This window comes from Enterocloster clostridioformis, from assembly GCF_020297485.1.
GTDB classification, from domain to species: domain Bacteria; phylum Bacillota; class Clostridia; order Lachnospirales; family Lachnospiraceae; genus Enterocloster; species Enterocloster clostridioformis.
The window spans coordinates 634157-1556902 of the sequence record NZ_JAIWZC010000001.1 but is presented as its reverse complement, the minus strand read 5'-3'; the positions used below and the strand labels follow the sequence as shown (position 1 = coordinate 1556902).

Genomic DNA, 922746 nt, shown 5'->3' with positions numbered 1-922746 from the left:
GAGAGAGGAACGAAAGGAAACACTTCAAAAGCTGTGCCTTGTATTCCGCAGCAAGCTGATTGATCTGCTGTACAGTATCCAGACAGGACATCCCGGGGGTTCCCTGTCCTGCACGGAGATATTGACAGCGCTTTACTATGAGCTGATGGATGTGGACCCCATGAATCCGGAAAAGGAGGACCGGGACCATCTGATTCTGTCAAAGGGTCATGGGGCTCCCATGCTTTATCTTGTACTGGCCCACAAAGGATTCTTTCCTCTGGCTGAATTGAAGAACCTGCGCCAAACGGGGAGTATGCTCCAGGGCCATCCCTGCGTGCATAAGACACCCGGGGTGGAGCTTTCCACCGGCCCGCTGGGCCTGGGATTGTCCGCGGGGCTGGGAATGGCGCTGGGAGCCAGGCTTAAGGGCTATGATTCCTATACATATGTAATTATGGGGGACGGGGAAATACAGGAAGGATGCATATGGGAGGCAGCCATGTCGGCGTCCAAATTCAAGGCGGACCATCTGATAGGCATTCTGGATAACAACGGGGTACAGTTGGACGGCACCCTGGAGGACATCATGCCCATGGGCGATATAAGGGCCAAATGGGAAGCGTTCGGATGGAATGTGATTCCCTGCGATGGCCATGATGTGGAGGATATATGCAGGGCCGTGGAGGAGGCCAAGATGACGGCGGACAAACCTTCCCTGATACTGGCAAAGACAGTAAAGGGAAAGGGCGTCTCTTTCATGGAGGGCAGGAATATCTGGCATGGAAAGGCCATTGGAGACCAGGACTACGCACAGGCAAAAGCTGAGCTGGGAGGTGAAAGGTAATGGGAGAAATGACAGCAGTCCGCGATGCCTACGGAGCAGCGCTGAAGGAATTAGGAGAACAGGATTTAAGGATCGTGGGACTGGAGGCTGATGTGGCTTCCTCCACGAAAGGCGGTATATTTGGGAATGCGTTTCCTGAGCGGTATTTTAATGTGGGAATCAGCGAGCTGAATATGGTGTCCATGGCAGCCGGACTTGCCAGAACCGGTTTCATTCCCTTTGTAAATACCTTTGCCGTGTTCCTGACCGCAAGGGGGGCGGACCCTATTCAGAGTCTCATTGCCTATGACAAGCTGAACGTAAAGCTGTGCGGCGCTTACTGCGGCCTGTCTGATTCCTATGACGGGGCCAGCCACCAGGCCATAACAGATATGGCATTTGTGAGATCCATCCCCAACATGACGGTCATTTCCACGGCAGACGGGCCGGAGACAAGAAAGGCTGTGTTTGCCATTGCAGAGCATCAGGGGCCGGTTTACCTGCGTCTGAGCCGCGCTCCGGCCCCTGTATTTTACGGGGACGATATGAGGTTTGAGATTGGGAAGGGCATCCGTGTCAGGGAGGGATCCGACGTGGCCATAATCACCACGGGAACCCTTCTGCACAATGCAATCCAGGCAGCCGCTATCCTGGAGGCAGAGGGCGTCCGGGCAGCGGTGGTGGACATGCATACGGTAAAGCCCATTGACCAAAATCTGATTCTGGAATGCGCAGAACAGACAGGAGCCATCGTGACAGTGGAGGAACACAGCATATACGGCGGCCTGGGCAGCGCGGTGGCAGAGGTGCTGGCAGAGCGCTGTCCGGTCCCCATGGAACGGGTCGGAGCAGTGGATTTTGCCGAGTCCGGGGATTACGGCCAACTGATGGAAAAGTACGGATACGGCCCGGAATCCATTGCGTTAAGATGCAGGGCCGTGATGGGGCGCAGGCAGGACAATGAGACGTGAACAGGAGGAATAAGAGAATGAAAGAACCAATCCAGAAATATTTCCAGGTGGGCACCATTCAGTGGATGACCCACCCGCCGGTCAGCTATCCGGTGTGTGCAGCCATGCCGCCCAAAAGGGCATGATGGTGGAGCTGGAGGTATTTGACTATGATATGGATAAGGCGGCGCTGATTGGGCCGGTGTCCCTGGCGGCCCGGTTTGCGGCTGATATGGGAATGACCCATCATAACTTTGGCCTGATGGCGGATCTGTCCCATTTTCCCACCACCTATGAGACATCCCGCCGCGTGGTGCGGACCCTGCGTCCCTATATCACACATTTCCACATAGGAAACGCAGTGGTTAAGGAGGGCTGCGAGGCCTACGGGGATCAGCATCCCAGATTCGGATTCCCGGAGAGCGCCAATGACACGGAGCAGCTGGCGGAATTCTTCCGGGTGCTGAAGGAGGAAGGCTTTTTTTATGAAAAAGAGCCTTATGTGCTGTCCCTGGAGGTCAAACCCTGGGGGGACGAGGACGGGGAAATCATACTGGCTAATACGAAGCGCGTGATTAACCGGGCATGGGCATTGGTGGAGGACTGATGATATGAAGATTGTTGTATTGGACGGATATACGGAAAATCCCGGGGATCTGAGCTGGAAGGGCCGGGGAAGCCGGGGTCGCGGTGTCCAACATTCCTTCCTACGGCACGGATGCAGTGGCCCAGTACGCCATTGCCCTGCTGCTGGAGCTGTGCCATCACGCGGGCTTCCATGCTGACTGTGTAAAGGCCGGAGAATGGACTCGCTGTAAAGACTGGTGTTTCTGGAAGTATCCTCTGACAGAGCTTGCGGGAAAGACCATGGGAATCATCGGATTCGGGCGCATCGGAAGGCGCACCGCTGTTATCGCAGAAGCTCTGGGCATGAAAGTGCTGGCCTATGACCGGTATCAGGATAAAGACCTGGAGACAGACAGCTGCCGGTACGTGGACCTGGAAGAGCTGCTGGCTTGTTCAGATGTGATCAGCCTTCACTGTCCGCTGTTCCCTGAAACAGAGAAAATTATCAATCGTCAAACCATTGCGAAGATGAAGAAAGGGGTCCTGATTATCAACACTTCCAGAGGGAAGCTGGTGGAGGAAGCCGATCTGAGGGAAGGGCTTGACAGCGGTAAGATAGGAGGCGCTGCCGTGGATGTGGTTTCGACAGAGCCCATACAGGAGGATAATCCTCTTTTAGGGGCGAAAAATATACTGATTACACCCCACATTGCCTGGGCGCCCAGGGAGTCCAGACAGAGACTGATGGATATTGCGGTGGAAAACCTGGTACAGTTTATGGCAGGCACGCCTCAGCATGTGGTGAATAAACCATGAGGCAGGCCATTTAAAAACAAGACAATCGAACAGAAACGGGGCAGCCGGAAAGCTGCCGTCATACCTGATACGGGTGTGGCGGCGGCTTTCCGGCTTTTTTGGAAAAAACGCCATATTCAGTATGGGACTCGAATTTTGTCGATAAATATTGTACCTGTTCACGGTTATTTCGACAACATCCGCGCTTTGAAACAGCTATAATGGCTTTCAGAAAGTTTGCTGGGGAGGTGAGGCCGGACTGAGTGGTTTATACAGTATACATAGATGTGGTATTCGCGGTCAATACCATTATGGACATGATGGTTCTGACCATCTTAAACAGGGTTTTATTATACAGGACCACAAAGCGGCGTATTCTGACCGGAGCCGTCATCGGCGGTATATGGTCCTGTGTGGTGAGCCTGGCACCCGGTATTCCGGCCGCAGTGGAGATATTGGGGACGTATGTTGCGGTGAGCAGCCTGATGGCCGTAGCCGCTTATCATTTGAAAAGCCCTAAAGAGGTAATTAAATCCGTGGCGGGCATTTACCTTGTATCCGTGGTTCTGGGAGGCGTGATGCTGGTGCTCTATGAGCACACCAGGGCAGGGTATTACGCGTGGCTTTTGGTGGAGGCCGGACATGGAAGAAGGATTCCCGCCGTTGTCTGGATTTTAATGATTGCAGGGGCAGCCGCGGCTTGCTATGGATTTTCAGGGGGGATTAAGGAATTAATCCGTACCATGGCCCACAGGAAGGATTTATGCAGGGTTACCATGATTTACGGCGAAAAGAAAGAGACAGTCACAGGGCTTATAGACACGGGCAACCGGCTGAGGGAGCCTGTGAGCAGCCAGCCGGTCCATGTGGCGGCAGCCGGTCTTATGAAGCAGCTGTGTCCGACGGTAAAGGGTGTGGTCTATGTGCCGTACCAGTCCGTGGGAACCACCAGCGGAATTCTGCCGGCCGTGTTCATTGACCGGATGGAGATAGAACAGGAGGGCGGCAGGTACAGCCTTGAGAAGCCTCTCATTGCCATTACGAAGCAGGAGCTTTCTCCCTCAGGGGAGTATCAAATCCTGATACAGAAAAGCGACTAAGGAACTTGAATAACACACAACGTACAGGAGGACATTTCCATGATTATAAAAGTATCCATACCAAACCGTTTCCAGTTAAAGACCATCCCCAGCTTCAGGACCGTACTGATGCCCAAGCAGGGGGAGGTGCATTATATAGGAGGCGCTGATATACTGCCTGCTCCTCTGGAATCGGAGGAGGAGAGCCGGATGATAGGACTTTTGGGAGGCGAGGATGACAAGGAGGCAAGGGCTGCCCTGATTGAGCACAACCTGAGGCTGGTAGTCTACATAGCGAAGAAATTCGACAACACCAGCGTTGGGGTAGAGGATTTAATTTCCATCGGCACCATCGGCCTCATCAAAGCCATCAATACCTTTAAGCCGGATAAGAACATCAAGCTGGCCACCTATGCTTCCAGATGCATTGAGAATGAGATTCTCATGTATCTCAGGCGGAATAATAAGACGCGTCTGGAAGTGTCCATAGATGAGCCTCTGAATGTGGATTGGGATGGAAATGAACTCCTGTTGTCGGATATTCTTGGAACGGATGAGGATGTGATTTATCACGATATTGAGGATGAGATAGAAAAAAGCCTGCTCAGCAACGCCATCAGCCGTTTAAATCCCAGGGAACGTAAAATCGTGGAGCTGCGGTACGGCCTTACAAACGAGGACGGGGAGGAAATGACCCAGAAGGAAGTGGCCGATCTGCTGGGAATCTCTCAGTCCTATATATCCAGACTGGAAAAGAAAATTATGAAACGGCTTAAAAAGGAAATTGTCAGATTTGAATAAGCATGGTTTGAATGTTACGGAAAAGAGCAGGAGTTTCCTGAGGACATACTTAAATATATGGACCTGACCAAAGAAAAGGCGGAGGCCATATGGACAGAGCCGGATGAGGAAGGCAGCCTGTCCGCCGGCTGGGTTCAGGAAGATGGGCAGTGGAAATACAGGATGAGAAACGGCGCCTATAAGTCAGACGGATGGCTGGTGGACGGAGGAAAGTGGTATTATCTGGGAACAGATGGAGCCATGGTAAAAGAGGCGTATACTCCAGGCGGGTACTGGGTCAATGCCCAGGGAGCGTGGGAGCCGTATCACAGGTAAAACATAGACAGAGCAATACCGTCAAAAGGAGATTGGCAAATAGATACGCCCGGAAAGGGCTTCATCCACAGGCTGGATGTCCCTTTCCGGGCGTTGTCTGCGTTATTTGAGCTGAACCATGTTATCCTTGATGCGGAATGTTCCGAAGCTGCGGATAAAGCTGGAGATGCGGCTGAAACCATACTGCTTCACATCAAAGGAAGGGTATGCCTTTTTCAGCTCATCGTGTATGATGCTCAGATTATCCACATGACCATTATATCCCTTGATGATGCGGATGATTTCCTTTTCAATCTCAGTCTTAGAGATGCTGGCGCTCTTTTCCTGGACAAAATAACCGCCGTGGAGCTTGACCACCTGGAAGTCGTTGTTGTTCAGGCTCTCCAAAAAGGTGGAGAGCTTGGAGTAGCCGTAGTTTCTGACATCAAAGTCTGAAAAGCGCTTTGTAAGGAAGTTTCCCACCTTTGCAAGGATGATCGGCTGGTTCTGGCTGTTATTTTCAATGAGGAGCTTAGTGATGGCTTTCTGGATTTCATCAATGTTGGTAATGGTCTTCTGGTTCTCGATGACCGATGTCTCCGGCGTATCGTCAGAGGATATGATCTCCAGCAATTTAAACGTATCGCAGGCTGCACGAAAGGGTTTTGGGGTTTTCTGCTCCCCGATTCCCATGACAAACATCCCGGCCTCCCTCAGGCGCTGGGCCAGCTTGGTAAAGTCCGAATCGCTGGATACCAGGCAGAACCCATCCACATTACCGGAGTAGAGGATGTCCATTGCATCGATAATCATGGCCGAATCGGTGGCGTTCTTTCCTGCGGTGTAGCTGTACTGCTGGATGGGATTTACGGACCAGTCTAAAAGCACATTTTTCCAGCTGCGCTTTTCGTTATCTGTCCAATCGCCGTAAATGCGCTTGTAGGTGGCGATTCCCACATCCGACACTTCATCCAAAATGTACTTGATATACTTGGGGGAGACATTGTCTGCATCAATCAATACTGCAAATCTGCGTTCATTTTGTTCCATAGATATGTTCACTTTCTGTTGGCATATGTTTCAAACAAGCACTAACATGAATAGTTTAACACATCTGCTGAAAGGCTTCAAGGGTCAGCTTAAATAGGATTTCATACTTTTCAGCGCATTTTTTTCAAGGCGGCTCACCTGAGCCTGGCTGATATGGATTTCCTGGGCAACCTCGGTCTGGGTTTTCCCCTCAAAGAAACGCATGTCGATGATATGGCGCTCCCGCTCCGGCAGCCGTTTCATGGCCTCCACCAGAGATAAATCCTCCACCCAGTTTTCCTCCAGATTCTTTTTATCACTAATTTGGTCCATCACAAAAAGAGGGTCCCCGCCGTCCGTATAAACAGGCTCATACAGGCTGACAGGGGTCTGTATGGCGTCCAGCGCATAGGTGATGTCTTCCTTTGAAACACCTATTTCCTGCGCGATCTCCATGAGAGTGGGTTCCTTGGAATTGGTTCTGGTAAGCTGCTCTCTGGCATAGAGGGCCTTATAGGCAGTATCCCTCAGGGAACGGCTGACCCGGATGGAATTATTGTCCCTCAGATATCTGCGCACTTCTCCCAGTATCATAGGCACTGCATAAGTGGAAAATTTGACATTCTGAGTGATGTCAAAGTTGTCGATGGCCTTGATTAGGCCGATGCATCCAATCTGGAACAGGTCGTCGATGTTTTCTTGGCTGTTTGAAAAGCGCTGGATTACGCTGAGTACCAGGCGCAGGTTCCCTTTGATGTACTGCTCCCTGGCCTCCATGTCACCGTCCAGTATTTTTTGAAACAGTTCCTCTTTCTCTTCATTGCTCAGTAAAGGCAGTTTGGCGGTATTGACTCCGCATATCTCAACTTTGTAGCCCGACATAATCCTTACCTCCGTTATAATGCCATACGCCCTGAATTGGAAAAATACAGGGCTGTACTGGATGAATCTGCTATAACGAAATGATGTACGGATTCCAGATGTTTTATACGGTTTGGAGGGAGAAAAAGATTTCCATTTTTTTCTGGTTTGTGTGGATTCTGGCATTTTTGCTGACAGCGGCCATGAGATAACAGCAGATGATCTAGGCTTTACCAATGGCAGGATCGCTGAGTTTGCAAAGGTATTTTTCGGTACCAAGGGTGCCGTATATGAGGTATATCCCATGCGGGCCATATGAGGTCATCTATCCATGGTCACAAGGGTCCACCGGTCATTCTGCTGCATGATGAAGCATGGCTTTTTCACTCGGTATCTGTAATAGGCTTCCGCCAGGGTCTGGAATATCCTGTATTTCATCATGGCGGCACAGATTGGATAGATCGTCATATATGTAAATTCTCCTTTCAAGGGTGATATTATATTTTATTCAGCATGTCCTGAAATATGACTGGTGATTTGAAGGTCTGGTGCGTATCCTCATATTTACGCCGGACACAACACTACAAGCCTTCTCCCGGTATGCAAAATGAGATGCAGGTGCCCATTCCCTTCTTGCTGAGTATCTTAAGTCCGGCTCCTTCCCCGTAGCGCATGATTAGGCGGCTGTTTACATTGGTAAGCCCGATATTCTCGCTGCCCGGATTGGCTATCTTTTCATACAATTTTCTGATATCTGTTTTTTTCATTCCCACTCCTGAGTCAATGACGGAAAGAATCAGTTGTCCGCCTCTTTTAACAATGCGCAGCTTGATGAAGCCTGAGCCGTTCAGGGGCTTGATGCCGTGGTACAGGCTGTTTTCAATCAGGGGCTGGAGAATCAGGCGCATGATGGGAACACTCTCTAGTTCCATTTCGTATTCATAGTAGAGGATATACTTGTCCTCATAGCGGTACCGCTGAATGCTGTCATATTTTTTCAGATAATCGATTTCATCCTTTAAGGTTACCATGGAGTGGGGATTCTGGAGGGAATATTTAAGGATATCGGACAGCGCCTCAATCATCTGGTTTACCGCGGTGGGCTTATGGGTATATTCCATGGCCTTGAAATCCAGGGTCTGCAGGGTATTGAACAGAAAATGGGGATTAATCTGCAGCTGCAGAGCCGTCATTTCAGCCACCTTCTGTTCCTGCTCCCGCAGGGCCAGCTGGCTGCGCAGGAAGGTCTGGTTCAGAAAGAGCTGGACAATGTTATTGAGGATTATATCGTATTCATCCTTGATGAACGCGGGCTTTTCCGGGTTAAATACGCCCCGCTCTGCATCCGAGAACACTTCAACGAAATAATCAATCTGCTGATAATTCTTTTTGGTGATGGTATAAGCAATCCAAAGAGAGGTCGAAATCACCGCAGCCAGGACCATTAAAAACTGCAGGAGCAGGGTGTAAAGGGCCTGATAGTAGTTGGAGTGGCTGATGCAGGCCGCGATATAAGTCCCGCAGTCAGCCGGGATGATTCTCACATAGTATTTTCCGCGGCTTAAGTCCGCCCACCCGCGGCAGGCGTCGTCCGGCGACTGCTCAAGACGGCTGACCAGCAGCTCCTTGTCCTCCAGGGACAGCTGGGCGGTTTGAGCGCCTCCCTGGAGCAGGAAATTGCCGCCCCCGTCCAGGATAAAGAACCGGTCCAGCTGGGAACTTGTATTGATGAGCTGTTTTAACTGTTCCTCATATATGTTGACCATGACCACGCCCTTAAACATGCTCAGCTTCTTAAAGTAGGTAAGGACCGGGACGGGCTGTGTGTAGGAGTACTGGTGCATTTCCCTTCGTTCCAGCCATTCGTCCTGGTCAGAGTGGTCATAGGAATCCTTCCAGCTCAGGTCTGAAAACCGGGACAGCCGTGTGGTCCCTCCGGTGTCAGAGGTGAGAATGGAATCATAGCCATCCAGGTAATAGTACACAGAGGCAATATAGGGAGCGTTGTTGGTCAGTGAATTAAAGTTGGACAGGATGGTGTTGGTCAGGATTACGTCCAGGTAGCCAATCTGCTTATGGGAGATAAATCCCCGCAAGGAGATGGACAGCCTGGGGTTCCGGGCCAGGATATCGTACTGGGTGGCGGCGCTGTCCAGGACCAGGGAGTAGTTATCCCTCACAGCCTGGGCCGCTGTCTCGGCATCCTCACGGATTTCGCTCTGTTTTCCCTGAAAGACAAAGGCCAGGAATACCAGGAATACGGTGAGGATGGGAATGGATATGATGGCTGAATAATATAAAAAGCTTTTTATAAAATTACGTTTTCTCATGGTTTTCAGTTCCTTTTGGCATTTTTCCGGGTGGGGGAAGCCGGGCCGCGTCACGGGTGTGATTCCGGACGGCTGCCGCAATTACGGTACTGCGTGGGCGTCATGTTGAAATACTGGTGGAATGCCCTGGAGAAATTCTTGGGATTGTCATAGCCTACCCGGTAGGCAATTTCATATTGCTTGCAGCCGATATCCCTTAGCATCCGGGCTGCGTTTACCATCCGGGTCTTTAACAGATAATCGGAGAAGCTGGTATCCGAGTGCTCCTTCATGATTTTGGACAGGTAATTAGGGCTTAAGGACACCAGCCTGGCAGCCTGTTCCAGGGTGGCGTCCTGGTAGTCAGTGTCCAGATAGTTTTTTACCGTGGTGATGATTTTTTCATAGTAGCTCAAGCTTTCACAGATATCCGGCATGTCCCGGCCCTTTTCGCTGTCCAGCAGCTCCTTTACCCGGGTCAGACAGTCTGCCAGGTCCTCATATTTAACTGGTTTTAGCAGATAATCAAAGACGCCGTTGCGCAGGGCTTTCCGCACATACTCAAAATCCTGGAAACCGCTGAAAAATATGATTTTTACCTTTTTTTGGGACAGCAGACGTTCCGAGAGCTCCAGTCCGTCCATGAGGGGCATGCGGATGTCGGAGAGAATCAGGTCCACAGGGGTTGACAGGGCAAAGTCATAGGCATCTCTGCCGTTGGAAAATGAGCCGGTAATCTCAAAACCCAGCTGGTTCCATGGAAAGAGATTGGCCAGTCCGCTCCGTATCTTGGCTTCATCGTCTGCAATGATTACTTGGTACATAGGTGGGCCCCTTTCTTAAAAAATCCTGCTTTTATTATATATAAAAGAGAGAGAAAAATCATCTGAAAACTGGATCCGGGACAAAGGATTCCCAATAATGAATAAATATTGTAAAAAATGATACTTTCCCCGGAATTTTGATTAAGGAAAGATACCATTTTCGTAAGTACGGTTTCTTAACAAGATGGCAAAAGTACTGTACAATAGGGACAGTTGAAAAACAGGACAGAAACAATGATGCAGCAAAAGAACAACAGGAAAATGTAAAAGGGAGGTAATTAGTAATGAGAAAAGCAAAACAAATCACAGGCCTTTTAATGGCTGGTATTATGGCTTCCACCGTATTGGCGGGATGCACCAATGAACCGGCTCCTTCATCCACATCCCAGGCTGAAGCCGGAAAGGACAGTGGGGCAGGCAGCAGCGCGCCGGCCGCATCAGGCGACCAGATTACGCTCCGCTTCATGTGGTGGGGCGGAGATGAGAGGAATGAGGCAACCCTGGCTGTTATTGACCAGTATCAGAAGCTTCATCCCGAGGTGCGGATCGAGGCGGAGATGAACTCTGACCAGGGATATATTGACAAGGTATCCACCATGCTGGCCAACGGCACGGCTCCTGACATTCTTCAGCAGAACGTGGACTCCCTGCCGGATTTTGTGTCCAGAGGAGATTTTTTCGTGGATTTCTATGAGTACAAGGATACATTTGACACCTCCGGCTTTGACGAGACATTTATCAGCCAGTTCGGCACCTTTGACGGAAAGCTTTTGGCCCTGCCTACCGGTATGTCATGTCTGGCTGCAGTGGCCAACAAAAACGCGGCTGAGACCTGCAATGTGGATCTGACAAAGCAGATTACATGGGATTCCATGCTGGAGGACGGAAAGAAGCTTCACGCGGAGAATCCGGATTATTACTACATGAATACTGACACCAAGATACTCTGCGAGTACGTGCTCAGGCCATATCTGCGTCAGATGACAGGAGAATCCTTTATCATTGACAGTGAAAAGAAGATGAGCTTTACCAGGGACCAGCTGGTAGAAGTGCTTACATACATCAAGGACTGCTATGACGGCGGCGTCTTTGAACCGGCAGAGGACAGCGCTACCTTCAAGGGGCAGATTCACACCAATCCAAAGTGGATGGATGGAAAATTTGTATTTGCCTACGGCCCCTCCTCCAGCATCAACCTGCTGATGGATGCTGTTCCTGAAGCGGAGTGTACCGTTGTGCAGATGCCGATGGCAAAAGACCGGATCAACGACGGGTTCTTTGCAGATACGCCACAGTATATGACTGTGAATAAGAATTCTGAACATGTGGAGGAAGCAGTGGATTTCCTGAACTATTTCTATAACAGCGCAGAGGCCCAGGAGACACTTAAGGACGTAAGAAGCATCCCTCCCACATCCACGGCAAGGCAGCTGTGTGCGGATAAGGGACTCTTAAACCAGACCGTGGTGGATGCAGTGGATTTAGCGGCAGGGCTTAACGGCAGGAGCGATAAAGGATATACCACCAGCGCAGAGGTTTATGCGATTCAGGAAGATATGATAGAAAGCATTGCCTATGGACAGAGCACCCCTGAAGAGGCGGCCGACAATGCCATTGAACTGATTAATGACTATCTGAGCGGCCTGAACTAGAAGGCTCCAGAATCAAACATAAAAGAGATTGGCAGGCGGCCCGGACATCCTTTCCCGGGCCGCTTGAAGGATAGGAGGAAGATAGGATGGCAAAGCCAAGGCACGGCGGCTGGACCAAACGGAACAAGATTGGATTCATGTATGTGTGTATCTGGGGATTCGGTTTTCTGGTGTTCCAGCTGTACCCCTTTATCAGTTCGCTGCTGTATTCATTTACAAACTATGATATATTTCATGCGCCGGAATTTGTTGGGCTTGATAATTATGTCAAGTTATTTACAAAGGACAGGGAGTTTTGGAATTCAATGGCAGTCACATTGAAGTATACCTTTATCACAGTGCCGGGCAAGGTGGTGCTGGCCCTTATTATTGCCGTGATACTGAACCGGAACCTGAAGGGAATCAACTTCATACGAACCGTATACTACATACCGTCCCTGCTCAGCGGTTCCGTGGCAGTGGCAATCCTGTGGAAGGTGCTGTTCATGAATGACGGTTTCATCAACAGCCTTCTGGGCCTGGTCCGCATCGGTCCGGTCAAATGGCTGGGAACCCCGGATATGGCTGTCATCACAATCTGTATGCTGGAAATATGGCAGTTCGGTTCCTCCATGGTGCTGTTCCTGTCCGCCCTTAAGCAGGTGCCCCAGTCCCTGTATGAGGCGGCCCGGATTGACGGGGCGTCAAAACCCAGGATGTTCTTCAAGATAACCCTGCCCATGATTACATCCATCGCGTTTTTCAACATCATTATGCAGCTTATCACGGCCCTTCAAAACTTTACATCCGCATTTGTGGTGACGAGCGGCGGTCCCAATAAGGCCACCTATGTGCTGGGAATGAAGCTGTACACGGATGCATTTAAGTACTTTAAGATGGGATATGCCTGCGCTACCTCATGGATTCTGTTCATGGTTATCCTGGTCATGACCATTGTCCTGTTTGTGACCTCGAAGAAATGGGTTTATTACGATAATTAGGAGGACGGCATGAAAGAGAAAAAGATTAAAAACGGTATTACCTATGTAATTCTCGGAATCGTAGGTGTGGTGATGCTGTTTCCTGTCATATGGATGTTTTTTGCCTGTTTTAAAACCAATAACGAGATATTCGGCAGTCTGAGCCTTCTGCCCCAGGGATGGAGCCCGGAGGCATTCATCAAGGGGTGGAAGACCACGGGAACCTATACATATGCCCGGTATTTCATAAACACCTTTGCGCTGGTGGTTCCCACCACACTGCTGACGCTGGTGTCCTGCTCCATCGTGGCCTATGGTTTTGCCAGATTTGATTTTCCCGGCAGCCAGTTCCTTTTCATGGTTCTCATAGCCACGCTGATGCTGCCCAATGCAATCATTATTATACCCAGATACGCATTGTTCAACAAGCTGGGCTGGCTGGACTCCTATATGACCTTTTACGCGCCGGCTGCCGTGGGATGCTACCCCTTCTTCGTGTTCATGATGGTGCAGTTCTTAAGGGGACTTCCAAGGGATTTGGATGAATCCGCCTGCATTGACGGCTGCGGCCCCTTCCAGTGTTTTATACAGATCCTGCTTCCTCTGCTTAAGCCAGCCCTGTTTTCCGCCGGTCTGTTCCAGTTTTTATGGACCTGGAACGACTTTTTCAACACCAACATTTACATTAACACGGTTTCAAAATTTCCGCTGTCACTGGCCCTCAGGGTGAGTATTGACGTGACGTCCAATATACAGTGGAACCAGGTCATGTCCATGGCGCTGGTGTCCGTGATTCCGCTGATTCTGCTTTTCTTTGCAGCCCAGAAATATTTTGTGGAGGGCATTGCCACATCGGGCCTGAAGGGATGATTGGGTAAAGGAATAAAAGGCGAAGAAATAAAAAAGCGGGGAAACAAAAATCAGATATTGAGGGGAGACGCAACAGTGAGATACGGTTCGTGATGGAGGGGGACAGGGCTGTCCTTCGTCTCAGGCGTATGCCGGCGGAGGGCGCCGTCCGTTCCCAGGGAGTGCTGGAGGTGTTCCAGGGGATTACCAGGGAAGCTGCGAAATAAGCCCCTGGCCCGTAACAGTGGACGGAACTGAAATCACAATCCGCAGGGACGACTGGGATATGGACCAGCTCTATGGAAAAGCTCTTGCTTTCGGGGCGCCATACAGCGCTGCGCGGAAGCTCCTTCCAGGCATTACAGGGGCAGGCTTCATTATATAAACGGGCTTAAGGCCATGGATACTCCGGGCGGGCTGTCATCGGACGGCCTCCATCCATCGGATCAGGGTCATGAAATGATAGCGGAAAGGCCTGCCGGATATATGGCAGAAAAAAGGAGGATTGATTGAGAATATGAGTACGTACAAAAATCCGATTCTGTATGCGGATTATTCCGACCCGGATGTGGCGCGGGTGGGGGAGGATTATTATATGGTGTCCTCCTCCTTTACCTATATTCCGGGGGTTCCGCTTTTACATTCCAGAGATCTGGTTCACTGGGAGCTGATTAATCACTGCGTTAAAGAGCTTCCCTTTGAGAAATATGCCCTTCCATGCCACGGCTCCGGCACATGGGCTCCATCCATCCGGTATCATGAGGGGACATTCTTTGTGTTTATCCCGCTGGTGGATGAGGGAATCCTGGTTGCCAGATCCAGGGACCCCTACGGTGAGTTTGAATGTAATATGCTGTGCGAATCAAAGGGATGGATTGACCCCTGTCCTTTCTGGGACGATGACGGCAGGGCTTACATGGTCTTTGCCTATGCAAAGAGCCGATCCGGTATAAAACACCGGCTTTCGCTGGCGGAAATGGATCCCCAGTGCCGCTGTCTTCTGGCAGAGCCAGGGCTTATATTTGACGGTGAACAGATTGCGCCTACATCGGAAGGGCCAAAGATGTACAAAAAGAATGAATATTACTATATTCTGATGCCCTCAGGGGGCGTGGAGACCGGATGGCAGTCCTGCCTCAGATCCAGGTCTGTCTATGGGCCCTACGACTATAAAGTGGTGATGCACCAGGGAAATTCCCGGGTAAACGGTCCGCACCAGGGGGGCTGGGTGACATCGCCCGACGGGAGGCACTGGTTCATCCATTTCCAGGATGTGGTGGAGCTGGGCAGAATCATCCATTTGCAGCCCATGTGTTTTCTGGATGACTGGCCATTTATTGGCCAGGACCAGAATGGAGACGGCATTGGGGAGCCGGTGGAGGAGTGGCCCGTGCCGGCAGAAGGAATGCCGGAATACGCCATCCGCCAGTCCGATGATTTTGCGGAGAAGACACTGGGGCTCCAGTGGCAGTGGCAGGCCAATCCCAATACAGACTTTTATTCCCTGGAGGAACATCCGGGATACCTGCGGCTGTATTGTTACCGGAATCCGGGCAGGGAAAACCTGCTCTGGTATGCGCCCAATGTGCTGACCCAGATTCCGCAGAAACAAAAGCTGTCCATGACCGTGAAGCTGTCTCTTTCAGGCGGTGAGGACGGTGATTTTGGCGGAATCGGCATGGCGGGCCATGATTACGGATATGCGGGTTTGTACTACACGGGAAAGGGAATTCAGGTAAGATGTTACCGGGGAACGGTCACGGATCCCATGTTTGAAGGGGAAGCCGGTGAGAAGCTGGTCTTTTCACAGGAGGCAGAGGGGGAACAGGCTTGGTTCAGGCTGACCCTGGAGGAAGATAAGACGTATGGCTTTTCCTATTCTTCTGACGGCAGGAACTTTACCCGGATCGAATATTCATTTCCACTGAAACGTGCCACATGGACCGGCGCAAAACTCTGCCTGTGGTCCTGCTCACGGGAAAACCGGGAGTCTGGGGGATATTGTGATTATGAGTATGTGGAAATAAAATAAAAGACAAGGCTGTCTGCGTAAGACAGCCTTTGTTTATGATGAGGATTCAGGAACATGTTCTAATGAACCTCCGTATTCTTCCGGTATAAAATCAACAGTCCCTTCAGGAGCAGGGCGTCGTCCACCAGTATCTTATGGCGGCACAGCGGCGTGATGAACCTGGCCAGTCCGCCGGTGGCGATGATGGTGGGAGGCTCTCCCAGCTCCTTTTCCATGCGGTCCAGAATCCCGTCTATCATGTCCACGTTGCCGTAAATGATGCCGGAGCGCATACAGTCAATGGTATTCTTCCCAATGACATGGCTGGGAACCTCCAGGCTGATGTAGGGCAGCTGGGCCGTCTTGCTGCTGAGCGAGTTAAGGGAGACCTTGAGACCGGGAAGGATGGCACCGCCGATATAATTTCCCTTTTTGTCCACGGTGCACAGCGTGGTGGCCGTGCCCATATCTATGACCACCAGGGGAAGGGGATGTTCGTGGCTGGCTGCCACTGCGTCCACAATCTGGTCGCTGCCAACGGTCTTGGGGTTGTCCATGATGATATTCATGCCGGTTTTCATGCCGGAACCCACCAGCAGCGGACGGTTTCCCGTCACCTTTTCCACGGCGTTCAGGATGGTGGAATTAACAGGGGGAACCACGGAAGAGAGAATGGCTCCTTCTATGCTTGCAATATCAATCTGATGCATCTCCAGGATGTTCTTAAAGCTCACCGCGTATTCCGTATCCGTGCGTCCCTGGTCCGTGGTGACCCGTTCTATGAAATAGGTTTTTGTCTCGTCTATGCCGCCGATGACCGTATTGGTATTGCCCATGTCGATTGCTAAAATCATTGGGGGAACTCCTTTCAATCATTTAGGATGTATGTTATACTTTAACATGGATTGTAACATAGAAAAAGAGGAAAGACAACCGGAGGAATCATATGTTAAAAGGAAAGACAGTCCTTCTTGGCGTGACAGGAAGCATCGCGGCTTATAAGACAGCCGGCCTGGCCAGCATGCTGGTAAAAAAGGGCGTGAAGGTCCATGTTCTGATGACGGAGAACGCCACTCACTTCATTAATCCCATAACCTTTGAGAGCCTGACAGGCAACAAATGTCTGGTGGATACATTTGACAGGAATTTTGAATTCAGCGTGGAGCATGTGGCCCTGGCAAAGCAGGCGGATGTGGTGATGATTGCTCCTGCGTCGGCAAATGTCATCGGGAAGATTGCCCACGGCATTGCGGATGATATGCTGACCACTACGGTCATGGCGTGCAGGTGCAAAAAAATACTGGCGCCGGCCATGAACACCAACATGTACGAGAATCCCATTTTACAGGACAACCTTGATATTTGCAGGCGCTATGGTATGGAGGTCATAACACCGGCCTGTGGCTACCTGGCCTGCGGGGATACCGGGGCCGGAAAGATGCCGGAGCCGGAGGTATTGTATGAATATATACTGCGGGAGGCCGGCTATCCCGGGGATTTGGCAGGCAGACGGATTCTTGTGACAGCCGGGCCTACCAGGGAGTCCATTGACCCGGTGCGCTATATCACCAATCATTCCACAGGCAAGATGGGGTATGCCATTGCCAGGGTGGCGGCCTACAGGGGAGCCGACGTTACCCTGGTAAGCGGTCCGGTGGATCTGGCCCGCCCTTTGTTTGTGGAGACGGTTCCGGTGGAGAGCGCCAGGGAAATGTTTGAGGCGGTTACCGCAAGGAGCGGAGAGCAGGACATCATTGTCAAGGCGGCGGCGGTGGCGGATTACCGGCCTTCCACGGTGGGAACAGAAAAAATCAAGAAATCCGACGGTGATCTGTCCATTGCCCTGGAGCGGACCGACGACATCCTGAGGTGGCTGGGGCAGAACCGGAGGGACGGGCAGTTTCTTTGCGGATTTTCCATGGAGACCCAGAATATGCTGGAGAATTCCAGGGCCAAGCTGGCAAAAAAGCAGATTGACATGATTGTAGCCAACAACCTGAAGGTGGAGGGCGCGGGGTTCGGCACGGACACCAATGTGGTGACGCTCATCACCAGGGAGAGCGAGACAGAGCTTCCCATCATGTCCAAGGAAGAGGTGGCTGACCGCCTGCTGACCGAGATTTTGAAACGGACAAAAGGACAGGGAGGATTGAATCCTGCATGAAACAGGGTTCAGTCCTTTTTTCTTTCCTGCTCCCCGTGCTTTGCCGGAAGACAGACTGACAATGTCTTAACAAAGTCGTTGTGAAATGTATCTAAAAAAGCGTGGAATTCACGGCTAATACCCTGCCTTCATTGTGGCTTTTGACTAAAATGGCAAAACAGAAATATGGATATTGACTTTGAAACTGTCAAAATGTATAATTAAATCATGCTTGAAACGGGTTTCAAGAATAAAACACACAAAGGGCGGAAGGGCCGGAAGGCTGTAATCTGCAGACAGGCAGGATGGTGGACTTATGACGAGCATACGTGATGTGGCGAAGCTGGCGGGCGTATCCCCCTCAACCGTATCCAGGGTAATGAACGGTACGGCCAGGGTGGATGATGAGAAGAGGCAGAAGGTGGAACGGGCTATATCAGAAACCGGTTTCAAACCGAATGAGGTAGCCAGGTCGCTTTACAAGCGTTCATCCAAAATCATCGGCATACTGGTGCCAAACATTATCAATCCCTTTTTTAATGAGCTGGCGGGGGCTGTGGAAGAAGAATGTGACCGCAGGGGATACCGCCTGACGCTCTGCAACTCCAACGATGATTTGGAAAAGGAGAAGCGGAACTTAAGCCTGCTGGAGCGGATGAACGCAGACGGAGTCATCCTGATGACTAACATGGATGAGATACATAAGGAAGTGGGAAACTGCCGGATTCCGGTCGTGATGATTGACCGGCAGATTGAGGGGGGCAAGGAAATTGCCTGTATCCAGTCCAACCATTACCAGGGCGGGCGGATGTCCATGGAGCATCTTTTGGAATGCGGCTGCAGGCATATTGTGCAGATGAGCGGTCCGCTCCATCTGTCCAGTGCCAGAAAGCGCCACCAGGGATATCTGGATGTGTGCGGGGAGCGGGGAATCGAGCCTGCCTGCATAGAGGGAAATTACAGTTTTGAATCGGGAACCGAGATGGCAGCGCGGCTGTTGGAGAAGTATCCGGATACGGATGGAATCATAGCGGCTAACGACATGGTGGCCATATCGGTTTATAAGGAGCTTCACAGGAAAGGCATAAGGGTGCCGGAGGATATACAGTTAATCGGGTTTGACAACATATCCCTAAGCAGCCTGTTCACGCCGGAGATTACCACCATTGCCCAGCCCATAAAAAAGATGGGGCAGGATGCGGTTCGGATGCTGACAGAATACGTTGCCGGAGCTCAGATTAACAGGAATAAGGTATTCGATGTCAAGCTGATTAAAAGGGACACAACTCTTTAGGGAATGTCCGCAGCGCAGTACCAGGACATTCCCAGGCATCAAAGGGATAAAATAAAATGTAAAGTAGAAAAGGAGGAACTATGAAGACAGCAGTGGTAGGCAGCATCAACATGGACATGACAGTGACAGCCGAGAGGATTCCCTTAAAGGGGGAAACGCTGAAAGGAGAGGACATCCGCTACATACCCGGAGGAAAGGGTGCCAATCAGGCCGTTGCCATGGCAAAGCTGGGGGCGGATGTGGAGATGTTCGGCTGTGTGGGCGACGATGAGGCCGGAAGAAGCCTCATAAAAAACATGGAGGACATGGGAGTGGGAACCACCCACATTAAAGTGGCTCCAGGAGTGAACACAGGGCTGGCGGTCATCACCGTAGGGGATCACGACAATACGATTGTGGTGGTGGCGGGAGCCAATGACAGGGTGGACCGGGAATACGTGGACAGCATAAAGGATGCTCTGCTGTCATGCGGCATCGTATTGCTGCAGCATGAAATTCCCCAGGATACCATCGAGTATGTAATTGATATCTGCCATGAAAATGGCGTAAAGGTAGTACTGAATCCCGGACCGGCCAGACCGGTGAAGCCGGAAGTACTGGCAAAAGTGGATTATCTTACGCCAAATGAACACGAGGCAGCCATCCTGTTCGGGGATATGCCTGTGGAGGAGATGCTTAAGGCACATCCCGGCAAGCTGGTGATTACCCAGGGGTCTAAAGGCGTATCCACATGCCTTCCATCAGGAGAAATTCTTACCGTACCTGCCAGAAAAGCCAATGTGGTGGACACCACAGGAGCAGGAGACACATTAAACGGGGCATTTACCGTACAGATTGCGGGGGGCAGCACCATGGAGGAAGCGCTCCGGTTTGCCAACACGGCGGCCAGCCTGTCCACGGAGCGGTTCGGAGCCCAGGGCGGAATGCCTGTCCGCAGCCAGGTACTGGAAGCCATGCATCAGGAGAGAATGTAACGCATTGACAAACACGCTTTCGGCGTAAAGAAGACGGAGGAACAGAACATGAAGAGACACGGCATACTCAACAGCAATATTTCCAGGGTACTGTCAGCCATGGGGCATACGGACAGAATCGCAATCGCTGACTGCGGACTGCCCGTGCCAGAGGGGACAGAGCGCATTGATTTGGCTGTGACATTTGGAAATCCCCGGTTTATGGACGTATTGAAAGCGGTTTCAAACGATATGAAAATAGAAGCGGTGGTTCTGGCAGAGGAAATCAAAGAACAGAATCCACAAATCCTGGAGGAAATCCAGGAGCTTTTTGCCAGCTTTGAAACCGGTTTCAAACCGGAAAAAGTGGAATTTGTCCCGCATACCCGCTTTAAGGAGATGACAAAGGAATGCAGGGCCGTTATCCGGACCGGAGAGACAAAGCCCTATGCCAACATCATCCTGCAGTCCGGCTGTATCTTTTAGAGCAGAATTTATCTGGAGGAAAACAACATGAAAATAGAAATGAAAGGAATCAACAAATCCTTTGGTCAGAACCAGGTCCTAAGGGATGCCGGCTTTGTGCTGGACGACGGAGAGGTACACGCCCTGATGGGAGAAAACGGCGCAGGTGACCGTGTTATAATAAGACCAAGTTAGCAAGGAACCCAATGAAATCAAGGGTTTGCGGCTACTTAGGTCTTAATTTATTTTACCACAATCGAACTGCTTTTTCAATAAATCCAGTGTCGTTTTCCAAAGGGTGGGATATTTTTAGGACCAGGGCCGCAGCCGGGTGGTTTGGGACCTGCTTATACTTAGTCCTATTCCAAATATCCTTTTCTTTTACTTCTTCTTGAAGTGAAGCCCTCTTTCGGGGGAACAGCGCTGTTAAAATATAAATACAAAGAGGACTGAGTAAAGCGATTTTGTTAGCTGACCTTAGTCCTCTTTTGCATTTTAGGAGGAAAAGGGTATGCAGGTGCTATTTATTATTTTTATCATCATGTTGATTTTAACAGGAATTGTCATCGTTGCATTAGCTGTAACGGCGAAGCAATCTGACGAAAGATTACGCATTATATGTAGTACCTCTCTTGAACGGAAGGAGAGGTGAAGGTAATGCGGGACTATACAACTGGAAATCCGATTGTGGATGCAAGTGCCGAAATCAATATTACCGGCAATATTACACCGCAGACGTGGTATAAGACAATCATAAAGGAAACAGGTAAACCGCATTTGACTGCCATTGTCATACTTGCAGATATCGTTTACTGGTATCGTCCAACTGAATTGAGGGACGAAAGTACCGGGCAGATTATAGCGATTCGTAAAAAGTTTAAAGCTGATCTACTTCAGCGGAGTTACCAACAGATTGCGGAGCAATTCGGATTGAGTAAAAAAGAAGCTACTAATGCAATTATATTTTTAGAGAAATTAGGTGTAATAAAAAGAGTTTTCCGGACAATCAATATGAATGGTCTTGTTGTAAACAACGTCCTATACATAGAGTTGATTGTTGAGAAGCTGAAAGAATTAACATATCCCCACTGTTTTGATACCCGTGTCCCTTCTACGGGAGACAGGGGAGAAGATATGGCAGATGAAAAGAGGGACGAACAGTGCTTTATCTTGAAAAATAGTGAGATAACTGGTTTTCAGCAGGGAGGTGTCCCCCAAAAAAGAGACAGGGTATCCCTTGAAAAAGAGGGACCTGCTACACTAGAAAAAGGTAGATGCCACTTTTCTGAAAGCACAGCACTATCCAGTAACAGGCAGACAAATACAGATATTACTACAGAGACTTCAACCATAGATTATACCAATCCTATCCAATCCCATCAGAATACACAGCAGGTATTTAAAGCAAAGATTGGATATGATGCGATTTGTATAGACCGTCCTTACGATGTAGACAGGCTGGACGAAATTGTGGGAATAGCAGTGGATGTGCTTACATCAACAAAAGATACAGTCAGAATCAATCAGGAGGAAAAGCCTGCAGCTATTGTTAAATCCGTATTCTGGAAATTAGATATGTTTTGTATCCAGTTTGTTTTAAACAGTCTGTCAGAGACGAAAACCAAAATTAGAAATATGCGGGCAGCTTTGCTAACTGTTCTGTATAATTCGGCATTTACATCAAGTAATGTGGTGATGAACCAGGCAGCAGTGAATGGTGACATCTACTCCGGATGCTTATAAGCAAAGGGGGTGATGGACAGTAATTAGGGTTAGACAACTACGCCAGGGTAAAGAGTTGACGCAGTGGGAATTGGCGGACAAGCTGAAAATCAGCTTGCGTACATATCAGCGAATTGAGTATGGGCAGCAAAAGCCGTCCTACAAAGTAATTCTGGAACTGCAAAAGATATTTCAGGAAAATATTGAATTTATCCTGCAGGAAATATAGCTGCTGAATAAGGAATGGAGGAGATATATGTTTGATATCAATCAATTAGAGACAATGGACATTGTATTTGCCAATGAAGCGCATGAGAGATTTTTCCGTGAAAAGGTTCGTGAACTTCCAAATTCGCGTAAAGACAATAAAGAAGTTGCCATGATTTATACTCTTGGAATATGTGACATGACAAGGGCTGCATTTACACAGATTGTGGATCAGAGAACAGAGCAGATCAATCCAATGGCATTATTTGCAGGATGGCAAACATCGGCCTCGATGAAAGTGACACGGCTGGCAATCAATCTTTATACAGGCTTTTCACAGACAGTGAACAGGGATGATTCAAAAGAGGGTTACAACTTCGGGGAAGTCAGCTCGGAATATACAGTCGAAGAAGTATTTGACTGCCCCTATGCAAGATATTTTATTGAATCGGTTAGACTGCGTTATGGTATATCGTGAAGAGGGGGAGACATTGAAGAATGAGAATGTACAAGACGGACGATATCATTGAGATACTGCAGGACAGCAAGGAATACGATAACAAATATGTAGGGTTTGAAGTGAATGAAAAAGGCAACCTTATCATCACATTAAAGGAACATGCTCCGGGCTGGAGGGATTCGGACGGATTCGGTGAAGCCGTTGAGGAACTTGAACTTTTGGAGAGCGCCGGCGAATATTAACGACAGAGAGGAAAAGTCAAAATGGATAGAGAAATTCTTGGAATTGATCATGGAAACAGGCAAATGAAAACAGCCAATACGGCATTTTTATCCACAGTAACACCACAGAGGGTAAAACCCAGTAATTTGAGTCAGATTCTGGAGTTCAATGGGGAGTATTACGCAATTGGCGGCAGCATGGAAGAGGTGAATACGAAAATTGACAAAACTGTGGACGATGATTACTATATCCTTACCCTGGCGGCGTTGGCTACTGAATTAAAATTCAGAGGTAAGACCCAGGCAGCAGTCCGATTGGCAACAGGATTACCACCGCGGTGGTATGAAACACAGATGAAAGCATTTCGTAAATATTTGGGCAGGGAAAGGGAAATGAACTATCGGTATCAGGGAGAAGAATTCCATGTTTATCTGGAAGGCGTGAGTGTATACATGCAGGGCTTTGCCGCTATCACCGATATACTGGCAGAGACGGAAGGAAAATCCTGTCTATTGGTAGATATTGGCGGAGGAACCGTTGACGGAGTTCCGATTGAGAATATGCGTCCCAGTGGTGCACAGCCTATTATAGATAATAATGGCACCATAAAATGTATCTCCAGCGTGAATGAGGTACTGATGGCCGAGTTCGGGGAGAAGGCAAAACCATATATCATCGAAAAGATCATGCAGACCGGTACATATGCCGGTGACGAGGCGTACCTGCAGGTAATCCGAAGGGAACTGGGCAGATATACAGAATATATTTATAACCTCATTAAGAAGCATGGATATAACCTCCATCTGGAAAAAATAATCTTTATGGGCGGTGGGGCTTCAATCATGCAGAATTTCGGGGATAACAAGGGGAAGGACGTGATAAGTATTCCCGATATCCATGCAAATGCGAGAGGGTATGAAGAAACCCTGAAAAGCATATGGAAGGCCAGACAGAGCATGGCCGGATAAGGAGGCTATACATGGATGATAAATATGCCACTACACTTCGGCTTTATAAAAATAATCCGGTACATTTCCAGGCACTCACCTGTCTGGAAGCGTATAACCGGGAACTGTTCAGTTCACAGAACGATTTTATAGCCGAGGCAGTGATCTATTATTCGGAACACCTAAAAAGGAAAACGGACTTTAAAGAACTGGAGGGTACGTTATCCAGTATAAAAGAACATGAGGATTACTTCCGTGAATTGACCAGACATGCTTTAGAGGAGGCATTGGAAACAATACAGACCGTATCAATGTACATGCAAACTGGTAATGATGTCAGTACGAAAGAGAAACAGGAACCCGAAACAAGGAATGAACAGCCAGCCGTTAAGGTGGATCAGGCAACAAAAAAAGATTTAAAACTGCTTGAATTTTATGGTTCATTTGGTGACTTTGAGGACGAAGGAGAAGATTGTTTATGACGATATTATGTGCTATTATTAAATTTGTAGGAAAATTGTTGCTTGCTTTTATATATGTGGCATTGAAAATAGCTTCATTCAGCATCAAGCTGGTGGGCTGCATGTTTCTGTTTATGTTCCACCTTTTTATGATTTTAGTGGACATGGGAACCCCATCTTAAAAGACAGGAGAAAAATATGGCTGTATGTAAAATTTGTGGTGGTGAAATGCTGGAACACGTAGGATGTAAAGTGGAAACGTGTATCTGCAAAGGAAAAAGCCATGTGCGTATCAAATTTGGCTACGAGAAAGACATGGAAACATATTATGATGATGGTGATATATGTCCGGATTGTTTTGCTCCATTTGGGAACTTCCACCATTATGGCTGTGATATGGAGGAATGCCCGGTATGTGGTGAGGCAATCTATGGCGATTGCTCATGTGATTTAGTATTTTATGATTTGGAGGATATGAATCATGGACACAATGGGGTCTGATAGTATGAGCACAGTCATATGGTTCATGATCGTTGCAGTTATCCTGTGCATATTTTTTCAGTGTGGTTTAAGAAAAAAAGTAATTTGAAACAAACAGAATAAAATAATGATTGGAGATCCGGTACATGAGTGAAATGGAGCCTATCCATATAAATGAATTTGAAAAGGTCCGGCAGATTATCAATTAGGCCAGACAGGAAGTAAATTATAAGGTTAATGAAACAATCATTAATCTTTATTGGGAAATCGGGAAATTTGTTTCGGTGAAGACAAAGCAGGAGGGGTGGGGCCGTTCTACTGTAAAGAAACTTTCGCAGTATATTCTATCAAAGGAACCAGGAATACATGGCTATTCGGGACAAAATATTTGGCGAATGAAACAATTCTTTGAAACTTACCAGAATAAGCCGGAACTCTCAACACTGTTGAGAGCAAATACTTGGTCAAATAACTTACATATTATGTCAAAGACGAAAAGTGATGAAGAGAAAGTATTCTATTTAAAGCTGGCTTCAAAAGAAAAGTATAAAGCCCGTGAATTGGAACGGCAGATTGACAGTGGGTATTTTGAACGAGTTTTGCTTTCTGACGGCAAAGCACCATCGGCAGTGGACTATACGGAAACAACTGGCATGATACGGGATTTATATATGCTGGAATTTCTGAATCTGCAGGAACCCTATAAAGAATTTGATCTAAAGCAGGCCATCTTAAAAAACATGAAACAGTTTCTTCTTGAATTTGGCCGGGATTTTATCTTTATGGGTGAGGAATATCATTTACAGGTTGGAAAAAATGATTATTTTGTGGATCTCCTCTTTTTCCATAGGGAATTGCAGTGCCTTGTTGCGATTGACTTGAAAATTGATGATTTTAAGCCGGAGTATTTAGGCAAAATGGAATTTTATCTGGAAGCCTTAGACCGCGATGTAAAAAAGCAGCATGAGAACCCGAGTGTTGGTATTATCCTTTGCAAGAGCAAAGACAAAGATGTTGTTGAATACGCATTGAGCCGTAATATGACTTCCACAATGATTTCAGAATACAGAACGAAGCTGATTAGCAAAGAAATATTGCAGAAAAAACTGGAAGAATTATATGATACGGTGGATAACAGCCAAAACTCTCAACATTGTTGAGAGTTTTAAAAATCTAAATTAAATAATGATATACCAATTTTGTGGGCTGATTCGTCAGCCTGCTTTTTTTGTCTATAAATTGAAAAATAGAGCGGGGTGGTGTAAAGAACATTCCTGGATGCTTTACCAGGAGACTACAGGGCAGTATTGTACCCCGCAATAACAGGGATAACATTTCATTTCCAGACCATACAAAGATAAGAAATAAAGGAGGCATACAAAGCGAATATAAGAGTTTTTATAAGCAAGTAAAAGGGAACGAGGGGGATAAATGCAAATATAGTACCAGACTTGATACATACGGATGTGGTTGCCAACATAACTGTGACTACTGCTATGCACGCTCGCTTCTTTCCTTTAGGGGATTTTGGAACCCTACAGAGCCAAGCATTGCGGATATTGCCAAAATAAAGAGAAAGATTCAGAAGATGCCACCGGGAACCATCATACGCATGGGGGGAATGACGGACTGTTTTCAGCCTTGCGAGGCTCAACATCATGTAACATACGAAACCATCCGTGAAATGAACCGGTGCGGTATTGGATATCTTATTGTAACTAAATCCCATTTGGTTGCACAGCCCGAATATCTGGATATTTTGGACAAGGAGCTGGCCCATATCCAGATCACAGTCACAACTTTAGATGATAATAGAGCATTGACATATGAAAAAGCAAGCATTCCGTCAAAACGGATAGAAGCATTACAGAAATTACAGTCTGATGGATACGATGTAGCAATTCGGCTGAGTCCTTTGATAGAGGATTTCATGGATTTTAATACGCTGAATACGCTGAAAATCAACCGTTGTGTAGTGGAATTTTTGCGGGTGAATAGTTGGATTAAAGGTTGGCTGCACGATGTCGATTTCAGCAAGTATAACCTGAAACAAGGTGGATACAGTCATTTGCCATTGGCTGAAAAGCAGAAGATCCTTAAAAAAATAAAGATACAGGAGATAACAGTCTGTGAGGATGTCACAGAGCATTATGAATATTGGCGGGATAATTTTAATCCTAATAGGAATGACTGCTGTAATTTGAGATTACTGAGCAAATCATAAAATCAGGGTTTGGAAATGAAATATCCTCTGTATATAGCCGCCAAATGGCAGAAAGGACATGTAAATGAACCGGATTCGTGATGAACCTAATTGATGGAGTGTGAGTTGATAAGGTGTTTTGAGCTGCATCAAGTTGCTTTCAATATTTTGTAGGAAAAGAGTGTGGGACTTTGGAGAGAAAAAGTTTTGAATATGGAGGGTTCCATTTTTACCCATTACGGACATTTAATGAGGCGGATGGAGACTTTTATGCGCGCGTCTTTAAGTCACGCGAGGATCGTGAACTTGGTTTTATATCATCTGACGAGCCATGGAGCAAGTACCCATATAATTATGAAGATTTTTATAAAGCTGCAGGTGGAAAGGTGTTTGATATTTTCTTTTGTGAGGAAAATGGGAAGCAATATGTACCATGTGCGGATGAATTACGGGTGTATTTGAATCCACCAATTAAGAATAAAAACAATAGGACAACACGCTAAGTGGTATAAATTAGTGAAAAAGGATACATAGGAACATGAAATGGGCTGACCAGACATCAGCCTGTTTTTATTTATGAAAACAATTGCAATAATTAATTCAAACCAGGAGGTAAGTGAATGAAAACAAAAATGAAGGATTATCTGATCACAAGGGGAATGAAAGTAAAAGCAGCCCTGAGCAATAACAAGGCGGAAGGATTTGTCGATACTGCCAGTGCGTCCGTAAGTGAGTAACAACAGCACAATGATGTTGCGAACGAGGACAGTTAGAAAATCTGCTTTAGCAAAGCGGGGATTGAGAAATATCCGGGGTTTATACCCACAATCCTCTCCAACCAACTGATCTGAAAGGGAAACCGGACAGGGAGTGTAGCATGTTGGCAACGCCATAAGTCAGCCGAACTATCACGGTTGTGACTGAAGGGCAAGGAGAAAGGCCAGATATGAGGATAAAGGCTTGATTGCTTTATGAATAGTCCGAGGGGGCATAGTCGGGCCTCTGGCACACGATAGTTTAGGTGCCAGGCGGTGCAGGAGCTGTGTAGATAGCAGGCACAGCAGTCCGTGATATTTGCACTGACCAGCCATAATAAATGGAAAAGGACGAATGTTCTATCCGACAATCTGGCAAGCTGTGTTTCTAATTGTCTAAACGGAGATTGCCTAAACCGGAACGCTTTTTTAAGCTATGCGTAATGCCGCAAGGTGAAATTTCAAGAACTGAAAACGCAAGGAAGATGACGCTGAATATCCGGCATGGCAACGGAGCCGCCATAGTAGTCTGAGCAGGGGAAAGCCATGTACATGGCGAAGGGCGGCAGTTTATCTCTTAATGCAAAGAAAGGAAAGGTGCGTGAGGCATTGAGAAATCCGATTGATGTATTAAACAGTCTAAGATCAAAAGCATGTAATGGAAATTATTGTTATGAACGTTTGTACCGTAACTTGTATAATGAGGGATTTTATCTTCTGGCGTATCAATATATTTATGCCAGTGAGGGACTTATGACCACAGGCGCAGATGGAAAAACCATAAACGGCATGGGTATGGACAGGATACAGAAGCTTATGGAGAGCATGAAAAACCACAGCTATCAGCCAGTCCCCGCACGCCGCACTTACATTGAAAAAAAAGGTGGAAGAAGATGCCTGTCGGGTATTCCGTCTCTTGACGATAAGATGGTGCAGGAAATCGTGCGCCTAATATTAGAAAGCATTTATGAACCAATATTTTCTGACGCTTCTCATGGATTTCGCCCAAACAGAAGCTGTCATACTGCCTTGCTTCAGATGCAAAGCACTTTCACAGGCGTAAAGTGGTTTATAAAGGGCGATGGCAGAGACTATTTTAAGAAGATTGACCACGCTGTACTGATAACCATTTTACGCAGACGTATCCATGATGAATATTTTATTGCATTGATATGGAAATTTTTGAAAGCAGGATATGTGGAGGACTGGACATTTCACAAGACCTATTCCGGCACCGCGCAAGGCACCTTGATCGGTCCAATTCTTTTATCTATTTATCTGAATGAACTGGACAGGTTTATGGAGAATTACATGCAGGAAGAACAAAAAATGCTGTATGACCCAATTCAGGGAAACCAGAAGGGATTGCTGAAGTATCATTACCATGAGCAGAGGGACAGCGGTTACAGGAGTCTGTTTTATGTGCGTTATGCGAATGAATGGTTATGTGGAGTAATCGGCAGCAAGAGGGACGCAGAAGAAATCCGGGCAGATATTGGGCGGTTCCTGGAAGAAACGTTGAAGCTGGAACTGTCAGAAGGAAAAGCCTTGATAACCAATGCCCATGATAAGGTTCATTTCCTTGGCTATGAAATTGTTGCGTCGGATGATGAAAGAGTGTGTGGAAATAGGAACGGCTACATGGGACTTGCCAGAAGAGGCAGAGTTAAATTGTATGTTCCCCGTGGGAAATGGCAGAAAAGACTCATAGATTACAAGGCTTTGGAAATCAAGTATCAGGACGGAAAAGAAATATTTAACCCTGTCCACCGAAGTTATCTCATCAACAAAGATGACTTAGAGATCGTGCGGCAATACAATGCTGAAGTCAGAGGGCTTTATAATTATTACAGGATCGCAGACAACGTGAGTGTCCTCGGCCACTTTAATTATGTGATGAAATTCAGCATGTTTAAAACCTTTGGGGCAAAATATAAGCTCCATATCAGCGAAGTCCGAAAGAAATACGGTTATAAGCAATTTGGGGTAAAGTACCGGACAAAACAAGGTGAAAAGATTCTGTATTACTATGAGGACGGCTTCAAGAATGTAAAAAAAGGGATTGCCAAACCAGAGATTGATCTTGTTCCAAAACGTGAGGCACTTGTATTGTGCGTACAGTGCCAGGAACGTTTACATGCTGGAGAATGAGACTGATAGATAAATGGAGAGCCGGATACATCGAGAGGTGTAAGTCCGGTTCGGGGGCGGGCATTTGGAAACCTGCCGCTGTGAAGCGGTAAGGCGCCAGGGGCCTAGCCTACTCAAAATTTTAATGGCTGTTGTAATTGGCGCTTTATTGCTGGCTGGACTGTATGCTTTGTTTGGTGATACGGTGTTACCTACTTTAACGCGCCGCATCACTGAAATGTTTAACTATGCCGGATAATGGCAGGGAAGTTCAGGCTATTGTATTTATACTTTTACTTTTAGCAGCATCGGCCATGGACATTAAAAAAAGAATGGTGCCTGATGCTTTATGTGTGATGATTGCACTGACCGCTGCGCTTTCTTTTCAGCCACGGAATTTATGGGGGATTTTAGTTTCACTTCCATTTTTACTGGCGGCGGTCTTTTGTGGAGGCATGGGAGGCGGAGATATCAAATTGATGGCGGCCGCAGGGATTGTTCTGGGGCTTCCCGCAGGGATAGCTGCAACTGTTTTAGGGCTGTCATTGGTCCTTGCATATTCCGCTGTAATGAAAATTTGTAAAAAGCTGCAGGTGACTGCAGTGCCGCTGGTGCCCTTTTTATCAGTAGGGTGTGCGGCGGGATATTTGATCAGATAGGAGGATTGAATGAAAAGAAAAGCATTTTACTGTATTTGCATAGCGGCTCCCATTACCTTTGTGGGCGCTGTCCTGGCACTTTGGAAGTGCCGCAGGAAAAGGAGATACATTGTGAGATAACCCCACGGCGGCAGGAATCCCCTGCCGCATGATAAGAGATATGGATTATTACGAAGGTATATTGTCTGTTTTTACCCAGAGATGTAAGGTCAAGGCACATATTAAATAAAGCGAGGTACTGATGCAATGAACGATAAACAACAATATTATAACGATTTTTATTCGGAATTAGAAAAGGCCATGGAGCCAAGTGGTGGAAAACTACAAGAAATGGATATGCCAAACAACAATGGTTTTAGGAAAGGCATCATAATCAAGTTTGACAATATTTCATTGGCACCAATCGTCTATCCGGACTTTTATTATCAAGACTGGAAAGGCGGGAAGCCTGTGAGCAGTATTGTCTTTGGTATAAGGTTTGAACTCATGAAGACATCACCCGGACTAACCCATTTTAATATAGGAAGCATGGACCGAAATACTGCTGTCACCCATCTGTATGCCGGAATTGTTAGTTACGAGAGCAATAAAGAGTGGCTGGAAGAGATTCCACACGAGCGTGTGGGGGACCTTGCGGTTTTTGCAAAATGGAGGTTTGACAATGCGGGACAGGATTTAGTGGCCTCTGCAAAGGTAACGGAACCACTACTTGCACATCTGCAGCTCACAAAAGAAGAGGCATTAAAAATTGCAAAAGCAAACACAGGTAGAAAAGCAAAGCTTGAGAGTGTGGGCGGTATCATAGCAAAAATGTTGTCGGACAGAGGAATAGACAAAGAAGTAGCTGAAGCCATCTCAATGAGGGGTCAGGCGGAACCATTTCAGGTGCTGACGACTGACAACGGCATTGATGGAGCGGCAGTAATTGCGTGCCCGGAAGTTTTAAAAGAAGTTCAAAAGCAAATGATGGAAGAGTATTATATTCTTCCATGTTCTATTAATGAAGTGCTGATTTTGCCAAAGTCTCAAACAGAAGATGTGGAAGGATTAAAAGAGATGGTGTCCAGCATTAACAAAGAGGAAATTGAACCGAAGGAAAGACTTTCGGATAACATTTATGAGTTTGACGGCCATAGCTTAAAACTCGCCGGAGCAGAATTAACACAGGAGTATAGCGTTTCAAAATCAAAACCACATCATAGAAGCAGATAGCTTTCGGAGGTAAAACAGAGTGAACTTACAAGACAAATCAGATTTAACCGGACAGTACAGGAACACTATAAAATTTCTCTCTCACCCAATCTGTGGGATTGCATACACAGCCATGCCTGGTTCAAAAGCTAAACTCGGTCCGGTTGAGTTAGAGGTGAATCATAGCAGAGAAGAAAGGGCGTAGCAATAAAATCAAAGAACACACGGAGATGTTGGAGGCCGGCATGAAAGCGGTGTTCACCTCTGACAGATACCGTAAGTATCTGTCAACTATGTAGAATTTCTATATTTACAGTTACTGCATAGCTGACAGGTACGCAAATTTAATTTATATGGAGGAATATATAGAATTATGAAAATATTAAAAAGCCGTACCGTACTCGGAGCGATATGCATTGTGGTGTCTCTGCTTTTCTGCTTCGGGGTAACCCCACTGTTTAATAAAGAAATCAGTAAAAAGGTGGAAATCGTGCGGGTGGTAAAGGATATTAAAATCGGGGATAAAATCACGGGTGATATGGTACGGACGGTGGAGGTGGGGAGCTTAAACCTGCCGCCCGAAGTCATGAAAAATAAGGACAGCGTTATTGGAAAATATGCATCTGCGGATATGGTTGCAGGTGATTACATCATTAACAGCAAGGTCGCGGACGAACCGGCTGCAGAAAATGCCTACTTATATAACTTGTCAGGTGAGAAACAGGCTATTTCTGTATCGGTGAAATCATTTGCAACCGGGTTATCTGGAAAACTTAAATCAGGTGATATTGTATCCGTGATCGCGCCGGATTATCAGAAGCAGGGTGATACCGTAATCCCGCCGGAATTAAAATATGTTGAAGTGATTGCCGTAACTGCAGGAAGCGGCTATGACGCCAATACAGGCGAATCAGAGGAATCAGAGGAAAAGGAGCTGCCCAGCACGGTGACGCTTCTTGCAACCCCGGAACAGAGCAGGATACTAGCCATGATGGAGAAGGACGGAAACCTGCATATATCTCTGGTATACAGGGGGACAAAAGAGAATGCAGCGAAGTTTATTGCAGAGCAGGACCAGGCGCTGCAGGAACTTTATCTACCGGAAGCGGAGACGGCGGAACCGGAAACTGGACAGCCCGAAGGAGAGACAGAAGGGAGTGCAGAATAAATGCTGAATTTCAAGGGCAAAAGGTGTGAGGATAAATCTGAAAGCAAAGAGGAACACGAAACAGGAAAGCGGCGGGCCCAGGTCTTGGCTGTCTGGGGGAGCCCCGGCTGCGGAAAAACAACGATATCTGTGAAACTTGCAAAGTACCTGGCAGAAAAAAGGAAGAATGTGATCTTGGTGATCACTGATATGACCGTGCCAATGATCCCCTGTATCTGTCCGATGGACGAGTTGGAGAATACATGGTCCCTTGGTAATATTCTGGCTGCGCCACATGTCACAAAAGGTTTAATTGAAGAGAACTGTATTGTCCATAAAAAAATAAAGTACCTGGCAATGCTCGGTATGCTAAAGGCGGAAAACGAATATTCCTATGCTCCCTACGAATCAGAGCAGGCTTTGGAATTTCTTGCCAGGCTGCGGGAATTATCTTCCTATATCATCATTGACTGCAGCAGCTATATCGCCAATGATATTCTTTCCGCAGTTGCTTTAATGGAAGCAGACGCCGTCCTTCAGATGGTAAACTGTGACCTTAAATCAATCAGCTATCTGGCGAGCCAGTTACCATTACTGCAGGAAGCAAAGTGGAAAACAGAGAGACACTTAAAGACAATCAATAATATTAAAGGGCAGGAGGCTGTCAGCCATATGGAACAGGTCCTTGGAACAGTCAGCTTCCGGATTCCGTCTGCAATTGAAGTTACAGAACAGGGAATGGCGGGAAACCTGCTGGCTGGCCTGGAGGGGAAAAAGAGCCGTGGTTTTAATCAGGAAATAGTAAAGATTGCTAAGGAGGTATACGGATGTTAGGGGAAAGGAAGACACGAGGAGTATTTAACGAGGGGAAAAATTCTGAATGGGGCGCAAGGATGCAGGAACTGATGCCGGTACAGGCAGCTCCGGTGGAACCCGCCATGATAGAACCGACAGATGCAGGGAATAAGGGTGCTGATGATCTATTCTTTGCGGCCGTAGAGGGGAAGGACTTCGCTACGGTGCTGCAGGAAGTCCAGGAGCATATTGCCAGCCGTTACAGCTCCCTTTTGACCGATGGGAACAGCGAGGATGTGAAACGGCAGATGAAGCGCTATATTACAAAATATGTCCAGGAAAACCGGGTCGCCGTCCAGGGCATGTCAAACCAAGAACTTGTTGATAACCTGTATACGGAAATGGCAGAGTTTTCATTCCTGACAAAATACATCTTTGGAGAAGGGATTGAAGAGATAGACATCAATAGCTGGAAGGATATTGAGGTCCAGTACAGCGGCGGCGGGACAGAGAAGCTGGAGGAGCACTTTGATAGCCCGGCACATGCGATCAATGTGATCCGCAGGATGCTCCATGTGTCCGGGACAATCCTTGATGACGCAAGCCCTGTTGTTACTGGAACCCTGGCAAAAAATATCCGTATCGCTGTATTAAAAACCCCGGTTGTGGACGAAGAGGTGGGGCTTGCTGCTTCCATCAGAATTGTAAACCCGCAGAGCATGCGGAAAGAGGATTTCATTTCTGGCGGGACTGCCACAGGGGAGATGCTGGACTTTTTAAGCGAATGTATCCGGTATGGAATTTCCGTGTGTGTTGCCGGCGCCACAAGTTCCGGGAAAACAACGGTGGCCGGCTGGCTGCTTACCACAATCCCGGACCGGAAAAGGATTTTCACGATTGAAAACGGCAGCCGTGAGTTAGACCTGGTGAGGGAGGATGATGGAAGGGTAGTAAATTCTGTGGTACATACACTTACGCGTGACAGCGAGAATGACCGCCAGAGGATTGACCAGATTGCCCTTCTGGATGTCGCCCTGCGCTTTAATCCTGATATCCTGGTGGTTGGTGAAATGCGGGGGGCGGAGGCCAATGCAGCACAGGAAGCCGCCAGGACCGGCGTGGCAGTTGTCACAACAATCCATTCCAATTCCTGTGAGGCTACCTACCGCCGTATGGTGTCCCTTTGTAAGCGTGCCGTGGATATGTCAGATGAAACATTGATGGGATATGTGACAGAAGCATATCCAATCATCGTTTTCTGCAAGCAGTTGGAAAACCGCCAAAGGGTAATCATGGAAATCATGGAGTGTGAGATCAAGCCGGACGGGACGCGGAAATACCGCCCCCTGTATCAGTATGAGATTTTGGAAAACCAGATGGAAGGAGACTATTTTGTAGTGAACGGAAAGCACAGGGTAATGAACAGTATTTCAGACGGGCTATATAAGCGTCTGCTGGAAAACGGGATGCCGATGGAAACCCTTAACCGATTCCACGCAAAGGGTGAGGGAGGGGAGGAATCTTGACAAGTATACAGCTTTTTGCCTGCCTGGGGCTGATTGTAGGTGGTTTTTTGCTATTCGGAATCCGGCCAATGGAATTTACAGACGGACTATTTGGTTTTCTGGCAAAGGAGCCATCTAATATCCGTAATGAAATCCATACCGCGACAAAGAGGAAAAAAGTGAAGTTTTTGAAAAAGGCAATCATGGAGGCCCAGCAGGTACTGAAAATGACAGGGAGGGAAAAGCATTTTTCCCTTATCTGTGCGGCGGCCCTGGTGCTGTTTACAATCGGCGCTTCCATCGCTATCATGATTGGAAATTTTTTTTTAGCGCCGGTGATGGCCGTTGGCTTTATGTTTTTTCCCTTCTGGTATGTAATCCTGTCTGCCAGCAGTTATAAGAAGAATGTTGCTGCGGAATTGGAGACAGCCTTGAGCGTTATCACAACGGGTTATCTTCGGACGGAAGACATTCTGACCGCAATCGAGGAGAACATTCAATATTTGAACCCTCCGGTCCAGCGTGTATTTCAGGACTTCATTGTGCGCATAAACCTTGTAAATCCGGATGTCCATGAGGCATTGAAAGAACTGAAGGAAAAAATCGACAACGATGTATTCCAGGAATGGTGCGACGCCTTATGTGACTGCCAGTATGACAGGAGCTTAAAGACTACTCTGACACCGATTGTATCCAAATTGAGCGATATCAGGATAGTCAACGCGGAATTGGAATACCTGATTGTGGAACCGAGAAAAGAATTTATCACAATGGCGATATTTGTGATCGGCAATATTCCCCTGCTCTACTTCCTTAATAAAAGCTGGTATGATACTTTGATGCATACCCCGATGGGGCAGATAATTCTTGCGGTCACTGCGGCAATCATCTTTGTTTCCACAGCGGTAGTGGTCAGGCTGACGAAACCGATAGAATACAGGAGGTAGAGAAATGTCTTTATTTTTACTGATATTATTCGGAGGGTTCCTGTTTGCGGGGACGTTCTTTCTGGCGGCAGACCTGTTAAAAATGCCATATATGAAAACAGAAAAGGCACTAATGGACACGGGAAGGAACAATAAAAAGGGTTCAGCGGCGGTAGATGCTTTTGTGCTGCAGGGGGCTATGCGGCTGGCTCATGTAATCCATATAGACGAGTACAGGAAGAGCAGGATGACGAATGTGCTGAAAGCAACCGGGATTAAAATGACACCGGAAGTATACCAAGCTTATGCACTGACAAAAGCCGGATTACTGATGACCGGAATTATTCCATGCCTGCTGTTGTTTCCATTACTGATGCCTATCCTTGTATTTTTGGCAGTCATGGTCTATTTCAAAGAGATCCAGCGCGCGGACGAGAAACTTAAATCAAAAAGAAAGTCAATCGAGGACGAACTGCCAAGATTTGTTGCCAATCTGGAACAGGAACTGCAGAATAACCGAGATGTTCTGTCCATGATAGAGAATTTTCGGAAAAATGCTGGAATGGAGTTTGGGGAAGAACTGGGGGTACTAGCAGCGGACATGAGATCGTCCAGTTATGAAGCCGCGCTCACTCGGTTCGAGGCGCGTCTGAACTCTCCCATGCTGTCTGATGTGGTACGGGGGCTGATTGGGGTTCTGCGGGGAGATAACAGTGTGGTATATTTCCAAATGCTTGCCCATGACTTTAAACAGTTGGAACTTCAAAAATTAAAGAGCGAGGCACAGAAGATACCGCCGAAAATCAGAGTGTTTTCTTTTCTTATGTTGATGTGTTTCCTGCTCACCTATCTTGCCATCATTGTATTTGAAATCATCAAGTCGCTGGGAGGGATGTTTTAGACAGCATGAAGGAGGTAAGGAACATGAAAAAAATTCCGGTTACGAAAGGGATATTAAGGACAAACCGTGGGGAGGGATATATTGACATCTGTGTGCTGGTATTATGCGCCATGTTGGTGATTGCGCTGGCTGTCAGCGTGTTTCCGGTATTCCTTGCTAAAAATCAGTTAGATACATTTGCAGAAGAATTATGCCGGGAAGCTGAAATCAGTGGGAGGGTAGGGACCGAAACAGCCAGGAGAGAACAGGTGCTGCGTGAACGTACCGGATTGGAGCCGGAGGTTGAATGGTCAGAAACGGGTGATATCCAGTTAAACCATGAAATCACGGTAGAATTAACGTTGTCGCGGAATCTTGGACTGTTTGGAAATTTTGGTTCTTTTCCAATTACTTTGAGGGCAAGCGCCACTGGGAAGAGCGAGGTATATCATAAATGAAACGTTTGATTCAGTGTGTAAAGGATAGGCAGGGGTCTTCGTTTCCATTTGTGGTTGCGGTCACTTTGGTGCTGCTCCTAATCATGTGTGGGTTCCTGGAATTTTACCGGCTAAAGATTATTGCAAATGGGGTAAGGGACGCCGCCCAGGAGGCGGTCATGATAACCGTAAATGATAATTATGCCAATGTGTATCACGGTGTTCGGGAAGGCTACAGCGGAGGGTATCAGCCGGATCATGGGAGTTTCCGGGATAGCATAGAGGAAGGGGAGGTTTTGGCTGAAATGGATAAAATCCTTGGTACAAGGGTGGAATCAGGAAAACATATAAAATATACGGGAGGGGTGCTGGAATACAGCGTGACGGATTTAAGTGTGACTGCTCGTAATGCGCCGCTTGCACCGGGGAACCCGGAAGGTGAACAGAGATTTGAGATTGATGCAGTCGTCACATTAAGAGTACCGGTTCAGTTTGCGGGAAAACGTCTGCCAGAAATGAAGATTAAATTAAAGGTGCAGGCCGGCTATATCGAAGTATTTTAAAAACTGGTAGACAGAATTGGAAAAATATAGTATGTTTGATGCGACAAAATGATTGAGACAGGAAGGAGAACCATATGAGTGATAAAGTGAAAAAAGGTATGATTGTTACGGTCTGTGTGGTAGTCGGTATTGTACTTGCGGTTATGATTGCAGGGAATTTCAAACAGCCCCCGAAAGCAAAAGATAAGCTGGCAGAGAGCCAGTCTACAGAAAAAGGGATTGTAAAGCCGGAAATTGATAAAAAAGAATTGGATCAACCAAAAGAGACAGAGAGTAAGAAAGAGGAAACGGAAAAGGCTGCGCCGGGTACAGAGGAAGAGACAGAACCCAGTTCGGAATCTTCAACAGAGGCCGTCCAGGATGCAGGACAGCAGGCCCAGAATATACAGCCCAGGGTAACGAAACCGGAGACACCTGTAAAGGAGGTCCTTGAAAATCCGGCACAGAAACCAGATGGAGAAACTGTTACAGGTGCGCCTGTTCCGGAAAAACATGACGAAGTACAGCAGCCAGAAACAGATGCCGTTCCAGGAGCCGCACCGGAAGGAGAATCACAGGAAGGTAAAATCTATGCGCCGGGTTTTGGTTGGATTGATGATATTGGAGAAGGACAGGTAATAGAAGATAGTGATATCTATGAAAATGGTAACAAGATCGGAAGCATGGACTGAAACATGAAATAAGGAAAGAAAGTCAGAAAGCATCGCAGAGTCAGGCGGTGCTTTTTGTTTGGAGGAATGAATGAAAATCAGAAAGAGAGTCAGACAGTTGTGTATGTTTGTTTTGCTTCTGAGCCTGTTCCTGTTCCAGAGCATTCCTGCCTATGCTGTGGGAGATGGAAATCTGGATGGCGGTGCTGCGTCCGTAAGTGCGTAGAAATACTATGCATGTGGACTATTAAGAAATCTGTCTTTGGCAAGACAGTCGTGTAAAAGTATCAAAGGTTATTAAATTAACCGCACGATTACCAACAGACTTATCTGCAATGGAAACAACGCAGGGAGTGTAGCATGTCTGTAACGCCGTAAATGAGCCTAACTATCATGGCTTAGATGTAATGGCAAGGTAAAAGGTTAGATATGAGGATAAAAGTTTTATTACTTGAATGACAGTCTGAGGTGGCATAGTCGAGCCGCTGATGTAAGGATAGTTGAAAAGTCAGAGTGATGTTGAAGTTGCATACCCGCCCGCGTGCAAGAGTTCGTGATACTAGCATCAACCACCCATTGTAAATGGGAAAAGGCGAACGTCATATCCGACAATCTAACAAGCTGTGTTCTTAATGGTCTAAGCGGAGATTGCCTAAATCGGAACGCTATGTAAATAGCTATGTGTAATGCCGAAAGGGGATAAATTCCAAGATGTAAAAAGTCAAGGAAGATGACACTGAATATCCGACATGGTAACAGAGTCCCCATAGTAGTCTGCGATTGGGTAATGCCAATTACATGAGGTGAAATTCCTCGCGGCGAAGGGGGACAGTTTATCTTTTAATACAAATTGAAGAAAGGTGCGTGAGGCATTGAGAAATCCGATTGATGTATTAAACAGTTTGAAGTCAAAATCCTGCAATGAAAACTACAAATTTGAACGGCTGTACCGCAATCTGTACAACCCTGACTTTTACCTGTTGGCATACCAAAATATCTACGCCAACGAGGGGAATATGACAGAAGGAGCAGACGGCAAAACCATTGACGGAATGGGAATGAACAGGATTAACGGCTTGATAGCGCAGATGAAAAACCACAGCTATCAGCCAAAACCAGCACGCAGAACCTACATCAAAAAGAAAAACGGTAAATTGCGCCCATTGGGCATACCGTCAGTTGATGACAAGCTGGTACAGGAAATCGTCAGAATGATTTTGGAAAGTATTTATGATGACAGTTTTAGTGAACGCTCCCACGGTTTTAGGCCAAATCGCAGCTGTCACACAGCCCTAAAGCAAATCAAGTGTGAATTTACAGCGGTGAAATGGTTCATTGAGGGGGATATTAAAGGTTTCTTTGACAACATTGACCATCAAATCATGGTGGCATTACTGCGTAAGAGAATACAGGACGAATATTTTTTGGCATTGGTGTGGAAATTCCTAAAAGCAGGGTATCTTGAGGACTGGGTATATCACAAAACGTATTCTGGCACCCCGCAAGGCTCTATCATTAGTCCGATACTGTCAAACATCTATTTAGATGAGTTTGATAAGTACATGGAAAACTACAAAAATGGCTTTGACCAAGGTAACGGTAAGGAAAACAACCCGGAATACAGGCAATGGGAATACAAACTAAAATACATTCGTCACAAGAAATATCCCAAAGCCAAATGGGAATGTATGACCGCCGAAGAAAAGAAACCTGTTATCAAATATGCAAAAAGTCTAAAGAAACAAATGCACTCCCTGCCCTACTCAAATCCAATGGACGAGGGCTACAAGCGACTTGTGTATGTACGCTATGCAGATGATTGGTTGTGCGGAGTAATCGGAAGCAAAGAAGATGCGGAAAATATCAAGGCGGATATTAAAAAGTATCTGGCTGAAACGCTGAAATTGGAGTTATCCGAAGAAAAAACGCTCATTACGCATAGTAGTGACAGCAAAGCTAAGTTTTTGGGATATGAAATCTACACCACCAAAGACGAAAGCATTAAGCGTCACAAAAACGGTCAGACCAGACGTACACGCATGGGCAGAATACAGCTTTACGTTCCAAAAGAAAAGTGGTTGGGTAAACTGTTGGACTACGGTGCTTTGCAAATCAAATATGACAAGAATAACAATAACCAAGAAATCTACAAACCTGTTCACAGAAACTATTTAGTCAACAATGATGACCTTGAAATACTCATGCAGTATAATTCTGAAATCCGTGGATTCTACAATTATTATCGGATTGCGGACAATGTGAGCGTGCTGAACAATTTCTTTTATGTGATGAAGTTTAGCCTGTTTAAGACCTATGGCAGAAAGTATCAAAAGCGCATAGGTCAAATCAGAAAGCAGTTTGGGTATGATAAGAAATTTGGCATAGAGTACGAAACGAAACAGGGAAAACAAAAAATGTTTTTGTACAACGAGGGGTTCACCAAGCAAAATATTAAGGTGATAACCAGTGCCAGTGTTGACAATGTTCCGTCAATTAGTAGAAGATATGGACGTTCGGGGTTAATTGCAAGATTAAAAGCGAATATGTGTGAATACTGTGGGGCAACAAATGTACCCATGGAAATTCATCATGTCAAAAAGCTGAAAAACCTCAAAGGCAAGAAAAATTGGGAGCGTCACATGATTGCTATGAAAAGAAAAACGATGGTACTCTGCTTGGACTGCCATCAAAAATTGCACGCAGGTAAATTAGACTAAAACTGATAGATAAACGGAGAGCCGTATACATCGAGAGATGTCCGTACGGTTCGGAGGGGAGTGTCTGAAAACCTACCATAGCAATATGGCAAGGCGTTGGGCGCTTACCCTGTGTGGGGGCATGGGGCAAGGTTCTTCAACCAATTTCTGGTCCCCTGGGGACGAGGGGGTGAGAGTGTCTGTAATCAGCACGAGTGACAACAAAGTAGTGGGAACACCCGTTGACTTGACAAATAAACGCCCATCTGATATAAGGCTCCATTTTGGAAAAGTCAGTAAAATGTCTTACACATCGGGCACTGGTATTGGAATTTCCGGTTCCACCTACCAATGTATCCGACCGGCGCAGAGATTACCTAAAATTATCAGTTCGCAAAGTCTGGGACCGGCCAGCATAGAAGAAATAAAGAGATATTTTACGGATGAACAGGTAGTCAGGGGAATCGCAGGTTATGCGGGCCTGGACTTTGATGTTTTGATCAGCGGCGAGTATCGGATTATGATTGAACCTATTGCTTATGTGACGCTACAGGGTGTCAGGGTTGCCATGACAGCAACAGAAGCGGTGTTGTATGATGAAGTAGCAGGCGGAGTGGTGCGTTCCTGGATGCCTACGGTCGCATTTCAGAACCTGCCACTTGCCATGTTCCTGGAAACACCTGACCTTGGCTATCCCGCATGGGGCGGTCCAACTTCCGGAATCCGCTCACATCAGGAAATCAAGACCTCACTTGGACTTGGTATTGTCCGGTTTAACGGGGAACTGCCGAAACCGGCCCCAGAGGTAGAAACGTTTGATTATGAATACCGTACCAATACAGAAGTTATTACCAGTATCCGTGTGGACGGCGGGCAAAGCGATCCGGATCATCCGGTATCTGTGACATTCAAGATAAAAGGGAGAAGCTATCGGGTGGATAATGTGTACTATCCGGAAGGAGGCAGTCAGCTTGCCTGGGTACGTTGGACAACACCATCAACAGCACAGACAATGGAAATACCAGTTACAGTAAGGGGAGGAGGGCATACAGACAGGGGAACTATCCGGGTGAAAGTTGTGGATTTAGATAAGAACCCACCGCCGAATCCGGTAGCTGATGACCGAAACGATAGTTACAGGCGGCCGGCAGTACCATCAAAAAGACAGAGTACGTCCGCTGATTGGAGTATATGGCGGCCTTACTGGTATTCTTACTGGGTATGGCACAGCGGGGATGACGACGATGATGGCTATTGGTGTGACCATGGCTGGTGGAAGTTCAATATTGATAGATATTATGCGAATTTGAACGCGACAATGCGTATCCAGCCAGATGATAAATCCCCTACCGCCCGTGGAAAAACGCTAAAAAGCGGATATGGGTTCAACGAATATGTGAACAGCACAGTAAGCACGAGCCAGTCCAGTGCCGTGACCGGCGCTCAAAATGCCGTGACGTATTTTCCGGAGTTTCAGTACAAAGATTATTGGCGTTTACTGGAACGGATGTCTGGCGGGTTCCATTCAGAATTTGAGTTTAAAAAGAATCAATACAGTACATTTAAGCGGAGGACACATTTCACTCCGATATGGATGCCAGATGGCAGATATACACCCTATACATGGTTGATAGATGCCTGGACGCCAGCAGGAATGTTATCATTAAACCTGACAGATAATCTGACAATCAAAGGTAATTTGTGGACGGACTGGCATATCGCACCGCAGAGACCTGATTAATATGCAACATAAAAAGTAAATAAATAGTGAGTAAAGAGGGAGATGCTGATATCTTCCTCTTTTGTTGTTCAAGGAGGAGAAGCATGTACGATAAAAACAAAACTTTGGACACCCTGAAAAATGAAATCTTCTTGTCAAAAGACAGCCTGTATCTAGCGGAGGAGGCTTTATATGCTGACCGGATTCCCTATGAAACGGTAAAGAAGATCATGGAGGTTGGAGGATATAGAAATAAGATAAATGCTTTGCGCAAAGCGTATTTGATGGGTATAAATTTTGACAGTCTTATCGGTCTTATACATGATTCAGACGGCCCGGAGGAAATCCGGTCAATAGCAGGGGCACTGGAACGGAAACTGGATATTCAGAAGATTCAGACCGTGGCAGATGGAAAACACGATTACAGGCAGATGGATTTAGTGTTTTATGGGTTTTATATTGGCAGAAGCATACAGGAAATGGAACTGGCAACAGATAATCGGTTTGATGAAGAACAGATTGAAGAAATCCTGTCAGGTTTCCGCTATGGGCTTGCCTATGAAGAGGTGGCATTTTATGCGAGAGAGGAATTTGACTGTTACCAGATGCGGACCATAAAGAGGGCATTCCTATATGATAAGCTGACAATAGAAGAAGCAGCAGTATGCGCCATACCCAGTCATAACACAAAGAAAATGCGCCAGAAGATTAGAAAGATAGCGGCGCAGCGCTGTGAATCAAAGAAACCAGAAAATTGTAACTGTGAGAAAGGATAAACACATGGATAAAGAAGCAAAGGATTATATCCTGCACTTGGCAGAGGATGTAAACAGCCTTGTGATGGACCTTGGACCATTTGGTCTTACGGACGAAGAAGAGGTGGGAAAAACACCACAGGACCGTGTGCACGAGACTTACAAATGGCTGTCCGAGCTAAAGGGGTGCGAAGAGGCTTCCGGGTATTTTAAGGAGCTGCTTGCAATCTTGGATAAGTCGGATTCAGATTATCAAAGAATTGCTGATTTATGTGAAAGAATCCATAAGGTCCAGGAAATAGAACCATGGAAAGAAAAAGTGACCGTCAGAAATAATACCGGCTGCCGCAGGTGACCGGGATTTTACCATGATACAGGACAGATAAAGGAAACACAATCCCTTCAAATTAAGAGGTTTCATAGATTCCTCTGGTAAAAATCTAAATTGAAATGCAAAAAGGAGGGATAAGAAGTTGTGGCCATGTAAAACGATAGTCTCTTCGGCGCTTATTGGATTTAGAGGCGAAGAGCATTGAACGGATCAAATTAGCAAGTGAAATGTCAAAGAGGTACTATGATGCCCCCATAATCTGTACTTACAGCGGCGGGAAGGATTCGGACGTACTTCTGAATTTATTTATCCGGTCAGGAGTTGAATTTGAGGCCCACAATTCTCACACAACAGTCGATGCTCCCGATACTGTGTACTACATCAGGGAGAAATTTCGAAGTTTAAAAGAAAAAGGAATTCCATGTTATATCCATATGCCACCACTGAGCATGTGGCAGTTAATTGTCAAAAAGAAGATGCCGCCCACCAGGATGCAGCGCTATTGTTGTGAAATCCTAAAAGAAAACACAACGCCGGACAGGCTGGTCTCAACGGGCGTGCGCTGGGACGAAAGCACTAAACGCTCTAAGAGAGGGCAACTGGAAGCCACTGCCCCGAAGGTCGAGAACAGGATTACCCTGATGAACGACAACGATGATAAGCGGCTGGTTATCGAGCGGTGCGCGATCCATGGCAGAGTCGTGTCAAACCCTATCATTGACTGGACACATAAAGACATCTGGGATTATATCCGTTCCAACCATATGCCTTATAACCCGCTGTATGATATGGGTTATAAAAGAGTTGGCTGTGTTGGGTGTCCGATGGCTGGCAAGAACCGCTACAAAGAATTTGCGGACTTCCCAAAGTACAAGGCTGCTTATATCCGGGCGTTTGATAAAATGCTGGTGGCAATCCATGCGGCAGGGAAAACTACTAAGTGGAAGTACGGAGAGGACGTGTTCCGGTGGTGGATGGAGGATAAAAATGTTGAGGGGCAGCTATGCCTCTCGGATTTTATGGACATGGGAGCAGACTAAAACAATAAATCAACAACAGGAGGTTTACGTTCCAACCGGGACTAAATTATATAGTAAAAGTGAATGAAAGCAGTACCGATTGAGTTAAAGGCGGCAAATGAATATGTCGCGCAAAATCACAGGCACCATAGTCCCGTATACCGGGATAAATTCCGTGTTGCATGTACCGAGCATGACAGAATGTGTGGTGTGATACAGTGCGGCAGGCCGGTATCCAGGCATTTAGATGATGGAAAAACGCTGGAAGTTACACGCTGCTGCACAGACGGTACAGACAACGCCTGCAGTTTCCTATACGGGCGGGCGGCTCGGATTGCAAAAGAGATGGGGTATGAGCGAATCATCACTTATATCCTTATCTCTGAATCCGGCGCTTCCTTAAAAGCGGCGGGGTGGGAATGTGAGAAAGTGATTGCAGGAGGCGGTTCCTGGGATACACCTGCCAGGCGCAGACATACAACAGCACCGCAATGTAAAAAGCAAAGATGGATAAAAAAATTGGTGTAAAGAAGGTGATGGGAATCGAAAATTGGAATTATAGATGCTGATTTATTAGATAAGAACAGGCACCGCATGCCGAATCTGGCATGCATGAAAATCAGCGGATTCCATAAGCAGATGGGGGATCAGGTACATTTGCTAATGGAATATTCAGGTTTCAATGAGTTTGACAAGATATATCTGTCAAAGGTCTTTACGGCTACGAGGTATCCGCCGGAAGTATTAAAGATGGAGAATGTAGAATATGGAGGGACTGGATTTTATTTAGACCAGGCTCCTGAGCTGCCCTATGAAACAGAACATGCCATGCCGGATTACAGCCTGTATACGGATTGGCTTGAAGGAAAGGGAGAAGAAGGAAAAAAGAGTAAGAAGTATAAGTATTACCGGGATTATTCTATTGGTTTTTTAACAAGGGGCTGCTTCAGGCAATGCCCCTTTTGTGTGAACAGAAATAAAACAGCATCCGTTCCTGCAAACCCAGTGGACGAATTTTACAATCCGCAGAAAAAGAAGATCTGTCTGCTTGATGATAATTTCCTTGCATGTGGGGAGTGGAGAACATTATTAGGACAACTACGTGAAACCGGCCGTCCGGTCCAGTTCCGGCAAGGACTGGATATCAGGCTGATTACCATGCAAAAAGCCAGGGAACTGGCATCCTGCAGGCTGGATGGTGACTTATTATTTGCTTTTGACAATATCAAGGATAAAGAAACAGTCATAGAAAAGATGAAGATCATAAACCCAATATTCCAGGAATCAAAAAGGATTAAGTTCTATATATTGACTGGGTTTGATGCAGATGGAAGATATGACCGGACTTTCTGGAAACAGGATATCTTACAGGCATTTGAGCGTATCCGGATTCTAATGGGAGTGCGTGCGTATCCATATATCATGCGGTATGAGAAATATCAGGAATCACTTTACCGGGGAATGTATGTAAACCTGTCCAGGTGGTGTAACCAGCCCCATATGTATAAGCAGATGAGCTTCCGTGAATTTTGCCACTTGTCAAAAGAAGGGAGCGCTTGCAGAACGTATCTGGAGGAGTATGAAAGAGACTTTCCGGAAATCAGCAGTTATTTTGACATGAAATTTTAAACTCTGATTCAGGAGGTGGTGCTATGAAGTTTACAGATGAAGAATTAGAGATAGCCAGAAGCGTAGACCTGGTATCTATTGCTGAAAGGCAGGGCTTCACGGTGAAGCGGGTAGGCAGTTACTATACATTGAAAGAACATGATTCTATAAGGATTAAAAATCGTAGGAGCTGGCTGCGTTTTTCCGTACCCGAGGGCCAAGACGGTCACAGCGGGGACAACATTGAATTCCTGAGACAATTTTGCTATATGGATTTTCGTGAGGCTGTTATCTATTTGTTGAACGAGGCCGGTTATCGGTATGAGGATAAGTCATTTAAAGATGATACAAGCAGGAAAAACCACGAGAGAAGAAAGGAAGAGCAAAAGAAAGAACCAGAAGGAAAAGGGGTTTTTGTGCTTCCCGAACCAAACGACAATTATCGGAGGTTATATGCCTATCTGTTAAAAACGCGCTGCCTGAGCAAAGAAATGGTTGACTGGTTCGTTAAAAAAAAGCTGATCTATGAAACACGCAGATATCATAACGTGGTTTTTATTGGCAGGGATTCCTTTGGTACAGCACGGTTTGCCAGTATGAGGGGAACGGTGGATAATTATGGGAATCCGTTTAAAGGGGACGTGGAGAACAACGATAAAACCTATGGATTCAATGTAAGAAACAAGAAAAATAAAGAAGTCAAGGTATTTGAGGCAGCCATTGACCTGATGTCTTATATGGATTATAAGCGTGACGGGCAGTCAAACAAGCTGGCATTGGGATCAACCTGGGACGGGGCATTGGACCGGTTCCTGCTGGAAAATCCACAGATTAAACGGATAAGCCTGTATCTTGATAATGATAAGGCAGGCCGGAAAGCAGCGGCATTAATCCGCAAGAAATATATAGAGATAGGATATCACGTTAAAGTCCGGTTCCCGCCACATGGGAAAGATTGGAATGAATTTCTTGTTGCAGAGAGAAAAAAGGCAGTAATCCAATATTTGAACAGGAATGGCAATCTGGATCGGAAACAGGCAATCGGATAATTTCATTAGGTAATTGCGAAACAAGTAGGAAATCTTGATTCCAACAAGACAAAAATCTGGCATAGCCGGATTTTCGGGAGGTGTGTGTAAAAAACAGGATTTTCGGGTGCGAAAATAAAACAGATACGGGTATCTGACAGTAAAGGAATATGAACCACGGATACTTATGCGATCAAAGGTTTCAAGCTGCGGATATATTGATGTTTATGGATTTTATCCGCAACCATTACGGTAATCAGCTGGGCAATTCCGGCAAGGAGCAAATCCGCATGGAGTGTTTTCTCATTCTGTGTTTTACGCCCGGCAACACAAAAGCTGTCCTTAAAGTGGTTAATGGATTTTTCTACATTCACCCGGATTTTATATGTGGAGTCCCATTCTGATGTGCCGCGGATAGTCCCTGGATAAGCACGGAGGTTCTGTTCCGGATAGATGTAGATCATTCTTCCGCAGGAAGATGCTGTACACGGGTTGTCACAATGGCATACGCGTTTGGTTTTCTTTGTAATGTTGTCTCGTTCCCATTTCATTTTGGGACAGACAAATTTCATGGTTGGAAGACCACAGCGCAAATGAGATTTACTTCCTTCCCGTTTCATTGGGAGTGAAGCATCATGCGGGCAACAGGGAATGCCATCAGCATTTACGGTGTAATCGACTCCTTCGATTTTGAGTTTGTTTTTCAGGGGAATATACGCTTTTTCAAAGGATGTTTCCTGCAGTAGGTATTTATAAATCTCGATGGAATCGAAAGCGGCATCCCCCAGAAACGTTTTGGGGTTGATAAGCGGATGTTTCCGGAAGAAATCCTTCAGAGTCGGGATTAGCGCTTTGGAATCTGCAAGGCTTTTGTCCTCATCCGGAGAGTCAGATTTCTTTTCCACGATGATCTCAGGATGGGATACGAGAAAATCTTTGTTGTAAAAGGAAATATGTCTGACGATACCCAGCCCGTTTGTAACGATGCCGAATTTAAAGGCATAACAGAAATGCCCGTTAATGTACATCTGCTGAATCGCAGGATTAGCGGCAGCATGAGGCGGCATGGAACCATAGGCGGCTTTATAAGGGTCAAAGGAATCATCCAGCCCGTTCGCTTTTTTTAAAGATTTTAGCTGTTTGATGATACGGTTGGCGTATTTGGGATTATTTTCTGTTACCCATGCTTCAATACCGGAGGTATCAAAGAGAAGCATAGATGCTTTTTCCTTATCAATCCGTTGGCATATCGGTTCGGTCAGGTCAACCAGCCTGTCAAACATCGATTGTAAGTCCAATAAGAAATCCTGTTTGAAGCGTGTGAATTTAGACGCGTCAGGAACAACATCAAAGCCACAGAAATCCCGTAATTCCTGAGAGTATTTCAAAAATACAATCAGGAGGGAAGTAGTAGGAATCGAGAAAATAAGCTGTAATAACAGAGCCTTGAGCATTGGATAAAGAAGGTGCTTTCTAGGTCTGCCGGTGGCGGCGTGGAAATGGGAAACAAAAGACGTCGGGACAATTTCATCGAGGTTGATGGTTTCATCAAGCAAAGAAAGGAACTCATATTTATCGTTATCAAATTTATTTTGGCAATCGGTAAAAATATCTGCCAAAGAAAGCTGTTTGTATGTTATCATATAGGTACAACTCCTTTCTTGGTGGATTGGTAGATAGTTTCTGGACAATTCTATTTTACCATAAACCAGTGAGGAGTTGTTTTATTTTGTAAGAAAAAGAATCCCGTATTTATATGGGTTCTGGCGTTTCGCAAACGCCTAAAATAATTTCATTAGGTAATTGCGAAACAAGTAGGAAATCTTGATTCCAACAAGACAAAAATCTGGCATAGCCGGATTTTCGGGAGGTGTGTGTAAAAAACAGGATTTTCGGGTGCGAAAATAAAACAGATACGGGTATCTGACAGTAAAGGAATATGAACCACGGATACTTATGCGATCAAAGGTTTCAAGCTGCGGATATATTGATGTTTATGGATTTTATCCGCAACCATTACGGTAATCAGCTGGGCAATTCCGGCAAGGAGCAAATCCGCATGGAGTGTTTTCTCATTCTGTGTTTTACGCCCGGCAACACAAAAGCTGTCCTTAAAGTGGTTAATGGATTTTTCTACATTCACCCGGATTTTATATGTGGAGTCCCATTCTGATGTGCCGCGGATAGTCCCTGGATAAGCACGGAGGTTCTGTTCCGGATAGATGTAGATCATTCTTCCGCAGGAAGATGCTGTACACGGGTTGTCACAATGGCATACGCGTTTGGTTTTCTTTGTAATGTTGTCTCGTTCCCATTTCATTTTGGGACAGACAAATTTCATGGTTGGAAGACCACAGCGCAAATGAGATTTACTTCCTTCCCGTTTCATTGGGAGTGAAGCATCATGCGGGCAACAGGGAATGCCATCAGCATTTACGGTGTAATCGACTCCTTCGATTTTGAGTTTGTTTTTCAGGGGAATATACGCTTTTTCAAAGGATGTTTCCTGCAGTAGGTATTTATAAATCTCGATGGAATCGAAAGCGGCATCCCCCAGAAACGTTTTGGGGTTGATAAGCGGATGTTTCCGGAAGAAATCCTTCAGAGTCGGGATTAGCGCTTTGGAATCTGCAAGGCTTTTGTCCTCATCCGGAGAGTCAGATTTCTTTTCCACGATGATCTCAGGATGGGATACGAGAAAATCTTTGTTGTAAAAGGAAATATGTCTGACGATACCCAGCCCGTTTGTAACGATGCCGAATTTAAAGGCATAACAGAAATGCCCGTTAATGTACATCTGCTGAATCGCAGGATTAGCGGCAGCATGAGGCGGCATGGAACCATAGGCGGCTTTATAAGGGTCAAAGGAATCATCCAGCCCGTTCGCTTTTTTTAAAGATTTTAGCTGTTTGATGATACGGTTGGCGTATTTGGGATTATTTTCTGTTACCCATGCTTCAATACCGGAGGTATCAAAGAGAAGCATAGATGCTTTTTCCTTATCAATCCGTTGGCATATCGGTTCGGTCAGGTCAACCAGCCTGTCAAACATCGATTGTAAGTCCAATAAGAAATCCTGTTTGAAGCGTGTGAATTTAGACGCGTCAGGAACAACATCAAAGCCACAGAAATCCCGTAATTCCTGAGAGTATTTCAAAAATACAATCAGGAGGGAAGTAGTAGGAATCGAGAAAATAAGCTGTAATAACAGAGCCTTGAGCATTGGATAAAGAAGGTGCTTTCTAGGTCTGCCGGTGGCGGCGTGGAAATGGGAAACAAAAGACGTCGGGACAATTTCATCGAGGTTGATGGTTTCATCAAGCAAAGAAAGGAACTCATATTTATCGTTATCAAATTTATTTTGGCAATCGGTAAAAATATCTGCCAAAGAAAGCTGTTTGTATGTTATCATATAGGTACAACTCCTTTCTTGGTGGATTGGTAGATAGTTTCTGGACAATTCTATTTTACCATAAACCAGTGAGGAGTTGTTTTATTTTGTAAGAAAAAGAATCCCGTATTTATATGGGTTCTGGCGTTTCGCAAACGCCTAAAATAATTTCATTAGGTAATTGCGAAACAAGTAGGAAATCTTGATTCCAACAAGACAAAAATCTGGCATAGCCGGATTTTCGGGAGGTGTGTGTAAAAAACAGGATTTTCGGGTGCGAAAATAAAACAGATACGGGTATCTGACAGTAAAGGAATATGAACCACGGATACTTATGCGATCAAAGGTTTCAAGCTGCGGATATATTGATGTTTATGGATTTTATCCGCAACCATTACGGTAATCAGCTGGGCAATTCCGGCAAGGAGCAAATCCGCATGGAGTGTTTTCTCATTCTGTGTTTTACGCCCGGCAACACAAAAGCTGTCCTTAAAGTGGTTAATGGATTTTTCTACATTCACCCGGATTTTATATGTGGAGTCCCATTCTGATGTGCCGCGGATAGTCCCTGGATAAGCACGGAGGTTCTGTTCCGGATAGATGTAGATCATTCTTCCGCAGGAAGATGCTGTACACGGGTTGTCACAATGGCATACGCGTTTGGTTTTCTTTGTAATGTTGTCTCGTTCCCATTTCATTTTGGGACAGACAAATTTCATGGTTGGAAGACCACAGCGCAAATGAGATTTACTTCCTTCCCGTTTCATTGGGAGTGAAGCATCATGCGGGCAACAGGGAATGCCATCAGCATTTACGGTGTAATCGACTCCTTCGATTTTGAGTTTGTTTTTCAGGGGAATATACGCTTTTTCAAAGGATGTTTCCTGCAGTAGGTATTTATAAATCTCGATGGAATCGAAAGCGGCATCCCCCAGAAACGTTTTGGGGTTGATAAGCGGATGTTTCCGGAAGAAATCCTTCAGAGTCGGGATTAGCGCTTTGGAATCTGCAAGGCTTTTGTCCTCATCCGGAGAGTCAGATTTCTTTTCCACGATGATCTCAGGATGGGATACGAGAAAATCTTTGTTGTAAAAGGAAATATGTCTGACGATACCCAGCCCGTTTGTAACGATGCCGAATTTAAAGGCATAACAGAAATGCCCGTTAATGTACATCTGCTGAATCGCAGGATTAGCGGCAGCATGAGGCGGCATGGAACCATAGGCGGCTTTATAAGGGTCAAAGGAATCATCCAGCCCGTTCGCTTTTTTTAAAGATTTTAGCTGTTTGATGATACGGTTGGCGTATTTGGGATTATTTTCTGTTACCCATGCTTCAATACCGGAGGTATCAAAGAGAAGCATAGATGCTTTTTCCTTATCAATCCGTTGGCATATCGGTTCGGTCAGGTCAACCAGCCTGTCAAACATCGATTGTAAGTCCAATAAGAAATCCTGTTTGAAGCGTGTGAATTTAGACGCGTCAGGAACAACATCAAAGCCACAGAAATCCCGTAATTCCTGAGAGTATTTCAAAAATACAATCAGGAGGGAAGTAGTAGGAATCGAGAAAATAAGCTGTAATAACAGAGCCTTGAGCATTGGATAAAGAAGGTGCTTTCTAGGTCTGCCGGTGGCGGCGTGGAAATGGGAAACAAAAGACGTCGGGACAATTTCATCGAGGTTGATGGTTTCATCAAGCAAAGAAAGGAACTCATATTTATCGTTATCAAATTTATTTTGGCAATCGGTAAAAATATCTGCCAAAGAAAGCTGTTTGTATGTTATCATATAGGTACAACTCCTTTCTTGGTGGATTGGTAGATAGTTTCTGGACAATTCTATTTTACCATAAACCAGTGAGGAGTTGTTTTATTTTGTAAGAAAAAGAATCCCGTATTTATATGGGTTCTGGCGTTTCGCAAACGCCTAAAATAATTTCATTAGGTAATTGCGAAACAAGTAGGAAATCTTGATTCCAACAAGACAAAAATCTGGCATAGCCGGATTTTCGGGAGGTGTGTGTAAAAAACAGGATTTTCGGGTGCGAAAATAAAACAGATACGGGTATCTGACAGTAAAGGAATATGAACCACGGATACTTATGCGATCAAAGGTTTCAAGCTGCGGATATATTGATGTTTATGGATTTTATCCGCAACCATTACGGTAATCAGCTGGGCAATTCCGGCAAGGAGCAAATCCGCATGGAGTGTTTTCTCATTCTGTGTTTTACGCCCGGCAACACAAAAGCTGTCCTTAAAGTGGTTAATGGATTTTTCTACATTCACCCGGATTTTATATGTGGAGTCCCATTCTGATGTGCCGCGGATAGTCCCTGGATAAGCACGGAGGTTCTGTTCCGGATAGATGTAGATCATTCTTCCGCAGGAAGATGCTGTACACGGGTTGTCACAATGGCATACGCGTTTGGTTTTCTTTGTAATGTTGTCTCGTTCCCATTTCATTTTGGGACAGACAAATTTCATGGTTGGAAGACCACAGCGCAAATGAGATTTACTTCCTTCCCGTTTCATTGGGAGTGAAGCATCATGCGGGCAACAGGGAATGCCATCAGCATTTACGGTGTAATCGACTCCTTCGATTTTGAGTTTGTTTTTCAGGGGAATATACGCTTTTTCAAAGGATGTTTCCTGCAGTAGGTATTTATAAATCTCGATGGAATCGAAAGCGGCATCCCCCAGAAACGTTTTGGGGTTGATAAGCGGATGTTTCCGGAAGAAATCCTTCAGAGTCGGGATTAGCGCTTTGGAATCTGCAAGGCTTTTGTCCTCATCCGGAGAGTCAGATTTCTTTTCCACGATGATCTCAGGATGGGATACGAGAAAATCTTTGTTGTAAAAGGAAATATGTCTGACGATACCCAGCCCGTTTGTAACGATGCCGAATTTAAAGGCATAACAGAAATGCCCGTTAATGTACATCTGCTGAATCGCAGGATTAGCGGCAGCATGAGGCGGCATGGAACCATAGGCGGCTTTATAAGGGTCAAAGGAATCATCCAGCCCGTTCGCTTTTTTTAAAGATTTTAGCTGTTTGATGATACGGTTGGCGTATTTGGGATTATTTTCTGTTACCCATGCTTCAATACCGGAGGTATCAAAGAGAAGCATAGATGCTTTTTCCTTATCAATCCGTTGGCATATCGGTTCGGTCAGGTCAACCAGCCTGTCAAACATCGATTGTAAGTCCAATAAGAAATCCTGTTTGAAGCGTGTGAATTTAGACGCGTCAGGAACAACATCAAAGCCACAGAAATCCCGTAATTCCTGAGAGTATTTCAAAAATACAATCAGGAGGGAAGTAGTAGGAATCGAGAAAATAAGCTGTAATAACAGAGCCTTGAGCATTGGATAAAGAAGGTGCTTTCTAGGTCTGCCGGTGGCGGCGTGGAAATGGGAAACAAAAGACGTCGGGACAATTTCATCGAGGTTGATGGTTTCATCAAGCAAAGAAAGGAACTCATATTTATCGTTATCAAATTTATTTTGGCAATCGGTAAAAATATCTGCCAAAGAAAGCTGTTTGTATGTTATCATATAGGTACAACTCCTTTCTTGGTGGATTGGTAGATAGTTTCTGGACAATTCTATTTTACCATAAACCAGTGAGGAGTTGTTTTATTTTGTAAGAAAAAGAATCCCGTATTTATATGGGTTCTGGCGTTTCGCAAACGCCTAAATAATTTCATAAAAGTAAGGAGACAGAATGGATTATTTTAATTTCAAGGAAGAATTTCTCTATCAGTTCATTGACCTGATGGAGAAAAGTAAAATGTCAGGGGCGTTGAACTTGGTTATGGAAGGTCTGCCAGGTGAATCAATCACAATGACTTTCAAGGAGTATGACAGGTACTGCCCTGTGGTCAGCATAGAGGAACTGTTTTTGAGAAGTCAGTACGAAATGCTGCCAGTCAGGATATTGGCTTCGGAGACACTGGAGGAATTTCAGACGGCGGAAACTGGAGGAATCCGACTGAAGATGGATGCTGTCAAGAATCCGTTGTTTGTAGAGTTCCATGCGGTGAATGCAAACAAATACCAGAAAAGGCTGGAAGAATTGGAACTGCCATATACCAGAATGGGAGATATGTGTATCTATTACCGGTTCCGTGTGAAAGAGGAAAATGAAAAACTTGTATACACAATGCCCGTAGATGAAGAGGACTTACAGCGGTGGGGAATGCATGTAGATCAACTGCATGCGTGCGTGTCTGACAATTCTTTCTCCCAGTATAGTGTGAAAATTGAACCGGTCGCAGCCGTTATACGGGAAGGTTTGGAGGAAGGTTTTACGCTTGGGAGAGGAAAGATTACAAATGAACGCGCAAGTGCCTGGCGGCTGACAGGTCTGGGAGGCGCGGCCGGCATGCTTTATAGGAATATTCTGGATGAATTTGCAGAAGAGGTCAACACAGACTTGTATCTGCTTCCGGTAACAGCAGAGGAAACCGCTATCTATGCCGCAGACCAGTACACACCTGCTGACCTTCAGATGCGTCTTGAAAGAAAAAAATCTTTAAAAGGATTTGTGAGCCATCCGTTGTCAGAGTCGGTTCTGTATTATAGCCTCAAGAGTAAAACCCTGACGGTGCATCAGTCCTCATTGGTGAAAAAAACTCTGGTCTAAGAGCCGGTATGGGAATCTACTGATGCAGTAAACGGTAAATAGACGGAGAGGAGAACCAAAATGCGTGAATATGATGAAAACCAGGCATATGAGGAAGTCAGGGACGATTTCCTTAGTGAATATAAGGCATAGTTAGAACGCGGAGGAAATGGGGAGAAGCTGGTAATGGTGGCGGAGGGTACTCCTTTTGAATCCTTTACATTCAAAGAAAATGGTCCTTTACTATGTACCAGCATATTTATGGAACTGGTGTACAGAAATTGCTATATTTTTGCCATACGGGAAATTGATGAGGCAGTATCGGATATCCTGGAGATTCAGGTTGAGGCAGAGCGGATATCCCAGGAGCGGCTGGCAAAATTAGAAAATGTAATCGTGTTTCCAGTGAATCTATCACATTGCAGGGATAAGCTGGAAGAGAATGGTATTGCATATTTACCCTTTGAGGATATGGCGGTCACTTTTCAATTCTGCATTGAGGACGACAACAGGTCGTATCGCGGGGATGTTACAAGAGAATGGCTGGATAGGCAGGGGTTAAATGCAAAGGAACTCTTTGAAAAAGTAAGGTATAAAGATTTGGAGCAAATTGGGGGTGAAATTAAAAACATAGAGCAGGTAGGGGAAAAATCAGGGGAATCACAGCAGGCTGCTTTGTATGGCATCAATGGCTTTGGTGCTGCCCTTTATCCAAATGTTATGGAACAAGTGGTTAAAAAAATGGGCAGTGAGGTGCTTATCATCCCTGAAGAATCCTATACGGCCTATATCCAGACACCGGATATCAAGAGTGCTGCAAAACTGCAAGAAGAATTACAGGAGGACAATCGCGTGAATGCGTTGACTGGCGATAGGCATCTTGTACTCTCTGGAAAAATATTTAAATATGATACCAACAAGAAAAACCTAGTCCCGGCAATGGAACATATCGTTGAAAAGCATAAAGTGAAATAAAAACGCTTTAACCGGGTGAAATGCAAATGGCCAGAAAGGAAAGATGAGAGATGAATTATTATAGTGAGAGCGAGGCATATGACGAATTACGAGAGGATTTTATTGATGAATTCAAAGACCAGCTACAAGTAAGAGACAAAGGGGAGGAACTGAAACTGGTAGCTGAAGGAACGCCATTTGAAGCCATTACGCTGAAAGACGGCGGGGAGTTAGTTTGCCCCAGCATTCCGATGGAACTGGTTTATCTCAATTGTTATGTCACTGAAAGCATCGAGATAGACGAGGCTGCCACGTATATTCTGGGCATATTTGATGAAGTTGAGTGGATACCGCGCAATCAACTGGAGCAGATCGCGCATGTACTTATTTATCCTATGAATTTAGCAGAATATCAGGATAAACTGGTGGAAGGAAACATTGCATACATGCCATATCAGGATATGGCAGTTACTTTCCGGTTCTGGATTGAAAAAGAGGAGAAATCGTACTGCGGAGACGTTACAGAAGAGCATTTGGAAACATGGGGAATCGGTGTGGAAGAACTTTTTGAGAAAGTCAGATACAGGGATTTGAAAGAAATAGGCGTGGATATTGTAAATATGTACGATTCGCTGACCAGCAGATTTGAGAATGATCAATCAATCTTTTTAAGACCGACGGATGGTGTGCCAATAGCATTGAAGGAAATGTATCAAGTTTATGGTATGAATGGATTTGGCGCTGTTTGGTATCCAAGGGTTATGGAGCAATTACATGAGATATTAGGAAACGAGATGTTGATTGTTCCTCATGATGTCTACTGTGCTTATATCCAGACACCGAAACTTGGTAGCGTATCAGAACTTCAGGAAGAACTGCAAGTTGACAATGAGGTGAAAGCGGCATATGGGGAAGGGCGTCATATAATGTCTGAGCAGATTTTTAAATATGATTTGGATAAAAGAAATCTGGTTCCAGCAGTTGAAGCTAAAATCGAAAAAAAGAAAATAAGATAAGAAGGTGAGCAAATGGAACCGCTAACATATGAGCAGTTTAAGCAGATTTATTTACAGGAAATAGAAAGGCTTTTAAAACAGCGTGGATATACAATCAAGCCTGTGATTATAGGAGAAGGGCTATCTTTTGAAAACATAACTTTGGACTTAGGCGAAAAAATTTGCCACAGTATAGATATCCAGGAAGTTTACGCAGCTCATTTCAAAAATAATTATCCTAAGTTCCATATTGCAGAACAAACATTAAAATGTTTTCGTGACTTTGGGGTGGTGCAAAGGGAGCAGGTCGAAAGTAAGGAAAACATACTGGCCTTTGCGACAAATTTGAATAAAAGCAAAGAGACACTGGAAAAAGCCAGGATACCATATCTTGTAATTGATGACATGGCAGTATATTTTAAGTTTATACATGAAATACCTTTCGGCAAAACTATGGAAAGTGTTGTATATGACAGTCATTTACAAAAGTGGGGCTGTTCTGTAGAGTTAGTATTTAATATTGCAAAACAAAACAAGGCTCAGGAAATTGGTGCCTGTGCAGTTAACTGGGTAGAATTACCAGAGGATAAATTATTCGGGCGCGTGCAAACGATTGTAGATGCTAAACACCTGTGTTATGAGCCGTATGATCTATTCGGATTAAATGGAACCGGAGCAATGTTTTATCCAGAAGTGTTACACGAATTTGAGGAGGTAATTCATGAACATTTAATTATCGTACCTTATTCGGAGAGGGAAGCAGCCGTAATACCAGAAAGTTGTATGCGAGAAGCGTGGGTGCAAAAAGAACTTCATCAGAACATAGAAAAAACAGAGCCACGGTTAAAATTGTCCAACCATGTTTATTCGTATGAAAACGGCAAATTAAATAGGCTCAAGGAAACACTGGAGGAGGTGCTATCAGCCATGAGCCGTGAGGCGGACGCTGTAGCTGTAAGTTATGAAAATGTAACAAAACATAAGAGAGAGGGGAGGTAGGACTATGTTTACAAAAGCAGATTTGGAATATGAAGATTTTATCAAACTCTTTACTCATGAAATCAGTTACAATTTAAAAATGCTGGGAGTATCTTGGAGAGCTAGGTATGAAATTGTCAATGAAAGCGGAACGGCCTTGACGGTGATTCGCGGAAATCATGGTGACTTTCCGCCCATTTCCATCTTTGACTATTATGAAAAATTTTTACAGGGAACGCCGTGGGGAGTTGCCGCACGCAAAGCAACAGAGGAATTTTTCAATGAAAGAATTACAAAATACGCGTTGAAAGACATAGGAGTATTCCAACCGGATATGGTGATTCCGTCATTTGTTAATGCGGAAGAAAATGCCGAAATGCTAGATAAGATACCGCATTTAAAGTTTGAAGATCTGGCAATTATTTTACGAGTTGTATATCAATCACTTGGTGGTATTAATCTTGATTTGATGGTTACAGGAGAATTACTTGAGGAATGGAACCTGGATTTTGGACAACTTTATCAGATAACTTTGGATAATTCCAAAAATATTGAATCAGTGCAGGTAATAGAACTATACAAGATAATGGCTGAAATGATACATTTTAAAGCGTCCTCGAAGGATATGCCGATCTTCTTAGTGGTAACAAATACCAATCAACATTGGGGGGCTGCTTCCATTCTGTATAAAGATAAAATGAATGAACTAGCAGAAATTATGGGGACGACTGATGTTCTGTTGGTTCCAATGAGTGCTGATAACATACTTGCAATGCCACACCTGGACGATGACGGAATACGCAACCTGGTAAATGCGCTGCATGACAGCAATAAGTTGATTACTGGGAGTGCAAAATCGCTTTCGGAAAATATTTATTGTTATAGTAGTGTCAACAATCAGTTTCATATGATTTCTTCACATGAGCATAAACTGAAAGACGCAAGGAGATATGGCAGATAAGCAGTCTATAATTACCGAAATGGAGGAATTATTACATTGACAAAACAAGAATACTATATATCTTTTACAGAACAAATGAATAGTTATTTAGAAAAGTTGGGTTTAGGGTGGAAGGCTGTGCTGCCTTATCATAACTCGGATGGGAATACGATAATTATGCAGGGAGGGCCGCTGAACGAGGCAACAGGTATTTTTCCATTTGTGGATTATAACCGGTTTACGTATATGGACGAGTCTTTGGAACTGGGGGTTAAAAATTCGTTAGAAATATATTTGCGGGACGAAAAAGTAACCAAAGCCGCATTAAAGGATATGGGGGTATTTTTACCAGATTTTGTTGTCCCTACTTTTCTCAATGTAAAAAGAAATAAAGCAACGCTGGAAAGTGTCCCACATGAGTTATATGTAGATGGAGACCTTGCAATCACATTGAGAATTACCTATCACCCGACAGATACTTTGTTGGAAGATCTAAAAATCAATCTAAACGTGACAGATGATATTCTTAAAGAATTTGGAATGGATTTTGATACCCTTTACCAGTATTCGCTTATGAATCCGGTAAATCAAAAAAATATTACGATGAAACCATTTAGCAACGACCCAGAAACGAGAGAAATATATATAATGTCCACAGAAGCCCATTATTTAGGCGCTTCTGCTATGCTGTATGAAAGCAAAATACATGAAATGTCAGATAAATTAGGTGGAGATATGATACTAATACCCAATAGCATCAATCACTGTCTTGCGTTATCAAATAAAAACAAAGCAGGAAAAAGCTGGGTTCAGGAAACTCTTTATAATGCCAAACAAGACGGATATCAGAAACGAGAGATGGATTTATCTGATTATCTATATGCTTATAATAGGGAAACAGATGAAATACGTAAAACCAGCCAGAGGGTGAGGCAGAAGCCTAAAATGAATAAAAACGTTAGCAGGTAACTTTTCATGTGATTCAGAAAAGAGCCTGCTTTTTCATTAAAATAAAGGAGGATAAGAATATGAACCTTAAATTATATAAACAGTTTTCAGATGCTTACCAGCAATGTATCCGTTCCGCTTTTGAGGATTCTGCGATTCGTGGGGAAGTAAGAACGGTGGCTAAGGGTCTACCGACCGAGGGAACCACAATTTTATTTGAACGGGAGGGGAGGTACTGCCCTGTCATTCCGGTAAGAGAAGCATTTTTGAGAGCGGAGATGTTTGACACCTGGGAGGAGGAATTGGCGGACCGGGCCATGGAAGTGTTCTCTGATGCGGAAGCGGAGGATCTGCGTATTGCAGTCGGCCAGTTGGAACAGCCGGAATATGTGGCAGTATACGCCGCTAACCATAGAAGTGACCTGGACGCCCTGAAAAAGAATGATATGCCTTATCAGGTTATGGGTGACATGGTGCTTTACTATATGTTTCATGCACCGCTGGGAGACGGGCGTTATTATCAGGCGGAAGTGACCAATAAACATTTGGAATCCTGGAAAATGAGAAAGAGTGAACTTCATAATTTTGTGCTGGAGCATTCGCTGGTTTCCATGGAGAGTAAAATCTATCCGTTGTGTGAAAAAATTGAAAACGTGCTGGAAGGTATTTCATGCTGCCTGAATCATGGAGAGGCAGAGGACAGCCTTGGTTATGTGGTCACGGGACCAGGAGGCGCGGCAAGCGTATTGTACTGGGATATCTTACAGGAACTTAGCCGCTTGATGCCGGACAGCTTTTATATCCTGCCGTATTCGGAACGGGAGGCTTATATCTTTCCTGATACTATGGGAGCACTGGCACCGGCGTTTTCAATTGATGATGTCCACAAGAATGGAAATCGTCAGGTTCGCCATAGCCTGGCCGGGTACGCTATATCAAGCCATGGTTTCCACTATTCACCATCAGAAAATAAATTGCAGACCACACGCGAATGGTTGAAGGATTAAAGAATGACATACGAAGAATATAAACAGGAACTGTTCACAGAACTTGGGCGTCACATTGATGAAGAGCAGCAGAGATTGATAGTAATAGCAGAAGGTACGGACAATGAGGAAATAGCCCTTGAGCTTATGCAGCCACCTGTGTGCAGCCAGTCATTGTCAATCCAGAGCTTATATAGACAGCGGAATGACGAAGAATTGACGGCACAGGCAAGCGGTATCTGCGATTACTTTGAAAAAAAGCGTCCCATTGAAACGATTGAGCAGTTAGAAAATGTTACGATATGGGCTGCAAATTTTGAAAAGTCAGCCGAAAAATTGGAAGGGAACGATATGCCATATCTGCCTGTTGGGGACATGGCTGTGTATTTTCAGTTTTTTGATGAGGTCTATGACGAGGAAGAGCAGTGGCCTCAGGATTATAAAAGACCTGTCCAAAATGAGCATTTAAAGCAGTGGGGACTTACGGCACAGGAATTATTTGATAAGGTCAAATATTTCGATATGAATGAACGCCTTCAGACGGTCTTAGATACGAGCAGAGCTGTTCTGGCTCATACCTTAGGGGCGTTAAGCGGGGCGCTTCCAGACACAAAAGACTACTATGGAGTGTACAGCGAGAATGGGATCGCAATCATGTTCTATCCCGATGGTTTGAGTGAAATCGCAAGGCGTTTGGGCGATGACCTGTATATCATGCCATTATCAAATGATAAAATCCTTGTCTGTCCAAAATCAGGACACAGATTGGAAACTTTGCAGGAAGTAGTAAAAAAGAGCAGTGAGATGGATAAGAGAGCAGAAGTGTTCCCTGTCCAGGTCTCTAATAGGGTGTTCCAGTTTGATGCCGGGAGCCTTGCAATCCAACCGGCAGTGGCGCAGACAGAGAAAAAAACGCGACATCAGGCAAGGTAGGATTCGGCATTAGAATTTGAAAGGGGGTGGTGAAGCCCAATCCAATCAAGAATCCAGCAGTCATAGAAATTTAATTTGTACCAGTAGCTCGTAACTTATTCGGAAACTGATTACATTCAAACATTTGAAAGGAGGTAAGAGGTAATCCCGGGTAAAATGTGTAGCTACACCCTCTAAGAAGGGAATTGGATTATAAATTAATAAATTTTTGTGAGTTCGACAAATATGCAGTAAAAAGTTATTGCGCCATACATGGGGTTGACGAGAGTGCCAACCTTGGGGATATTACGAAAGTTGATGAGAAAAAGCTACCTTATTTCAGTTTTATTTGCGGTGGGAGTCCGTGTCAGGATTTCTCCCTAAGTGGGAAGCTGGCCGGTTCCGTCTGGAGGTGCAGAGATTGTGGGCATGAGGTGAACCCGCTGCAGATACATTGGAGCAAACGGAATTTTTGTGAGGAATGCGGCTCAAAGAACCTGGATAAAACAAGGTCCTCTCTCCTTGTAGAGTGGCTCCGGGTTATCCGGGAAGTGAAGCCAGTATTTGGAATTTATGAAAATGTAAAAAATATTGTTCAGGCAAGGTTTCTAAACAGCACGTTCCGTCTATTTGAGCAGGAATTGCAAGAATATGGCTACAACACCTATTGGAAGGTACTGAACGCGAAAAATTATGGGATTCCTCAAAACCGGGAACGGGTATACCTCGTCCTGATTAAGAAGGAATGTGATAATGGAGAATTCGTGTTCCCAGAGCCAGTGGAAGATGGGAGGCGGCTGATGGATCTCCTTGAAGATGAGGTAGATGAAAAATATTATCTGTCAGATGATAAAGTGCAGAATTTGATTACAGACATGAAGGAGCGGAAAGCACTTCTGTATATGCCAGGGGAAGAGGAACTGAAACAGTGGGAAAATAAACTGTATAAGGTCGGACAGACAGAGGGGTACCTGGGTGATCCGCAGACCGGCAGGGTATATTCCGCAATCGGTTCCAATCCGACTTTGACGGCGAGTGGATCTGGCAGGAGTAAAATTGTAGTGGTCGGAAGTATTGGAAATTCCCAGCAGAGTGTTATACTATCAGGGATAGGAATTGCCAATACCCAACTTGCGAGCCATGACCAGACAAAGATTCTGGAATTGGGGGCAATCCGTGGAAGATATAATGAAGAGGGAAGAGTTGAACAGCACCTGGAAATAAAAGATCAACCATGGTGCAGTTATGCGATTACCTCCGTTCAGAAAGATAATATCATTCTGGTACGGCAGGACACTGTGAAGGGCTACGAGGAATGTCTGGCAGACGGAGTTGCAAATATCGCCTATCCAAACGCTGCCGGAAAACGAGGCCGGGTACAGGGTCATGGAACCATCTGCCCGACAATCACTGCGCAGGGAAGTTCCCTGTGCAGGCTGGAATCAATCCTTCGTATCAGACGGCTTACACCATTAGAGTGTTTCCGGCTGATGGGGTTTGATGATGAAGATTACCAGAAGGTCCTGGAAGCGGGCATTAGTAACAGCCAGGCATATAAGCAGGCAGGAAACTCGATTGTAGTGAATGTCTTAACCAGCATTTTTGAAGCGTTATATACGGCTATGCCTTACCTGTTTGAAGATGTAAAGATAGGAAGCTTTTTCTCCGGGATAGGCGCCTTCGAGAAAGCACTGGAACGATTTTATGGGAGCCATCAGTGACAGAGATATAAAATCTTAATATAAAGAACATCAATGCAGATTGGATTGGGAAAACAGAACTATTTTAAACAGCGGGTCAGGGGCTACTATCAAATTTGGCAACCTGGTATCACAAACAAAAGTGGAATCCTGCTATCAGTTTACATTGACTGATAGCAGATAACCGTGGAATGCGATATCACAAAGCCTTTGATGATATCACATTCCATACTGCCTGCTATCAGATATATGAAGCTGATAGCAGGGCAATATGTGATTTGAGGGGAAACTGCTGTCAGTTTCCCCTTTCTGCTATCAGATTTCCGCGTAATATCAGCGGAATTGATAGCAAAAAACTGTGAATGATATCAGTATTTTGAGGCTGATACGGGGGTATTAGGGGATCTCCCCTAACAAGATGGATTTTGTACGGCAAAATCCGTATCTTGCAGAGGACTGGCAAAGCCAGTCCGGACCGGCCCCTTAGATTTTCAGAAGTAAAGAGGGCAAAAAGAAAAGGGAAGGAGCTGGAACTGTAATAGAACCGATTGTGAAAGAGCAGATATTGGTGGTCAGGGATACTGGTGAAACCAATATGTTTGACGTGACTGCAGTTACGAAAATTGCATTAAAAATGGGATTTCTCGAACTGGCGGAATATTTGCAGAACCATAAAAGTGAATATTGCCATTTTATTATATGGGGGAAAACTTCCGAACAAGAACAGCAGAAAAAGGAGGACATTCCCAAACAGGACAGACAGAAAAATAGATAATACAGAATGTAAAGGAGACAGAGTATTGAGGTATGAACCAGAGGAATTTGAACGATTAAAAGATTACGTGGACGAATTCATGAAGAGAGGACCATTGGGAGACATTTTTACCCCATTTTTCTATAAGCCGTATCCTTACAACCAAACCGAAAATGTTCTGGATACGCTCCGGTTTGCGGATGCCAGAAAGCTGCTTATTGATTACTTATATAAGGTCAGCCGTGCAAAAAGCATTGAGGTTACAAGGCAGACAGAAGGCTTGATCGGAGAACTGTGGGAATATGGATATCCTGACAAAAATAGAGAGCCGGACTTTTTGAAAAATCTGGCCTGGGATATCTGTAGAATGACAAAATCTGTTGATTACTGGCAATGGGAAGCGATGCGTTTACCAGGAGAATCGGAGTCGGACGTAGTGAGACGTACCTATCAGGAAATAAAGAATCCGGAGAAGCGGCGTGAGTTCATGCAATTCTGGATTGACTATTTGGAACGTATGAGACCAAAATATGAACTGGAAATACAGGCTGCGGAAGTTTTAACAAGACTGAACAAAGGTTTTACGCACATGGAAACTCCTTTTATGGAGAGAATCACTGTACTCGTAGAAAATAAAAACTTTTTGGATTCTCAAAAGTATCATGATGCCAGTATTTACTATATCCTAAAAAAAGAACAGGATGGGACCATCAGTTACAAAGGGGTTGCTGAATATGAGCAGGAAATGGCAGTCTATTTTTCTGTTTCTGAGGAAGAAGTTACTGAAATTTATATAGGTGATACATCTGTTCATGAGGATCTGTTTAAACCGTTGGAAGAAGGCTATGAAATAGCGGTGGTTACGATGGACGGTCACTTTAATGTCTGGGACGAACTTGACAGGGAGGGCCTCGACACGTTGCCCTATAGAGAAGGGTTCGAGGATTACCTTATTTACTGTAAAGAAAGAAATATCACAGCGGCATCTATTACAGCGTCTATCGGATGGAGTGTGGGAGATTTGATTGGTGAGGCAGAATCACAGATGCAGGATTATAAGAATCATGTGAACCAGACAGACAGAAAAAGAACTAGTACAGCATTGCTTAAATATCAGTGATTAAATTACTAATGGTATCCCGGCATATGTCCACTTAAATGGGTGTGCTGTAAGATTGTATTGTTCAATAAAGCGCAGGATGCTTGCTTCCAGTTCTTCTATTGATAGGTAGCTTTTCCGCTTCAGCAGCTTCCGGTTAATGATGCCAAACCATATCTCAATCTGGTTCATCCAGGAACTGTGTTTCGGAGTATAGACAAAGCGGATCCGGTGGGAAGGGTCATGCAGGAAATCCGCTCGGCTTTCCATACTTTTAAGGATCCCTGTTTTCCCTTTTTTGCCCAGTTCCACGCCAAGGGCACAGGCTTCTGCCACAAAGCGGACAAGGGCTTCCGATTTATGGGTGTTTAGGCCATCGCATATAAATGTCCATGGGGCTTGCGGGTCTGTCCCTACCAATGCTTTCACGGCTTCCACAAAATCCTCTTCTGTGCGTGTGGAGTTTAAATACGGCATTTCCATACGGCCCGTTGCAACATCAAAGAACCCGATGAGGCTGGTCGTGCCATGGCGGATATACTCAAACTCCATTTTGGCGCACTGGCCGGGTAATGGGAGCTTGTCAGGATATTTATGTTCCAGCGCTTGTACCCCGGTCATTTCATCCGTGGAAACAATGTGTGCACCTTCCCGGCTTTGTTCCTGGGCACTCTGGTACAGGCCGCAGATTTCGTTTACTTTCCGCGCAAAAGATTCCGGGGCTTCCGTCTTTTCCGAAGAATGAAGCCAGTAACGGATTTTGTGGGGATGTAAATCTACCTCATTTTTAAAAAACGGCTGACAGATTTCTCAGAAATCTGTTCAGCGATCCCCTGCTTTTTAATTTCTGCCACTAACAGCGGGAGACTCCACTGGCTTACTTCGTACCCAAAATCATTTGGGTTGCTGCAGGCAAGGTCGATGATCCGCATGATCTGGTCCGGCGTAAAAACAGACGGGGCACCGGGGCGTTTTTTATCGGACAGGACTGCCCGTATCTCATCTTCAAGCTTTTTCGGGTCGTCCATTTCAATCCTCCGCAAGGCTGGGAGCGCCGCGAGGAACCGACTGCGCCAGGTGGCAACATTATTATAATGAAGCCCGACCTGTGGTGCAATATTCTGGTTGAGTTCCCCCTGTGACGCAAGCAGGACAATGCTGGCTCTTTTGACCAGTCCTGACGGAAGGGAGCGGCTTTTTGAAAAAGCAGATAATATGTTTTTCATGGCATCAGATAAAACCGGGATAGTATCAATTGTTTTCCTTCGCATAATAACACATCCATTCTTTAGTGATAGAATTATTATGCACCGACTACAATAAAAAAGCAACGTCTATTCATTATTATTTTGGCAATGCTGTACTAGATAGTGAAAAAACTGGAATGGCAGATAAACCGCCATTTAAAGAGCAGGGTAAGGAAACTCACCATAACGGTTTTTAGAAAAGAGGAGACAAGATATTGAAATATGAACCGGAAAAGTTTGAATCATCAGGGGAACGTGTGGAGAGAGAACTGGGAATGGAGAAGGATTTATCCAGGGATATCTGTAATATGCTGAACGCTGTTGGGGGTGGGGAATGGAATGTAGCGCGCTTACCAGGAGAATCAGAAGCACATGCGGTGGAAAGAATGTGCAGGGAAATAAATAATCCAGAGAAGAAACAGGAATTTATGCAGTTCTGGCTTGACTATCTGAAACGCAAGCAGCCAGAATATGGGCTGGAAATACAGATTGCAAGAGTCCTGACGGAATTAAATAGTCTGCCCCCAAAGATACAAAACCCCCAGATGGATGAACTCAAAGTGCTTTGTGAAAACAAAGAGTTTTTGGATTCGCAAAAGTACCAGGGAGCCATTATCTATCATATTTTAAAAATGGAGGCGCACGGAAAGGACACTTATCAGGGATTGGCAGAATATGGACCTGACAGGGCAGTTAGTTTTTTTCCATCTGCGCATAAGACTGTTGAGTTTAATATTGGGTACGCATATACAGATAAATATCTGTTTGGGATGCTGGAGGAGGGGTATGAAATTGCTGCAATGACAATAAATGGACATTTAGACGCCTGGGAGGAACTGAGCAGGTGGGGCATTGGAGCAATTCCCCATAAGAAGGGGGTAGCGGATTACCTGGAATACTGTAAAGAGAACAACATTTCAGCAGCGGCTATTAAGGCTGCTACTGGGTGGGAGGTATTAGATTTATTTAAGATGGCAGAACTGGAAAAACAGGATTCTGCCTATAAGCCGCACCTGGAGAGCAGACACAACAGCCGTTGATAAAGAAATAGGTGAGGTGGAATATGGAAGCAAAACAGACAGAAATTGAGAGATTGATCTATGACAGTAAGGAGTATCTGAAACGAAACCACTTTGGAGAATACACCCTGCTGTATATCTTGAACAAGGACAGGGTGAAGGGCAGCCCATATCAATATGCAGCAGTTGCGAGCACCGATGAAGCCAGGTTATTTTTCAATGTGTACGCTAAGGAAGACCAGCCTGATATTTACCGGATTGGAATGTGCAGTACAGATGATGACCTGTTCTATGACTTGGAATTTGATGATTGCACGATAGCAGCCATGACAATGGAAGGCCATTATGAAACATGGGAGGAACTGGCTGACACCCCATTGGAGGAAATTACATATTTAGGGGGACTGGAAACCTATCTGGAATATTGCAGGGAAAATAACATTACAAAGGAATCCATACAAAAAGCTGTTGGCTTGGAGGTGTGCGACATTATGGAGAGACTGGATAAAAATAAGAGTATTCCTTTACAGGGAATGGATGAGGAGTACCAGCAGCTACAGAAGGTTGTAGATACAATCCTAAATGGAACAGATGAGCGTGATTTGAGATTGGCGCAGGACATGCTGAATAGTATATGGTCTATTGATCAAAAGGAACCTATTTTAAAGCGCACGGATCTACAACAGGCTGCCTGCGATATCTGTATTTTAGTCCGGGATTATATGCCAGAGGTTTGGGCGGAAAAGCTGCAGTCTGGAAATACCGAAGCTGACCTAGCAAAAGAGACATACGGCGGGCTGGCAACATTATATGGAAGGAAGACCGAAACGCAGTTTCTGCGAAATGCTGAGATGGGGGAACTTCCGGAGACGGCCCGTAAAAAAATAAGTGAGATTCTGGCGGTATTAAAAAAGTATGAAAACAAGGATAAGAAGCCGCCATCAGGACATAGCCGGTAGGATACCGGGCAAGGAGGCATTATTTGAAACAATTGAATACGGCCACGGAACTGCTGGCCTATCTCGATGACTTTTCTATACCATTTTCACTGAATGAGGAACATGCCCAGGTTCTGTTGGGTTACATGGAAGGAAGTGCCTACGGGCTGTATGCAGATGAAAAAGGGCAGCTCTATTGGGTGGATTTAGAGGGAGATCAAATAGAAGAAATCACCATGGACGAGGTTACATTCCTTGCCTGTGAATGGAACAATGAATTCATCTTAGATTCCAGACAGAGACTGGAAGAGAAAGCTGGAACCAGTGAAGCGAGGGAAATCATAGACAGGATAAAGCAGCTGAAAAAAGATGAGAGGCTGTTAGACGAGATATTTGAACAGACCTCCTTATGGAAACAGGTAAATCAAAAAGCGACACCGGCGAAGAAAAATTCCCGTTGATAGTATGAATTATGGAAAGAAGGGGATGATTTTGGGACGAATTGAAACATCTGGAAAATTAATGGAATATCTTGATGAGTTTGATATACTTTTTCCTCTTACCCGCGCGGAGGCTGAACAGGTAGTGGGGTATACAACTAAAAGTGGCTATACATTGGAAACAGACGGCCACGGGCAATTGTATAAGGTGGACATGGAAACTGGTGATTCTCTGGAGACTGATATTGACCAGGTGATTGATGCTGCGTGTGAGCAGAACTACAAGATGATATCTGATACCAGGGACTATTTTAAGTTAAGCAGACACTCTGAATGGCAAGTTCTTCATAAAACCCTGGAAGGATTGAAAGCGGACGAGAAAATACTAAATGCCGCTTTCCAGAGGACCTATTATCAAAAGGAGCTGCGTGGAAAGATACAGGAAATCCGGCCTCCCGTGGATATCACGGCTGGGCGGAGATTAGTAAGATGATAAGTAAAGTATCAAGAGGGAAGGAATATAGCTGATTGCTGTGGTTCCTTCCTTTTCTTTTGCTGTTTATTCGATGAAAGGATGTGAGTAGAGACTGAGAAGCGTAAAAAAGATGAACTGCCGGAAGGAAATTCGGCTGTCATGCGAAGAATTGGAGGAGCTGAACAGAAAGGCAAAAGAGAGAGGGCTATCCGATTCGCAGTATTTGAGGATGCTGATAACCAACCGCCCCAGAGATTATCCGGAACTTCTTGAAGCATTGCAGAATCTCACGAATGAGATAAACCATATTGGGATAAACATCAACCAGATTGTCAAAAACAACAACAGCGGCTTATACCATGAATCCGATAAAAAACGTCTGTATGTTTATATGAAGCAGATCAAGGAGGCAGTCATGCAGGTAGTCAGCCATTTGGACATAGCGGGTAATTAAGTATGGCTATCAGTAAAATATTGCATATGGGATGTGCAAAATCGGGATTTCAGGCAAAGCATCTCGCAAATACGATTAATTATATTACGAAGGACAGCAAAACTGAAAATGGGCTGTATGTATCAGGCCATAACTGTCTGCCGGAGACTGCACTGAAACAAATGCTGAACACTAAGCGAAGGTACGATAAGATGGGGGGACGCCAGGGATACCATATCATTATCTCATTTGAAGAGGCAGCAGATACCGTTGATAAAGATGTTGCCATGAAGATTATAGGGAAATTTGTAGAGGAGTACCTTGGAAAAGAGTTTGAGGCAGTCTATGCGCTTCATGATGATACCGATCATATCCACGGCCATATTGCATTTAATAGTGTCCGCTGTATTGGAGAAGGGAAGAAATATGATTACCGAAATGGTGATTGGGACAAAATCATACAGCCGCTTGTCAACAAAATCTGTGAAGAGTACCATATGGCAACACTGGATATGGATAAAGTACGCCAGAACAGAAAGAAAAAAAAGGAACGCATCTGGGATCAGGGTAAAGATGGTAAATTTAGTTGGAATGATATGATCCGCCGTGACATCGACCAGGTGGCGGCCGAGGCGGAAAACTGGGATGAGTTCCTTATTGGAGTAGAAGAACGGGGATATGAGATAAAACAGGGAGCGCATATTCTGTTAAAGCCGCCAGGTATGGATAAGGGGCGCAGGCTGGATACCCTTGGTGGCGATTACACAGAAGAAAAAATACGGGAACGGCTAAGTATCCCCATATCTGCAAGGGAAAAGGAACTGCCGGAGCCAGTATTGGAACTGCCGCCCAGAGTCAAAAAAGTGACTGGTTATATTCCCAGAAGAAAGTCCCTATTGACTGGATACCAGAAGATGTATTTTACAAAGTTATACCGGCTGGGCGTCCTAAAAAAACAGCCTTATTCCGATGCATGGAAATATAAAGAAGATATCCGGAAACTTCATGAGATACAGGAGAAATATAATTTCATTTCGGCTTATCAGATACATACAGACAAGGACTTGGAAAATATCAGGAAAGCATTGGCTGAACAGGCAAAATCGCTTAGGCAGGAGAAAAAGAACCAAAAAGAGAACCGTGAAGCCAATACAGAGATATTTGAACTTTGGGAAAAACTCCAGGAACTGAAGGTTGAGGTTTCTTTATATGAGGAGGGATATGAGGAATTTAAGGAAGAATACCTGCAGGCAGAGCAGCTAAAAACGCAGTTGTTGGATATGGGGTACACATTTGATTCAGCAGAGCAGTTGTACCTGAATTTCCAGGAGAAAAATCGCCGGCTCAATGAGGTTCTTGCGGAGGTAAGGCGACAGCAGAGGATAGGGAAGAAAATTATGCAGGAGCAAAAGGAGAGAATGCAGAGCAGAGACAAGCAGAAAAGCAGGGAAAGAGGAGGAGAAAGTCGTGATCTATGAGCAGGATAAACTGGAAAAACTGGCTTCTGAAATAAAAAAATATCTTTTGGAATGTAAGCTGGGAGACGCATATATTGAGAGTTTCCGTGATTTAGTACCAGCAGGGGAAAAAATACCTGGGATTAGAGCGGTCTTAGACAATCATAGATTGAGGGACCATCTAACCTGCTTTTTGATGTACCGTTCTTCGCTCTTACCTGACCGGGACAGGAAGCAGGGAGTGAACCTGGCAGATAAATTAGATGAGGTCGGAGCTGTCAGGAAAGCAGATAAGAAGGAAGAAATGGCGGAAGTGGCATGGGAACTGAACGATGTGATGAAGGAAACAGACTTTATCCAGTATCTTGATGCGGGATACATGAGAGCCGGGGACAACCAGTCCGATCCGGTAAGACGCCTCTACAGGGATATTGGAGACCGGGAAAAGCGCCAGGACATCATAGACTATTTAGAGACTGTTTTGGAAAAAGGTCACAGTGAAAAGATTATGGCTCTTATTTCTTCTTTAGAGAATATAACGGATAAGGTTCCGGCCCGATCAGGAAAGGTACGGTAGGGGATTGCTTGATATATAGGAGGAATAATTTGAAGTATCAGTTTTTCGACAATGATGGGAAAGTGACTGAATCAGAACAAAAAAGTTATACAGACGCACTAAAATTTGCAGAGGAGCGAGGCATTACATGCCTATCCATGCCATATGAGCTATTCATTGCGTCTTTTCGGGAAAAAATCAAATTGCTGGAAAGCCACACCCAGTATAGTAAGATTTCGGAATATGCAGAAAAAATGATTATCTTGAACCAGGGTGCAGGATATCAGGCCATAGCTGCGAATGATTTCATGAAAAAAATTATTGTAACACCGATTGACGATATTATGGGATGGCTTGAGGAACATGGAAAAAGCGAGTTTGAACCAGTATCCCAGGTTCAGCAGGAAGGTAAGGCGGAAAAACAGAAAAATAAAGCAAATTCCCCAAAAGTAAGATAAGAAATGAATCGAGAGGCAGCCGATTGGTTTGTCTTTTTTTATTGCAGGAGGCAGATATGACAATAGAAGAGCAGAAATATTTAGAAGAGTGCCGTAAAAAGCTGGGGGCGGACCAGATTGAAGTAATACAGATGGCTTTCCAATACGGGCTGGGCATTAAAGACGTGCGGCGGGTTGCAATCCCAAAGCTTAATGCGGAGCAGATGCGTCAGACCGTTTTTGCAATGCTTGAAGATGTAGACGGGGAACTGGTTGATTTGTGCTGTCAGGGCACATTTGACCAGTACCAGATACCGGAAATTGTTTCCGGTTCCGTCTCTGGGCTTACGAAGGAAGAAATCATGTCCTATGCGACACCGGATCTGCCGGCGAGCCGGATGAAAAAAATGAGAACGCAATTGATTGAGGCCAAAAAAAATGCAGGTGATTCAGCAGAAGGCGCGGCGTTTAAGGAGTATACAGAAAATCTGATAAAAATGATGGAGACGTCCCTGCAGCAGTTTAAAGAGAATAACGAGAAGTTTGAGGTGCTCTCAACACTGGTGAAAGAACACGTCCTGGACGAGAAAAACCAGGAGATTAAGGACTTATATGAGAACCTAAAAGATAAAGACGGTTTGATCAAAAAACTGCAGGAAGAAGCTGCGGCGCGGGAAACACAGATAAAGAAGCTGGAGGAGGAACTTACAGCGGCAAGAACACGATCAAATGCCGAAGTGGTTGAGGGAAAGACAGAGAAGGTAACTGCATCTACCGTTCCTCCATCTTATTGGAGACCGCAGCCGCCGCAGACAAAAAAAACTATTCTTGAGAAGCTGTTCCCGCAGAAGACATCGGATATATTGGATAAAATCGCTGCGGAAGGATTATCGTCAGAACAGCTTGAAGAAGTCAGGTCTGCCTTTGATTCAGGACTGGCCGATGATGAAGTAAAGCGGATTATCAAAAAGGAATTGACTGCTGATAAAATGCGGAAAATGCGTGAGATTATGCTGCTGGTACGGGAAAGGAGGCATACAGATGCGTGAGGCTGGTGTTGTGTCATTAAATATCAGAATGGTTCGCGAGTGCTATCAAATGATAGATTTAATGGAAAAGCAGGACTTTGTATTTACCCAGGAGGATAAAAGGATACTTTTAAGTTATGCGTTCCATCAGCAGGACTTAGACTGTGTGCATGATGCGGTCATTCACATCGCTGCGGTCAGGGAAAAGGAAAAATCCCAGGGGAACCTGGAGGCTGGGATTATAGAGCAGTATGCCATCCGGGGCGGAAGCGAACTGCAGGAGAGAATCAAAGAGTATATCATACAGTTAGAGGTGGCAAATATCAATCAGGAAATAGCAAATCGGTTACTTGTGAAAATCCTGCAGGATAAGAATGTGGACTATGAATTGGACCGGATGCTGGAGGAGCTGCGGAAACGCGAAGATGAAAAGAAAAAAGAGAATGAAGCAGTCAGGAGGTGAGTTCTATGGGAGAAATACAGGAAGCTACCCAAATCCTGCGGGTATCATTTGAGGGAATTGAGATATTCATGAAAATTGTCGGAGGCGGGCTTCATACGGCTAAGGATATTGGAAAATTCGTTGGCAGGTTGGTGGAGATGGAACGTTTATCCGGAAGGACAACCGTAAAAGACCTTCTTAAAACAGGAGGCGATTTGCAGGTTTTCCGTTTTGATACGACTGATATTAATAAGGTGAAAAAGCTGGCTGATAAATATAAAATCCGCTATGCACTCCTCCCAGATATCAATAAAGCGGATTGCAAAAGTGAAATCCTTTTTCATTCTGATGCTACACCCAGAGTGAATCAAATCATGGGGGACATCGAGGGGAGCAAGATTGAATCAATCCAGGATTATCTGGATAACGGGGAGGAGAAGGAACTGAAAGAGACTTACGGGATAGACAAGAAGGATATGTCGGACCCAAACAAGCAGAGCGCCCCTAAAGAACAGTCCATCTCTCCATGGGGATTTAAGGCAGTTGGGACATATCTGGCACAGACACCAGGGGCGGGTGTTGGGGAAATCAGTAATGCCATAGATATGCCATGGGCGGAAGTAGAGCCTGTACTGAAACATATGGAAAGCCTGGGAATCCTGGAGATCAATGACGATGGCAGCATGGCCTTTAAAATGGACAAACAGGAGTTTGATGCGTATGAGAAACAGGGGAAATGGCAGCATGCGGAGGACATGGAGCCTATTGTGCGGGGGATGGAGCAGCCGCATAAGGCAGAGGCTGCACAGAAGCAGATGTCTGAGATGAATAGCCGCCAGAGGAAGGTACTGCAGCATGCAAAGGAAGCTGTCAGAGACGATCCAAATATCCATCAGATTTTTATTGCCAGGAGCCTTGCGGTGGAAGAGACTGAAAAGAGAATTCTCACACGGATTCCGTTCAAAAAGAATGAGTACCTGTGGATAGATAAAAATTCCATATCCCATATCAGTGAGGAGAAGAGAACAATATTTACTAATCTTCGAAAGGATAAAGAATACAGCGTGGTGAATAATGAGGGGCAGGTAATTGGAAAACGTACCGGGGAAGAGTTATACAACCAGAGCTATGATCCAGTCTTGAAAGAAACCAGAGACATGCTGCACAAGAAAAAAGAAGAAAACCGGAAACTGCAGATGGCAGGCCAACTAAAAAAGCGGGGAGGAAGGTAATGGAAAATAAGAAAAAAACTTCTGTCTGGCTGATTGTACTTGGTGGTGTGCTGGCGGCATATGGCGGGTATCTTCTTAATGGCATCTGGGAACAGGGGATTGATATCAATACCTTTATGGAGCGTCTTAACATGGTTATGGCCCGCCCATTTGGAAATTACTTCAATGATACAACTTTTAAGGGGATATTACTAGCAGAATTCGTATATATGATTGCGATTGCCATGTATCTGACCAGCAGAAAAAACTATATGCCGGGAAAAGAATATGGTACAGCCAAATTTGCAGATATCAAACAGGTGAATCAGGTGTTAGCCGAGAAGGACGAGACAGAGAACCGCATACTAAGCCAAAATGTCCGTATGAGGATGGATTCGCGTAAAACGAAGCTGAACTTGAATACTTTGGTCATCGGGGGAAGTGGAGCGGGAAAGAGTTTCTTCTTTTGTAAGCCTAATTTGTTACAGCTTAACCGTTCTTCTTATATAATCACTGACCCGAAAGGGGAAATTTTAAAAGCCTGCGGGGGATTCTTACAGAAACACGGTTATGTTGTCAAAGTCCTGAATCTGCTGAACATGGAAGAGTCTGACTGCTATAATCCATTTATGTATATCCGGAAGGAATCAGATGTCGTAAAATTAATTACAAACCTGATCGCCAATACAACCCCGAAAAACTCCCAGAGCAGCGATCCCTTCTGGGAGAAAGCAGAGTCGCTATACCTGCAGGCGCTGTTCTACTATGTTTGGCTGGAATGCCCCAAAAGTGAACAGAACTTTTCCACGGTACTGAAATTACTGGGAGAAGCAGAGGTACGTGATGATGGCTCGCCATCGGACTTAGACCGCAGGATTAAGCGCCTGGAGCGTAAAAAGGGCAGCAATCATCCAGCAGTCAAACAGTATTATAAAGTAATCAGAGGAGCGGCTGATACGGTCCGGAGTATTGTTATCAGTGCAAATTCCAGACTGGCTTTTTTGGAAAATCCACAAATCCTCCGTATCCTGGACCATGATGATATCAATATCCCGGAGATAGGGGTGGGAAGAAATGGTGACGGAAAGACAAAAACAGCTCTTTTTTGTGTGATTCCGGATTCCGATAAATCGTTCAACAGCATTGTAGGGCTGCTTTACAGCCAGATATTCCAGGAACTGTACTTCCAGGCTGACTTTATTTACGAAGGAAGATTACCAATCCATGTGACCTTTATGCTTGATGAGTTTGCTAATGGTGTGACACGTTCTGCGTCCAAAACGGTGGAAATAACCGACAAAACCGCAGCCTAAAGCCATGAATGGCTTTGGAGAACTGCATAACTGAAATCTCAAATGATGGGGTAACGCCCGGAAGGGGATTCACTGATACTCCACGTAGCGTCAGCCAGATACAGATGGTTGGGGTTATAAGCGCGGGGAAGTCGTGCGAAGCACACCCTAACGCTGAAAGGCGAGGAAAGATTCATAGAGGTATGAGTTGTGTGTGACAGTGCGGGTGGGGCTGCCATATGGCTAGAATGACCCAAAGGAGGTCTGACAAAGTTCCGAATGTACGGCTCTAAACAAATAGCCTGTAGAAATGCAGGTGTACCAGGGGTACGCAGGCGGGGCAAAGTAAAATTTGTTAGTATGAAATGCCTTCTGTGCTTATAGGGTATAGGTATCTTGAGGATTTACCTTGAAGATAATGCTTGCAGGGCTAAAGGAGCGGCCTAAGTGGTAGCAATCCTAAGTTATGTGGAACGTGGAAAGCAGCCAATACGGGAGCTGACTGTATCAGCGACAAAGTACCGTAGTTGCAGCGAAAAGGAAGGGGGAGAAAAACTTCTATAATAAGTGCATTAGTGGTTGTGAGAGTAGAGGCACAGTACCAGGGAAACCGTGATAATAAGCGGTGGAGGGATAGCCTCAAGCCGATACTAAGAGATTATGTTCTTAGTCGGGGGAGCGCCGTGTGATGGGAAACTATCATGCACGGTGCGGGGCAGGGGAAAAACCCGAGGCGGCAGTGCCAGAGGTTTACCTATTGCCATTTGCATTACCGGATGATTATTGCGGTTTACTTAGTACCATGAGGTCACGAGAAATTTCATCGATCATTATTATACAGAACCTTGCGCAGATTAAAGCATTGTTTGAAAAGACATGGGAGGTCATCCCAGGGAACTGTGACACTTTGGTCTACCTTGGCGGGAATGAACAGAGTACACACGATTATATTTCTAAGATTCTCGGGAAGGCTACGGTAGATAAGCGGAGTTCTGGTGAAACAAGAGGAAAAAATGGCAGCAGCAGCCGAAACTTTGATGTGCTGGGAAGGGAACTACTGACACCGGATGAGGCCAGAAAGCTGGATAATAAAAAGTGCCTGATCTTTATCCGGGGATTTGACCCGATTGTAGATTCAAAATACAATACCCCGGCGCATCCTCTTTTCAAGGAGACGTTTGATGGAGGCGCACCACCATATCATCATACACCAATCCGTGAGAAAAGTACAGTGCCAACCTGCGAATTACTGAACCGGCAGTCTTTTGAATATTATGAACGCCAGAGGGACCAGGGGCTGAATGTTCAGATAGATGAAATAACACTGGACGAATTGCTGTCATTGCAGGAACCTGATATGCCGGCAAAGATATTTTCAGAAGATGAACTGAAAAAGAACCGCAAAATAACTGAAATCGAGAATATAGAAAAGCAGGATTTGGGACAGATTACAGAAGAGCAGTTTAATGAAATGCTAATAAATAATGATTATACATTAGAGCAGTTAGAAGAAATACGTCTTGGATTGGTAGGAGGTCTTTCCTACCAGGATATATTGACTTACTTTAAATCAGATAAAAGTGCCGGACAAATGCGTGAAATACGCGAACAACTGACCGGCCATCAAGAATCTTAATTTTCCCTATATTTCTTATGCCTAAGATGGCAGATATATGGGAATCTGTTGCAAAAAATAGAGGGCGCACGCAGCAGGTTCTTTTATACCTGCTATTTTTGCGCCCTTTTTTAAAGAAAAGGAGATTTTAAGTGAAGAATTTGACTGAAAAAAAGCAAAAAGCAAAAAAAATGATTAACAGAATCAGCAGTATAACCGCTGGGGCAGCCATGGCAACCATGTTATATACAACAAATGTATATGCGTCAGGCGCGGAAGTGGTGACGGCACCTTTGAATAATCTGAAGAATCTCGTAATTGCCATCATAGGTGCCGTTGGCGTGATTATCCTTGCAAAAAACGTAATGGAGTTTGCCCAGTCTTACCAGCAGCAGGATTCGAGTTCCATGAATTCTGCGATAAAGGGCATCGTTGCCGGCTTGATTATGGCGGGGATTAGTACAGTCCTCACGTTCCTGGGCATCAGTTGATTGTGCTGTTTTAATGAAAACGTGGAGGGAACACTATGCTGGAGTTAAGGCGCGTAGTTTTTTTTGTTGATATAGGAGACAATTTACTTGAAATGGCAAAAGCCAGTCAGGAATGTAGAGAAGAGTGTAAAAATTTATTCATAAGCCTGGGATTCCAGGTGGATACCGATTACAGAGATAAAACCCCAAATTTCTATACTCAATTAGGATATCATGCAAACGAGTTTTATGTTGCAAAGGGAGAGGAACATTTGCGGATAAGGGATTTGGAGATATCGGGTAATATATATCCTGACTCACTGGCTGATATAGCGAAAAAATTGCGGAACGGTAAAACCTTTCACTATAAAGGGGCCATTGATTTGCAAGCAGCCTATATTCTTACTGAACTTGAAGCGAAAGATTATTATGAGAAAAACCTGGAAGCATACGAGGAAAAGGTAATCGAAGCCATGAAATTAAATCACGAAAAGTGTGAAAAAACATGGTTTTACAATCCTATGGCTGAATTTAAGGAGGATATTCTTATCTGTGTTGGTTATGATGCCATTAGTTTTTTTCATTTGAAAACGGCTGAAGTTATCAATGATATGTTGGATAAAGGATTAATTAAATCGGACAATTCACTGCTCGCACCGGGGTATGCACTTCCGGAGTTTTACACGGAGACGGGTAAATATAAGCTGCCGCATCTAAGGAGGTAGTGATGCAAACAAATTTCAAGGCTTTTGTTCTTTTAAAAGAATTATTTTAAATGATACTCTAGTAATCATAATATCCAAATACGGAAATGAGGTGATGGTAAATGGATATTTTTAATTTGGGCGAGGCAATCCTTTCGCTTCTTGAGGTCGTGTTCGGCTTTTGGAACGGGCAGGTGAACATGGTGTTTGAACTGCTGGGACAGTCCCCGACTTCTTTCAAAGGAGGCGGCCCATGGGGAGTTATAACCGGGATTGAACCGATTTTCGTTGCTGTTGGTTCAAGCCTGGTTGTTTTATTTTTTGTGATTGGTTTTTGTTCGGAAAGTGTAGATGTGCGGGAAGAGATGCGGTTTGAAGTGATTCTCCGTATGTTGATCAGGATTGGAATCGCGCAGTGGCTGGTGGTATACAACGTCGATATTATGAAAGCCATATTTACAAGTGTTGGAAATCTTGTCGGACTGATTGGAGGGAGTGAGGCCACACAGGTTACGATAGACCCGGCGCAGGCAGATATTATCAAGAATCTGGGATTTGTGGAAAGCCTTGTATTTTTAATCCTGGCGGTATTTTTAAGCCTGATTATTTTGATCTGCGGATTTTTCCTTATTTATAATGTTTATTTCCGATTTTTAAAAATACTTGTAATCGTACCGTTTGGCAGTATCGCTTATGCAACGGTTGCAGGAAATCGGGGAGTGAGTGCCACAAGCGTACAGTTTACGAAGTATTTCATAAGCGTAGTTTTTGAGGCGGTGACTATGGCTTTGGCGATTATTCTTTGTAATACGTTTATCAGTTCAGGATTACCACAATTTGCAGGAGACTATGCAGATTGGACAAAGACTTTGATATATTTAGGAGAAATGACATTCACGGTTGCCCTGACCGTGGGAAGTGTAAAGGGCGCCCAGAGCCTGACGAGCAAGGCCCTGGGGCTGTAAGCAAAGGAGGCTTTGGGTTTGGAAACAGCGGTGCAGGATAAAATCATACAAATGACGCTATTTGAGTATTTCGCAGATGTGGACCAATTTTCTCTGAAAGATGCAAAGGAATGTGTATACCAGTATGCGGAAAAAGAGGTGAAGGAACCCAGCATCCGGGCGCGGATCTATGAAGGGATTAATAAGGGCCTTTTTAAACGGGTTGCCAAAGGCGTCTATACGGTTACGAAGAAAAATGCAGAGAATGAGGATATTACCTGTATGCTCATACAGGGAAATGGACGTGATCTGAGTTTCCTTGAGGATAACAGCATTGACGCAATTATCACTGACCACCCATATCTGCTGAAAAAAAGTTTAAAAGGGGGAAACCGGGACTTTGCCTCCTATGATTTGTTCCAGTACACACAGCAGGATTTGGACGAAAAATTCCGTGTTCTAAAGAAGGGGCACTTCCTCGTGGAGTTTCTGCCGGAGGAAAACGGTGATAATTACGAATATCTTTACCAGGTGAAGGCCATGGCGAAGGAAAGCGGCTTTGAATATTACGCGAAGGTGGCTTGGCGGAAGGGGACATTCGTTGCCAATACGGGGCGGAAGGCAAAAAATACAGAGGATATCCTGTTCTTTTCAAAAGGACGTGCGCGTGATATGCGGCCGGACGCAAAGAAGGACAAGGCAGAACCGGAGATGAAACACTATATGTCCGGAGCGAAAGGGATGCTTCCTACGGCTTTTGACATTCAGCCAATCTCAAAAGCTGATAGGGTTCATCAATCGGAGAAGCCGGTGGAACTGCTAAAACAGATACTGGAATTTGTTTCAGATAAAAAAGAACTGGTATTGGACCAATATGCTGGTTCCTTTGCCCTTGCGGAAGCTGCCCTTGAATCAGAACGGGATTCCATCTCAATTGAGATCAGTCAGGATTATTTTGAAGAGGGGAAAAAGAGGATTGAAAATGTAAAGAAAGGTAAGGTGAGATAAATGGATATCGAAATCAGCAGGGATTTACAGCACTATAAGGAGAGCTTCCTGATGGGACTGACCGTGAAGCAATTTACATTCAGTGTACTGTCCCTGGGGGCGGGAGCGGGAATTGTACTCGGTCTGTACGATAAAATCGGCATGACATTAGCGTGCTATCTGGCAACGCCAGTTGCGGTGCCGATTGCACTCACGGGATTTTATAATCACAATGGGCTTAGTTTCTGGCAGACGGTGAGGAGAATGGTCCAGATGTCTTTTTTCAATAAGCCCTGTTTATACCAGTCCACGGAAAATGTGGATTGGATAAAGGACGCTTATGGAGAAGAGCAGAAAATTGCTACACAGCAGCAGAAAAAAGAAAAAAAAGGACTGTCTGACGGACAGGAGGATTTTAATATGGTAAAGAAAAAAGCAAAGCGCATGATCCTACTGACAGTGGGGGCTTTAGTTGTGGCCGTGGCAGGGATACTTGCCTTTAGGTTCATGAAATAAAAGATATGAAATAATCCCACATATGTGGGAAGTAGTTTAGCGACCAGCAGGTTACGGGATTCGCTAAACTACTTCCCGTAGCCTGCCTTGGATTAAAGGAGGTTTACGGAAGTGGGAATTTTTACAGATCGTTTCATACAGTTAAAAAAAGCGGACAAACCATTGTTTGCAGTCCCGAAGAGTGTTCAGCAGCAGATTGAGATTCTGAGGATTGCAAAGGATGGTATTTTTGAGAATACAAAGAACCGGTACAGCAGGGTATACCGTTTTGCTGACATAAATTATGTCACGGTGTCGGAGGGAGACAAGTATGAAATCTTAAAGCAGTATTGCAAGCTGGTTAATGCGATTGATGTTGCTTTTAAGATTACAATATACAACAAAAACAGGAACATGAGCCAGTTTAGGGAGAATGTCCTGATACCAGATAAAGATGATGGCTATGACCATCTTCGGGACGTTTACAATGATATCGTAGAGGAACGGATTGTAGCGGGAAAACAGGGGATTGAACAGGAACGCTTTCTTACGGTTACTGTGGAACGGAAAGATTATGAACAGGCAAAAGCATTTTATAACACTTTTGAAGGAGGGATGCAGCAGGAATTCCATGCGATAGGCTCAAAGTTGGAGCCGCTTGACGCGGCAGAACGGCTCCGGGTTCTGTATAATTTTTACCGCATTGGTGACGAAGAAACATTTTCTTTTGATTTTGATGCGTATGTACAAAGTAAAACAGATTACAAAAATGATATCTGCGGTTCCATGATTAAGTATTCCCCGAATGATTTTGAAACAGAACGGAAAATCTGCAGGGCTGTATTCATCAGAAGATATCCGACAAGCCTGCCGGACACCTTTATCAATGAACTTACCAATGTTCCTGTACACAGTATTACCTCTATAGATATTGTGCCTGTGCCAAAGGATCTGACAACAAGAACATTGCAGAAAAAATATCTGGGTGTGGAGTCGGATATTTTACGCCAGCAGCGTGTCCGTAATAAAAACAATGACTTTGCAAGTGACATCAGTTATGGAAAGAAAGTGGAAAAGAAAACCCTGGAAGCGCTGATGGACGATGTACGGGAGAATGACCAGAACCTGTTCTTTGCAGGTGTAAATATGGTACTGATTGCGGATACCAGGGAAGAACTTAACAGTATCACAGAGACAATCCAGACGATAGGAAACAAATATCTCTGTAATATGGAGGTACATCATCTCCAACAGCGAGAGGCATTAAATACTGCTCTGCCCGTAGGGGTGCGACAAGTCGAAACCATGCGCACTATGCTTACACGGGATATCGCGGCTTTAATGCCTTTTAACGTACAAGAAATTTATGAGCCGACTGGTTTATGCTATGGGACGAACCGGATCTCTAAAAACCTGTGTGTGGCGGACCGAAAAAGACTGACCAATGGAAACGCCATGGTGTTTGGCGTACCTGGCAGTGGCAAGTCCTTTTTCTGTAAGTCAGAGATGCTGGGGGTATATTTACAGACGGGTGATGATATTATCGTCATCGACCCGACATTGGAGTATTTTGACATCGCCCAGAACTTAGGGGGCGTATGCATCAACCTGTCAAATTACACGCAGAACTATATCAATCCACTCTGGCTTGATGTGGACGAGTTGGATCTTGCCGACAGCAAAGGGCTGATCCGAGATAAAGGAGAATTTATGCTTGGCCTGTGTGAGCAGGCGATGTCGGAAATGCTAAACAGCCGGCATAAATCCATCATTGACCGTTGTATCCGTAAGCTGTATCTGGATATTGCCATGAGCAAGGAAAAATATGTGCCGGTCATGTCGGATTTTTATGACCTGCTGATGAAGCAGCCAGAGGAGGAAGCCAGGGATATTGCCCTGGGGCTTGAGCTGTTTGTAAGCGGTTCCTTGAATATTTTCAACCATCAAACCAATTTAGACGTAGACAACCGGTTCATTGTTTACGGAATCCGTGACCTTGGAAAAGAGCTGAGTGCGATTGCGATGCTGGTCATGCTGGAAAATGTCCGGGCACGGATTGCCAGAAATGCAGAAAAAGGAAGAGCTACATGGCTATACATAGATGAGTGCCATGTGTTGCTGGGAACCGGGGAACATTCTGGACGCAGTGAATATTCGGGGAAATTTCTCTATTCCCTGTGGAAGAAAGTAAGGAAACAAGGCGGCTTGTGCACCGCCATCACCCAGAATATTTCTGATATGTTACAGAACTATACAGCCGTAACCATGCTGGCGAACTCTGAATTTATTGCTTTGTTAAAACAGGCAAATGTGGACAGCCAGGAACTTTCACGGGTAGCTGGGATTCCGGAAGCACAGTTGAAATACGTGAACGGCTGTAATTCCGGTATGGGAATCCTGAAACACGGTGAAGTCATTATTCCTTTTGATGCCAGGGTAAAGAAGAATAACATCATATATGATTTGTTCAATACAAATCTTCATGAAAAAAACAAACAGGGAATAAAGACGGATGACCAGTATTCATAATTATGAGAGGTAAGGAAATGGAAGAAGAGAAAAAAACACTGGGTTATGATTGGGAATTTGGGCATGAGGAGTTGATGCTTGAAGTTGATGCCTATCGTTATGATAACAGACTGTATATCGGTCTTACCCATATGGAGGAGGGGTATGAGGAATCTTTTGCTGATCTGACCATCAATCTGGCTCATATGCCTGTCGAAAGAAATGAGGCATACATTGACGCCTTTGCCAGTAAAAGCAAACTGGACTTTATTAAAAAGCACAAACTTGGAAAGGTGCTTCCGGAAATGGGTTATTCGGGCATGGAAAGTTATTATAAGGTGGCGTTTGACCTTAAACGCCTGGAGGAATTTGACAAGGCAGGAGTAGAGAGATACTGTGCCATCAATGAGATAGCAAAACCAGAGCAGACAAAGGCAAATAAAAAACCACCAAAGACGAGGTAGAAAGATTGGAGGAACATCGTTGAATAGAGATATCTTTGTGTTAGTAGTAAAACATCTGCTGGAACTGCCAACAGAGGGGGAACTTAGGACCTGGGTGAAATGGGCGGAGGACTGTGTGGCAATGGGACAGTATGCTGGTTTTAGGGAGCTGCCGCAAAATAAAGCGGTAGAGAAGTGGCTGGATTCCTATTATCATGTTTTTTCTGCTATTCAGTATGAGTTCGGCAAGGAAACGGCCATTAAGGTCATGAATTTATCACAAGAGAAATTGTGCTTGTATCCGTATGAGATGCGGGCAGCGGCACGGGTCCTTAAGGCTGGAGGGACAGGAAAGGATATTTTGCAGATGATTGTCGAAGGAACATTGGAAGCTCCAGAACCCGTTGTGCCAGAACATTGCGAGAAGGGAAAGATAGAAGAAGCGGATACATGGTCCTGCAATACAGAAACATTGGACTGTATCCTGCGGAGTGTGCGGACCTGGCAGGATAATCCGGAAATCCCTCTTTTGTATAAGCGTGGGGATTCCCTGGTAGAACAGCTTTTCAACGCCTGTTTGGAGCTGTTACAGTATGAATTTGAGATAACATCAATTCCAAAATCCGATTATGATTTGATATCCGAACATGCTTTTTTCCTCGTAAACTCTTACCAGGTCCTTGAACCGGAAGATATTGACCTGGATGCAATCTTTGAGTGTTTTAACGATGCAAAAATAAATGAACGTATGATTGAAGCAGAGAATCGGGATAAAAAGGAAAAGGTAAGCAGTATTTCAGGAAAATCAGAAAAAAAGAGATAACAGGAGGCAGCTATGATGGAGGTATCGTTGAATGTTCCGTTGGGGGAACAGGCGCATTTAAAAGAAATGTTTGCCATGATGGAGGAAAACCGCATGGACGCGCAGGCGCAGAACCTGGAGGATTTTTTACAGTATTTTAACCAGATGGAAAAGTATTTTGAGGATATGCAGGACGAACTGCTGTATCTGCGCGGGCAGTTAGACGAATTAAATGATAAAACCCTGAAAGCTAAAATAGACAATTTTGTGAAGGCGTCCGGAGATAGAGTGCACGCAGCGAAAGTATGGCTGGGAGCTTTAAGAAATGAGGTATCGGAAGGTATTAAACAGGCAGTGGGGCATGTAAAGTATTATGGAGATCAGGCACTATACACGTTTATTGATAAATCAAAAGCAGGCAGGGCGCTGTCGGTAATTCATGAGCACCTGGAACATTCTGCCAAGAACCTGGAAGATGGAGCACGGACCATGGGGGATATTGGGATGGAACTTAGCGCAGCGAAGGGACACCGGAAAAATGCTAAAAATCTTCTTATGGGGAAAGATGCAGCGGATGTTTTTGAGTATGACTACGATAAGGGTATTGTGGCAAAAATCAGGCAAGCCATAGAATTTTGTGGGAAAATCGTGAAAAGTATGGCAGGGCACACAGAAAATATGCAGAAATCATTGGACGGTTTTACGCAGAGGGCTTTGGATAACAGAGCCGGACGGGATAGTAAAGTTCCTGACAGTATGGAAGAAAAGATAAAATTGGCTGGACATGGGAAAGGAAGATAAACATCATGCCTGAAATGAAAGTAAACGGGGTACAAAAGTTAATCCCTCCAATAGAGTGTAGGGTTTTGAAGACAGGAAACAGAAGCAGATGGATATCGGTTAATCTGGATGATATGAAACATGATCGTTTTGAGGAAGTCAAAGCGAGTGTTGTTGCAACGGTTGAACTTACAGATCGGGATTTTGTCAGATTGTGTTACCGCGGCCTTAATTCGCACGACTATCCCTTCGTAAGCCAGGTTTATGGCAGGAAACGAAAAATACTGAAGAATGAGGCTGGAAGGGATGAATTTGAAGTGATACGCATAGAAAATGAAAAGATGGACTGGCTGTACATGGCAGTAAGACAGCGTGGCAGTATTCCACTTTTCTCTAAGCAGCTTCTCAATATAGAAACTTTACGGGCGTGGGAACAAAAGTTTGATGCTATGGAGAAATTTGTGAGTGATAACCAAATAGGCTATTTGGAGGATAAGCTTTACTCTGATCCGGATGTATCCCCCAGCAACGCAGACCTGATATTGGCAGCCGTCCGTGAGGAACGCGATTGGAGACCTTCCTTTGAGGGTGGTTTAAGTTTGTATGATATTGTGTCTCACTATATTTCGTCTGCCATAGATGATGCGGCAGAAAATTATCTGGACAGTATATACGGAAGCACACAGATACAAACACATAAGGAGGTAAAAAGATAGATGGATAGTCAGGGCAACAATGAAGTGGAAATACTGACACGGGGTGAACTCGCTGTGCGTGTAAACTGTATCGAGGATGGTGAGTTACTGGTGATAGATTGGAGGGGAGCGGATGAAGACAAATGGGCTGAAAATGGTAAGTATCCGGTTGGTTGATGATCCGCCCATCTATAGTGAGGAAAAGGTTCAAAATCCGAAAGATGCAGTCCAACTTTTATTAAAGGAATTTGATTCTGTTGACAGGGAATTATTTTTCGTCCTTAACTTGCAGACCAATGGGCAGGTGATCAATGTAAATATTGCCAGTATGGGGACTTTAAATAACTGCATACTCTCCCCGAGGGAAATCTTTAAAGCTAGTACAGTGTTGCTTAAATATCAGTGATTAAATTACTAATGGTATCCCGGCATATGTCCACTTAAATGGGTGTGCTGTAAGATTGTATTGTTCAATAAAGCGCAGGATGCTTGCTTCCAGTTCTTCTATTGATAGGCAGCTTTTCCGCTTCAGCAGCTTCCGGTTAATGATGCCAAACCATATCTCAATCTGGTTCATCCAGGAACTGTGTTTCGGAGTATAGACAAAGCGGATCCGGTGGGAAGGGTCATGCAGGAAATCCGCCCGGCTTTCCATACTTTTAAGGATCCCTGTTTTCCCTTTTTTGCCCAGTTCCACGCCAAGGGCACAGGCTTCTGCCACATAGCGGACAAGGGTTTCCGACTTATGGGTGTTTAGGCCATCGCATATAAATGTCCATGGGGCTTGCGGGTCTGTCCTTACCAATGCTTTCACGGCTTCCACAAAATCCTCTTCTGTGCGTGTGGAGTTTAAATACGGCATTTCCATACGGCCCGTTGCAACATCAAAGAACCCGATGAGGCTGGTCGTGCCATGGCGGATATACTCAAACTCCATTTTGGCGCACTGGCCGGGTAATGGGAGCTTGTCAGGATATTTATGTTCCAGCGCCTGTACCCCGGTCATTTCATCCGTGGAAACAATGTGTGCACCTTCCCGGCTTTGTTCCTGGGCACTCTGGTACAGGCCGCAGATTTCGTTTACTTTCCGCGCAAAAGATTCCGGGGCTTCCGTCTTTTCCGAAGAATGAAGCCAGTAACGGATTCTGTGGGGATGTAAATCTACCTCATTTTTAAAAAACGGCTGACAGATTTCTCAGAAATCTGTTCAGCGATCCCCTGCTTTTTAATTTCTGCCACTAACAGCGGGAGGCTCCACTGGCTTACTTCGTACCCAAAATCATTTGGGCTGCTGCAGGCAAGGCCGATGATCCGCCTGATCTGGTCCGGCGTAAAAACAGACGGGGCACCGGGGCGTTTTTTATCGGAGAGGACTGCCCGTATCTCATCTTCAAGCTTTTCCGGGTCGTCCATTTCAATCCTCCGCAAGGCTGGGAGCGCCGCGAGGAACCGACTGCGCCAGGTGGCAACATTATTATAATGAAGCCCGACCTGTGGTGCAATATTCTGGTTGAGTTCCCCCTGTGACGCAAGCAGGACAATGCTGGCTCTTTTGACCAGTCCTGACGGAAGGGAGCGGCTTTTTGAAAAAGCAGATAATATGTTTTTCATGGCATCAGATAAAACCGGGATAGTATCAATTGTTTTCCTTCGCATAATAACCCATCCATTCTTTAGTGATAGAATTATTATGCACCGACTACAATAAAAAAGCAACGTCTATTCATTATTATTTTGGCAATGCTGTACTAGTATCCTTTCCAATGCAGCCAGTGTTGTATTAATGCATAATCATCCATCAGGGGACTGTACACCTTCCAAACAGGATGTTTTAGTGACTGAAAGGCTTGTGGCTTGTGGAGAACTGATTGGTATCACTGTGTTGGATCACATTATATTAGGAAGGGGGACCTATTTAAGTATGAAGGAGGCGAATATGATGCCCGATGGGAAGAAAATATATAATGAAATAGCTGCAGAAAACAGAGCCGAGTATGGAAAGAAGTCGATACCCACAATATCATTTTACGTGGCGGAATGTATGGAGTTTCCCTCGTTAGGGAAAGTGTATCAGTGCAGGAGCTTGGAACAAGCTGTGAAGCGATACAGGAATCTGCCGGAAGAATTGGCGTGCATGGGGAATGGGATTGGATTCACAATCAAGGACGATGATTCTATCTATACCGGTGATTTTGATCTGGTGTCAGCAAACCGGCTGGATGTGGATATTATCAACTCTATCCCATATTATCGTGACAGCCCATTGGTACAGAAAGCAATTGAGGATATCAAACGACTGATGCCAGAAGTGAAGATTCTTGAACCGGTACAGCACGGGGTACAAAATCCAAAGGAACGAAAGCAGGCCAGATAACAGGCTTTCATATATGCATTGAATAAAAGCAAAAAATACGGTACAATATCCATATAAAAGATAAGACAGGAGGGAATCGGCGTGGATAAGAATAAGGAAATGTTTGACAGGCTGGTAAAGGGCCTGCGTGATATTTACGGTGATAAATTGGTAAGTATTTTACTATATGGTTCATTTGCCCGTAAAACCAATACAAAGGAATCGGATATTGATATAGCAGTTTTATTGAACGGAAAAGAAACAAAAGAAATGCATGACCGTATGGTGGACCTGGCGGTGGATATGGATTTGGAATATGATCAGGTCTTTTCCATTCTGTATATTGACTATAAAAACTTTTTGGAGTGGGAGGATACTTTACCATTCTATAAGAATGTGAAGGAAGAAGGGGTGGTACTGTGGGCAGCTTAGAGACATTAGCAAAGTACCGTTACCAGCGTGCGTTGGAGGATTTAGCTGCGGCAAAAGAAATGTTGTCAGGCGGTATGTATAAACCATCGCTGAACCGTTCCTACTATTCTATTTTTCATGCCATGCGTGCCATTACAGCACTGGAAGGATTTGATTCCAGTAAACATAGCGGCGTGATTGCGTATTTTAACCAGAATTTTGTGAAAACTGGGATTTTTGCGAAGGAGACTTCTAAAATAATCAAAAATGCCTCTATCATGCGTGAACAATCGGATTACTCTGATTTTTTCATCGCCTCAAAGCAGGATGCAGAGGAACAGATTGAAAAGGCAAAGGAGTTTATCGGTGAGATTGAAAGATATTTAAAGGATAAAAATGTTCTATAGGAGATAAAATACAGGCACGCCAGTACGTTGTGGTTGTCTGGAAAACGGTCTGTGGATAAATAAAAATTGAAGAATGTGTTACAAGAAAAAGTGGTTGCTTCTAGTGGCCACTTTTTTTATTGGAAATACGGCTGCGAAAATTTGCAGCCGTTTTTTGCAGAAAGGTGGGTTGAGAATATGAGATTTGGATTCAGTTTTGGATTTCAACTGAATGAGTGGGAGGTTGAAATCGAAATACCGAGAGAATACCGATTCCGTTCCGAAAGGGAAGCGCGGACAGCCTGCAGGGAAATGAATGTGGAGGCTATTGTGTTTCCAAATCAGATTGCCGTCCTGTTTGAACGGGATTATATGATGCTGGAAGACAGGGAGTTATACCATTTTCGGAAACTCAAGGATGAAGTATATGAGAAGTGTGGAGCTTTACTTGCTCCGGAGGAGGTTAGTGAACTGATTGAAAAAGGAACTTTAGAAGAAGTCCTTTTCAGTGATAAGTATACGCCTGACGGAACGGAATACATGGAACTGGATGTGTCGGCAGAGGGAAGCATACAAAATGTTGAAAGAAAAGTATGCTCCACATTATCAGCTTCCTTTTGGTTTCTGCTGTCCTGCACTAAAGGGTGTAAAAGGATTCCACTTTGAAAGCCTCTATTATCAGGTGAAAAAGATATGAGTAATAGCTGAAGGGAGGAATACGAATCATTGACAACCGATTTAAAAGTAAAAAAGAAGCACAGATAAAGCTGAAGGCAGACGCGGAAGTAAAATTACAAACGCATAATTACCTGGGAACTGAAAAAAGTTCTGCATCTGGACTTCTCGGAAAAAAGATTGTTTCCGGGGGTATGGATGAAAAAGCCTCATTATCGGATAAAAAGATCCACATGAAGTCCACGGAGATTCATCCTGTATCAGAGCCGAAGGAACAAGAAGATAAGAAAAGTGCGGTGCTTGCAGCGAATTCTGTATCAGGGTTTAGAAAGCAGCCAGGAAAGAAAGAGAGTTCCCTGGATTATAAAAATTCAGACAGGCAAACCAGACAAGAGAAAATGAAATCAGGTCAGGAATCACGCCAGGAATCAAGGAAAGAAACGTATCCCAGATATTCGGCTGGAAGTGAGAAGAACGCAGATTTTGAAGATGATGGAGGGCGGAAGAGGAAGGAGAAACCAAAAGAGAACTTTGTTCGGGAAAAGCAGAAGCAAAAAGCCAGCAAAGATCCTAAGTTTCACTTAGACAATGTTTCCGGGCCGGATATTAAACGGAAAGATTATGATTTTGGATTTAAAGATACCGTGACCCTCACACGAACGGAGCGGGGGTCTGAAGCAGTGGACCAGAAGTCGGAGGACAGATTTCAGAGTCAACAAATGCCGGGAGAGGACCGGGATACATTAAAGACCAGAAAAAAAGATGAGAAGATATCCTCAAAGAATGAAGTAAGGCGAGGAAGGGTAAAAAAGGAACAGGAAAATACCCGGATGAAAAAAGCTATCCGGAGGCGTATGTATGCTTTTATGGTGAACAAGCTAAGTGGTGAGGAACAAAAGGACAGTTTTGCAAAAGCCGCAAAAGATATCGCCGTCATGAGGGCTGGATTGGTTGTCAATCAGCTTGTCTTGTATCTTTTGGGGCTGTTGGGGCCGTTATTGGGAGGGCTGGTTACGATTGCTTTGCCATTTGTCCTGATTATTGTAATCCTGTATAACACCCCTTTGGCTCTCTTTCTACCACCATTGCAGGAAGGGGATACGGTACAAAGCGTATTAGCGGAGTATTACCGGGAATTTAACGAGGAAGTAAGGGCGGCGAAAGAGGACAGTGATGAGGATGTAACCTACAAAAATATGCAGAATGGCGTGGCTCGTAGCAATTTTACCGATGTGATGATGGTATATATGGTGCGTTATGGAACCGGGCAGGGAAATTTCTCAACCGTCATGAGTGATAAGAATAAAAAGCACTTAAAGGAGATTTTTGATGAAATGAACCATTTTGCTTCTGAGACAGTGACAGATACTATCCGGGCCGGTGAAAGCCTTGGAATCATGACATTCAGCGGTTATTGCAACTGTTCCATCTGCTGTGGCCAATGGTCGGGAGGTCCTACGGCAAGCGGCGTCATGCCGAAAGCAGACCACACCCTGGCCGTTGATGCTTATAATCCCACGCTTCCTATGGGGACACATATCATAGCAGGCGGAAAGGAATATGTGGTGGAGGATACCGGAGATTTTGACCGTTATGGTGTAGACTTTGATATGTATTTTGGGGATCATGGGACAGCCCAGAATTTTGGACATCAGGATATGGAGGTATTTTTGGCTGATTCCAATGGCAGCAATACTGTGGAAGTAACACACACCTCATTATACGTGTACAACCTTACCTATGAAGATTATATTGAACTTGGCAAACTGACACCCAGTCAGGAGAAGTTGCTGCGTGAGGTCATGAGTGACGAATTCCTGCACAGTATGCCTGCAAGCGGCATTGGCGAGCAGGTGGCGCTTGCGGCGTTAGATAAGGTTGGCTGCCAATATAGCCAGGATTTGCGGTATGAGGAAGGGTATTATGACTGCAGTTCTCTGGTACAGAGATTATATGCAGAGTTTGGTATAAACCTACCATCCGTTGCTTCAACACAGGGCCAGTATATTGTAGACAATGGCCTACAGGTCAGTGAAAATGAACTACGGCCAGGAGATTTAATCTTCCATTCCCGTGATACAAATGCGGGGGAATTTATGTCTATTGGGCATGTGGCGATTTATGTAGGAAATGGGATGCAGGTGGACGCACGAGGGACAGCATATGGCGTGGTTTACCGGCCATTGGTTCCGTCTAACATCGGTTTGTACGGAAGGCCATGTCGGTAGCATCAGCATACAAATTTGCTTTGAAGTTTTAACCGTAATGTAGTTCAAAGGTAATGATACTGAGGAGGGATAAACATGCTGTAAATGAAAAGAAGAAATCAATAAGAAATGAAGAAAAAAATTGAGGGCAGTCGGCAAGGCTGCCTTTTGGAAAGGAGAATGCCAATGTCTGACTATATGGAGGACAATTTTTATTATCTTGAAAAGGTCAGGATGAAAGGGGAATACCATGTAATACTGTATAAAGCCTGGATGGGGCTGTGGGAGGCACGGGAGGCATTTCTGGATGGTCTGCAGGAAGGTATTATAAACAGGCAACTGGTCTTGGGAGTAGAAAAAGATGGAGAGAAAATCCCATTTTTCCAGTGCGATGATGGTAAATTCTATATACCAGAAATAAAATCCAGAGATAAACTGGGAAAGCTTGCAGATACATTACTGAAAGAATTAAGCGGGCGATTTGGGATAGAAGAATGTGGGGAAAGACAGGCTGTTTATATGAGTGATGCCGAAAATCAGAATTATGATATCCGCATAACTGAAACGTTAAGTAAAATAATCACAGTCAAAGCACCGAGCATGGAATTAGCCTTATCAGAGGCACATGACAATTATTCGGATGCAAAAAGCGGTTATGTATTGGATTACAGTGACCTGCGGGGGGTAACTTTGTCCGTGGCGGGTATCCACCGAGAAAGACCGCGAAATGTAGGTGGGAGATGAGTAAGGAAACATTAAAAGAAAGACTGGAAGACTCTTTTTGCCGCTGGGACAAGGAACTATTAAGTGGAGGCAGTGATCCTTATTATACTGACGGGCAAAATATGAACCTGTTAAGAAACCATATCATTAGTGCGAAGTATGATATGAAGGAGGCAGGGGAATTTCCAGAAATTTACCACCGAAAGACACCGGAGGAGTTGCCGGAACATTTTATGGTACAGGCGGAAAAGATTTATTGGACAGCCGTTGGTATCTTCCGTCAGTGTAGAGACGATGTGGACTATCAGTATTTATGCGGACTGGAACTAAGTCCTAAAATGGAAAATGGGCTTGAAATCAGAAATGCATTAAGGAATGTAAGAGAATTGGAAGATGCAATCAAGAACCAGGATTTTGTCATTATGAGAAGGCACCGTGAGATACCTGATTTTAAAAATTACAGGCAGATTATTGAAAGCAGCCCCGAGAAAATAGAACCCAAAATGGAACAGATGAGTTTATTTACTATGACGGATCGGGAAAGAAGGTGAACCTATGGATCAGCACACCATGAAGGTATCGGATTTGTATGATATTGCAATTTTTGATATCTCGCGTGACGGTGAACAGTGGAGAAAATATCTGGAGTTTTCTGCCAGGGGGAACTTATATCGCTTTGACTTTTTGAATACATGCATTATTTACGAACAATACCCGGAGGCAGAAATCCTCTTGGGATTTTCAGACTGGAAGAAAGCAAAGCGTTATGTCAGGGGCGGTGAGATTGGAATCGCAACATTTCCTATTGAAATGCTGGGAGGTGCGCAGTATGTCTATGATATCAAAAGCACTGGCGGCAGGGTTATGCCCTGGATATGGGAAATTAATGAAGAAAATGCTCCTGCTTTCGCAAAGAAACTGTTTCCAGAACAATATCAGGAAGAAAATAATTTCAGGATAGCAATAAAAAACTTTACTAGAACATATGTGCGTGCTATAATGGAAGAGGAAAACGACAGGATTCATGAAATAGCAGTTCTTACCGGCAAGGATGAATTGGATGACAATCAAATGTCACCAGTTGAAGAATTCATCCTGCAGAGCACCGCATACCTGGTATTAAGGCGATGCGGGATTGATACTTTTGATACAGGACTGTCTGCAATAACAAACTACCGGGAAGAAGTGATACTATCCCAAATAGGTATCCTCATATCGGATATTGCAGAGAGGACGTTGCGGAGATTTGCAGAGATTGCGAAAGAGATCCGGGAAGATGAAAGGAGAAATCAAGATGGTAGAACTGAATTACAGGAAAGAAAAGGACGGGCTGCTATACCCGATGCTGGAGACAGGGAGCCAACAGGCGGAAGGGCTGGAGACGCTGGGCAGATACGCGAAGCTGGCACAGGAATACCTGCTGGAGAAGGACGAAAGCCGGCACAGCCTGTTGTTGCGGACGGGCAAATTGCTGGAGCTGCTGAAACAGATAGAGGCGGAAGCGTGGGAGCTGCACGACCAGATCGTGGAGGGCTACGTGAGGATGAAAGCGGCGGAGAGGAACATCAAATCGGCGGATACGATGGAGATGACCAGACTTCGGAACGAAGCGGCTATGATAACCCAGGAAACCGTGATGCAGGAAGTAATCTGCAAGCCGAGGTAATAGAAACTGATATAGAGGAAGGAACTGCTGTTGCGGTTCCTTCTTTTTCTGTTGAACCAGTGTCTGTGCCTGTAGAAGTGACAGATGAATTATGCAGAGAAGTGGTTTTAGCAGGTGCGCTGGAACCTATCCTAAAGAAAAAAATCTATGATTTCTTTGAGTTTAATGAAGGGATAGGGGAGCGTGTCGAATTTCTTTATCAGATTTACGAAGGTGGGGACACCATTATAACTGGTGAGGGACTTGAATTTGAATATGAAACAGATGATACGGGAATCCAGTTATACTGGCATGAGCAGGGGCAGTATCTAAGTGGGTATCTTCCATTTAAGATAGTGGCAGAAGAAATCCTATTATTAATCGAAAGCGGGGAATACTATCAGCCAATAAAAAAGGATGCGGAAATACCGGAATCATTGGCCGAAACAGTAGAAAATTTCCTGAAAACGGCAGATGGCAGGATAGTATTTGACATGATTTATGATGTAATGACCATAAACTTACTGCCCCAGCAGGAAACCGAATTTATACGGCAGAGTTTTCTTTCCCTGCTTGGTTCAGATATGGATTGGATATTTACCTCAACACTGACCTTCCATGATGGTGAGGTTACTTGTTCTTTTGATGGTAACGAGGTGCAGACCTATCCGTGGCGTGTGATCCGGGACATTCTGGCCCGGATAATCGAATTAGATCAATATCCTGAATCCAGCCAGGATTTCTCTGTAGAGGAAATTAAAAGAATTCCCTGGTTTCCAAATCTGGCGTCCCAATACCAGGGGTTATTAGAACAGGCTGGCGAGACACCGGCAGTAACAATACCATATTTAAGTGCCGATACCGTAATTGAGAAAGATGACAAAGGAACAGAGGATACAGGAGAAGAAATACAGGAGACACAGGCTGATGGAAGAAGTGAACGGTTAAAGGCAGTATTTGAAGAGGCTGCAAATACATATGCCCTTCATTCCATGGCATTGATTCCCTCCAAACCATTGATTCAAAGGTTCTTTGAACAGGCAGGGGAAAAGGAAAAGCAGGAATTTCTTTCGAAAATTTTGAAAGTTCAGTCTAAGCGGGACTATGGAAAGTCTGCGCTGAATACAAGCTGGGGATTGATCCATTACACGTATGGTGAAAGTGGAGCCGTTGAATTCCGCCTTGTGAATGGAGAAAATGAAGGACATGGGGCTTTTACCATGCAGGAAGTATCGCGTGCAATCCAGGCGGCCATTAATGTGGGAGAGTACCTCCCACCGGGGGAATATGAAGCGGCACGCAAAGAAGAATTTGCCTTATGCCCGGAGGAAACCTTCCTATTATACAAGGAAATGAGTAACCGAAACCAAAACGTCATTCAGGTTTCGGATTTTTTTTACCCTGAAAGATGGGAATTTCCTTCCGGTGATAAGACAAAGTATAAGAGTAATGTCGCGGCAATCCGTTTGTTAAAGGAACTGGAACAGTCCTCCCGTCCGGCTACACCAGAGGAGCAGGATATCCTGGCCAAATACATAGGCTGGGGAGGTCTTGCTAATGTATTCAATCCTAAAAGTCCAAACTGGACAAACGAGTATCAGGAACTGCAGACGCTGTTGACAGAGGAAGAATATGAGCAGGCCAGGGAAAGTATTAATTCCGCATTTTACACGCCGCCCGTTGTCGCTAAGTCAATTTATAAAGCATTGGAACAGTTTGGGTTCACAAATGGTTCCATCTTGGAACCCAGTATGGGCGTCGGGAACTTTTATAGTGTCCTGCCAGAAAATATGCGGGATTCCCGTCTTTATGGCGTTGAACTGGACAGTATCAGCGGAAGGATCGCAAAACAGCTTCACCCTCATGCTGCGATTGAAGTCAAGGGATTTGAAAAGACGAAGTTTGAAAAGGACAGCTTTGATGTTATCGTGGGAAATGTTCCTTTCGGCGCGTACAAAATTTTTGATCCCGAATATAAAAAATATGGTTTCCGCATTCACGACTATTTTTTGGCAAAATCCTTAGACCTGCTTCGCCCTGGCGGAATCATCGCGGTTGTCACGGCAAAATTCACCATGGATAAAGCTAATTCCACGATACGAAAATACTTGGCGGAGCGTGCAAACTTTATCGGCGCGGTACGTCTACCTGGAATTGCCTTTAAAAAGGATGCGGGTGCCGAAATTACGTCCGACATTATCTTCCTTCAAAAGAAGGGACGGGTATTGTCCCCAAATACATCTGAGGATTGGATGAATATCACCTATACTGATGATGGGGTGCCGGTGAATGAGTATTTTATGCACCATCCGGAAATGATGCTGGGAAAAATGGCTTTTGACAGACATACTCATGGGCCAAACTCCAATTATACAGAACTAATTGTAGAAGATGAAGAACATTTTGATTTTGAAGAACAATTGAATCATGCTATTTCTTTTCTGTCAGCCAATTATCTTCCGGCAGAGGAAAAATCGGTGTTCCCTGATGTAAACAGCAAGGAAGAACTTCCCAATACTATGCCGGCCCTCTTAGATGTAGCAAATAACACATATACAGTCATAGAGGGAGAAATTTATTATCGGGATAATGATATCATGGTCAGATGGTTGGGAAACGAGACGCAGCGGAATCGTATCCTGGGAATGCATGCTATCCGGCAGTCGGTCAGATACCTGATTGATATTCAGACACATGGGTGCAGTACGGTTCAACTTGTTGAGGCACAGGAAAAGCTGAATAAGATTTATGATCCTTATGTAAAGAAGTACGGATATCTGTCCAGCCGTGCCAACAAATTAGCATTCCGGGAGGACAATGACTACTATCTGTTATGCAGTCTGGAGACAGAAGATGAAAACAAGAATATAAAGAAGGCGGATATCTTTTATAAACAGACTATTGCGCCAGTTTCCATAGTTGAGAAGGTGGATACAGCCATGGACGCGCTGCAAGTCAGCCTGGCGGAATATGGGAAGGTACATATCCCCTATATTCTGAGTGTCTATCCGGTAGAACGGGAACGGCTCCTGCAGGAATTAAAAGGGCAGATATTTTTGAACCCAGTCAAAGCGGCTGATGGAAACCCTAATCAGGGATGGGAGACTGCAAGTGAGTATCTGAGTGGTCCAGTACGGAAAAAACTAAAAGCTGCAGAAGTGTATGCAAAAGCTAATCCCATCTATTTGGTAAATGTAGAAGCCTTGAAAGCGGTACAGCCAGAGGATCTGACGGCAACGGAGATCACCGTGAAGTTGGGAACCTCTTGGATTGCCCAGGAGGATTACGAAGCATTTATCTATGAAACGTTGAATACGCCGGGGCTGTATCGAGACGGGACTTATGCAATCAAGGTGCAGTTAAACCGGTATACCATGTCATATAAGATCACGAATAAGTCCAGTGACTATTCTTCTGTTGCCGCGAGCCAGACATATGGAACGAAAAGGATTGATGCATATTCCATTATTGAGGCGTTATTGAACCAGAATATAATTACCGTGAAAGATAAGATTGAAGTCGGGGACAGTGAACGGTATGTAGTAAATCAGAAAGAAACAACCCTGGCGAGGGAAAAGGCAACCATCATAAAAGATGCTTTTAAGGAGTGGATATGGAAAGATCCGCAGCGTAGAAAAAAATATGTGGATTTTTACAATCAGAACTTCAATGATAACCGTATGCGGGTTTATGACGGTTCTTATTTATCGTTCCCCGGTATGAATCCGGAAATAAATATGCGGGACCATCAACGGAATGTTGTAGACCGGGCACTGCATGGAAGCACTTTGCTGGCCCATGCGGTTGGGGCTGGAAAAACCTATGAAATTGCGGCTATCTGTATGGAGTTGAAACGGCTGAAGCTGATGCATAAAGCAATGATTGTCGTACCGAATCATCTTGTGGGGCAGATGGCGGCAGAATTCCTGCACTTATATCCCAGTGCCAATCTACTTGTGACATCGAAAGAAGATTTTAAAAGTGAAAATAGAAGAAAACTGACGTGTAGGATTGCTGCAAATAATTATGATGCCGTGATTTTGGGACACTCTCAATTTGAGAGAATTCCCCTGTCTGCGGAAAGGCGTGCGGAAATTCTTGAAAATCAGGTGGAACGAATTTCAGGGGCTATTGCGGAGATGAAGGAGCAGCAGGGGGCTAAATGGGGGATAAAAGATATGGAGCGTCAACGGAAAAATCTGGAATCCCAAATTTTAAGTCTGAGAAATGATGCAAAAAAGGATGATGTGCTGGATTTTGAGCAGTTAGGGATAGATGCATTGTTTGTAGATGAGGCGCATGTGTTTAAAAACCTGTCTATCTTTTCAAAAATCCGTAATGTGGCAGGTATTTCCACCAATGGTTCCCAGCGGGCTATGGATATGTTCCAAAAGATTCAGTATATCCAGGAACTGACCGGAGGAAGAAATGTTATCCTTGCAACCGGGACGCCTATCTCCAATACCATGTGTGAAATGTATGTCATGCAGTTGTATCTGCAGTCACAGAAACTACATGAGAAGGGGATTGACCATTTTGACAGTTGGGCGGCCAATTTTGGCGAAGTTACCACTTCGCTGGAAATGTCACCGGAGGGTGGATACCGGATGCGGAGCCGATTTAATAAATTTTGTAATCTCCCAGAACTTATGAATATGTTCCGGGAGGTGGCTGATATCCAACTGCCTTCCATGCTAAACCTGAATGTACCTAAGTTAAAAGGTGGGAAATACAAAATTGTGGAGAGCGTGGCGTCCGAGAGTGTTGAGTACATGATGCAAGAACTGGCTGGACGCGCGGAAGCAATACGAGCAGGGAATGTAGATCCAACGGTCGATAACATGCTCAAGATTACCAACGAAGCAAGGTTGCTCGGCACAGATCCCCGGCTGATTGACCCAGATGCGGAAGTAGATGGTGACGGCAAACTCTTTCAGGCGGCAGCGAATATTTATCAGGAATACATTGGTTCCCAGGAGTTTAAGGGGACACAAGCTGTCTTTTGCGATATTGGCACGCCCACAGGAAACAAGAAATTTAATGTATATGACTTTCTGAAACAGGAGCTGATCAGGAAAGGAATATCAGAAGATGAAATTGCATTTATTCATGATGCCCATAGTGATAAGCAGAAAGAGGAATTATTTGCAGACATGAGGAGCGGCAGGAAACGAATCCTCCTGGGAAGCACGTCCATGATGGGAACAGGAACCAATATCCAAAAACGCCTTGTCGCGGCTCATCACATTGATTGCCCGTGGAAACCCTCGGATATTGAGCAGAGGGAGGGTCGTATCATACGCCAGGGAAATGATAATGAAGAAGTCAATATATATCGCTATATCACGAAAAAGACATTTGACAGTTACCTTTGGGGAATTGTAGAAAATAAGCAGAGGTTTATCAGCCAGATAATGACAGACAAAACGGTTGAAAGGGAATGCCAGGACGTAGACGAAACCATTTTATCTTTTGCGGAAATCAAGGCAATTGCGTCTGGGAATCCTATGATTATGGAAAAAACCGAGGTGGACACGGAAGTTTCGCGTCTGCAGGTCTTAAAGGCAAGCTATGAGAGCCAGCGCTATGTCCATCAGGATAATTTCCTTTTCAAATATCCAGAATTGATTAAGAAGACTGAGAACCGATTGTACGCTATGGAAAAAGATATCAGGAAACGTGACCAGGCACTCTGTATGGAGCCGGACTTTTTCGTTACGCTGAACGGCCTTAGATATGATGAACGTGAGGCGGCGGGCAGCGTTATCTTAGAGATGGCCCATTCCCTTGAAAGTATGGAAAGCAGGACAGTGGGCAACTATAAGGGGTTTGATGTAGTGGTAGAAAAAAAGTATTCTGACTGTTCCATAAAGCTGAGTGGAGAGCTGACTTATTCGGCAGATATGAGCAGCAGTGCTTCCGGAAATATGGTCCGTATGGAGAACCTGTTGGGGAGTTTGGAAAAGAGAGTTGCTGCACATAAAGAAAAACTGGAAGAGTACAAAAGAAATATGGAGGAATCTAAAAGGGAGTTTAATAAAGAATTCCCCTATGAATCGGAGTTGAAACAAAAACTAATCCGCCAGCAGGAAATCAATAACGAGCTGGAGATAAAAGATGAGGGAGAAGAACTGGTAGTAACAGAAGAACTCCCGGAACCAGCTTTGTCCAGATAGAATTCATTAAAAAAGGAGACTAAGTTATGAAATATACAGTAAATATTTATGAGGTATCAACAGAGAAAGATAAAAAACTGAGAGCATTTGCTGCGGTAACGTTCGGTGACAGTTTTAAAGTAACCGGTATCACTATCAGGGAGGGAAGATTAGGGAATCTTTATGTGAGTATGCCGCAGTATCCAACGGGGGAAAAAGATGAACAGAATAAGCCGATATACAGTGATGTGTTTTTTCCAAAAACTACGGATTTCAGTACCGCATTAAGGGGAGAAATTCTGGAGGCGTACCAGGAACGTGTGGAAGGGAAAAACGAAGTTGACCTCACCTATGGGGAGGAAGATTTTGACTACTATGTTCAAGTAGTAAACAACAGAGATTTGTCCAATACCACTAAGGCATATGCCAGACTGGTGATTGGTGATGTATTTGTAGTCAATCAGATTTCTGTCAAACGATCTTTTGCAGGAAATAACTTTGTAGCCATGCCTTCCCAGCGACGCATGGTTGAAGGAAAGGCGGAATATCAGGATATATGCTATCCAGTGACAAAGGATTTTCATGACAGGCTGCAGGGAGATATTATGAGCCAGTTTGAGCAGAATAGGGAAAAACTGCGCTCTGCAAAGGAAAAAGCGAGGTAGCTTATGGAGAAGAAAATCAATACTACAATAGGTCATCTGGAGGAATTGGAAGAGGAAGAATGGGATGGCGAGAACTTCCTTTTTGAAACGGATGAGGAACATCAGGTCTGGCTGGACAAAAAACACTTGGTTATCCAGGAACTTGGCTTGCAGATACATAGCGGCGTCTGGTATGAAAAATATGAAGATGATGAGGAGGACAGCTTTGAACCGGATTTTGATTTTTATATGTTTTTTGATGCCGGTACAAAGGAGTATCTGTACATGGAACAGGGAAGTTCCCTAATTACCTGCATCCATAATTTTACCGGGTTGAGCTGGGAAGAGATTGAAGGACGGGCGTGTGAGGTTATCCAGACAGATCGTGATATTCAAGTCGAAGAACAGACATTAATCTATCAATAGGAGGTGGAGAGCATAGAAATAAACATGGAACATGTAGGCTGGACATTGAAAGGAAGATGCCGGGAAGTGGCAGTTTCATTTGAACACGAATTTGCCGGTGCAGTCATATATGGAGAAACCATAAAAGAAGGGCGCTGGTTTTATACTCTGCCTTACCGCAAATCTGGCGGTGCAATTGAAGAACCAAACGCAGGCAACATTGATTACAATGGAAAAATAATTGGAAACGACCTTGGTAGTGCGGAATTGGGTGAGATATTTTCAAGATCTATATCTGAAGATTACGAGATGCTAAAGACTATCCAGAATATTGTCCAACAAATGGAATTGATAGAGGATATCTCGATAAATAAGATGGGATCAGGAGAAATTTATGGTTTTGAGGATGATGGCTGCCACTCTCTTATTATCTCTGCCTTATCAGAGGATATAATCTATTTTCTGCGGCTTGATCAGGACGGCAAAGACTATATTTTTGCAGATGATGAGGATGAAAAGGTTGAATGCTGGCCATTGAATTGTCTGCAAAGTATGGCGGAATATAAGCCGGAGGATTTCGGATATGATACTGGAACCTTGCGGGGATTATATTATTATGCTGATACAGAAATTTATAATCTGCCAGAAAAACTTGTAGACTATGAAAAGACGGAGTTTGTTAGTGCAATCGAGTTTGCGGAGCGGTTGAAACTACAGATACCAGATATTATCCGGCCATGAGAAAAGAAAATCCGATAATGCGCAGAAATGATTTAGAATAAGCAGATGGAATATGGAGGAATAAGTGGTGGATAACAAAAAAGTAATCAATCAAACCAGATATGAGGCACTGAAACAGGAGGGATTCCCAGAAGGGATATTGGGCGTATAGCGGAATTAATCAAGTATATACCAGCTATCTTGCAGGCGTTAATTCAAAACCCCCTTTTTATGCAAATAGTTACAATTATGACCTGATAGACACCAGAAGGACATGTGCCCTGCGTCTCTATGGTTATACACTGGGAGATTATGGAACCATAATAGACAGTAATGCATACAGATATGTGGAATTTTGGGCAGGCAGCGGAATGTAACAATAAAATTCGCTGAAAACAGGGCTGATAGTTTGTGCTTTCAGATTGTTCTTTTACTGCTGTTTGTAACTAAAAGTTAATACATGTAATAAAATGGTGGTCTGTATATTTGAAGAATCGGATTGTATACTAAATTATAACAAATGTAACTATTAGTGAATGGTGGGATTAAATGAATACCAAGAGATTAGGTAGGAAAATCAGGGAAAAACGTAAACAGTGTGGATTGACAAGCCAGCAATTGGCTGATCTATGTCATGTACATGACGGCTATATCCGACAATTGGAAAGCGGGAAAAAGGTTCCCAGTATGCCATTGTTATTGAGCCTGTGTGATGAGTTGGAAACGTCCCCCAATTACCTCTTGGAATATGCAGAAGCAGGCGATGATAAGCAACTATTAAATCGCCTGTATAAGCTTAGTCCAGAACAAAAAAACACAATGATATGTATGCTGGACGCTTATATAACTTATGAAGAAAAGAAAAAGGGTGAGGAGGCATAATCTGTGTCTCTGTATATTTAGAATATTCTCAAGTAATTGGTTGATGATTATTAAAGGGAGCGCGTTATTACGGCTCCCTTTTGCATTTTGTTTTGTTAATGGCACGAGCCAAAGTTTGACAAATTACGAAATAACAAGTAACATAAAAGTCTAAATAATAGCTTTTTTGTGGAGGGTTAATTTGATAGATGAGATAAAAAAATATGTTAAGGAAATATTGATGATAGTCGAATTTGAAATATGGGAAAGAAACAGGGAGAAGCACATGATTCTCCAGACAAGAAATATACAGAATAACATGACAATGTTACCATATGAAAGCGACTTCCTGTGTTTAATCCACGATTATTGTAAAATGAATAGAATTTATATAAATGAAATAAAAATATATAATAATGTAAGACTTTATGTTTTTAAAATATATTTAAAGAATAATATGGATATAATAGCCTTTCCAGTGGAAATAACAAAACATGAACTTATTTTAAGGCGTGAACAGCAAGAACCAGATGGTTTTCATTCTGTGGTGGATAAAGAAATTAAGATACGATTATGTGATATTAAAATAATAAAAGTGATTCATGAGTGTGATGATGTTGATGTTGGAAATCTGGAATTATCAAAACCAATGTATGGATATAAGGCTATACCTGAAATAAATGGGCGTTTGAAAACAAAAGGCTGTGAATATCGACTCAATATACCATGTATAGTAAAAGTAAGAAATCCATATGTTACAGATTTTCAGGATTGCTATTTACATTTTTGTACAACAATAGAGGGCGTAGCATTGTGTCCAGGCAGAACGGATTATTTAGAATCCATAAAAAACTATAAAAGAGGATCATTATCTGCAATAAGACTTTTTCAAGTGAAAGCAGAGGGACATTGTGCTCAATATAGCGGTGATTGGTGGGTCACAAATAAATTAACTGTAATAAACGAAGTTACTAAAGAAGACATTTATTCATATTTTATGAACAATTCTTTGATAAAAGCAAAGGTTATGAAACACTTAAAGTTAAATCGTGATTTTTGGGACGGTTTTCTTAAATCAGAAATCCCTCCATTTATCGAATCGGAAACGGATATGATGTGAAAAAATACAACAATCTTTTAATGCAATAAATTAAAATAAATATTAGGGTGGGTGTCCGGACAAAATGATGTAAATTGTTACTTTGGCAAACGCCGCATGAACACTTCACCATGTTCATGTGGCGTTTTCTTTTGTGTATGTATCTTACGTAAAAAGCTCGTATTTTATTTCGTTTTCTCAAAGGTAATGCGGATGCCTTCTGTACTTTTGGAAGACGCAGTGACTGTATATGGTGGCAAAGCAAGTTCCATACTATCAGATATAGGAAAAGGTGTACCTGATGCGTCCATGAGAAGTACATCGTATTTGTTCTCACTGCATATCTTTACACAATCCGTACATAGATATTTTGATATAAGAGATTCGTCTGGCTGGGAGTCAGCCTGCATATATATATCTGCACGAAAGCTCTCGGAGGTAATGGGTGAGGTTATAATCATAGTTCCGTTCTCGGAAGAGGTGATTGTGACACTATGATCTCCCTCCCAACTTCCTTTTGGAATAGTACTAACGGATCGTGAGTTTAAGTTTATTACACCAAATGCAGACTCATACGAGATATACGATTGGAGTTTACCCGAACAAATCCAGCATTCGGATTTGGATACTGGACGGTGTACAATAAGCAATACAAAAGTAATAATAAAAAGAATACTAACAAGAGAAGCAATACAGAGCCGTTTTAGTTTGCGCTTTTTTCGGCAGCGCGCTATAGCCTGAGTGAATTGTTCCCATTCTTTTATATGCCGATAGTATGCAGGTTCAAGCCGGGCCCAAAGTTGCTCATACTGTTTGTCTTCAGTAAGATAGGGTAAAGGAAAGAATTCTTTACAAACATCCAGTAAATCAGAGATATCTTCATCACTTACATCACTTTGCGATAGAAAAAGTTGATTTGTTTCAAAGAACGCCTTCTCGACCTGGGAAGAATCGAAATTACCTTCTAGTGCTGTTAAAAATTTTGAAGCCAGCCTCATAGTATTTTCCTCCAAAATGTTATCTAAAAGTTTGTTTTTGTATCTATAAGATAACATTTATTCATATGGATGTCTAGTAAAACTAATCTACAAATGTTCCCTGAAATAGACAATCTTTTTATATACAAATGAAACTGAGATATAACGTATGTCATATTTTGGTGGACTGTTGCAGAGGGAAAAATGGAATTATACTAGAAGATAACAAAAGTAGCTAATGGTAATATGCATATAGATGGTGAGGTGTGATGTGGACCCAAAAGAATTCGGTGCTAAGTTGAGAGGTAAAAGAAAAGAATGCAAATTGTCATACCAGGAATTGGCTGAAAGGTGTCATGTAAACCATGGATATATCAGGCAGTTGGAAGCTGGCAATAAGCTTCCCAGCGTTTCGCTTTTATTCATTATATGTGATGTTTTAGGTACATCCCCCAATTATCTGTTTGGATATACGGAGGATAATGCTGATAAGGAATTGCTAGAACGTATATATCAATTAACGCCAGAGCAAAAGCGGGTGATGCTTTGTATCTTGGACGCTTATTTAAGCTTAGAAAAGATGGAAACAGAAAGTTAAAGTTGGACAAGAGGCATCTCTGATCTTTGAGATGTCTCTTGTTTTTCGATGGGATATGGTTCGAGTAAACGAGAAAAAATGTCTATTAAATCAAAAAATGTTGACATAGAAAAAGGCATGCTCTATAATAGCACATATTTTTATGGTAAACCGTTGAGTGGAGGAGTCGCGCTGATTATAGAGAGCTACCGGTGGTGTGATGGCAGCATTTTAAATCAATGTGAATGGGCTTGCGAGGGTAACTCTGACTTCTGTTCGCAGTGGCAGGAGCCTTTTTGCTATTTAAGAAGCTGTTGTATTGATAATATAATCTTAAAGGTTGGAAAGAGAGGGTGGAAGCTGCAAAGTTTAATCTGATGATATTTTGCCATTATCAATGATGAAAGTGAAAAAATGATAGGTAATAATTTAAACGTGTATTGCGATGAAAAATCGTAGTACGGGGACACTCGATAAACGGTAAACAGGAGACAAACATATGAAGGATCATACATGTTCAATAACAGAGAACATTAGAAGGGCACGCGAAGAAAGAGGTCTGACCCAGGAAGCCCTGGCCGAATTGGCCGGAATATCACATAGCCATCTGAGTAAGGTAGAATCTGGCTCCAGGACAATCGGCATGAAAACATATATAAAAATACTGGAAGCCTTAGAGGTTGTTCCTGTTTTGGTATCTGAAGCAGATGGGACGGAAAAGAGCATAGAACTATTGTCACGTTTCTTATGTATCTTAAAGGAATGTCCGGAGTTGGAACTTCAGTTTTACTTAGACACAATTGAGTCGATGAAAGGCAGTTTAAGCAAAATAGCCTTTTCAAATAATGACAATGATGATAAAGTTGCGTGAGTATAAATTTACGGCATTAGTTGAAAATAGAATATGTATTGTAAGAGAGCTGCCATCTACAAGCAGTTCTTTTTTTTCTGGATTTATGTCGGAAAATCTGAAATGGCAAATTATACGCTAGAATTGGATGATATTGGTCTTTACAGTCCGTTCTCAAACAGGAAATCATCATGTAAAATACATTTAAACTTAAAAAGGAGTATGGTACGAAGATGGTTAACAATTTTAATATTGCTCAAAACATTCGTACTTTAAGAGAAGAAAGAGGATATACAATAGAGAAGCTTGCAGAACGGGCAGGGGTGTCTGCAAATCATATGAGTAAAGTTGAAAACGGTTTGAGAAATTTAAGTATGGAATCCTACTTGAATGTATTGGAGGCATTGAACGTATACCCTGTATTGATAGAATCTTCAGATATCGGTGACACGAAGGAACAGTACATATTGGCCTTTATAAATATCATAAAAGGCTGTTCAGGGAGAGAAGCGAGTTTTTTACTGGAGATTGCTGCTTGTATTAAAGAAAACATGAATAAAGCCGGATTTACCCTTCGTGATGGAACCGGGAGATGATAGATACAACCATTTCATAATGTCTGTATTGAGTATGACACTTTTGGCGTTTGTGAAGTATCGTTAAGAAGATGTAAAGAAAATCATTGTCCCGGGAGGTATAGAGAAATGCTTACGATTGAAGAGCTGGATGCTTTCCAACAGATAAAGTTGGATGAGGTTGATATTGATACGCTGGTGGATTTGAATAGTGTAAAAATAGATACCTCTTTACCATGTGAGAAGAGAATGAGAAAAATGCTGGACGAAGGAGTAAATCCCTACCTGTTCCGCGTGGGGGACATGAAGATAAAGGTATCTTATTCAAGTACGGGCAGGACCTTATCCGACATAATTGAAAATTTGATAGAAAAAGCAGAGTGTTGACTGAGATTCGCAAAAGAGAAAAAAAGAAGGTGATAAATGGTTAGATAGGTGTGGACAACTGGAATGAATCATGGTAAAATAAAAGCGGAATAGAACTAAACATTTAAGCAGGTTCCTGCTACTTATTTGATGTATGACCCAGGGTTCATGCGCTAACTAATAAGTTGTTAGGAGCTGTTTTTATGCGTAAAAATCATATCTATCGTGCTTATGCTTATCTGCGCTTATCCGTGGAGGATGGCGATCAGATTGAAAGCGACAGCATTAAAAATCAAAGAGTCATAGTACAGAGTTATTGTGGCGGACAACATGAAATCCAAATCATCGGTGAAGCAGTCGATGATGGGTATACTGGTACAAACTTCAATCGCCCCGGTTTCAAGAAAATCCTGAATCTGATTAAAAGTGGGGAGATTGACTGTATTATCGTAAAAGATCTGAGTCGTTTGGGCAGAGATTTTACGGAAGTATTGCGGTATGTACAGCGTAGATTCCCGGAGTGGGGCGTCCGTTTTATTGCGATTGATGATAACTATGACAGTGAAGCCGAATCCTGCAAAGAGGATTTTCTAACATTACCCATTAAAAGTCTGTTAAATGAAAGCTATCCGGCAAATACAAGTATCAGTATCCGAAACACATTAAAGGCTATGCGTGAGCAGGGACTTTTTGTCGGCGCATACGCGTATTATGGCTATCAAAAAGATCCAAAGGATCATCACAGGTTGATTCTTGACCCTATCGCATCGGAGGTGGTGCGGGATATCTTTCGCTGGAAACTCTGTGGTTTAAGTCAGGATGCCATCGCAACACGGCTTGACAGCCTTGGTATTTTGCCGCCGGCAGACTATAAAGTATCACAGGGGGTCCGGTACAGGACAACATTTAAAAAATATGAACGTAGCCATTGGACTGCCGTAGCTGTAGGAAGAATTCTTAATAATACCGCTTACCTGGGAATACTGATACAAGGAAAAACCACTACTCCGAACTTTAAAGTAAAGAAAATAATCTACAAAAGCGAAGAGGAGTGGGCTGTCGTAGAGGGGGCAATGCCTCCCCTTGTGAGCTGGATTGATTTTATGATTGTCAATCACTTGTTAGAGCATGATACGCGGACAGCGCCTGGTCAGGAAACCGTATATCTTTTTTCTGGGCTACTGGAATGTATAGACTGCCATCAATCACTTGTACGCAAATCCACGAAAGCAGGTGGAAAGGAATATGGATATTATGTGTGCTCTACCAACAGAGAGAATAGCAGGACATGTTCGCCTCACAGGGTTTCAGAATCAAAGTTGAAAAAAAACATTCTTCTGCTGATACAATACCATATTTCTGTTCTTACTGATTTAAAATCAATCTTGTCATATGTTGATACAATACCATTTTCGGACCGCAGGGTACAGAAGGAAAGCTCTCGGATGGAAATGTTAAAAAAGGATTACCAGAGGAATATGAAATTAGCTGCTTCATTATACGGTGACTATCAGGACGAGCTGCTGACAAGAGAGGAATACCTTCAGCTGAAAAAACAGTATTCAAGCCGTTGTACTGAACTGGAAAAGCTGATTGAGCAGCAAAAGGTAGAAAATGATAATATATTTCGGAATATCTGTGGCAAGAATGCATGGATTGATCATTTTTTGCAATTCGGTCAGGTAAAGGAACTTGACCGGAGGCTGGTAGTTAGTTGTATAAAGAGTATTCAAGTCTCCGAAAAGGGAAATCTGGAAATTACGTTCTGGTTTGAAGATGAATTTAGAAAGGTCATAGCAAAAATCAGACAGATTTGTACAGAATTGCCTAACCAGAAAATGAAAACATTCCTGGAAAGCATAGGGGAAGGCGGTGTCATGTGTGGCTAGAAAAAGCAGAAGGAATCTGGTTGAAGAACAAGTTATTTTCTCACTTAGAGAATACAGATTTGGATCTTATGCACGCTTATCGGTTAGAAGCAATAAAATTAAAAACGATGATTCCATCAGTCATCAGTTGCAGAGAAACAGGGAATTTATAAGCAGGAATCTGTCAGGAAGTATTCTGACCGGTGAATACTGCGATAATGGTGTTTCGGGCACTACATTTAATCGTCCGGGCTTTTCTGAACTGCTCAAAGATATTAAGTCTGGAAAAATCAATGCAGTAATCGTTAAGGATTTTAGCAGATTTGGAAGAAACTATTTGGAAGCGCTGGAGCTGTTAGATGTAGTATTCCCGGAATTAGATGTTCGTTTCATCAGCATAGACGATGGATATGACAGTGCAGATCCACAATGCAGCAAAGAACGAATGGTTTATGTGATTAAACATCTGGCAAATGAATATTACGCCCGTATCTCTTCCAAAAAACTTACCCAGGCCCATGAACTGGCCAGAGGCAATGGGGAGTTCTGGGGAGCGAGGCCGCCATATGGATTTGAGCGTTCAAAAGCCAATAGTAAAATACTCGTGATTGACCCGGAAGCTGCCTCTGTTGTTGTCCGTATATTTAACATGTTTGTGCTGGAAGGATATTCATACTATAAGATTGCCCAAATATTGAATAGGGAGAATATTCCCTCGCCGAAATCCTATCACTTGATAAAACATGGAAAAGCAGAAAAGGTAGAAAAGAACCCGGAAAAGTATCTGTGGCTGGGCAATTTCATTTCTAGTATAACTCAATTTTAATAAGTTTACATTATTATCCTGAAAACCAAGGGAAACGTGCGCCCAAAGCACGGACACGTAAGCCAAGAAATCAGATTACTACCAATGCTTAAATTGTAAGCTTATTTAAATCGAGTTATACTAGTATCATTCAGAACCCCGTTTATATTGGCTGTTTGGTTACCCATAAAACAGAACAAAGCTATTATAAAGGAAAAAAATTAAAAAGGGTGCCGCGGCAGGAATGGAATATTGAAGAGGATGCTCTACCCCGTATCATAAAGCAGGCAATTTATGACAGGGCCCAAAAGAACGCACAGAAAATCTGGGTGAATAGCTTTACCAGAGAAATTGATAAGAGATATGGATTATTCGCAGGGAAGCTCGTATGTGGAGTTTGCGGAAGGCATATGTCACAAAGCAGGTATCATACAAAGCAGGGGATCGGTATTGAATATCATTGCCCTGGACATGATGTAGCACCTAATCATTGCAAGAACAAATTTATCAATGAAAAAGCAGTATTAAAAGCTGTTACGGTCCTCTTAGATAAGTGGGTCAGTATAGCAATGAAGGAGAAAAAAGCATATAAAAAGGACTCTTTTATAACCAAATTGAAACGGGAATACCAGAATCAGATTGCTGACATTGACCGGGAAATCCAGAGCCTTTTAGTGAGGCAGCAACAATTATACGAAGATTATGTAGATCAGATTCTGGATAAAAGAGAGTACATAGAATTTAAAAGGCAGAATATGGAGAAGGTTGATGAACTGAGGGCACTAAAAGGGAGTTTGATTATAGAGTCAAATGATATGGTCAGGAGATATTCTTTAAAGAACAAATGGCTTTCTGCATTGATGGACAAGCAGGGAAATCTCTGCGTGACAGCGGAAATTATTGATGAATTGATTTCGGAAATCAAAATTATAGACAAAACCTCCATGGAAGTTATCTTCAAATCTGAAGATATATTCAGCATGGATTTGATTGCAAAGGCGGTGTGAGGATGAAGAAAAAATTTCTGTTTTTTTATGAACGTCTTTCTAGGGAAGATGGAGACGATGAAAGCTGCAGCATTACAAACCAAAGAAGATTGCTTAACCGATTCAAGGAGGAACACAGTGAATTTCATGATTATCAAGTAGAAGAATTTATTGATGATGGCTACACTGGCAGTAATTTTAACCGGCCTAATTTTCAGAATATGATGAGCAGAGTCCGTTCTTTATATGGAAATATGATAGTAATAGCAACGAAGGATTTCTCCAGACTTGGCAGGGACACCATAGATACCGTCAATTATTTAGAAAAGATATTTCCTTTTTTGGAAGTACGCTATATTGCGATTAATGATGATTATGACAGTAAAGATTATCAATACGGTATAGATTTTGAAGCCAAATTCAAGAATTTGATTAATGGGTTAGTTCCAATTCAGGCGTCTACCATCCAGAAGAGAATTAAGATGGAGGAGGCTCTTCAAGGAAAGCATAACGGCCCAGTACCTCTTTATGGATATCGGTATACAGTTGACCGTGAATATGAGGTGGATTGGGAGGCAGCATCTGTACTGCAAATAATTATGGATCTATTAGACCAGAAAAAAAGTTATAAGTTTATAATTAAGTTCCTGGCTGAAAAAGGAATTGATCCGCCGAGCGTTTATTTGGCTAAAAAATACAATGCCAAATTATGTAAGACCAGCTCTGCCTGGAATAAAACAACACTGAAAAAGATTGCAAGGAACAAAGCTTATTTGGGATATTCAGTACGTCACAAAGAAGAGGCTTGTGTATTGGGGACAAAAGGAACACGGGCAGTGAATAAGGCGGACCAAATTCTTGTTCCAAACAGACAGCCGAAAATTATCAGAGAAGAGCAGTTTAACAGGGTGAATGAGTGGCTGGATGAGAGGGCTGCTAAAAGTGGTTGCAAAAGTGGACCGAGGCGCAGAGTATCAGCATTATATAAAAATGTGTATTGTGTACATTGCGGTTCAGCATTAAGCAGGCGCAGATATCATGAAGATAATGACTTTTACTATTGTTTGGCTAAGCGTGAAAATCCATTGTCGGATTGTACTTTTCCGCCTATTGAAACAGCGGTATTAGAAAAAGCAGTGTTTTCGGTTATACAATTCAATTTAAGATTATTTACCGACAGCAAAAAGAAAATCTCAAAGGCTTTGAATCATAATATGGCAGATTCCCATGCAATCATGGAAAGATTTCAGGAGAGGGCAGAAGAAATAGAGCAGAAGAAAATGAACTTGTATGAAGATTACAGAGCAGGGCATGTAAGCAGAGAAGAATATCTGATAAAAAAACAGAAATTGTCAGAACAGCTTGTTCCATTGGAGGTAGGAATTCAAAAGGTGGAAGAAGGAATCCGAAAATATGATGAGGCAAATATCATATTCTATTCAGATTTTGCCCGATTGGTCGATGAGTTCAGAAATGAGGAGGCGTTGTCTCCGGAGTTGGCTAATGCCTTTATTGAAAAAGTGTTGGTAGACAAGAATCATAATATTGAAGTTGTTTTTAAATTTCAGGACGAAATTAATATGCTGTGTATGAGAAAAGCAGGTTAATTACTTTCAAATTAAAAGGAGTGGACAATCTGTATGAAGAATATTAAGGATTGTATGAAAAGTCGTATGAAAAAGAGGGCCGAGTTCGAAAAGGCACCCTATGGTTATCGTATTAAGGACAGGCAGTTAGTTGTAGAGGAAATGGAAGCTTTTCGCGTGAGGTCTGCTTTAAAGTATGTTATGGATTATCTGAACAATCCGCCGGAATACATGGTATTGGAGTTCATAGATTATAAAAAAGATACACAGCATCTTGTCTTGAATTACGAGGAGGCGGCAAATGGATTTGCCGGTAGGTGGGAAAAGAAATAGAACTTCGGGAACAATACTTTCAGGCGGGAGAATATATCATTGCTTGCTTTACAGAATGTGATGGAGCTGCCATTTACAGAAGTGGAATCACATTGGAGTAATCATGGGAATCTAATGAGAAGTGCAGGCATATGGGCAAAGAGATTGAGAAAAATGCCTGCCTCCGTATACTATGCAGGGGTTGTTACGGCGAGAACAAAATCATCTTCAGAAGAGTTGAGATATATAGGCAATTATGAGCCAATAATATCAAAGGAGCAATTTGTTGCATTGAATAAACGGGTGAATGAAACTGTATTTGTGGACTAAATATTACTGAATAAACACCTGAAAACGTAGAACCGATAATTTATGAGCATATTTCTCATGGTTATCGGTTTTTTTTTCTGATGTTGATGAAAACTGTGACTTAGAAGTAGTACAGGAATGTTATAAAAAGCTACATGAATTACTGGCCTGGGGATATCCAGTCACATTGATCCGCATTAATAAAAGCTGTATGCATGTAGAATATCTGGACTATATCAGTCAGATGGTGAAGAAGCTGTCGAAAGACGATTTGGAAGGCTTTGTAGATGTATGGGAAGAACTTATGTTAAGGGAGGAAAAACTGGCATCTGCAAATACTTTGATTAGATAGGAAAAATAAATCAAAGAGGAATGTGTAGGTTCAGGCAATTGTTTAGTAAAAACAGGTCTATGCAAAAGCGAAAGGTGAGGTATATGCCTGACGACTGCCCGGTGCTGGAAGGTTAAGAGGAGAAAAATGAGTGTCTTGGCACAAAAAGAAAATCAGGGAAGGAATCTATTGAATCCTTGAGGGCGTAAAAAATTCTGTGTCTATGGGAGATTAGTTCCTCTGATAAGAGATAGATATGTAAAATTTTGTTGTCGATTTTGTGACTTTTTTATTGTCGATTGTACTTTCTAATTTTACTGGACAGTAAAAAGTTCTAACAAAAAAATAACTCTTTCATGTAAATTTATGGTATCTTTAAGTTGCTAAACTCACGAAAGATACAAACCACCTGAAAGAGTTATCTTGTATGAGAGTATGAAAGTTTTTCTGTAAATAGCTATTAAGCATTAGGTCTTCTATGATAAAATCTATTATCATAAGGAGGCCTATTATTATGGCAAGAAGAGAAAAACAGCCCGTACACAAAGTAGTCATGACGGAGGGGAAAAGGAACATCGTCCATCAGCTCCTGGAAGAGTATGACATCCAGACTGCGGAGGATATCCAGGAAGCCCTCAAAGACCTGCTGGGGAGCACCCTGAAGGAGATGATGGAAGCGGAGATGGATGAGCATCTCGGCTATGGGAGGTCAGAACGGTCGGATTCGGATGATTACCGCAATGGCTACAAGCCCAAGCGGATCAACAGCAGCTTCGGGAGCATGGACATCCAGGTGCCCCAGGACAGGAAGTCCACGTTTGAACCCCAGGTGGTAAGAAAGCGCCAGAAGGACATTTCCGGCATTGACCAGAAGATCATATCCATGTATGCAAAAGGCATGACAACCCGCCAAATCTCGGATACCTTGATGGACATTTATGGTTTTGAGGCTTCGGAAGGGTTCATCTCGGACGTGACGGACAAGATACTGCCGCAGATTGAAGACTGGCAGAACCGCCCGCTGGAGGAAGTCTATCCCGTGGTCTACATCGACGCAATCCATTATTCCGTGCGGGAGGACGGGGTAATCCGCAAGCTTGCCGCCTATGTCATCCTCGGCCTTACGCTGGAAGGTAAAAAGGAAGTCCTGAGCATACAGATCGGGGAGAATGAAAGCTCCAAGTACTGGCTCTGCGTTCTGAACGAGTTGAAGAACCGCGGTGTGAAGGATATCCTCATTCTCTGCTCGGACGGGCTCACGGGCATTAAGGAAGCCATAACGGCGGCATTCCCGAAGACGGAGCAGCAGCGCTGCATCGTACATATGGTACGGAACACGCTGAAATACGTCTCCGACAAGGACCGGAAAGCATTTGCCACGGACCTGAAAACCATCTACCATGCCGCAAACGAGGAAAAGGCGCTGGAGGCGCTGGAGAAGGTGACGGAAAAGTGGACGCCAAAGTACCCCAACTCAATGAAACGCTGGCATGACAACTGGGATGTGGTATCCCCCATCTTCAAGTTTTCCATGGAGGTCAGGAAGGTGATCTATACTACTTATACCGCCAAAAAAACTATACCGACATTTTGGGGAAAGCCAGCAGTTCCAGGCATTTCCTGAAAAAATGTCGGTATAGTTTTTACAGACGATATAAGGCTTCCGATATTTTTTTATCCTTCCAGTTCTTTTCCGCATTTCCTCCTTCTGGATTTGTCCGCTCCAGAGCTTTCGCTAACGTATCCAGAGTTACAAAAGCGTAAAACCCAGAGGTGGTCGAGATATTTTCATGCCCAAGCATCTGTTGGATATAGGATAAAGGACACCCCTCCTGGTATAAACTCATTGCCCTAGTCTTTCTCAGCATGTGGAAATGGATATCTTCCGGCATTGGAACTCCTTCTTTTCGGCATTTCTCCGCATACTTTTTCAGGACTTTCTGGATGCAGTCATCGGATAACCCATGCCTCATGCCATGGGTAACTGCATAAAAAAGAGGGGATACCGGATCAGGGATATTCCCATGAAACTCTCTGAGATATCCTCTCAGGTGTCTTACCGTCCTTTTCATTATCGGGACACTCCGATACTTCCCGCCTTTCCCAAGTATCCGGATATAAGGTATCTCTGCATCAAGATGCAGGTCACAGACTTTCAGCCCCGTCAGTTCCCCAACCCGCATGGCAGCATCATACCCAAGGATAAGCATCATCTTGTTGCGGCGCTCGGACCGTTTCTCCTTACCGGGGGCATTAAGAAGCGCTTTCATCTGGCAGTCTTCAAAATACCTGATTTCACTGCCGGGGATATCCAGGCCATGTACCGTCCGGCTCGAAACAAAGACAGGGGTGATGTCCATACATTCTTCCGATGCATAGGACAACAGGGCCTTTACTGCGGTCAGACGCAGGTTACAGGTCTTCGGGCTCCATGCTTTTACATCCGCCATCCACACAAGATAATCTTTCAGGTTTTCCCTGTCCAGGTCATGAAAACAGACACGTTCACGGCGGATCCCTTTCACTTCCTCCAGAAAACCAATGCAGATGTTAAGCGAGGTGCGGTAGGAGGAAATGGTATGCCGGCTTTTTTTCCTGATCCTGGGAAGTTCGTGGTCCAGAAAACGTCTGGCTGTATCCCAGAAAAAAACGCTGTCAAATTTTTTTCCCTTGCTGTTATCATTCCTCCCTGTCATCGTCCACCTCCGGTATCAGTTTTTCCGAGTACCTGGATCTGTCCAATATCCCTCCATAGATATCCGGCACAAGATGGAGGTAGTACAGGGTATTTTTAACATCGGAATGCCCCATATACCGCATAAGGTAAGGAAGCATGGCGTTCACGTCTTTCCCTTCCCTCAGCCAGCGGTTCATGTTGGCATATACAAAGTGATGGCGGAAATCATATGGGCGGATGCTGATGCCGGATCCCTTTTTCTCCGGGAAGGCGGCATACCAGAAGCGCAGAAAGTTTTCTTCCAGCCAGCTGGCACTGTATGGATGGTCCTCCCTGTTCGGAAAGAAAGTTACACGTTCCGGAAACAGACGGCTGATCCGGCGGTCATAGGTGACCATATATTCTACAAGCTCTCCTGAGATATGAATCCTCCGGCCTTTTGGTCCCTTGGACTGGAGGATATCAAGAAAGCCTTCGTCCAGATGTGCATTTTCCCTGGCAAGCATACGTGCTTCTTTGCAGCGGAGCCCACAGCAGTAGATGAGCCGGAAGATTGCCGGGAGAACCAGATTTCTTCCTTTCAAACGGGGAGCCTCCACGGTCCTGTCGCATTCCCTGAAGAACGCAAGGATTTCTTGTTCCGTAAAAAAATACGGCTGAACCGGCGTGGGAAGATGAAGCCTTCCAGAAGGGATAAGATACGCCCTGATGCCGCGGGCAGAAAGATACCTGCTAAACTCACGCAGAAATGCAGCTCGTTATAAAGGCTTCCCGGGGTATCCTGGAACGTTTCAAGAAATCTCTCAACGGTCGCTTTATCCGGTACCGTGGTTTCAGGAGCTGTTTCCATGACAAACCCGGCATATTTCTTTAGATAATAAGCTCCGGTCTGGTATTGATAACCATTCGCTCTTTTATAGGAAACAAACCGGTTGATCAGTTCCGGCAGGGACTCACTGTGCATCTGAAACACCTCCTTCCACAACGGGAGGGAGCGGAAGCGTACACGCTGCCAGATTTATGGCATCCGTTGAAAGATATACGGATACAACGTTTGGGTCCCTGTGACCGAGAGCTGCCGAGATATCCGACATGGGGATACCTGCCCGGAGCATGGAAGACGCGGCATGGTGCCTTGTCATCCGGCTCCCCACTGGTCGGTCTTCTTTTTTAATCCCGGCAAGTTCCTCCAGTTTTTTCAGGATTTCATAAATGCTTGCCGTACCCAGATGTCCAAACGGCGCAAAAGTCTTTAAAAAGACATGGTCTGACCCGCTCAAGGGGCGTTCATTCAGGATATAATCTGCGATATCATTTCCGTAAGAAGCCCTTAAAGGAAGGATAAGCGCCTTCTTTGTCTTATTCTGAATGATGGAGATGCAGTCCCTTTCCCAGTCGATGTTTTTCAGCTTCAAAGAACAGACATCAATTCCCCGGAGCCCCGTTTCCAGAAGAAGCCTGCAGATAGCGGTATCCCTCTTAGTCAGCATTCCTGACGAAAGTGTGGATCTGAGAGCCGCAAGTTCCTTTTCATTATAGATTTCCATGATCTTTACTTCTTGTGGCAGATGGACGGGTATTTCCAGGAGAAACTGTGCCGTGTGGTTATTGGAGGAAAGGAATCTGCGCAGCCCTGCCAGACAGCTTCCGATTGTAGATGGCCGGTACCGTCCGTCTTTGTAAAGAGACAGGATAAATGTACTCACATCATTTGTTCGGATATCGAATAACTCCCCATACCCTTTTTTCTCACAAAACAGCAAAAAATAAGTAACGATCCTTTTATACCCGGACATCGTATTAGGGCTGAACCCCTCTTGTTCCAGATATCTGACAAAGTGTTCCAGTTCCTGCCGGAATGCCTGATTCATAAGTTTCCCGGATATGCCGCCAGTGTCCTGGCGTCTCCAGTCGATGGTTCCTGTCTGTGCAAGGGACAGGAGCAGTCTGATGCAGCGTTTCCGATGGGTCAGTTCTTTTTTAACCCATGTTTCACTGCAAATGACAGGCATGTCCAGAAAAGTTTTAATAAGTTTTTCTGAAAGTTCGCCGTCTCCTATATCATGTGATACGGATATAAGAAGCTGGTAACTGGAATGGTAATGTGTAAGTATCTTTTTTCCATACTTTCTTTCATCCATCTGATCCATTACTTTCCGAATCAATTGTTCAAGTTCCTTTTGGTTTTCCTTCATGACTGAAAGCCTCCTTCTTTTTGTACCATCATGAAGGATATTTAAGAAAAGGTCAAAAAGAGTAAAAGAATTTGACAAAACTTTCACAACTTGTTTGTGTCTTAGAAAGGAATGGCGAGAACTATACCGACATTTTTTCAGGAAATGCCTGGAACTGCTGGCTTTCCCCAAAATGTCGGTATAGTTTTTTTGGCGGTATAAGTAGTACTATACCGATTTAGTGATAGTACTACCAACGCGATCGAGAGCCTCAACTCTACCTACCGGAAGCTCAACCGCCAGCGGAGCGTGTTCCCGGGCAGCACGGCGCTCTTAAAGGCTCTGTACCTGGCCACGTTCGAGGCGACGAAGAAGTGGACCATGCCCATCCGCAACTGGGGGCAGGTCTATGGGGAACTGTCCATTATGTACGAAGGCAGACTGCCGGAATAAGAGCGCACAGGCATAGGTATACACCTATCCGGAAAGGAGCTTTCCATGTATGGATTTTCAAAATACGATGCTCAGGACAGGTACGACAGCTATAATACTGTACAGGTGAAGTTAAAACTGAATATGAAGACAGATGCAGATATCCTGGCCTGGGTCAGACAGCACAAATATGGCAGGGACACTTCCGTCCAAGGGGCCATCAAGGCCCTGATACGGGAAGACATCGCCAGAGGCCAGGCCGATGGGACACAAGGTTAATCCCTCTGCATTTTACATTCGTTGGCTGTCTGCAGCTCTGACAGGGATTCCATGATAGACAGGTAATCGATCCCCTCCACAACAGTCCCTGTGCCAGGGTCAAACAGTTCATCGTCTGCGGTGGCTTTCGGGTCATAGGATTTCAGTTCACTGTCATACCAGCTATAGATATCACTGTATAAGTCGGCTGCATGATCCAGCAGGGACTGCAGTCCATTGATCTTTGCCCTGATATCTTCAGGTACAAAGGGATCGTCTGTTTTTAGCTTCATGGCACACCTCCTGATGTTTTCCTGTAAGAAGTGTACCATAATTTGATGGGATTTCCCAATACATCTTGACAGAATCCAAAAGCATCCGTATAGTAAAGGTAGGTGGTCACGACATCCACCTACCTTTCTCATTAACTTATCATAGAAGATCTCAATTTACAGACTTTTTTTCATACTCTCAAAGGGCTTCAGCCCTGCTGTGAGTTCAGTCGCAAAAGCAGGGGCTTTAGCCCCCACTGCGACTTTCAGTCGCTTAACAGCGGCCTTTAGGCCGCATCAAGCCACCGGCTTTAGCCGGTGGTAGTTGAGTCGTCCCCCGCTTCCTTGATTCTGATTTACCTGTCAATGGCTCCCTCGATAATCGGCAAATACGGTTCGGGACGTAGCTTTAATTTGTGGCCGCTCCTCTGGAGTTATTTGCTCGCCAGCTTATAAAGTACCGGAATAATGGGAAGATCGCCGCTGTTTTCAATATTTGCAAGCCAATTTGAACAGTAAAATACTTGCACTGTAACCATTATTGCATACTGGAGAGTGGATTGGAAGCCACCCTTAAATTAAGCGCTTACACTTTTTCAACGATACCGACACGCTCATCACTTTCCGTCCAATACTGCGTACCTAACGCATGAACCGCCGTACTCGGTAAAGCGGTAACGACAGTCGCAAAGGTAAGGAAGCCCGTACACAATCGTTTTAATATCTCTTTCATAATTCTAAATGCTCCTCTCATTTTGGTAGTAAAATAGCCGTCCACTAGGAACGGCTGGAAATAGAAAGGGAACGCTGATATTGTGCGTTCCGTAGTCTATGAAGTATTCAATTCTTCTTGTTTCAATACTGATGTGCGGTACCGTATCTTTGCATATCTGGGAAATAGGACGTATCAAGGCTCATTCAATCGTAGTAAATTAGTAGTATTTTGATGTGTTTAGCTCCTTGATAATGCCGATAGATACAGCGTTTTAGCGGATAATCAATTTTTTAGTGTATTTTTTTATTTAAAAAGTTGTAAAGTCGTGGTATATTTTCGAAGAATAACAAATAAAGCATAATTGTCCATGTAAACCATATGATTAGATATAGGAATGCAGAACTGTACGTTCCATACTGGTGTCGCTAAATAAGCATAATCATTTATGATTACAAAACATTTGAATGTAGAATAAGCCATTGAAAAACTAATTCTACAGTGTATAATTGGCATGAAGGAAGAATGAAAGCGAGAATGGTCTATGAATACTATTTTAAATATCAGAAATTTGTTGCATGGAGGAGATTATAATCCCGAACAATGGCTGTCGAGTCCGGAAATATTAGAACAGGATATTACGTATTTTGAGAAGGCACATATCAATGAAGTAAGCGTAGGTATATTTTCCTGGTCAATGCTGGAACCAGAGGAAGGGATATTTCAGTTTGGATGGTTAGAGAATATTATTGAAAAGTTTTATCAGCATGGAATCTCCGTGATTTTGGCTACACCCTCCGGGGCAAAACCTAAATGGATGGCAGATAAATACCCAGAAGTGTTAAGAGTTGATGAGAGTAGACATAGAAATTTGTATGGCATGAGACATAATCATTGCTACACCTCTCCTGTTTATAGAGAAAAGACACGAAAGATTAATATGGAACTGGCTAAACGATTTGGAAACCATCCGGGAGTGATTGCCTGGCATATATCCAACGAATATGGAGGAGAGTGCCACTGTGAGCTTTGTCAGCAGGAGTTTCGCCGTTGGGTAAAACAGAAATACAAAACCATTGATGCATTAAATCAGGCATGGGCCACTACTTTCTGGAGCCATACATACAATGATTTTTCACAGATAGAGAGCCCTTCCTGGCGCGGAGAGCCATTCCTGCATGGTTTGAATTTGGACTGGAAACGATTTGTGACAGACCGAACGGTTGATTTTGCAAAACATGAGATTAAGGCAATACGGGATGGAGGTTCGGACAAGCCAACAACCATAAATATGATGTACGATTTTAAAGGACTGAACTATCACAAATTTGCAGATATCATAGATATTGTGTCATGGGACAGTTATCCTCTATGGCATAAAAAAGAGGAATTTCTAACAGCCATGGATAATGGAATGCAGCATGATATTATGAGAAGTATCCAAAAAAGGCCTTTTTTATTAATGGAAAGCTGCCCTTCGGCGACAAACTGGCAGCCAATAAGTAAATTAAAAAAGCCTGGTATACTGCAAGCATCTTCCATGCAGGCAATTGCGCATGGTTCTGACAGTGTCTTATATTTTCAGCTCCGCCAGAGCCGAGGGTCATCGGAAAAGTTTCATGGTGCAGTTATCGACCACTATGGCAAAGATGATACAAGAGTGTACCGCGAAGTGACAGCGGTGGGAAGTAGTTTGGAACAACTGTCAGAAATTACCGGGTCTGTAACAAAGGCAAAAGTAGCTGTTATATTCGACTGGGAGAACCGATGGGCGCTGGAAGATGCACAGGGACCGAGAAATTCCGGATTATACTACAAAGAGACTGTAGAAAAGTCATATTATGCATTTAGAAAGTTAGGATTCGATGTGGATGTGATAGATATGGAGCAGGAATTGGAACCATATGCTGTTGTAGCGGCTCCTATGTTGTATATGTTTCGGAATGAATATGCGGAAAAGATTCATAACTTCGTGGCTTTGGGAGGGCATTTGATTCTTACATACTGGTCAGGAATTGTAGACGAAAATGATTTGTGTTTTCTTGGGGGAACACCGCATGCTCTGATGGATGTGATGGGGCTCAGGAGTACTGAAATTGACGCATTATATGATGGAGAACAGAATGTGGGGATACCGGTTTCCGGTAATAAACTGCAGATGGAGAAGGCCTGGTGCTGCGATAAATTATGTGATTTGGTACAAGTGTCCACAGCAGAAGTATTAATGACCTATGGGCAGGATTTCTATGAGAATTGGCCGGCATTTACGAGGAATATCTATGGAAAAGGGACAGCTTATTATATCTGTGCAGATTTTGAACAGGGTTTTTACGATGAAGTATATAGTAAAATCACTCAAAACGCTGGATTGAAACGTGTTCTTCCCAGTATTCCCAATGGAGTGGAGGTAACATCTAGATATGGAGAAGGATGCAGGTACATCTTTATTCAAAATTTTAATCAGTTTTCTGTTGAGATTGAGCTGCCCATCGAAAGAATGAAACTTCTGGCGGGTAGTTACGATGGAACAATTAGTAGTTTCGAAACGATTGTTTTAAAAGAATATTTAACAGAGAGCACCTAGCCTTGAAAAAGCTGCATTACGCATTGTAAGCAGACCGATAAGGGGAATTGCGGACAACTCCCTACGGGCCGGATGTCGATAAGAATGCATTAGGAGCCATTTTCTTTATCCTGCAGCTTTAATAGCTGGTCCATCTGGTTCAGGACATATTCTTGGTACTCTGGTTTCAGCTCTTTGAATGTGTTTAAGGCTATTTCAGCCAACCGATTAGACGATTGCTCAAACATATCGCCTTCGCCATTTTTTAACCAGTTTTCGCTTACATTGAAAGTGGCACATATCAATTTAATGATACGGTCATTAACCTTGCGGTTTTCCAGCTCAATACCGGCTATGTATCCATTAGAAATGGAGATAGCCTTCGCAAATTTGGCTTGCGATAGATTTAAAGCTTGACGCACCTGTTTTATGCGTTGATTAGTGGACATCTATTCACCTCCCTCATTCGTATCTATTACATACAATAGCATAATCTTACTCACAATGCAAGCGAAGAATACGAAATATAACATTGACTCGCTCACATAGCTATGATATAATGCTTACATAGAAAGCGAAAGTCCAGCTAAGAAATGTCAATAGGTAAAATGAAAAATGTTTAAAAAGTTTTTTTCAAGCAGCTGATGTAAAAAAGGGTAACCTTAATAAACCTATTGCCATGGGATTTTAAAATTTAATTCAAATCTCCATCAGGCAGCGGTGTTCACAGATTCCGGGTGCTCTGCTGCATAACGTTCACGGTGTTCTTCCGGCGTAATGAGCTCAAAAGGCTTATTATCCCGGAGCATAGCGAAAATGATGTTGCAGATTTTGTGCATGACGGCCCCGACAGCAACGCTCTTTTTTTTGCTGGCACATTTACGGGTGTAATAATCGTAAATGACCGGGTTCACGGGCGTTTTTGTTGCTTTATCCACTTTCAGGTTGTTGATGGCGACCATATGCAGGATACGCCTGGCAAGGCTGGAACCCCGCTTGGACATGTGGACCCTGTCTCCATGGAACTTGCCGGAATCGTTTACACCGGGATCCAGCCCAAAGTAAGCATAGAGCTTCTTAGGCGAGGAGAACAGGTCAAAGGATCCCATTTCCGCGATCAGGACGACGGCACTTAAAAAGCCGACACCGTGCAGGGTCTGGATAAAGGAGATGCGGTCATAGTCTGGCGTTCCTTCCAGTTTGCCGACAGCCTGATGCAGTTCTTCCAGTATGCTGTCCAGATGAGCCTGGTATTCCCTGTACATTTTTATGTACAGCCTGATCCGCAGAGCGTTGCTTGGAAGGGCACGTCCGAAAACAGCGGCATCCTTTGCAGCGGTGCATATGGCATCATACCTGGCGAGGGCATACGTTTCCCCAAAGCGCGCCGTGCTGCGGATGGTTTCCACAAGCTCGTCTTTTGGGGCGGCAAGCATGTCCGCTGCAAGGGGGTAAGCTTCCAGAAGCTTTAAGGAAGTCTGCGTTGTGACCTTGCTGAACACATTCAGGTATGCGGGGAAGGACACTTTGAGTTCCGCATGAAGCTTCAATACGATGGCGGATTGCAGGTCCTTGAAATAATAGTAGTCACGCACGAGATTGCGCAGGTCAATGATTGCGTCATCCGGGACAATGGAAGCCTTAAGGGAGGCATCCAGGCCGACTTTAGCAGCTTTTTTTGAATCAAATTTATCATTATGCAGTTTCCTGACGTTCATATTTGTGCTATTCTTAGTAATGATAGGATTAATGACGGCGCAGTCAAAACCCTTATCACGAAGGAAGCACAGGAGTGGGATGTGGTAGATCCCGGTGGATTCAAGGAAGCAGCGGCTTTCAAGAGAATACATCTCCTGGGCTTCCTTTATTTTTGAGATGGCAAGCTCACGGGACTGCGGATCAGAATGAATGATCTTAAAAGGCTTACTGATGAGGATGCCATTGGGGAGCATGATAGACATCCAGGTGAAGTCTGCGCCGACATCAAACCCGACAGAGAGATAGGGGATGCTTTCAGGCATCTTGAGTACTTTTTGATAGTGCATAGTAATATCCTTTCCGGCAGGCATCCAATTCCAAAGGGTGGATACACAACCTAGCGGCTTATACAGGTATAGCCTGAGGCTTCCCAACCAGCCAAAACATAAATCACCACCGAATGGATTGACAGACTTTCTAAGAGGTATCGCCAGCCAGAAGGCCGGCTCCCAAGGAGGAAACGTCAATGATCCTGCCTTCAGTGATTATACCTCTATATTTTGTCTGGTGCATTAAGGAAACCTCAGACACGGTAAATATGTCCTATAACTTCTGATGGAGGGGGAACTCCTCCTTCCGTTATATCTATATAGATTTATTAGATTGGACTTTGTAACTATTAACCAGTAGTCGTTCTTGACTACACCATTATTATACTAGGAGGGATAAATATGAGTGGGGATGAAGCAGTAGATGACTTCATTCTTAAATTCAATCAGTTGAACGACAGCAACCAGAAGTACATAATGGCTGTGCAACAAGCATTGATATTTGCTCAATCACAGCCCAATTCCTCTCCTTCTGTAAAAGAAAGAACGTTACATGAAGAGACTACATAATTATTTAATTGATGGAAAGGTTTATGAATATCATAGCCCTCCGATATAAGTTAAAGTATGAATAAAAATAGCCTCGATTAACATGAGGTTAGGAAAAGGAGAAGTGATAAAACGTGGCATTTTCATTTGAAAAATTGAAATCTCCGTCATATTTTGCCGAGAACCGCTGCAGCGCGCATTCAGATCACAGATGGTTTCCATCAGAGCAGGATAAAGCCTTGGGAACTAATTCACTTAAGCTGTCACTGAATGGAATCTGGAAATTTGCTTATGCGGAAAATAACAGTATGGTACCGGTGGGATGTGAAGCGGAAGACTATGACTGCCATTGCTGGGGGGAAATCACTGTACCGGCTCATATTCAAATGGAAGGCTATGGGGTTCCGCAATATGCGAATGTCCAGTATCCATGGGATGGCATGGAGGAAGTTGCTATCGGGGAAATTCCGGAGAAGATTAACCCGGTAGCATGCTATACTAAGTATTTCTCGCTGCCGGCTGAGATGCAGGGGAGGAAAACAATACTCTCCTTCCAGGGAGTGGAAAGCTGCGTTGCAGTGTGGCTGAATGGAGTTTATATTGGTTTCTCTTCTAATTCCTTTTCGCCATGCGAATTTGATTTGACCGCAGCTTTGAAACCAGGGGAGAACAAACTGGCCTGCCGTGTATACAAATGGTGCTCCGGCAGCTGGATGGAAGACCAGGATTTTTATCGCTTTTCCGGAATTTACCGGGACGTGTTCATTTATGCGCTTCCGGAAGTGCATGTCCGGGATTTGAAGGTGGAATCGGAACTCTCAGATGATTACAGAATTGCAAAAATACATATTCAAGGAAGTATGGTGAAGGCTGACGAGACTGCGGGCTGGAAGGCAGAAGTTATGCTGGATGGTTCGACTGCCCGGATTATAATGGGTACTGGAGAACTGCTGGAAACGGAGATTGAAATTGAAAACCCAAAACTCTGGAGCGCGGAGAATCCCTGTCTTTATACACTAATGATAAAGCTGTATGATATGGAAGACAGAAAGCTGGAAATTATCGACCAGAAGCTTGGCATTAGGCGCTTTGAATTAATTAACGGTATTATGTGCATTAACGGCAGCCGGATTGTGTTTAATGGCGTAAACCGCCATGATTTCTCGGCAGACACAGGACGTGCCGTGACAACGGAAATGATACGACGGGATTTGGTTACCATGAAGCGCAACAATATTAATGCACTACGTACCAGCCATTATCCAAATCATGGACTTCTTTATGAACTGTGTGATGAATTGGGAATCTATATGATTGCCGAGAACAATATGGAGACCCACGGAACGTGGATGGTGGTTGAATCTGGTGATAAACCGGCTGAAAATGTGCTTCCTGGAGACTGTATGGAATGGGAGCCGATGATGATTGACCGTGTTGATACACTCTATCATACCTGTAAGAATCATCCGTCAATCCTAATCTGGTCTTTGGGCAATGAGAGTTATGGCGGCAGCGTAATCGCACATATGGCTGACGAGTTCCGGAAACTTGATTCTTCCCGTTTGATTCATTATGAGGGGGTTTTTCACGATAGGCGCTATAGTAACACAACATCAGATATGGAAAGCCAGATGTATACTACAGTAGCGGATATTAAGAAATTTTTGTCTGAACATAGAGAAAAACCGTTTATCTGTTGCGAATATGCTCATGCGATGGGCAATTCCTGCGGGGGCATGCAGCTTTATACTGAATTAACGGAGGCAGAGCCTTTATATCAGGGTGGATTTATCTGGGACTTTATCGACCAAGCAATCAGGGGAAAAGACCGTTATGGCAATACCTGCTATTATTATGGAGGCGATTTGGGCGACCGACCGACAGATTACGCTTTTTCCGGCAATGGAATCTGTACCTCTGATGGAAAAGAGAGCATTAAGATGCCGGCTGTGAAATACAATTACCAGCCGGTTGGGATTTTCGTCAGCGAGAACCAGGTCACCCTGCGCAACCGTCACTTGTTTACGAATACGCAGGTATATGATACGGTTGTAACTGTTGAAAGAAACGGACATGCAATACACAAAACAGTTCTATCTTTGGCTGTAGAACCTCTAACGGAGAAAAGCTTTGACCTTCCAATTCCAGAGGAGACGATTGCAGGTGAGTATGCAGTTACAGTATCCCTGGTTCTGAAAGCGGATACGGAATGGGCGCGGGCAGGTTACGAGGTTGCATTTGGCCAGTATGTTTACCGTAAGGAAGGTAGAAAGAAAGCCGTTGCCGGGTGTAAGCCGCATGTAGTGCATGGATGGTACAATACTGGTGTGACAGGTGATGGTTTTAGCGTCTTGTTTTCTAATCTTGACGGAGGTCTTACATCCTATCGGTACGGCGGCAGAGAGATGATTAAGACGATACCTATGCCTAATTTCTGGCGTCCTATGGTAGAAAATGATTTCGGGGGCTTGATTCAGCTTCGCTGTGCGCAGTGGAAAGTTGGCTCACAGTTTGTATCCCCGCGTCAGGTTGGAGATAACTACAATACGAAGGGCTGCATTCCAACGGTTGAGGAAAAGGATGATACGGTCAAGGTTGCTTATACCTACCACATGCCGACAGTGCCGGTATCTTCCTGCAAGGTTGTATATACTGTCCATGGGGATGGAACAGTTGACTGCCGGATGGACTATAATCCGGTAAAGGGGCTTGCACCTATGCCCGAGTTTGGTATGATTTTCAAAATTGATGCAGATTATGACCGACTTGAGTGGTATGGTATGGGACCCGGCGAGTCCTATGCTGACCGTACGCAGGGAACACGGCTGGGCATTTGGAAGGATGAGGTGAAAAACCGCATGGCAAATCATCTTCGTCCGCAAGAATCTGGCGAGATGATGGGAGTGCGTTGGGTAAAGGTCACGGATTATCTGGGTCGTGGTTTGATGTTCACCGGCGACGGCATGAATTTCTCGGCGCTGCCGTGGACACCGCATGAGATTGATTGTGCACAGCATCCGTATGAATTGCCGCCGATACATTACACTGTTCTGCGTCCGGCCCTGGCACAGATGGGGATAGGAGGAGACGACACATGGGGAAGCGTTCCTCATCCGGAATATTGGCTGGATGAAACAAAAGAACGTTCCTTTACATTTTCTTTTAAAGGTTGTACGAGAGCGTGATAGGGGAAAGGAGATTATCATGAAAGTTAATAAAGTTTTAGCCGTGGTTCTTTCGGCTGCCATAGTTGTGATGACAGCATGTGGAGGCAACAGTTCTACTTCTGGGACATCCGGAACATCATCCGAGGACGATTCCAATAAGCTGACTGTGTGGGCGTGGGACCAGAGTTTTAATATATATGCGATGAAAGAGGCTGAAAAAATTTACCAAAAGGAACATCCGGACTTCAGCATCGATATTTCTGAGGTTGGATGGGATGATATGCAGACTAAGCTGGCAACCATAGTAGGCTCTGGTGATTATAGTTCTCTTCCGGATATCTTGTTGATGCAGGACTTTGCATATCAAAAGTATGTTACCACTTATCCTGATTTGTTTCAGGATTTGACAGATAGTGGTATTGATTTCTCACAGTTCGCATCATCAAAGTTGGAAAACTCTGTTGTTGATGAAAGAAATTATGGTGTCCCGTTTGATAATGGCACAGAGATTGCAGCATATAGAACGGATATACTTGAGAAAGCCGGATATACATTGAAAGATTTGACTGATATTGATTGGAATCGTTTTATTGAGATTGGTAAGGATGTTTTGGCAAAGACCGGCTATTCACTGGTGTCCCTTCAGGCCAACGCCTCCGACTTGATTTACCAGATGATGCAGTCCGCAGGCCTTGAGACCTGGAACGATGATGGCTCTCCTTATCTCGCCGGTAATGAGGGGCTGAAGAAATGTATCGAAATTTATAAAGAAGGTGTTGACGCGGGTGTTATTCGGGTTGTAAACAGCTGGGATGAATATATCGCCACATTTACCAGTGGGACTACCTGTGGTGTGATTAATGGATGTTGGATTATGGCGTCCATTCAGTCGTCAGATTCCCAGTCCGGATTATGGGGGATTACCAATATGCCTTCAATTCCTGGAATTTCTACAGCAACCAACTACTCCAACCAGGGAGGTTCGACATGGGCAATCACAAAGAACTGTAAAAAGACTGCTCTTGCTACAGACTTCCTTGCCTCTACATTTGCTGGCAGCATAGAGCTATATGAGACGATTCTTCCGAACAGCGGAGCCTTGACGACCTATATCCCCGCAGGCGAGAGCAACGTCTATTCAGAGCCTCAGGAGTTTTATGGAGGACAGCCAGTATTTAGCCTTATTACGGATTTTGCGTCAAAAACACCTTCTGTAAAACTGGGCGTTTATTATACGGAAGAAAACAGAGCATTGGCAACTGTCCTGTCTAATGTGGTAGCGGGTGCAGATATTGACTCTGAGTTGGCAAACGCTGAGAATACAGTGATTTTTGATATGGGACAGTAATTCTCCAAGTAGAAGGTGAATAGTATGACAAATAAAAAGAAAATGTCTATGGAGCAGAGACGGAGACTGGTTGGATGGGGATTTCTTACACCTGCATTGCTCTTAATTTGCGGATTAAGCATATTTCCAACGTTTAAGGCATTCATTACATCTTTTAAGACAGGTTCCGGCATAAACTTGACTTGGACTGGCTTGTCAAACTACATACGAATATTTCAGGATACCGTTTTTATACAGTCCATGAAAAACTGCATCATCTATTTGATTGTTCAGGTGCCCATCATGTTAGTGCTTGCACTCATTCTGGCATCCATATTGAATGACAGGAAGATTAAGGCACGCGGACTGTTCAGAACGGCAATCTTCCTGCCATGTGCAACGTCTCTGGTGGCCTATGCAATTATTTTCCGTTCCTTATTTGCAACAGATGGCTTCATTAACCTTGTTCTTATTAAACTTGGTATCATCGATACTGCATATAATTTCCTTTCGAATGCCACTGCTGCAAAAGTTATTATCATTATTGCATTAATCTGGCGTTGGACTGGATACAATATGGTATTCTATCTGGCAGGCCTGCAGAATATCGAATATTCCGTATATGAAGCAGCCAAAATTGACGGGGCCAATGCGTTTCAGACCTTCAAGAGTATTACGGTGCCGCTTTTGAAGCCAACCATCTTGATGACAGCAATTATGTCTATTAATGGTACGCTGCAGTTGTTTGATGAGTCCATGAATCTGACGAAAGGCGGACCTGGCAACGCAACCATTACGATGTCGCATTATATTTACAATAAGGCATTCCTTGGCGTTCCAAACTTTGGCTATACATCAGCCATGGCATTTATTATCCTTGTTCTCGTTGCAGCGCTGTCTCTTATTCAGATGAAAGTAGGTGGAGATTCTGACTAGTAAATTTAAATATGGATTAATATACATTTTTTTGATTGTTTGTAGTATCGTTTCCGTATTCCCTCTTGTATGGATGCTTTTGGCAGCAACGAACAAGAGCGTTGACGTTCTCGCCGGGAAACTGACTCCAGGTACTTTTTTGAGTGAAAATTACAAGAATTTGATCGCTGCACAGCCGTTGTGGCGTAATTTTTGGAATTCCTGTAAATACACGGTCTTAATTACGGTTGCGGCGTTAATTATCAGCTCGCTTGCCGGATATGCTTTTGTTATTTACAAGGATAAGATGAAGACGATTGTGTATAAAGTGATTATCTGCACCATGATGATTCCCTTCGTAGCTCTGATGGTACCGCTGTTTCAGATATATTCAAAGGTGGGGTTGTTAAATTCCACGATTGGATTCATGCTTCCGTCACTGGCAACACCGTTACTAATCATGATGTTCAGAACCGGTGCAATGGCATTTCCGGATGAGATTGTAAAGGCGGCCCGCATCGATGGCTTGAGTGAGTTCCAGATTTTCTACCGGATGTTCATTCCGACAATGAAATCTACTTATGCTGCAACGGCTGTTGTTACCTTTATGAATGCTTGGAACAACTACTTATGGGCAAAGGTTATTATGTCTGACGGTGCCACACAGACCATGCCTATGCTGATTTCAAATCTGATTGCCGGCTATGTAACGGATTATGGTATGCTGATGCTTGCGGTATTGATTACAACAATCCCTACCGCTATCGTATTCTTTGCCTTGCAGAAGAACTTTGTTGAAGGAATTACTGGGGCAGTTAAATAAAGAACATTTTTATGAAGCGGTCGTACTCTATAATAAAATGCCAGCAAATTTACAGTCAGCAGTAGTGGTAAATATAAAGGGGGTGAAAAAAGCCCCTTAACAAAAAAGAACATTTTCAGGTATAACCTGGAAACGTTCTTTTTTGGTGCGCCCGGCGGGCGCACGTTCTAACGGGTGAAAGTCCCTGACCCGCCCGGCAGTGGGAAGGGTGCAGCCAATGGCAAGGGCGTCATCGTGAGGTGGGGTCTGAAGGAAGCCGGAGGCAAACCACTGGCCTGTAAAAGTTGTCCGGATAGGCTGTGAAGCGTGGATGAGGTTGCCTAACAAACTAAAGTCCAATAACTGCACGGAACGCCAGCAGTAAACGGGGCAGGTATAAGTGGGAAAGAACGTGTGAGTACCCGGGGAGGTCTCACGGACGTGAAAGTGGCGATAAAACATTCGCTGTCACGGAGTAAAGCTTGCCGTGAGAAGTCAGCAGAGGTCATAGTACCGGGCGGTCGCAAACGCACCGGGAAGGACTGAACAGTAGGAGGTGTCGTTACCAAATGGAAACCGGACATGGAATTAAGTACAGACAACTTCATATTGAGGACTACCTGCGAGAGATACCTGCGGAACAGGGAAGGGAAACAGGAGAGTACGCCCATGAAAGGATTACCGGGAACCCCGACACCAACACGGACTTTCGGACGGACAACCTGCTAGATACGATTCTTAGAAGCGACAATCTAAATGCCGCCTATAAGAAGGTCAAAACGAACAAAGGCGTTGGTGGGATTGCCGGAATGCAGGTGGATGAACTTCTACCCTACCTGAGAGAACACCAGTCCGAATTGGTCGAGCAGGTGAGGGAAGGCAAATACAAGCCAAACCCAGTCCGAAGGGTAGAAATACCCAAAGAGGAGAAAGGAAAAACAAGGAAACTGGGGATACCCACAGTGGTAGACAGGGTAATCCAACAGGCAATCGCACAGGAACTGACGCCCTTATATGAAGAACAGTTCTCTGACAACAGCATCGGATTCCGTCCCGGCAGAGGGGCGCATGACGCACTGGAAAGATGTAGGAAATATATCAACGAAGGATATGTCTACGTGGTCAGCATGGATTTACAATCCTACTTTGACACGGTGAACCACAGCAAGCTGATAGAGGTGCTGTCGAGGACGGTGAAGGACGGGAGGGTAATCTCGCTGATACACAAGTACCTGAAAGCCGGAGTAATGGAGGACGGAGGATTTCACGCAACGACCGAGGGCGTGCCGCAGGGAGGCCCGCTAAGTCCCTTATGTGGAAATGTCATGCTGAATGAGTTGGACAAGGAACTGGAGCGCAGGGGACACAAGTATGTGAGGTATGCGGATGACTGCCTGATTCTGTGCAAAAGCAGGAAAAGCGCAGAGAGGACGATGGAAAACATTGTGCCATTCATCACAGGAAAACTGTATCTGAAAGTCAATCTTCAGAAAACGACAGTGAGCCACGTCAGCAAGATAAAATACCTGGGCTACGGCTTTTACCGGCATAAAGGGAAATGCCGCATGAGGATACACCCGAAGTCGGTGGCAAAAATGAAGAACCGGATACGGGAGCTGACAACCAGAGGGAACAAATGGAGCAATCAGGAGAGGGAAGAAAAACTCCGAAGCTATGCAAGGGGATGGATTAACTATTATCGATATGCAGACATGAAAAGCCTGATGGAACAGACGGATGAGTGGCTGCGCCACAGAATCCGAGCGGTGTACTGGAAACAATGGAAGAAGGTACGCACAAGATATAAAATGTTGCGGGCGTTACATTTACCAGAGTGGAAGGTGCATGAGATGGCGAACTGCCGAAAGGGAGTGTGGAGAGCGGCGGGAATGCTCAACTCGGCACTCACCAAAAGAATCATAGTGGACAGACTTGGTTATCCCGATATGACTGCCCACTATCTGAAAGTCCGAGTAAACTATTGAACCGCGTAGTACCGAACGGTACGCTACGTGGTGTGGAAGGGGAGGTTAAAATCTCCCCTATCCGATTGTGCGCCTGGCAGCGCATGTTTCTAACGGGTGTAAGGTAAGCGTCAAATAAGATGGTGGATAGAAAAATAACCACTAACCCTCTATACTAAAAGGGCAGTGGTTATCGGCAACGTTCCTGTACCATGGGATCCCATGGCAGATAGTCATCCAGATATTCCGGATTTTCGAGAAATCTACTCCCCGGCATATCTGCCAGGATATACTTGATGTATTTCATTGCATCCAGGCCGTTGGCTTTGGCTGTTTCTACCAGGGTGTAGATTCCCGCACTTGCGGCAGCACCCTTCGGACTTCCCGCAAACAGCCAGTTCTTCCGGCCGATCACAAAGGGGCGGATACAGTTCTCCGCAAGGGAATTGCTGATGGAGCAGTTTCCATCCCCAAGATAGTTGAAGAACTCCTTCCGGTTGTTCAGGGCATACTGGAAAGCGGTATGGAGCTTCGACTTTGGCAATTCCCCGGCAGAGCTTATCTCTGCCCACGACCAGAAAGCCTCGAGAAGCGGCTTCTCGCGGTCAAGTCGTTCTTTTTTCTTTTGTTCAGGGGGAAGGCCGTCCAGTTCCTTTTCTATCTCAAACAGTTTATTCAGACGAACGACCGCTTCCGCGGGTTTTGAAGCTTCCGGGCCATGGATGTCTTTTGGCAGCGCGTCCAAAAAAGCGCGGCGCAGATGTGTGTAACACAGACATCTCGTAACCCCTTTCACCCCATTATACCCGGAATAAGCATCCGTATGGATATATCCGGTATAGCCTTTTAAAAATGTTTCCGGATATTTCCCACCCCTCCCCGGCTGGTACTCAAAATACCGGACCGGCCGTTTGCTGTCCCTGGTGCTGCAGTACACCCACATATAGGAATCCGAAGTGTTCTTCCTCCCTGGTTCCTTCAGCACCTGCACATGGGTCTCGTCGATATACAGATATCCCTGCTTTAGAAGTTCCCGTCTGAGATGGGAGACCACATGGGAAAGCCAGTCCCGGCAGACGGCCAGGAGCCAGTTTGACATCGTTGCCCTGCTTAAAGACAGCCCCATGGCTTCCCATTCCTTTTCCTGACGGTATAAGGGGATGCCCAGTTCAAACTTCTGATGGACAAGCCATGCGATCGTGGAAGCAGATGCAAGGGAGTGCATGACCGGAGGATGGGGCACCGGGGATTTCTCCATATAAGGCGTCCCGTTTTTGCGGCATGCCCTGCATTCATAGGTTTCCCGGTAATGGTCAACCACTTTGAGGCTGGCAGGGATGAACTGTACCTCGGTACGCACAAACTCCTCACCAACTTTTACCATGGTACCTCCGCATCTCTCACAGATCTGTTCACTTTCATCGATCGTGTGGAGCACTTTGCTGCGGGGAATGTCTTTTATCAGTTTTTCCCGCTGGCCGGCATATTTCCTTTTACGCAGATGTTTTTCGACCTCCACCAGATCCGGCTCATGGGCATCCGGCTCAGCACAGGATTCCATTTCATTAAAAAGAGACATCTGTCCCTCTATTTCAAGGGCGGACGTCTTCTCTGATTTTGTTCCATAAAGTTTACGGGTAAGGAAATCAACCTGCTCCCTAAGGAGCCGGACCTGCTGTTCCAGTTCTTTGATCTGCTTTTGGTACTCCTGCGCTGTATCCTGCATGGGCTGAAAACCTTCCTGTTCTGATAAATTCATTATACCATAAAACAGCAGGATTTTCCAGCATTTATAAGGAATTCCCGGGGTTTTCAGGCTTCGGGGGAACCCAGCTGCGGACCGCTTTTGGCTGCTCCGGGTTCAGGCCCTCCAGCAGCCAGCGGAGCTGCTGGTGGGAGATCTGTCTGGCTTCTTCGCCCGTCCGCGGCCATTGGAGGCGGCCGTTTTCGTAGCGCTTATAGAACAGGCAGAAGCCGTCCCCTTCATAATGGACTGCCTCGATCCGGTCCGCCCGTTTCCCGCAGAAAAGGAACAGGGAATTGCTGTAAGGGTCAAGCTGAAAGCTGTACTGGATGATATCCACCAGACCGTCCAGCTGTTTTCTCATATCTGTGTACCCGGTGCGCAGATAGATCTTTTCCACCCGGGAGAGGTCACCTAACATGATCTCACCGCTTTCAGAATGGTCTCCAGCAACTCGCGGGGCGTATCTTCAAAGAGGTCAACAGTCACCGTACCGGCACGGAGTACTGCTGCAGGAGCGGCACAGGGATCCTGCCTGCCGTGAAGGGATACCTCCGTAAATTCCGGAGCCGCATCCGGAATCAACGCAGTCTGCTCCATGACCGGCCTGCATCCATGACTCTTTCGGGGCAGTTCTTCAAGCGCCAGTTTCCGGATCTTTGCGATCCAGTAGTAATAGCTTTTTAGGGAGATATGATGTTGTTCGCACCATGCCTGGTTTGTTAGACCGGAGGCTCTGCATTGCCGGATCACGTCCAGCCAGTACTGAAGTTTTACCTGTTTATCCGGAGTTAAAGCGGAAATGTCCATTGGTATTCTCCTTTATTTGGATTTAGAGTTTTGGGAGGGAACTCTAAAAACTCTAACCCCAAGTTTACAAGAGAACGCCAAATATTTCACTACACGTTCTTATTTGACGCTTACTTTTATTAGTTTAGGATTAATGGCACTTACGAATAAACCAGCGTCTGACAACCACTGTGCCATGGGTTCATAGTATCGGCCTGTATGTTCCATAACAATTCGAGTATCGCCATTTAAGCTTTTCTACTGGCTAATTAGATATGTTATGTCAGAAGATGTAATCTGTCCAGGAAAGCTAGGTTGAAAGAAAAAATCAAAAAAAGTCGTAACTTAACAAGAGCACCAGTAAACTGCCGCCCCAAAGGATCCTATGGAATAAAGGGTATCAGGCCATAGCAGGAGGAGTAATCACATAGCCTCGTTTCTCTAAACGTTTGATGGCATTTCTGTCATACTGTTCCTGAAATTTCCGGTACATTTCTTCAGGAATAGCGGAATAATCCGTATCGGCAGGATTAAATACCTCCTGCTTTTGGAACATGTGGTAAATGCAAGTCAACACCATGCGTGCAATGGCAATGATTGCCCGTTTATGACCACGACGTTTTTTTATACGGTCATATTTGTATCTGAAGTAAGGGTTTTTACTCTTGATGGCAGCATTTGCACACTGAACCAGCAGAGGCTTTAAGTACACCCCGGCTCTTGAAACATGGACGCTCTTCTTTTTACCGGCACTTTCGTTATTTTCAGGAGCCAGCCCAGCCCAGGAGCACAAACGTTTTGAGGATTTGAATACCGCCATATCCACCCCGTTTTCAGCAATGATAAAGGTGGCAGACTGCTCTGTAATTCCAGGAATTGTAGTAGCCAATTCGATAAATTTATGGTAAGGTTTAGCCAGGTCGGAAATCGTTTCTTCGAGAGTGGAGACGCACTCATTGATTTCATCGAAATGCTTTCTGCAGACCTTAATCTTAACGGATTGGTCACGGCGCAGTTCATAACCGATTATGGAGGTTACAACATCATCTGCCTTGTCCTTTGCTTTTTTAAGAAGCAGGGATTTACAGTATTCGGGGTCAAATACCTCACAGGTCAGGATATAGTCAACGATGGCGGTCGCTGATTTTCCAAAGGAATCTGAGAGGACGGATGCAAGGGCAATGTTGGAAACCGTAAGAGCATTCTGTAACCGGTTTTTCTCACTGCTGCGGTGGCCAATCAGTTTCTGCCGGTATCGGAACAATTCCCGAAGCATGCGAATTTGCTTACAGGGGATATAACTGGAAGGAACAATATCAAATTTAAACAGATCCGCAATCCAGGCGGAGTCTTTGTCATCGGTTTTCTGTCCTTTGATAGCCCTGACATACTTGGGGTTAGCAACGACAACGTGACAGGAATCCTCCAGGATATTAAAAATTGGAATCCGTAGGCTAAGCACACAACGCCTTGCCCAAAGGCAGGTTTTTGCGTGCTTGCCCCCGAACCGTACGTGCACCTTTCAATGCATACGGCTCTCCATTTGTGTTGACTTAAAATCCACTTACTATTTTGCTATAACAAGTTTCGCATACAACCAGGGTTTTCCGGTTCATTTCAAGCATTTTTCGTTCCCAGTCGGTGACTCCGGATAGTTCTGACAGCTTTCTTACATGGTGGACTATTGTTCCAGGTTTTGTTTCACCGCAAAGTTCACAACAGTCTTTTGAAAAGCGTGTGAGCAACTCCTTGGATTGTTTTTTACTAGCATGGTTTGTGATGATGGGTTGTTTTTTGAAACCATAGTCATATAAGTATACTGTTTTGAAGCCATTATGGGTTTGGTAACGTGTCTGCATGCGTCCTTCCCTGAAATATTTCCTCATTATTTTGTGCACTGAACTTTTGTGTTTTCCTGCGAGTGTTTTAGCAAGGCTGTATTTCATGATGTAATAATAATCATTGAGCACCGATGCATTGTCCGCAAACCTGTAGTATTGGTATAAACCGACGATTTCCCAGTTGTATATACGGAAGATTTCATGGTCGGGGAGATAGAGCAGGTTATTTCTTGTTTTCGGTTTCCAGATTTCCTTTCCATCAGCGTTGTGTTCGATTTTTATTGTCTCAGACTGTATTAATTTCTTTAACCACGCTTGCTTGGGGAGGTAAAGCCTGACTCTTCCATGGTGACGGTCTGACAGTTTTCCCAGCTTATCCCTGGACGGGACGCCTTTTCGGCCAATGGTTATTTCGTAACCGAGGAATTGTGCTTTTTCATATCCATGGGTAACCAGTGTTTTTTCTTCGGACAGCTCCAGATGTAATTCCTTAAGCAGGAATGACCGGATTACCTGTTTGGTTGCTATAGCGTCCTGTTTGCTGCCGATTATTCCGATAAGGATGTCGTCCGCGTACCTTTGGTAGAAAATCCTTCTGAATGAAGAATCCATTGGCTGGGAGCAGGACATAGATACCCGTTGGTTGCGCAACGCTTTGAGTTCTTTTAGTTTTTGGGTTCTCTCTCTGGAATTCCCAGCAAGCCCGGAGATGGACTTCCTCAACCGTTGTTCTTTATTTTGGACAGAAATGTATTCTTTGGACAGCTGTCGTTTTGTCCCCTTATCAAAGGAGGTTTTGTATGTCGCCATAAAACAGTCAAGTTCGTTCAGGTAAATATTGGCAAGGATAGGACTGATAATTGAACCCTGGTGCAGTCCTCTGTCCGGTCTGTGTAATTGTCCGTTTTCCAGGTGCCCGGCTCTTAGAAATTTCCAGATTAGGCTGATAAAGGCTTCGTCCTTTATCCTTCTGCGGAGAATGCTTATCAGCACGTGATGGTCTACCATATCAAAGTAGGAATGGATATCACCTTCGATAAACCATCTGACCCCGGTGAAGTTGATTTTAATCTGGCTAAGGGCTGAATGACAGCTTCGGGACTTCTCATGATGTCTCGCACATCCTTCCTTTAGGTATTGAAATCACAAACTGTCCCCCTTCGCCATGTACAGCGCTTTCCGCTGCCCGGACTACTATGGGGACTCCGTTGCCATGGCGGTATAACCGCTTTAGGCAATCCACATTTCATGCGCATAACATAGCGTGTACCGTTTCAGACAGGATTTTCGCCCGTTTCCGCTTACAGCGGATGGCTGGCAGTGGGTATATATACCGGAACAATACTGGGATTCCGTTATCACTGCCACCCAGCGTTACAATTGCCATTCGCTGGTGACCCGGCTAAGACTCCTTGGGCTATCCTTCAGGCAGTGTAGCTTTTGTCTTTGTCGATACGTTCATCTTGCCGTTCAGCCGCAACTTGGCAATTTCATTGGCTTACGGCGTTGCCGGCATGCGTTTGTCCCTGTTGTGGTTTCCCTTGCAGGTCAGCCGGTTGATGGCGGCATTTTTATACCAATGCCTTCCTCCTGCTTGCGGAGGATTTGTTATGTGCACCATATGTGCGCGCAGTATTTACCAGTGGATTCGAGGCAGATCTCAGTGCAATTGAAAGAAAGAAGCCATTTTTTCAAAGAATTAAGATCGGAATTGAAGGTGGCGAACCGCTTTTTAACATAAGAAGTAACGCCCCTGTAGTCTGTCAGAGCAATGGTAGCGACAACAAATTTCTTGTGAACGTCCATGCCACAGCAGACAAAGTGTTTGATAGATAACATAAAACAGCCCTCCTAAGTAAAATAGACAGACATTGACTGGCTGTCCAGCAAAGAAAGACCTAAGGAATTGCTTTGACAATGATTAGGTTACGAGCTCAAGGCGTCACTGGTTTGTGCTTGAGAAGACAGCCGACACATGTTTTTATGCGGACTTGATCCCAAATGGAGGAACCGATTCTACTTCCTCCTCCGTGCTCTGTAGTGTATCTGTCTGAGGAGAGTTTAACATCAAAAATAAAATAGCGGAAGCACAAACTTGCTATTTCATAACTGTTTTGTGCCTAAGCGAAGCGAAAGGAATGAGAGTTTTTATGAGTTTTTCTGAAAGCCTGTCATCTCCTATATCATGTGATAGGGTCATAAGAAGTTGAAAACTGGATCGATAACGTGTAACTATCTTTTTTCCATACCTTCTTTCCCTCATCTGCTCCATTACTTCCTGGATCAATTCATCAAGTTCCTTTTGGTTTTCCTTCATTAATGGAAGCCTCCTTCTTTTTGTTCCATCATGAAGGCTATTTAGGAAAAGGTCAAAAACTATACCGACATTTTTTTAGGAAATGGCTGTAACTGGCGGCTTTCCCAAAAATGTCGGTATAGTTTTTTGGTCGGTATAAGTCGTATACATGATGCGGCGGATGTCATCTGAAAACTGGAAGAAAGAGCTTACATCCTCCCAGTTGTTTTCCCAGTTGCTGATCGCATAGGGATACTTCCCTCCTCATGTTTCTTTCACTTTTTCCAGTTCCGACAATGCCGCTGTTTCATTGTAAGCGTCAAATAAGAACGTGTAGTGAAATATTTGGCGTTCTCTTGTAAACTTGGGGTTAGAGTTTTTAGAGTTCCCTCCCAAAACTCTAAATCCAGATAAAGGAGAATACCAATGGACATTTCCGCTTTAACTCCGGATAAACAGGTAAAACTTCAGTACTGGCTGGACGTGATCCGGCAATGCAGAGCCTCCGGTCTAACAAACCAGGCATGGTGCGAACAACATCATATCTCCCTAAAAAGCTATTACTACTGGATCGCAAAGATCCGGAAACTGGCGCTTGAAGAACTGCCCCGAAAGAGTCATGGATGCAGGCCGGTCATGGAGCAGACTGCGTTGATTCCGGATGCGGCTCCGGAATTTACGGAGGTATCCCTTCACGGCAGGCAGGATCCCTGTGCCGCTCCTGCAGCAGTACTCCGTGCCGGTACGGTGACTGTTGACCTCTTTGAAGATACGCCCCGCGAGTTGCTGGAGACCATTCTGAAAGCGGTGAGATCATGTTAGGTGACCTCTCCCGGGTGGAAAAGATCTATCTGCGCACCGGGTACAAGATATGAGAAAACAGCTGGACGGTCTGGTGGATATCATCCAGTACAGCTTTCAGCTTGACCCTTACAGCAATTCCCTGTTCCTTTTCTGCGGGAAACGGGCGGACCGGATCGAGGCAGTCCATTATGAAGGGGACGGCTTCTGCCTGTTCTATAAGCGCTACGAAAACGGCCGCCTCCAATGGCCGCGGACGGGCGAAGAAGCCAGACAGATCTCCCACCAGCAGCTCCGCTGGCTGCTGGTGGGCCTGAACCCGGAGCAGCCAAAAGCGGTCCGCAGCTGGGTTCCCCCGAAGCACTGGTTTTCATTGATACAGAGGGGTGAAATGGTAATATTTATAATTGCCATCCGGTGGCTTCCACTCGTAATTTAAGGAAATTCCGGTAAATTCCGTCCTTTTTACTGAGTTGGTCATGGGTGCCCTTTTGTCTGACTTGCCCATTATCAATCACAATAATCTGATCAGCTTTTTGTACGGTACTCAATCGGTGGGCTATAGAAATTAAAGTCTTATTTTTAGTCAGCTCCTCAATCGCAGATAAAAGTGCCTGTTCATTTTCAGGGTCAACACTGGAGGTCGCTTCATCTAAAATGACAATGGGTGCGTCTTTTAAAATTGCCCGTGCAATGGAGATTCTTTGTTTCTCGCCGCCCGATAATGTAGATCCACTTTCGCCAATTACAGTCTGATATCCATTTGGCAAGGCCATAATGAAGTCATGACAGCAGGCTCTTTTTGCTGCCTCCATTACTTCTTGAAGTGACGCATCAGGATTCCCAAACTTAATATTATTTTCAATTGTGTCATGGAATAGATAAACCTTTTGGAAAACCATACTGATACAGTCAAGCACACTGTCAGCGGTATAGTCTTTCACATTTTGGCCGCCAATACAAACAGAGCCTTCCTGAACGTCCCAGAAACGAGCGATTAAGTTGCATAATGTCGTCTTACCGCTTCCTGACGGACCTACAATCGCACATGTAGTATGTTCTGGTATGTTTAAGGATATGTGGTCAATAATTCTGCGGGAACCATAGCCAAACGATACATCTTTTAATGAAATCTCATATATGGAAGGATGGAGTTTATCCGTGGTGGTGTCCATTTGGGGAATATTTGTCACTTCCTCTAAACGGTCTAATTCGGTATTTATTTTCTTGCTCAAGAATGCACTGTTTCCCATAGTTTCCAAATCAGAATAGACAGTAAATGCACAAAACAAAAATGTCATACAGAATGGCAGGGAAATTTTTCCGTCCATGTATAAGATACCAGCAGCAGCGATTAAGACACAACTCATCAATTTATAAACAAGGCCATATAGCCGGAGAACACCTGCGGTTGCCTTTTCTTGCGTATAATCAGCATCCCATTTCCTTTGAAATGCGGTGTGTACCTCTTGCTGACCGCTTTTGCCGTTCGAAAATGAACGGAGAACAGCAATTCCACGTATGTACTCTAAACATTTGTTAACCAGATTTTCCTGGGCAGCCTGATAAATTGGCGAATGTTCCGCGGCCCGCTGTCTGACCAGGCGTAATACTGACAGGCCAATTACTAAGCCTATCATACTTAGTGTCCCTATTATTGGGTTGAAAAAGAACATCATGAAAGACATAAGGAACGCCATAGCAACACCACTGGTCATCTGTTCGATAGCCATCATTGAGTAACCTTCCAGATCCGCTATGGTAGTGGTTAAAATTGTTTGGATGGTTCCAAGATTCTGCTCTGAAAAATAACCCATAGGTGCTTGTTTTAATCGCTCACCGATTTCTAAACGGTAATCACGGAAAATATCATAACCGGTTCCGCTCATGGTACGGTCACTCATCCATTGGAAAAAGAAACGTCCAAGAATACTAATAAGAATGATAGTTACAGCTTTTAAAATTATTGAGGAAGTTAGTGCATCAAGGTTCAACATGATTAAAAATACACTGAGCATCATAAAACTTTGAAAAAAAGATTTTAAAATATTACACAGTATTCCAAGTGTTATTTTTTTTCGGCTGGAGCCGGCGATTTTATAAATACGAGAAATCATTTCAAACATCTAAGATTCTCCTTTCGTTTTGGAAGTTACCGCATCTGAATAATTCTCCCACATTTTCTTATAAAGAGGGCAGTTCTCTAACAGTTCATCTTGCGTTCCGCATCCAGCTATTGTTCCATCAGCTACAACAAGGATTTGATCGGCATTGCGGATTGTATTCAGGCGATGTGCAACAACAATTAGGGTTTTCCCAGAAATTAACTTACTGAGTGCTTCTTGTATCAGTGCTTCATTTTCCGGGTCTGCATAGGCAGTTGCTTCATCAAGAATAACCACGGAAGCTTTTTTGAGCATGGCACGCGCTATGGTGATACGTTGGCGTTCTCCGCCGGATAGGCGGTCTCCGGCATCTCCGGCCATAGTGTCGTAGCCTTTTTCTAATTGCATGATAAAATCATGGCAGTTTGCAGCTTTTGCAACGGTTTCTATTTGTTCGTCCGTTGCGGCTGGATTACCCATGCGGATATTATCACGGATGGTTTTATCAAAAAGAAAGTTATCCTGTGCAACATAACTGATTTCTCCCATCAGCTGCTCAAAGGGGATGTTGCGAATATCCTGTGAACCAAAAAGCACAGTCCCGGAGGTGGCATCCCAAAATCCCGCCATTAATTTGGCTATGGTAGATTTACCAGATCCGGAGGGACCGACAATCGCTGTCATTGATTTCGGTGACGTCTTAAATGAGATATCGTGCAGCACTTCACTTTTGTTATAACCAAAGCAAACGTGGCTAAATTCAAATGTCGGTTCTGTGAGAGTAACCGGGTCCGCAGGCCGCTGCAGTTCAGGAGTTTTTAAGAAGGCAGTAACTTGTTCAAGGTTTCCTTTGATCATACTTACCTGCTCCATGGCTTCCGATACTTTCATCAGCGGCCCTGTAAAGCCAAGGGGGACAATAAGACATATCATCAGAACCGGTAAAGTAATCGAACCATTCATAAAAAGCAAAGCGCCTATAGGAAGCGTGCCAAGTAAGGTGGAGGGAAGGACTGCACGAGCGGCCGCATTCCATAGCCAGCACTCACTCCACCATTCTATGGTGCAGTCGTGGAAGTGATTGACAGCTTTTGAATATTGCCCATAGGACGAGCTGGACCGGTTAAAAGCTTTAATGACCTGAATACCATTTACATATTCCACAAGAGAACTGTTCATTTCATTCGCAGAACACATATAGTTTTCCATACGGGAGGCATATCCGCGCATCATGGCAGCGAAAAACAAACCTCCCAACGGGACAGTAATTAAAGAGGCCAACCCCAAGCGCCAATCCAAAATAAAGATTAATAGAATACTGCATAGAGGTGCTGTGATGTGTGACGGAAGTTCAGGCATAAAATGGGCCATAGAATCCTCTAGCTTTGCCACATTATCTACAATTAGGTTTTTAAAACTGCCGGAAGGGGTTTCCAACATGACGCCCATGGGAACCTTCGCCATTTTATCGGCAATTTTTTCACGTATATTTTGTAAAATAGTAAAGGAAATACGGTGGGACAGAAGGGACGACCTCCATGTAAGGAATGTCTTAATGCACTGGCAAAGTGCCGCGATTCCCGCCAGTATCACCGTATCTTTAGTAGTAGCTGTTCCGGAATAGAGTGAGTCTGCCAACATAGCCAGCATAAGGAATGGAACCATACCAAATAGTTCCCCTAAAACGGCCATAAGAATGGAAAATTTCATTTTCCCCTTGCTACTGCCAACAAACATAAAAAGCTGCCGGATTGCCCCCGGTTCTTTTGATTTCATATAAACATCTTCCTTTCTGCCAATCAGAATTTGTAATTGGGTATTGATTTTTTAGGAAAAGGGTGGTAAAATCTATATTACGGTGTAATATTACAGTGTAATCATAGTATAGAATGGAGGGGAGGAAATGTCAAGGGATTTCCAGCAAACTCATGAAAATCTTTTGGCCTGTGCAAAGAAACACTTCTTAGAATTTGGCTTTGAAAGAGCCAGTATTAGGGAAATCTGTAAAGACGCAAATGTAACCAATGGTGCCTTTTACAATCATTTTGCTGATAAGGAAGCTTTATTTGGTTCTTTAGTGGAATCAGTTGTTCAGACAATCCAAAAGATATATTCAGAATCAATAGATAAGCATTTTGATTTAGTAAAAACAGATGAGCTTAAGAATTTGTGGAAGCTGTCAGAAAGCACGATCATCCAGATAATTGAATATATTTATGAGAATTTTGATGTATTCAGGCTGCTTCTGATGTGCTCGTCAGGAACAAAGTATGCAGGCTTTTTAGACGACTTGGTACGCGCAGATGTGCAGGAGACAATAAAACTCATTGCAGAATTAAAAGCACGCGGTGTACCTGTCAATGATTTAGATGAGGACGAGTGGCATATGTTGGTCCATTCTTACTATGCTTCAATTGCGGAAATTGTTATGCACAATTATCCAAAGCCAGCTGCATTGAAGTATGCTCATACACTATCGGTATTTTTCAGCTCGGGCTGGCAAACTGTTTTGGGGATTTAATCCCCAAAAAACTTCCCTGACAGTTAGCTGTATCTAACCATAAAACATGAAATTAGTCATAACGAAAGGACGATTAAAATGCAAAAATCTAATAAACTAAATGGAAAAGATCTTATCAATGTAGGAATTTATACTGCCATGACTCTTGTAATATTTTTTGTTTTCGGATTACTGACTTCACTGCCTGTAATATATCCATTCCTTCTGTTTATCTGGCCGTTTGTATGTGGCATTCCTATGATGCTGTACTACACAAAAATCCAGAAATTCGGGATGCTGACAATTACAGGTGTCATCTGCGGTCTGTTTTTCTTTCTTATAGGCTATACATGGATTGGGCTGGTGGGGTGGACACTGGGCGGAATTCTTGCTGATATTGTGTTAAAGGCCGGTCAGTATAAAAGCTTTAAAGTTACCCTCCTAAGCTATGCGTGTTTTTGCCTTGGCATGATGGGATGCCCTGCGAATCTTTGGATTGCCGGTCAGTCCTACTGGGAAAATATTCACAGCTCCATGGGGGACCAGTACGCAGAAACATTACAAGCTATGATGCCATCATGGATGATGTATGCAGGATTTGTGATTTTGTTTGTCGGCGGGATTTGCGGTGCTTTGCTCGGTCATAAAATGCTTAAGAAGCACTTTGAGAGGGCGGGTATTGTTTGATGCACATGCTTGCTGTTACAGAGACGAAAGGATTCCATTTAGACCCACGGACAAAATTACTGCTGATGGCCGTTGTAGCTACCGCCGAGTTTTTATACGGCCATACCGCTTTTATGCTTGCAGTGGCTTTGATACCTTTTATTCTATTACTTACAAACAGGCAGTATAAGGCAGCGGCCATTTTTATAGTTCTGTTTGTAGCTGCTTTGGTGGTTAAGGAGATCCAAAACTCAATTCGTTTTCATATGGTTGTCAATATGATTGTAGTTTTATTGGTGGGATTGGTTTTAAGGCTTTTTCCTGCTTTTGCAATGGGGAATTACATAATTAAGTCTACTACTGCCAGTGAGTGTATTACATCACTGAGCAGAATGCATATCGGTAGGAATATTACCATTCCTCTTTCTGTATTATTTCGCTTTTTACCTACCATGCAGGAAGAGTCAGCAGCTATTAAAGACGCTATGAGAATGAGGGAAATCCAGTTTGGTACGAAAAAATTTTGGCAGAATCCAATGGCACTGCTTGAATATCGTTTCATACCGCTTATGATTTCGGTTGTAAAGATTGGTGATGAACTGTCTGCGGCAGCATTGACCCGTGGGCTGGATAATCCAGCAAAGCGGTCAAGCATAACGAGAGTTGGATTTACCTGTTACGATGCCATTGCGGTAGTAATTTCAGGCGTTATGCTGTTTGTCACCTTATTTATTATTAAATGGTAGAAGGGGAAGTGAAATGATAGAAATTAAAGATGTGTCCTTTACCTATGAAAGCGGAGAATCAGAGAATAGCCTGCGTAATATCAATTTGAAAATCGAAGATGGAGAGACTGTTTTACTATGTGGTGAATCTGGTTGCGGTAAAACAACTTTGACGCGCCTGATTAACGGATTGATTCCACATTATTATAATGGACAGTTAACGGGACAGATTTATTTGGATGGGAAAGAGGTAAAGGATTATCAGTTATATCAGATTGCTCCCATGGTTGGCTCTGTATTTCAAAATCCGAGAACACAGTTCTACAATGTAGATACGACAAGCGAGATTGTGTTTGGATGCGAAAATATGGGTTTGCCGGTGCAGGAAATGCTGGCAAGGCTTGAGAATACAACAAAGTGCCTTAAATTAGAGAATCTGCTTGGACGGAGCCTGTTTGCTTTATCTGGCGGAGAAAAGCAGAAGATAGCCTGTGCATCGGCAGATGCTATCTGCCCTAATACTTTTGTTTTGGATGAACCGTCCTCTAATTTGGATATTTCTTCGATAAAAGATTTAACAGAAGTAATTCGCCAATGGCAATCTGAAAATAAGACGGTAATCGTTGCCGAACACCGCCTTTATTACCTGGCTCCATATGCGGATCGAATCATATATATGAAGCGCGGAGAGATATGTAATGAATATACAAGAGAGGAATTTTTGGAACTAGACCCAAAAGAGTTAAAGAAAATGGGATTACGTGCATTAAATCCATTTGACTTGATGCCTGAAAAAAAACCTGAAGCAAATGAAAAAAGCCTGCAGATTGATAATTTTTGGTTTTCATATGAAAAACGGGGATATCCGATTGTAAACATACCGAATTTAACATTGCCGCAGGGAGAAATCATTGGAATCATTGGTGACAATGGAGCTGGTAAATCCTCTTTTGCCAGATGTCTATGCGGACTAGATAAATCTTCAAAGGGCACTTTGAAATTAAATGGCAATGCCCTTAATGCGAAGAAGCGCCGGCATATTTCCTATATGGTAATGCAGGATGTAAATCACCAGCTTTTTACAGAAGATGTACTTGATGAACTTTTGCTGAGTATGGATGGAGAAAATGAGGAAGAGGACAAGGTTCGGGCACAAAAAATTTTGGCTGGGCTTGATTTGTCGGATAAACTGAAACTGCACCCAATGTCATTATCCGGTGGAGAGAAGCAGCGAGTCGCTATTGGCAGTGCTGTTGCATCTGGAAAAGAAATAATCATATTTGATGAACCCACCAGCGGATTGGATTATAGACATATGCTTGAGGTTTCAGAAAAATTAATACAGCTAAAAGAAATGAAAAAAACGTTGTTTCTGATAACGCATGATCCTGAACTGATATACAAATGCTGTACACATCTTATGTTTATTGAGCATGGCCGTATATTATGGCATCGGCCTATGGATAACGAGGCTGTAAGACTTTTACAGGAATTTTTCTCCCGCGAAAAGGGTGATTCAGCAATGGCTATATAAAAGCGAAAGAGTACTTTGAAGTGGGCTGAGAGAAATGTTATTTGTCATAAGGACTAAAGAGAACTTATTTCGGATATAGAAATATGTAAGAGTAAGCTGGAAGTTAATATAATGATTCAGGCCGCAGTACTTTTTATAATAGATGACAATGTCGATTTATCAAAAGTCTGCGGCAATTATTTTATAAATTTGTTAAAAAGTTATTTTGGGAGGAAACGTATGACCATGAAAAATCGGTATTTTCCATTTGTGTCCGAAAATGTAGCTGACAGTAATAAGGGGACTATCTTGTTTTGCTTTCATCATGCAGGAGGAACAGCAACAACATATCGGCCGTGGACTTTGAAATCTAATGATTCAGTGCTCATTATGTGTGTCGAGCTGCCTGGAAAGGGAACCAGGCGGACTGAAAGAATGGCTGTTGATTTCAATGAGATTCTGCCGGAACTGTCATTGCAAATTGCTGATGTTAGCTGCGGCAGAAAGATTGTCCTGTATGGGCACAGTATGGGGGCAGCAATGGCGTTTTATACGGCACATTATTTGTGGAATCAATTAGACAGAAAATGTGAAAAAATAATTGTTGCCGGGCGTCAGGCTCCGGATCAGGAAAATCCCTATGAATTTAAGACCTATATGAATGATGATGCTTTAATTGAGGAGTTAGTTCGGTATAATGCCACACCAAAGGAAGTGCTAGAAAATAAAGAGTTGCTGAATTTTATTCTTCCGGGTCTGCGTCAGGATTATATATTAAATGAAAGTCTGGTTTATCATGGAGAAGTGTTGGATATACCGATAGTGGCGCATGCCGGAAGCCAGGATTACGAGGCAAATGCAGAGATAATGAATTTGTGGAAACATATGACAACCAATATCTTTCAGTTGAATTTGTTCGAGGGTTCCCATTTCTTTGTTACAGATTTAGGCAATAGGTATAGGGACATTGTGATACAGGAAGCAATTAATAAACGGGAGGATTAAGCCTATGAAGGAAAACATTTCGATTATAAAAGGAATGGGCACGTTAAGAACAATTGCAGAGGAACGGAAGCTATCGGTTAATGTACTGCTAAAGGGAATCGCAGTGGAAATATATTATCGTTGGTTTGCAAATGAAACAGCAATAGAATATGTGACGCTGAATGATTTGATTAGTGAGGTAATCGACAGGTCTAAGGATAAAGATACCATAGTTATCAATGATTACGTGTGCAGTGTAATGTGCAACAATGATAAGGCTGTTCTGTGCATTGAGTGTGAGCAGTTGGAATGTGATATGATGGAAGGCTTGAGCGCTTTTACTGAGGAAATTATTTTGGAGTGGGCAGATTTAGCTGATAATGCTCCAATTGTCCACCAAATTCCGAGAAATCAGATGGCTGTCAGGAAGAACAGGAATAGGACGAAAAAAACATTTTCAGATGAATGCCTACATCATGGATTTTTTGAAAATGCGGCAAATGCGCCTGGGAAAGCAGCGCTTATATATTACAAGAATGGAAATAAAGAAGAAATTAGTTATTTCTGCTTACAGGATATGATTTTAAAGTTAGCTGGATATTTAAAGGAAAATGGTGTAAAAAGCGGAACGCTGGTCGGTGTAAGTATACCCAAAGGCACTAATCAGGTTATTGCCGTTTATGGTATTTTGGCTGCAGGAGCAACATATGTGCCTATTGGCGTTCACCAGCCTGTAGAAAGAAAAAAGAAAATTATAGATACTGGAAGAATAAGGTATATCGTAACAAGCAATGAAATGAGGTCAGAAGAAGATTTAGGAGTATCTGTGATCTGCCTTGAAGCGGTTCTTCAGAAAGCGTTACCGGCAAAAGAACCTGGCTTTCCCGAAACGAACCAACCGGCTTATATTATTTTTACATCGGGTACAACTGGTATACCTAAAGGTGTGGTTATCTCCCATAGTGAGGCCCATAATACAATAGCCGATATAAATCAACGATTTAATATAGGTAGGAATCATACTGGGATCGCTATTTCAGACTTGGATTTTGATTTATCTGTTTATGATATTTTTGGATTGTTATCAGCTGGGGGAACCTTGGTGGTATTGAGTGAGGAAACAAAAAGGGAGCCTGTATTTTGGAGAAAAGCAATTATTGATGCGGGCGTAAATGTTTGGAACTCGGTTCCGGCATTGTTTGATATGTTATTAACCACCTGTGAAACTGATAAACAAATGCTGCCGCTTCAACTGGTTTTATTATCCGGGGATTGGATTAAGATGGATTTATATGACAGGCTGAAAGCAATCAGTGAATGCTGTAAGTTTGTTTCTCTGGGAGGAGCAACGGAAGCGGCCATATGGTCTAATTATTTTGTTGTAAACGATATTGACAGCGGCTGGAAGTCAATACCATATGGTGAACCACTGAGCAATCAGTATCTGAGAGTTGTTGATGGTAATGGATATGATTGTCCGGATTATGTGAATGGGGAACTGTGGATTGGCGGAGACGGTGTAGCAGAAGGCTACTTAAATGACCCTGAATTAACAGATGCGAAGTTTGTTGCAATAGATGGGGTAAGGTGGTATAAAACCGGCGATTTGGTCCGGTATAATTCTGCAGGGATTGTAGAATTTCTGGGTAGAATCGACAATCAGGTTAAGATTAATGGCTATCGAATCGAATTGGGAGAAGTAGAAAATGTTATTAAGCGTTCTCCGGACGTTTCTAATGTAGTGGTAGGTGTGGTTGATGAGAAAGGAAAAAAGGAATTAGGAGCTGTGATTGTTCCGAAGATAAATGCTGCTGTCAATGTACATATTACTTGTTGTGAGGATAACAACAAGTATTCGGATTTCCATATGAAGGAACGTGAAAGAATTGTCAGGCAGTTGATTCTTGAATTCTGTCATATGCAATCAAGGGTATCAGCAGAGTATAGGCCGATTATGGAATTTTGGGAGGGCTGGCTTGAATCCCATATGGAATATTCAGCAGATATATTTTCCGCCAGAGAGGAAATGGAACCATTGCAAAAGGTTATGAATGCAAGGAATCTTTTTGCGGAGATACTCACGGGTGAGCAACGTGTGGAGGAGCTGCTTCGGAGGGAGGAGGTTTCACCAGAGTTCTGGTCTTTAAAGGGGGAGGATACGAAGTACTTTTTAGACAAGATACTGGCAGGCGATATAAGTAACAGGAAAATCGCAGTTTTGGGTGCAAGAACAGGAGAAATTATAAAGCAATACTGGGACGGATTCTGCCAGGCAGAGGAGATAACGTTATTTGATACTTCAGCGGGAATATTGAAGTTGGCACAGGAAAAACTGGGAGGAATGAATGCAAATATCCGCTATTGCAGTACATACAATGAGGGTGTGGAAGAATCAGAACTGAATAAATATGATATTGTTTTGGCGGTAAATCTATTGCATACCTATGAGGAACCTTTAAAGGAAGTGAAGTGGGCAGCGCTTCTGCTGAAGAGGAAAGGGGATTTTTATGCAATCGAGTATGAGGAGTTAGACCCTATGGGTATTCTTATTTCTGGCTTGCTGGAGAATGGATTTGTTAATAGAAAGCGGGGAAGACGAGAGCATACGCCTTTACTATTATTGGATGATTGGAAAAATATTTATGGACAGGCTCCTTTTGGTGAGGTTGCAATAAACAGAAGAGGAAGATTGGGAGCTCTGTTAATCCACGCTAAAAACGTAACACCAGAAGTAATAGAAATGAGATCTCGTATATTAGAATACATGAATGAAAATCTGACGGCCTACATGATTCCGACTAAACGCATGATTGTAAAGCAAGTAGTGTTGAGCAAAAATGGAAAAGTGGATAGACAGCAGTCATTAGCGTTATTGGCTGTAAAGCAAACAGCGGAAAAGGAGAGTATCATACTTCAGGGAATTGAAGCTGATATTGCAGAGCTTTGGACAAACATTCTGAGTTGCAAAATATTTGATAGGAGCCAGAGCTTTTTTGAATCGGGCGGAGATAGTCTATCAGCAACTCGGTTCCTGGCGGAAATCAAGAAGAAATACTCTGTGGATATACCATTAAAGGATATCTTTAGCACGCCATCTCTCAAGTCTGTTGCGGATCTGCTTCAGGCCAGGCTTACGGAGAATGAAGGTATGGTTGAAGGCGAGATATAAAACTCTGGAAGGAGCGTTGACTCTATGGATAAAACAAAAGAGTTCATATGGCTGGCAGATAATGAGTTGAGAATAAATTTAAATAAATTAGCCAGTGATGGAATCAATGTATGGTTAGAGGATGAAAAGCTAAAGTTTAAAGGCGAACAGGGCAAGGTTACGGAAGAGGCATTAAAATGGATGCGGCAGAATAAAACAGCAATTATATCATATCTCTTGGAGAAGGAGGAGGTTCAGGATAAGGGATTTGATTTAACCCCGATACAAAAGGCGTATTTCTTGGGTAGGGATAACCTCTATGAATTGGGAGGTATCAGTGCTAATTACTATTTTGAAATAGATATGGATAAGCTGGATGTTAAGAAATTTGAATCAATATTTAACCAGGTGATTCATGATAATGAGGCACTGAGAGGCATTATCTTGAAGTGTGGGAGGCAGGCTGTTTTAAGTAACGTACCGTGGTTCTCCATTGAAGTGAAAAGAGTAAATGATGAAGCAGAGCAAAAAGCGCTGCGGTCGGAGTGGGAAAGCAAAATATATCCGTTGGAGTCCTGGCCTATGTTTCATGTGGGTCTGACAACAAAGGATAATTGCTGTTACAGGCTGCATGTGGGGTTTGACTGTATTTTGCTGGATGCCTGGAGTGTCACACTTATGCTGAAGCAGATATATAAACTTTATGAAAATGATAAGATTATGGTTCCTGCATACACCTTTAGAGAATATTGCAATGAACATGGGAAGCTTCTGAATGAAAAAATTCAGGAGCAGGCTGAGCGGTATTGGAGCCAGCGGTGTGAAATGCTTCCGAAGGCACCGGCCTTGCCATATGCAAAAAAACTATCGGATATTAATATACCGCATTTTAGAAGATTGAATTATGAGTTGCCGAAATCCGATACAGAAACGATATATATGAAGGCAAAGGAATACAAAGTAACCCCAGCAGCAGTTCTGTGTACTGTTTATATGAAAGTATTGGCAGAATATGCGGAGTCTCCTGAGTTTTCCATAAATCTAACTGTGTTTAATCGTTTATCAGCAAATAGGGAAGTGCAGGAAGTTCTTGGAGACTTTACGAATATCAGTATCGCGGTATATGAAGCGAAGAAAGGACGGTCATTTAAGGAGGAGGTTCTGGAAACACAGAAAGAATTTTGGAATTTGGTTAAATATAGAGGGTATGAGGGCGTAAAGATAATCAGAAAAATGCCAAAGAATAATCCAGTTCAGGCGTCTTTGCCGGTAGTTTTTACGGGAATCCTTCAGGGACTTAAACAGGCCGATTACTATCTCCCCAATTGGGCAAGAGAAATTTATGCCTACAGCCAGACACCTCAAGTTTCTTTGGATTATCAGGCAACGGATTTTAAAGGTAATCTGTCTGTTAATTGGGATTATGTGGTACAGGCATTTGAGAATTTTGTGATACAGGAGATGTTTGACAAAAATATAGCTCTGCTGAGGAAAATCATTCAATTGGGTTGGGAACAGGAAATTGAAATATAGGAAGAATCCCATGTGGAATGATGGTGTTTATATATTTAAGGAGTTAGACCGGATTAGTGAATCAGATTTAGAACGGGTATCTATGATTTTGCCGGAATATCGGTTGGAAAAGGTTAAAAAATTTAAACGGGATCTTGATCGTAAGAATTGCATCATCGCTTATCTCTTATTAACGATTGCCCTGAAACGGGAGTTTAATATAGAGGGAAGGATTGCTATGGACTATGGCATTCACGGAAAACCGTATTTAAAAGAACATCAAGACGTTTACTTTAATTTTAGCCACTGTTCCCAGGGCGTTGTCTGTGCTGTTTCTATAAATGATATAGGTGTTGATATAGAAACAATCGATGAAAAGAGAATGTTCTTTTCATCGGATATTTTTTCACCAAAGGAACTGGAATTTATTGTAAATTCGCAGAAAGAAGATTTCTTCCGCTTGTGGGTTTTAAAGGAAGCTACTGTAAAATGTACAGGCATAGGTTTGGTCTACGGGAGTAATTATATTGAGTTTTTAACTCCGAAAGACGGGACTTTCTGCAAAGATGAATTTGTGTATCATCTGAAAAAGATAGGAAGTATGTATTTAGCGGTATGTAGCAAATACCCGGTCCGATATCAAATGGTTACACGAAAGGAGTTACTGAATATATGAGACAAAATGGAAGTATTATGGAAATCTTTCATAATTTTTTTAATAATAGCGAAAATGAAATTATATTTTATGATTTGAGTGAGGAACGGTTCAGTGCAGATAATTTATGGAATATGGTTGAAAAAACCATGGCGAAGCTGAGCTCTGTTGAAAGGCGAGAGTATGTTATTTTACAGATTGGTGATAAAAAGGAGTTTCTAATTTCCCTGATTTCCTTATTCTGTTTAGATGCCATTCCGGTTATATTGCCAATGTGTACCAGCCAAAGTGGTTATGAGCAGTTAATGAAGATTTTGAAGGCGCATCCAGGGACATTGGTGATTGCTGATAATCAGGGAAGCCAGAATTTGGCTCATTTTACAGATGGATGTATTGATATACAAAATATTGAAGCGGACGCAATGAGCCTTTGCCGCAGGGGCAGAGCATATGGGGAGCAGGACGAGGCAATTATCATGTATTCCTCCGGCAGTACCTCGGAACCAAAGGGAACAATATTGACTGTCGAAAATATTATAGAGTCGGTAAAAGAGAAAAGCATAGAGTATAGCGTAGCACAAAATGATGTGTTTATGACATGGATGTCCCTGGAGCATATAGTGGGGATGGTGGACTTTATGTTCTTACCATTTTTTAAAGGCTGTACATGCGTTTACTCGGAAATCAGCTCATTTTTATCTAATCCCAGGGAATGGTTCGATCTGATGGAAAAATACAATGTGACGGTTTCTGTAGCACCTAATTTTGCATATAAATATATGTCTGATTGTATAACTGATTCAGATAATTGGAATCTATCATCCCTTCGTATTTTAATGAGTATTGGGGAACCGATTTCACGGCAGGTGATTCAGAGATTTTTTTCTAAGGTAAACAGGTTTCATATTGATGAGGAAAAGTTTGTTGCTGCGTATGGGTTGAGTGAGACTTGTTCCGGTGTGGTTGTAAATAAAGGAAATGTGTTAAAAGCTACAGTGGCACCAGAAGTGAATATAACATCAGGAATTGATTTTGACAGCAGACATTTTGATTATAAAAAAGCTGATTTAATTTGTCAGGGAGAACCTATTGCAGATACAAAAGTCAGAATCATGGACGACCATCGTGAGGAACTAAAAGAAAATTGTATCGGAAATATAGAGATAAAGGGAAGTGCTGTTTGTAAGGGATATTTTGAGTATGATGGCCGTCAGCCTGTGGAAGATGGGTGGTTAAGTACAGGCGATATAGGATTTTACTCTGGTGGGGCATTATATGTTATAGGGAGAAGAAAGGACGTAATTTTTTCCTACGGAAAAAATATATACCTGAGTGATCTTGAATATGCGGTAGCTAAATATTTTCAGCTTAGAAGCGTAGCCTGCGGTGATAATGTGTCCAGCGAGGGTAAATTTTATATCTATTTATTTGTTGAAATAAATGAGGCTGAAGGTCAGCAACTTAAAAGTAAAATCAGGCATACTATTTTAAGAGAGCTGGGTATAAAGCTGGATAATATTATCTTTATGGACAAACTTAGTAATACAAAAGCAGGAAAAATCAGTAAAGCAGAAATCATGAGGAAATATACAATGAGTAGAGATTCAGAGAGAAGAGATAATATAGAAGGTTTTATGAAGGGTTACTTTGCGGGAGAAGTTACGGAAGATACCAGTATTCTGGACGTTGCAGAAGACTCCCTGAGTATGTTTCGGTTGATTGGTGCAATCCATAAGCAATTTGGAGTTAAAATGGGGATTCTTGATTTAACGAGGTGTGAAACCATTCATGATTTATGTGATTACATTAATAAGCTTTCTGGAAGAGAAATATCGGTAGAAAAGATAACATGTGAAAACCAGATGTTTTGCACCTCTATACAGGAGGCATACATACTGGGACGCCAGCAGGAGTTCTATGGGAATACCAATATGTCCCACTTTTATTTGGAAGTGAAGCATAATCTTTCTTCACAAAAAATAGAAGAGGCAATACGTAAACTAATCAGACGCCATTCTATGCTGCGCAGTATTTTTGAAAATAGCAGACGGGTGATATTGGGGGAAGACATTGCCGATACGTTTTTCTTAAAGACATTAGAAGAAAAGTCACTTGAAGGCCATAGAAAAGCTGCCAATCAGAAAGTAAATGAACCAGACAAATGGCCACTGTTTGAAATCTGCAATATCAAGGCGGGGGATTCTTATATTGCGGCCATTGATATAGATATGCTTATTGTGGACGGATTTAGTTTAAGTGTGTTAGTCAGAGACTTTAAGAGTTTATGCAGAGGACTGGAATTAGAACCCATATCGGATGGATTTGGCAAGTATCTGGAAGCATATTCCATCAGAAAATCCGGAAACAGATACTTACAGGATAAACAATATTGGCTGGAAAGAGTGAAGACGCTTCCGGGCTCCCCACAAATACCGATTCTTGCAGCTGTCAATCGTGGCCCTAATGTATTTTTACGCAAGGAGAAGGCATTTACAGAGGAAGCCTGGGAAGAGTTAGAAAATTTTGCAGAAAGAAATGGTGTGACAATAAGCGTATTGCTGTTGACTCTTTATATACATACGCTTAAGAGATGGAGCGAGGAACCGGAATTTACACTCAATGTAACAGTGATGGACCGTCCGACACAGATGAAAGACACAGAGCGTTTTGTTGGAGACTTTACGACCAATACACTTTTCAATTACGAAAATGAATCAGGCAGTCCACGGAATCTGTCCAAGGATTTATCTTATGTAAAGGGTAGATTATATGAGTATTTGGATCATAACAATTTCGATGGTGTAGAAGTAATAAGGGAGTATGCTAAAGTTCATCAGGGCGAGATGGCTTTAATGCCGGTGGTTTTCACCAGTATGTTGTTTAAGGAAGACAATGCGCTTATATATGAGGATATCAATTACTTTGTTACTCAAACATCACAGGTATATCTGGACTGCCAGATATATCATTATGATACAACTTACGTAATCGCTTGGGATTATCTGGAGAAGATTTTTCCGGACAATATGATTCACAATATGTTTAATTACTACATGAACCTTGTTGAAGGAATAATCTGCGGCCGTGAAATCAATGATGTCCCCGTAGGAAATGAGATAGCAGTTGCCCGGTACAATGAAACTGATTGTTCGGAAGAACTAATGACTATTCCGGAAATGTTAAAACAGTCACTCGATTTTTTTGGTCCAAAACAAGCCATAACGGATGGTGAAACTGTATTAACATATGAACAGTTAGAGAGACGTATGGAAGATATGATTGAGGATTATATAAAACAGGGTATGAAATGTGGAGATACGGTCATGGTACTGGCGGGAAAGGATATTGATTCCGTAGTAGCAATATTAGCTGTTGCTAAAATAGGAGCCACCTTTATACCCGTTCCGGAAGATTATCCGAAGGAACGTATTGAAACTATAAGAGAATATTCCAGTGCAGAGTGGATTGTACATGTGCAGAATAATAAGATTGAAAGATGTGTTTCTGCTAAGGGACAGAGGAATCACACTACTTCTAAGTTGGAGGACACAGCCTATATAATTTTCACATCGGGTAGCACAGGCAATCCCAAAGGGGTGGCCATTTCTCACGAGGGTGTCATGAATACGCTGGTTGATATGAAAAAAAGATTTGCCCTGGACGAAAATGAAGGGGTATTGGGATTGTCAGCGCTGAATTTTGATCTATCCATTTTTGATATTTTCGGCAGTATCTATATGGGCGGATTTTTATCTTTGGTAAAGGACCCGAGGAATGCAGAAGAGATAAGCCATATGCTGGAGCAATTCCCTATAACGATATGGAATTCGGTTCCAGCAATCATGAAACTGTTTTTGGAAAGTCTTCCAGTGGATTATAGAAATACAGAAATAACTCATATTTTCTTAAGCGGGGACTGGATTGGTAAGGAGCTGCCTGAAAAAATAAAAAAGGTATTTACGAATGCAGAAATTATAAGTTTGGGAGGTGCTACAGAGGCTTCAATCTGGTCAATCTATTTTCCAATCCGTGAGGTCCGGAAAGGATGGAGCAGTATACCTTATGGCTATCCATTAGGAAATCAAAAGATTTATATATTGAATAAAGAAGGCGAGGTGTGCCCAACAAATGTTGTGGGTGAAATCTGTATTGGTGGAAAGGGAGTAGCTTTAGGATATGTTGGTGACGAGGAAAAAACAAGTCGGTCATTTGTAGATATACCTTCAATTGGGAGAGTGTATAAAACAGGGGACTATGGTAAATTTTCCGAAGAAGGATATGTAATAATATTGGGGCGAAAAGATGGTCAGGTTAAAATAAATGGTTTTCGTATTGAATTAGGTGAGATTGAAACTGTTGCCCGTAAACTCTATACAGTAGATAATGCAATTGCAATTATGGATTCTAAGAAGAAATTGGCTCTGTTTTATACTGGGAAGGAAATAGAAGATAGGGAATTGCAGGTTCACTTTGAAAAATATCTGCCTACCTACATGATCCCATACCGCTTTGTTTATATGGAACAGTTCCCGTTAAGTAAAAATGGAAAAATAGACAGGGCTGCGTTATTGCAGATACCGGAATTAAAAGAGGAATCCGAGATATCAGCTCCGGCTAATGAGATAGAAATGAAAATATCTGTAATATGGGGGAAGTATTTAGAGAGCGATCAGGTATCGGTTGATGAAAACTTCTTTGCCTTGGGCGGAGATTCTATCATTGCACAAAGGATAGCACAGGAATTAACAAAACAATTTGCTGTGAAAATTCCCTTTGTAAAAATTGTGGAAACCGGCACCATAAAAGAATTGGCCCGGTTTATACAAGCTGAAACGGAATCAAAGGAGGAGCCGAAGGACACTTTATTATCGGAAAACCGCAGGGAGAAAACAGTGGAAGCATATCAAACGGAACTTCCAATGACGAATATTCAAAAAGCATATTTTAATGGAAGAAATGATTCGTTTGAATTGGCGAACTATAATGCCCATTACTATTTTGAGGTGGAGTTCCCATATGAAATCAGTGATATTGAAAGAAGTATTGCACAGTTGCTGGAGCGTCATGAGGTTTTACGCAGCATATTTTTAAAAAATGGCACACAGAAGATACTGGCAGACGTGCCGGAGTATAAGGTTGACATTACGATAGCCGAGACGGAACAGGAGTTTGCGGAAAAGAATGAACAGATGCGCCGCGAATTATCTCACAAAAATTATGATTTTTCAAAGTGGCCGTTATTTACGTTTGAAGTTTTAAAACGGGAGAGTGACAATTTTAAGATTCTGTGTGCAAGTATCAACCTCATGGTTTGTGATGGGGACAGCTTAAGAATCTTTCTAAAGGAATTTACAGAAGGTTTAAATAATAAAAAACTGCCGCCGATTCATTATTCATATCACGAATATGTAAATTCATTAAACAATAGTAAGAATGAAAGGGAGTATCAGGAGGCGAAAGCTTACTGGTTAAATAAAATCCCTTGTTTTCCGGAATTCCCTCGCTTGCCTATGCTGAAGAACCTGACACAATGTAAAAATTATAGAATCAGCAGAGTTTCCGAAACGATTGATGCTGAAACCTGGAGGACATTTAAAAACACTGTAAGAAAGCATGCTGTTTCTCCATCTACAGTACTTTGCACAATTTATGCCAGGGTGCTTGCGAAATGGAGTAATCAGAAGGATTTGCTGCTTAATATGACTGCATTTGAAAGAAAAGAGTTTGATCAGAATGTCAGTGGGATTTTAGGGGACTTTACAAAAATTCTTCCATTGGAAGTACATATTGATGGGGCGGATTTTTGGGATAATGCGATGCAGATTCAGACAAGGATTTTGAATAATCTGGATTACAAAGCATTTGATGGTACAGAGATTATAAGAGAATTATCAAGGCTGAGCAATGGAATCGGTAAGGCCCTGATGCCTGTGGTATTTACCTGTGTGTTATTTGATTCTGATGAGAACTGGTTTGAACAGATTGGAAAACTGAGATACGCCGTTACGCAGACACCCCAGGTGTTTTTGGATAACCAAATTCTTGAAATGAAGCATGAGCTTTATATATCGTGGGATTATGTGGAGGATTTATTCGATCCTGCGATAATAGCTGCAGTATTTGAGGATTTTATAAGTGGAATTAAGAATATAGCAGTAAATGGGGTATTTGAAACACGGTCTAAAATAGAAACAGATAAAGTTTGGGACGGATATAACATACCGGTGGAATGTGCTGCCCCCAATTCATTGCAGGCATTTTTTGAAAAGCAAGTCCGGGAAACACCGGACGGAACAGCCTTATATTACGGAGACAAACAATACACATATGCTGCGATTGAGGCTAAAGCGAATCAAGTTGCACGTTATTTATGCAGCCATGGAATCTGCGGCGCCAATAATCGGGTCGGTGTGCTGGGAGAAAGAAAACCGGAAACCATTATCTCTATTATAGGAGTATTAAAAACGGGTGCTGCCTATGTTCCTGTGGATGCAAAGTTCCCGAAGGAAAGACGGGATTTCATACTGGAGAATAGTGGTTCAAGGCTATTGCTGAGTGAGGAACTGTATCGTTCGGGAGAATTAGAACAATATGATGAAAGCCCCATAGGAATACAATCCCTGCCTGATTCTTTGGCATATATAATTTATACGTCAGGCAGTACAGGAAAACCAAAGGGCGTTATGATAAATCATATGGCAGCCTGCAATACAATCAGCGATCTGAACAACAAGATAAAATTAAATAAGACGGACAGATTGATTGGGATATCATCAGTTTGCTTTGATTTATCCGTATATGATATTTTTGGAGCATTTAGTACAGGAGCTGCACTGGTAATGGTCTGTGATGCAAGAGATTGCAGCGAGATTGTTTCCCTTCTTGCGGAAAAAAAGATTACGGTATGGAACTCGGTACCGGTTATCTGCTCGATTGTTGTTCAACATATGTTGGAAAGAGGGATGAAAGATAGCCTTTCATTACGGCAGATTATGCTGAGTGGAGATTGGATTCCACTTGATTTGCCAGATAAGGCGAAAAGCATCTTTAACAAAGCTAAGATAATGAGTTTAGGCGGAGCAACAGAAGCTTCTATTTGGTCAATCTATTATGAAATAGGAGAAGTAAAACCAGCATGGAAGAGTATACCTTATGGCATGCCTTTAAAAAATCAGACAATGTATGTTTTGAACTTCGCCGGCGAGTTATGCCCTATGGACGTAGTGGGTGAAATATATATTGGAGGAGTTGGGGGCGCACAGGGATATTGTGGAGATACAGAGAAAACGGAAGCTGCATTTATTCAACATGACCATCTGGGCAGGATTTATAAGACCGGGGATATGGGAGTGCTGCGGAAAGAGGGATATATTGAATTTTTAGGCAGAATAGATAATCAGGTTAAAATTCGTGGCTATAGAATCGAATTAGGAGAAATTGAATCTGCCATTAATAATGTACCGGGAATTGAAAAAAGTGTGGTTTCATATGTGGTAAATAGAACTGGAAATAAACAGCTGATAGCATACTATATTCCAACATCGAACGACCTTGCTTCAGAGTCTATCAAGGAAAGTATAAGTGCTTTTCTGCCTGAATACATGGTGCCGCAGCATTATATTTCCATAAAAGAATTACCGCTGTCTGCCAATGGAAAAATTGACAGAAGTAAGCTTCCTGAGCTGAATTTAGATAAGAAGGAGCGGGAATTATCAAAAGATATAATCAGTCCGTTGCAGAAAACACTGCTGGGAATTTGGCAAAAGGTATTTGAAAATACTGAAATTAATATTACCGATGATTTTTATGACTTGGGTGGAGATTCTATTGTTCTGATGAAGCTATTAGACGAAATTGCTTTGGCAGGTTTGGAAAACATTAGTATAGAAGATATTTTGGAATATGAGACAATAGAGGCGTTATCAGCTTATATGGAAGAAAACAAATAAGAGGAGTTATTACATGATAGGAATTATTGGAGGCAGTGGTAATGTTGGCCAATGGGCAACCCAGGCTTTAACGCGTTTTTCCGGTGCATACATCAAAGTGGGGGGAAGGAATAAGGAACAATTTGAAAAATTGGCAAAGTCATTGCCTGATAACGCCGCAGTGGAATACAGGCAGGTGGATTTCAAAAACATTCATAGTGTAGAGCAATTTGCAGAGGATTGCACAATTATTTTAAATTGCGCCGGCCCTACCTATAATCATGCATTTGAACTGGCGGAAGCGGTATTGAATATGGGAATTGGGTATGTGGACGTTGGATATGGTAAGGCTATGGATCAAATATTTAAAAGATATGGAGATAAAAGGATTCTTTGTAAAGCCGGTGCAATCCCTGGATTATCAGGCGTGTTGCCAAAATATCTGGCACAACAATTTGAAGAGATACACCAGATAGAAGTATATTATTGCGCTTTGGGAAAGTTCACTAAGACCGCTGCGGCAGACTACTTAGATGGAGTATTTGACAGCAGAATGGAATTACCATCAAAGAGGAGAGAGGCAAGAAGGAAACTTTTTCCTCTTTCCATAAACGAAGCTTATTTATACCCATATTATGATGAGGAATGTGAGTATGTAGAACGGATTACAAAGTGTAATGTTTCAAAATGGTTCATGGCATTGGAGGGGGAGTGCACGCATAATTTTATGAACACGGCGGCTGACAGTTATAAAATGGATTCTGATAAAGCAGTTGAAGATTTGTGCTTGGCTACTTATGTGGATACATTAGGAAGAACGGAATATGCAGGTTTTGTAATTCAGATATCCGGAGAGACAGCGGGTAAACATATAATTCGCACCATGCAGGTAAAAGCACCAACAGCAGAGTATATGACAGGTACAGTAGCAGCGGCATCTGCCCTTTTGCTGGATAATACAAAGGAGTTGGAAATCGGAGGGGAATTAGGAAAGATAAAAGAAGTGAATGAATTCTTTTCTATATTGGATAGGATTGGACAAAGGTTGCTGATAAGCATTGCAGATAAATCAATAGAGGATTTAACAGCTGTTGAAGAAGGAGAAATATAAATATGCAGAAAATACGAACTGTGGTATGCGGCACTACATTTGGGCTCTTTTATCTTGAGGCTTTGAGACGATTGAATGATAAATTTGAGATTGTCGGTATTTTAGCAAATGGGAGCGAACGTTCCAAAAGATGCGCGGCAAATTTCAATACCACTTTATATACTGATATACGGCAGGTTCCAAAGAATATTGACTTAGCCTGCGTAGTTCTAAGAACCAGGGCGTTGGGCGGAAAAGGGACTGAGATAGCGCTACATTTCCTGGAAAATGGAATAAATGTCATTCAGGAGCAGCCAATCCATCCTAAAGATCTGGAAGAGTGCTATCGTATTGCGTTAAAGAATGGGGTATATTTTCAAACCGGAGATGTTTACCCCCATCTTGACAGTATTGTAACGTTTATACGAAGTGCACGTAAATTAAATGAAATTCATGACCATCCGCTATATATGAATTTATCTTTTGCACCGCAGGTATCTTATCCGTTAATGGATATTTTAATGAATTCCTTACCAGATATCCGCTCATGGGAATTCAGCGGTAATGTTAAAGCTGGACCATTTAGGGTTATAACAGGTACTTTAAATAAGATACCGGTATGCATGGAAATTCATAATGAGGTATTCCCGAAGGACCCGGATAACAACATGCATTTGCTTCATAGTATAACGTATATGTATGAGAGCGGACATTTGTCACTGCAGGACACATTTGGGCCGGCAATTTGGAATCCGCGGCTTGACATTCCTGTGGAGTTATACAATTATGGCGATGTGAAAAGTAAAGTTCCTGAATACATGTATGAAAAAACGGGACATGTTTTAGGCGGATATCACAGCCGGAATTTTAAACAGATTATCACAGATATATGGCCGGAGGCTGTAAAGAAGGATCTCCTGCTGGTTTTAAAGGGAATTAGCGATAAACGGCTGCTCAACGCCAAAGGACAGAAAGAGATGATTTGCTCAAGGCAGTGGAATGAGATGACAAAATATCTGGGATATGCGGATATAATGGACAAGAAATTGAGTAAGGCCACCCTTACCGATATATTGGAAAAGAGTGTTTCAAGAACAGAGGAGGCATGAATATGAATCATGTTGAGAACATGAAAACAATTTTAGAGTTATTTAAAAATAAGGGAATCACCCTATTTATGGATGGAGAAAAATTAAAGTACAGAGCCTCTCATGGAATAAATCATGATGATATTTTGTTGCTGAAAGAGAATAAAGAAGCTCTGATTCAGTATTTAAAAGAGCACGCTGAGGATATAAGAATCATATCTGCCCCAGAGGATATGTACAAACCATTTGCGCTTACAGATGTACAGGCTGCCTATGCATTGGGAAGAAAAGATACTTTTGAATATGGTGGGGTAGCATGCCATGTTTATATGGAATTAACATATAGTGAGTTACATGTGGATAAGGTACAGGCAGCATGGCAGCGTTTGATTGCCAGACATGAGATGCTGAGAGCCATTGTTAATGAAAATGGAACACAGCAGGTATTACCGGAAGTAAATGAATTCAAAATACAGGAGTATGACCTTTTACATATTTCTGAGGCTGGTAAGGCTCTTGAAAAAATTAGAAATCGTATGGGAAATGCTATATATGAACTTGGAAGCTGGCCCATGTTTGAAATTGCAGTGAGCCATACAGATAAGGAATCCATCCTTCACTTTTCAATGGAATTTTTAATTGCAGATTGGAAAAGTATTTGGATGCTATTATACGAGTTTGAAACACTTTATTTCACACCGGAACAATTGTTGCCTGAAGTGGGAGTGACATTTAGGGACTATTTGATAGCCGAGAGAAAATTGAAAGAAACAGAACAGTATAAGGTTGATAAGGAGTACTGGTTAAATAGAATAGAGAGTTTGCCAAAGGCCCCGGAGCTTCCAATACTTAGAAATCCAATTAAAAACAGGAGTGATTTTTCAAGATATTTTATGGAGATTGATCAGGAAAAATGGAATAGATTAAAAAGATACTCCAATCATTTTGGAATAACGCCAACGGCAGTGGTATTGACAGCCTATGCAGAAGTAATAGAACGGTGGAGTCAGACATCAGAATTTTGTATTAATCTCACCGTTCTCAACAGAGCACCCATTCACCAGAAGGTAGAGGAGATTGTCGGAGATTTTACATCTGTAAGCCTTTTAGAAACACGTATGGAAAAATCGAAGCCTTTTATTGAAAAGGCCCGAGAGATTTCAGGCCAATTGTTTGAAGATTTGGATCATCGTTTGTTTAATGGTGTTGAGGTCATCAGGGAAATATCGAGAAAAAAGGGAAGGGAATATGCCTTAATGCCAATTGTTTTTACCAGCGCTATTGGCCTTTCTGATAAGAAGCTGCAAGGTGAGTTTCACGGAAATGGAATCAGCCAGACACCACAAGTATTCATAGACTGCCAGGTCATGGACGGAGAATATGGATTACAGGCGGATTGGGATGTTAGAAACGGTGTATTTCCTGATGGGTTGATTAAGGATATGTTTGAAACCTTCCGTAGCAGGCTTTTGGAGTTGGCAGAAACTGATGTGAACTGGACAAAGATTTCTGAACTGGAACTGCCTTCATGGCAGCTGGAGCGGATAGCCGGCATAAACAGTACTGAAAAAGAGATAACTCCTCAAATGCTGTATGACGAGTTTCTGGAACAGGTTAAGAAGCAACCTGCAAAAACAGCAGTGATTGATTCTGCAGATAAATTTACATATTTGGAACTTCATCATATGGCTTTAGGGATTGCGGACCGCCTGAGTGAAATGGGGATTAAACCAGGCAGCAATATTGCAGTTTTGCTCCCCAAAAGTCGATTTCAGGTAGCTGCTGTATTAGGTATTTTATATGCTTCTTGCGTTTATGTGCCTGTTGACATAGAGCAGCCGGAACAGCGTTGGAACACAATCGTAGCCAATGCTGATATAAAAGCAGTTCTTATTCATTCGGGTCATAGTGCAGTTTTTGAACATGTGCCGGTGTTACCGGTAGACCAGATCGAGGCAACAAGTAATGACAGTATTATACTGCGAGGAACCCCCGATGATTTGGCATATATTATTTTTACTTCAGGAACTACTGGTGTTCCTAAAGGTGTGGCTATCACACATGAAGCTGCTTGGAATACAATTAAAGATATTAACCAGAAATTTTTTATCAGTAGTCAGGATTCGGTGTTAGGGCTGTCAAAACTTAATTTTGATTTGTCTGTCTATGATATTTTTGGATTATTATCATGCGGAGGAACCTTGGTTTATCCAATACTCTCAAGATACATGGACCCGTCTCATTGGGTAGAGCTTATACAGGAATATGAAATCACCATCTGGAATTCCGTACCCGCGTTTATGCAGATTTTAACCGGTTATTTTACCGGTAAGAATGAGAAGCTGCCACTTCGCATCGTGCTGTTATCAGGAGACTGGATTCCGGTAGGCATGCCTGGGGATATACAAAAATGTGCTTCTGGTGATGCCAGGGTTATCAGCTTAGGCGGTGCAACGGAAGCTTCTATCTGGTCCATATATCATGAATGTGTTGATAATGAGATACGTGAGGTGAGTATACCTTATGGCAAACCTTTATCGAATCAGGGATTCTCTATTTATGATGCAAAAGGACGCCCATGCCCGGTATACGTGACAGGAGAACTTTGTATTTGGGGAACAGGTCTTGCCGAAGGGTATTATAATGACCATAAGCTGACAGCGGCAAAGTTTGTTACGGGCAGAGAAAATGGCAGAATGTATAAAACAGGGGATATTGGCTGTTATCTGCCTAATGGTGAGATTGAGTTTAAGGGGCGAAATGATAATCAGATAAAGCTGAGAGGACACCGTATTGAATTAGGAGAGATCCAGTCTACTCTGGAACAGCATAAATCTGTTTCACAGGCTATGGTGGTGCTGAATGAGGTAAAAACGGATATTTATGCTTTTGTAAAGACTGTTCAAGGGAATGTGAAGAATTCTGATTTAAAACAATATTTAGAAGCGTATTTACCAAAGTATATGATTCCTGCGGATATTATTTCGGTAGAAGAGTTTCCGCTGACTGCCAATGGGAAAATAGACCGGGATAAAATTAAAAAGTTAATCATTAAACAGGAAAACGCAGAAGGAAAAGAACTGCGGGAAGAAAATCCTGATGAACTACAGAATAAACTGATAGAGCTTTGGAACAGCGTTGTTCCCCAAAGCGCAGCTGGGGTATTTGACAATTTCTATGACTTGGGAGCGGATTCACTAATACTCGCCCAGATGGCTACAAAAGTTAGAGAACAAATTTCTAAGGATATTGCTTTTGATGCTTTACTGAGAGAAATGATTTATAATCCGACCATTCAAAAACTGTCGGAGTTCATTAGGAATAATACAGAAACGGCAGTCGAAGAGAAGAAAATGGAGGACACAAACTCTGAACTTGTATTTGTGAGGGAATATGGCGGAGATCTGGAGAAAGGACTTAGTATAATATTCCATGGTGCATTAGGTTCATTTAACCGTTTTGACTATCTTGCAGATTCTTTAATTGCAAGTAAGGGAGAAAAAGTGATTGGGATAGGTATTAAAGATACGAATAAGTATTGTTCAATACCGTCAACTAATTTGATTTGGATGTTATCAGATATATATTCCCAAATAATCTGTAGTTATCAGGCAAAGGCCGTAAGTTTGATAGGGTATTGTTTTGGTGGTGTTATAGCATTAGAGACGGCAAACCGTCTTAATGAAAATTCGATAACCGTGAAGTCACTCTCAATATTAGACAGCCTTTTATTGCCTCCTTCATTTAAGGTAGAAGATGAACTGCTAATGGAAATGATGTTTTTGGACAATATTCCAGTTTCTTACGCAGATATTGAGATGCCGAATCCTGCGCTGTACGAGCAGATTATAGTCCAGGAATCAATGAAAAAAGGAGTAATTAATAAGGGCTTTCTGACAAGTATATCTGGAACAACCCAACGGGAGCAGTTAGGTGACTTTTTCAGAGAATTGGCAACGATGCAAAAAGAAGAACGGTTCGGATTATATGCAGTACAGTGTAAAAAGAATACGAATGTAGAGATGCCGATGGAGCTTATCAAGAGTTTATATCAGGTTTGCGTTGCGACATTTGAAGCCATGCATTATGAAATATGCCCGTATTTAAATAAATAAATTATTTCTTTGCCCCGGAGGGCGAAGTGGGATTTAAGAAAATGGTGTTGGAGACATGGGAGGGATTGGCATTAGGAGCTTTTAACGTTATCGAAACCCCTGGAAACCATTATACTTGTGTGGAACAGAAAGAGAACGCAGAATATTTGGCAGGCTTATTATGTGATTTAAAAGAATGATGGACATTGTACATCAAGATTACTGCTTCTACAAAATAAAACATTTTTGGTAACTTAAAAGACTGACAGTTAAAAGAAAAGGATGTGATATAATGTCAAATAAAAATGATACTCGGTCTATGCTGCTTCATGACAGCCCGCAAAGTTTAGTATTAAAACTTAGCGTACCTGCGATTATCGGCATGGTGGTTGTTGGGCTTTACAATTTTATGGATGGAGTTTATGTCGGACAAATGGTAGGAGATAACGCTATGGCAGCGGTATCTGTGTCCTATCCATTTACGCTTGCCAATAGTGGGATTTCCACACTCATTGGTATCGGCTCCGCTTCAATCCTATCCAGGGCGATTGGAAAAAGGGATCAGTCTACAATTGACAAGATAATGGGAAATCTGATCGCCATGAATTTGATTTTTTCTCTTATCATCATGGCGATAGGCATGATTTTTACGAAACAGATTTTAATGCTTTCTGGTGCAAGCGGAGAAATTCTGGAGCTGGCGCTCCGGTATTTACGCATCATCTTTGCAGGCAGTCTGTTTGTCAATTTTGCACAGTCCTCAAATATGATTATGCGTGGTGAGGGATTATTGAAACAGGCAATGCTCTTTAGCGCCGGTTCCGCTATCATGAATATTATACTTGACCCGATTTTCATTTTACTTCTAAAACCTTATGGTATGGGTATTGATGGAGCTGCATATGCAACCGTGGCTTCGCAGGTCGCGTATGCAATGGCTTCTCTTTTGTATTTTAAGCGAAAGAGTAAGACTGTGAGAATCAATGCAATTCGCATTGAAAGAACGCTTTTCTCGGAAATCATCGGAGTAGGTTTTTCTGCGATGCTGATGCAGGTGATGATGCTGGTACAGCAAACTGCACTTTATAATCTTGCGGCGCAGCATGGAGGAGACACATGGCAGATTATACTCGGCGCAACATACCGGGTAGTGTCTTTTGCATTTATTCCTTTATGGGGACTTTCCCAGGGATATCAGCCGGCGGTCGGAACCAATTACGGTGCAAAACAATACGACCGGGTAAAGCACATCACGAAAGTGTTTGCAATCACAGCAACTTTATTAGCGCTTATTTTCTATTTGCCGATTATGTTAGTACCGAAGACAATTCTCTCTATGTTCATTACAACGCCGTCCGTAGTGGAACTGGGAGTAGGGGATTTCCGTCTGTTCTTCCTGTCATATATTTTATTAGGAGTCTGGATTGTGGTTCTGACCCTGATGCAGTCCCTCGGAAGAGCTACAAAAGCGAGTGTTCTGGTTATCTTACGCCAGATAGCCATTTACATACCAGCAGCCATCATCATGCCTTATATTGCCGTATTTGGTGTACATGGCGTATTTGCTGCTCCGCTTATTACGGATGTGACAGTATTTATTGTTGCGGTTGGTATGATGATAAATGAGTTTAGAAGAATGGATGCGTTAAAAGCTTCAGGGAAGTAAGAAATCTGTTTTTCTAAACAGTATCGAAACACAGGAGGTGATGCAGCGCTGAAACTTCATGAATCAGGAGAGAATTACCTGGAAGCGGTGTTAATTCTGCAAAAGCAAAAAGGTATGGTACGCTCGGTTGCTCTCGCCCGACACATGGGGTATGCCAAACCCAGCATCAGCCATGCAGTGACGGTTCTACGTAATGGCGGTTATTTGACAACGGACACTGACGGCTATCTTCATTTAACCGTTACGGGCCGTGAAATAGCTGAAACAATATTTGAGCGTCACCAATTCTTTACGAATCAGCTTATTGATGCCGGAATCGACCCTGCCATTGCGGAAGAAGAGGCTTGCCGGCTGGAACATGCAATCAGTGATGAGACATTCCAGAAACTAAAAAGACATCTGTTAAGAAAAGAGGAAGATGAAAACACACATTGATTAGAGGAGAACAGAACGTATGATACACCAGGTTTATTCCATAGCAGAAGAAATTAAAAGGCTGCGCGAGGAAAGAGATATGACACAGGAAGAATTAGCTGAGTCAGCTGAAATTTCGTTAAGCCACTTAAGCAAAGTGGAGAGTGGCTCCAGAATGATTGGCATGAAAACATATAGCAAAATTTTGTACGCGTTAAATGCAGTCCCCATTATGATAACGGAAACAGAAAAGAGCGAAAGACATTCCGATTTAGTGTTGCGTCTATTATCAATATTAAAAGAATGCTCGGAAGTGGAGATGGAATTTTTATTAAATACTGTAGAAACAATAAAAAACAATATGGATATCATAAGAAACCACGAAAAGAGTAGTGCTGGGAATCATAAGAGAAATACACATCATAATTATCCAGCATATGAAGCCAGAAGAACCGTTTAAATTGCAAGTTGATGGGGCTGTTGCAAAATAGTTGAGAAATCAGTTATGGAACTGCAGCTCCCCTTATTCATGCATAAAAGAAGCAAAACGGTCTCCGTACGCTCCCTCTATGTAAATTTATGTATTACTGCCCCCTGTATTAATTTGCGATATCACCTTTCATATGTTAAAATACAAACTAGATTCGATGCTGGCTCTATGCTGGGACAGTTTGGACTGGTTTTGTAATTTTATTTCCGTATCAACATATAATTACCATGAACTAGTAAAACATAGAAAAAGTCACATGAAACGTGAAAATATTTACGTAATACAAACCATGGAGGGGCTGCTAACCACTAACCAAAATGAAATTGCAAAATAAGAGAAGTATGCAGGAATATCCCTGATTGACAATACAAGATCAATCAGGGATATTTATATTTTAGTTTATGATTATCATTTTAATCGTGTATAAAAGTCTTTCGTCAAGCAATACAACAGCCGCATTTTTCAGCATGGCTCTTCCAATAGAAATATGTTGCTTTTCACCACCGGATAAAGTAGAACCACCCCTCGCTGCTCCATAATAAAATTGTAGCAGTTTGCCAATTTTGTTGCCTGTTCAATTTCTTCATGAGTGGCATTTTTTCCATAGCGTATATTGTTTGCAATCGTATCCTGAAATAAATAAACCTCCTGAAATACCACAGAAATTTTCTTCATAAATTTTTCGGGGTCAATGGACTGTCAGTCAATGGATAAAAAGAGAAAATCATCGTAGAATAGATTCATACACATCAAATGATTTAGTTATGTATAACTGATGTGGTTACTGAATTGGATAATTCAGGTTTGTACCTTGACAATAGAATATCAGCATGGTAGATGCATTCTGACTTTTTTATGACATAAATGACATGTTGGAATTCATCTTTTGAGATACTAAACATTTTGGACATGCTTAAAAGCATGAAGAGAAGGCAATGAGCTACGCCACGATATACCTGCCTTGAATATAACTACAAGGTAAATGTCAGGAATCGTAATAGAAGAAGTAAAGGTATGAGCGGCACTTTTTCTTGGACCATATAACCAGCGGTCTAAAACCCAGAATGATAATGATACCTCCGTAATATTAGAATCGCGGTCCAGGTAGCGCTGGAGGCATGAACAGTGAGTAGGGGTGCTGTAAAGTGTCAGGAAGGTTGCGGTTATACCTAATCTACATGCTCCCATGGTACAAGGGGTGAGATAATATGCAGCCGCACCAGTCTATGGTGCGGTGTACCATTAAAAAAATAGAACTAATCAGCAATAGAGCTTGCTTATTAGCTGTGTTTTTTTAGGAATATTGTTATAATTTTTTTGGTTCTTACTTGACACAGACAGGCAAGTCCACGCTGATGAAAATTCTGACCGGCGTCTACACCCGCGACGGGGGCACCGTCATTGTGGACGGAAAAGAAGTGACCTACAAAAATCCCCAGGAAGCGGAAAAGGCAGGCATTGTCTTTATCCAGCAGGAGCTGAACGTACTGTTCGACCTGACGGTTGAGGAAAACCTTTTCCTGGGCAAGGAAATCAAAAAGGGATTTGGAATATGTGACCGGAAGGCCATGAGGGCAAAGGCAGAGGAAACCTTAAAACGTCTGGGAGTCAGCATCCCCACGGACAAGGTAATGTCTGGGCTTTCCGTGGGCCAGCAGCAGATGATAGAAATTTGTAAGGCATTGATGGTGGATGCAAAGGTCATCATCATGGATGAACCCACGGCAGCTCTTACCCAGAGCGAGACAGAGGTGTTGTTTGAGGTGATGCAGTCCCTGAGGAAAAAGGGAGTGTCCATCGTCTATATATCCCACCGCATGGAGGAGATTTTTGAGCTTTGCGACCGCATCTCCGTTCTCAGGGACGGCACATACATAGGCACAAAGAAGATTCCGGAAACTAATATGAATGAAATCGTCAAAATGATGATTGGCCGTGAAATCGGCGAGCGGTATCCAAAACGTGACTGCGCCATCGGCAGCGAGGTGTTCCGGGTGGAGGACCTCACAAAGGAGGGGGTGTTCCACGATGTGAATTTCTCCGTAAAGGCCGGTGAGGTCCTGGGAGTATCCGGACTGATGGGAGCGGGGCGCACGGAAATCATGCAGGCTATTTTCGGAAACCTGTCCTATGACAGGGGCAGCATTTTCATCGGCGGAAAGCAGGCGGTGATTAAGAATCCGCTGCAGGCCATTGAGCATGGAATCGGATTTATAACAGAGGACCGCAAGACAGAGGGACTTCTGCTGGAGGAGAGCATTGAGAAAAATGTATCCCTGACCAATCTGGGGCGTATCTCAGGCAAGGGCAGGGTGGTAATCAGCAGGGAGAAGGAAAAAGGGCTGGTCACAAAGGCCATAGAGGAGCTTCATATCAGGTGTTTCGGGCCCGGACACGAGTGCGTGAACTTAAGCGGCGGCAACCAGCAGAAGGTGGTATTCGCAAAATGGATTTACACAGAACCCAGAATACTGATTCTGGATGAGCCCACAAGAGGCGTGGACATCGGCGCCAAGAAGGAGATATACAGCATCATAAACCAGCTGGCCGAAAAGGGGGTCGCCATTATCATGGTGTCCTCTGAGCTGCCGGAGGTATTGGGAATGAGCGACCGGATTATGGTGGTGCGCGAAGGTATGGTCAGGGGAATCATCAATCAGGGTGAGGCTGACCAGGAGAAGATAATGACATTGGCTACGGGAGGTACCATATAATGAATGAAAATAAGAATAAAGTCATCAATTACACCCAGGATTTCGGGGCGCTCATCGCCCTTATCCTGCTGATGGCAGGCATCAGCATTGCCAGCCCAAGTTTCCGCACCGGGGCCAATTTCCTGTCCCTGCTGCGCCAGTCCTCCATCAACGGACTCATTGCCTTCGGCATGACCTTTGTCATCCTGACGGATGCCATTGACTTATCCGTGGGCTCTGTGCTGGCCCTCAGCACGGCTCTGTGCGCCGGGATGATTACGGCCGGAGTGCCGGCCGGCCTGGCCATGATTCTGGCGTTGGTCCTTGGATGCGCCATGGGCGTGATCAGCGGCGTTATGGTCACCAAGGGACGTCTTCAGCCCTTTATCGCAACCCTGATTACCATGACGGTATACCGCGGCCTGACCATGATATACACCAACGGTAAGCCAATCTCCAATCTGGGAGACAGCTTTATCCTGAAGGTGGTTGGAAAGGGAAAGTTCTACGGCGTCCCGATTCCGGTTATCCTTCTGATACTCCTGTTCCTGCTCTTTTATTTCCTGTTAAATAAGACCACCTTCGGGCGCAGGATTTACGCGACCGGAAGCAACTGGAAATCAGCCAAGCTGGCCGGCGTGAACATACACAGGACAAAAATCATCGCCTATGCCATTTCCGGTACCATGGCAGCATTATCCGGCCTGATTCTGCTCTCCAGACTGGGATCCGCGCAGCCCACCCTGGGAAGCGGCTATGAGCTGGACGCCATCGCCGCGGTGGCCCTGGGAGGCACCAGCATGAGCGGCGGCAGAGGAAAAATCTACGGAACCCTGATTGGCGTACTGATTATCGCGGTGCTGAACAACGGCCTTAACATCCTGGGCGTATCTTCCTACTATCAGGACGTAATCAAAGGTCTGGTTATCCTGATTGCGGTACTCTCAGACCGCAAGAGATAGGAATACGTTAAACTGCACACATGAATCTGTTATGAATGTAAGAATATGAATTTTGGGAGGGAAAGATCGTGAAGATTAAGAAAATACTGGCTCTTATGGTAACTGGCACAATGCTTATGACAATGGGCGGCTGCAACGCCATCACCATTGACGGGGAGGAAAACGTCAGGGAAGGAAGCAGCGGAAACGTGATTGGTTTCTCTGTCTCCACCCTGAACAACCCATTTTTCGTGACCTTGACGGAAGGAGCCAAGAAGGCCGCGTCGGAAAAGAATGTGGAGCTGGTGGTGGTGGACGCGGGAGACGACGCTGCCAAGCAGACCAGCGACATCGAGGATTTGGTGTCCAGAAATGTGGGCGTGCTGATTGTCAACCCGGTGGATTCAGACGCGGTGGCCCCGGCGGTAAAGAGCGCCATGTCCCAGGGAATCAAGGTGATTGCGGTGGACCGCGGCGTCAACGGAGTGGATGTGGACTGCCAGATTGCCTCGGACAATGTGGCGGGAGCCAGGATGGCAACAGAGTATCTCATGGAGCTTGTGGGCGAGGGCGCCAAGGTGGCTGAGCTGCAGGGCGTGCCGGGGGCCTCGGCCACCATTGACAGAGGCGAGGGATTCCATCAGGTGGCAGACAAATCCCTTCAGGTGGCTGTCAGCCAGACCGCTAATTTCAACCGCGCGGAGGGCATGACGGTCATGGAGAACATCCTTCAGTCCGACGGCGCCATCAAGGGTGTGTTTGCCCACAATGACGAGATGGCCCTTGGGGCAGTGGAGGCAGTTGCCGCTTCCGGAAAGGACATAAAGATTGTGGGATTTGACGCCACGGACGACGCCCAGAAGGCGGTGAAGGACGGCAAAATGGCGGCCACGGTTGCCCAGAAGCCGGATAAGATGGGGGAGACAGCTATTGAGACCGCTGTCAAAATCATGGCAGGGGAGACTGTGGACAAATCCATACCCGTGGAAGTGGAGCTGATTAAATAGGTGAAACAGATTGACAGATGAGAAATGGACCCGCCAGAACCGGAATTTTCGGATTGGGGCGGGTCCGCTGCTGTTTTTATATTACGATTCATGGCGCGCCAGCAGTCCTTGCCAGCAACGGCAATTTACAGAGATTTCCATAGAATGGACGGAAAAACTGAGGGGAAATCGCAGGAGGGAAATTCAAAAGCCAAAGGCCTTGACTTATGATTCCAATCATAATAGAATAAAAATTGGATGATTTTGGGCGTACTTCCAAAGTACGTCCATCTTTTACTCAATGGAAAACGGAGGACGAATAACTTGTCACAGATAGATAACCAGATGACAGAAGAGATAAAAAAGCGGAGGACATTTGCAATCATATCCCACCCCGATGCCGGCAAGACCACGCTGACAGAAAAATTCCTGCTGTACGGCGGCGCCATCAACCTGGCCGGAACCGTCAAGGGGCGCAAGGCTGCCAAGCATGCTGTGTCCGACTGGATGGAGATTGAGAAGGAGAGAGGTATCTCGGTGACCTCCTCTGCCATGCAGTTTAATTACGACGGATTCTGTATCAATATCCTGGACACACCGGGACACCAGGATTTCTCGGAGGATACTTACCGTACCCTGATGGCGGCAGACTCCGCGGTCATGGTCATAGACGGTTCAAAGGGTGTGGAGGCGCAGACCATCAAGCTGTTTAAGGTATGCGTCATGCGTCATATCCCTATCTTTACTTTTATCAATAAGTTTGACCGGGAGGCCAGGGACCCTTACGAGCTTCTGGACGAGATTGAGGAAGTGCTGGGAATCCGCACATGCCCTGTAAACTGGCCCATTGGTTGCGGCAAGAGCTTTAAGGGCGTATACGACCGGTTCTCGAAGAAGATAACCACCTTCACGGCTGCCATGGGCGGTGCGAAGGAGGTGGACAGCCAGGAGTTTGACGTGGACTGTGCGGATGTGGATTCCTTAATCGGACAGGACTATCACCAGCAGCTGAGGGATGACATCGAACTCCTTGACGGGGCCAGTGATGAGCTGGATATGGAGCGTGTCAGGATTGGGGATTTATCCCCTGTGTTTTTTGGTTCGGCCCTGACCAATTTTGGCGTGGAGACCTTTCTGGAGCATTTCCTTAAAATGACCACGCCGCCTCTTTCCAGAAAGACACTGGACGGGAAGATAGACCCATTCCGCCCTGATTTCTCCGCTTTTGTATTTAAAATCCAGGCCAACATGAACAAGGCTCACAGGGACAGAATTGCTTTCATGCGCATCTGCTCCGGCAAGTTCGAGGCAGGCATGGAGGTAAACCATGTGCAGGGAGGAAAGAAGATCCGTCTGACCCAGCCCCAGCAGCTCATGGCCCAGGACCGGAAAATCGTGGAGGAGGCATATGCCGGCGATATCATCGGCATATTCGACCCGGGAATTTTCGCCATCGGCGATACCCTGTGCGCTTCCAATGAGAAGTTCCAGTTTGAGGGAATACCCACCTTTGCGCCGGAGCATTTTGCCAGGGTGCGCCAGGTGGATACCATGAAGCGCAAACAGTTCATAAAGGGTGTGAACCAGATTGCCCAGGAGGGTGCAATCCAGATATTCCAGGAGTTTAATTCCGGTATGGAGGAAATCATAGTAGGTGTAGTGGGCGTACTGCAGTTTGAAGTGCTGACCTACCGTCTGCGAAACGAATATAATGTGGAAGTCATACTGGAAAAGCTGCCCTTTGAGCACATACGCTGGGTGGAGAATCCGGGCGAGGTGGATGTGGCCAGGATTCAGGGCACGTCTGATATGAAACGAATTAAGGACTTAAAGAACAATCCGCTGCTGCTGTTTATCAACAGCTGGAGCGTGGGCATGGTATTGGACCGCAATCCGGCACTGAAGCTCTCAGAATTCGGAAGAGCCTGATCCCATGCAAGGAACAGGACCACGGGACCAGACTACGGTCCCTGAATGCTCATAACGAGGAGGTAAAAATCATGAGTAAGATTGATGATGTAAGGGCTGCCATGGTGGAGGCCATGAAGGCTAAGGACAAGGCCAGGAAGGATTCCCTTTCCATGCTGCTGTCCGCCCTCAAGAATGCGGAAATCAACAAGAGGGAGCCTTTGACGGAAGAAGAGGAGAACGCGGTCGTCAAGAAGGAAATCAAGCAGACCCAGGAGACATACGAGATGGCACCGGCGGACCGTGAGGACATCCGGTCAGAGGCAGCCGCCAGGATGGCTGTATATAAGGAGTTTGCGCCGGTAGACATGAGCGTGGAGCAGATTCGGGAAGTCATAGCCTCTGTTCTGTCTGAGCTGGGAATCGGGACTCCCACGGCCAAGGATAAGGGAACCATTATGAAGGTCCTGATGCCCAGGGTCAGGGGAAAGGCGGACGGCAAGGTGGTCAATGAGACGCTGGCTTCCATGTTCCGGTAAGGTAAGATAGGCACCGGGGGTTTTTCAGCCCCAGACCTTCCGGTTTGGCGTGCTGAGCGGCAGGCCGGGTGGGGCAGCATAATAAAAGGATGCGGGGCTTAAGCTTCGCAGGAAAAGGAGACGGTTACGATGTATAGGAAAGAGATTGAAGGTTTTATTGATTCCCATAGGGACGAAATGATAGAGGATATCTGCACGCTGTGCCGGATTAACAGTGAGAAGATGCCTTATGTGGAGGGCAAGCCTTACGGGGAAGGTCCGTTCCAGGCGCTTCAGGCAGCTCTTAACATGGCAGAGGGGTATGGTTTTACCATCCGCAACTACGACAACTATGTGGGAACAGCCGACCTCAATGACAAGGAGAGACAGCTGGACATATTGGCCCACCTGGACGTGGTTCCTGCCGGCGAGGGATGGACTGAGACAAAGCCCTTTGAGCCGGTGGTAAAGGACGGAAAGCTCTTTGGCCGCGGTACCGCTGATGACAAGGGGCCGGCCGTGGCTGCGCTCTATGCAATGAGGGCAGTGAAGGAGCTGGATATCCCGTTAAATAAGAACGTCAGGCTGATTCTGGGCACGGACGAAGAGTGCGGAAGCTCTGATATCGTAAATTATTACGACAAGGAGGATGAAGCGCCCATGACCTTTTCACCGGATGCGGAATTCCCGGTTATCAACATTGAAAAGGGCCGTCTGGAAGGCCATTTCCATGCATCCTTCCAGGCTTCTGAGGCAATGCCCAGACTGGTGAAGGCGGAAGCCGGAATAAAGGCCAATGTGGTTCCGGGCAAGGCCAGAGCCGTGGTGGAAGGCGTTGACCTTAAGACATTGGAGGCAGCGGCAGAGGCTGTGGAAAAGGAAACAGGGATCTCCTTTGTGCTGGAGGGGGATTTGCCGGTTATGACAGTCACTGCACAGGGAGAGGGCGCCCACGCATCCACGCCCCAGGAGGGAAAGAATGCCCTTACAGGCCTGCTGGTATACCTGACACGCCTGCCGCTGGCAGAGTGCCCTCAGATGAATATGGTAAAGAACCTGCTAAAGCTGTTCCCTCACGGCGATACCTGCGGAAAGGCAGCCGGTATCAGCATGGAAGACCAGTTGTCCGGTAATCTGACCCTTGCCTTCAGTATGCTGACTGTTGGAGCCGATGGCCTGGAAGGCGTATTTGACAGCCGGTGTCCTATCTGCGCCACGGAAGAATCCGTGCTGGGAGTGATAAAACAGGCCATGGCGGACCATGGGCTTACACTGGAAAATGATTCCATGATACCGCCTCACCATGTGGACGGAAATTCTCATTTCGTAAAGACACTGTTGTCTGTATACGAGGACTATACAGGCCTTGAGGGAAGCTGCCAGGCTACAGGCGGCGGCACCTATGTCCACAGCCTTAAGAACGGTGTTGCTTATGGCGCGGCCCTGCCGGGAACAGACAACCGCATGCATGGAGCCGACGAGTTCGCGGTGGTGGACGAGCTTGTCTTAAGCGCAAAAATATTTGCACAGGTCATTGTGGAGCTGTGCAGCTGATAGTAGAAATTAAAATATTTCGTCGGCGTTTCCGGAAAAAGTGCTTGACAAATAGGTTCATGTGATGTATTTTCTTAACTAAGATAAATCCCAGCGATTTGATAGGAATCAATATAGGAGGAACTTATGAATCAGTTAAGAGCCATGCAGATGAATATGGATATGATGAACAGCATGTATATGATGATGTGCTGTGTATCCGCATGGGCAAAAAACTGAATGTAAGTTTTATCTGTATGGATTGTGATTAATCAGGAGATATCCCGGTAGCAGGGAAAGATTCAGGGCCGCAAGTCCGTGCAGGACATGCGGCCTTTTTGCGGTGATTTTGCCATGGGCGCTGCGGTCCGGCGTAATGTGGCTGAGTACGGATGAGGCGTGAGCATGTGCGGGACCGCGGATATGAGCTGCGGGAACAAAAGAAAGGAATTAAACCTATGGAAGCAAATAACGAAAATCCCATCATCCAGCTGGTGGGGCTGGGGAAACAATTTCAGACCATGAATGGTCCGGTGACTGCCCTGGAAGATATCAATTTGGAAATCCGGTATGGAGAGGTGTTCGGTATCATCGGCCTGTCCGGCGCGGGCAAGAGTACCCTGGTGCGGTGTATCAATTACCTGGAAGTGCCCACCTCTGGAAAGGTTATATTTGAGGGAAAGAACCTGTCTGTGATGAAGGACAGGGAGAAGCGTCTGGCCAGGCAGTCCATGGGCATGATTTTCCAGCAGTTTAACCTGCTGTCCCAGAGAAACGTGCTTCAGAATGTATGCTTCCCGCTGGAGATTGCGAGGGTATCCAAGGCCGAGGCCAATAAGCGGGCGGAGGAGCTTTTGACACTGGTGGGTCTGGAGGACCGGATGAAGGCATATCCGGCGCAGCTCTCCGGCGGGCAGAAGCAGAGGGTTGCCATTGCCAGGGCCATGGCAACCAATCCCAAGGTTCTTCTGTGTGACGAGGCCACCAGCGCCCTGGATCCCAATACAACCAAGTCCATTTTGGAACTGCTCAAGAAGATAAACCGGGAGATGGGAATTACCGTCATTGCCATTACCCATGAGATGGCGGTCATTGAGGCCATATGCGACAGAGTGGCTATCATAGACCACAGCCACATCGCGGAGGCGGGAAATGTGTCCGATATCTTTTCCGGTCCCAAATCCGATATCGGCCGCCAGCTGATTCTGGGGGATGTGGCTGAGCAGAACCTGAGTTTTGGCAATTCCCGCCAGATTCGCATTATTTTTGACGGAAGGGAGTCTTCAGAGCCTGTGATTGCCAATATGGTGCTGGCCTGCAAGGTTCCGGTGAATATCATGCATGCGGATACCAGGGATATTGAAGGCAAGGCCATGGGGCAGATGATCATACAGCTTCCGGAGGACGATACGGATGCCGGCCGGATTTGTAATTATCTGAAGACAGCCAATGTAAAGTTCGAGGAGGTGCGGTGAGATGCAATTTGATTCTACGACCATAAATATGCTTGTAAAAGGAATATGGGAGACCATCTACATGGTGTTCCTGTCCTCTGCCTTATCCTATGTAATCGGCATTCCCCTGGGAATCGCCATGGTGGTGACGGACAAGGAGGGCATCAGCCCGGTGCCTCTGTTTAACAAGGTTCTGGGGCTCATCATCAATCTGCTGCGCTCCGTGCCGTTTATTATCCTCTTAATCATGGTATTGCCCATTACCAAGTTTATTGTGGGAAAGACCATTGGCTCCAATGCCACGGTGGTGCCTCTGATTATTGCCGCATCCCCATACATCGGGCGTATGGTGGAGTCTTCCCTGAAGGAAGTGGACGCGGGCGTCATCGAAGCAGCCAAGTCCATGGGCGCATCCACCTGGCAGATTATCGTCAAGGTGCTGCTGCCGGAGGCCAAGCCGTCCCTGCTGGTGGGTGCGGCCATATCCGTGACCACGATTCTCGGATACTCTGCCATGGCAGGATTTACCGGAGGAGGCGGACTGGGCGATATCGCCATCCGTTACGGATACCACCGTTACCAGACCGATATGATGATGGTGACCGTGGTGCTTCTGGTCATTATTGTGCAGCTGATCCAGGAGGTCGCCATGCGTATGTCCAGAAAGAGCGATAAGAGAATCCGGTAGGAAGGTCCGGGAAGTGAAGCCGGGAAGAGAATCCGCTGAGGCTGTCCGTTTCCTGACAATGGCGGAAGAATGTATATGACCGTCATATGAAGAAGGGTGTGCAGCCTGAGCTGATGATAAATGCCTGAATATGGCGAAAATAACAGGGGCAGAGCCCCAAAGCGAGGAGGACACAATTATGAAGAAAAACATCTTAGGGGCAGCCGTACTGGCAGCCATACTGGCATCGGGAGCGCTTAGCGCATGCTCCGGCAGCCCAAAGGAGACCACGGCAGCAGCTACTGAGACGCGGGCTGCTGATTCCAGGGCAGAGGATACCACGGCCGCAGAGGCGGAGACCACGCAGGCCAGTGCAGAACTGAAGGAAATCGTGGTAGGAGCAAGCCCTGCGCCGCATGCGGAAATCCTCAATGCGGCTAAGGAAGTTCTGGCATCCAAGGGCTACGAGCTGAAGATTGTGGAATACACAGATTACGTGCAGCCCAACAATGCGCTGGATTCCGGCGACCTGGACGCCAACTATTTCCAGCACAAGCCATATCTGGATTCCTTTAATGAGCAGAACGGAACAAATCTGGTCAGCGCAGGCGCCATCCACTATGAGCCATTCGGTATTTATGCAGGCAAGACAGCATCCCTGGAAGAACTACCGGACAAGGCGACCGTACTGGTGCCAAACGATGTGAGCAATGAGGCAAGAGCCCTTCTTCTGCTGGAGGCACAGGGGCTGATTAAACTGAAAGACGGTGTTGGTCTGGAGGCTACTAAGAATGACATTGTGGAGAACACCAAGAACCTGGATATCGTAGAGTTGGAGGCAGCACAGCTTCCACGTTCCATTTCTGACGGCGATATCGCGGTTATCAACGGCAACTATGCAATTGAAGCAGGGCTCAAAGTCAGCGACGCCCTGGCTACTGAGGATTCCCAATCCCTGGCGGCTACCACCTACGGCAATGTAGTGGCAGTGAGAGAGGGAGAAGAATCCAGCGATGCCACCAAGGCTCTGGTGGAAGCATTGACCAGCCCTGAGGTAAAGCAATTCATGGAGGAGACATATGAAGGCGCTGTAGTGCCGCTGTTCTAACGCGTGTTTGCAGGCAGCTTTCAATCAAACTCTTTCAAGATAAAATACAGTTATTCATAAAATCGTAAGAGGCTGTCCGCCGGGGATATACCCTGGCGGATTGTTTTATTTTACAAAATATGTTATACTTTCCCAAAAGTGTGTCCTGTATTCGGATACATTGACGCAGCCGCAGGGGCTTGAGAGAGGAGATAGTCCATGGAAAACGAAAAAGAAAACGGATATGGAGCCGGAGAAGGCCAGGGTCCGGATTATCATACAGATAACAGGGAACCAGTGATTGTGGCGGAACAGCCGGCCCGGGAGGTGACAGATGGGGATGTCAGCCAGGCGTCTGGCGGCCAGGATGCAGCGGATCTGGGAGAACCGGGGCAAAGCGGGCCGGAGCGGGGAACCGCGGGCTGGGGAACCGCGGGGCAAAATAGCGCCATCCAGGATGGATCCGATGGATGGAGCAGCCCCATGGATGCACCCCCACGGGAGGACAGATGGAGCGATACAGGGGATAAACCTTATCTGGGAAGTCCCTGGGAACCAACCCAATCCGGGCCGGAATATGCCCCGGGAAAGAATAATGGCGCCAGCGCAAATGACAGCCGGCCGTTATATAAGCCGGCCCCGCCTTCTTACGGCCAAAGCCAGCCGGAGGCGGGGCAGACGCAGCCGGAAACAGGCCAGGGCCAGCCGGGTGCAGGCCAGGGCCAGCCGGAAACAGGACAGAGGCTGCCAGTGACAAATCAGAACCAGCCGGGCGGGAGCAGCCAATACCAGACCCAATACCAGTCTTACCCGCCTGTGTACCAGGAAAAGAATAATATGGCAACGGCAGCTCTGGTCATGGGGATTCTTTCTCTGTGCAGTATCTGCTGCTGTATGCTGTTCGGCATTGTGTTCGGCGTACTCGGCATCATATTTGCCATTATGTCAAAAAAAGGAGACAAAATGGACGGTCAGGCAAGGGCCGGACTGATACTCTCCATTATCGGTATTGCTGTCACCGTGCTTGTCATCATCTTCTTTGCTGCGATTGAGGTGCTCGCTGTCATACCGGAACTGAATTGATTGGTTGTTTAATGGATGGAAACCGAATTGATATAAAATCAGGTTTTAATGGGACGGTGTCCGGCATATAGTAGGTAGCAAGAGAGGCCGGGAGGCTGTGGACCGTGAGGATTTACGACCTTAAACAAAAAGAAGTGATTAATGTAAAGACCTGCAAGCGCCTTGGATTTGTGGGAGATGTGGATTTCGACATGGAAACGGGCTGTCTGCTGGCCCTGATTGTGCCCGGACCAGGCTGCATATGCGGTTTTTTGGGACGGGAGAAGGAATATGTGATACCGTTCTGTGACATCTGCCAGGTGGGAAACGATATTATACTGGTGGACATTAAAGAAAAAGATGTGACGGAAAGCATTAAATGCTGAAAAGAAACATACAGCGCGGATTCCAGCGGGATTCGCGCTTTTTTCAGCGCGCGGGACAGAGGAGTGGCCGCCAGGGTTTCCCCTGCCGGCCGGTTTGTGAGAAAAAGTTGTATAAAAAGCATTTGCTTTTTGCAAGTCTAACTATACAAATGAATTGTGAAGGTTTTATGGTGGAAATGTGAAAAATCTGTGAAGGGTACCATAAAATGGTCACAGGTTTTCGTGGATGGCTGTCAGGATGTCCTTCAGCTTTCCCGCTTCAATCTGGCCCGGTGCAGAGGCTTCTTTTACAGAGCCAAAGGTGAGGCAGGAGCCGAATACCTCCCCTGAAAGACGGCTTATGAGCCCGGTGCCCTTCATGGACATGGTTACGACCGGGCAGGACAGGGACTGGCTGGCCTTGTCTGTGGCTGAAAGAAGGGTCAGCACATCGCGGGCTGACCGGGGCATGACCGCAATCTTGGCTATGTCTGCCCCCAATTCCTCCATGTGATGCAGGCGGCGGAGAATATCATCCTCTTTTGGAGTGGCCGCAAAATCATGATTGGACAGGATGACGCGTACCTGGTGTCTGCGGGCCAGTTCCACTGTCTCACGTACCATATCGTCACCGGAAAAAAGTTCCAAATCCACCAGATGTACATGGCCGGAGCAGATGGCCTGTTCCACCAGGGAGCGGTACGCCGGGAGCGGAGCGGGCACATGGCCGCCCTCCCTTTGGGTGCGGAAGGTAAAGAGCAGGGGAATGTCTTTCAGGGCAGACTCCAGACCGGGAAGGACCTGGTCCAGGATGTCCGGCTCCAGTATGGAGTCAAACCAGTCCGCTCTCCATTCAGCCACATCCACAGGCTGCTCCGTGAAGGATTCTGCCTGGTGAATCAGGGATTCGTAATCCTTTTCCACCAGCGGGGCGCATATTTTCGGCATTCCCTGTCCAAGTACAGTTTGTTTTATAATAACATTTTTCATGATAAAGAGCACCTTTCCTGTAATCTTTTTGGATTTGTCTGGATTCATTATAAAGCGGAGAGGGGATTTCGTCCATACCGTAATGAAAAAAGAACAAAGTCCTTGCGATTCATACTTTCTTCGGTTAAAATATATGAAGCGTTTAAGACGATGCGTGAAAAAAGAAAGGAAGGGTAACCCAGATGAAATGCCCCTATTGTAATGAAGCAGACACCAAGGTCATAGATTCCCGTCCGGCAGATGACAACAGCTCCATACGCAGGCGCCGCCAGTGTGAGCGCTGCGGTAAGCGCTTTACCACCTATGAGAAGCTGGAGACCATGCCGTTAATGGTAATAAAGAAGGATAATTCCAGGGAGACGTATGACCGTTCCAAGATTGAAGCGGGAATCATCCACTCCTGCCATAAACGCCCGGTATCACCCCAGCAGATTAATTCCATGATTGATGAGATTGAAAACCAGATTTTTAACATGGAGGAGAAGGAAGTGCCCACCTCCGCCATCGGAGAGCTGGTGATGGGAAAGCTTAAGGACCTGGACGAGGTGGCGTATGTGCGTTTTGCCTCTGTCTACCGTGAATTCAAGGATGTGAATACGTTCATAGACGAGATTGGAAAATTGCTGAAAAAGTAAAGTTGCTGAAGAAAATAGATTTGGAAGGAATACTTATAAACATGCTGGAAATGTTTTATCCCCGCCGTTACGAGGTATCCACCTATGTGATACCGTTTGATTATTATCATGCACAGGGAATGCAGGGCGTGATTTTTGACATTGATAATACCCTGGTGCCCCATGACGCGCCGGCAGACGGACAGGCAGTGGAACTCTTTGAGCGGCTTCGCGCCATGGGAATGAAGACATGTCTTCTATCCAACAATAAGGAGCCCAGGGTAAAGCCCTTTGCGGATTTGGTGGGTTCCTGCTATATCCATAAGGCAGGCAAGCCGGAAGTCAGGGGATATGAGAAGGCCATGGAGCTTATGGGGACGGACAGGAATCATACCCTCTTTGTGGGGGACCAGCTGTTTACGGATGTGTACGGTGCCAACAGGGCCGGCATCTACAGTATCCTGGTAAGGCCCATGGACCCCAGGGAAGAGATACAGATAGTGCTGAAGCGTTACCTGGAAAAGCCGGTGCTGTATTTTTATAAAAAACATGCCAGAGACATAAACCAAGACAGGGAGTAAAGTGAGATAATGGACGGAAAGACAAGAGTATGCGGGCTGATTGCAAATCCGGTGGAACATTCCATGTCACCCATGATGCATAATTTTTTTGCGCAGAGAACAGGGGTGAACTTAGCCTACGTTCCTTTTAAAGTGGAGGAAGACAGGGTTGGGGACGCGGTAAAGGGGGCCTATGCCCTGAATATACTGGGGATGAATGTAACGGTTCCCTATAAACAGCGGGTTATGGAGTTTCTGTCTGAACTGGATGAGGATGCCAGGGCCATCGGGGCAGTCAATACACTGGTCAGGACAGCTGCGGGCTATAAGGGCTATAATACGGATGGCGCGGGCCTTAAGCGGGCCCTTGCGCAAGCCGGTATCCGGACAGAAGGAGAACATTGTTTACTCATTGGGGCCGGAGGTGCGGCCAAGGCTGCAGCCTATGTGCTGGCAAAGGGCGGGGCTGCAGACATCCACATCCTCAACCGGAATGAAACCAGGGCCAGGGAGCTGGCAGACTGCATCAACACACTGACAGGCAGCGGTCTGGCGGAGGCCCTGCCTCTGAAGGGATACAGGAAGCTTCCTGCCAGAAAAGGCGGATATCTGGCCGTACAGTCCACCAGCGTTGGCATGCATCCCCATGTGGAGGATGCCGTTATTGATGATCCCCGGTTTTATGAGATGATTCATACCGGTGTGGACATTGTCTATACTCCCGCCAGGACCAGGTTCATGAAAATGGTACAGGAAGCAGGAGGAAGGGCGGTGAACGGTCTGGACATGCTTTTATATCAGGGCGTGATTGCCTATGAACTGTGGAATCCCCAGGTGAGGGTGGACAGCGGGACCATAAAGGCGGCAAAGCAGATGATAGAAGATTATCTGATAAAAAAACAGGCCGGGGAGGGCCGGGGAGAGAACCTGATCCTCATTGGCTTCATGGGAGCGGGAAAGACCAGTGTGGGAGAACATTTCGCAGCACGCTACCGGATGCCGATGATTGACACGGACAAGGAGATTGAGGCGGCAGCCGGTATGGCCATATCCGATATATTTGCCACCCGGGGAGAGGAAGCCTTCCGGCGCCTGGAGACAGGCGTGCTGGAAAAGCTGCTGAAGCAGGGCGGCAGGTCTGTGATTTCCGTGGGCGGCGGACTGCCTCTCAGGGCGGAAAACAGGGCGCTTTTGAAACAGCTGGGAACCGTGGTATATCTGGATGTCCTGCCAGAGACTGTCATGGAACGAATCGGAGCCGATGTGTCGGACCGTCCCATGCTTCACGGCAGTGATGTGATGGGCCGCATTATAAGCCTTCTGGAGTCGAGAAAACCCTATTACCTGAAAGCTTCTCATATAATTGTGGATGTGAACGGTCGGGACGTGGATGATATCGTGGAAGAGATTCACCGCAGGGCAGTGGATAAAACATGCTGAAAAGGGAGAAATTTATACTGCCGTTAAAAAAAAACTTGAAAATGCTCCCTACATAGTATAGAATATAAAAGATTAAAGACTTATGGGGCGCTTAGGCAAGCGTCATGAACGAACTCAAGGAGGAATATCTTTATGATATCAGCAGGTGATTTTAGAAATGGCATTACACTGGAGATTGACGGACAGGTTGTCCAGATTATGGAATTCCAGCATGTTAAGCCAGGCAAGGGTGCGGCTTTCGTGCGTACAAAATTAAAAAATGTAATCAACGGCGGCGTGGTAGAGCGCACCTTCCGTCCTACAGAGAAGTTCCCTCAGGCCAGAATTGACAGAGTGGACATGCAGTATCTGTATGCCGACGGAGAATTATATAACTTTATGAACCAGGAGACCTATGACCAGGTTGCCCTGAACCAGGATATCATCGGCGATGCCCTGAAGTTTGTAAAAGAGAACGAAGTATGTAAGGTCTGCTCTTACAATGGCAGCGTATTCTCCGTGGAGCCTCCGCTGTTTGTTGAGCTGGAGATTACAGAGACAGAGCCAGGTTTCAAGGGCGATACCGCAACCGGCGCCAATAAGCCGGCAACCGTGGAGACAGGTGCAACCGTATACGTACCATTGTTTGTAGAAATCGGCGATAAGATTAAGATTGACACCAGAACCGGCGAATATCTGTCACGAGTATAATACAACTTGTCGGATACGCCCTGGGAGGCGGTTTGTAAGAATTGCTCCGGTATATGCCGGGGCAGTTTTTAACTTTCCGGGAAAAGGAAAGACCTATTGTCACAGTAAAGGAGAGTATACATTGTGAATAAGATTCTGGATATGATGGAGCGGGAATTAAAGCAGGCATTTACAGCCAGCGGATATGAGGATTCGTTCGCAAAGGTGGTTTTATCCAACCGTCCCGACCTGTGTGAGTACCAGTGCAACGGTGCCATGGCAGCGGCTAAGGCATATAAGAAGAAGCCCATCGATATAGCGAACCAGGTGGTGGAACATCTGGCTTCAGGCGGCTCCCACCCTGTTTTTTCTGAGGCAGAGGCTGTGATGCCGGGATTCATTAACCTGAAGCTGTCAGATGCGTTTCTGGCAGAGTATGCGGGGGCCATGGCTTCGGCAGATAAGCTGGGACTGGAAGCGCCTGAGAAGCCGGAGACAGTTATCGTGGATTACGGCGGGGCCAATGTGGCAAAGCCCCTTCATGTGGGCCATCTGCGGGCGGCCATTATCGGGGAGAGCATAAAGCGCATGGGCCGTTTCCTGGGCCACCATATGATTGGTGATGTGCATCTGGGGGACTGGGGACTGCAGATGGGTCTTATTATTGAGGAACTAAAGGACAGGAAGCCGGAGCTGGTGTATTTTGACGAATCCTTTGAGGGACCGTTTCCGCAGGAGGCGCCGTTTACAATCAGTGAGCTGGAGGAGATATATCCCGCGGCCAGCGCCAAGTCCAAGGTGGACGAGGTGTTTAAGGAGAGGGCCCATCAGGCGACCCTGAAGCTCCAGAGAGGATATGCCCCGTTCCGGGCAATCTGGCAGCATATCATGGCTGTCTCTGTGTCTGACCTTAAGAAGAATTACGCAAACCTGAACGTGGAGTTCGATTTGTGGAAGGGTGAAAGCGACGCGGAGCCCTACATCGGGGACATGATTCAGATGCTGGTGGATAAGGGGCTGGCCTATGAGAGCCAGGGAGCTCTGGTGGTGGATGTGGCTCAGGATACGGACACCAAGGAGATTCCGCCCTGCCTGATCCGTAAGTCCGACGGAGCGTCTCTTTATGCAACTTCCGATTTGGCCACCATTGTGGAACGGGAACAGGATTTTAAGCCGGACCGCTATATTTATGTGGTGGATAAACGCCAGGGAATGCACTTTGAGCAGGTGTTCAGAGTGGCTAAGAGGGCAGGTATTGTGAAGGAAGACACCCCCATGATTTTCCTGGGATTCGGCACCATGAACGGAAAGGACGGAAAGCCCTTTAAGACACGTGAGGGCGGAGTCATGCGTCTGGAAAAGCTCATTGAGGAAATCAATGAAGCCGTATACCAGAGAATCATGGAGAACAGGACCGTATCAGAGGACGAGGCCAGGAGCACGGCGGCAGTGGTAGGGCTGGCTGCCCTCAAGTACGGCGATCTCTCCAACCAGGCTGCCAAGGATTATGTCTTTGATATTGAGCGCTTTACCTCATTTGAAGGTAATACAGGTCCGTATATCCTCTATACCATTGTCAGAATCAAGTCCATTATCGCCAAGTACAGGGAGAACGGAGGCCAGGTAAGCCAGGATGCCGTTGAAAAGAAGATTCTTGCCTGCACCGGAAGTTCGGAGAAGGCTCTGATGCTCTTGCTGGCCAGATATAATGAGGTTCTGGAAAACAGCTTTGCGGAGACAGCGCCTCATAAGATATGCCAGTACATTTACGAGCTGGCCAATGCCTTCAACAGCTTTTATCATGATACCAAGATTCTGGCAGAGGAGGATGAAGCCAGGAAGGAGAGCTATATCGGTCTTATTTCTCTTACCAGACGGGTGCTGGAGTCCTGCATCGGACTGTTGGGAATCGAGGCTCCGGAGCGCATGTAACCGCGGGGATGTCCCGGGATGGCCTGATACGTTCCGCCCTCCGGGGCAGGGGTATCAGGAATCCCGCTGAAAGGATGCATGAAGCAGATGAAGATTGTCAGGATGAACACCAGCAGCTTCTGGAAGGGGGAGGCTGGTGTGAAAGGCCTGGTTGAAGACCAGGGGGAAACATTTGAGGTAAATTTATATCTGGGAAGCGGAAGAGTAAGGGATTACTCCTGTTCCTGCAGCAAAGGGAATTCTTACAGGGGAATGTGCGCCCATGGGGAGGCCCTTTTTGCGTATTATAATCAGCAGAGGGAGGAGGCGTCCAAACCAACAATTCATACATCCTCCCAGGTTCACACCATGATTCGGGAATATACCAACCGGGAGGTGGCCCTGATTCTGGCGGAGGAGGCGGACGCCCAGGTAAGGCTGGAGCCGGTGCTGATTCTGGACGGAAAGGACACGCGTCTGGAGTTCAAGGTGGGAATCACCCGTTTTTATGCCGTGCGCGATTTGAGGGCCTTTAAGGAGGCTGTTGAGAATGGGGCCCATGTGGCTTATGGAAAGGACCTGTCCTTTCATCACAACAAATCGGCTTTTACAGACAGCAGCAAGGAGCTTCTGGCCCTGCTTATGGGAGGAGTACAAAACCAGAAAGCGGTCCGCAGCCTGACGCTAAACCGTATGAACCGGGACCGCTTTTTTGAAATAATGGCCGGCCGGACCGTGGAGGTCCAGCTTCCCGGCGGGAACCGGGTCATGATGGACATGGAGGATTCTGATCCGGTGGCATCACTTAAGGTGGAGAAGACGGGGAGGGACGGCCTGAAAGCCAGCCTTATGGGTGTGGCTCCAATGATAGGAGGCGAGGCCCCAAGGCCGGTGGCCGGCTGCTTTCGCGGGGAGCGGTTCCTGTATGTGGTATCCGGCCAGAGGCTCTACCGGTGCAGCGAGTCGTGTACCCAGGTCATGGGACTGTTCATGGAGCAGATGTGCATGGAGCGGGATGAAAGCGTGATGGTGGGACAGAGGGATATTCCGCTGTTCTATGAGCGCGTTGTCAAGCATATTCTTCCCTACTGCCGCCTGATGCCGGAGGACGTGGATTTTAAGGATTATGAGCCGGAGCCGTTAAAGGCGTCCTTCCGGTTCGACACAGGGGAGGATGGAGCTCTGGTGATGGAGCCCTCACTTGCTTACGGAAGTTATGAATTCCATCCCCTGGAGGACGAGAATCTTCCCAGGACTATATGCCGTGATGTACCGGGGGAATTCAGGGTAAGCCAGCTGATTCATAAATATTTCAAGTACAAGGACCCGGATGGAAGACGGCTGGTCATAAGGAATAACGAGGATGAGATTTACCGTCTTATGACAGAGGGAATGGACGAATTCCGCTCCATGGGAGATGTATATGTGTCTGAGAACCTGCGCCAGTGGGAGGTGCTGGCGCCGCCCAGGGTTACTGTGGGTGCTTCTGCTGCCGGCGGCTGGCTGGAACTGGATGTGGACATGGGCGGCATGAACAGCCAGGAACTGAACCGTATACTGGCAGCCTACAGCCAGAAAAAGAAGTACTACAGGCTGAAAAACGGACAATTTCTGGGGCTGGATGAAGGCGGCCTAACGGTCATCAGCCGCATGGCGTCGGAAATGGGAGTAACCAGAAAGGAGCTTCAGAGCGGAAAGGTACGTCTGCCGGCTTACCGCGCCTTTTATCTGGATTATCTTCTTAAGGAGAGCACCGGTGTAACCTATTACAGGGACCAGATGCTAAAAGCCATGGTAAGGTCGGTAAAGTCCGTGGAGGACAGCGATTTTACCGCGCCGGAGAGACTGAGGGGCGTGCTGAGGGAGTATCAGAGAATCGGATATGTCTGGCTGCGGACCCTGGACAGTTACGGATTCGGGGGAATCCTGGCCGATGACATGGGGCTGGGAAAAACCATACAGATCATTGCACTTTTGGAGTCCGCCTATGGCTCAGGCGAACAGTCGCCGTCCCTGATTATATGTCCGGCTTCTCTTGTGTACAACTGGGAGCATGAGATACGGCGTTTTGCGCCGGACCTTAAGGTGCTGTCGGTGGTGGGAAGCGGTTCGGAGCGGGAGGACCTGTTAAAAGAAGTTGGAAAAAATTCCCAGGTCTATCAGGTTATTATAACGTCCTACGATTTGCTGAGAAGAGACATAGGCTTATATGAAGGCGTCCATTTCCGGTATCAGGTCATAGACGAGGCGCAGTATATCAAAAACGCATCCACACAGAGCGCCAGGGCAGTGAAGTCCCTGGATGTGCAGACCAGGTTTGCCCTGACAGGGACGCCTGTTGAAAACCGTTTGGGTGAGCTGTGGAGCATTTTTGATTATCTCATGCCGGGCTTTCTCTTCGGAAGCAAGTTCTTCAAGAAGGAATATGAAGTCCCCATTATAAGAGACGGCGACGCGGCAGCCCTTGAACGTCTGAAACGGATGATAGGCCCCTTTGTGCTGAGACGGATAAAGAAGGATGTATTAAAGGAGCTTCCGGATAAAATGGAGGAGGTTGTATATTCCAACTTTGAACCGGAACAGAAAAAATTATATGCGGCCAATGCGGCCAAGTTTAAGGAAAAGCTCAGTACAGGCTGTTTTGGCCGGGCAGGGGAAGGAAAGCTCCAGATTTTGGCGGAGCTCATGCGCCTGAGACAGATTTGCTGCGACCCGCGGCTGTGTTACGACAATTACAGAGGCGGTTCCGCCAAGCTGGAGACCTGTATGGATTTGGTGAGGAGAGGTGTGGCGGGAGGACATAAGATACTGTTGTTTTCCCAGTTTACCTCCATGCTGGATATCATTCATATAAGGTTTGAGAAGGAGGGAATCAAGAGCCACTTACTGACAGGGGCCACCTCCAAGGAGGAACGAATCCGGCTGGTGGGGGATTTTGGGAAGGATGAGGTGCCGGTATTTTTGATTAGCCTGAAGGCGGGGGGAACCGGCCTTAACCTGACTGCGGCGGATATTGTCATCCATTATGACCCGTGGTGGAACGTGGCTGCCCAGAACCAGGCCACGGACAGAACCCACCGGATCGGCCAGGATAAGCAGGTAACGGTCTATAAACTGATTACCAGAAATACCATAGAAGAGAACATCTTAAAGCTTCAGGAAGCCAAGAGCCATCTGGCGGATGCAGTGGTGCCTGAGGGCACGGTATCATTTGGAAGCCTGACAAGAGATGATATACTGAATATCATAAAGGAGGAATAAGAAATGAAAGTATTAATGTTAAACGGGAGTCCTCACGAGAAGGGATGTACTTACACCGCCCTTGCAGAGGTGGCAGGAGAGCTCAATCAGGCTGGCATTGAAACAGAGATCATGCATGTGGGCGGCGGGACTGTCCATGGATGTATGGGCTGCGGCGCATGCGGTAAGCTTGGAAAATGCATTTACAGCGACGATAAGGTCAACGAAGCAGTGGAAAAGATGAGGCAGAGCGACGGACTGATTGTCGGTTCACCGGTACACTATGCCTCGGCCAGCGGGGCTGTCACCTCCTTCCTGGACCGCTTCTTCTATTCCGGAAGCAGCGCTGCTGCCCATAAGCCGGGAGCTGCCATTGCCTCTGCCAGAAGGGCTGGAACAACTGCCACCCTGGACCAGCTGAATAAATATTTTATGATTACGCAGATGCCGGTAGTTTCCTCCCAGTACTGGAATATGGTGCACGGGCAATGTCCTGAGGATGTGAAGAAGGATGAGGAGGGCATGCAGATCATGCGCGTCCTGGGCAGGAACATGGCCTGGATGCTCAAATCCATTGAGGCAGGAAAAGCTGCCGGGGTTACGCTTCCTGAGACAGAGGAGAAGAAGAGAACGAATTTTATACGGTAGGAAAATGGCTGATTCGCGGATGAGGTTAATGTATGGAATCAATACGAGGAATCAATACATGGAATCAGGATGACCTGGTTTAAGATATGGGGCCCGGCACAGTGGTGTGCCGGGTTTTTAACATGCTCGTATGTACGGCTCTATACCAAAGCGGTATGCATGGTCTGATTATGAATGTGCTGGTCCAGTATCAAATGGACCCGTTCCACTTCGCCGAGAATCAGGGTTTCGGATTTCATGATTTGGCTTCTTAAGATGCGTTCAGTGGACTTGAGCTGGAATTCCAGATTGTCCATGCGGGTGTTCAGGGATTTTATGTCGGACTGCATGTTTTGGATGTCGGACTGCATGTTTTGGATGTCGGTTTTCATGTTCTGAATATCGGTTTTCATGCTCTGAATATCAGTTTTCATACCTTGAAGCTCAGTCTTCATACCTTGAAACTCAGTTTTCATACCTTGGAACTCAGTCTTCATACCGACTATTTCAATCAACAAAAAATCAAGTTTTTCAGAATATGTCAAGCTGTCACCTCCTAAAAACAGTGTGCTGTGTCACGGTTATTGTTTCAGCTGGAACCAGGGTGTAATTAAGTATAGCATATCAGGACATGGAAAACCAGGCTGGTTTTTGCACTTTTGGTAACATATTTCACCGGATTACGCCGCCAATTTCCCGGAAAAATAGTACTTGCCACAAATCCCGTATTCTGTTATACTCTGATATAGTTAACTAGCTAATTATAAGCGGGCTAATGGTTAATCAGTTAAATATACAGATACAGGAAGGAGGCAATTTACATGGACAATGCATCATGCAGTTGTTTTGTTCAATCCTCGGAGCACTGTCTTATCGAGAAGTACATTCGAGTGGCCAGGCTGCACCGGAGTATGATGGAGCACCGTCTGGACGGCACGGGGGTGTACCGCAGCCAGCATCAGATTCTGATGTTCGTGTCGGATAATCCCAACGTATCCCAGAAGGAGCTGGCAAGGATGTATGGCGTGTCAGGGGCCACCATAGCTGTTTCTCTTAAGAAACTGGAAAAGGGAGGCTATATAAGGCGCCTGGTAGACCAGGAGGACAACCGGTGCAACCAGATTTGCATAACGGATAAGGGCAGAAAAGTGGTGGAGGACAGTGTTAAGATTTTCAGGCGCATTGAGTGCCGTATGTTTGAAGGATTCTCTGAGAATGATATGAAGGTGCTGGGAGAACTTCTGGACCGGATTTATGGAAATCTGAACCAGGAGTTTACGGACAGGGCGCAAGGGGAGGAATCGTAAGTGAAACGATACGGAAAATATATAAAACCATATTTTGGAGCCTTTATTCTGGGCCCTCTTCTGATGCTGACTGAGGTGGCTGGAGAAATCATGCTGCCTAAGCTGATGTCCATGATTATCAACAACGGAGTGGCGCAGAGAAATGTGCAGTATATCCTGTCTGTGGGAGGCCTGATGATACTGGCCACCCTGGTCATGGCCATAGGAGGAATCGGAGGAGCTTATTTTTCGGTGAAAGCGGCCGTCAGCTTTACCAGTGATTTGAGGGCCGACCTTTTTTCCAAGGTGCAGGAATTTTCCTTTAAGAACATAGATGCCTACAGCACAGGCTCGCTGGTAACCCGTCTGACCAATGATATCCAGCAGGTCCAAAATGTGCTTATGATGGGACTGCGGATGGCCATGCGCGCTCCGGGCATGTTCATAGGTGCCCTGCTCATGGCTTTCATGATGAATGCCAGGCTGGCAGTGGTCATACTGGTGGTCATCCCCCTGCTGACAGCAGCCATAGCCGTCATACTGAAGACCGCGTTCCCCAGATTTACCGCCATGCAGAAAAAGCTGGACCAGTTAAACTCCGGCATCCAGGAAGCTCTGACCAATGTGCGGGTTATCAAGTCCTTTGTGCGGGAAGAATTTGAGGAAGATAAATTCAGGGTCATGAACCAGGATTTAAAGAACAGCAGCCTGGATGCCATGAAAATCGTCATTGTCGCCATGCCTGTGATGACCCTTGCCATGAACATAACCACGCTGGCTGTTGTGTGGTACGGGGGAAATATCATTATTGCAGGGGATATGCCGGTAGGGGATTTGACTGCATTTACCACCTATATCGTACAGATACTCATGTCACTAATGATGCTTTCCATGGTATTCCTGCAGCTTTCCAGAGCAGTGGCATCCATCCGCAGGGTGAGTGAGGTCATGGATACGGAGATCGACCTGACAGACCAGGGGGCCGCCAGGAAGGACCTGGCTGTATTGACGGGAAAGGTGGAGTTTAAGCATGTGAGCTTCAGCTATACGGACAACCAGGATGAGATGGTGCTGGAGGATATAAGCTTTACGGCAGAGCCGGGGCAGGTGATAGGCATTATCGGAGCCACAGGCAGCGGTAAGACCACCCTGGTGCAGATGATACCGCGGCTCTACGATGCCACAAGGGGCCAGGTACTTGTGGACGGAGTGGATGTCAGGGACTATTCTCTGAAAAACCTTCGGGAAGGTGTGGGCATGGTGCTCCAGAAAAATGTGCTTTTCTCAGGCACCATAGAAGAGAACCTGCGCTGGGGGAAGGAGGACGCCTCCATGGATGAAATCAGGGAAATGGCACAGAGCGCCCAGGCGGACAGCTTTGTCACCTCCTTTACCAACGGCTATGATACGGACATGGGACAGGGCGGGGTCAACGTATCGGGGGGCCAGAAGCAGAGACTCTGTATTGCCAGGGCTCTGCTTAAGAGGCCAAAAATCCTGATACTGGATGACAGCACCAGCGCCGTGGATACTGCCACTGAGGCCAGGATACGGCAGTGTTTCAGCACCAGCCTTAAGGATACCACCAAAATCATCATAGCACAGCGCATCGGATCCGTGGAAGAGGCTGACCGGATCTTGGTGCTGGATGAAGGCAGGCTCATCGGACAGGGGACCCATGAACAGCTTATGGAGGAATGCCAGGCATACCAGGAGATTTATTATTCCCAGAGGGACCGAAAGGAGACGGCTGCATCATGACGAGACAACAGAAAGCGGAGAGCCTGAAACGGCGCTATGGAAGACATGGGGCTCCTGAGTCCATAGGTCCCATGGGAGGGAGAGGGCATGGACCGGGACGGAATATGGGCATGGGCCCGAAACGGCTGCCCAGGAACGCAGGCACCACCACCAGGCGTCTTCTGCATTACTTAAATGAGGATAAACCCAAGATGGTGCTGGCATTTTTCTGCGTCATCCTCAATACCGCCGCAACGCTGGCGGGTTCCTACATGCTGCGTCCTGTTATCAATACATTCATTGCCCCTTTAACAGGAGAGCCTGGTGATCCGGCAGGACTTGCAAGGGCCCTGGCCGTTCTGGCGGCTGTTTTCGCGGTGGGGGTGTTTGCCAATTATGCCCAGGCAAAGGTCATGCTGACCGTGGCACAGAATGCCCTTCAGAAAATCCGCAATGACCTGTTTGCCAGAATGCAGAAGCTGCCGGTACGGTTTTATGATACCAACTCCAACGGTGATTTGATGAGCCGTTTTACAAATGATGTGGACACCATCGGACAGATGCTCAGCTCCACGCTGGTACAGTTGTTTTCCGGGGCATTAAGCATCATCGGCACCCTGTTCCTCATGCTGTACACCAACCTGATTCTGACCCTTGTCACCCTGGTGATGATTCCTGTTATGATGAAGGCGGGAGGGGCTGTGGCCGGATGGAGCCAGAAATACTTCACTGCCCAACAGACATCCCTGGGAGCCGTGAACGGTTATATAGAGGAGACCATCACCGGACAGAAGGTGGTTAAGGTATTCTGCCACGAGGACACGGCCAGGGAGGAATTCGGCATACTGAACCATGACCTGAGGTACAACCAGATTCGGGCCCAGTTTTTCGGCGGTATTATGGGGCCTGTGATGAACAGTCTGAGCCAGATCAACTATTCCCTTACCGCCTGTGTGGGCGGCCTGCTCTGCGTGCTCAGGGGCTTTGATGTGGGAGGGCTGACCGTGTTCTTAAACTTTTCCAGACAGTTTAGCCGTCCCATCAACGAGATATCCATGCAGGTCAGCAATGTATTCTCAGCTCTGGCCGGAGCGGAGCGCGTATTCTCGGTGATGGATGAGGAGCCGGAACCGGCGGACACCATGGACTGTGTGGTGCCAAGTCCCATGGTTGGCCATGTGGTGTTTCATCATGTCACCTTTGGCTACGACCCGGATAAAACCATTCTTAAGGACATAAATCTCTATGCCAAACCTGGGCAGAAGATTGCCTTTGTAGGTTCTACCGGCGCTGGAAAGACCACCATTACAAACCTGCTGAACCGGTTCTATGACATCCGGTCAGGAACCATCACCATTGACGGGGCGGATATACGCCGCATTTCCAGGGACGCCCTGCGAAACAACATTGCCATGGTTCTCCAGGATACCCACCTGTTTACAGGCACGGTGCGGGAGAATATCCGGTACGGCAGGCTGGACGCCACGGACGACGAGGTCGTCCAGGCGGCCAAAACAGCCTCCGCCCATTCCTTCATCACGCGTCTTCCCCACGGATATGATACCATGCTGGAGGGGGATGGGGCCAATTTAAGCCAGGGACAGAGACAGCTTCTCAACATTGCCAGAGCAGCCATATCCAAGGCCCCTGTGCTGATTCTGGACGAGGCTACCAGCTCTGTGGATACCAGGACGGAAAAACACATTGAGCACGGTATGGACCGGCTGATGGCGGACCGCACCACCTTCATCATTGCCCACCGGCTTTCCACGGTGCGCAGCGCCAACGCCATCATGGTTCTGGAACACGGGGAAATCATAGAGAGAGGGACCCACGAGGAGCTTTTGGAGATGAAAGGACGATACTATGAATTGTATACAGGCATGAAAGAACTGGATTGATTGCCATGAAATTAACATATAAATTAAAATAATAACGAATAAAATCTGTATTGTATACAATCTTTATTTATGCTATACTTAGTTGGTGTATTCCGGCGGGGGCAGGCAGCCCCACCGGTCATACCGGACGCTGGAACTGGTCCGGCCGCACAAAGGAATAAAAAGAAAGAAAAGAGGGAGAGAATCCATGGGTTTGGCGACTTTTATAGGCGGCATCCATCCATATGAGGGGAAAGAGCTGTCAGAGAACAAACCGGTACAGGTCCTGATGCCAAAGGGCGACCTGGTGTATCCGATGTCACAGCACATTGGTGCGCCCGCGAAGCCTCTGGTGGCAAAGGGCGACCATGTACTGGCAGGCCAGAAGATTGGAGAAGCAGGCGGTTTCATCTCTGCAAATGTAATTGCTTCTGTTTCAGGAACGGTGAAGGCCATTGAACCAAGGCGTATGGCTAACGGAGCAATGGTGCCCTCCATTGTCGTTGAAAATGATGGAGAATATAAGACAGTTGAGGGCGTGGGAGAGGACAGGGACCCATCCGGCCTGTCAAAAGAGGAAATCCGTAACATTGTAAAGGAAGCCGGTATCGTGGGCCTCGGCGGAGCAGGATTCCCCACTCATGTAAAGCTGACTCCAAAGGATGAGAGCGCCATTGAGTACATACTGGTTAACGGCGCGGAGTGTGAACCGTACCTTACCAGCGACTACCGGATGATGTTGGAAGAGCCGGAGAAAATCGTGGGCGGCTTAAAGGTCATCCTTCAGCTTTTTGACAATGCAAAGGGCGTTATCGGCATTGAAAATAATAAGCCGGAGGCCATCAAGAAGCTTACCGAGATGGTGAAGGACGAGCCGCGCATCACGGTCTGTCCGCTTATGACAAAGTATCCTCAGGGAGGTGAGCGTTCCCTGATTTATGCCGTTACAGGCAGGAAGGTCAACTCATCCATGCTTCCCGCAGACGCAGGATGCATCGTGGATAATGTTGACACCGTGATTTCCATTTATATGGCAGTGTGCAAGTGCACGCCTCTGATGAGAAAGATCATCACGGTCACCGGAGACGCGGTGGCGGACCCCAGGAATTTCAGCGTAAAGCTTGGAACCAATTACCAGGAACTGTTGGATGCAGCCGGCGGTTTTAAGACGGAGCCGGAAAAAGTTCTGTCAGGCGGCCCCATGATGGGCCAGGCCATATTTGACCTGAATATCCCGGTAAGCAAGACTTCATCTGCCCTGACCTGTTTCACAAAGGACCAGGTGGCGGAGATGGAGCCTTCCGCATGCATACGGTGCGGTAAATGTGTCAGTGTATGTCCAAGCCACATCATCCCTGTGATGATGATGCAGGCCGCCCTCAGGGACGACTGCGAGACATTTGAGAAGCTGAACGGTATGGAATGTATGGAGTGCGGAAGCTGTACCTACATATGTCCGGCCAAGAGGCCTCTGACTCAGGCATTTAAGGAAATGCGCAAAACAGTCGCGGCTAACCGCAGGAAGAAAGGGTAGGAGGGGACATAAGTCATGAGTAAATTATTAAACGTATCATCATCCCCGCATGTGAGAAGCCATGAGACCACCCACAGCATCATGCTGGATGTGGCCATTGCCATGTTGCCTGCAACTGCTTTCGGTGTGTATCATTTCGGCATGCATGCGCTGCTGGTGCTTATAGTTACGGTTGCGGCCTGTGTTTTAAGTGAGTATGTATATGAGAAGCTGATGAAGAAGCAAAGTACCGTCAGCGACTACAGCGCCCTGGTCACGGGCATGATTCTGGCACTGAACATGCCTCCGGAGATTCCGGTGTGGATTCCGGCCCTGGGCGGAATCTTTGCCATCATCGTGGTGAAGCAGCTCTACGGCGGCCTGGGACAGAACTTTATGAACCCGGCTCTGGCAGCCAGGTGTTTCCTGCTGATTTCCTTTGCGGGAAAGATGACCAATTTCAGCTACAGCGGATTTGACGGCGTGTCCGGCGCAACACCCCTGGCAGTGCTTAAGAGCGGCGGGGCAGTGGATGTTCCGGCCATGTTTGTGGGAAACATCCCGGGTACCATCGGAGAGGTTTCCGTGATTGCCCTTTTAATCGGCGCTGCTTATCTTCTGGCAAAGAAGGTAATCTCCATCCGGATTCCGGGTACCTACATACTGACGGTTGTTGTATTTGCCATCCTGTTCGGAGGCCATGGATTTGATTTAAACTACATTGCGGCCCACCTGTGCGGCGGCGGCCTGATTTTCGGTGCCTTCTTCATGGCAACCGACTATGTGACCAGCCCCATTACTCCAAAGGGCCAGATTGTGTTCGGCATCCTGTTGGGCGTGCTCACAGGGCTGTTCAGGATTTTCGGCGGCTCCGCAGAGGGCGTGTCCTACGCAATCATCATCAGCAACATCCTTGTTCCGCTGATTGAGAAAGTAACCCTTCCCAAAGCATTTGGAAAGGAGGGCAAGTAAACATGAGCAAATCAGGATTTATGAAAGACGCGGTGATTCTCTTTGCAATCACCCTGGTGTCAGGATGCCTTTTAGGCGGTGTATACCAGCTGACCAAGAAGCCCATTGAGCTGGCTACCATAGCGGCCAACAACAAGGCATACAAGGCAGTGTTCCCAGAAGCCGAGACCTTTGATTTGGACGAAGCCCTTACAGCAGCCATCCCGGCCTGCAACGAAGCCCTGGCCGGCATGAATTTCGGCGGTGTGGAAGTGGAAAACGTGTTAAAGGCAGTGGACGCAGGCGGCAGCCAGTTAGGCTATGTCATCACCTCCCTGTCCAATGACAGCTACGGCGGCGTGGTGAAGCTGTCGGTGGGACTGAAGGACGACGGGACCATCACAGGCATCGAGTTCCTGGAAATCAGCGATACTCCCGGTCTGGGATTAAAGGCAAAGGAACCGGCGTTCAAGGACCAGTATGTGGGAAAGAATGCACCTGAGCTTTCCGTCACCAAGTCAGGCAGCGCGGATGATACCCAGATTAATGCCATCAGCGGCGCTACCATTACTTCAAGTGCAACAACCAATGCAGTCAATGCAGCTTTATATTACCTGCATAACTGCATCCAATAAATAGGAGGTGGGAACATGAATAAATGTACAGAACGTTTATATAACGGTATTGTGAAAGAAAACCCTACCTTCGTCCTGATGCTTGGTATGTGTCCGACACTGGCTGTCACCACATCCGCCATCAACGGTCTGGGTATGGGACTTTCCACAACCGTGGTTTTACTGTTTTCCAATATGATTATCTCTGCCCTGCGTAAGATCATACCTGACAGGGTACGTATTCCGGCGTATATCGTCATCGTCGCATCCCTGGTCACCATGGTGCAGCTGCTGCTCCAGGCTTATGTGCCAAGCCTGTACTCTGCGCTTGGCATCTATATCCCGCTGATTGTGGTTAACTGTATCATCCTTGGCCGTGCGGAATCCTACGCATCCAAGAACGGTCCGGTGGTATCCACCTTTGACGGCCTTGGCATGGGCCTTGGATTCACCCTGGCTTTGACCTGCATCGGTCTGGTCCGTGAGATTCTCGGTTCCGGAGCCATATTCGGGAACGTGGTGGTCCCGGAAGATTACCATATTGCTATCTTTGTGCTGGCTCCCGGCGCGTTCTTCGTGCTGGCGCTCCTGACCGCGCTTCAGAACAAGTTCAAAGCGCCGTCCGCAACCAACGGTTCCGTGCCTCAGTCCAAGCTGGCCTGCGGCGGAAACTGTATGTCATGTACCGGCTCTGCCTGCATGGCTAACCATGAGGCGCTGGAGACGAGGATGCGTCAGGCCGAGGAAAAGGCTCTGGCGGCAAAGAAGGCAGCTGTAGCAAAGAAGGAAGCAGAGCTTAAATCAGCTGCTTCCAAAAAAGAAAATTAGGAGGGTGGATAGATGAAAGAGTTATTATTAATTGCCATTGGTTCCGCTCTGGTTAATAACGTTGTTTTGAGCCAGTTCTTAGGACTCTGTCCATTCCTCGGTGTTTCAAAGAAGGTTGAGACCTCAGCCGGCATGGGTGCGGCCGTTATCTTCGTTATAACCATAGCATCGGCAGTGACAAGCCTGGTTTATACCGGAATTCTTGTGAACCTGCACCTGGAATACCTGCAGACCATCGTGTTCATTCTGGTCATTGCGGCCCTGGTTCAGTTCGTGGAGATGTTCCTCAAGAAATCCATGCCGTCACTGTATGAGGCCCTGGGCGTGTACCTGCCTCTGATTACGACCAACTGTGCGGTGCTGGGTGTAGCCCTTACCAATGTACAGAAGTCATACAGCTTTATCCAGAGCGTTGTGAACGGCATTGGTATTTCCGTTGGCTTTACCATCGCTATCATCATGCTGGCCGGTATCCGTGAGAAGATTGAGCACAATGATGTACCGTATTCATTCCAGGGCTCACCCATTGTTTTAATTACCTCAGGTCTCATGGCAATCGCATTTTTCGGATTTTCCGGATTAATTTAGAAGGAGGAGAAGGAAAATGGTTACAGGTATCATATTAGCGGCAGCGGTTGTAGGTATCCTTGGTATTCTTATAGGAATCTTCCTTGGCGTTGCCAGCGAGAAGTTTAAAGTACAGGTAGATGAAAAAGAGATTTTGGTCCGCAACGAGCTGCCGGGAAACAACTGCGGCGGCTGCGGTTACGCGGGCTGTGACGCCCTGGCAAAGGCCATTGCGGCCGGTCAGGCGGATGTAGGGGCCTGTCCTGTGGGCGGTGCTCCCGTAGCTGAGAAAATCGGCGAGATCATGGGAGTGGCCGGCGGAGCTGCCGAAAAGAAGGTGGCTTTCGTCAAGTGCGCGGGAACCTGCGACAAGACAAAGGTGCAGTACAACTACTACGGCGTGGACGACTGCAAAAAGGTGTCAGTGGTTCCGGGTGCGGGAGAAAAGGCCTGTGCCTATGGATGTATGGGCTACGGCTCCTGCGTGAAGGCCTGTGCCTTTGACGCCATCCATGTGGTGGACGGCGTGGCAGTGGTGGATAAGGAAAAATGTGTGGCCTGCGGCATGTGCGTGGCCTCCTGTCCGAATCATCTGATAGAGCTGGTTCCTTATAAGGCAGAGCATCTGGTAAGGTGCAGCTCCCACGACAAGGGCAAGGATGTGAAGGCTGTCTGCGCGGCCGGATGTATCGGATGTACCCTGTGTACAAAGCAGTGTGAGTTCGATGCCATCCATATGGAGAATAACCTGGCTGTCATTGACTACGAGAAGTGTACCAACTGCGGCAAGTGCGCAGAAAAGTGTCCTGTCAAGGCGATTGTTTAGAAAAGATAACGATGTTTACATGAATAAAAAGCTGTCCCTCCTGCGCTTGTAATGCGCGGAAGGGACAGCTTTTTGCTGCTTCAATATGTTATTTTCAATATATTATATTTTCTTCCTCTTTTTAAATGCCGGCGAATCAAAGAACTGGTCGTCAGGCAGGACCTTCTTAGTGGTGGCCTCAACCAGATTGTCGTAGCAGGAGAAGATGGCGTTTATGTCGCGGCTGTCCATCCTGGGTGTCAGCAAGGACACCAGAGGAACGATAATGAGTCCCACAATCATGGAGACGGCACCCGCATTGATGGGGGATGCGATATAGTGCAGGAACATATTTGAAACAGTGATTCCGATGCCGGTGGCAAAGCTGGCCCACACAGCAGCGGGGGTGGTCCTTTTCCAGTACAGGCCGTAGAGGAAGGGGGCCAGGAAGGCTCCGGCCAGGGCGCCCCAGGAGATACCCATGAGTTGGGCAATGAAGTCAGGCGGATCCAGGGCCAGCACAACGCTTAGGACGATGAACGCCACAATCAGGCACTGCATCAGTACCAGCTGGGTCTTATCCTTCATGTTCTTCACAAGACAGCCCTTGATGAAGTCCAGGGTCAGGGTGGAGCTGGAGGTCAGCACCAGAGAGGAAAGGGTGGACATGGATGCGGACAGCACCAGCATGACAACAATTCCAATCAGCAGGTCCGGAAGGCCGGACAGCATGGCCGGGATAATGGTATCATAGGCCACGGACCCATTTCCATTATAAATGGCAGGACTGTCAAAGAGCCGGCCGAAACCGCCCAGGAAATAGCTGCCACCGGAGATGACAACGGCGAACAGGGTGGAAATCACCGTACCAGTGGCAATGGCTTTCTCGCTTCGGATGGTATAGAACTTGTGAATCATCTGCGGCAGGCCCCAGGTTCCAAGGGAGGTGAGAATCACCACGCCCAGCAGGTTCAGGGGATCCGGTCCAAAGAAGGAGGTATAGGCTCCTGGCTGGCCCAGGGTAACCGGGACCTCACTGGGAATCTGCGCCAGCCTGCCCACAGCGGCGCTAAAGCCTCCCTGGCCGTTCAGGACGCTGAGGATGACGGCGGCAATGCCGGCCAGCATGATGATACCCTGAATGAAATCATTGATGGCAGTGGCCATATAACCGCCCAGGATGACATAGACGGCAGTCAGGACAGCCATGCCCATTACACAGACACTGTAGGGAATATCAAAGGCCATGCCGAATAACCGGGACAGACCGTTGTAGACAGAGGCCGTGTAGGGAATGAGAAACACGAATATAATCAGGGAGGCAGCAATCTTCATGCCCTGGCTGTGGAAACGGCTGCCGAAGAATTCCGGCATGGTGGCCGAGGAGAGATGCTTGCTCATGACCCTGGTCCGCCGGCCGAGGATGACCCAGGCCAGCAGGCTGCCAATCAGGGCGTTGCCGATGCCAATCCAGGTGGAGGCCAGGCCGTATTTCCATCCGAACTGTCCGGCGTAACCGATGAATACAACGGCGGAAAAGTAGGAGGTGCCGTAGGCAAAGGCAGTGAGCCAGGGGCCAACGCCCCTTCCTCCCAGTACAAAGTCATTGACATTGGTGGCATGACGCCGGGAATAGAATCCTACCCCCAGCATGATGGAAAAAAAGACGACCAGCATCAGCAGTTTTACAGTCATTTGAATATCCTCCGCATACACTTTAATAATTAAAACTTCTGAACTTTAATGTATCAAAGCGAAGGGGAATTGTCAAAGGGAATTTCTTGTTTTTGTCTACTTTGGCTATTTTGACGGAAACCAGTGGAAGAGGTTGGTATGATGAATGCCATTTTTTCGATAAAGTGGGGATTGAATGCCAAATTTCGACATAAAATGTAAAAACCAGATATGGATATAAAGTGTAAAAAATGAATAATTAAGGTAATAAATGATTGACATAATATAAATTACAAAAATAGGAAATCAGATAACATGTTTAAAAATTAATAATAATGTAATATAAATGTAAAGGCGGGTCCGGCAAAGCGTACAATATATAGATAGGTTTATCTGGAAAACTATAGTAAATATATAAAAAACATTACAAATGTTTCAAAAGTAAGAAAAAATGTAACAAAAATATTAAATCTCCATTGACGTGAAAAGTCAAATCCCATATAATTAGCCATACATCCCGGAAAAACATGCACAAAGTGGGAGATGCCCACTGCATAAAATTTTGAGAATGGTACCCGTGCAGAGTTGTGCGGGACCAGGAAAGAGGAGTATGTATGCTTACATTACATTCATTCCTTCGTTCGGTGGTTCTCTTTGTTAAGTCACTGACTGTGAAAGTGACAAAGCAGATGTACCGTTCCTCATCTGTGGTAATGGCCGGTATGATGGTAGTGGCCATCATAGCATTTTCAGCCAATGGGTTTGGCGGAGGGGGAAGAAACGCCCTTGCGGCGCCCATGACAGAGGAAAGTGATGCCATTGACAAGCAGGAAGAGGAAAACGAAGGAAGCGGTCTGGTTACTGAAGCAAAAATACAATTCGGACTTTTAAATACAGACAGCGAAGGCCAGCATCTGGCCGGTGCGCTGCTGGAAGCGGATGTCCGAGAAAAACAGAGAAAGCAGGCAGCGGCACAGACCCAGATTGAGACACTTCAGAAACAGATATTAAAGGAGAGACAGGAAGAGGAAGCCAGGAAAAAGGCGGAGGAAGAACGCCGGGCAGCCAGAAGGATTAAATATACGGATGAAGATTACCAGGTGCTCCTGCGCATTGTCCAGGCGGAAGCAGGCATCTGCGACCCCAAGGGAAAAATTTTGGTTGCGGATGTAATTATTAACCGTGTTTTGTCGGGAAAATTTCCGGACAGCGTAAAGGCGGTTGTATACCAGCCATCCCAGTTTCAGCCGGTATCCAACGGCACCATCAACACGGTAAAGGTCACGGCGGAAACCATAGAATGCGTGGACCGTGCCCTGGCCGGTGAGGATTATTCCAATGGAGCCCTGTATTTTATGAACAGAAGGGCGTCCGGCAGCGCCGCTTCCTGGTTTGACAGGCGTCTGACCTACCTGTTTGCCCATGACGGTCATGAATTCTTCAGATAATCACCCAGAACTGATCTGCAGGATACAAAGAGACGTGAAAAGGCGCCGGGGCGGCTGTAAAAAACAGCTGTAATAAAAAAAAGGATTGAGTTTCCTGTGGCTTTAGGTGTATACTGGAAATTGGAAAATCGAAACGCCACAAAGGAGAATGGAATATGATTTTTGATGAGAAGAAGAATTTGGACTTTTACAGGAATTTAGGGATTGAGGGCAGATATGCCAAGGCCGTGGATTTCCTTAAGAATACGGACCTTGAGGCATTGGAGCCGGGAAAGTATGAGATTGACGGCAAGAACGTATATGCCAACGTAACAGCCTACACCACCATCCCGTGGGAGGAGGCTAAATATGAGGCGCATGAGCATTACACCGATATCCAGTATGTGATTGAGGGGAGCGAAATTATGAGCTATGCGCCGGTACATGAGATGACAGTAAAGGTTCCTTATAATCCGGATAAGGATGTGGTACTATTTGAGAACACCACCCCCGGACTTCAGGTTGTGACCGGCGCCGGACAGTATCTGATTTTCAACCCGTGGGATGCTCACAAGCCAAAGGCTGCCAACGGAGAGCCGGCACCTATTAAAAAGGTGATTGTAAAAATTAAAGAGGATTAAAACGCATCATAAAACGCGCGGTCAAGAAAGCGCGGGAGGAAAGTCCGGCTTGCTGTATTCCGAATCAGCGGGCCGGACTTTTTTCTGCCCTCAGAGCTTCCTTTCATGTTTGCTAATATTTTGTTAATTGGAATATTGACTTTTAATTCACAAAATGAGATAATGAAAAAGATTTCGATAAAATGAAAGAGAGGTAAATGAATGATGGCAAATGTAGATTTGAGTCAGTATGGTATTACCGGAACCACAGAAATTGTTTATAATCCTTCCTATGAGATGTTATTTGAAGAAGAAACGAAACCAACTCTGGAGGGGTATGAAAAAGGCCAGGTAAGCGAGCTTGGTGCAGTAAATGTCATGACTGGTATTTATACAGGCCGTTCCCCCAAGGACAAGTTCATTGTCATGGATGAGAACTCAAAGGACACTGTATGGTGGACAACGGATGCGTACAAGAATGACAATCATCCGGCCAGCCAGGAAGCATGGGATACGGTAAAGAAGATTGCCCTGGAAGAACTTTCTAACAAGAGACTGTTTGTTGTAGACGCATTCTGTGGAGCAAACAAGGATACCCGCATGGCAATCCGCTTCATTGTTGAGGTTGCATGGCAGGCTCATTTCGTAAAAAACATGTTTATCCAGCCAAGCGCAGAGGAACTGGAGAACTTCAAGCCGGATTTCGTTGTATATAATGCATCCAAGGCAAAGGTAGAGAATTACAAGGAGTTAGGTCTGAATTCCGAGACAGCCGCAATGTTCAATATCACCAGCCGCGAGCAGGTAATCGTGAACACATGGTACGGCGGGGAGATGAAGAAGGGTATGTTCTCAATGATGAACTACTATCTGCCTCTGAAGGGCATTGCTTCCATGCATTGTTCTGCCAACACAGATATGAACGGTGAGAATACCGCAATCTTTTTCGGACTTTCCGGAACAGGAAAAACCACTCTTTCAACAGACCCCAAGCGTCTTCTTATCGGTGATGACGAGCACGGCTGGGATGACAACGGCGTATTTAACTTCGAGGGCGGATGCTATGCAAAGGTCATCAACCTGGATAAGGATTCTGAGCCGGACATCTACAATGCAATCAGGCGTGACGCTCTTTTAGAGAATGTTACACTTGACGCTGACGGCAAGATTGATTTTGATGACAAGAGCGTGACTGAGAACACACGTGTATCTTATCCGATTGAGCATATTGAGAAGATTGTCCGTCCGGTATCAGCTGCTCCTGCTGCAAAGAATGTTATCTTCCTGTCAGCAGATGCTTTCGGCGTACTTCCTCCAGTATCCATCCTGACTCCGGAGCAGACACAGTATTACTTCCTGTCCGGATTTACAGCAAAGCTTGCCGGTACAGAGCGCGGCATCACAGAGCCTACACCTACATTCTCAGCCTGCTTCGGACAGGCATTCCTGGAACTGCATCCAACCAAGTATGCAGAGGAGCTTGTTAAGAGAATGGAGAAGAGCGGCGCAAAGGCATACCTGGTTAACACCGGCTGGAATGGAACAGGCAAGCGTATCTCGATTCGCGACACCCGCGGCATCATTGATGCGATTCTTGACGGATCCATTGCAAAGGCTCCAACCAAGCAGCTTCCATTCTTTAACTTTGAGATTCCTACCCAGCTTCCAGGCGTAGATCCTAAGATTCTTGATCCTCGGGATACATACGCGGAAGTATCCCAGTGGGAGGAAAAGGCAAGGGATCTGGCACAGCGCTTTGTCAAGAACTTTGCAAAATACGAGGGCAATGAGGCTGGAAAGGCACTGGTTTCCGCCGGTCCTCAGTTATAATAAAAAGAACCGCCTTTCTGCCCGATCGGCAGGAGGACAGCATCATATAGGGAGAACCGGATATCGGACCGCAAGGTCCGGCTGTCCGGTTCTCCTTTTTATATGGCCAGGCGCGGTGTGATACCCATAGAGCTGGCATTTCTTAATATTTTAATCTTTTTCTTAAGTCTTATTTATGTCCATTGAAAGGCTGTTTTTTTCATGGTACCATGAAGCTATAAAGATAGGAGGATGGGGTTATGAAAAAATGGAAAACGGGGCGCATATGGACGCTGGTCACGGCTATGGTTCTTCTGGCGGCGCTCTCTCTGTCTGCCTGCGGCAGCAAATCGTACAATACGGCTGCCATGGCAGAGACCACGGCTGCCGCCGCATATGTTATGGATGCGGAGGAAGGACAGACAGACGCGGCCTTTTTGGGAGAAAACCTTAATACATTAAAGGCAGAGTCCGGAAGCGGTCTGTCTCCCTCATCAGATATTGGCAGTCCGGCAGATACCGGCAGGAAGCTGATACGGGATGTGAACATGAGCGTGGAGGCCAGGGACTTTGACGGCGTACTCTCGCAGATTACAGACAAAGTAAGGGAGCTGGGCGGTTATGTGGAATCCTCTGATGTGTCGGGAATCAGCGTCAATTCCTATGGCGGCAGCCAGCAGCGCTATGCGGACATCAGGGCCAGGATTCCGGCTGACCGGCTGGACCGCTTTGTGGAGACTGTGGAGAGCGCGGGGAATGTGACCAGCAAGCAGGAGCAGGTGACGGATGTGACCCTGCAGTATTCGGATGTGCAGAGCCGCAAGAAATCGATGGAGATAGAGCAGGAGCGGCTTTGGGCCCTGTTGGAGAAGGCGGAGTCCCTGGACGCGGTGGTGGCGCTGGAAGCCCGGCTCTCAGAGATCCGCTACGAGCTGGAGTCCTACACATCCCAGCTGCGTCTCTATGACAATCAGGTGGATTACAGCACGGTATCCATCAATATGAGGGAGGTAAAGGACCTTACTCCCACCGCGCCGGACAGCATTGGAACCAGGATACAGAAGGGCTTTAACCGGAGCCTGAACAACCTGGGGGAGGCGGGAACCGATCTGATTGTATGGATTGCCTCCAACAGTCCCATCCTGCTGGTGCTGGCCGTCATCATCGCGGCAGTTGTCCTCATTGTCAGAGGGTTAAGCCGAAGGACGCAGGGCAGGCTCCGCTTCCTGAGCCGTTCCTCTAATTCTCGCGGTAAGCAGATTGGAGAGAAAAAAGGCAGAAGAGACCGGAAGGCGCAGGCGGCGGAAGAACAGACGGAAAAAGCGGTGGAAGAGCAGACAGAGAATCGGAAGACGCAGGAGGAACAAACTGAGAAGATGCAGAAAGAGAAAGAATAGCCGGGCTTGTGTCCTGTCTTTTTATAGCGTATACTTATAGTAATAATCCATTCAAAGCCATACAAGCCCAGTGAAAGGAGGCACCCATGCAGCTCACCTATCTGCACATCCATAATTTTAAGTCGATACGGAGCATGGAAATACGCGATATTGACCGGGCGCTGATTTTTGTAGGAAAAAATAATACGGGGAAAACCTCGATTCTGGATGCGGTCTGCGCGGTGTGCGGCTGTTATGAGATCCAGGCCAGAGATTTCAATGAGAACCGTCAGGCCATCCGGATTGACGCCTGCTTTTCCATAGAAGAGGAGGACCTGCACCTGTTTCATCATATGGGTATTGTCAGCCAGTACAGGCGTTACGATGTGTGGCGCAGGGTGTTTTCTGAGCGGCTGCCGTCCTTTAAAGACGGGGAGCTGTCCTTTACTCTGCATGTGAACCAGGACGGCAAGGTGCGGTATGAGGATTTGTACCGGAAGAATAATCCATATATCCATATGGTAATGCCCCGCATTTACCGAATTAACGCGGAGCGGGAGCTGAACCAGCTGCAGAACGACCTTCTGATGTTCCAGGAGGATGAGGAGCTGCGAAGGCTGCGCTCCGGCAGCTGTATTTTTGAGAGGGCTAAGAAATGCAACCATTGCTTCCAGTGCATCGGCCTGATTAATCAGAAGAAGCCGGAAGAACTTTCTGCCTTTGAAACAGCCCGTCTTCTGGAGTTTAAGATATACCAGCTGAACCTGATCGGATTTTCCAGGAAGGTCAATGAAAACTTCTTTAAAAATGGAGGATATGAGGAGATTCAGTACACGCTGAACTTTGATGCGGACCAGCTTTTTACGGTGGAGGTAACGGCCCACAACCGCCAGAGAGGCAGCGTGAAGCCGGTGGAGCTGATGGGAAAGGGCATGCGCAGTATTTATATGCTGTCCCTGTTAGAGACCTATATCAGTGAACAGGGCAGGATTCCCAGCATTATCGTGGTGGAAGACCCGGAGATATTCCTCCATCCCCAGCTCCAGAAATCCTGCAGTGAGATACTGTACCGTCTGTCCAAGAAGAATCAGGTGATTTTCAAGACCCACAGCCCGGACCTTTTGTTTAATTTCAGTATACGCCAGATACGGCAGGTGGTGCTGGATGATGAGCGGTATTCGGTCATACGCCCCAGGACCAACATGAGCGAGATACTGGACGATCTGGGGTATGGGGCCAATGATCTGTTAAATGTAAGTTTCGTGTTCATTGTGGAGGGGAAGCAGGATAAGAGCCGCCTGCCTCTTCTCCTGGAAAAGTATTATTCCGAGATTTACGATGAGGCGGGGAATCTGTACCGCATATCCATCATTACCACCAACAGCTGCACCAACATCAAGACATATGCCAACTTAAAGTATATGAACCAGGTCTATCTTCGGGACCAATTCCTGATGATACGCGATGGGGACGGCAAGGATCCGGAGGAACTGGCGTCACAGCTGTGCAGGTATTACGATGAGCGGAATCTGGAGGATGTGGACCGCCTGCCTAAGGTGACAAAGCGGAATGTACTGATTTTAAAGTATTATTCTTTTGAAAACTATTTCTTTAACCCGGCGGTTATGGTCCGCCTGGGAATCGTGGAAAGCGAGGATGCCTTCTACCAAACGCTCTACGGCAAATGGAGGGAATATCTGTACCGGATTCGCAGCGGACAGCAGCTGACGGAAGTCCTGGGACGGGATTTCTCATCCCCGGAAGATATGAAGGAGCACATGGAAGAGGTGCGCACCTATCTCAGGGGCCATAATCTGTATGACATATTTTACGGCCCATTCAGGGAAAGGGAAAAAGAGATTCTGAAGGCATACATTGACCTGGCGCCCAAAGAGGATTTTAAGGATATTCTAGATGCCATTGACCGGTTCGTGTATTTTGACAGCAGGAAAAGACCTGGGAATTAAAGGCTGGCAGAACGGGAGATCGGCGCGGGGGGACCGCACAAAAGGATATGACAGAAAAGGGCGCTGCCCATGGCCGGTCAGGACTGGCTGTGGACAGCGCCTTTTTATATGAAGCATGATTTGACGGTTGGGTTAAACCGCATAAGGTTCTTCAACTGCAGGACGGTCTGCGTTCTTTCCCTTGCCCATCACGCAGGTGAACACAAAGGTTCCCAGACATACCGCGGCAAATATGATGCCGATCGGATAGGCGATGGCGGTGGAGAGCTGGAAGCCTTCCTTTGCCATGAGAATATAAGTGCAGGATACAGCCGACATGAAGGTGGCCGGAAGGGCGGTGAGCCAGTAGATGCGTTTTCTGCGGAACAGATATACGCTTGCGGCCCACAGGGCAATCATAGCCAGCGTCTGGTTGCTCCAGGAGAAATATCTCCATACCACCTGCACATCCACCTGGGTCAGGACAGCGCCCACAGCCAGCAGCGGAATGGTTAAGATGAGACGGTTCTTGATAAGTTTCTGGTCAATCTTGAACCAGTCCGCCAGGGTCAGCCTTGCGCTGCGGTAAGCGGTATCCGCTGAGGAAATGGGGCAGGCAATAACACCAATCATGGCGATGACAGCACCCACCGGTCCCAGAAGCTTGAAGCAGATTTCATACACAACGCTGGACTGTCCATTGCCCAGAGCCTCCAACAGACCTCCTGTGCCGTTGTAGAACGCTACGCCTGCGGCAGCCCAGATAAGGGCGATGACGCCTTCTGCCACCATGGCTCCGTAGAACACCTTGCGGCCGTCTTTTTCATTGGTAAGACACCGTGCCATCAGAGGAGACTGGGTTGCATGGAAGCCGGAGATGGCGCCGCAGGCAACGGAGATGAACATGGTGGGCCATATAGGGGTGCCTGAAGGATGCAGGTTGGACAGTGTAATTTCAGGAATGTGATAACCGCCCAGGATGATGGCTCCTCCCACGCCCAGGGCCATGACGATGAGGCAGATACCGAATATGGGATAAATCTTGCCGATGACCTTGTCGATGGGAACAAAGGTTGCGATGAAATAATAAATCAATACCACTGCCAGCCAGAATTTGGCATCCAATACATTAGGAGTCAGCATGGCAAGCAGGTTGGCCGGTCCTGTGGAGAAGCTTACGCCTACCAGCACCAGAAGGACCACGGAGAATACACGCATGACCTGTTTCATGGCATTGCCCAGATATGTACCTGTAAGCTCGGACACGCTGGCGCCCTTGTGGCGCATGGACATCATGCCCACCATGTAGTCATGGACGCCTCCGCCTAATAAGGTACCGAAGGTAATCCACAGGAATACGCTGGGGCCCCAGCAGGCACCGGCCAATGCTCCGAAGATGGGGCCCAGACCGGCAATGTTCAGCAGCTGAATCAGGAATATACGGGGCGTGCCCATCGGCACATAGTCGCTTCCGTCTGTCATGGACAGTGCCGGGGGTTTTCTGTCATCAGGGCCAAATACTTTCTCGGCAACCTTACTGTAGAGCATGAATCCGATAATCAAAATTGCCAGACATACAAAAAAACTAATCATATACCTACCTCCTATGTATTTCTTGTATTTGTGGTAATTATACAATATTAGGAGCATAAGTAAATATTTTTTGTGTCAACTGTATGAAGGAATGAACAAACAGTAAAAAAAGGTTCATAAACGGAAGGCATTATGCTCAGAGACACATGTGATGGGACTAAAACCCGATAATCTGGCGCAGCATTTTTGATTTTTCCCTGCTTACAGGAAGGATGTTTTTCTCAAACCCCTGCATTTTCACGGCCAGGCTGTTGTTGGCCCAGGGGAACAGTTCGGTGATGAAGTTGAGATTTACCAGGTAGCTTTTGTGTATGCGGCAGAATCCATGGGAGGCCAGGCGCTTTTCATACTCCCCCAAAAGAAGGTTTTCCGTGTAATCACGCGTGGTGGTATGGATGATGCAGCTCCTTCCTGAAGTTTCTATGTAAACGATCTGCTGTATATCCACCAGAATAATGGTCCGGTTCATATTAATGGCCATACGGCTGGACGGAAAGGCGGCTGTCACGGATTCTCCCGCCTCCTGCGGGAAGGCGGGAGAAGACGGTCTGTACGGCTCGCCGCAGGGCTGGTGATCGTCACAGGATGGGACTGTAGCAGCGGTAAGAGCCTGGTTTTTTTGCAGGTCCTTTTGGCATTTTTCCAACACTCGGCGCACACGGTCCGGGTCAAATGGTTTCAGTATGTAGTTGTTCACACCCAGCTCAAAGGCCTTGACTCCATACTGGGAGTAGGCGGTGGCAAACACAATCTGGGCGTCCGGCAGGATGCGCCTGGCGGCAGCTGCCAGGGTGGTGCCTTCCATATCCCCCAGGCTGATATCCACAAACAGCAGGTCAAAGGTCCGGCGGCTGATGAGTTCAATGGCAGAAGCGCCGCTGTCAGCCTCCTCAATCTGGCTGTCCGGCATGGCCTCCATAATCTGATGGACAAGTTCCTTTCTGGCAGGACGTTCGTCGTCAATCACAGCTATCTTCATTGTTAGATTCCTCCAGTTTGATTTCATTAGATGGTACAGGAATTTCCTCCGGTTCCAGAGGAATTCTGAACCGGACTCTGGAACCGGCTTCTGAAGCTTCGATTTTCAGACCGTTATCTTCCCCATATATGCTTTTCAGGCGTTTGTGTACATTGGACAGGCCCACGCCCTTTCCCTGGCCTGTGTAAAGACTCAGGACCACTTCTTTGGGGATTCCCTGCCCGCGGTCAGCCACCGCGATTTCCGCCATGCCATCCACGCTGTGGGCGCTGATGGAGACATGGCGGGCGCCGGTCCTGTCCCCGCCGTGGCGGACTGCATTTTCCACCAGGGGCTGGAGAATAAAGGAAGGAACTTTGCAGTTGAGGTCGTCCTCCACATCCAGCTCCACAACCAGTTTTTCCTCAAAACGCGCCTGCTCCAGTTCCAGGTAACTGGCCACATGGTACAGCTCTGTGTGGAGACTCAGCATGTACTGGTCATTTTCCAGGGCCTGGCGGTAGTAGGAGGAGAGGGTTAGAATCAGTTCCCTGGCCCGGTCCGGATTCTCCCGGCATACGCACGAAATGGTGTTCAGCGCATTGTAAAGGAAGTGGGGATTCACCTGGGACTGAAGAGCCCTGAACTCCGCTTTGCGGCGAAGCTGCTTCTGATAATCCAGGTCAGACAGCTCCAGCTGGGTGGAAAAAAGGCGGGCCAGCTCCGAGGCAAAGTCCAGGTTGGACTGGGAGGTATGCCAGTGTTTCTTTACCATCATGGTCAGACTCCCCACTGGTTTGTCCATCTCGATGAGAGGGGCGGCGACAATGATGTGGTTCTTCAGAATATGGTACAGGGGATCTGTCTTTTCCGCATAGGAAAAGGTGGTGGGCTTTCTGTCGTGGATGGAGCTTAGAATGGGTGTCAATACGGCTTCATCCCGGAGGACATCGTACCAGTTTTCACCCTTCATGGCCAGGATTTTCTGGGCGTCCGTGAACATCACGGCCGCACAGGAGGTGGACTGGTAGATGATGTCTGCGGTGGCCTCCATGTCCGTTTTGCTGTACAGTCCCTTTCTCAGGTGAGGCAGGCTCTGGTCCACTATTCCCATGGCCAGGCGCATCTTCTCCGCGAACTGGCTGTCCTCCTCCATGAATACCCTGTTAAAGGTGCCGAGAAATACAACCATGCCCAGGGCATTCATGATTATCATGGGAAAGGCAATAAGGCATACCAGGTCCAGGGCAGCCGGAAAGGGGCGGGAGATGAGAAGGATAATAGCCATCTGTCCAATCTCAGCCAGAGCCGTAATAAGGAACACTCCTGCGCCGTCAATCTTGCCGGCTTTAAACCGTTTGGAGAAGGCGGAGCCGATCAGGCCCTCCACAAAGGTGGAGACAGCGCAGCTCACGGCAGTAAAGCCTCCGATATCAAAGAGATACCGGTGAAGTCCTCCTATGACGGCGGCTCCGATTCCCACATAGGGACCGCCTAAAAGACCGGCTGCCAGCACGCCGATAACCCTGGTGTTCACGATGGCGCCCTGGGCACGGACCCCGGTGTAGGTGGAGAAAATGCTGACCAGTCCGAAGATGACCGCCAGGGCGGCCCTGCTTCCCATGGCATGGCTGTCCTCCAGCAGCATGGAACGCACCATGGGAAGCTTGGTGAGCATGGTGGCTATGAGCACCAGAAGACCAATATTTAAAAGCAGGTTAAAAAACATGGTATTGGACATGATGACCTCCTTGAGTCGTTCTCACATCAGTATACCAAAAAATTAATCTTAAGAAAATCTTTAATTGTAAATCATGGAAGACTATGGTAATCTAATGGGGAAGATAACTGTATTAATATACTTAATACAGATAGAACGCCGGGAGGCTCAGGATATACCTGGCCCATGAGCCGGCAAAAGCACTGCTAAGGCTGCTGCCAGGTATCCTGGCAGCGAGAACGGAGAGGGGGAAGGACGGGATGATTGTACTGGATTACAGGGACAGCAGGCCGCTGTATGAGCAGGTGGCGGAGCGGCTTAGGGAGCTGATGTTTAAGGGCGCCCTGCCGCAGGACGCGCAGCTTCCGTCTGTGCGCAGCCTTGCCACGGAGCTGTCCATCAATCCCAATACCATCCAGAGGGCGTATACGGAGCTGGAACGCCAGGGATATATTTATTCCATCAAAGGCAAGGGCAGCTTTGTTGCGGATAACAGCCGGATGAAGGCTGGAATTCTGCAGGAATGGAAGGGACTTTTTAAATCCGCTGTGGAGGAAGGCATAAAGGTAGGCGCCACAGCGGGAGAGATGAAGGAAATGATTGATGCGGCCTGCCGGAATCATGTCATTGAAAGGGGAGAGAGTAATGATTGAAGCAGTGAACCTGACAAAGCGGTTTGACGATATCGTGGCAGTGGACCACATAAGTGCCGCCATACGGGACGGCAGCGTGTTCGGGCTCATCGGTACCAACGGAGCCGGAAAGTCCACTTTTTTAAGGCTGGCCAGCGGCGTGCTGAAGCCTGACGAGGGATGCATAACCATTGACGGGCATGAGGTATTTGAGAATATCCCGGCAAAGAAGCGCTTTTTCTATATATCGGATGAACAGTACTTCTTTAATAATACCACTCCCGAGGAGATGATGCATTATTACAGGAAGGTGTACCAGGGATTTGACGAGGCGCGTTTCCACAAGCTGATGGAAAATTTCGGCCTTGACGAGAAGCGGAAGATACACACATTTTCCAAGGGCATGAAGAAACAGGTCTCCGTTATCTGCGGCGTGTGCGCAGGCACGGACTACCTGTTCTGCGACGAGACCTTTGACGGGCTGGACCCGGTGATGCGCCAGGCGGTAAAGAGCATATTTGCGGCGGATATGGAGGACAGGAACCTGACTCCAATCATTGCTTCCCATAACCTGAGGGAGCTGGAGGACATATGCGACCATGTGGGACTGCTTCACAAGGGCGGTATCCTCCTGTCAAAGGATTTGGATGACATGAAGCTCAACATCCACAAAATACAGTGTGTCCTTAAACCGGATATGAAGCCGGAGGACCTGACGTCCCTTGACAAGGTAAATGTGGAACAGAGGGGAAGTCTCTGCACCATTACGGCGCGGGGAAGCAGGGGCGAGGTGGAGGCTGTCATGGCTTCCTATGAGCCGGTATTCTTTGAGTGTATCCCCCTGTCCCTGGAGGAAATATTCATCAGTGAAACGGAGGTGGCTGGTTATGACATCAGGAAGCTTATACTTTAAGCTGCTAAAGGAGGATTTCAGGAGAAGGCTGTGGGCTGTTGCCCTGGTTTTTCTGGCATTTTTCTTCACCCTTCCCATTGGGCTGGCTCTGAACATGGAGAACGCAGCCAACTCCAATTACTACAGGTACAATGATTACGAGCCCTTTATCCAGGATGGTACCATGACCGACCTCCAGTACAAGGCCAGGCTTCTGGAACTGAAGACAGAGGTTGTGTTAAACGGTGTGGAATACGGGAACGGCATGATTGCATTTTTGATGATAACCGCGGCAGTGGTTATCGGCGTATCCAGCTTTGCTTATCTGCACAATAAGAAAAAGGTGGATTTTTACCACAGCATACCGGTGAGGCGGGAGGCCCTGTTTGGAGCTCAGTTCTCCGGAGGCATATTTATGGTTGGCGCTGCCTATGGGTTTAATCTGCTTCTTCTCACAGGGGTGGCTCTGTCCTACGGCGTGCCTGCGGGAAGGATACTGGGAGCCATGGCCGGGGGATGGGCCCTTAACATGCTGTATTACGCCCTCATGTATTCAGTGGCTGTGGCGGCCATGATGATGACTGGAAATATCGTGGTAGGCGTTTTGGGAACGGGCGTGTTCTTTTTCTTCCTGCCCGGAGTCATGATGCTTCTGGGATGGTACTGTGAAACATTTTTCGTCACCACGGCCAGATATATGTGGAGTTCAGACCAATCGCCCTTTACATGGGGCGTCAGGTACCTGTCCCCGTTCAGCGTATATATTAATTCCTTTGGATGGAAGATGAATGAACTGGTCAAACATGTTCCGGAGCTCATCTGCACGATCCTGGCATTTCTGGCCGTCGCCACACTGGATCTGGAGCTGTACCGCAAACGTCCTTCGGAGGCAGCGGGCAAGGCTATGGCATTTAAGAAATCCATGCCGCCTGTCCGGATATTGCTGGTGCTTGGAATCGGTTTAGCCGGAGGCATGTTCTTCTGGTCGCTGCAGAGCAGGCTGCGCTGGGGACTGTTCGGAACCATGGTGTCGGTGGTGCTGACCCACTGTATCGTGGAAATCATCTATCATTTTGATTTTAAGAAGATGTTCTGCCACAGACTGCAGCTGGGACTGTGCCTTGCAGCCGGGATCCTGGCATTCTTAAGCTTCCGGTATGACTGGTACGGTTATGACTCCTATATTCCGTCCAAGGAAGAAATCGTGTCCGCCAGCCTGGATATCGGCGTGGACAGCAGCTGGCTCTCGGATAAGACATTTGAGACAGGCAGTGACGGAAAGCTGCAGAGAAGATATGCAGACCCCTATGAATATATAGAAGAAAACATGGTGCTAACCGATAAAGAGGCTGTCATGTCCATGGTGGAAGAGGGAAGGAAACGCGCCCTTGAGGGACGGGATGAGCGGCTGGGCATACGCAAGGCAGTGGCCCGTATTGACGGCTACCATTCCAATGCAGCCAGATCTATCGGCGGGGCGGACGGTCCCACCTCCATCTTTCTGGCCATGAAGACGGGCAGCAAAGAGGATTCGGAACAGGAAAAATTTGAGACCAATATGACAGTATGCTACCGTCTGGCAAACGGCCGTGAGGTGAGGCGTTCCTATTCCCTGCCCCTGTCTGCCGTGATGGATTCCTATGAGGCCCTGTACAGACAGGATGCTTACAAGGAAGGCATGTACAGGATTTTAAGCCAGGAACCAGGACAGGTAAAACAGGTTCTGTACAGGGAGGCGGACCAGGTCATGGATGTGAGTCAGGACAGCCGTGTCCAGGAGGCCGTACTTAAGGCGTACCAGCAGGATATGAGGGAGCTGACCGTGGAGGAACGGCTGGTGGAGATGCCTGTGGGCAGTCTTGTGTTTATGACTGACCAGGAGAATACCTATCTCCAGCAGCAGCGCCAGACAACCAGGTCCGCCTTTGGCGGCATGGAGCGCTATCAGGTGGAGGATGTGAGCCAGTACTGGCCGGTGTACCTATCCTTTGAGCGTACCATTGAGCTTCTGAAGGAGCAGGGGATTGAACCCGGCACCTGTCTGGCGCCTGAGAAAGTGGAGCGCATCACATTTGACGTTCAGAATTATTTTTATGAACAGCAGGGAGAACTGCCGGAAGGAGAGGCGCTGGCAGAGCTTCAGAAAATCAATCCCAACTACCGGGAGAGCGGTTCCCTGGTAATTGAGGAGCCCGCTGCCATCCGTCTGCTGATGGGAGCCATTGCGGAGGATGACAGCTGCCGTATGAATTATCTTTGCGAGACAGTGGAGGGAGGCCCCTATTGTACCATAAGGACAGAGAATGAAGCGGGAGTGGGAGGAATGCTCATAAAGAACAGAATCACTCCTGAGATAGCGGAACTCTTTGCCGGCATTCCTTTGAATAACGGAAAGTAGACGGATAGGAGAGGACTGAACATAAAAGCAGGGAATCAATCACGTTTCAGTGATTTGTTCCCTGCTTTTGTTGCTGCCGTCTATCTGACATTGTTTGATATCGTTGAAACACATCTGCTTCAGGAGGAACATCCCCCGCATCCGCTGCACCCGCTATGGGCTTCCCGGGCAGTCCCGAAAACATGTTCATGAAGACGCCTTCCCGTAGGGGTAGCGGCCAGGCCGCTCTCGGCTGTCTCCTTTAAGGTGGAGGACATGGCGTCGCCCACCTTCTTCATGGTCCAGATGACTTCGTCGGCAGGGATTGCGCTTTCAATGCCGGCCAGGGCCAGCTCCGCCGCCACAAAGGCGCCGGCCACGCCGGAGGCGTTGCGCTTGATACAGGGAATCTCCACCAGTCCGGCTACCGGATCGCATACAAGTCCCAGTATGTTTTTGATGGCAATGGCGATGGCATGTTCCGCCATCTTCGGGGTACCGCCTGCCAGTTCCACGATGGCAGCGGCAGCCATGGCGGCGGCAGAACCGCACTCGGCCTGACATCCGCCCTGGGCGCCTGCCAGGGAGGCATTGTTGGCAATGACCATGCCTACGGCGGATGCGGTGAACAGGGACATGACACAGTCCCTTTCCGGAATCTGCTTTTCTTCCTGCATGGTCAGCAGGGCGGCGGGAAGGATGCCGCAGCTTCCTGCTGTGGGGGCTGCCACAATCCGTCCCATGGCCGCATTGAGCTCCGAGACAGCCAGGGCCCGGTACAGGGCGCCGGAGAGAAAGGAACCGGTCAGGCTTTTTCCACTTTCAGATATTTGGCGCATCTTAAAGGCGCTGCCGCCGGTCAGTCCGCTGGTGCTTTTGAGGTCTTTATTACAGCCGGGCTCAATGCACTCTGCCATGACCTGGTAATTTTTCCGCATGTGTTCATATATAGATTCCTCAGTCTGTTCCATCTGTTCTGCCTGCTGCCTTAAGACGATGGCAGAGATGGGAAGGCCGCTTTTTTCGGCGGCGGTTACGATGGATGCCACTGAGGAGTAATTGAATTCAGGTTCCATAAATATAAATCCTCCTGTAATTGTAGGTTTCATCAGCTATATGGGCTGAAGCATGGTGCTGGAGAAAATGTTGGGAAGCACTTTGATTTTTTCGTTCAGCTCCGGTCCGAAACTGCCGTCAATCTCAATGGTCATCACGGCCTCGCCGCCCCGGCTCTGCCTGGACAGACGGAAGTTGCAGATATTCACCCCTGCGTCGGCCATGACCTCCGTGACAGCCGCAATGGTGCCGGGCGCGTCGCGGTGGAGCACAATCAGGGTGGTGTGCTGTCCTGTGATGGATACCTCCATGCCGTTGACTTCCTTTACAAGTATATTTCCGCCGCCGATGCTGCTTCCCAAAAGGGAGACCGTGCTGCCCGCAGCGTCGGTCAGGGTGACTCTGGCCGTATTGGGATGGGCCCCGTCGATGTCGCCTGTGGCAATGTTTACTTCCAACCCCTGCTCTCTTGCCAGCTCCGGCGCCCTGCGTATACGGCTGTCGTCCGTGGCCATTCCCATGATACCGGCAATGAGGGCCTTGTCCGTGCCGTGGCCCTTATAGGTCTTTGCGAAAGAGCCGTGGAGGAAAATGTCCGCCTTTACGGCCGGCGCTCCCAGCAGAGCCAGGGTTATCCTGCCGATTCTGGCAGCCCCTGCCGTGTGGGAACTGGAAGGGCCAATCATCACCGGCCCCAGGATATCAAATACATTCATGATGTTCCGCCTTTCTGTTAATCTTTTGTCTATATTATTTGTCAGGCAATGATGGTAATACCGGGATTTTCAGCCGGCATCAAGGCGTTCCGGAATCCGCAGGGACAGCGTCCCCCGTGTTTGCCGGCATATGTTTTAACTCTCCCTTCTGATGCTTTTCTTACATGGTTAATCATAGCTTATTATATCCCAAAATCCCAAAATGGAAAAGTAAAAAATGCAATAAATACCCAGTTAATCCCAATAACGCCTTGGTGCGCCATGGGACTCACCAACACCCAAATCGGCGGCTCCCTGCTTTGACGGCTGGCTGTTGTTTGTGCTTCTTGGTGTGGGTCATCCGGGATGCAGTCCTGGGATTTCTCACCATACCTATTACAGCCAAATCCCCCTATTGACAATCCTCCCCCATAAAGCTACAATCATATCAACAGATGGACCATCCAGTTTATGTAAAACAAAGTAAGGTCTGCCATCAGGGAGAAAGAGAGGACATAAGTATGATATCGGAGAAAATGAAACCATTGGTCAATAATAATTCCGCCATCCGGGCCATGTTTGAGGAGGGTAAGCGTCTGGCTTCCATCCACGGTGCGGAGAATGTGTATGATTTCAGTCTGGGCAATCCCAATGTGCCGGCTCCGGCGGAGGTGAACCTGGCAATCTGTGATATCCTGAAGGAAGAAGAGTCCACCTTTGTCCATGGTTATATGAGCAACGCGGGCTATGAGGATGTAAGACAGGCTGTGGCTGAATCATTAAATAAGCGCTTCGGCACGCGGTTTCACAAGAACAATATCCTGATGACCGTGGGGGCGGCCAGCGGCCTGAATGTGATTTTAAAGACCCTGCTGAATCCGGGGGATGAGGTCATTGCATTTGCCCCCTATTTTGTGGAGTACGGCAACTATGTCCGTAATTACGATGGAAACCTGGTGGTCATTTCACCGGATACAACGGATTTTGAGCCCAACCTGGCAGAGCTTGAGCAGAAGATTAATGCTAGGACCAAGGCGGTCATTATCAATACCCCCAATAATCCCACCGGAGTGGTGTACTCCCTGGAAACCCTTACAAAGATGGCTGACATCATGCGGGCCAAGGAAAAGGAACTGGGGACAACCATCGTGCTGCTGTCCGACGAGCCTTACAGGGAACTGGCTTACGACGGCGTGGAGGTACCCTATGTGACGAATGTTTATGACAACACCGTTATCTGCTACTCCTACAGCAAGTCTCTGTCCCTGCCGGGAGAGCGTATTGGCTATCTCGTGATTCCCGATGCCTTAAAGGACAGCGGGGAAGTGTTCGATGCGGCCACCATCGCGAACCGGGTGCTGGGCTGTGTCAATGCCCCGTCCCTGATGCAGAGAGTCATCATGCGCTGCCTGGATGCCAAGGTGAATCTGGAGGCGTATGACAGGAACAGGAACCTGCTCTACAACGGGCTTAAGGGTCTGGGATTTGAGTGTATTAAGCCCCAGGGCGCATTTTATCTTTTCGTAAAGTCTCCGGAGGCCGATGAAAAGAAATTCTGTGAGAATTGTAAGAAATACAATATCCTGGTGGTTCCCGGAACCTCCTTCGCTTGCCCCGGCTATGTGCGGATATCCTACTGTGTGTCCTATGAGCAGATCGAACGCTCCCTTCCTGCCTTCGCAAAGGCGGCCGCGGACTACGGCCTCAAAAAATAAACAGCCGGAGAGCGGGAAAATTCTGGAGGAGAGCAGATATGAGACCATGGGAAATGAATATACGCCGGGTAGTTCCCTATGTACCGGGGGACCAGCCGGCAGGCGATAAACTGATTAAACTGAATACCAACGAAAACCCCTATCCGCCTGCGCCGGGCGTGGAAAGGGCTCTGAAGGAAATGGACGTGGACCGGCTGCGCAAGTACCCTGATCCGTCATCCGCAGAGCTTGTAAAGGCCCTGGCGGAATACTACGGGGTGGGGGAGGACCAGGTGTTTGTGGGGGTTGGATCTGACGATGTCATAGCCATGTCCTTCCTGACCTTTTTTAACTCCCAAAAGCCGGTGCTGTTTCCGGATATCACCTATTCCTTTTACAAGGTTTGGGCGGATTTATACCGGATTTCCTATGAGACGCCGGCGCTGGACGAAAATATGGCTATCCGTCCCCTGGATTATAAAGGGGAAAATGGGGGAATCATATTTCCAAACCCTAATGCGCCCACAGGCGTCTATATGCCTCTGGACCAGGTAGAGGAAATTGTAAAAGCCAACCAGGATGTTATTGTAATCGTGGATGAGGCATACATCGACTTTGCAGGCCCCTCTGCCAGGGAGCTTTTGTCCGGGTATGACAACCTGCTGGTAGTCCAGACCTTCAGCAAGTCACGTTCCATGGCAGGGGTGCGTATTGGCTTTGCACTGGGAAGCCCTGTATTGATTAAAGCGCTGAATGATGTTAAATATTCCTATAACTCCTATACCATGAACCTGCCGTCCCAGCTCGCGGGTACCCAGGCTGTAAAGGACAGGGCATATTTTGAGGAGATCAGGGCGAAAATCATGGATACCAGGGAGCGCGCCAAGAAACGGTTTGCAGAACTTGGATTTACATTCCCGGATTCCATGACAAATTTTATTCTGGCCACCCATGAACGGGTTCCGGCCAGGGCCATATTCGACGCGCTGAAGAAGGAGCGGATTTATGTGCGCTATTTCAATGCGCCCAGGCTGGACAACAGCCTTCGGGTCAGCATTGGAACGGATGAGGAGATGGATGTTTTGTTCCGGTTCCTGGAACAGTATCTGAAGGAGTGGAAGCCTGCCGGGGATTCAGAGTAACGGAAAAAGCAGTCAGGAGAGATGGATATGATGGAAGAAACAGGCTGGAAGCATTATCTTCGTCTTATACTTAATATTATAATCCCGTTGACGGGCTGGCTGTTAATCTGCCTGCTGGGACCTAAGCTTTTGAGGTTTTTCATGCCCTTTGTCATAGGCTGGGTTATCGCCATGATAGCCAATCCCCTGGTGCGTTTTCTGGAGCGCCGGGTGAAGCTGGTGCGAAGGCACAGCTCCATTGTCATTGTGGCGGCTGCCCTGGCTCTTGTCATCGGACTCTTATACCTGCTGGTGTCAAGGACCTTTGTCCTGCTGCGCCAGTTCATTCTGGACCTTCCCGGACTTTATGCCGGTATTGAGGGGGATGTGGCACGCAGCATGGAGCAGCTGGAGCATCTGTTTGATTTCATGCCCGACAGCATACAGCAGAGCTGGGCCCAGTTTGGAAACAATCTGGGAAGCTATATGGGGACGGTTGTGGAAAAGATTGCCTCCCCTACCGTGGAGGCGGCGGGAACCGTGGCAAAAAGCCTTCCGGCCATGCTGGTCTACACCGTGGTCACCATCCTGTCTGCCTATTTCTTTATCGTGGACAGGGACCGCATCCTGGCAGCCATAAAAGCCCATATGCCCCAATGGGCAGGCCATTACGGACTGTACCTGAAGGGGGAGGTGCGCCATCTTATAGGCGGTTATTTCATGGCCCAGTTTAAGATTATGGCAGTGGTATGGCTGATACTTACGGCGGGGTTTATAATGCTGGGAGTTGGTTACGGCCCGCTGTGGGCGTTTCTCATCGCGTTCCTGGATTTTCTGCCGGTATTCGGAACAGGTACAGCCCTTCTTCCATGGGGGCTTATTAAGCTTTTGGGAGGCGAATACGCCTTTGCCGCGGGCCTGCTGCTGATTTATGTATTGACACAGGTGACAAGGCAGATTGTGCAGCCAAAGCTGGTGGGTGACAGTATGGGTCTGCCTCCCCTTCTCACGCTGTTTTTATTGTATCTGGGATTTAAGACGGACGGAATCGCGGGAATGATTCTGGCCGTGCCCATCGGCCTGCTGTTTGTGAATCTGTATCATTACGGAGCCTTTAAAGGCATTACGGACAGTCTTGCTGTCCTTGCGGGGGACATAGAGCGGTTCCGCCGTAAAGAGGTATGAGGTTCCGGCTATTGAGGTAAAAGGAAATAAAATCTAATCAGGAGAAGACGGAGTTGAAAGTGGAGAATAATCTGGATACAGATAAAGTCAGAGGGCTGGTGTGGAGGCTGGCATTTCCTTCCATGCTGGCTCAATTTGTGAATGTGATGTACAGCATCGTGGACCGTATGTACATCGGAAATATTCCGGAAATCGGCGCCCTGGCCCTGGCCGGCGTGGGAATATGCGGCCCCGTGGTCACCCTGATATCATCGTTTGCCAGTTGGATTGGAGTGGGAGGAGCGCCTCTCATGAGTATCCGTCTGGGACAGAAAAATGAGAGGGCTGCCGCCCAGATGGTGGCCAACTGCTTCGCCCTTCTGACAGGTATGGCCCTTATTATTATGACGGTGTCCTATCTGTTTAAGGATCAGCTTCTGGTATTCTTCGGTGCGGGACCGGCTATATTTCCCTATGCCAACCAGTACATGAGCTGGTATCTGACAGGCACTGCATTTGCTTTGCTCTCAGCAGGCATGAACCAGTTCATCATATGCCAGGGATTTGCCACGGTGGGCATGAAGTCAGTGGTGCTGGGCGCTGTGAGCAACATCGTGCTGGACCCGGTGTTCATCTTTGGCATGAACATGGGGGTCAGGGGAGCTGCCATTGCAACCGTGCTGTCACAGATGGCCTCCTGTATCTATGTGCTGCTGTTTCTGTTCGGAAAGCGTCCCCTGGTGCGGATTACTTTTGGCGGGTACAGGTGGAAAACCATGAAGCAGGTGCTTTTGGTGGGCTTGTCCCCGTTTTTGATCATTGCCTCGGACAGCCTGCTCATCATTATCATGAACATGGTTATAAGCAGCTATGGGGGACCAGAGAGAAGCGGCATGCTCCTTACCTGCAATACCATTGTGCAGAGCTTTATGCTGATTATTACCATGCCGCTGGGAGGAATTACCGGTGGAACACAGACCGTAATGGGGTATAATTATGGTGCGGGCCGTGCTGACAGGATACGGAAGGCGGAAAAGCATGTACTGCTTTTATCGGTTGCCTTTACAACTGTCATGTTCATTATTGCACAGGCGGGACCGGGATATTTTGTCAGGATATTTACAAGGGAAATGTCCTATGTCCAGGTGACGGAGTGGGCAATCCGGATATTTACATTGTGTATCATCCCTCTGGCTGTGGAATATACGGTGGTAGACGGATTTACAGGTATGGGAATCGCAAAGGTGGCCATCAGCCTGTCCATGTTCAGGAAGTCGGTCTATTTCCTGGGAATGATTTTGCTGCCACGTTATTTTGGGGTGGAGGCTGTGTTTTATTCTGAGCCCATATCGGATATTACGGCCTGCGCAGCCGCGTCCACAACGTTTATCCTGTTAAGCGGAAAGGTGCTGAAGGATAACCGCAGGCTGTTTTGATTGGGCAGTTTGCGGCAGTCAGCCGAAAACATACATAAAAGGAAGGAAGAGGAATATGAATATACTGGTAAGCGCCTGTTTGCTGGGGGTGGAATGCAGATATAACGGCCGCGGCGTGCTCATTCCCCAGGCAGAGGAACTTTTAAGCAGACATCACCTGATTCCGGTATGTCCTGAAATCCTGGGCGGCCTGGCCACGCCCAGGATACCGGCGGAACGGGTGGGGACAGGAGTCATTACAAGGGATGGCGGGGATGTCACGGCAGCATATGAAAAAGGCGCCGGGGAAGTGCTTAAGCTGGCACAGCTGTACGGCTGCCAGGCAGCTATACTAAAGGAGAGGAGCCCTTCCTGCGGAAGCGGGCAGGTCTATGACGGCACATTTACCGGCACCCTTACTGAGGGGGACGGTGTCTGCGCCGCATGTCTGAAGGAACATGGGATTAGAGTATATGGGGAGAGTCAGGTGGGGAGACTGTTGGAAGACATAGAAAGGTAAAGGTGCATGAGGGAAGAAAAAAATAAGGCAGAATCTGTACCTGCCCGCAGCGAGGCAAGGCGTCCCCGCCGAAGCCGAAGCAGGGAGGCTTTCAAACAGCGCCAGAAGGAGCTGGCAGATAGCAGGGCGCAGGAGCGCAGGGTACATGAGAATAGGATACAGGAAACCGGAGGGGCAGGCGAAAACAGAACGGGTGACGGACATCCGCAAAATGACGGTCAGGGAACCTTGGATACACAGGGAAAAGGTCCTTTTGATAAAATCCTGAGCTGGAAGGCAGCTGCCCTGATTCTGATTCTGGCCGGTATTGTACTGGTTGGAGTCTATGTGTACAAAGCCCAGGGTTACAGGAATACATATTTTCCCCATACAGTTATTAACGGGACGGACGTGTCAGGGAAGACCGCGGAGGAAGTGAAGGAACTCATAGCCTCCGGAGTAAACGGTTACGGTCTTGTACTTAAGCTGCGTGAAGAGAAACAGGAGACGGTCACCGGTGAGAAAATCGGCCTTCACACTGTGTTTGACGGAAGTCTGGAGGAAATCATACGCCAGCAGAGTCCTTTCCGCTGGCCCAGATACCTGCTTAAGGGCCCATCCTACGATATAAAGACCATGATTGCCTATGATGATGACGCTCTGGCACAGACACTTAATGGCCTGTCCTGTTTTGACAGCGGCAAGGCCGTTCTGCCCTCGGACGCTTACCTGTCAGACTATGTGAGCGGCCAGGGATATTCCATTGTGCCGGAGACAGAAGGAACCACACTTGATATGGATAAGGTCAGGGCCCAGGTAGAGCAGGCCATATCCAGTCTTGCCCCGGAATTAGACCTGGACGCGCTGGGCTGCTACAAGGCTCCGTCCATCCGCAGCGACAATACCTCTCTGGCAGCGGCCAGGGATGCCAGGAACCGCTATGTGAACATGACTGTGACCTACACCTTCGGCAGTAAGACAGAGGTACTGGACGGGGATGAGATACATGAGTGGCTTGTGTCTGACGGGGAACAGGTTTCCATTGACCCGGACCGGGCCGCAGCCTATGTAAAGAGCCTGGCTTCCAGGCATAACACGGCATACAAGAGGCGGTCCTTTGCCACCAGCTACGGGCAGAATGTGGAGGTATCCGGTTTTTACGGCTGGAGGATCAACCAGTCCGAGGAGACCAAAGAACTATTGGGGATTCTGGAGGCAGGAGAGAGCGTTACCAGGGAACCTGTGTATTTGCAGACAGCCGCGAGCCATGACGGGCCGGATTACGGCAGTACGTATGCGGAGGTAAACCTGACAGCCCAGCACCTGATTTTTTACAAAGACGGGCAAAAGGTGCTGGAGTCTGACTTTGTCTCCGGCAATGTTTCCAGGGGCCATACCACGCCTCCGGGGATTTTCTCCATTACATACAAGCAGAGGGACGCGGTGCTGAAGGGGGAGGGATATGCCAGCCCGGTGAAGTTCTGGATGCCCTTTAACGGAGGCATTGGTTTCCACGACGCCAGCTGGCGGTCCAGCTTCGGCGGCTCCATCTATAAGAGCGGCGGGTCCCACGGCTGCGTGAACATGCCCTATGACAAGGCCAAAGAGCTTTTTGAAAATGTATATACGGGCATGCCTGTTATCTGTTATGACCTTCCGGGAACAGAGAGTAAGAAATCCAGCCAGTCCTCCGGCAGGGCGCCCCAGGAGACAACGGCGCCTGCACAGACGGCGCCTGCGCCCACACAGGCACCTCCGGCGAATCCGCCCGTTCCGCCGGAGTCACTGCCGCCGGAGACATTGCCCTCAGAGGCGGTACCACCTGAAACATCACCGCAGCCATCACAGCCTCAGGTTATTATACAGCCTGCGGATCAGACAACGGCAGCACCCGCCCAGACACAGCCGTCGTCCGGAACCACAGAAGGGTACGGCCCGGCCTTTCAGACCCCACAGTCCGGCTCATCAGCCGGACCGGGCGTCAGCTGACAAAACTTGCCGTGTAAGGGCCAAACCATAAGGATTTTTGCAGGAGGCAGTCGATTTTTCAAGTGAATTTATTGACAAATGGAAAAAACCATTTTATAATGCCCTTAATGCATCTGGGGATTACTCGTAAAGCCATTATTCAAAATTAGGGAGGATATGGACTATGGTAGAAAAGAAAGATGTTAAGGCAACTGTAAAGGCAGCAGCACAGGCAGCACAGCCGGCAGAGGCCAAGGCAGAAGCAAAACCAGCAGTTCCGGAGAAAGTAGAAGCAAAGGCAGAGGCAGCAGTTCCGGTGAAGGCAGAAGCAGCTCCTGTTGAGAAGGAAGCAAAGGCAGCTCCGGCTAAAAAGACGACAGCCAGGAAAACAGCTTCTAAGACAACAGCCAAGAAGGCAGCGGCTCCAAAGGAGACAGTGAAGAAGGAGGCGGCTCCAAAGGCGGAAGCTAAGAAGGAGACAGCCCCCAAAGCAGCAGCTAAGAAAGAGACCGTGAAGAAGGCACCTGCCAGAAAGGCAGCAGAGCCAAAGGCAGCCGTACATTTCCAGTTTGACGGCAAGGACCTTGTGGCAAAGGATGTGCTGGACCAGGCTGTGAAGGCATTCAAGAAAGCACACAGGGGCGTTGAGATAAAGACCATTGATCTGTATATTGTGGCAAACGAAGGCGCAGCCTACTATGTGGTGAACGGCGAAGGCGGAGATGATTACAAGATAATACTGTAATCCGGTATAAAGGATTGAAGGATGAAGTGGGTTGCTGTATCATGGATGCAGCAGCTCATTTATTTTATGTGCCGCGGGCAGGCAGAATATCAATAAGGATGGGAAACAGGACAGTATGACAGATTTACCGGTACGATTTGAAGAGCGGATGAGAGCATTATTGGGAGAAGAATATCCGGCCTTTGCGGCCAGCTATGACAAGGAAAGGGTCCAGGGATTGAGGTTTAACAGTCTCAAGTTCCCGGATGGAAGGGGGGACGCAGCCGGAAGCGGAAAAGACGGGAAAGACAAAGGGACCTGGGAAGAGACCGGCGCCGCAGAAGCAGCGGAACGGGTCAGGCAGGAAACCGGATTTACCCTTGAGCGGATTCCGTGGGTGAAGGAAGGATATTATTATTCCGGGGATAACAGGCCCGGAAAGCATCCATATCATGAGGCGGGACTTTACTATATCCAGGAGCCCAGCGCCATGGCCGTGGTGGAATTATTGAACCCCGGGCCGGGAGAGCGTGTGCTGGATTTGTGCGCTGCGCCGGGAGGAAAGTCCAGCCACATCGCTTCCAGGATGAAGGGAACCGGCTTTCTTCTGTCCAATGAGATTCATCCGGCCAGGGCCAGGATACTTTCCCAGAATATGGAGCGGATGGGTGTGCGAAACGCAGTGGTGTCCAATGAAGACGCCCAAAGCCTGTCCGGGACATTCGACCGTTTTTTCCACAAAATCGTGGTGGATGCCCCCTGTTCAGGTGAAGGAATGTTCCGCAAGGATGAGGAAGCCAGAAGCCAGTGGAGTGAGGAACATGTGAAGATGTGCGCCGCCCGTCAGGGCGAGATACTGGACCACGCAGCCGCCATGCTGGCACCCGGGGGCAGAATGGTATATTCCACCTGTACCTTTGCCCCGGAGGAGAATGAGGGTACGGTTCTGGCCTTTCTGAGACGCCATCCTGAATTCTGCGTGGAACAGGTGCCTGCCTATCCTGGCTTTACGAAAGGAAAGCCTCAGTGGGCAGGGCCGGAGGCGGAAGGCTGGGGCCTGGAGAGGACCCTTCGCATCATGCCCCACATCCTGGAGGGAGAGGGTCATTTCATGGCTGTCTTGAGAAAGGAGGGGGATCCGGAAAATGCGGCAAAGACAGAAAGCCGGGACAGGCTGTATCTGGACAGCAGAAAGAGAAAAGAAGCGTTCAGGGATTATGAACCCTTTATCCGGGACACTCTGACAGAACCGGACACCTTCCTGGAGAGGAAGGAATATGTTCTGTTCGGGGAACAGTTGTATCTGATGCCGGCCGATATGCCGGACATGAAGGGACTTAAGATACTCCGGCCGGGGCTTCATATGGGCACCCTTAAAAAGAACCGTTTTGAGCCCTCCCATGCCCTGGCCCTGGCGCTCAGGAAAGAGGAGGCGCAATGCTCCTGGGAACTGTCCCCCTCCGGAGACAGCGTAATCCGGTACCTGAAAGGTGAAGCTCTCAGCGAGGAGGCGGGAATATTTAAGGGACGCCTGAAAGGCTGGGTGTTAGTCTGCACCGGCGGTTTCAGCCTGGGCTGGGCCAAGTATGCGGGAGGCATGCTCAAAAACCATTATCCCAAGGGGCTGCGGCGGAATTAAAATCCGTCAGGTGCCTGGCGGCAGGAGCCGTTCCATATCTTCGGGCAGCCCGGCTGTGAATTCCATCTCCTTCCCTGAAATAGGATGTTCAAACCTGAGGAGATAAGAGTGGAGGGGCTGACGGCCGATATACCGGTAATCCGGGCAGTATAGGAAGTCTCCGGGAAGGGGATGCCCTATGGACCTCATGTGGACCCGTATCTGATGCGTCCTGCCTGTTTCCAGGCTGAGACTTACCAGAGACAGGTCCTTTTTTTCATTGTAGAGCAGGGTACGGTAATGGGTGACCGCCCTTTCGCCTGCCTCCGGGTCCACCCGGCGCTCAATGGTGGAGCCCTCTGCCCTGGCAATGGGGCTGTCAACCGTGCCTTCCTCCGGTGTATGCCCAAGTACAATGGCTCTGTACTCCCGCCTGATTCTGCGTCCGGCCATTTGTTCCGATAAGATACAGGCGCTGAGCATATGTCTGGCCAGGATAAGCAGCCCGGTGGTATCCCTGTCCAGCCGGTTGATGACCCGGTAAGTAAAAGCCTCCCCCTTTTCACGGAAATACCAGGAGACAGCATTGGCCAGGGTATTGTCATAGTGACCCTGGGAAGGGTGGATGGGCACGCCAGCATCTTTATTGATTACCAGTATATCCTCGTCCTCATACACAATGGAAAGAGGAAGCTTTACCGGCACGATATTCCCGGAATCCTCCTCCTCAGGCAGCGCCACCTCCACTGTCTCCCCGGCCTTAAGCCGGTAACCTGCGTGCGCCGGCATTCCGTCCACCGCAAGTCCCCGGCCGGCCTTAATGCGCGCCGCCAGCCTGTGGGAAAATCCCTTTGCCTTTAAAAACTGTCCAAGGACAATTCCATCCTCCCTGTCTCTAATGGTATAGCATAGCTCTCTCCGTCTCATGTCCGTCCCTCAACTCTGTTTTCTGTATAGAATCCCGTCAACTGCCCGGAAAATTTGTTAATTCAAATGTTTTTTCTTGCTGGCAGCGTGGTCCACGATGGCGTCCTTTCGCAGGAAGCTGGCCCGTTTTACGCTGTCTATTCCATATTTGCTGCGTATGGCATCCACTGCCTTTTCAAAATCCTTTTTCTTCTGAAGTCCGGGGTCGTCAAAAAGGCTCATCTGTGAGAAGCCGTCATCGGAAATCTTACCGGCCCGCACACCCATGAGCCGCAGCGGCGTCATGTGCCAGGATTCCTTCAGCAGACGGCAGGAATATTCATAAATCACGGAGGTGGAATCCGTTGGTTCCGGTATGACCATCTGGTGCGACTGATTCTTAAACTCCCAGTCACGCAGCTCCACACAGACATTATTGCACAGCACATGGTCCGCCCTCAGCCTGGCGCCTACGGTTTCACAGAGGGAGAGCAGGACCTGGCAGGCGCTTTCATAGTCAGATATATCCCTGGAAAGGGTGATGCTGTTGCCATACGCCTTATTGACAGGTTCCTTTTCAGCCACAGGATCATCATCAATGCCATTGGCGTACTGTCGGATGAGGACAGCATATTTCTCGCCCAGGTGGGACTTAAGCACCCCCAGGTTGCAGCATGCCAGCTGTCCGATGGTATGCAGCCCCAGGTTTTCCATTTTCCTCTGTGCAGCACCTCCCACAAAAAATAACTCCCGTATAGGCAGGGGCCACATCTTATCAGCCACCTCCCGGGGAAACAGGGTATGGCATTTATCCGGTTTCTCAAAGTCAGAGGCCATCTTAGCCAGAAGCTTATTGGTGGAGATTCCGATATTCACCGTAAATCCCAGATCCTTCCTGATCCGTTCCCGAATCTCATTGGCTACCTCCAGGGGGCTGCCAAAGAGATGGATGGTGCTGGTCATGTCCAGAAAAATCTCATCGATACTGAATTTTTCATGGTCCGGCGTGTATTCCTCCAAAAGCTCCATCATGCGCCGGGAGCATTTAATGTAAAAATCAAATCGGGACGGGACAACCACCAGATCCGGGCATTTGCGCATGGCCTGAACCAGGGGCTCCCCGGTGGTGACCCCATACCTCTTAGCCAAAGGAGACTTAGCCAGCACGATTCCATGGCGGGACTTGGCGTCCCCTCCGACCGCAGCAGCAACCGTTCTCAAATCCAGGGCCTCCGGGTCCTGAGAAAGCCGGTACACACATTCCCAGCTTAAAAATGCTGAATTCACATCAATATGAAAAATAAGACGATCCCCCTGTCCCATCATAAAACACCGGCCTTTCTGTCGTATTGTCCGCTTACAGATATCATAGCAGAATATGTGTTCGGGGGCAAGAGGGAGATGGGAAGATGGGGGAGAGGGGACGCGGATGGCTTGGGGGATCGGCGTCCGTGGGAGGAAGGGAGGAGGCAGGTGGGGATACGGCTGCCTCCTCCCTTCCTCCCACGGACAGAAGCATCTCCCTCCTCGCGCCCCCCAACCCACATTCCCAGTAATAATCATTTTCACCCGGGAATACTATTAAAATAAAGCCAACTAGGCGGCGTCGCTTATGAAGCAATGGATTTTTTTGATAACACTGACAATTTCACTGGCCTGCACTCAGATAAATGCGGCTGCAGACAGTTGGACTTCGGTACCTGTGACGGAAGAGGCCCGGGGGGAAGGGGATTTCCTGAAGCTGTATGCCCAGTCTGCTGTCCTTATGGATGGGGATACCGGCAGAATTTTGTATGGGAAGGGACAGGATATTATCCGGCCCATGGCCAGTACCACGAAAATTATGACCTGTATCCTGGCTCTGGAGAACGGAAGGGGGGAGGATACGGTGAAGGCGTCCTCCAATGCCGCCTCCCAGCCCAAGGTGCACCTGGGGGTACGGGAGGGAGAGGAGTACAGGCTGGAGGACCTTTTGTATGCCCTGATGCTGGAATCCTATAATGATGCGGCTGTGATGATAGCGGAGCACATAGGAGGCAGCGTGGAAGGGTTTGCCGCAATGATGAATGAGAAGGCTGTGGGGCTTGGCTGCGGGGATACCTATTTTATTACGCCCAACGGGCTGGATGGGGTAAGGACAGATGAACAGGGAAAGGAACATATCCATTCCACCACAGCCTCTGATTTGGCCCGAATCATGCGGTATTGTGTGACAAAGTCCCCTGCCAGGGATGAATTTTTAAAGATAACGCAGACCCAGAACCACTATTTTACGGATACGGCAGGGAAACGCTCTTTTAACTGTTATAATCACAACGCGTTTCTGACTATGATGGAAGGGGTCCTGTCCGGGAAAACGGGATTTACAGGGGGAGCCGGGTATTCTTATGTGGGAGCCATGGAGAACCAGGGAAGGACCTACGTCATTGCCCTTCTGGGCTGCGGCTGGCCGCCTCATAAGACATATAAATGGTCGGATGCAAGAAAGCTCTACTCCTATGGGCTGGAGCATTTTAAGATGAAGGATGTGTTCCGGGAGGAAGCCTTTGCCAGGGTTCCCGTGGCAGGAGGACTGTGCTGGAAGGAAGGGGAAGGCGCCACTGACCAGGTGGAGCTGTCCATGATGCTTAAGCCCGATGATATGCATCTGACACTGCTGATGGGAGAGGGGGAGCAGGCGCGGGTGGTGAAGAAGGTTCCTTCTATATTAATGGCCCCGGTCAGAGAGGGACAGCAGGTGGGAACCGTGGATTATTACCTGGGAGAGGTGCTGGTAAAAAGGTTCCCTGTCTATGCCGTGCAGGGAGTGGAGAAGATGAATCTGAGACGGGCCGCGGACCGGGTGCTGGATTTGTTTCTGGTGAGATAGGAAGGGGGACAGGGGACTTTTACCAGGGCATGGGAAGGGGATTTTAAGGGGCTTTGGCCGGGATATGCCAGGATATGCCACATTATTTAATCTTTTCTTACAAATCTTTGTATTATGTGAAGTTTCCGCCGTTCTTGTTGACATATGAACGCTTTTGTCATTATAATAGGATTAATGTCATAAAATAGAAATTCATACGAATTTTGGATATGAATGAAGATACAGGAGATTTATACATAATGAAGGGAAAAAAGTTAAAAAGGGGCCTGGCGCTTGTGCTGGGACTGATGCTGGCCGCTGAGGTTCCGGCATCTGTGGCTACGCCTTTTAAAATGTTTGATTCCTATGCATATACAGGGGCGGCCACGGTTAAGGCCACCTCTTTGAATGTACGCAGCGGAGCCGGCACCGGATATTCATCGGTGGGCAGGCTGGCAGCGGGAGCGGCCGTTACCGTTATCGGGGAACAGCGCGGAACAGACGGCAATACATGGTATCAGATTCAATATACAGGAACGGGCGGAGCCGTTAACACCGGCTATGTCTCATCGCTCTATATCAGGCTTCCGGTGGCCTATACCACGGATTCTAATTTTGAAGCATATCTCACCTCACAGGGATTTCCGGAGAGCTATAAAAACGGGCTCAGGCAGCTTCATGCCCAATATCCGAATTGGGTATTCAAAGCCAAAAACACAGGTCTGGACTGGAACACGGTTATTGAAAATGAGTCTGTGCTGGGGCGCAACCTTGTGGCCACGGGCAGTGTTTCCTCCTGGAAATCCGTTGCCAACGGAGCTTATAACTGGGACAACAGTACGTGGACCGGATTCGACGGCAGCAACTGGGTGGCTGCCTCCGAGGATATCATACGGTATTACATGGACCCCAGAAATTTTCTGGATGAGACGTATGTGTTCCAGTTCCTCAACCATGAATATGATGCCAATACACAGACAAAGGAGGGGTTAAACAGCCTCATAAACGGCTCCTTCCTTTCAGGGACAACGAATTCCACAGGAACAGGGGGAAGTGATTTCTCCAGCGGGCCAGGATCTTCTTCGGAAGGTCCCGGTTCAGGCGGTCCCGGCTCCTCAGGCAGTTCCTCAGGTTCTTCCAAGGGGCCCGGGCGCAGCAGTACCTATGAAGATACACAGCATGGACCAGGGGTTTCCGGCAGTTCAAACGGCTCCGGGTCAGCAGCGGTCTCTCCGGGAGGCAGCTCCTCAGGCGGATCCTCAGGGAGCAGCAGTCCTTCTGGCAGCGGGGAGGTGAGTCTGGAGTCCCCACACGCATCCATTGAGCCCAGAGAGCGCAATATAGTGTCTACCAGCGTAAGCCTGGTGGCTCCGGGACAGGACGGTTCCGGCAGCAGCAGTGGTCCCGTGTCCCCGGGCCAGAGTGGCAGCGGCACTTCAAACGGTCCGGTGGCGTCACCCGCATCGGAAAATGTGGTGGACCAGACCGGCACGTCGCCGGGAGGCGGCTCCACCGGTGCAGCGGCTCCTTATGCAGACATCATCATGGCCGCGGCCAGTCAGTCAGGGGTAAGCCCTTATGTGCTGGCAGCCATGATACTCCAGGAGCAGGGCAATAATGGTACAAGCCCTCTTATTTCCGGTTCCTATTCCGGTTACGAGGGATACTACAACTTCTTTAATGTGGAGGCATACCAGTCCGGCGCAGTGTCCGCCATTGAGATGGGACTCAGGTTTGCGTCCCAGTCCGGTTCCTACGGACGTCCCTGGAACACGGTGGAGAAGGCCATCCGGGGCGGCGCCCAGAATTATGGGGATAATTATGTGAAAGCCGGGCAGAATACATTTTATCTGAAGAAATTCAATGTCCAGGGGTCAAACCTTTATAAGCACCAGTATATGAGCAATATCCAGGGAGCTGCCTCAGAGGCGGCCAAGCTGTCCCAGGCATACACGTCTGATTTGAAGAAGACAGCCCTGGAGTTTCATATCCCTGTATTTAACAATATGCCGGAGCAGCCCTGCGTGGCGCCTACCGGAGACGGAAGCCCCAACAACAAGCTGTCCGGTCTCGGAGTGGACGGTTTCAATCTGACTCCAAGCTTTAACAGGGATACCCAGGAATATAATCTGATTGTGGATTCTTCTGTGTCCAATATTACAGTCAGCGCATATGCGTCGGATTCCAATGCGCGTGTGGACGGCGCAGGCAATGTCTCCCTGCAGAATGGCGGAAACGACATTTCCATCGCTGTGACTGCCCAGAACGGAAGCGTGAGGACCTATACCATCCATGTGGTGAAGCAGGACGGCGGTCCTACCCAGGGAAGCGCAGGCTCACCTGTATATGGAGGCGGCAGTTTTGGCGGTACGGTCAGTCCGGACGGCAGTTCAGGCGGCAGCGGCGGACCAGGCGGACCGGGAAGTCCTTCCGGAAGCGGCAGCGGACCAGGCGGAAGCAATGTAACCATTGTAGAAGTGCAGTCCTGATAAAGGGAAAATATTATAATCAGAAAGTGGGAAATGATGATGATTAGACGTATGAGACATGTGGCTGCAGTTCTGGCAATGGCGTGCATGATGACAGTCATGATGCCGGCGCAGATGATAACGGCCTTTGCGGCAAATGCGAGAATCGCCTTTTCCGACCCATCCGCAACCGTGGGCGGCAAGATCAAGGTGAATATGAAGATAACCAGCAGCGACAACCTGGCCAATGCGGATGTGATGCTGTCCTATGATTCCAACATATTGGAATTTGTGGACGGCACCAACGCGGACGGAGGGGCGGGAGCTGTCCGGGTCCATGGGGACGCAGGCACGCCCAATACGGGAACCCTTGCATTCACCCTTAATTTCAATGCCATAGCGGCCGGGACCAGCAAGATTGAGGTTACCAGCCAGGAAATTTATGATTCCAACTCACAGATTGTGACGGTTAACCAGCAGGGAAGCTCCACTGTGACGGTCAGTGCCCTGCAGTCAGCTTCCAAGGATGCCACTCTTAAATCACTCCAGATTTCACCAGGAAGCCTGACGCCGGCATTTTCACCGGATGTGGACACCTACGCGGTGACCGTTGGAACGGATGTGGATAAGGTTATTGTCAGCGCGGATTGCACGGACGGGAACGCCACCAAGGTGGTCAGCGGAAACGAAGGACTCCAGATGGGCGAAAACCGCGTGACATGCCGCGTGACAGCCCAGGATGGCGAGACCATCAAGGAATACGTCATTGTGGTGACCAAGGCAGAGGGCGGCGCCAGCGCTGCGGATGCCGATGCTTCTTCCCAGGTAAGGATGCGGATAGCCGAGCGCGTCATCACCATTCTTCCGCCTGATCCTGAGGTGAAGGTTCCGGAAGGATTCAAGGAGAGCACCATTAATATCGACGGCCACAAGGTTCAGGGCTGGGTATGGGGCTCTGAGGCAGAGCACCAGTACTGTGTCGTGTACGGTATGAATGAGTCCGGAGAGAAGAGCTTCTACCGTTATGATATGAAGGACGATGAGAGGACCATACAGCGTTACTTTGAGGACCCGGCCATCAGCGGTTCCGTGACAAAGGAAGTGTACGATGAACTGGCCCTTACATACGACAAGATTTACGATGATTACAATCTCCTTAAGATACTGCTGATTGTGACCATTGTCATCGCAATCATTCTGCTGGTCATCCTTCTGGTGGTTGTATTTACCAGGGGCTCCGGAAGAAAGGGCGGCAGCCGGGATGAACTGGGTGACAAGAAGGACGGTCCGCGGGGCGGCCGGGGCAGGAACAGCAGGAAGGAAAAGGCAGAGGAGCCTGAGCTTTTGGAGCATTCAGAGGATTATCAGGAATACGCCGATGAGGAGGGCTGCCAGGATTCTGACTGGTACGATGAATCTGAGGAATATGAGGATGATTCTGCCTACGGCGATGATGAGGGCTACAGAGACCTTCCGGAGGAGGATTATCCGCTGGATGAAGAGGATGAGGACATCTACGAAGAGGATGAAGATGTCTATGAAACGGAAGAAGAGCCTCAGGTGGAGATTCCGGTGAAAAAGCCGGTGAAGCCTGGGAGGCCGGTTCAGACACCGGACCGTGCGCCGGCCCAGGCGCCGGCATCCAGGCAGAAGCCGCCTGTGAAACAGGAACGGCCGGTTGTCAGGAGGGAAACAGAGCAGGGTTCTGCAAAACAGGACGCACAGGATGATGATTTTGAGATTTTTGATTTGTAATAAAGAATAACAGAACCCACAGGCAGACCATAAAGGCAGCAGCCATCCGGGATATTCCCATGGCTGCTGCCTTTTGCGTGCTGCCGGAGACTGTACGCGTCCTCAATGGTTACAGTTAATTCTTAATGATAAAAATTTATTATCAGACCATCACAACATATAATTATACTTTATTTTTAGGGGTTGTTATAATAATAACATAAGCCTTTTAATGAAGAAGTATATATAAGGGATAAAAGAATAAAGGAGGAGGCATTTCATGGGATACAGAATGGATTTGAAGGATGCCGACAGGATGTTTGCAAAGCTTCAGGAAGAGTATGAGATATGGGCGCCAAAACGTTTTGTGGGTAAGGGCAGGTATTCCGACACAGACCTGATTAAGTACGCCAGGGTGGACCGGGCGGAGGAAATCGAGTACAGGGAAAAATCGGATTTTCCGGCCAAGGAGGTATTAAGCCCCATTACCCAGTCCCTGTTCTATTTCACAGAAGATGAATTCATTGAAAGCAAGGCTGTTTCCAAGAAGCTGCTTATATTCATGCGGCCCTGCGATATCCACGCGCAGCATCATCAGGAAAAGATATATCTGACCAACGGCGGTTATGAGGATATATATTACAAGCGCATGAACGAGAAGGTCAAGATAGTGATGATGGAGTGCGGCAAAGGCTGGGATACCTGCTTCTGTGTCAGCATGGGAACCAACAGGACCGATGACTATTCCATGGCAGTCCGTTTCGGAGAAGACGTACTGGAGTTCCAGGTAAAGGACGATGCATTTGCCTCCTATTTCGAGGGCATGGAGGAATGTCCCTTTGAGCCGCAGTTTGTGGAAAAGAATGAGCTGACCCTCACGGTGCCGGAGATTCCGGATAAGGAGGTTCTGACAAAGCTTAAGGAGCATCCCATGTGGAGGCAGTTTGACGGCAGATGCATTTCCTGCGGCGCCTGTACCGTGGCGTGCAGCACCTGCACCTGTTTTACAACAACGGATATCATATACAATGAGAACCGCAACGTGGGAGAGCGCAAGAGGACTTCCGCCTCCTGCCAGGTAAAGGATTTCACCGATATGGCCGGCGGCATGAGCTTCAGAAACAGGGCCGGGGATAGGATGCGCTATAAGGTGCTCCACAAATTCCACGACTACAAGGCCAGGTTTAAGGACTACCATATGTGTGTGGGCTGCGGACGGTGCATGGACCGGTGTCCTGAGTACATATCCATCGTGGCTACAGTGAATAAAATGGCAGACGCTGTTGAGGAAATAAAAGCCGGCAGGCAGGCATAGGAGAGGGGACGCAGTCATGAATAATATAGTGAAGCCAGTGGCATGTAAGATACGCGAGGTAAGGCGGGAGAGCCTTCATGAATATACATTCAGAGTGGAGACGGATATCCGTCCGTCCCACGGACAGTTCCTGCAGCTTTCCATTCCAAAGGTAGGGGAAGCACCCATATCCGTCAGCTCCTTCGGGGACGGCTGGATGGATTTTACCATACGTTCCGTGGGAAAGGTGACGGACGAGATATTTGAGAAGCAGCCGGGCGACATCCTTTTCTTAAGGGGAGCCTACGGCAAAGGATGGCCGGTGGAGCAGTTTCAGGGTAAGCATATGGTGGTCATCACCGGCGGCACCGGGCTGGCGCCTGTAAAGAGCATGCTGAATATGTTCTGGAATCAGGAGGATTTTGTAAAGAGCGTGCACCTGATCAGCGGATTTAAGAATGAGGACGGGATTATTTTTAGGAATGACCTGGAGCGCTGGAAGGAGAAGTTCACCACCACCTATGCCCTGGATACGGACCACAAGGATGGCTGGGAGACAGGTTTTGTCACAGAGTTTGTGCCGGGGATTCCCTTTAAGGACTTTGGGGAGGATTACAGCGTTGTGGTGGTAGGACCGCCGCCTATGATGAAGTTTACGGGCCTGGAAGTCCTTAACCAGGGCGTGCCGGAAGAAAAGATATGGATGTCCTTTGAGCGCAGGATGTCATGTGCCGTGGGCAAATGCGGACACTGCCGCATTGATGAGGTGTATGTCTGTCTGGACGGACCTGTGTTTAATTATACCCAGGCCAAGTATCTGGTTGATTAAGAGAGGGGTGGCGAAGGAATGAATCATGATATTGATATAAAAAAGGTAAGAATCAACTGTTTCAGACAGTCCAAGGTGGCGGGGGAGTTCATGCTGCAGATGCGTGTGCCGGGAGCCATGATTGAGGCAAAACACTTAAAGCTGGTGCAGGATCTCTGTGAGCGCTTTGGCAACGGCACCTTTCATCTGGGCACCAGGCAGACCTTTGACATACCCGGTGTAAAGTATGAGAATATAGAGGAAGTAAATAAGTACATCAAGTCATATATCCATGACGTGGACGTGGAGATGTGCGGCGTGGACATGGATGTGACGGATTACGGCTACCCCACCATCGGCGCCAGGAATATCATGTCCTGTATCGGAAACGCCCACTGCATCAAGGGCAATGCGAATACATACGAGCTGGCCAGGAAGATTGAACGCCTGGTGTTCCCGTCCCATTACCATATCAAGGTGGCTGTGGCCGGATGTCCCAACGACTGTGTTAAGGCTAACTTCAATGATTTCGGCATCATGGGCATCAACAAGCAGGTATATGACATTGATCGCTGCATTGGCTGCGGTTCCTGCGTGGACGCCTGCAGGCATCATGCCACAGGCGTGCTGAGCCTGAACCGGAACGGCAAGATTGACAAGGACACCTGCTGCTGCGTGGGCTGCGGCGAATGTTCCCTGATTTGTCCCACCGGAGCATGGACCAGGGGCGATAAGAAGCTGTACCGCGTAACCCTGGGAGGACGTACGGGCAAGCAGAATCCAAGAGCAGGCAAGCTGTTCCTTAACTGGGTTACGGAGGATGTGATCCTGGGCATGTTTGCCAACTGGCAGAAGTTTTCCGCCTGGGCTCTGGATTACAAGCCGGAGTATCTCCACGGCGGCCATCTGATTGACCGTGTGGGCTATAAGGAATTCGTAAAACATATCTTTGAAGGAGTGGAGTTTAATCCTGAGGCAAAGATGGCGGATGATATTTTCTGGGCTGAGAATGAGCAGAGAGGAAACATGCATGTGATGCCGCTGTCTGAGCATAAGCACGCAGGCCCCCAGGAGCCGGCAAAAAAGCAGGCATAGAGGAATTTGGATTATAAATAGCGGCAAAAGAATTCAAACAGCGGGGATGTGAATGCATACCCTGCTGTTTTTCTGCGGTTTCCGCGCAAAGATTGCCGGCCCTGTAATATTTTGGGTCCGGACAGGGATACTAAACAAGGTAAGTACGGACAGCGCGGAGAAAGATGCGGACAGCCGGAAATTATTAGTGTACACTAATTTATACAGTGACATTTTGGGAAAAATGTAGTATACTTCTAAGCGAAATAAATTGACGGATTTTTAACATATTATGGACGAAAGGAAGAATGAATATGTACTGTGTAAAGCGCATCAATGATGATTTGTTCTGGGTTGGCGGTACAGACCGGAGGCTGGCCTTATTTGAGAACGCGTATCCTATTCCGCGGGGGGTTTCCTACAATGCTTATCTTCTGCTGGATGAGAAGACTGTGCTGTTTGACACGGTGGACCGGGCAATCACGGAGCAGTTTTTTGAGAACATAGACGCACTGTTAAAGGGACGAGCCTTAGATTACGTGGTGGTAAACCACATGGAGCCGGACCACTGCGCCACCCTTGGAGAGATTGTGCTGCGGTATCCGGGGGTACAGGTTGTGTGCAACCCCAAAACCATTCCGATTATCAAACAGTTCTATAATTTTGACATTGATTCCAGAGCCATTGTGGTCAAGGAAAATGATACTCTTTGCACGGGGCGGCATACATTTACCTTCCTCATGGCGCCCATGGTACACTGGCCGGAGGTTATGGTAACCTATGATACCACGGACAAGACCCTGTTCTCCGCGGATGCCTTTGGCACCTTCGGGGCCATGAACGGCAACCTGTTTGCGGATGAGGTGAATTTTGAGAGAGACTGGCTGGACGATGCCAGACGGTATTATACCAATATCGTGGGCAAGTACGGGCCTTCCGTGCAGACCCTGTTAAAGAAAGCGTCAGGCCTGGACATCCGTACCCTGTGCCCGCTTCACGGCCCGGTATGGCGCGAGGATATAAGCTGGTACGTGGACAAGTATCTGACCTGGAGCAGCTATGAGCCGGAGGAAAAGGCCGTGATGATTGCCTATGGTTCCATCTACGGCAACACGGAGAACGCAGCCAATATCCTGGCCTGCAAACTGGCGGAGAGGGGAATCAGGAACATTGCCATGTATGACGCCTCCTCCACCCATCCTTCCACTATTATCTCGGAGGCATTCCGCTGCAGCCATCTGGTGTTTGCGTCAGCCACCTATAACGGAGGCATCTTCAGCAGCATGGAGCATGTGCTCATGGATCTGAAGGCCCATAACCTGCAGAACAGGACCGTGGCCCTGATGGAAAACGGCTCCTGGGGCGTGCTGTCAGGAAAGCAGATGAAGGAAATCATCGGCTCCATGAAGAATATGACCATTCTGGAACAGATGGTGACAGTAAAATCATCTCTTAAGGAATCCCAGATGGAAGAACTGGATTCCATGGCGGATGCCATTGCGGAATCCATGAAATAGCAGCACTGAATCAGTGACAGTCATAGTTTTAAACGATTTGCCGGATGGCTTTATTGGAGCTGTCCGGTATTTTATTGCGTTTTTTGTACCTTTTTTGTACTTTTTGTGTATTTTTGGTTGTTAATATTGCACTTATTTGTGAAATTTAGTAGTATAGAACATGCATTCCATAATTTAAAGCGCTGAAATATGGGAGGCGCAGAAAAATACAAATGATGTGGGAGGATATGATAACATGGGGATTATGAGACTGATTGAGGGGATAAGGGCACGGAAGACAGTCAGTGTGTTTTCCGGAAGTCATGAATATCTGTTTACTGCAGGGAAATCCGGTCCCGCCTGTCCGGACGGTTTTTGGGAAATCGGCGTCAGATGCAGGCCGGAGGCGTTTTCTGACCGAACCGGTCCGGACAATGGTCCCTTTTTATTTTTCGACAGCAGAACTAACCAGTTTCTGGATTTTACCGGGGGCCTTCTGGAAACATTATTTCCCATGTCCTCTGAACATTTTTACGATATGGCTGTCCTGGAACAGGAAGTGAATCTGAGGGTGAGCCGGTATATTGCTCATAATCTGATAAATAAGATACAGGAGGGTGCGGCAAAGTACGGGCGGGAGGAGTTTGACGAAGGGGAGATACGGGAGCAGGCGTATGTATGTTATATGACAGGGGCCTGCGGCCGCCTTCATGTGCCGGCCCGGGCTTTTGACATGGAACAGTTCTGCCGTATGGACGGGAAGCTGTCCAGGACAGGAGAGGGACCGTTTGTTGAGGCGTATGCCCGTCTCATGATGCTTCATTTAAGTGAACAGTTTCCATCCGGCGAAGTGGCAAGAAGCTTTCTGGAGGATAGATGCAGAAGGGACGCGGGGCGCCAGCGCAATTACGATGTCATCTGCCGGGAATACGCAAAGGACAGCTTTGTGGAGCAGGAGCTGGAATATCTGATGAAAGAGCCAACCGACAGCATGAAGCGGGCCAAGAGCCTGTGCCGGCTCTTAAAGGCCAAGGGCAGCGTGAAGCCGCAGGTGGAGGTGGAGCCGGAGATGCTGACGGTCTCTCTGGCCTCAGATTGTCCCGGACCCGTTATCGGAAGAAAGCGGGAGATGTATTACTCGTGACGGTAGCTGTAAAGCATGTTGGCAAAGCAGTGTAAAACGTATCTGTAAAGGGTGGTTCCGGACGTTGACGGACCGGGGACAGGATGGTACAATGATGGATAGCCATATGGAATGACAGGAGGACAGGAATCATGATTAGAAGAAAAGACGAGATGGAGGCCGTTGCCAAGCACGAGGTGCAGAAGGGGATGGGAGATGTGACCTTCCACACCTTCATGACAAAGGAGGAGGCTTACGGTTCGGGAAGGACCTTCGCCAGGGTCGTGTTTGAGCCGGGCACATCCATTGGGATACATGAGCATCAAGGAGAGTTTGAGGGATATTATGTGCTGAAGGGACAGGCCCTGGTAACGGATAACGGCGTGGAATCCGTGCTGAATCCCGGAGATTACCACATGTGCAAGGATGGGGACAGCCACGGCATTGCCTGTTACGGGGACGGGACCATGGAAATCATTGCACTTATCATCAATGTTCCGGCATAGAGATGCCGGGGAGGATATTTTGACCGGGACATTGGACCGGGCTGCCTGTTTTGGAAGGATTGTTTGAATCTGGTTCCTGGCGGACAGCTCTGTATTTTTGTCTGAAACATGTATCGCAATACGTAAAAAATCTGTAATGCAATGAATAATATATTGTATTTTTAGAATCCCTGTAGTAAAATAATATCGGATTATGGGTTCTCTGACCCGTGTTTGCGCATAATTTCAGCCAGACAGCGTATGACGGGAAGAAGCTCCAGGGCTTCCTTTTCACTCAGACTGTGGAGTTCCCAGAACAACTGCTGCTTGCTGTTGCCCATGGAGTCGGTTTCAGGGTAAAAGATACGGTCAGCGGGAATTCTCAAAGTGGTTACCAGAGGATAAAGCACCTCAAATTTGGGGTTTCCACGGAAATTTTCTATATTAATAATGGTACGGACATCTATGCCCAGCTTCTCAGCCAGGGAAGCCTGGGACATTCCCTGCTCTTCGCGGGCCTTTCGGATGACCGTACCTAAAGTTTTAACGTAGTCATGCATTGCGATTCACCTCAATACTAGTGTACACTACACTTCTCATATTATGAATTACTATGCAATGCATATAAATAATGAATTGAAATACACTGAACTCCTGGATGTAATGCCGGGAGGGGGAAAGGAAGTTTTGCATGGGTGAAGGGACAGAAGACAGAAGGCAGGTGTGCGGGAAACGCGTGGTGCAGGAACCGGGGCTTGAAAAGGAATATGCACAGCCGCTTCTGACATTATTTGACGAACTGCTGGCCTGGGACCCGGCATCAGGGGACAGCCGGATTATATTTTACACAGAGGGCAGAAGCCGGCTGCGGGAGAACCGTACAGAGCGGGAATTCAGGGCATTTGCCTGGAGCCGTGTACATCCCCGGGAGTGCAGGCAGTTCCTGGCATTTTTCAGCTCCGTGCACATGAAAGAGCTTTCAGCGAGCAGACATCCCGATAAGCTGGTCTACCGGCAGAGGACGGCGGAGGGTGACTATGTGTGGGTGGAGGCGGTGGCCATAGCAGCCGGTAACGGCGGCACCATCCTGTGCTATGTCCGTGATATGGAAAAGGAAGAACAGAAGCGGTACATGCAGGAACAGATTATCGACCGGTACGTGTACAGAAACTGCGATTTTTTCCTGTGTCTGGACGGGGGCACGGGTTATTATGAAATGTTGCAGAAAAATGACAGCCGTATACAGGGGCAGATGCCTTCTTCAGGAAATTATAATCAGGAACTGGAAGCCTGCGTCAGGAAGTATGCGGTGCCTGAGGACAGGGACCTGCTTTTGGAGAAAGCGTCCATGGGAAATGTCCTGGATGCCTTGGAACGGGAAGGCGAGCTGATGATATCTTATGGGGAAAAAAGCACGGACGGCCGGTATGCCCGCAAATTGCTGCACTATGCATACTTTGACAGGCAGGAGCGCAGGATTCTTCTTATGCGGCAGGATATCACGGCAGAGTACCTGGAGCAGCGCAGGCAGAAGAAGCGCCTCAGCGACGCGCTCCTTCATGCAAGGATTGATTCTCTTACAGGCCTGTATAACCGCCAGGCAGTGAATGCCAAGATCAACACAGCCCTGAGGGAGGCCGCGGTGATGCCGCCTTCTGTGCTGCTTTTTATCGATTTGGATAATTTTAAGACAGTGAACGATACCCTTGGCCACCGGTACGGGGATAAGGTGCTGTGCTCTGTGGCGGAGTGTTTCCGCCAGGTCCTCCGGACTTCCGACATAATCGGAAGGGTGGGAGGCGACGAGTTCGTGGCCTTTTTATCGGGCGTCACGTCCGTTGGTGAGGCAGGCGAATGCGCGGGACGCCTGTGCCAGGCAGTGAGCCGCATACCGGATTTAGAACTGAAGGGCTGCGGGCTCTCCTGCAGCATCGGAGGGGCTGTGTGCCCGAGGGACGGAAGGGATTACGATTCCCTTCTCATTAAGGCGGATATAGCTGTCTATGAAGCCAAGCGCCGGGGTAAGAATCAGTTCGCGTTTTACGAGCCTGATATGAAGCCTCACTCCTAGCCCACCACTTCAATGTCATAGGTTTTCAGCCAGAAGTTGACCTGGAGGATATAGGCCAGCATCTGGGGACCGGCCATGAGCTGGCCGTACCAGGGTTTTCCGTAATCAGAGGGGCTGGTGAGGAAGCGGACCAGTTTTTTCCGGTCCAGGAAATCCATTACAGGTGAATGGCTGTCGTCCATCATTTCCCTTACACGGTCTGCAAGCAGTTTCTCATAGGCGGTATCATAGGTTTTAGGATAGGGGGACTTTTTCCGGAACAGTATTTCATCCGGGAGAAGTCCTTTTCCCGACTGGCGGAGCAGGTTCTTTACCAGTCCGTCCCTTGTTTTCATGTCCCAGGGCACGTTCCAGACGTATTCAATGATTCGGTGGTCCGCAAAGGGAACTCTTGCTTCCAGGCCGGAATACATGCTGGTGCGGTCCATGCGGTTGAGAAGGGTCTGCATGAACCAGCGCAGGTTCAGCCAGGCAATTTCCCGGCGTCTGGCTTCCTCCGGGGAATCCTCTGCCAGCACAGGGGTCTCTGCCACAGAGCGCTCATAGGTATCCAGCACATACCGGTCCATGTCCAGATACTCTAAGAAGCTGTCATCCAGCAGGGATTTTCTGGGGGACAGGTCCATGGTCCACGGGAACGTGTGGGCCTCAAAGCATTCCTTTTTATGGAACCAGGGGTAGCCGCCGAATATTTCGTCGGCGCATTCGCCGGTCAGGGCTACCTTGTTGTGTTCCCTGACCATGGAGCAGAACTGGAGCATGGAGGAATCAATGTCCCCCATGGCCGGCAGATCATGGGCCAGGACGGAATCAAAGAGACGGTCGGCCTGGGTCAGGTTGCCGCATTCAAGGTAATGATGGTCGGAATCCAGGAATCTTACCATCTGGTCCACGTAGGGGCGGTCCCGGGAGGGCTGGAAGGGGTTGGCCCGGAAGAATTTATCGTTGTCCACAAAGTCAAAGGAGAAGGTGGTAAGGCGCTTTCCCTGTTTTTTCAGTTCTTTTGCGCAGATGGCAGATACCAGGCTGGAGTCCACGCCGCCTGAAAGGAAGGTACAGATGGGCACATCTGAAACCATCTGCCTGCGCACGGAATCCTCCACCAGAAAAGACGTTTTCTCAATGGTCCTTTCATAGCTGTCCTCATGGGGACGGCTGACCAGCTTCCAATAACTATGCTGGCGGATTCCATCCGGGCCGCATATGAGGTAATGTCCCGGGAGCAGCTCCTCCATGTCCTTTAGAACGCCGCAGCCGTAGGTCCTGGCAGGTCCGATGGAGAACACTTCATTTAATCCCCTGCGGTCCAACCGGGCTTTGATGCCCGGATAGGCCAGGATTCCTTTGAGCTCGGATGAAAATATGAGTTCTTCGTCCCTCGCCGTATAGAACAGCGGTTTTACCCCGGCCCGGTCCCGGAACAGGCACAGACGGTTATGGGCCGTGTCCATGACGGCAAAGGCAAAGATGCCGTTCAGGCGCTTTACAAAGTCAGGGCCGTATTCCATGTAGCCTGCCAGTATGACCTCCGTGTCGCTGGAGCTCTGGAAGGAGCAGCCCGCGGCCATGAGCTCCCGGCGCAGTTCATCGGTATTGTACAGTTCCCCGTTGTAGACAATGGCAAAGGTCTGTCTGGAGCCTGATTTCACCATGGGCTGGTGACCTCCGGCCAGATCAATGATGGACAGGCGGGCATGGGACAGGCCGCCGTGTTCCCAAAGCCATTGTCCGGCGTCATCGGGGCCCCGGTGCCGCAAGCGTTCTGCCATGGCCCGCAGGACAGATTCATAGTGTTCTTTTTCTTTCAGGTAATGGTCATGAGGGTTATAAAAACCGGCAATTCCGCACATAATTCATTCCTCCTGTCATGATGTGGAAAGGTGTTTGGCTGTAAAATGGGTAATGTCCGGCGGAGACAATCCGCCTGTATACTGCGTTCCCCGGGAATCCGGCCGTCAGAGCATGAAACATGCCAGGGCAAAGGTGCAGGCAAAGCCAATGCAGACCGGTATCAGGTTCCTTCTGGCCAGTTCCAGAGGGCTTACATTGCAGATGGCGGCAACCGGGATGAGTCCCCATGGCACAATGGTGCCGCCTCCAACGAAGATAGCCGTAATCTGGCCCAGGGCCGCCATGACCGGTACAGATGATTCGGTGGCGGTCCCTAAGGTCCTGGCCAGGGCGCCGGTAAGGGGAAGACCGGAAAAGCCGGAACCGTCCAGACCCGTCAGTCCGCCCACCACCATCTGTATAAAGGCCGCCATATATTGGGTGAGGGGGGCGTTCTGTGCCAGCCACAGGGCCCAGTCATTCATGATGCCGCGGGTGACCCCCTCCCCCATGATGGAGGTGATTCCTTCTCCGCCTAAAAAGAAAAAGGCACCGATTATAATAACCGGAGCAAAGATGCGGATGGCAAAGAGAAAACCTTCGGTGACATAGCCGGTGACTTTTTCCAGGGACTGTTTCCCAAAGCCCAGCAGAGCGCCCAGGCAGGTGAGAAGGAGAGCGGTGCCGGAGACCATACTGGTGGCATCCCCGCCCTTCAGGCCGTACAGAAGCATAAGGATAATATCCCCGGCAAAGGCAAGGGGAGTAATGACAGCCAGGAACAGGGCGGTCTTCCTGGGTCCCCGCGGCCCGGAAGGTTCGGCCTGTATGGAGAGCCTGGGTCCCCTGGCATCCAGCTGGCCTCTGTTTAACACATATGCGCTGAGGACAGTGACAATGCCCATCGCCCAGAACAAAGGCCATGCCTGCCGGAGGATGGAGGAGGTGTCAAGGCCGGCTGCGCCGGCTGAGATGGCGGGAGCGCCCTGAATCACCACATCGTAGCTCAGGGCAAAGCCGTGTCCGAACAGGTTCATGGCCATGGCCGCGGCTAATGGATTCAGACCTGCCTTCACTGCAAAGGGAAGCATGATGGCTCCTACCAGCGCGACCGAGGGGCTGGGCCACAGGAACAGGGAAAACAGAAACATGGTGAGTCCAAGAATCCACCAGGTCAGGGAAGGGGTTTTCATAATGCCGGCCATGGGAACCATCATCAGATAGTCGCTTCCCAGATCCTTCAGGCATTTGGACAGGGAGGTAACCAGGGCAATGGTGGCCAGCACCTCCATGAATTCCCTGCCTGCATATAGAACAGCGGAAAACACGGTTATGATGCCGCCGGTGACGGATTTAAGGCCGATGAGGCCCAGGATGAACAGGAAGGCGATGCAGACGGCAGGCGTATCCTTTTTGAGGACCATCACTGCCAGGATAACGATGACGCCTATGAGATAAGCGTAGTGGAGAGGAGTCAGCACTACTGCGGATTCTATCATAATAAGTCACTCCTGTATTTATGGAATATAATCTATGATATGGGGAAATGCTTTCCCGCGTGAAAAGGAAATCAGGAAATTAGGGGTTGATTTTATGGCCGGGTGCTGGTATGCTAGATAAGGATTAAATTTTAAAATGAAAGGAAGTGAACCGGAGTGGAAGGTCGAAGTCATAAGTTGGAAGCAGACAATTATCATAAGCGTATGGTAGTGGGAGCTGGGCCGGCGGCTTTGATCCCGCTTTGCTTTCACTGCCGTTGATGATAGGATTCATATACGTTTATGATGATAGCCATGTATTACAGGAGGAGTCTGTAATTATGGCTGTTTTGTTGCTGCAGCCCGGTCATCCAGGGCAGGACTGCGGCATTTTGCGTACTGCTTTCATGATGTCACCATTCATGGAAGGAATAAGATGCAGGAGAATTTTGATTTAAAAGAGCTGATGGAGCTGTTAGATACAATGCAGCTCAGGTTACTGAAGGAAAAGCTGATTGAGATGAACGAGGTGGATATTGCCGCGTTCATCGAGGAACTGGATTCCGAGAAGACCGTAGTGGTCTACCGCATGCTTCCAAAGGAGCTGGCAAGCGATGTGTTTGCGTGCCTGCCTGTGGAGAAGCAGGAGCATATCATCAACAGCATCACGGATTACGAGCTCAGCGCCATTGTCAACGACCTGTTTGTGGACGATGCCGTGGATATGCTGGAGGAGCTGCCGGCCAATGTGGTCAAGCGTGTGCTTAAGAACTCCACGCCGGACACCAGGAAGCTGATTAACCAGTTTTTAAAGTACCCGGAAGGCAGCGCCGGAAGCATTATGACAGCAGAGTATGTGGGCCTTAAGAAGCGCATGACCGTGGATGAGGCATTTGCCTATATCCGCAGGCACGGCGTGGATAAGGAGACGATTTACACCTGTTATGTCATGGACGCAAAAAGGACCCTGGAGGGTGTGGTGACGGTCAAGGATCTGCTGATGCATCCCTATGAGGAAGTTATCGGCAACATCATGGATACCCATGTGATCAAGGCCGTGACCACAGACGACCAGGAGGAGGTGGCGGAGAGCTTCCGCAAGTACGACCTCCTGAGCCTTCCGGTGGTGGACCACGAGAACCGTCTGGTGGGCATTGTCACCGTGGACGATGTGGTGGATGTTATGGAGCAGGAGGCCACAGAGGACTTTGAAAAGATGGCGGCCATGCTTCCCAGCGAGAAGCCCTATCTTAAGACAGGCGTGTTTGCTTTGGCAAAGAACCGTCTGGCCTGGCTTCTGATTCTCATGGTCAGCAGCATGATTACAGGCAGCATCCTGGCAAAGTACGAGGCGGCCTTTGCGGTGATACCGCTGCTTGTGACCTTCATTCCCATGCTGACCGACACCGGCGGCAACGCGGGCAGCCAGAGCAGTACCATGATTATCCGAGGCATGGCAGTGGGAGAGATTGAAGCCAGGGATATCCTGCGGGTTCTCTGGAAGGAACTGCGGGTAGGCGTCATTGTGGGCGTCCTGCTGGGACTGGTCAATTATGTACAGCTGGTAGTCCGTTTTCCGGGCCAGGAAATGCTCTGCCTTACAGTGGTACTGAGCCTTCTGGCCACTGTCATGCTGGCCAAGACCATTGGCTGCGTCCTGCCCATCGTGGCGCAGGTCCTCCATCTGGACCCTGCCATCATGGCTGCGCCGCTTATCACCACCATCGTGGATGCGGTGAGCTTGATTATTTATTTTCAGCTGGCCTGCAGCCTGCTTAAAATTTAGGGAATGTCCAGGGCCGGAATCTTGCTTATATACAGGATTCCGGCCTTTTGTTTGCCCAGCATGGGCGTTTTCTAATGGGTGAAAGTCCCAAGTGCGCGTAGGCAACAACGAAGCACATAGCCGAACAGCAAGGGTGTCCGCCGTGAGACGGAATCTGAAAGAAGCTGTAAGCAAACCTCTGACCTGACGGACAGGAACCGCATATAAGGCTCGGAAATACGGATAAGGTGGCAAAAGGCACTGAAGTCCAAAAGGTTGCCGGAAGTACGAGTAAATGCGGCAGGTACATGGAGGAAAAGAACACGCACCTTAACTGGGGAGGTCTCACAGGCGGTCTCATTAGCCGTAGTAACAACGAATTGTGAGAAGTCAGCAGAAGCCATAGTAGTGAGGAAGTTCCTGTAATGGGGACGGAGCGAAGGGCTGAACAATCAATCAGTTGAAGTACGTTCCACTTCGTAGCCGGAGCATACGCCTGTCGATGACTTCAAAGGCGGCAAAGGCAAAAGGGGCAGAAAGGAAACAACGCATGGACACAAGCAGTCTCATGGAGCAGATATTAAGCAGGGATAATCTAAATGCGGCGTATCTGCAAGTCGTAAGGAATAAAGGAGCGGCAGGCGTGGACGGGATGACCGTTGAAGAACTTGGCGCATATCTTTCGGAAAACGGCGAAAACATTAAGGAACAGTTGCGGACGAGGAAGTATAAGCCGAAGCCAGTCCGCAGGGTGGAGATACCCAAACCCGATGGTGGTACAAGAAATCTTGGAGTGCCAACAGCAGTAGACCGCTTTGTACAGCAGGCGGTGGCACAGGTGCTTACCCCGATATTTGAGGAGCAGTTTCACGACCACAGCTATGGATTCAGACCCAAGCGGTGTGCACAGCAGGCAGTCCTTAAAGCATTGGAAATGATGAATGACGGACACAACTGGATAGTGGATATCGACCTAGCGAAATTCTTTGACACAGTAGACCATGACAAGCTGATGACGATTTTCGGACGGACAATAAAGGACGGAGATGTCATATCGGTGGTAAGAAAGATTCTGGTCAGCGGCGTAATGATTGATGATGAGTATGAAGATACGGTAGTCGGCACACCGCAGGGTGGAAATATCTCGCCGCTGTTAGCAAATATCATGTTAAATGAGCTGGACAAAGAACTGGAAGCAAGGAGGCTGGATTTCGTCCGGTATGCAGATGACCTTATTATAATGGTCGGGAGCAGACAGGCGGCAGAGCGGGTAATGAAGAGCGTGGCTCGGTTTATAGAGGAAAAGCTTGGACTGAAAGTGAACGCGGAAAAGAGCAGGGTTGATAAACCAAAGGGCATTAAGTATCTGGGGTTTGGATTTTACTATGACTCATTTGCCAAAGGGTACAAAGCCAGACCACACCCGAAAGCGGCAGCAAAGTTCAAGGCGCAGATGAAGAAATATACAAGCAGGAGCTGGGGAGTGGGCAATGGTTATAAAATTGGGAAACTCAACCGGCTTATCCGAGGGTGGATAAATTATTTCAAAATCGGAAGCATGAAAAGGCTGTGCGCAAAAATGGACGGACAGATTCGGTATCGACTGCGCATGTGCATATGGAAACACTGGAAAACGCCAAAGAACAGGGAAAAGAATCTTATCAAACTTGGTCTGCCGCCAAATGCGGCACATGGCATTTCATATGCCAAAGGATATGCCAGAGTGTGCAGAAGCTGGAATCTCCACATTTGTATCAGTAAAGAGAGACTAGCTAAGTTTGGTCTTGTATCCATGGAAGACTACTACGCCGAAAAGGCTGTTACATGTTAAGTTGATTGAACCGCCGTATACCGAACGGTACGTACGGTGGTGTGAGAGGTCGGAAGGCGAAATAATCGCCTTCCTCCTACTCGATTTGGTTGATTCCGGCCCTTTGATTCCCGCTGATTTTGGCCCCACAATTCGTAAATCCCCGGAACCCTCTATTGACAATGGGGAACAGATTTTACTATAATAGAAGTAAGTTTAAAACATGTTTCAAGTCTTTGATATCTGCCCCGCGTCCGGCTTCAGAAGAACTTATAGTATGGAGGCGTCCTGTTTCCTTTAGATGCTTCCGGTCTTTACCATATATTCCATCAAGAAAGAGAGGTAGTTATATGAACCAGGAACAGTTAAAAATCATGAGCGGGAAAAAAGGGTTTATCGCGGCGTTAGACCAGAGCGGCGGCAGTACGCCAAAGGCGCTCAAGAATTACGGAATCGGAGAGGACCAGTACAGCAATGACGAGGAGATGTTTAATCTGGTCCATGAGATGCGCACCAGGATTATAACCAGTCCCTCCTTTACCTCAGACCATATCCTGGCAGCCATCCTTTTTGAGAATACCATGGAGCGGAAGATAGGGGATAAGCTGACTGCGGATTACCTGTGGGAGGAGAAGGGAATTATTCCCATTCTGAAGGTGGATAAGGGCCTGGCGGAGGAAACGGACGGAGTCAGGCTGATGAAGCCCATTCCGGGACTGGACGAACTCCTTGGGCGTGCGGTGGAGCGCCATATTTTCGGCACCAAGATGCGTTCCGTGATTAAGCAGGCAAATCCTGCGGGAATCAAAAAGATTGTGGACCAGCAGTTTGAAATCGGGCTTCGCATTGCCGCTTCGGGACTGGTTCCCATACTGGAGCCGGAGATTGATATTTACAGCCCGGATAAGGCTGAGTCTGAGCAAATCATGAAGGATGAAACCAAGAAACATCTGGCAGAGCTTCCGGAGGATACCAAGCTGATGTTTAAACTGTCCATTCCGGATAAGCATGGATTCTACAGCGACCTCATGAAAGATTCCCATGTGGTGCGCGTGGTGGCGCTGTCAGGCGGATATTCCCGCCAGGAGGCCAATGAGCGTTTAAGCCGCAGTCCGGGACTGATTGCCAGCTTTTCCAGGGCATTGTCCGAAGGCCTTAACGCAAATCAGACCCAGGGTGAGTTTGACCGTATGCTGGCCCGGTCCATTAAGGAGATTTATGAGGCATCCATAACCTGAGAATAATCATCCTAACCTGGGAACAGCACACATAATCTGAGACAGGGAGGCTCCGCTATTACTGCGGAGCCGTTTTTGCGGGCTGGCAACAGATAGCAGGTCACTGGACTGATTTGGCGGCCTGCCTTATGTTTACAAGGACTGTTATAAATGATATCATATAAAAAGATGTGATGAACGTGTATCCTGATAAAAGGGTGCAGAAGCTTTGAGTTATGACAAGAGGAAGCTATGAAACGAAAGTTAATTGGAACATGGCATGCCGCGGCCTTTTTAACGTTCTGCTTTGTGCTCGCACTGACGGCCAGCGGTGTTTTTTACAATCAGCGGGGGAAGCTGGCAGGGGAATTCGGAAACATGGTGGCGGCTAACCTGACCTCTTATACCCAGGCCCAGAAACGTTATCTGAACAGCTCCATCACGGATGCCTGGAATACACTGAAAGGGATTTCAGGACTGGTTGAACAGATTGTCCCGGAATATACGGAGGATTCCCTGAACGAGTATCTGGACCAGCTTAATTTGCAGAACAGGGACTATATGATAGAATACCTGTCCCTGAAAGAGCTGGAGAGAAGACTGAGGAACCAGCAGGCGGCGGAACGTGACTGGACCCTGTTCCGTAAGATTGAGCAGGGAACAGGCGTGGTGTCCGATATATGGGACTGGAAGAAGGCGGGAAACCAGTCTGTGTTCACGGTTGCGGAACCGGTCTGGAAGAATGGGAAAGTGATTGGAGTGCTGCAGACCAGACTGGAGCCCCTGACCATCACGGAACAGGTGCCTGAAGCCAGTGCGTTTACGCGCAGCAGCACCCTCATTGTGAGACGTGACGGGACCATCCTTGCCAGTGAGAACCACAACCGGGGCGATATATCCACCGGGAACCTGTTTGTCTCCGTAAAGACATCCGGCATTACGGATGAGGTAGTGAGGCAGATGGAAGAATGCTTCTACGGGGACGGGTCAGACAGCTTTATGTTTGAGGGGAAGGGGGATTCCTATTATTTTTCCTGGGATTACCTGGGGTATAATGAATGGTATATCGTGAATTTTGTACGCTCGCCGGATGTGGCCATTCATTATGAAAATATTTTAAAGGAGCTTATCTATGCCAGCCTGTTTCTGATTGGCCTTACGGCTGTCCTGGGCGGCGGAATCGTAGTCTTGTTTCTACATTACCGGAGAAGCCTTGATTTTGAGACTAAGAAGTACGGTCTACTGGCGGAATTTTCTGACACGGCCCTCTTTGAATACGACAGGAGAAAGGATATACTGGAATTTACCAACAATGCCAGGCGCATACTGATGCTGGATGAGCTGAGAATCAGCCATGTCATGGGAAAAAAGATCAGGACAGACCTGTTCCTCCAGGAGGACAGGAAGGTTATGGAGGATATGTTAAGAAGCAGGACCGGCAGCTGGGAGGACAATATCCAGTATGCGGAGCTGAGGCTTAAGAGTATTTCCGGTGAGTATCACTGGTTTGGCTGCCATTATAAGACCATTACTTCTGATACGGGAACCGTTGTCAAGGTGGTGGGAAAGCTGGCGGACATTTCACGGCAGAGAAGCAGGGAGCAGGAGCTTCGGGAACAGGCCATGCGGGACGTGCTTACTGGAATCTACAACAAAGCAGGTGAAAGGCTGATTGACCGGATGGTTAAGGAAAAAGGACAGGGACTGTTTCTGATGCTGGATTTAAATGATTTTAAAAGCATCAACGACACCATGGGCCATGCGGCGGGGGACGCCATACTCACTGAGCTGGGAAGGGTCTTAAAAGGAAACTGCAGGGAAAATGATATAGTGGCCCGCATTGGCGGGGATGAATTTGTCATGTTCCTGCCAGGGGTATTTGACAGGCAGACAGGAAAACGGAAGATAGGGGAAATACAGGAAAGTCTCAGGACAGTCAGGATATCTACCTGGGGCATTAGGGGAATCAAGGCCAGCATAGGCGCCGCCCTGTGCCCGGAGGACGGGATGGATTACGGGACTCTGTATAAGGCTGCGGACGAGGCCATGTATCAGGCCAAGGAGCAGTCCAAAAACCGGAATGAGAGCGGGGAGGCAGGAGAAGAAAACCATGACAGGACAATATCATGACAGGAGGAGCATGACATGAGGCATGGGTGGGGAAGTGTGATTTTGTCGGGAGGACAGGGACGCCGTATGGGCGGTATCGACAAAGGAGGACTGGACTTTAAGGGAGAGTCTTTCCGCGGGCATATCCAGAAGCAGCTTCAGGCCCTGGAAATCCCATGTTACCTGTCGCGGGTCTGCTATGGGGGCAGGGGGGACAGGGAAGGCGGACTGGAAGTGATTGAGGATGCCGTAAAGGGGGCCAAGGGACAGTGGATTGGCCCCATGGGCGGCATATGGTCCTGCTTTCAGAGCACAGGACTTGAGGGGCTGTTCTTTGTCTCATGTGATATGCCTTTATTCAGGAAAGAGATGGCGGTAATTCTGATGGAGCGTTGGGAACCGGGGGCGGACGCGGTGCTGTGGAGGACCAGGGACGGCCGTATACAGCCCATGTGCGGCTTTTACGCGGCCACCTGTATGGAGGCTCTGGGAGACACGATCCGTGGGGGAAATTACCGGCTGATGAAGTTCCTGGACGCTGTCCGCTGTATTGTGGTGGATACGTCAGAGGCCCACATACCGGATATATGGTTTGCCAATGTGAATTCTCCCTCCGCGTACAGGAGCCTGGGAGAGCTTCGCACGCCTGTGATGGCCGTAAGCGGCAGGAAGGATACCGGTAAGACAGCCCTTTTAGAGATGCTGGTCAGGGAACTGGCCAGAGTGGGAATCCGGTCCGCGGTAATCAAACATGACGGCCATGAGTTTGAGGCGGATGTTCCGGGAACCGACAGCCGGAGGATAAAGGATGCGGGGGCATACGGCACGGTGGTGTACTCCGGCACCAAATTTTCCATGACAAAGGAGCAGCCTTCCATGGAGGCAGAGGATTTCTTCGGTTTCTTCCCGGAGGCAGACATTATTTTCCTGGAAGGGCAGAAATATTCGGATGTTCCAAAGCTGGAGGTGTTGAGAAAGGAAGTCTCCAATGTCCCGGTGTGCAGGCCGGAAACAGTGCTGGCTTATATATGGAGCGGGGAGAACGGCTGGAGCGAAAATGCCGGTCCGGCCGGGGAAAGCCGCCGGAATGGGAAATGTCCCGTGCTCACAGCGGATCAGAAGGACCGCATCCTGGAAATTGTGATTGAGCACATGGACAGGTACAGCCGGGGAGACGAAAGGGATGAGCTATGACAGCAAAGGAAGCTTTGGAGAAGGCAGACTTTTTCAGCGCGGCCAGTGCAGGCAGCCGGGATGAAATCGCGGGTTTTGCCTATATACGCAGGTATGGCAAGGGAGCGCACGTGTTTTATGACAGGGAGGAGAGTACATGCCTGTATTTTCTGGTGGAGGGCGTGGCGTCCCTGTATAAGATCAATTCCCTGGTAATGGTGCTGCCGGCAGACCGGTTTATTCAGGTTATGGATAAGGACGGCAGGCTGGCCAGGGAAGTCATGGGGGCCATGGCTCTTAAAATCCGCCGGCTGTACCGCCAGCTTAAGAATACCACCAATGCCCCCAGCGGTGAGAAGCGCCTGGCGGCAAAGCTTTTTAAACTGGGCAAAGATTACGGGGTATGTTCAGGGGACGGAACTCTGATTGAAATGAACTCTTCGATTCTTCTCCGCCCAAAGCAGGCCTTGCGGTAATTGGAGAATATTCTTAACAACATTTAATCCAAATATAGTGCAGGGTATCACTTGATTTTTCGATTACTCCATGATTATCTAAGGCTGTCTTAATGGATGCCGTATTGTTTTTGTGAATGGTCAGCAGTGCTTTTTCAATGCCCATGTCAGAACATTCTTTTATTAACTCCGAGAGAAGTATCTTACCAAATCCTTTATTCCTTTGACCAGGACGTATGGAATAGCCTATTGTTCCCCCGTCAGCAAGGAGTTTATCGGTCAAAATATGACGTATTTTTCCATATCCAACTGGTTTGCCGTCTATGAACAGCCAGTAAATGGTCTGCGGAACCTTCCATCCGTCAACGAGACCTGTTTGATTGCCGGATGCAGCATTGTCAGCCAACCAGGACTTATACGCATCAATTGACGTGAGGGCAGGGGTGATGAATCCATTTTCATTTTCAGGAAATTCCTGTAACATTTCATATATGTCATCACCGTCGCTGGGGCACAGTTTTTTTAGATGAATTTTCATAGTCGTTCTGCCTCCTGTAATGGAATTGCCGTATCTGTTATATGAAGCCCATGACTTATATACATAATTCTAATAGTTGGGGACGTATCTGTCAAATGCAGAAGCACTTTCTTTTACTCCTTTTTTCCGAACAAGGAGGAGCTGATTGTGGAGGCCCTTTATCCGCAGCAGCTCAAACTCATAGAATATGCCCGGAAACTGATGAACGATTCGGTCCTGAGATGGAGGGATAAGGTGAAAATGTTTCTCCATGTTATGGTGAAAAATATGGGCTCGCGGTTTTGACGATGGAAGAGCGACCCCTGATCTTCAAACGTTTATCCGGGGAAAGTTATAAGGTGTTCAGAGATAAACAATTCAGTCTTTTACGTGTCATATTAAAAAGTTTTGAGATTGAAACCAATACAGAACAGCTTAAATAAATTGGTGCTCAATTTGCCGTTACTGGTTCCTGAGGCTTCTGATGCGGCTGCGGAACTTTAAATGGAGGCGCTTGCGGATTACCTGGAAAAACAAAAAAGTAAACGAATCTTACAAACAGAAAAAGCAGCTGCATACGCCTGAACAGTATGTCCCGACTCCATATCCGGGCGGATTTTATCCAGACATAATAAGTGCGAAATAAGAAAACACTCTTTATTTTCTGCCTTTGTTATGAAGCGTCCACCGTACCATTTGAATAGTTACCTACGGATAAATGAGAGGATTAAAAGAGGGAATTCACATAACGAACAGCTGCGGACATAAACTGTCTCAGTTTAATCAAAAAGAGGGTTTAATTCCCCGCAGCTTGCTGCGTAACAAACTTTTTCAAGACATGGAGGAAGTGATATACTAGAGGAAAAAGGAAAGGAGAAATTGTGTGATGAGTGAAACAATACGCAAGTCACACAATGTATCAGTACTCATGTATCATTTCGTATGTCCAGCAAAATATAGAAGAGTAGTAATAGATGAAGATGTAGATAGGGTAATCAAAGAAACGTGTGAGGGAATTCAGGAAAGGTATGAAATAAGATTTTTGGAAGTAGGTACAGATAAAGACCATATACATTTTCTTATCCAGTCAGTGCCTACATATAGTCCAAAAAAAATCATCCAAATAGTGAAGAGCATCATAGCCCGGGAGGTGTTCGCGAAATGTCCACAAGTGAAGAAAAAATTGTGGGGAGGAGAATTCTGGACAGATGGCTATTACGTAGCAACGGTGAGTGAACATGGGAATGAGCAAATCATAAGTAGATATGTGAAAGAACAGGGACAGGAAAAAAATTATAAAACAATCTATAAAAACGTAGAGAAAACAAAGCAGTATAGCATATGGGATTATATGTAGAGGTTGCAACCTTCGATACCCCGCAGCTTGCTGCGGGGTAGTTCATTTGTTGTTTTTCACCGGATAGCTCATTTTTTCATTTTTGCCGACACTTCTATTCGAACAAAAGGAAATTAAATTTTTCATAAATCATCAAAAATAACGCAGAACCAAAAAATCTTTTATTTTCCTCATATAACCTTGCGATTGGGTAAAAAATAAGACATCCTGAATACAAAATCCAGAATGTCATGGTTTTCTCGGACCAATATGATAATAGATCATTTTTCCAGACAAAAACGCTTCGTTCCATTTTCCGTACACACCACGCGAAAATTAAATAACTTCCCATCTGTCCAGAATTCCATTGTATCAAGGATCCTCATCACAGTGGTACGATTAATCAAATGCTCTTTCTCAGCTGCGAATGGTGCAAACTCTCGATTGATCCAATCCGTGATCTCGGTTATCGTAAGTGGTCTCTCTTTTGTTGCATGGTTCTCCAATATATTTAATATTAAAAGTGGAAACATCGTCGGCTGCATAGTATTTTCCTCTCTTTCAGCACGAAAAAAAGACCCCGCCAGGGCCTCTTTTGTTTCCATCCTTATCGTCTCAATCAGGCATCTGGCAGTTCCGGTTTGAAGTTACGCCAAAAAGTCCGCTGCCATAGCATGAACTGTATAATGAATACGAGCTCATACTGACACCGGACTGCCCATAACTTGACTGATGTGCAAATCGTCTGACTGCCATGATCATTTCCTCCTGCTGATATTTTCTAAAGCCAGTATATCCAACTTCTGGATATCTGTCAAGCGCAGACGGAAGGATTCGAACCTTCGTGCCGGAAAAGCCGACAAACTCCTTAGCGGGGAGCCGCATTAAGCCTCTCTGCCACGCCTGCATATAAGTGCGCCGGGCTGGATTTGAACCTGCATTGTTTACCACGTGGGTCACGGTTTTACAGACCGCTCGCTTCAGCCTTTTACATACCTGCGCATGATTGGATTCTCTTTCGAGATCACGGTGTGGGTGGGATTCGAACCCACGAGCCGGAAGACCGGATGACGGTTTTCAGGACCGCCTGCTTATAGCCTCTTGCATACCACACCAGATACGGAGATGCTGGGATTCGAACCCAGGCGTCTATTTAAGACCTGTCAGTTTTCGAAACTGAACTCTTCAACCACTTGAGTACATCTCCTTAGTCTACCCGAATTCGATAAACTAAATCGCTGATCGAATACAGAGCGAAGCGACAAGACCCGGATTCGAACCGGGAATGCGACAGACCCGCAACGGCACGCTTCCAACGTGCTGCCTTACCGTTAGGCTACCTTGTCAGAATGGGCAGAGATGGACTCGGACCATCGATGTTTCCTGCGTGGCTGATTTACAGTCAGCTGCCTTCGCCGCTAGGCTACCTGCCCTTCATCTTATGACTGTATTGTAGCAGATGAGGATATGCAAATTTGCACTGATTCTTCTTTTTTTTGATTGTTAATAAAAAAAATACGACTTTATAACTTTTTAATAAAAAAATATCGTACAGGACACTTTGGTGTATAATTAGTTTGCCAACAAAATATACAAAGGAAAGTGACCCTGTACGACAAACTCATTATACAACGAAAAGAACCTGATTGGTAGACTTCATCAATATTTTTCCATCTATTTTAAAACCTTTTCTTCCCTGCCGCGGAGACTTTATTCCTACTGGCTTTATCCATACTTGCCATGGAGTCGGCGGATTCCATCCGTTCCCTCTACCGACATTTTTTGTCTGCCATCACCCAAAGGTCACTGACTGCTTTTTATTATGCCTGTTCCTACTCCAAAGCAGACTATTCCAGATTCATGAATGTAACGGCATCCCTGGCTTTAAAACTCATTCCTGACTCCCTGAAGTCACAGCCGGTCTTCTTCTGCATTGATGATACCATGATTTCTAAATTTGGAAGGAAATTTGAAGATGTTTCAAAACTTTTTGACCATGCAGCACACAATGGCTCCAACTATCTGAACGGCCATTGCTTTGTCAGTCTCATGCTTTGTGTCCCCATATGGAGCAACCGCCGGATTGCTTATCTGGCTGTCCCTCTCGGTTACCGCATGTGGCAGAAAAAAGAATCGAAACTGAAGCTTGCCGCAGCCATGGTGCGTCAGGTCATGCCCTCTTTTGCTTCTCAGAAGAATGTCATAATCCTTTGTGACAGTTGGTACGCCAAGAAAAATCTCGCCTGTATTGTTGATGAATATCCAAATCTGGATTTGATCTGTAATGCCAGGGCTGACTCTGTTATTTATGACCTTACCCCACAGCCAACCGGCAGAAGAGGCAGGCCCGCAAAGCATGGGGAACGCCTTTCTATTAAAGAGGACTTCACTCTTTCTGCTGAAAAGATAGGGGATTACTACATGGGTGTACGCCGGGTCCTTACCAATATCTTCGGGCAAAGGGAGGTTCCCGCCTATGTAACTTCTATAGAGAAAACCGGCGGCTCCAGACGCCTGTTTTTCAGTACGATTATTCCAGAGCAGATGCAGATATTCTGCGCATGGCAGGAAAAGGCGCCGCTAAACCAGACCGGGAGTGAGCGTATGCAGTTCATCCCATTATTGTTACACATTTCGCTGGAATATCGAGGTGAGTTATTATGAACAGAAAACGTTCTGGTCGTTATGCAGCTATATGTTACGCAGTCGGAAGGGAATCGAAATGTTGGTTAATCTGATCAACATCTCGTATTGTGCCATGAAGATACTGCCATATCAGGAAGAATCATTTTCAAAGTACCGTACAGAAAGTGTGCAGGAATTTCGGTTTGCCCTTAGTGAGCAAATCCGGCAGCAGGTATTTTATGCCACTTTCGTGAGAAATATCGAAACCAGCATAAAATCCAGTGTTGGGCCCCGGCGCTCTTTTTTCGCCGGCTCTTTGTATTGGCGTTTGACGCCGGCCTTTTGGCATTGGCTTTTTCGCATTAGCTTTTTGGCATCGGCCCTTTGTCAAAGGGGGAAATGTCACAGCGGGAGGGGGAAATGTCACAGATTTCCGCTTGACGAAATCAGGTTCCCTTGCTATGATAATATCAACAAGTGTTATATTGCTTGTAGAACAAATATAACTTTCCTTGTTACACAAAACGAAAGATGGTGGTTTTATGTTCTTGAAGATTGATTTCAACAGTGATGAAGCAATCTATATACAGCTGCGCAACCAGATTATCATGGGGATTGCCACGGACATGATACGGGAGGGGGATACTCTGCCCTCTGTCCGTCAAATGGCTGATTATATCGGCATCAACATGCATACAGTTAATAAGGCATATTCTGTGTTACGCCAGGAAGGTTTTGTAAAGCTGGACCGGCGCAAGGGCGCTGTGGTCAGCCTGGACGTGGATAAGATGCAGGCCATTGACGACATGCGGGGAGACCTGGATGTGGTTCTGGCCTGGGGTATCTGCAAGAATATCAGCCGGGATGAAATCCATCATCTGGTGGATGAGATTTATGATAAATACACCCGCGGGTGTATGGGGACGGAAGACGGCCAGGAGACCGGGGAAGGTTAGAAACTGCCGGAACATGGGCGGCGGTTGTCCGCCCGTATATTCAGGCATGTTCTGAAAAAAGGCCAGGACCGTGCTGTGCAGAAAGCGCGGGTACGGTTTTGGATATTAATGGAGGATTCGTATGTTATGTGAAAGATGTAAAATCCGGGAAGCCACGATCAAATACACTGAGATAATCAACGGCATAAAAACGGAACATAACCTTTGCTCTCACTGTGCGAAGGAGATGGATTTCGGCCAGTACTCCGCCCTCCTGGATGGGGAGTTTCCCCTGGGAAAGCTTCTTTCCGGCCTTCTGGGTCTGGAGGATGACGAGGAGGAAACCGATGTGAGGGGAAGCGTAGTCTGCCCCACCTGCGGAACCAGCTTCGACGACTTTGTGGAGAACAGCCGGTTCGGATGCGCTGACTGTTATGGCGTATTTGATTTGTTTATCAATGATAAGATGAAGCAACTTCAGGGAAGTGAGAGCCATAAGGGCAAACATCCCAAATACAGAAGTACATTTGAAAAGGAACACCCGGAGGCAGCCGGGGGCTCCGGGGAGGAAACCCAGGGGAACACAGACTGTTTGACAGAGGCCGGTTCCCGGGATTCCCAGACCGCTGTGGCCAGAAAGCAGATTAAGGAGTTAGACGCCAAGCTAAAGGAAGCAGTGCGCCAGGAGGATTATGAACTGGCGGCCAGCTACCGGGACCAGATTAAAGAACTGAAAAAGGAGGCTGGAATCCATGAGTAAATGGTTTGAGGAAATAGACTGCAAAAACTCTAATGTGATATACAGCCGTATCCGTCTGGCCAGGAACTGGGATGAATATGTGTTTCCCTCCAGGATGACCGCCACGCAGTGCGGCGAGATGGTGGAACGTCTCGGGGAGGGCCTTAAAGGGCTTAAGGACCAGGAAGGCCGGGATTTAAGCTACAGTCAGCTGGACCAGATGCAGGAGCTGGAGAAGATGGCCCTCAGGGAGCGCAGAATCCTCAACATGGCCTGCGTCAACAGGAAGGAGCCGTCAGGACTGCTGCTGTCAGCCGATGAGTCGGGCAGCATAGTCCTGGGCGGGGATGATCACATCCGCATGCAGATACTGTCGCCCGGACTCAAACTGGATGAGCTGTGGCAGAAGGCGGATGTTCTGGACGATTACGTCAATGAACGGTTTTCCTATGCCTTTGACGAAAAATACGGATATCTCACCTCCTTTCCCACCAATGTGGGAACAGGACTGCGGGCCTGTGTGGTGCTTCATCTGCCAACCTTATCCCAGGTGCGCAAGTTCCAGAGCATTGTGGCGGATATGAGCCGGTTCGGAACCGCTATCCGCGGCCTGTACGGAGAGGGAAGCGACAACTATGGAAGTCTTTATGAGGTATCCAACCAGAGGACCCTGGGACAGTCCGAGAAGGAAATCGTGGAATTGGTTACAAAGGCAGCGGCCCAGCTCAACAACCAGGAAATGCGGGTCAGGAGCGCCACTCTTAACACCCAGCGTCTGGAGCGGGAGGATGAGGCATATAAGTCCTACGGCGTCTTAAAGTACGCCAGGAAGATGTCGGAGAAGGATGCCAGGATATTCATTTCCCAGCTCATGGCAGGGGAAGAGGACGGCCTGATGAAATTTAATGAGGAATGCTCCCTTTACAGCCTGATTATAGGAATTAAGCCTGCCAATTTAAATCTTTGGGCCAAACGGCCTCTGGATAAGGATGAGCTGGACGCTGTGAGGGCAGCTTATATAAGGCAGAATCTGCCTGAGATAGTCTAGCTCTGCCATGGGCAGAGCCAGGTTTAACACACTTGCAAGGAGGACATGACATTATGATGGAACGATATACACCACAGGCCCAGGAAGCGCTTGGGCTGGCAGTGGGCGTGGCAGAGACGCTGAACCATGGTTACGTGGGCACAGAGCATCTGCTCATCGGCCTGCTGCAGGAAGGGACCGGAGTGGCGGCCAAGGTACTGGAGGAAAACGGAGTGGAGGAAGACCGCGTCATTGAACTGGTGAGCCAGCTTATCGCCCCCAACCCAACGGTACAGACCGCGGACAGGACGGCCTATACCCCCAGGGCCCGCCGTGTCATAGAGAACAGCTACAGGGAGGCTGTCCGTTTTAAGGCAGCCCAGATAGGAACAGAGCACATTCTGATTGCCATGCTGAGGGAAGGGGATTGTGTAGCCAGCCGCCTTCTCAACACCATCGGGGTCAATATACAGAAGCTCTATATTGATCTGTTGGCAGCCATGGGTGAGGACGCCCCTGCCGCAAAGGATGACCTTCAGGGAGCCAGGGCCGGAAAGCGCGGCAATGCCACGCCTACCCTGGACAGCTACAGCAGGAACCTGACCCAGCTGGCTACAGCGGGAAAACTGGACCCTGTCATAGGGAGGGAGCAGGAGATCCAGCGCGTGATACAGATTCTGAGCCGCCGCACTAAGAATAACCCGTGTCTGATTGGCGAACCCGGCGTGGGCAAGACAGCCGTGGTAGAGGGTCTGGCCCAGATGATTGCGTCCGGCGATGTGCCTGAAACCATAGCAGACAAAAGGGTAGTGACCCTGGACCTGTCCGGTATGGTGGCAGGCTCCAAATACAGGGGTGAGTTCGAGGAGCGTATTAAGAAGGTCATCTCCGAGGTGGTGGAGTCCGGCGATGTGCTGCTGTTTATTGATGAGATACACACCATCATCGGGGCAGGCGGGGCCGAGGGCGCTCTGGATGCGTCCAATATATTAAAACCGTCCCTGGCCAGAGGTGAGATTCAGCTCATTGGAGCCACCACGATCAATGAGTACCGCAAATATATAGAGAAGGATTCTGCCCTGGAACGCCGTTTTCAGCCGGTGACCGTGGATGAGCCTTCAGAGGAGGAGTCCGTTGCCATACTTAAGGGGCTCAGAAGCCGTTATGAGGAGCATCACAAAGTAGAGATAACGGACGATGCCCTGGAGGCGGCAGTGAAGCTGTCCAGCCGTTATATTAACGACAGGTTTCTGCCGGATAAGGCCATCGACCTCATTGACGAGGCCGCTTCCAAGGTGCGTCTCCAGAACTACACAAAGCCGGATAAGATTAAGGTATACGAGGCTGAGATTGACGGTCTGGAGGAAGCCAAGGAGGAGGCCATCAAGAAGGAAGCCTACGAGAAGGCCGGAGAGATAAAGAAAAAACAGGAAAAGATACGGGAAAAGATAGCTCAGACCATGGAAAAATGGCAGAAGGACAAGGAGAGCAAAAAGCTGATTGTCAGCGACAATGAGATTGCGGATGTGGTATCCGGCTGGACCAGGATTCCGGTAAGGAAGCTGGCTGAGGAGGAATCAGAGCGTCTGAGAAATCTGGAAGGCATCCTGCACCAGAGGGTGGTGGGCCAGGAGGAGGCGGTAACAGCCATTTCCAAGGCCATCCGCAGAGGCAGGGTAGGTCTTAAGGACCCCAAGCGTCCCATTGGCTCCTTCCTGTTTCTGGGTCCCACAGGCGTGGGAAAGACGGAGCTGTCCAAGGCATTGTCAGAGGCCATGTTCGGTACGGAAAATGCCCTGATTCGCGTGGATATGTCTGAATATATGGAGAAACACAGCGTATCCAAGATGATAGGATCGCCGCCAGGATATGTGGGATATGATGAAGGAGGGCAGCTCAGCGAAAAGGTCCGCCGCAATCCCTACAGCGTCATCCTTTTTGACGAGATTGAAAAGGCCCATCCGGACGTGTTCAACATTCTGCTGCAGGTTTTGGATGACGGCCATATCACGGATGCCCAGGGACGAAAGATTGACTTTAAGAATACCATTATCATCATGACCTCCAATGCGGGGGCGGAGAATATCATTTCCCCCAAACGTCTGGGATTCGGCATGGTAAGCGATGCCAAGGCAGATTATACGTTCATGAAGGACCGAGTTATGGATGAGGTGAAACGCCTCTTTAAGCCTGAGTTTTTAAACCGTATTGATGAAATTATCGTGTTCCATCAGCTTACAAGAGAGCATATCAAGGGAATCGCGGATATCATGCTGGGCACCATCAGCAAACGCTGCAAGGAACAGCTGGGCATAGGGCTGGAGGCAACGGACAGCGCCAAAGAGCACCTGATCGATAAGGGTTATGACGACAAATACGGCGCAAGACCCCTGAGACGCACCATACAGAATCTGGTGGAGGACCGGATGGCTGAGGAGATGCTGGATGGCAGCATCAAAGCCGGCTCCCTGGTGGAAGTGGGATTTGACGGGGAAAAGCTTACCTTTACCGTGAAGGCAAAGACAGCCAGGCCGAAGGCAGCCTCCAAACCGGCCTCCAAACCGGCCGCTGCCAGGGAAGGTTCTGAAGATGAGGGAAAGACTGTGCGGGGCAAAAGCAGCGCCGGACGCGCTACAGGCAGGAAAAAGGAGACCCCGGCGCCTAAGGTTTAACAGCATCTGTAGCAGTTTATACAAATTAAGAATATTTTCACTAGTTATTTTTCGGTAATTGTTGTATAATTTTTATGAAGAGGTTATACTTAAGCACAATTAGCAGGAGGATAAGAAGATGCCGGTCATTGAAGAGTTAATCTGCATAGAGCAGGATGGCACCATTAGTTTTGGCAATTACAAGTTAGGACAGAAGGCTAAGAAGTCCGATTTTGAATATCAGGGAGACATGTATAAGGTCAAGACCTACAACGAGATTACCAAACTGGAGCGCAATGACATGTTTGTTTATGAATCTGTACCCGGAACAGCGGCAGAGCATTTCAAGGTTACGGATGAGGACGTGGAATTCGCGGTGGAAGGCAGCAGGGATGCACAGATTACCATACAGCTTGAGAACGATACAGATTACGAGGTTTACGTTGACGGTGCAGCCGTAGGCAGCATGAAAACCAACATGAGCGGCAAGCTCAGCGTGAGCGTGGAGCTGGAAGAAGGGGTATCGGTTCAGGTTAAGGCTGTAAAGAGAGCATAAAACTTAAGTATCATACAGGCTGGAAGCGATTCCAGCCTTTTTCTGTCAGTTTTTACATTTTATTCCATGAATATTAGGAGGCTATCATGGCAAAAGCGAAAACCACCGCATTTTTCTGTAAGGAATGCGGATATGAATCATCCAAATGGATGGGGCAGTGTCCTGCCTGCAAAGCCTGGAATTCCATGGTGGAGGAACCGGTGTCAAAGTCAGCTGTCAGTCAGGGCGGTTTAGGGCGCCTGTCTTCGGGAAGCCAGAAATCCCCGATTCCGGCAGCCAAACCATCCCTTCTGTCAGAGATTGACATAGAGGAGCAGGACCGTATATCCACGGGCTTTGGAGAATTGGACCGGGTGCTGGGAGATGGAATCGTGGCCGGCTCCCTGGTGCTGGTGGGCGGAGATCCGGGTATCGGAAAATCCACCCTTCTGCTTCAGGTATGCCGGAATCTGGCAGGCGCGGGACAGCGGGTCCTGTACATATCAGGGGAGGAATCCCTGAAACAGATTAAAATAAGGGCCAACCGCATTGGCCCGGTAACCGGAGAGCTGAAATTCCTGTGTGAGACAAGCCTGGAGCATATTGAGAGGGCCATTGACACTGAGAATCCCCAGATTGCAGTCATTGACTCCATACAGACCATGTACAGGGAGGAGATATCCTCGGCTCCCGGAAGCGTCAGCCAGGTAAGGGAGTCCACGGGAATCCTGATGCAGATAGCAAAGAGCCGCGGAATTGCCATTTTCGTGGTGGGGCATGTGACAAAGGAAGGCGTGGTGGCAGGCCCAAGGGTATTGGAACATATGGTGGATACGGTACTTTATTTTGAGGGAGACAGGAATGCGTCCTACCGCATTCTGCGGAGTGTGAAGAACCGGTTTGGCTCTACCAATGAGATAGGTGTATTTGAGATGCAGGAACAGGGGCTGGCGGAGGTGGAGAATCCCTCCGAATATATGCTGGACGGCCGGCCTGAGGAAGCCTCCGGCGCAGTGGTGTCCTGTTCCTTTGAGGGCACCAGGCCCATCCTTTTAGAGGTACAGGCCCTGGTGACGGAAACCAATTTCGGTATGCCCAGGCGAACAGCGGCCGGTACGGATTACAACCGTGTCAACCTGCTGATGGCCGTGCTGGAGAAGCGCTGCCGCTATGAGATGTCGCGGCTGGACGCCTATGTGAACATCGCGGGAGGCATGAAGATGAACGAGCCCGCCCTGGACCTGGCCATTATCATGGCCCTTATGTCCAGCTACAAGGACAGGCCCGTGGATTCAAAGATGCTTATATTCGGGGAGGTGGGCCTGTCAGGAGAGGTCAGGGCCGTATCCCAGGCCGGCCAGCGTGTGAATGAGGCTGCCAAGCTGGGTTTTACCACCTGTGTGCTGCCAAAGGTATGCGCGGATAAGATGAAGCAGGTGGAGGGCATACGCCTGATTGGAGTTTCCAATGTGCGGGAGGCCATTGGAATCATATAAATGGAAGCATATAAACGGCAGAATAGAAATGGAAGCGGCAGGCGGGGGTGCGGCCTGCCGCTGTCCCGGCTCTAATCCTTCTCCGTTGTCCGGTTTTCAATATGATATGGCTGCTGCGGTGATTTCATGGTTTTCATATTTTTGCAAATATCAGGAAAAACACTTTTTTTGAAAAAACAGTTGACACTTTCTCAAACCTGTGGTATCCTAATTGAGGTTCGGAAGGGTTCCAAACCAAAGAGATAAACCATAGGGGAATAGTTCAATGGTAGAGCAGCGGTCTCCAAAACCGTAGATGGGGGTTCGAGCCCCTCTTCCCCTGCTGACTATTTTAACGAATAGCCCAACCCGAAGAGAGTCGAGAAATCCTTATTTTATGAGGGCACTGAAAAACTCCCGTTTTTTTGTGGGAGTTTTTCTTTCTTCTATAATATAGTGTCAGAGATTATGATTCACTAAAAAATATGGGCTGTTTTATCATCCGGCCAGAGAGTATGAAAAAAAGTCTGTAAATTGAGATCTTCTATGATAAGTTAATGAGAAAGGTAGGTGGATGTCGTGACCACCTACCTTTACTATACGGATGCTTTTGGATTCTGTCAAGATGTATTGGAAAATCCCATCAAATTATGGTACACTTCTTACAGGAAAACATCAGGAGGTGTGCCATGAAGCTAAAAACAGACGATCCCTTTGTACCTGAAGATATCAGGGCAAAGATCAATGGACTGCAGTCCCTGCTGGATCATGCAGCCGACTTATACAGTGATATCTATAGCTGGTATGACAGTGAACTGAAATCCTATGACCCGAAAGCCACCGCAGACGATGAACTGTTTGACCCTGGCACAGGGACTGTTGTGGAGGGGATCGATTACCTGTCTATCATGGAATCCCTGTCAGAGCTGCAGACAGCCAACGAATGTAAAATGCAGAGGGATTAACCTTGTGTCCCATCGGCCTGGCCTCTGGCGATGTCTTCCCGTATCAGGGCCTTGATGGCCCCTTGGACGGAAGTGTCCCTGCCATATTTGTGCTGTCTGACCCAGGCCAGGATATCTGCATCTGTCTTCATATTCAGTTTTAACTTCACCTGTACAGTATTATAGCTGTCGTACCTGTCCTGAGCATCGTATTTTGAAAATCCATACATGGAAAGCTCCTTTCCGGATAGGTGTACACCTATGCCTGTGCGCTCTTATTCCGGCAGTCTGCCTTCGTACATAATGGACAGTTCCCCATAGACCTGCCCCCAGTTGCGGATGGGCATGGTCCACTTCTTCGTCGCCTCGAACGTGGCCAGGTACAGAGCCTTTAAGAGCGCCGTGCTGCCCGGGAACACGCTCCGCTGGCGGTTGAGCTTCCGGTAGGTAGAGTTGAGGCTCTCGATCGCGTTGGTAGTATAGATCACCTTCCTGACCTCCATGGAAAACTTGAAGATGGGGGATACCACATCCCAGTTGTCATGCCAGCGTTTCATTGAGTTGGGGTACTTTGGCGTCCACTTTTCCGTCACCTTCTCCAGCGCCTCCAGCGCCTTTTCCTCGTTTGCGGCATGGTAGATGGTTTTCAGGTCCGTGGCAAATGCTTTCCGGTCCTTGTCGGAGACGTATTTCAGCGTGTTCCGTACCATATGTACGATGCAGCGCTGCTGCTCCGTCTTCGGGAATGCCGCCGTTATGGCTTCCTTAATGCCCGTGAGCCCGTCCGAGCAGAGAATGAGGATATCCTTCACACCGCGGTTCTTCAACTCGTTCAGAACGCAGAGCCAGTACTTGGAGCTTTCATTCTCCCCGATCTGTATGCTCAGGACTTCCTTTTTACCTTCCAGCGTAAGGCCGAGGATGACATAGGCGGCAAGCTTGCGGATTACCCCGTCCTCCCGCACGGAATAATGGATTGCGTCGATGTAGACCACGGGATAGACTTCCTCCAGCGGGCGGTTCTGCCAGTCTTCAATCTGCGGCAGTATCTTGTCCGTCACGTCCGAGATGAACCCTTCCGAAGCCTCAAAACCATAAATGTCCATCAAGGTATCCGAGATTTGGCGGGTTGTCATGCCTTTTGCATACATGGATATGATCTTCTGGTCAATGCCGGAAATGTCCTTCTGGCGCTTTCTTACCACCTGGGGTTCAAACGTGGACTTCCTGTCCTAGGGCACCTGGATGTCCATGCTCCCGAAGCTGCTGTTGATCCGCTTGGGCTTGTAGCCATTGCGGTAATCATCCGAATCCGACCGTTCTGACCTCCCATAGCCGAGATGCTCATCCATCTCCGCTTCCATCATCTCCTTCAGGGTGCTCCCCAGCAGGTCTTTGAGGGCTTCCTGGATATCCTCCGCAGTCTGGATGTCATACTCTTCCAGGAGCTGATGGACGATGTTCCTTTTCCCCTCCGTCATGACTACTTTGTGTACGGGCTGTTTTTCTCTTCTTGCCATAATAATAGGCCTCCTTATGATAATAGATTTTATCATAGAAGACCTAATGCTTAATAGCTATTTACAGAAAAACTTTCATACTCTCTCCGGCCAGTGCAATCAACTTCGTTATTCTCTTAATATTTGCTACGAATGCCGTAAAATTCATTTGCAATTCCATAGCAAACAATCCCACTGAATCTGCTCTGCCTAATCCGTGGGCTTCCTTTAATTCCCCATTCTTTTCTTCAATCCGGTGCCGTATCTTCAGGCGTTCTTGAAATTCTTCGCTTGCTTCAAATTCCAGCCTGCTCCGGTTCTTTTCTCTTGCTTGGGTAATACTATAGCTGTGGGTTTTCCACTTCCCTACTTTACACTGTCCTTTTAGAGGGCACTTTTCGCATTTTTTCTTGCTGAATACGTAATTCCGGTACTGGTTCCCGTTCTTTGCCTCCCGCTTCTCAACCCGCATGGCCAGTTCACCTGCCGGACATTGCAGCATCTTTGCATCTTTGTTAAAACTGAATCCTTCCTCAAGTTTCGCTTCCGCAGCAGCCGCGGCCGCAGGATTTATTTTCGTAAGCGTCAAATAAGAACGTGTAGTGAAATATTTGGCGTTCTCTTGTAAACTTGGGGTTAGAGTTTTTAGAGTTCCCTCCCAAAACTCTAAATCCAGATAAAGGAGAATACCAATGGACATTTCCGCTTTAACTCCGGATAAACAGGTAAAACTTCAGTACTGGCTGGACGTGATCCGGCAATGCAGAGCCTCCGGTCTAACAAACCAGGCATGGTGCGAACAACATCATATCTCCCTAAAAAGCTATTACTACTGGATCGCAAAGATCCGGAAACTGGCGCTTGAAGAACTGCCCCGAAAGAGTCATGGATGCAGGCCGGTCATGGAGCAGACTGCGTTGATTCCGGATGCGGCTCCGGAATTTACGGAGGTATCCCTTCACGGCAGGCAGGATCCCTGTGCCGCTCCTGCAGCAGTACTCCGTGCCGGTACGGTGACTGTTGACCTCTTTGAAGATACGCCCCGCGAGTTGCTGGAGACCATTCTGAAAGCGGTGAGATCATGTTAGGTGACCTCTCCCGGGTGGAAAAGATCTATCTGCGCACCGGGTACACAGATATGAGAAAACAGCTGGACGGTCTGGTGGATATCATCCAGTACAGCTTTCAGCTTGACCCTTACAGCAATTCCCTGTTCCTTTTCTGCGGGAAACGGGCGGACCGGATCAAGGCAGTCCATTATGAAGGGGACGGCTTCTGCCTGTTCTATAAGCGCTACGAAAACGGCCGCCTCCAATGGCCGCGGACGGGCGAAGAAGCCAGACAGATCTCCCACCAGCAGCTCCGCTGGCTGCTGGAGGGCCTGAACCCGGAGCAGCCAAAAGCGGTCCGCAGCTGGGTTCCCCCGAAGCCTGAACCCCCCGGGAATTCCTTATAAATGCTGGAAAATCCTGCTGTTTTATGGTATAATGAATTTATCAGAACAGGAAGGTTTTCAGCCCATGCAGGATACAGAGCAGGAGTACCAAAAGCAGATCAAAGAACTGGAACAGCAGGTCCGGCTCCTTAGGGAGCAGGTTGATTTCCTTACCCGTAAACTTTATGGAACAAAATCAGAGAAGACGTCTGCCCTTGAAATAGAGGGACAGATGTCTCTTTTTAATGAAATGGAATCCTGTGCTGAGCCGGATGCCCATGAGCCGGATCTGGTGGAGGTCGAAAAACATCTGCGTAAAAGGAAATATGCCGGCCAGCGGGAAAAACTGATAAAAGACATTCCCCGCAGCAAAGTGCTCCACACGAGCGATGAAAGTGAACAGATCTGTGAGAGATGCGGAGGTACCATGGTAAAAGTTGGTGAGGAGTTTGTGCGTACCGAGGTACAGTTCATCCCTGCCAGCCTCAAAGTGGTTGACCATTACCGGGAAACCTATGAATGCAGGGCATGCCGCAAAAACGGGACGCCTTATATGGAGAAATCCCCGGTGCCCCATCCTCCGGTCATGCACTCCCTTGCATCTGCTTCCACGATCGCATGGCTTGTCCATCAGAAGTTTGAACTGGGCATCCCCTTATACCGTCAGGAAAAGGAATGGGAAGCCATGGGGCTGTCTTTAAGCAGGGCAACGATGTCAAACTGGCTCCTGGCCGTCTGCCGGGACTGGCTTTCCCATGTGGTCTCCCATCTCAGACGGGAACTTCTAAAGCAGGGATATCTGCATATCGACGAGACCCACGTGCAGGTGCTGAAGGAACCAGGGAGGAAGAACACTTCGGATTCCTATATGTGGGTGTACTGCAGCACCAGGGACAGCAAACGGCCGGTCCGGTATTTTGAGTACCAGCCGGGGAGGGGTGGGAAATATCCGGAAACATTTTTAAAAGGCTATACCGGATATATCCATACGGATGCTTATTCCGGGTATAATGGGGTGAAAGGGGTTACGAGATGTCTGTGTTACACACATCTGCGCCGCGCTTTTGTGGACGCGCTGCCAAAAGACATCCATGGCCCGGAAGCCTCAAAACCTGCGGAAGCAGTCATTCGTCTGAATAAACTGTTTGAGATAGAAAAGGAACTGGACGGCCTTCCCCCGGAACAAAAGAAAAAAGAACGACTTGACCGCGAGAAGCCGCTTCTCGAGGCTTTCTGGTCGTGGGCAGAGATAAGCTCTGCCGGGGAATTGCCAAAGTCGAAGCTCCATACCGCTTTCCAGTATGCCCTGAACAACCGGCAGGAGTTCTTCAACTATCTTGGGGATGGAAACTGCTCCATCAGCAATTCCCTTGCGGAGAACTGTATCCGCCCCTTTGTGATCGGCCGGAAGAACTGGCTGTTTGCCGGAAGTCCGAAGGGTGCTGCCGCAAGTGCGGGAATCTACACCCTGGTAGAAACAGCCAAAGCCAACGGCCTGGATGCAATGAAATACATCAAGTATATCCTGGCAGATATGCCGGGGAGTAGATTTCTCGAAAATCCGGAATATCTGGATGACTATCTGCCATGGGATCCCATGGTGCAGGAACGTTGCCGATAACCACTGCCCTTTTAGTATAGAGGGTTAGTGGTTATTTTTCTATCCACCATCTTATTTGACGCTTACATTCTTAGATTTAGAGTTTTTAGAATTCACTCTTGAAACTCTAACCCTAAGTTTATAGGAAAATATCGAAAAAATCACTACACGTTCTTATTTGACGCTTACTTTCTTTATCAGAGAAATTTCCTCCTACTCGATTAGCGTTAGTGTGGCTCCGCTCTGTGTGCGCCGGCATTGTCGTGCCTGGGTAAACAAATGTATTTATAAAAATATGTTAACATAAAAAAAATAATGTTGGCAAATTAAGAAAGATGTTGACAAAAATAATACTATATACTATAATCATAATCGAAAGGAGTAAATAATTATGAGCTCATTATCGGCCCCTTTACAAAGGTCCTTAGTTGCAAAAGACGTTCTTTCCACGCTTCGCTATGAGATACTCACTGGCGAACTGAAGGAAGGCGAATATCTCCGCGAGGTTGCTATCAGTAAGCGCATGGATGTCAGCCGCGGCCCGGTGCGCAGGGCTCTTCAGCAGCTGGAGGCGGAGGGATTGGTTGCCTGCGAGGAAAACGGCAGAACGAGAGTGATTGGCATCTCAGACAAGGATATCGACGATATCTATGAACTGCGTCTTATTCTGGAAAAGAAGGCGATCTCCATCCTGCAGAATAAGGACATCATGGATTACGCTCCGATTCTGGACAGCCTTAATCAGTTAAAGCTGGAGAGAGACAAGGGAGAAGAATGTGCTCCTGTGAAAATGGCGGCGCTGGGTTACGACGTACATGTGGCGATTATGAAATGTTCTGGAAATAAGGCGATATTTAACGCCTGGAAATCTCTGTCCTCCATATTACAGCTTATTATGGAGATAAACGGTAATTATGTGGATGAAGAATGGGCCTTTAACAGCCATAAAACGCTGGTTGACGCGATCGTACAGAAACGGCCGGACCTGGAGCAGGTAATTGAACAGCATATGCTGGAGGATTCAAAAAATATTTATTTAAACGAGTTACAAGTAAACGGGGCACATGATGGATAACCGTGCAATACATATATAAGCGAATCCATGTGCACCCTGGATCATTGGGAGGTACATTATGAGGCTAAAGAACTTAAAACGTTGGGCGGCATGCGCTGCGGCAATATGCGTAGCGGCAACGACAGTAGGGTGTGGCAGCCTTTCAGTGCCGGAGAGCACGGCTTCTCAGGCGGAGGCTGCAGAGGAGGCAGGAAAAGAAAGCGAGACTTCCGCTGAACTGACAGAAGCGGAGAAGACAGTCCGGGTTGTGGGAAATTTGAACGGCCTCTCTCTGGATATGGGAAACGCATTTTGCGATTCCTTAGAAGAGCAGTCCGGTGGTAAGATCGCAGTGGAGCGGTACTTAACCGGCCAGGTGGGGACCAACGACGAGGATCTATGTATCGGTCTGTCCGAGGGAAACTTTGACGTGTATCTGACTTCCGATATGCTGGCGACCTGGGTGCTTCCGGAGTGGCTTGGCTACGCCAATGTGGCTTTCTGCTTCCGAGACGCGGACCATGTGAAAAAGTATTGGAAGATGCTTAAGGAAGAGCAGGGTTTAAATGATAAAATGATCGAGCAGTACGGCGTGCACGCAATCATCACCGATTCCGTGGCTGTCCGCACTCCCAGATATATCACCGCAAATAAAGAGATCAAGAGCCCGGACGACATGGTAGGCTTAAAGTTCCGTACCCCCAGTGTGGAGGGCGTAGTTGCTTCTTGGCAGGCCTGCGGTGCTTCTATTGTACCGATTCCCTTTGGCGAGCTGTTCAGTGCTCTGCAGACAGGGGCGGCGGACGCACAGGAAAACCCCACCGACATGATCATGCAAGGCGGTTTCTACAGCGTTCAGAAATACATGATGCTCACCAGCCATCAGTACGGCGCGTATTTGTTCCACGTAAATGAGAAATGGTATGAAACGCTGACAGACGAAGAAAAAGAGCTTGTGATAAATGCGGCTCAGAGCGGTTACGACCTGTTCAATGAAAAGGGAGCCGAGCAGGACGTGCAGTATATTAAGGAGCTGGAAGAGAAGGGAATGACCGTTATACCGGCGGACCAGATCGATATTGAGGCGTTTAAAGGAAAGATCATCGAACAGGTATTGGAAAAATTCAAAGATTCCTGGGCAGAAGGCGGCTGGGAAGTCATTCAGGGATTATAAAAGCAGAGTTTACAGGGGCGCCGCGGCTATAGCGTCCCTTTTTACATCTATAAGGAGAATACACAGTGAAATATATTACAAATTTTTTGGATAAATTTTTTTTTGCGCTGGCTTGTGTCTTGACGGCGGTGTTGCTTAGCATGGTTCTGGTTCAAATGCTGTGCCGCAATCTGTTCAATTTCTCTTTTACACAGGTGGAAGAATACTGCGTTCTGATGATGGCGTGGCTCACATTCCTTGCGGCGGCTTATGCGGTGCGTCACTGCGGCCATGTGGCGGTAGACTTTCTCTTTCAGAAAATGGCGCGCCCAGTAAAATATGTTCTGAATCTGGTCACGATTATGGGTCTTTTGTTCCTTACCCTCTACATGACCTGCTACGGTTATGGGCTTTCCATGCGCCAGATGAAGACGCCCCTTCCTATCACTCACATTCCCAGAGGCTGCATGTATCTGGCGGTACCGGTGTGCAGCGTTATCATGGCCCTGTTTTTTCTGGACGCGCTTATTAACTGCATACGGAAAAAGAGTATCGAGGGCGTGGTGGTTGACACCGACGAACAGATTGATCAGGAACTGGAAAGCGGCAAGAAGCTGATGGAAGAGGTTCTTGGAAATGACGGGAAGGGAGGAAGGCAGTGATGCAGGTAGGAATTCTTATTATCGTGCTGTTTCTCGTACTGCTGCTGCTCCGCGTGCCGGCGGCCTTTTGTATGCTGATCACTACGCTGGTCTACGCTTTGGTGGAGCAGTCCGTTCCGCAGTCCTTTATCCCGCAAGCCATGGTAAGCGGCTCCGCTTCCTATACTATTATGGCGGCTCCGTTCTTCATCCTAGTGGGAGAGCTGATGAACAGTTCGGGAATCACGAAAAGGCTGTTTAAATTTGCCAACGTACTTGTTGGCCATATCACCGGCGGCTTGGGGCATGTAAATGTACTAGCCAGCGTATTTTTTTCCGGAGTAAGCGGATCGGCGATCGCGGACGCGGCTGGTCTGGGCAATGTTGAGATTAAGGCCATGGTAGACGAGGGCTACGACCCCGATTTTTCAGTGGGCATTACTGCGGCTTCCTCTACGATCGGGCCTATCATTCCGCCCAGCAGTCCCATGGTACTGTATGGAATTATGAGCGGAACGTCCATCGGCGCACTGTTTATGGCAGGGATTCCCACGGGTATTCTAATGGCCGGATTTATGATGTTGGTGGTCTATATTATTTCCAAAAAGCGCAATTACCCTAAGAGCAGGAGGGCTACGCTGCCGGAGATCTGGAAGGCCTTTAAAGAAGCCTTCTGGGCGCTGTTGTCCCCGCTGATTCTTATCGTAGGTATGCTATCTGGCTTCGCTACGCCGACGGAAACTGCTGCTGTAGCGGCCGCATACTCCTTGTTTTTGGGTGTTGTGATCTACAAGGAGATGACCTGGCAAAGCCTCATGGACATCATGCGAAATTCTATCAAGAGTATCGGCATGGTCATGCTGCTTATTGCTACCGGAACCGTGTTTGCCTGGATGATTGGCACGGAGAAGGTGGCGGAAAAGAGCGCAGAGCTTTTATTTAGCCTGACGAGCAACCCGTATCTGATTCTGCTCCTTATCAACCTGTTCCTGCTGTTTGTGGGAACCTTCATGGAGACCACTTCGGCGCTGCTGGTGACGTTGCCGGTGCTGCTTCCTATTGTAAAGATTATCGGTATGAGTACCGTGCAGTTTGGAGTTATTATGGTGCTGCTCTTGATGATTGGAATGCTGACGCCGCCCATGGCGCTGTGTCTGTTTGTGACGTCGAAAATAGGAGGCATTTCCTTTGACAGGGCGTTTAAGGCTGTGCTGCCCTACTATGTGGCACTGTTAACGGTTTTGATTATCATTAATCTGTTCCCTGGCGTGACGTTAGCGCTCACAGGGCTGTAAGGAGGGAAATACGCTGCTATGGCTTCAAATATTAAATTACTGGGCTGCCAGTTAAATACCATTGACCCGGAGACGTTGATCTATTTCCAGCAGCTTGGAATCACGGATATTCAGTACAACACGCCGGACATTCCCGGAGAGAAGACCTGGGCGTTTGAGGATATCAAAGCATATAAGGAGAAAACGGAATCCTACGGGGTCAAACTGGTCTGCATTGAAAATGTGCCAATCCGGTTTTATGACAAGGTAATGCTGGGACTTCCGGGGCGCGACGAGCAGATAGAGAATTACATCGGGCTGATCCGCAGCTTCGGAAAGCTAGGAATCACTTATTTCGGATATCATTTTACTCCGACCTTCGTGTGGCGCACCTCCTATGAGGCGAAAACCAGAGGAGGGGCGAGGGTTTCCGCTTATAATGATGAGGCGGCGAGGCGGGACGGAAACCGCGTGGCTTACGCCGCCCGGCTGGACGTGGAGATTCCCGATCCTGAAGATATGTGGAAGAACCATGAATATTTTATGAAGGCGATCCTGCCGGAGGCTGAAAAGGCCGGCGTGAAGATGGCGCTTCATCCTGACGATCCGCCGGTGGCCTGTGTATCGGGTGTGGCCAGGATCTTTAACAGCTTCGAGAGCTATGTCCGCGCAGACAGGGAGACCAACAGTCCGGCCTGGGGCGTTGATTTGTGTCTAGGCTGCTGCTCGGAGATGGGCGGCGCCCCGGTGGTAGAGCGATTTATCGACTATTTCGGCCATAGGGGAAAGATTTTCTACGTTCATTTCCGGGATGTGCTGGGCGTGCCGGATGATTTTAGGGAATGCTATCTGGGCGAAGGAAACTATAACCCGGCGAGGGTGATGAGAAAGTTGAAGGAATCCGGCTTTAAGGGCTATGTCTGCGAGGATCACGTTCCCATCATGGAAAGTGATTCCAAATTCGGCCACCGCGCGCGGGCCTATGAGATCGGCAAGCTGCAGGGACTTATCAGCATGATGGATTACGATGACGAAAAATAAATACGGGGATAAGCGAGAGAGGCATTTCGAGTGCGATGTCTCTCTTTGTTTGTGCGCCATGGGCGCACTCTAACAGGTGAAAGTCGTGTGTTCTGCAAGCTGTCAACAGCTTGCCAGTGAACAGGATTCAGTGAGGAGGAAAGCCATGCTGGAAAGATTGAAAAAACAGTTGTTTTCAGAGGATGGGATGAAAGTGGTCAATATCCTGTTTATTCTTTTGTATCTGGTCAGAAATCCCCTTTTTACCATATGTGCTTACACGGTATGGTTTGTTTATTTGGTATATTCTGTCAGGAATACAAAAAGTAAGGGGATGAAGATATTTTATTCAGTATTAAGTGTGTTCGCGATGATATTAGTACTGCTTAATGCTTATTTTACATTCATATAGTTGGGAGCTATGAGTAAGGCGGCGAAATACAGGAATTTAGGCGTTTAAAGCACACTCGAAAATCGAAAGTCTGAGAGGAATATTTTGTTAAAACGTATAAGATTTACCAAGTGGATTCATTTACAAAGGACAGATTTCATGGCAATCCTGCCGGCGTAATTCCTGATGCAAAGGGACTGACAGAGGAGCAGATGCAGAGAATCGCCAGAGAATTAAATAATTCGGAAACAGCTTTTATTTTTGAAGCAGATTCTACGGATTATGATGTAGAAGTACGGTTTTTTGCACCCACAACAGAAGTTCCTATATGCAGTCATGCCACGATAGCGGCCCATTATGTCCGGGCCAAAGAGAAAAATTTAGAATGCGGAACAGTTGTCCAAAAAACAAAAGCAGACTTATTGCCCGTGGATGTTGTCCGAGACGAAAACGACTACTCAATCATAATGACGCAGGGAACACCTGCGGTATCTGCGCCTGCTGGGGATACTGTAAGAAATCGGATTGCGGACGCTTTGGGAATCGCTCGTGAGGAGATTTGCAGGGAATATCCCGTTGCGATTGCTTCCACCGGGCATTCCAAGGTTATGGTTCCTCTTTATTCAAATGAGCTGCTTCACGGACTTCAGCCGGATTTGCAAAAGCTGACGGAGATTAGCAAACAAATTGAGTGTAACGGGTATTATGCCTTTACACTCAATCCGCAGAAAATAATTTTGGTCCACGGAAGGATGTTTGCCCCGGCGATTGGGATTGCGGAGGACCCTGTAACAGGAAATTCAAACGGCCCGCTGGGCGCTTATTTAGTACATTATAATATTTTGCAGGATGCCGATGAACCGTGCCTCGACTTTGATATTTTGCAGGGGGAAGCTGTCAAACGCGATGGCACAATACATGTTCATGTTGAAAAAGAGCACGGAGCGCCGAAGTTGGTTCAAATTACGGGGAATGCTGTAACTGCCTTTTCAACGGAGATTACCATTTAAATATATGATAAAGAACTGAATTTCCTATTATTGGATAATTCAGCTTCGCCCTATTGGGATGTTATTATGACAATTGAAGGCAATAGTTGGTAAATAAAATATGGAGGTAATCATTTTAGATAAAGCAACTTTTCTTTTCCGGATATTTGAGTTATGATAAAAGCAAGATTCTTAAAGGGAGAGGAAAAAGCGTTGCTATGGGTTCTGATAAAAAAAGTATTATAATAATAGGATGCGGTGTACTAGGGTCAATTATTGCAGATGGTATTAATGATAAACTGGTGAAGCACTATGAGATATCCGCGGTTTATGACAGGCAGCAGTTCCAGGCAGAGAAGCTGGCAGAACGGCTGGGGGTCAAAAGGGCGTTGTATCTTGAAGAAATCATTGCATATAAACCTGCTTATGTCATAGAAGCAGCCTCAAAAGAGGTTGTGGAAAGCATGGCCTGTGATATTCTTAAGGCAGGCATTGATATGATCATTCTTTCTGTGGGGCATTGGCGGATGGCAGACTGATGGAAAGAATAAATCAGGCGGGTTCTGAATCAGAGGCAAAGCTTTATGTGGCCAGTGGAGCCATAGGCGGCTTTGATCTTATGAGGGCAGTGCGTTTTGGCGGACTTGGAGATGCCGAAATACATACCACAAAGAATCCTCATTCTCTTAATGGAGCTCCCTATCTTGATGGAAAGGAATTACCGGAACATCAGGAACAATTGGTCTTTAAGGGCAGTTCAAGGGAAGCAATCGCAGGATTTCCTAAGAATGTAAATGTTGCGGTCTCCATGGCATTAGCAACCCTTGGAGTCGATGAGACAAGAGTCAAAATCAGCAGTTGTCCAGGGTTGGAAACAAATATTCATGATATCAGGCTTAATGGAGATTTTGGAACAATTGAGATTAAGGTGGCTGTAAAACCTAGTGAGAAGAATGCTAAATCGTCAACCTTAGCTGCGTGGAGCGTTTTGGCTTTACTGGAGAAAATGTCGCAGACGATTATGCTGTGATGAATTAAAGTATGAATATTAAAATTGGATGGCAGAGGATTGCAGAGATCCTCTGCTATATTTTATTGCATAAACATTTGTTTTAAACAAACATAAAATATTTGTTGAAATATTAAAATAATATTGTAATTATATAGATAATAGTGTATAATAAAATCAGAAACAAGAGGTGTAATGATTTTAAGTAAAAGGGGGTTTATGATGGAACAGAAAATTCAACTGCTTACAAAGCAGGCACCGCCACCGGCTGGACCTTATTCCCAGGGAATAGAAACCGAACAATTCGTCTTTGTATCAGGACAGAGACCGGTTGATCCAGTTACTGGAGAAATGAAAAATGGAATCAAGTCTCAGACAGAACAGGTTATTAAGAATGTAGAGTGTGTTCTAAAGGAAGCGGGATGTACACTGGCCGATATAGTCAGGTCAACGGTATATTTGTCCGATATATCTTATTTTGATGATATGAACGAGGTGTATCGTGCCATGATATCGGAACCGTTCCCTGCCAGATCTACATTTGGTGTTCAGCTCAGGGGGATATTAGTGGAGATTGATGTGATAGCAAAAAAGACAGAAAATTGAAAGTAGGATGATACGTTGAAGGAAATCAGTGAATTATTACCGGCATTGGATGTTTTAATCCGAGGATTAGGAAAGCATTTTGGGGAATCAGTAGAGTTTGTAGTACATGATTATAAAAAGGATTTCGCCCGCACGATCGTGGCCATCTCCAATGGCAATGTTACAAAAAGAGAGGTGGGCGACAGCGGCACGTCCATTGGATTAAAAATCATGCATGGTGAGGAGGCGGATGAGGGAAAGTTTGGGTATATCTCCCAGACAAAGGATGGGCGTTATTTAAAATCCAGTACCATATATATTAAAGACGAGCAGGGTAAAATATTAGGTTCTCTCTGTGTGAACTGCGATATTACAGATGCTATGATAGCCAGAAATTTCCTTAATAGCTATGTGGGATCAGGAGAGGACGAGAAGGTGGAGGCTACTGTCTACAATAATGTGGATGATTTGCTGATATCGTTGATAAATGAATCCATTAATTATGTTGGGGCTCCGGTTGCTGTAATGAACCGGGAGCAGAAGATTGATGGTATTCGATATTTGAATAATAAGGGGGCATTTAAAATAAAAAATGCCAGCACGATTGTGTCAAAATACTATGATGTGTCAAGGTATACAATTTATAACTATATCAATGATGGGCAAAACCTGAATGATACCAGTGAATGATTAAGGAGGAAGGCAGATGCTGAATAGGAAACTGATAGAGAGTGAGTTTTCTTTCCTGGGCGAGGATATTTTTTTAAATGTTTCTTCGGTTGTAATGCCGCCAATAAGGGTTCAGAAAGCATATGAATCTTTTATGCAGGATTATATCGCCAATTATGGCGATGATATTGTTCCGAAAGCATGGGACATGGTTTCGGATACGCGTAAAAAGGTGGCGCAACTGATTCATGCGGTGGATTCCCTTGAGGTTGCTTTTGTAAAGAACACCTGTGAAGGTGTATCCATATTGGCAGAAGGCTATCCGTTTAAAGAAGGGGATAATGTGATAGTCGCAGACCAGGAGCATCAAGCGAATTTGTTTCCGTGGATCAACCTGCACCAACGTAAAAACGTGGACCTCCATGTGGTGAAGAGCAGAGACGGGGAAATCAACGCAGATGATATGATTGCAGCGATTGATGAAAACACAAAAATACTTACAGTGTCTGCAGTGCAGTTCAGCACAGGATTTTTTGCAGATTTACATAAGCTGGGTGCAGCATGCAAGGAGAAGAACGTGATATTTATGGTAGATGGTATTCAGGCTTTGGGGAGATTGGATATAGATGTACAGGCCATGAATATTGACTGGTTGGTTGCAGGCACCAATAAAGGCCTTCTGGGAACACTGGGAGCCGGAATCGTTTATTGCACTAACCGGATTGTAAAAGACATCATACCTCCCTATGCATCATACCAAAGCGTTATAAGCCATGTGGCTCCGCCGGCCATAACTACCAATTTTGACTTTCTGGAATGGCACCCCAATGCCAGACGCTTTGAATCCGGGAATTTAAGTTATAACTGTATTAACGCAATTAACAAGGGGATTGAGCTGATACTGGAGCTGGGAATCAAGAACATTGATGAATATGTCAGGCAGCTGGAGATGTATTTGCGAAAGCAACTGGAAGATTTGGACCTTCACGTTGTGCAGGCAGAAGATAAAAAGAATTGGGGAGGGGTGGTATGTGTCTATTATCCATCCCACGCTGACGAGGAAGTGATTTCCATATTAAGGAGACATAAGATTCACTGCACTATGAGAGGAGGGTATATTCGGTTAGGTATTGACTTTTACAACACACAGGAACAGATGGATAAAGTATCTGCAGCGTTGCATGAGGTTGACAGAATCAACAGATAGGAGGGGATCTGTATGAGTATGATGGAAAAGTATAGGAAGATTCCGCTTTTGACGAAACTGTTAGTTGCTATGGTAATAGGTATTATTTTGGGGGCTGTTTTTGGAGAGAAAATTAATGTCATAAAGCCCTTGGGCACAGTATTTTTAAATCTTTTAAAAATGGCTGCATTACCCCTGATTGTGGTAAATCTTATTTCCGGTATTTCATCCCTGGACGATCCGAAGATTTTTGGTAGAGTAGGGATTAAAATAATGTTTTATTACTGTATCACCACGGTTGTTGCTATTGTTTTAGGTCTGCTTCTGGGAACTGTACTGCAGCCGGGCAAGGGCTTTGTGCTGCAAGGAACATATGACCAGGCAATTGAGACCATACCTTCTTTCGGAGATACCATAGTGGGGCTGATTCCGTCTAATATTTTTGCATCTCTTACAAATGGTAAGTTTGACCAGATTGTGGTGTTCAGTGCCTTTGTGGGTGTGGCCATGCTGTTCGTAAAAAAGGAGGACAGAGTGGTTCTGAAAAGCGGTGTAGACAGTCTTGCGAATCTGTTTAATAAACTGGTTGGAATAATTATGGGCTATGCGCCTATCGGTATCTGCGCTTTAATGGCCTGTACAGTTGGTACCTATGGCGCACAGCTGGGAGGATTCCTTGCCAAATACCTCGGTGCATCCTATGTGTGTGTTGATTCAAATAGCAGTATATGGCGTTTTACTTACAGTTTTTGGAAAGTGTAATCCATTTTGGTTTCTTAAAAAGGCATCCCCTTTAATGATAACAGCTCTCGGAACCAGCTCCAGCCTTGCATGTGTACCGGTTGGAATAGAATGTGCGGACAGCATGAATGTTCCTAAATCCATATCGGGCTTTACCATTCCTCTTGGTTCCCAGGTGAATAAAGACGGAAATGGTATGATGCTGGCAATCACATTTCTGTTTGCGGCGCAGGCCATTGGCGCACCTGTGACCATGGATATGCTGATAAAGGCAATACTGATATCCCTCATCCTCACAACCGGAGCCGGCGGTGTACCGGGAGGAGGGATTGTAACAATAGCTATTGTTATAGACGCATTTGGACTTCCTCTTGAGGTGGTAGGTATTATTTCCGGTATTTTTGCTTTGATTGACATGGTGTATACCATGATGAACTGTTTGGGCGATTTGGTAGGAACCTACATAGTGGCTCATCTTGAGAGTAAGGATTAAAGCAAACATATAAACCTGAGTAAAAAGGGCGGGAGAGCAAGACTCAACCGTCCTTTTTGCCGGGTTAAGGTAAGAGCGTTTGTTATGATGGCAGGCATTTATGATGTCTGCTTATCCCCGTTCTCCGGAGGGCAGCACAGCGCCTGGTGTGCTGCAATGGTGGTTAACGTATCCCCCAATTGCATGAATATGGAACTGATAAGGGCGATTTCTTCAGGGCTTTTACCTTCTGCAATGCAGCAGGCAAGAGTGGATATGGAAAGGGCAAGTTCGCAGGATTGCAAGACAAATTACCTCCTTGTAGTCATTTGATTGTATGGCCGCGGAAAGGAAAATTCCGGTACGCCCGTTGCATAGGGAGCAATTTCATATTGCTGATAATATATGACAATTTGTCCGGGCCGCAGAAAGAACTGACTTTGATTAAAATTATTTCTCAGAAGATAGGGGTAATCTTCAAAGTAAGCTCCCGGGGATTCCTTTAAGCGTTCTGCAATTTGCTGTTCTATGGCTGTTTGAAGCCCGGTCAGGGCGGCGGGAGTAAGGGGAGAAATATCATCCAGGTGTAACTGTCTGCCGGAGCTGAAATCCCAGGTGTCCGATGTCCGTTTCAGCTCCTGGTGGGCGCCGCCCATGTAGGTGTAGGTATCCATATAAAGACTGGTAATGCAGCCGGAATTATAGGTTATATGATAAGTCATATCCAGGGTGTAGCGGTTAAAGGGCGGATAATTGGCCGGGATATATCTGGCACTCTCAACCGCCTGGGGGTAGAGGACGGTACGGCAATACTGTTCTGTAGTCTTTGCAAGCTGCATATAATAGGTGTTTGCTGTTTGGGCAGCAGCTAAAACACAGGTGGTGGAGAAAGATGGATAAGTAATGTGATAGGTAAAAACCGGTATGTTCCTATAAAACATGGAGTCGTTTAAGGTTAGTTCTGTGATTGTCTGCATATTGGTTCCTGATTTAAGGAGTTATAATAGTATATTCATAAAGCTTCCCTGCATGACAGTGTGAAACAGAAAACGCGGTATGCGTAATGGAATGGTTATTTTGCATAAAACAGGGGACATGTGGGCAATAAAATCTATAGTGGCTTTACGGACTGAATTTTGGTATAATATAGAAGGTTTATATATAAAAATCTTATGCTCTATAAAACAATGAGAGTTTGGAAACATATGGAGGTAGTACGATTGTCTACAAGTTATTATATTTTTAACCGGAAAAAGCGGGAAGAAATCCAGGAATTTAACAGATTCTGGGAGGAGACATTCATTCCAGGATTAAAACAGCAGATAGAGGCTTATTGCGGTGAACGAAATGGAACCTATGTCAACCCGGATTTTGGAAATGAAATAATCAATGAAAAGATATCCGGGATTTCGGACGCGCCAGGTAAATCCGAGAGCTATGAAATGGTAATAGGTGTGTCGCACTGGAACGGCAAACGGAACCTGTTCCAATGGGAGGGATCCTATGTTGAGGAACATATTATCCGTGACGAGGCCAGCCTGGTGGAATTTTTTAACAGTAAAATGAACCAGCAGCAATACAGCATCGCGGATGAATTTGATAAAGAGTATACACTTGATGCGTTCCTGAATGCCATAAAATATGGAGGGGATGAATCTGCTTCCTGATGATATAAATATACAGATATGTTTTACATTTATGCGGATACGTGAAAGGCGGATCCGCATTTTATGATTATTTTAAACACGGAAATCAGAAGGAAAATCTGATTGAGGAAAGAATACGGGGGAAACAAATGTTCGGGTTTCGTTTGACAACATTAGTTGTGTTTGATATACTTTGTGTATCGAACAAATGTTTGGAGGCGGCGCGATGTCAAGTGTTACTGACCTCCTGATATGACGCTGACCAGATTTGTTCATTTTTCAGCAGGCTGCTCTAACTCATGTCAGTCATTGCGGTGGCTTCTGGGTGGATTTCTCCACCCTTAAAACCATCGTTTTGATAGAGAGTGCTCCTGCATAGGCTTTTCAGTCAAATGGAAGCACGCCTTGATCTTTGACAACTTCATACTGCTTTGCATGCGGCGATTTGAACCTGCGCAGTTTACTGCTGACGTTATCCATATGCTCCTGAAGATCTTCAAGCTGTCCGCTGATGTCATCCATGGCGATCCTGATATCCCCATGGAGCAGTTCTATGGAATTGAGGGCTTCCTCCAGTTCGTCCCGGATGTCCATGTATTCCTCCAGCAGATCCAATACGCCGGACTGGCGCATGCGGTCAGCAAAGGTCTCTGCCGGGCGATGTTCTTTGTTCTGAACCATCAGGCCTCACCTCCCAGCATCTCATGTTCGAGGACAAACCTTACCTGATGTTCGTCCGTGAGACGCTTTCCCTGCTGGCTGGCGTACATCAGGCAGCCGTTACAGATCCGGTTGATGCGCCTTGGGATCCCCGTGGACTCGCGGAAGATCTCGTCCATGGCCTTATCGGTAAAGATATCCTGCCTGCCTCCGGCATACGCAAGGTGGGAACGGATATATCTTTCCGTCTGCGCACGGTCAAGATGGGGCAGGATGCAGCTTAAATCAATCCGCTGCCTGACGGCCGCATACCGCTGGAGCCGGAGTTTATCCCACAGCTCCGTCTGCCCGACGAGCACGAGTGCCATAGGGCTCATAGAATCGAATTTATAATTCAGCAGGAAGCGGAATTCCTCAATGGTCTCTTTTTCCAGAAGGTGTGCTTCATCCAGGATGCAGACGACTTTCCTGCCCTGCACGCCGCGGATGATCTCCACCTCCTTCTGAAGCTGCCTCTTGGCATCGCCGCGGTAGAACTTTGATTCCACGCCCAGCTGGTCGAGCATGCCTTTGTAGAACCATCTTGGGGTCAGTTTGGAGTCCGACAGGTAGAGGAAGATATATTCCTCTTTGGGGAGCGTCTCCACAAAACGGCGCACCAGCGTTGACTTGCCGCACCCGGCATCCGCCGTCACCACGGCGAACAGCTGGCGGTCTGCCACATAAGACAGGCGCCCAAGGGTGTCCGCCATCGCCGGTGACTCATACAGCATCCCCGACGGGATATCGCGCACGAAAGGGAGACGCTGCAATTCGTAAAAAGCTTTATACATTGCTGCCACCATCCTTCCTGTACTGTCCGAAAGAGATGGCATCTGCCATGTGCTTTTTGGATGCTGCGCTCTTCTTTTCCAGCGCCTCCAGCATACGGGAATTATCCGGCTCCGTTTCCTGCATGGAAATCGGCAGGGGGTCTTTTTTATCACAAAACGGCCTCATTTCGAGCGGCTTTGCGGTAAACGGTTCAATCCCTTTATGGCGGATCGTGATGGTTTCCGGCGAAGCAGGGTCATAGGAAATCTCCACCCGGAAACCGATAAGGGACGGTTTTGTCTCATATTTGCGGCCCTGAAAGCTGATACAGCCGCCCTTGTCAACAAGGCGTTCTTCATGATGGAGGAACGCTTCCGCCACTACGGATGTATCCAGGAACTTTAAAGGCCGGCAGTCCCGGTTCCACTCCTGGAGAGGGGTGATCCCTTCTGGTGGGACGGGCATGCCAAGGCTCTCATAATACTCCCGGATGCCCTCGTGCGGCTGCTTATGGTAGTATTCCTCCAGGTAGTTTTTCCAGTGCCGGTTAAGCTCTTCCAGTGTTTTGACCTTATGGATCCGGGCCTCCCTGAGAAAAGCATCGACCACCTGATGGAATTTTTCTATTTTCCCCTTTGATTTTCCGCTGCGGACTTTTGCGTGCCGAACCGTAATCCCAAGTCTGGCAAGGGAGAATTTCAGCTGTTTTGCCACATACTGCGAACCGTTGTCAAAGTATACGGCATCACAAGCCCCGGCCTTCAAGAGGACGTTCCGGAAGGTATCCTCCACGATGCTTTCCTCCTGGTTGTCATAAAACCGGGAATGGACCAGGTATCTGGAGTGGTCATCGATGGCGGAGGACAGATATGTCTGCACCATCGCCCCGTTTTTCCCTATGGGGAGCTTACACCCATACTTGATATCAGCCTGCAGCATCATCATCCTGTTGGGCTTGCAGAAACGTTTGGACGAGCTTTCGCGTGCGCTTGCGTATGTCTGCATCTGTCTCGTGCCGAAACCGGCTTTATAAAGGTGACGCTGCAGGGTAGGGCGCTTGAGTACGCCCGGCTCCGCCCAGCCCTCCTGCTCCAGGATGAAGATGATCTGCTCCACGCTCCGCCTGGGTACTTCCTTCCTCAGTTGGATTGCCTGCTCCACAATCTTCCGGTAATTATCCGGCAGCCTCCCGGAGACAACCGCCTGAGCCGGCACGACGGGTTTGAGACCCTCGAAGCCTTTTTCTTCATAGGCGGCAAGGTACCGGAAGATGGTACGCTCGGATAAGCCTGACTTTGAGGCTGCTTCTTCCCGCAGCTGGCTGCGTTTGGCGGGATCCAGGCTCTCATCAAGCAGTGGCGCGATCAAGGTGTAGCGTGAGAGCGCCTCGTTATCCCTCCCGTTTAAATCTTTTTTGATTGTCTGCATGGTATGCACCTCCTTTTTGGACAGCATACCGCAGAAAGCGCTGACAGCCAAAACAAAGTGGGTGCATATAAGATGTCCTCAGACGGATACCAGGAAACCGCCTGAGTTATAGACCATGCGCAGGACAGCGGGAAGCCACCTGTCACAGGATTTCCTAATTGTTTCCAAAATGGCCGCGCCGGCCAGTCCGGGATTCCTTAAGAGGCTCATAGCCTGCCGACAGTAACCTTCTGTCCGGGAGAAGTTTGCCATAAGCCAGTGGTGCCACCGCCGTATGGTTTCATCACAAGGATAATCCTCGTTCATGGTATCCTCCGGCATGATATCACCATCCAGCACGGCAGCGATAAGGTCGGAGCCATAATGCTTATAAGGGACGAGCTTATCAGGGAGAAGACTGTGAAGCCTCCGGCAGCCCTCATTGTCACACCGTCTCCGCTCAATCATCAGCCACACCACCTGTCCGCCATCCAGCTTCATGATTCGTGGTTTCCAGTCACGGTGGCTGACAGGGGACCGGCATATGGGGCATATACAATTTTCGTTACAATGGATAGTAATTACGCCATCCCCCTTGTCAGATTCCGTGTACTCTGATACAATAATCATGGTTTTATCATGAGTCTCAGAGGACACAACTTAGCGGGAGGGTCTTCTGGGACTTTCTCTTTCTGTAGAATGTTCATTGACATTATACAGAGCAAGTCTCTGACATTCAAGCAGAGCAGTATGGATGACAAATTAGCTTAGCAACAACAGTCAAGAAGCAGAGACTATGCAGTCAGATGTCCTAAATGTGGTTCTATTATGCCATTTGAATTATTTGACAGTATTACATCATCCTTGAATCCGGAGCTTAGGCAGCAGATTCTGGACGACCGGTTTGAAACAGTAGTATGCCCTGATTGTAAGGCTGTGTCATACATACAGTATGATATTTTGTATCACGATCCTGCCAGAAGGTTTATGGTATGTGTGGGGACTGATTATTCGGATGTATTTCAGCAGTCTGATTGTCCGGCAGGATATAAGCTAAGATATGTGGATGATTATAAGCAGCTGGCGGAGAAGATACGGATTTTTGAGGCAGGGCTGAATGATGGAATCATGGAGATAACAAAGGAGGCCATGCGCCACATGGCAAAGAGGAATCTGGAGTTATATTATGCGGGCAGCCGGAGAAAGCTGATGTTTTTTACCGTTCCGGGGCAGGAGAAGCATGTAGCTGTATCACAGGGCCTGTATACGCTGGCCGGGAAATATTATGACAGGATTCCCATGGAGGAAGACCGAGGATTTCTGCGGATTAATCAGAAGTATGCGGAGGCGTTGAAGAAGATAGAGGTATGATGATATAATCAGAGTATCAGGATGGTTTGAGTAGAAAGGAGGGCGTGGGATCCAGCGGCATCATGAATATATATGGAAGCAGCTCCCTGTACGGGGAGGACATATGTTGCGGATAAGGATGAGCAGAAGGCAATGGAAGTATTAGTGGGGATGAGTCTGATGCAGGACAGATGAGTGTAGGAAAGAGCGGCTGATACCGTCCATCCATCTATTGCCAGAGACATAGATTTGTGATAGAATCCTTATGGGATAAAATCAAGATATGCACTGCGGCAGGCAGGGCGGAATGGAGAAGACGAATGAAAGCATTTGATTGCGTTAACAAGCAGGAAGTTGAAGTTACTAAGGAAGGTTTGATTGACTTCATGAAAAAGGACCGCCAGATTGATATGAAGTTTGCGGAGAAGAGAACAGATGATATGGGATATCTTACCTGGGACGCAGAAAACTGGACCTGCGTGGACGGACAGAACAAGTTCATGCGCTGTTATTCACTGGAGGGCCGTGTGCTGAGGGACTCCACCAGCCACAATATTTACGATATGGAAAATGACTTTTTTCCGGAGCAGGCCATGGAGATTCAGATCAACTAAGTATTTAAAAAGACAGCCGAACGCTGTCTTTTTTTAAACCTCTATTATGAACCGCATTGAGCGGCCAATCTTCAACCGGGGATGGGATGTACGTGTTATTGCCCCTGTAAAGAGGAGCGGCCAGCGGGCTGTTCCCGCTGGCTGAGTATTATGAAAAAAAGTTATTAGCATTGCCCTTCTACAATGATTAGTATATTCAAAAAATGTGAGCAGTCTGTTGCAAAAATATGAACGGTTTGTAATAAGTTTATGAATGAAATAAGAATGTACATATTGCACAAAAACCGGAAAGGATTATTGAATAAAAAAGCCAATAGACTAAAAAAGTTTTAGGATATATAATTAATTTTGTATTAAATATTGGTGCTATTCACTATGTATATCCTGAGAATTGGCTCAGAGTTTCTACCAACTACCGTAAAGAGTTGACTACATGGCTTTTTGTAGTTGGCTCTTTTTTTGCAGTTAAAGATCGGCTGGCGGAGGGGGGTAAGTGTGGTAAAGCAGCTGGAGACCGGCTACAAGGGATAGCGACGTGAGGAATCTAATCACATTACACAGATTAAAACATGACATGGAGGACATAGCATTGAAACAAGAAACAGGACGTATAGACCGATTTTTCCAGGTATCTCAGAACCATTCAAGCGTCAGGACTGAAGTGCTTGCAGGAATCACCACTTTTATAACCATTGCCTATATTCTGATTTTGAATCCGCAGATTTTAGCAGACCCCTACGTCATCATGGGGGATGCTGCCATGGCAGGGAAAATTGCAAATGGCGTATTTATCGGCACATGTATTGGAGCTTTCATCGGAACGATCCTCTGTGCTTTGTATGCCAGAGTGCCCTTTGCGCAGGCGCCCGGAATGGGATTAAACGCATTTTTTGCATACACGGTTGTGCTGGGAATGGGCTACACATATGGCCAGGCCCTGGTGGTTGTGTTTATCTCAGGCGTATTCTTCATTGTGATAACGGCCATCGGACTGCGCGAGGCTATCATAAGGTCCATACCCGACGCGGTAAAGACAGCCATCACCCCCGGAATCGGATTGTTCATCACCATCATCGGTCTGAAAAATGCAGGTATTGTCATTTCAAATCCAGCCACCCTTGTAAGCCTGGTGGACTTTTCTCAATGGAAAATAGAAGGGGCTGACCTGGCTCTTATGAGCAGCGCTCTGGTCGCGCTGGCCGGACTGGTCATCATGGGAACGCTTCATGCCAGAAAAATTAAGGGTTCCATTCTTCTGGGTATCGTGGCTGCCACGCTCATAGGAATACCTCTGGGAGTGACCCATATTTCAAACCTGGATATGAATATCGGAATGAAATTCAGGGATTTCGCAGAGGTATCATTTGTGAAAATGGACTTTGCCGGATTATTTTCTGGGGCCAATATGGTGGAGACCATCTTTACAGTAACCATGCTGGTCATCAGCTTTTCACTTGTGAACATGTTTGATTCCATCGGCACACTTCTGGGCGCTGCCAAGCAGTCGGGCATGATTGATGAAAATGGCGAGGTAATCAGGATGAAGCAGGCTCTGATGTCGGATGCCATTTCTACGGCTGCCGGTGCCATGGTGGGAACATCCACGGTAACCACTGTGGTGGAATCCAGCGCCGGCATTGCGGCCGGAGGAAGGACTGGACTTACAAGCCTGGTAACAGCCCTTTTGTTTTTGGGAGCCATTCTGTTTGCGCCTATTGTAAGTATTGTTCCTGCGGCAGCCACTGCGCCGGCGTTGATTTTTGTGGGCATCTTAATGCTGGGAAATATCAGGGATGTGGATTTTAGTGATATGAGCAACGCCCTTCCCGCTTTCTGCACCATTGTATTCATGCCGTTTACATATTCAATCGCCAATGGCGTTGCGTTCGGATTGATTACGTATTGCCTGATGAAGCTTACCACTGGCAGGAGACAGGATGTGAAGGTGCTGACACTGGCTATTTCAGTAGTGTTCGTGGTGAGGTATGCATTTATGACGCTGGGATAAACAGCGGCTTGATGGGAAGGGGAGGAAAAACCGGACTACAAAATCAGAGAAAGTTGTGGTAAAATACAGATAACCCTTGGACCATATGGTGAAATGGTCCTGAAAAGGGAGGAGCCAGTGGGATATATCCCACTGGCCGAGTATTATGAAAAAAAGTCTTATAAGCATTAGCTGTTTACAATATAAAGTATATCCACTAATTATGAGCGGTTTGTTGCCTAAATATGAACAGTTTGTAAGTAGTTTATGACGAAAATCATGCAAAATTCTTACAGGAAAAAAACACGAAAACATGCGGGGCAGGAGGAATATAGATGTGGAGCAGATTGAAACAATTTCTGGGAGTCATTCCGGATTTCCCGGATTTTGACGAGGTAATCCGTGCCTTGCATGGTGACGTGGTCAAAAGGAATTTCCTTTTTCACATACTTATTATTATGTTTGAATGTGTGATGGTTATTTCCATATCCATGCGGCCGGGCGGGCCCTTTGCCAAACCCCGCAGAGTGACATATTTTGTTCTGTACCTGGTCCTTATACTGGCAGCAGCAGGCGTCACATGGCTGGAAACATGGATTGACAGGAAGAAGCAGGCGGATTACCGCCTGTATTTTAGGGCAGAGGCTGTATTTCTTGGGTTTTTCAGCCTGTGGGGGGTGGCCGTTACTCTCAATGACCAGCTGGGAGGGAATGGACTTACTGTTTATAATTATGTTGTTTTGATTCTAGCAATCATGTCCATGATGAAGCCTTGGCAGGCGGCGCTTTTGTTTCTGGCGGACTTTATATTGCTCAATGGCCTGCTTCCCTGTTTTCCGGATCCGGCCGGTTTGGATAACAGCTTCAATAACCTGATGAACAGCCTGTTTCCAACCCTGGCCGCGGCGGCCGTTGCAGCCAGCCTGTATAACTCTAAATTGCAGGCCAAACGAAATGAAATCATTATCCGCAGACAGTACCGGCAGATTGAAGCCGCCAATCAGATGCTGAGCCGTGAGGCTCTATCAGATGCCCTGACAAATCTTGGAAACAGAAACCGTTTTAAAAAGACAATTCAGGCTTTTGAATTTGATAAGCAGGGGTGCGGGACTCTTGGCTGTATTTATATTGATGTAAACGGACTGCATGAGATTAACAATCACCTGGGGCATCAGGCAGGAGACCAGATGCTTAAAACCATATCGGACATCTTCCAGGAGTATTTTGATTCCCAGGATATTTTTCGTATTGGAGGAGATGAGTTTGTTATTCTGTGTAAAAATGTGGGACGCGGGGACCTGGAGCACAGGACAGAGCAGGTCCGCAGGCGGACGGAGGAGGCTGGCTTTTTCCTCTCCACAGGACTGGAATGGCGGGAGTCTGCTCTTGACATTGAGGACGTGATCCAAAAGGCAGAGAGAGCCATGCAGGAGAATAAGAGGGGCTTTTACTCTTCTAAGGGGGGAGAACGGCAGAAGCGTGAACTGAACCAGTATATGGAACGGCTTATATCAGAGAAAAAGGACGCGGACCGGTTTCTCAGCATTCTGGCTCCTGTGTTTGAGGGTGTGTTCTTTGTGAATCTGGAGACGGATACAGTGCGGCAGATCTTTATACCTTCCTATTTTCAGGAAATGCTGGAGGAATGTGGTGACAAATATAGCGGGGCCCTGCTGCTGTATGCAGACAGAATGGTGGAACCCCAATATGCTTCGTTATTTGAGCTCTGCTGTGATTACAGCCGCCTTGAAGCTATGCTGGAGGGAGATGAGATACCTGATTTTACATACCGGAAAAAGGATGGGAGCCGGCTGAGGCTGAGAATCCTCAAATTTTATCACTATGACAGCGCAGGCAAGGAAACCTTATGGATTTTTTCCGATATAGAAATCAATTACATTGAACTATGATGGCTGTGCCATAATGCAGGGGCGCTGCAATGAAACAAATAATATTCATTGCAGCGCTCCTGAGCAATGCTCAGTCCATGGTTAGAAAGAGAATGTCTGAAGCTGGAAATTGGAGCCTGAGCCAACCAGGGCAACTGTGTAGTCCTGATTCTGCTGGAAGCTCATCCAGGTATCCACCAGAGGCGAGCGCATGTCGTTGCCCCGGTAGACCGTAATGCGGTAGCGCCCGGGAATAACATTGTATATGCGGGAGTAATTCAAAAAGTTTAGATTGGACACCACCAGGCGGTTGTTCACGTAGATCTGAATCGGTCCGCGGACCGCAGCATTGTAGAATCTGACGCGGGCGGGAGAGAGAGGAAGAACAATGCCTGGCAGGATTGTACCCCAGTTCCAGGACCAGTCTGGGCGTACGGGCGGAACGGGTCTTGGCGGGGTGGGTCTGGGCGGAACGGGCCTGTTAGGCCGTCCGGGTCTGTCGGGCATAGGAGGAACCGGCCTGTCAGGCCGTCCGGGTCTGTCAGGAAGCGGGGCAACCGGCCTGTCGGGCATAGGGCGCCTGGGCATTGCCTGCATGGGACTGGCAGCCCTGTCCTGCATGTCAAAATCATTCTCCTGGTCTGACCAGTCGCTTCCATCTTCCGGAAGAGGAAGAATGGGGGTGGTTTCCTGGGAGTTTAGCCATTCATCGGGGGTGTAAGGCTCAGAATCATATTCGGAATATGCAGCGGCTGAAGTGATGTCATCCTCTGCCATGGACGGATAGTAATTATCGTTATACATAAGGTAACCTTTCATAATATGCTTTGCCATATCATATGCGTGGAAAAAGATTATGTGCGGAGAGGCTTGATTTTCGGAATACAAGGACATGTTTCATCATCATCTGGCAGGAGGAACACAAAATGCACAAAATAAAGTTTCCTTCTGACAAAACTTTGGGCAGACTTTTTTGTTCCCCTATGCTATTATAATAGACGTAACCCCCCAATACATTATATAGTTTTTGCTACACCCCATAAGAAACGAAATACCTTCTCCTAAAATGACCAGTTCCCCGACTGGTCATTTTAATTGTATCTGACGCTGCATATTCATGCAGTTTTATCCGATTGTCACGGAAATGAATCCCGCTTTCAAATAAATTAAAAAGTGCACAAAAAAGAGAAACGTATCAAAGTTTATTTTTTAGGAAAAAATGGTGTGTGTTTTGCTGGCAGTGACAATGATGGCGGGATGCGTCTTGAGGGGAAGCGGCAATGCGCAGAGGGGAAGCGGCAGCTCTGGGGCCGCGGGCAAAGAGGCGGAAGAGCCAATGCGCCTGCTGCCGGAAATGGCGAAAGAAGCCAGGCCATTATCTGCCAGGCAGTGGATGCCAAGCAGACAGAGCCGATTGTGAAGGCATGCAAGGAGGCGTGGGTGCCTCTTATTGCCTTTAACCGTGTGTTTGAAAACAGTGACGGCTTTGTGGTACGGCAGCTTAAAGGTCTTTGCCCTGGCTCTCTGCGAGGCCATGGAGCAGGGAAAACGGTACCTGCTTCGCACAGCGGCCTCCCTGGTAAAGGTAATGGGAGGAATCTCAATATGTGATATTTCCGGGAAATGTAGGGGAGGATGCCGCCCTTAGGGAGACAGTGGAGATATTGCTGGGGCGGTAAGCGAATAAGATGTATAGAATATAATGGAAAATGGGATGTACCGTATGTCTGTGGCTGCGGTACCAGCCCTTTTTTCGTCTGCCAGCGGACGCGGGTGTCTGCCTGCCGGATACGGGACTATTGACTTCCGGGGAAATCTGGTCTACTATTTAAATGGAATTTCAGATTAGACTTGAGATTAGGAGAGACTGGTTCATGAATAAGAAAGAAGCAAATGAAATCAAGAAATTGTTTACGCCTGCGGGCTGCGCCATCACCCGTATCTGCGGCTGCTATGTGGACTCGGAGAAAAATAAAAAGACGGAGCTTAAGGAGGCATTCCTCTCTCTTCAGGAAGAAGAGGCCTTTAAATATTTTACCATTTTCAGAAACGCCCTTTCCGGGACCGTCGGAAAGAACCTGATTAATATGGAGTTTCCTTTACATACGGAGGCAGAGGGCGGTACCCAGAATTTTCTCTTAAAGCTCAGGGACAGCCAGTTAAAGGATGACGCCATACTGGAGGAGTTCTATGACAAGGTCATCGCGGCCTATGACTATGGCGAAAATTATTATATCATCCTTATCCACTGTGCCTACGATATCCCGGCCAAGGCAACGGACGGCACTGAGATGTTTGACGCGTCGGATTATGTATACGAATTTATACAGTGCACCATCTGTCCCGTCAAGCTTTCTAAAGCCGGACTGTGCTACAACAGCCTTACAAATACCATTGAAAACCGCGACAGGGACTGGCTGGTGGAAGCGCCTGTCCAGGGCTTTCTGTTTCCTGCCTTTAACGACAGGAATACGGATATACACAGCCTTTTGTACTATGCCAAGAACCCGGAGGAGCTGCCGGATACCCTGATCGACGAGCTGTTGGGCTGCGTGATTCCCATGTCTGCCAAGAGCCAGAAGGAGACATTTCAGGCCATTGTGGAGGAGACACTGGGTGAAAACTGCGATTTTGAGACAGTGAAGAACATCCATGAGAACCTGAGCGAGCTGGTGGAGGAGACAAAGGACGAGCCGGTCCCGCTGACCCTGGACAAGTATCAGGTGAAGAAGCTGTTAGAGACCAACGGCGCCTCCCCTGAGAAGCTGGAGGAGTTTGAACAGAGATATGCAGAAGTGGAGGAGGGCCCCGGCACCAGCTTTGTGGCAGCCAATGTGGTCAACACCAGGAGCTTTGAAATCAAGACCCCGGACGTGAGCATTAAGGTATCCCCGGACAAGACATATCTGGTGGAGAACCGCATGATTGATGGACGGCCCTGTATTGTCATAGCCATCAATGAACATGTGGAGATCAATGGAATCACGGTACGTCCCGTAGCTGCGCCGAAAACGGATGACGGCGAAGATGAAAATGCCCAGGTGCCCTTTTAGAACGTGTCCGGATATATATGGACAGAGACAGGAAAAGCAGTGAAGAAGCAATGAAAAAGCAATGAAAAAGCCGTCCCGTATACCCAGTCATTGTATGGGGCGGCTTTTGGATGCTGCGGCCATCAGATGCGCTCTGCATTATCACGCATGAATTTGAATTCCGCCACGGAGCGGTCAAAGGTCTGGATGTGGTAGTACAGCCAGTCCCTGACTTTTTCGGAAACCTTTTCCACGAATGCGTCTGTGGGGCCTTCTTCCTCTGTCAGCATCTCGTGAAGCTCCTGGACAGTTCTTTTCAGTTCCTCGTGCTTTTCCTTATGTTCTTTGATACCTGGATAATTTATGGATTGCTGGAGGGCTTCCTCTTCATTAAAATGGTACTCGGTATAATCCGCAAGGAAGTTTAACATCCTGGCCGCGCCGCTCTGGTTGGAGCGCTCCTCGCAGCTCTTTAATAGATCGTTGATCTTGCTAATCAGTTCCCTGTGCTGGGTATCAATCATCTCATTTCCTGTTACCAGATCGTCTGTAAATTCTGCGTACATATTCCAATACCTCCTGAATGTTTGATATATATAATGAGTGTTCGATATATATAATTTATCACAGATAGTGAGAAAATACTATGACTTTTGCAACAAAAAGGACAAATTACTGAATTCGTAGGAGAATTTATTATAATTGAAACCAGTTCGGCTATATCTTCGACTCTCCGAATACACTTAATGTAGGGGTGGGTATACATGTAAGAAGTTGTCTGGACAAAAAAGTCAATAGTTGATATAATGACTATATACGCGTGGCAATCATAAGATAATGGGAGGATGAAGATACAGATGAGTCGGACAATTAGTGCAGGTTATGTATATCGTCAATATTCTACAGAAGGTGTTTATATTGCAGATTATAAAAGCTCCAGGGCCGCCCATGAGGCGACAGGGGTTTCCATTGGTTCCATCGCAAGAGCTGCCCACGGTGAACGCAGGACAGGCGGCGGTTATGTCTGGAGAAAGGTACTGGCAGATTCGCCGAAGGATAGTATTGAAATAGATTTAATCAGCAAAATAGGAAACCATGATAAGCGTCCGCTGGTCCAGAAGAATCTGGACGGGGAAATCGTTGGGGAATTCCTCTCCATTGCCCATGCCAGCCGGAGTCTTAAAATCAGCCGCAGAAGCCTGTCATGTGCCCTCAGCGGAGCTCAGAAGACAGCGGGAGGCTACATATGGGAAGAGAAGATGGAGGATGATATTCAGGTTCAGGAACAGTAGGGCATTAGACCGCGGTTTTTAATAGAAGAAATTGACACAGGAAACAGGATAAAAAGCAGTCCGGGTATTTGGGCTGTTTTTTGTTTTTGCCGGTATTGCTCCGGTATGTTCGGAAAGTCTGTAAATAAAAGAAAAAACCGCAGAAATTTGATTATATTTGCAAGATATTTCTGGAAATTTGCATGAGTTTATAGTACAATAATGAATAAGAGGAGTTGTATCCCTAAGACAGAGGCTCCTGGGATTGGGTACCATCCATGCGGACAGCAGCGACAAGACTATGAAGGTCTTTGACATCAGCAATATAAGAAACTGTGAGGATGTGAAGGAGCAGCTGTCCGGTCTGGTGGAGCAGGAAAGGGATAATAAGAGGGTATCATCCAGAGAGTTCATAGGAGGATACGGGGACGGTGAGAACGATGGATTTGACGAGCGGGACAGTCATTATTAGAGCGTAATCCATGTTATATTATTATTAAGAAAGGGGACTTTGTATGGGGAAAAAACGGAATATCATAGTGGGACAGTCGGGGGGACCTACCTCAGTCATTAATTCCAGCCTGGCAGGGGTCTATAAGACGGCGAAGGAGAGGGGATTCCACAAAGTATACGGCATGCTTCACGGCATTGAGGGACTGTTGGATGAGATGTATGTGGACCTGTCCACCCAGATCCATTCGGATATGGATATTGAGCTCCTAAAGAGGACTCCGTCTGCATTCTTAGGTTCCTGCCGGTATAAGCTGCCGGATATTCATGAGAACCCGGCATTTTATGAGAAGATATTTGCCATACTGGATAAGCTGGATATTGAGGTCTTTATCTATATCGGAGGCAATGACTCCATGGATACCATCAAGAAGCTGTCCGATTATGCCATTGTCAAGGGACATGGCCAGAAGTTCTTAGGCGTTCCAAAAACCATTGACAATGACCTGGCTCTCACGGACCATACGCCTGGTTTCGGAAGCGCGGCAAAGTACATAGCCACCTCCACCAAGGAGGTGATCCGGGATGCCATGGGCTTATCCTACCGCCGCAAGACCATCACCATCATGGAGTGCATGGGAAGGAACGCCGGATGGCTCACCGGCTCCACGGCCCTGGCTAAGACAGAGGACTGCTGCGGACCGGATTTGATTTATCTGCCTGAGATACCCTTTGACATCGAGAAATTCCTCAAGAAATGTAAGGAACTGATTCAGAAGAAGCCGTCCATTGTCATTGCGGTATCTGAGGGAATCAGGGTGCCGGACGGGCGGTATGTGTGCCAGCTGTCCGGGGGAAGCGATTATGTGGACGCCTTTGGACACAAGCAGCTGGCCGGGACAGCGGATTATCTGGCCGGTTTCCTGGCTGGTGAGCTGGGGTGCAAGACCAGGTCCGTGGAACTCTCCACCCTGCAGAGGAGCGCTTCCCATGTGGCCTCAAGGGTGGATATCAACGAGGCATTCATGGTAGGAGGCGCGGCCGTCAAGGCGGCGGATGAGGGAGATACGGGCAAGATGGTGGTCATTGACCGGGTTTCCGACGACCCCTATATGAGCGCGGCCGGCATATATGACGTGCACAAAATTGCCAATAATGAAAAGACGGTGCCCAGGAGCTGGGTCAACAAGGACGGAAGCTATGTGACCCAGGAATTTGTCAGTTATGTGGAGCCTTTAATCCAGGGAGATTACCAGCCATTTATGGTAAACGGCCTTCCGCAGCACCTTGTTCTTAAGCGGTAGGAAGCGGAGGGGGCCTATATTTTCTATGAAACAGTTAAAAATCACATAAAAAATACCTGCCACAACGGAAAAGAATCAGGGCGGTTCCCAGAAAAATGGGGAACCGCCCTTAAGTTTTGATAAAGGAAAAGCGTCCGAAAGGCAAATAATGGAATAATTGCACAACGAAAGCTTGTATTTTTTCATGTACAAGGCATGAAAGGAAATTTGACAATTGAATATAATAGTGATATATATATTTCAACCACTTTTAATTGGTATCTGTTGGACGGTTCCTTCCTGTAACCTGACAGGACAGGGATGTCTCAAAAAAGGAGTTTTGACTATGAAAGAAAAGAAAATCATGTTACCGACAATGGCTGAGGCAAAAAGGTTCGTTGATGAGGCTACAAAGTGTGACTTTGATATTGATGTATTCTATAACCGTGTAACCATTGATGCAAAGTCCATTCTTGGAGTGCTGAGCTTAGACCTGACCCGGATTCTAACCGTTCAGTTTAACGGCGAAAACCAGGGATTTGAGGAGTATCTGGAAACCGTTTCTCCTGAAGCCAATGCAAGCGCTGCCTGATGAGGCGCGGATTAAGAGGCGGATTGCGAACACCTGTTTGCAATCCGCCTCTTTTGTTTGCCCAGCATGGGCGTTTTCTAATGGGTGAAAGTCCCAAGTGCGCGTAGGCAACAACGAAGCACATAGCCGAACAGCAAGGGTGTCCGCCGTGAGACGGAATCTGAAAGAAGCTGTAAGCAAACCTCTGACCTGACGGACAGGAACCGCATATAAGGCTCGGAAATACGGATAAGGTGGCAAAAGGCACTGAAGTCCAAAAGGTTGCCGGAAGTACGAGTAAATGCGGCAGGTACATGGAGGAAAAGAACACGCACCTTAACTGGGGAGGTCTCACAGGCGGTCTCATTAGCCGTAGTAACAACGAATTGTGAGAAGTCAGCAGAAGCCATAGTAGTGAGGAAGTTCCTGTAATGGGGACGGAGCGAAGGGCTGAACAATCAATCAGTTGAAGTACGTTCCACTTCGTAGCCGGAGCATACGCCTGTCGATGACTTCAAAGGCGGCAAAGGCAAAAGGGGCAGAAAGGAAACAACGCATGGACACAAGCAGTCTCATGGAGCAGATATTAAGCAGGGATAATCTAAATGCGGCGTATCTGCAAGTCGTAAGGAATAAAGGAGCGGCAGGCGTGGACGGGATGACCGTTGAAGAACTTGGCGCATATCTTTCGGAAAACGGCGAAAACATTAAGGAACAGTTGCGGACGAGGAAGTATAAGCCGAAGCCAGTCCGCAGGGTGGAGATACCCAAACCCGATGGTGGTACAAGAAATCTTGGAGTGCCAACAGCAGTAGACCGCTTTGTACAGCAGGCGGTGGCACAGGTGCTTACCCCGATATTTGAGGAGCAGTTTCACGACCACAGCTATGGATTCAGACCCAAGCGGTGTGCACAGCAGGCAGTCCTTAAAGCATTGGAAATGATGAATGACGGACACAACTGGATAGTGGATATCGACCTAGCGAAATTCTTTGACACAGTAGACCATGACAAGCTGATGACGATTTTCGGACGGACAATAAAGGACGGAGATGTCATATCGGTGGTAAGAAAGATTCTGGTCAGCGGCGTAATGATTGATGATGAGTATGAAGATACGGTAGTCGGCACACCGCAGGGTGGAAATATCTCGCCGCTGTTAGCAAATATCATGTTAAATGAGCTGGACAAAGAACTGGAAGCAAGGAGGCTGGATTTCGTCCGGTATGCAGATGACCTTATTATAATGGTCGGGAGCAGACAGGCGGCAGAGCGGGTAATGAAGAGCGTGGCTCGGTTTATAGAGGAAAAGCTTGGACTGAAAGTGAACGCGGAAAAGAGCAGGGTTGATAAACCAAAGGGCATTAAGTATCTGGGGTTTGGATTTTACTATGACTCATTTGCCAAAGGGTACAAAGCCAGACCACACCCGAAAGCGGCAGCAAAGTTCAAGGCGCAGATGAAGAAATATACAAGCAGGAGCTGGGGAGTGGGCAATGGTTATAAAATTGGGAAACTCAACCGGCTTATCCGAGGGTGGATAAATTATTTCAAAATCGGAAGCATGAAAAGGCTGTGCGCAAAAATGGACGGACAGATTCGGTATCGACTGCGCATGTGCATATGGAAACACTGGAAAACGCCAAAGAACAGGGAAAAGAATCTTATCAAACTTGGTCTGCCGCCAAATGCGGCACATGGCATTTCATATGCCAAAGGATATGCCAGAGTGTGCAGAAGCTGGAATCTCCACATTTGTATCAGTAAAGAGAGACTAGCTAAGTTTGGTCTTGTATCCATGGAAGACTACTACGCCGAAAAGGCTGTTACATGTTAAGTTGATTGAACCGCCGTATACCGAACGGTACGTACGGTGGTGTGAGAGGTCGGAAGGCGAAATAATCGCCTTCCTCCTACTCGATTATGTTATGATACCCTATATTATATATGGAATGGACAGGGGAGGAAGAAAGAGTTGGGGAATCATTCACAGCCTCAGATACGCATTTCGGTGCGGAATCTGGTGGAGTTTGTAATGAGAAGCGGGGATCTGGACAACCGGAGGACGGCAGGGGCCAAGAAGGAGGCCATGCAGGCCGGCAGCAGGCTGCACCGGAAGATTCAGAAACGTATGGGAGCCTCCTACCGTTCCGAGGTGATGCTGCGGTATCAGGTGCAGGAGGACATGTTCGATATCCTGGTGGAGGGAAGGGCGGACGGAATCATCACCGAGCCTGCCGGAGTTACCATTGATGAGATTAAGTGTATCTATATGGATGTATCCAGGCTGGAAGAACCGGAACCGGTCCATTTGGCCCAGGCCCTGTGCTACGGCTGGTTTTACAGCATCCAAAATGAACTGGATTCCGTCGGCATCCAGATTACCTACTGTAATATAGAGACAGAGGAAATCCGTCGTTTTAAGGAGGTCAGAAGCTTTGAGGAGCTGAAATCATGGTTTGAGGGGCTGATTCATGAGTATGTCAAATGGGCCAGATACCTGTATCACCACGGGATACGCCGCCAGGAGTGCTTAAAGGAGCTGCCCTTTCCTTATCCCTACAGGGAAGGACAGAAGGAGCTGGCTGGGAATGTGTACCGATCCATTGCCAGAAAGCGCAACCTGTTCATCCAGGCGCCTACCGGAGTGGGGAAAACCCTGTCCACCATCTACCCCAGTCTGAAGGCCATGGGTGAGGGCCATGGCGAGAAGCTGTTTTACCTGACCGCCAAGACCATTACCAGGAGCGTGGCGGAGGAAGCATTCTCCATTTTAAGGCGGGAGGGACATCTCTATTTTAATACAGTTACCATCACAGCCAAGGAAAAGCTCTGCGTCATGGAAAAGCCGGACTGCAATCCCCAGGCATGTCCCAGGGCCAAGGGCCATTACGACCGGGTCAATGACGCTGTCTATGAAATCATCCAGGAGGTGGACGGCATCACCAGGGACAAGGTGCTGGAATATGCCCAGAGATATCAGATATGTCCCTTTGAATTCTGTCTGGATATCAGCAACTGGGTGGACGGCATCATATGCGATTACAATTATGTATTTGACCCCAATGTAAGACTGAAACGGTATTTTGACCAGGGGGAGCCGGGCCAGGGCTACCTGTTTCTGGTGGATGAGGCCCATAACCTGGTGCCCAGGGCCAGGGAGATGTACAGCGCCAGCCTCATAAAGGAGGATGTGCTACTGACAAAACGTATTTTAAAGACACAGACCGGATCGGGAAAGGTCATTGCCCAGCTGGATAAGTGCAACCAGAGGTTCCTGGAATTAAAGCGTTCCTACGGCGTGGATGAGGGCGGGCGCAGGACTGTTCTGGGAAGCACCTACGAGCTGCTGCCGGATGTGAATGCCCTGGCCCTGAATCTGATGACCATGTTCGGGGAACTGGAAACCTTTATGAATGAGAATATAGAGTTTCCGGACAGGGAACTGGTGCTGGAGTTCTACTTTGCGGTCCGGGATTTCCTGTATGTGTATGACAGGCTGGACGAACATTACAGGATATATGACCAGATTCTCACGGACGGCAGCTTTATGGTAAAGCTTCTGTGCATCAACCCGGCCGCGAATCTGAAGGAATGCCTGGACAAGGGCGTCAGCACCCTGTTTTTCTCAGCCACCCTTCTTCCCATCCAGTACTATAAGGAACTTTTAAGCGGTAACCAGGAGGAATACGCTGTCTACGCAAAGTCACCCTTTCCCCAGGAAAACCGCATGGTGCTGGCTGCCAGTGATGTCAGCAGCCGCTACAGCCGCAGGGGGCCTTCCGAGTATGAGAAGATTGTGGACTATATATGCCGGGTCGTGGAAGGAAAAAAGGGGAATTATATGGTATTCTGTCCCTCTTACCAGTATCTCCACGCCATAGAGGATATTCTGGCTGCCAGGGAGGCGTCAGGGGCCCTTTCTTTTATCTGGAATGCCCAGACAAACCATATGACGGAGGAGGACAGGGAGGCGTTGCTGCAAAGCTTTGAGGAGGAACGGGATTGTTCCATGGCAGCGCTGTGCGTCATGGGAGGGATTTTTTCAGAGGGAATCGACTTAAAAGAAGAGCGCCTTATCGGCGCTGTGATCATTGGAACCGGACTGCCCCAGGTGAACACGGAGCAGGAGATTCTAAAGGAATATTTCGATGAGCAAGGGGAACATGGCTTTGACTATGCGTACCAGTATCCGGGAATGAACAAGGTGATGCAGGCAGCCGGGCGGGTTATCAGGACCATCCGCGACAGGGGAATCATCGCTCTGTTAGACGACCGGTTCCTTCGCCCGGAATACGTGGCCCTGTTTCCGAGGGAATGGGGGACCTACACCGTGGTCAACCGCTACAACGTGGACCAGGCCGTGAGGGCGTTTTGGGACGGAACAAAATAGCGGTCTTTTAAACGTCCGCTTCCTATAACATATCCATGAACTGTCTGGCTGCCTGGGATACGGGAAGGCTTTCATTGTATGCCACCATCATCTGGCGGGAGGGAAGCTGTTCCTTCAAATCCAGGATAAACAGCTCCTCATCATTTTGGGGGATACAGAAATCAGGGACAAAGGCGATTCCAAGGCCGATGCGGGCCAGGTCGATGAGCAGGTCGTTGCTGGACAATTCGATTTCCGGCACCAGGTCCAGCTGGCTTTTCTGGAATACCTGATGAAGAAACTCGCTGGTGGTGCTCTTGCGGTCCAGCATCATGATGGGATAACGCAGCAGCTCCTCCAGGGACATTCTGGAACCCTCCAGGGGAAAGGCGCTGCGGCTGGCCACGAACACATCGTGGAATTCATTGATAACTCTGGTATTCATGCTGCCGGCCAGGGCGGAATTGGGATAGTTTGCAACGATAAAGTCGGCCTGTCCGTTTTCCAGGAACTTTGCACATTCAATGGAAGTCTGGTTGATGACCTTGATATGGATGTTTGGGAATTCCTTGTGGAAACGGTTCAGATAGGGGACCAGATAGTAGCGGCAGATGGTGTCGCTGGCTCCGATGCGCAGCTGTCCGCCGTTTAGGGTATGGGCCTCCAGCAGCTGGTTTTCTCCTTTTTTAATGAGATTCATGGCAGGTTCAATATGTTTTAAGAGAATCTCCCCTTCCGGGGTGAGCTGTACTTTCTTGGTGCTCCGGATAAACAGGGGCTGGTTAAGCTTTTTCTCCAGGACTTTAATGGACTGGCTTACGGCAGACTGGGAGATAAAGAGCTGCTTGGAAGCCTCGGAAAAGCTCAGCGTTACCGCCACATGATAAAATACCTTATAAAGTTCATAGTTAATATCCATTATTAAGTCCTCCTTATAAACTAAGCATATCTTATCACGATTGCCGGGGCTTTGTAAAGAGGGAAACTTGACTTATGGTTTGCTTTGGATTATCCTATTAAGGATTATGAATGGAACATGAAATTCTGGAAAATTGAAAGGATAGAGACAAGATGGAACACGATTTTTTTGATATGTATCTGGAAGAGATGGGAGACATTACACCGCTTGACAGGGATGAAATGAATTCCGTCCTTGAGGGAACAGCCAGGGGCGACGCAGGGGCCCGCAGCCGCCTGGTGGAGGGGTGCCTGAGGGAGGTGCTTGAGATGGTACGGGAATACGGGGACAGCGAGCTGCCCTTATCCGATTTGGTCCAGGAGGCCAATACGGCCCTGATGCTGGCCGCCATAGAGTACGATGGCAGCGAACCCTGGAATGAACTCATGACCCGCCGCGTGAAGGAAAGTGTGGAACTGGCCCTGGAGGAGCAGAGGACAGAGAACCAGATTGAGGAGACCATGGCAGCCAGGGTCAATGTGCTCCAGACCGTGTCCCAGGTTCTGGCGAAGGAGTTAGGCAGGGAGGCGACCCTGGAGGAGCTTTCCGCTAAAATGAAGATGACTGAGGATGAGGTGAAGGACATCATGAAGCTGGCCCTGGATGCCCTGACCGTCAATGGGGAAGGCCAGGCAGCGGCTTCGGGCCGGGATGAGGAAGAACGCCCCAATCCTGTGAGGAATGGCTGGAATCTGGAGGAAGGCCTGTAGGGCGCAGGACGCAGGAGGTAAAAACAGATGAAACTCTATATCATACGCCATGGACAGACTGACTGGAACGTAGAGGGAAAGATACAGGGCAGGCAGGATATCCCCTTAAACGCAGCCGGCCGCAGCCAGGCTGAGATGCTGGCAAAGGGAATGGAAAAACGTCCGGTGACCGCCATATACTCCAGCCCCCAGATACGGGCCATGGAGACGGCAGAGACCCTTGCCAGGGCCCAGGGGATGGCGGTTATACCCGTGCCGGAACTGGCGGAGATCGGATACGGCGACTGGGAGGGAAGGACTGCATCGGATATATTGGCAAAGGAACGAAAGCTGTACGAAGAATGGTGGCAGCATCCGGCCACAGTGGCGCCTCCGGGCGGGGAGACGCTGAACCAGGTGGATGTCAGGTGTAAAAAAGCATGGGAGCGGATAAAGGGGGAGATGAAAGGGGACACGGCTGTGGTGGCCCACGGGGGAACGCTGGCCCATTTTATTGTCCATCTCCTGGAAGGACAGCCGGACGCGGCGGAAATCCTGGTGGGAAATGCCAGCATCACCACCATAGAATATGACCCGGTTACCGGACAGTGCAGTCTGGAGGGGTTAAATGACTGCAGCCATTTAATGTGAAAATATTGACATAATTTTTAGAGGAACACTTTCCGAAACACTTGCGTTCCATGGGGGAATATATTAAAATAAGAGCAGCTATGTAAGCGCTTACAATCTTAAAAGGAGGTATTTCTATGACAGAGGTAAGAGGTAATGTAATCGTAGGGCAGTCCGGGGGCCCCACCGCGGTGATTAATTCCAGCCTGGCCGGCGTGTTTAAAACAGCCAAGGACAGGGGAGCTAAGAAGGTATACGGCATGCTCCATGGCATACAGGGACTTCTGCAGGAGCGGTATGTGGATTTGGAGGAGCATATCAAGTCAGATCTGGATATTGAGCTTTTGAAGAGAACTCCCTCCGCGTATCTGGGTTCCTGCCGCTTCAAGCTGCCGGAGATATGTGACGACCGGGATATATATGATAAGATATTCTCCATCCTGGACAAGCTGGAGGTTGAGTATTTCTTCTATATCGGCGGCAACGATTCCATGGATACCATCAAGAAGCTTTCTGACTATTCCCTGCTAAACGGCAGTAAGATTCGCTTCATGGGCGTACCTAAGACCATTGACAATGACCTGGCGGCAACGGACCATACCCCCGGATACGGCAGCGCGGCCAAATATATCGGCGCCATCACAAAGGAGGTCATCCGGGACGGCCTGGTATATGACCAGCAGAACGTGACCATCCTGGAAATCATGGGACGGAACGCCGGATGGCTGACAGGGGCAGCTGCCCTGGCAAAGGGAGAGGACTGTGAGGGGCCGGACATGCTGTTTCTTCCGGAGGTGACCTTTGACGTGGATTCCTTCATGAAGAAGGTGGAGGAGCTCCATAAGAAGAAAGCATCGGTGGTGGCGGCCGTATCCGAGGGAGTGAAGCTGGCGGACGGCCGGTATGTGTGCGAGCTGACAGACGGCATTGAGTTCGTGGACGCCTTCGGGCATAAGCAGCTCACCGGCACGGCCAGATTTCTGGCAGAGAAAATCAACCGGGAAGTGGGATGCAAGACAAGGGCCATTGAGTTTAATTCCCTTCAGCGCTGCGCCTCCCATATCGTGTCAAGGGTGGATATTACGGAAGCCTTCCAGGTAGGAGGAGCTGCCGTGAAGGAGGCCTTTGAGGGCGAGACAGGTAAGATGATCATTCTTAAGAGGGTGTCCGACGACCCTTACGTCTGCGTAACGGATATTTACGATGTACATAAGGTGGCCAATGTGGAGAAAAAGGTTCCCAGAGAGTGGATCAATGAGGCGGGGGATTATGTGACCGAGGAATTCGTGAACTATATCCGGCCCCTGATTCAGGCGGAACTGACACCGATTATGACGGATGGGCTGCCCCGGCATTTGTATTATACGGATGTGGAGAAGAAGTAAAGATTCAGGCTTTTGACACAATTAATACCTTACTGTGATGGTAAATTTTACATTCCCTTCTTATACTTAATTTGTCGGCAAGTGAATCGGACAAATTAAATGCAGGAAGGGATTTAGGTTGAAAGAAAAAATCAAAAAAAATCGTAACTTAACAAGAGCACCAGTAAACTGCCGCCCCAAAGGATCCTATGGAATAAAGGGTATCAGGCCATAGCAGGAGGAGTAATCATATAGCCTCGTTTCTCTAAACGTTTGATGGCATTTCTGTCATACTGTTCCTGAAATTTCCGGTACATTTCTTCAGGAATAGCGGAATAATCCGTATCGGCAGGATTAAATACCTCCTGCTTTTGGAACATGTGGTAAATGCAAGTCAACACCATGCGTGCAATGGCAATGATTGCCCGTTTATGACCACGACGTTTTTTTATACGGTCATATTTGTATCTGAAGTAAGGGTTTTTACTCTTGATGGCAGCATTTGCACACTGAACCAGCAGAGGCTTTAAGTACACCCCGGCTCTTGAAACATGGACGCTCTTCTTTTTACCGGCACTTTCGTTATTTTCAGGAGCCAGCCCAGCCCAGGAGCACAAACGTTTTGAGGATTTGAATACCGCCATATCCACCCCGATTTCAGCAATGATAAAGGTGGCAGACTGCTCTGTAATTCCAGGAATTGTAGTAGCCAATTCGATAAATTTATGGTAAGGTTTAGCCAGGTCGGAAATCGTTTCTTCGAGAGTGGAGACGCACTCATTGATTTCATCGAAATGCTTTCTGCAGACCTTAATCTTAACGGATTGGTCACGGCGCAGTTCATAACCGATTATGGAGGTTACAACATCATCTGCCTTGTCCTTTGCTTTTTTAAGAAGCAGGGATTTACAGTATTCGGGGTCAAATACCTCACAGGTCAGGATATAGTCAACGATGGCGGTCGCTGATTTTCCAAAGGTATCTGAGAGGACGGATGCAAGGGCAATGTTGGAAACCGTAAGAGCATTCTGTAACCGGTTTTTCTCACTGCTGCGGTGGCCAATCAGTTTCTGCCGGTATCGGAACAATTCCCGAAGCATGCGAATTTCCTTACAGGGGATATAACTGGAAGGAACAATATCAAATTTAAACAGATCCGCAATCCAGGCGGAGTCTTTGTCATCGGTTTTCTGTCCTTTGATAGCCCTGACATACTTGGGGTTAGCAACGACAACGTGACAGGAATCCTCCAGGATATTAAAAATTGGAATCCAGTATTTACCAGTGGATTCGAGGCAGATCTCAGTGCAATTGAAAGAAAGAAGCCATTTTTTCAAAGAATTAAGATCGGAATTGAAGGTGGCGAACCGCTTTTTAACATAAGAAGTAACGCCCCTGTAGTCTGTCAGAGCAATGGTAGCGACAACAAATTTCTTGTGAACGTCCATGCCACAGCAGACAAAGTGTTTGATAGATAACATAAAACAGCCCTCCTAAGTAAAATAGACAGACATTGACTGGCTGTCCAGCAAAGAAAGACCTAAGGAATTGCTTTGACAATGATTAGGTTACGAGCTCAAGGCGTCACTGGTTTGTGCTTGAGAAGACAGCCGACACATGTTTTTATGCGGACTTGATCCCAAATGGAGGAACCGATTCTACTTCCTCCTCCGTGCTCTGTAGTGTATCTGTCTGAGGAGAGTTTAACATCAAAAATAAAATAGTGGAAGCACAAACTTGCTATTTCATAACTGTTTTGTGCCTAAGCGAAGCGAAAGGAATGAGAGTTTTTATGAAAAAGAAAAAAGTGATTTCATGTATCTTGGCTGCAGTCCTGGCAGCAGGCGGACAGCAGGTGTGGGCAGCCACCACCCATTACAATGACTCCAGCGCAACCGGCGGCTCTGCGGAGTGGAATGCCTATGTGGAGGGGTGGAACAGTCTGGCAAATGATTATACCCATGTATCTATAACACCGGGTGCAGCGGATTCCCAGCTGAACTTTGCGTGGTACACCGAGGGCGCTGCCGCCACGCCGGTGGTTTACTTTGGAACTGACGCCGGAAACCTGAAGCCTTTTACCGGAAGCTCAGGCAGCGTGGATACAGAGCTGACAGGGGGTAAGGCATATTCCTTTAGTTATGTGACGGTTACCGGCCTGGAGGAGAATACCACCTACTATTATTCTGTAAATAAAAACGGGGTGATTACCCAGCCTGAGATGTACAGGACCGGAAGCTTTGAAAATGTAAACATCCTCTATGTAGGGGATCCTCAGATTGGCGCCTCCAAGGGACAGCCCCAGGGAGAAGGGAAGCTGGCAGCGGATTCGGGAGCAGCCAACACGGCGGCCCGCAATGACGGATTTGCCTGGGACCGCACCCTGGACATTGCCATTGCGCAGCACCCTGATTTGAATTTCGTTATTTCCGCAGGGGATCAGGTGAACAAGACAGGAAAACCAAAAGAGGAGGAGTACGCAGCCTATCTCTCTGCCAGTGCTCTTAAAAACCTGTCTGTGGCAACCACCATCGGCAACCACGATTCCCTGAATCCGGATTATGCCTACCATTTTAACAATCCCAACCCAACGAGACTGGGAGCTACCCAGGCAGGAGGAGATTACTACTATACCTATGGTTCCGGCCTCTTTATCGTATTAAATACCAATAATTACAATGTAGCTGAACATGAGCAGAGCATTAAAAAGGCGGTTGAGAATTTCCCGGATGCAGTGTGGCGCGTGGTAACAATTCATCAGGACATTTACGGCTCCGGTCTGGACCATTCCGACACAGACGGTATGATTCTGCGCACACAGCTTACGCCTGTGTTTGACAGGTATGACATTGATGTTGTGCTTCAGGGGCATGACCATACATACAGCCGTTCCAAGATTCTGTATGGTGACGGACAGACCCACAATGCCTATGAATTCAGGTTAAACGGGGCCGGGGACGATTATGACTGGGACAATGCTTACAACACGGGAAGCGGAGAAAAGATTCCTTTATATCCCGGAGCAGAGGATGCTGCCGGAACAGCTGCCCTGGAACAGTTTACAGGCGACAATCACTGTTACACGATCGAGAGCTCAGGCGGGAACTCTGTAACCAATCCCAAAGGAACTCTTTACATGACAGCCAACTCAGCCTCAGGCTCCAAGTACTATGAGCTCATCAGTTCCCAGCAGGATTATATAGCCAACAGAAGCCAGAACTGGCTGCCCAGCTATTCTGTTATCAATATGACTCCAAGTGATTTTAAGATTACCACCTATCAGATTACGGACGATGGAAAGGTAGAGACAATCGACAACACATTTACAATCCATAAGACGGTATCAGGAAGATAGGAAAAAAGAATGGTACAGCTTAAAAAACAGTATGTGAGATATATCATTGCAGCCGTAATCCTGGCGGCTGCGGTGCTCTGGGTATTCCGTTTGAACAGTATCACCAGGACACAGCTTATTAACCGCACCGGCCAGAGTTTTGAGACCGGTGTGGTTGTCCGCATATTACAGGACAATATACAGGAGGACGGAATGCGCATTGGCCAGCAGACGGTTGTGGTGCGCATGACGAGCGGTGAGAAAAAGGGAGAGGAGCTGACCACTACCAGCAGTGCGGGTTATCTGTTTGGAGCCGCGTGTACTGTGGGTATGAGGGTAGTGGTGATGCAGAGCATAGCCGGCGATTCTGTGATTACCAGTGTCTATTCCATGGACCGCAAGGAAGTGATAATAGGATTTGCCGTGCTGTATCTGGGGACTCTCTGTGTCATAGGAGGAAAAAAAGGAATCAGGGGCGCCCTGGGGCTGGTGTTTACATTTGTGGCGATTATCTATGTGTACCTGCCTCTCGTATATCAGGGACACTCGCCTTTTATGTCGGCAGTCTTTATATGTGCGGTAACAGCGGCGGTCACTCTGTACCTGATAGGAGGGGCTGGGAAAAAGACGGTGTGCGCCACGGCCGGGACTTTGGCGGGCGTTGTGATAGCAGGGGTGGCTGCCGCCATATTTTCCAGACTTTCCGGCATTACGGGATGGAATGTGTCGGATATTGAGAGCCTGCTTACCCTGTGGCAGACCAATAATATTCAGGTGGGAGGACTGTTGTTTTCCGGTCTTCTCATCAGCTCTCTGGGCGCGGTGATGGATGTGGCCATGTCCATTTCCAGCTCCATGCAGGAGCTCTGCAGCCAGAATCCGGAGATATCCCGCCTGGAGCTTATGAGAGCAGGAATGCGGGTGGGCCGCGATATGATGGGAACAGATTCCAATACCCTGATACTTGCGTTTGCGGGAACCAGTCTGTCCATGCTGGTGCTGGACTACGCCTATGAGCTTCCCTATCTCCAGATCATAAACTCCAATAACATAGGGATTGCGGTGATGCAGGGGCTGTCCGGCAGCTTTGGCGTGGTTTTGACCGTGCCGGCCACGGTACTGATGGCTGCATACATTTATAAAGGTGAAAATGGATAATGAAAAGCGGACTCCGAAGAGTCCGCTGCCTGTTGTTAGTGGTAAAGCTTCTTATGCTCATATACCGGCTCAGAGGTGAGCTGCACACCCAGCTTGCTGAATACCTTAATATCTACGTCGGACAACATGACGGAGGTGTGGACCTGGCAGCCCCGAAGTTTAGGAAGCTGTGCCAGGGCTTTTTTTGCGGTTTCATCGGTGGCTGCGCTCATGCTCAGGGCGATAAGTACCTCGTCGGTGTGGAGACGGGGGTTTTTGCTGCCCATGTATTTGGTCTTTAAGGTCTGGATGGGCTCGATGGCCGACGGCGCAATGAGGTGTACATTGTGCGGGATGTCTCCCAGGACCTTGATAGCGTTTAACAGGAGAGCGGCAGAGGCTCCTAACAGGCTGCTGGTCTTGCCTGTGACGATGGTGCCGTCATCTAATTCCATGGCCGCGGCAGGGCCGCCGGATACCTTGGCCCGCTCCAGACAGGGAGCGATGACAGGGCGCATGGTGGAGTCGATTTTTGCCTTGTTCATCAGAAGGTTGATTTTGTAGACTTCGTCGGAAGTCCCTTCTTCTTTTGCCAGACGGTTGAGGGCATGGTAGTAGCGTCGGATGATTTCCTGCTTCGATGCCCCGCAGCAGGCTTCGTCGTCCATGATGCAGAATCCGGCCATGTTTACACCCATGTCCGTGGGAGACTTGTAGGGGCTTTCTCCGTATATGCCTTCAAAGATGGCGTTTAATACAGGGAAAATGTCTACATCCCGATTGTAGTTCACCGTGGTTACGCCGTAGGCTTCCAGGTGGTAGGGGTCTATCATATTCACATCGTTTAAATCAGCGGTGGCCGCCTCGTAGGCCAGGTTTACCGGATGCTTTAAAGGAAGGTTCCAGATGGGGAAGGTCTCGAATTTGGCGTATCCGGCCTTGATGCCGCGCTTGTTCTCGTGGTAGAGCTGGGAGAGACAGGTGGCCATCTTGCCGCTGCCCGGGCCGGGAGCCGTGATGATTACCAGGGGACGGGTCGTCTCGATGTAATCGTTCTTGCCGTAGCCTTCGTCGCTGACAATGAGAGGCACATTGCTGGGATAGCCTTCGATGCAGTAATGGCGGTACACCTTGATATTGCGGTGCTCCAGCTTGACCTTGAACTGGTCGGCGCCGCTCTGGCCGCTGTACTGGGTGATGACAACGCTTCCCACATAGAGACCCTTGTCCCTGAATTCCTGAATCAGACGGAGGACATCCTCGTCGTAGGTGATGCCCAGGTCATGGCGGACCTTGTTCTTTTCGATGTCAGCCGCATTGATGGCAATGAGGATTTCGGCCTGGTCAGCCATTTGAAGGAGCATACGAAGCTTGCTGTCCGGCGCAAAGCCGGGCAGGACTCTGGAGGCATGGTAGTCGTCAAAAAGCTTGCCTCCGAATTCCAGATACAGCTTATCTCCGAATTCCCCAATACGCTGTTTGATGTGCTCTGACTGCATGGTTAGATACTTTTCATTATCAAATCCGATTTTCATTTCTTCTGTAATCTCCCGGTTTTTTATAATCACATACTTTTTTAGTATAGCACAACTTTCTGGCCTCCGCTACAAGGAGTTTTGAAGGGATTGTTGAAATATTTATAAGTACTGCATATAACGATGATTAAATATATTAATTTTACTAATTTATTATGTTTGTGTTATGATAGGAGCAGATAAAAGGACAAAGGTTCTTTTTGCGTTGTGTTCTAATAAAAAGGTCATGATGAGAGCAGGAGGTTGCTAAATGAGCGTAAGACGAATATTTGTGGAGAAGAAGCCAGCTTATGCAGTAAAGGCAGGGGAGCTTCGTGAAGAACTGGAACATTATCTGGGCATCAGCAATGTGAAGAATGTGCGGGTTTTAATCCGCTATGATATTGAGAACCTGTCAGAGGAAACCTATCGGAAGGCGCTGGTGACTATTTTCTCAGAGCCGCCGGTGGACCTGGTTTACGAGGAAGAATTTACCAGGAATCCGGGAGACCTGGTATTTTCCGTGGAATACCTGCCGGGACAGTTTGACCAGAGGGCGGATTCGGCAGAGCAGTGCGTGAAGCTTCTTAAGGAGGATGAGGAGCCGGTTATCCGGTCCGCCACCACCTATGTGGTCACCGCGCCCTTGACAGCAGAACAGGAGGAGGCGATCAAGAGCTTCTGCATCAATCCGGTGGACAGCCGTCAGGCGGACGAGGAGAAGCCGGAGACACTGGTGACGGAATTCGAGGCTCCGGCGGACATACTGTATTTTGACGGATTCGCGGATTCTTCAGAGGAGGAGTTAAAGGCTCTTTACGGCACCCTGAACCTGGCCATGACCTTTAAGGATTTCCTCCACATACAGAACTATTATAAGAAGGAAGAGCGCAGGGATCCGTCTGTGACGGAAATCCGTGTGCTGGATACCTATTGGTCAGACCACTGCCGCCATACCACCTTTTCCACAGAGCTTAAGAATGTAAACTTCACGGACGGCGATTACAGGGAGCCCATGGAGGAGACCTATAAGCAGTATCTGGCTGACCGGGAAGTGATTTATAAGGGAAGGGACGATAAGTACGTGTGCCTCATGGACCTGGCTCTTATGGCTATGAAGAAGCTGAGAAGCGAGGGTAAGCTGGCGGATATGGAAGTTTCCGATGAAATCAACGCCTGCAGCATCGTGGTGCCTGTAGAGATTGACGGGGTGACAGAAGAGTGGCTGGTGAATTTCAAGAATGAGACCCACAACCATCCCACAGAGATTGAGCCTTTCGGCGGCGCCGCCACCTGTCTGGGCGGAGCCATCCGCGACCCGCTGTCAGGGCGTACCTATGTGTACCAGGCCATGCGCGTCACCGGCGCGGCTGACCCCACCAGGCCCCTTGGGGAGACGCTTAAGGGCAAGCTGCCCCAGAGAAAGATAGTAAACAGCGCGGCACAGGGATACTCCTCCTACGGCAACCAGATCGGTCTGGCAACCGGCTATGTGAAGGAAATCTATCATCCCGGTTATGTTGCAAAGAGAATGGAAATCGGTGCTGTCATGGGCGCTGCTCCCAGGAAGGATGTTATCCGCGAGACCTCTGATCCGGGAGATATCATCATCCTTTTGGGCGGGCGTACGGGCCGGGACGGAATCGGCGGAGCCACCGGTTCATCCAAGGTTCATACCACTTCCTCCATTGAGGTGTGCGGAGCCGAGGTGCAGAAGGGAAACGCGCCCACAGAGCGCAAGATTCAGAGAATGTTCCGCAGGCCTGAGGTCAGCAGAATCATCAAGAAGTGCAATGATTTCGGCGCAGGCGGCGTATCGGTAGCCATCGGAGAGCTGGCCGCGGGCCTTAAGATTGATTTGGACAAGGTTCCCAAGAAATATGCGGGCCTGGACGGCACGGAGATTGCCATTTCCGAGTCCCAGGAGCGTATGGCAGTGGTGGTGGATCCAAAGGATGTGGACCAGTTCCTTGCATATGCCGCAGAGGAAAACCTGGAGGCAGTGACCGTGGCAGTGGTCACAGAGGAGCCCAGGCTTAAGATGGACTGGCGCGGCAAGACCATTGTGGACCTGAGCAGGGCCTTCCTGGACACCAACGGGGCGCATCAGGAGGCGGACGTGACCCTGGAGGTTCCTAACCGGGCGGGAAACCTCTTTGATAAGGCTGATGTGGCTGACGTCAGGGGAAAATGGCTGGGCATGCTTTCCGACCTGAACGTGTGCTCACAGAAGGGGCTGGTGGAGCGTTTTGACGGATCCATCGGTGCAGGTTCCGTGTTCATGCCTTACGGCGGCAGATACCAGCTGACCGAGACCCAGGCCATGGTGGCAAAGCTTCCCGTGCTGAAAGGCCATACCGATACCGTTACCATGATGAGCTACGGCTTTGATCCCAGGCTTTCCAGCTGGAGCCCGTACCACGGCGCGGTGTATGCAGTGGTTTCCTCCGTTGCAAAGATTGTGGCGGCCGGCGGCGATTACAGCGGGATTCGCTTCACCTTCCAGGAGTATTTCCGCAGGATGAACGAAAATCCATCCAGGTGGAGCCAGCCCTTCTCCGCCCTTCTGGGCGCCTACAGTGCGCAGCTGGGCTTTGGCCTGCCCTCCATCGGCGGAAAGGACAGCATGTCCGGAACCTTTGACACGGAGAACGGTGAAATCAATGTTCCGCCCACCCTGGTTTCCTTTGCCGTGGATGTGAACAGTTATAAGAATGTGATTACCCCTGAGTTCAAGCGTCCGGGCAGCAAGATTGCCTTGTTCCGGATTGCGAAGAACCAGTATGACCTGCCGGACTACAGCCAGGTTATGGACGGGTATGGAAAGATATTTGAGGACATAAAGGCAGGGCGCATTATATCCGCCTATGCCGTGGAGGGCAATGGCCTTGCGGAGGCAGTGAGCAAGATGGCATTCGGCAACAAGCTGGGTGTGAAGATTGAACACAATGTGGATCCAAGGGATTTCTTTGCTGCTGCATGGGGCGATATCGTATGCGAGGTGCCGGAGGTCATGGTGGGACAGCTGTCCATATCCTATACCGTTATCGGTGAAGTGACTGACAGGGGTGCATTTGAGTACGGCAATGTGTCCATTACCATGGATGAGGCATTAGACGCGTGGATGACTCCTCTGGAGGATGTGTTCCCAACTGCCGCCGGCAGGGAGGCAAAGGGGGAAGAGGCTGCGCTGGAAGAAAAGCTGTATCACAGCGGCGCGGTGTATGTGTGCGACCATAAAATCGGGCAGCCGACCGTATTTATTCCGGTATTCCCGGGAACCAACTGCGAGTATGACAGCGCCAGGGCCTTTGAGCGGGCAGGCGCCAAAGTGGTTACCAGGGTGCTGCGCAACATGAGCGCCGAGGATATCCGCCAGTCCGTGGAGGAATACAAAAAGGAGATTGCAAAGGCCCAGATCGTTATGTTCCCGGGCGGTTTCTCAGCAGGCGATGAGCCGGAGGGCTCTGCCAAGTTCTTTGCCACTGTGTTCCGCAATGCGGTGATGAAGGAGGAGATCGAGAAGCTCTTAGGAGAGAGAGACGGACTGATGCTGGGCATCTGCAACGGCTTCCAGGCCCTGATTAAGCTGGGCCTTCTGCCGGAGGGTGAAATCAAGGAGCAGGGGCCGGAATCCCCCACCCTTGCCATGAACACCATTGGCCGCCATGTCTCCAAGATGGTATATACCAAGGTGGTATCGGATAAATCCCCATGGCTGGCCGGCGCCGGACTGGGCAGTGTATACTGCAATCCTGCATCCCACGGCGAGGGTCGTTTTGTGGCCAATGAATCATGGCTGCACAGACTTTTTGCCAACGGACAGGTGGCAACCCAGTATGTGGATGACCAGGGCAGATGCACCATGGATGAGTACTGGAATCCCAATGGATCCTATATGGCCATAGAGGGCATCACCAGCCCGGACGGACGGATTCTGGGCAAGATGGCCCATTCCGAGCGCCGGGGCGAGGCGGTAGCCATGAATATTTATGGGGAGCAGGATATGAAGATATTTGAGTCGGGTGTGAGGTATTTTGAGGTGTAGATGTAACGCGGACGCGCGTGGGGAGCCGCGTCCGTAAGAGTCGGGGACGCAGTCCGGGAGGTGGCAGTTTCCGCAGCGGGAAATCATCAAATTAGTTGATTGAGCGATGCCCTCGCTTTATCTACACAAAAATCCGGAGGGAATCTCTTGGCTATAAGATTCTTTCCGGATTTTTGGCATACTCATCTTCAAGCTTTTCCGGGTCGTCCATTTCAATCTTCCGCAAGGCTGGGAGCGCCGCGAGGAACCGACTGCGCCAGGTGGCAACATTATTATAATGAAGCCCGGCCTGTGGCGCAATATTCTGGTTGAGTTCTCCCTGTGACGCAGGCAGGACAATGCTGGCTCTTTTGACCAGTCCTGACGGAAGGGAGCGGCTTTTTGAAAAAGCAGATAATATGTTTTTCATGGCATCAGATAAAACCGGGATAGTATCAATTGTTTTCCTTCGCATAATAACCCATCCATTCTTTAGTGATAGAATTATTATGCACCGACTACTACTATAATACATTGAAAAATGGTCTAATAGCACTGGACACACTTTTCCGAAAAGGGAGTTGTTTTTCTGTGGCTGATGGAGCCGTATACTGGTTCCTTTAATATGATCATAACAAAACTGGGATTTGGAAAATACCCATTCCTCTCCAGCCTGACCACAGCCATGATCTCTCTTGTTCTGGTTCTGGTATGGAAAAGCGATGAGTATTATGTACTTCTTGTAATGGCGGATCTTCAGACTGTACCGGTCAGCATTTATGAAGCTAAAGAGCCGATTCTTCAAAATTCAGAAAGTATTCCAAATTACCGGACATGACAATCTCCAGTTTGGAGTAATATTTTTTCTGAGAGATTGGTTTACCATAGCACATATATTCAAACAGCAGACTGCAGGCCAGATAAGATTGCGCCTGCAGGTCCTGAAAGATGACGGCATTGATCGTGCGGTCTTTCAAATAGGGTACAATTGCCGGGAAAAGATCCATGCCCACCAATGTTATATCGGTTCGGTTTTCACGATGAAGGACACGGGAAATCGTGTCCAGACGGTAGGTAAGATCATAAATGGCAGTAGGCTGCTCTTCTATGAGAATCCGCGTCAAATGTTCATCGACCATGCAGGAATCTTTCAGATGTCTGACGATCGGAAGAATCCGGACAGATGGGAAAAAATGATTCATCTGATCCAGAAATCCACATAGGTTATTCTGAGTAACCGTCATATTGGAACTGGATTCTTCTGCAACAAGGATCTGGACACTTCCATTTACAGGCTGCATCTTTCCCAGAACTTCAGCAGCTAACTGGCCAGCCTTATAGGCGTCGACACCGATGAATGGATAAAAGGGAATATCAGGAACATCTTTGCTGAGCAGAATCACGGTGCAACCTGCCTCTGCCAGTTTTATCAGAGCAGTATGCATCTGTGCAGGATCTGCTGCAGAAATGACAAAATGCCGGATGCCGGATTGAAATGCTTTTTTCAGATCCAGAAGCTGCTGTTTGGGCTGATGGATTGGAGCTGTATAATGATGGACTTCCAGTCCGTGATCTCCGTATTCCTGAATGGCCTGCCGGATCCCCTGCTCGATCACGGGGGCAAAATAGGCAGCATCCGGAGATTCAAAGTCAATAAAACCTATAATGTAGTTTTTATTCAATGCAAGATTTCTTGCATTGTTATTCGGTACATAATCATAACGCTTCAGTGCATCCAGAACAGTCTGTCTGGTTTGTTCACTGACGGTTCCTTTCTGATTCAGAACCTTGTAAATTGTAGTTCTTGATATGTGGATCTCTTTTGCGATATCTTCTAGAGTCAGTCTGGAATGTGTTTTTTTCATGGTAGTTCTTCCTCTAAATTTCTCGTAATTTCAATTTATTATAACACAGATGTTGTGAAAAATTTATAAGCAATTGACAGATTGATAAAAAGTTGATATTTTATAGTTAACACGTGTTAATAAAAGAAGAAGGAGAGGTAATGGTCAATTGCTTTATCAGGAGGGAAAAAAACTTTTTCGTCGGTTTGACAAAGAGCTTTTGTGTATTGAGGCTTATGGAGCAGATGGATTCCGGATCAGAGCAACACAGTTAAGACGTGATTCGGAGCAAAATCCCGCGGTTTGATGGCATTCATTTTCCTGCTGTCCCGCGGTCTGCAGACGGCAGTTGTTCTGTATGCGCCGGCACTTGCCCTGTCCCTGATCACAGGTACAGATCCTAAGGCGGCAATTTTGATTATGGGTGTGTTCTCTATTGTTTATACCGTGTTTGGCGGAATTGCAGCAGTTATCTGGACCGATGTAGCACAGATGTTTGTGATCTGGCTGGGTGTGATACTGGCAATACTGATTCCGATATTTACCGTGGATGGTGGCCTTGGAAGCATTATTTCATATGCAGTTTCCAATAATATGATCGTTGGACTGGACTTTACGCCTGGTATCAGTAATCCATATTCGTTCTGGGGCGGTCTTCTGGGTTCTGGTTTCCTGTATCTGACGTATCTGGGAACCGATCAGAGTCAGGTGCAGAGAGTTCTGACCGCAAAATCTCTGAGGGAAACAAAACTTTCTTTGTCGCTGGCCGGTTTTGTAGTACCGATTCAGACGCTGCTGTTCCTGATCTCAGGTATCTGTCTGTTTACTGCATTTGGCGGTCAGGCATTTGAAAATTCTGATTATGTCATGCTGACTTTCATTACCCAGTATCTTCCGGTTGGAATGGGAGGTCTGGTAACCGCCGGTGTGTTTGCTGCAGGTATGTCCAGTGTGGATTCTGCTTTGAATGCTCTGGCAACGGTAACTGTAAACGATTTCTATAAAAAATGTAAGCCGGAAGCCAGTGATGATCAGTGTTTAAAGGTATCAAAGCTTATGACCCTGTTCTGGGGCGTATTCGCTACGGTGTTTGCATTGTTTCTCGGCGGACTTGGTACGGTTCTGGATCTGATCAATGTAATCGGACCGATGTTCTATCCATGTATGCTCAGTGCATTTGCCCTGGCTGTTTTTTGTAAAAAAGGTAATGAAAAAGGCTGTATTGCAGCTATTATTACCGGCCTGGCAGTTGATCTGTATATGTGGAAATGTACTTCCATCGGTTCTCTGTGGTGGAGCTTTTTCGGGTTCCTTGTGGCTTTTGCAGTTGGATATGTGGTCAGTGTGTTGACAAACAAAGAAAAAGATCGGGAAATCAACGAAGATTTCTGCTATGAAACTGCCACAGGCAGTGATCTGACAATCAGCAATGTAGTGAAGCTGGCAGTTGCAGGCAAGATTGCAGAGAAAGATGAGGATGGCTATTATGTAGTTCCGGGTAAAATTGATAAGATCGGATATGCATTGCTCATATTCTTTGTGGTTCAGTGTGTGATCTTGGCATTTATTTAGAGAAAGGCGGATTCTTATGAACATGGAATGTCTGATTCAGACCAATGGAATTGCTCCGATGGAAATTCTGGCAAATTTTCTGAAAACTTTTGGGGCAGTGATGAAATACGGGCATACGACTCTCTATGAAGGAGACTGTTATTACATTCCCTATTATATGATGACTTATCAGGTAGAGGAAACTGGAGAAAGCTATGCTTTCCTGAACAGTCAGCTGAGTGAAGATATTTCCATGTTTCCCATGGGAGGAAGCGTGTCATTGAAGTTGGAACAGAAAGAGGTAGATGCATGTTTTCTGCTGAATGGGGAGAAAGAAGAATCCGAAGCCAGACAGCAGATCCGAAAGAAGCTGCAGATGAACAGGCAGCTTCGGAAGCTGTATTCCAGATATCACCTGATGGAGCAGTCCTGGAAGAAGGTTTATATCCAGGAACAGAGTTTCTACGCGAAAGGAAAGAGTGAATATCTGTTTCTGGTAGATGGATTTCTAGGAAAAGTGGATTTTAAACATCTGGGGGCAGTAGAACGAAGATTTGCTGAAAATTATATAAAAAATAAATGATGGAAAAACGAGAGGGGCTGTTGCAAAATAAATGAGTAATCTATGGAGCAGCAGCTTCTTTTTTGCCTAAAAACAGAAAAGCAGGCTCCGAAGAACCTGCCATTCATGGTATAATTTCTAAGGAAAGTATCACTTTCTAAGCAGTGAAAAAGAGCAGTTCTCGAATAAGCCAGAGCTGCTTTGAAAGTGATTCTTTCCAATTGTACCAAGTTGCGGAAGTTTAGCCAGTGTTTATATGGAGATAGTACTGTTTCGGTATTGCCGAAAATCGTATATTCATTCTAAAATCAGGTGAAAACCATGGAGATTTTGTTTACTTAAATGTTTTCGGGCATACTTCTAAGACCTCCCACTGACAGGTCTTGAAAAAACAATATAAAAATCAACAGAATTAGATTGGTGCATAACACCTTCCAAGCTGTCTCATGGAACTGCGTCCGCATTCCAGTTTTCCTTCCTCGTATAGAGAATTCAGGAGAGAATGATATATTCCTTTGAACTTATCGCGCAAGACATACCCAGGGATAAAAAAGTTTTTGGACGATTTTCTTATCTTTTGTACCTTTGTTAGACCGCCGCCAGATACGATGCAGTGGATGCACATGGTAGTCCAGTTCCTGATTCCAGGTATGAAGAACCTGAATAATCCCCGGTGTTGCTCCGAGATACTTCTTATCCGAAGATAACTTTTAGCCTGTCCATGTTTGCTTTGCTCCGGGCGCCCTGCGCCCTGCGCAACCCCGGCTTTTCCCGCCCCCATCCCACTCACGGACGGAACCACCTATGCCCCTCACCATATTCAAATCACCTTTTGATACCCCACCCTCAAATCGCCTGCTTCGCTTCCCTCTGTGAGGACAAGCGTGCCGCAGCAGATGTAGCCGCTTTTTGCCAGGGCGCGCTGCATGGCCTGATTGTCAGGATGGGTGTCGATGCGGATATTGCGGACGCCTGTTTTCAGGACATACTGTTCTGCTTCCGAGAACAGCCTGGCAGCCAGTCCGCGGCCTTTCATGGATTCTTCCACACATATCCGGTGGAATGCAAAGTAAGGCTCCTGGTTCAGCCAGGCTCCGTCTATGGAGGCATAGCTGGCTTCCGGTCCGGGGACAATGGTAATCATCCCAACGACCTGTCCCGTGTCCTCAAGCACATGAAGCTGGGACCGGAGGATGGAAGCCTCCATTACCTGGCGGTTGGGCTCCCCCTTCTGCCACTGGTCAATGTTCTTTGCTTTAAATGATTCCTTGGCCTGGTCCGACATGGCCACGAGCCTGTCCAGGTCTTCTGCGGTTGCTAAACCAGGGGCCGGGCCGCTATTGCATTTTAAACTCCGGCTGTTTATAATTGTGATATCATATGATTTCATACAGAGGAAAGGAGATTAAGCAAGATGAAAACAGCAATGACAAGGGAGACGGCCTTAGAGGCCCTGAAAAAATATAATAAGGAACCGTTCCACATCCTTCACGCCCTTACCGTGGAAGGCGTGATGCGTTGGTTTGCCCAGGACCAGGGATATGGGGAGGAGGAGGATTTTTGGGGAATCGCCGGCCTGCTGCACGATATTGACTTTGAGATGTATCCGGAGCAGCACTGCGGCAAGGCGCCGGAGCTTCTGAGGGAAGCAGGGGCGGAGGATGAGCTCATCCATGCCGTGTGCAGCCATGGATATGGTCTTGTCTCGGATGTGAAGCCGGAGCACCAGATGGAAAAGATACTGTTTGCGTCGGACGAGCTTACGGGCCTGATTGGGGCCGCGGCCAGGATGCGTCCGTCTGGGAGCGTCATGGACATGGAGGTGTCCAGTCTTAAGAAGAAGTTTAAGGACAAGCGCTTTGCTGCCGGATGTTCCAGGGATGTAATCAGAGAAGGGGCCGAGGGACTGGGCTGGAACCTGGAGGAGCTTATGGACAAGACTATCCGGGCCATGCGATCCTGCGAAGCCGCTGTCGGTGAAGAGATGAAAGCATACGAGGCATAACACCTGACTCACTGGCACCTGCACCTTCTGCGAAACCATGAGCCGGTGTATGGACATTCCCTGAGAAAAGGTCCGCCATAGAAAAACAAATGTCTCCTGTACGCAAATTTTTTCCTTTAAAAGTATTGACATACATAACAAAGTAGGGTATTATTTGCACTTGTAACGCCATACATATAAAGTGGCATTTATTTTATGAAATACGTTCCATATCCGGCGCATAGAATGAAACAAGGGAGATAGACAAGATGAAAAAAGTGGTGAAGTTCGGCGGAAGTTCATTGGCCAGTGCAAGACAGTTCAAGAAAGTAGCGGATATCATTAAATCTGATAAGTCCAGAAGGTATGTGGTCCCTTCCGCACCAGGCAAGCGAAGCGATAAGGATGAGAAGGTGACGGACCTGCTCTATGCCTGTTACGACGCAGTGGCAGAAGGAAGGTCCTATAAGAAAATCCTGGAAAAGATTAAGAGCAGATATATGGATATCATCGACGGCCTGGATTTAAACCTGAACCTGGACCACGAGTTTGACAGGATAGAGGAGAATTTTCTGGCAAAGGCGGGACGGGATTACGCAGCTTCCCGCGGGGAATACTTAAACGGCATCGTGGCAGCCAACTTCCTGGGATTTGAATTTGTGGATGCGGCGGAAGTCATCTTCTTTGACGAAAACGGAAATTTTGAGTCAGAGCACACCAACCGGGAGCTGTCTGAGCGCTTGGAGCATGTGGAGAAGGCTGTCATCCCTGGTTTTTATGGTTCCAAGCCGGACGGGACCATCAAAACATTTTCCAGAGGCGGTTCAGATGTCACCGGCTCCATCGTGGCCAAGGCCATCCACGCAGATATGTACGAGAACTGGACGGATGTGTCTGGTGTTCTGGTGACAGACCCCAGAATCGTGGAGAATCCGGAAGTCATTGAGACCATTACATACAAGGAACTGAGGGAACTTTCCTACATGGGAGCCAGCGTTCTTCACGAGGACGCCATTTTCCCGGTGCGCAAGGAAGGTATCCCCATCAATATCAGGAATACCAACCGGCCTGAGGACAAGGGAACTCTCATTGTGGAGAGTACCTGCCGCAAGCCGCGTTACACCATCACCGGAATTGCGGGCAAAAAGGGATTCTGCTCCATTAACATAGAGAAGGCCATGATGAATGCCGAGGTTGGGTTTGGGAGAAAGGTGCTCAGTGTGTTTGAGCAGTACGGCATCTCCTTTGAGCACATGCCCTCCGGCATCGACACCATGACCGTCTATGTGCACCAGTCGGAATTCGAGGAGTTTGAACAGTCCGTCATAGCCGGCATCCACAGGGCTGTGGAGCCGGACACCGTGGAACTGGAGTCAGATCTGGCTCTGATTGCAGTGGTGGGACGGGGCATGCGCTCCACCAGAGGAACAGCCGGACGCATCTTTTCAGCCCTGGCCCATGCAAGGGTCAATGTGAAGATGATCGACCAGGGCTCCAGTGAGTGGAACATCATTATCGGAGTGGAGAACGATGATTTTGAGACGGCAATCAGGGCCATCTATGATATATTTGTAACCACGGAACTGTAGGCAGTCTGGCTATTATACCGTTTGCAGGAAGCTTCGCGGGGGGATGATTCCCCGCGGGGCTTTTTCTGAGGTGAGGCAGAGCGGGCCGTCTGTGTCCCGGCCGTCTGTGCCCGGGCTTTCAGTGTTCAGGCTTCTCCGCCCAGCCTTCCCCGGCCTAATTTTTCATTTTATTATAGTTGAAAGTGTGATATACTGGATAAAATAGTAAACAGGAAGAGAAGGAGGGGAACATATGCTTGAAAAGATTGATTTAAGTAAAAAAGTTGACAAGAAAACTTACCGCAGGGTCATGGACGAGGCGGAGGAGAAGCTGGGGCTTTTGCAGAGGGAGTGTAAGGATGCGGGAATTCCGGTCATTCTGGTGTTCGAGGGAATGGGAGCTGCCGGCAAGGGAGTGCAGATTAACCGGCTCATACAGGCACTGGATCCCAGGGGCTTTGATGTCTATGCCTGCGACCGCCCCACGGAGGACGAGCAGATGCGGCCCTTCCTGTGGCGCTACTGGACAAAGACGCCTGCAAAGGGCAGGATCGCTGTCTTTGACCGTTCCTGGTACCGCAGTGTCCAGGTGGACCGTTTTGACGGCCTTACCCCGGAGGATAAGCTTGGGGATGCGTACCAGGATATCCTGTCCTTCGAGAAACAGCTGTGTGATGACGGCACTGTCATCATGAAGTTTTTCCTGTATATAGACAAGGATGAGCAGAAGAAGCGCTTTAAGAAGCTGGAGGGGTCCAAGGAGACCTCCTGGCGGGTGACAGACGAGGACTGGAACAGGAATAAGGATTTCGGCCGGTATCTGAAGATGAATGAGGAGATGCTGGAGAAAACAGATACAGACTATGCGCCCTGGGTCATCATAGAAGCAGTGGACAAGGATTATGCAGCCCTTAAAATTGCCAGCACGGTTATGGACCGCCTGGAATATGAGCTGGAGCATAGCAGGCCGGAAGAAGAAAGAACGGCGCAGGGGCAGGAAGCCAAGATCCGGGAGCGGTTTAAGAACGGCGTGCTCTCCGGCATCGACCTCTCAAAGAGCCTTACGGAGGAGGAGTATAAGACCCGTCTGAAAAAGCTTCAGAAGCGTCTGGCGGAGCTTCACAGCGAACTTTACCGTCTCAGGATTCCGGTAGTCATCGGTTTTGAGGGATGGGATGCCGGAGGCAAGGGCGGAGCCATCAAACGTCTGACCAGCAATCTGGACCCAAGAGGATACAGGGTAAATCCGACGGCGGCCCCCAATGACATTGAAAAGGTACACCACTATCTGTGGCGGTTTTGGAACAATGTGCCAAAGGCAGGCCATATCGCCGTCTTTGACCGCACCTGGTATGGAAGGGTCATGGTGGAGCGGATTGAAGGATTCTGTTCGGAAGCCCAGTGGAGGCGGGCCTACCAGGAAATCAACGAGATGGAATCCCATATGGCCAATGCCGGAGCAGTGGTTCTTAAATTCTGGCTCCACATTGACAAGGATGAGCAGGAGCGCAGGTTCAGGGAGCGCCAGGCCAATCCTGCCAAGCAGTGGAAGATTACGGACGAGGACTGGCGCAACCGTGAGAAATGGGACCAGTATGAGGAAGCGGTCAACGAGATGCTCATACGCACTTCCACCACCTACGCACCATGGATTGTGGTGGAGGGAAATGACAAACGATATGCCAGGGTAAAGGTCCTCCAGACCGTGGTGGATGCCCTGGAAAAGAAAATAAAGGAAGTAAAGACAGACAAATGAGTGAGACGAACCATGTAATTGTAATTGGCGCAGGGGCGGCCGGCATGCTGGCCGCCATAGCTGCAGCCGGTGAAGGCGCTGAGGTGGAGCTGTGGGAGCAGAACGAAAAGCCGGGCAAAAAGCTGTTTATCACAGGCAAGGGCCGGTGTAATGTGACCAATGCCTGCGATATGGAGGAGCTGCTCGGCTCCGTGGTAAGCAATTCCAAATTCCTGTACAGCAGTTTTTACGGTTTTACAAACCAGGACATGATGGATTTGCTGGAACAGGCAGGGCTTCGCCTGAAGGTGGAGCGGGGCAACCGGGTATTTCCTCAGTCCGACAAGTCGTCAGACGTCATCAGCACCCTGTCCGGCCTTATGAGACAGGCGGGAGTCAAGGTGCGCCTGAATCAGAAGGCGGACGGACTGGCGGTGGAGGACGGCGTGTGTAAAGGCGTACGGTACGGCGGCAGGATACAGGCAGCCGACCGCGTCATCGTGGCTACCGGCGGCCTGTCCTATCCCACCACCGGATCCACCGGGGACGGCCTAAAATGGGCCCTGGACAGCGGCCACAGACTTACGGAGCTGTCGCCCGCTCTGGTTCCCTTTGAGGTGAAGGAGACAGAGACCGTTAAGGAGCTGCAGGGCCTCTCGCTTAAAAATGTGGAGGCTGCTGTATATGACGGAAAAAGAGAGCTGTACCGGGAGTTTGGAGAAATGCTGTTCACCCATTTCGGGGTAAGCGGACCCGTACTCTTAAGCGCCAGCTCCTTCTGCGCCAGGGCCATAAGGAAGAAGCACCTGCGCCTGGTGATTGATTTGAAGCCGGCCTTGTCATGGGAACAGCTGGACGAGCGCATCCTCAGGGACTTTTCAGACAGCAGGAACAGGCAGTTTAAGAATGCCCTGAACCACCTCTATCCGGCAAAGCTGATTCCGGTTATCATTGCCCGCAGCGGCGTGGACCCGGATAAGAAGGTGAATGAGGTCACCAGGGAGGAACGGCGCGGACTGGCAGAGGCAACCAAGTCCCTGGAGTTTACCCTAACCGGACTCCGAGGCTATAAGGAAGCCATCATAACCCAGGGCGGTATATCCGTAAAGGATGTAAATCCCTCCACCATGGAGTCAAAGAAAGTCCGGGGCCTGTATTTTGCGGGGGAGATATTGGATCTGGACGCGGTGACAGGCGGCTTTAATCTTCAGATTGCATGGTCCACGGGCTGGGCGGCCGGAAAGGCTGCGGCGTCATAGCGCCGGAAACACAAGGGCTTCCTGGCACGGCAGAATACATGAGTACAATAAAATTACATGAACACAGGACAGGAGAGAATGCAACACATGGAGTATTTCAATATTGCCATTGATGGTCCGGCAGGCGCCGGTAAAAGCACCATCGCGAAGCTGGCTGCTGAAAAGCTGGGATTTGTATATGTGGATACGGGAGCCATGTACCGTTCCATGGCCCTGTATTTTATCAGGCAGGGCATATCGCCGGAGGATGAGGAGGCTATAGCCAGGGCCTGCTCTCAGGTGGAGGTCGCCATCCGCTATGCGGACGGAGCCCAGCAGGTCATTTTAAACGGGGAGGATGTATCAGGACTGATTCGTTCAGAGGAAGTGGGACGCATGGCGTCCGCCACGTCTGTGTACGGGCCTGTCAGGCAGAAACTGGTTCAGCTCCAGAAGCAGCTGGCCAGGGAAGCAGATGTAATCATGGACGGACGGGATATCGGCACCTGCGTGCTGCCGGACGCTCCGGCTAAGATTTACCTGACCGCCTCTGTGGAAACCCGCGCCAGACGTCGCTTCAGGGAACTGGAGGAAAGGGGGGAGGTCTGCGATATCAGGGAAATCGAGAAGGATATAGAGGAAAGGGACTACCGGGACATGCACCGGGAGAACTCGCCTTTAAGGCAGGCGGAAGACGCGGTGCTCCTGGATTCCTCCCACATGACCATCGGCCAGGTAGTGGATTCCATCATACGCATAGCCAGGGAGCGGGGGTATGAGAGATAGCCATGGACAGGAAAGTCACAGTAGCAAAGAGCGCCGGCTTCTGCTTTGGCGTGGAACGGGCAGTGGACCAGGTCTATGAACAGATCGAGGCCCTGAAGAGCAAAAAGACATCCGGTCCCATCTACACCTACGGCCCCATTATCCACAATGAGGAAGTGGTAAAGGATTTGTCGGATAAGGGTGTCATGGTTCTGGAGACAGAGGATGAGCTGAGGGCGCTTCCCAAAAACCAGGGAACGGTCATCATCCGGTCCCACGGCGTCAGCAGGCATGTGTATGAGATCCTGAAGGAGCGGAACGTGGCCGTGGTGGATGCCACCTGCCCCTTTGTGAAGAAAATACACCGAATTGTGGCGGAGCACTCCGCGGCCGGGGAGGCAGTGGTAATCATCGGAAGCCCGGACCATCCTGAGGTGGAAGGAATTAAGGGATGGGGGAATGAACATACTACGGTTATAAAGGATGGGGAGGGGGCGGATTACTACCGTCTGCCCGAGGGCCGAAAGTTATGTATCGTGTCCCAAACGACATTTAATCACAACAAATTTAAAGAATTAGTTGAAAAAATTTTAAAAAAGGGTTATGATAGTAGTGTTTTAAATACGATTTGCAATGCAACACAGGAAAGACAAGTGGAGGCAGCAAGAATTGCTTCGCAGGTGGACGCTATGATTGTGATTGGCGGCAGGCATTCTTCCAACACCCAGAAGCTTTACGAGATATGCCTCAAGGAGTGTAAAGACACCTTTTACATTCAGACACTCGGCGATTTAGATCCTGACAGTGTATCTTCTGTGCGCAGCGTAGGTATTACAGCTGGGGCATCCACCCCAAGAAAAATTATTGAGGAGGTTCATACCAGAATGGCAGAGCAGAGTTTTGCAGAGTTATTAAAGGAAGAGGAAGAATCAACCAAACCAATACGTACAGGAGAGATAGTCACCGGTCAGGTCATCGAAGTCAGCAAAGATGAGATAATACTGAGTATTGCAGGTAATAAGTCCGAGGGAGTTATCACACGTGACGAATACAGCAACGACAGCAACGTGGATTTGACCACAAAAGTACAGATTGGCGAAGAGATGGAGGCCAAGGTCATTAAGCTTAATGACGGCGTAGGCATGGTTTCCTTATCCTATAAGCGTATGGCAGCTGACAGAGGCAATAAGCGTCTGGAAGAGGCATTTGAGAACCAGGAGGTTCTGACAGCAAAGGTAGCACAGGTATTAGACGGCGGCTTAAGCGTTGAGGTTGAGGGCGCAAGGGTATTTATCCCGGCCAGCCTTGTATCTGACAGCTACGAGAAGGATCTGTCCAGGTATGCGGGACAGGATATTGATTTTGTTATCACAGAATTCAATCCTAAGAGAAGAAGAATCATCGGCGACAGGAAACAGCTTCTGGTTGCACAGAAGGCGAAGCTGAAAGAAGAACTGTTCGCAAGAATCCAGCCAGGCGATACGGTTGACGGAACAGTTAAGAACGTAACTGACTTTGGCGCGTTTATTGATTTGGGCGGCGCAGACGGACTTCTTCATATTTCCGAGATGAGCTGGGGCCGTGTTGAGAATCCTAAGAAGGTATTCAGGGCAGGGGATCAGGTAAGGGTACTGATTAAGGATATCCAGGGAGAGAAGATTGCCCTGAGCCTTAAGTTCCCTGAGGCTAATCCATGGGTTAACGCAGCTGACAAGTATGCGGTTGGCAACGTGGTATACGGCCGTGTGGCACGCATGACTGATTTCGGCGCGTTTGTTGAGCTGGAGCCAGGTGTGGACGCACTGCTTCACGTATCCCAGATTTCCAGGGAGCATGTTGAAAAGCCTGCTGATGTTTTAAGGATTGGCCAGGAGATCGAGGCTAAGGTAGTGGACTTTAACGAGGCTGACCACAAAATCAGCTTAAGCATCAAGGCTATGCTGGCGCCTGCAGCACAGGACGCTGACGTGGCTGACGTGGACATCGATGCCATGTCACAGTACACAGAAGAATAATAAGAATTGGATTCATGAGGACTGGTTATGGGCTTTGGCCCATAGCCAGTTTTTAGGTTTGCCGGGAGAAGCTACTTCATGGCAGGGTTCAGAAGCAGGGATGCCTCGAAAATCCCGTTACTGTAATCGAATTTCAATATGCCGTGATACCGTTCCACCAGATACCGCACAGAGGTGGTGCCGGTTCCCATATCCTCCCGTTTGGATGAGAGGAAACGTCCGTCCTTCATCCGTATGTGATGGGAATAGGTGTTCTGTATGGAAAGGGCGATCATGGATTCGCCGGCCTGACCGATGTTGATGGTGATGGAGGGCGTTCCCTGAGTCTGCCTTTGACATGCCTCCACCGCGTTGGAGAGAAGGTTGCCCAGGATGGTGCAGAAGTCTATCTCCGGGACAGGAAGGCTCTGAGGCAGGGAGATGGAGGAGTTCACCGCGATTCCCTGGGTCTGGGCAGTCTGTATGTAGTAATTGAGCAGCGCATTGGAGGAAGGGTTCTGACAGTACCGGGTGGTTTTCAGAGTCGCGTAGGAGCCCAGATAGTCATTGATATACTCCAGGGCAAAGTCTGTCTCCTCCTGCTCCAACAGTCCCTTGATTGTGATGAGATGATGGCGGTAATCATGGCGGGCCTTCTTGAATTGTTCCAGATTATACTGGAGCGTGGCCATCTGGGATTTCTGTACGCTGGCCAGCAGCCGGATGGTCCGGTACTGCTCCTTGACCGCGTAGCTTTCAGCCAGCCGGGACAGAATCCTCAGACTCACATAGTGGACCGTGTAGATACAGGCAAACCAGCAGACAGCAAAAAAAGCCATGTCAGGATGGTGCTGGAGCATGCGGGAAGGGGACAGGGAGCGGATTGCCAGCCGGAACATGATGAAAAAGAGCACCGGAATGGCAGCCAGATAGTTCCAGACCGGAAGAAGCCTTGTGTATTCCACTGCCTTGTTCAGATATTTGTGCAGAATATAATAGGCTGCCCAGACCATGAGAAACAGAAAAATAAGATTGCCCAGCAATTCATCCCTGGTTATAAGGAAACTGCTCTCATAAAGGGAGACCGAAGCATTGGACAGGTCCGCGCAGTACGCGGCGGTATCCGTGAAGTTCTTAAAAAGGAAAAGGGAATAGATGTTCACAGGCCAGTCCGTCCGCACCATCCATTTACAGACCAATATGTTGGTCGTCATGGTGGTACAGGCCCACGCCATCTCCAGCCAGGGCCGGTTCAGGAAATGCCGGAAGCATGTCAAGCCCAATAGGCATACAAAAAACAGGTATCCCATAAGAATACCTGCGGTTTTTGACATGGTATACCGCCACTCCCCGCGGAATACCGCCAAAAAGGGAACGATGATGAATATGATTTTAGCCAAAATCACACATATCAGCTGTATCTGTGCAAAGTTCATCAGATGCCTCCATTTAGTTTGGAGAACTGGTAATCTGCATACTGCTGATGAATCTGCGACCGCATGGTCCTGGTAATAGGCAGATGTTCTCCGGTTGTCAAAATGAACTCTGATTTCTCCATGGAGAATACCTTGTCCATGTTGATGATGCAATTCCGGTAGCAGCATATAAACTGGGAGTAGATAAGGAGCATGCCGGAAAACTCTTCAAACCGCATATAAGTGCGGACCGTCTTGTCCGGAAGATGGATTTGTATGTAGTGGTTTGAATAATCTGTGTAAAGGATGGAGTCAATGGGAATCTTAAGCATAATGCGGCTTTCCTTTACCTCTATATAATGACTCTGCTTCCTGCGGGACACAGACATAAAATACTCCATGGTCTGACAGAGCTTCTCATAGCGGATGGGCTTTATCATGTAATCCAGGGCCCGGACCTCATAACCCTTCAGGGCAAAATCCGTACTGCTGGTGGTGAACACGATGGTACAGAAATCATCATCCTTACGGACCCTTTCAGCGATTCGGATGCCGGAAGTCTCATTGCGGAGAAAAATATCTATGAATATAAGGTCAAAGCTGCCTCTTTGCCAGCAGCGAAGGAAGTCGGCGGCGGTATTGAAGATGGTCGTCTGCTGGCAGGTATGTGTGTCAGAACAATAGGCGGATATAAAGCCGGCTAACTGACGAGCCTCATCTATCGAGTCGTCGATGACTGCAATGTTCACGGTGCCCTTCCTTTCTTTCGTATATCAACAGGGTAACAAAAGCCATACAAATTATCCTGTGACGGTACGCTATGAAACAATCCATATAGGTTCAGTATAATATACAACAATTTAAATTGCAAGGGCAATTGGAATAAGTTGTAAGAACGGTATAGGCAGGCCCCTGCCTGGGTATAATCCATTTGTACTTATTTTGTATCAGCAAGAAAGGAGCAAGAACCTGCATGGGAAAGTCTAAAAAGAATGAGGCATTTGATCCCCATAACCTGAGTGCCCAGGACCAGCTTAAGTTTGAGATTGCCCAGGAACTGGGGCTGGACGCAAAGGTCATGGAGGGCGGATGGAGAAGCCTGACAGCCAAGGAAAGCGGCAAGATAGGGGGGCTTATCACAAAGCGCAAACGGGAACTTAAGAAAGAGGCATTGCAGCAGGAATGATTTTCCGATATACTGTTTTATATCTTTAATCAGGAATGATACAAAGGAGACGGGAATGAAGATAGGAATGATCTGTTTTACGGCGAGAGGCGCCGGAATATGCCGCCTGCTGTGCGGCCGGTTCAGGGATACGGGAACTGAGTGCCGGGGATATGTGCCGCGGCGCTTCTGGAAGCCGGAATGGGAGGCGGAGGGAATCCTGCCTCAGGACAGGTCCCTTTCGGAATGGACCGGATCCATGTTTGGACAGAAGAGGGCGCTGGTATTCATCGGTGCAGCCGGTATTGCGGTCAGGGCCATTGCGCCCTATGTCCGGGATAAGATGACAGACCCTCCTGTGGTGGCGGCTGATGAGGCGGGACATTTCTGCATTCCCCTGTTGTCAGGCCATGTGGGGGGAGCCAATGAGCTGGCTGAAAGAATGGCGGGCTGGCTTAATGGCATACCGGTCATAACCACGGCAACAGATGTCAACGGTGTGTTTGCAGTGGATGTCTTCGCGGCCCGAAACGGTCTTTGCATCACAGACAGAAAAGAGGCCAAAGAGATTTCCGCCTGGCTGCTGGATGGCGGGGAGGTGGGCTTTTTCTGCGATTCGGAGTGCCATGGGGCGGAGGGCGCCAGGGACATATGCAGGCATAATATATGCATGAATAGGGTGTGCGGGCATAACATATGGATTACATTCCGAAACAGTGAAAGACCCTCCTTCCTCCGCCTGGTTCCAAAGATGGTTGTGGTGGGCGTGGGCTGCAGGAAGGGAACACAGCCGGATGTCCTGGAACGCCGCGTTCTGGAAGCGCTGGAGGACAGCGGTATTGACCCGGCGGCGGTAAAGGCACTGTCCACCATTGATATTAAGGCCGGGGAGGCAGCTGTGTCGCAATTGGCCGGCAGGTACGGGTGGGAGCTCCGCACATTTACAGCCGGGGAACTGCTGGCTGTAAAAGGAGAGTTTGAGGAATCCGAGTTTGTAAGAACCGCGGTGGGCGTGGGCAATGTCTGCGAAAGGTCCTGCACAGCCGGGGGAGGAATCCTTCTGATACATAAGCGGGCCGGAGAAGGAGTGACGGTGGCGGCGGCCATAGAGCCGGTCGCAAGAGCCGGTCACAGCCAGTAACAGCCAATCACAGCCAGTAACAGCCAGTCACAGGTAAATTAGACATTGAGAAATGCAGTCGGATATGATATACTTTTCCATAGTTTAAGTCAGATGTTGGACAGCGGGTGAGACTATGGGAGATTCGTACATCTATAAGAATCAGAAAAAATTGAGATGGGGATACACCACAGGTACTTGTGCGGCAGCGGCTTCCTTGGCAGCTGCCGTTATGTTGTTGCAGGGCAGGAGAATGGAGCAGGTATCCCTGACAACGCCAAAGGGAATCCGTTTGGACCTGGAGGTGGAGGAGATGGATCCGGGTGAAAACAGCGTATCCTGCGGCGTCAGAAAGGATGCAGGCGACGACCCGGATGTGACGGACGGGCTTATGGTGTATTCACAGATCCGGCTGCCGGATGCGGACAGCGGCGATGCTGGCTGTGCCGGTGGGGATTATGTGTATGAAAAAGACGGATTACGGCTGTATTTATCCGGAGGTGTGGGAGTGGGAAGGGTAACTCAGTGCGGTTTGAGCTGTGAAGTGGGAAAGGCTGCCATTAACCCGGTTCCCAGGAAGATGATATTTGAACAGGTGGCCGGTGTGTGCCGGGAATCCGGTTTTAAAGGTGTGCTTTCCATTGAAATCCGTGTACCGGGAGCGTTTGAGGTAGCGCATAGGACATTTAACAGCCGTCTGGGAATCCGGGGAGGCATATCCATACTGGGGACCAGCGGAATAGTGGAGCCCATGAGCGAGACAGCGCTTCTTGACACCATACGGCTGGAGCTGAGGCAGAGGATCCGCAAGGGGGAGAAGAACCTTTTGGTGACACCGGGAAATTACGGTGAGAGCTTTGTGGGCAATGTACTTGGACTTGGCCTGGGACAGGCTGTGAAATGCAGCAACTTCATAGGCAGTACCATTGACATGGCGGTGGAAGAAGGGGCGGAGTCCATACTGCTCATAGGCCATGGCGGTAAGCTGATCAAACTGGCAGCAGGTATCATGAATACCCATTCCTCCTGGGCGGACGGGAGAATGGAAATCCTGGCAGCCCACGGAGCTGCCTGCGGCGCAAAAAGGGAGCTGGTGGAACAGATTCTGGAAGCAGTGACCGTGGACGAGGGGCTGCGCCTCCTGGAGACAGAGGATGGCCTGCGTGAACAGGTGATGAAGCGGGTGATGGGGCGGCTGGAACAGCATGTGAAACGGCGGGCCGGTGAAGGTCTGAGGGCAGAGGCCATTGTATTTACCAATGAACGCGGAATACTGGGCGCGACCACCGGAGCAGATGATTTGCTTATGTACTTTACGGACAGAATGAGGAACAGATGAAAGGCGGAATAAGATGATACATATAGTAGGAGCAGGTCCAGGTGCGGTTGATTTGATTACGGTCAGGGGGCAGAGACTCTTGTCGGAGGCAGATGTGGTTATATACGCGGGTTCCCTGGTCAGCCGGGAGCTTTTGGACTGGGCCAGGCAGGATGCCAGGATTTATGACAGCGCCACCATGGACCTGGAGCAGGTCCTGGAAGTGATGGAACAGGCGGAACGGGACGGTCTTACCACGGTGCGCCTTCACACCGGAGATCCCTGCCTCTACGGTGCCATACGGGAACAGATGGACGGTCTGGACGCCAGGGGGATAGGATATGATATATGTCCCGGAGTCAGCTCCTTCTGCGGAGCCGCGGCGGCGCTTGGGATGGAATATACCCTGCCCGGCATCAGCCAGAGCGTAGTCATAACCAGGATGGCCGGAAGGACTCCTGTGCCGGACCGGGAATCCATAGGGAAATTTGCCGCCCACGGCAGCACCATGGTGATATTCCTCAGCGCCGGAATGACGGGGGAACTGTCAGAGGAGCTGATGAAGGGCGGATATCCGGGGGATACGCCCGCAGCCATTGTATATAAGGCAACCTGGCCGGACGAGAAGGTGGTCCGGTGTACGCTAGCCGCCTTAAAGGAGACGGCAGACAGGGAAGGAATCCATAAAACCGCGCTTATTGTGGTGGGAAATACCGTGTCCCAGACCGGCTATGAGCGATCAAAGCTTTACGACCCTGCCTTTACCACCGGATTCCGTGTGGGCCGTGAAGATGCCCGGGGGAAACACAAGCCCGGAACACTCTATGTGGTGGGAATGGGACCAGGAGAAAAAAAGCAGATGACGGGACAGGCCCTGGAAGTGATGGAGCAGTGCCAGGTCATAGCCGGTTACACGGTCTATGTGGACCTGGTAAGGGGATTGTTCCCCCATAAGGAATTCCTGACCACTGCCATGACCAGGGAAGAGGAACGGTGCCGGAAGGCCTTTGATTGCTGTATGGAGGGAAAGAATACAGCCATGATATGCAGCGGGGACGCAGGGGTTTATGGAATGGCGGGCCTCATACTGGAACTGGCAGAGCAGTATCCAGGTGTCAGCGTCAGGACCGTGCCGGGAATCACCGCTGCCTGCGCGGGGGCGGCGGTTCTGGGAGCCCCGCTGATGCACGATTTTGCCGTCATAAGCTTAAGCGACCGGCTTACGCCCCTGGAAGTCATATGGAACCGGGTGGAGGCCGCGGCCCAGGCGGATTTTGTCATATGTCTGTACAACCCGGCCAGCAGGGGACGGCCTGACTATTTCCGGCAGGCATGCAGCCGTATTCTCAAGTACAGGCCGGGGCATACCGTGTGCGGGCTGGCTGTGAACATCGGCAGGGAAGGGGAAGGGATGGAGGTCCTTGCCCTGGAGGACCTGAAGGAACGCCGGGTGGACATGTTCACCACGGTTTACATCGGCAATTCCCATACCAGGCAGATTGGCCCCTATATGGTCACGCCGAGAGGTTACCGGTATGAAGGAAATTAAGAAGAATATCGTACTGTTTGCCGGGACCACGGAGGGGAGGCTGCTGGCCGAATACCTTCAGGAGCTTAACCAGCCCTTTGTAATCTGTGTGGCTACCGGGTATGGAAGGGATTTGCTGGAGGATATATGCAGGCCGGACCATGCCGGATGCATGGAGATACGCCAGGGGCGTCTGGATGTCACGGAAATGGAGCAGATGTTTGATGAGCTGCGGCCGGGATTTGTCATTGACGCCACCCATCCATATGCGGTGGAAGTAACCCGAAACATAAGGATTGCCTGTTCCGGAAGAAAGGGACTGCGGCTTATAAGGTGCCTGCGCGAGCCGGGGATCGGGGACAGCCGGCCGGGGGCGGGGGTAGTCCATATGCCGGATGTGGAGACGGCAGTCACATGGCTGTCCTCTGTGACGGGAAATATTCTGGTGACAACAGGCAGCAAGGAGCTGAGCTCGTACACAAGGATAAGGGATTATGAGCAGAGAATTTATGCCAGGGTCCTGCCCTCGGAGGAGGCCGTGGCCCGGTGCAGGAGTCTGGGATTTGAGGGCCGCCATATCATCGCCATGCAGGGACCTTTTTCAGAGGAAATGAATCTGGCACAGCTCAGGGAATACGGATGCGCTTATCTGGTGACCAAGGACGGCGGCGCGGCCGGAGGCTTTTCGGAAAAGATAAAGGCAGCGCGCAGGGCCGGCGCTGCGGCAGTGGTGATTGACCGGCCGGGCAGCGGGGAAGGCATATCCTTAGATGAGATAAAGGGACAGCTGAAGGAGTGGATGGACCATGAAAAGAAAGGAAGCATATATGGATGATTTAAGGCCAATCGTATATCTGGTGGGCATAGGAATGGGGGGAGAGGACCAGCTGACGGGCCGGGCAATGGATTGCCTGGAGGCGGCCCAGGTGGTGATGGGTGCGGACCGGATGCTGGACAGCGTCAGCGCGTACACCGATAAGAAGCGGATATTTTCAGCCTATAAGCCAAGTGAGATGGTTCAGTGGCTGGGCAGCTTCCGGTGGGATGAGGCAGCTCTGGTGCTGTCGGGAGACACCGGCTTTTACAGCGGGGCTGAGGCGGCGGCCAAGGCATTTGTGCGTGAAGGATGGGACGTGGAATTTGTGCCGGGTGTGTCCAGCCTGTCCTATTTCTGCGCCAGGCTGGGAAAGAGCTGGCAGAATGTCCATCCGGTCAGCAGCCATGGACGGGACTGCGATGTGGTTGCCCATATCCGCAGCTTTAGGAGCTGTTTTATCCTGCTGGGCGGAGCCGGCAGCGTGCCGGATTTGTGCCGTCAGCTGGTCAGCAGCGGAATGAGCAACGTGACCATATGGGCCGGAGAAAATTTTTCATATGAGGATGAACGCATTGCCTGGGAAATGACTCCTGCCGAGCTTCTGATGGAGGATGAGCGCCTTCCCTTTGGCAGCCTGGCCTGTGTTCTGGTGGAGAATACAGAGGCGGCGGAAGGACAGCTTTATCCCCAGCCCGGTCCCGGGGATGACGACTATATCCGTGGGCAGGTGCCTATGACAAAAAAGGAGGTACGGAGGATATCCCTGGAGAAGCTGTGTATCGGCGCCCAGGCCGTGTGCTATGATATCGGGGCCGGCACCGGCTCCGTGGCGGTAGAAATGGGAATGGAGATTCGCAAGCGGGGCGGAAGCGGCCAGGTGTATGCCATTGAGCGGAACCGGCAAGCCCTGCAGCTGATTGAATCCAACTGCCAGAAGTTCCACGGAAGCTGGATGGGATTTCACATTGTGGAAGGCGAAGCGCCTGAGGCCATGGAGGGACTGGAGCCGCCCACCCACGCGTTCATCGGCGGAAGCGGAGGCCATATGCGTGAAATCGTGGCAGCCCTTCTTGACGCCAATCCCCATGTGAGAATCGTGGCCAATGCCATTACACTGGAGACAGTGGGCGAGATTCTGGCATGTATGAAGGAATTTGAATTCGCCACAGGAGAGATAACCCAGATATGGGCGGCTCCTGTGGATACGGTGGGAAGCTATCATATGCCAAAGGCGCAGAACCCGGTATATGTGGCCGTCATGCAGGACCCAAAGGACGACGGGGGAGAGATACAATGGCAGGAGTTATGATAGCGGCTCCTGGAAGCGGAAGCGGCAAGACCATGGTAACCTGCGGCCTGCTGACCCTTCTTAAGAGAAAGGGATATAATCCGGCTGCATTTAAGTGCGGACCGGACTATATTGACGGCCTGTTCCACCGCAGGGTGCTGGGAGTGGAAAATGAAAACCTGGACAGTTTCTTTGAGACCGGGACACATATGAGACAGAAGCTGTCCCGGAGGATGAAAGACCATTTTGTGGTGGCGGAAGGGGTCATGGGATATTTTGACGGTCTGGGGGGCGTGTCCCTTCGGGGGAGTTCCTTTGAGATTGGAAATATTCTTGGACTTCCGGCTATTCTGGTGGTGGATGGAAGAGGAGCCAGCTTATCGCTGATGGCTTTGATTCAGGGATTTTTGGAGTATGATGTGACGGCGGATGCAAAAAATGAGAAAAAAACTCGTGAGAAAAAAACTTGCGAGAAAAAAACTCGCAACATAAGGGGCATCTTTTTCAACCGTATGTCCTCCATGATATATAACCGTCTAAAACCCATGGTGGAGGAACGGTTTCAGATTCCGGTCATAGGATATCTGCCTGAACTGAAATTCCTTCAGGTGGGAAGCCGTCATCTGGGACTGGTGCTTCCGGACGAGATAGATGAAATCAGGGGACAGCTGGAACAGCTGGCAGACCAGATGGATGACAATTTGGAGTGGGAATCGCTTTTGAGGATTGCCGCTGCCGCGGACGGCTGTGACAGGGAGGCGCCGGTCCGGCCGGAGGCAGGAATGGCACCACATTTTCGTCTGGGGATTGCCAGGGATGAGGCTTTTTGTTTTTATTATGAGGATAATCTAAGGGCTATGGAACAGGCCGGAGCCGAGCTTGTATATTTTAGTCCGCTCCATCAGAAGGAACTGCCTAAGAGACTGGACGGGCTGATTCTGGGGGGAGGTTATCCTGAAAACCATGGGGAGGCCCTGGCAGCCAACGGAACCATGCGGGATTCGGTGGCTGCAGCAGCCGGTTCCGGGATGCCCATTCTGGCAGAGTGCGGCGGATACCTCTATCTGCTGGACCGTCTGGAGGGGGCTGACGGAACGGATTATCCCATGGCAGGTGTTTTGAGGGGCCATGGATACAGGGCCGGAAAAACCGGCAGGTTTGGATACATAACCCTGCGGCCCAATCGCAGCCTTCCCTTTCTTCAGGAGGGGGCAGAGATAAAAGGCCATGAATTTCATTACTGGGACTGCGGGTGCGGGGAGGATGAATTTTGCATGACGGCGGTCAAGCCAAACGGCGGCCGTTACTGGTCCTGCATGAGAACGGTGAAACGGGTGATGGCCGGATTCCCCCACCTCTATTATCCTTCCTGCCCCGAACTGGTTCAAAGCTTTGCCGGACAGTGCGTGGTATATGGAAAGGAACGAGACAAGGAATAAGGCAAGGAATAAGATGAAGAACAAGACGGAAAGGAACATGAGCTATGACATTGAAGGAAGCAATGAAGAGCATTAAGCCCGCCAGCCAGGCCCTCAGGCGTCAGGCAGAGCGGCGCTGGGACCAGGTGGCCAAGCCTTTGGGAAGCCTGGGAGTCCTGGAGGAGGATATCATACGCATAGCCGCCGCATCCGGCAGCCTGGCAGTCAGCCTGCACCCCAGGGCTATTGTGGTCATGTGCGGGGATAACGGCATTGTAAAGGAAGGCGTGACCCAGACCGGACAGGAGGTTACCGCCATTGTGGCAGGGAACATGGCTCAGGGAAATTCATGTGTATGCCTTATGGCCCGTCAGGCAGGGGCTGACGTAATTCCTGTGGATGTGGGCATGGCCTGCCGTGACGCGGTTCCCGGCGTGGTGAACCGGAAAGTGGCATATGGGACAAAGGATTTCCTGGAGGCTCCTGCCATGACCAGGGAGGAAACGGTGAAGGCCATGGAGGCAGGAGCAGATATGGCCGTGGAGCTGAAAGAAAGGGGCTATGTGCTGGCCGGCTCCGGAGAAATGGGAATTGGCAATACCACTACCAGCAGCGCCCTTCTTTCCGTACTTTTGGATGTGGACCCCGAACGGGTGACGGGCCGGGGGGCCGGTCTGACCACGGCTGGTTACAACCGCAAGGTGCAGGTCATAAGGGAAGGAATCCGCATTCACAGGCCGTCCGGAGAGGATCCGGTGGACGCGCTGTCCAAAGTGGGCGGTTTGGATTTGGCGGCCCTGACCGGCTTTTACATTGGATGCGCGGCCTGCGGCCTGCCGGTGGTGCTGGACGGACTCATAACAGGGGTGGCCGCTCTGGCAGCCGTCCGAATCAGCCCGGATGTAAAAGAGTATCTGCTGGCCTCCCACGTTTCAGCCGAGCCTGCCGGGACAATGGTCCTGGATGCCCTTGGCCTTAAGCCCGCTATTTCCGCGGGAATGTGTCTGGGGGAGGGCACCGGCGCAGCGGCCCTGCTTCCGCTTTTAGATATGGCGGCGTCTGTGTACACCCGGATGAGCAGCTTTGATGAGATCCATGTGGATGCCTATGAGCATCTGGTGTGATTGGGATTAACAGGATATCATGAAGATAGGAGACCAAGGATGATTACTCTGGTGACAGGCGGAAGCGGCAGCGGAAAATCAGAATATGCAGAAGGGCTTATTCTGGACTCCTCCTGTTCCCGCCGTTTTTATGTAGCTACCATGATTGCATATGGAAAAGAGGGAAGGGATAAGGTGGAGCGCCACCGTATGCTCCGACAGGGAAAGGGCTTCATCACCATCGAAAAGCCCCGGGATGTGGGAAGGGTGATGTTTGAAGAACATGAGGCCGGTTCAGGCGCTTCATCCCGGGCAGACCGGGCTCTTTTGCTGGAGTGCGTATCCAACCTGGCGGCCAATGAGATGTTTAAGGATGAGGAGACAGGGGAAGCGGAGGCAGGAGAGCAGCAGGGCAGTCCGATCCAATGCCTGTCCCATAAGATTGCGGGGGACATCATTTCCCTGGCCGGACAGGTTCGGGATATGGTGATTGTTACCAATGAAGTGGACCGGGATGGAATCTGTTACGGACCTGAAACAATGGAGTATATCCGTCTCATGGGCTGTCTGAATCAGAAGCTGGCATCTGCCGCGGACCGGGTGGTGGAGTTGGTTCACGGCATTCCCGTGCTCTGGAAGCCCATCTCAGGACAGGCAGCGGTTGGGGCTGACTTGACAAGAAGGGAGTGTCAGGGAGAATGAACGGACTTTATTCCTGTATCATAGCAGTTTCCATGTATTCCAAGATACCCATGCCCAACGTGGAGTGGACCGGGGAGCGCATGCGCTATGTCATGTGCTTTTTTCCTCTGGTGGGGCTTGCTCAGGGGGCGGTCCTGGGCCTTTGGCTCCATCTTGCCCTGGATGTGCTGAATCTGTCCGCGGCCGTTTCGGCTCTCGTGGGGGCAGCCGTTCCCCTGCTGGTAACCGGAGGAATTCATATGGACGGTTTTCTGGATACCATGGATGCCGTTCATTCCTATGGTGACAGAAGCAGAAAGCTGGAGATCCTGAAAGACCCCCATCTGGGAGCTTTTGCGGTCATTTCCTTTGGCGTTTACATGATGCTCTATCTGGGGGTTTTTCATGAATACCTGTCCCTTGTCCTGAGGGAGGAAATGAGGGACAGATATTTTCTTTATGCGGTTCCCTGCCTTGTGTTTGTGATGGAGCGGGCCTTCAGCGGCCTTTCCGTGGTCACATTTCCCCAGGCCAAAAAGCAGGGCCTGGCAGCCGGATTTGGCGGGGCAGCGAAAAAAAGGACGGATAGCCTGGTTCTGCTTCTGTGGATGCTTATTTGCCTGGTAACAGGCGCTGCAGCCGCTCGGATGGGCTGTCGCGGGGCGGTGGTACTGGCAGTAGTCCTGCTTATGACCCACCTGGCCGTGTTTATATGGTATTACAGGATGTCTGTGAAACAGTTTGGCGGAGTGACGGGGGATTTGGCCGGATGCTTTCTGCAGGTTTGCGAACTGGCCGGTCTGACGGCGGCCACAGTCCTTTTTAAAGCAGGCTTGATGGGAGGAATGTAGGAATGATTTTAGTAACAGGGGGAAGCTCCCAGGGAAAGAGGGAGTTCGTCAGGCAGTACCTGGGGGGACAGGATACAGAACCCGTTGTTTGGACAGAGGGCGCGGAGGCTTCCTGGGAGGAATTTATGGACGGCAGGTTCTGCCGTGATTTCCAGCTCTTTGTCAGGCGGGTGATGGAGGGCAGCGTGGTCCCCTACGGCCATGAACCTGAGGGGCCGGTCACGGAACAGCTTCTGGAGGAGCTGTTTGCCGGACCAGAGGACCGTGTTCTGGTGACAGACGAGACAGGCTGCGGCATCGTGCCCGCAGATGCCTTTGAACGCCTGTACCGGGAGGAGACGGGGCGGTTGTGCTGCCGGATTGCAGGGGAGGCGGAGGAAGTGTGGCGGGTGTGCTGCGGGATAGGGATGCGGATTAAATGACGAGGTAGGTAGACATGGATATGACGTGGCTGGATTTATGGAAATTTCACGGTGCGGCCCTGCTGGCGGGATGTGTGATTGACTGGATCATAGGGGATCCTCTGTGGCTTCCCCATCCGGTGCGCCTTATGGGAACCATGATTGCCGGGATGGAACAGCGGCTCGGAAGATGGACAGAGGGAACGGGAAGGAAAGGGCAGTCCCGGGCAGGGGCCATCCTTGCCGCCTCCATGTGTATGATATGGTGGTGTATTCCATGGGCAATCGTTCACGCGGCGGAACTTCTGTGGCCTGCCTGGGCCTGGGCCGCACTTCTGCTGGCAGAGGGGTTCCTGTGCAGTTTCATGCTGGCTGCCAGGGGACTGTATACAGAAAGCATGAAGGTGTGCCGCAGCCTGGAGGCAGGCCGCACAGAGGAGGCCAGATACAACGTATCCATGATTGTGGGAAGGGATACCTCGGTGCTGGATGAGGGCGGAATTGCCAGGGCAGCAGTGGAGACAGTGGCTGAAAATGCCTCTGACGGTGTCATTGCCCCCCTTTTGTTTATGGCTCTTCTGGGACCGGCAGGAGGCACGCTGTACAAGGCTGTCAACACCATGGATTCCATGGTGGGATACAAAAATGAAAGGTACCTGTATTTCGGGCGCTGTGCAGCCAGGCTGGACGACCTGCTTAATCTGGCGCCGGCCAGGCTGACCGGTATACTGATGGTTTTGGGTGCATGGGTTTTGCCGGGCATGGACGGGGCTCATGCCTGCAAGGTGTTCTTTCGGGACAGGAAACGCCATGCCAGCCCTAATTCTGCCCACGGTGAGGCTGCCTGCGCAGGCGCCCTTCATCTGCGTCTGGCCGGGGATGCCTGGTATTTCGGAACCCTTCATAAAAAGCCGTATATCGGGGATGACCACAGGAAAATTGAACCGTCGGACATAAGGCGTGCAAACCATCTCATGTTTTTTGCGGAGGGGATGATGGTCTTTGGGCTGGCTGTGATGATTTTGCTTTTGTGATATCGGCCGGTGCGTGTTTGGAATGACAGATGTAAAAAGGACATACGGAGGTTATTATGGAATATCAACACGGCGGGGACATATACAGCCAGGACATACAGATGGATTATTCTGCCAATATCAATCCCCTTGGCATGCCGGAGGCGGTCAGGCAGGCTCTGAGGGACTGCCTGGAGAGGGAAGTCTGCAGCCTGTACCCGGACAGCCGGTGCAAAAAGCTGAGACAGGCCCTGGGCAGGCATCATGGGGTGGAGGAACAATGGATTATCTGCGGAAACGGGGCAGCTGATTTGATATTCGGCCTGGCAGCCGCGCTGCGCCCTGTGCGCGGGCTGGTGACAGCCCCGGCCTTTTCCGAGTATGAGCAGGCGCTGAGGTCGGTGGGATGCAGGACCGACTATTATTATCTCAGGTGGGATGCGGGATTTGCCCTGGATGCGGCGGGGATGTGCGGCTGTGTCCGGGAGGCGGCAGAGAGAGGCGAGCCCTACGATGTGGTGTTCCTGTGCAATCCCAACAATCCCACAGGAATACCCGTGAAAAAGGAAGAGGTTGAGCAGCTGGCAGATACCTGTGAGCGTCTGGGGGCTTATCTGGCAGTGGACGAATGCTTCTGCGATTTCCTGGATGCTTCGGAATCATATTCCGTCATACCCGGCCTGGCCCGGTTTAAGCATCTGTTTGTGCTGAAGGCATTTACAAAGCTGTACGCCATGGCAGGGCTGCGGCTGGGCTACGGCCTGTGCAGCGACGAAAGCCTGCTGGAGCGGCTCCGGGCAGTGCGCCAGCCCTGGTCCGTGTCGGGGCCGGCCCAGTGCGCCGGCGTGGCGGCCCTTGGAGAGACGGATTTTGTGGAGCACACGAAAGAGGTGATTAAGGGGGAACGGGAGAGGCTTTCAGGCGCCCTCCATGACCTGGGCTTTCAGGTATATCCCTCACAGGCCAATTATCTGTTTTTTCGGGACCGGAAAGAGGACGGGACTCTGGAGAAAGGCCGTCTTTACCAGGAACTGCTGCGCCGCCGCATACTGATTCGCAGCTGTGCCAATTATCCGGGGCTGGACTCATCCTTTTACCGTATCTGTGTTAAACTGAGACAGGACAATGAACAGCTTATCCGGGAAATGGCCCGGGTGCTTGAGAGGAGGAAACCATGTCTGAACATACGAAGCCAATAATGATTCAGGGAACCATGTCCAATGCGGGAAAGAGCATCCTGGCAGCCGGTCTGTGCCGTATTTTTCACCAGGACGGCTACAGGACAGCGCCCTTTAAATCCCAGAACATGGCCCTTAATTCCTACATAACCCCGGAAGGGCTGGAGATGGGACGGGCCCAGGCCGTACAGGCGGAGGCGGCTGGAATTGTTCCCCATGCGGACATGAATCCCATTCTTTTAAAACCTACCACAGATGTGGGAAGCCAGGTTATCGTCCATGGGATTTCCAGGGGCAATATGAAGGCCAGGGATTATTTCGCCTGTAAGAAATCCCTGGTGCCGGATATCATGGCCTCCTACCGGCGGCTGGAGGAACAGTACGATGTCATCGTCATAGAGGGCGCCGGAAGCCCGGCCGAGATTAACCTGAAATCCGATGATATCGTGAACATGGGCATGGCGGACATGGCGGACGCCCCGGTGCTTCTGGTGGGGGACATTGACAGAGGCGGTGTCTTTGCCCAGCTCTATGGCACGGTGTCCCTGCTGACAGAGGAGGAGAGGAAGCGGGTAAAAGGATTGATCATCAACAAATTCAGAGGCGACAGGTCCATACTGGAGCCCGGAATTTCCATGCTGGAGGAGCTGTGCCATATACCGGTGGTGGGAGTGATACCCTACATGGACGTGGACATCGAGGATGAGGACAGCCTGAGCAGCCGGCTGGAGACAGGTAAGAGCAAAGCCCCTGCCGCGGTGGATTTGGCAGTGATTCGTTTTCCGCGTATATCAAATTTTACGGATTTTAATGTGTTTTCAGGAATCCCGGGGGTGTCGCTGCGCTATGTCACAAAGGCCTGTGACCTTGGCAGCCCCGACATGGTTATCCTTCCCGGCACCAAGAATACCATCCATGACTTGCTTTGGATGCGCCAGAACGGTCTGGAGGCTGCAATCCTTAAACTGGCGGACCGTCAGGTGCCTGTGTGGGGAATCTGCGGCGGCTACCAGATGATGGGAGAGGTGCTGGAGGATGCAATGGGGGTGGAGTCAGACCTCCCTTCCCGGACAGCCGGAATGGGCCTTCTTCCCCTTAAGACGGAGTTTGAGGAAGAAAAGATAAGGACCCGGGTGGAAGGCGCGTTCGGCGAGTTGGACGGCTGTCTTTGCGGACTGTCCGGAAAATCCATTGAGGGATATGAGATTCATATGGGCCGCACGTACATTGACCGGGAAGAGGGGGCCGCGGACACGGCCAGAATCGTTTCCTGGCGCAGGGAACCGGAAATATGCCGCCCTTTGGGCTATGTGATGGAGACGGGAAAGGACAGGATTTTATCCAGACAGGCCAGGATGGATGGGTGGAACAGGGGAAATATCTACGGTACCTATATCCACGGAATCTTTGACAGCCCCCAAATAGCCAGGACAGTGGCAGAAGCCCTGGCCGCGGCAGAGGGCCTATGCCTGGAACAGGCGGCGGATATGGATTACCGCGCTTACAGGGAACAGCAGTATGATAAGCTGGCGGAATCGCTCAGGGAACATCTGGACATGGATGCCGTGTACAGAATCATGGGCATCAGCCCAAAAGAAAAAGGAGAGGAGAAGCCGGATGACGGATATACAGTTGGAACAGGTATTGCCGGGAGATATTGAGAGGCGCAGTTTTGAGCTCATACAGGAGGAACTGTCCTTACAGGGCATACATCTGAAGCCTGAAAATGAAATGGTTATCAAGAGGGCCATCCACACCACGGCGGATTTTGACTATGCACAAAACCTGATATTTTCCGGTCAGGCAGTGAAAAAGGGGATAGATGCCTTAAAAGCCGGCGCTGTCATTGTCACGGATACCAATATGGGGCTGTCCGGGATCAATAAAAAAAGGCTGTCCGCCCTGGGCGGGGAAGCCTTCTGTTTCATGGCAGATGAGGATGTGGCGTTACAGGCAAAGGAACAGGGCACCACCAGGGCTGTGGCCAGCATGGAAAAGGCGGCCAGGCTCTATGGTTTGCAGGAGCGTCCGCTGATTTTTGCCGTGGGCAATGCGCCCACGGCCCTGGTCCGCATTTATGAGCTCATAGAGGAAGGTCTGGCCGCCCCCGCCCTTGTCATCGGCGTTCCGGTGGGATTCGTGAATGTGGTCCAGTCAAAGGAACTGATTCTGACCCTGGAGGATACGCCGTATATTGTGGCAGGGGGAAGAAAAGGCGGCAGCAATGTTGCCGCCGCCATCTGTAACGCTCTGTTATACCAGATTCCCGTGTAAAGTCTTTCTATTTCCGGCCGCTCCAGCAGTAGGTGCAGAGCTTGCAGGGGGAGATACCGATGGATTTCACCAGGTCATCCAGCCTGTGGTAACGCAGGGTGGTGAATCCCAGGCGCTTGCGGATTTCCTCAATCATCTCTTTGTAATTGGCGCTGTCCGGGTCCGTGTAGGTGTTCAGCACATCCCGGGACACATCGTCGCCCTCCCTGTCCCGTATGATGCGTCTGGTAATCAGGTCCAGCTCTGAGGTGGAACGGGAGAAGTTAAGATAGGGGCATCCGAACATAAGGGGAGGGCAGGCCGGACGTATGTGGACTTCCTTTGCACCGCTCTGGTACAGGAATTCCGTTGTCTCACCCAGCTGGGTGCCCCGCACGATGGAGTCGTCGATGAGCAGCAGCTTCTTTCCGCGGATCAGAGCGTCCACAGGAATCAGCTTCATGCGGGCGATCAGGTTTCTCTGTCCCTGGTTCTGGGGCATGAAGGAGCGCGGCCAGGTGGGGGTGTATTTGATGAAGGGACGGGCAAATGGAATGCCGGATTCATTGGCATACCCGATGGCGTGGGCGATGCCTGAGTCAGGAACGCCCGCAACCACTTCGGGCTGCGCGTCATCCCTCTTTGCCAGCAGCTTTCCGCACTCGTAGCGCATGCTCTCCACATTAATGCCCTCGTAGCTGGATGTGGGATAGCCGTAGTATACCCACAGGAAGGAGCATATCTTCATTTCTTCCCTGGGAGGGCTGACCGTCTCCGCGCTCTCAGGCGTCATATATACGATCTCGCCGGGCCCCAGTTCTTTGTAGTCCGTATATCCCAGATTGATGTAAGCAAAGCTTTCAAAGGAGGCGCAGTAGGCGTCCTCCTTGCGCCCGATGACAATGGGGGTCCTTCCGAATTTATCCCTGGACGCATAGATTCCTTCCGGGGTCAGTAACAGGATGGACATGGAGCCCTCTATTTTTTCCTGGGCATAAAGAAGCCCCTCCACCAAGGTGGATTTCTGGTTGATAAGGGCAGCCACCAGCTCTGTTGCGTTGATGCGACCGTGACTCATTTCCATAAAATGAATGTGGCCGTTTTCGTAGGCTGATGCCACCAGCTCCGCCTCGTTGTTGATTTTTCCCACTGTGGTTATGGCAAAGCTGCCCAGGTGGGACTGTATCAGAAGGGGCTGGGGTTCGGTGTCGGAAATACATCCGATTCCCAATGTTCCCTCAAGCTCGTCCAAATCCCCGTCAAACTTCGTACGGAAGGGAGTGTTTTCAATATTGTGGATGGATCTTGTAAAGCCCTGGCTGCCGTATACGGCCATTCCGCCTCTTTTTGTCCCCAGATGGGAGTGATAATCCACTCCGAAAAACAAGTCCAGGGTACAGCTGTTTTTTGATGCAACACCAAATATTCCGCCCATATGTCATACCTCTTTTATCTATGTGTTTGCTTTACGTCTTCACGATTGATTACGGCTCTGTCTGCCGGTTACGGACTTATCATAACATATATTAGTGGTACAGGACAATATTATTGATATATTATTTATACTTATGAAAAACTATAAGCATGCCAGGAAGAGTTTTCCGGTGAATATTCACTTGCGCACCGGGATGACAATTCCATGCATTTGAGGTATACTTGTGATAAATCTTCAGGAGCTTTCAGATGTACTTCGGAGAGGAGGCTTGTAAATGACAGAATCAGATGGACAGAATGAACAGGAGATACGGGCCATCCGCCTGACAGTGGCGCAGGATGGCAGCGGTGACTATGATACGGTAGGCGCGGCCCTGGCGGCCTTGGGAGACAAGGAGGGACCGCCGGCCCGTATTTATATAAAAAAGGGCGTGTACAGAGAACGGCTGGAAATTAAAAGGCCGGGAATCACATTGGAGGGCCAGACAGCCGGCGGCACCGTCATTACCTGCGGACTGTCTGCCGGGATGACCATGGAGGACGGCAGCAAGCGGGGAACCTTCCGCACCTACAGTGTGCTGGTGGACACCCACGATTTTACCGCAAGGAACCTGACCATTGAAAACAGCGCCGGTCCGGGCGAAGCGGCGGGACAGGCGCTGGCCCTGTATGCGGACGGAGACCGGATACTGTTTAAGGGATGCAGGCTGCTGGGAGGCCAGGACACACTTTTCACGGGCCCTCTTCCCCCGAAAGAGATAGAAAAGAACGGATTCATCGGACCAAAACAGTTTTCACCCAGGATAAACGGGCGCCACTGCTACCGGGACTGCTTTATACGCGGGGATATAGACTTTATATTTGGAAGCGCCACAGCCTATTTTGACAGGTGTGAGCTGTACTCTGCCGGCCGGGATACAGAGAGAAAGGGGTATGTGACCGCCGCGTCCACCCCCAGGGGCCAGAAATACGGGTATGTGTTCCGAAACTGCCGGTTTACAGGAAACAGCTCCCGTGAAAGCGTCTACCTGGGCAGGCCCTGGAGGGATTACGCCAGGACGGTACTCATTGACTGCTATCTGGGGCCCCACATATGCCGTGAGGGATGGCATGACTGGGATAAAAAGGACGCGCGGTCCACATTGTTTTACGGGGAATACGGAAACTATGGACCGGGGGCGGCGGGCCGGGAGGCATCGGAACAGGGTAAAAGGGACCGGGGGACATCAAGGCCGGACTGGGTTTCCATGCTTACCCGTGATCAGATACAGGACTACACCATGGAACAGGTTCTGGGCGGAACGGACGGGTGGAATCCCGGGCATATATTGTAAGAAGGAAGGGATAAACGTATGGATTTATACCGTATCATACTGGTGGACGACGAGGAAGAGGTCAGGCAGAGTATCATCAGGAAAATTGACTGGAGGGGAGCCGGTTTCTGCGTGGTTGGGGATGCGGAAAACGGGGAGGAGGCCCTGGAGAAAGTGGAGGCCCTGGAGCCGGACCTGATACTGACGGACATCAGGATGCCCTTTATGGACGGCCTTTCCCTGGCTGAACGGGTGAGGCAGAAATATCCCTCGGTTAAAATCGTGATTTTTTCAGGCTACGATGATTTTGAGTATGCCAAGCAGGCCATAAAGCTGAATGTGACGGAGTACATCCTGAAGCCTGTGAATGTGGAGGAGCTGACTGCCATCTTAAAGCGCATCAAATCCAACCTGGACGATGAGATCGAGCAGAAAAGGAATGTGAGCCTGCTGCGTGAAAATTATATTCGCAGCCTTCCCATTCTCAGGGACCAGTTTTTAAACGAGCTGGTGGGAAGCACTGTGCCCGGAAATGTACTTAAGGAAAAGCTGGCTGAGTATGATATCCCGCTGGCAGGAGCCAAGAAGTGGGTGGCCGCGGCCATTGACATAGAGCCGGAGGAGATCCGGGAGGGGAATATGCTGCCTCTCCACAAGGAGAGGGACCTGATTCCCATTTCCGTCATGCAGATAGTGGAGGAGAAGCTGGGGAACTATTGCCGTTCTTCCGTATTCACTTCCTCCAGGACCTCCTGGTCTGAGCTGGCCCTTATTGCTGCCATTGATGAGGATAACAGCCAGACAGGACTGATTGACGTTCTGGGGGATATCTGCAAGGAGACAAAGAAGATTCTGGAGGTGCCCATCACCATTGGCATCGGCCACAGCTGCCAGGACCTGGGGGAGATCAGCGGCTCCTATAAGGCGGCCGTGGACGCCCTTGGCTATAAGGCCATCGTGGGAGCGGGAAGCACCATCTACATCAATGACGTGGAGCCTGTAAGCGGGGGAAAGCTGAGTTTTGACAGCAAGGACGAAGCGGAACTCATTGCGGCCATCAAGTTCGGCCCCAGGGAGAAGATAGAGGAAGCAGTACAGGCGGTCATGGATAAAATGAGCGATGCAAAGGTGCATTTCAGGCAGTGCCAGGCATATATGCTCAGCGTGTCCAGCTCCATTGTCCAGCTGATTCAGCAGTATGACCTGGACCTGGAACAGCTGACGGAGGAGGGGGAGGAGCAGGGGGATACCTTTGCCGTCATACCCAGGATGATGAAAAAGGAGGACTTTGCCCACTGGCTTCTCTCGGCCGCCCTCAGGATGAACCAGGCCATGAACCGGGAGCGGGATAATACCATGAAGCAGGTCATCCAGAAGGCCAGGGAATATATTATTGACAATTACCAGGACCCGGATTTATCCGTGGAGAAGATATGCCGCCAGCTGCACATGAGCCCGGCCTATTTCTCCACCATGTTCAAGAAGGAGACAGGGCAGGCATATACCGCCTACCTGACCCAGGTCCGCCTGGACAAGGCAGTGGAGCTTCTCAACAAGACCGATGACAAGACCTATGTCATAGCGGCCAAGGTGGGATACCAGGAGCAGAATTATTTCAGCTATGTGTTTAAGAAGCGTTTCGGGGTCTCGCCCACCAAGTTCAGAGGGGCAAAATAGATACAACAGGCCTGCGGTGCCGCTTATGGCGGGAAGGGGCAGGCAGCGTAAAGGAGCAGGGGACATGTTGTTTGAAAAGCAGAGGGTTAAGCTGCAGAAGGCCAGTATACGGTATATCATATTCATCTACTTTACGCTGACGGCCCTGGCCGCCAGTATATTCATAGGCATTTCCCTGTATTCCAGGCTGTCGGGCCAGATGTCCGCCACCATCCGGGAGGAGAACCAGATACTGATTAATCAGATCACCCGGTCCATGGAGGATTACCTGCGGACCGTAATGAAGCTGTCTGATTCCCTGTACTACGGGGTGGTCAAGAACGCGGACCTGGCCAGCGGATCCATCGGAAGCGAGATGACCCTTCTCTATGACAACAACAAGGACAATGTGGAGAATATTGCCCTTTTGTCCAAGGAAGGAAAGCTGCTGGAAGCCGTGCCTGCTGCCCGCCTTAAGACTAATGTGGATGTCACCGGGGAAAACTGGTTTACCTCCACCCTGGAGAAAACGGAGAATATGCATTTCTCCACGCCCCATGTCCAGTACATCTTTGACGGCAGCGAGAACCAATACCGGTGGGTCATTTCCCTGTCAAGGGCAGTGGAAATCACCCAGGGACCTTCCACGGACCAGGGAGTCCTGCTGATTGACATACGCTACAGCAGTCTGGAGCAGCTCTTTGACGGGGTAAATCTGGGAAACGGAGGCTATGTCTACTTAATCAGCAGCAGCGGGGAAATCATATACCACCCCCAGGCCCAGCTTATTGACTCGGGAATCGTCCGGGAGAACAACCTGGAGGTATCCGGACTCAGGGACGGCAATTACCGTCAGACCGTGGACGGGGAGGAACGGACCGTCACGGTTAAGACCGTGGGATACACAGGCTGGAAGGTGGTGGGGGTGACGCCTCTTGACGGCGTGTCCCTCAACAATATCAAGACAAAGCTTCTGGTAATTTTCATGATTGCCTTTGTCCTTTTTATCATGACCATCATCAATTCCTATATCTCCTCCAGGATAACGGACCCCATCAAGGAGCTGGAGAAATCCGTCAATGAAATTGAGGCAGGCAATCTGGAGACAGAGGTCAGGAGCGGAGGTTCCTACGAGATACAGCATCTGGGCAATTCCATACAAAACATGGCCCGGCAGATAGGGCGGCTTATGGACGATATTGTGGCGGAGCATGAATCCAAGCGAAAGAGCGAGTTCGACACCCTCCAGGCGCAGATTAACCCCCATTTCCTATATAACACCCTGGATATTATTGTGTGGATGATTGAAAATGAGAACCTGACCGACGCGGTGCGGGTCGTGACGGCCCTGGCCAGGTTTTTCCGAATCAGCCTCAGCAGGGGAAAAAGCATTATAGCTGTCAGGGATGAGCTGGAGCATGTGCGCAACTACCTTATGATTCAGCACATGCGCTATAAAAATAAGTTTACCTATACCGTGGAAGCAGAGGATGAGGTCCTTGACCTGGCCAGTCTCAAGCTTATCCTCCAGCCTCTGGTGGAAAATGCCATCTATCACGGCATGGAATTCATGGACGGCGACGGGGAAATCCGTATCCGGGCATGGCGTCAGGACAAGGATTTATTCATGAGTGTCTCGGACAACGGCCTGGGGATGACACGGGAGCAGGTGAAACGGCTGTTCGGGGACACGGACCATGTGCCGTCGGGCAGGGGATCCGGTATCGGAGTGAAGAATGTCCACCAGCGTATCCGTCTGTATTTTGGAAATGGCTACGGACTGGAAATCCAGTCGGAGCCGGATGAGGGGACCACGGTCACGGCCCGTCTGCCGGCCATCCCCTACGGGGAAGTAAAGAAAGAGGGAGCCTATGTTAAATAAAGGAAAAATACTCTGGTGCATATGGGCCGGCATCCTGATCCTGCTGTTTTTGATGTCCTCCACGGATCTGATTATCAAGGAAAAGAAAATCGAGGTATATCCGATTTCCGTCATCATAGAGGGGGACAACGACGACTATTATGTGAATTTCAAAAAGGGTATGGACCAGGCCGCGGTGGAGTTCCATGGGGATGTCAGCTTCATCACCCTTTATGCCGACCATGACCAGGCCCAGCAGATGGAGCTGGTAAAACGGGAAATCAGGGACGGTACCAGGGCTGTGATCCTGGCTCCGGTAAAGCCTGAGGAGGCGGTAAGAAAATTGGAGGATATGAACCCCGGCTGCCCCGTCATCCTTCTGGGCCAGTCTCCGGATGAGGGCACAGCTTTGGATACCATCGGCGCGGACGGCAGGGAGATTGGAAGGCTGCTGGGAGAGGCGGCGGCTTCCCAGGCACCCAGGGATGTGCCGGTCTATCTCTTTTGCGGGGGGCTGGACTATGGGGACAGTGCCTGGGTCTACGAGGGGGTCAGGACTGTGCTGGATGAGCAGGGGTATCATTACCGGCTCATTGAGAGGAAAAACCAGGACACATACCGTCAGGCCATACAGGAAACAGACGCTCCCGGAGGCGGCAGGATTACCATTATAGCACTGGATGTGCAGTCGCTGGACCAGGCCACCCGGATACTGGAGGAAAACACCATATACCAGGGCAGGGTGGCGGGACTCTACGGCGCCGGAAGCACCACATCACTGCTCAGGGCCCTGGACAAGGGAATTGTCACAGGGCTGACTGCCTATGACCAGTTTGACGAGGGATATTTAAGCGTGAAGCAGGCAGTGGAAGCTATCCAGGGCACGCGCCAAAAGCAGAACACCGTGCTGGAGGCCATCTATGTGGATGAGGATAAGCTGAGGGATAAGGCATACGAGAAAATGCTCTATCCCATTGAGTAAGGGCAGTTGTGATGAAAAGAAACGTAATAAGGTAAGGAAAGGGGCATTGCGGTGAAACGGAATTGGATGTATCTATTGGCAGCCTGTATGGGAGCGGCTGTCCTCATAGGGGTGTGGCAGTACATGGGAAGGGAAAACGGGCGGCAGATGGATAAGAACTCCATCCGCATCGGGGTTCTGCTCTACCGGGGGGACGACACCTTCATCGGTACCCTGCGCTCCGGCCTGGAGGACAGGGCAAAGGAATATGAACAGGAAACAGGGATCAAGGTGAAGTTGGATATCATGGACGCCAAGGGGAGCCAGAATACCCAGAACAGCCAGGTGGAGCGTCTGATCTCCCTGGGCTGCGATGCCCTGTGCATCAACAGCGTGGACCGTTCGTCGGCATCCATCATCATAGACAAGGCCATGGATGCAGGAACTCCGGTGGTGTTCTTTAACCGGGAGCCGGTGGAGGAGGACATGAACCGCTGGGAAAAGCTGTACTACGTGGGAGCGGACGCCAAGGAATCCGCCGTGCTCCAGGGAGACATCCTGGTGGATGCCTATAATCAGGATACACGAACCCTGGACGCCAACGGCAACGGACTGGTAAGCTATGTGCTTCTGGAAGGGGAAACCAGCCATCAGGACTCCCTGATCCGCACGGAGTGGTCCATCCAGACCTTAAAGGACGGGGGCGTACCTTTGGAGAAGATTACGGGAGGAATCGCCAACTGGGACAGAAGCCAGGCATCAGCCCTGATGGAGCAGTGGCTGAAGGAGTATACGGGCCAGATTGAACTGGTGGTCAGCAACAACGACGACATGGCCCTGGGAGCCATTGACGCCATAAACCGGGCCGGAATCGGGGCCAATTCCATCAAGGTGGTGGGGATTGACGGCACCCCTGTGGGCATAAAGGCCCTGGAGGAAGGATATCTTTTCGGCACAGTGGAATCAGATAAGGAACGCTATTCCCGGGTCATATTTGACATTGCCTGGAGCCTGTCCCTGAACCAGGCTCCAAAGGACAGGGTGCCTCAGCTGGATGGAAATTATTACTGGTGCCCACAGAGGGCTTTGACCCAGGCTGAGGCAAAATTGCTTAAAAACCAGTGATGTATCATAAAAACACCGACGGAAAAAGATAAAATCGAAGAAATTTTATAATCATTCTATAAAAATCATATGGAAAAATGCACAACCGGGTCGTATAATAATCTTGTTGTTAAGCAAAAACAACCAAAGACAACAAAACTATAAGGGAGGAATTAAAAATGAAGAAAGCATTAAGTGTTGCTCTTGCGTGTTCCATGGCATTATCACTGGTTGCCTGCGGAGGCGGCAGCAAGCCAACGGAAGCACCAACCACAGCAGCTGCAGGGGATACCACAACCGAGGCAGCAGCAGACACAACCGCGGCAGACACGGCAGCGGCACCGGAAGCAGGCGCAGAGGTGGCAAACAAGGATAAGCCTTTAGTATGGTTCAACCGCCAGCCATCCAGCAGTGCTACAGGACAGCTTGATATGACAGCCCTGAATTTCAATAAGGATACATATTATGTAGGGTTCGACGCAAACCAGGGTGCTGAGCTTCAGGGAATCATGGTTAAGGACTACATCGAGAAGAACATCGACTCAATTGACCGTAACGGCGACGGAATCATCGGCTACGTTCTGGCAATCGGAGACATCGGACATAACGACTCTATCGCACGTACAAGAGGTATCCGCAAGGCTCTCGGCACCGCGGTAGAGAAAGACGGCAGCGTCAACAGCGATCCTGTTGGTACAAACGCAGACGGTACAGCAACGGTTGTACAGGACGGCTCCATCGAAGTTGGCGGAAAGACATACGTTGTCCGTGAGCTTGCTTCCCAGGAGATGAAGAACTCCGCAGGAGCTACATGGGATGCTGCCACAGCAGGCAATGCAATCGGCACATGGTCTTCCTCTTTTGGCGATCAGATTGATGTTGTTGCATCCAATAACGACGGTATGGGCATGTCCATGTTCAACGCATGGTCCAAGGACAACAAGGTTCCTACATTTGGCTATGACGCAAACAGCGACGCAGTAGCAGCTATCGCAGAGGGCTACGGCGGCACTATCAGCCAGCATGCAGACGTACAGGCTTACCTGACTCTTCGCGTACTGCGCAACGCACTGGACGGAGTTGATATTGATACAGGTATCGGCACAGCAGACGATGCAGGCAATGTCCTGAGTTCTGATGTATATGTTTACAAGGCAGATGAGCGTTCCTACTACGCACTGAACGTTGCTGTTACCGCTGAAAATTATACAGATTTCACAGATTCCACAATGGTATACGCACCTGTATCCAATCAGCTGGATGAGGCTGCCCATGCCACAAAGAATGTATGGCTGAATATCTACAACTCAGCTGATAACTTCCTTGGATCGACCTATCAGCCTCTGCTTCAGAAATACGATAAGCTTCTCAACCTTAAGGTTGACTACATCGGCGGCGACGGGCAGACAGAGTCCAATATTACAAACCGTCTTGGAAATCCAAGCCAGTATGACGCATTTGCCATCAACATGGTTAAGACAGACAATGCAGCTTCATACACATCTCTGCTTGAGCAGTAATATTCATTGAAATAAAGATGTACTGTTATTAGGGAGAAGAAATTCTCCCTAATATTAAAATTGAAACCTATCAATCTACATATACAGGAGTAAAATAATGGCAGATAAGAAAGATGATATCGTCTTATCAATACGCGGTATGAGCAAGTCCTTCGGCCGGAACAGAGTTCTGGACCATATCAGCCTGGATGTGAAGCGCGGAACCGTTATGGGGCTTATGGGTGAGAACGGAGCTGGTAAGTCAACCATGATGAAGTGCCTTTTCGGCACCTACCAGAAAGACGAGGGAAATATCTTCCTGAACGGCAGGGAAGTAAGCTTTTCCGGACCAAAGGATGCTCTTGAAAACGGCATTGCAATGGTTCACCAGGAATTGAATCAGTGTCTGGAACGGAATGTAATTGACAATTTATTCCTCGGACGTTATCCGGTCAATTCCATGGGTGTAATTGATGAAGGCAGGATGAAAAAGGAAGCAGCCGAGCTCTTTAGAAAATTGGGAATGACCGTTAACCTCACTCAGCCCATGAGCCGCATGTCCGTATCACAGAGGCAGATGTGCGAAATCGCCAAGGCCATCTCCTACAATTCAAGGGTGATTGTTCTGGATGAGCCTACATCCTCCCTGACCGTGCAGGAGGTTAATAAGCTCTTCGAGATGATGAGGATGTTAAAGGAGCAGGGAATCGCCCTGATTTATATTTCCCACAAGATGGATGAGATTTTTGAAATCTGCGATGAGATATCAGTGCTTCGGGACGGCAATCTGGTTATGACAAAGAGCACCAAGGATGCAAACATGAATGAGCTGATTGCGGCAATGGTCGGCCGTTCCCTTGATAACCGGTTCCCGCCTGTTGACAATACCCCCGGTGATGTGATTCTGTCCATCCAGAATCTGTCCACAAAGTTTGAGCCTCACTTGCAGGATGTTTCATTTGACGTAAAAGAAGGAGAAATATTCGGGCTGTACGGTCTGGTAGGAGCAGGGCGCACGGAACTTCTGGAAACAATCTTTGGTGTCCGCACCAGAGCGGCGGGACGTGTTTATTTTAATAACCGTCTTATGAATTTCAGCAGCGCAAAGGAAGCCATGGAGCATGGTTTTGCCATGATTACCGAGGAGCGGAAGGCAAATGGCCTGTTTTTAAAAGGGGACCTTACCTTTAATACCACCATTGCCAATCTGCAGCAGTATATGTCGGGCATAGCGCTTTCCGATGCAAAGATGATAAAGGCCACGTCAAACGAAATCAAGATCATGCACACCAAGTGCATGGGCCCCGACGATATGATTTCCAGCCTTTCCGGCGGAAATCAACAGAAGGTCATTTTCGGAAAGTGGCTGGAGCGCAGTCCGCAGGTGTTTATGATGGACGAACCTACACGAGGAATCGACGTGGGCGCAAAGTATGAAATATATGAGCTTATCATCAATATGGCGAAGCAGGGGAAGACAATCATCGTTGTTTCTTCTGAGATGCCGGAGATTCTCGGAATTACAAACCGTATTGGTGTTATGTCAAATGGACGTCTTTCCGGAATTGTTAATACAAAAGAGACAAATCAGGAAGAACTTTTAAGGCTCAGTGCAAAATACCTATAAGGGGGATTCATGGATATGGCGAAAGGAAACAATGAGACTCTTACGGCTGAACAGGAAATGCAGCTGCGCCAGCCAATTGAGGATTATGTTGGCGAAATTCAGAAAAAAATCGACAGTCTCAGAGAGGACGGCACAAACAGGGTAGTCACTCTGCAAAATAGTATTGATGCAACAAAGAGAGACCGTTCCCTTACAAAGGAAGAAAGGGAAAACAGAATTGCGGCTAACAGCGCGGAGATGGAAAAAGCAAAGGCTGTTGAGGCAAAGAACAAGGATGAGATTGCAAAATTAATCTCCGATGCGGAGAGTTACCTTAAGGCACATTTTGATAAGGATTATTATCTGCCGTTAAAGGAAAGCTGTGAGCGGGAAAAAGCGCTTGCAAAGGAAAAATACGACATTAAAGTTGCGGAACTGAACAAAGAACATGAAAATACCCTCTCAAAGCTTACGGACCATCAGGAGATAAAGGATGAGAAGTATGTTCATAAGAACCGCCTGTTTGACGCAAAGATGGACCTGGACAAGGAGCTTCAGCGGATCAAGGACAGAAGGCATGCGGCATTTGTCTGGCAGTATCACCTGATTGACATGCTCCGCCTGTCTAAATTCACCTTCATGGAGACCAGGGCGCAGAAATGGGAGAACTATAAATATACATTCAACCGCAGGACATTCTTACTGCAGAATGGACTGTATATCGCTATTATCCTGATTTTCATCGGACTGTGTATCGCTGCGCCGGTGATAAAGAATGTTCAGCTGCTTACCTATAATAACGTTTTAAATATCTTGCAGCAGGCTTCTCCGAGAATGTTCCTGGCTCTGGGCGTTGCCGGACTCATCCTCCTTACCGGTACGGACCTTTCCATAGGACGTATGGTTGGTATGGGCATGACCACCGCGACAATCATCATGCATCAGGGCATCAACACAGGCGCTGTGTTCGGACACGTGTTTGACTTCACAGGCATGCCCATTGGAGTAAGAGTGGTATTTGCCCTGGTAATGTGTATCATCTTATGTACATGCTTTACGGCCATCGGAGGTTTCTTTACCGCTAAATTCAAGATGCATCCGTTCATTTCAACCATGGCCAACATGCTGGTCATTTTTGGACTTGTAACATATGCCACAAAGGGTGTATCCTTTGGCGCCATTGAACCGGCTATTCCAAAGATGATTATTCCAAAAATAAACGGGTTCCCAACCATTATCCTGTGGGCAGTGGCTGCCATCGTAATCGTATGGTTCATCTGGAACAAGACCACCTTCGGCAAGAATTTATACGCAGTAGGCGGCAATCCGGAAGCAGCAGCTGTTTCAGGTATCTCCGTATTCGGAGTAACCATGGGAGCATTCATTCTGGCAGGCATCCTTTACGGATTCGGATCCTGGCTGGAATGCGCAAGAATGGTAGGTTCCGGCTCCGCTGCTTACGGGCAGGGCTGGGAGATGGATGCAATCGCAGCCTGCGTGGTCGGCGGCGTATCCTTTACAGGCGGTATCGGTAAGATTTCAGGCGTAGTAGTCGGCGTGCTTATATTCACCGTGCTCATCTACTCCCTTACCATTCTCGGTATCGACACAAACCTTCAGTTCGTATTTGAAGGTATCATCATCATAACCGCTGTAACACTTGACTGCTTGAAGTACGTACAGAAGAAGTAGTGGGAAGTTAGGTGCTTCCGTCCGTGATTGAAATAAGTCTGGGGGCTGTGGATACGGCTGCGGGACTAGTATTTCTAGGACGCTGAAAATCGGCTAAATACAAGAGGCTGGCTGCCAAAACTCGCGGCCAAGCCTCTTTTTATATTTAGGTACTGAACTCAAACAGTTGTCAGCCAGCCTCTTAACGCCGCTTTCCACCGTCCAAGAACTACACGCTTAGCATATAAAATACTAGCCCCGCAGCTGTATCCCAATCCCCCTCTCCCTTTCCCTCACGGACGGAGGAACCTCCCCCTCCCCTGCATCTACTACCATCCACAAGCCAACCTGCTATTTTGATACTCCCTGGTAAACGTAACATCCCTCCCAAACCACTCCGGGGGCTGGAAGGACATGGCTTCTTCTTCGGTGGTAAATTCCACCTCGGCCAGGACGAGGCCGGCGTAGCGGCCTTCAAAGACGTCCAGCTCAATGGTCAGATGATCTGAGTTATCCAGAGGGATGAGATAACGCTTTTTGGTGAGTACGGAGCCGTCGGCCTTGGGAAGCAGGTGGGCGTAGGCTTCGCGGGTCAGCGGAAGGTTGTATTCTTCCCTGGACAGGAGTCCCTTGCCCTTATAGGTGAGGCAGAAGTCCTCATCCTCCTGGCGGATGCGGACTACCGGGTCAGTGCAGAGATAGGCCTGTTCAATCTGGTGGAAGGGATGGGTGTCATAGCCCTCCGGAAGACAGGGAACCAGGAATTTACGTTCGATTTCCATATGGGAAAACCTCCTTGCTGTGATTGTCGATTAGTGGATTTTACTAACTATTTTTATTTTTTCCATTTTACAATCATATCATTTAACTCTTTTCCTGAAAAGTGATAAATGATAAAATAAAATTACTATGCGATAAATGGCGGAAAGGGAGATTATCATGGCAAAGGTTTATGCATTTCTTGCGGATGGACTGGAAGAGGTTGAATGTCTTGCGGTTGTGGACGTGCTCCGGCGTTCCGGTGTGGAGGTGACACTGGTGTCTGTTACAGGAGACAGGAAAGTAATTGGTTCTCATGGAATTGAGTTGGTGACTGACGCCCTGTTTGATGATGTGGATCCGGATGTGTCAGATGTGCTGTTTTTGCCCGGAGGAATGCCGGGAACAAACAATCTGAAAGCACATAAGGGTCTGAGGGCGGCTGTGGAGTGCGCCAACAAGCAGGGCAGAAGGATTGCGGCCATCTGCGCGGCGCCAAGCATCCTGGGGAGCATGGGGCTCTTAAAGGGCAGGACGGCCACCTGCTATCCGGGATTTGAGGACCAGCTTACAGGCGTGTCCTACACCAGCCAGGGTGTTGTGACGGACGGCAACATCACCACCGGCAGGGGCCTGGGATTTGCCCTTGACATGGGACTGGAACTGATTCGCCTGCTTCAGGGTCCCCAGCAGGCCCAGAAGATTGCAGCGGCAATCCAGTATAACTGGAAATAGTATCCGGATGAGAAAAACTCCTGTTCTGTTCTATATCATATGGATGTGGGATGGAATGGAAGTTTTTTTTGTAAAAAACGCTGGTGTTTTTAAAATGAGCATGCTATAATGGTACATTGAAGTGTAGCGCCCTCATGGATTATGGGCGAACCACATATATTTTAAGGAGGAACCCGTAAAAATGAGTGTACAAGTAGAAAAATTAGAAAAAAACATGGCCAAACTGACAATAGAGTTAAGCGCGGAGCAGTTTGAGGATGCAATGAAAAAAGCCTTCAATAAGAGCAAGAACAAGTTTAATATTCCAGGCTTCCGTAAGGGCAAAGCACCTCGCGCCGTGATTGAAAAGATGTATGGCGAAGGCATTTTTTATGAGGATGCCGCTGATGAAGCCATCAACGCAACCTGCATGGAGGCAATGAATGAAAGCGGACTGGAGATCGTTTCCAGACCGGAAGTTGCCGTAGATCAGATTGGCAAGGACAAGCCGTTCATCTATACCGCAACCGTAGCCGTAAGGCCGGAAGTGACCCTGGGCGAGTACAAGGGCATCGAGGTAGAGAAGGTGGATGCAGCTGTTAAGCCGGAGGATGTGGAAGCAGAGCTCAAGAAGGTTCAGGAGCAGAACGCAAGACTTCTGACCGTAGAGGACAGACCGGTTGCTGACGGCGACCAGACCGTCATCGACTTTGAGGGATTTGTTGACGGCAAGACATTTGATGGCGGCAAGGCAGCTGATTACCCATTGACCATTGGTTCCCATTCCTTTATCGATACATTTGAGGAGCAGCTGGTTGGCAAGAACATCGGAGAAGAGTGCGAGATTAACGTAACCTTCCCGGAAGAGTATCATGCGGCTGAACTGGCCGGAAAGCCGGCAACCTTTAAGGTGACTGTAAAGGAAATCAAGGTAAAGGAACTTCCGGAACTGGATGATGAGTTTGCAGGAGAGGTTTCTGAATTTGACACTCTGGATGAATACAAGAAGGATATTGAGTCAAAGATTCTTGAGAGAAAGCAGAAAGAAGCTGCTTCCGAAAACGAGAACCGTGTAGTTGACAAAGTAGTGGCAGGCGCTTCCATGGAGATTCCTGACAGGATGGTGGAAGGCCAGATTGACAACATGGTTCAGGATACAGCCCGCCGTATGGAGAGCCAGGGTCTGTCCATGGATCTGTACATGAAGTATACAGGTATGACCATGGAGCAGATGAGAGAGCAGATGAAGCCACAGGCCTTAAAGAGAATCCAGACCAGACTGGTGCTTGAGGAAGTTGTAAAGGCTGAGAACCTGCAGGTTTCCGACGAAAGACTGGATGAGGAGATTGCCAAGATGGCGGCCGCTTACCAGATGGAGGCTGACAAGTTAAAAGGTTATATGTCAGACCGTGATAAGGACCAGATGAAGGAAGATATTGCTGTTCAGGAAGCGGTTGATTTCCTGGTGGCAGAAGCAAAACTGGTATAATTCACATATGATACGGGGGGTTCACAGCGCTTATTTACCTGGCTTTGAATCTCCCTGGTTTCTTATAAGTGAACGTCATTTTGTCCGGGCGGTGAGATGCCGCTCCTGGCAGGGATGACATGAATTGCACACAGGTGTCTGAATGACAGGCGCCAAGTGCCTATAACTAGGAGGATGGTTAAATGAGTTTAGTACCTTATGTCATTGAGCAGACCAGCCGCGGCGAGCGTTCTTATGACATTTATTCAAGATTACTGAAGGAGAGGATCATATTCCTGGGCGAGGAAGTAAGCGATGTGTCCGCAAGCCTTGTGGTGGCACAGCTCTTATTCCTGGAGTCAGAGGACCCGGGCAAGGATATCCATCTGTATATCAACAGCCCGGGCGGTTCCGTATCCGCGGGATTTGCCATCTATGACACCATGAATTATATTAAGTGCGATGTGTCTACCATCTGTATCGGCATGGCAGCCAGCATGGGCGCGTTCCTTCTTTCCGGAGGGGCCAAGGGCAAGCGTTTCGCTCTGCCTAATGCGGAAATCATGATTCATCAGCCTTCGGGCGGGGCCAAGGGCCAGGCCACCGAGATTAAAATTGTGGCTGAGAATATCTTAAAGACAAGAAAGAAATTAAACGAAATCCTGGCAGCAAACACAGGGAAGCCCCTGGAAGTGATTGAGCGCGATACGGAGCGTGACAATTATATGTCTGCATTGGAGGCCAAGGAATACGGCCTTATTGATGAAATCATCGCACATCATTAGTGCTCAGCCCAGCGCTGAGGCATCAGGCCGGTAACGTAAAACAGCAAGTAAAGGATATGAAAGGTTAGGTATCGTATGCCAATGAGACCAGATGACACGATTCGGTGCTCCTTCTGCGGAAGGACACAGGATCAGGTACGAAAGATGATTGCCGGAGCAGGCAACAACAATGTGTATATCTGTGACGAGTGCATAGAATTGTGCTCTGAGATTCTGGAAGAGGAGCTGGAAGGCCAGGATGAAGGGGAGAGCCCCGCGCTGGCCGATATACGTCTCCTGAAGCCAAAGGAAATCAAAGCATTTTTAGACGAATATGTCATCGGACAGGATGACGCCAAGAAGGTGTTGTCCGTTGCGGTTTACAATCACTACAAGAGGGTGACGGCATGCCAGAACATGGACGTGGATGTGCAGAAGAGCAACATCCTCATGTTAGGGCCCACGGGTTCAGGCAAGACTTATCTGGCCCAGACCCTGGCTAAGATTCTCAATGTTCCCTTTGCCATTGCGGATGCCACTGCACTGACAGAGGCTGGATATGTGGGCGAGGATGTGGAAAACATTCTGTTAAAGCTTATCCAGGCAGCCGACTATGACATCTCCCGTGCCGAATACGGCATTATATATATTGACGAAATTGATAAAATTACCAAGAAGTCCGAAAATGTATCCATCACCAGGGATGTTTCAGGCGAGGGCGTCCAGCAGGCGCTTCTCAAGATTCTGGAGGGTACAGTTGCCAGTGTTCCGCCTCAGGGCGGCAGGAAGCATCCGCACCAGGAGCTTCTTCAGATTGATACCACCAACATCCTGTTTATCTGCGGCGGTGCCTTTGATGGCCTGGAGAAGATTGTGGAGCAGCGTCTCAGCGCCGGTTCCATTGGTTTCAACGCCGAGGTGACAAACAAGAACGACCTGAACATCGATGAGCTGCTCAAGAAGGTGGAGCCAAAGGATTTGACCAAGTTCGGGCTGATTCCCGAGTTCATAGGCCGCGTGCCTGTGATGGTTTCTCTGGAACAGCTGACAAAGGAAGCTATGGTGCGCATCCTGTCAGAACCGAAAAATGCCCTGATGAGGCAGTACCAGAAGCTGTTTGAGCTGGACAATGTGAAGCTGGAATTTACTCAGGAGGCTCTGGAGGAAATTGCACAGCTGGCAGTAGACCGCAAGATTGGCGCCAGAGGACTGCGCTCTATCCTTGAATCGGTGATGATGGACCTTATGTATGAGATTCCGTCCGATGATTCTATCGGAATCTGTACCATTACCAGAGACGTAGTGAGAAAGGCAGGACAGCCGGAATTAGTATACCGCGACATGCCTCCTGCATCTGCCCGAAAACCGTTGTCAGAACGGCTTAGGGGGGACAGTAAGACAGGAGAAATTGCGTAGGCTGTCATGCTCCTGTGACAATTTAGAAGAGAGAAAGGGCCGCTGCAAATCAGATATGACCCGGACCAGAAGGCTTGTTTTCCGGCCGGTCCGGCACCTGCATTGCAGCGGCTTTTCAAATGGTTAAGATACAAGAGGGGAAGATTGAGAATGGGAGAACAAGTGATTACGATGCCCGTGGTGGCCCTCAGGGGGCTGGCCATACTTCCGGGTATGGTATTGCATTTCGATATAAACAGGCCGAAATCAGTGGCCGCCGTAGAGCGGGCCATGGTGGGAGACCAGAAACTGTTCCTTGTGGCCCAGAGACATCCTGAAATCGTGGAGCCGGAGCAGGGGGATTTGTTCCAGGTGGGTACTGTGGCGGTGGTGAAGCAGCTGGTGAAACTGCCGGGCAAGGTGGTACGCGTGCTGGTGGAAGGACTGGAGCGCGCTGAGCTTCTGTGTCTGGAAGCCGAGGAACCGGCCATGATGGGCGAGATAGCAGCCATAGAAGCGGAGGAGGATGATTTGGACAGCCTGACTCAGGAGGCTATGCTGCGCATCCTGAAGGACAGGCTGGAAGAATATGGAAGAGTTAATTCCAAGATTACGAAGGAGATTCTGCCCAATCTGCTGATTATTACAGATCTGAATGAGATGCTGGACCAGATTGCCATTCAGCTGCCATGGGATTATACCATCCGCCAGACGGTGCTGGAGAACAGCTCTTTGTCAGCCAGGTATGAGGTAGTGATGCATACTCTGCTGACTGAGATGGAGATATACAGGATTAAGCAGGAGTTCCAGGAAAAGGTAAAGGCTGATATCGACCAGAACCAGAAGGAATACATCCTCCGGGAGCAGATGAAGGTTATCCGCCAGGAGCTGGGAGAGGATGCTGTGTCGGATGCAGACGAATACCAGAAGAAACTGGACGCACTGAAGGCTGACAAGGAAGTAAAGGAAAAGCTCCACAAAGAGATTGAGCGTTTCCGCAATATGCCGGCCGGAAGCCAAGAGGCAAATGTGCTGCGCACCTATGTGGAAACCCTGCTGGACCTGCCATGGAAGAAGATGTCCAAGGACAATGACGACATCAAACATGCCGAGAAGATACTCAACGAGGACCACTACGGACTGGAACAGGTAAAGGAGAGGATCCTGGAATACCTGGCCGTCCGCGCCCTGACTAAGAAGGGCACCAGCCCCATCATCTGTCTGGTGGGACCTCCCGGAACCGGCAAGACATCCATTGCCCGGTCTGTGGCAAGAGCCCTGAATAAGAAATACGTGCGCATCAGCCTGGGAGGTGTCCGGGACGAGGCGGAAATCAGGGGACACAGGAAAACCTACGTGGGCGCCATGCCCGGCCGTATTGTGGAAGGCATGCGCCAGGCCGGTGTGAGCAATCCTCTGATGCTTCTGGATGAGATTGACAAGGTCAGCAGCGATTACAAGGGCGATACCTCCTCCGCGCTTTTGGAGGTACTGGACGGGGAACAGAATGTGAAATTCAGGGACCATTATGTGGAACTTCCCATTGACCTGTCCCAGGTACTGTTTATTGCCACGGCCAACACCACCCAGACCATACCGGGTCCCCTGCTGGACCGCATGGAGCTGATTGAGGTCAACAGCTACACGGAAAATGAGAAGTTTCACATAGCCAGGGACTACCTGGTGTCAAAGCAGATGGAGCGCAACGGGCTGAAGGACAGCCAGATTACATTTTCCGATAAGAGCCTGGAAAAAATCATACACAACTACACCAGGGAAGCGGGCGTCAGGAATCTGGAGCGCCGCATTGGGGATGTTTGCCGCAAGGCAGCCAGACAGTTCCTGGAGGATAAGAAGAAGTCCATCAAGATTTCGGAGAGCAATCTGGAAAAATATCTGGGCAAGGAAAAGGTGACCTTTGAAAATGCCAATGAGGAAGATGAAATCGGTATTGTCCGCGGCCTGGCCTGGACCAGTGTGGGAGGCGATACCCTTCAGATAGAAGTCAATGTGATGCCGGGCAAGGGAAGCCTTCTGATGACCGGACAGCTGGGTGATGTGATGAAGGAATCCGCCCAGACAGCCTTGACCTATGTGCGGTCCGTGTGCCCGGAATACGGGATTGCCGACGATTATTTTGAGAAGCATGATCTCCACATCCATATCCCGGAGGGCGCTGTGCCAAAGGACGGACCATCCGCGGGAATCACCATGGCCACAGCCATGCTGTCCGCGGTGACAGGTAAAAGCGTCCAGGCCAAGGTGGCCATGACCGGGGAGATAACCCTCCGGGGACGGGTCCTGCCCATCGGAGGACTGAAAGAAAAGATATTGGCAGCCAAGATGGCCCATATAGAGAAGGTACTGGTACCTGACAAGAACCGGCCGGATATGGCGGAGCTGTCCAAAGAAATCACCAAAGGACTGGACATTGTGTATGTAAAGGCCATGGAGGATGTGGTGTCGGAGGCATTTGTTTAGAGTGCGGATAGGAATTAGGAGAAACAGATATGATAATAAGAGACGTGAATCTGGAAACAGTTTGCGGCGTGACCAGCAAGCTGCCGGAGAATACACTGCCGGAGTTTGCATTTGCGGGCAAGTCCAATGTGGGAAAATCATCCCTCATCAACGCGCTGATGAACCGCAAAGCCTATGCAAGGACCTCCTCGCAGCCGGGAAAGACCCAGACCATCAATTTTTACAACATCAACGGGGCATTGTACTACGTGGACCTGCCGGGTTACGGCTATGCCAAGATAGCGGTTGAGGTCAAGGAAAAATGGGGCAAGATGATAGAACGGTATCTCAGGAATTCCCAGATGCTCAAGATGGTATTCCTGCTCATTGATATCCGCCACGAGCCCTCAGCTAACGACAAGCTGATGTATGAATGGATTATCTTTAACGGATATCATCCCGTCATCATTGCCACCAAGCTGGACAAGATTAACCGCAGCCAGGTACAAAAGCACGTGAAGATGGTGCGGGAAGGCCTGGGAATGGAAAAGGACGGCATCATCATTCCTTTTTCGGCAGAGACAAAGCAGGGCAGGGATGATATATGGGATCTTATTGAGGGGAGCCTGTAGGCTGCCCCTATTCCTGTTAAAAAAATTGATTTAATAAAGAGAAGAAAGGCCCGGTTTCCTGACAGACGGGTATTGCCCGCAGGAAATCAGGCCTTTACGCTACCGGTAAGTCTCCTTCACCGGCTCGATAAAATACCTTCCGTAAGACGGAATATACCGGCCCTGCGGATATCCGGCCCGTGGTCTGGTCCCGGGGGTGCAGAATGTAGGGTTCATGCTCTGTATATGTGATATCCGCCCAGGGATAGCGAAAGCCTTCCCTGACCATGGCTTTTTCCGCCAGGGGATGGCCCGGGGCCGCCACCAGGCAGGAGCCACGCATCAGGGCCAACGCTATGGTCAGCTGTCCCTTTTCCTCACCTAATAAATCCTCACATTCCGAATTCCGGTCAGAGCATATCTGGCAGATTTACAGGTGAATCCTGTCAGATTCAGCTCGACATATCCGGCATTTAGCGTATAATAGATAAAGGTATGAAATAAAATAAGACAGCCCGGGGTGATGGGATTGCAGACGCGCAGGGCTGTATCTGGAGGTATTATGTAATGGAAACGGGACCAATACGGGTGGCTGTCATGGCGGACACCCATGGAGTGCTCCGGCCGGAGGTGGAGAGGATTCTCGAAACCTGCGATGTGATTGTCCATGCAGGGGATTTCGACAATCAGATGCTGTATCATAAGCTGAATGTGGACCAGCCACTGTACGCGGTAAGGGGAAATAACGACAGGGGATGGTCCGGGGGCCTTGGACAGGTGAACCGGTTTGAAATCGGAGGGGTAAAATTTATCATGGCTCACGAAAGAGTGGATATTCCCAGCGTGCTCAAGGATATTCAGGTGGTCATATTCGGCCATTCCCATATGTATTATCAGCAGGAAATCAGCGGAAGGCTTTGGCTGAATCCGGGAAGCTGCGGTTATAAGCGTTTTACCCTGCCCCTTTCCATGGCCGTGATGACCATTGAGGAAGGAACGTATGAGGTGGAGACCATCTGGCTGGAACATGGGTACGGGACGCCGGGAGCAGCCACCAGCCAGAGGGAAAAGGCCAAAGCCAGCAAGTATGAAAAGCATCAGAAACGCTATAAGCAGAAGCAGGCAAAGGGCGCGGGCCAGACGGATAAGGCAAAGGGCGCGGTCATGGCAGCCAGATACGGGGGACAGCCGGCAGCCAAGCAGGAAGCCGTCAAACCCGTCCCGGACCAGGAAAAGGAATACCTGTTCCTCATAGCGAAAATCTTACGCCTGAGAAAGGCCGGTGAATCCAGGGAATGGGTCATCCGGAACCTGGGGGAGAATTTCAGGCTGGCAGCAACCATCTATGATATATGCGAAAAAAAGCTGGACGCAAATGCCCGGCAGATTTTAGAACTGTTATTGGAACAAATCTCTTTTTAGTGAAAACGCTTCCCGGTGGAAGCAGGTATACCGGCACAGCAAGTCAGGATAAAAGTGACCGCATGACATGGGCATAGATTTCCTGGCTTTTTGTTTTCCATGTATTGCACATGGATTCTGCCTGCTCCCTGTCGGGAACAGACAAATCCAGACGAATCAGGGTGGTCTTATTCTCGCGGACCTCACAGTGGACAATGTAGTCCTGATTAGTTCCCTTGTAGAAGTCGGCCGTGGTTCCCACCTCCTCCCGGAGACGGAACTTATTCTCCTTGAGGTACTGGTTCATGTCTTCAATGATGGCGGAGGATATGTTCTTGCCAAAGAAGTTGAGGGTTTCCTCGCCTTCCCTGGTGATGTCATAACGGGTGCTGTTGTGGCTGGCCTCCTTGTGGACCAGGCCGGCGTCTTCCAGCTCATTTAATGCCTGCTGGAGGGTGAAATAGGTGGTGTATTCATGCTCTGTGAAAAAGTTGGTGAGCTGGGCGTTCGTCAGGGGGAAGTTCACCTGCTTCAACATATAGAGATTCATCAGTTTGTACAAGGTCATAGGTTCAGTAAGCATATCACACACGCTCCATCAGGGTTTTCTTATTATTTTCTAATGTGGTCCTTTACCGCGCTGCTGACCACATCTGCCACGCGGGGGTCAAAGGCTTCGGGAAGTATGTTCTCGTCGTTTAAATCCCTCCCGTCCACCAGTCCTGCAATGGCTTCGGCGGCAGCCAGTTTCATTTCCTCGGTGATGGCAGAAGCACGGCCTTCCAGCGCGCCCTTAAAGATTCCGGGGAAAACCACCACGTTGTTTACCTGGTTGGGAAAGTCGGAACGGCCGGTCCCGACCACACGCGCCCCGGCAGCCTTTGCCAGATCAGGCATGATTTCCGGTACGGGGTTTGCCATGGCAAAGAGGATGGCGTCCTTATTCATGGATGCCACCATGTCCTGGGTCACGATTCCGGGAGCAGACACGCCCACGAAGATGTCAGCGCCCTTCATGGCATCTGCCAGGGTACCGGTCCTGTGATCCAAGTTGGTCACGTCCATCATCTTTTCCTGCATCCAGTTCAGGCCCTCTGCGCCCCTGCTCAGGATGCCGCTCTTATCGCACATGGTAATATGGGCGAATCCATAGGTCAGCAGCAGCTTTGTGATGGCAATGCCCGCGGAGCCGGCGCCGTTTACTACCACGCGGCAATCTTCTTTCTTTTTGCCGGTCAGCTTAAGGGAGTTGATAACGCCGGCCAGGACCACAATGGCAGTGCCGTGCTGGTCGTCGTGGAACACCGGGATGTCCAGTCTCTCTTTTAATGCCTCCTCTATCTCAAAGCATCTGGGGGCCGAGATGTCCTCCAGGTTAATGCCGCCAAAGGCGGGAGCGATGCGCACAACGGTCTCAATGATTTCCTGGGTGTCCTGGGTGTCCAGGCAGATGGGGAAGGCGTTGACACCGCCGAATTCCTTAAAGAGCACAGCCTTTCCCTCCATGACAGGCATGGCTGCCAGAGGACCTATGTTGCCCAGGCCCAGTACGGCGCTTCCGTCGGATACAACGGCAATGGTGTTGGATTTGATGGTATACCGGTAAGCCGCCTCCGGGTCGGCGGCAATCACCTTGCAGGGCTCGGCAACGCCCGGGGTATAGGCAAGGGCCAGGTCTTCCCTGGAGGCGACCTTTGCTTTTGATGTGGTTTCAAGTTTTCCCTTCCATTCCTCGTGGAGCAGCAGTGCTTTCTCATTGGTTGTCATAATCCGTTCCGTCCTTTTCATTATCATAGTAGAAACACAAAAATGCATTTTTATATATCATAACAATTTTGTAAGTGTTTATCAAGTTCCTTTTGAAATTGGTGCGGTTTGACAAACCTGCATTTTTGAAATCATCTGGGTATGGCGGCGCTTGTGCGGCGGTGCGAACCGGGGAGGGGGAGAACAAAGGGGAAATGGAAGAACATGGAACCCATGGTTTGTACAAAAGATGTAATTAAAACTTTTAAAACCACCCAAAATGTGATATCATGTTACGTAAGTGCGGACATTTTACACAGAAGGATAAAGATACAGGTGGTACTATGAGGGAACGTATTAACCGTCTGGCCAGGGGAATCATTGACAATGGTTCGCCGGAGCTGGTGCTGACACCGGAACGGGTGGAGGCTTCGGTTCCCGCGGGTGAGGTCATCCGTGGCGAGATATTGGTGAGCAGCGGCAATAACCTGCATATAAAAGGGCTGGTGTATTCCAGCCACGAAAGGGTCCGGGTGGTGAACAGCGCCTTTGGCGGGCTTCGCAACCGGATTATATATGAAGTCAACGTGGATTTTTCAGAGCATGGGGACGAAATCAAGGGATCTTTTTACCTGGTCACCAATGGCGGTGAGAGGGAGATTCCTTATTCTTTGCGCGTACAGGCCGGTGATTCAGGGGAGGTTCTGGGAAACTTAAAGACTCCCAGGGACTTTGGGCTGCTGGCTAAGAAGGACCTGGAAAAGGCGCTGAGGATGTTTGAATATCAGGATTTTACAGAGGCCCCCTTCATGCAGGATTCCCGGGTCCGTACCATCTATGACGGGTTAAAGGGAAGGGCCGGCAGAAGGAATCTGCTGGAGGAATTCCTGGTGGCCCTGCAGGTGAAGGAACCGGTAAAGCTTACGCTGGAGACCGGAACCAGGACCTATGAGAATCTGACCGGAATCGCGGAAGATTATATAGATATTTCGGCAGGAACCTGGGGGTATGTGTCGGCGGACATAACCGCGGATGCTCCCTTCATTGAACTGGGGGCCTCCCGGATTACAGACCAGGATTTTGTCCAGGGCCGGTGCAGGGCGGGATACCGCATTATACCGTCCAGGCTTCACAGGGGAAGGAATTTTGGGTGCATCCGCATTAAATCCATGGGGGAGGAATTCCTTCTTTCCGTGGAGGCGGAGGGGCAGCGCGGAGCCGGCAGCGCGGAGCGGGAATCCGGGGCGGACCGGTTCATGGACCATGGGAGCTTATATAAATACCTGGCTCTGCGTCTGGACTATGAGGCAGGGGTTTATGAGCCGGCCCTTCTCCTGAACCAGATGATGAAGGAGACAGAGCATCTCAGAGCTGATTTTCCGGGGGACGAGAGGGCCAAACTGATACAGGCAGAGCTTCTTATATTAAACGGCAGGGAGGACAATGCCTCCCTGGCTTTAGACGACGCCAGGGACCATGTGCTGGCCCACAGGGAAGAGCAGGTTGAATTATACTGCTTCTACCAGTATCTGCGCCTGGAAATCAAGCCGTCTGTCCAGCAGAAGGAATCCCTGGTCCGCTATATACGCAAGCTTTTATGGGAGGATGGGGAGATACGGCCTTATCTCTTCCTGATGCTGATGAAGTTGGACGAAACCATGGCCCAGAATCCTCTGGAGCTGTACCGGTCCATGGCATCACTTTTCAATCAGGGCTGCAGCAGCCCGTTCCTCTATGCATCGGCCTGCCGTCTGATGGAAGCCCATCCGGATTTGTTTGTGCGACTGGGCGATTTTGAGATACAGGCGCTGTATCTGGGTGTACAGAAAGGAATCGTCAGCCGTTTGACCGCCCTGAGGGCAGCGGGACTGGCACTGGAGCTTAAGCATTACAGAAAGCTGGTGGAACGCTTATTTGCAAAGCTGTACCAGACATATGAGGAGCAGGAGATTCTGGAGGCAGTGTGCAGCCTGCTCATCAAAGGGGACCGCAAGGAAAGGGACGCATTTGCCTGGTACGAGAAGGCCCTGGAACAGGGGGTAAACCTGACCAGGCTCTACGAGTATTTCCTCTATTCACTGCCGGAGGATTACGGACACCTGCTGCCTAAGGAGGTGCTGCTGTATTTCTCCTATGATAAGGATTTGAACAGGCACAGCCGCCAGGTGCTGTACCGGAATATATTGGAATACATGAATCCTTCCGCGGAGCTGTACCAGAGCTACACCAGGCATATGGAGCAGTTTGCCATGGAACAGCTGTTCCAGTCCAGAATCAACCGATCCCTGGCCGTTATTTACGAACACATGATTTATAAGGATATGATAGACAGCCGGGTGGCCAGGGTTCTTCCCGGCATCCTTAAGTCCTGCCGCATCCGGTGCGGGGATTCCAGAATGAAGTATGTCATTGTCCGCTATGAGGAGCTGGAGGACGAGGAGGCATTTCTCCTGGAAAACCAGTCTGCTTATGTGCCCCTGTTTTCCGACCGCAGCGTCCTTCTGTTTCAGGACGCATACGGCAACCGGTATCTGGACGTGAAGCACTGGAAGGTATCTGTCATGGACCGCCCGGAACTGCTGGCCCAGTGCTATGAGGTATATCCGGACCATCCCATGCTTAAGCTTTCCGAATGCAGGGATATTGTGAACCGCGGGGTGGAAACGGACGAGGAGGCAGCGCTGCTGGAAGAGATCGTGACTCAGATGCATTTGAGCCCTGTCTTTGAGGGCAGGCTGATGCAGGCGGTGACGGATTATTACTGCCAGAAGGCGTCTGAGGATAAGGACGGCGACGGTGTATTTAACTGCGCCTATCTGGTGCAGATTGATAAAAGGCCCATGGCTGCCAGGCAGAGGCAGCAGATATGCGAGACCCTAATCAGCCAGAATTATATGCGGGAAGCTTATAACATGATTCGGGATTACGGAAGCCAGTATATATCCACGCCACGGCTGATGAAGCTGTGCACCAAGACCATACTGATGAACCTGTTTGACCAGGACGAGCTGCTTCTGGGCCTGTCCCATCAGGTGTTTTGCCAGGGGTGCTATGACAGCGTGATCCTGGACTATCTGTGTGAGCATTTCAACGGAACCGTATCCCAGATGTATGAGGTGCTGATTCAGGGCGTCAGGGAGCATGTGGAGACATATGACCTGGAGGAGCGGCTGCTGGGGCAGATGCTGTTTACCGGCTGCTGCGACCAGATGGATTCCGTGTTTGAACTGTACATGAAACGCAAGACCACCAGGGAAATGGTGGTAAAGGCGTATTTTACCCAGAAGAGCGTCCAGTACTTCCTGGAAGAAAAGGATATGGACCAGAGGGTGTTTGAATATCTGAAGCAGGCAGTGGGCAATACCTTTGACAAGGACAGGATGCCCACCATCTACCTGCTGGCCCTGACGCGGTATTTTTCCACGCTGGACAAGGTGGAGGAGGGGGATGTGGAACTGTTAAAGACCATGACATCCCTGCTTTTGGAGGAAGGACTGGTATTTCCATATACCAGGGAGCTGTCAAAGCATATTCCGGTGCCGGAGGATATCATGGACAAGGCCATGGTGGAGTACCGGGGCAGGAAAGACGCTCATCCGGAGCTTCAGGTGAGAATCCTGCCCGAGGAAACAGGATTTCACAGTGAGGACATCCGCCGTGTATACCAGGGGATTTTTGTGAAACAAAAGGTACTCTTTGAGGGAGAGATCATGGAGTACAGGATATATGACTATCTGGACGGACACCGCAGGCTTGCGGCAGAGGGACAGGTGGAGTGCGACCATAAGCTGGAGGGAAAGGAGAACAGCCGTTTTGCCTGCCTGAACGAGATGGGAGCGGCAATCAAAGACAGGGATGACAGCAGGCTTTTAAACGCGATGGAAGACTATCTCAAAAAGTCGGCGGCGCTTGGCAGGCTGTTTCCCATGGAGTAATGGAGGAACTGTCTATGGACGGTCTAGTGATTGGTCTGGATTTAAATGACGACTATACCCAGATATGCTGTTATGATAAAGAAAAGTCGTGGACCATTCCTACGGTCATCTGCCGGAGGAAGGAAGAGGAAGTCTGGCTCTCAGGGGAGGAGGCCTATGCGGCCACTCTGCTGGGAGAGGGAGTCATCGTGGATAAGCTTCTTAAGATGGCGGCCAAGGATGGGACATCCACCATCGGAGGCATCTGCTACGGCGGAGGTACGCTGCTTAAGCTGTTCATAGAGAAGATGTTAGGTTATCCCAGAAAGGAATTCGGTACAGATGAGGTGGCGCAGCTGGTCATTACCCTTCAGAGCGTGGACTGCAGGCTGCTTGACACTCTGATGTACTGTGCCGACTATCTGGAGATACCAAGGGACAGGGTCCATGTTATCAGCCATACCGAGGGCTTCATATACTATGTTCTGAGCCAGAAAAAAGAGCTGTGGACCAATCAGGTGGGACTGTTTGAGCTGTCCGGCGAACGCCTGTGCTATTATGAGATGAAGGTGCAGAGGGGTATGCGGCGCAACATGGTCCAGGCAGAGGCCCAGAACCAGGAGGAGGCATTTAACCTGGATATACTGGACTCGCCCTCAGGCAGCCGTCTGGCAGATAAGATACTGACGGCCTGCGGCGAAAAGCTTTTAAACAGGAAACTGTTTTCCACGGTGTTTCTGACGGGTAAGGGCTTTGAGCGCCAGGACTGGGCCGGCGGATTTATGCGGTTAATCTGCAACCGGAGAAAGGTATTTGTGGAGTCCTGTCTCTTTGCCAGGGGGGCGGCTTATAAGGGAGCTGATTATACCCACCAGGAGACCTCCTACCCCTATGTATTTATCTGCGAGGGAAGGCTTAAGGCGGAGGTGTCCTTAAAGGTCATGCGCAGAGGGCGGGAAAACCAGCTGGTGGTTGCTTCCTACGGCGACAACTGGTATGAATCCAAAAGCTCCATGGATTTGATTGTGGACGGACAGAAGGAGATAGAGTTTACCATCAGTCCGCTGGACTCCAAAAAGAAAAAGCTGGTCAGGATTCCGCTGACCGGATTTCCGGAACGCCCTCCAAAGACCACCCGGGTTGAGCTTAAGGTGGCATTTACAGATGAGGGTACCATGACAATGTCTATCCGTGACAAGGGATTCGGGGAGCTGTTCCCATCCTCCGGCGCGGTGGTGAAACAAGAGGTGAAGTTATGAGCCTGATACTTTGCAGACAGGAACCTGTGAAACATCCGTATTATATCGATGTGCTGGGAATCCATATCCACTCATCACAGGAGCTGTGTTATATCGTATACAACCATCCGGTTCTGGTGATGGATGAGTTCCTGGATGATCTGTTGATTGATTTTATCCGTAAGGATTTGGATATGGATTATCTGGCAGGCCGAATGGAGAAGCTGGTGGAAACCGGCACCAGACCGGAGGAGGTCCTGGCCCTGTTCCTGTCGGAATGCGATTATTACAGTGACAAGGAAATACAGAAATTCAAGCAGACCACAGCGGCCCTGCGTGCCCTGCATCCGGCCCAGTATGAAAAGCAGAGGGCGGATTATATGTTCGTACAGCAGCAGTACGGCAAGGCGGCGGCCAGATATGGGAAGATTCTGGAATATCCCAGGGATAAGGTGGTGGAGGATCTGTTTCTGGCAAAGGTTTACAACAACCTGGGCGCCTGCTACGCCATGATGTTCCAGTTTCACAAGGCCCTGAGCTGCTATGACAAGGCCTATGAGCTGGGAAAGGATGATGCTCTGCTAAAACGCATTTATTTCCTCACTGTCTTTGCGCCGGAGCTGGATGTGAAGGACAAGTACCAGTCCGTATTCACGGATGAGCGTAAGAGAAAGTGGAGCGGGGAAATAGACCTTGCTGCGCTGGAGGCAGGCCAGGCAGAGGAAGTCAGGGCCCTGCGGGCATTATTTAAAAAGGATCCCATCAAACGGATGAGCGGCGCGGCCGAGATGGTGCGCAGGTGGAAGCAGGAGTACCGGATGATGGTCTGAGTATATATGGCGTGAGAAGGTTCGGAGATTAAGAATACGATAATAACGGAGGTATTACATCATGGCGTTTGACATGGCAAAAGAACATCTGAGAAAGGCCGGCCTGGAGGATCGGATTTATGAGTTCGAGGTATCCAGCGCCACGGTGGAGCTGGCAGCCCAGGCAGTGGGATGTGAGCCGGCCCGCATCGCCAAGACGTTATCTTTTATGGTGGACCAGAAGGCCGTGCTGATCGTGGCGGCGGGGGACGCCAAGGTGGACAACCATAAATATAAGGAGCAGTTTCATACAAAGGCCAGGATGCTGTCGCCGGACGAGGTGACGGAGATGGTGGGCCACAGCGTGGGAGGCGTGTGCCCCTTTGGCGTGAAGGAAGGAGTATCGGTGTATCTGGACGAGTCCCTTAAACGGTTTGATGTGGTGTACCCGGCCTGCGGCAGCGCCAGCAGCGCAGTGAAGCTTACGATACCTGAGTTGGAGACAGCCTCCGGGTATCTGGGGTGGATTGATGTCTGTAAAGGGTGGGGGGAAGAACGTATATAGATATATCTAAAAATCGGAGAAAGTGATATCATATCCTACTTACAGATGGGAAAGCTATTAGAGGATACGGGTCCATTTTCATAAGGAAAAGAGGGGTGATGCAGGTGGCTTTTCCGGCTTTGAGAGTGAGGAGGCCAGCATAAGCCTCACCAAAAAACACTTGACAAATCCCACAATAATTATTATGCTTGATAATTATAAATCAAAGCAAATAAACCAAACATGCAAATCATGCAAACAAAGCAATCCAATCAAACACAACGGTTATGAAGAAGAGGAGTACATCATATAAACCATCAGAGAGGGCGGTCCACTGGCTGAAAGGCGGCCCGGGCAGAGTATGATAGAAGGTAGCTTCTGAACTGGAGCGGTGAAGGATAAAACTGAACGACTGGCAGACGGACATTTCCGTTTTGCCGCCATGTAACGTTTTCTTTTGTGTAGCTGCTTCCGACCGGCCTGCGTTAAAGGCCCAATGAGACTGCCGGGCATCCGGCAAAACAAAGGTGGTACCGCGGACACTCCGCCCTTTGCCTTCCCTTAACCGGGATTGGCAAAGGGCTTTTTATTTTCAGGTTATCAAAACCTATTAAAAAACCCATCTAAAAAAAGGAGAACAAACCATGAAAGAACTGGAGAAAACCTACAACCCGGCGGACATCGAGGACCGCCTGTACCAGAAGTGGCTGGACGGAAAGTATTTTCACGCAGAGGTAAACCGCAGTAAGAAACCGTTTACAATCGTGATGCCGCCGCCAAACATCACTGGCCAGCTGCACATGGGCCATGCCCTGGACAATACCATGCAGGACATTTTGATCCGCTATAAGAGGATGCAGGGCTATGAGGCGCTGTGGCAGCCGGGGACGGACCATGCCGCCATTGCCACCGAGGTCAAGGTTATTGATAAGCTTAAGAAGGAAGGCGTTGACAAGGCAGACTTAGGGCGGGACGGATTCCTTAAGGAATGCTGGAAGTGGAGAGATGAGTACGGCACCAGAATCGTAAAGCAGCTTCATAAGCTGGGGTCATCCGCTGACTGGGACAGGGAACGCTTTACCATGGACCAGGGATGTTCCGGCGCGGTCCTGGAGGTCTTTGTCAAGCTGTATGAGAAAGGCTACATCTATAAAGGGTCCAGAATCATCAACTGGTGTCCTGTATGCCAGACCTCTATCTCTGATGCAGAGGTGGAGCATGTGGAGCAGAACGGCTTCTTCTGGCACATCAATTACCCTGTAGTGGGAGAGCCTGGCCGTTTCGTAGAGATAGCCACCACCAGGCCGGAGACCATGCTGGGAGACACCGCTGTGGCGGTGAACCCGGAGGACGAGCGCTATCAGGACATCGTGGGCAAGATGCTTAAGCTGCCTTTGACAGACAGGGAGATTCCTGTTATCGCTGACCCGTATGTGGACAAGGAGTTTGGAACCGGATGCGTGAAAATCACCCCGGCCCATGACCCCAACGACTTTGAGGTGGGCAAGCGCCACAACCTGGAGGAAATCGTCATTTTAAACGACGATGCCACGGTAAATGTTCCGGGACCATATTTTGGTATGGACCGCTACGAGGCCAGGAAGGCCATTGTGGCTGATTTGGAGGCACAGGGCCTGCTGGTCAAGGTGGTTCCCCACTCCCACAATGTGGGAACCCATGACCGCTGCAAGACCACGGTGGAACCCATGGTGAAGCAGCAGTGGTTTGTAAAGATGGAAGAGATGGCGAAGCCGGCCATTGAAGCCCTTAAGAACGGAAGTCTTACCTTTATTCCTGAGAGCTTCGGAAAGACATATCTCCACTGGCTGGAAGGAATCCGCGACTGGTGCATCTCCAGACAGCTGTGGTGGGGACACAGGATTCCTGCTTATTACTGCCGGGAGTGCGGAAAACTCGTGGTTTCCAAGGAAGCGCCCCACGCCTGCCCTAAGTGCGGCTGCACCTCATTTAAGCAGGATGGGGATACCCTGGATACCTGGTTTTCATCCGCCCTTTGGCCATTCTCTACCCTGGGCTGGCCTGAAAAGACAGAGGATCTGGATTATTTCTATCCCACGGATGTTTTAGTAACCGCATATGACATTATTTTCTTCTGGGTCATCCGTATGGTGTTCTCCGGCCTGGAACAGACCGGAAAGCTTCCGTTCCACACCGTGCTGATTCACGGTCTGGTAAGGGACAGCGAGGGCCGCAAGATGAGCAAGTCCCTGGGCAACGGCATCGATCCCCTGGAGGTCATCGACAAGTACGGCGCAGACGCCCTGCGCATGGCCCTGATTACGGGCAATGCGCCCGGCAATGACATGCGCTTTTACTGGGAGCGAGTGGAGAACAGCCGTAACTTTGCTAATAAGGTCTGGAATGCTTCCCGATTCATCATGATGAACATTGAGAAGGCTGCCCAGTCAGGCGAAGTGGCTTTGGACCGTCTTACCATGGCTGATAAATGGATTGTGTCCAAGGTAAATACCCTTACCAGAGAAGTGACGGAAAATCTGGATAAATACGAGCTGGGAATCGCTCTTCAGAAGGTTTATGACTTTATTTGGGAAGAATTTTGCGATTGGTATATTGAAATGGTGAAGCCAAGGCTGTACAATGAAGAGGATGATACAAAGGCGGCCGCCATCTGGACTCTTAGGCATGTGCTGATTCAGGCGCTGAAACTGCTTCATCCGTTTATGCCGTTTATCTCAGAAGAAATATTCTGCAATCTTCAGGAGGAAGAGGAAACCATCATGGTATCCCAGTGGCCGGTTTACAGGGACGACTGGAGCTTTGCAAAGGAAGAACAGTCCACAGAGACTATCAAGGAGGCCGTAAGGGCTATCCGTGTCGTGCGTTCATCCATGAACGTTCCTCCCAGCAAGAAGGCCACTGTTTATGTGGTATCGGAGGATGAAGGGCTGCTGAGGATATTTGAGCACAGCAAAAGCTTTTTTGCCACCCTGGGTTATGCGGGAGAGGTAATTCTCCAGAAGAATAAGGACGGAATTGCAGATGATGCTGTTTCCGCGGTGGTTCACAGGGCTGTAATTTATATGCCGTTTGCGGATCTGGTGGATATTGAGAAGGAGATAGAGCGGTTAAAGGGCGAGGAAAAACGTCTGGCAGGAGAGCTGGCCCGTTCCAGAGGCATGCTGGGCAATGAGAAATTTGTCAGCAGGGCTCCGGAAGCAAAGATTGCCGAGGAGCGCGCAAAGCTCGAAAAATATGAGCAGATGATGGAGCAGGTGAAGTTACGTCTGGCACAGCTTCAGTGATAAACCAGGAGAAGGATTAGGACAAGGGGACAGGCGGTTTCTTCCGCCTGTCCGCAGGGAAGGGAAAACAGCGGCAAGTCAGATACGGGGATAGAGAGGAAGAGCATAGCATGAATCAATCATCAGGAAATAAGCCGGTTATCCATGTCAGGATGTTCGGCGGTTTCATCATCACAATGGATGAAAAGGCCATGAGCGACAGCGATAACCGGTCCAGGAAAGCCTGGAGCCTGCTGAGCTATCTGATAATCAAGCGCAGGGGGGATGTGAGTATTAATGAGCTGTTCCATGCCATCTGGCAGGACAGTGTTCAGGATAATCCCTACGGCGCCCTTAAAACCCTGGTTTTCCGGGTGAGGAAGATGCTGGAGGCAGCCGGGTTCCCGTCCCATGATTTGATTTTGAGCCAGAAGGGGGCCTATATGTGGAACCCGGCCTGGGAAACAGAAGTGGACACTGACCGGTTTGAGAGCCTGTGCCGGAGAATTCTGGATCCGGAAGGGGATGGGAAGAATATGCGGGGGGCCTGCCTGGAGGCATTTGAACTATACAGGGGCATTTTCCTGCCTAAGTCAGCCGAGGATAGCTGGGTAGGCCCGATGGCTGCCTATTACCGCACATTATACCAGAAGCTGGTTGTTTATATGGCGGAAAAACTGATTCAGGATGAGGAGTACGGCCAGGCGGAGGAAATCTGCCAAAGGGCCATTGACATTGACCGGTTTGTGGAGGATTTCCACTATTACTGGATCTATGCCGCTTATGGACAGGGAGAACAGGAGACTGCTCTGAAGCGGTATAAGGATACCACGGATATGTTCTACCGGGAACGCCTGATGACGCCCTCAGAGCATTTTAAGGAATTATATAGGGTGATCAGCAGCAGCGAGCAGGAGGTAGTGACGGACCTGGATGAGATCCAGAAGAATCTGGGCACGGGCGGCGCCGGAGAGGGGCATGGTGCATACCAGTGTGAATATGCCGTGTTCAAGAGTCTGGTACAGCTGGAACGCAGAGGCGTGGAGCGCAGCGGTGATTCCGTGTACCTGTGCCTTTTGACCGTGGGAGACAGGAAGGGACGCACCCTGAAGCCGGAAATTCAGGCAAGGGCCATGGAACGCCTGAGGGCATCCATCCAGAAAAACCTTCGTTCCAGTGACGTATACGCACGTTACAGTGTCAGCCAGTTTATCCTGCTTCTGTCTTCCGCCACCTTTGAGAACAGCGAGATGGTCATGAACCGGATTCTGTCCGCTTTTAATAAATCGTACGTGCGCAAGGATGTGGCGGTAAACTACAGCCTTGACGTGCTGAAACCCTAAATATCAGAGGTTTCCTGACGGTAAGGCGGCTGTTCAAAACAGCTGCACATTAATTACATACAGCGAGGTCAGACTATGAAGATAAAAAATGCGCTTTTGCTGCTGCTTACAGCCTCCATATGGGGGGTGGCCTTTGTGGCGCAGAGCGTTGGAATGGATTATGTGGGTCCTTTTACATTTAACTGCGTCAGATGCCTTATGGGCGGTGTCGTCCTTCTTCCCTGCATATGGTTTTTTGACAGGAAGAATAAAAGAAGGAAACAGGTTCCGGCCATACCCGGAGCCAGAAAGACACTGGTTATGGGGGGGATCTGCTGCGGCGTGGCCCTTTGCCTGGCCAGCAACTTCCAGCAGTTTGGAATCCAGTACACCACAGTGGGAAAGGCTGGGTTCATAACCGCCTGCTACATTGTAATTGTCCCCGTACTGGGGCTTTTATTAGGAAAGAAATGCAGTCCTGTGGTTGCGGGGGCAGTGGTTCTGTCCCTGGCGGGCCTGTATATGCTGTGCATGAACGGCGGGGAACTGTCGGTGAACAAAGGGGACCTTCTGATGCTGGTATGCGCGTTTCTTTTTGCGGTGCATATCATGGTTATTGACTTCTTTTCCCCTGTTGTGGATGGTGTAAAGATGTCCTGTATCCAGTTTTTTGTCAGCGGCATACTGTCAGGAGGGGCCATGCTGGTTTATGAAACACCTGAAATGAGCCAGATTATGGCTGCATGGGCGCCCGTCCTCTACGCGGGCATTATGTCCTGCGGCGTGGCGTATACTCTGCAGATTGTGGGACAGAAGGGGATGAATCCAACGGTGGCTTCCCTGATACTGAGCCTGGAATCCAGTATTTCAGTTTTGGCCGGATGGGTGATTTTAGGACAGAGGCTTTCGTCCAGGGAAGTACTGGGCTGCGTCCTCATGTTTGGCGCCATCATACTGGCGCAGATTCCGGTGGGACGAAACAGGGAAGCTTCCTTGAATACAGAAGGAAACTAGAAGTCCCGATACAAAAAAACGGCAAATGGGTTTCCTGTCGCATCCTGACGAAGGGCGGCGAGAATATCCGGTTGCCAATTGAATAAAATTAGGTTAAGATTATAAAAGCCTGTCCGGCAGACAGGCTTTTAAGAAAGAATGGATTTTAGTTATGGGACAAGCAGAGGAGTATTTGGACCGCATTCCCATGTGGACCAGGAAAAAGAATTCATTGGAGGATGTCAGGCGGTTTCTGGATTATCTGGGAAATCCCGACCGGGACAGACCGGCGATTCATGTGGCAGGGACCAATGGCAAGGGTTCTGTGTGCGCATTCCTCACCTCTATTTTAGAGGAGGCCGGATACAGCACCGGTACCTTCATCTCGCCTCATTTGGTGGAGGTGCGTGAACGTTTCCTGATTAATGGAAGGATGGTGGACCAGGAAAGCTTTGAAGGGGCTTTTGAGACTGTCCTTGAGGCCAGCAGGAAGCTTGCGGACCAGGGACTCTGCCATCCCACTTTTTTTGAATTTCTGTTTTATATGGCTATGGTTCTGTTCAGAATGCGTGATGTGGATGTGATGATTCTGGAAACCGGTATGGGCGGCAGGCTGGATACCACCAATGTGCTGGAACGGCCGGCGGCCTGTGTGATTACCTCCATCAGCATGGACCATACCAAGTTTCTGGGCGACACCCTGGCCAAGATTGCGGGGGAGAAGGCCGGCATCATCAAGACCGGCGTTCCGCTTATATTTGACGACGGGCAGCCGGAGGTTTCCACCATACTGGAGGGCTTTGCTTTCCGCAGGGGAGCAGCCAGATACCCGGTGGGACGGGATGATTTTCATGTGGAGGAGATAGGCGAAAAGGGCCTGTCCATTAGCGCAAGGATGAAGGACGGCAGATGTCTGGAACTGGAGATTCCCTTTGAAGCTTTTTATCAGGCGGAGAACGCCATGCTGGCTGTGCGCACCCTGGACGTTCTGCGCCAACCCGGGGAGTGTCCAAGGACAGGATGCCGGATGCCGGGCCACGGTCCCTGCATCTGTCCGGACGGAATGGAATGGGGAATATCGGACCAGCACATTGTAAAGGGCCTGAAGAATACATTCTGGCCCGGCCGTATGGAGCAGGTGAGGCCGGGAATCTATCTGGACGGCGCCCATAATCCCGGAGGTATCGAGGCGTTCATACAGACAGCCGGGGAAATCTCGCACAGACAGGGAAAGAAGCCGTGGCTGCTGTTTGCGGCTGTTTCGGATAAGGATTATGAGCGTATGGCAGAGCAGCTGTGTAAGGAAATGATTTGGGAAGCAGTGGGCGTGGTTCATATGAACAGTGACAGAGGACTGGCGGCCGAAGCGCTGGCCAGGGTATTCAGAACATATACGTCCAGACCTGTTTACTCATATGGGGACACGAAGAGCGCGGTTTGGGACATGGCGGAAAAAAGCCGGGAAGGACTGTTGTTCTGTGCCGGTTCCCTGTATCTCATAGGCGAGATTAAGGCTGTACTGGAGCAGAAGACCTGAGCAGTCCTGATAAGATAGGAGTGATATACATGATTGATTTTGAAGAGGAGATTGAGCGTTTTAAACCAAGCCTGGATGTGGAAGAGGTGGAGGACGCCATTGTTAAGAGTGATTTAACGGATATGACGGACATCATGATGGAACTGATAAAAGAAAGAGGCGAGCGGGACCTGTGAATACAGACTATGCAAGAAAAAACCAGCAGATAGCCAACAGCTTCTACAACCTGGGCCTGGAAAAGGCCAGGATACGGGATCTGTCCGGCGCGGCCCAGTGCCTGAAGAAGAGCCTGCATTTTAATAAGTATCAGACAAATGCCAGGAATCTGCTGGGACTGATATACTATGAGAACGGGGAAGTGGCAGATGCCCTGGTACAGTGGGTCATCAGCCTGAACCTGCAGCCGGAGGATAATCTGGCGGACCATTATCTGGATGAGATTCAAAGGAAGCCGGGACAGCTGGAGATAGAGAGCCAGAATGTGAAAACATTTAACCAGGCCCTCTGGCATGCGCAAAACGGCAGCGATGATTTGGCCATTCTCCAGCTGGCCAGGGTGGTGGAGTCCAATCCCCATTTTGTGAAGGCCCATCTTCTTCTGGCCCTGTTATATATGGCCAGGGAGGATTTTAATAAGGCCGGGCGCTGCCTGTACAAGATTCTCCAGATTGACAAGAGCAATCAGAAAGCCCTGCACTACATGTCCATTGTAAAGCAGAATACAGGCAGGGCAGACGCGGAGAAGCGCAAGATGGTAAAGGCATTTTCCCATCGGAAGATGGAGGATGACGATGTCATCATCCCCAATACTTATAAGGAAAATACGGGCATTTCCACTGTGCTCCACATCATCATAGGACTGGTACTGGGCATTATGGCATTTTATTTTCTCATTCTGCCGGCCAGAACAAGGGACCTTAACAGCATTCATGATAACAACCTGAAATCCTACATGCAGAAGCTCAACAACGCGAATCAGCAGTACGATATTCTGAAATCGGATTATGACGAGCTGGATGCCCACACAAAGGAGATTCAGGCCCGTCTGGACGAGATGACCACAGGCAACACCAGCGTCATTGCCCAGTACCAGGGACTGATTTGGATTCTTCAGGATTACAGGAGCGGTGATTTGGTGGCTGCGGCCAAGGCGTTTGCCGGAGCCGGTTTTGATTTGATTGAGGACGAAAATATACAGGCCATTGTGGAAAATATACGCCAGGATATGACGGCAAATATCTATCAGAGCCTGGTGGACAGGGGACTTCAGCTGTGGAACGCAGGCAATAAGACAGAGGCCATGGATTATTTCCAGGCCAGTCTGACCATAAAACCGGATAATCCGGAAGCTCTGTTCTATGTGGGGCGTCTGTACCAGGATGCCGGCGACACGGACAATGCCAATTCCATGTTTGACAAAGTGGTCAATGAATTCCCGGATTCCGAATATGTGGACCGGGCAAAGAATGCCAGGGGTTATTAATTTAAACGGTTTTTCAGGAAAGATACTACAGATGATAAGAAATATATCTTTTGTGGTATCTTTTTTATAATTTATAGGCACTGAGAAAGGAGTATGGAGGGATGGAACAGACAACGTTTACGTATGAGGCCAGGGAGCAGATGCTGGTGATTCACCTTCCGAAGGAGCTGGACCACCATAACTGCAGGAACCTGAAACGGGATACGGACCTGCTGCTGGCAGAGAATTACATCAATCGGATTGTATTTGATTTTACCCACACATCATTTATGGATTCATCCGGCATCGGGGTGCTTTTAAACCGCTATAAGCAGATGGCGGCCAGCCGGGGAACCGTGGCCTATTACGGGGCAGGACCCCAGGTCAGGCGGATACTGGAGATGGGCGGGGTAAGCCGCCTTATCAAAGGATATGAAGACAGGGAATCAGCAATAAAGGGATGAAAAAGATGGAGGATAAGAAGATGGAGACAAACAGAGAGCATATGAGGCTGGAAATGGAGAGCCTTTCCCGGAATGAGGAGTTTGCCAGGGTGGTGACGGCCGTGTTCATGAGCAGGCTGGACCCCACCCTGGAGGAAGTGGATGATGTAAAGACAGCCGTATCCGAGGCAGTGACTAATGCAGTCATACATGGCTACAGGGGCGGCCGGGGAACCATATATCTGGACTTGACCGCAGATTTGGAGGAACGGGTCCTGACTGTGGCAGTGGAGGACCGCGGTGTGGGCATAGCGGATGTGAAACAGGCCATGGAGCCCATGTTCACCACGGATCCAGAGGGAGAGCGCTCCGGCATGGGCTTTTCCTTCATGGAGGCATTTATGGACCAGGTAGAGGTGGAGTCCCAACCAAATCATGGCACATTGGTGACAATGAAGAAATCCATCGGCAGGTGACGGCGATGGATGAGACCATGAAATTAATCAATATGGCTCACGCGGGGGATAAAGCGGCAAGGGACCAGCTGGTCATGGACAATGTGGGACTCATATGGAGCATTGTCAGGCGGTTCTCAGGCCGGGGATATGAGATGGAGGATCTGTTCCAGATTGGAAGCATCGGACTGATTAAGGCCATTGACAAATTCGACACAGGGTTTGACGTGAAATTTTCCACCTATGCAGTGCCCATGATTGCAGGGGAAATCAAACGCTTTCTCAGGGATGACGGTATGATCAAGGTCAGCCGCTCCATCAAGGAACTGGGGGTTAAGGTCAGGGCCGCCAGGGAGGAAATGACATACAGCCTGGGCAGGGAGCCCACCATTGAGGAGATAGCAGGCAGACTGGGCACCAGCCGTGAGGAGGTGGCGGCGTCCCTGGAGGCGGCAGCTGAGGTGGAGTCACTGTACCGTCCGGCTGACAGCGGAGATGAAAATTCCACCTATCTTATGGATCGGCTGGCCCAGGACAACAATGACCATGAGGATTTGTTAAACCGAATGGTTTTAAAGGATTTGATGGAGGGACTTGAGGAAGATCAGAGGGAAATTATACTGCGCAGATATTTTTACAATGAGACCCAGACCCAGATTGCCGGCGAGCTGGGCATTTCACAGGTACAGGTTTCACGGCTGGAAAAACGTATATTGAAAGAAATGAGGAAAAAACTGTAAACAAAATCCGTAAGGTATAAAAAGTTCCATGGAAGTCATACTAGATACCAGAAACCAATTAACTTTTCTTGAAAAGGATGTGATTCTTATGGGTTTTGGTAAACGAGTATGTGAACTGCTTGCAGTCATAGCCTCCCTTCTCCTGATAGGGGCCCTGGTATGGTATCTGTCCTCAGGTTTCGGAGACAGGGGATATGAAAAGGAAGGGACGCTGGTGTGGGAGGAGACGGACGAGTCTTCCATGGAAGAGGAAGCATGTCCGGCCTTTGTGACTGACCCTGTGTCCATGATGTTCGGACAGCAGGAAATCCAAAGGAGCGGAAGAGGACTATGAACCATACAGTCTATTTAAAACTAAATCAAATCACGGAGCTGACTCACAAGGATGTTGTCTTAAAGGACGTGGCCCAGGTTTACTGCGACGACCAGAATGTGATGAACAAATGCAACTCCATGAAGGTCATGACCGTGAAGGTGGATGCCAAGCGGCGCTATATCATGAGCGCCCTGGATGTAATCAATAAGTTAAAACAGCTGGACTCCACCATTGATGTAAACAACGTGGGGGAGACGGATTTCATCATTGCCTACAAACCGCCTTCCCCGCCTGCTTACATCTGGCAGTGGACCAAGACCATATTTGTCTGCCTGGTGTGCTTTTTCGGCGCAGCATTTGCCATCATGACCTTTAACAATGACGTCAGCGTCACCGATGTGTTCAGCGAGGTGTTCAAGCTGGTCATGGGCTATGAGTCCGGAGGTTTTACCGTGCTGGAGGTAAGCTACTCCGTGGGTCTGGCCGTGGGTATCGTCGGTTTCTTCAACCATTTCGCAGCCATAAAACTGAATACGGACCCCACGCCGTTAGAGGTGGAAATGCGCCTTTATGAGGACAATATCAGTAAGACCCTGATTGCCAATGACAGCAGAAAGGAGTCTAAAATTGATATTACTTAAAAAATGTTTGCTGGCGTTCTTCGGTCTGTGCGCCGGCGGCATCATTGCGGCCGGCGTATACGCGTTCCTTGCTATTATCGGCGTGTTTGTGCGTCTCATGGGAAAGACCGGTACAAGGAAGCATATTTTTCTGTATGAGACAGTGATTATTCTGGGCGGAGTCCTGGGAAATATACTGGATATTTATGAGTTCCCCATTTATATGGGGCCCTATCTGGGCACCCTGTTCATATGTGCGTACGGACTGTCCGTTGGGATTTTCGTGGGCTGTCTGGTCATGTCTCTGGCAGAGACACTGAAAGCCCTTCCGGTTATCAGCCGGAGGATTCATCTGGCCGTGGGGCTTCAATATCTGATATTTGCCCTGGCCGCGGGGAAAATGGCGGGATCTCTGGTATATTTTTGGAATCATATGGCTTCCCTTGGATGACGGGGCCAAAGATGATGAGCCAAAAAGGGTTTGGGCTGTCCGCATCCGGATTTTGAGAGGAGTAAACAAATGGAAATTGATAAGAAAAAGTATGAGGAGTACGTGAAACAGGTGACTCCCACCCACAGCCTGGCAAAGAACATGGCTGCGGCCTTCCTGGTAGGCGGAATCATCTGCGCGCTGGGACAGTTTGCCCTGAATTTCATGATGAACAACATGGGCATGGACCAGGAGACAGCCGCGGCCTGGACCCTGCTGGAGCTGATTCTTTTAAGTATCCTGCTGACCGGATTTAATATCTATCCAAAGATTGTGAAGTTCGGGGGAGCAGGCGCCCTTGTGCCGATAACAGGGTTTGCCAATTCCGTGGTGGCTCCGGCCATTGAGTTTCACTCGGAGGGCGAGGTGTTCGGCGTTGGCTGTAAGATATTCACCATTGCCGGGCCGGTGATTTTGTATGGGGTTTTGACCAGCTGGGTGCTGGGGCTGATTTACTGGATTGGGAGATTGATGGGGATTTTTTAAACGCGCATGGACTGGGAAATATTTCCTGGTCCATATTTTTCTTTTCGGAAACATGCAGTTGACATTTTATGGTTTCTCTGATATATTATACTAGTTAGTCATGACTAACGAAAAGCAAAGGAGAAAGCGGCATTGGCGTGTTTCCTGAAAAAGCACGGACTCATACAGGTGCGGTGCAATAAGGACTGGGGAGCTGTTGTTAAGGAGAAGTACAGAGCTCTGGCCGGGGCGGGGCTGGATACAGTGGCTGATATGCGGTGCCCCGTGGCAGGCGGGATGGCAGCGGATTACCGGCATAGGTATGAAGAACAAGGCCCCGGAGAGCGAAGCCAGGGGGAACAGGGTCCTCACCTTGTAATACCGGACATTGAACCGATTCTGATTCATTGTGCCAGGGAAATCAGCGGGAGAAGGGATTTATGTGACGGACAGAAACTGATTACCACGCCCTGCCAGGCCCTGGCAGATGCAGGCAATGCCTTAAAACTTAAGGACACCAGGTTCCTGGCATGGAACGGGCTTTTGAAGGAATTGGGAGACACGGTGGAGGGCGCCTGCGCGGAATATGCGGTACAGGAAGGTACCTTGAGGGGGAATCGTGGAAACAGGCCAGGCTGGTGGAGATGCTCTGCTGTCATATGGGATGCCACAATGGGGATGGAGTGACCACAGATGAAAAGTAGGCGGAAAAAGATAATTGTGCCCATGATAGGGATTGGGGCGATTCTGCTTATATGGTATGGGGTCTGCCGGGCGGAGCTGTTTAGCGCCTACGTGCTGCCGCATGGCCGTTTCGTGGAAGCCCAGAAGCGCGTTGCGGCATTTATGAAGGATAACCAGGATGAGGCCCTTCAGATTGTGGCAGAGGAGCTGGATTTGGACGAAGAAGCGGTAAGGGAAATGTATGCCTGCTATGATTTTTCCATGGATGTTACCGATGAGGATAAGAAAGGCTTTCAGAAAACAGCTGATTTCATGCTGGAATCCGGCATGATAGAGGAAGAACTGAATGTAAATAGTTTGTTTTTGTAAATATCCGTGATAAGCAGGCTGCCTTTTGGTTCTTTTATTTTTGAGTATTTTTCCGGAAACGAGGGATACTGTAATTATTATATCCTGTCACAGGAAGGAGAGTACATGAAATGGGACAGATGAAAGGCAAGGCAAGTATTGAATTTGAACATCCCCCGGTCATCATAAGTGCTGGCTCCGTCGTAGGAAAAAAAGAGGGGGAAGGCCCTCTTGGAAGCCTGTTCGACGAGATAGAACTGGACGATATGTTTGGAATGGATAATTGGGAACAGGCGGAGAGCACCATGCAGAAGAAAACCGCGGATCTGGTCATTGAAAAGGGCGGCATACGAAAGGGTGATCTGCGCTATCTGTTTGCGGGCGATCTGCTGGGGCAGCTCATAGCCACATCCTTTGGCACCGTGGATTTGGAGATACCTCTTTTTGGGCTTTACGGGGCCTGCTCCACCATGGGGGAGGCATTGGGATTGGGTGCAATGGCGGTCAACGCGGGATATGCGGACCAGGTCATGTCCATGGCGTCCAGCCATTTTGCCACCGCGGAAAAGCAGTTTCGTTTTCCACTGGCCTATGGGAACCAGAGGCCGCCCTCTGCCACATGGACTGTTACAGGCTGCGGCGCCGTGGTTCTGGCCGGAAACCGGAAGGATGGTATGGCCCGCATCGCAGGCATCACAACCGGACGCATGGTGGACATGGGCGCCAAGGATTCTATGAATATGGGAGCAGCCATGGCCCCGGCAGCGTTCCACACCATTGAACAGAACCTGGAGGATTTCCAGGTCAATGAGACCTGGTATGATAAAATCATCACAGGGGATCTGGGAGAAGTGGGAAGGACCATCCTGCTTGAGTTTATGAAGAATAAGGGAAGGGACTTAAGCCAGCTTCACATGGACTGCGGTATGGAGATATACGATAAGGAACAGCAGGACACCCATGCTGGCGGAAGCGGATGCGGCTGTTCCGCCGTAACCCTGTGTTCCTACATCCTCCCAAAGGTACAGGACGGCACCTGGAAGCGGGTTCTGTTTGTACCCACCGGGGCCCTGCTGTCCTCTGTCAGCTTCAATGAAGGACAGAGCATACCGGGCATTGCCCACGCAGTCGTCATTGAACATATAGACAGTTAAGGAGGAAATGACATGGACTATTTAAAAGCATTCATCGTGGGAGGAATTATCTGCGCCCTGGTGCAGATTCTGCTGGAAAAGACAAAGATGATGCCGGGACGGGTTATGGTCACCCTGGTAGTCAGCGGCGCCATACTGGGAGCCATAGGGCTTTATGAACCCTTTGCGAAATGGGCGGGGGCAGGGGCTACCGTACCTCTTCTGGGCTTTGGAAACACCCTCTGGAAGGGCGTAAAGGAGGGAATTGGAGAGGATGGGCTTCTGGGCATCTTTAAGGGCGGATTCACAGCCAGTTCTGCGGGAATATGCGGCGCATTGGTATTCGGCTATCTGGCGTCCCTTGTGTTTAAGCCGAAAATGAAATGATGAAAATGAATATGGAAAGCATGAAAGTAATAAAGGCGTCATAACAAAAAACCGGGACACAGCTGTCATCTGACGGCTTTCGTTCCGGTTTTTAACATGACTTTATATCTGTCAGTACTGGATTTTTAAATAGTCTGCTAGTAAGGCCGGTTCCCCGGACCAAACCCTTCCGTGGTTTCCGGCGAGGTCTGGTAACCCGGACCGATAGGTGTCACGGTAGGACCTGTATTTCCGGGCTCATTGATGTTGGGCGGAATGATGGTGGAAACGTCGGAGTGGACGGTGCAGTAGCCCGGGATAGCAAATACGGAATCATCCGTAGCTCCCTCCTCGCCCTCCGGCAGTGTCATGCATACCCTGGTAGTCTTTGTGGGACAGTAGGGAGTGGGGCGCATGCCTGATTCCGCGCATACGGTAACCTCCACATGCTTGTCGCAGACTTCCGTGGGGGCGGTTCCCTTAGCAAAATACTCGGTGTAGACGGCATTTCCCCTGGGGTCGTGGTTGCAGACACCGGAGACAGCCCTCTTGCCGGATTTGCGGCAGATTTCCGCAGTCTCGATACTGTCCGGCACCGCAAAGCCCGGGTCTGACATGCCCTCGTGGACACGGTTCATGATGTTGCGCCAGATGTCCTTGTGGAAGCTGGTTCCGCCGTTGTTCACGCCGCCGTGCTTAAGCTTCTGGTTGTTGTCACATCCGCCCCATATGCCGGCGGTGTAATAAGGCGTATAGCCCACGAACCATACATCGTTGTTGGAGGTGGTTGTGCCGCTCTTGCCGGCCGCAGTCATGCCTGTCAGGGCAGCGCGGGTACTGGTGGAGTTGATGGACACGCCCGGCCGGGTGAATTTGCGGTTGCTCTTCATGGATTCCGACATGGCATCCGTTAAAAGGAAGGCAGTGGAATCCTTTAACACCTGCTTTGTCTCCGGTTCATTGTCTATGAGGACCTTTCCGTTGTGGTCCAGTATCTTGGTGAAGAAACGGGGCTTTGTGTACACGCCGCCGTTGGCAATAGCGGCATAGGCTGTGGTCAGCTCCAGGTTGGAAACGCCCTTTGTGATGCCGCCCAGGGCGGTGGCTGCTCCCAGGTCATCCTTTGTAAGGGAGGTAATGCCCATGTTTTCTGCGTACTCCACGCCAAGCTGTGGCGTGACTGTCTCCATAAGGCAGCGCACAGCCACAATGTTCATGGAGTAGATGATGCCGTCCCGGATGCTGGAGTAACCGGTAAAGCCATAGCCGGAATTCCACCAGTTCCTGAAGGTCTTGGTTCCTATGGTGTAGGGCGCGTCGTAGTAGACCGTGCCCAGGGTGGCGCCGCAGGCATCCAGGGCGGGCGCGAAGGCCGTGATGACCTTAAAGGCGGAGCCTGGCTGGCGGTATACGTTGCTGGCGCGGTTCAGGGTAAGACTGGCTGTCTTTTCGCCGCGGCCGCCGCACAGCGCCTTGACCTCGCCTGTGTGCTGATCTAATAGAACGAAGGAGGCCTGGGGCTGTAAAATCAGATTCTGGCGCTCTCCGATGATTTCATCGCCATCCTTTAATAGCCATGCCTTATACTGGTCAATGTCGTCCTGGACCGCTTCCTTGGAGGCGTAGAGTCCCTCAAAGGAGGAATCTCCCAGCACGCTTTTGCGGAAGGTGCGCAGGTTCTCCTCTGAATAGTGCTCCGTGGTGCCGTCCGCGTGAGTAATGGAGAGCCTGTACTCCACGGAATACTTGGCAACGGAATAGTTGTCCGGGTTATTGATCTCCTCGTCCACAATGGCCTGTAAGGCGGGATCCTGAGTGGTATAAATCTGCAGTCCACCGGAATACAGGAGATTGCTGGCCTGGCTTTCCGTGTAATCCAGCTTTTCCATCAGGGCGTTTATGACCTGTTCAATGAGCTCGTCCGTAAAATAGCTGTAGTGGCTGTTGATTCCCTTGGTGGCTGTATCCACGTTCTGTATCCTGTCGTATACATCATCAGCCAGGGCTTCTTCCTGCTGGGCCTTGGTGATATAATCCTGCTCATACATATACTGGAGTACGATTCTCCGGCGCTCCGCATTGTTTTCGCGTCCTGATATGGGATTGAGTCTGGAGGGATTCTTGGTGATGGATGCAAGCACGGTACACTCGGAGAGAGTCAGGTCGGAAACGTCCTTGTTGAAATAGCGTTTGGCCGCCACCTTTACTCCCAGGGTGTTGTTGCCCAGGTTGATGGTGTTGAGATAGTTGGTGATAATCAGCTTCTTGGTATCTTCCTTGCTCATGCCTGAATTCTTTTCCAGCTGCACGGCAAGGTACTGCTCCTGCAGTTTACGCTCAATCCTGGCACCCCAGCCGGATTCCATTCCTCCGGAGAACACGTTGTTCTTGATGAGCTGCTGTGTTATGGTGCTTCCGCCGCCCGCATAGTCGTCGCTGACAATGCCCTTAACGGCCCTGGCAATGGAACGGATGTCGATGCCGTTGTGGGTCCAGAAACGGGAATCCTCAATGGCTACGAATGCGTTTACCAAATCCTTTGGAAGTTCATCGTAGGTGGCTTCCTCGCGGTTGGAACCGCTGGTGACCAGGGTATCCGTCAGGTTCCCGGCGGAGTCGTATACTGCGGTGGCAAAACGGCTGGGCTGAATATTTAGAATATCAACGGAAGGGGCATTATCTATAATGCCTTTAACCATACCGAAACCGATGGAGGCGCCCACTACTGCCAGAAACAAAAACAGGACAAAAAGCGCCTTAAATATATTAAGGAGCAGCCTTGAAGCGTATTTGCCCGATTTAGAGTGGAGAGACTTAAGCCTGCGCTCAGCCTCGTACTTTCCATAGTTCATAGATTCTCCTTTTCGTACATAATCTGAATGGGATCCGCCCCCCTGCGGACCCTTATACCTATCTTGTAGATTATACACCAGTTTTGTAAAATTGAAAAGGTTTAAATATGCCCTTGCCATCGCCTGATATCTATATTATGATAAAAAATAGGTAAAAAATGTCGAAAGGTGGGGATGGTAACCCACAAATAACCGTAAAGGAGCCGTAAAAGTGGTAGATAGTTACAAAATTCTGTACAAGGGAGGATCAGGAGAGCTGGTGGAGAAGAAGTCGCGCTTCATAGCGGACCTGCGCCCGGTGGCTTCAGAGGAGGAAGCCCTGGAATTTATAGAGGAAATCAGAAAGAAATACTGGGATGCAAGACATCACTGTTTTGCCTATATTATAGGAGACAGGGGACAGTCCGCACGGTGCAGCGACGACGGGGAGCCGTCCCAGACAGCCGGGAAACCCATGATGGATGTGCTGGCAGGGGAGGAGCTCCACGATGTGTGTGCCGTTGTAACCCGGTATTTCGGAGGCACCCTGCTGGGTACGGGGGGACTGGTGCGGGCGTATTCCGGTGCTGTCAAGGAAGGAATTAAGAACTGTGTCATCCTGGAGAAAAAGCTGGCTGTCCGTCTGAACATCACCACTGATTACAGCGGGGTGGGCAAGATTCAATACATTGCGGCCCAGGGAGGGATCGACACCCTGGATACCCAGTATACGGATAAGGCCGTGTTTACCTTCCTGGTTCCCATAGCGGAGGAGGGAAGATTTACGGCCCAGATTACGGAGGGAACGGCAGGAAAGGCTGTCATACAGAAAGTGGATGAGGTTTACTACGGCCTTGGCGACAGCGGTCTGGTGGTGTTTTAGGAGGAGGAATGTGATAATGGAGATGGAAATGAAAAAACTGGGATTTGGAACCATGAGGCTTCCCGTGTTAAATCAGGAGGACCCGGCGGCGGTGGATTTGGAGCAGCTGCAGCTGAATTACATAGACTGGGACAGCCCCAATATCCAGTCCCGCCAGTGCTGCGAGGTGTGCCGCAGATACGGGAAGGATGTCATAGTCATGGAGCCGGTCAAGGGAGGGACCCTGGCTGATGTGCCCCGGTAGGCCAGGGACCTGATGGAGGCCCATGCTCCGGGCATGACGCCTGCGTCCTGGGCTGTCCGCTTTGCCGCCAGCCGTGAGGGCGTCATTATGGTGCTGTCAGGCATGTCGGATTACAGCCAGCTCCTGGACAACACAGCCTATATGCAGGACTTTGTTCCCCTGACTGAAAAGCCGGGGACTGCATCGGCTGCCGCAGATGCGAGGCCATATGCCCGCAGCACCTGCCCGTGGTACAGCACATGAAGGAAATAGCAGAGGTGTTTGAGCCGGCCAAATAGGGCGCCGGGATAGGGAAAAACAGCGGCAATCAGCGGAAATGGTGTAAAATCCCTTGCAATCTCAACACACCAATGCTATACTATAAAACCGTGGCTGTAGACGTATATAATAAGGAAGAGTAATCACTATGAAGATGAAAAGAGAAGATGTAAGAAATATCGCTATCATTGCCCATGTAGACCATGGTAAGACCACATTAGTAGACCAGCTGCTGAGGCAGAGCGGCGTGTTCCGCGCGAACCAGGAGGTACAGGAGCGTGTTATGGACTCCAATGACCTGGAGCGTGAGAGAGGAATCACCATCCTGTCCAAGAACACGGCTGTATTTTATAAAGACACAAAAATCAACATCATCGACACGCCAGGGCACGCTGATTTCGGCGGGGAGGTGGAGCGCGTGCTAAAGATGGTGGACGGCGTTGTGCTGGTAGTGGATGCCTATGAGGGACCCATGCCCCAGACAAAGTTCGTGCTTCAGAAGGCGCTGGATCTGAACCTGTCCGCCATTGTATGCATCAACAAGATTGACAGGCCTGAGGCCAGACCCGCGGATGTCATTGACGAGACGCTGGAGCTGATGATGGACCTGGATGCAACGGACGAGCAGTTAGACTGCCCCTTTATCTACGCATCTGCCAGGGGCGGATTCGCAAAATACAAGATTGAAGACCCGGAAGTGGACATGAGCCCTCTGTTTGAGACCATCATAAACCATATCCCGGCTCCGGAGGGAGATCCGGACGCGGAGACTCAGGTACTCATAAGCACCATTGACTACAATGAATTCGTAGGCCGGATCGGCATCGGACGTGTGGACAACGGGGGACTTAAGGTGAACCAGGAGTGTGTTCTGGTGAATCATCACGAGCCGGATAAGTTTAAGAAAATCAAGATAGGAAAGCTCTATGAGTTTGACGGACTTAAGAGGGTGGAGGTGCAGGAGGCCGGTATTGGTTCCATTGTTGCCATCTCCGGTATTGCGGATATCCATATCGGCGATACCATCTGTACCCCTAATAATCCGGAGTCCATTCCGTTCCAGAAGATATCTGAGCCCACTATTGCCATGTATTTCATGGTAAATGACAGCCCGCTGGCAGGCCAGGAGGGTAAATTTATCACCTCCCGCCATCTGCGTGACCGTCTGTTCAGGGAGCTGAACACGGATGTAAGCCTGCGGGTGGAGGAGACGGATTCCGCAGACTGCTTCAAGGTGTCCGGCCGCGGTGAGCTGCACCTGTCCGTTCTGATTGAAAACATGCGCCGCGAGGGCTTTGAGTTTGCTGTCAGCAAGGCGGAGGTGCTCTACAAATACGATGAGAGAAACCGCAGGCTGGAGCCCATGGAGCTGGCTTATGTGGATGTGCCTGAGGAATACACAGGCGTCGTCATCCAGAAGCTGACCAGCCGCAAGGGCGCCCTTCAGGGTATGAGCCAGGCGGCAGGCGGCTATTCCAGGCTGGAATTCTCCATTCCATCCAGAGGACTCATCGGCTACCGCGGTGATTTCCTGACAGATACAAAGGGAAATGGTATACTGAACACTATTTTTGACGGATACGCAGAGTACAAGGGCGATTTGTTCTACCGTCAGACCGGCTCCCTTATTGCCTTTGAGGCAGGCGAGGCCATTACCTACGGTCTTTTCAATGCCCAGGAAAGAGGTACCCTGTTCATAGGACCGGGCGTCAAGGTGTACTCCGGAATGGTAGTGGGCCAGAGCCCTAAGGCAGAGGACATTGAAATCAATGTCTGCAAGACAAAGAAGCTGACCAACACCCGTTCCTCCAGCGCTGACGAGGCACTTAAGCTGACACCTCCTAAAATTATGAGCCTGGAGCAGGCTCTGGACTTCATTGATACGGATGAGCTTCTGGAGGTGACTCCGGAGAGTCTGCGCATCCGCAAGAAGATTCTGGACCCAACCCTGAGAAAGAGGGCTTCTTTTAAGAACAAATAGATAAAAATCGACATTTTGTAAGCGAAATGGCGAATCCTGTCGAACGATTCTGGCGGGATTCGCCTTATTTTTTGTTCTATTATGGCATTTCCCCTCATAAACTATCAATGTGCCGTACAAAAGCAAGAGAATAAAAGGATGAAACAAGTAAAACGGCAGAATGAGAAATATTTTAGAAGCGAAGAGGAGATGTACTATGTCAGAAAAAATGATTGAAAACAACAGGGTAAGCGTCATCGGAGAAATCGTGTCGGGATTTACCTTCAGCCATGAAGTCTTCGGAGAAGGATTTTATATGGTGGATGTGGCTGTCAACAGACTCAGCGAGCAGGCGGACATCATTCCCCTGATGATATCCGAGCGCCTCATAGACGTACATAAAGACTATTCAGGCTGCACCGTGGAATCCATAGGCCAGTTCCGTTCCTACAACCGGCATGAGGGAGTCAAGAACCGGCTGATGCTGTCCATCTTTGTGAGGGAAATCCATTTCATTGAGGAATTCACGGATTACACCAAGACCAATCAGATATTCCTGGACGGCTATATCTGCAAGCCGCCTATTTACAGAAAAACTCCTCTTGGACGGGAGATCGCAGATATTCTTCTGGCTGTGAACCGTCCTTACGGCAAATCAGATTACATACCCTGCATCAGCTGGGGACGCAACGCGCGCTTTGCTTCCAGCTTCGAGGTGGGCACCAGGGTAAGGGTTTGGGGCCGTGTGCAGAGCCGCGAGTACACCAAGAAGCTCAGCGAGACAGAGTGCGAGAAGCGCATTGCATATGAAGTCTCAATCAGCAAGCTGGAATGTGACGAGGCTTGAACAGAAGATGCTACGGACGCTGTCATCTGACGATTCCTTTTGAATATCTTTTGAAAAATGTAAGAAATATTTGCAATATTGGCTAAACTATGCTATTATGAGCAAGTCCAATTGTTCTTAAGAAAAAGCAAGTAAAGCATGAGGTGCAAGATGATGAAAGAGAGCATGATACAGGTTATCTGTGGACCGGGACGCGGTAAGACCACCAGTGCCATTGGAAGGGGGCTCACCGCGCTGACCAAGGGAAAGTGTGTCTATATGGTACAGTTCCTTAAGGGCGCCCTGGATGCGGATAACATGGAAATCATACAGCGTCTGGAACCGGAATTTAAAATGTTCAGATTTGAGAAGACGCCTGTTTTCTTTGACCGGCTGACGGAAGAGGAGAAGGCAGAGGCAAGAATCTGTATCCTGAACGGCCTGAATTTTGCCAGGAAGGTTCTGGTGACAGGGGAGTGTGATGTGCTTATCCTGGATGAGATTCTGGGAATCCTGGACGAGGGAGTGATATCTGGCGAGGAGCTGTGCGCCATCATAGCCCAGGCCAGGAATGCGCAGATACAGCTGATCCTCACAGGGACCATATATCCTGAGTGCCTGAACGGCCATGTAGATGAGGTCACAAGGATTCAGACAAGATATGAGTGATTTCCTGTTGACAGACTGTTGGCAGGGTGATAATATAATACCAACAATCATAGAGTAGAGGTTGCGTTAATCATGAGTAGATAAGCCGGATGTGGCAGGCACAGGCGATGGCTTAGGGAAAGGGAGAAACGCCGAAGAGGAAGCGTTCCTTGTTCACGCCCCCTCTGGGCATATGGTTAAGAGCCGTATGACTGTCATCCGGGTGGATGGAGAGCTACCAAAGAACGTGGATTAGACACTGGAATCATACGTATATGGAAGGGCTGACATTTACCTCAGCCCTTTTTTGTTTCCAAGAAAAGTACGTCCGGGTTTCATTTTCTATGGGGAAAAGCACACTGTGATTGAATCAAGAAAAAAGGAGAGAATATAGCATGGCACTTTTTGAAGGAGCAGGTGTAGCACTGGTGACCCCGTTTAAGGAAAACGGTGAAGTGAATTACGAAAAACTGGAGGAGATTGTAGAAGAGCAGATTGCGGGCGGCACGGACTCCATTATTGCCTGCGGTACCACAGGCGAAGCCTCCACCATGACCCATGAGGAGCATCTGGATGTGATTGAGTACATCTGCAGGGTGACAAAAAAACGGATTCCTGTGGTTGCAGGGACCGGCTCAAACTGTACGGAGACAGCCGTCTATCTCTCCGCGGAGGCAGAGAAGAGAGGGGCGGACGGACTTCTTCTGGTGTCACCATATTATAATAAGGCTACCCAGAAGGGGCTTATGGCCCATTTTACGGCTGTTGCGGACGCGGTGAAGACTCCCGTTATCCTCTATAACATTCCGGGCAGGACAGGCGTCACCATTAAGCCTGAGACCATTGCGGCCCTGTGTAAGGACGTGGATAATATTGTGGGGGTTAAGGAGGCCAGCGGCAACTTTTCAGCCATTGCCACTCTTATGAGTCTGTCAGACGGCAAGGTGGATTTGTACTCAGGCAACGATGACCAGATTGTGCCCCTTCTCTCCCTGGGAGGCAAGGGGGTTATCTCCGTGCTGTCCAATGTGGCTCCGCGCCAGACCCATGACATCTGCGCTTCCTACTTTGCGGGGAATGTAAAAACCAGCGCCAGCCTTCAGTTAAAGGCCATACCGCTGATTACGGAGCTCTTTAGCGAGGTAAACCCCATCCCTGTAAAGGCTGCCATGAACATGATGGGCAAGGGCGTGGGACCGTTACGCATGCCTTTGACTGAGATGGAGCCCCAGAATCAGGAGAAGCTTAAGAGGGCCATGGCGGATTACGGTATCCTGTAGGGAAGATTCCGGGAAAGGACGGTATACCAATGGTAAAGATGATAATGCACGGCTGCCGCGGGGCCATGGGACATGTAATTACAGGTCTGGCGGCAGAAGACGAAGATATCCGGATTGTTGCAGGCATCGATGTGCGGGAGGGAACGGATTTGGGATATCCTGTGTTCCCTTCCCTGGACCAGTGCAGCGTGAAGGCGGACGTGATTGTGGATTTCGCATCCCCAAAGGCAGTGGACGGCCTCCTGGCCTACAGCTGCAGAGAGCAGGTTCCCGTGGTCCTCTGTACCACAGGGCTCTCGAAGGAGCAGCTTAAGTCAGTGGAAAAGGCCAGCGAAAAGACGGCTATCCTGCGCTCCGCCAACATGTCCCTGGGAGTAAACCTGCTGCTCAAGCTGGTGGGCGACGCGGCCAGGGTACTGGCAGGATCCGGCTTTGACATGGAAATCGTGGAAAAGCACCATAACCAGAAGGTGGATGCACCCAGCGGCACAGCCCTGGCCCTGGCAGATTCCATGAACCAGGCCATGGACGGGCAGTACGCCTATACCTGTGACAGAAGCACCAGACGGGAAAAGAGAAATCCGAAGGAAATAGGAATTTCGTCCGTCAGAGGCGGTTCCATAGTGGGTGAACACGACGTGATATTTGCGGGTAGGGACGAGGTGGTCACCTTCAGCCACACGGCTTATTCCAAGGCTATTTTCGCCAAAGGCGCCCTGGAGGCAGCCAAATTCCTGGCCGGTAAGGCGCCCGGCATGTATTCCATGACGGACGTAGTGAGATTATAACAAATATTTCCAGAAAAGGCAGGATGTTCCACCATAATCCATTCTCCTAAAGCACATAATATAGGTAGAAAACGAAAGGAGAATGTCATTATGAAAAAAATCAGACCTGCAATTTTTGCAATGCTGCTGCTCATCATGGTTATGTCTGTTACGGCCTGTGGAAGCAATAACTCCAATACACAGTCCTCAACAGGCGCCAGCCAGAATTCATCTTCAGCAGCCACATCCACCAGTACCTCATCCCAGGAAACCACAGGGATGGAGACATCTTCCATGGAAACGGAAGGGGACGGCATCATTGACGGACTTATGAATGACGTGGATAAGGGCGCACGTGACGTTAAGGACGGCGTGAACGATATCACAGGCGAATCCAACACAGTCAATGAGAGCGGCACCAACAATACAACAGAGTCCAGATAGTAAATTGCTGTCCGGGCCTGGATATGGACCCTTTCTATGCCGGGTACGGCTGGAGAGGGTCTATCTGTGTAAAAACCAGAAGATGCCCCTTGAAGAGCTCCCTTCAAAGGATTATAATCAGTTCATGGACAAACGGGGAAGGAGATGGATTGGGGTACATAATCAGACGTTTCAGACTGGTGGATATGGGGAAGATAAGCCTGAGAAAGATGTGTTTCAGGAAGATGTTCCTGAGGGTGATGTGTCTGAGGAAGAATGGGCAGAGAAAGAAGGGATTGAGAAAGATGCGCCGGAGGGCGGTGAAATCCTGGAAAGCGCGCTGTCCGTCCATCAGACGAAGGAGGCGCTGCGTCAGAGGCGCCCTGTTTCTTTTGGCCGCAGGTACCATGGCCTGGGCGGGAACGGGCCGGGGCATTGTCCGCTGGGTCCGGGAGCAGATACCGCATATGGTACGGATTGAGGAGAGCAGTCCGGCCCGGGCGGCAGACCGGGATGGGATGACATCGGTGAAGCGGGGCTTTACCATTCGCCTGGATGAAAGGAAAATCCACATATACCAGGTGGAGGAAGGATATGAGGACCGTGAAAGGTCCGGCGATTCAGGGAGTGATTAGCGGGGCGGAGTACATTCATTAGGAATTTTAATGATTGCCACGCTTGTATTCAAAGACATTGTGTATTATAATTTCTTCTGAAATGGTATTCTTTTATAGCGTCAGCTTATAAATCCATATCGCAACCATACGAATATTAGAAAAGGACAGGTGGATACCCATGGAAAAGAAAGAGATGCTCTACGAAGGAAAGGCTAAGAAGGTTTACACAACGGAGGACCCGGACGTGTTAATCGTGTCCTACAAGGATGATGCAACCGCATTCAACGGTCTGAAAAAGGGAACCATTGTTGGAAAGGGCGCCATCAACAACCGTATGACCAATTTCATTTTCAAAAAGCTGGAGGATAAGGGTGTACCTACCCACCTGGTAGAAGAATTAAATGACAGGGAAACCGCTGTGAAGAAGGTGGAGATTGTTCCCCTGGAGGTAATCATCCGCAATTATTCCGCAGGCAGCTTTGCCAAGAAGATGGGAATGGAGGAAGGCGTCAAGTTTAAATGCCCGACTCTGGAATTCAGCTATAAGAACGACGAACTGGGCGACCCGTTTATCAACAGCTATTACGCACTGGCACTGGGACTTGCCACCCAGGAGGAGATTGACCATATCACTGAGTATGCGTTTAAGGTAAACGAAGTGCTGCAGGAATATTTTGACGGACTGAACATTGACCTGATTGATTTCAAGATTGAGTTCGGCCGTTATCACGGCAAGGTTATCCTGGCTGACGAGATTTCTCCTGATACATGCCGGCTCTGGGATAAGGATACCCATGAGAAGCTGGATAAGGACAGATTCAGAAGAGATCTGGGCAATGTAGAGGATGCATACGAAGAAGTATTCCGCAGGCTGGGTATCCAGTAAGCAGGACCGGGAGGTTTGACGCGGACAAATTAAGATACAACGCCTGGGCATGAATACCCGGGCGTTCCCTTCTTTGAGAAGGGAATATGGAATCAGTACCGCATTGTTATCGTTGCAGCGCGGTATGAAACTGGCAGCTTGACACACAGAAAGGACATGACTTCATGGATCAGAACCGGATGGATTTTGATATTGGGGCAGATAAACTGCGTGAGGAGTGCGGGGTTTTTGGGATGTATGATTTTGATGGGAACGACGTGGCCCGGGCCATATACTACGGGCTTTTTGCCCTGCAGCACCGGGGACAGGAAAGCTGCGGTATAGCGGTGAGCGACACAGAAGGACCCAAGGGGAGGGTAGCGGCCCATAAGGGGATGGGCCTTTGCAACGAGGTATTTACGCCGGAGGCGCTGGAGAGTCTGAAGGGCAATATCGGCGTGGGCCATGTGCGGTATTCCACGGCCGGCAGCAGTACCCGGGAAAACGCGCAGCCTTTGGTGCTCAATTATGTAAAAGGAACCCTGGGTCTGGCCCACAACGGCAACCTGGTCAATGCGCCTGAGCTGCGCCATGAGCTGGAGTACACAGGGGCTATTTTCCAGACTACCATTGACTCGGAGGTCATTGCCTACCATATAGCCAGGGCCAGGATTCATACCCCAAATGTGGAGAGCGCAGTGGCCGCAGCCATGAAGAAGCTGAAGGGAGCCTACTCCCTGGTAATCATGAGTCCCCGCAAGCTGATTGGAGCGAGAGACCCCATGGGCTTCAAGCCTTTGTGTATCGGGAAACGGGATAATGCCTACATCCTGGCGTCAGAGACATGCGCCCTGGAGACCATAGGGGCTGAGTTTGTCCGGGATGTGGAGCCGGGGGAAATCGTGACCATCACGGCGGACGGCATATCCTCTGATAAGGAGATGTGCCTGGCTGACCCTTCCGGAGAAGCCAGATGTATCTTTGAGTATATTTATTTTGCCAGACCGGACAGTGTTTTTGACGGAGTGAGCGTTTATAAGGCCAGGATTCAGGCCGGCCGGTTCCTGGCTGTGGATTCACCGGTGGAGGCAGACCTGGTGGTGGGCGTGCCTGAATCCGGCAATGCGGCGGCTCTGGGCTATGCCATGGAATCCGGGATTCCATACGGAACAGCTTTTGTGAAGAATTCCTACGTGGGAAGGACCTTCATCAAGCCAAAGCAGAGCAGCAGGGAATCTGCGGTGCGAATCAAACTCAATGTGTTAAAGGAGGCTGTGGCCGGAAAAAGGGTCATCATGATTGACGACTCCATTGTCCGGGGAACCACCAGCGCTCTGATTGTGAAGATGCTGCGCGACGCGGGCGCCAGGGAGGTCCATGTGAGAATCAGCGCACCGCCATTTTTACACCCCTGCTATTTTGGCACGGACATTCCATCGGAGGACCAGCTCATTGCCCATGGAAGGACTGTGGATGAAGTGAGGGAAATCATCGGGGCAGACACCCTTTCCTTTTTAAGGCAGGAGCGGCTGTCACAGATGGCATCTGAAAGGCCTGTCTGCACCGCGTGCTTTACAGGGAATTATCCTATGGAGCCGCCTTCCCAGGACATCCGGGGCAGCTATGAGAAATAGGCCGCGGGCATTTAAAAAAGTTATTGTATATGATATGATAGAAAACATGAAATCAACGAATACGGAGGATATGACATGAGTGACCACGACAGATATGTAAGCCCTCTTTCTGAGCGCTATGCCAGCAGGGAGATGCAGTACATCTTTTCACCTGACATGAAGTTCTGCACCTGGAGAAAGCTCTGGATTGCGCTGGCTGAGACAGAGAAGGAGCTGGGGCTTTCCATCACGGACGAGCAGATTGAGGAACTGAAGGCCCATTCAGAGGAAATCAATTATGATGTGGCTAAGGCCAGGGAGAAGGAAGTCCGCCATGATGTCATGAGCCATGTCTATGCTTACGGCGTACAATGCCCTAAGGCAAAGGGAATTATCCATTTGGGGGCCACCTCCTGTTACGTGGGAGATAATACGGACATTATCATCATGACCGAGGCCCTGAAGCTGGTGAGGAAGAAACTGATCAACGTACTTGCGGAGCTGTCCGGTTTCGCTGAAACATACAAGGACCTTCCCACCCTTGCGTTTACCCACTTCCAGCCGGCCCAGCCAACCACGGTTGGTAAGCGCGCCACCCTGTGGATGATGGAGCTTAAGCTGGATTTGGATGACCTGGATTACCTGATCGGTTCCATGCGCCTTCTGGGTTCCAAGGGAACCACCGGCACCCAGGCCAGCTTCCTGGAGCTTTTTGACGGGGACCATGAGAAATGCCGCCGTCTGGATGCAAGAATTGCGGAGAAGATGGGATTTGTGGGCTGCTATCCGGTATCCGGCCAGACCTATTCACGAAAAGTGGACAGCCGTGTCATAAGCGTCCTGGCAGGCATTGCCCAGAGCGCTCACAAGTTTTCCAATGACATCCGTCTTCTGCAGCATCTGAAGGAAGTGGAGGAGCCATTTGAGAAGAAGCAAATCGGTTCATCCGCCATGGCCTATAAGAGGAATCCCATGCGCAGCGAGCGCATTGCCTCCCTGGCCAATTATGTGATGAGCGATATGATGAATCCCATGCTGGTGGCGTCCACCCAGTGGTTTGAGAGAACCCTGGACGACTCTGCCAACAAGAGACTGTCCGTGCCGGAAGGCTTCCTGGCAGTGGACGGCATCTTAGACCTGTACCTGAACGTGGTGGACGGCCTGGTGGTATATCCTAAGGTCATTGAAAAGCACCTGATGGCAGAGCTTCCCTTCATGGCCACAGAGAATATCATGATGGACGCGGTAAAGGCAGGGGGCGATCGTCAGGAACTCCATGAGCGGATTCGCGAGCTGTCCATGGAGGCAGGAAAGAACGTAAAGGAAAAGGGCCTGGATAACAACCTCCTGGAACTGATAGCAGCTGACCCGGTCTTTAATCTTTCCCTGGATGAACTGAAAAAGACCATGGATCCGTCCCGCTATGTCGGGCGTTCTCCTAAGCAGGTGGAGGAATTCCTGGAAGAGGTCATTAAGCCGCTGCTTGAGGAAAACGCGGGAGAGCTGGGAGTGACGGCGGAGATTTCTATATAATAAACATATTCCATAACCTTGCCATGGCAAGAATCCTGCCTTGCAATCCCCCTATTTTATGTTATGATATATCCATAAGAATTGATTTTGATTATATCATCTTTTGATAAGGGGAAATTATGGATGAATGTGAACTTTGAGTACTATAAAGTATTTTACCATGTATGCGCCCACGGCAGCCTGACCGCTGCCGCCCAGGAACTGTGTATCTCCCAGCCGGCTGTAAGCCAGGCTGTGCGGCAGTTGGAAAAGGAAGCCGGGACAAAGCTGTTCCTCCGTACTTCCAAAGGGGTGCAGCTGACCCGGGAAGGAGAGCTTCTATACCACTATGTAAAGCCTGGAGTGGAGGAGCTGCTGGAAGGCGGGAAGATGCTGGAGCGGATGCTGAATATGGATGTGGGGGAAGTACGGATTGGGGCCAGCGATATGACGCTGCAGTTTTATCTTCTTCCTTATCTGGAACAGTTTCACCGGGAATATCCTAAGATTAAGGTGAATGTTACCAATGCGCCTACCCCGGAAACCATCAAAAGCCTGGAAGAGGGCAGGATCGATTTTGGGGTTGTGACCTCTCCCTTTACCAGCAGGGGGACTGTCAGGCAGTTTCAGGTCAAGGCCATTCGCAATGTTTTCATAGCAGGCAGCAGCTTCCGGGAATTGGAAGGGCGGGAGCTGGAGTACAAGGAGCTGGAGGCTTTTCCGTGTATAGCGCTGGAAAAGAATACAAGTACCAGAACCTTTATGGACGCCTTTCTGGCGCAGCAGGGGACTCTGCTTAAGCCGGAATTTGAGCTGGCCATCAGCGATATGATTGTGCAGTTTGCCAGGCGCAACATGGGGATTGGGTGCGTCATGGAGGGATTTGCCGAGGATGCCATAATGAGAGGCGAGGTATTCCGGCTGAAATTCAAACAAGAGATGCCTCTTAGGCATATGTGCGTGGTGACGGGAGAGTCCAGCCTGATTTCCATGCCGGGGCGCAGGCTGTTAGATATGATGGCCTGCGGTCAGGCGGCGGTTGAGCAGCCGACAGGCGGCAGATGATAGATTATGGGCTTTCTTCGGAGGAAAGACATAAACAATGCTTATGGAGAACATAATAAAGAACGTCTTTACTTATGGTATAGGTTGTAGTAAATTAGGTAAGGATAAGATACACAGGAATGCGTGTCCATCCTTTCATGAACTGCAAATGAGCATTGAACGGGAGATACCCGAAGGAGGATTTTAGTATGGTCAGAGCAATTGTAGGTGCTAACTGGGGTGACGAGGGAAAGGGTAAGATTACGGATATGCTTGCCAAGGAGTCTGACATTATCATCCGTTTCCAGGGCGGAAGTAATGCGGGCCACACCATTATCAATGATTATGGCAAGTTTGCCCTTCACCTTCTTCCATCAGGCGTGTTTTATCAGCATACAACCAGCATCATTGGCAATGGAGTGGCTCTCAATATCCCTTATCTGATTCAGGAAATTGAGTCGCTGGTGGAGCGGGGCGTGCCAAAGCCCAGAATCCTGGTTTCCGACAGGGCTCAGATTCTCATGCCGTACCATGTGCTGTTTGACACCTACGAGGAAGCGCGTCTGGCCGGAAAATCCTTTGGTTCCACCAAGTCCGGTATTGCTCCCTTTTATTCAGATAAATATGCCAAGATTGGTTTCCAGATCAGCGAACTTTTTGACGAGGATCTGCTGAGGGAAAAGGCATGCAGGGTTTGCGAGCTGAAAAATGTGCTTCTGGAACACCTGTACCATAAACCTCTTCTGGATCCTGAGGAAATCATTAAGGAGCTTCTCAGCTGCCGTGATATGATTGCGCCGTATGTATGCGATACATCCGCTTATCTTCATGAGGCCATCAAGGAAGGAAAGAATATCCTCTTAGAGGGTCAGCTGGGCTCCCTTAAGGACCCTGATCATGGAATTTATCCCATGGTCACATCTTCTTCCACGCTGGCTGCCTATGGAGCCATCGGCGCAGGCATTCCTCCGTATGAGATTAAGGATATCACGACGGTTGTAAAAGCTTATTCCAGTGCAGTGGGCGCCGGTGCCTTTGTCAGTGAGATATTTGGGGACGAGGCGGATGAACTGAGAAACCGGGGAGGCGACGGCGGAGAGTACGGCGCCACCACGGGAAGGCCCAGACGCGTGGGCTGGTTCGATGCGGTGGCTACCAGATACGGATGCCGGATTCAGGGGACCACGGAAGTGGCATTTACAGTGCTGGATGTGCTGGGCTATCTGGACGAGATACCGGTATGCGTTGGTTATGAGATTGACGGACAGGTCACCAGGGAATTCCCGACTACGTCTAAGCTTGAGAAGGCCAGACCGGTCCTTACCAGACTGCCCGGCTGGAAATGCGGTATCCGCGGCATTAAGCGGTACCAGGATCTTCCGGAGAATTGCCGCAAATACATTGAATTCGTGGAGAAGGAAATTGAAGCTCCTATTTCAATGGTATCCAACGGACCGGGAAGAGACGACATTATCATGCGCAAGTAAATATGGAATATTAAAAACAGGACCATACGGCAGCAGCCGGCGGGTCCTGTTTTGCGTCATCTTATCCTCACATCGTCGTCATATCTCTGCGTTCTGTGTGTTGAATGCGTTCCGCCGCATTCTGCATGGGCGGATTTTCGGTCAGCACACGGTATATTTCCCTCTGGTTCATGCTGGAGCGGTGCTTTTCCATAGCGCTCCTGCTTTCCCTCGTCACAATTCATCTTTCAAATCCGCGTCAGTTGTATCCGAAAGGGTCTGTTTTGCGTCATCATCCATGCCCTCAAAGGGATCGGATGGTTTCAGCACTCTGGTCATAAGCCCCATGGCGTACAGTATGATGGGGATAAACACCAGGGAGAAGATAACCGCCATGAGATAATTCTTTGGCGCGCCCATGGCGGCCAGCACGATGGCCAGAATAAAAAGTCCTGATAACAGGACGGCTCCTAAGAGGGCAAATATACGTTTCAGTTTCATTGAACAGCTCCTTTCTGAGGCATCAGGCCTTCTCCGCCAATTCTTCCCATCTCTGGTAAAGCTTTTCCAGCAGTCCGGCTATTTCCTCTTTTTCCTTATTCAGCTCCATGAGCCGGGGCACATCGGTGTATACTTCTTCCCGTGTGAGCAGGGCGTCAATCTCGCTGTCCCTGGTCTCTAGGGAGTGAATGGAATCCTCTGTTTTTTTGAGCTCGTTCTGAATCCTGCGTATGCGGGCCTGTTCCTCCTTCTGAGCCTTCCATTCCAGTTTCAGGTCGTTTTGGGAACCCTGGGAGGGCCGGCCTGAGGCTTGGGAGAGATTGGGTACAGAGGACGTACGCTTGTTCCTGGCCGCAAATGCGGCTTCCACAGCATCCTTTTTCTCCAGATAATAGTCGTAGCTGCCGATGTAATTAATCAGGGACTGTCCGGTCAAATCCAAAATTCTGGTGGCTGTGCGGTTGATGAAATACCGGTCGTGGGACACATAGAGTACGGTTCCGGTGTAGCGGCACAGGGCGCTTTCCAGGATTTCCTTGGAGGTGATGTCCAGGTGGTTGGTTGGCTCGTCTAACAACAGGAAATTGGCGTCGGAAAGCATCAGCTTGGCCAGGGAAACGCGTCCGCGCTCACCGCCGCTTAGATCGCGGATTAATTTGAACACATCATCCCCTGTAAAGAGAAAGGACGCCAGGGTGTTGCGGATCTGGGTATTGTTCATGTTGGGATAGGTGTCCTGGATTTCGTCAAACAGGGTCTTATCCATATGAAGAACCTGGTGTTCCTGGTCGTAGTAGCCGATGTGCACCTTGGAGCCCAGACGTATCTCGCCGGCATCGGCGGACAGCAGCTGATTGATGATTTTAAGGAGAGTGGTCTTGCCGGTGCCATTGCTGCCGATGATGGCCACCCGCTCCCCGCGTTTGATTTCAAAATTTACGTCCGTAAACAAAGTCTGGCTGTCAAAGGACTTGCTCAGACCGGTGACGGTAAGCACATCCTTGCCGCTTTCCACATCCGGCTCCAGCCGGATGTCCATGGAGTCGTCGATATCCATGGGCTTTTCCAGCCGGTCAATCTTTTCCAGCATCTTTTCCCGGCTCTCGGCCCTGCGGATGGATTTTTCCCGGTTAAAGGATTTAAGTTTGGCAATAACCGCCTCCTGGTGCCTGATTTCCTGCTGCTGATTTAAGTATGCCCGGATTCTGGCGTCACGGAGCATGGCTTTTTTGTCGCTGTAGGCAGTGTAATTGCCGCTGAATACGGTTCCGGTTCCATTGTCCAGCTCCACGATTTTTGTCACCACCCGGTCCAGAAAATAACGGTCATGGGCAACGATGATTACGCTGCCGCTGTAAGTCTTAAGGTATGTCTCCAGCCAGGCAATGGATTCCATGTCCAGGTGGTTGGTAGGCTCGTCAAGGAGCAGGATATCAGGTTTGGTCAGCAGGAGCTTGCCCAGGGACACGCGGGTTTTCTGGCCGCCGGACAGGGCGTTGATGGGCTTTGAAAATTCCTCCTCGGCAAAGCCAAGACCCTTTAAAACGCCGGTAATTTCGCTGCGGCAGGCATAGCCGCCCTCCAACTCAAACTGGTGGGTCAGGCGGCTGTATTCCTCCAGCATGGCTTCCAGGCTCTCGCCGGACGCGCTTTTCATGTCCAGTTCCAGGGTACGGATGCGTTCTTCCATCTGAAGGATGGGCCGCTTGACCTCCAGCAGGGCGTCGTGGATGGTGCTCTCGCTGTTCAGGTCCTGGTGCTGGGCCAGGTAGCCGATGGAGGCTCCCCTCCCCAGCGCCACGCACCCCTCGTCGGAGGCCAGTTCCCCGATGATGATTTTAAGGAGGGTGGACTTGCCGGCGCCGTTGATTCCGACGATGGCTGCCTTTTCATGGTCTTCCAGGTGGAAGGAAACCTGCTTTAATATATGTTTCTCTCCAAATGATTTGCTTATATTGCTGCATGATAAAATCATGGTAAACTCCTTTAAAAACGACATATTTAGCTCTCCCAAGTATAATATACGAGGACGATTTTTTCAAGAACATATGTAAACGTGTTTGACATTTTTTTGACGTCTGTTTATAATGGAACTATTAGAGTTTTGACAGAACTGCACAATGGGAAGGTGGATACATCATGGAACGCAAGGAGATTTCGAAGGCAGTGATTTCTAGGCTGCCCCGTTATTACCGTTATTTAGGTGAATTAATAGAGGAAGGTGTGGAGCGTATATCTTCCAATGAGCTGAGCTCCAGAATGAAAGTGACCGCATCTCAGATCCGTCAGGATCTGAATAATTTCGGCGGATTCGGCCAGCAGGGATACGGCTATAATGTAAAGTACCTCTATTCGGAAATCGCCAAGATACTTGGGATTGACAGACAGCACAATGTGATCATCATCGGAGCAGGAAACCTGGGACAGGCGATTGCCAATTATACGAATTTTGAGCGCAGGGGCTTTGTTATCAGGGGAATGTTTGATATTAACCCCAAACTGATCGGGCTGGTCATCAGGGGAATTGAGATTCGCTCCGTGGATGATTTGGAGACGTTTATCAGGGAGAATGAGATTCAGATTGCTGCTCTGACCATCCCGAAGACAAAGGCGCCGGAGATTGCGGACCGCCTGGTAAACGCGGGAATCAGGGCTATCTGGAATTTTGCTCACACGGATTTGGTGGTACCGGAGGACGTGGTGGTGGAGAACGTACACCTGTCCGAGAGCCTGATGCGTCTTTCCTACCGGGTCAGCAGCATGTACGACCTGCAGGAGGAGAAAAAGAATGCGTTAAAGTAAATGTTTAGGAAGACAGCACCATGATACTTGGAGTTGGAACAGATTTAGTTGAAATCAGACGCATGGAAAGAGCCTGTAAAAAGGATTATTTTGTGGTGCGCACATTTACGGATATGGAAAGCCGGCAAGCAAAGGGGTCCGCCTCTAAGCTGGCCGGCTCTTTTGCTGTGAAGGAAGCGGTTGCAAAGGCCCTGGGAACGGGGTTTCGGACCTTCATGCCCATCGACGTGGAGGTGCTCAGGGACGATGTGGGAAAACCCTATGTCCGCCTTTACAGAGGCGCCCTGGCCCGGTTTCAGGAGATGGGGATGGAACGCCTGGAGGTGTCCATCACCAATACAAGGGAGTATGCCATGGCGTTTGCGGTGGGAGAAGGAAGGATAAAGGAGGTACAGTCATATGAGGATGCTGGTAACGGGAAAACAGATGAAAGCCATTGATGCATACACCATCCATACCATAGGTGTTCCGTCCCTGGTCCTGATGGAGCGGGCAGCTCTTAAGGTGGCCCAGGCAGCGGAGCGTCTGTGGAAAAAAGGGGATACAATCTGGGCAGTGTGCGGCACCGGCAATAACGGGGCCGACGGCGTGGCGGCAGCCAGGATGCTTCATTTAAAAGGATATCCGGTGCGGGTATTTCTGGTGGGAAATCCGGATAAGGGAACAGAGGAATTCAGGACGCAGCTTACCATTGCAGGCAATGTGGGTCTTTCCTCCCTGCCCTGGCAGGAAGGGGAGAAGGAGGAATGCGGCCTTCTCATAGACGCGGTGTTCGGCGTGGGACTGAGCCGCCCTGTTGAGGGGGAGTACAGGCAGTGTATTAAGATGCTGGGGGCCAAGTCCATCCGCAGTACCGTTGCGGTGGATGTGCCGTCAGGCATCCACGGGGATACGGGGACTGTCATGGGTATTGCCCTGAGGGCGGATTTGACCGTTACCTTTGGATGGGAGAAAACCGGGACAGCCCTGTATCCGGGCCGGGAGTACGCGGGCCGGGTGGAAGTGGCTGATATCGGATTTCCCGGACAGGCTCTGGATGCGGTGAAGGAAGCGGAAGGGACGGCGGCAGGTGATTTTGCCGTCACCTACGGGGATGATGATTTGAAACGGATTCCCAGGCGGCCTGCCTATTCCAACAAGGGAACCTTTGGTAAGGTGCTGATTGTGGCAGGGTCCAGGAATATGTGCGGGGCCGCTTACCTGAGCGCCTTATCCGCATACAGGACAGGGGCGGGACTGGTAAAACTGCTTACGGTGGAGGAAAACCGGCAGATTCTCCAGGAACGCCTGCCTGAGGCCATTGTAGCCACCTACACTCCGGACCAGCTCATGGAGGGCAGGGATGAATTCAGGAAGATGATAGAAGCCCAGATGGAATGGGCTGACGTGGTGGTACTGGGACCGGGACTGGGAAACGGACCCTATGTGGAATACCTGGTGGAGGATATACTGACCAGCGCGTTCGTGCCTGTCATCATTGACGCGGACGGCCTGAACGCCATAGCGGGTCATCCGTACCTTACCTCTTACTATACGGAGAATATTATCGTGACGCCCCATCTGGGGGAAATGGCCCGGCTCACAGGGGAGTCCGTGGATCAGATTAAGGAGAACCTGGCAGCCACGGCCCTGGAGTATGCAGGCCGTTACGGCCTCACCTGTGTGTTAAAGGACGCGGCCACTGTCACCGCCGGACGGGACGGGAACCTGTACATCAATTCCAGCGGCAACAGCGCCATGGCAAAGGCAGGCTCCGGCGACGTGCTCACGGGGATCATAGCAGGCCTGATAGCCATTGGCATGGATGAGGAGGAGGCTGCCTGTCTGGGTGTATATCTTCACGGCCGGGCAGGGGACGCGGCTGCCTCTAAAAGCGGCGCCCACAGCCTGCTGGCTTCGGAACTGGCGGATGCCGTCGGCAGTGTGATGACCATGGTGTAAGGGCTGTCCCGCCGCGCCAATCACATAAAATACAATTGAGACCGGGCCGTGATAAGGGCCCGTGACACAGGAGGCAACAACAATGAATTCTTACAGCAGAGTTTACGCAGCCATTGACCTGGATGCGGTGGAATCCAATATGAGGGCAATGAAGGACAGCCTTCCTCCTTCCACTTCCATGATAGGGGTGGTAAAGGCCGACGGGTACGGACACGGGGCGGTTCCGGTGGCCAGAACCATTGAGCCTTATGTGGAAGGGTATGCGGTGGCAGCCATTGACGAGGCGGTTATTCTGCGCCGCCACGGCATCCAGAAAATGATTCTGGTACTGGGGGTGACCCATGAGAGCCGTTTTGGGGATTTGGTCCGGTACGATATACGCCCCGCCATGTTCCGCTATGAGGAGGCCGGAAAATTATCAGAAGCAGCTGTAAAAAACGGCGCCAGGGCAAACATCCATCTGGCGGTGGATACGGGCATGAGCCGGATTGGAATGACGCCGGATGAGGCGTCGGCGGACGAGGCGGCCAGGATAGCCAGGCTTCCCGGAATCCGCATCGAGGGTATGTTTACCCATTTTGCCAGGGCAGACGAGGCGGATAAGGCATTTTATGAGGCGCAGTATAAGAAATACAGGGATTTCTGTGAAATGCTCCACAGCAGGGGCGTGGATATCCCGATCCGCCACTGCTCCAACAGCGCCGGCATCGTGGAGGGGCTGGACTCCAACGGACTGGATATGGTGCGTGCCGGAATCTCCATTTACGGCCTGTACCCCTCAGACGAGGTGGTCCGGGACAGGGTGAAGCTGGTTCCTGCCATGGAGCTTAAGAGCTTTATCACATACATAAAGACCATTGAACCAGGTACGTCCGTGAGCTATGGCGGCACCTTTGTGGCGGACCGTCCCACGCGTGTGGCCACCATTCCTGTGGGATACGGGGACGGTTATCCGCGAAACCTCTCCAACAAGGGCGCGGTGCTCATACGGGGAAAACGGGCCGGGATCCTTGGAAGGATATGCATGGACCAGTTTATGGCAGATGTCACGGACATCCCGGAGGCGGCGGAAGGCGACCAGGTGACCCTGATTGGAAAGGATGGGGAGGAATGTATCACGGTGGAGGAACTGGCCCGTGTGGGCGGCGGTTTCCACTATGAAATCATCTGCGGAATCGGAAAACGGGTTCCCAGAGTCTACCTGCGGGACGGGAAGGCCATTGGGCAAAAGGATTACTTTAACGATATTTACGAGGGCTTTGGATATATGTAAAAGCCTACCAGGCTCAAAGAGAACGTCTGAATCATATGTTAGTAGTGTGGCGTAAAGCCGGCCGGATGCCCCGGTGTATCCGGGTTATGTATACACAGGTCAAAAATGTCAATACTAAGGTTGAATAAATTGACGGAGTGTGAACGATGTGATTATCAGACGTGGAGATATTTATTATGCGGATTTGCGGCCGGTGGTGGGATCGGAACAGGGGGGAGTGCGCCCTGTGCTGATTATTCAGAATGACGTGGGAAACAAGCACAGCCCCACGGTCATATGTGCGGCTATTACTTCCAGGATGAACAAAGCCAAGCTGCCCACCCATGTGGAGCTGCCCACCAGACGCTGTGCCATGATTAAGGATTCGGTCATTCTCCTGGAACAGCTGCGGACCATTGACAAACAGAGACTGAAGGAGAAAATCTGTCATATTGATGAGGAACTGCAGCAGAAGGTGGATGAGGCCCTTATGATTAGCCTGGAACTGCGTACATAAGCAGGCGGGGGCACCATGGGCAGGAATCATGGGCAGGAGCAACAGGCACCATTGACGAAATATGAGAAAAATGATATGATAAGCAGAGTTATGCCGTATTTTAGGGGGATAGCTCTGTTTTTTTTGGCAGGGCCCGACGGTTATGGTGTTTCATGAGTATGAAAGGAGTCTTTTTGTCATTATGGACGATGGTTATCCACCTGTCAGTATCCTCATATTGATAGGATTTATTCTTCTGGAGGCAATGTTTTACGGTTTTGGTTCGGCAATACAGAATGTGAATGAGGGGAAGCTGGAAGAAGAGGCGGCCGGGGGGAATAAAAAGGCCGCGCGCCTGTTAGAGATAGTGAACCGTCCCGTGCGGTTTGTCCATACCATCCAGGTCACTACCCATCTGATGGGTATGATTATAGGAGCGGCAATCCTTCCTGCCATGATTGGTATGGTGGAGCGCAGGTTCCTTCTGGGAAAGGTGCTGGCCTGGGCAGAACCGGCCCAGTTGATGGCGATGTCGGGTACGCCGTGGTACAGGAATCCGTCCTGGTGGCAGTGGGCGGGGGTTCTGGCCCTGGTCACCGTATTTGTCCTGGTGCTGGTCATCAGCTTCGGCATCATCATACCGAAACGTCTGGCGGCCAAGGAGCCTGAAAAGTGGGGATACCATATGCTTCCGGTTGTGCTCTTTTTCGCGGGGGTATTTCTGCCCCTGACACGCCTGATTACGTTGATTTCTTCCCTGGTGCTTAAGCCCTTTGGGGTGGACCTGGCGGATGACGACGGCAACGTCACAGAGGAGGATATCATGTCTATGGTCAATGAGGGCCATGAACAGGGCGTCCTGGAAGCGGATGAGACAGAGATGATAACCAATATCTTTGAGCTGGGGGACAAGGAAGCCGCGGATATCATGACGCACCGCACCAACATGACGGCCCTGGACGGCAGCATGAGCCTTAAGGAAGCAGTGGATTTCATCCTGAATGAGGGCGTAAATACCCGGTATCCTGTATACGGGGAGGACATAGATGATATCATCGGCATACTCCACATGCGCGATGCCATGGCCTTTGCGGAAAAGGAAGAGAACAGGGACAGGATGATTAAGGACATACCCGGCCTTTTGAGGGAAGCCAATTTCATACCTGAGACAAGGAACATAGACACCCTTTTCAAGGAGATGCAGTCCCGCAAGATCCACATGGAAATCGTGGTGGACGAGTACGGACAGACTGCCGGTCTTCTCACCATGGAGGATATACTGGAAGAAATCGTGGGCAACATCATGGATGAATACGATGAGGAAGAGGATTTCATACAGGCCATGGAGGATGGCACCTTTGTCATGAGCGGTCTTACGCCGTTGGAAGATGTGATGGAGACCCTGGATATTGAACTGCCGGAGGAGGACAGTGACACCTATGACACCCTGAACGGATATCTGGTCTCGCGGCTGGATCGCATCCCTCAGGAAGGGGAGAATCCCCAGGTGGAATTCGGCGGCTGGCTCTTTGAAGTGGAGCGGGCCGGTAATAAGATGATAGAGAGCGTCCGGGTCGTTCCTGTGCCGGAAGGCGGGAAGGCTGCGGACAGCGGGAAAGAATCGGTGGAAGAGAAGTATGATGCAGTTAATAGAGAGTACGAAGGAGATGTTTCGTGACAGCAGATTTTTAAGGAAGGCGCTTATGATTGCCTGTCCCGTGGCTCTGCAGGGAATGCTTAACACAGTGGTAAACCTGGCGGATACCCTGATGATTGGCACCATGGGGGCCACAGCCATAGCGGCAGTGGGACTGGCCAATAAGTTCTTCTTTGTTTTTTCGCTTCTGGTATTCGGAATTGTCAGCGGAAGCGGCGTACTGGCGGCCCAGTTCTGGGGAAACGGCGATTTAAGGAGCATACGGAAGGTCCTGGGGCTTTCCATCCTTCTGGCCCTGACAGGGGCCTTGTTCTTCGTTGTGCCGGCCCTTATGTCACCCCAATCCGTCATGCGCATATTTACCACCAGCCATGACAGCGTGGAGCTGGGGGCAAAGTATTTAAAGATAGCGGTTTTAACCTACCCCTTTCTTGCCATGACCAATGTATATGTGGCCATACTCAGGGCGGTGAACAAGGTTATATTCCCTGTCATAAGCAGCTGTATAGCCATTTTGATTAATATCTGCCTGAATTATGTGCTGATTTTCGGAAAGTTCGGCGCACCGGCCATGGGAGTGTCCGGCGCGGCCGTGGCCACCCTTATAGCAAGGACGATTGAGATTGTGCTGATTCTGGGGTACGTGTACGGAAAAAAGCTTCCGGTGGCCTGCGGACTCAGGGAGCTGTTTGGCTGGAGCGGCCTGTTCATCAGCCAGTTTTTCAGGACGTCAGCACCTGTCATTGCCAATGAGTTTATGTGGGGGCTGGGCACTACCATGTATTCCCTGGCCTACGGGCGCATGGGAGACGAGGCCGTGGCGGCCATCACCATCGCCACCACCATTCAGGATATCCTGGTGGTGCTGTTTCAGGGCCTGAGCGCGGCCACTGCCGTTATCCTGGGCAATGAGCTGGGGGCGGGCCATCTCAAACGGGCGGAGAAGTATGCGGTGCATTTCTTTATCCTCCAGTTCATTGCCACGGTAGGCGTGGCTGTGGTGCTGATTGGAATTCGGCGGCCCATCATCAGCCTTTACAACATCACGCCTGAGGTGGCCCGGAACGTAAGCCTGTGCATCCTGATTTTTGCGGCCTACATGCCGGCGAAGATGTTTAATTATGTCAATGTGGTGGGCGTGTTGAGAAGCGGAGGCGATACCAAGATGTGTCTGTTCCTTGATACCAGCGGCGTGTGGTTTATCGGCGTACCCCTGGCGTTTTTGGGAGCCCTGGTGTGGAGGCTGCCTATTTATACAGTGTATGCGCTGGTGATGACGGAAGAGGTATATAAGGCTGTGCTGGGATATATACGGTACAGGCAGAAAAAGTGGCTCAGAAACCTGGCGGCGGAGGTGGGGTGAGCCGGGCAGGGGGCTGAACCAAAGGGTTTGCGGGCGGCATTCGAGCCAGTGTCTAAGCCCGGCATCTCCTGCGGGCAATTAAGGGAGAGAATTTATCTTGCCATATAAAAAAAATCGTGTTAATATAGAAAAGATGTGTATAAAATACAGCAGAGGGCTGTATTTGAACGTATAAACCATAAAAGAAGAAACAGGAAAGGGTGTTTACCAATGTCAGGACATTCAAAGTTTGCCAACATTAAGCATAAGAAAGAGCGCAACGACGCTGCCAAGGGCAAGATTTTCACTGTCATCGGCCGTGAGATTGCAGTCGCTGTAAAAGAGGGCGGAGCAGATCCTGCCAACAACAGTAAGCTGAGGGACGTTATCGCCAAGGCAAAGGCCAACAACATGCCCAATGATACCATTGACCGCGGCATCAAAAAGGCGGCAGGCGATGCCAATTCCGTGAACTACGAGACCCTTACATACGAGGGATACGGCCCCAACGGCGTGGCTATTATCGTGGATACACTGACCGACAACAAGAACCGCACGGCTGCCAATGTGAGGAGCGCCTTCACCAAGGGCGGCGGCAACGTAGGCACACCGGGAAGCGTGTCCTATATGTTTGATAAAAAGGGACAGATTATCATCGACAAGGAAGAATGCGGCATGGATCCGGACGAACTGATGATGCTTGCCCTGGACGCGGGAGCAGAGGATTTCTCCGAGGAGGAGGACAGCTACGAGGTCGTTACGGCGCCTGAGGATTTCAGCGTTGTGCGCGAGGCACTGGAGGCCCAGAGCATTCCCATGATGCAGGCGGATGTGACCATGATTCCCCAGACATGGGTGGAGCTGACCGATGAGGATGATATTAAGAAGTTAAACCGTACACTGGATTTGCTGGATGAGGATGACGATGTCCAGGCCGTGTACCATAACTGGGATGAATAAACACGGGCATTGCCCAAATGGAGCGCAGCTAAGTTAGAGGTTTTGCTGCGTTGGTACTATGAAATGGAAAGTCCCCTGCGGCAGGTCATCATGATCTGCTGCAGAGGACTTTTTGTTTGATGGTTTCTGACAAAAACAGAAATATGGCCTTTAACTGCTCTCCGTCTAGTTGGACACCACCAAAGTCTTCAACCCTTCCGTTGCGTTTGGCGCATTGAAGATATACAGAGTATAGGATGTGTTGGCGCTCATGTTGGCGGAGGTGGCTGCCACGGAAGTGTTGGGGTAGGAGCCGGTCCTGGAGATATAGAGCTGATACCATCCCGGGTAGAAGCTGGTGTAAGGGGTCACTTCCCTGTAGCGTACATTGCTGAAAGCAGTGTAGGAGGAGTTCTGATTGCCGATGGATACGTCGAAGGGCCCCAGGTTCAGTGACAGGTTGCAGGCCCGCAGACAGCTGGAGCCTGAAGGCGCGTTGCAGGAAATGTCGGATATTTCCATGATGTCCAGGCCGCTTGCCGTATTGATGATGGCAATGGTCATGGAGGCGGAGGAGCGCACCTGTACTGTCTTCTGAATGTACACATAGCCGTTGGCTCCTGACACGGTGACGGTCTGGGTGCCGGAGGCAGACTGGACGTAGCCTGTTATATCCCCGTTCCCCAGGCTGCTTGCCACCATCCAGTTGCCAAGGTACACGTAAAACGGCTGGTACCCGGTGGAAGCATTGAGGATGCGTACCCTGCCGAAGCTGGTGGCGGTACAGTTGTAGCATGGGAAGGTGATGCCGGGTATCACGGTGACAGAGCCGCTGTTTCCGGGGAAAATAGGCCGGAAGATAGGAGGAAAGCCGGGACGGCTGCCGCTGTACACAGGACCGCCTTCACCTGGATTGGGAAGGGGGATGACAGGGACATTGGCACCGTTATTCTGATTGCCGCCGCTGTACACAGGGCCGCCCTCACCCGGATTGGGAAGGGGGATGACAGGGACATTGGCACCGTTATTCTGATTGTCGCCGCTGTCCACAGGACCGCCCTCGCCCGGATTGGGAAGGGGAGTCACGGGAACATCGGCTTCCCCCAGCTCTGCCGCGGTCAGGAGAGTGTCCGGATACTCACTCATTCTGTCTGTATGATAGGACTGATTGTTCATAGAGACCTCGCAAAAGATTGATTCACTATAGTCTATTCATATGGAATAAGGAATGTGTATGTTTTTGAAAAAAAGGGGACTGCATTTTTGGCGGGCTGATGCATATAATAAAAAGAACCAGTGTATCAGGAGCGTGGGCGTATGTCATGGGAACCAAAGAAAACAGCCGTATCCGCACTGGGGCTGCCCCGGGACGTGATTCTGGGAGATGTGCTTATAAGCTTTGTGGGCAGGAGCCAGGTGAATGTGGAAAATTACAGGAGCATCCTGATTTACACGGATACCCTGATTAAGCTCCAGGCCAGGAACTGCAGGGTGGTGATTCACGGAGCCCGCTTAAAGATTGATTATTATACGGCGGAGGAGATGAAGATAACCGGCCAGATCGGTTCTTTGGAATTTGAAACGTAAATCAAAGGAGGGGGCTTGTTTGATTGAATGGCTGTTACATAATTGGGAAGGATATGTAAGACTCCGTCTTCACGGCTATTCACCGGAACGTTTCCTGAATCTCTGCAATGCCAGGGGTCTGGAGGTATGGGGACTGATATGCAACCGGGACGGGGATTATGAGTTTTTTATGACTGTGGAAGGATACCGCCGGGTGAAGCCCCTGGTGCGCAAGGCGCAGGTAAGGCTGCACATTACCGGCCGTTACGGCCTCCCATTTTTTATTTACAGGTACAGGAAGCGCTGGTATTACGGTGCCGGAATCATGGCCTTTTTCATGGTGCTTTATGTTATGTCCCTGTTTATCTGGGATATCCAGTTTGAGGGCAATTACAGGTATACCTACGATACTCTGGTCCGTTTTCTGGACACACAGGACATTGATTACGGCATGCTAAAGGCCAGGATTAACTGCGAGGATCTGGAAGCCTCCATGCGCACAAGCTTTCCCGAGATCACCTGGGTATCTGCCCGTGTTTCCGGCACGAGACTGCTCATCCACATCAAGGAAAACGAGGTGCTGTCCACTATCCCTGAGAAGGACGAGACACCCTGCGACATTGTGGCGTCCCAGCCGGGAGTCATCACCTCCATGGTGGTACGCCAGGGCGTTGCCCAGGTTTGCGTAGGGGACGAGGTGGAGGAGGGACAGGTACTGGTCAGCGGACGGGTGCCCATTATCGGCGACAACGAGGAGGAAATCAATGCCTACATGGTTCACGCGGATGCGGATATTGTGGCCAGGACTGTCAAGCAATATGAGAAAACATTTCCCCTGCTGCATCAGGAACGGGTCCACACAGGACGCAGGCGGAGAGGATGGTACATGAAAGCCGGGGCATGGTCCTTTACCTTTCTGACCCCGGTGAGGGGACAGGGGGAGTGGGATTATTCCATGGAGGAAAAACAGCTCAGGCTGTTTTCCAATTTCTATCTGCCTGTCTATATGGGCGCCATACAGGGCCGGGAAATGGCAGCCTATGAGAGAAATTACAGGGAGGATGAGCTAAAAGAGCTGTCTAAAGCCATAAATTACCAGTTTGTCAAAAATTTAGAGGAAAAGGGGGTACAAATTCTTGAAAATAATGATAGAATAGAAACAAGTGTTTCTGAATGCCGTCTGACAGGTGAACTCGTGACGGAGGAATCCATTGTTAAGACACAGCCGGCAGCGGAGCCTGATATGAATTCCGGCGGAGAGCCGGGAGAAAAACCAGAGGAGACAATAACTGCTGAATGAGTGTAATTGAGACAATGATTGACATTCCCGCAGAGCATGAGCGGAATGTCTGCGGACAATTTGACACCTACTTAAAGAAGATAGAGCGCACCCTGCATGTGACCATGATTGCCAGGGACGGCGAAATAAAAATCATCGGGCCCGAGAAAACCATAGGCCAGGCAAAAAGCGTGTTCAACAACCTGATTGAACTGTCCAAGCGGGGCAATACCATCACGGAACAGAACGTGGACTATGCCCTGTCCCTGTCTTTCACGGAGAATGACGGGCAGATTTTGGAGATTGACAAGGACATCATATGCCGGACCATATCCGGCAAGCCGGTGAAGCCAAAGACGCTGGGGCAGAAGCATTATGTGGATGCTATCCGCAAGAAGATGATTGTGTTCGGCATCGGACCGGCCGGCACAGGAAAGACGTATCTTGCCATGGCCATGGCTATCCAGGCGTTTAAGAACGGCGAGGTGGGGCGCATTATCCTTACCAGGCCGGCCATTGAGGCCGGTGAAAAGCTGGGATTTTTGCCGGGCGATCTCCAGAGCAAGATTGACCCGTATCTTCGCCCTCTTTATGACGCCCTGTACCAGATTATGGGGGCGGAAAGCTATCTTAACAATTCGGAGAAGGGGCTGATTGAGGTGGCGCCCCTGGCCTACATGAGAGGAAGAACACTGGACAATGCTTATATCATCCTGGATGAGGCCCAGAACACCACCCCGGCCCAGATGAAGATGTTCCTTACCAGAATCGGTTTTGGTTCCAAGGTTATCATAACAGGAGACCAGACCCAGAAGGACCTTCCGGGAGGCGCGGTTTCCGGTCTGGATACGGCCCTTAAGGTGCTGAAACGAATTGACGACATTGGGTTCTGTTACCTGACCAGTTCCGATGTGGTGCGTCATCCGTTGGTGCAGAAAATTGTACAGGCCTATGAGACATATGAACAAAAGAATACCCCGCCTGCAGGACGGCGCAGGATACGGGAGCGGAATTAATCCGCCAAGGAGAAGTGAGCATGACCATTTCAATTGAATACGAAGCAGATAGAGTACTGGATTTGCCCTACCGGGAGATCATCGAGAACACCGTGCTGGCTGCCCTGGATTATGAGGGCTGTCCCTATGAGGCAGAGGTCAATGTTATTCTTACGGACAATGACGCCATACAGGAAATCAACCGGGAACACCGCCGGATTGACGCTCCTACGGACGTGCTGTCCTTTCCCATGGTGGATTATGAGTCGCCATCAGATTTTGACCATGTGGAGGAGGCTGTGGAGGATTACTTCAATCCTGAAACCGGAGAGCTGATGCTGGGGGATATTGTGATTTCTGTGGATAAGGTGGAGGAACAGGCTGAGAAGTACGGCCATTCCCGGACCAGGGAGCTGGCCTTCCTGACGGCCCATAGCATGCTCCATCTGTTTGGTTACGACCACATGGAGGACGGCGAACGGCTGGTGATGGAAGAAAAGCAGAAAGAGATACTGGAAACCAGGGGGTATACAAGATGAGAATCGGGTTCAGATGGATGGCAATGGGTTTAATGGCAGGACTGACGGCAGCCGCGCTTTTGACGGGCTGCGCGAAGGAAGCCAGCGTGGAAGCGACCACGGTTCAGGAGCCTCCTGCCGCTTCTGAGGCCGCTGAACCCGATATCATTATCTGGTCAGACCCTGAGACCACCGGGGCGGATACGGGAAATTCTCAGGACTATTATCTTCCGGAGGAACGGACTGAGGAGAACGGGATGATACGCAGCTATCTGACCGGACAGATGGTGGAAACCGCCAAGGGAAACCGCCGGCCGGCGGCCGTGATGATGAGCAATGACAAGGAGGCCAGGCCCCAGTACGGCATCAACCGGGCGGGGGTGGTCTATGAGGCGCCGGTGGAGGGAAGCATGAACCGGTACATGGCCCTGATAGAGGATTATGACGGCCTGGAGCGCATCGGATCGGTGCGCAGCTGCCGGACCTACTACACTTATTTTGCCAGGGAGTTTGACGCTGTCTATGTCCACTATGGCCAGAGCACCTTTGCCAAGCCTTATCTGAAAAATGTGGATAATATCAACGGTCTGGATGCCGTCGGCGATCTGGCCTTTTACCGCACAAAGGACAAGAAATCACCCCATAACGCCTATACAAGCGGGGGCAGGATTACCGCCTCCATTGAGAAGCTGGGGTACACGCAGTCCTATGCGTCATCCTACAAGGGCCATTATCTCTTTGCCAGGGACGGCAGGGAGGCATCCTTAACGGAGCGTCCGGGAGTCATGGACGCGGGCACGGTTAAGACCGGCTACATCATGAACCAGGCATACTTTGTGTACGACCCTTCGGACGGGCTTTACCACCGTTACCAATACGGCAAAATCCATCAGGGGAATGAAGGGCCCATTGCGGTGAAAAACGTGATTTTCCAGTACTGCCAGACTGGCCGTTACGCTACCACGGATTATCTGGATATCAACGTACATACTACGGAATGCGGGTATTTTATGACAGACGGCAAAGCGATTCCTATTAACTGGGAGAAGGACGGTGAGTTCGGTCCCACCCGTTACTATGATACCAACCACGATGAAGTTGTGCTGAATCAGGGAAAGACCTGGGTCTGCATCATTCCCACCAGGGACTTTGCCAAGTCGGAAATTATCGGAAATGAGGATACACAGTAATAGACATGAATCCAAGGACAAGCAGGAAAAAAAACAGGAAACAGAAAGCAGCTGATTTTGTCATACAGGGGAGCATCCTGGCCATGGCCGGTATCGTGGTGCGCATCATTGGCATGCTCTACCGCATGCCCCTTAACGACATTATCGGAAAACAGGGAAACGGATATTATACGTCGGCCTTCAATGTGTATAATATCCTCCTTATATTATCCTCCTACAGCATGCCGGTGGCAGTGTCGAAGATGATATCTGCCCGGCTGGCAAGGGGGGAGCACAGAAATTGCAGCCGCATTTTAAAAGCGGCTCTTATTTATGCTACGGCAGTGGGAGGCATAGCGGCAGTGGTTTTGTGGTTTGGCGCGGATTTGTTCGCGGAACTCATCAAGACGCCTTTCAGCCGGTACGCGTTAAAGACCCTGGCGCCCACCATCTGGATTATGGCTTATCTGGGCGTGCTCAGAGGATATTTCCAGGGAACGGGCACCATGGTGCCCACGGCAGTATCCCAGATTTTAGAACAGATTGTCAACGCGGTGGTCAGCGTGGTCGCAGCCGGAGTTCTCTTTGGCGTGGGCACGTCCATTAACGCTGCCCAGGGGGCAAGGGATTATTCCTATGCACTGGGGGCCGCGGGCGGCACCATAGGCACCGGGGCAGGCGCGCTCACGGCCTTTCTGTTTTTCATATGCCTTACCGCGTCCAAAGGGCGGGAGAGAAGGCAGATGGTCCGTGAGGATGTGTCGGGGAGAACGGAGAGCTACCGCAGGATATTTTATGTACTCACCATCACTGTGCTTCCCATTGTCATCAGCAGCGGCATCTACAACTGTTCCAATGTGGTGGACAATTACCTGTTCGGCCAGGGCATGGATAAGCTGGGCTATCTGGAGGATTCTATCGCCACCTACTGGGGCGTGCTGGGGCAGTATCAGCTGCTCTTTAACATACCGGTGGCTGTTTCCAATGCCCTTTCATCCTCTCTGATACCATCCCTAACAAGGGCTGTTGCAAACAGGAACAGGAGGGAGAAGCTGGAGCGGATTGCCACCTCCATCCGTTTTTCCCTGCTGATTGCCATTCCGGCTGCAGTGGGAATCACGGTGCTGGCTAAGCCAGTCTGCAACCTGCTGTTTATCAGCGAGGACAATACCATGCTGATACGGCTCTCCATGGCAGGTTCCCTGGCCGTGGTGTTCTATTCCCTGTCAACTGTTACAAACGCCATCCTTCAGGGCCTGAACCACATGGACGTGCCCATACGCCACGCGGTCATTGCCCTGGTCATCCACGTGGCGGCGCTGGAGGTGTTCCTTATGGTATTTAAGATGGAAATTTACAGCGTGGTGTTTGCCAATATCATATTTGCCCTTGTGATGTGCCTGTTAAACGGACATGCCATTGCCAGGTTTGCCAGATACAGGCAGGAATATAAGAGAACTCTCATCCTGCCCACAATATGCGCCGGATTCATGGGAGCGGCTGCTTATGGGGTATACAGAGGCATTTACGCCCTGCTTCCCCACCGGCTGATGAGAGGCAGGATAGGTATGGCTATTGTGGTGTTCCCTTCCGTGGCAGTGGCCATTCTGGTCTATGCCGTGCTTCTTGTAAGGTTCAGGGCAGTGGAAGAGGAGGAGCTTAAGGGCATGCCGGGAGGAAGGAGGCTGGTCCGTCTTTTGAACCGTTTCAGGCTCCTGGGATAAGAGACATATAAGTTTATCTGTTTGTTGTGATAGATTGGGAAAAATTTGAGAATGCATGATTAAAACTGAATAAGAAAGCAGATACTAACCATAAAGCGGCGTCCGGCGCCATGCTGACCGGCATGGCGGGGCCGGGGCCAGCGAGGAGGTTAGTGCATGAAGAAGTTATTATACTGCTTTGCCCTGTTTGCAGTCACATCCATTGTGTGTCTGATTGTTGCATATGGAATTACCCGGTATAGCGTCAGGCAGGAACAGGCAGTTCCCAATACGGTTATTGAGACGGAGACAGTCAACGATGTGGATGACAGGGCCGCCATGAACCAGGAGCAGGTAAAGCCAATACTGGAAAGCGTTTCTCCGGCAGAAGAATACTATCTTGTGTCGGAGTCCGGCTTTCTCCTGGTATTTTGCAGCGACCGCAGCACCATCTGCCTCTATACCCATATTCCTGTCACGGATTTTCCGGAAAAGGAGAGGGAGAGGCTGATGGAGGGCATATGGTTTCCGTCCATGATGGATGTATACCATTATTTAGAATCGTATACAAGCTGATGAAATCCGGCTATGCGGCATTCGCCAGCCTGGGCGGCAGGCTGCGGTCTACGCGGTGGCCAGATGTCCCTTTTTATCGTTTTTCTGGATGAAGTCCAATGGTTGTCTTGCCGCAGCCAAAGGGACCTAACAGGGAGACGAATTCCCCGTCCCTGACTTCAAAACTGATGTCTGACAAAACAACGGTCCGTTCCCTGGCGCCACGTTTACGTTTCATAAGGATACGCAGATTCATTCATCCTGCTGTGTGTGTGGAAATGATGTCCGCTTGGAAATGAAAGGCGGGGAGTGTGTGAAACATTGGCCAAAGGGCTTATACGCGCTCTCCTTCTGCCTGGAAGAAATTTCTAACTGGGCGGGATCGTGCTGAAACGCCATGAATTTCTTCTGTACGGAGAACGAGTTTGACCAATATGCACGGGATATGGGGCTTGATATGGAAATGGTAATCAAAGCAGATATCAGCCTTGCGGTAAAGGAAGCAAGGGAAACGTTTCTTGTAGGTGGAGGCTGATTCAAAATCCCCCAGGGGGAGGGTCTGTCCCAGGGAAAAAAATCCAAAGACGGATTCCGGCCCGCTGTCCGCCTACAGGGCAATCCTGGAGGCGAAAAAGCGGGGCGCGAAGCTGGTTGTCATAGATCCGTGCAGGGCGGGAATGGGAGAAATGGCGGATATGTGGGTGCCAATCATACCAGGATTCGACGGAGCCCTTGCGATGGCCATGACAAAGCTGATACTGGAGAGACATCTGTACGACGATGGGTTTGTGAAGAATTATACCAGGGGATTTGAGGCATATGAATCGTATCTTAAAACCCTGTCGGCAGACCGGCTTTCAAGGTACTGCGGTATACCGGTTCAGATGATAGAAGAGCTTACCCGCCTGTTCGTTTCAACGGAAAACATATCTCTTGTTTCCTGCACAGGGCTGGAGTATCAGCTCAGCGGGGCGCAGAATAACCGTGCTATCCAGATTCTGTGGGCCATAACAGGCAAGGTGGATGTGGAAGGCGGCATTTATATAAGCGGCACTGAAATACCCACCAGGAAGCTTGCGCCCAAGCTGGAAATCATGCCTGTGGGAGCGGAGAAATATCCTGTATTTTACGGACTGACCGGATGGGGACAGTTTATGGAATTCCCCAACGCGGTGCTTCACGATGTACCTTATCCGGTAAGAGGACTTCTGATTCGGGCGGCCTCGCCTGCCATTTCCTATCCGGAACAGAAACTGTGGCGTCAGGTATATAAAAAGCTGGATTTCATGGTGGTCCTGGACCGGTTCATGACGGAGGACGCAAAGTATGCGGATGTGGTACTGCCTGCCGCCACGCTGTGGGAAAATGATTCATTTTGTGAATATCCGGGCGGTATCCGGCTGAGAGAACAGATAATCGGGCCTGTAGGAGAAGCAAAGGCGGGTTTGAGTTTGTTATGACCTGCGGCAACAGGAGCCCTGTCAGATACAGCTCCTTTGGACCAAATATAGAGGCGCTGGCAGCCCTTGACCCATATCCCACAGCAGATATTGACCCCGCGGATGCAGGGCGGCTGGAAATAGAAGAAGGGTGCGGGGTGGATGTGGAGACTGCCTTTGGAACAAAGCGGTTCCGGGCCAGAATCACACCCATGCATCCCGGAACCATACATGTGTTTTCGGGAGGCGGAAGCAGCTATCATTCAAAGGAGTGGAGGGAGGGCAACATCAACGATGTAAACAGCATGAAAATCAGGGATGATGTTTCCGGGTTTCCTGCGTTTAAGGCCATTCCATGCAGAATCAAAAAGGCATAAGGCATTGTTGAAAAGGGACTGGATTTCCGTACTGGGAATCCGGTCCCTTCTGCGAAAACCAGGATTTTAGACAACTGTTTGGGCGGTCTGGTTCCGCAAATGGCGCCGTAAATAACAGGAAACAGTTGAAATGTGACAGAAAAACATATAAAATGGGGTGTAAACTTAAGCGCATTAAGAGCAGGATAAGGAGCTTTGGATCAATCATGAGAAAACGAATCGTCATCATAGGAGGCGGGGCCTCGGGACTGACTGCGGCCATTGGCGGGGCCAGGAACGGGGCTCATGTGACCATTGTGGAGCACATGGACCGGGTGGGAAAGAAAATCCTGTCCACGGGCAACGGCAGGTGCAACCTGACCAATCTGAGGATGGAGGAGGATTGTTACCGCTGCGGCCAGAAGGGGTTTCCCATGGAAGTTATCCGGGGCTTTGGGGTGGATGAGACCCTGGCCTTTTTTAAAGGTCTTGGAATAGAGCCAAAGGACAGAAACGGATATATCTATCCCAATTCGGACCAGGCGTCAGCCGTGCTGGACGTGCTCCGCAGTGAGGTGGAGCGTTTGGGCGTGGCGGTGTTGCTTTCGTGCCGTGTGGAGAAGATAGAGCCGGCGGTCGGCGGAGGCGGCGTCCGCTATAAAGTGTACACGGACCAGGGCATACTGGATGCGGAAGCGGTTATTCTGGCAGCCGGTTCCAAGGCTGCCCCGTCCACCGGTTCGGACGGAAGCGGATATGAGCTGGCAAGAAGGCTGGGACACCGGATAATCAAACCGCTTCCCGCCCTGGTTCAGCTGCGGTGCCAGGGAAGCATGTACCGGCAGATGGCGGGTATCCGTACGGAGGCCGGGGTAAAGCTCATGGCGGCCGGTGAACTGCTGGCCCGGGACAGGGGAGAGCTGCAGCTGACAGACTACGGCCTGTCGGGTATCCCGGTATTCCAGGTCAGCCGGTTTGCTGCCAGGGCCCTGGACCAGGGGAAGAGGGTCACCGCTCTGGTGGATTTCATGCCGTCCTGGGATGACAGCGAGGCATTTGACCTGCTTAAAAAGCGTGCGTCCCTTCTGGGCCATAAGACGGCGGAGGAGCTGTTTACAGGTCTGCTGAACAAGAAGCTGGCCCTGGTGTTCATTAAGCTGGCAGGCATCAAACCGTCCCAGAAAGCGGGAGATTTGTCACCCAAACAGCTGAAGCTGCTTCTGGGACAGATGAAGTCCTACGAAGCCATTGTCATGTCAGTGAATCCATTTGCCAATGCCCAGGTGTGCTGCGGCGGCGTGGATACCAGGGAAGTGGATGCCGCCACCATGGAATCCGGGATTCACGCCAACCTGTATCTGGCGGGAGAACTGCTGGATGTGGATGGAATCTGCGGCGGATACAACCTGCAGTTTGCCTGGTCCAGCGGTATGATAGCGGGGGTACATGCGGCGGGAGGATATTTTGCGGAGACACATGAGGCGGACAGAAACAGGGCGGAGGCACATGGAGCATATGGCCCTGCCCCAGGGGGAAAGAGGAACAGAAAATGATTCGTATCAATCAGTTAAAGATGCCGCTGGGACACGACAGGGCTGGACTTTTGGAGAAGGCTGCCAGGGTGCTGCGTGTTCCGTCCGGAGAGATAGAGAAGCTTACCATCGTCAAGCAGTCTGTGGACGCCAGAAAAAAGCCGGATATATGGTACAGTTATGTGGTGGACATAGGAATCAGGCAGGCCGGACTCCAGAAGGAGGAAAAGCTGGTGCGCAGGCTGAAGGACCGGAATGTGTCGGTCCGCAAGAAAACACCCTACCGGCTTCCTGAGCCGGGGACCAATCTTATGGCCAGCCGTCCCGTCATTATCGGTACCGGCCCGGCAGGGCTGTTCTGCGGCCTTATGCTGGCCAGAAAGGGGTACATGCCCATACTCCTGGAACGCGGGGAGGACGTGGACGCAAGGACAGACCGGGTAGCCCGGTTCTGGGAAACAGGGCAGCTTAACCCGTCCTCCAATGTGCAGTTCGGGGAGGGCGGAGCAGGAACATTTTCCGACGGAAAGCTTAATACCCTTGTAAAGGATACGTCTGGAAGAAACCGGGAAGTGCTTCGTATACTGACAGAGTTCGGCGGGGACCCGTCTATCCTGTATGTGAATAAACCCCACATCGGAACCGATGTATTAAGCCGCATTGTCAAATCCATACGAACGGAGATTGAAAATCTGGGCGGAGAGGTCCGCTTCCTGAGCCAGGTCACGGATTTTGTGACGGACGGGGAACAGGGGGAATCCAGGCGTATAAAAGCCCTTGTTATCAACGGCAGCCAGGTTCTTGCTGCTGAGACGGTGGTCCTGGCCATCGGGCACAGCGCCAGGGATACCTTTGAGACCCTGCTGGCCAGGGGGATCCCCATGGAGCCAAAGGCATTTGCGGTGGGACTGAGGGTACAGCATCCCCAGACGCTGATTAATGAGAGCCAGTACGGCATAAAGGAATGCGGGGAATTGGGGCCGGCCAGCTACAAGCTTACATGGAAGTCCTCTGACGAAAGAGGAGTCTATTCCTTCTGCATGTGCCCCGGAGGCTATGTGGTCAATGCGTCCTCTGAGCCGGGCCGCCTGGCGGTCAACGGCATGAGCTATCATGACAGGGCGGGGGAAAATGCCAACAGCGCCATTATTGTCACGGTCACGCCGGAAGATTTCGGCGGGATAGAGGCAGAGTCCGGGATGGAGGCAGAGTCAGGGACGGAGCGGGGCTGCGAAGCGCCGGGGGACGCCATGGCAGGAATCCGGTTTCAGAGGCGTCTGGAGGAGGCTGCCTTCTGCCTGGGAAAGGGAAGCATACCGGTGCAGCTCTACGGGGATTTTAAGGCAGGCCGGGTTTCAGACGGCTTTGGCGGTGTAAATCCCGCCTTCCAGGGCGGGTATGCCTTTGCCAATCTCAGGGAGCTGTTTCCGGAACCATTGTCCCGGGCTTTCATGGAAGGAATGGAAGGATTTGGAACCATGATTCGCGGCTTTGACCGGCCGGATGCCATCCTGGCCGGCATTGAGAGCCGTACCTCATCCCCTGTCCGTATTCCCCGGGACCAGGGAATGGAAAGCCCTGTGAAGGGAATCTTTCCCTGTGGTGAGGGCGCGGGCTATGCAGGCGGAATCACCTCGGCGGCCATGGACGGAATCAAGACAGCAGAGGAAATTATCCGCAGGTACAGCCCCTTAAGCCCTTCTTAGAGCATGGCCGGGGGAGGAACATTTACAACATAGAAATTGACGTGACCTGTAAATTGGTGTAAGATAAACAGGAATCGTTTGATGAGATAAAGGAGTATATCATGGGAACCCAGGAACGTCAGAATCTTGCGGATAAGCAGAGGATTGTGATTAAAATTGGTTCGTCTTCCCTTACCCATGTGGAGACAGGGGAAGTGAACCTGATGAAGATAGAAAAGCTGGTGCGGGTTATCAGTGACCTGCGGGGACAGGGAAAGGACGTGGTTCTGGTGTCCTCCGGGGCCATTGCGGCAGGGCGGCAGGCCCTGGGCCATCACAGGAAGCCGGACACCCTTGCTGAGAAGCAGGCCTTTGCGGCTGTGGGCCAGGCCAGGCTCATGATGGTCTACCAGAAGCTGTTTGCGGAATACAACCAGACAGCTGCCCAGGTCCTTCTCACAAAGGACACCATGGTCAATGATTCTTCCAGGTACAATGCCCAGAATACCTTTGACGAGCTGCTAAACCTGGGAACCATACCCATTGTCAATGAAAACGATACGGTATCCACCTCAGAGATTCCGTATGTGGACAGCTTCGGTGATAATGACCGGCTGTCAGCCATTGTGGCGGCCCTGATCGGAGCAGATCTGCTCATTCTGCTGTCTGACATAGACGGCCTTTATACGGATGACCCCAGGGAGAACCCGGAGGCCGGATTTATCAGCCTGGTGCCTGAAATTACGCCTGAATTCCTGCGTATGGGCAAGGATACGTCGGGCAGTGACGTGGGTACCGGCGGAATGTCAGCCAAGCTGGCCGCGGCCCGGATTGCCACGGACAGCGGAGCCGATATGGTCATAGCCAACGGAGACCAGGTGGATGTCATACTGGACATCATGTCAGGCAAGGAAAAGGGAACCCTGTTCCTGGCCCATACCAATCTGGATTTTGACCTGATGCATTATCTGAATAATGAATACTAGGGAAGGCGCCCGGCCGGGCGCCAGGTCCTGAAAGAGGTGAATGTATGGACGCGTCAAGGATTGACCGCATCAACGAACTGTATCACAAGTCCCAGGCAGTGGGACTGACAGAGGAGGAGAAGGAGGAACAGGCCCGGCTGCGCCAGGAGTACGTTGCAGCGATTCGGGGAAGCCTCCGCAATAACCTGAACAATATATCCATCAAGGAGCCGGACGGCTCCATCACGGATTTGGGAAAGAAACATGGCGGAATCAGGGAAGTCTGATGCATTGTGAAGGGGAGATTATGATGACATTGAATGAAATAGGCAGCCGTGCCAAAGAAGTATCGCGAGTACTGGGTACCCTGGGATCCAGAGAGAAGAATATGGGACTGGAGGAAGCGGCCAGGGCTTTGCTGGAAGGTGAGGAGGAAATCCTGGAGGCCAATTCCAGGGATTATGAGAAGGCCAGATCCGACGGCATGAGCCAGGGACTGCTGGACCGTCTTAAGCTGACGCCGGCCAGGGTTCAGGCCATGGCGGACGGCCTGCTGCAGGTGGCTGCCCTGGAGGACCCCGTGGGGGAGGTGCTGTCCATGAAGCTCCGCCCCAACGGCCTTCAGATTGGGCGGAAGCGTGTGCCTCTGGGGGTTATCGGCATGATTTATGAGGCCCGCCCCAATGTGACGGCAGACGCCTTCGGCCTTTGCTTCAAATCAGGCAATGCGGTTATCTTAAAGGGCGGAAGCGACGCCCTTCACTCCAACATGGCCATCACCCGGTGCCTGCGCGCAGGACTCTCAAGCGCCGGCCTGCCCGAGGACTCGGTCCAGATGATTGAGGATACCAGCAGGGATACCACCAGGGAGCTGATGCGCCTGAACAGGTATATTGACGTGCTCATCCCCAGGGGAGGGGCAGGACTCATAAAGACCGTGGTGGAGAACAGCACCATCCCCGTCATAGAGACGGGCACCGGCAACTGCCATGTGTATGTGGATGCTTCCGCGGATCAGAATATGGCCCTGGATATTATTTTCAATGCCAAGACCCAGAGAATCGGCGTGTGCAATGCATGCGAGTCCCTTCTGGTGCACAGGAGCATTGCGGAGGAATTCCTGCCCCTTCTCAGGAAGAAGCTGGAGGAGAAGCAGGTGGAGATTCGGGGAGACGAGGACGCCTGTGCCATTGAGCCGTCCTTTGTCCGGGCCACGGAGGAGGACTGGGGCAGGGAGTACCTGGATTATATCCTGTCCTTAAAGCTGGTGGACTCGGTGGATGAGGCCATCCGCCATATCAACACCTACAATACAGGCCACTCGGAAACCATTGTGACCTCTGATTATTTTAACGCCCAAAGGTTTTTAAACGAGGTGGACGCCGCGGCTGTCTACGTCAACGCTTCCACCCGCTTTACAGATGGTGAGGAATTCGGTTTCGGAGCGGAAATCGGCATCAGCACCCAGAAGCTTCACGCCAGAGGCCCCATGGGCCTTAAGGAACTGACCACCACCAAGTATATTATTTACGGAGATGGGCAGATCCGCTGATGACAGCTACAGACGGGCCGGGACATTTTAAATTTGTTCCCGGCTTCGTCAGACAGAATGCAGGAAAAGAGGAAATATATATGCTTGAAGAGGAAAGCAGCAGGAAAAGGAGCAGGAAACAGCAGGAGGAAGAACCCTTCAGCTGGAAAAAGGAGATTATCAGCTGGATACAGATTATCGTGGCAGCGGTTATCATCGCCCTGGTCCTTAACAACTTTATCATAGCCAACAGCCGTGTGCCAACCGGCTCCATGGAGAACACCATCATGTCCAAGAGCCGCGTCATCGGTTCCAGACTGGCCTATCTGACCAGCGACCCTGAGAGGGGAGACGTGGTGATTTTCCATTTCCCGGACGATCCCACGGGAAAAATCTACTACGTGAAGCGTGTCATAGGGCTTCCCGGCGAGACTGTGAATGTGGTGGACGGAAAAGTCTATATCAATGATTCAGATACGCCCCTTGACGAGCCTTACCTTCCGGAACCAATGGAAGGATCCTATGGTCCCTATACCGTGCCGGAGGGATGTTACTTCATGATGGGTGACAACAGGAACAATTCCCTGGATGCCCGGTTCTGGAAGAACCGGTTCGTGGAGAAGGACAAGATTATAGCCAAGGTGCTGTTTACGTATTTTCCAAAGATAGAGAAAGTGGAGTAAGAGAAAAGTGGAGTAAGAGACAGGATGAAGATAATCATATCACCTGCCAAGAAAATGAATATCAGGGAAGACGAGCTGGAATGGGCGAATCTTCCCTGTTTCCTTTCCAGGGCAGAAGAACTGAAGAAATACATACAGGGCCTGGATTTAGAACAGGCCAGAAAGCTGTGGCAGTGCAATGAAACCATAGCCCGGCTTAATTACGGGCGCTTTCAGGACATGGACCTTGAAAGGCGCCTGACACCGGCCCTCTTATCCTACGAGGGAATCCAGTATCAGTACATGGCTCCGGGGGTGTTTGAGCAGGGACAGTGGGATTATGTGCAGGAGCACCTGCGCATCCTGTCCGGGTTTTACGGTATCCTTAAGCCGCTAGACGGCATTGTGCCGTACCGCCTGGAGATGCAGGCAAAGGTGGAGCTGCCGTCAGGTATCAAAAGCCTTTATGACTACTGGGGAAGCTCCATCTGCCGGGAACTGGCCGCAGATGAGACATTGATTGTGAATCTGGCCTCAAAAGAATACAGCAGGGCGGTGGAGCCGTATCTGGAAGCCCATATTGACTATGTGACCTGTGTGTTCGGCACCCTTTCAGAGGACGGAAAGGGCGGTTTTAAGGTAAAGGTGAAAGCCACCGAGGCCAAGATGGCCAGAGGGGAGATGGTCCGGTTCATGGCGGAGCGGGGCGTCCGGGACGCGGAGGGGCTTAAGGAGTTTGACCGTCTGGGATATGGCTACTGCCAGGAGAAATCCGGGGATAAGGAATACGTGTTTATCAAATTCAGAGAGCAGTAAAGCAGGGACCTGTATGCCGGCGCGGCGTACAGGTCTCTTTTCACGGTCAGGCTTTCAGGCTAATATCATAGCCAAATCCTTTTCAGGCGTGGAGATGGGATGGATTTCAAACTGTTCCACCAGATATCCCAGTATGGCCGGAGAGAGGAAGGCGGGAAGGGTGGGGCCAAGATAGATATTCTTAATGCCCAGGTGCAGCAGGCTTAAAAGGATACAGACCGCCTTCTGCTCATACCAGGACAGAACCAGGGTGAGGGGAAGGTCATTGACTGAGCAGCCGAATGCTTCGGCCAGGGCTATGGCCACCTGGATGGCGCCAAACGCATCGTTGCACTGGCCCATGTCCAGAAGGCGGGGAATGCCGGCCAGGGATCCAAGCTCCAGGTCGTTAAACCGGTATTTGCCGCAGGCCAGGGTCAGAATGAGGGTGTCCTCAGGCGTCTGCTTCACAAAGTCCGTGTAGTAATTCCTGCCGGGACGGGCTCCGTCGCAGCCTCCTACCAGAAAGATATGGCGCAGCTCCTTTGTTCTGACTGCCTCCGCCACCGTGCCCGCGGCAGCCAGGACAGCTTCCCGCCCAAAGCCGGTGGTGACCATTGTTCCGCCGTTGATTCCGGGGAGGGTCATCTCCTCCCGAAAGCCGCCAAGCTCCAGGGCCTTTTGGATGACAGGAGAGAAGTCTTTGCGGCCGTCAATATGGACCATGCCGGGATAGGACACCAGGGCGGTGGTAAATACCCGGTCAGAGTAAGAGGATTTGGGCGGCATCAGGCAGTTGGTGGTAAAGAGCACGGGGGCGGGAAGGTCTGCGAATTCCTTCTGCTGGTTCTGCCACGCGGTTCCGAAATTGCCCTTCAGATGGCTGTATTTCCTGAGCTCCGGGTAAGCGTGGGCGGGAAGCATTTCCCCGTGGGTGTATACGTTGATTCCCTTTCCCCGGGTCTGTTCCAGCAGAAGCTTCAGGTCGTGCAGGTCATGGCCTGAAATAACGATGAAGGGACCGGGTTCCACGGTAAGACTTACCTGTGCCGGGGAGGGGATGCCGAAGGCCTGGCGGTTGGCCCTGTCCAACATCGCCATGCAGTCCAGGTTCACGGCGCCCAGTTCCATGACAATGGGAAGCAGGTCCTGAACCGTATAGCCGTCATAGCCAACGGCAAACAGCCCCTTATAGAAATAATCCATGACTCCCCTGTCCTCATGGCCCAGCACCATGGCGTGGTACGCATAGGCTGCCATTCCTCTCATGCCGAACAGTATCAGGGATTTGAGGGAGCGTATATCCTCGTCCTCCGACCAGAGCCTGTTCATGTCAAAATCCTCTGTCCTGCCGCAGTCTGCCGTGCAGGAACCGCACATGGGGGACAGGGAATCCTTTAAGCGCCCGGCTTCCTCGAGAAGCTCATTCAGGGCGTTGTCGTCAAAGCTTACATTGGTAAGGGTGGCAAACAGTCCCTTTACGATAATGCGGTCCGCTTCCGGGGAGCGGTCCTTTCCTTCCGACGCCCTGGCAAGGCCGATAAGGGCGCCTGTGAGTCTGTCCTGAATCCCGGCAGTGACGGCTGTCTTGCCGCATACACCTGCTTTTCCCACACATCCGCTGCATCCCGCGGTCTGTTCACATTGAAAACAAAACATATTGTGTTCCATGATGTATCCTCCTTTAAATACTTTAAATATATAAGTGGGCGGGCGGTATGTTCCGCCTGCCCTTGACGGTATGAGGAAAGTATAATATAATTCTGACAACAAGTAAGTTGTTGGAACAACATTAAAGGAGAAAAATATGGATATTCATTTGCTGGCAGGAACAAGGCTGTTTCACGGAATCAGGGAGCATGAGATAGAGGCCATGCTTACATGCCTTTCGGCGGAAGAGAGGACCTATGGAAAGGAGGCCTATATATACAGGGCCGGGGATGTGACAGGCCGTCTGGGGGTGGTGATGGAGGGGGCTGTGAACATCATTAAGGACGATGTGTGGGGAAACAGGAAAATCATAGAAAATATAGGCAGGGGACAGATATTCGGGGAGACGTACGCATGTCTTAAGGGAGAACCCCTGATGGTGGATGTGCAGGCATCGGAACGCTCCAGAATCCTGTTTATGGACGTAAACCGTATCCTGACCACCTGTTCATCCAGCTGCGATTTCCACAACCGTCTGATACGGAGCCTGATGTATGTGCTGGCCGGGAAAAACCTGATGCTTACGAAAAAAATGGATATCATCACCCCCAAGTCCCTGCGGGAAAGGGTCATGGTGTACCTGTCCCAGGAATCCGTAAAGCAGGGCAGCCGTACCATCACAGTGCCCTTTAACCGCCAGCAGATGGCGGACTATCTGTCCGTGGACAGGAGCGCGCTGTCGGCAGAGCTGTCCAGGATGCAGAGGGACGGGGTGATTTCATATGAGAAGAACCGTTTCACAATTCAGTCGCTTTCCACGCAATAAAAATCACACCAGCCGCAGCGTGTTCCCGGGATATTCATGTGTGAGACCGGACACCTGCGATACGGGCAGAACCGCACTCCTCCCGGAACTGGTGTGATGGGATTATTGTAGCATTGCAGGGGGAAGAAAGCAAGATGTATCCGCTGCCTGCGCGCAGTAACCAGCAATTCCCACTTGAATAAGAACATATGTTCTGATATATTGAAGCCAGGAGGTGAAAGCAGTGGCGGCTTTAAATATACCCATACAGATGTTTGGCGCCTGCAGTACCCTGGGAGATATGACGCCCCTCTGGTTCCGGTATGAGAATAAGGATCACGGAATCATCACGGTGAAGATTGAGAGCATTGTCTCTTCCAGGGAAGAGAAGTTCTGCGGCATGGAGCATATCAGCTTTGTGTGCTGGGCCGTGGCAGAGGGACAACGGCGCCTGATTGAGCTGAGATACCGCATATCCACCCATAAGTGGTCATTTTTCAGGACACTGTCATGAGAAGCCAGGAAGATCAGGTATGGTACCATGTGGATGTGAACAGCGCCTATTTAAGCTGGACAGCCGCATACAGGGTTTGTATCCTGGGGGAGGATCTGGATCTGCGGGATATTCCCTCTGTCATCGGGGGAAGCGAGGCGGAACGGCATGGCATTGTGCTGGCTAAGTCCGGCTCTGCAAAGAGGTATGGAATCAGGACCGGGGAGACATTGGCGGAGGCCAGATGCAAATGTCCGGGACTTGTAATCGTACCCCCGGATTACAGCCTGTATGTGAGCTGTTCAAAAGCCCTTGTGGAGCTGCTTAAGAAGTATTTTCCCCACGTCCACCAGTACAGTATTGACGAGGCATTCTGCCGGGTGGAGGGAACAAAGGGATTGTGGGGAACACACACAGCCTTTGCGCACCAGCTGAAGGAAGAAATACGCCGGGAGCTGGGCTTTACCGTGAACATCGGTGTGTCGGACTGCAAGCTTCTGGCTAAGATGGCTTCTGAGTTCCAAAAGCCGGACCAGGTCCACACACTGTTTACCTGGGAGATAGAGAGGAAGATGTGGCCGCTGCCTGTAAGCGATCTGTTCTGGGTTGGGCCCGCCACGGTGAGAAAGCTGGGAGCGCTGGGAATAAGGACCATAGGGGAGCTGGCTGTCATGGATTTGGAGCTGCTAAAGAGGCATCTTAAAAAGCAGGGGGAGTTTATCTGGAATTATGCCAACGGAAGGGATGTGTCCCCATTTTTGAGGGAACTTCCACGGAATAAGGGGTACGGCAATTCTATGACCACGCCGTTTGATGTGACGGACCGGGAGACGGCCTGGCAGGTCATATTGTCCCTTACGGAGACCGTGTGCGCCAGACTCCGGGCCGATGGGATGGAAGCTGCCTGCGTGGGCATTTCCATCACAGACAGGGAATTTCGCCATGGTTCCGTCCAGACCACCCTGATTTCCGCTACGGATACCACCCTGGAAATCTATGAGGCGGCCCGGAGCCTGTTTGACCGTCTGTGGAATCATTCGCCCATCCGCCAGATGGGGGTCCATACAAGCAAGGTCAGTCCCAAAGGCCATTATCAGTATCAGCTTTTTGACAGGGGTCTCCATGACAAATACTCCAGGCTGGACGCGGCTGTGGATGAGATAAGAAAACGGTACGGAGAGGACTGTGTGCAGAGGGCTGTTTTCGTGGAAAACCGGATTCCCCACATGTCGGGCGGCATTGACAAGGTGAAACGGACCGGAGTCACGAAGGCCGTGTAGAGGACCGGGTTTTCCGGTAGACTCTCGGGGAGCAGCCCTTTATCTTATGGAATACCTTGGAGAAGTAATTGGGGTCGGTGAAGCCGGCCCTCAGGGCTGTCTCGGTCATGGTCAGCTTTCCCTCCAGCACATCGGGGATACTCTTTTCAATGCGGTATTTTAACAGGTATTCAAACAGGGATTCCTTCATATAACCCTTAAAGACCCGGCAGCACTCGCTTTTGCAGATATGGATGTGGCGGGAAATGTCATCCAGGGTGATATCGGACTGATAGTTTTCATGGATGAAGGAGAGCATCTGCCGAATCCGTTCCTGATTCTTCCGGACTGCTGCATGTGCCGGTTCCGGGTCAGGGCGGCAGTGTAGGTATAACAGCTTCCAGAAACGGCACAGGTCCATCTGGATGTCCATTTCATAGGTTTCGTAGCGCTGGCCGTCAATGCGTATGATATCCTCCAGAAGCCCGACTGCTTCCCTGTGCCATTCCTCCGACAGGTCGAAGCAGACTGCCGGCAGAGCGGTATGTTCCGTCAGAGGGTCCGTATACCGGCTGGCAATCCTGCTTCCCTGGTAGCCGTACAGCAGCCGGGGGTGGAAGGTGATGGAGATGTACTTGCAGTCATGGCCGTCTGCCATGTGTCCGGTGTGCATGGTATTGGAGTTGCCGAAAAGCGCCTGCCCGGCCCTGGGATGGAATATCCGGTCATTGATTTGATATACCATAGTCCCCTCTGTGATGAGGGTGAGTTCGATTTCCGTATGCCAGTGCCACTGGAAGGAGCTGGTGTAGAACCTGGACAGGGCCTCGTCGCTGACAAGGACGGGAAATTCATAGGTTCCGTGTTCCTTTAGTTCTTCCTGGTGTTCGTTGGTCATGATTTGGATTTTAGAAGGCATGGCAGAGGGCTCCTTTTGCATGTTTTACGGCTGGGATATGTTTTCCGGTTTGGAAAAGCTGTTCCGTTAAAAGCTGTTCCATTAAAATCTATTCCATTTTATCTGTTCTGTTTGTTCTCAATATTGTCGGGTTATATCCCATGAATTATAACATTTCTTAATAAAAAACTCAATATATTCCCTTTTCTGCGCATGATTTTCAAGGATAAATCATGTTGTTTTTTTATAATAGAAATCAGAGGGAATCAAAAACAAAGAAAAGAGGAGATTGCTTTGGAGAGAAGACGCAGGCCAGCAAAGAGCCAATACCTGAACCGTGTGATAACCTATATGAGGGAGCATCTGCAGGAGAACCTGACGCTGACCCAGATTGCAAGGGAAGCAGGGCTGTCGGAGAGCTATCTCAACGCGGTTTTTAAGGAATGCATCAAGTGCGCGCCTATGGATTACTACATCAACATGAAGATGGAGCAGGCCTGTTATCTTCTCTGCAATACGGACCTGCATATATATCAGGTGGCCCAGCATTTGGGATACGAGAACCAATATTATTTTTCAAGGGCCTTTAAGAAGGTACTGGGAGTGCCTCCCAAGAAGTATAAGGAAATGCCCGGGATACCGGCAGTTTCCATGCAGGTTTCCTGCTGAGGACCGTTGCTGAGGACAGGGCGGGAAAATGCTGCTGCATTTGAACGCAATACCTGCAGGGAGGGATGGCAGTGAAGAACCTGAAAATGAAAGCAGTCAGGGCCGGCATGGATTTATCCCAGGAAAAACTGGCTGAGCTGGTGGGGGTGACCTGCCAGACCATTGGGATGATAGAGGCGGGGAAGTACAACCCGACGCTGAATCTCTGCGTGGCAATCCGCAAAGCGCTTCACAAGACACTGGATGAGCTGTTCTGGGAAGAACAGCAGGAAATATGAAAATCAGAGAGAACGGAAGGGGAATACGGATATGATGGATGAGAGAACAACACAGGTATTTTGCTTGATTTTTTAGGCATTGCAGGAAAATCTATAAAACTGAAAATTCCATCGAAAAAAACAATTGGAATGAGCTAGGCAAACCTTGTAGAATGAGAAGGAAAAAATGTCGGAAAATGGGGTATCGGGGAATGCTATGCTGGAAGCAAGGGGATTGTCAAAATGGTTTGACGGAAACTGTGTTTTAAAGAATGTAAGCCTGACAATCAGGGACGGGGAAGTCTATGGAATCATCGGCGCCAATGGTTCGGGAAAGAGCACCTTCATGAACATCCTCAATGGAAATGATGCCATTATAAAAACCGGAGGTTATGAGGGAGAAATTCTGATTGACGGCAGAAGGGTGCGGATTGAAAGCCACCGCCAGTCAGTATCCGAAGGAATTGCAATGGTACACCAGGAGCTTGCCCTGTTTGCCGGAATGAGCGCGGCTGAAAATATAAAAATAAACAGGGAACATGTAAAGATAAAGGGGCCCATACTGCCGGAGCTGGGGTATGTGGACCATAAGAAGAATGAGGAGGATGCCAGAAAGACACTGATACGGATTGGGGCGGACCTGGACCCGGCCCGGCTTATAGACAGCCTGTCCCTTAACCAGAAACAGTTTGTGGAGCTGGCCAGGGAACTGGATAACCAGGATGTCAGGCTGCTGATGCTGGATGAACCTACCAGTTCCCTTAATATTACGGAGACAAAGAGTCTGCTTACGTGCATCCGGGAGATTGCGGCTTCGGGAATCTCCGTACTGTTTATCTCCCACAGGCTGGAGGAGATCATGGAAGTGTGCGATACCGTGTCCGTCCTCAGGGATGGTGAGCTGATATCCACCTACAGCAAAGAAGAATTTGACTGTCACCGTTTTACCGATGACATGGTGGGGCAGGAAATCGTGAAGGTATGCAGCCACAGGAAGCGGGAAAAGGGGAAGACCATATTCCGTTACGGCAATATACAGGGGATGGGAGACAATCTGGATATATATGAAGGGGAGATTCTGGGCATAACCGGACTGGCCGGCCAGGGCCAGGAACAGCTCCTGGAGGGGCTGTTTGGCCTTAGGGCGGCAGACTACCAGGCATATTTCAGGGGGAGGCAGATTACAAAGGGAGATAACAGGAACCTGATTAAAAACGGGATCTATTACCTCCCGGAGGACAGGTCCTCGCACAGTCTGTTCCCGGAGAGCCCTATATGGAAGAACATGGTATTCGGCACAGAGGACCGCCATCCGGAATTTCTGTCCTTAAGGCGCTGGAAAGCCCTATCCTTCTTTAAGAAAAGGGCGGTAAGGTCCTACGCAGGGGAGATGATTGAAAAACTGAATATCGTATGCCGGGGACCGGACCAGAAGGTGCGTGAGTTAAGCGGAGGAAACCAGCAGAAGGTATGCGTGGGCCGTGCCCTGACCTTCCGGCCGGATCTTTTGTACATAGGGGAACCGACCAGGGGCATCGATATTTATTCCAAGGAGCTGATTCTCAAGTGGATTCTCAAGATAAACCAGGAGTACAACACCACCGTGGTGGTGGCCTCCGGGGAACTGGAGGAACTGGTCCGTATCTGTGACAGAATCGTGGTAATGTATCAGGGAAAGGTATATAAAGTGTTCGAGAATGACATAGGGCCGGAAGAACTTACCCTGGCCCTTTACGGGAGGGAACCGGATGAAGCGTAACTATTTGAATCCTCCCCGGATCATCATGTTTTTATTTATGGCAGTCCTGCTGGCAGCGGCGTCAGCCATTGATATGAGCATGACGGGAATTATGAACGATGCCCTGATTAAATGGGCCATGAACGGAGTAATCGTGTTATCCCTGATTCCAATGATCAATGTGGGGGCAGGGAGGAATTTCGGCATGTCCATCGGCCTGTCAGCAGGACTTGTGGGCATGATATTTTCTGTGAACGCCAGATATACGTCCTGGGCCGGGTTCTTTTACTCTGTGTTCCTGGGAATGGCCGTGGCGCTGCTGTTGGGTTATCTCTATGCAAAGATTCTGAATCATTTGAAGTTAAATGAAGAAATCGTGGGCACATTCGCAGGGTATTCATTTATCCCTGTCATGAATCTGTTTTACACCTTTGCGCCTGTCACCAACCGTCAGATGCTGTATCCAATCGGAGGCCAGGGGCTGAGGCCCAAGGTGAACCTGGAACCGTATTTCGGCCAGGTCCTGGACCGGCTCTGGCAGGTGAGGATAGGGGAACTGGTAATCCCGGCAGGGCTGCTGCTGTCTTTTTTCGGAACCGGCTTTCTCTTATGGCTGTTTTCAAAGACAAGGGCAGGAATGATATTTTCTGCTATAGCTGAGAACGAACGGTTTGTGCGGCTGGCCGGTATTAATGTGAATGGATACCGCACCGCCGCAATCATCATGTCCACGGTCATCGCGGCCGCGGGAGTGGTGGTCTATTCCCAGAGCTACGGGATACTCCATCTGTACGACGGCCCCTTCATGATGAGCTTTCCCGCTGTTTCCGCCATTGTAATTGGCGGCGCCAGCCCCAGAAAGGCCACGGTGGCCAATGCCCTGATAGGAACCTTTCTCTACCAGACAACATACCTTTTGTCCATTCCTGTGGCCAATGCCCTGCTGATTCCGGAGATGGCGGAAATCATGAGGACAATCATTACAAGCGGAATCATTCTATATGCATTTATATTTGAGAGGAAGGACATGAGAAATGAAGCACATTAAAAACAACCTGGTACCTGTTTCCATCTTTGTGCTGGCTGTCATATCCTTTCGGCTGGCCGGAGTCAGCGGCAGGTATCTGGCAGCAGAGGTATATACACGGTTTGCAAGAAATACCCTTTTTACCCTGGCCCTGATCCTGCCGGTTACATGCGGCATGGGTATCAACTTTGCCATTGTGGTGGGAGCCATATCCGCTCAGATGGCAATGGTATTTTCCGTGGACCTGAGATTGGAGGGGGCCGTGGCCCTGATGTTTGTCACAGGGGCCAGTATCGTGCTGTCCATTCTTTTCGGCATGATGGTGGCGGCTCTTTTAAACAGGGCCAGGGGGCGTGAGATGATTGTATCAATCATGATCGGGCAGCTTAGTTCAGTCATATACCAGTTTATCTTTATGGTGGCGTACGGATTTCTGATTCAGCCAAGGAACAGGGATATCCTGCTGGACAGGGGAATCGGGGTCAGAAGTATGGTGGATGCCAGGAACATAAGCAGTGTATTTAAGGGGATACTGCCCTTTCGGTTCGACGGAAAAACATATTCGCTTTTTCCTCTGGTCATCATCCTGTTTTTCAGCCTGGTGCTTTTCTACATACAGAAGACACGGCTGGGAACCCTGGCAAGGGCTGTGGGGACGGACGGGGGGACAGCCGGTACCCTGGGGATAGCCGGAAACCGGGTGCGCAGCATCTGCATTGTCATTTCCACCATATTTGCGGCCATGAGCCAGATTCTGTTTGTGGCTGATTTTGGGACCATCAATGTATATACAGGTCATCTTGGCCTGGATACCTTTGCGGCGGCAGCCATATTGGTGGGCGGAGCGTCCATCAAAAAAGCCAGGATGAGGAACTGCTTCATAGGCGTCATCCTGTTCCACGCCCTGTTCATCACTTCGCCCATGGCCGGGCAGAACCTCTTTCATAACCCGTCGGTGGGAGAGTATTTCCGCTCCTTCCTGGCATATGGGGTGATTGTGACAGCTATTATCATGAACCTGAGGAACGAAAGGACAAAGGTCCAGAGCATTTGATGCGGTGTTGGGGCAATATGCCTTCATACATAAAAAATAAAACGGAGGAACTTATGAGAAAGAGAATTTTATGCACGGTCCTGGCAGCTTCCATGGCATTAGCGGCATGCAGCAGCCCGGCATCCACACAGCCCCCGGCAGCCCCCTGGACGGAGGAAGCGTCTTCCACCGAGAGTCAGACCCGGACAACCGGGGAGCAGGAGAACCAGGACACCACAGAGGCTGAGACCGAAGCTTCCGGCGAGCCGTACAAAATCGGTATCGTAACACCAACCCTTACAGTGAGCGAGGATGAATTCAGAGGCGCTCAGGAGATGGTCCAAAGGTATCCGGACCTGGTGGTACATAAGACGCTTCCGGAGAATTTTGCCACGGATAAGGAGGGCTGCATCTCTGTTGTAACAAGCCTGGCAGATGACCCTGAGATGAAGTACATTTTATTCAATAATGGGATGGAGGGAATCGTACCGGCATTCCAGACCATCAGGGAGAAGCGGCCCGACATTGTAACCATGGTAACCAGCAATGACGACCCGAAGCTCCTGAATGATTATGTGGATATCTCCATCAATACAGACTGGATCAGAAGGGGTGAAACCATCCCCACCAAGGCTCATGACATGGGGGCAAAGACATTTATCCACTATTCCTTCCCCACCCATATGGCGGCTGAGAGCAAGTCCAAGAGAAGGGATGTGATGAAGGAGACCTGTGAGAAGTTAGGCATGACATGGGTGGAGGAGACCACGCCGGATCCCCAGACCGGCAACGGGACAGCAGCCATGCTTCAGTTCCTCAGGGAAGATATTCCGAGGAAGATTGAACAGTACGGACCAGACACCAATATCTTCGGAACCAACTGCCCTATGTACGATGTGATACTGGACGAGGCATTCAAGGAGAAATTCATCGTTGCGGAACAGTGCTGCCCTACACCTACCCAGGCTTATCCAACGGTGCTCAATCTGGAAATCACAGAGGAGGATTTGGGCGATTACAGCAAGATTAACAACCTGATTGCAGAGAAGGCCCGGGAGGCGGGAATGTCAGGAAGGCTGTCCGGATGGGCCATGCCGTCATCCGTATATATACCTCAGCTTCAGGTAGAGCTGGCTAAATATATGCATGACAATAACCTGAGCCCTGAGGATGTGTTAGACAGGGAGTTCCTGAATCAGTTTACCAGTGGACATATGCCGGTGGCCGCTGACTTCCAGGTGGCAGGCGAAGGATTGGATCACTATTATATGTTGATTCTGGAGGATATATATTATTAGGATGTGAGAAGGCTATAACCAAAACCTACAGGACAACCTGCCCCGCGGTTGGTGTAGGCCGGCCGCGGGGCAGGTCCTTTGTTGCGGGCCGCGGCACAGGGCGTTTTTTATGTTGACTTCCCAACCATTTTAAAGTAAAATTCATACTGTTAATCGTAATTGGCTGGACCGTGCAATAGGCCCGGCCTGCTATTCGTTTCGGGAAAGCGTGCAGTAACCAGACTGAACGATTTAAATTAATAGAAGCTAAGGAGCAGATAAATGGAAGAATCCAGAGATACCATGGACAACATAGAAAATGCAGAAACAGCCATAAACCAGGGCCCTCCTGCCGGGGAGCCGGAGCGTCAGCAGTACTTCATGGAGCGGGCTAAGAGACAGCTGGCCGAGCTTTCCGCCAGGCTGGGACGCCCCCTTACCTGCTGCATCAACACCTTCGGATGCCAGATGAATGCCAGGGATTCGGAAAAGCTTCTGGGGATTTTGGAGACAATCGGCTACAAGGCCGCAGAATCAGAGAAAGCGGATTTTGTGCTCTACAACACCTGCACGGTGCGGGAAAATGCCAATCTGCGGGTTTACGGCCGTCTGGGTCAGCTGGGGGCCTACAAGAAAAAACATCCTGATATGATGATTGCCCTGTGCGGCTGTATGATGCAGGAGGAGGAAGTGGTGGCGAAAATCAAAAAAAGCTACCGCTATGTGGATTTGATTTTCGGAACCCACAACATATTCAAGCTGGCCGAACTGGTATCCCAATGCCTGGAGGGGCGGACTCCGGACGGGCAGAAGCAGGGAAAAACGAAGATGGTGGTGGATGTGTGGAAGGATACGGATCAGATCGTGGAGGATTTGCCGGTGGAGCGCAGGTTTCCTTTCAAATCAGGAGTCAACATCATGTTTGGCTGCAATAATTTCTGCAGCTACTGTATAGTGCCCTATGTAAGAGGGCGTGAGCGCAGCCGCAGGCCGGAAGAAATCATCAAGGAAATACAGAAGCTGGCAGCGGACGGAGTGGTGGAAGTCATGCTCCTTGGACAAAATGTAAATTCCTATGGAAAGAACCTGGATAATCCCATGACCTTTGCGCAGCTTTTGGAGAAAGTGGAGAAGATAGACGGGATTGAGCGGATCCGTTTCATGACATCCCATCCAAAGGACTTATCCGATGAACTCATAGAGGTCATGGCAGGGTCTAAAAAGATATGCCGCCATCTGCACCTTCCCCTCCAGTCCGGCAGTAGCCGGATTTTGAAGGTCATGAACCGGTGCTATACAAAGGAGCAGTATCTGGATTTGGCGGAGCGGATTAAAAAGGCAGTGCCTGGCATATCCCTGACAACGGATATCATTGTGGGATTTCCGGGCGAGACAGACGAGGACTTTGAGGAAACCATGGATGTGGTGAGAAAGGTGCGGTTTGACAGCGCCTTTACCTTCATCTATTCCAAGCGTACCGGCACACCGGCGGCAGCCATGGAGGACCAGGTACCTGAGGAGATTGTAAAGGAGCGTTTTGACAGGCTTTTGAAGGAAGTACAGGATATCTCGGCCGAGGTGTGCGGGCGGGATGTTAAGACGGTCCAGGAGGTCCTGGTGGAAGAGGTGAACGTCCATACGCCGGGGCTTATGACAGGCCGCCTGTCCAACAACACAGTGGTGCATTTCCCGGGAGACCCATCCATGATTGGACAGCTGGTGCCTGTGTATCTGCAGGAGAGCAAGGGATTTTATTATATGGGACATATGGCTGATAAGGAAAATGGATAAAACCGGACCAACAAAAACTAACAGATTAAGATAAAGCAAGAATAACCAAGCATACTAGAGAAGAGAGGTCAGCATTTTGATAGATTTGTCACAATTATCTCCCATGATGCAGCATTATATGGAGACAAAGAAGGAGTATCCGGACTGTATCCTGTTTTACCGTCTGGGAGACTTCTATGAGATGTTTTTCGATGATGCCCTGACAGTGTCAAAGGAGCTGGAGATAACCCTTACAGGAAAGGACTGCGGCCTTTCTGAGCGGGCTCCCATGTGCGGGGTGCCGTTCCACGCAGTGGACTCCTACCTGTACCGTCTGGTCCAGAAGGGGTATAAGGTCGCCATCGCGGAGCAGATGGAGGATCCCAAGCAGGCCAAGGGCCTGGTGAAGCGGGAGGTAATCCGGGTGGTGACTCCGGGAACCATCACCAGCTCCCAGGTTCTGGATGAGACAAAGAACAATTACCTGATGGGGATTGTATACATGGATGGAATCTACGGCATATCCACGGCAGATATCAGCACCGGGGATTTCATGGTGACTGAGGTGGACTCAGAACGGGAACTGTTTGACGAAATCAACAAATTTTCCCCATCTGAAATCATCTGCAACAATGCCCTTTACATGTCAGGCGTGGATATGGACGAGCTTAAAAACCGCTATCAGGTGGTCATTACCGCCCTGGACAGCCGCTTTTTCGGCGAGGAATCCTGCCGCCGCATCCTGATGGAGCATTTTAAGGTGGGAGCCCTGGTGGGGCTGGGGCTGGAGGACTATGCCACCGGCATCATTGCCGCCGGCGCCGTAATGCAGTATATCTATGAGACCCAGAAAAGTACCTTGGAGCACATTACCACCGTCACCCCCTATTCCACCGGACAGTACATGGTCATTGACACATCCACCAGAAGGAACCTGGAGCTGGTGGAGACCATGCGTGAAAAACAGAAGAGAGGCACTCTTTTGTGGGTTCTGGATAAGACGAAGACAGCCATGGGAGCCAGGCTGCTTCGCGCCTGCATCGAACAGCCGCTGATTCACAGGGACGAAATTATCAGGCGCCAGAACGCGGTGGAAGAGCTGAACATGAACTATATCTCCAGGGAAGAGATATGCGAGTACTTAAATCCCATCTATGATCTGGAGCGTCTGATTGGGCGTATCAGTTATAAGACAGCCAATCCAAGGGATCTGATTGCCTTCAGAAGCTCTCTGGAAATGCTTCCCTATATCAAACAGATATTGGGAGAGTTTAACAGCGAACTTCTGGCAGAGTTTGGCCGGGAACTGGACCCGCTGCAGGATATCTTCCGGCTCATAGGGGACGCCATTGTGGAGGAGCCTCCCATAACGGTCAGGGAAGGCGGCATCATAAAGGACGGCTACAACCAGGAGGCGGACAAGCTGCGCCAGGCCAAGACAGAGGGCAAGAACTGGCTGGCGGAGCTGGAGGCAAAGGAAAAAGAAAAGACAGGCATCAAGACCCTGAAGGTAAAATTCAACAAGGTATTCGGTTACTATTTTGAGGTGACCAACTCCTTTAAGGACCAGGTGCCGGATTACTATATCCGTAAGCAGACCCTGACCAACGCGGAGCGGTTCACCACCGATGAATTAAAACAGCTGGAAGATATTATCATGGGCGCGGAGGAAAAGCTGGTGTCACTGGAGTATGACCTGTTCTGTGAGGTCAGGGACAAAATCGGGGCAGAGGTCATACGCATTCAAAAGACTGCCAAGTCCATAGCTGGAATCGACGTATTCTGCTCCCTGTCCGTGGTGGCTACCCGCCGCAATTATGTGAAGCCCTCCATCAACGACAAGGGCGTAATTCAAATTAAGAACGGCCGCCATCCCGTGGTGGAGCAGATGATGCGGGACGACATGTTTGTGGCCAACGACACCTTCCTGGACAATGGGAAGAACCGGCTGTCCGTTATCACCGGTCCCAACATGGCAGGCAAATCCACCTACATGCGCCAGGTGGCCCTGATTGTACTCATGGCCCAGCTGGGCAGCTTTGTGCCGGCCCAGGAGGCGGATATCGGCATATGCGACCGCATTTTCACCAGGGTGGGGGCTTCCGATGACCTGGCCAGCGGGCAGAGCACCTTCATGGTAGAAATGACAGAGGTGGCCAATATCCTGCGCAACGCCACCAGAAACAGCCTTCTGGTACTGGATGAAATCGGAAGGGGAACCAGCACCTTTGACGGATTATCCATTGCCTGGGCTGTTATTGAACACATAAGCAATTCCAAGCTTTTGGGAGCCAAGACCCTGTTTGCCACCCATTACCATGAGCTGACAGAGCTGGAGGGCACCATAGCGGGGGTAAAGAATTATTGTATCGCGGTAAAGGAGCAGGGGGACGACATCGTATTCCTGCGCAAGATTGTCCGCGGCGGGGCAGATAAGAGTTACGGCATCCAGGTTGCAAAGCTGGCCGGCGTACCGGATTCCGTCATAGCCAGGGCAAAGGAAATCGCGGAAGAATTAAGCGATGCGGACATCACGGCCAGGGCAAAGGAAATCGCGGAAATCAGTTCCAACATAACCCAACACAAGGCGGTGCCGAAGCCGGACGAGGTGGACATGCAGCAGCTGTCCTTCTTTGATACGGTAAAGGATGACGATATCATCCGGGAGCTGGACAGCCTGGAGCTGTCCACCATGACGCCCCTTGACGCAATGAACACTTTGTACCGCCTTCAGACAAAGCTTAAGAACCGCTGGAAGGAGACCGGATGAATTTTCACATACTGACACTGTTCCCTGACATGGTCATGGGAGGCCTGGGAACCAGCATAACGGGGCGGGCCATGGAGAGGGGAACCATATCCGTGGAAGCCATAGACATCAGGGATTATTCAAAAGATAAGCACAGGCATGTGGACGACGCCCCTTACGGCGGCGGCGCGGGCATGGTTATGCAGCCCGGACCTGTGTGCGAGGCTTACGAGGCCCTGTGCGGGCGCATCGGCAGGAAGCCCAGGCTTATCTACATGACGCCCCAGGGCAGGGTGTTCAACCAGACCATAGCAGAGGAGCTGGCAAAGGAGGAGGACCTGGTCTTTCTCTGCGGGCATTACGAAGGAATTGACGAACGCGCCCTGGAGCTGATTGCCACGGACTATCTTTCCGTGGGGGATTATGTCCTCACAGGCGGGGAACTTCCCGCCATGGTCATGATTGACTGTATCTCCCGCCTGGTGCCGGGGGTACTGAACAATGACGCCTCAGCAAAGGAGGAATCCTTCCGTGACAGCCTGTTAGAATACCCCCAGTACACCCGTCCTGAAGTATTCCGCAAAATGGAGGTTCCTGAGGTGCTTTTAAGCGGCCACCATAAAAACATCGAAGAGTGGCGCAGGCAGCAATCCATAAAACGCACCCTGGAACGCCGCCCGGACCTTCTGAAACAGGCCAGCCTGACCATGAAGGAAGTAAAATACCTGGATTCCCTCCGTCAGGAAAAAGGCGACCTGGAAATCCTGGAGGAGCTCCTGGACCAATACGTAAAAGCCCTGGGCGACGAGGCCGCCGCCGGCCGCATCAAACGAAAGGCAATGGCCGGGGCAAAGAAATTGCTGGCAGAGAAGGCTTGTACGGTGGGGGAGCTGGAGGGGTACTATAAAGTGATGGGGTTGCTTGCGGGGGGATGAGGTGGGGGTGAGGCGCATCCGGCCGTGAGAGGAACGGGGGCGGTGCCGGAGGTGACCCTTTCCGCGATGGGACCAAGTCCCTCCGAATCGCTCCAAAGTCACCTCCACCACCGCCCCCGTTCCTCCCCGCCCAGCAACATCCCCCCGCTTCGCCGGAATAAAGAACAGGCCAAGGGTACGGGCAGCCTGTTATCCCAAGCCAGCGCAGCTGGAACAGCTCCGGCCTGCAATTTTTTTAATGAGCGGGGGAGAGTCAGCGGGGAAAAGAAAGAGTGGCCGGAAAAGCGGCGGGAGGAGGCGGGGAGGCTGAGCGAATTTTACTGAGGGCCGCTGTCTCTTAGCCGGGACCGGGAGCGGAGCAGGGGGTGAGGGAGGGCGTACAACGCCCAAGCGAAAGGGAACGCGGAGGCGAACTCATCAAGAGTTCGGCGGAGCTTTCCCGATCCCCCTGCGCAGCTCCCGGTCCCGGCTTAGAGACAGCCCCCGAAGGAACCATGAGTCCAGACTCCCCGCCTCCTCCCGCTGCTTTTCCTCGATCCCCTTCCCCGCGTCCCCACCCCCACGAATATCGTCATCTTGACAATCCCCCAATAATATTGTACAATTCTCTGAAACTATCCACACAAATACATCCATTACAGGCCCCGGCCCATGCTTTCCGGGCTTTTGGGACCGTAAAATATGAAATAATAGGAGTTGATTTTTTTGGCCCCATCGGGTGACAGTATTGCCATACGTGTCGTTATCATTATTATTTTACTGGGACTTTCCGCTTTTTTCTCGTCGTCGGAGACCGCCCTCACAACCGTCAATAAAATCCGTATCAGGACATTGGCAGAAGGGGGAAACAAATCTGCGCAGTGGGTTATGAAACTGTCTGAGAATCAGGGAAGGATGCTCAGCGCCATCTTAATTGGCAACAATGTGGTAAATCTTTCGGCATCTTCCATGCTTACCGTGCTGGTAACGGAAATATTTGGAAATAAAGCCGCTGGAGCCGCGACCGGCGTACTGACGCTTTTAATTTTGATTTTTGGTGAGATAACACCTAAGACAATGGCCACCCTGGAGGCGGAGCGGTATTCCCTGCGGGTCGGCCATATGATTCACATTCTGATGACAGTGCTGACCCCTCTCATTATCCTTATTAACTGGATGTCTCTGATTGTCCTTAAAGCCCTTCATGTGGACCCTGATAAGAAGAACGACGACATTACGGAGGACGAGCTCAGGACCATTGTGGACGTGGGCCATGAAAAGGGCGTCATCGAGTCGGAAGAACGTGAGATGATTAACAATGTGTTTGACCTGGGAGACTCCGTGGCAAAGGATGTCATGGTTCCCAGAATCGATATGGTGTTTGCTGACATTGAGGCTGATTATGACGACCTGATTCAGATATTTAAGGAGGAGCATTATACCAGGCTTCCGGTCTATAAGGAGACAACGGATAATGTGGTGGGCATCATCAATATTAAGGATCTGCTGCTGGTGGAGGACAAGGCGTCCTTCTGTGTGTCGGATTACCTGCGCCAGCCATTTTATACCTTTGAGTCTAAAAAGCTGTCCGAGCTGATGATGGAGATTAAGAAGTCTCCCAACAATATTATCATTGTTCTGGATGAGTACGGCGCCACGGCAGGGCTCATTACCCTGGAGGATATCCTGGAAGAAATCGTGGGCGATATCCGCGATGAGTATGACGAGGATGAGGAAGAGGAACTGGTGGATTTGGGAGACGGCCAGTATCTGGTGGAAGGTTCCATGAAGCTGGATGATCTCAACGGCATTTTGGATTTAGATCTGTCCTCTGAGGACTATGATTCTGTGGGAGGTCTTGTCATTGACCGCCTGGAACACCTGCCTTCCCAGGGCGAAGAGGTGGTGTGCGGCAACGTGCGTCTGGTGGTGGAGCAGGTGGAAAAGAACCGCATTGACAAGGTCCATCTGTATGTCCTTCCTGAGGAGAAAGAGGAGAATATAGAAGGAAGGCGAAACAGCTCATAAAATGCTTGCATTTTGGGACAATATATGCTAGAATAAGTCGTTGTGACAAGAAATAGATGGTCCTCTGTTACTGTGAGTAGTGAATCTGATTTACTGCCGGCGTATTAAGAACATCCAATAGATGAAGGAGGTTCACACGATGAACGATATTATTAAGAACATTGAAGCAGCCCAGTTGAAGGAAAGCGTACCCAGCTTTAACGTTGGCGATACCGTTAAGGTATACAACAAAATTAGAGAGGGAAACCGCGAGAGAATCCAGATTTTCGAGGGAACTGTCATTAAGAGACAGAACGGCGGAGCCAGAGAGACCTTTACCGTAAGGAAGAACTCCAATGGTATCGGCGTTGAGAAGACCTGGCCATTACATTCCCCAAGCGTTGACAACGTAGAGGTTGTACGTAAGGGTAAAGTAAGAAGAGCAAAGCTGAACTACTTAAGAGACAGGGTTGGTAAGGCTGCCAAGGTTAGAGAATTAGTTAAATAATCAGGTAGTGGAAGTGAGAATAGAGTTTGCAGATGCAAACTCTATTTTGTTAAGCAGGCGACATACCCGGAAGCAGTCCGGGAAGTGCCTTAAGAGATAGGTGTGGGTACATGGATTTTTATGTGAATGAGGATACGGCGTGGCTGAGAAAAGCAGTCCGCTGGGCGGTCAATGTGGTGTTGGTCCTGGCCTGTGCCTGGTTCCTGGTCTACAGTTTCTGTACTCAGGTGCCTGTGTCGGGCGGTTCCATGCAGCCAGTTTTAGATGCGGACGACGTGGTCCTGGTGAATCGCCTGATTTATGATGTGGGAAAGCCGGAACGGTTTGATATCGTGGTATTTGAGCGTGAGGACCACAAGAAGAATGTAAAGCGGATCATCGGTCTTCCCGGCGAGACCGTGCAGATTAAGGGCGGTTATATATTCATTGACGGCGAGCTTTTAAATGCCGAGGACGGCCTGGAACAGGTGTCCCTGGCAGGAAGGGCGGACACTCCCATTAAGCTGGAGGACAACGAGTATTTCCTGCTGGGAGATAACAGGGACAGCAGTGAGGACAGCCGTTTCCCCAATATTGGAAATGTAAAAAGAGAACAGATACAGGGCAAGGTCTGGTTCAGGATGTTCCCCCTTCTGAAGCTGGACTTCATTCATTCAAGATAGAACAGGAGTTTACAAATATGAACATTCAGTGGTATCCTGGTCATATGACCAAGGCAAAGCGGGCCATGAAGGAAGATATGAAGCTTATTGACCTGGTAATAGAGCTGGTAGACGCCAGGGTTCCCCTTTCCAGCCGGAACCCGGACATTGATGACCTGGGCGCGGGCAAGGCCAGGATGGTGCTTCTCAACAAATCGGACCTGGCGGACGAGGGGCAGACTGCCCGCTGGGCAGCCTGGTTTGAGGACAAGGGCATTCATGTGGTGAAGATTGATGCCAGGAACAAGGGAACACTTAAGCAGGTGCAGTCCGTAATCCAGGATGCCTGTAAGGAAAAGATAGAGAGGGACCGGCGCAGGGGCATACTCAACCGTCCCATCCGTACCATGGTGGTGGGGATTCCCAATGTGGGTAAGTCCACCTTCATCAATTCCTTCGCGGGAAAGGCCTGCGCCAAGACTGGCAACAAGCCCGGCGTCACCAAGGGAAACCAGTGGATACGCCTGAATAAGACGCTGGAGCTTTTGGACACCCCCGGTATCCTGTGGCCCAGATTTGAGGACCAGCAGGTGGGCCTTAAGCTGGCTCTCATCGGCTCCATCAATGACCAGATTCTCAACAAAGACGAGCTGGCCTGGGAGCTCATACGCTTTTTGAAAAAGCGTTATCCTCAGGTGCTGTCTGAACGGTTTGGCCTGGAGACGGAGGGAAAGGAAGCGGCATTTATCCTGGAGGAAATTGCCAGGGTCCGGGCCTGCCTGTTAAAAGGCGGGGATCTGGATGTGTCCAGGGCGGCAGCCCTGCTTCTGGATGATTTCAGGGCGGGAAAGCTGGGACGGATCACGTTAGAGGAGCCGGAGAATCAAAAGGACAAGGTGGGATGACAATGGCTGCAAGGGTGCTAAAGGGAGAAAAGCTGGAGCAGGAAATGGCCCGTCTGGAGGCCATGGCGGAATACGAGAAGGAATATGACGCATACACTTATATCTGCGGCATTGATGAAGCCGGACGGGGACCTTTGGCAGGACCGGTGGCAGCAGGAGCCGTGGTGCTGCCAAAGGGATGCCGCATCCTGTATCTCAACGATTCCAAGAAGCTGTCGGAGAAACGCCGGGAGGAGCTGTTCCTAGAGATAAAGGAAAAGGCTGTTGCATGGAATGTGGGCCTGGCAACTCCTGCCAGGATTGACGAAATCAATATTCTTCAGGCTACCTATGAGGCCATGAGGGAGGCTGTGAAGGGCCTTGCCGTGAAGCCGGAAATACTTCTCAACGACGCTGTCACCATTCCCGGGCTGGATGCGGTGCAGGTGCCTATTATTAAGGGGGACGCAAAGAGCCTGTCCATAGCGGCGGCCAGCGTCCTGGCAAAGGTCACCAGGGACCATATGATGGCCGGGTATGAGGAACTGTTTCCGGGATATGGATTCGCCAAACACAAGGGATACGGGACGGCGGCCCACATAGCTGCCATCAGGGAGCTTGGTCCCTGCCCCATTCACAGGAGAAGCTTTATCAGAAATATTGTTCAGGCGGATACATAGGAACAGGCGGATACATAGGAACAGGCGGATACATATGAATAAGAGACAGACAGGCAGCCGTTATGAGGAAACAGCGGCTGTTTTTTTAACAAGTAAGGGTTACCGCGTGCTGGAACGGAATTTCCGTTGCCGCCAGGGAGAAATTGATTTGATTTGCCGCCATGGCATATATCTTGTTTTCGCGGAGGTTAAATACCGTTCCGGGCTGTCCATGGGAAGCCCGGCAGAGGCTGTTGACGCAAGGAAGCAGGAGAGGATACGGCGGGCAGCGGCCTTTTATCTGTACAGCCATGGAATGGGCGCAGATGTTCCCTGCCGGTTTGACGTGGTAGGAATTCTGGGCAGTGACATTGAGCTGATACAGGATGCATTTTGAATATAAGGAGGCAATGGTGTTATGGATATAAACTGGAGCTATAAGAACAAGTCTCACGTATTTGACATAAAAGACAGTACGGGCGTTCCCTATCTCTCATTTAAGGCGCTGGATGATACCGGACTGGCGGTCAATGGTTTTTCCACCCGCATGGGCGGAGCCAGCAGGGGAAAGTTCTCCACCATGAATTTCTCTTACAGCAGGGGAGACGCGGCGGAAGATGTGCTGGAAAACTTTACGCGTATGGCAGCTGCCCTGGGAGTGGAGCGGGACCGAATGGTGGTGTCCCACCAGACACATACGGTCAACCTGCGCCGGGTGACACAGGAGGATGCGGGAAAGGGCGTTGTAAGGGAAAGGGATTACAGGGACATCGACGGCCTGATTACCGATGTGCCGGGGCTTACCCTGGTGACCTTTTATGCGGACTGTGTGCCCCTGTACCTTCTGGACCCGGTGAACAGGGCCATCGGGCTCAGCCACTCCGGATGGAGAGGGACGGTTAAACGTATGGGCCAGGTGACGGTGGATGCCATGAAGGAAGCCTTTGGCACAAAGCCGGGGGATCTGATTGCATGTGTGGGCCCCAGCATCTGCCGGGAATGCTTTGAAGTGGGCGGTGAAGTGGTGGAGGAATTCAGGAAAGCCTTTGAGCCGGAATACTGGGAAGAACTCTATTGCCAGGGAAAAAGACCCGGAAAGTACCAGCTGGATTTGTGGAAGGCCAATGAAATCATTTTCCGTGAGGCGGGCATACGTCGGGAGAATATTCATATTACTAATATTTGTACCATGTGCAACAGCGATTACCTCTTTTCTCACAGGAAGGTGGGGGAGGAGCGGGGAAACCTGGCGGCGTTTCTGTGCCTTAGGTAGCATGGCCTGTTCTGGAACAGCGGATGGAGCGCAGCCGGATGTACTGGGACATTATGGGAGGCGGATATTTTGAGACCATGCAGCAGGAACAGCTGGCTGCCATGGAAGTACCGCCGCATGGAACCTGGTGTGACAATCGAGAGAAACAAAAAAATGCACAGTCCCTTTCGGTGGGCATTTCGCTGCCGCGGACCGTGCATTTTTGAATATTGATTTTCCTGTATTAATTCCTCGGTATTGATTCTTCTACATGGATGACAGGGTTTTATACAAGCTTCTGGAAATACTCGTATCCGCCGTTCTGATGCTTCTGGACCAGCTTCTGAATCTTCTCCGTGGGAGAAAGGGAGGCGCTGATGGAGCGGTCATGGTTCATGGAGTTGATGACAGCGGCCAGGTATTTGCTCATGTCGGCTTCCAGATACCACTCTCTGTCAATCAGTTCCTGGGTGCGGTAATTCAGGTTGGTGGTGATGACATAATCCAGATATCCCTGGTGGTAGTACTCGTCAAATTTCTCAAGGCCGTTGGTGAAGAGACCGAAGGTACAGCATACAATGACCTTGTCAGCCTTGTGTTCCTTTAACTCCTTGCAGGTATCCAGCATGCTTTCGCCGGAGGATATCATATCGTCGATGATAAGTACGGTCTTTCCTTCTACGGAAGAACCCAGGAATTCATGGGCCACGATTGGGTTGCGTCCGCCGATTACCTGGGAATAATCCCTGCGCTTATAGAACATACCCATGTCCACACCCAGGTTGTTGGCAAGGTATACGGCGCGGTTCATGGCGCCCTCGTCCGGGCTGATGACCATTAAGTGTTCTTTATCAATACGGATGTTGGAATCATGGAAAAAGAGGGCCTTTACAAACTGATACGTGGGCATGAAATTGTCAAAGCCAATCAGCGGGATGGCGTTCTGTACCCGCGGGTCGTGGGCGTCAAAGGTGATGATGTTTTCCACACCCAAGGCTGCCAGCTCCTCTAAAGCCATGGCGCAGTCCAGGGACTCGCGTTTGCTGCGCTTGTGCTGGCGGCTTTCATATAGGAAGGGCATGACCACATTGACCCTGTGGGCAGTGGCGGAGCAGGCCCCGATAATCCGCTTCAAATCCTGAAAATGGTCGTCCGGCGACATATGGTTGGTATAACCGCTTACCGTATAGGGAATGCTGTAATTCATCACATCCACCATGACAAAAACATCTGTGCCTCTTACGGATTCATTGATGACGGCCTTGCCCTCGCCTGTTCCGAATCTGGGACAGCTGCAGTGAAGCAGATAGGAATCCACGTCATAACCGCGGTAGTGAAGGTCCTCCTTGCGGCGCATCAGTTCCTCTATATCATTGCGCCTGAATTGTACAATATGGTCGTTCACCTTGGCTGCAAGATTCTTACAGCTTTCCAGTGCGGCGATTTTTAAAGGCGCTACGGGAAGGGAATCTTTGAATACAAAATTGTTAGCCATGATAGCTTTGCTCCTTTGAAATCATCATTTGTTTGAAAATATCACATATGATTTATACCATTTCCGTCTGACCGGGTCAAGGGGTTGATATAATTTCGTCAAAAAAAACAAGAAATTTTCAGAAACATTTTTAGAAAATTAACTTTGCATTTACAAAAATAAGTTATATTGCTATGATAGAGGTTAATAAGAAAGTGCTTTACAAGTCAGGTCCGGTATAGTAAAATCAAGCGGATGCGAAGAATTTGTGTTAAAGGATATGGATTCATATGAAACCGGAAAAGAACAGAAAGACCAGCTGCGAGTGCTGCGGCAATTACGTATATGATGAGGAAAATGATTACTATGTCTGTGAAGTGAATCTGGATGAGGATGAGATGGGGCGCTTTTTGAGAGGTACCGTAAACGCATGTCCTTATTACCAGTCCGATGATGAGTACCGGATTGTGCGCAGGCAGATGTGACGTAAGGTCATTAATGAGGAGGTTATAAACATGAGCAAACCAATAGTTGCAATCGTAGGCAGGCCCAATGTGGGAAAGTCTACGTTGTTTAATGTCATAGCAGGAGATACCATTTCCATTGTAAAGGACACGCCGGGCGTGACCAGGGACCGGATTTACGCGGACTGCGAATGGCTGAATATGAATTTCACGCTGATTGACACCGGCGGCATTGAGCCGGATTCCAAGGATATCATCCTGTCCCAGATGCGCGAGCAGGCGGAGATTGCCATTTCCACCGCGGATGTGATTGTTTTTATCGTGGATGTGCGCCAGGGACTGGTGGACGCGGATTCAAAGGTGGCTGATTTGCTGCGCAAGTCCCACAAGCCGGTGGTGCTGGCTGTGAACAAGGTGGACAGCGTTGCCAAGTACGGCAATGACGTCTACGAGTTTTACAATCTGGGAATCGGAGATCCCATCGCTGTGTCGGCTGCTTCACGGCTGGGAATCGGTGATCTGCTGGACGAGGTGGTGAAGCACTTTGACTCGGAGCAGATGGAGGAAGAGGAGGACGAGCGGCCAAGGATTGCCGTGGTAGGCAAGCCGAATGTGGGAAAGTCTTCCATTATAAATAAGCTTCTGGGTGAGAACCGTGTCATTGTGTCGGATATAGCGGGCACCACCAGGGATGCGGTGGATACGGAGGTTATCCATGAAGGCACGCCTTATGTATTCATAGATACGGCCGGCCTGCGCCGCAAGAGCAAGATAAAGGAAGAACTGGAGCGCTACAGCATCATCCGCACCGTGTCCGCTGTGGAACGGGCCGATGTGGTGGTTGTGGTCATAGACGCAACAGAAGGCGTCACGGAGCAGGATGCCAAGATTGCCGGAATCGCCCATGAGAGGGGCAAGGGAATCATTGTGGCCGTAAATAAGTGGGATGCCATCGAGAAAACGGACAAGACCATATATGAATATACCAGGAAAATCAAGGAGATCCTCTCCTTCATCCCTTACGCGGAATTCCTTTTTATATCCGCGGCAACGGGACAGCGTCTCACCAAGCTTTTTGAGATGATTGACGTGGTGCGCCAGAACCAGAACCTGAGGGTGGCCACCGGCGTTCTCAATGAAATCATGACAGAGGCAGTGGCCATGCAGCAGCCGCCTTCAGACAAGGGAAAACGGCTTAAGATTTACTATATGACCCAAGTGGCGGTAAAGCCTCCTACCTTTGTGATCTTTGTCAATGACAAGGAGCTGATGCATTTTTCTTATACCAGGTATCTGGAGAACCAGATCAGAAATGCCTTCGGCTTTAAGGGCACATCCTTAAAATTTCTTGTCAGGGAACGAAGAGGAAAAGAGCAATAAGTGTAAGAAAAGGGGGATTAAGGAGTGGAACAGATTATATGTTTGGTCATGGGATATGTTTTTGGTTTATTCCAGACCGGTTTCATTTACGGCAAGTCCAAGGGAATTGATATACGCCAGCACGGCAGCGGCAATTCGGGGAGTACCAACGCGCTGCGCGTCATGGGAGTAAAGGCAGGTCTCATTGTATTCATGGGTGATTTCCTGAAAACGGTGATACCCTGCTTCCTGGTAAGGATTCTTTTCCGGTCCCAGCCGGGGTATATCTATGTGCTGATACTCTGTACGGGCTTCGGCGTCATATTGGGCCATAATTTTCCTTTTTATCTTAAGTTTAAGGGCGGTAAGGGAATTGCGGCGACAGCAGGGATCATGTTTTCACTGGACTGGCGGCTGACGGCTGTCTGCCTGCTGGTCTTTGTGCTCATCGTGGCAGTGACCAGGTATGTGTCCCTGGGCTCCCTGGTGGTGTCCGCTATTTTCCTGTGCTGGAACATCTATTTCGGCCATTTGGGGGCTTACGGGCTCGTACCCGAGGCCAGACCCCAGTTCTACGCTGTTTCCGCGGTGATAGCGGCCATGGCTTTCTGGAGGCACAGGGCGAATATCGTCAGGCTGGCACAGGGCAGGGAGAACAAGGTAGGCGCTAAGAAAAAGACAGAGTAGTATACAAAGGACAGTAAAAAACAATTAATGGACGGTGAGGTTATGGCATCAATCGGTGTAATCGGATCAGGTACTTGGGGTACGGCCCTGTCAGTTTTACTTAACGGCAATGGACATACGGTACAGATATGGTCCGCCATCCCGCAGGAGATAGCGGAACTAAAGGATACGCGTATCCATCGCAACCTTTCTGAGGTAAGGATCCCGGAAGCAATCGGGCTTACGGATGACCTTGAGGAGGCTATGAGGGACAAGGACCTTCTGGTACTTGCTGTTCCCTCGGTTTTTGTGAGGCAGACATCACAAAGGATGAGGGCCTACATAAAGCAGGGCCAGGTGATAACCAATGTGGCAAAGGGAATCGAGGAAAAGAGCCTCATGACCCTGTCCCAGATAATTGAGGAGGAGCTGCCGGAGGCGGAGGTGACAGTCCTTTCCGGACCCAGCCATGCGGAGGAAGTGAGCAGGGGACTTCCCACCACATGTGTGGCGGGCGCTCATAAACGCAGCGTGGCTGAATTTGTCCAGGGAATCTTTATGAGCGAAGTGTTCCGCGTGTATACCAGCCCGGATGTGCTGGGAATCGAGCTGGGAGGAGCCCTTAAGAATGTGATTGCCCTGGCCGCCGGTATGGCCGACGGCCTGGGATACGGTGACAACACCAAGGCAGCCCTCATTACCAGAGGAATCGCGGAGATATCCCGCCTGGGCATTGACATGGGCGGACGGATGGAGACATTTGCCGGGCTTACAGGCATCGGGGACTTGATTGTGACCTGCGCCAGCATGCACAGCCGCAACCGCAGGGCCGGCATACTGATTGGCCAGGGCCGTACCATGGAGGAAGCCATGGCAGAGGTGAAGATGGTGGTGGAAGGCGTATATTCCGCCAGGGCGGCTCTGGCGCTGTCACAGCAGTACGAGGTGTCCATGCCAATCGTGGAACAGGTCAATGCCATCCTGTTCGGAGGCATGCCCGCAAAGGAAGCGGTCCTGGAGCTGATGCTTAGGGATAAGCGTATCGAAAACTCGGATTTAGAGTGGGCAGAGGAATAAAAAATAGGGGAAAGGAACCAGAAATGGTGCCCTTCCCCTAAAAAATAGCCTGTTTTTGGCGGATTATACCTGCTTTTGCTCTAATTTTTCGGCAAATCATCAAAAATAAACCATAATTTTCATGAAACGATTGACAAACCCACCCGGACTACCTATAATATAGAAAGCTTTATATTTTAAAGGCAAGAGGAGGAGCTAATTATGAAGAAGAGATTTTTAAGTCTGGGCCTGGCGGCCGTTATGGCTATGTCATTGACAGCATGCGGCGGTTCCAATACGGCAGAGACCACAAAGGCAGCGGAAACTACTGCGGCAGACGCAAAAGCAGAGGGAAGTGAGGCAGCAGATACCACTGCGGCAGGCGGCGTGTTCAAAATTGGCGGCATCGGCCCTGTGACCGGCGGCGCGGCTGTGTACGGCGTGGCTGTACAGCACGGCGCAGAACTGGCAGTAAAGGAAATCAATGAGGCCGGAGGAATAAACGGCGCACAGATTGAATTCAATTTCCAGGATGACGAGCATGATGCAGAGAAGTCTGTCAATGCTTATAATACATTAAAGGATTGGGGTATGCAGGTGCTGATGGGCACGGTAACCTCCGCTCCATGTATCGCAGTTGCGGACAAGACCGCAGCTGACAACATGTTCCAGATTACACCATCCGGTTCCGCTGTCGAGTGTGCGGCTAACCCCAACGTATTCCGTATCTGCTTCTCCGATCCGGACCAGGGCGCTGCATCCGCTAAATACATAGGCGAGAACAAGCTGGCTTCCAAGGTCGCTGTTATCTATGACAGCTCCGACGTATATTCCAGCGGTATCTATGAGAAGTTCGTGGAAGAGTCCGCAAACCAGGGAATAGAGATTGTTGCAGCCGAGGCCTTTACCGCTGACAGCAACAAGGATTTTTCCACCCAGTTACAGAAGTCCAAGGATGCGGGCGCCGAGCTGGTATTCCTGCCAATCTACTATACCGAGGCTTCCCTGATTCTTCAGCAGGCCAGCACCATGGGATTTGCTCCCCAGTTCTTTGGATGCGACGGTATGGACGGTATCCTTCAGGTTGAGAATTTTGACACCAAGCTGGCAGAGGGACTTATGCTCCTGACACCATTCGCAGCAGATGCAACCGACGACCTGACCGTTAAGTTCGTAGACAGCTACAAGGCTGCTTACAACGAGGTTCCGGTCCAGTTCGCGGCAGACGCGTACGATGCGATCTACGCTATCAAGGCTGCCATTGAAGATGCCAATGTAACTCCTGATGCAGACGCCGGCACGATTTGCGATGCGTTAAAGGCATCTATGCTGAACATCAAATTAGACGGCCTGACCGGCGAGGGCATGACCTGGACAGAGGACGGTGAGCCTCACAAGGCACCAAAGGCTGTTAAGGTAGCGGACGGAGCTTACACTGCAATGTAATCAGCAGTCCTTTGAATCCGGACAGAACCAACCAGAAAACCCAACAGAGGGTTGTCACTATGACAACCCTCTTGTTTATAGGTGCGCCCGGCGGGCGCACGTTCTAACGGGTGAAAGTCCCTGACCCGCCCGGCAGTGGGAAGGGTGCAGCCAATGGCAAGGGCGTCATCGTGAGGTGGGGTCTGAAGGAAGCCGGAGGCAAACCACTGGCCTGTAAAAGTTGTCCGGATAGGCTGTGAAGCGTGGATGAGGTTGCCTAACAAACTAAAGTCCAATAACTGCACGGAACGCCAGCAGTAAACGGGGCAGGTATAAGTGGGAAAGAACGTGTGAGTACCCGGGGAGGTCTCACGGACGTGAAAGTGGCGATAAAACATTCGCTGTCACGGAGTAAAGCCTGCCGTGAGAAGTCAGCAGAGGTCATAGTACCGGGCGGTCGCAAACGCACCGGGAAGGACTGAACAGTAGGAGGTGTCGTTACCAAATGGAAACCGGACATGGAATTAAGTACAGACAACTTCATATTGAGGACTACCTGCGAGAGATACCTGCGGAACAGGGAAGGGAAACAGGAGAGTACGCCCATGAAAGGATTACCGGGAACCCCGACACCAACACGGACTTTCGGACGGACAACCTGCTAGATACGATTCTTAGAAGCGACAATCTAAATGCCGCCTATAAGAAGGTCAAAACGAACAAAGGCGTTGGTGGGATTGACGGAATGCAGGTGGATGAACTTCTACCCTACCTGAGAGAACACCAGTCCGAATTGGTCGAGCAGGTGAGGGAAGGCAAATACAAGCCAAACCCAGTCCGAAGGGTAGAAATACCCAAAGAGGAGAAAGGAAAAACAAGGAAACTGGGGATACCCACAGTGGTAGACAGGGTAATCCAACAGGCAATCGCACAGGAACTGACGCCCTTATATGAAGAACAGTTCTCTGACAACAGCATCGGATTCCGTCCCGGCAGAGGGGCGCATGACGCACTGGAAAGATGTAGGAAATATATCAACGAGGGATATGTCTACGTGGTCAGCATGGATTTACAATCCTACTTTGACACGGTGAACCACAGCAAGCTGATAGAGGTGCTGTCGAGGACGGTGAAGGACGGGAGGGTAATCTCGCTGATACACAAGTACCTGAAAGCCGGAGTAATGGAGGACGGAGGATTTCACGCAACGACCGAGGGCGTGCCGCAGGGAGGCCCGCTAAGTCCCTTATGTGGAAATGTCATGCTGAATGAGTTGGACAAGGAACTGGAGCGCAGGGGACACAAGTATGTGAGGTATGCGGATGACTGCCTGATTCTGTGCAAAAGCAGGAAAAGCGCAGAGAGGACGATGGAAAACATTGTGCCATTCATCACAGGAAAACTGTTTCTGAAAGTCAATCTTCAGAAAACGACAGTGAGCCACGTCAGCAAGATAAAATACCTGGGCTACGGCTTTTACCGGCATAAAGGGAAATGCCGCATGAGGATACACCCGAAGTCGGTGGCAAAAATGAAGAACCGGATACGGGAGCTGACAACCAGAGGGAACAAATGGAGCAATCAGGAGAGGGAAGAAAAACTCCGAAGCTATGCAAGGGGATGGATTAACTATTATCGATATGCAGACATGAAAAGCCTGATGGAACAGACGGATGAGTGGCTGCGCCACAGAATCCGAGCGGTGTACTGGAAACAATGGAAGAAGGTACGCACAAGATATAAAATGTTGCGGGCGTTACATTTACCAGAGTGGAAGGTGCATGAGATGGCGAACTGCCGAAAGGGAGTGTGGAGAGCGGCGGGAATGCTCAACTCGGCACTCACCAAAAGAATCATAGTGGACAGACTTGGTTATCCCGATATGACTGCCCACTATCTGAAAGTCCGAGTAAACTATTGAACCGCGTAGTACCGAACGGTACGCTACGTGGTGTGGAAGGGGAGGTTAAAATCTCCCCTATCCGATTAACGATATATGATATAATTTTGAATAATCTGTCGCTTTATAGCGATAAACTAAAAAAGACTTCAGACGAAGAGGTGTAGGTATGGGCTTTATTAACTATTTGATTAACGGCATCAGCCTGGGCAGTGTATATGCCATCATCGCGCTTGGATATACAATGGTTTACGGCATTGCCAAGATGCTGAATTTCGCTCATGGCGATGTTATTATGATAGGCAGCTACGTGGTGTTTGTCACGGTCAGCACAATGGGATTGCCGCCCATGGCGGGGGTTCTCCTTGCGGTGGCCGTATGTACGCTGTTGGGCATGACCATTGAACGGATTGCTTATAAGCCCCTGCGCGGCGCCTCTCCTCTCGCGGTTCTCATTACGGCAATCGGTGTCAGCTACCTGCTGCAGAATGTTGCCCTTCTTATCTTTGGGGCAGATACCAAGTCCTTCACCTCTGTGGTGACTCTGCCTGCCATTAAGCTGGCAGGAGGAGAGATGACCATTACAGGGGAGACCGTTGTCACCATCCTTTCCTGTGTCATCATCATGATTGGACTCACTGCGTTTATCAACAAGTCCAAGGCCGGGCAGGCCATGCTGGCGGTTTCTGAGGACAGGGGTGCTGCCACCCTTATGGGAATCAATGTAAACGGCACAATTGCCCTTACATTTGCCATTGGCTCCGCACTGGCCGCCATAGCGGGCGTGCTGCTCTGCTCCGCGTATCCGTCCCTTACTCCCTATACTGGTTCCATGCCGGGTATCAAAGCCTTTGTTGCGGCTGTATTCGGAGGAATCGGCTCCATTCCCGGCGCCTTTATCGGCGGTATCCTGCTGGGCGTCATTGAGATTCTGTCCAAGGCATACATATCCTCACAGATGTCAGATGCCATTGTGTTTTCCGTCCTGATTATCGTGCTTCTGGTGAAGCCTACCGGTATTCTGGGCAAGAAGATTAATGAGAAAGTGTAGGTGCCGGTATGAAGAGCAACGCGAAACGAAAGATATTCATAAATAATATGATTACATACGGCATGGTGGTGGCTGCCTATATCATCATGCAGGTTCTGGTGGGAACAGGACATATATCCAGCCTTATGAAAGGACTGCTGGTTCCTTTCTGTATCTACGTCATCATGGCTGTTTCCCTGAACCTGACCGTGGGCATCCTGGGAGAGCTGAGTCTGGGCCACGCAGGCTTTATGTGCGTGGGAGCCTTTGCCGGAGCCCTGTTTTCAAAGTGCATGAAGGGAGCCGTTGACCCGACCCTGGGAATGGTCATCGCCATCCTCATCGGAGCCGTTACAGCGGCCCTGTTCGGCGTCATCATCGGAATCCCCGTGCTGCGTCTGAGAGGCGATTATCTGGCCATTGTGACCCTGGCCTTTGGCGAAATCATCAAGAACCTGGTCAATGCTGTTTATCTGGGACGGGACGCTGCCGGCTTCCATATCTCCTTTAAGGATTCCATGTCTTTAAAGATGGGAGAGGGTGGGGAAATACTGATAAAGGGCGCCCAGGGCATCACGGGGACGCCCCAGGCAGCCACCTTTACCATAGGCGTCATTCTGGTGCTGGTCACTTTGTTTATTGTCATGAACCTGGTGAACTCCCGCACGGGCCGCGCCATCATGGCCATCCGCGACAACCGCATTGCAGCGGAGTCCATCGGCATCAACATCACCAAGTACAAACTGCTGGCATTCTCTATTTCCGCCGGACTTGCCGGTGCTGCCGGTGTGTTGTACGCCCACAACCTGACCACTTTGACAGCCCTGCCAAAGAACTTCGGTTACAACATGTCCATCATGATTCTGGTATATGTTGTACTGGGCGGCATCGGAAATATCCGCGGTTCCGTCATTGCAACGGTCATCCTGTATCTCCTTCCGGAGATGCTGCGCGGACTCAGCAATTACCGTATGCTCATGTACGCAATCGTGCTGATTCTGGCCATGCTTTTCAACTCCGCGCCCCAGTTTGTGGTGTTGCGTGAGCGTGTGGCGGAGAAATTCAGCAGAAAAGATAAGAAACCCGCAAAGGAGGCAGCATAAGATGGCATTACTTGAAGTTAAGAATTTAAGCATATCTTTTGGCGGCCTTAAGGCAGTTGACAACTTTCAAATCAGTATAGAAAAGGGGCAGCTTTACGGCCTTATCGGACCAAACGGAGCCGGTAAGACCACCATTTTCAACCTGCTGACAGGCGTATATAAGCCGGACGCGGGAAGCATTGAGCTGGCGGGAGTCAACATTACCGGTAAGAAAACCACGGAAATAAACCAGGCCGGAATCGCCAGGACTTTCCAGAACATCCGTTTGTTTAAGGATTTGTCCGTTCTGGACAATGTCAAAGCGGGCTTTCACAATCATTACAGGTATTCCACTACGGCCGGAATTTTCCGTTTTCCCAACTATTTTAAGGTGGAGAAGCAGATGGATGAGAGGGCCATGGAGCTGCTCAAGGTATTCGGACTGGATGAGGAGTGCGACTACAAGGCGTCCAACCTTCCATACGGAAAGCAGAGAAAGCTGGAGATAGCCAGGGCGCTGGCTACAGAGCCAAAGCTCCTTCTCCTGGATGAGCCGGCGGCGGGAATGAATCCAAACGAGACAGCCGAGCTTATGGATACCATCCGTTTTGTGAGGGATAATTTCGATATGACCATCCTTCTGATTGAACATGATATGAAGCTTGTCAGCGGTATCTGCGAAGAACTGACTGTTCTCAACTTCGGACAGGTCCTGTGCCAGGGCGAGACCGGCGCGGTGCTTCACAATCCGGAAGTTGTCAAAGCATATCTTGGTGAATAGGAGGAGCGTATAATATGGCAATGCTTGAAGTCAGGGATCTGGAAGTATACTACGGTGTAATCCAGGCCATAAAAGGAATCTCCTTTGATGTTAACCAGGGAGAAATTGTGGCTCTGATTGGTGCCAACGGTGCGGGGAAGACCACGACCCTGCATACCATCACAGGACTTATCAGCGCGAAAACAGGTAAAATCGTATATGAGGGAACCGACATAACCAGGGTTTCCGGTTATAAACTGGTGGGCATGGGAATCGCCCATGTGCCGGAGGGAAGGCGCGTGTTCGCTACCCTTACGGTGCTTCAGAACCTGAAGATGGGAGCTTATACAAGAAAAGACAAGGAAGAGACAGAGTCCACGCTGAAGATGATATACCAGCGTTTCCCGCGTCTAAAGGAGCGCAAGAACCAGCTTGCAGGAACCCTGTCCGGAGGCGAGCAGCAGATGCTTGCCATGGGAAGGGCCCTTATGAGCCACCCCAGAATGATTGTAATGGATGAGCCCTCCATGGGACTTTCACCTATCTATGTAAATGAGATATTTGATATTATCCAGAAGATAAACGCAGATGGCACCACCGTGCTTCTTGTGGAACAGAACGCTAAGAAGGCTCTTTCCATTGCCCATAAGGCATATGTTCTGGAGACAGGAAATATTGCTCTCAGCGGAGACGCAAAGGAGCTTATGAACAATGATCAGGTAAAAAAAGCATATCTCAGCGAATAAAGATAAAGATGGTTCATTGTCAGGAATATATTTTATGGAAAAAAGAATCACGGATATGAGAAAGGAGCAGGGGAGGATAACCCCTGCTTCTTCCCTTGACACCCCAGGTAAGATATGCTATATATAGTGTACGGCTGAGACGGTACTGGAATCTGAACGACGTTTTTTACCTGAGTGCTGAAACACTCAGGCCATAGGATAAGGGGTGGATAAATGCTTGAACGACAGGACTTGGAGATGATACGAGCAATCATGAAAGAAGAGATTGCGGAATCGCAGGAGCATATCCTGACAGAGGTGAATAAGAAACTGGATACGCGCCTTACCGGTACGCAGGAGCATATCCTGACGGAGGTGGATAAGAAACTGGATACGCGCCTTACCGGTACGCAGGAGCATATCCTGACGGAGGTGGATAAGAAACTGGATACGCGCCTTACCGGTACGCAGGAGCATATCCTGACAGAAATAGACAGAAGACTGGATACCCGTTTCACAGAATCAGAGAATCTGATTCTTGGGGAATTGGACCGGGTACAGGATAATCTGACAGAACGGCTGGACACGATGAAACGCAGATTAGATGAGATGACAGAGTATTACAGGATTAAGAAGCTGGATGATATCAATGGCGCCATGCTCCTTAAGATGATACAGGAAGTGGAAAAAAGAGTGGAAGCCCTGGAGGCGAAGACAGCCTGATTTTATCCATTGACTTTGCGTGAATAAAGCTGATACAGCGTGATTCTGCACCAGTCATATACTCATACCCCCCTGCATATACTATAAAAGCATAGCAAGGGGGTATATTTATGGACAATTTTAATGTATACAAGGATATTCAGGCGAGAACAGGCGGAGAGATTTACATAGGCGTAGTAGGGCCGGTCCGCACAGGCAAATCTACCTTCATAAAGCGGTTCATGGAACTGCTGGTGCTCCCTGCAATGGAGGATGAGAACCTGCGCAATCTGAGCCGGGATGAGCTGCCCCAGAGCGCGGCCGGCAAGACCATCATGACCACGGAGCCCAAGTTTATTCCCAAGGAAGCGGCCAGAATCAATCTGGCAGACGGCATTGAAGCCAAGGTAAGGGTCATTGACTGCGTGGGATTCATGGTAGACGGTGCAGCCGGCCATGTGGAGAACGGCGAGGAGCGTCTGGTGAAAACGCCGTGGTTTGATTATGACATTCCCTTTACCCAGGCAGCGGAAATCGGAACCAGGAAAGTCATCAATGACCATTCCACCATTGGAATCGTTGTGACCACGGACGGAACCATAGGGGAAATCAAACGTCCCGGATACATAGCAGCTGAAAAACAGACCATTGACGAACTGAAAAAACTGGGAAAACCATTTGTGGTTCTTTTGAATTCCACCAAACCCTACTCAGACGAGACTGCCAGGCTGGCCAGGGAAATGTCTGAATCATACGGAGTATCGGTGCTGCCCGTAAACTGCGAGCAGCTTAAGAAGGAGGATATCTTCCATATTCTGGAATGTGTCCTAAAGGAGTTCCCTGTGACTGAGATGGATTTTCATATTCCCAAATGGCTGGAGATCCTGCCGTCCACTCACTGGCTTAAGGCCCAGGTCATCCAGGCAGCCAGGAATGTAATTCAGAAGGTGACCCATATGAAGGATGTGTCCGGGGAACTGAAACAGCAGCATACGGATACCATCCGCTCCATGAATGTGAAAAACATGCAGATGGCGGACGGCAGGGTGGGCGTCCAGGTGGATATGGACGACAGCTACTATTACCAGATTCTCAGCGACTATGTGGGACTGCCCATTGAAGGCGAATACCAGCTCATGCAGACCCTGAGCAGCCTGGCCAATATGCAGAAGGAATATGAAAAAGTGCAGAACGCTCTGACCCAGGTGCGGTTAAAGGGGTACGGGGTGGTGACGCCGGAACGCTCAGAAATCGTTCTGGATGAACCGCAGGTCATAAAGCACGGCAACAAGTACGGTGTAAAGATGAAGGCGGAAGCACCGTCCATCAACCTGATTAAGGCCCATATTGAGACAGAGATTGCTCCGATTGTGGGAAGCGAGCAGCAGGCCCAGGATCTGATTGCCTATATCAAGGAAAATGCCAGGGAGAGCGACGACGGAATTTGGAATACCAACATCTTTGGAAAATCCATTGAACAGATTGTGGAGGACGGTATCCAGGCCAAGGTGTCCCAGATGACGGAAGACTGCCAGCTGAAGCTGCAGGATACCCTGCAGAAAATTATCAATGACAGCAACGGCGGTATGATATGCATTATTATTTAAAATCGTCAACAATGGTTTGCATGTTGAGAAAAGGACTGTTTACAGAAAATTGTGCAAATATTACAATGCGATTTGCATTCTTATGGGGATTATGATATACTGTAGCCATAATTGACAGAATATTCTGTGAGGCAAGACTATATTATACTCGGAGGGGAGAATGCAGATGAGACTTACATTTATCGGTGCCGACCATGAGGTAACGGGCAGCTGTCATTTTCTGGAGGTGGGAAATACCAAGGTGCTTATAGACTGCGGTATGGAACAGGGAAATAACATATACCAGAATGCGGAGCTGCCCGTGGGGTATCATGAGATTGACTATGTGCTTCTGACGCATGCGCATATTGACCATGCGGGTATGCTTCCGTGGATTCACGCCAGGGGATTCAGGGGCCAGGTTATAACCACCTATGCCACCGCTGACCTGTGCAACATCATGCTTAAGGACAGCGCCCACATACAGGAGATGGAAGCTGAGTGGAAAAACCGGAAGGCGCGCCGTGCCGGCAGGGGTGAGGTGGAAGCCCTCTATACCATGCAGGACGCTGAGGATGTGCTTAAGCATTTTGAGGGTGTGGCGTATGGGCAGGTATTTAAGCTCAATGACAACCTGACCCTGCGCTTTACGGATGTGGGACATCTACTGGGGTCTGCTTCCATAGAGATATGGGCCACTGAGGGCGCCGGCAAGAAAAAAATCGTATTTTCCGGCGACATTGGAAACAAGAATAAGCCCCTGATCCGTGATCCCCAGTATATTACGGAGGCAGATTACGTGGTGATGGAGGCCACCTACGGAAACCGCTACCACAAAAAGGATGTAAACCATGTGGACAGTCTGGCCAGAATCATTCAGGAGACCCTGGACCGGCAGGGAAATGTGGTCATACCGGCCTTTGCAGTGGGACGTACCCAGGAGCTTCTGTATCTGATACGCCATATTAAGGAAGAAAGGCTTGTGACCGGCCATGACAGCTTTGAGGTTTACGTAGACAGCCCTCTGGCCGTGGAAGCCACCCACGTGTTTAAGGACAATATGCTGGAGTGCTATGACGGGGAGACAAAAGCTCTGGTGGAACGTGGAATCAACCCCATTGATTTTCCGGGACTGAAGCTCTCCATTACCAGTGAGGAATCCAAGAACATAAACTTTGACATGACGCCCAAGGTCATCATATCAGCGGCAGGCATGTGTGATGCGGGCCGTATACGCCACCACCTGAAACATAATCTGTGGAGGCCGGAGTGTTCCGTTGTGTTCGCGGGATACCAGGCAGAGGGAACCCTAGGGCGGATTCTTCAGGACGGGGCTCAGACCGTGAAGATATTTGGAGAGGAAATTGATGTGCGGGCCCATATAGAAACCATGGAGGGTATCAGCGGCCATGCGGACAGGGACGGGCTTATCACCTGGATATCCGCATTTGAGAAAAAGCCGGACTATGTGTTTGTGGTCCATGGAAGCGAGGAATCCTGCGTATCCTTTACGGATGTGCTGAATACCCAGCTGAAACTGGCAGCCAAGGCGCCTTTTTCCGGTTCCCAGTTTGACCTCATAAAAGGCTTCTGGATTAAAGAGACAGAGGGTGTTCTAATTAAGAAGGAGACTGCCGCCAAACGCAGGGCCAGCGGTGTTTACACCAGGCTGGTGGATGCGGGCAAGATGCTGCTTGATGTGATTCACCGCAATGAGGGCGGCGCTAATAAGGACTTGACCCGTTTTACGGAACAGATTCTTGCCCTGTGCGATAAATGGGACAGATAGAATGTTACTGACAGGAGATTTTGACACATGACGAAAGTACAGATTTACACAGACGGTTCTGCCAGGGGAAATCCTGACGGTCCGGGCGGTTACGGGACAGTGCTTCATTTTATGGACAGCAGCGGCCAGCTTCATGAGAAGACTATGTCCGGCGGGTATGTACGCACCACCAACAACCGGATGGAGCTGATGGCTGCTATTGTAGGGCTGGAGGCGTTAAACAGGCCGTGCCAGGTGGAATTATATTCGGATTCCAAATACCTGACAGATGCGTTTAACCAGCATTGGATTGACAGCTGGGTGACAAAGGGGTGGAACAGGGGAAAAAGCGGGCCGGTTAAGAATATCGACCTCTGGAAACGCCTGCTAAAGGCAAAGGAACCCCACCAGGTAAAATTCATCTGGGTAAAAGGACATGCAGGCCATCCTGAAAATGAGAAATGCGATGCCCTGGCCACCTCTGCGGCAGATGGTGAGAATCTGATGACAGACCAGGGGCTGGAGGCATAAATAAGCTTCACCCTGATACAGTTTAAAAGCGGGAAGGCGCTGCTTAACCCTGGCTTACGTTCGGAGCAGGGGATGCGGCGCTTTTTTTGCATTTGTATCTGTTCCTGATTTTCTTACATATCTCTTACAATCTATTACTCCTTTTATCTTCGTGTTTCTTTTCTTCCTTTTTTGTGATAAGGTTAATACATGATTATGGCAGGGATGTGTTGCGATGAAAGAAAAAAGGATATGGATTGTAATTGGCTGTATCCTGGTCATAGGAACTGGTGTTACCCACTATACCAAATACTATGTGAACAGCCAGGGAGCAGCCATGATGGCTGAGATTACAGCAGGGGCAGAAGAGACGGCGGCGTCATCCTTTGCCCCGGCTTTGGGACAGCTGGATACAGAAACGGGCGGGGCGGATGCAGGTATGGCGGCTGGCAGGGCAGCGCCCGCAACACCTGCGGAGCGCAGGATGACGGGAGATGCGGGACCTGGGAATGCAGCTTCAGGAAACGCTGCATCGGGAGATGCAGGTCCCGGAAGTGCAGATCCTGGAAACGCAGCTTACGCAGCGGCTTCGGCAGCAGAGGCAGCGGGGGCCTTTCCTTCGGACCATGCAGCTCCGGCAATGGCGGATGCCGCTGAGGAGACGATGGCTTCGGATACTGCCGGATCCGCCGGTGCAGGTGAGGGAGCCGCTGTTTCGGAAACTGCTTCGGAAAAGGATATGCCTATTTCCCCTCTCACAGGAGCCAGGACCAGGGAGTACAAGGCAAGTCTTATTGTAGACTACCGTAAACGCCTGGAGGATTTGGACACCCAGATCCTTAAGATGCGGGAGGAGGAAACGGATTCCAATGTATATTCCATCAAAACCTCAGCGGAGACAGAGCTTAAGCTGTGGGAAGGAGAGCTGAATTCCATTTACAATGCGCTGATGGAGATGCTGTCCCAGGAGGATGCGGCAAAGCTGGCTTCCGAACAGCAGGAATGGCTTAAGAACAGGGATGCCAGGGCGGCGGAGAGTTCGGGCAGAAACAGCGGATCCATGGAGGGAATCAGTTATGCGGCCGCATTGGTCAGTCTGACTAGGGACAGGGCTTACGAGCTGGCAGGCCGCTATGAGGAGGCCAACGGGGTGTTCTACGAGGATGAGGATTCTTCCCAAACGGCATTGCCGTAGCAGGCGAAGGCATGGAAAGAACAGTCCGTATGACGGGGACTGAAAATTGCGGGTAAGAGGGAAAAACAATGGAAAATCATTGGTTTTCCCTTTCTTTTTTGTTAAGACAGTCTTGATAATTATATAGCGTTATGGTAAAATGACGGTTATGTAATGAGAGCAATGATATGGAGGAAAATAAAGTGAAAGAACCACAGTACCGCGGCGTGAACGAGCTTCGCCGGATGTTCCTTGAATTTTTTGAGAGCAAGGGCCATCTGGCAATGAAGAGCTTTTCACTGGTGCCGCATAATGATAACAGCCTGCTTTTAATCAATTCCGGTATGGCTCCCCTGAAGCCATATTTCACAGGACAGGAGATTCCGCCCAGGAAGAGGGTTACCACCTGCCAGAAGTGTATCCGCACCGGTGACATTGAGAATATAGGAAAGACAGCCCGTCACGGCACCTTTTTCGAGATGCTGGGTAATTTCTCTTTTGGGGATTATTTTAAAACAGAAGCCATCCACTGGACCTGGGAATTTCTGACCGATGTGGTGGGACTGGACCCGGACAGGCTGTATCCCAGCGTGTACCTGGATGACGATGAGGCATTCGGCATCTGGAACAGGGAAATCGGGATTCCGGCTGAGCGCATCTTCAAGTTCGGCAAGGAGGACAACTTCTGGGAGCACGGCTCAGGCCCCTGCGGTCCTTGCTCAGAGGTATATTACGACAGAGGCGAGGCATTTGGCTGCGGAAAACCCGGATGTACGGTGGGCTGTGACTGCGACCGCTATATTGAGGTATGGAACAATGTATTTACCCAGTTCGACAATGACGGACATGGTCATTATACAGAGCTGGAGCATAAGAATATTGATACGGGCATGGGCCTGGAGCGTCTGGCTGTGGTGGTTCAGGGCGTTGACTCCCTGTTCACCGTTGACACCAACAAGGCGCTTTTGGACAGGGTCTGCGAGCTTGCGCATACAGAATATCAGAAGGACCACGAGACAGATGTGTCCCTGCGCATTGTTACAGACCATGTTAAGTCCTGTACCTTCATGATTTCAGACGGAATCATGCCGTCCAACGAGGGAAGGGGCTATGTGCTGCGCCGCCTCCTGCGCCGTGCTGCCCGCCATGGGAGAAAGCTGGGGATTGAAGGCAGGTTCCTGGCCGGTCTTTCCGAGACAGTCATCGAATTGTCCAAGGACGGCTATCCTGAGCTGGAAGAAAAGCAGGCCATGATTTTTAAGGTACTGTCCGAGGAAGAGGAAAAGTTCAACAAGACCATTGACCAGGGACTTAGCATCCTGGGTGAGATGGAGGATGAGATGCAGAAAACCGGAAATAAGTGTCTTTCCGGAGCCAATGCTTTCAAGCTGTATGACACCTATGGATTCCCTCTGGATCTCACCAAGGAAATTTTGGAAGAGAGAGGCTGCACCGTGGATGAGGACGGCTTTGCCGCAGCCATGAAGGAGCAGAAGGAAAAGGCCAGAAAGGCCCGCAAGACTACCAATTACATGGGGGCCGACGTGACTGTATACCAGTCCATCGATCCATCTGTTACCACTGAATTCATTGGTTATGACAGACTGACGGCTGATTCCAGGGTGACTGTACTGACCACGGAAGACGAGCTGGTACAGGCCCTTACAGACGGACAGAAGGGTACCATCATCGTGGAGCAGACCCCGTTTTACGGAACCATGGGCGGCCAGCAGGGAGATACAGGTGTTATTTCCAATGAAAACGGCTCCTTTAAGGTAGAGGATACCATACATCTTCAGGGCGGCAAGGTAGGCCATGTGGGAGTCATGACAAAAGGCATGTTCCAGGTAGGGGAAACCGTGACCCTGTCTGTCTGCGCCCACAACCGCGCTCTTACATGCAAGAACCACAGCGCCACCCATCTGCTTCAGAAGGCTCTGCGCAAGGTATTGGGAGACCATGTGGAGCAGGCAGGTTCCTATGTGGATGCGGGCAGGCTGCGTTTTGACTTTACCCATTTTTCAGCCATGACACCGGATGAGATTAAGAAGGTGGAGGAGCTGGTGAACCAGGAAATCCAGGCATCCCTTCCGGTAGTCACCCAGGTTATGACACTGGAGGAGGCCAAGAAAACAGGAGCCATGGCTCTGTTCGGTGAAAAATACGGAGATAAGGTCCGCGTGGTGCGCATGGGAGATTTCTCCACAGAGCTCTGCGGCGGCACCCATGTGCTAAATACAGGCACCATTGCATATTTTAAGATTATTTCCGAGGCTGGTATTGCCGCCGGTGTAAGGCGTATTGAGGCGCTTACATCCGAGGGGCTTATGAAACATTATCAGGAGGTGGAAGAGGAGCTTCAGGAGGCGGCCAGGACAGCCAAGACAACACCGTCCGCGCTGACTTCCAAGATACAGTCCCTTCTGGAAGAAATTAAGACCCTTCACTCCGAAAATGAGAAGCTTAAGAGCAAGCTTGCCAATGACTCCTTGGGAGATGTTATGAGCCAGGTCAAGGAAGTAAACGGACTTAAGGTTCTGGCAGCCAAAGTAACCGGAGTGGACATGAACGGCATGAGAAACTTAGGCGACCAGTTAAAGGACAAGCTGGGAGAAGGCGTCATTGTACTGGCCTGCGAGCAGGACGGCAAGGTGAACCTGATGGCAACAGCCACAGACTCAGCCCAGAAAAAGGGAGCTCATGCAGGAAACCTGATTAAGGCCATAGCTGGTCTTGTGGGCGGCGGCGGCGGCGGCCGTCCCAACATGGCCCAGGCCGGCGGCAAGAATCCGGCAGGTATCGACGATGCTCTTAAAAAAGCGGTTGAGACAGTGGAAGAACAGACAAAATAGTACATGTGCAGATAAAATTTAAAAATAAATGTAAGAATTATAAAAAAATTCTTGACGTACGGTATTTTTATGCTATAATCATAGCAGTGCTAAAAATACCCAAACAGTTGTATTATGCACAATTACACAACTGGAGGGAGGTTAGGTGTGAGCGATGTCAAACGTAATTGTTAAAGATAACGAGAGCTTAGACAGTGCTTTACGCAGATTCAAAAGAAACTGTGCAAAGGCTGGCATTCAGCAGGAAATTCGTAAGAGAGAGCATTACGAGAAGCCAAGCGTAAGACGTAAGAAAAAGTCTGAAGCTGCTCGTAAGCGTAAGTACAACTAATTCACTGGTTGGATTAGGTGTTAATGTAATGGAAAATCAACTGGCTGTCGTAAGAAATTATGGCAGGCAGTTGTTTTTTGTTTTTTAATGTTATGGCTGTGGGGTACGTCCGTGGGGAGGGGCAGGGCTGTGTCCTCCGGCCGCCACATGAGAAAAAAGCAAAGGAAGAATTGAATTGTTTGCAGAGATAGGATGGTCGTAATGATTCGTGAAATTGCGGGATTTGCTTACGATTGAAGGATGCGGATGCGTTAGCGGATTTTTATGTGGAGCTGCTTGGATGGGAGAAGGTGCTCTCCGGTAATGGATGGGCGGGGTTGCGCTCGCATCAGGGATGGATTCTGGCTTTTCAGGAAGTGGAAGATTATATCCCGCCTGTCTGGCCCTGAAAAAAGGGCAGACAACAGCAGATGGCCCATATGGATTTTTATGTCCAGGACCTGAATCAAGCCGTTTCCCACGCCCTGAACTGCGGCGCCACCAAGTCGGAAGTCCAATATTTTGACACCTCAACCGTAATGTTCGACCCCGAAGGCCACCCATTCTGTTTGAGTACAATAAAACAATAAAGTGACACCTCAAGTTGAGAAACCTAAACTCAAGCATCTGTCTATACCCGGCTGATTGGGATTTATAAACTTGGCGGGAGAGATACACGGTCCGCCTCTCCCTCTCCGCGGACGTACCCTCACCCACCAAAATTCAAATCCAAATCACCCCACCTCGTTCAACGCACACCCCGGCGACGCCACCAAAGAGTAATTGGTATGGTAGATCACGAATCCAGGCGCGGCTCCGGCTGCCTTTTTGATGTTCTTTTTCTGGATGTAGTCGATTTCCACCTTGTCGTTGTCACGTCCTTTGGAATAGTAGGCGGCCAGGGAGCCGGCTTCTTCAAAGAGACGGTCGGGAAGGTCGGTGCGGCCCTCTGCCTTTACGATGACATGGGAGCCGGGGATGCCTTTGGCGTGGAACCACCAGTCATTGCCTGTTGCCAGCTTGAAGGTGAGTTCCTCATTCTGGTAGTTGTTCTTTCCCACGTAAATGTGGAAGCCGTCGGAGGAAATGTAGTGGAAGGGCTTGCTGGTGATTTTCGGCTTCTTATCGCTTGAACGGCGTTTTTTGATATATCCGTACTCCGTCAGCTCTTCCTTAATCTGCACCAGGTCGTTTTCAGCCAGGGCTATGTCGAGAGCGGAGCTGATGGATTCCAGATGGTCGATTTCCGCCTTGGTCTCCTTTGTCAGGTCTGTCAGCGCTTCATAGGTGCGCTTTAATTTGTTGTATTTGTCAAAGTGCTTTTTGGCATTGTCCTTTGCTGACAGCTGTGTGTCCAGGGGAATGGTGATTTCCTCGTTGGTGTAGTAGTTCAGACAGGTAAAGGATTTCTCGCCGCCGGTGAGCTCATAGCCGTAGGTGTTCAGGAGTTCGCCGTATATGCGGTATTTTTCACGCTTTTCAGTGTCTTTCAGCTGCTTCAGCTGCAAATCGTATTTTTTGTAGTTGCGTTCCAGGGATGTCTGGACTATCCGGCGCAGGTCTGAGGACTTTTGGCGGATCCTGGTAATGGTGTCCCGGGAAGCATAGTACTCCTCCAGCAGACGGCTCATGGACCGGAAGGACTGGCTGTGGTAAGCGCCGCCCTCGTAACAGGTCAGGGGAAGGGCAGCGTATTCTACCGGGCCTCCTTCATCGAAGACAATGGCCGGCGCAAAATTTCCTTCCTTCACGTCCTCCATCACCAGGGAAAAGGTGTGGTAAAGATGCAGAAGTTCTGTTTCAGACAATTCTGAGGCGCCGTAATCTGAGTCAATGCTTGCCAGGTGGCATATTTCCTCGGCCATAATGGGACTGATGCCTGTGAGATGGTTGTACAGGGCTTTCTGGACGGACATGGAGGAGGAGCCTACTGCCTGGTGGAAGGTCTCCTGAGTGACCGTAAGCGGATTTTCTTTGGCAACGGTCTGGGGGATGAAGTAGGCTCGTCCCGGAAGTACCTCGCGGACAGAGCTGACCTGGGCGGACACATGCTTGATGCTGTCGATGATAGTGCCGTCCTCTCTGCAGAAAATGATGTTGCTGTGCTTGCCCATGATTTCCACAATCAGTTTCTTGCGGCACAGGTCCCCCATCTCGTCCAAGTGCTCCAGATCGAACTGGATGATGCGCTCTAAGCCGGGCTGGCTGATGTCCACGATTCTGGCGCTTCCGATGTGCTTGCGCAGCAGCATGCAGAAATTAGGCGCTGTCATGGGACTGGGTTTGTTCTTGTCCGTCAGGTAGATAAGGGGAAGACTTGCGCTGGCCGATATCTGAAGACGGTAATTTTCCTTGTTATTTTTAATGGCTATGAGAAGCTCGTCCTTTTCAGGCTGGGCGATTTTAGAAATGCGTCCGCCTCCAAGGGCTTCCTTGAACTCATGAACCAGGTTTGCTATGGTAATGCCGTCAAATGCCATATGATATACACTCCTGTCGGGCCTGTATTAACGCGGGAAATGCCCTTTGGATAGGGGACGGGGAGGAACCGGAAGGATCTTCTCTTCGGGGCATGTCCGGGCGCCGGGGCCGCTGAATATAAGAATACCATAATTTGAAGGAATAGAAAAGGCCTTGCATTATCGGATGTCCATCCAATTTTCCCGCCGGCTGAACTGTAACCCCGAAAATTGCTTTGTTGAACAATTTGTTGACTTGATTCCCCAGATGAATTATAATACTAACTAACTATGGATAAAAGCGAAAGAGAGGCATTCGTTATGTTAAAAAGCATGACTGGTTTCGGCAGATGCGAGAATGTGACGGACGAGTACAAGATTTCTGTCGAGATGAAGGCCGTTAATCACAGATATCTGGATTTAAGTATTAAGATGCCCAAGAAGTTCAATTATTTTGAAGCTTCCATTCGGACACTCCTTAAGAAATATATCCAGAGGGGAAAAGTGGATCTATTCATCAACTACGAGGATTACAGGTCAGGCAACATGTGCCTTAAATACAATCGGGCGCTGGCTGCTGAATATATGGAGTACTTTTATAAAATGTCGGATGAGTTCGGTATCCAGAACGATGTGAAGGTGTCGGCCCTGGCCAAGTTTCCCGAGGTGCTTACCATGGAGCAGGTGCCGGACGACGAGGAGCATCTGTGGGAAATCCTTTCGGAAGCCCTTAAGGAGGCCGCTGTCAGATTTGTGGAGTCCAGGGAGATTGAGGGAGAACATCTTAAGAAGGACCTTTTAGGCAAGCTGGATTATATGGAAACGCTGGTGGATTTTATCGAGGAGCGTTCCCCGCAGATTTTAACAGAGTACAGGAACAGGCTGGAGGACAAGGTAAAGGAGCTCTTAAATAACACAGCCATGGAGGAGAGCCGTATTGCGGCGGAAGTTACCATCTATGCGGATAAGATATGTGTGGATGAGGAGACGGTGCGTCTCAGAAGCCACATACACAACACCAGGAACGGGCTTTTAAGCGGAGAGAGCGTTGGACGCAAGCTGGATTTCATTGCCCAGGAGATGAACCGGGAGGCCAATACCATCCTCTCCAAGTCCACGGACCTTTCCATCTCGGACAAGGCCATTGCCCTTAAAACCGAGATAGAGAAGGTCAGGGAGCAGATACAGAATATTGAATGAATAAGAATATCCAAATAAGTACATTGAAAAGTCAGGGAGAGCATACCATGAACCAGCAGGGAATTTTAGTGGTAGTATCCGGATTCTCCGGAGCAGGAAAGGGAACACTCATGAAAGAGCTGCTAAAGCGGTATGACAATTACGCATTGTCCGTATCCGCCACCACAAGGCAGCCCAGGGAAGGAGAAAAGGACGGGGAGGATTATTTCTTCGTCAGCAGGGAATATTTTCAGCAGATGATAGAGGACGGGCGTCTGGTGGAGTACGCTCAGTACGTGAACCATTACTATGGTACGCCCAGGGATTATGTGGAGAAGAAGATGGCAGAGGGAAAGGACGTGATTCTGGAGATTGAAATTCAGGGCGCCCTTAAGGTGAAGAAGCGTTTTCCCGACGCGCTGCTGATTTTTGTGACACCGCCCAGTGCCGGGGAGCTTCGCCGCCGTCTGGTAGGCAGGGGAACAGAGACCATAGAGGTCATAAATGCCAGGCTCCGCCGTGCGGCTGAGGAGGCGTCGGGCATGGAAGCCTATGATTACCTGCTGATTAACGACGAGATTGATGCATGCGTGGAGCAGATGCACCAGCTTATCACACTGCAGCACAGTAAGACCTGCTATCATTTGGACTTCCTGAGCAGGATGCGGGAAGAGCTTTATCACCTGGATGACAGACAGTAAACCATTTACAAAAATCATATAACAATTTGAAAGGGGAATGTAATATGTTACATCCATCATACACCGATTTAATCAACGTAGTAAACAGCGATATTGAGCCCGGAGAACAGCCGGTGGTACAGAGCCGTTATTCCATCGTCATTGCAGCGTCCAGGCGCGCCAGACAGCTCATCGCGGGGGAGGACCCCATGGTTGCCGGAGCGGCAGGAAAGAAGCCGCTGTCCATTGCCATTGATGAACTGTATCACCAGAAGGTGAAAATCCTTCCGGAGGAAGAGACAACGGAAGAGGAAGAGCAGAACGCATAAATCATAAGCCGTCTCCTGTACAGGGAAGCATTCTGGGTCATTCCCGGTGCTGCTCGGACAGAGATGGCTTAAATGTTCATTAGGAGTTATTTTCATATGGAGAATATAAAGCTATTTTGCGTATCCCTGGGATGTGACAAGAATCTGGTGGATACAGAGAAGATGCTGGGACTGTTAAACGGACAGGGCATCATTTTTACGGACGACGAGACAGAGGCAGATGTAATACTGATCAACACCTGCTGTTTTATCGGGGATGCCAAGGAGGAGAGCGTCAACACCATCCTGGAAATGGCCCGGTATAAGGAGGAGGGGAACTTAAAGGCCCTTCTGGTGGCTGGATGTCTGGCCCAGAGATATAAGCAGGAAATTCTGGATGAGATACCTGAGGTGGATGCTATCCTTGGGACCACTTCCTATGAAGAGGTGGCAAAGGTGCTGGAGCAGGTGCTCATGGGAAGTTCAGGCATCCACCTCTCCTGTTTCCGCGATTTGAGCGAGCTTCCCCAGGTGGAAGCCAGGCGGGTGGTCACCACCGGCGGCCATTACGCCTTTCTGAAAATCGCGGAAGGCTGTGACAAGCGATGTACTTATTGTATCATCCCCTATTTAAGGGGCCCCTACCGCAGCGTCCCCATAGAGCAGCTGGTGGCGGAGGCCGGGCAGCTGGCGGAGGCAGGGGTGAAAGAGCTGATTCTGGTGGCGCAGGAAACCACTCTTTACGGCAAGGATCTTTATGGGGAGAAATGTCTTCCGAGACTTCTTAAGGAGCTGGCAAAGATTCCGGGTATCTGCTGGATTCGTATTCAGTACTGTTATCCGGAGGAAATCACGGATGAGCTCATAGAGACCATCCGGACAGAGGAAAAGGTGTGCAACTACCTGGATATACCCATCCAGCATGCCAGTGACCGGATCCTTAAGCGTATGGGACGCAGGACCAACAAGGAAGAACTGATGGAGCGCATCGGAAAACTCAGGCGGGAGATTCCGGACATTGCCATCCGGACCACTCTGATTTCAGGCTTTCCGGGAGAGACTGAGAGTGATCATGAGGAACTGATGGACTTTGTCAATGAGATGGAGTTTGAGCGTCTGGGAGTATTTGCTTATTCCGCTGAGGAGGACACACCGGCCTTCTCTTATCCCGACCAGGTGCCGGAGGAGGTGAAGGAGGAGCGCAGGGACGAGATCATGGAGCTGCAGCAGGACATCGCGTTTGAACACTGTGAGAGCATGGTAGGCAGGGTGCTTACGGTCCTCATAGAAGGAAAGGTGGTGGACGAGCCGGCCTATGTGGGACGGACTTACATGGACGCGCCGAATGTGGACGGTCTGATATTTGTGAACGGGGATGTGGAACTGATGTCAGGCGACTTTGTGAGGGTCAAGGTAACAGGAGCCGCTGAATATGATTTGATAGGAGAGGTGTATGATGAATCTGCCCAATAAACTGACGATTATAAGAGTGTGTTTGATTCCGTTTTTTGCTGCGGCCCTGCTGATCGACCATGGCAATAACTATACCATGCGTATTGTGGCAAATGTGCTGTTCATTGCGGCCAGTCTCACGGATCTGTTTGACGGCAAGATTGCCAGGAAGTATAATCTGGTGACCAACTTTGGTAAATTCATGGACCCCCTGGCAGACAAGCTGCTGGTTTGTTCCGCGCTGATTTGCCTGATTGAGCTGGGACAGCTCCCTGCCTGGGTTGTCATCATCATCATCAGCCGCGAATTCATCATCAGCGGATTCCGTCTGGTGGCGGCGGACAACGGCGTGGTCATTGCAGCCAGCTACTGGGGCAAATTTAAGACCACCTTCCAGATGACGGCTGTCATCCTGCTGATATTCAATATTCCGGCTCTGACGCTGGTGACCAACATGGTGGTTGTCATTGCAGTTGCCCTGACCATTATATCCCTGGTGGATTATGTGGCAAAGAATATCAAAATCCTGACAGAGGGAGGCATGTAGCATGACAGTGGAACTTATATCCGTGGGAACTGAAATTCTTATGGGAAATATTGTAAACAGCAACACTCAATTCCTGGCGGAAAAATGCGCCATGCTTGGATTCGATCTGTTTTTCCAGGTCACGGTGGGGGATAATTATGACAGGATGATGTCCGTGGTGCGCCAGGGACTTTCACGCTCTGACATTCTCATACTGACAGGAGGCCTGGGTCCAACAGAGGATGATTTGACAAAGGAGGTCTGTGCCGATGCCTTCGGCGTGCCTTTGGAGGAGGACGCCCATACCAGAGAGCATCTGACCGAATTCTTCAGGAATAATATTTACAGGCACATTCCGGAAAACAACTGGAAGATGGCCACGGTCCCCCGGGGAGCGGTGGTGTTGGACAATGCCAACGGCATAGCTCCGGGCCTGATTCTGGAAAAGGACGGCAAGACCGTTATCCTGCTTCCGGGACCTCCCAATGAACTGTACCCCATGTTTAACGGACAGGTGTTCCCCTATCTTCAGCAAAAGCAGAACGCGGTGCTGGTATCCAGTATGGTGAAAATCTGCGGATACGGCGAAAGCCAGGTAGAGGATATGCTTCTGGACCTGATTGACGCCCAGACAAATCCCACCATTGCCACCTACGCAAAGACGGCGGAGGTGCATTTAAGGATTACTGCCAGGGCGGGAAGCCGAAAGGAGGGGCTGGCCCTCATTGCGCCTGTGGAGAAGGAGATAAAAGACCGTTTTAAGGAAGCTGTATTCACCACGGATGAGCAGGTGAGTCTTGAGATGGCAGTGGCGGATTTGTTGAAACAGAATCATCTGACCATGTGTACTGCCGAGTCCTGTACCGGAGGCATGATAGCGGCCAGAATGGTGAATGTGCCCGGAGTATCCGACGTGTTTATGGAAGGCATGGTAACATATTCAAATGAAGCCAAAATGCGCCTTCTGGGAGTACGTGAGGACACCTTAAAAGCCTGGGGCGCTGTCAGTGAAGAGACTGCCAGGGAGATGGCGGAGGGCGGAGTGAAGGCCAGCGGTACTGACCTCTGTGTGGCCACCACCGGCATAGCGGGCCCTGACGGCGGTACGGATGAAAAGCCTGTTGGTCTGGTGTACATGGCCTGCTGCCTGAGGGGAAAGACCTGCGTCAGGAGATACCAGTTTAAGGGCAACCGTGAAAAGGTGCGGGAACAGGCCATGATGAAGTCTCTGGACCTGGCGCGCCTTTGCATACTGGGTAAGAGTTAAATATCAGGCGGATATAGCAGCCTTGTTTATTACGTGAAAATAAGTTCCGGGAGGAATGGATTTTGAAATCAAGACGAAGGAAGAAACAGATTTCAGCGGCCTGCCACTATGCATATACGCGGCTGGCCCTGAATTACTATATGTACTATGAGGTAATCCTGGAAGGGGACCTTTTAAGCAGCAGGCTGGAGAGACTGAGCAAACGGTATCACGGTCTGTTAAAGGATTTTCTGGAGGGAAGCCTGGAGCTGGAGGAGTTGAATGGCCTGAGGGATGATACTGCCTCGGCTATGGAGGCCAATACCGCTTATACGGATGTTTTTCAGGCGTATGAGTACGTTCTGAACCGTCTGGAAGGGCGTTTTGAGCCCCAGCTCATGGGAAACAGAAATGTCCGGCCGGATGAGGAAGAATGGACAGCGGAAATCATGGCTTATATTATGGACACAGATGAGCCAATGGTTGTCAACGAACGGGTACAGTCCGTGGTAGGCCAGCTTCCCATACGGCTTACCAGGAATAAATTCTTTGCCATGGTGGAGGAGGGGATGTCTGTCTATAAGGGCGGACCAGTCTCCAGCCTGGATGATATGCTGTATATCCTGCGGTCCGAGGCCATGCTGGTGCGGCCGGAGGATATGGAGACAGGATACGAGGACCTTCACTCCATTGTCAGGGAATTTGAAAAGACGGATTTTAAGGTTATCACGGCAGAGGAATACCGGCATCTGACAGCCGAGATGGAGCGGGCAGGACAGATTCTCATGGATACCACAGGGGAACTGATGCTGTTCATGGATTTGATAAATGACCTTTATGTGCTTATGCTTTCCAGAAAATGGGCCATGATGGAGGTATCGGAGGAAAGCCTGTTAAAAGAACTCCTGTCAGAGGTTCAGTCTCTTTTTGAGGAAGGGGCCGTAAAGGCCATTCCCCGGGAGCTGACAGATAAGCTGTCCATGCTGGAGGGAAAGCAGGAGACTTATTTTGAGCAGTGGATGCGTCTGGAGACAGAGGTTAAGAACGCGGCAGACGGCGGGGATGAGGACGGGGAAATTCTCAGGAAGATAGAACTGCTCATGTCGGACAGCTCCTTCATGTCCCTGGAGCGTCCCGGAGACAGGGCGGACCAGAAGGTGGATGAAGAACTGATGGCCGGAAAGCTGGAGCGCTTCTTTGGAGAACTGTCAGCTGCCTGGGAGGGAAAACCAAAGGTCCTTGTCAGGGCTGTGATGTCCAAGATTCTGTCCAGGCTGCCAGTCTTTTTCGATTCCCTGGAGGAAGTGCGTCTGTATGTGGAAGGAAGCCTCAGAAGCTGTTCCGACAGTAAGGAAAAAGAGATTTCCATGCGTCTTATACGCATGTTGATAGAACAGGATATATTTGACCTGGAAGATTATTAGGACGCGTTATGGCGGAAATGGGTTTCAGACATGGCCTGGCGCGCAGACAGAGGGAGATGAATGAATGCGCTGGTGGGAGCACCTATATATGGGAGACAGGGCCGGGCGGCACCGGGCCAGGGTCCTCATGGGAATCCGCGAAAGGAAGCTCATGCCGGACACCTATGTGATTACTCTTCCTCAGAGTGGGAATCATATACTTGACATACGGCCTGTGATGCTGCTGACGGAGGAAGAACGGAAGGCAGAGGATTTCCTGGTTTTAGGCGTGGCCCAGGGATACGGGGAAGCATGTGAGGTAGTCCGCACCATGGTGGATGATATGTACCGGCATACGGATGGTTTTAACTGGAAATCATATATGTCGTACCTGGGGGAGGCAAGATGATTCATATTCTGCTTGTAATATTGAAGATAATGGGTATTGTTCTTCTGGTCATCCTGGGGCTGCTGCTTGGCATTCTCCTGGCAGTGCTGTTCATACCTGTAAGGTATAAGGCAGAGGGAAATTACCACGGACAGCTGCTGCTGTCGGTCTGCGCCACCTGGTTTTTCCATATTCTGGTATTCGGGGCTGTCTATGAAGGCGAAGGCATGGCGTGCAGTCTCAAGGTTCTGGGCTTCCGGCTGTGGCACAATGGGGAAAAGGATCCTGCCCGGGATTTGGAGGACGGTCTGGAGACCATACTGGGAGATGAAGAACAGTCTCTGTATGAGGAACTCCAGCAGGATGAAGAGCATTACAGGAAGGCTCAGGAGGAACACAGGAAGACCGATACGGATGGACGGGCCGATGACGGCCGGTCACGGGAGAAACAATCGAATGACGGCCAGTCCGGCGGGAAACAGGCTCATGGCACACAATTCCATGGGGAACACGTGGGAGGGCAGGACACCAACCGGAGGGAAAGCCGGGCAGAGGAAGATAAAACAGGGCCTGAGCCTGACAAACAGGGGTCCGGCGTCATGGAAAAAATAAAAGGCATCGCAGCCCGTATCAGCCGGTCAATCAGACATATACTGGGAAAACTTAAGTTTTCTTTTGAGAAAATTTGTGATAAGCTTAAAGGAATCAGGGAATTTGTTCTGGAGAAGAAAGTCTGGCTGGAGGATGAAAAGAACCAGGCATCCTTAAGGCTCCTTTACAGGCAGACAAAACTTCTCCTCAAACATCTGTGGCCCAGAAAAGGCAGGTGCACCGTCACCTTCGGGTTTGACGACCCCTATACCACGGGGCAGGTGCTTCAGGCCGCAAGCCTTATCTACCCATTTTACCACAGGCAGCTTTTTTTGTACCCGGTATTTGATGAGAAAATACTGGACGCAGAGGGGAGTCTGAGGGGGAGAATACGGTTATCCGTAATCCTTTGGCTGGTACTCCAGGTCCTGTTTGACGGACATACCCGCAGGATGCTGAAGGGTTTCTTAAAGTGATATGACACTCGCGGCGGCTGCCGGGGGATGGGAAATCCTGTCCCGCCGGCAGCCCGCGGGAATAAATAGAGAAGAGGGCATACTATGGCAGAGAATCAATTTACATCTACGATAGACACGTTATTTAGAGGCATGGACCAGTTCGTCAGCACCAAGACCGTGGTGGGGGAACCGGTACAGGTGGGAGATACAATCATCGTCCCTCTGATTGATGTGACATGTGGTATGGCGGCCGGAAGCTTTGCAGAGGGTGTCAAGCAGAAACACCGGGGCGGCGGAGGCATGAGCGCCAAGATGAGTCCCAGCGCCGTTCTGGTAATTCAGGGAGGCGTGACAAAGCTTGTCAACGTAAAGAATCAGGATGCCATCACTAAGGTCATCGATATGGCGCCGGATTTCATCAATAAATTCCTGGGGGGGAAGCCGGCCGTGTCTGAGGAAACGGTCCGGACCGCAAAGGATACAGCGGCAGTCTATGACACGGGTAAGGCAGAACATATGGATGTGAAATAGGAATCCTGGGCCGCCTTTCTGCATATGATGGAATATAGCTTGTTGCAGAATGGGGGAGACAATTAAGATATGAGAAGAATATGCGGGCTTATGCTGTTCTGCTTTGGACTGGGGATGGCAGTGCTGCTCTTTATTCCGGAGACAATCTTTACCTTCCTGTTCGTTATCGGCTGCCTTGTATTAGGATATAATCTGTTCTGTTGTTAATATAAACGTATGGCGTATCGAAGAGGAAGAAGGTTACAATAGCAATTGAATTAAAATACAGGTTATGCGTCCATCCCATGGGCATGGCCTGTTTTTTGCTACCTGCTTTATCCCGTCAGGAAAAAAGATTGAAAATCCCCAAAGTATTCCACAAAAAAAGACACCGCCCGTCTTATGACAGAGGCAATGCCTTTTTCCGTGATATGTTCTGTTTCATTAAGCTCTTTCTACAAGGCCTGAACGTAAGCAGGAAGTACATACGTACATTCTCTGGGTTCCACCATTAACCTTGACTCTGACAGATTTAACGTTCGCTTTCCACATCTTGTTGGATCTTCTATGGGAATGGCTCACTTGAATTCCGAAATGAGCTGCCTTTTCACAGATTGCACACTTAGCCATACTATTGCACCTCCTTAACACGTAACTTGGATTCTTTCTTTAAGAAAAATCCACAACAAATGTATGATACCAGAAGTTTGCAAATTTTGCAAGTGAAAAAATTAAAATTTCTTTCTTTTTTTCAGAAAATAGTGTATACTGTCTCTAGTAAAGAAACGGAGGCATGTGTATGAAGGGACGAATCAGCAATAAAATGGGCGAAATCCAGATTAACCCGGACGTGATTGCTTTATATGCAGGAACCATCGCAGTTGAATGTTTTGGCATTGTGGGTATGGCAGCAGTCAGCATGAAGGACGGGCTGGTTAAACTTTTAAAGAGAGAGAGCCTGACCCATGGAATCAACGTGGATATAAATGATAATAAGATATCCATTGATTTTCACGTAATCGTATCTTATGGGGTCAGTATTTCGGCTGTATCTGACAACTTGATTGAAAGCGTGAAATACAGAGTAGAAGAATTCACCGGCATGGAGGTTGAGAAAATCAACATCTATGTGGAAGGTGTTAGAGTGATTGACTAGGAGGAAGTAACTTGTGGGTATAAGTACGATTGACGCCGGTATGCTTAAGAATGCCTTCCTGGCAGGAGCAAAGGGGTTAGAGGCAAAAAAGGACTGGATTAATGAACTGAATGTATTTCCCGTGCCGGACGGGGATACGGGAACCAATATGACGCTTACCATTATGGCGGCGGCGAGGGAAGTGGCGGAGCTTGAGAACCCTACCATGGACCAGCTGGCAAAAGCCATTTCATCCGGTTCCCTGCGCGGGGCAAGAGGAAATTCAGGAGTTATATTATCACAGCTTCTCAGAGGCTTTACAAAAGAAATAAAAGCAGTGGAGGAGATTGATACCACCATCCTGGCAAACGCCATGGTGAGGGGAACTGAAACAGCATACAAGGCTGTCATGAAACCAAAGGAAGGAACCATTCTGACTGTGGCCAAGGCCATGGCGGATAAGGGCCTGGAGATGGCTTCACAGACAGATGACATGGAGGAATTTGTAAAGGAAGTCATAGAATACGGCGATTACGTGCTGGGCCAGACGCCGGAGATGCTTCCCGTGTTAAAACAGGCGGGTGTGGTGGATTCCGGCGGACAGGGGCTGATGCAGGTGGTCAAAGGAGCCGTGGACGGCCTTCTGGGCAAGACAGTGGACTTTTCCCTGGACACGGTACTGGACAGCCGGAAAACGCCTGCAGCCGGCGCAGGAGCCGCTAAGGGCGCCGCAAGGACGGACATAGATACGGCAGATATCAAATTTGGGTACTGCACCGAATTCATCATAAATCTGGAGAAAGATTACACGGATAAGGATGAGGCGGAGTTAAAGTCATATTTGGAATCCATTGGTGATTCCCTGGTAGTGGTATCGGACGATGAGATTGTGAAGGTGCATGTGCACACCAACCATCCAGGCCTGGCCTTTGAGAAGGCGCTGGCCTACGGTTCTTTATCCCGCATGAAGATAGACAACATGAGGGAAGAACACCAGGAGAGGGTCATTCAGGATTCGGAGCGTCTGGCCAAGGAACAGGCCGCCGGGGAGCAGGCCGGCAAAGATCAGGAATCCGGGGATGAGGCTTCATCAGAACGCAGGGAGTATGGTTTCATAGCCGTATCCAGCGGGGAAGGACTGAGCGATATTTTCAGGGGAATCGGAGCCGACTGCCTTATTGAGGGAGGGCAGACCATGAATCCCAGCACAGAGGATATGCTAAAGGCCATTGACCGGGTAAATGCAGAGAACATTTTCATCCTGCCCAACAACAAGAATATTATCATGGCCGCACAGCAGGCCAGGGATTTAACGGAAGATAAGAACATAATCGTCATACCTTCCAGAACCGTTCCCCAGGGAATCACGGCATTGGTCAATTTCATGCCGGATTTGGGACCGGAGGAAAATACCCAGACCATGACCGAGGAAATGGGAAATGTAAGGACTGCCCAGATTACCTATGCGGTCCGAACCACCAATATTGACGGTATTGACATTGAAGAAGGGGATATCATGGCTCTGGGAGACCATGGTATGCTGGCAGTGGGAAAATCCGTGGATGCGGTTGCCCTGGATGCCATGAAAGAGATGCTGGATGAGGAATGTGAGCTTGTGACCATATACTACGGTGCAGATGTGTCTGAGCACGAGGCAGATACTCTCAGGGCTCAGGCCCAGGAGCAGTATCCTGATAAGGAAATCGAGCTTCAGTACGGGGGCCAGCCCATATACTACTATCTGATTTCTGCTGAGTAGAAGGAAGATGTTCCGGGAGAGCCTGGAGGAGCTGATACGCCTTCTCCACCGGCCCCTGCCTCAGGGACAGGAAGGCACGGGAAGCGGCGTCATTACCATATATGTGCCTGACCACGGGGCATGCCAGGAAGGGCGGCTGTGATACTGGGGTCCATTGCCATGGCGGCAGCCATCATCGGATATATCGTCAATCTGATTTTTGTATTTACATTTATATTCTAAAATAAAAGGAGCGGATGACTATGAATGAAAACATGATGAACAGATCTTATGAAGTTCAGGTAGAGGGAGACTCCCTGGGACGCTACACGGCAAAGACCTTTGGCTGGATGTTTGCAGGACTTTTGATTACTTTTATTGTCGCAGTCGGCTTTGCGATGACAGGTACGATTTTCTATGTATATTCCTTCCGGTACTGGCCTCTGGCTCTTCTGGCAGCTGAGCTGGGAGTGGTGATTTATCTCTCAGCCAGGATTGAGAAGATGTCTGTGGGGATGGCCAGGAGCTTATTCTTCCTGTACGCTGCCCTTAACGGTATTGTATTCAGCGCATATTTATTTGCCTTCAGCCTGGAGATACTGTGGATGGTATTCGGCATCACGGCCCTGTTCTTTGGAATCATGGCCCTGATTGGATGGTTTGGCAATATTAATTTTACCAAACTCCGTCCCTTCATGATTGGAGGGCTTGTATTCCTGTTTTTCTACTGGATTTTTGCAATGTTCATTGATTTAAGCGCATTTGATACCATTGTATCCACTGTGGGAATTTTCCTGTTCCTGATACTGACCGCTTATGATGTGAAGAAGATACAGGCATTCCACGCATACTACGGCCAGATGCCTGAGATGGCAGCCAAGGCATCCATCTTCTCTGCACTGCAGCTTTATCTGGATTTTATCAACCTCTTTGTCTATATTATGAGGATTTTGGGGCGGAGGAAGTAAGCAGGGATACCCACATATACTTAAAGAAGATTATGATTATCCAAGGGGTGCATTGACGTGACTGGATTATGGTTGCGGCGATGCGCCTTTTTCATGATGTGTTTTGCATACAGACAGGAGGTAAAAATGAAATATGTATTGGGCTTTGACATAGGCGGAACGAAATCAGCTGTCCTTCTGGCCAGTCCGGATAAAGAACATGTGGTATTTCTGGAGAGAAAATCCATTCCCACTCACGGGACATGGAAGGAAGTGCTGGGCTGCCTTGCGGATATGGGGAAAGCCTTTCTGGAAACGCACCGGATATCCAGGGAAAAATGCTGCCTCGGCATTTCCTGCGGAGGGCCGTTAGACAGCGGCAGAGGCGTGATTCTGTCGCCGCCTAATCTGCCGGGGTGGGACCAGGTGCCGGTTGTGTCCTATCTGGCACAGCGCTTGGGCATGGACGCAAGACTTAAGAACGACGCGGATGCCTGTGCCCTGGCAGAATGGCGGTATGGGGCTGGCAAGAGCTGCCGACACATGATTTTCCTTACCTTTGGAACAGGACTGGGGGCAGGATTGATTTTAAACGGAAGGCTATACGAAGGAGCATGCGGCATGGCAGGGGAAGCAGGGCATGTACGGCTGGCAGAGGACGGACCTGTGGGCTACGCAAAGGCAGGAAGCTTTGAGGGATTTTGCAGCGGGGGAGGAATCGCGCGGCTGGCCAGGTCCATGGCAGAGGATGCCCTTATGGCAGGCCGCGCGGTTTCTTACATGAAGGATGGAGGGCTGGAAGGTATTACAGCCAGAGATGTGGCGGAAGCTGCGGATATGGGGTATGCAGATGCCAGAAACGTTCTGGCAGTGTCCGGCCGGTATTTTGGCCGGGGTCTTGCCATGCTGGTGGACATTTTGAATCCCGAGAGGATTGTAGCAGGAGGAATCTATGCAAGGGCCGGCAGATTCCTCAAGGAAGAGATGGAAAAGGAGCTTCGGAGAGAGGCACTCCCAGCCAATGTAAATGCCTGCTGTATCCTGCCTTCCGGCCTGGGGGAACAGATTGGGGATTACGGGGCTGTGATGGCGGCCATGGAGATATGGGAGGAGTAAGGAAGCCATAAGGCATTTGCAAATTTAGTTGCCTAAGAAGTCAAAGACTGTTATAATTTTCATGTCAGATACATTGTTTCAAAAGTATATATTGAAATAATATATTTCAGAAAGGGGAGCATATATGTTAATTGGAGCATTGGAAGCAGGCGGCACAAAGATGGTGTGTGCCGTTGGAAAGGAAGACGGCACCATATTGGAGCAGGTATCCATACCTACCACCACGCCGGAGGAGACCATACCTAAGCTTATCGAATATTTTCAGGATAAGGAGATTGAAGCCCTGGGTGTGGCGGCTTTTGGCCCTGTGGATGTAAAGCCGGAGTCAGAGACTTACGGATATATTCTGGACACGCCTAAGCTGGCATGGAGGCACAAGGATTTTCTGGGCAGGCTTAAGGATGAGCTCAAGGTTCCCATGGGACTGGATACGGATGTAAACGGCTCCTGTCTGGGAGAGGTGACATACGGATGTGCCAAGGGACTGGACAGCGTTATCTATATCACCATAGGAACCGGTGTGGGTGTGGGCGTATGCATCAATGGAACGCTGCTGCACGGAATGCTTCACCCCGAAGGAGGCCACATTCTTCTGACGCGCCATGAGGATGACCCAACGGGCGGTATCTGTCCTTATCACAAAAACTGTCTGGAGGGCTTTGCAAGCGGTCCCTCTATCGAGGCCAGATGGGGCAAAAAGGCCGTGGAACTGGTGGACAGGCCCGAGGTATGGGAGATGGAGAGCTATTACATTGCCCAGGCCCTTGTGGACTATATTGTGCTTCTTTCCCCCCAGAAAATCATTCTGGGCGGCGGAGTTATGCATCAGGAGCAGCTGTTCCCCATGATTCGCCAAAAGGTAAAGGAGATGTTAAACGGCTATATTAAGACAAAGGAACTGGAAGACATGGACAACTACATTGTCCCGGCAAGCCTTCACGATGACCAGGGAATCATGGGATGCATAAAGCTGGGACTCAATGCATTACGGGCATGACTTCCTTTGGAGGATTTTGATACATGTTGAACAGACAGCCGGTAAACTCGTTAAAAGGAATTGGCGAGAAGACAGGCAAACTATTTGAAAAACTGGGGGTCGTCACCATAGATGACCTTCTGGCCTATTATCCCAGGGCATACGATGCATACGAGGCTCCGGTGCCCATAGGGCAGTTAAAGGAGCAGACCATCATGGCTGTGGAGTCGGCGCTGGTGAGGGGAGCTGACCTGGTGCGCCTGGGCCATATGCAGATTGTCTCGGTACAGCTTAAGGACCTGACTGGATCCCTCCAGGTATCCTGGTATAACATGCCCTACATGAGGGCAAATTTAAAGACCGGCGTGAAGTATGTATTCCGGGGCAGGGTGGTAAGGAAAAGGGGCCGGATGGTCATGGAACAGCCGGAGGTATTTACTCCGGAAAGCTACGAGGTCCTGGCAGGCTCCATGCAGCCTGTATACGGACAGACCAGGGGTCTGAGCAATAAGACCATTGTACGGGCGCAGCAGATGGCCCTGGAAGTGCGGAAGATGGAGAAGGAGTACATGCCGCCGGATTTAAGGCGCAGGTATGAGCTGGCGGAAATCAATTACGCCATGGAACATATCCATTTTCCGGCTGACCAGACAGAGCTGCTCTTTGCCAGGAAACGTCTGGTATTTGACGAGTTCTTCATGTTCCTGGTTGGTGTCAGGCGTCTGAAGGAGCACAGGGAGGACAGGCATTCTGCCTTTATGATAAAGGAGGCAGAAGAGGTGACCGCCTTTCAATCCAGTCTGCCATACGCCCTTACAGGGGCGCAGGAAAGGGCTCTGAGGGAAGTATATGACGATATGGGAAGCGGCCTGGTGATGAACCGCCTGATTCAGGGTGACGTGGGATCCGGCAAGACCATCATTGCTATTCTGGCCCTGCTGCAGGCTGCATATAATGGATACCAGGGCGCGCTTATGGTACCCACGGAGGTGCTGGCCAGACAGCACTTTGAGTCCATGACCAGCCTTTTTGAAAAGCAGGGAATTGAAAAGGTTCCCGTGCTGGTCACCGGCTCCATGACGGCCAAGGAAAAGCGTCTGGCATATGCAAAGATTGCCAGCCACGAGGCGGACATTATAATCGGCACACATGCCCTGATTCAGGAAAAGGTGGTGTACGACAACCTTGCCCTGGTTATCACCGACGAGCAGCACCGTTTTGGTGTGGGACAGAGGGAGCTTCTCAGCAGCAAGGGACAGGAACCCCATGTGCTGGTAATGAGCGCCACGCCCATTCCGCGTACACTGGCCATCATCCTGTACGGAGATTTGGATATATCCGTCATAGATGAACTGCCTGCGGGACGCCAGACCATAAAAAACTGTGTGGTGGATCCTGGCTATCGTCCAAAGGCATATACATTCATTGAGCGCCAGGTGGCGGAGGGCCATCAGGCTTACGTTATCTGTCCCATGGTGGAGGAGAGCGAGATGATTGAGGCTGAGAATGTGCTGGATTACACCAAGGCCCTGAAGAAAGCGCTGCCGCCGTCCGTTATAGTGGAATATCTCCACGGCAAGATGAAGGGCAAGGAGAAAAATGCCCTTATGGAGCGCTTTGCGGCGGGAGAAATTCATGTACTGGTATCCACCACTGTCATTGAGGTGGGAGTCAATGTGCCAAATGCCACGGTGATGATGATTGAAAATGCGGAGCGGTTCGGCCTGGCCCAGCTCCATCAGCTCCGCGGACGGGTAGGAAGGGGAAAGGACCAGTCCTACTGCATTATGGTCAACTGTTCCCGGGATGAAGGGGCAGGAGAACGCCTGGATATACTAAACCGTTCCAATGACGGGTTTTATATCGCCTCAGAGGATTTGAAGCTGCGGGGACCAGGGGATATCTTCGGCCTGCGTCAGAGTGGGGACATGGAATTTAAGCTGGCAGATATATTTACAGATGCCAATATTTTAAAAAAGGTTTCTGAGGAAGTGAACCGGCTTCTGGATGAGGATCCCGGGCTGGAAAAGGATGAGCACAGGGAGTTGAAGCGGAAGGTGGAGGAGTATCTGGGAACCAATTATGAAAAGCTGAACCTGTAGGGGATTTTATATGAGCAGTCATATTAAGAATTGCTGTATAAGAACAGAAAGGAGTGTTTTACCATGAATGAGACACTGAATACGATTTTGACCAGGAGAAGTACCAGAAAGTTTTCAGACAAGCCCATTCCTGAGGATGAGATGGAGCTGATTGTACAGGCAGCCCTTCATGCGCCCAGCGGAATGGGACTCCAGACATGGCAGTTTACGGTTGTGAGAAACAGGGAGAAAATCCAGATGCTGGCAGCGGCCATTGAAAAGACGCTGGACCGTCAGGGATATGATATGTACCAGCCCCAGGTTCTGGTTATTCCATCCAATGAAAAGGAGAGCCGCTTCGGCAGGGAGGACGATGCGTGTGCCATGGAAAACATTTTCCTTGCCGCCCATTCCCTTGGAATTGGTTCTGTGTGGATTAACCAGCTCCAGGGAATCTGCGATGAGCCGGCCATCCGTCAGATACTGACATCCTTTGGAGTGCCTTCTGACCATGTGGTATACGGTATGGCGGCTCTTGGATACGCGGCAGACACTAAGGCGGATAAGGCCCGTACAGGTAAAGTGGTATATGTGGATTAGTCTGCATATGCGCAAATTATATATGCATGACAAAATAGGTATGATAAAATCCCCAGACTGTGTTTAACACATAGTCTGGGGATTTTCTGCTGTCTCCAGCAATGTTACAATCTTACTTTAGAAATCCTTCAGAAAGGGAGGATTTATTTACCTGCCATCTGACGCTCCTGGGCTTCAATCATCTTCTTAACCATATAGCCACCTACGGAACCATTCTGTGCAGAAGTCAGGTTACCATTGTATCCGTTGGTTAACGGTACACCAATCTCGTTAGCAACCTCCATCTTAAATCTGTCCATTGCTTCCTTTGCTTCAGGTACATTTGTTCTGTTAGAATTGTTAGACATAATAAAACGCCTCCTTGTATTATATTTGCCATGAAATTGTTTAGTGGTTCATGGCTTGTTTTGTGTTACAATCCTATTATGTGATGATTCAAAAATTATAAACTAGAAGGTTCTTCGTATTTTGGTTAAAACAGGAAATGGCCTTTTTTGTTCTTATAGACATTTGAAATTGTTTGAAATAGTATAGTAGAAGCTAATATTTATTTTTAAGGAGGCATCGTTGGATTGTTACTGACCTCCTGATATGACGCTGACCAGATTTGTTCATTTTTCAGCAGGCTGCTCTAACTCATGTCAGTCATTGCGGTGGCTTCTGGGTGGATTTCTCCACCCTTAAAACCATCGTTTTGATAGAGAGTGCTCCTGCATAGGCTTTTCAGTCAAATGGAAGCACGCCTTGATCTTTGACAACTTCATACTGCTTTGCATGCGGCGATTTGAACCTGCGCAGTTTACTGCTGACGTTATCCATATGCTCCTGAAGATCTTCAAGCTGTCCGCTGATGTCATCCATGGCGATCCTGATATCCCCATGGAGCAGTTCTATGGAATTGAGGGCTTCCTCCAGTTCGTCCCGGATGTCCATGTATTCCTCCAGCAGATCCAATACGCCGGACTGGCGCATGCGGTCAGCAAAGGTCTCTGCCGGGCGATGTTCTTTGTTCTGAACCATCAGGCCTCACCTCCCAGCATCTCATGTTCGAGGACAAACCTTACCTGATGTTCGTCCGTGAGACGCTTTCCCTGCTGGCTGGCGTACATCAGGCAGCCGTTACAGATCCGGTTGATGCGCCTTGGGATCCCCGTGGACTCGCGGAAGATCTCGTCCATGGCCTTATCGGTAAAGATATCCTGCCTGCCTCCGGCATACGCAAGGTGGGAACGGATATATCTTTCCGTCTGCGCACGGTCAAGATGGGGCAGGATGCAGCTTAAATCAATCCGCTGCCCGACGGCCGCATACCGCTGGAGCCGGAGTTTATCCCACAGCTCCGTCTGCCCGACGAGCACGAGTGCCATAGGGCTCATAGAATCGAATTTATAATTCAGCAGGAAGCGGAATTCCTCAATGGTCTCTTTTTCCAGAAGGTGTGCTTCATCCAGGATGCAGACGACTTTCCTGCCCTGCACGCCGCGGATGATCTCCACCTCCTTCTGAAGCTGCCTCTTGGCATCGCCGCGGTAGAACTTTGATTCCACGCCCAGCTGGTCGAGCATGCCTTTGTAGAACCATCTTGGGGTCAGTTTGGAGTCCGACAGGTAGAGGAAGATATATTCCTCTTTGGGGAGCGTCTCCACAAAACGGCGCACCAGCGTTGACTTGCCGCACCCGGCATCCGCCGTCACCACGGCGAACAGCTGGCGGTCTGCCACATAAGACAGGCGCCCAAGGGTGTCCGCCATCGCCGGTGACTCATACAGCATCCCCGACGGGATATCGCGCACGAAAGGGAGACGCTGCATTTCGTAAAAAGCTTTATACATTGCTGCCACCATCCTTCCTGTACTGTCCGAAAGAGATGGCATCTGCCATGTGCTTTTTGGATGCTGCGCTCTTCTTTTCCAGCGCCTCCAGCATACGGGAATTATCCGGCTCCGTTTCCTGCATGGAAATCGGCAGGGGGTCTTTTTTATCACAAAACGGCCTCATTTCGAGCGGCTTTGCGGTAAACGGTTCAATCCCTTTATGGCGGATCGTGATGGTTTCCGGCGAAGCAGGGTCATAGGAAATCTCCACCCGGAAACCGATAAGGGACGGTTTTGTCTCATATTTGCGGCCCTGAAAGCTGATACAGCCGCCCTTGTCAACAAGGCGTTCTTCATGATGGAGGAACGCTTCCGCCACTACGGATGTATCCAGGAACTTTAAAGGCCGGCAGTCCCGGTTCCACTCCTGGAGAGGGGTGATCCCTTCTGGTGGGACGGGCATGCCAAGGCTCTCATAATACTCCCGGATGCCCTCGTGCGGCTGCTTATGGTAGTATTCCTCCAGGTAGTTTTTCCAGTGCCGGTTAAGCTCTTCCAGTGTTTTGACCTTATGGATCCGGGCCTCCCTGAGAAAAGCATCGACCACCTGATGGAATTTTTCTATTTTCCCCTTTGATTTTCCGCTGCGGACTTTTGCGTGCCGAACCGTAATCCCAAGTCTGGCAAGGGAGAATTTCAGCTGTTTTGCCACATACTGCGAACCGTTGTCAAAGTATACGGCATCACAAGCCCCGGCCTTCAAGAGGACGTTCCGGAAGGTATCCTCCACGATGCTTTCCTCCTGGTTGTCATAAAACCGGGAATGGACCAGGTATCTGGAGTGGTCATCGATGGCGGAGGACAGATATGTCTGCACCATCGCCCCGTTTTTCCCTATGGGGAGCTTACACCCATACTTGATATCAGCCTGCAGCATCATCATCCTGTTGGGCTTGCAGAAACGTTTGGACGAGCTTTCGCGTGCGCTTGCGTATGTCTGCATCTGTCTCGTGCCGAAACCGGCTTTATAAAGGTGACGCTGCAGGGTAGGGCGCTTGAGTACGCCCGGCTCCGCCCAGCCCTCCTGCTCCAGGATGAAGATGAGCTGCTCCACGCTCCGCCTGGGTACTTCCTTCCTCAGTTGGATTGCCTGCTCCACAATCTTCCGGTAATTATCCGGCAGCCTCCCGGAGACAACCGCCTGAGCCGGCACGACGGGTTTGAGACCCTCGAAGCCTTTTTCTTCATAGGCGGCAAGGTACCGGAAGATGGTACGCTCGGATAAGCCTGACTTTGAGGCTGCTTCTTCCCGCAGCTGGCTGCGTTTGGCGGGATCCAGGCTCTCATCAAGCAGTGGCGCGATCAAGGTGTAGCGTGAGAGCGCCTCGTTATCCCTCCAGTTTAAATCTTTTTTGATTGTCTGCATGGTATGCACCTCCTTTTTGGACAGCATACCGCAAAAAGCGCTGACAGCCAAAACAAAGTGGGTGCATATAAGATGTCCTCAGACGGATACCAGGAAACCGCCTGAGTTATAGACCATGCGCAGGACAGCGGGAAGCCACCTGTCACAGGATTTCCTAATTGTTTCCAAAATGGCCGCGCCGGCCAGTCCGGGATTCCTTAAGAGGCTCATAGCCTGCCGACAGTAACCTTCTGTCCGGGAGAAGTTTGCCATAAGCCAGTGGTGCCACCGCCGTATGGTTTCATCACAAGGATAATCCTCGTTCATGGTATCCTCCGGCATGATATCACCATCCAGCACGGCAGCGATAAGGTCGGAGCCATAATGCTTATAAGGGACGAGCTTATCAGGGAGAAGACTGTGAAGCCTCCGGCAGCCCTCATTGTCACACCGTCTCCGCTCAATCATCAGCCACACCACCTGTCCGCCATCCAGCTTCATGATTCGTGGTTTCCAGTCACGGTGGCTGACAGGGGACCGGCATATGGGGCATATACAATTTTCGTTACAATGGATAGTAATTACGCCATCCCCCTTGTCAGATTCCGTGTACTCTGATACAATAATCATGGTTTTATCATGAGTCTCAGAGGACACAACTTAGCGGGAGGGTCTTCTGGGACTTTCTCTTTCTGTAGAATGTTCATTGACATTATACAGAGCAAGTCTCTGACATTCAAGCAGAGCAGTATGGATGACAAATTAGCTTAGCAACAACAGTTGGATGAAGAAAACTATGACAGCTACGGCGGCTGGAACTGCCGCAGGAATAGCCGGACTGCTGGCAGAGAATATTTTTTTCATATTGCCCTGGATGCGGCAGCGTATAAATCAGCCCTGTTAAAACCAGCGCCCGGCACAGAGAAGGCAGAAAAAAGGACTGGAGAGGGAAAGAAATGCCGAAAGAAACAGTAAAAATACTGAAAGCACGGTATGAGGAACGGGAAATCGTGTCCTTTGACCATTTAAGACTTCATGGTTATCTGTGTGTGCAGAGTGAACCAAATAGAAAATGGGCTGTATTGGTCCATGAATATGATGATTCCGGTTTGTGGTTTGGAAGAGAAGCGCTGGCTTTTTATCAGGCGGGATTTAACCTTCTTCTGCCGGATGCGAGAGGTCATGAAAAAGCCAGGGCGCATAAGTACAGTGGAGACAGAAACACAGTAAAGGCGGCAACACACGGTGAAACAACGCAAATCCGTTGATTTTTAACAAAAATATTAAGAGTATTTAAAAAAATGAGGTTACTAGTACAGCATTGCCAAAATAATAATGAATAGACGTTGCTTTTTTATTGTAGTCGGTGCATAATAATTCTATCACTAAAGAATGGATGTGTTATTATGCGAAGGAAAACAATTGATACTATCCCGGTTTTATCTGATGCCATGAAAAACATATTATCTGCTTTTTCAAAAAGCCGCTCCCTTCCGTCAGGACTGGTCAAAAGAGCCAGCATTGTCCTGCTTGCGTCACAGGGGGAACTCAACCAGAATATTGCACCACAGGTCGGGCTTCATTATAATAATGCTGCCACCTGGCGCAGTCGGTTCCTCGCGGCGCTCCCAGCCTTGCGGAGGATTGAAATGGACGACCCGAAAAAGCTTGAAGATGAGATACGGGCAGTCCTGTCCGATAAAAAACGCCCCGGTGCCCCGTCTGTTTTTACGCCGGACCAGATCATGCGGATCATCGACCTTGCCTGCAGCAACCCAAATGATTTTGGGTACGAAGTAAGCCAGTGGAGTCTCCCGCTGTTAGTGGCAGAAATTAAAAAGCAGGGGATCGCTGAACAGATTTCTGAGAAATCTGTCAGCCGTTTTTTAAAAATGAGGTAGATTTACATCCCCACAAAATCCGTTACTGGCTTCATTCTTCGGAAAAGACGGAAGCCCCGGAATCTTTTGCGCGGAAAGTAAACGAAATCTGCGGCCTGTACCAGAGTGCCCAGGAACAAAGCCGGGAAGGTGCACACATTGTTTCCACGGATGAAATGACCGGGGTACAAGCGCTGGAACATAAATATCCTGACAAGCTCCCATTACCCGGCCAGTGCGCCAAAATGGAGTTTGAGTATATCCGCCATGGCACGACCAGCCTCATCGGGTTCTTTGATGTTGCAACGGGCCGTATGGAAATGCCGTATTTAAACTCCACACGCACAGAAGAGGATTTTGTGGAAGCCGTGAAAGCATTGGCAGGGACAGACCCGCAAGCCCCATGGACATTTATATGCGATGGCCTAAACACCCATAAATCGGAAGCCCTTGTCCGCTTTGTGGCAGAAGCCTGTGCCCTTGGCGTGGAACTGGGCAAAAAAGGGAAAACAGGGATCCTTAAAAGTATGGAAAGCCGAGCGGATTTCCTGCATGACCCTTCCCACCGGATCCGCTTTGTCTATACTCCGAAACACAGTTCCTGGATGAACCAGATTGAGATATGGTTTGGCATCATTAACCGGAAGCTGCTGAAGCGGAAAAGCTACCTATCAATAGAAGAACTGGAAGCAAGCATCCTGCGCTTTATTGAACAATACAATCTTACAGCACACCCATTTAAGTGGACATATGCCGGGATACCATTAGTAATTTAATCACTGATATTTAAGCAATGCTGTACTAGAAGGGCAGGTTTTGGAACTAAAATAGTTGAAAATAGTAGGTTTTTATGCGGGTTCACGGGCTTTTGAAGCCTTCCGCAACCTTGTATTTTTCACAGAGTCGGGAAAAGGTATGACGGCATTCATGAGGTGTATGTTTTGGCTCATTTAGTATGTTGAGCTGTAGGTTTTATGCGGCTTGCAGAGTTTCGCAATTACCTAAAGAAAACAGAAAGACTGTAAGGAGCTGCCGAAGCAGCTCCTTACATATTATCTCCAGGGCCAAAAGATGTTGCGGTCACGTCTGTCCCTGTAGTCATCACGCCTATCGTGGTCACGGCGGCATGGAGGACAGGGGGGACAAGGTGGGCAACTAGGTCTACGGCGTTGGCATTGAATAAATTGTTCAAAATTATCACGCATTGGGTTACCTCCTTTAACATCTATCAATAGGATTGTTAATCAAAGAGGACACTCTGAATTCGTGGGTATGTCCATCCTGAAAAGTCGTGCGGGCCTTCGCAAAGTGAATATGCCTTCCATCGCCCACAGGTATAGCAGGAGAAGATGTCCCGCTAAATTCGTGAAAATGCCCGTCGTAAGAATCAGTAAGAAATGTTACCCTGTGAACATGGCTTCCCATATAGGGTATTGCCTCACCGGATACAGTTGCAAAACGGTGATTATGAGGGTCATCACAGCGTTCGGCTATGAGGGTGCTTCCCAAGATTTCGTGCACATGCTGCATGCTGCAAGCATTCGTTTCATTCATTTTTGTTTGCTCCTTTCTTTTAGTGTAATATATCATATGCAAAAAGAGATGAACGTGTGACAAGCCAAAAGAACGGGTGGAAATGACAAAATTGAGTCCATACAGAGCATGGCGGACCAATTGAGGGGAAAGAAGAACGGGAGGAGACAAAAAATATTCCGGGTTTCATAAAGAATCGGGCATGGACAGGGAAGCAGTTCTTTCCCTACGTCAAGGACATCGTGTTTGATGGGGACAATGCGCAGGCAAAGACCGTACAGGCCGTAGGACCCCACGGCTTATTCGAGACCTGGCGGAAGGAGTGTATGGAATATAGGAAGAACCTCTTCGTGCGGCTGCTGATGGACGCAAGTCTGGCTTCCGTTCTGAGGAACGGATATCCGCCTATGTACGGCAACACTGAACAGTACCACACGAAGGAATCCATTAAGAGGCGGATTGAGGCTATGGAGGATGAGAGGGAAATGGAAAGTTGGACAGATATTAATCGACTAAATGATGCTTTAAAGAGCCACCTCCTGGCGGCTCTCTGGCAGAAGGCATTGAAGCTCTGCGACATCGATTACACCCCTGTCTCGGCAGCATACACCCAGGGCTTCCAGTTGGCGGCGGACGGGCAACGCTGGTGGTGCCAGTTTGCGGATGGCAGCTATGCGGCCAATGGCTGGTACTGGCTCCGAGAGGCCACAGACGGCACATGCGGCTGGTACCTATTCGATGCTGAGGGCTACATGCTGACCGGCTACCAGACGGATGTAGCCGGGGACGCATTTTTGTTGTGTCCGGGAATTTTCAGTCATAAATATTAAGAGTATTTTAAAGGATTTTGCTTGTACATATGATATACTGGTACATAAGTGAAATTATCTAAGGAGGAAACACTACATGGATTACAGAATGTTGGGAGATATACTGCCGGCCGTTGAAGTTAGGCTGCAGGCGGGAGAAGCTATGTATACGCAGTCCGGAGGAATGGCCTGGATGAGCGACGGTTTTACATTGGACTCCAATGTGAAAGGAGGGCTTATGAAGGGACTGGGAAGGATGTTTTCCGGCGAATCCCTGTTCATGGCTACCTATACGGCGTCCAGACCGGACAGCGTTATTGCGTTTGCATCCACTGTGCCGGGGAAGATATTGGCAATAGATACGGCAAAGACCAGCCTGATTTGCCAGAAGGGAGCATTCCTGTGCGCACAGACAACGGTCGAAATCAACACCGTACTGACTAAGAAGTTTACGGCCGGCTTCTTTGGCGGAGAAGGCTTCATCCTTCAGCAGATACAGGGAAGCGGCATGGCATTCCTGGAGGTGGACGGAGATGTGGTGGAGAGGGTTCTGGCACCAGGAGAAGTGATTAAGGTGGATACGGGAAATGTATTCGCCTTTGAACCCAGCGTATCCTACGAAATCGAGACAATGAAAGGCGTGAAGAATATCCTGTTCGGGGGTGAAGGGCTGTTCCTCACAAAACTGACAGGTCCCGGCAAGGTATACATGCAGACCATGAACATTGCTGAATTTACCGGACGGATTGCCCAGGGACTTCCCACTTCCAAATAATGAGGGAAATGTTGCAAAAATCCTAAAAAAACCCTTGTATATCTGGAATTTTCATATTATACTTGTTTGGTATGAAAAATGCTGTAAATGTGCAGCGTATGGAAGCGGGAGTAATGAATGAGAGTAATCGCAGGCAGCGCCAAAAGGCTGCTTTTAAAGACACTGGATGGGCTGGATACCAGGCCCACCACTGATAGAATTAAGGAGACGCTGTTTAATATGCTTCAGCCGGATTTGCCGGACTGCATGTTTCTGGATCTTTTTTCCGGCAGCGGAGCCATCGGGATTGAAGCGCTGAGCCGGGGAGCCGGTTTGGCCGTGATGATTGAGAACAATCCAAGGGCATTGGAGTGTATCCGCGAGAACCTGGCGAGGACAAAGCTGGAGGGCAGGGCCATGGTGATGGGCTGCGATGTGATAACCGGACTGAAACGCCTGGAGGGCAGGAATTACAGGTTCGATATTGTTTTCATGGATCCGCCCTATCATCACGAGTATGAACGGCTGGTTCTGGATTACCTGAGCCACTCCCCCATGGTTACGGAGGATACCCTGATTGTAATTGAGGCATCCAGGGAAACTGATTTTGGATGGCTGGAAGAATCCGGCTGGCATTTGATAAAAAGCAAAGAGTACAAGACCAATAAGCACGTGTTCGTTGGCAGAGGAGAGTAGATGAGGACAGCAGTATATCCGGGAAGCTTTGACCCAGTTACATTAGGCCATTATGACATCATAGAGCGCACAGCAAAGATGGTGGATAAATTAATCATCGGGGTTCTTAACAATAAGGCAAAATGCCCGTTGTTTTCTGCCCAGGAACGTGTTAATATGTTAAAGGAAGTGACTGCGTCCCTGCCAAATGTGGAGATTCAGTCTTTTGAAGGTCTGCTCATTGACTTTGTGCGCGGGAGCCATGCGGATATCGTAGTCAGGGGACTGCGGGCCATTACGGATTTTGAATACGAGCTTCAGATGGCGCAGACCAACAGGGTCATTGCGCCGGAGATTGATACTATATTTTTGACTACTAATTTAAAATATTCATATTTGAGTTCCAGCATCGTGAAAGAGATTGCGGAGTACGAGGGGGATATCAGTGAGTTCCTCCATCCGGTCATTGCAGCCAGGGTAAGAGAGAAGCTGGAGGAGAGGAGACGGTTGACATGATGAGTAGGATAGAGCAGTTAATCAGTGAAATCGAGGAATATATAGACAGTTGTAAATTCCAGGCATTATCCAACAGCAAGATTATTGTTAATAAGGAAGAGCTGGAGGAGTTGCTGGTAGAGCTGCGACTCAGGATACCGGATGAAATCAAGAAATATCAGAAAATCATCAGTCAGCAGGAGACCATTTTAAATGAAGCCCAGGCCCAGGCAGACGCCATGCTGGATGATGCCAAGAAGCAGGCTGATTCCATGGTAGCCCAGGCCAGCGAACAGACTTCGGAGATGATTAATGAGCATGAAATTATGCAGCGCGCATATGCCCATGCCAATGAAGTGGTGGAGCAGGCCAGCATACAGGCCCAGGCCATCGTGGACTCCGCCGTGAACGATGCCAATGGAATCCGCCAGAGTTCCATCCAGTATACGGACGACATGCTGCGCAGCCTCCAGACCATCATCAACCATACCATGGAAGGTGCAAAGGGACGTTTCGACGCCTTCATGACTTCCATGCAGTCCAGCTATGACATTGTTTCCTCCAACCGGAACGAACTGTCAGGCGGCATTGTGAGGCCGGAGGAGGGCGAGGGCCAGGCTTCTCAGGAGATGGATGACGGCCAGCAGAAGGCGTAGGTTACCGGTACAGGGATACATAAAATATGAGACAGGACAGCGCGCTGTGGAGAATTTTCCACAGCATATAATGCCGGATGGACAATCCGGCATTTTTTAATACGCTTTTTGTCTGAAATATGCCGGAGAATCCGCCGAAGGCAGCGGAACCAATGATAAGGAGGGCTCCCATCTTTCCGGGCACAGAGGATGCGATAATCTGGATGCCGGTGGTGATTTCCACACTTCCCAGCAGGGCCGGGCGGAGCAGGGGAGGCATCTGAAAGGGAAACACGGTCAGATACAGGGCCAGGATGGAGAACAGCATAATATAGCCTCCTATTTTCACCATGGTCTCAAAGCAGCTCATCATGTGGGTGTCAAAGGAAAAGCAGGCTGTCGTCTCCGGTTCTGAGCAGGCCGTTGTCCCCGGTTCGGACTGTGCTGTTACCGGGTATGTTTCCTCAAGGGGCTGTCTTTTGTAATGATAGCAGTATCTCGCTAACATGGAGATGGGAAGTATGGGCAGATACAGGGCCGCCAGGACAGCCATCAGCGGGCAGGGAGGCATCATGGAGGGAATCAGGGCAATCTGGGCCATTACATATCCCAGCACAAACATGGGACTGGGATGATTGCTGATGGCCAGCAGGTATTTGCCCTCCCGGGCAGAGAGCCTTCCCTGGTCCAAAAAGTCGCTGGTGGTCTTGGCGCCCATGGGATAACCGCATAAAAGCCCGCTCATGAGGCAGAAGCTGCCCTGATCTGACAGGGACAGGATACCTGAGAGGATGGGTTTAAAAGGGCCTGTGAGGATGCGGATGGCATCCATGGCCACGATGACGCCGGAGCATATCATGAAGGGAAGGAGGGTTGGAAGAACTACATTTCCCCAAAGTACAAGACCCTGCCTGGCACCTTCCAGTGCAAGTCCGGGGTTGAACAGCAGCATGAGCAGACAGAGGACAGACAGAATGCCTCCTATGGATTTTTTCATACGCACCTGAATACAATGGTTTATACAAATATATTGTAAAGGGTGGCGGGCTATGCCTTTGATTCTTATTTTGCTGTTGGCGGTATTCCAGTGTTCCATTACCAATTATCTGATTACGAATCCGGATTATTACCAGCTGGGGCCGTATTCCTGGGAGAGTAATGATTTCAGGGCCATGCGTCTGGGGGATGCCGTGGCAGGGCTTGACAGCCTGGATACGGATATGGTCACTACCCTGATGGTGGAACACGATTATGACCTTACAGGTCTCAAGGACACCAGATATAACAACAGGCTGCTGGCTGCTGCCAGGCCAGCGGATTACAGAAAGCTGAAACACGCATATGAGACCGTCCTGGGGGATTTAAAGTATTTTCCAATACCCAAAAGCCGGAATAAGGACACGCCGGAGGTGGTTTTTGAGGACGGCTGGATGGATGGGCGGGGGTATGTAAGCGGCGGCGGTGATGGCGGCGGACGGGGAGATGGTCAGGCAGAAAGCGGCCAGGAGGGCGGAGGTCAAACGGACAACGGCCAGGAAGACAGCGGCCGGCAAAACAGTCCAAAACGCCGCCATGAAGGCTGCGATATCATGGGAGCAAAAATGCCGCCCGGATATTATCCTGTTGTCAGCATGACGGACGGAGTCATCGAAAAAATCGGATGGCTGGAGATGGGGGGATGGCGCATAGGCGTGCGGGCTCCCGGGGGAGCCTATCTGTACTATGCGCATCTCTATAGCTATGCCGGGGATTTGAAGGAGGGGGACAGGGTTAAGGCCGGGGAACTCATCGGATATATGGGGGATACAGGATACGGAAAGACAGAGGGGACCAGAGGGAATTTTGATGTACATCTCCATGTGGGAATCTATATTAAGACGGACCACAATGAGGAGATGAGCGTGAATCCTTACTGGATTCTCAAGTGGCTGGAAAAGAGACGGTTGGTGTTTACATATTAGGGGGCCGCTTCCTCACACGCCCCAAAGCACCAAAAAGAATCTCACAGGCCCTGTCCATACACAGGACTACCGTATTGTCGTACAGGAAGGCGAGGGCCAGGCTGATGATCAGGGTAAGCAGAAAGGATGCCGGTATGCCGCCTGCAATCCCAAAGGACAATCCATTAATGCCAAACACGTCATCCACGATCCGGTGCAGCACCAGCCAGTGAACCAGGAGAATGGAGAAGCTGTACCTGCCTATGGCGGAAAGCAGGGTGGGAATCCTTGCAAACAGAGAGTCCCCATGCTTTCGGAAGAAGAGAAACACGGCGCAGGTAAAGAGCATCTGGGGAGGCGCGTTGTTGTAAACCAATGGGCCCAGGCTCTCCGAGGCCATGATGGCAGCCGCTATTGCCAGCCCTGACAGCAGGCCTGCTGTCATGAACAGCCGGTAATGTTTCATGGCAGACTGGGTGGTGCAGTAATATCCCAGCAGGAAAATGGAATCCCATGATGCCAGGAAGGCTGAGGCCGCAAACTCTACACGAACCAGGGGGCCATAGGTGTAGATGAAATGCAGGATAATAATAACTGCGGTCAGCGCCTCCAGAATGGGTTCTGTCATGTGTTTTAACATGATTCGGAAAAAGGGGGCTGCAACGTAAAACATCAGAATTATATACACCAGCCAGAAATGGGGGGTCTGGCCGCTGTCATTGGACAGGAAGCTTTGAATCAGGCTTCCCCAGTTTCCGGGACTAAGGGCGGAAATGCCTTCCACATAAAAGAAGTAAAACAGGTAATAGGCAAAACAGGGTATCAGCACTCTGACAAAGCGCCTGGAATAAAATTCAAGGACGGATTCCTCCTTTCCTCCCAGCAGAAGCGCCCCGCTGAGCATCATGAACAGCAGGTTGCAGCTTAAGCCAAGACCAGCCGAGGCCGCCATCACATTTCTGGTAAAGGTATGGGGAGGGAGCAGGGCGTAAGCCGGTTCCAATACATGAACGAGGATGACCAGAAGGGCAGCCAGTACCCTCAGATAGTCCATATATACAATGCGTCCGGGCTTATTCTGGTATCCTAAGAACAGCTCCCTTGCATAACCGGAGGAAGCCCCGGCCCGCCTGCTGTGAATCAGGCAGGAGTATACGGCGAGTACAGCGGCGGCGGCATAATGCTTTGGGCGCAGCGCCCGGATGGGAAGGCCGTAACGAAGCTCCATGAGCATATATATAAGTGTGGTCAAAACAAAAAACACCAATCCGTAGCGAAGTTTCTTTCCATTCATATAGAGTGCCTCCCTGCCAATCATGTAAAAATGCCTTGCAAATGTCCATCCAAGTCTGATTTTTCCAGTATACCATTAAGCGGATAAAAAACAACTGGAATATTCCATGATTTTGTATTATAATGATGCCTGCTATTTTTGGAAAGGTAGAATATAATGCACCGGATGGAATCATACATGACACAGCCGGCTATATGGCAGTCATTTACGCAGGGCTTTTTGCGACGGCTGCCTACAATGGACTGGCTGCTGTCCATCGGGATTCCCATGGGCCTTCAGTTTTCCATAACAGCCATAGGCACTATCATCGTACAGGGGGCCGTCAATGCCTTTGGGTCCGTGTACATTGCCGGTTTCTCGGCAGCGGGTAAGATTCAAAACATTGTGTCCACTGTTTTTGTGGCCTTCGGGGCTGCGGCAGCGACCTATGTGGGGCAGAACCGGGGCGCGGGCCGCATGGACCGGGTCCATCAGGGAGTCAAGTCCATCCAGATCATGATTCTGGTCTGGAGCGCTGTGATGATTCTGGTGATCCATTTATTCGGAGACATGCTGATTCGCATATTTATTGATGCATCGGAGACAGAGGTAATGGATGCGGCCAGTACGTATTTCAGGAGGCATGTTTGAACTGGTTGCCAGGGCAGCCATTGTGGCGGTTGTGGCAGGAAGCCTCGGATATATGGGAGTGTGCCTGGCGGATCCTGCGGCCTGGCTGGCGGCCCTGATCCCCATTGTGCCTTATTACTTTTATAAAATCTCCAGGATTTCCCGGGAAGAAACCTGTGGTGGCACAATCACGGCGGATGTGATATGATAAAAACGATTGTGGCAGTTCGGTCCTGTACTGTCATAAAGAAATGAGGACGGATGATATGACGGATGTGAGACGGCTTCCGGAGGACTTTCTGCTGAAAATGCAGAAGCTTCTGGGGGAGGAATACGGGCAGTACCTTAAAAGCTTCAAAGAGGAGTGGAAGCCAGGTCTCAGGGTGAACACATGGAAGATAGATCCGCGGGATCTGGCAAAGCTGGTGCCGTGGGACCTGGAGCCGGTGCCGTGGACTGACAATGGTTTTTATTACGACGGGTCGCTGGAGGGAGAGGCCTTAAGGCCCTCCAAGCATCCGGCTTATTACGCGGGACTCTATTACCTCCAGGAACCCAGCGCCATGACTCCGGCAGCCATGCTGCCCGTGGTTCCCGGAGACAGGGTGCTGGACCTTTGCGCTGCCCCGGGAGGCAAGAGCACGGAGCTGGCTTCAAAGCTTAAAGGCCGCGGAATGCTTGTGTCCAACGACATCAGCTATTCCAGGGCCAGGGCCCTTCTCAAAAACTTGGAGCTGGCCGGCGCGGCCAATATCTGCGTCACCAGTGAAGCGCCTGAAAAGCTGGCCTGCGTGTGGCCGGAATACTTTGATAAGATACTGGTGGATGCCCCCTGTTCCGGGGAAGGTATGTTCCGCCGCGATGAGGATATGGTGAAGGATTGGAAGGAAAAGGGGCCGGAATACTATGTGCCCGTCCAGCGGCAGATACTGTCCCAGGCGGCAGCCATGCTTAAACCGGGGGGATATATGATGTATTCCACCTGTACGTTTTCCGTGGAGGAGGATGAGGGGAACGTCTCCTATATACTGGAGGAATTTCCCCAGATGGAATTATGCTGTCTGGGCCTGGATAAAGTGCCGGGAGCCTGCGGCGGATTCGGGCTTTCCGGCTGCATGCGGCTCTTTCCGCACCGCCTAAGAGGAGAAGGGCATTTTCTGGCCCTGATGCGAAAAAAGGGCGGGGATGATGGGGAGGCCCGGACTGAGCACGGCGGGGTGAGAGGAACTGCGGACAAGGGGATTTTCCGGTCCACGGACAAGGGGATACTGCCGCCCATAGACCCCGGAACAGTCAGGAAGCGGGCCCGGGCCGTGGAGAAGGAAAAGGAGCTGGATGTATTTTTAGGGCAGAGCGGCGTGGAATGGGACTATGGGAGGATTGTCATACACCAGGACAACGTCTACTATCTGCCGGAGGGACTTGCATGGAACCTGCCCCTGAGATTTCTGCGCACGGGACTGCTTTTGGGCGAGCTTAAAAAGGGACGGTTTGAGCCGTCCCAGGCCCTGGCCATGTCCATGAAAGCCGGGCAATTTCCAAATACAGTCAGCTTCCCTGCCGGTGACAGCCGGGTTCTCCGCTACCTGAAGGGAGAGACTATTTCCCTGGAAGTAGACGAGGGGCCGGTCAGGGGATGGTGTCTGGCAGCCATGGAGGGATTTCCTCTTGGCTGGGCCAAAGGTACGGGAATGAGCCTGAAGAATAAGTACTATCCCGGCTGGAGATGGCAGTAGCAATCCGGCTGGAGATGGCAGCAGTAAAACAAGCAGTGGGAGGGAACAAACCGATGGCTGATAAGGGCAGGAAAAACGGACCGATGCGTCTTGACCGGTTTCTGGCTGAGATGGGATACGGAACCCGTACCCAGGTAAAGGATATGGTGAAGAAGGGACGGGTCCGGGTAAACGCAGAGGCGGTAAAGGACGCGGACCGGAAGGTGAACCCGGAATCGGACCTGATAGAAGTGGACAGGAGCCAGGTGGCTTACGCCAGAATGGAGTATTATATGCTCAATAAGCCCCAGGGCGTGGTGTCCGCCACCGAGGACAGGAAATACCCTACGGTGGTGGGGCTTATCAGGGAAGCCTTGAGAAAAGACCTGTTTCCGGTGGGCAGGCTGGATATTGACACGGAGGGGCTCCTTCTCATCACCAATGACGGGGATCTGGCCCATAATCTGCTGTCGCCTAAAAAGCATGTGGATAAGGTATATCTGGCCCATGTGTCAGGCGGGCTGCCGGAGGATGCCGTAAGGCGGTTTGAGGAAGGAATCAAACTGGAGGACGGCACCATGACGCTTCCGGCAAAGCTTAAGATACAGGAAGCGGCAGGGAGGGAGAAAGAATGGCAGGAAGTGCTGGTCACCATAAGGGAGGGGAAGTTCCACCAGATTAAGCGGATGTTTGAGGCCCTGGGGTGCAGGGTGGAGTATCTGAAACGGATATCCGTGGGTCCCCTTATGCTGGATCCGGAACTGAAACCAGGGGAATACCGCCCCCTGACACCTGAGGAGGAGTATTCCATAAAGGATTGCGGGAACCGCAGAAACCGTGTATAACTATATAAGAGTCACAGAAAACTTGTCAACATGTTTATAGACAGAGGAAAATAGGGAAAGATGAAGTTAAACAGGAAAAAAGCAGTTATATTTGATTTGGACGGCACCCTGGTGGATTCCATGTGGATGTGGAAGGCCATTGACATAGAATACCTGGCCAGGTTTGGCCTTACCTGCCCGGATGACCTGCAGAAGGAAATCGAGGGCATGAGTTTTTCTGAGACTGCGGTGTATTTTAAGGAACGGTTCCAGTTAAAGGAGACACTGGATGAGATAAAGAATGCCTGGATTCAGATGTCCATAGAGAAGTACAGAAAGGAAGTACCCCTAAAGCCGGGAGCAGGGGCTTTCCTGGAATTTATCTCAGGGAAGGGACTGGTGGCCGGCATTGCCACCAGCAACGGAAGGGCCATGGTGGATGCGGTTCTGGATTCCCTGGATATCCGCAGGTACTTTAAGGTGGTGGCAACGGCCTGTGAGGTGGCTGCCGGCAAGCCTGCCCCGGATATATATCTGAATGTGGCGGAGCGCCTTCAGGTGGCGCCGGAGGACTGTGTTGTGTTCGAGGATGTGCCTGCCGGCATCCAGGCCGGAAAGAATGCGGGCATGACTGTCTTTGCTGTGGAGGATGCATTTTCACTGGAGATGAAGGAAGAGAAGGAAAAGCTGGCAGATTACTATATCAGGGATTATTACGAATTATTGGATGGAGCGGCAGGATGAAAAACGATTATTTACCTATGAACCGGAATGATATGAGCATCAGGGGATGGAAGCAGTGCGACTTTGTGTATGTGTCCGGGGACGCCTATGTGGACCATCCTTCCTTCGGCACAGCCATCATATCCCGGCTGCTGGAGGCCCATGGATATAAGGTGGGAATCATTGCCCAGCCGGACTGGAAGGATAAAAAGAGCATTGAAGTGCTGGGAAGGCCCAGACTGGGCTTTCTGGTATCGGCGGGAAACATGGATTCCATGGTGAACCATTATTCCGTGTCCAGGAAGCGCCGGAAGGAGGACTCCTATACACCGGGCGGCGTCATGGGAAAACGGCCTGACTATGCCGTGACGGTGTACTGCAACCTGATACGGTCCGCGTATAAGAATGTGCCTGTCATCATAGGCGGAATCGAGGCCAGCCTTCGCCGCCTTGCCCATTATGACTATTGGTCGGATAAGCTGAAGCGCTCCGTGCTGCTTGATTCCCAGGCGGACCTGATATCCTATGGCATGGGAGAGCGGTCCGTTGTGGAGATTGCCGATGCTCTGGACAGCGGGCTGGATGTGAAGGATATTACCTTTATTGACGGGACGGTATATAAGACAAAAAGCCTGGAATCTGTTTATGATTATAAAATGCTTCCTGATTATGAGGAGCTTTTAAAGGACAAAAGGGAGTATGCCAGAAGCTTTTATGTCCAATACAGCAATACGGACCCATTTTCCGGGAAGCGTCTGGTGGAGCCCTATGGGAATCAGCTTTTTGTGGTGCAAAATCCTCCCTCCAAGCCCCTGAGCCAGGAGGAGATGGATGCGGTATATGATCTTCCTTACATGAGGAACTACCATCCGTCCTATGAGGAGTTTGGAGGCGTGCCCGCCATAAGAGAAATCAAGTTCAGCCTGATCAGCAACCGGGGATGCTTCGGCGCATGCAGCTTCTGCGCCCTGACCTTCCACCAGGGACGCATCATCCAGGCCAGAAGCCACGAATCCCTGGTGGAGGAGGCAAAGCTTCTGACAGAGGAGCCGGATTTCAAGGGTTATATCCATGATGTGGGCGGACCCACCGCGGATTTCCGTTTCCCTGCCTGTGAAAAGCAGCTGACAAGCGGCGCGTGTCCGGGCCGCCAGTGTCTTTTTCCTGAACCTTGTAAGAATCTGCGGGCGGACCACGGCGATTACATTGCCCTGCTGAGAAAGCTGAGGGCTCTTCCAAAGGTAAAGAAGGTGTTCATCCGTTCCGGTATCCGGTTTGACTATGTGCTGGCGGATTCCAACCGGAAATTCTTAAGGGAACTGTGTGAGTTCCATGTCAGCGGTCAGCTTAAGGTGGCGCCGGAGCATGTGGCGGATAAGGTGCTGAGCCGTATGGGAAAGCCCAAAAACAGCGTTTACCGCCAGTTTGTGAAGGAGTATAAGGAGATGAACCAGAGGCTGGGCAAGGAGCAGTATCTGGTGCCCTATCTCATGTCCTCCCATCCCGGTTCTTCCATGAAGGAGGCGGTGGAGCTGGCTGAGTATCTCAGGGATTTGGGATATATGCCGGAACAGGTACAGGACTTTTACCCCACCCCCTCCACTGTTTCCACCTGTATGTATTACACGGGATATGACTGCCGGACCATGGAGCAGGTCTATGTGCCGGTCAATCCCCATGAGAAGGCCATGCAGAGGGCCCTGATTCAGTACAGGAATCCCAAGAATTATGATTTGGTGGCGGAAGCCCTGAAGATTGCGGGGCGCACGGATTTAATCGGATATGACAGAAAATGCCTGATTCGCCCAAGGGACGGATACAGGGGCGGCGGGACGGTCCCGGCGGCAGGAAAGGCAAAGGGAACCGGATATAAGGCGGCCGGCCAGGGAAGCCGCGGCCAGAAGCCTAAGAAGACCATACGCAACATCCACAAAAAGAAAGGAACGTGACAGGTATGAAGATTGCTGTAGTGACCGGAGCGTCCTCCGGTATGGGCAGGGAAACCATCATCCAGCTGTGGGAACATTTTAAGGGCTTTGATGAGATTTGGATTATAGCCAGGAGAAGAGAGCGTCTGGACGAACTGGACCGCCAGGCGGGGGTACCCCTGCGCAAATTCGCGCTGGACCTGACAAGGGAACGTGACAGGGATGTGCTGTCACAGGCCCTTGTCACCGTGAAACCTCAGGTAAAGTTTCTGGTCAATGCAGCAGGCTTTGGTAAGATTGGGCGGGTGGAGGAACTGGGCTTAAAGAGCGAGACGGACATGGTGGTTTTAAACTGTGAGGCTCTGTGCGCCGTAACCCGCATGGTGCTGCCCTATATGGAATGCAACAGCCGGATTATCCAGTATGCATCTTCCGCAGCGTTCCTGCCCCAGCCCGGATTTGCCATCTATGCGGCCACAAAATCCTTTGTCCTCAGCTACAGCAGAGCCCTGAACCAGGAGCTGAGAAGCCGGAGAATCTATGTGACGGCTGTGTGTCCGGGACCGGTAAATACGGAGTTCTTTGACATTGCCGAGTCCACAGGTGTGATTCCTCTCTATAAGAGGTTAGTCATGGCAAATCCAAAGCGTGTGGTTCAAAAGGCCATCCGGGACAGCATTGCGGGCAGAGAGATATCAGTCTACGGCATTACCATGAAAGTCTTCCGGCTGCTGTGCAAGGTGCTTCCCCACCGCATGCTGCTGGCAGTCATGAGCTTCATGAATGAATAATTACCTATGAAGGAGTGCCGCCATATGCAGACACTGACAATTACCCGTAATGAAGCCGGACAGCGGCTGGATAAGCTTCTTACAAAATATCTGAACCAGGCCGGCAAGGGTTTTCTCTATAAAATGATGCGCAAAAAGAACATAACTCTGAATGGAAAGAGATGCGATGGTTCCGAACGTCTGGAGGAGGGAGATCAGGTAAAGCTGTTCCTCTCGGATGAGACCATAGAAAAGTTTTCTGTACCGGACATCAGAAGGTATGCCGGCAGGACCGGAGACAGCGGGAGTGCAGGCACATCCGCCGGAGAAACGGAGAGAGCAGTCCGGGAAAAAGGTGTGGAATCCCGGGAACACATGAGCTGGAATGGAAGGAAACGTCTGGACATTGTCTATGAGGACCAGCATATCCTGGTGGTGAATAAACCATCCGGCATGCTGTCACAGAAGGCAAAGGACAGCGACATGTCCCTAAATGAATACATCCTTAATTATCTTATTGATTCAGGAAAGCTTCCCATATCCCAGCTGCGCACCTTTAAGCCGTCTATCTGCAACCGGCTGGACAGAAACACCAGCGGACTGGTGGTGGCCGGAAAATCCCTGGCGGGCCTCCAGGTTATGAATGAGGTGTTTAAGGACAGAAGCATACACAAGTACTACCAGTGTCTGGTTGCCGGTGAAATAAAGGAGAAACAGCTGATTGCGGGCTTCCTGAAAAAGGATGAGAGCACGAATACCGTAAGCATTTATCCTCTGGAAGTGGAGAACAGCGTCCCTATCATGACCGAATATCTGCCGCTGTCCGGCAACGGAACATTCACACTGCTGCAGGTGACCCTGATTACAGGAAGAAGCCATCAGATTCGTGCCCATCTGGCGTCCATTGGTCATCCGATTGTGGGAGACTATAAGTATGGAAGCCGCAGCTTAAACGATGCATTAAAAAAGAAGTACGCGGTCCGGTCCCAGCTCCTTCATTCCTGGAGGCTGGTCATGCCCGAAACACTTCCCGCGCCCCTGGAGCATCTGAGGGGAGAGGAGTTTACCGCCGGTCTGCCGGTGATTTTCAGCACGGTTATGGAAGGTGAGGGGATAGGGCTGCCTTCCGGAAACCAGGGCGATTATCCCGGACCGGGACAGGGATGATTATTTCTGACATTATCCCGGACCTGGGCAGGGAATTCTTGACAGGAATTCATCTTTGGGTTATGCTAGATAATGTTTGAAATTGCCGTTTTTTGCTGCTGTTTTCTCCGTGTGGAGAATGGTTGGCAGAAGGGAATTTTCAGGCGTGTTCTGTACAAGTAAAAAACAGCTTTCCGGCCAATGATGGCCTGATGCTGAGGAAATGAGAGGGATATATCAGATGGGAAAGATTATACTGACCGGTGACCGCCCCACAGGACGGCTTCACGTAGGACATTATGTGGGCTCTTTAAAGCGCAGGGTGGAGCTGCAGAATTCAGGAGAGTTTGATGAGATTTATATTATGATAGCCGATGCCCAGGCGTTGACAGACAATGCGGACAACCCGGAAAAGGTGCGTCAGAACATAATAGAGGTGGCTCTGGACTATCTGGCATGCGGATTGGACCCGGGGAAATCCGTTCTGTTCATCCAGTCACAGGTGCCTGAGCTGTGCGAGATGACGTTTTATTATATGGATTTAGTGACCGTATCCAGGCTTCAGCGCAATCCTACCGTAAAATCTGAGATTCAGATGCGCAACTTTGAGGCCAGCATTCCGGTGGGCTTCTTCACATATCCGATCAGCCAGGCAGCGGACATCACTGCCTTTAAGGCAACCACTGTTCCGGTAGGAGAGGACCAGGCGCCCATGATTGAGCAGACCAGGGAAATCGTCCATAAGTTCAACAGTGTCTACGGGGAGACCCTGGTGGAGCCGGACATCCTTCTGCCGGACAATAAGGCGTGTCTGCGCCTGCCCGGTATAGACGGCAAGGCTAAGATGAGTAAATCCCTTGGAAACTGCATTTACCTGTCTGATTCCGAGGACGAGATAAAGAAGAAAATCATGTCCATGTTCACGGATCCGAATCACCTGAAGGTGGAGGATCCGGGACAGGTGGAAGGAAATCCAGTGTTCATTTATCTGGATGCGTTCTGCCGGGATGAGCATTTTGAAAAATATCTGCCGGATTATAAGAACCTGGATGAGCTGAAAGCTCATTACACCAGAGGCGGTTTGGGTGATGTGAAGGTGAAGCGGTTCCTCAACAGCGTGCTTCAGGATGAACTGAGGCCCATCCGTGAGCGCCGCAGGGAAATCGCCAAGGACATTCCTGCTGTTTACCGCATCCTGGAGGAGGGCAGCCGCAAGGCAGAGCAGAAGGCAGCCCAGACCCTGGCTGAGATGAAGAGGGCCATGAAAATCAATTACTTCGAGGATAAGGAATTGATTGCGGAACAGGCTGAGCGGTTCAGGACTGAGATGGAGTAGGTTTTATACGGCTTTATTTGGCTTTTGCGGTATGCGGCTTCGTAAGACAATGATTAAGCATGAGACATAAATGAATGGAAAGCTCCGGCAGAAAATGCTGGGGTTTTTTTTCGTTACATGGTACAATGGAGGAGTAATTGAAAACCAAGGGCAGGACATAGGGAAGAAGGGGAGATATGGAACGACAAAATAATGAAATACAGTTGGAATTCCAGATGACAAAAGGCGAATTGGCGGAATACTGTGTGAACGTTACTGTAAAAGAAATATGGTCACAGAAGCTGGTAGTAGCAGTATTTGTAATGTTCCTTTTGGCAGGAGTTGGAAAAGGACTGCTTATGGCAGCATTGGGAATGGGAGTTGAATATCTGGAGGGAGTAGTGGTTTGCTGGTGCCTTTTTATGGGCGGAATACTGGCTGTTTCGTGTATCCTGCTGTATTGGCAGTGCGGCAGGCAGGGATTCCTGAAACCCAGGGTATACAAAGTGGAACAGGGATACCTGTGTTGTGAAAACGATAAGAGCAGGATACCGTGTTCCTGGTATTCATACCAGGCCGAAACGCACAGGGTTCTGATTTTGAGAAGGTCTGTGGCAAGAAAAAACCATGTGTTTCTGGCTGTTCCTAAACGTATTTTCCCGGACAGGGTAACTATGGACCGCTTCCTGGAGCAATTTCAAAATCCGCAGGCAGTGGAGGATGATGGGCATGTTGTGGAGGGCTTATTTAACTTTTATTTCTTTATGGACCAGAAGGCTTGGTCCCATGCCTGGATTCAGGGAATACAGGTGGGACTTCGGGTAAAGAAATTATACGGTGTAAAGAGAGATAAATGGTTCCGGGTAATGGAAATCATGGCAGCGTTATGCGGATTGTGCATTGGTATCATACTGAACAATACTACCCTGACTGCGGTTTTTCTGACCTTGCTTCTTTTGAGCTATATGAGGGAGCATGGGATGTCAGAGTCATTTTACATGAAACAAATAAGGAGTGGATGGATGCCGTCAAAAGGGATTGGAAGGTGGGAACTTTCCATTGGGGAACATGGAATCTGCATGAAGAGGGGGCTGGAATTTGCAGGGTACGGTTGGAAGGATTATAATTGTCTGGCTGAAACTGAGGACACATTTTATTTCGTGAATACAGGGGCAGGACGCGGGATAGAGTGTATCCCGGTTCCCAAGTGGGTGTTTAAGGACCATGGGGAAATGGATGCATTTCTCAATTTCTGCCGTGACAGAGGTGTGAAGTGGAGCGGAGTGGATAAAACAGAGGTCCTTCTTAAGAATGACAGGATGCTTTATATCCTGATAGCCCTGGTATTATTGGCTGTGCTGATTTCCAGTATCATCCGGGCCGTGTGTTTGTGAGAGCCAGGAAAAGACAGGGACGAGCTTTGGGACGTTTTTTAGAAAAACCTGTTGACTCTGCCCTTAGGTCAGAGCTTATACTTGGAACAGATTCGAATCAGGCAAACAGAAAATGAATGGAGGAGCGGAACCATGCTGGCCATAGGACAGATGTCAAAGGTATGTGGGGTGAGCGTTAAGACACTGCGTCACTATGATAAGATAGGCCTTCTAAAGCCCCAGAGAACAGATGAGATAAACGGATACCGGTACTACGAGGACTCTCAGATTGGCACCATGCTTTTGATTGGAAGGCTGAAACGGTATGGTTTTTCCCTTACGGAAATTCAGGCTCTGCTTACCATCCCGGACAGCAGGGAGTTGCTGCGGCAGCTGTACAAACAAAGATTCCGCCTGGAGCGGCAGATGGAGTATATTTCCATAACTATCAGGGAAATGGGGTATCATCTGGAAGAATTTGAAAGGACAGGTGACATTATGAGTTATCAGAACAATTATGAGATTCAGATAAAGGAAGCGGAGGAACAGGCTCTTGTTACCCAGAGACACAAGATGTCAGTGGAGGAATTCGGCACATACTATGGAAAGATATACGAAAAAATTGCCAGGGAACACATGACCATAAACGGGGTGATCATGGCTGTCTATCACGACCAGGAATTTGACCCGGCATACAGCGATATCGAACTGGGAGTGGGTATCACGGAGCGGGATAAGGCTGACTTTATCATGCCGGGCTGTCTGTGTGCGGCGACTATCCACAGGGGCCCCTATTCAGGACTGCCGGATGCCTACGGCGCCATCGTGGCCTGGATTAACGCCAATGGCTATCATATGAATGGGATGCCTTATGAGATTTACCGCAAGAACCAGTTTGACAAGCTTCCGCCGGATGAGTGGGAGACAGAGATTTTCTTTCCAGTGAAAAAGTAAAGAACAGGCAGGCGGTGAAGAGGTTCCCAAAAGGCTGCCGTAGTCCCAGAACATAGGGGCTGCGACAGCCTGCAGATATAAGTTTCAAATCATTTCCAAATAAAATTTTCCCTTCCGGCGCCAACCTCAAAATGGTATTTCACAATGCCAATATCAATTTGGGACATAGGGCGATTATCCTTTGGGCGGATGGATACGGTATTCCCACTAGCTTCGATAAAAAAATTCTGTTTGTTGAATAATTTTTCCATGCTCTTTGACTTATGCTGCGTACCGTCAGTAGTGCCATAACCAATCGCGATGACACCAACCAGCTCCTCATGGGGAGCTAACGAAACAGGACATTTTTTCGCATTGTATGTATTTGTGACCCAACACGAGTTAAGACCTGCTTGTTGAGCCTTAACCATGAGACGCGCTCCATAGTAGCCACACTCCGCATAAAAACCGTCTTGCTTTTTGGCTGCCAAAGCAATATAGTTTTTTACATTTTTGAATCTCCCGAAAAGGGGAATCATGCTTTTAAATGCCTCCCCATTTTCCGTTACTAACTGGATATGCAGCTGTCCCAGCCGGTTACACTGGTCAATTTCTTCTTTCAGTCCATCAATAACCGCAGGTGAGAGTGGTTTCGTTGTATAATTCCTGACTGCGTGTCTTGCTCTGATTGCTTCTGATTCCGTCATAATAAGTTCCTCCTGGTTTTCAACTCATGTTACAGTATTACCTTGTTAAGCAGTATTCTTTCTGTAAGAGCGCCCCAATCACCATTGTCATACTGTACGCCTTTCATGTTAGCCATAGCTGCCAGACCGTGTACGGCTGCCCACATTACCAAAAGGTCGTCTCTTAACTCTTTTTCATCAATGTTTAGTTCCCTCATTCCTCTTTTTGCACCATTTACAAAAATTTCAAATGGAGTAAAGGAGCTGTTCCATGTGATTTCAGTTTCCTTTATTTGAATGCCCAGATATTCACTGTCAAATAAGAAATTAAAATAGTGCGGATACTTTGCAAAAAATTCCACATAGGCCACGCCCATAGAAATTGTAACATTATGACAGGGATTATCTTCAACTGCCTGTTTTAGAGCGGCTGCGAATCTGTCGATCACATAAGAGTACATTCCCCGGAGCAGCTCATCAATATTTCCAAAGTGATTGTAGCAGGCAGTTGCTGATACACCTACTTGTTTCGCCACCTTTCGTAAAGAAAATTTTTCAATCCCCCGCTCATGAATTAGCTCAATTCCCTGTTCGATGAGCGTTTCTTTTAAATTACCAAAATGATATGGCTTTTTTTCTCTTGTATGTGTATTCATATTACATCCCCTCAAATTAACAGATGTTAACATATAGTATATTCCTGATGTTAACATATGTCAATATAAACATTTACATGAATGCGTCAAGCTTCCATACCGTTTCCCGTATAACTTGTTTTTCGATTTTATGAAGATATCCTTAATATCCCAAAACCTTCATTGACTTGCCCTCTTTGGTCCAATATACTGGATAATATAGTATATTTCGTTTGGGCACAGGGGGAATGGAGGCAGTATTATGAAACATTTCGGTTGGGGAAGGAGATGGGCAGAAATGGCAGGGGTCAAGGCGGGAATCATGGCAGGGATTTTTCTGGTTATTCTGGGGTGTGCCGGGTGCGGTGAGGGACGGCAAAACGCGCAGGAAGCATCCAGCTTTGTACCTGCATATCAGTTTGCCCCAGGATTTGGAATCATAGCCCATTCACCGTATCAGGTGTATGTTCTGGAAAATGAAAGCGGATATTCTGTCAGCAGGAATGGGGTGACAGTGGAATTGGTGCGTGGAATGCTGCAGAATAATGAGATGGTCGCTGAACTGCGTATATTGGACTACAGGAAAAACCGAATGGAGAATGACATGGAGGCGGGTTCCCGGAGCTTTGATATGCGCTGTTTTGGACCGGGAATACCGGATATGGGGTATACGGCAGAGCGGATGGGAACGCACAGCGAAAACCATGATGCCGGGGACGCCGGATACCGTGAGATTTTGGCAGAGTTCTGTACCACATCCAAGAAGATTGACACGGAGAAAGGGCTGGCCGGATATTATTTCCAGATAGACGGCCTGGATGAAAACCTGGAATTTTCCTGGACTCAGGCCAAAGGCTACGAGCAGATTTCGGATATGGAAGGGGCTGTCCGGCATGAGGACAGATGGATGGTGCCAAGAGCGGTTCCGGCAGGAGAAAAGGGGCTGGCAGTGGAGCTTTATGCGTTCAGCGAAAACATCAGTGAACAGTTGATACCAGGAAGAATCAACCCTTTGAGCAGCCAAAAGGAGGAAATCACCCTTTTGGGTGAAGATAAAAAGATTTACAGGCAGACAAGGGAATCACTGCCCATGGTGATGAACCGGGATCCAGAAGTGGAATACAGGATAAATGGCTCGGACGGACGTATATGGTACTTTGACGTTCCGGCTGAATTGCAGAGCGGAAGCTTTCAGCTTTCCGTGCCTTCCGTCACCCTCATATCTTCAGAAGAATCAGGGGTGATTATCCTGCCTTTGACTGGGGAGAAATCTGGAAAAGAAGGTGTATCGGACCGGGAAATCCTGTTTAAGGACCACGGATTGGAAATCGTGTCAATGGAAGCCACGGGCGGTAAGGGGACATTCGGACCGGAAATGGGAGCAAGTGATGGTGAGGGGACAGGGGAATCCCTGTTTTGCCGTCTGGAGCTCAGAGCGCAGGCGGCAAAAGGCAGCGGGCAGATGGAAATGGTCCTGTGCAGGGTTAAAACAAAGGGGACATCGGACCAGGATGAGTGGCTGGATGTAATGCCGGATAAGGAGTCCGTATCAGACCCTGACCTGGGCGGCCGCTTTATATTTTATCTGCCGTATGAGGAGGGGGATGACTCCATTACATTTCAGCTCTGGCATCCGTATTATGTCTGGGAGCAGCCTTTCAGTCTGGAGATATCTGTGTCCTGAAGCCATGTATAAGAGGATGGGCTTTTCCGAAAAAAAGGAGTATCTGGTTTACTATTTCTAGTTTCCGGTAGCTTATCCTGAGATTCATCCTGAGATCCTTCCGGTGATTCTCCCCACATTTCCCCCTGCATTCTCTGCTGACGGTGTTCACAGTGTTCCGTGTGGCCCTTTATCTCTTTCATGGTCTTATCCTTGAATTCGTCCAGCGTGGCCTGGGGGTCAGCTGTGAGAAGCTCCTGTATGGCGTAATACTTTCCTAAGGACATCCCGTGCTGGTGGGCTTCCTCACACATGTGGCTGTCCACGGTGGCATACTCTGCTTTTACGCCATGGCACTGCATTAAGGCTGTGTCCACGCACTCCTGAAGGCTTGAGAGCATCTTAAGGTCCCTGTCTTTTGTTTCCAGCGTGATGGAGACAAGGGCGTCTTTTTTCAGATACTGCTGCATGGCATCGCTGCCCAGCAGAAGCGCCAGTGCCTCCTCATATTCCAGGTGTTTCAGCGAAAGGGTCTGGAGGACGGTCTCGCTTTCTTCCCCGTAGGTGGTCTGGCCCACCACCTTTCCCCAGCGGTTGATGTCCAGTTCAATGCCGGGGTTCACGTCTATGCTGATGACGGCTGCTTTCGTGTAGTACAGGCTGTAACTGCCCAGGCCGCTGGTGGCAAAGAGCAGGAGACAGGCAAGGGATACCGCCCATTTCATTCTGCGCGGCACCGGCTTTCGCTCTTGACAGATGTGTATATATGGTATTGACATTTTTATGTAAAATACCCGCAATCTCCACGGCTGAGTAACCCTCATAATAATGCAGATAAACGATGATTCTGTATTTATCAGGAAGCTTCATCACGGATTCCAGCACATGGGACAGATCCGGGCTTTTTGTATCAGCCATGCTCATGGCCTCCTACATCTGATTCCTGCCGCATAGCCGCTCCATATGTCCGGTACTGCCAGGTGCAGTACCGTTTTTCTATCTGTAATGTGAACCGCAGCCGCGTCTGCCATGAGGGCTGTTTCCGCCATGGCATCCATACCCTGAAGTGCCTGGTGAGGACGTCTGTCCATGGTTTTTCCGTCCGGGCATATCCAATCCCCGTCCTCAGACCAGCGGCCTTCGCAGTCTCCGTGTTCGTGGCTCCTGCAGTATTCATAGTCCGTACAGCCAGCATATCCTCTGGGACAGGTCCGGCCGGCACCCCATGCAAGACTGCTTCCCGCTGCGGTTAATAGAATGCCTGTGGCTGCTGCTGTCATTATAGTTCTGATTTTCATGTTTCAATTTCCTTTTTTGATTCGTTCACTATTAATACGATAATACGATTGAGGCTCCGGAATCCTTTCCGTTACTTTATATTTTTTTGAAATTGCGGTGCTTGTGAAATATCCTTGATTTTGATATACTTATCTGATGCACGGGATAGAGACACATGGGAAACACTATCCTGCAAATACAGAATACATAAAAGGAATGAACTGATATGGGTACCTGGAATTCCAGAGGATTAAGGGGCTCTACCCTTGAAGATTTGATTAACCATACCAACGATTTGTACAGGGAAAAGAAGCTGGCTCTGATACAGAAGATACCGACGCCCATCACTCCCATTGAAATTGCCAAGTCCAGCCGCCACATCACCCTGGCCTATTTTGACCAGAAGAGTACCGTGGACTATATCGGGGCCGTGCAGGGGATTCCGGTGTGTTTTGATGCCAAGGAATGCGCGGTAAAGACATTTCCCCTTCAAAATATCCATCCCCACCAGATCGAATTCATGGGGGAATTTGAGAAACAGGGCGGAATTGCATTTATCATTCTCTATTTTACCGGCCTGGACGAGATATATTACCTGCCTTTTGAACAGATAGAGGGATACTGGAAACGGATGGAGGAGGGAGGGCGCAAAAGCTTTACCTACGACGAGGTGGACAAAAACTGGCGGGTCCGTTCCCATGCCGGCTTTCTGGTCCACTATCTGGAAGAAATACAAAAAGACCTGGACAGAAGGTCATAGGAGGCTGCGCGTGAAGCGCCCCACCTTCCATACCTCCCCGCATGCCTCCCTGCGGGTACATTTTCATTGACCAGTCCTGTAAATAAAAGTATAATAAGGTATATTGTACTATGAGCAGAATAGAATCCCGAAACTGCTTCGGGCACGCGAAAATAGGATTGACAGCCGCATGGTTTTCCTCTATAATGAAACAATCACGTTAATGAATTAGCACTTTACCACAGGAAAGCAAAAAAAAGGATGAAAGTGCGGAAAAATATAAAGGCAGGGAACAGGATGGCAGGAAATAATCGGTTGATTCATACGCCGGAGGGCGTAAAGGACAGTTATAACGGAGAATGCAGGAAGAAGCTGGCAGTACAGGACAAGATTCTGGATACCTTTTACCTGTACGGATATGAGCATATCCAGACTCCGAGTTTTGAATATTTTGATATTTTCAGCAAGGACAGGGGAAGCGTGCCGGACAGGGAGATGTTTAAGTTCTTTGACCGGGACAACAATACACTGGTGCTGAGGCCGGATATGACGCCGGCGGTTGCGCGGTGCGTGGCCAAGTACTTTATGGACGACCACATGCCTCTTCGGCTCTGCTACCTGGAGCGCACCTTTAAGAATAACAGCAGCTATCAGGGCCGCCTTAAGGAGCGGGCTGAGACAGGGGCTGAGCTGATTGGGGATGATTCCGAGGATGCGGATGCCGAGATGATTGCCATGGTCATTGACAGCCTGAGGCAGGCTGGCCTTAAGGAGTTCCAGGTGGAGCTGGGTCAGGTGGCATTTTACAGAAGCCTTCTCAAGGAGGCCGGGCTGGAAGAGGAAGTAGAGCAAGAGCTGAATCAGTACATTGAAAACAAGAACTATTTTGCCGTGGAGGGTCTGCTGAAGAACCAGTCCATGGACGAAGGGCTTAAGACGGCTTTTCTGAAACTTCCGGAGCTGTTCGGCTCCCTGGAGCAGATGCAGGAGGCGAAAAAGCTTACCGCCAATCCGGGGGCCCTGGCTGCCATTGAGCGGCTGGAGAAGGTCCACTCCATTCTGGAGAGCAGAGGCCTGGAAGCCTATGTATCCTACGACCTGGGGATGCTCAGCAGGTATCAGTACTATACGGGAATCATTTTCAAGGCATATACCTATGGAACCGGGGATTATATTGTCACCGGAGGCCGGTATGACAAGCTGCTGGTGCAGTTTGGAAAGGATACGCCTGCAGTGGGATTCGTGATTGTGGTAGACCAGCTGATGGCCGCCCTTTCCAGGCAGCAGATTGATGTTCCGGTGACGCTGGTGAATACGGTGATACTCTATGAGACGTCAGCCAGATCCCGGGCCCTGTGGCTGGGCAGCTATTTCAGGGATAAGGGGCTGGCCGTCCAGTCCATGAAGAAGAAGGAGCAGGTGCCGCTAGAGGATTACAAGGCCAGGGCGGCACAGAGGGGCATGCGCAATGTCCTGTACCTGAAGGGTGACGGGACCACAGTGACAGCCATGGACACGGTGAACGGGAATATAGACCAGATACCCATTACCGCTTACGAGTAAACACAGGGAGGCCGTGAAAACGATGAGATATTTGACCATAGCGTTAGCCAAAGGAAGGCTTGCGGACAAAGCCATGGAGATGTTTGAGGCAATCGGCATTTCCTGTGATGAGATGAAGGATAAGGCTTCCAGGAAGCTTATCTTTGTTAATGAGGACCTGGGAGTGCGTTTTTTTCTTGCAAAGGCCAATGATGTGCCTACATACGTGGAGTACGGGGCGGCTGACATTGGCATTGTGGGAAGGGATACCATATTGGAGGAGGGCCGCAAGCTCTATGAAGTCATGGACCTTGGGGTGGGAAAATGCAGGATGTGCGTCTGCGGACCTGAATCAGCCAGGGAAAGGCTGGAGCACCACGAGTTGATTCGGGTGGCCACCAAGTATCCCAACATAGCAAAGGACTATTTCTATAACCAGAAGTATCAGACCGTGGAAATCATTAAGCTGAACGGTTCCATCGAGCTGGCCCCCATCGTGGGACTGTCCGAGGTAATCGTTGATATCGTGGAGACAGGTTCCACCCTGCGGGAGAACGGACTCATGGTGTTAGAGGAAGTGTGCAGCCTGTCCGCCAGGATGGTGGTGAACCAGGTGAGCATGAAGACGGAAAATGAACGCATCACGGCCATCATCAAGAAGTTTCAGGCATATCTTAAGGAGAAGGCCGGAAAGTAGGAGCACAGGAGCAAAGTCAGGAAAGCGGAGGAATGTTAGGCATGAGAATCGTGACATTAGACAATAAGTCCATGGAAAATATTCTGGCGGACATGTTGAAAAGGGACCCCAATAATTATGACAGCTATACCCAGACCGTACAGGCCATTGTGGATGATGTAAAGACCAGGGGAGACGAGGCGCTGTTTGAGTATACAAAGCGGTTTGACGGGGCGTCCCTGGATGGGGACAGCATACGCGTGACCCGGGAGGAAATTGATGAGGCCATGAAACAGGTGGAACCGGGCCTTTTAAAGGTCATGGAGAAGTCCATGGACAATATCCGCCGTTATCATGAGAAGCAGAGACAGAACAGTTGGTTTGACGCCCAGCCTGACGGCACCATCCTGGGCCAGAAGGTGACTGCCTTAGAGAGTGTGGGAGTGTATGTGCCCGGCGGCAAGGCGGCGTATCCTTCCTCTGTCCTGATGAATATTATTCCGGCCGAGGTGGCGGGAGTGAAGCGCATTGCCATGGTGACGCCGCCCGGAAAGGACGGAAAGGTAAATCCGGTGACTCTGACAGCGGCCCACATGGCAGGAGCCACAGAGGTCTATAAGGCAGGCGGGGCACAGGCAGTGGCGGCCCTGGCTTTCGGCACGGCATCCATCCCCAGGGTAAATAAAATCGTGGGACCCGGCAACATCTTTGTGGCTCTGGCCAAAAAGGCTGTCTATGGCCACGTGAGCATTGACAGTATAGCAGGCCCCAGCGAAATCCTGGTGATTGCCGATGACAGCGCCAATCCGCGTTTTGTGGCCGCAGACCTGTTAAGCCAGGCAGAACACGATGAGCTGGCGTCCTCCATTCTGGTGACCACCAGCATGGAGCTGGCCAGGAAGGTATCCGTTGAGGTGGATGGCTTCCTGAAGGTGCTGTCACGCAGAGACATCATAAGAAAGTCCCTGGATAATTACGGTTATATCCTGGTGGCGGAATCCATGGAAAAGGCAGTGGAGACAGCCAACAGCATTGCGCCGGAGCACATGGAAATCGTCACCAGGAATCCTTTTGAGGTCATGACCAAGATTCAGAACGCAGGCGCTATCTTTATAGGGGAGTACAGCTCAGAGCCTTTGGGAGATTATTTTGCCGGCCCCAACCACATCCTGCCCACCAATGGGACGGCTAAGTTCTTTTCACCCCTTGGCGTGGATGATTTCATTAAGAAATCCAGCATTATTTATTATTCCAGAGAGGCTCTTGAGACAGCCCATAAGGACATAGAGGCATTTGCCGAGTCAGAACACCTGACAGCCCACGCTAATTCAGTCAGAGTGCGCTTTGAACAATAGGGAGGTATAACGAATATGGAACGGACTGCATCCATCACCCGAGACACCAACGAAACGCATATATCCATGACCCTTAACCTGGATGGATCCGGCAGAGGGAACATCAGCACAGGCATCGGATTCTTTGACCATATGTTAAACAGCTTCGCGCGCCATGGCTTTTTTGACCTGGACCTTACGGTGAAGGGAGATTTGGAGGTGGATACCCACCACACCATAGAGGATACGGGAATCGTGCTGGGACAGGCCATCCGAAAGGCAGTGGGAGACAAAAAGGGGATTATGCGTTACGGCTCCCAAATACTGCCCATGGACGAATCCCTGGTGCTCTGCGCCCTGGACCTTTGCGGAAGGCCCTATCTGGTCTGCGACCTGGTCTTGGACCGGGAAAAGGTAGGGGATTTGGAGACTGAGATGGTGCGGGAATTCTTTTACGCCGTCTCCTATGGGGCGGAGATGAACCTTCATTTAAAACAGCTTTCAGGGACAAACAATCACCATATCATCGAGGCTGCCTTTAAGGCTTTCGCCAAGGCCCTGGACGGCGCGGTGGCGGCGGAACCGCGTCTGTCAGGCGTACTTTCCACCAAGGGGAGCCTTTAGGATGGGAGAGATGCCCGCCCTGTCCCGGAAGATGACAATGCTCCGTTACACGGACATACGGCTGTACGGCGCGGTCCTGTGCCTGGTTCTGGGACTGGCTGCGGCATTGTCCGGCCTTTTACTGGAGAGGGTGGCCGCACAAAATTATGAGGAGGAGCTGGCCTCCCCGGTTCTTTTTGATATATCAGAACCGGAGAGGTACAGCTATGTCAGACTCCAGTATCTGACAGACAGCTTCGTGGAGCATGTAAAAAGCAAAAACCAGTACTATTTTGGCTTTGATTTTATGTTCCGTCCTTATATCATTTCCATGAAGGGGGAACTGCCTGAAAATCTGAAGGATCTGATGGAGTATACATACAGCGATGGTCTTGAGAAGCCGCCGGCTCCTGTGGACGTCTGTGGTTTTGGGGAGCCCATCCAGTCAGAGCTTATGGGATATGCAAGGGAGTCATACAGCCTGATGTGGGAGGAGACTCAGATACCCATGACCATGGAGGAAATGTCAGATATAGTCGGAAACTATTATCTGGATGCGGTGCCCAGGACATTTTTGGAGCAGTATCCCCTGGGACTGCTGTTTTACGTGGTGCCGGCAGTCCTTCTGGCTGGTGCCGCAGTCTGCGGAATTTCTTACGGCAGGCGGCTGAAGGCCCAGAACAGACGGCTGGCAGGACGTCATGGGGAACTGGCGCAGGCGGACAGGGAACTGGCGGCTGCCGGTTTGAGGCAGTGCCGTATACCCGTCTGAGGCAGGCAGAATACAGCTCAGGCATGGTTATCGGGGTGACTGAGGATGGATTCGCCCATATCCTGGCAGCGGGACCAAGGAGCAGACCCTATGGAGCCATGCTGGCCGGCGAGATTAACCGGCGGATGGAAATGTGCGGATGTCCCGGAGAACCGGCGTCTGAGTACAGAGAGAAAATAATAGAATAAAAGGAGATTCATATGCAGCTATATCCGGCAATTGATATGAAGAACGGACAGTGTGTCCGGTTGAGGCAGGGAGCGTTTAAGGATATCACCATATACTCGGACGCCCCGGAAAAGGTGGTTGCCCACTGGCAGGAAAAAGGGGCGTCCTTCCTGCATCTGGTGGACTTAGACGGTGCCCTGGCAGGGTATTCTGTCAATGAGGAGGTCATACGCAGGATTGCGGACACGGTTTCCATACCGATTGAGATTGGCGGCGGCATCCGTTCCGGAGAGGCGGTGGAGCGTATGCTGGGGCTGGGGGTCAGGCGTGTCATCATCGGAACCAAGGCAGTGGAACATCCGGAATTCCTCAGGGATATGGTAAGAACGTTCGGCGAGGAGGCCATTGTGGCAGGCGTGGACGCGAAGGACGGCATGGTGGCAGTGGAGGGATGGGAGAAAGTCAGCTCCCTTACCGCCCGGGACCTGTGTCTTACCATGAAGGAATATGGTGTCAGGCACATTGTCTATACCGACATATCCAGGGACGGAATGCTGTCCGGCCCTAATGTGGAGGCCACAAGGAAGCTTACAGAGGAGACAGGACTTGACATCATAGCCTCCGGCGGGGTATCCTGTATGGAGGATTTAAAATGCCTGCATGAGGCGGGTATCAGGGGAGCTGTCATCGGTAAGGCCCTTTATGAGAACAGGATTGACCTTGCCGAGGCTGTGAGGCTTTATGAGGCTTAAGTACCAGAGAAAATGGAGAGATTCAAATGACTGATTGCAAGAAGCTGATTATGGGATTTGGTTACAGGAACGGAAAGGCATTTTCCTGGAACGGAAAGCTTGAGTATGAGGGCAGGCTTAAGGACCTTGCCAGGACAGCCTGTGACAACGGGGCGGATGAAATATTTATCTGCGACCGTTCTTTTTCAGATGAGGACCACGAGGCTGTCATAGGCGCTATCAAGGAAACAGCCCGCACCGTGGATGAGCCCATACTGGCGGGAGGACGGATCAGGCGCCTGGAGGATGTGAAAAAGTACCTGTATGCAGGAGCCAGCGCCGTATTCTTGGATGTGAGCTATGAAGACAATGTGGATATGATGAAGGAGGCGGCAGACCGGTTTGGCAGTGAAAAGATATATGCCTACATGCCGGACCTGTCCTATCTGAACCGTGTGGAGGAGTATATTCAGCTGGGGGCGTCCATGATGATATGCAGGGCATCCGGTCCTGTCCCGACCCTGGCTGAGCTGGGGGAGATCGGTGAGATATCCTGCACAAGCCTTATATTCTGCGGAGGTCATGAAAGCGTCCAGGAAATGGCCGGGGATTTAAAGCTGAGCCTGGGGTGTCCCCAGGTGGAAGGCGCTGTCCTGACTCTGGCGGAGGATGACCTGGACAAGGTGATGGAGCTGAAGCAGATTTTAAAAGGCGCGGGTATTGTCACGGATACCTTTGAGAGCTCTTTGGAATGGAAGAATTTCAAGCTGGGAGGTGACGGTCTTATCCCTGTCATTGTCCAGGATTATAAGACGATGGAGGTGCTGATGATGGCCTACATGAATGAGGAATCATTCCAGGCCACACTGGCGTCCGGCAGGATGACCTATTTCAGCAGGAGCAGGCAGAAGCTGTGGCTTAAGGGTGAGACCAGCGGTCACTTCCAGTATGTAAAATCCCTGAAGATTGACTGTGACAATGACACCATATTGGCGGCGGTGAAGCAGGTGGGAGCTGCCTGCCATACAGGAAACAGGTCCTGTTTCTTTACCACGCTGGCGGAGAAGGAATACAAGGAAACAAATCCCCTGAAGGTATTTGAGGAGGTGTTTGGGGTCATACTGGACCGTAAGGAGCATCCAAAGGAAGGCTCTTACACCAACTATCTGTTTGACAAGGGAATTGACAAGATACTCAAGAAGCTGGGAGAGGAGGCCACTGAAATCGTCATAGCGGCCAAGAATCCCAACCCGGAGGAAATCAAATATGAGATTTCGGATTTTCTCTACCACATGATGGTGCTCATGGCGGACCGCGGCATTACATGGGAGGAAATCACGGAGGAGCTGGCAAACCGGTAGCGTCGGGGAACAAGGGAAGTTCCAGACACGCTCTGGTAATATAAGGCCGGCAATATAATTCATAATAAAAAATGCAGGAGGAAATAGAGAGGTGGCAGAAATATCGGAGGTTACAGCGAGATTGCTGGATTACGTTTCATACGATACTCAGTCAGAGGATGACAGGGAGTCCGTTCCCAGCACAAAGAAGCAGTTTGAACTGGCGCATAAGCTGGTCGGGGAGCTTAAGGAGCTGGGGGCATCCCAGGTGAGGATGAGTGAACAGGGGTATGTATATGCATGTATTCCGTCCAATCTGGAGGAGGGAAAGACATCTCCGGCCCTGGGCTTTATCGCCCATATGGACACGGCTCCCTCCTTTTCCGGAAAGGATGTAAAGCCGCAGTTCATCCGGGACTACGACGGACAGGACATCTGCCTGAACAGGGAACAGGACATATGGATGAGGACAGCGGATTTTCCTGTTTTAAAGGAATATGAGGGCAAGACCCTGATTACCACGGATGGGACCACTCTGCTGGGAGCGGATGATAAGGCAGGTATCGCTGAAATCATGACCATGGCAGCTTATTTTCTCAGGCATCCGGAAGTAAAGCACGGGACGATCTGTATCGGCTTCACGCCGGACGAGGAGGTGGGCCGGGGAGCCGACGGCTTTGATGTGGAAGGCTTTGGGGCTGATGTGGCTTACACTGTGGACGGCGGAGCGCTGGGAGAGCTGGAGTACGAAAACTTTAATGCTGCGTCCGGCAGGGTGACGGTCCATGGTGCCAATATCCATCCGGGCACGGCCAAGGGGCGTATGAGAAATGCCCTTCTCATGGCAATGGAATTCCAGTCGCTGCTTCCGGCAGATGAGAATCCTATGTATACGGAAGGGTATGAGGGCTTTTACCATCTGGACAGGATGACCGGCTGTGTGGAGGAGACCAGGATGGATTATATCATCAGGGACCATGACAGGGTGAAGTTTGAGCACAAGAAGGAACTGTTTGCCCAGGCAGCCGGATTCCTGAACCGGAAATATGGTTCCGGAACCGTGGAGGCTGTGGTAAAGGACTCCTATTATAACATGAAAGAGAAGATTGAGCCCCACATGGACCTGATTGATAAGGCCAGGGCATCCATGGAGAAGCTGGGTATCCGGCCAATCGTGGTACCGATCCGGGGAGGCACGGACGGCGCCAGACTGTCATATATGGGGCTGCCCTGTCCGAACCTGTGTACAGGAGGACATAATTTCCATGGAAAGTATGAATTCATTCCGGTACAGTCCATGGAGAAGATAACAGAACTCCTTATAGAGATTTCCAGGTCTTTTGCGGAAACAATTACCGAAGACGCAGCAGGTCCCTGTCTTTCGGATGCACCAGCACTTTAATCTGTGTGATGCCGGCGGACCTATAGGAATGAAGCTGCCGTGCCTTTAGATCCTTTAAAAACAGGTCTTTGTTTCTCATAAAAAGTTCAAAGTCATCAAATATATGATTCAGGCAGACGGTTTATCCGGATAATATCCGGACCCATGAACATCATGAGGGTCTGGCAGGAGCTTTTGCCGGTCCTGGCTGGGGGCGGCGTGAAACAGCTGCTTATGGCTGCGTGCCAGGCCGCCCTTGGATTCCACATCCTGCTTTAGCAGGGCCACATAGCCGTCCACGGTTCCTGCCGGCTCATACCCATGTTCCTGGCAGTCGGCCAAAATCTGTTCCAGGTCCTTTTCATAACCCTTTCTCAGGTCCACCACCATATAGTCAGCCGGATGACTGCTTGTGAGCAGGTAGACTTCATCCCGCATGGAAAGCTGGGGAAGGAAGAAGGTGGAGGACTTTACAGAGGCATCCTGGGGAATCTGATCCAGAATGCTCCTGGCCTGGGCGGCCTCCTCGTGATGGCGCTGAAACAGGCTGGCATAATTTGACTTGCTGTACATCACGCCTCCTATGAGGACGAGGCCGCATAGCAGGCCGCAGGCGCAGGCGGAGCCCGGAAGCCGGCCGTCATATCCTGTACGGTTTTTGCGCCTGTGGCCGAAGGTATGCTTCATATCCCGGAAATTCACCAATGCCAGATAAATGAGCAGGGCTCCGGAACCGTAGGTATACTGAAAGTAGATGGAGTGCTGGTATTTATAATTGGACATCAGGTTGATGAGTACAAAGGGGATGAGCAGGGTCCATTTCTGCCAGTCTTTTGTCATGAGTGGAAGGAAACCCAGCGGAAGGAGCATTTCAAGGAAAAACAGGATTTTGTCCTTCACCGCAATCTGGGACAGCACATAGGCCGGATTGACCAGGATGGTCTTAAACATGCTGACTAAGCCAAGGCGCTTGTCCGATATGAAATTGTCAAACCTGTTAATCATGGCTCCCTCCCCAAAACGGTTGATATACCAGATAGCAATACAGAAATATGCGCATGACGCCAGAAAGACAACGGCTCCCAGGCGGTACTGTTTTTTCCACAGGAACAGGTAAAGTCCGATACAGGCCGCATAGACAGGCGCGTCCTCCTTCACCATAAGGAGAAGGGCGGCAGAGGCCAGCATGGATTTAAAATGACCTGTTTCCAGAAAGTACATGCACCAGAGAATGATGACGGCCAGGAATTTGTTTTCGTGGAAATCATAAAAACATCCGCCCATAAAAGCCGGATAAAGGCAGTACATAAGACCGAAACACAAGGTTTGCGGGCGGGTGAATCCAAATGCCCTGGTCAAAAGACATAAGGGAACCATTCCGCTTATGACAACGAGGGACTGGAGCACCAACAGGGTTTCCGGCCGGGGGACTAATTTGTAAAAGGGCAGCAGTACGTAAAAGACAGGTGAGAGATGGACCGCAAAATGGGATAAAAGCCCGTCGCGCTCACAGGTGGTCAGAGGAGACAGGCATTTATCCATATAGTAATACATCTGTGAAAAAATTCCGAAATCATAAGCCGGCGCGTAATTCAGCCGGTACCGCAGCACTGTCATGACGGCGGTGAACGAAAACCAGACAGCCGCCGCGATGGTGAGGATTATCAGCAGTCTTTTTCCGGTCAGCCATTGTTCCATGGTTTTTATCATAGTATGAACGTTTCCTTTATCATCAGGGTGGCAATATACATGAGCACGCTGGGAATCAGGGAAAAATGAATCCGGGAGCGGGCAGAGGGAAGTACATAGGGAATAACCATGCAGAGAAAGATTCCAAGCCAGATGCCCAAGAAGCTTTCCAGTGAAATCTGTCTCACAAAGTCCAGTGTCACAAAGGGAACATGACTGGCCAAAAGGAACATGGTATTTGTCAGCAGCCAGCTGGCAATGGTCAGTTTTCCAAGGCCGCAGCAGAATGGAGACAGCCGGAAATCGTGTTTCATCGTTTGAATCATAGGGTTCTCCTCCTTTAAACTGTATAGTAAGCATACGATTGGAAAATGTAAAGATGCTGGAAGCAACTGTAAGAAAAATTAGAAAAACCTTAATAAAATCCGCCGTCTCCGGGAGGTAAGATATATGTGGGAAAAAGAAAACAAGGTGAGGCAATATATACTCCCTATTGGATATACAGTGGTGATGACCCTGTGTGTACCTTTTCATATGATGCTGTTGGAGTGCGCTTTATTGGCAGGCAGCGGTAACGCGGAAAGCAGCTCCTGGCTGGTCATGGTACCGGGCGCATTTTACGGTGTGCAGGTAATTCGCCTCAGCTATGGAGAGAAAAAAATGGGGATGGGGGCGCCGGGGCAGGGCTGATTTGGATCATTGCAGGCGCGGTAAACTGACTGGCATGTCGTTATTTTTGCGGGTTTCTGACCGGAAGGAGAGAAAATGAGAAAAAGGACCAGTATCATCCAAGACAAAAGAAGCACAAGCAGATGCATGCAGCCGGCAGCGCTTGCCGCATGCGCGGCCCCTGCGGGCAGCGGATGCCAGGCTGTTGCAGGAGGACCAGACCCATTTGTGACCCGCCGGGAAGAGCATATAGAGAGGATGGTACGCTCTATGAAATGGGGCTCAGGTCCACCAGCACCAATTCCGGAGGATTATAAATACGGGGAAGCCTGTTGATGCACAGTCCCCGGCTGACAATCAGGGAGGTGGTTCCCAGGGCATACTGTCCCCCTGCGTACCGGGGAAAGAAGCCCTGGTGAGGCGCCAGAAGCCCGCCAGAGCAGCCGGGCATACGGACCTGCCCTCCATGGGCATGGCCGGCCACAATCAGATCAAATCCGCTGTCCCTGTAATATTTGGTGAGCTCCGGCCGATGTGACAGCAGGATGGAGTAGACGGCGGGGGAGGTGCGGGAACAGCAGCGCCAGAACTGTTCCTTCCATCTGGAATCCAGTTTAATGGAGTGGTGGGAGTCTGTAAAGGCATGGGGGTCATCCACCCCGCCTATGATCAGGGGCTGCCCCTTGATTGTTGTACGGATGGTCTGGCCCCCAAGGACAGTAACCCCATATCCGGTGAACATTTTCTTGATGTCGGGTATCTGGTGAATCCAATGCTCATGGTTTCCCGTAACATAATAACAGGGGTATTGTCCCTTCAGGCCCTCTAAAAGCAGTAAAGTCCCCTTATGTGGGACTTTGTGGTCGGCAATATCGCCTGCCATGAGAACCAGGTCGGCCCTGTGACTTTGCAGGGCCTTAAGAATCGGCTCCTGTGCGCTGCCGTATATGGTGCTGTGCAGGTCTGTAATCAGCGCTGCCCGCAGGCGTTTTGTAAGCTTTTTTGAGTATTCCGTATAACGGTGTACTGTAAGACCGCAGTAAAATGGGTTTACAGCATGTGTTTTTTTCTGCATATCAGGCTCCTGTTTACTCATTATCGGACATCTCATAGGGCAGCAGCTCTGCCAGATAGTGTTTTTTTCTCAGGGCTTCCTCTATCTCATCCAGTATCTCCTCCTGCTCGGCGCAGACATGGTGGAAGTGGTAGCCGGAGGTGACATTCATGAGAGGGGTGGATTTTCCGGTCTGTATATTGTTCATGAACAACTGCACGTCGCGGCGGTTCTTGATATTTAAGGGGGCTGACATTTTCCCGTATACCCGGTGATTGACCATGACATCCGCCACGGTTCCGCCCAGGTCCACGATGGTGACCAGTTCATCCTCGGTCTGCTCATTGGTGTGGCAGACCTTGAAGAGACGGGATGCGTGTTTGGATTCATTGAGGACATACCCGCGGGCGGTGGAGAGAATGGGATAGCCCATGGTGCGCAGGAGAGCAATATCCTGGACCACCACCTGGCGGCTGACGCCGGTTGCCCTGCCAAGGGCTCCTCCGGATAAAGGGGCGGAAGCCTGCCTCATCATATCCAGAAGCTTTCTGCGTCTCTGCGTTCCGTTCATTGCACATTCCATTTCTCATTCCCTCCTGCAAAACATAGTTACGGTTTAATCCGTCAACACCTTCAGGTGCTTCAGGCTGATATCCAGAATCGGGGCAGAGTGGGTCAGTGCGCCGCTGGATACATAATCCACACCCAGCTCTGCAATGGTCCGGATGTTTTCTTTTGTCATGTTGCCGGAACACTCGGTCTCGGCCCGGCCGTCAATATAGCGTATGGCTTCAGCCATCTGCTCCAGCGTCATGTTGTCCAGCATGATGATGTCGGCGCCGGCGTCCACTGCCTCCTTCACCATATCCAGGTTCTCTGTCTCAACTTCAATCCTGCGGACAAAGGGAGCGTATGCCTTTGCAGCGGTCACCGCCTCCCTGACGCCTCCGGCTGCATCGATGTGGTTATCCTTTAAGAGCACGCCGTCGGACAGGTTATAGCGGTGATTCTGCCCGCCTCCAATCCGCACCGCATATTTTTCAAAAATACGCATGCAGGGAGTGGTTTTCCGGGTGTCCAGAAGTCTTGTCCCGGTACCCTCAAGCATCCCCGCAACGGTATGTGTATAAGTGGCAATGCCGCTTAACCGCTGCAGATAATTCAGGGCCGTCCGTTCGCCGGACAGGAGGACGCGCACATCCCCTGTGACCGCAGCCAGATGCTGGCCTTTCTTTACTTCCTCCCCGTCCCTGACATCAAAGACAACCCTGGTTTCCGGGTCCAGAAGGGTAAATACGCGCTCAAAAATCTGTAATCCGGCAATGATGCCGTCCTCCCTGCAGATAAGCTGTACCTCGCCTTTTTTGTATTCGGGCATGACTGAGTTGGTGGACACGTCCTCACTGCTGATGTCCTCCTCCAGGGCAAGACGTATGTATTTGTCAGCAACAAGCTGCATGGTAATTGGATTCATAATTAATTCTCCCTTTCTGGCTGTTCTCTATTCTTTTTGCGGCTTTCCCGGCAAACACCAGGCTCTCCAGCAGGCTGTTGCTGGCCAGGCGGTTCTTTCCGTGAACCCCGTTGCAGCTGGTTTCACCCACTGCGTACAGATGCTCCATGGTGGTTCTGGAATCCAGGTCCACCCACACGCCGCCCATAAAATAATGCTGGGCAGGCACCACCGGGATGGGCTCCCTTGTGATGTCATAACCTTCCTCAAGGCAGGTTTCATATATATGTGGAAAATGTTCCCGTATGGTTTCACGGGGCATGGGCGCAAAGGACAGCCAAACATGCCTGCTTCCCTCTTTTTCCATCTCAGCTTCAATGGCCTGGGATACCGCGTCCCTGGGCAGCAGCTCATTGACAAAGCGTTCTCCTTTGCCGTTAAGGAGCACAGCTCCTTCGCCCCGGGCTGATTCCGAGATGAGAAAGGACCTGCCGGGCTTTTCCGTGTAAAGGCTGGTGGGATGTATCTGGACGTAATCCAGGTGCTCCAGTTTTACGCCATGCTTGCGGGCAACGGTCAGCGCGTCACCTGTAAGACAGGGAAAATTAGTGGAATGCTGGTAGAGTCCTCCGATGCCCCCGGTGGCCATGACCGTGTCCCGGGCGTGTATGGAGAGGGTACTGCCGTCCCCTGTCCTGGCCAGGATGCCGGCGCAGGCTCCGTTTGCGGTCAGAATATCCGTCATAACAGTGTATTCCATGATATTCACATTGGGGAGCGCGGCTGTTTGTTCCTGGAGAACCGTGGTGATGGCTTTACCGGTGATGTCCTCATGAAAACAGATTCTGGGCCTGGAATGGGCGCCTTCCTTCGTATATTTTAAACTACCATCCGGGTTCTTGTCAAACCCTACTCCTAGCTCCAGAAGATGCCGGATGATGCCGGGGCTGGTGCGTATCATCAAATCCACGCTCTCCTTCCGGTTTTCATAATGACCGGCCCTCATGGTGTCCTCAAAGTATGACTCATAGTCGTCCTCGCCCCGGAGCACGCAGATGCCCCCCTGGGCCAGCATGGAATCACAGGTGTCCATATCCTCCTTGCATATCATCAGAACATGCAGGTCCTTTGGCAGATTCAGGGCAGTGTAAAGCCCTGCCGCCCCGCACCCCGCGATCACCACATCACAGTATATATGTTTTGTCATTTCCTAATGCCTCCTTATGAAATCGACTGTCTGAAATCGACCGCCTGAAATCTGCTTTCAGGCGGCTACCGGGCCAGATTAAGCATTTGCTCCAGAGCCCTGCCGGCCGACGGGACATAGGCTTTGGGTACGGATGCCTGATTCTGTCCTGTGCGCAGGACATGGATGATTTTGTCCAGTGTTATCTTTTTCATATCCCGGCAAATTGGTTCTGTATCAGGAAAATAAAAGTGTTTGCCCGGATTCTGCCGTTCCAGTTCATGGCGCACGCCGTTTTCCGTGCAGATGATGAATTCCCGGGAAGTGCTGCCGGCGGCGAATTTGAGAATTCCGGTGGTGGAACCGATATAATCAGCCAGCTCAAGTACCTGGGCATTGCATTCCGGGTGAGCCAGTACCTGGGCGTTTGGATGGATTTCCTTTAAGGCGGATACCTCCTTGGGAGACATCTGGTCGTGGACAGGGCAGCAGCCGTTTACCGGCATCACATGCTTTTCAGGCACCTGGCTGGCCACGTACCGTCCCAGGTTCTTATCCGGTATGAAAAGGATGTCCCGGTTTGGCAGGTTTCTTACAATCTGGACCGCATTGGCAGATGTGACGCACACATCGGACCAGGACTTGATTTCGGCAGTGGAATTGATGTAACAGACCACTGCAAGGTCAGGATATTCCCTTCTGTATTGTTCCACTTCCTCCTTTGTTACCATGTGGGCCATGGGACAGTCTGCCTGTGCGTCGGGCATCAGGACCACCTTGTCCGGACTCAGGAGCTTTCCGCTTTCTCCCATGAAGGAGACACCGCAGAACACCATGGTTCTGCGGTCAAGGCCGGCCGCAATCTTGCTCAAATAGAAAGAATCTCCTATGTAATCCGCCACTTCCTGTACCTGGGGATCCACATAGTAATGGGCCAGGATGACCGCGTCCTGCTTTGCTTTTAACTGCTCTATTTCTTCCTGCTTTGTCATAATTTCCCCTGTTCTGCCGGCAGAGTGACACCGGCTTTTCATTTGGCTTTCTGTTTATGTCTGCAACAGTATAGCACATATATTTACATATGACAAGACACATTGGGCGTTAAATTTATCCCGGAATAAAGCGGTCCGCGTAATTGTAAGGATTATTAAAGAAAAGTTCAGCACTGAAAAAAGATGATATGGTAAAATTAGGATAGGAATTATGCCGGACGTTTTCTGACGCGGCGCAGCGTTCTAAACGAGGAGGATTAATATGAAAAAAATCCACGGAATATCAGCTTACAGAAAAAAACTCTGCATAATACGAATTCACAGGATAACAGTCCTGGGACTTGCGGCATGTCTTTTGTTCATGGCTGTAGGTCTGGCGGCCTGCCAATCAGCGGCCAGCGGGACCGGGGAACAGAAGGAGAGCAGCGCGGATGTCCGGGGACAGGGCGGCACAGGACAGAAGGACAGGGAGAATGGTGCCCCGGAAGGAGAGAACGTCCAGGAAGCAGAGGCGTCTCAAAGGCAGAGGGACGCGCCGGGAACACCGGCTATGGGAGATGGACAGGAGGCGGCTAAGGCGGAGAAGGGGGCAGACGGTCCGGGGACAGTGGACCGGTGGCAGATGGTTCCCGAATACGGCATATGTAAAAAGGGGGAACCGGCCCTGTATGTATTGGACATGGACGCAAGCCAGATGAAAACAGATGCGGATGGAGTCAGCGCCAGGCTTCTTTCGGCGGTGTATCAGGATAACGTGATCAGCGTCAGAGTGAAGCTGAGGGATGATACCGTGACCCTGATACCGGATGAGAAGGTAAAGGAGATTTTGAAACAGGAGGAGGAAAAACAGAAAAAACAGGAACAGGGGATTTACACAATTTGGGATGACAGCTATTTCTGTATTGACAGTGATAAAAACATTTACGGCCACAGTGCGTTTCGGGACAGAATGCGGGCGGAAAAGAAAGCGCAGAAGGAGGAAGGCGCAAGGACGGTCACCTTTGACCGTATTAACGGCAAGGGAATGACCGGACTGGGCTTTGCCCAGCAGCAAAACAGCATCTCTTACAAAGATAATGGAAAGGGCGGCTACTACATATCCGAAGTGTCGGAGAAAACCATAGGAAAGGGCCGGTTTACATTGGAAGAGCCGGAGGGTGTCTATGAACTCTGGCTGGACGGTTTTAAAGAACCTATGAAAATCGTTTTTAAGAAGGCGCCTGCCTATGATTCGCTGGAGGATATAAAGGGAATGGTGGACCACGAAGGATTTTACGGGATGGCAGAGGGGAGAGTGGAGGAGGACGGTCTCAGGCTTACCACCTATACCTACTCACAGGATGGATACAGGATCGGATTCAGCCGCGGAAAACTGATGGCTACGCTGTCAGATGGAAGGACCACCGAACTGGTGCCTGTGCTGGGGGAACAGCTGACTACATCATTGGACCAGCTGTCCGGCATTCGGCCCAGAAGCATTCAGGAGACACTGTACAGGATACCAGAGGGAGCTGTGGTTACGGAAGCGTCCCTGCATGCGGAGAAACCCATCGTCATATCGCCGGAGCAGGGAACAGTGCTGGAGATACCTGTTTCCGGGGAGCGGCAGCCTCTGGATATGGTGGTGGAATTCAGGGACTGCAGGATATATCTGAACGGAGTCAGTCCCATGGATGAACTTTATCAATATGGCACGGATGAAAACGGAAACCCTCTTACCAAGCATATGGCATACATCGATGCCAGGGCAGAGATGAGGGACGCGGATAAGAACCTGTACTACGTAAATGCGGTGCAGCCGGAGAAAGGCCGGGAGGGCAGTTCCAAAGACCCCTTAAAAACCGTATACGCAATGGCGGATATGGCAGGGGCAGACAAATATAATGCGGGTGAGCTGGCCGGATTCAAGGCAGTATACCAGGAGGGGGAATCTGTAATCCGGCTGCAGCTTCAAAGACCCTCCTATGGATGGAACCAGGAATTTGTACTGCCGGTACAGATGTGACCGGCTGACCGGACTGAGAATGCGTCTGCTGCTTTGCCGGACTGTTCCAGTGTGTAAAAACAGGGGAAGGGCGGAAGATAGACAGGACCCTGGACCTGAACATCCTGGGAGCCGGAGCAACCCAGGGAGACTATCCGGGTTTTCTTCTTTTTTCTTAATTATCCGGCTGCGCTATTGTTTTTGCCTGCCGCATGTGCAATAATTTACTGATGGATTCAGCGCAGGTATGTCTGGACCGGTATCATCATGGATATTTGAAAGGAATTTAAAATGAGAAGCAGAAGAAAACGAAGAAGATCAAGGGCGGTTATTATCATTCCCCTGGTTTTGGTGTGTATTGGGGCCGCTGCTGCGGGCATGGCATTTTTATGGTTTGCAAAGGGGCAGGCCGGTGTACGGCGAGCCACGCCGGATGAACGGTTCATGGAGTATATAGGATACCTGACTGAGGGAAATTACGAGGCCATGTACCGGATGCTGGATTCCGGAAGCCGTATGGACATCAGCCAGGAGGATTTTATCACCAGAAATAAGAATATATACGAGGGCATCGGCGCTTCCTCCATCCGGGTGGATATTACCGGAGTGGAGGAGAAGGAGGACCAGGGGATTCAGACGGTCAGCTATGAGACCAGCATGGAGAGCTCCGCAGGCCCCATCCATTTTTTGAACCGGGTGGATTTTAAGCTGGAGGCATCCTCTGAGGCAGCCGGGACAGAAGGCTATGAGAGTGAAGAGGCCGGAAAGAAAAAGAATGGAAAGAAAGACGAAGAATACAGGCTGATCTGGAACGACCGCGTCATATTTCCCAACCTGAGCTGGAACGACAAGGTAAGGGTCACCACGGATAAGGCCGTAAGGGGAAGCGTCCTGGACCGAAACGGTATTATGCTGGCCGGAAAGGGCAGCGCATCCATGGTGGGGCTTGTGCCGGGAAAGATGAGCCGGGAGGCGGATAAATATTCAGAGGACGACTTAAACCGGCTTTCAGAGCTTTTAGGCGTTTCTGCTGACAGCATCCGCAAAAAGCTGTCGGCCGGCTGGGTTAAGGATGATTCCCTTGTTCCCATTAAGACGCTAAAGAAGGTGGATGAGCTCAATCTCCAGTCCCAACTTCCGGAGGATGAGAATGTACAGAACAGGGCGCTTCAGGACGAACTTCTGACCATTCCGGGCGTCATGATCACAGATACGCCTGTCAGGTATTATCCCCTGGGCGAGAAAGCGGCCCATCTGGTGGGCTATGTACAGAATGTGACGGCAGAGGATCTTGAGGAGCACAAGGGGGAAGGATATCTGTCAGACAGCGTCATAGGCAGGAGCGGCATGGAAGGTCTGTTTGAGAAGGAGTTAAAGGGACAGAATGGCCGCATTATATCCATTGTCACGTCCCAGGGAGAAGAAAAGCAGGTTTTGGCAGCCATTCCCAGAATTGACGGCCAGGATATTACCCTCACCATAGACAGCAGCCTGCAGGAGATGGTGTATGATGCATTTGAGGACAGCAAAAGCTGTACAGTGGCCATGAATCCCTACACAGGAGAGGTTCTGGCTCTGGTGAACACCCCCAGCTATGATGACAATGACTTCATCCTGGGCATGTCGGAGGAAACCTGGGCCGGGCTGAATGAGGATGAGAGAAAGCCCATGCTAAACCGTTTCAGGCAGCGCTTTGCCCCCGGCTCCTCCTTTAAGCCCATCACAGGCGTCATCGGCCTTACCACAGGCGCCCTTACGCCGGATGAGAATTTCGGGGAGGACGCGGCAGGACTAAGCTGGCAGAAGGATGCGGGCTGGGGCGGATATTACGTTACCACCCTTCACGGCTACAGCCCGGTCAACCTTAAAAATGCCTATATTTACTCGGATAACATATACTTTGCAAGGGCAGCCCTGAAAATCGGCAAAGACGATTTTATGGCAGGGCTGGACCGGCTGGGATTTAACCAGAAGCTTCCCTTTGAAATCTCGGTGGCGGAATCCCAGTACTCCAATACGGACCAGATTGAAACGGAAATCCAGCTGGCGGACAGCGGATACGGTCAGGGCCAGGTGCTGGTAAATCCCGTCCATCTGGCATCCCTTTATACCATGTACCCCAACCGGGGAAAGGTCCTGAAGCCCTATCTTGTATACAAGGATACACCGGAGCCGGAGGTCTGGATTGAGGATGCCTGCACACCGGAAACAGCAGAGATCGTGGAGGACGGAATGAAGGCTGTAATCAGTTCGGAACACGGCACAGGACACGCTGCCATGCGTTCAGACATCACCCTGGCAGGAAAGACAGGAACAGCTGAGATAAAAGCATCCAAGGAAGATACAAGCGGCACGGAACTGGGATGGTTTGCCGTGTACACGGCTGATGCGGATATGCAGAAGCCGGTTCTTATGGTCAGTATGGTGGAGGATGTGAAAAACGCCGGAGGAAGCGGTCTGGTGGTCAGAAAGTCCAGGGATGTGCTGGGAGCCTATATACCGTCAGGACAGTAGGACAATCCGGAGATATAAACATATACTATTAGTGAGGAGGTAATAAACGGAAACTGTGTATGGGGGGATTGGAGGGGAAATCAATGCCTATGGATTCATTTTCATCAGAGGGGATTTTACGGAGGCTCATCAGGCTTCCCTATCTCCCGCTGTATGTCGGTGTACTGAATGCGGCGGTGGAACTGGATGTCTTTTCGGGCCTTACCCAGCGTAAGAGCGTCAGGGAGCTTTCAGAGGAGAGAGGGTGGAATGAAGATAACACGCGGTATTTCCTGGACGCCCTTTACTGTCTGGGATTTATCTGGAAAAGGGATGGGATGTACTGTAACTGCAGGGAAACGGACCGCTACCTTGTAAAAGGCAGGCCGGAATACATCGGCGGCCATCTGGCCTTCAACTGCGCAGAGGAATGCATGGGATGCAGGGATATTAAGAGGCTGGTTGAAGACGGCCCCGGCGGGGGCCATGGACTGGGAGGGCAGCTGACCTTTGAGCAGTACGTACAGAACATGCGGGAGTCCCAAATGGGCTTCCGCCAGACTGAGATACAGAGAATGGTAAGAGAACTTCCGGAATATCCGGTAATCAGGAAAATTCTGGATTTAGGCTGCGCAACGGGGCTGCTGGGCCTGGGAGTGATTGGGGAACGGGAGGATATATCCGGGATTCTCTATGACCGCCCTGCTATGGAACCGGCAATCCGGGAGTCCATCCGTCTCACCGGCCTGGAAGGGCGGGCGGTTCCTATGACAGGGGATTACCTGGCGGATGATATAGGGGAGGGCTATGACCTGATTATGGCCATAGCCACCTTAAGCTTTGTGGAACAGGAGCTGGCCAGCCTTATGAAGAAGCTTTATAAGGCCATGAATCCGGGCGGCGTGCTGCTTTGCTATTCAGAGGGAATCGAACGGGATGGCTCGGGCCCGTGGGACATGATGCTGGGCTGGCTTCCGTACAACATGCAGGGCTATGACCTTGGATTGAAAAAGAATGAAATAGCAGAGGCTGCCATGGCAGCCGGCTTCAGGAGCGCTGAGAAACGGACCGGGATCTATTCCACGGGCAATGTGGATGTGGATATATTCAGAAAATAACTTGGTAAAAAGCCGTAGCCCGGACAGCGAAGCAGGGAGGTCTCGCTTGGCAATGGGTTTATGATATGGTAAAATAAAAAAGCTGTGTATCATTTGAAAAGAGGGAAAAACCATAAAGGAGAAACAAACAAATGAAACCGAATGAAACTACAGGAAAACAGGAAATTATGTACCGTCTTAAGAACGCAGGGGAGCTTTACGTTCTGCTTTCCATGTGTACGGGAGAGCCCTATGTGGTCTGCGACCAGGAAACCTATGATGACGAAATCATTGTTTTCTTTGACGGTCAGGCAGCCATAAAGGAGTCAAAAGAACAGACCGAGGCAGGAATACCTGTCAGGCCCATGAAGCTGGAGAACAGGCAGTTCCTGATGTTCTACACCAGCCTTTATACTCTTGGGGTCAATGCGCTGCTGGTAAAAGACGGCGGGAGAGACTGCCTGATTCAGCTGCAGGACTTTGTGAAGCGCAATAATCAGCAGGGACAGGAGTCGGGGGAGAAGATATGGGTGGAGAATCCGTCCCTTCATCTGACCATGCTGTATTACATGCAGGAACTGAGAAGGAAACCGGGGCAGGAGAACCTGCCGCAGATTAAGGAATGGCAGGATGAGATTTCCAATGATTTCGGCAAGGGCAGTTTCATTGTTCCTGTGGAGAAGGAGGGTAAGGGGCTGGCAGCTGTAAAGGTGAACGAACAGTTATTCCAGGCCATCTTTACAGACATATTAGAGTTCCAGAGGTTTAACCGGGAGGGAAAGCTGCGCCCCCTTGTGGTGACGGCTGACAAGATACCACAAATCATGACAGAAGAGGCAAAGGGCGTGATCCTCAATCCCATGGGAGTCAGGATGCCTCTGCAGATTAAGAGAACGGCCGGCCAGACGAAACAGAATGCTTAAAATGTGAGAAAAAGGCTGCGATGAGGCAAAACTCACCGCAGCTTGGCTACGTTTTAAGCTCAAGGGAAAGTTGGCCGAAATCATCGGGTTTGTCTTTTTGTTTGTCAAGTGACGTCACTTTTTTTGATATTTCGTTTTGGGTTTTGTTGTATTCTTCCTTGGCCCGTTTAAGGATGGCTGCCTGGCCTTCGCGGTATGTATTCTGGAACCAGTAAATGAGCAGGGATTCGTCTGAAGTCAGAAGCTTGGTGACAGATGCTCCTGCTTCATCCGGGCGAAGCGCAGCAGCAAGGGGCGTTTCCAACGGAATGTCGAAAATGGAATGGACGGAAGTGCCAAGTGCCTTTGAAATGGACTCCATGTGCACCATCTTATCCTTCTGGTTTTCCCCGTTTATAATTCTTTTCAAGGTGCTGGCAGGTATGTGTGTCTCCTTTGATAAGGTTGCCTGGGTCATACCCTTTAAATTCATAAGTGCAATCAGTTTCTCGTTTCTCACAGTAAGTCCCCATTTCCTGGTAATCCCATATTTTATCTATATCAAACTCCGATATGAACCATCAAATTCCTTTCATGGATAATTCTACCATATAAACTAAGATTCTTCAAGAAACGGCATTGATTTGAGGATATTTTTTCTCGTGATATTTTTTCTCATATTTCTTTTGAGAGATTTTGTGCGGCACTATTTTTTCTCACGTCATTTCGCGCGGTTGTGACGGCTGATATCTTTTTGATAGTGGTATCTGTTCCTATACGTTTATTGAGTTATTGTGACATATTCTTTCAATTTCTTTAAATCCATGGACAGCACTACTTAATTTGTTTACAATAAACAGGCTGGTCAAAGGCTGGCTGCATTTAAAATACACAGGAGACCAGAATTTATGTCAAAGGATACCAAAATGAAGAAACGAATCAGTAAGACCAGACAGGCAAAGATGCGGGAGAAGGAATTAAAGTCTACCCTGAAGTTTGGTGTGAAGCTGGTTTTGATTCTGGCAGTTGTGATTGGGTGTGCACAGCTGTTTTTTTATGGAAAGAATGTGGTGGCGGGCAGGAGCAATGGTCCCGCTGTCCGGATAGCAGCAAAAAACAGCGAAGCAAGGGATAATCAGTCGGATTCAATCAAAACAGGAGAACAGGGAAATGTCTTGGGGCCGTCTCTGTCTGATTCTGAAAAAGGCCGGCAGCAGACACCGGAGACCATTGCGCCTTTTGCAGAATCCAGTGATGGGCCGGGAAACGTGGTGCAGGCCGCCCCGCCCTCCGGTGATGCGTCCTTAGACCCGGCAGGCGGCAAAAATGAGCTGTTCCCTGTTTCCGGGCCTGCTGACGCCTCTAAGCCCATGATAGCATTTACCTTTGACGACGGCCCTTATTACAGCGTGGATATAAGAATCCTGGACACACTTCAGGCTTACGGGGGCAGGGCTACCTTTTTTATAGTAGGAAGCCGCGTCGATGACTACAAGGATACCCTTAAGAGAATCCGGGATTCCGGGTCCGAGATAGGAAACCATACATTCAACCATAAGAATCTGGAAAAGATTTCTCCGGAAGAAGTGGCTTCTCAGATTGAGATGACCAACGATGCGGTGGAGGCTGTAACAGGTTTTCGGCCAAAACTGGTGCGTGTGCCCTATGGCGCCTTTAAGAGCCAGGTGCCTGGTCTGGTATCCTACCCCATGATTCAGTGGAATATCGATACCCAGGACTGGTCCAGTAAAGACAAGGATGCCATTGCCGCATCTGTGCTCTCTCAGGCAAGGGATGGAAGTATTGTGCTGATGCACGACCTTTATCCAGCCACGGCCGAGGCCTTTGAGACGGTCATCCCCCTGCTGGCTGCCCAGGGATACCAGTTTGTTACGGTCAGCGAGATGTATGCGGCCAAAGGGGTGCCGTTGGAGGCAGGGCAGGTTTATTTTAGTATCCCTAATTAACAGGGCAGGCAAATATATTTCAGTTATCTGGCAATCTGCTTCATACAAATCCAGTAATTCCTCTCAGCGATTGTCTTTGACAACTGGATTTTTACAGTACAGTATGCCCTGCCCATGAGCCAGTCCGGCCCGACGATGCCGCGTTCAAAACAGCCTGCTGCCTCGGACAAAAGCGAGACGTCCGGTTTCGCCCGCCTGAATCGCTGCATGGCAGTTCGGACCTGCCTTTCGTAGGCAGGGTGTGAAAACGTATCATTTTCCCAATGGTAGGACAGCTCACAGACCGCGGATGTCTGGGATTCTACGGGAAAATAGGAGGCCTCCTCGGAGGACTCCGCAATATATAGATAGTATAGACTGGCAATCTCTTTCCCCTCGTGCCGCCGCAGGATACGGCCCAGGCGCTGAATCCGCTGCCGGTTGACCGACGCTGAGGACATGACGATTCCGACGCTGGCGGACGGCACATCAAAGCCCTCGTCCAGAGCGCGGCAGCTGATGAGAATACGCACTTCGCCGTCACGAAAACGTTCCAGAGCAAGCTTTCTTGCACTGGGATCCATAGCGGAATGGCAGCGCGCGGCCTGGTTGGGATAGAGACGGTCCAGCTTCTCATACAGGATATCGGCCTGCTTAATCCGCTCACCGAAAATAATAATCTTTGCGCTTTTATCTAAAAGTCCTATGAGCTTTATGACACACTGAAGACGGGACATGGCTTCGCTGGTAAGATTTTTGCGTTTGCGGGACGAATTTAAGTATGACCGGGCTAAATATGCGTAGTCCCCTTTTTCATTGGCAATCTGGCAGAGCCTGCGGAAAAAGGCGGAGCGGTTCAGCCCTTTTAAGCTTGGGTAATGGGAGATTAGCTTAAGGAACATTTTCCTCATATTGCCGCTCAGCTCCTCATACTCCGCTTTTTCCTGAGGGGTAAAAGAAAGCGCGATATGAAAGGCGGCGTAAGGGCAAAGCGTCTCATCTTCTTCTGCCTCTTTAAGTCCATACCGGAAGATCTCCGGGCCCAGGGCGGGAATGAGAACGGACGCGTTTTCTGGCCGGTTTAGCCCGGGCGTGGCAGACAGCCCCAGGGATGCATACTGCTCAGGGCAATTTTTAGTAAAGGGAAGGAAGTCAAATATCTTTCGATTTTCGTCTCCGGTATAGCGGTGGCATTCATCTGCGATTAAAAAAACCGTGAATCCCTCTTCAAGATCCCTGACAATATGGCGGGCAAGAGAATAACGGGCGGAATTGATTACGTAAATCATAAACAGACGGTCCGGTGTGTCTCTTTGGCCGCTGTAATAGAAACCAATGTCCCGGCGGGATACGGTCCCGTCAAAAAAATTCCGTATGGCAGCACCCCACTGCGCCAGCAAAGATGCAGTGGGAACCACTATTTTAATCCTGAGATCAGACACGGCTGTCCGCTCTCTAAGCAGCTCTCCGGCGGCTAAGGCCAGATACGTCTTTCCCGCTCCTGTAACAACATTGACGATTCCATGGCAGTGCTTTTTCTTCCATTCTTTTAAGCACTTCTCCTGCCAGAGATATAACTGATATTCCATAAAAACTCTCATTCCTTTCGCTTCGCTTAGGCACAAAACAGTTATGAAATAGCAAGTTTGTGCTTCCACTATTTTATTTTTGATGTTAAACTCTCCTCAGACAGATACACTACAGAGCACGGAGGAGGAAGTAGAATCGGTTCCTCCATTTGGGATCAAGTCCGCATAAAAACATGTGTCGGCTGTCTTCTCAAGCACAAACCAGTGACGCCTTGAGCTCGTAACCTAATCATTGTCAAAGCAATTCCTTAGGTCTTTCTTTGCTGGACAGCCAGTCAATGTCTGTCTATTTTACTTAGGAGGGCTGTTTTATGTTATCTATCAAACACTTTGTCTGCTGTGGCATGGACGTTCACAAGAAATTTGTTGTCGCTACCATTGCTCTGACAGACTACAGGGGCGTTACTTCTTATGTTAAAAAGCGGTTCGCCACCTTCAATTCCGATCTTAATTCTTTGAAAAAATGGCTTCTTTCTTTCAATTGCACTGAGATCTGCCTCGAATCCACTGGTAAATACTGGATTCCAATTTTTAATATCCTGGAGGATTCCTGTCACGTTGTCGTTGCTAACCCCAAGTATGTCAGGGCTATCAAAGGACAGAAAACCGATGACAAAGACTCCGCCTGGATTGCGGATCTGTTTAAATTTGATATTGTTCCTTCCAGTTATATCCCCTGTAAGGAAATTCGCATGCTTCGGGAATTGTTCCGATACCGGCAGAAACTGATTGGCCACCGCAGCAGTGAGAAAAACCGGTTACAGAATGCTCTTACGGTTTCCAACATTGCCCTTGCATCCGTCCTCTCAGATACCTTTGGAAAATCAGCGACCGCCATCGTTGACTATATCCTGACCTGTGAGGTATTTGACCCCGAATACTGTAAATCCCTGCTTCTTAAAAAAGCAAAGGACAAGGCAAATGATGTTGTAACCTCCATAATCGGTTATGAACTGCGCCGTGACCAATCCGTTAAGATTAAGGTCTGCAGAAAGCATTTCGATGAAATCAATGAGTGCGTCTCCACTCTCGAAGAAACGATTTCCGACCTGGCTAAACCTTACCATAAATTTATCGAATTGGCTACTACAATTCCTGGAATTACAGAGCAGTCTGCCACCTTTATCATTGCTGAAATCGGGGTGGATATGGCGGTATTCAAATCCTCAAAACGTTTGTGCTCCTGGGCTGGGCTGGCTCCTGAAAATAACGAAAGTGCCGGTAAAAAGAAGAGCGTCCATGTTTCAAGAGCCGGGGTGTACTTAAAGCCTCTGCTGGTTCAGTGTGCAAATGCTGCCATCAAGAGTAAAAACCCTTACTTCAGATACAAATATGACCGTATAAAAAAACGTCGTGGTCATAAACGGGCAATCATTGCCATTGCACGCATGGTGTTGACTTGCATTTACCACATGTTCCAAAAGCAGGAGGTATTTAATCCTGCCGATACGGATTATTCCGCTATTCCTGAAGAAATGTACCGGAAATTTCAGGAACAGTATGACAGAAATGCCATCAAACGTTTAGAGAAACGAGGCTATATGATTACTCCTCCTGCTATGGCCTGATACCCTTTATTCCATAGGATCCTTTGGGGCGGCAGTTTACTGGTGCTCTTGTTAAGTTACGATTTTTTTTGATTTTTTCTTTCAACCTAAATCCTCCATGAAATCAAAGCAGTAAGCAGGTATCAGCTCTACTTTTAGGACTTGCCCGCCACTGCTTTTTTAACGGAAAATACTGCGCCACAGCCTCGACAGGCCATCGCGCAGCGATTTTGTTCAATTAAAATTGCCAGTACAGCAAAAATATGAGCTATCTGTAATTGTAGAATTGTTTTAGTTAAGCTATAATAATTTTGTGATAGGGAGGCGGTAGAATGTTCTCGTATGAAGAAATTCAAAAATTTAACGAAACAGAAATTTTGATTTATAAATTTATCATTTCTAATATCGAAAAAATTCCGTATATGACAATTCGAGAATTAGCAAGTGATATACACATTTCAACTTCAACATTATTGCGTTTTTGTAATAAAAATGGTTTTGAAGGATATTCCGAATTTAAGAAAGCTATAAATGATGAAATACATCTCCTTAAAACACAACCGCCTTTAGAAGATTTGCAGGAGCTTAATCTTTTCTTCCAAAGGACAAATTCAAGTGCATTTGAGAGGAAACTTTCGTCGGCTATAGAAATAATAAAAAATTCTGATTATCTGATTTTTATTGGAAACGGCTCATCAGGCACTTTGGCAAAATACGGGGCGCGGCTTTTTTCCAATATGGGGAAGTTTTCTGTTGGATTGGAAGATACCTTTTATCCAATTGAAACATATTCTTATAAAAATGCAGTGATTATTGCATTATCAGAAAGCGGGGAAACCAAAGGTGTAGTTGATATGGTTCGGCAATTTCAGCAAAAAAAATGTATGGTTTTATGTATTACCAATGCACCAAACAGCACTTTAGCCCAAATATCTGATTGGAGTTTTTCATATAATATAAAGGAACAACGTGTGAATGGAGATTATAATGCAACCACACAGGTTCCAACCCTATTTATTTTAGAATGTCTTGCGAGAAGAATATAAAGAAACAGCCTGTTACTTTGTTTGTAACAGGTTGTTTTGTACCATTAAAGCAGGAGGTGTAATAATAAGCGAATAATAAATCACTGATATTATTCAAGAAACTATACTTAAAACAATTTCACAGGAGGTTTAGAATGAAAGTAAACGCAGCATTTATTTTTGTCGCACCAGAAGTAGACTACAAGAAACATAGAACAGTTATAAATACGCCAACAGTCAACTTGACAGTTGTTGGGGTTAAAAACTATTCTGAAGCCGAAACTGTTGCGCGGGAACTATCAGAACATGGAGTAAAAGCAATAGAACTATGTGCAGGGTTTGGAAATGAAGGTATTGCGCGTATTAGTAAAGCTGTAAAAGGAATGGCAAACGTTGGTGCAGTAAAATTTGACCTTCACCCTGGATTTGATTTTAAAAGTGGAGATGAATTATTTTAATAAGCGCGTAGCGATAATGCCTACCATCGTGCTTCTTTCCCGATTTATGGCAACAGCTTCAGATGGGGCAACCCATACGCTTCTTAATTTTTCTGCAAACGTCATCTGGAACAATCTGGTTTTAATCTATCCTGCAACAATCGTTCTGATTGCTGGATATATGATTGATCGGGAACGGACGGACCACACTCTGAAAAACATTCTGACAATCCCTATTTCCTTTCGGAAGATGCTGATAGGAAAGTTGGTTGTCATTTCCCGGATTTTCTCTGGGTGGTATGGTACAGATGCTTTTTCAGATGGCTGGTATCAATCTGATTTCTTACATACATCGGGACTTACCTTAATCGGTTATCAGGATGGAAGCAGTGCCCCCACTGGAAACGTCTTGTTAAGTATAGTGTCCATCCTGTTTCCGCATACATCGTATAGTTGAATTATGGATTTACTTAATATGTATTGACGTATAGTTTATAATTCACATTTTCTGCCTTGTCCTGTCCCAGGGGCTGTCCTATAATAAGTGAAAGGCATTTTTTGAGAAAATCCATCCGCTGTAACATTTCGCGGACATTTGCCTGTTATACTATCTGCAAAAAGCAAAGGAAGTGACAAGATGAAGCAGATTTTAATTGTCGAGGACGACAGTTTTTTGAATAAGATGTTGGCGTATAATCTGACCGCAGATGGCTACTTTGTGACCGCCGCCTTAAATGCCAGAACCGCCGTCGAAGCCCTCCGCCAGCGGGAATTTGACATGGTGCTGCTGGACATCAACCTGCCGGACGGGAACGGGTTTGAATTGTGTAATCTGGTAAAGCCCCAGCACCCGGACACCATAGTCATTTTCTTAACCGCCAACGATCAGGAGAGAGACCAGATACGGGGCTATGAGGTGGGCGCGGTGGATTATATTACAAAGCCCTTTGTAATCGGGGCCTTGCAGCGAAAAATCAAAGCCATGTTCGCCATGCTGGAACACCACAAGCCCGCAAAGGACATTTACGATGATGGGCGGCTGTTTCTGGACTTCTCCGAGCAGGCCGCTTCCCTCAACGGCAAGCCCCTGTTGCTTACCCCGATGGAATATAAAACACTGAACCTGTTTTGCAAACACCCGAAGCAGGTCTTGACCCGCGGACAGCTTTTGGAAAAGCTGTGGGATATAGACGAGAAATTTGTGGACGAGCATACCCTGACAACCTCCATCAGCCGGATTCGCGGCAAGATTGAATCCGATGGCGGCGCGCCCTACATCAAGACTGTTTACGGCATGGGCTATCAATGGACGGGAGGCGAGGCAAAATGAAGCTTAAAACCCTCTCGGTAAGGCGGCTGTTCCGATGGGTGGCAATCGGGCTGACCCTCTCCATGACCGCCATCACTGTACTTTTATTTCTTGTGACAAAGCATGTGGCGGCGCTGTTTGCAGGCGGGGGGCTGCTTCTCTGCGCCCTTATCTGGCTCTTTGTGCTGACACAGGCATTTGGGAAGCGGCTTTCCCTCTTTACATCTGATCTGTGTCAGACCCTTGACCACATGATCGCCGGGAATGAAGCGCCAAAGCGCCCGGAGGATAGTGAAACCCAGCTTGCCAGAATCGGCCACCGGCTGACCCGGCTTTATCAGATCATGCAGGAGAACCGCCGCAGGGTGGACGAAGAACGGCAGGAGTTACAGACCCTTGTATCAGATATATCCCATCAGGTGAAAACGCCGGTGAGCAATTTGAAAATGGCAACGGACACCCTGCTTGCAAAGCCCGTGACCGAAGCGGAGCGCACCGACTTTATCCGGGGAATCCGCGCCCAGACGGATAAGCTGGACTTTCTCTTTCAGGCGCTTGTGAAAACCTCCCGGCTGGAAACGGGCGTTATCCAGTTGGAGAAGAAACCGGGCCGCCTCTTTGACACCGTGGCACAGGCCATGAGCGGCATTGTCTACGGGGCGGAGAAAAAAGAAATCACCGTGTCGGTGGACTGCCCGGAAGATTTGACCCTTTCCCATGACAGCAAATGGACAGCCGAAGCATTGTTTAATCTGTTGGACAATGCGGTGAAGTACACCCCGGCAGGCGGAAAAATCTCTGTGTCCGTGATTCAATGGGAAATGTATGTGGAGATCAAAGTAGCCGACACCGGCAAGGGCATTTCCGAAAGTAATCAGGCTGCCATCTTCCGGCGCCTTTACCGGGAGGAAGAGGTACACGAACAACAGGGCGTGGGGATTGGTCTGTATCTGGCCCGTGAGATTGTGACACGGCAGGGCGGCTACATCAAAGTGGTTTCGGAGCCGGGGCGGGGGTCGGTATTTTCCATTATGCTTCCCCAAGATAGAAAGCGGCGGATGGCCTTATAAGCTGCCCGCCGTAAATTTTTGAAAAAGTTTGTCCGTTGTAACATTTCGCGGACATTTGGGTTTTACAATGTCCTTATCAACAGGCAGGAAGCCTTGAAAGGAGTTTTTTGAATATGAGCGTTTTACAAACGATTGACCTGAAAAAGTATTACGGCACAAAGACGAACATCACCCGAGCCCTTGACGGCGTGAACTTCTCCGTGGATGAGGGCGAGTTTGTGGCCATTGTCGGAACTTCCGGCAGCGGAAAATCCACCCTGCTTCACATGATGGGCGGGCTGGACACTCCTACCAGTGGAAGCGTGATCGTCCGGGGTGAAGAACTGGCAAAGAAAAATGATGAAGAACTTACGATTTTCCGACGCCGCAACATCGGTTTTATCTTCCAGAACTATAACCTTGTTCCCATTCTGAATGTGTATGAGAATATTGTCCTGCCAGTGGAACTGGACGGGGACATGGCAGATGAGCACTTTTTGGAGGAGATTGTTTACCTGCTGGGGCTGGAAGATAAACTCAAAAATATGCCGAACAATCTCTCCGGCGGCCAGCAGCAGCGTGTGGCAATCGCCCGCGCCCTGATTACTAAACCGGCTATCGTACTGGCTGACGAGCCCACAGGTGCTGTGTAGTTAGTATAAAAATGGCTATAAAAAAGAAATGCCAGTGATCTGCTGGTCATTGTTTATGCGTATTTCAGAGATGACAGAGCGCCACAAGGTCCGTTTTTCTTCACGTCCCAGGCTGTCATATATAGTCTGGAAGTCCTGGGACAGCAGACGTTCTATTTTCTCAAAGTCTGGCCGCTGATCAGCAGCAGGTTCCGGCTTTTCTTCCAGAAGGGCGTTTAACTGGTCATAGTCCTGCCTGTATTCTTCAAGGTCAATCAATTCATTCACATACAGTTCCTTTAGCCTGGTGAGTTTGCGCCGGACTGCCGCCCGGTCAATGCTGGCCGCCGCCTTCCGCCGCTTTTCTTCCTTAATTTCCCAGTCAAGCCGATATTTCTTCAATTCTTCCCCCAGGTTTTCAAAAAGCCATTTTTCCACAACTTCTTCCCGTATTTCCTTTTTATGAGGGCAGCGCCCCCGCTGAAAATGTTGGTTGCACCTGTAATAATAATTACCGCCAGTCCGTATTCCGGCCAGATTGTGGCGGCACTCGTCACAGACAAGAATTGACGTAAAAATATAGACACGGCCAGATGGTGAACTTTTGGCGTTATTGGCCAGCAGCTTCTGGACCCGCTCAAACTGCGCCCGGTCTATGGCTGGTTCACAAAAATTCTCATTAACCCTGCCGTTTTTATCATATACACCTATAGCCAGCTTGTCCCGGAGCATACGCCGGAAAGTGGCGTCACACCAGTTCAAACCGTAAGTTTCCCGGATATATTTAACGGTGCCACGTTGGGACACGGTGGCTTCATAGTGGTTGAAAGCGTCCTGCAATATGGCTGCCTTTTCCGGGATAATCTCAAAACGCTTCTGATCATTCACCCGGAGCCAGAAGGGGCAGGAGCCGGAAACAACGGTGCCATGATTTATTTTACTATCAAAGACAACCGCTATTCTTTCGCTGTCCAGATCAGCTTCATTCTGGGCAATAGAAAGTTTTAGGTTGATATACAGCCGCCCGCTGGCGGTGGTTGTGTCATATCCTTCCCCGTCATCAATGGTTTTCCAACCGCAGTTATGGGCTTCCAGCACTTCCATGACTTTGTAATAATCGGGCACAGAGCGGAACCAACGGTCCAGACGTGTGAAAAGCAGCATATCAACTTCATTCCGCCGTACAAGGTCTAACATACGGTGAAATCCCGTCCGTTTGTGCAGCTTCTTCCTGGCTGTCTTTGCGGCGTCAACGAACACGCCCACGATGACCCAACCCTGTTCCCGTGCATAGGCTTCCAGGCGTTCCTGCTGGGCTTCAAGCGATAGGCCCTTTATTTTCTGTTCTTCCCCGGAAACCCGGATATATAGAGCCACACGCAGAGCGGTGGCAATGTCTTTTTTCTTCATTCCATCACCTTAATTGCCTTCAATTTCCCGCTTGCGTGTGCTATAATAAAGCCGCAGCGGTATGTTGTATCTGGTAGATCATATACTTATGCACCGCCCGTGGAGTGTTCGCAGCGCCCCACGGGTATTTCTATTTATTTCAGCAGTTCCGCAAGTTCCAGCCTGGAAAAACTGATCTGGTCACGCAGCCAGGCAGCGAACCATTCTTCTGCCAGCGCCAGGGCGGAGGCAGGTGGAAGTTTTGCACTGAATGACGCCACCCGCTGGGCATGGCACAATTTATTTTCTTTGCAGCCGTCTTCCTTCCACACCCGAACAGAGAGAAAAAGACCGTACTTGCGCCCGCTGTCCGTCTGATATAATGAAAGACGGATATAATTTCCTATATCAGCACTAAAGACGGCAGAGCAGATATAATTCCCAGCAGGGGTTTTCTGGTATTCATTTTCTGGGTTCCAGGCCTTCCAGCTATAACGTAAATCATCCATATGGCACCCCCTTACAGGCAAATATATTTTTTGCCGTATGCCCAGGGGAAGAAATAGAAGGTTTCCCCGTTTTCCCATTCCCCGGTTATGCTGTCAACGAAAGCACATTCAAAGGATTTGGTCAAATAATCGGCATCCTGGTGGTTCTTAACGTGACACTGCCACGCCTGGGTGATGGACTGACAAAACCACTCTTTTTCTGCCTGGTCCGGCTGATCAGTCATGTGGTATAGTTCATTCCAACGCTTATCTGCTTTAATATATTCAAAGATAGCGTCATTCCCTACGTCTGCCGTGGGCATAGGCACCGGGTAGCCGTGGGAAAGGTTCTGGCAGAAACCTGCCAGCAGCGGTTCAAAATCATTATCTTTTATTGTGATCTTTATTATCATAAAACAATCCCTTTCTGTATCTGGTAGATCGAAACCATGTAAGTGTTCGCAGCACCCATGGGTATTTTATTTATTCACTGTAATTATAATTCCCGTCATTATCACGAACCCAAGTGCCGATTGTATCAACAAGTGAGCCATCTTTTCCTAGATTGCCATAAATAGCAGATGAAATATCGGAGCCAGGGAAGCAAATGCCTGTGCCATCCGTGGCCATAATAGAAACCCAGTTATAATTTGCCCCATTCACACGGCTTTCAGCAAATTCGCGAAGGTGGGCAGATGTCATATCTTCCAGTTGTTTTGCAGTAATACTGATATAGGCGCATTGACCTATTACGGTATCGCCAGAACCATTCATAACGTCTTTCACAATCAATTCATAATCCATTAAGTCATTATGTGGAACATTTTCCGGGTATAACTGATCTTTCCCAATATAGACGAATGAAACAACGCCATTTTCCAGCGATACAGTATACTCAACACCCTTTGACCAAGTGCTGAAAGAACCGTCTTTATTTTTATAGATAATATTGATTAGATCAGAAACCCCACAGCCTGTAAGCACAAGGAAAATCTCATCTGCCTGGTCTGATGTGACTTCCATATATTTTTGGATGTTTTCAGCGGACTTCTGATAATATTCATACTGCGTTGATAAATCAGCAGATTTCTGGGAGGCGGAGGAGCTACCACCACCGCAGCCGTTAAGTAACAATACAGAGGACAACAACAAAATCAAGAATCTCTTTTTCATAATTAAGTCCTTTCTTTTGATAGAAGCCCGGTAGAGGTTCACCCCTGCCAGGCTTGCGCTATTGGTTAGAAACTTTGTTGGTCTGCCCGCCTGTCACGGCGGTGCCTTCTGTGGTACTCGAAGCAGTAAAGCCCGTTTTCTGCGCAGAACCCAAGACACTTTTTTTATATTCCGCTTCCAGGTCTTCCACGGAAGGTTCACTGGCAGCGGTTTCCGCTTGTGCAGCAGCGGAAAACCTGGCCTTGAAGTGGTCCAGAACAGTTTTTCGGATGTCCGGGTCCAATTCAAAGTAAGCCTTCATTATCTCAATTTCAAGATCAGTGCCCTGGTGGTACCGGACAAACTGGTCAAGGCTGAATGTAGGCTGCTGTATGTACATAGGTTCCGTGCCGTACCGCACCCAGTCTTCACTCAAATTAAATGCAAGACATAGCGCCTTAATGGTAGGGTCTGTTACAGTTCCGCCGGGTCGTTCAAAAGTGCTGACGCTGGTTTGCTTCATGCCTAGTTTGTCGGCAAATTCCCGCTGACTCATCTGCACAATGCTTTTTCTGAAATCTTTGATACGTTCATTGATAGTCATTTTCTCACCTCGCCTTCCTCAATGTATATTTATGATAACGTAGTACGTTGGAAAAGTCAATAGAAATATCAAAATAAGTATTGACAAACAACGTAGACCGTTATAAAATGTAATCACAAACAACGTACTACATTGAGGAAATATCAATGGACGTTGACATGGGAAGCCAAACCCCCAAAATACGCACTGCGTCAAGAATGGCAGCGGGCGGACACGCTATAGGGTCCGTAGTCGGTCAACAGGTTTTCGGGCAGGCGGCTTTTAAGGTGAAAGCGGCAGCGGCAGTGCAGAAAGGATGGTGAAGCGGAAGTGGCAATACCAAAGAGATACACTGGGGAAATGCTTAAAGGTAAGAAAGCCCGGGTAGTAAGGACGTTTCGGAATGGAGCGGGAAACGTGGCCCATGCGGGCACAAGCGTGACAATCAAAAGCGTGGACGGGAAAGGTCTGACCGTCCAGACGGCGGAATGTCCCCTGTGCCATCAAAGCAGCTATTTTACCCTGGTGTCCAAGGAAGACTTGGAACTGATCATTGAAGCGCCCCCGGTGGTGCTGGATGAAACAGAGGTGGAGCAGGCGGGGGCGGAAACCCTGGCGGGCAAATTTCTGTATGGCATGGAGCGGGACCAGGAAACGGGCTGGGTAAAAATTTACCCCATGAACAGTGAAGGCAAGATCACCATTCATGGGGTAGAGGAAGCCAGAATGTTTATAGATCATCTGCTGGATTGTTTCCGATGATGGTATAAACCTTTCCGCTTCCCTGGGCGGGCAGGCGCTTCAAGCGGTTTTGCCGCATGTACATGGAAACGGCCTGCTTACATTCTACCTGGGTAAGGCGGCGGTAAGCATACACATACAGCGTAAACCCGCCAACCCTTACCGTGGTTACAACGTCCGGCCCGGGAATGAAGTCTGACATATTACACCCCCTTCCTACTGGACTAGCAGCCCGGCACGGCTGCTGGCTTTAGTATAGCAGAGGGATAGCGGAAAAGGAACAATCAATAAAAGATAACAGGAAAGGAAGTTGAAGCAAAATGCTGGAAACGTTTCAGAAAAAAGTTGAACAGGTGGCGGAAAGTTATGCAGACCTGGTGCTTTCAAAAATTAAAGACACCCAGACGGCGCAGAAAATGACGCCGGAAATCATGGGCCAGGTCAATGAAGGTATCAGAATGTTAAATCAGGTAGCCAACACACTGGAAAGAATAAACCGCATACAAGCGGAGCCGCCTGTATGCGGTGAGGCAAAGGACTAACATTTTTCCCAGCCGCTTAAATCGGTGGGACAGTCCAGGACGGTTCCGCCCAGCCGGTCCCACTCATAGCACCCGGTACAGTGCATATACACATTGTCGGCCTCTGCCTGGGGAGTGTTGCAGGCTTCCCAGCAAACGCCGTCATAATACATTCCGTAACGCCTTTCTGATGGAATGTATTTAATGTAAATCGTACCTATGGGACTATCATATTTCCACATAATAAACCCCCTTCCTACTGGATTGGCAGCCCGGCACGGCTGCTGGTTCCAGTATAGCAGAGGGAAAACAAATTTGAAATTAGGAGGTAGCCAAAATGATGAATAAGGAAAAGCAGATGGAAACCATTATGCCCCAGGACAGCAAGCAGGAGGCGGCAGAGGTCATGGACTTTCTGGGCACCCTGGACCATGGGGAGGAAAAAGAAATGCTGGCTTTCCTGCGTGGCGTACAGTTCGGAAAGCGCCTGGGCGTTGACGCCACCAGGGTGATGGCAGGTTAAGGAGGGCGGAAGATATGGGAGCAGTAGAAGTGCAGGGCACATTTAATGCCCAGGCGTTCTTCAACGCCCTGGCCGCCATTCTGTCAAAAAAGGAGCAGGTCAATATCACCGTTACCGTGACAGAGAAGGGCCAGCCCGCAGAACCTGTGCGGGCTGCCGGATAGGAGGACAGCGGAATGAGAGAAACAGCAAAAACAATGCTGGTCTTCCTCTGCACCGGAATAATTCTGATTGCTGCCATTGTAGCCAACTCCAAGTATGAAGAATGGAGGGCAGAAAAGGTGGCGGCAGAGGTATTGCGGCAGCAGGAGGCACAGACTCTGCCGGAAGGCACACAGGGGAGCGTCACTATTTACATGAATGACGGCACCGCCTGGGGCTACTACGGGGAAATTACTGTGACATATGACAGCGCAGGCTGTCCGGACGTCACCATGAAAAATGCCTGGCTGGTTGGTAGCACCCACCCGGACTTCCAGGTGGATGGGCTGAAAGGTGCAGAGGAATGAAGAAAAAAGCATGGAAGCCAAAACAAAAGCGGAGTGACACCCCAACACTGACGGGCACCCCGCCGCTGGGCTATCTGAATAGTTGCTATTGCCCAAAATGCGGAAGGCACCTGTTTTCGTACTATGACGCAGACATTTCGCCAGATCGGAAAGACGGGTATCATTTCCACATTGCCGAAAATTGGAACTATTGCAGTGAGTGCGGCACACTGCTGGACCTGGACGAATGGAAAGAGAGGCAGGAAACGGCGGCGGATGAAGAAATACAGTGGGAGGAATAGCAGAAATGAAAGTGGGACTGATTGACGTTGACGGTCATAATTACCCCAACCTGCCGCTGATGAAAATTTCCGCCTGGCACAAGTCCCAGGGTGATCATGTGGAATGGTATAGCCCCTTGCTTTCCGGCCATATGGACCGGGTTTATTTAAGCAAGGTGTTTTCCTTCACGCCGGACTATACGGACCCGATAGACGCAGACGAAGTGATCAGAGGCGGTTCCGGGTATTGCATAGAACTGGAAGGCGGGAAAGAGGTATACAGAGCGGAGCGGGACACCGCACTGCCGCCAGAGATTGAACATATTTACCCAGATTATGGGCTTTATCCAGAGAAAACCAAAAACACCGCATACGGTTTTCTGACAAGAGGCTGCCCCAGAGGGTGCGCCTTTTGCCATGTAGCGGCAAAGGAAGGGCGTTGCAGTGTGAAAGTGGCCGATCTGGCGGAATTTTGGATGGGACAGGAAAAGATTGTACTGCTCGACCCTAATATTTTGGCCTGCCGGGACTGGGAAGACCTGCTGGGGCAATTGATCAGTTCCAGGGCGCTGGTAGATTTTAACCAGGGACTGGACGTGAGGCTGGCAACCCCGGAAAAGATCGCCATGCTGAACCGCATACGCATGAAATACGTTCACTTGGCATGGGACAGGCCGGAAGAAAACCTGGAAAGCGATTTTGAAAGGTTTTCCCGCCTATATAGCAGAAAACACCCGGCAAACAAGGTGGTTTATGTGCTGGTCAATTTCAGCAGTACGCTTGACCAGGATTTTTACCGCATTTACACCCTGCGGCGGCTGAGTTTCGACCCGTTCATAATGATTTATGACAAAGAACACGCCGCCCCGATATACAAGAAAATACAGCGCTGGGTCAACTGCCGCCCGATCTGGCGGAATTGCCCACGATTTGAAGACTACAACGCAAGTACAAACAACGGGAGGAAGTGACCATGCGGGCGGTGCCGATGGAATTAAAAGAAGCACAGGAATACATACACAAATACCATAGGCACCACGAACCAGCGCACCGGGATAAATTCCGTATAGGTTGCGAAGATGGCGGGCAATTACTGGGCGTTGTACAGGTGGGAAGGCCAGTAAACAGGCACATGGATGACGGAAAAACATTAGAGGTTCTGCGTTTGTGTAGCCAGGGCGGCCAGAATGTATGCAGTTTTCTATATTCAAGGGCGGCCAGAATAGCCAAAGAAATGGGCTATGCAAAAATTATTACCTACATTCTGGAAAGTGAAAGCGGGACCAGCTTGAAAGCCAGTGGCTGGAAGCTGGAAGAAGAAGGCGTGGGCGGTGGTAGTTGGAACTGCCCTAGCAGACCCAGAGAACTGGAAGCAACACAACTTTCTTTATTCCCGGAAAAGAAGAAATATCCCACCGAAAAGAAACAAAGGTGGGTAAAAGATTTGAGTTAGGAGAAAAACATGCAGTCAAAACAGTGCAAGTGGTGCCATTGCTGGAACTGCCGCTGGTGCGGGACGGATAACTGCTACCATGACACCCAGAAACCGTGCTGGGATTGCAACGGGCACCGCCATGAACGAAAATGGGTACAGGATAAAATAGACCTTTGCCCAGGCTGGGAAAAAGCCCCGGCAATTATCATGGATATGCGTAGATAATGCAGAGAATGACACCCGCAAGGGTTCATATAAAAAATTTAATGGAGGGCTGAACAATGATTGTTAAGCAGCAGAAAATTATTAAGGATGAACAGGGATTGCCCAACTACATGACGGCATTTTACTGGACCGGGAGCAAAGATCCGGCGGAAGCGCCGCCCATGTTCGTGGTTTGTGGTGAGGTTGTGGATGTCATTCTGGTTTCACAGTTCTTCAACACGAACATTAACGGCACACCCTGTTCTTTGCCGTTCCGGGAGCCGTGGACCAGAATTTCCATGGATAAGGCGGCGGAAGCCTGCCGGAAGAAGGGTGCAGGCTGGCACCTTCTGACCAATGCAGAATACGCCTACCTGTTGAAAGAAAGCAGGGAACTGGGCACGGAGCCGCACGGAAACACGGCTGCTGGACAGGACTATGATCACCAGGAAGAAAAAGGCGTTACATATGACGGCTACAGGACATTAACAGGGCTTGACCCGGAAACATGGAGCCATGACCACACAGAAGGCGGCGTATATGGCTTAAAGGGCAATATCTGGGAAATAGTCCAGGGCCTGCGCCTTCACCATGGCACTGTGGAATATATCAAGAACAATGACGCAGCGGCGGCAGAAACGGACACCGGGGAGGATAGCGCCGCATGGCAGCAGGCACTGGCAGAAAACGGCAAGGCTGTGAGACTTTCCGCCAGCAACGGCGTAAAAATCACCACAGGAGCCGTGGAAGCAGACTGGAACGGCGCACATATGCGGGATGTGGAACTGGAAGGGCTGGACGAAGTACCGCAGATTTTGTTTGATCTGGAAATCCTGCCGCCGGACTGGAAAGAGCGCCAGGACGGAATTTATGTAGATAGCGAACTGAAAGAAGCCGTTCCGTTCCGTGGTTCGAGTTTCCACAACACTTCCGGCGGTGGGGCGTCCGCTGTCGGTTTGCACCACCCCCGTTCCCACGTCAGCACGTCCCTCGGCTTCCGTTCCGCTTTATATCTGAAATACAGCAAACCGACAACTGAATAACTGGTCGGGGCGTGGCAACGCCCCGCAGTAAACCAAAAGAAAAAGGTCTTGACCGTGCCGGGAAACACGGTCAAAACCTTTTGCCAACTGATATATACACTACATTTATATTGTACCATGTTGGCAGGCAAAATGCAAGCAAAATTCCGGGAAAGTGCCCCGGAAAGCGGGCTTGTATGGGGTATTAACATTCCTACCAAACCAGATATTTATATACCTGTCAATGGAGTACATAAAGATCGGGAGGGTGCCACCTTATGCCCTGGTTAGGATACCCCTGCCCCTGGTACAAGGGAAGGCGGGCAGACAATGTTCATACGGGAAAAGAAGGTGGACTGCCGGAACTACCGGGAAGTGGATGTTATACCCCGGACAGACAACGCAGAAAGGGCGGTCAAAGGAAAGAGAGGTAAAAGGCAGAAGGTCACAGAACCGAAGCAGAAAGACATAAACGATAAAAATGCAAGGCGGTATCTGGTGCAGTTGGGAAATGGGAATTTTGGCATAGGTGATCTTCATGTGACTTGCACCTATACGGATGACAACCTGCCGGATACAGAGGAAGAGGCGGAACGGATTGTGGGGAATTACCTGCGCCGGATTGCGTACCGCAGAAAAAAGCTGAACCTTCCGCCGCTGAAATACATTCTTGTCACAGAATACGGGTGCAGCAAGGACGGGGAGAAGATAACCAGAATACACCACCACATTATTATGAACGGTGGACAGAGCCGGGATGAGGTGGAAATGATGTGGACGGTGGAGCGTATCAACTGGCGGAAATATAACACAGAGCCGGAATATATGGACCAGGTGAAGAAACTGGGCTGGGTCAACGCAGACCGCTTGCAGTTGGACAAAAACGGCATTGAAGCCCTGTGCATGTATGTGACCAAAAACCCGCACGGGAAGAAACGCTGGTCTTCTTCCCGGAACCTGGAACGGCCAGTACAGCAGCCAAACGCAGACCATAAGTACAGCAAAAAGCAGGTGGAAACCCTGGCGCAGTCCAATGACCAGGGACGGGAATTTTTTGAAAAGCAGTTCCCGGATTATACGATCAGTGAGATTAAGCCGGAATATTACGAAGAAACCGGGTGGCACATTTATCTAAAAATGTGGAAAAAGCCAAAGAAGAAGGAAAAGGCGAAGCAAAAAGGGAGGAAGAAGAAACAATGACAGAAGGAAGCGCACCCCAGATCACCCTGGCGCAGTTGGTTGAACATATGATACCCAGTGACAGGTTGATCATAAAGGACGGGGCGGAAAATGTACTATACCGGGGGTATGTGGCAACCGTGGAACACCACAATATTGATATGACGCAGACTGTAAAGCGGTTCGGTCTGGCAACGGAGATTTTCCGCAAAGAGATAAGAACGCAGTTCACCAGCAACCAGAAGGAACTGCCCCAGGAAGTGCCTGTGGAAAGTATCAGTGATTATGGTTTTTCTGACCTGGAAATGCTGATCTATACCAGGGTGATTGTAAAAGGACAGTAAAGCATGGAAAAGGTAAAAATGAACAAAGAAGACCGGGAGAAGTTCGCCACAGGGATGAAAACCGCAAGCCCCATGGAACTACTGGAAGTAGCGGCTTTTATTGACGCCTTCAAAGAGAAAATGGACCCGGCAGACTTAAAATTCATGCACTCACACATGGGACGCAGGGCGGAACGGTTATTGCGGAACGTGGTTGAAAATTACAGTTTTGCTGACAAGCCGGAACGAAGGGAGGTTGAAGAAAGTGGAAGCAATAATTCTATCTTTGCATGAACGCTGGTGGCGGAAGATGGTTTCCGGGGAAAAGGTGCTGGAAATCAGAAAAACATATCCCAAAACATTACAGCCGCCTTTCCGGGTTCTGGTATATGTCACGGGCGGCGTGGGCGTATGCGGTGAATTTAATTGCACGGGTATTCACAAAATCAGAACACTGCCGGAACCGCAAAGATCGTGCGGACACGCTGGGCAGTATAACACCCAGAAGGCCAGTTGTCTGACGGAAGAACAACTAAAAGCATATGCAGGAGAGAGCGGGAAAGCCCTGTGGGGCTGGTCTGTGTCTTCTGCGAAGGAATACACCCGCCCCATACCGCTGGAACTGTACGGCATATTCAGACCGCCGCAGTCATGGCAGTATTTTAAGGGGCGGGAACCAGAAATGACCTGTGCGATTTGTGGAAAAGTTGTGGATAAAGTGGAGCCGTGCCCATATAACCGACAAGGGCGGCCAGTATGCGACAAGTGCTGTAAACACTGCCTGGAAACAGAACCGTTTCCGTGTACCGAAGGAGAAAAGAGGGCAAGGGAATGAATACAAAAACATTATTCAGTAGCAAAACAGACAAGTGGGCAACCCCACAGACGTTCTTTGATGAATTGAACCGGGAATTTGACTTCAACCTGGACCCTTGCGCCGATGAAACAAACCATAAATGCGAAAAATATTTCACGGAAGAAGAAAACGGGCTTTTGCAGGATTGGGGGGGGGGGGGGGGTGCCGGGTATTCTGCAACCCACCATATGGCAGCAGTATAAAAGACTGGGTGGCTAAATGCTATCACGAAGGGCACAAGGAAGAAACTCTGGTGGTACTGCTGATACCAGCCAGGACAGACACCACCTATTTTCACGATTATATTGAACACCGGGCGGAAATCCGTTTCGTGCGTGGGCGTTTGAAGTTTGGTGATAGCAAAACGGGTGCCCCGTTCCCGTCAATGGTGGTAATCTTCCGGGGTCCCAAAATGTAAAGAAAGAGAGGAAACGAACATGGGAAAATATAGCCCAGAGGAAATGAAAAAAGCGTTTATTATGATCTTGGCGGCAGTAGAACGCCCAGGCATAACGGATTTACTGGGATGGCTGGAAACAACGGACTTCTACACCGCCCCGGCCAGCACAAAGTATCACGGAGCCTATAAAGGCGGCCTGCTGGAACATTCCTTGAACGTGTATGAACGGCTTTTGAAGCTGGCGGCGGGTTATGATCTGGACAGTATCGCCATTGTGGGACTTTTGCATGATTTGTGCAAGGCGGAATTTTACAAGGAGTCCACCAGAAATCAGAAGGATGAACAGGGCAAATGGCAGCAGGTTCCCTGCTATACCTTCAATGACCAGTTCCCGGCGGGGCATGGTGAAAAGTCCGTTATGCTGATCATGCGCTTTATAAGGCTGACTGATGAAGAAATAATGGCAATTAACTGGCATATGGGCGGTTTTGATATAAGGGCGCATGGATATGGGTTACAGGAAGCCTGGGGAAAATATCCGCTGGCGGTCATGGCCCACATAGCAGACCTGGAAGCCACCTGGCTGGATGAAACGGGGGTGAAGAAATGAACCCGAAGGCACGGACAAACCGAAGTTGGCAGGCCATGAGGAACAACGCCCAGGGACATTTCTTTGAAGGATACATAAACGCCGCCTGCGGCTATTACAGGGACAAAGGGGTGGCAATCGTGGAGAAAATCCCGGAGCCGTTCAAAACCACCAGCACAGGCCGGGACGGAACATTCACGGGGCGTTTTACAGCAAACGCCCAGCCGGACTTCATGGGGACCCTGCGGGGTGGCCGGGCGGTCTGTTTTGAAGCAAAGTACACCAGCACGGAAAAGATTTTGCAGTCTGTGATAACAAAGACACAGTGGGACAGCCTGGAACGTCACTGGGCAGCAGGAGCAAAAGCGGGCGTCTGCGTGGGAATAGGTGATGTTTTTGGTTTCGTCCCGTGGGGAGTGTGGCGGAATATGAAAAACCTGTATGGCCGCAAATATATGACGGCGGAAGACCTGGAAGCATACCGGGTGAAATTTAACGGCTGCTGCCTATTTCTGGACTATGTAAACAATATGGCAAGGGCAGAGGTTCAGAAACAGGTAGAACGGCAGGAAAATGAAATAAAACTGGAAACTATTCTGGGAAAAGAACTGGCAGACCATATTCTGGAAATCATCATGGAGCAGGACGAAGACAAGCAGGACGCCTTCCTGGAAACCACCATAGAAGCGGCAATGGCCGGGGCTGATTATTCACGGTGCCAGACCATGGATGACGTGGCGGACGTATACGCACGGTGGCTGATCGGGCGGTACTGTTAGAAAGGCGGAAGCAATATGGGACTGACTTTAGGAAGTTTATTTGACGGTATCGCAGGTTTTCCCCTAGCGGCGGCCAGACATGGCATAGAAACCATATGGACCAGTGAGATTGAAGCGAATTGCATTGACATTTCAGAAAGACACTTCCCGCAGGCCAAAAGGCTGGGAGATATAACAAAAATCAACGGGGCGGAAATTGACCCGGTGGATATTATCAGTTTCGGAAGCCCCTGCCAGGATTTAAGCGTGGCGGGGAAGCAGAAGGGACTGGACGGTGCCCGGTCTGGGCTATTCCTGGAAGCGGTACGAATTATACGGGAAATGAGGTTGAAAACGGATGGACAATACCCAAAATACATTATCTGGGAAAACGTGGCAGGGGCTTTTTCAAGCAATAAAGGAGAAGATTTTCGCCGGGTCCTGGAAGAAATCACAGAAAGTAATATTCCAATGCCTGCAAGTGGAAGATGGGCAGCAGCCGGAATGGTTGGAATTAAGGGAGCGGGGGGGGGGTCTTGCATAGTACAGCTTGGCGGCAACTTGACGCTCAATTTTGGGGAGTCCCCCAACGTAGAAAACGTATCTATCTTGTCCATGATTTTGGAAGTGGACGTGCCGGACAAATATTATTTGAGTGCGAAAGCCTGCTGGGGTATCATCCGGCGGGCGGAGGAACGGCAGAAGGAAATACCGCTGATCTTGAAAATAGCACTGCTGGAACGGATTGTGGAGGACTGGCAGAGGACGCAGGCGGCCAGTTGACGCTGGATTTTGGCAGAACGGCTGACAGGATTTACATAAACGCAAAGCAAAGCGTCACACTGATGGGCAGAGCGGGCGGCGGAGGCGGCAAAACAGGGCTTTACCTTCTGCCTGTATATACAATCATCGGGAATATTATAGGACGAACCGCAAAAAGCGGAGGGAACGACAAAGGGTTTGATACGGATATATCACCCACATTGACCACGGCAGACCGCCACGCCATTGCATACCCGGAAAACCTGGCAGCCTTCACACAAAGCGGATACGCAGAGTTCAAAGAAGGCGTGGGGACGCTGAAAAAGAGCCGCGGGGCAGCAGGCGGCGGAAGTGAAACCCTGGTGGTGCAAACGATAAAAAAGATCGCCCAGGCAGTCAAATACCGGGTTAGAAGGTTGACACCACTTGAATGTGAACGGCTGGACGGCTTCCCGGATGGGTGGACACAGTACGGAGCCAGCGGCAAAGAAATGTCTGATAACGCCCGATATATGGCACTTGGAAACAGTATTGCCGTTCCGTGCGCTGAACGGGTATTCATAGGAATTTGCAAAGCAGAGAGGCAGGGAGAAAATGAAAGCGATTGACCACACCATGAAAAGCGTTATCCCGGAATACGGGCACATTAAAAGAGCCATGCCGCCAGTTACACAGGGGCGGCAGCGGGAAAAGAAAACCCAGGGTAGCAGGAAGAAAAAAGAATATCTGCTGACAGAACGCAGCCAGAATGAAAATAAAGCAGTTCTGCGTAAGGGGGTAACTGTAAACCAGGCAGCCAGAAAACTGAACGCCTATGAAGCCACAGGGCTGACCCCGCAAGAGGTATTAAACCTTATGGAGCGGGAAAGAAACTTGACCCGGCGGGTGGAGAAGTTGGAAGGCTGGGAGTAGGAGGGAAGAGCGTGGGACCAGAACGGTGCTTACTGTGCGGGGCAATCATCCCGGAAGGTTCCCAGGTATGCCCGGTCTGTATGAGTGAATACGGCCCGGCGGAGCTGGAACCAGAACAGGAACTGCGGGACATAGCAGAGGTTTTGAAGATAACTGCAAACACAGACAGAAATATACAAAATTCAATGGAAGCCATTCTGCGGATAGCGGACCGGCTGGAAAGGAAAAAGAGAAATGCGGCAGCAGGAAAAGAAGTATAAGCCCAAAGTGGTGCGGGCAAGAATAAAAATTCCGGCCAGAGGGTGGCAGGAATACCGGGAAGAGTTGAAGGGGCAGGGGTTTACCGTAAATGACTTTAAAGCCATGCAGAAGGCTGATCAGTTTTTTAATGGGCTGGAACTGTATTTGTCAATGTGGAATTATGACAATCATTCTTCCTGGCACCTGTGGAACTGGGATAAGGAGCAGGACGAGCGGGTCAAATTGGCGCTGTATCATGCGGAGCAGTACCACCCGTTCCCTTCATACAAAAACGATTTTGAGGGCTTCTGTAAAGCCTGGGAGGCGGGAGAATATGACCCAGGCGCTTCATACACGTTCAGACTTGACCAGGTGGAAGTATTAGAGGTCTTACAGGAAGAGGAAAACAACATTGAGCCGGACACAGTAAAGAAGGCGGTAAGCCAGGCCAGAGAAGCCGGGTTCCAGAAACGCCGCCGGGAACGTGCCACGAAGAAAAAATACCGCTACAGAAAGAGAAGGTAAACGAATGGCGAAGAAAAAGAGAAAAAGGAAGCACAGGAGGCAGCAGGAGACACCACGGCAGGCCAGCAGGCAGCAGACCAACTGGATGACCTGGCAACTGGAATTACTCAATAAAATACAGCCGAAAGTGGCAGAGGCTGTGGAAAGGCGGAATAACAATGGCATTGATTGAAGCAATCTTGTGGGCGCTGAAAGTTCTGGACGGCGCTATCGTCATAGGCGTGGCGATGGGTATCATCATACTGGTACTGATCGTAGTGAGGGAAGCGGCCTGGGTAGTACGGACAGAGAACCGCAGAAAACATGAAAAGAAAGAGCAGGAGGAAAAGAGAGAATGAAAAAGGCGGGTTTTGTAGCGGTATCCCCTTTTGAGATCGGGGACCGTATCCAATGCGGAGAAAAACAGGCAGTGATCACAGATATTCTGGCGATACATAGCATTAAGACTGGCCGGGTTTCTTTCCAGTATGAATTTGATAACAGCGGAAAGTACCAGCAGATCAGCGGCCAGTTTCGGCGGGCAGGCAATCTTTTTATCCCGGTTGTGTAGTGTTACGGAAGTATAAACATTGCACAAATATACTTCCGTAACTTTGTGCATGGTGCCATATTGACTTTATACTTCCGTAAGTATATAATGAGGGCATAACAAAGAACAAAACACGGAGGAAATAAAAATGGAAATGATCAATAAAGAGGAAAGAAAAGCGGTAGTAAAGAGGCTGTACAGCCTGGCGTATTGGTTCACCAATGAAATGTTTAACGATGAAGAGAAGGGAGCCAGAAACAAGGCACGATTTGAAAAGGAGTGCAAAGAGAAGCCGGGCGAAGTAATTATGATGGTGGATTGTAGCGAGAACAACGCCAGAGTAATGAAAAGCTGTCTAAAAGAAACCAGGGACGCTATAAACTTCCTCAAAAACGCAGAATATGACGTAGAACTGTGGCAACTGGCAGGAATTAACGCCATGCTGGACCAGTGCAATACGGAAAATATCATACCGTTTGACCTTCCTTCCGCCATTAAAGGGCTTTTGTGTATGCACATTATTTGCGAAGAGCAGCCAGAGGAATAACCCCTGGCAGGAGGCGGGAAGCAAGATTGAAAGAAAACTTTATAAGCTGGGCTATCGGCACAACGGGCAGAAAGGTGGCAACACATGAACGAAAAGAAAATGCGGGTTTTATCGGTAATCAACTTAAAAGGCGGAGTGGCAAAGACCATTTCCAGTGTGGCTATTGCCTACATTCTGGCAGAGGTTTACAGCTTCCGTGTCCTGCTGGTAGACAATGACAAACAGGGGGACGCTTCCAGGGGATTGAACCGCAGGAGCGAAGACCGCAAAGGCATTGAAGAAATTATGACCGCCCGGCGGCCAGACATGAAACACCTGGTACAGCACACGGACTTCCAGAACCTGGATATTATCACGGCGAACATGAAGTTATTAAAAGCCAACCTGGAAGTGCTGCTGGACCAGTCAAGACCACAGCAGACCAGGCTGGAAAAAGCGCTGGCAGCAGTAGCGGGTCAATATGACTTTTGCGTGATTGACAATGCCCCGGATATTAACATATCCACCATTAACGCCCTGGTGGCCAGTGATGACGTGATCGTCCCCCTGGAAGTGGATGACAACACCACGGAAGGGCTGGCAGAACTGGTGGAGCAGATCGAAAGCACCAGGGAAGACCTAAACCCCGGCTTGACGTTCAGAGGCTGCTTTATTACAAAATATGACGGGCGGAATGAAGCACACGCCCAGGGGGCAGAAAAATTGAAAAATGATGGGAAATACCCCATTTTCAATACAAAAATAAGAACGTCAAAAAAGGTCAGTGAAAGCACCTTTGCACGGCTTCCTATTTTTCTGTATTCCCGCAGGTCCGCAGCTTCCATGGACTATTTACTGCTGGTCAAAGAATACCTGGAAATGCTGGGAATGTGACCGAATTGGACACATGAAGGGAGGAAAAGAAGATGGCAAAATTTGATTTACACCAGTTATTAAATGAACGGTCAAAGGCGGCAGCAGTTGAGCGTACCCAGGAGCCACACCCGGCGGAAAGCATGGAGCAGTTGACCCTGGACGTTTACGATCTTATCCCGTCAAAGGAAAATTTCTACAGCGTGGAATATATTAACGATCTGAAACAGTCCATTTCCCTGGTGGGCGTGTTACAGCCTCTTCTGGTAAAGCGTGACGGTGATAAATACCGCATTAAGGCGGGGCACCGCCGCCGCCTGGCCTGCATGGCGCTGGCGGATGAAGGCCAGGAAAAGTTCCGTTTCGTCCCGTGTGTTATCCGGCAGGAGGCGGAGGAAGAGAAAACCGGGAATGTAAATACTATCCTGGACCGTTTGACGCTGATCTTTGCTAACGGCTTCCGGGAAAAGACAGACTGGGAGAAGATGGAAGAAGCGTTGCAAACGGAAGCGCTGGTGCTGGAACTACGGAAAGAAATAAGCCTGGAAGGGCGCACCCGTTCCATACTGGCGGAGTTTACAGGCATTAAAGAAGCACAACTGGGGAGGTATAAGGCAATCAAGAATAACCTTTGCCCCCAGCTTATGGCGGAATTTAAGGCAAACAATATAAACATTTCAACGGTTTATGAATTATCTGGTTTATCATCCGAATACCAGCAAAGAGCCTGTGAAATGTACATGGAAAACGGTATTCTGTCAATCAGTGACGCAAAGACGCTGAAAAAACAGGAAGAGGCCGCCCAGCAGATACCGGGACAGATGGAATGGCCGGAAAGGGAAACGCCTGCCCGGCAGCAGGAAGAAACGGAAGAAGAGGAATACCAGGAAGAAGAGGAAACAGAGCAGGAAGAGGTGGAAGAAACTGCCCAGGAAGCCCAGGAACGCCCCCAGGAGCGGGAAAAAGAGGTAAGGGAAGACGATAACACCCAGGAGGCAGAAAACCGCCAGGAAACGCCCCAGGAGCAGCCACAGGTGGTATATGTGGAGCGCCAGACAGAAAAACAGCACGGGTGCGCTTTCTGCCACCCGCAGCACCACCGGGAAGTCAGCACGGCGGAAGGCGGTTTTCTGCTGGCGTATGAGCCGGAAGGCCACACGGTACAGGTGATAAACAAAGAAACCGGGATTGTGGAAAGCATTGTATTTCACTGCTGCCCGATGTGCGGCAGAAAACTGGTATAAGGGGGAACGGATATGGTACAGGTAAATTTGGATAATTTCAGCGTGAAGCAGATTGCCCAGTCCGGGCAATGCTTCCGCATGAATGAAATCAAACCGGGAGTTTTCCAGGTGATTGCATACGGAAAGCGCCTGGTTGTGGAGCAGGAAGGGCAGCGAGTAACATTTCACTGCGAAGAGAAGGAATATAAGGACCTGTGGCGGCGGTATTTTGACCTGGAAACCAATTACCGCTATTACATAGACCATATAGACCCGGAAGACCCGTATTTGACCGCAGCGGTAAAGGTTGGCGGCGGAATACGGATTTTGCGGCAAGAATTGTGGGAAACAATGGTCAACTTCATTATTTCCCAGAATAACAGCATACCACGGATACAAAAGAGCATTGAAACCTTGTGTTTATTCTGCGGAAAAGGCCATGAAGAGGCTGACGGGGTATGGTATGAATTTCCACGCCCGGAAGCGTTACTGGTGGAAGAAGACCTGGCCTCGGCAAAATTGGGGTATAGGGCAAAATATATCACCGAACTGGCAAAGAATGTTACGGACGGCGTGATCAGCCTGGAAGCCCTGGCCGCCATGGAGCAGGAAGAGGCCGGGAACTATCTGAAAAGCATTTACGGAGTAGGCGCAAAGGTTGCGGATTGTATTCAACTTTTCAGTCTTCACCAGTTGGACAGTTTCCCTATTGACACATGGATAAAGCAGATCATAAGCGCCAAATATGGCGGAAAGTTTCCCGTTGAAATGTACAGCGGGTTTGCGGGGGTTATTCAGCAGTATATTTTCTATTACGCCCGGCAAAGGGCAGAAAAGAAGGCGTAACCGCTGGGGGCGGCAGTTACGCTGGCATGACTTCAAAGACAGTCCGCCGTAAATTGAAAAGACGGAGGAAATAGCATGGCAACTATGAAAAAAAGCAAAGTGGTGGAAATATTGACCTTCTACCGAAACATTGACGGGGAAATCCGGCTGTACAAGTCCACGGTGGCGGACCTGGAAGCCTATTACGAACCGTTAAGCGCACAGCCGCTGGACGGTATGCCGAGGGGAAAAAACAGCGTATCACAACCAACTGAAACCATAGCATTGAATTTGCCGGACAACCTGCGGGAAGATATAGAATTTTATAATTCTAAAATCAGTGCCCTGTATAAACTGAAAACAGAAATTCTGAAAGAGGTTTCCGGGTTGGAACTGAAATTCAAGTGCATAATTACAGACTATTATTTGCATGGTTTGAAATGGGAGCAGGTTTCGGTACGGAACCATTATTCTGAACGGCAGTGTAAAAATATCAGAAACACAGCCGTTGAAACGCTGGCGGCCAGGTTTGAAAACAACCCGGCTATTGCGGATTTTAAGATCACAGCATAAAGATTGCCCGCTATTGCCCGTTTTTTCTGATATAATGGCAAGTGAAACAAAGGTGGAAAGCCTTTGAAGTCAGCCCCCCAAGAAATGACAGGCTTTTGAATTTATTTTCACAGCCTGTCATTTTTTATTATTTCCGCAGAAATGGGGGTATTGAAAGAATGAAAACAAACGAAAGGCGGTGAAGCCATGGGAAGACCACGGAACCCAAAACGGGATGAAGCAAAGAAAAAGTACCTGGATGGTGGCGGCCAGATCAGCACCAAGGAACTGGCGGCGGCAGCAGGTGTGCCGGAAAGCCGCATAAGGAAATGGAAATCAGAAGACCGATGGGATGAAGCCCTAAAGAGCATACCCAAAAAGAGAGGGGGACAACCTGGCAATAAAAACGCCGCCGGAAAAACCCCTGCAAAAAATGGCAATAAAAATGCTGTCACGCATGGGGCTTTTGCACAAGCAGGAATTGAAGATATACCAGAGGACCAGGCGGCGGCTATTATGAGCATGAAGCCTGGTGAAACCATGTTACGAATGAATGAGGAATTGCAGGGGCTTCTGGTACGCAAGGCGTATTTGACTGGATTATTAAGCCAGTATACAGACCCAGAGAAGCAGGGGGAATATTATACGGACAAGATAGTCCATATGATAGTCCCTATGACTGCGGAGGATAAAGCCCAGGCAGAGGGCATGGGGCTGGACATGGGGCAGGCAGCAGACCCAGAGGGCGGCACAGAGAGCATGAAAACGGCCATGAAGACAGTCATTAAAGCAAGCCCTTTTGACCGTGCCATGAAGGTGGAAACAGAACTAAACAAACTGAATGGGCGTATCATTAAACTGTTGGACAGCATGAGAGCGCAGGAGATGGAAACCCAGCGCATAGAGTTGGAAAAACTTAAATACAACCTGGCGAAGCAGAAGGCCCTGGGTGAGTTCGATGTTGACCCAGAAGAGGGAGAGGGCGAAGAGTAGGCAGCACCCGGCGGGATTGCGGGTAGGTTCTTTCGGCGCCCGGCGGGACTGCGGGTACAGAGACGCCCAGGCCCTGCCTATCTACAATTCAAAAAAAATCGCTTCCGGGAAAGGCGGTGAAAAAATAAAGGGGGTGTGCAAAAAAATGAAGCTATACACAGCCGCCGTGGTTGCAAAGTGGCTTGACATATCGGAAAGAAGGGTGCGGCAGTTGCGTGATGAAAAGGTCCTGGAAGAAGCCAGACCGGGGCTGTACAGCTTAAAAGATTGCATACACCGTTATATTGAGTATCTGCGTAAAGACGGAACGGAGGACGCCGCCGTGGACTATAACCAGGAGCGGGCAAAGCTGGTGCGGACGAAGAGAGAACGCCAGGAACTGGAATTGCAACTGGAACGCCGGGAAGCCCTGGCCGCCAGTGAGGTGGAAGAAGTTATGACCGATATGCTTTTACGCTTCCGCCAAAGGGTGCGGGCTATCCCGGTAAAATTAAGTCCGACTCTGGCAACGGAAACGGACCAGACGGAAATATTCCTGGCACTGAAACGGGCAACAGATGAAGCCCTGGAAGAGTTAGCAGACTTTGACAGTGCATTTTCAACACAGGAAGGACAGGAGGGGACAGACGATGGAACAATACGCCAAGACGATATATAGGCGGATTTTTTCAAAACTGAAACCACCGCCGGAAATGAAAATGTCTGACTGGGCGGACCAGTACAGAAGACTTTCCCAGGGCGCTTCCGCAGAACCGGGGCGCTGGCGCACGGAAAAAGTGCCGCACCAAAAAGAAATCATGGACACTATCGCAGACGTAAAAGTCAAAAAAGTGGTAGTCATGTCTTCTGCCCAGATCGGAAAGACGGAAGGTGCTGTGCTGAATACAATCGGTTACTATATGCACTATGACCCGGCCCCGGTACTGATCATGCAGCCTACAATCCAGATGGCAGAAGCATTTTCAAAGGACCGTCTTTCAAAAATGTTGCAAGATACCCCGGTACTGTCCGGCCTGGTAAATGACAAGGGGCGGAACACTGGAAACACTATACTGCAAAAAATCTTTCCGGGCGGCCATATTACTATGGTAGGAGCGAACAGCCCTTCTTCTCTGGCTTCCCGTCCCATCCAGATACTGCTGGCGGATGAGGTGGACAGATACCCGGCCACCGCAGGAAAAGAGGGGGACCCGCTTTTTCTGGCGTCTGAACGTCTGACTACATTTTGGAATAGCAAGGAAGTGTATGTGTCAACGCCGACAATTAAAGACGCTTCCCGGATTGAAATTGAATACCAGCACAGTTCACAGGGGGAATGGAACGTGCCGTGCCCAGAGTGCGGAGAGTTGCAACCCCTGGAATGGTCCGGCGTGGTGTTTGACCGGGACAATTTGGATAGTATCCAGTATGCCTGTGCAAAATGTGGGTGCATATCGCCGGAAGCGGCATGGAAAAAGCATTTCAAGGAAGGACGGTACATACACGCAGACCCGGAAAACCCGGTAAAAGGGTTCCACCTTAATGCCCTGGGGTCTACACTGGCCCAGTGGAAAGACATTGCGGAAAAGTTCATCCTGGCAAACGAAGAAAAGAAAAAAGGTAATATAGAACCATTGAAGTCATGGACCAATACAAAAATGGGTCAAACCTGGGAAGAAGAAGGAACCCAGGTGGATGACGAAGAACTTTTGAAACGCCGGGAGCGGTACAACTGCGAAGTTCCGCCGGAAGTGCTGTATTTAACTGCCGGAGTGGATACCCAGGATGACCGTTTTGAAATTGAAGTAGTGGGCTGGGGCGCAGAATATGAAAGCTGGGGCATACAGTATTCTGTCCTGTACGGAGATACAAGCAACCTACAGCACCAGGTATGGGCTGATCTGGACGCATTTCTGGCGCAGACTTTCCAGAAGCCGGACGGCACCCGCATGAAAATTATTTGTACCTGCGTGGACAGCGGCGGCCACCGCACAAACCAGGTATACAAGTTTTGTAAAGCCCGATTCAACCGCCGGATTTTTGCTATAAAGGGAAGTAATGACAGCGCAGCGGCATATATCCAAAAACCTACGAAAAGCAACCGTGAACAGGCGTATTTGTTTACCCTGGGCGTAGACACAGGAAAAAGCCTTCTGTTACAGCGCCTACAGGTGGAGGAAGAGGGACCGGGATATTGTCATTTTCCGAAGGAAGAAAACAAGGGATACGGTGAAAGTTATTTCATAGGCTTAACCGCAGAAAAACAGGTGCTGGTCTACAAAAAAGGCCGCCCGTTTTTTGAGTGGCGTATAAAAGACGCCGCCCACAAGAGAAATGAAGCCCTGGACTGCCGGAACTATGCTTCCGCAGCCATAGAAATTTCCGGGGTTCCGCTAAAGAAACCAGACACACCGCAAAAAACAACACCGCCCCCGAAAAAGAAAAGGGGCAGAAGAACGAATGGAGGTATTTTATAATGGCAGGAATTACATTAAAGACGGCAAAAACCCACCTTGACGCATGGCTTGACGCAGAACTGGCCTGCACCACAAACCAGTCATACACAATCGGCAGCAGGACACTGACACGGGCGGACCTGGCAGAAATCCGGGAAACTATCCGATATTGGCAGGGAATGGTCACAAAGTTGGAAAGCCAGGAAAAATACGGCAGTAGGAACGCAGTCCGCAGGGTTGTGCCCCGTGATCTGTAAAGATTGCCCGCCATTGCCTGTTTTTCCGTGGTAAAATAGTACCGTCAAAATAGGTTAAGAGGAAAAGCACCCGTAAAAAGGTGCTTTTTTCATGCCCTGGGAGGTGAGAAAATGGGCATTTTGGGGAAGACGCTTGACAATATCATTACTTCAATAGACCCGGAAAAGGGGCTGAAAAGAATGGCCGCAAGACAGAAAATGGATATTCTGAACAGCGGATATGGAAATTATGGTGCCAGTAGCTATAAAAAATCTCTGGCCGGATGGCTGTATAGCGGCGGGTCATCCCGTGAGGATATAGAAGACAATCTAAATGTATTGCGGCAGCGGTCCCGTGACCTGTACATGGGCGTACCGCTGGCAACAGGGGCAATTAAAACCATGCGAACCAATGTAGTGGGGCGTGGGTTGAGATTAAAGCCAACGATTGACCGGGAAGTCCTGGGGATTGAAGCAGAGGACGCACACGCCCTGGAAAGGCAGATCGAAAGAGAATGGGCACTGTGGGCAGATAGTCCAGACTGTGACGCTGCCCGCCTGGATAATTTCTATGAGTTGCAGCAGTTGGCTTTCTTGTCCTGGCTTATGTCCGGGGACTGCCTGGTCTTAATGCCGATGAAACCCAGGAAAAACCAACCGTATGATCTGCGGGTCCGGCTGATCGAAGCAGACCGACTTTCCAGCCCCGGCGGATATGACACTATTGACGATCATATCATAGGCGGCGTGGAAACAGACAGCACAGGGGAAGTGGTTGCGTATCACTTTTCAAAGCACCACCCGCTTTCATATAGCGGAACGGACATGGAATGGGTGCGGGTGCCCGCATACGGAGAAAAAACCGGGCGGCGTAACGTCATCCATATTATGGCACGGGAACGCATAGACCAGCGCCGGGGAGTTCCTTTCCTTGCCCCAGTAATTGAAGCGCTGAAACAGTTGGGGCGTTATACGGACGCAGAACTTGTGGCGGCAGTGGTAAGCGGCATGTTTACCGTATTTATTGAAAAAGAGTCCCCGGAAGATGGGCCGCCGATTGGTTCCAGCATACCAGAGGAAATGCAGGTGGACGCAGAGGACGAAACCACCATAGAACTGGCACCGGGTGCAGTAATCGACCTAAACGAAGGCGAGAAAGCAAACGCAACCAGCCCAGGAAGGCCAAACGCTAATTTTTCGGGGTTTGTGGAAGCGATTTGCCGCCAGATCGGTGCCGCCCTGGAAATTCCATACGAACTGCTTTTGAAGACCTTTACAGCCAGCTATTCCGCCAGCCGTGGAGCGCTGGAAGAGGCGTGGAAAATGTTCAAAATGTACCGCACATGGTTGGCAACGGATTTTTGCCAGGTAATCTATGAAGAGTGGCTGGCAGAGGCTGTGGCAAAGGGGCGTATTTCCGCACCAGGGTTTTTTACAGACCCGCTGTACAGGAAAGCGTACAGCAAAGCAGAGTGGAACGGCCCGGCCAGGGGAATTTTGAACCCGGCACAGGAAGTAAGCGCCGCAGAAAAACGGGTGCAGAATGGATTTTCCACCAGACAGTCTGAAACCATGGAAATGACAGGTTCGGACTTCTACGCAAACGTAGAGCAGTTAAAGCAAGAGGAAAGCAAGCTAAAGGAGGTAAAGAACATTGCCAGCACAGAGCAGACCACAGCCCCGGCAGCAGGGGCAGAACCCGCTGGGGGTAACGGAAAATAAATTCTGGAATTTCATTCCGGGAACCGATACAAAACCCCCAGAACTTCTTCTGTATGGTCCTATATCCAGTCAGAAGAGTTGGTGGCAGGACACTGTAACCCCGGCACAATTCAACCAGGAATTGACCGCCCTGGGCGCAGTGGATGAAATCATAGTACGCATTAACTCTGGCGGCGGTGACGTGTTCGCCGCAAACGCCATTTACACCCGCCTGCGGGATATGGACGCTAAAGTCACTGTGAAAATTGACGGATGGGCGGCCAGCGCAGCCACAATTATTGCCATGGCCGGGGATGTTATCAAAATTGCCAGAAATGGCGTTTTTATGGTCCATGATCCTGCCATGACGGTATATGACACCTACAGAGCGGAAGATTTTGAAAAAATGGCCCAGGAATTACGGGTGATCAAACAGTCCATTATGAACACCTACGCCATGAAAACCGGGAAAAAGCCGGAAGACATTGCCGATATTATGACGGCAGAAACATGGTGGACAGGTGATGACGCTGTAAAAAACGGCTTTTGTGATGAGCTTATGTTTGAAGAGGCACAGACGGTTATTGAAAACGCCAACAAGGTGGTGGTCAATTCCGTGCCGATGGACTTAACAGGGTTTCACACCCTGCCGGAAAAGTTGTTAAACGGTCCGCACAATCCGGGCGGTTTACAAAATAAAAACAAGCAAAAAGGAGGAACACAGATGGAACCGAAAGACACCATTAAAACCGTTTCTGACCTGGAAGCTGCCTACCCGGATTTGGTAAGCCAGATTAGAAACAGCGCCACAGAAAACGAGCGCAGCAGAATTAAAGCCATTATGGACAGCGCCCCCAAGGGATTTGAAAAGATCGTGGAAGACGCCATGTTTACCAACCCGGTGGACGCAGGCCAGGCGGCACTGAATATTATTAAGGCACAGAAGCAGGCCGGGAGCCAGTACCAGGCAGGCGCAGCGGCAGACGCCCAGGCGTCTGGAATTGACGATGTGCAGCCGGGCGGAACCCAGACTGGCGGCGGTGATGACGGAAAGAGCGTCTTTGATCGTGCCATTGAAGAAGTGCTGTAAGAAGGGAGGAAAAAAACGTGGCAAACCTGGTTGAAAAGAGAGAATTTACGCCCAAGAAATTTTACGCCGGAGAATTTCCCGTGGTAACAGATACGGGAACCGCAGGCAAGGAAATTGCCCAGTATGACATGATCATGTCGGTAACTGACAGCACCAGCGGCGCTGTAACGCTGGAACCTGCGACCACCGCAGGTATCGCCAATGTGGTGGGAATTGCAGTAAACGCAGCGAAAGCAGAAGAACCCGTGGTATACATTATGACCGGGGAAGTATTTGCAGACGCCGTGAACATCGGTGCCGTTGACGCAGCAGCAGCAAAGGCAGCGCTTAGAAAGCTGTCTATCTTTTTGAAGTAAGGAAAAGGAGGAATAGAAAATGCCTAACACTGTAAGCATTTATGAACCCAGAACGATGATGGGCGTTATCAGAAAAATGCCGCCTGTTCATACGTTCTTCAGAAGCACCTTTTTTTCTCACGAAAAAACTTTCGTGACGGAAAAAGTGGACGTTGACTATAAGAAAGGCGCACGGAAGATGGCCCCCTTTGTTAGCCGCATGATCGGCGGGAAAATCGTACCGAACACAGGCTATCAGACGCAGACCTACACCCCGCCCCTGGTAGCGCCGGACAAGGTGACTACCATTGATGATATTTTGAGCCGCCAGCCTGGTGAAACCCTGTATTCTGAACGCACCCCGGCACAGCGGGCAGTCATTAAAATGCGGGATGACTTCACGGAACTGCGGGAAATGATTACACGCAGGGAAGAGTGGATGTGCGCCCAGATCATGCTGACTGGCAAGGTCATTGTCCTGGGTGAAGGCGTTTCGGACGTCCTGGATTTTGGTTTCACCAATATGGTGGATTTATCCAAGGACGCCAAGAAAAAATGGAAAGGCGGCACTGCCCAGACCAAGTATGAAGACTTGAAACAGTGGCATGAAAAAGTACAGCAGACGGGCTTCACCAACTGCAATGTGTGCATTATGGCTTCTGATGTGGCAACGGAGTTTATCAAGGATGAAAGTATCCAGAAAATGCTGGATACGAAAAATTATAATCTGGCCGTGATCAAGCCTACCCAGAAGGAAAATAATGTCACCTATATGGGAACTATCCATGAACTGGGCCTGGACCTGTACAAGTACAATGAATGGTATGTGGATGACTGGACAGACCCGGAAAACCCCGTAGAACTGCCCATGGTTCCTTCTAGCACCTTGCTGATGGCAAGCACGGGGGCACAGTATTCCATGTATTACGGCGCCATTACCATGTTGGACCAGAAAAGCGGTCTTTTCCAGACTGTGGAAGGAAAGTACGTCCCGGATACGTTTACCAAGAAACGCCCGGACCGCCGTTTCCTGTCTTTGCAGAGCGCACCACTTCCCGTTCCGCATGAGGTTGACAGTTGGCTGGTGGCAAAGGTGTTTTAATGGACTTCAAGGCCCAGTGTGACGCTGATATGGCGGTATTCCACAACGCCGCCGAATTTGCCACGGTTACGGGCTTTTATTATGACAGGGAGTGGAAGGAAGCCCCCGCCGTGCTGGACCATGAAGCCGCAGTGGAGCGGCAACGCAAAAGCGGTGATAATGCCCCAGGCGTTTCAGAAATCGCCGCCCTGGTATATGTGGCCCACAAAGACCTGGGATTTATCCCGGAAAGAAACCATGAATTTGCTGTAAAGGTTGCAGGAGTAATGCAGGAATACAACATTGAAAAGGTGGATTATGAAGACGGGGAAATCATCATGGAACTGGGGGCGTATGTTGAATGAGTGGTATAGGGATTGAAATTAGTTCGGAAACCATGGAACGGGTACAGGCGCTCCTGGCAAACATTCCGAAAGGAGCGGAAAGGGCGTATTCAAACGCTATAAACAGGGGGCTTTCCCGTGTGAAGTCTGCGGCCTGGCGGAATGTGAAGCAGGTATACACTGTACAAAGTAGCGCACTAAAAGACGCAACCAATACCAGCATAGAGAAAGCCAGCACGGGAAACCTTGCTGGCTTTGTACGTTTTGCTGGCTATAAAATCCCGTTGTACAAATTCAAGGTATCACCCAAACAACCAGGCAACAAAAAGCTGGTTCATGCCGCCGTAAAAAAGGGCGGCGGTGCCGTCTTTGAAAGCGCCTTTATTGCGGCCATGAAAAATGGTCATACTGGTGTATTTGAAAGAACCGGAGAACAGGGCATACAGAAACGACTTGCAAAGACAAAAACCAAAGGCGGAACACAGCATACGGAAAAGGTAAGTGAACTTATGGGACTTTCTGCCGCCCAGATGGTGGGGGAAGAAACCGTATCCACGCAGGTACAGGAAGAAGCGCAGAAGCTGGTAAATGAACGCCTGGAACATGAGATAGACAGGTTATTGAACGGTTACGGAGGTTAAGGGATGACACCCATTGTTTTACTGGATAACCTGGCCGAATTTGTGAAAGAACAGACGGCAAATATTATTTTACAGGTTCGCACAGAACCGGGAGCCGATAAAAAGGAACGGGCGGCGGAGGTCCACAAAATGCGGCTTCCCAAAAAGGAAGACAGCACACGCCGTATTCCGTACATACTTTTACAGATTTTGACCGGGAAAGACGGAATGAATGATCGTGGGCAGCAGGAAAGCACCTGCCAGATCAGAATAGTTGTGGGAACGTATTCAGAGGATGAAGACGTGGGCAGTTATGACGTTCTCAATATTATCATGCGGTTACGCACGGAATTACAGAGAAGCAGAATACTGGCCGAACAATTTGTTTTGCAGGACCCGCTGGAATATATCATATACCCGGATGACTACCACCCGTATTATTTTGGGGAAATGATAACTAACTGGTCACTGCCGGAAATTAAACAGGAGGTAGAACAGATATGGCTGTAAAGAACGCAGAAAAGGCGCAGCAGGCAGCAGAAACCGCAGAGGTAAAGAATACCACCCAGGCGGCAGAAAAGGCCCAGGAAGCGCCCCAGGAAGCCCAGGAGCAGGTGACGCTAGTATATGTTGGCCCGTCACTGCCTAAAGGGCGGCTGAAACAGAACAGCATTTTTGTTGGCACCAGGCAGGAGATTGAAAAAGAACTGGAAACAGTCCTGGAAAGTTTCCCGCTGGTTAAAAATATGCTGGTTCCTGTGTCAAAGTTGGCAGAGGCAAAAAACAAGGTGAAGAGCAGCGGCAGCGTACTGCATAAATACTATGCGGATATGGTTTCTCTGATCAGTGCCGCAGTAAATAAAGAGGAAATGGAGGACTAAAACATGGCAGTAACGCATGGAATGAACACAAGTAAGAAAGCCACCAGCGTTTCCACGCCCGTGACCGTTGCGTCTGGCGTCCATTTTGCTGTGGGCGCTGCGCCTGTGCAGATGGTAGGCGGGAAAATCAATGAAGTGATCATGCTGAACAGCTATGAAGAGGCTGTGCGGCTGTTGGGATATTCCGATGACTGGGAAAAGTATGATCTTTGCATGGAAATGTATACCGCTTTTGTGCTGTACAAGATCGCCCCGGTATTTATGGTCAATGTGCTGGACCCGGCGAAACACAAAGTAGAAAACAAGAGCGCAAGTTATACCCCGGTAGACAACCAGGTGACACTGCCGCTTGACGTGATCGCAGACACAGTGGAAGTGACAGGCAAGACCAAGGGAACCGATTATGAGGTATTTTATACAGACGCAGCGTGCGTGGTGGAATTTACCGAAGACACCACGGCAGCGGTAACAATCACCAGCAGTTCCGTTGACCCGTCACAGGTCACAAAGGCTGATGTGATTGGCGGCTATAGCGTGGCGAACCACAAGACCACAGGGCTGGAACTGATTGACAGTGTATTCCCTAAATACACCATAGCCCCGGATTTGATTTTGTGTCCGAATTGGTCACATGACCCGGAGGTGGCAGCAGTCATGGCAGCCAAAGGGGAAAATATTAACGGAGTTTTTGAGGCTGACGCAGTGATTGACCTGGCAAGCGCAGACAACGGCGGCGCAACCTATTATACGGAGGTTCCGGCGCTGAAAAAGAAGAACAATATCAGCGGCGTAAACCAATTGGCCTGCTGGCCCAAAGTAAAACTGGGTGATCGTGTATTTAACTATGCCGTACAGTTGGCTGGTTCCATTTCTGCTACAGATAATAATGATGATCTGGGCGGCGGAACGCCATGTGAAAGCGCTTCAAACAAGACCTTGCAGGCTGACAGCATGGTTCTGGCAAGCGGCGAAGAAGTAACCCTGGACGTACAGAAGGCCAATTATCTGAATGATAATGGCATTATTACTGCATTAAACTTTTATGGCGGTTTTGTATCCTGGGGCAATTACACGGCAGCTTTCCCGGCCACCACGGACCCTGTAGACTACTTCTATTGCATTAACCGCATGTTTAAGTGGGTAGCCAAAACTGTGGTTCTGTCCTATTGGAATTACATTGACCGCCGCCTTACCCGCCGCCTTTTGGACGCTATTTTGCAGGGAGTCAATAACTGGCTGAACAGCTTAACGGCAGAAGAAAAAATTCTGGGCGGCAGAGTGGAAATGCTGGAAAGTGAAAATAGCCTTACTGCCCTTATGGCGGGACGTGTGAAGTTCCACATTTATATCACGCCGCCTTCCCCGTTACAGCAGATGGACTGGGTTGTGGAATACGATATTTCCTATCTTTCCGCCGCCCTGGCAGCATAATGAAAGGAGGAAAAGACCATGCCTAAATCTGATCAGTTGGTCACAAACTTTGCGATCTATGAAGACGCTGTGGAGTATCTGGGAACTGGTGAAGTTGAGTTCCCGGAAATCGCATTTCTGGCCGAAGAAATCAAGGGCGCTGGAATTGCCGGAAACATTGAGGCTATTGTGATCGGCCACCTGGAAGCCATGACCGCAACATTTAACTTCAATACTGTTACGGACGCAGCAATCAAGCTGACGGAACCCCGTATTCACAATATTGACTGCCGGGTTGCCCAGCAGGTGCATGACACCCGGACGGGCAAAACCACCCAGGAAGCAGTTAAACATATCCTGCGGACCATGCCGAAAAAGTTTGCCCCTGGCAAAGCGGCGGTGGCGTCCCCGGCAGAGGCAAGCGGTGAACACGCTTGCTATTATTATGCCATGTACAAGGATGGCAAGAAGAAGATCGAACTTGACCCGATGAACTTTATCTGCTATGTCAATGGCACAGATTATTTGAAGGAAGTTAGAAAAGCACTGGGCAAGTAAAGCAAGCAGGAGCCAGCGGCAAAGCGCCGCTGGCTCTTCACTATATCACAAGAAAATGGAGGAAAAAAACATGGAAAATATGCAGTATGGACAGGAAGCACAGGTACAGGAGAACCAGGAGCAGAGCGCCCCGGCAGTGCAGAACACCCAGACCCAGGAAATTACCCAGGCCCAGGCGGCAGGCGTGGTGGATTTTACCCAGGCCAAAAAGCCGGAAGACAAGTCTTTAAATTATACCCATAAGTTTGCCAAGCCTGTGGAAATTATGGGCCAGAAGTACAGCAGCTTAACCTTTTACTTTGAAAAACTGACGGGTGACGATGTGGAGGCAGTGGAACTGGAATTGCAGCAGCGCAATATTGTGGTTCTGTCTGCGGAAGTTTCTTCCGCCTTCCAGTCTTCTATTGCCGCCAGGGCAGCAGGCATGGCGTCAGATGAAATCCGCCGCCTTCCCCTGCGTGATTATATGAAGATCAAGAACGCCGCAAGAAATTTTTTAGTAGCTGTGGGTTATTAAAAACTGAACGGCCCGCAAATTTTTTACGGAAACAATCGTACAGATTAGCCAGGCTTTCTCACACGCCTGTAAATTACTGGATGGGTCTACCGCTTAACCGCCTTTTCAACTGGATACGCAGCGTGAATGAGGTGGAGAAAGAGGATGAAGCCGCCCGTAACAACCAGAAGTAGGGAGGTGGAAAGAAAGTGGCAGGGTCACAAAGGGAATATGAACTGCTTTTCAAGTTAAAAGCAACCCTGGGCGGCAATTTCAGCAGTACGTTTAAGACTGCGGTTGACACCCAAAAGCGGCTTGCGGAAAGCGTGAAAGAGGTTAATTCCCTACAATCGAAGATTGACGGATACACGAAAGCCAGCGGCGCTATTGAAAAGAACCGGGGCAAACTCTCCCAGTTGACCGCAGAGCATGACCGCCTACAGTCTGAACTACAGGAAACCGCCCAAAAGAAAAAAGCGTTGCAGAAAGCCATGGAAACCGCAGAGGCTGACGGAAACATTGAAGACTATAAACGGCTTCAAAGCGAACTGACGGCTACAGAGCGGGAGTATGGCAGGCTGAAAGAGAAGTTAAACGGGAATAAAAGCCAGATACAACAGACCACTGCCACCATAGAACAACAAGAAAAGGCACTGGAAGAGTTGGGCCGGGAACTGCGGAACGCCGGAGTAAACACGGACAACCTAGAAGGTGCAAACAAACGCTTGCAAAGTTCCTATGACAAGTTGAAAACGTCACAGGAAAATTTGCAGAAGATCAATAAAGAACAGGCCAAAATAAAACAGAATATTTCCAGCACCAGGCTGCAGTTGGCAGGTACAATAGGGGCCATTTCAACGGTAGCAACGGCCTTTTATGCCGGTCCGGTCCGTGCGGCGCAGGGATACGAAACGGCACTTGCGAAGGTTTCCACGATTGCGGACACCCAGGCGGTGCCGCTTGAGAAGTTTTCCCAGGAGATCATGGCGCTGTCCAATACCACGGGCGTGGCGGCCACAGCGATTGCGGAAGACGTTTACAATGCCATTTCGGCAGGGCAGAAGTCTGGGGACGCCGTGAATTTTGTGGCAAATTCCACCAAGTTGGCAAAAGCCGGATTTGCGGAAACGTCACAGACGCTGGACGTATTAACCACCATTTTGAACGCCTATGGTATGTCGGCGGATAAAGTGGGAACGGTTAGTGATATGCTGGTCCAGATACAGAACAAAGGTAAAGTAACCGTTGGGGAATTATCCAGCGTTATGGGTAAAATCATTCCTACGGCAAATTCCTACAATGTATCGCTGGAACAGTTGGGCGCAACCTACGCCATTATGACGTCCAAAGGTATTGCAGCCGCAGAAACTACTACCTACGCCAACTCTATGCTGAACGAACTGGGCAAGAGCGGCACCACCGCAGACAAGACACTGCGAAAGGTAGCAGGCAGCGGCTTTTCTGATCTGATGGCAAGCGGCATGAGCCTGGGCGAAGTCCTTGCAATATTGCAGACAGAGGCCGAAAAAAGCGGTAAGACGCTGGCGGATATGTTCGGAAGCGCAGAGGCCGGGAAGGCAGCAGTTTCCTTGCTGTCAAACGGCGTGGACGGGTTCAATGCCAGCGTGGCCGATATGGTCAACAGCGGCGGAATGACTGACAGCGCATTTGCGCTTATGTCCGACACTACGGAAGCCAAGATGGCAAAGGCAAAGAACAGTATCACAAACCTGGGTATTGTTTTAGGCCAGAACCTTCTGCCTATTGTGGGCAACGTGGCTGACAAAGTGGCCGTTCTGGTCACTAAAGTGTCCGAATTTGCACAGGAAAACCCCAAGCTGGTGCAGACCGTCCTAAAAGTAGCGGCAGGACTGGCGGCCTTTAAGGTTGCAGGTCTGGGAGCAAAATTGGGCTTTTTGCATATTCATAGCGGCATCAAAACCGTACAGAATGTTCTGGAATTATTCAAGAGCCGGGTGGCACTTGCGGAAGTAGCAAGCATTGGCCTGGGCGGCAAGTTAAAAGCTGCCGGGGGCGGTGTGCTTTCGTATTTTGGGAATGTAAAAACTGCACTGGGCGGCGTTGGTTCAGCCCTGGGAAATATTTTACTAAATAACCCGCTTGCAAAATCCGCAGGCGGTTTTTTTGCGAAGATCGGCGGAGTAATCACAAGTGGCGCACAGGGTCTGGCAGGTAAACTGCTGGGGCCATTATCCGGTGTAGGCAGCAGCATTTTAAGCGTAATCATAAAGCCGTTTTCCCTTTTGGGCGGAAAACTGGGCGGTATTTTGTCCGGACTGGGTGGAGTTATCGCCAGAAGCCCCCTGGGGACTATCGGAAAATTTGTTGCGTCCGGTATCGGAAAAATCGGTGGCGTTATTGCACCGATTGGAAATTTACTTAAAACCGCACTGGGGCCGCTGGGCAAATTGGGAACCACGTTGCTGGGACCCCTGGGCGGAATAGCTGGAAAACTTTTCCCGGTAATCGGCATAGTAACCGCTGTCATTACAGCAGTCCAACTATTGCGGAACCATTTTGACGAAGTGCGAAACGCAGTAGGCCGGATATTTGGAGAAGGCGGACTGGCAGTATTTGACAAGATCGTTTCCGCAGTCACAGCGGCGGGCGAAGCGATTAAAAACGTCTTTTCGGACGGAAACCTGGGAGCAGCCAGGGGTAAAATAGAGGAAATTTTCGGAGCCAAGGGAACGGCGGTTTTTGACGGTTTTATAAGCGTTATTCAGACCGTGCAGGGCATTATTGGAAACCTGGTGGGCTTTATCACGGAACATATAGTGCCAGTTGCAGAACAGGTGCTGTCTGTGATCGTGGATAGCGTTATCCCTGGCATTTTGAACGGCATACAGATGGCCGCCCCGGTCATCATGCAAATTGTCCAGTCTATAGCGGACTTTATCGCAGGAATAATTCCTGTGATCGGTGAGTTTATCGCCGGAATAATGCCGATCATAAGCGAGATTATAACCTTTATTCAGACTTATGTTTTCCCGATTGTACAGGAGATTTTCAATTTCATAGTGGCGGAGGTCCTTCCGTTTATATCGCAAGGAGTCCAGACACTGGCAACCACGATTACCACCGTTCTTTCTGCGGTGCTTCCTGTGGTCCAGGAGGTATTTTCCACAATCTGGAATATCATTTCCCCGATATTGCAGCAGATTTTAACCACTGTGCAGGCTGTCTTACCGAACGTGCTTTCGGTTTTTCGCACTGTTTTTTCTACCATAGGTTCCATAATTCAAGCAGTGACACAGATTTTTTCCGGCCTTATCCAGTTTATAACTGGTGTCTTTTCCGGCAACTGGTCACAAGCCTGGAACGGAATAAAAACTATATTCCAGGGAGCCTGGGACGGACTGACAAGCATAGTAAAGGGCGTCATTAACGGAATTATCGGTATCATAAACGGCGCTATTTCCGCACTGAACAGTATTAAGATACCAGACTGGGTGCCCGGCGTGGGCGGCAAAGGAATAAATATTCCTACACTGCCAACATTTGCCAAAGGTACACGCAGTACGCCGGATACGTTCATAGCTGGCGAAGAAGGGCCGGAGCTGATCACCAACGCACCGGGGCGGGTAGTATACACCGCAGCACAGACCCAGCAGATTATGGAACGCAGCCAGCAGGCGGCGGCTTCCGTAGCGGCCATGCCGGAAACGCAAAAAGTAACCATGAACACAGCGGCACAGGTGCCGCAGGTACAGAAATTCTATTCAGAAACCCCGGAAACGGTGGAAACCAACAAAGCGCCGGAAGTTGTTCAGACAGCCGGAAGCGGCGGAGGCTACAACGTGACCGTGAACAATAACCCCACCATTGTGGTGAACGGTGACACGCCGGGCGATCTGGAAGAAAAGTTAGAGCAGAACAACCAGAAACTTCTGCGGGAGTTTGAAGAAATTACCCGCCAGAAGAATGAAGACGAAAGGCGGTCTGAATATGAGTAAAAAGACCTACACAACCATACAAGGCGATATGTGGGATAAAATCGCATACGAACAGATGGGGAGCGTCTTATACACAGACAAACTGGTCAAGGCGAATATCAGACACGCTGCTATCATCATTTTCCCTGCCGGGGTGGTACTGACCATCCCGGCGGTGGAGGATGAACCAGATATGCAGTTACCGCCGTGGCAAAGGGGGATTTTGGAATGAGTGAAGCCCGCCGGGTGGAATTAAGGCTGGAATTTCTCAATATTGACGTGCCGGATGATCTGGCACGTCATTTGCTGACGGCCAATTACACCGATAACGAAGAGGATAGCGCAGACGATTTTCAGCTATCCTACGATGACCGGGAAAGAAATTTAAACGGGTCCTGGCTTGAAGTGAAGCCGACTATCATTAAAAGCACCAAACAGGTAAAGAAACAGGTTGCCAAAACCGAAGTGATCAACTATGTGGTGAAGCGTGGTGACACGCTATGGGCCATAGCAAGAAAATACCTGGGGAGCGGGACAAAATACCCGCAGATCGCCCAGGAAAACGGGATAAAAAACCCGAATTTGATTTACCCCGGTCAAGTATTCCGCATTACTACCGGGGGCGCTGTTACCACCACGGTGACAGAAACAAAGGAAGAAATCAAAGTGGGCGCAGAACCACGAATGGTAAAAGTCACCCTGGTACAGAAAAATTGGAATGATACCGGGAAAAACGCCGTTCTGGATTGCGGCACATTTGAAATAGACAGCGTGGATTTATCCGGGCCACCCCTTAAAACCACGCTGAAAAGTACGTCAATTCCGTACACGTCCACCCTGCGGATGATGAAGAAATCACGCAACTGGGAGAAGATCAGCCTAAAAGCAATTACCCAACAGATTGCCAATGAAGCGGGATTGAAAATGCTATACGAAAGCAGCGATAACCCGGAGTATGACAAGAAAGAGCAGGTGCAGCAGTCTGATATTAGATTTTTGCAGGATTTATGCCACGCAGAAGGAAAGGCGCTGAAAGTTACTAAACTGTCCATAGTTATTTTTGATAAGCAGGAGTATGACGGAAAGCCAGCGGTTAAAACAATCACTTATGGAAGCAGTGATATTCTTTCCTTCCGTATGGCAACAAAGTTGACGGACGCAGCGTACACAAGCTGTCACGTTTCGTATACCAACACGGACAAGAAACAGACCATTGAATATACATATACCCCGGACAGCACCGTGGGGACAGGCCAGGTTCTGGAAGTCAATGAACGGGTGGCAAATACCCAGGAAGCCATGAGGCTGGCAAAGAAGCGCCTGCGGGAGAAAAACGCCCAGGAGTTTACAGCCAGTTTCAAAATGGTGGGGGATGTTCAACTGGTGGCAGGTATCGTGGTGCAGTTGCGTGGCTTCCAGGAATTCGACAAAAAGTACCGGGTTAAAAGCGCAAAACACAGCCTAACAGGCGGCTACACCACGGACATCGAACTGGTACAGATATTGGAGGGCTACTAAATGACGGGAGATAAGAAAAAAGAGGTTTTGGAGGTATTAAAAGAGATCGTAAGGATAGGAACCGTCCATGCCTATGACCCGGCCAAACGGATGGCAAGGGTTAAATTTGACAATTTGGGCGGTATCATATCCCCGCCCATTAAAGTGCTATCTCGCCCCAGGGTCATTGTGCCTGCGGATGGAACCATGGAAGGCAGCAAGGTTGCCGGAACTACGTTGAAATATGACAAAAACGATTCACTGTCCACGGAAAGTCATACCCACGCTGCCTATGTGACGGACTGGAACCCGAAAGTAAATACCATGGTTCTGTGCTTATATTACCCAGACGGAGGCGGTGACGGGTACGTTTTGGGGGAGGTGTAGCACATGGCAAAAATAGGCACGTTTGGGAAACTGTCCTTCATAGTGTCATCGAATACGGTAAAAACATTTGATGAACTGAAATGGGACACTTCCGCAAAATACGCAACCCATGACAGGCACTTAAAGGATGATCTTCTGGAATTTCTAGGACCGGAGCCGGAGCAGATCACCTTCAAAATGAAATTCAGCGTATTCCTGGGAGTAAATCCACTAAAGGCGGTCAATGACCTGCGGGGCATGGTCAGAAACGGCACGGCGGAACGCCTGGTAATTGGCGGCAGAGTGTACGGGGCATACAAGTGGGCGATCATTAAACAATCTGCCAGCATGGGCACCTATGATAATAAAGGGAACTGCTGGGCGGCAGAAGTAAGCGTGACGCTGAAAGAATACGGGAAGAGGTGATGGGATGGACGTTATAAGAGGTGACGGGCAGCTTTTGGCAGACATTAACCTGGACCCGCCTAATATGCACCAGGCGGTTTTACAGAATATCGCCATTATTCTGGACAGCATACAGGGGTCCGCCCCTATGCTGCGTGGACTGGGTATAAGTAGTGAATATTACGGACGCCCGCTAAATGTGATTGAAAATGAAATGGTGGCGAATGTATATGACCAGATCGAGAAATACGAACCAAGGGCGATTATTTCAAGTGTATCAATCGAAACAAACCACATAACGGGACAGCTTATTCCCATAGTGGAACTGGAAGGGGTGAAAGAAGATGGAGAATAAAGAATACCCAGATATTGAGTTTGTGGAAACCGATGTGGAAACCATAGAAAATTCTTTGATTGCCTTATATGAATTGATGTATGAGGAAATGACCGGGAAAAAGAAAAAAGTGTACCCTGCTTCCCCGGAACGCCTTTTTATAGCCTGGGCGGCGGCTGTCATTGTACAGCAGAGGGTCTTAATCAATGAAACCGCCAAAAAGAACGTGCCCAGATACGCAAAAGGGGAATACCTGGACAGCCTGGCAGAATTATTCAAGGATACACCCCGCCTTCCTGCTTCCCCGGCCATAGCGGTTTTTCGCTGTCATATTTCAGAGGCGCAGCCGCAAAGCGTTATTGTAAAAGCCGGAACCCGGATAAACTTTGACGGCAATATCATTTTTTCCACGGTGAAAGATTTGGAAATTAAGGCAGGGGATACTTACGGGGATGTGAACGCCCAGTGTCTGACTCCGGGCCTTGCCGGGAATGATCTTGCCGTGGGGCAGGTCAAGGAAATTATAGACGCCTACGATTATTTCTTGAAAATCGAAAACATTACCCGGACGGCTGGCGGTGCGGACGAAGAGGATGACGCCAGCTATTATGAACGTATGCGGGAAAGTATGGAGAGTTTCAGCACTGCGGGGCCAATTAACGGGTACATTTACCATGTCAAGACAGTTACCCCGGCCATAGCGGATGTGACAGCAACAAGCCCAGAACCTGGCGTGGTAGATATTAGAATACTGCTACAGAATGGGGACTTGCCCACGGACGCCGTGATCAATGAGATACAGGAAGCGCTGAACACAAGCGATATACGCCCTTTAACCGATATGGTGACGGTATCAAAACCCCAGGAAAGCCCGTTTGACATTGATGTGACCTATTATATACCCAGATACAGCCAGGCCGGCAGCAATATTATTGACGCCGCCGCAAAAGAGGCGGTGACACAGTATATAAAATGGCAGACAGGAAAAATGGGGCGTGACATTAACCCTTCCCGCCTTAACAGTATGCTAATGGCAGCAGGCGTGAAACGGGTGGAGATCAGAAAACCGCTTTTCGCCGTGGTGCCGGAAACGCATGTAGCAAGGCTGGGCAGCCAGCAGGTTCTGAATGGAGGAATAGAGGATGAATAACATTTACGATTTTGATTTTTCCCGCTTTCTTCCCGGAGCGCTGACCCATGACCCTAAAATGGTGACACTGGCAAAAATGCTGGCAGCAGAACTTCTGACCACCAGCGGACAACTGGATAATGTACTGATTTATTCCAGGTTCGATGAACTGCCGGAAGAACTGGTGGATGTTCTGGCATACGATATGCACGTTGACTGGTACGACTACAGTTACCCGTTAAAGGTCAAACGTGACTTGGTAAAAAACAGCGTCAAGGTCCATAAGAAGATGGGCACAAAATATGCCGTTGAAACGGCACTGGGGAGCCTGTGGCCTCAAAGTGAAATAGAAGAATGGTTCGACTATGGCGGAGAGCCGCACCACTTCCGGGCGGTTTGTGATGTAACAGAAGACCGAATAACGGCCAGCTTTAGCCAGTTGGTCAATGCCGTTAAAATGTACAAGCGGCTTTCTTCCCATCTGGAAAGCGTGGTCTACCAGACCAGAATTTCCTGTATCATCCAGACTCATGCAGACTATGTGGTCTATAAAACGCCCATGACGGGGCGGCTAAAAACTGGCACATATCCATACAGAAACATGAGAGGCGGCACAGCAGAGGCCGCCATTATTGTGGGCACAGAGGCAGCAGGCTTTATTTTTAATGTGCCACAGGCTGGAACTGTACCGCAGCGAAACGTCATTTTCCAAGGCCGCAAAAGCCATATCACGGCAGAAACCGCCCTGGAAATGTTCAAGTATAGAAATATACCTGCGGGCGTCACAGAAGCCGGGAAAACGCCGCAGAGAAGCGCCAGGGGCGGCGTTGCAACCGCTGACATTACGGCGCAGACAGAAGCAGAGGGAAGCACCTACGCCGTGCCCGTTGCGGGGACAGTGCCAGGCAGAAACACCCACCAGCAGACCGCAGGCGGGAGCGTAACAAGCCAGGCGGAGGGCACGGGGTTTAAGTACAATACAAGACTGTGCGGCAGTCCCCGGAAATTATAAAGAAAGGAGGAACCTGCCATGCTGGAACCGCAGGCATTTACAGATTTACAGACCTTCCTGGATGACATTATTTCTTATGCCATGGTCACGGTGAGCGGCAAAACGAGCAAATATCCGATTTACCGCCGGGAACATATGAAGGATGGGCGCACCGCCGTTTATATCCAGATTACCCCGGAGAGCAGCACAGACGTGACCATCCAGAAGGTACAGCTTTACAACAAAAATAACCAGCCATGGGCAACCAAGGGGGAAGGTATTTTGTTGCAGGGTGTACAGGAAGGGGTATTGTACCGCTTCACATTCAAATTTTTAGAAGAGGAGGTGTAAACGATGTATGAAGAAAAACTGTGGCTTGACCATGTAACGGAATTTGAAGACCGATACAGGGAGCAGACCAACGCAGACGGGACGATCACCCACATTCCCGTTGAAGGTGAGGTATTGCAGCAGGGCACACCACAGAACGCCCAGAATTTCAACCACATGGAAACAGGCATTTCAGAAGCCCACGCACTTGCGGGGCTTTTAGTTATTTCGGCAATTCACCAGGGACAGAAATTGGATGACCTGGCAGGCGAAACCATCCAGGTGACGTTAAACAATTCTGAAAGTTACCCGTTCAACAACAGCCAGAAGACCATAGCACTGGGAACTAACCGCAACAACTTGAATTACACTGTACAGCCGGAGATTGTTTCGGCGTCTGGCGGTTTCGTAAATGGTGTTGAGATCACGGACAAGCTGGTAAATGGCTTTAAGGTGAAATTTACAGGAAGTGCCACCCAGGTAGTTCTGAAATTATTCGTGAAAGGAGGCTTTTACAGTGGCTAACGTACAGATTAAGAGTGAAGAGCGCAGACAGCAGGAAGCGGCGGTGCTGCGTTCCTATGGCGTGTCTGGCCGGGAAACCCCGGAGCAGAGAGAAGCTGCCGCCGTCATTGTGGCGAGAAGCCAGGAAGCTATGAAGGAGGGAAAAAAATATGGCTACTAAAATCAATGTAGTAGAAAAGACACCAGGCCAGCACTTGGGTTATTCCGTAACTACTGAAAGAATTACATTTACCTACGGGGAAGACGAACTGACCGTGAAGGTATCGGCCAAGGAAAGGGACGAAGAAAACACCATTGACATTTGCCTGGATGACGACGGCGGGCTGATCAACGGCGTGGCGGAGAAGTCCCGCAGATATGCTGCCCAGGTGGTTATCCCTGCCCGCAGATATGTGGACCAGGAAAGTGACCAGAAGGGCGAAAACGGGGAAACCGTTATGGTCCCGGTAGCAGTGCCGTTTGATATGACACTTTGCACACTGATTTTATGGGGAATGGAGGAATAAAGGATATGCAGAATTTTGATGATCTGGCCCTGGCGGTTGCGTCTTTTGGGTCCACAAATAAAGTGATTTTTGATGACATTGGCCTGCCTTCCATTATGGTAGGGGTTCCAAAAATGAAATATTCCGATGTTATCACCGATGGAACCCAGGAGGTGCTGCCTTGGTGGGTTGTGGATGGCGTGGAAAAGGAAGTTATCTGGGTTTCCAAGTATCCGAACATTATCAAGCATGACCGGGCATATTCACTGCCCATGGTAGACCCGAAAGCAAGCCTTAATTTTGATACGGCGCTGGCCGCCTGCCGGAAGAAAGGCAACGGCTGGCACCTTAACCAAAACGGCGTCTTTGCAGCGCTGAACCTGTGGAGCCAGAAAAATGGCACTGTGCCCCGTGGGAATACCAACTGGGGAAAGAGTTACACCCACGCCCATGAAAAGGGTATCACCTCATACATTGACGAGGAGCATGACGGCGGCAGAACTGCCACAGGAAGCGGCCCTGTGACCTGGTATCACGATCACAGCCCGGCGGGTATTGCTGATCTGTGCGGCAACGTGTGGGAGTGGGTTTCTGGTATGCGCCTGGTGGATGGAGAAATCCAGATCATTCCGTATGGCAACGCCATGAAGTCCACCTGCTCCATGGCGGCTGACTCTACAGAATGGAAAGCGATTAAGCCGGACGGCACCCTGGTGGCACCCGGTACGGCTGGCACCTTAAAAGTGGACTTAAAGACAGCAGGAGCAACGCCGCAGATCGGCACCACGCTGACCAACATTTCAAGCGGCGAACAGTGGCCGTCTTTGCCGTTTAAGGACCTGGCAGCAGTTTCCGGCGGGACCATTCCCAAGATTTTGATTGCTATGGGAATGTTCCCGGAGAGCAGCGCCATTTATGGCGGTGATCGGTTCTATGCGAGAAATGACGGGGAGCGGCTTCCGTTCCGTGGTTCGAGTTTCCACAACACTTCCCACGGTGGGGCGTCCGCTGTCAGTTTGCACGGCCCCCGTTCCCACGTCAACACGAACTTCGGCTTCCGTTCCGCTTATGTAGAACTGTAAACCGGGAACCGTAAAACTGTGGGGGCTTGCGACAGCAAGTCCCCCCATATTTTTCACAAACTACAACAAAGGAATGAAGAAACATGGAGCAACAAAACGTAACGCTGGAAGACCTGGCGGCGCAGCCGCTGGACGGTATGGGGGACAATGCCAAAACGGAAGACTTCCGCATGAAAAACAAGGTATATGAAATTATCAAATACGGAAATATTGCGCTGAAAGATTTTCCGAAGTATGAGCGGGCAACCCTTGCCCATGAAATCCGGCAGTCAATGTATACCATTTTACGCCTGGTGATCACGCTGGAAAATAAGCACTATAAGAAAACCACGCTGGGAGAACTAGACACGGAAGTGGACGTGTTGCGGCATTTCATCCGCCTTGCGGCTGACCCGGATATGTACCCAGGAAAGAAACCTTGCCTTCCGTTCCGCAAGTATGAAAACTGGGCAAAGTTGGTGAACCAACTGGGCGGCCAGATCGGCAACTATGAAAAGTTTGTGAATGGAGTTTCAAACAAAGGTAAGAAGAGCGGCCAATAAAATGGCCGCCTTTTTATAGGGAAAAGGCCATTTAATCTGTGTCTGGGCTTCCGTTCCGTGGTTCGAGTTTCAACAACACTTCCAACGGTGGGGCGTCCGCTGTCAATTTGAACAACCCCCGTTCCAACGTCAACACGAACATCGGCTTCCGTTCCGCTTAACCCCAAACAAGGCCAGAAGGCACACGCTTACGAGCCTGTGTCCCGTGCATTTGGGTATAAGGGGCCTTTTTCCTTTCCAATGGCCGAACAGGCCGCAGGAAAAATATATATTGCCGGGAAGGCAGTTAGTAAGGCACAAGGTCTGAAAGCCAGGCGGGAAACTGGCAATTTGCCACGTTCTGCGCCGGGAAGAACCCGGCGTGGATTTGCCCGGCACCCTTTTTATTATGATTTTGGAGGTATCCCCCATTGAACAAAATCAAAAATCTATTCCCGAAAATTTATGATTTTGAAAATCTTTTCGGTGCTTACAAAGATGGCATAAAACAAAAGCGTGACCGCCCGGACGTGATGGCGTACACGGAAAAGCTGGAAGAAAATCTGATCAATTTACAGAATGAATTTATTTGGCTTACTTATAAGGTGGGCCGGTATCGAATGTTTTTCGTGTATGAGCCGAAAAAGCGGCTGATCATGGCCCTAGACTTTAAAGACAGGGTGGCGCAACACGCTATTTACAGGCAGCTTAACCCGCTACTAGACAAGCAATTTATTTTCGACAGTTACGCCTGCCGGAAAGATAAAGGCACCCATAAGGCTGTGCAACGCTTACAATACTGGTTCCGCCAGACAGAGCAGAAGCCGGAACAATACTATTATCTGAAATTGGATATAAGCAAATACTTTTACCGCATTGACCATGAAGTTTTAATGGATATTCTGCGGGAGAAGATCGCAGACAAAGACCTGCTTTTCATTCTGGAAGGTATTGTGAATTGTGAAGATACTCATTTCGGTCTGCCGCTGGGTGCGGATATAGGGGACGTGCCTTTTGATGATCTTCTGGCAGAAGTTGGGCTGCCTATAGGAAATCTGACAAGCCAGATGTTTGCTAACCTGTATCTGGACCAGTTAGACCAGTTCTGTAAACACAAATTACGCCTGCGGTATTATATCCGCTATATGGACGATGTGATCATACTTCACCACAGCAAAAAGCACCTGGAGCGGGTGAAAAATGAAATGGCAGACTTCCTGGCAAAGCGTTTGCACTTACAACTGAATAACAAGACCTGTATACGCCCCACTTATATGGGTGCTGAATTTGTTGGCTTCCGTGTATGGTCTACCCATGTAAAACTGCGTAAGAAGACAGCCAAAAAGATGGTAAAACGCCTTCAATATGTCTTTGCGGCCTATCGCATGGGAGAAATAGACAAAGAGGGCATGGAACGCACGGTGGCTTCATACCGGGGCATTTTACAGCATTTCAACAGTCACGGCATGGCCCAGAAACTGAACGATATTTACAGACGGGAGGTGATGGAACATGACACAAATTGACTGGAATTTACTGTGGGAGCAGGTCAAAAGCCTGCTGGGGGTGCTGGCAGCGGCGGGCATTGTTATTGACATGACGCCGGAAATTAAGGTTCAGCCAGTCCGCTGGCTTCTGGGCTGGGTGGGGAAGCAGCTAAACCGGGATATGCAGTCAAAACTGGACAGCCTGGCGAAAGATTTTGAAGCGCACAAGGTTGACAGTTGGCGGTCTGAAATCCTGGACTTTGCTAATTCCTGTATGAACCGCAGGAAGCACACAAAGGAAGAGTTTGACCACATTATTTCCGTACACGATGACTACGCCAAGTATGTGGAGGAAAAGAAAATTGAAAACGGCCAGGTAAAACTGGCCTATGAGTACATAGCGGAATTATACCGCCATTGCTGTGAAAAAAACAGTTTTCTTGTGGTACGTCCAAGCGATGAAGAAGAGGAGGAATAGAAGGTGGTTATTTTATCGTTTATGGCAGGCTACCTGGCCTGCTTTATAACTATACTGGTACTTAATTCCAAGGCTGTTTCAAACGCCCGCAGGAAGCGCAGGAAAGAACGCCAGGAACACCCGGAAAAGAAGGTACAGGCCACAAAGGTGATTGTATTTTCTATCCTGGTGACTTACCACCTGGCCTTTTTGCTGGGCGTGTGGGTGGTGATCGTTAAAGACTTCTGCCAGCTTTCTGTATTACTAACCTTTGTAGGGTCTGTGTCCGTGCTGGCAGTGGCTTTCTATTGCTGGAAGTCCAAGGCGGAAAACCTTTTGAAAATCAAACAGGCGCTGCCGGATACCCCGGCCAGCTTGTCTGATTTTAGCAATATGAGTTCTCAATAAAAGAAAAGGAGGAAAACAAGTGGATGAAAAACTGAAAAAAGAGGTTGTACAGTCTGCCCAGGTCATTATTTTTGGGCAGGAAGGCAACTACGGTTCCGTAAATACAAACGATAACGGAGCCGTGAGCATTGGGAAAGTCCAGTGGCACGGCGGGCGGGCACTGAACCTTCTGAAAACAATCTGTGCGGCAGAAAGCAGGGCGGCTTCCATTCTGGGGGCTGCCCTTTATCGTGAGATCACAACGGCTACAAACTGGAACACCCGTACAGTAAACGCCCAGGAAAAAGCAGCGATCAGTAGTCTACTGGTGACAGACGCAGGCAAGAAAGCCCAGGACGATCTGGCGAAAAAGGACGTGACAGCCTATGTGGAACACGGGCTGAAAGTTGGCGTTTCTGACCCGGCAGCGCTGGTATACTTTGCTGATCTGGAAAACCAGGGCGGTGCTGGTGCGTCTGCCAGAGTGGCAGCGGCGGCAGTAAAACCCGTAACGCTGGATACGTTGCACAGCGCTGGCCTAGCTGATCGTGTCATGGGGAAATACAGTACCCGCAGAAAAAGCGTATACAACGCCGCCAGGGCGCTGAATTTTGCCAGCCAGCAGACAGGAGGTAAAACAATGACAGAACAGGAACTGCGCCAGCTTGTGGCGGACACCATTAACGCCTGGAAAGGCGGTACGAAGGGGAGCGCAAAGCACCTGGAAATCCTGGAAATTTATAACGGCCATACCCCGCTGGCCCGTGGCTACAAAGTACAGGTAAATGACGCTTACTGTGCAACTACAGTGAGCGCCGCATATATCAAAGCGGGAATTGCAGCATATACCGGGACGGAGTGCGGCGTACAGAAATTCATTGAACTGGCAATGACACTGGGGATTTGGACGGAAAATGACGCCCACCACCCTGGGCTGGGTGACGCCTGCGCCTATGACTGGCAGGATAATGGAGTGGGTGACAATACAGGCGCTGGCGATCACATCGGCATTGTGACGGAAGTATATGCAAGTTATTTCGTGGTCACGGAAGGCAATATGTCCGGCGGAAAAGTAGGCACCCGCAAGCTGGAATACAACGCCCGTTATATTCGTGGTTTTATTACCCCGGATTTTGCGGCTATCGCCAAGAAAATGGGCGGTACATCCGGCGGCACCACGGGCACCCAGAAGCCCACAGCACAGCAGGGGAATACCTACACTGTGAAGGCTGGGGACACGCTTTCCGGGATTGCGGCGAAGTACGGCACCACATACCAGGTTCTGGCGGCCTACAACGGCATTTCTGACCCGAACCGTATTTCCGTAGGGCAGGTTATTAAAATCCCCGGAAACGGCACCACAGCGGCGCAGAAACCCGCACAGCGCACCCATACTGTGCAGAAGGGTGAAAGCCTGTGGAATATCGCAGAAAAGCACCTGGGGAACGGAAACAGGTACAGAGAAATTAAATCACTGAACGGTCTGGGAAATGATACAATTTATCCCGGCCAGGTTCTGAAATTACCACAGTAAGAAAGAGAGGAAAAGAAGATGGATAAAATTATCATGCAGGCAATTACCCTGGGTGTTATGGTGGCGGCGTTTTTGGCCGGAAAGTATGTTTTCCCCAACATTCCCAAGAATGTGACCGATAAACTGAATGATCTGACCGCATGGGCGGGCAAGTTCGTGATCTGGGCCAGGGAGTTTATGAAGACTTCTACGGGTGAAGAGAAAATGACCGCCGTGGTGGAGAAGTTACAGGAGATCGCCAAGGAAGCCGGGCTGGAAGTGACAGAAGAGCAGTTAAGGGCAATCGCCCAGGCGGCATATGAAGCCATGAAGGCCGGGGAAGCCGCTGTGCCGGTCCAGGAAGCGCTGGTGCCGGAAACTGCCACCACGCCTGCCGCAACGGTTATTATTAACACTGCTGCCGCAAAGGTGACAGCCCCGGAGAGGGTGGCGGTTGCCACGGATGACGTGCCGGAAGACGCACTGGATGAGAACCAGGACGGCACGGTCAATGTATACGATGAAAACGGACAGAAGGCTGGCACTATGCCGAAAGAAGAGGCAGAAGCCATGGCCGTGGGTGTGGAAGTCATCGTGGAAGAAAAATAAGGCCGCCAGAACGCACCAGGCAGCCGCAGAGCAAAGGAAAAGCCCGTGGGTGGTATTTCTTACCGCCTGCGGGCTTTTTGCCGTTCCTAGGGGGCATGAACCCCGGCGGAACCGTGGAAAGATTAAGCAATACCATAAAGGCGGGAAGATTTACGGAAGGTCTTTAAGACCCCGCCGGGCGTCCCATCCGGCTGGGTGGTCCAGTGCTGCCGAAAACTGGAAAAGTCACTGCACAGACGCACCGTGATGGTTTTAGGGGTCTGCTTTACGATCTTCGCCACGTCCCACAGAAAGCCGTTCGCCTCTGCCAACTGGGTGCCTACTTTAATTTCTGCCGCTGTAATGATATTCATTGTAATACCTCCATAATTTTGATAAGTGGGGCAGCAGGAGCGCCGCCCCGGTGGTTGTTATGCTGTCAAACTGGGTGCCATGGAATACTGCCCCAGTGGGTAAACAGTTTCAGCGCCCCTGTATTCAGAAGCCTTCTGACTGATACGGCATTTTTGAACCTGCTTTCCATCTGTGATAGTAACAGTCTTTGCCGTCCTGGCGGTTACGATGTAAGTCCATACACATTCGTGATCACAAATACTTCTCATGCTATACTCTTTGCCAACTTCAAATTTTTTCATTTTCTATTCCCTCCATGTGGTTGTTTATTTCCTTTACCTTATGTCTATATTGTATACTTACGGAAGTATAAAGTCAAGGCGGAAATGTGCTGAAAAGTACATAAAGTTACGGAAGTATATTTGTGCAATATTTATACTTCCGTAAGTGAAAAAGATATGCTATACTGTAGGAAAAGAAATGGAGGGCTGACATTATGCCGGAAGAAGAAAAGAAGAAATACCCAATACCCAGGGGCGCAGCCGCCACCAGGGCAAAGAATAAGCACCGAAACGCCAACTATGACCGGGGAGAACTTGCACTGCCCAAAGGCATGAAAGCAGAAGTGCGGAAAGCGGCGAAGCAGGCGGGACAATCCTTTAACGCCTATGTTGAGCAGGCAATCAAAGAACGGTATAACCGGGACACCGGGGAAGAAATGACCTGGGAAAAGGCGGAAGATTTTGCCAAAACGGAGGATAACGAAAATGATTTGAACGCATAAAAGTTCCCGGAGGGCGTTGGCCTTCCGGGATTTCTTTTTATACTAACATAATAGCACCTACCGGTAACCTTGACAGTAAGACCAGCGCCGAGGTATTGGGGCTTATCAAGCGCACCAGCGCGGAGTTCCACCAAACCGTTGTGATGATTACCCACAATAACGACATTGCCCGCCTTGCAGACCGGATTATCCGTATTGAGGACGGCAAGATTGTGGATTAAGGAGGTGGCACGCTATGACATGGCCTTTTGAGAATGATACAAGCGCTATTACAAAAAAGCTGGCTAAAAACAGTTTGAAGTCCGGAAAAATGAGAAACCTTTTGATTATCCTAACGATCTCGCTTTCCATCGCATTAATGTCTGGACTGGCTCTCTATATAGCCTCCATGCAAACCGCAAATAGTCGGCAACTGGAAAATTTGCAGCAAGTATTTTTTTACGACATTACAGAACAGCAATGTGATACGCTTCGGCTGGACAGCCGCATTTCGGAAATGAGGGTTACAAAGTACGGCAAGCGTTCTGAAATTGAAAACTATGTAATCTGGCCGATGTATATTGAGCAATCCGAGGGAAAAATTCAAAGCGCAGAAATTTCCGAGGGACAATACCCATCGGCTGAAAACGAGATTGCCGTTGATGTGTCTTACTTAGAACGGATTGGAGAAAACCTTGAGATTGGTGATACAATTTCGTTTTCTTTTTATGACGGAACACAAGAATCCTTTGTACTTTCTGGTCTTACAGATACCGGCTCTACTTCTGATGTGTACCCGGTTTATTTCTCTGAACAATATGCGGAAACCGGAGGCCAACTGAAAGATACTTTGTTTGTAGCCGCTGCACAGATACAAGAAGCAAAAAGTATGACGGCAAATGAATTTCTTGATACCATTCATGCGATTGGAGCGGATTGCGGTATTGAACGACCGAGCATTGGTGAAAACAGTGCTTTTGTCCAGTCTTTGACCTTTAATCCGAAAAATATGCTTATTGCCGTTTGCATTGGCCTTGTAGTTCTATTTGCCGGCGTGGTGGTGATATACAGTATTTTCTATATCTCCATCATTAACCGTATTCAGTATTTTGGACAGTTAAGAACCATCGGAACCACTGGAAAACAGATTAAAAGAATCGTAAAACGGGAGGGTACTTTACTATTTTGTATAGGCGCGCCATCGGGGTTAGCCATGGGCTCAATTTTTGCGTGGATTCTCAATTCAGAGGGATGGTCATGGATAAACTTTCTCATTTGGGGTGCATTGATTATCTTAGCAGAGTATATCGCCGTTTTATATTCTATTAGTAAGCCTGCTAAAATTGCAAGTAAGGTATCACCTATTGAAGCATATAAAACAAAAGGAGTTTTGCAAAAATTCAAGACGCCTAAGCACCTGTTCAGGAGGATTACTCCTCTTTCGATGGCAAAAATGAACACTTCCCGCAACAGAAAAAAGTTCCTTATGACTTCTTTCTCTTTGGCAATCAGTGGAATTATCTTTATGGTTGGTTCTGCCTTTTTGACTTCCTTTAATCAGGAGGCTTATGCCAGAAATGGAATTATGGAACATGGCGAAGTTAGGATTTATTTATCAGAAAACGCTGCACAAGTGAATGAACAGGGATATGCAGGAATACAAGTCAACAATCCGCTCAATGATACTTTTGTGCGGGAAATTTCCCGGGTGAACGGAGTAAAAGAAATCATACCTTTTGAGAAGCTGTACTGCACATTTGAATATAATGGCCGTCGTGACGATGATTTTATTGTTCCCTTTACGGAAGAAGAATTTACTCATTTATCAAAGTATATTGAAACGCAAGACCGGAGCTATTTGGATATTGTAGAAAACAAGGAAATCTTTGTCTTAAAGAATGACGCTGTGGAAGAGATATACGGCTGGAAATTCCAGCCCGGCGACACTATAAAATTTGAATGGTTTGACGGCACAGAATACCGCGAAGATGTATTCTCCATTGGCGGTGAAATTACAAGTGAAAAAGCATACAGCAATCCAGAATGTTTTACTGCCCTCGGTGTATCTGGCTGGTTTATAATGCCTGACGAGCTCGTTCATACAATGCTGCCGGAAAGCTGCAATATCAATTCGGAAGTGCTTCTCTCGACAGAATGGGATTCCAAAGAGTCGGAAATCACGCAACAGTTGAAGGCAATTATTGCCAACGCAGATGATTTGCAAATGCGCACCTTGAGAGATTCTATCAATAGCAAGGCAGGAATGTATAACACGCTTTTTACTTCAATCATTGGCATTAGCATTTTTATCATGATGTTCAGCCTGATCAGCCTTATCAATACTCTGGTGACAAATATTATGACCCGCAAGCGGGAATTGTCGGTTTTACAGTCTATTGGCATGACAAAGCGGCAGCTCAATAACATGGTTCAGTATGAAGCCGGATTGATTGCTGTATGGAATATCATTATCACTCTGTTAGTAGGTGGATTTTTAGGGTTTATGCTTATTTGGGGACTGAACAGTATTGGCATGAATTATTTGCACTGGGCGTATCCGATATGGTTTGCACTCTTGTATGCGGTTGTTGTTCTTGTGATGCCAGTGATTATTACAAAGGCAGCAATCTATTTTCTCCAAAAGAAATCCATTGTGGAGAGATTGCGCGAAATTGAATAAACGATTGGAAATGTCCAAACAAGGTGGCACGCTATGACATGGCCTTTTGAGCATGATAGGGATATAGCGTAAGCAGCACTGATTTTATATTTTTTAATAAATCCGGTAAAGGCGCTAAATATGTGTCATTCAGCGCCTTTCTATACTTAAAGTTTATTTTCTCAGTACACCCTTCAAATACTTCGCAATTTCCTTCACCTGGCAGTTTTTGAAGAAATATTCCTGAAATTTCTCGCCGCTGATTGCGGCTTTTAAAACTTCCTGGTCAATGGTCTTTAAAATTGTCATAATATCTTTGTGGGTAATTTCCTTTATATTGTCTAAAATCTTCTTGTTTCTCTGTTAAATATTATTTTACCAGAAGGTTGGGTAGCCATATAACGATATCCGGGATATAGGTACACATTAGTAATACAATGATTAACGGTGCCAGGAACGGTATAATGGATCTATACAGCTTATCAAGCTTGATCTTAGCTACGTCGGATATGACGAACAGACATACACCAAAGGGCGGGGTTACCTGGCCAATCATCAGATTCAGTACCATGACAACTCCAAAGTGTACCAGATCAATATTCAGATCCTTGACAATAGGCAGCAGTACCGGAAGCATCAGGGTTAGGATTGCCCCTGGTTCCATGAACATACCCAGTATCAGAAGTACCACATTAATGATAAGCAGAATCACTTCAGGATTGCTGCTGATTCCCAGAATAAAGTCTGCAATAGCCTTGGAAGCCCCCTCCTTCACCAGTACATAAGTGAACAATGTGGAGGTTCCGATGATAAAAAGGGTGTTGGCAGAGGTGATAGCTGATTCCAGCAAACAGTTTTTGAATGCTTTCCAATCTATGGTGTGATATACCACCACTGCAATCACCAGGGAGTAGGCCACAGCGATGCTGGAAGCTTCCGTAGGAGTGAAGCTTCCAGAGGTGAATCCGGCCAGGATAATCAGTGGAGTGATCAGGGACAGGATGGAGCCAAAAAACTGCTTGATTAGCGCTATTATATCGAAAGGATGACGCTCAAACCTATATTTCACTGCAAAGATAAAAACCAGAACCATCAGGGCAACCCCCATGAGAAGGCCAGGCAGTACGCCGCCCATAAACAGCTTTGCCACACTGACACTGGCAGTAGCACCGTATATAATCAGCGGAATACTGGGAGGAAATATAGGCCCGATTACTGAGGAGGCTGCCGTTACCGCGCCGGAAAAATTATCCCGGTATCCATTCTTGGTCATAGCTTCCATCTCAATGGTGCCGAGGCCGCCAGCATCCGCAGCAGCGCTTCCTGACATGCCTGCGAAAATGATACTGGCCACAATATTGGCATGACCCAGGCCGCCTGGAATCCAGCCCACCAGTTCCTTGGCGAAACTGAAAATCTTGTCAGTAATCTTACCGGCGTTCATCAGGTTTCCTGCCAGGATAAACAGAGGGATGGCAATCAGCAGATAGGAGTCAACACCTGTTACCATCTTCTGGCCAATGACCATCAAAGGGTAATCCAGTACCAGACACCCCAGGACCGCACTGGCTCCGATGGAGATGCTGATGGGTACTCCTATCAGCAGTAATATTATAAAAGTGATGAAAAATATTGTCATTTTACCATCCCTCCTTTGCTGTTGTCCTCTGGTGTTTTAACCATAATCCGCTCCAGAAGCTGATAGATGGTTTTTACTGCAATGAATCCGCCTGCGATTGCCATAGGAAGAAAATGCCAGGCCTTCGATAAGAACTGCATAGTTGAAAAATGGCTGGTACTGTTGATCTTATACATGCCTGCGTAGGCCACGATCATGACAAGGCCCAGGCCCAGGCTGAAAATCTTGTTGATGAACCAGAATATGTTCTGCACATTCCTGGGAGCCCGTACATAGAGCATGTCCAGAGTGATCAGACGATCCTTGTCATAAAGTACAATGATGCCCAGAAATGCCATCCACATAAACAGGAATCCGCAGGCTTCCGTTGAAGCGCGGAAAGACTTGTTCAAGAAGTTGCGCAGACACAGCTCGTAGAGCATGATTCCTACAATGCCTGCCACCAGAAGCATTAGGACAGCGGAAACAATTTTCACGAAAATGTCTGTGATTTTCTTATATATATTCACTGTAATCACTCCCTTGAATTTAAGAGGGGCTGCATCCCGGGCGGGAGTGGAGCCCCTGTTTTATCAGTCAGTCTTATTATTTAGCTAAGATTTCATCCAGGATCTCCTGGTTGAACCAAGGCTCGTTGGCATAACGCGCATAGTATTCCTCGCCGCCCAGCTTATCCTTGAAACTTTGGATATCAGGATTTTCGTCAAACTCCACGCCCGCCTCTTTTAAAGTTTTGGTTGCAGTTTCATTATCAGAAGCGATGGTATCAAAGGAGTATTTGGCGGCAGCTTTAGCCTGTTCTTTTAAGATCTTCTGATATTCGGCTGGAAGCTTGTCGAATGAATCAGAGTTGACAGCCATAGTGCAGCCCATCCACATATAGTTGATAAAGCTGAAATACTTGATATCATCGTAGGTGGCATTGGCTACCAGATGATAGGTGGCATTGTCCTGGCCTTCTGCGGTGCCGTTGGAAAGTGCAATTGCCAGTTCGTTTAAAGCCAGGGCTACTGGGTTGGCGCCCAGGGTCTCCCAGCAGTCCAGATACATCTGGCTGGTGGGAACACGCAGCTTCAGTCCTTCTACATCAGCAGCAGTATGTACGGCTCGATTGGTGGTGGATACCTGACGCATTCCGTTGTCGCCCTCTGCCAAATAAACCAGGCCGGTGGAAGGAAGGTCTGCGAAGATCTTTTCACCGATTTTCCCGTTTACAACCTCGTAAGCCTGCTTTGCACTGTCAAAGATAAAGGGCAGATCCAGGATTTTGGCCTTGTCATAGAACTCTGTAAAACCGGAGGTCCCTGCAAAAATGATATCAATAGTACCCATACGCGTGGACTGAAGAGCTTCAGCATCGTTGCCCAGCTCACCGGAGTGGTACGCATCCAGGGTGATTTTGCCGCCGGAAGCCTCCTCGACCAGCTTTTTGTATTCGAGTATGGTCTTAGTAGGAACGGAATTTTCGTTACCGGGAGAATATAATGTCAGTGTAACAGGTTCTAATGCATCTGGATTGGATGCAGCTTCGCTGGATCCATCGGCAGGTTTGTCAGCTTCTGTAGCGGTAGTGGTGGAATCAGTAGTGCTCGCGTTTTTGTTTGATCCGCCGCAGCCTGCTAAGGACAGCACCATGGCAGTGGATAGAGCAATAGATAACATTTTTTTCATTGTAACCCTCCTGTAAGTAGTAAATTGTATGATTGTATGATGTCTGATGTACTAACAATATTATAACATGATAAGATTGGTTGTCTATGCATAAAAGATATAAAAATACCTGTATATTTTATGCGATATGCACAAAAACGTGTCAGCATAAAGACTCACATCCAACAGGCTAAAGCCCATAACAAAAAATCCCAGCGATATTGGCATCATTGCCATATCACTGGGATTCATTATTTTGTAGTGGATTTTTCCAGATCAGTTGCAATCAGGCTCAAATGTTCCTGCATATTTCGCTCGCCTGCCGCTGCATCTTTCGTCTTAAAGGCATCCAGAATCATCTGATGGGGAAGGATTGCATTTTCCGCATTCTGAGGGATATAGAAGGTTCTGCTTCGGAAATTCTTCATATTCTTTTCAACTTGCTTGCTGATGCTAATCAGCAGTTGGTTGCGGCTGTATTCCACAATATCAGCATGAAACTTCTCATCATAAATCACGATGTTGGGAACGTCCTTGTTATTCACTGCGGTGATGAACTTCTGGTGAAGACGTTCAAGATGGGCTACGTCCTCGTCGGAGCAGCGCTCTATGGCAAGACGCACGGACAGAGGTTCAATGGCCATACGGACTTCCAGAAAATCTTTAGTCTCTACCTCATGTTCTGTGAACCACTGCATAATGTCGTCCAGTTCCACTTCAGAAGTCCTTGCGGCAAATGTACCCTTGCCGGGTCTTAATTCCACATAGCCAGTGGCTTCCAGCATCCGGAAGGCTTCTCTCACAGTACCACGGCCCACTTCCAATTGTTCGCACAATTCTTTTTCCACAGGTAATTTATCTCCTACGGATACTTCACCGGAAAACAGATATTCTTTTATCTTTTCAACTACCTGCTGAACAACAGGAACCCGTTTTACTGACTCCATAAGAATCCCCCTTTATGTTATGTACTTTAATTGTCTTAGAGTAATACATCATACAATTTAATGTCTTTATATCCTAATACCAAAGCATGGTTTTGTCAATATGGAATCATTTAATAATGTTTGTAACTATTGACATATTTGAATGCGTCTGCTATTCTTTGGCTATATTGTATGATTGTATGATGTCGGTAAAACTATAACTTACTGATTGTATGGAGGAAAAACAAATGGATATTGCAAGTATGGAAAAAACTTGCCGGGCAGTACGCCGTGATATTATTAACATGACAGCCGATGCAGCATCTGGCCATCCGGGTGGGTCATTATCTGCTGTGGAAATTATTACGACCCTGTTTTTTGGAAAGATGAATATTGACCCAGCTAATCCAAAGAAGGCGGACAGAGACCGTTTTGTGCTGTCTAAAGGACATGCAGCGCCCTGTTACTATGCGGTACTGGGGGAGAAGGGCTTTTTTGACAAGGCGGAGTTTAAAAACTTTAGGCAGCTTCACAGTTTCCTTCAGGGCCACCCGGATGCTAAGAAATGTCCTGGTGTGGAGGCATCCACCGGATCTCTGGGACAGGGGATTTCCATTGCTGTCGGCATGGCTTTGGGTGCTAAGAAACTGGATCACAGCGGCGTTAAGGTCTATACGCTGCTGGGAGACGGGGAACTTCAGGAGGGGCAGGTGTGGGAGGCTTCCATGGCAGCTTCACATTATAAGCTGGACAATCTGACAGTTATTATTGACAACAATGGCCTTCAAATCGATGGTACGAATGACCAGGTAATGGGGCTGGGAGATTTAAATGCCAAGTTTACATCTTTTGGATTCTATGTTCTGGAGATAGATGGAAACGATGTGGAGGCTGTATCCAAGGCTCTTGACACAGAAACTGATGGCAGGCCAAAATGCATCATCGCACGGACAGTGAAAGGCAAAGGCGTGTCATTTATGGAGAACCAGGTGGGCTGGCATGGCAAAGCGCCTAGCGAATGGGAGCGTCAGCAGGCATTAAAGGAATTGGAGGATTAATCATGAGCGAGTTAAAAGCAATTCGCGCCGCCTATGGAGAGGCGCTGGCTGAATTAGGAGAGAAGAATAAAAAGGCAGTAGTGTTGGATTCGGATCTGGCTCATGCCACTATGACTGCTACATTTGCAGATAAATTCCCGGAACGTTTTTTCAATGCGGGAATTGCTGAGGCCAATATGGTAGATATGGCAGCGGGCCTTTCTACCATGGGATACATACCGTTTGCCAGCACATTTGCATTATTTGGCGCAGGCCGCGCCTACGATCAGGTGAGAAACGGCTGTGCATACCCCGATTTTAATGTGAAGCTGTGCATGACCCATGCCGGAATCACCCTGGGCGAAGACGGCGGCAGTCATCAGGCAATTGAGGACCTGGCTCTCATGCGGGTAATCCCCGGAATGACAGTGGTGGTTCCCTGTGATGCAGAGGAAACTCGCCGGGCCGTGATGGCGCTGGCAGATATGCAGGGACCTGCCTATCTGCGTCTGGCACGCCTGCCATCTCCTGTATTTGAGGAGAAGATGCCCTTTACAATCGGCAAGGCCAATGTGCTGAGAGAGGGCAAAGACGTAGTGGTATTTGCCTGCGGGATTATGGTTGCCACTGTACTTGAATGCGCTGAGAAGCTGGAAGCTGAGGGCATCTTCATAACAGTAGTCAATATGCATACCATCAAACCCATTGACAGGGATTGTATCATAAAATACGCAGGAAAATGCAGCAAGGTGGTGACTGTGGAGGAACATAGTGTCATTGGCGGTCTTGGGGACGCGGTGGGAGAAGTGCTGCTGGCAGAGGGCCGCGGTGTGAAATTTAAAAAGATAGGTGTAAATGATATCTTCGGTCAGTCTGGTAAACCTGAGGAATTGCTGGAGGAATATGGATTAAGTGAAAACCAGATTTACCGCCGTCTGAAAGAAGTGGCAGAGACTTGAGCTCTTGATTTTTTTTGAGAGCTTCGGCTTTTTTTATCAGTGTGGAACTATCATGAATGCTCAGGGCCTTAGCAGGAATCCTAATTCGGGAATTTGGGGAGACCTGCGGTGTAATTAATGTACTTTCTTTTCCTCTGATTCAGGAATTTATAGAGGAAAATTCAGCGTTCTCTGGGTGACGATGCGCGGGTTTATCCGGCGGCAGACGTATTAACCGGAGCAAAGGACTGCGGACAGACTACCGTGGTTGTAGGCGGTGGACTGGCGGGATGACAAACCGCGTTTTTTATTATGGTGTTCCAAGCCAAGTCGTTATCAGTACCGATTGACTGACTAAAGGACAGAAAAAAAATATTGAATTTCAGCATTTTCTCCAATGTTATTATTAACAATTTGAGTATATATTATATTGAATTTTTCTGTTCTCCATATTATTATTTTAGTAAAGTACATGATAAATGAGACAAGACAAAAATGATGGTGGCAGTCATGGTCCGGGAAAATTAGAAGGATATTCGGCTGTCCAACAGACGCCATTGTAAGTTTTTTACTTGAAAGATAAGGAGTTTATTAGAGACATGAAAAAAGAATACATTAATATGAATGTATTCGATGCATTGCAGAAGAGATTTGCGTTTTTGTTTCAGGAATTTAAAAATATTTATATCTCATTCAGTGGCGGCAAGGATAGTGGTGTTCTTTTGAATTTGCTGCTGGATTACCGGAATAAGTATGCTTCAGATCGTGTGATTGGCGTATTCCATCAGGATTTTGAGGCGCAGTATACCGTGACCACGGACTATATTACCCGCACTTTTAAGCGATTGGAAAACGAATCTGGCATAGACCTTTACTGGGTCTGCCTTCCCATGGCAACCAGGACAGCACTGAGTAGCTATGAGATGTATTGGTATCCTTGGGATGATACCAAACAGGATATATGGGTGCGTCCGATACCGGAGTATCCCTATGTCATTAATCTGACGAAGCCTTTTACCCACTATCGTTACAGGATGCATCAGGAAGATTTGGCAAAGCAGTTTGGCCGATTCTACAAGGAGGAGCATGGGAATGGCAGGACGGTCTGCCTGCTTGGTATGCGGGCGGATGAATCTCTGCAGCGGTACAGCGGATTTGTCAATAAGAAATACGGATATCAAAACGAGTGCTGGATTTCCAGGCAGTTTAAAGACGTATGGTGTGCTTCACCTTTATACGACTGGTCAAATTCTGACGTATGGTGCGCGAATTATCGCTTCGATTATGATTACAACAATTTATATGATCTGTATTATAAGGCAGGATTAAAAATAGACCAGATGCGGGTAGCATCGCCTTTTAATGATTACTCCAAAGACGCTTTGAATCTGTACCGGGTCATCGACCCGGAAATATGGACAAAACTGGTGGGGCGGGTGCGCGGAGCAAATTTTGGCGCTATTTATGGCAAGACAAAAGCGATGGGTTACCGCAGTATTACGTTACCGGAAGGTCATACCTGGAAATCCTACACTCAATTTTTGCTGGATACATTGCCTGCCCGGCTGCGGAATAATTATGTGAAAAAGTTTAACACCTCCATCCATTTCTGGCGTGAGACCGGAGGAGGGCTGCCGGAGGAAACAATCCGTGAGCTTGTGGAAAAGGGATATCATATACGGAGGAATGGTATCTCTAACTATACAATCAATAAAAATTCCCGTATTATTTTTCTTGGACCGATTCCCGATCATACCGATGATATCAAAAGCACGAAAGATATACCAAGCTGGAAACGGATGTGCTACTGTATTCTGAAAAATGACCATACCTGTCGGTTTATGGGGTTTGGGCTTACGCGGCAGCAACAAAAACGTGTGGATATTATTAGACGCAAGTACGGAGGGATGATAGATGGTAAATAAGGAATTCAGAAGCCCGGTATACCATATCATTGCGGTACCATTTGAAAACATTGTACCCAATACATATAACCCGAACAACGTGGCCCCACCGGAAATGCGGTTGTTGTACGACAGCATCAAGGAGGACGGTTATACTATGCCGATTGTCTGTTATTATGCAAAAGGCAGTGATAAGTATGTGATTGTAGATGGCTTTCATCGTTGGCGGGTGATGCGGGATTACCCGGATATTTATGAGCGTGAGAAGGGGATGATGCCGGTTTCGATAATCGATAAGCCGCTGTCCGACCGTATGGCCAGTACCATCCGGCATAACCGCGCCCGTGGAATACATGATGTGGACTTAATGAGTAATATCATTAAGGAACTGCACGAGTTAGGACGTTCTGACGCGTGGATTTCCAAACACCTGGGGATGGACCGGGATGAGATTTTGAGGCTCAAGCAGATTACTGGCCTGGCTGCCCTGTTCCGCGATGTGAAGTTTGGGCAGGCATGGCTGCCTGGGGAGGATGCGGTTCCGGCCGAAGAGGCTTCCGGTAGTGGGAAAACGCATACACCTTAGGAAATAATTAATAAATTCTTTAGCATTAAATAATACAATAATTCTACAGACCCAATATAATGTTAGAGGGGATAAATATCATGGAACATGTGTGGATTGAATTGCGGGCTTTGTCCCATGTTTTTGAATAAAAACTGCCCCGGCTGCGGCCGCGGTGAAGGAAACCAGGCATGGGAAGAATACTGGACATGCTCCTGTCCGTTATTTGTCAGAGACAAACAGCAATAAAAAGGATTGAGAAAAGCAAAACTGAAAGGAATATTTATATGAAGTACACGTGTATGCTTATTTCGGTGGCCGACATTAATGCTGCAAAAAAATTTTATGAGGATTTGTTTGGATTGGAAGTATTTCAGGATTACGGAAGAAACATCGCTTTTACCTGCGGCCTGGCATTGCAGCAGGATTTTGACTGGCTTGTGAATCTGCCGAAAGAAAAGGTATTAAAGAAATCCAACAATGCGGAAATTGTCTTTGAGGAACAGGACTTTGACGGCTTTCTGAACAAATTGAAAAAATACCCGGACATTGAATATCTGGGAGAAGTTATCGAGCATAGTTGGGGCCAGCGGGTTATTCGGTTTTACGATTTAGACGGACATATCATAGAGGTTGGGGAGGATATGAAAATGGTGATAAAGCGTTTTCTTGCCTCTGGCATGACTATGGAAGAAGTCTCTGTGAAAATGGATGCTTCCATGGAGGATTTGACAAAACTTCTGAATCGTTAATACGCTGTGGATGAATAAGCAAATATGGATTTGTAAGTCACATTATAACTCAGATTTTTTGCAAATAAATTTTGGTTTCCCTTTTCAAAAGCTTTGTAACCAGATGATTGAAACCGATGGAGGAAACGTATATGGATATTCAGAAAATTATCAGCTTAGTAACAAAGACGCAGGGGTTAATAAAGAACCGTGAAATGGCCGCTCATGTGAAGGAGAAGGGTCTTGCAGACTATGTAACGCAGGTAGATATTGCCGTGCAAAATTTCTTAAAGAAGGAACTGTTTGCCCTTGCACCGAATATTCAATTTCTTGGAGAGGAAACCGGATTACAGGAAATAAAAGGGGATAGCTTTTGGATTTTAGACCCGGTTGACGGGACTACAAACCTTATGCACGACTATCAGCACAGCGTTGTATCTTTAGCCCTCTGCCGCCAGGGGGAAATTGTTATGGGAATTGTATACGATCCCTTCCGTGAAGAAGTGTTTTCAGCGATTAAGGGAAAGGGCAGTTTTCTAAATGGACACCCCATACATGTATCAAACGCAGAAAAACTATCCGATACAATGATTGGGCTGGGAACAGCAAAAAGAGAGCTGGCCGATGAAAACTTTGCCCGGTTCCGCAGGGTGTTTGGTCAGTGCCAGGATGTCCGCAGGATTGGATCTGCCGCTCTGGAACTGGCATATACCGCCTGCGGCAGACAGGGAGGCTATTTCGAGATATACCTTAATCCCTGGGATTATGCTGCCGGTATGCTTTTAATTCAGGAGGCTGGCGGTCAGGTAACTGATTTTATGGGGAAACCGCTTGATCCGAAAAAGGGCAGCAGCGTAGCGGGAACAAACGGATGTATTCATGTTGAGCTGTTAAAGCTGCTGTAAGCCATATGTTCCCTTTTCAGAAATTGTAGAGAAAATTTAAATCCGGAATTGAAAAGCGGAAAATTATAGAAGTTAAAAAGGGAAGGATAGAATGAAAAAAATTAGTCGGGAAGCAGAACAGATAATGATTGAGCGTTTCGGAAAAGACACAATAATAGCATTGGCAACAACGGAAAATGAAACGCCTTATGTGCGATATGTAAATGCCTATTACGAAAATGGTGCATTTTATATCATTACATACGCACTCTCAAATAAAATGAAACATATAAAGGATAACCCTGTTGTTGCAATCGCCGGCGAGTGGTTTACAGCGCATGGGAAAGGCGTCAGCCTGGGGTATTTCGGAAAAAAAGAGAATTGTATAATTGCTGAAAAGCTGAAAAATGTCTTTGCGGAGTGGATTGATAATGGACATAATAATTTCGATGATGAAAATACCGTTATTCTATGTGTAGAATTAACAGATGGCCTGTTACTCTCGCATGGTGCTAGATATGAGTTTTAGCCATTTAAATTCAACTGGTGGTTTTGAAATTGATTTTCAAGCCGCCTTTTTATTTTCATTGATTTTGATAAATTCTGCCGTTTAAGTAATGCGGTATTAAGCGAAACAGGAGGCTCCGGCCTCGGGCTTGCTTACCATACAAAGGTGGTGATTATCTTGAAAATTCGCAGCGAATTTACTTGTCCGTTAGAATTGGTTCACGATATGGTAAAGGGCAAATGGAAACTTATTATAATTTTTAATTTGAGGAAAGGCTCTTGCTCATTTTCTGGTTTGTTACATAGCATTGAGGGAATAAGTCAAAAAATGCTTTTGGAGCAACTGAATGAATTAAAACAGTTTGGCTTGGTCGAGAAAAAATCCTACGCTGGTTATCCTCTCAAAGTAACATATTTTCTAACCGCTATGGGCCTAAAAATGCTATCAGCGATTGAGATAATGCAAGGCATTGGTATAGAATATATGGTAAAACACGGAATGTCAGAAATTCTTGATGAAAAAGGAATTTGTTATTGACGCTATACACAAAAAAGTAAGTAATTTACTTGCTGGCGGCTTTCGTGTATTATTTTATCAAACAGAAATGTAGAAGGGATTTGATAAAATGAATACTGCATTAGTAATAATTGACATTCAAAATGACTATTTTCCACAAGGGAAATGTGAGCTTTTTCAATCAGAACAGGCACTAAAGGTCACAAAAAGATTGCTGGAACATTTTAGAGAAAGGAAACTCCCCATTTTTTATGTACAACACATATCATCAGAGGGCGCAGCTTTTTTTCTTCCAAATACGAAAGGCGTTCAACTTCACAAGGAGATAGAACCTTTAAGTTCAGAATATATTATTGTAAAGCATACGCCTAATAGCTTTCATGAAACAACATTGCAAGAAAAATTAACCTCATTGTCAATAAAAAATTTGGTAATGTGTGGTATGATGACACATATGTGTGTAGATACGACTGTGAGAGCAGCAAAAGACCTTGGTCATTTGGTTACTCTCATATCTGACGCTTGTGCAACAAAAGACCTAGAATGGAACGGCCGAAAGCTGCCTGCAAGTCTTATCAATGATGTATACATGGCTTCACTGAATGGTAAATTTGCAACGGTTATGTCAAGTACAGATTATTTGCTGTAAATGCCACGTCAATCCAGACTGTCACGATTGTACCTTTTCCATCAAAAACAGCGTCCTATCGAGTGACAGGACGCAGGAAACAGCACCCGCTGCTGTGACACAAAACGGAAAGCAGCGTCTTTGATTTCTCAAAACAGCCGTTTTATGTTGCTGCACAAATAGCATTTTCTTTTTTGTTAATCCTCACTAATCTCCATCATTATGTGGACGCTTTTTGGGATTCTTTTTATCATTGTATTTTTTCATAATAACCATTTTTAGTAAGCCAACGACAATCAAAACCGCGGCAATGATAATCCACCAGTATTGCTCCATAACCTACTTCACCCCCTTTCAGTTGTCTTAAATCATCTGCCCCGTCCTATGCAGAATGGAGAAGTTCATTATCCTGCCAGCTTCTGAAACAGACGTTTTGTAAGGAAATAATACCAGATTAAAGCTGCCGCCAAAGCCATGGGAAAATAAAGAACCGCCTCATTCTGTACGGCTTTAGCTGCCCAAAATGATGGAAGGAAGCCAACCGCAAACTGGCAGTAACTATCAATCAAGAATGGGGCTGGTATTCCTAGTAATGTAAGTGCAGCCAGTTTTGTAACTGCCATTCCCTCCAGTTTATTAGCTGAAAGGGTAATGATCATCAGGGCTACCATAATAGCCTGGACCGCCCCTAAAACGGACAAGCCTAAAACCATGATGACGGACCGTTTTTCCAATGAAAAGATTAACATCACAATAAATGTAACAACCGTTGACAGAATTGCAGGTATTCCAAGCCTTGAAAAAATATATCCTGATTTTCCAAGCGGAGTTATTGAAAAATACCTGGAAACTTTATCATCAATTTCTTCTAAGGTAATCATGGCAAAAGCAAAACAAAGAAGCACTGGCGCCATGATAGAAAGAAATAAGTCAAACATCGGATAATAGGGCTGTAAAGAAAATTTTGCCGCTTTTTCTATCAATGGGATTCCAAATTTAATAAGGGCGCCAACCAGAAACGGGGTGAAACAAGCTGCAAGCATCATGGGATCCTTTTTTATCTGTTGGAATACCTGCCCTATGCTGTTAAATACCTTTTTCATATCTTCACACCTCCAATACTCCGCCACATTTTTGATACCATTTTATGTGCTGCCGGATATAATACAAAATTTGCTGCAAGAACCAGAACCAAATCCAAAAACGGGTTCTGGCTGTACCCTGTTATTAAATTCATGCAGGCCATAAATGGAAAGAACCGTAAAATTTCCGGCAGGTCTGTAAATAATCCTGCAATGGGCGGAGCAAAGCATAAAATCTCAATGGGCATAATTACAATTAAAAACTGATTCAGGTTCGCAATCTTCGTGGCAGCCATGATACCGAGCATAGTAAAAATCGATGATGTTAATGCTGTCCCGATTATGATACCTGATAGGTTCTTATTTCCTGCCGCAATTCCCAGTATCAATGCGACTACACAGGATATAAACATCAGTGAAAATACCTTGGCAAGGATGTACTCGGATACTTTTGCCGGCGATATGGCAATCGCATGGAGTACCTTTTGACTTTTTTCAAGTAAAACAATCGCTCCCATGAAGAACAGCCCCATGGCCGCCGGATCGGAATAAATCATAATGGCGGCTGCATTGTGTTTCCAGTTATCCGGTAAAGCTGTAATGCCGAAGATATAAATCACGGTCAAAACAAAATAAATAAAGTAAAAGCCATATTTCCATTGGAAGTGAATATCGCCGCGGACTAATCTTCTTAATTTCATTGCAGCGTCCTCCCTGTTATATCCACGAAAATATCATTTAATGTCGGCTCACTGCTGTGGACAGAGCGAAGACTATTGCTTCGGATAAGTTCATTTAGCCGTTTATCATCCGCAGTTTGTGTAAGCATGCATTCACCCGTCTTTTCTCCATTTTCAAAATAGGCGTACCGGATTTTAGCGGCACCTCTTGACATGATAAGATTATGAGGGGTATCCAGGGCGCTGACCTTTCCTGATACGATAAAAGCAACCTGATCGCACAGTTCAGTTGCGTCAAACATATTGTGCGTGGTAATAATAATCGTCTTCCCGCGTTTTTTCTCGGCAAGGATAATATCTTTCATGAGCCTGCTGTTGGTAGGATCAAGGCCGCTGGTGGGTTCATCAAGAAAAAGAATATCCGGATTGTGGACCAGGGCTTTTATAAAGTTCAGCCTGGAACGCATACCTTTTGAAAAATCGGAAACCTTTTTATCACCGTCATTTTCCAGCCCCACCATTCTTAAAAGTTCTTCAGTGGAACGGAGCGGCCGGTCATACAGGGAACCAAAGTATTTCAGATTTTCGCGTGCGGTGAATTTCTCATAACAGGTGGAAAACTCAAAATCAACGCCGATACGCTCGTAAAATCTGTTAGTCCTTTCGCGGATTTCCGTTCCAGCTACTTTGACACTCCCTTTATATCTTGTGTTAAGACCGGTCAGGACTTTTTGTATGGTTGATTTACCGGCGCCTGATGGCCCCAGAAAACCGAAGATTTCCCCCCGTCCTACGTGAAAACTCACATTTTCGACAAAAGGCTTGTTTGTGTAGCTGAAACATAATTTGTTGACTTCAATCATTTTTACTTCCTCCTTTTTGGATATATGACGATTTATAAAATATAGTCACATGACGATTAAAAAAATGTTTGGCTACCTGTCAGCCAAATAACCAAACAAGTGCTGCTATTTTTTAACAACCTGTTCCACGATACCATCAACTAAAAGTGTTTGTATCTGTTCTAATTCTTCATCTTCCCTGAACTGCTCCAGGCAGGTCAACACAGAATATAGAGATTTAATCAATACAGTATGAGGAACGGTAAACTGTACTCCCATTTGCTGCAACATTTCCAATATGCGGATATCATTGTACATATGATTACTGAAAATATCAGGGGACAACTTCCGTTGCAGATAATCCATTATGGATAAATCAATCTGCGACAGGATGGGAGAAGTAATGATTCCGGTAAGACTCATCATAATGACGTCTTTGGTTAAAGCCTTTTGCGTAGGATAATGCTTCTTCTTCACCACTGTTTCAATATTTTCAAAAAGTTTCTGCTGTAATTGAAAGTTGATTTCGATATACAGGTGTTCCTTGCTGGGATAAAACGCATAAAAGGAGCCTTTGGAAATATTGGCGGCAACAGCTAAATCATCAACAGTCACTTTCTTTAATCCATGCAGGGAAAAAAGTTTTTCGCCTTCGGCCAGTAGTTTATCACTAATAAATGCTTTTTCTTTTTCAGTAAAGCGCGGCACTTTTATCACCTCCTAGTGACTAAATGTTCAATATAGTCATATAGAATATATCACTTATGGTCCGCATTGTCAATTATTATCTAAAGTAATTAAAAAAAATGCCACAGTGCCCTAGCGATTTCCTGAAAAAAAGCGCATTGTGTGATAAGCCCGGCAAAAAATAAGATGATATAATGTGAACATCAAATACAGGAGGTACAACAATGTACGCATGGGAAGCAATCGAACAATCCTTAACTTTTATCGAGGAACACTTAACAGAAGAAATTTATACGGAAGAACTGGCTAATATAGTTGGCCTGTCCCCTTTCTACTTTCAGCGTTTGTTCAAGCGGCTGGTAAATAAACCGATTCAGGAATATGTGAAGCTCCGCCGCCTGGCAAAGGTGATTGAAAATCTGGGTAATACCGAACAGAGAATACTTGACGTTGCCCTGGACTATGGCTTTACAAGCCATGCAAATTTTACGCGGGCCTTCAAGGAAACGTATGGAATCACACCCGAAGAGTACAGGAGAGATTTACCAATGCTCAACACATTCGACAAGCCGGAAGTCTCCATGAATTATGTCTTAGTAGATGAAGGGGTTCCGCTGGTGGTAGGAAATATCGTCTTGGAAATCCAGAGAAAAACGTTGGCGGAACCGGAAATTTACCTCGGCTTGGAAACGGAAGTTCGTATTTCTGAACAAATTCCGGTTGGTGAAAGCACAGGTGTAGACGTGCCGGGACAGCTTTGGAGACGCTATCATATGGAGAAGGCGTCAATCGCAGCAAATATCAATACAAACGTAGAAATGGGAATGTCCCATACCCAAGATACGGCACAGGGTCTTTTCACGTATTTTGCGGGTGGTCTTATTCAAAATATCCCGCATCATCAGCAGGAATACTTTGTAAAGAGGAAACTCGCGGCAGGAGATTACATCGTTTGCAGAATCGAGGCAGAAAATTTTGAGGATTTGGTAACGGATGCCTTGAATCAGGGTGGAAAATACCTTTTCGGTACATGGCTGCCGCATCACAACTTAACAACGGAGCCTTTCTCAGCAGAAAAGTATTATCGTGACCTAAAAGATATGGCCTGTATGGAAATTTGGGTCAAGCCCTTACCGTTGGAAAATAAAAGATAGGAGGGATATTGGGATGGATTGGAATATGCTTTATACAGCGGGAAATCTCTATACCGGAAGATTGAGTTAATAAAAACAAATAAATAATATCCAGATTAGCGGGGCGGCTTTTGGCGGCTCCGCTGGCTTTTTATACTATGTTCAATTTTGGAAGTCCGCGTCCGGTCTGTCACGTCTGTAATAATGCTCTTTTCTGTTTCCAGATTATGCGTTCCTAAGTATTGATACGGTACTTTTCGGCTTTTTGACAAGCGGATATATGTCACTCAGAGAACTCGAAGACAGCTGCAAAGTAAATATCCGATTCATGTATTTAATGGACAATGAACGTCCCTCAAATACAAAAAAGTAGGTGACGCGGTTGGTAACACTAATACAGAATACACCCTGACACACAAGCTTTTCAGCGATTAGAAATAGCATCTGCTCTGAGAGATGATAATAAAAAAATTGCCAGAACAATTGAATACATTTTTTATTGATAAACAGAGCATTTTTATAGATAATCAGATAAAGGAGAAGCGTTATGATTACTGTTTCAAAAAGACAAAAGGAGATTGTAGAATACCTGATAAAACAGACCGATTATGTAACGATCTGCGATATTGCCATGAAATTTTCTATAAGCGACCGCACATGTAGAAATGATCTGTCCTCCATCGGAACATTTTTAAAAGAATCAGGACTTTCTCTCTCAAGAAAGACTGGGAAAGGCGTTTTTCTGAACTGTACACCCGAAGAAAAGCGAAAAATATCTGAGCTTTTAAAAACAGCTGACACCAGGTTTTACAACAGAAGAGAACGAGAAAATCTGGTCATTGCCCTGCTGCTCATCAGTGAGACCACGACCTTCCAGGAATTAGCAGAAGTATGCCTTGTGAGCAAGCAGACTGTAATCAATCAATTTGATTCCCTGGAACAGCGGCTTCGCAGGAATACGCTGGCGATTGAGAAGGTGCCCGGCAGAGGACTGCATTTAAAAGGTGAGGAAAAAAGTATCCGCTTTCAGTTTTTAGAGCTTCTTGGAATGGAGCTTTGCAAAGAAGAAATATACAGCCTCTTCTCAGAGGACAAATCCATCCAGGCAAATTTCCCGACTGCTACGGCAATTGTCAATGACATACAGGAGCTAAAAAAGATACAGTTCGTGGACTTTAAAAGAATACAGCTCATACTCTCATACATTTTAAGCCGTATTGAAAACGGTCACTCCCTGAGGAAAAATTGGGTATACAAAGATGATTCCGATCTCAAAAAGGTCATTGAAAAATATATTTCAACTGACTCTGAGCAGTATTTTATATGCTCTCTTATTCAGGCTGAGAGAACAAACCAGCCTATATTAAACATGAGTACGCGGGATGAAGCACAAATGATATCCCAGGAGCTGATCTCATCACTCGCTCAAGTATACCCCATTGAGCGTGATTCTCTCCGTGAGATCATAGACGGATTGACGGTCCACCTAAGAGCTGCCATTTACCGCAGTCGCAGTAAAATCCATATCCGCAACGAATTGCTAAATGAGGTCAAGATGTCTGTCTCTTTAATGTTTGAATTTACTCTGCATGAAATGTGTAAAGTAGAAGAAAAATACGGCATTGTTTTTGATGAAAACGAAATCGCATACATTGCCATGTATCTGACTTCAATCTACGAGACAAGCATTAAGGAAACTGTATCGCTTGATATACTTATTATCTGCTCCTATGGAGTGGCCACAAGTGCAGTGTTAAAGCTGCGTCTTGAACGTGCTCTCCCTGATTGCAATATATGGGGGCCATGCTCACTGATTGATGCGGATGAGTATCTACAGGCAAACAAAATTGATCTGATTGTATCAGCCAACGATTACACTCACGACCACATCCCAGTAATCGTTGTAGAGCCTTTATTGACTCAAAAAGATTTGGAGCAAATACGTCAAAAATTATATCACGATTCTTATTCTTTGATGTGCTCCACTTTTTTGAAGTCTTACTCACTCCAAGTAGACAGACATTGCATCGGAAACTACATCTCACCTCAGGATATACAGATACTTGATGCGTGTGATTCTTGGAATGAAGCCATACGGATCGCCTCGTCTCCACTGCTAAAAAAGGGAGATATTGAGCAGAGATATATCGAGGAAATGATAAATGCAGTAAGCAATTATGGTACTTACATGGTACTCACCCCGGAAATTGCCTATGTGCACGCTGGTGTGAACGATGGTATCCACAGAAACTGCTCTGCGCTGCTTCTCTTAAAAAAGCCGGTGATCTTCGGCAACTTTAATAAAAAGAAGATCTGTGCAGTAGTTGTCCTTGGAATAAACAATCGCAAAGAAGACAGTGACCTGCTCAATCTTGCCTATATTCTTGGGAAAGAGGAAAACCTAAAACGCCTAAAAGAAAAAGATATCACAATTAAAGATATTTTAGAACTACACGATTAACATTCATCTGAAAGGAGAAACTTATGTCAGCCAATATATCTTTAAACAATATCCTAATCGGGCAGACAGCCTCCACCTGGCAGGAAGCCATCCAGACAGCAGCAGCCCCGCTTGTCACGAACAAGTCAATCACAGAAGAGTATATTCATCAGATGATCGAGAGCGTTGATAAGCTCGGTCCATACATTGTATTAATGCCCGGCTTTGCATTGGCTCACGCTTCACCCGGAAACTTTGTTCTCCACACAGACATATCAATCGCAACATTCAGAGAACCGATTGATTTCCACAGTGAAAACGGACCTGTCTCCGTCGTGATGTGTCTGGCCTGCACTGACCGCACATCCCACATCGAACAGCTTCAGGTAATCGCTGAAAAGCTGATGGAAAGCAGCAGTATTGATAAAATAGCAGCCTGTAAAAATAAAGAAGAATTATTTTCTTTATTTCGGGAATAAAAAAATGATGAAACAAAATGGAGGTGACACATTATGAAAAAGCCAAAGATTCAGACAGTATGCGGCTACGGCTGCGGTTCTTCCCTCATGCTGCGCATGAACGTTGAGACCATTGCAAAACAGCACAACGTAGAGATTGAAGCCTTCTGCGGAGACGTGGCAACCTGTTGCGCAAATGATTGCGATGTTATCTTTATCTCAAAAGAGCTCGCACAGCGCATTGAAGGGCGCGCAAAAGTTCCTATCGTCGTTTTCAACAACTTCATGAACAAACAAGAAGTGGAAGAGAAAACACTCACTTATTTCGAGACATTAAAATAGTTAAACAGGAGGATGTTATGGGAGTCTTCAATTTTATCATCAATGAGATTTTTGGCCAGGGGGCAATTTTTATCGCATTGATTGCATGTATCGGACTGATCCTTCAGAAAAAATCCTTTTCTGAGATTATCCGCGGAACCGTCATGACAGCAGTTGGCTTTTTTATTCTGTCCACTGGGACAGGCCTTATCACCGGAAGTTCTATTGACGGTATATCTACTGCTTTTAACACGATTGTGCCGCGGGCAGTAGAATCAAAAACAGTTGACATCGGCACAATGTATGGCACTGAGATCGGAATCGTTATGATCGCAGCCTTTGCCATCAACCTGTTCATCGCGCGCTTCACACGCTGGAAATCCATTTTCCTGACAGGGCATATGTTATATTGGTTCCCATACGTTTTTATCGCAGCTGGAGTTGATGCAGGTCTCACAGGCGGAAAGCTGATCATTCTTGCCGCCGCTTTCACAGCGCTTTATATGGTAGTTTCACCAAATCTTATGAGACCATTTGTAAAAAAGGTAACAGGGGATGATTCCTTCACAATCGGACACCCGACAACCTGCTTGTCCGTACTTTCCGGTCTTCTCGGAAGAGCTGTGGGGAACAAGGAAAAATCTACTGAGGACCTTAAAATACCCTCATCACTTGGATTTTTGCGGGAAATTGCTATCACTGGTTCCTTCGCGATTGCGGTTACATATATTGTCATGTACTGCATCCTGATTGCCAACGGCTACGATCCAGCACAGGTATGGGAATATGCTGAGGGGAAAACCGGCATCTTTACATACATTTTCACCCACGCTATCTACTTCGGAGTTGGTATCACGATCATGCTCCAGGGTGTACGTATGTTAATAGCAGAGATTGTTCCTGCCTTCAAAGGAATAGCAGATAAATTCGTTCCAAATGCAATCCCTGCGCTCGACGTACCTGTAATTTTCCCATACGCGCCAAATGCCCTTGTGATCGGCTTCTTAGTGGCAATGGTGACTTCAATAATCACAATTCTGCTTACTGCTGGCATGTTTCCGACAGTTGTTATTCCGCTTGTCTCCACATGCTTCTTTGAGATTGGATGTGCCGCTATCATTGGAAATGCCACCGGAGGAGTTCGAGGCTGCGTGATCGGTGCTGCGGTTTCCGGTATTATCATGGTATTCCTCGTGGGCTTTGGTTCTTATTTCTTCAACAACACGATTCAACAGTGGATGCTGGTTTATGGAGGACAGGATTTCTCCTTGTGGGGAATTATTGAAGGACTGATCGCCCGTTTGATCGGATAAGCCATAACATAAACTGCAATTGACGTAACGGTTCAGTACCTTCATAGTTCCGGGCAAAAGTCCGTCCTAAAATCTGCATTCCGTTTCGGTCCGCGCCGACTTCATCGATGGACTTCTGCCTGTCTGTACTACGTTTTCTTACGGTCAGCGCAGCAAGTGCGCAGACCTACTGAACAGTTACCAATTGACAATAAAAAGGTGGATATTTTATGAGTTTCAAATATATAGATCGTATTTACGAGCTTCTCAAGACGATTGAGACCGAAGAATGTGAAAATATTAAAAAGGCAGTTGATATGCTCTATGAATGTGTGAAAAACAAATCTACCATTTACACTTTTGGCGCAAGTCATGCCGGTATTTTAAGTGAAGAACTGTATTACCGCGCTGGCGGACTTATGCTTTTTAATCCCATATTCGGAAGAGAGCTTATGCTCGACTCAAGCCCCATCACCCTGACGAGTAAAATGGAGCGCTGTACTGGCTATGGAAAAATGCTGGCAGAAAGCAGAGCTGATTTTCAATCCGGCGACGTGCTGATTGTGCACTCCGTGTCCGGACGCAATCCCGTAGCAATAGAAATTGCTGCTGAGGCAAAAGAAAAGAAATCCCATGTGATTGCTGTCACAAACCTTTCCTATTCAAAATCAGTAACCTCCAGGCACCCTTCCGGGAAGCGGGTATTTGAGCTTGCAGATATCATACTTGACAACCACGGTGATATCGGTGACGCCTGTGTTAAAATCAGCGGATTAGAACAGAAAGTATCGCCCACATCCACCGTGATCGGAGCAGCTATGCTCAACACTATTGTAGCAGAACTCGCCCAGAAAATGGTAGATTCAGGGATCGAAAAGCCCCCAATTTTTTACAGTGCCAATCTGGACGGGGGAGATGAGCTAAATCAGAGAATGTACCAAGAGTATAGAGAAGTGATACGGTATAAATTTTGATGGAATCAGTCTGTCACATTCAAAGTCAGCAGACAGCACAAGAGAGGCACCCCGTTTAGAGAGGGCGCCTCTCTTGATAATAATTCATATAAGAATCTGCCAGATAAAAAGCTCTTGCTTGGAAATACGGACTATGGGACATACTGTAGGCAGAAACGCCGACGGGACGAAGGCGCAGGGATTAGATAAATAAGTTACCATTCTGAGCTGCGGGAAGTAAATAAGGAGGAAGAATTAAAAAAAGTGGCATAGACTTTCAACTTTTTTTGTCCAAAGTATTGACATATGTGCATCCTGCATGAGAAAATTGTCCAGAAAGGCTGGTCTGACAGAGATGAAAAAGGCGGGAAAACAGAGGCTGTTTATTGCTGCAGGTATCCTTATTCTAGCAGTGAACGGATGCGGCAGAAAAACACAGGAAAATCATGATATGCCGCAACAAGCAGCGGTCAGCGAAGAACATTTGGAAAGAGAACAACCGAAAGAGAACCTTGATTCCGATGCAGAACATATTGCTGCCCTTTATCGTGATATTTACAATCAGGCAGCTGGGATGGGAACCTTAAGTAACAAGGAGGTGGTGAGAAGTATCGTTGAAAGGATTGGGGAACATGGTTACGTTGTGGCAGACGAAGAAAATCAGATTGATATGGCTGGCCCGGAACAGGTTTTACGTTTTTGCAGGTCGGTAGACGGGAAACAGGAGGCCGAGCTGACAATGATAGTGGTCACCAGTTCCGGTGGATTCATTAAATATAACCTCCATACAGTAGATGGTACAGTGGATGTGGTCAGAGGATATTATCAGTATGTAAATGGGAGACTGGAAAACATGAGCACAGTGAGCTATCCTGTAGATTCATGGGAATATACAAAAGAAGGCTATCTGCTGTTTGAGGGAAGTCATTATTCCGAAATCTATTATGCACTTTCACTTAGTGATGAGCCGGAACATACGGCTCTAAGGGTGCTGCCGCTGGATGAAACATGCAGGAAATTAAACAGAGCTTATCTGTTGCCAGTGGGGTATGGAGGAAATAATCTTTTCCTTGTTGACTGGAGCGAACAGAATTTTGGAAATTTGGATTTTTACGATTTGTTCGACAGGTTCTATCCTGATATTTATGAACTGCCGGTTCCTTTTGAGGCCAATGATGATTCAGGTGTCGGGGCCGTTTACAGGATATCGGCAGAGATATTTGAACATGTCGTTGAGGTCCATTTCAGAATAGACCATGAGGAGCTGCGGAAAAAGACAACCTATATTCCGGAAGATCAAAACTATGAATACAGGCCGAGAGGATTTTATGAGGCTGAGTATCCAGATATTCCATATCCGGAAGTGGTAAGCTATGAAGAAAAAAACGATGGAACCATAACCCTTACCGTGAACGCCGTATACCCGGAAGAGAACACCTCCAGAGCATTCACCCATAAAACGGTGGTCCGTCCCCTTGACGATGGTGGTTTTCAATATGTATCAAATCAGATCATTTTTCCAGAGGTCGGCTTTGAACCATGGTGGCATTCGGAACGGCTGTCAGAAGACCAGTGGAAAGAGGTATATGGAGGGAATGATTAGTTGAAGATTTAAGATGGTTATTCAGAAAGGGGACTCGTTTATCCTGTTATTTTTAGTAGTGGCAGTCGGAAGTTTATTTGCAGGCCGGCAGAAGCAAGCAGACAGGAAGCACCGCGGGCAATCTCCCGGTCACTGAGCATTTCCCGCAGGGCCCGCCATACCAGAGGATTGAACCAATACAGGATACCGGCAAGGTCCATCAGACAGCCTGCCAGCGGGTCTTTATCTGTATGGTTTGAAGACTCCGGGCGGTGGTCTTCAACAGGCCCTTGTTGGCATCTTCCGTCATACCCTCCTATTCGATAAGAATTGTCATATCTGGATTCTTACCAAAAAGGAGACATTTTTTCAAACCCACACCCCTCCTTGTTTCTTGTAGCTGAATTACAAGTGCTGTTTAATTCGCATTTCGTACAATCAATTCCGCAGATAGAAATTCATTCTATTTTCCTCCGTAAACTCTTATTTTTACAATTTTTTAATCGGGAAAAACATATATCCCTTCCCGGTCTGTGGACAGGTAAACTCGTGAACTGCCCCGACCAATGTAATATTATTATCCGCCAGATATTGTATTACTTCTGGAAAAATACCACCGTTTTCACGTTCTACATAGATATATTCATAGCCGGGAATTACCCACTTTGTCCAACCATCAGGGGCTTCTGCGTCATCATTGCACTCCACTCCCGCAAGGTAAAGTCCTTTATTAAAGTCTTCCCAAGGTTGAAAGGAACGGGAAAAATCAGACATTGCACCCCATATTCCGCTAATGTTCCCATTTTCATCTTTCTGTGCCAAATTCTGAATTTCTCCAAAATGGGAATTCGCTTCATCCCATAGCTTCTGAATAAAGCCAGCTCCGTCTGTTGTTGCCCCCTCTTTTCTTATTACAATAAAGGACTCTTTTTTGCATCTTTCGATTTTCATTGATTTGTCATTCCTTTCGCTTTATGTTCAACACTCAATCAATTTATCCGAGTAATTCTTTGTCCTGCCATAGTACCATAAACGCTGGCAGAGTAATCCGGCGATTCTGTTATAAAGATGCAGACCGTTCCTGGGATAACTGCCTTTCCTGATTTCCTCTGCACATTTTTCAATCTTTCTGTCTGCTTCCCGGATGATTTCCTGATTCTCTTCGGGGGACTTTTTCATCAGCTTTACGTCATTTTTTTAATAACCGTGCCGAGCAGCCCGCGCCGTCTCCGCTAAACAATCCCATAGTAGCAACACAAAGTACTTTTTTATCCTTCCAAAGATCCGGATTGGCTTTGATAAAATCTTTTACCATGACGGGAACGTTTGAAAATTGAACGGGATATGCGAAAATCAAAAACTGGTTTCATCTGTATTCCTTTATCCTCTACTGTCAATTTTACCGCCATTGACCGATTTCGGAAAGACCTGAAAACAAAAGCCTTCTTAAAATCGGTCAATGAAAAAATAAAGAAGTTCATTCTTTTTTAAGATTTTTTAGAGGTTTTTTAGAGACTACTCTGATAGAATGGATAAAAAATTCGCAGAAAATTTGGATAAACTGTGGATTTGTATTTTATATGAGAGGAGAACGAAATGAAAAAGAAAGCAGGAAAAATGATCTTATTGACAGGGGTGCTGTGCATCCTGAGCCTTGCCGTATGCGCCTGTGGAAAGACGGAGGAAGCGCCGGATGCAGAGGAACCGCGGATGTTTCAAGGAGAACCGATTCAGGAGGATGATATAAAAGATGATGTTTCTACTCCGGAACCATCTGCGGAACAGCTGGAAGCGCAAACTACAACCGGTACATCTGCGGAGTGGGTTGACAGCACTCCTAATCTGGAAGGAGATGCCAAAGACCTGAAGGACGGACAGTTAACGGTGGTTGAATCTGTTACGGAAAAATCAGATAACGGCGGGGATATCATGGTATCGCCTGGCAGCGGGGATGATTCTGATTTTAATAAGGTTGCAGTTACATACGATGAAAATACGCTGTTTGCCATACAAACGATCTACGATGGAGGGGCCAGAGCTGAAATGTCAGCAGCAACAGCGGCAGACCTGGCATCCGGCCAGCACATTCAGGTATGGGGAAGTCCTTCAGGCAGCGGCCTGAAAGCAACCCGGATCTGTATTGTAAAAGTGGCATAAATGTCCTCTTTTTCGTGAAACATTTATGAACCCTGCATTTCTTTCACCAAAAAACCGGCATGTCTGAAAAATATTCCAAAAAGGTCACCTTTTCGCATCTCCAATGCGTGTCATAGGTATAACAGCATCCAACCGAAGAAGGTGTATGTAACAAACAGGATTTTAGGGCATGAAGTTAAAGCAGATAGAAATAACAGAAGTATCCGTTAATGTACATCTGTTGGATAGCCGGATTGGCGGAAGCACGGTTGGCATACTTGGGATTGTTTGTAACCCATGCCTAAATGCCGGAGGTGTCAAAGAGCAGCATGGACGCTGGATGTCGTTGGAATTTCATCAAGGTTGATGGTTTCATCGAGCATGGAAAGGAACAACGCCTTATAAAGGAAATCACCGGAAAGGAGAACGTCAGTGAAAACATATAAACAGCTTTGGATGAAAACATATACACCAGTTCTGATTATCGTTCTGCTTGTTTTGACAGCGATTCTGTATGGAATACGAAACGGCAGAAGTAATGGCAAAGGTGGTAACATCCTTGCCGGTGCAAGCCCGGATACAAGCGCCTTCCAGATGTATTATTTTGATGGGGAAACGGTTGCGGTCAGGACGTTGTATGACAGAGGTAAAGAAAAGGAACTGATTAAAAAAATCAATGCTATTCCTCTTCTGGAGGCAGAGGAAAGCGCCCTCTCCCAGATGGATATTCCTTTTTACGGGTTCTGGAGCAGCGATAAGGACGGCCATGATATTTCCGTGGCAGCATCCGGCGGTGTCTGGCTTAAGAATGACGGGACGGTTTATAATGGGGATACGGAGTTGTCTCTTTTGTGGGAACAGATGGAAGGCAATGATGAGGACGATACCCTGAATGTCCTGGATTTTCCCAATGCAGGGCGCTTGTCTGCATATCACAGTATCTTCCTTCTGAAAGCGGATGAGCAGACGGAAGAAGGCCCGGAGGGTCTGACTATGACAGTCGAGGACATCGGGACAAGTGAAATCACGGTACGGATTACGAATAGAAGCGGGGAGGATTTTTCCTATGGGGAATACTTCTCCCTCCAGAAGCAGATAGACGGACAGTGGTATACGATACCGGTAAGGGCGGATAACGTTGGTTTCCAGGATATTGCCAATATCCTTCCGGATGGGGAGAGTGCCAGCGAGACATACAATCTTGATATATATGGCACGCTGGAACCGGGGGTATACAGGCTGGTGGTGGAAACACTGGGGGCCGAGTTTCTTGTGGGCCACGGAAGGATGGCAGGAATAGAGGGGGAACTGGCCATTGAACCCCGAAAGGCGCCTTTCATTTAAAGCAGATAATGCAGGAGGATTTGCTGAAATTGTTCCGGAAAAGATGTCGGAGGGCTTTATAGAAAGGGAACTTTCGACCGGGGAATATATTGTCTGCGGAATTGAGGCAGAGAGTTTTGAAGAACTGGTGACGGTGCATGGCCATTTCAAAAGCCTTGAAGTATAAAAAACATCCGGTATAATCATATACAGGTGGTGATAGAGGATGTTTCGGATTGGCGAATTTTCAAAATTGACACAGGTATCTGTCCGGATGCTGCGATATTATGACGAAGCAGGGCTTTTGAAGCCGGCAGAGGTTGACAGGTGGACGGGGCACCGTCTGTATTCGGTAGAGCAGATACCACGGCTTGACAGAATCCGGTATCTGCGTGACAGCGGCTTTCAGGTTTCTGAAATTGCCCTGGCGCTGGAAATGGATGACCATGCACTTCTGGTATCTCTTAATAAAAAATGTCTGGAGATTGAGCAGGCCATACAAAAAGAGCAGGAGAGGCTTCTGAAAATCGCAGTTGCGAAAGAAGAAATACAGGGGAGTAAAAGCGAGCTGCATTACCATATTTCCATGAAATCAATACCGGCCTGCCAGGTACTCTCCCTGCGCAGGACTGTACCGACCTATTACTCAGAGGGCGATTTATGGAAGGAGCTTTCTGCTTTTGCAGAAAAAGAGGAGATAGAAATATCCAGTGATACCTTTACCATTTATCATGATACGGAGTATCGGGAGCAGGATGTTGACATGGAATTATGCGCCCCTGTAAAAAAAGCGGGTGAAAACAGAGAGCCGTTCTGTTTTCGCATGACGGAGGCGGTACCGGCCATGGCCAGCACCATGGTATATGGGGAATTTTCAAATATCAAAAAAGCGTATCTGGCTTTTGCCAAATGGCTGCAGAAAAACAGCAATTATCAAATGTCTGCCCCGGTACGTCAGATTGTACACAGGGGCCCCTGGAATGAAAACGACCCGGCAAAGTATCTGACCGAGCTCCAGATTCCGGTTGAGCCTTTACAAAATGTCCTGTGAAACATACAGGGCATTTTTGAATAAATGGGTAGTTTGCAGAGCTGCAGCTTATTTTTCCTCTTGTATCTTACATGGTGTGAGGTATTATACTGCTATTGTAAACAGAAATGGCAAATGTTCTAACATGCACGGAGCAGTTTGCGGATGCATGGGCAGCTGTAAATTCTTCCAGATGGAGTGCATGTAAGAATGTCTGCGGGATTTAAAAGCAGGAGGTACGGTATGGAACAATATCAGTTGAAACCGATTGGAACGGTAAGAAATGACGAAAGCGGGACATGGATTGTGTTAGAGCCGGAGTATATTCCGGGTCTGGAAGCGTTGGAAGGATTCAGCCATATCAACGTGATCTGGTGGTTCAGCGGCCATGACAGAGAAAAAGACCGAAGTGTGCTGCTGACAGAGAAGCCTTACAGGGATGGGCCGGAGGTAATGGGCGTTTTTGCCACAAGATCGCCGCTGCGTCCTAATCCCATTGCCCTGACAGCAGCGGAAATCATTCATACTGATCAGGAGAAAGGGCTTATCCGGGTTACTTTCCTTGACGCAGACAATGGTACGCCGGTACTTGATATCAAGCCTTATACCCCCAGTCTGGACAGGGTGGAAACGCTGGGTGTTCCCGTATGGTGTAGTAAGTGGCCGAAAAGTACTGAGGAATCGGGCTATTTTGACTGGGGGCAGGTTTTCAATTTTTCATAGGAGGCTTTATGAAACTGCAGGATTACATGGATAAAAAGCCTGTTCTGGAAACCGGTCAGCTGATACTGCGTCCATTGCAAGTCAGTGATGTTGCGGATTTGAAGGAATGGATGGGTGCTCCTTCGCTGTATCAATACTGGGGAAAGCGTCCTGGTAAAGGTGACCTGAACCCGGAGCTGTTGTTCCAGAAAAAAGAGAAACCAACAAAAAGCCTGCACTGGGGTATCGTCCATAAAAAAGACGATAAAGTGGTGGGGGAGATGTGGGTCTATCTCATTGAAAAGGACCGTATGGCAAAAGTGGCATTCCGCCTGTCCCCGGCTTATCAGGGAAAAGGCCTTATGGCAGAGGCGCTGGCAAAAGTGGTGGTCTTCTGTTTTGAGGAAACGCAACTGCAAAGGCTCTGGTCGGATGTCCACATTCAGAATATTGCGTCATATAAAACACTGGAAAAGGCCGGATTCAGGCGGGAGGGCCATATCCATGAGGGGAAAATGGTTAATACCTGGTGTGATTACTATTTATACGGCATGACGAAAGCAGATTACCGGGAATTTATAAACAGTGTCTTTGACGGCTCTGTTCCCATGCTGTTTTCAGCCTTGTTATCCCAGAAATCCTTGTCAAAAGAGGAGTTGGAGGAGTTAAAGCGAATGATTAACGAGGTGGAGTGAGTCTATGAAAGTATTGCAGATGAGCCTTGCGGCTTCTTTCCTGATTCTAGTTATCATGCTTTTTCGGAAGCTTTTTTCTGCAAGAATGCCCAGGCAAGTTTTTTCCTTTCTCTGGATACTTGCCTGGTGTAAGCTGATGATTCCCATATCAGCTGGGATTCCCATTCCTGTGGCGGATGGATTAGCCGAATTTATACCGGATATACCCCCCTCCCACCCGCATGTCCCTCCCGGCAGGGACCTGGCAGGCAGCCAAGGCATGGCCGGATTTTGACCGGAATATATTAAAAATTTAGTGGTCTACCGGCGCTTTGATTTTCGGCCTGTATTTAGGCCATGTTCATTTTGCAGGCATGAAGAAATACCGCACCGCAGTTCTTATAGAGAAATCTTCCTGGATCCACAGTTGGCTAGAATATAAGAACTTTTTTCGCAGAATCACAGTCCGGATTTCGGACGAGATTGATTCCCCCTTAACCTACAACATCTTATTCCCGGTTATTCTGCTTCCAAAACAGACAGACTGGAGGGACAGGGAAAGCTTGGAGCTGATTTTGGAACATGAACTGGCTCATATCCGGCACCTGGACGCCCTGAAAAAGCTGTGTCTGGCTGCTGCCTGCGTCTGCCACTGGTTCAATCCCCTGGTGTGGATTATGTATGCATTGGCTAGCAGGGATATGGAACTGGCCTGCGATGAAGCGGTGGTTCGGGCAGTGGGGAGGGATAAACGAAAAACTTATGCCAATTTGCTGGTAGAGCTGGAAGCAAAGAGGGCAGGGATTAATCTTCTGACTTCCGGCCTGGGTCAAAGTCTTATGAAGGAACGTATTCTTCATATCATGCATATAAAAGAAAAAATCTCCCTTTTGGGAATCATGCTGTCCATTGCAATGACCATAAGCTGCATAGCAGTCTACGGTGTGGTGCCATCCAGTGCTTTTACTCTGGAATCTTGGGATGATGACCCGACCCTTGGAGGGATTTTTGAGATGTATTCGGTGGAAGAGTATCAGAGGATTGTAGAAGTTGTTAAAGAGGACAGAGGAGAGGGGGATCCGGATGTCATAGCCATGGAACGGGATTTGGCCCGTCTGAAGGCTGACAGAGAAAAAGGGGAGTTTGTCATCTATAAAGGAGCGTTTCCGATAGAAACAGAAACGGTCATGGTAGCCTTCAACCCAACTATTGTCATGCGGCCGGAACTTGTGAACCGGAATACGCCTTTGACTGCTGAAACATACAGAAATGATATGGAAGAAGTGCCAGAGATTTTGGAAGATGCAGCGGCAGATGGATTTTTGACAGAAGCGCAGAAGAAAAGAGTACTGGACAAAATGGAAGAGAATCTGGCCAGGCTGGAATACTTGTGTAAAAAGGAGTGAATTTAAATTGAAAATATCAGGGACCAGGCTTGGGGTAATTTCAATCATGGTAGCCATATGCCTGTCGGGATGTACGAGAAATAATGATTTTGTTGATAACTGTATGACCTGAAGAATTGCGAGGTTGTCGTTACAGAAGAAAGCAAAGAAGACGGGGATGTAGTCAGGAGAATGACATTTCAGGCAGACTGGAAGCGGATCAGGGAACCAGAGGATGACCCATTGATAAAAGGAATGCTTCAGGCCATGGATGAGCTGGAATTGTCTGAGGAGAAAGAGGCAGCAAGGAATATCATAGATGGATATATCGTGGAAATGAATAGTGAGCCGGAATCGGAAAGAATAGAAACAAAGTTCGTTGCAAAAATTTCTCTGGAAAACGAAACGTTTGAGCTGTTTTACCCCTTTGTACAGGAGGGGGAGGAAACCTTGCTTCCATTCTGGGAATATGTGGAAGAAAACTGGCTTGAAAATACTGAGAAGCGGATGCAGGAAGGACACAAGCGTTTGAGGAGACTGATTAATACCGAAAAGGGTTTGAATCAGAGCTTGTAAAAAACTTGAAACTAAAGAGGTCTACTATGAAAGAGAAATGGGATCTGTATGATGTGAAAAGAAATAAAGCAGGACTTACGTGGATGCGGGGAATGGCCATACCCAAGGGGTACTATCATCTTGTTGTAAGCGTATGGATACAAAATGACCGGGGAGAGTATCTCCTATCCCGAAGGCATCCGAATAAACAGTATCCTCTCTGCTGGGAATGTACTGGTGGTTCCGTCCTGGCAGGAGAAAACAGCTTGATTGGCGCCGTTCGGGAAGTAAAAGAAGAGCTGGGGATAAAACTGAATCCGGCAAAAGGACGGAGGATTTCTCAGATATGCCGTGAGGAGACTCAGGATCTATATGATGTGTGGATATTCTATAAAAATATTGATATTTCGGATATCATACTTCAGGAAACAGAAGTTATAGATGTTAAATGGGTGACAAAACGTGAGCTGTTCCGTATGGCCCAAAACGGGGAACTGCATCCATTGCTTGATGTCAGTAATATGGTAAAGGAAGCTATTTGAACAATAAAATAACCTAACAGGAAATGCACAATATAAATCGTTTAAGCCTGCAGCGTTACCACCAGACCCTGTCTTAGAAATAGGCAGTGATATGGTAAAAAAACTAGTATAACTCGATTTTAATAAGTTTACATTATTATCCTGAAAACCAAGGGAAACGTGCGCCCAAAGCACGGACACGTAAGCCAAGAAATCAGATTACTACCAATGCTTAAATTGTAAGCTTATTTAAATCGAGTTATACTAGTAGAAGCGAATCGAGAACTGGTGAAATTGGACACAGCTTCAAAACTGATACCAAACGTTGAACTATTTATTTCTATGTACGTTCGAAAAGAAGCCTTGATTTCTTCCCAGATTGAAGGAACACAGTGTACCTTGGATGATGTGCTAGATCCAGAGCTAGACAATACAGCGAATCTGGATGTTATCGATGTCATCAATTATGTGGATGCATGTTCCTATGCATTGGAGAGAATTAAGAAATTACCTTTGTGCGGACGATTATTTAGAGAAATACACGAGAAATTGTTATCGGGTGTTCGTGGACAGGAAAAAAATCCAGGGGAATTCAGAAGATCCCAAAACTGGATTGGAGCTGCGAATTGCTCCTTATTGGAAGCCAGGTATATTCCACCGAATGTAGAAGATATGAATCAGGCAATGTCAGAACTGGAAAAGTATATGAACGAAGGGGATGATTATGATCCGCTGATCTGGATTGCATTGATTCATTATCAATTTGAAACAATCCATCCTTTTTTGGACGGAAATGGCCGCGTTGGGAGAATGATGATTTTATTATATTTGATGGAACAAGATTTGTTGGACAAGCCAGTCATATATATTTCTTATTTTCTGAAGAAAAATCAGATTGAGTATTATGACAGGATTTCAGAAGTAAGACGAAGCGGTAATTATGAACAATGGGTAACGTTCTTTTTAGAAGCAGTATCAGCGGCAGCGAAAGACTCCTTGATAACAATTGAAGCACTGTCAAAACTTCATGAGAAAAATCTTGGAATATTACCAAAAACAACTCGTAAAAAAGATAATGTGAGATCACTTTTTGATTATATCGAACAGTACCCAATCATTGATATCAAAAAAACAGCGAGTGCTTTGGAGTTAAGTTATAATACGGTGTCAAATGCGGTAAATAAATTAGTGGAGATTGGAATTTTAAAAGAAACAACCAATGCTTCCAGAAACCGAGTATTTGCATATGAAGAGTATTAAAAATCTTAAGAAAAGATACTTGAGTTTTAAAAAGAAAAGTCATAGCCTCCGATACTGGAGAACTATGACTTATGGGCTCAAATTCAGATTACTTAGCCCGCTATGCGCCCTTCATTTGAGCCAAATCTCCCACAAAGCGGAACGCACAGCTGGCGGAAAGCAATTTTCGGACACGCCCTGGTCATCGGCTCAACTATGTGGTGTGATTGTCAGCGTCGCTTCTTCTCTTTTTCCAGCACTCTTTTTGCAATCATAATAAAATTTAATTTAAAATTGTCTTCCGTATCATTGACATCCAGGCCGGTTTTTTCTTTCACTCTGCATAATGCATTCCGGACTTCAGCCTCACTGATGTGTAATGCCGCAGCGACAGCAGGAACCTGTTCCTTACACTTATAGTATTTTCCAAGAATCGTCTGTTCCTCATCGGTTAACTGCAGTAAAATGGTACTGATTAAAGACTGTCCGTGAGCCAGAACCATGGCATTAATTGCGCTGTATATCTCCATTCCGATAAAATCCAGAACACGGCGTTCTTTTTTGAATTTTTCTCCGGCATTAACGGCTCGCAGGCTGTTTTGGTATGTGCGCTCAATGCCGGTCAAACCGTTTTCTAAAGTGCCGATGCCGATACGGATAAAGACGTCTGGCAGGCTCTTCTTTAAAAGTTCCAGAGCTTTATCACATGCCATGGTGCTGGCATTTAATAATTCTTCCTTTGTGTGTGCCGCCAAAAAGAGTGCGGTTCCCTTATCGCATGTAATGAACTGCGGGGAATCAACGGACTTATTTAAAGGACCATATGCCACAATTGGGGTTAACAGTTCCATTAATGCATGCTTATCTTCGTAGGCGACAATCATGTCAGAGGGATAGAGAAACGACATCGCAAGAAAGTAGTCCTTGTTAACATCAATGCCGAATTTTTTTCCGACAGATTCCATGAAAGCAATGTCCTCATAGAAATGAATTGTAATATCATTAAAGTATGAGGAAAATGTAATATTGGTATCATTTTTGTTCATAAAGCATATCCTCCTTTAAATTGTGAGAAAATACTAAAATATGGTAAAGTAAAACTGAACCTAAATGGGAAAATCTTATAATATATCTTCACATTGAGAAAGTCAAGAGAAAATAGGAAGTTTATTAAAAACAACAAATTATTAATTACAAATTTGTTAAAAATAACAAAGAAAACGGATTGCATTTTATAAAAGATATTATTATAATAAATTTTTTACTCTACTTAACAAAAGGATAGGGGGAAGGAATTATGGCGAAGGTGAGCGACTTATTACGTCTTCCGGCATTTAGGGGAATCCATGTATTGTCTGGGGAAAATGGACTTCAAAGGAAGGTAGAGCACGTGACTGTCATGGAAGTGCCGGATATTAAACGATGGCTGAAAGGAAATGACTTTCTGATTACAAGCTTTTACTCTGTACGCAAAAGCGAGGAAGCTCAGTGCCGGCTGATTGAGGATTTGGCAGATACGTGCTGCTGTGTTGCTGTCAAAACAGGGCAATATGTTAATGTTATTTCAGAAAGAGTAAAAGAGACCGCGGACAGATGCAGCCTTCCTCTGCTTGAAATTCCCTTTGAAACGCCATATATTGATTTGCTGATGAATGTAATGAACCTGATTTTTGAAGAGGAAAACACCTCATCTATCCTGGAAAAATATGTAAAGGATATTATCTATGAAAACTATACCGATGAAATTCTTATGGCTGAGAGAGGACGCCTCTTTGGCTTTGAAGCGGATGAGGACTATTTTTCAGCAGTTAATATCTGCTTCAGGAAAAAATACATACCTTCGGAACAGGAAAAGAAAGCAATCCGTTTTTTATGCCAAACCTTACAGCGCTACCTGCTGGACAGCGGTTCAATCCAAGGATGTCCCATGATCCGTCTGGAGAAGGGCTTCTTATTACTGGCGGAGGCGAAGGAAGCAAAAAGGCTGGAGCAGTATCTGGAAAATTATTTGGATGAGGATTATTTAAAAAAAATATGGAAGGCAGAGGGTAAGGGGATTGTGTGCGGCGTTGGTCCTGTAAAAAAAGGCTTAAAAGGAATCCGGGATTCTTACAGCCTGTCGTTTAAGGCAATGAAGGTGGGGTATACCCTTTCCAGAAACCAGTTTCTGCATTTTTATAAGAAGCTGGAACCATACTGTGAGTTGGAAAAGATATTGGTTTCGCCGTCCGAACATGTATTTACCAGTGTCTTAGGGGCTGTCAAAAATCAGGAGCTGCTGGATACATTGGTTATGTATTACGAGTGCGGGGCCAACATGGAACGTGTATCAGACCGGATGTATACCCACAAAAATACGGTGAAATACAGGCTGAACCGGCTTCAGGAACTGACGGGACTTGACCTTAGAAATCCCGATGATAACTTCAGACTATATTTGGCGGTGCTGGCGTTGAAGATGAATTTTAAAATAAGTTTTTGAAAAAATGAATAGAACAGAGTGGTTTGATAGCATGCGGCATAGTTGGTATTGTCTATGCCGTTTTTTGATCCTTTTGTTTATTTGGACAAATTATACAGAAAAACCTTGACTCCCAGGATATAGAAACAGGATTCTAACGCAATTATAATGAATATATCAAGGCGAGGGAGGTGTTTCAATGGAGCATTGTATTGCTGACATCCGATATTGTGAAAAGCTGTTTGACAGTTTCTATGATATAGGCAGTACGGAAAATGGCGGAGTCACAAGGTTGGGCTATACGGAGCAGGAAGACAGGATGCATGCTGTGCTCACAAAGCTGGGGAGAGAACTGCAGTGCCAGGTTGAAGAGGATGAGGCAGGGAATACATATGTGATGAACAATCAGGACTCGGATTACTATTTGATTGGCTCACATCTGGATTCCGTAATTGAAGGCGGAAGGTATGACGGGGTGGCGGGAATCATTGCAGGGCTTATGGTTATGAAATGGGCCAAAGAAGAAGGAATGAAAGTGCCGATCCGGGTGGGTGCGTTCCGGTGTGAGGAGTCCAGTAATTTTGGCTGCTGCACCATAGGAAGCGGGCTTATCACGAGGGAGATATACAAGCAGGATATCGGGGGGCTGGTTTCCAAAGAAGGGGAAACGCTGGAAGCGATCTTTTGCAGACGGAAGCTGAACCTGCATCCGGCAAAAATCACGGGGATACGCCAATATCTGGAACTGCACATTGAGCAGGGGAAGGTTCTGGAAGAATCGGGGACTACCGTTGGAATTGTTCAGACCATAGCCGGGCCGAGACGGTTTAAGATGTATCTTAGGGGAATGGCAGAGCATTCCGGTGCGACACCTATGTGTATGCGCAATGATGCAATGTGCGCAGCCGCGGAAATCATACTGGAATTAGAGCGGATCGGCAATAAGGAAGCAGTATACCAGTCAGTTGCTACGGTAGGAGTGGTGAATAATCATCCCAACGTGCTGAACGTAATTCCCGGCGAGGTGGAGCTGGGGGTTGATATACGCGGAATTGAAAGCGCCAGTCTTGACCGAATCGAGAAAAGCATGCGGGAGGTGGCGAGACGAATTTGTGAGAAACGTGGAATTGAATATCTGGAGGAAAAGACCAGCGACATTCCCCCTGTTGATATGAGCTCTGAGGTACAGACCGGTTTGGAGCAGGCCGCCAGGCGGCTGGGAATCGGCAGCAGGAAGATTATAAGCGGGGCAGGTCATGATGCCATGTCTTTCGCGGGTATCTGTGATACCGGGATGGTGTTCATCCCCTGTATGAAAGGGGTATCTCATAACCGGGCGGAATTTGCGTCTATCTTTCATATTTGCGATGGGGCAAGGGTAATCTATGAATACCTGAAAGGGGGAGCAGCATGATTCTGATAAAAGACGGCCGTGTAATTGATCCGAAATCAGGTATGGATGAGCCTCTGGATATTATTATCCGTGACGGGATCATTGCGGGCATGGGAAAATTCCAGAAGAGTGATGATTATGACACTGTGATTGACGCAAGAGGAAAGGTTGTTGCTCCAGGACTGATTGATGCCCATGTTCATTTCCGCGATCCGGGTTTTACCTATAAAGAAGACCTGGAAAGCGGAGCCCGTGCTGCGGCAGCGGGAGGATATACTACCGTAGTCTGTATGGCGAATACCAATCCGGTGGTTGACTGCAAAGAGGTCCTTTGGGATTTAAGAAAGAGAGCGGCATCCCTGCCAATCCGGGTGCTCAATGCGGCGGCGGTAACAGTGGGGCTAAAAAGCCAGAGACTGACAGATATGGAAGCGCTTAAGCAGGCTGGAGCAGTGGGCTTTACGGATGATGGAATACCAATCAAAAATGTACAGCTGGTTCTGGAGGCCATGAGGAAGTCGAAACAGCTTGGAGTGCCTTTAAGCTTCCATGAAGAGGACCCGGATCTGGTGGGAAGCCCCGGCATTAACGCAGGGAAGATTGCGCAGGCGATGGGAGTTGAGGGAGCTTCCTCCCTGGCTGAGGAGACATTGATTGCGAGGGACTGTCTTCTGGCCCTTAAGACAGGGGCTATCATCAATATTCAGCACATAAGCAGCAAGGTATCTGTAGAGCTGATTCGGATGATGAAAGGACTGGGAGCAAGGGTATATGCGGAAGTGACCCCGCAGCATTTTTCTCTTAACGAAGAGGCTGTTCTGGAAAAAGGAACCCTGGCAAAGGTGAACCCGCCTTTGAGAACCGAGGAGGATCGATACGCCTTGATTCAAGGCTTAAAGGACGATGTGATTGATATGATTGCCACGGATCATGCGCCTCACAGCAGAGAGGAAAAGGCGAAGGGGATTGAGGAAGCGCCCAGCGGTATGATTGGACTTGAAACTGCATTGGCTTTGGGGATTACCTATCTTGTCAGGAAAGGTCATATGACTCTGCCGCATCTGCTGGAGAAGATGACGGTGAAACCAGCAGAGCTGTACCAGCTGGACGGTGGAAGCTTAAAAGTTGGAGCCAGGGCAGACTTAATTGTGTTTGATGAACGGGAAAAATGGGTGGCAGAACGGTTTCATTCAAAATCAGAAAATTCCCCATTTATTGGAGCTGAGCTGGTTGGAAAGATAAAATATACCATATGCAGCGGACAGGTGGTGTATATGGATGAGGAGGAAAACCATGAACCATAAATTAATTGGAGGTATCTTTGCGGTACTGTATCTTTTGTGTGTGATACCATTCCCCTTTACAAAGGGGGCGCCGGTATACTTATTTGGGTGGCTGCCTTCATCACTGGCATACTGGTGGATATTAATGGTTGTGAACCTGCTGTTTGTTTTATGGGTTTGTAAATGCTTTGTAGATTCCAATAAAAGGAAGGGGGAAGAGGAAGAATGAATACAGGACAAATCAGTCTTGGAATCATACTGGCTTATCTGTGTTTCATGCTGGCTATTACCGTCTTAAATGGCAGAAAGAAAAAACAGAAGAATGCGGAGGGGTTCTTTCTTGCTAACCGCGGCGTCAGCTCCGTGCTTCTTCCACTGACCATGATTGCGGCCATGCAGAGCACATTCGCTTTTTTAGGAGCGCCGGGAATGTACTATACACATGGAATATCTTATATTTCCATTGTTTTAAGTCAGGTATGGGTTGCCCTCATGGTAGTTTATTTTGGAAACAAGATTCGTAAACTGGCAAACAAAAATGGCTACATGTCTCTGGGAGATTATCTACAGGACCGGTTTGACAGTAAGTATTTAAAGGTGCTGGCATCCTGCATCTCCGTTCTTATGACCATGGTGTTTTTAGCTATGCAATATGTGGGAAATGCCAGAGCAATGAATATAGTGAGCGGGGATGCGATTTCCTACCCGGCGGCTATTCTGATATCGGTAGTCTTTTCTCTGCTATATGTACTGATTGGAGGAGCTGGTGGTGTGGTATTGCTGGATGCCGTGCAGGCAGTGATCCTCCTGGTGGGAATTGTAGTAGCTGCATGGATTGCCATTGCGCCTGTGGGAGGTATACAGGCTCTATTCACCCAGATCATTGACAAGATGCCGGAATTGCTTTCAAGGCCGGGGCCACAGGGAACATATACGGATAAATACTGGATTATGCAGTTTATTGTACTGCCTTTTGGAATCTGGTTCTGCCCTCATATATGGATGAAATCTTTGATGGCAAAGGATGAAGACGCTTTGGCAAAATCAGCCATCAGTATTCCGGTATCCCAGATACTGATTTATGGCTTTGCCACTCTGTTCATCGGCCTTGCAGGACATTTGCTGTTACAGCCCCAACAGGTGGGGGCGGCTGATAATGTTCTGCCTCTGCTTATGACTACCCGATCCAAATGGTTTATTGCAGCCCTGGTTATGGCAGCGGCCATAGCAGCCGGTATTTCCACCATCAATGCCATGCTGCTGGTATCTTCCCAGATTGTTTCCCAGGATTTGATTCTGATTAACGGAAAGGGCAGGATATCAGAAAAGAAAAATATGATTTTATCCAGAACGATTGTATTCACCATTGCGGCAATCTGTGGAATTATGGCGCTTAACCCGCCGGAGACCCTGGTTCAGATTGTTCAGGACGTAGCGTATACAGGATTGGCTCAGCTGGCGCCGGCATTCCTGCTTGGTATGTACTGGAAAGGCTGTACAAAAACAGGAGCTGCCTGTGGTATGACGGCTGGAATCGCAATTCTGTTCGGAACAAGAATCATGAATGTAGCGCCTCTTGGATGGCCGGGATTCATGTGGGGATTTTTCACCAATATCCTGCTGACGGTTTTAGTTTCACTAATGACGAGGCAAAGAAAACTTTGCGTTGAATAAGGAGGACAAGATGTCGGAGATTTTACATAATGAAAGGATTTCAAAGGATTTTTATTTGATGAAAGTAAAGGCTGAAAATACGGCTGCCATGGGGCAGTTCTATATGCTCCGGGCATGGGGAGAATATCCGCTGCTCTCCAGACCAATCAGCGTGTTCGATGCGGATGGACAGACTGTCAGCTTCCTCTATAAGGTAGTGGGAAAAGGCACGGAGATTTTTGCAACGCTTAAGCCTGGTGATGAAATTACTCTGGATGGGCCTCATGGAAACGGATTTCCGGAAGCAAAAGGAACGGTTGCCCTTGTAGGCGGCGGCGTGGGAATTGCACCACTGTATCTTACTGCAAAGAAACTGAAAGAGTTAAATCCCGATACAATCGTGGATATCTATCTTGGATTCAGTGATGAGGCTCTTCTGGTTGACCTCTATGAGAAGGTGGCGGATAAGGTTACTGTAAATATAGGAGGATTTGTCACGGATGATATTGACCCTCTGAAATATGACTGCATCATGACCTGCGGACCGGAAATTATGATGAAGGTTCTGTGTAAGAAATGCAAATCCCTTGGGGTTCAGGCGCCGGTTTATGTATCCATGGAAAACCGTATGGCCTGTGGAATTGGAGCATGTCTGGTGTGTACTTGCAAGACTTCCGCCGGTAATAAGAGAGCGTGCAAAGATGGTCCGGTCATGTTGGGAAGTGAGGTGTTTGGAAATGAGTAAGAGATTAGAAGTGAACTATGCAGGCGTGCATTTTAAGAATCCGGTTGCGCTGGCATCCGGCACCTGTGGATTCGGAAAAGAGATGAGTGAATATTTTGATATTCAGAGATTGGGAGGACTCTGTTCCAAAGGGCTGACATTACATCCGAGAGGCGGCAACGATGGGATCCGTGTCTGGGAGACGCCAAGTGGTGTAATGAACAGCGTAGGGCTTGAAAATCCGGGAGTAAAACATTTCATCGAATGTGATGCCAAGCGGATGAACGCACTTGATTTAGTTAACATAGTAAACCTTGGGGGACATTCTATGGAAGACTACTTAGAGGCAGTGGAACTGCTGAACGGATGTGAGTTGGATCTTCTCGAACTGAATATCTCCTGTCCTAATGTAAAGGCCGGAGGGATGAATTTTGGGGTGAAGACAGAGCTTGCCCGCCAGGTGGTCCGGGAAATCCGGAAGGTATGTAAACATAAGCTTGTAATCAAGCTTTCACCTAACGCAGAGGATATCGTGGCACTGGCCAGGGCCTGTGAGGAAGAGGGCGCGGACGGCGTATCTCTTACCAACACGTTTCTTGCGATGGCGATTGATATCAAACGGGGCAAGCCTGTGTTTGACAATGTGTATGCCGGGCTTTCCGGTCCTGCAATCAAGCCTATCGCCCTGCGCATGGTACACCAGGTTGCACATGCTGTTAAGATTCCGGTTATGGGAATCGGTGGTATTGCAACATGGCAGGATGCAATCGAATTTATTATGGCGGGAGCGACAACACTTCAGGTAGGGGCAGCTTCTTTCATGAATCCATCCATATCCATGGATATCATAGATGGAATGGAAGATTATCTTGAAAAGAATCGTATTTCCAATATTTCAGAAATCAGAGGGATTCTGTGACAGGGAGGGAGAACAAAATGTCAAAAGAGACAGAGTATCGTATCGAACATGATTCTATTGGTGAAAAGCAGATACCAAAGGACGCGTATTATGGGGTGCAGACCCTTCGCGCTGCAGAGAATTTTTTCATCACCGGTCTGAAGATGCATCCGGAGTTTATCAATAGCTTTGCCCAAATCAAAAAGGCGGCGGCCATCACTAATTTTGAGGTGGGGAGACTGGACAAAAAGCGTGCTGACGCCATTGTGCAGGCATGTGATGAAATCATGTCGGGCAAGCTGCATGATGAGTTTATTGTTGACCCCATCCAGGGCGGCGCTGGAACTTCCCTCAATATGAATGCCAATGAGGTGATTGCCAACCGGGCTATCGAAATTCTGGGAGGGGAAAAGGGCGATTATTCCGTGGTGAATCCAAATGATCATGTAAATTATGGGCAGTCCACCAATGATGTGTTCCCCTCCTGTGGAAAGCTTACCACACTGAAGCTGCTTTACAAGGCTCAGGCAGAGCTGGAACGGCTGTACCATGCGCTGATGGAGAAGTCGGAAGAATTTAACCATGTCATTAAGATGGGACGGACTCAGCTCCAGGATGCGGTTCCCATCCGGCTGGGACAGGAGTTCCATGCCTATGCTACAGCCATACGCAGGGATATTAACCGCTTTGACAGGGCCAAGGAGGAGATGAGGCATCTGAATCTGGGCGGGACTGCCATTGGGACCGGATTAAATGCGGATGTAAAGTATTTACAGCGGGTTGTTAAGAATATTTCTTTGATTTCCGGTTTGGAGCTGATTCAGGCATATGACTTAATTGACGCAACCCAGAATCTGGACGGTTATGTAGCCTGTTCAGGAATCGCCAAGTCTTGCGCGGTGAATTTATCTAAGATGTGCAATGATTTAAGGCTTATGTCGTCAGGCCCCAGAACCGGGCTGGGAGAAATTAACCTGCCTGCAAAGCAGAACGGCTCCTCCATTATGCCAGGGAAGGTCAATCCGGTCATTCCGGAGGTGGTGAACCAGGTAGCGTTCCATGTCATTGGCAATGACATGACCGTAGCCATGGCAGCAGAGGCGGGGCAGCTGGAGCTGAACGCATTTGAACCGATCATTTTTTATAAATTGTTCCAGTCGGTTGAGACCATTGCCTGTGCGGTACATACGCTGGTTGACAACTGTATCTCCGGAATTACGGCAAATGAACAGCATTGCAAAGATATGGTGGAAAACAGTGTGGGAATCATCACGGCAATCTGTCCTTATGTGGGTTATGAAAAGGCTGCCAATGTGGCAAAGGAGGCCATTCGGACAGGCAAGTCCGTAAGGGAACTGGTAATCAGGGACAAGCTTCTGACAAAGGAGCAGCTGGACATTATACTGAACCCTGTTTCCATGACGGAACCGGGAATTTCAGGGATTGAAGCGATGAATAAGATGGGAGGGCTTTAAGATGGATTACAGGCTGGAGCATGATTCCATGGGAGAGATTGAAGTTCCGTCCGACCGGTACTGGGGCGCTCAGACACAGCGAAGCTTCCAGAATTTTAAGATAGGTATTGAAAAAATCCCAATGGAGGTCATACGGGCATTCGCAATTCTTAAAAAATCCGCGGCTGTTGCCAATAACCGGCTGGGAAAACTGGATGAACAGCGCCTGAAATCGATCAGCCAGGTATGTGACGAGATTCTGTCCGGGAAACTGGACGATCATTTCCCTCTGTCTGTCTGGCAGACAGGAAGCGGCACCCAATCCAACATGAATGTGAATGAGGTGATTGCTAACCGGGGCAATGAGATTGCAGGTGAGAAGCTTTTACATCCCAACGATCATGTAAACATGTCCCAGAGCTCCAATGACACATTTCCAACAGCTATGCATATAGCGGCGGTAATGGAGGTTCAGGAAAAGCTGCTGCCCTCCATCGATCAGCTTATCAGGACTTTCCTGCGTCTGGAGAAGGAAAATGAAGGGATTATAAAGAGTGGGAGGACCCATCTGCAGGATGCGACTCCCATACAGTTCTCACAGGAGATAAGCGGCTGGAGGAGCATGCTGGAAAAAAACAGAGAAATGGTGGTTTCTTCTCTGACAGGATTAAAGGAGCTTGCCTTAGGAGGCACAGCCGTAGGGACTGGCTTAAATGCCCCTAAAGGATTTGACACGGCGGCGGCAGCGGCAGTGTCTGAGCTGACCGGAATTGATTTTAGGACTGCGGATAATAAGTTCCATTCCCTGACCAGCAAGGACGCGACCGTATTTGCCCACGGCGCGTTAAAGGCCCTGGCGGCCAATATGATGAAAATTGCCAATGATGTGCGCTGGCTGTCCAGCGGGCCACGGTGCGGACTGGGGGAGATTCAGATACCTGAAAATGAGCCAGGCAGTTCCATTATGCCTGGTAAGGTAAATCCCACCCAATGTGAGTCCGTTACTATGGTAGCAGTGCAGGTCATGGGCAATGACTGCGCCATCGGTTTTGCGGCCTCCCAGGGAAATTTTGAACTGAATGTATTCATGCCTGTAATCATTTATAATTTTTTACAGTCCGTGCGTCTGCTGTCTGATTCCCTGCGTTCCTTTGAGCTGCATTGTGCCAGAGGAATCAAGGCAAACCGCAGGAAAATGAATGAGAACCTTAACCGTTCCCTTATGCTGGTGACAGCATTAGCCCCCTATATAGGCTATGATCACGCGGCGCAGACAGCTAAGAAGGCTTATAAAGAGGATATTTCTTTAAAGGAAGCATGTATTTCCCTGGGCTTTCTGACAGGGGAGGAGTTTGACAGGGTATTTCATCCGGAGCAGATGGTTTCATCACAATAGCAGATGATTATACCATGTGGAGGAATACGACATACCAGAAGGGAGAAAAAGATGGACATTAATCAGGAATCATTGAATCTTCACTATAAGCTTCAGGGCAAGATCGAGGTGATATCCCGGAAAAAGATAGAGACAAAGGAAGACTTATCCCTGTTATACACACCGGGAGTTGCACAACCGTGCCGGGAGATTGCCGCAGACTATAATAAGTCCTTTGAGCTTACCAGAAGAAATAACCTGGTAGCTGTCATTACAGATGGAAGCGCAGTCCTGGGACTGGGAGATATCGGTCCGGCGGCAGGCATGCCGGTGATGGAGGGAAAATGCGCTCTGTTTAAGGAGTTTGCTGATGTAGATGCATTTCCCATCTGTATTAATTCAAAGGATGTAGATACCATTGTGCAGACCATTTATCTGATTTCACAGAGCTTTGGCGGAATCAATCTTGAAGATATAGCCGCGCCCAGATGCTTTGAAGTAGAAAAGCGGTTAAAGGAATTGTGTGATATTCCGGTGTTCCATGATGATCAGCATGGAACAGCCATTGTGGCTGCCGCTGCTATGCTGAATGCCCTGAAAATAACCGGGAAGGAAATGGGGCAGATGCGGATTGTGGTTAATGGAGCCGGCGCAGCAGGCATTGCGATTGGAAAGCTGTTAATCAGTATGGGATTCGGCAATATCATCATGTGCGATATCAACGGGATTATCTGCGAGGGGGATGCGGGACTGAATCCGGGGCAGGAGGAGATTTCTCATGTAAGCAACAGGAATAAGGAGCATGGAAGCCTGGCAGATGCAATGAAAGGGGCGGATGCATTTGTAGGCGTTTCGCGACCCGGCCTGGTAACAAAGGAAATGGTAGGTACTATGAATAAGGGAATCGTCTTTGCTATGGCTAATCCTGTGCCGGAAATCATGCCGGAGGAGGCGCTAAAGGGAGGCGCGGCAGTGGTAGGCACCGGTCGCTCGGATTTTCCGAACCAGATTAACAATGTGCTTGTATTTCCGGGAATTTTCAAAGGCGCGCTGTCTGTCAGAGCAAGGGAGATTACAGAGGCGATGAAGCGTGAGGCTGCTTATGCAATCGCAAAAATGATACCGGAGGAAGAGTTGAGAGCTGATTATATCATTCCCTCGCCCCTTAACAGGCAGGTGGCAGATGTGGTGGCCAGGGCCGTGGCGGAAACAGCGAAGAGGGAAGGAATAGCAAGGTCTGCGCTATTGACAATTTCTTTATAGAGCGGTGCTGGAAACGGCCCACGCATTGAGGCAGCATGGGCGCCCAGCAGGGCGGTGGCGGCCATATCAGGTTATCAGCGCCTTTCGCACGCGCCGCTACGCCACCCGCGCTTCTTTGTTTTGCGGATGACCAAAACGCATTTCACGGCCTCATCCTCCGGCATTATATCACGAATACTGATACAGGAGCCGCCGGTTTTCCGATAGATGCACCACGAATACTGGTGTTTGTATCCTGTGCAGGATGGCCCTCTTCCTTTACCTCGTTACAGTTCACAGGTCAATGTCATTTAGTTAACGCTTTGCAATATTATGGTTAGATTCTTAATGAAGGGTGTCTAACCATATTTTTCCCTTTTTTCATAAAAACAGTTGACATACACCACAAAATGTGCGGCCGCTCTCGCTACTGATTGACTTTAATAGGTAGCGAGAGCGGCCCTTGGATTAGAATCATAAATTCATTCTAATTCAAGGAGGTACACACAATGTTCCATCAAAAAATTAAACAATGCTTTTCCCATTCCGTCCATCTTGTTTCATCCGTAATCTCCGAATTTACCTATTCGGACACCGATCTGACAAGGAACAGGAAGTTCCCCGCCGATAAGCTTATCACTTTCCTTGTTTCCCAAGGCTCCTCCAGCACAAAAAATGAATTGCTGGACTTCTTCGACATGGATCCACAGTCGCCAACTGCTTCGGCACTCAACCAGCAACGCGCAAAGCTTAGCCCGGATGCCCTGGAAGCTGTATTTCGGCATTTTAACCATTTTGCTTCCTTTTATGACCAAAAAAAGCTACGCTACCGCTTTCTTGCTGCAGATGGCTCCACCTTTACCTTTTTCAGTAAACCTGCTTTCGCCCCAGAAGAGTATCATGTCTCTGATGGACATTCAATAAAGGGCTTTTACAGTATGCATCTGAATGCTTTTTACGACTTACAGAAGCACACTTATTCCGATGCGCTGATCCAGCCGATCCATCAGAAAGATGAATTTAGTGCTTTCTGTGAAATGGTCGACCGCCACGATTTACTGACTGGTACAAAAGATGTTTTTATCGGTGACAGAGGCTATTGTTCTTACAACAACATGGTACATGTGAAGGAAAAAGGCCAGTATTTTTTATTTCGCACCAAAGATATCCATTCCAAAGGACTTGTTGGAAATTTTGAGTTTCCAGATGCAGACTCCTTTGATATTCAGGTGAATGTAACTCTGGTCCGCAGTCATAAAAAGAAGATATCGATTAAAGAAGGTTATTACAAACGCTTTGTGGATGCGGCTGCATCGTTTGATTACGTTGCATATGGTTCCTTGGATACCTACGATTTATCTTTTAGAATCGTACGGTTTCCGATATCGGATGATTCTTATGAATGCATCGTCACTAATCTGCCTTCAGATGAATTCCCGTCGGAACAAATAAAACTTCTATACTATGCCAGATGGGCCATTGAGGGGTCTTTCCGTAAGCTGAAATATACGGTCGGATTGAGTAACTTCCATGCCTACAAACATAGAAAAGGGAAACACGAAATATGAATACAAAGTAAATTTCAGTATGGCTGCTCATATTTGTAGAGTCTTTCTCCGTCCGAACACAGGGAAAGACTCCATAGATGTGATGTCCCTGCTGACAAAAGAGCTGATTCCGATACGGAATGATCGACAGTATCCACGACTCCAAACGGCACACTTCCGAAAACCTCGATATTTTATCGAGCAGCATAAGTAACAGTTTCATCAATATCTATAATACCCTTTTTGAAGCAGATGTAAATCTGTTTGTTTGCCTTGCGGTAAAATATTTACAAAACTACTTCTGATAAATAATCCCTATATCCTTCTCTTCAATCTATCCGTTTGGAACGTCAGATCTCTATTTTAAAAAAACATTCTTTCTTTTACAAAAAGTTAACTAAATGACATTGACCTGTGAACTGTAACTTTACCTCACCGTTTTAAAATAATTGGAAAGCGCATCCTTGACACGGTATATATCATAGTATATACTAAGGATATAAAGGAGGTGTCTCACTATGATGACTGCAAAATTATTCGAAAATGGCCGGAGCCAGGCTGTAAGGCTGCCAAAGGAATACCGCTTCCAGGGGGATGAGGTCATGGTCAATAAAATAGGCGACGTGGTCCTCTTAATGCCGAAAGGGGATAAATGGTCCGGATTCCTAAGCGCTTTGAACCTGTTTTCCGATGATTTCATGGAAGAAGGACGTGGAGAGACGGCCGGGCAGGAGCGGGAAGAACTATGAAATATATGATGGATACGAATATCTGCATTTATGCCATTAAAAACAAACCGGAATCAGTAATCAGAAAAATCCTGTCACAGAATCCCGAAGACCTGTGCATTTCTGTGGTGACTTATGCAGAACTCATGCATGGCGTGGAGAAAAGCCAGGCTGTAGAAAAGAACCGCATTGCGATGTCGCTGTTTCTCTCCGCAATTACAGTTTTGGATTTTGATGGCGAGGCAGCGGAAGTCTATGGACAGATAAGAGCGGAACTGGAGAGGAAAGGTACGCCAATCGGTCCCATGGACCTGTTAATCGCAGGGCACGCTAGGTCACAAGGCCTGATACTTGTGACAAACAATACCAGGGAGTTTGCCCGCGTCACGGGGCTGCGGATAGAAGACTGGACATAATTTCCCGGCAATTCATCCCTAATATCCGTCTACCGCCTCACATAATTTCTACGACACATATAGAAAAACGAGCAAAGGAAGGATATAAAATGGATATTAAACAATTTAAGAAAGGGCAGAGCGCCTATATGCTCAAGGAAAACCACGTATATAGCAAACCGCCTGATAGCCATGACAAAACTCCAAATATTTAGTATTTATGCGGGTTTGTGAGGCATGGCAAACCTCTTTATCACTCCAAATTTATAGAAACAACCAGCTCCCTTTGATATAATGAAGTTGTCAAAATCAATTCACACAAAAGGAGCTGATTGTTATCTACCGTTAAGAAATTTTGAAAGACATCCGTCTTTTTACCTCTCAGCCTGTTGCCAAATTTTATGACTCGTTATTCCTCCGGCTTGATTTATCTTTTGTTCAGGAGTTCCCTCATACGGGAAGAAAAGGCTTTTCTAATCATGCCATGATTTGTTCCTTCATTGTTATGAAATGTGAAGGTTTTTCCATGGTTTCCGACCTTGTCGATTATCTGAACAACAACCTTCTCATTGCTCATTACTGCGGTTTTGATATATCCCGTCCACTGCCTTCCTATTGGACTTTTGACCGCTTCCTTAAAAACTTTGACAATGGCCTGCTTCCCATTTGCGGCTTTCTGGCGGGCGGCGGCACGTCAAGATATATATATATGGAGTTTTTTAAGAACCTCCCCGGAGCGGGGGAGCGGTCAGCCTGTGACCTGCTCCACCTCCGGGATGGGTTTGAGATTGAAATGAATTTCGATAGAAATTTGTCTTGTTTTGTCGCTGTCTATGGTTTCATGGACAACGATTTCTTTAATCAGGCGGTTTAGGGTGGCTGCGTCCAGCTCCTTCCGGCTTTCCTCCACCTTCGCCTTTAACTCTGCCTGTTCCTTCTGCGTCTTTTCCATCAGCAGATTGAAGTTCGCTTCGCTGATGCGTCCGTCAACCGTGTCCTCATACAGCCGCAAAACCGTCTTTTCCAGAACGTCAATCCGTTCCCCGTCTTTCGCAAGGGAACGCTCCAACGCTTCCCGCTGGCCTTTCTGCTCGGCTTCGCAAGTGTCGGACAGCTTACCGGCAACGGCTTCCCCGTCTATCAGGGCGGCTCTGGCGCACTCCCGGATTTTGTTCAGCACAAAGCGGTAAAGGGTTTCGTATTCAATGCGGTGCTGTGTGCAATGGTTCTTGCCGTAGGCGTTGTACGTCTTACAGGAATAAATCTGCTTCGGGTGTTTGTCGTTGGTGTAGCGGATAGTCAAGGATTTCCCGCACTCGCCGCATTTTAACAGCCCCGCAAACAGGCTGCATTCCCCGGTCTGCCTTGGACGCTGCCGGGATTTCAGCTTGCGCCCTAGGGTGTCAAAACTCTTGCGGTCGATAAGCGGCTCATGCTGGTTTTCCACAACAATCCATTCCTCCGGCTTCTTTTCCCGATAGTGCCGATTTTGAAGCGGTATTCCTTCTTTTGGGAAGCGATTGCGCCGGTGTAGACGGGATTCAGTCTGTCTGGCGGTTGGGTTATTTTATACTTTTTTAATTTTCTGTTGTTTTGGTTGTCAAAGGGGAGAAAAGCCCGCAGTTACGGGATTTTCCCCGGCAACTGGCTCGGCAACGGGATAGCAACGGGGGCGGCAACGGACTGTGGTTTCGTCCATCGGATAGCAGTATATTTCGCATGAACCGGCTTGTTTGCTTCAAAGTTCCCGATATGGAAAAGCAGCCGGTCAATCTCTTTTGCACGTTTTTCCATCGGTCTGATTTCCTCACGGATGGAAACAGCCTGTGCGCTGGTTTCATCCAGATAGGCGTCAAGGCTCTCCACGGTGGAAATCTCTTTCTGCCGCAGGAAGTCAAGGGCTTCCATAACCTTGTTGAAATCCCCAACAGTTCCTTTTAACTTCCCTTTGGAAGTCCAGCCGGTGCGTTCCTCGCTCCGCATATCCAGATACCGGGAAAGAAGTTCCGGGATGGTCGGTTCCTTGGCCTGTTTCCGGCAGCGCCGCCTTTTTCTTCAGGTCAGACAGACAGCTCTTTAGGTTCCGTACCATCTGCCGGATAGACTGCATAAGTCCATTAGCAGCTTTGATGTCCCGGTTCAGGTTGCCGATGTTGGTCTGTATGCCTTGTTTCTCCAACTGGCTGACCGCAGGCCCCATGTGAACGGTGGGGATTTTATCAATCCCCTGTCGGGCAAAGGAACGAAGGTCAAGGCGTTCCGGGCTGCCGATGGCTTCCAGATAGCGGTTGGTTGTGTCCGCCCATCCCTGCCGCCAGATTTCCCCGTACTTCTGGGCGTTCCAGTCCACGGTGTCCTCCTTGTGGCTTTTCCATCTGCCTGACGCAAGCCGGATACGCTCGCCGTTCTCATCAAGGTCGTACACCTTCCGGCTCTTGGGGAGCCACTTGCTCTGTTCGTCCATCGCCCGCATAGTAAGCAGGATATGGGCGTGTGGGTTCCCGTCCACCTTGTCATGGATGGCAAAATCGGCAAGCATGCCTTTGGAAACGAAAAACTCCCGGCAGTAGTCCCGGATAAGGTCGGCGTACTGTTCCTTAGGGAGTTCCCTCGGAATGGCAAGCACGAACCTCCGGGCAAGTTGGGAGTTCCATTGTTTCTCTATGGCTTCGGCGGCGTTCCACAAGGTATTGCGGTCGGCGTACTCTGGCGGGGCATGGGGCGGCAGCATGATTTCAGTGTGGACAATCTCGCTTTTATGGGAATGGTATTTCTGCTTCTGGTCGTATTCGGAGAACAGCCGTTCCCCGCTTTGGTAGGCGGCGGAAGCAACGGCTGACTGGCGTTTGCTTCGCTGAATGATTTTCACATCAAAGTGTGGGCATTGCAAGAAAAAAACCTCCTTTCTCCCGGCATTGGGGCAAAGAAAAAGCAGGAAACCGTTTTTCTGATTTCCTGCTCGGTGGTGCCGCCGGTGGGCGGCTGGTATTCAGTTTTGAAAGTTCGGGGCAAGATGGCCCGATGATGGACAACTCGATAAACTGGGATTGAACAAAATCGCTGCGCGATGGCCTGCCAAGGCTGTGGCATAGCGATTTTCTGTTTTCTATAACAAAACAGTGGAAAGCAAGTCCTAAAAGTAGTATTGTTAAGTCACCACAACCAAACAATCAAACAGGATCGACCTTCCCACTGCCTATGAAAAGAATACCACCCTTCCGCTTGGTTGGCAAGCGGTTTTATGACCCAAATGCACCTCCATATAAAGCAGTGTTTTTGATGACTACTGATTTTATATGGAGGATTTTATTATGTATGAAAAATATTTAGAACAGCTTGAGGAAGCCGGAAAAATCCGTAACCTCAAAGAACGTTCCATCAACTGTTATAAAAACTATGTCTCTTACTTTCTGAAATATCAGGGCAAGTGTCCTGAAGAACTTACCTGTCAGGATGTCAGGACTTTTCTGCTTGCAAAAAAAGAAGAAGGATTAAAAGCCACAACTCTGAACCTTTATAATTCAGCTATCCGTTTTTTCTATCGGAATGTCCTGCATATCCTTTGGGATGATATCACAGTTCCACGTATGATCCAAGAACACAGGCTTCCGACTGTACTGACTGCTGATGAAATTGACCGTTTGTTAGACGCTGTTGACGATATCAAATATAAGGCTATGCTTGCAGTCATGTATTCTTCCGGCATGCGGGTTTCTGAAGTAATTCATCTTCATTATGATGACATTTCCCGCTCAAATATGCAGATCCATGTCCGGGATACGAAGAACAGGATGGACCGCTATACCATTCTGTCTAAGCGTTGTCTGGATATCCTTACACAATACTGGTTTGAAAAAGGACGTCCACGTGGCATCCTGTTTCCTAATAAATTTACCGGCAATTACCTGACAGTCAGTACTCTGGAGCAAGTAATGCGGCGGGCAGTAGCTGATGCTGAACTTCCAAAGGAAGCGTCCCCGCACTGTCTCCGCCATAGCTTTGCAACTCATCTGATGGAGCAGGGCGTAGAACGGCAAAATATTCAGGCACTGCTTGGGCACCGTGACCCAAAATCCACGGAAGTTTATCTTCATGTCAGCAACAAATCTATCATGGGAATCCAAAGCCCCTTTGACAGGAAAGAAGGTGCTGATTATGAATAAGCCCACCGTCCAGGATATTTTCCGGTGTTTTTATCCGGCATACCTCGAAAAGTATTTCCCTTCTCCGGAACAGACAAAAGTTGCCCGGAACATCCTGAACTGCAAAACGGGAGCTTATGGTGCAAACGTCAGCGTATGTGAAGACTGTGGTGCAGTTCATATCCACTACAACTCCTGCCGTAATCGTTGCTGTCCCATGTGTCAGGCTGTTCCAAAGGAAATGTGGATGGATGCACGCAGGGAGGATGTGCTTGATGCACCTTATTTCCACCTGGTGTTTACAGTTCCTGATATTCTGAACCCAGTCATTTACAATAATCAGAAACTGTTATATGACACCCTGTATCATGCGGCTTCTGCTACAATCCGTGAACTGACTGCTGACTCAAAGCACCTTGGCGCTTCTGTTGGTTACATCTGCATCCTGCATACATGGGGAACTGAAATGAACTTTCATCCACATATCCATACAATACTGCTTGGCGGTGGTCTGACACCGAAAAACGAGTGGAAAGACAATGGTACGGGGTTTTTTCTTCCCATATGGGCTATCTCTAAAGTCTTCCGCGGGAAATATATGGATGAGCTGAAAAATCTCTGGAATACAGATCAGCTTGAGTTCCATGGAAGTGCAGAAAAATATCGTAATCATTATGCTTTCAAAGAGCTGATGGATTCCTGTTATGATACAGAATGGATTCCTTGCTGCAAGAAAACTTTTAACGGTGCACAGTCTGTGATTGATTACCTTGGAAAATATACCCATAGGATTGCCATCAGCAATCACCGTATCATCCGTATGGACGATGAAAATGTTACTTTTTCTGTCAAGGATTACCGGAATAAAGGACAATGGAAAGAACTGACACTTTCCGGTGTTGAATTTATACGGCGTTTTCTGATGCATGTACCACCCAAACGTTTTGTCAGGATTCGGCATTACGGACTTCTTTGTACCCGCAGCAAACACAGGAAGCTCACTTTATGCCGGAATCTCCTTGGATGCCAAAAGTATCTTTCGAAGCTCCGGAATAAGGAGATGCCGGAAATACTGAAACAGCTTTATGGGATAAACATTTGTGTATGTAAATCCTGCGGTGGTCATCTTGGAAAACCACAGCTTCGAATACCACAAAGATGTTAAAATCTTATTCTTTCATACGTTTTCTGAAGCCTCAAAGTTTGAGGTTTTGTTGTCGTACCTATTTATCTGGAAACACTTGATTTCTGTAGCTTCTGCATGGGAAATCCTGTATAATCATGGGTAAGAAAAAAGATTGAAAGTCCATAAGCAACAGCTACCCAGACGCTCACTTTGTTCAATTAGGTCAAATCGAAAATGGTGTAAACGAAGGGGCAGTTCACTGGAATGCCAAAACTGCTTTTTCGTTTACCCCATCATCGATTCTAACCTAAAGAATTTATCGCTGACACTATTATACAGCTTTAACTTGCTAAATGGAATACGCTTTCTGAAAGATTTTCGGGCGGCAAAGCCACAATGGGGTAGCTGGCGAAGCCAGCGCAGGGGAAGGGCAGCTTCCCCTGTGATGATTGGAACAGATTGAAAATCTGCGGAAATCATCTGCTGTCCGCAGGACGCCCCCGGCAGGGCGCAATGCACCACTTCCCTAAGTGGTGTATAATTGCGCCCTATCCGAGTTCTGGGATAGGGCGCATTATCCGAGATTTTCAATTATCCGAGGAAATTCATAAAAAGTCCCATTCGTAAAGGCTTTTAAGAAGATTTCCTCGGATAATGTTTTACCCGCATGGTACATTAAAGTCATCAAACAAAAAGGAGGCTTTAACCATAACCATGAATCAACAGACAAATGAAAACACACCTACACTGTGCAGGTATCAGGAACTGAATCCGGAGATGGATGCTTTCCTGAGAACGTATCTTGAAGATGGGTGGCGCAGGGGGCTTCGGGAAAGCTCTATCCATCTGCATGATAAGATTGGGCACTACTTCTTATCCGCCATGGCTGAAACAGGCTGTATGAAACCGCAGGAAATGAATGCCCGGAATATAGGGACTGCCTGCCTGACCATCAGTAGCAAGTGGTATCTTTCACACATCCGGACATTCCTCCGGTATGCTTACCAGTCCGGCTATACCGACAGGGATTACAGCGGTATCGTCCCTCGGTTTAAAAGGCCGCAGCCATACCCCTCGGTTTACACCACAGAGGAAATCCTGAAAATTGAGAGCAGCATAAACCAGGATTCTCCACATGGGAAGCGTGATTATGCAGCCCTGCTCCTTGCGACACGGCTGGGGATCCGGAGCGGTGATATTTCATCCATGACACTTGAATGTCTGTACTTTGACAGGAACCTGATTCGGATTACACAGCATAAAACCGGAATCGCCATGGAATTTCCCATGGTTCCCGATGTAAAAACCGCATTGGAGCGGTATCTGCGGGAAGAACGTGCCGGTCATGGCAGTCCATATGTGTTCCTCCGCATTGTCCCTCCATACAGCCATATCTCCGTGCAGGCAATCACTAAGATTGTAAGGACTGCCATAGCGGCAGCCGGGATTGACCCGGACGGGCGCAAACAGGGAGCACATGCTTTTCGTTCATCCCTTGCAAGCTCCATGGTCAATGACAACATCCCTTATGAAGCAGTAAGAAAAACCCTTGGGCATACAGACCAGAACGCCATCCGCTCCTATGCCAGACTTGATCTGGAACAGCTCCGTGGGTATGCACTCCCGGTCATGGAGGCGACGGGCATCTTTGCCGCATTCCTGGAGGGGAGGTGGGGCCTGTCATGAAAGAATTTCAATCCATTTTCAAAAATGAGCTTGCAGAATATATTGAAATCAGCCAAGGGACAATCAGCAAGGATACCTTGCGGAATACGCACAGAGTATTGCTTTCATTCGATTCACTGCTGGCAGGAGAAAATGCCAAAGAGATATCGGAAACGTTTATCAACCAATGGATCAGGGCGCTCCATCAGGCAAACGCCCCAAAAACGGTCAGCGACAAGGTGAGTTATCTCCGCAAATTCCTGCGGTATCTCCGGTATGAGGGATACTGTGTTTTCATGCCTGACTGCCCCAAAACATCAGACAGCTATGTCCCGTACATCTTTTCAGACGATGAGATACAGACGCTTCTGGAAGGTGCTGACAAATGGGCTGACAGGCATCCAGACCCGAAAACCCGCCAGACGGACATGGAGTTCTGTATGCTGCTGCGGATGCTCCTTGGGTGCGGGTTCCGGTTGGGCGAGCCGCTTGCCGCCAAAGTAAAGGATGTGAATTTCCATGCCGGGACCATCCTGATCCGCCATGCAAAAAATGACAAGCAGCGTGCCGTCCCGATGGACCAGACCCTGACGCAGATTCTGGAAAGGTACTGCATTGCAATGGGCATCAGGACAGACCCGGAAAGCTACCTGTTCCCGGCATCCAGAAACGAGGGGGCTGCCGTCAGCAAAGGGACTTTTGATTTACGGTTCAGGAACCTTTTGCGGGAAACCGGCCTGTATGTACCTGGGAAACCCCATTCCAGAGGCCAGTGCCTCCACTGCTTCCGCCATTATTTCGCCATTCATTCCTTTGCGCGGGCTGAGAAGAATGGGCGTCCGGCAGACGATTCCGTGCCATTTTTATCTGTCTATCTTGGGCACCATGACATGGACGAGACGGAGAAATACCTGAAATTCAGCGGGGACATGTTCCCTGAATATTCGGGGCTGTTTGAGGAGTATGCCGTCGGCGTATTCACGGAGGTGGCCTGTGAGGAAAAATAAACTCCCTGAATTCATGCTTCTCCTGGAGCAGTTTTTTACGGAATACATGCCGCTCTCATCAGGGCTTTCCCAGAACACCGTCAGGTCATACAAACATTCTTTCCGGCTTCTGTTCCAGTATGTTTACCAGACGAAAAAGAAAGAGGCTGGTGAGATCCGGTTCCGGGATCTGGATTTTGAGACAGTTGATGGGTTCCTGAAATGGATTGAGACAGAACGGGGCTGCTCCGTGTCTACAAGGAACCTCCGGCTGTCGGCACTTTCCTCTTTTGCCGCTTATGCACAGAACAGAAATTTTGAAGCTGCGACGGTGTTTGCCAACGCAGTCAGGAGAATTCCTGCAAAAAAGCAATCCGTACAGCCAAGGATTGCCTTTTACCTTGATGAGGTGTCAGCCCTGCTCCGGCTCCCTGATCCCGAAAAACGTCTGGGACTGCGTGACCAGGTTCTTTTAAACCTGATGTATGCCAGCGGTGCGAGGGCGCAGGAAATCTGCGACCTGAAAGTCAGGGACTTTTTTGTGGAGAAAAACCTTTATAAGCTGACGGTCACAGGAAAAGGGAACAAGGCACGCCGGATTGTGCTTGCCAAACCCAGTGGAATTCTCCTGAAACGGTATCTGGAGGAAACAGGCCATGCCGGACAGTTGGAAGCCTATATCTTTTCCAGCCAGACACATCCACAGATGACTATTTCCTGCATTGAGGAGATTTACAAAAAATATATCGCCATCGCAAGGGCAGAGCATCCGGGAATGTTTTTGGAGAAAAGCTATACCCCGCATACCATGAGGCACACAACCGCCACACATATGTTAGAGGCCGGTGTTCCGATTGTGGCAATCAAAAATTTCCTCGGACATTCCTCGATTTCCACAACGGAACGGTACGCTGAACTTTCACAGGGAGCAGTGAACAGGCATATCCGGGATTGGAACGAGAAATGGTTTTCCCATCAAAAGGAAACTCATGCTAATCAGAAAAAGGAGAATCCGTTGCCCGACTTCCTGAAATAGCGCTTACATTATCCGAGGAAATCTTCTTGAAAGCCTTTACGAATGGGACTTTTTATGAATTTCCTCGGATAATTGAAAATCTCGGATAATGCGCCCTCTTTCAGAGGGGTAGTTCCACGGGCTGCGGCTCTGGAAGCAATCATGGCCGTTCCCGGCCTGCGTCCTGTCCTCCAAAATAGCCGTTTCCGGCGAACACTTTTTCCATAAGCTGACGGGTACTGTCCTGATGGAACAGCAGCTTCAATCCGGGTAAGCGCCTTTGCCTGATGGATAAGGCGTTTTTCCTCTTGCTCCGTCCAACGCAGCTTTTTCTCCGTTTTCTCTATCTCCTGAAAGAGTAAGAAAAAAGGAATGACGCTGCAGCAGAAGCAAAGGTTTACAGGCTGGCTTTTTCTGGCTCCAGGGGTTCTGCTGATTGTGGTCTTAAGTTTTGTACCTGCCATTCAGGCACTTTTGATATCGTTTAAAACAGGGACGGGAACCAACATGAGATGGTGCGGGTTTGGCAACTATATCAGGATCTTTCAGGATCAGGTGTTTATCCAGTCCATCAAGAACTGTTTTTTATATCTGATTATCCAGGTTCCTATTATGCTGGTTCTTGGAATGGCTTTTGCCTCCCTGTTAAATAATCCGAAACTGCGGTTTATAGGATTTTTCAGAACAGCCATTTTCCTGCCTTGTGCCACATCCCTGGTAGCATATGCCATTATATTCCGATCCCTGTTTGCCAATGACGGGTTTGTGAACATGGTGCTGGTAAAGCAGGGAATTTTGGAGACCGGTTATAACTTTTTGTCTCACCCCGCCAGCGCCAGGATTGTGATTATTATTGCGCTGATTTGGCGGTGGACCGGGTACAATATGGTGTTTTATCTTGCCGGGCTTCAGAACATTGAGTATTCTGTTTATGAAGCGGCCAAGATTGACGGAGCCAACATGTTTCAGACATTTTTTAAGATTAACGCGCCTCTGTTAAAGCCTACCATACTTCTGACTTTAATTACTTCCACCAATGGTACGCTTCAGCTGTTTGACGAGTCGGTGAATCTGACCATGGGAGGACCGGCTAATGCCAGCATTACCATGTCTCATTACATTTTTAACAGAGCTTTTCAGGGCGTTCCAAACTTTGGTTATACATCGGCAATGTCTTTTGTGATACTGATTATGGTGGCATTTCTTGCCTTGGTTCAAATGAAAGCAGGTGACGGCCGTGACTAAAAAGAGTACAATATTTTTTATGTATGGATTTCTGAACATTGCTTCTCTGATCTCGATTTTTCCGTTGGTGTGGATGGTGATCGCGGCTACCAATCGGAGCGTGGATGTGGTTGCGGGAAAGCTGACTATAGGAGGAAATTTGTTTCGGAATTATTTAAACCTTACTTCTTCTCAGAATGTGTGGAAGTTTTTCTTCAACTCCGCAAAATACGCGGTTTTAACTACAGTACTGTCCCTTTTCGTGTGTTCTTTGGCCGGATATGCTTTTGAGATCTACCATGACAAGTGGAAAGACAGGCTTTTTACGGTGATTCTTATGACCATGATGCTGCCGTTTGTGGCCCTTATGGTGCCGCTGTTTCAAATGTTTTCCAAGGCGAGGCTTTTGAATTCCACGTTGGGATTTCTTCTGCCTTCTCTGTCTGCGCCTTTGCTGATTATGATGTTTCGGCAGGCAGCTAAGTCTTTTCCCGGGGAGATTATTGAGGCGGCCAGAATTGACGGTTTAAGTGAGATTCAGATTTTTTTCCGCATGTTTGTTCCTATGATGAAGTCAACCTATGCGGCGGCGGTTACGATTTCGTTTATGAATGCCTGGAATAATTATCTGTGGCCCAAGGTGATTATGACCAAGGGAAGTTCCCAGACCATGCCCATGATGATTTCCAGCCTGACTGCAGGGTATACTACGGATTATGGGATGTTGATGCTGGCGGTGTTAATCACCACGTTACCTACGGCTGTTGTGTTCTTTGTACTGCAGAAAAACTTTGCAGAAGGAATTACTGGCGCTATTAAGTAATAAGGGAGTTTTTATTATGATGAAACAGGGAAAAGTCCTCTATGGAGGGGATTATAATCCAGAGCAGTGGCTGGAACGTCCGGATATTCTGGAGAAGGATATTGAATACATGAAAGCGGCGGGAATCAACACGGTGACTGTCGGCATGTTTGCCTGGTCAGTGCTGGAGCCTGAGGAGGGGAGGTATGAGTTCGGCTGGCTGGAGAGGATTGTGGACAATCTGTACCAAAATGGGATTTCCGTGATTATGGGAACTCCTTCCGGGGCAAGACCTAAGTGGCTGGCGGACGCTTATGAGGAGGTGCTGCGGGTGCGAGAGGACGGGGTGCGGTTTTTGTTTGGAAAACGGCATAATCATTGTTATACCTCGCCTGTGTACCGGGAAAAGGTAAGAGCTATCGATAAAGCCCTGGCAGAGCGTTTTCATAAGCATCCGGCTGTAATCTTATGGCATATTTCCAATGAGTATGAGGGACAACCGGCCTGTTATTGTGCACTGTGCAAGGCAGCCTTTCAAGAGTGGCTTCAGAGAAGATATAAGACCATTGAGGAGTTAAATGAGAAATGGTGTACAACGTTCTGGAGCCACAGATATCAGTCTTTCCAACAGGTGGAACCGCCGTCTTCTATAGGAGAACAGGAGCTTCACGGCCTGACGCTGGACTGGAAACGGTTTATCACGGAGCAGACGGCGGATTTCGCGGAGAATGAAATCAGGGCTTTAAAGGAAGGGGGAATTACCCAACCCATTACCACCAATCTAATGTATGATTACCAGAATCTTATTGGTCCGGTGTGGTTGATGAGAATGACCGGTGTTTCCTGGGTAAGACTCCTTATGGGCTTACAGATATGCTTGGGCTTAGGCGCAAAGAGATTGACGGGCTTTATGATGGGGAATCGAATGTTATGGTGCCGGAGAACAAGTGGAAAAAGGATTCCGGGAAAAATGGTGAACCAGGAAGTAAGGGACAAAAGGGATATGCGTGTGCAAACCTCTACGAGATTCTGGATGTGTGGAACGCCCGGACGCTACTTGTGTACGGGGAGGACTTTTATGGCGGAACGCCGGCTGTGACAAAGAACTGCTATGGACGGGGGACGGTTTGCTATGTGGCGGCGGACGGAGAACAGAGGTTGTATGACGATTTGCTTAAGGAACTGGCTGATACGGCCGGGGTGGTTCCCATTGTGGCTGGGGAGATTCCTGAGAGTGTGGAAGTGTGTTCCAGGGAGTCCGGGGATACGGAGTATGTGTTTGTTCAGAATTTTCACAGTGAGGCAGTGGAGATAAAGGAAATGAAGCTTTATGGAGAGGAGATTTTGGGTGAGAAGGGGGAAATGCTGGAGCCTTTTGGAACTTTGATTTTGAAAAGAAAAATTGAGGATAGGAAGATGTAAAACAGATGTTAAAAGGCCTGAAAATATGTTGCGGGAAACATGTTTTCAGGTTTTTTATTGGATAATCTAATTTGGAAAATGGGTAAACGGTCAGAGAGAAGCGGTAGGAGAGAACGAAAAACACCTTGCCACGCACACGAAAATACCGTATAATTATTCAGAATGATGTTTTATACGGAATATGGAAACAGTTTCGTTTCATCTATCAAAAAAGCCCGTAAAATCAAAGAAAAAAGAGGCAGTCATGAGAAAATTAGCGTTAAGTGATGAGATATTATTATCGGTACAGCAGCCGGCCCGCTACATTGGCGGCGAGGTCAACATGCGTGTAAAGGATCCAAAGAAAGCGGATATCCGCTTCGCCATGTGCTTTCCCGACGTCTACGAAATCGGAATGTCCCATCTGGGCATTCAGATTCTGTATTCCATGTTCAACAACAGGGAGGACATCTACTGCGAGCGCGTTTATTCCCCGTGGACGGACCTGGACCCCATACTCAGGGAGAATAAGATACCGCTCTTTACCCTGGAAACCCAGGAGCCGGTAAAGAATTTTGATTTTCTGGGAATTACTCTTCAGTACGAGATGTGCTATACCAACGTACTTCAGATTCTGGATCTTTCACAGATTCCGCTTCATACCTGTGACAGAACGGAGAATGACCCCATTGTCATTGGAGGAGGGCCCTGCGCTTACAATCCGGAGCCGCTGGCCGATTTTTTTGATCTGTTTTATATCGGAGAGGGTGAAACCGTATATTTTGAGCTGATGGACCGCTACAAGGAAAATAAAAAGGCCGGCGGCACCAGAAAGCAGTTCTTGGAAAGGGCGGCAGAGATACCGGGCATCTATGTGCCGGCTTTTTATGATGTGACCTATAAGAAAGACGGGACCATTGAATGTTTTCGGCCAAATAATGAACATGCCATGCCGGTGGTTACAAAACAAATCGTAACGGACATTGACAGTGTGGGCTATATCGAAAAACCGCTGGTGCCATTCATCAAAGTGACCCAGGACAGGGTGGTGCTGGAGATTCAGCGCGGCTGTATCCGCGGCTGCCGGTTCTGCCAGGCCGGGGATGTGTACAGGCCCCTCAGAGAGCACAGCCTGGAATATCTGAAGCACTATGCTTACGGCATGCTGAGGAGCACGGGGCATGAGGAGATATCCCTAAGCTCCTTAAGCTCCAGCGATTACAGCCAGTTAGAGGGCCTGGTCAATTTCCTTATTGACGAATTCAAGGGAAAGGGCGTGAACATATCCCTGCCTTCCCTGCGTATCGACGCATTTTCACTGGACGTCATGAGCAAGGTGCAGGATGTGAAAAAGAGCAGCCTGACCTTTGCGCCGGAGGCGGGATCCCAGAGGCTGCGGGACGTCATCAACAAGGGACTGACCGAAGAAGTGATTCTGAAGGGAGCCGCCGATGCCTTTGAGTCAGGGTGGAACCGGGTGAAGCTGTATTTTATGCTGGGTCTTCCCACGGAGACCGTGGAGGATATGGAGGGAATCGCGCTGCTTTCTGAAAAGATTGCGGAAGCATATTATGATATTCCCAAGGACCAGAGAAATGGAAAAGTACAGATTGTGGCCAGCTCCTCCTTCTTTGTGCCGAAGCCCTTCACGCCGTTTCAGTGGGCCAGGATGTGTACAAAGGAAGAATTCATTGAGAGAGCCAATATTGTCCGCGGCAAGTTCCGTGAGATGAAGAATTTCAAGAGCCTTAAATATAACTGGCATGAGGCAGAGCTTACCGTGCTGGAAGGAGTGCTGGCCAGAGGCGACCGCAGGGTCGGCGCGGTGATAGAAGAGGCCTACCGCACAGGGGCCATCTATGACTCCTGGTCTGAGTATTTTAAAAATGATGTGTGGATGCGGGCGTTTGAGACCTGCGGCGTGGATATCGGGTTTTATACCACCAGGGAGAGAAGTCTGGACGAGGTGTTCCCTTGGGACTTTATTGATGCAGGCGTGTCAAAGGAATTCCTGATTCGTGAGTGGAACCATGCCGTGAAGGAAGAAGTGACGCCTAACTGCCGTCAGAGATGTTCAGGCTGCGGAGCCAGTGATTTTGGCTGCGGCGTCTGTTATGAAACCGTAAAGGAATAGGACAAATGAAAATTCGAATTAAATTCAGAAAATATGGAACAATGAAATTCATCGGTCATCTGGACGTTATGCGTTACTTCCAGAAGGCCATACGCAGGGCGGATGTGGATGTCTGTTACAGCGGGGGATTTTCCCCACACCAGATCATGTCCTTTGCGGCGCCCCTGGGAGTGGGAATTACCAGCAACGGGGAATATGTGGACATAGAGGCGGCCTCTACCAAAGATTCGGAAACCATGAAGAGATGTCTGAATGAGGTGATGTCAGAGGGCTTTGAGATCGTAAGCTACCGGATTCTGCCGGATGATGCGGCCAATGCCATGTCCATAGTCGGGGCCGGGGATTATACCCTGGCCTTTAGGCCGGGATACGAGCCTGAGGACATGGATAAGGAACAGTGGTTTCAGGGGCTTATTGCCTTTTTTGAGCGTCCCAGCGTCATGGTGACAAAGAAAACCAAGCGCGGGGAAAAGAAGATGGACTTAAAGCCCCTGGTTTATGGGCTGAGCATCTGTCCCGAGGGGGATGGTGAAATGGAAGGGCCCCGCCTGTTTATGAAAATATCCACGGGCAGCGCTGCCAATGTGAAACCGGAACAGGTGTTGGATGCGTATTACGGGTTCCTGGGGAAGGAGCGCCCGCCCTTTGCCTTTATGGTGCAGCGGGAAGAAGTATATACAGACAGGGCCTCTGAGGCTGAGAAGGAAGCCGGTATACACTCCTTTATCTCTCTGGAACAGCTGGGTGAGGAAATCAGATAATGGACAAATTAGTAGTGACCCGGCGGGGGGATAAGGTCTGTACGGCCGTGGTATCAGATGGAAAGGTAAGCCAGCTTATGCTGGAGCCGGATACCGCGGACTCCCTGTTGGGCAATATCTATATTGGCAAAGTACAGAAGGTGGTAAGCAATATCAATGCCGCCTTTATTGACATAGGACCGGGATGCACCGGATACTACAGCCTGCAGGAGCGCTGGAAGCCGGAACGGCTTAAGACCGGCGATGAGCTGGTGGTGCAGGTCAGCAAGGATGCTGTAAAGACAAAGGCCCCGGTGGTTACGGAACGTCTTTCCTTTACAGGGCGGTACTGTGTGCTGACTGTGGGAAAGACCGGAATCGGTTTTTCTGCGAAAATCCGTGATGCCTCCTATAAGGCAAGGCTTCACTCCCTTCTGGAATGTGACCTGGCCGGGACGGAGGACCTGGGCGTTATTGTACGGACCAACGCGGTTACGGTGGAAGACCGCATTGTGCGGGAGGAACTGGCTGAGCTGATGGGGACATGGCAAAGACTTTCGGCGGACGCTGCATGCCGGGTCTGCTACAGCTGCCTTTACAGGGCGCTGCCGGGATATATAGCGGCCATACGGGATTCCTTTTGCGGGACCCTGGAAGAAATTATTACAGATGTTCCTGAGTATCACAGGGAGCTGGGGGCGTACCTGGAAATGTACCAGAAGGAAGACGCGGACCGTCTGACCCTTTATGAAGATAGCCTGCTGCCACTTAGCAAGCTTTACAGTCTGGAGACTGCTTTTGAAAAGGCGCTGGGGAAGAATGTATGGCTTAAGTCCGGGGGATATCTGGTCATAGAGCCCACAGAAGCCATGACGGTCATTGATGTGAATACAGGAAAGTATTCAGGCAGGAAAAACATGCAGGACACCATATGCAGGATAAATATGGAAGCCGCGGATGAGATTGGACGGCAGCTGAGGCTGCGGAACCTTTCCGGCATCATCATTGTGGATTTTATTGATATGGAAAGGGAAGAGGACAGGAAGGCCCTTCTTGCCCATTTGGGAGATGTTGTTTCAAAAGACCCGGTAAAGACCACGGTGGTGGACATGACGGCTTTGAACCTGGTGGAGCTCACCAGAAAGAAAATGAGAAGGCCGCTCCACGAACAGGTCTGAATATGACAATACACAGGGGATAAAGGGGAAGAAATATGAAAATCATTATTGTAGGCTGCGGTAAGGTGGGAACCACACTGGCAGAGCAGCTGAACAGGGAAAACCACGATATTACACTGATTGACTGCGACAGCGAAGCGCTCCAATCCATTTCAGACAGCACGGATGTCATGAGCGTTACCGGAAACGGGGCCGTGTACCAGGTGCAGATGGAGGCGGGAATCAAGGAAGCGGATTTGCTGATTGCCACCACCAATTCAGACGAGCTTAACATGCTCTGCTGTTTGATTGCAAAGAAAGCAGGCAATTGCCATACCATTGCCCGTATCCGCAATCCCGAGTACTCAGCGGAAATCAACTATATCAGGGAAGAACTGAACCTTTCTCTGGCCATCAATCCGGAGCTGGCCGCAGCCAGGGAGATTGCCAGGCTGCTTCGTTTTCCCAATGCCATCAAGATTGAGCTGTTTGCCAAGGGTAGGATTGAGCTTCTCAAATTCCTGATTCCCAAGGATTCCATTCTGGACCGGATGAAGGTAATGGATGTGGTGAGCCGGTTAAAGAGCAATGTACTGATTTGCGCCGTGGAGCGCGGGGATAATGTAGTGATACCTGACGGCAACTTTGAGATGAGAGGCGGAGATAAGATATCCTTTATTGCGCCCCATGCAGACTGTGCTGATTTCTTCCGCAAAGCAGGAATTGAGAACAACACGGTTAATTCCGCCATGTTTGTGGGCGGAGGAAAGCTGACCGTGTATCTGGCCAAGGCTCTGGCTGATACCAAGATAAAAATTAAGATTATTGAACAGGATGAGGAGCGGTGCAGGATCTTAAGTGAGATTCTTCCTCATGCAATGATCATACACGGGGATGGTTCGGACCAGAAGCTGCTTTTAGAAGAAGGCATCCGTCAGACAGAAGCATTTGCCTCCCTCACTGGTTTTGATGAGGAAAATATTCTGCTGTCCTTATATGCGGCCAGCCAGTCCGGGGCCAAGCTGATCACCAAGGTTAACAAAATAGCCTTTGAAAATGTTATCAACTCCCTGAACCTGGGGAGCGTCATATATCCCAAGATGCTGACGGCCGACATCATCCTGCAGTATGTGAGGGCCATGCAGAACTCCATGGGCAGCAACATAGAGACACTGTATAAAATCGTGGCCGACAAGGCCGAGGCGCTGGAATTCAGAGTGAGGGGGGATTCGCCTGTGCTGGGGATTCCGCTGGAGAAGCTGAGGACCAGGAATAACCTGCTGGTGGCATGCATCAACCGCAACGGCCGCATTATCATGCCACGAGGCAAGGATACCCTGGAGGCTGGGGACACGGTCATCATTGTGACCACCCATACAGGGCTTAATGATTTGAAGGATATCTTAATATAAAGGCGGGCGGGATATGAATCGAAGTATAATCATTTATATGCTGGGCTGGATCATGAATATGGAAGCCATTTTCATGACTCTGCCTGTCATTACGGCTGTTGTCTACAGGGAAAGCATCGGCTTCATCTATCTGGGCGTTGCGGTTGTCTGCGGTCTGTTGGGTTTTTTGTGCACCAGGAAGAAGCCATGCACAAAGATGTTTTTTGCAAGGGAAGGATTTGTGACGGTTTCCCTGGGATGGATTGTATTGAGCTTTTTCGGGTGTATACCCTTTGTCATAAGCGGAGAGATTCCCCATATCATTGATGCCATGTTTGAAATCGTATCGGGCTTTACCACCACAGGCTCCAGTATTATCCCTAAGGTGGAGGATATGTCCCATGCCACCCTGATGTGGAGAAGCTTTTCCCACTGGATTGGCGGTATGGGAATTCTGGTGTTCATCCTGGCGATTCTGCCCATGGCAGGGGATTACAACATGCATATTATGAGGGCGGAGAGCCCGGGCCCTTCCGTGGGAAAGCTGGTGCCTAAAATCCGAATTACTGCAAAACTGCTGTACTCCATATATTTTTGCATGACCATTGTCATGATGATCCTTTTGCTGCTTGGAAAAATGCCTTTATTCGACAGCATATGCATGAGCTTTGGAGCAGCCGGTACAGGAGGCTTTGCCTGCCGTAATTCAGGACAGGCGGATTACACGGTGTACCAGCAGGCTGTCATCACCATTTTTATGCTGCTTTTTGGCGTGAATTTCAATGTGTACTACCTGCTGCTCATACGCAGGCCCAAGGATGCGGGACGGTGTGAGGAGCTGAGGGGATATCTGGCCGTGGTGGCCATTGCTATCCTGCTCATCACCATCAATATCCGGAATCTGTTTCCGTCCCTGTTTATGGCATTCCATCAGGCGGCGTTCCAGGTTTCCTCCATCATTACCACAACAGGATACTCCACCATTGACTACAACAGCTGGCCGGAGTTTTCCAAGACAATCCTGCTGCTCATCATGTTTATCGGCGCGTGCGCCGGCAGTACGGGCGGTGGCATGAAGGTTTCCCGTGTCATGATTGCGTTTAAGGAAATAAAAAAGGAGATGGCATCGGTTATTCATCCCCGCAGCGTGAAGGTGCTGAAGTTTGAGGGAAAGCCCCTGGAGCATAATATCCTCAGGTCCCTTAATGCTTATATTATTGTTTATTTCATAATATTCGGCATATCCATCCTGATTGTGAGTCTGGACAATTATGATTTCATGACATCCTTCTCGGCTGTGGCCGCCAACTTAAACAACATCGGTCCCGGCATGTCCGTGGTGGGTCCGTCCTCTAACTATTCCATGATGTCCTATTTGTCCAAGACCGTGCTCATATTCGATATGCTGGCCGGAAGGCTGGAGCTTTTCCCCATGCTGGTGCTCCTGTCTCCGGGAACATGGAAACGCAGTTGAGATTTGTGAAATGCAAGTGAAAAAACAGTGACTTTTATTGACGAATCCGGGCCTCTGGGGTATGATTTCCATAAGAAATCCATGGGTTACGCTTTTTGCGCATATGGAAATCATCGTGAAGGAGGGGACGGATTGGTAAGATTCAAAAAAGGCACAAAGGGCGTCGGCGCCCTGATACTGGCACTCTCCCTGGCTTCGTCATATCCGGCCGTATCATGGGCCGGTGAGACGGAGGATACAGAGAGGATAATGGAGACAGGGGAGAGAAAGCGGGCTGAGTCTTCGGAAGATGCGGTCGTCTATGGACCGGGAAGCTATGTTATCGGTGAGGACATTTTGCCGGGAGAATATGCGGTTTTTACGGAGGACACATCGGAGCAGAACGCCTATTCCACCTGCACCATTACCTTATATAAGGATGATACGGATGCTCGGCGCATCGGAACCTTCCAGTTTCAGCACCACGGACTGATTTCCCTATATAAGGGACAGCATCTGGTAATCACGAAAGGATACGCGGTGGAGGCGGACCGGGCGGGCATCACCCCGGGGACCACCGGCATGTACAAGGCGGGCCGGGATATGGAACCGGGGACATACCGCATCACGCCCCTTACCTCCGGCAGCGGGTATTACGCCCTGTATAATGATGTGAGATATTATTATGACTATATAGATGAATACGCTGCATTGTTTGAGCCGGTTACGGTCAATATCGCAAACGGGCAGTATCTGGAGCTTTTTGATGCCGGGTCAATAGAGCGGGTGCCGGACTGAATCCGGCCTATAAACCACGACCGTTTTTTCGTTTGGGGACGCCTCCTCTGAACTGTTACATAAGTCCATCATAAAAAAGTCCATCATAAAAGCCTGCAAAGATGATAAAATATAAATAAAAAAATATGGAAATTCCGGTTGACATCGGAAAAGGAAAATGATATGATATACCAGTATGCCGCACAGCGGGGTTGTAAGAGTCTGCCAGTATTCCCAGGAAAAAAGCAGGCCACCGAAGCTGGCGAGTAATGATAATAGGAGGTGCCTTTCATGTACGCGATTATAGCAACAGGCGGAAAGCAGTACAAGGTAGCAGAAGGCGATGTCATTAAGGTAGAGAGACTGGGCGCAGGCGCAGGCGAGACCGTAACATTTGACCAGGTGCTGGCAGTAAATAACGGCGAGCTGCAGATTGGATGCCCAACCGTTTCCGGTGCAACTGTTACAGCAACAGTTGAGAAGGAAGGTAAGGCTAAAAAGGTGATCGTTTACAAGTATAAGAGAAAAACCGGCTATCACAAGAAGAACGGCCACAGACAGCTCTATACCCAGGTAAAGATTGAAAAAATCAACGCTTAATTGTAAATGATATGATTAAAGCAACCGTATTCAAGAATTCCACGGATTCAGGCAATGCTGTATACACAGGGATTGTGATGGAGGGACATGCCGGGTATGCCGGGGAGGGTGAGGATATCATCTGCGCGGCGGTTTCAGCCCTGGCTCTTAACTTTTTTAATTCAGTGGAGGCATTTACGGAAGATGGATTTGAAGGCGGGGCGGGAGAGAGCGGTTCATTTGAATTCCGTTTCACTTCAGAGATAAGTCCTGAATCAAAACTCCTGATGAACTCTCTTATTCTAGGACTTCAGAATATTGAGAGGGATTATGGGAAATCATATATTAACGTGAAGTTTAAGGAGGTGTAACACATGTTAAAGATGAACCTTCAGTTATTCGCTCATAAGAAAGGTGTTGGTTCTACCAAGAACGGTAGAGACTCCGAGGCCAAGAGACTTGGCGCTAAGAGAGCCGACGGACAGTTCGTACTGGCTGGCAACATTCTGTACAGACAGCGCGGAACCCACATTCATCCTGGCAACAACGTAGGCAGGGGTGGCGATGATACCTTATTTGCTTTAGTAGACGGAGTTGTTAAGTTTGAAAGAAAGGGCAGAGACAGAAAGCAGGTTTCTGTATACCCAAGGGCAATCAACGAATAATTTCGAAGGGCTCCATACTTAGCGTATGGGGCTCTTTTTCACACCACAGGAGGTACTGTGTATGTTTGCCGATAGCGCAAAAATATTTATTAAATCCGGTAAGGGCGGAGACGGCCACGTGTCCTTCAGACGCGAACTGTATGTTCCCAACGGCGGTCCTGACGGAGGTGACGGCGGCCGTGGAGGCGACGTCATTTTCCAGGTAGACAAAGGAAAAAACACCCTGGTAGATTTCCGGCATGTGCGTAAGTATGTTGCAAAGGATGGCCGGGAAGGCGGAAAGAAACGCTGCCATGGAGCGGATGCGGATGACCTGATTGTGAAGGTGCCGGAGGGAACCGTGCTTAAAGATTTCGAGACGGGAAAGGTCATTGCCGACATGTCGGGTGACAACCAGAGGGAAGTCATCTTAAGGGGAGGCAGGGGCGGTCTTGGGAATATGCATTTTGCAACATCGACCATGCAGGTGCCCAAGTACGCGCAGCCGGGGCAGCCCGGCGCGGAGCTGTGGGTGCAGTTGGAGCTTAAGGTCATTGCGGACGTGGGCCTGGTGGGCTTTCCCAATGTGGGAAAATCCACGCTGCTGTCTGTTGTCAGCAACGCAAAGCCTGAGATAGCAAATTACCATTTCACCACCCTGAATCCCCATCTGGGCGTAGTGGACCTGGGAGACGGGGCCGGCTTTGTCATGGCTGATATCCCCGGTCTGATTGAGGGAGCTTCCGAGGGCATTGGCCTGGGACATGCGTTTTTAAAGCATATTGAGCGCACAAAGGTTCTGGTCCATGTGGTGGACGGCGCTTCTGTGGAGGGCAGGGATCCTCTGGAGGACATTAAGACCATTAACCGGGAACTGGAAGCCTATAATCCGGAGCTTTTAAAGCGTCCTCAGGTGATTGCCGCCAACAAGATGGACGCGGTGTATGCAGAAGAAGACACGGAGATCATACTTGACGAGCTGAGAAACGAATTCGAGCCAAAGGGAATCAAGGTGTTCCCCATATCCGCTGTCAGCAGACAGGGAGTGAAAGAGCTCCTGTACCATATCAATGACCTGCTTAAGGCGGTGGATAACGCGCCGGTTGTGTTTGCGAAGGAGTTCGAGGTCCGGTATCAGGGCGACAGGAACCTGCCTTACACGGTGACCAGGGCGGATGACGGCGCTTATGTGGTGGAAGGTCCCAGAATCGATAAGATGCTCGGGTACACCAATCTGGATTCTGAGAAGGGATTTGATTTCTTCCAGAAGTTCCTTAAGAATACGGGAGTTCTGGACGACCTGGAGAAGGCCGGCATAGAGGAAGGCGATACGGTCCGCATGTATGGGCTGGAGTTTGATTATTACAAATAGAAGGAGTTATTATGACAAGCAAGCAAAGAGCCTATTTAAAGGGCCTGGCCATGAACATCGATCCTGTATTCCAGATTGGTAAATCCAGCCTTACGCCGGAGCTTACCCAGGCCGTGGACGAGGCCCTGGAAGCAAGGGAGCTGATTAAGGTGACGGTGCTCAAGAATTGTCTGGACGAGGGCGGTTCCATCGCGGATGTCCTTGCAGAGCGCACACACTCACAGGTGGTCCAGGTCATCGGCAGGAAAATCGTTCTTTACCGTCCTGCCAAAGAGGAAAAGAAACGTAAGATCGTGCTGCCGGAGAAATAGACGGACAGGCATCCGGTAAAGGTATGTGAAGAAGGGATTTGTTTGGCAAAAATAGGAATATTGGGCGGGACCTTTGACCCCATCCACAATGGCCACCTGCGGCTGGGCAGGGAAGCTTATGAGCAGTTTGGGCTGGATGCAGTCTGGTTCATGCCCACAGGAAATCCACCCCACAAAAAAGATCATAAAATCACTGAGGGAGAGATGCGTGAGCATATGGTTAAACTGGCCATTGCAGATACTCCCTATTTCCTGTATTCGGATTTTGAACTGAGGCGCAGGGGGAATACCTACACCGCCCAGACCCTGTCTCTCCTGCGTGAGGAATACAGGGAGGATACGTTCTACTTCATCATAGGGGCGGATTCCCTGTATCAGATTGAACAGTGGTTCCGCCCGGAGCTGGTCATGAAGCTGGCGGTGCTTCTGGTGGCCGGACGTGCCTATCATGATGACCACCAGCCCTTTGACAGGCAGATTGAATATCTGACTGCCAGATATGGGGCAAAGATTTACCCCATCCGCTGCCGTGAGATGGATGTGTCCTCGGAAGAGATAAGGGCATCCGTGTCCGACGGACATTCCATCCATGGATTTGTGCCGGATGCAGTGGAAGAATATATTAAGGACCATGGACTGTACGGGGGCTGCGTCAAGAACCCGGTCCTGGCCGGCAAAGGAGAATGAATGTATGGAAAACCAATGCAGCCAGATTATGTTATACAGGAAAAACCTTAAGAGAAAGCTGGCGCCCATGCGCTATGAGCATTCTCTCAGCGTGTCATACACCTGCATGAATCTTGCCATGCGTTACGGCTGCGACCTGGACAAAGCGGAACTGGCCGGACTGCTGCATGACTGCGGGAAGCGGTATTCGGATGATATCATATTGAAAAAATGCTTGAAACATGGTCTGGAAGTAACGGACGCGGAGTACAGGGCCCTGCCTGTGCTTCACGCAAAATACGGGGCATGGCTGGCAGAGCACAAGTATCAGATTACGGACCGGGAAATCCTGGATGCCATCGGCTGCCACACCACAGGCAGGCCGGAGATGACCACTCTGGATAAAATCCTCTATATAGCGGATTATATAGAACCCAGGCGCTACAAGGCCGAGAATCTGCCAAAGATAAGGCGGTTGGCCTATGAGGACCTGGATGAGACCATGTATGCCATATTGGCAGGAACCTTGGATTATCTGGAAAAAAAGGGAGGAAGCATTGACCCCTTGACGGCTCAGGCATATGAATATTTTAAAAAAGTGAAAGGAGAACGCGATGAACTCAAAGGAAATGGTGAAACTGGCATATCAGGCTCTCAGCGATAAAAAAGGAGAGGACATTAAAATCATTGACATCCAGTCTGTATCAGTTCTGGCAGATTATTTTATAATCGCTGACGGCAGCAACCCCAATCAGGTGCAGGCCATGGCTGATAATGTGGAAGAAATCCTGGAAAAGGCCGGCTGTGAGTGCAAGCAGATTGAGGGATACCAGAATGCAAACTGGATTCTGATGGATTACAGGGATGTGATTGTACACATCTTCTGCAGGGAGGACAGGTTGTTCTATGATTTGGAACGAATCTGGAGAGACGGAAAGACATTTGTGGATGTAAACGAGCTGTAACGTGTAAGAACAGGTAATAAATGAAATGGAATGAGAGACGGATATACGAGGTCTGGAATGATGGGACTTTCGTATATCCGAAGGACATAGAGATGAATCCTAAAAACAGGAACTGCGGTGTCAGGATAACAATACACCAGCGGTTCCTGTTTGCGCAGTTGCGGTAGTATGTGTAATAGCGGTATATAACAGTGACAGATCCGGCATATATTATGCCGATACATCGTTATGCCTGGTATATCATGATGCAAAAGACTCATCATCCCCGTCGCTGCATCATACGCACCAGGCCTATGACCTTGCCCAGAATCTCTACGGTCTCCGTTATGATGGGCTCCATGGCATCGTTCTCTGGCTGGAGGCGGTAATGTCCGTTCTCCTTATAAAAACGCTTAACCGTGGCTGAATCATCCACCAGCGCCACAACAATCTCCCCGTTGGCCGCAGTGGGACACTGCTCCACAATCAGCTTGTCGCCGGGCAGGATTCCGGCGCCAATCATGCTTTCTCCCTTAACCTTTAACATGAACGTCTCCGCGTTGGGAAGAATCTCTGCCGGGAATGGGAAATAGTCCTCAATCCGCTCCTCTGCAAGAATAGGTTCTCCGGCTGCTACGGTTCCGACGAGAGGGATATTCACCATCTCTCTGCGGTTAAAATTAAAGGTGTCATCTAAAATCTCAATGGTCCTGGGTTTGGTGGGGTCACGCCGTATGTAGCCCTTTTCCTCCAGGGCGGACAGATGGGAGTGAACGGAAGAGGTGGACTTTAAATGTACTGCCTCGCAAATCTCCCGCACAGCCGGCGGATATCCCTTCTGTAAAATAGTCTCTTTGATGTATTCTAAAATCTCCTGCTGCTTAGAAGTAATTTTATCCTGTGCCATAATCAACCTCCTGCGTTTTCTATATTTATAGTAACATATGTTCGGTAAAAATGCAAACCTTTGTTCGATTTTTTGCCAGGAACACTTGACAAACATTTGTTCTGGTAGTATAGTATGAATATACAAAAGAACAGACGTTCTGTATTGCGCGCAAGAAGGAACCGCCCCAGGGAGGTTACCATATGAGAAAGAGAAGGTTAGCAGCTACATGTTTTACGGTTTTACTGTTTGTATCCATTATAATGGGACGTACTATGTTTACTTCCATGGCCAAGGAGGAGGGGAGCAGGACCACCCCTTATTATAAGAGCGTCCGTATTCAGGAAGGAGACAGTCTTTGGGGGATTGCCCGTCAATACAGGGAAGGCAGTTCCATGAGTATGGAAGAGTATGTGAATCAGCTCAGGCAGATGAACGGCCTTAAGAAGGACACCATCCATACAGGACAGTATCTGACTGTAGTATATTTTGAGTAAACCGGATTAGTTTCCGTACATATAATATGATAGTATGAAATACACTTAAAGCCTTTGGGGATATCCGGCCAGCTCCAAAGGTTTTTATCTTTTCATGGATTTACTTAATATTCCGGTTACATTTATGTCTGAAAATTTCAAAAAGTTCCAAATTATATAATTTTTCAACGTTTTATTGTACAAAATAATACAAATTTCTTTCTTGATGTTAAGATACCATGAAAATGAGCATCATACGCCGTGATATAATATACAAATTGCAGAATGAGATCTTCTTGGATTTGTAACATTTTCTTTTTTATAACATTTATATTATCAATTTATAAATAATATGTATTTGAAATTATTAAATAAGGTGACTATAATAGGCAAAAGCAAACAAGAAGAGAAAGGGGGTTGTTGAGTATGAACGGTTTAGTGGAATCACTGATGGAAGAGCTTAACTGCAAAGTGGTGTTCACCATACCGCTGTTTGGCGGTATTGATGTGATGGAATCCGTGGCTGTGACATGGATCATCATGGCGATTATGATGGTAGCCTCCCTGATACTGGTCCATGGCCTGAAGGTGAGGAACATAAGCAAGAAACAGGCTGCCCTGGAAAGCGGCATGTCCTTTATCTATGATTTCTTTGAAGGGCTTCTGGGAAAGGAAGGAAAGGATTATATACCATATCTGATTACAGTGGTGATATACATAGGAATTGCCAATATGATTGGTCTACTTGGCTTCAAGTCACCAACCAAGGATTTGAATGTGACCGTTTCCCTGGCTGTTATGAGTATCGTACTGGTGGAAGTGGCCGGCATCCGTAAGAAGGGTGTCAAGGGATGGATAAAAAGCTTTGCAGAGCCTATTGCCATCATAGCGCCAATCAATGTGCTGGAGCTGTTTATACGGCCATTGTCCCTGTGCATGCGGTTGTTCGGCAACGTGCTGGGCGCCATTGTTGTCATGGCACTCATCAAGCATTTGCTGCCGTTAATTGTGCCGCTGCCATTCAGCTTCTATTTTGATATATTTGATGGAGTGATACAGGCATATGTGTTTGTGTTCCTCACATCATTATATATAAAAGAAGCCATTGAGGATTAAGTTTGCGGCCTTATGGAAAAAGAAAATATTGAGAGAAAAAGGAGAGTCTTATTATGACAGGATTAATCGCATTAGGAGCAGGTGTTGCAGTTGTTACAGGTATTGGAGCAGGTATTGGTATCGGCTTGGCTACTTCCAAGGCAGTGGACGCTATTGCAAGACAGCCTGAGGCAGACGGCAAGATTACAAAGGCACTTCTGTTAGGATGCGCCCTCGCTGAGGCAACCGCCATTTACGGCTTTGTTATCGGCCTTTTAATCATTCTGTTCTTAAAATAATTTATAGCAGGAAGGCGACTTAATATGTTAAATTTGAACATTTGGAATGTAGCCTTGACGGTTATCAACCTTCTGGTTTTATATCTGTTCATGAAGCACTTCCTGATTGGTCCGGTGCGCAGGATACTGGATGAGAGGAAGCAGATGATTGAGCACGACCTGGACGAGGCAAAGAACAGGGAAACAGAAGCGCGTCAGATGAAGGAGCAGTATCAGGCTTCCATCGGCAGTGCAGACGAAGAAGCTTCAAAAATCATCGAGGAGGCCAGAAACAGGGCTGCCGCAGAGTATGAAAAGGTTCTGGCCCAGGCCAGGGCAGACGCTGCCAGGAAGATGGAAGAGGCAGACAGGACCATTGCCCTGGAACGCGAGAAGGCCATGAATGACTTGAAGGCCGGCGTGGCCGGTTTGGCCATGACAGCTGCTGCCAAGCTGATCAGCGAGCAGAGCGCACCGGATGGGGACAGGAACCTATACAACCGCTTTTTAGCAGAATCAGGTGAAGGAAATGACTGAGACAGCCAGGACTTATGCCATTGTTCTATATGAGCTGGGCATACCGGAAGATATGGTCAGGGAAGCCGTAAAGCTGCTTAAGGAGAATCCGGAACTTCCGGAGGTCCTTAATAGCCCGGTGGTTCCCCTGAAAAGTAAGCATGCCGTTATTGAGAAGGTGTTCAGGGAACCGGAATTTTCCGCACTGATGGTACGTTTCTTAAAAAAGGCTTGTGATGCGGGATGCATCGGACAGACAGAGGAGATTGCAGCGGCCCGTGACGCCTATGCCAGGAAGGCGGCAGGTGTTATGGATGCCGAGCTTCACTATGTTACCATGCCGGGTGCGGCCCAGATTACAGGAATGAAACAGTTTCTGTGCAGGAAATATAAGAAAAAAGATGTGAACATCCGATTGGTGAACCAGCCGGACCTGGTGGGCGGTTTTGTCCTTAAGGCCGGGGATACAGAATATGACTACAGCCTGAAGGGGCAGCTGGTAAGGCTGCGCCGGGCTGTGGTAAGATAGGAGTCTTGATATGAGCACAATCAGTTCCCAGGAAATCATCTCCATTATTAAGAGTGAGATTGAGAATTTTGACATGCATGCCGGACAGGAACAGGAAACTGGTTCTGTCATCTGGGTAGGAGACGGCATAGCAATCGTATACGGCATTGAACATGCCGTGTACGGGGAAATCGTTATATTTGAAAATGGTGTTAAGGGAATGGTCCAGGATATCCGCAAGAATGAGATTGGCTGTATCCTTTTCGGAAAGGATACAGGAGTGGGCCAGGGCACCAAGGTAGTCCGCACCAGGAAAAGAGCAGGCGTGCCTGTGGGAAGCGGATTCTTAGGAAGGGTGGTCAACGCTCTGGGAGAGCCCATTGACGGACTGGGCCCTGTAAAGGAAGAAGATTACCTCCCGGTGGAGGAGGAAGCTCCCGGCATTGTGGACAGAAAGTCCGTGGGAGTTCCCATGGAGACAGGCATCCTTGCCATTGATTCCATGTTCCCCATTGGCCGCGGCCAGAGGGAATTAATCATAGGAGACCGGCAGACAGGTAAGACCTCCATTGCCATGGATACTATACTGAACCAGAAGGGCAAGGATGTGGTCTGCATCTATGTCGCCATTGGCCAGAAGGCATCCACCGTGGCAAAGCTGGTTTCCACCCTTAAGAAGAACGATGCCATGGACTACACCATCGTCATGTCGTCCACGGCCAGTGAGGCAGCGCCTCTTCAGTACATAGCTCCCTATGCCGGGACTGCCATGGCTGAATATTTCATGCATCAGGGAAAGGACGTTCTGATTGTCTACGATGACCTGTCCAAGCATGCGGTGGCTTACAGGGCGTTGTCCCTGCTGTTAGAGCGTTCTCCGGGCCGCGAGGCTTATCCGGGCGACGTATTCTATCTTCATTCGCGTCTTCTGGAACGCTCCAGCAGACTTTGTGATGAAAAGGGAGGCGGCTCCATTACAGCCCTTCCCATCATTGAGACACAGGCCGGGGATGTGTCGGCATATATTCCCACCAATGTTATCTCTATTACAGACGGACAGATTTTCCTGGAAAGCGACCTGTTCTTTTCCGGCATGAGACCGGCTGTGAACGTGGGACTTTCCGTGTCACGTGTAGGCGGCGCAGCCCAGACAAAGGCCATGAAGAAGGCATCAGGAAGCATCCGTATCGACCTGGCGCAGTACCGGGAGATGGAGGTGTTCACCCAGTTCAGTTCTGACCTGGATGAGGCCACCAAGGAGCAGCTGGCTTACGGCAAACGGCTTATGGAGCTGCTTAAGCAGCCTCTGGGAAGGCCCCTCAGCCTGCATGAACAGGTCATTACCCTCTGCGCGGCGACCCACAAGGTCATGCTTTCCGTTGAGGTTTCGGATATTAAGGAATTCCAGATGAACATGCTGGCCTGGTTTGATGAAAAGCATCCGGAGATTGGGAAAGAAATCGAGGAAACCAAGGTCCTGAACGATGACCTGATAAAACGCATCGTGGATGCGGCAAACCAGTATAAGACAAAACAGTATAAGGCATCCGTCTGACCAGGAAGAAGGAGTTAATATGGCAAATGCAAGAGAAATCCTCAGCCGTATGAAAAGCGTCCAGGATACCCGGAAGATTACCAATGCCATGTACCTGATTTCCTCCACCAAGCTTAAGAAGAGTAAGAAACTGTTGGAGGAAACAGAGCCTTACTTCTATACCCTTCAGGATTTGATACGCCGTATCCTGCGTCATATGCCGGATGTAGAGCATTTTTACTTCAATCCCAGGAAGGAAATTAAGGAGGAGGACAGGATAAAGGGACTGATAGTCATAACCGGCGATAAGGGACTGGCAGGCGCTTACAACCATAACGTGCTGAAGATGGCCCAGGAGTGGATGGAACAGAGTAAGAACCACCGGCTTTATGTGGTGGGGGAACTGGGACGCCATTATTTTGAGGCCAGACACATCCAGGTGGAGGAGCAGTTCCATTACACGGTACAGAACCCCACCATGCACCGCGCCCGTCTGATTTCCTCCACTATATTGGAGGATTACGAGGAAGGACGTCTGGATGAGGTCTGGATTATATATACGCAGATGATTAACAGCATGCAGATGGAGGCGGAGATGACAGCGCTCCTTCCCCTTAAACGGGAGGATTTCAGCAATATCGTCATCCCTGCGGATATCATCCAGGAGGAGATTCAGATGGTACCTTCCCCCAGCGCTGTCATGGACCATGTGGTCCCCAACTATGTGACCGGATTCATATTCGGCGCCCTGGTGGAGTCCTTCTGCAGTGAGCAGAACGCCAGGATGATGGCGATGCAGTCTGCCAGCGATAATGCCAACGCAATCCTGAACGACTTATCCATAGAGTATAACCGTGTAAGGCAGGCGGCCATTACCCAGGAAATTACAGAAGTAATCAGCGGTGCCAAGGCACAGAAAAAGAAACATTCGTAAATTCGTAAATATAAAAGGAGGCAGCCATGAGCAAGGGAAAAATCATACAGGTCATGGGACCTGTAGTTGACGTGGCTTTTGAGGATGACGGACTTCCCCATATCAAGGATGCCCTGGTGGTGGATAATCAGGGTAAGAAGTGCGTCATGGAAGTGGCCCAGCATGTAGGCGGCAATGTGGTGCGCTGCATCATGCTGGCATCCAGCGACGGCCTGTGCAAGGATATGGAAGTGGAGCCCACAGGCGCCGGCATTCAGGTGCCTGTAGGCGAGAAGACCCTGGGACGTCTCTTCAACGTATTGGGCGAGACCATTGACGGAGGAGAGAGCCTGGAAGGCGAGGATAAATGGGTAATCCACAGGGACCCGCCTTCTTTTGAGGACCAGAGCCCTGTTGTGGAGATGTTAGAGACCGGTATTAAGGTAATTGATTTGCTGGCCCCCTATGCCAAGGGAGGAAAGATAGGCCTCTTTGGCGGTGCAGGCGTGGGCAAGACCGTGCTGATACAGGAGCTGATAACCAATATAGCAACGGAACACGGCGGATATTCCATTTTCACGGGTGTGGGAGAGCGTTCCCGTGAGGGAAATGACCTGTGGACCGAGATGAGGGAGTCCGGGGTGCTGGAAAAGACAGCCCTGGTATTTGGACAGATGAATGAACCACCGGGGGCCCGTATGCGCGTGGCCGAGACAGGACTGACCATGGCCGAGTATTTCAGGGATGTGGAGCATCAGAACGTGCTTCTGTTCATCGATAATATATTCCGTTTTGTCCAGGCAGGTTCCGAGGTATCCGCCCTGCTGGGACGTATGCCTTCGGCGGTGGGATATCAGCCCACCCTGGCCACTGAGGTAGGCGAATTACAGGAGAGGATTGCTTCCACCAAGAACGGTTCCGTAACATCGGTCCAGGCTGTGTACGTGCCTGCTGATGATTTGACGGACCCGGCGCCCGCCACCACATTTGCGCATCTGGATGCCACCACGGTATTGTCCAGAAAGATTGTGGAGCAGGGCATTTATCCGGCTGTAGACCCTCTGGAATCCACCTCCCGTATCCTGGAAGAGGATGTGGTGGGTAAGGAGCACTATGAGGTGGCTAACAAAGTACAGCAGATGCTTCAGAAGTATAAGGAGCTGCAGGATATCATTGCCATTCTGGGCATGGAGGAGCTGTCTGAGGAGGATAAGCTGACCGTAAACCGGGCCAGAAAAATTCAGAGGTTCTTATCCCAGCCATTCCATGTGGCGGAAAACTTTACCGGTGTGCCTGGAAAATATGTGCCTGTAAAAGAAACCATCCGCGGATTCAAGGCCATCATTGACGGCGAGATGGACGGGTACCCTGAGGCGGCATTTTTCAATGTAGGTACCATTGACGAGGTTGCGGAGAAGGCCAAGACCCTGGAGCATCATGAGGCTTAACCAGGACTGTCTGCCGCGGAAAGGAGCCGGGATATGTCTGCATTTTGGCTGAAAATTGTAGCCAGCGACCACGTATTTTATAATGGGCATTGCTCGTATCTGGTGGTGCCAGCACCAGACGGTGAGATGGGCATTATGCCTCACCATGAGGCCATGATTCTGGCTGTCCAGGAGGGTAACCTCCGCTTTAAGGTGCCGGAGGAAACAAAATGGCATCAGGCCATTGTGGGTCGCGGAATCCTGCAGGTGGCCAATAACCGTGTGACCATGATTGTGGATACCGCGGAAAGGCCTGAGGATATTGACGAGGTCAGGGCCAGGGAGGCGCTGGAGCGCGCACAAGAGCAGCTGCGCCAGAAACAGAGCCTGAGGGAATTTAAGATGTCCCAGGCGTCCATGGCAAGGGCGCTTACCAGGCTGAAGGGAAGCCATCTGAAGGAATTGAAGTGATGGAAACCAAGTGAAGGAAGCTATGATAGAAGAGAATTATAAAAGTTTGGCTGCGGGATGGAAACATCCTACAGCCATTTTGAGTTTTGTATGAGAAAATTACAGAAGTCCATGACAATGGGATTGTCCTTGCCAAGAGGAGAACACATGAGGATAATCTGACGGCGGCATACCTGATCCTTGATGGGAAGCAGCTTTACCGGGGAGTGGGGAGACATGGGCCCCCATTCGCCGCCCAACGGTCCCCAGGAGTACTGGGGCCAGAATCCGATGCCGAGCCCGGCCGCGATCAGGTTCCTGACAGACTCTGTGGTATCACTTTCAAAAATCACGTTGGGGACAAAATCCGCCTCTGAAAAGTAACTGTTGCATATCTGGCGGATGGGCCTGGAACCGGCCAGGCATATGTATCCCGCGTTTCTTGTATCAGCCAGGTTAATGGAATCCTTATCACCATAAGGAGAATGGGTGGGAACGGCCAGATACAGGTCTTCCTCCAGCATAACCATGTAATCCTCATAATCGGTATTTTTTAAGTCGGACCGCACCGCAGACACGCATAAATCATAGTCGGCATGGTTCTCGGCCTGGTACAGCTGGAAGTTCACATCCGGCCGCAGGGCCCTGTAAGCAATAATCCGGTTGGTAATCAGAGTGGAGGCAGCCAGAAGCTTTAAGTGGATAGTGTGGCTGGACATGTATTGGTCGGCTCTCAGTTCACCGGGAATCCGGTCCAGGGCGCTTACAATGGGAATCAGCCGCTTTTGAAGAAGACGTCCGGCTTCATTTAGTTCCACACTTCTGCTTTTCCTCTCAAAGAGCGGTACACCCAGCTCTGCTTCCAGCCGGTGGATGGCCTGAGAGAGGGCTGGCTGGGCTATCTGAAGATGTTCGGCCGCCTTTGTCATGTGCTGGTATTCAGCGGCTGTCAAAAAATATCGTAATTGCAGTAATTCCATACGTCACCTCGGAGATACGATTTTGCGAACAGGGGATTCCTGTCCGGGTATCCGATTATTATATAACAGAATTAAAAAAAATGCATCCAAAATTTAAATGAGGAAAAAACTCGCAATAAATTTGGACAGAGAAAAAAACTCAATATTGCAGGAACGAAAAAAACTCAAGACAAACAGGAAATTTTCTCTGTTTCAGCTCTTGTAATTTCGTGTTCGGTCTGATAATATTATATATAAGTTAGTTTTAACTAACTAAAAATATTTCGGAAGAATATTTTGAAAATAATAATTCTGAGACAGCCGGAGGTAATACGTGAGCAAAGAAACCTTACATCTAATGTTGAAGCTGAATCCGGAAGAGTTGGATACCCAGGTGGCATTGCAGTGCGCGCCCTTACTTACAGGTATGAAGATATCAAATTTGCTGACAGTGGGGCGTTCCAAAAGGGCGGCGGTTCTGGAATTGTTTAAGGACACGGCCGTGTCCTGCTGTATTTTATATGAATCATCTGAGAAAACCACATTTCTTCTTTATATCAGGCAGGCGCTGGAAGCGTATCTGGCCCGGCCGGAGGTGAAGGGTCTTATGGAACGGTTTGGTTACAGGGGATGGGATTTGGAGGAGATTTTGAGTCTTGTATCCATCAAATATGAGGAGCACATGGAAGACCGTGCCGGATTTCCGCATGAGATAGGTTTGCTGCTGGGCTATCCTGCAAAGGATGTGACAGGATTTATCGAAAATAACGGAAAGAATTTCCTCTATATAGGATACTGGAAGGTTTATTCGGATCTTCCTGAGTGCAAGCGTATATTTCAGGCATACAGCCACGCTCGTGAGCACATAATCCATATGATTTCCCGCGGTATGAAGATTGATGCAATCTTAAGGATACACAATCTGAAGCAATATAAATCAATGACAATATAAGGAGGACATACGACATGAATCAGATTATGGTAGTTTTCTGGTCGCAGACAGGCAACACGGAGGCTATGGCCAGCGCGGTGGCGGAAGGCATCAGGGAGGCAGGAAAGGATGCTCTGGTAACAGAGGTCTCCCATATATCGGCAGATGCACTTAAGGATGCAGGCGTTTTTGCCCTGGGATGCCCGGCTATGGGAGCAGAGGTTCTGGAAGAGAGCGAGATGGAGCCGTTTGTGACAGAGGTGGAGGCATTTGCTTCCGGTAAGCATATAGGTCTCTTTGGTTCCTGCGGATGGGGTGATGGAGAGTGGATGCGCGACTGGCAGGCACGTATGGCTCATGCGGGAGCTGATGTGGTGGGTGGCGAAGGCGTTATTGCCCAGGAGAGTCCGGATGAAGATGCATTGAATCAGTGCAGGAAGCTGGGAAAGGCCCTGGCAGCCGCGGAAGCATAAGAAGCATACCATGTCTTTTGGCAGACCTTTCGGTTTGCCTTTTTTTTTGCGCTATGGTATAATGATGGAATGGTATCAGGAATTGGGGGGATGCGTTTTGTATCCCGGACCTGCTTTTTCCATATTGGAGGATGAGCTGACGGATGCCGAAAAAGCGGAAATCGCCCGGAATGCATACCAGGCGGACCAATAAAAGGGTGGTGGGGGATGATTAGGCGGTTACATTCCGGCTGGAACCATGATATAATTTAAATACCTAAAATTTTCTAAAAGGATTGGCACAGGAGCCTGAAACAGGACTGTGCTCCGGGACGGAGGAATTAAATGAATCAATTTGTCACGGAACAGCTCATCTACGTATTACGGCTGGTGGCCGCTGCTCTTTGCGGAGGTTTGATTGGATGCGAGAGACAAAGTAAAAAGAAGACGGCAGGCACCAGGACCCATGTAATTATTGCAGTGGCCTCTGCCATGATGATGATTATCTCAAAGTATGGGTTCGGGGATGTGCTGAACGAGTATGTAAAACTGGACCCTTCCCGTGTGGCGGCGGGTGTGGTTACGGCAATTGGCTTTATTGGTTCAGGCATCATTATTTTCCGGAACAACAGTGTGAACGGAATCACTACCTCGGCCGGAATATGGGCGACTGTGGGCGTGGGTATGTCCATGGGAGCGGGAATGTATATTCTGGGGGCTGTATCCACAGCCATCGTTATGCTCTCGGAACTGTTCCTGGGCAGGAAAGGTTATTTTTCCAGAAGGAACGGGGAGGACAAAGAGGTGGAGATTGAATACTGCGAAAGCCTGGATGAGGACATCTTCCAGTTCATCAACCGGACATTGCAGGGCCAGAACTGCAAGATGGTAAATATCCAGCTTACAGAGGAGGCGTCCGCCTATGTGCTGACCGCCCAGTTAAAGACGCCTGCGGACTACGATATGTCCGACCTGGTGGGGCAGCTTAAGAAAAAGAGCCAGCTGAAGCGCATATCCGTGCAGTAAGCCAGGTGAGTGAATTGCTGGAGGGCTGTCCCTATTGCCATACGCGTTTTTTGATGTCGGATCTCTATCCAAAGGTAACGAATTATTATTTTCTCCGGGATTACGGATTGGGAGAGCAGGCGGCCGGAAACAGCGTCAGAAAGTGGATGCCCGCAGGCGGCGCGGCATGTCTGGTGCTGCGGCTTCCGGGAATCCTTTCAGAGCTGTTGTAAAGATTCTCATTTTTGCTGATGACAGAGAGAATCTGGTGTTTATGAGGGACGGCCGGAGGAATGCAGCTTTGACGCTATTGCGAACGCCCAGTTTGAGGGAGCTGTCAGCTTGAATGCCTGCCGGGTGGGGGGGGGTAGGATTACTGTTATTTGGATTTGGGAGTATACATGACAGATGTGTACTGCCAGGGCTAGGGGCTGCACCGGCAGCCGGACCGGTTCCGAATCGGACTGTGTCGGAATATAAGCCATCCCGAGGACTATGGTTTCTCCATCAGATTGTGATGAGGGCGGTAAGCTGCAAACTGGGGAGCCAGCTTTGACGCCACCAGGGAACGTCTGTGCCCGTATTGCAGGATCCGCCATGATTTGAAGGAGGAGGACTGGATCATTACATATATGCGGAAACAGCCCTGAATGTATGGTCTATTTCTCCCGAAGTCTGACCTTATTCCTGGCGCTGCGCCTTCTCTCGTCCTCCAGTGCGGCATAGTGGCGCTTAGTGGTATTGACGTCGGAGTGGCCCAGCACATCGGCTACCAGATAGATATCGCCTGTCTCGCGGTACAGGTTGGTGCCATAGGTGCTGCGCAGCTTGTGTGGGGTAATGGGTTTTAATGGAGCCACGGTGCGGGCATACTTTTTAACCAGATTTTCCACGCTGCGCACGGCCATCCGCCTGCGCTGCAGGGAGAGAAAAAGGGCGTCCTCGTGTCCCTGTTCCGGGATGATACGGTCGCGTTCCTCCAGGTAGTCTAAGAGGGCGTCCTCCACCTCTGTTCCGAAGTATACGGTCACCTCCTTGCCGCCCTTGCGGTAGATGCGGATGCCGCCGTTCTTAAAATCAATGTCGGAGATATTTAGCCCCACACATTCGGACACACGGATTCCGGTTCCCAGAAGGAGGGTAAGGAGGGCCAGGTCCCGCGTCTTTGTTTTCGCATGGTAACTTTTCTGCTTATCGGTCAGCTTGTCACCTTGTTCCACCTCGTCCAGAAGTAGGGCCACCTCATCCACGTCCAGCCGGATGATTTCCTTTTCATGGAGTTTGGGCAATTGTACCAGGGCGGCAGGATTGTTTTTAATTCGTTCATTCCTGTAATAGTAATTATAAAAACTTTTCAGGGAGGATATTTTGCGCATGATTCCCCGTTCCTTGTTCATGACCTCCTGGTTCCTGTCATTGAAACGGTATTTCAGGTATTCCATATATTCCTCAAAATCCGTGACAGACAGCTGGTCCAGCTGATCCAATGTGATATCCTTGACAGTAATCTTGGCAATAGCCGGATTTTCCTTATGGAGGAAATCAAAGAACACATGCAGGTCATAGGCATAGGCAATCCTGGTCCTGGAAGATGTCCTGGGCTCGATTCCGCGGAAAAAGTCACCGCAGAATGGCGGCAGGTCTTTTATCAGATTGCGCAGCCGCAGAATGTTTTCCCGGTCTACCTGTTCATGGTATGATAATTGACTCATGTAAGTGGATGCCTCATTTCATAAAATAGTCTTGTCGCGTCAGACGCGCTATAAGATATATTTTAGCGTCAATTGCAAATGATTGTCAATTGATTGTTTTTTACTTATTGATAATGACTTTACGGAATACAAGAAAATCCAGTCAGTCTATTTTAACAGATCCAGATAAGCCCCGTATCCTTCCTCATCCATCCTGCTGCGGGGGATGAAGCGGAGGGCAGCGCTGTTGATGCAGTAGCGCATTCCGCCGGTCCCGGCAGGACCGTCTTCAAACACATGGCCTAAATGGGAATCTCCCTCGCTGCTGCGCACTTCCACGCGGTGCATGCCGTGGCTGCTGTCAGGGTGTTCCGTGACGGCGCGGGACATGACCGGCTTTGTAAAGCTGGGCCATCCGCAGCCGGAATCAAATTTGTCAGCAGAGGTAAAAAGCGGTTCTCCTGTAACGATATCCACATAGATGCCTGGTTCATGGTGATTCCAATATTGTCCTGTAAAGGGCCTTTCGGTGGAGGCATTCTGTGTCACGTCATATTGTTCCCTGGTCAGCCGTTTTTGAAGCTCTGTCTGGTCCTGCTTTATGCCCGTTCTCCCGTCCGGACGCACAATGAGGTCCTTAAGACTGCTGAAATCAATATGGCAGTAGCCATGGGGGTGATTTTGCAGATAGTCCTGGTGGTAATCCTCTGCCGGATAAAAATTCCTCAGAGGTTCAAATTCCACGGCCAGCGGCTGGCTGTAATCCTTCTGAATTTCATACATGACAGTCTGGATGGGGCCGCGATCCTCATCACTGGTATAGTAGATGCCGGTCCGGTACTGACTTCCTCGGTCGTTTCCCTGCCGGTTTACGCTGACAGGGTCGATGATTTTGAAAAACTGTCTGACCAGTATGCGCAGTGCAACAATGTCCGGATTGTACATAATACGGACTGTTTCAGCAAACCCGGTGGTGTCTGAGCAGACCTCCTCGTAAGTTGGATTGCTCCTGGTTCCGTTGGCATAGCCGCACTCAGTATCGCAGACACCTGGTATACGGGAAAAATATTCTTCCACTCCCCAGAAGCATCCTCCAGCAAAATATATATTCTGCATGATCATTTCACATCCTTTCCTTTGTTTCCTTCTGAATTGGATTCATGATACTATTATGCCCTTGTAAGGGACTAAAATCAATGAATTTCTGAACCAATACTTTTTCATGGAACTGGAGGAAGATGACTGTAAACACATGGCCTGCAATTGGAAAGGAATCATGCCCGGAAAAACAGGACGGGTATGGGTGACAGAAGCGCTGAATCAGGATGGTTCCTCCCAGGGCCTAAAAATCAAGAACGGATTGACAGAAAATTTTGGTGAAGTCTGTCCGCATTCATGGCGATGTGGCACGGTTTGAGAAAATATGCGGCTTTACAATAGAGAGGGAATCCCGATTCGGGATGCACTGACTCCAAAGGAATACCGGCAGATTCTGAGGAATGTCCGCTGGCACCCAAAAGAATGGTACCTGAGGCTACGCAGTCCTCAGGTACCCGGCATTATGGTATCGGCTGATAAGATTATAGTTTTTCATACGATACCAGCTGGTTTACATCAATTCTCTACCGTCCGAATCGGCTGGTATCAGCAGTTCCGGCATCGGAATATCCAATTACCAGACTTGCTTTGGGCGACAATCAGGCGGACCGGCTGAAGATTGGCTGCTGTGGGGGCAACATGGGCGGCTTCAAGAATTTTCTCCAACTTTTCCGGCTCGACCTTCTGAATTCCTTTCTGTTTTTATTATGGCTTCAAATCAACCATTGACTTTATTTTATCATCTGTCATATAATTCACAAGAATGCACTTTTAAGGTAGATACTTTCCAAAACCATAGCATACCAATAGGAGAGCAAATAGGAGGAAACCATGATACAGCAGGAAGCTTCACTATATGGAGTTACAGCGTCTCATACCCAATGCAACACCCAAAATGGTATCACAGCAGCTTCGTGACCTGGAAAAATCCGGTTTGATTTCCAGAGAAGTTATACCAGAAAAACCGCCCAGAACCATCTATTCCCTGACTGAATTTGGAAAAAGCATTATTCCGGTTCTGGATGTGATGTGCACCTGGGGGAATGGATTACTTAAACTGACTGAATGTGAAAACGCCTTGTCAAAAGCAGGAGAGGGTATGAATGGCGTAAAAAGGATACTGTCATTTCCGTATTTGATGTGATTCGGTTTACGTAAAAATATTATGTAAACAAATTGGCGGCTGATTAAAATAATATACACCTTTAATATATAAAATTGCAGACGAGGTTGGGATTAATCAATACTTAGTCAAATTATGTTCAGCTTCAGCAAAAGAATAATATTAATAATATTTATTCAATTGTTAGCAAATGGGGAAATCATAAGAAAACATAGAATACGCAGGGATTACAAAGACTACCCCTGTCAACTATTCGTTAAACTATCCGCCTCTTTCACGAAAGCGTCCTACGCCAGTAGGTGAAGCCAAGCGGTAGTTGCTAGGAGGCGACATAAATTATACCAAACCGGAGCCTCCTGCCTAGCAACTATTTGTGAAAGAGTAGTTTAACGAAAGTGGAACGGTAGTTGGAGTAAGGTGCAGCAACAAACTTAATAAAATTGTAAGGCGACAATTTGGTTAACATCAACTTATAATATATGAGAGTAGCTTCGAATCTGCGAGCAGTCCGAAGCTACTCTCATATATTATAAGTAAGCCTATTTGATTCAATGACTATACCTCATTATAACATTAGAGTAATTCAATGAAAAGACCTGAAATGGGTCTTTTTTGTTTGGCACTCATCATAAAGTCTGATGATATCAAGCCTCGCAGAGCACCTAAAGCGGAACGGAGTGTAGCGGTACTTTGCAAAGCAAAGTATTGGGTGCAATACTTTAGAAAAGTTATTATGCCATGGCTTCCAACATAATTAAATTGAAACAATACTTTTGTGCAATACTTTGAGGAGGCGATATAATGGCAAGTATTGATTTCAAGAAAATTAAAAGTGCTGGTGAGCTGAAAGCAATGCTCCGGCATTGTGATAATGATGAACGTCTGAAGCATGAACATAGTAATGAGGATATAGACAAAGAGAAAACCCACGAAAATATAAACTATACAAAACTGACTTATGGGCAGTCATGTGCCAGATTTGATAAACGCATCGAAATCTTAGATTCTTCAACAAATAAGAATAAGCGTAAAGATCGAGTTGTGGCATTTGGGTTAACAGTTCCATCATGCGAGGGAATGACAAGAGAAGAATCTGCATCTTTTTTTATGGACTGCTGTAAATTATTTCAATCCGAATTTAATGCTAGAAATATCATTTCTGCTATAGCTCATTATGATGAAATACATTCATATATAGTTGCTGGTGAAATGAAAGAGAGCAGAGAGCATTTACATTTTTATGTAATACCTGAAATAGATGGACAATTAAATGGGAAAAATTTTTCGTCTAAAAAGCGAATGATAGAACTTAATAAGAAGCTGGAGAAACTAGCCATAGAAAAGTACCATAAGAATTTTCTTACAAAAGAGCCAGCTCGTAAACGTTCCGTTGAAGAATTAAAGAGCATAAGCAATTCAGAGCAAGAACGGAGAATTAAGGTTCGTGATGAACTTATGCTTGAGATAGAGAATAAGAGCAATTCACTAAAAAAAACCTTAATGGAATTAAGAGAATTGGAAGCAAAACGCGATTCAGAGGAACAAGCCTATATGAACTATCAAGAAGAGCCGTTTGACTATCCGGCTGAAATAAAGCGCAAAAAGCCTTTACTTGGAAAAGAAACTATTGAAATAGAAGCTAGTACAGCATTGCTTAAATATCAGTGATTAAATTACTAATGGTATCCCGGCATATGTCCACTTAAATGGGTGTGCTGTAAGATTGTATTGTTCAATAAAGCGCAGGATGCTTGCTTCCAGTTCTTCTATTGATAGGTAGCTTTTCCGCTTCAGCAGCTTCCGGTTAATGATGCCAAACCATATCTCAATCTGGTTCATCCAGGAACTGTGTTTCGGAGTATAGACAAAGCGGATCCGGTGGGAAGGGTCATGCAGGAAATCCGCTCGGCTTTCCATACTTTTAAGGATCCCTGTTTTCCCTTTTTTGCCCAGTTCCACGCCAAGGGCACAGGCTTCTGCCACAAAGCGGACAAGGGCTTCCGATTTATGGGTGTTTAGGCCATCGCATATAAATGTCCATGGGGCTTGCGGGTCTGTCCCTACCAATGCTTTCACGGCTTCCACAAAATCCTCTTCTGTGCGTGTGGAGTTTAAATACGGCATTTCCATACGGCCCGTTGCAACATCAAAGAACCCGATGAGGCTGGTCGTGCCATGGCGGATATACTCAAACTCCATTTTGGCGCACTGGCCGGGTAATGGGAGCTTGTCAGGATATTTATGTTCCAGCGCTTGTACCCCGGTCATTTCATCCGTGGAAACAATGTGTGCACCTTCCCGGCTTTGTTCCTGGGCACTCTGGTACAGGCCGCAGATTTCGTTTACTTTCCGCGCAAAAGATTCCGGGGCTTCCGTCTTTTCCGAAGAATGAAGCCAGTAACGGATTTTGTGGGGATGTAAATCTACCTCATTTTTAAAAAACGGCTGACAGATTTCTCAGAAATCTGTTCAGCGATCCCCTGCTTTTTAATTTCTGCCACTAACAGCGGGAGACTCCACTGGCTTACTTCGTACCCAAAATCATTTGGGCTGCTGCAGGCAAGGTCGATGATCCGCATGATCTGGTCCGGCGTAAAAACAGACGGGGCACCGGGGCGTTTTTTATCGGACAGGACTGCCCGTATCTCATCTTCAAGCTTTTTCGGGTCGTCCATTTCAATCCTCCGCAAGGCTGGGAGCGCCGCGAGGAACCGACTGCGCCAGGTGGCAACATTATTATAATGAAGCCCGACCTGTGGTGCAATATTCTGGTTGAGTTCCCCCTGTGACGCAAGCAGGACAATGCTGGCTCTTTTGACCAGTCCTGACGGAAGGGAGCGGCTTTTTGAAAAAGCAGATAATATGTTTTTCATGGCATCAGATAAAACCGGGATAGTATCAATTGTTTTCCTTCGCATAATAACCCATCCATTCTTTAGTGATAGAATTATTATGCACCGACTACAATAAAAAAGCAACGTCTATTCATTATTATTTTGGCAATGCTGTACTAGTGAATACGACAGATTCGTTTCTAAAGTTGCAGAGTGTGAAGATGTGTTATTATATTCAAAAAAACGTGAAGGTACTATTTCAGAAATAGAGACTCAATTTAAAGAAAGCATATTAGAAGCTAATAAAGTACTAGATGAGGCTGAACAAATGCGTAATAGAACGGAATCTTTATCCAAACAAGCTAAGCACTATAAAAAAAGTCTAGAGAGCATACGAGTATATGCCATAAAACATGATGATGAGAAGCTTAAAGAATTTGCTACGAAAGCTCTTTTGCTTGATGTAGATAAGCCACTACAAAAAACTGCCGAAAAAACATTAAAGAATGTTATGCACCATGATGATTATGAGCGTTAACAAGTGGTGATGGGGCTATCGCCCATCACCACCAGCATCAGAATAAAGTTTATCTATCAATCCATTCCCAACACCTAAACCATAGATATATAACAATTTGGTTATCAACAATTTTCAGTTCAGAATAATTGGCAATTCCTAAAAGAAAGTTGAGTGAATGCGCTTCATCACAAGTTAATAAAGAATCTGCTGTAATAGTAATATGGATAGAGTTTTCTTCTTCCCATAAAGAAAACTCTGCCTCATTTTCAAGTTCAAAAGTGAGGTTCTCATAATTCTTCACAATCAATTCTTTGCGTTCTAAAAGAATCAATTTCCTATGATTTTGCTCGTATTCCTTCAATTTTGCTATTATGCGTTCAAATCCATTCTCCATATAACACACCTCCTTATTAAATACCTCACTATATTATACCTCACTATATTGTGAATTACTAGAAGTGGATTAACTGGATATAATAAAAATATTCAGAGAGGTGGTGAGAGCGTGGGTTATTTGCATATGAGAATTAATGAAATGTTAGAAATCCAAGGTAAAAGCAAAAATACAGTCTGCAAAGAATTAGACATTCCACGTTCGAACTTCAATCGGTACTGTCGAGACGAATTTCAAAGAATAGATGCAAACCTCGTCTGTAAATTATGCGAATACTTTAACTGTGGAGTAGGAGATTTAATCGAATATATGAAAGACTAAGAAGCTGGAAACAGCTTCTTTTTATATGATGCCAAATCCATCATTGAGGCAAAGTTTTATTACTTTGCCATCATTGAGTAAAACCTCATATGAGGTTTTACCACATAGAGGTGGAACCACCTCACATGAGGCTCCGCCACTCCCTGTTTTTTTATTTTATCGAATTGCCGTAGGCTCACATGAGGCGCAGGCCTGCTCATATATGCCTGTCAGCAGACTCATATGTGCCCGTCGGCAGACTCATATGTGCTTGCCAGCAGGCTCATTGAGTGCTTGGAAGCCTTCTCTATGATTCTATATATTCTATAGACATAAAAATTCCAATAAAATCAATAGTTCCCAGACTTTTTTGTCACGTATTTAGTACTGGATTGTCACGTATTTAGTACTAAAATCGAATTTTTGTCACGTATTTAGTACTAAAATATAAAAAAGTTTTTTTAAAATACTATAAAAGTATAAAAAACAGAACTTTTTTAGTACCAATCTAACATTATATATTATGAGAAACAAATAACGTTTATTAAGGTGATGCCCATCACCACAGGGAGGTAAAACCAAAATGAAAAATAAAAATGAGTACGTGATTCAGTGGAAGATTGCTGATGATAAAATCCATAATCAGAATCTTAAAATAAAAAAATTGATGGATAGCAGTACACTATTAAAAGACGAAGATGGTAATGAAATTATTGCTTCAACGCTAATGGTAAGTGCAAACCAGTTTCATAAAATTTTTCTTGAAGATTTTATGAAAATAATGGGATTGATTGGAAATTCAGAAAGCAAGGTCTTTTCATATATATTGGCAAATGCTAATTATAATAATATCCCAATTTCAACAGCAAATACCTTTGTAGGAACATATGATGAAATTGCAAAATCTGTTCACACAAGTAAACAAACAGTTGTTCGAGTCATGAAAAAGCTACAGGCAACTAATTGTATAATCAAAATTAGCGCAAAAACATACCGTATAAATCCCAATCTTATCAGTATTGGAAAATTAAGCCAACAGCAAGAGGTTATGCAACAATTCAACGAAGATTTAATACATAATTTAGAGGAGGAAAACAATGAAAGTAAGCAATAAACAAAAAGAGCAAGCACGCAATGCAGACTTAATTAGCTTCATGCAGGACAATTATCCAACTAGATTAATGCAGGATGGTAAGGCGTGGCGAGATACAAAATATCCTGATATAACAATATGGCGGTCGAGTAGGGATGGAATGTATAAATTTAAAGCTCATGCAGTAAACACACAAGCAATCAAAGAAGATATTAAAGGTTCTGATACAATAGCATATCTGCGAAGATTTTTGGATTATGATTACTCGGGTGCTGTAATTGCATTAAGTCAGTACTAAAAAGCCAGAAATGGCTTTTTATTGCATTTAAGCCTAGTTTAACGAAAGCGAAGCGATAGTTGGATTATAGAATCAAACAAGCCTTAATAGAGATAACGTAATGAAATGCGAACCATACCCTAAAAGAACAAGACAACTATTCGTTAAACTAGACTTATCCCGAATAGTTAGCTTATTTTATTAAGTATGTAGGGATACAGCTTGTCATATGTTACAGTCAGAGAGGGCATCCGCAATTTTATCGTGGACCCCTTTCATGACCTTGATTTCAGATTCAGCAATGCTAAAACGTTCACTGGCAATGATATCCTCAAGAGAGCGAATCCGGCGTATCCGGGCACAGCGTTCCATCAATTCATCCAGACGGACATTGACGACCCGGTTAAGATAGCGCAGTTCCCGTTCCGTAAGTTCTATGTTCATCCAACCACTACTTTCTATTGATTTCTTATGTTCGCGACCCCGTAGGCGCATCCATGGCATGATGAATCGCTACCGCCAGGGACCTGGCACTTTCTGTAGTCAAGGGGAAGGGGTATCCCCGGCCTAGGCTACACCGCCAGCCGGGGACATACGCACCCACTAGTTATTAGAGGAATCAACAAGAACAAAATCCTCCAAAGCAGCCTTCTTGCCAACACGCCGGAACGTAACATCAAGAAAATCATCGGGATTTATGGAATTGACATCCGTAGTGAATTCATTCCGGTAAACATTGATAGTTTCAACCAACTGACCACGAACATCATTTGAACGAGTGCCCACAACACAATGAAGCCGGAAATAATCATACGGAGTACCTGTCTTATAATCATTGCCTGTTAAATGCTGAATCCCAACCACTTTGTATAACATAATAAAAATCCTCCTTAAATTTTGATATGGTTATGTGTTATTTATATGCATCAGGGCGAAGCCACAATGGGACGCCCTGAGGGCTAGCTAAATTAATGGTGGAATGGAATCTGTCTTTTCATCAATATAAGACAAAATCTGTTCCAAACGGGCGAAATAGAAAGTCATAAGTCTAATTTGCTGTTCCGTAAATTTGTCAGGATAAAGAAAGGAACGGGAAATTACCAACCCAGCTTCATCTCGCTCCTGCTCTAAGAAAGCCTTGGAAATTCTACGCATTCTGGACCCCTCCTATCAGCTTTAAAAGCACAATTGACAATATTACGCAAAGCATCACGCTCCTCAATCGTAATTGCATCAATCGTGCACGCAAAACTCAATTGTGCACAAATCCAAGCATAATCAAAGGTCAAGTCAATAACATCATCATTACCACGAACATAAGCTTCCACAGCATCATTGATTGTCTTACGGATACGCTTTACATCCATCATGTTAAATCCTCCCCCTTACCGTAATATAAACCAAACCGTCATCATCCCAAGAAAATGCTTTTACATCAAGTGCCCAACAACGCCTTATTGCAGGATAATGACGAAAAGCACACGCACGCAATGTAAATTCTTCATCCCGGATATAGATAAGTGATTCATTAGAAACAAACGGGAGATTACAAACCTGTCCAACTGTCATTTTAGCCCTCCTTAATCAACTAACTAAATCATCCTTGTAGACTAACTAAATTTGTGGTAAAATAGATACTAACTAAGCGCTTAATTGTTACTTATCGTTACATTAATAGTATAACAGAGTGTTTAGGCCTAAACAATTGACAAAATCAACAAAGTTTAGGCCTAAACATTATATAATTTGTATAGGCCTAAACAGGAGATTAAGAAATGAAAGAAAATAGCAGAAATGAATATGTAAGAGAATATATAAAAGATACATATAAGACAGTCAAAGTATATATTCGAGAAGAAGATTATCCGACTATAGTAGAACATATGAAAAATAAAGGCTATACAAAAATAAGTGGATATATCAAAGACCTAATAGAAAAAGACATGAGCGGCACACCTGGAATCCAGGTAAATCACAACAAGGGTATTGTGGCCGGGAATATACATGGGGACATCAATATGAAATAGGGCCACAAACGCACCAGAATGAACGAGAAGCGATTTTAAGAGCCTAAGACAAAAATTCATCAAGGAGGATATAAAAATGGACAGAGAAACGATTGAAGCAATGAGAACACTATTAGAACCAATTACAAACAAGCTAGAGGACATAAATCTACAAATATCAGAACTAAAAATCCAAATGGATACACTAAGGCTAGACATGAAAACCTCAGAAAGGTCCATCAGGAAAGAAATACACCATATCAACGATGGAATGGACACCTTAGTAGAAGTATTGGAAGCCAAAGGAATCCTACCGAAGGTAGAATAACAGCAATATCCCCGGCTCTATGCCGGGGATATGCGAAAGGAGTAAACATGGAAAATATAATCAATGGAATCATTGGACTAACTACAAATAAAGCTTTTTGGTGTTGTGGAGCTATAGCATTAACCATGTTCCTGTTTAGAAAATTCAAAGATTAGCAATGTACTTAAAGTAAAAGGAAAATAGAATAAATGCAATCATGTAAACATAACATACAATCATGTCCAAGTCGGTATACTTCCTTCCACGCGAACGCTTGCGGACAAAATAGTTATGGATAGCAAAGTATAAAAGCGGCAAAACAACAAAGAAAACCGAACAGAAATAAATTTCATCCTCAGACGTCATATTAATCCTCCTCAATCGCCCCACGCTTGATTGCCTCGGCCAGGCCGACCTGGACAAGCCGTGTTGCCATTTCCGCCGGGGTGGAGTAGCATTCACAGAACTCCATGTACCTGCAAAGGCGGTCATACTGTTTCGTGGTCAGGTAAACATTGACTTTGATTTTTCCAACTGGCTTATTCATAAAAATTTCCCTCCTGATATCTTAATAACTGATTGCGCAACTTGTTAAATATGGGACCCTCAATCTCAAAGGGACGGTCCAGGAGCAGGGCCTTATACTTACGTTTCGTGTTAGGTGATAACTGACGGAGATAGAAATCCATGCTGTCAACAGGTTCCTTACACATAAGCTGTATCAAGACCTTGTTATCACCCAAATCCAATACACTACGAGTATAAACATTGGGCCAGCACCGACAACAATCTATGTAGTCCAGGCTATCCAGCGTAACCTCTATCCGGGTGAGGGGATAATCAAGGCCAGCCTCTATCTGTTTGTTGTAGACCTTTACCCGGCCGGGAGCGGACATACATCCTAAATATTCTGTAAAGTCCTGCGCTGATTTGTAAAATTGGCTGTATTTCCTGTTATCCTTGATAAGCTGTACACAGTCACGGCCATATGGCACGTCCACTGCTAAATCCCATCTTTTTATCTTTATTGTTTCTACCATGGGGAACAGTTCGTTTAGGACCGTTCTTAGGAGCTGTCCTATCTGGCTTTGCAGGTCTTTGAACCCTGTTTCCTCCTGGTCGAAGGGGGAGACACTTGTACGCATGAACCCATCATCATAGGCAAGCTCACCAAGTATCTTGTTTGGGTTAAAGTCCAGGAAACCCTGTAAAACTGTTTCTTTCTTTACACCATTCATACAAAGACCAATGGAAAATGATAATCCTTTGATACCAAACACAAAAAGGTATCGGTAATCAAAATCCTTTAAAGAATGATAATGCGTACAGCCTGGAAGATGGGAGAGGAAGGAAAGGAAGGATTCAACTGTATCTGTATCCGGGAACTCAAAGGAGTAACGGAGGGAATCACAGGAATAAAAGATACCATCCTCAATCAATGGGTTGAAATAATAAAGCATGGGCAAAACCTCCTAACATGAATTGTGTAAATTGTGTGAAAAAGTCAGAAATTGATAGGACTTCGGACCTAATTGGACTTCGGACCTAATTAGACAGGGGTCCGAAGTCGGTCACCGTTTCTTACGGTTCCATTTCCTCACGACCTCATGAAGCTGTACGCGCCCGCCGGCCATCGCGCGGCGGAGCGCTCCCAGCTTCCCCTGTTTCACCAGTTCCGGGAACGGCATGTATTCAAACTCCTTCTCCGGGAGCAGAGGAGGATTGTAGGAATTGAAATACTTTACATACTTCGGGATGTAGGTAAAACGCACGGAACCGAAGGGGGCCAGGAGCAGGGAATCAATGTTGTAATCATCCACTATCTTTGATTCACCACTGGCAGATTTATCCGCATGGACAACGGCAACTGTCTTTGTGATACGCCTGGCAATGGAAAAGCAGTTCAGGAAGTTGTGGATGATGTACAGATGGTCAGTAAGGTCACGTATCTTCTTGTCAACATCAAAGGACTGGGAGAACAGATACACGATATGTTTATACTGCCGCTGATATTTGAAATAGACCTTCACGTGTTCCGGGAAGGACTTGAAATTACGGTTATCCCATACAAGGCCTACCTCATCGATAAGCAGGATAGAATTTTCAGGAAAATGGGCAACACCAATATCAACGGTATCGAAGTGATAAGTTCCAGGTATATGCACGTTGCTATAGACGTGCCACCCCTTCTTACGGTATTTAAGTGCCATTTTACACATGAGCGTAGTCTTGCCACTACCTTTCTTGCCAAAGACCATAAAGAGCTTATATGGATTGCGATACTTAAAGAAATGATAAGCAAAAAAGACAATCCAAAACAGGCCAAAGCCAAAGAGTAGAACAGAAAGCGCATACATTAAAACACCCCCTTAACAAGCTGTTTCGTGATACGGATAAGGCCAACGGGCAACAGGATTAAAAGCATGAACTGCCACATGACATTGGTATCAAGGGTAAAGACTTCCGGGGAAATGGGGAACAGGACCAAATCTATAAAAAGGTTGAATAAATCAATCATGAAATCACCTCAATGGGGGAAGGGGACCGAGGTCCCCTCCTGAATCATACCTGATGGTAAATGCGCATGAAGAACGCAACCACGGCGCCGGCGAAGAACAGACACATGGCGGCCAAAAGGATGGGCTGGGATAAAATCCAGGTGAGCAGGAGCCCACACTCCTTCCAGAGCCAGGCCGTGACCACGGAAAACGTGGCTAACAGACCATTAAGGCCCGTGGCCGGGGTACCTTCCTCAGCAAAGGCCGGGAAAGCCATAGCAACAGACGCAACACCCGTGGCGACAGGGACACAGCGATACTTCCTAACCGCATTCTTAATCTTCAATATAAAAAACACCTCCTTATCAATTCATAAAAGTCGCCTGAATATATCTACAACCTTCCGAAGAAGGGGCAGACCAATGACAGCAATACCGACCCAGTAGGAATGCTCCCACAGGAACGTGAAAAGTTTATAAACCTCATTAAAGAGCCAGCTGATAATAGGATAAAGACTATCAAATGCCATGGAATCACCGCCTATCAATCAGCGATACGAAGATATGGAAGAACTTATCCACAATCCATAAAAAGGCAATGAAGCCAAAGGCATAACAAACCGGATAGAACTGGACAGGGACATCCCCCATCAACGCGAGGATTTTCTCCATAAACATATCAAACAACCTCCTATCAGAACGACAACGATATATGTAAGCGTGTCAGAAACCTTGAATATATGATGGTAATGATTCACCTGGATATTGACATATGTATCACGGTATTGGAGACGGCCCAGGCTCCAATAATATTCCCTGACATAGTTGGGGGAGCCATACTCCCTGATAGAGTAAAAGTTATTGCCAAGACAAGGAGTAAGATACACAACCTTACCCGTATCTGCATAGGGATTAAAATTACCGTCCACCAGGCGGCCCTGGATGGGACTGGTTGAGACATTGAACAGACGCCCATCACTGTCTACATAAAGGGAATCCGCATACTCAGGAGGGAGAAGCAAGGTGTAATCCCTGCCTGAGATAGACACATCATAACGAAGTACATTAACATAATCATCAGAAACAGAAACCGAACGCGCCGAGCGGACAGGGGCGTCCATAGGAATAATATCTGTAGGGCCTTCCTCCAGGTCAGGACTATCCTCCTCACCTTCCAGGGAAGAAAGCGGAGCATCCGGGGAGGAAGCAAGACCGGGGCCGCCAAAAGAATCACGAATGGTAATAAGTTCGCATAAAATGTATCGAAGTAAGTCATCACGTTTTAAACCCTCAAAATCATCAATGTCCATCAAGGTCCTGTCATCAATCAATAAATCCACATCCGTATAGGCGGCATTGGAAGAAGATGCAATACGGATATCATCCGAATCCATGTCCGCATCCCTGCCCGACCTGGCCGCATTGGAAGGTGTAGCCGTATCCGCATAGGCCAGGAGAGGGCAGGAGAGCAGGATAAAGCTACTTGAGACGATGAGACTTAGAAGAACCTGCCTTATGTTTCTTACCTGAATGAAGCGGACGGAACGCATAGGAAGGATGGTCACCGGCCCACCGGAAGGAGATGACCAACGTACCCACAAAAACAGAAATGACAATGACAGCCACAAGAAAATCACCATATGAATAACCTCCCAAAGAGCAACGGAACAACGTCTGGACCAGATAAGACAATATATTGATACAAAAATCCATCAAATCACGCATGATATCACGACCCCTTATTTAATATCTGAAACACAATTGATAATGAAATCGGGACGACCACAAAGGCAATCAGCCATCCAGGAAGATACTGGATGCAGACGAACAGCCAGCCAAACGCACGCACCACATTGACAATCACAAAAACAATCATAGTAATGAGGTTAACAATGTAATTAACAACCGTCTGGAAAATGGCCGCCACAGCGTCAAAGAACTGGAACATTTAAGACCCCCCTTTAAACCTGTAATAACCGATACAGAGCATGGCAATGGTAAGTGTCAGGGAAAAGCCGATAGGGATGTTAAGACCCGCAAGGGCTGAATAAACACCATTCATGAAATAGGAAACATCCGCAATGGGAGAGGTAAAACGGCTGAAGAACCCATCATCATACTGAAAAGCATCAATAGCCGTCCGGGCATACTCCATGGCCTGGCCTTCCTTTTCCTCCATCTTGGAAAGGGAATCCTTAAGGGTATCATTGGAGGAGGTAAGGCCGGAATTATCATAACCATTGACAACTTTTTCTGTATTCTCATCCTGATTATTGATAATGGTAGTCGTATTGGATTCCTGGGAATCAATGATATCCTCTGTATTATTGCGGTTAGCCGCCAAATCCTCCGCATGATGTTCATTCATCTTGTTATACATGTTCGTGAACTCACCCGCTAACTGGTCCCAAAAGGAGTGGAGCTGGTTACTGATGGTCTGAGTGGTATCTACAATCTGGTCAATGATGGTATCCTGCTTTTCTACCAGGGCCGCCGTATTATTGGCCGTATCCTGAGCGGAATTAACCAGGGACTGATTCTGCTCATCCGCAGTGGGAGGGGGTGCAATTGGCGCCACAATATGACCTGCCTCATAATCCGTAAAATTACAGACAGAGGAAAAGTTAAGTTTCTGCTTACCATAAAGAGGAAAGGCAAACGGGAAATAAAAATAGACCGAAGTAAGGGCCTGAGTATCAACGTTATAGGTAGCCGTATAAAAATCAGGCGGGATGTAATCAGAGGAAAGTTCACTAAGCTGCCCCCAAAGACTGGTAGCATTCGGCCGTTCCACATATCCACGGGCAAAAAACCTATCAGGATTCAATTTGCTACTTGTCTGGACGGAAATCTGGCATTTCCATTTCCCATTCCTTGGGAGAGCAGAGCGGGGGAACTTAAGGAGTAGACCATGGATGGCCCTGCCGTCAGGAGCAGTAAATTCCTTGCCAAAGGCACCCTGCCCACCAGCATTCTGAACCTTACCAAGGTATTTATCATAATTATCAGAACCGTAAACATAAACCTCAACCGTTGACCAGTTAACCGTGTTGGAAGCATCCTTAGCAAATACAGTCAGGGGACATAAGGAAAGGATGGAAAGGATTAAAAGGACGCTTAAAAGTTTCTTAACCATAAAAAAATACACCCCCTAACAAACGTGTTAAAAGATGTATCCTTATATACTTAAATCAGCCTTAACTATTCGTTAAACTAGACTTATCCCGAATAGTTAGCTTATTTTATTAAGTATGTAGGGATACAGCTTGTCATATGTTACAGTCAGAGAGGGCATCCGCTATTTTATCGTGGACCCCTTTCATGACCTTGATTTCAGATTCAGCAATGCTAAAACGTTCACTGGCAATGATATCCTCAAGAGAGCGAATCCGGCGTATCCGGGCACAGCGTTCCATCAATTCATCCAGACGGACATTGACGACCCGGTTAAGATAGCGCAGTTCCCGTTCCGTAAGTTCTATGTTCATCCAACCACTACTTTCTATTGATTTCTTATGTTCGCGACCCCGTAGGCGCATCCATGGCATGATGAATCGCTACCGCCAGGGACCTGGCACTTTCTGTAGTCAAGGGGAAGGGGTATCCCCGGCCCCTAGGCTACACCGGAGGCCGGGGACTTCGCTTCCGCTAGTTTGGAGAATCAACCAACCGGCATTCCTCAACAAAACCACCACGGCCATAGGAGATATCCACAAAATCATCTGGATGAATACCAGAAATATCCGGGGCATATTCACCGTTCCAGATGTCAACCTGTTCGACACGGCGGCCACGGACTTTATCGGGCTGTCTGGATGGAACTGCATAGAAACGGGTGAAGTCATAAGGCTTACCAGTCTTTTTAGAGATACCCTCGAATCTCTCAATGCCTAAAATCTCATATACCATAATCAAAACCTCTCTTTCTCAACTAACTAATTGATTGTTATATGTAATCCAGGGCAGAGCCGGAAAAGAATACCCCGGAGAACAAGCTATGTTGTCTGGACCTCACTGGATATGGACGGGATGGAATCTGTCTTTTCATCCAGGTAAGCCAAAATATGTTCCAGGCGGGCGAAATGATATTGAAGAACATCCACACGGCACTGGTCATGCAAGGCCATGGCCCGGCATATCGCCACACTGGTTTCATTTTGTTCCTGCTCTATGAGAGCCTTGGAAAGTCTACGCATTCTGGACCCCTCCTGTCAGTTTTATAAGCGTGAAGGACAACGGAAGACAAAGCATCAAACTCATCAATCGTAATTGCATCAATGCTGAATGCAAAACTCAACTGTGAACGAATCCAAATATAGTTAAAACGGAAATCACCATCAACATCACCAAGAAGATACCGTTCTACAGCATCATTAAGTGTTTTACGGATACGCTTTTTATCCATCATGATTACACTTCCTTACATACCGTGATATTCAAATGGTTACCAGTCCACCAAGAAAAAGATTTCACATCATAAGAATAAAATTTGGTTGCAAAGGGATGAATACGGACAAAACCGCCGAGAAGATTAAAAGCTTCATCACGGATTAAAATAACCGTATGGTCATCAACAAACGAAAGATTCATAACCTGATAAACCGTCATACCTTAAGCCCTCCTTAATCAACTAATTAAATGAACCTTGTGAACTAACTAAATTTGTGGTAGAATAGATACTAACTAAGCGCTTAATTGTTATTTATCGTTACACCAATATCTTACCAAAAACATAGTACTATGTCCATAGGCATATGTCACAAAACATAGTACTATGTTTTGGCGAAATTAAACATAGTACTATGGAGGGGCAAAATGAGCAATGCAAAATATAACAAAGAATATAATGAAAATAATTATTCACCACAAAAAGTATACATACAAAAGGACGAGTTACCAACAATTAAAGAACACATGAAAAGCAAAGGCTATAAAAGCTTTTCAGGATACGTAAAAGACCTAATAGAAAAAGATATGCAAGGCACATCTGGAATCAATGTTAAAACCAATAAAGGAATTGTAGCGAACAATATACATGGAGATATCAGCATAAAATAAACATCATATAATTTTTAAGATAAAAGAAAGGAAAAACATGAATGAAATATCCATAGTAATAATTGTACTTATAATTTTTATGATAATTAAAGCAATCAATCAAAAAAGAAAATCAACAGTACAAACGACACAGACATTTAAAAAGACAGAAGAAAACACAGAAAAAAATAATAATATTAATAAAAATCAATATAAAAAAAAGAACTTTCTTACCTGTACAGAAAAAAAATTCCTATCAGCGTTACATGAACTTAAAAAATATGATTTAATTATCATACCCCAAGTAAATTTAGCTACAATTATACAAAAAACAGGTGAATTTAAATATCAAAATGAATTATATCGAAATATTGATTTTGGTATATTTGATAAAAATTATAATATTCTACTTTTAATTGAATTAAATGATATATCACATCAACAATACAAACGGCGAGAAAGAGACATGAAAGTAAAAGAAATTGTCAAACAAGCCGATATAAAACTTATTAATTTTTATACAGATAAACCTAATAAACCAGAATATGTAACAAAAAGAATCATAAATGAACTTGCGATATCTATACCAAATTATGAAATAAATCAAATTAAAGAAGATGAAAAAGACAAACAGCCATCCACAACACACCAGGATGGACGAGAAGCGATTTTAAAGGATTTTAAGGAGGATAACCCATATGAATGAAAATGAAATGCTAGAAGCTATTAGAGGAATGCTACAAGAAGAACTTAAACCAATTCATGATAGTGTAGAAACTCTAAAAGTACAAAACAAGGCTATAAAAAACAAATTGGAAGAAATAGACATAAGACTAACCAACCTGGAATACCAGGTGAAGAAAGGAACCAACGAAACCAGACAAGACATAGACACACTGGTGGAAGTCCTGGAAGCAAAAGGCATATTGCCAAAAGCACTATAACAGTAAAATCCCCGGCTCTATGCCGGGGATGAAATAAATAAACAGTTAATGGAAAAGAAAAGAATAGCAAAATATAAAAACAATATAAGCAAGATAGGAAATATATAAATAATCATCACCTAACTTTTTACCATGAAACCGCTTTACCCAGAAGCGGTTATTAAATTGCATAAAAAGATGCGGAAGAAAAACAACAACAAAACTACAAAATAAAGAGCCATCTTCACTCATGAGATTAATCCTCCTCAATCGCTCCACGCTTGATTGCTTCGGCCAGGCCGACCTGGACAAGCCTTGTTGCCATTTCAGCCGGGGTGGAGTAGCATTCACAGAACTCCATGTACCTGCAAAGGCGGTCATACTGTTTCGTGGTCAGATAAACATTGACTTTGATTTTTCCAACTGGCTTATTCATAAAAATTTCCCTCCTGATATCTTAATAACTGACGGCGCAACTTGTTAAATATGGGACCCTCAATCTCAAAGGGACGGTCCAGGAGCAGGGCCTTATACTTTAACTTTGTAGGCCGGGAAAGCTGACGGAGGTAATAGTCCATCCGGTCTACCGGCTGTTCCGCAAGAAGCTGCACCATGACCTTTGATTCCGCCAGGTCTATCACTTTACGGGTATAGACATTGGGCCAGCACCGACAGCAGTCTATGTAGTCCAGGCTATCCAGCGTAACCTCTATCCGGGTGAGGGGATAATCAAGGTTAGCCTCTATCTGTTTGTTGTAGACCTTTACCCGGCCGGGAGAGGACATGCATCCTAAATATTCTGTAAAGTCCTGTGCTGATTTGTAAAACTGGCTGTATTTCCTGTTATCCTTGATAAGCTGTACACAGTCACGGCCATATGGCACGTCCACTGCTAAATCCCATCTTTTTATCTTTATTGTTTCTACTATGGGGAACAACTCATTTAGGACCATCCTTAAGACTTCTCCTATCTGACTTTGCAGGTCTTTGAACCCTGTTTCCTCCTGGTCGAAGGGGGAGACACTTGTACGCATGAACCCATCATCATAAGCAATCTCACCAAGTATCTTGTTTGGGTTAAAGTCCAGGAAACCCTGTAAAACTGTTTCTTTCTTTACACCATTCATACAAAGTCCAATGGAAAATGATAATCCTTTGATACCAAACACAAAAAGGTATCGGTAATCAAAATCCTTTAAAGAATGATAGTGCGTACAGCCTGGAAGATGGGAGAGAAAGGAAAGGAAGGATTCAACTGTATCTACGTCCGGAAACTCAAAAGAGTACCGGAGGGAATCACAGGAATAAAAGATGCCATCCTCAAGGAACGGATTGAAGTAGTAAAGCATAAGCAGGACCTCCTAAAAGAAAGTTAAGTTACTAAACAAGTGTAAAAAATTTTTACGGACTTCGGACCTAATTAGACAGGGGTCCGAAGTCGGTCACCGTTTCTTACGGTTCCATTTCCTCACGACCTCATGAAGCTGTACGCGCCCGCCGGCCATCGCGCGGCGGAGCGCTCCCAGCTTCCCCTGTTTCACCAGTTCCGGGAACGGCATGTATTCAAACTCCTTCTCCGGGAGCTGGGGAGGATTGTAGGAATTGAAATACTTTACATACTTCGGGATGTAGGTAAAACGCACGGAACCGAAGGGGGCCAGGAGCAGGGAATCAATGTTGTAATCATCCACTATCTTTGATTCACCGCTGGCCGACTTATCCGCATGGACAACGGCAACTGTCTTTGTGATACGCCTGGCAATGGAAAAGCAGTTCAGGAAGTTGTGGATGATGTACAGATGGTCAGTAAGGTCACGTATCTTCTTGTCAACATCAAAGGACTGGGAGAACAGATACACGATATGTTTATACTGCCGCTGATATTTGAAATAAACCTTTACGTGTTCCGGGAAGGACTTGAAATTACGGTTATCCCATACAAGGCCCACCTCATCTATAAGCAGGATAGAATTTTCAGGAAAATGGGCAACACCAATATCAACGGTATCGAAGTGATAAGTTCCAGGTATATGCACGTTGCTATAGACGTGCCACCCCTTCTTACGGTATTTAAGTGCCATTTTACACATGAGCGTAGTCTTGCCACTACCTTTCTTGCCAAAGACCATAAAGAGCTTATATGGATTGCGATACTTAAAGAAATGATAAGCAAAAAAGACAATCCAAAACAGGCCAAAGCCAAAGAGTAGAACAGAAAGCGCATACATTAAAACACCCCCTTAACAAGCTGTTTCGTGATACGGATAAGGCCAACGGGTAACAGGATTAAAAGCATGAACTGCCACATAATATTCGTATCAAGGGTAAAGGCATCCGGGGACATGGGGAACAGAATCACATCTATAAAAAGGTTGAATAAATCAATCATAAAATCACCTCAATGGGGGAAGGGGACCGGGGTCCCCTTCTGAATCATACCTGATGGTAAATGCGCATGAAGAACGCAACCACGGCGCCAGCGAAGAACAGACACATGGCGGCCAAAAGGATAGGCTGGCTTAAAATCCAGGTGAGCAGAAGCCCACATTCCTTCCAGAGCCAGGCCGTAACCACGGAAAACGTGGCTAACAGGCTGTCAAGGCCCGTAGCCGGAGTAGCCCCCTCAGCAAAAGCCGGGAAAGCCATAGCAACAGACGCAACACCAGTGGCGACAGGGACACAGCGATACTTCTTAACCGCATTCTTAATCTTCAACATAAACAAACACCTCCTTATTAATTTATAAAAGTCGCCTAAATATATCTACAACCTTCTTAAGAAGGGGCAGACCAATCACAAACATCCCCACCCAGTAGGAATGTCTCCAAAGGATATCAAACAGAAGTGATAACTCATGAAACATCCATTCAACAACCTTCATAACAATACTAAGGTTCATATAATCACCGCCTGTCTATCAGCGATACAAAGATATGGAAGAACTTATCCACAATCCATAAAAAAGCAATGAAGCCAAAGGCATAACAAACCGGATAGAACTGGACAGGGACATCCCCCATCAACGCGAGGATTTTCTCCATAAACATATCAAACAACCTCCTATCAGAACGACAACGATATATGTAAGCGTGTCAGAAACCTTGAATATATGATGATATTGATTCACCTGAATATTGACGTATGTATCACGGTATTGGAGACGGCCCGCACTCCAATAATATTCCCTGACATAGTTGGGGGAGCCATACTCCCTGATAGAGTAAAAGTTATTGCCAAGACAAGGAGTAAGATACACAAGCTTACCTGTCTGCGCATATGGATTAAAATTCCCATCCACCAGACGGCCTTGAATGGCATTAGCCGAAACATTGAACAGACGGCCCCGGCTGTCTACATAAAGGGAATCCGCATACTCAGGAGGAAAGAGAAGGGTATATTCCTGGCCCGAGATAGAAACATCATAACGAAGTACATTAACATAATCGTCAGAAGCAGAAACCGAACGCGCCGAACGGACAGGGGCATCCATAGGAATAATATCTGTAGGGCCTTCCTCCAGGTCAGAAACATCCTGCGCATCCTCCAGGGAAGAAAGCGCAGCATCCGAGGAGGAAGCAAGACCGGGACCGCCAAAAGAATCACGAATAGCAACAAGTTCGCATAAAATGTATCGGAGTAAATCATCACGTTTTAAATCCTCAAAATCATCAATATCCATCAAGGTTCTATCATCAATCAATAAATCCACATCCGTGTAGGCTGCATCCGAAGGAGAAGCAACCCATATATCATCCACATCCATGTCCAAATCCGTATCTGCATCCACCCTAGACGCATTGGAGGGTGTAGCCGTATCAGCATAGGCCAGGAGAGGGCAGGAGAGCAGGAAAAAACTACTTAGAGCCACCACTACGTTTAGATGCCCTAGGCGGACGGACCACGGAAGATGGACTACCTCCCGCACCACGGAAGGAAATGACAAGCGTAGTAACAAACACAGAAACAACAAGGACAGCGACCAGAAAATCACCATATGAATATCCTCCTAAATCACTGCCAAATAAAAGGACAGCAATCTGCGAAACAATAAAGATACAAAAATCAATTAAATCACGCATCATAATCATCACGACCCCTTATTAAGAATCTGGAACACAACCGCAAGGCTGATAGGGACAACCACAAAACCAACCATCCAGGGCGGGAGATAGGAAAGGCACATCACCAGCCAGCCAACGGAACGGACAATATTAACAATCACAAGAACAAGCGTTGCAATCATGTTGACAATGAAGCTAACCACAGTTTCAACAAACCCGGCAACCGCATCAAAAAACTGAAACATTTATGTCCCCCCTTTGAACCGATAATAACCAATGCAGAGCATGGCAATCGTGAGAGTAAGGGAAAAGCCAATAGGGATATTCAACCCTTTCATGTTATTGTAAATATGATTCAGAAAATAGGATATATCCGATAAAGGTCCCTTAATACGGGTAAAATAATCATCATAACGGAATGAATTAATGTTATTGCTTACATCCTCCATTAACTGTTTTTCATTTTCCTGCATGTTGTGAATAGAATCATTCAGCTGAGCATTACTGTTATCCAGACGGGATTTATCATAACCATTTGCAAGCTTATCTGTATTTGCATTATTATTGTTAATGATATTCGTGGTATTGGATTCCTGGGAATCAATGATATCCTCTGTATTGCGCCGGTTTGCGGCTAAATCCTCAGAGTGATGTTGATTCATCTTGTTATACATGTTCGTGAACTCACCCGCCAACTGGTCCCAAAAGGAATGGAGCTGATTACTGATAGTCTGAGTGGTATCCACAATCTGTTCAATGATAGTATCCTGTTTCTGCACCAAAGCCGCCGTATTGTTAGCCGTATCCTGGACCGAATTGGCAATTGCCTGGTTCTGTTCCGATGCATCCGGAAGAGGGGCAACCGGATTGTTAATGTTACCGGATTCATAATCCCGGAAGGAAATGACCGAGGAAAAGTTAAGTTTCTGCGTACCATAAAGAGGAAACGCATAAGGGAAAAAGAACTCAACCGAGGTGAGGGCCTGGCTATTCACGTTATATGTAACCGTATAGAAGTCAGGGGGAATAGTATCCGAAGCAATCTTCGGAAGCTGGCCGGATAAATCCGAAGCGTTAGGTCTTTTAACACGGCCACGGGCATACATCCTATCAAGCAATAATGAAGTGCTACTTGTCTGGATGGAAACCTGAGCCTTCCACTTGCCAGTTGTTGGAAAAGAAGAGCGGGGGAGAACCAAAACAAAACCTTGAATGCCCATACCGTCAGAAGGTGTAAATTCCTTACCAAAAGCACCTTGCCCGCCAGCCTCCTGAACCTTACCAAGGGATTTCTTATAGGTTCCAGAACCATAAGCAAAAACCTCAACCGTTGACCAATTAATCGTATTGGTAGATGTAGGAAGGTCCCCGGCCAAAACAGTCAGGGGAAATAACGAAAGGATAAAAAGCGCCAACAGGGCACTTAAAAACTTCTTAACCATAAAAAAAAATACACCCCCTAACAAAAGTGTTAAAAGATGTATCCTTATATACTTAAATCAGCCTTAACTATTCGTTAAACTAGACTTATCGCGAATAGTTAGCTTATTTTATTAAGTATGCAAGGATACAGCTTGTTACATGTTACAGTCAGAGAGGGCGTCAGCAATCTTATCATGGACCCCTTTCATGACCTTAATTTCTGATTCAGCAATGCTAAAACGCTCACTGGTAATAATATCCTCAAGAGAACGTATCCGGCGAATCCGGGCACAGCGTTCTATCAATTCATCCAGACGGACATTAACCACCCGGTTAAGATAGCGCAGTTCCCGTTCCGTAAGTTCTATGTTCATCCAACCACTACTTTCTATTGATTTCTTATGTTCGCGACCCCGTAGGCACATCCATGGCATGATGAATCGCTACCGCCAGGGACCTGGCACTTTCTGTAGTCAAGGGGAAGGGGGTATTCCCGGCCCCTAGGCTACACCGGGGGCCGGGGACTTCGCTTCCACTAGTTTGGAGAATCGACCAGACGGCATTCCTCGACAAAACCACCGCGGCCATAGGAGATATCCACAAAATCCTCTGGATGAATACCAGAAATATCCGGGGCATATTCACCGTTCCAGACGTCAACCTGTTCCACACGGCGGCCACGGACTTTATCGGGCTGTCTGGATGGAACTGCATAGAAACGGGTGAAGTCATAAGGCTTACCAGTCTTTTTAGAGATACCCTCGAATCTCTCAATGCCTAAAATCTCATATACCATAATCAAAACCTCTCTTTCTCAACTAACTAATTGATTGTTATATGTAATCCAGGGCAGAGCCGAAAAAGGATACCCCGGAGAACAAGCTATGTTGTCTGGACCTCACTGGATATGGACGGGATGGAATCCGTCTTTTCGTCCAGGTAAGCCAAAATATGTTCCAGGCGGGCGAAATGATATTGAAGAACATCCACACGGCACTGGTCATGCAAGGCCATGGCCCGGCATATCGCCACACTGGTTTCATTTTGTTCCTGCTCTATGAGAGCCTTGGAAAGTCTACGCATTCTGGACCCCTCCTGTCAGTTTTATAAGCGTGAAGGACAACGGAAGACAAAGCATCAAACTCATCAATCGTAATTGCATCAATGCTGAATGCAAAACTCAACTGTGAACGAATCCAAATATAGTTAAAACGGAAATCACCATCAACATCACCAAGAAGATACCGTTCTACAAAATCATTAAGTGTCTGGCGAATACGCTTTTTATCCATCATATTAAATCCTCCTTATGCACTAACTAAATCATTCTTGTGAACTAACTAAATTTGTGGTAAAATAGATACTAACTAAGCGCTTAATTGTTACTTATCGTTACACCTATATCTTATCACATCTTGCACAAGAATAATATTGACATCTTACACAAGATTAAAGATATATAATCTTGCATCTTGCACAAGAATAACAGGAGAGGAATATGTCTAGCTTTAATGCAACAAAATACAAAAACGAATTTACGAAAGAAAAATATGACCGCCTAAACATACAAGTACCCAAAGGCCAAAAAGCAGTAATAGAAGAATACTGGAAGGCCAAAGGCTATAAAAGCTTGAATGCGTATGTAAATGACCTAATACAACGGGATATGAATAATACACCTGGAATCCAAATAAATCATAACAAAGGAATTGTAGCCGGAAATATACATGGGGATATCAACATGAAATAGGGCCACAAACGCACCAGAATGAACGAGAAGCGATTTTAAAGACCTAAGGCAACATTTTATCAAGGAGGACAACAAAATGGAAAATAAAGAGTTAATAGAAGCCATCAGAGGAATGCTAAAAGAAGAATTGGAACCCATACATGAGGAAATCAGCAAAGTGAAAGACCGGCTAACCGTATTAGAAATCAAAGAACAGGCCACACATAAAAAACTTGATAATCTGACCCTTGATGTAAAAATAGCCGAAAGAGATACCAGGAGAGACATAGCACAAGCAAATGACGCTATTGAAACACTTATTGCAGTCCTGGAAGCAAAAGGCATATTACCAAAAGCACTATGACAGCAAAATCCCCGGCTCTATGCCGGGGATATGCGAAAGGAGCACATATGAGAAATATAATTAATGGAATCATTGGACTAGCTACAAATAAAGCTTTTTGGAGCATAGGAGCCGCAGTATTAGCCATGTTCCTATTTAAAAAATTCAAAGATTAGCAATGTACTTAAAGTAAAAGGAAAACAGAATAAATGCAATCATGTAAACATAACATACAATCATGTCCAAGTCGGTATACTTCCTGCCACGCGAACGCTTGCGGACAAAATAGTTATGGATAGCAAAGTATAAAAGCGGCAAAACAACAAAGAAAACCGAACAGAAATAAATTTTATCCTCAGACGTCATATTAATCCTCCTCAATCGCCCCACGCTTGATTGCCTCGGCCAGGCCGACCTGGACAAGCCTTGTTGCCATTTCAGCCGGGGTGGAGTAGCATTCACAGAACTCCATGTACCTGCAAAGGCGGTCATACTGCTTCGTGGTCAGGTAAACATTGACTTTGATTTTTCCAACTGGCTTATTCATAAAAATTTCCCTCCTGATATCTCAATAACTGACTGCGCAACTTGTTAAATATGGGACCCTCAATCTCAAAGGGACGGTCCAGGAGCAGGGCCTTATACCTACGTTTCGTAGGCGCTGACATCTGACGGAGATAATAATCCATTCTGTCAACAGGCTGTTCCGCGAGAAGCTGCACCATGACCTTTGATTCCGCCAGGTCTATCACTTTACGGGTATAGACATTGGGCCAGCAGCGACAGCAATCTATGTAGTCCAGGCTATCCAGCGTGACCTCTATCCGGGTGAGGGGATAATCAAGGCCAGCCTCTATCTGTTTGTTGTAGACCTTTACCCGGCCGGGAGCGGACATACATCCTAAATATTCTGTAAAGTCCTGCGCTGATTTGTAAAATTGGCTGTATTTCCTGTTATCCTTGATAAGCTGTACACAGTCACGGCCATATGGCACGTCCACTGCTAAATCCCATCTTTTTATCTTTATTGTTTCTACCATGGGGAACAGTTCGTTTAGGACCGTTCTTAGGAGCTGTCCTATCTGGCTTTGCAGGCCTCTGTATTCCACTTCCTCCTGGTCAAAAGGAGATACACTTGTACGCATGAACCCATCATCATAAGCAATCTCACCAAGTATCTTGTTTGGGTTAAAGTCCAGGAAACCCTGTAAAACTGTTTCTTTCTTTACACCATTCATACAAAGTCCAATGGAAAATGATAATCCTTTGATACCAAATACAAAAAGGTATCGGTAATCAAAATCCTTTAAAGAATGATAATGCGTACAGCCTGGAAGATGGGAGAGGAAGGAAAGGAAGGATTCAACTGTATCTACGTCTGGAAACTCAAAAGAGTACCGGAGGGAATCACAGGAATAAAATATGCCATCCTCAAGGAGCGGATTGAAGTAGTAAAGCATGAGCAGGACCTCCTAAAAGATTGTTAAAAAACTATACAAAGTGAAAGAATTTTTCAGGACTTCGGACCTAATTAGACAGGGGTCCGAAGTCGGTCACCGTTTCTTACGGTTCCATTTCCTCACGACCTCATGAAGCTGTACGCGTCCGCCGGCCATCGCGCGGCGGAGCGCTCCCAGCTTCCCCTGTTTCACCAGTTCCGGGAACGGCATGTATTCAAACTCCTTCTCCGGGAGCAGGGGAGGATTGTAGGAATTGAAATACTTTACATACTTCGGGATGTAGGTAAAACGCACGGAACCGAAGGGGGCCAGGAACAGGGAATCAATGTTGTAATCATCCACTATCTTTGATTCACCGCTGGCCGACTTATCCGCATGGACAACGGCAACTGTCTTTGTGATACGCCTGGCAATGGAAAAGCAGTTCAGGAAGTTGTGGATGATGTACAGATGGTCAGTAAGGTCACGTATCTTCTTGTCAACATCAAAGGACTGGGAGAACAGATACACGATATGTTTATACTGCCGCTGATATTTGAAATAAACCTTTACGTGTTCCGGGAAGGACTTGAAATTACGGTTATCCCATACAAGGCCCACCTCATCTATAAGCAGGATAGAATTTTCAGGAAAATGGGCAACACCAATATCAACGGTATCGAAGTGATAAGTTCCAGGTATATGCACGTTGCTATAGACGTACCACCCCTTCTTACGGTATTTAAGTGCCATCTTACACATGAGCGTAGTCTTGCCACTACCTTTCTTGCCAAAGACCATAAAGAGCTTATATGGATTGCGATACTTAAAGAAATGATAAGCAAAAAAGACAATCCAAAACAGGCCAAAGCCAAAGAGTAGAACAGAAAGCGCATACATTAAAACACCCCCTTAACAAGCTGTTTCGTGATACGGATAAGGCCAACGGGTAACAGGATTAAAAGCATGAACTGCCACATAATATTCGTATCAAGGGTAAAGGCATCCGGGGACATGGGGAACAGAATCACATCTATAAAAAGGTTGAATAAATCAATCATAAAATCACCTCAATGGGGGAAGGGGACCGGGGTCCCCTTCTGAATCATACCTGATGGTAAATGCGCATGAAGAACGCAACCACGGCGCCAGCGAAGAACAGACACATGGCGGCCAAAAGGATAGGCTGGCTTAAAATCCAGGTGAGCAGAAGCCCACATTCCTTCCAGAGCCAGGCCGTAACCACGGAAAACGTGGCTAACAGGCTGTCAAGGCCCGTAGCCGGAGTAGCCCCCTCAGCAAAAGCCGGGAAAGCCATAGCAACAGACGCAACACCAGTGGCGACAGGGACACAGCGATACTTCTTAACCGCATTCTTAATCTTCAACATAAACAAACACCTCCTTATTAATTTATAAAAGTCGCCTAAATATATCTACAACCTTCTTAAGAAGGGGCAGACCAATCACAAACATCCCCACCCAGTAGGAATGTCTCCAAAGGATATCAAACAGAAGTGATAACTCATGAAACATCCATTCAACAACCTTCATAACAATACTAAGGTTCATATAATCACCGCCTGTCTATCAGCGATACAAAGATATGGAAGAACTTATCCACAATCCATAAAAAAGCAATGAAGCCAAAGGCATAACAAACCGGATAGAACTGGACAGGGACATCCCCCATCAACGCGAGGATTTTCTCCATAAACATATCAAACAACCTCCTATCAGAACGACAACGATATATGTAAGCGTGTCAGAAACCTTGAATATATGATGATATTGATTCACCTGAATATTGACGTATGTATCACGGTATTGGAGACGGCCCGCACTCCAATAATATTCCCTGACATAGTTGGGGGAGCCATACTCCCTGATAGAATAAAAGTTATTGCCAAGACAAGGAGTAAGATACACAAGCTTACCTGTCTGCGCATATGGATTAAAATTCCCATCCACCAGACGGCCTTGAATGGCATTAGCCGAAACATTGAACAGACGGCCCCGGCTGTCTACATAAAGGGAATCCGCATACTCAGGAGGAAAGAGAAGGGTATATTCCTGGCCCGAGATAGAAACATCATAACGAAGTACATTAACATAATCGTCAGAAGCAGAAACCGAACGCGCCGAACGGACAGGGGCGTCCATAGGAATAATATCTGTAGGGCCTTCCTCCAGGTCAGAAACATCCTGCGCATCCTCCAGGGAAGAAAGCGCAGCATCCGAGGAGGAAGCAAGACCGGGACCGCCAAAAGAATCACGAATGGTAATAAGTTCGCATAAAATGTATCGGAGTAAGTCATCACGTTTTAAATCCTCAAAATCATCAATATCCATCAATGTCCTGTCATCAATCAATAAATCCACATCCGTATAGGCCGCATCCGAGGGAGACGCAACCCATATATCATCCACATCCATATCCCAATCCGTATCTGCATCCACCCTGGACGCATTGGAAGGTGTAGCTGTATCCGCATAGGCCAGAAGAGGGCAGGAGAGCAGGATAAAGCTACTTAGAGCCACCACTACGTTTAGATGCCCTGGGCGGACGAACCACGGAAGATGGACTGCCTCCCGCACCACGGAAGGAAATAACAAGCGTAGTAACAAACACAGAAACAACAAGGACAGCGACCAAAAAATCACCATATGAATATCCTCCTAAATCACTGCCAAACAAAAGGACAGCAATCTTTGAAACAATAAAGATACAAAAATCAATTAAATCACGCATCATAATAATCACGACCCCTTATTAAGAATCTGGAACACAACTGCAAGGCTGATAGGGACAACCACAAAACCAACCATCCAGGGCGGGAGATAGGAAAGGCACATCACCAGCCAGCCGACAGAACGGACAATGTTAACAATCACAAGGATAAGCGTTGCAATCATGTTAACAATGAAGCCAACCACAGTTTCAACAAACCCGGCAACCGCATCAAAAAATTGAAACATCTATGTACCCCCTTTGAACCGATAATAGCCAATGCAGAGCATGGCAATCGTGAGAGTAAGGGAAAAGCCAATAGGGATATTCAAGCCCTTCATGTTATTGTAAATATGATTCAGGAAATAGGATATATCCGATAAAGGCCCCCTAATACGGGTAAAATAATCATCATAACGGAACGAATTAATGTTATTGCTTACATCCTCCATTAGCTGTTTTTCATTTTCCTGCATATTGTGAATCGAATCATTCAACTGAGCATTGCTATTATCCAGACGGGATTTATCATAACCATTTGCAAGTTTATCCGTATTTGCATTATTGTTATTAATGATATTCGTGGTGTTAGATTCCTGGGAATCAATGATATCCTCTGTATTGCGCCGGTTTGCGGCTAAATCCTCAGAGTGATGTTGATTCATTTTGTTATACATGTTCGTGAACTCACCCGCCAACTGGTCCCAAAAGGAATGGAGCTGGTTACTGATAGTCTGAGTGGTATCCACAATTTGCTCAATGATAGTATCCTGTTTCTGCACCAAGACCGCCGTATTATTAGCCGTATCCTGGACTGAATTGGCAATCGCCTGATTTTGTTCTGATGCATCCGGGAGAGGAGCAACCGGATTGTTAATGTTACCGGATTCATAATCGCGGAAGGAAATGACCGAGGAAAAGTTAAGCCTTTGCGTACCATAAAGAGGAAACGCATAAGGGAAAAAGAACTCAACCGAGGTAAGGGACTGGCTATTTACGTTGTATGTAACCGTGTAGAAGTCAGGAGGGATGGTGTCCGAAGCAATCTTCGGAAGCTGGCCGGATAAATCCGAAGCGTTAGGTCTTTTAACACGGCCACGGGCATACATCCTATCAAGCAATAATGAAGTGCTACTTGTCTGGATGGAAACCTGAGCCTTCCACTTGCCAGTTGTCGGAAAAGAGGAGCGGGGGAGAACCAAAACAAAACCTTGAATACCCATACCGTCAGAAGGTGTAAATTCCTTACCAAAAGCACCTTGCCCGCCAGCCTCCTGAACCTTACCAAGGGATTTCTTATAGGTTCCAGAACCATAAGCAAAAACTTCAACCGTTGACCAGTTAATCGTATTGGTAGATGTAGGAAGGTCCCCGGCCAAAACAGTCAGGGGGAATGACGAAAGGATAAAAAGCGCCAACAGAGCACTTAAAAGTTTCTTAACCATAAAAAAATACACCCCCTAACAAAAGTGTTAAAAGATGTATCCTTATATACTTAAATCAGTCTTAATTATTCGTTAAACTAGACTTTCGCGAATAGTTGACAGGGTGTTTTTATGTGTTGCAAACAACCCGGTTACTGCTTCTGTGTGGCTGGTTTGTAATATAAATAAGGAGGTTTTGTATGAAACTTTTAAACTCTGTGAGGAAGTATGGTGCGTTGCCGATTGCTTCCGGCCTGGTGTCTGTGGGGCTTGCGGTTCCTGCCTTTGCGGCTGAGGGAAGTCCTGCGGGTCCGACCGATTGGTCCGGTGTTATATCTGCCCTCACGGCCCAGGTATCCATTAGCACTATCATGGGTGCTCTTGCTACATTTGTCGCCGCCGGTATCGGTATCGTGTTTACCTGGTGGGGTGTTCGTAAGGGGATTCGTTCTCTTATGGCGGCATTCCGTAAGGGCCGTATGTCAATTTAGTCTCTTGGGGTCTGGCCTTCCATGGTTAGGCCCCTTTTTTGAAAGGAAAGTTTATGGAAACTAACTTATTGGATGGTAGCTTAAACCCGGTCAATGTTGCAAGGGTGATTAAGCATAACCATGATTTTTATAAGTCACATCCGGGTTACTTTCGGCCTGAGGGATTGTTGGTCTTTTGTGGAGAACAAGGGTCTGGAAAAACCTTGTCCGCTGTGCAGTATGTTAAGCGGTTATGTGAGGAATATCCCCGGGCTATCCTGTGCACCAATGTCCAGATTAGTGGCCTCTCTCCTGCTACTGAGGTGGTCGAATACGACGGCCTGGATTGTCTTAAAAACCTGGAAAATGGTTATTATGGTGTGATTTATTTGATTGATGAAATTCACCTGGAATTTAACAGCCTGGAATCAAAGAACATTGACATTGAGGTTATGATTGAGGTCAGCCAGCAGAGAAAACAAAGAAAGCATATCATAGGTACATCCCAGGTATACGGGCGGCTTGCAAAACCGTTCCGGGAGCAAATTAGAAATGTGGTGCTTTGTTCCAATTTCTGCAAAATCCTTCAGATTAATACCCTGATTGATGGTGCAAAATCGGTTGAAAAGGATGGAAAGCTAATCACGGAATCAGTAAAGCGGTTCTTTTGGTTCCATAAGCCTGAATTGTATGATAGCTATGATACATACGCAAAAATGAAACGTTATAAAAAAGAATGGCAAGGAAGGAGGTTGTCTTGATGGTACAGGAAGCAATTAATCTGTTTGCAGATGTGGTTGCGGCGGCTATTCCTTATGCGGTGGTGTTTGCATTGGGCCAGCGTCTGGTTACTATGTTCTTAGGGATGGCCTTTAAGGGTTACGTTGAAATATGATGATGAGGTGGAAACATGTTATATTATGTACTTTGGCTCTTTCTGCTCTTGGGTGTGGCAACGTTTTTGCGGATGAATACACGCTTACTGAGGAAAATCAGGCGGCTGATTCGGCTCAGGATGAAAATGCGGTTCCTGATTTAAACGGCTGGCTATCTTCCGTCCCGGATGGGGGCATAGACTTTGACCAGTACCAGGAAATCATGTCAATCATGTATCCGGAATTGGTTGAAACAGACGAGGAAGATTTGGAGGATGAATTGGATGTTGCATCTTCTTCTAATGCTTCTCGTTCTAATGCTAGACAGACGGTTCAGAACATTCTTACGTTTAACAGTGTGGCTCCTGCTTCGGTCTATCCATCCCCGGATGATGGTACTATATCAACCACGTATCTACAGTACTTTAAGGATATGCTTGTGAAGCTTCCGTATGATACGCAATATGTTTTCTTTCGGGTGGATGATTATGAATATCGTATGGTATATGGTGATGCAATTAATTTTTCTGGCAATGTATTTTCTGGGGATGCTTTGAATTATATACGTTACTATCGGACGAATAATTATAGTGTTTGGAAATTGGAATCCGGTTATGAGGGAAGCTTCCGTTTGACAACAAATGGTTATCTTGTATATAGCAATGTCGGTGATTTATACCCGTCAATGAATGGGGGTGTTTATACATATGCGGTTTATGCGTGCCTGTTTGTGCTGGTGCTTACTTTTCTGTTTAACGTTGTCCATGCCTTTTTCTTCGTGGGCAGATACCGCTTCTAGAATTGATTCAATAAGTGTTGCTACTTCCAGTAATGCGTTACCATCCCAGGACTACATGGAAACGGATGATTTTGACACATTGGATGTTCTTTCCGTTGCGTCCTCTGGTGATGATACTGTATCTAATTCAGTTGATTATTCTGGTGTACAGATGTGTCTTGCTTATTATGATATGTCTGGTGTAAGGCATCATGTTTTTTCACAGGTCGATAAAAATGGTTATGCTTCTATTCCTCTCCCGTCTAATTATGCATCTGGTGATTGGTTTGGTTTTATATTGTTAAAGCGGTCATTGCCTCCTGCTGGTAAGTATAATGTGCAGGTTCATTTTGCCAGTAATACATTCATTTCTTATGGTGGTTCTTCTTTGTGGTTTTCTTCGCATTATAATAATGTACATGACCCTGAATCATCGTTTGGTGTAACGGGTACTTATAGTTCGGGTGACTTTTATCTTAGTTCTAACGTTTCTATTGGTGCGTCTGCCCAACAGTTTAATATTTCTAATTGGCTTAAATCGGATACAGGTACACCTCCTTGGGGTGGGTACGTTAGTATAAGTTTTACTAAATTATCTAATGATGCGCCTGTTCAGGGTGGCTCGCCTGGAACTGATAATGTTGACCAGGATATTAACCAAAGTATATCTAATAATACGGCTCAACAGGTAGAGCAAGGGGATACGATTATTGAGCTTATTAAAAATACGATACAAACTATATCTTCTCAGCTTACGGCATTTTGGAATCAGCTTGCCGGGGAATTTACTAATCTTTATGCGAAAATGACGCAACAACATTCTGAACAGTTGCAGGCTGACCGGGATAATACGGATGATATCATAGCCGCTGATAATGCTAACACGGATAAAGTCACAGGTGCGATTGAAAAGCATGGGAATTTCATCATTGAGGGGTTGAAGTCGCTTTTCATCCCCTCGGATGAATATTTCAAGTCCTGGTTTGATGGCATGTATCAGTTCTTTAATGACAGGTTGGGCTTCCTCATGCTCCCGGTTGATTTACTGGTGCGCATGGTTGATATATACACGTCTGCTGGTTCTTCTTCTGTTGGTATCCCCTTCCCGGAATTTAAATGGATGGACGGTACAGTTATTATCCCGGGCCAGACGGTTCAGTTTGATTTTCTAAATACAGACTGGGGTAAGGGCATTCAGGATAAGCTTTATTTTGTCGGCAATCTAATCATGATTGGCGCCTTACTCTCCCTCATGCATAGGAAATTTGAGGAGGTGTTGCGCAATTGATTTTACAAGCTGTATTTGACCTTGTAGCGGCCCTGTTAAAACTGGTCTTTGGTTGGATTAATCTGCCTGATATGCCGTCTGCTGTAACATCCGTGATTGATGAATTATTTACCTGTATACAGGGCGGCATGGGTATCATTAGTGTGTTCGTTGATATATCCATGGTGAAGATACTTCTGCCTGTCCTGCTGATAGTTGTGAACTTTGAACACGTTTGGAAGTTCACCATGTTTATATTGCGCAAGATACCGTTCCTTGGTATTGAGTGATTGGATGTGTGTATCCGGCCTGCTAGGCTTCGCCGCAGGCCGGGGCTTTCCTGATTGGAGGTTTTTATGTCTACGTTTTTAACATGTTCATGTTCTGCCTGTCCGTATTTTCATTGGTTTATCTGGTTTGGCATGGGTTGCGCATGGGGGATAATCTGGGCTGGTATTTTTAATCCCCTTGTTACTTCCTTTTTGTTATTCCTAGCACGATTGCTAAAACGAATGCTAAAACGATTATGGTTATAATTGTGTTCGTTCTGCTGGACGGCTGGCTCTCTTTACATGTTGATTGTGCCAATATTATCCCGCCCTATGTTAACCGTTTTATTGCTTTTCTCTCCTGTTCGCTCCATATCTTGGGCGATTAGGTCTTTAATATATCCGCTTAATTTGGTGTACCCCCTGGCCTTCATGTGTTCGATTACTTCCGGGTATTCTTCCTCACGGATATAGACTTTCACTGTTTTATATGTGTCTTTATTGTACTCTCTTTTGTATTCTGTCCGTTCATTTTTGTTCATATTGTATATCTCCTGTCTAGGCCTAGACACTATGCACAATTTACTAGGCCTAGATTCGTCACTATGTCTATTGTCTAGGCCTAGGCATTATGTTATACTATAGTTACAAAGTTAATAAAGCTCCATAGCAACGAGAACATGATACAGTGTAGCAGTGAGAATGGGGCCACTAATTCAACATAAGTATATCAGATTCATAGCAAAAAAGGAAGGGGAAAGAGAAATGACAAAAAAGGAGAAAGAAATTTTTCGGCGTTACCTTGATTATTCATGTGCTGAAATGGTTCGTTGTATATCTGGTGAGGGGCGCGCTGAATGCGCTGTTGCTTCTGCTGTATTTGTTCAGTTGCAAGGTTTATGGAACGAACTTAATAAGGTTGATACGGAGCAAGGGGCCTAGCCCCTTCCCCTTTAAAGCTACTCTCTCCATAGAGAACGGTCACAAGTCCGTGTAAAAGCTGAGTGGAGGTTTTAGGCGAGGTTTTGTATAAATGTAACGATTGTTCCGATTAAGTAAATCATTGCATTGATTGTCATTCCGATACCTAAAATAAAGTATTTTATTAAATCCATGTTTTCACCTCCTTGGTGTGATATGGCATATATGGTGGGTGGGGTTTCTTTTTGGTGGTACATTTAGTATACCCCCTCCCATATCTGTAATCAATTACATATTTGTTACGGTTGATTACATTTTGTTTAAGCGGTTTGTTTGTCAATTGCTATCGAGAAATTGACGGTTGGATTTAGGCAGAAATACTGCCCTCCCAGGTTGATGTAAATGCCCTGGGTGGTACGTTGATAATAGAATATTGAAAGGAAGGTAAAATCATGAAAGTTAAAGTTTTAGGTATTCAGTCCGTTGACTATGTGAGCCGTAAGACTGGCAACCCTGTCAAGGGGGTTACATTGCATTCTGCGTTTAAGGATGCACAGGTGGAAGGTGAATCTGTATCTTCTATCTTTGTCAGTGATAATCTGAATCTTAAATGTATTTCTGATATTCGGCCCGGTATGCTGGTTGATGTTGAATACAATAACCGTGGTTATGTCTGCGATTTGGCTATCTGTAAGTAGTAGTCGGCTTTTCGCACTTCTCCTTATGCTGGCTGTTCTGTCCTGGTTCAGCCAGCCCCCTTGCGGGTGATTCCCGCATTTCCTTGTTCGCTCTCCGTGCCAGGCCAGACAGCGGTTTAGATTCGTCATTACGTGTAATACCTACGTTCTGCCATTTTCCTGCTGGGGATGGCTTGTAAAACCCCCGTAGGGTAATACGGGGGTACTAAATACAGTGGAGGTCGGAATGGAAGGAAACTTAATAACCCTGTCTAATGGGTTGGTTGTGTCGGTTGACTGGCTGTCGTTCACGGTCATGTCAACGGCTGATGTTGTGGATGTGCTGGATATGTTTGGTTATGTGATGGATGATTTCACACGGATGCCAAAAGGTGCCCGTGGTTACAGGACCATGTTTCGGCTTAACGGCTATTCACTCAGCGTTTTGTGTGATGGTAACCCGGACATGGGTATACATATTGATGTGGCCGGTTCTGCCATAGGTGAACTGGTCCGAAGTTTTTCGGAAACATTGAAAGTAAATACCCCCTTCGGTGAGGGGTACGACATAGATTTTGATAGTACCTTTATGGTGGCTCTCTTGGAGCGCATACGGGACAATGGTCATGTTACCAGGATTGATATTGCGATAGACGATATCGGCTGTAAGTACTTCTCAACGGATGATGTTTGCAGACTTTACTCAAACACTCAGATTGTCTCAAAGTTCCGTAACATGCGTAACGTGGTTGAATCCGAAGTATCCGGCCGTAAAACAGGCCATACGGTATACTTTGGCAGTCGTACAAGTGATATCTTTTTGAGGGTTTATGATAAGCAGTTAGAGCGCAATCGCAAGCTTTCTGCAACTGGTACTCACATTGATAACCCATGGGTCCGCTGGGAGCTTGAACTTAAGAATGACCGGGCGGTTAGTGTATCTAAAATGCTTACATCTGGTATTCCCCTGGGTGCTGTTGCTGTTGGTGTCCTGGGGCATTACATGCGGATGATTGAGCTTGACGATATCAATCGTTCTCGTTGTTCTACATATCCCGTCTGGGCTGATTTTATGGATGGAGTATCATCACTTAAGATAACCGTCCCAAAGTATGAAAAGACCATGGACGAGAAAAAGACCTGGATAAAAAGGCAGGTCATGCCTACTCTCGCCGCTGTCATTTTGGCTGATGGTGGGAGCCTTGAATTTGTAGAGGATAACCTGGAAAATGGTTTAAATCGTATGAATAAGTCATTGTATAAAATGGCAATGGATGAACTTTGTAATTGATATAGATTATAACTAATTCGCGAAAGTCTGGCTTTCACAAATAGTTGACAAACAAGCGCGCTCCTACGGGAATATTCCATGTCGCGCGCTGTCAACTACCATTTCCCTGACTGGCTTCGCCAGACATTTTCGTGAAAGTCCTTACCGTGCTTTCGCGAATAGTTATAAACCGCTCTATTCAAACCAAGTTATACAAATTCACTCGTAAAATCAACATTTAACGCAATCTTCATTTCACAGTTTATAGCAGCATCCATACCTGGGGTTTCATACTCCGCGCATGAATGCTGCCTTCTTTTTTTAACATTCCTTCCTTTTTAAACTTTAAGCCTTAAAAACATATATCTTTAAGCGGCATATCCGCCATGGGTACTTTTGCCAGTTTCATTGCAGAGCTGTTCAAATTCTTTTAATTTCTGCTTTGCCTCTGGCGTCAGGTTCTTTGGAACCTGCACCTCTACTGTCACATACTGGTCGCCATGTACAGCTGGATTTCCTGAGACCACAATGCCCTCACCCTTCAGACGGATCTGGCTTCCGGACTGTGTACCTGCCTTTATCTTGCATATAACATCACCATAAATCGTGGAAATCTTGACTTCGCCGCCAAGCACTGCTGTTGTAAACGGAATTGTAACGGTTGTATAAACATTCTGGCCGTCTCTGCGGAATCCCGGTTTGTCATGAACTGTTATGTTCAGGAGCAGGTTTCCAGGCTCCCCGCCATTGGTTCCGGCCATACCTTTTCCTTTTAAACGCATTACTTTGCCGTCCGCAATGCCTGCCGGAATAGTTACCTCCATTGACTGCACCTGTCCGTTTTCGTCCTGCAGACGGATTATTTTTTTGCAGCCAAAGGCCGCTTCATCGAAACTGACTTCTATGCTTCTCTGGATGTCTGCCCCCTTTTCCGGGAATCCATGTCTGGAATAGGTTTTGTTGAATCCGTTACCCCGGAATCCATTGGCGGTTCCTCTATGAAAAGCACCGGAACCTCCGAAAATATGTTTCAGAATATCGTCCATATCCTCTCCGCCTTCAAAATAGCCATTATTCATATCTCTGTAGGCATAATGGGGGCCATTCCCAAAACCATTGCTTTCTGTGCTTCCATAAGCTCCGGCTGTCTCATCAAATGCTGCATGCCCATACTGGTCGTATAATTCCCGCTTTTTCTTGTCACCCAGTATATCATAGGCCTCATTTAGTTCTTTGAAACGCTCTTCTGCCTGGACATTTCCCACATTGCTGTCCGGATGATACTTTTTTGCCAGTTTCCTGTATGCTTTTTTGATTGCCGCGGCATCTGCTGTCCTGCTGACACCTAAAACATCATAATAATCTTTTTTCATCATTCATGCTCCCCTTCTTTCCTTTGGATATTTAGGTAAGAGAAAAACGGGAGAACACCCAAATGCTCCCCCGCATACCTTCGCTACTATATTATCTCTTGGTTGTATTACATTTTTTTCGCTGCTGGTTCGGGTTCTCTCTTATGGGACAAACATTATCAAAACGACGGTTTCATAGTTTTTTTGTTCCATAACCCTATCTGTTATATATGTGTTATAACACATGACAAGTATAGCGTCAAGAGTAATTTGCAATTATTTGCAATTATTTGATGAAAATTTTTAAACACGTCAGAGGTCCGGCCTCCTTTTGAAGATGTCGGCGTAATCAATATCATACAAACGTAGTCTGATTCCGGATTTTCCAATCCATGCTGCTCTCTGTATCCGAAAGTCCAAACTCTGTCAATTGATTCCCAAAAGCTTCAGTATTTCATTGTGAGGCCTGTCCGCATCCGCCTGAAACACATCAATGTGATTCAGATCCCCGCTCCTGTCCGTAAAGGCAGGGAACAAAAATCCGCATACGGGTTTATCCGGCTCATACTTTCCGCTCAGGGGGCAGACGGCGCAAATCATATATTCAAATACTTCCTCTGATTCCCACTGGCGTTCCCTGTCAGAACCTTTTGCCGGGATATCATAACGGTCATGGAACACAAGGATGGCATACTCCCTGTCCGCACGGTAATGCTCCATGACAACATCATAAAAGGTATCCATCAGGGCATCATTTTTCAGGCCGCATTCGTTCATGGCCATGAGCAGCTGCCACATACTTCCCGGCTTCCGTGCGCTTTGAGTATATTCGTATTTTCTCAGGTTTACATTTGTGGCTGCAAAGGGGATTTCCTTAGCCAGTTTCAGTTTCTTTGTCCGTTCTGATGCTGATAATTTCAGAAAATTAATATTAAAACTTCCGTCAAAATCCCCGTCCCTGTCCACATAACATCCCGCAATCCTGGTAAAGGAGGTGCGGGAAAGGGTCATCCGTCTTGTAAGCTCCAGCATGTCTTCTCTGTTTATCATAATCTGTCAATTACCTTCCTGTCATTTTCTGTCATTCATAAACAGATTGTATCATATACTTCATGGACCAACAACTTATTTTCCTGCTGTAAAGGAAAGGGCCGTATCTCCGTCAGACGCAGAAGCATTTATATTCCGTCCTGTCAGGTTTACGTTTCCATAGGATGATGTGATTTGGCACGTAGACTCTCACAACGCCCTGCTCTCGGGTGCCGTTTGTGTTACATACCATGAAACCCGCCACATTCATCTGGGTTTGGGGATTCTGGATACAACGGAAGGTCAGGGTATCCTGGCTGACATGATACTGCGGCTCAGAGCCATATGTATACAGACGGTACTCCAGATAATACCGTCCATCCTCAGAGGGCAGGATTTCTATATTATTGTAATCCTTCTCAATATCCATGGAGTGAAATCTGTCTGGTATAGCTGGGAAGATGGATGGTTAAACCGCAACACTTCTCACACAGGACAAATACCCGTATCCTCCCGCCCATACCCCCGTAATCGTATTATCTTCGGTGTCCAGATTAACGTATATTCTGGAAATGCTGTTAAGATTATGTCCCTGTTCAAAGATATACTGATCTTGCCTGGATGCGTACTCGTATAAATAGCAGGCCAGCGCACAATTGGAGGTGCCGGTGGCGGATTCCTCATCTATGCCGTAAAGCGGGGCGAAATTCCTGCATATGGCGGCCAATCCCCTCTCTTTTGCAGGGGAAAACGCATGGATGCCGATGCATTTTTTCTTCCGGCTCAGCCTGGTGATGGCGGCAAAATCTGGCGTCATCCTGCCCAGAATCTCAGGCTCCCTTACCGGAACCAGGATATCCCTTAAACCTGTGGATACGATTTGCACAGGTAAGGTATCGGTGATGACGTCTGAATCAAAGCATGCCTGCACATCCCCCTTATCCAGCCTTTCGTAGAATTTCGGGATATTCTGCTCCATGAAAATCAGGCCGCTTTCATCCGCACGTATTCTCAATATACCGGATTTTGTCTCAATGGTGTACTCCGGTTTTTTGAGCATCCCTAAATGCCGCGTCACAGTAAAAGTCCCGATTGTGGCATGACCGCACAGAGGTACTTCCCCTGCAGAGGTAAAGTATTCTAATTTAAAATCAGCCAGCTCTGAGTCAAAGACAAAGGCTGTCTCTGAATACCCCAGCAGAAAGGCTGTTTTTGTTTTTTCTGCTTCATTCAGGCAGGCCTGCTGCAAGACCACTCCCGCCTTATTTCCGCCCTTGTTATCTTTGCTGAACGCATTTGCCACATAAACATCCATGTTTATTCGCTGTCTCTCCTGTCATCATGCAAATGGAACATAATCCTGTTTTTAAACTCCTGTGCCTTGCCGTCGTTCCAGTCATGGACCGGCCTGTAATAGCCCGCAATCCTGCTGTAAACATCCGCAGCTCCTTTGCATTTCGGACAAGTCTCCTGCCTGCCGGGCAGGTAGCCGCAGGTCTGGCAGATGGTGTAAACGGGAGACAGTGTGAAACAGGGAATATGGTGCTCTGTAATCATTCCCCAGAGCAGGTCCCTTGCCTGTTTCCAGTCCTCCAGTTCCTGCTCCATGTACACATGGAATACAGTGCCTGTGGTATAAAGCGGCTGCAGGGAATCCTGGTTTATGAGCGCATCCCGCAATGTACCGTCATAATCTGCGGGCAGCTTGGTGCTGTTTGTATAATAAGGCTTGTCCCCATCATGACCGGCTGTCCGGATCCCGGAGAAATGCTCCCGGTCCAGTCTGGCGAAACGGAAGGTAGCTGATTCTGCGGGCGTTGCTTCCAGGCCGTAGAGATTACCGTACTCCATCTGGTATCCAATCAGCTTTTCACGCATATGGTTCAGGACAGAGACAGCGAACTTCTCTGTCTCTTCGGATTCCAGGCCGGCCTTCAGCCACGGTGCATTGAGTCCTGCTTCATTCATGCCGATGACGCCGATGGATGAAAAGTGATTGTCAAAATCAGTGAGGTAACAGGCCGTATAGGGATAAAGTCCATTTTTTAACAGGGTGGAGATCACCTTCCGCTTAATGCTCAGGGAACGGGCAGCCAGGTCCATCATCTGGTCCAGCCGGGCAAAAAACTCCTTTTCGTTCTTTGACTGGTACGCAATCCTGGGAAGATTGACCGTGACCACGCCCACGGAACCCGTATGCTCTCCGTACCCGAAAAAGCCGCCTGATTTTTTCCGCAGCACACGGAAGTCCGGCCGGATTCCTTCATAAGAAGTCCTTACATCTTCCGGTTTCATGCCGTTTCCCATGTAATTGACGAAATACGGGGTGCCGTAATGGGATGCCAGGGAAAACAATAACCGGTTTTGTTCCGTATCCGACCAGTCATAATCCGGTCCTATCCCATAAGCCGGAATGGGATACTGGAATCCCAGGCCATTGGCATCGCCTTCCAGCATGGTTTCCAGGAACGCCCGGTTCACCATGTCCATTTCCTTCTGGCAGTCCCCGTATGTAAATTCCATTCTCCTGCCGCCCACAATGGCCTTTTCATCAGCCATATCCCCTGGCACCTTCAGGTCCATGAAAATGTGGGAAAATGGGGCCTGGGTACCCCAGCGGCTGGGGGTGTTGACTCCAAAGACAAACGCCTCCATGCATTTCTTGACCTTATCGTAGGACAGGTTATCCGCCTTCACAAAGGGAGCCAGGTAGGTGTCAAAGGACGAAAATGACTGGGAGGCAGCCCACTCATTCTGCATGATTCCCAGAAAGTTTACCATCTGGTTGCAGAGGGTGGCCAGGTGCCTGGCCGGGGATGCGGTAATTTTCCCGGTAATGCCGCCCAGGCCGTCCAGCAGAAGCTTCCTGAGGGACCATCCGCAGCTGTAGCTGGTCAGCATGGACAAATCGTGGATATGGATGTCCCCGTTTACATGGGCATCGGAAATCTCCCTGTCATACACTTCCGTAAGCCAGTAATTGGCAGTCACTGCGCCGGAATTGTTCAGAATCAGCCCGCCAACAGAATATGTGATGGTGGAATTTTCCTTGACGCGCCAGTCCTCCACCTTTACGTAGTTATCCACCACATCCTTATAGTCAAGGATGGTCTTATCTAAATTCCTGATTTTCTCTCTCTGTTTCCGGTACAGTATGTATGCCTTGGCCACATCAGTGTATCCGGATTCCTCCAGAACCTTTTCCACGCTGTCCTGAATATCCTCCACGCTAATCCGGCTGTCTTTTATCTTCTCCTGGAAATCAGAGGTGACCCGGAGCGACAATAGCTCAATAATATCAGCCGTGTATGATTTACCTGTTGCTTTAAAGGCCTTCTTGATAGCCATCGTTATCTTATCCAATTGGAATTCCACGGTTTCCCCGTCTCTTTTAGCCACTAAAAGCATGTTCTTGTCTCCTCCTCGTTAGGTGTGAATCACTGTCAGTATAAGCAGATTTATTCCATTATATCAAAGACATGGGCATAAATACAGCATCAATTCATCAGAATGGGATGTCTCCAATGGCCTGAATCACCGCTTCCAAGGACTTCTCATATCGTTGGCAATATTATAGACAAAAGGAGCTGTCCAGATGACTGCTGTCTCTTCCTTTTGATAGCATGATAGAAATACGTCCCCGCCTTCCATCCTGTAAACAGACAGTACTGCATCAGGAGGGCCTGTCGGCGGTACCTGACCTGGAAGAAGGGTCCAGTTCCTGCCGGACATATCTGTAAATAACTGGTCCATCATCCGATCGGACGTGGTATAAAAGTGATTTCGGTTTTTTAATTGTACATTCACCGTATCCACGGATAGGCGGGAAATGCAAAGCCGGGAAATGCTTTCTGTCTCCATCCAGTTTTTTTGTGACATATACCTAATGGTTTCCGGCCCGTCCCATTTTCCTGTTGCATTATCCCATATATCATCCTTTCCCTGTGCTGTTCCAGTTTATACTAAAAGTATACAATAAGTGCGGGAAGATAACTCTTAATTTTCCCTTGCAAAATTCCTAATATCGATGACTCTGCTTTTGCTGCCGGGCTTTATGCCCGCAAACTGCACATAATCAGGAGAATGAAGAAAATACCGGACATAAAAAAGGAGCCCCGCGGCCCCAATGATGTGATGCCACAATCACCGGAACTGCGGGGTTCTGTTTTGTTATGTCAGGGTTATCCCTCAATGGATATATACTTCTTCTCCTCTGCCAGTGACTTTGCATCCTTCTTGGGAATGGACAGTCTCAGGATGCCGTGTTTGAATTCACCCTTTATATCCTCGTCAGTCACGTCCCCGCCCACATAGAAGCTTCTCTCACAGTTGCCGGCATAACGCTCCTGGCGGATATATCTGCCGCTGTTCTTCTCCTGCTCATCCTTATCCAAGCCTTTGGCAGCGCAGATGGTCAGATATCCGTCCTTGAGGGATACCTTGATTTCGTCTTTCTTAAATCCCGGCAAATCCATTTCCAGCTCATATTCTGTATCTGTTTCACGGATGTCGGTTTTCATCAGGTTTTTGCCTCTGCGTCCATATATTTTTTTCTCCAGCTTTTTCATATCTCTGTCGTCAAAAAATGGATCCCTGAAAAATTCATCAAACATGTTTTCACCAAAAATACTGGGCATTAACATACATCATTCCTCCTTTGTTTTCTGTGCGGCTCCCAAAACTGTTTCCGGGAGCCATGTATGTTTCGGTCTGTCACCTATCATGTTAACCTTCGATTGCAATATACTTTTTCTCCTCCACGGCCGGTTTTGCTTCTTTCTTGGGAACCAGCATCTTCAGGGTGCCGTCCTCAAATTTAGCCTTGATGTCCTCCCGGGTCACTGCGTCACCTACATAGAAGCTTCTGCTGCAGGAACCGGTATAACGCTCTCTGCGGATGTAGGTTCCGTTGGAATCCTTCTCATCCTTGCTGGAATCTGTTGTGGCCTGTATGGTCAGATATCCGTCCTTGAGCTCTGCCTTTACATCTTCTTTTTTGACACCGGGCATGTTCATGGTTATCTCATAGCCATTTTCAGTATCCTTGATATCGGTATTCATCATATCGAATGTCTTGTGGCTGCCGAATGAGTAATCAAAAAAGTCATCCAATAAGTTTTCTCCAAAAATACTAGGCATCAACATATGTCATCTCTCCTTTATTTAATAATCTATGAGGCTGTTATAGATTGTACTGGAACCGGATGGAAAGGAATTTATGAAATACATCTCATTTCATCTTTTTCTTTCCTCCTCCTTTGTTCTATGTGTAATATAACACGTATTATTAGCAAAGTCAAGGGTTGAGTGCTAAATTCACATTTTTTTCACATTTTGGCATTTGCAGTCTCTGTCAATGATTTAAACATTTCCTCATGGAATCTTTATATATAGCCCATGATTTGGATATGGAATCTTTAAACCCTATGGTGCCGCTATAATGTCATCCAAAGAAGTGATAAGGCATATGAAGGAGGCGTATTGATATGAAGAAAGAGTTGTGGAGTGACATGGCTGGTTTGGGAATCATGTTTTTAGTTATGATGGGAGCGGTTGCAGTCCGTGCATATATCTGGCTGTAATCATGGTGCTGCCGGTTGACGGGATACGGATTTAACATTTTATTTCCTGATCTTCCTTAAATCAGGCGAAAAACGTGAAATATTACAGGAAATCCAAAGATCTTACCATGGAAAAATCCATGCAGGGCTCCTATACTTATAACAACACCATATGACAAGTCCGGCGGGAAACAGAAGCCGGTGATATGCAAAGGAGTGTAAGATTATGACAAGTATGTTAGTTAAGTTTGAACAGCCGGAACAGGTGGTAGATTTTGTGAATACACTGAGCCATTATGACTGTGATGCAGATATTAAGTATGGCAGCTGTATGGTAGACGCCAAGTCCGTTCTGGGAGTTCTTTACCTGGCGGTATCCCGCACAGTGGAGCTGATTCTTCACATTGATGAGGATGGCTCCAGGGATATAAAAAACAGACTTGCGAAATTTGCGGTATAAACGGAACAGGATTCGGAAAAAAGCAGCCGGCTGCGATTCAGCCGGCTGCTTTTGACTATCTGATTATGATTGTGATGGCGGCGGCGAACACGGCTGTATAGGCCAGTCCGAGAATTGCCAGACGCCAATATTCCTTTATGATTTTAAATGATTTCATACCGCACGCCTCCTGAATTTCATATTGTGATTTCATTATATAAAATCTCTGTAAATTCTGAGAGGCATATTTTGTAAAATCTTTGCAAAAATATTTACATAAAAATTTTATGTAAATCAGTGATACCTTTCCGGCCCTATCAATCTGCCGCGCGGCAGCATTATTCAATGGGCGCCTGATAAAATCCGCCGTAAAAGTTTTCCGTTTTAATCATATTGACAATGACATGAGGATCCTGTTCCCGCATGAGATGCACAATGTCGTTCACCTCATAGGAGGATACCACGGTGTGAAGCAGATACATCTTCTTATGACTGTAACCGCCCACCGCGTCCACACAGGATATGCCGTGTCTGTATTGTTTTACATACTGGTTTATGATGTCCTGTGCCTTAGTGGTGGTAATCTGCAGCGTAACCCGTTCATATCTGTGATGAAAGGCAGAGATGGCTTTGGTGGATACGAACTGGAACAGGATGGAATATCCCGCATACAGCCATCCGAACATGTATCCGAAGATGCAGAGAATCACGCAGTTGCCTGCAAACACATATTCCCATATGGTCCGTCCTGTCTTATTGGAAACATACAGAGCAATGAAGTCCGTGCCGCCTGTGGAGGCGTTTCCCCTTAAGGCAATGGCAATGGACAGTCCGTACAGGAAACCGCCGAAGACCACATCCAGAAGCACATCGTTGAACAGAGGTTCAAAGCTGCATATTTTGAGAAAGAAGCTGGCCAGGAACACCTGCAGCATGGAATAAAAGGTAAAACGCATGCTGATGCTCCGGCTGCAGAGAACGGCCACCGGTATATTGAGGACCAGCATTCCCAGGGAGGTGGAAATATTGTGCCCGTAGAGGGAGGCAATCCTGTCAATGAGGATGGCCACACCGGTAAATCCGCTGGACAGAAGGTTGGCCGGCCGTATGAATGCCTGAATCACATAGGTCTGCAGCAGGGCCGACGCCACTACTGCCAGGATGGTTATGAGCCTTCTCACCAGTATGTTCTTTTTGTATTTTGCTATCATGGTCCTATCTCCCCAACTCCCCAAGGCTGTCTAAGAGCTGGCGGACCAGTGTCTCTGACACCACGTCATAGCAGTTTGCATGAGGAGGTTCTGCAAAGCCGTAGGTCACTCCATTGGATGTGGTGGTGGAGTCCGTCATCCAGTCCTTGCAGGAGCTGTGAACCTGCCTTATTCCGGTTTCTTCCATGAGCATTCTGGCATTGGAGGCATTGATGCCGCTTCCGGCAAGGATTTCAATACTGTTTCCGTAAGCTGACTGAAGGGCTCCCAACAAAGCCTTTCCTTCCACTGCCTTTGGTTTCAGACCGCTGGTCAGAAGACGGTCAGCTCCCAGCTCAATCAGAGTCTCTATGGATTCATAGGGGTTGGAGGTGCAGTCAAAGGCCCGGTGGAATACGGCTTCCTTTCCATGGCTGTGGATAATGGAAATCATCCGGGCATTCCGTTCCCTGTCAATGGAGGCGTCCTCCCTCAGACAGCCGAATGCAATGCCGTCCGCTCCGTGGCGGACCAGATGTTCGCATTCCCTGAGCATAACATTGAAATCCTCTTCACTGTAACAGAATCCGCCGCCTCTGGGCCGGACCATGGCAATCACTTTCACATTGCAGTGTTCCTTCACAAGTTCCAGGGATGCCAGGGAGGGCGTAAGCCCGCCCAAGTGCAGGGCACAGTTCAGTTCAATCCGTCCGGCTCCTCCGGACGCGGCCTGCAGGGCATCGTAATAGCTGCCGCAGCATATCTCCAACATATAAAAACCTCTCCTTCTTCCTGTACGTCATTCCAGTGCCGCTCAAGGGCCTAAAGCTGTGCGAGACGGTACAGGGCCAGTGCATATATTTTTGCGTTGGTTACCAGGTCGTCCACGGTCATCCACTCATTTGGATTGTGGCTGATTCCCTTTTGGCCCGGAAAACTGGGACCAAATGGGACGATTCCGGGCATGGCCTTGGCATAGGTGCCGCCGGTGGTGGTCACGGGAGTCCCGTCCATGCCGGTGACCCGCTCATAGCTGTCCTGCATGGCTTTTACCATGGGCGAATCCTTGGCAAAAACCACCGGATCATAGTTTTGCACCAGCTTTGCCTTCAGGCCGCAGCCCTCTGCCTTTTCCGTTATGGGCTTCATGATATCCTGGATGACAATGCCGCCTGGGTAGCTTAAGGTGGCGTCAAAGGATACCAGGTTTTCCGTGTCCGTGTAGTTCCCATGGCCGGTGTTCCCGCCAGGCTCTAATCCCAGTCTGTAACCGCGCATCTCCATCATACCATATTCTTCATGGTAGTAGTCAATACCTAATCGGTCGCCTGTGTTTCCGGCGCCGATAAAATATTTGTTTACAAAGTCGAAAAATGTACCCAGGCATTCCCTTGTGCCGATGATACGCACCACTGCCCTTCCCCGCTCACTGTATACCACAGGATATTTGCAGTCCGGCGTAAATCCGTATACAGGAGGATTTTCTTTTGACAGATAGTACCTGAGGTCCTCGAATCCCGTTTCTTCGTCACATCCGAAGATAATGCGCACCGGATGCCTGAGGGTTAGCCCCAGCGATTTGACGGCGGCCAGTCCGTACAGGCAGGCCATGACAGGCCCTTTATTGTCCAATACTCCCCTGCCGTATATGACGCCGTCTTCCATATGGCCGCCAAAGGGCGGCTCTCTCCAGCCCTCGCCCGCCGGCACAACGTCCACATGCCCCATGGCGCAGACATAGTCTTCTCCCCTGCCATGGAATGCATATCCGATGTATCCGTCCAGATTAACGGTTTCAAAGCCCATCTCCCTGCTGATGGAGAGGGCCAGGTCCAGGGATTCCTTTACACCGGGGCCAAAGGGAGCCCCATCCCGGGCCTCCCTTTCCACGCTGTCAATGCGCACCATCTGACGGACATGTTCAACCAGCCGGTCCCGGTTTTCGTCGATATAGTCCAGAAGCTTTCTGTCTATCTGATTCTGCTCATCCATATTCCTATTCCTCAATGGGCGCCATGCGCGTCTTCATATAGTTTTCCATCCACTCATCCGATGCCTTTTCGTAGGTACAGCGGCCGTTCTCCTGGCGGGTCACCAGATACACGGTTGGCTCCAGGGCCTCCGTGACAACGGCAAAGGAAAATCCCTCTATGTTGGTGGCCACGCCCCACTCGCCCTTTGGGTTCATGGCTATAAGGGATAAATCACCTGCCTCGCCCCTGCGCTCCCTAAGCTCCGCGTCCAGGCGGGACACTGCGGTCTCACAGGCTTCCTGTGGATGCATACCCTCTCCCATGAGGCGAACGATTTCATAGGAAATGCAGCCCTTCATCAGGTCCTCACCCAGGCCGGTGGCGCTGGCAGCGCCCTTTTTGCTGTCAGCATAGAACCCGGAGCCGGATATGGGCGAGTCCCCTACCCTTCCCTTCTTCTTCATAAAGAGTCCGCTGGTGGAGGTAGCGGCTGTCATTTTGCCGGTCATGTCCAGGCAGGCCATGCCCACGGTATCGTGGCCGGAATAAGGCTTAAGCTTCTGGGAGGCGGCCTGGAGGGCGGCCTGGGCGGACATCTCCTTTATGCGTTTTCTGTAATGGGCCTTTGCCCGGTCTGTCAGCATATTTTTGCGCTCAAATCCTTCCTTATGGGCGAATTTTTCAGCGCCCTCCGCCACCAGCAGGCTGTTGACCTTTTCATGGCTCAAGCGCCTGGCAATGGACACCGGATTGGCAAAGTCCCTGATGGCCGCAACAGCGCCTATGTCCAGGGTATTGCCGTCCATAAAGGCAGCGTCCATTTCCACTTCCATCTCCTCGTTGGGAAGTCCGCCGTAACCAACGGATTTATAGTAAGGAAAATCCTCCACTTCCCGGATGGCAGACTCGATGGCATCACCTGCGTCACCGCCGTTTTTCAGCATTTGGGCGCCCTTTGTGATTCCCTCCACTGCCATGCGCCAGGTTGCAATCATACCCCACATCCTGTATATCCTCCTCTATTTGAAACAGAATTTATGTTCCAGTTCCGCCGTATCGCTGCCGTCAGCCAGTGCCTTTGCCAACGTGCACATGTTCTTAAGCGCGTCATTCAGTCCCATGCCGCCCTTTTTCGGAGTTTTCACAATGGCCACCTTGTCCTTGTAGGCAGCTATGGTATCTTCGTTCTCAGCGGACATGGCTGCAAATGCCTTTGCCTTTGTGGTGGCGTTGATGTCGCATGCCACCTTGGCGCACATACCCGCATAGTCAGCGAAATTAAAGGCAGGACCGCACATGACCACATCCGGCTGCAGCTTGTTTACCATGGCGCAGAGCTTGCGGCTGACCTCCTCCGGGTCAGCCAGGAAGGTTCCGTTGCCGCAGCACAGGCAGGCTGTCACATGGCCGTCCACCTGCTTTAAGAAGGGCTCCATCATGACCGCGGGACCGATGGGCTCTCTTTTGCCTGTAAGGGGAACCATTGTGTCATCTTTTGTTCCGAGACCGGACTGAATCTGGTCGTATATCATAATAATTTTCATTATCATCACCTCATATTATTGTATCCCCATTGGGACTGTCAAAGGAAGGCCGGGCCGTCAAGGGCAGCCGTCCTACAGGTCGTCAAAGGAAAGGTCATCAAAGTCAAAGTCATCGTCATCTGATTTCTCGGAGGCCTTGGCCTCATCTTCCAGGTACTGCTTATCCATCATCTTGATGAACGGCATGTAGATAAATACTCCCAGTATAAGCAGCAGCAGCTGCAGTACGGCTCCCTGCCATCCTGTTGCCAGGAATCCGGACAGCACCACAGGCATGGTCCATGGAATGGCAACGCCCGTACAGATGGGAACCAGACCAATGCTCATGCAGAAATATGAAATCACGATGTTTATGGTCGGCACCAGCATGAAAGGAATGAGAATCATTGGGTTCAGCACAATGGGAAGGCCGAACACGATGGGCTCGTTGATGCCGAACACGCCCGGGATTAAGGCCAGTTTGCCTAATTCCTTGATACGCTTGGAATGGCAGAACAAAAGCATTGCGATGAGCAGTGACAGTGTGGAACCGCATCCGCCGAAGGTTGCGAACAAATCCTGGAACTGCTGGGAAATGATGTTGGGCAATGCCTGGCCCGCCTGGAATGCAGCCAGGTTGTCGGCAGACAGAGTCTGTAGGATGGGATTGAACACAGCGCCTACCACGGAACCGCCGTTCACTCCAAAGAACCAGAAGAGGTGAAGGAATATATAGGCGATTACCATGGCCGGAAGCGTATTGCCCAGCCTTAAAAGCGGTGTCTGCAAAATAGTAAAGATAAAGTTAAATGCATTTTTATAAGGTGTCATTGCAAACACGATATTCATGATAAAGAATACCAGTATGGATATACCTGCCGGAATCAGGGCCGAGAATGACTTTGCTACCGTAGGAGGAACGCCGTCGGGCATTTTGATGACCCAGCCCTTTTTATTTACCCACGCATAGATGTGGACTGACAGAAAGGCCACGATGATTCCCACGAAGATACCCTTGGATCCCACCCAGTTTAACGGAATTCCGGTGACGCTGGAACCGCCGTCCACAAGAATCTCATAGGGCATAATGAGGAACCAGCTCACCAGGGCAATGGCAGCGCCGAAAAGCTTATCAACGTTCATCTGCTCCGCGAAGGAATAGCCAATGCCTATGACGGCCAGCACCGCCATGATGGAGAAGGTGGCATCAGTGGGCTTTGAAAAATAGGATGCCCAGTTGTCCCCGAAAAACCGGGCCCAGAAATCCGTCCATCCCGGTATCGGGAAGTTGGCAATCAGCAGGAAAAAGGACCCTACGATTAACAGCGGCATGGACAGCAGGAAGCCGTCGCGGATGGCAATGAGATATTTATTCTTTCCGATTTTCTCTGCCAATGGCATGAGTACGGATTCTAACTTGTTTAGCATGATTCATGTTCCCCCATTTCAACTATGATTGTTTTAACGCGGGCCGGCTGCGATGCCGGGCCGGACTGTTATTTTGCTGATTTCATGAGCTTGATGGCTGATTTCAGCACCTTCTCGCCGTTCATCATACCGTAATCCGTCTGATCGATGACCTGAATCGGGATACCCTTGTCGCCGTACTTTTCAACGATCTCGCCGTAGCGGTATTTGACCTGGGGGCCTAAGAGAATCACATCCGGATGCTTCTCGTCAATAATCTGGCCAATCTTTCCGTCCGGGAAAGCCTCCACTTCGATGGGAAGGTCATGGGAATTGGCTATGCCCTGCATCTTGCTTGCCAGCATGCTGGTGGACATTCCCGCGCTGCAAAATAAATATACTCGTTTCATGATTAAATCCTCCTTGATATCTATATAGTTTCCTTTTATTGCTCCTGTTTTATATCGGCGGGTAAAACACGGCGTCCGTCCTTACCGGTTTTCCAGCCTTTTCTCCAGTTCAGCGATTCGCTCGTAGCTGGCAAGCATCTCTTCAGCGATGATTTTAAAGCCTTCCGCGCTCATGAGCTGGTCTTCCGCATGAACCAGAATCATGGAACCGCCTACCTGCTCTCCCTGTGCTTCCTTCTGAATCAGTTCAAAATGGGCCTCATGTCCAGCCAGGAACATCTCCTGGCCGGCCCTTATACATTCCCTGGCGCCTTCAAAGTCGCCCTGCTTTGCTTTCTGGATTGCTTCGATGTAGCTGGAACGCGCTCCTCCTACATTGGAGATAATCCTGAAGCAAATCATTTCTAATCCCTCTACCATTTTTGCTGCCTCCTTACTGTCTTTGAAACGAGAAAATGCAACAAAACCATTCTGTTTGCTGCATTTCTTATTAAGTTGCCTTAATTATAAGGCAGTTATTCACTTTTTTCCTTAAAAGCATTTCCTAGCTGCTAGGAAATTCAACCCATTATTCTGTCAATAAATTCCTCATAGCTGCATGGAGCCACTAATTTTGCCAGCTCCTCCGGCTGGTTTGCCACGTTGGATACCCAGTCAAAGAAAATTTTAATCATTCTGGCATCCCCTTCGTTGATGGCAAAAAGCATGACCAGACGTACCTCAAAGGCGCCCCATTTCACCGGATTCTTAAGCTGGGCCACAGCAATGGTGGAATTTCTGGCAAAGGCGCCAAAGGCATGGGGAATGGCAAAGGTGTTCACAAAGGAAGTGGGCGACATCTGCTCTCTTTTTAAGACCACTTTCGTGAATTCCGGCTCCACGATGCCCTCCTTTTCCAGGCCCGCGCACAGCATGCGGATGATTTCTCCGGGCTGGTCCATGTCTACCTGGGAGTGGTAGTGCTCCTTTCGTATCAGGTTTCCGATATGGGATGTGAATTCCAGCCGGAACCCCTTTTTGTCCAGGCGGTTGATGGCCTGGAGGATTTTTGACTCTGTTTCCGAGTCCACAAACAGGTTGATGGAGACTGTCTCCACATCCAGTCCGTGCTCCAGGGGAAAGGTGCTGAGAAGCAAATCCGGGTCCAGGGCCGACACCTCGTCCTCCTCAAACCAGCCGAATACCTTTACCACCTCCATCCGTTCACGAAACATGTCGGATATCTTTTTCACACACATGTCGGAGAAGGACTGGTTATGAGGCAGAATCATCACAGCCCTGTATTTTCTGATGGAATTCATGCGTTCACTGGCAGCTCCCAGGTGAAGGGCAATATAACAGCTTTCCACATCTGATATGGGCCGTCCCAGTCTCTGTTCCAGAAACTCCAGCACATAGATTCCCATTTCAAAAACAAGGGGATATTTGCGCTTGATTTCCTCCACAAACACATCCTCCATCCGCACCTGGTTCTTAACACGTTCGATGAGTCCGTGAAAATGCATCTTAAGCCCCGCCATCAGGTCGGCGTCCTGCCTGAAATCCAGGCCGAACAGAGCATAGACCTGTTCCAGGGCTTCCGCTACCAGCTTCTTGGTATTCATCCACTTTCCATTGTAATTGACAAAATCGCTGGTGTAATTGGAAGCCCGTCTGCCCATGATTACCAGGGCAAACATGCCCACCTCGCCGTCGTGGACCGTTATGTGCAGCCGCTTGGAAATGCGTTCAAAGAAGGTCTGGGATATCTGGTACTCGATGGTTTCCTCCAGCCCCTGCATCCCCTCCTCCATATTGATGTAATTGGCGCAGTTCATCCGTTCAATGCTGGTCCCAGCGTGGAGAATCAGCATGGGAAACATGGACTCATGGATGGAATAGTCATATTCTTCCAGTACATCCACAAAAATATCCTTGACCTCAATCAGGTTAAAGCTTCTGTAGAGATGAGCCAGGGTGTTCAGGTTAAGGAAGTTCTCCTGCACCTCAGCCACCAGTAAATCCCGGTAGAAACGACGCTTGCTGGCCTCGTCTCCCTTTAAGGAAATGCATTCCTTATTCCGCACCAGCTTAAGGCCGCCGTAAGGCTCCAGCATCTTGCGTATACGCTTTAAATCATTGTCAATAGAATAACCGCTGACATAGATCTGGCTCTGGAGCATGGTAAGGTTCAGCTCCTTTACCTCAAAAAGCAGTTTTTGTATCATGTATGCACAGCGGGCTCCGGGAGTCTGGGGAATGTCTGCCTCCCTTGTCTTTGCCCCGGACGCCAAGGCAGGCCGCGCGTCCCCGCACAGCCTGTATCCCTGACGCACATTGGACTCGATAGGCGGCGGGTCCGTGTGCTTATTGATGGCCTCCACATCGGATCGGATGGTCCGGTCCGACACCTGCAGAAGGCCGGCCAGCTGCCGGCTGGTCATCCAGTCTCCCCGCTCTAATAATATGGCAAGCAGCTGCTCCTGTCTTTTATTCTGCATGGTTAAACTTCCTCTCTTACAGTCTTATACAATACGGAATGCGAACACCTTCCATGGCTCGATATAGTCTAACAGCACATGTTCATATTCCGGAAGATGGCCAATCACATTTTTGCGGCCGTCATTGGGCATATCCTTTGTGACGATGTGGAGCTCCCCTTTATATTTCAGGTAACCGTCATTGAGAATGACCACATCGCCCTGCTTTAAGTCCCTGGTGTTGGCAGCCGGAATGGACTGATCCGCAAATGTCACCCTGGGCCAGGTGGATCGGATCATGTATTCGCTTATATCCCCTCTCACCACATGCTTAGGCTCATAGTCCAGGATCTGCCGCTCGGTGTCCGTCAGCTCCTTTTCCAGTTCAATGCCGAAGGTAAGGATGCTGGGATTGACGGCCGCGCAGGCATTGAGCTCCTCGTCCGTGGCATAGGCATTGGCAATCAGCACATCATCTATCATGCCGGTGGCAAACATATGGCGTACCTGGAAATCCAGAGGAAGGCCGCGGTGCATTTCCAGGGTACAGAGCCCTTCGTTTAAAGGCCATGGCCCGTAAGCTCCGGGCGCATTGCTGGATACAAACGCAGCCACCCTTAGGCCCAGTGATTTCATCTTGTCATTGCACCTGTTAAAATGCTTCAGGCTCAGTCCCGTATATGCCTGCGGATAAAAGTTATGGCAGGTAATCAGTTTCTCACGGTCCGGATGGTGATCCATGATGTTCTCCACATAAACAAGCTTGGTGCTGGCATTCAGCTCCACCTTCAGCCCCTGCGGATTATAGGTCATAAGGCTTTCCTTCATGCCGTCAAATCCCTCGTCCAGCCGGATGCCGTCCACATGCATTTCACGGAACACGGACAGGTCCTCAAAGGAGATTCCCAGCCTTGAAAATACAGCAGGACTGACATCCGGAATGATTTCCATGCCGCAGGCATGAGCCTCGTCAGCCAGGCGGCAAAACTGTCCGATGATTTCCTCCCTGCTCTTTTCACCAATACTTAAAAGACAGGTAAAAATCCTCTTATAACCCAGTTTACCTGCCTTTCTCATATACGCTATGTCCTGTTCTTCTGTGGAATGCTCCGGATAAATAGAAATACCTAATCTTGCCATAATATTAACCCCTCTTTCCAAATTTGAACTGCAGAGCAGTTCTTTGACATTAACTATAGCCTGTCAAGAGGGGATTTTACGGTAAATCCGTTTCCTAACAGCTAGGAAACGGGTTGATTTTATCATGGGCGCCTGTCAGAGCGTGTTTATAAAATGGTGCGCATGAGCCCCTTTAAGAAACCGGAGGCCTGGCTCTCGTCAGGTCCTTCCACCGTAAGCTCCAGGCTTTCTCCCTGCCCCGCGCCCAAACTCATGAGAGCAAGGACATTCTTACAGTCCGCTGTACCCTTTGTGCCTGTAAGGGTTATCCGGCTCTCATATTCTGCGGCTGCCCTGCTCAGACTCATGGCATTGGTAGCATGGAGCCCCTGCTTGTCAGACACTATATATTTATAACTTATCATTTCATCATCACCCTTAATTTATTCTCCCTCCATTTTAACATAATTAACTTTTCTTGACAACCAGGTGTGTGGACAGGTAGAATAGAAAAAGCCGTGCAGCATTCCGGCAAAGAGCAAAGACGAAAGACCGGAGGCATTGAACCGGCAAATAATGACCAGAAAGGATTAGTTGGAACCCACATGAAATTGCAACGTCTTTTGAGCCTGACGCGCCAGGCTCTTGATACATACGGGCTGATTCAGGACGGCGACCGCATCGCCGTAGGAGTGTCAGGAGGAAAGGACAGTTTAACCCTGCTCCATGCCCTTCATCATCTGAGGAGGTTCTACCCTGAAAAATATGAGCTGTGCGCCATTACCGTGGATTTGGGACTGGGCAGCATGAATTTGGAGCCGGTGGCGGCCTTGTGCCGGGAATTTGAAATTCCATATGAAGTCATCCGCACGGAAATCGGCGCGGTGCTCTTTGATATCCGCAAGGAAACCAATCCCTGTTCCCTGTGTGCCAAGATGCGAAAAGGCGCTCTCAATGAAATGGCCAAGGAGATGGGATGCAATAAGATTGCCTATGCCCATCACAGGGATGATGTGATAGAGACTATGATGATGTCATTGTTCTATGAGGGAAGGTTCCACTCCTTCTCACCCTATACCTATCTGGATCGCATGGACCTGACCGTCATCCGCCCCATGATTTTTGTCGCAGAGGCAGATGTGATAGGGTTCTGCAATAAGTACCAGCTTCCTGTATGCAAGAATCCATGCCCCATGGACGGATACACAAAGCGGCAGTACATTAAGGATCTGATACATAAGCTGCAGGAGGACAATCCTCATATAAAGGACTGCATGTTCCGGGCTATATTGGACGGCAATATAAAAGGATGGCCCCAGGCGTTGAAATAATGCCTGAGGCCATCCTTTTGACTTTGCTCTTTTACTTCTATGCCGGGGCGCGCTTTACATACCAGGGCCGCCCTCGTCCGCGTCTGACTGGGCCTGACCAGGGCCGTTGCCCTGGCTTCCCGGGCCCTGACTTGTGCTGTCAGAACCGGAGCCGGAACCAGAGTCAGGTTTCTCTGTTTCAGGAGCCTTTGTGGGATGGCTGGCGGAAGGCTCTCCGGCGCCGCTGCCGCCCGGTCCGCCGGCTCCCGGGCCCTGTTCCTCATCCGGATTTTTCGTGCTCTCAGGAGCCTTTGTGGGTTTGTCTGAGACGCCCGGACCCACTTCTTCTGTTTCCTCTGTTTCCACGGTGCTCTCCTGGGTGGTCTCCTCCGTCTCCTCTGTACTTTCCGGGGTGGTTTCCTCAGGCGCTGCTGTTTCTGGCGGAGGTGTCTCCGCCGGCACATTCTGGGCAGGCGTCTTACCGCCTGATGAACCGCCTCCTGATGAACCGCCTCCGGAAGGAGCCATCTTGCCCTCCTCATAAAGACCTGTTTCTTCCGATATATGGGCGCTGATTTTCCTGACAGAGGAAGAGGGGCTGTAGGATGTCTCCTCTCCGTACAGAAACTGATGGAGAAGGACTACATTGCTTTCCAGGGTGGTGGGCACCACGCAGTCCATTTTTCCGATTTTCTTGGTCTGCCTTGAGAATGGGAAACCGGCAGTCTCCCCGATGTGATATTTTCCAATATCCTTTGCCAGAGGCAGCACATCGCCTACTCCTACGCTGGTGGAAATCTCCTGTACCATGTAGCCTGCCAGTGAGGTCAGCGTTGAGACATCAGCCTGCTTTGCTTTTGCCAGGGCAAGCTCCACTACCTTTCTCTGGCGCTCCGTCCTCTGGAAATCCGTATCCATGAGACGCAGCCGGCTGTAGGCCACGGCCTGGACGCCGTCTAAATGGTTCATCCCGGCCTGTTCCAGCTGATAGGAACCAATGCCGGTTGAATTGACGGTCTCTGTAATGAATCCATTGATATACTTAAATTCCGCAGGCGTGATTTCCAGGTCTATGCCGCCCAGAATATTGATAGCCTCGGCCACTGATTTCCAGTTAAAGGTGGCATAGTCGTCAATTTTGATATCCAGGTTTTCCTCCAGGGCAGACACAGCCTGTTTATGTCCCCCTTTAAAGTATGCTTCATTGATTTTATGATAGCTTCCCTCTGAATTGATTTTCAGGTAGGTATCCCTGTAAACGCTGACAAGGCGGATTTCTCCCGTGGACCTGTCAATGCTGCATATCATCTGAACATCTGCCAGGGCGTTCTTGGTATTGCCATCCCTGCTGTCCACTCCAAATACAGCTATATTCCAGTATCCTGTGGGTCTGTGAAGAAACATCCATGCCCCATATCCTATGAATACAGCCAGAAGGAGCAAAAGGAGCCCCTTCCATCTGCCTTTTTTACGTCGTTTTGTCATCTGTCCCTGCTGCCATCCGGCGGATGCTCTGCCCCTTTCCATCGTATCCTGCCGCCTGTTTCCTGCGCGTCTCTGATTCCTTGAAACAGTCTGTGCCGCCCTGGCCCTGTCCGGATTGGAGGCGGCGCTTCCCGCCTGGCGGGATTTCCCGCTCTGTACCTGCCTGCTTCCCGAGGACTGTGCCTGGCGCCCTCTTGCAGAACCGGACGAACCATGGGAGGACCTCAGACGGCGGGAGGGCACCGGAGGTTCGTCATCCAGATAATCCTCCATGGAGAAATCAACCTGCCTGTCCCCCTCCACGCCGTATTCCTCGCCGTAATAGTACTCCTCGTCATACTCATCACGGCCATCATAGGATTGCCTGGTACTTCTGCGCTCCCTGACAGACTGCGCAGGCCTCTGGTATGCCCCGCCGCCCTGCCGGACGCCGCCCCTTCTGGCACGCGCCCTCATACGTTCCAGTTCATCGTCATTTTCTCTGTTATTCATGATTATACTCCTCTTTATCTATTTGGTTCCTAATACGAAATCATTCCAGTATACGCCGGTAACTCTCCCAGTCACTTGTAACGGTTCCCACTTCCACATTATTGGAATTTCCCGTGGTCTTCTGGATACAGAGCATATTCCCCTCTGCTGTCCAACCCAGGAATATCACCACATGCGCCATGGGATTGAAACGTATGCAGATATCCCCCGGCAGCAGTTCATCCCTGGACACAGGCGTACCGCTGCCCAAAAGCGTGCGGGTGCTCTGGGCCCCCAGCCCTCTTCCCGTGGCGGACCAGTATACCCAGTTTATCCAGCCCGAACAGTCCAGTCCCTTTAAAATCCTGCCGTCCTCATCCGGTACGGTCAGAGAGCCGAAGCTGTTGCCGGTATAACCAGGTGCCGATGGTTTGCCTCCCCAGTAGTAGGGAATCTTACCTACGGATGTAAGGGCATACCGCACGAAATCCTTCCGCTGCTGGCTGGCGTCTTCCGGAACCAGCCCCATGTATTGTTCAATCTCCCGGGAGTTTAAAAGTCCTTTCACCGGATAGTCAACTGTATAAAGTCCGTATTCCTGAGACCCAGTCCTGGGCCAGCAAAACGCCTGTCATGTTCATGGTGTGGGTATTCCAGCCAGTCCAGCCGGAGGTCTTTACAGCCTCCAGGGAATCTGCTGCCCGGAAAAGGCTGTCCGCCTCCGCAGTGCCTTTGATCACAGCCAGCACCGTGCAGTCCACATGGCCCGGACATGTCCGGGAGTTGGCTGACAGAGCTGTATCAGAAGTTGCGGATTCGGGGTATGATGTATCAGAGGCAGAGGCAATGGCCGCTGCCTCCCCGGCGCCTTTAGCACCGGATTCGTCTGCGGCTGGCTGTCCGGCTGTTGCTTCGTACAGGCAGCTGCCGTCACAGTAATAAATATCACCCATGCTCACAGAGTACTTGTGGGAGGCGTTCCACAGCTTGTCCGCACAGTCCTCCATGGTTTTCATATCTTTAAGCACGCCGCAGTAATGAAGGGTATTGATGATGGAAATGATTTCCCTTGCGTTGGAAGTGCTTCCGGTTTCCTGTAAGCCGCTGTTTACAAAGCGCACGGATAGGTTGCGGAACTCCGGTATGATGCCGGACGGTGAAGTGACGGCTGTATCCGGAAGTCCCAACAGGGAGGCGAGCTGCTGGGGTGTATAATTGTACAGGTCATATAGTCCCGATATCCATGAAGCATCCTTTAGGGCCAGCATATCATAGAGCCGGCCCGCATAGCTGTCGGCCGGATCCGTGGAGTCTGCCCCGTCCTCATAGAGATATGCCAGATTAAGCACCTGGGAATCCATAATGTCCACATTGGAGGGTGTTGCTTCCCGGAAGGCCGTGCCTGGCGGAAAGAGAAAGGAAGGTGAGCCGGGAGGCAGGTCTGTGTATTGTGAGGTGGTTTCTTCAGTTCCGCCCTCGGAGCCGGCAGCAGCGGGTGCCTTCTGTCTCCCGCTGTATCGTCCTGCCATATAGGAAATCCCGCAGGCGCACATTACTGTCACGGCCAGGGCTGAACACTGCAGAATCTGCCGTTTATATTTTTTTACCAGCAGTATGTAATCGTCTTTTTTCATGTTGTGCGTCCTGTTGTCAGTCATAAATTATATAATTGCACCGTTCCCCATTATATCACACAGGCAGGAGAATGAATAGAACAAAAGTCTTAAAGAATCTTTAAAATAACGCGTAAAACAGGGATTATGCAGGGGGCCGGCAGGACTGCTCACCCAAATTATGATTGACGCATAAAATAGAGTGAGCTATAATATTCACAATCTATCACAGGAGGGATGGAGACTCATAGCAAAGCTAAGCGCCATGCACCTTTTACCGGGGACGTGAACAGCAGGAAGGTCTGCTGCCGGTGGAAAGGTTAACGAGGTGGAGAGAGAATCGAGAAATTCGGCGGGTGCTCTCCCATGCTGTCCGGGCGTGTTACATACTGGAAAATATGCGGGTAACTGCAAAACAAAGCCAGCGTGACCGGATGAATGAAATCAGATAAAAAAGGTTAAAAAATGGTATGCTGAAAACTGCCTGTATAAGACAGCTTGGTTTTTTGTTGTCTTTTTCAGGAACGTCAACCGCAGTTAAAATAACTGCAACCAGCAAAGAAAGGCAGAACAAATTATGTGTGGAATAATTGGATATACAGGCCCCTTGGAGGCCAAGGATGTATTGTTAAAGGGACTTGCGGGACTGGAGTACAGAGGATATGACAGTGCCGGAATAGCTTACTTCAATCAGGATTCCCTGGTCAGGACCATTAAAAAGGTGGGAAAGGTGGCCGCCCTAAGAGAATGTGTAAAATCAGCCGGCGAGATATCCCACTGCGGAATCGGCCATACCCGCTGGGCTACCCACGGAGGTGTGACAGACGCCAATGCGCATCCCCACAGCTTCGGACAGGTAACCCTGATTCACAACGGAATCATCGAGAATTACCGCCAGCTTACACAGGAATATGAACTGGAAGGCCGTCTTGCCTCCCAGACCGACAGTGAGGTGGCCGCGGCTGTGCTGGATTCTGCTTACAGGGAATGCGGCCAGGATCCGCTGAAAGCAATCGCGGCTTTTACAGGCATGCTGGGAGGCTCCTATGGTTTCTGCATCCTTTTTGCGGATCGTCCCGGTGAGATATATGCCGTAAGAAAGGTAAGCCCCCTTGTTGCTTCCCACACCCACTCAGGAGCTCTTGTAGCCTCAGATCTTACTGCCCTGATTTCCTATACCAGGGAGTATTTCGTGGTCCCGGAAGGCTGCATCGTGCGCCTGACGCCATACAAAGTCCGTGTATATGATATGGACTTTAACCGCGTGGAGCCGGAAACACTGGAGGTCAGCTGGAACATGGATGCGGCCATGAAGAACGGATACCCTCATTTCATGCTTAAGGAAATCCACGAACAGCCGGATGCCCTTAAGAATACCATTCTTCCGAGGATGGTGGACCGTCTGCCGGATTTCCGGGATGACGGCATCCCGGACTCCATATTCGCAGAGTGTACCCAGGTACGCATCATTGCCTGCGGTACAGCCATGCATGCGGGAATGGTGGCAAAAGCGCTGATGGAGCCAATGCTCCGGATACCCGTCACTGTGTCCATTGCATCTGAATTCCGGTATGAGGATCCGCTGATTGATTCCAAAACCCTGGTCATGGTCATCTCTCAGTCAGGGGAGACCATTGACACGCTGGCCGCCATGAATCTGGCCAAAAGCCTTGGCTCTCCCACGCTTTCCATTATCAATGTAAAGGGATCCACCATTGCCAGGGAAAGCGATTACGTATTATATACCCATGCAGGTCCGGAGATTGCGGTTGCCAGTACAAAGGCATATTCCGTCCAACTGGCTGCCCTCTACATGATTGGCTGCCGCATGGCTCTGGTCCGGGGAGCATTCAGCCGCGATGAGGCCAGGGAATTCATGAAGGACCTGATGGACGTCATACCCGCCATGGAAATCATGATTGGACAGTCTGAATTTATTCAGTCCTTTGTGCGCCACCTGATTCGTGAGAGGGACACCTTTTTTATCGGAAGGGGCCTGGATTATGCCTTTTCCCTGGAGGGAGCCCTGAAGCTTAAGGAAATCTCCTACATCCACGCGGAGGCGTATGCCGCCGGTGAATTAAAGCACGGAACCATTGCCCTGATTTACGACAATGTGCCTGTGATCGCCATAGCCACCCAGGACCATGTCTTTGCCAAGACCATTTCCAATATCCGGGAGGTAAAGGCCAGAGGCGCTTACGTTATCCTGCTGGCAAAGAAACAGTCTGTGGTGGAGGACGGAGTGGCTGACATGGAACTTCGGATTCCGGATTTGGAAGACCGCTTCACCGTGTTCCCCATTGCAGTGGCCCTGCAGCTGATTGCCTACTATGCTTCCATCGGCAAGCATCTGGATGTGGACCAGCCGCGAAACCTGGCCAAATCCGTTACGGTGGAGTAACAGTTTTATGGCTCATCTTTTACCGGACATCCTTTTGGACATCAATAAGAATGTGACATTGACGTAAATCGAGTAGGAGGAAGGCGATTATTTCGCCTTCCGACCTCTCACACCACCGTACGTACCGTTCGGTATACGGCGGTTCAATCAACTTAACATGTAACAGCCTTTTCGGCGTAGTAGTCTTCCATGGATACAAGACCAAACTTAGCTAGTCTCTCTTTACTGATACAAATGTGGAGATTCCAGCTTCTGCACACTCTGGCATATCCTTTGGCATATGAAATGCCATGTGCCGCATTTGGCGGCAGACCAAGTTTGATAAGATTCTTTTCCCTGTTCTTTGGCGTTTTCCAGTGTTTCCATATGCACATGCGCAGTCGATACCGAATCTGTCCGTCCATTTTTGCGCACAGCCTTTTCATGCTTCCGATTTTGAAATAATTTATCCACCCTCGGATAAGCCGGTTGAGTTTCCCAATTTTATAACCATTGCCCACTCCCCAGCTCCTGCTTGTATATTTCTTCATCTGCGCCTTGAACTTTGCTGCCGCTTTCGGGTGTGGTCTGGCTTTGTACCCTTTGGCAAATGAGTCATAGTAAAATCCAAACCCCAGATACTTAATGCCCTTTGGTTTATCAACCCTGCTCTTTTCCGCGTTCACTTTCAGTCCAAGCTTTTCCTCTATAAACCGAGCCACGCTCTTCATTACCCGCTCTGCCGCCTGTCTGCTCCCGACCATTATAATAAGGTCATCTGCATACCGGACGAAATCCAGCCTCCTTGCTTCCAGTTCTTTGTCCAGCTCATTTAACATGATATTTGCTAACAGCGGCGAGATATTTCCACCCTGCGGTGTGCCGACTACCGTATCTTCATACTCATCATCAATCATTACGCCGCTGACCAGAATCTTTCTTACCACCGATATGACATCTCCGTCCTTTATTGTCCGTCCGAAAATCGTCATCAGCTTGTCATGGTCTACTGTGTCAAAGAATTTCGCTAGGTCGATATCCACTATCCAGTTGTGTCCGTCATTCATCATTTCCAATGCTTTAAGGACTGCCTGCTGTGCACACCGCTTGGGTCTGAATCCATAGCTGTGGTCGTGAAACTGCTCCTCAAATATCGGGGTAAGCACCTGTGCCACCGCCTGCTGTACAAAGCGGTCTACTGCTGTTGGCACTCCAAGATTTCTTGTACCACCATCGGGTTTGGGTATCTCCACCCTGCGGACTGGCTTCGGCTTATACTTCCTCGTCCGCAACTGTTCCTTAATGTTTTCGCCGTTTTCCGAAAGATATGCGCCAAGTTCTTCAACGGTCATCCCGTCCACGCCTGCCGCTCCTTTATTCCTTACGACTTGCAGATACGCCGCATTTAGATTATCCCTGCTTAATATCTGCTCCATGAGACTGCTTGTGTCCATGCGTTGTTTCCTTTCTGCCCCTTTTGCCTTTGCCGCCTTTGAAGTCATCGACAGGCGTATGCTCCGGCTACGAAGTGGAACGTACTTCAACTGATTGATTGTTCAGCCCTTCGCTCCGTCCCCATTACAGGAACTTCCTCACTACTATGGCTTCTGCTGACTTCTCACAATTCGTTGTTACTACGGCTAATGAGACCGCCTGTGAGACCTCCCCAGTTAAGGTGCGTGTTCTTTTCCTCCATGTACCTGCCGCATTTACTCGTACTTCCGGCAACCTTTTGGACTTCAGTGCCTTTTGCCACCTTATCCGTATTTCCGAGCCTTATATGCGGTTCCTGTCCGTCAGGTCAGAGGTTTGCTTACAGCTTCTTTCAGATTCCGTCTCACGGCGGACACCCTTGCTGTTCGGCTATGTGCTTCGTTGTTGCCTACGCGCACTTGGGACTTTCACCCATTAGAAAACGCCCATGCTGGGCAAACAAAACAGATGCGGCAATACCGGCTTTCCGCCGGCGTTGCCGCATCTGCTGTTTTCGTTACTTATACTGCCCTGTCCCTATGCATTTCGCCGGAACTACTTCTGTTTTCTCCACTCCTGCTTCACTTTTGCGAAATTCAGGATGACGTCCACTGCGCCCTCCGGTCCTGTGCTGCTGCTGTTGAGGCACAAATCATAGCTGCGGGGATCGCTCCACTTCTTGTTGGAGTAATAGTTATAGTAGCTGGCGCGCTGTTTGTCTGTCTTAATCATGATGTCCTTTGCCTTGGACGCATCCACTTTGTACAGGTCCTGAAGGCGTTTCAGCTTGTCATCGTCGTTGGCCGTGATGAATACGCTGACTACATTGGGGTAGTCCTCCAGGGCGTAATCCGCGCACCGTCCTACCATAACGCAGGAAGCCTCGTCAGCCAGCTTTTTGATGGTGTCAAACTGTGCCAGGAATATCTTATGGTTAATAGGCATATCGGAATATCCCGATGCCGTATAGCCCATGGAATAGGAATCCATAACCAGTGAGTAGAGGAAACTGCTGGTGGGCCGTTCGTCGTGTTTTTCAAACAGCTCCTCGCAAAGTCCGCTGTGTTTTGCAGCCATGGATAACAATTCCTTGTCGTAGCACTTAACTCCCATCTTTTCTGCCAGTAATTCGCCAATCATCTTGCCGCCGCTGCCACACTGCCTGCCAATGGTGATAATAAGATTATTTGTCATTCTACATTCCCCTTTCTGCACTGTCTGTCCTGTAGGTTATAAGTCATATTTTATCTATTAAGTATTATAACTCAAAAATTCTGAAAAGTATATAGAAATGTATAAAAAAGTAAAAAATAGTATAAAGCTTTGCGACAAAAGTGACAACTTTTCCATTAAAGTATGTTTTTATCGCGCTTTTGCGTCCTGGTTCAGTTCAATGTACGGAGGAGTTTATCAAAGTATTCCGGCAGGGGTGCTGTGAATTCCATGTATTCTCCTGTCCTGGGATGGATGAACCCCAGTACGCCGGCATGAAGGGTCTGGCCGCAGAGTCCGCTTATGGGACACCTGGCAGGCCCGTACACAGCGTCCCCCAGCAGGGGATGGCGTATGCTGGCCATATGGACGCGAATCTGGTGGGTACGGCCTGTTTCCAGCCTGCACTCCACATGGGTGTACTGCCTGAACCGGTTCAGGACCCTGTAATGGGTTACGGCATCCTTGCCGTTCTGGTAGTTGATGCTCATTTTCTTGCGCTCCACCGGATGGCGGCCAATGGGAGCGTCCACAGTCCCCTCATCCTCCGCAATAACGCCATGTACAATGGCCTGGTACCTGCGGGTAATGGAATGCTCTTTGAGCTGGGCGGCAATGGAGCTGTGTGCCATATCATTCTTACATGCAATGATGACCCCTGTGGTATCCATATCGATTCGGTGCACAATACCCGGACGCATGACTCCGCTGATGCCGGACAGCTGGTCCCTGCAATGGTACATAAGGCCGTTTACAAGGGTATGGCTGTAATGTCCTGCTGCCGGGTGCACCACCATGCCTTTGGGTTTGTTGATGAGGATGACATCCTGGTCCTCGTAGAGGATGTCCAGGTCCATGGGCTCCGCATCAATCTCCGGCTCCACGGCTTCCGGCACCTCCAGCTCAATCCGGTCCTCTTCCACCACAATATAGCTTGCCTTCACGCCCTGGCCGTTAACCAGGACCTGCCCTGATTTAAGGAGCTTCTGAATGTAGGAGCGGCTTAAATCAGGGCAGGCTTCAGCAAGGTATTTATCGATACGCACATGGTCCTCCATATCCGTGGGATAAAATTCCTGTTTCAAAGGGATATGTCCTCCTGTCTGATTATATTCATGGTTTGTCCGGCAATGTTGCTGCTGATACGTCTGTTAATGTTTTTTGAATGAGAAACATGCCATGTCCTCATCCTTGTAATAAAACATAATTAAAAACACAAGACAGGCAGCGCCCACCGTGACATAGCAGTCAGCCACATTGAAAATGGGGAAATTAATCAGTTTAAAATACAGGAAATCCACCACATATCCCTGGCTGACACGGTCAATCATATTCCCCACAGCGCCAGCGCTTATCATCATCAGGCACACAGCCAGGGGACGGTATCTGCCCTCCGGCGGCATCTTCCATATGAGATAAGCCACTGCGCCCAGCACAAGGACTGCAATGAGAAAGAAGAAAAGCTGCTTCTCCTGCATCATCCCGAATGCAGCGCCCCTGTTCTCCGAATAGTAGAACTCGAATACACCATTCCAGATAACAAAAGGCTTCTGCCCCTTTAAGGATTGGACGGCCAGTCCCTTGGTCCACTGGTCCAGGCCGGCCAGAATGGCGAAGCCAATCAGGAAGCTGATAATCAGGGATTGCTTCTGTTTTGTCATTATGCCTGTCCTCCTATCACATCAAAACCGGCCTTCATCTCATCTGCCGTGACAGTCTTGTCCACATAAGCCTGACCAATGGAATTAAGCAGGACAAAACGGATGACGCCGGCTTCCGTCTTTTTATCACTCTGGGTGGTCATAAGGACCTGGTCCCAGGCAAGGCCCGGCGCTGCGGCAGGAATTCCGAAGGAAAGAAAGGTGTTCCTGATATCCGCTGCCTCTTCCGCCGTAAGCATGCCCCTGAGCTGGGATATGCGCGCTGCCGCAATACAGCCCAGTCCCACGCAGTGGCCGTGGTGCATGGTGAAATTCTCCAGCTTCTCAACCGCATGGCCCAGGGTATGGCCGAAATTCAGAAGCGCTCTCTCCCCCTGCTCCGTGGGATCCTGCTCCACAACACGCTTTTTAATCATACAGCTTTCGTAAACCATGGCCTGGCACAGAGCCGGCTCCCTGGAAACTATGCCCTCACGGTTATCCTTCAGCCACTGGTAATACTCCTTGTTCTTGATCAGGCCGTGCTTCACCACCTCGCCCATGCCGGAGGAGAATTGTTCCTCAGGAAGGGTTAAAAGGGTGCTCAGGTTCGCATAAACCAGCCTGGGCATATGAAAAGCGCCTACCATGTTTTTATAGGCATCAAAATCCACGCCGGTCTTACCGCCGATGCTGGAATCCACCTGTGAAAGGAGGGTGGTCGGGATCTGAATAAAGTCAATTCCCCTGAGGTAAGTGGCGGCTGCAAAACCGCATAAATCACCTACCACACCGCCGCCCAGGGCAGCCAGCATGTCCTTTCTGTCAAAATGCTCCAGAATCAGGTGTTCATACAGGTTCCGCACCGTATCCAGATGTTTATTCTCCTCCCCTGCCGGGAAGGTAAAGACCGAAACAGCCTTGCAGCATCCGGACAGAATGGAGCGCACTTCCTCCAGATAAAGGGGCGCCACATTGGAATCCGTCACGATGCAAATTTTGTGTTCCTTAACAGGAAGGCAGGATACTGCCTCCTTTAAACCGTCAAAGGATTGGGCCAGTACAATATCGTAGATAGCCTCCCCATCCCTGCATACATTTATCCTGTCAGCCATGCCAGTGTCCTCCTGATATTATACAACAAATCGGCAGACACACCAGGTCTGCCGCATACCTATCCCCTGTACAGGGACTTCTTTTTCCTTGTCAATTACAAATGGATATTGAGTCCTGAAACGTCCATGCCCATGGCGCCGCCTGCGGCCAGAATGTCCTGGAAATCTCCGGACAGTTCCACGGAATCAGGTGTTGCGATGAAGATATAATTAGATATCTTCTGCAGATTGCCGTTCATGGAATAGGTGGCTCCTGAGGTGAAATCTATGATTCTCTGAGCCACTTCTGTATGTATACCCTCCATATTCAGTACCACTGCCTTGCCAGCCAGAAGGTAATCACAGATGTCTCTGGAATCCTCCATGGATGTGGGTTTAATCATTGTCACTTCCATGCTGCGTCTCATAGGTACTACTTTGGGATTGGATCTTCCTAAAAACCGGGGCTTGTCCTGCTCCTCCTCCTCATCATATTCCGTATTCTTCTTTGAGAACAGTCCCTTGCGCGGGGCCTCCTCTTCAAAGTCATCGTCCAGGTAGTAATCATCCTCTTCCTCATCAGGATTTAATCTCATGGTATCCATTAACTTACCTAACAGACTCATCTTACACTCTCCAATCTCTATATGAAGTGCTTACCGGGGGAAACACCTTATCGTGCACCGAAAATACCGGTACCGACCCTGACCATGGTTGCTCCTTCTTCAATGGCAACCTCATAATCCCCAGTCATTCCCATTGAGAGCACACTCATAGTAACATTATCAATGTTTTTGTCACCTATGTCAACAGCAAATTCAAATAATTTTTTAAAAATTCCACGATTTTCTTCTGGATTATCTACAAAAGGCGCAATTGTCATAAGCCCCTTAATGTGCACATGGGAGAAATCCTTAATCTGCATGATGGCATCCTCCACCTCTTCCATGAGGAACCCGTATTTGCTCTCCTCACGGGCCACATTGACCTCCAGAAGGATGTCCACATCCAGCCCCAGCTTTGCCGCGTCTGTCTCAATCTGCTGCGCCAGGCGCAGAGAGTCCACGGAGTGAATCAGTACGGCCTTGTCAATGACCTGATGGACCTTGTTGCGCTGCAGATGTCCAATCATGTGCCAGCGGATATCTTCCGGAAGCTCCGGTTTCTTGTTCAGGATTTCCTGTACCTTGTTCTCACCGAAATCCCTGGCCCCCGCGTCATAAGCCTCCATAAGCATGGAAACGGGTTTTGTCTTGCTGACTGCGATGAGTGTCACTTCCTCAGGATTTCTTCCCGCCCTGCGGCAGGCATCTTCAATATGTTTTTTTACTTCTTCCAGCTGATTTTTTATCATATTGTTTTCCTCCCTTACTGGTACAGCAGCTGTCCTTCCTCCACCATGGAGGCATCCAGTACGATATGATCGTACACGGACAAGCCGTATTTCATGTTCTTACGCACAGTATAATATTCGCTGTTGGAATCCAGTATATCAATTTGTTTAAAAATAGTATAGCCTTTATTAATATTGTAAACACCCTTCAGGGAAGCAGTCCTTCCAATCTGGTATCGGTCTGATGACTCAGGCCTGACCACGTAATCCCCTGCTTTAAAACCGTTCTCCTTCCCCATGTCCACGTAATAAAATTCATCGTCCGAATAGTAGACCGTTGTGGGGACGAATACAATGGATGTGCCGTTTTCCGTATAAACTTCCTTATAAAAACCATCCTCTGAGGAATCGCCGCCCTGGGTCATGTATTCCAGGGGGATAAGATAAAAGTTCTTGTCCGTTACCGCGCTGACAGGAATCTTGAGGCCGTCGGCCTTATCTACTTTTATCTCAAAATCCACAAAGCGGTCCGAGATAAACTGTTCCATATATTTTGAGAAATCCAGTTTTCCATAGGCAGCCCCGTCCTTTCCCGTAAAGGTGGAATAGGCGGCCGGTGTGCTGAGGGAATAGTCGCGGAACACGACCCGTAAGGCGGTCTTGTCATTATAAAGGGCCGCATCCTCGTCGCTCAGCGGAAACACAATGGACCATTTTTCCGAGGTAACAATTTTATAGGCGGGGGAGCCGCTGTCAATCAGGTCCCCTGATTTATGTACTGTCTTTACGTAGGTGCTCCGGTCAAAATCAGCGGCATCCACGTCTGACGTTGTCATGGATTCAAAGGAATCAATGCCGTAGGATACCACGCCGGATACATCGGAGCGGACCTGCTCAAATACAGCCCCTGACTGCTCCGCCAGCTTGTCCAGCTGGTCCAGCGTGCTGAAACTGGAATACTCCATCACTGAGGCATCCAGGGAAATCCTGGCGTCATAGATGGTTCCAAAATCCTGGTTCTGGAAGGACAGAACAAAGGATGTAAGCTGTTTTTTCAGGTCCAATAAGCTGTCGTCGGAAAGGGATGTGCCTTCCTCGGCGTTCTCCTTTAACAGTGCCTCCAGGTTTCCTGTCTCGTCCAGGGAATAAATACGGCTTCCCACAGAAGCACGTTTTCCCTCCCGCAGATAATAGTTGATATAGCCGGAGCGGTCTGCTGTTCGCACCTGCTCCTCACGGAGAATCAGCCCGTTGTAGATTCGGTTATTGACGATGCCGCCGTCCACCACCTCATAAAACTGGATCTTCTCCCGCTTCAGATACGTATAAACGCTGAATACCAGATAGATGAATATGATAAAGAAGATAATCATACCCACATTGATGTTGAGAGGCCTGCGGTAACGTATGACTTTTTTGCTTTTCTTTTTGGCCATAAATCCGGCCTCCTTTTACAAAATACACATCACTTCACAAAAAGCTGCCCTCCATACCAGGCATTTTAATCCCAGCAGGTTGGCAGCCTATAAGTCCTGTCTGTATTTTATCACAGAAAATGTATCATTACAATGAAATAATCACATCGCCCTTAGCACACTCAGGAAGCTCCGCAGCGTCCATGGAAATACTTAACACAAAGGTTATATGGTATTTTTCACCGATATTTTTCAATGTCATATATGTATCAGAAATGTCTGCTCCCTCCAGACATGACAGCTTTAAAAAGCTATCCAGGTACATGGTCTCCAAATCGTGATCCTGAGAGATAATACCACAGATAAATCCTAAAAATCCATCGCTGTTTGTAAGTGGGAATTCATTGACATTAATGAGACGAATCTTGTTGTTTAATTCATACATATGCTGGGCACTCTTATCCAGATATACGACAGTGCCGTTGGCCCCCTTGATTGCTGCATTGGCCATATCTAACAGATGTTTGGTCTTGCCTTTACCTTTTTTTCCTGCAATAATCTGAACCATACCAATCTCCTCCTTGAGTTATATATGTTGTATAAAAAATCAATTAAGATTACTTTAATTATAGTATAAATTCATAGAAAGCGCAATCACTATTTGACGATTTTAGAAATTATATTTGTCATGTTATCATATAGGCCGGGTCGGCTGTCAGATTTTAATACAACAGATATATATTCCTTATCATCCTGGTCCCTGGTAGCCATGATGAGACAATAGCCGGCTGCGTTTGTAGTGCCTGTCTTTCCACCGAATACAGTCAGGCCTTCCGGCGTCTCCCGCTCCCGTGTCATAAACCAGTTCCCGCCTTTCCATGTCTTGGTGACGGCCTGGCTGTCCTTGTCGTGGTAGTTGGCCGTATAGGATGTGGTGCCCACAATCTGCCGGAATACCGGATATTTGAGTGCCTCATTGAAAATGAGGTACAGGTCATAGGCCGTGGTATAATGGTCCGGATCGTTGAGTCCGTGAGGGTTCACAAAATGAGTTCCGGTGGCCCCCAGACTGGCAGCCTCCTGATTCATCATGTCAGCGAACTTATCAATGCTGCCCGCAATGTGCACCGCGATTGCAGCGCCCGCATCATTGCCTGAAGGCAGCATGAGCCCATATAAAAGCTGTTCCAATGTCAGGGTATCTCCCGGCTTTATGCCGCACAGGGTGGCCCCGGATTCCGTGATGACGGCATCATCCGTCACAACTACCCTGGCGTTTAAATCACCGTTTTTAATGGCTACAAGGGCTGTCATCACCTTGGTGATGCTGGCCGGATACAGCCGTTCAAAGGCTTCCTTGCTGTAGAGTGTTTCCCTGTCGCTGACATCAAAAAGGGCAGCTGCCTCCGATGTCACGTAACTTTCGTCAAAGCTGCCTTCATCCTCCACTACGCATAAATCCGAAGCAAAACCGTCTGCATAGCGCACGGTCCGGGACAGGCTGTCCTCCATGACCGGGATTCGCTCTTCCAGGCTGTAGGGTTCCTTGACGCCTGAAAGACAGCCCGCAGTGGAAAGAGCCACAGCCCCCAGAAGAAGCGCACACAGAAAGCTGCGCGTCCGCACTGCCTTCATTACCTGACTACCTCGCGCCATTCCATATCCCCTCTGTCAAGAGCCTTGATAAGCAGTTCGGCAGATGCCAGATTGGTGGCAAGGGGAATATTGTAGATGTCACACAGGCGGACCACGTCGTTTACATCCGGCTCGTGTGATTTGGGATTCTGCGGGTCACGTAAAAAGATGACCAAATCCATCTCATTGTGCTCAATCTGAGCTGCCATCTGCTGCATACCGCCCAGATGCCCTGCCAGATATTTGTGAATATTAAGGTTAGCCACCTCTTCAATCAGGCGGCCTGTGGTGCCTGTTGCATACAGTGTGTTCTTGCTGAGTATTCCCCTGTATGCGATGCAGAAGTTCTGCATCAGTTTCTTTTTTGCGTCATGTGCAATCAAACCAATTGTCATATTAAATTAACCCTCCTTGGATTAGATATGTCTTGTTTCTCTCTGAAGCCCCACATTGAGCACCAGCCCGATTCCCATGAAAATACTGATTAGGGAACTGCTTCCGAAACTGATGAACGGAAGGGGAAGCCCTGTATTGGGAAAGATGCCTGTGGCAACCGCGATGTTGGCAAATGCCTGGAACGCAATCAGTGTTGCCATGCCCACACAGATAAGGCGGCCGGATAAATCCCTGGCCCGTGCAGCCATCATAAGACATTCATAAATTATCAATAAAAATAAGGCGATAACCACCACACAGCCGATGAACCCCAGCTCCTCGCCGATCACGGCAAAGATAAAGTCCGTCTGCTCCTCTGACAGGAAATTACCGTTCTTGACAGACGCTATGGTGGTATTGAAAAGCCCTTTGCCCTTTAGCTGGCCTGAACCGATGGCAATGATGGAGTTATTCTGCTGATAACGGGCCTCTCCGTACTGGTCCGGATAAAACCAGGCCAGGATACGCCCTGCCTGATAATCCTTTATGAATGGAATCATACCGTGAAGCAGCAGGTAGACAAAGGTGGACATTACGGGAATGGTAACAGCCAGTGTTCCCGCAATCCACTTATAGCTTATGCCGCTTGCAAATACGATTCCCAGTACCATTACCATAATCACAAGACAGGTAGACAGATTCGGCTGTTCAAAGATCAATGCCGCCGGAATGGCAAAAAGTACGGCTGCTATGGCCACGGTGCTGACCTGATTAACCTTTTCCTGGTATTTCATGAAATACCAGGAAAAGGTTACGATAAGGCCTATCTTAACAAATTCCGATGGCTGAAGCTGTCCGATGGCCGGAACCTCAATCCACCGCCTGGCGTTGTTCACCACATTGCCCCAAATCAGTACGGCCACAAGGCTTGCAATACACAGGCCGTATATGAGAGTACTGAAATTCAGGATTTTGTGGTAATCCACCATGGAAAGACCAATGGCCACAGCCAGTCCTATGAACACTCCTAAAAGCTGCTTGTTGACTGCATCCGCGTTCATGTTTGTGGCGCTGCGGATAACCAGCACGCCGATGACGTTGAGTACAATCATATAAAATATCAGCCGAAAATTAAAATGTCTGAAATCATAATCCAAAAACATATTTAATATAGCCCCTTGTTCGATATGGAACGAATCGGTATGTTGGCATGAAGCACAGGCAGTGTCCGGCAGCCGCCTTTTTGGGGACTGCCCTCTGTATCCATCTGTATCTGGACTTTGTCCTTTTCTATCTCCATATATTTGGAAATGGCGTGTATCACGTCATCTTTTATCATCAGTATCATCTCCGGTGAGCAGCCTGCCTTATCGGATACCAGCAAAAGCTTTAGCCGCATCTTAGCTGTCTCTCCGGAACGCCTGGTTTGAAACCCCTGGAACCATCTCACCTTGACACCATCCCTTCTATGCTCTCTTAAGTATTCCGCGAAGCCTGGCAAAAAAGGTTTCCGTCTCACCGGGATTTGTCATAGGTATGCTCTCCCCCAGTATCCTGCGGCAGATATCAAGATAAGCTTGTCCGGCCGTAGAGCCCAGTCCCACCAGAGGCTCTCCCTGGTTGGTGGAAATGACGATGTTCTCGTCATCGGGCACTGCTCCGATGATGTGTACTGCCAGAATGTCCGTCACATCGCTTAAGGACATCATGTCTCCCCTGCGGACCATGTCGGCCCGGATCCGGTTGACAATCAAGTCAATCTCGTCTATCTCCGCATGTTCCAGCAGACCGATGATACGGTCCGCGTCGCGGATGGCCGAGACTTCCGGCGTCGTGACCACCAGTGCCCTGTCAGCACCGGCTATGGCATTGTAGAATCCCTGTTCAATGCCTGCGGGACAATCTAACAGTATGTAGTCAAATTCTTCCCTCAGGTCATCAACCAGCTTTATCATCTGCTCCGGATTCACGGACGTCTTGTCCCGTGTCTGGGCCGAAGGCAGAAGGTATAGGTTCGGGTATCTTTTGTCTCTTATCAGGGCCTGCTTCATACGGCAGTTGCCTTCCACCACGTCTACAAGATTGTAGACAATGCGGTTCTCCAGTCCCATGACCACGTCCAGGTTGCGCAGGCCGATATCTGTATCAATCAGCACTACCCGCTTACCCAGGATAGCCAGTCCTGTTCCCACATTGGCAGAAGTAGTCGTCTTGCCTACCCCGCCTTTTCCAGAAGTAATCACAATGACCTCGCTCATGATGAAATCCTCCTGAAAATTACTTTACCTTCCTATTGTACATTAAATTTCGTAAATTTACCAGTATTTTTTTGGCATTAAGCAAAATTTAACATATTGTTTAGGAATGACTTTTTTAAAGACCGCATAACAATGGCCCCATCTTCCACCAGGGCTATCATGGGACCCCGCCCCAGACGCTTGTTTCTCTCGTTGAAACGGCTGCTCAGATCCCCGATGCGGATTTGCAGGGGAGCCATGTCAAGGGCCAGGACAACGGCCTGTGGATTGCCGGACACGCCGGCTGTCACCGTACCCTTCAGCTCTCCCAGCACAATGACATTGCCCTTGGCCGTCACCCGGGCTCCGTGGTCCACATTTCCTATGATCACGATGCTGGCCTCGGATTCCAGGCAGTCTCCCCTCTTTAGTGTACCCCGGTAGAACTGTCCTGTCTGGGAGTTCAGCTCCATCAGCTTATCATTCAGTGCTTTCTCACAGCGTTCAATCCGTTCCGCATCCGTGTCCAGAAGACAGAGGACTTCAATCTGCGAGTTCTTCGTAATCGTATCGACAATTGCAAATTCCTGGGCCGCGGTCAGTTCCCGGCCCTCCAGGGTCAGGGTCATCTGGACAGAGCCCCAGAAACGGGCGCTTTCCCTGAACTTTTTCCCGATGGCCTCCAAAAGCTCGCCAAAGGGCAGGTCAGGGTCCAGAATGACAGTCATTCCTGCCTTGCTGCTCTTAATTACAACTGCATTGTGCATACAATCACCTCTTTTGCTGGTTTAGTCACCAATATTTACATTTGACACACCTAATGCACCGGAGCTTTCTATCTGCTCCAGGGTGGTATATTCATAATAATACTCGTACACCTTTTTGCCAAGGGTTGCGGCGTTGGTTCCCGCATAACCGTAAGGAATATTTACAGTCACGGCAATTTCCGGATGGCTGTAAGGCGCAAAGGATACGAAGAAGGCATGGTTGGAACGGCTCTTGTCCTCCTGGGCTGTTCCGGTTTTGCCCGCCACCTCCACCGGGAGATCGGAGAAAATGCTCTTGGCGGAGCTGTCCGTGATTACCCGGCGCATACCGGTCTGGACTGCGTCCCAGGTGCTGTCAGACGCGTCCACGCGGGAGCTTACGGCAGGGGTATAGTCCTTAATCAGGTTCCCGTCAGAGTCGGTAAGTTTATCCAAAAGACTCAGCTCAAATACATTTCCCCGGTTGGCAAGGGCTGCCACATAGCGGGAAAGCTGGACATTGGTGTAGGAATGGGTGCCCTGTCCCATGGCGGAACGCTCCGGGTCCTCCGATGATATCTGGGGCTCATTCTCGGAAATCTCCACACCTGATGTGTGGTCCAGACCGAAAAGGGCAGCGTATTTGCGCAGGGTGGCAAGGCCCTGGTCCGGCGAATAGGTGCCGTCCGGCTTCATACAGAGCCTGTGGGCCAGTTCAGCGAAGAAGTAGTTGCAGGAGTTCTGTATGCCCTCCTCGATGTTCTCGCTGTTATGACGGCCGGGCCAGATCCAGCACTTGATAGGCTTGGAAATCTGATCGTATATACCGGTACACTCGATGGTGTCCTGGAGCCCTATCACGCCCTCTTCCAGGGCCGCCACAGCCGTGATGGGCTTAAAGGTGGAGCCCGGTGCCTTCTGGGCCTGGGTCGCGTTGTTGTACAGCGGTCTGGACATATCGTCCTGGAGCTGGCTGAAATAAGCCGCGTCCACGCTGCCTGACATCAGGTTATTGTCATAGCTGGGGTATGTGACCAGGGCCCGCACCTCTCCCGTCTTTACGTCCGTTACCACCACTCCGGCCGTACACGGGTCCAGGGCCAGCTGCGCCGGCGTCAGCTCCAGGTCGGATATCTTCTCCTTGATAAACTGGTAGGTGTAGGTGGAATCCCCCATCTGGAGGGCTGCTATGGCCTGGGCGTCATAAGTCAGGACGCCCTGTGCATAGAGGGCCAGACAGAGCTCACGGCCCGTTATGACCTCGTCATTAATCAGGTAACGGAACATGCGCTTTGTGAATTTATTGTCGCTGCGCAGGGATTCGATGACATGGTCCACCAGCTGGGTGAATATGTCATCGGCATCGGAATATTTGCTGGTCACGTCCAGACGGGTGGTGTCCACCCAGTTTCCCGCGATCCCGCTGTAGATATAATCCCTCAGGCTGATGGTGCCCTCTCTCCACGCCTGGTATTCCGGCGAGGACTGATCAATCTTATCCTTCTGTATGATTCCTACGGAGCCGTCAGACAGATAAGCATAGATATAATTCATATAAGTAGCCATGTCCTTGGGAAGATCGTTCATGGCCAGGGCATGGGAGCTGAGAAGCTCGTTCCGTATCGCCGCAAGTATCTGCTCCCTGGATACCTCGTATTTGCTGTAAATCTGTTTTTCAATGTCAGACGCCCCCTCCTGGGACATATCCATCAGAGACAGCACATTGTTGTTAATCAGCTGGTAATAGGCGTCCTTCACAGGAATGGGTATCTTGGAAGGGTCATAGGTCTTGTTGGGATCCAAATCATCATACTGGAGATGGTAGCTGATGATACCGGCCAGCTGCTGCTCAATCAGCTTGTAAATGGCAATCTGCAGGTCCCGGTCAATGGTCAGGTATACATCGTCCCCGGCCTTGGCGTCCGTCTTTTCAATGATTTCACGGGGACGTCCCATGTTGTCCACATACATCCTGGAGTAGCCTTTTTCACCCTGAAGCTCCAGCTCCATGGATTTTTCGATTCCGATACGGCCAACGATATCATTGAGATCGTATTTGTCCGTGGCGTCTTCCGGCAGGCCGGCAGCCTCGTCGGACTGATGCCACTGCTCGTTCAGGGTGGACAGCTGATCCTCCTGAACCTTGCCGGTATAACCGATAATAGGGGCAAAATAGATGCTGTCCTCATACTTGCGCACATAGGACTGCTCCACTTTGACGCCCTTTAAGTCCGCGGCGTTTTCATTGATTTCCACCATGGTCTCATTGCTGATATTGGTGGCCACGGTGGTGGTCTCGTACTTCTGGTATTCGGTCAGCTTCATGGTGTAGATAATGTTTATCATGTCAAGGGCAATGTTGTCCGGTATGACCAGGGGATTGCCTTTTTCGTCCTTCATCTTATCCAGCTCGTAGTCCACCTTTTTGCGCTCAAATGCCTCTCTGGCTGTGATGTTGGTGGGATACCTGCCCTTTGGGTCGTTGAGGCCGGTGGTGGAAGAAAGACCGTAAAAATACAGGAAGAAACGGGTCCTGGCGGAATCAGAGCTGGATGTAAAGAACATCTCGCCGTTCTGGTCAAGGGCAATCTCGAATTTTCCTTCCACGGTCTCCCCGCGCCGGTCCAGTATCCGTACCAGGCGGTACAGCATCTGGTTGCGGGAACTGGGACGGGGATAATCCCCCAAATCCTGTATGGTGACGGAATAAGCCAGCTCATTATAAGCCAGCCGGTTGCCGTTCCTGTCAAAGATGTTGCCCCTGGACCCCGGTGTGGTGACGCTTTTTTCCGTCCTCTGCATATAGGTTTCCTGGTATTCGCTTCCGTCCAGAATCTGCATCTGGAACAGCTTGCCTAACAGCCCGGCAAACATGACGGTAAATATCACGGAAAGTGCAAAGAGCCGTGAGCTGAACAGCTTCTTGAAAAATTCTTTTACTATTTCTAACAGTTCGTCAAACAAGTTTTGTGTCTCTCCTTTTTCCTATATCCTCCACGCGTCTGCTGGCGGAAAGGAACAGCCTGTAAATCAAAAGGGTGGTAACTGCGGTAAATATAATCTCCGGAAGCATGATGTTCCTGAAATAATAAGGAAGATTCAGACGTCCGCGGATTAAGAAACGGAAGACGTATATATACATGCTGTACCAGATTCCGTTGAAAATGCTGAGTATCAGCGGAAGGGTGATGTAGTCTTCATAATAGTATTTGGTAAAGATGCCGTTGGCATAGCCGATATAAATATATATCAGGGTATAAAAACCAAAAGGCCCGCTGTAGAAAAGATCCAGTAAAAGGCCTGAAAGGACGCCGTAAAACACCCCCGCGTTTTTCCCGTGGATAAAACCAAAGGAAAACGTAAGGATCAAAAGCAGATTGGGCGATGCCGACAAAAACGGAAGCAGGGGAAATACACAGTTCTGCACCGTAAATGCCAGCACGATGAACAATATATTGATAAGTACCTGTTTTATCTTTGCTTGAATCACTGGACAGCCGCCTCTCCTGTATCTTTGATATCCGTAATGATCAGCACTTCCTGCAGATTATTAAAATCAGCCGCCGGAATCAGATAGCCTGACTGGGTCAGGTGATCCGGGTCAATGGAGACATCCGCAGCGTATCCAACCAGGATTCCCGGAAGGAACTTGGTGCTGATGTTGGAGGTAACTATCTGATCGCCGTCCCTGAGGACGGCATCCTTTGAAAAATCCGTAAGCTTGAGACGCCCCTCCTCATAGAGAGTCAGATCTCCTGCCACAATACAGTTATAGGAGGAATCCAGCTTCATGGCTCCCACCCGGCTGGAATCGTCTATGATGGAACGCACCGTGGCGTAATTGGCGCCCACATCCGTCACAATGCCCACCAGACCGCCGTCGGCCACCACGTTCATGTCCACGGCCACTCCATCGGCGGAACCCTTGTTGATACGGAACACCTGAAACCATTTTTCCGAGTCGCGGGCAATGACCCTGGCCCCGATTTTATCATACTGCATGTAATTCTGGTCCAGCTCGTAGAGCTTCCTTAAGCGGTCCAGTTCAAACTGTTCCGCCTGCAGACGGTTATTGTCCTCTGTGAGCTGTACAATCTGTGTTTTCAGCTCCTCATTTTCCCGCAGCGCGTCTTTTAAGCTGCCGTAATCCTTTAACTCGTTATAGATGCCGGTACCCACTGCGTTGACTCCTGTCTGAATGGGAATCAAAAAATAACCCACACCGGTGCGCAGGGGTTCCATGATGCCGTCCTTCAGGGATGTGATGCAGATGAGCAGCACGCACAGCACCGTAAGTCCTGCCAGAATATATTTACTGCGTTTGGTTTCCATGGATAAACTTCCTCTTACATTAAATTCTCTTCGCGGAAACTGAGATAGCGCCTGTCTCCGATGACAACATGATCGATCAGTGTGATTCCCACCAATTCTCCCGCTTCCTTCAGACGTTTGGTGAGCAGCATGTCCGCTCTGCTGGGGGTGGGATCTCCGCTGGGATGATTGTGAACCAACACCATGGACACGGCCCGGCACCTGAGCCCCTCTATGAGTACTTCCCGGGGCGTCATGACAGATGCGTTTACCGTCCCTCTGGCCATGATTTGATCACGAATCATGGCCTGCTTTGTATTCAGGAACATGACGCGGATTTCCTCCTGCTCCAGATGGCGCATATCTTCCATATAATAGTCAGATATTTCCTCCGGATGCCCAAAGTAAAGGGCATGCTCGCTGGCCTTCCGCTTCCAGACTCGTTTTGACAGCTCTCCTATACAAAGCAGCTGGACCCCCTTTACCTTCCCCACGCCCTTGATTCCCATAAAGTCATCCAGGGAGTGGTGCAAAAGGCCCAGAAGGCCGTCTCCGGGGCTTCCAAGAGCCAGCAGGCTGTCTGCCAGGTCCAGGGAGTTTCCCTCCCTGCTTCCGGTGCGCAGGATGACTGCCAGAAGCTCTGTGTCGGACAGGCTGTCCGGACCCAGACTCAGACATTTTTCATAGGGGCGGTCCTTGTGGGGCAAATCCTTAATTCTTATTCTTTCCATCTCTCTCCTAACTACGCACCTCTCCAAGCACAAAGTCAGGAAAATTATATATACCGGTAAATGATGAGTGCCACTGCCACGCCGATGATGCTGGCCATGGTAATCTTGATGGTCAGTCCGAAGGTGATGACCAGGATGCCGAAATTAATTACCAGAGGCGAATCCAGCCCAAAGGATTGTCCGAAATTCAGCCAGTTCAGCCAGGAAATCCCTTCTGCCAGCTGTCCCATGAAGCCACCCAGGACAATGCCTGCCAGCAGCATGATTAAAAGTATCCAGAAATTCTTGTAATGCATGTGTCTTACCCTCCGGTCAGCCAGGCCAAGCCCCTGGTCCGCAGGACCCGGGTTCGGCCTAATTAGTATATATTACCATAAGTTTCCCGGGGTGTCATCTTAAGATTTTCAAAACCCCGTCATCCGACAGCTGCTGTAATGACTTGAGTATTCCCAGCTTGGCGTGGTACCAGGTCAGTCCCCCCTGGAAATACACGGTATAAGGCGGCTTAATGGGGCCGTCAGCTGAGAGCTCAATGGAGGAGCCCTGGACAAAAGCGCCTGCCGCCATAATAACAGGGCTGTCGTATCCCGGCATGTCCCATGGTTCAGGCGTCACATAGCTGTCCACCGGCGCGGCTGCCTGGATTCCCCTGCAGAAGGATATGACTCCCTCAGGGGTGCCAAAGGTGATGGCCTGGATGATGTCATGACGGGATTCACTGCCGTTCGGCACCACTGCGCAGCCCAGGCGCTCATAAATGCTGGCTGCGAATATGGCGCCCTTCAGTGCTCCCGACACCACAACCGGTGAAAGAAAAAGTCCCTGGTAGAGCTGCTGGTTTAACCCCAGGCTGGCTCCCACCTCCTTACCCAGTCCGGGAGCGCTTAAGCGATAGGAGGCCCGTTCTATACAGTCCTTCCTGCCCACAATATAACCGCCGATGGGAGCCAGTCCGCCGCCGGGATTTTTAATCAGGGAACCCACAATCATATCCGCCCCCACATCGGTTGGCTCAATGGTTTCCACAAACTCTCCGTAGCAGTTGTCCACCATGCAGATGACGTCCGGTTTTATGTTCTTGATGAAGGAAATCAATTCTCCAATCCGCTTCACAGACAAAGTGGGACGGGCGGCGTAGCCCTTAGAACGCTGTATGGTCACCAGCTTTGTCTTTTCATTTAAGGCTGCCGCAATGCCTTCATAGTCAAAGGAACCGTCCTCAAACAGATCCACCTGGCGGTAGGACACCCCGTATTCCTTAAGGGATCCAACAGAATCCCTGATTCCGATGACTTCTTCCAGGGTGTCATATGGCTTGCCCACAGGCGACAAAAGCTCGTCCCCGGGACGCAGGTTGCCTGACAGGGCCACATGAAGGGCGTGGGTGCCGCTCATGAGCTGAGGGCGCACAAGGGCGCTCTCACCGTGGAATACGCTGGCGTACACATCCTCCAGGGTATCACGTCCCAGGTCATTGTAACCGTAGCCGGTGGTGGCTGCAAAGTGGATGTCGCTGACACGGTTGTCCTGCATTCCCTTGATGACCTTCATCTGATTGTATTCCGCCACCGCATCAATGGCCTCAAAGCGTTCCTTCAGCGCTTGTTCCGTTTCTGCCGCAAATTCCCTGACTTCCCGTCTGATGCCAAGGCTTTCGTACATCTGGTTCATTTCATTTATATCCATTGGTTTTTAATCCTCCGTTTTCCGGTTTGTTATTGTAGCACGATTCCCTGCTTTGCGCAATCCTCTAATATCCGCTCCAGGACCTTTGAAACATCCCCTCCGAACTCAGGAAGATTCAAAAAACGCACCTCTCTCTCCCGTTTGAACCAGGTAAGCTGGCGTTTTGCAAAATGTCTTGTATCGCGCTTCAGTATATATACAGCCTCCTCCAGGCTGCATCTGCCCTCCAGATAGTCCAGAATCTCCTTATATCCCAGTCCCTGCATGGAGGTATGGCCTCTCCGGCAGCCCATATCCCTCAATGCCTTAACTTCCTCCACCAGTCCCTGCTCCACCATCAGGTCTACCCTGCGGTCAATTCTCTCATAGAGCAGGGCCCGGTCCGTGTTCAGAACATAGTAGAGGAAATTGTAGGGGGATTCCTTCTCCCGCTCCTGCTGGTTATGGAGGGAAATCTTCTCCCCTGTCTGGCGGTAGTATTCAATGGCCCGGATGACACGCTTTATATTGTTGGCATGGATTTGAGCGGCTGCCTCCGGGTCCGCCTGGCGGAGCATGGCGTGAAGGACCTGGGGCGCCCTCTCTCCCTCCCGCTCAGCCAGGGCTTCCAGTTCCCTGCGGACAGGGCTGCTGTCCTCATTTTCCTTAAAATCAATATCGTACAGCAGGGCCTGTATATAAAAACCGGTTCCTCCGGCAATGACAGGGATGCGGCCGTGGCTGTAAATCTCCCTCAGGGCCTCCTTGGCCATCTGCTGGAAGGTGACCACGTTAAAGGACTCCTGTGGCTCCAGCACGTCAATGAGATAATGGGGAACGCCGTCCATTTCCATGGGAGTCACCTTGGCTGAGCCGATATCCATGTGTCTGTATACCTGCATGGAATCCGCGCTGATGATTTCCCCGCCAACGGCCTTTGCCAGCCGGATGGAAAGGGCGGTCTTTCCCACTGCCGTGGGTCCTGTGAGGACAATGAGCGGCTGCTTCATATGATAAAGGCTCCTTTCAGACAATGCGTTTAAATTTTTTCTCCAGCTCATACTTGCTCATGGAGATGATGGTAGGCCTGCCGTGGGGGCAGGCATAGGGATTTTCCAGGTCCAGAAGCTGGTCAATGAGCACATTGGCCTCCTGGAAGGACATGGTATGATGTCCTTTAACTGCTGCCTTGCAGGACATGGAGGCCACCTTTTCATAGATAATGTCCGGGTTATGTACAGACATATCCTCCGAAAGCCCGTCGATCATCTCTGTCAGCAGTTCCTTCTTGGCAATGGAAAACAGGTTGGCAGGCACACCGCGCACCGCGTATTCCCTGCCGCCAAAGGGTTCTATCTCAAAACCGATTCCTGTGAAATAATCCATGTATTTCTTCAGGAGAAGTTCTTCATTCATGTTCAGTGTGAGGATAATGGGCGGGTCCACCATCTGCATGTCATACTGCCGCGTCTTTAAGGACTTTACGGTATTCTCGTAGAGCACCTTTTCATGAGCGGCATGCTGGTCAATAATGAACAGCTGTTCGTTGTACTCCACCATCCAGTAGGTGTCAAACAGCTGGCCGATAAGCTTGTGCTTCAATCTGGCCTTGGGGTCCAAAAGCTTTCCGTCAAACAGGTCCAGCTGTTCCGGCTCAGCGGAGCTGCCGGCGGATTGGCCGGAAGCGGTATCAGGTGTGTCAGAATTTACGGTACCAGCACCTTTTTTTACACCGGCACCTTTTTCTGTATCCGTATCCATACGGTCCTCCCGGACCGGAAGCTCTGTCTTGCAGGTTCCCTTCAGAGAATTAAGGGCGGCCGGTGAGACTGGACGGTTTTCCTGTTCTTTTTTTCTCTCCTTCAGCCAGTCAGGCATCAGCTCATTGACAAAGGAGGGCCTGGGCGGGGCTGACTGGGCGTAAACAGAACCGGAGGAGGATGGGCCGCCGGGGCGCACCTGGCCGGAGTTTGCAGCGGTTTTCCGGCTTAAGTTCTCCCGTCTGCGCACCTCGAAGGGCTCCGGGCGGGGAGCCAGCTTCTCTGCCAGCTGCCTGGCCTCCTTTTCCTGCCTGGCCTCCAGGCTTACCTGGGGAATCAGCTCCTTGTGGGCCAGGGCATTGCTGACAGCCCTTAACACTGCATTATACACCTTCTCCCCATCGGCAAAACGCAGTTCCATTTTTGTGGGATGCACATTCACGTCCAGGGTATCCGGCTCAATATGGAAATGCAGCATGGTAAAGGGGTACTTGTGCTGCATCATATAGGGTTTATATGCCTCCTCAATGGCCTTGGATATGATGGTGCTCTTGATATAACGGCCATTGATGAAATAATTCTCGTAATTCCGGTTGGACCTGGCTATGACCGGCTTGCCTGTAAATCCGGTGACTGTAATCCAGTCCTCGTTGATTTCCACCGGGAGAAGGTTTCCCGCAATCTCCCGTCCGAATACAGTATATATCAGGTCCTTCAGGTTGTGGTTTCCTGAGGTATAGAGCTTATTTTGATTGTTCTGTATGAATCGGATGGAAATATCCGGGTGGGAAAGGGCAATCTTTTCCACCAGGGCCGCCACATGGGCTCCCTCCGTCATGGGAGTCTTAAGGAATTTCTTCCGGGCAGGCGTGTTGTAAAACAGGCTGCGGGCAATGATGGTGGTTCCCTCAGGGGCGCCTATTTCATCCAGTCCCTTCTCAACCCCGCCTTCAATCTGGTACCGGGAACCGGTAAGGCTGTCCCCTGTCTTTGTAATCAGCTCCACCTGGGCCACGGCCGCTATACTGGCCAGGGCCTCGCCGCGAAAGCCCAGGGAGGATATGGTGAACAAATCCTCCACTGTTTTGATTTTACTTGTGGCGTGGCGCAGGAATGCCAGGGGAATCTCTTCCTTCGGGATGCCCCATCCGTTGTCAGTGACGCGAATCATGGAACAGCCGCCGTCCTTGATTTCCACGGTTACGGCGGTGGCATGGGCGTCGATGGCGTTTTCCAGCAGCTCCTTCACTACGGAAGCCGGCCGTTCAATGACCTCGCCGGCCGCAATTTTATTGATAGTGCTTTGGTCTAAAACAGTTATGTTGGCCATATTAAAGTTCCTTTCTGTCTGTTCTCAGCCAAAAAGTATCTCTAAAAGCCGGCCCCAATCTTAGATGCCAGGGCCGGCTTTATCAGTTGCTTTTTACAGGTATATAATCCCTGACCTGTATCCATTTCACCGACTTGCCGGAACGCTCTGAGAGAAACGTCCGCAGGCCGTTTATGCAGACAGCGCCCATCTGTCTCTTATCCAGCAGATAGCCGCCGTGGTCCATGGTATACAACACCAGGCAGCGCGGTGTCTCGCATATGTGGGATATCTGGCTGTATGCGTGGACTGCCCTGCCTCCGGAAGTTCTGAAATAATTCCGGTAAAATTCATAGGTCACTGTAAGGGGTTCTCCATTTTTGACAAGAAAACGCTTCCATGCAGTGTCCAGCTGCATCCGGTTGGAACGGTCTGAATTAAAGAGGCCGCTGCGGATGAAGCCCGGTCCCCCGGTGCGGACCAGATACGCCAGAATCAGGAAGATAATGGCAGCGGTAAGGGAGTGAAAAATGCCAAATATGCGCAGGAGAATGGAAATTACGCAGCCGGCGCGGCATGTCCATAAGAGAGCCGTTAAGGTAAGCCACACCCAAAGGGGTGCAGACGGATTCAAATGTTTTTCCACGGAAACCATATGGTACAATGATTCCTGGTTCATCTTCATGTCAACCGTATAGCAGACGGACTGCGTCTCAGTCTGCCGGTCTTCTGTTATCATATCAGATTCCTTTTCCTTGCTGCACCGGCGGCCTTCCGCCCCAATACTGCATTACATAATGCAGTACGGTTTATCCCCTCTCTTTATATACAACAAAACCAGATAAAACACAAGCCCTTTTTACAGAACCATGGGCCTTGCCGGGTCAAGGGCATTACAAATCCATAAGCCCCTCCAGAACATGGACCTCCATGCGCATCTGTTCCAGGTCCACATTCAGGATACAGTCACCGATGGCGGGAAGCATCAGTTCCTTTCCGTCCTTCATGGCAACCACATACACATCATTAGCCCCTGTTTCCAGCACATCCTTAAGGGTTCCCAGTTCCACGCCCTGGTCTGATACCACGGCGAGTCCAATCAGATCCGTGATGAAGTACTCATCGGGCGCAAGGTCCACGGCCTGCTCCCTGGTAATCAGCAGGTCCCTGGACTTATATTTTTCTATTTCATTTATATTGTCATATCCCTTGAATTTGAGGATGACCATGTTCTTGAAGAATTTCACATGTTCGATTTCCATGGGAATATGCTCTTTTCCAGTGTCAAGGATGACTTCCTTCAGCTCTTTGAAACGTTTGGCGTCATCCGTGGTGGGGAATACCTTTACTTCCCCTTTGATTCCGTGGGGGGAGGTTATGACTCCCACTCTCAGCATGTTTTCCATACACCTGTCACCTTTCTGTGGCAATAAATGAACCGCCAGCCCTGCGGCCAGCGGTCCTCAACTTGTCTGCTTACTGAATCTCAACGATTACTTTCTTGTCTTCCTTGGACGCAGCGGCCTTGACAACGGAACGGATTGCCTTTGCAATCCTGCCCTGCTTGCCGATGACCTTGCCCATGTCGGCGGGGGACACCTTAAGCTCAATCAGGGTATCCTCGCCCTTCATTGATTCGGTAACAACAACTTCTTCTGGGTTATCGACCAGTGCTTTCGCAATCACTTCGACTAATTCCTTCATCTTAACACCTCATTTTCAACTACTGAATGCCGGCGATTTTTAAGAGCTTTCCTACGGTCTCAGTTGGCTGTGCACCTGTTGCTAACCACTTCTTAGCTGCTTCCTCGTCAAATTTGATGACACTTGGTTCCCTGGTTGGGTCATAAGTGCCGATTTCCTCGATGAACTTGCCATCCCTTGGGGATCTGGAATCAGCAACTACGATTCTATAGAAAGGAGCCTTCTTCTGTCCCATTCTTCTTAATCTCATCTTTACTGCCATGTGATTTCACCTCCTTGTGAATTGTTCTTATATTAGACATACAGGAGTATTCCTGTTTGACTAGCCTGGTCTGCGGATTGTATTGTCAGCATTCAGTGTCCTAAAAGGGCATCTTCATCTTGCCGCCCAGCAGTCCTCCCAGACCGCCGAATCCGCCTTTTCGCTTGCCGCCGCCCATAAGGCCCGGCATCTGCTTCATTATTTTCTTCATCTGGTCGAACTGTTTTACCAGACGGTTGACCTCGCTGACCTCCACGCCGGCGCCTTTTGCAATGCGCTGTTTTCTGGAAGGGTTTATGAGGTTTGGATTGGCCCTCTCCTCTTTTGTCATGGAGAGAATGATGGACTCTACTCTGTGCATGGATTTCTCACCTTCATCCATATCCGCACCGGACAGCTGGTTTCCCATGCCCGGCATCATGGAAAGGATACTTCCCATACCGCCCATCTTTTTAATCTGCTGCATCTGGGTCAGGAAGTCATTGTAATCGAATTCCGCCTTGCGCAGCTTCTGGCTCAGCTCCTTGGCCTGTTCCTCATCCACCTCGGCAGCCGCCTTCTCAATCAGGGACTGGATATCGCCCATTCCCAGGATTCTGGAAGCCATTCTGTCCGGGTAGAACTGTTCCAGGTCGGACAGCTTCTCGCCCATACCAACATATAGAATCGGTTTACCTGTGACTGCGCGGATGGAAAGGGCCGCACCGCCTCTGGTATCGCCATCCAGCTTTGTGAGGATGACACCGTCAATACCTATCTTATCGTTAAATGTACCGGCCACATTCACCGCGTCCTGGCCGGTCATGGCGTCCACCACCAGTATGGTCTGGCAGACATCCAGATTGTCCTTTATCTCCACCAGCTCATCCATCATGGTTTCATCGATGTGGAGACGTCCCGCCGTATCCAGAATGACCACGTTAAGGCCGTTTTTGGATGCGTGTTCCACGGCTGCCTTGGCAATGTCCACAGGCTTGTTTTTGTTTCCCATGGAAAATACCGGAATGCCTACCCGGTCGCCGTTAATCTGCAGCTGCTCTATGGCAGCCGGCCGGTAGATGTCGCAGGCAGCTAACAGGGGCTTACGTCCCTTTGCCTTCATCTTGGCTGCAATCTTGGCCGTGGTCGTGGTCTTGCCTGCGCCCTGGAGACCAGCCATCATGATGATGCTGATTTCGCTGGAGGGCTTTAAGGAAATCTCAGTCGTCTCGGAACCCATGAGCTTTACCAGCTCCTCGGTCACGATTTTGATGACGGTCTGTCCCGGTGTCAGGCTTCCGAATACGTCCTCGCCCACTGCCCGTTCCTGAACGGACCCGATGAACTGCTTTACCACGCGGAAGCTTACATCTGCTTCCAGAAGCGCCATCTTTACTTCCTTTAATGCGGCTTTTACATCGGCTTCTGAAAGACGGCCTTTACCGCGAAGGTTTTTGAATACATTTTGTAATTTATCGGATAAGCTTTCAAAAGCCATGAAATAATCCTCCTAAGGCTGCACTGCGTTTAATGAATCACTCATCAAAGTGTGCTGGTGATTTCCGCGGACAATCGCCGAATCTGGTCAATGAGGGCCATATCCCTGGTGCGTATGCATTCATCAGAGAGACGTTCCAGCTCACCGGCCATCTCCTTGACTTTCATGAACTTGGCTACCAGATGAAGCTTGGCCTCATAATCCTTTAGTATCTTGTCGCATCTTTTTATCAAATCGTGGACACCCTGACGGCTGATTCCCTGCTCTCCCGCTATCTCGCTGGGGGAAAGGTCACCGAACACCACGTCCTCGTATACCCTGCGCTGATGTTCTGTCAGCAGTTCTCCATAAAAATCATATAACAAACCCTGCTCCACAATCTTTTCCATTTCAACCACCTGTGCTATCATACACGATAGAAAAAGGATTGTCAAGCATTTTTACTTGACAATCCAAAAAAATCAGCAGCAAGATACATCAACAAAATATGACAGCGGCAGTGGTACACATTTTCCTGTCACTGGTAATAGACATTTTTGTTTACGGATATCAGCAGTATGGCAGCGATAAAGCATCCTATAATAAGCGTTCGGTATATCCCTGAAAAACGGGCGCCAACCTGGCTGTCAATGAGGCAGAACAGGATACTGCCAAACATCAGGATGGTGGGAAGCAGTACAAAAAACAGGTATTTTCCCTTGGAAACACTGTGGGGAGGCGGCGTGCACCGCACCAGCTTCACAAGGGGAAGCCTGGCAAGGCGGAAGCTGGGACCGAATGTAAAGGAAGCCTGATAAGCGATTCCCTCCAGCCGGACCAGGGCACAGGTGGATTCCAGCCGGATCGTCTCATAATTCAGATTCCTTCTGGCCGCGTAAAGGGCTGTCTCCCGCGCAAAGTCTTCCGGCGTCAGGATTTCCCCCTCAGGTTCAAAATAGATGTACTGGGAGTGGAGTTCCTTCTGAAACATCTTCCAGTCTTTCCTGATATCCTCCAGCCAGGTGTTTTCGCCATCTTCACGGCTGATTTCCTCCAGACATTGTTCCACGACCGAGGGTTTCAGCGTCTGCTGTTCTTCCAGTCTGGCACACATCTGTTCCAGCTTCTTTAACTGAGACATTTCCCCATCAATCCGGTCCAGGCGCATGCGCATCAGTTCGCTTAAGGTCAGCCTACCCTCAAAAAATCCGCGGATATCCCGGATGGGGATTCCCAGCTGCCGCAGAAAACGGATTTCCAGCAGACGCTCTATATCTTCCTCGCTGTAATCCCTGTAACGGTTTCCCTCCGTGCGCCGGGGAGCCAGAAGTTCCTCGCTCTCATAGTAACGTATATTCTTCCGGTCCAGGCCTGAACGTATTTCAGCTTCTTTCATCTTCATAAGCCCATCTCCTTTCTGTTTATGATTTGATTATAAGGTATCCAGCAGCTGTACAGTCAAGGGAAATTGTATATAAAAAGGGAAAACTGTTTAGTTTTCCCTTTCAAAGTCAATCATCCGTCCTGATAATATCTTTACACCTATAGATTCAGGAATGATTCCTATTATCGGTCGCAGAGAGGCTTGTAATTCTCTTCCTTCATAATGCTTGTATAGGCAGGACGGATAATCTTATCCATATTAATCAATTCCTCAATGCGGTGTGCGCTCCATCCCACAATTCTGGCAATTGCAAAGATTGGCGTGAACATTTCTTCCGGGATATCCAGCATGCTGTATACAAATCCGCTGTAGAAGTCCACATTGGCACTGACGCCCTTGTAGATTCTGCGTTCCTCGGTAATAACCTTGGGGCCCAGCTCCTCAATCATGGAATAGAGGGCAAATTCTTCCATACGGCCTTTTTCCTCTGAAAGCTGGCGCACAAAGCGTTTGAAAATCTCGGCACGGGGGTCTGACTTGGAATACACTGCATGGCCCATTCCATAGATAAGGCCCTTGCGGTCAAATGCCTCTTTGTGAAGCAGTTTCTTCAGATAGGATTCCACCTCATCCCTGTCCGTTACATCCTTTACCTCGTTCCTTAAATTCTGCATCATTTCCACTACCTTGATGTTGGCTCCGCCGTGCTTGGGTCCCTTTAAGGAGGCCAGGGCCGCGGAGATGACGGAATATGTATCTGTGCCTGAGGATGTAACCACATGGGTGGTGAAGGTGGAGTTGTTGCCGCCGCCATGCTCCATATGCAGGATTAACGCCAAATCCAGCACATGGGCTTCCACCTGTGAGTATTTCATGTCGGGCCTCAGAAGGCGGAGCAGATTCTCCGCTGTAGAGAGATTTTCGTCCGGGCGGTGAATGTACATGCTGCCGTCCCTCTCATAATGATTATAGGCATGGTAGCCATACACAGCCAGCATGGGCATTACGCTGATAAGCATCATGCACTGTCTGAGTACATTGGGAACGGTAATATCCCAGGCCTTCTCGTCATAGGAAGCCAGGGTAAGAATACTTTTGCTTAAGGATATCATCATATCTTTTGTCGGTGCTTTCATTACTACATCACGGACAAAATTTGTGGGAAGTGTACGGCTGAATGCCAGGCTTTCTTTAAATTTTGTAAGCTGATCTGCATTAGGAAGTTCTCCGAACAGAAGCAGGTATGCAATTTCTTCAAAACCATATCGGTTTTCTCTCACTACCCCGCCAATCAAATCATAGATATTATAACCTCTGTAAAATAGTTTTCCTTCGCAGGGAACCTTTACTCCATCCACTACTTTGTTGGCTTCGATTTTGGACACCTTCGTCAGACCCGCTACCACACCGTTTCCGTTTTTATCACGGAGCCCCCGCTTCACGTCGTACTTTTCATACAGCTCCAAATCAATCCTCTCATCACTCAGACAAATGTCTGACCACTGGCTCAAGTTGTCCATAAATTCCTTTGTTTCAATCATGCAGAACCTCTCCTTTCGACTGTTTGATTTTCTCTTATAAAATTCCTCCTGTAAAAGTGGTATTCTTACTATTTTATTCCATTTTAAGATATTTTGCAAACTTTTTTTGTATAAATATAAGTTCAAAACAGGAAAGATTCCTGCTCTATCACCTGTTTTTCAGCACAGATTTTGTCTATGAGGGGCTGAAGGAGCGGTTCGGTGGTCCGCTGCAATTTTTCCAGTTTACTGGTTTCTATGGGTTCACCGTATGCCTTATACTGTTCATGCGTTTGTGTATCCATGAGATACGGCTGCAGATTTGGGAAGATGCGTTTCTTAATATATTGAAATATCTTGACTCCTCCATAATCCAAGTCGCCGGTGTGGAGATAGGTCGTCCCGCAGGAAGTCCGGATGCTGGACAGAACCCGTTCCAGATGAATCTCGCATTTTCGGATAATACATTCCAGCGGTGCGTTCATAAAAGGCTTCCCATCCCTTTCTCATAATGACGTTCTCTGTCATGTATCCGCAAACTCATTCCTATCTTCTTCATCCTGCATCAGCTCCACAAAGCGCTCCCGTTCAAATTCCTGGATGGATATGGACTTCTTGTTGGGGTTTGCAAAGACAAAGGTCTTGTCCACGTTTTCCACGTAATTCTGGATTTTGTCATTGGTGGCACTGATGATGGCCTGGAACCCAAGTCCGCGGATCAATTCAATACAGCTGGCCACCTTCTCCCCGTCCATCTTGGAAAACGCTTCGTCCAGTACTACCAGCCGTATGGTTGGATTGCGCTCCACCTTAGAGGGAAGATTGATGCGGTAGGCCTGGGCAAAACTGGCCAGAAGGGCCACATACAGCGGGTTTTGGCCTTCTCCGCCTGAATTCTTCTTAATCATCTTGCTCAGCCGGATTTTGATAACCTCATCCTGATTCTGTATGAGCTGCTGCATGTCAAAGGACAGGTAGGTGCGGTAATCTGAATACTTATCCATGTTCCGCCTGGCCTCGTCCATCTGATCCGGGGCGGCGTTTTCCGGGGGGATAAAAATGCTGATGAGTTCATTCATCAAATCCCCATACTGCTTTTCATGCTCAATGGTAAACAGGTCCATCTGGTTTTCATAGGAATAATTGAGGTCCGCCGGATTGATATCCAGTGAATCATCCATAAACATATCGTAGAATCGGCCGTCAGGTCCTTTGTTGCGGCCAATAATAAACTGGTACTTGTCCTTTCCGAAATCCAGGCGGCTGATGATGCGGTTCAGCTCATCCTTGCGGATAAGAGCCTCCCGGATTGCGCTGCGGATTTTATACATGAAGTCATCCCGGAAATGCTCTACCGCGGATTTGGCCTGTTCCGTGGCTTTCTGCTTGTATTCTTCCAGATTGTCGCATTTCAGGGCGCTTAAAAGGTGATCATAGACAGCGTTGTCTCTGGCGTTTACCGGGAAATTGCGGTTGGGATACGTCCGGATATAGCTGGTCCTGACCGTCAGAAGCTCCTGAAAGGCTGCTTCCCTGGCCTCAGACAGCTTGCTGCACCTGACAGTATAGGTTTCCTTTTCCCTGTCATAGCGCACCGTATCCCTGGAGGACAGATAGGCTGTCAGTTCATTGTCATAGTCAGGATTTTGCGTTAACTCCCGTTCCTTTGACGTGAGAACGGACTGGCTGTCAATGGACTTATTCCGGTATCCTTCTATCTCCCGCTCTTTATCGCGGATGAGTACATTCAGGCTGTCCCTCTCCCTCTTTTTGCCGTCGCAGAGCGTGATGACCGCCTGGCGGTCCCGTTCTAACCGGTCTACATTTTGCTCCTTTAAAAGCTCCAGCTTCTGTATCAGCTTTTTCTTTTCACGCTCCTTGGCCTTATAGCTGTTTATGTCCTTCAGCCAGTCCATGTATTCCGGGGGCTCAGCCGAGAGCCAGGGAAGCGCCAGGATTCTATGGGCTTCCCTGACCGTCTCCTCCAATGGATTTTTCTTTTCATCCAGGGCCGCCAGCTCCTGCTCCAAAAGACGGATACGTCTCCGGACGCTGTCCTTGCCGATATAGGCGAATTTAGTATAGTTATCCGGGTTGATGTGCTGCAGGCGGAAGGTGTGGTAGAGCATGCAGCCGCTGGTGATGCCGATACGGCATTCCCTTAATTCATCTATGGTATCGCACTTGATGACCCTGCCAAGGAGCAGGTCCATATAGGGCCTTAAGTAGGATTCCCTCACAGTCACTTCCTCTGAGAGGGCGCCTTTTTGTACCTGGGGCTGGTTCTGGGATGCCTTTTCCGTGTCCAGCACAGCCACGTTGAAGTATTCCTTTTTATCCAGTTCCCCGTAGATTTCCAGGGCGGTCCTGGCGTATTTTGGAGCTACCACCAGATTTAATTTGTTATTTCCCAGATAGCCCTCCACTGCGCTGCGCCACTCATCTCTCTTTACATCCAGCAGATCGGCCAGCACATGCACATCCACGCTCTTACCCGTTTCCTCCAGGAGGCGGCGCTGGATGTAGCTCCGGGCATTCTCCAGGTATTTGGGATAGGCTTTGCTGCCGGAACGAAGCTTTTCCAGTTCATCCCTTGTCTGCTTTTCCTGCTTTTTGAGCTCCCTGAGTGCGGAAGACGCCTCCTGATGCTGCTTTTCCGTGTCTGAGCGCATGGATGCCATGGATTTTTTCAGGCGTTCCAATGTCTCCAGATCAATGGTGCGGTTTTCAAATTCCTCTATATCCCAAAGAGTCTGGTTGGAGGTGATGTCCTCTTCTTCCCAGCGCTTTAAGGCATCTGTGGCCTGCTGCCACCTGGCCTCGCTTTTTCCCAGCTGTTCCAGCAGTTCATTCAGGCTCTTAAGCTGGTTTTTAAGTTCCTCGTACCCAGTGGAGGCAATACGGCGCAGCAGCTCGTCGCTCTGCCGGGTCAGTTCTCCAATCTGTTCGTCCACGGAGCTTCTGGCCTGGATCTGCTTTTCCAGATCCTCTCCCGCCAGCTTTGCCTTGTGGGCCAGGGTGCGGACCTCTGACTGAAGCTGCAGAATCTCCAGTTTCTGCACAAAATAGGAAGATTTTTTGAGCTGCTGTTCCTTGTCAGCATAGCTTTGGAATCGGTCCTCAATCTGTTTTAAGGATTGGATTTCCGCACATGTATCCTCAATTTTCTTTCTCATGCGGCCGTACTGCATGACGCTTTCCTGCATGTCCTCGATATGGATGTCCTGTTCCATGCAGATGTATTCCTTAACAAAATCCTCCAGCTTGATGTTCATTCTGAACGGGATGGCCCGCTTGAAGAGAAGGGGGAATTTTTCGGAGTCCAGGCCGCCCAGGTAGGAATCATAGAGTATCCGGCGGAAACGCTCGTTGTGGGAGGTCAGGAAATACTCCTCCCTGTTGTAATTGGCCTGAAGATAGTCCTCTATTTCCACGATGGACATGGTCCGCTTCCCGCCCCTGTAGCCATTGTCCCACATGGGGCCTTTGTGCCAGAAGAAGCGGCGGGATATCTCATTGGTGGCGGTCTCCACATCAAAGACAATTCCCACGCACTGGCACTGGCCCGTATCGCTTCGTTTCAGCTCCAACACAATGGTGGAGGAGAAGTTCTGGTTGCGCAGATAGGAAAATTCGTTGTTGTCGCCGATATTTACCATACCTCTTAGGTATTCAATCAGGCTGCGGTCAGAGTCATCGGCAGCAGCCTTGTTGAAGAAGCCCCGGCCGTCCGTATTGGCGTAGAGCACAATCTGCATGGCGTCTATGACAGTGGACTTGCCGCTGCCGGAATGTCCGGTGAAAAAGTTGATTTCATCATTAAAGGACAGAGTCCTTTTCGTTATATAGTGCCAGTTATTCAAACATATCCTGGAAAGGGCGAGAAAACGATCATTTGCTATTTTCTGTTCCATGGTTCTCCTTCCTCTGCTGTCATATCATCCGCGTCTTCTTCCTCCAGTTCGGCCTTCAGCTGGACTCCGCTGTCATCCGTATCCTCATCAAAGGAGGAAAGAAGCTGGCGCACATCGTCTCCCATGAGCACCACGTTGATGCAGGGATATATTATCATGCGGCTTTCACTTTTTAAGTCCTCTAACAGATCCAAAGGTTCAATGACCTGGTATTTTTTCAGAAGGGTAACTGCCCGGCGTATATCCGTGAGGGCGGGCTGCTTCTTAAACAGCCTGTAATTTCCCAGCTTTTCGTGGATTTCACGCAGGGATGTATAGACGTTGACACTGGTGGAAACGCTTTCCATCTGTTCATCGTATATCAGCTTCAGCACCAGCAGGTACAGGGTGGCGAGACGGGGCAGCTTGTCACCCACCACATTTTCACCCTGGATGTACATGACGCCCATCTGGCTGTTTTCACGCAGCTCCACTCCGCTGATGGCAAAATAATTCTTGATGAATTCCAGGTGTTTGCTGCATACCCGGTAGTCTCTGTTGTACTGGAATCTTCCGGTACGCTTGTCATATTTATGTTCCAGTATGAACGTCTGGCGCCATAGGAGGCGGATGATTTCCGTCACTTCCGACTGCTCCGAGTGCATCAGATTGTCGTAGTAAGGGATGCTGTTTCCGGTGTATCCGGCCGCGGGCGCGATGTCTGCCACGCTGTTTTCCAATTCCATGTTTTCCACTATCTTGTCCTCCTGACAAATACCAGCCGCGGATAGGTATAGCCGCCGCTGTGTACCATTTCCGAATCTTCCTCTTCCACCTTATAAGGGCTCTTTCTCCTGGTGGAATAGTCATAGGCCAGTATCAGTTTTTCAAAGTCCTGGTCTGAATGTATGGTTTGTTCGTCCACCACCATTTTCCCGTCTGCCATGCTGCCTTCTATAAATGCTTCAATCTCCTTCTGGCTGTAACGGTTCCTGACCTTGTTCAGGTTCAGGACTTCCTCCATGGACAGTTCCTCGGATTCTTCCTCATCCTTTAACTGTTCCGTGAAATCCGCCTTGGTCTTACGGCGTTTGTACAGGGATTTTTCTGACAGTATGGTCATCTGGGACAGATTCATCCCGGCGCTTACAGCTGTCAGTTCATCTTCCGGACAGCCGTATTCCGACATATGGTTCAGAAGTTTGATTACAAGCCCCTTCATGTTGTCCTCCTGGTTTAACAGGTAATTGAGGCGTGTGACCGTTGCCTTGACATAACGGGTGTGCTCCTTGTCCATGTTGGAGATGCGGTGTTCGATATCGTCAAACCCACGCTCCAGGTGGTCCAGCTTCTCTACAATATCGTATTCTGTCAGGGGCGTCTTCTTCTGCCCCCTGGTTGAAGCCGCGCTTTTGGCGCACATTTTATTGATCCAGGAACTGTCCTCCCGCATGGCGGCTATCCAGGATTTAATGTCTGTCTTGTAGAGATAAAAATTGTCTGAGGTCTTTAATATATGATATTTTTTATTGACAATTTCCGTCACGTATCCTTCCAGGTGCTCCTTTAACAGGGTACCGTAATTCTTCTGTTCCAGCAGGCTGCTAAAAAACTTATCCATATTGTGAAGCATGTCCTGAAGGGACTTGTTCAGTTTTTTCGTGTTTACCAGAGCCGTATTTAACAGGCTGACGCTGGAGCGGGGGTCGTTTTTCAGAGAAAATAGAATGGCATAGACATTCTGGATATAAACCTGGGTCTCGTCCTCATCGTCGTTAGACAAACGGGAAAATGCCTCAATCATCACCGCGGCGTAATCCGGGATGACGATGTTGACCGTCATGCTGGCGTAATCATCCACCTTGCGGAGCCAGCCGGTCCGCAGCAGCCAGTTAAGAACCCTGGTGGCAGGCGGTTCCAGTTCATCCCAGTCATCCTCGGTCTCATCCTGCCATATGACATATTTTTTCCGGGAGAAATATTCACTTAAAAGCTGGATGCAGACTTCCCTGCTGAGGAAATAATTGCTGTACTCGTACTCCTCGTTGATTTTAAGAAGGGCTTCTATGTAAGTAGACCGGTTAACAGAGCGGAACAGGCTCCAGAACCGGTCTGGTATTTCATTCATCAGTATCATTTACAAACCTCCGTATTTCCATATCATTATAGCAGGAATTACCGGAAGTGACAATCAGAAATCATTTCGCCCTTACCTTACCCTGACTCCAGAAGCCGGGCTTTCAGATACTCCAGAAGAACCGGCTGGATGTCCGGATAGGTCCAGTTATCGGGCGGTTCCCTAAACAGCGCTATGCGGGCTATCTCATACCCTTCAGGCATGGGTCCCAGTTCTGTGATATTGCCGTAATAGAGCATTCCGTAGTTTATGACAGGAGTGTCCGTGTCTTCCAAGGTCTCACGGACCGAATATGCGCTTAACGGCGTCAGGGTGAAGCAGGCTGCCCCGGTCTCTTCGTATAATTCCCTGCGGGCCGTGTGTTCTATCGTTTCACCTGCTTCCCTGCGGCCTCCGGGACACTCGTAGGTATCCCGTTCCCTGTGCTGGCAGAACAGCCATTTGCCCCGGTATCTGGACAGGATGACTGCAAACTTCAGCAGGGAATCATCCACTGTGTTGTGAAATTCGACGTTTATCATGTAGTCGTCTCCTCGGTTTTACAATAAACGTGCATACAGCTCTCTGAATTCTTTCTCCGAAAGTCTTAACTCTGTTTCGTTATAATAAGGAGTACCATCTCTGATTCCGAATTCAAGAGCAGTAGGTCCGTCTAAGTAGTAAGCTTTATATGCGTAGTTAATCGGTTCTGCCTGTCGGACATAATCTACTAAAGCCTTTGCTGCCTTTCTGGATTTTTCGTCCGACATACCACCAACTGCGGGGCCTGAGCCTGCACAGTAAATATTTAAGTAAACTTCTTCCACTTCTTCCGATGCCGCCAGAATGCAGTATGAAAAAAGATTCTCCAGATTTTCCGTCTTATAGATTGGTTGACCAAATAACGCTTTGATTTTACCGCATATGAGAGAAAACTGATTTCCATAATCTGAAAAGCTTTCAATAAAATTACATAGTTTACTGCTATCTGTTAATTTTTCCATGTTTTTCACTGATTGAAATGTGTACGGCATTTTATTTAGTCATTTCTTTTCTGCTTTACGGATAATATTTTTTATCCCATGCCTTATCAAGAGTGCTAACGCATTGCTACACAACAAGCTCTTGACAAATCCTGTTCTAAAAAATGCAGAATAAGTTTCATATTACCTGCCTTTGGTTCCGGTGTCACGCAACAATCTGTTGCACCCTTATAATATAAGGCGTTTTCCATGTCGGAGCAAAGCTATTTCAAATGTTCCTCGCATCTAAGCATCCGTTCCTCGTAGCCGTCCAGTTTCCAGTCCAGCCTTGCCAGGACCTGGTTCAGCTCATTGATTCGGGCCACAATCCGCTCCCGCTGTTCCAGAAGAAGGTTTTTTCTGGCCTGGATGGTGGAGGTTCCCTGACGGAACAATGTCACATATTCCAGCAATGTCTCCACAGAAACCCCTGCACTGCGCATGCACTTGATATACTCCACCCAATGGCAGTCATCCTCGGAATAATTGCGGATGCCGCCGGACGTGCGGCCCACATGGGGAAGAAGGCCGATTCGCTCATAGTAGCGCAGTGTATCGGCCGATATGTCATATTGTCTGCTTACCTCTGCTATGGTCAAACCTTCATCAGCTCCTTTACACTGTAATCTAGTATAACCCACACTAAACACCTTACTGTTTCGCTGGTCTGATTTTCCGATAGCACAGGTGCAAAATACTCAGCGTAGAACCCACTACGCCTCCGTTTTTGCACCTGCACTCTCAAAAAATCATCCTCACCGAACCAGCAAGGCATTTAACGTGGGTCATACTAGTATGAATCGATACATCTGAGTTCATATCCGCGGCTGCCAAGGCCAAGAGAATGGGCGGCCTCCACGGTGTGTATCCCGTTCCGGGATTCTATTCGCTCTATCAGAGCAGCCTTTCCGCCATCCTCAGAAGCGTATACCGCATCCACGCACGCCTGGTCCAGGGCCACAGGGTCAGTGGAGGCGAAAATGCCGATGTCCCCCATTTCCGGATCATGTGGATGGGCGTCGCAGTCGCAGTCCACGGATAAACGGTTGGCCACATTGATGTACACTATATTTTCCCGGCCCATATAGTCCATGACGGAGCGGTCAGCGTCCGCCATGGATTCCAGGAATGAATCGTGGTCAGCTGTGAATACATCCTCAAACCTGGTGCTGGTGCCGGAAGAATGAATCCATATCTTGCCGTAAGAAGATGCCAGGCCAATGGACATGTTCTTTAAGGCTCCGCCAAAGCCTCCCATGGCATGGCCCTTGAAATGAGAAAGCATGAGCATGGAATCATAGCTTTGAAGATGGGAGCCCACATAGTTTTCCGTCAGATGAAAACCGCCTGTTACCGGAAGGGGCATGTGGTCCTCCTCGTCCAGGATATCACAGGGTGCAATGGCTGTGAACCCATGGTCCCGCATGGTTTCCCAGTGAGCCTTGGAAGTGTTCCTTCTTCCCTCATAGGCAGTGTTGCACTCAACAATGGTACCCTTAAGTTCCTGTACAAGGTTCCTGATAAGTTCTGGTTGCAGAAAGTTACGGCCACCCGGTTCACCTGTGGAGATCTTCACCGCAACGCTGCCGGGTAACGAGATACCCAATGCATGGTACATCCGGACCAGGCTTTCCGGTGTGATTTCCTTTGTCATGTAAACAATAGACATAATGATTGTCCTCCTTGAAATGTTGTCAGGCTGTAGTCCGCATATCGGCAGTCTGCATTTCAGCAGTTCTTACAGACTGTGGTGCAGAATGTCCAGGACAGGTAAAACCCCTGACAGATGGCCTGTTGGGGTGATAAATCCTGGATATAATGAGAGTCTACAACTTAAAGTCAACTCCAAGTCAAGAGGGATTGTGTAGAATGTTTGTAAATTGTTCTTAAAATGTCCAAAAACCTAAAATGTCGTAAAGCGCAATTTAATCCCGAAATCAGTCCCCGCCTTTTCAATATCCCGGATAACGGTCTGGTTCGGCTTAAAGGCCACGAAATCAGTGTAAATGACATCCTGAATGCGGCTTCTGTCCAGGTCCTCTAACGGTAAGGATACGATTTTTCTGATTCATCGTAGAATGTGACCGTGTTTTTCTCCTCATCAAGCTTATAGGCAAGCGCCGTTAGTTTCCAGTGTTTCCACGCTGCCGGTCACTACCCTGACCCCATAGATACGGTTATCATAATCACTCATGTGAACAAACCCGTCAATGGGATCCATGGCCGTGATATCGTGAGTATCCTTTTCCGTACCCGTGAGCATAATCCAGTGCACTGCTCCGCTTTTCCGCCTTACCTTTACAATGGGATACATTTTTTCTTCCAGCAGGCGGTCGATGCTCTCACTGGCTGTACCGCAGTCCAGCCGGACCCTGGCATAGGGCAATGCCTGTTCCAGTTCCTTCCACACAATGGAGCCCTGGCCGTTGTAAACATTATTTTCATTGAAAACCTGATTTAGTTCCCCCGGTGAAAAACTGTGTATTCCCTGAGCGGTCAGGGATGCGGCGATACAGCTGGTCAGGCATCCGGAACTTCCCATGGTGTCCTTGGAAATGCCCAGAGGACTGCTGCTCCAGCGCGTATCACGCTGGGAATATGAGGTATAGATTTTATTAATTCATCTGTTGTTGGTTCCATATAAAATCGTTGCTCCTCCTTACGATTTATTACGATTCCCGTACCAGGTTTCCCACTGTTCACGGCTTCCGTAATACACGTTCATGTCAATGAAGGTCTCTTCTCCTTCATATCCCGCCAGACGCTGGCGGTTGGTATACTGCCACAGCAGCCATGGTTTTCCGTCTGTGCGGGGCTTTGTCTTTACGTTGCGAATCCAGAGGGGATATTGGTCAAATCTTCCGCGGATGTACAGGTTCCAGGATTCCTCCGTGGCATAGATGACAGGAACCATCCCGTACTGTCTTTCCAGACCTTCAAGCAGGACCGCAAGCTCCAGCCCCACATCCGCCGGGTTTGGAGGATTGGTAGCCTTGTCTCCGTAAAACTCCACGTCAACTGCCGGCGGAAGCATCCCGTCCCCGGGGGGCAGACACTGAATGAAATGCGCCAGCTGGTCTTTTCCGCTGCTGTCAAAGCTGAAAAAATGGTATGCTCCCACAGCCAGTCCTGACAGGGCCGCCCCGGACCAGTTCTGAGAAAATTTCTCATCTATATGGAAGCTGCCCTCCGTGGCTTTGATGTAAGCAAAATCAATATCCTGCTGCCCCAGTACTACCCAGTCAATTTCTCCCTGATAATGGGACACATCCACACCGCGCACCGGATAACGGGTTCTGGAAGGATTATTTAAGAGAATCCGTCCGTTCCATATCAGATAAGCCATGATGCCGGCAGCAAAGGCTGCCAAAACTACCAGCGCGGCCAATATGCGGAGCCATTTGTATCTGCGTTTCATTTTCCATCCTGCTTTCCGGAACCTGTATCCGTATATTTTATCAAAAAACAATGCGCTATTTATTATCATGTTTCAGCAAGGCGGGATTATTCCCACTTCCGGCTTTCTGCGCGTCACACGCCTTTTACGCAGTCACGCCCTTGTCTGAAGCCGCCTTATCAGCCTCCGTATCCTTAGCCAAAAGCTTGCGGATGCCTTCAAAGGCAACAATCACGCCCAGAATCAGAAGAAGAATTGCGAACACCAGCTGAAGGGCATTGCCGAATACAAACTGGTTTGACAGGGCTGATACGAGGTCCTTTATTTTGAGAGTCAGGGCCGTAAAGGTGACGCCCAGCATGATGACCATGGGCCCCCAGAGCATAACGCCCTGTCTGTGGGTCTTTTTCAAGAATACGGCGCAGGCAATCAGGGCCAGTGCGGAAAGCAGCTGGTTGGCAGAGCCGAACAGCGGCCAGATGCTTGCATAACCTGCCCTGGATAACGCATAGCAGAGAGCCAGTGTCAGTATGGTGGAGAAGTATTTGTTTGTCAGCACCTTGTTCAGGGAACTCTGCTTTGCCGGATCAATATCATCATTGGTGAAAAATTCCTGGAAAGCAATACGGCCCACACGTGCCACTGAATCCAGGCTGGTCAATGCAAATGCGGAAATGGACAGCGTTATCAGCGTATAGCTGATGGAATCCGGCATTCCCAGTGCGGTAAGGAACATGGCGATGGCCTTAGCAAATACCTGGGGAGGCGTACCGGTGGGAAGGCCTTCGCTGGTAGCCAGCGCACCCACAGCAATCAGCGCGGTGATGGCCAGAAGGCTCTCTAACAGCATGGCGCCAAAGGATACCGGCAGCATGTTCTTTTCATTTTTAATCTGCTTGCTGGCTGTTCCGGAGGATACCAGAGCATGGAAGCCGGATACGGCGCCGCAGGCAATTGTCACGAACAGGGTTGGAAACAGATAGGAAATATTTCCCTTTGCATCTGTAAATACAAATGATGTAAAGGAGGGAAGGTTGATGGCCGGATTATAAACACATATTCCCAGAACCGCACCGATAATCATGGCCAGCAGCAGGTAACTGTTCAGATAATCCCTGGGCTGAAGCAGGGCCCATACCGGAGTCACGCAGGCAACAATCACATACAGGAATACGAAAATGAGCCATGCGCTCTGGGGCACATAGACGGGAAACGCCAGTCCAAGCGCAACAGCCAGCACAAGAAGGCCGATGGCAACCAGGGTGTTTACCAGTTTGCTGCATTTTCCATACTTCAGGAAGCATCCCAATACAACCGCAAATGCAATGAATAAAAGAGATGTGGTGGCAACGGCTCCGTTAGCAGCGATTCTCTCGCCGGTGGCGGCATCAAAACCATTGAATGTGCCTGCCACAATGTCAGCAAAGGCAGCCACTACCAGGATGGAGAACAGCCAGGTAAATAAAAGGAACAGCCTTTTACCAAGCTTGCCGATATAGACCTCGATTATGTAGCCTATGGAACGGCCCTTGTTCTTGACGGAAGCATACATGGCGGCAAAATCCTGAACCGCGCCAAAGAATACGCCTCCCAGAAGAATCCACAGCATGACGGGCAGCCAGCCGAACATGGCGGCCTGGATGGGTCCGTTGATGGGGCCTGCTCCCGCAATGGAGGCAAACTGGTGGCCGAATACCACATTGGTATCAGCCGGCACATAGTCCACACCGTCCTCCATCTCATAGGCCGGTGTCTTTGCATCGGGGTCAACGCCCCATTTCTTTGCCAGATATCTGCCGTAAAGCAAATAGGCACCGCCTAATACCACTACGGCTAAAAGCATCATCACTAAACCATTCATCATCAAGTCTCCTCACATATATAAAGTAGGTTTCAAAGAGTTTGTTCAGGCAATGCCTCAACATCATGCCGCAGCATCCTGCCCTGAAAAGAATAATGACCGGGCCCGTAAAAAGAAAAGGTCCCTGCACCTTGCGATGCAGAGACGAATCAATCCGCGTTACCACTCTGTTTGCCGCCCCGTTAAAAGAACAGCCCCTTAAGTTCCTGCTGCTCTCAGTCAGCCGGAATCTTTGTTAACGGAAAGAAACCCGTCCATCCCTACTATCCTCCCTCTCAGGAAAGGGGTTCAAAACAGAAGCTGTTGGGTGAGGCCATGATTCCTCGCGCGCGCCCTTCCACCAGCCGGGCTGCTCTCTGTGCCGGAATCTGAAACCATGACATGTCCCAGTCATTGCTTTTCTCAAGTATCAAACTCTTGATGTCAAGAAGTTTACCACTTTAACACAGAAAAATCAATGATATTTTAACACTTTTTTTATACTTTATTTATATATTGTTCATAACTACAGGTTATACAGATGCCGGTCCCTCCGTCTTACGGGATATGGCGTCTTTCACAATGGCCTGCACCAATCCCTGTATATGGTATGTTCCGGCAGTGATATCTGCTTTTGTTCCATGCTTTTTTAGCTCTTCTGCCGTTATATCCCCGATGCATACAAGCTTTGTATGCCCTGACCTTTGTCCTGGTTTTATAACCAGGCCACTTGAAAGGTAAGCCCTTACCCCGGATGCGCTGGCAAAGGTAATGTAATCAAATCCCTCTTCCTCCGGAGATTTGGCATCCGCCGGACCTTCTGTATCCTCCGTACTCTGCTCATTCACCGGCCGGCCTTCCACCTGGTAAAGAGCAATATCATCATAAACCAGTCCGGCTTCTTCCAGTATTCTGGTAAGAACCGGGGAGCCGCCCCTGGAACGGGCAATCAGGATACGGTCGCTGCCGGTAAGGACGGATGCCAGCCCCTGCGCCAGTGCCTCTGCGCAGAAGGAATCCGGCATATAGTCTGCGTGGAAACCGAAATTCGCCAGTTCCCTGCCGGTGCCGTCGCCGATAACGGCAAATTTCACATGACCGAGTGAGCGGTAATCCCTGCCGGCCTGCTGCATTCCCTGAAAGAACAGGCGCACGCCGTTGGCGCTGGTAAATATCAGCCATGTATACGCGGACAGGTTCCTGTAAGCTTCCTGCATGGCAGGATCTGCTGCATGGGAAATCACTTCCATTTCCAGGATTGGGCGGGCCTCTCCTCCCTCCTGTTCCAGGGCATGCCCAAGGCTGTCTGTAAAATGCCGTGTGCCAATCATGCCGATTCTGTATCCGGCCAGAGGACCGGTAAAACTGCATTTCATATCGCAGTTCATATGAAAGGAGGCGGTTTCGCCCACAACAATTACGGCCGGGGTGCCGATCCCCTCCTCCATGACCTTGGCGTGAATCCCTGAAAGCGGCGCCCGGACTACCTTCTGGTCCGGCAGCGTGCCCTTTTCAATGACAGCCGCAGGCGTGTCCGGGGCCAATCCTCCCCCAATCAGCCTGGCTGTAATGGCCGGAAGCTGTCCCAGGCCCATTAAGAACACCAGAGTGCCCGGCAGGGACCCGTATGTTTCAAACTCAGGGGGGAGACAGTCCTTTCCGTCCAGGGTGTGGCCTGTAATCACATGGAAGCTTCTGCTTACCCCCCGGTGGGTTACGGGTATCCCGGCGCATTCCGGGACCGCTATGGCGGATGTCACGCCGGGAACGGTTTCGTAGGGAATACCGTGGGCTTCAAGTGCCTGGATTTCCTCGCCGCCCCGCCCGAACACAAAGGGATCCCCGCCCTTTAAACGAACCACTGTAAGCCCTGAAAGGGCCAGTTCCACCAGAACCGCGTTTATCTCATCCTGTTTCATGGAGTGATGCCCGGCCTGCTTGCCCACATAGATTTTGCGGCATGCGGAGGGCACCCATTCCAGGAACCGTCTGGATGCCAGATGGTCATAGACCAGGGCGCCGCAGGCGCTAAGAAGCGCCCGGCCCTTCAGGGTCATCAGAGACGGGTCTCCCGGACCTGCGCCTACCAGATATACCATTCCCGTATTCTCCATATCACATCAATCCTTTCCATGCTTCTAACGCCAGTTTTTCCATATCCTCCCGGGACGTACCGCCGGTCATATGAATCCTCTTTACCTCTCCCCTGCGGCTGCTGATGCCCCATACCTCCAACTGCCCATTATCAGGGACAGAGTAGATGCCGATAGGCTCATGACATCCGGCATCCAGCAGTTTAAGGACTCTCCGCTCCAGTTCCAGGCACAGGCGTCCGTGGGCATGGTCCATGGCCTGGGTGAGGCTGTGAGCCATGGTTCCTGCTTTTGCCTCCACCGCCATCAGGCCCTGGCCTCCGGCAGGTATGAATTCTTCCGGATTGAGAAAGGTATATTCGTAGGTATCCTGTTCAAGCAGTCCCAGTCTCTTTAATCCGGCAGCCGCCAGGATGATGCAGTCAAAGTTCCCCTCTTCCAGTTTTCTGAGCCGGGTATGCACATTGCCCCTGAGGGTGCTGCATTCTGTCCCGGCAGCCCCCGGCCACAGTGTTTTACACATCAACCCGGCCTGAAGCTGCCGCCTTGGGCTGGAGGTGCCGATGCGGACCATGCTCTCCGGCTGAATCTCATGGCCTCTCATGGTGACCAGCACATCTCTCGGGTCTTCCCGCCCGGATACCGCTGCAATGGTCAGTCCTTCGGCCAGCTCCATGGGAAGGTCCTTGGCGCTGTGGACCGCCAGGTCTATGACCCCTTCCTGTATGGCCTGCTCGAACTCAGATACAAAGACACCCTTGCCCCCGAATTCCTGTAAAGGCTTATCCAGTATCCGATCGCCCAGGGTATCCTTTGTCACGATTTCCACCTGTATGCCAGGACAGACCTGCCTTAATTCATCAGCTACAAGCTGTGTCTGAATCAGCGCCAGCGCGCTTTTTCTTGTTCCAATGCGGATGATATCATTCATGTTTCTGTTCCAGCTTTCTGTTTATTATGATTTGCGCCTGTTCCTGTGTGAGACAGCCGTTATGGCTGAGCCCTTCCTCCGCCAGCTCGTAAAACAGGGCTGAACGGACCTGGGGCGAGTCAGGGAACATGTCTTTGACCGTCTTTCTGTAAGCCCCCAGCCGGGCTGTCAGCTCTCCCAGGCTGTCCGGCATTGCGGACCGGATTCTGGCCTTCAGATACCTGGCTATGACAGGGCTCATGCCGCCGGTAGAAATTCCCACCACCACAGGACCGTCCCGCACAATGGACGGGAAGATAAAGGAACATTCCTCCTTCACATCCACCACATTTACAGGAATCCTTTTCGAACGGCACAGGGCGGATATCCTGCTGTTAAGGCCAGGCTCAGACGTGGCCGCAATGACAAAGTCGGCCCCGTCCAGGTCCCTGTCCCCGAATTCTTTTCTTGTCAGCTTAAGGACGTCCGTGTATGCATTGTCTTGGGCCAGCGCATCCAGACCAGGGCACATGTCCGGGGATACCACCTCGATGACCGCTCCATAGGGAAGCAGATCCCGCACCTTTCTCAAGGCCACGCCGCCTCCGCCCGCAATCAGCCATTTCATTCCCTCAATATCTGCAAAAAACGGAAAATATGCCATGAAGTTTGCTCCTCCCATTATATCCCCGGGCATATCCGTCCGGGCGAAAGTACCGAAAAAGACGCAGACAGCCATTCACGAAACCTCCTGTCTGCGTCTCTTTCCTGCTATTTTTATCTGTCACATAATGCGGATCAGCGCATGTCATGCTGCTTTCTTCGTTCATCTAACAGGCGCTCGAAATCCTCTTCCGTATAACCTATATCCGCCAGACGCTGTCTGCGCTTTTCCCTGAGGATGCGCTGGCGTTCCCGCTCCGCTGCCTGCCGTCTTTTAAACCAGAATACTCCGCCGCCTGCAAGCAGTGCCAGAACCAGGACCGCGCCGCCGCCTATGAGCACTGCCCTTGGAAGCGTAAAGCCGGTATTTCCCTCCTGTCCGTCCTCTGCAGGCCGGCTCTCCGGTGGAGTGTCCCCGCCGGGCTCAGAGGGAGTTGCGTTTACTGCCTGCGCACTGGAGCTGTAAATCCACGCGTCCCCAACCCTGCGCTCGTTATAGGTGTAGACCAGTCTGGCCACGGCTTCCTGGGGATGGCCCTCAGGCAAATCCGTCTCAAGTGTCTTGTTCGCATCTGTAAACTGCGCGTCATTGGGGATGGTGATGACTGCTCCGCTGTCAATGGAGAGTTCCGAAGGATTATATGTCTCCGCCCCAATGGTTACAGGCGCGCTGCCTGTGACGTATTCGGTTTCATTGTCAGCTATGTTCACATTCTTGAATTTTGCAAAGCAGAAATCCAGAATGGTCTTTGTATCCGAATAGTGGGTTTTCTGGGTACTCTTAAGAGTGACTGCAATCTGGCCTCTGCCCTCCCGTCTGGCGTAGGTGACAAGGGTCTGTCCGGCCTGGGATGTCCAGCCGGTCTTACCTGCAATGGCGTCGGGATAATAGTTGGAATCGTCTGACAGCAGCATCTTGTGCTCGATGGAAAATGTCCGCCCATTGGGATTGTTGGCAGTGGCCGGTATGGAAGAAGTCCTGGCTGAGGCAATCTCCAGCACGGTGGGGTTCTGGAAACAGGCCCTGGCTATGATGGCCATGTCGTAGGCCGTGGTGCGCTGGGTGTCGTCGTTCAAACCGGAGGGATTGGCAAAATGGCTTTCATTACAGCCAAGCTCCTCAATCCTCTGGTTCATCATGTCCACAAAAGCCTGTCTGCTGCCCGCCACATACTCCGCCAGGGCGTTGGCCGACTGGTTGGATGACTGGAGCAGCATGGCGTAGAGACATTGGCGGACGCTTAATACATCCCCTTCCTCCAGGTTGAACTTGTTGCCGGCCCCGGATTCCACGTTGTATATGGCGTCATGGGAAAATGTAACCGGCGCGTCCAGGTCATTGGTATTTTCAATAACCACAAGAGCTGTCAGCAGTTTGGTGATACTGGCCGGAATCTTTTGCTCGTGTATGTTCTGGGCAAACAGCACGGCCCCGGAATCCATATCCATGACAATGCCTGCCTCTGACTGAACCCCTGTATCTATGGGCCAGTCCGGTTTTGCAAAGGCAGTGATGGCGGTCATTGAAAAGACCATGATTAGACTTGTGATTATGTAGGATATACGACGCATAATTACCTCTTCTTTTTCATCAAAATAAAACAGCCTATCCATGATTATATTTTAATAAAGGGCCGCTGTCAATGAATTAAAATTTCTAATTGTATCTCGTTGAAAAACTAATTAGCCATGCCATGGGAATTGCGGTATACTTTAACTGGCACACCCTGGAAACAGTGCCATTATTTTATACATCATTGGAGGAACCGAACTTATGGAAAGCTTTTCGAGAATGCTCAATGCCCAGATGGTACTTCTGGCTTACCTGGCTGTGGGGATGTACTGCATGAAGGAGGGGCTCATTGACCGGGACACCAAGAAAAAACTGGTGGACATCATACTTAAAATCACCCTGCCGTGCATGATTTTTAATTCCTTCAACAAGCCCCTGACTCCGGAGGTGCTGATACAGACAGCCTTAATCATGGTGGTGGCTGTTGCCATCTCCATCCTCTCCTTTCTGTTGGGAAAAGTTATATATAATAAATACCCGCAAAAGAAAAAGAGTATCCTTCAATACTGTACTTTGGTCAATAATTCAGGGTTTTTAGGAATGCCTATGGTGTCGGCGGTATATGGAAGCGACGGTCTTTTTGCCGCATCCATCTTTATCATTCCCAACCGCATCTTCATGTGGACCGCGGGCCTGGCCATGTTCACTACCGCTGATTTCAGGACAAAATGCAGGAATATCCTTCTGAATCCCTGTATCGTCACCGTATTTCTGGGCATTGTCCGCAGGATGACCGGATATCCGGTTCCGGGCTTTTTAGACGAGGCCGTTGCCAATATAGGAGCCGTCACCACACCGCTTTCCATGATGGTGATTGGCACCATGCTCATCGGTGTTCCGTGGAAAAAACTTCTGGATCCAAGTATTTTTTATCTGGCTTTTGTGCGTCTCATAGCGCTGCCCTTAGTGGCCCTGTTTATATTGAACCTCATTCACGCGGAGCCCATGCTGGCAGGTGTCTCCCTTATCCTTACAGGTATGCCTGCGGGAAGCACCAGTGCTCTTCTGGCAGCCAAATACGGGGCGGATGAGGATTACGCCTCCCGCTGTATTGTCACCACCACCATCATGTCCCTGGCAACCATACCGGTTCTGATGCTGCTTTTATGAGAATACAGATGAAACGAACAGGGCGGGACAACAATATAAATCCGTTCCCTGTTTGCAACGGCCAGTCCCGTGTTATCGTGAACATATTTGCTGAGCTGGGGCGTGGGGGTCGTGGGCTCCTCGAAGTAAAAGATATCATATTTTTTTGCTGTCAGGCCAATCTGAGTGGATGACTGTGCGTCTGTAAAGGAGTGATTTTCAATAATAATGTCCACATCAGGCCCAATCGCTTCACGGACAGCCTTCAGCCTGGACGATTAAAAGAATCGGGAAATTAGAAACCACGCTGCTCCTTGTCTCAAAGCTGCATCCCTATGCTGCCCGCAAGACAATTGCCTGGAAAAACAACGCGGTACATTCAAATGCCTGTGTCAAGTTTTTAAATACTGTACTGGATTATTATAAAAATGTGTGATTTACAGAAAACAGTATGAGCAGACAGCGGGGAAATTCTGTCTGCTCAAGTATATGCGATATACAGCTTGCCGTCTTACATTTCAGCTGGTCCTTCAAGTCCTGTCAGACCGAACATTCCGCTGAATACTCAGAATCCGCTGTCGTTGAAACAGCTGAATGCAATGGCGTTTCAGACAGGCTCTAGCGTACCAGGCAGGGTTTCTTGGAATTAAACTTCCAACCCGGAATCAGATACTGCATGACAACGGAGTCATCCCTGCCGCCCAGACAGTTGTCCAGATACAGCTGATGGGCTTTCTTTACCTGTTCCAGGTCCACATCAATGCCAAGTCCCGGTTTCCTGGGAACTTCCACACAGCCGTTTACAATCTGCAGGGGTTCCTTGGTCAGGCGCTCCAGTCCCTCCTGCCAAATCCAGTGGGTATCCAGCGCATTATATTCACCCGGCACGGCTGCTCCCACCTGGGTAAACATGGCCAGCGAAATATCAAAATGGTTGTTGGAATGGCTGCCCCATGTATATCCGAAATCATGGCACATCTGGGCAACCCTTACAGAACCGTTCATGGTCCAGAAATGGGGGTCGGCCAGAATAATATCCACTGCCTGGGATTCCAGGGAATGACCCACCTCTCTCCAGTCTGTCGCTATCATGTTGGTAGCTGTGGGGAATCCGGTACGGCGGCGGAACTCGCTCATAATTTCACGGCCCGAATAAACGCCCTCGGCCCCGCACGGGTCCTCACAATAGGTCAGGATGCCCTGCATACCTTTTACATACTCCACGGCTTCCTCCAGGAGCCATCCTCCGTTGGGATCCAGGTCTATTCTTGCATCCGGAAACTCCTTCTTTAAGGCGCGGATTACTTCCATTTCTTCATTCCCCGCAAGGACTCCGCCCTTTAACTTGAAATCCTGGAACCCGTATTTCTCCTTTGTGGCTCTGGCAAAAGCCACAATCTTGTCTGCGGTGAGCGCCTCCTCATGGCGGATTCTGTACCACTGGCAGTCCGCGTCCGGTTCGGCATCGTATGCCAGGTCCGTCTTATTGCGGTCCCCCACAAAGAACAGGTAGCCCAGCATTCTTACCTTGTCCCTCTGCTGTCCATCGCCCAGCAGCTCACATACAGGAACATCCAGATGTTTTCCCAGCAAATCCAGACAGGGCGCCTCAATGGCTGTGATAACATGAACTCCGGTCCTCAGGTCAAAGGTCTGATTTCCTCTCACGTCCTCCTCTCCTTTTGAATCCAGGTATCTCTTTATCTTTAACAGAGTGCTTTTATACTCGCCAATCCTGGTTCCTTCCACCATCGGAATGCATTCCTCCAGGGCTTTGGTAATCTTTTGGCCGCCAGGAACCTCACCCACGCCCATCTCGCCGTTATCCGCGTAAAGAACCACCACATTCCTTGTGAAATAAGGTGCGTGGGCGCCGCTCAGGTTCAGCTCCATGCAATCCTTTCCTGCTACCGGATACACTTCCATCTTTGTGATTACAGGTGTTGTCATAATCATTGCTCTCCTTTTATTTGATAGGATTTGATTGAATTTCGTTGTTGTTATCTTTATTTTATAAGAGAATGTACACTTAGTCAAATTACTTAAATTTATTTTCATTCTTAGAAAAACTTATTGTTTTCGGCTGCCCGGCTTTTGGGAAAACCGTGTTTATATGAAGGCCAATACGGAAAAATGTTCAAAAAAAGCGGCAGTAAAAACTGCCGCTTCCGATTTGTTTACCCCAACATTATATTGATTATAACATGCAGCTACGGAGGGTTCCAGTGGTTGGGATTAAATTAATGAATGGATTTTTCATCAGGTTATCGGCGCAGGATTAAAGATGCACAAATCATTGTGCAGTTTATACTTCTCCGCATAACTCTGCTTCCTGCCGCTGGCCACATCCACAATCTCATGGAACAGCTGGGTTCCAATGTCCTGGATGGTGGCGTCTCCGGTGGCAATGGGGCCTGCGTTTACATCAATCAGGTCCTGCCACTGCATCTTCATGTCATTTCTGGAACACACCTTGATGACCGGGGCAATGGCCAGGCCGTAAGGAGTTCCTCTTCCTGTCATGAACACCTGAAGTCCGATGCCGCTGGCCAGCTGGCAGGGTCCGCAGACTATGTCGCTAGCCGGTGTGGCAGCGTAAATCAGCCCCTTTTTGGAAGGTTTTTCCGCCGGAGACAGTACTTCCACGATGGGGGAGGTGCCGGACTTGGCAATGGAGCCCATGGCCTTCTCCACGATGTTGGAGAGCCCGCCCTTTTTGTTGCCCGGAGTGGGGTTGGCGCTGCGGTCCACCTGGCCGTTTTCCAGGTAATGGTCATACCATTTCATCTCGGCTGCCAGCTTCTTCCCCACTTCCTCGCTGACGCAGCGCTCTCCCAGAAGGTACACGCCGTCCCTTACCTCCGTCACCTCGGAAAACAGGACCGTGGCGCCGCCCTTTACCAGCATGTCCGCGGCATAGCCTGCGCTGGGGTTGGCCGTGACGCCGGAAAAGGCATCGCTGCCCCCGCACTGCATGCCAATCAGAAGTTCGGAAAGGGGCAGTGTCTGGCGCCTTCTCCGGTTAAGCCTGGCCAGCTTCCTGTCCGCCATCTCCATCAGGGAATTTACCATATCGTCAAAGCCCTTTTTCTCCTGCAGTATGATGACATTGTCAGGGGAAATATCCGCCTGGTCAAGGAGCATTTCCACGGTGAACTTTTCACAGCCCAGCCCCACGGCCATCAGCTCCCCGCCAAAATTGGGATGCTTGGCCAGGTTTCTCAGGGCGCGGATGGGTACCTTTGCCTCGGGGGCATTGATGGCCACACCGCAGCCGTAAGCATGGTTGATGGGGACGATGTCGTCCACATTGGGATATTTCGGAAGCAGCTCGCTCTTCATCCTGGCCACGGCTACATTCAGAACGCCTGTGACACACTGGACCGTGGTGCTGATACCCAGTATGTTGCGGGTTCCGGCATATCCTCCATTTGGATTTACATACCCCTCCCAGGTGTCCACAGGCGGTTTTGGCAGATCTGTCACCAGATTGGCGGCAAATTTCATCTCGTCCACTGAGGGCGGGGTGGGAAGCTCCAGCATCTTTTCGTTAATCCACTGCCCTTTTCCGATGGGGTTAATGGCATATCCCAAGACCACGCCGTACCGGATAATCTTACCGCCTTCCGGTATGTCGCACAGGGCTATCTTATGGGCCTGCGGGATGTCCTGCTTCGCGCGCACGCCGTCCATGACCAGGGTTCCGGCCGGAATGTCATTGACCGCAATGGCCACGTTGTCTTTATCGCTGATTTTAATGTATAAAGGACTGCTCATTTTTGTCTCCTCCTGCTGTGATTGGATTCAAAATCTATGGTATTTTTCATTGGCTTAATTATATCAATGGGGTACTCATAAGTAAAATTATTAAATTTAAGCTTTCTCTTAGAACTATTAATAGTTCTGTTTTGCTTTCAAGGGCTGTGTTTCTTTGCTATAATAACGTTAAAGAACCGGCAAAAAACTGGTTCAGCGCAAGGAGGCCAGCCAATTGGACACAAAATACCTGAGTTATATATTGACCATAGCCAAAAAGGAGAACATGACAAAAGCCGCGGAGGAACTGTTTGTATCCCAGTCCACTCTGAGCCAGTATCTGTCCAAGCTGGAGAGCGAACTGGGCACCCCGCTCTTTTACCGGAGCAAGGGCAGGCTTACTCCCACAGCAGCAGGCAGGCTCTATATTGACGCGGCGGAAAAGGTCATGGCCATTAAGGACAATCTTTATCAGAACATACAAAACCTGGACAACCGGGGACACATCACCATTGGAGTCACCTCCCAGTTTGCCCTCAGGATGCTGACAGAGCTGATTCCGCCTTTCAAATCCAGATTCCCGGATGTGACCATCGAGATATCCGAAACCAATGTTCCCTCCCTTACCCAGCTTATTCTGGAGGAAAACATTGACTGCGGCATCATGGCTCTCAATACCGTGGAGCCCTTTTCGCGGGACCAGGCCCATGTGCTCAGACGGGAGGAAATATTCTTTGCCATCCCCAGAACCCATCCCTACTGCAGGATTAATCCGGGGCGGCCCGTTACCATACCTGAGTTTGCCAGGTATTTCAGCGAGGATAATATACTGATGTCCAAGAGGGGCTCCACTCTCCGCTGTCTGACCGACCAGATTATCGAGGCCGCCGGCTGGATTCCCAGTACCATGTGCGAGACCAACAGCATCATAGCCACCCGCAGCATGGTGGCTATGGGAATCGGCGTCACCTTCATAGGAGCCTCCTGTGCCATAGACAGGGAGCATGTATCTTACTATCCGCTGGAGCCCAGGCTGTACCGTTTGAACGCCTTTGTGACCAGAAAGAACTGGGTCATGAACCGGCCGGAAAGCACTCTCTGCCACGATATCCTCCACTACTTCTCCAATCAGGGGTAAACGTCATGGCCCCGGAACAGATGGATTCTGTCCGGGGCCATGTTTTCCGTCCCTGCTGCCTGAAAGCCTGGATTAGATGGTTATTTTGCTAAATCGTCTGCAATCTCCTTGATTTCAGTGTAGATTCTCTCGTCGTTTTTCTCGGAGTCGGCTGCGCTTAAGTAATATGGCTCCATTTCCACCTTCTTGATGGCTTCCTGGGCCTCCGGATCGGATGTCATCTCTTTTACCAGGTTGTCATACCATGCGATTACGCTGTCAGGTGTTTCCTTTGGAAAGTAGAAGGAGAACTCGCAGTTGGGATATACCAGGTCCACGCCCTGCTCTTTCAGGGTTGGGATATCCTTGATCAGGTCATATCTATCCTCTGTGGGAGCGCCCAGACAAACAAACTGTCCTGCTTCCAGATAATCCTTGCAGTTGATGTACGCACCCGGCATCAGGTCCACCTGTCCGGACAGCATGGCTGCCACCTTGTCGGAGTTGGATCCCACGTCCACCAAGTCCAGATCGATTCCCGCTGCCTTCTCAAATGCCAGCAGCTCGTAGTAAGTGTAGGCGCCCACCTCGGTACATGCCTTCAGCTGTCCGGGAGCTGCCTTGGCTGCCTCGATGAAGTCGTCCAGGGTCTTGTATTTATCCGGGTTTGCATACATCTGCTGTGCAGGATCAAGTGCAAATGTGGGTCCTAATTTAAATGCGGTGTAATTATAATCCGTTACACCGGAAATGTTGGCTACGTTTACCAGATTGTGGCCGTACAGGAAGGTATGGCCGTCCGGCGCAGCGGAAAGCACCTGGTTGGCAGCCACGGAGCCGGCAGCGCCGTTTGCGTTTACGACGATGAAATCAGCGCCTGTCATCTTCTTGGCAAACTCCGCGAATACACGGGCGGAAAGGTCAGTATTGCCGCCTGCGCCAGCCGGGACCACAATGGAAACCGTTGTGCCGGGGGCCCAGTCAGATGCCTGCGCCTCTGTATCTGCCGCGGCTGCCGGGGCGCCTGTCTGGGCAGCGGTGGTATCAGCTGCCGCAGCAGCAGTGGTATTTGAAGTTCCTCCTCCACATGCAGTCATGCTCAGTGCCATAGCTGCTGCCATCATTCCTGCTAACCATCTTTTTTTCATAAGTTATTACTCTCCTTTTCTGATAACCCATCCGGGTCTTTTGTTTAGTTGATAATACCCCTCTATATGTATCCCGCCCCGGATTCGGCTGATTTTCCGGAAATCCCGGTTCAGCCGATTGGGGCCGGAATCATATATAAATTTTCTTACTCATCCCGCTTTGAAACATGCTGCATTTTCCTTGCCCTGGTCATCCTCCATTCTTTATAAATGGACCAGACCACAACGGCTATGGCAACGAAGAAGAATACATCGAATATAGGCCGCTTGAAGAACGCGCCAAAAGATTTATACTGCATAATACCGCGCCGCAGATAGGTTTCCACCATCTCGCCTATCAGGAAACAAAGCACAAAGGGCGTGGTGGGAAGTTTGAACTTGTGATATAAGTAACCCACGGCTCCGAATAAGATGATGGACTGTACATCGAAGATACGGTTGTTGGTGGCATAGGCGCCCACACAGCACAGAACCAGAATAAGAGGCATCAGGATGTGCTTGGGTATCTTGAGCAGCTGGACAAATCCCTTGATTCCAAAGAACTCGATTATCAGCATGAAAAGACTGCACAGCATGCAGGCCGCAAATATACCGTACACCACATCTGCGTTTTTGACAAAAAGCAATGGGCCTGCTGAAAGACCGTGAATCAGGAAACCGCCTAACATCATGGCTGTAACACCGTCTCCCGGTATGCCCAGTACCAGCAGGGGAATCATAGCCCCGCCGATGGTGGCGTTATTGGCGGTCTCTGTGGCAACGATACCGTCAGGGCAGCCTTTGCCGAATTCATCGGGATGTTTGGACATGTTCTTGGCGGTCACATAGGAAAGCATGCCGGACGTGCTGCCGCCAATGCCGGGCAGGATGCCGATTCCTGTTCCTATCAGTGCGGAACGGATGGCGTTGGGAATCTGATATACAAACTCCTTCCATGTAAATCCAAAGCCTTTGATGGGCTTCATCTTCATGGCTTCCACCTTGCCGTTTCCCATGCTCTCAGCCGTTATCAGGATCTCGGAGATAGCGAAAATACCAATAAGGGTTGGAAGGGTGTCAAATCCGGCCATCAGTGAGCTGCTTCCAAAGGTAAACCTGGGAGTTCCGTCAATGGGCGCCATGCCGACCAGGGCAAATATAAGCCCCAGCATACCGGCCAGCACTCCCTTTACCATGGAACCGGAGGCCAGTACCGCCACCATTGTCAGCGCAAAGAATGAAATGCCGAAGTTCTCAGCCGGTGTGAACTTCAGGGCAATGTCTGCCAGCAGCGGCGCGCAGAAGGTGAGCACCAGGAAGGAGAACACGGAACCCAGGAAAGAGAATACAATGCCGTATCCAAGGGCCTTGCCGGCTTCCCCCTTCTTTGCCATGGGGTGTCCGTCAAAACAGGTTGCGATGGATGACGCGGTTCCCGGCATGTTGAGCAGAATGGCTGAAATCAGACCCCCTGAGATACCGCCTATGTACACGGCCACCAGCAGGTTCATGCCCATGGAAGGCGTCATGCTGAAGGTCAGAGGCAGGAACAATGCCACTGCCATGGCTGCTGAGAGTCCCGGAATGGAACCGAATATTATTCCCACTGCCACGCCTGCCGCCATGAGCAGTAAGGATGTGGGGCGGCAGATGCTTACAAAGGCACCGCCCAAAGATGCTAATGCGTTCATGGTCTACCTCCTATAAGTTGATGGTAAAGATACCTGCAGGCAGCACAATCTTGAATCCGTAGCGGAACAAGAAAAATACCACGAAGGTAAACAATACGTCAGTGATCAGCAGCTGAATGACATCCTTTTTTCCTCTCCGTTCTTCCGGCGCCAGGATAAACATCTGGACGGGAAGATAGACCAGAGTGCTGATGATGAAGCCCACGGACTTGAGCACGAACACATAGACCAGGATAATGATAAAGCTTGTGAGCACCCTCTTGTAGTCGGCCTTTTCCGGTCCCTCGGCCTCAGCCTGGGCCACATATATTTTCATGTTTTTGATATTGAGGAATACCAGGGCTGCTGCCAGCACAAAGGTCATGACACCAATGCACATGGGCATAAAATCAGGTCCGATATCCATGACCGTTGACTTGGGAAGCATCTTGGCCATAACCAACATGGCTGCGGATAATAACATGAAGAATACTCCGACAATGATATCCCCATACTTTTTAATAAACATTCTCTCTACCCCTTTTTTTCTATGATTTGCCTGGATTTATCTGACCAGCGCAGGCTTTTTGCAGTCGTATTTCCAGCCGGGAATCAGATACTGCATGGCCATGGCATCATCTCTTTCATGGGAAGGAAGGCGGTTGTAACGCCCATTGGCCTCCATGACCTTGTCCATGTCGATGGTAACACCCATACCCGGCTTATCCGGTACCTGAAGATACCCGTTTACAATCTTCGGCGTATCCTTTAACAGATTCTGTCCGTCCTGCCAAATCCAGTGTGTGTCAAGTGCAGTGGGAGTTCCGGGAGCAGCCGCTGCCACATGGGCAAATGCGGTGAGGGTGATGTCAAAGTGGTTATTGGAATGGCTGCCCCAGGTAAGACCCCAGTCGTTTAAAATCTGGGCCATACGGACGCTTCCCCCGAATCCCCAGAAGTGAGGATCTGCCAGGACAATATCCACGGATTTAAGGGCCGCGGCATGATAGAACTGACGCCAGTCCGTTGCTATCATGTTGGTGGCCACAGGCAGATTTACCGCATTTTTGAATTCCGCCATCACCTCCCGGCTGGAATAGCCTGCTTCCGGGCCGCATGGGTCCTCCACATAAGTAAGCACTCCCTCCATGGGCTGGCAGATGCGGATGGCCTCCTCCAGGCTCCAGGCCCCGTTGGGGTCAATGTTAATCCGCCCCTCAGGAAATACTTTTTTCAATGCGCGCATAGCTTCCATCTCTTCCTCTCCCCTGAGGACCCCGCCTTTTAACTTGAAGTTTCTGAAGCCGTATTTTTCGTTTAATACCTGCGCCTGCTCCACGATGCGCTCAGGCGTCAGCATTTCCTGCCGTCTGAGACGAAACCAGGCATCGCTGCTTCCTGTTTCGTCGATATAGGGAAGGGCCGGCGCAGCCTTTTCCTTATCACTTACATAGAACAGATACCCCAGGGTCTCCACCTGGTCCCTCTGTTTTCCGTCGCCCAGAAGTTCACACATGGGCAAATCCAGATACTGGCCCAGAAGGTCCAGAAGGGCGCATTCGACTGCCCATTCAGCTTTGACAACGAATTTCAGCTTGCTGATATCCAATGTCTGGATACCCTCCCCATCGTCCTCCGCCGCCCGTGTACTGCTCTTGTGGATGGTATCCAGGATATTCCTGTATCTGCCCACTGGCTGTCCCACTACCAGAGGGATGCAGCTGTTCAGCGCCTCGCATGTGTAATCCCCGCCGTGAATCTCGCCAATGCCCGTGTGACCGGAGCTGTCCCTTAAGATGACCAGGTTCCTGGTGAACCAGGGCGCATGGGCTCCGCTCAATGTCATCAGCATGCTGTCATATCCGGCTACGGGAATGACCTGCATATCAGTAACAACAGGTGTGCCTTTGTGTTCCATCATATCGTTTGTCCCCTTTTTCTTGTTTTATGCATAATGCCTACACGCAAATTGAGTTCACCCGTATTCGGATGTTATTATGTATGTTTTTTGCTGTATAATTGTAATTTATGTACGCATTATAACAGGAACGACTTTCGGATTCCAATTGTTAATATTAATCGTGTCAATAAGAATCTTTAATTGTTGTTCTTACGTTTTCTTAATGTGATTCGCCCCGGCTCCCTTGCTTCCTAATGTTCTCTTAACACATGCCAAGTATAAACGACAGGGTTAATCAAGTAAAGTTTATAAAACTTATCTTTACTCTTAATAAATCTTATAGTTAATCTTGCACTCTTTCCCTTTATGGGTTAAAATAAATACATCGGGATGGAAAAAGGAGAATACCATGGACACACGGCAGATTGAATATATTTTAAAAATTGCGGAAGAAAACAACATTACCCATGCGGCTAATAAGCTGTTCATCACCCAGTCCGCTTTGAACCAGCAGCTCATTAAACTGGAACAGGAGTTAGGCACTCCCCTGTTCCACCGTTCCCGCACCAACTGGCATCTGACGGAGGCCGGGGAAATTTACATCCGGAATGCCAAGGAAATTATGAGGCTGAAGCGGGAAACCTACCAGACCATCCACGACCTGTCTGACGGCAAATGCGGCCATCTCTCCGTGGGCTTTACGGCAGGTCGCGGCATCAATATGTTTACAAAGGTATACGGCACCTTCCACCAGCTCTATCCCAACGTCATCATCGAGCCCCAGGAGGGCATTGTAAAGCATCTTCAGAAGATGATATCCATTGGCGGCCTGGACATTGCCTTCCTGACGCTTACGGACAAGGACAGGACCGACGATATCTATGAACCCATATACGAGGAAGAACTGTATCTGGTTATTCCCGCCGGACATCCGCTGGCAAGCGTGGCGCCTGAGGAGGGGGAGGACTATGCCACCCTGGATATCCGAAGGCTCCAGTACGAGCCCTTTGTGCTCATGGACCGCCATTCCACCATGAACACCATGCTGAACCGTATTTTCTCGGAGGCAGGCTTTACACCCCAGGTCCTCTTTGAGACAGGCAATAACCATACCATTATCTCCATGATACGGGCCAACATGTGCTGCGGAATCCTGCCCTACTACTATGTGAAGGACATGGATCAGGACTTCTGCTGTTTCCATCTTCCCTCCCGCCCCACATGGCAGTTTACGGCCAGCTACAAAAAAGGCCGCTATCTCAGCCGCCCCGCACGCAGCTTCATCGATCTGATGAAGGAACAATGGGGAGACCGGACAACGGCCTTACATACAGATTAAGACTTTATAAGGCTGGAGCCATACATAGGCAGGCGCCATACATAGACAGGCGCTTTAAATCAGCCCTGCCTGTTTCATCTCTGACTTGATTCTGTCCAGTACAGGGCCTTCAGGCGTGGCCAGGTTTGGCTTATAGGGAAGTCCGACGGAGCGTCCCCTTAAGTTAGCCATATCCTTTGCGGCCACAGGGAAGCTGGCTCCATCCATGGAAAGCCGGACCGGATTCAGCTTGAACTGGGCTTCCAGGGACCTTTTCAGGTCTCCGGCCACATATTTATTGTATACATCCACTATAAGCTCAGGCATGAAATTGGCTGCCGTGCACACGCCTCCCACTGCCCCATGGCACATGGAAGCGTATAGCAGGGTGTCCTTACCGCCAAACACCTTGAATCCCACATCCCTTGTCCTGCGGATAAATTCAGCTGTCTGGGTTATATCGCCGCTGGTATCCTTCATTCCCACGATATTGGGAACCTCATGAGCCAGGCGCTCCACCAGCTTTCCGGACATGGTATAGTTCACCCTTCCCGGATTGTTGTACAGAAGCACAGGGGTCTCCGGCACACATTCCGCTATGGTCTTAAAATGAAGATAAAGCTCATCCTCTGTTGGTTTCAGAAACATGGGCTGCAGCACGGATATGCCTGCTGCCCCGTTGTCCGCTGCCATCTTAGCCAGACGGCAGCATTTTTTTGTGCTGATTGCGCCAATGCCGAAATAAACGGGCACACGCCCCGCTGCCTGGTCAATCATGATTTTAAGTCCGCGCTCCATCTCATCCTCTTCAATGACATAGAATTCGCCGTTGCTTCCAAAGGCCAGGATGCCTGACACCCCTCCTTCAATCACATAGTTCACCTGTTCCCGCAGCTTCGCCTCGTCAATAAACTCATTTTCATTAATGGGGGTGAGAATGGGTACAATAACACCCTTGATAAAATCTGTATTCATAACGCTTCTCCTTTATATCCGGGTCCAGGTCCGATTATGATTCAACTGTAGTATTGGCAATCTTTTCGTAATACTTGACAATGCTTGCGTGGTCTTCCTTCTCATAACCGTCAGCCTTCAATCCCTGCATGATTTCCATAAGCTGTCCTGTTAAGGGAACCGGAGAGCTGATTGCATGCGCGGCGTTCAGCGCATTGTTCAAATCCTTGATGTGAAGCTCAATGCGGAATCCCGGCTTAAAGTTCCTGCCCAGCATCATGGGTGCCTTCGCGTCCATGACAGTGGATCCGGCAAGTCCGCCGCGGATGGCCTGATATACCAGCTCAGGGTCGGTTCCCGCCTTCTTTGCGAAGGTAAGGGCCTCAGATACGGCAGCAATGTTCACAGCAACCACAATCTGGTTTGCCAGCTTTGCCACGTTGCCGGAACCCAGCTCGCCTACGTATACCACGGAACCGGCCATTACCATGAGCATGTCATAATACTTGTCAAACAGCTCTTTTTTGCCGCCTACCATGACAGACAGTGTCCCGTCGATGGCCTTTGGCTCTCCGCCGGAAACAGGAGCATCCAGCATGTCAATGCCCTTTTTCGCCAGCTCAGCGCCGATGGCCTTGCTCTCGGTCGGGTCAATGGAGCTCATGTCAATCAGTACTGTTCCCGGTTTTGCGCCGTCTGCAACACCGTTTTCGCCCAGCACGGCAGCGCGTACATGGGGAGAGTTGGGAACCATGGTGATGACTACCCCGCACTGCTCTGCTACTTCCCTGCCGCTTGCGGCAGATACAGCTCCGCATTCCGTCACTTCCTTCACCGCGTCCTTGTTAAAATCAAAAACAACCAGCTCATAACCTGCTTTTAATAAATTCTTGCTCATTGGCTTACCCATGATTCCTAATCCGATAAAACCTACTTTCATATCATTTCCTCGCCTTTCTTAGAAACATTTTTAGTTACATCTTTTTACAAACATCTTTTCCCGTCAGCTTGTTTTTCTGACCTATGCCCACATTATAGCTGTACCCTTCCTTCCTTACAATTGGCATTGTAAATGAAAAAGGCAGCTTGTTTTATACAAGCCGCCTATGATTTCAAATCGCATTTCACATTTGAAACAATCGTTTCATTTATAGTTCATTTATAGTTCGATATTGTATTTTTTCATCTTTCTCCACAGGGTTGCCTTGCTGATTCCCAGGCAGGCAGCGGCGCGCTCTCTGCTGCCGCCCTGGGCTGCCAGGGCCAGGCGTATCTGCCGTTCCTCCTCACAGGCAACCGGCCCCCCTATCCCCTGTCCGTCCGGCATCATCCGGACCGGAGCAGAAGAAGGAAACAGTTCCCGCAGCAGCTTCCTCACCAGAATCTCGTCAATGCTCCGCTTTTCAGCTGTCAGTATCAGCCGCTTTAAGAATGTCTCCAGCTGGAGAAGGTTTCCCTGCCACGGATATGCTTTCAGGCACTGCATCCCACCCTGGGTCACCACATGGTAACGGGAATATTGGTCGCAGGCTTCCCTGACCGTGTCCCTGATTGCCTGTTCCAGATCCTCCGGCCGTTCCCGAAGGGGCGGCACCCGAAGGACCAGTCCCGTGAAGAGATAATACAGGTCCTGCCGGAACCCTCCTGAAAAAGCAAGATGCCCCAGGTCCTCCGGTGTGAGGATGCTGGAGGCGATAACGCGGATATGAAAGCCCATGGTCCTGGCAAAATCCCTGCTGCCTGTCTTATAGCGAATGAGCTGGTACAGGCCGTATTGGCTTTTTAAGGACAGTGTCTCCACATCCTCCAGATACAGGGTACCGCCTTCTGCCAAAAACACGGCTCCCTTGTTTCCAAAGAGCATTTCCTCCTGCTCCTCCCGGGCAAGGCCTGCGCAGGAAAGGGCCAGGAAGGGGCCTTCACTGCAAAGCCCTGTATTGTGGATGCTCTCAGCCAGCGCTCTCCGCTCCGTGCCGGTTTCACCCAAAAGCAGCACAGGCTGTTCCGACTGGGAGTAAAGCCTGGCCAGGTGGACGCACTCCTTCATGGCCCCTGACTCCTGGCGTATACTTGAAAAATTTCTCCTGGCAATCAGGCCCTGAACCCTGTTTGCTCCATCCCGTTGCGGGCGCCGTTCACCGCGGCTCTGCTGCTTTACCTTGTGGCAGGTAAGAATGGCCCCCTCTGTCTCATTTCCCACGCGGACAGGGGCCAGAATGGCGAAGATGGAGGTCTTTCCGGCCTGCATGAAGGAGGAATAGCTCTCCTCCTTTCCCTCCAGGACCTGTGAAAGCTTATCCCTGTCTATGTCGGAGAATACCTGGGTAATGTGCCGGCCTGCCACCTGTTCACCGTCAGCTCCCAGTATGTCCCGCATTACCGGATTCACCGTGGTGATGACTCCTTTCCGGTCCATGTTCACCACCCCGTTGAAGGAATAGTCCAGAAGTGTCTCAATCTGGGCATTGCTCCTCTTCTCTGCGCCCATGGCAAAATCCAGGCTCTCAGCCATGGAAAAGGCAGTGCGCAGGGAATCCTCGGTGATCGACAGGAACAGGGACGGGATATCCGCCTCCTTGGCAGTCTCAACCGCTATGTCCCCTCCAATCATAAGGTCAGCGCCATCCTCCACGGCTTCCATGGCTTTTTCCTTTAACCCGGAACCATTGGCGGCAAAATAAGTGCGCAGCTTTATGTCATAGATCGTCTCAAAGTATGACATGTCGCAGAACATATTCTGAAAGCCCACCACAGCAATGATTGGCCTGGCCTTTTTTACTATCTGCCTGGCCTTTACCACCAGGAGAGCCATCTCCTGGGCCGTGGCCACGATTTCCACCACAGGCACATCCGTATACTGCTTGATGAGGGATGCCTGAAGGCCCCTGGCAATGATGATGTCCGCCCCGGCGGCAATGGAATTCCTGGCCTCCACCACCGTATTCTCTGTCTGGATGACACGCATCTGCGCAATGGCATACTTCTTTTCCTGAAGAATGTTGTGGGCCAGGTAGAGCATTTCCTCCCTTGGCACCAGAAGAACGATTTTCCCCATGCCGCTTTCCCCTTTTTACATGACTACTTGTCCAGACGTGCCTTTAAAAGCTCCAGCCCTGCCAGTATCACGCCGCCCAGTATGAAAAACAGGATACTGAAGGTGGAGGGACTCATGGGCGCCTTGGGCACATCCAGGGTGGTGGGCCCCATGGTGATGGCATAGAGGGAGCCTGTCATCAGGCCGATGATGGTGTAAATGGTCTGGGAGCGGAACCGCTCCAGGCACATCTTGATGATTTTAATAATTCCCACAATACCTGTGACGATGCCCAGACCAAATACCATCAGGATGGGGAAATAGTCCATATTCATGTGCAGGAATTCCTTCACAGCACCTATGATGGGCACATAGAGCCCGAATATGAGAAGGAGCGTGGAACCTGAGATGCCCGGAAGCACCATGGCGGTAATGGCGATCATGGCAGTGAAGAACACGTACACCACCAGTCCCAGTGACAGATGCTCCACTGATACACGGATTCCCTCGCCGCCTGAGGGATTAAAATAGGTGATGCAAAATACCAGCAGGACTCCCATAAGGGTGAATACCGTATTTCCGTACCTGCCTTTAAGCACTTCCCTTTCCTCACGGATCACCATGGGAATGGCGAATAAGGTCAGTCCAAGAAAAAGGGAGCTGATCCGGTAGATGTGAGCCTCAAAGAGGCTGGACAGAATCAGCACCGACATGCAGAAGCCGATGACCCATCCCACTCCCAGCTTTACCAGAAACAAAAAGGCAGTTTTCCTTCTGCCGTTGTCCCGGCCCATCAGGTCGTTCAGGGATTCAATAAATGTATCGTAAAAACCCAGTAAAAAGGCAATGGTTCCTCCGGATACCCCCGGAACGCTGTCCGCCAGGGCCATGCAGAAACCTCTTATTCCATTTAAAAGCACGTAATCTTCCTCCTGTCATTTTGCCGCCGCCCGGCTGTTCCGGATGGCAGTATGATTTTCTCTGAATAATTATACAGGAATTGACAGAAAATTCAAGCACGGTTTTTCACTGCCGTTTCTTTTGCCCTTTCCCTGTTCCGCCATTTTCTTCCTTTCCTTTCATCTTTTCCTATGGTATCATAGTAGTAATTTTTCTGTCTGATTGACAGCGGCAATGATAAGGACGCCGGACGCAAGGTGCGCCAGATTCCGGACCAGGGTGCTCTTTCCCGTGCTTTCGCTCCCCAGGACCAGCACACGCCGGGCATAGTAATCCCGGCACACAGAGGGAATGTAATCCCAGTGTCCCAGCGCCCAGCACTGTCTCGTACTGGCGAATGTGGGAAAGATTCCCGGAGCCGCGGATTACGGTTGCAAGCCCCACATCAGGGTGAATACGATTATGACAGGTCCGATGGCGGATACAATTCGGATCATTTTCTCAAATCCAGCCAGATATGCACACAGGACCATGGCCGCCTTCCTACCGCAGAAAAAGGTAAAGTGATTGAAATTTGCCTCATCCCTGCGTCCCCCGTGTGTCTGTACCTGATTCTGTTATATTATAGCAGAAGGCACATAAAAAATATAGCATTGAATACCATACTTATTCCCCCTGGAGCGCGTCATATCCCTGCTCTCCGGTGCGGACCTTCACCACATTTTCCACATCGTACACGAAAATCTTTCCGTCTCCGATATTGCCTGTGTAAAGAGCCTTTCTGGCTGTCTCTATTACATCCTCCACCGGTACCTTGCTCACCACCACTTCCAGCTTCATCTTTGGAAGAAGGGCCGCCTCCTCCACCTTGATGCCGCGATAGTAATTTACATGGCCCTTTTGCGTACCGCAGCCCATGACCTGGGTGATGGTCATGCCGGTGACGCCCAGGTCCGTAAGCGCATCCTTAAGAGCGGTGAACCTGGCCTGGTTAAATATCATCACTACCTTGGACAGCTTGACATTGGCGGACACCGGCTTTGCCGATGGATAATGCTCCACCGGAACAGCTTTTTCAACAGAGACACCGGCGTCCGCCGCCCCCTCCTTTGCCTTTCCCATAAATACCATTGGCATGAAATCCGCATAGGAGCTGGCCAGATTGTGTTCCGTCACATCCAGTCCCTTTGTCTCCTCCTCCTCACTGGCCCTAAGGCCGATGGTATGCTTCAGCACATTGAAGGTGATGATCATGGTTACGCTTACCCACAGGATAACGCAGACAACACCTAAAAGCTGTATTCCCAGGAAGGAGAAACCGCCTCCGTATACAAGGCCTCCGTCCACCGCAAAGACGCCGGTGAGAAGGGTGCCCGCGGCCCCGCACATGCCGTGGACTCCGATGGCGCCTACCGGATCGTCTATCTTACACACCTTGTCAATGAATTCAATTCCGAATACCACCACAAAGGCTGCTATGAGTCCGATAAAAAACGCGCCTGCCGGGCTGACCATATCGCAGCCGGCCGTGATTGCCACCAGGCCAGCCAGGGAACCGTTCAATGTCATGGAGATATCCGGCTTTCCATAGCGGAGCCAGGTGATAACCATGGTGGCCGCGGTGGCTGTGGCAGCCGCCAGGTTGGTGGTCACAAAGATATTGCCGGCGGAATATACAGCCGCGTCGCTGTCCATGGCAACAGTGGAACAGCCGTTAAAACCAAACCAGCAGAACCACAGGATGAACACGCCAAGGGCGCCCAGGGTGAGGCTGTGACCCAGAATCGCGTTGGGCTTTCCGTCCTCTGTGTACTTTCCGATACGCGGTCCCAGTACCTTGGCCCCAATCAGGGCCGCAACCCCGCCGCACATATGGACGGCAGTGGAGCCCGCGAAATCGTGAAATCCCATCCGGGCCAGCCATCCGCCGCCCCAAATCCAGTGTCCCGACACGGGATAGACCACTGCGCTGATTACGGCGCTGTAGATACAGTAGGAAATGAACTTGGTGCGCTCTGCCATGGCTCCCGACACAATGGTTGCCGCCGTGGCACAGAACACAGTCTGGAAAATCAGGTAGGCGGGAAGGGGAACGCCTGCCGGAAGGATTCCGGAATAATCCCCCCGCACCAGCGGATCAAATCCTCCAATGAAGGCCCCTGCACCCCCGAACATGATGCCGAAGCCTGTAAGCCAGAACAAAGGGGTACCAATGGCAAAATCCATCAGGTTCTTCATGATAATGTTTCCTGCGTTCTTCGCTCTTGTAAAACCTGTCTCCACCATGGCAAAGCCTGCCTGCATGAAGAAAACCAGGGCCGCGCCTAACAGGACCCAAATTGTGTTTACCGCTGAAAATTCCATAATGCATTCCTCCTTGAGGGTTTATATTTGATGGGGATGCGCATTCATGGGGGAATACGCAGAAAGAGGTGCATTGCCCGCCCGGTACCTGGCCGCGGCAATACACCTCTTTGTGTATCTGTTATCTACGCAGAAAACAGAGAAAGCGCCGGATGTCTAAGCACCGGCGCTTTTCTTTATGTGGCTTATTATAGTGTCCGCTTTCCGAAAAGTCAATGACAAATTAAGATTTTGTAAATAAACTATAAAAAAGCAATAAAATAATGGAAAGTTTCGGCAGATTTCCGCTGCCCTCCTAATCCGTTTAACTGCGGCTCGCAGCCTTCCATCTGGCTTTCTGGCCTTCAAACTGCTCGTTCAGCCAGTCCACGCCTTTTGCTATGCCGTCCGCGTCAAAGGACAGGATTTGTTGTTCCTTTTCTTCCTCAGGAGTGGCATCATAACCATATGGCTCAGGCCAAATGGTAACACCCAGGCGCGGTCCGTCCTCACCTTCCAAATCCAGCTTTTCCATACGAAAACGCATACCGTTGTGACTTCCTGTAAATTTCTCTTTTTTCAGGAAATTAATGGGCATGAAATTCTTCAGCTCCAGCATATGCTAACCTCTTTTAAACTACTTTTCATACTGGCTCAGCTCCACCAGGTGCATGGTCAAATCCGTGATGGTGTCATCGTCCACCTGGGCCGCCGTATAAAGTGTGTACTTGGTACTTCCCCACTCCCAGGAGGCCAGACGGCCGCCGCTGTCCGTGGTTTTAATCAGGACTTCCAGGCTGGTTTCACCGTAATCATAGTTCCGGGAAATGGCCTCATCCTTAAAGCGCTCGAAAATCCCCGCAAAGTCCTCTGCCGTATCCGAGGCCCTGTAGGTGTATGGCACACCGTCCAGAGAGAACCGGGCATCCGCCACCTCCTGGTTGATGATGAAAAAGCTGGTATCCTCAGCCCCCTCTGGCAGCACCATATGGACTCCTATGGCCTCAAAGGCCAGGACATCCTTTACCTCCGCCATGGGATTTGGCAGTTCCCGGGTTGCAGTTCCTGACTCAGCCCTTGTCCCTGTCTCCGCCGGAGCGGATGTCTCTGCCTCAGAAGTCTTAACAGGCTCCTTTTTGCCGCCGCAGCCCGCGGCCAGAAGGGCCGTAAGCGCTACGGCCAGCAGAATACCCTTTCTGCCCAAAAGCCTTTTGGTTCGATTCATGTAATTCCTCCTTCCATCTGCCCATGCACAGGCATCACTGCCCTTTCTGCATGGGTGCTACCGTCTCACAATATTCCTGCAGCGCCCTGTGCAGCTGTCCCTGTGAAGCCTCGTCGCACAGCACTACTATCTTGTCCCCTGCCCTGAGCACTGTATCCCCTCTGGGCACAAACTCGGCCTCCCCGCGCATAAGGGACACCACCAGAGAGGTCCTTGGCCAGGCGATAGCTGAAATCTTCTTTCCCTCGGCTGCGCTTCCATGGTAAATCATGCCTTCCACCAGCATCTTTTCCCCTGTAAGCGTGACCTTCTTGTCCGGGTTCTGCTTTGCCAGAAGGCGGTGAAGAAGCTGGTCGTACACCGGTGCGCAGTGAACCATGTCCGGAACCAGATAGGCTGCCAGTGAAACCATGGACAGGGTCAGCAGATGAGAAAAGGATCCTGTCATTTCACTAATCAGTATGATGCCTGTAATCGGCGCCCGCACAATGGCTGAGAAATAGCCCGCCATGCCCAGGATGATGAAATTCCCCACCAGGCCGCTCAGAGAGGGACTGACAAGGAGGGCCACATTGTAATATATGGTTCCTATGATGGCTCCCATCACCAGCAGAGGCAGGAAGATACCTCCCGGCGCCCCGGAGCCGAAGCTTATCATACTGAAGGCAAATTTGACCGCCAGCAGCAGGCACAGGGCGCCAAGCGCCATCTCACCCGTGGACAGTTCCTCCACCAGGGCATGACCTCCGCCCAGCACGCTGCGGTATGTAAATCCAAATACGCCTGCCAGCAGAAAGGGAATCAGAAGCTTCACCGTGCCCCAGGGAATTTTTCCGTATAAATCCTGGGTTTTGGACAGAGTGGTATTATAAACCACACCCATGGCTCCCATGATCACGCCCAGAACCAGCACATGACCGTAGGTGCCCAGGGGCATCATATGGGTGATGTGAAAGGAAAATACCGGCGTCAGGCCGAATACATTCCTGGATACAAAATCCGAAGTAATGGATGCCGCCATGGAGGAAAGGAGAAGCTCCGGTGAAAAATGCTTATGTACCTCCTCCAGGGAAAACAGTATACCTGCGATGGGCGCATTGAAGGCGGCCGACAATCCGGCGCTGGCTCCGCAGGTAATGAGAAGCTTTTCCTCTGTTTTTACCCGTTTGGCGGCCCTGGAGAACCCCTTTGCCGTCATGGCTCCCAGCTGAATGCTGGGGCCTTCGCGTCCCAGGGACAATCCGCATCCCAGGGATATAATGCCGCCTCCCAGCTTGGCAAGCAGCACACGCCACCACTTCTCATCAATTTCCCCAATGATTTCCCCTTCAATCTGGGGAATGCCGCTGCCTGATATCAGGGAATCCCATTTAAGGAGAAGGGACACCACACATGCGGCGGCGGCCAGAATCAGAATCCATACCGGCACAAACCAGGTATGGCTCCTGCCATAGTCCAGTATCATGTTCAGCAGTATATCCGCGGAACCTATGAGATAGCGGAAGGCCACCACCACGGCGCCTGCCAGGGCGCCCACCACTACCCCCTCTAAAATTAACTCATAACGAAAACTCCGGTAACGGTTAATGGTATGAGTAACCGTATGTTCTTCCGGCTGCATAACGTTTCCCCCTGTATCTTGTCTGGTCTGATGCCTACATCTCACTGTAGGTGCCCTTGAACTTTACAAGCTTGGGACGGTATCCCGCGCTGGTAAGGGCAGATACAATCTGATTCTTATGGTCTGTTCCAAATGCCTCCATGGTGATGCGCAGCTCCACGGCAGCATTGCGGTTGATACTGATAAACTGATTGTGCTCCAGCTTGATGATATTGCCCTGCTCCTTGGCGAGAAGGGCGGATACCCTGGCCAGCTCTCCCGGCTTGTCGGGAAGGAGCACGGACACGGTAAATACACGATCCCTCTCAATCAGGCCGTGCTGTACAATGGAGGACATGGTGATGACATCCATATTGCCGCCGCTTAAGATGGATACAATCTTCTTTTTCTGTACGTTCAGATGCTTTAGGGCAGCCACGGTCAGGAGGCCGGAATTCTCCACAATCATCTTATGGTTTTCTACCATGTCAAGGAAAGCCACAATCAGCTCGCTGTCCTCTATGGTGATGATACCGTCCACATTTTCCTGTATGTAAGGGAACAGCTTTTCGCCGGGACGCTTCACTGCCGTACCGTCCGCAATGGTGTTCACCTGGGGAAGTCCCACCACCTTTCCCTCCTTAAGGGATGCCTGCATACAGTTGGCGCCTGCGGGCTCCACGCCAATGACCTTAATTTTCGGATTCAGAAGCTTGGCCAGAGTGGAAACGCCGGTACAGAGACCGCCTCCGCCGATGGGAACCAGGATATAGTCCACGGTGGGAAGCTCCTTGATAATTTCCATTGCAATGGTGCCCTGCCCCGTAGCCACGTCCAGATCGTCAAAGGGATGTACAAAGGTATATCCGAACTCGTCCGCCAGCTTATATGCGTGATCGCAGGCCTCGTCAAACACATCCCCCTCCAGCACCACGTCGGCGCCGTAGCTCTTGGTGCGGTTCACCTTCATAAGAGGCGTGGTGGTGGGCATGACCACGGTGGCCTTCACACCGGCCAGCTTGGCCGCGTAGGCCACACCCTGGGCATGGTTGCCGGCCGACGCTGTAATCAGACCCTTGGACTTTTCCTCCTCGGTCAGGGTGTGTATCTTATAGTAGGCGCCCCTCACCTTATAGGCTCCCGTGTACTGCATGTTCTCCGGCTTGAAAAATACCTTGTTTCCTGTCCGGGCAGAGAAATACTCACTGTATACCAGTTTTGTCTCTGTGGTCACATCCTTCACAAGCTCGGAGGCCTCCTCAAATTTTTCCAATGTCAGTTCTTCCATATCTTTGTCCTTCTTTCCCTTGCTTTTATTCTATACTATAGCACGTCAATGTATTGTTTCAATCCACGTTCGGTTATTTCTGCACATGGAACAGGGCATTGACAAAATCATCCGCATTGAATTTCTGCAGGTCGTCTATCTTCTCCCCGATTCCAATGTATTTTACAGGAATTCCCAGCTCGGACTGAATGGCCACGGCAATGCCGCCTTTGGCTGTGCCGTCCAGTTTAGTCAGGATAATGCCTGTGATGTCGGCCACCTCCATAAACTGGCGGGCCTGGGCCAGGGCATTCTGTCCCGTGGTGCCGTCTAACACCACCAGAGTCTCCCTGTAGGCATCCGGATATTCCTTGTCAATGATCCGGTTGATTTTCTTAAGCTCTTCCATCAGATTCTTCTTATTGTGAAGCCTTCCGGCCGTATCACAGATAAGCACGTCCGCCTTCCTGGACTTGGCTGCCGCCACCGCGTCATAGATAACAGCCGCCGGGTCAGACCCCTCCTGCTGCGCTATAAGCTCCACTCCGGCCCGTGAGGCCCATTCAGTCAGCTGCTCAATGGCAGCCGCCCGAAAGGTATCCGCCGCCGCCAGTATGACCCTGCGTCCGTCGTCCTTAAGCTGTCCGGCCAGCTTGCCCACGGATGTGGTCTTGCCCACTCCGTTGACACCGATGACCAGAACCACGGACTTCCTGTGCTCGAATTCGTATGCGTTTTCGCCCAGGTCCATCTGCTCCTTTATGCTGTTGATTAAAAGCTCCTTGCACTCCTCCGGTTCCCGGATGTGCTGCTCCTTCACCTTCTTACGCAAATCCTCCACAATGGACATGGTGGTCTGGATTCCCAAATCTCCCATGATAAGGGTCTCCTCTATCTCCTCATAGAAATCATCGTCAATGGCGGAAAAACCACTGAAAATGGAATCTATCCCTGACACGATATTGCTGCGGGTTTTGGCCAGGCCCTCTACCAGGCGCCCGAAAAAGCCCTTCTTTCCCTCTGCCATAAATCATTCTCCTTTTTGTGTCTTACATATTAGGTCTTATATACAATCAATATATATGAATCATCATATCACAACTTGCACTATTTATCCAGGTCATCTGCAATGAGGTTCACGCTGACCAGCGTGGACACGCCCTTCTCCTGCATGGTGATGCCGTAGAGGCGGTCCGCTGAGACCATGGTGCCTCTTCTGTGGGTGATAACGATGAACTGGGTATTCCTGGTCAGCTTGTGAAGGTATCCTGCGAAACGGTCCACATTGGAATCGTCCAGGGCTGCCTCAATCTCATCCAGAAGACAGAATGGGGACGGCTTTAGGTTCTGGATGGCAAACAGCAGGGAAATGGCTGTGAGAGCCTTTTCACCGCCTGAGAGCTGCATCATGTTCTGCAGCTTCTTGCCCGGGGGCTGGGCAATGATCTGTATGCCTGCCTCCAGGATGTCCTCGTCCTCCATCAGTTCCAGTGTGCCCCGTCCGCCTCCGAACAATTCCTTAAAGACCTTGTCGAATTCAGCCCGTATTTCACCAAACTTCTCTTCAAACTGACGCCGCATCCCGGTATCCAGTTCCTCAATGATTTTCTCCAGCTCGGCCTGGGCAGTGACCAGGTCCTCGTGCTGGGTCCGCATAAACTCGTAGCGCTCCGATACCTCTTTATAATCCTCAATGGCGTTGACATTGATGTTGCCCAGTCCCTTTATTCTGGATTTCAATTCATCTATAAGCTTCTTTACCTCAGGGACGGACTGGTATTCCTCCCTTTTAAGCTCCAGTGCCGTGGAGTAGGTCATCTCATATTCCGACCACATATAGGCGGTGGAAGCCTCCAGCTTTTCCTCCAGCTTTTCCTTCTGGGCCTGGACGCGGAACATATCCTTGTCCAGCTCTGCCAGGCGGGCGGTCAGTTCCTCCCGCTTTGCCAGAAACGCCTTCTGCCTTAAGGACATCTCCTCCTTTTCAGCCTCATGGCCCGCCATCACCTGTTCCAGTTCCTTCATGTGCACCATGGCATTCTGAATCAGTTCTCCCAGATGCGCAATCTCCTGGCGCTTGCCCTCAATCACCTGCCCGGAATTTTCCGTGCCTTCGGCCAGCGAGTCAAACTCCTCTGTAAGCTTCTTTATTTCTCCGGACACACGGTCTGAGTTTTCACGGATAAAGTCCTGTTTCTGGCGCAGGTTGGCTGCCTCCATCTGAAGGGCCGACAGGTCCGCAGCACAGGTCTCCCGCTCTTTCCTGGAGTTCTCCAGGAGAACCGTCTTGTCCTCTATCTCCTGGTTGGCCTGGGTACTCACCTGCTCCAGTTCCCTGGAGTCCTGGGTGAGAGCCGTACGGCTCTCGTTGATTTCCTTTACCTGCTCCTCCAGCTGTCCGTGCTCGCGCACCAGGTCCGTGGATGACTCCGCAATCTCCGCCTTTTTATCCTCCAGCTGGGATATGTTCATACGGATGGTATTCTCCCGGATGGCCATGGACTGGATGTCGGCGCGCAGCTTCTCCAGTTCCCCCTTTTTCTCCTGAGCCAGGGATTCTTCCAGGTTCAGTTCCTTTTGAATCTTCTCCACCTGGACCAGCGCCTTGCTGCAGGTGTTCTCTAACTCATCAATCTCCCTGCGCCGTCCCAGCAGGTTGCTGGAATTCTTAAAGGCGCCGCCCGTCATGGAACCGCCGGCGCTTAAGAGCTCGCCCTCCAGGGTGACGATGCGCAGACTGTACTTATACTTTCTGGCCAGCGCAATGGCGTTGTCGATGGTGTCTGCCACTACCACACGGCCTAACAGGTACCTGGCCAGGCCTTCATACCGGGAGTCCACCTGGACCAGATCGCTGGCCAGTCCCAGAACTCCCTTTTCCTTCAGGGCCGCGGGCTGGGAAAATACCTGTTTGCCGTTAATGCTGGTCAGCGGAAGGAAGGTGGCCCTGCCGTATTTATTCTTCTTCAGATACTCAATCAGCTGTTTGGCCGTTGCCTCTGAATCCGTTACAATGTTCTGGATGCTTCCGCCCAGGGCTGTCTCGATGGCTGTCTCATACTTCTGGCTGGTGGTGATGATATCAGCCACCACCCCATGAATGCCGTGTACCCGGTCACGCACCTCCATGACCCTGCGGATGCTGTTGCCGTAGCCGTCATAGCGTTCCGCCAGGTTCTTAAGGGACTCCAGCTTGGTGTAGGCCATATGGTACTCCTGCTGGGTGTCGTTTAAATTCCGGTTCAGGCGGCGGGATTCCTGCTCTGCCTTAAGAAGGGCGTCCTCAGTCTCCTGAGCCGCGAACTGCTTCTGCTCCAGCTCCTCATTCAGCTGGTCTAACAAAGCCCGTTCCCTGCCGATGTGCTCATCCTGCACCGACTCGTCGCTCTTAAATCTGAGAAGCTTCTGCGATACCTCGCTGCGCCGTAAATTCACCTGCTCCAGCATGGTCTCATAGCGCTGCTGTCTGGCCGTCAGGGAGGCTCTCTCGTTAAGGGCCTGTATGATGCTCCCCTTTGCCCCCTCAATGGCTTCCTCCAGACGGCGGATGGCCTCATCCTGTCCCTCCAGGCGGGCTCCGGCTTCCTCCTGGCGCTTTAGGGCATCCCTCACCTGGCCGCCCATGGCCTTTAGTTCTTCTCTATAGGAGTCCAGCTGCTGATTCTTGGCGGCCAGCTCCTCTTTAATCACATCCCGCCTGTGCTCCAGATGCTCCTGGTTCATCTCCTCCGTATGTATCTGTTCCTTCAAGACATTGATCTGGCCCTCCAGATTTCCCTTCAGCACCGTGCCCTGGCTCAGCTCATCCCGGTCAGCTGCCATGCGGCGCTCCAGATCTGCCAGGGACTGCTCCAGCTCCTCATATCCGGCCTTCAGGCGCTCAGATTCCCTGCCTGTGTCTTCCATATCGCCGGAGAGGATCTGCTGGCGCTTCTCCACTTCCTCCAGCTGCTTTCCCGTTCCCTCTGTCTCCATGAGAAACAGGTTGGCATCGCATATCTTAAGGCTGTCCTTTAACTGAAGATATTCCCTGGCCGCCCTGGACTGACGCTCCAGGGGGCCCACCTGCTTCTCCAGCTCGGAGAGGATATCGCTTACGCGGACCAGGTTGGCCTGCTCGTCCTCCAGCTTCTTCTGGGCAATGGCCTTGCGGCGCTTAAATTTAACGATACCGGCAGCTTCATCAAAAAGCTCCCGGCGTTCTTCCGGCTTACCGCTTAGTATTCTGTCAATCTGTCCCTGTCCGATAATGGAGTATCCCTCTTTGCCTATACCCGTATCATAGAACAGCTCGTTGATATCCTTTAGTCTGCAGGCGCTGCCGTTTATCATATACTCGCTCTCACCGGAACGGTAGAGACGGCGGGATACCGTCACCTGGTCATAGTCAATGGCCAGCTGATGGTCGCTGTTGTCCAGGGTGATAGCCACGTAGGCAAATCCCTGGGGCTTTCTCATCTCGGTTCCCGCAAAGATGACATCCTGCATGCTGGCGCCGCGCAACTGCTTGATGCGCTGCTCGCCCAGTACCCAGCGCACTGCGTCGGCCACATTGCTCTTGCCGCTGCCGTTGGGGCCAACGATACCGGTAATGCCGTTATGGAATTCAAATACCAGCTTGTTGGCAAAGGATTTAAACCCCTGAATCTCAATACTTTTTAAATACATAGTCCACCTGCTTATTCTTCTGCTGCGGCTTCCTGCGCCTTAAGCTTCAGGATGCCGTTATAGGCAGCCACCTGTTCTGCCGCCTTCTTGGTACGTCCCGCGCCCCGGCCGACCTCCTCATCCCCGATTTTGGCACAGACCTCAAAGGATTTATTGTGGTCCGGCCCTTCCTCACGGATAATCTCATAGGACAGGGGCGCCTCCTGGCGGCTCTGCACCATCTCCTGTAAGATAGTCTTGCTATCATAAAAGAGCTGCTTGTGTTCGATGTCGTTTAAGATAAAACGATGAATGAACTCTTTTGCATTAGCAAAACCACCGTCCAGGTAAATCGCGCCAATCAGTGCCTCCATGGCGTCTGACACCACGGAATTGCGGTTCCGGCCGCCGGTGGCATCCTCGCCCTTGCCCAGGTACAGGTATTGGCCCAGCTTAATATCCCCAGCGCAGTAAGCCAGGGTGGGTTCGCACACAATGCTGGCCCTGATTTTTGTCAAATCTCCTTCCGGCAGTGTCTCATACTTGCGGTAGAGGAATTCGCTGGTCACGATTTCCAGGACAGCATCCCCCAAAAACTCCAGGCGCTCATTGCACCTGCTGTGGTCCAGACGGTGCTCGTTGGCATAGGAGCTGTGGGTCAGGGCCTGGGTAAACAGGTTCTTGTTTTTAAACTCGTATGAAATCCTCTCTTCCAGTTCTTTTAAATGACTGTTCATAATGATCCTTCCTTCTTCAAATACCCGTGGGGCAGGTCTTAAAACATGCCTCCCAAACGCACAAAAAGGGCTGTGCTTACAGCCCCTGTGCCTGTCCGTTAGTTTAAAGCGTTCTTAATCTGCTCTACTGCATCGCCTACTGTCACAATCTGTTCTGCAGCCTCATTTGGAATCTCAATGTCGAATTCCTCTTCAATTCCCATGATAATCTGGAAAATGTCCAGTGAATCCGCACCCAGGTCATCTACGAATGTAGCTGCCATTGTCACTTCCTCCGGTTCAATGTTCAAAACTTCTGCGATAATACCCTGTAATTTCTCAAATTCCATCTCTTAGCTCCTCTTTCTTAAATCTTGATTTTTAACTTCGTCCCTCGGACTTATTTTTCGTTTTGGACGTCCAGGCACTGACGGATTTTACCATTGATATCCTGTTCCTTAAACGTCACACATTGAATAATGGAATTACGCACCTCCGTGCGCTTTGAATTGCCGTGGGTCTTGACTACAAGGCCTTTCAGACCCAGCAGGGGGGCTCCGCCGTACTGGCTGCCGTCAAAGGATTTAAGTGTTTCCCTGAGAGCCGGCTTTACCAAAAGGGCGCCAATCTTACTGCGCAGGGTAGACATCATACCGCCCTTCACCATGCTGATTAAGGTGGCCCCAACCCCTTCATACAGCTTCAGGATTACATTGCCCACAAATGCCTCACAGACAATGACATCCGCTCCGCCATGGGGAATTTCCCTGGCTTCAATGCTTCCGATGAAGTTAATCCCCTTACATTCCTTTAACAGGGGAAATGTCTCCTTCACCAGCGCATTGCCTTTTTCTTCCTCCGCACCGATATTGACAATGGCTACCCGCGGGTTCTTAATTCCCATCACATGCTCCATATAGATGGAACCCATCTGGGCAAACTGCGCCAGGTGAGACGCTCTGGCATCCACATTGGCTCCACAGTCAATCAAAAGTGATACGCCTTTCTCCGTAGGAATAAGCGGTGCCAGCGGCGGACGTTCCACACCCTTATTGCGTCCCACTATCACCTGTCCGCTTACCAGGATTGCCCCGGAACTTCCGGCGGATACAAAGGCATCGGCTTCTCCCTGTTTTACAAGGTTTAAGCCCACCACAATGGAAGAGTCCTTCTTCTTACGGATAGCGTTTACCGGCGGCTCCTCAGTGGCAATTACTTCTGTGGCGTTCACCACCTGAATCTGGTCCTTGTTATAGGTGTGCTTTGACAGTTCTGAAACAACTGCCTGCTCCTGCCCCACAAGAAATACCTGGATGCCAGGTTTTGCGTTCACAGCCTCCACTGCTCCGGCTACCATCTCGCCCGGCGCATAATCTCCGCCCATAGCGTCTACCGCTACTTTAATCATAATGACTCTCCTTTCGGTCCTGCATACAACTTATAATATACTAGATATCATTCTATAAATCAATATGTTTTTTCACTGGTTTTTGGGGAATTGAAGGCCCCTGTTTGTGTCTGTTCCAGGCGTACATACGTCAGGAATATGCATACTTCTGCAACGTTTGGATTGTCAACCGGCCTCCGGAGTGGTAAAATAAAAGCAGATAAAGCCAGTGATACTTTTATGATATTTAGGAGGGATTTCTATGAATTATGAAGGACAAATCTGCCGCGGTCCCATGGAACGCTCATCCTATATGCTTCCGGTTGCCGTTGGCTGTTCCTACAACCGGTGCAAATTCTGCACTCTGTTCCGACACCTGAAATACAGGGAGCTTCCCATGGAGCAGATAGAGGGGGAGCTGGAACGGGTCCGTAATCTGGGAGGGAATCCAAAGCACGTCTTTCTCGGTGACGGCAATGCCTTTGGACTGGACACAGGCCGTCTTCTTAAGATAACAGACCTGATCCACCGGTATTTTCCGGATTGCTGCGCCATCAACATGGATGCCACTGTCACCAATATCCGGGCCAAATCCCAAGAGGAGCTGCAGGCCCTCCGGGCTGCCGGTATACGCCATCTGTATTTAGGCATTGAAAGCGGCCTGGACGATGTCCTTGTCCGTATGGAAAAGGACCATAACCTGGACCAGGCATACCGCCAGATTGACCGGATTCAAAATGCGGGATTTATTTATGATGCCCATATCATGACCGGAATTGCAGGGCACGGAAGGGGAAGGGAAAATGCATATGCCACCGCAGAATTCTTCAACCGCACCAGGCCCCGGCGTGTCATAAACTTCTCATTGTTCCTGTCTCACAGCGCCCCTCTGTACCGCGAGGCCCAGGCCAAAACCTTTGTTCCTGCCACGGAGCTGGAAAACCTGCAGGAGGAACGGCTGCTTCTGGAACTTCTGACCACCCCGGGGCCCCTGGTATACGACGGATTCCACGACCGCATTGAGTTCCGGGTCCGGGGAACCCTGCCCGGCGAAAGGGAGAAGATGCTGGATAAACTGGACCGGGCCATTGAACGGTACAAGAATCAGGAGCCGGTTATTACGTACTAATCCATTAAGCAAGGCCAGCCATTACAGTTCTTCCCCATTGCTTTCAATCACCTTCTTATACCAGTCAAAGGAATCCTTTTTTCTCCTGGATAAATCCCCTGTTCCGTCGTCGTATTTTTCCACATAGATGAAGCCGTACCGCTTTGCCATCTCTCCTGTGGAAGCGCTGACTAAGTCAATGCAGCCCCATGGAGTATAACCCATCAAGTCCACGCCATCCCTGACCGCTTCCTTCAACTGCTCAATATGCTTTTTCAAATAATCAATGCGGTACTCATCATGGATTTTTCCGTCCTCTTCAATCTTGTCATAAGCGCCCAGACCGTTTTCCACCACCATTAAGGGGATGCGGTAGCGGCCATAAAGCTCATTTAAGGTGTACCGTAAGCCCTTAGGGTCGATCTGCCAGCCCCAGTCGCTGGATTCCAGATATGGATTTTTGGCCCCTCCGGCTAAATTGCCGCCTGTCCGGACCTTGTCTTTGTCAGCGCTCTCGCAGTTTGACATGTAGTAGCTGAAGGTATAGAAGTCCACGCAGCCCTGCTTTAAAATTTCTGCATCCCCTGGCTCCATGTTAACAGTGATTTGATTTTCCTCAAAATACCGTTTCATAAAGTGAGGATATTCTCCCCTAACCTGTACATCCCCGCAGAACTGGTTCATGATCTGGTTTTTCTTCTGAGCCTTCAATATATCATTAGGATTGCAGGTGAGGGGATAGGTGGTGATATGGCAGATCATACAGCCGATTTGGCAGTCAGGGTCAATCTCATGTCCTTCCATGACAGCCAGGGCGCTTGCCACAAACTGATGGTGAATCCCTTGAAAACGCAGGGCCGGAATATCCTTCTGGTTCATAAAATCCGTGGTGCCTTCATTTAAAATTCCCAGAGACAAATAGCCTCCCATGGGCATGGTGCCTGCGTTGATTTCATTGAAGGTCAGCCAGTATTTCACCTTTCCTTTATACCGCTTAAATAAGACCTTTGCGTATTTCACAAAAAGCTCCACACATTCTCTGGAAGCCCAGCCATTGTATTTTTCCGTCATGGCAAAGGGCATTTCATAATGGGAAATGGTTACCAAAGGTTCAATATCATGCTTTAAGCATTCCTCTATGACATCATCATAGAATTTTAATCCGGCTTCATTTGGCTCCTCTTCCATTCCAGTGGGGAAAATCCTGGTCCAGGCAATAGAAAACCGGAAGCACTTAAAACCCATTTCTGCAAAGAGGGCGATGTCCTCTTTATAATGATGGTAGAAATCAATGGCCTCATGGCTGGGATAAAAGGTCCCCTCCTCCACAGCTCTCGTAATCCTCTTGGAGGTTGCGCGGGAACCTCCTGTGCACAAATCAGCGCAGGACACCCCCTTTCCGTCCACATTCCAGGCTCCCTCGCACTGGTTGGCGGCCACTGCGCCGCCCCATAAAAAGTTTTCTTTTAATACTGACATTGTTTCAATCTCCTTTCCATATTTTAATCCACCCAAAGGCTTTTATTTTCATAGCGCTGATCCAGGTGGCCGCTGAACCATCTGCCGTTCATCACATTTGCGATTACCTTTTCTTTTATTTCTTTGGATATGGTTTCATCCTGGTCCATTTCATCCATAATTACACCGTAAGACGTTTTTACAGACTTACATTCTGCCAGGGCTTTGCCCTCTGCGGCGTCAAGCACCATGGTAAGATGCGTTTTTTCGTCCCATGGGCTCCAGGCTTCAAGGCCCTGGCCGTTTGGATCTCCTGTGTAAAGGAAGTTTTTAAGGTACTGCAAAAACAGATTCCCCATGTCCACATATCCAGGCTGGTTAAAGGTATCAGGCAGCATGGGGGCATAATTGTTCTCTGTGGAAAGCATGGGTATAAAAATACCATGGAAAGACCCGTAAACAGGAATTGGATAGGCGGAGCTGGAATCCCCATAATTGACGCTGCATAAATAAATGGGAGATTCATAGGAAGAGCTCATCTTCTCAGCGGAAGCCTCTGTGTTAAAATATCCATACATTCTGCTTCCATATTTTATGGCAAAATTTTTTGCGGCAAGGAGCTCCTCCTCTGAAAGACCTTCCATGCCGCTTCCGGAATAATAACTATCTCCATAGGCAAACATGCTGAATTCTGTAGTTCCGGTGAGCATCAGAACAGGCACATCTATATACGCATCTGTTTCAAAGCCTTCCTTTGGAATCACAACACCATCGGCGTAAAGGTGGGGGAACACGCTCATCCGTATTCCCGCGTTTCCCATAAGGGCGCTTAAGCGTTCTGAAGAAATGCTGTATAAATAATCCCGCACCTCCTTCCCTGTTCCTAAAAGCCATTCCTCTGCCTCTGTTTCATCCCCTGCTTTCCCATCCTCTACGGCCAAAGGCGCAATGGCAGCTGCAATTTTTTTTGCGCTCAATTCCTGGTCGGACACGGTCATACCGCCGCTGAAAACCACGGCTTTTTGGAATTTTCCTTTAAACAGAGGGCTTATGAGCATGGCCATCACATCGCGCCCTCCCGCGCTGAACCCCGAAACCGTTATGTTTTCCGGATCGCCGCCAAACTGCTCAATATTTTCCCTTACCCAGTCAAGAGCCTTTGCTATATCCAGCATGGCAAAGTTGCCGGTGGCATGTTCCTCTTCCATAAGGGCGGGCAGACAGTTAAAGCCCAGAAGTCCCAAACGGTAATTCACTGATACAAAAACCATATCATTTTTCACTGCCATTTCAGTTCCTATTAATTCCCTGGTATTTCCGGTTTGATTGTTGCCTCCATGGATAAAAACAATAACAGGAAGCTTTTTGGCCCCTTTCCTGCTGTAAACATCTAAGTTTAAGCAATCCTCCGTTCCGATAACCGCTTCATTTTCAAGCTGAAGGGCAGGCTCCTTAAAATCCGTGGCGGAAAGCCTTTCCGTCCAGACATCCGGATCCAATGGTGCCTTCCAGCGGAGACTGCCAGAAGGTTCCTTTCCATAAGGAATGCCGTACCATACCAGCGCCTTCCCCTTTTCAATCCCTTCAACCGGACCAAAAGCAGTATCCTTTCTCTTTTCCTCTGCAGCCTCCTGTGGCTGGACTGATGTCTCCGGCGCAGCAGCCGGCGCTTCCGGAACCGGATTCTCCCCGGCCGCAGTCTCCTGCGTCATAACCGCTTGTCCTCTTCCCATGTTTTCCCCCTTACAGCCGGATGCCAGCACAGCTCCCGCTATTAAGAGCAATAGCCATTTTTTCTTCATAACCACACCTTCTTTTCTTTTATACAATGGTAAGCAATACCTCTCCTGCTGCAATTTCTTTTGTTTCCGCCGCCTTGATGCTGATAAAATCAGCGGGGTTGGAAATCAGCACAGGAGTGATCACATCATAGCCCTTTTCCTTTAATAAGCTTAGGTCAAATTCCAGAAGCAGATCTCCCGCCTTCACCCTGTCGCCCATTTTACAATGAAGATTAAAGCCTTCTCCTTTTAAATTTACCGTGTCCAGGCCCACATGAATTAAAATCTCGGCCTGGTTATCTGCAGTGATTCCCACCGCATGTTTGGAATCCATAACCGCGCTGATCATTCCATCTGCAGGAGCATATACCTTTCCGTCAGAAGGAATAACGGCTGCTCCCTCTCCTAAAACGCCGCCGGAAAATACCGGGTCCGATACCTCCTTCAAAGAAATTACAGCGCCGTTTAAAGGGCTTTTGATTTCAATGCGCTCCACCAAAGGCTTTATTTCCTGCGGCGGGGTCTTTGTCTCCTCTGCGCTGGCGGCTTCCTTCTCTCCCGCTTCTGCCGGGTCGGGTTTATAAAGCGCAAGGCTGACCAGGAAAGAAACGCCCAGGGATATAGCCAGGGCGATAACGCCGTTAAGAAGATTTGCCAATCCCTCTCCGCCGATCATCTGAATGAGCGTCAGAGCGGAGGGGGAACCTCCCATGGTATACCCCACCAGATGGGTGATTCCGGAATAAAGCCCGGAGGCTCCCGCACCGCAGACTGCCGCAATCATGGGTGTTTTGTATTTTAAAGTAATTCCATACATGGCAGGCTCAGTGACGCCCGCCACAATGGCAGAAATCCCAGCGGCTGATGCTGTGGATTTTACAATATTATCTTTGGTCTTGACGGCTACAGCCATGGAGGCTCCGCCCTGAGCTAAATTGGAGCAGAACATGGTGGTAATTAATACCGCGTCGTAACCAAAGCTGGCCAGACTGATGGTACAGATGGGGATCAGAGCATAGTGCATTCCGGTCATAACAATAAAAGGCATGATTGCGGAAAGCACGGCAATGATTAGCCAGTCAATCTTATTATAAAGGAAATTAACTCCATCCGCCAGATAATTTCCCACTATGGCTCCAATAGGGCCAATCACTACCAGAACCACGGGAACAGAAACAAATATGACAATTAAAGGCTTTAAAAACACCTTCACCATATCTGGGCAGATCTTATCCGCAAACCTTTCAATCCACCTCATAAACGGGACCATCAAAAGCACCGGAAGGACAGAAGAACTATACGAAGCCGAGGTTACGGGAAGCCCGAAATAAGAGGTGTTTCCCTGTAAAAGCAAGGCCCCAAGATCGGGATGAAGCAGTACGGCGGCCATCACCATTGCTAAAAAGGGGTTGCTGTTCAGCCTCTTAGCCGTTGTGTATGCCAGCATGATCGGCATAAAATAAAAGAAAGCGTCTCCCACTGTGTTCAGGATGATATAGGTGCTGCCCGTGGTGTCCACCAGATTGAAGGCGGTGAGCAAGGTCAGAATCACCTTAATCATACCGCATCCCAGCATGGCCGGAAGAAGGGGCGTCATGCAGCCCGCCACAAAAGCGCAGAGCCTGGAAAACAGGTTTTCCTTTGGACCGCCGTTTTCCGCCCTCCCTCCGTCTGAGAAATCACCCAGCTTTTGAAGCTCGGCAAACACATGAGTGACCTCATTGCCAATAACCACCTGGTACTGACCTCCCTGTTTGATGACCCGTAAAACTCCGGGAATTTTCTCCACCTCTGAATCCTTTGGAAGCCCCATGTCCTTTAACATAAAGCGCAGCCTTGTGATGCAGTGGGTCAGACCCTCCACATTTGCCTTTCCGCCGACCATTTCTAAGATTTGTCCGGCTGTTTTCGCATAATCGAATGCCATTTTTTCTACCTCCTCTTTATTTTTTGATAGCCATAGCTTTCAGCTGCAAAAAAACCCTGACAAAGCCTGCCTTCTTCCGCCGGGCTGAAAATTACAGCCTCTGGCGGACAGCAGAGAATTGTCAGGGTCATGCCCCTCCCGGAAAGCCAGTCAGGTAACACGCCTGTATTCTATTTTAGAATTATTGTCTGGTTATTTTTTCAATATGAATCATCAGGTAAAGCATCTCTTCCCTGTTCAATTCATAATGATACACATCGTGAATAAAATCTGCTATCTTTACAATACATTTGTAGGATTGGGGATACTTTTCCTTGATCAGATGAAACCATTCATCCTCTGAGCCGGCGCATTGCTTTCCCTCAAACATCCTCTTGGCAAAGAATTTTAAATGAGTGATAAACCTCTGGTAATCCCAGCTTTCCTCATCCATCCGGATCTGGTAGCAGGCCTCCACAATCTGTGTGATCTCCTTAATGAGCCTTGTGATGGCTTCCAGATTCTCTACCTGGCTGTCTCCAAGCTGGGAGCATACATAATGAAAGGCTAAGAACGCCGCCTCATCCGGCTCCATCTGGATATGAAACCTCTTTTTCACCAGCTCAAGCCCCCGGCAGCCCACCTGATATTCCTTGGGATATAAATGCTTTACCTCCCAAAGCATGGGATTTTTTAAGACTGCTCCTGATTGATAGCGTTCCACTGCTCCTGCCAAATGATCACAGATAGGAATCAGCACCCGTTCCGAAACCTTAAGCTCACAGACTTCTCTGGCGTAATGGGTCATCTGCTCCGCGATCTCCCAATATTCCTCCGGCAGCTTTGCAAAAAAGTCCTGAAACCTCTTAATTTCATTCTTGTCATTGGGTGTAAAAATGCGCTCTACCTGGGTGCTTACTATGGAATCCCTTTTTCTTTTGTTAAATCCGATTCCCTTTCCCTGGAGAATAATTTCCTTCCCCTCCGGGTTGCGGGATACAACCATGTTATTATTCAGCACCTTTTCAATTACCATACCGGACCTTCCCCCATGTGTTTTGTAAGTCAAATCTCCCATCCCAAACAGCGGGCGTTCTATTTGCAGCTCCCCAAGCGGCGAGATATTTGACTCTCGCAGCAACAGCCATACAGACATGCAAACATGTCAACGCAGCTCGTTGTTGGCAGAAATAAAAAAACAAGTTCCACAAAATAAAACTCCGCCATCCACCATGGAGTCATTTTCTTGTAGACCTTGCCCGCATTACCGGTCACAAACTACCGTCTATTCACTATGCGTAGTATAACATTCTTGTTTTTTATTGTCCAGATGTAAAAATGCACACTTCTCAACTATTTTTTTGTGCATTTTTACATCTGATAAAATTGTTTTCTTTGAACATTAATTTCTTCGGAAAGCTCCGAAAAATCCTTTCGGAAATGGGTATTATGTAAACAAGGGTTCTCGGTCAATATAGCCGAAAACCCTTGTTTTTCCTAGCTTTTTTCACTTTTTACAAAAATGCTTGTTCTTAATCTTCAACGCTTACGATTTCTCTCTTGTTGTAAGAACCGCAAGCCTTGCAAACTCTATGAGGCATCATCAGGGCACCGCACTTGCTGCACTTTACCAGATTTGGAGCGCTCATCTTCCAGTTTGCTCTACGGCTGTCTCTTCTAGCTTTAGAAGATTTATTCTTTGGACAGATAGACATGGTTTACACCTCCTTCGACTGTTTAAAAATATCCTGGATAACTGACATCCTTGGGTCAAGTGGCCTATTATCGCAGTCACAAGTCTCGTGGTTGAGATTTGTGCCACATCTATCACAGATTCCCTTGCATTCATCACTGCAGAGAACCGCCATAGGCAGGTTCAAGGTTAACTCATTACCAACCAACTGGTCGATATCCAGTTTATAACCATTTACGTAGGGCTGCTCGTCCAAATCTTCCACCCGCTCTTCATCACTCTGGTTCATGTCCAGTTCCTGGTCAATTTCCAGATGGAAAGGAACTCTCACGGGGTCAAGGCATCTGGCGCATGGCATAATCAGAACCAAATCAGCGGTTCCAGCTAAGGTCAGCTTCTTATTTCCCCTATTTGTTATCACCAATGACAATGGTCCCTTTTCTGCAATGTCGTATACAGTGTCGGCCATCCTGAACTGGGTCATCTCAAGCTCAGGCGTATATGTTTTGGACTTTCCCTCAACAGGAAACAGCTCAGATAAGTTAATTAGCATATTAACCTCCTAATACGCATCTCTTGCATTATACATACCATTGCACATTTTGTCAACTATATTTCCGTTTTTTTTCCAGAAGAGTCGAGCCGAATTTTTTTCTTATATTGCTTTACCGTCATATTTTCAAACTTTTTGAAAACCTTACTGAAATAACTGCTTTCATTGTAGCCCAAACGGAATGCAACCTCCGCAATACTGTCCTCCGTAAAGTAAAAATAGCCTTTAGCCAGATGCAGTTTTCTCATATGAAGATACTCCGTAACACTGACCTTAAACTGCTCCCTGAATATACGGCTCAGGTATCCCTGACTGATTGCACAGTTCTCAATAATACTGTTGAGAGTAATATCTTCTTTTATATGTTTCTCTATATAAATAAAAATATTCTCCAGCAGCGGATAACGGCCAATACTGTTCTGCCGGAACAGATAATCCATGACTCTGAAAAGCCAGAGTTCTGATGTTTTTCTGTCCGGAATCAGTACCTCATTAATCGGGAACAGTTCTGATATGTTTCCGCTGTCGCCATACACACTCCTGGTGTCCAGCAGGTTCTGTCCCAAATAGGTAAAAAGTTTAATCAGCCGAACGGGATCCTCACCGCCAATTGCGTAAATTTCATCAATTACACCGGCAATTCCGTCATAAAAATCCCCGAAATCTTTATTCCGAAGATAGGAGGCAAGGATTTCCAGTTGGTTCTGCACGGAATCCTCATGTTCTGTTTTGTAATTTTCCATGATTTTCTTCAGACAACTGTATGTAATCGGTTTTTCCAGAACGTCCTTTACCTGGCTTTGGGCAGCACTCCGAATCAGAACGTTGGCGGCATGGGCAGAAAGGATATATATACTAATCTCCGGATTGGACTGGTGAATAATCCTGCTGGCCTCCAGACCGGTGATTCCCGGCATCTGCATATCCATGAATACAATATCAATCACATCCTCTTTACAGACACGGACCGCGCGCTCACCGGTATCTGTCATGGAAACCACTTTGAAAGCACTATCCTTTGCAATCATCACATGCAGCGCTTCGCGCATCAGTATATCATCATCTGCTATCAAAACCCTGTACATGATTACTCAGTCCTTTCTTCATAATGCTCCGGCCACAATAAGATACTTTTCGATCCTTTGTTTCTGTAATTCTCCGTAATAATGCCGTATTCCTTTCCAAACAGTCTTTTCATCTTCTCCTTTGCATATTCCATACCCATTTTTATATAATAGCCTTCATGTTTGTCCTTATAAGCTTCATACTTGATATCCAGCTCTTCTTCCGTCAGTCCCGGGCCTGTGTCATTTATCTCCAGAAACATATTACCACTGTGCATATACCCTGTCACCGTAATTTCTCCGCCTTCCTTCTCCAGCATAATACCATTATAAAAGGCGTTTTGTATAAACGGCATTAAAATATCAGAAGGCATCTTCTGCATATGCAGTTCCTTTGGAACCTGGATGGAATACTCCAGCCGGTCCCCTGTTTTCTTTTTCTGGAATATCAGGTACCGCTCCGCATGCTCCAGCTCTCCGGAAATATGAACAAAGGTGCTCTTTTCCGTATATTTATATTTTATGTAATCAATATAGGTGCTCAGCAGCTCATTTGTCCTGTCTGCTTCTTCTATAATTGTCAGATTCAACAGCGATGTCAGCATGTCCAGAAGCTCATATTGATTGCTCTGCATCTCCAGTTCCATAATCCGCCTGTTAATTTGTGTGATTTCCTTGGCATAGCTGTGGTTCAATACCTGCAGCTTTTTCATCCGTTTCTTCAGAATATCTTCCTGAAGGTGCTGGCTGACCTCGTTCTCACTCAGCTGGTTAATTACCAGAAAAACCAGGTTCGCAATATCCAGAAATTTTTCATATGAATAAAAAGGAATTTCCTCCAGCAACGGCCTGTATTCTGCAACCGCCTCATCCGCCTTGGCAGAATGCATAACCGATGACAGCCTGCTGACAGATTCCGGGGCATCATTGCATTGAATCTGCCCCCCAATAAAACCTCCCAGATAATGGCCGCGGACAATAATTGGAATGGCCACCTCCAAAAGTCCGCAGGGACAAAAGTATACGTTTGTCTTTTGTGTAACTGCTGCCTGGATGGAACCGAAGGCATCCGAAGATTTACATCTCTCCATTGCCTCCGGGTTATTGCGAACCTTCCCACAATAGCGTGAAAAGGAGGTTGCCGATGTAATGGGATCCCCCTTGAAATCAACTGTAATGAAAGCCAGTCCGGTTGCCTTGGATAGGCTCTCCTGTATTGTCTCCAGCTTTTCTTTTCCGAACAGGTGGATGATATCCAGTTGATTAATACTGTTTTCTTCATTGATGCTGAGATATTCATCCAATGCATCTGGTTCTATCCCTTCCATATGCATCATCTTATGATATTCTGCCATCTGATTAATCCCTCTCTTTATGCCTGTAATTGTTATTTTAGCATCTTTTCACCATTTAAACAATCCTATTCCGACCAGGAGACGGTACAACGGCGTATGGAAAAAGGCCGTGCCAGCTCCTTTAGGGTAACACGGTCTTATGTCCAGCTTGTCACAAGTCATCTTTACTGTCAGTTAGTAAATACTTAATAATATTTTTTTAATAGCCTCTGTTCCGGCTTCCCTTGGATTGCCAGCAAGGCAGTTATCCATCAGGGCGTTATCCGTCATGTTCTGTAGCTGCTCTTCATATGCCTCTATATTAATTCCCAGCTCCCTGATTGAGGATGGCATTTCCATGCACCGCATCAGGGTACGAATCAGCTCCTTTAAGGTGTTGACAGCCATTACCGGTGATTCGTTCATGTCAACCAACTGGACCTTGCAGGCAAGACTTGCATATTTGTTCATGATATCATGGTTTACACTATTATAATCAATGATCTGATTTAACAGTAGGGCATTGGCCAATCCATGGGGTATGTGGAACGTACCTCCCAGCTGATGGGCAATGCTGTGGTTTAATCCCAGGCCTGCCGTATTAAAAGCCATTCCCGCCAGTGTGGACGCCTCATGCATCAGGGTTCTGGCCTCCAAATTCTTTCCATCCCTGTAGCATTGTAAAAGCGCCTTAATCAATAATTCAATTGCCTTTTCTGACAGCGCGTCCGAGAATACATTGCTCCCGTTTGCAACATAGGCCTCCAGGGCATGTGTCAGCACATCCATCCCTGTATTTGCCGTAATGGAAGGCGGTACAGACAATGTAAGCCTTGGGTCAAGGATGGCCACGTCTGCCAGAATATCATCCGATGATATCAGATGCTTGCTCTTACTCTCTGAATCCGTTATGACAGCGGCTGAGGTGACCTCTGAGCCGGTTCCGCTGGTTGTGGGTATGGTGATGAATTTCGGCTTCGGAACCAGATTCCTCACTCCGGCAAAGTAAATCATTCCCTTGGCCGTATCAATGGCAGAGCCGCCTCCAAAACCAATGACAATCTCAGGACGTACCTTACAGATTACGCTAAGCCCCTTTCCCACCACCTCGATGGTGGGATCCGGTATGGCCTGGTCAAAAATGTCCACGGTATTGCTGGAATCCAGCGCATCTAATATGTAGCTGATTGCCCCGCTCTCTGCAAGGAACTTATCACAAACCACCAAGATCCTTTTTTTTCGGATTTTCCGCAGATATTCCATTGCGTAGCTTCCGCTGCGTATCTTTGTCTTTATATATACATTAGACATTTGCACTTCTCCTTCATATTCAGTCCATATACTGCCGCGTACAGGGATTAACGGATACTAAAAGCATCGGTCATAACACATTTGCGCTTCCTGCAAAATGCCCTGGGGGAGGTAAGTCCCTCTCCGGTAGGTCCGGCAATAGTGAAGGTGGTATAACCTTCTCCCCCCACGCCGATTCCGGCGTAGGACGGAGCATTTTTGACAAAGATAGTGGTCTCCATAATTTTAGCCATCTTGCTGAGCTTTTCTACATTCCTGGAGTGCATCATGGCTGTGTGACGGTTCCCGTGCTCTGCCTGATGGGCATATTCAATTGCCGTATCCACATCACAGACCCGCACCACCGGAAGAATGGGCATCATCATTTCCTCCTGAACAAGCAGATGCTCCTTCGGAACCTCCATGATGATGACCCTGACACTGGCGTCCGCTGTGATTCCCAGCTTATCCAGGATATAACGGGCGCTCTTTCCCACAAAGGATGTCTTCGGACCTCCCTTTTCATTGGTTACAAGCGTTACCAGCTTCTCCAACAGTGCCGGGTCCGTAATTTGATACGCCCCGTTTTCCTTCATGTTGTGAATCAGGTAATCACAAATTGAATCCACAGCAAAGACTTCCTTTTCTGCGATACATGGAACGTTGTTATCAAAACTGCATCCATCCACGATATCTTTTGCAGCCTTTACAATATCGGCTGTCTCGTCAACCACAACCGGAGGATTGCCGGCACCTGCGCCGATTGCCTTTTTTCCGGAAGACAGTACCTTCTTGACAATGGAGGGACCTCCGGTGGCCACCAGCAGACGGACACTTGGGTTCTCAATCATTTTATTGGTATTTTCTATGGACGGCTCTTCCACCATGGTAATCAGGTTCTCCGGGGCGCCGCTCTCTGTCAGGGCTTTGTTCAACAGCTTTACTGTCATCTGCGAAACCTTTTTTGCCCTGGGATGAGGACTGAACACCACTGTATTCCCTCCGGCAATCATGGAAATGGAGTTATTGATGATTGTCTCGGTGGGATTAGTGGTCGGCGTAATGGCCCCAATGACGCCAAAGGGACAATATTCCACCAAAGTCAGTCCGTTGTCACCGGTCACGGCCTCTGTCAGCAAATCCTCCGTACCCGGAGTCTTCTCAGCCGCCAGCCGGTTTTTAATTAATTTATGCTCATAGTCGCCAATCTCCGTCTCTTCCACAGACAGCCTGGATATCATCTCCAGATTCTCTCTTTTAAGAATCGTCCGGCGGATCACATCCACATATTTCTGCCTGTCAGAAATTTTAGAGAATAACAGCTTTTTCTGGGCTTCTTCTGAAGCTGTAATCGCCTCATCCATTGTTTTAAATACGCCATACAGCTCTGCCTTTGGCATTATGAACTTCTGGGGCTGTTCTGCCTTTATCTCCTTTAAAGCCTGTTCTACCATCTGTTCAATTACTTTTATATCCATATCCAAGCGTATCACACCTTCCTTCATTTATACGGGGCCAGCAGAGGCACTCCATGCGATGCCGAGAGGAGTAACCAAGAGCGCATCATTCGTCTTGACCGTTTTGATGCCCAATGCCTTCTCAAATGTATGTTCAAACTCGCTGAAGCAGCTGGCTCCGCCTACTACATAAACACAGTCCACCTCATACCCGGAAAGGAATCCCTTGACGATAGATGCCATCTTTTCAACCACTGGTTTTATGATTGGAAAGACATCCCTCTCTCTATCCTTATCTGTTTTCAGTTTTTCAGCTTCCTCAATTGAGATTCCATAATATCCCGCAAGGACCAGAGTCATATGGGTTCCGCCGGTAGGCTCATCTGCGGTAAAAATCACCCTTCCGTCTTTCAGTATGCTGATTCCGGTGGTTCCGCCACCGACATCCACAACTGCCCCGTCTCTGATTCCCAGTACCGAGGCTGCAGCGGTGGGTTCATCAATCACATGAATCACTTCAAATCCGGCCCCCTCCACCACATTAGCAATACACCTTACGTTCCCCTCAATGATTCCCGGGGGAACCGCGGTGGCCGCTGTTTCCAGGGGCACTCCAAGCATTTCCTCCAGCTGGGCCTTCAGGCGGCGTACGGTCTGCATCGCGCCCACAAAATCCACCACAATGCCGTCCTTTACTGCTTTGGAAACAGCGGTCGCGCCTGCAACAGGATGGTTATTCTCATCCGTGACAGCGATTACTATGTTGGCAGTTCCCAAATCCACACCTGTCTTTAACATCCCTGAAAAGGGATTGCATTTGTTCTCCCTTATCAGCTCCGAAAATTCAGACAGCACTTCTTTGGTCATGAGCATATAACCCCTCTTTTCTAAGCTTGATTTATCGCCGGATTATGACATAATCATTGTTCTTAAGCGCACATGCATTGGCTTCATCCACATCCACATGCATCTCCAGTTCAAATTGTTCTGACACCCGGATTAATACATCTCCAAACACTCCGTGTCTTTCACCGAATGTTTCCACCTCCACGATATCCTTATCCCATACGCCCATGGCCTCCGCCTGCTGCGGCGTCATATGGATATGGCGGAGCGCTACAATCGCTCCCCGGGGCAGCCAAACCGTGCCCTTGGGTCCCACCATTTCCAGTCCGGGCGTTCCTGTCAGATCCCCCGACTCCCTGATGGGAGCTTTGACGCCCAGGCGGAAGCTGTCTGTTTTGGATATCTCTATCTGGCTTTGCTTTCTGACCGGCCCCAGTATACGCACCCGTTCAAACTCTCCTTTTGGTCCGCGGATTGTCACAGTCTCATTGCAGGCATATTGCCCCGGCTGTTTTAAATCGCTTTTTTTGGTGAGCTGATACCCTTTTCCAAACAAGGTTTCCAAATCTTCCGAGGTCACATGAACGTGCCGGTTGGAAACTCCTACAGGGATTTTAAACGCATTATATTTTGTAATCTTATCTATTACCCGTCCGGTAATCAGTTTCAGCAGTTCTTCATTTACCATCATGTTCAACCCCTTCCGGAAGTTTGGATACCGGCCACGGAAGCCGGTATACACTTACTGGCATCCTATAACGATTTGGGTAAAATTTTCTCTACATCCGTATGCGGTCTTGGGATTACATGCTGGGATACTACCTGGCCCACATTTGCCGCAGCGGCAGCGCCTGCATCAACCGATGCCTTCACTGCGCCCACATCCCCGCGGACCATAACCGTAACCAGGCCGGAACCAATTTTCTCATAACCGATAAGAGCCACATTTGCTGCTTTTGTCATTGCATCCGCTGCCTCAATTGCTCCTACCAAACCTTTTGTCTCAACCATTCCCAATGCTTCATTTGACATATTATTTTCCTCCTGAATGTTATTTTTTATTTATTATAAAAACTTTAAAAAGCCAACTGTTTCAGCAGCCAGGCCTTGTCGGTTTCTTCCCACCTGAAACCCTGGTCATCCCTTCCGAAATGCCCGTATGCCGCTGTCTTTAAATACTGGGGTGTCCGAAGATTCAGTTCTTCTATGTAATCAGACAACCCAAATGAAAATACGGATTTGACCAGCTCCTCGATGTGGCTGTCCGGAATCCTGCCGGTACCAAAGGTATTAATGGTAATTGCCTCCGGTTCAATGCCTCCGATTACATATGCCAGGGCAACCTCACATCGGTCTGCCAAATCCGCCGCCACAATATTCTTAGCCACATAGCGGGCCATATAAGCAGCCGATCGGTCTACCTTTGTGGGGTCCTTTCCCGAGAAGGCGCCGCCTCCATGTTTTCCAACGGTACCATAGGTGTCAACCATGATTTTTCTTCCGGTGACGCCCGTATCCCCGGCAGGCCCTCCTATGACAAAGCGTCCTGTGGGATTTACATGAATCCTGGTTTCCGGCGTAATCCAGCGGGAATCAATGACCGGCTCTATGACCGTACAGCGTATAAACGCGTCCAGCAGCTCATGGGAAACTGCCTCTCCGTGCTGTGCGGACACAACAACACTGTGAATGCTCACCGGTTTCCCTGCCTCGTCGTACTTCATCGTAATCTGGGTTTTGCCGTCAGGATATAAAAAATCTGTTTTCAGAACCTTTCTCACATAGGCCAGACGTTGGGCCAGGCGGTTTGCCAGATGGCAGGACAGCGGCATCAGGCTTTCTGTCTCATTGACAGCATAGCCATACATGATTCCCTGGTCTCCTCCGCCCAGAACCTCCTTCCCGGTTTCGCTGCTTCTGGTGACACCCATGGAAATATCCGGTGACTGGTTATGGATATTGGTAAATATCATACATGTATCAGCGTCAAATCCTTTTCCATGTTCCGTGTAGCCTATTCTTCTGATAATCTCCCTGGCCTTTGCCGCTGCATCCACATGGCCCTCTGATGTGACCTCGCCTGCCAGCATCAGCGTGTTCGCAGATGCCATGGCCTCTATTGCCACCCTGGATTTCGAATCCTGCTCCAAATATGCATCCAGAATGCCGTCTGCAATCTGGTCACACACCTTATCAGGATGGCCTTCGGTTACAGATTCCGAAGTTACGTAATAAAATCTGTCATCCCGTCCTTCCATCATTCCATCAACCTGCTTTCCTAATTACAATCAGCGAATCGAAAATCCACTTGTCAACGTGCATCTTCTCCTGCGGGCAAAATGCCTTGCCGTGGTAGTTCCCTCTCCTGTGGTGGTTGCGATTGTAAAGCTGGTATGACCTTCTTTATCAAAGCCGATTCCCATAAGGGAAGGACCGTTTTTAACAAACACTGAGGTCTGTAATTCCCTGGCAGCCCGGTTCAGATGCTCGATGGACTCAGAATGAATGGTTGCCGTATGTTTATATCCCTGCTCCACTTCCAAGGCGATTTCCAGAGCCTCGTCAAAATCAGCCGCCTTTACCAACGGCACAAGAGGCATCATAAGTTCTGTGATAACAAAGGGATGCATCCGCCCTGTCTCTGCCACAATCAGTTTTATGGCTTTGCTGGCGGGAATGCCGGCATATTCAAGAATCTCCTTGGCGCTCCGGCCTTCCAGTTTCTTATTAATCACAAAATCCTCTGTGACTGCGGCATTCAGAAGTTTCTGGATTTCCGCCTCATTCCGGATATAGTACACACCGTTTTTCAGAAGTTCATATATAAAACGGTCTGATACGCTCTCCTCCACAACCATACACTTTTCTGATGTACACATCAGATTGTTGTCAAACGAAGCGCCTCTTACAATATCTCTGGCCGCCTTTTCCAGATTCGCTGTGGCATCCACAATCGTGACAGGATTGGCCGGTCCGGCTCCAATCACCTTTTTACCGGACGTCATGGCCTGGCGCAGGGAACCGCTGCCCCCGGTGCAGACAACCAAGTCAACATCAGGATGGCTCATGACCTCTGTGGTAAATCCCATCAGACTTTCATGAAGGGTGACTACCAGATTGTCAATGCCGCTGATACTGCGGATTGACTCGCTGATAATCGTGGTCAGGAATTGTGAAACCTTAACTGCTCTCGGATGTGGGCAATGGATGATTGCATTCCCCGCAGCCAGCATACCGATAGTGTTGCTGATAAGAGTCGCGCAGGGATTGGTGCATGGCTGTACCGCACATACGATACCAAAAGAGGAAAGTTCATAGAGTGTCATTCCATGGTCGCCTGTATTGACTTCTGTAATCAGGTCCTCCACGCCGGGCGTTTTCTCGATGGCAAGTTTTATTTTCTGTGCCTTATCCTGGACAATTCCCATGCCGGTTTCCGCAACTGTCATGGCGGCGAGTTCATTTGCAAGGGGACGAAGTGCTTTTTTCACTCCTTCCAGAATTTCCTGCCGTTCATTCAGGGTCAGCTTTATATATCTGCCGTAGGCTCCCTTTGCAGATGCTACTGCATCAGTCACGCTGGAGTAAATACTGCTTTTCATGTCATTCATTACCTCCTTTCCCACTAAAAATGATTACACTATATATCCATTGTATCTACGATTCCGATAATTGCCATATCAATGACGGCCTCCCGCTTGGACTGGTCCACACGTACAGAAGAGCCCGAACCAATCAGGACTGTCTCACCAATTCCGGCCCCTACATAATCCACAGCCACTTCCTCTGAATCAATGAAATTACCATGTCCATCAATCCGTCTGATAATCATCAGTTTATAACCCACCAGAGAATTATCTTTTCTGGTAGCCACAACTGTTCCTATTATCTTAGCTAATCTCATGCCTTTCACATTCCTTTCACGGAGAAACCGGCCGTCCCTTGCCATTACCGGTATTCCTGATTTCAATTAACTGTTTTTGGTCCTTGCGGTACCTGTGTCTTTGGCAGCTGATGTGCGCCTGGAAACTTTCTTTGGTTTTTCCGCCAGCTTAAAGTCCTCTTCCTCTGACGGCTGTTCGGCTTCTGCCTGCGGCTCATCCTTTGAATCCGTCTCTTCCCTCACAGAATCTGCCTGCCCGCCGTCCGGCTCCGGTTCTCCGGCTGTTTCCGGGCTTTCCCGCATTGTCTCCCCTGTTTTTCCGGTTCCTGTCTCCTCCTGCGCCTCTTTCATCGGAGGGGAGGGCGGTACTGGCGGTTCGGGACAACAGAATGCCTGTTCCACATAATCGGACGGTCTTGGAATGACCTTCCATGAGACCAGTTTATTGTTTGCCGCTCCAATCTGCTTTCCCGCATTGACGGCAGCGTTAACAGCTCCCACGTCCCCGGCAATCTTTATAGTCATATATCCCAGACCCTTTGTATTTTCAATCTCCAGAATGCGGATATTGGCTGCTTTGGCCATGGTATCGGCGGCCAAAACTGCTGTGGACAGTCCGCTGATTTCAATTAATCCCAATGCCTGTTTCATCCTATCACCTCACTCTCCTTTTTATTTGAATACTATCTTTAGAAATTTCGCCCTGTCTTTTGCCAAATCCGTCACGATATCTCCGGGCTGGAGATATATGACGCCGTCAGAAACAAATTGTTCCACGTTGGATGACGATATTACTCTTTTTTTCTTTTTATCCGGCTCCAATGTACATGTGCTGTTTTCTGTCCGGCAGGCCATTGTCCGGTCCGTCCCTTCACACGGTATTTCATAAGGGACTCTGCCCGAAAGCTCCTCTGTGCTGCATATCTCGACTCCAAATTCCAGCACCTGTCTGTAATACTCCATGATACGTTTCCGGTATGCAGGTTTTTCGTTTCCGGAAAATTTTTCCAGGCCCGTTAGAAGCAATACAACCCGGCTGCCCTGTTTCATGCATTCTGCTATCCATGAAGTCTCGTATGTATCGCTGATGCATAATGCTGTTTTCACCAGTACGTCCCTGGGAACTACCGGAAGCAGCGTCACTGCTCTGTCCAGATTATCCGGCATTTCGCCGGAGCGGTACAGAATTTTGCCAAAGGATACGGACTGCCTGAGTCTGGCCTCATATCCCATATTCTTCCAGGATGGGGGGATGACGGGAACAATATCATATGCATCCGACCCTTCCATTTTCTTTAGAAATTCCATATACCGTTCACTCCACGGGGATACGCACAGCATATACAGAGTCTGTTTGGAATCCTTCATGCATTCCGCTCTTTTTTCCGCCTCCAGGTCACTTAACACACGCAGTACCAGTTCTTTCAGCTGTTCTTCACTGATATTCAATTCCTTCACCTCGTTTCAAGGAATGCCCCTATCCGTTGGATAGGGGCATTCCCCGCTGCAACCGCTGACAGATAAGTGTTTTTATCTGCTGCCTTTATTCAAGATGTGGAAGAATCTTTTCAACATCTGTATGAGGACGCGGTATAACGTGGGTAGATACAACCTCTCCAACTGCTGCCGCAGAAGCCGCACCAGCGTCGGTGGCTGCCTTAACCGCGCCAACGTCGCCTCTTACCATGACGGTAACAAGTCCTGAACCAATCTTCTCATATCCTACCAGAGAAACATTGGCTGCTTTGACCATGGCATCCGCTGCTTCAATCGCACCCACTAAGCCTTTTGTTTCGACCATACCTAATGCATCTGCATTCATATTAGAACCTCCTTAATTGATTCACATTCTCCGGAACTGTCTTACTAGATGTACGGAGTTGTTGTAGATTTCGGTTCATCCCCCAATGCCCCCAGCATCTTCTTTCCGGCTTCAATGGAAGCTTTCACTGCCTGGCGTACAGCTCCTGAATCACCTGTAAATGTAAGGATAACCTCATTGGAATAGCTGGTGCCGCTGGACGGTGAGCAGTACCCTACCACCTCCACATTAGCTGCCTTCACTGCAATATCTGCCAGAACTGTACCGATTGCAGCCGGCCCTGCACATGTCATGCCGAATGCCCTTCCAACCGGTGCGCCCAGCGCCTTTTCCAGACAGTAGCTGGCTCTTGCGGTATACTGGAACTCCAGATGACCTGCATCGTTTCCATATACATCGCCAAAATATTTCGGAAGGACCTGAAGGGCGATCTCAACTGCTCTTCGTGCGTCCGACACATCGTCTGCACCAATATATATCAGACTGCCGTGTCCGGCCCCGCCCTTTGTATCTCTGGGAAGCTCCACAGAGATAATCTCGGTATTAGTTGCCTTTACAGCCTCGTCAACCGCCCAAATCTGAGGACCGGCGCCGACTCTTCCGCCTACAATACCGATAGAACGGTATTTGCCTAATTTCATCACGTCTACCAGAAGGGGGTCCACACTGGCAATCACAAGTCCGATTGTATCTCCGATTGCTGTTCCTACAAACTCGGTCAGTCCGATATTGCTGCCGCAGCATTTTTCCTTTGTCGCCTCTGACCTGCATTCCTCCTGCTTGATACCAAGCTCGTCAGAAACCTGCTTCATTACCTTCTCAATTAACTGCTGATCCATTCTTCTTCCTCCATTCTAAAATCGTGTCTAACCGCCGATGATACATTGAAAACCATAACTCTCCACCACTGTCCTGCATTCCTCCAAATCCTCCGGCGCCAGCGGCTTAACCTGCTTCATAGTATAATCCTGGCCTAACAATCCATATTTGTTCTCGCCAAAGGAATGGTACGGCAGCAGATGTATGGTCCGTATGCCCGCCAGAGTTCTGGCAAACTCCGAAATTGCCTTAATGGCCTCCACCGAGTAATTAAAGCCCGGGATCACAGGAACACGGATTACGGTTTTGGATATTTTACAGATTTCGGGAGCATTTTTAATGACCGGTTCATTGCCAATGCCTGTAAACTTTTTATGCTGCCCGCTGTCCATGTGCTTTAAATCCAGAAGCACCGTATCCACATAAGGAATCACCTTTTCAATGGCTTCCCTGCTTCCCACGCCTGTGGTTTCAATAGCAGTGTGCCATCCCTGCCCCTTGCATGCCTGCAGTAGTTCAGAGGCAAATTCATACTGTACCAGCGGTTCACCGCCTGACAGGGTGATGCCCCCGCCGGAACGCCTGTAGGTAGTGGCATCCTTTTTCAGCTCCCGGATTACCTGTTGGATTGACATTGTTTTTCCTTTAAGCACAAGAGCACCTGCAGGACATGCGTTGGCACACTCGCCACATCCGCTGCACAGATCCCTGTTGACCCAATTTTTATGTTCCGGGCTGATTGCCCCCTTCCTGCAGGCCGTCATACAACGGCCGCAATGGAGGCAATCAGCTGCTTTATACATGATAACTGGCTTGATACTTTGAGATTCAGGATTACTGCACCACTTGCAGGAGAGAGGACAGCCCTTTAAAAACACGATTGTCCGGATTCCCGGACCGTCATGCAGGGAAAACCTTTGTATGTCGAACACGGTTCCTGTTAAATTATAATTGATTGAATCCATGCCGAACTCCCTTCACTGTATTATGCTGAAACCTCACTATAAGGTCTGTTCTGTACGGCTGATAATATCATCCTGAACTTCTTTTGCCAGAACGGTAAACTGGGCACTGTATCCTGCGACGCGGACCACCAGGTCCTTGTAATCCTCAGGACGCTCCTGGGCGGCAAGCAACGTTTCCCTGTCAATTACGTTAAACTGCACATGCATGCCTTTGTGGTCAAAATAGGAACGCACAATGGATGCGAAACGCTTCAGTCCCTCGTCTCCTGCAAGTGCGGAGGGAAGGAACTTCTGGTTGTACAGAGTACCGTTGGAATAGTTTGCATGGTCCAGTTTAGCTACGGACATGGCTGCTGCCGTCGGCCCGTTGATATCCTTGCCCTGTCTCGGAGATACGCCGTCGGCCAAAGGAGCCTTGGCAAGTCTGCCGTCCGGAAGGGCGCCTACGTCCTTTCCAAATAATACATTGGCTGATACAGGATAGCAGCCTGCCTGGAACTGTCCGCCGCGCGGATTCTTATACTTCTCTACCTCATAGGAATAAATCTGTCCGCAGCGTCTTGCAATCATATCCACTTCATCATCATCGTTTCCGAACCAGGGCGTGTTCTCCATCAGCCTCTTAATATGTGCATAATCGGCATTCACACAGGCCGCTTCTGTCTTAGCCGCCTCTGCTGCTGACGGCCAGCGGCATGCCTGTGCTGGCGCGGACAGCTGTGACTGAAGGTCTGCCAGATTGATGGAACCGTTATTACTCAGAATCCGTTTCACTGCCTCGTAAATCTTCGCCTCATCCGTGCACACATCAGCCGCAGGAGCGGAAACACTGCATGCATAGCCGAAGTTATTGGCCAAGGCTTCCTTTAACTGGGCCATGGTCACTTCTTTGCTCTCAAATACATGCTTCTTGATAGCACACAGGGAATCGCCGGAATCAGCTACGCCAAATGCCTGAGGTCCTGTAAAGTTGTAGATTGCTCCGCCCTCCTGAACGCTTTTTCCTCTTCCTATACAGTCATCAACCAATGCTGACAGAAATGGAAGAGGGGCTCTCTCTGCATGTGCGAAGTCAACACAATTGTCAGCTTCGGCCAGATGATATACGAAGTATTCCATCTGTTTTTTGTATGCAGCAAAGATATCCTCCAGGCTGTTAAAGGAGGTGATATCGCCTGTCTGCGGTCCCAGCTGCTTGTCGCCTACCTTGCCGTTATTCAGGGTGACTTCCAGGACCTTGGCAATATTAAAGAATGCAGCGTCATGCCAGCCCTCTGTCTTATGCGGACACTGAGGCTCCACGCACCCGATGATACAATAGCTTCTGGCATCCGCCAGGGATACGCCTCTGTTACACAATGCGGGAATGATGACTTCGTCGTTATACATGGCTGGCACACCCAGTCCCAGGCGGGTCACTTCGCACGCCCTGTAGAGGAATTCATCCGGTGTGTTCTGGTGAACACGGATGGAGAAGGACGGTGCGGGCAGCGCCACATGGGCAACTGCTTCCATACACATGTAGGAAATATCGTTGGTTGCGTCCAGTCCGTCTTCTGTCTGACCGCCTACGATCAGATTCTGGAACACTGCGTATCCTGCAAATGCCTGGGCGGAAACCTCGTCTCGTGTCTTATTGACGTCATTTAGCTTAACCCAGATGCAGTCTACCAGTTCCTGTGCAAATTCTTTGGAAATATTTCTGTCTGCCGCCAAATGCGGATACATGTACTGGTCAAAACGTCCCGGTGAAATAGAATGTCCGTTGGCTTCAATCTGAAGGAGTATCTGAACAAACCAGAATGCCTGGCATGCCTCGTAGAAATTAGTTGCCCCTCTTTCAGGGACTCTGTCACAGTTAGCCGCAATCTGAAGCAGCTCAGATTTTCTTACCGGTTCCGGACAGGACGCCGCCATTTCCCTTGCCTTTGCAGCATAGCGATGCGCAAAGTTGATGGCTGCCGTATATGTAATCACAAGAGCCTCGTAAAAGTTTTTCTTCTTAATATATTCCGGGTCGCTGGTGTTAAGCTTATCCATTGCTTCAATCACCTGTTTGATGATTCCTGTAAAACCAATGGTCAGGACCTTGCCATAGTCTACGCACACATGGCCTACGCCGCCGTAGAAATAATTGCCTACTGTAAATACTCCGTTGGCAATACAGTCCTTTGTCTCCTGAGACATATAGGAATCGGCTAAAGCACTGGTGGTCTTTCCCTCCCAGTATTTGAATGCTTCATGCAGTTCTGCCGCGGTCTCTTTTGGTATCTGGAAGGGATCCGCCATTCTGGTGCCCATTGTTTCAAATTCCTTCTCAACCCAGTCATAAGAAAATTCAGGACAAATCTCTGTTGAACGCAGATTCTTTGTAATTGCGCCTACAATCAGCTCATCATCATGAATGGTAATGGGAAGATTGTTAAAAATCTTTTCAGCCGCCTTGGCACGGCGCATAATAGGAGACAGCCCCTCTGTCTCTTTGTAGGACTCTGTTACGAGAACCGCCCTCTCAGACTCAACATACGGAATTGCATCCACTATTGCTCTCTTAAGACGTTTCACTCTTTCGGTTGGCTCTGTAAACCCCTTTGCTATCATACAAATATCCTCCTTTATTTTGTTTTCTATTTATGGTTTCCGGTTTCCAAGAATGCCCTGCCCATTTCCCCCAGGACATTCCTCCTCCTCATAATATCCTATAGAGCCGTAAAACGAGGCATATTATTAAAACGTAAAAAAAGTAAAATACAAACTTTTTATGTATTTGGCATCTGCCATTTTCACTACAAGGCCGTTACGCCCAACAGTTTCAGAAACCCTCTCAGAATCTCTACATTTCCCGGCCATGCAGGGGAAGTTACCAGATTATCACAAATCACCGCCTCATATGGCTCCTTTTCCATGAAAATGCCTCCCGCAGCCAGCACCTCCGGACGTACTGCCGGATACGCCGTGACCTGTTTTCCCTTCAGCACTCTTGCCGCGGTTAAAATCTGTACTCCATGACAGATAGCTGCAACCGGTTTTTTCAGATCCATAAAATAATGTACCATGTCCAGGACCCTGGGATTCAGCCGGAGATACTCCGGCGCCCTTCCGCCCGTAAGGAACAGTCCGTCATACTGCTCCAGCCTCAGGTACTGGAATGAAGCGTTGAGCACAAAATTATGGCCCGGTTTTTCAGAATAGGTCTGGTCGCCTTCAAAATCATGGATAGCCGTCCTTATAGCATCGCCTGCCGCTTTGTCCGGGCATACCACATCCACCCCCACTCCAGCCACCTGCAAGGCCTGGTACGGAACCATTACTTCATAGTCCTCCGTGTAGTCACCTGCCAGCATCAACACTCGTTTCATCTGTTTTCTCCTCTCTCTCCCACGGCATCACATCTCCCTCTTCCCTCAGATAATCCAGAATATCCCCCACTCCTTCGCCGGTAACGGAGCTGACATAGAATATTTTTTTGCAGCCCGTAAGCTCCAGCCACATGGCAGCCAGGTCCGGCCTGGCATCCGGCTGGTCAATCTGAGTTACGATTCCTATGACCTCCCTGGTTGCCATAGACACAATATGGGGGCTGTATAATGAATAATCCTCAATGGCGCTCATCAGCAGTCCCACGACATCCGCCTCATAAGAGTACAGGACCAGCGCTCTTGCCAATGTTTTGTTCTCCGCATATTCCCCCGGTGTGTCAATAATCACATCATAATTATTAATGTACTGGGTCTTATGGTATGTTATCCTCCGTCCCTTCATGGCCTGTGTCAGCGTTGTCTTTCCCGCGCCGCTGCGTCCTACCAGCATGATTTTCTTCATGTTCCACCTCTCCCTGCTTACAGTCATGGTATCAGGCCTTTGTTACCCTGCACACAGTAAAACCCAGTTCAGACGATGTATACTCCAGAATCCGCTCAAACGCAATATTGACATCAGAAATGGTTCCCGTAATGATGAGCGTTCCGCTGAACCGGTCGATAAAACCAATCTGTATGGCAGATGCCTTGATGGCCAGGTCCGCGGTTATGATCGCTGTCTCACTGGGAGTAAGGGTCAGCACTCCGATGGCTGCCCGGTGATAGTCAACCCTTGGGTCCAGCCCCAATTTTTTGTAAATAATCTCATCCGGGCTGGCTATAATATGAGCCATGGTAATCTGTTTTCCTGGTACCGATTCCTGTATGATCCGCATTAAATCTCCCTGGCTGACCTTCCAGTCTTCTATTTCCATTTATCTCCATCACCTTTCCGACTTTATTTTTATATTGTAACATCACGCAAAGTTTTTCCCTTAGTAATAGACAAACTGATTTATTGTATTATCCAGACCTTTCTCTCCTGGAACAGTCAGGTTTGGATAATACCGTTTTTTAGACTGGCCATTCATTGTACGGGATGTCTTTTTTCTTTATAATGAATGAGAACGGGTGTTTAATGATATACGAAGGGAGATATATATGACGCTGTTAGAACAAATAAAAGAAGCGGGGATCGTCGGGTGCGGCGGAGCCGGTTTCCCTGCCCATGTCAAGCTGAACTGTACCGTGGAATATCTCATTGTCAATGCCGCCGAATGTGAGCCGCTTCTGCGTACCGACCGCTGGCTCATGATTCACAAAGCTAAAGAGATTGTTGCCGCCGCCGGCATGATTGGCGACATGGTGCAGGCAGGAAAACGATATATTGCACTGAAGGAAACATATTCAGAGGAAATTGCTTCCCTGGAGGCCGCTATCAAAGATCTTGGCAGTTCTGTCAGGCTTTACCGGATAAAAAACTTTTATCCGGCCGGCGATGAGCAGATCATGGTCTGCGATATCACGGGCCGTACGGTTCCTCCCTCCGGAATCCCCCTTGATGTGGGAGCCGTTGTCTCCAATCTGGCCACAGTCTACTCCATTTTCAATGCTGCCCAGGGGCAGCCCTTTACTGATAAATACCTGACTGTCACAGGCGCCGTCGGAGGCCCATGCATTGTCCGCGCCCCCCTGGGAACACCCTTTACAGAGTGCCTTTCCCTGGCAGGAGGAAGTCCGCTTTCTTCCTATCACGTAATTGCCGGAGGACCCATGATGGGAAAATGTTATGATATGAAAGAAGCCGCCGGTCTGACTGTCACCAAAACAACATCCGGTTATATCATTGTGGCTGATGATACTCCCCTGGTAAAACAGCATTATATTCCGGTATCTGTTACCCTGAAGCGGGCCAAAATGTGCTGCATCCAATGCTCCTGCTGCACCCAGATGTGTCCGCGCTACCTTACGGGCCACCCCATAAAGCCCCACATGATCATGCGAAGGCTGGCATATGCCCAGTCTCCCCAGGATGTGTTGGAGGATGAGCATGTAAAACAGGCCATGATATGCAGTGAATGCGGCTTATGTGAAACCTATGCCTGTCCCATGGGCCTTCAGCCCCGCCAGGTCAATATCTATATCAAAAATCTGCTCCGGCAGAATATGTACCGCTACCAAAAGCCTTCCGGAACCTTTACGCAGCTGGAAGAGCGAAACTGGAGGAAAGCGCCATCTAAGCGTATGGCAATCCGTCTGGGCGTTGACCCGTATTACGACTATCACATTGACCGTTTGGTGACCGCAGAGCCCGATTTTGTGCGTATATCCCTCAGGCAGCACATCGGGGCGCCAAACGTGCCCAAGGTACAGCCGGGCGCCAAAGTTGCACGCGGTCAGCTGATTGGAGGAATCCCGGAACAGGCGCTGGGTGCCAACATCCACGCAAGCATATCCGGAACCGTTACCCAGGTCACCGAAACTGAAATTGTCATCTCTGCTGACAGGCAGTAGTATAGGAGGAATATCTTATGATTACCATCGGTTTTTTAGAGTTAAACAGCATTGCCAAAGGTATCCTGGCAGCAGACATGATGCTTAAAGCGGCGGAAATCAGGCTTGTCTCTGCAAGACCCAGCTGTCCGGGCAAGTATCAGATATTAATAACAGGGGAGGTTTCGGCCGTGGAATCGGCTTTAAGGACTGGCGAGGAAAGTGCTAAGGCCAATGTGGTGGACCGTCTTCTCATTCCCAGGGTACATCCCCAGGTGATTGAGGCCATCAGCATGTCCGCCATGCCTTCCAGCCTGAAAGCCTTGGGTATCCTGGAATTCTTCTCTGTCACAGGCGCCATCATTGCAGCCGATGCAGCTGCCAAGGCAGCCAGCGTCTCACTGATTGAGATTCGGCTGGGTACAGGCATCGGAGGAAAATCCTTTGTCACTTTTACCGGGGATGTGGGTGCAGTGGAAGAAAGTGTGGAGGCAGGGGCAAAAACAGCGGAAAGCAGCGGAGCTCTGGTGGAGAAGGTCGTGATTGCACACCCGGACAGGGAACTGTACCGCAGTCTGTTCTGATAAGGAGGTAAAACCATGAATGATACATACGCAGCAAAGGAAATAACAGCTGCCCTGTTAGACGTTCTGAAGCCTCAGGGCTTATGTCTGAAGGAAGCTCTGCGGCTGATTGAAAAAGCCGAGAAAATGGCTGAAAGCATCCATGTCCCCATGGTCATCACAGTGGTGGACCAGGGAGGAAATATGGTTGCTATGCATCGGATGGATGATTCCCTCCTGGCCAGCATTTCCATATCATATTCAAAGGCATATACGGCAGCAGCCCTCCGCGCACCGACCGAGGACGCTGCCAGGGATATCCTGCCGGGACAGCCTTTATACGGCCTCCAGCAGACTCATCCTGGCAGGTTCTGTATCTTCGGCGGAGGACTCCCCATTATGAAGAACGGAAGCTTAATCGGCGGCCTGGGAGTATCCGGCGGTACCGTGGAGCAGGATATGGCCGTGGCCAGATATGCATTATCAGCGGACTAATCCATTATAATTAACCATATAAAAAGACAGGAAACACTGAAGCCTTCAGATGTCTCCTGTCTTTCCCGTTTCCGGTCTTACATAAGGCTTTGTATACGGCCTTTTATGCGGCCATTGGAAGCCTTATATCCAGTTATTCCTGCCCTTCCTTCTTCTCCTTATTGGGAATGTAATAACAGTTGGGGCATTCATCCGGATCCTTCTTTGCCTTCTTATTTTGATAGATGCAGCTTGGACAATCGTCCGGAGTCTCTTCTATCTTATCCGTCTTGTAAAAATTACCGGAATATTTTTTATCGCTCATACCGTTGCCTCCTTAAAAACGTGGTGTATTTCTCCTCTATTTATGATATCATTATAACGGAAATCATCATGCATATAAAGGAGGAATCAAGATTGAACCGAATCATTGGAAAAAAAGCTCCTGATTTTCATTTAAAAGCGGTCTCCGGGGATGGAGAAGATTTTATTGACGTAAGCCTTGATACCTATAAAGGCCATTGGCTGGTCCTGTTCTTCTATCCTATGGACTTTACATTTGTCTGCCCTACTGAGCTCACTTCCTTCAGCAATGACCTGCGTCTGTTTGAAGATGCGGATGCCAGACTGCTTGCCGTAAGCACAGACAGTGAGTATACCCATCAGGCATGGATTAGAAACGGCCTGGGCCGGATTGGATATCCACTGGGCGCTGATAAGACCCTGTCCATGTCTGCTGGCTACGGCGTTCTTCTGGAGGACCAGGGTGTTGCGCTGCGGGGCCTGTTCATCATTGACCCGGACCAGATAATCCGCTACAGCGTAATTCATGACAATAATATTGGCAGAAACACCCAGGAGGTTCTGCGCGTTTTAAAGGCGCTGCAGACAGGTTCGCTCTGCGGGGCTAACTGGACCATTGGAAGCCAGCCTCTGAAAGAGGACAGTAACGCTCTCCCTGACGCCTTCTCTACTGACCAAACAGTGAGGATCTATACCCTTCCCGGCTGTTCCTACTGCCGCCAGGTCAAGGAATTCTTATCCGGCAACGGAATTTCCTTCGAGGAAATCAATCTGGAAAACGACGCAAAAGGACAGGCTTTCATGGACAGCCGAGGCTACACGGCCCTTCCCGTAACCGTCATTGGCAGCAATGAGATATCCGGGTTCCGTCTGGATAAAATCAAGGAGCTTCTGCTTTAAACGCTGAAGAATCCGCTTCCAAACATTATGTTTACAATAAAAGTAAAAACAAAGATAGTAAAGGCCGGAGGGTCTATATGGGTGTCGCAGCAGCTATTAAATGTCTTTCCCACAAAATCACCGAACAGTGAGGTCAGTATTCCAAATACAATACCCATAACAGGATTTTGTGAGGAAACCGCTGCCAATGCAGAAATCAGAGCAATGTGATGTGTTGCCGGCATGGCAAATCCTGTCTGGGCAAAAATCAGTGAAACAGCTGCTATTCCGAAGCAGAGTACCGGATAACTGCCTATGACTACTGCTGATGCCCCGCCATCCAGAAGCGCCTGATACACAAAGCCGGTTGTGGTTCCCAGCCCCAGACCAAGGATTACATTACAGAGCATTCCCCTGCCGCTGGTAAAATACTCTCTGGACTCACCAGGCGCAGCCTTTCCTATAAGGCCGCCGGAGCCAAACACCAGGCGGGCAATGACGGCTGACAAAATGACGGTAAATCCGGGAAGATCTGTATTCAGGTGAAGAACCGTCCCAATCAGATAATGAATGAGAAAACCTATTACACCAAACACACCGCCTACCAGCAGTGTAGCAGGGTCTGCCAGTCCATTCAGACAAGACAGAATGTCAGTTCCGCTGCCCAGCTTCTTTGTCCTGCCTGCGTAGGCGGAAGCCGCCACACCACCGGCAAAGGCGATATGGGGACCAAGATAGGAGCCAAAAGCAATAAATCCCACTGTCATGTCTGCGCCTCCCGCCATGGCTGCCACCGACCCTGCTATAGCAATGACGCCGGTTAAAATAAATGCAGGAAGTGCTCCCATATACGCTCCTATAATTCCTCCCCCAAATGATGCTACTAATGCAAACAAATTCATATGTTTGTATTCTCCCTTCTCTTTTTTAATCTGCCTTCAGGCAGTCCCCTTGTATGTCTCCTTCCCTCCTTTCCCTGCAATTTTGTTATAATGATTTTAACATCCAAAGTACTGTTTTTCCTTATCTTATCCATACGAAAAACAGGTATTATCAAGACATCTTCCTTCCTTTTTCAAGATAAAAACGGACAGCAAAAAGCCGGTGTACATGTCTCGAAATTACATGTACACCGGCTTCTCACCATTCCCTTATACTATTTCACTAACGCAAGTGTTTCCCTTGCAATTGCCAGCTCCTCATTGGTAGGAATAACCAGTACGCTTACCTTGGAACCGGGAGCCGAAATCACGATTTCCTGTCCCCTCTTTGAATTGGCCTCGTCGTCAATCTCAATTCCCAGGAATGCCAGATATCCGCATACTTTCTTCCTGGTAATCTTGTCGTTCTCGCCTACGCCTGCAGTGAACGCAATGGCGTCCACGCCGCTCATTGCTGCTGCGTATGCTCCCACGTATTTAGCTACACGGTAGGCAAATGATTCCAGTGCGGCTTCTGCCTTCTTATTGCCTTCATTTGCAGCGTTCTCCACATCGCGGAAGTCGCTGGAAACACCGGACATACCGTATACGCCTGACTTCTTGTTCAGTACGTTTAACATCTGGTCAATGTCCATATTCTCTTTGTGCATGATGAACTGCAGGGCGCCCGGATCCACATCGCCGCTTCTGGTTCCCATCACAAGTCCCTCTAATGGAGTCAGTCCCATGCTGGTGTCCACGGATTTTCCGTTGAGGACAGCTGAGATGCTGGAGCCGTTGCCCAGGTGGCAAACCACTGTTTTAAGGGAATCATAAGGACGTCCAAGGATCTCTGCCGTTCTCTTTGACACATAGCTGTGGCTTGTCCCGTGGAAACCGTATCTTCTCACCTTGTATTTCTCATAATACTCGTAGGGAAGTCCATACAGGTATGCTTTCTCCGGCATGGTCTGATGGAAGGCTGTATCAAACACACCTACCATTGGAGTGTTGGGCATCAGTTCCTGGCAGGCACGGATGCCGATCAGGTTGGCAGGATTGTGAAGAGGCGCCAAATCGCTGCACTCCTCAATCGCCTTAACTGCATCTTCCGTAATCAGGGTAGAGGCGGTAAATGCTTCTCCTCCATGAACGATTCTGTGACCCACTGCCCCTACTTCGTCCAGGCTCTTAATCACGCCTGTCTTATCATTGGTCAGGGCATCTAATACCATCTGGATAGCCTGAGTATGGGTAGGCATGGGAGAAACGGTTACCTCCTTTTCTCCTCCTGCCGGCTGATAAGTAATCTGGCTTCCCTCAATACCGATTCTTTCGCAAAGTCCCTTTGCAAGCACAGCCTCTGATGCCGAATCAATCAGCTGATACTTTAATGATGAGCTCCCACAGTTAATAACTAATATATTCATTGATATCTCCTCCTTTATTCCGGCCTATTCAGCCTGTGCCTGAACGGCTGTAATTGCTACTACACCCACAATATCATCTGCACAACAACCCCTGGATAAATCGTTAACCGGCTTTGCGATTCCCTGGGTAACAGGGCCGTAAGCCTCTGCCTTAGCCAGTCTCTGAACCAGCTTGTATCCGATATTACCGGCATCCAGATCCGGGAACATCAGTACATTTGCCTTGCCTGCCACTTCGCTGCCCGGCGCCTTTGAGGAAGCAACCTCCGGTACAAGGGCTGCATCTAACTGGAGTTCCCCGTCCAGCTTCAGCTCCGGATAAAGCTCTTTTGCGATTCTGGTGGCTTCCACTACCTTGTCCACATCGGGATGCTTAGCAGATCCCTTGGTTGAATGGGACAGCATGGCAACCCTTGCCTCCTTCTGCACCAGCAGTTCAAATGAATCAGCCGATGATTTGGCGATTGCTGCCAGCTCTTCCGGATTCGGGTTCTGGTTCAGTCCTGAATCGGCAAAAATAAAGGTTCCATCTGCTCCGTACTCGCAGTCCGGAACTACCATGAGGAAGAATGCGGATACCAGTTTTGTGCCTGGTTTTGTCTTGACAATCTGCAGGCATGGCCTTAATGTGTCGGCCGTGGAGTGGCAGGCGCCGGAAACCAATCCGTCCGCGTCTCCGTTTTTAATCATAAGACAGCCGTAGTAGGCATAATCGGACATGATGATTTCCTTTGCCTTTTCCGGTGTCATTCCCTTCGATTTCCTCAGCTCTACAAATAAATCAATATACTCCTGAGTCTTCTCATAGGTCTGAGGATTGATCACTGTTGCTCCTGATACATCCAGTCCCTTGCTGTGGTCTGCAATATCCTCCGGTGTTCCTATGATAATCAGATTGGCGATGTCCTCTTTTAATATCGTTTCGGCCGCCTCCCAGGTTCTCCTGTCCATAGACTCTGGCAGTACTATGGTCTTTTTGTCAGCCCTGGCACGAGCTTTAACTAAATCGATAAATCCCATGATAATTTACCCCTTTCCTTGGTGTATTTAAGCATACGTCTTTATTATATACTGACAGAATTGGAGATACAAGCCGATTTTATCCAAATATTGCACTTTTTCGTATACCTAAGATCGTTCTGTGTTTATTTTCCGCCTTTTCTGCTGTGATAACAGGTGTGAAGCAGTGTCTGTGCCAGCTCGCCCATGGGTTCTCCCAGGAATCTTTCATACAGACGCTTTATTTCCCGGTTATCAAGGGAACTCCTGACCATTCTCTGTTCATCCGCCCGATAGAGAGATTTAATTCTTTCCATTCTCAGCCGGTCCGGAACCGGCAGAACGCCGTTGTCCGGCTGTCCGCCGCCGCTGATACACCCTCCGGGACAGGTCATTACCTCCACAAAATCATAGGAGTCAATGTTCCCTGTCTCAATCAGCTGCTCCGCTGCCCTGGTACCGTAGATAACCGCGGCGCGCACATCCCGTCCTCCAAGGGACACCACGGTCTCCTTTACCTGATCCAGCCCCCTGACAGGCCGGTACTTAAGCAGCAGGTCCATTGGCTCCTTTCCGCTTACAACGGAATACGCCATGCGCAGGGCGGCTTCCATGACGCCTCCCGTATTGCCGAAAATCACGCCTGCCCCGCTTCCTTCTCCCATCAGGGAGTCAAAGGAAGATGGGTCCAGGCCGTAAAATTCAATGCCTGATTCCGTAATCCATTCTGCCAGTTCCCTGGTTGTCAGCACATAATCATTATCCATAAGCCCTGGTATGCCCTGGTATATTCCGGAAGAACACAGTTCCTCCCTGGATATCTCAAACTTCTTGGCTGTACAGGGGGCAACCGCGACATTCACAATCCGTCCGGGGTCAATCCCCTGCTCCCGGGCAAAATATGTTTTTATCAGTGCTCCCTGCATGCTGATGGGACTTTTTGCACTGGACAGGCATCCAATCCGTTCAGGATGAAATGTTTCCACATACTTTACCCAGGCCGGACAACAGCTTGTAAACTGGGGCAGCGGATGGCTCCCGGTCAGAAAACGCCTGAGAAATTCCGTTCCTTCTTCCATGATTGTCAAATCTGCCGAAAATGCCACGTCCAGTACATAATCCGCCCCCAGCTCCCTGAGGGCCGATACCATACGGCCTTCCACAAAGTCTCCGGGCCGTCCTCCGAAGCACTCCCCCAATCCCACACGAACAGATGGAGCCGTAGAAAAAACAACAATCTTCTGCGGGTCATTGATTGCCCTGACCACCTCTCTCCAGTGGCTTTTACCGCGGATTGCCCGCTCCGGACAGACTGCCGCGCACTGCCCGCAGTGGATGCAGGAAAAAGCGTCTGCACTTTTATCTGCCCATTGCCGGGCAACGCCGATTTCTTCCGAGCACACGGCCAGGCAATGGCCGCAGTCTGCACAGAGATCCTGATTTTTTTCAATTGAAGGATTATTCAGGGATACGGGAACGCTTTTCATGCACCTGTCACTCATTAAATCCCAGCCCCCTTCTCTTGTCCATTATGACTGCCTCAATCTGATTTGCTGCTTGATCAATCTCAGTTTCCACAAAAAGCTTTCCGCCGGTCATCTCTTCCATTTTATTACAAAGCACATCCATGATAACCGGACTGCCTGTCACAAAGGGCGCCAGGCCCAGATGCAGGTGAAAGCCAAGGGCCAGGGCAAAGGCCCCGTCCGCCAGGGCCTGTTCCTCCAGCCATTGAGGTGCGGAAACCACAACCGGCAGCTGGGGCAAATCCACGCCCAGGATTCCTGCCAGTTCCCCTGCAACAGCCTCAATCCTGCCGATGGCAAGACAGGGACCGAAATTGAGTACAGGAGGAATGCCAAGATTCTGACACACACCGGATAAGCCCGGGCCGGCCATTCCGGCAGCTTTGCGGCTCATAAGGCCGCAGTTTTCCAGACCTCCGCAGGTACATCCCGCCGAAAGCACCAGTATGTCTTTAGCAATCAGCTTTTTTACCAGTTCCACCGTAAATACGTCATGGCCCCTGGCCCTCAGATTGGAGCAGCCCACAACCGCCGCCACTCCCTTTATTCTGCCGGCGGCAATTAAATCCGCCAGAGGAACGAAGCTTCCTCCCAATGCTCCTTTTAAGGTCATTTCCGTAACCCCTGTAATCGCCTCGCCGCATCCGTGCCCTTCCATGGGATTCTGCCGTTTTCCTGTTTTTACACGCCCCGCATAGGATGCAATGGCGGCCGCAATCACATTTATGCTTACATCCTCCCGCTCCGCCGCGCTATATGGCAGGTACCGGGCGCCTTTTTTCTTTGCCACATCATCCAGACAAAGCATGGGGATGGAACGCTTTTCACAGACAGGCTCAATTCCAGGAAGGGAACAGTTGAATTCCGATACCACAAGGTCAATGCAGCCGGTCATCAGTACTGCCTCGCTGCTGTAGTTATTGCCCGCATGTCCGCAGAACACATCTTCATAGCGGCGGCCTCTGGCCTGGAAATCCTGCCCCACACAGGTACATCCGACAATCCGGATTCCCCTGGCTCCCGCTTTTTCTGCCATTGCCTTTATCTCAGGACGTTCCAGCAGTTCCGTCAGGCCTGCGAACATGGAGTGCTGATGCCCTGTAACCATGATGTTGATGCATTCCGGGTCAATCACCCGCATCCCCACCGGGTCAAAGCCTAATTCAGGTTCCCCCATCAGGATGTCGTTCAGGCGGTTGACCAGCACAAGTCCATATACTCCTGTGGAAATCCCCAGCCGCAGGCATTGGGCCAGCATGTCCATGGGATCTGAATTCAGATTGGTGGAAGTCTTCAGGACTGCATTAAATATCTCATCCTTGGCTCCCCCGGGAAGAATGCCTGCCTTTTCCCATAACCCGGTCCGCTTTCCATAGGCAAGCTTTTTTGTAAGCCGCATTTTCTCATCACAGGGCCTATGCAAATCCTCCAATACTGCCTCGGCCAGGCAAAGCGCCTTTTCAGAATCATCCGCACCGTCAATGCCCAGCTCACTGCACAGGCTGCGAAGCGCGGAAATCCCCCTCAATGTTCTTCCTGTCAGTGCTGCTGATTTTAATTCTTTGGCTGCCTGTTCCGCCACGTGGATGTAGCAGCCTGAACCGGCTGCCACGGAGCGCAGGAAATTCCTTGCCGCTATGGTATCCCTGTCCGCGCCGCATACTCCTTTGGGTCTTGCCTTTGATATGCGGCACGGACCATTTGAACAGAGCCTGCAGCACACTCCGTCCAGGCCGAAACCGCATTTTACCTCCTGTTGGACCATTCTGCGGTGGGAATGGTCCTCCTGCACTGATTCCAGAAACTCCTGCAGCTTTTTATCCGCACTGCTGCACATTGTTCTCTCCATATGCCCCTCCTTATGTATTTATATCATATGGATTCATTATAACATCTGGCCAATCAGGGTTATGTGTACAATCCAGACGTAAAACAGGCAATATCCATACCCCACCGTCTAAAAACAGCCTTATCCGGAAACACTTTCTTGTTGCCTAGGCGTATTCGGGACTTTCACCCGTTAGAGCGCGCCCATGACGCGCAAAATCGGATAGGGGAGATTTTAACCTCCCCTTCCACACCACGTAGCGTACCGTTCGGTACTACGCGGTTCAATAGTTTACTCGGACTTTCAGATAGTGGGCAGTCATATCGGGATAACCAAGTCTGTCCACTATGATTCTTTTGGTGAGTGCCGAGTTGAGCATTCCCGCCGCTCTCCACACTCCCTTTCGGCAGTTCGCCATCTCATGCACCTTCCACTCTGGTAAATGTAACGCCCGCAACATTTTATATCTTGTGCGTACCTTCTTCCATTGTTTCCAGTACACCGCTCGGATTCTGTGGCGCAGCCACTCATCCGTCTGTTCCATCAGGCTTTTCATGTCTGCATATCGATAATAGTTAATCCATCCCCTTGCATAGCTTCGGAGTTTTTCTTCCCTCTCCTGATTGCTCCATTTGTTCCCTCTGGTTGTCAGCTCCCGTATCCGGTTCTTCATTTTTGCCACCGACTTCGGGTGTATCCTCATGCGGCATTTCCCTTTATGCCGGTAAAAGCCGTAGCCCAGGTATTTTATCTTGCTGACGTGGCTCACTGTCGTTTTCTGAAGATTGACTTTCAGAAACAGTTTTCCTGTGATGAATGGCACAATGTTTTCCATTGTCCTCTCTGCGCTTTTCCTGCTTTTGCACAGAATCAGGCAGTCATCCGCATACCTCACATACTTGTGTCCCCTGCGCTCCAGTTCCTTGTCCAACTCATTCAGCATGACATTTCCACATAAGGGACTTAGCGGGCCTCCCTGCGGCACGCCCTCGGTCGTTGCGTGAAATCCTCCGTCCTCCATTACTCCGGCTTTCAGGTACTTGTGTATCAGCGAGATTACCCTCCCGTCCTTCACCGTCCTCGACAGCACCTCTATCAGCTTGCTGTGGTTCACCGTGTCAAAGTAGGATTGTAAATCCATGCTGACCACGTAGACATATCCTTCGTTGATATATTTCCTACATCTTTCCAGTGCGTCATGCGCCCCTCTGCCGGGACGGAATCCGATGCTGTTGTCAGAGAACTGTTCTTCATATAAGGGCGTCAGTTCCTGTGCGATTGCCTGTTGGATTACCCTGTCTACCACTGTGGGTATCCCCAGTTTCCTTGTTTTTCCTTTCTCCTCTTTGGGTATTTCTACCCTTCGGACTGGGTTTGGCTTGTATTTGCCTTCCCTCACCTGCTCGACCAATTCGGACTGGTGTTCTCTCAGGTAGGGTAGAAGTTCATCCACCTGCATTCCGGCAATCCCACCAACGCCTTTGTTCGTTTTGACCTTCTTATAGGCGGCATTTAGATTGTCGCTTCTAAGAATCGTATCTAGCAGGTTGTCCGTCCGAAAGTCCGTGTTGGTGTCGGGGTTCCCGGTAATCCTTTCATGGGCGTACTCTCCTGTTTCCCTTCCCTGTTCCGCAGGTATCTCTCGCAGGTAGTCCTCAATATGAAGTTGTCTGTACTTAATTCCATGTCCGGTTTCCATTTGGTAACGACACCTCCTACTGTTCAGTCCTTCCCGGTGCGTTTGCGACCGCCCGGTACTATGACCTCTGCTGACTTCTCACGGCAAGCTTTACTCCGTGACAGCGAATGTTTTATCGCCACTTTCACGTCCGTGAGACCTCCCCGGGTACTCACACGTTCTTTCCCACTTATACCTGCCCCGTTTACTGCTGGCGTTCCGTGCAGTTATTGGACTTTAGTTTGTTAGGCAACCTCATCCACGCTTCACAGCCTATCCGGACAACTTTTACAGGCCAGTGGTTTGCCTCCGGCTTCCTTCAGACCCCACCTCACGATGACGCCCTTGCCATTGGCTGCACCCTTCCCACTGCCGGGCGGGTCAGGGACTTTCACCCGTTAGAACGTGCGCCCGCCGGGCGCACCAAAAATCCGCAGGGCCGTATCTTCCGGCCTGCGGATTCAGGTATCTGGTGATTAAATTTTCTCGTAACGGTCCACGTTAATCACAAAAATAGTGGCGCCGCCCACATCAACTGTCATGGGCATAGTTGCATAATTTACCATGGTGGTGCCTGATATATAAGGCATGTTGACAGTCAGCCTCTGATGCTGGCCGCACTCCTGCTTAATCACATCAATCACTTCCTGTACCTTATCATCTTCCGCACCAATCATCAATGTTGTATTTCCTTTTTTCAGGAAACCCCCTGTGGTGGAAAGTCTTGTAACACTGTAATGATGCTGGGTCAGCTGGCTTACAACATCATCTTCATTATCATTTCTCACAATTGCATACACTAATTTCATAAGCTGTACCTCCTTGGCGAGTTTATATACGTTAGTATAGCACATTTTCCAGTTAAGATCTGTAGTTTTTTAGCTAATGTTATTAATTCGCTTTATGAACAATCGAAACCATAAAACAGGAATATCCATTAGAGTTTCATCAGCTCTGGGCTGCGGGCCTGGTTCCCAGGGTCACCTGCACATCGTGCTCCACATATGCCCCGTCCACCAGGGACTGCACCGTAAGGGTAACGGCTGCTCCGCCCTCATAGTAGGTGAGCATCTGCTTCAGATCTTCCATGCTGGTGACGGACTGTCCGTCAAACTTGGTGATGATATCCTTTTCCTTTAAATCAGAGGTTGAGGCTGCTTGGCCCTCCACGATTTTATAGACATAGATTCCTACCGGCATACCGTACATCTGTGAGGTGGCAGCGTCAATGTTGGTTCCCTGAATTCCCAGATAACCCTGAGCGTCCTCGGATACAGCCACTCGCGTTTTCTTAGTCATCAGGCTGTTTAAGATGTCCTGGGCCTTGGAAATCGGAATGGCAAAGCCCATTCCCTCCACTTCCGTGGAAGCCGTCTTGGCGGCATTGATGCCGATGACCTTTCCGCTTAAATCAATGAGCGCGCCGCCGCTGTTGCCCGGGTTGATGGCCGCGTCTGTCTGGATGAAGGTCCTGTTAATTCCCTTTTCATCTGTGATCTCACGATCCAGGGCGCTTACATATCCCACGGTGACGGACTGGCCGTATCCAAGGGCGTTTCCTATGGCGATGACCTGCTGTCCCACCTTGATATCATCTGAATTACCCAGGGCAGCCACCTTAATCTTGCTCATGGTGTCGGAGGGGATATCCTTTAACTGCACGGCGATGATTGCCAGGTCAGATGCTGAATCCGTTCCCTTCACAGCGGCGCTCACATCCTTGTTGTCAACAAATGTAACCTTTAAATCGGAAGCCCCGTCCACCACATGGTTATTGGTGGCAATGAGAAGTTCCGTGTCGGTCTGGTTCACGATGATGCCGGAACCGCTGCTCTGCGCCGTGTAGGTCTGCGGCATTCCGAAGAAATCACGCTGCTCCACGGTCATGGTGTCATTGATGGCTACAATGGACGGCATGGCGTTTTCCACGATGCCCGACACGTCGGTGACAGCGGATACTGCCGTGGCGCCCTGGTTTCCGGATGCCTGTGCATTGACCGGGGCTGCCTGCCCTATCTGGTTCTGTGCCTGTGTCTCAGCCGATGTGCCTGCGGTTCCATACGCACCCGTTAGCCTGTTTCCCAGGTAATTCACACCTGTCATGACTCCGCCTGATACGGTTCCGAATAGGACCGCTGCTGCCGTGATTCCCGCCACCCTTTTTGCAAAGCGTTCTTTGTTGGAATGATTCCGGTGCTTATCGCCGCCGCCCTGGTATCCCTGATAGGAATTCCCGCCATAGCAGTCCTGGCTGTTGGCCCGGCCGCCATATGGGCTGAATCCGGTGTCTGGTCCCTGGGCATGCTGTTCGCGGGGCCCCTGGCTTCCCTGTCCCTGTGAGTACTGTCCCTCTGTATTCTGGCTCTGCGTATTCTGTCTCTGCCGGCTCCTCCCGTCACCCGGGATAGTCCAGTTTACGGCTGTCTCGGGTACATCCCTGTGTTCCATATTTTCATTTCCCAAACCATTCATATTCTTATTTTCATTCTCGTACATAGCAAAGTCTCCTTTCATACGTTTCTCTATTTTTATTAAACTGTATGGGCTGTTTCTTAATTGCTCTTGCTTTTTATAATTAGTAATATAGCCGTCATTTATGGTGGAATTGTGAAACGATTGTGGAGAATCTGTGTTCTAATTATTATAGATTTATAAACTGAAGATTAACAAATGCCGTCTGGACGGAATGGATGTTTGAAGATATAATGGACATGATAAAATAAACCGGGAAAGAATCAGGACAGGAGTAAAGGAACTTGGGACAGTCAGAAAAGTTGGAACAGCCAGAAAAGTTGGAACAGCCGGCAAAGGTAATCGGCATCATTGCCGAGTATAACCCGTTTCACGGAGGACATAAATTTCAAATAGAAGAAGCAAAAAAACGGACCGGCGCAAGCTGGTGCGTCGCTGCCATGAGCGGTGATTTTGTGCAGAGAGGAGAGCCTGCGGTCTACAGCAAATATCTGCGCGCCAGAATGGCCCTTTCCTGCGGCGCGGATCTGGTGGTGGAGCTTCCCTCCGCCTTTGCGGTCAGCAGTGCGGAGGATTTTGCTGCCTGCGGCGTGGCCCTGCTCACAGGACTGGGAGCAGTGGAGGTACTGTGCTTTGGCAGTGAGGCCGGGGATATCAGCAGGATTCAGAAGGCTGCCGGTATCCTGGCACAGGAAGGCGGGGACTTCTCCTCTCTGCTGAACCTTGGACTGCGAAGCGGTCTAAGCTGGCCCCTTGCCCGCAATCAGGCTCTGCTTGTGATGGCGGACAGGGATAAGGATTTTCCATTAAAAAAAGAAGAAATGGACAAGCTTCTGGGCTCCCCCAACAATCTTCTGGGTATCGAGTACTGCAAGGCCATTCTGCGCCAGGACAGTCCGCTTATTCCGCTGACTATCCGCCGCCGGGGGCAGGGCTACCACGATGAAGGCCTGGAGGGCGGACAGGCTTCCGCCTCAGCCATCCGGCGGACGCTTAAAACATGGGAACTGTACGCAGATACGGATCTGCCTCCATATACAAAACTGACACCTGAGTCCAGGACACACATCCCACCGGCAATCTGGCCCCTGTACGGCCAGGAACCCTCCCTGGAGGCCAATGATCTGTCTGAGATACTGAACTTCCGTCTCCTGTCACTGAGGCGGGAGGGAACGGATTATACACAATACGGAGATATGTCGGCGGAGATGGCGCGCCGGCTGGACAGCTGCCTTCTCCAACAGGTCAGCTGGGAAGGCCGGATAGAACAGCTTAAGACACGCCAGTACACCTATACCCGGATCAGCCGCGCCCTTCTTCACATGGTGCTGGGCCTGACCGCCGCCAGGGTGCAGTCATACAAAGAGGCCGGCCGGGCCCCCTACGCCAGAATCCTGGGATTCAGGAAGGAATCCCGGGAACTGCTGGCTCTGGTAAAGCAAAAAACCGCTATTCCCCTGATTACCAAGACAGCCGACGCCCCCCGCATTCTCACAGGAACAGCCCTGGATATGTTCTCTCAGGACATCTACGCCTCCCATATCCGCCAGGTCCTGCTTTCAAAAAAACTGGGGAAGCCGGTTAGGAATGAATATAACCAGCCCATCTGTATATTAGAATAAAAGGCAAAATGACAGGCCCGCGGATGCAACGCATGGCCGCGGACCTGTCATTTTATTTTCATATATCAGTTGTCTTTTCACGGGGCTCCCAAAGCTCCGGGGCCAGCAGTTCTACCACCGTGGGCTTTACATGCAGGAACTCCGCCAGCTCACGTATTTGGAGGCCGTTGTCCCGTTTCCTGCCCTGACGCACAGCCCGAATCAATATATTCTTCGGCGTATGCTCCATATCAATAAATTCCAGAATCTGGGTCCGGTATCCTCTGTATTCCAGGACCTGGGCTCTGATGGCATCTGTGTAAAGGGCCGCCATGCGCTCTTTGATCAGGCCGTATTGCAGTACCGGCCTGAGAAGGCTGTTTTCCATCTGTCCGTTGAGCTCATGCTGGCAGCAGGGAACCGACAAAATGACTCTGGCTCCCCAGTTCACCGCCTTCTCCAGGGCGTAATCCGTGGCCAGGTCGCAGGCGTGGAGGGTGACCACCATGTCCACCTTCTCCACGCCCTCAAAGGAGGCAATGTCCCCGTGGCAGAAGGAAAGTCCATCATATCCATACTGCCGTCCGAGACGGCTGCAGTGTTCTATGACATCCTCCTTAAGGTCCAGGCCGATGATCCGCACCGGATACCCCTTCAGTTCCTTCAGATAATAATACATGGCAAAGGTGAGGTAGGATTTGCCGCATCCGAAATCAATAATGGCGGACTCCCGGCCCTGGTCCAGGTTGGGAAGGATATCCTCAATGAACTCCAGGAAACGGTTTATCTGCCTGTATTTGTCATAGCGGCTGTTCACCACCCTGCCCTCTTTTGTCATGACGCCCAAATCCACCAGAAAGGGAACCGGGATTCCCTCTTCCAGGATATAATGCTTCTTCCGGTTATGGGACAGGGGGCCGGGAGAGCCTGGTTCACCGGCCGGCTGTATCCTGACAGACTCGGGATACCGCTTCACCTTCACTGTCACCTTGCCCTTTTTGCTTACCAGTATAAGGGCCTTTCCAAGTCCGGATGTAATCTCCGCCTGGCGGAAGGAACCCTCCAGCAGCCCTGTGACATAGTCTGCCGCCTCATCTTTGTCCAGATTGCGGTGAAATGCCTGCTTTCCCGCCTGTTCCTCCGCCTGGAATACCAGCCTGCCCTTCATGAGCAGTGGACGGATTCTGGACCTGGAGATTTTGCCGCTGTCTGCGGGGTTGCTCATAAGAACCCGCTCCAGAGACTCATTTAAGAACAGCTCCAGCGCCTGTTTGATTTCTTTACATTCTTCCTGATTCATGTCCTGCTCCTAATCCAGAAGTCTCTTTGCAAGGGCGGGGAGCTGGCTTAATGACTCGATGGTGCCAACCGGCCTCTCTGCCCTGCCAAAGCCATATGATGCGTGTACAAAGGGAATCCCGGCCACACCGGCCGCTTCCTCATCCATATGGGTATCGCCCACATAAAAACACCGTTCCAGATGGTTTCTCCGGACCACCATACGGATGTTATCTCCCTTTGGAAGGCCGGTGTTGCCGTAGCACTCAATATCCCGGACATATTCCCGGAGGCTGCAGCTCTTTAACAGCACCTCAATATATCCGCTCTGGCAGTTACTGACAATGTACAGTCCATACTGGCGGCTGAGGCGCGCCATGATTTCCCCTGCCTCCGGATACAGGACTCCGGGATGGGTCAGCAGGTAATGGTTCTCATAGGTCATGCATTCCTCCATTACCTTCCTGCACTCCTCCTGGGCCAGCCCCGGAAACAATGTCTTACCAATATCCATCATGGTCTTTCCCATATTGTCATACATATCCTGAGCCGTAATCCTGACTCCCAAATGCGGATAACGGGCCAGCACCTCATTCCAGGATTCAGCCACCTGGGCGGCCGAATCCCAGAGCGTACCGTCCACGTCAAACAATATCCCTTTATTCATACCCACAACCATCCCTTTCCCATTCATATTCACAGGCATTGCCCCTGAAACCATACAGAAGTCCTGATACATCCCTAATTTTCAGCACTGACCCATCCCTTTCGCAGCAAATCCGGATAGGGCTCCAGATGGGCATAATCGTTGAAGCGCTCCAGTGTAAAACGTCCGGATGCTCCATCCCAGTTAAGCTCCGTGATGCTGCAGTTTTCCAGGCTCTTTCCGAGAATTCTCCATTTATTCATGGGAATTCCCAGATAATGGGCTGTCATGGAACGGATGACGCCTCCGTGGGTCACCACAGCAACGCGCTCATAGCCGCTTTCTGTCATTTCCCTGAACACAGGCCGTGCACGCCGGACCACATCCCCGGCACATTCCCCGCCCGGATAAGGCAGGTCCTCCTCCATAAGGGCCTGCTGCGCCTTGAAGTCCCTGTACTTCACCGCAATATCCCGGTCATCCATGCCTTCCATATGGCCAAAGGATATCTCCCTCAGCTCCGGCCGTATGATATGCTCCACATTCCAGTAGAGATTGGCTGCCTGAGCCGTTTCCACGGCCCGCAGCAGATTGCTGGAATACACCACCTGTATATTTTCATGAAACAGGCGCTCTCCTAAGAGAGACGCCTGCCTGTATCCTTCTTCACTTAAATCCACATCCACGTTGCACAGCTTGCTGCACTGCCTGCCGTGGCGTATCAAAAATAGTTTCATCTGTCTGCCCTCCGTCCGGTTTCTTTCACCCCGGACAGTATTAATTTTTAAAGCTGTGGATTGGCGCCGGAATTCTTCCGCCCCTGGTTACAAACCGTCTGCAGGAGAATGTGTTTACAGGCATAACAGGCGCATAACCCAGCAGCCCGCCGAACTCAGCAGTCTCCCCTACCTTCTTTCCCACCACGGGAATCAGACGTACGGCAGTCGTTTTCTGGTTCACCATTCCGATGGCTGCCTCGTCCGCAATGATGCCTGCAATGGTGCTGGAGGGCGTGTCGCCCGGGATGGCGATCATATCCAGACCAACGGAACAAACACAGGTCATGGCCTCCAGCTTCTCGATGGTGAGGGCTCCCATGCTGACCGCGTCAATCATTCCCTGGTCCTCGCTGACCGGGATGAATGCGCCGCTTAAACCGCCCACATAGGAGGAAGCCATGACGCCGCCCTTCTTAACCTGGTCATTGAGCATGGCAAGAGCTGCCGTTGTTCCGGGCGCGCCCACGCGCTCCAGTCCAATCTCTTCCAGTATCTCAGCAACACTGTCTCCCACCGAAGGCGTGGGAGCCAGGGACAAATCAATGATTCCAAAGGGAATGCCCATGCGCCTGGATGCTTCCTGCGCCACCAGCTGGCCCACGCGGGTAATCTTAAACGCGGTCTTCTTGATGGTTTCACAGAGCACCTCAAAGTTGGCATCCCTCACCTTTGCCAGGGCAACTTTCACAACGCCCGGACCGCTTACGCCTACATTGATGATGGCTTCGGACTCAGTCACGCCGTGGAAGGCGCCTGCCATGAACGGGTTGTCGTCAGGAGCATTACAGAATATCACCAGCTTGGCACAGCCAAGGGAATCATGGTCCCTGGTGGCTTCGGCTGTCTCAGTCACGATTCTGCCCATAAGTTCCACCGCGTCCATGTCAATGCCGGTTTTGGTGGAGCCTACATTGACGGAACTGCACACGCGCTCAGTCTGAGACAGTGCCTGGGGAATGGAGAGAATCAGATTCTTGTCAGCCCTGGTCATGCCCTTGCTCACAAGAGCGGAATAGCCGCCGATAAAGTTTACGCCCACTTCCTTTGCAGCCATGTCCAGAGTCTTGGCTATGGTGACGAAATCCTCAGGACGCCTGCAGGCGGAACCGCCCACCAGCGCAATGGGAGTGACGGAGATACGCTTATTTACAATGGGGATACCGAAATCAGCCTCGATATCCTGGCCCGTGGAAACCAGGTTCTTTGCCAGGGTAGTGATTTTCTTATAAATCTTTTCATTGAGCGCCTCAAGATTGCTGTCCACACAGTCCAGAAGGCTTATACCCAGGGTAATGGTACGCACATCCAGCTTTTCGTGTTCAATCATGTTGTAGGTCTCATTTACCTCGTACATATTTACGTTAATCATAGTTCTTTCGTCCCTTTCTTCTGATATTACAGGCCCGCCCTATCCTCTGGGTATGCCATTAGATACGGTGCATCTTCAGGAAGATTTCTTCCCGCTGAATCTTCACGCTGACGCCGATTTCCTCTCCGACCTGTTCCAGCTCCCGGGCTACTTCGCCAAAGGACTTGGTTATGTTCTCCACGTCCACAACCATCATCATGTTGAAAAATCCCTTTACAATGGTCTGGGTAATATCCAGTATATTAATCTGGTTCTCAGCCAGGTATGTACATACGCCTGCAATGATTCCTACCCTGTCTTTCCCTACAACTGTAATGATTGCCTTATTCATCTTTATTCTCCTCACGCTTTTGTTTTATTGAAATCCGGTGAACGGATATCCATACGTTTTACAGATATATAATTTCACTCATGAAGTCTCTGCTGGCCACGGAAATGGAAAAATCAGAGGCTCCGTAAGGGCAGTCTCCCTCGTCAATCTCCAGACGCACGGTCTCGTAGGCCAGCTCCTCGTAATTGTTTTCCTTGCTGAGATGTCCCAAAAGAACCTTTTTCAGTCTGTCGTGGAGAACGCAGTTCAAAAGCCTGCCCGCATTTTCATTGGACAAATGGCCGTGGTCCCCTAAAATCCTCCGCTTCAGGTAATAGGGATAAGGGCCTGTCTCCAGCATCCTGACATCGTGGTTGGATTCCAGAAGCAGGGCATCCAGCCCCTGAAGATGGTCTATGATATACTGGTCAAAATGTCCCATATCCGTGGCCACGGCCACGGACTTCTCCCCGTTTTGTACGCGGTATGCCACCGGATTCGCGGCATCGTGGTCAATCTTAAAGGGCTTCACGGTCAGATCACCTACCGTGAAATCCAAATCCGGGCATACCGGAGTCAGAAGGCCCCTGTCAAATTTGCCCAGGCTGCCTGCGGCCGCAATCTCATCCAGGGTTTCCTGGGTCCCGTAAATGGGTATCTCGTACTTGCGTGACAGCACTCCCAGTCCCTTGATGTGATCCGAATGCTCATGGGTAATGAGAATCCCGTTAACATCGTTTCCCGTAAGTCCTATCTCATTTAATCCCTGCTGAATCCGCTTGTTGCTGATTCCCGCATCCACCAGCAGGTGGGTGCTGTCAGAACCTATGTAAATACAGTTGCCGCTGCTTCCGCTGGCAATACTTACCATTCTCATGTTTTACAGTCCTTTGTCTTATTTATTGCATTCTAATTTTGTACTCCATTTGTTCTCCAGGAGCCTTCGGATCTGTTTTCTGGTGTCCTCCACAGAGCCGTTGTTGTCGATGACCGCATCGGAAAATTCCCTGAACCCTGCCTCTGGCGCCTGGCTGTCCATGATGCTTTCCGTTTTCTCCCTTGTGTAACCGCGGCTCTCTCTGAGACGCTCCATGCGGTTCTCCCTTGATGTATAAACATACCACATTTCCCCGCAGTTGTCACGGAATTCTTTTGAGGGAATGGCTGCCTCTATGACCACCAGAGGTTCGGGGCAGGCAAGCGCCTCCCCAAAGGCGGTATTCCATACCAGTGGATGGGTCAGGCGGTCCACCTGGAGGCGTTTATCAGGGCAGCCAAAGATTACCTGGGCCATGGCGGGACGGTTGATGGTTCCGTCCTCATTCAGTATGGACGGCCCCAGGCAGTCCACCACGGCTTGGTAGCTCTCCCGCCCGGGCCGCATCAGCTCCTTTGCCACCTGGTCCGCCTGGATGACACGGAAGCCATATTCCTCCTTCAGTATCTCCAGCACCCGGCTTTTTCCGGATCCCACGCCGCCTGTGATTCCCAATATAAACTTACTGCCCGCGGGGGATGTACTTCCTATATTTTCCATATCCTGTCACTGCCCCTTCAGATACCGTTATTTTCCGTGTCTTTGTTTCTTCCCGTATTTCCTACTTGGCATCAAACCAGGATTTTCCCACTTCCGCTTCCACTTCCAGTGAGACCCTTAAATCCGCCGCATGCTTCATCTTATCGGTCAGAATGTCCTTAACTGTCCGGATTTCATCCTGTGCCGTCTCAATCAGGAGCTCATCGTGAATCTGAAGGACGATTCTGGATTTCAAGTTTCGCTTTTTCAGCTCCCTGTCCACTGCAATCATGGCTATCTTCATAACGTCCGCCGCGGTTCCCTGAATCGGTGAATTCATGGCCACCCGCTCTCCGAACTGGCGCTGCATAAAGTTGGCGGACTTAAGCTCAGGAATGGGCCGTCTCCTGCCGTACAGGGTCGTCACGTAGCCCTGCTCCTTGCCCTGCTTGACCAGTCCGTCCAGGAATATCTTAACCCCCGGATAGGTCTCAAAATATTTATCGATGTACTCCACCGCCTCCTTGCGGGAGATGCTGAGTCCCTCGCTGAGCCCAAAGGCGCTGATGCCGTATACAATTCCGAAGTTCACTGCCTTTGCGTTGCGGCGCTGTAGAGGAGTCACTTCATCAAGGGGTACATGGAATACCTGGGATGCGGTGATGGCATGGATGTCCTGGGCGGAACGGTATGCCTCGATCAGCCGCTCATCCCCTGACATGTGGGCCAGGATACGCAGCTCAATCTGGGAATAGTCCGCGTCCACGAACACACAGCCTTCCTTGGGAACAAACACTTTGCGGATTTCCCTGCCCAGGGCCATGCGGACCGGGATATTCTGAAGGTTCGGCTCCGTGCTGCTGATGCGTCCCGTAGCCGTGATAGTCTGGTTGAATTTGCCGTGAATCCTTCCGTCCTCACCGATATAGGCTGCCAGGCCTTCCGCATAAGTGGAATTCAGCTTTGTCAGCTGGCGGTAATCCAGAATTTTCTGGACCACCGGATAATCAGGCGCCAGCTTTTCCAGCACATCCGCTGCCGTGGAATAACCTGTCTTTGTCTTTTTTCCTCCCGGAAGCTCCATCTGCTCAAAGAGAATCTCTCCCAGCTGCTTGGGGGAATTGATATTGAACTCGTGGCCTGTCTCCTGGTAGATTTCCTGTTCCAGCTTGGCGATTCCCACCTTAAGCCTGTCCCCATATTCTTTAAGCTCAGCCCGTTCCACCTTCACGCCCTCCTGCTCCATATGGAAAAGGCTGTAAATCAGGGGCATCTCTATATCTGTATACAGGCTGTACATTCCGGTATCCTTTAACTGTCCTGCCAGGGGTACAGCGGCCTTCCACGCAGTGTACCCCATGTAGCATACACAGTCAACGGCATTCTTCTCACCCCTCCACAGGGCATCTCCCAGGTCCTCCTTTGCCAGCAGGTCCGCCCTGGAGGGCACGGTAAGTCCCAGATAGTCCCTGGCCAGATCATCGTAGGCATAGGTATCCTTAAGGGGGTTCAGAAGATATCCGGCCACTCCCGCGTCATATACAGGATCCGTGTCCTTAAGTTCCAGGTACGCAAGCATGGATTTTAAATCCAGCGCCCAGAACTCCTTAACGCCATGATTATCCTGGTCCTGGTTATCCTGGCCCTGATTATTCTGGTCCTGGTTACCCTGGCTCCTGTTTTTCCTGCACAGCGCCCTGAGCCGCTCCAGAAGATATTCACCGGTAATCTGTTCCCCTGCCGCCAGACAGTATATATCCTTCTCGCCCAGGCATAAGGCCAGGCCTGTCACGGGATTCAGCCCGGCTCTGGCCTTTTTTCCCGCTTTCACTTCTCCGTTCTCGTCAAAGCTGAAGGACAGCTGCTCCACGCTCTCCTTTAAAGCCCCGTCGCTGCCCAGTATGAGCTGGAAACCTGCCAGTTCTGCGCCTGCTGCCCTGCCAAATATCTTATCCGCTGTCCTTACATCCTTCACAAGGGTGAAATGGGATTTTATATCAGGTGCAGCGGCTTCCTGGGCAGCGGTTTTGTCAAACCGGGCCAGGATGGACTTGAATTCCAGACGCTTCATATACTGGTAAGCCTCCGGAGTATACAGATCCCCAATCCGGGCGTCCCCGTAATTAAATTCCACAGGACAGTCCGTACAGATGGCTGCCAGCTTCTTGCTCATCTGAGCCATGCCGTAATGCTCCTCCAGAGCCTTTCTGGCCCTGGGAGGCTTAAGCTCCTCCAGATGGGCATAGGCGTTCTCTATGGACTTGTACTGGGCGATGATACTGGTTGCTGTTTTCTCCCCGATGGAAGGCACGCCCGGTATATTGTCAGAGGCATCCCCCATAAGGGCCTTCACATCAATGAATTCCTCAGGCGTCACCTGATACTCCCGCAGCACATCCTCCGGGAAATAGTCCTTAATCTCAGTCACGCCCCTGCTGGTTCTGGGGATCCGTATCTTAATGTGTTCATCAGCCAGCTGCAGAAGATCCCTGTCCCCTGATACCACGGATACCTGGATACCCTGGGCCTGACACCGCTTTGCCACGGTTCCCAGTATATCGTCCGCCTCAAATCCCTCCAGGGTCATGATGGGAATTCCCATGGCCTTCAGCACATCCTTCATCACAGGAATCTGCTCATGAAGCTCCTGGGGCATGGGCTTTCTCGTCCCCTTATAGGCGTCATACATCTCATGCCGGAAGGTAGGCTCCTTTAGGTCAAAGGCAACGGCTGCGTGGTCCGCCTTTTCCTCCTCCAATATCTTCAGCATGATATTTAAAAAACCGTACACTGCGTTGGTATGCAGACCCTCCGAATTCGTAAGGTCCGGCACCCCGTAAAATGCCCGGTTCATAATACTGTGTCCATCAATCAAAACCAATTTATCCATTAATATAAGTTCCTTTCTGTCTCTGTCACCACATCCTGAACTGAAGCGCCAGCACGACCAGCACGGCCCAGAAGCACAGTGTGTTCACCGCATAGCGGGCTGTCTCCAGGATTCCCAGGGTGTGCACCCTCTGCCGGGACAGCTCCAGGGCTGTCTCCAGAGCCCCCTTGATGTTATAGGTGCCTGTTCCCTGGTCCAGCTGGCGGATACCCACGTCCACTGTGAAGTAAATCTCCAGCTCTTCCCGGCATTCCTCGCAGGTCTCAATGTGTTTTAAGAATTCTTTCAGTTCCCCGTCCGTAATGCTGCCATTAATATACGGCATCACCAGACGCTCCGCTTCCCTGCAGGTCACTGCCAGCACCTCCTGTCTATCATTTTAATCAAATTCTTCTTACATCATACAATAAATCAGCTTACTTTTCAATGAAAGATTGGGACGCCCATCACCTGGTTAAGGGCGGATTCCTGTATCCCTCCCTGACATGAGCCTGACGCGGCCCTGGTTCAGGACAGTCTGCCCTTCCTGTATTCCCTTGGAGAAACGCCTGTCAGCCGCCGGAACACATCCCCGAAATAATTGCCGTCCGAGAACCCGCAGGCCATGGCCACACCGGTCACGGACAGATCCGTATTGCGCAGCATATCCGATGCCTTCTGGACGCGGATGTAGTTCAGATACTCCTTAAAGCAGAGGCCGGTGGAGCCCTTGAATTTCTTTGAAAAATAGGTAGGGCTCATATTGGCAAATGCAGCCACCTCCCCCAGCGTCAGCCCTTCCTGATAATGCTGGTTCATGTACCGGGCCGCACTGACCATGGCCTCCTCCGTCTCCTCCAGCGCGTGCCCCTCCCCGCGGGTCTCCTGGCAGCGTCCCAATACCACAAGAATCTGGTGCAGGAGACTGCGAAGCTGTATCTGGCAGTAGCTGTCACCCTGCTTTTCCTCATCCTGCATCTGGGCCAGCAGTTCCTCTATCCTAGGGCGGAATTCCGGAGGAATGGTGCGTTTGGGCTGTGAGAAGATATGGCCAAAGGCCTCCCTTCCGCAAAGGCTTAAGAATGAGCTGACCGTGTCCCTGGAAAAATAGATGCCGAACCGCTCAGCCTGCCAGCTTGGCTCATACAGGGCCTTGTGGACCTCAAGAGGCGGAATGATGGTTATATCCCCCGGTTCCAGATAGTAGATGTCCTGGTTGATGAACATTTTACATTTTCCTGATAACAGATAATAAATCTCATAGTAAGAATGATAATGAGGACGCTTCATCACAAAGCTTGAGGACCTTCTGATACGGCTGACCTGAACGCTTTTATCCTTTAAAATCATGGTGTTGCTCATACGCGGTTCTTCTCCTTCAACTTCTCCTTTATGACCGGACCGTCATGGCAAAAAAACTGTATTTTTTAGAAAATATCCCATAAAATCCGTATTATTCCATCTGTTTTTGTTATACCATAAAGCCAACCAAAGGTAAACAAGGAATTCGACAAGGAAATGGAGGAATGACCATGGCTGAAATGACCATGTTATCCATGGCTGTGATGGCTGCCAATAAAAAAAGCCGCTCCTTTTCGGAAGCAGCAGCCGGGCGGAAGGACCTGTACCTGACGGAAGGACCGGCAGAGGAAGCAGATGTCATATATCTTCCGGATTACAGCAGTCTGGATTTTAGGCAGGTCCGCGAGCTTCTGACAGTGGGAAAACACATCCTGTTCGGAACCATGGGGGCGGCCGATGCCGGCAGCCTCAATGCGCTGGCGCAGACAGCCGCGGAACACGGCGCAGTGCTGTTGGATCATATCCACCTTGCATTCAATCCATGTATGGCATCATTAAAGACAGCGCTGACATGCCTGGGACCCATTTACCGGATCCGTCTCTATTCCTGCGAATATGCCTTCTGCTGCAAGGGAGTCTGTACGGTTCCTGTACGTCCCTTCACCCATATTCCTCAGGGAGGCGCATTGTTTCAGCGGGGCTACGACTGCATCTATCCCCTTGTGCATCTCTTCGGCATACCGGAACAGCTGGATATCCAGATGATATTCACGGAAAATGGAATGGATGCAGCCGGAACTGTCAAGGGAACTCTAGGCAGCGCCCAGGTGGAGATCGTCTATTCCAAGATATCAGGAAGCCATATTCCAAGCCTTATAGAGGGAGAAGGGGGACGCCTGCTAATCCGTGATTTACGGAATTTAAGGGAAGTGACCTATTTCAACCGTTCCGGTGTGGAAAAGCCGATGGTTTCTTTTTCCGAAGAGGCCTGCCGCGCCAGGGAACTGGACCGCTCCATGGCCTTTATAAAGGGAAATTGCGACTGGCGCCTCCAGCTTGCATCCTCCTTGCAGGCACTTCAAATGATGGATGAAATCCGGGGTGGTAAAAAGACGAAAGATCTTATATGTTCTTGAAAAATTTTATAAGACATTTAATGAATAAAGACAGTTGGTTTTAAATACTCTTCTGTCCTATTTTTAAGATTCATTTCCTATTTATGGCTATTTGTGTTACACTATATATTATTAATATGTAAGGGGGATATATTATCGTGAAAAAACTTCATTTATTTCTCGCAACTATAACAATTTCTTTGTTTTCCTGCATCACATCCTTTGCCGGTCAATGGCAACAAGACAGTTATGGATGGTGGTATCAAACTGATGATGGAACCTACCTAAATAATGGATGGAACTGGGTTGATGGAAAGTGTTATTATTTCTCTCCTGATGGATACTGCTTGCAAAACACACAAACGCCTGATGGATATATGGTGGATGAAAATGGAGCATGGGTTATTGATGGTATAGTTCAAACACAGAATCAACCCCCAATATCAGACACTTATAAAATAGGCAATCTAACTCTTTCTACACCAAATGGATTTTGGTTTTATGAACAAAAGGATACTATCTTTTGTATGTTTGCTTCATATGACCAACAAAGAGCAATAGCAGTATATTGCAGTGATATAGGCGTTGATCCACGCGCAAATAATTACAGTGAAAAATATATCGATTCTGTTCTTGACGCAGCAATGATTAATGAAGGAGGAGCATATGCGACTAAGACATATAAACAACTTTCATCTGGTGCATGGAACTGTTACGGATATTCATCTGCTGAAATTTTAAATGCGCCCGGAACATTAACAGCATATGTTCGTATGGATGGTTCATATATACAACTAATTATGATCGCTGGTAATTTATCTAATACTGATACTGATGGTCTCATGAATGTTCTCATTAAATAATATGATGGGATATAGATGATAACAAATAACAAAAACCGCGAAAACCATTGATTTTACGTGGTTTTCACGGTTCCAATTTGATGCCGGCAGCGGGACTTGAACCCGCACGCGGTTACCCGCAACAGATTTTGAGTCTGCATCGTCTGCCATTCCGACACGCCGGCTTACAACGCTGATTATTTTATCACAGGATACATATTTTGGCAAGTGTTTTTTGAAAACCTTTGCCATTTTTCTTCAATATTTACTTCAACGTCCATGTGGCCGGACGGCTGGCAAAAGACTGTTAAGGCAGGTATCTGCCCGCCCTTAACAGTCCCTCCGGCCTGTTGCCTTATCTGATTGCCTGCTGGCCGCTGGCCTTATATATTTCGTACCATTCATAGTGCTCCAGACGGATATCCAGGGCCTTAATGGCCGTATCCAGCCTGTCCAGCCTGTTGCTTCCTGAGATAGGGACCGCCCCTGCCGGATGATACATAATCCACGCGTATATGATGGCAGACGGGTCCACGTCATGCTTCTCGGCGATTATGTTTATGGTTTTCATGGCTGCGGCGCACAGACTGTCGCTGGCGTCAAACATTCTTCCCCCTGCCAGAGGCGACCATATCATGGGATGGATTCCGGATGCAGTCAGGTCATCCATCATTCCGGAATTAAAATGTTCAAAGCACACCGGGTTCCACTCAATCTGGTTCGTTACCAGCTGCCCGTTTACAGCTTTGTTAAGACCGTTGAATTTATGAGGGTCAAAGTTGGAGACGCCCATCTCCCCGATTTTTCCTTCCTGCTTAAGCTCTGTCAATGCCTTTGCCGTGGACTCAAAATCAATGCAGGGGTCCTCCCTGTGAATCAGATACAGGTCCAGATGGTCTGTGTGAAGCCGCTTCAGGCTCTCCTCACAGGACTGTTTTACCCTGTCATATCTTGTATCATAATATCCAAATCCGCCCTCTTTGAAAATGCCGGTTTTTGATACCAGCTGGATTTTGTTCCTAATGGAGCGATCCTGTTCAAAAGCCTGCCCCATCAGCGTTTCACAGAGCGCGTCTCCGTAGATTTCCGCTGTGTCAAAGGTGGTGACCCCTCTCTCAATGCATTCATTCATGAATCGGGCCAGTTCTTCTGCGGACCAATTCCAGCCGTCCAGCCTCCAGAATCCCTGAACCACGGCTGACAATGACAGCCCTTCTGACAATTTAACTTTTTTCACCTTGTTCCTCCTGTTAAGAATTTTTTCTCATATCCAGAGCCACTGCACTGCATATGATAAGTCCCTTTACAATCAGCTGCCAGTTGGAGTTAACGCCTATATAGGCAAGTCCATAGCTGATGAAGGTAAAAATCAGCACACCGATGATGACGCCGGATACCTTTCCCACTCCTCCGCTCAGAGATACGCCTCCCACCACACAGGAGGATATGGCATCAAATTCATATGCATTTCCATAGGCCGAGTTGGCGCCTCCGGTCCTGGCCACTTCCAGGATACCGGCCAGCCCCACAAACATGGATTCAATGATAAACACAGCGATGATCACCTTGCCGACATTGATGCCGGATACCTTGGCTGCTTCCGGGTTGCCTCCCACGATATATATGTTCTTCCCGAACACGGTCTTGTTGAGCAGAAACCATACCCCCACAATGGCAATGATGGCGATGACCACCAAAAAGGAAATCTGGCCAAATACCTTAAAGCTGCTGAGCACGGTCAGAGCATCCCTTATGCCTCCGATGGGCTGGGAATTGTTGGGCTTCTTTGCAAAGTACAGACAGTTAATGCCGTAAACAATGGTGCTCATGCCGAATGTGGCGATAAAAGGCGCCATCTTAAGCTTTGCAATCATAAAGCCGTTGACAGCTCCAATCACGGCAACCAGGGCCAACGTCATGATAACCGGAATGATGATGGGAAGTTCAGGCAGGCCCGGCCAGAACTTGTTGGAGTAGTCAGCCATCTGGGACAGGGACGCCACCATGACGGCTGCCAGGCCCACCTGACGGCCGCCGGAAAGGTCTGTTCCGCCTAAGAGCAGGGCAAACATCAGACCCAGCGCACATATCATTTTAACGGCAGACTGGGTCAATATGTCTGTCAATACTCTTATCTGCAGAAAAGAAGGTTCGATTATGATGATTCCTATAATCATGAATACCAGCACGATGATAAGAGCTTTATCCATCATGATATTTTTTATGTCTTTTGCTGTCAACTCCTTTATTTTCATACTGACACTCCTTCTTTCGTTTTATCATCAAACTGGGTGGCATACCTCATCACCTCAATCTGGGTAGCCTCCTTCTTGCCAAGGATACCTGTCTGCTTTCCGGCGCACATAATCATGATACGGTCCGACATTCCCAACAACTCCGGCATCTCAGAGGAAACCATAATGATCGCCTTTCCCTTTTTTACCAAATCCTGCATGATCCTGTAAATCTCATATTTAGCGCCCACATCCACGCCCCTGGTAGGTTCGTCCAGCATAATGACATCGCAGTTTGCCAGCAGCCATCTGCCAATCAGCACCTTCTGCTGATTCCCTCCCGACAGGTTCTTGATAAGCGTTTTTGTCCCAGCCATGCGGACATCCAGATCCGTGCACACCTTGTCAACACTGGGGGACAGTTTTTTCGTATGGATGTATCCAAGGACATTGCCTGTCAGTTTCTTATAGGCAACCGCCAGGGTGTTATCCCAGACTGACAGCGTGGGAATGATTCCCGTTGCCCTGCGCTCTTCCGTCAGAAGGGCGAATCCGTTTCGTATGGCATCCTGAGGCGAATGGTTGACCACTGTTTTTCCATTGACAGTCAGTTCCCCGCTTGCGATTCTGCGCAGGCCGAATATGGCTTCTATCAGCTCTGTCCTCTGTGCCCCCACCAGTCCGCCTATGCCCAGTATCTCTCCCCTATGCAGGTCGAAGGATACGTTTTTAAAGGAACGCGGGTCTGCGCTGGTAAAGTTCTCTACCCGCAGCATCACCTCGTCTGTTCTCACGTCCCCGCACACTGGAAAACGCTCATCCATCTTTCTTCCCACCATCTGCCCGATTAACTGGTCTATGGTAATGTCCTTTATATCCCATGTGCCTATGTACTGGCCGTCCCTCATCACCGTTATCTCGTCCGCTATCTCAAATATCTCCTCCAGCTTGTGGGATATATAGATAATGGAGCGCCCTTCCTTCCTAAGCTTGCCAATGATTTTGAAAAGGTGCTGTGTCTCTGCCACGGTCAGCGAGGAAGTGGGCTCGTCCATAATGATGATTTTTGCATTATATGAAACAGCCTTTGCTATCTCAATTGCCTGCATCTGTGAAACGGAGAGATTCTTTGCAAAGGTTGTCACGTCCATATCAAAATCCAAATCCCGAAGCAGGTTCCTGGTCTTTTCCATCATCTGGTTTTCATCCACCACAATGCCTTTTGTCTGGAACCTGCCCGCCCATATATTGTCCACCACATTCCGGTAAGGAACCGGGTTCAGCTCCTGGTGAATCATGGAAATGCCGCTTTTCAGCGCATCGTTAGGGTCTTTGATATCCATGACCTGTCCATCGATTTCAATGGTCCCGCTGTCTGGATGATACAGGCCGAACAGACACTTCATCAAAGTGGATTTGCCGGCCCCGTTCTCGCCAATCAACGCATGTACACTTCCAGGCTTCACCGCAAGCTTAATATTGTCAAGAGCTTTTACTCCGGGGAAGGATTTAGACATATTTGATATCTTCAGTCTGTACTCTTCCATCTGCTTCCTCCAGATTCCTTATTCGGATTGGGCCACTGCCAGCATATCCTCCAGGGTTGCGCTTAAATTGCTTTCATCCACAATCACATACGGTACCCATACATACTTTCCATCAACCGTGCAGTCCACGCCTGCCACGTCCTCTGTGATTTCCGTTCCTGCATGTACTGCCTTAATCACATTGATGATGGCGTCAGACTGGCTCTTTCTGTCATTCAGCACAGTGCCCAGAAGGGAACCTGCCTTCATTGCCTCCAGGGCATCAATATTAGCATCAATACCCACGATTGGTACAAACTTTTCAGCATCCCCTGAATTGTAGCCATTGTTGATACATGCCTGTACAGCGCCCATGGCCATGGAATCATTGTTGCAGAGGACGCCCTCAATCCCGTCGATTCCGTAAGCGGTAATCCATGCATTCATCTTGTCCAGCGCCTGAGCCTGGTCCCAGTTGGCGGTATCACAGGCAAGAATCTCATACTCGATTCCGTTCTTTTCCAGGGTCTCTTTATACGCATCCGTGCGCAGCGTCACATCCTGCTGTCCGATTTCACCCTGCAGGATGACCAGCTGAAGTTTGCCGTCCCCGTTTTTATCCGCAATGTCTTTTTTGTCATTCCAGTAGTTAATCAGCGCCTGGGCGCACATTTCCCCTGACTGCTTGGCCTGGGCTCCCACATACCAGATGTTGTCGTACCGTTTCATGGTATCTTCCATGGGCTCCATGTTGAAGAATACAGCCGGCACACCGTCGGCATCGCATTTCTTCATCATATTCTCAATGCTCTCCCTGTCAGGCGCGCATATGGCAACCACATCCGTCTTTTTGCTCAGGGCCACCTCTAATTTGGAAGTGGCCGTGGATACGTCATTTGCAGCGTCCTGCATATCCAGGGTGATACTGCCCAGCTTCTCAGCCTCATTCTGCATGATAATGCGGAATCCGCTCTGGAACTGGTCGTCAAAGGCCCTCCAGATAACCGTGGCCTTCATCTCTGCCTGGGCCTCTCCCTGCTGGGCTGTGCTCTCTGTATTCCCGGCTGCTTCACTGCCTGAAGGCGCAGCCGCCTTAGTCTCCCCCTGACCCCCGGAGCAAGCCGTTAATGTTCCCATCATCACTGCTGCTGTCAACCCACATACGATTCTGTTCATGCTTTTCTTCATAAGTCTTCTTCTCCTTTTTGATATATTAATCCATCAGTGCAAATTCTCTCATTTTCCCCTTAATGAACTCTCTGGCGCAGGCCTGTGAATTGACAAACATGCCCGTGTTATACTTGAAGTCCGGCTTCTGCTTCATATCCTCAAAGGAATTGGCAACCGCAATCAATACATCTGTGGCAATATTGATTTTCCTGATGCCGTTGCGGATTGCCTCCTGCACCTGCTCCTTGGGTGTTCCCGAACCGCCGTGAAGTACAATAGGAACGTCCACCACATCGTGTATCTTTTTAAGCCTTTCAATGTTCAGATGGGGAGCCGCCGCATATACGCCGTGCTGCGTCCCGATGCTGACAGCGATGCAGTCAATGCCTGTGCGCTCCACAAATTTCCTTGCCTGCTCCGGGTCTGTCTGGGCAGATTCAGGGTCACCTTCCACCTTAAAGTTTCCTTCCTCTCCCACCAGCTTGCCCAGCTCTCCTTCCACCGTAATTCCGTAACAGTGGGCATAATCAACTACCTTTTTGGTCAGGGCCACGTTCTCCTCAAACGGCAGGGATGAGCCGTCAATCATGACAGAGGAGTATCCGGCCTGTATGGCCTGTACGCATTCCTCATATGTACGGCAGTGGTCCAGATGAAGGGCAACAGGTACGTTACAGCCAGCTGCCTTCATGGCTCTTTTAACGGTATCAACAGTCCCCTCAAAACCGCCCATCAAATCGCAGCAGTCCGTACCCGTGATAAAGATTACCGGAATATCCAACTCCGTACCTGCCTGGATTGCTGCCAAAGCAGTTTCATAGGATACAGTCACATATGCACCATAGGCAATGTTCCTCTCCTCAGCCATCTCCAAAATGTCTTTCATCGGCGATAATTTCATAAGCCTTTTCTCCTTTTATTTTTGATTTTTATGGTGATTGTATAAATACAACTCGTCTTCATAGGGCAGTATGCCGCCGGCCGCCCCCATATGTTGGACACTGCGGGAAGCAACTGAACATCCGAATCCCGCACTTTCAAAAAATGACAGTCCGCTCACCAGGCCGGCCATCAGCCCGGCCATAAAGGAATCTCCTGCCCCCGTGGTATCCACGGCCCGAATTCCTTTCGGACATTCTATATACCTCTCCTCGGAAAAATCCGTGACATAGCATCCCTTTGAACCAAGCTTGATTCCAAAATATGTAAGACCCATAGGCTTAAGGGCGCTGCTGATTTCCGGGATCTCCCGGCATCCGGTTATGGCCGATGCCTCCTCGTAGCTTGGGAAAAAAACATCTGTATAGGGCAGGACCTCCTTAAACATATTCATCCAGCAATTGCAGACTGCCCTCTGGTTAAAGGCCGCATCCATGACCGTCATCCTGCCATGTGCCTTGGCCCGTCTCAGGAGCCTGGCAAGGCCTCCCTGGTTCATCCGGTTAAAGCTGCATGCAGAACCGATGTAGACCATATCCGCTCTCTCAATGGCTTTCTCCGGCAGGTCCCTGTCATCCACCTGGTCAAAAATCGATACATCTGACAGGAAATGCCTCTCCCCATTTTCCTCAATCAGAGCAAAACTGGATGCCGTAGCATAAACCGGATCCGTTACCACATGGGAAACATCAATTCCCAGTTTCCTGCATTGGTCCAGAATAAACCTTCCATTCAGGTCATCTCCCACCCGTCCCGCCATTACGGCAGGAATGCCCAGGCGTGACAGTCCGATGGCTGTGTTAAGCGCGTCCCCGCCGCAGGCCTGTACTGGTTTCTCTATCATGGTGCAGTCCCTGCTTAATACATCCCGGTCCACCGGCCTTAAAAGGGTATCGCACACCATCATTCCAAAACTAAGCACCACCTTTTAAACCACCCCCCTACTTCATCCATATGTCCGTACATACATATAATTGCACAATGTATTGTATTTGTCAAGTACTTATGGTAAAATTATAATATAATGTTATTTTTTCAAATTTTCCCTTGCATTTTCCACAACATGCTTTACAATATAATTGATGTTTCGTTTGTACATACATATGTATCTAAACTGAAAGGATTTTAAATTATGACCATGTTTACCAAAGAAATAAATAAAGATGTGCCCATCCCCCTTTATTACCAGTTGAAAAATATCATCAAAACAGACATTGAGAACGGAACTTTAAAGACAGGGGATACCATCCCCACTGAAATGGAAATCATGAGCCACTACAACATCAGTCGTTTTACGGTGCGCCAGGCCATCTCAGAGCTGGTAAATGAAGGTTACCTGGTCAGGAAAACCAGCAAAGGCACCTTTGTCACGGAGCCTAATAAAAAGACCAGCTTCATCAAGTCCTTTGAACCATTCCACCAGCAAATCCAGGAGCTGGGCAAGACACCCCATACAGAGCTGTTAGACATGTCCGTCATGACGCCGGACGATCGGATCAGGGAACTTCTGTGTCTTGGAGCCAATAACAAGGTCATCTCCCTGTTTAGACGGCGTTTTGCGGATGCAACGCCTGTGGTGACAATCCAGAACTACCTTCCCTACAACCTCTGTCACTTTGTGCTGAGCCATGACTTTAAGGACGTTTCACTGTATAATCTCTTTATGTCACGTCCGGAAACCTGCATTGATAACACCCGCACCATTGTTTCCGCCGAGACAGCCACCCCTGAGGATGTTAAGCTGCTGGAGGTAAAGCCCGGCAGTCCCATGCTTTGTTTCAATAACATTTCCACCACCAGCGACGGAACCATAATTGACTATGCCTATGCCCATTACCGTGGGGATATGAACAAGTTTGAAATTAACGAAAGCCCCAAATAATCCGTCTGCCATATCGCCACATAATCGAGTAGGAGGAAGGCGATTATTTCGCCTTCCGACCTCTCACACCACCGTACGTACCGTTCGGTATACGGCGGTTCAATCAACTTAACATGTAACAGCCTTTTCGGCGTAGTAGTCTTCCATGGATACAAGACCAAACTTAGCTAGTACAGCATTGCCAAAATAATAATGAATAGACGTTGCTTTTTTATTGTAGTCGGTGCATAATAATTCTATCACTAAAGAATGGATGTGTTATTATGCGAAGGAAAACAATTGATACTATCCCGGTTTTATCTGATGCCATGAAAAACATATTATCTGCTTTTTCAAAAAGCCGCTCCCTTCCGTCAGGACTGGTCAAAAGAGCCAGCATTGTCCTGCTTGCGTCACAGGGGGAACTCAACCAGAATATTGCACCACAGGTCGGGCTTCATTATAATAATGTTGCCACCTGGCGCAGTCGGTTCCTCGCGGCGCTCCCAGCCTTGCGGAGGATTGAAATGGACGACCCGAAAAAGCTTGAAGATGAGATACGGGCAGTCCTGTCCGATAAAAAACGCCCCGGTGCCCCGTCTGTTTTTACGCCGGACCAGATCATGCGGATCATCGACCTTGCCTGCAGCAGCCCAAATGATTTTGGGTACGAAGTAAGCCAGTGGAGTCTCCCGCTGTTAGTGGCAGAAATTAAAAAGCAGGGGATCGCTGAACAGATTTCTGAGAAATCTGTCAGCCGTTTTTTAAAAATGAGGTAGATTTACATCCCCACAAAATCCGTTACTGGCTTCATTCTTCGGAAAAGACGGAAGCCCCGGAATCTTTTGCGCGGAAAGTAAACGAAATCTGCGGCCTGTACCAGAGTGCCCAGGAACAAAGCCGGGAAGGTGCACACATTGTTTCCACGGATGAAATGACCGGGGTACAAGCGCTGGAACATAAATATCCTGACAAGCTCCCATTACCCGGCCAGTGCGCCAAAATGGAGTTTGAGTATATCCGCCATGGCACGACCAGCCTCATCGGGTTCTTTGATGTTGCAACGGGCCGTATGGAAATGCCGTATTTAAACTCCACACGCACAGAAGAGGATTTTGTGGAAGCCGTGAAAGCATTGGTAGGGACAGACCCGCAAGCCCCATGGACATTTATATGCGATGGCCTAAACACCCATAAATCGGAAGCCCTTGTCCGCTTTGTGGCAGAAGCCTGTGCCCTTGGCGTGGAACTGGGCAAAAAAGGGAAAACAGGGATCCTTAAAAGTATGGAAAGCCGAGCGGATTTCCTGCATGACCCTTCCCACCGGATCCGCTTTGTCTATACTCCGAAACACAGTTCCTGGATGAACCAGATTGAGATATGGTTTGGCATCATTAACCGGAAGCTGCTGAAGCGGAAAAGCTACCTATCAATAGAAGAACTGGAAGCAAGCATCCTGCGCTTTATTGAACAATACAATCTTACAGCACACCCATTTAAGTGGACATATGCCGGGATACCATTAGTAATTTAATCACTGATATTTAAGCAATGCTGTACTAGTCTCTCTTTACTGATACAAATGTGGAGATTCCAGCTTCTGCACACTCTGGCATATCCTTTGGCATATGAAATGCCATGTGCCGCATTTGGCGGCAGACCAAGTTTGATAAGATTCTTTTCCCTGTTCTTTGGCGTTTTCCAGTGTTTCCATATGCACATGCGCAGTCGATACCGAATCTGTCCGTCCATTTTTGCGCACAGCCTTTTCATGCTTCCGATTTTGAAATAATTTATCCACCCTCGGATAAGCCGGTTGAGTTTCCCAATTTTATAACCATTGCCCACTCCCCAGCTCCTGCTTGTATATTTCTTCATCTGCGCCTTGAACTTTGCTGCCGCTTTCGGGTGTGGTCTGGCTTTGTACCCTTTGGCAAATGAGTCATAGTAAAATCCAAACCCCAGATACTTAATGCCCTTTGGTTTATCAACCCTGCTCTTTTCCGCGTTCACTTTCAGTCCAAGCTTTTCCTCTATAAACCGAGCCACGCTCTTCATTACCCGCTCTGCCGCCTGTCTGCTCCCGACCATTATAATAAGGTCATCTGCATACCGGACGAAATCCAGCCTCCTTGCTTCCAGTTCTTTGTCCAGCTCATTTAACATGATATTTGCTAACAGCGGCGAGATATTTCCACCCTGCGGTGTGCCGACTACCGTATCTTCATACTCATCATCAATCATTACGCCGCTGACCAGAATCTTTCTTACCACCGATATGACATCTCCGTCCTTTATTGTCCGTCCGAAAATCGTCATCAGCTTGTCATGGTCTACTGTGTCAAAGAATTTCGCTAGGTCGATATCCACTATCCAGTTGTGTCCGTCATTCATCATTTCCAATGCTTTAAGGACTGCCTGCTGTGCACACCGCTTGGGTCTGAATCCATAGCTGTGGTCGTGAAACTGCTCCTCAAATATCGGGGTAAGCACCTGTGCCACCGCCTGCTGTACAAAGCGGTCTACTGCTGTTGGCACTCCAAGATTTCTTGTACCACCATCGGGTTTGGGTATCTCCACCCTGCGGACTGGCTTCGGCTTATACTTCCTCGTCCGCAACTGTTCCTTAATGTTTTCGCCGTTTTCCGAAAGATATGCGCCAAGTTCTTCAACGGTCATCCCGTCCACGCCTGCCGCTCCTTTATTCCTTACGACTTGCAGATACGCCGCATTTAGATTATCCCTGCTTAATATCTGCTCCATGAGACTGCTTGTGTCCATGCGTTGTTTCCTTTCTGCCCCTTTTGCCTTTGCCGCCTTTGAAGTCATCGACAGGCGTATGCTCCGGCTACGAAGTGGAACGTACTTCAACTGATTGATTGTTCAGCCCTTCGCTCCGTCCCCATTACAGGAACTTCCTCACTACTATGGCTTCTGCTGACTTCTCACAATTCGTTGTTACTACGGCTAATGAGACCGCCTGTGAGACCTCCCCAGTTAAGGTGCGTGTTCTTTTCCTCCATGTACCTGCCGCATTTACTCGTACTTCCGGCAACCTTTTGGACTTCAGTGCCTTTTGCCACCTTATCCGTATTTCCGAGCCTTATATGCGGTTCCTGTCCGTCAGGTCAGAGGTTTGCTTACAGCTTCTTTCAGATTCCGTCTCACGGCGGACACCCTTGCTGTTCGGCTATGTGCTTCGTTGTTGCCTACGCGCACTTGGGACTTTCACCCATTAGAAAACGCCCATGCTGGGCAAACAAAACAGCGGGACCGGAATGCATATCATCCGGTCCCGCTGCTGCGCTTTCCCTATTCACTTTTCCCAAACACAGAAGCAATCTTAATATCCAGCTTCCCGCACCACTCCCTAAGCACATCCTCCTTGCAGAAGGACACGGAAAAATCCTCCAGTTCAAGGTCCAGAGGTATGTCTGTCTTAATGGTGGCCAATTCCTTAGACAGCCTGGCGGCGGCTTCCCCGCACAGTTCCCCCTCCTTCCCTGTCTTGGTCAGGGATTTGTAGGGAGAACGGCTGATTCCCAGGCTGTTCTTCCAGAAGTCCTGCAGCTCCTTAAGCTCTTTCTTATCCTGCTCCGCCTCATGTATCACCTCATAAATATTCTCCACGGTGCCGTATTCTCCCAGCAAAAGAGGGGCCGCGCTGGCAACGCCCCTGACTCCCGGAATATTATCCGAGGTGTCTCCCTGGATTCCCTTCAGGTCCGTAATCTGCTCCGGCCACACCCCTTCCTCGGAATACACGGTCTCAGCCGTAAACTCAAAGGTCTTTTCCGGCAGGTTCACCGATGCCTTATCCAGGCCGTAAAGCCCGTAATACTTGTCGTAAAGCTCCTCCGCCTTCTCCTGTCTGGCCTGGACCATCCAGGCCCTTACATTGTACGCATCACTCACAAGCTGCAGATAATCATGGTCCTTGGTCATCACCACCACGGGTACCTGCTCCCTGAATTTATGGACAAGGCTTCCCGCATAGTCATCCGCCTCATACCGGCCGCTGTAGAGCACTTTAAAGCCTGCTTCCTCCAGAATCCGTTCAATCAGCACAAATTGCTGCTTAAGAGGCTCCGGCGTCCTGCTTCTGGTACCCTTATAATCAGGATACAGTTCCCTGCGGAAGGTATCCCTTGTCTTGTCAAACACAAATGCCATGTAGGCCGGCTGCTGCTTTTTCAGCAGGGAAGCCACGGCCTTCAGTACCCCCATGATGCCGTTGGTATAAGTCCCGTCCGACGCGTGGAGAATTTTTCCGTAATGCTTTTCCTTCTCCTCGTCGGTCTTGGCGAACATGATTTCCCTGGGTAACACTGCATAATAACAGGTTGACAGCAGGGATGAGCCGTCAACAATCACGAATTTTCTTTCTGACATTCTGATTCCATCTCTTTCTTACGTATTCTGTCATTGCTTGGGTCATTATCCTTACCTGCGGTGATGCCTGTCCCAGATTCCGGCGAACAGCAGGGCGGCTACAATAAATACCAGCACTATCAATCGTTCCGTCTGTCCCATATGGATCCTCCTTCCGGAGACACGACTGTAACGGAAAGTCACAGTTTCCTCAAAACAGTATCATACACCAGTTTTGTCCTGGCGTCAAAGAGAACCCACAGAACATGTTCCAGTTCACCCGGATGCTCCGCCACAAATTTCCTGGCAGTTCCTATGGCGGTTTCTGCTGCCAGCTCCACCGGAAAATGGTATATGCCGGTGGAGACAGAGGGAAACGCAATCCGCTTCACTCCATTTTCCAGGGCCAGCAAAAGGGAATTCCAGTAGCAGGAAGAAAGCTTCTCCTGCTCACCGCATATCCCGCCGTTCCACACAGGACCCACGGTGTGGATGATGTACCGGCAGTCCATGTTGTAGGCATTTGTAATCTTGGCCTGTCCTGTCTTACAGCCGCCCAACAGCCGGCATTCATGCAGCAGTTCCTTTCCCGCGGCCCTGTGGATTGCCCCGTCCACCCCTCCTCCTCCAAGGAGGGATGAGTTGGCCGCATTGACGATTGCATCCATTCCGGTTATCTTCGTTATATCACCTAATACAGTATCTATGACTGTGTTGTTTTCATTCTTCATAGCTGGCCTCCTCTGATTTCTTTCCTCTGATTACTTTCCTTTGATTGTACCAAGTCGCTAGTGCGACGGCTAGCCCAAGGTACATAAAACCACCACTTTTTTTATAAAAAATAGCAGTTTTTAAATTTATGATGTATTGTTAAGTTACCACACCAAACAACTTCATAACTTTAAGAACTGCTATGCTTATGTTATCATGGATTTCTAAACTCAACAACTATATATCTTATTTTTTTACTCGTCCACCACCTCTTTTTGAAATGTAACTACTGTTTTTATTGCATTTCAAAGGAGATTTTACTATGGACAAATATTTAAATTCTTTCAGGGAAATGATTTCCCTTCGCGGTCTTACCGACCATACCCTTAAAAATTACTGTACTTACATCCGGGCGTATCTGGATTACCTCGCAAATGTTCTTCACAAATCGCCAGAAGATGTTTCCTGGGATGAACTTCGTGACTACATCAAATGGCTACAGAAATCCAGAGACCTTTCTGACCGCACCATCAACTGTGCCATTTCACAACTGCGCTTTTTCACCATGTATGTTCTTCACAAAACATGGGATGACACACAGCTTCCCATGCGTAAGTTTGACGAGTACCTTCCCTATGTTCCCTCGAAACAGGAAACATGGCAGTTTATTTCTTCCATACCTGATTTAAAGCAGAAGACTATGGTTACACTCATGTATTCCTCAGGGCTTCGTATCGGTGAAGTATGCCGTCTGCGTTACGAGGATGTTGACCGCAAAAACATGCGGCTTCACATCACACACTCCAAAAACAGGAATGACCGCTATGCCATTCTTTCTAAAGCGGCACTTGACCTGCTGACACGCTACTGGTTTGAATACGGCAGACCAAAAGGCTTTCTTTTTCCAAAGCAAAGTGGCGAGGACAGACCCATCGACACATTCTTCCTTTCAAGACACATCCATGCCCATGAGGACAGGCTCGGATGGGAACGCAGGCTTACCTGTCATTCCTTTCGTCATGCTTTTGGTACCCATCTGTATGAAAACGGAACCGACCTGCTTACCATAAAAGCGCTTATGGGACATAAATCTTTGTCTTCCACCACTATTTATGTCCATCTTTCCGGTAATGCCATCCGCAATGCCGTCAGCCCTTTTGACCGATTGGCAGGTGAATACCATGAGTGATTACAAAATCAGGCAGATATTTGAGCAGTCCTATGAAGCTTTCTCAGCACCGGGGCACTATCAGTCGGATGTCCAACGCAAAGCCGCCCGAGCCATCTTAAACTGCAAATCCGGAAGGCTTGGTGTCAACTTAAGTCAGTGTACCGACTGTGGGCATGTGGAAGTCCACAATAATTCCTGCCGCAACCGCAACTGCCCCAACTGTCAGGCTGTGAAGAAAGAAATCTGGGTAGATAAACGCAGTGCTGAGGTCATTGATTCACCCTATTTTCATGTAGTGTTTACACTTCCACATGAATTAAATCCCCTCATTTACTGCAACCAGAAGCTTCTGTATGGACTTCTTCACAGATGCTGCGCCGAAACACTTCTGGAATTATCTGCTGATAAGAAGTGGCTCGGGGCAACACCCGGGATTATCCAAGTACTTCATACTTGGAATCAGGAGCTGGATTACCATGTACATATGCACTGCATTGTTTCCGGCGGCGGGCTTACCGGAGATGGAAAAATCCGTAAATCCTCATCTAAGTTTTTTATCCGTACGGAGGTCCTGCGGGATAAGTTTAAGGGGAAATATATGGCACACCTTGTCTCCCTTTATGAAAGCGGCTCCCTTAACTTTTCATCCTCCTGTGAAAACCTGCGTAATTCTTACCACTGGAAGGAATTTAAAAATAAGCTTTATGAAATGGACTGGTGCCCCTACATCAAGAAAACCTTCAACGGCTTCGGCAATGTCATTGAATACCTTGGACGCTACATCCACAAAATCGCCATCTCTAACAGCAGGATCCTTTCTGTTACGGAAGATACGGTAACATTCTCTGCCCGTGGAAAAAAGCCGGGTGAACCAAAACGTCAGATTACTCTTGGCAACACGGAGTTTATACGCCGTTACCTGATGCATGTGCTGCCTTCCGGCTTTCAGAAAATACGCTATTATGGTTTTCTGAACAATCGGATGAAATATAAGAATCTGAAGGTTATCTTTAAGCTTCAGAATGGACAGCGTTTCAAGCAGCGTTACGCCGGAATGTCCCTGGCAGAGCTTTTAAAAGCAGTCTGGAATTTCGATATCTGTGTGTGTCCTGAATGTGGTCATACAGCCATGAAACAGCTGGGAAGGTGTCATGTTCCTTCTTCCTGACAGGCTGCTTTCCTATATATTTTTTAAGACCTGCCATCGGGAGGTCTGCGAAGCATACCCAAAAATATGGGATACAGCTAAAATCGTCCTGCTTCTGCATTGCAGACCACCATAATCCACTATTTTAAGCTTCCCTGGGGAAATACTATCCCCATACAGCCTATGGCTAAAGTTCCGCGACTTGGTACAATTGGAAAGAATCACATTCAGAGCAGTTTATCTTTTGCATAAGCTGTTCATTTTTTTGTCGCTCTGAATCTGATACTTTCCTTAAGAATTATACCATATAACCCCTCAGTCCTGACAACAGTAATTCACCGATTTTTCCCGCCCCGCTGTCAGCTGCAAAGGTATGGACCAGGCTGGCCTTATCCCTTCCAAGGATGTTTTCCAGCTCCCCAAAGGAAAGCAGGCCTTTGAGATACAGCTTTACGATTTCCATTGGTCCGCTTCCGATTTCCGCCACCAGCTCTAAATGTGTCATGATTCACCTTCCTTCTGCCTTTTTCAACCTTCTGTTAAAAATGCCGGCCTAATAATATATGCAGGCATTTTCCAGAATATTCCTGTTGGCAGCCGTATAATTCCTCTAAAATCATGAGAATCTTTCGCTTTCCCTATGGTAAAAATTAATCATTCCATTAAAAAAAGTCAGCTTTTTGTAAGAAACATTACGCTTCATTACATTTCACTGACTTCCGTTGCAATTCATCCTGAACTATGGTATATTCACATCAGGTCAGAAATGACGCTAGCCCGGCAGCTTCCGCAGCCCCATGTTGTGGAAGCGCCGGGCTCCCCCCAAAAAGAATCTTTGTTCATTATTCTTCGTATCTCCAGATTTGTACCTCACCAGAATATCCCTCAAACGTACGCTTAATAATATCCTCCACAATACTCCAGTCGCCGCCCGCACTGCCGCATCCTATCTTATATGGAAACGCCACCGTCTCGTTTTTGTCTCTGGCTTCCAAAAAGCTCCGGATCTCTCCCATGGCTCTTTCCAATGCGTCATAATCGGTATAGACCTGCTTTTTTCTGCCGTAATCATCCTGTCCGTACAGATTGCCAATCAGAAACCAACGTCCGTCCTTTTCCACAGGCTGGGCAGACACCCGCCCCAGCAGCTTGGATGTATCCCCGTTTTCCTTTTCAATCCACTGCTTGGTAATTCTTTTATAGGTCTTCTCCACCTCGGGAAACAGCTTCTTTACCTGTCCTGCGATTCCATAGCCGAACGCGCCCTGGCAGTTCACCTGGTGGCACAGAATATCTGCCTTTGAATCAAATATGCTGCCATTGTAATACTGAATCATAAGTTTCCTCCTCTATCCTATGTTATCTACTGTATGTTATCTACTGTATTTCTTATCCCACATCCGCGATTTTTACTTCTGTGATTTTCCTGCGCAAAACCCACAGTCTCTTTCATGATGCAATCCGCCCGTTTATATCATATCCCGGTTCTCGGTCCGGCCCAGCAGATAGTCCACGGAACAGCCGAAATAGTCCGCCAGCTTTACCAGTGAGACCGCGTTTGGCACGCTCCTTCCGTTTTTCCAGTCGCTGATGTTTCCCATGGATACATCCAGCTCCCTGGATACCTGGCTGGTGCTGCCCTTCCGCCTGATT

General features: G+C 48.6%; 936 protein-coding genes, 8 tRNA genes, 37 pseudogenes and 2 riboswitches (3 of these 983 cut by a window edge). Of the genes and pseudogenes, 641 read left to right on the top strand and 340 right to left on the bottom strand.

All coding sequences use genetic code 11. The annotated features are described in order from the left end of the window. Window positions 1–2, top strand: partial view of a sugar phosphate isomerase/epimerase family protein gene (locus LA360_RS07705; protein WP_022203307.1) — a 2-nt sliver only. The gene continues 901 nt to the left of window position 1, outside the view; a 2-nt sliver of its 903-nt coding sequence is all that appears in the window; its start codon lies beyond the left edge, outside the window; its stop codon straddles the left edge of the window (only 2 of its three bases are visible, at window positions 1–2). Then, a protein-coding gene (locus LA360_RS07700; RefSeq protein ID WP_022203306.1) for a transketolase crosses the window boundary here: on the top strand, window positions 1–826 show its 3' portion. The gene continues 2 nt to the left of window position 1, outside the view; only the last 826 of its 828 coding nucleotides appear in the window; the start codon is cut by the window's left edge — 1 of its three bases falls inside, at window position 1; its stop codon occupies window positions 824–826. Before LA360_RS07705 ends, LA360_RS07700 begins: the two co-directional genes overlap by 4 nt. Next, window positions 826–1776: a transketolase family protein gene (locus LA360_RS07695; RefSeq protein WP_022203305.1), complete on the top strand. Its 951-nt coding sequence runs from the start codon at window positions 826–828 to the stop codon at window positions 1774–1776. The genes LA360_RS07700 and LA360_RS07695 overlap by 1 nt, the downstream gene beginning before the upstream one ends. 94 nt (window positions 1777–1870) lie before the next feature. Then, window positions 1871–2362: pseudogene (locus LA360_RS07690) on the top strand (sugar phosphate isomerase/epimerase); the annotation flags it as partial. A 4-nt stretch (window positions 2363–2366) separates the two neighbouring features. Next, window positions 2367–3138, top strand: a pseudogene (locus tag LA360_RS07685) (D-2-hydroxyacid dehydrogenase). A gap of 242 nt (window positions 3139–3380) precedes the next feature. Further along, complete coding sequence (locus LA360_RS07680; protein ID WP_057571590.1) at window positions 3381–4217, top strand: sigma-E processing peptidase SpoIIGA; 837 nt, start codon at window positions 3381–3383, stop codon at window positions 4215–4217. A 39-nt stretch (window positions 4218–4256) separates the two neighbouring features. Next, a complete protein-coding gene (gene sigE, locus LA360_RS07675; RefSeq protein ID WP_002583898.1) occupies window positions 4257–4997 on the top strand; it encodes an RNA polymerase sporulation sigma factor SigE in 741 nt (246 codons plus the stop codon). 57 nt (window positions 4998–5054) lie between these two features. Beyond that, a complete protein-coding gene (locus LA360_RS07670; protein WP_022203300.1) occupies window positions 5055–5312 on the top strand; it encodes a hypothetical protein in 258 nt (85 codons plus the stop codon). Between the two features lie 102 nt (window positions 5313–5414). Here the strand turns inward: LA360_RS07670 and LA360_RS07665 are convergent, their stop codons facing one another. After that, window positions 5415–6341: an NYN domain-containing protein gene (locus tag LA360_RS07665; protein WP_022203299.1), complete on the bottom strand. Its 927-nt coding sequence runs from the start codon at window positions 6339–6341 to the stop codon at window positions 5415–5417. A gap of 84 nt (window positions 6342–6425) precedes the next feature. Then, window positions 6426–7202 carry an RNA polymerase sporulation sigma factor SigG gene (sigG, locus tag LA360_RS07660; protein ID WP_002583895.1) on the bottom strand — a complete coding sequence of 259 codons (777 nt, stop codon included), beginning with the start codon at window positions 7200–7202 and terminating at the stop codon, window positions 6426–6428. A gap of 151 nt (window positions 7203–7353) precedes the next feature. On the opposite strand from sigG, the gene LA360_RS07655 reads away from it, so the two are divergent. After that, the gene (locus LA360_RS07655) at window positions 7354–7500 is read left to right on the top strand and encodes a hypothetical protein (protein ID WP_160116321.1); all 147 of its coding nucleotides are present in this window, start codon (window positions 7354–7356) and stop codon (window positions 7498–7500) included. A gap of 2 nt (window positions 7501–7502) precedes the next feature. Here the strand turns inward: LA360_RS07655 and LA360_RS07650 are convergent, their stop codons facing one another. The 3 genes from LA360_RS07650 to LA360_RS07640 all read right to left on the bottom strand — a co-directional run bounded on the left by LA360_RS07650 (window position 7503) and on the right by LA360_RS07640 (window position 10314). After that, window positions 7503–7649, bottom strand: coding sequence for a hypothetical protein (locus tag LA360_RS07650; RefSeq protein ID WP_022203298.1), 147 nt, complete (start codon window positions 7647–7649; stop codon window positions 7503–7505). 113 nt (window positions 7650–7762) lie between these two features. Next, window positions 7763–9511, bottom strand: a complete 1749-nt coding sequence (locus LA360_RS07645; protein ID WP_022203297.1) for a cache domain-containing sensor histidine kinase — start codon at window positions 9509–9511, stop codon at window positions 7763–7765. 50 nt (window positions 9512–9561) lie between these two features. Beyond that, window positions 9562–10314 (bottom strand): response regulator transcription factor, encoded by a 753-nt coding sequence (locus LA360_RS07640; RefSeq protein WP_022203296.1) that lies wholly within the window; start codon window positions 10312–10314, stop codon window positions 9562–9564. Between the two features lie 284 nt (window positions 10315–10598). Between LA360_RS07640 and LA360_RS07635 the strand changes: the two genes are divergently transcribed. The 5 genes from LA360_RS07635 (at window position 10599) to LA360_RS07615 (ending at window position 15806) form a co-directional block, all read left to right on the top strand. Continuing rightward, window positions 10599–11966: an ABC transporter substrate-binding protein gene (locus LA360_RS07635; protein ID WP_057571592.1), complete on the top strand. Its 1368-nt coding sequence runs from the start codon at window positions 10599–10601 to the stop codon at window positions 11964–11966. Window positions 11967–12052: 86 nt separating this feature from the next. Continuing rightward, on the top strand, window positions 12053–12946 hold the full coding sequence (locus LA360_RS07630; protein WP_057571593.1) for a carbohydrate ABC transporter permease: 894 nt from the start codon (window positions 12053–12055) through the stop codon (window positions 12944–12946). A gap of 9 nt (window positions 12947–12955) precedes the next feature. Next, on the top strand, window positions 12956–13795 hold the full coding sequence (locus LA360_RS07625) for a carbohydrate ABC transporter permease (RefSeq protein WP_057571594.1): 840 nt from the start codon (window positions 12956–12958) through the stop codon (window positions 13793–13795). A 223-nt stretch (window positions 13796–14018) separates the two neighbouring features. Continuing rightward, a complete protein-coding gene (locus LA360_RS07620) occupies window positions 14019–14159 on the top strand; it encodes a hypothetical protein (protein ID WP_225537428.1) in 141 nt (46 codons plus the stop codon). A 132-nt stretch (window positions 14160–14291) separates the two neighbouring features. Continuing rightward, the gene (locus LA360_RS07615) at window positions 14292–15806 is read left to right on the top strand and encodes a glycoside hydrolase family 43 protein (protein ID WP_057571595.1); all 1515 of its coding nucleotides are present in this window, start codon (window positions 14292–14294) and stop codon (window positions 15804–15806) included. Between the two features lie 59 nt (window positions 15807–15865). On the opposite strand, the gene LA360_RS07610 is transcribed toward LA360_RS07615, so the two are convergent. Next, a complete protein-coding gene (locus LA360_RS07610) occupies window positions 15866–16639 on the bottom strand; it encodes a type III pantothenate kinase (protein ID WP_022203291.1) in 774 nt (257 codons plus the stop codon). Window positions 16640–16731: 92 nt separating this feature from the next. Between LA360_RS07610 and coaBC the strand changes: the two genes are divergently transcribed. The 37 genes and pseudogenes from coaBC (at window position 16732) to LA360_RS07435 (ending at window position 48158) form a co-directional block, all read left to right on the top strand. Beyond that, a complete protein-coding gene (coaBC, locus tag LA360_RS07605; RefSeq protein ID WP_022203290.1) occupies window positions 16732–17949 on the top strand; it encodes a bifunctional phosphopantothenoylcysteine decarboxylase/phosphopantothenate--cysteine ligase CoaBC in 1218 nt (405 codons plus the stop codon). Window positions 17950–18244: 295 nt separating this feature from the next. Then, complete coding sequence (locus LA360_RS07600) at window positions 18245–19222, top strand: LacI family DNA-binding transcriptional regulator (protein WP_002594872.1); 978 nt, start codon at window positions 18245–18247, stop codon at window positions 19220–19222. Between the two features lie 80 nt (window positions 19223–19302). Continuing rightward, on the top strand, window positions 19303–20196 hold the full coding sequence (rbsK, locus tag LA360_RS07595; RefSeq protein ID WP_022203289.1) for a ribokinase: 894 nt from the start codon (window positions 19303–19305) through the stop codon (window positions 20194–20196). Between the two features lie 48 nt (window positions 20197–20244). Next, a complete protein-coding gene (gene rbsD / locus LA360_RS07590; RefSeq protein WP_022203288.1) occupies window positions 20245–20661 on the top strand; it encodes a D-ribose pyranase in 417 nt (138 codons plus the stop codon). Between the two features lie 27 nt (window positions 20662–20688). Continuing rightward, the gene (locus LA360_RS07585; protein ID WP_157127803.1) at window positions 20689–20835 is read left to right on the top strand and encodes a hypothetical protein; all 147 of its coding nucleotides are present in this window, start codon (window positions 20689–20691) and stop codon (window positions 20833–20835) included. 462 nt (window positions 20836–21297) lie between these two features. Then, window positions 21298–22383, top strand: coding sequence for a DUF6017 domain-containing protein (locus LA360_RS07580; protein WP_112481689.1), 1086 nt, complete (start codon window positions 21298–21300; stop codon window positions 22381–22383). A gap of 22 nt (window positions 22384–22405) precedes the next feature. Then, window positions 22406–22591 carry a helix-turn-helix transcriptional regulator gene (locus LA360_RS31095; RefSeq protein ID WP_112481690.1) on the top strand — a complete coding sequence of 62 codons (186 nt, stop codon included), beginning with the start codon at window positions 22406–22408 and terminating at the stop codon, window positions 22589–22591. Between the two features lie 27 nt (window positions 22592–22618). Beyond that, complete coding sequence (locus LA360_RS07570; RefSeq protein WP_112481691.1) at window positions 22619–23047, top strand: DUF6075 family protein; 429 nt, start codon at window positions 22619–22621, stop codon at window positions 23045–23047. A 20-nt stretch (window positions 23048–23067) separates the two neighbouring features. Next, entirely contained in the window at window positions 23068–23271 is a 204-nt protein-coding gene (locus tag LA360_RS07565) for an alcohol dehydrogenase (RefSeq protein WP_112481692.1), read from the top strand. Window positions 23272–23292: 21 nt separating this feature from the next. Next, window positions 23293–24219, top strand: a complete 927-nt coding sequence (locus LA360_RS07560) for a ParM/StbA family protein (protein WP_112481693.1) — start codon at window positions 23293–23295, stop codon at window positions 24217–24219. A gap of 11 nt (window positions 24220–24230) precedes the next feature. Beyond that, window positions 24231–24680 (top strand): hypothetical protein, encoded by a 450-nt coding sequence (locus tag LA360_RS07555; protein ID WP_225537427.1) that lies wholly within the window; start codon window positions 24231–24233, stop codon window positions 24678–24680. Window positions 24681–24857: 177 nt separating this feature from the next. Further along, window positions 24858–25160 (top strand): hypothetical protein, encoded by a 303-nt coding sequence (locus tag LA360_RS07550; protein ID WP_112481695.1) that lies wholly within the window; start codon window positions 24858–24860, stop codon window positions 25158–25160. Window positions 25161–25360: 200 nt separating this feature from the next. Then, window positions 25361–25723, top strand: a pseudogene (locus tag LA360_RS29600) (DUF1016 N-terminal domain-containing protein); the annotation flags it as partial. A gap of 69 nt (window positions 25724–25792) precedes the next feature. Further along, window positions 25793–26299, top strand: coding sequence for a PDDEXK nuclease domain-containing protein (locus tag LA360_RS29595; RefSeq protein ID WP_263870269.1), 507 nt, complete (start codon window positions 25793–25795; stop codon window positions 26297–26299). An 86-nt stretch (window positions 26300–26385) separates the two neighbouring features. Beyond that, complete coding sequence (locus LA360_RS07540; RefSeq protein ID WP_318653998.1) at window positions 26386–27363, top strand: SPL family radical SAM protein; 978 nt, start codon at window positions 26386–26388, stop codon at window positions 27361–27363. 170 nt (window positions 27364–27533) lie between these two features. Then, window positions 27534–27845, top strand: a complete 312-nt coding sequence (locus LA360_RS07535) for a hypothetical protein (protein ID WP_112481697.1) — start codon at window positions 27534–27536, stop codon at window positions 27843–27845. A gap of 798 nt (window positions 27846–28643) precedes the next feature. Further along, window positions 28644–30248 carry a reverse transcriptase/maturase family protein gene (locus LA360_RS07530; protein WP_330411171.1) on the top strand — a complete coding sequence of 535 codons (1605 nt, stop codon included), beginning with the start codon at window positions 28644–28646 and terminating at the stop codon, window positions 30246–30248. 112 nt (window positions 30249–30360) lie between these two features. Further along, window positions 30361–30486 (top strand): annotated as a pseudogene (locus tag LA360_RS31090) (DUF6133 family protein); the annotation flags it as partial. Next, window positions 30476–30886, top strand: coding sequence for a prepilin peptidase (locus tag LA360_RS07520; RefSeq protein WP_112481698.1), 411 nt, complete (start codon window positions 30476–30478; stop codon window positions 30884–30886). The pseudogene LA360_RS31090 and the gene LA360_RS07520, both read left to right, overlap by 11 nt. A gap of 246 nt (window positions 30887–31132) precedes the next feature. After that, complete coding sequence (locus tag LA360_RS07515; RefSeq protein ID WP_112481699.1) at window positions 31133–32098, top strand: DUF5688 family protein; 966 nt, start codon at window positions 31133–31135, stop codon at window positions 32096–32098. A gap of 352 nt (window positions 32099–32450) precedes the next feature. Further along, the gene (cpaB, locus tag LA360_RS07510; RefSeq protein ID WP_112481700.1) at window positions 32451–33245 is read left to right on the top strand and encodes a Flp pilus assembly protein CpaB; all 795 of its coding nucleotides are present in this window, start codon (window positions 32451–32453) and stop codon (window positions 33243–33245) included. Then, window positions 33246–34058: an AAA family ATPase gene (locus LA360_RS07505; protein WP_112481701.1), complete on the top strand. Its 813-nt coding sequence runs from the start codon at window positions 33246–33248 to the stop codon at window positions 34056–34058. Between the two features lie 104 nt (window positions 34059–34162). Then, window positions 34163–35545 carry a CpaF/VirB11 family protein gene (locus LA360_RS07500; protein ID WP_334294060.1) on the top strand — a complete coding sequence of 461 codons (1383 nt, stop codon included), beginning with the start codon at window positions 34163–34165 and terminating at the stop codon, window positions 35543–35545. Beyond that, window positions 35542–36471, top strand: coding sequence for a type II secretion system F family protein (locus tag LA360_RS07495; protein ID WP_112481703.1), 930 nt, complete (start codon window positions 35542–35544; stop codon window positions 36469–36471). The genes LA360_RS07500 and LA360_RS07495 overlap by 4 nt, the downstream gene beginning before the upstream one ends. 4 nt (window positions 36472–36475) lie before the next feature. Next, window positions 36476–37351, top strand: a complete 876-nt coding sequence (locus LA360_RS07490; RefSeq protein WP_112481704.1) for a secretion protein F — start codon at window positions 36476–36478, stop codon at window positions 37349–37351. A gap of 23 nt (window positions 37352–37374) precedes the next feature. Then, window positions 37375–37788 carry a DUF4320 family protein gene (locus LA360_RS07485; protein ID WP_112481705.1) on the top strand — a complete coding sequence of 138 codons (414 nt, stop codon included), beginning with the start codon at window positions 37375–37377 and terminating at the stop codon, window positions 37786–37788. Continuing rightward, on the top strand, window positions 37785–38330 hold the full coding sequence (locus tag LA360_RS07480; RefSeq protein ID WP_112481706.1) for a hypothetical protein: 546 nt from the start codon (window positions 37785–37787) through the stop codon (window positions 38328–38330). The genes LA360_RS07485 and LA360_RS07480 overlap by 4 nt, the downstream gene beginning before the upstream one ends. Window positions 38331–38404: 74 nt before the next feature. Continuing rightward, complete coding sequence (locus tag LA360_RS07475; protein ID WP_112481707.1) at window positions 38405–39001, top strand: DUF6550 family protein; 597 nt, start codon at window positions 38405–38407, stop codon at window positions 38999–39001. Window positions 39002–39071: 70 nt separating this feature from the next. Beyond that, window positions 39072–39206, top strand: a complete 135-nt coding sequence (locus LA360_RS29590; RefSeq protein WP_263870219.1) for a hypothetical protein — start codon at window positions 39072–39074, stop codon at window positions 39204–39206. Window positions 39207–39852: 646 nt separating this feature from the next. After that, window positions 39853–41697, top strand: coding sequence for a reverse transcriptase domain-containing protein (locus LA360_RS07470; protein WP_112481736.1), 1845 nt, complete (start codon window positions 39853–39855; stop codon window positions 41695–41697). A gap of 85 nt (window positions 41698–41782) precedes the next feature. Beyond that, window positions 41783–43417 carry a DUF8195 domain-containing protein gene (locus LA360_RS07465; protein ID WP_112481708.1) on the top strand — a complete coding sequence of 545 codons (1635 nt, stop codon included), beginning with the start codon at window positions 41783–41785 and terminating at the stop codon, window positions 43415–43417. Window positions 43418–43500: 83 nt separating this feature from the next. Then, window positions 43501–44172 (top strand): phage-shock protein, encoded by a 672-nt coding sequence (locus LA360_RS07460; RefSeq protein WP_112481709.1) that lies wholly within the window; start codon window positions 43501–43503, stop codon window positions 44170–44172. Window positions 44173–44176: 4 nt separating this feature from the next. Then, window positions 44177–44506 carry a hypothetical protein gene (locus tag LA360_RS07455; RefSeq protein ID WP_112481710.1) on the top strand — a complete coding sequence of 110 codons (330 nt, stop codon included), beginning with the start codon at window positions 44177–44179 and terminating at the stop codon, window positions 44504–44506. Window positions 44507–44709: 203 nt separating this feature from the next. After that, the gene (locus LA360_RS07450) at window positions 44710–45522 is read left to right on the top strand and encodes a phosphoadenosine phosphosulfate reductase family protein (protein WP_330411174.1); all 813 of its coding nucleotides are present in this window, start codon (window positions 44710–44712) and stop codon (window positions 45520–45522) included. A gap of 63 nt (window positions 45523–45585) precedes the next feature. Beyond that, window positions 45586–46029, top strand: a complete 444-nt coding sequence (locus tag LA360_RS07445) for an XF1762 family protein (RefSeq protein ID WP_112481712.1) — start codon at window positions 45586–45588, stop codon at window positions 46027–46029. A gap of 66 nt (window positions 46030–46095) precedes the next feature. Next, a complete protein-coding gene (locus LA360_RS07440; protein ID WP_112481713.1) occupies window positions 46096–47130 on the top strand; it encodes a hypothetical protein in 1035 nt (344 codons plus the stop codon). A 23-nt stretch (window positions 47131–47153) separates the two neighbouring features. Then, window positions 47154–48158 (top strand): DUF3991 and toprim domain-containing protein, encoded by a 1005-nt coding sequence (locus tag LA360_RS07435; protein ID WP_112481714.1) that lies wholly within the window; start codon window positions 47154–47156, stop codon window positions 48156–48158. Between the two features lie 235 nt (window positions 48159–48393). On the opposite strand, the pseudogene LA360_RS07430 reads toward LA360_RS07435, so the two are convergent. From LA360_RS07430 to LA360_RS07415, 4 pseudogenes are all read right to left on the bottom strand, one after another. Next, window positions 48394–49780 (bottom strand): annotated as a pseudogene (locus tag LA360_RS07430) (transposase). Window positions 49781–50162: 382 nt separating this feature from the next. Then, window positions 50163–51549 (bottom strand): annotated as a pseudogene (locus tag LA360_RS07425) (transposase). A gap of 382 nt (window positions 51550–51931) precedes the next feature. Further along, window positions 51932–53318: pseudogene (locus LA360_RS07420) on the bottom strand (transposase). Between the two features lie 382 nt (window positions 53319–53700). Further along, window positions 53701–55087 (bottom strand): annotated as a pseudogene (locus LA360_RS07415) (transposase). Between the two features lie 169 nt (window positions 55088–55256). Here LA360_RS07415 and LA360_RS07410 point away from each other — a divergent pair. The 11 genes from LA360_RS07410 (at window position 55257) to LA360_RS07360 (ending at window position 66443) form a co-directional block, all read left to right on the top strand. Then, the gene (locus LA360_RS07410; protein ID WP_112481715.1) at window positions 55257–56177 is read left to right on the top strand and encodes a DUF5688 family protein; all 921 of its coding nucleotides are present in this window, start codon (window positions 55257–55259) and stop codon (window positions 56175–56177) included. Between the two features lie 240 nt (window positions 56178–56417). Further along, complete coding sequence (locus LA360_RS07405) at window positions 56418–57131, top strand: hypothetical protein (protein WP_470295738.1); 714 nt, start codon at window positions 56418–56420, stop codon at window positions 57129–57131. Between the two features lie 50 nt (window positions 57132–57181). Beyond that, complete coding sequence (locus tag LA360_RS07400) at window positions 57182–58126, top strand: DUF5688 family protein (RefSeq protein WP_112481716.1); 945 nt, start codon at window positions 57182–57184, stop codon at window positions 58124–58126. Between the two features lie 12 nt (window positions 58127–58138). Beyond that, a complete protein-coding gene (locus LA360_RS07395) occupies window positions 58139–59104 on the top strand; it encodes a DUF5688 family protein (protein WP_112481717.1) in 966 nt (321 codons plus the stop codon). A gap of 4 nt (window positions 59105–59108) precedes the next feature. Next, complete coding sequence (locus LA360_RS07390) at window positions 59109–60044, top strand: DUF5688 family protein (protein ID WP_225537423.1); 936 nt, start codon at window positions 59109–59111, stop codon at window positions 60042–60044. A 36-nt stretch (window positions 60045–60080) separates the two neighbouring features. Beyond that, window positions 60081–60992, top strand: a complete 912-nt coding sequence (locus tag LA360_RS07385) for a DUF5688 family protein (RefSeq protein ID WP_225537421.1) — start codon at window positions 60081–60083, stop codon at window positions 60990–60992. 59 nt (window positions 60993–61051) lie between these two features. Then, the gene (locus LA360_RS07380; protein WP_225537420.1) at window positions 61052–61978 is read left to right on the top strand and encodes a DUF5688 family protein; all 927 of its coding nucleotides are present in this window, start codon (window positions 61052–61054) and stop codon (window positions 61976–61978) included. Window positions 61979–61981: 3 nt separating this feature from the next. Further along, the gene (locus tag LA360_RS07375; RefSeq protein ID WP_112481719.1) at window positions 61982–62890 is read left to right on the top strand and encodes a DUF5688 family protein; all 909 of its coding nucleotides are present in this window, start codon (window positions 61982–61984) and stop codon (window positions 62888–62890) included. Window positions 62891–63075: 185 nt separating this feature from the next. After that, window positions 63076–64590 carry a DNA (cytosine-5-)-methyltransferase gene (gene dcm / locus LA360_RS07370; protein ID WP_112481720.1) on the top strand — a complete coding sequence of 505 codons (1515 nt, stop codon included), beginning with the start codon at window positions 63076–63078 and terminating at the stop codon, window positions 64588–64590. Between the two features lie 529 nt (window positions 64591–65119). After that, window positions 65120–65344: a DUF5049 domain-containing protein gene (locus LA360_RS07365; protein WP_112481721.1), complete on the top strand. Its 225-nt coding sequence runs from the start codon at window positions 65120–65122 to the stop codon at window positions 65342–65344. 25 nt (window positions 65345–65369) lie between these two features. Continuing rightward, complete coding sequence (locus LA360_RS07360; RefSeq protein ID WP_112481722.1) at window positions 65370–66443, top strand: hypothetical protein; 1074 nt, start codon at window positions 65370–65372, stop codon at window positions 66441–66443. Here LA360_RS07360 and LA360_RS07355 read toward each other — a convergent pair whose 3' ends face one another. Next, a complete protein-coding gene (locus LA360_RS07355) occupies window positions 66444–67061 on the bottom strand; it encodes a transposase (protein ID WP_225537719.1) in 618 nt (205 codons plus the stop codon). 137 nt (window positions 67062–67198) lie between these two features. After that, complete coding sequence (locus LA360_RS07350) at window positions 67199–67693, bottom strand: helix-turn-helix domain-containing protein (RefSeq protein WP_112481404.1); 495 nt, start codon at window positions 67691–67693, stop codon at window positions 67199–67201. Between the two features lie 191 nt (window positions 67694–67884). Between LA360_RS07350 and LA360_RS07345 the strand changes: the two genes are divergently transcribed. The 24 genes and pseudogenes from LA360_RS07345 to LA360_RS07230 all read left to right on the top strand — a co-directional run bounded on the left by LA360_RS07345 (window position 67885) and on the right by LA360_RS07230 (window position 88246). Beyond that, entirely contained in the window at window positions 67885–68709 is an 825-nt protein-coding gene (locus LA360_RS07345) for a hypothetical protein (protein ID WP_225537418.1), read from the top strand. Window positions 68710–68732: 23 nt separating this feature from the next. Then, on the top strand, window positions 68733–69647 hold the full coding sequence (locus tag LA360_RS07340) for a hypothetical protein (protein WP_225537416.1): 915 nt from the start codon (window positions 68733–68735) through the stop codon (window positions 69645–69647). Between the two features lie 23 nt (window positions 69648–69670). Continuing rightward, on the top strand, window positions 69671–70087 hold the full coding sequence (locus LA360_RS07335) for a pepsin/retropepsin-like aspartic protease family protein (protein ID WP_104802919.1): 417 nt from the start codon (window positions 69671–69673) through the stop codon (window positions 70085–70087). 31 nt (window positions 70088–70118) lie between these two features. Beyond that, on the top strand, window positions 70119–70559 hold the full coding sequence (locus LA360_RS07330; RefSeq protein WP_225537414.1) for a hypothetical protein: 441 nt from the start codon (window positions 70119–70121) through the stop codon (window positions 70557–70559). A 112-nt stretch (window positions 70560–70671) separates the two neighbouring features. Continuing rightward, window positions 70672–70995 (top strand): plasmid mobilization protein, encoded by a 324-nt coding sequence (locus LA360_RS07325; protein WP_006567803.1) that lies wholly within the window; start codon window positions 70672–70674, stop codon window positions 70993–70995. 2 nt (window positions 70996–70997) lie between these two features. Further along, the gene (locus LA360_RS07320) at window positions 70998–72452 is read left to right on the top strand and encodes a relaxase/mobilization nuclease domain-containing protein (protein ID WP_225537413.1); all 1455 of its coding nucleotides are present in this window, start codon (window positions 70998–71000) and stop codon (window positions 72450–72452) included. Then, the gene (locus LA360_RS07315) at window positions 72442–73008 is read left to right on the top strand and encodes a hypothetical protein (RefSeq protein ID WP_112482282.1); all 567 of its coding nucleotides are present in this window, start codon (window positions 72442–72444) and stop codon (window positions 73006–73008) included. Before LA360_RS07320 ends, LA360_RS07315 begins: the two co-directional genes overlap by 11 nt. A 29-nt stretch (window positions 73009–73037) precedes the next feature. After that, window positions 73038–73445, top strand: coding sequence for a hypothetical protein (locus LA360_RS07310; RefSeq protein WP_112482284.1), 408 nt, complete (start codon window positions 73038–73040; stop codon window positions 73443–73445). Window positions 73446–73501: 56 nt separating this feature from the next. After that, window positions 73502–74473 carry a hypothetical protein gene (locus tag LA360_RS07305; RefSeq protein ID WP_112482286.1) on the top strand — a complete coding sequence of 324 codons (972 nt, stop codon included), beginning with the start codon at window positions 73502–73504 and terminating at the stop codon, window positions 74471–74473. After that, entirely contained in the window at window positions 74466–74915 is a 450-nt protein-coding gene (locus LA360_RS07300) for a hypothetical protein (RefSeq protein WP_112482288.1), read from the top strand. The genes LA360_RS07305 and LA360_RS07300 overlap by 8 nt, the downstream gene beginning before the upstream one ends. Before the next feature lie 5 nt (window positions 74916–74920). Next, complete coding sequence (locus LA360_RS07295) at window positions 74921–76126, top strand: PcfB family protein (RefSeq protein ID WP_225537411.1); 1206 nt, start codon at window positions 74921–74923, stop codon at window positions 76124–76126. Further along, a pseudogene (locus LA360_RS07290) lies at window positions 76126–77361 on the top strand (VirD4-like conjugal transfer protein, CD1115 family); the annotation flags it as partial. The gene LA360_RS07295 and the pseudogene LA360_RS07290, both read left to right, overlap by 1 nt. A gap of 802 nt (window positions 77362–78163) precedes the next feature. Beyond that, window positions 78164–78584 (top strand): annotated as a pseudogene (locus tag LA360_RS31820) (type IV secretory system conjugative DNA transfer family protein); the annotation flags it as partial. A 619-nt stretch (window positions 78585–79203) separates the two neighbouring features. Beyond that, window positions 79204–79503 (top strand): hypothetical protein, encoded by a 300-nt coding sequence (locus LA360_RS07280; RefSeq protein WP_025531137.1) that lies wholly within the window; start codon window positions 79204–79206, stop codon window positions 79501–79503. Window positions 79504–79538: 35 nt separating this feature from the next. After that, window positions 79539–80207: a hypothetical protein gene (locus tag LA360_RS07275; protein ID WP_104802910.1), complete on the top strand. Its 669-nt coding sequence runs from the start codon at window positions 79539–79541 to the stop codon at window positions 80205–80207. Window positions 80208–80308: 101 nt separating this feature from the next. After that, a complete protein-coding gene (locus LA360_RS07270; RefSeq protein WP_104802909.1) occupies window positions 80309–81151 on the top strand; it encodes a hypothetical protein in 843 nt (280 codons plus the stop codon). A gap of 18 nt (window positions 81152–81169) precedes the next feature. Continuing rightward, window positions 81170–82138, top strand: a complete 969-nt coding sequence (locus tag LA360_RS07265) for a DNA-methyltransferase (RefSeq protein ID WP_112482296.1) — start codon at window positions 81170–81172, stop codon at window positions 82136–82138. Next, on the top strand, window positions 82139–82633 hold the full coding sequence (locus LA360_RS07260; RefSeq protein WP_112482298.1) for a PrgI family protein: 495 nt from the start codon (window positions 82139–82141) through the stop codon (window positions 82631–82633). It abuts the gene before it with no gap. 111 nt (window positions 82634–82744) lie between these two features. Next, window positions 82745–85141: a VirB4-like conjugal transfer ATPase, CD1110 family gene (locus tag LA360_RS07255; protein ID WP_112482300.1), complete on the top strand. Its 2397-nt coding sequence runs from the start codon at window positions 82745–82747 to the stop codon at window positions 85139–85141. A gap of 17 nt (window positions 85142–85158) precedes the next feature. Continuing rightward, the gene (locus LA360_RS07250) at window positions 85159–85584 is read left to right on the top strand and encodes a DUF4313 domain-containing protein (protein ID WP_225537409.1); all 426 of its coding nucleotides are present in this window, start codon (window positions 85159–85161) and stop codon (window positions 85582–85584) included. A gap of 19 nt (window positions 85585–85603) precedes the next feature. Beyond that, window positions 85604–86386, top strand: coding sequence for a hypothetical protein (locus LA360_RS07245; RefSeq protein ID WP_225537408.1), 783 nt, complete (start codon window positions 85604–85606; stop codon window positions 86384–86386). Window positions 86387–86398: 12 nt separating this feature from the next. After that, window positions 86399–87166 (top strand): DUF6674 family protein, encoded by a 768-nt coding sequence (locus LA360_RS07240; RefSeq protein WP_112482304.1) that lies wholly within the window; start codon window positions 86399–86401, stop codon window positions 87164–87166. A gap of 5 nt (window positions 87167–87171) precedes the next feature. Further along, a complete protein-coding gene (locus LA360_RS07235; RefSeq protein ID WP_225537406.1) occupies window positions 87172–87861 on the top strand; it encodes a hypothetical protein in 690 nt (229 codons plus the stop codon). Window positions 87862–87973: 112 nt separating this feature from the next. Further along, window positions 87974–88246, top strand: coding sequence for a JAB domain-containing protein (locus tag LA360_RS07230; RefSeq protein WP_225537404.1), 273 nt, complete (start codon window positions 87974–87976; stop codon window positions 88244–88246). Here LA360_RS07230 and LA360_RS07225 read toward each other — a convergent pair whose 3' ends face one another. Together LA360_RS07225 and LA360_RS07220 are read right to left on the bottom strand one after the other, a co-directional pair. Continuing rightward, window positions 88247–88864 (bottom strand): transposase, encoded by a 618-nt coding sequence (locus LA360_RS07225; RefSeq protein ID WP_225537737.1) that lies wholly within the window; start codon window positions 88862–88864, stop codon window positions 88247–88249. It abuts the gene before it with no gap. 137 nt (window positions 88865–89001) lie between these two features. Next, window positions 89002–89496 carry a helix-turn-helix domain-containing protein gene (locus LA360_RS07220; protein ID WP_225537403.1) on the bottom strand — a complete coding sequence of 165 codons (495 nt, stop codon included), beginning with the start codon at window positions 89494–89496 and terminating at the stop codon, window positions 89002–89004. A gap of 97 nt (window positions 89497–89593) precedes the next feature. Between LA360_RS07220 and LA360_RS31085 the strand changes: the two are divergent. From LA360_RS31085 to LA360_RS07145, 16 genes and pseudogenes are all read left to right on the top strand, one after another. Next, window positions 89594–89764, top strand: a pseudogene (locus tag LA360_RS31085) (JAB domain-containing protein); the annotation flags it as partial. Between the two features lie 171 nt (window positions 89765–89935). Further along, window positions 89936–90214: a hypothetical protein gene (locus LA360_RS29950; protein WP_225537401.1), complete on the top strand. Its 279-nt coding sequence runs from the start codon at window positions 89936–89938 to the stop codon at window positions 90212–90214. Window positions 90215–90295: 81 nt separating this feature from the next. Further along, on the top strand, window positions 90296–90625 hold the full coding sequence (locus LA360_RS07205) for a nucleotidyltransferase domain-containing protein (protein ID WP_006567782.1): 330 nt from the start codon (window positions 90296–90298) through the stop codon (window positions 90623–90625). Further along, window positions 90613–91011 (top strand): HEPN domain-containing protein, encoded by a 399-nt coding sequence (locus LA360_RS07200; RefSeq protein WP_044945099.1) that lies wholly within the window; start codon window positions 90613–90615, stop codon window positions 91009–91011. The genes LA360_RS07205 and LA360_RS07200 overlap by 13 nt, the downstream gene beginning before the upstream one ends. 66 nt (window positions 91012–91077) lie before the next feature. Further along, window positions 91078–91656: a hypothetical protein gene (locus LA360_RS07195; protein WP_225537399.1), complete on the top strand. Its 579-nt coding sequence runs from the start codon at window positions 91078–91080 to the stop codon at window positions 91654–91656. Window positions 91657–92063: 407 nt separating this feature from the next. Beyond that, a complete protein-coding gene (locus LA360_RS07190) occupies window positions 92064–93893 on the top strand; it encodes a C40 family peptidase (RefSeq protein WP_225537397.1) in 1830 nt (609 codons plus the stop codon). A gap of 165 nt (window positions 93894–94058) precedes the next feature. Then, a complete protein-coding gene (locus tag LA360_RS07185; protein WP_225537396.1) occupies window positions 94059–94616 on the top strand; it encodes a DpnD/PcfM family protein in 558 nt (185 codons plus the stop codon). A 101-nt stretch (window positions 94617–94717) separates the two neighbouring features. After that, on the top strand, window positions 94718–95146 hold the full coding sequence (locus LA360_RS07180; protein WP_225537394.1) for a peptidase M14: 429 nt from the start codon (window positions 94718–94720) through the stop codon (window positions 95144–95146). Window positions 95147–95424: 278 nt separating this feature from the next. Continuing rightward, complete coding sequence (locus LA360_RS29580; RefSeq protein ID WP_263870218.1) at window positions 95425–95556, top strand: hypothetical protein; 132 nt, start codon at window positions 95425–95427, stop codon at window positions 95554–95556. A 333-nt stretch (window positions 95557–95889) separates the two neighbouring features. Further along, entirely contained in the window at window positions 95890–96261 is a 372-nt protein-coding gene (locus tag LA360_RS07175; RefSeq protein WP_225537392.1) for a TnpV protein, read from the top strand. Window positions 96262–96320: 59 nt separating this feature from the next. After that, window positions 96321–102416, top strand: a complete 6096-nt coding sequence (locus tag LA360_RS29945) for a helicase-related protein (RefSeq protein WP_225537390.1) — start codon at window positions 96321–96323, stop codon at window positions 102414–102416. 26 nt (window positions 102417–102442) lie between these two features. Beyond that, complete coding sequence (locus tag LA360_RS07165; protein WP_044945898.1) at window positions 102443–103060, top strand: septation protein SpoVG family protein; 618 nt, start codon at window positions 102443–102445, stop codon at window positions 103058–103060. A 3-nt stretch (window positions 103061–103063) separates the two neighbouring features. Then, a complete protein-coding gene (locus tag LA360_RS07160) occupies window positions 103064–103465 on the top strand; it encodes a hypothetical protein (protein ID WP_049975079.1) in 402 nt (133 codons plus the stop codon). A 24-nt stretch (window positions 103466–103489) separates the two neighbouring features. Beyond that, window positions 103490–104185, top strand: a complete 696-nt coding sequence (locus tag LA360_RS07155) for a hypothetical protein (protein WP_112482268.1) — start codon at window positions 103490–103492, stop codon at window positions 104183–104185. Window positions 104186–104713: 528 nt separating this feature from the next. Next, window positions 104714–105046: a helix-turn-helix domain-containing protein gene (locus LA360_RS07150; protein ID WP_006567768.1), complete on the top strand. Its 333-nt coding sequence runs from the start codon at window positions 104714–104716 to the stop codon at window positions 105044–105046. 181 nt (window positions 105047–105227) lie between these two features. After that, window positions 105228–106145, top strand: a complete 918-nt coding sequence (locus tag LA360_RS07145) for a hypothetical protein (protein ID WP_225537389.1) — start codon at window positions 105228–105230, stop codon at window positions 106143–106145. A gap of 164 nt (window positions 106146–106309) precedes the next feature. Here LA360_RS07145 and LA360_RS07140 read toward each other — a convergent pair whose 3' ends face one another. After that, entirely contained in the window at window positions 106310–107122 is an 813-nt protein-coding gene (locus tag LA360_RS07140) for a hypothetical protein (protein WP_112482270.1), read from the bottom strand. A gap of 250 nt (window positions 107123–107372) precedes the next feature. Between LA360_RS07140 and LA360_RS07135 the strand changes: the two genes are divergently transcribed. The 12 genes and pseudogenes from LA360_RS07135 to LA360_RS07080 form a co-directional block, all read left to right on the top strand. After that, on the top strand, window positions 107373–107699 hold the full coding sequence (locus tag LA360_RS07135) for a helix-turn-helix domain-containing protein (RefSeq protein ID WP_225537387.1): 327 nt from the start codon (window positions 107373–107375) through the stop codon (window positions 107697–107699). A gap of 478 nt (window positions 107700–108177) precedes the next feature. Continuing rightward, window positions 108178–108549: a helix-turn-helix domain-containing protein gene (locus LA360_RS07130; protein ID WP_112482272.1), complete on the top strand. Its 372-nt coding sequence runs from the start codon at window positions 108178–108180 to the stop codon at window positions 108547–108549. Window positions 108550–108761: 212 nt separating this feature from the next. Continuing rightward, window positions 108762–109124, top strand: a complete 363-nt coding sequence (locus LA360_RS07125; RefSeq protein WP_112482274.1) for a helix-turn-helix domain-containing protein — start codon at window positions 108762–108764, stop codon at window positions 109122–109124. Between the two features lie 108 nt (window positions 109125–109232). After that, window positions 109233–109490 (top strand): DUF6870 family protein, encoded by a 258-nt coding sequence (locus LA360_RS07120; RefSeq protein WP_112482276.1) that lies wholly within the window; start codon window positions 109233–109235, stop codon window positions 109488–109490. A gap of 182 nt (window positions 109491–109672) precedes the next feature. After that, window positions 109673–111358 (top strand): recombinase family protein, encoded by a 1686-nt coding sequence (locus LA360_RS07115; protein ID WP_112482278.1) that lies wholly within the window; start codon window positions 109673–109675, stop codon window positions 111356–111358. Next, entirely contained in the window at window positions 111351–112163 is an 813-nt protein-coding gene (locus LA360_RS07110; RefSeq protein ID WP_225537386.1) for a recombinase family protein, read from the top strand. Before LA360_RS07115 ends, LA360_RS07110 begins: the two co-directional genes overlap by 8 nt. A gap of 92 nt (window positions 112164–112255) precedes the next feature. Next, a complete protein-coding gene (locus LA360_RS07105; RefSeq protein ID WP_225537736.1) occupies window positions 112256–113149 on the top strand; it encodes a recombinase zinc beta ribbon domain-containing protein in 894 nt (297 codons plus the stop codon). Between the two features lie 2 nt (window positions 113150–113151). Next, on the top strand, window positions 113152–114735 hold the full coding sequence (locus LA360_RS07100; protein ID WP_225537384.1) for a recombinase family protein: 1584 nt from the start codon (window positions 113152–113154) through the stop codon (window positions 114733–114735). 33 nt (window positions 114736–114768) lie between these two features. Further along, window positions 114769–115047 carry a hypothetical protein gene (locus tag LA360_RS07095; protein ID WP_225537383.1) on the top strand — a complete coding sequence of 93 codons (279 nt, stop codon included), beginning with the start codon at window positions 114769–114771 and terminating at the stop codon, window positions 115045–115047. 60 nt (window positions 115048–115107) lie between these two features. Beyond that, complete coding sequence (locus LA360_RS07090) at window positions 115108–115356, top strand: hypothetical protein (protein ID WP_225537381.1); 249 nt, start codon at window positions 115108–115110, stop codon at window positions 115354–115356. Between the two features lie 190 nt (window positions 115357–115546). Further along, entirely contained in the window at window positions 115547–115687 is a 141-nt protein-coding gene (locus tag LA360_RS07085) for a hypothetical protein (RefSeq protein WP_166433723.1), read from the top strand. Between the two features lie 493 nt (window positions 115688–116180). Continuing rightward, window positions 116181–117257 (top strand): annotated as a pseudogene (locus LA360_RS07080) (IS256 family transposase); the annotation flags it as partial. A 52-nt stretch (window positions 117258–117309) separates the two neighbouring features. On the opposite strand, the gene LA360_RS07075 reads toward LA360_RS07080, so the two are convergent. From LA360_RS07075 to LA360_RS07060, 4 genes are read right to left on the bottom strand one after another with little or no spacing between them, the layout of a single operon-like run. Then, window positions 117310–118362: a tyrosine-type recombinase/integrase gene (locus LA360_RS07075; protein WP_225537377.1), complete on the bottom strand. Its 1053-nt coding sequence runs from the start codon at window positions 118360–118362 to the stop codon at window positions 117310–117312. After that, window positions 118346–118942, bottom strand: a complete 597-nt coding sequence (locus LA360_RS07070) for a tyrosine-type recombinase/integrase (protein ID WP_330411441.1) — start codon at window positions 118940–118942, stop codon at window positions 118346–118348. The genes LA360_RS07075 and LA360_RS07070 overlap by 17 nt, the downstream gene beginning before the upstream one ends. Continuing rightward, the gene (locus LA360_RS07065) at window positions 118924–119307 is read right to left on the bottom strand and encodes a hypothetical protein (RefSeq protein ID WP_225537375.1); all 384 of its coding nucleotides are present in this window, start codon (window positions 119305–119307) and stop codon (window positions 118924–118926) included. Before LA360_RS07065 ends, LA360_RS07070 begins: the two co-directional genes overlap by 19 nt. Beyond that, on the bottom strand, window positions 119297–120538 hold the full coding sequence (locus LA360_RS07060) for a tyrosine-type recombinase/integrase (protein ID WP_002595223.1): 1242 nt from the start codon (window positions 120536–120538) through the stop codon (window positions 119297–119299). The genes LA360_RS07065 and LA360_RS07060 overlap by 11 nt, the downstream gene beginning before the upstream one ends. 228 nt (window positions 120539–120766) lie before the next feature. On the opposite strand from LA360_RS07060, the pseudogene LA360_RS07055 reads away from it, so the two are divergent. Together LA360_RS07055 and LA360_RS07050 are read left to right on the top strand one after the other, a co-directional pair. Beyond that, a pseudogene (locus LA360_RS07055) lies at window positions 120767–120970 on the top strand (transposase); the annotation flags it as partial. A 45-nt stretch (window positions 120971–121015) separates the two neighbouring features. Further along, on the top strand, window positions 121016–121228 hold the full coding sequence (locus tag LA360_RS07050) for a hypothetical protein (RefSeq protein WP_002583243.1): 213 nt from the start codon (window positions 121016–121018) through the stop codon (window positions 121226–121228). Here LA360_RS07050 and LA360_RS07045 read toward each other — a convergent pair. Continuing rightward, window positions 121225–121500, bottom strand: coding sequence for a hypothetical protein (locus LA360_RS07045; protein WP_002583244.1), 276 nt, complete (start codon window positions 121498–121500; stop codon window positions 121225–121227). The genes LA360_RS07050 and LA360_RS07045 overlap by 4 nt on opposite strands. 565 nt (window positions 121501–122065) lie before the next feature. Next, entirely contained in the window at window positions 122066–122212 is a 147-nt protein-coding gene (locus LA360_RS07040; protein ID WP_166433722.1) for a hypothetical protein, read from the bottom strand. 523 nt (window positions 122213–122735) lie between these two features. Between LA360_RS07040 and LA360_RS07035 the strand changes: the two genes are divergently transcribed. Continuing rightward, on the top strand, window positions 122736–124775 hold the full coding sequence (locus tag LA360_RS07035) for a beta-galactosidase (protein WP_112483207.1): 2040 nt from the start codon (window positions 122736–122738) through the stop codon (window positions 124773–124775). Between the two features lie 89 nt (window positions 124776–124864). Here LA360_RS07035 and LA360_RS07030 read toward each other — a convergent pair whose 3' ends face one another. Continuing rightward, on the bottom strand, window positions 124865–125203 hold the full coding sequence (locus LA360_RS07030) for a helix-turn-helix domain-containing protein (RefSeq protein WP_027642753.1): 339 nt from the start codon (window positions 125201–125203) through the stop codon (window positions 124865–124867). A gap of 261 nt (window positions 125204–125464) precedes the next feature. Beyond that, window positions 125465–126799: an IS110 family RNA-guided transposase gene (locus LA360_RS07025; protein ID WP_022201970.1), complete on the bottom strand. Its 1335-nt coding sequence runs from the start codon at window positions 126797–126799 to the stop codon at window positions 125465–125467. A 384-nt stretch (window positions 126800–127183) separates the two neighbouring features. Between LA360_RS07025 and LA360_RS07020 the strand changes: the two genes are divergently transcribed. The 5 genes from LA360_RS07020 to LA360_RS07000 all read left to right on the top strand — a co-directional run bounded on the left by LA360_RS07020 (window position 127184) and on the right by LA360_RS07000 (window position 133562). After that, complete coding sequence (locus tag LA360_RS07020; RefSeq protein WP_155245061.1) at window positions 127184–127351, top strand: hypothetical protein; 168 nt, start codon at window positions 127184–127186, stop codon at window positions 127349–127351. A 113-nt stretch (window positions 127352–127464) separates the two neighbouring features. Further along, window positions 127465–130515 (top strand): beta-galactosidase, LacZ type, encoded by a 3051-nt coding sequence (lacZ, locus tag LA360_RS07015; protein WP_112483205.1) that lies wholly within the window; start codon window positions 127465–127467, stop codon window positions 130513–130515. Window positions 130516–130534: 19 nt separating this feature from the next. Then, the gene (locus LA360_RS07010) at window positions 130535–131845 is read left to right on the top strand and encodes an ABC transporter substrate-binding protein (protein ID WP_112483203.1); all 1311 of its coding nucleotides are present in this window, start codon (window positions 130535–130537) and stop codon (window positions 131843–131845) included. A gap of 24 nt (window positions 131846–131869) precedes the next feature. Beyond that, window positions 131870–132760, top strand: coding sequence for a carbohydrate ABC transporter permease (locus tag LA360_RS07005; RefSeq protein ID WP_027642750.1), 891 nt, complete (start codon window positions 131870–131872; stop codon window positions 132758–132760). Continuing rightward, window positions 132753–133562, top strand: coding sequence for a carbohydrate ABC transporter permease (locus LA360_RS07000; protein ID WP_416824147.1), 810 nt, complete (start codon window positions 132753–132755; stop codon window positions 133560–133562). Before LA360_RS07005 ends, LA360_RS07000 begins: the two co-directional genes overlap by 8 nt. A gap of 96 nt (window positions 133563–133658) precedes the next feature. On the opposite strand, the gene LA360_RS06995 is transcribed toward LA360_RS07000, so the two are convergent. Continuing rightward, window positions 133659–133889, bottom strand: a complete 231-nt coding sequence (locus LA360_RS06995) for a hypothetical protein (protein WP_146774988.1) — start codon at window positions 133887–133889, stop codon at window positions 133659–133661. A gap of 221 nt (window positions 133890–134110) precedes the next feature. Between LA360_RS06995 and ltrA (LA360_RS06990) the strand changes: the two genes are divergently transcribed. Beyond that, window positions 134111–135526: a group II intron reverse transcriptase/maturase gene (ltrA, locus tag LA360_RS06990; protein ID WP_112483201.1), complete on the top strand. Its 1416-nt coding sequence runs from the start codon at window positions 134111–134113 to the stop codon at window positions 135524–135526. A 169-nt stretch (window positions 135527–135695) separates the two neighbouring features. Here the strand turns inward: ltrA (LA360_RS06990) and tnpC (LA360_RS06985) are convergent, their stop codons facing one another. The 10 genes and pseudogenes from tnpC (LA360_RS06985) to LA360_RS31815 all read right to left on the bottom strand — a co-directional run. After that, window positions 135696–137231, bottom strand: coding sequence for an IS66 family transposase (gene tnpC, locus LA360_RS06985; RefSeq protein ID WP_112483199.1), 1536 nt, complete (start codon window positions 137229–137231; stop codon window positions 135696–135698). A 64-nt stretch (window positions 137232–137295) separates the two neighbouring features. Beyond that, window positions 137296–137649, bottom strand: a complete 354-nt coding sequence (tnpB, locus tag LA360_RS06980; RefSeq protein WP_225537374.1) for an IS66 family insertion sequence element accessory protein TnpB — start codon at window positions 137647–137649, stop codon at window positions 137296–137298. A 14-nt stretch (window positions 137650–137663) separates the two neighbouring features. After that, window positions 137664–138059: an IS66 family insertion sequence element accessory protein TnpA gene (tnpA, locus tag LA360_RS06975; RefSeq protein ID WP_057571583.1), complete on the bottom strand. Its 396-nt coding sequence runs from the start codon at window positions 138057–138059 to the stop codon at window positions 137664–137666. 114 nt (window positions 138060–138173) lie between these two features. After that, window positions 138174–138296, bottom strand: a pseudogene (locus LA360_RS31080) (IS110 family RNA-guided transposase); the annotation flags it as partial. A gap of 142 nt (window positions 138297–138438) precedes the next feature. Further along, complete coding sequence (locus LA360_RS06965; RefSeq protein ID WP_225537372.1) at window positions 138439–139557, bottom strand: IS110 family RNA-guided transposase; 1119 nt, start codon at window positions 139555–139557, stop codon at window positions 138439–138441. Window positions 139558–139591: 34 nt separating this feature from the next. Beyond that, the gene (locus LA360_RS30285; RefSeq protein WP_330411447.1) at window positions 139592–139897 is read right to left on the bottom strand and encodes an HNH endonuclease; all 306 of its coding nucleotides are present in this window, start codon (window positions 139895–139897) and stop codon (window positions 139592–139594) included. Between the two features lie 24 nt (window positions 139898–139921). Then, window positions 139922–140965: pseudogene (locus LA360_RS30280) on the bottom strand (reverse transcriptase/maturase family protein); the annotation flags it as partial. A 522-nt stretch (window positions 140966–141487) separates the two neighbouring features. Beyond that, window positions 141488–141718: a hypothetical protein gene (locus LA360_RS06955; RefSeq protein WP_112481751.1), complete on the bottom strand. Its 231-nt coding sequence runs from the start codon at window positions 141716–141718 to the stop codon at window positions 141488–141490. 259 nt (window positions 141719–141977) lie between these two features. Continuing rightward, window positions 141978–142196: a hypothetical protein gene (locus LA360_RS06950; protein ID WP_112483193.1), complete on the bottom strand. Its 219-nt coding sequence runs from the start codon at window positions 142194–142196 to the stop codon at window positions 141978–141980. Between the two features lie 138 nt (window positions 142197–142334). Further along, a pseudogene (locus tag LA360_RS31815) lies at window positions 142335–142493 on the bottom strand (transposase); the annotation flags it as partial. 108 nt (window positions 142494–142601) lie between these two features. Between LA360_RS31815 and tnpA (LA360_RS06940) the strand changes: the two are divergent. Both tnpA (LA360_RS06940) and tnpB (LA360_RS06935) read left to right on the top strand, forming a co-directional pair. Further along, entirely contained in the window at window positions 142602–142997 is a 396-nt protein-coding gene (gene tnpA / locus LA360_RS06940) for an IS66 family insertion sequence element accessory protein TnpA (RefSeq protein ID WP_057571583.1), read from the top strand. 49 nt (window positions 142998–143046) lie between these two features. Further along, complete coding sequence (gene tnpB / locus LA360_RS06935; protein ID WP_112483191.1) at window positions 143047–143415, top strand: IS66 family insertion sequence element accessory protein TnpB; 369 nt, start codon at window positions 143047–143049, stop codon at window positions 143413–143415. Here tnpB (LA360_RS06935) and LA360_RS06930 read toward each other — a convergent pair. After that, window positions 143378–145102 (bottom strand): ABC transporter ATP-binding protein, encoded by a 1725-nt coding sequence (locus LA360_RS06930; protein WP_112483189.1) that lies wholly within the window; start codon window positions 145100–145102, stop codon window positions 143378–143380. The genes tnpB (LA360_RS06935) and LA360_RS06930 overlap by 38 nt on opposite strands. Beyond that, window positions 145103–146857, bottom strand: a complete 1755-nt coding sequence (locus tag LA360_RS06925; protein WP_112483187.1) for an ABC transporter ATP-binding protein — start codon at window positions 146855–146857, stop codon at window positions 145103–145105. A gap of 127 nt (window positions 146858–146984) precedes the next feature. On the opposite strand from LA360_RS06925, the gene LA360_RS06920 reads away from it, so the two are divergent. The 16 genes from LA360_RS06920 to LA360_RS06845 all read left to right on the top strand — a co-directional run bounded on the left by LA360_RS06920 (window position 146985) and on the right by LA360_RS06845 (window position 173524). Next, window positions 146985–147602: a TetR/AcrR family transcriptional regulator gene (locus tag LA360_RS06920; RefSeq protein ID WP_112483186.1), complete on the top strand. Its 618-nt coding sequence runs from the start codon at window positions 146985–146987 to the stop codon at window positions 147600–147602. A 78-nt stretch (window positions 147603–147680) separates the two neighbouring features. Continuing rightward, window positions 147681–148268 (top strand): MptD family putative ECF transporter S component, encoded by a 588-nt coding sequence (locus LA360_RS06915; RefSeq protein WP_112483184.1) that lies wholly within the window; start codon window positions 147681–147683, stop codon window positions 148266–148268. Next, window positions 148268–148993, top strand: a complete 726-nt coding sequence (locus LA360_RS06910; protein WP_006567748.1) for an energy-coupling factor transporter transmembrane component T — start codon at window positions 148268–148270, stop codon at window positions 148991–148993. Before LA360_RS06915 ends, LA360_RS06910 begins: the two co-directional genes overlap by 1 nt. A gap of 13 nt (window positions 148994–149006) precedes the next feature. Beyond that, a complete protein-coding gene (locus LA360_RS06905) occupies window positions 149007–150506 on the top strand; it encodes an ABC transporter ATP-binding protein (RefSeq protein WP_225537368.1) in 1500 nt (499 codons plus the stop codon). A 219-nt stretch (window positions 150507–150725) separates the two neighbouring features. Continuing rightward, window positions 150726–151490, top strand: coding sequence for a thioesterase II family protein (locus LA360_RS06900; protein ID WP_112483221.1), 765 nt, complete (start codon window positions 150726–150728; stop codon window positions 151488–151490). A 4-nt stretch (window positions 151491–151494) separates the two neighbouring features. Next, window positions 151495–154638: an amino acid adenylation domain-containing protein gene (locus tag LA360_RS06895; protein WP_112483182.1), complete on the top strand. Its 3144-nt coding sequence runs from the start codon at window positions 151495–151497 to the stop codon at window positions 154636–154638. A gap of 24 nt (window positions 154639–154662) precedes the next feature. Further along, the gene (locus tag LA360_RS06890) at window positions 154663–156150 is read left to right on the top strand and encodes a condensation domain-containing protein (RefSeq protein WP_112483179.1); all 1488 of its coding nucleotides are present in this window, start codon (window positions 154663–154665) and stop codon (window positions 156148–156150) included. Between the two features lie 10 nt (window positions 156151–156160). Next, entirely contained in the window at window positions 156161–156805 is a 645-nt protein-coding gene (locus LA360_RS06885) for a 4'-phosphopantetheinyl transferase family protein (RefSeq protein WP_112483177.1), read from the top strand. Beyond that, window positions 156802–164733 carry a non-ribosomal peptide synthetase gene (locus tag LA360_RS06880; RefSeq protein ID WP_112483175.1) on the top strand — a complete coding sequence of 2644 codons (7932 nt, stop codon included), beginning with the start codon at window positions 156802–156804 and terminating at the stop codon, window positions 164731–164733. The genes LA360_RS06885 and LA360_RS06880 overlap by 4 nt, the downstream gene beginning before the upstream one ends. Before the next feature lie 13 nt (window positions 164734–164746). Next, the gene (locus tag LA360_RS06875; RefSeq protein ID WP_225537367.1) at window positions 164747–165823 is read left to right on the top strand and encodes a saccharopine dehydrogenase NADP-binding domain-containing protein; all 1077 of its coding nucleotides are present in this window, start codon (window positions 164747–164749) and stop codon (window positions 165821–165823) included. Window positions 165824–165825: 2 nt separating this feature from the next. Further along, window positions 165826–166911: a Gfo/Idh/MocA family oxidoreductase gene (locus LA360_RS06870; protein ID WP_225537365.1), complete on the top strand. Its 1086-nt coding sequence runs from the start codon at window positions 165826–165828 to the stop codon at window positions 166909–166911. A gap of 2 nt (window positions 166912–166913) precedes the next feature. Further along, on the top strand, window positions 166914–171005 hold the full coding sequence (locus tag LA360_RS06865; protein WP_225537363.1) for a non-ribosomal peptide synthetase: 4092 nt from the start codon (window positions 166914–166916) through the stop codon (window positions 171003–171005). Window positions 171006–171031: 26 nt separating this feature from the next. Then, a complete protein-coding gene (locus LA360_RS06860) occupies window positions 171032–171184 on the top strand; it encodes a hypothetical protein (RefSeq protein WP_225537361.1) in 153 nt (50 codons plus the stop codon). Between the two features lie 92 nt (window positions 171185–171276). Continuing rightward, a complete protein-coding gene (locus tag LA360_RS06855) occupies window positions 171277–172650 on the top strand; it encodes an MATE family efflux transporter (RefSeq protein ID WP_022201019.1) in 1374 nt (457 codons plus the stop codon). 48 nt (window positions 172651–172698) lie between these two features. Continuing rightward, window positions 172699–173085 carry a metal-dependent transcriptional regulator gene (locus LA360_RS06850; protein ID WP_112483173.1) on the top strand — a complete coding sequence of 129 codons (387 nt, stop codon included), beginning with the start codon at window positions 172699–172701 and terminating at the stop codon, window positions 173083–173085. 19 nt (window positions 173086–173104) lie between these two features. After that, window positions 173105–173524, top strand: a complete 420-nt coding sequence (locus LA360_RS06845) for a helix-turn-helix domain-containing protein (RefSeq protein ID WP_022201020.1) — start codon at window positions 173105–173107, stop codon at window positions 173522–173524. A 463-nt stretch (window positions 173525–173987) separates the two neighbouring features. On the opposite strand, the pseudogene LA360_RS06840 reads toward LA360_RS06845, so the two are convergent. Next, window positions 173988–174238: pseudogene (locus LA360_RS06840) on the bottom strand (ATP-binding cassette domain-containing protein); the annotation flags it as partial. A gap of 644 nt (window positions 174239–174882) precedes the next feature. Here LA360_RS06840 and LA360_RS06835 point away from each other — a divergent pair. The 11 genes from LA360_RS06835 (at window position 174883) to LA360_RS06785 (ending at window position 186789) form a co-directional block, all read left to right on the top strand. After that, window positions 174883–176268 carry a sugar ABC transporter ATP-binding protein gene (locus tag LA360_RS06835; protein WP_330411435.1) on the top strand — a complete coding sequence of 462 codons (1386 nt, stop codon included), beginning with the start codon at window positions 174883–174885 and terminating at the stop codon, window positions 176266–176268. Next, a complete protein-coding gene (locus LA360_RS06830) occupies window positions 176268–177209 on the top strand; it encodes an ABC transporter permease (RefSeq protein ID WP_057571599.1) in 942 nt (313 codons plus the stop codon). The genes LA360_RS06835 and LA360_RS06830 overlap by 1 nt, the downstream gene beginning before the upstream one ends. A 68-nt stretch (window positions 177210–177277) precedes the next feature. Further along, window positions 177278–178195: a D-ribose ABC transporter substrate-binding protein gene (locus tag LA360_RS06825; RefSeq protein WP_112483171.1), complete on the top strand. Its 918-nt coding sequence runs from the start codon at window positions 177278–177280 to the stop codon at window positions 178193–178195. 303 nt (window positions 178196–178498) lie between these two features. Beyond that, a complete protein-coding gene (locus LA360_RS06820) occupies window positions 178499–180103 on the top strand; it encodes a peptide chain release factor 3 (protein WP_057571602.1) in 1605 nt (534 codons plus the stop codon). A gap of 71 nt (window positions 180104–180174) precedes the next feature. Continuing rightward, window positions 180175–180621 carry a GatB/YqeY domain-containing protein gene (locus tag LA360_RS06815; protein ID WP_112483169.1) on the top strand — a complete coding sequence of 149 codons (447 nt, stop codon included), beginning with the start codon at window positions 180175–180177 and terminating at the stop codon, window positions 180619–180621. A 129-nt stretch (window positions 180622–180750) separates the two neighbouring features. Beyond that, entirely contained in the window at window positions 180751–182154 is a 1404-nt protein-coding gene (locus LA360_RS06810) for a Sapep family Mn(2+)-dependent dipeptidase (RefSeq protein WP_022203284.1), read from the top strand. A 437-nt stretch (window positions 182155–182591) separates the two neighbouring features. Continuing rightward, window positions 182592–183608 (top strand): methionine ABC transporter ATP-binding protein, encoded by a 1017-nt coding sequence (locus tag LA360_RS06805; protein ID WP_022203283.1) that lies wholly within the window; start codon window positions 182592–182594, stop codon window positions 183606–183608. 1 nt (window position 183609) lies between these two features. Further along, window positions 183610–184275: a methionine ABC transporter permease gene (locus tag LA360_RS06800; RefSeq protein WP_112483167.1), complete on the top strand. Its 666-nt coding sequence runs from the start codon at window positions 183610–183612 to the stop codon at window positions 184273–184275. 178 nt (window positions 184276–184453) lie between these two features. Further along, the gene (locus tag LA360_RS06795; protein ID WP_022203282.1) at window positions 184454–185362 is read left to right on the top strand and encodes a MetQ/NlpA family ABC transporter substrate-binding protein; all 909 of its coding nucleotides are present in this window, start codon (window positions 184454–184456) and stop codon (window positions 185360–185362) included. A gap of 198 nt (window positions 185363–185560) precedes the next feature. Further along, window positions 185561–186424 (top strand): DUF4190 domain-containing protein, encoded by an 864-nt coding sequence (locus LA360_RS06790; protein WP_022203281.1) that lies wholly within the window; start codon window positions 185561–185563, stop codon window positions 186422–186424. 104 nt (window positions 186425–186528) lie between these two features. Then, window positions 186529–186789: a YlmC/YmxH family sporulation protein gene (locus LA360_RS06785; protein WP_002567117.1), complete on the top strand. Its 261-nt coding sequence runs from the start codon at window positions 186529–186531 to the stop codon at window positions 186787–186789. Between the two features lie 210 nt (window positions 186790–186999). Here LA360_RS06785 and aroD read toward each other — a convergent pair whose 3' ends face one another. Next, a complete protein-coding gene (aroD, locus tag LA360_RS06780; protein ID WP_089776305.1) occupies window positions 187000–187758 on the bottom strand; it encodes a type I 3-dehydroquinate dehydratase in 759 nt (252 codons plus the stop codon). Between the two features lie 182 nt (window positions 187759–187940). On the opposite strand from aroD, the gene nrdR reads away from it, so the two are divergent. The 7 genes from nrdR to LA360_RS06745 all read left to right on the top strand — a co-directional run bounded on the left by nrdR (window position 187941) and on the right by LA360_RS06745 (window position 196840). Further along, the gene (nrdR, locus tag LA360_RS06775; RefSeq protein WP_002574232.1) at window positions 187941–188393 is read left to right on the top strand and encodes a transcriptional regulator NrdR; all 453 of its coding nucleotides are present in this window, start codon (window positions 187941–187943) and stop codon (window positions 188391–188393) included. A gap of 41 nt (window positions 188394–188434) precedes the next feature. After that, a complete protein-coding gene (locus LA360_RS06770) occupies window positions 188435–188953 on the top strand; it encodes a YqeG family HAD IIIA-type phosphatase (protein WP_112483219.1) in 519 nt (172 codons plus the stop codon). A gap of 9 nt (window positions 188954–188962) precedes the next feature. Next, window positions 188963–190372 (top strand): shikimate dehydrogenase, encoded by a 1410-nt coding sequence (gene aroE / locus LA360_RS06765; protein WP_057571606.1) that lies wholly within the window; start codon window positions 188963–188965, stop codon window positions 190370–190372. A gap of 132 nt (window positions 190373–190504) precedes the next feature. Beyond that, a complete protein-coding gene (gene efp / locus LA360_RS06760) occupies window positions 190505–191062 on the top strand; it encodes an elongation factor P (RefSeq protein WP_002583865.1) in 558 nt (185 codons plus the stop codon). Window positions 191063–191185: 123 nt separating this feature from the next. Next, window positions 191186–192973 carry an arginine--tRNA ligase gene (argS, locus tag LA360_RS06755; RefSeq protein WP_112483163.1) on the top strand — a complete coding sequence of 596 codons (1788 nt, stop codon included), beginning with the start codon at window positions 191186–191188 and terminating at the stop codon, window positions 192971–192973. Between the two features lie 87 nt (window positions 192974–193060). Then, the gene (locus LA360_RS06750; RefSeq protein WP_112483161.1) at window positions 193061–196213 is read left to right on the top strand and encodes a DEAD/DEAH box helicase; all 3153 of its coding nucleotides are present in this window, start codon (window positions 193061–193063) and stop codon (window positions 196211–196213) included. A 3-nt stretch (window positions 196214–196216) separates the two neighbouring features. Further along, complete coding sequence (locus LA360_RS06745) at window positions 196217–196840, top strand: flavodoxin family protein (RefSeq protein WP_022203276.1); 624 nt, start codon at window positions 196217–196219, stop codon at window positions 196838–196840. 140 nt (window positions 196841–196980) lie between these two features. Here LA360_RS06745 and LA360_RS06740 read toward each other — a convergent pair whose 3' ends face one another. Continuing rightward, window positions 196981–197253 carry a hypothetical protein gene (locus LA360_RS06740; protein ID WP_225537360.1) on the bottom strand — a complete coding sequence of 91 codons (273 nt, stop codon included), beginning with the start codon at window positions 197251–197253 and terminating at the stop codon, window positions 196981–196983. Between the two features lie 387 nt (window positions 197254–197640). On the opposite strand from LA360_RS06740, the gene LA360_RS06735 reads away from it, so the two are divergent. The 9 genes from LA360_RS06735 (at window position 197641) to LA360_RS06695 (ending at window position 207024) form a co-directional block, all read left to right on the top strand. Next, window positions 197641–198126, top strand: a complete 486-nt coding sequence (locus LA360_RS06735) for a MarR family winged helix-turn-helix transcriptional regulator (RefSeq protein ID WP_002583860.1) — start codon at window positions 197641–197643, stop codon at window positions 198124–198126. Continuing rightward, the gene (locus LA360_RS06730; RefSeq protein ID WP_057571609.1) at window positions 198127–199866 is read left to right on the top strand and encodes an ABC transporter ATP-binding protein; all 1740 of its coding nucleotides are present in this window, start codon (window positions 198127–198129) and stop codon (window positions 199864–199866) included. Further along, window positions 199863–201746 (top strand): ABC transporter ATP-binding protein, encoded by a 1884-nt coding sequence (locus tag LA360_RS06725; RefSeq protein ID WP_057571610.1) that lies wholly within the window; start codon window positions 199863–199865, stop codon window positions 201744–201746. Before LA360_RS06730 ends, LA360_RS06725 begins: the two co-directional genes overlap by 4 nt. Before the next feature lie 187 nt (window positions 201747–201933). Further along, complete coding sequence (gene rsxC / locus LA360_RS06720) at window positions 201934–203259, top strand: electron transport complex subunit RsxC (RefSeq protein ID WP_022203271.1); 1326 nt, start codon at window positions 201934–201936, stop codon at window positions 203257–203259. A 15-nt stretch (window positions 203260–203274) separates the two neighbouring features. Continuing rightward, window positions 203275–204210 carry an RnfABCDGE type electron transport complex subunit D gene (locus LA360_RS06715; protein ID WP_022203270.1) on the top strand — a complete coding sequence of 312 codons (936 nt, stop codon included), beginning with the start codon at window positions 203275–203277 and terminating at the stop codon, window positions 204208–204210. A gap of 2 nt (window positions 204211–204212) precedes the next feature. Continuing rightward, window positions 204213–204824: an RnfABCDGE type electron transport complex subunit G gene (locus tag LA360_RS06710; RefSeq protein ID WP_022203269.1), complete on the top strand. Its 612-nt coding sequence runs from the start codon at window positions 204213–204215 to the stop codon at window positions 204822–204824. 15 nt (window positions 204825–204839) lie between these two features. After that, complete coding sequence (gene rsxE / locus LA360_RS06705; protein ID WP_022203268.1) at window positions 204840–205631, top strand: electron transport complex subunit RsxE; 792 nt, start codon at window positions 204840–204842, stop codon at window positions 205629–205631. Window positions 205632–205643: 12 nt separating this feature from the next. After that, window positions 205644–206219 carry an electron transport complex subunit RsxA gene (gene rsxA / locus LA360_RS06700; protein ID WP_002583853.1) on the top strand — a complete coding sequence of 192 codons (576 nt, stop codon included), beginning with the start codon at window positions 205644–205646 and terminating at the stop codon, window positions 206217–206219. A 16-nt stretch (window positions 206220–206235) separates the two neighbouring features. Then, a complete protein-coding gene (locus LA360_RS06695; protein ID WP_057571611.1) occupies window positions 206236–207024 on the top strand; it encodes an RnfABCDGE type electron transport complex subunit B in 789 nt (262 codons plus the stop codon). 102 nt (window positions 207025–207126) lie between these two features. On the opposite strand, the gene LA360_RS06690 is transcribed toward LA360_RS06695, so the two are convergent. Then, window positions 207127–208698, bottom strand: a complete 1572-nt coding sequence (locus LA360_RS06690) for a sodium:solute symporter family transporter (RefSeq protein WP_057571612.1) — start codon at window positions 208696–208698, stop codon at window positions 207127–207129. 593 nt (window positions 208699–209291) lie between these two features. On the opposite strand from LA360_RS06690, the gene LA360_RS06685 reads away from it, so the two are divergent. The 5 genes from LA360_RS06685 to LA360_RS06665 all read left to right on the top strand — a co-directional run bounded on the left by LA360_RS06685 (window position 209292) and on the right by LA360_RS06665 (window position 215876). Next, window positions 209292–210125, top strand: a complete 834-nt coding sequence (locus tag LA360_RS06685; protein ID WP_002583850.1) for a cell wall hydrolase — start codon at window positions 209292–209294, stop codon at window positions 210123–210125. Between the two features lie 155 nt (window positions 210126–210280). Continuing rightward, window positions 210281–210745, top strand: coding sequence for a NanQ anomerase/TabA/YiaL family protein (locus tag LA360_RS06680; RefSeq protein ID WP_002583849.1), 465 nt, complete (start codon window positions 210281–210283; stop codon window positions 210743–210745). Between the two features lie 204 nt (window positions 210746–210949). Continuing rightward, window positions 210950–212554, top strand: a complete 1605-nt coding sequence (gene pckA, locus LA360_RS06675) for a phosphoenolpyruvate carboxykinase (ATP) (protein ID WP_057571633.1) — start codon at window positions 210950–210952, stop codon at window positions 212552–212554. Between the two features lie 239 nt (window positions 212555–212793). Next, the gene (locus tag LA360_RS06670; RefSeq protein WP_057571613.1) at window positions 212794–213930 is read left to right on the top strand and encodes a DUF4349 domain-containing protein; all 1137 of its coding nucleotides are present in this window, start codon (window positions 212794–212796) and stop codon (window positions 213928–213930) included. Window positions 213931–214016: 86 nt separating this feature from the next. Beyond that, a complete protein-coding gene (locus LA360_RS06665; RefSeq protein ID WP_112483157.1) occupies window positions 214017–215876 on the top strand; it encodes an ATP-dependent nuclease in 1860 nt (619 codons plus the stop codon). 132 nt (window positions 215877–216008) lie between these two features. On the opposite strand, the gene LA360_RS06660 is transcribed toward LA360_RS06665, so the two are convergent. From LA360_RS06660 to LA360_RS06650, 3 genes are all read right to left on the bottom strand, one after another. Continuing rightward, on the bottom strand, window positions 216009–217448 hold the full coding sequence (locus tag LA360_RS06660; protein ID WP_022203262.1) for a carbon starvation CstA family protein: 1440 nt from the start codon (window positions 217446–217448) through the stop codon (window positions 216009–216011). Between the two features lie 157 nt (window positions 217449–217605). After that, complete coding sequence (locus tag LA360_RS06655) at window positions 217606–218427, bottom strand: LytR/AlgR family response regulator transcription factor (protein WP_002583844.1); 822 nt, start codon at window positions 218425–218427, stop codon at window positions 217606–217608. Further along, window positions 218408–220147, bottom strand: a complete 1740-nt coding sequence (locus LA360_RS06650) for a LytS/YhcK type 5TM receptor domain-containing protein (protein ID WP_112483155.1) — start codon at window positions 220145–220147, stop codon at window positions 218408–218410. The genes LA360_RS06655 and LA360_RS06650 overlap by 20 nt, the downstream gene beginning before the upstream one ends. Before the next feature lie 239 nt (window positions 220148–220386). Between LA360_RS06650 and LA360_RS06645 the strand changes: the two genes are divergently transcribed. Genes LA360_RS06645 through LA360_RS06635 form a run of 3 tightly spaced genes read left to right on the top strand, consistent with a single transcriptional unit; the run spans window position 220387 to window position 224048 of the window. After that, window positions 220387–220779 (top strand): GntR family transcriptional regulator, encoded by a 393-nt coding sequence (locus LA360_RS06645; protein ID WP_057571616.1) that lies wholly within the window; start codon window positions 220387–220389, stop codon window positions 220777–220779. Continuing rightward, window positions 220772–221671: an ABC transporter ATP-binding protein gene (locus LA360_RS06640; RefSeq protein WP_089775872.1), complete on the top strand. Its 900-nt coding sequence runs from the start codon at window positions 220772–220774 to the stop codon at window positions 221669–221671. The genes LA360_RS06645 and LA360_RS06640 overlap by 8 nt, the downstream gene beginning before the upstream one ends. Beyond that, window positions 221646–224048, top strand: a complete 2403-nt coding sequence (locus tag LA360_RS06635; protein WP_057571618.1) for a DUF6449 domain-containing protein — start codon at window positions 221646–221648, stop codon at window positions 224046–224048. Before LA360_RS06640 ends, LA360_RS06635 begins: the two co-directional genes overlap by 26 nt. 119 nt (window positions 224049–224167) lie before the next feature. On the opposite strand, the gene sdaAA is transcribed toward LA360_RS06635, so the two are convergent. Then, window positions 224168–225103, bottom strand: a complete 936-nt coding sequence (sdaAA, locus tag LA360_RS06630) for an L-serine ammonia-lyase, iron-sulfur-dependent, subunit alpha (RefSeq protein ID WP_057571619.1) — start codon at window positions 225101–225103, stop codon at window positions 224168–224170. A 36-nt stretch (window positions 225104–225139) separates the two neighbouring features. After that, window positions 225140–225799 carry an L-serine ammonia-lyase, iron-sulfur-dependent subunit beta gene (gene sdaAB, locus LA360_RS06625; protein ID WP_002583838.1) on the bottom strand — a complete coding sequence of 220 codons (660 nt, stop codon included), beginning with the start codon at window positions 225797–225799 and terminating at the stop codon, window positions 225140–225142. 500 nt (window positions 225800–226299) lie between these two features. Here sdaAB and LA360_RS06620 point away from each other — a divergent pair, with 500 nt between their 5' ends. From LA360_RS06620 to LA360_RS06585, 8 genes are all read left to right on the top strand, one after another. Next, the gene (locus LA360_RS06620) at window positions 226300–227493 is read left to right on the top strand and encodes a pyridoxal phosphate-dependent aminotransferase (RefSeq protein ID WP_112483153.1); all 1194 of its coding nucleotides are present in this window, start codon (window positions 226300–226302) and stop codon (window positions 227491–227493) included. A gap of 38 nt (window positions 227494–227531) precedes the next feature. Beyond that, window positions 227532–228614, top strand: a complete 1083-nt coding sequence (gene hisC, locus LA360_RS06615) for a histidinol-phosphate transaminase (RefSeq protein ID WP_057571621.1) — start codon at window positions 227532–227534, stop codon at window positions 228612–228614. Between the two features lie 27 nt (window positions 228615–228641). Further along, entirely contained in the window at window positions 228642–229778 is a 1137-nt protein-coding gene (ytvI, locus tag LA360_RS06610; protein ID WP_081031163.1) for a sporulation integral membrane protein YtvI, read from the top strand. 53 nt (window positions 229779–229831) lie between these two features. After that, window positions 229832–231193, top strand: coding sequence for an MATE family efflux transporter (locus LA360_RS06605; protein WP_057571622.1), 1362 nt, complete (start codon window positions 229832–229834; stop codon window positions 231191–231193). Window positions 231194–231248: 55 nt separating this feature from the next. After that, window positions 231249–231692, top strand: coding sequence for a 2-thiouracil desulfurase family protein (locus LA360_RS06600; protein WP_057571623.1), 444 nt, complete (start codon window positions 231249–231251; stop codon window positions 231690–231692). A gap of 6 nt (window positions 231693–231698) precedes the next feature. Beyond that, window positions 231699–233660, top strand: a complete 1962-nt coding sequence (locus tag LA360_RS06595; RefSeq protein WP_112483151.1) for a L,D-transpeptidase family protein — start codon at window positions 231699–231701, stop codon at window positions 233658–233660. Between the two features lie 163 nt (window positions 233661–233823). Further along, window positions 233824–234384, top strand: a complete 561-nt coding sequence (locus tag LA360_RS06590) for a DUF6465 family protein (protein ID WP_057571625.1) — start codon at window positions 233824–233826, stop codon at window positions 234382–234384. A 115-nt stretch (window positions 234385–234499) separates the two neighbouring features. Further along, on the top strand, window positions 234500–236002 hold the full coding sequence (locus LA360_RS06585) for an RsmF rRNA methyltransferase first C-terminal domain-containing protein (protein WP_225537358.1): 1503 nt from the start codon (window positions 234500–234502) through the stop codon (window positions 236000–236002). A gap of 6 nt (window positions 236003–236008) precedes the next feature. Here the strand turns inward: LA360_RS06585 and LA360_RS06580 are convergent, their stop codons facing one another. Both LA360_RS06580 and LA360_RS06575 read right to left on the bottom strand, forming a co-directional pair. Further along, window positions 236009–236908, bottom strand: a complete 900-nt coding sequence (locus LA360_RS06580; RefSeq protein WP_002583828.1) for an RluA family pseudouridine synthase — start codon at window positions 236906–236908, stop codon at window positions 236009–236011. A gap of 57 nt (window positions 236909–236965) precedes the next feature. Continuing rightward, window positions 236966–238213 carry a DNA polymerase Y family protein gene (locus LA360_RS06575; protein ID WP_022203255.1) on the bottom strand — a complete coding sequence of 416 codons (1248 nt, stop codon included), beginning with the start codon at window positions 238211–238213 and terminating at the stop codon, window positions 236966–236968. Between the two features lie 83 nt (window positions 238214–238296). On the opposite strand from LA360_RS06575, the gene LA360_RS06570 reads away from it, so the two are divergent. From LA360_RS06570 to LA360_RS06525, 10 genes are all read left to right on the top strand, one after another. After that, window positions 238297–238443, top strand: coding sequence for a hypothetical protein (locus tag LA360_RS06570; RefSeq protein ID WP_160116375.1), 147 nt, complete (start codon window positions 238297–238299; stop codon window positions 238441–238443). Window positions 238444–238499: 56 nt separating this feature from the next. Beyond that, window positions 238500–239756, top strand: coding sequence for a D-alanyl-D-alanine carboxypeptidase family protein (locus tag LA360_RS06565; protein ID WP_022203254.1), 1257 nt, complete (start codon window positions 238500–238502; stop codon window positions 239754–239756). 239 nt (window positions 239757–239995) lie between these two features. Then, window positions 239996–242224, top strand: a complete 2229-nt coding sequence (locus LA360_RS06560; RefSeq protein ID WP_112483148.1) for an SH3 domain-containing protein — start codon at window positions 239996–239998, stop codon at window positions 242222–242224. A 39-nt stretch (window positions 242225–242263) separates the two neighbouring features. Then, window positions 242264–243958, top strand: coding sequence for a cadherin-like beta sandwich domain-containing protein (locus tag LA360_RS06555; RefSeq protein WP_022203252.1), 1695 nt, complete (start codon window positions 242264–242266; stop codon window positions 243956–243958). Between the two features lie 259 nt (window positions 243959–244217). Next, window positions 244218–245252 carry an anaerobic sulfite reductase subunit AsrA gene (gene asrA / locus LA360_RS06550; protein ID WP_022203251.1) on the top strand — a complete coding sequence of 345 codons (1035 nt, stop codon included), beginning with the start codon at window positions 244218–244220 and terminating at the stop codon, window positions 245250–245252. A gap of 16 nt (window positions 245253–245268) precedes the next feature. Further along, window positions 245269–246060 (top strand): anaerobic sulfite reductase subunit AsrB, encoded by a 792-nt coding sequence (asrB, locus tag LA360_RS06545; RefSeq protein WP_112483146.1) that lies wholly within the window; start codon window positions 245269–245271, stop codon window positions 246058–246060. 18 nt (window positions 246061–246078) lie between these two features. Beyond that, the gene (asrC, locus tag LA360_RS06540) at window positions 246079–247134 is read left to right on the top strand and encodes a sulfite reductase subunit C (protein ID WP_022203249.1); all 1056 of its coding nucleotides are present in this window, start codon (window positions 246079–246081) and stop codon (window positions 247132–247134) included. Between the two features lie 293 nt (window positions 247135–247427). After that, entirely contained in the window at window positions 247428–248630 is a 1203-nt protein-coding gene (locus tag LA360_RS06535) for an FprA family A-type flavoprotein (RefSeq protein WP_022203247.1), read from the top strand. Between the two features lie 235 nt (window positions 248631–248865). Beyond that, the gene (locus LA360_RS06530) at window positions 248866–249753 is read left to right on the top strand and encodes a hypothetical protein (RefSeq protein ID WP_022203246.1); all 888 of its coding nucleotides are present in this window, start codon (window positions 248866–248868) and stop codon (window positions 249751–249753) included. Window positions 249754–249884: 131 nt separating this feature from the next. After that, a complete protein-coding gene (locus LA360_RS06525) occupies window positions 249885–250238 on the top strand; it encodes a cupin domain-containing protein (RefSeq protein WP_022203245.1) in 354 nt (117 codons plus the stop codon). 191 nt (window positions 250239–250429) lie between these two features. On the opposite strand, the gene LA360_RS06520 is transcribed toward LA360_RS06525, so the two are convergent. Then, a complete protein-coding gene (locus tag LA360_RS06520; RefSeq protein WP_112483144.1) occupies window positions 250430–250777 on the bottom strand; it encodes a helix-turn-helix transcriptional regulator in 348 nt (115 codons plus the stop codon). Between the two features lie 131 nt (window positions 250778–250908). Between LA360_RS06520 and LA360_RS06515 the strand changes: the two genes are divergently transcribed. Beyond that, a complete protein-coding gene (locus LA360_RS06515) occupies window positions 250909–252288 on the top strand; it encodes a GGDEF domain-containing protein (RefSeq protein WP_112483142.1) in 1380 nt (459 codons plus the stop codon). On the opposite strand, the gene asnB is transcribed toward LA360_RS06515, so the two are convergent. Then, a complete protein-coding gene (asnB, locus tag LA360_RS06510) occupies window positions 252285–254138 on the bottom strand; it encodes an asparagine synthase (glutamine-hydrolyzing) (protein ID WP_112483140.1) in 1854 nt (617 codons plus the stop codon). The two genes, LA360_RS06515 and asnB, sit on opposite strands and share 4 nt — an antisense overlap. 105 nt (window positions 254139–254243) lie before the next feature. Continuing rightward, entirely contained in the window at window positions 254244–255617 is a 1374-nt protein-coding gene (locus tag LA360_RS06505) for a hypothetical protein (RefSeq protein WP_022203241.1), read from the bottom strand. A 415-nt stretch (window positions 255618–256032) separates the two neighbouring features. On the opposite strand from LA360_RS06505, the gene mgtE reads away from it, so the two are divergent. The 6 genes from mgtE (at window position 256033) to LA360_RS06475 (ending at window position 264146) form a co-directional block, all read left to right on the top strand. Continuing rightward, entirely contained in the window at window positions 256033–257382 is a 1350-nt protein-coding gene (gene mgtE, locus LA360_RS06500) for a magnesium transporter (protein WP_022203240.1), read from the top strand. Between the two features lie 529 nt (window positions 257383–257911). Then, window positions 257912–259192, top strand: coding sequence for a group II intron reverse transcriptase/maturase (ltrA, locus tag LA360_RS06495; RefSeq protein ID WP_002578445.1), 1281 nt, complete (start codon window positions 257912–257914; stop codon window positions 259190–259192). Window positions 259193–259521: 329 nt separating this feature from the next. Beyond that, window positions 259522–260409, top strand: coding sequence for a fructose bisphosphate aldolase (locus tag LA360_RS06490; RefSeq protein WP_022203239.1), 888 nt, complete (start codon window positions 259522–259524; stop codon window positions 260407–260409). 231 nt (window positions 260410–260640) lie between these two features. Beyond that, window positions 260641–262518: a sensor domain-containing diguanylate cyclase gene (locus tag LA360_RS06485; RefSeq protein ID WP_022203238.1), complete on the top strand. Its 1878-nt coding sequence runs from the start codon at window positions 260641–260643 to the stop codon at window positions 262516–262518. 15 nt (window positions 262519–262533) lie between these two features. After that, the gene (gene mobB, locus LA360_RS06480) at window positions 262534–263691 is read left to right on the top strand and encodes a molybdopterin-guanine dinucleotide biosynthesis protein B (RefSeq protein WP_022203237.1); all 1158 of its coding nucleotides are present in this window, start codon (window positions 262534–262536) and stop codon (window positions 263689–263691) included. Next, on the top strand, window positions 263688–264146 hold the full coding sequence (locus LA360_RS06475) for a cyclic nucleotide-binding domain-containing protein (protein ID WP_057572132.1): 459 nt from the start codon (window positions 263688–263690) through the stop codon (window positions 264144–264146). Before mobB ends, LA360_RS06475 begins: the two co-directional genes overlap by 4 nt. 13 nt (window positions 264147–264159) lie before the next feature. Here LA360_RS06475 and LA360_RS06470 read toward each other — a convergent pair whose 3' ends face one another. After that, window positions 264160–264663, bottom strand: coding sequence for a GNAT family N-acetyltransferase (locus LA360_RS06470; protein WP_022202094.1), 504 nt, complete (start codon window positions 264661–264663; stop codon window positions 264160–264162). A gap of 865 nt (window positions 264664–265528) precedes the next feature. On the opposite strand from LA360_RS06470, the gene tnpA (LA360_RS06465) reads away from it, so the two are divergent. After that, window positions 265529–265999, top strand: coding sequence for an IS200/IS605 family transposase (gene tnpA / locus LA360_RS06465; RefSeq protein WP_112483138.1), 471 nt, complete (start codon window positions 265529–265531; stop codon window positions 265997–265999). 260 nt (window positions 266000–266259) lie between these two features. Here tnpA (LA360_RS06465) and LA360_RS06460 read toward each other — a convergent pair whose 3' ends face one another. The 7 genes from LA360_RS06460 to LA360_RS06430 all read right to left on the bottom strand — a co-directional run bounded on the left by LA360_RS06460 (window position 266260) and on the right by LA360_RS06430 (window position 267411). Continuing rightward, window positions 266260–266523: a hypothetical protein gene (locus LA360_RS06460; protein ID WP_057572784.1), complete on the bottom strand. Its 264-nt coding sequence runs from the start codon at window positions 266521–266523 to the stop codon at window positions 266260–266262. A gap of 274 nt (window positions 266524–266797) precedes the next feature. Continuing rightward, window positions 266798–266885: transfer RNA gene (locus LA360_RS06455), tRNA-Ser, on the bottom strand. 7 nt (window positions 266886–266892) lie between these two features. Continuing rightward, window positions 266893–266980: transfer RNA gene (locus tag LA360_RS06450), tRNA-Tyr, on the bottom strand. A 25-nt stretch (window positions 266981–267005) separates the two neighbouring features. Then, a tRNA-Ser gene (locus tag LA360_RS06445) sits at window positions 267006–267093 on the bottom strand. Window positions 267094–267098: 5 nt separating this feature from the next. After that, window positions 267099–267185: transfer RNA gene (locus LA360_RS06440), tRNA-Ser, on the bottom strand. A gap of 52 nt (window positions 267186–267237) precedes the next feature. Next, window positions 267238–267324: transfer RNA gene (locus tag LA360_RS06435), tRNA-Ser, on the bottom strand. Window positions 267325–267328: 4 nt separating this feature from the next. Further along, a tRNA-Tyr gene (locus LA360_RS06430) sits at window positions 267329–267411 on the bottom strand. Window positions 267412–267718: 307 nt separating this feature from the next. Between LA360_RS06430 and LA360_RS06425 the strand changes: the two genes are divergently transcribed. The 9 genes from LA360_RS06425 to LA360_RS06385 all read left to right on the top strand — a co-directional run bounded on the left by LA360_RS06425 (window position 267719) and on the right by LA360_RS06385 (window position 276930). Next, window positions 267719–268642, top strand: a complete 924-nt coding sequence (locus LA360_RS06425) for an IS701 family transposase (protein WP_225537354.1) — start codon at window positions 267719–267721, stop codon at window positions 268640–268642. A gap of 503 nt (window positions 268643–269145) precedes the next feature. Continuing rightward, window positions 269146–269559, top strand: coding sequence for a GntR family transcriptional regulator (locus LA360_RS06420; RefSeq protein WP_002583791.1), 414 nt, complete (start codon window positions 269146–269148; stop codon window positions 269557–269559). A 121-nt stretch (window positions 269560–269680) separates the two neighbouring features. After that, window positions 269681–270298, top strand: a complete 618-nt coding sequence (locus LA360_RS06415) for a UvrB/UvrC motif-containing protein (protein ID WP_065551438.1) — start codon at window positions 269681–269683, stop codon at window positions 270296–270298. Continuing rightward, on the top strand, window positions 270291–271325 hold the full coding sequence (locus LA360_RS06410; RefSeq protein ID WP_112482310.1) for an ATP--guanido phosphotransferase: 1035 nt from the start codon (window positions 270291–270293) through the stop codon (window positions 271323–271325). Before LA360_RS06415 ends, LA360_RS06410 begins: the two co-directional genes overlap by 8 nt. Window positions 271326–271378: 53 nt before the next feature. Next, window positions 271379–273976 carry an ATP-dependent Clp protease ATP-binding subunit gene (locus LA360_RS06405; RefSeq protein ID WP_057573105.1) on the top strand — a complete coding sequence of 866 codons (2598 nt, stop codon included), beginning with the start codon at window positions 271379–271381 and terminating at the stop codon, window positions 273974–273976. A 118-nt stretch (window positions 273977–274094) separates the two neighbouring features. Next, complete coding sequence (locus LA360_RS06400; RefSeq protein ID WP_002567200.1) at window positions 274095–274511, top strand: hypothetical protein; 417 nt, start codon at window positions 274095–274097, stop codon at window positions 274509–274511. Between the two features lie 86 nt (window positions 274512–274597). Continuing rightward, window positions 274598–275986 carry a DNA repair protein RadA gene (gene radA, locus LA360_RS06395; protein WP_112482312.1) on the top strand — a complete coding sequence of 463 codons (1389 nt, stop codon included), beginning with the start codon at window positions 274598–274600 and terminating at the stop codon, window positions 275984–275986. 251 nt (window positions 275987–276237) lie between these two features. Next, window positions 276238–276308, top strand: a tRNA-Trp gene (locus tag LA360_RS06390). Between the two features lie 346 nt (window positions 276309–276654). After that, a complete protein-coding gene (locus LA360_RS06385; protein WP_002583244.1) occupies window positions 276655–276930 on the top strand; it encodes a hypothetical protein in 276 nt (91 codons plus the stop codon). Here the strand turns inward: LA360_RS06385 and LA360_RS06380 are convergent. From LA360_RS06380 to LA360_RS06370, 3 genes and pseudogenes are all read right to left on the bottom strand, one after another. Next, window positions 276927–277139 (bottom strand): hypothetical protein, encoded by a 213-nt coding sequence (locus LA360_RS06380; protein WP_002583243.1) that lies wholly within the window; start codon window positions 277137–277139, stop codon window positions 276927–276929. The two genes, LA360_RS06385 and LA360_RS06380, sit on opposite strands and share 4 nt — an antisense overlap. Before the next feature lie 45 nt (window positions 277140–277184). Next, window positions 277185–278390: pseudogene (locus LA360_RS06375) on the bottom strand (IS256 family transposase). A 100-nt stretch (window positions 278391–278490) separates the two neighbouring features. Further along, window positions 278491–278997 carry a transposase gene (locus tag LA360_RS06370; protein ID WP_160116346.1) on the bottom strand — a complete coding sequence of 169 codons (507 nt, stop codon included), beginning with the start codon at window positions 278995–278997 and terminating at the stop codon, window positions 278491–278493. A gap of 103 nt (window positions 278998–279100) precedes the next feature. Between LA360_RS06370 and tnpA (LA360_RS06365) the strand changes: the two genes are divergently transcribed. The 16 genes and pseudogenes from tnpA (LA360_RS06365) (at window position 279101) to LA360_RS31810 (ending at window position 292648) form a co-directional block, all read left to right on the top strand. Further along, the gene (gene tnpA / locus LA360_RS06365) at window positions 279101–279496 is read left to right on the top strand and encodes an IS66 family insertion sequence element accessory protein TnpA (protein ID WP_057571583.1); all 396 of its coding nucleotides are present in this window, start codon (window positions 279101–279103) and stop codon (window positions 279494–279496) included. 14 nt (window positions 279497–279510) lie between these two features. After that, on the top strand, window positions 279511–279864 hold the full coding sequence (tnpB, locus tag LA360_RS06360; protein ID WP_225537351.1) for an IS66 family insertion sequence element accessory protein TnpB: 354 nt from the start codon (window positions 279511–279513) through the stop codon (window positions 279862–279864). Between the two features lie 64 nt (window positions 279865–279928). Beyond that, on the top strand, window positions 279929–281464 hold the full coding sequence (gene tnpC, locus LA360_RS06355) for an IS66 family transposase (protein WP_225537733.1): 1536 nt from the start codon (window positions 279929–279931) through the stop codon (window positions 281462–281464). A 370-nt stretch (window positions 281465–281834) separates the two neighbouring features. Further along, on the top strand, window positions 281835–282518 hold the full coding sequence (locus LA360_RS06350) for a GntR family transcriptional regulator (RefSeq protein ID WP_002583785.1): 684 nt from the start codon (window positions 281835–281837) through the stop codon (window positions 282516–282518). A gap of 58 nt (window positions 282519–282576) precedes the next feature. Then, window positions 282577–283671 (top strand): TRAP transporter substrate-binding protein, encoded by a 1095-nt coding sequence (locus tag LA360_RS06345; RefSeq protein WP_057573221.1) that lies wholly within the window; start codon window positions 282577–282579, stop codon window positions 283669–283671. 140 nt (window positions 283672–283811) lie between these two features. Further along, window positions 283812–284312, top strand: coding sequence for a TRAP transporter small permease (locus LA360_RS06340; RefSeq protein ID WP_225537348.1), 501 nt, complete (start codon window positions 283812–283814; stop codon window positions 284310–284312). Further along, window positions 284312–285586: a TRAP transporter large permease gene (locus tag LA360_RS06335; RefSeq protein WP_002583782.1), complete on the top strand. Its 1275-nt coding sequence runs from the start codon at window positions 284312–284314 to the stop codon at window positions 285584–285586. The genes LA360_RS06340 and LA360_RS06335 overlap by 1 nt, the downstream gene beginning before the upstream one ends. Before the next feature lie 18 nt (window positions 285587–285604). Next, on the top strand, window positions 285605–286606 hold the full coding sequence (locus LA360_RS06330) for a mannonate dehydratase (RefSeq protein WP_089776424.1): 1002 nt from the start codon (window positions 285605–285607) through the stop codon (window positions 286604–286606). A gap of 145 nt (window positions 286607–286751) precedes the next feature. Then, entirely contained in the window at window positions 286752–286997 is a 246-nt protein-coding gene (locus LA360_RS06325) for a hypothetical protein (RefSeq protein ID WP_057573200.1), read from the top strand. Between the two features lie 101 nt (window positions 286998–287098). Beyond that, the gene (locus LA360_RS06320; RefSeq protein WP_112482798.1) at window positions 287099–287986 is read left to right on the top strand and encodes a PhzF family isomerase; all 888 of its coding nucleotides are present in this window, start codon (window positions 287099–287101) and stop codon (window positions 287984–287986) included. Window positions 287987–288183: 197 nt separating this feature from the next. Then, window positions 288184–288504 carry a Gfo/Idh/MocA family oxidoreductase gene (locus LA360_RS06315; protein ID WP_112482796.1) on the top strand — a complete coding sequence of 107 codons (321 nt, stop codon included), beginning with the start codon at window positions 288184–288186 and terminating at the stop codon, window positions 288502–288504. Next, window positions 288504–288995, top strand: coding sequence for an aspartate dehydrogenase domain-containing protein (locus LA360_RS06310; RefSeq protein WP_074926081.1), 492 nt, complete (start codon window positions 288504–288506; stop codon window positions 288993–288995). Before LA360_RS06315 ends, LA360_RS06310 begins: the two co-directional genes overlap by 1 nt. A gap of 198 nt (window positions 288996–289193) precedes the next feature. Then, window positions 289194–289580: a RidA family protein gene (locus LA360_RS06305; RefSeq protein ID WP_225537345.1), complete on the top strand. Its 387-nt coding sequence runs from the start codon at window positions 289194–289196 to the stop codon at window positions 289578–289580. 15 nt (window positions 289581–289595) lie between these two features. Beyond that, on the top strand, window positions 289596–290249 hold the full coding sequence (locus tag LA360_RS06300) for a helix-turn-helix transcriptional regulator (RefSeq protein ID WP_057573208.1): 654 nt from the start codon (window positions 289596–289598) through the stop codon (window positions 290247–290249). 16 nt (window positions 290250–290265) lie between these two features. Further along, entirely contained in the window at window positions 290266–291435 is a 1170-nt protein-coding gene (locus tag LA360_RS06295) for an aminotransferase class V-fold PLP-dependent enzyme (protein ID WP_002583775.1), read from the top strand. Window positions 291436–291447: 12 nt separating this feature from the next. Continuing rightward, a pseudogene (locus tag LA360_RS31810) lies at window positions 291448–292648 on the top strand (dicarboxylate/amino acid:cation symporter). A gap of 98 nt (window positions 292649–292746) precedes the next feature. On the opposite strand, the gene LA360_RS06285 reads toward LA360_RS31810, so the two are convergent. Further along, window positions 292747–292932, bottom strand: a complete 186-nt coding sequence (locus tag LA360_RS06285) for a DUF6774 domain-containing protein (RefSeq protein ID WP_002583772.1) — start codon at window positions 292930–292932, stop codon at window positions 292747–292749. Between the two features lie 6 nt (window positions 292933–292938). Then, window positions 292939–293604, bottom strand: a complete 666-nt coding sequence (locus tag LA360_RS06280; RefSeq protein WP_022201299.1) for a DUF3298 and DUF4163 domain-containing protein — start codon at window positions 293602–293604, stop codon at window positions 292939–292941. A 243-nt stretch (window positions 293605–293847) separates the two neighbouring features. Between LA360_RS06280 and LA360_RS06275 the strand changes: the two genes are divergently transcribed. Further along, window positions 293848–294294, top strand: coding sequence for a hypothetical protein (locus LA360_RS06275; protein ID WP_022201298.1), 447 nt, complete (start codon window positions 293848–293850; stop codon window positions 294292–294294). Window positions 294295–294657: 363 nt separating this feature from the next. On the opposite strand, the gene LA360_RS06270 is transcribed toward LA360_RS06275, so the two are convergent. The 4 genes from LA360_RS06270 to LA360_RS06255 form a co-directional block, all read right to left on the bottom strand. Further along, complete coding sequence (locus tag LA360_RS06270) at window positions 294658–294954, bottom strand: hypothetical protein (protein WP_057573142.1); 297 nt, start codon at window positions 294952–294954, stop codon at window positions 294658–294660. Next, window positions 294954–295766 carry an ExeA family protein gene (locus LA360_RS06265; protein WP_112482824.1) on the bottom strand — a complete coding sequence of 271 codons (813 nt, stop codon included), beginning with the start codon at window positions 295764–295766 and terminating at the stop codon, window positions 294954–294956. The genes LA360_RS06270 and LA360_RS06265 overlap by 1 nt, the downstream gene beginning before the upstream one ends. Continuing rightward, window positions 295759–297174, bottom strand: a complete 1416-nt coding sequence (locus LA360_RS06260; protein ID WP_112481597.1) for a DDE-type integrase/transposase/recombinase — start codon at window positions 297172–297174, stop codon at window positions 295759–295761. Before LA360_RS06260 ends, LA360_RS06265 begins: the two co-directional genes overlap by 8 nt. Window positions 297175–297252: 78 nt before the next feature. Further along, window positions 297253–297783 carry a DUF6431 domain-containing protein gene (locus LA360_RS06255; RefSeq protein ID WP_146774921.1) on the bottom strand — a complete coding sequence of 177 codons (531 nt, stop codon included), beginning with the start codon at window positions 297781–297783 and terminating at the stop codon, window positions 297253–297255. Between the two features lie 150 nt (window positions 297784–297933). Between LA360_RS06255 and LA360_RS06250 the strand changes: the two are divergent. The 4 genes and pseudogenes from LA360_RS06250 to LA360_RS06235 form a co-directional block, all read left to right on the top strand. Then, window positions 297934–298524: pseudogene (locus tag LA360_RS06250) on the top strand (CpXC domain-containing protein); the annotation flags it as partial. Window positions 298525–298823: 299 nt separating this feature from the next. After that, window positions 298824–299117, top strand: coding sequence for a hypothetical protein (locus LA360_RS06245; RefSeq protein WP_002567226.1), 294 nt, complete (start codon window positions 298824–298826; stop codon window positions 299115–299117). A 355-nt stretch (window positions 299118–299472) separates the two neighbouring features. Beyond that, window positions 299473–299569: riboswitch (purine riboswitch) on the top strand. Between the two features lie 137 nt (window positions 299570–299706). Continuing rightward, window positions 299707–301125, top strand: a complete 1419-nt coding sequence (locus LA360_RS06240; RefSeq protein ID WP_022201297.1) for an NCS2 family permease — start codon at window positions 299707–299709, stop codon at window positions 301123–301125. Window positions 301126–301439: 314 nt separating this feature from the next. Next, window positions 301440–303014: a GGDEF domain-containing protein gene (locus tag LA360_RS06235; protein WP_022201296.1), complete on the top strand. Its 1575-nt coding sequence runs from the start codon at window positions 301440–301442 to the stop codon at window positions 303012–303014. An 81-nt stretch (window positions 303015–303095) separates the two neighbouring features. On the opposite strand, the gene LA360_RS06230 is transcribed toward LA360_RS06235, so the two are convergent. Further along, complete coding sequence (locus tag LA360_RS06230) at window positions 303096–303812, bottom strand: DUF4397 domain-containing protein (RefSeq protein ID WP_225537343.1); 717 nt, start codon at window positions 303810–303812, stop codon at window positions 303096–303098. Window positions 303813–304215: 403 nt separating this feature from the next. On the opposite strand from LA360_RS06230, the gene LA360_RS06225 reads away from it, so the two are divergent. From LA360_RS06225 to LA360_RS06215, 3 genes are all read left to right on the top strand, one after another. Then, on the top strand, window positions 304216–304413 hold the full coding sequence (locus LA360_RS06225; RefSeq protein ID WP_225537731.1) for a KH domain-containing protein: 198 nt from the start codon (window positions 304216–304218) through the stop codon (window positions 304411–304413). 42 nt (window positions 304414–304455) lie between these two features. Further along, window positions 304456–304641, top strand: a complete 186-nt coding sequence (locus LA360_RS06220; protein ID WP_166433714.1) for a hypothetical protein — start codon at window positions 304456–304458, stop codon at window positions 304639–304641. Between the two features lie 226 nt (window positions 304642–304867). Then, a complete protein-coding gene (locus LA360_RS06215) occupies window positions 304868–306046 on the top strand; it encodes a DUF4317 domain-containing protein (RefSeq protein WP_022201293.1) in 1179 nt (392 codons plus the stop codon). Between the two features lie 122 nt (window positions 306047–306168). Here the strand turns inward: LA360_RS06215 and LA360_RS06210 are convergent, their stop codons facing one another. Next, complete coding sequence (locus LA360_RS06210; protein WP_002583762.1) at window positions 306169–306591, bottom strand: bacteriohemerythrin; 423 nt, start codon at window positions 306589–306591, stop codon at window positions 306169–306171. Between the two features lie 291 nt (window positions 306592–306882). Between LA360_RS06210 and LA360_RS06205 the strand changes: the two genes are divergently transcribed. The 6 genes from LA360_RS06205 to LA360_RS06180 all read left to right on the top strand — a co-directional run bounded on the left by LA360_RS06205 (window position 306883) and on the right by LA360_RS06180 (window position 313993). After that, window positions 306883–307317 carry an NUMOD1 domain-containing DNA-binding protein gene (locus LA360_RS06205; protein ID WP_022201292.1) on the top strand — a complete coding sequence of 145 codons (435 nt, stop codon included), beginning with the start codon at window positions 306883–306885 and terminating at the stop codon, window positions 307315–307317. 244 nt (window positions 307318–307561) lie between these two features. Then, entirely contained in the window at window positions 307562–307768 is a 207-nt protein-coding gene (locus LA360_RS06200) for a hypothetical protein (protein ID WP_022201291.1), read from the top strand. A gap of 43 nt (window positions 307769–307811) precedes the next feature. Then, window positions 307812–309050, top strand: a complete 1239-nt coding sequence (locus LA360_RS06195; protein ID WP_002583759.1) for a 6-phosphofructokinase — start codon at window positions 307812–307814, stop codon at window positions 309048–309050. Window positions 309051–309375: 325 nt separating this feature from the next. Then, on the top strand, window positions 309376–309621 hold the full coding sequence (locus LA360_RS06190; protein WP_022201290.1) for an HPr family phosphocarrier protein: 246 nt from the start codon (window positions 309376–309378) through the stop codon (window positions 309619–309621). A gap of 535 nt (window positions 309622–310156) precedes the next feature. Continuing rightward, window positions 310157–311437, top strand: coding sequence for a group II intron reverse transcriptase/maturase (gene ltrA / locus LA360_RS06185; RefSeq protein WP_002578445.1), 1281 nt, complete (start codon window positions 310157–310159; stop codon window positions 311435–311437). A gap of 138 nt (window positions 311438–311575) precedes the next feature. After that, complete coding sequence (locus LA360_RS06180; RefSeq protein WP_112482790.1) at window positions 311576–313993, top strand: ATP-dependent DNA helicase; 2418 nt, start codon at window positions 311576–311578, stop codon at window positions 313991–313993. A gap of 22 nt (window positions 313994–314015) precedes the next feature. Here the strand turns inward: LA360_RS06180 and LA360_RS06175 are convergent, their stop codons facing one another. Next, entirely contained in the window at window positions 314016–314891 is an 876-nt protein-coding gene (locus LA360_RS06175; RefSeq protein ID WP_002583756.1) for a LysR family transcriptional regulator, read from the bottom strand. Between the two features lie 152 nt (window positions 314892–315043). Between LA360_RS06175 and LA360_RS06170 the strand changes: the two genes are divergently transcribed. From LA360_RS06170 to LA360_RS06160, 3 genes are all read left to right on the top strand, one after another. Then, on the top strand, window positions 315044–315640 hold the full coding sequence (locus tag LA360_RS06170; protein ID WP_022201288.1) for a sigma-70 domain-containing protein: 597 nt from the start codon (window positions 315044–315046) through the stop codon (window positions 315638–315640). 27 nt (window positions 315641–315667) lie between these two features. Continuing rightward, the gene (locus LA360_RS06165; protein ID WP_022201287.1) at window positions 315668–316270 is read left to right on the top strand and encodes a histidine phosphatase family protein; all 603 of its coding nucleotides are present in this window, start codon (window positions 315668–315670) and stop codon (window positions 316268–316270) included. 116 nt (window positions 316271–316386) lie between these two features. Beyond that, window positions 316387–317634, top strand: a complete 1248-nt coding sequence (locus LA360_RS06160; protein ID WP_022201286.1) for a 6-phosphofructokinase — start codon at window positions 316387–316389, stop codon at window positions 317632–317634. Between the two features lie 203 nt (window positions 317635–317837). Here LA360_RS06160 and LA360_RS06155 read toward each other — a convergent pair whose 3' ends face one another. Continuing rightward, complete coding sequence (locus LA360_RS06155) at window positions 317838–319094, bottom strand: IS110 family RNA-guided transposase (protein ID WP_057572861.1); 1257 nt, start codon at window positions 319092–319094, stop codon at window positions 317838–317840. Window positions 319095–319405: 311 nt separating this feature from the next. On the opposite strand from LA360_RS06155, the gene LA360_RS06150 reads away from it, so the two are divergent. Further along, complete coding sequence (locus tag LA360_RS06150) at window positions 319406–320968, top strand: purple acid phosphatase family protein (RefSeq protein WP_112482788.1); 1563 nt, start codon at window positions 319406–319408, stop codon at window positions 320966–320968. Window positions 320969–320977: 9 nt separating this feature from the next. Next, a complete protein-coding gene (locus LA360_RS06145; protein ID WP_022201284.1) occupies window positions 320978–322105 on the top strand; it encodes a YibE/F family protein in 1128 nt (375 codons plus the stop codon). Between the two features lie 35 nt (window positions 322106–322140). Here the strand turns inward: LA360_RS06145 and LA360_RS06140 are convergent, their stop codons facing one another. Further along, window positions 322141–323619, bottom strand: a complete 1479-nt coding sequence (locus LA360_RS06140; RefSeq protein ID WP_022201283.1) for a DUF1846 domain-containing protein — start codon at window positions 323617–323619, stop codon at window positions 322141–322143. A gap of 250 nt (window positions 323620–323869) precedes the next feature. Between LA360_RS06140 and LA360_RS06135 the strand changes: the two genes are divergently transcribed. Continuing rightward, on the top strand, window positions 323870–327646 hold the full coding sequence (locus tag LA360_RS06135) for a phosphoribosylformylglycinamidine synthase (RefSeq protein WP_112482786.1): 3777 nt from the start codon (window positions 323870–323872) through the stop codon (window positions 327644–327646). A 151-nt stretch (window positions 327647–327797) separates the two neighbouring features. Here the strand turns inward: LA360_RS06135 and LA360_RS06130 are convergent, their stop codons facing one another. Beyond that, window positions 327798–328100 (bottom strand): hypothetical protein, encoded by a 303-nt coding sequence (locus LA360_RS06130; RefSeq protein WP_225537341.1) that lies wholly within the window; start codon window positions 328098–328100, stop codon window positions 327798–327800. Between the two features lie 310 nt (window positions 328101–328410). Further along, the gene (locus LA360_RS06125; protein ID WP_022202908.1) at window positions 328411–329490 is read right to left on the bottom strand and encodes a LacI family DNA-binding transcriptional regulator; all 1080 of its coding nucleotides are present in this window, start codon (window positions 329488–329490) and stop codon (window positions 328411–328413) included. A 282-nt stretch (window positions 329491–329772) separates the two neighbouring features. On the opposite strand from LA360_RS06125, the gene LA360_RS06120 reads away from it, so the two are divergent. Beyond that, window positions 329773–331041 carry a sodium:solute symporter family transporter gene (locus tag LA360_RS06120; RefSeq protein ID WP_138262384.1) on the top strand — a complete coding sequence of 423 codons (1269 nt, stop codon included), beginning with the start codon at window positions 329773–329775 and terminating at the stop codon, window positions 331039–331041. 16 nt (window positions 331042–331057) lie between these two features. Next, window positions 331058–331603, top strand: coding sequence for a hypothetical protein (locus LA360_RS06115; protein ID WP_057572663.1), 546 nt, complete (start codon window positions 331058–331060; stop codon window positions 331601–331603). Between the two features lie 445 nt (window positions 331604–332048). On the opposite strand, the pseudogene LA360_RS31075 reads toward LA360_RS06115, so the two are convergent. Both LA360_RS31075 and LA360_RS06105 read right to left on the bottom strand, forming a co-directional pair. Beyond that, window positions 332049–332292: pseudogene (locus LA360_RS31075) on the bottom strand (transposase); the annotation flags it as partial. A 110-nt stretch (window positions 332293–332402) separates the two neighbouring features. Further along, the gene (locus tag LA360_RS06105) at window positions 332403–332867 is read right to left on the bottom strand and encodes a GNAT family N-acetyltransferase (protein WP_022202905.1); all 465 of its coding nucleotides are present in this window, start codon (window positions 332865–332867) and stop codon (window positions 332403–332405) included. 129 nt (window positions 332868–332996) lie between these two features. On the opposite strand from LA360_RS06105, the gene LA360_RS06100 reads away from it, so the two are divergent. The 6 genes from LA360_RS06100 to LA360_RS06075 all read left to right on the top strand — a co-directional run bounded on the left by LA360_RS06100 (window position 332997) and on the right by LA360_RS06075 (window position 340887). Then, complete coding sequence (locus LA360_RS06100) at window positions 332997–333587, top strand: hypothetical protein (RefSeq protein WP_022202904.1); 591 nt, start codon at window positions 332997–332999, stop codon at window positions 333585–333587. Between the two features lie 248 nt (window positions 333588–333835). Continuing rightward, on the top strand, window positions 333836–335155 hold the full coding sequence (locus LA360_RS06095) for an aspartate kinase (protein ID WP_022202903.1): 1320 nt from the start codon (window positions 333836–333838) through the stop codon (window positions 335153–335155). A gap of 232 nt (window positions 335156–335387) precedes the next feature. Beyond that, window positions 335388–336890 (top strand): polyphosphate:AMP phosphotransferase, encoded by a 1503-nt coding sequence (gene pap, locus LA360_RS06090; protein WP_022202902.1) that lies wholly within the window; start codon window positions 335388–335390, stop codon window positions 336888–336890. Then, window positions 336887–338128 carry a BaiN/RdsA family NAD(P)/FAD-dependent oxidoreductase gene (locus tag LA360_RS06085; protein WP_089776040.1) on the top strand — a complete coding sequence of 414 codons (1242 nt, stop codon included), beginning with the start codon at window positions 336887–336889 and terminating at the stop codon, window positions 338126–338128. The genes pap and LA360_RS06085 overlap by 4 nt, the downstream gene beginning before the upstream one ends. A gap of 87 nt (window positions 338129–338215) precedes the next feature. Beyond that, window positions 338216–338893, top strand: a complete 678-nt coding sequence (gene cmk, locus LA360_RS06080; RefSeq protein WP_057572659.1) for a (d)CMP kinase — start codon at window positions 338216–338218, stop codon at window positions 338891–338893. Window positions 338894–338895: 2 nt separating this feature from the next. After that, window positions 338896–340887, top strand: a complete 1992-nt coding sequence (locus LA360_RS06075; protein WP_022202899.1) for a bifunctional 4-hydroxy-3-methylbut-2-enyl diphosphate reductase/30S ribosomal protein S1 — start codon at window positions 338896–338898, stop codon at window positions 340885–340887. A gap of 71 nt (window positions 340888–340958) precedes the next feature. Here LA360_RS06075 and LA360_RS06070 read toward each other — a convergent pair whose 3' ends face one another. Together LA360_RS06070 and LA360_RS29940 are read right to left on the bottom strand one after the other, a co-directional pair. Beyond that, on the bottom strand, window positions 340959–342302 hold the full coding sequence (locus tag LA360_RS06070; RefSeq protein ID WP_112482784.1) for a sensor histidine kinase: 1344 nt from the start codon (window positions 342300–342302) through the stop codon (window positions 340959–340961). Next, window positions 342302–343030 carry a LytR/AlgR family response regulator transcription factor gene (locus tag LA360_RS29940; RefSeq protein WP_022202897.1) on the bottom strand — a complete coding sequence of 243 codons (729 nt, stop codon included), beginning with the start codon at window positions 343028–343030 and terminating at the stop codon, window positions 342302–342304. The genes LA360_RS06070 and LA360_RS29940 overlap by 1 nt, the downstream gene beginning before the upstream one ends. A 224-nt stretch (window positions 343031–343254) precedes the next feature. Between LA360_RS29940 and LA360_RS06060 the strand changes: the two genes are divergently transcribed. The 15 genes from LA360_RS06060 (at window position 343255) to LA360_RS05990 (ending at window position 358436) form a co-directional block, all read left to right on the top strand. Beyond that, window positions 343255–343467, top strand: coding sequence for an alpha/beta-type small acid-soluble spore protein (locus LA360_RS06060; RefSeq protein WP_002567278.1), 213 nt, complete (start codon window positions 343255–343257; stop codon window positions 343465–343467). A gap of 55 nt (window positions 343468–343522) precedes the next feature. Continuing rightward, entirely contained in the window at window positions 343523–344587 is a 1065-nt protein-coding gene (locus LA360_RS06055; RefSeq protein WP_022202896.1) for a cobalt-precorrin 5A hydrolase, read from the top strand. 115 nt (window positions 344588–344702) lie between these two features. Continuing rightward, complete coding sequence (gene cbiD / locus LA360_RS06050; protein WP_022202895.1) at window positions 344703–345905, top strand: cobalt-precorrin-5B (C(1))-methyltransferase CbiD; 1203 nt, start codon at window positions 344703–344705, stop codon at window positions 345903–345905. 13 nt (window positions 345906–345918) lie between these two features. Next, window positions 345919–347433: a precorrin-4 C(11)-methyltransferase gene (gene cobM, locus LA360_RS06045; protein ID WP_022202894.1), complete on the top strand. Its 1515-nt coding sequence runs from the start codon at window positions 345919–345921 to the stop codon at window positions 347431–347433. Beyond that, window positions 347420–348247 (top strand): precorrin-6A reductase, encoded by an 828-nt coding sequence (cobK, locus tag LA360_RS06040; RefSeq protein ID WP_022202893.1) that lies wholly within the window; start codon window positions 347420–347422, stop codon window positions 348245–348247. The genes cobM and cobK overlap by 14 nt, the downstream gene beginning before the upstream one ends. Next, a complete protein-coding gene (gene cbiE / locus LA360_RS06035) occupies window positions 348219–349538 on the top strand; it encodes a precorrin-6y C5,15-methyltransferase (decarboxylating) subunit CbiE (protein ID WP_022202892.1) in 1320 nt (439 codons plus the stop codon). Before cobK ends, cbiE begins: the two co-directional genes overlap by 29 nt. Beyond that, window positions 349523–350956 (top strand): cobyrinate/hydrogenobyrinate a,c-diamide synthase, encoded by a 1434-nt coding sequence (locus tag LA360_RS06030; protein ID WP_089775521.1) that lies wholly within the window; start codon window positions 349523–349525, stop codon window positions 350954–350956. The genes cbiE and LA360_RS06030 overlap by 16 nt, the downstream gene beginning before the upstream one ends. A 44-nt stretch (window positions 350957–351000) precedes the next feature. Beyond that, on the top strand, window positions 351001–352059 hold the full coding sequence (gene cobT, locus LA360_RS06025; protein WP_057571668.1) for a nicotinate-nucleotide--dimethylbenzimidazole phosphoribosyltransferase: 1059 nt from the start codon (window positions 351001–351003) through the stop codon (window positions 352057–352059). 39 nt (window positions 352060–352098) lie between these two features. Next, the gene (locus LA360_RS06020; RefSeq protein ID WP_022202889.1) at window positions 352099–352740 is read left to right on the top strand and encodes a bifunctional adenosylcobinamide kinase/adenosylcobinamide-phosphate guanylyltransferase; all 642 of its coding nucleotides are present in this window, start codon (window positions 352099–352101) and stop codon (window positions 352738–352740) included. Further along, complete coding sequence (locus LA360_RS06015) at window positions 352737–353570, top strand: adenosylcobinamide-GDP ribazoletransferase (protein WP_057571666.1); 834 nt, start codon at window positions 352737–352739, stop codon at window positions 353568–353570. The genes LA360_RS06020 and LA360_RS06015 overlap by 4 nt, the downstream gene beginning before the upstream one ends. Before the next feature lie 2 nt (window positions 353571–353572). Next, a complete protein-coding gene (locus LA360_RS06010) occupies window positions 353573–353992 on the top strand; it encodes a bifunctional adenosylcobinamide kinase/adenosylcobinamide-phosphate guanylyltransferase (protein WP_057571665.1) in 420 nt (139 codons plus the stop codon). A 14-nt stretch (window positions 353993–354006) separates the two neighbouring features. Continuing rightward, entirely contained in the window at window positions 354007–355005 is a 999-nt protein-coding gene (cbiB, locus tag LA360_RS06005) for an adenosylcobinamide-phosphate synthase CbiB (RefSeq protein ID WP_057571664.1), read from the top strand. A 56-nt stretch (window positions 355006–355061) separates the two neighbouring features. Then, window positions 355062–356183: a pyridoxal phosphate-dependent aminotransferase gene (locus LA360_RS06000; protein WP_022202886.1), complete on the top strand. Its 1122-nt coding sequence runs from the start codon at window positions 355062–355064 to the stop codon at window positions 356181–356183. After that, window positions 356159–357823, top strand: a complete 1665-nt coding sequence (locus LA360_RS05995) for a cobyric acid synthase (protein ID WP_089775524.1) — start codon at window positions 356159–356161, stop codon at window positions 357821–357823. Before LA360_RS06000 ends, LA360_RS05995 begins: the two co-directional genes overlap by 25 nt. Further along, window positions 357780–358436, top strand: a complete 657-nt coding sequence (locus LA360_RS05990; RefSeq protein WP_002583726.1) for a precorrin-8X methylmutase — start codon at window positions 357780–357782, stop codon at window positions 358434–358436. The genes LA360_RS05995 and LA360_RS05990 overlap by 44 nt, the downstream gene beginning before the upstream one ends. Window positions 358437–358443: 7 nt before the next feature. Here LA360_RS05990 and LA360_RS05985 read toward each other — a convergent pair whose 3' ends face one another. Beyond that, window positions 358444–359850: an amidophosphoribosyltransferase gene (locus LA360_RS05985; protein WP_022202884.1), complete on the bottom strand. Its 1407-nt coding sequence runs from the start codon at window positions 359848–359850 to the stop codon at window positions 358444–358446. A gap of 274 nt (window positions 359851–360124) precedes the next feature. On the opposite strand from LA360_RS05985, the gene LA360_RS05980 reads away from it, so the two are divergent. From LA360_RS05980 to LA360_RS05945, 8 genes are all read left to right on the top strand, one after another. Continuing rightward, a complete protein-coding gene (locus LA360_RS05980; RefSeq protein ID WP_022202883.1) occupies window positions 360125–361183 on the top strand; it encodes a pectinesterase family protein in 1059 nt (352 codons plus the stop codon). 18 nt (window positions 361184–361201) lie between these two features. Then, a complete protein-coding gene (locus LA360_RS05975; RefSeq protein ID WP_022202882.1) occupies window positions 361202–362839 on the top strand; it encodes a response regulator transcription factor in 1638 nt (545 codons plus the stop codon). A 64-nt stretch (window positions 362840–362903) separates the two neighbouring features. Further along, on the top strand, window positions 362904–364700 hold the full coding sequence (locus tag LA360_RS05970) for a sensor histidine kinase (RefSeq protein ID WP_022202881.1): 1797 nt from the start codon (window positions 362904–362906) through the stop codon (window positions 364698–364700). After that, window positions 364690–365661 carry a substrate-binding domain-containing protein gene (locus LA360_RS05965; protein WP_022202880.1) on the top strand — a complete coding sequence of 324 codons (972 nt, stop codon included), beginning with the start codon at window positions 364690–364692 and terminating at the stop codon, window positions 365659–365661. The genes LA360_RS05970 and LA360_RS05965 overlap by 11 nt, the downstream gene beginning before the upstream one ends. 51 nt (window positions 365662–365712) lie before the next feature. Then, entirely contained in the window at window positions 365713–366765 is a 1053-nt protein-coding gene (locus LA360_RS05960) for a galactose ABC transporter substrate-binding protein (protein WP_302549285.1), read from the top strand. Between the two features lie 158 nt (window positions 366766–366923). After that, window positions 366924–368264, top strand: coding sequence for a substrate-binding domain-containing protein (locus LA360_RS05955; protein ID WP_021894807.1), 1341 nt, complete (start codon window positions 366924–366926; stop codon window positions 368262–368264). A 97-nt stretch (window positions 368265–368361) separates the two neighbouring features. Then, window positions 368362–369870, top strand: coding sequence for a sugar ABC transporter ATP-binding protein (locus LA360_RS05950; protein ID WP_021894806.1), 1509 nt, complete (start codon window positions 368362–368364; stop codon window positions 369868–369870). A 15-nt stretch (window positions 369871–369885) separates the two neighbouring features. Continuing rightward, the gene (locus LA360_RS05945; protein ID WP_022202879.1) at window positions 369886–371541 is read left to right on the top strand and encodes a galactose/methyl galactoside ABC transporter permease MglC; all 1656 of its coding nucleotides are present in this window, start codon (window positions 369886–369888) and stop codon (window positions 371539–371541) included. A 308-nt stretch (window positions 371542–371849) separates the two neighbouring features. Here the strand turns inward: LA360_RS05945 and LA360_RS05940 are convergent, their stop codons facing one another. After that, complete coding sequence (locus LA360_RS05940; RefSeq protein WP_022202878.1) at window positions 371850–372302, bottom strand: CYTH domain-containing protein; 453 nt, start codon at window positions 372300–372302, stop codon at window positions 371850–371852. Window positions 372303–372459: 157 nt separating this feature from the next. On the opposite strand from LA360_RS05940, the gene LA360_RS05935 reads away from it, so the two are divergent. The 6 genes from LA360_RS05935 to yihA all read left to right on the top strand — a co-directional run bounded on the left by LA360_RS05935 (window position 372460) and on the right by yihA (window position 379712). Then, entirely contained in the window at window positions 372460–373014 is a 555-nt protein-coding gene (locus LA360_RS05935; protein WP_022202877.1) for a DJ-1 family glyoxalase III, read from the top strand. 181 nt (window positions 373015–373195) lie between these two features. Beyond that, the gene (tig, locus tag LA360_RS05930; RefSeq protein WP_022202876.1) at window positions 373196–374482 is read left to right on the top strand and encodes a trigger factor; all 1287 of its coding nucleotides are present in this window, start codon (window positions 373196–373198) and stop codon (window positions 374480–374482) included. A gap of 182 nt (window positions 374483–374664) precedes the next feature. Continuing rightward, the gene (gene clpP, locus LA360_RS05925) at window positions 374665–375246 is read left to right on the top strand and encodes an ATP-dependent Clp endopeptidase proteolytic subunit ClpP (RefSeq protein ID WP_002583713.1); all 582 of its coding nucleotides are present in this window, start codon (window positions 374665–374667) and stop codon (window positions 375244–375246) included. A gap of 75 nt (window positions 375247–375321) precedes the next feature. Next, a complete protein-coding gene (clpX, locus tag LA360_RS05920) occupies window positions 375322–376641 on the top strand; it encodes an ATP-dependent Clp protease ATP-binding subunit ClpX (RefSeq protein WP_022202875.1) in 1320 nt (439 codons plus the stop codon). A gap of 150 nt (window positions 376642–376791) precedes the next feature. After that, complete coding sequence (gene lon / locus LA360_RS05915; RefSeq protein WP_065551515.1) at window positions 376792–379101, top strand: endopeptidase La; 2310 nt, start codon at window positions 376792–376794, stop codon at window positions 379099–379101. A 29-nt stretch (window positions 379102–379130) separates the two neighbouring features. Continuing rightward, window positions 379131–379712, top strand: a complete 582-nt coding sequence (yihA, locus tag LA360_RS05910; protein ID WP_002583710.1) for a ribosome biogenesis GTP-binding protein YihA/YsxC — start codon at window positions 379131–379133, stop codon at window positions 379710–379712. Window positions 379713–379806: 94 nt separating this feature from the next. Here yihA and LA360_RS05905 read toward each other — a convergent pair whose 3' ends face one another. Continuing rightward, on the bottom strand, window positions 379807–380034 hold the full coding sequence (locus LA360_RS05905; RefSeq protein ID WP_112482782.1) for a hypothetical protein: 228 nt from the start codon (window positions 380032–380034) through the stop codon (window positions 379807–379809). Window positions 380035–380258: 224 nt separating this feature from the next. Here LA360_RS05905 and LA360_RS05900 point away from each other — a divergent pair, with 224 nt between their 5' ends. Then, window positions 380259–381113, top strand: coding sequence for a metallophosphoesterase family protein (locus tag LA360_RS05900; protein WP_112482780.1), 855 nt, complete (start codon window positions 380259–380261; stop codon window positions 381111–381113). 43 nt (window positions 381114–381156) lie between these two features. On the opposite strand, the gene LA360_RS05895 is transcribed toward LA360_RS05900, so the two are convergent. Both LA360_RS05895 and LA360_RS05890 read right to left on the bottom strand, forming a co-directional pair. Next, window positions 381157–381675: a DUF4364 family protein gene (locus tag LA360_RS05895; protein ID WP_002583707.1), complete on the bottom strand. Its 519-nt coding sequence runs from the start codon at window positions 381673–381675 to the stop codon at window positions 381157–381159. Window positions 381676–381704: 29 nt separating this feature from the next. Continuing rightward, the gene (locus LA360_RS05890; protein ID WP_112482778.1) at window positions 381705–382859 is read right to left on the bottom strand and encodes an NAD(P)-dependent malic enzyme; all 1155 of its coding nucleotides are present in this window, start codon (window positions 382857–382859) and stop codon (window positions 381705–381707) included. Window positions 382860–383182: 323 nt separating this feature from the next. Between LA360_RS05890 and LA360_RS05885 the strand changes: the two genes are divergently transcribed. The 21 genes from LA360_RS05885 (at window position 383183) to spoVAE (ending at window position 404001) form a co-directional block, all read left to right on the top strand. Next, entirely contained in the window at window positions 383183–386773 is a 3591-nt protein-coding gene (locus LA360_RS05885) for a DUF5717 family protein (RefSeq protein ID WP_112482776.1), read from the top strand. A gap of 14 nt (window positions 386774–386787) precedes the next feature. Beyond that, entirely contained in the window at window positions 386788–388011 is a 1224-nt protein-coding gene (locus tag LA360_RS05880; protein WP_002583704.1) for a DUF5716 family protein, read from the top strand. Then, on the top strand, window positions 388008–388820 hold the full coding sequence (locus tag LA360_RS05875; RefSeq protein WP_022202867.1) for a tetratricopeptide repeat protein: 813 nt from the start codon (window positions 388008–388010) through the stop codon (window positions 388818–388820). Before LA360_RS05880 ends, LA360_RS05875 begins: the two co-directional genes overlap by 4 nt. A gap of 61 nt (window positions 388821–388881) precedes the next feature. After that, window positions 388882–389364, top strand: a complete 483-nt coding sequence (locus LA360_RS05870; protein WP_089775528.1) for a YbaK/EbsC family protein — start codon at window positions 388882–388884, stop codon at window positions 389362–389364. Between the two features lie 623 nt (window positions 389365–389987). Further along, window positions 389988–392627 carry a valine--tRNA ligase gene (locus LA360_RS05865; protein ID WP_112482774.1) on the top strand — a complete coding sequence of 880 codons (2640 nt, stop codon included), beginning with the start codon at window positions 389988–389990 and terminating at the stop codon, window positions 392625–392627. 110 nt (window positions 392628–392737) lie between these two features. After that, a complete protein-coding gene (locus LA360_RS05860) occupies window positions 392738–393949 on the top strand; it encodes an AfsR/SARP family transcriptional regulator (protein WP_112482772.1) in 1212 nt (403 codons plus the stop codon). Between the two features lie 75 nt (window positions 393950–394024). After that, window positions 394025–394942 (top strand): DMT family transporter, encoded by a 918-nt coding sequence (locus LA360_RS05855; RefSeq protein ID WP_022202863.1) that lies wholly within the window; start codon window positions 394025–394027, stop codon window positions 394940–394942. 151 nt (window positions 394943–395093) lie between these two features. Continuing rightward, window positions 395094–396458 (top strand): bifunctional folylpolyglutamate synthase/dihydrofolate synthase, encoded by a 1365-nt coding sequence (locus LA360_RS05850; protein WP_057571654.1) that lies wholly within the window; start codon window positions 395094–395096, stop codon window positions 396456–396458. 29 nt (window positions 396459–396487) lie between these two features. Beyond that, window positions 396488–396634 (top strand): hypothetical protein, encoded by a 147-nt coding sequence (locus tag LA360_RS05845; RefSeq protein WP_002567353.1) that lies wholly within the window; start codon window positions 396488–396490, stop codon window positions 396632–396634. Next, window positions 396631–397941 carry a tetratricopeptide repeat protein gene (locus LA360_RS05840; protein WP_112482770.1) on the top strand — a complete coding sequence of 437 codons (1311 nt, stop codon included), beginning with the start codon at window positions 396631–396633 and terminating at the stop codon, window positions 397939–397941. Before LA360_RS05845 ends, LA360_RS05840 begins: the two co-directional genes overlap by 4 nt. A 101-nt stretch (window positions 397942–398042) precedes the next feature. Continuing rightward, a complete protein-coding gene (locus tag LA360_RS05835; protein ID WP_002583696.1) occupies window positions 398043–398384 on the top strand; it encodes an STAS domain-containing protein in 342 nt (113 codons plus the stop codon). A 20-nt stretch (window positions 398385–398404) separates the two neighbouring features. Beyond that, window positions 398405–398839 (top strand): anti-sigma F factor, encoded by a 435-nt coding sequence (gene spoIIAB, locus LA360_RS05830; RefSeq protein WP_057571673.1) that lies wholly within the window; start codon window positions 398405–398407, stop codon window positions 398837–398839. A 5-nt stretch (window positions 398840–398844) separates the two neighbouring features. After that, window positions 398845–399558, top strand: a complete 714-nt coding sequence (locus LA360_RS05825; protein ID WP_057571653.1) for a SigF/SigG family RNA polymerase sporulation sigma factor — start codon at window positions 398845–398847, stop codon at window positions 399556–399558. An 88-nt stretch (window positions 399559–399646) separates the two neighbouring features. Further along, entirely contained in the window at window positions 399647–399892 is a 246-nt protein-coding gene (locus LA360_RS05820; protein WP_002583693.1) for a hypothetical protein, read from the top strand. After that, window positions 399889–400515, top strand: a complete 627-nt coding sequence (locus tag LA360_RS05815) for a stage V sporulation protein AA (protein ID WP_022202857.1) — start codon at window positions 399889–399891, stop codon at window positions 400513–400515. Before LA360_RS05820 ends, LA360_RS05815 begins: the two co-directional genes overlap by 4 nt. Then, window positions 400502–400945, top strand: a complete 444-nt coding sequence (locus LA360_RS05810) for a stage V sporulation protein AB (protein WP_022202856.1) — start codon at window positions 400502–400504, stop codon at window positions 400943–400945. Before LA360_RS05815 ends, LA360_RS05810 begins: the two co-directional genes overlap by 14 nt. Before the next feature lie 69 nt (window positions 400946–401014). Next, complete coding sequence (locus LA360_RS05805) at window positions 401015–401470, top strand: SpoVA/SpoVAEb family sporulation membrane protein (RefSeq protein WP_057571652.1); 456 nt, start codon at window positions 401015–401017, stop codon at window positions 401468–401470. Between the two features lie 132 nt (window positions 401471–401602). Further along, window positions 401603–402136, top strand: a complete 534-nt coding sequence (locus LA360_RS05800) for a hypothetical protein (protein WP_225537337.1) — start codon at window positions 401603–401605, stop codon at window positions 402134–402136. A 6-nt stretch (window positions 402137–402142) separates the two neighbouring features. Beyond that, a complete protein-coding gene (locus LA360_RS05795) occupies window positions 402143–402502 on the top strand; it encodes a substrate-binding domain-containing protein (protein ID WP_057571651.1) in 360 nt (119 codons plus the stop codon). A gap of 110 nt (window positions 402503–402612) precedes the next feature. Beyond that, a complete protein-coding gene (gene spoVAD, locus LA360_RS05790) occupies window positions 402613–403635 on the top strand; it encodes a stage V sporulation protein AD (protein ID WP_022202534.1) in 1023 nt (340 codons plus the stop codon). Between the two features lie 12 nt (window positions 403636–403647). Next, window positions 403648–404001 (top strand): stage V sporulation protein AE, encoded by a 354-nt coding sequence (gene spoVAE / locus LA360_RS05785; protein WP_002583684.1) that lies wholly within the window; start codon window positions 403648–403650, stop codon window positions 403999–404001. A gap of 137 nt (window positions 404002–404138) precedes the next feature. Here the strand turns inward: spoVAE and LA360_RS05780 are convergent, their stop codons facing one another. Beyond that, window positions 404139–406832, bottom strand: coding sequence for a transglycosylase domain-containing protein (locus tag LA360_RS05780; RefSeq protein ID WP_022202535.1), 2694 nt, complete (start codon window positions 406830–406832; stop codon window positions 404139–404141). 211 nt (window positions 406833–407043) lie between these two features. Here LA360_RS05780 and LA360_RS05775 point away from each other — a divergent pair, with 211 nt between their 5' ends. The 17 genes and pseudogenes from LA360_RS05775 (at window position 407044) to LA360_RS05695 (ending at window position 421238) form a co-directional block, all read left to right on the top strand. Beyond that, window positions 407044–407694: a YigZ family protein gene (locus LA360_RS05775; protein ID WP_022202536.1), complete on the top strand. Its 651-nt coding sequence runs from the start codon at window positions 407044–407046 to the stop codon at window positions 407692–407694. A gap of 16 nt (window positions 407695–407710) precedes the next feature. Continuing rightward, window positions 407711–407938, top strand: coding sequence for an aldo-keto reductase family protein (locus LA360_RS05770; protein ID WP_022202537.1), 228 nt, complete (start codon window positions 407711–407713; stop codon window positions 407936–407938). Window positions 407939–407950: 12 nt separating this feature from the next. After that, window positions 407951–408046: pseudogene (locus tag LA360_RS31070) on the top strand (hypothetical protein); the annotation flags it as partial. A 74-nt stretch (window positions 408047–408120) separates the two neighbouring features. Beyond that, entirely contained in the window at window positions 408121–408216 is a 96-nt protein-coding gene (locus LA360_RS31065; protein WP_225537729.1) for a hypothetical protein, read from the top strand. A 128-nt stretch (window positions 408217–408344) separates the two neighbouring features. After that, window positions 408345–410177, top strand: coding sequence for a translational GTPase TypA (gene typA, locus LA360_RS05755; RefSeq protein ID WP_057571649.1), 1833 nt, complete (start codon window positions 408345–408347; stop codon window positions 410175–410177). A gap of 196 nt (window positions 410178–410373) precedes the next feature. Then, entirely contained in the window at window positions 410374–411003 is a 630-nt protein-coding gene (locus LA360_RS05750) for a single-stranded DNA-binding protein (RefSeq protein WP_002583679.1), read from the top strand. A gap of 150 nt (window positions 411004–411153) precedes the next feature. Then, a complete protein-coding gene (locus LA360_RS05745) occupies window positions 411154–411651 on the top strand; it encodes a cob(I)yrinic acid a,c-diamide adenosyltransferase (protein WP_022202539.1) in 498 nt (165 codons plus the stop codon). 47 nt (window positions 411652–411698) lie between these two features. Continuing rightward, window positions 411699–411876, top strand: a riboswitch (Lysine riboswitch). A gap of 149 nt (window positions 411877–412025) precedes the next feature. Beyond that, entirely contained in the window at window positions 412026–412910 is an 885-nt protein-coding gene (gene dapA, locus LA360_RS05740; RefSeq protein ID WP_112482765.1) for a 4-hydroxy-tetrahydrodipicolinate synthase, read from the top strand. Between the two features lie 29 nt (window positions 412911–412939). After that, complete coding sequence (dapB, locus tag LA360_RS05735; protein ID WP_022202541.1) at window positions 412940–413698, top strand: 4-hydroxy-tetrahydrodipicolinate reductase; 759 nt, start codon at window positions 412940–412942, stop codon at window positions 413696–413698. Between the two features lie 90 nt (window positions 413699–413788). After that, window positions 413789–414121 carry a hypothetical protein gene (locus LA360_RS05730; RefSeq protein ID WP_022202542.1) on the top strand — a complete coding sequence of 111 codons (333 nt, stop codon included), beginning with the start codon at window positions 413789–413791 and terminating at the stop codon, window positions 414119–414121. A gap of 82 nt (window positions 414122–414203) precedes the next feature. After that, a complete protein-coding gene (locus LA360_RS05725; RefSeq protein WP_225537335.1) occupies window positions 414204–414581 on the top strand; it encodes a hypothetical protein in 378 nt (125 codons plus the stop codon). Next, window positions 414568–414735 (top strand): hypothetical protein, encoded by a 168-nt coding sequence (locus tag LA360_RS05720; protein WP_225537334.1) that lies wholly within the window; start codon window positions 414568–414570, stop codon window positions 414733–414735. Before LA360_RS05725 ends, LA360_RS05720 begins: the two co-directional genes overlap by 14 nt. Window positions 414736–414895: 160 nt before the next feature. Then, window positions 414896–415603 (top strand): phosphoribosylaminoimidazolesuccinocarboxamide synthase, encoded by a 708-nt coding sequence (purC, locus tag LA360_RS05715; RefSeq protein WP_057571647.1) that lies wholly within the window; start codon window positions 414896–414898, stop codon window positions 415601–415603. Window positions 415604–415767: 164 nt separating this feature from the next. Next, complete coding sequence (purF, locus tag LA360_RS05710; RefSeq protein WP_057571646.1) at window positions 415768–417216, top strand: amidophosphoribosyltransferase; 1449 nt, start codon at window positions 415768–415770, stop codon at window positions 417214–417216. Window positions 417217–417291: 75 nt separating this feature from the next. Beyond that, the gene (gene purB / locus LA360_RS05705) at window positions 417292–418728 is read left to right on the top strand and encodes an adenylosuccinate lyase (RefSeq protein WP_022202545.1); all 1437 of its coding nucleotides are present in this window, start codon (window positions 417292–417294) and stop codon (window positions 418726–418728) included. A gap of 123 nt (window positions 418729–418851) precedes the next feature. After that, entirely contained in the window at window positions 418852–419772 is a 921-nt protein-coding gene (locus LA360_RS05700) for a LysR family transcriptional regulator (protein ID WP_022202546.1), read from the top strand. 188 nt (window positions 419773–419960) lie between these two features. Further along, window positions 419961–421238 carry an adenylosuccinate synthase gene (locus LA360_RS05695; RefSeq protein ID WP_112482763.1) on the top strand — a complete coding sequence of 426 codons (1278 nt, stop codon included), beginning with the start codon at window positions 419961–419963 and terminating at the stop codon, window positions 421236–421238. Window positions 421239–421451: 213 nt separating this feature from the next. Here the strand turns inward: LA360_RS05695 and LA360_RS05690 are convergent, their stop codons facing one another. Together LA360_RS05690 and LA360_RS05685 are read right to left on the bottom strand one after the other, a co-directional pair. Further along, window positions 421452–421718, bottom strand: coding sequence for a hypothetical protein (locus LA360_RS05690; RefSeq protein ID WP_022202550.1), 267 nt, complete (start codon window positions 421716–421718; stop codon window positions 421452–421454). 22 nt (window positions 421719–421740) lie between these two features. Next, window positions 421741–423693: an ABC-F family ATP-binding cassette domain-containing protein gene (locus tag LA360_RS05685; RefSeq protein WP_089775535.1), complete on the bottom strand. Its 1953-nt coding sequence runs from the start codon at window positions 423691–423693 to the stop codon at window positions 421741–421743. A 164-nt stretch (window positions 423694–423857) separates the two neighbouring features. Here LA360_RS05685 and LA360_RS05680 point away from each other — a divergent pair, with 164 nt between their 5' ends. The 9 genes from LA360_RS05680 (at window position 423858) to LA360_RS05640 (ending at window position 432168) form a co-directional block, all read left to right on the top strand. Further along, window positions 423858–424520: a redox-sensing transcriptional repressor Rex gene (locus LA360_RS05680; protein ID WP_022202552.1), complete on the top strand. Its 663-nt coding sequence runs from the start codon at window positions 423858–423860 to the stop codon at window positions 424518–424520. A 20-nt stretch (window positions 424521–424540) separates the two neighbouring features. Continuing rightward, window positions 424541–424960: a holo-ACP synthase gene (gene acpS / locus LA360_RS05675; RefSeq protein ID WP_022202553.1), complete on the top strand. Its 420-nt coding sequence runs from the start codon at window positions 424541–424543 to the stop codon at window positions 424958–424960. Further along, window positions 424920–426461, top strand: coding sequence for a bifunctional ADP-dependent NAD(P)H-hydrate dehydratase/NAD(P)H-hydrate epimerase (locus LA360_RS05670; protein ID WP_022202554.1), 1542 nt, complete (start codon window positions 424920–424922; stop codon window positions 426459–426461). Before acpS ends, LA360_RS05670 begins: the two co-directional genes overlap by 41 nt. 82 nt (window positions 426462–426543) lie before the next feature. After that, window positions 426544–427734 carry an alanine racemase gene (gene alr, locus LA360_RS05665; protein WP_022202555.1) on the top strand — a complete coding sequence of 397 codons (1191 nt, stop codon included), beginning with the start codon at window positions 426544–426546 and terminating at the stop codon, window positions 427732–427734. 148 nt (window positions 427735–427882) lie between these two features. After that, window positions 427883–428230, top strand: coding sequence for a type II toxin-antitoxin system PemK/MazF family toxin (locus LA360_RS05660; RefSeq protein WP_002567397.1), 348 nt, complete (start codon window positions 427883–427885; stop codon window positions 428228–428230). 15 nt (window positions 428231–428245) lie between these two features. Next, window positions 428246–428386, top strand: coding sequence for a hypothetical protein (locus tag LA360_RS05655; RefSeq protein ID WP_002595527.1), 141 nt, complete (start codon window positions 428246–428248; stop codon window positions 428384–428386). Between the two features lie 25 nt (window positions 428387–428411). Further along, entirely contained in the window at window positions 428412–429887 is a 1476-nt protein-coding gene (locus LA360_RS05650; RefSeq protein WP_022202556.1) for a hemolysin family protein, read from the top strand. Beyond that, window positions 429847–431229, top strand: coding sequence for an MATE family efflux transporter (locus LA360_RS05645; RefSeq protein WP_022202557.1), 1383 nt, complete (start codon window positions 429847–429849; stop codon window positions 431227–431229). Before LA360_RS05650 ends, LA360_RS05645 begins: the two co-directional genes overlap by 41 nt. A 210-nt stretch (window positions 431230–431439) precedes the next feature. After that, complete coding sequence (locus tag LA360_RS05640) at window positions 431440–432168, top strand: YebC/PmpR family DNA-binding transcriptional regulator (protein WP_022202558.1); 729 nt, start codon at window positions 431440–431442, stop codon at window positions 432166–432168. A gap of 165 nt (window positions 432169–432333) precedes the next feature. Here the strand turns inward: LA360_RS05640 and LA360_RS05635 are convergent, their stop codons facing one another. Next, on the bottom strand, window positions 432334–433323 hold the full coding sequence (locus tag LA360_RS05635) for a DUF4397 domain-containing protein (protein WP_022202559.1): 990 nt from the start codon (window positions 433321–433323) through the stop codon (window positions 432334–432336). 141 nt (window positions 433324–433464) lie between these two features. On the opposite strand from LA360_RS05635, the gene LA360_RS05630 reads away from it, so the two are divergent. The 7 genes from LA360_RS05630 to LA360_RS05600 all read left to right on the top strand — a co-directional run bounded on the left by LA360_RS05630 (window position 433465) and on the right by LA360_RS05600 (window position 439953). Further along, window positions 433465–433734 carry a YabP/YqfC family sporulation protein gene (locus LA360_RS05630; protein WP_002583641.1) on the top strand — a complete coding sequence of 90 codons (270 nt, stop codon included), beginning with the start codon at window positions 433465–433467 and terminating at the stop codon, window positions 433732–433734. Between the two features lie 19 nt (window positions 433735–433753). Beyond that, window positions 433754–435013 (top strand): sporulation protein YqfD, encoded by a 1260-nt coding sequence (locus LA360_RS05625; RefSeq protein WP_057571645.1) that lies wholly within the window; start codon window positions 433754–433756, stop codon window positions 435011–435013. Further along, a complete protein-coding gene (locus LA360_RS05620; protein ID WP_022202561.1) occupies window positions 435010–436008 on the top strand; it encodes a PhoH family protein in 999 nt (332 codons plus the stop codon). The genes LA360_RS05625 and LA360_RS05620 overlap by 4 nt, the downstream gene beginning before the upstream one ends. Window positions 436009–436028: 20 nt before the next feature. Continuing rightward, entirely contained in the window at window positions 436029–436526 is a 498-nt protein-coding gene (gene ybeY / locus LA360_RS05615; protein WP_022202562.1) for an rRNA maturation RNase YbeY, read from the top strand. Continuing rightward, window positions 436523–437695 carry a DUF3048 domain-containing protein gene (locus LA360_RS05610; RefSeq protein ID WP_022202563.1) on the top strand — a complete coding sequence of 391 codons (1173 nt, stop codon included), beginning with the start codon at window positions 436523–436525 and terminating at the stop codon, window positions 437693–437695. Before ybeY ends, LA360_RS05610 begins: the two co-directional genes overlap by 4 nt. 5 nt (window positions 437696–437700) lie before the next feature. Next, window positions 437701–439398, top strand: a complete 1698-nt coding sequence (locus LA360_RS05605) for a putative polysaccharide biosynthesis protein (RefSeq protein WP_022202564.1) — start codon at window positions 437701–437703, stop codon at window positions 439396–439398. 156 nt (window positions 439399–439554) lie between these two features. Beyond that, the gene (locus LA360_RS05600) at window positions 439555–439953 is read left to right on the top strand and encodes a hypothetical protein (RefSeq protein WP_002583635.1); all 399 of its coding nucleotides are present in this window, start codon (window positions 439555–439557) and stop codon (window positions 439951–439953) included. A gap of 73 nt (window positions 439954–440026) precedes the next feature. Here LA360_RS05600 and LA360_RS05595 read toward each other — a convergent pair whose 3' ends face one another. After that, the gene (locus tag LA360_RS05595) at window positions 440027–440170 is read right to left on the bottom strand and encodes an ATP-binding cassette domain-containing protein (RefSeq protein WP_207657894.1); all 144 of its coding nucleotides are present in this window, start codon (window positions 440168–440170) and stop codon (window positions 440027–440029) included. 159 nt (window positions 440171–440329) lie between these two features. On the opposite strand from LA360_RS05595, the gene LA360_RS05590 reads away from it, so the two are divergent. The 10 genes from LA360_RS05590 (at window position 440330) to yaaA (ending at window position 448918) form a co-directional block, all read left to right on the top strand. Further along, a complete protein-coding gene (locus tag LA360_RS05590) occupies window positions 440330–440467 on the top strand; it encodes a hypothetical protein (protein ID WP_166433516.1) in 138 nt (45 codons plus the stop codon). Beyond that, on the top strand, window positions 440457–441392 hold the full coding sequence (locus LA360_RS05585) for a molybdopterin-dependent oxidoreductase (RefSeq protein ID WP_225537332.1): 936 nt from the start codon (window positions 440457–440459) through the stop codon (window positions 441390–441392). Before LA360_RS05590 ends, LA360_RS05585 begins: the two co-directional genes overlap by 11 nt. Beyond that, window positions 441389–441748, top strand: coding sequence for a molybdopterin dinucleotide binding domain-containing protein (locus LA360_RS05580; RefSeq protein ID WP_022202567.1), 360 nt, complete (start codon window positions 441389–441391; stop codon window positions 441746–441748). Before LA360_RS05585 ends, LA360_RS05580 begins: the two co-directional genes overlap by 4 nt. Before the next feature lie 152 nt (window positions 441749–441900). Continuing rightward, window positions 441901–443280 carry a BaiN/RdsA family NAD(P)/FAD-dependent oxidoreductase gene (locus LA360_RS05575; RefSeq protein WP_330378380.1) on the top strand — a complete coding sequence of 460 codons (1380 nt, stop codon included), beginning with the start codon at window positions 441901–441903 and terminating at the stop codon, window positions 443278–443280. Beyond that, the gene (locus tag LA360_RS05570) at window positions 443277–444965 is read left to right on the top strand and encodes an NAD(P)/FAD-dependent oxidoreductase (protein ID WP_112482761.1); all 1689 of its coding nucleotides are present in this window, start codon (window positions 443277–443279) and stop codon (window positions 444963–444965) included. The genes LA360_RS05575 and LA360_RS05570 overlap by 4 nt, the downstream gene beginning before the upstream one ends. Window positions 444966–445066: 101 nt before the next feature. Then, complete coding sequence (proB, locus tag LA360_RS05565; protein WP_022202570.1) at window positions 445067–445930, top strand: glutamate 5-kinase; 864 nt, start codon at window positions 445067–445069, stop codon at window positions 445928–445930. Between the two features lie 44 nt (window positions 445931–445974). Next, window positions 445975–446196 carry a DUF896 domain-containing protein gene (locus LA360_RS05560; RefSeq protein ID WP_022202571.1) on the top strand — a complete coding sequence of 74 codons (222 nt, stop codon included), beginning with the start codon at window positions 445975–445977 and terminating at the stop codon, window positions 446194–446196. A gap of 23 nt (window positions 446197–446219) precedes the next feature. Next, window positions 446220–447461, top strand: a complete 1242-nt coding sequence (locus LA360_RS05555; RefSeq protein ID WP_057571670.1) for a glutamate-5-semialdehyde dehydrogenase — start codon at window positions 446220–446222, stop codon at window positions 447459–447461. An 80-nt stretch (window positions 447462–447541) separates the two neighbouring features. Continuing rightward, complete coding sequence (lepB, locus tag LA360_RS05550; RefSeq protein ID WP_038259797.1) at window positions 447542–448123, top strand: signal peptidase I; 582 nt, start codon at window positions 447542–447544, stop codon at window positions 448121–448123. Between the two features lie 24 nt (window positions 448124–448147). Next, window positions 448148–448918 (top strand): peroxide stress protein YaaA, encoded by a 771-nt coding sequence (gene yaaA / locus LA360_RS05545; protein ID WP_057571644.1) that lies wholly within the window; start codon window positions 448148–448150, stop codon window positions 448916–448918. Between the two features lie 54 nt (window positions 448919–448972). On the opposite strand, the gene hcp is transcribed toward yaaA, so the two are convergent. Further along, window positions 448973–450568, bottom strand: a complete 1596-nt coding sequence (hcp, locus tag LA360_RS05540) for a hydroxylamine reductase (protein ID WP_057571643.1) — start codon at window positions 450566–450568, stop codon at window positions 448973–448975. 136 nt (window positions 450569–450704) lie between these two features. Between hcp and LA360_RS05535 the strand changes: the two genes are divergently transcribed. From LA360_RS05535 to LA360_RS05525, 3 genes are all read left to right on the top strand, one after another. Further along, window positions 450705–451373 (top strand): Crp/Fnr family transcriptional regulator, encoded by a 669-nt coding sequence (locus LA360_RS05535; RefSeq protein ID WP_002583625.1) that lies wholly within the window; start codon window positions 450705–450707, stop codon window positions 451371–451373. Window positions 451374–451596: 223 nt separating this feature from the next. Further along, on the top strand, window positions 451597–451866 hold the full coding sequence (locus tag LA360_RS05530; protein WP_002583624.1) for a hypothetical protein: 270 nt from the start codon (window positions 451597–451599) through the stop codon (window positions 451864–451866). Continuing rightward, the gene (locus LA360_RS05525; RefSeq protein ID WP_112482759.1) at window positions 451863–453125 is read left to right on the top strand and encodes a DNA polymerase Y family protein; all 1263 of its coding nucleotides are present in this window, start codon (window positions 451863–451865) and stop codon (window positions 453123–453125) included. Before LA360_RS05530 ends, LA360_RS05525 begins: the two co-directional genes overlap by 4 nt. Here LA360_RS05525 and LA360_RS05520 read toward each other — a convergent pair. After that, window positions 453109–454023 carry an AraC family transcriptional regulator gene (locus LA360_RS05520; RefSeq protein ID WP_057571640.1) on the bottom strand — a complete coding sequence of 305 codons (915 nt, stop codon included), beginning with the start codon at window positions 454021–454023 and terminating at the stop codon, window positions 453109–453111. The genes LA360_RS05525 and LA360_RS05520 overlap by 17 nt on opposite strands. A gap of 273 nt (window positions 454024–454296) precedes the next feature. Here LA360_RS05520 and LA360_RS05515 point away from each other — a divergent pair, with 273 nt between their 5' ends. The 17 genes from LA360_RS05515 to LA360_RS05435 all read left to right on the top strand — a co-directional run bounded on the left by LA360_RS05515 (window position 454297) and on the right by LA360_RS05435 (window position 471614). Further along, entirely contained in the window at window positions 454297–454671 is a 375-nt protein-coding gene (locus tag LA360_RS05515; protein WP_002583621.1) for a helix-turn-helix domain-containing protein, read from the top strand. A gap of 65 nt (window positions 454672–454736) precedes the next feature. Beyond that, complete coding sequence (locus LA360_RS05510; RefSeq protein ID WP_002583620.1) at window positions 454737–454949, top strand: helix-turn-helix transcriptional regulator; 213 nt, start codon at window positions 454737–454739, stop codon at window positions 454947–454949. A gap of 166 nt (window positions 454950–455115) precedes the next feature. Continuing rightward, window positions 455116–456687, top strand: a complete 1572-nt coding sequence (locus LA360_RS05505) for a sugar ABC transporter ATP-binding protein (protein ID WP_112482757.1) — start codon at window positions 455116–455118, stop codon at window positions 456685–456687. Next, a complete protein-coding gene (locus LA360_RS05500; protein WP_022201583.1) occupies window positions 456677–457714 on the top strand; it encodes an ABC transporter permease subunit in 1038 nt (345 codons plus the stop codon). The genes LA360_RS05505 and LA360_RS05500 overlap by 11 nt, the downstream gene beginning before the upstream one ends. Beyond that, a complete protein-coding gene (locus LA360_RS05495; RefSeq protein ID WP_057571639.1) occupies window positions 457701–458747 on the top strand; it encodes an ABC transporter permease subunit in 1047 nt (348 codons plus the stop codon). Before LA360_RS05500 ends, LA360_RS05495 begins: the two co-directional genes overlap by 14 nt. A 53-nt stretch (window positions 458748–458800) precedes the next feature. After that, window positions 458801–460024 (top strand): DUF3798 domain-containing protein, encoded by a 1224-nt coding sequence (locus LA360_RS05490; RefSeq protein ID WP_022201585.1) that lies wholly within the window; start codon window positions 458801–458803, stop codon window positions 460022–460024. A gap of 261 nt (window positions 460025–460285) precedes the next feature. Then, a complete protein-coding gene (miaB, locus tag LA360_RS05485) occupies window positions 460286–461794 on the top strand; it encodes a tRNA (N6-isopentenyl adenosine(37)-C2)-methylthiotransferase MiaB (protein ID WP_022201586.1) in 1509 nt (502 codons plus the stop codon). A 103-nt stretch (window positions 461795–461897) separates the two neighbouring features. Further along, window positions 461898–464543, top strand: a complete 2646-nt coding sequence (gene mutS, locus LA360_RS05480; protein ID WP_057571638.1) for a DNA mismatch repair protein MutS — start codon at window positions 461898–461900, stop codon at window positions 464541–464543. Beyond that, window positions 464540–465457 (top strand): tRNA (guanosine(37)-N1)-methyltransferase TrmD, encoded by a 918-nt coding sequence (gene trmD, locus LA360_RS05475; RefSeq protein WP_022201588.1) that lies wholly within the window; start codon window positions 464540–464542, stop codon window positions 465455–465457. The genes mutS and trmD overlap by 4 nt, the downstream gene beginning before the upstream one ends. Before the next feature lie 705 nt (window positions 465458–466162). Further along, complete coding sequence (locus tag LA360_RS05470) at window positions 466163–467464, top strand: HlyC/CorC family transporter (protein ID WP_022202016.1); 1302 nt, start codon at window positions 466163–466165, stop codon at window positions 467462–467464. 139 nt (window positions 467465–467603) lie between these two features. Continuing rightward, complete coding sequence (rplS, locus tag LA360_RS05465; protein WP_002583611.1) at window positions 467604–467951, top strand: 50S ribosomal protein L19; 348 nt, start codon at window positions 467604–467606, stop codon at window positions 467949–467951. A 110-nt stretch (window positions 467952–468061) separates the two neighbouring features. Then, on the top strand, window positions 468062–468613 hold the full coding sequence (gene lepB, locus LA360_RS05460) for a signal peptidase I (protein ID WP_022202015.1): 552 nt from the start codon (window positions 468062–468064) through the stop codon (window positions 468611–468613). 17 nt (window positions 468614–468630) lie between these two features. Next, window positions 468631–469497: a ribosome biogenesis GTPase YlqF gene (gene ylqF, locus LA360_RS05455; protein WP_022202014.1), complete on the top strand. Its 867-nt coding sequence runs from the start codon at window positions 468631–468633 to the stop codon at window positions 469495–469497. Between the two features lie 2 nt (window positions 469498–469499). Continuing rightward, the gene (locus LA360_RS05450) at window positions 469500–470156 is read left to right on the top strand and encodes a ribonuclease HII (protein ID WP_022202013.1); all 657 of its coding nucleotides are present in this window, start codon (window positions 469500–469502) and stop codon (window positions 470154–470156) included. Window positions 470157–470190: 34 nt separating this feature from the next. Beyond that, complete coding sequence (locus LA360_RS05445) at window positions 470191–470532, top strand: YraN family protein (RefSeq protein ID WP_022202012.1); 342 nt, start codon at window positions 470191–470193, stop codon at window positions 470530–470532. Window positions 470533–470553: 21 nt separating this feature from the next. Beyond that, on the top strand, window positions 470554–471408 hold the full coding sequence (gene pgeF, locus LA360_RS05440; protein ID WP_022202011.1) for a peptidoglycan editing factor PgeF: 855 nt from the start codon (window positions 470554–470556) through the stop codon (window positions 471406–471408). Window positions 471409–471431: 23 nt separating this feature from the next. After that, window positions 471432–471614, top strand: coding sequence for a hypothetical protein (locus tag LA360_RS05435; RefSeq protein ID WP_225537330.1), 183 nt, complete (start codon window positions 471432–471434; stop codon window positions 471612–471614). Between the two features lie 59 nt (window positions 471615–471673). On the opposite strand, the gene LA360_RS05430 is transcribed toward LA360_RS05435, so the two are convergent. Then, entirely contained in the window at window positions 471674–472882 is a 1209-nt protein-coding gene (locus LA360_RS05430; protein ID WP_022202009.1) for a ribose-phosphate pyrophosphokinase, read from the bottom strand. Window positions 472883–473151: 269 nt separating this feature from the next. Between LA360_RS05430 and LA360_RS05425 the strand changes: the two genes are divergently transcribed. The 5 genes from LA360_RS05425 (at window position 473152) to LA360_RS05405 (ending at window position 477852) form a co-directional block, all read left to right on the top strand. Continuing rightward, window positions 473152–473346 (top strand): DUF6472 family protein, encoded by a 195-nt coding sequence (locus LA360_RS05425; protein WP_022202008.1) that lies wholly within the window; start codon window positions 473152–473154, stop codon window positions 473344–473346. Window positions 473347–473376: 30 nt separating this feature from the next. Then, window positions 473377–474705: a ribosome biogenesis GTPase Der gene (der, locus tag LA360_RS05420; protein ID WP_057571635.1), complete on the top strand. Its 1329-nt coding sequence runs from the start codon at window positions 473377–473379 to the stop codon at window positions 474703–474705. Window positions 474706–474729: 24 nt separating this feature from the next. Continuing rightward, complete coding sequence (gene plsY, locus LA360_RS05415) at window positions 474730–475371, top strand: glycerol-3-phosphate 1-O-acyltransferase PlsY (protein WP_022202006.1); 642 nt, start codon at window positions 474730–474732, stop codon at window positions 475369–475371. Between the two features lie 42 nt (window positions 475372–475413). Then, complete coding sequence (locus LA360_RS05410) at window positions 475414–476427, top strand: NAD(P)H-dependent glycerol-3-phosphate dehydrogenase (protein WP_022202005.1); 1014 nt, start codon at window positions 475414–475416, stop codon at window positions 476425–476427. Between the two features lie 201 nt (window positions 476428–476628). Next, window positions 476629–477852, top strand: coding sequence for an ABC transporter substrate-binding protein (locus tag LA360_RS05405; RefSeq protein ID WP_002583599.1), 1224 nt, complete (start codon window positions 476629–476631; stop codon window positions 477850–477852). Here the strand turns inward: LA360_RS05405 and LA360_RS05400 are convergent. After that, window positions 477837–478115 carry a hypothetical protein gene (locus LA360_RS05400; protein ID WP_146774969.1) on the bottom strand — a complete coding sequence of 93 codons (279 nt, stop codon included), beginning with the start codon at window positions 478113–478115 and terminating at the stop codon, window positions 477837–477839. The two genes, LA360_RS05405 and LA360_RS05400, sit on opposite strands and share 16 nt — an antisense overlap. Window positions 478116–478336: 221 nt before the next feature. On the opposite strand from LA360_RS05400, the gene ltrA (LA360_RS05395) reads away from it, so the two are divergent. The 13 genes and pseudogenes from ltrA (LA360_RS05395) to LA360_RS31060 all read left to right on the top strand — a co-directional run bounded on the left by ltrA (LA360_RS05395) (window position 478337) and on the right by LA360_RS31060 (window position 492820). Beyond that, complete coding sequence (gene ltrA / locus LA360_RS05395; protein WP_160116354.1) at window positions 478337–479752, top strand: group II intron reverse transcriptase/maturase; 1416 nt, start codon at window positions 478337–478339, stop codon at window positions 479750–479752. Window positions 479753–479900: 148 nt separating this feature from the next. Then, window positions 479901–480782 carry a branched-chain amino acid ABC transporter permease gene (locus LA360_RS05390; protein WP_002583597.1) on the top strand — a complete coding sequence of 294 codons (882 nt, stop codon included), beginning with the start codon at window positions 479901–479903 and terminating at the stop codon, window positions 480780–480782. Between the two features lie 8 nt (window positions 480783–480790). Next, entirely contained in the window at window positions 480791–481864 is a 1074-nt protein-coding gene (locus LA360_RS05385) for a branched-chain amino acid ABC transporter permease (protein ID WP_002583596.1), read from the top strand. A 1-nt stretch (window position 481865) separates the two neighbouring features. After that, window positions 481866–482624 carry an ABC transporter ATP-binding protein gene (locus LA360_RS05380; RefSeq protein WP_022201864.1) on the top strand — a complete coding sequence of 253 codons (759 nt, stop codon included), beginning with the start codon at window positions 481866–481868 and terminating at the stop codon, window positions 482622–482624. 14 nt (window positions 482625–482638) lie between these two features. Further along, a complete protein-coding gene (locus tag LA360_RS05375) occupies window positions 482639–483349 on the top strand; it encodes an ABC transporter ATP-binding protein (RefSeq protein ID WP_022201863.1) in 711 nt (236 codons plus the stop codon). Between the two features lie 213 nt (window positions 483350–483562). Further along, window positions 483563–484051, top strand: coding sequence for a hypothetical protein (locus LA360_RS05370; RefSeq protein ID WP_089776391.1), 489 nt, complete (start codon window positions 483563–483565; stop codon window positions 484049–484051). Between the two features lie 110 nt (window positions 484052–484161). Continuing rightward, entirely contained in the window at window positions 484162–485637 is a 1476-nt protein-coding gene (gene spoIVA / locus LA360_RS05365; RefSeq protein WP_022201861.1) for a stage IV sporulation protein A, read from the top strand. A gap of 160 nt (window positions 485638–485797) precedes the next feature. Further along, complete coding sequence (locus LA360_RS05360) at window positions 485798–487405, top strand: MBL fold metallo-hydrolase RNA specificity domain-containing protein (RefSeq protein ID WP_081031175.1); 1608 nt, start codon at window positions 485798–485800, stop codon at window positions 487403–487405. Window positions 487406–487432: 27 nt separating this feature from the next. Continuing rightward, window positions 487433–487915 carry a ribonuclease HI gene (rnhA, locus tag LA360_RS05355; RefSeq protein ID WP_112482753.1) on the top strand — a complete coding sequence of 161 codons (483 nt, stop codon included), beginning with the start codon at window positions 487433–487435 and terminating at the stop codon, window positions 487913–487915. A 214-nt stretch (window positions 487916–488129) separates the two neighbouring features. Then, window positions 488130–489089, top strand: coding sequence for a lysozyme inhibitor LprI family protein (locus tag LA360_RS05350; protein ID WP_057571797.1), 960 nt, complete (start codon window positions 488130–488132; stop codon window positions 489087–489089). Window positions 489090–489256: 167 nt separating this feature from the next. Next, entirely contained in the window at window positions 489257–491920 is a 2664-nt protein-coding gene (alaS, locus tag LA360_RS05345) for an alanine--tRNA ligase (protein ID WP_057571798.1), read from the top strand. A gap of 154 nt (window positions 491921–492074) precedes the next feature. Continuing rightward, window positions 492075–492251, top strand: a complete 177-nt coding sequence (rpsU, locus tag LA360_RS05340; RefSeq protein WP_003504099.1) for a 30S ribosomal protein S21 — start codon at window positions 492075–492077, stop codon at window positions 492249–492251. Window positions 492252–492517: 266 nt separating this feature from the next. Continuing rightward, window positions 492518–492820 (top strand): annotated as a pseudogene (locus LA360_RS31060) (VOC family protein). Between the two features lie 144 nt (window positions 492821–492964). Here LA360_RS31060 and LA360_RS05330 read toward each other — a convergent pair. After that, entirely contained in the window at window positions 492965–494710 is a 1746-nt protein-coding gene (locus LA360_RS05330; RefSeq protein WP_057571799.1) for an Rqc2 family fibronectin-binding protein, read from the bottom strand. Window positions 494711–495010: 300 nt separating this feature from the next. On the opposite strand from LA360_RS05330, the gene LA360_RS05325 reads away from it, so the two are divergent. From LA360_RS05325 to LA360_RS05275, 11 genes are all read left to right on the top strand, one after another. Beyond that, window positions 495011–495889 (top strand): YicC/YloC family endoribonuclease, encoded by an 879-nt coding sequence (locus tag LA360_RS05325; protein ID WP_002583584.1) that lies wholly within the window; start codon window positions 495011–495013, stop codon window positions 495887–495889. A gap of 47 nt (window positions 495890–495936) precedes the next feature. Next, window positions 495937–496569 (top strand): guanylate kinase, encoded by a 633-nt coding sequence (gene gmk / locus LA360_RS05320; protein WP_022201098.1) that lies wholly within the window; start codon window positions 495937–495939, stop codon window positions 496567–496569. Window positions 496570–496613: 44 nt separating this feature from the next. After that, complete coding sequence (gene rpoZ / locus LA360_RS05315; RefSeq protein WP_002567515.1) at window positions 496614–496877, top strand: DNA-directed RNA polymerase subunit omega; 264 nt, start codon at window positions 496614–496616, stop codon at window positions 496875–496877. Between the two features lie 96 nt (window positions 496878–496973). Continuing rightward, window positions 496974–498329, top strand: a complete 1356-nt coding sequence (rimO, locus tag LA360_RS05310; protein ID WP_081031176.1) for a 30S ribosomal protein S12 methylthiotransferase RimO — start codon at window positions 496974–496976, stop codon at window positions 498327–498329. Further along, window positions 498313–498855 (top strand): CDP-diacylglycerol--glycerol-3-phosphate 3-phosphatidyltransferase, encoded by a 543-nt coding sequence (gene pgsA / locus LA360_RS05305; protein WP_057571800.1) that lies wholly within the window; start codon window positions 498313–498315, stop codon window positions 498853–498855. Before rimO ends, pgsA begins: the two co-directional genes overlap by 17 nt. A gap of 1 nt (window position 498856) precedes the next feature. Further along, complete coding sequence (locus LA360_RS05300; protein ID WP_112482751.1) at window positions 498857–500101, top strand: competence/damage-inducible protein A; 1245 nt, start codon at window positions 498857–498859, stop codon at window positions 500099–500101. A 62-nt stretch (window positions 500102–500163) separates the two neighbouring features. Then, on the top strand, window positions 500164–501504 hold the full coding sequence (locus LA360_RS05295; RefSeq protein WP_022201102.1) for a hypothetical protein: 1341 nt from the start codon (window positions 500164–500166) through the stop codon (window positions 501502–501504). Window positions 501505–501592: 88 nt separating this feature from the next. Continuing rightward, window positions 501593–501892, top strand: coding sequence for a hypothetical protein (locus tag LA360_RS05290; protein ID WP_022201103.1), 300 nt, complete (start codon window positions 501593–501595; stop codon window positions 501890–501892). Then, the gene (locus LA360_RS05285) at window positions 501889–502938 is read left to right on the top strand and encodes a DUF2953 domain-containing protein (protein WP_022201104.1); all 1050 of its coding nucleotides are present in this window, start codon (window positions 501889–501891) and stop codon (window positions 502936–502938) included. Before LA360_RS05290 ends, LA360_RS05285 begins: the two co-directional genes overlap by 4 nt. 84 nt (window positions 502939–503022) lie before the next feature. Further along, entirely contained in the window at window positions 503023–503451 is a 429-nt protein-coding gene (locus LA360_RS05280) for a GerW family sporulation protein (protein WP_002583575.1), read from the top strand. 69 nt (window positions 503452–503520) lie between these two features. Further along, window positions 503521–503658 carry a hypothetical protein gene (locus LA360_RS05275; RefSeq protein ID WP_002567523.1) on the top strand — a complete coding sequence of 46 codons (138 nt, stop codon included), beginning with the start codon at window positions 503521–503523 and terminating at the stop codon, window positions 503656–503658. 216 nt (window positions 503659–503874) lie between these two features. Here the strand turns inward: LA360_RS05275 and rpmB are convergent, their stop codons facing one another. Next, a complete protein-coding gene (gene rpmB, locus LA360_RS05270; RefSeq protein ID WP_002567524.1) occupies window positions 503875–504060 on the bottom strand; it encodes a 50S ribosomal protein L28 in 186 nt (61 codons plus the stop codon). A 169-nt stretch (window positions 504061–504229) separates the two neighbouring features. On the opposite strand from rpmB, the gene LA360_RS05265 reads away from it, so the two are divergent. The 8 genes from LA360_RS05265 (at window position 504230) to LA360_RS05235 (ending at window position 512023) form a co-directional block, all read left to right on the top strand. Further along, on the top strand, window positions 504230–504586 hold the full coding sequence (locus tag LA360_RS05265) for an Asp23/Gls24 family envelope stress response protein (RefSeq protein ID WP_002567525.1): 357 nt from the start codon (window positions 504230–504232) through the stop codon (window positions 504584–504586). A gap of 13 nt (window positions 504587–504599) precedes the next feature. After that, the gene (locus LA360_RS05260) at window positions 504600–506324 is read left to right on the top strand and encodes a DAK2 domain-containing protein (protein WP_022201105.1); all 1725 of its coding nucleotides are present in this window, start codon (window positions 504600–504602) and stop codon (window positions 506322–506324) included. A 7-nt stretch (window positions 506325–506331) separates the two neighbouring features. Beyond that, window positions 506332–506466, top strand: coding sequence for a hypothetical protein (locus LA360_RS29540; RefSeq protein WP_263870216.1), 135 nt, complete (start codon window positions 506332–506334; stop codon window positions 506464–506466). 100 nt (window positions 506467–506566) lie between these two features. Then, window positions 506567–507271 carry a Bax inhibitor-1/YccA family protein gene (locus tag LA360_RS05255; RefSeq protein ID WP_022201106.1) on the top strand — a complete coding sequence of 235 codons (705 nt, stop codon included), beginning with the start codon at window positions 506567–506569 and terminating at the stop codon, window positions 507269–507271. Between the two features lie 126 nt (window positions 507272–507397). Next, window positions 507398–508366, top strand: coding sequence for an ROK family protein (locus LA360_RS05250; protein WP_057571801.1), 969 nt, complete (start codon window positions 507398–507400; stop codon window positions 508364–508366). Between the two features lie 124 nt (window positions 508367–508490). Then, window positions 508491–509363 (top strand): ROK family protein, encoded by an 873-nt coding sequence (locus LA360_RS05245; protein ID WP_057571802.1) that lies wholly within the window; start codon window positions 508491–508493, stop codon window positions 509361–509363. Between the two features lie 23 nt (window positions 509364–509386). After that, window positions 509387–511444 (top strand): ATP-dependent DNA helicase RecG, encoded by a 2058-nt coding sequence (recG, locus tag LA360_RS05240; protein ID WP_057571803.1) that lies wholly within the window; start codon window positions 509387–509389, stop codon window positions 511442–511444. Window positions 511445–511507: 63 nt separating this feature from the next. Next, on the top strand, window positions 511508–512023 hold the full coding sequence (locus LA360_RS05235; protein ID WP_022201110.1) for a nitroreductase family protein: 516 nt from the start codon (window positions 511508–511510) through the stop codon (window positions 512021–512023). A gap of 143 nt (window positions 512024–512166) precedes the next feature. Here LA360_RS05235 and LA360_RS05230 read toward each other — a convergent pair whose 3' ends face one another. The 5 genes from LA360_RS05230 to LA360_RS05210 all read right to left on the bottom strand — a co-directional run bounded on the left by LA360_RS05230 (window position 512167) and on the right by LA360_RS05210 (window position 515872). Then, the gene (locus LA360_RS05230) at window positions 512167–512370 is read right to left on the bottom strand and encodes an alpha/beta-type small acid-soluble spore protein (protein ID WP_002567533.1); all 204 of its coding nucleotides are present in this window, start codon (window positions 512368–512370) and stop codon (window positions 512167–512169) included. A gap of 376 nt (window positions 512371–512746) precedes the next feature. Beyond that, window positions 512747–513043: a hypothetical protein gene (locus LA360_RS05225; RefSeq protein WP_057573142.1), complete on the bottom strand. Its 297-nt coding sequence runs from the start codon at window positions 513041–513043 to the stop codon at window positions 512747–512749. Beyond that, a complete protein-coding gene (locus LA360_RS05220; RefSeq protein ID WP_112482822.1) occupies window positions 513043–513855 on the bottom strand; it encodes an ExeA family protein in 813 nt (270 codons plus the stop codon). The genes LA360_RS05225 and LA360_RS05220 overlap by 1 nt, the downstream gene beginning before the upstream one ends. Then, on the bottom strand, window positions 513848–515263 hold the full coding sequence (locus LA360_RS05215; protein ID WP_112482749.1) for a DDE-type integrase/transposase/recombinase: 1416 nt from the start codon (window positions 515261–515263) through the stop codon (window positions 513848–513850). Before LA360_RS05215 ends, LA360_RS05220 begins: the two co-directional genes overlap by 8 nt. Window positions 515264–515341: 78 nt before the next feature. Continuing rightward, a complete protein-coding gene (locus LA360_RS05210; protein WP_146774921.1) occupies window positions 515342–515872 on the bottom strand; it encodes a DUF6431 domain-containing protein in 531 nt (176 codons plus the stop codon). Between the two features lie 150 nt (window positions 515873–516022). On the opposite strand from LA360_RS05210, the gene LA360_RS05205 reads away from it, so the two are divergent. The 4 genes from LA360_RS05205 to LA360_RS05190 all read left to right on the top strand — a co-directional run bounded on the left by LA360_RS05205 (window position 516023) and on the right by LA360_RS05190 (window position 517898). Then, window positions 516023–516217, top strand: a complete 195-nt coding sequence (locus LA360_RS05205) for a hypothetical protein (protein WP_022201111.1) — start codon at window positions 516023–516025, stop codon at window positions 516215–516217. Further along, a complete protein-coding gene (locus LA360_RS05200) occupies window positions 516199–516510 on the top strand; it encodes an alpha/beta fold hydrolase (RefSeq protein ID WP_022201112.1) in 312 nt (103 codons plus the stop codon). The genes LA360_RS05205 and LA360_RS05200 overlap by 19 nt, the downstream gene beginning before the upstream one ends. A 138-nt stretch (window positions 516511–516648) precedes the next feature. Continuing rightward, the gene (locus tag LA360_RS05195) at window positions 516649–517143 is read left to right on the top strand and encodes a helix-turn-helix domain-containing protein (protein WP_112482747.1); all 495 of its coding nucleotides are present in this window, start codon (window positions 516649–516651) and stop codon (window positions 517141–517143) included. After that, complete coding sequence (locus LA360_RS05190) at window positions 517113–517898, top strand: transposase (RefSeq protein ID WP_112482745.1); 786 nt, start codon at window positions 517113–517115, stop codon at window positions 517896–517898. Before LA360_RS05195 ends, LA360_RS05190 begins: the two co-directional genes overlap by 31 nt. 442 nt (window positions 517899–518340) lie before the next feature. Here the strand turns inward: LA360_RS05190 and LA360_RS05185 are convergent, their stop codons facing one another. After that, window positions 518341–518676 carry a YmaF family protein gene (locus tag LA360_RS05185; protein WP_002583565.1) on the bottom strand — a complete coding sequence of 112 codons (336 nt, stop codon included), beginning with the start codon at window positions 518674–518676 and terminating at the stop codon, window positions 518341–518343. Window positions 518677–519197: 521 nt separating this feature from the next. Between LA360_RS05185 and LA360_RS31055 the strand changes: the two are divergent. The 5 genes and pseudogenes from LA360_RS31055 to LA360_RS05160 all read left to right on the top strand — a co-directional run. Continuing rightward, window positions 519198–519461: pseudogene (locus LA360_RS31055) on the top strand (hypothetical protein); the annotation flags it as partial. A gap of 100 nt (window positions 519462–519561) precedes the next feature. Continuing rightward, complete coding sequence (locus tag LA360_RS05175; RefSeq protein ID WP_002583563.1) at window positions 519562–520239, top strand: TIGR00266 family protein; 678 nt, start codon at window positions 519562–519564, stop codon at window positions 520237–520239. A gap of 117 nt (window positions 520240–520356) precedes the next feature. Then, window positions 520357–520914 (top strand): 16S rRNA (guanine(966)-N(2))-methyltransferase RsmD, encoded by a 558-nt coding sequence (gene rsmD, locus LA360_RS05170; protein ID WP_057571806.1) that lies wholly within the window; start codon window positions 520357–520359, stop codon window positions 520912–520914. Next, complete coding sequence (gene coaD, locus LA360_RS05165; RefSeq protein ID WP_002583561.1) at window positions 520915–521409, top strand: pantetheine-phosphate adenylyltransferase; 495 nt, start codon at window positions 520915–520917, stop codon at window positions 521407–521409. Next, window positions 521406–522044 (top strand): hypothetical protein, encoded by a 639-nt coding sequence (locus LA360_RS05160; protein WP_022201115.1) that lies wholly within the window; start codon window positions 521406–521408, stop codon window positions 522042–522044. Before coaD ends, LA360_RS05160 begins: the two co-directional genes overlap by 4 nt. 1 nt (window position 522045) lies before the next feature. On the opposite strand, the gene LA360_RS05155 is transcribed toward LA360_RS05160, so the two are convergent. Next, window positions 522046–523020, bottom strand: a complete 975-nt coding sequence (locus LA360_RS05155) for a hypothetical protein (RefSeq protein ID WP_022201116.1) — start codon at window positions 523018–523020, stop codon at window positions 522046–522048. 52 nt (window positions 523021–523072) lie between these two features. On the opposite strand from LA360_RS05155, the gene LA360_RS05150 reads away from it, so the two are divergent. Next, window positions 523073–523984 (top strand): M23 family metallopeptidase, encoded by a 912-nt coding sequence (locus tag LA360_RS05150; RefSeq protein ID WP_022201117.1) that lies wholly within the window; start codon window positions 523073–523075, stop codon window positions 523982–523984. Here the strand turns inward: LA360_RS05150 and LA360_RS05145 are convergent. After that, window positions 523974–525257 carry an acyltransferase gene (locus LA360_RS05145; protein WP_022201118.1) on the bottom strand — a complete coding sequence of 428 codons (1284 nt, stop codon included), beginning with the start codon at window positions 525255–525257 and terminating at the stop codon, window positions 523974–523976. The two genes, LA360_RS05150 and LA360_RS05145, sit on opposite strands and share 11 nt — an antisense overlap. 234 nt (window positions 525258–525491) lie before the next feature. Between LA360_RS05145 and LA360_RS05140 the strand changes: the two are divergent. The 11 genes and pseudogenes from LA360_RS05140 to LA360_RS05095 form a co-directional block, all read left to right on the top strand. Continuing rightward, window positions 525492–526074 (top strand): annotated as a pseudogene (locus tag LA360_RS05140) (MATE family efflux transporter); the annotation flags it as partial. 58 nt (window positions 526075–526132) lie between these two features. Continuing rightward, on the top strand, window positions 526133–527602 hold the full coding sequence (locus LA360_RS05135; protein ID WP_057571808.1) for an RsmB/NOP family class I SAM-dependent RNA methyltransferase: 1470 nt from the start codon (window positions 526133–526135) through the stop codon (window positions 527600–527602). A 53-nt stretch (window positions 527603–527655) separates the two neighbouring features. Further along, window positions 527656–528426 carry a pseudouridine synthase gene (locus LA360_RS05130; protein WP_057571828.1) on the top strand — a complete coding sequence of 257 codons (771 nt, stop codon included), beginning with the start codon at window positions 527656–527658 and terminating at the stop codon, window positions 528424–528426. A gap of 60 nt (window positions 528427–528486) precedes the next feature. After that, the gene (locus LA360_RS05125; RefSeq protein WP_002583553.1) at window positions 528487–529149 is read left to right on the top strand and encodes an HAD family hydrolase; all 663 of its coding nucleotides are present in this window, start codon (window positions 528487–528489) and stop codon (window positions 529147–529149) included. Continuing rightward, the gene (locus tag LA360_RS05120; protein WP_057571809.1) at window positions 529146–531077 is read left to right on the top strand and encodes a YgiQ family radical SAM protein; all 1932 of its coding nucleotides are present in this window, start codon (window positions 529146–529148) and stop codon (window positions 531075–531077) included. Before LA360_RS05125 ends, LA360_RS05120 begins: the two co-directional genes overlap by 4 nt. Window positions 531078–531082: 5 nt before the next feature. Continuing rightward, window positions 531083–531847: an SDR family NAD(P)-dependent oxidoreductase gene (locus LA360_RS05115; RefSeq protein ID WP_002583551.1), complete on the top strand. Its 765-nt coding sequence runs from the start codon at window positions 531083–531085 to the stop codon at window positions 531845–531847. 24 nt (window positions 531848–531871) lie between these two features. Next, a complete protein-coding gene (locus LA360_RS05110) occupies window positions 531872–532993 on the top strand; it encodes an RluA family pseudouridine synthase (protein WP_057571810.1) in 1122 nt (373 codons plus the stop codon). A gap of 220 nt (window positions 532994–533213) precedes the next feature. Then, window positions 533214–534308, top strand: a complete 1095-nt coding sequence (gene trpS / locus LA360_RS05105) for a tryptophan--tRNA ligase (RefSeq protein WP_057571811.1) — start codon at window positions 533214–533216, stop codon at window positions 534306–534308. 70 nt (window positions 534309–534378) lie between these two features. Further along, a complete protein-coding gene (locus tag LA360_RS29530; protein WP_263870215.1) occupies window positions 534379–534501 on the top strand; it encodes a hypothetical protein in 123 nt (40 codons plus the stop codon). After that, window positions 534485–535681 (top strand): YcxB family protein, encoded by a 1197-nt coding sequence (locus tag LA360_RS05100; RefSeq protein ID WP_225537328.1) that lies wholly within the window; start codon window positions 534485–534487, stop codon window positions 535679–535681. Before LA360_RS29530 ends, LA360_RS05100 begins: the two co-directional genes overlap by 17 nt. A gap of 132 nt (window positions 535682–535813) precedes the next feature. Then, window positions 535814–536614 (top strand): MerR family transcriptional regulator, encoded by an 801-nt coding sequence (locus LA360_RS05095; RefSeq protein WP_057571812.1) that lies wholly within the window; start codon window positions 535814–535816, stop codon window positions 536612–536614. A gap of 89 nt (window positions 536615–536703) precedes the next feature. Here the strand turns inward: LA360_RS05095 and LA360_RS05090 are convergent, their stop codons facing one another. Beyond that, the gene (locus LA360_RS05090) at window positions 536704–537300 is read right to left on the bottom strand and encodes a nitroreductase family protein (protein WP_057571813.1); all 597 of its coding nucleotides are present in this window, start codon (window positions 537298–537300) and stop codon (window positions 536704–536706) included. Window positions 537301–537329: 29 nt separating this feature from the next. Beyond that, a complete protein-coding gene (locus LA360_RS05085) occupies window positions 537330–537935 on the bottom strand; it encodes a TetR/AcrR family transcriptional regulator (protein WP_002583545.1) in 606 nt (201 codons plus the stop codon). Window positions 537936–538176: 241 nt separating this feature from the next. On the opposite strand from LA360_RS05085, the gene LA360_RS05080 reads away from it, so the two are divergent. After that, entirely contained in the window at window positions 538177–539598 is a 1422-nt protein-coding gene (locus tag LA360_RS05080) for a hypothetical protein (RefSeq protein ID WP_057571814.1), read from the top strand. Here LA360_RS05080 and LA360_RS05075 read toward each other — a convergent pair. From LA360_RS05075 to LA360_RS05065, 3 genes and pseudogenes are all read right to left on the bottom strand, one after another. Next, window positions 539553–540302 (bottom strand): anti-sigma-I factor RsgI family protein, encoded by a 750-nt coding sequence (locus LA360_RS05075; RefSeq protein ID WP_225537327.1) that lies wholly within the window; start codon window positions 540300–540302, stop codon window positions 539553–539555. The two genes, LA360_RS05080 and LA360_RS05075, sit on opposite strands and share 46 nt — an antisense overlap. Further along, complete coding sequence (locus tag LA360_RS32105) at window positions 540184–540447, bottom strand: sigma factor-like helix-turn-helix DNA-binding protein (protein ID WP_465220485.1); 264 nt, start codon at window positions 540445–540447, stop codon at window positions 540184–540186. Before LA360_RS32105 ends, LA360_RS05075 begins: the two co-directional genes overlap by 119 nt. Before the next feature lie 126 nt (window positions 540448–540573). Further along, window positions 540574–540875: pseudogene (locus LA360_RS05065) on the bottom strand (hypothetical protein). Window positions 540876–541081: 206 nt separating this feature from the next. Between LA360_RS05065 and LA360_RS05060 the strand changes: the two are divergent. The 10 genes from LA360_RS05060 (at window position 541082) to pepT (ending at window position 550162) form a co-directional block, all read left to right on the top strand. Next, entirely contained in the window at window positions 541082–541615 is a 534-nt protein-coding gene (locus LA360_RS05060; RefSeq protein WP_022201133.1) for a Holliday junction resolvase RecU, read from the top strand. A gap of 276 nt (window positions 541616–541891) precedes the next feature. Beyond that, complete coding sequence (hisZ, locus tag LA360_RS05055) at window positions 541892–543157, top strand: ATP phosphoribosyltransferase regulatory subunit (protein ID WP_112482820.1); 1266 nt, start codon at window positions 541892–541894, stop codon at window positions 543155–543157. A gap of 22 nt (window positions 543158–543179) precedes the next feature. Continuing rightward, window positions 543180–543833, top strand: a complete 654-nt coding sequence (gene hisG, locus LA360_RS05050; RefSeq protein WP_022201135.1) for an ATP phosphoribosyltransferase — start codon at window positions 543180–543182, stop codon at window positions 543831–543833. A gap of 41 nt (window positions 543834–543874) precedes the next feature. Further along, window positions 543875–545167: a histidinol dehydrogenase gene (hisD, locus tag LA360_RS05045; protein ID WP_022201136.1), complete on the top strand. Its 1293-nt coding sequence runs from the start codon at window positions 543875–543877 to the stop codon at window positions 545165–545167. Window positions 545168–545182: 15 nt separating this feature from the next. Further along, a complete protein-coding gene (gene hisB / locus LA360_RS05040; RefSeq protein ID WP_022201137.1) occupies window positions 545183–545770 on the top strand; it encodes an imidazoleglycerol-phosphate dehydratase HisB in 588 nt (195 codons plus the stop codon). 1 nt (window position 545771) lies between these two features. Then, on the top strand, window positions 545772–546521 hold the full coding sequence (locus tag LA360_RS05035; RefSeq protein WP_022201138.1) for a hypothetical protein: 750 nt from the start codon (window positions 545772–545774) through the stop codon (window positions 546519–546521). Continuing rightward, window positions 546503–546709, top strand: coding sequence for a hypothetical protein (locus LA360_RS05030; RefSeq protein ID WP_225537325.1), 207 nt, complete (start codon window positions 546503–546505; stop codon window positions 546707–546709). The genes LA360_RS05035 and LA360_RS05030 overlap by 19 nt, the downstream gene beginning before the upstream one ends. A 12-nt stretch (window positions 546710–546721) precedes the next feature. Beyond that, complete coding sequence (gene hisA, locus LA360_RS05025) at window positions 546722–547441, top strand: 1-(5-phosphoribosyl)-5-[(5-phosphoribosylamino)methylideneamino]imidazole-4-carboxamide isomerase (RefSeq protein ID WP_057571816.1); 720 nt, start codon at window positions 546722–546724, stop codon at window positions 547439–547441. Between the two features lie 26 nt (window positions 547442–547467). Then, entirely contained in the window at window positions 547468–548781 is a 1314-nt protein-coding gene (hisIE, locus tag LA360_RS05020; protein WP_057571817.1) for a bifunctional phosphoribosyl-AMP cyclohydrolase/phosphoribosyl-ATP diphosphatase HisIE, read from the top strand. Window positions 548782–548872: 91 nt separating this feature from the next. Next, a complete protein-coding gene (gene pepT / locus LA360_RS05015) occupies window positions 548873–550162 on the top strand; it encodes a peptidase T (protein WP_022201141.1) in 1290 nt (429 codons plus the stop codon). A 108-nt stretch (window positions 550163–550270) separates the two neighbouring features. Here the strand turns inward: pepT and LA360_RS05010 are convergent, their stop codons facing one another. Further along, on the bottom strand, window positions 550271–551851 hold the full coding sequence (locus LA360_RS05010; RefSeq protein WP_022201142.1) for a DUF2079 domain-containing protein: 1581 nt from the start codon (window positions 551849–551851) through the stop codon (window positions 550271–550273). Further along, window positions 551848–552156 (bottom strand): hypothetical protein, encoded by a 309-nt coding sequence (locus LA360_RS05005; protein ID WP_022201143.1) that lies wholly within the window; start codon window positions 552154–552156, stop codon window positions 551848–551850. Before LA360_RS05005 ends, LA360_RS05010 begins: the two co-directional genes overlap by 4 nt. A gap of 124 nt (window positions 552157–552280) precedes the next feature. Here LA360_RS05005 and LA360_RS05000 point away from each other — a divergent pair, with 124 nt between their 5' ends. Beyond that, window positions 552281–552520 (top strand): hypothetical protein, encoded by a 240-nt coding sequence (locus LA360_RS05000; protein ID WP_022201144.1) that lies wholly within the window; start codon window positions 552281–552283, stop codon window positions 552518–552520. A 247-nt stretch (window positions 552521–552767) separates the two neighbouring features. Here the strand turns inward: LA360_RS05000 and LA360_RS04995 are convergent, their stop codons facing one another. From LA360_RS04995 to nadA, 5 genes are all read right to left on the bottom strand, one after another. Next, on the bottom strand, window positions 552768–553574 hold the full coding sequence (locus LA360_RS04995; protein WP_022201145.1) for a metallophosphoesterase: 807 nt from the start codon (window positions 553572–553574) through the stop codon (window positions 552768–552770). A gap of 13 nt (window positions 553575–553587) precedes the next feature. Next, entirely contained in the window at window positions 553588–554136 is a 549-nt protein-coding gene (locus LA360_RS04990; RefSeq protein WP_022201146.1) for a transcription repressor NadR, read from the bottom strand. Between the two features lie 33 nt (window positions 554137–554169). Then, window positions 554170–555027 (bottom strand): carboxylating nicotinate-nucleotide diphosphorylase, encoded by an 858-nt coding sequence (gene nadC / locus LA360_RS04985; protein ID WP_057571818.1) that lies wholly within the window; start codon window positions 555025–555027, stop codon window positions 554170–554172. After that, window positions 554996–556213, bottom strand: a complete 1218-nt coding sequence (locus tag LA360_RS04980; RefSeq protein ID WP_022201148.1) for an L-aspartate oxidase — start codon at window positions 556211–556213, stop codon at window positions 554996–554998. Before LA360_RS04980 ends, nadC begins: the two co-directional genes overlap by 32 nt. A 65-nt stretch (window positions 556214–556278) precedes the next feature. Next, window positions 556279–557184, bottom strand: coding sequence for a quinolinate synthase NadA (gene nadA / locus LA360_RS04975; RefSeq protein ID WP_022201149.1), 906 nt, complete (start codon window positions 557182–557184; stop codon window positions 556279–556281). Between the two features lie 262 nt (window positions 557185–557446). Between nadA and LA360_RS04970 the strand changes: the two genes are divergently transcribed. The 4 genes from LA360_RS04970 to LA360_RS04955 all read left to right on the top strand — a co-directional run bounded on the left by LA360_RS04970 (window position 557447) and on the right by LA360_RS04955 (window position 563681). Next, window positions 557447–559189 carry a hypothetical protein gene (locus LA360_RS04970; RefSeq protein ID WP_022201150.1) on the top strand — a complete coding sequence of 581 codons (1743 nt, stop codon included), beginning with the start codon at window positions 557447–557449 and terminating at the stop codon, window positions 559187–559189. 270 nt (window positions 559190–559459) lie between these two features. Further along, on the top strand, window positions 559460–561682 hold the full coding sequence (locus tag LA360_RS04965; RefSeq protein ID WP_022201151.1) for a penicillin-binding transpeptidase domain-containing protein: 2223 nt from the start codon (window positions 559460–559462) through the stop codon (window positions 561680–561682). Window positions 561683–561765: 83 nt separating this feature from the next. After that, window positions 561766–562779, top strand: coding sequence for a class I SAM-dependent methyltransferase (locus tag LA360_RS04960; RefSeq protein WP_022201152.1), 1014 nt, complete (start codon window positions 561766–561768; stop codon window positions 562777–562779). Between the two features lie 131 nt (window positions 562780–562910). Then, complete coding sequence (locus LA360_RS04955; RefSeq protein WP_022201153.1) at window positions 562911–563681, top strand: SseB family protein; 771 nt, start codon at window positions 562911–562913, stop codon at window positions 563679–563681. 46 nt (window positions 563682–563727) lie between these two features. Here LA360_RS04955 and LA360_RS04950 read toward each other — a convergent pair whose 3' ends face one another. After that, on the bottom strand, window positions 563728–564180 hold the full coding sequence (locus LA360_RS04950) for a helix-turn-helix domain-containing protein (protein WP_022201154.1): 453 nt from the start codon (window positions 564178–564180) through the stop codon (window positions 563728–563730). 388 nt (window positions 564181–564568) lie between these two features. Between LA360_RS04950 and LA360_RS04945 the strand changes: the two genes are divergently transcribed. Continuing rightward, on the top strand, window positions 564569–565627 hold the full coding sequence (locus tag LA360_RS04945) for a polysaccharide deacetylase family protein (protein WP_022201155.1): 1059 nt from the start codon (window positions 564569–564571) through the stop codon (window positions 565625–565627). A 23-nt stretch (window positions 565628–565650) separates the two neighbouring features. On the opposite strand, the gene LA360_RS04940 is transcribed toward LA360_RS04945, so the two are convergent. After that, a complete protein-coding gene (locus LA360_RS04940) occupies window positions 565651–567195 on the bottom strand; it encodes a DEAD/DEAH box helicase (RefSeq protein WP_022201156.1) in 1545 nt (514 codons plus the stop codon). 311 nt (window positions 567196–567506) lie between these two features. On the opposite strand from LA360_RS04940, the gene LA360_RS04935 reads away from it, so the two are divergent. The 7 genes and pseudogenes from LA360_RS04935 to LA360_RS04905 form a co-directional block, all read left to right on the top strand. Continuing rightward, window positions 567507–568763, top strand: a complete 1257-nt coding sequence (locus LA360_RS04935) for an IS110 family RNA-guided transposase (RefSeq protein ID WP_112482743.1) — start codon at window positions 567507–567509, stop codon at window positions 568761–568763. 311 nt (window positions 568764–569074) lie between these two features. Beyond that, window positions 569075–569788 (top strand): MurR/RpiR family transcriptional regulator, encoded by a 714-nt coding sequence (locus tag LA360_RS04930; protein ID WP_112482741.1) that lies wholly within the window; start codon window positions 569075–569077, stop codon window positions 569786–569788. A 134-nt stretch (window positions 569789–569922) separates the two neighbouring features. Further along, window positions 569923–570225, top strand: coding sequence for a DUF6506 family protein (locus tag LA360_RS04925; protein WP_022202508.1), 303 nt, complete (start codon window positions 569923–569925; stop codon window positions 570223–570225). After that, window positions 570212–570661 carry an ABC transporter permease gene (locus LA360_RS04920; RefSeq protein ID WP_080664623.1) on the top strand — a complete coding sequence of 150 codons (450 nt, stop codon included), beginning with the start codon at window positions 570212–570214 and terminating at the stop codon, window positions 570659–570661. The genes LA360_RS04925 and LA360_RS04920 overlap by 14 nt, the downstream gene beginning before the upstream one ends. Window positions 570662–570841: 180 nt before the next feature. Next, a complete protein-coding gene (locus LA360_RS04915) occupies window positions 570842–571534 on the top strand; it encodes a response regulator transcription factor (RefSeq protein WP_022202509.1) in 693 nt (230 codons plus the stop codon). After that, a complete protein-coding gene (locus LA360_RS04910; protein WP_022202510.1) occupies window positions 571531–572583 on the top strand; it encodes a sensor histidine kinase in 1053 nt (350 codons plus the stop codon). Before LA360_RS04915 ends, LA360_RS04910 begins: the two co-directional genes overlap by 4 nt. A gap of 113 nt (window positions 572584–572696) precedes the next feature. Then, window positions 572697–573206 (top strand): annotated as a pseudogene (locus LA360_RS04905) (ABC transporter ATP-binding protein); the annotation flags it as partial. A 24-nt stretch (window positions 573207–573230) separates the two neighbouring features. On the opposite strand, the gene LA360_RS04900 reads toward LA360_RS04905, so the two are convergent. The 5 genes from LA360_RS04900 to LA360_RS04880 form a co-directional block, all read right to left on the bottom strand. Continuing rightward, complete coding sequence (locus LA360_RS04900; RefSeq protein WP_112482739.1) at window positions 573231–574604, bottom strand: recombinase family protein; 1374 nt, start codon at window positions 574602–574604, stop codon at window positions 573231–573233. Between the two features lie 134 nt (window positions 574605–574738). Further along, window positions 574739–575092, bottom strand: a complete 354-nt coding sequence (locus LA360_RS04895; protein WP_055176151.1) for a hypothetical protein — start codon at window positions 575090–575092, stop codon at window positions 574739–574741. Between the two features lie 11 nt (window positions 575093–575103). After that, window positions 575104–575484, bottom strand: a complete 381-nt coding sequence (locus LA360_RS04890) for a hypothetical protein (RefSeq protein ID WP_112482737.1) — start codon at window positions 575482–575484, stop codon at window positions 575104–575106. A 70-nt stretch (window positions 575485–575554) separates the two neighbouring features. After that, entirely contained in the window at window positions 575555–576244 is a 690-nt protein-coding gene (locus tag LA360_RS04885; RefSeq protein WP_112482735.1) for a hypothetical protein, read from the bottom strand. A gap of 58 nt (window positions 576245–576302) precedes the next feature. After that, window positions 576303–576827: a helix-turn-helix domain-containing protein gene (locus tag LA360_RS04880; protein WP_112482733.1), complete on the bottom strand. Its 525-nt coding sequence runs from the start codon at window positions 576825–576827 to the stop codon at window positions 576303–576305. A gap of 309 nt (window positions 576828–577136) precedes the next feature. On the opposite strand from LA360_RS04880, the gene LA360_RS04875 reads away from it, so the two are divergent. Beyond that, window positions 577137–577568 carry a hypothetical protein gene (locus LA360_RS04875; RefSeq protein WP_225537321.1) on the top strand — a complete coding sequence of 144 codons (432 nt, stop codon included), beginning with the start codon at window positions 577137–577139 and terminating at the stop codon, window positions 577566–577568. Here the strand turns inward: LA360_RS04875 and LA360_RS04870 are convergent. Beyond that, window positions 577537–577749, bottom strand: a complete 213-nt coding sequence (locus tag LA360_RS04870) for a hypothetical protein (protein WP_112482729.1) — start codon at window positions 577747–577749, stop codon at window positions 577537–577539. The genes LA360_RS04875 and LA360_RS04870 overlap by 32 nt on opposite strands. Window positions 577750–577867: 118 nt before the next feature. Between LA360_RS04870 and LA360_RS04865 the strand changes: the two genes are divergently transcribed. Next, on the top strand, window positions 577868–578089 hold the full coding sequence (locus LA360_RS04865; RefSeq protein ID WP_055176134.1) for a hypothetical protein: 222 nt from the start codon (window positions 577868–577870) through the stop codon (window positions 578087–578089). Here LA360_RS04865 and LA360_RS04860 read toward each other — a convergent pair. Continuing rightward, complete coding sequence (locus tag LA360_RS04860; protein WP_112482727.1) at window positions 578086–578310, bottom strand: hypothetical protein; 225 nt, start codon at window positions 578308–578310, stop codon at window positions 578086–578088. The two genes, LA360_RS04865 and LA360_RS04860, sit on opposite strands and share 4 nt — an antisense overlap. 95 nt (window positions 578311–578405) lie before the next feature. Here LA360_RS04860 and LA360_RS04855 point away from each other — a divergent pair, with 95 nt between their 5' ends. The 63 genes from LA360_RS04855 to LA360_RS04550 all read left to right on the top strand — a co-directional run bounded on the left by LA360_RS04855 (window position 578406) and on the right by LA360_RS04550 (window position 621347). Next, window positions 578406–578591 (top strand): hypothetical protein, encoded by a 186-nt coding sequence (locus LA360_RS04855; protein ID WP_225537320.1) that lies wholly within the window; start codon window positions 578406–578408, stop codon window positions 578589–578591. A 14-nt stretch (window positions 578592–578605) separates the two neighbouring features. After that, a complete protein-coding gene (locus tag LA360_RS04850) occupies window positions 578606–578755 on the top strand; it encodes a hypothetical protein (RefSeq protein ID WP_166433717.1) in 150 nt (49 codons plus the stop codon). Window positions 578756–578767: 12 nt separating this feature from the next. Further along, a complete protein-coding gene (locus tag LA360_RS04845) occupies window positions 578768–579100 on the top strand; it encodes a hypothetical protein (protein WP_112482725.1) in 333 nt (110 codons plus the stop codon). Continuing rightward, a complete protein-coding gene (locus tag LA360_RS04840; RefSeq protein WP_112482723.1) occupies window positions 579097–579381 on the top strand; it encodes a hypothetical protein in 285 nt (94 codons plus the stop codon). Before LA360_RS04845 ends, LA360_RS04840 begins: the two co-directional genes overlap by 4 nt. Continuing rightward, window positions 579369–580331: a radical SAM protein gene (locus tag LA360_RS04835; protein ID WP_318653979.1), complete on the top strand. Its 963-nt coding sequence runs from the start codon at window positions 579369–579371 to the stop codon at window positions 580329–580331. The genes LA360_RS04840 and LA360_RS04835 overlap by 13 nt, the downstream gene beginning before the upstream one ends. Before the next feature lie 17 nt (window positions 580332–580348). Continuing rightward, entirely contained in the window at window positions 580349–580813 is a 465-nt protein-coding gene (locus tag LA360_RS04830; protein WP_225537318.1) for an XF1762 family protein, read from the top strand. Window positions 580814–580822: 9 nt separating this feature from the next. Next, a complete protein-coding gene (locus tag LA360_RS04825) occupies window positions 580823–581020 on the top strand; it encodes a hypothetical protein (RefSeq protein WP_112482718.1) in 198 nt (65 codons plus the stop codon). Between the two features lie 56 nt (window positions 581021–581076). Continuing rightward, window positions 581077–582042: a hypothetical protein gene (locus LA360_RS04820; RefSeq protein ID WP_112482716.1), complete on the top strand. Its 966-nt coding sequence runs from the start codon at window positions 581077–581079 to the stop codon at window positions 582040–582042. Window positions 582043–582351: 309 nt separating this feature from the next. Further along, the gene (locus LA360_RS04815) at window positions 582352–583221 is read left to right on the top strand and encodes a rolling circle replication-associated protein (protein ID WP_112482714.1); all 870 of its coding nucleotides are present in this window, start codon (window positions 582352–582354) and stop codon (window positions 583219–583221) included. After that, a complete protein-coding gene (locus LA360_RS04810; protein WP_112482712.1) occupies window positions 583218–583544 on the top strand; it encodes a hypothetical protein in 327 nt (108 codons plus the stop codon). Before LA360_RS04815 ends, LA360_RS04810 begins: the two co-directional genes overlap by 4 nt. 3 nt (window positions 583545–583547) lie before the next feature. Beyond that, window positions 583548–583817 carry a hypothetical protein gene (locus tag LA360_RS04805; RefSeq protein ID WP_055176111.1) on the top strand — a complete coding sequence of 90 codons (270 nt, stop codon included), beginning with the start codon at window positions 583548–583550 and terminating at the stop codon, window positions 583815–583817. Beyond that, entirely contained in the window at window positions 583789–584358 is a 570-nt protein-coding gene (locus LA360_RS04800) for a hypothetical protein (protein WP_160116361.1), read from the top strand. Before LA360_RS04805 ends, LA360_RS04800 begins: the two co-directional genes overlap by 29 nt. Then, window positions 584355–584582, top strand: a complete 228-nt coding sequence (locus LA360_RS29525) for a phage N-6-adenine-methyltransferase (protein ID WP_263870214.1) — start codon at window positions 584355–584357, stop codon at window positions 584580–584582. Before LA360_RS04800 ends, LA360_RS29525 begins: the two co-directional genes overlap by 4 nt. Beyond that, window positions 584480–584797, top strand: coding sequence for a DNA N-6-adenine-methyltransferase (locus LA360_RS31805; protein ID WP_263870213.1), 318 nt, complete (start codon window positions 584480–584482; stop codon window positions 584795–584797). The genes LA360_RS29525 and LA360_RS31805 overlap by 103 nt, the downstream gene beginning before the upstream one ends. A 19-nt stretch (window positions 584798–584816) precedes the next feature. After that, window positions 584817–585389, top strand: a complete 573-nt coding sequence (locus tag LA360_RS04790) for an HD domain-containing protein (RefSeq protein WP_225537316.1) — start codon at window positions 584817–584819, stop codon at window positions 585387–585389. Further along, on the top strand, window positions 585386–586147 hold the full coding sequence (locus LA360_RS04785; protein ID WP_070102721.1) for a Holliday junction resolvase RecU: 762 nt from the start codon (window positions 585386–585388) through the stop codon (window positions 586145–586147). The genes LA360_RS04790 and LA360_RS04785 overlap by 4 nt, the downstream gene beginning before the upstream one ends. A gap of 15 nt (window positions 586148–586162) precedes the next feature. Then, window positions 586163–586909 (top strand): DNA cytosine methyltransferase, encoded by a 747-nt coding sequence (locus LA360_RS29935; protein WP_318653977.1) that lies wholly within the window; start codon window positions 586163–586165, stop codon window positions 586907–586909. Further along, window positions 586906–587496 (top strand): DNA cytosine methyltransferase, encoded by a 591-nt coding sequence (locus LA360_RS29930; protein WP_318653976.1) that lies wholly within the window; start codon window positions 586906–586908, stop codon window positions 587494–587496. The genes LA360_RS29935 and LA360_RS29930 overlap by 4 nt, the downstream gene beginning before the upstream one ends. Beyond that, a complete protein-coding gene (locus LA360_RS04775; RefSeq protein WP_055176098.1) occupies window positions 587483–587800 on the top strand; it encodes a hypothetical protein in 318 nt (105 codons plus the stop codon). The genes LA360_RS29930 and LA360_RS04775 overlap by 14 nt, the downstream gene beginning before the upstream one ends. Before the next feature lie 11 nt (window positions 587801–587811). Beyond that, window positions 587812–588060: a hypothetical protein gene (locus LA360_RS04770; protein WP_055176096.1), complete on the top strand. Its 249-nt coding sequence runs from the start codon at window positions 587812–587814 to the stop codon at window positions 588058–588060. After that, complete coding sequence (locus LA360_RS04765; protein WP_112482706.1) at window positions 588035–588565, top strand: hypothetical protein; 531 nt, start codon at window positions 588035–588037, stop codon at window positions 588563–588565. Before LA360_RS04770 ends, LA360_RS04765 begins: the two co-directional genes overlap by 26 nt. A gap of 4 nt (window positions 588566–588569) precedes the next feature. After that, window positions 588570–588737, top strand: coding sequence for a hypothetical protein (locus tag LA360_RS04760; RefSeq protein ID WP_160116360.1), 168 nt, complete (start codon window positions 588570–588572; stop codon window positions 588735–588737). Then, on the top strand, window positions 588724–588903 hold the full coding sequence (locus LA360_RS04755; RefSeq protein ID WP_112482704.1) for a hypothetical protein: 180 nt from the start codon (window positions 588724–588726) through the stop codon (window positions 588901–588903). Before LA360_RS04760 ends, LA360_RS04755 begins: the two co-directional genes overlap by 14 nt. Beyond that, entirely contained in the window at window positions 588900–589115 is a 216-nt protein-coding gene (locus LA360_RS04750; RefSeq protein WP_112482702.1) for a hypothetical protein, read from the top strand. Before LA360_RS04755 ends, LA360_RS04750 begins: the two co-directional genes overlap by 4 nt. 127 nt (window positions 589116–589242) lie before the next feature. Then, a complete protein-coding gene (locus tag LA360_RS04745) occupies window positions 589243–589641 on the top strand; it encodes a hypothetical protein (RefSeq protein ID WP_112482700.1) in 399 nt (132 codons plus the stop codon). An 84-nt stretch (window positions 589642–589725) separates the two neighbouring features. Next, window positions 589726–590514, top strand: a complete 789-nt coding sequence (locus tag LA360_RS04740) for a ParA family protein (RefSeq protein WP_225537314.1) — start codon at window positions 589726–589728, stop codon at window positions 590512–590514. 32 nt (window positions 590515–590546) lie between these two features. Beyond that, entirely contained in the window at window positions 590547–591737 is a 1191-nt protein-coding gene (locus LA360_RS29520) for a ParB/RepB/Spo0J family partition protein (RefSeq protein ID WP_112482698.1), read from the top strand. Between the two features lie 12 nt (window positions 591738–591749). Beyond that, window positions 591750–592562: a DNA-3-methyladenine glycosylase family protein gene (locus LA360_RS04730; RefSeq protein WP_112482697.1), complete on the top strand. Its 813-nt coding sequence runs from the start codon at window positions 591750–591752 to the stop codon at window positions 592560–592562. Between the two features lie 75 nt (window positions 592563–592637). Then, window positions 592638–593114: a sigma-70 family RNA polymerase sigma factor gene (locus LA360_RS04725; protein WP_112482695.1), complete on the top strand. Its 477-nt coding sequence runs from the start codon at window positions 592638–592640 to the stop codon at window positions 593112–593114. 186 nt (window positions 593115–593300) lie between these two features. Then, on the top strand, window positions 593301–594086 hold the full coding sequence (locus LA360_RS04720) for a phage terminase small subunit-related protein (RefSeq protein ID WP_112482693.1): 786 nt from the start codon (window positions 593301–593303) through the stop codon (window positions 594084–594086). Window positions 594087–594231: 145 nt separating this feature from the next. After that, the gene (locus tag LA360_RS04715; RefSeq protein WP_055176181.1) at window positions 594232–594744 is read left to right on the top strand and encodes a hypothetical protein; all 513 of its coding nucleotides are present in this window, start codon (window positions 594232–594234) and stop codon (window positions 594742–594744) included. Window positions 594745–594784: 40 nt separating this feature from the next. Continuing rightward, window positions 594785–596542 (top strand): phage terminase large subunit family protein, encoded by a 1758-nt coding sequence (locus LA360_RS04710; protein ID WP_225537312.1) that lies wholly within the window; start codon window positions 594785–594787, stop codon window positions 596540–596542. After that, window positions 596542–596778, top strand: coding sequence for a DUF6148 family protein (locus tag LA360_RS04705; protein WP_055176070.1), 237 nt, complete (start codon window positions 596542–596544; stop codon window positions 596776–596778). Before LA360_RS04710 ends, LA360_RS04705 begins: the two co-directional genes overlap by 1 nt. A 111-nt stretch (window positions 596779–596889) precedes the next feature. Beyond that, the gene (locus LA360_RS04700) at window positions 596890–598479 is read left to right on the top strand and encodes a phage portal protein (RefSeq protein WP_112482691.1); all 1590 of its coding nucleotides are present in this window, start codon (window positions 596890–596892) and stop codon (window positions 598477–598479) included. Next, window positions 598412–599548, top strand: coding sequence for a head maturation protease, ClpP-related (locus LA360_RS04695; protein ID WP_225537311.1), 1137 nt, complete (start codon window positions 598412–598414; stop codon window positions 599546–599548). Before LA360_RS04700 ends, LA360_RS04695 begins: the two co-directional genes overlap by 68 nt. Window positions 599549–599565: 17 nt before the next feature. Beyond that, window positions 599566–599904 (top strand): hypothetical protein, encoded by a 339-nt coding sequence (locus tag LA360_RS04690; RefSeq protein ID WP_112482689.1) that lies wholly within the window; start codon window positions 599566–599568, stop codon window positions 599902–599904. 19 nt (window positions 599905–599923) lie between these two features. Next, a complete protein-coding gene (locus LA360_RS04685; RefSeq protein ID WP_112482687.1) occupies window positions 599924–600985 on the top strand; it encodes a major capsid protein in 1062 nt (353 codons plus the stop codon). Beyond that, the gene (locus LA360_RS04680; protein ID WP_146774967.1) at window positions 600961–601329 is read left to right on the top strand and encodes a hypothetical protein; all 369 of its coding nucleotides are present in this window, start codon (window positions 600961–600963) and stop codon (window positions 601327–601329) included. The genes LA360_RS04685 and LA360_RS04680 overlap by 25 nt, the downstream gene beginning before the upstream one ends. Beyond that, window positions 601326–601949: a phage tail protein gene (locus LA360_RS04675; protein ID WP_055176054.1), complete on the top strand. Its 624-nt coding sequence runs from the start codon at window positions 601326–601328 to the stop codon at window positions 601947–601949. Before LA360_RS04680 ends, LA360_RS04675 begins: the two co-directional genes overlap by 4 nt. A gap of 3 nt (window positions 601950–601952) precedes the next feature. Beyond that, window positions 601953–602438, top strand: a complete 486-nt coding sequence (locus LA360_RS04670) for a hypothetical protein (RefSeq protein WP_055176051.1) — start codon at window positions 601953–601955, stop codon at window positions 602436–602438. Continuing rightward, window positions 602429–602809, top strand: a complete 381-nt coding sequence (locus LA360_RS04665; protein WP_055176048.1) for a hypothetical protein — start codon at window positions 602429–602431, stop codon at window positions 602807–602809. The genes LA360_RS04670 and LA360_RS04665 overlap by 10 nt, the downstream gene beginning before the upstream one ends. A 3-nt stretch (window positions 602810–602812) precedes the next feature. Then, window positions 602813–604240: a phage tail sheath family protein gene (locus LA360_RS04660; RefSeq protein ID WP_112482684.1), complete on the top strand. Its 1428-nt coding sequence runs from the start codon at window positions 602813–602815 to the stop codon at window positions 604238–604240. An 18-nt stretch (window positions 604241–604258) separates the two neighbouring features. Next, on the top strand, window positions 604259–604777 hold the full coding sequence (locus tag LA360_RS04655; protein ID WP_055176042.1) for a phage major tail tube protein: 519 nt from the start codon (window positions 604259–604261) through the stop codon (window positions 604775–604777). Between the two features lie 70 nt (window positions 604778–604847). Next, window positions 604848–605294 (top strand): phage tail assembly protein, encoded by a 447-nt coding sequence (locus LA360_RS04650; protein ID WP_112482682.1) that lies wholly within the window; start codon window positions 604848–604850, stop codon window positions 605292–605294. Between the two features lie 188 nt (window positions 605295–605482). Then, window positions 605483–609250: a phage tail tape measure protein gene (locus tag LA360_RS04645; RefSeq protein WP_112482680.1), complete on the top strand. Its 3768-nt coding sequence runs from the start codon at window positions 605483–605485 to the stop codon at window positions 609248–609250. Beyond that, window positions 609243–609461 carry a tail protein X gene (locus tag LA360_RS04640; RefSeq protein WP_055176037.1) on the top strand — a complete coding sequence of 73 codons (219 nt, stop codon included), beginning with the start codon at window positions 609243–609245 and terminating at the stop codon, window positions 609459–609461. Before LA360_RS04645 ends, LA360_RS04640 begins: the two co-directional genes overlap by 8 nt. After that, window positions 609458–610747: a LysM peptidoglycan-binding domain-containing protein gene (locus tag LA360_RS30260; protein ID WP_055176034.1), complete on the top strand. Its 1290-nt coding sequence runs from the start codon at window positions 609458–609460 to the stop codon at window positions 610745–610747. Before LA360_RS04640 ends, LA360_RS30260 begins: the two co-directional genes overlap by 4 nt. After that, entirely contained in the window at window positions 610748–611113 is a 366-nt protein-coding gene (locus LA360_RS04625; RefSeq protein ID WP_055176031.1) for a hypothetical protein, read from the top strand. Between the two features lie 3 nt (window positions 611114–611116). Next, window positions 611117–611518 carry a phage tail protein gene (locus LA360_RS04620; RefSeq protein ID WP_055176028.1) on the top strand — a complete coding sequence of 134 codons (402 nt, stop codon included), beginning with the start codon at window positions 611117–611119 and terminating at the stop codon, window positions 611516–611518. 4 nt (window positions 611519–611522) lie between these two features. After that, a complete protein-coding gene (locus LA360_RS04615) occupies window positions 611523–611852 on the top strand; it encodes a GPW/gp25 family protein (protein ID WP_055176024.1) in 330 nt (109 codons plus the stop codon). Next, window positions 611842–612981, top strand: coding sequence for a baseplate assembly protein (locus LA360_RS04610; protein ID WP_055176021.1), 1140 nt, complete (start codon window positions 611842–611844; stop codon window positions 612979–612981). The genes LA360_RS04615 and LA360_RS04610 overlap by 11 nt, the downstream gene beginning before the upstream one ends. Further along, on the top strand, window positions 612974–613972 hold the full coding sequence (locus LA360_RS04605; RefSeq protein ID WP_055176018.1) for a phage tail protein I: 999 nt from the start codon (window positions 612974–612976) through the stop codon (window positions 613970–613972). The genes LA360_RS04610 and LA360_RS04605 overlap by 8 nt, the downstream gene beginning before the upstream one ends. An 18-nt stretch (window positions 613973–613990) precedes the next feature. Beyond that, window positions 613991–614302 carry a hypothetical protein gene (locus LA360_RS04600; protein ID WP_055176014.1) on the top strand — a complete coding sequence of 104 codons (312 nt, stop codon included), beginning with the start codon at window positions 613991–613993 and terminating at the stop codon, window positions 614300–614302. A 3-nt stretch (window positions 614303–614305) separates the two neighbouring features. Beyond that, window positions 614306–614806 (top strand): hypothetical protein, encoded by a 501-nt coding sequence (locus tag LA360_RS04595; protein WP_055176012.1) that lies wholly within the window; start codon window positions 614306–614308, stop codon window positions 614804–614806. Then, a complete protein-coding gene (locus LA360_RS04590) occupies window positions 614799–614966 on the top strand; it encodes a hypothetical protein (protein ID WP_166433716.1) in 168 nt (55 codons plus the stop codon). Before LA360_RS04595 ends, LA360_RS04590 begins: the two co-directional genes overlap by 8 nt. Next, window positions 614956–615312, top strand: a complete 357-nt coding sequence (locus tag LA360_RS04585) for a hypothetical protein (RefSeq protein WP_055176010.1) — start codon at window positions 614956–614958, stop codon at window positions 615310–615312. The genes LA360_RS04590 and LA360_RS04585 overlap by 11 nt, the downstream gene beginning before the upstream one ends. Beyond that, the gene (locus LA360_RS04580) at window positions 615294–616373 is read left to right on the top strand and encodes a hypothetical protein (RefSeq protein WP_225537308.1); all 1080 of its coding nucleotides are present in this window, start codon (window positions 615294–615296) and stop codon (window positions 616371–616373) included. The genes LA360_RS04585 and LA360_RS04580 overlap by 19 nt, the downstream gene beginning before the upstream one ends. Before the next feature lie 83 nt (window positions 616374–616456). Then, window positions 616457–616915, top strand: a complete 459-nt coding sequence (locus tag LA360_RS04575; protein ID WP_112482676.1) for a four helix bundle protein — start codon at window positions 616457–616459, stop codon at window positions 616913–616915. A 410-nt stretch (window positions 616916–617325) separates the two neighbouring features. Further along, window positions 617326–618420 (top strand): RNA-directed DNA polymerase, encoded by a 1095-nt coding sequence (locus LA360_RS04570; RefSeq protein WP_055176001.1) that lies wholly within the window; start codon window positions 617326–617328, stop codon window positions 618418–618420. Continuing rightward, window positions 618407–618859: a hypothetical protein gene (locus LA360_RS04565; RefSeq protein WP_055175999.1), complete on the top strand. Its 453-nt coding sequence runs from the start codon at window positions 618407–618409 to the stop codon at window positions 618857–618859. Before LA360_RS04570 ends, LA360_RS04565 begins: the two co-directional genes overlap by 14 nt. Window positions 618860–618862: 3 nt before the next feature. Beyond that, window positions 618863–619246 (top strand): hypothetical protein, encoded by a 384-nt coding sequence (locus LA360_RS04560; RefSeq protein ID WP_055175996.1) that lies wholly within the window; start codon window positions 618863–618865, stop codon window positions 619244–619246. A 19-nt stretch (window positions 619247–619265) separates the two neighbouring features. Then, a complete protein-coding gene (locus LA360_RS29925; protein ID WP_112482672.1) occupies window positions 619266–620759 on the top strand; it encodes a LysM peptidoglycan-binding domain-containing protein in 1494 nt (497 codons plus the stop codon). An 18-nt stretch (window positions 620760–620777) separates the two neighbouring features. Beyond that, entirely contained in the window at window positions 620778–621347 is a 570-nt protein-coding gene (locus LA360_RS04550) for a phage holin, LLH family (protein ID WP_112482670.1), read from the top strand. A gap of 122 nt (window positions 621348–621469) precedes the next feature. On the opposite strand, the gene LA360_RS04545 is transcribed toward LA360_RS04550, so the two are convergent. Together LA360_RS04545 and LA360_RS04540 are read right to left on the bottom strand one after the other, a co-directional pair. Then, the gene (locus tag LA360_RS04545) at window positions 621470–621700 is read right to left on the bottom strand and encodes a hypothetical protein (RefSeq protein ID WP_055175987.1); all 231 of its coding nucleotides are present in this window, start codon (window positions 621698–621700) and stop codon (window positions 621470–621472) included. Window positions 621701–621757: 57 nt separating this feature from the next. Continuing rightward, the gene (locus LA360_RS04540; protein WP_055175984.1) at window positions 621758–621982 is read right to left on the bottom strand and encodes a hypothetical protein; all 225 of its coding nucleotides are present in this window, start codon (window positions 621980–621982) and stop codon (window positions 621758–621760) included. A 194-nt stretch (window positions 621983–622176) separates the two neighbouring features. Between LA360_RS04540 and LA360_RS04535 the strand changes: the two genes are divergently transcribed. The 3 genes and pseudogenes from LA360_RS04535 (at window position 622177) to LA360_RS04525 (ending at window position 625123) form a co-directional block, all read left to right on the top strand. Further along, entirely contained in the window at window positions 622177–622464 is a 288-nt protein-coding gene (locus tag LA360_RS04535; RefSeq protein ID WP_112482668.1) for a transcriptional regulator, read from the top strand. A gap of 56 nt (window positions 622465–622520) precedes the next feature. Then, a pseudogene (locus tag LA360_RS04530) lies at window positions 622521–622685 on the top strand (ABC transporter ATP-binding protein); the annotation flags it as partial. A 14-nt stretch (window positions 622686–622699) separates the two neighbouring features. Continuing rightward, window positions 622700–625123, top strand: coding sequence for an ABC transporter permease (locus LA360_RS04525; RefSeq protein WP_089774735.1), 2424 nt, complete (start codon window positions 622700–622702; stop codon window positions 625121–625123). A gap of 153 nt (window positions 625124–625276) precedes the next feature. Here LA360_RS04525 and LA360_RS04520 read toward each other — a convergent pair whose 3' ends face one another. The 5 genes from LA360_RS04520 to LA360_RS04500 all read right to left on the bottom strand — a co-directional run bounded on the left by LA360_RS04520 (window position 625277) and on the right by LA360_RS04500 (window position 629338). Next, complete coding sequence (locus LA360_RS04520; protein WP_316110905.1) at window positions 625277–625429, bottom strand: hypothetical protein; 153 nt, start codon at window positions 625427–625429, stop codon at window positions 625277–625279. A 43-nt stretch (window positions 625430–625472) separates the two neighbouring features. Further along, the gene (locus LA360_RS04515; protein ID WP_022202513.1) at window positions 625473–626741 is read right to left on the bottom strand and encodes a TRAP transporter large permease; all 1269 of its coding nucleotides are present in this window, start codon (window positions 626739–626741) and stop codon (window positions 625473–625475) included. Further along, complete coding sequence (locus LA360_RS04510; protein WP_002583510.1) at window positions 626738–627250, bottom strand: TRAP transporter small permease; 513 nt, start codon at window positions 627248–627250, stop codon at window positions 626738–626740. Before LA360_RS04510 ends, LA360_RS04515 begins: the two co-directional genes overlap by 4 nt. Window positions 627251–627326: 76 nt before the next feature. Next, window positions 627327–628412 carry a TRAP transporter substrate-binding protein gene (locus tag LA360_RS04505; RefSeq protein ID WP_089774732.1) on the bottom strand — a complete coding sequence of 362 codons (1086 nt, stop codon included), beginning with the start codon at window positions 628410–628412 and terminating at the stop codon, window positions 627327–627329. Window positions 628413–628642: 230 nt separating this feature from the next. Continuing rightward, entirely contained in the window at window positions 628643–629338 is a 696-nt protein-coding gene (locus LA360_RS04500; protein ID WP_022202516.1) for a FadR/GntR family transcriptional regulator, read from the bottom strand. A 227-nt stretch (window positions 629339–629565) separates the two neighbouring features. On the opposite strand from LA360_RS04500, the gene LA360_RS04495 reads away from it, so the two are divergent. From LA360_RS04495 to LA360_RS04450, 10 genes and pseudogenes are all read left to right on the top strand, one after another. Next, window positions 629566–630375, top strand: a complete 810-nt coding sequence (locus tag LA360_RS04495) for a transketolase (protein WP_022202517.1) — start codon at window positions 629566–629568, stop codon at window positions 630373–630375. A gap of 2 nt (window positions 630376–630377) precedes the next feature. After that, window positions 630378–631313: a transketolase family protein gene (locus tag LA360_RS04490; RefSeq protein ID WP_022202518.1), complete on the top strand. Its 936-nt coding sequence runs from the start codon at window positions 630378–630380 to the stop codon at window positions 631311–631313. Window positions 631314–631891: 578 nt separating this feature from the next. Then, the gene (locus tag LA360_RS04485) at window positions 631892–633217 is read left to right on the top strand and encodes a phosphoadenosine phosphosulfate reductase (RefSeq protein ID WP_022202519.1); all 1326 of its coding nucleotides are present in this window, start codon (window positions 631892–631894) and stop codon (window positions 633215–633217) included. Then, entirely contained in the window at window positions 633207–633782 is a 576-nt protein-coding gene (locus LA360_RS04480; RefSeq protein ID WP_022202520.1) for an IbrB-like domain-containing protein, read from the top strand. Before LA360_RS04485 ends, LA360_RS04480 begins: the two co-directional genes overlap by 11 nt. Window positions 633783–633869: 87 nt before the next feature. Beyond that, window positions 633870–633950 (top strand): annotated as a pseudogene (locus LA360_RS31800) (DUF3795 domain-containing protein); the annotation flags it as partial. A 98-nt stretch (window positions 633951–634048) separates the two neighbouring features. Next, window positions 634049–634513 (top strand): VOC family protein, encoded by a 465-nt coding sequence (locus LA360_RS04470; protein ID WP_022202521.1) that lies wholly within the window; start codon window positions 634049–634051, stop codon window positions 634511–634513. A gap of 131 nt (window positions 634514–634644) precedes the next feature. Then, entirely contained in the window at window positions 634645–635397 is a 753-nt protein-coding gene (locus tag LA360_RS04465) for an inositol monophosphatase family protein (protein WP_002583505.1), read from the top strand. Window positions 635398–635488: 91 nt separating this feature from the next. Beyond that, complete coding sequence (locus tag LA360_RS04460) at window positions 635489–635905, top strand: pyridoxamine 5'-phosphate oxidase family protein (RefSeq protein WP_002583504.1); 417 nt, start codon at window positions 635489–635491, stop codon at window positions 635903–635905. Between the two features lie 156 nt (window positions 635906–636061). Next, on the top strand, window positions 636062–636421 hold the full coding sequence (locus LA360_RS04455) for a winged helix-turn-helix transcriptional regulator (RefSeq protein ID WP_057572140.1): 360 nt from the start codon (window positions 636062–636064) through the stop codon (window positions 636419–636421). Between the two features lie 88 nt (window positions 636422–636509). Next, complete coding sequence (locus LA360_RS04450; protein ID WP_022202522.1) at window positions 636510–637049, top strand: cysteine hydrolase family protein; 540 nt, start codon at window positions 636510–636512, stop codon at window positions 637047–637049. Between the two features lie 186 nt (window positions 637050–637235). On the opposite strand, the gene LA360_RS29510 is transcribed toward LA360_RS04450, so the two are convergent. The 5 genes from LA360_RS29510 to LA360_RS04430 form a co-directional block, all read right to left on the bottom strand. Next, window positions 637236–637364, bottom strand: a complete 129-nt coding sequence (locus LA360_RS29510; protein WP_263870212.1) for a hypothetical protein — start codon at window positions 637362–637364, stop codon at window positions 637236–637238. 68 nt (window positions 637365–637432) lie between these two features. Then, the gene (locus LA360_RS04445) at window positions 637433–638131 is read right to left on the bottom strand and encodes a hypothetical protein (RefSeq protein WP_009299138.1); all 699 of its coding nucleotides are present in this window, start codon (window positions 638129–638131) and stop codon (window positions 637433–637435) included. Beyond that, on the bottom strand, window positions 638128–638811 hold the full coding sequence (locus LA360_RS04440; RefSeq protein WP_022202523.1) for a fluoroquinolone export ABC transporter permease subunit: 684 nt from the start codon (window positions 638809–638811) through the stop codon (window positions 638128–638130). Before LA360_RS04440 ends, LA360_RS04445 begins: the two co-directional genes overlap by 4 nt. Continuing rightward, window positions 638808–639653, bottom strand: a complete 846-nt coding sequence (locus LA360_RS04435) for an ABC transporter ATP-binding protein (protein WP_057572136.1) — start codon at window positions 639651–639653, stop codon at window positions 638808–638810. Before LA360_RS04435 ends, LA360_RS04440 begins: the two co-directional genes overlap by 4 nt. A 105-nt stretch (window positions 639654–639758) precedes the next feature. Then, window positions 639759–640340 carry a TetR/AcrR family transcriptional regulator gene (locus LA360_RS04430; protein ID WP_002583499.1) on the bottom strand — a complete coding sequence of 194 codons (582 nt, stop codon included), beginning with the start codon at window positions 640338–640340 and terminating at the stop codon, window positions 639759–639761. A gap of 203 nt (window positions 640341–640543) precedes the next feature. Here LA360_RS04430 and LA360_RS04425 point away from each other — a divergent pair, with 203 nt between their 5' ends. The 8 genes and pseudogenes from LA360_RS04425 to LA360_RS04395 all read left to right on the top strand — a co-directional run bounded on the left by LA360_RS04425 (window position 640544) and on the right by LA360_RS04395 (window position 648519). Further along, complete coding sequence (locus LA360_RS04425) at window positions 640544–641473, top strand: helix-turn-helix domain-containing protein (protein WP_112482666.1); 930 nt, start codon at window positions 640544–640546, stop codon at window positions 641471–641473. A gap of 220 nt (window positions 641474–641693) precedes the next feature. Then, a pseudogene (locus LA360_RS32100) lies at window positions 641694–641810 on the top strand (transposase); the annotation flags it as partial. Window positions 641811–641999: 189 nt separating this feature from the next. After that, window positions 642000–643913, top strand: coding sequence for a BglG family transcription antiterminator (locus LA360_RS04420; protein ID WP_022200706.1), 1914 nt, complete (start codon window positions 642000–642002; stop codon window positions 643911–643913). Window positions 643914–643936: 23 nt separating this feature from the next. After that, window positions 643937–644371, top strand: a complete 435-nt coding sequence (locus tag LA360_RS04415; RefSeq protein ID WP_022200707.1) for a PTS sugar transporter subunit IIA — start codon at window positions 643937–643939, stop codon at window positions 644369–644371. A gap of 33 nt (window positions 644372–644404) precedes the next feature. Next, entirely contained in the window at window positions 644405–644692 is a 288-nt protein-coding gene (locus LA360_RS04410; RefSeq protein ID WP_002583495.1) for a PTS sugar transporter subunit IIB, read from the top strand. A 17-nt stretch (window positions 644693–644709) separates the two neighbouring features. After that, window positions 644710–645984: a PTS ascorbate transporter subunit IIC gene (locus tag LA360_RS04405; RefSeq protein ID WP_002595455.1), complete on the top strand. Its 1275-nt coding sequence runs from the start codon at window positions 644710–644712 to the stop codon at window positions 645982–645984. A gap of 209 nt (window positions 645985–646193) precedes the next feature. Then, window positions 646194–646937: a sugar isomerase domain-containing protein gene (locus LA360_RS04400; RefSeq protein WP_002595454.1), complete on the top strand. Its 744-nt coding sequence runs from the start codon at window positions 646194–646196 to the stop codon at window positions 646935–646937. 334 nt (window positions 646938–647271) lie between these two features. Next, window positions 647272–648519: a DUF6070 family protein gene (locus tag LA360_RS04395; protein WP_022200708.1), complete on the top strand. Its 1248-nt coding sequence runs from the start codon at window positions 647272–647274 to the stop codon at window positions 648517–648519. Window positions 648520–648987: 468 nt separating this feature from the next. On the opposite strand, the gene LA360_RS04390 is transcribed toward LA360_RS04395, so the two are convergent. After that, on the bottom strand, window positions 648988–649449 hold the full coding sequence (locus LA360_RS04390; protein ID WP_022200709.1) for a GyrI-like domain-containing protein: 462 nt from the start codon (window positions 649447–649449) through the stop codon (window positions 648988–648990). Window positions 649450–649476: 27 nt separating this feature from the next. After that, the gene (locus LA360_RS30255; protein WP_225537306.1) at window positions 649477–649677 is read right to left on the bottom strand and encodes a hypothetical protein; all 201 of its coding nucleotides are present in this window, start codon (window positions 649675–649677) and stop codon (window positions 649477–649479) included. 417 nt (window positions 649678–650094) lie between these two features. On the opposite strand from LA360_RS30255, the gene LA360_RS04380 reads away from it, so the two are divergent. The 10 genes and pseudogenes from LA360_RS04380 to LA360_RS04335 all read left to right on the top strand — a co-directional run bounded on the left by LA360_RS04380 (window position 650095) and on the right by LA360_RS04335 (window position 658084). Beyond that, window positions 650095–650655 (top strand): hypothetical protein, encoded by a 561-nt coding sequence (locus tag LA360_RS04380; protein WP_022200710.1) that lies wholly within the window; start codon window positions 650095–650097, stop codon window positions 650653–650655. Window positions 650656–651066: 411 nt separating this feature from the next. Continuing rightward, window positions 651067–651978 carry an immunoglobulin-like domain-containing protein gene (locus tag LA360_RS04375; protein ID WP_112482665.1) on the top strand — a complete coding sequence of 304 codons (912 nt, stop codon included), beginning with the start codon at window positions 651067–651069 and terminating at the stop codon, window positions 651976–651978. Beyond that, entirely contained in the window at window positions 651950–652144 is a 195-nt protein-coding gene (locus LA360_RS04370; RefSeq protein ID WP_022200712.1) for a hypothetical protein, read from the top strand. Before LA360_RS04375 ends, LA360_RS04370 begins: the two co-directional genes overlap by 29 nt. 39 nt (window positions 652145–652183) lie before the next feature. Next, complete coding sequence (locus LA360_RS04365) at window positions 652184–653008, top strand: MerR family transcriptional regulator (RefSeq protein ID WP_089775209.1); 825 nt, start codon at window positions 652184–652186, stop codon at window positions 653006–653008. Window positions 653009–653230: 222 nt separating this feature from the next. Next, entirely contained in the window at window positions 653231–653710 is a 480-nt protein-coding gene (locus tag LA360_RS04360; RefSeq protein WP_089775211.1) for an SAM-dependent methyltransferase, read from the top strand. An 8-nt stretch (window positions 653711–653718) separates the two neighbouring features. Beyond that, complete coding sequence (locus LA360_RS04355; protein ID WP_022200715.1) at window positions 653719–654384, top strand: GNAT family N-acetyltransferase; 666 nt, start codon at window positions 653719–653721, stop codon at window positions 654382–654384. Window positions 654385–654692: 308 nt separating this feature from the next. Then, window positions 654693–655769: pseudogene (locus LA360_RS04350) on the top strand (M56 family metallopeptidase); the annotation flags it as partial. A gap of 171 nt (window positions 655770–655940) precedes the next feature. Further along, window positions 655941–656324: a hypothetical protein gene (locus tag LA360_RS04345; RefSeq protein WP_089775213.1), complete on the top strand. Its 384-nt coding sequence runs from the start codon at window positions 655941–655943 to the stop codon at window positions 656322–656324. Between the two features lie 26 nt (window positions 656325–656350). Further along, complete coding sequence (locus LA360_RS04340; protein ID WP_022200719.1) at window positions 656351–656845, top strand: NUDIX hydrolase; 495 nt, start codon at window positions 656351–656353, stop codon at window positions 656843–656845. A gap of 240 nt (window positions 656846–657085) precedes the next feature. Then, window positions 657086–658084 (top strand): Fic family protein, encoded by a 999-nt coding sequence (locus LA360_RS04335; RefSeq protein WP_112482663.1) that lies wholly within the window; start codon window positions 657086–657088, stop codon window positions 658082–658084. A gap of 92 nt (window positions 658085–658176) precedes the next feature. Here the strand turns inward: LA360_RS04335 and LA360_RS31795 are convergent, their stop codons facing one another. Further along, window positions 658177–658269, bottom strand: a complete 93-nt coding sequence (locus LA360_RS31795; protein ID WP_316110990.1) for a DUF6783 domain-containing protein — start codon at window positions 658267–658269, stop codon at window positions 658177–658179. Window positions 658270–658293: 24 nt separating this feature from the next. After that, a complete protein-coding gene (locus tag LA360_RS04330; protein ID WP_022201003.1) occupies window positions 658294–659109 on the bottom strand; it encodes a hypothetical protein in 816 nt (271 codons plus the stop codon). A gap of 251 nt (window positions 659110–659360) precedes the next feature. On the opposite strand from LA360_RS04330, the gene LA360_RS04325 reads away from it, so the two are divergent. From LA360_RS04325 to LA360_RS32095, 14 genes and pseudogenes are all read left to right on the top strand, one after another. After that, window positions 659361–660545, top strand: a complete 1185-nt coding sequence (locus LA360_RS04325) for a PucR family transcriptional regulator (protein WP_022201004.1) — start codon at window positions 659361–659363, stop codon at window positions 660543–660545. A 178-nt stretch (window positions 660546–660723) separates the two neighbouring features. Continuing rightward, a complete protein-coding gene (locus tag LA360_RS04320; RefSeq protein WP_002595002.1) occupies window positions 660724–661938 on the top strand; it encodes a hydantoinase/carbamoylase family amidase in 1215 nt (404 codons plus the stop codon). Further along, window positions 661935–663221 carry a dihydroorotase gene (locus tag LA360_RS04315; RefSeq protein ID WP_112482661.1) on the top strand — a complete coding sequence of 429 codons (1287 nt, stop codon included), beginning with the start codon at window positions 661935–661937 and terminating at the stop codon, window positions 663219–663221. The genes LA360_RS04320 and LA360_RS04315 overlap by 4 nt, the downstream gene beginning before the upstream one ends. Next, entirely contained in the window at window positions 663211–663429 is a 219-nt protein-coding gene (locus LA360_RS04310; protein WP_022201006.1) for a hypothetical protein, read from the top strand. The genes LA360_RS04315 and LA360_RS04310 overlap by 11 nt, the downstream gene beginning before the upstream one ends. Then, window positions 663426–664874, top strand: a complete 1449-nt coding sequence (locus LA360_RS04305) for a sodium:solute symporter family protein (protein WP_022201007.1) — start codon at window positions 663426–663428, stop codon at window positions 664872–664874. The genes LA360_RS04310 and LA360_RS04305 overlap by 4 nt, the downstream gene beginning before the upstream one ends. A gap of 10 nt (window positions 664875–664884) precedes the next feature. Beyond that, on the top strand, window positions 664885–665598 hold the full coding sequence (locus LA360_RS04300; protein WP_022201008.1) for a dihydroorotate dehydrogenase electron transfer subunit: 714 nt from the start codon (window positions 664885–664887) through the stop codon (window positions 665596–665598). Next, window positions 665591–666496 (top strand): dihydroorotate dehydrogenase, encoded by a 906-nt coding sequence (locus LA360_RS04295; RefSeq protein ID WP_022201009.1) that lies wholly within the window; start codon window positions 665591–665593, stop codon window positions 666494–666496. The genes LA360_RS04300 and LA360_RS04295 overlap by 8 nt, the downstream gene beginning before the upstream one ends. A 17-nt stretch (window positions 666497–666513) precedes the next feature. Then, window positions 666514–667950 (top strand): aspartate ammonia-lyase, encoded by a 1437-nt coding sequence (aspA, locus tag LA360_RS04290; protein WP_002585256.1) that lies wholly within the window; start codon window positions 666514–666516, stop codon window positions 667948–667950. 1 nt (window position 667951) lies between these two features. Further along, the gene (gene fumC / locus LA360_RS04285; protein ID WP_002585255.1) at window positions 667952–669325 is read left to right on the top strand and encodes a class II fumarate hydratase; all 1374 of its coding nucleotides are present in this window, start codon (window positions 667952–667954) and stop codon (window positions 669323–669325) included. 51 nt (window positions 669326–669376) lie between these two features. Then, window positions 669377–670567 carry an NAD(P)-dependent malic enzyme gene (locus tag LA360_RS04280; RefSeq protein ID WP_022201010.1) on the top strand — a complete coding sequence of 397 codons (1191 nt, stop codon included), beginning with the start codon at window positions 669377–669379 and terminating at the stop codon, window positions 670565–670567. 488 nt (window positions 670568–671055) lie between these two features. Then, the gene (locus LA360_RS04275; protein WP_225537305.1) at window positions 671056–672114 is read left to right on the top strand and encodes an IS4 family transposase; all 1059 of its coding nucleotides are present in this window, start codon (window positions 671056–671058) and stop codon (window positions 672112–672114) included. Window positions 672115–672611: 497 nt separating this feature from the next. After that, window positions 672612–672842 (top strand): type II toxin-antitoxin system antitoxin VapB, encoded by a 231-nt coding sequence (gene vapB, locus LA360_RS04270; protein ID WP_022200261.1) that lies wholly within the window; start codon window positions 672612–672614, stop codon window positions 672840–672842. Further along, entirely contained in the window at window positions 672839–673237 is a 399-nt protein-coding gene (gene vapC, locus LA360_RS04265) for a type II toxin-antitoxin system tRNA(fMet)-specific endonuclease VapC (protein WP_022200262.1), read from the top strand. Before vapB ends, vapC begins: the two co-directional genes overlap by 4 nt. 334 nt (window positions 673238–673571) lie before the next feature. After that, window positions 673572–673796 (top strand): annotated as a pseudogene (locus LA360_RS32095) (transposase); the annotation flags it as partial. Window positions 673797–673964: 168 nt separating this feature from the next. Here LA360_RS32095 and LA360_RS04250 read toward each other — a convergent pair. Both LA360_RS04250 and mobQ read right to left on the bottom strand, forming a co-directional pair. After that, a pseudogene (locus tag LA360_RS04250) lies at window positions 673965–674761 on the bottom strand (recombinase zinc beta ribbon domain-containing protein); the annotation flags it as partial. Window positions 674762–674905: 144 nt separating this feature from the next. Then, window positions 674906–676106, bottom strand: a pseudogene (mobQ, locus tag LA360_RS04245) (MobQ family relaxase); the annotation flags it as partial. Here mobQ and LA360_RS04240 point away from each other — a divergent pair. The 24 genes and pseudogenes from LA360_RS04240 (at window position 676094) to rsfS (ending at window position 697766) form a co-directional block, all read left to right on the top strand. Continuing rightward, window positions 676094–676267: a hypothetical protein gene (locus tag LA360_RS04240; protein WP_160116358.1), complete on the top strand. Its 174-nt coding sequence runs from the start codon at window positions 676094–676096 to the stop codon at window positions 676265–676267. The pseudogene mobQ and the gene LA360_RS04240 overlap by 13 nt on opposite strands. A 260-nt stretch (window positions 676268–676527) precedes the next feature. Further along, complete coding sequence (locus LA360_RS04235) at window positions 676528–677379, top strand: tyrosine-type recombinase/integrase (RefSeq protein ID WP_112482659.1); 852 nt, start codon at window positions 676528–676530, stop codon at window positions 677377–677379. Then, complete coding sequence (locus LA360_RS04230; protein ID WP_057573010.1) at window positions 677372–678523, top strand: IS91 family transposase; 1152 nt, start codon at window positions 677372–677374, stop codon at window positions 678521–678523. Before LA360_RS04235 ends, LA360_RS04230 begins: the two co-directional genes overlap by 8 nt. Before the next feature lie 675 nt (window positions 678524–679198). Then, entirely contained in the window at window positions 679199–680170 is a 972-nt protein-coding gene (locus LA360_RS04225) for a tyrosine-type recombinase/integrase (protein ID WP_057572796.1), read from the top strand. Next, window positions 680167–681156, top strand: a complete 990-nt coding sequence (locus tag LA360_RS04220) for a tyrosine-type recombinase/integrase (RefSeq protein ID WP_057572797.1) — start codon at window positions 680167–680169, stop codon at window positions 681154–681156. Before LA360_RS04225 ends, LA360_RS04220 begins: the two co-directional genes overlap by 4 nt. Continuing rightward, a complete protein-coding gene (locus LA360_RS04215; protein ID WP_112481459.1) occupies window positions 681143–682171 on the top strand; it encodes a tyrosine-type recombinase/integrase in 1029 nt (342 codons plus the stop codon). Before LA360_RS04220 ends, LA360_RS04215 begins: the two co-directional genes overlap by 14 nt. 351 nt (window positions 682172–682522) lie before the next feature. After that, the gene (locus tag LA360_RS04210) at window positions 682523–683395 is read left to right on the top strand and encodes a carbohydrate ABC transporter permease (protein ID WP_022200574.1); all 873 of its coding nucleotides are present in this window, start codon (window positions 682523–682525) and stop codon (window positions 683393–683395) included. Window positions 683396–683414: 19 nt separating this feature from the next. Beyond that, entirely contained in the window at window positions 683415–684197 is a 783-nt protein-coding gene (locus LA360_RS04205; protein WP_057572968.1) for a carbohydrate ABC transporter permease, read from the top strand. A 16-nt stretch (window positions 684198–684213) separates the two neighbouring features. Then, a pseudogene (locus LA360_RS04200) lies at window positions 684214–684963 on the top strand (beta-galactosidase); the annotation flags it as partial. A gap of 29 nt (window positions 684964–684992) precedes the next feature. After that, window positions 684993–685598 (top strand): beta-galactosidase trimerization domain-containing protein, encoded by a 606-nt coding sequence (locus LA360_RS04195; RefSeq protein ID WP_225537302.1) that lies wholly within the window; start codon window positions 684993–684995, stop codon window positions 685596–685598. A gap of 244 nt (window positions 685599–685842) precedes the next feature. Next, window positions 685843–687711 (top strand): TIGR03960 family B12-binding radical SAM protein, encoded by a 1869-nt coding sequence (locus LA360_RS04190; RefSeq protein ID WP_022200570.1) that lies wholly within the window; start codon window positions 685843–685845, stop codon window positions 687709–687711. A gap of 5 nt (window positions 687712–687716) precedes the next feature. Continuing rightward, on the top strand, window positions 687717–688472 hold the full coding sequence (locus tag LA360_RS04185) for a TIGR03936 family radical SAM-associated protein (RefSeq protein ID WP_022200569.1): 756 nt from the start codon (window positions 687717–687719) through the stop codon (window positions 688470–688472). Further along, window positions 688472–689629, top strand: coding sequence for a ribonuclease E/G (locus LA360_RS04180; protein ID WP_057572700.1), 1158 nt, complete (start codon window positions 688472–688474; stop codon window positions 689627–689629). Before LA360_RS04185 ends, LA360_RS04180 begins: the two co-directional genes overlap by 1 nt. Before the next feature lie 35 nt (window positions 689630–689664). After that, a complete protein-coding gene (gene trkA, locus LA360_RS04175) occupies window positions 689665–691020 on the top strand; it encodes a Trk system potassium transporter TrkA (protein ID WP_022200567.1) in 1356 nt (451 codons plus the stop codon). Window positions 691021–691033: 13 nt separating this feature from the next. Further along, complete coding sequence (locus tag LA360_RS04170; RefSeq protein ID WP_002585240.1) at window positions 691034–692473, top strand: TrkH family potassium uptake protein; 1440 nt, start codon at window positions 691034–691036, stop codon at window positions 692471–692473. 132 nt (window positions 692474–692605) lie between these two features. Continuing rightward, entirely contained in the window at window positions 692606–693250 is a 645-nt protein-coding gene (locus tag LA360_RS04165; RefSeq protein ID WP_112482657.1) for a hypothetical protein, read from the top strand. A gap of 270 nt (window positions 693251–693520) precedes the next feature. Next, on the top strand, window positions 693521–693829 hold the full coding sequence (gene rplU / locus LA360_RS04160; RefSeq protein ID WP_022200565.1) for a 50S ribosomal protein L21: 309 nt from the start codon (window positions 693521–693523) through the stop codon (window positions 693827–693829). A gap of 11 nt (window positions 693830–693840) precedes the next feature. Then, on the top strand, window positions 693841–694179 hold the full coding sequence (locus tag LA360_RS04155) for a ribosomal-processing cysteine protease Prp (protein WP_002585238.1): 339 nt from the start codon (window positions 693841–693843) through the stop codon (window positions 694177–694179). A gap of 3 nt (window positions 694180–694182) precedes the next feature. Further along, window positions 694183–694473, top strand: a complete 291-nt coding sequence (gene rpmA, locus LA360_RS04150) for a 50S ribosomal protein L27 (RefSeq protein WP_002567613.1) — start codon at window positions 694183–694185, stop codon at window positions 694471–694473. A gap of 61 nt (window positions 694474–694534) precedes the next feature. Next, window positions 694535–695824: a GTPase ObgE gene (obgE, locus tag LA360_RS04145; protein ID WP_022200564.1), complete on the top strand. Its 1290-nt coding sequence runs from the start codon at window positions 694535–694537 to the stop codon at window positions 695822–695824. Between the two features lie 11 nt (window positions 695825–695835). Beyond that, the gene (gene yhbY, locus LA360_RS04140) at window positions 695836–696135 is read left to right on the top strand and encodes a ribosome assembly RNA-binding protein YhbY (RefSeq protein WP_022200563.1); all 300 of its coding nucleotides are present in this window, start codon (window positions 695836–695838) and stop codon (window positions 696133–696135) included. Between the two features lie 42 nt (window positions 696136–696177). Further along, window positions 696178–696822: a nicotinate-nucleotide adenylyltransferase gene (nadD, locus tag LA360_RS04135; RefSeq protein ID WP_022200562.1), complete on the top strand. Its 645-nt coding sequence runs from the start codon at window positions 696178–696180 to the stop codon at window positions 696820–696822. A gap of 4 nt (window positions 696823–696826) precedes the next feature. Further along, window positions 696827–697465, top strand: coding sequence for a bis(5'-nucleosyl)-tetraphosphatase (symmetrical) YqeK (gene yqeK, locus LA360_RS04130; RefSeq protein ID WP_022200561.1), 639 nt, complete (start codon window positions 696827–696829; stop codon window positions 697463–697465). Next, window positions 697416–697766: a ribosome silencing factor gene (gene rsfS, locus LA360_RS04125; protein ID WP_002585232.1), complete on the top strand. Its 351-nt coding sequence runs from the start codon at window positions 697416–697418 to the stop codon at window positions 697764–697766. Before yqeK ends, rsfS begins: the two co-directional genes overlap by 50 nt. A gap of 259 nt (window positions 697767–698025) precedes the next feature. Here the strand turns inward: rsfS and lexA are convergent, their stop codons facing one another. After that, complete coding sequence (gene lexA / locus LA360_RS04120) at window positions 698026–698652, bottom strand: transcriptional repressor LexA (protein WP_022200560.1); 627 nt, start codon at window positions 698650–698652, stop codon at window positions 698026–698028. Window positions 698653–698834: 182 nt separating this feature from the next. Here lexA and yneA point away from each other — a divergent pair, with 182 nt between their 5' ends. The 9 genes from yneA to atpC all read left to right on the top strand — a co-directional run bounded on the left by yneA (window position 698835) and on the right by atpC (window position 705849). Beyond that, window positions 698835–699128: a cell division suppressor protein YneA gene (gene yneA, locus LA360_RS04115; protein WP_022200559.1), complete on the top strand. Its 294-nt coding sequence runs from the start codon at window positions 698835–698837 to the stop codon at window positions 699126–699128. Window positions 699129–699533: 405 nt separating this feature from the next. Further along, complete coding sequence (locus LA360_RS04110) at window positions 699534–700223, top strand: F0F1 ATP synthase subunit A (protein WP_002585229.1); 690 nt, start codon at window positions 699534–699536, stop codon at window positions 700221–700223. 53 nt (window positions 700224–700276) lie between these two features. Continuing rightward, window positions 700277–700501: an ATP synthase F0 subunit C gene (atpE, locus tag LA360_RS04105; protein WP_002567624.1), complete on the top strand. Its 225-nt coding sequence runs from the start codon at window positions 700277–700279 to the stop codon at window positions 700499–700501. Window positions 700502–700525: 24 nt separating this feature from the next. Beyond that, window positions 700526–701017: a F0F1 ATP synthase subunit B gene (gene atpF / locus LA360_RS04100; RefSeq protein WP_022200558.1), complete on the top strand. Its 492-nt coding sequence runs from the start codon at window positions 700526–700528 to the stop codon at window positions 701015–701017. Further along, window positions 701010–701525 carry an ATP synthase F1 subunit delta gene (atpH, locus tag LA360_RS04095; RefSeq protein WP_022200557.1) on the top strand — a complete coding sequence of 172 codons (516 nt, stop codon included), beginning with the start codon at window positions 701010–701012 and terminating at the stop codon, window positions 701523–701525. The genes atpF and atpH overlap by 8 nt, the downstream gene beginning before the upstream one ends. A gap of 10 nt (window positions 701526–701535) precedes the next feature. Then, window positions 701536–703059 (top strand): F0F1 ATP synthase subunit alpha, encoded by a 1524-nt coding sequence (atpA, locus tag LA360_RS04090; RefSeq protein WP_022200556.1) that lies wholly within the window; start codon window positions 701536–701538, stop codon window positions 703057–703059. 19 nt (window positions 703060–703078) lie between these two features. Further along, a complete protein-coding gene (gene atpG / locus LA360_RS04085; RefSeq protein ID WP_022200555.1) occupies window positions 703079–703972 on the top strand; it encodes an ATP synthase F1 subunit gamma in 894 nt (297 codons plus the stop codon). A gap of 26 nt (window positions 703973–703998) precedes the next feature. Then, the gene (atpD, locus tag LA360_RS04080) at window positions 703999–705399 is read left to right on the top strand and encodes a F0F1 ATP synthase subunit beta (protein WP_022200554.1); all 1401 of its coding nucleotides are present in this window, start codon (window positions 703999–704001) and stop codon (window positions 705397–705399) included. A 33-nt stretch (window positions 705400–705432) separates the two neighbouring features. Next, on the top strand, window positions 705433–705849 hold the full coding sequence (gene atpC, locus LA360_RS04075) for an ATP synthase F1 subunit epsilon (RefSeq protein ID WP_022200553.1): 417 nt from the start codon (window positions 705433–705435) through the stop codon (window positions 705847–705849). A 68-nt stretch (window positions 705850–705917) separates the two neighbouring features. On the opposite strand, the gene LA360_RS04070 is transcribed toward atpC, so the two are convergent. Further along, the gene (locus LA360_RS04070; RefSeq protein ID WP_002585222.1) at window positions 705918–706808 is read right to left on the bottom strand and encodes a LysR family transcriptional regulator; all 891 of its coding nucleotides are present in this window, start codon (window positions 706806–706808) and stop codon (window positions 705918–705920) included. A 313-nt stretch (window positions 706809–707121) separates the two neighbouring features. On the opposite strand from LA360_RS04070, the gene LA360_RS04065 reads away from it, so the two are divergent. The 4 genes from LA360_RS04065 to LA360_RS04050 all read left to right on the top strand — a co-directional run bounded on the left by LA360_RS04065 (window position 707122) and on the right by LA360_RS04050 (window position 709408). Then, window positions 707122–707739, top strand: coding sequence for a DUF3793 family protein (locus LA360_RS04065; RefSeq protein WP_022200552.1), 618 nt, complete (start codon window positions 707122–707124; stop codon window positions 707737–707739). 14 nt (window positions 707740–707753) lie between these two features. Continuing rightward, a complete protein-coding gene (locus tag LA360_RS04060) occupies window positions 707754–708191 on the top strand; it encodes a flavodoxin (RefSeq protein WP_022200551.1) in 438 nt (145 codons plus the stop codon). Between the two features lie 324 nt (window positions 708192–708515). Then, entirely contained in the window at window positions 708516–709196 is a 681-nt protein-coding gene (locus LA360_RS04055; protein ID WP_022200550.1) for an MgtC/SapB family protein, read from the top strand. A 5-nt stretch (window positions 709197–709201) separates the two neighbouring features. After that, window positions 709202–709408: a hypothetical protein gene (locus LA360_RS04050; RefSeq protein ID WP_138262830.1), complete on the top strand. Its 207-nt coding sequence runs from the start codon at window positions 709202–709204 to the stop codon at window positions 709406–709408. 426 nt (window positions 709409–709834) lie between these two features. On the opposite strand, the gene LA360_RS04045 is transcribed toward LA360_RS04050, so the two are convergent. The 3 genes and pseudogenes from LA360_RS04045 to LA360_RS04035 form a co-directional block, all read right to left on the bottom strand. Beyond that, window positions 709835–710887, bottom strand: coding sequence for a tyrosine-type recombinase/integrase (locus LA360_RS04045; RefSeq protein WP_022200549.1), 1053 nt, complete (start codon window positions 710885–710887; stop codon window positions 709835–709837). A gap of 147 nt (window positions 710888–711034) precedes the next feature. Beyond that, window positions 711035–711988, bottom strand: coding sequence for a peptide-methionine (R)-S-oxide reductase MsrB (gene msrB / locus LA360_RS04040; RefSeq protein ID WP_022200548.1), 954 nt, complete (start codon window positions 711986–711988; stop codon window positions 711035–711037). Between the two features lie 558 nt (window positions 711989–712546). Beyond that, a pseudogene (locus LA360_RS04035) lies at window positions 712547–712654 on the bottom strand (nitroreductase family protein); the annotation flags it as partial. 166 nt (window positions 712655–712820) lie between these two features. Between LA360_RS04035 and LA360_RS04030 the strand changes: the two are divergent. Together LA360_RS04030 and LA360_RS04025 are read left to right on the top strand one after the other, a co-directional pair. Further along, the gene (locus tag LA360_RS04030) at window positions 712821–713108 is read left to right on the top strand and encodes a winged helix-turn-helix transcriptional regulator (protein ID WP_022200547.1); all 288 of its coding nucleotides are present in this window, start codon (window positions 712821–712823) and stop codon (window positions 713106–713108) included. A gap of 780 nt (window positions 713109–713888) precedes the next feature. Then, window positions 713889–714755, top strand: coding sequence for a plasmid recombination protein (locus tag LA360_RS04025; RefSeq protein ID WP_112482655.1), 867 nt, complete (start codon window positions 713889–713891; stop codon window positions 714753–714755). Here LA360_RS04025 and LA360_RS04020 read toward each other — a convergent pair whose 3' ends face one another. Then, a complete protein-coding gene (locus LA360_RS04020) occupies window positions 714756–715373 on the bottom strand; it encodes a transposase (protein WP_225537719.1) in 618 nt (205 codons plus the stop codon). 137 nt (window positions 715374–715510) lie between these two features. Next, window positions 715511–716005, bottom strand: a complete 495-nt coding sequence (locus LA360_RS04015) for a helix-turn-helix domain-containing protein (protein WP_089776580.1) — start codon at window positions 716003–716005, stop codon at window positions 715511–715513. Between the two features lie 139 nt (window positions 716006–716144). Between LA360_RS04015 and LA360_RS04010 the strand changes: the two genes are divergently transcribed. Continuing rightward, a complete protein-coding gene (locus tag LA360_RS04010; protein WP_146774965.1) occupies window positions 716145–716459 on the top strand; it encodes a hypothetical protein in 315 nt (104 codons plus the stop codon). Between the two features lie 49 nt (window positions 716460–716508). Here LA360_RS04010 and LA360_RS04005 read toward each other — a convergent pair whose 3' ends face one another. After that, window positions 716509–716835 (bottom strand): hypothetical protein, encoded by a 327-nt coding sequence (locus tag LA360_RS04005; RefSeq protein ID WP_022200545.1) that lies wholly within the window; start codon window positions 716833–716835, stop codon window positions 716509–716511. Between the two features lie 126 nt (window positions 716836–716961). Between LA360_RS04005 and LA360_RS04000 the strand changes: the two genes are divergently transcribed. The 3 genes from LA360_RS04000 to LA360_RS03990 all read left to right on the top strand — a co-directional run bounded on the left by LA360_RS04000 (window position 716962) and on the right by LA360_RS03990 (window position 718526). Further along, window positions 716962–717156 carry a helix-turn-helix domain-containing protein gene (locus LA360_RS04000; protein WP_081031284.1) on the top strand — a complete coding sequence of 65 codons (195 nt, stop codon included), beginning with the start codon at window positions 716962–716964 and terminating at the stop codon, window positions 717154–717156. A 562-nt stretch (window positions 717157–717718) separates the two neighbouring features. Continuing rightward, window positions 717719–718249 (top strand): replication/maintenance protein RepL, encoded by a 531-nt coding sequence (locus tag LA360_RS03995; RefSeq protein ID WP_022200544.1) that lies wholly within the window; start codon window positions 717719–717721, stop codon window positions 718247–718249. Then, window positions 718233–718526 carry a hypothetical protein gene (locus LA360_RS03990; protein ID WP_089774777.1) on the top strand — a complete coding sequence of 98 codons (294 nt, stop codon included), beginning with the start codon at window positions 718233–718235 and terminating at the stop codon, window positions 718524–718526. Before LA360_RS03995 ends, LA360_RS03990 begins: the two co-directional genes overlap by 17 nt. 204 nt (window positions 718527–718730) lie before the next feature. Here LA360_RS03990 and LA360_RS03985 read toward each other — a convergent pair whose 3' ends face one another. The 5 genes from LA360_RS03985 to LA360_RS03965 all read right to left on the bottom strand — a co-directional run bounded on the left by LA360_RS03985 (window position 718731) and on the right by LA360_RS03965 (window position 720074). Then, window positions 718731–718949 (bottom strand): hypothetical protein, encoded by a 219-nt coding sequence (locus tag LA360_RS03985; protein WP_002588949.1) that lies wholly within the window; start codon window positions 718947–718949, stop codon window positions 718731–718733. 159 nt (window positions 718950–719108) lie between these two features. Beyond that, window positions 719109–719381, bottom strand: a complete 273-nt coding sequence (locus LA360_RS03980; protein WP_112482649.1) for a hypothetical protein — start codon at window positions 719379–719381, stop codon at window positions 719109–719111. Window positions 719382–719468: 87 nt separating this feature from the next. After that, a complete protein-coding gene (locus LA360_RS03975) occupies window positions 719469–719660 on the bottom strand; it encodes a hypothetical protein (RefSeq protein WP_146774963.1) in 192 nt (63 codons plus the stop codon). Continuing rightward, window positions 719633–719875 (bottom strand): hypothetical protein, encoded by a 243-nt coding sequence (locus tag LA360_RS03970; RefSeq protein ID WP_112482647.1) that lies wholly within the window; start codon window positions 719873–719875, stop codon window positions 719633–719635. Before LA360_RS03970 ends, LA360_RS03975 begins: the two co-directional genes overlap by 28 nt. 1 nt (window position 719876) lies before the next feature. Continuing rightward, on the bottom strand, window positions 719877–720074 hold the full coding sequence (locus tag LA360_RS03965) for a hypothetical protein (protein WP_112482645.1): 198 nt from the start codon (window positions 720072–720074) through the stop codon (window positions 719877–719879). A gap of 206 nt (window positions 720075–720280) precedes the next feature. Between LA360_RS03965 and LA360_RS03960 the strand changes: the two genes are divergently transcribed. Continuing rightward, on the top strand, window positions 720281–720532 hold the full coding sequence (locus LA360_RS03960) for a hypothetical protein (protein WP_112482643.1): 252 nt from the start codon (window positions 720281–720283) through the stop codon (window positions 720530–720532). A gap of 76 nt (window positions 720533–720608) precedes the next feature. Beyond that, entirely contained in the window at window positions 720609–720839 is a 231-nt protein-coding gene (locus LA360_RS03955; protein ID WP_074664327.1) for a hypothetical protein, read from the top strand. A 346-nt stretch (window positions 720840–721185) separates the two neighbouring features. Here LA360_RS03955 and LA360_RS03950 read toward each other — a convergent pair whose 3' ends face one another. From LA360_RS03950 to LA360_RS03885, 14 genes are all read right to left on the bottom strand, one after another. Then, a complete protein-coding gene (locus LA360_RS03950; protein WP_002567660.1) occupies window positions 721186–721365 on the bottom strand; it encodes a hypothetical protein in 180 nt (59 codons plus the stop codon). Next, a complete protein-coding gene (locus LA360_RS03945) occupies window positions 721358–722278 on the bottom strand; it encodes a hypothetical protein (protein WP_112482639.1) in 921 nt (306 codons plus the stop codon). The genes LA360_RS03950 and LA360_RS03945 overlap by 8 nt, the downstream gene beginning before the upstream one ends. Before the next feature lie 111 nt (window positions 722279–722389). Continuing rightward, complete coding sequence (locus LA360_RS03940; RefSeq protein WP_225537300.1) at window positions 722390–723028, bottom strand: zonular occludens toxin domain-containing protein; 639 nt, start codon at window positions 723026–723028, stop codon at window positions 722390–722392. A gap of 146 nt (window positions 723029–723174) precedes the next feature. After that, window positions 723175–723336, bottom strand: a complete 162-nt coding sequence (locus LA360_RS03935; RefSeq protein ID WP_166433715.1) for a hypothetical protein — start codon at window positions 723334–723336, stop codon at window positions 723175–723177. Between the two features lie 44 nt (window positions 723337–723380). Further along, window positions 723381–723662: a hypothetical protein gene (locus LA360_RS03930; RefSeq protein ID WP_225537298.1), complete on the bottom strand. Its 282-nt coding sequence runs from the start codon at window positions 723660–723662 to the stop codon at window positions 723381–723383. Between the two features lie 187 nt (window positions 723663–723849). After that, window positions 723850–723993 carry a hypothetical protein gene (locus LA360_RS03925; protein ID WP_002567665.1) on the bottom strand — a complete coding sequence of 48 codons (144 nt, stop codon included), beginning with the start codon at window positions 723991–723993 and terminating at the stop codon, window positions 723850–723852. Further along, on the bottom strand, window positions 723966–724955 hold the full coding sequence (locus LA360_RS03920; protein ID WP_112482637.1) for a hypothetical protein: 990 nt from the start codon (window positions 724953–724955) through the stop codon (window positions 723966–723968). Before LA360_RS03920 ends, LA360_RS03925 begins: the two co-directional genes overlap by 28 nt. A gap of 89 nt (window positions 724956–725044) precedes the next feature. Further along, window positions 725045–725263: a hypothetical protein gene (locus LA360_RS03915; protein WP_112482635.1), complete on the bottom strand. Its 219-nt coding sequence runs from the start codon at window positions 725261–725263 to the stop codon at window positions 725045–725047. Continuing rightward, on the bottom strand, window positions 725264–726451 hold the full coding sequence (locus tag LA360_RS03910) for a hypothetical protein (protein WP_112482633.1): 1188 nt from the start codon (window positions 726449–726451) through the stop codon (window positions 725264–725266). Window positions 726452–726584: 133 nt separating this feature from the next. Continuing rightward, window positions 726585–726803 carry a hypothetical protein gene (locus LA360_RS03905; protein ID WP_002588949.1) on the bottom strand — a complete coding sequence of 73 codons (219 nt, stop codon included), beginning with the start codon at window positions 726801–726803 and terminating at the stop codon, window positions 726585–726587. A gap of 160 nt (window positions 726804–726963) precedes the next feature. After that, window positions 726964–727224 (bottom strand): hypothetical protein, encoded by a 261-nt coding sequence (locus tag LA360_RS03900; protein WP_112482631.1) that lies wholly within the window; start codon window positions 727222–727224, stop codon window positions 726964–726966. 86 nt (window positions 727225–727310) lie between these two features. Further along, window positions 727311–727511 (bottom strand): hypothetical protein, encoded by a 201-nt coding sequence (locus tag LA360_RS03895; RefSeq protein ID WP_002567655.1) that lies wholly within the window; start codon window positions 727509–727511, stop codon window positions 727311–727313. Beyond that, complete coding sequence (locus LA360_RS03890; RefSeq protein WP_003526384.1) at window positions 727484–727723, bottom strand: hypothetical protein; 240 nt, start codon at window positions 727721–727723, stop codon at window positions 727484–727486. The genes LA360_RS03895 and LA360_RS03890 overlap by 28 nt, the downstream gene beginning before the upstream one ends. A gap of 2 nt (window positions 727724–727725) precedes the next feature. Next, on the bottom strand, window positions 727726–727923 hold the full coding sequence (locus LA360_RS03885; RefSeq protein WP_002588946.1) for a hypothetical protein: 198 nt from the start codon (window positions 727921–727923) through the stop codon (window positions 727726–727728). A 207-nt stretch (window positions 727924–728130) separates the two neighbouring features. Between LA360_RS03885 and LA360_RS03880 the strand changes: the two genes are divergently transcribed. The 3 genes from LA360_RS03880 to LA360_RS03870 all read left to right on the top strand — a co-directional run bounded on the left by LA360_RS03880 (window position 728131) and on the right by LA360_RS03870 (window position 729296). Then, window positions 728131–728373: a hypothetical protein gene (locus tag LA360_RS03880; protein ID WP_002588945.1), complete on the top strand. Its 243-nt coding sequence runs from the start codon at window positions 728131–728133 to the stop codon at window positions 728371–728373. Window positions 728374–728452: 79 nt separating this feature from the next. Further along, window positions 728453–729058 carry a DUF2726 domain-containing protein gene (locus tag LA360_RS03875; protein WP_225537296.1) on the top strand — a complete coding sequence of 202 codons (606 nt, stop codon included), beginning with the start codon at window positions 728453–728455 and terminating at the stop codon, window positions 729056–729058. Then, a complete protein-coding gene (locus LA360_RS03870) occupies window positions 729051–729296 on the top strand; it encodes a hypothetical protein (protein ID WP_002588943.1) in 246 nt (81 codons plus the stop codon). Before LA360_RS03875 ends, LA360_RS03870 begins: the two co-directional genes overlap by 8 nt. A 45-nt stretch (window positions 729297–729341) precedes the next feature. Here LA360_RS03870 and LA360_RS03865 read toward each other — a convergent pair whose 3' ends face one another. From LA360_RS03865 to LA360_RS03800, 14 genes are all read right to left on the bottom strand, one after another. Further along, complete coding sequence (locus LA360_RS03865; protein WP_002588942.1) at window positions 729342–729527, bottom strand: hypothetical protein; 186 nt, start codon at window positions 729525–729527, stop codon at window positions 729342–729344. A 4-nt stretch (window positions 729528–729531) separates the two neighbouring features. Beyond that, a complete protein-coding gene (locus LA360_RS03860; protein WP_002567660.1) occupies window positions 729532–729711 on the bottom strand; it encodes a hypothetical protein in 180 nt (59 codons plus the stop codon). Then, on the bottom strand, window positions 729704–730624 hold the full coding sequence (locus LA360_RS03855) for a hypothetical protein (protein ID WP_112482629.1): 921 nt from the start codon (window positions 730622–730624) through the stop codon (window positions 729704–729706). The genes LA360_RS03860 and LA360_RS03855 overlap by 8 nt, the downstream gene beginning before the upstream one ends. A 93-nt stretch (window positions 730625–730717) precedes the next feature. Then, window positions 730718–731356 carry a zonular occludens toxin domain-containing protein gene (locus LA360_RS03850; protein WP_225537295.1) on the bottom strand — a complete coding sequence of 213 codons (639 nt, stop codon included), beginning with the start codon at window positions 731354–731356 and terminating at the stop codon, window positions 730718–730720. A gap of 146 nt (window positions 731357–731502) precedes the next feature. Next, on the bottom strand, window positions 731503–731664 hold the full coding sequence (locus LA360_RS03845; RefSeq protein ID WP_002585212.1) for a hypothetical protein: 162 nt from the start codon (window positions 731662–731664) through the stop codon (window positions 731503–731505). A 44-nt stretch (window positions 731665–731708) separates the two neighbouring features. Further along, window positions 731709–731993 carry a hypothetical protein gene (locus LA360_RS03840; protein WP_002567663.1) on the bottom strand — a complete coding sequence of 95 codons (285 nt, stop codon included), beginning with the start codon at window positions 731991–731993 and terminating at the stop codon, window positions 731709–731711. Between the two features lie 185 nt (window positions 731994–732178). Then, the gene (locus LA360_RS03835; protein ID WP_002567665.1) at window positions 732179–732322 is read right to left on the bottom strand and encodes a hypothetical protein; all 144 of its coding nucleotides are present in this window, start codon (window positions 732320–732322) and stop codon (window positions 732179–732181) included. Next, the gene (locus tag LA360_RS03830; RefSeq protein WP_112482627.1) at window positions 732295–733269 is read right to left on the bottom strand and encodes a hypothetical protein; all 975 of its coding nucleotides are present in this window, start codon (window positions 733267–733269) and stop codon (window positions 732295–732297) included. The genes LA360_RS03835 and LA360_RS03830 overlap by 28 nt, the downstream gene beginning before the upstream one ends. A 93-nt stretch (window positions 733270–733362) precedes the next feature. Beyond that, a complete protein-coding gene (locus LA360_RS03825; RefSeq protein WP_002585208.1) occupies window positions 733363–733581 on the bottom strand; it encodes a hypothetical protein in 219 nt (72 codons plus the stop codon). Then, window positions 733582–734778 carry a hypothetical protein gene (locus tag LA360_RS03820; RefSeq protein ID WP_002585207.1) on the bottom strand — a complete coding sequence of 399 codons (1197 nt, stop codon included), beginning with the start codon at window positions 734776–734778 and terminating at the stop codon, window positions 733582–733584. A 135-nt stretch (window positions 734779–734913) separates the two neighbouring features. Beyond that, window positions 734914–735132 (bottom strand): hypothetical protein, encoded by a 219-nt coding sequence (locus LA360_RS03815; protein ID WP_002567653.1) that lies wholly within the window; start codon window positions 735130–735132, stop codon window positions 734914–734916. Between the two features lie 161 nt (window positions 735133–735293). Then, window positions 735294–735554, bottom strand: a complete 261-nt coding sequence (locus tag LA360_RS03810) for a hypothetical protein (protein WP_002567654.1) — start codon at window positions 735552–735554, stop codon at window positions 735294–735296. An 86-nt stretch (window positions 735555–735640) separates the two neighbouring features. After that, on the bottom strand, window positions 735641–735841 hold the full coding sequence (locus tag LA360_RS03805; protein ID WP_002567655.1) for a hypothetical protein: 201 nt from the start codon (window positions 735839–735841) through the stop codon (window positions 735641–735643). After that, a complete protein-coding gene (locus tag LA360_RS03800; protein WP_002567656.1) occupies window positions 735814–736053 on the bottom strand; it encodes a hypothetical protein in 240 nt (79 codons plus the stop codon). Before LA360_RS03800 ends, LA360_RS03805 begins: the two co-directional genes overlap by 28 nt. 203 nt (window positions 736054–736256) lie before the next feature. Here LA360_RS03800 and LA360_RS03795 point away from each other — a divergent pair, with 203 nt between their 5' ends. Together LA360_RS03795 and LA360_RS03790 are read left to right on the top strand one after the other, a co-directional pair. Next, on the top strand, window positions 736257–736508 hold the full coding sequence (locus LA360_RS03795; protein WP_002567657.1) for a hypothetical protein: 252 nt from the start codon (window positions 736257–736259) through the stop codon (window positions 736506–736508). Window positions 736509–736584: 76 nt separating this feature from the next. Further along, entirely contained in the window at window positions 736585–736851 is a 267-nt protein-coding gene (locus tag LA360_RS03790; protein ID WP_002567658.1) for a hypothetical protein, read from the top strand. Between the two features lie 346 nt (window positions 736852–737197). Here the strand turns inward: LA360_RS03790 and LA360_RS03785 are convergent, their stop codons facing one another. Together LA360_RS03785 and LA360_RS03780 are read right to left on the bottom strand one after the other, a co-directional pair. Then, window positions 737198–737377: a hypothetical protein gene (locus LA360_RS03785; RefSeq protein WP_002567660.1), complete on the bottom strand. Its 180-nt coding sequence runs from the start codon at window positions 737375–737377 to the stop codon at window positions 737198–737200. Continuing rightward, a complete protein-coding gene (locus LA360_RS03780; protein WP_007037190.1) occupies window positions 737370–738068 on the bottom strand; it encodes a hypothetical protein in 699 nt (232 codons plus the stop codon). The genes LA360_RS03785 and LA360_RS03780 overlap by 8 nt, the downstream gene beginning before the upstream one ends. Window positions 738069–738143: 75 nt before the next feature. Between LA360_RS03780 and LA360_RS03775 the strand changes: the two genes are divergently transcribed. Beyond that, on the top strand, window positions 738144–738317 hold the full coding sequence (locus LA360_RS03775) for a hypothetical protein (RefSeq protein ID WP_007037189.1): 174 nt from the start codon (window positions 738144–738146) through the stop codon (window positions 738315–738317). Window positions 738318–738383: 66 nt separating this feature from the next. Here LA360_RS03775 and LA360_RS03770 read toward each other — a convergent pair whose 3' ends face one another. The 8 genes from LA360_RS03770 to LA360_RS03735 form a co-directional block, all read right to left on the bottom strand. Next, entirely contained in the window at window positions 738384–739022 is a 639-nt protein-coding gene (locus LA360_RS03770) for a zonular occludens toxin domain-containing protein (RefSeq protein WP_225537293.1), read from the bottom strand. A 146-nt stretch (window positions 739023–739168) separates the two neighbouring features. Beyond that, on the bottom strand, window positions 739169–739330 hold the full coding sequence (locus LA360_RS03765) for a hypothetical protein (protein ID WP_002585212.1): 162 nt from the start codon (window positions 739328–739330) through the stop codon (window positions 739169–739171). Window positions 739331–739374: 44 nt separating this feature from the next. Further along, window positions 739375–739659, bottom strand: a complete 285-nt coding sequence (locus tag LA360_RS03760; RefSeq protein WP_002567663.1) for a hypothetical protein — start codon at window positions 739657–739659, stop codon at window positions 739375–739377. A 185-nt stretch (window positions 739660–739844) separates the two neighbouring features. Then, a complete protein-coding gene (locus LA360_RS03755; RefSeq protein ID WP_002567665.1) occupies window positions 739845–739988 on the bottom strand; it encodes a hypothetical protein in 144 nt (47 codons plus the stop codon). Beyond that, window positions 739961–740812 carry a hypothetical protein gene (locus LA360_RS03750; RefSeq protein ID WP_225537291.1) on the bottom strand — a complete coding sequence of 284 codons (852 nt, stop codon included), beginning with the start codon at window positions 740810–740812 and terminating at the stop codon, window positions 739961–739963. Before LA360_RS03750 ends, LA360_RS03755 begins: the two co-directional genes overlap by 28 nt. Further along, window positions 740796–741032, bottom strand: coding sequence for a hypothetical protein (locus tag LA360_RS03745; protein WP_225537289.1), 237 nt, complete (start codon window positions 741030–741032; stop codon window positions 740796–740798). The genes LA360_RS03750 and LA360_RS03745 overlap by 17 nt, the downstream gene beginning before the upstream one ends. Next, a complete protein-coding gene (locus tag LA360_RS03740) occupies window positions 741029–741247 on the bottom strand; it encodes a hypothetical protein (RefSeq protein ID WP_002567667.1) in 219 nt (72 codons plus the stop codon). The genes LA360_RS03745 and LA360_RS03740 overlap by 4 nt, the downstream gene beginning before the upstream one ends. Continuing rightward, on the bottom strand, window positions 741248–742444 hold the full coding sequence (locus LA360_RS03735; RefSeq protein WP_002567668.1) for a hypothetical protein: 1197 nt from the start codon (window positions 742442–742444) through the stop codon (window positions 741248–741250). A gap of 179 nt (window positions 742445–742623) precedes the next feature. Here LA360_RS03735 and LA360_RS03730 point away from each other — a divergent pair, with 179 nt between their 5' ends. The 6 genes from LA360_RS03730 to LA360_RS03710 are packed head-to-tail and all read left to right on the top strand — an operon-like array spanning window position 742624 to window position 746103. After that, a complete protein-coding gene (locus LA360_RS03730; RefSeq protein WP_112483298.1) occupies window positions 742624–742914 on the top strand; it encodes a hypothetical protein in 291 nt (96 codons plus the stop codon). Between the two features lie 53 nt (window positions 742915–742967). After that, window positions 742968–743654: a P-loop NTPase family protein gene (locus LA360_RS03725; RefSeq protein WP_002596432.1), complete on the top strand. Its 687-nt coding sequence runs from the start codon at window positions 742968–742970 to the stop codon at window positions 743652–743654. Further along, complete coding sequence (locus LA360_RS29505; protein WP_263870211.1) at window positions 743654–743788, top strand: hypothetical protein; 135 nt, start codon at window positions 743654–743656, stop codon at window positions 743786–743788. Before LA360_RS03725 ends, LA360_RS29505 begins: the two co-directional genes overlap by 1 nt. Then, on the top strand, window positions 743785–744567 hold the full coding sequence (locus tag LA360_RS03720; protein ID WP_146774991.1) for a hypothetical protein: 783 nt from the start codon (window positions 743785–743787) through the stop codon (window positions 744565–744567). Before LA360_RS29505 ends, LA360_RS03720 begins: the two co-directional genes overlap by 4 nt. A 55-nt stretch (window positions 744568–744622) precedes the next feature. Continuing rightward, window positions 744623–745834, top strand: coding sequence for a hypothetical protein (locus tag LA360_RS03715; protein ID WP_174713935.1), 1212 nt, complete (start codon window positions 744623–744625; stop codon window positions 745832–745834). Continuing rightward, window positions 745831–746103, top strand: a complete 273-nt coding sequence (locus LA360_RS03710; RefSeq protein ID WP_112483294.1) for a hypothetical protein — start codon at window positions 745831–745833, stop codon at window positions 746101–746103. Before LA360_RS03715 ends, LA360_RS03710 begins: the two co-directional genes overlap by 4 nt. Window positions 746104–746381: 278 nt before the next feature. Here the strand turns inward: LA360_RS03710 and LA360_RS03705 are convergent, their stop codons facing one another. Further along, a complete protein-coding gene (locus LA360_RS03705; RefSeq protein ID WP_112483292.1) occupies window positions 746382–746624 on the bottom strand; it encodes a hypothetical protein in 243 nt (80 codons plus the stop codon). 223 nt (window positions 746625–746847) lie between these two features. On the opposite strand from LA360_RS03705, the gene LA360_RS03700 reads away from it, so the two are divergent. From LA360_RS03700 to LA360_RS03690, 3 genes are all read left to right on the top strand, one after another. Then, window positions 746848–747024, top strand: a complete 177-nt coding sequence (locus LA360_RS03700; RefSeq protein ID WP_160116379.1) for a hypothetical protein — start codon at window positions 746848–746850, stop codon at window positions 747022–747024. Window positions 747025–747455: 431 nt separating this feature from the next. Further along, the gene (locus LA360_RS03695) at window positions 747456–747701 is read left to right on the top strand and encodes a hypothetical protein (RefSeq protein ID WP_022200528.1); all 246 of its coding nucleotides are present in this window, start codon (window positions 747456–747458) and stop codon (window positions 747699–747701) included. 226 nt (window positions 747702–747927) lie between these two features. After that, window positions 747928–748971 (top strand): replication initiation factor domain-containing protein, encoded by a 1044-nt coding sequence (locus LA360_RS03690; RefSeq protein WP_112483288.1) that lies wholly within the window; start codon window positions 747928–747930, stop codon window positions 748969–748971. Between the two features lie 347 nt (window positions 748972–749318). On the opposite strand, the gene LA360_RS03685 is transcribed toward LA360_RS03690, so the two are convergent. The 8 genes from LA360_RS03685 to LA360_RS03650 all read right to left on the bottom strand — a co-directional run bounded on the left by LA360_RS03685 (window position 749319) and on the right by LA360_RS03650 (window position 756476). After that, entirely contained in the window at window positions 749319–750326 is a 1008-nt protein-coding gene (locus LA360_RS03685) for a DnaJ C-terminal domain-containing protein (protein ID WP_112483286.1), read from the bottom strand. A 402-nt stretch (window positions 750327–750728) separates the two neighbouring features. Beyond that, window positions 750729–751352, bottom strand: coding sequence for a DUF4317 family protein (locus LA360_RS03680; RefSeq protein WP_057572917.1), 624 nt, complete (start codon window positions 751350–751352; stop codon window positions 750729–750731). Between the two features lie 112 nt (window positions 751353–751464). Beyond that, entirely contained in the window at window positions 751465–751761 is a 297-nt protein-coding gene (locus LA360_RS03675) for a hypothetical protein (RefSeq protein WP_022200524.1), read from the bottom strand. A 39-nt stretch (window positions 751762–751800) separates the two neighbouring features. After that, window positions 751801–752646, bottom strand: coding sequence for a PhzF family phenazine biosynthesis protein (locus tag LA360_RS03670; protein ID WP_022200523.1), 846 nt, complete (start codon window positions 752644–752646; stop codon window positions 751801–751803). A gap of 2 nt (window positions 752647–752648) precedes the next feature. Then, the gene (locus LA360_RS03665) at window positions 752649–754739 is read right to left on the bottom strand and encodes a ribonucleoside triphosphate reductase (protein WP_022200522.1); all 2091 of its coding nucleotides are present in this window, start codon (window positions 754737–754739) and stop codon (window positions 752649–752651) included. Window positions 754740–754865: 126 nt separating this feature from the next. Then, the gene (locus LA360_RS03660; protein WP_057572919.1) at window positions 754866–755210 is read right to left on the bottom strand and encodes a hypothetical protein; all 345 of its coding nucleotides are present in this window, start codon (window positions 755208–755210) and stop codon (window positions 754866–754868) included. A gap of 302 nt (window positions 755211–755512) precedes the next feature. After that, complete coding sequence (locus LA360_RS03655; RefSeq protein ID WP_022200521.1) at window positions 755513–755974, bottom strand: Hsp20/alpha crystallin family protein; 462 nt, start codon at window positions 755972–755974, stop codon at window positions 755513–755515. A gap of 82 nt (window positions 755975–756056) precedes the next feature. Beyond that, the gene (locus tag LA360_RS03650) at window positions 756057–756476 is read right to left on the bottom strand and encodes an Hsp20/alpha crystallin family protein (protein ID WP_002583153.1); all 420 of its coding nucleotides are present in this window, start codon (window positions 756474–756476) and stop codon (window positions 756057–756059) included. A gap of 642 nt (window positions 756477–757118) precedes the next feature. Here LA360_RS03650 and LA360_RS03645 point away from each other — a divergent pair. Next, window positions 757119–757352: an HPr family phosphocarrier protein gene (locus LA360_RS03645; protein ID WP_002583156.1), complete on the top strand. Its 234-nt coding sequence runs from the start codon at window positions 757119–757121 to the stop codon at window positions 757350–757352. Window positions 757353–757669: 317 nt separating this feature from the next. Here the strand turns inward: LA360_RS03645 and LA360_RS03640 are convergent, their stop codons facing one another. The 11 genes from LA360_RS03640 to LA360_RS03590 form a co-directional block, all read right to left on the bottom strand. Next, the gene (locus tag LA360_RS03640) at window positions 757670–758542 is read right to left on the bottom strand and encodes a YitT family protein (protein ID WP_022200518.1); all 873 of its coding nucleotides are present in this window, start codon (window positions 758540–758542) and stop codon (window positions 757670–757672) included. Between the two features lie 4 nt (window positions 758543–758546). Next, window positions 758547–759293: a copper homeostasis protein CutC gene (locus LA360_RS03635; protein WP_022200517.1), complete on the bottom strand. Its 747-nt coding sequence runs from the start codon at window positions 759291–759293 to the stop codon at window positions 758547–758549. 50 nt (window positions 759294–759343) lie between these two features. Further along, the gene (locus LA360_RS03630; protein ID WP_022200516.1) at window positions 759344–760513 is read right to left on the bottom strand and encodes a Sapep family Mn(2+)-dependent dipeptidase; all 1170 of its coding nucleotides are present in this window, start codon (window positions 760511–760513) and stop codon (window positions 759344–759346) included. Window positions 760514–760517: 4 nt separating this feature from the next. Beyond that, entirely contained in the window at window positions 760518–761498 is a 981-nt protein-coding gene (locus tag LA360_RS03625) for a glycosylasparaginase (protein ID WP_022200515.1), read from the bottom strand. 15 nt (window positions 761499–761513) lie between these two features. After that, window positions 761514–762038: a GrdB-related putative oxidoreductase gene (locus tag LA360_RS03620; protein WP_002583162.1), complete on the bottom strand. Its 525-nt coding sequence runs from the start codon at window positions 762036–762038 to the stop codon at window positions 761514–761516. 72 nt (window positions 762039–762110) lie between these two features. Then, entirely contained in the window at window positions 762111–763445 is a 1335-nt protein-coding gene (gene celB, locus LA360_RS03615) for a PTS cellobiose transporter subunit IIC (RefSeq protein WP_022200514.1), read from the bottom strand. Window positions 763446–763513: 68 nt separating this feature from the next. Next, entirely contained in the window at window positions 763514–763834 is a 321-nt protein-coding gene (locus LA360_RS03610; protein WP_002583164.1) for a PTS sugar transporter subunit IIB, read from the bottom strand. Window positions 763835–763915: 81 nt separating this feature from the next. Beyond that, the gene (locus LA360_RS03605) at window positions 763916–764254 is read right to left on the bottom strand and encodes a PTS sugar transporter subunit IIA (RefSeq protein WP_002595574.1); all 339 of its coding nucleotides are present in this window, start codon (window positions 764252–764254) and stop codon (window positions 763916–763918) included. Window positions 764255–764394: 140 nt separating this feature from the next. Beyond that, window positions 764395–766314 (bottom strand): BglG family transcription antiterminator, encoded by a 1920-nt coding sequence (locus tag LA360_RS03600; protein WP_022200513.1) that lies wholly within the window; start codon window positions 766312–766314, stop codon window positions 764395–764397. Between the two features lie 24 nt (window positions 766315–766338). Then, window positions 766339–767433, bottom strand: a complete 1095-nt coding sequence (locus LA360_RS03595; RefSeq protein WP_022200512.1) for a DUF871 domain-containing protein — start codon at window positions 767431–767433, stop codon at window positions 766339–766341. A gap of 146 nt (window positions 767434–767579) precedes the next feature. Further along, complete coding sequence (locus tag LA360_RS03590) at window positions 767580–767837, bottom strand: HPr family phosphocarrier protein (RefSeq protein ID WP_022200511.1); 258 nt, start codon at window positions 767835–767837, stop codon at window positions 767580–767582. Window positions 767838–768017: 180 nt separating this feature from the next. Between LA360_RS03590 and LA360_RS03585 the strand changes: the two genes are divergently transcribed. Continuing rightward, entirely contained in the window at window positions 768018–768743 is a 726-nt protein-coding gene (locus tag LA360_RS03585) for a tRNA 2-thiocytidine biosynthesis TtcA family protein (RefSeq protein ID WP_022200510.1), read from the top strand. A 54-nt stretch (window positions 768744–768797) separates the two neighbouring features. Here LA360_RS03585 and LA360_RS03580 read toward each other — a convergent pair whose 3' ends face one another. Both LA360_RS03580 and LA360_RS03575 read right to left on the bottom strand, forming a co-directional pair. After that, window positions 768798–770699, bottom strand: a complete 1902-nt coding sequence (locus LA360_RS03580) for an LCP family protein (RefSeq protein ID WP_112483284.1) — start codon at window positions 770697–770699, stop codon at window positions 768798–768800. A 40-nt stretch (window positions 770700–770739) separates the two neighbouring features. Further along, window positions 770740–772312, bottom strand: a pseudogene (locus tag LA360_RS03575) (NlpC/P60 family protein). Window positions 772313–772868: 556 nt separating this feature from the next. Here LA360_RS03575 and glmS point away from each other — a divergent pair. Next, window positions 772869–774695 (top strand): glutamine--fructose-6-phosphate transaminase (isomerizing), encoded by a 1827-nt coding sequence (gene glmS, locus LA360_RS03570; protein WP_022200507.1) that lies wholly within the window; start codon window positions 772869–772871, stop codon window positions 774693–774695. 152 nt (window positions 774696–774847) lie between these two features. Here the strand turns inward: glmS and ltrA (LA360_RS03565) are convergent, their stop codons facing one another. From ltrA (LA360_RS03565) to LA360_RS03340, 46 genes are all read right to left on the bottom strand, one after another. Further along, the gene (gene ltrA / locus LA360_RS03565) at window positions 774848–776128 is read right to left on the bottom strand and encodes a group II intron reverse transcriptase/maturase (RefSeq protein WP_002578445.1); all 1281 of its coding nucleotides are present in this window, start codon (window positions 776126–776128) and stop codon (window positions 774848–774850) included. A gap of 574 nt (window positions 776129–776702) precedes the next feature. Continuing rightward, window positions 776703–777341 carry a cytidylate kinase-like family protein gene (locus tag LA360_RS03560; protein ID WP_038260305.1) on the bottom strand — a complete coding sequence of 213 codons (639 nt, stop codon included), beginning with the start codon at window positions 777339–777341 and terminating at the stop codon, window positions 776703–776705. Between the two features lie 191 nt (window positions 777342–777532). Next, complete coding sequence (locus LA360_RS03555; protein ID WP_057571156.1) at window positions 777533–778444, bottom strand: RluA family pseudouridine synthase; 912 nt, start codon at window positions 778442–778444, stop codon at window positions 777533–777535. A 66-nt stretch (window positions 778445–778510) separates the two neighbouring features. Beyond that, the gene (lspA, locus tag LA360_RS03550) at window positions 778511–779020 is read right to left on the bottom strand and encodes a signal peptidase II (protein ID WP_022201853.1); all 510 of its coding nucleotides are present in this window, start codon (window positions 779018–779020) and stop codon (window positions 778511–778513) included. Beyond that, a complete protein-coding gene (gene aroB / locus LA360_RS03545) occupies window positions 779020–780114 on the bottom strand; it encodes a 3-dehydroquinate synthase (RefSeq protein WP_057571157.1) in 1095 nt (364 codons plus the stop codon). The genes lspA and aroB overlap by 1 nt, the downstream gene beginning before the upstream one ends. 95 nt (window positions 780115–780209) lie before the next feature. After that, window positions 780210–780719 carry a cell division protein SepF gene (locus tag LA360_RS03540; protein WP_057571158.1) on the bottom strand — a complete coding sequence of 170 codons (510 nt, stop codon included), beginning with the start codon at window positions 780717–780719 and terminating at the stop codon, window positions 780210–780212. A 47-nt stretch (window positions 780720–780766) separates the two neighbouring features. Continuing rightward, complete coding sequence (locus LA360_RS03535) at window positions 780767–781447, bottom strand: YggS family pyridoxal phosphate-dependent enzyme (protein WP_022201851.1); 681 nt, start codon at window positions 781445–781447, stop codon at window positions 780767–780769. Window positions 781448–781461: 14 nt separating this feature from the next. After that, complete coding sequence (locus tag LA360_RS03530; protein WP_057571159.1) at window positions 781462–782862, bottom strand: biotin/lipoyl attachment domain-containing protein; 1401 nt, start codon at window positions 782860–782862, stop codon at window positions 781462–781464. A 127-nt stretch (window positions 782863–782989) separates the two neighbouring features. Then, a complete protein-coding gene (locus tag LA360_RS03525) occupies window positions 782990–783409 on the bottom strand; it encodes a hypothetical protein (protein WP_002567724.1) in 420 nt (139 codons plus the stop codon). A gap of 89 nt (window positions 783410–783498) precedes the next feature. Next, window positions 783499–784476: a D-alanyl-D-alanine carboxypeptidase family protein gene (locus tag LA360_RS03520; RefSeq protein ID WP_089775244.1), complete on the bottom strand. Its 978-nt coding sequence runs from the start codon at window positions 784474–784476 to the stop codon at window positions 783499–783501. Continuing rightward, on the bottom strand, window positions 784476–784871 hold the full coding sequence (gene mgsA, locus LA360_RS03515; protein WP_002567726.1) for a methylglyoxal synthase: 396 nt from the start codon (window positions 784869–784871) through the stop codon (window positions 784476–784478). Before mgsA ends, LA360_RS03520 begins: the two co-directional genes overlap by 1 nt. Window positions 784872–784892: 21 nt before the next feature. Next, complete coding sequence (locus tag LA360_RS03510; protein ID WP_022201848.1) at window positions 784893–786014, bottom strand: FtsW/RodA/SpoVE family cell cycle protein; 1122 nt, start codon at window positions 786012–786014, stop codon at window positions 784893–784895. Between the two features lie 2 nt (window positions 786015–786016). Beyond that, complete coding sequence (gene minE / locus LA360_RS03505) at window positions 786017–786301, bottom strand: cell division topological specificity factor MinE (protein WP_002567728.1); 285 nt, start codon at window positions 786299–786301, stop codon at window positions 786017–786019. Between the two features lie 16 nt (window positions 786302–786317). Next, window positions 786318–787109, bottom strand: a complete 792-nt coding sequence (gene minD / locus LA360_RS03500) for a septum site-determining protein MinD (RefSeq protein ID WP_002583183.1) — start codon at window positions 787107–787109, stop codon at window positions 786318–786320. A gap of 77 nt (window positions 787110–787186) precedes the next feature. Continuing rightward, window positions 787187–787855: a septum site-determining protein MinC gene (locus LA360_RS03495; RefSeq protein WP_002583184.1), complete on the bottom strand. Its 669-nt coding sequence runs from the start codon at window positions 787853–787855 to the stop codon at window positions 787187–787189. Between the two features lie 21 nt (window positions 787856–787876). Continuing rightward, a complete protein-coding gene (locus LA360_RS03490; RefSeq protein ID WP_112483282.1) occupies window positions 787877–790798 on the bottom strand; it encodes a penicillin-binding transpeptidase domain-containing protein in 2922 nt (973 codons plus the stop codon). After that, a complete protein-coding gene (gene mreD, locus LA360_RS03485) occupies window positions 790791–791324 on the bottom strand; it encodes a rod shape-determining protein MreD (protein WP_022201846.1) in 534 nt (177 codons plus the stop codon). Before mreD ends, LA360_RS03490 begins: the two co-directional genes overlap by 8 nt. Continuing rightward, window positions 791321–792166 carry a rod shape-determining protein MreC gene (gene mreC, locus LA360_RS03480; protein WP_089775247.1) on the bottom strand — a complete coding sequence of 282 codons (846 nt, stop codon included), beginning with the start codon at window positions 792164–792166 and terminating at the stop codon, window positions 791321–791323. Before mreC ends, mreD begins: the two co-directional genes overlap by 4 nt. 14 nt (window positions 792167–792180) lie before the next feature. Continuing rightward, entirely contained in the window at window positions 792181–792876 is a 696-nt protein-coding gene (gene radC, locus LA360_RS03475; protein WP_112483280.1) for a RadC family protein, read from the bottom strand. A 44-nt stretch (window positions 792877–792920) separates the two neighbouring features. After that, window positions 792921–793172: a DUF4321 domain-containing protein gene (locus LA360_RS03470; protein WP_002567735.1), complete on the bottom strand. Its 252-nt coding sequence runs from the start codon at window positions 793170–793172 to the stop codon at window positions 792921–792923. Between the two features lie 94 nt (window positions 793173–793266). Next, on the bottom strand, window positions 793267–794562 hold the full coding sequence (locus tag LA360_RS03465) for a methionine gamma-lyase family protein (RefSeq protein WP_022201843.1): 1296 nt from the start codon (window positions 794560–794562) through the stop codon (window positions 793267–793269). 29 nt (window positions 794563–794591) lie between these two features. Further along, a complete protein-coding gene (gene miaA / locus LA360_RS03460; RefSeq protein WP_022201842.1) occupies window positions 794592–795551 on the bottom strand; it encodes a tRNA (adenosine(37)-N6)-dimethylallyltransferase MiaA in 960 nt (319 codons plus the stop codon). Window positions 795552–795567: 16 nt separating this feature from the next. Beyond that, entirely contained in the window at window positions 795568–797631 is a 2064-nt protein-coding gene (gene mutL / locus LA360_RS03455; protein WP_057571161.1) for a DNA mismatch repair endonuclease MutL, read from the bottom strand. Window positions 797632–797713: 82 nt separating this feature from the next. Then, a complete protein-coding gene (locus tag LA360_RS03450) occupies window positions 797714–798349 on the bottom strand; it encodes a YcxB family protein (protein WP_022201840.1) in 636 nt (211 codons plus the stop codon). A gap of 154 nt (window positions 798350–798503) precedes the next feature. Beyond that, entirely contained in the window at window positions 798504–799016 is a 513-nt protein-coding gene (gene rimM / locus LA360_RS03445; protein ID WP_022201839.1) for a ribosome maturation factor RimM, read from the bottom strand. Window positions 799017–799086: 70 nt separating this feature from the next. Next, complete coding sequence (locus LA360_RS03440) at window positions 799087–799314, bottom strand: KH domain-containing protein (RefSeq protein WP_002567740.1); 228 nt, start codon at window positions 799312–799314, stop codon at window positions 799087–799089. A 19-nt stretch (window positions 799315–799333) separates the two neighbouring features. Further along, window positions 799334–799576, bottom strand: a complete 243-nt coding sequence (rpsP, locus tag LA360_RS03435; RefSeq protein WP_002583195.1) for a 30S ribosomal protein S16 — start codon at window positions 799574–799576, stop codon at window positions 799334–799336. Window positions 799577–799676: 100 nt separating this feature from the next. After that, window positions 799677–801053, bottom strand: coding sequence for a signal recognition particle protein (ffh, locus tag LA360_RS03430; protein ID WP_022201838.1), 1377 nt, complete (start codon window positions 801051–801053; stop codon window positions 799677–799679). 44 nt (window positions 801054–801097) lie between these two features. Further along, a complete protein-coding gene (gene ylxM, locus LA360_RS03425; RefSeq protein ID WP_022201837.1) occupies window positions 801098–801442 on the bottom strand; it encodes a YlxM family DNA-binding protein in 345 nt (114 codons plus the stop codon). A gap of 128 nt (window positions 801443–801570) precedes the next feature. Beyond that, complete coding sequence (locus LA360_RS03420) at window positions 801571–802434, bottom strand: MerR family transcriptional regulator (RefSeq protein ID WP_022201836.1); 864 nt, start codon at window positions 802432–802434, stop codon at window positions 801571–801573. A gap of 164 nt (window positions 802435–802598) precedes the next feature. Then, window positions 802599–803957: a citrate/2-methylcitrate synthase gene (locus LA360_RS03415; RefSeq protein ID WP_112483278.1), complete on the bottom strand. Its 1359-nt coding sequence runs from the start codon at window positions 803955–803957 to the stop codon at window positions 802599–802601. A gap of 122 nt (window positions 803958–804079) precedes the next feature. After that, a complete protein-coding gene (locus LA360_RS03410) occupies window positions 804080–804421 on the bottom strand; it encodes a Wadjet anti-phage system protein JetD domain-containing protein (protein WP_225537287.1) in 342 nt (113 codons plus the stop codon). 39 nt (window positions 804422–804460) lie between these two features. Next, entirely contained in the window at window positions 804461–807850 is a 3390-nt protein-coding gene (locus LA360_RS03405; RefSeq protein ID WP_057571167.1) for an ATP-binding protein, read from the bottom strand. Next, window positions 807835–808584, bottom strand: a complete 750-nt coding sequence (locus LA360_RS03400) for a DUF4194 domain-containing protein (RefSeq protein WP_027642463.1) — start codon at window positions 808582–808584, stop codon at window positions 807835–807837. The genes LA360_RS03405 and LA360_RS03400 overlap by 16 nt, the downstream gene beginning before the upstream one ends. Next, window positions 808584–809966 (bottom strand): Wadjet anti-phage system protein JetA family protein, encoded by a 1383-nt coding sequence (locus tag LA360_RS03395; RefSeq protein ID WP_112483276.1) that lies wholly within the window; start codon window positions 809964–809966, stop codon window positions 808584–808586. Before LA360_RS03395 ends, LA360_RS03400 begins: the two co-directional genes overlap by 1 nt. A gap of 77 nt (window positions 809967–810043) precedes the next feature. After that, complete coding sequence (locus LA360_RS03390) at window positions 810044–810487, bottom strand: NUDIX hydrolase (RefSeq protein WP_002583204.1); 444 nt, start codon at window positions 810485–810487, stop codon at window positions 810044–810046. 18 nt (window positions 810488–810505) lie between these two features. Continuing rightward, the gene (locus LA360_RS03385; RefSeq protein ID WP_225537286.1) at window positions 810506–810949 is read right to left on the bottom strand and encodes a hypothetical protein; all 444 of its coding nucleotides are present in this window, start codon (window positions 810947–810949) and stop codon (window positions 810506–810508) included. A gap of 242 nt (window positions 810950–811191) precedes the next feature. After that, a complete protein-coding gene (locus tag LA360_RS03380) occupies window positions 811192–811566 on the bottom strand; it encodes a MerR family transcriptional regulator (RefSeq protein ID WP_022201829.1) in 375 nt (124 codons plus the stop codon). A gap of 191 nt (window positions 811567–811757) precedes the next feature. Further along, window positions 811758–812636, bottom strand: a complete 879-nt coding sequence (locus LA360_RS03375; protein WP_022201828.1) for a DUF362 domain-containing protein — start codon at window positions 812634–812636, stop codon at window positions 811758–811760. A 438-nt stretch (window positions 812637–813074) separates the two neighbouring features. After that, window positions 813075–813509, bottom strand: a complete 435-nt coding sequence (locus tag LA360_RS03370; RefSeq protein WP_022201827.1) for a hypothetical protein — start codon at window positions 813507–813509, stop codon at window positions 813075–813077. A gap of 117 nt (window positions 813510–813626) precedes the next feature. Next, window positions 813627–814385, bottom strand: a complete 759-nt coding sequence (locus LA360_RS03365; RefSeq protein WP_022201826.1) for a glycoside hydrolase family 25 protein — start codon at window positions 814383–814385, stop codon at window positions 813627–813629. A gap of 124 nt (window positions 814386–814509) precedes the next feature. Then, entirely contained in the window at window positions 814510–816228 is a 1719-nt protein-coding gene (locus LA360_RS03360) for a carbon starvation CstA family protein (protein WP_112483274.1), read from the bottom strand. A gap of 509 nt (window positions 816229–816737) precedes the next feature. Next, window positions 816738–818318, bottom strand: a complete 1581-nt coding sequence (gene cobA, locus LA360_RS03355) for a uroporphyrinogen-III C-methyltransferase (protein ID WP_174713934.1) — start codon at window positions 818316–818318, stop codon at window positions 816738–816740. Window position 818319: 1 nt separating this feature from the next. After that, window positions 818320–819228, bottom strand: a complete 909-nt coding sequence (gene hemC, locus LA360_RS03350) for a hydroxymethylbilane synthase (RefSeq protein ID WP_022201823.1) — start codon at window positions 819226–819228, stop codon at window positions 818320–818322. After that, window positions 819221–819871 (bottom strand): precorrin-2 dehydrogenase/sirohydrochlorin ferrochelatase family protein, encoded by a 651-nt coding sequence (locus LA360_RS03345; RefSeq protein WP_070104007.1) that lies wholly within the window; start codon window positions 819869–819871, stop codon window positions 819221–819223. Before LA360_RS03345 ends, hemC begins: the two co-directional genes overlap by 8 nt. A 134-nt stretch (window positions 819872–820005) precedes the next feature. Further along, window positions 820006–821442 carry a serine hydrolase gene (locus LA360_RS03340; RefSeq protein ID WP_022201821.1) on the bottom strand — a complete coding sequence of 479 codons (1437 nt, stop codon included), beginning with the start codon at window positions 821440–821442 and terminating at the stop codon, window positions 820006–820008. A gap of 202 nt (window positions 821443–821644) precedes the next feature. Between LA360_RS03340 and LA360_RS03335 the strand changes: the two genes are divergently transcribed. Then, a complete protein-coding gene (locus tag LA360_RS03335; protein WP_022201820.1) occupies window positions 821645–822553 on the top strand; it encodes an AEC family transporter in 909 nt (302 codons plus the stop codon). Here the strand turns inward: LA360_RS03335 and LA360_RS03330 are convergent. The 3 genes from LA360_RS03330 to garD form a co-directional block, all read right to left on the bottom strand. Next, the gene (locus LA360_RS03330; RefSeq protein ID WP_081031137.1) at window positions 822478–822801 is read right to left on the bottom strand and encodes an enolase C-terminal domain-like protein; all 324 of its coding nucleotides are present in this window, start codon (window positions 822799–822801) and stop codon (window positions 822478–822480) included. The two genes, LA360_RS03335 and LA360_RS03330, sit on opposite strands and share 76 nt — an antisense overlap. 349 nt (window positions 822802–823150) lie before the next feature. Further along, window positions 823151–824482: an enolase C-terminal domain-like protein gene (locus tag LA360_RS03325; RefSeq protein WP_002583217.1), complete on the bottom strand. Its 1332-nt coding sequence runs from the start codon at window positions 824480–824482 to the stop codon at window positions 823151–823153. A gap of 309 nt (window positions 824483–824791) precedes the next feature. Next, a complete protein-coding gene (garD, locus tag LA360_RS03320; protein ID WP_022201818.1) occupies window positions 824792–826309 on the bottom strand; it encodes a galactarate dehydratase in 1518 nt (505 codons plus the stop codon). A gap of 214 nt (window positions 826310–826523) precedes the next feature. Between garD and LA360_RS03315 the strand changes: the two genes are divergently transcribed. Beyond that, window positions 826524–827426 (top strand): LysR family transcriptional regulator, encoded by a 903-nt coding sequence (locus LA360_RS03315; protein ID WP_022201817.1) that lies wholly within the window; start codon window positions 826524–826526, stop codon window positions 827424–827426. 80 nt (window positions 827427–827506) lie between these two features. Here LA360_RS03315 and LA360_RS03310 read toward each other — a convergent pair whose 3' ends face one another. The 4 genes from LA360_RS03310 to LA360_RS03295 all read right to left on the bottom strand — a co-directional run bounded on the left by LA360_RS03310 (window position 827507) and on the right by LA360_RS03295 (window position 832123). Next, window positions 827507–828553, bottom strand: a complete 1047-nt coding sequence (locus LA360_RS03310) for a tripartite tricarboxylate transporter substrate binding protein (RefSeq protein WP_225537284.1) — start codon at window positions 828551–828553, stop codon at window positions 827507–827509. Between the two features lie 146 nt (window positions 828554–828699). Next, window positions 828700–830223, bottom strand: coding sequence for a tripartite tricarboxylate transporter permease (locus tag LA360_RS03305; protein WP_022201815.1), 1524 nt, complete (start codon window positions 830221–830223; stop codon window positions 828700–828702). A 10-nt stretch (window positions 830224–830233) separates the two neighbouring features. Continuing rightward, complete coding sequence (locus LA360_RS03300; protein ID WP_022201814.1) at window positions 830234–830731, bottom strand: tripartite tricarboxylate transporter TctB family protein; 498 nt, start codon at window positions 830729–830731, stop codon at window positions 830234–830236. A 36-nt stretch (window positions 830732–830767) separates the two neighbouring features. Next, entirely contained in the window at window positions 830768–832123 is a 1356-nt protein-coding gene (locus tag LA360_RS03295; RefSeq protein WP_022201813.1) for an enolase C-terminal domain-like protein, read from the bottom strand. A gap of 388 nt (window positions 832124–832511) precedes the next feature. Between LA360_RS03295 and LA360_RS03290 the strand changes: the two genes are divergently transcribed. Next, a complete protein-coding gene (locus tag LA360_RS03290; protein WP_002583224.1) occupies window positions 832512–833441 on the top strand; it encodes a LysR family transcriptional regulator in 930 nt (309 codons plus the stop codon). Between the two features lie 54 nt (window positions 833442–833495). On the opposite strand, the gene LA360_RS03285 is transcribed toward LA360_RS03290, so the two are convergent. The 14 genes from LA360_RS03285 to plsX form a co-directional block, all read right to left on the bottom strand. Further along, on the bottom strand, window positions 833496–834395 hold the full coding sequence (locus LA360_RS03285) for a dihydrodipicolinate synthase family protein (RefSeq protein WP_022201812.1): 900 nt from the start codon (window positions 834393–834395) through the stop codon (window positions 833496–833498). Window positions 834396–834429: 34 nt separating this feature from the next. Next, window positions 834430–835314: a 2-hydroxy-3-oxopropionate reductase gene (garR, locus tag LA360_RS03280; protein WP_022201811.1), complete on the bottom strand. Its 885-nt coding sequence runs from the start codon at window positions 835312–835314 to the stop codon at window positions 834430–834432. Window positions 835315–835533: 219 nt separating this feature from the next. Beyond that, complete coding sequence (locus LA360_RS03275; RefSeq protein ID WP_112483272.1) at window positions 835534–837429, bottom strand: PrpR N-terminal domain-containing protein; 1896 nt, start codon at window positions 837427–837429, stop codon at window positions 835534–835536. 23 nt (window positions 837430–837452) lie between these two features. Then, window positions 837453–838328, bottom strand: a complete 876-nt coding sequence (locus LA360_RS03270) for a DUF368 domain-containing protein (protein ID WP_330391702.1) — start codon at window positions 838326–838328, stop codon at window positions 837453–837455. A 646-nt stretch (window positions 838329–838974) separates the two neighbouring features. Next, complete coding sequence (locus LA360_RS03265; protein ID WP_022201808.1) at window positions 838975–840672, bottom strand: ammonium transporter; 1698 nt, start codon at window positions 840670–840672, stop codon at window positions 838975–838977. Between the two features lie 304 nt (window positions 840673–840976). Continuing rightward, window positions 840977–841270, bottom strand: coding sequence for a hypothetical protein (locus tag LA360_RS03260; RefSeq protein ID WP_002583230.1), 294 nt, complete (start codon window positions 841268–841270; stop codon window positions 840977–840979). A gap of 18 nt (window positions 841271–841288) precedes the next feature. After that, window positions 841289–841876 carry a hypothetical protein gene (locus LA360_RS03255; protein WP_022201807.1) on the bottom strand — a complete coding sequence of 196 codons (588 nt, stop codon included), beginning with the start codon at window positions 841874–841876 and terminating at the stop codon, window positions 841289–841291. 34 nt (window positions 841877–841910) lie between these two features. Next, a complete protein-coding gene (locus LA360_RS03250) occupies window positions 841911–843497 on the bottom strand; it encodes a ClC family H(+)/Cl(-) exchange transporter (RefSeq protein ID WP_112483271.1) in 1587 nt (528 codons plus the stop codon). 34 nt (window positions 843498–843531) lie between these two features. Further along, complete coding sequence (gene ilvA, locus LA360_RS03245; protein WP_002583233.1) at window positions 843532–844764, bottom strand: threonine ammonia-lyase; 1233 nt, start codon at window positions 844762–844764, stop codon at window positions 843532–843534. Between the two features lie 73 nt (window positions 844765–844837). Beyond that, window positions 844838–845770, bottom strand: coding sequence for a signal recognition particle-docking protein FtsY (gene ftsY, locus LA360_RS03240; RefSeq protein WP_057571178.1), 933 nt, complete (start codon window positions 845768–845770; stop codon window positions 844838–844840). A gap of 80 nt (window positions 845771–845850) precedes the next feature. Then, entirely contained in the window at window positions 845851–849411 is a 3561-nt protein-coding gene (gene smc, locus LA360_RS03235; protein WP_022201803.1) for a chromosome segregation protein SMC, read from the bottom strand. Between the two features lie 11 nt (window positions 849412–849422). Then, complete coding sequence (gene rnc / locus LA360_RS03230; protein WP_022201802.1) at window positions 849423–850127, bottom strand: ribonuclease III; 705 nt, start codon at window positions 850125–850127, stop codon at window positions 849423–849425. A gap of 98 nt (window positions 850128–850225) precedes the next feature. Further along, window positions 850226–850456, bottom strand: a complete 231-nt coding sequence (gene acpP, locus LA360_RS03225) for an acyl carrier protein (protein WP_002564308.1) — start codon at window positions 850454–850456, stop codon at window positions 850226–850228. A 50-nt stretch (window positions 850457–850506) separates the two neighbouring features. After that, complete coding sequence (gene plsX, locus LA360_RS03220; protein WP_112483269.1) at window positions 850507–851514, bottom strand: phosphate acyltransferase PlsX; 1008 nt, start codon at window positions 851512–851514, stop codon at window positions 850507–850509. Between the two features lie 241 nt (window positions 851515–851755). On the opposite strand from plsX, the gene LA360_RS03215 reads away from it, so the two are divergent. Next, window positions 851756–852622 carry a radical SAM protein gene (locus tag LA360_RS03215; protein WP_057571180.1) on the top strand — a complete coding sequence of 289 codons (867 nt, stop codon included), beginning with the start codon at window positions 851756–851758 and terminating at the stop codon, window positions 852620–852622. Window positions 852623–852643: 21 nt separating this feature from the next. Here the strand turns inward: LA360_RS03215 and LA360_RS03210 are convergent, their stop codons facing one another. The 26 genes from LA360_RS03210 to LA360_RS03090 all read right to left on the bottom strand — a co-directional run bounded on the left by LA360_RS03210 (window position 852644) and on the right by LA360_RS03090 (window position 877706). After that, a complete protein-coding gene (locus LA360_RS03210; RefSeq protein ID WP_057571181.1) occupies window positions 852644–854080 on the bottom strand; it encodes a glycoside hydrolase family 1 protein in 1437 nt (478 codons plus the stop codon). Window positions 854081–854103: 23 nt separating this feature from the next. Further along, window positions 854104–855861, bottom strand: coding sequence for a carboxylesterase family protein (locus LA360_RS03205; RefSeq protein WP_112483308.1), 1758 nt, complete (start codon window positions 855859–855861; stop codon window positions 854104–854106). Window positions 855862–855880: 19 nt separating this feature from the next. Further along, a complete protein-coding gene (locus LA360_RS03200) occupies window positions 855881–857767 on the bottom strand; it encodes a beta-glucoside-specific PTS transporter subunit IIABC (RefSeq protein WP_002595640.1) in 1887 nt (628 codons plus the stop codon). Between the two features lie 5 nt (window positions 857768–857772). After that, window positions 857773–857898, bottom strand: coding sequence for a hypothetical protein (locus LA360_RS29500; protein ID WP_263870209.1), 126 nt, complete (start codon window positions 857896–857898; stop codon window positions 857773–857775). A gap of 50 nt (window positions 857899–857948) precedes the next feature. Continuing rightward, window positions 857949–858782, bottom strand: a complete 834-nt coding sequence (gene licT / locus LA360_RS03195; protein WP_027642595.1) for a BglG family transcription antiterminator LicT — start codon at window positions 858780–858782, stop codon at window positions 857949–857951. Window positions 858783–859278: 496 nt separating this feature from the next. Further along, window positions 859279–859461, bottom strand: a complete 183-nt coding sequence (gene rpmF / locus LA360_RS03190; protein WP_002564324.1) for a 50S ribosomal protein L32 — start codon at window positions 859459–859461, stop codon at window positions 859279–859281. Between the two features lie 3 nt (window positions 859462–859464). After that, window positions 859465–859992 carry a YceD family protein gene (locus LA360_RS03185; RefSeq protein ID WP_057571182.1) on the bottom strand — a complete coding sequence of 176 codons (528 nt, stop codon included), beginning with the start codon at window positions 859990–859992 and terminating at the stop codon, window positions 859465–859467. A gap of 56 nt (window positions 859993–860048) precedes the next feature. Next, on the bottom strand, window positions 860049–861077 hold the full coding sequence (locus LA360_RS03180) for a helix-turn-helix domain-containing protein (RefSeq protein ID WP_022201795.1): 1029 nt from the start codon (window positions 861075–861077) through the stop codon (window positions 860049–860051). A 2-nt stretch (window positions 861078–861079) separates the two neighbouring features. Beyond that, window positions 861080–862411, bottom strand: a complete 1332-nt coding sequence (locus tag LA360_RS03175) for a PocR ligand-binding domain-containing protein (protein WP_112483267.1) — start codon at window positions 862409–862411, stop codon at window positions 861080–861082. Window positions 862412–862585: 174 nt separating this feature from the next. After that, the gene (locus tag LA360_RS03170; RefSeq protein WP_022201793.1) at window positions 862586–863701 is read right to left on the bottom strand and encodes a 1-propanol dehydrogenase PduQ; all 1116 of its coding nucleotides are present in this window, start codon (window positions 863699–863701) and stop codon (window positions 862586–862588) included. Window positions 863702–863748: 47 nt separating this feature from the next. Then, window positions 863749–865164, bottom strand: coding sequence for an aldehyde dehydrogenase family protein (locus LA360_RS03165; RefSeq protein WP_089774533.1), 1416 nt, complete (start codon window positions 865162–865164; stop codon window positions 863749–863751). 21 nt (window positions 865165–865185) lie between these two features. Beyond that, a complete protein-coding gene (gene eutJ, locus LA360_RS03160) occupies window positions 865186–866010 on the bottom strand; it encodes an ethanolamine utilization protein EutJ (RefSeq protein WP_112483265.1) in 825 nt (274 codons plus the stop codon). A gap of 25 nt (window positions 866011–866035) precedes the next feature. Next, a complete protein-coding gene (locus LA360_RS03155) occupies window positions 866036–866674 on the bottom strand; it encodes a phosphate propanoyltransferase (protein WP_080567059.1) in 639 nt (212 codons plus the stop codon). A 62-nt stretch (window positions 866675–866736) separates the two neighbouring features. After that, window positions 866737–867015, bottom strand: a complete 279-nt coding sequence (gene pduA / locus LA360_RS03150; protein ID WP_002568818.1) for a propanediol utilization microcompartment protein PduA — start codon at window positions 867013–867015, stop codon at window positions 866737–866739. Window positions 867016–867059: 44 nt separating this feature from the next. Beyond that, window positions 867060–868244, bottom strand: coding sequence for a methionine adenosyltransferase (metK, locus tag LA360_RS03145; RefSeq protein WP_112483263.1), 1185 nt, complete (start codon window positions 868242–868244; stop codon window positions 867060–867062). Between the two features lie 27 nt (window positions 868245–868271). Next, window positions 868272–869594, bottom strand: coding sequence for an aldehyde dehydrogenase (locus tag LA360_RS03140; RefSeq protein ID WP_057571185.1), 1323 nt, complete (start codon window positions 869592–869594; stop codon window positions 868272–868274). A 29-nt stretch (window positions 869595–869623) separates the two neighbouring features. Next, window positions 869624–869887, bottom strand: a complete 264-nt coding sequence (locus LA360_RS03135) for a EutN/CcmL family microcompartment protein (protein ID WP_002568821.1) — start codon at window positions 869885–869887, stop codon at window positions 869624–869626. Between the two features lie 66 nt (window positions 869888–869953). Further along, a complete protein-coding gene (locus LA360_RS03130) occupies window positions 869954–870517 on the bottom strand; it encodes a BMC domain-containing protein (RefSeq protein ID WP_089774494.1) in 564 nt (187 codons plus the stop codon). 21 nt (window positions 870518–870538) lie between these two features. Continuing rightward, window positions 870539–871324 carry a hypothetical protein gene (locus LA360_RS03125; protein WP_225537282.1) on the bottom strand — a complete coding sequence of 262 codons (786 nt, stop codon included), beginning with the start codon at window positions 871322–871324 and terminating at the stop codon, window positions 870539–870541. An 85-nt stretch (window positions 871325–871409) separates the two neighbouring features. Beyond that, window positions 871410–871688, bottom strand: a complete 279-nt coding sequence (gene pduA / locus LA360_RS03120; protein ID WP_002583259.1) for a propanediol utilization microcompartment protein PduA — start codon at window positions 871686–871688, stop codon at window positions 871410–871412. A 44-nt stretch (window positions 871689–871732) separates the two neighbouring features. After that, a complete protein-coding gene (gene pduB, locus LA360_RS03115) occupies window positions 871733–872527 on the bottom strand; it encodes a propanediol utilization microcompartment protein PduB (RefSeq protein WP_112483261.1) in 795 nt (264 codons plus the stop codon). Between the two features lie 27 nt (window positions 872528–872554). Continuing rightward, complete coding sequence (locus tag LA360_RS03110) at window positions 872555–873472, bottom strand: glycyl-radical enzyme activating protein (RefSeq protein WP_002595642.1); 918 nt, start codon at window positions 873470–873472, stop codon at window positions 872555–872557. Window positions 873473–873508: 36 nt separating this feature from the next. Next, on the bottom strand, window positions 873509–876073 hold the full coding sequence (locus LA360_RS03105; RefSeq protein WP_112483258.1) for a glycyl radical protein: 2565 nt from the start codon (window positions 876071–876073) through the stop codon (window positions 873509–873511). 185 nt (window positions 876074–876258) lie between these two features. Next, the gene (locus LA360_RS03100) at window positions 876259–876831 is read right to left on the bottom strand and encodes a DJ-1/PfpI family protein (protein ID WP_022201782.1); all 573 of its coding nucleotides are present in this window, start codon (window positions 876829–876831) and stop codon (window positions 876259–876261) included. Then, a complete protein-coding gene (locus LA360_RS03095; protein ID WP_002583264.1) occupies window positions 876803–877294 on the bottom strand; it encodes a EutP/PduV family microcompartment system protein in 492 nt (163 codons plus the stop codon). Before LA360_RS03095 ends, LA360_RS03100 begins: the two co-directional genes overlap by 29 nt. Before the next feature lie 31 nt (window positions 877295–877325). Further along, window positions 877326–877706: a BMC domain-containing protein gene (locus tag LA360_RS03090; RefSeq protein WP_022201781.1), complete on the bottom strand. Its 381-nt coding sequence runs from the start codon at window positions 877704–877706 to the stop codon at window positions 877326–877328. A 226-nt stretch (window positions 877707–877932) separates the two neighbouring features. Between LA360_RS03090 and LA360_RS03085 the strand changes: the two genes are divergently transcribed. The 3 genes from LA360_RS03085 to LA360_RS03075 are packed head-to-tail and all read left to right on the top strand — an operon-like array spanning window position 877933 to window position 880322. After that, window positions 877933–879285 (top strand): 4Fe-4S dicluster domain-containing protein, encoded by a 1353-nt coding sequence (locus LA360_RS03085; RefSeq protein ID WP_057571186.1) that lies wholly within the window; start codon window positions 877933–877935, stop codon window positions 879283–879285. 17 nt (window positions 879286–879302) lie between these two features. Continuing rightward, complete coding sequence (locus tag LA360_RS03080) at window positions 879303–879848, top strand: BMC domain-containing protein (protein ID WP_022201779.1); 546 nt, start codon at window positions 879303–879305, stop codon at window positions 879846–879848. 15 nt (window positions 879849–879863) lie between these two features. Then, a complete protein-coding gene (locus LA360_RS03075; RefSeq protein WP_022201778.1) occupies window positions 879864–880322 on the top strand; it encodes a GlcG/HbpS family heme-binding protein in 459 nt (152 codons plus the stop codon). Between the two features lie 133 nt (window positions 880323–880455). Here LA360_RS03075 and LA360_RS03070 read toward each other — a convergent pair whose 3' ends face one another. Continuing rightward, on the bottom strand, window positions 880456–880626 hold the full coding sequence (locus LA360_RS03070; protein ID WP_002583269.1) for a hypothetical protein: 171 nt from the start codon (window positions 880624–880626) through the stop codon (window positions 880456–880458). Window positions 880627–880718: 92 nt separating this feature from the next. On the opposite strand from LA360_RS03070, the gene LA360_RS03065 reads away from it, so the two are divergent. Beyond that, on the top strand, window positions 880719–881504 hold the full coding sequence (locus LA360_RS03065; RefSeq protein WP_002583270.1) for a redoxin domain-containing protein: 786 nt from the start codon (window positions 880719–880721) through the stop codon (window positions 881502–881504). On the opposite strand, the gene LA360_RS03060 is transcribed toward LA360_RS03065, so the two are convergent. From LA360_RS03060 to ltrA (LA360_RS03030), 7 genes are all read right to left on the bottom strand, one after another. Next, window positions 881501–882331, bottom strand: a complete 831-nt coding sequence (locus LA360_RS03060; RefSeq protein ID WP_022201776.1) for a DUF7973 family transport facilitator — start codon at window positions 882329–882331, stop codon at window positions 881501–881503. The two genes, LA360_RS03065 and LA360_RS03060, sit on opposite strands and share 4 nt — an antisense overlap. Before the next feature lie 50 nt (window positions 882332–882381). After that, entirely contained in the window at window positions 882382–882519 is a 138-nt protein-coding gene (locus LA360_RS03055; RefSeq protein WP_157405050.1) for a hypothetical protein, read from the bottom strand. 120 nt (window positions 882520–882639) lie between these two features. After that, entirely contained in the window at window positions 882640–883833 is a 1194-nt protein-coding gene (locus tag LA360_RS03050; protein ID WP_022201775.1) for an acetate kinase, read from the bottom strand. Between the two features lie 24 nt (window positions 883834–883857). Beyond that, window positions 883858–884853, bottom strand: coding sequence for a phosphate acetyltransferase (pta, locus tag LA360_RS03045; protein ID WP_002583273.1), 996 nt, complete (start codon window positions 884851–884853; stop codon window positions 883858–883860). 125 nt (window positions 884854–884978) lie between these two features. Beyond that, window positions 884979–886334, bottom strand: coding sequence for a [FeFe] hydrogenase, group A (locus LA360_RS03040; protein ID WP_022201774.1), 1356 nt, complete (start codon window positions 886332–886334; stop codon window positions 884979–884981). Further along, window positions 886327–888207, bottom strand: a complete 1881-nt coding sequence (gene cooS, locus LA360_RS03035; RefSeq protein ID WP_022201773.1) for an anaerobic carbon-monoxide dehydrogenase catalytic subunit — start codon at window positions 888205–888207, stop codon at window positions 886327–886329. The genes LA360_RS03040 and cooS overlap by 8 nt, the downstream gene beginning before the upstream one ends. Window positions 888208–888469: 262 nt before the next feature. Then, window positions 888470–889885 (bottom strand): group II intron reverse transcriptase/maturase, encoded by a 1416-nt coding sequence (ltrA, locus tag LA360_RS03030; protein WP_166433725.1) that lies wholly within the window; start codon window positions 889883–889885, stop codon window positions 888470–888472. Between the two features lie 221 nt (window positions 889886–890106). On the opposite strand from ltrA (LA360_RS03030), the gene LA360_RS03025 reads away from it, so the two are divergent. Next, window positions 890107–890340, top strand: a complete 234-nt coding sequence (locus LA360_RS03025; RefSeq protein WP_225537280.1) for a hypothetical protein — start codon at window positions 890107–890109, stop codon at window positions 890338–890340. Here the strand turns inward: LA360_RS03025 and LA360_RS03020 are convergent, their stop codons facing one another. Both LA360_RS03020 and LA360_RS03015 read right to left on the bottom strand, forming a co-directional pair. Beyond that, entirely contained in the window at window positions 890341–890673 is a 333-nt protein-coding gene (locus LA360_RS03020) for a cyclic-di-AMP receptor (protein WP_022201959.1), read from the bottom strand. A 139-nt stretch (window positions 890674–890812) separates the two neighbouring features. Continuing rightward, on the bottom strand, window positions 890813–892360 hold the full coding sequence (locus LA360_RS03015) for a S1C family serine protease (RefSeq protein WP_057571188.1): 1548 nt from the start codon (window positions 892358–892360) through the stop codon (window positions 890813–890815). Window positions 892361–892638: 278 nt separating this feature from the next. Here LA360_RS03015 and LA360_RS03010 point away from each other — a divergent pair, with 278 nt between their 5' ends. Beyond that, window positions 892639–893958 (top strand): tRNA(Met) cytidine acetate ligase, encoded by a 1320-nt coding sequence (locus LA360_RS03010; RefSeq protein ID WP_057571209.1) that lies wholly within the window; start codon window positions 892639–892641, stop codon window positions 893956–893958. 58 nt (window positions 893959–894016) lie between these two features. Here LA360_RS03010 and LA360_RS03005 read toward each other — a convergent pair whose 3' ends face one another. The 10 genes from LA360_RS03005 to LA360_RS02960 form a co-directional block, all read right to left on the bottom strand. After that, on the bottom strand, window positions 894017–895237 hold the full coding sequence (locus tag LA360_RS03005) for a class I SAM-dependent methyltransferase (protein ID WP_057571189.1): 1221 nt from the start codon (window positions 895235–895237) through the stop codon (window positions 894017–894019). A gap of 9 nt (window positions 895238–895246) precedes the next feature. Further along, window positions 895247–895936 (bottom strand): HAD family hydrolase, encoded by a 690-nt coding sequence (locus LA360_RS03000; RefSeq protein ID WP_057571210.1) that lies wholly within the window; start codon window positions 895934–895936, stop codon window positions 895247–895249. A gap of 20 nt (window positions 895937–895956) precedes the next feature. Further along, on the bottom strand, window positions 895957–896598 hold the full coding sequence (locus LA360_RS02995; RefSeq protein ID WP_022201954.1) for a histidine phosphatase family protein: 642 nt from the start codon (window positions 896596–896598) through the stop codon (window positions 895957–895959). A 40-nt stretch (window positions 896599–896638) separates the two neighbouring features. Beyond that, complete coding sequence (locus LA360_RS02990; protein WP_022201953.1) at window positions 896639–898009, bottom strand: PFL family protein; 1371 nt, start codon at window positions 898007–898009, stop codon at window positions 896639–896641. A gap of 58 nt (window positions 898010–898067) precedes the next feature. Next, window positions 898068–898340, bottom strand: coding sequence for an ACT domain-containing protein (locus LA360_RS02985; protein ID WP_002583283.1), 273 nt, complete (start codon window positions 898338–898340; stop codon window positions 898068–898070). 58 nt (window positions 898341–898398) lie between these two features. After that, window positions 898399–899196 carry an MBL fold metallo-hydrolase gene (locus tag LA360_RS02980; RefSeq protein ID WP_002583284.1) on the bottom strand — a complete coding sequence of 266 codons (798 nt, stop codon included), beginning with the start codon at window positions 899194–899196 and terminating at the stop codon, window positions 898399–898401. 18 nt (window positions 899197–899214) lie between these two features. Then, window positions 899215–899856, bottom strand: a complete 642-nt coding sequence (gene coaE, locus LA360_RS02975; RefSeq protein ID WP_022201952.1) for a dephospho-CoA kinase — start codon at window positions 899854–899856, stop codon at window positions 899215–899217. A 61-nt stretch (window positions 899857–899917) separates the two neighbouring features. Continuing rightward, window positions 899918–902725 carry a DNA polymerase I gene (gene polA / locus LA360_RS02970; protein ID WP_022201951.1) on the bottom strand — a complete coding sequence of 936 codons (2808 nt, stop codon included), beginning with the start codon at window positions 902723–902725 and terminating at the stop codon, window positions 899918–899920. A gap of 25 nt (window positions 902726–902750) precedes the next feature. Further along, window positions 902751–903080, bottom strand: a complete 330-nt coding sequence (locus LA360_RS02965; RefSeq protein WP_089774506.1) for an anti-sigma factor family protein — start codon at window positions 903078–903080, stop codon at window positions 902751–902753. 152 nt (window positions 903081–903232) lie between these two features. Further along, on the bottom strand, window positions 903233–904066 hold the full coding sequence (locus LA360_RS02960) for an AraC family transcriptional regulator (protein ID WP_022201949.1): 834 nt from the start codon (window positions 904064–904066) through the stop codon (window positions 903233–903235). 170 nt (window positions 904067–904236) lie between these two features. Between LA360_RS02960 and LA360_RS02955 the strand changes: the two genes are divergently transcribed. Next, window positions 904237–905142, top strand: a complete 906-nt coding sequence (locus LA360_RS02955) for a Gfo/Idh/MocA family oxidoreductase (protein ID WP_089774535.1) — start codon at window positions 904237–904239, stop codon at window positions 905140–905142. A 137-nt stretch (window positions 905143–905279) separates the two neighbouring features. Next, window positions 905280–905984 carry a hypothetical protein gene (locus LA360_RS02950; RefSeq protein ID WP_022201947.1) on the top strand — a complete coding sequence of 235 codons (705 nt, stop codon included), beginning with the start codon at window positions 905280–905282 and terminating at the stop codon, window positions 905982–905984. 81 nt (window positions 905985–906065) lie between these two features. Here LA360_RS02950 and LA360_RS02945 read toward each other — a convergent pair. The 7 genes from LA360_RS02945 to LA360_RS02915 all read right to left on the bottom strand — a co-directional run bounded on the left by LA360_RS02945 (window position 906066) and on the right by LA360_RS02915 (window position 912757). Continuing rightward, a tRNA-Leu gene (locus LA360_RS02945) sits at window positions 906066–906148 on the bottom strand. 170 nt (window positions 906149–906318) lie between these two features. Continuing rightward, window positions 906319–907200 (bottom strand): aldo/keto reductase, encoded by an 882-nt coding sequence (locus LA360_RS02940; RefSeq protein ID WP_002583295.1) that lies wholly within the window; start codon window positions 907198–907200, stop codon window positions 906319–906321. Window positions 907201–907213: 13 nt separating this feature from the next. Beyond that, window positions 907214–908218, bottom strand: coding sequence for an ABC transporter permease subunit (locus LA360_RS02935; RefSeq protein WP_002583296.1), 1005 nt, complete (start codon window positions 908216–908218; stop codon window positions 907214–907216). Beyond that, window positions 908215–909744 (bottom strand): sugar ABC transporter ATP-binding protein, encoded by a 1530-nt coding sequence (locus LA360_RS02930; protein WP_112483256.1) that lies wholly within the window; start codon window positions 909742–909744, stop codon window positions 908215–908217. Before LA360_RS02930 ends, LA360_RS02935 begins: the two co-directional genes overlap by 4 nt. An 18-nt stretch (window positions 909745–909762) precedes the next feature. Further along, window positions 909763–910911 carry a galactose ABC transporter substrate-binding protein gene (locus LA360_RS02925; protein WP_112483254.1) on the bottom strand — a complete coding sequence of 383 codons (1149 nt, stop codon included), beginning with the start codon at window positions 910909–910911 and terminating at the stop codon, window positions 909763–909765. 25 nt (window positions 910912–910936) lie between these two features. Next, window positions 910937–911794, bottom strand: a complete 858-nt coding sequence (locus LA360_RS02920) for a class II fructose-bisphosphate aldolase (RefSeq protein WP_002583299.1) — start codon at window positions 911792–911794, stop codon at window positions 910937–910939. A 15-nt stretch (window positions 911795–911809) separates the two neighbouring features. Beyond that, window positions 911810–912757: a carbohydrate kinase family protein gene (locus LA360_RS02915; protein WP_112483252.1), complete on the bottom strand. Its 948-nt coding sequence runs from the start codon at window positions 912755–912757 to the stop codon at window positions 911810–911812. A 207-nt stretch (window positions 912758–912964) separates the two neighbouring features. On the opposite strand from LA360_RS02915, the gene LA360_RS02910 reads away from it, so the two are divergent. The 3 genes from LA360_RS02910 (at window position 912965) to LA360_RS02900 (ending at window position 915227) form a co-directional block, all read left to right on the top strand. Then, window positions 912965–913714 (top strand): GntR family transcriptional regulator, encoded by a 750-nt coding sequence (locus LA360_RS02910; RefSeq protein WP_112483250.1) that lies wholly within the window; start codon window positions 912965–912967, stop codon window positions 913712–913714. Between the two features lie 263 nt (window positions 913715–913977). Next, window positions 913978–914472 (top strand): helix-turn-helix domain-containing protein, encoded by a 495-nt coding sequence (locus LA360_RS02905; RefSeq protein ID WP_089776580.1) that lies wholly within the window; start codon window positions 913978–913980, stop codon window positions 914470–914472. Further along, the gene (locus LA360_RS02900; RefSeq protein ID WP_112481403.1) at window positions 914442–915227 is read left to right on the top strand and encodes a transposase; all 786 of its coding nucleotides are present in this window, start codon (window positions 914442–914444) and stop codon (window positions 915225–915227) included. Before LA360_RS02905 ends, LA360_RS02900 begins: the two co-directional genes overlap by 31 nt. Here LA360_RS02900 and ltrA (LA360_RS02895) read toward each other — a convergent pair. The 3 genes from ltrA (LA360_RS02895) to LA360_RS02885 form a co-directional block, all read right to left on the bottom strand. Next, the gene (ltrA, locus tag LA360_RS02895; protein WP_112483302.1) at window positions 915224–916474 is read right to left on the bottom strand and encodes a group II intron reverse transcriptase/maturase; all 1251 of its coding nucleotides are present in this window, start codon (window positions 916472–916474) and stop codon (window positions 915224–915226) included. The genes LA360_RS02900 and ltrA (LA360_RS02895) overlap by 4 nt on opposite strands. A gap of 531 nt (window positions 916475–917005) precedes the next feature. Beyond that, on the bottom strand, window positions 917006–918085 hold the full coding sequence (locus LA360_RS02890) for a 5'-3' exonuclease (protein WP_112483248.1): 1080 nt from the start codon (window positions 918083–918085) through the stop codon (window positions 917006–917008). 179 nt (window positions 918086–918264) lie between these two features. Next, on the bottom strand, window positions 918265–918795 hold the full coding sequence (locus LA360_RS02885; RefSeq protein WP_022201945.1) for an O-acetyl-ADP-ribose deacetylase: 531 nt from the start codon (window positions 918793–918795) through the stop codon (window positions 918265–918267). Between the two features lie 302 nt (window positions 918796–919097). On the opposite strand from LA360_RS02885, the gene LA360_RS02880 reads away from it, so the two are divergent. Then, window positions 919098–919964 (top strand): tyrosine-type recombinase/integrase, encoded by an 867-nt coding sequence (locus tag LA360_RS02880; protein WP_112481419.1) that lies wholly within the window; start codon window positions 919098–919100, stop codon window positions 919962–919964. Next, entirely contained in the window at window positions 919957–921114 is a 1158-nt protein-coding gene (locus tag LA360_RS02875; RefSeq protein ID WP_112481418.1) for an IS91 family transposase, read from the top strand. Before LA360_RS02880 ends, LA360_RS02875 begins: the two co-directional genes overlap by 8 nt. 277 nt (window positions 921115–921391) lie before the next feature. Here LA360_RS02875 and LA360_RS02870 read toward each other — a convergent pair whose 3' ends face one another. From LA360_RS02870 to LA360_RS02860, 3 genes are all read right to left on the bottom strand, one after another. After that, a complete protein-coding gene (locus LA360_RS02870) occupies window positions 921392–921598 on the bottom strand; it encodes a hypothetical protein (protein WP_022201944.1) in 207 nt (68 codons plus the stop codon). 337 nt (window positions 921599–921935) lie between these two features. After that, the gene (locus LA360_RS02865) at window positions 921936–922430 is read right to left on the bottom strand and encodes a macro domain-containing protein (protein WP_022201943.1); all 495 of its coding nucleotides are present in this window, start codon (window positions 922428–922430) and stop codon (window positions 921936–921938) included. A gap of 132 nt (window positions 922431–922562) precedes the next feature. Next, window positions 922563–922746 carry the 3' portion of a helix-turn-helix domain-containing protein gene (locus tag LA360_RS02860; protein ID WP_002583306.1) on the bottom strand. 41 nt of this gene lie beyond the right edge of the window, so 184 of the gene's 225 nt are visible here — the last part of the coding sequence; the start codon falls outside the window, past its right edge; the stop codon is at window positions 922563–922565.

What these genes read in the sequence shown, in the direction of transcription:
- LA360_RS07695 (WP_022203305.1), top strand. Translation starts at nt 826, where the DNA reads ATGGGAGAAATGACAGCAGTCCGCGATGCCTACGGAGCAGCGCTGAAG.
- sigE (WP_002583898.1), top strand. Translation starts at nt 4,257, where the DNA reads ATGATTATAAAAGTATCCATACCAAACCGTTTCCAGTTAAAGACCATC.
- LA360_RS07670 (WP_022203300.1), top strand. Translation starts at nt 5,055, where the DNA reads ATGGACCTGACCAAAGAAAAGGCGGAGGCCATATGGACAGAGCCGGAT.
- LA360_RS07665 (WP_022203299.1), bottom strand. Translation starts at nt 6,341, where the DNA reads ATGGAACAAAATGAACGCAGATTTGCAGTATTGATTGATGCAGACAAT.
- sigG (WP_002583895.1), bottom strand. Translation starts at nt 7,202, where the DNA reads ATGTCGGGCTACAAAGTTGAGATATGCGGAGTCAATACCGCCAAACTG.
- LA360_RS07650 (WP_022203298.1), bottom strand. Translation starts at nt 7,649, where the DNA reads ATGACGATCTATCCAATCTGTGCCGCCATGATGAAATACAGGATATTC.
- LA360_RS07645 (WP_022203297.1), bottom strand. Translation starts at nt 9,511, where the DNA reads ATGAGAAAACGTAATTTTATAAAAAGCTTTTTATATTATTCAGCCATC.
- LA360_RS07640 (WP_022203296.1), bottom strand. Translation starts at nt 10,314, where the DNA reads ATGTACCAAGTAATCATTGCAGACGATGAAGCCAAGATACGGAGCGGA.
- LA360_RS07635 (WP_057571592.1), top strand. Translation starts at nt 10,599, where the DNA reads ATGAGAAAAGCAAAACAAATCACAGGCCTTTTAATGGCTGGTATTATG.
- LA360_RS07630 (WP_057571593.1), top strand. Translation starts at nt 12,053, where the DNA reads ATGGCAAAGCCAAGGCACGGCGGCTGGACCAAACGGAACAAGATTGGA.
- LA360_RS07625 (WP_057571594.1), top strand. Translation starts at nt 12,956, where the DNA reads ATGAAAGAGAAAAAGATTAAAAACGGTATTACCTATGTAATTCTCGGA.
- LA360_RS07615 (WP_057571595.1), top strand. Translation starts at nt 14,292, where the DNA reads ATGAGTACGTACAAAAATCCGATTCTGTATGCGGATTATTCCGACCCG.
- LA360_RS07610 (WP_022203291.1), bottom strand. Translation starts at nt 16,639, where the DNA reads ATGATTTTAGCAATCGACATGGGCAATACCAATACGGTCATCGGCGGC.
- coaBC (WP_022203290.1), top strand. Translation starts at nt 16,732, where the DNA reads ATGTTAAAAGGAAAGACAGTCCTTCTTGGCGTGACAGGAAGCATCGCG.
- LA360_RS07600 (WP_002594872.1), top strand. Translation starts at nt 18,245, where the DNA reads ATGACGAGCATACGTGATGTGGCGAAGCTGGCGGGCGTATCCCCCTCA.
- rbsK (WP_022203289.1), top strand. Translation starts at nt 19,303, where the DNA reads ATGAAGACAGCAGTGGTAGGCAGCATCAACATGGACATGACAGTGACA.
- rbsD (WP_022203288.1), top strand. Translation starts at nt 20,245, where the DNA reads ATGAAGAGACACGGCATACTCAACAGCAATATTTCCAGGGTACTGTCA.
- LA360_RS07585 (WP_157127803.1), top strand. Translation starts at nt 20,689, where the DNA reads ATGAAAATAGAAATGAAAGGAATCAACAAATCCTTTGGTCAGAACCAG.
- LA360_RS07580 (WP_112481689.1), top strand. Translation starts at nt 21,298, where the DNA reads ATGCGGGACTATACAACTGGAAATCCGATTGTGGATGCAAGTGCCGAA.
- LA360_RS07570 (WP_112481691.1), top strand. Translation starts at nt 22,619, where the DNA reads ATGTTTGATATCAATCAATTAGAGACAATGGACATTGTATTTGCCAAT.
- LA360_RS07565 (WP_112481692.1), top strand. Translation starts at nt 23,068, where the DNA reads ATGAGAATGTACAAGACGGACGATATCATTGAGATACTGCAGGACAGC.
- LA360_RS07560 (WP_112481693.1), top strand. Translation starts at nt 23,293, where the DNA reads ATGGATAGAGAAATTCTTGGAATTGATCATGGAAACAGGCAAATGAAA.
- LA360_RS07555 (WP_225537427.1), top strand. Translation starts at nt 24,231, where the DNA reads ATGGATGATAAATATGCCACTACACTTCGGCTTTATAAAAATAATCCG.
- LA360_RS07550 (WP_112481695.1), top strand. Translation starts at nt 24,858, where the DNA reads ATGGCTGTATGTAAAATTTGTGGTGGTGAAATGCTGGAACACGTAGGA.
- LA360_RS29595 (WP_263870269.1), top strand. Translation starts at nt 25,793, where the DNA reads ATGATACGGGATTTATATATGCTGGAATTTCTGAATCTGCAGGAACCC.
- LA360_RS07530 (WP_330411171.1), top strand. Translation starts at nt 28,644, where the DNA reads ATGTACATGGCGAAGGGCGGCAGTTTATCTCTTAATGCAAAGAAAGGA.
- LA360_RS07520 (WP_112481698.1), top strand. Translation starts at nt 30,476, where the DNA reads ATGCCGGATAATGGCAGGGAAGTTCAGGCTATTGTATTTATACTTTTA.
- LA360_RS07515 (WP_112481699.1), top strand. Translation starts at nt 31,133, where the DNA reads ATGAACGATAAACAACAATATTATAACGATTTTTATTCGGAATTAGAA.
- cpaB (WP_112481700.1), top strand. Translation starts at nt 32,451, where the DNA reads ATGAAAATATTAAAAAGCCGTACCGTACTCGGAGCGATATGCATTGTG.
- LA360_RS07505 (WP_112481701.1), top strand. Translation starts at nt 33,246, where the DNA reads ATGCTGAATTTCAAGGGCAAAAGGTGTGAGGATAAATCTGAAAGCAAA.
- LA360_RS07500 (WP_334294060.1), top strand. Translation starts at nt 34,163, where the DNA reads ATGATAGAACCGACAGATGCAGGGAATAAGGGTGCTGATGATCTATTC.
- LA360_RS07490 (WP_112481704.1), top strand. Translation starts at nt 36,476, where the DNA reads ATGTCTTTATTTTTACTGATATTATTCGGAGGGTTCCTGTTTGCGGGG.
- LA360_RS07485 (WP_112481705.1), top strand. Translation starts at nt 37,375, where the DNA reads ATGAAAAAAATTCCGGTTACGAAAGGGATATTAAGGACAAACCGTGGG.
- LA360_RS07480 (WP_112481706.1), top strand. Translation starts at nt 37,785, where the DNA reads ATGAAACGTTTGATTCAGTGTGTAAAGGATAGGCAGGGGTCTTCGTTT.
- LA360_RS07475 (WP_112481707.1), top strand. Translation starts at nt 38,405, where the DNA reads ATGAGTGATAAAGTGAAAAAAGGTATGATTGTTACGGTCTGTGTGGTA.
- LA360_RS29590 (WP_263870219.1), top strand. Translation starts at nt 39,072, where the DNA reads ATGAAAATCAGAAAGAGAGTCAGACAGTTGTGTATGTTTGTTTTGCTT.
- LA360_RS07465 (WP_112481708.1), top strand. Translation starts at nt 41,783, where the DNA reads ATGGCAAGGCGTTGGGCGCTTACCCTGTGTGGGGGCATGGGGCAAGGT.
- LA360_RS07460 (WP_112481709.1), top strand. Translation starts at nt 43,501, where the DNA reads ATGTACGATAAAAACAAAACTTTGGACACCCTGAAAAATGAAATCTTC.
- LA360_RS07455 (WP_112481710.1), top strand. Translation starts at nt 44,177, where the DNA reads ATGGATAAAGAAGCAAAGGATTATATCCTGCACTTGGCAGAGGATGTA.
- LA360_RS07450 (WP_330411174.1), top strand. Translation starts at nt 44,710, where the DNA reads ATGTCAAAGAGGTACTATGATGCCCCCATAATCTGTACTTACAGCGGC.
- LA360_RS07445 (WP_112481712.1), top strand. Translation starts at nt 45,586, where the DNA reads ATGAAAGCAGTACCGATTGAGTTAAAGGCGGCAAATGAATATGTCGCG.
- LA360_RS07440 (WP_112481713.1), top strand. Translation starts at nt 46,096, where the DNA reads ATGCCGAATCTGGCATGCATGAAAATCAGCGGATTCCATAAGCAGATG.
- LA360_RS07435 (WP_112481714.1), top strand. Translation starts at nt 47,154, where the DNA reads ATGAAGTTTACAGATGAAGAATTAGAGATAGCCAGAAGCGTAGACCTG.
- LA360_RS07410 (WP_112481715.1), top strand. Translation starts at nt 55,257, where the DNA reads ATGGATTATTTTAATTTCAAGGAAGAATTTCTCTATCAGTTCATTGAC.
- LA360_RS07405 (WP_470295738.1), top strand. Translation starts at nt 56,418, where the DNA reads ATGGAACTGGTGTACAGAAATTGCTATATTTTTGCCATACGGGAAATT.
- LA360_RS07400 (WP_112481716.1), top strand. Translation starts at nt 57,182, where the DNA reads ATGAATTATTATAGTGAGAGCGAGGCATATGACGAATTACGAGAGGAT.
- LA360_RS07395 (WP_112481717.1), top strand. Translation starts at nt 58,139, where the DNA reads ATGGAACCGCTAACATATGAGCAGTTTAAGCAGATTTATTTACAGGAA.
- LA360_RS07390 (WP_225537423.1), top strand. Translation starts at nt 59,109, where the DNA reads ATGTTTACAAAAGCAGATTTGGAATATGAAGATTTTATCAAACTCTTT.
- LA360_RS07380 (WP_225537420.1), top strand. Translation starts at nt 61,052, where the DNA reads ATGAACCTTAAATTATATAAACAGTTTTCAGATGCTTACCAGCAATGT.
- LA360_RS07375 (WP_112481719.1), top strand. Translation starts at nt 61,982, where the DNA reads ATGACATACGAAGAATATAAACAGGAACTGTTCACAGAACTTGGGCGT.
- LA360_RS07350 (WP_112481404.1), bottom strand. Translation starts at nt 67,693, where the DNA reads ATGCGAAGGAAAACAATTGATACTATCCCGGTTTTATCTGATGCCATG.
- LA360_RS07340 (WP_225537416.1), top strand. Translation starts at nt 68,733, where the DNA reads ATGGAAGCAAAACAGACAGAAATTGAGAGATTGATCTATGACAGTAAG.
- LA360_RS07325 (WP_006567803.1), top strand. Translation starts at nt 70,672, where the DNA reads ATGAACTGCCGGAAGGAAATTCGGCTGTCATGCGAAGAATTGGAGGAG.
- LA360_RS07320 (WP_225537413.1), top strand. Translation starts at nt 70,998, where the DNA reads ATGGCTATCAGTAAAATATTGCATATGGGATGTGCAAAATCGGGATTT.
- LA360_RS07305 (WP_112482286.1), top strand. Translation starts at nt 73,502, where the DNA reads ATGACAATAGAAGAGCAGAAATATTTAGAAGAGTGCCGTAAAAAGCTG.
- LA360_RS07300 (WP_112482288.1), top strand. Translation starts at nt 74,466, where the DNA reads ATGCGTGAGGCTGGTGTTGTGTCATTAAATATCAGAATGGTTCGCGAG.
- LA360_RS07295 (WP_225537411.1), top strand. Translation starts at nt 74,921, where the DNA reads ATGGGAGAAATACAGGAAGCTACCCAAATCCTGCGGGTATCATTTGAG.
- LA360_RS07280 (WP_025531137.1), top strand. Translation starts at nt 79,204, where the DNA reads ATGATTAACAGAATCAGCAGTATAACCGCTGGGGCAGCCATGGCAACC.
- LA360_RS07275 (WP_104802910.1), top strand. Translation starts at nt 79,539, where the DNA reads ATGCTGGAGTTAAGGCGCGTAGTTTTTTTTGTTGATATAGGAGACAAT.
- LA360_RS07270 (WP_104802909.1), top strand. Translation starts at nt 80,309, where the DNA reads ATGGATATTTTTAATTTGGGCGAGGCAATCCTTTCGCTTCTTGAGGTC.
- LA360_RS07260 (WP_112482298.1), top strand. Translation starts at nt 82,139, where the DNA reads ATGGATATCGAAATCAGCAGGGATTTACAGCACTATAAGGAGAGCTTC.
- LA360_RS07250 (WP_225537409.1), top strand. Translation starts at nt 85,159, where the DNA reads ATGGAAGAAGAGAAAAAAACACTGGGTTATGATTGGGAATTTGGGCAT.
- LA360_RS07240 (WP_112482304.1), top strand. Translation starts at nt 86,399, where the DNA reads ATGATGGAGGTATCGTTGAATGTTCCGTTGGGGGAACAGGCGCATTTA.
- LA360_RS07235 (WP_225537406.1), top strand. Translation starts at nt 87,172, where the DNA reads ATGCCTGAAATGAAAGTAAACGGGGTACAAAAGTTAATCCCTCCAATA.
- LA360_RS07230 (WP_225537404.1), top strand. Translation starts at nt 87,974, where the DNA reads ATGAAGACAAATGGGCTGAAAATGGTAAGTATCCGGTTGGTTGATGAT.
- LA360_RS07220 (WP_225537403.1), bottom strand. Translation starts at nt 89,496, where the DNA reads ATGCGAAGGAAAACAATTGATACTATCCCGGTTTTATCTGATGCCATG.
- LA360_RS07190 (WP_225537397.1), top strand. Translation starts at nt 92,064, where the DNA reads ATGAAATCAGGTCAGGAATCACGCCAGGAATCAAGGAAAGAAACGTAT.
- LA360_RS07185 (WP_225537396.1), top strand. Translation starts at nt 94,059, where the DNA reads ATGTCTGACTATATGGAGGACAATTTTTATTATCTTGAAAAGGTCAGG.
- LA360_RS07180 (WP_225537394.1), top strand. Translation starts at nt 94,718, where the DNA reads ATGAACCTGTTAAGAAACCATATCATTAGTGCGAAGTATGATATGAAG.
- LA360_RS29580 (WP_263870218.1), top strand. Translation starts at nt 95,425, where the DNA reads ATGTCTATGATATCAAAAGCACTGGCGGCAGGGTTATGCCCTGGATAT.
- LA360_RS07175 (WP_225537392.1), top strand. Translation starts at nt 95,890, where the DNA reads ATGGTAGAACTGAATTACAGGAAAGAAAAGGACGGGCTGCTATACCCG.
- LA360_RS07165 (WP_044945898.1), top strand. Translation starts at nt 102,443, where the DNA reads ATGAAATATACAGTAAATATTTATGAGGTATCAACAGAGAAAGATAAA.
- LA360_RS07160 (WP_049975079.1), top strand. Translation starts at nt 103,064, where the DNA reads ATGGAGAAGAAAATCAATACTACAATAGGTCATCTGGAGGAATTGGAA.
- LA360_RS07155 (WP_112482268.1), top strand. Translation starts at nt 103,490, where the DNA reads ATGGAACATGTAGGCTGGACATTGAAAGGAAGATGCCGGGAAGTGGCA.
- LA360_RS07150 (WP_006567768.1), top strand. Translation starts at nt 104,714, where the DNA reads ATGAATACCAAGAGATTAGGTAGGAAAATCAGGGAAAAACGTAAACAG.
- LA360_RS07140 (WP_112482270.1), bottom strand. Translation starts at nt 107,122, where the DNA reads ATGAGGCTGGCTTCAAAATTTTTAACAGCACTAGAAGGTAATTTCGAT.
- LA360_RS07130 (WP_112482272.1), top strand. Translation starts at nt 108,178, where the DNA reads ATGAAGGATCATACATGTTCAATAACAGAGAACATTAGAAGGGCACGC.
- LA360_RS07125 (WP_112482274.1), top strand. Translation starts at nt 108,762, where the DNA reads ATGGTTAACAATTTTAATATTGCTCAAAACATTCGTACTTTAAGAGAA.
- LA360_RS07120 (WP_112482276.1), top strand. Translation starts at nt 109,233, where the DNA reads ATGCTTACGATTGAAGAGCTGGATGCTTTCCAACAGATAAAGTTGGAT.
- LA360_RS07115 (WP_112482278.1), top strand. Translation starts at nt 109,673, where the DNA reads ATGCGTAAAAATCATATCTATCGTGCTTATGCTTATCTGCGCTTATCC.
- LA360_RS07100 (WP_225537384.1), top strand. Translation starts at nt 113,152, where the DNA reads ATGAAGAAAAAATTTCTGTTTTTTTATGAACGTCTTTCTAGGGAAGAT.
- LA360_RS07095 (WP_225537383.1), top strand. Translation starts at nt 114,769, where the DNA reads ATGAAGAATATTAAGGATTGTATGAAAAGTCGTATGAAAAAGAGGGCC.
- LA360_RS07090 (WP_225537381.1), top strand. Translation starts at nt 115,108, where the DNA reads ATGGAGCTGCCATTTACAGAAGTGGAATCACATTGGAGTAATCATGGG.
- LA360_RS07085 (WP_166433723.1), top strand. Translation starts at nt 115,547, where the DNA reads ATGCATGTAGAATATCTGGACTATATCAGTCAGATGGTGAAGAAGCTG.
- LA360_RS07075 (WP_225537377.1), bottom strand. Translation starts at nt 118,362, where the DNA reads ATGACAGGGAGGAATGATAACAGCAAGGGAAAAAAATTTGACAGCGTT.
- LA360_RS07065 (WP_225537375.1), bottom strand. Translation starts at nt 119,307, where the DNA reads ATGCACAGTGAGTCCCTGCCGGAACTGATCAACCGGTTTGTTTCCTAT.
- LA360_RS07060 (WP_002595223.1), bottom strand. Translation starts at nt 120,538, where the DNA reads ATGAAGGAAAACCAAAAGGAACTTGAACAATTGATTCGGAAAGTAATG.
- LA360_RS07050 (WP_002583243.1), top strand. Translation starts at nt 121,016, where the DNA reads ATGTATGGATTTTCAAAATACGATGCTCAGGACAGGTACGACAGCTAT.
- LA360_RS07045 (WP_002583244.1), bottom strand. Translation starts at nt 121,500, where the DNA reads ATGAAGCTAAAAACAGACGATCCCTTTGTACCTGAAGATATCAGGGCA.
- LA360_RS07040 (WP_166433722.1), bottom strand. Translation starts at nt 122,212, where the DNA reads ATGAAAGAGATATTAAAACGATTGTGTACGGGCTTCCTTACCTTTGCG.
- LA360_RS07035 (WP_112483207.1), top strand. Translation starts at nt 122,736, where the DNA reads ATGAATACTATTTTAAATATCAGAAATTTGTTGCATGGAGGAGATTAT.
- LA360_RS07030 (WP_027642753.1), bottom strand. Translation starts at nt 125,203, where the DNA reads ATGTCCACTAATCAACGCATAAAACAGGTGCGTCAAGCTTTAAATCTA.
- LA360_RS07025 (WP_022201970.1), bottom strand. Translation starts at nt 126,799, where the DNA reads ATGCACTATCAAAAAGTACTCAAGATGCCTGAAAGCATCCCCTATCTC.
- LA360_RS07020 (WP_155245061.1), top strand. Translation starts at nt 127,184, where the DNA reads ATGAGTGGGGATGAAGCAGTAGATGACTTCATTCTTAAATTCAATCAG.
- LA360_RS07010 (WP_112483203.1), top strand. Translation starts at nt 130,535, where the DNA reads ATGAAAGTTAATAAAGTTTTAGCCGTGGTTCTTTCGGCTGCCATAGTT.
- LA360_RS07005 (WP_027642750.1), top strand. Translation starts at nt 131,870, where the DNA reads ATGACAAATAAAAAGAAAATGTCTATGGAGCAGAGACGGAGACTGGTT.
- ltrA (WP_112483201.1), top strand. Translation starts at nt 134,111, where the DNA reads ATGGAAACCGGACATGGAATTAAGTACAGACAACTTCATATTGAGGAC.
- tnpC (WP_112483199.1), bottom strand. Translation starts at nt 137,231, where the DNA reads ATGCAGGATACAGCGCAGGAGTACCAAAAGCAGATCAAAGAACTGGAA.
- tnpA (WP_057571583.1), bottom strand. Translation starts at nt 138,059, where the DNA reads ATGGACATTTCCGCTTTAACTCCGGATAAACAGGTAAAACTTCAGTAC.
- LA360_RS30285 (WP_330411447.1), bottom strand. Translation starts at nt 139,897, where the DNA reads ATGCAGACACGTTACCAAACCCATAATGGCTTCAAAACAGTATACTTA.
- LA360_RS06955 (WP_112481751.1), bottom strand. Translation starts at nt 141,718, where the DNA reads ATGTTATCTATCAAACACTTTGTCTGCTGTGGCATGGACGTTCACAAG.
- LA360_RS06950 (WP_112483193.1), bottom strand. Translation starts at nt 142,196, where the DNA reads ATGAAGGAAAACCAAAAGGAACTTGATGAATTGATCCAGGAAGTAATG.
- tnpA (WP_057571583.1), top strand. Translation starts at nt 142,602, where the DNA reads ATGGACATTTCCGCTTTAACTCCGGATAAACAGGTAAAACTTCAGTAC.
- tnpB (WP_112483191.1), top strand. Translation starts at nt 143,047, where the DNA reads ATGAGAAAACAGCTGGACGGTCTGGTGGATATCATCCAGTACAGCTTT.
- LA360_RS06930 (WP_112483189.1), bottom strand. Translation starts at nt 145,102, where the DNA reads ATGTTTGAAATGATTTCTCGTATTTATAAAATCGCCGGCTCCAGCCGA.
- LA360_RS06925 (WP_112483187.1), bottom strand. Translation starts at nt 146,857, where the DNA reads ATGAAATCAAAAGAACCGGGGGCAATCCGGCAGCTTTTTATGTTTGTT.
- LA360_RS06920 (WP_112483186.1), top strand. Translation starts at nt 146,985, where the DNA reads ATGTCAAGGGATTTCCAGCAAACTCATGAAAATCTTTTGGCCTGTGCA.
- LA360_RS06915 (WP_112483184.1), top strand. Translation starts at nt 147,681, where the DNA reads ATGCAAAAATCTAATAAACTAAATGGAAAAGATCTTATCAATGTAGGA.
- LA360_RS06910 (WP_006567748.1), top strand. Translation starts at nt 148,268, where the DNA reads ATGCACATGCTTGCTGTTACAGAGACGAAAGGATTCCATTTAGACCCA.
- LA360_RS06905 (WP_225537368.1), top strand. Translation starts at nt 149,007, where the DNA reads ATGATAGAAATTAAAGATGTGTCCTTTACCTATGAAAGCGGAGAATCA.
- LA360_RS06900 (WP_112483221.1), top strand. Translation starts at nt 150,726, where the DNA reads ATGACCATGAAAAATCGGTATTTTCCATTTGTGTCCGAAAATGTAGCT.
- LA360_RS06895 (WP_112483182.1), top strand. Translation starts at nt 151,495, where the DNA reads ATGAAGGAAAACATTTCGATTATAAAAGGAATGGGCACGTTAAGAACA.
- LA360_RS06890 (WP_112483179.1), top strand. Translation starts at nt 154,663, where the DNA reads ATGGATAAAACAAAAGAGTTCATATGGCTGGCAGATAATGAGTTGAGA.
- LA360_RS06885 (WP_112483177.1), top strand. Translation starts at nt 156,161, where the DNA reads ATGTGGAATGATGGTGTTTATATATTTAAGGAGTTAGACCGGATTAGT.
- LA360_RS06880 (WP_112483175.1), top strand. Translation starts at nt 156,802, where the DNA reads ATGAGACAAAATGGAAGTATTATGGAAATCTTTCATAATTTTTTTAAT.
- LA360_RS06875 (WP_225537367.1), top strand. Translation starts at nt 164,747, where the DNA reads ATGATAGGAATTATTGGAGGCAGTGGTAATGTTGGCCAATGGGCAACC.
- LA360_RS06870 (WP_225537365.1), top strand. Translation starts at nt 165,826, where the DNA reads ATGCAGAAAATACGAACTGTGGTATGCGGCACTACATTTGGGCTCTTT.
- LA360_RS06865 (WP_225537363.1), top strand. Translation starts at nt 166,914, where the DNA reads ATGAATCATGTTGAGAACATGAAAACAATTTTAGAGTTATTTAAAAAT.
- LA360_RS06855 (WP_022201019.1), top strand. Translation starts at nt 171,277, where the DNA reads ATGTCAAATAAAAATGATACTCGGTCTATGCTGCTTCATGACAGCCCG.
- LA360_RS06845 (WP_022201020.1), top strand. Translation starts at nt 173,105, where the DNA reads ATGATACACCAGGTTTATTCCATAGCAGAAGAAATTAAAAGGCTGCGC.
- LA360_RS06830 (WP_057571599.1), top strand. Translation starts at nt 176,268, where the DNA reads ATGAATGAAAATAAGAATAAAGTCATCAATTACACCCAGGATTTCGGG.
- LA360_RS06815 (WP_112483169.1), top strand. Translation starts at nt 180,175, where the DNA reads ATGAGTAAGATTGATGATGTAAGGGCTGCCATGGTGGAGGCCATGAAG.
- LA360_RS06810 (WP_022203284.1), top strand. Translation starts at nt 180,751, where the DNA reads ATGTATAGGAAAGAGATTGAAGGTTTTATTGATTCCCATAGGGACGAA.
- LA360_RS06805 (WP_022203283.1), top strand. Translation starts at nt 182,592, where the DNA reads ATGGAAGCAAATAACGAAAATCCCATCATCCAGCTGGTGGGGCTGGGG.
- LA360_RS06800 (WP_112483167.1), top strand. Translation starts at nt 183,610, where the DNA reads ATGCAATTTGATTCTACGACCATAAATATGCTTGTAAAAGGAATATGG.
- LA360_RS06795 (WP_022203282.1), top strand. Translation starts at nt 184,454, where the DNA reads ATGAAGAAAAACATCTTAGGGGCAGCCGTACTGGCAGCCATACTGGCA.
- LA360_RS06790 (WP_022203281.1), top strand. Translation starts at nt 185,561, where the DNA reads ATGGAAAACGAAAAAGAAAACGGATATGGAGCCGGAGAAGGCCAGGGT.
- aroD (WP_089776305.1), bottom strand. Translation starts at nt 187,758, where the DNA reads ATGAAAAATGTTATTATAAAACAAACTGTACTTGGACAGGGAATGCCG.
- nrdR (WP_002574232.1), top strand. Translation starts at nt 187,941, where the DNA reads ATGAAATGCCCCTATTGTAATGAAGCAGACACCAAGGTCATAGATTCC.
- LA360_RS06770 (WP_112483219.1), top strand. Translation starts at nt 188,435, where the DNA reads ATGCTGGAAATGTTTTATCCCCGCCGTTACGAGGTATCCACCTATGTG.
- aroE (WP_057571606.1), top strand. Translation starts at nt 188,963, where the DNA reads ATGGACGGAAAGACAAGAGTATGCGGGCTGATTGCAAATCCGGTGGAA.
- efp (WP_002583865.1), top strand. Translation starts at nt 190,505, where the DNA reads ATGATATCAGCAGGTGATTTTAGAAATGGCATTACACTGGAGATTGAC.
- LA360_RS06750 (WP_112483161.1), top strand. Translation starts at nt 193,061, where the DNA reads ATGAAGATTGTCAGGATGAACACCAGCAGCTTCTGGAAGGGGGAGGCT.
- LA360_RS06745 (WP_022203276.1), top strand. Translation starts at nt 196,217, where the DNA reads ATGAAAGTATTAATGTTAAACGGGAGTCCTCACGAGAAGGGATGTACT.
- LA360_RS06740 (WP_225537360.1), bottom strand. Translation starts at nt 197,253, where the DNA reads ATGAAAACTGATATTCAGAGCATGAAAACCGATATTCAGAACATGAAA.
- LA360_RS06735 (WP_002583860.1), top strand. Translation starts at nt 197,641, where the DNA reads ATGGACAATGCATCATGCAGTTGTTTTGTTCAATCCTCGGAGCACTGT.
- LA360_RS06725 (WP_057571610.1), top strand. Translation starts at nt 199,863, where the DNA reads ATGACGAGACAACAGAAAGCGGAGAGCCTGAAACGGCGCTATGGAAGA.
- rsxC (WP_022203271.1), top strand. Translation starts at nt 201,934, where the DNA reads ATGGGTTTGGCGACTTTTATAGGCGGCATCCATCCATATGAGGGGAAA.
- LA360_RS06715 (WP_022203270.1), top strand. Translation starts at nt 203,275, where the DNA reads ATGAGTAAATTATTAAACGTATCATCATCCCCGCATGTGAGAAGCCAT.
- LA360_RS06710 (WP_022203269.1), top strand. Translation starts at nt 204,213, where the DNA reads ATGAGCAAATCAGGATTTATGAAAGACGCGGTGATTCTCTTTGCAATC.
- rsxE (WP_022203268.1), top strand. Translation starts at nt 204,840, where the DNA reads ATGAATAAATGTACAGAACGTTTATATAACGGTATTGTGAAAGAAAAC.
- rsxA (WP_002583853.1), top strand. Translation starts at nt 205,644, where the DNA reads ATGAAAGAGTTATTATTAATTGCCATTGGTTCCGCTCTGGTTAATAAC.
- LA360_RS06695 (WP_057571611.1), top strand. Translation starts at nt 206,236, where the DNA reads ATGGTTACAGGTATCATATTAGCGGCAGCGGTTGTAGGTATCCTTGGT.
- LA360_RS06690 (WP_057571612.1), bottom strand. Translation starts at nt 208,698, where the DNA reads ATGACTGTAAAACTGCTGATGCTGGTCGTCTTTTTTTCCATCATGCTG.
- LA360_RS06685 (WP_002583850.1), top strand. Translation starts at nt 209,292, where the DNA reads ATGCTTACATTACATTCATTCCTTCGTTCGGTGGTTCTCTTTGTTAAG.
- LA360_RS06680 (WP_002583849.1), top strand. Translation starts at nt 210,281, where the DNA reads ATGATTTTTGATGAGAAGAAGAATTTGGACTTTTACAGGAATTTAGGG.
- pckA (WP_057571633.1), top strand. Translation starts at nt 210,950, where the DNA reads ATGGCAAATGTAGATTTGAGTCAGTATGGTATTACCGGAACCACAGAA.
- LA360_RS06670 (WP_057571613.1), top strand. Translation starts at nt 212,794, where the DNA reads ATGAAAAAATGGAAAACGGGGCGCATATGGACGCTGGTCACGGCTATG.
- LA360_RS06665 (WP_112483157.1), top strand. Translation starts at nt 214,017, where the DNA reads ATGCAGCTCACCTATCTGCACATCCATAATTTTAAGTCGATACGGAGC.
- LA360_RS06660 (WP_022203262.1), bottom strand. Translation starts at nt 217,448, where the DNA reads ATGATTAGTTTTTTTGTATGTCTGGCAATTTTGATTATCGGATTCATG.
- LA360_RS06655 (WP_002583844.1), bottom strand. Translation starts at nt 218,427, where the DNA reads ATGAAGATAGCTGTGATTGACGACGAACGTCCTGCCAGAAAGGAACTT.
- LA360_RS06650 (WP_112483155.1), bottom strand. Translation starts at nt 220,147, where the DNA reads ATGTCCAATACCATGTTTTTTAACCTGCTTTTAAATATTGGTCTTCTG.
- LA360_RS06645 (WP_057571616.1), top strand. Translation starts at nt 220,387, where the DNA reads ATGATTGTACTGGATTACAGGGACAGCAGGCCGCTGTATGAGCAGGTG.
- LA360_RS06640 (WP_089775872.1), top strand. Translation starts at nt 220,772, where the DNA reads ATGATTGAAGCAGTGAACCTGACAAAGCGGTTTGACGATATCGTGGCA.
- LA360_RS06635 (WP_057571618.1), top strand. Translation starts at nt 221,646, where the DNA reads ATGACATCAGGAAGCTTATACTTTAAGCTGCTAAAGGAGGATTTCAGG.
- sdaAA (WP_057571619.1), bottom strand. Translation starts at nt 225,103, where the DNA reads ATGGAACCTGAATTCAATTACTCCTCAGTGGCATCCATCGTAACCGCC.
- sdaAB (WP_002583838.1), bottom strand. Translation starts at nt 225,799, where the DNA reads ATGAATGTATTTGATATCCTGGGGCCGGTGATGATTGGCCCTTCCAGT.
- LA360_RS06620 (WP_112483153.1), top strand. Translation starts at nt 226,300, where the DNA reads ATGATATCGGAGAAAATGAAACCATTGGTCAATAATAATTCCGCCATC.
- hisC (WP_057571621.1), top strand. Translation starts at nt 227,532, where the DNA reads ATGAGACCATGGGAAATGAATATACGCCGGGTAGTTCCCTATGTACCG.
- ytvI (WP_081031163.1), top strand. Translation starts at nt 228,642, where the DNA reads ATGATGGAAGAAACAGGCTGGAAGCATTATCTTCGTCTTATACTTAAT.
- LA360_RS06600 (WP_057571623.1), top strand. Translation starts at nt 231,249, where the DNA reads ATGAATATACTGGTAAGCGCCTGTTTGCTGGGGGTGGAATGCAGATAT.
- LA360_RS06595 (WP_112483151.1), top strand. Translation starts at nt 231,699, where the DNA reads ATGAGGGAAGAAAAAAATAAGGCAGAATCTGTACCTGCCCGCAGCGAG.
- LA360_RS06590 (WP_057571625.1), top strand. Translation starts at nt 233,824, where the DNA reads ATGGTAGAAAAGAAAGATGTTAAGGCAACTGTAAAGGCAGCAGCACAG.
- LA360_RS06585 (WP_225537358.1), top strand. Translation starts at nt 234,500, where the DNA reads ATGACAGATTTACCGGTACGATTTGAAGAGCGGATGAGAGCATTATTG.
- LA360_RS06580 (WP_002583828.1), bottom strand. Translation starts at nt 236,908, where the DNA reads ATGAGACGGAGAGAGCTATGCTATACCATTAGAGACAGGGAGGATGGA.
- LA360_RS06575 (WP_022203255.1), bottom strand. Translation starts at nt 238,213, where the DNA reads ATGATGGGACAGGGGGATCGTCTTATTTTTCATATTGATGTGAATTCA.
- LA360_RS06570 (WP_160116375.1), top strand. Translation starts at nt 238,297, where the DNA reads ATGGGGGAGAGGGGACGCGGATGGCTTGGGGGATCGGCGTCCGTGGGA.
- LA360_RS06565 (WP_022203254.1), top strand. Translation starts at nt 238,500, where the DNA reads ATGAAGCAATGGATTTTTTTGATAACACTGACAATTTCACTGGCCTGC.
- LA360_RS06560 (WP_112483148.1), top strand. Translation starts at nt 239,996, where the DNA reads ATGAAGGGAAAAAAGTTAAAAAGGGGCCTGGCGCTTGTGCTGGGACTG.
- LA360_RS06555 (WP_022203252.1), top strand. Translation starts at nt 242,264, where the DNA reads ATGATTAGACGTATGAGACATGTGGCTGCAGTTCTGGCAATGGCGTGC.
- asrA (WP_022203251.1), top strand. Translation starts at nt 244,218, where the DNA reads ATGGGATACAGAATGGATTTGAAGGATGCCGACAGGATGTTTGCAAAG.
- asrB (WP_112483146.1), top strand. Translation starts at nt 245,269, where the DNA reads ATGAATAATATAGTGAAGCCAGTGGCATGTAAGATACGCGAGGTAAGG.
- asrC (WP_022203249.1), top strand. Translation starts at nt 246,079, where the DNA reads ATGAATCATGATATTGATATAAAAAAGGTAAGAATCAACTGTTTCAGA.
- LA360_RS06535 (WP_022203247.1), top strand. Translation starts at nt 247,428, where the DNA reads ATGTACTGTGTAAAGCGCATCAATGATGATTTGTTCTGGGTTGGCGGT.
- LA360_RS06530 (WP_022203246.1), top strand. Translation starts at nt 248,866, where the DNA reads ATGGGGATTATGAGACTGATTGAGGGGATAAGGGCACGGAAGACAGTC.
- LA360_RS06525 (WP_022203245.1), top strand. Translation starts at nt 249,885, where the DNA reads ATGATTAGAAGAAAAGACGAGATGGAGGCCGTTGCCAAGCACGAGGTG.
- LA360_RS06520 (WP_112483144.1), bottom strand. Translation starts at nt 250,777, where the DNA reads ATGCATGACTACGTTAAAACTTTAGGTACGGTCATCCGAAAGGCCCGC.
- LA360_RS06515 (WP_112483142.1), top strand. Translation starts at nt 250,909, where the DNA reads ATGGGTGAAGGGACAGAAGACAGAAGGCAGGTGTGCGGGAAACGCGTG.
- asnB (WP_112483140.1), bottom strand. Translation starts at nt 254,138, where the DNA reads ATGTGCGGAATTGCCGGTTTTTATAACCCTCATGACCATTACCTGAAA.
- LA360_RS06505 (WP_022203241.1), bottom strand. Translation starts at nt 255,617, where the DNA reads ATGATAGAATCCGCAGTAGTGCTGACTCCTCTCCACTACGCTTATCTC.
- mgtE (WP_022203240.1), top strand. Translation starts at nt 256,033, where the DNA reads ATGCAGGAGAATTTTGATTTAAAAGAGCTGATGGAGCTGTTAGATACA.
- ltrA (WP_002578445.1), top strand. Translation starts at nt 257,912, where the DNA reads ATGGACACAAGCAGTCTCATGGAGCAGATATTAAGCAGGGATAATCTA.
- LA360_RS06490 (WP_022203239.1), top strand. Translation starts at nt 259,522, where the DNA reads ATGAACCAGGAACAGTTAAAAATCATGAGCGGGAAAAAAGGGTTTATC.
- LA360_RS06485 (WP_022203238.1), top strand. Translation starts at nt 260,641, where the DNA reads ATGAAACGAAAGTTAATTGGAACATGGCATGCCGCGGCCTTTTTAACG.
- mobB (WP_022203237.1), top strand. Translation starts at nt 262,534, where the DNA reads ATGAGGCATGGGTGGGGAAGTGTGATTTTGTCGGGAGGACAGGGACGC.
- LA360_RS06475 (WP_057572132.1), top strand. Translation starts at nt 263,688, where the DNA reads ATGACAGCAAAGGAAGCTTTGGAGAAGGCAGACTTTTTCAGCGCGGCC.
- LA360_RS06470 (WP_022202094.1), bottom strand. Translation starts at nt 264,663, where the DNA reads ATGAAAATTCATCTAAAAAAACTGTGCCCCAGCGACGGTGATGACATA.
- tnpA (WP_112483138.1), top strand. Translation starts at nt 265,529, where the DNA reads ATGAGTGAAACAATACGCAAGTCACACAATGTATCAGTACTCATGTAT.
- LA360_RS06460 (WP_057572784.1), bottom strand. Translation starts at nt 266,523, where the DNA reads ATGCAGCCGACGATGTTTCCACTTTTAATATTAAATATATTGGAGAAC.
- LA360_RS06425 (WP_225537354.1), top strand. Translation starts at nt 267,719, where the DNA reads ATGGAGTCGGCGGATTCCATCCGTTCCCTCTACCGACATTTTTTGTCT.
- LA360_RS06420 (WP_002583791.1), top strand. Translation starts at nt 269,146, where the DNA reads ATGTTCTTGAAGATTGATTTCAACAGTGATGAAGCAATCTATATACAG.
- LA360_RS06415 (WP_065551438.1), top strand. Translation starts at nt 269,681, where the DNA reads ATGTTATGTGAAAGATGTAAAATCCGGGAAGCCACGATCAAATACACT.
- LA360_RS06410 (WP_112482310.1), top strand. Translation starts at nt 270,291, where the DNA reads ATGAGTAAATGGTTTGAGGAAATAGACTGCAAAAACTCTAATGTGATA.
- LA360_RS06405 (WP_057573105.1), top strand. Translation starts at nt 271,379, where the DNA reads ATGATGGAACGATATACACCACAGGCCCAGGAAGCGCTTGGGCTGGCA.
- LA360_RS06400 (WP_002567200.1), top strand. Translation starts at nt 274,095, where the DNA reads ATGCCGGTCATTGAAGAGTTAATCTGCATAGAGCAGGATGGCACCATT.
- radA (WP_112482312.1), top strand. Translation starts at nt 274,598, where the DNA reads ATGGCAAAAGCGAAAACCACCGCATTTTTCTGTAAGGAATGCGGATAT.
- LA360_RS06385 (WP_002583244.1), top strand. Translation starts at nt 276,655, where the DNA reads ATGAAGCTAAAAACAGACGATCCCTTTGTACCTGAAGATATCAGGGCA.
- LA360_RS06380 (WP_002583243.1), bottom strand. Translation starts at nt 277,139, where the DNA reads ATGTATGGATTTTCAAAATACGATGCTCAGGACAGGTACGACAGCTAT.
- tnpA (WP_057571583.1), top strand. Translation starts at nt 279,101, where the DNA reads ATGGACATTTCCGCTTTAACTCCGGATAAACAGGTAAAACTTCAGTAC.
- tnpC (WP_225537733.1), top strand. Translation starts at nt 279,929, where the DNA reads ATGCAGGATACAGAGCAGGAGTACCAAAAGCAGATCAAAGAACTGGAA.
- LA360_RS06350 (WP_002583785.1), top strand. Translation starts at nt 281,835, where the DNA reads ATGAGCTCATTATCGGCCCCTTTACAAAGGTCCTTAGTTGCAAAAGAC.
- LA360_RS06345 (WP_057573221.1), top strand. Translation starts at nt 282,577, where the DNA reads ATGAGGCTAAAGAACTTAAAACGTTGGGCGGCATGCGCTGCGGCAATA.
- LA360_RS06340 (WP_225537348.1), top strand. Translation starts at nt 283,812, where the DNA reads ATGGTTCTGGTTCAAATGCTGTGCCGCAATCTGTTCAATTTCTCTTTT.
- LA360_RS06335 (WP_002583782.1), top strand. Translation starts at nt 284,312, where the DNA reads ATGCAGGTAGGAATTCTTATTATCGTGCTGTTTCTCGTACTGCTGCTG.
- LA360_RS06330 (WP_089776424.1), top strand. Translation starts at nt 285,605, where the DNA reads ATGGCTTCAAATATTAAATTACTGGGCTGCCAGTTAAATACCATTGAC.
- LA360_RS06325 (WP_057573200.1), top strand. Translation starts at nt 286,752, where the DNA reads ATGCTGGAAAGATTGAAAAAACAGTTGTTTTCAGAGGATGGGATGAAA.
- LA360_RS06315 (WP_112482796.1), top strand. Translation starts at nt 288,184, where the DNA reads ATGGGTTCTGATAAAAAAAGTATTATAATAATAGGATGCGGTGTACTA.
- LA360_RS06310 (WP_074926081.1), top strand. Translation starts at nt 288,504, where the DNA reads ATGGAAAGAATAAATCAGGCGGGTTCTGAATCAGAGGCAAAGCTTTAT.
- LA360_RS06305 (WP_225537345.1), top strand. Translation starts at nt 289,194, where the DNA reads ATGATGGAACAGAAAATTCAACTGCTTACAAAGCAGGCACCGCCACCG.
- LA360_RS06295 (WP_002583775.1), top strand. Translation starts at nt 290,266, where the DNA reads ATGCTGAATAGGAAACTGATAGAGAGTGAGTTTTCTTTCCTGGGCGAG.
- LA360_RS06280 (WP_022201299.1), bottom strand. Translation starts at nt 293,604, where the DNA reads ATGCAGACAATCACAGAACTAACCTTAAACGACTCCATGTTTTATAGG.
- LA360_RS06270 (WP_057573142.1), bottom strand. Translation starts at nt 294,954, where the DNA reads ATGGTTCAGAACAAAGAACATCGCCCGGCAGAGACCTTTGCTGACCGC.
- LA360_RS06265 (WP_112482824.1), bottom strand. Translation starts at nt 295,766, where the DNA reads ATGTATAAAGCTTTTTACGAATTGCAGCGTCTCCCTTTCGTGCGCGAT.
- LA360_RS06260 (WP_112481597.1), bottom strand. Translation starts at nt 297,174, where the DNA reads ATGCAGACAATCAAAAAAGATTTAAACGGGAGGGATAACGAGGCGCTC.
- LA360_RS06255 (WP_146774921.1), bottom strand. Translation starts at nt 297,783, where the DNA reads ATGATTATTGTATCAGAGTACACGGAATCTGACAAGGGGGATGGCGTA.
- LA360_RS06245 (WP_002567226.1), top strand. Translation starts at nt 298,824, where the DNA reads ATGAAAGCATTTGATTGCGTTAACAAGCAGGAAGTTGAAGTTACTAAG.
- LA360_RS06235 (WP_022201296.1), top strand. Translation starts at nt 301,440, where the DNA reads ATGTGGAGCAGATTGAAACAATTTCTGGGAGTCATTCCGGATTTCCCG.
- LA360_RS06230 (WP_225537343.1), bottom strand. Translation starts at nt 303,812, where the DNA reads ATGAAAGGTTACCTTATGTATAACGATAATTACTATCCGTCCATGGCA.
- LA360_RS06215 (WP_022201293.1), top strand. Translation starts at nt 304,868, where the DNA reads ATGAATAAGAAAGAAGCAAATGAAATCAAGAAATTGTTTACGCCTGCG.
- LA360_RS06210 (WP_002583762.1), bottom strand. Translation starts at nt 306,591, where the DNA reads ATGTACGCAGAATTTACAGACGATCTGGTAACAGGAAATGAGATGATT.
- LA360_RS06205 (WP_022201292.1), top strand. Translation starts at nt 306,883, where the DNA reads ATGAGTCGGACAATTAGTGCAGGTTATGTATATCGTCAATATTCTACA.
- LA360_RS06195 (WP_002583759.1), top strand. Translation starts at nt 307,812, where the DNA reads ATGGGGAAAAAACGGAATATCATAGTGGGACAGTCGGGGGGACCTACC.
- LA360_RS06190 (WP_022201290.1), top strand. Translation starts at nt 309,376, where the DNA reads ATGAAAGAAAAGAAAATCATGTTACCGACAATGGCTGAGGCAAAAAGG.
- ltrA (WP_002578445.1), top strand. Translation starts at nt 310,157, where the DNA reads ATGGACACAAGCAGTCTCATGGAGCAGATATTAAGCAGGGATAATCTA.
- LA360_RS06175 (WP_002583756.1), bottom strand. Translation starts at nt 314,891, where the DNA reads ATGGATATTAACTATGAACTTTATAAGGTATTTTATCATGTGGCGGTA.
- LA360_RS06170 (WP_022201288.1), top strand. Translation starts at nt 315,044, where the DNA reads ATGGAACACGATTTTTTTGATATGTATCTGGAAGAGATGGGAGACATT.
- LA360_RS06165 (WP_022201287.1), top strand. Translation starts at nt 315,668, where the DNA reads ATGAAACTCTATATCATACGCCATGGACAGACTGACTGGAACGTAGAG.
- LA360_RS06160 (WP_022201286.1), top strand. Translation starts at nt 316,387, where the DNA reads ATGACAGAGGTAAGAGGTAATGTAATCGTAGGGCAGTCCGGGGGCCCC.
- LA360_RS06155 (WP_057572861.1), bottom strand. Translation starts at nt 319,094, where the DNA reads ATGTTATCTATCAAACACTTTGTCTGCTGTGGCATGGACGTTCACAAG.
- LA360_RS06150 (WP_112482788.1), top strand. Translation starts at nt 319,406, where the DNA reads ATGAAAAAGAAAAAAGTGATTTCATGTATCTTGGCTGCAGTCCTGGCA.
- LA360_RS06145 (WP_022201284.1), top strand. Translation starts at nt 320,978, where the DNA reads ATGGTACAGCTTAAAAAACAGTATGTGAGATATATCATTGCAGCCGTA.
- LA360_RS06140 (WP_022201283.1), bottom strand. Translation starts at nt 323,619, where the DNA reads ATGAAAATCGGATTTGATAATGAAAAGTATCTAACCATGCAGTCAGAG.
- LA360_RS06135 (WP_112482786.1), top strand. Translation starts at nt 323,870, where the DNA reads ATGAGCGTAAGACGAATATTTGTGGAGAAGAAGCCAGCTTATGCAGTA.
- LA360_RS06130 (WP_225537341.1), bottom strand. Translation starts at nt 328,100, where the DNA reads ATGCGAAGGAAAACAATTGATACTATCCCGGTTTTATCTGATGCCATG.
- LA360_RS06125 (WP_022202908.1), bottom strand. Translation starts at nt 329,490, where the DNA reads ATGAAAAAAACACATTCCAGACTGACTCTAGAAGATATCGCAAAAGAG.
- LA360_RS06115 (WP_057572663.1), top strand. Translation starts at nt 331,058, where the DNA reads ATGAACATGGAATGTCTGATTCAGACCAATGGAATTGCTCCGATGGAA.
- LA360_RS06105 (WP_022202905.1), bottom strand. Translation starts at nt 332,867, where the DNA reads ATGTCGGACCAGGCCAAGGAATCATTTAAAGCAAAGAACATTGACCAG.
- LA360_RS06100 (WP_022202904.1), top strand. Translation starts at nt 332,997, where the DNA reads ATGAAAACAGCAATGACAAGGGAGACGGCCTTAGAGGCCCTGAAAAAA.
- LA360_RS06095 (WP_022202903.1), top strand. Translation starts at nt 333,836, where the DNA reads ATGAAAAAAGTGGTGAAGTTCGGCGGAAGTTCATTGGCCAGTGCAAGA.
- pap (WP_022202902.1), top strand. Translation starts at nt 335,388, where the DNA reads ATGCTTGAAAAGATTGATTTAAGTAAAAAAGTTGACAAGAAAACTTAC.
- LA360_RS06085 (WP_089776040.1), top strand. Translation starts at nt 336,887, where the DNA reads ATGAGTGAGACGAACCATGTAATTGTAATTGGCGCAGGGGCGGCCGGC.
- cmk (WP_057572659.1), top strand. Translation starts at nt 338,216, where the DNA reads ATGGAGTATTTCAATATTGCCATTGATGGTCCGGCAGGCGCCGGTAAA.
- LA360_RS06075 (WP_022202899.1), top strand. Translation starts at nt 338,896, where the DNA reads ATGGACAGGAAAGTCACAGTAGCAAAGAGCGCCGGCTTCTGCTTTGGC.
- LA360_RS06070 (WP_112482784.1), bottom strand. Translation starts at nt 342,302, where the DNA reads ATGAACTTTGCACAGATACAGCTGATATGTGTGATTTTGGCTAAAATC.
- LA360_RS06060 (WP_002567278.1), top strand. Translation starts at nt 343,255, where the DNA reads ATGGGAAAGTCTAAAAAGAATGAGGCATTTGATCCCCATAACCTGAGT.
- LA360_RS06055 (WP_022202896.1), top strand. Translation starts at nt 343,523, where the DNA reads ATGAAGATAGGAATGATCTGTTTTACGGCGAGAGGCGCCGGAATATGC.
- cbiD (WP_022202895.1), top strand. Translation starts at nt 344,703, where the DNA reads ATGGGAGATTCGTACATCTATAAGAATCAGAAAAAATTGAGATGGGGA.
- cobM (WP_022202894.1), top strand. Translation starts at nt 345,919, where the DNA reads ATGATACATATAGTAGGAGCAGGTCCAGGTGCGGTTGATTTGATTACG.
- cobK (WP_022202893.1), top strand. Translation starts at nt 347,420, where the DNA reads ATGAAGGAAATTAAGAAGAATATCGTACTGTTTGCCGGGACCACGGAG.
- cbiE (WP_022202892.1), top strand. Translation starts at nt 348,219, where the DNA reads ATGAAAAGAAAGGAAGCATATATGGATGATTTAAGGCCAATCGTATAT.
- LA360_RS06030 (WP_089775521.1), top strand. Translation starts at nt 349,523, where the DNA reads ATGGCAGGAGTTATGATAGCGGCTCCTGGAAGCGGAAGCGGCAAGACC.
- cobT (WP_057571668.1), top strand. Translation starts at nt 351,001, where the DNA reads ATGACATTGAAGGAAGCAATGAAGAGCATTAAGCCCGCCAGCCAGGCC.
- LA360_RS06020 (WP_022202889.1), top strand. Translation starts at nt 352,099, where the DNA reads ATGATTACTCTGGTGACAGGCGGAAGCGGCAGCGGAAAATCAGAATAT.
- LA360_RS06015 (WP_057571666.1), top strand. Translation starts at nt 352,737, where the DNA reads ATGAACGGACTTTATTCCTGTATCATAGCAGTTTCCATGTATTCCAAG.
- LA360_RS06010 (WP_057571665.1), top strand. Translation starts at nt 353,573, where the DNA reads ATGATTTTAGTAACAGGGGGAAGCTCCCAGGGAAAGAGGGAGTTCGTC.
- cbiB (WP_057571664.1), top strand. Translation starts at nt 354,007, where the DNA reads ATGGATATGACGTGGCTGGATTTATGGAAATTTCACGGTGCGGCCCTG.
- LA360_RS06000 (WP_022202886.1), top strand. Translation starts at nt 355,062, where the DNA reads ATGGAATATCAACACGGCGGGGACATATACAGCCAGGACATACAGATG.
- LA360_RS05995 (WP_089775524.1), top strand. Translation starts at nt 356,159, where the DNA reads ATGTCTGAACATACGAAGCCAATAATGATTCAGGGAACCATGTCCAAT.
- LA360_RS05990 (WP_002583726.1), top strand. Translation starts at nt 357,780, where the DNA reads ATGACGGATATACAGTTGGAACAGGTATTGCCGGGAGATATTGAGAGG.
- LA360_RS05985 (WP_022202884.1), bottom strand. Translation starts at nt 359,850, where the DNA reads ATGGGCGGAATATTTGGTGTTGCATCAAAAAACAGCTGTACCCTGGAC.
- LA360_RS05980 (WP_022202883.1), top strand. Translation starts at nt 360,125, where the DNA reads ATGACAGAATCAGATGGACAGAATGAACAGGAGATACGGGCCATCCGC.
- LA360_RS05975 (WP_022202882.1), top strand. Translation starts at nt 361,202, where the DNA reads ATGGATTTATACCGTATCATACTGGTGGACGACGAGGAAGAGGTCAGG.
- LA360_RS05970 (WP_022202881.1), top strand. Translation starts at nt 362,904, where the DNA reads ATGTTGTTTGAAAAGCAGAGGGTTAAGCTGCAGAAGGCCAGTATACGG.
- LA360_RS05965 (WP_022202880.1), top strand. Translation starts at nt 364,690, where the DNA reads ATGTTAAATAAAGGAAAAATACTCTGGTGCATATGGGCCGGCATCCTG.
- LA360_RS05955 (WP_021894807.1), top strand. Translation starts at nt 366,924, where the DNA reads ATGAAGAAAGCATTAAGTGTTGCTCTTGCGTGTTCCATGGCATTATCA.
- LA360_RS05950 (WP_021894806.1), top strand. Translation starts at nt 368,362, where the DNA reads ATGGCAGATAAGAAAGATGATATCGTCTTATCAATACGCGGTATGAGC.
- LA360_RS05945 (WP_022202879.1), top strand. Translation starts at nt 369,886, where the DNA reads ATGGCGAAAGGAAACAATGAGACTCTTACGGCTGAACAGGAAATGCAG.
- LA360_RS05940 (WP_022202878.1), bottom strand. Translation starts at nt 372,302, where the DNA reads ATGGAAATCGAACGTAAATTCCTGGTTCCCTGTCTTCCGGAGGGCTAT.
- LA360_RS05935 (WP_022202877.1), top strand. Translation starts at nt 372,460, where the DNA reads ATGGCAAAGGTTTATGCATTTCTTGCGGATGGACTGGAAGAGGTTGAA.
- tig (WP_022202876.1), top strand. Translation starts at nt 373,196, where the DNA reads ATGAGTGTACAAGTAGAAAAATTAGAAAAAAACATGGCCAAACTGACA.
- clpP (WP_002583713.1), top strand. Translation starts at nt 374,665, where the DNA reads ATGAGTTTAGTACCTTATGTCATTGAGCAGACCAGCCGCGGCGAGCGT.
- clpX (WP_022202875.1), top strand. Translation starts at nt 375,322, where the DNA reads ATGCCAATGAGACCAGATGACACGATTCGGTGCTCCTTCTGCGGAAGG.
- lon (WP_065551515.1), top strand. Translation starts at nt 376,792, where the DNA reads ATGGGAGAACAAGTGATTACGATGCCCGTGGTGGCCCTCAGGGGGCTG.
- yihA (WP_002583710.1), top strand. Translation starts at nt 379,131, where the DNA reads ATGATAATAAGAGACGTGAATCTGGAAACAGTTTGCGGCGTGACCAGC.
- LA360_RS05905 (WP_112482782.1), bottom strand. Translation starts at nt 380,034, where the DNA reads ATGCGTGGCTCCTGCCTGGTGGCGGCCCCGGGCCATCCCCTGGCGGAA.
- LA360_RS05900 (WP_112482780.1), top strand. Translation starts at nt 380,259, where the DNA reads ATGGAAACGGGACCAATACGGGTGGCTGTCATGGCGGACACCCATGGA.
- LA360_RS05895 (WP_002583707.1), bottom strand. Translation starts at nt 381,675, where the DNA reads ATGCTTACTGAACCTATGACCTTGTACAAACTGATGAATCTCTATATG.
- LA360_RS05890 (WP_112482778.1), bottom strand. Translation starts at nt 382,859, where the DNA reads ATGACAACCAATGAGAAAGCACTGCTGCTCCACGAGGAATGGAAGGGA.
- LA360_RS05885 (WP_112482776.1), top strand. Translation starts at nt 383,183, where the DNA reads ATGAGGGAACGTATTAACCGTCTGGCCAGGGGAATCATTGACAATGGT.
- LA360_RS05880 (WP_002583704.1), top strand. Translation starts at nt 386,788, where the DNA reads ATGGACGGTCTAGTGATTGGTCTGGATTTAAATGACGACTATACCCAG.
- LA360_RS05875 (WP_022202867.1), top strand. Translation starts at nt 388,008, where the DNA reads ATGAGCCTGATACTTTGCAGACAGGAACCTGTGAAACATCCGTATTAT.
- LA360_RS05870 (WP_089775528.1), top strand. Translation starts at nt 388,882, where the DNA reads ATGGCGTTTGACATGGCAAAAGAACATCTGAGAAAGGCCGGCCTGGAG.
- LA360_RS05865 (WP_112482774.1), top strand. Translation starts at nt 389,988, where the DNA reads ATGAAAGAACTGGAGAAAACCTACAACCCGGCGGACATCGAGGACCGC.
- LA360_RS05860 (WP_112482772.1), top strand. Translation starts at nt 392,738, where the DNA reads ATGAATCAATCATCAGGAAATAAGCCGGTTATCCATGTCAGGATGTTC.
- LA360_RS05855 (WP_022202863.1), top strand. Translation starts at nt 394,025, where the DNA reads ATGAAGATAAAAAATGCGCTTTTGCTGCTGCTTACAGCCTCCATATGG.
- LA360_RS05850 (WP_057571654.1), top strand. Translation starts at nt 395,094, where the DNA reads ATGGGACAAGCAGAGGAGTATTTGGACCGCATTCCCATGTGGACCAGG.
- LA360_RS05845 (WP_002567353.1), top strand. Translation starts at nt 396,488, where the DNA reads ATGATTGATTTTGAAGAGGAGATTGAGCGTTTTAAACCAAGCCTGGAT.
- LA360_RS05835 (WP_002583696.1), top strand. Translation starts at nt 398,043, where the DNA reads ATGGAACAGACAACGTTTACGTATGAGGCCAGGGAGCAGATGCTGGTG.
- spoIIAB (WP_057571673.1), top strand. Translation starts at nt 398,405, where the DNA reads ATGGAGACAAACAGAGAGCATATGAGGCTGGAAATGGAGAGCCTTTCC.
- LA360_RS05825 (WP_057571653.1), top strand. Translation starts at nt 398,845, where the DNA reads ATGGATGAGACCATGAAATTAATCAATATGGCTCACGCGGGGGATAAA.
- LA360_RS05820 (WP_002583693.1), top strand. Translation starts at nt 399,647, where the DNA reads ATGGGTTTTGGTAAACGAGTATGTGAACTGCTTGCAGTCATAGCCTCC.
- LA360_RS05815 (WP_022202857.1), top strand. Translation starts at nt 399,889, where the DNA reads ATGAACCATACAGTCTATTTAAAACTAAATCAAATCACGGAGCTGACT.
- LA360_RS05805 (WP_057571652.1), top strand. Translation starts at nt 401,015, where the DNA reads ATGGAAATTGATAAGAAAAAGTATGAGGAGTACGTGAAACAGGTGACT.
- LA360_RS05795 (WP_057571651.1), top strand. Translation starts at nt 402,143, where the DNA reads ATGAAAAGTAGGCGGAAAAAGATAATTGTGCCCATGATAGGGATTGGG.
- spoVAD (WP_022202534.1), top strand. Translation starts at nt 402,613, where the DNA reads ATGGGACAGATGAAAGGCAAGGCAAGTATTGAATTTGAACATCCCCCG.
- spoVAE (WP_002583684.1), top strand. Translation starts at nt 403,648, where the DNA reads ATGGACTATTTAAAAGCATTCATCGTGGGAGGAATTATCTGCGCCCTG.
- LA360_RS05780 (WP_022202535.1), bottom strand. Translation starts at nt 406,832, where the DNA reads ATGAACTATGGAAAGTACGAGGCTGAGCGCAGGCTTAAGTCTCTCCAC.
- LA360_RS05770 (WP_022202537.1), top strand. Translation starts at nt 407,711, where the DNA reads ATGGAGATGGAAATGAAAAAACTGGGATTTGGAACCATGAGGCTTCCC.
- typA (WP_057571649.1), top strand. Translation starts at nt 408,345, where the DNA reads ATGAAGATGAAAAGAGAAGATGTAAGAAATATCGCTATCATTGCCCAT.
- LA360_RS05750 (WP_002583679.1), top strand. Translation starts at nt 410,374, where the DNA reads ATGTCAGAAAAAATGATTGAAAACAACAGGGTAAGCGTCATCGGAGAA.
- LA360_RS05745 (WP_022202539.1), top strand. Translation starts at nt 411,154, where the DNA reads ATGATGAAAGAGAGCATGATACAGGTTATCTGTGGACCGGGACGCGGT.
- dapA (WP_112482765.1), top strand. Translation starts at nt 412,026, where the DNA reads ATGGCACTTTTTGAAGGAGCAGGTGTAGCACTGGTGACCCCGTTTAAG.
- dapB (WP_022202541.1), top strand. Translation starts at nt 412,940, where the DNA reads ATGGTAAAGATGATAATGCACGGCTGCCGCGGGGCCATGGGACATGTA.
- LA360_RS05730 (WP_022202542.1), top strand. Translation starts at nt 413,789, where the DNA reads ATGAAAAAAATCAGACCTGCAATTTTTGCAATGCTGCTGCTCATCATG.
- LA360_RS05725 (WP_225537335.1), top strand. Translation starts at nt 414,204, where the DNA reads ATGCCCCTTGAAGAGCTCCCTTCAAAGGATTATAATCAGTTCATGGAC.
- LA360_RS05720 (WP_225537334.1), top strand. Translation starts at nt 414,568, where the DNA reads ATGGTACGGATTGAGGAGAGCAGTCCGGCCCGGGCGGCAGACCGGGAT.
- purC (WP_057571647.1), top strand. Translation starts at nt 414,896, where the DNA reads ATGGAAAAGAAAGAGATGCTCTACGAAGGAAAGGCTAAGAAGGTTTAC.
- purF (WP_057571646.1), top strand. Translation starts at nt 415,768, where the DNA reads ATGGATCAGAACCGGATGGATTTTGATATTGGGGCAGATAAACTGCGT.
- purB (WP_022202545.1), top strand. Translation starts at nt 417,292, where the DNA reads ATGAGTGACCACGACAGATATGTAAGCCCTCTTTCTGAGCGCTATGCC.
- LA360_RS05700 (WP_022202546.1), top strand. Translation starts at nt 418,852, where the DNA reads ATGAATGTGAACTTTGAGTACTATAAAGTATTTTACCATGTATGCGCC.
- LA360_RS05695 (WP_112482763.1), top strand. Translation starts at nt 419,961, where the DNA reads ATGGTCAGAGCAATTGTAGGTGCTAACTGGGGTGACGAGGGAAAGGGT.
- LA360_RS05690 (WP_022202550.1), bottom strand. Translation starts at nt 421,718, where the DNA reads ATGAAACTGAAACGTATATTTGCCCTCTTAGGAGCCGTCCTGTTATCA.
- LA360_RS05685 (WP_089775535.1), bottom strand. Translation starts at nt 423,693, where the DNA reads ATGATTTTATCATGCAGCAATATAAGCAAATCATTTGGAGAGAAACAT.
- LA360_RS05680 (WP_022202552.1), top strand. Translation starts at nt 423,858, where the DNA reads ATGGAACGCAAGGAGATTTCGAAGGCAGTGATTTCTAGGCTGCCCCGT.
- acpS (WP_022202553.1), top strand. Translation starts at nt 424,541, where the DNA reads ATGATACTTGGAGTTGGAACAGATTTAGTTGAAATCAGACGCATGGAA.
- LA360_RS05670 (WP_022202554.1), top strand. Translation starts at nt 424,920, where the DNA reads ATGAGGATGCTGGTAACGGGAAAACAGATGAAAGCCATTGATGCATAC.
- alr (WP_022202555.1), top strand. Translation starts at nt 426,544, where the DNA reads ATGAATTCTTACAGCAGAGTTTACGCAGCCATTGACCTGGATGCGGTG.
- LA360_RS05655 (WP_002595527.1), top strand. Translation starts at nt 428,246, where the DNA reads ATGGGCAGGAATCATGGGCAGGAGCAACAGGCACCATTGACGAAATAT.
- LA360_RS05650 (WP_022202556.1), top strand. Translation starts at nt 428,412, where the DNA reads ATGGACGATGGTTATCCACCTGTCAGTATCCTCATATTGATAGGATTT.
- LA360_RS05645 (WP_022202557.1), top strand. Translation starts at nt 429,847, where the DNA reads ATGATGCAGTTAATAGAGAGTACGAAGGAGATGTTTCGTGACAGCAGA.
- LA360_RS05640 (WP_022202558.1), top strand. Translation starts at nt 431,440, where the DNA reads ATGTCAGGACATTCAAAGTTTGCCAACATTAAGCATAAGAAAGAGCGC.
- LA360_RS05635 (WP_022202559.1), bottom strand. Translation starts at nt 433,323, where the DNA reads ATGAACAATCAGTCCTATCATACAGACAGAATGAGTGAGTATCCGGAC.
- LA360_RS05630 (WP_002583641.1), top strand. Translation starts at nt 433,465, where the DNA reads ATGTCATGGGAACCAAAGAAAACAGCCGTATCCGCACTGGGGCTGCCC.
- LA360_RS05620 (WP_022202561.1), top strand. Translation starts at nt 435,010, where the DNA reads ATGAGTGTAATTGAGACAATGATTGACATTCCCGCAGAGCATGAGCGG.
- ybeY (WP_022202562.1), top strand. Translation starts at nt 436,029, where the DNA reads ATGACCATTTCAATTGAATACGAAGCAGATAGAGTACTGGATTTGCCC.
- LA360_RS05610 (WP_022202563.1), top strand. Translation starts at nt 436,523, where the DNA reads ATGAGAATCGGGTTCAGATGGATGGCAATGGGTTTAATGGCAGGACTG.
- LA360_RS05605 (WP_022202564.1), top strand. Translation starts at nt 437,701, where the DNA reads ATGAATCCAAGGACAAGCAGGAAAAAAAACAGGAAACAGAAAGCAGCT.
- LA360_RS05600 (WP_002583635.1), top strand. Translation starts at nt 439,555, where the DNA reads ATGAAGAAGTTATTATACTGCTTTGCCCTGTTTGCAGTCACATCCATT.
- LA360_RS05595 (WP_207657894.1), bottom strand. Translation starts at nt 440,170, where the DNA reads ATGAAACGTAAACGTGGCGCCAGGGAACGGACCGTTGTTTTGTCAGAC.
- LA360_RS05590 (WP_166433516.1), top strand. Translation starts at nt 440,330, where the DNA reads ATGAATTTCTTCTGTACGGAGAACGAGTTTGACCAATATGCACGGGAT.
- LA360_RS05580 (WP_022202567.1), top strand. Translation starts at nt 441,389, where the DNA reads ATGACCTGCGGCAACAGGAGCCCTGTCAGATACAGCTCCTTTGGACCA.
- LA360_RS05575 (WP_330378380.1), top strand. Translation starts at nt 441,901, where the DNA reads ATGGGGTGTAAACTTAAGCGCATTAAGAGCAGGATAAGGAGCTTTGGA.
- LA360_RS05570 (WP_112482761.1), top strand. Translation starts at nt 443,277, where the DNA reads ATGATTCGTATCAATCAGTTAAAGATGCCGCTGGGACACGACAGGGCT.
- proB (WP_022202570.1), top strand. Translation starts at nt 445,067, where the DNA reads ATGGGAACCCAGGAACGTCAGAATCTTGCGGATAAGCAGAGGATTGTG.
- LA360_RS05560 (WP_022202571.1), top strand. Translation starts at nt 445,975, where the DNA reads ATGGACGCGTCAAGGATTGACCGCATCAACGAACTGTATCACAAGTCC.
- LA360_RS05555 (WP_057571670.1), top strand. Translation starts at nt 446,220, where the DNA reads ATGACATTGAATGAAATAGGCAGCCGTGCCAAAGAAGTATCGCGAGTA.
- lepB (WP_038259797.1), top strand. Translation starts at nt 447,542, where the DNA reads ATGCTTGAAGAGGAAAGCAGCAGGAAAAGGAGCAGGAAACAGCAGGAG.
- yaaA (WP_057571644.1), top strand. Translation starts at nt 448,148, where the DNA reads ATGAAGATAATCATATCACCTGCCAAGAAAATGAATATCAGGGAAGAC.
- hcp (WP_057571643.1), bottom strand. Translation starts at nt 450,568, where the DNA reads ATGGAACACAATATGTTTTGTTTTCAATGTGAACAGACCGCGGGATGC.
- LA360_RS05535 (WP_002583625.1), top strand. Translation starts at nt 450,705, where the DNA reads ATGGATATTCATTTGCTGGCAGGAACAAGGCTGTTTCACGGAATCAGG.
- LA360_RS05525 (WP_112482759.1), top strand. Translation starts at nt 451,863, where the DNA reads ATGAGAAGCCAGGAAGATCAGGTATGGTACCATGTGGATGTGAACAGC.
- LA360_RS05520 (WP_057571640.1), bottom strand. Translation starts at nt 454,023, where the DNA reads ATGCCTTCTAAAATCCAAATCATGACCAACGAACACCAGGAAGAACTA.
- LA360_RS05510 (WP_002583620.1), top strand. Translation starts at nt 454,737, where the DNA reads ATGGCAGTGAAGAACCTGAAAATGAAAGCAGTCAGGGCCGGCATGGAT.
- LA360_RS05505 (WP_112482757.1), top strand. Translation starts at nt 455,116, where the DNA reads ATGTCGGAAAATGGGGTATCGGGGAATGCTATGCTGGAAGCAAGGGGA.
- LA360_RS05500 (WP_022201583.1), top strand. Translation starts at nt 456,677, where the DNA reads ATGAAGCGTAACTATTTGAATCCTCCCCGGATCATCATGTTTTTATTT.
- LA360_RS05495 (WP_057571639.1), top strand. Translation starts at nt 457,701, where the DNA reads ATGAAGCACATTAAAAACAACCTGGTACCTGTTTCCATCTTTGTGCTG.
- LA360_RS05490 (WP_022201585.1), top strand. Translation starts at nt 458,801, where the DNA reads ATGAGAAAGAGAATTTTATGCACGGTCCTGGCAGCTTCCATGGCATTA.
- miaB (WP_022201586.1), top strand. Translation starts at nt 460,286, where the DNA reads ATGGAAGAATCCAGAGATACCATGGACAACATAGAAAATGCAGAAACA.
- mutS (WP_057571638.1), top strand. Translation starts at nt 461,898, where the DNA reads ATGATGCAGCATTATATGGAGACAAAGAAGGAGTATCCGGACTGTATC.
- trmD (WP_022201588.1), top strand. Translation starts at nt 464,540, where the DNA reads ATGAATTTTCACATACTGACACTGTTCCCTGACATGGTCATGGGAGGC.
- rplS (WP_002583611.1), top strand. Translation starts at nt 467,604, where the DNA reads ATGAACGATATTATTAAGAACATTGAAGCAGCCCAGTTGAAGGAAAGC.
- lepB (WP_022202015.1), top strand. Translation starts at nt 468,062, where the DNA reads ATGGATTTTTATGTGAATGAGGATACGGCGTGGCTGAGAAAAGCAGTC.
- ylqF (WP_022202014.1), top strand. Translation starts at nt 468,631, where the DNA reads ATGAACATTCAGTGGTATCCTGGTCATATGACCAAGGCAAAGCGGGCC.
- LA360_RS05450 (WP_022202013.1), top strand. Translation starts at nt 469,500, where the DNA reads ATGGCTGCAAGGGTGCTAAAGGGAGAAAAGCTGGAGCAGGAAATGGCC.
- LA360_RS05445 (WP_022202012.1), top strand. Translation starts at nt 470,191, where the DNA reads ATGAATAAGAGACAGACAGGCAGCCGTTATGAGGAAACAGCGGCTGTT.
- pgeF (WP_022202011.1), top strand. Translation starts at nt 470,554, where the DNA reads ATGGATATAAACTGGAGCTATAAGAACAAGTCTCACGTATTTGACATA.
- LA360_RS05435 (WP_225537330.1), top strand. Translation starts at nt 471,432, where the DNA reads ATGGAGCGCAGCCGGATGTACTGGGACATTATGGGAGGCGGATATTTT.
- LA360_RS05430 (WP_022202009.1), bottom strand. Translation starts at nt 472,882, where the DNA reads ATGGCTAACAATTTTGTATTCAAAGATTCCCTTCCCGTAGCGCCTTTA.
- LA360_RS05425 (WP_022202008.1), top strand. Translation starts at nt 473,152, where the DNA reads ATGAAACCGGAAAAGAACAGAAAGACCAGCTGCGAGTGCTGCGGCAAT.
- der (WP_057571635.1), top strand. Translation starts at nt 473,377, where the DNA reads ATGAGCAAACCAATAGTTGCAATCGTAGGCAGGCCCAATGTGGGAAAG.
- LA360_RS05410 (WP_022202005.1), top strand. Translation starts at nt 475,414, where the DNA reads ATGGCATCAATCGGTGTAATCGGATCAGGTACTTGGGGTACGGCCCTG.
- LA360_RS05405 (WP_002583599.1), top strand. Translation starts at nt 476,629, where the DNA reads ATGAAGAAGAGATTTTTAAGTCTGGGCCTGGCGGCCGTTATGGCTATG.
- ltrA (WP_160116354.1), top strand. Translation starts at nt 478,337, where the DNA reads ATGGAAACCGGACATGGAATTAAGTACAGACAACTTCATATTGAGGAC.
- LA360_RS05390 (WP_002583597.1), top strand. Translation starts at nt 479,901, where the DNA reads ATGGGCTTTATTAACTATTTGATTAACGGCATCAGCCTGGGCAGTGTA.
- LA360_RS05385 (WP_002583596.1), top strand. Translation starts at nt 480,791, where the DNA reads ATGAAGAGCAACGCGAAACGAAAGATATTCATAAATAATATGATTACA.
- LA360_RS05380 (WP_022201864.1), top strand. Translation starts at nt 481,866, where the DNA reads ATGGCATTACTTGAAGTTAAGAATTTAAGCATATCTTTTGGCGGCCTT.
- LA360_RS05375 (WP_022201863.1), top strand. Translation starts at nt 482,639, where the DNA reads ATGGCAATGCTTGAAGTCAGGGATCTGGAAGTATACTACGGTGTAATC.
- LA360_RS05370 (WP_089776391.1), top strand. Translation starts at nt 483,563, where the DNA reads ATGCTTGAACGACAGGACTTGGAGATGATACGAGCAATCATGAAAGAA.
- spoIVA (WP_022201861.1), top strand. Translation starts at nt 484,162, where the DNA reads ATGGACAATTTTAATGTATACAAGGATATTCAGGCGAGAACAGGCGGA.
- LA360_RS05360 (WP_081031175.1), top strand. Translation starts at nt 485,798, where the DNA reads ATGCAGATGAGACTTACATTTATCGGTGCCGACCATGAGGTAACGGGC.
- rnhA (WP_112482753.1), top strand. Translation starts at nt 487,433, where the DNA reads ATGACGAAAGTACAGATTTACACAGACGGTTCTGCCAGGGGAAATCCT.
- LA360_RS05350 (WP_057571797.1), top strand. Translation starts at nt 488,130, where the DNA reads ATGAAAGAAAAAAGGATATGGATTGTAATTGGCTGTATCCTGGTCATA.
- alaS (WP_057571798.1), top strand. Translation starts at nt 489,257, where the DNA reads ATGGAGGAAAATAAAGTGAAAGAACCACAGTACCGCGGCGTGAACGAG.
- rpsU (WP_003504099.1), top strand. Translation starts at nt 492,075, where the DNA reads ATGTCAAACGTAATTGTTAAAGATAACGAGAGCTTAGACAGTGCTTTA.
- LA360_RS05330 (WP_057571799.1), bottom strand. Translation starts at nt 494,710, where the DNA reads ATGGCATTTGACGGCATTACCATAGCAAACCTGGTTCATGAGTTCAAG.
- LA360_RS05325 (WP_002583584.1), top strand. Translation starts at nt 495,011, where the DNA reads ATGTTAAAAAGCATGACTGGTTTCGGCAGATGCGAGAATGTGACGGAC.
- gmk (WP_022201098.1), top strand. Translation starts at nt 495,937, where the DNA reads ATGAACCAGCAGGGAATTTTAGTGGTAGTATCCGGATTCTCCGGAGCA.
- rpoZ (WP_002567515.1), top strand. Translation starts at nt 496,614, where the DNA reads ATGTTACATCCATCATACACCGATTTAATCAACGTAGTAAACAGCGAT.
- rimO (WP_081031176.1), top strand. Translation starts at nt 496,974, where the DNA reads ATGGAGAATATAAAGCTATTTTGCGTATCCCTGGGATGTGACAAGAAT.
- pgsA (WP_057571800.1), top strand. Translation starts at nt 498,313, where the DNA reads ATGAATCTGCCCAATAAACTGACGATTATAAGAGTGTGTTTGATTCCG.
- LA360_RS05300 (WP_112482751.1), top strand. Translation starts at nt 498,857, where the DNA reads ATGACAGTGGAACTTATATCCGTGGGAACTGAAATTCTTATGGGAAAT.
- LA360_RS05290 (WP_022201103.1), top strand. Translation starts at nt 501,593, where the DNA reads ATGGGAGACAGGGCCGGGCGGCACCGGGCCAGGGTCCTCATGGGAATC.
- LA360_RS05285 (WP_022201104.1), top strand. Translation starts at nt 501,889, where the DNA reads ATGATTCATATTCTGCTTGTAATATTGAAGATAATGGGTATTGTTCTT.
- LA360_RS05280 (WP_002583575.1), top strand. Translation starts at nt 503,023, where the DNA reads ATGGCAGAGAATCAATTTACATCTACGATAGACACGTTATTTAGAGGC.
- LA360_RS05275 (WP_002567523.1), top strand. Translation starts at nt 503,521, where the DNA reads ATGAGAAGAATATGCGGGCTTATGCTGTTCTGCTTTGGACTGGGGATG.
- rpmB (WP_002567524.1), bottom strand. Translation starts at nt 504,060, where the DNA reads ATGGCTAAGTGTGCAATCTGTGAAAAGGCAGCTCATTTCGGAATTCAA.
- LA360_RS05265 (WP_002567525.1), top strand. Translation starts at nt 504,230, where the DNA reads ATGAAGGGACGAATCAGCAATAAAATGGGCGAAATCCAGATTAACCCG.
- LA360_RS29540 (WP_263870216.1), top strand. Translation starts at nt 506,332, where the DNA reads ATGTTCCGGGAGAGCCTGGAGGAGCTGATACGCCTTCTCCACCGGCCC.
- LA360_RS05255 (WP_022201106.1), top strand. Translation starts at nt 506,567, where the DNA reads ATGAATGAAAACATGATGAACAGATCTTATGAAGTTCAGGTAGAGGGA.
- LA360_RS05250 (WP_057571801.1), top strand. Translation starts at nt 507,398, where the DNA reads ATGAAATATGTATTGGGCTTTGACATAGGCGGAACGAAATCAGCTGTC.
- LA360_RS05245 (WP_057571802.1), top strand. Translation starts at nt 508,491, where the DNA reads ATGTTAATTGGAGCATTGGAAGCAGGCGGCACAAAGATGGTGTGTGCC.
- recG (WP_057571803.1), top strand. Translation starts at nt 509,387, where the DNA reads ATGTTGAACAGACAGCCGGTAAACTCGTTAAAAGGAATTGGCGAGAAG.
- LA360_RS05235 (WP_022201110.1), top strand. Translation starts at nt 511,508, where the DNA reads ATGAATGAGACACTGAATACGATTTTGACCAGGAGAAGTACCAGAAAG.
- LA360_RS05230 (WP_002567533.1), bottom strand. Translation starts at nt 512,370, where the DNA reads ATGTCTAACAATTCTAACAGAACAAATGTACCTGAAGCAAAGGAAGCA.
- LA360_RS05225 (WP_057573142.1), bottom strand. Translation starts at nt 513,043, where the DNA reads ATGGTTCAGAACAAAGAACATCGCCCGGCAGAGACCTTTGCTGACCGC.
- LA360_RS05220 (WP_112482822.1), bottom strand. Translation starts at nt 513,855, where the DNA reads ATGTATAAAGCTTTTTACGAAATGCAGCGTCTCCCTTTCGTGCGCGAT.
- LA360_RS05215 (WP_112482749.1), bottom strand. Translation starts at nt 515,263, where the DNA reads ATGCAGACAATCAAAAAAGATTTAAACTGGAGGGATAACGAGGCGCTC.
- LA360_RS05210 (WP_146774921.1), bottom strand. Translation starts at nt 515,872, where the DNA reads ATGATTATTGTATCAGAGTACACGGAATCTGACAAGGGGGATGGCGTA.
- LA360_RS05200 (WP_022201112.1), top strand. Translation starts at nt 516,199, where the DNA reads ATGCCGAAAGAAACAGTAAAAATACTGAAAGCACGGTATGAGGAACGG.
- LA360_RS05195 (WP_112482747.1), top strand. Translation starts at nt 516,649, where the DNA reads ATGCGAAGGAAAACAATTGATACTATCCCGGTTTTATCTGATGCCATG.
- LA360_RS05185 (WP_002583565.1), bottom strand. Translation starts at nt 518,676, where the DNA reads ATGAATGAAACGAATGCTTGCAGCATGCAGCATGTGCACGAAATCTTG.
- LA360_RS05175 (WP_002583563.1), top strand. Translation starts at nt 519,562, where the DNA reads ATGGATTACAGAATGTTGGGAGATATACTGCCGGCCGTTGAAGTTAGG.
- rsmD (WP_057571806.1), top strand. Translation starts at nt 520,357, where the DNA reads ATGAGAGTAATCGCAGGCAGCGCCAAAAGGCTGCTTTTAAAGACACTG.
- coaD (WP_002583561.1), top strand. Translation starts at nt 520,915, where the DNA reads ATGAGGACAGCAGTATATCCGGGAAGCTTTGACCCAGTTACATTAGGC.
- LA360_RS05160 (WP_022201115.1), top strand. Translation starts at nt 521,406, where the DNA reads ATGATGAGTAGGATAGAGCAGTTAATCAGTGAAATCGAGGAATATATA.
- LA360_RS05155 (WP_022201116.1), bottom strand. Translation starts at nt 523,020, where the DNA reads ATGAAAAAATCCATAGGAGGCATTCTGTCTGTCCTCTGTCTGCTCATG.
- LA360_RS05150 (WP_022201117.1), top strand. Translation starts at nt 523,073, where the DNA reads ATGCCTTTGATTCTTATTTTGCTGTTGGCGGTATTCCAGTGTTCCATT.
- LA360_RS05145 (WP_022201118.1), bottom strand. Translation starts at nt 525,257, where the DNA reads ATGAATGGAAAGAAACTTCGCTACGGATTGGTGTTTTTTGTTTTGACC.
- LA360_RS05135 (WP_057571808.1), top strand. Translation starts at nt 526,133, where the DNA reads ATGACGGATGTGAGACGGCTTCCGGAGGACTTTCTGCTGAAAATGCAG.
- LA360_RS05130 (WP_057571828.1), top strand. Translation starts at nt 527,656, where the DNA reads ATGGCTGATAAGGGCAGGAAAAACGGACCGATGCGTCTTGACCGGTTT.
- LA360_RS05125 (WP_002583553.1), top strand. Translation starts at nt 528,487, where the DNA reads ATGAAGTTAAACAGGAAAAAAGCAGTTATATTTGATTTGGACGGCACC.
- LA360_RS05120 (WP_057571809.1), top strand. Translation starts at nt 529,146, where the DNA reads ATGAAAAACGATTATTTACCTATGAACCGGAATGATATGAGCATCAGG.
- LA360_RS05115 (WP_002583551.1), top strand. Translation starts at nt 531,083, where the DNA reads ATGAAGATTGCTGTAGTGACCGGAGCGTCCTCCGGTATGGGCAGGGAA.
- LA360_RS05110 (WP_057571810.1), top strand. Translation starts at nt 531,872, where the DNA reads ATGCAGACACTGACAATTACCCGTAATGAAGCCGGACAGCGGCTGGAT.
- trpS (WP_057571811.1), top strand. Translation starts at nt 533,214, where the DNA reads ATGGGAAAGATTATACTGACCGGTGACCGCCCCACAGGACGGCTTCAC.
- LA360_RS29530 (WP_263870215.1), top strand. Translation starts at nt 534,379, where the DNA reads ATGAATGGAAAGCTCCGGCAGAAAATGCTGGGGTTTTTTTTCGTTACA.
- LA360_RS05100 (WP_225537328.1), top strand. Translation starts at nt 534,485, where the DNA reads ATGGAACGACAAAATAATGAAATACAGTTGGAATTCCAGATGACAAAA.
- LA360_RS05095 (WP_057571812.1), top strand. Translation starts at nt 535,814, where the DNA reads ATGCTGGCCATAGGACAGATGTCAAAGGTATGTGGGGTGAGCGTTAAG.
- LA360_RS05090 (WP_057571813.1), bottom strand. Translation starts at nt 537,300, where the DNA reads ATGACGGAATCAGAAGCAATCAGAGCAAGACACGCAGTCAGGAATTAT.
- LA360_RS05085 (WP_002583545.1), bottom strand. Translation starts at nt 537,935, where the DNA reads ATGAATACACATACAAGAGAAAAAAAGCCATATCATTTTGGTAATTTA.
- LA360_RS05080 (WP_057571814.1), top strand. Translation starts at nt 538,177, where the DNA reads ATGAAACATTTCGGTTGGGGAAGGAGATGGGCAGAAATGGCAGGGGTC.
- LA360_RS05075 (WP_225537327.1), bottom strand. Translation starts at nt 540,302, where the DNA reads ATGAAATGGGCGGTATCCCTTGCCTGTCTCCTGCTCTTTGCCACCAGC.
- LA360_RS32105 (WP_465220485.1), bottom strand. Translation starts at nt 540,447, where the DNA reads ATGAAGCTTCCTGATAAATACAGAATCATCGTTTATCTGCATTATTAT.
- LA360_RS05060 (WP_022201133.1), top strand. Translation starts at nt 541,082, where the DNA reads ATGGGTACCTGGAATTCCAGAGGATTAAGGGGCTCTACCCTTGAAGAT.
- hisZ (WP_112482820.1), top strand. Translation starts at nt 541,892, where the DNA reads ATGGCAGGAAATAATCGGTTGATTCATACGCCGGAGGGCGTAAAGGAC.
- hisG (WP_022201135.1), top strand. Translation starts at nt 543,180, where the DNA reads ATGAGATATTTGACCATAGCGTTAGCCAAAGGAAGGCTTGCGGACAAA.
- hisD (WP_022201136.1), top strand. Translation starts at nt 543,875, where the DNA reads ATGAGAATCGTGACATTAGACAATAAGTCCATGGAAAATATTCTGGCG.
- hisB (WP_022201137.1), top strand. Translation starts at nt 545,183, where the DNA reads ATGGAACGGACTGCATCCATCACCCGAGACACCAACGAAACGCATATA.
- LA360_RS05035 (WP_022201138.1), top strand. Translation starts at nt 545,772, where the DNA reads ATGGGAGAGATGCCCGCCCTGTCCCGGAAGATGACAATGCTCCGTTAC.
- hisA (WP_057571816.1), top strand. Translation starts at nt 546,722, where the DNA reads ATGCAGCTATATCCGGCAATTGATATGAAGAACGGACAGTGTGTCCGG.
- hisIE (WP_057571817.1), top strand. Translation starts at nt 547,468, where the DNA reads ATGACTGATTGCAAGAAGCTGATTATGGGATTTGGTTACAGGAACGGA.
- LA360_RS05010 (WP_022201142.1), bottom strand. Translation starts at nt 551,851, where the DNA reads ATGATAAAAACCATGGAACAATGGCTGACCGGAAAAAGACTGCTGATA.
- LA360_RS05005 (WP_022201143.1), bottom strand. Translation starts at nt 552,156, where the DNA reads ATGATTCAAACGATGAAACACGATTTCCGGCTGTCTCCATTCTGCTGC.
- LA360_RS05000 (WP_022201144.1), top strand. Translation starts at nt 552,281, where the DNA reads ATGTGGGAAAAAGAAAACAAGGTGAGGCAATATATACTCCCTATTGGA.
- LA360_RS04995 (WP_022201145.1), bottom strand. Translation starts at nt 553,574, where the DNA reads ATGCAGAAAAAAACACATGCTGTAAACCCATTTTACTGCGGTCTTACA.
- LA360_RS04990 (WP_022201146.1), bottom strand. Translation starts at nt 554,136, where the DNA reads ATGGAATGTGCAATGAACGGAACGCAGAGACGCAGAAAGCTTCTGGAT.
- nadC (WP_057571818.1), bottom strand. Translation starts at nt 555,027, where the DNA reads ATGAATCCAATTACCATGCAGCTTGTTGCTGACAAATACATACGTCTT.
- LA360_RS04980 (WP_022201148.1), bottom strand. Translation starts at nt 556,213, where the DNA reads ATGACAAAACATATATACTGTGATGTGGTGATCGCGGGGTGCGGGGCG.
- nadA (WP_022201149.1), bottom strand. Translation starts at nt 557,184, where the DNA reads ATGACAAAGCAGGAAGAAATAGAGCAGTTAAAAGCAAAGCAGGACGCG.
- LA360_RS04970 (WP_022201150.1), top strand. Translation starts at nt 557,447, where the DNA reads ATGAAAAAAATCCACGGAATATCAGCTTACAGAAAAAAACTCTGCATA.
- LA360_RS04965 (WP_022201151.1), top strand. Translation starts at nt 559,460, where the DNA reads ATGAGAAGCAGAAGAAAACGAAGAAGATCAAGGGCGGTTATTATCATT.
- LA360_RS04960 (WP_022201152.1), top strand. Translation starts at nt 561,766, where the DNA reads ATGCCTATGGATTCATTTTCATCAGAGGGGATTTTACGGAGGCTCATC.
- LA360_RS04955 (WP_022201153.1), top strand. Translation starts at nt 562,911, where the DNA reads ATGAAACCGAATGAAACTACAGGAAAACAGGAAATTATGTACCGTCTT.
- LA360_RS04945 (WP_022201155.1), top strand. Translation starts at nt 564,569, where the DNA reads ATGTCAAAGGATACCAAAATGAAGAAACGAATCAGTAAGACCAGACAG.
- LA360_RS04940 (WP_022201156.1), bottom strand. Translation starts at nt 567,195, where the DNA reads ATGGAATATCAGTTATATCTCTGGCAGGAGAAGTGCTTAAAAGAATGG.
- LA360_RS04935 (WP_112482743.1), top strand. Translation starts at nt 567,507, where the DNA reads ATGTTATCTATCAAACACTTTGTCTGCTGTGGCATGGACGTTCACAAG.
- LA360_RS04930 (WP_112482741.1), top strand. Translation starts at nt 569,075, where the DNA reads ATGTTCTCGTATGAAGAAATTCAAAAATTTAACGAAACAGAAATTTTG.
- LA360_RS04925 (WP_022202508.1), top strand. Translation starts at nt 569,923, where the DNA reads ATGAAAGTAAACGCAGCATTTATTTTTGTCGCACCAGAAGTAGACTAC.
- LA360_RS04920 (WP_080664623.1), top strand. Translation starts at nt 570,212, where the DNA reads ATGAATTATTTTAATAAGCGCGTAGCGATAATGCCTACCATCGTGCTT.
- LA360_RS04915 (WP_022202509.1), top strand. Translation starts at nt 570,842, where the DNA reads ATGAAGCAGATTTTAATTGTCGAGGACGACAGTTTTTTGAATAAGATG.
- LA360_RS04910 (WP_022202510.1), top strand. Translation starts at nt 571,531, where the DNA reads ATGAAGCTTAAAACCCTCTCGGTAAGGCGGCTGTTCCGATGGGTGGCA.
- LA360_RS04900 (WP_112482739.1), bottom strand. Translation starts at nt 574,604, where the DNA reads ATGAAGAAAAAAGACATTGCCACCGCTCTGCGTGTGGCTCTATATATC.
- LA360_RS04895 (WP_055176151.1), bottom strand. Translation starts at nt 575,092, where the DNA reads ATGGATGATTTACGTTATAGCTGGAAGGCCTGGAACCCAGAAAATGAA.
- LA360_RS04890 (WP_112482737.1), bottom strand. Translation starts at nt 575,484, where the DNA reads ATGATAATAAAGATCACAATAAAAGATAATGATTTTGAACCGCTGCTG.
- LA360_RS04885 (WP_112482735.1), bottom strand. Translation starts at nt 576,244, where the DNA reads ATGAAAAAGAGATTCTTGATTTTGTTGTTGTCCTCTGTATTGTTACTT.
- LA360_RS04880 (WP_112482733.1), bottom strand. Translation starts at nt 576,827, where the DNA reads ATGACTATCAATGAACGTATCAAAGATTTCAGAAAAAGCATTGTGCAG.
- LA360_RS04870 (WP_112482729.1), bottom strand. Translation starts at nt 577,749, where the DNA reads ATGTCAGACTTCATTCCCGGGCCGGACGTTGTAACCACGGTAAGGGTT.
- LA360_RS04865 (WP_055176134.1), top strand. Translation starts at nt 577,868, where the DNA reads ATGCTGGAAACGTTTCAGAAAAAAGTTGAACAGGTGGCGGAAAGTTAT.
- LA360_RS04860 (WP_112482727.1), bottom strand. Translation starts at nt 578,310, where the DNA reads ATGTGGAAATATGATAGTCCCATAGGTACGATTTACATTAAATACATT.
- LA360_RS04855 (WP_225537320.1), top strand. Translation starts at nt 578,406, where the DNA reads ATGATGAATAAGGAAAAGCAGATGGAAACCATTATGCCCCAGGACAGC.
- LA360_RS04850 (WP_166433717.1), top strand. Translation starts at nt 578,606, where the DNA reads ATGGGAGCAGTAGAAGTGCAGGGCACATTTAATGCCCAGGCGTTCTTC.
- LA360_RS04845 (WP_112482725.1), top strand. Translation starts at nt 578,768, where the DNA reads ATGAGAGAAACAGCAAAAACAATGCTGGTCTTCCTCTGCACCGGAATA.
- LA360_RS04840 (WP_112482723.1), top strand. Translation starts at nt 579,097, where the DNA reads ATGAAGAAAAAAGCATGGAAGCCAAAACAAAAGCGGAGTGACACCCCA.
- LA360_RS04830 (WP_225537318.1), top strand. Translation starts at nt 580,349, where the DNA reads ATGGAATTAAAAGAAGCACAGGAATACATACACAAATACCATAGGCAC.
- LA360_RS04825 (WP_112482718.1), top strand. Translation starts at nt 580,823, where the DNA reads ATGCAGTCAAAACAGTGCAAGTGGTGCCATTGCTGGAACTGCCGCTGG.
- LA360_RS04820 (WP_112482716.1), top strand. Translation starts at nt 581,077, where the DNA reads ATGATTGTTAAGCAGCAGAAAATTATTAAGGATGAACAGGGATTGCCC.
- LA360_RS04815 (WP_112482714.1), top strand. Translation starts at nt 582,352, where the DNA reads ATGTTCATACGGGAAAAGAAGGTGGACTGCCGGAACTACCGGGAAGTG.
- LA360_RS04810 (WP_112482712.1), top strand. Translation starts at nt 583,218, where the DNA reads ATGACAGAAGGAAGCGCACCCCAGATCACCCTGGCGCAGTTGGTTGAA.
- LA360_RS04805 (WP_055176111.1), top strand. Translation starts at nt 583,548, where the DNA reads ATGGAAAAGGTAAAAATGAACAAAGAAGACCGGGAGAAGTTCGCCACA.
- LA360_RS29525 (WP_263870214.1), top strand. Translation starts at nt 584,355, where the DNA reads ATGAATACAAAAACATTATTCAGTAGCAAAACAGACAAGTGGGCAACC.
- LA360_RS31805 (WP_263870213.1), top strand. Translation starts at nt 584,480, where the DNA reads ATGCGAAAAATATTTCACGGAAGAAGAAAACGGGCTTTTGCAGGATTG.
- LA360_RS04790 (WP_225537316.1), top strand. Translation starts at nt 584,817, where the DNA reads ATGGGAAAATATAGCCCAGAGGAAATGAAAAAAGCGTTTATTATGATC.
- LA360_RS04785 (WP_070102721.1), top strand. Translation starts at nt 585,386, where the DNA reads ATGAACCCGAAGGCACGGACAAACCGAAGTTGGCAGGCCATGAGGAAC.
- LA360_RS29935 (WP_318653977.1), top strand. Translation starts at nt 586,163, where the DNA reads ATGGGACTGACTTTAGGAAGTTTATTTGACGGTATCGCAGGTTTTCCC.
- LA360_RS04775 (WP_055176098.1), top strand. Translation starts at nt 587,483, where the DNA reads ATGAAAGCGATTGACCACACCATGAAAAGCGTTATCCCGGAATACGGG.
- LA360_RS04765 (WP_112482706.1), top strand. Translation starts at nt 588,035, where the DNA reads ATGCGGCAGCAGGAAAAGAAGTATAAGCCCAAAGTGGTGCGGGCAAGA.
- LA360_RS04760 (WP_160116360.1), top strand. Translation starts at nt 588,570, where the DNA reads ATGGCGAAGAAAAAGAGAAAAAGGAAGCACAGGAGGCAGCAGGAGACA.
- LA360_RS04755 (WP_112482704.1), top strand. Translation starts at nt 588,724, where the DNA reads ATGGCATTGATTGAAGCAATCTTGTGGGCGCTGAAAGTTCTGGACGGC.
- LA360_RS04750 (WP_112482702.1), top strand. Translation starts at nt 588,900, where the DNA reads ATGAAAAAGGCGGGTTTTGTAGCGGTATCCCCTTTTGAGATCGGGGAC.
- LA360_RS04745 (WP_112482700.1), top strand. Translation starts at nt 589,243, where the DNA reads ATGGAAATGATCAATAAAGAGGAAAGAAAAGCGGTAGTAAAGAGGCTG.
- LA360_RS04740 (WP_225537314.1), top strand. Translation starts at nt 589,726, where the DNA reads ATGAACGAAAAGAAAATGCGGGTTTTATCGGTAATCAACTTAAAAGGC.
- LA360_RS29520 (WP_112482698.1), top strand. Translation starts at nt 590,547, where the DNA reads ATGGCAAAATTTGATTTACACCAGTTATTAAATGAACGGTCAAAGGCG.
- LA360_RS04730 (WP_112482697.1), top strand. Translation starts at nt 591,750, where the DNA reads ATGGTACAGGTAAATTTGGATAATTTCAGCGTGAAGCAGATTGCCCAG.
- LA360_RS04725 (WP_112482695.1), top strand. Translation starts at nt 592,638, where the DNA reads ATGGCAACTATGAAAAAAAGCAAAGTGGTGGAAATATTGACCTTCTAC.
- LA360_RS04720 (WP_112482693.1), top strand. Translation starts at nt 593,301, where the DNA reads ATGGGAAGACCACGGAACCCAAAACGGGATGAAGCAAAGAAAAAGTAC.
- LA360_RS04715 (WP_055176181.1), top strand. Translation starts at nt 594,232, where the DNA reads ATGAAGCTATACACAGCCGCCGTGGTTGCAAAGTGGCTTGACATATCG.
- LA360_RS04710 (WP_225537312.1), top strand. Translation starts at nt 594,785, where the DNA reads ATGTCTGACTGGGCGGACCAGTACAGAAGACTTTCCCAGGGCGCTTCC.
- LA360_RS04705 (WP_055176070.1), top strand. Translation starts at nt 596,542, where the DNA reads ATGGCAGGAATTACATTAAAGACGGCAAAAACCCACCTTGACGCATGG.
- LA360_RS04700 (WP_112482691.1), top strand. Translation starts at nt 596,890, where the DNA reads ATGGGCATTTTGGGGAAGACGCTTGACAATATCATTACTTCAATAGAC.
- LA360_RS04685 (WP_112482687.1), top strand. Translation starts at nt 599,924, where the DNA reads ATGCCTAACACTGTAAGCATTTATGAACCCAGAACGATGATGGGCGTT.
- LA360_RS04675 (WP_055176054.1), top strand. Translation starts at nt 601,326, where the DNA reads ATGAGTGGTATAGGGATTGAAATTAGTTCGGAAACCATGGAACGGGTA.
- LA360_RS04670 (WP_055176051.1), top strand. Translation starts at nt 601,953, where the DNA reads ATGACACCCATTGTTTTACTGGATAACCTGGCCGAATTTGTGAAAGAA.
- LA360_RS04665 (WP_055176048.1), top strand. Translation starts at nt 602,429, where the DNA reads ATGGCTGTAAAGAACGCAGAAAAGGCGCAGCAGGCAGCAGAAACCGCA.
- LA360_RS04660 (WP_112482684.1), top strand. Translation starts at nt 602,813, where the DNA reads ATGGCAGTAACGCATGGAATGAACACAAGTAAGAAAGCCACCAGCGTT.
- LA360_RS04655 (WP_055176042.1), top strand. Translation starts at nt 604,259, where the DNA reads ATGCCTAAATCTGATCAGTTGGTCACAAACTTTGCGATCTATGAAGAC.
- LA360_RS04650 (WP_112482682.1), top strand. Translation starts at nt 604,848, where the DNA reads ATGGAAAATATGCAGTATGGACAGGAAGCACAGGTACAGGAGAACCAG.
- LA360_RS04640 (WP_055176037.1), top strand. Translation starts at nt 609,243, where the DNA reads ATGAGTAAAAAGACCTACACAACCATACAAGGCGATATGTGGGATAAA.
- LA360_RS30260 (WP_055176034.1), top strand. Translation starts at nt 609,458, where the DNA reads ATGAGTGAAGCCCGCCGGGTGGAATTAAGGCTGGAATTTCTCAATATT.
- LA360_RS04625 (WP_055176031.1), top strand. Translation starts at nt 610,748, where the DNA reads ATGACGGGAGATAAGAAAAAAGAGGTTTTGGAGGTATTAAAAGAGATC.
- LA360_RS04620 (WP_055176028.1), top strand. Translation starts at nt 611,117, where the DNA reads ATGGCAAAAATAGGCACGTTTGGGAAACTGTCCTTCATAGTGTCATCG.
- LA360_RS04615 (WP_055176024.1), top strand. Translation starts at nt 611,523, where the DNA reads ATGGACGTTATAAGAGGTGACGGGCAGCTTTTGGCAGACATTAACCTG.
- LA360_RS04610 (WP_055176021.1), top strand. Translation starts at nt 611,842, where the DNA reads ATGGAGAATAAAGAATACCCAGATATTGAGTTTGTGGAAACCGATGTG.
- LA360_RS04605 (WP_055176018.1), top strand. Translation starts at nt 612,974, where the DNA reads ATGAATAACATTTACGATTTTGATTTTTCCCGCTTTCTTCCCGGAGCG.
- LA360_RS04600 (WP_055176014.1), top strand. Translation starts at nt 613,991, where the DNA reads ATGCTGGAACCGCAGGCATTTACAGATTTACAGACCTTCCTGGATGAC.
- LA360_RS04595 (WP_055176012.1), top strand. Translation starts at nt 614,306, where the DNA reads ATGTATGAAGAAAAACTGTGGCTTGACCATGTAACGGAATTTGAAGAC.
- LA360_RS04585 (WP_055176010.1), top strand. Translation starts at nt 614,956, where the DNA reads ATGGCTACTAAAATCAATGTAGTAGAAAAGACACCAGGCCAGCACTTG.
- LA360_RS04580 (WP_225537308.1), top strand. Translation starts at nt 615,294, where the DNA reads ATGGGGAATGGAGGAATAAAGGATATGCAGAATTTTGATGATCTGGCC.
- LA360_RS04575 (WP_112482676.1), top strand. Translation starts at nt 616,457, where the DNA reads ATGGAGCAACAAAACGTAACGCTGGAAGACCTGGCGGCGCAGCCGCTG.
- LA360_RS04565 (WP_055175999.1), top strand. Translation starts at nt 618,407, where the DNA reads ATGACACAAATTGACTGGAATTTACTGTGGGAGCAGGTCAAAAGCCTG.
- LA360_RS04550 (WP_112482670.1), top strand. Translation starts at nt 620,778, where the DNA reads ATGGATAAAATTATCATGCAGGCAATTACCCTGGGTGTTATGGTGGCG.
- LA360_RS04545 (WP_055175987.1), bottom strand. Translation starts at nt 621,700, where the DNA reads ATGAATATCATTACAGCGGCAGAAATTAAAGTAGGCACCCAGTTGGCA.
- LA360_RS04540 (WP_055175984.1), bottom strand. Translation starts at nt 621,982, where the DNA reads ATGAAAAAATTTGAAGTTGGCAAAGAGTATAGCATGAGAAGTATTTGT.
- LA360_RS04535 (WP_112482668.1), top strand. Translation starts at nt 622,177, where the DNA reads ATGCCGGAAGAAGAAAAGAAGAAATACCCAATACCCAGGGGCGCAGCC.
- LA360_RS04525 (WP_089774735.1), top strand. Translation starts at nt 622,700, where the DNA reads ATGACATGGCCTTTTGAGAATGATACAAGCGCTATTACAAAAAAGCTG.
- LA360_RS04515 (WP_022202513.1), bottom strand. Translation starts at nt 626,741, where the DNA reads ATGACAATATTTTTCATCACTTTTATAATATTACTGCTGATAGGAGTA.
- LA360_RS04505 (WP_089774732.1), bottom strand. Translation starts at nt 628,412, where the DNA reads ATGAAAAAAATGTTATCTATTGCTCTATCCACTGCCATGGTGCTGTCC.
- LA360_RS04500 (WP_022202516.1), bottom strand. Translation starts at nt 629,338, where the DNA reads ATGGAGTCAGTAAAACGGGTTCCTGTTGTTCAGCAGGTAGTTGAAAAG.
- LA360_RS04495 (WP_022202517.1), top strand. Translation starts at nt 629,566, where the DNA reads ATGGATATTGCAAGTATGGAAAAAACTTGCCGGGCAGTACGCCGTGAT.
- LA360_RS04490 (WP_022202518.1), top strand. Translation starts at nt 630,378, where the DNA reads ATGAGCGAGTTAAAAGCAATTCGCGCCGCCTATGGAGAGGCGCTGGCT.
- LA360_RS04485 (WP_022202519.1), top strand. Translation starts at nt 631,892, where the DNA reads ATGAAAAAAGAATACATTAATATGAATGTATTCGATGCATTGCAGAAG.
- LA360_RS04480 (WP_022202520.1), top strand. Translation starts at nt 633,207, where the DNA reads ATGGTAAATAAGGAATTCAGAAGCCCGGTATACCATATCATTGCGGTA.
- LA360_RS04470 (WP_022202521.1), top strand. Translation starts at nt 634,049, where the DNA reads ATGAAGTACACGTGTATGCTTATTTCGGTGGCCGACATTAATGCTGCA.
- LA360_RS04465 (WP_002583505.1), top strand. Translation starts at nt 634,645, where the DNA reads ATGGATATTCAGAAAATTATCAGCTTAGTAACAAAGACGCAGGGGTTA.
- LA360_RS04460 (WP_002583504.1), top strand. Translation starts at nt 635,489, where the DNA reads ATGAAAAAAATTAGTCGGGAAGCAGAACAGATAATGATTGAGCGTTTC.
- LA360_RS04450 (WP_022202522.1), top strand. Translation starts at nt 636,510, where the DNA reads ATGAATACTGCATTAGTAATAATTGACATTCAAAATGACTATTTTCCA.
- LA360_RS29510 (WP_263870212.1), bottom strand. Translation starts at nt 637,364, where the DNA reads ATGGAGCAATACTGGTGGATTATCATTGCCGCGGTTTTGATTGTCGTT.
- LA360_RS04445 (WP_009299138.1), bottom strand. Translation starts at nt 638,131, where the DNA reads ATGAAAAAGGTATTTAACAGCATAGGGCAGGTATTCCAACAGATAAAA.
- LA360_RS04440 (WP_022202523.1), bottom strand. Translation starts at nt 638,811, where the DNA reads ATGAAATTAAGAAGATTAGTCCGCGGCGATATTCACTTCCAATGGAAA.
- LA360_RS04435 (WP_057572136.1), bottom strand. Translation starts at nt 639,653, where the DNA reads ATGATTGAAGTCAACAAATTATGTTTCAGCTACACAAACAAGCCTTTT.
- LA360_RS04425 (WP_112482666.1), top strand. Translation starts at nt 640,544, where the DNA reads ATGTACGCATGGGAAGCAATCGAACAATCCTTAACTTTTATCGAGGAA.
- LA360_RS04420 (WP_022200706.1), top strand. Translation starts at nt 642,000, where the DNA reads ATGATTACTGTTTCAAAAAGACAAAAGGAGATTGTAGAATACCTGATA.
- LA360_RS04415 (WP_022200707.1), top strand. Translation starts at nt 643,937, where the DNA reads ATGTCAGCCAATATATCTTTAAACAATATCCTAATCGGGCAGACAGCC.
- LA360_RS04410 (WP_002583495.1), top strand. Translation starts at nt 644,405, where the DNA reads ATGAAAAAGCCAAAGATTCAGACAGTATGCGGCTACGGCTGCGGTTCT.
- LA360_RS04405 (WP_002595455.1), top strand. Translation starts at nt 644,710, where the DNA reads ATGGGAGTCTTCAATTTTATCATCAATGAGATTTTTGGCCAGGGGGCA.
- LA360_RS04400 (WP_002595454.1), top strand. Translation starts at nt 646,194, where the DNA reads ATGAGTTTCAAATATATAGATCGTATTTACGAGCTTCTCAAGACGATT.
- LA360_RS04395 (WP_022200708.1), top strand. Translation starts at nt 647,272, where the DNA reads ATGAAAAAGGCGGGAAAACAGAGGCTGTTTATTGCTGCAGGTATCCTT.
- LA360_RS04390 (WP_022200709.1), bottom strand. Translation starts at nt 649,449, where the DNA reads ATGAAAATCGAAAGATGCAAAAAAGAGTCCTTTATTGTAATAAGAAAA.
- LA360_RS30255 (WP_225537306.1), bottom strand. Translation starts at nt 649,677, where the DNA reads ATGAAAAAGTCCCCCGAAGAGAATCAGGAAATCATCCGGGAAGCAGAC.
- LA360_RS04380 (WP_022200710.1), top strand. Translation starts at nt 650,095, where the DNA reads ATGAAAAAGAAAGCAGGAAAAATGATCTTATTGACAGGGGTGCTGTGC.
- LA360_RS04365 (WP_089775209.1), top strand. Translation starts at nt 652,184, where the DNA reads ATGTTTCGGATTGGCGAATTTTCAAAATTGACACAGGTATCTGTCCGG.
- LA360_RS04360 (WP_089775211.1), top strand. Translation starts at nt 653,231, where the DNA reads ATGGAACAATATCAGTTGAAACCGATTGGAACGGTAAGAAATGACGAA.
- LA360_RS04355 (WP_022200715.1), top strand. Translation starts at nt 653,719, where the DNA reads ATGAAACTGCAGGATTACATGGATAAAAAGCCTGTTCTGGAAACCGGT.
- LA360_RS04345 (WP_089775213.1), top strand. Translation starts at nt 655,941, where the DNA reads ATGACATTTCAGGCAGACTGGAAGCGGATCAGGGAACCAGAGGATGAC.
- LA360_RS04340 (WP_022200719.1), top strand. Translation starts at nt 656,351, where the DNA reads ATGAAAGAGAAATGGGATCTGTATGATGTGAAAAGAAATAAAGCAGGA.
- LA360_RS31795 (WP_316110990.1), bottom strand. Translation starts at nt 658,269, where the DNA reads ATGACCAGGGCGTGTCCGAAAATTGCTTTCCGCCAGCTGTGCGTTCCG.
- LA360_RS04330 (WP_022201003.1), bottom strand. Translation starts at nt 659,109, where the DNA reads ATGAACAAAAATGATACCAATATTACATTTTCCTCATACTTTAATGAT.
- LA360_RS04325 (WP_022201004.1), top strand. Translation starts at nt 659,361, where the DNA reads ATGGCGAAGGTGAGCGACTTATTACGTCTTCCGGCATTTAGGGGAATC.
- LA360_RS04320 (WP_002595002.1), top strand. Translation starts at nt 660,724, where the DNA reads ATGGAGCATTGTATTGCTGACATCCGATATTGTGAAAAGCTGTTTGAC.
- LA360_RS04315 (WP_112482661.1), top strand. Translation starts at nt 661,935, where the DNA reads ATGATTCTGATAAAAGACGGCCGTGTAATTGATCCGAAATCAGGTATG.
- LA360_RS04310 (WP_022201006.1), top strand. Translation starts at nt 663,211, where the DNA reads ATGAACCATAAATTAATTGGAGGTATCTTTGCGGTACTGTATCTTTTG.
- LA360_RS04305 (WP_022201007.1), top strand. Translation starts at nt 663,426, where the DNA reads ATGAATACAGGACAAATCAGTCTTGGAATCATACTGGCTTATCTGTGT.
- LA360_RS04300 (WP_022201008.1), top strand. Translation starts at nt 664,885, where the DNA reads ATGTCGGAGATTTTACATAATGAAAGGATTTCAAAGGATTTTTATTTG.
- LA360_RS04295 (WP_022201009.1), top strand. Translation starts at nt 665,591, where the DNA reads ATGAGTAAGAGATTAGAAGTGAACTATGCAGGCGTGCATTTTAAGAAT.
- aspA (WP_002585256.1), top strand. Translation starts at nt 666,514, where the DNA reads ATGTCAAAAGAGACAGAGTATCGTATCGAACATGATTCTATTGGTGAA.
- fumC (WP_002585255.1), top strand. Translation starts at nt 667,952, where the DNA reads ATGGATTACAGGCTGGAGCATGATTCCATGGGAGAGATTGAAGTTCCG.
- LA360_RS04280 (WP_022201010.1), top strand. Translation starts at nt 669,377, where the DNA reads ATGGACATTAATCAGGAATCATTGAATCTTCACTATAAGCTTCAGGGC.
- LA360_RS04275 (WP_225537305.1), top strand. Translation starts at nt 671,056, where the DNA reads ATGTTCCATCAAAAAATTAAACAATGCTTTTCCCATTCCGTCCATCTT.
- vapB (WP_022200261.1), top strand. Translation starts at nt 672,612, where the DNA reads ATGATGACTGCAAAATTATTCGAAAATGGCCGGAGCCAGGCTGTAAGG.
- vapC (WP_022200262.1), top strand. Translation starts at nt 672,839, where the DNA reads ATGAAATATATGATGGATACGAATATCTGCATTTATGCCATTAAAAAC.
- LA360_RS04235 (WP_112482659.1), top strand. Translation starts at nt 676,528, where the DNA reads ATGTATGAAAAATATTTAGAACAGCTTGAGGAAGCCGGAAAAATCCGT.
- LA360_RS04230 (WP_057573010.1), top strand. Translation starts at nt 677,372, where the DNA reads ATGAATAAGCCCACCGTCCAGGATATTTTCCGGTGTTTTTATCCGGCA.
- LA360_RS04225 (WP_057572796.1), top strand. Translation starts at nt 679,199, where the DNA reads ATGAATCAACAGACAAATGAAAACACACCTACACTGTGCAGGTATCAG.
- LA360_RS04220 (WP_057572797.1), top strand. Translation starts at nt 680,167, where the DNA reads ATGAAAGAATTTCAATCCATTTTCAAAAATGAGCTTGCAGAATATATT.
- LA360_RS04210 (WP_022200574.1), top strand. Translation starts at nt 682,523, where the DNA reads ATGACGCTGCAGCAGAAGCAAAGGTTTACAGGCTGGCTTTTTCTGGCT.
- LA360_RS04205 (WP_057572968.1), top strand. Translation starts at nt 683,415, where the DNA reads ATGTATGGATTTCTGAACATTGCTTCTCTGATCTCGATTTTTCCGTTG.
- LA360_RS04190 (WP_022200570.1), top strand. Translation starts at nt 685,843, where the DNA reads ATGAGAAAATTAGCGTTAAGTGATGAGATATTATTATCGGTACAGCAG.
- LA360_RS04185 (WP_022200569.1), top strand. Translation starts at nt 687,717, where the DNA reads ATGAAAATTCGAATTAAATTCAGAAAATATGGAACAATGAAATTCATC.
- LA360_RS04180 (WP_057572700.1), top strand. Translation starts at nt 688,472, where the DNA reads ATGGACAAATTAGTAGTGACCCGGCGGGGGGATAAGGTCTGTACGGCC.
- trkA (WP_022200567.1), top strand. Translation starts at nt 689,665, where the DNA reads ATGAAAATCATTATTGTAGGCTGCGGTAAGGTGGGAACCACACTGGCA.
- LA360_RS04170 (WP_002585240.1), top strand. Translation starts at nt 691,034, where the DNA reads ATGAATCGAAGTATAATCATTTATATGCTGGGCTGGATCATGAATATG.
- rplU (WP_022200565.1), top strand. Translation starts at nt 693,521, where the DNA reads ATGTACGCGATTATAGCAACAGGCGGAAAGCAGTACAAGGTAGCAGAA.
- LA360_RS04155 (WP_002585238.1), top strand. Translation starts at nt 693,841, where the DNA reads ATGATTAAAGCAACCGTATTCAAGAATTCCACGGATTCAGGCAATGCT.
- rpmA (WP_002567613.1), top strand. Translation starts at nt 694,183, where the DNA reads ATGTTAAAGATGAACCTTCAGTTATTCGCTCATAAGAAAGGTGTTGGT.
- obgE (WP_022200564.1), top strand. Translation starts at nt 694,535, where the DNA reads ATGTTTGCCGATAGCGCAAAAATATTTATTAAATCCGGTAAGGGCGGA.
- yhbY (WP_022200563.1), top strand. Translation starts at nt 695,836, where the DNA reads ATGACAAGCAAGCAAAGAGCCTATTTAAAGGGCCTGGCCATGAACATC.
- yqeK (WP_022200561.1), top strand. Translation starts at nt 696,827, where the DNA reads ATGGAAAACCAATGCAGCCAGATTATGTTATACAGGAAAAACCTTAAG.
- rsfS (WP_002585232.1), top strand. Translation starts at nt 697,416, where the DNA reads ATGAACTCAAAGGAAATGGTGAAACTGGCATATCAGGCTCTCAGCGAT.
- lexA (WP_022200560.1), bottom strand. Translation starts at nt 698,652, where the DNA reads ATGGCACAGGATAAAATTACTTCTAAGCAGCAGGAGATTTTAGAATAC.
- yneA (WP_022200559.1), top strand. Translation starts at nt 698,835, where the DNA reads ATGAGAAAGAGAAGGTTAGCAGCTACATGTTTTACGGTTTTACTGTTT.
- LA360_RS04110 (WP_002585229.1), top strand. Translation starts at nt 699,534, where the DNA reads ATGAACGGTTTAGTGGAATCACTGATGGAAGAGCTTAACTGCAAAGTG.
- atpE (WP_002567624.1), top strand. Translation starts at nt 700,277, where the DNA reads ATGACAGGATTAATCGCATTAGGAGCAGGTGTTGCAGTTGTTACAGGT.
- atpF (WP_022200558.1), top strand. Translation starts at nt 700,526, where the DNA reads ATGTTAAATTTGAACATTTGGAATGTAGCCTTGACGGTTATCAACCTT.
- atpH (WP_022200557.1), top strand. Translation starts at nt 701,010, where the DNA reads ATGACTGAGACAGCCAGGACTTATGCCATTGTTCTATATGAGCTGGGC.
- atpA (WP_022200556.1), top strand. Translation starts at nt 701,536, where the DNA reads ATGAGCACAATCAGTTCCCAGGAAATCATCTCCATTATTAAGAGTGAG.
- atpG (WP_022200555.1), top strand. Translation starts at nt 703,079, where the DNA reads ATGGCAAATGCAAGAGAAATCCTCAGCCGTATGAAAAGCGTCCAGGAT.
- atpD (WP_022200554.1), top strand. Translation starts at nt 703,999, where the DNA reads ATGAGCAAGGGAAAAATCATACAGGTCATGGGACCTGTAGTTGACGTG.
- atpC (WP_022200553.1), top strand. Translation starts at nt 705,433, where the DNA reads ATGTCTGCATTTTGGCTGAAAATTGTAGCCAGCGACCACGTATTTTAT.
- LA360_RS04070 (WP_002585222.1), bottom strand. Translation starts at nt 706,808, where the DNA reads ATGGAATTACTGCAATTACGATATTTTTTGACAGCCGCTGAATACCAG.
- LA360_RS04060 (WP_022200551.1), top strand. Translation starts at nt 707,754, where the DNA reads ATGAATCAGATTATGGTAGTTTTCTGGTCGCAGACAGGCAACACGGAG.
- LA360_RS04055 (WP_022200550.1), top strand. Translation starts at nt 708,516, where the DNA reads ATGAATCAATTTGTCACGGAACAGCTCATCTACGTATTACGGCTGGTG.
- LA360_RS04045 (WP_022200549.1), bottom strand. Translation starts at nt 710,887, where the DNA reads ATGAGTCAATTATCATACCATGAACAGGTAGACCGGGAAAACATTCTG.
- msrB (WP_022200548.1), bottom strand. Translation starts at nt 711,988, where the DNA reads ATGATCATGCAGAATATATATTTTGCTGGAGGATGCTTCTGGGGAGTG.
- LA360_RS04030 (WP_022200547.1), top strand. Translation starts at nt 712,821, where the DNA reads ATGGAGTTACAGCGTCTCATACCCAATGCAACACCCAAAATGGTATCA.
- LA360_RS04025 (WP_112482655.1), top strand. Translation starts at nt 713,889, where the DNA reads ATGGCAAGTATTGATTTCAAGAAAATTAAAAGTGCTGGTGAGCTGAAA.
- LA360_RS04015 (WP_089776580.1), bottom strand. Translation starts at nt 716,005, where the DNA reads ATGCGAAGGAAAACAATTGATACTATCCCGGTTTTATCTGATGCCATG.
- LA360_RS04005 (WP_022200545.1), bottom strand. Translation starts at nt 716,835, where the DNA reads ATGGAGAATGGATTTGAACGCATAATAGCAAAATTGAAGGAATACGAG.
- LA360_RS04000 (WP_081031284.1), top strand. Translation starts at nt 716,962, where the DNA reads ATGAGAATTAATGAAATGTTAGAAATCCAAGGTAAAAGCAAAAATACA.
- LA360_RS03995 (WP_022200544.1), top strand. Translation starts at nt 717,719, where the DNA reads ATGAAAAATAAAAATGAGTACGTGATTCAGTGGAAGATTGCTGATGAT.
- LA360_RS03990 (WP_089774777.1), top strand. Translation starts at nt 718,233, where the DNA reads ATGAAAGTAAGCAATAAACAAAAAGAGCAAGCACGCAATGCAGACTTA.
- LA360_RS03985 (WP_002588949.1), bottom strand. Translation starts at nt 718,949, where the DNA reads ATGAACATAGAACTTACGGAACGGGAACTGCGCTATCTTAACCGGGTC.
- LA360_RS03980 (WP_112482649.1), bottom strand. Translation starts at nt 719,381, where the DNA reads ATGTTATACAAAGTGGTTGGGATTCAGCATTTAACAGGCAATGATTAT.
- LA360_RS03975 (WP_146774963.1), bottom strand. Translation starts at nt 719,660, where the DNA reads ATGCGTAGAATTTCCAAGGCTTTCTTAGAGCAGGAGCGAGATGAAGCT.
- LA360_RS03970 (WP_112482647.1), bottom strand. Translation starts at nt 719,875, where the DNA reads ATGATGGATGTAAAGCGTATCCGTAAGACAATCAATGATGCTGTGGAA.
- LA360_RS03965 (WP_112482645.1), bottom strand. Translation starts at nt 720,074, where the DNA reads ATGACAGTTGGACAGGTTTGTAATCTCCCGTTTGTTTCTAATGAATCA.
- LA360_RS03960 (WP_112482643.1), top strand. Translation starts at nt 720,281, where the DNA reads ATGAAAGAAAATAGCAGAAATGAATATGTAAGAGAATATATAAAAGAT.
- LA360_RS03955 (WP_074664327.1), top strand. Translation starts at nt 720,609, where the DNA reads ATGGACAGAGAAACGATTGAAGCAATGAGAACACTATTAGAACCAATT.
- LA360_RS03950 (WP_002567660.1), bottom strand. Translation starts at nt 721,365, where the DNA reads ATGAATAAGCCAGTTGGAAAAATCAAAGTCAATGTTTACCTGACCACG.
- LA360_RS03945 (WP_112482639.1), bottom strand. Translation starts at nt 722,278, where the DNA reads ATGCTTTATTATTTCAACCCATTGATTGAGGATGGTATCTTTTATTCC.
- LA360_RS03940 (WP_225537300.1), bottom strand. Translation starts at nt 723,028, where the DNA reads ATGGCACTTAAATACCGTAAGAAGGGGTGGCACGTCTATAGCAACGTG.
- LA360_RS03935 (WP_166433715.1), bottom strand. Translation starts at nt 723,336, where the DNA reads ATGATTGATTTATTCAACCTTTTTATAGATTTGGTCCTGTTCCCCATT.
- LA360_RS03925 (WP_002567665.1), bottom strand. Translation starts at nt 723,993, where the DNA reads ATGTTTATGGAGAAAATCCTCGCGTTGATGGGGGATGTCCCTGTCCAG.
- LA360_RS03920 (WP_112482637.1), bottom strand. Translation starts at nt 724,955, where the DNA reads ATGGTGATTTTCTTGTGGCTGTCATTGTCATTTCTGTTTTTGTGGGTA.
- LA360_RS03915 (WP_112482635.1), bottom strand. Translation starts at nt 725,263, where the DNA reads ATGTTCCAGTTCTTTGACGCTGTGGCGGCCATTTTCCAGACGGTTGTT.
- LA360_RS03910 (WP_112482633.1), bottom strand. Translation starts at nt 726,451, where the DNA reads ATGGTTAAGAAACTTTTAAGCGTCCTTTTAATCCTTTCCATCCTTTCC.
- LA360_RS03905 (WP_002588949.1), bottom strand. Translation starts at nt 726,803, where the DNA reads ATGAACATAGAACTTACGGAACGGGAACTGCGCTATCTTAACCGGGTC.
- LA360_RS03900 (WP_112482631.1), bottom strand. Translation starts at nt 727,224, where the DNA reads ATGGTATATGAGATTTTAGGCATTGAGAGATTCGAGGGTATCTCTAAA.
- LA360_RS03895 (WP_002567655.1), bottom strand. Translation starts at nt 727,511, where the DNA reads ATGCGTAGACTTTCCAAGGCTCTCATAGAGCAGGAACAAAATGAAACC.
- LA360_RS03890 (WP_003526384.1), bottom strand. Translation starts at nt 727,723, where the DNA reads ATGATGGATAAAAAGCGTATCCGTAAAACACTTAATGATGCTGTAGAA.
- LA360_RS03885 (WP_002588946.1), bottom strand. Translation starts at nt 727,923, where the DNA reads ATGACGGTTTATCAGGTTATGAATCTTTCGTTTGTTGATGACCATACG.
- LA360_RS03880 (WP_002588945.1), top strand. Translation starts at nt 728,131, where the DNA reads ATGAGCAATGCAAAATATAACAAAGAATATAATGAAAATAATTATTCA.
- LA360_RS03875 (WP_225537296.1), top strand. Translation starts at nt 728,453, where the DNA reads ATGATAATTAAAGCAATCAATCAAAAAAGAAAATCAACAGTACAAACG.
- LA360_RS03870 (WP_002588943.1), top strand. Translation starts at nt 729,051, where the DNA reads ATGAATGAAAATGAAATGCTAGAAGCTATTAGAGGAATGCTACAAGAA.
- LA360_RS03865 (WP_002588942.1), bottom strand. Translation starts at nt 729,527, where the DNA reads ATGAGTGAAGATGGCTCTTTATTTTGTAGTTTTGTTGTTGTTTTTCTT.
- LA360_RS03860 (WP_002567660.1), bottom strand. Translation starts at nt 729,711, where the DNA reads ATGAATAAGCCAGTTGGAAAAATCAAAGTCAATGTTTATCTGACCACG.
- LA360_RS03855 (WP_112482629.1), bottom strand. Translation starts at nt 730,624, where the DNA reads ATGCTTTACTACTTCAATCCGTTCCTTGAGGATGGCATCTTTTATTCC.
- LA360_RS03850 (WP_225537295.1), bottom strand. Translation starts at nt 731,356, where the DNA reads ATGGCACTTAAATACCGTAAGAAGGGGTGGCACGTCTATAGCAACGTG.
- LA360_RS03845 (WP_002585212.1), bottom strand. Translation starts at nt 731,664, where the DNA reads ATGATTGATTTATTCAACCTTTTTATAGATGTGATTCTGTTCCCCATG.
- LA360_RS03840 (WP_002567663.1), bottom strand. Translation starts at nt 731,993, where the DNA reads ATGTTGAAGATTAAGAATGCGGTTAAGAAGTATCGCTGTGTCCCTGTC.
- LA360_RS03835 (WP_002567665.1), bottom strand. Translation starts at nt 732,322, where the DNA reads ATGTTTATGGAGAAAATCCTCGCGTTGATGGGGGATGTCCCTGTCCAG.
- LA360_RS03830 (WP_112482627.1), bottom strand. Translation starts at nt 733,269, where the DNA reads ATGGTGATTTTCTGGTCGCTGTCCTTGTTGTTTCTGTGTTTGTTACTA.
- LA360_RS03825 (WP_002585208.1), bottom strand. Translation starts at nt 733,581, where the DNA reads ATGTTTCAGTTTTTTGATGCGGTTGCCGGGTTTGTTGAAACTGTGGTT.
- LA360_RS03820 (WP_002585207.1), bottom strand. Translation starts at nt 734,778, where the DNA reads ATGGTTAAGAAGTTTTTAAGTGCCCTGTTGGCGCTTTTTATCCTTTCG.
- LA360_RS03815 (WP_002567653.1), bottom strand. Translation starts at nt 735,132, where the DNA reads ATGAACATAGAACTTACGGAACGGGAACTGCGCTATCTTAACCGGGTG.
- LA360_RS03810 (WP_002567654.1), bottom strand. Translation starts at nt 735,554, where the DNA reads ATGGTATATGAGATTTTAGGCATTGAGAGATTCGAGGGTATCTCTAAA.
- LA360_RS03805 (WP_002567655.1), bottom strand. Translation starts at nt 735,841, where the DNA reads ATGCGTAGACTTTCCAAGGCTCTCATAGAGCAGGAACAAAATGAAACC.
- LA360_RS03800 (WP_002567656.1), bottom strand. Translation starts at nt 736,053, where the DNA reads ATGATGGATAAAAAGCGTATTCGCCAGACACTTAATGATTTTGTAGAA.
- LA360_RS03795 (WP_002567657.1), top strand. Translation starts at nt 736,257, where the DNA reads ATGTCTAGCTTTAATGCAACAAAATACAAAAACGAATTTACGAAAGAA.
- LA360_RS03790 (WP_002567658.1), top strand. Translation starts at nt 736,585, where the DNA reads ATGGAAAATAAAGAGTTAATAGAAGCCATCAGAGGAATGCTAAAAGAA.
- LA360_RS03785 (WP_002567660.1), bottom strand. Translation starts at nt 737,377, where the DNA reads ATGAATAAGCCAGTTGGAAAAATCAAAGTCAATGTTTACCTGACCACG.
- LA360_RS03780 (WP_007037190.1), bottom strand. Translation starts at nt 738,068, where the DNA reads ATGAATGGTGTAAAGAAAGAAACAGTTTTACAGGGTTTCCTGGACTTT.
- LA360_RS03775 (WP_007037189.1), top strand. Translation starts at nt 738,144, where the DNA reads ATGATAATGCGTACAGCCTGGAAGATGGGAGAGGAAGGAAAGGAAGGA.
- LA360_RS03770 (WP_225537293.1), bottom strand. Translation starts at nt 739,022, where the DNA reads ATGGCACTTAAATACCGTAAGAAGGGGTGGTACGTCTATAGCAACGTG.
- LA360_RS03765 (WP_002585212.1), bottom strand. Translation starts at nt 739,330, where the DNA reads ATGATTGATTTATTCAACCTTTTTATAGATGTGATTCTGTTCCCCATG.
- LA360_RS03760 (WP_002567663.1), bottom strand. Translation starts at nt 739,659, where the DNA reads ATGTTGAAGATTAAGAATGCGGTTAAGAAGTATCGCTGTGTCCCTGTC.
- LA360_RS03755 (WP_002567665.1), bottom strand. Translation starts at nt 739,988, where the DNA reads ATGTTTATGGAGAAAATCCTCGCGTTGATGGGGGATGTCCCTGTCCAG.
- LA360_RS03740 (WP_002567667.1), bottom strand. Translation starts at nt 741,247, where the DNA reads ATGTTTCAATTTTTTGATGCGGTTGCCGGGTTTGTTGAAACTGTGGTT.
- LA360_RS03735 (WP_002567668.1), bottom strand. Translation starts at nt 742,444, where the DNA reads ATGGTTAAGAAACTTTTAAGTGCTCTGTTGGCGCTTTTTATCCTTTCG.
- LA360_RS03730 (WP_112483298.1), top strand. Translation starts at nt 742,624, where the DNA reads ATGAAACTTTTAAACTCTGTGAGGAAGTATGGTGCGTTGCCGATTGCT.
- LA360_RS03725 (WP_002596432.1), top strand. Translation starts at nt 742,968, where the DNA reads ATGGAAACTAACTTATTGGATGGTAGCTTAAACCCGGTCAATGTTGCA.
- LA360_RS29505 (WP_263870211.1), top strand. Translation starts at nt 743,654, where the DNA reads ATGGTACAGGAAGCAATTAATCTGTTTGCAGATGTGGTTGCGGCGGCT.
- LA360_RS03720 (WP_146774991.1), top strand. Translation starts at nt 743,785, where the DNA reads ATGATGATGAGGTGGAAACATGTTATATTATGTACTTTGGCTCTTTCT.
- LA360_RS03715 (WP_174713935.1), top strand. Translation starts at nt 744,623, where the DNA reads ATGGAAACGGATGATTTTGACACATTGGATGTTCTTTCCGTTGCGTCC.
- LA360_RS03705 (WP_112483292.1), bottom strand. Translation starts at nt 746,624, where the DNA reads ATGAACAAAAATGAACGGACAGAATACAAAAGAGAGTACAATAAAGAC.
- LA360_RS03700 (WP_160116379.1), top strand. Translation starts at nt 746,848, where the DNA reads ATGACAAAAAAGGAGAAAGAAATTTTTCGGCGTTACCTTGATTATTCA.
- LA360_RS03695 (WP_022200528.1), top strand. Translation starts at nt 747,456, where the DNA reads ATGAAAGTTAAAGTTTTAGGTATTCAGTCCGTTGACTATGTGAGCCGT.
- LA360_RS03690 (WP_112483288.1), top strand. Translation starts at nt 747,928, where the DNA reads ATGGAAGGAAACTTAATAACCCTGTCTAATGGGTTGGTTGTGTCGGTT.
- LA360_RS03685 (WP_112483286.1), bottom strand. Translation starts at nt 750,326, where the DNA reads ATGATGAAAAAAGATTATTATGATGTTTTAGGTGTCAGCAGGACAGCA.
- LA360_RS03680 (WP_057572917.1), bottom strand. Translation starts at nt 751,352, where the DNA reads ATGATAAACAGAGAAGACATGCTGGAGCTTACAAGACGGATGACCCTT.
- LA360_RS03675 (WP_022200524.1), bottom strand. Translation starts at nt 751,761, where the DNA reads ATGGATATTGAGAAGGATTACAATAATATAGAAATCCTGCCCTCTGAG.
- LA360_RS03670 (WP_022200523.1), bottom strand. Translation starts at nt 752,646, where the DNA reads ATGGATGTTTATGTGGCAAATGCGTTCAGCAAAGATAACAAGGGCGGA.
- LA360_RS03665 (WP_022200522.1), bottom strand. Translation starts at nt 754,739, where the DNA reads ATGCTTTTAGTGGCTAAAAGAGACGGGGAAACCGTGGAATTCCAATTG.
- LA360_RS03660 (WP_057572919.1), bottom strand. Translation starts at nt 755,210, where the DNA reads ATGTCACAAAAAAACTGGATGGAGACAGAAAGCATTTCCCGGCTTTGC.
- LA360_RS03655 (WP_022200521.1), bottom strand. Translation starts at nt 755,974, where the DNA reads ATGTTAATGCCCAGTATTTTTGGTGAAAACATGTTTGATGAATTTTTC.
- LA360_RS03650 (WP_002583153.1), bottom strand. Translation starts at nt 756,476, where the DNA reads ATGTTGATGCCTAGTATTTTTGGAGAAAACTTATTGGATGACTTTTTT.
- LA360_RS03645 (WP_002583156.1), top strand. Translation starts at nt 757,119, where the DNA reads ATGACAAGTATGTTAGTTAAGTTTGAACAGCCGGAACAGGTGGTAGAT.
- LA360_RS03640 (WP_022200518.1), bottom strand. Translation starts at nt 758,542, where the DNA reads ATGATAGCAAAATACAAAAAGAACATACTGGTGAGAAGGCTCATAACC.
- LA360_RS03635 (WP_022200517.1), bottom strand. Translation starts at nt 759,293, where the DNA reads ATGTTGGAGATATGCTGCGGCAGCTATTACGATGCCCTGCAGGCCGCG.
- LA360_RS03630 (WP_022200516.1), bottom strand. Translation starts at nt 760,513, where the DNA reads ATGGATGAGCAGAATCAGATAGACAGAAAGCTTCTGGACTATATCGAC.
- LA360_RS03625 (WP_022200515.1), bottom strand. Translation starts at nt 761,498, where the DNA reads ATGTGGGGTATGATTGCAACCTGGCGCATGGCAGTGGAGGGAATCACA.
- LA360_RS03620 (WP_002583162.1), bottom strand. Translation starts at nt 762,038, where the DNA reads ATGAAAATTATTATGATATACGACCAGATTCAGTCCGGTCTCGGAACA.
- celB (WP_022200514.1), bottom strand. Translation starts at nt 763,445, where the DNA reads ATGCTAAACAAGTTAGAATCCGTACTCATGCCATTGGCAGAGAAAATC.
- LA360_RS03610 (WP_002583164.1), bottom strand. Translation starts at nt 763,834, where the DNA reads ATGAAACGAGTATATTTATTTTGCAGCGCGGGAATGTCCACCAGCATG.
- LA360_RS03605 (WP_002595574.1), bottom strand. Translation starts at nt 764,254, where the DNA reads ATGGTAGAGGGATTAGAAATGATTTGCTTCAGGATTATCTCCAATGTA.
- LA360_RS03600 (WP_022200513.1), bottom strand. Translation starts at nt 766,314, where the DNA reads ATGCAGAATAAAAGACAGGAGCAGCTGCTTGCCATATTATTAGAGCGG.
- LA360_RS03595 (WP_022200512.1), bottom strand. Translation starts at nt 767,433, where the DNA reads ATGGCAAGATTAGGTATTTCTATTTATCCGGAGCATTCCACAGAAGAA.
- LA360_RS03590 (WP_022200511.1), bottom strand. Translation starts at nt 767,837, where the DNA reads ATGATAAGTTATAAATATATAGTGTCTGACAAGCAGGGGCTCCATGCT.
- LA360_RS03585 (WP_022200510.1), top strand. Translation starts at nt 768,018, where the DNA reads ATGAAATTGCAACGTCTTTTGAGCCTGACGCGCCAGGCTCTTGATACA.
- LA360_RS03580 (WP_112483284.1), bottom strand. Translation starts at nt 770,699, where the DNA reads ATGAATAACAGAGAAAATGACGATGAACTGGAACGTATGAGGGCGCGT.
- glmS (WP_022200507.1), top strand. Translation starts at nt 772,869, where the DNA reads ATGTGTGGAATAATTGGATATACAGGCCCCTTGGAGGCCAAGGATGTA.
- ltrA (WP_002578445.1), bottom strand. Translation starts at nt 776,128, where the DNA reads ATGGACACAAGCAGTCTCATGGAGCAGATATTAAGCAGGGATAATCTA.
- LA360_RS03560 (WP_038260305.1), bottom strand. Translation starts at nt 777,341, where the DNA reads ATGACAAATAATCTTATTATCACCATTGGCAGGCAGTGTGGCAGCGGC.
- lspA (WP_022201853.1), bottom strand. Translation starts at nt 779,020, where the DNA reads ATGACAAAACAGAAGCAATCCCTGATTATCAGCTTCCTGATTGGCTTC.
- aroB (WP_057571157.1), bottom strand. Translation starts at nt 780,114, where the DNA reads ATGGCTGACAGGATAAATGTATGCAGGGATGGGGAGGCTATCTACGAT.
- LA360_RS03540 (WP_057571158.1), bottom strand. Translation starts at nt 780,719, where the DNA reads ATGAGTCTGTTAGGTAAGTTAATGGATACCATGAGATTAAATCCTGAT.
- LA360_RS03535 (WP_022201851.1), bottom strand. Translation starts at nt 781,447, where the DNA reads ATGATAAAAAATCAGCTGGAAGAAGTAAAAAAACATATTGAAGATGCC.
- LA360_RS03530 (WP_057571159.1), bottom strand. Translation starts at nt 782,862, where the DNA reads ATGGCCAAAAAGAAAAGCAAAAAAGTCATACGTTACCGCAGGCCTCTC.
- LA360_RS03525 (WP_002567724.1), bottom strand. Translation starts at nt 783,409, where the DNA reads ATGGTTCAGATTATTGCAGGAAAAAAAGGTAAAGGCAAGACCAAACAT.
- LA360_RS03520 (WP_089775244.1), bottom strand. Translation starts at nt 784,476, where the DNA reads ATGAAGGCAGTGCGGACGCGCAGCTTTCTGTGTGCGCTTCTTCTGGGG.
- mgsA (WP_002567726.1), bottom strand. Translation starts at nt 784,871, where the DNA reads ATGACAATTGGTTTGATTGCACATGACGCAAAAAAGAAACTGATGCAG.
- LA360_RS03510 (WP_022201848.1), bottom strand. Translation starts at nt 786,014, where the DNA reads ATGTTTTTGGATTATGATTTCAGACATTTTAATTTTCGGCTGATATTT.
- minD (WP_002583183.1), bottom strand. Translation starts at nt 787,109, where the DNA reads ATGAGCGAGGTCATTGTGATTACTTCTGGAAAAGGCGGGGTAGGCAAG.
- LA360_RS03495 (WP_002583184.1), bottom strand. Translation starts at nt 787,855, where the DNA reads ATGCACAATGCAGTTGTAATTAAGAGCAGCAAGGCAGGAATGACTGTC.
- mreC (WP_089775247.1), bottom strand. Translation starts at nt 792,166, where the DNA reads ATGGAAACCAAACGCAGTAAATATATTCTGGCAGGACTTACGGTGCTG.
- radC (WP_112483280.1), bottom strand. Translation starts at nt 792,876, where the DNA reads ATGGAAAGAATAAGAATTAAGGATTTGCCCCACAAGGACCGCCCCTAT.
- LA360_RS03470 (WP_002567735.1), bottom strand. Translation starts at nt 793,172, where the DNA reads ATGCATTACAAGAATTTCTGGATACTTTTAATCATGCTGCTGGCAGGC.
- LA360_RS03465 (WP_022201843.1), bottom strand. Translation starts at nt 794,562, where the DNA reads ATGGATATAAATGAAATGAACCAGATGTACGAAAGCCTTGGCATCAGA.
- miaA (WP_022201842.1), bottom strand. Translation starts at nt 795,551, where the DNA reads ATGAAGCAGCCGCTCATTGTCCTCACAGGACCCACGGCAGTGGGAAAG.
- mutL (WP_057571161.1), bottom strand. Translation starts at nt 797,631, where the DNA reads ATGGCCAACATAACTGTTTTAGACCAAAGCACTATCAATAAAATTGCG.
- LA360_RS03450 (WP_022201840.1), bottom strand. Translation starts at nt 798,349, where the DNA reads ATGATAACAGAAGACCGGCAGACTGAGACGCAGTCCGTCTGCTATACG.
- rimM (WP_022201839.1), bottom strand. Translation starts at nt 799,016, where the DNA reads ATGGAAAACATGCTGAGAGTGGGAGTCATAACCTCCCCCCACGGAATC.
- LA360_RS03440 (WP_002567740.1), bottom strand. Translation starts at nt 799,314, where the DNA reads ATGAAGGAATTAGTCGAAGTGATTGCGAAAGCACTGGTCGATAACCCA.
- rpsP (WP_002583195.1), bottom strand. Translation starts at nt 799,576, where the DNA reads ATGGCAGTAAAGATGAGATTAAGAAGAATGGGACAGAAGAAGGCTCCT.
- ffh (WP_022201838.1), bottom strand. Translation starts at nt 801,053, where the DNA reads ATGGCTTTTGAAAGCTTATCCGATAAATTACAAAATGTATTCAAAAAC.
- ylxM (WP_022201837.1), bottom strand. Translation starts at nt 801,442, where the DNA reads ATGGAAAAGATTGTGGAGCAGGGTTTGTTATATGATTTTTATGGAGAA.
- LA360_RS03420 (WP_022201836.1), bottom strand. Translation starts at nt 802,434, where the DNA reads ATGAAGATGAAAGAAGCTGAAATACGTTCAGGCCTGGACCGGAAGAAT.
- LA360_RS03415 (WP_112483278.1), bottom strand. Translation starts at nt 803,957, where the DNA reads ATGATTGAAACAAAGGAATTTATGGACAACTTGAGCCAGTGGTCAGAC.
- LA360_RS03410 (WP_225537287.1), bottom strand. Translation starts at nt 804,421, where the DNA reads ATGAACGCACCGCTGGAATGTATTATCCGAAAATGCGAGATTCATCTG.
- LA360_RS03405 (WP_057571167.1), bottom strand. Translation starts at nt 807,850, where the DNA reads ATGGAACAGAAAATAGCAAATGATCGTTTTCTCGCCCTTTCCAGGATA.
- LA360_RS03395 (WP_112483276.1), bottom strand. Translation starts at nt 809,966, where the DNA reads ATGATACTGATGAATGAAATACCAGACCGGTTCTGGAGCCTGTTCCGC.
- LA360_RS03390 (WP_002583204.1), bottom strand. Translation starts at nt 810,487, where the DNA reads ATGATAAACGTCGAATTTCACAACACAGTGGATGATTCCCTGCTGAAG.
- LA360_RS03385 (WP_225537286.1), bottom strand. Translation starts at nt 810,949, where the DNA reads ATGGAAAAATTAACAGATAGCAGTAAACTATGTAATTTTATTGAAAGC.
- LA360_RS03375 (WP_022201828.1), bottom strand. Translation starts at nt 812,636, where the DNA reads ATGTCTATTGTTTACATGACAAAGGAAATCACACCGGAAAGCCTGGTC.
- LA360_RS03370 (WP_022201827.1), bottom strand. Translation starts at nt 813,509, where the DNA reads ATGGGAAGTTCCGGATGCCTGACCAGCTGTATCGCCGCATCCCTGACC.
- LA360_RS03365 (WP_022201826.1), bottom strand. Translation starts at nt 814,385, where the DNA reads ATGAAACGCAGATACAAATGGCTCCGCATATTGGCCGCGCTGGTAGTT.
- LA360_RS03360 (WP_112483274.1), bottom strand. Translation starts at nt 816,228, where the DNA reads ATGATGAATGGTTTAGTGATGATGCTTTTAGCCGTAGTGGTATTAGGC.
- cobA (WP_174713934.1), bottom strand. Translation starts at nt 818,318, where the DNA reads ATGGAGAATACGGGAATGGTATATCTGGTAGGCGCAGGTCCGGGAGAC.
- hemC (WP_022201823.1), bottom strand. Translation starts at nt 819,228, where the DNA reads ATGAATGATATCATCCGCATTGGAACAAGAAAAAGCGCGCTGGCGCTG.
- LA360_RS03345 (WP_070104007.1), bottom strand. Translation starts at nt 819,871, where the DNA reads ATGGCATATTTTCCGTTTTTTGCAGATATTGAGGGAATGAAATGGCTG.
- LA360_RS03340 (WP_022201821.1), bottom strand. Translation starts at nt 821,442, where the DNA reads ATGCGTCGTATATCCTACATAATCACAAGTCTAATCATGGTCTTTTCA.
- LA360_RS03335 (WP_022201820.1), top strand. Translation starts at nt 821,645, where the DNA reads ATGGAAAGCTTTTCGAGAATGCTCAATGCCCAGATGGTACTTCTGGCT.
- LA360_RS03325 (WP_002583217.1), bottom strand. Translation starts at nt 824,482, where the DNA reads ATGACAACACCTGTAATCACAAAGATGGAAGTGTATCCGGTAGCAGGA.
- garD (WP_022201818.1), bottom strand. Translation starts at nt 826,309, where the DNA reads ATGAGCAGTCCTTTATACATTAAAATCAGCGATAAAGACAACGTGGCC.
- LA360_RS03310 (WP_225537284.1), bottom strand. Translation starts at nt 828,553, where the DNA reads ATGAAAAAAAGATGGTTAGCAGGAATGATGGCAGCAGCTATGGCACTG.
- LA360_RS03305 (WP_022201815.1), bottom strand. Translation starts at nt 830,223, where the DNA reads ATGAACGCATTAGCATCTTTGGGCGGTGCCTTTGTAAGCATCTGCCGC.
- LA360_RS03300 (WP_022201814.1), bottom strand. Translation starts at nt 830,731, where the DNA reads ATGTTTATTAAAAAGTATGGGGATATCATTGTCGGAGTATTCTTCATG.
- LA360_RS03295 (WP_022201813.1), bottom strand. Translation starts at nt 832,123, where the DNA reads ATGATGGAACACAAAGGCACACCTGTTGTTACTGATATGCAGGTCATT.
- LA360_RS03290 (WP_002583224.1), top strand. Translation starts at nt 832,512, where the DNA reads ATGGACACACGGCAGATTGAATATATTTTAAAAATTGCGGAAGAAAAC.
- LA360_RS03285 (WP_022201812.1), bottom strand. Translation starts at nt 834,395, where the DNA reads ATGAATACAGATTTTATCAAGGGTGTTATTGTACCCATTCTCACCCCC.
- garR (WP_022201811.1), bottom strand. Translation starts at nt 835,314, where the DNA reads ATGAAAGTAGGTTTTATCGGATTAGGAATCATGGGTAAGCCAATGAGC.
- LA360_RS03275 (WP_112483272.1), bottom strand. Translation starts at nt 837,429, where the DNA reads ATGGGGAAAATCGTTCTTCTGGTGCCAAGGGAGGAAATGCTCTACCTG.
- LA360_RS03265 (WP_022201808.1), bottom strand. Translation starts at nt 840,672, where the DNA reads ATGGAATTTTCAGCGGTAAACACAATTTGGGTCCTGTTAGGCGCGGCC.
- LA360_RS03260 (WP_002583230.1), bottom strand. Translation starts at nt 841,270, where the DNA reads ATGCTGGAGCTGAAGAATTTCATGCCCATTAATTTCCTGAAAAAAGAG.
- LA360_RS03255 (WP_022201807.1), bottom strand. Translation starts at nt 841,876, where the DNA reads ATGAATCGAACCAAAAGGCTTTTGGGCAGAAAGGGTATTCTGCTGGCC.
- LA360_RS03250 (WP_112483271.1), bottom strand. Translation starts at nt 843,497, where the DNA reads ATGCAGCCGGAAGAACATACGGTTACTCATACCATTAACCGTTACCGG.
- ilvA (WP_002583233.1), bottom strand. Translation starts at nt 844,764, where the DNA reads ATGGAAGAACTGACATTGGAAAAATTTGAGGAGGCCTCCGAGCTTGTG.
- ftsY (WP_057571178.1), bottom strand. Translation starts at nt 845,770, where the DNA reads ATGGCAGAGGGAAAGAAGGGCTTTTTCGGGCGCCTGGTAGAGGGCCTG.
- smc (WP_022201803.1), bottom strand. Translation starts at nt 849,411, where the DNA reads ATGTATTTAAAAAGTATTGAGATTCAGGGGTTTAAATCCTTTGCCAAC.
- rnc (WP_022201802.1), bottom strand. Translation starts at nt 850,127, where the DNA reads ATGAACAGTCATTTAAAAGAACTGGAAGAGAGGATTTCATACGAGTTT.
- acpP (WP_002564308.1), bottom strand. Translation starts at nt 850,456, where the DNA reads ATGGAATTTGAGAAATTACAGGGTATTATCGCAGAAGTTTTGAACATT.
- plsX (WP_112483269.1), bottom strand. Translation starts at nt 851,514, where the DNA reads ATGATTAAAGTAGCGGTAGACGCTATGGGCGGAGATTATGCGCCGGGC.
- LA360_RS03215 (WP_057571180.1), top strand. Translation starts at nt 851,756, where the DNA reads ATGAATTATGAAGGACAAATCTGCCGCGGTCCCATGGAACGCTCATCC.
- LA360_RS03210 (WP_057571181.1), bottom strand. Translation starts at nt 854,080, where the DNA reads ATGTCAGTATTAAAAGAAAACTTTTTATGGGGCGGCGCAGTGGCCGCC.
- LA360_RS03205 (WP_112483308.1), bottom strand. Translation starts at nt 855,861, where the DNA reads ATGAAGAAAAAATGGCTATTGCTCTTAATAGCGGGAGCTGTGCTGGCA.
- LA360_RS03200 (WP_002595640.1), bottom strand. Translation starts at nt 857,767, where the DNA reads ATGGCATTCGATTATGCGAAAACAGCCGGACAAATCTTAGAAATGGTC.
- LA360_RS29500 (WP_263870209.1), bottom strand. Translation starts at nt 857,898, where the DNA reads ATGACCCTGACAATTCTCTGCTGTCCGCCAGAGGCTGTAATTTTCAGC.
- licT (WP_027642595.1), bottom strand. Translation starts at nt 858,782, where the DNA reads ATGGTAATTGAAAAGGTGCTGAATAATAACATGGTTGTATCCCGCAAC.
- rpmF (WP_002564324.1), bottom strand. Translation starts at nt 859,461, where the DNA reads ATGTCTATCTGTCCAAAGAATAAATCTTCTAAAGCTAGAAGAGACAGC.
- LA360_RS03185 (WP_057571182.1), bottom strand. Translation starts at nt 859,992, where the DNA reads ATGCTAATTAACTTATCTGAGCTGTTTCCTGTTGAGGGAAAGTCCAAA.
- LA360_RS03180 (WP_022201795.1), bottom strand. Translation starts at nt 861,077, where the DNA reads ATGTACAGGGTTTTGATAGCAGATGATGATATACTGATGCGCGAAGCG.
- LA360_RS03175 (WP_112483267.1), bottom strand. Translation starts at nt 862,411, where the DNA reads ATGGCAGAATATCATAAGATGATGCATATGGAAGGGATAGAACCAGAT.
- LA360_RS03170 (WP_022201793.1), bottom strand. Translation starts at nt 863,701, where the DNA reads ATGTCTAATGTATATATAAAGACAAAGATACGCAGCGGAAGCTACGCA.
- eutJ (WP_112483265.1), bottom strand. Translation starts at nt 866,010, where the DNA reads ATGCTCATGACCAAAGAAGTGCTGTCTGAATTTTCGGAGCTGATAAGG.
- LA360_RS03155 (WP_080567059.1), bottom strand. Translation starts at nt 866,674, where the DNA reads ATGATGGTAAATGAAGAACTGCTGAAACTGATTACCGGACGGGTAATA.
- pduA (WP_002568818.1), bottom strand. Translation starts at nt 867,015, where the DNA reads ATGTCAAATGAAGCATTGGGAATGGTTGAGACAAAAGGTTTGGTAGGA.
- metK (WP_112483263.1), bottom strand. Translation starts at nt 868,244, where the DNA reads ATGATGGAAGGACGGGATGACAGATTTTATTACGTAACTTCGGAATCT.
- LA360_RS03140 (WP_057571185.1), bottom strand. Translation starts at nt 869,594, where the DNA reads ATGAATGACATGAAAAGCAGTATTTACTCCAGCGTGACTGATGCAGTA.
- LA360_RS03135 (WP_002568821.1), bottom strand. Translation starts at nt 869,887, where the DNA reads ATGAGATTAGCTAAGATAATAGGAACAGTTGTGGCTACCAGAAAAGAT.
- LA360_RS03130 (WP_089774494.1), bottom strand. Translation starts at nt 870,517, where the DNA reads ATGAAACAGGCATTGGGATTAATTGAAATCAGCGGACTGTCCACAGCA.
- pduA (WP_002583259.1), bottom strand. Translation starts at nt 871,688, where the DNA reads ATGAATGCAGATGCATTAGGTATGGTCGAAACAAAAGGCTTAGTGGGT.
- pduB (WP_112483261.1), bottom strand. Translation starts at nt 872,527, where the DNA reads ATGGATCAGCAGTTAATTGAGAAGGTAATGAAGCAGGTTTCTGACGAG.
- LA360_RS03110 (WP_002595642.1), bottom strand. Translation starts at nt 873,472, where the DNA reads ATGGATTCAATCAATTATAATTTAACAGGAACCGTGTTCGACATACAA.
- LA360_RS03105 (WP_112483258.1), bottom strand. Translation starts at nt 876,073, where the DNA reads ATGATAGCAAAGGGGTTTACAGAGCCAACCGAAAGAGTGAAACGTCTT.
- LA360_RS03100 (WP_022201782.1), bottom strand. Translation starts at nt 876,831, where the DNA reads ATGAAACGAGTGTTGATGCTGGCAGGTGACTACACGGAGGACTATGAA.
- LA360_RS03095 (WP_002583264.1), bottom strand. Translation starts at nt 877,294, where the DNA reads ATGAAGAAAATCATGCTGGTAGGACGCAGCGGCGCGGGAAAGACAACG.
- LA360_RS03090 (WP_022201781.1), bottom strand. Translation starts at nt 877,706, where the DNA reads ATGGAAATAGAAGACTGGAAGGTCAGCCAGGGAGATTTAATGCGGATC.
- LA360_RS03085 (WP_057571186.1), top strand. Translation starts at nt 877,933, where the DNA reads ATGACGCTGTTAGAACAAATAAAAGAAGCGGGGATCGTCGGGTGCGGC.
- LA360_RS03080 (WP_022201779.1), top strand. Translation starts at nt 879,303, where the DNA reads ATGATTACCATCGGTTTTTTAGAGTTAAACAGCATTGCCAAAGGTATC.
- LA360_RS03075 (WP_022201778.1), top strand. Translation starts at nt 879,864, where the DNA reads ATGAATGATACATACGCAGCAAAGGAAATAACAGCTGCCCTGTTAGAC.
- LA360_RS03070 (WP_002583269.1), bottom strand. Translation starts at nt 880,626, where the DNA reads ATGAGCGATAAAAAATATTCCGGTAATTTTTACAAGACGGATAAGATA.
- LA360_RS03060 (WP_022201776.1), bottom strand. Translation starts at nt 882,331, where the DNA reads ATGGGAGCACTTCCTGCATTTATTTTAACCGGCGTCATTGCTATAGCA.
- LA360_RS03055 (WP_157405050.1), bottom strand. Translation starts at nt 882,519, where the DNA reads ATGGATAAGATAAGGAAAAACAGTACTTTGGATGTTAAAATCATTATA.
- LA360_RS03050 (WP_022201775.1), bottom strand. Translation starts at nt 883,833, where the DNA reads ATGAATATATTAGTTATTAACTGTGGGAGCTCATCATTAAAGTATCAG.
- pta (WP_002583273.1), bottom strand. Translation starts at nt 884,853, where the DNA reads ATGGGATTTATCGATTTAGTTAAAGCTCGTGCCAGGGCTGACAAAAAG.
- LA360_RS03040 (WP_022201774.1), bottom strand. Translation starts at nt 886,334, where the DNA reads ATGAGTGACAGGTGCATGAAAAGCGTTCCCGTATCCCTGAATAATCCT.
- cooS (WP_022201773.1), bottom strand. Translation starts at nt 888,207, where the DNA reads ATGGAGAGAACAATGTGCAGCAGTGCGGATAAAAAGCTGCAGGAGTTT.
- ltrA (WP_166433725.1), bottom strand. Translation starts at nt 889,885, where the DNA reads ATGGAAACCGGACATGGAATTAAGTACAGACAACTTCATATTGAGGAC.
- LA360_RS03020 (WP_022201959.1), bottom strand. Translation starts at nt 890,673, where the DNA reads ATGAAATTAGTGTATGCAATTGTGAGAAATGATAATGAAGATGATGTT.
- LA360_RS03015 (WP_057571188.1), bottom strand. Translation starts at nt 892,360, where the DNA reads ATGTACGAGAATGAAAATAAGAATATGAATGGTTTGGGAAATGAAAAT.
- LA360_RS03005 (WP_057571189.1), bottom strand. Translation starts at nt 895,237, where the DNA reads ATGAATCAGGAAGAATGTAAAGAAATCAAACAGGCGCTGGAGCTGTTC.
- LA360_RS03000 (WP_057571210.1), bottom strand. Translation starts at nt 895,936, where the DNA reads ATGGTTTCAGGGGCAATGCCTGTGAATATGAATGGGAAAGGGATGGTT.
- LA360_RS02995 (WP_022201954.1), bottom strand. Translation starts at nt 896,598, where the DNA reads ATGAAACTATTTTTGATACGCCACGGCAGGCAGTGCAGCAAGCTGTGC.
- LA360_RS02990 (WP_022201953.1), bottom strand. Translation starts at nt 898,009, where the DNA reads ATGATTAACGTAAATATGTACGAGGTAAATGAGACCTACAACATGATT.
- LA360_RS02985 (WP_002583283.1), bottom strand. Translation starts at nt 898,340, where the DNA reads ATGAATAAGGCAATCATTACAGTTGTAGGGAAAGACAGGGTAGGAATC.
- LA360_RS02980 (WP_002583284.1), bottom strand. Translation starts at nt 899,196, where the DNA reads ATGAGAATGGTAAGTATTGCCAGCGGAAGCAGCGGCAACTGTATTTAC.
- coaE (WP_022201952.1), bottom strand. Translation starts at nt 899,856, where the DNA reads ATGGAAAATATAGGAAGTACATCCCCCGCGGGCAGTAAGTTTATATTG.
- polA (WP_022201951.1), bottom strand. Translation starts at nt 902,725, where the DNA reads ATGGATAAATTGGTTTTGATTGATGGACACAGTATTATGAACCGGGCA.
- LA360_RS02960 (WP_022201949.1), bottom strand. Translation starts at nt 904,066, where the DNA reads ATGAGCAACACCATGATTTTAAAGGATAAAAGCGTTCAGGTCAGCCGT.
- LA360_RS02955 (WP_089774535.1), top strand. Translation starts at nt 904,237, where the DNA reads ATGGCTGAAATGACCATGTTATCCATGGCTGTGATGGCTGCCAATAAA.
- LA360_RS02935 (WP_002583296.1), bottom strand. Translation starts at nt 908,218, where the DNA reads ATGAAAATAAAGGAGTTGACAGCAAAAGACATAAAAAATATCATGATG.
- LA360_RS02930 (WP_112483256.1), bottom strand. Translation starts at nt 909,744, where the DNA reads ATGGAAGAGTACAGACTGAAGATATCAAATATGTCTAAATCCTTCCCC.
- LA360_RS02925 (WP_112483254.1), bottom strand. Translation starts at nt 910,911, where the DNA reads ATGAAGAAAAGCATGAACAGAATCGTATGTGGGTTGACAGCAGCAGTG.
- LA360_RS02920 (WP_002583299.1), bottom strand. Translation starts at nt 911,794, where the DNA reads ATGAAATTATCGCCGATGAAAGACATTTTGGAGATGGCTGAGGAGAGG.
- LA360_RS02910 (WP_112483250.1), top strand. Translation starts at nt 912,965, where the DNA reads ATGACCATGTTTACCAAAGAAATAAATAAAGATGTGCCCATCCCCCTT.
- LA360_RS02905 (WP_089776580.1), top strand. Translation starts at nt 913,978, where the DNA reads ATGCGAAGGAAAACAATTGATACTATCCCGGTTTTATCTGATGCCATG.
- ltrA (WP_112483302.1), bottom strand. Translation starts at nt 916,474, where the DNA reads ATGGACACAAGCAGTCTCATGGAGCAGATATTAAGCAGGGATAATCTA.
- LA360_RS02890 (WP_112483248.1), bottom strand. Translation starts at nt 918,085, where the DNA reads ATGTCAGAAAGAAAATTCGTGATTGTTGACGGCTCATCCCTGCTGTCA.
- LA360_RS02885 (WP_022201945.1), bottom strand. Translation starts at nt 918,795, where the DNA reads ATGAAGAATGAAAACAACACAGTCATAGATACTGTATTAGGTGATATA.
- LA360_RS02880 (WP_112481419.1), top strand. Translation starts at nt 919,098, where the DNA reads ATGGACAAATATTTAAATTCTTTCAGGGAAATGATTTCCCTTCGCGGT.
- LA360_RS02875 (WP_112481418.1), top strand. Translation starts at nt 919,957, where the DNA reads ATGAGTGATTACAAAATCAGGCAGATATTTGAGCAGTCCTATGAAGCT.
- LA360_RS02870 (WP_022201944.1), bottom strand. Translation starts at nt 921,598, where the DNA reads ATGACACATTTAGAGCTGGTGGCGGAAATCGGAAGCGGACCAATGGAA.
- LA360_RS02865 (WP_022201943.1), bottom strand. Translation starts at nt 922,430, where the DNA reads ATGATTCAGTATTACAATGGCAGCATATTTGATTCAAAGGCAGATATT.